Below are 922,746 nucleotides of genomic sequence, written 5' to 3' on the forward strand. Positions count from 1 at the left end.
GGTACAGAAGCGCTTGATATTGATAAGAGTTACTCGGTTACTCCTAAAGTTGTTGCGGGTTATCAACTGATTAAAGGAAGTAGTCCAGAGAATGTAACACTAACTACTAGCGATCCTAGCCAGATTATATGGTTCGGTTACACTCAAGCACCTCATACATTAAAAGTCGAATACAAGGCTGGAAATGTTGATTTGGATACAGTATCATCTGCAAACAAAATTCAAGGCGAGCAAGTAGATGTTCAGAGTAAGATATTTGACGGATATACGTTGAAGGATGTAACTCTGAGTACAGGTAGTGGTTTAACTAATACGAATGGTCATGTTACAGGTGACATGCCAGATCAAGATACTACAATTACCTATAATTATGAGGCAAATGCGCAAACGGTAAGAGTAAAGTATCTGTTAGAAGGAACAACTCAGAACGTGGCACCATCGACTGATGCTTCCGGTGTAACAGGTGGGAAAACGACACTAACTGCATTGGATGTAGCAGGCTACTCCGTAGTTGGGAGCACAACGAACGAATATACATTTACAGCAGATCAGCATCAAGAAGTTATCTTTTACTACACACCAGCGAAACAGCAGGTAACGGTGAAGTACCTAGAGAAAGGTAATAACCGAGAGCTGAGCCTAGCGACCGTTTCTGACGGTTTAACCGGTGGAACAATACAACTGGATGCGAAAGCAATCGCAGGCTACCAAGTGGATCAAGCGAAGATCACCTACAGTTTCACCACGGATGCAAAGCAAGAAGTTGTCTTCTACTACACACCAGCGAAACAGCAGGTGACGGTGAAATACCTCGAGAAAGGTAGTAACCGAGAACTGAGCCCAGCGACTGTTTCTAACGGATCAACGGGTGGAACAGTACAACTGGATGCGAGAGCAATCGCTGGCTATCAAGTAGATCAAGCGAAGATCACCTACAGTTTCACAGCGGATACGAAGCAGGAAGTTATCTTCCACTACACAACCCTGCAACAACAGGTGACGGTAAAATACCTTGAGAAAGGTACAGATAAGGAACTTAGCCTACCTATGCTTGTGAAAGGTGTAACAAGCGAGGTCATCAAGCTAAACGCCAAGAAGGTACCAGGCTATGACGTAGATCAACAGCTCTTTACGTACACATTCAGTACGAATGCAAAGCAAGAAGTGATTTTCTACTACACACCTGTAGAGCAGAAGGTGGTCGTGAAGTATGTAGAAAAAGGTAGTCTAAAAGAGCTGAGCCCAGCGACGGTCGAAGCAGGTGCTACAAGCAAGAGCATCGTTCTAAAGGCGAAAGCAATCGCAGGCTACAAAGCAGTCCAATCAGCAATGGATTACACGTTCAACAGCAACGTGAAGCAAGAAGTTGTCTTCTACTACACACCAGAGGAACAACAGGTGACGGTGAAGTACCTTGAGAAAGGCACCAATAAGGAACTTGCGCCTGCGTCGGTAATGAGAAGTAAAACAAGCGATAAAATTAAGATAGAAGCAAAATCTATCTCAGGCTACGAAGTAGACCAAGCGGTAAAGACACACACATTCACAGCGGATGCAAATCAAGAAGTCATCTTCTACTACACAGCAGATAAGCAAAAGTTGACGGTGAAGTACCTTGAGAAGGGTACGAACAAGAAGCTCGAAGCGGAAACAACTGTAGCAGGAGTTACTAGTGAGATCGCAAAGCTAGTAGCGAAAAAGATCCCGGGTTACCAAGCAGAACAATCGGTGATCGAGCATAAGTTTAATGCAAATGCCAATCAAGAAGAGATCTTCTACTACACAGCGAGTAGAGAAAAGGTACTTGTGAAATACCTCGAAAAGGGAACGAACAAGGAACTTAAACCAGCGACGGTAGCAGCACGCATAACAGCTGAGACGATTAAATTGGACGCAGCAAAAATTGCAGGTTACCAAACAGACCGAGCGACAATTGCCTACACGTTCAGTAGTAATGCAACGCAAGAAGTCATCTTCTACTACACGCCAGCGAAGGAACAAGTCATGGTGAAATACCTTGAGAAGGGTACGAACAGGGAACTTGCCTCAGCGACAGGTAAAAAAGGCAACACAGGAGAGAAGATTATGCTACAAGCAGCATCCATACCAGGCTACTTAGTAGACGAAGCAGTGAAAACACACACATTCACAACGAATGCGAAGCAAGAAGTCATCTTCTACTACACAGCAGATAAGCAAAAGGTGACTGTGAAGTACGTCGATAAAGTAACAGGTAGAGAGCTTGCACCAGAAACATCTGAAAAAGGAACAACAGCTGAGAAGATCAAGCTAGAAGGTAAAATCATCGCAGGCTACTTAGTAGACCAAGCGGTAAAGACGCACACATTTACAGCAGATGCGAAGCAAGAAGTGGTCTTCTACTACACAGCAGATAAGCAAAAGTTGACGGTGAAGTACCTTGAGAAGGGTACGAACAAGAAGCTCGAAGCAGAAACAACTGTAGCAGGAGTTACTAGTGAGATCGCAAAGCTAGTAGCGAAAAAGATCCCGGGTTACCAAGCAGAACAATCGGTGATCGAGCATAAGTTTAATGAAGATGCAACGCAAGAAGAGATCTTCTACTACACAGCAGGTAAAGAAAAGGTACTTGTGAAATACCTCGAGAAGGGAACGGACAAGGAACTTAAATTACCGACGTCAGCAGTAGGCGTAACAGGTGAAACGATTAAACTGGACGCAGCAAAAATCCCGGGGTACCAAACAGACCGAGCGACAATTGCCTACACGTTCAATAGTAATACAACGCAAGAAGTGATCTTCTACTACACACCAGCGAAGGAACAAGTCATAGTGAAATACCTTGAACAAGGTACGAACAAAGAACTTGCCACATCGACAGGTGAAAAAGGCAACACTGGTGAGAAAATTAAGTTAGAAAGCAAATTCATCGCGGGCTACTTAGTAGACCAAGCGGTAAAGACGCACACATTTACAGCAGATGCGAAGCAAGAAGTCATCTTCTACTATACGGCCGATAAGGTAAAGGTAACGGTGAAGTACCTCGAGAAGGGTACGAACAAGGAGCTTGAGCCAGCGACGTTTACGAAAGGGAAAACCGCAGAGACGATCAATTTACAAGCCAAGTCGATTGCAGGTTACATTCCAGAACAAACGTCGATGTTGTACACATTCAATAGCAATCCAGCACAAGAAGTGATCTTCTACTACACACCAGTGAAGGAACAAGTCATAGTGAAATACCTTGAGCAAGGTACGAACAAAGTACTTGAAGCATCAACGGTAGAAGAAGGCATGGCGGGTGAGATGATCAAGCTGAATGCGAAGAAAATTGCAGGCTACCAAGCCGAACAACCATTACTTGCTTACACGTTCAGTGGTGATGCAGATCAGGAAGTCATTTTCTACTACACAGCAGGAGAAGAAAAGACGATCGTGAAGTATCTCGAGCAAGGCACCGATAAGGAGCTTGCACCGGTGTCGGTAATGAGAGGTGCATTTGGCGACATCATTAAGTTACTAGCAGAAACTATTCCTGGCTATAATGTAGACAAAGAAAGAAAAATGCATACGTTCAATAGTGATGCAAATCAGGAAGAAGATTTCTATTATACGCCCAATAAGGAAACTGTCACGGTGATGTATCTCGAGAAGGGCACGAAGAAGGAGCTGAGCCCTTCGACGTTTATTAATGGGATAATCGGCGAGACTATTAAGCTGGATGCTGAAGATATTCCGGGCTACTCTATTGTCGGAAATAGTGTGCAAAATTTCACATTAAATGCTGAAGCGCATCAAGTTGTTGTTTTTCTCTATAGCAAGAATGTACCGCCTGTAGAGAAACGTACGATTACTGTGAATTATGTAGATCGAGTATCTAATCTTGCATTAAAAGAACCGACCCTTTATGGTGGTGAGGCTGGTAAGACGATTCATCTGACCGCTGAACCGATTTCCGTACACAGCGCAGTATACGATGTAGTATATGCACCTGAGAATTATGATTTTAATTACCTTGTGACGGATGTTAAAGTACAGAATTATACATTCTACTATAACTTAGATCATTCGGGAGATATTCAGAAGGTAATCGTTCATCATGTGTACATGGATGGGGACAAGAAAGTCGAATTAGCTGTTGAAGAGAAGCAGGGCAAACAAGGTGATACAATCACCATGAGTCCAGACCTGATTACGAAGGACGGGATTGTATATAGGTCAGTGAAAGATAAATACGCCTATACGTTCACTAGTGACTCTAGTCAATCATACGAGATCTTCTACAGCATAGACGAAGTGCCTATAGAGAAAGAGTACCAAGACACGAATAATGAATCGGCAAATTCAAATCTACCATCAGGAACAACTGCATTACCACCGGTACCAGTGATTGCACTACCACCAGTTCCATTGAAGCTGGAAAAGGAGCAACACATTAATTACATTAAGGGTTATCCGGATGGAATGATTAAACCTGAGAATTTCATTAGTCGTGAAGAAATCGCAGCAATCTTCTATCGTTTGCTAGATGACGAGTCACGCAGTAGTTATATGAAGCTAGTTAGCTCGTTCAAGGACGTAGGGCAGACAAGATGGTCGAGCAGACATATCGCAACATTGGCGAATGCAGGTGTCATTACAGGCTACCAAGATGGAACATTTGATCCAGGTCAAAAGATTACGAGAGCAGAGTTTGCTGCAATTGCATCCCGTTTTGATAAATTGGATGAGAAGAAAAATGATATGTTCTCCGATATCAAAGGACATTGGGCAGAGAAATACATCCTCTCGTCAGCGAACAAAGGTTGGATCAAAGGGTATCAAGACGGTACATTTAAACCAAATCAATACATCACACGTGCAGAAGCAATGGCGTTTATCAACAGTGTTCTGGACCGAAAAGTCAAAGCTGAAGGCATTGATGAAGATGCGAAGCAATGGCCGGATAACTCGGTGAGCAAATGGTATTACGCGGATGTAATGGAAGCTACGACTAATCATCTCTACACTAGAGATACGGACGGCTTCGAGACTTGGCAAGAAATTAAGCCCGCTTATGTATATCCTGAGTAATGAATAACTAACACAAAAAAGCTCCTCTCTGTTTCTCAACAGGGGGGAGCTTTTGTATATTTGAAATAAGCTGTCTCATCAATTAAATAGCTTTTTCATGAAATCGTAAGTAAGCGGAGCATCCTTCTTCAACTGCTCACGCGTTGCATCATTATAGACATATAAGCTTGCGCTCTCAGCGAAATATTCATTAGGATAAGCTGATACATAATTGTCGTTATAGTTTAACGCTGCTTCTTTATTGAAAATATCTTTAAATTGTTGTGAGTCACTCACGGTATTAAATACGAAACGATCTACGGCGTGCATGGTCTCGTGAATCTCGAGGTTGAATGAATTGTGACCTTGTCCTTTTTTGCTGTAGCCAATCCGAACAACAACGTTCTGCTCACTAACACCAGGTGCATCATCCCAAGTGAGCCCAGTATCTTCCCAGCCTCTTGGTGTTACTCCTTTGAGATAGCGTAGTTCCGGTTCATTGGTAATGATGTCGTTCGTTAATTTTATTTTCACACCTTTATCTGCAAGGGTTTTTAAAATAGGTGCTGGAATTCTTTCAATACGCGATATCATCGCAGTGGCTAACTTTTCATTGTAATTGCTTTGTGGCAGCACGATCAATTGATCTGATAAAGCGTTCTTAGCATGTGCTAAGTTGGTTGGGAATAGTGCAATAATCAATAACGCTATGATCATCATACGTACGCATTTGGTTCTGTTCATTATGAACACTCCTTTTGCAAGCAGAACGCCACTACAGTGAGTGTGTTAGCTTAGAATTGGTAACTGGCTGGCATGGTGAGTCTTCCTCACGTTAGCCCCTATAGCTTTGCGTCGCCATCTCTCGATGGGTTTGCCTTTGTCAATGTGGAGTTGACAAAATGAAGTTGTGAATGCTCAAAAAACCCTTCTTACCGAAATAAGAAGGGTTAGGAACGTATTATCACGTCGTACTTCTATGTCGGTAACTGGCTGGCATGGCGAGTCTTCCTCGCGTTAGCCCCTATAGCTTTGCGTCACTATCTTTCGATAGTTTTGCCTTTATCATTATGTAATGTAGTAGGTAATTAATACTAGAGTATCTACTATTAGAGTAGTTGTTTAATACCAATTAGTCAATGTGATTTATCATACACTTCAGCTAGAAGAGGTTGGGTTATTTCTATTTTTTAGGGTTGTGAATTTTATCTTTCATATGATGTCAGGTAATCTACAAGAGATCCAAACTAAGTACATATTCTCCACTCATCCTAACTATTCACTACCGATTTGTATTTGAATAATTGCTATATTAAATCTATTAAAAAAGGCTAACAAGAAAATATTGAAAGGTTGCTGGAAATGGATAGAGTTGAGAGCAAAGACATGAGTTTAGATACAATAAGATCGGACAAAGGTTTTTTTGGACATCCTAAAGGTATAGGAGCTTTAGCTGTAGGGAACTTCTTCAACTCCGCTGCTTGGGGCGCTTTTTATGCGATAATGATTTTCTATCTCTATACTCCATATACTAAAGGGCTTGGGTTCTCCGAGGGTAATGCAGCTCAGATGATTACAGCGATGGCCGCTTGTAACAGTCTGTTTGTTATTCTGGGTAGTTGGCTTGCCGACCGAGTGCTTGGTATGCGAAAAGCTCTAATTATAGGTAATATAGTGAAAGGGAGCGCGTTCCTGCTGCTCGCCATTCCTGTTGCAAGCTTAGGGCAGGGTAGAATTTTTGCTATTGTTGCATTATTTCTATTATCTTTGCCAATCATGGGGGCGAGTAATGCTTCCTTAACAGGGCAACTCTATCGTAAAACCGACAATGGACGCCGTGATGCCGCTTTTACTATACATCAATTTATGAACACGGTTGCAGGTGTAATTACACCGGTTATCGTAGGTCAAATTGGGATGAGTAACTATCATATCGGATTTGGGATTGCCGCATTCTTTGCCTTTATGTATGGTGCAGTCATTTTCTTCACGCAGCACAAATTCTTTGGCACATTGGGTGCGAAACCTGTCAGTCCACTTGAAAAGGGACAATTCAAGAAAATCTTCAGTATCTTTTTAGCTATTCTTGTAGTGATACTTGGCATTATTGCTATACTCATAGTCGCTAAGGTAATTGCCTTAAAAGGTGTTCTGAATATCATTACTTCTGCAACCTTTATAATTCCGATCATATTCTTGACAAGTCTATTCCGTAAGAAGGATCTTACGGATGCAGATCGTAGACATATGAAGCCTTTCATGAAGTTATTCTCAGCTCAAGTCGTGATGGCACTTTGCGGGACGATGCTGACATCGGCCATTGCGATCTTTATTGACCGTAAAGTAGAGCGGAATATGTTCGGATTTGAAATTGCACCGGGGTCCATCCCAACCATCTATACAGTATTAGGATTAATTGCGGGTCCAATCTTTGTTTACTTATATACGAAGACGAAAGCGAAAGACGTCAAGATTGTCAACAAATATGCAATTGGGGTATTGTTATCCGGTCTTGGTTTTGCTGTTCTAGCGATTCCTATTATGCTGCTCCATGGTTCAGGACCATACAGCTTGCTGTGGTTGGTATTCTATTATTTGTTTCTGGCGTTATCCGATCAGTTTATTTGGCCGATTGGTTCTTCGATGGTTTCGAAGCTTTCACCTGAAGCCTATGAAACGCAAATGCAGACAGCATGGGGTCAGACAGCCGCCATTGCGAACGGGATTGCCCTTATTCTGTTTAACTTCTTCCAGACTGCAGATCAACAGGTATATCTGTTCCCGATTCTAGCAGGAGTCTTGGTTGTTACTGCAGCATTATTGTTTGCGAATTCAAAGAAAATTGATGAAGAAATGATGTAAGTGAATGGATATCACCAGGATTAAAGATAGTATGTTTATATTGTCGAGGTGGGAGCATAGCTCTCACCTTGCTTTGGTTAGCGGGAGGTAAGGATGAAGTATAATAGTGTGTTTGATATTATAGGTCCGATTATGGTTGGACCTTCAAGCTCGCATACGGCAGGTGCTGCAATCATAGGGCGACTAGCCCGGAGTCTTTTTGGTAGGCAGCCCGCACGGGCTGATATTCATTTGTTCGGATCTTTTGCTGAGACATATAAAGGACATGCAACCGATGTCGCTATTGTGGGAGGATTGCTTGACTATGATACAGATGATTCGCGCATCCCGCAGTCACTTCATTACGCCCGTGAAGCGGGGATGGAGGTTGCCTTTCATATAGAAGAAGCAGTACCCGAACATCCTAACACAGTGTTGATTCGCTTGTCGGATTCGCAAGGTACGCAGGATATGGTCGGCATCTCTATTGGTGGCGGTAAAGTGGAGATTACTGAATTGAACGGTTTTAAATTAAAGCTGGGTGGTATGTATCCGGCCATTCTGGTGCTTCATACCGATCGATTCGGAGCGATTTCGGTAGTCACGAATGTGCTGGCAGATCATTGTGTGAATATTGGACATATGGAAGTATCAAGGAAAGAAATAGGTAAGATGGCATTAATGGTTATTGAGGTGGATCAGAATGTCCCGGAGAGCATTCTCGATGAAATTAGGTCGCTAGAGCAAGTAACTCAGATTACTAAAATGAATACTTAAACGCTCGTTCAGAGTGAAAGGCAGGTGCATTATGTTTAAGAATGTAGCAGAGCTCGTAGAACGAGCAGAGCAACAAGGCGTTTCTATCGCAGAGGTTATGATTCAGCAAGAAATGAAATTTGCTGAAATGACGTGTGAGGCAGTACGTGAGCGGATGGGGCGTAATCTGGATGTCATGGAGAAATCTGTAGCGAAGGGACTAGAAGGGGTCAAATCGTTGTCTGGACTTACAGGTGGTGATGCAGTTCTCATGCAACAATATATAGCTAAAGGGAGAACATTATCTGGACCGTGGATTCTCGATGCGGTGGCGAAGGCAATTGCAACGAATGAAGTGAATGCAGCGATGGGGATGATCTGTGCAACACCGACAGCAGGCTCGGCCGGCGTTGTACCAGGAACGCTGTTCGCCGTTAAAGAACAACTGAAGCCATCACGTGATCAAATGATTGATTTCCTATTTACTTCAGGGGCTTTCGGTATGGTAGTCGCGAATAATGCGTCAGTTTCTGGCGCTGCAGGCGGCTGTCAAGCAGAGGTAGGCTCGGCTACTGGAATGGCAGCGGCAGCGCTTGTTGAGCTAGCTGGTGGAACGCCAAAGCAAGCCGCACACGGGATGGCTATTGCCTTGAAGAACCTGCTAGGACTTGTATGTGATCCGGTGGCAGGGCTTGTTGAAGTCCCTTGTGTAAAGCGGAATGCGATGGGGGCTGCCGTAGCGATGACTTCTGCTGATATGGCGCTTGCTGGGATTGAGAGCCGAATCCCTACGGACGAGGTGATCGATGCGATGTATCGAATCGGACAGGTGATGCCGAGCTCGCTTCGAGAAACCGCGCGAGGTGGTTTGGCGACAACGCCTACAGGCAAGAAGCTGGAGAGCGAGATTTTCGGGAAGTAAATGTAACGACAAGAAGGAGGCAGTTCAAAAGTCATGAAATGACTGTTGGGCTGCCTTCTATTTATTTGGTTTTCCTATGGATCATAGTTGTGCGAACGAAATCACTCGCTATCGGACCCAGTGGATCTTATATTCTTTTTTTTTCTCACATTTGCGATTCTAACGGACTCCAGTGCAACTAATGGCATGTAAAACACCAAATATGAGTCAATTCTTAGGGAATAGCGACTCTGGGGTCCAAAACCCTGCTCAAATGACGATAATTTTGCTAATAGTGGTATTTGGGTCCTTTACTAGTTGGGCTACACGAATTGCTCAACTGCAGTGATGAATATAGCAAGCGGTGGACAGTAACACAATCGTAAGTATCTGCTGAGAGTGTAGCATGATAGCGATCTTACGGACTTAGTGAACGTTGTACAAAAGCGTCAGCAAATCGAGAAGTGGTCGGTAGCTATGACTTGCCGACAATCTACTGAAGCAAGCCGCAATGGACCCAAAACGCAAATCAGCGTTTCTCCAATAACGGGAGAAGCGCTGATTTGTTCATTTTTGTGTTTTTTTGGAATGAGAAGCTTTCACTGGTCGTAGAAAATCTACTTTTGAGACAGCTCTTTCTTGTGTGATCCTATCATGATGTAAGTAGATAAGGATAGTTGTTCGGGGTATCCTGCCACGGTGCAGGCAAGCCCTTGTTGTCATATATTTTGGCTAAAAGGTTATAGGCTGCTGGATCATATATTTCTAATTCACTGCGACGGTTAATTGGGCCGCGAATGCCATCCCATGATCCGTCTATGGATTCAGCCATGACATTGAACCAGATCGTCGTGAGTGTAGCAAAATACTCTTCATGATTCGAGATGGCATACGTATTCGGCCATAGGTTTGCTTCTCTCGCATGATGATAGGCGGCTTCCAATTCAACTTTAAGCTGTGAATCTTTTAAATGGTTGATCCCAATCAAATGAATCGCATGAGCAAATTCATGGACAAGAATACATTCATTCAAATAGCGGGTTTGATTCGGTCCTTCGGTAATGCGTAGCACATTTTTCTCGGAAATTGTAGTGACGGGATTCTCTGGAATGCCTCCGAATCCCTCTACGGGACGATTCATATCAGCGCCGCCGCGATGTTCAGGGAGATCATAGACGTCCTCAGTTTTACCGTATATGGCTAGCTGTGCATTAAGGGCGGACATGGTATGGGCTATCTCAGGCGCCTTGGCGAGGAGAATATCAATGATTTGGGCCGCTTTGCGATGTGCCTCTCTGCTGACATGGAATGAAGATTTGATCAAAATTCCTGAAGACGTGTTTGTATGACAGCTATAAAAGTCCTGCCAATAGTTGACGACATAGCTCTTGTCTTGATCTGCACAAAGTCCGAGTGAGTTGTTAATATGACCCGAGATAGAGACTTTAAGCTTACCAAGCGCTTGTTTACTAACTGGATGCTGTATATAAAGCGTTGTTCTTTTCTTCACCCTTTCATAAATCGGGCGAACATCCCATTCGGCGCTGTCATCTTGAACGGTTTCTATCAGAGTATCGTCTATCGTCAGGTGGAAGCATTCGGCCTGATTCGCATGAACAACTTCCTGATCCCAATAGATTTCCAGACGATGAGGATCAATCATTTGCAGATGGATGATTTTTGGTGCATCGATATGTCCCATAACAATTTTCCTCCCAAATCATGTTGGCGCTTACAGCTTCTCGAGAAATTCTTATGGATAAACATATCATTATTTTTGAGAGAAATCGGTACAAATTCCCGTGAATAGGTGGACATTTTCACATCACGTTTTGTTGAAATGCCGTTTGTTAAATGTATGACGATACTCCGTAGGGGTCATGTTCTCAAATTTTTTGAAGATCCGCATGAAGTACTTGGAATCCTCATATCCGACATGATAGGCGATCTCCTGAATGCTCATATTAGCCTCAGCTAGCAGGACTTTTGCTTTATCAATACGATATTTAATGATTTGAGTGGTAATGCCGATGCCAATCTCATTTTTATATTTTCTGGATAAATAGTTTTTATTGTAATTAAAATAGCTGGCGATCGACTCTAGTGAGACATCCTCAAAGGCATGAATTCGGATCCAGTCTTGGATGGGTTGAATATCGTTCTTATCCAATTGTTGTGTACGGATTAATCGTATAGATTGGTAAGAAATTTCGTACAGAATACAATTCAAATACGCATCACAATAGCTCGAAGGCACTTTTTCTTCATAGATATCTAGCAGTTGATTAATCATAAGATGAAGCCGATGCATATTTAGCTTGTCTGAATAGGTAGGTAGAATAAGCAGTTGATTGAAATCTTCTGTTTTGAGGACGATCGTGCTAATTTCATCACGCTTCAAAAATTGAATATTCTCTAAGGTAAAGTGGAACCAGAGAAACTTCACATCACAATCAGTTTCACGTGCCCCTCTGTGAGGGACATTGGGTGGAATAAATAGCAGTTCTCCAGGATTTAAATCGTAGGTGATCCCATCGACTTCCATCGGGAGGATGCCCTCAATGGCACAAATAATTTCGCAGCTATCTATAATTCGACTTGAATGGATCCAAGGGTGAGTGGCAATACAGACTCCGGCTGACTTAAAGTAAGCACTTCCAAATGAACGATCCGAGAAAATATGCATCAAACTCGCCTCCAGAACTAAGTGCATGTTATTCATTCACTTCATGTGAATATAATCCACTTATTATCTTTTTTCAACTACCGACAGTAAAGAAGTTTTTGGGTATGATTGCTCATAATAACAGGTAGTCAAAGGAGTGTAGTAAATGTCTGTCCCAATCAATGATGTAGAAGTGGTAGAAAAAGATATTGAAGCACTGTACTTAGGAAACTTAAAAACGGTTGAATTCGACCTGAACTTACCGACCAAAGGGAAATATGGTTCAACGATTTCTTGGGCGCCCAAGGATGAGCGATTTATTACGCCAGAAGGAAAAGTGACACGTCCGTCTTATGGCAAAGGTGATCGAATTATTCCTTTAACAGCTACGTTCACCTATGGTGCGTCGAGCATATCAAAGGTATACAATGTTAACGTTCTGGAAGAGGAAAACAACATTGAAGTGGATTGGATTTATCCAATTAAGCTCGTACGGACTGCCGGAGAAGCCTTCCATCTACCGCAAGTCGTATCTATCAAGACAATAACAGGGGATATTCTCGCGCATACGGTAACTTGGGATGAAGGGAACACGGTACAATTCGATGAACTGGGGTCGTATTGTGTACGAGGTCATATCAAAGATACGGAGTATACCTTTGAGGCTGAAGTGAACATTGTGGAAAAAGTCGACATCAATAATCAGCGAGATAAACAAGCAGATTCTTTCCCGCTAGGAAGCGTTCGATTAACTGGGCAATCCATGCTTAAGACTGCACAAGATCGTCGCTTGAACTTCCTGTTGACCGTGGATGATGGACAGATGCTCTATAACTTCCGTGAAGCCGCAGGGCTTGATACGATGGGGGCCCCAGAAATGATCGGTTGGGATTCACCCGATTCCAAGCTGAAGGGACATACGACCGGACACTATTTGTCTGCATTAGCATTGTGCTATGCCGCTACTGGCGATGAGACAATTCTATCAAAGCTGAATTATATGATTGAAGAGCTGAACAAGGTCCAGCTGGCTTTTGAAGCAGATCAGAATTATGCCTATGGATTTATTAGCGGTTATTCTGAGGAGCAGTTCGATCTATTGGAGACATATACACCGTATCCAGAAATCTGGGCACCCTATTATACCTTGCATAAAATCTTCGCAGGGCTGCTAGATTGCTACCAATGGGCTGGAAATGACACCGCATTGATGATGGCGGACAAGCTTGGAGATTGGACATACAATCGCCTGAGTCGATTGCCACAGGAGCAATTGAAAAACATGTGGGGAATGTACATTGCAGGTGAGTTCGGTGGTATGAATGAATCACTGGCACAGCTGTATATCTTTACGAGAAATCCGGCGCATTTAGCAGCTGCGAAGCTGTTCGATAATGACCGATTGTTCTTCCCAATGGAGCAGAAGGTGGATGCACTAGGTGCATTACATGCGAACCAGCATATCCCTCAAGTGATTGGGGCGATGAAAATCTATGAAGCTAGCGCCCAAGAGAAGTATTATCAAATTAGCGATTTTTTCTGGACATCGGTGACGAATGCGCATATCTATTCGATTGGTGGTACCGGTGATGGAGAGATGTTCCAACAGCCTCATGCGATTGGGACGAAAATCGATGACCATACTGCCGAAACCTGCGCATCCTACAACATGCTAAAGCTGACAAAGGAATTATATCTATATGAGCCATCCGTAGCGAAAATGGACTACTATGAACGTACAATGCTGAACCATATCCTAGCGACGACGGACCATGAAGAGATCGGTGGATCTACGTATTTCATGGCTGCTGCGCCGGGTGCGGAGAAGGGTTTTGATGTCGAGAACTCTTGCTGTCACGGAACGGGGTTAGAGAACCATTTCAAATATACAGAAGCGATTTTCTTTTATAACCAAGAGGACTTGCTGGTTAACTTATTCGTACCTGCGCACTTGAAGGATAAAGCAACAGGACTGGATGTTGAGGTGCAGTTTGATGAGAACCAGCCGGAGCTGGTTAAGGTTCTTGTACAGCAACTTGATCGTACATTGAAAATACGTCATCCATACTGGAGTCAAGGTGAACCGACGATCCAGATCAATGGCATCACTACAGCATTAAAGGAAGATCAAGGATATATCGTGATCTCGGAGTCACTGAAAGCAGGTGATATGGTGTCTGTGAAATTTGCAGCGGAATTGCGATTGGAGGAAACGCCGGATATCTCTGAAATTTGCTCTGTAGCCTATGGGCCTTATATCCTTGCCGCGATTCATGAGGAGCGGGAGTACTTGCAATTAGGCAGTGTCGCCGCAAATTTGAAGAGTAGCTTCATTAAGGAAGAAGGTAAGTTGAACTTCAAGGCGGGAGATTGGACATTCAAGCCGTTAGCCCAGGTCAATCATGAGAAATATCATCTCTACGTGAAAAAATAAATCAATTTCATCTGTTATGGGAAAGGCGTGAACGGTTTGACAACGAATCTAACAAAAGCATTCGAGATCCTGGAAGAAGATATTGCTGCAATGTATCTCGGAAACCTCAAAACGGTAGAGTTCGATCTAACGCTGCCAACGGAAGGGAAGAATGGCTCCAAGATTGCATGGAAATCCGCGGATGATCGTTGGATCAATGGCGAAGGTGTTGTAAACCGTCCTCCATATGGACGGGGTAATCGTGTTGTGAAATTGACAGCGACGTTTAGCTACCGCGACGCACAACAAGATAAGGTGTATGATGTTCGCATTCTGGAAGCGCCAAATGATATTCAAGTAGCGCATATTTTCCCGGTAGTCTTGGAGGAAAAGGTCGGCACGCCGTTTTATTTACCAAGCGATATTGCAGTTAGAACACAGGAGGGCAATAATGTATCCCACCGCGTGGAGTGGTCCGATGAGCAGCCACTTGTCTTCCATGAAACAGGTAGCAAGACGGCAATTGGGGTCATTCAAGGCACAGATTATCAGTTGACGGCAGATATTCATATAAAGGAACAGGTGAAACGCATCAAGGAGCGGCCCGTTCAGATGAGCTATTTCCCGCTATCCGCTATCCGCCTAACAACAGATTCTTCAATGAAACAGGCACAAGATCAACGACTACAATTTCTGTTAAGTGTTAATGATGACCAGATGCTCTATAATTTCAGAAAAGCTTCAGGAATTGATACACAAGATGCTCCTGAAATGATCGGTTGGGATTCTCCCGATTCCTTATTACGCGGGCATACGACAGGTCACTATTTGTCTGCCTTAGCGTTGGCTTATCAGAGCACGGGGAATGCACAAATCCTAAGCAAGCTAACGTATATGATTGATAAATTGGACAAGGTTCAGCTTGCATTCGAAGCTCAGCCTGAATTCCAATATGGATTCATAAGTGGTTATTCAGAAGAGCAATTTGATCTTTTGGAGCAGTACAGGCCGTATCCGGAGATTTGGGCACCTTATTACACCTTGCATAAAATTTTCGCGGGTCTTTTGGACAGCTATAGCTTGGCAGGTCTGGAGAAAGCGCTGAATATTGCTGATAAATTGGGCGATTGGACATACAATCGTCTGAATCGTCTCACACATAAACATCGGACTCAAATGTGGGCGATGTATATCGCTGGGGAATATGGCGGGATGAATGATGCTCTAGCAGAGTTGTACTTGTATACACAGAAATCAGAGCATCTGGCAGCCGCGAAGATGTTCGATAATGATCGCTTATTCTTCCCGATGAAGCAGAAGATCGATGCCATTGGTGGCTTGCACGCAAATCAGCATATTCCGCAAATTGTCGGTACGATGAAAATGTACGAAGCAAGCAAGGAAGATGAATATTATCAGATTTCGAAATTTTTCTGGGATGTCGTTACCGAAAGTCACATCTATGCGATGGGAGGAACAGGCGACGGAGAAATGTTCCAGTACCCAGACCATATTGCGAATCATATTAGCAAAAATACAGCGGAAACCTGTGCATCCTACAATATGTTGAAGCTGACCAAAATGTTGTATAGCTATGATACGAATCCGCGTTACCTAGATTACTATGAACAGACAATGCTCAATCATATTCTTGCGACTCCAGATCATGATTGCGGCGGTGAGAGCACATATTTCATGGCATCTCAGCCGGGAGCACAGCGCTTCTTCGAAGTGGAGAACTCCTGCTGTCATGGCACAGGGATGGAGAATCACTTCAAATATGGTGAATTGCTATATAGCTATGATGATACATCGTTATATATCAACTTCTTCGCCTCAGCCAAGCTGAATGATACTGGAACCGGGATTCAATGCGAGGTACTTGCTGATGAAGCAGAGCCAGAGACAGCAACAATTCGTGTGCAGCAGCTTGCGGGCAGAGTAGTGAAAGTAAGAAAGCCGGCCTGGAGCACTCAGCTTACTTTTGCAGATGCAAAGGGTAGTGTCGAGGTAAAGCTATTGGATGGATTCTATGAATTGCCTGCTATAGAAGGAGAGATTTCCGTTACATTCGAAGCAGCCTTCCGGGTAGTAGCAACTCCAGATGATTCTTCGATCTTCGCGATTTACTATGGTCCATATTTGCTAGCAGCGCTATCGGATCAGAAAGATTACTTGGAGCTGGATGTGAATCAGGAGAATGTGAATCAAAAAATGAAGAAATTGTCCGGAAGCAAATGTTATCAATACGAAGACACACTTAAGTTTATGCCTGTCCACCTTTTAGACGATGAACACTATCATATGTATGTAAAGGAGCTAATCAAATGAAACGATTAAATAATTTGATGAACAAAATGGCTGAGCAAGGTATGGAAGCTTTCTATGTAACAAATGTGAAGAATGTTCGCTATCTAACTAACTTTACGGGCGAGGATTCTGTATTGCTGGTATTGAAAAATAACGTACTCTTCATTACGGACGGTCGCTACACAGAGCAAGCGAAAACTGAGCTTCCAGCAGAAATTGAGATTGTTCGCTGGACCGATGGATTAATGGCAGAAGCTATTAATCGTGTGAATGACAGCGGCGCTGGTACTGTGTATTTCGAAGGTGATCAGATGAATTATTTGGATGCAGCTGCATTCATCGAAGGTGTGAATATCGAGGCGAAGCCGATTAGTGGATTTGTTGAGCAATTCCGTGCTGTGAAGGATGAGCAAGAGATTGCTCATACGATCGAAGCGGTCAAGATTATTGATAAGACGTTCTTTCATATTCTAAATTTCGTTCGTCCAGGTGTGAGTGAGAAGGAAGTAGCGAATGAGATGGAATATTATATGAAGAAGATTGGCTCTGAAGGGACATCCTTCCCAACGATCGTAGCTTCTGGCATACGTTCCTCGTACCCGCATGGTGAAGCAAGCGATAAAATTATTGAGCTAGGTGATATCATTACATTTGATTTCGGTGCTACGTATCGAGGTTATGCTTCTGACATGACGCGCACCATTGCCGTTGGTAGTGTAGATCCGCGCTTAGAAGATATATATTATCTGGTATTGGAAGCGGAGATGAAAGGGCTAGAAGGCATTCGTGCGGGCATGATGAGCAAGGAGTTGGATGAGATTATTCGCCGTCCAATTCGTGATCGCAATATGAATGATTACTTCAATCATGGCGCGGGTCACAGTATTGGTCTGGACATTCACGAAGCGCCGTTCATTAGCGGGAAATCCGAAGTGCGTTTTGAGGAGAATAACATTCAAACGATAGAGCCTGGTATCTATATTCCTGGCTTAGGTGGTGTGCGGATTGAGGATGATATTCTCGTTCAGAACGGTCCGGGGATCGTGCTAACACAATCGCCGAAGCGAGATCTTATTACGTTACCATTTGCTTAATGAATGGACAAAGGCGTACCTATGAAGCTGCTAATTGAGAGTGATTAGAATATAGTAAATCAAATTATAACTAATGGCCTCGCCCGTCGTTACTAGGGGCGAGGATATTAGTTATTTTTGGCGAATTTACAATACTTTCTTAGCGGATCATTAGCAAACATGCTAATATAATGACTGAAAAGGTTGAAAGCCCGTACTTTTTTTCGGATAGGGACGATTGTTTCATGCTCATATGACGAAGAGAGGAAGAGACTGCATGCGGCGGATACTATCGATGTTAAAGTTAAATACGCTGCGAAATCAAATGTTGCTCGGTTTTCTCGCCGTCATGCTCATCATTCTGACGTTCGTTGGAGGGATTACGTTCCATTCGGTTTCGACGCTACTTAAGAACAACGCGGAAAAGCATATTCAGCAAACCGCGATTCAGGCTAACGGTCGTTTGGAAAGCGTTCTCGAACAGATTAATTCTCTGACGACGCTGGTATCGACCAATGATTATATCCAGCAACTGCTTTTACGAGATATAGAGGGTCATTCTGCTACCTTTACGGAACGGCAAGCGCTGCCATCCATTATCAATCTGGTCCAAATCTACACGGATGGCATTAAATCTGTTGAGCTTTACAATAAAGACGGAGTGAGGCTGTATCCTCTCGACGGTAGCACCCTGAGAGATAAGGTACCCGAGGATTGGATTGAAATGGCGACGAGGAAGGAAGGAGGTCTAGTCTGGTTCGGCATCGATCCACTCGATTCAACTTCGCTTGTGGCGATTCGACAGATTAGTCTTATCGATCGGCATTTCACGACAGGAGGGTATTTACTCATCCGTTCAGACCGTGACAAGTTTGCGCTTAAAGACTCCTTATCCGGGGAGGGGGATGGAGAAACAGTATTGCTCCTCGCTCCTGATGGCCAGTTCATCACGTCTAATGATGACACGATTTCACAAAAGACTGCAGCAAAGCTGGTGGAGGAATCCGACAATCAGAACGTTTCGATCGGCAAGCGGTCCTTTATCGTCGTCAAACAGCGATCTTCCGTGACAGGATGGACGCTGCTCATCTTAACCCCGGTTAACGTCATCACCAAGGGGATATCGGTCTTGCGGACGACCATCGTCGTATCGGCTTTGATGGGTACCTTACTGTTCACCTTGCTTTCGTTTTTCCTGTCTATACTTATTACCAGACCTGTGTTCAGGTTGATTAAAGCTATGAGAAGTACCCGTCTAGGCATTCTGAAGCCTATCGAAAACGTATCGTCCACTATGGAAATTCAGGAACTGAATTATTCCTATAACAAAATGGTTGATAATATCAACGAGCTGATCCAGTTGGTTTATGAGAAGGAGTTATCCCGTAGTCATACGGAGTTGAAGGCACTTCAAGCGCAAATTAATCCGCATTTTTTGTTTAATACCCTAGATGTTTTGTACTGGTCGCTGCTGGATAGGGATGAAGATCAACTGGCTGAGTATGTTGTCGCCATGTCTGATTTATTCCGCTATACGATCACCGGATCGAGTAAAGGGGGATGGGTGAAGTTACAGGATGAGCTGGAGCATGTGAAGCGATATTTGCTTATTATGAAGATGCGATTTGAAGATCGCTTGGAGTGGGAAATCGAGGCTCCTTCTGAATTTTCAAATGTGGAGTTACCTCGACTGTTACTCCAGCCACTCGTGGAAAATGCTGTATTGCATGGGGTCGAGAGCAAGATTGAACCGGGAAGGATAAAGCTAACGGTCGCTGGAGACGGAGAATGGATCACCATTACGGTGGAAGACGACGGGATGGGAATGGACGAAGAGATGCTGCGCTCCCTTGTGGAAGGGCTGGAGAGCGGGAAGGTGTCTTCTTCAAAAGATTCCGGCGTCGGATTAGCCAATGTGCATAGAAGGCTTCAACTGTTTTTTTCCGGAAAGAACGAGCAGAGTGCAGTAATGACCATCGATAGCCAGAAGGGTAAAGGCACCCGTATAAACATCAAAATTCCTGTCCAAGGAGACAAAACGCCATGAGAAGCCGAACGATTCTTATTGTCGACGATGAACCGAGATCGAGAGAAGGAATGAAGAAAATGCTAGAGGTGTGGGCAGCCGGTCAATATGAGATCCTTACAGCAAGCAATGCGATCTCCGCTATGGAAATTCTGGAGGAGACACCGGTAGAGCTTATGATATCGGACATCCGCATGCCGGGAATTAGCGGTCTTTCTTTAGTTAGCCAAATAAGGGATAAAAAGATACAGCGGCAGCCCTCCGTCATTCTCATCTCCGGTCATGCCGAGTTTGAGTATGCTCAGCAAGCGATTCAGTTGTCTGTAGTGGAATATTTGCTCAAGCCAGCTAGCCGGGAAAAGCTGATCGCATCTGTGGAGGGTGCACTGAAGGCAGGGGAAGAGCAGGAACATATCGGCTTCATGCGGAAGATGGCTGATCCACAATTAATGGCCGTAAGAGATGAGGAAGCTTCATTGTGCGATCCGGTCCGCCAGGCGATACACTATGTGGAGATGCACATAGCGGAGGCGATCAGTCTGCAGGAAGTCGCAGAGGTGGTACATCTGAACGGGAGTTATTTCAGTTCCCTTTTCAAGGAGCAATGCCAGATGAATTTCAGCGAATACGTCGCCCGCAGAAAAATGCAGAAAGCAAAGGAATTGCTGCTGAAAACGAATCTGCCCATAGCGGAAATTGCAAGCCTTACCGGTTATCAGACTGTTAAATATTTCAATAAGCTGTTCAAGGAGTACGAAGGAATGAGTCCAGGGCAGTATCGTTCTTCCATGAGGAATGGTATAGAAGCAAATATCCAATAATGGCTCGGCTAGGGGGGAATATCTACGAAAAGAATCGGTTTATACAGCACCCTTTTCTTAACATTGTTGTTGATAACAACAGCTTGCAATGGGGACAAAGGGAATAGCACCAAGAGCGATGGCGAGAAAATCACTTTAAAAATGATGCATCTATGGCCGGATAGCAATAACTCCGCGCAAAACAAAATGGTAAAAGAAATCATCAGGGAGTTTGAAGAAGCTAATCCGAATATTACCATCAAGACGGAAGTTCTTGAAAATGAGCAGTATAAAAGCAAACTGAAGGTGCTTGCCGCATCTAACGATCTACCAGACATCGGATTCACCTGGGCAGCAGGCTTTATGGATCCTTATGTTAGGGGAAATAAGTTTGCAGCCGTGGACGATCTTTTACAGGACGAGTTGAAAGGAAAATTCGTAGCCGGTACGACGGAGGGGTACTCCTTTGATGGGAAGACGTATGCTCTTCCTGTCGAACTAAACATAGTCCCGGTCTATTATAATAAAGAAATTTTTTCAGAATTCAATCTGCAGCCTCCCCAAACCTTGGATGATCTCAAAGCGATCATTCGAACACTGAATAACAATGGCATAACACCCGTTACTCTTGGAGGCAAGGATGGTTGGCCGGCTTCCTTCTGGTACATGTATCTAGCTGATCGTATTGGGGGTCCCAACCTGATGGATAAAGCTGTTGCGGATCAGAACTTCACAGACCCTTCCTTGCTAGAGGCTGCAAGACAAGTGCAAGAGCTGGTAAACATGAACACATTCATCAAAGGTTACAACGGATTATCCAATGATGAAGCCAAGGTACAGTTCATGAACGGAAAGTCAGCCATGTTCGTTACAGGAACTTGGGAGCTGCCGGATTTCACGACCACTACGAATATAGCCCAGGAATTTAAAGTCAACATCGGTTATTTTAAGTTCCCGACAGTTGAAGGCGGCAAAGGCAACGTGGATGATTGGGTGGGCGGTCCGGGGACTGGATTGTTCATTTCCAAAAATTCCAAGCATACTGGCGAGGCAAAAAAATTCGTCAGCTTTTTCGTTCAGAAGTGGGGAGAGCATTCTGTTGTTAATGCAGGTGTCATCCCAGCTACCAAAGTAGATACTGCGGCTATCAAGCTACCGCAAATGTTCATTGATCTATTAAACGAGTTAAATAAGGCTAATAAAGTAACTCTTTATCTGGATACACAAATGAAACCGGTCGCTTCTACGATACACATGAATCAGATTCAGGCCTTATTCGGCGAAGCGGTCACGCCAGAAGAGTTCATCAAGAAACAGGATGATGCGCTCAAAGCGAATAAATAAAATCCATAATAATCAACCGATTATGAAGACACCAAGGTGAAAAAATTCCTTGGTGTCTTTTTTTGATATGCAAAAAGCTGAACCTAAAAATAGTGGAAGTTTTCCTAAAGAGGGTGTCCTTATGCTCAAAGAATATACGATCTATAATTATGTATGCGGTTACAAAAAACCGAGGCTTTACAAAAAAGGGGAGGCAAAGTATGAAAAATATGAAACGTGGTTTAGTAGGGATCTCTACATTGCTCGTGATGACATCTGCTCTAGCAGCATGTGGTGGGAACTCAAATTCAAACTCAAACTCATCTAGCCCAAGCGCAACTCCTGCACCAGCAGCTAACGCTGCCGAAGCTCCAACCAAAGGAACTGGCGAGAAAGTCACCATCAATCTTTGGAGCTTTACGGACGAAATTCCTAACATGACCAAGAAGTATTTGGAAGTTCATCCCGAGGTAAATGTGGAATTCAAAACTACAGTTATTGCAACTACAGATGGCGCTTATCAGCCAGCTCTTGATCAGGCTCTATCCGCTGGTGGTAAAGATGCCCCAGATATATATGCCGCTGAATCGGCGTTTGTGCTCAAGTATACCCAAGGAGACGCATCCAGCTATGCTGCTAACTATGCTGACCTTGGTCTTGATGATCAAATGGTTAAGGATGCTGGAATCGCACAATATTCAGTGGATATCGGTAGTTTGGATGGCAAATTGAAAGCGCTTGGTTATCAAGCAACAGGTGGCTCTTTTATCTATCGCCGTTCGATCGCTAAGGATGTTTTTGGAACAGATGATCCAGCTAAGATCAAAACCGAAGTAGGACCAGGTTGGGATAAATTCTATGATGCAGCAGCAAAGCTGAAAGCTAAAGGCTACGGCATCGTATCCGGCGACGGCGATATCTGGCACCCGATCGAGAACAGTTCTGACAAAGGTTGGATTGTTGACGGCAAGCTTCATATTGATCCGAAGCGTGAAGCGTTCCTGGATCTCTCCAAAAAGCTGAAAGACAATGGCTATCACAACGATACAACGGATTGGACAGAAGCATGGTACGCGGATATGTCCGGTGCTGGTGCACAACCGATCTTCGGTTTCTTCGGCCCAGCTTGGCTCATCAACTACGTGATGAACGGTCAAGTGAAGGATACAAATGGTGATTGGGCTGTTACTGAGCCTCCAACTGGATTCTTCTGGGGCGGTACTTGGCTCCTTGCGAACCAACAAGTAACTAAAGATGATGCTAAGAAACAAGCTGTAGCTGACTTTATGAAGTGGGTTACACTCGATACCTCTGAAACTGGACTTCAATATTTCTGGGCTAACGGCACGATGAAGGCAGGCGAACAAGGCACGAAGGACAGCGTTGCCTCCTCCGTAGTAATGTCTAAGTCAAACGGTGAAGTACCGTTACTTGGTGGACAGAACATGTTCGACGTCTTTGTTCCGGCGAATGCTAATGCATCAGGTAAGAACCTGACGCAATATGACGAAACAATCAACAAGCTCTGGCGCGATCAAGTACGTGAATACACCGCAGGTAACAAGGACCGAGCTAAAGCAATGGAAACGTTCAAGCAACAAGTTAAGGATCAGCTCGGTATTGAAAGCGAATAAGTAGAAGTCGAAGGGGCGGGCGAGCAATCCCGCCCTTTTATATCAACGAATGAGGTGAGTGCATGCGCCGCAAACATGTTAGCTATTCTAGATTCGGTTATATTTTTACCTTTCCGTTTGTTATTGCATTTCTGATTTTTTCACTGTATCCGATTTTATACACTGCAGTTATCGGCTTCACTGATATGAAGGGACTAATTCCAAAACCGATTCACATTTTAGATAATCCTTTTCAAAACTTTAAAGATCTTCTTTTTGATAATCCTTCATTTCGAAAGTCCTTGATTAACACTGGATTACTATGGATTACTAACTTTGTTCCCCAGATGCTACTCGCGCTCTTACTGACTGCATGGTTCACGAATAAGCGTCTTAACATAAAGGGGCAGGGTTTGTTCAAGATCTTGCTCTATATGCCTAATATCATCACTGCAAGTACGATTGCCGTACTCTTTGGCTCTTTATTTGCTTATCCAATGGGTCCTATAAACAGTTTGTTTCAAATGCTAGGATGGACCGACGCTCCGATCTTTTTCTTACAGGATAAGACGACAGCGCGGGGGATCGTATCGTTCATTCAGTTCTGGATGTGGTACGGCAACACGATGATTGTCCTGATCGCTGGCGTTATGGGTATCAATCCTGCACTCTTCGAGTCCGCATCCATTGATGGTGCTAACGGATTCCAAACCTTTTTCCGCATTACACTGCCGAGTCTGCGTACAATTATGCTGTTCACACTGATTACCTCGATGGTGGGTGGCTTGACCATGTTCGATATTCCGCAATTATTCCTTGCGGGCGGACCGGATGATTCCACGTTAACCACATCTATGTTTATCTACGGGCAAGCATTTAAGGGCAGTTATATGTATAATCGCGCTGCAGCGGCGAGTATGATTATGTTCTTGATTTCAGCTGTACTGGCTGGGTTAATGTTCTATCTGATGCGTGATCGTGATGCTTTGAAACTTAAAAAAATACAAAAACAAAAGCATAAAGCTGCTAAAGCAGCTGCAAGGGAGGTGTAACCCATGGAGAAAATGCCGAAAAGCGAAAGCGTAAACCGAAAGATTAACAAGACAATTATCTATGTGGTCTGCATCTCTTTGGCGGTGCTCAGCATCCTGCCATTTTGGATCATGTTTGTAAACGCAACACGCTCTACACCGGAAATCCAAAGCGGACTGTCGCTTCTTCCTTCGAGCCATATGATGAGCAACCTGAGAGTACTGCTCGACAAGAGCTTCGATCCGCTGCAAGGGTTTATGAATTCGTTCATTATCGCAAGCTCTGCCACGCTCTGTACGGTTTATTTTTCTTCGTTGGCAGCCTATGGACTTGTGGCTTACGACTGGAAGCTACGTGGCCCCTTCTTTACCTTTATCATGTGCGTAATGCTGATCCCTGCCCAGGCAAGTGCCATCGGCTTCTATCAGTTCATGTATAAGCTGGGTTGGACAAATAATTTTCTTCCGTTAATATTGCCAGCAATTGCAGCTCCAGCCGTGGTATTCTTCATGCGCCAATATCTGCTGGCAACGCTGTCGATTGAGATCGTGGAAGCGTCGCGTGTAGACGGATCTAGCGAATTCTTCACCTTCAACCGAATTGTCTTTCCTTTGATGATTCCAGCCGTGGCGACACAAGCAATCTTTGCCTTCGTAGGCAACTGGAACAATCTGTTCATGCCGCTGATACTCTTAACACAGAAGGAGAAGTATACCATGCCGATCATGGTAAGCTTACTTCGCGGGGATATATACAAGACGGAGTTCGGCTCGATCTATATGGGGCTGGCTTTGACGGCTTTACCGCTGTTTGTGGTTTACTTCCTATTATCTAAATATATTATCGCGGGCGTAGCGCTCGGTGGCGTCAAGGAATAAAGCTTAACAAGATGCGTAATCTCACAGAAGAGGAGAATCCCACAATGGCAACAAAAAATGAGCCTTTAGTTACCCATATCTATACCGCAGATCCTTCTGCTCATGTATTTGAGGGCAAGCTGTACATTTACCCATCCCATGATATCGATCACGATGGACCTACGAATGACAATGGGGACCAATATGCGATGGAAGATTATCATGTGTTTTCTATGGATGATCCTGAATCTCCATGTGTAGATCATGGTGAGGTGCTACATGTTCGCGATGTAGCTTGGGCTTCCGAGCAAATGTGGGCACCGGATGCTGCGTATCGTCAAGGAACGTATTATTTATTTTTCCCGGCTCGGGACAAGGAAGGCATTTTCCGCATCGGGGTGGCTACATCAGCTTTACCAGCAGGTCCTTTTAAAGCGGAAGAAAACTATATCAAAGATAGCTTCAGTATCGATCCAGCCGTATTCGTTGACGAGGATGAAAGAGCCTATATGTATTTCGGCGGCCTATGGGGCGGACAATTAGAAAAGTGGCAAGACGGAGTATTTCAGCAAGAAGCGGTAGAAAAGAGCCCAGAGGAGCCGGCTTATGGTCCTTGGGTGGGTGAGCTGAACGAAGACATGCTGTCATTCAAATCGGCTCCTCAGGAAATCTTTATTACTGATAAAGAAGGGAACCCACTTCTAGCAGGCGATGAAGACAGAAGATATTTCGAAGGCCCATGGATGCACAAGTATCAAGGGAAATATTATCTCTCATACTCGACGGGTACGACCCATAAGATCGTCTACGCGGTGAGTGATAAACCTTGCGGACCTTTCGTCTATCAGGGAACGATTCTGAATCCAGTCCTTGGCTGGACGACTCATCATTCGATTGTGGAATTTAATGAGAAATGGTATTTGTTCTATCATGACGCATCTCTGTCTGGCGGTGTGGACCATAAACGCAGTATGAAATTTACGGAGCTCCAATATGAAGAAGATGGCAGAATCCGGACGGTAGTGCTCTAAGCGAACGACTCGACTACTTTTTATGAGTTCCTTATGAAATCCTACTTAAGGATGTCTTGAAGCTAATGCTTTTGAGACATCCTTATTTGTCTTTTCATCTATCATCATAGGGCTATCACCCTTTAGATGAGAGATGTATAATCATGGAATAAAGCTAAAAGGATTTGGTTGGCTCTTTAGGGGGAGATTTAAATCTATAACTATCTTTTTGATTAGTGCCATTCCGTTACTGTGGGTGATTACGTTCGGAGTTATATTAATTGGTTAATAAATTTGTGGGAGCTAGATAATGGAGGATTAACATTAATAGCCTTATTCAGAAGAGTGATCTTCTGAATAAGGCTATTTTTATGTTTGTTCTTCTTTCTGTTCATTATGATAGATGAAAACTGTTACTGCTAATGCTGAATTCTGTGCCTTATTCCCAATTGTTTGGGTTGCTATACTAACGTTAACAGGAAGCTTGAGGGATGGAGGAAAGAAATCAATGAACAGATTATTAAAAAACAAAATGTATTATCTTATGCTTTTTCCGGTTATAGCATGGTTTATTGTATTTAAATATGTACCGATGTATGGCGTCATTATTGCTTTTAAAGATTTTAATATTATGGATGGAATATTGAAATCTGCTTGGGCGGATCCGTGGTATGGGCACTTCGAGGTGTTTTTCAAATCGCCTTATTTTTCACAATTGTTAGGGAATACACTGATTATCAGTTTATACAAAATAGTGCTTGGAACCATACCATCTATTATACTCGCTATTCTTCTATACGAATCTCGTACGACTTGGCTTAAACGTTGGGTACAGACACTTAGTTATATGCCACACTTCTTGTCATGGGTCATCGTTTTTGGTATTGCACTAGCTTTCTTTTCGGAGACGAATGGTTTAGCTAATCGTTGGATTACCGAGGGTGGAGGAACAGCTATACCGTTTTTAAATTCCACCGAATGGTTCAGGACGATGCTAGTTTCTACGGATATTTGGAAGGACCTCGGCTGGGGAGCCATTGTGTATCTTGCGGCTATGTCTGGAATCGATGCTAGCTTGTATGAGGCAGCGAGGATAGATGGTGCCAGTCGTTTACGCTGCATATGGCATATTACACTTCCAGGCATATCTACAGTTGTTATGCTGCTGCTTATTTTGAAAGTGGGTAGTGTTATGGATGCGGGCTTTGATCAAATCTTTATTTTCTATAACGTACGAGTGTACAGCGTGGGTGATATTATTGATACTTGGGTATACCGTACAGGCTTAGAACAACTGAATTTTAGTCTTGCTGCCGCAGTTGGTCTATTTAAATCGGTGATAGGCATGATTCTGGTCATACTTACGAATCAGTTGTCTAAAAAGTTCGGAGGTGGTGGCATATGGTAACGATGCGTGGTGAACGAACATTTTCGGTCGTAGTTAATCTAATATTAATTATAGTTGGTATCATATCTATATTTCCAATTTTGTATGTGGTGTCGATGTCATTAACACCTTATGGTGAGGTTGTTAAAAATGGAGGATTTTTGATCATTCCTCGTGCGATATCATTTGATGCATATATTCATTTATTGAAAGGAAATGAACTGCCGCGTGCAATGGGGGTTTCTGTTTTTCTGGCGGTCATTGGTACAGCGATAAGTTTGCTGCTGAATTTATTAGGAGCCTTTCCACTAAGTCGAAAAGATTTACAAGGTCGTACAGTTTTTCTCTTCCTTATCGTGTTTACGATGTTGTTTGGCGGCGGAATGATTCCTACTTATCTGCTTGTTAAGTCGTTAGGGATGTTGGATACAGTATGGGCAATGATCATTCCAGGGGCAGTGGCTACGTTTAATTTACTTATTATGAAAACGTTCTTTGAAGGACTTCCAGAAGAATTGTTTGAAGCAGCGCGGATCGACGGTGCCGGGGAGTTAAAAGTATTGGTTACTCTTGTCATTCCCTTATCCCTTCCATCGATGTTAACCATTGGTTTGTTTTACATGGTTGGTTACTGGAACAGCTTTTTTGCAGCATTATATTACGTTACGAATCCCAATTTGTATCCATTGCAAATTGTGCTTAGAAAAATGCTAATGATGAGCACCTCGTTAGAGAGTGTCATGGAACAAACTTTACCAACACCTACGTTACAGATGGCCGCTGTAGTTTTGGCTAGTGCGCCTATGCTCATTATTTATCCGTTTATTCAAAAGCATTTTACAAAAGGAATGTTAATAGGAGCGATTAAAGGTTAGAAGCTTGGCTGTGCTGTCAATGTTGCTCATTACTTGGTCTACCATATAAAAAGACCAAGTAGTGCCACATATATAAATTGGGGAAAGAAGGGGTTTAATTGAAGAAAAAAATTACATTAAGCTTGACTGCAGTAGTATTGGTGCTTAGTTCATTAACCGCATGCTCAAGCGGAGGCGGAGCAGAGCCAACTGTAAGCCCTAATGGTACTTCTAATCAAGAAAAAGGAAGTGCAACTTCCGAGACTAAGCAACCGATAAAAATTGAAATTGTGCAGGATGGTACTGTACAATTCCCAGAAAATGATTTTATCAAGAAAGCTTTACTGGACAAACTCAATATAGATTTGACTATGACCGTTGAACCAACTGAATATATTTCTAAATTAAACACTCGTGTTGCAGGTGGTAATTTCCCTGATTTGATGATTTTGGACAAAAATCAGGCGCAAAAATATTCAGAATCTGGTGCATTACTTGATTTTGGACCATACATGGATAAATTGCCTGATTATGTTTCATTTCTTGGTAAAGAGGAATTGAAAAAGGGTTTATTCCAAGGTGAACAATATACGCTTCCTAAGGTTGCGGGCAAGCCTACGGGCACTTACTGGATTCGTAAAGATTGGTTGGATGCCTTGGGCTTGTCAATGCCTACAACCATTGATGAATTGTTTAAAGTAGCCAAAGCCTTTACGGAGAACGATCCAGATAAAAATAACAAGAAAGATACATTCGGTATAACGGGTACAGAACTCAATACATTCGCTCCTGTATTTGGAGCATATGGTTTGGCTAATACGGGTTCTCATCTTATAAAAGATAATAAATTATCAAATGCTTTGTATGATCCAGCTATGAAAGATGCATTGGCAGAAGTAAAGCGTTTCATTGATGCAGGAGTAGTAGACCCAGAATTTTTAAGCAACAAAACGAATGTAGCTAAGGATAAAGCGTTTCAGGGTAAGTTCGGAATTATTTATGAAGGTTGGAGCGGAATCGTGAAAGCGGATGCAAAAAAAGTGTGGAAAGGTGCGAATCCAAATACAGAATGGGAGCAATTAGGCGCTTTAAAGGGTCCTAGTGAGAAGTCTTATGTAAGCAGTGTAGAATTGGTTGGCTGGTTACAGCTGCTAGCAGTTCCGAAGAATATGGAAAAGGATCCAGAGAAGCTAAATAAAATCCTGGAGCTTATCAACTATGTTTCTTCAGAAGAAGGCAACTTGCTAGTAAGTTATGGGTTGAAGGATGAACATTATACGATAGACAATGGGAAAGTAACGATTACAGACAAAGGTAAGGCTGAAAGTGGATTTACTTTTGTATATCAGTTCACTGGTCGTAAGGATGAGAAGTACTTGATAGCAAAATTTAGTGATGAGGCAAAGTACATTGAATATGAGCTCGGATTGCCACGTGTAGGAATTGTAGATGGTTATGTAGTACCCCCAACGGGCTTTAATAAAGCGGACGCCGATCGATTTGTAAAGGAAGAATTCTCGGAATTTCTATACGGTAAAAAATCATTAGATCAGTATGATCAATTTTTGAAAACATTAGAAGATACATTCCAATACAAAATGTATACGGAATCTGTCGAGACACAAGTTAAGGAATTAGGGCTAATTAAATAGTATGGCATTGTTTTGTTAATAGCAGAGGGTATACCGACAGGTATACCCTCTGCTATCCGCAGTTTGGGATACTATTTTGATAGCGTTTACAAAGAAGGTGGAGAGTGGGACTTTATGATAACAATGAATATCTGGGATGATGGTTGTTTTATAGAGGGTGAATGGTTCCGTTCAAAGATTAGAGGACATCAGGAACAAGATACGATTTATTCGACCGAGGTAGGAGATCGACTTTGGTTTTCACCTACTATTGAACTAGCAGGCTGGTATAAGCTTTCAGTCTATCATTTGGAAGTAAACGGCAAGCAGCAGTATGAAATTTATCATCAAGGGCGACTTAGTGATGCAACAAGCGAACCAGTTAAAGGAGCTGAAGGCTGGATAGGGCTCGGTGAATTTTATTTTGCTGGTGACGGTACGGAATGTATTGTATTTGTAGTTGGGGAGGAATGTGTACGGGGTACATCTATTAGGCTAGAGCCTATTGCGAGCAGTAGTTATGGGCAACTTCATAGTGGTCATAAAGTTGTTAATTTCCCCATTGGAGGAATAGCGGTACAAAGATATTTTGATATTCCAGGTATTATTTTAGATGAAAGTACTTCGACCTATCGAGAAGAAGGAGAGTGGCAACAAGGAGATCTAGCAAGCTATGACAAGAAGCATCTGGCCAGAGTAGCCAAGAAGGTCGATGCGGTTGCTAGTTGGTCTGTGACAGTGCAGGATGATGGTAATTACTCAGTTTATTGCTGGATGCCTTATGGAAATGAAGTAGGGGCGAGGGTGAAGTATACGATTCGCACGATGAATGGAGTTTGGATGGTTGAGCTGGAGCAGGAAAAGCATCAACGCGGTGGCTGGGTTAAATTGTCCACTGTTCAGGCAACAGGAGATACGGCAATTTCGATTAGTATGCAAACCTTGGAAGAAGGAGAAGCTTATGCAGCTGCAATGAAACTTGCAGTTACAGATGTAGATGCGGATGCTCCAATGAATATGCTTGGCGGTGCGGATACGCAAACCGTTGCTATTTTAGTTAATCAAGCGGGCTATGATACAGGAAGGCCGAAACGAGCAACAGTTGTAAATACGCCTGATGGAACGCGATTTGAAATAAAAGAAGAACTTTCAAAAAAAATGGTGTTCAGAGGACAGGTTATTAATCAGATTGCTGACTTTTCTGAGTTGAACCCAGAGCAGATGACTAGATATGTAATTGAAGCCAATGGAGTCATATCCTATTCATTTACAATAGCGAATAATTGGCTACAGTATGTATCGGTTCCTCCTGCTGTTGCATTTATGAACCATGCCCGCAATGACGTCTGGTTACCGGGATTGACCAGTATTGCTTGGCGAGATAGTCATCAATTCTCTTTTGAATTAGGCTCTATGGTATGGATGTATATGTCGAATCCTTCCTTATACGAAGCGATGCCGTGTCAAATCTATCAATTGAAGCAGACGATGTTTGAATCCTTCAGGATTCAAAATGAGCCTGATTTAATATGGCTAATCAAATTTGGGGCAGAGCGTTACTATGATATTAAAGCCAATCAGGGAATGGAGCTGCATCCCTTAATTAAAGAACAGCTTGCATTCTACGTTTATTTATATCCATTCATTAAGCAGTATGTTTCTGAAGCCGATTATATCAGATTGAGGGATTTCACTATAAATGAATGGGGATTAAACAGCTCGCATGAAATGCTAAAGTGGTATGATATTCCCGGTGAAAATTATAATTTATTTGAGGTACAGACTGCTGTTGGCGGTATTAAAGGTTCGTTTCCGCCGGGTCATTCCATCTTGCCAAATTTGCTTATGTACGAGGTTGTTAAACGGGATCAATTGGGCGGAGAAGATGCATATTTCCGAGCAGCTTATCAAAATTGTGAATATATCTTAGAACATATAGATATTTCTAGTCCGTTCTATTCAAAAGGACAGCGAATGAGCGAGCATATTATCATGGAAGGTTTAGCTTATTTTGCAGAGTGTTATCCGAAGGAAGCTCCTGAAAATTTACAGGCTGAAATTAGGCGCTGGGCTGAAGCAATGATAGCTCGCTCTAATAATTTATGGGATATGCGCATGGCATCAGCCGTTACTGCTGGAGACGAGGCGGATAATTGGACAGGGGCTGCATTCGCTCAGTCAATCGATCCTGAGCTCACAGCATTAATGAATGAACCAGGCAGTGAGGCAGGTATTCAAGCAGCAATGTTTGCCGCTGCGCGGGTTATTCGGGAACCAGCTATTGTGCAAAGATTGAAAGAAATTGGCGTAGCAGGGATTGACCATATGTTTGGTCGTAATCCATATGGCAGGATGTACTTTTATGATGCCATTCGTGACATTAAAGGTGCTCATGCTGGATGGTTTGCAAAGCATGAGGTTGCAGGGAATGGAAGACTTGGGGAGGTGCTGGGTAGAATTGATGCTTCCCCGAAGGAAGCAGCCTATCCTTTTAATCCCAAAGCCGATCCTGGTTATGTAGAGGGCTGGGTTGCATTTAATACAGCTTGGAATAGCTCAATCGCGTACAGTGCCGGAGAGATGATCGCTATTACAGTAAACCCACAGCGTGCACGTTGCGGTGATCAAGTGACTGTTCGCTTAAAAGCGCCTATTTATATAGATAATAATAGGGTGGAAAATGCTAGAATCATAGTAACTATTCATACGATTACAGGCAGTATTAAAGAAGAGTTGACGCTTCTTGAGGAAGGAAAAGATCGTTCATATTTTACTAACGATTACACTATTCCACATGGGACAAGTCGAATGGAATTTTCATATGGCTATGGCTTGTTCGAGAAAGCGGTAATAGTACACGTTATAGATCATTGAGCGGCGAGGAGAGGGAGAGAATGAAACGGATTACACAATTATGGCCGTCAAAATTAAAGAATCGCATTTTCATTACGTTTCTGTTCATTATTTTTATTCCCTTCTCGATATTTCAAATATATAACTATAATCAAATTGAGAATGCTATAGGTCGCAAAATAAGTCAACAAAACGTTGCGCAGCTTCAGTTAATGAAAGAGATGTTTAATGTCATTCGTTGGTCTGCGCAAAGCTCAATTTACAAATTAGAGGCGGATGAAGCATTTTTAAAAGCATTGCATACAACGGATGAAATGTCGCAGGTTGATGGGGAAAAAAATATACAAGAGAAGCTTGCGGCTTTAAAAAGTGCCTATCTGCCAGACAGCGTGTTTACTCACTATACAGTAGTGACATCGAGGAATAATATTTATCACTCCTTTACTTCAAAGTTAGATGCCGAAAAGACAAAGGAGTTGATTGGGAATTTTAACGAAGCCATACCAGAAGCTGGAGATGTAATGTTGTGGCAATTGCAAGCGCACTCCGATCTCTATCCCGAGGTCTTTATTGGAAATAGTGTATTGTCTTTGTACTCACAGAAAAAAATGGAGAGTGGAGAAAACATCCGTATACGTGCAAGCATAGATCTTGAACAATGGTTATCGAGCACAGCGAATAGTATGCAAATTATACATAATTATTATTTTTTAGATAGTAAAGGGGAATATATCGCTCAAAACCTATCTGGCCCACGGATAGATGATGAAACGATTCCCAAACTATTGGAGTATGGAAAAAGTTCACCAGAAGTCTATGTAAGCGATAAAACAGGAGCATATATCTTGAATGCCATATATGTGCCAACCATTCAAGGCTATATTGTGGGTCAGTTTCCTTTAGAATATTTTATTGGGGACATTAATGAAATTAAGCATCAGGCCTTCCTGTCGCTGCTTCTGCTCTTTTTCCTTTTTGCTGCAATCTCTTTTTTAATGCTATCTGGATTGACTAGACCACTGCAATTGTTAGAGCTCAAAATGAAAGAGTCGGCAGAAAAACGGCTAAATATTAAATTGCCTGAGAAGCGTTATCGTGGGGAAATTCTTTCATTTATTCGTAGTTTTAACGATATGATAGACAATATTAATCAGTTAATTGGGAAAGTGAAGCAGGAAGAACGACAGAAGGAAGCTAATCGATTTCATATGCTATTGACGCAGATGAATCCTCATTTTCTATTCAATTCTTTAAATACAATTAAGTGGAATGCTAGTAATTTTGGTGATGAGACGACAGCGGAGATGTGCCGTGCTTTAGGTAGAATTCTAGAAAATAGTATGAATACAGAGACGGATCTTGTTTTTTTGAAGGATGAGCTTGAGCTGTTGAAAGCATTTGTCTATATTCAAACGATTCGTTACGATCACCGGTTTGACGTTCTTTATGAAATTGCTTCTGATGTTGAGTACTCTCTTGTACCAAAATTCAGTTTACAGCCTCTAGTTGAGAATGCGATATTGCATGGTTTGGTTCATCGGAAGCAAGATGGACAAATAAAAGTCAGTGTATTCGAGCATAAAAGATATTTAATATTGGAAGTAATGGATAATGGTATTGGTATAGATAAGAAGCAAGCAGACTTGATGACGACAAAACGTAAAGGTATCGCTCTTAATAATTTGAAAGAACGTTTGGCTTTATTATATAGAGTAGAAGGCACATTAGATATCGTTCCGCAAAGTGAAGGAACACTTGTACGAATTAAAATTCCATTACTCATTTCTGTTCCATATGTACAAGATGGTTCTTCTAAAGAAATGGATGATCGGAGGAAAATATAATGTGGAATATTTTACTTGTTGAAGATGAGCCTTTTGTACGTCGCTCTGTTCGTCAGTCCATTCCATGGGAACAATTAGGATTCCAAGTTATTGCTGAGGCAGAAGACGGCTATGAGGCATGGGATTATATGCAAGCTCAGCCGATTGATCTTGTGATTTCAGATATAGTGATGCCATTTATGGATGGGGTAGCGTTACTGAAGCAAGCGAAGGAGCATGGTCATTCTGCACATTTTATTATGCTGACGTGTCTAAATGAGTTTGAGATGGCGAGACAGGCTATTCAACATGGAGCGGTCGGTTATATTTTGAAGTTGTCGATGGAACGCGAAGAATTGGAAAGTAATTTATTTAAAGTTAGAAAGCTGTTGTCCGAAAAAAGAAGACAGCATTTGTTGTATTTATTAACGGTATATTATAAGGATTTATGGTCGCAATTATTGGGCAAGAGGGAAGAAGCGGAACAGCATTTGGATGAAGAGATTGTGGCGCAGATACCTGCCTATGTTCGCATCTATGCTAGACCGGCTGGCTGCGAGCCATTAACCATACAACAGGTTGAAGCGCTATACGATCCGGCTGATTACGATTTTTTATATGTTCAGCAATTTAAAGTCTGGGGTTATCAGTTTGTTTTTGTCTGGCAGGACAAGGAGCTGGAACGACAGCAATCACTTGCTATGAATGATAGCGAACCTGTATTAGTGACAGCTTTGGTTGCTAAAGAGAAGTTATTGGAGCAGTGGGAACAGATATTGCATCAGTTGAATCAATATTGGTACCGGTCGACAAACATTTCACAATCAGAAGCAGGGCCACGTTGGACATTTTCATGGAAAGAAGAAAGACAGGTATTGAAACTTATGGAAGCGATGGAATGGGAGGAAGGGAAGGCTTTGCTGTGCTCCATTTGGACGAGAATGGCTGCTGAACGGAAGCAAGCGGTACTGGTGAAGGAAACAGCAGCTCGGCTTGATAAAGCATTTGCCCGAATGACGGAGAAGGAAGAAACTGAAACTAAACAATGGGAACAAGCCTCTAGTCACGAAGAGATATTGGAGATTATTATCCGAAGAGTTGATTATTATGCCAAATATCAAGTGAAGCATGTTGTGAGTGATCATCCAGAGATTAGTCGGATTATTGATTACGTGTTTAGTCATTTGAATCAAGAGCTCACCTTGAAAGGAATGGCCCAATATGTAAGCATGAATGAACAATATTTGAGCGGTTTATTTAAAAAAGAGACAGGGGAGTCCTTCATAACTTATGTGCAGCGTCTTCGTATTGAGCAAGCTCAGTTTTATTTAAGAGAGACGGAGCAAAGCATTTCAGATATTTGCCAACGTGTTGGATTTGCTCATAAAAATTATTTTCTGAAATTATTTCGCGAACAAACCAGTTATTCGCCATCTGAATATCGGTTGGAGCATAGAAGATGAAATTTGTTACCTATAATGCAGAATTCTCTTCCTTATTAACTAATATATGAAGCCCTATACTATTGAAGTAGATCTATTAGTATAGCAGCTAAAATGTAGAAATGGAGTGAGGAGCTGATGACTGCTACCCGTTCGAAATGGCGTCTTTGGTATAACCAACCTGCTGAGGATTGGAATGAAGCGTTGCCTGTAGGTAATGGTAAAGTGGGTGCAATGGTTTTTGGAGGAATTGGCGAGGAACGTCTTGCACTTAACGAAGATTCCTTATGGTCGGGCAAGCCTCATGATGATGGTAATACAGGAGTGTTGCAATCACTTGAGGAAGTGCGGGGGTTGTTGTTTGCAGGGAAATATGCTGAAGCACATGCATTAGCAGAGCAGAGAATGGTTACTCCGAATAACCCGCATTATGGTAACTATCATCCGCTGGGAGATATGTATATTCAGCTTGAATTGCCAGACAGCGAGGTATCAGATTATTGCCGAGAGCTGGATTTAAATGAAGCAGTCTGTCGCACTTCTTATCGAATTGACGGCGTGCAATATACACGCGAGGTTATTAGTAGCTTTCCAGATCAGGTACTTGTTGTTCGATTAGAAGCGAGTCATCCTGTTTTGAAGGGTAGTGTGCAGCTTAACCGTGAGCGTGGGGTAGTTGTAAATGCTGCCGAGCCACAAGGACTGATCATGCAGGGTATAGCAGATTTAGAAGGTGTTGGTTTTGCCGCTACGATTGAAGTGCAGACAGAGCATGGGAGCTGCTATACAGCTAATGATTTGGTGGTCTTTGAAGAATGTCAGGCTGTGACCATTTATTTAAGTGCCAGCACGACATATCGCCATGCGGAACCACAACAAGTGAATGAACAGGTTTTGCAGCGGGTCTTACAGCAGCAATGGAAGGATTTGAAACAAACTCATATAGCTGACTACCAGAAGCTATTTAATCGTATGGAGCTGGATTTAGGGGCAGATCAGTACCCAAGCTTGCCGACAGATGAGAGGCTTACCCTTGTTAAGGAAGGAAAAGATGACGTTTACTTAACAGCTCTATATGTACAGTATGGACGTTATCTGCTTATTGCCAGCTCACGTCCAGGTACATTGCCTGCCAACCTGCAGGGGATCTGGAACGAGAGCTACACTCCGCCATGGTTCTCTGATTATACGATTAATATTAATACACAGATGAATTATTGGCATGCGGAGACTTGTAATTTATCTGAGCTGCAGGAGCCATTATTTGATTTGCTTGATGCGTTGATCGAGCCAGGGCGTGAGACAGCGAGAAGCCGATACGACTGTGCGGGAATTGCATTGAGCACGAGGACTAACCCTTGGTTTAATACTTCACTACGTGCAACCTCATCATTATTGTGGCAGGATGGAGCAGCTTGGCTAAGCAGACATTACTGGGAGCATTATTTGTTCACAGGTAATAGACAGCTGCTTGAGCAACGAGGTTATCCGTTTATGAAAGAAGCAGCACTATTTTATATCGATTTCATGGTAGAGCATCCGAAGTATGGCTGGCTTGTATCGGGACCAGCAACATCACCAGAAAATCGTTTTCGAGCGCCTGATGGAACAATCACAGCGCTGGATATGAGTCCAACGATGACCGTGCAGATTATAGATGATTTATTTGATAATTGTATTCGGGCAAGTGAAGAGCTTGGTCTGGATGTAGATTTTAGAGAGCTGTTGCGGCAAAAGCGTGCGAAGCTGCCACCGATGCAGATTGGTAAGCATGGGCAGCTACAGGAATGGCTAGAGGATCATGAAGAAATAGAGCTAGGCCATCGCCATGTATCTCATTTGTTTGGATTGTTCCCGGGACATAGTATTTCAGAGGAGAAACCTGAGCTGCTTCATGCTGTGAAGATTGCGCTTGATCGCAGGTTGCAGTATGGCGGTGGTCATACAGGCTGGAGCTGTGCTTGGATCATTAATTTATGGGCGCATCTAGGAGATGGCGATAAAGCAAAGAGCTTTATGGATATGATTTTGACAAAATCAACTTATAATAACCTATTTGACACCCATCCTCCTTTTCAAATTGATGGCAACTTTGGTGCTGCGGCTGGTGTTATAGAGATGCTCGTGCAGAGTGATGAAAAGGGGATTAGGCTGTTACCAGCCTTGCCTACTGCATGGTCAACTGGCAGCATACAAGGTGTGCGTGCTCGTGGCGGCTTTGAACTGTCAATGCAATGGGCAAGTGGGAAATTAAGCAGTCTTGTTATTACTTCCCAGCTCGGCAACCGTTGTAGTATTCAGTACCCATTCCAAACATATGATGCGCGGGTATTTTGTGACGAAGTGCAGGTAGCGGCTGAATTAAATGAGGGTTGCATTTCCTTTGATACAGAGGGAGGCAAAACCTATACGCTTAAACTCTAAAGATAAAAAGCCTAACAGATCATGATTGATCGATTGGGCTTTTTTTTAAGAAACTTTGAATTCATTGATTATGTAACGGCGGTCGTTCGTGGAATTAATTGTAAGCGCTTGATTTATCGAATCGTAAGTGTATCTTATTATGGAGGGATTATGATGAAAGTAGTGCGATTAGTTTTTAAAATAATGCTTGCCACAGCCATTGTGATTTCAGGGGTATTCAGTAGTGTGATTCCAAATGTTATTTTTGCAAGCGCTACCAATAAAGATGAGATCATCATCGACTTTGGAGATAAGGGCTATTCGGAGATAGGGGCATGGTCAACATCTTCCCTCAAAGGGTACAACGGATCATCGACGCGATCTGCCGGTGCTTCCGCGGGCCCATCCGCTGAGTGGAGACCTACGATCACGGCCACTGTAAGCTATGATGTGTATATTTATAAAGTGGTTGAAGTGAATTCAGACCCTAAGATCCAAATAAACATTTCCTATAATGGCGGGGAAGATACTCAATCCCTGAATTATACCGAGGGGACATCGGGTTGGGTGTTTCTGGGCAACTATCCCTTTGCTGCAGGAGACGATGGATTTGTTAAGCTCACAGGAAAGACGTATGGAAAATACGCCCGAGCAGATGCAGTGAAGTTTGTCGAGAGTGATAATGGCACTCGACCGAATACAGCAATGTTGGAAGCAACGATTCTTACAGCACAAACAAAGGTGGATGCAGCTGTAGCTGGCGGTGCACCAGGACAATATCCGCAAGCAGCCATTGATTCATTGAAAGCGGCGATAGCCAAAGCAGCAGAATTTGAAAACATAACAATAGCCCAGTTGGAGCTGGATGCAGCCATAGTGGCATTTGATACAGCTAAAATTCAAGCCATAGAGATCGTCATCGACTATGGAGATGAAGGTTACACTGAATCGGGAGATTGGTTGGCTTCAGGCATCAAAGGCCACAATGATACATCAAGTAGATATATTGGCGCTTCCTACACGCCACCTTATGTTGAGTGGAGGCCTACGATTACACACCAGGGAAATTATGATGTGTATATTTACAAGATTATTGCTGCAGGGAGCGACCCCGAAACTAAAATAGAGATTACTAGCACCACAGGAACGACACCTCAAACGTTAGATTATACCGTAGGAAGCTCAGGTTGGACATTCTTGGGTAGTTATTCCTTTGACGAAGGCAATGAGGGAGCTATTAAGCTGTTGCCACCTACTAGTGGAAAGTACGCAAGAGCGGATGCTGTAATGTTTGTGAAGAAAGAGGCTGGAACAATAGCTAATACGTTGCTTCTCGAAGAAGCGATTAATGCAGCGCAGGCGAAAGTGAATGGTGCAGCGGTGGGTGATAATTTAGGACAATATCCGCAAGCAGCCATTAACACACTGAGAGCGGCGATAGACAAAGCCATTATAGATCGAAACAACACATGGTTAAACCAATTAGAAGTGGATTCAGCTACAACTTCATTAAATGATGCGGTTCTAATATTTGAAGGGGCCATAAATTCACCAGCGGAATTCATCATCGATTATGGAGTTGAAGGCTATACGGAAACAGGCGAATGGAGGGACTCCGATTTAAAAGGATATAGTGGGTCATTATCCAGAACTGCTGGCGCTTCCTCTACTGCTGAGTGGAAACCTAATATCACAAAGCGTGGGAAATACGATGTATATCTCTACAAAGTTGTTGCAGAAGGGAATGATCCTACAGCAAAAATAGAAATTACGAGTATTGAAGGCACGTCAAATCAAACCCTGGATTATACGGCTGGAACTTCAGAGTGGGTATTCCTTGGTAATTACTCATTTGAGTCAAGAAGTAACGGGGCAGTCAAGCTATTAGAACCTAGTATTGGAAGGAACGCAAATGCTGATGCCGTGAAGTTTGTACAGACAGAAGCAGGAGCTGCGCCAAACAAAGTAGGCCTTGAAGCATTGATTAGTAAAGCGCAAGCTAGATTGGAGGGAGTGGTAGCTGGTAATGCTCCCGGACAGTATCCCCAAGCAGCCATTGACGCACTGAAGGCAGCGATCAATAAAGCGATAGCAGATAAAAATGAAGTTAACTTAAACCAAATCGAGTTGGATAAAGCAATAGCAGCACTCACTCATGCGTTAGTCATATTTAAAGAAGCAGCAATTCCAGGCGTTAATGATGAGATCATTATCGACTATGGAGATGATGGTTACAAAGAGTCTTCTATTTCAACAGGTGCCAAATGGTCCTCTACAACTTCATATAAAGGCTACAACAATTCAAGTACGAGAACCGCTGCAGGCTCCACAAGTCCAAAAGCGCAGTGGACACCAGAGATCAAAGGCACAGTCAGATATGATGTATATATTTATAAAGTCGTTTCAATAGATGGCAATCCCAAAGCTAAAGTAAAAGTGATGTTCAAGGGAGGCTCCGATACTCAGACACTGGATTATACTGCAGGCAGCCCAGAGTGGGTACTATTGGGCAACTATTTATTTGAGGAAAACAGTTTAGGATATGTAAAGCTATCGGGTGCTTCCGGCACATACACAAGAGCAGATGCAGTGAAATTTGTGAGGAATGATCGAGAGATTCCACTTCCTGAATTAGAAGCCGCAAGCTTGGAGGCGAAAATGGCGGAGGCAACTGCCTTGCTGTCTGGTACTGTGGAAGGGACTTCAACCGGACAATATGCATCAGGTTCGAAGGTGAGGCTGCAAGAGGAAATTGCTAGTGCCGCTTTCCTATTAAGTAGTGGGTATGCAACAGCAGAACTGATCCATTCCATAATTGCTGATTTGAACGTGGGCATGGCTTTATTTAGATCAGCGTTGAATGCTCAAATTAGAGGATCAGTGTATACCATTCCGAATCCCAATGTGGATTCAATTCCTATAAACCCTGTCCTGATCAGACAGTCAGACTTAAAAAACACGTTAACAAGATATTTATTCAATGCAGCCGATTATGCACTCTATTCCCCGCCACAAGGTGAAGTCTCCTTTGGAACAGAAGCACACTGGAAAGAATTCAAATTCCCTAATCGACTGCCCGAAAACAAACAAACCGTAGCAGCGGATGAATACTATCAGTATAACGGTGAAACGCCAAGAGGCATGACCAAAATAAAGATCTACAAGTATGCAGGAGTATCAGTAGATGATAGTGCAGTTGTTACGATCTATCATAATGGCAAGACCGATACACGTACGCTTGATATGAATACAGATCAAGACGGTTGGTATGAGCTTGGTGATTATTTCTTCAGTGGAACAGGCGATGAGTATGTAAGAATTACTAGAGGATCAACGGATAACAGCAAACCTACAGTCACATTAGCTGTCTCTTATGAGGTCATGCGCGATCGAACGTATAGAGATCAGAACGAAGCAGAACGAACGGCTGTATACTCCATTGGTTACAGTGAAATAGGCAATTGGCAGAATTCTTCATTAGTATCAGATAATGAGTACGCTGTACCGAAAACAACCACAGAGAAAGATGCTTCTGCGGTATACAATCCTGGTGCGTTGACTGCCGGCGAATATGAAGTGTTTACTTATATTCCAGCTCGAACGCAGACAGGCGATAACAGCGTTAAGATTGAAATATTCCATGACGCTAAGATTGAAACGATCGTCTTCAATCAAACGAACATTCAAAGTGGGTGGTATCCACTGGGTGAGTTTGTCTTTACTGGAGAGGGCAACGAGTTTGTGAAGATGACTAAGCTATCAGATGGCGGCGAAACAATCGCTTCGAGCATAAAGTTTACTATGAAACATCTAAATGGTGTTTCCATTAACAGTACGATTATCACAACCAATTCTGGCGACACAATAGTTGACTCACCTAATATTTCCATGACCGATAAAGTCAGATCGGCCCTGGTTACACCCGGATTATTCCCACATGACTACAGAAAAATGATTGATTTTTATAAGGATGCTCCGTATGGAAAGTATTATATCCGCAGAGCTGCATTTACAGATGATTTGACATGGAATCCAGTGATATTGGAACCAGGAGAGTATAAGATCAGCTATTTTATTCCGGCTAATACTGCGTTGATGCCTGACTGCTATATAGATCTCTACCACAATGGAAAGAAGGATACGATATTTATCCCTCAAGACAGTCTGGTGAATGATTCTTGGCATGATATCGGAACCTTTGATTTTGCAGCAGGTACTGCAGATGAATATTTTGGGCTTTCTTATGGGAAGCACAATGATGGGGACAAAAATTTGAAATATTTTTCCGCATTTAAGTTTGAAAAGGTATCTCCTAACAACGCAATCATCAAGGAATCTATTGCTACCAGTGCTAAATATTTCGATGAACAGCGTGTGGATGATGTAAGCGATGATGAAACGTCACAAGTTGTTAATGCCATGGCAAAGGACCACTACTTGGATGGTTTCATATCCGATTACAAGCTCTTACCGGATCAACTGATGACACGCTCCGAGTTTGTGGCTGTATTGACCAGATTGCTTAATCTCTCGGAAGATCCGGCTTCGGCATTGTACGCGGATACGACTGATGATAATGTGCCTTTTAAGGGAAATATCGGAGCAGCCCAAGCGGCTGGACTGTTGTATGGAGTTGATGCACAAGGTGGCTCTCTGGGGGTAAATCAGCCGGTGGACCGTACGTTTGCTGCCATCGTTCTATCCAATGTTATCGACTATACGGGGAAATACTTGAATGTAGATAATTTCTTTGCGAGTAATCCAGCTGCTTACTTGCAGGAGAATATCAGCGATGATAACTTGCTCCATACGTATGCTTTGCAAGATGCCTTTGCTCGATTGCTAAGATTAGGGGTTGTGTCGAAGAATGCGGATAACGCGATCCAGCCAAATCAACAGCTCACAAGAGCGGATGCCATTGTGATGCTGAACGAATTTGACACACAATTATTGTCAGCTGGACCTGATCTGAGATTTGATTGGCATATGGCGTTCTTTGATGAATTTAATGATTCTAGTCTAGATTGGAGCAAATGGACTTCGGATAATGCGATCAGATTCCCCGGTGTATCCGGAAGATGGGCTGAAGGTATCGAAGTCAAAGACGGAGTCCTTAAGCTCAAAAATGAAGTGAATAATCGGGTAGGCGTGCCGTATTCATCAGCATCTGTTACATCCAACTATATGCAAAGGTACGGCTACTACGAGGCACGTTATGGCTACCCGAATGCTTATGGACAGCATACCTCCTACTGGACGAAAAATGGGAATGGCACAGACTATAACTGGAATGAAGGTACTGGGCAGGATGAAGTTTCAATGAACATTTACTTCTTGCCAGGTCAGCCGGCGCCAGAGATTGGTTTAACGAATACAAGAGAGTATTTATTCTCGACAGATGATAATAACATGAAAGAATTGCATGTATTTGGTGGCTATATGGAACAACCAGGCTTTTATATGGCTTATGATAAAGAGATACCTTATCGAATTGATGACGTTACACCTTATGTCTCAACAGGACTGCCTGATGTTCCTTTCCCTAATATTTTGAGCACAGTCGTGACTAGCTTTGACGGGAAATTGGATCTTAACGTAGTTGATGGGACGGAAGCCCGATTCGACTGGGTGAGAAACTATTTGAAGACAGCCAGCAGTGATCCAGACTCGGAATACCCAACGTATCAACCGATCTTGATCCCTGAGGACAGTGTGATGGGCGAAGGTTCCAACCAATCGAAGGAGTTCATTCTGAGATTCAACAAGCAGATGAACAGAGAGAGCTTAATACCGGAGAAGGTTGTCGTCACAAAGGCAGACGGTGGGGATGTTCCAACTTACATGATCACTCAAATTAGTCCTCTAAGATTTAAATTATCTTTTAATGAAGCGCTTGAAGGTAATTCTGATTATGTGGTTAATGCTACAACTGGTGTTAAGGATATCTTGGGCAATAGCTTGGCAGCTGACCAACAGGTTACTTTCCATACCGGGGAACTGCCAGTAGATCAAATGGAACCTACATGGCCAACTGCTGCCAAGTTATCAGCTTCAAATGTTTCAAAGAATAGTCTTACGGTTTCTTGGACCGAAGCAATGGATGATACTTTGGTAACAAGTTACAAGATTTATAAGAATGGCAGTGAACTAGTAACTTTAGATGGTAAATCAACTAAATTTGACGTCAAAGGATTAGCAGTTAATAGTCCTTATACGTTCAAAGTGGAAGCTGGTGATGCGACAGGAAATTGGAGTTCCAATGGTCCGAATGTACATGTGACTACTGAAGCAGACTCTTCCGGTGGCGGTTCGATACCTGTCCCAACATCTGCCTCAATACCTACGGCTACACCAAAACCAGATGATAGCAATAAACCGGTTAAACCAACTGAACCTAAGTCTCCACAAGCTGAACTAACGGATATTGCTGAGCACTGGGCTAAGGCATTGATCGAGAAATCAGTTGAACTGGGTTTTGTTAATGGCTATGAAGATGGAACTTTCAAGCCGAATCGTAAGGTAACACGCGGTGAGTTCGCGACCATGATAGCAAGAGCTTTAAACATGAATCTTGATAATTCTGAGTCTAGCTTTATGGATGCAGACGAAACGCCAGCATGGGCGAAACCATATATTCAAGCAATTAAAAAAGTTGGTTTCATATCAGGCTATGAAGATGGCACATTCCGAGCGAATAAGGAAATGACGCGATCAGAATTAGTCACCATCATTGTTCGAGCACTAGGACTTGAAGTTGACCCTAACGTAAAACTTGATTTTAAGGATGCAGAACAAGTTCCGGTATGGGCAAGACCATATGTAGCAACTGCTGTAAAAGCTGGTTTGATTAAGGGATATGGTGATGGCAAATTTAATCCTAATAGAGCCTCAACTAGGGCAGAAGCAATTACTTTAGTTATTGCTATGTTGAACGCAATGGAATAGTTTAACTCAGGATTAGTCAATAAGCTTTCTTGCAGAGCATATGTAAGCTGTGGCCGTTTTTCGGGATGTTACCGAAGAGCGGCCTGTTTTCTAGTTTGAATATTAAAAAACACACAGGGGATGAAACTTGTTACCTATAATGCAGAATTCTCTTCCTTATTAGCTAAGGTATGAGTCTTTATACTTTTGGAGTATGGGGCTGAAGTGATTAATAATATTAAATTTGGAGTTGATATCATGATGAATAATATACTTTCGAGAGAAAAGATACTGTTTAACGATAGGTGGATGTTTTATAAAGGAGAGCTTCGTATTCCGGTTGCGGTTAAGGCGGGGATGACCGGTGGCATTACCGATAGCGCTTCATTGTCAGAGGGTGAGTGGCTGCATATCGCATTTAATGATAAGGGCATGGGTATCGGAGATTTACAATGGCGAACTCTTAATTTACCGCATGATTGGTGCATCGAACAGCAATATGTCGCAGATGAGTCGATCGGGTCAAGACCGGGGAGTCACGGTTACTTGCCAATGGGAGTGGGGTTTTACCGCAAAGTATTTACAATCCCGCAAGAGAGCTTAGGAAAAAAGTGGAAGGTTCGCTTTGACGGCATAACTGGGACAAGTACAGTATGGGTAAATGGCCATTTGCTAGGCGAGCATGGTGGAGGATATATTGGCTACAGCTATGATTTGACAGATGTACTTCGTTACGGTGAAGAAGGAGAAAATGTTATTTTAGTAAAAGTAGATGCCACAGAATATGAGGGCTGGTGGTACGAAGGCTGCGGCATTTATCGTAACGTTTGGCTGGAACAGACAGATCATTTGCATGTAGCAGAGTATGGAACGTATATTACCACGCCGACGATTTCTGAGGAAACAGCGGAAGTGCAGGTACAAACTCGGATACGTAATGATTACACTGAACTGAAAAACATAGAATTGATGACAGAAATATATGATACCGAGGATCAGTATATATTGACCGTTAGCTCGCATGTTGACGTTGACTGGTACTCAGAAAATGAAATTGTTCAAAATATCAACATTGACCAGCCTAAATTGTGGTCTCCGGACAGTTCAGTGCTATATAAGGCTATTTCGATTGTGAAATATGGAGGCAATGTGGTTGACCGTTACGAAACAACGTTTGGTATCCGAAGCATTCGCTTTGATACGAACGAGGGATTTTTCTTAAATGGACAATATTTACCGATTAAAGGAACTTGCAATCATCAGGATTTCGGTGGAGTAGGTGTGGCACTGCCTACAAGTTTAATAGAATACAAAATCAAATTGTTGAAGGAAATGGGCTGCAACGCTTATAGAAGCGCACACCATCCTCCAACGCCTGAGCTTCTTGATATTTGTGATCGTTTAGGAATGATGGTTATGGATGAGAATCGCAAGCTGGATAGTAGCCCCAGCGGTTTGTCACAGCTAGAACGTTTAATCTATCGAGATCGCAACCATCCCAGTGTAATTATTTGGAGTCTGGAGAATGAGGAAATTCTCGAAGGCACGGTTACTGGAGCAAGAATTTTAAAAACACTTGCTGACACAACGAGGCGGATAGATCCGACTCGACCAAGTTTGGCGGCGATGAATCATGGTTGGAACGATGGTGGTTATGCTGATAGTGTTGATATTGTCGGTTATAACTATGGACAACGGCGGGATCATGACGTTCATGATCATGAAGCTCACCCTGATCGTATAATACTTGGAAGTGAAAGTGCCAGCTTTACAGTAACACGTGGTATCTATGAGGATGATCCTGTGAAGGGATATTGTTCTATGTATGGCACTAACATTCCGTCATGGAGTTGCAGTCCGGAAAAAGCATGGGGAGATGTAGTCAAGCATCCATTCTTAACGGGAGTGTTTATATGGACAGGATTTGATTATAGGGGAGAACCGACACCTCACTTATGGCCTTGTATAAATTCTCACTTTGGACTGATGGATACCTGCGGATTTCCTAAAGACGTATATTACTATATGAAGGCGGTATGGACAGACGAGCCAACGGTTCATTTATTTCCACATTGGAATTGGTCAGGGAAAGAAGGTGAGAAGATAGAAGTACGAGTCTATACAAATACGGAAACGGTAGAACTGCTGCTCAACGGAAAAAGCTTGGGAGAACAAGCTGGGAATCGTACAGATTATATTTCGTGGATGGTTAATTATAAACCAGGTGAATTAATAGCAGTTGGGAAACAGAGTAATGAAATAGTTGTTGAACATAAAGTAGTTACTACTGGCGCTCCACATCGGATCGTATTATATCCTGATCGGAAAGCGATGAGCGCAGACGGAGCGGACACGATTCCAGTTAGAGTAGCTGTAGTGGATAAGGATGATAACGTAATTCAGACAGCAGATAATGAAATTAGTTTTAATGTGACAGGATCAGGGCATTTGCTTGGCGTTGGTAATGGTAATCCTAGCAGCCATGAATCGGATAAAGCATCTTATCGCAGAGCGTTTAATGGTTGGTGTCTGGCACTTGTTCAGTCCTTGCCGGATGCTGGAAAGGTTCGTTTGCAGGCCAGGTCTACTGGATTGTTATCTGCAGAAGTGGAATTGCAAGTCAATTAATTCGCATTAGTATGTTATTAAGTCTTTCAAATAAGCACTATAGCAAATGAGTCTTTCTGTATTCTGAAGGGCTCATTTTTGTTTCTATTGAACAAGCTCTAATAGCAAGTTGGCTGGCTTTCGAATTTTAATTACTTTCAGATGAATGGGTTGCTGCTTCAGAAGAGAAATTTGTTACTGGTAATCATTAATTTTGTTACTTATTATCGAACTGAATTATTGATAAGATCAATGCCGAACACGTAATTAGAAAGCGCTAACATATATAGATAAACCTTGATCCTAAAGGAGGTGAATAAAAAAATGAAATGAAAAAGTGTTGCATAAATAACCATAATCTAGACGTGAAAATCAAGCAGAAATCGATTGAAGGGAGTTTTTACTATTATGTTAAAAAAATTAGTATTACAACTTGCGATGTGCACTGTTTTATTTTTTGCGTTTACTGCGGTTAGTTATGCTGCAGAAATCGTTATTGATTATGGGGATCCGGGGTACTCGGAAACAGGAAAATGGTTGGAAAGCTCTAATAAAGGATATGGGGGCAGTTCTACAAGATATTCAAATGTCGGGGATGGCACAGCCAAATGGACACCCAATATAGTAGATGCTGGAGAATATGAGGTATCTATTTATAAGATTTTTAATGCAAGCGCTGGTAACAGCAATGTCAAAATTGAAGTTGTCCATGATACCGTTACAGATACTGTATATCAAGACTGGACGACAGGCGAATCAGGTTGGGTTAGTTTAGGTAAATTTTCATTTGCTGCTGGAACAGAGGGGCATGTCATCATATATGGTGAACCAAGTGAATTAAATAAGATTTACACCCGTGCCGATGCGGTTAAATTCGTCAATGATATTTCTACTCCTGAACCGCCTAAAACGGTTATTCCTGCAGATACTTATTACGTCGATTCCATTAATGGAAATGATGTAAATGATGGAACGAGTGCAGGTTCCCCCTGGAAAACCCTTGATAAACTTAACTCCCACATTTATCAGCCTGGAACAAAGATATTGCTTAACCGCGGTAGTTATTGGCAAGGACAACTTAAGCCGAAGGGATCCGGCAGCGATGGCAATCCGATTATTATTGATTCGTATGGAACAGGCAATAAACCAATTATTGATGGGAATGGTATCGTAAATGAAGGTGTAGTCCACATCATTAATGAGCAATATTGGGAAATAAGCAATTTAGAAATTGTAAATGATGCACCGATTGCAGATATAAGATATGGGATTTTCATCGAGCTTAATGATTACGGAACAGCAAACCATATTTATATTAAAGATTGCTATATTCATAATATTAAAGGGGATAATACACATCCACATAAAGGAGTTGGTATATTTTACTACGTTTCTAGTAAAGACGACTCCAAATTCAATGATATTCTGATCGAAAAAAATACCGTAAAGAACGTAGACCGATCGGGTATTATTCTTAGAAGCCCCGAAGGTACATTTAGTACAGGGTTAGTAATCCGAAATAATTTTGTCGAAGATATCGGCGGAGATGGGATTGTAGCCAAAACGAGCAAGGAACCTTTGGTAGAATACAATATTGCCAAAGAAACCTCCGCAAGATCTAACAAACCAAACGCTGCAATCTGGACTTGGTATGTGGACGATGCAGTCATTCAATATAATGAATCGTATAACACCGTACGTCTTCCGAATAACGCGGATGCCAACGGTTTTGACAGTGATTTCAATAGCAATCGGAATATTTTTCAATACAATTATAGTCATGATAATGGCGGAGGTTTCATTCTTATAATTAATGTGGGTGGAAGTTATAATGACTCTACGATTGTAAGGTACAATATCAGTCAAAATGATAAAAAAAATGTGGTTGAATTATCAGGTGATCTTACGAATGCGCAATTTTACAATAATACCTTCTATTTAGATAGTTTATCGAGTGCAAAATTACTTCGAGTTAATAATTACTTTGGGATTCCGAAGTCGGCAAGTTTTAAAAATAACATCTTTTACAATTTAGGAAGTGGCGGATACGACATTCCAAAAGTAGAAAATTTAGATTTTGACTCTAATATTTTTTATGGAATGAATGCTCCGGTTCCAACAGAAGCCGCGGACATTACGGTTGTAAATTCAATTTTCTCCGATCCCAAGCTAGTTAATCCGGGTTCCGGCAACAGTCTGATCGATTTTAATGATCCTAATAAACTTAGTGGTTACAAGCTGCAGACAGATTCGCCAGCAATTAACGCTGGTCTTGTTATCGAGAACAACGGAGGCAAGGATTTCTGGGGTAATCCATTGTATCATAAACAGCCGGATATTGGCGCGTTTGAATATAGTGTTAAGCCTGATCCTGGCGCAGGGGGCGTAGGAAATGGAAATTCGGGTTCAGGTGGCAATACCGGATCTGTCATTATAACTACCACGCCATTAAGTGAAGATGCTTCTCTTTATTTTCCGAAAGAAACAGAGCTCCGGAAAGAGTCTTTACAAGATGGGGGTCAAGCCGTATCTGTGGTAATGGATAGTACTCGACTAGCTCAGAAGCTAGCTGTTCTACAAGCCAAGGAGAACCCAATGCTTGCAATCCAGATTCCAGGAGATCATTCGTCAATTGCTGTTAAACTACCATTATCCACTTTGTATAACAGCTTTAAAGTGAACTCGAAAACCATATTGAGCATACGTAGTCACTTGGGTTCGTTTGAATTGCCGCTTGCTTTATTACAGCATAAGGATATTAAGGATGCAGCCGCTTCTAGTGAAGCAACCTTAATTGTCCGCATGAATAAGAGTAAGACATCAGTAACTCAGCAGTTAGAACAAGCTGTTGAGGCTCAGGGATTAGAACAATTAAGCAGTTTGATTGATTTCAAGGTTATGCTTGAAGCTGGAGGTAAAGTAGCAGAGATACGTAGTTTCGGAGATAGCTATGTTACACGCATAATAAAAGTAAATGGAACTATTAAGGATATTTCCCAAGCTACTGCGGTATCTTATGATTCCATTACTGGACAATTGAAATTTGTTCCATCGTTTGTCACCGTGAAGAATGGTCAAACGGAAGTAATGATCATGAGTAATACGAGCGGTATGTACACTATTGTTCAAAGCAAGAAAACATTTGAGGATATGATCGGTCATTGGGCGAAGAGTGATGTAGAACGGTTGGCGGCGAAATTGATTATCAAGGGCACAACAGACCGCTATTACTCACCGGATCAACCAGTTACACGTGCGCAGTTTGCAGCTCTTCTTGTAAGGGGATTGGGTTTGACCTCTGAGACGGTGTCAAATGTATTTACAGATGTTGCGGATTCAGAGTGGTATGCTGCTGAAGTGAATATAGCTGCTCAATACGGTTTGGTTCAAGGCGCAGGTTTAGGTAAATTCAACCCTGATCTGCTGGTTACGAGAGAACAAATGGTCGTCATGATGATGAATGCTGTACATTTTTTTAACGGCAGTTCGATTAAAGGAGTCTATGGCGATGTTCCGTTCGTGGATCAAGATCAGCTGTCGAGTTATGCACGCGATGCTGTAGCTGAGGCCGTACATGAAGGGTTAATAAGCGGGAAGACCGCAACAACCTTTGCTCCGCAAGCTGCTGCAACACGTGTGGAAGCGGCGGTACTTTTAAAACAAGCTCTGCAATATTTGAAGTTGATGAATTAATTATCGCAACTAAAACAAGAGGTTGATTGGATATCATCCTCTTGTTTTTATTTCTCATAATAGAAGGGGGACTTTTGGTGAAAAAGTTAATCGTGGCAGTATTAGGGTTAACGACAGTCATTGGATTAATTCTCATGTCCTCGTTCTTCACAAATGATCGTGAAGATATTGAAACCGTAGCAACGATCAACGGCGAGCCCATTCAATCCTCTGAATTTTTAATGATTTTAAACTATAATTATGCCGCCAAGACCTACAATTACTTTTCCAATACATATGGCGTGAAAGATTATAAAGGTTTTTGGTCTAATGTCTACGGCGATGAAAAACCAATAGAATATGCGGCGAATTTGGTGTTAGAGGAACTGGTCAGAATAAAATCCGAGCAAATTTTAATGAAAGAGTATGGCGTGATCACGGACGCGACTTATGAATTTTTTTCAAATGAGTTACAGAAGGAAAACAATAGGAGGAAAATAGCAGTTGAGAAAAAGGAGGTCATATACGGACCCGAACAATACAGCGATTATCAATATTACTCCCACGTCTTTAGTACCAATGTAAATAAGCTTAAAAGAATACTGGAGAAAGAAAGGTTTACTATTCAAGAAAATGATTTAAGAGAAGCGTATGAACATATGAAAGAGGATTATTTTATGAACCCCTATCATATTCAAGTAGAAAAAATAAGTATGAGCAAAACGGAGCAAGCAGACGAGATTATGAAGAAACTGCGTGGAGGGGACCCAAAGGATAACGTCCTTGAAAAAATAAAAAAAGCCAATAAAGATATCTTGATTGAAACACAGACCTTTAATGAAGATTCAGCCAAAACGGATTATGAATTAAATCCAAAATTGCTTGTTGAAGCAAAAAAAATAAAAGCTGGCGAGATTAGCGGGATTATAGACGAGAATAATAGGTTGACAATCATGAAAGGGATAGCGGTTAAAGAAAGAGGATTTCAGGATTTTGATACTGTGAAAGAGCAAATTATAATCCAGATGATAGATGAGAAATATGAAGAGTTGGTTCAAAATAGAATGAAAAATACGGATGTTAAAATAATGGATAAGGCGTTGGAAAGGATAGTTTCTAAGCTATAAATTAAGTCTTTTAAATAAGCACTATAGCAAATGAGTCTTTCTGTATTCAGAAGGGCTCATTTTTGTTGTTTTCTTAAACATTCTGCTCAAATAATAGCTGTTGTCATAACCACAGTTTTCAGCAATTTTGTCAAGTGTGTAGTGTGTATCGGTAAGCAGCTGTTTAGCTTGCTCGATTCGCAGCGTTGTGACGAAGGAGATCGGTGTCTGTTGATAAGCACTTTGAAAACGACGTGTAAATTGTACGGGTGAGAGTGAAAGCTGTGCAGCAATATTCTTGAGCTGAAAAGAAAGCTGACAGGCTTGCTTGCGAATGAGTGCATACGCTTGATTCATAAGCGGATCCTGTGTCTGATGGCGCGGTTCAGCCTGATGATTGGTTAGACAAACAAATAATAAATCAAATATTAAATGAGCTTTTAAACGATCGCTGTGCGCCTGTGACAGCCGGGTTAGTGTATCCACACAGCGCTGTTTGTCTGTAACGGACTGCTTACCTCCTTCTAAGGGGATGCCTTTTACGTGAAGCAGGTCTGTTTCATCGAAATCACATTGTATAAAGTGAAAGGTTACTGGTTGAATAACTTGTCTATAAAATGGAGTGCCTGGAGGGCAGGAGATGACGGAGCCTTCGTTAGCAATCCCTTCTTCGTTACCTATTCGATAATGAAAAGAGCCTTTTTGAACGGCGAAGAATACCCAAAACGGGTAGATATCCTCGGTTAATAAAAATTGTTCTTTATTTTTCCAAAAAGTGTAATTTTTAATCTTCATATTGGCTCACCTTTTCGTGAAAATAAGTGTATGGATAAAATAAAAATACTGCATTTTAAACGATTATATATCATTGTATCATGAAATTATGTTTAATTCATAGGAGGGTTATCGATGAGATTAGAACGGAAACGGACAGATATAACTGTGATTGGAGGCGGATTAGCAGGAATAAATGCGGCAATTGCTGCTGCCAGACTTGGGAAATCGGTTGCTCTTATTCAAAATCGTCCTGTTCTTGGCGGTAATTCCAGCAGTGAAGTGCGAGTGTGGGTAGTTGGTGCAACGAGTCACGGCGTTCATCGCTATGCCCGAGAAAATGGGATTATGGGTGAGATGTTTTTGGAGAATCAGTATACGAATCCGGAAGGCAACCCGTACTATTGGGATTTGGTATTGCTCGAAATGGTGCGTGCGGAACCTAATATTGAATTATTTTTGAATACGGATGTTCATGAAGTAGAGGCTGACGGGGATGCAGAACGGAGAACGATTCGCACGGTAACAGGATGGATGATGGGGTCAGAGCGTAAAATCACGTTTGAAAGTGATGTTTTCATAGATTGTACGGGGGATGGGTTGATCGGTTTTTTGGCGGGTGCTCAATATCGTATTGGCCGGGAGGCGAGATCAGAGTTTCAGGAGGATTGGGCACCGGAAGTTGCGGATGAAATTACGCTGGGAAGTACGTTGCTGTTCTATACGAAAAGCATGGGACGTTCGGTAAAATTTGTGCCGCCTAGCTTCGCTAAAGATATTACGAAAACGTCGATTCCGTTGCGTAGGGTCATTAAAAGCGGTGATAATGGCTGTTTCTATTGGTGGATTGAATGGGGCGGCGAGAAAGATGCCGTTTATGATAATGAAGAAATTCGCGATGAGCTATGGGCGGTTATATACGGTATATGGGATTATATTAAAAATTCTGGTCAATTCGATAGTGATGATATGATGCTAGAATGGGTTGGCTCAGTGCCTGGAAAACGGGAATATCGACGCTTTGTGGGCAATTATATGCTGAATCAGAATGATATTCTGGAGCAACGTCAATTTGATGATCGTATTGCGTTTGGTGGATGGTCCATTGATCTGCATCCTTCTAAAGGTGTATATGCGGAGGAGGATGGCTCCAAGCATTTGCATTCCGATGGCATCTATCATATCCCCTTTGGTAGTTTATACTCCGTCAACGTAACGAATATGTTGATGGCTGGCCGCAATATTAGTGCTTCTCATGTAGCCTTCGGTACTACACGTGTTATGGCTACCTGTGGTGTCATCGGCGAGGCAGCTGGGACAGCGGCAGCGCTTTGTATCGAGAAGCAGATGGAGCCGAGACAACTGGCTGAACAGGCGATTGGGGAGTTGCAGCAGGTATTGCTGCGTCAGGATGCAGCGGTATTAGGATTACGCAATCAGGATAATCTGGACATTGCACGTACAGCGAAAGTAAGAGCGTCCAGTGAAATGAAGCAATTGCAAACGATCGATGTAGGTACGAACAGAGAACTGACAACAGATGCTGGCTTGTTGATTCCGATAGATCCAGGTATGGACAGCATTGAAATTTTGCTTGATTGTAAGCGAGAGACTATTTTAGAGGCGGAGTTATACCATACAGGGCTTGCAGAAAATTATGTTCCGGCTGGGCTTATCACCACTGCTACGGTTACTGTGAGCAGCGGCGAACGCCAATGGGTAACGATTCCTTTAAGCTGGCATCCGGAAGTGAGCCAAAATGGTTTTATTGTGTTGAAGGCAAATGATGCACTTGCTATTTATCAGGCAGAAACCCCGGTGACAGGCGTATTAGCTTTCGTGAAGCAAAAGGATACACCAATAGTAGATCCAACGCTTGCAGTGCAGCCAGCTCAACCTGTTTCAGAATGGAGCATGAAGGGGATAAACCGTAATCCGTACTGCTTCCGAGTTCATGCAGCGACAGCTTCTTTTGCAGCAGAGAAAGTGATTAATGGGTACAGACGTCCTTATGGCGGACCACAAATATGGGTGTCGGAAGTGCTGGCTGCAAATACTATTGATCCAAATACTACTACTGAGCAGGCTCTAAATGGTAAGGCGTGGCTTGAGCTAAGCTGGGAAAAAGAGGTGGCTGTACAGCAGGTGCATATTATTTTTAATGATGATGTGAATGAAGATTTAATTAATTTGCACCGTCACCGTACACCATTTGATGTTATTCCTGAGCTGGTGAAGGATTATCGGATCGAGGCTATGACTGAGCATGGTTGGGAGGTAATATGCCAAATCACTAATAATCGTATGCGGAAACGTGTACATCAGTTTCCGAAGCAAGTAAATTGCACACAGCTACGCCTAGTCGTGGAGCAAACGAATGGTAGTTCTCGTGCTGAAGTAATAGAAATTAGAGTGTACGAATAACATATTTCTTTGCCCTGCCAATTCCATTATTGGCAGGGCAGAAATACAGGTGCCCGAGCTATTTTGCAGACTCTCGATATGCGGATGGAGTTGAGCTCGTTAGTAGTTTAAATGTTCGGTGGAAAGTAGACCCAGAATCTAAGGTTATTAAAGCGATTGTGGAGCTATAATGTTATGCTGGATGAACCTGTGTGCAACTTCGATTAACGTATTTGACGCTTTCAGATTAAGTTGCAGTGCTCGGTTAAAATAGAATAAATCCTTGCCTTTTAAATTTATTGAAGTTATTATAGATTCACGAAGTCTTTAATTGAAAAATTTAATCAAATATTCCTTATATCTAGGAACAAGAAAATTGCGGATCTGGTAACAACACTAATGACGGAGTAAGATCCGTTCTTTTTTTGGTATGATAAGAGATAACGAGAGTCTTTAATGTCTTTAATGTAAATTGAAAACCGAAAGGGAGAATCAGGATGACTCATGATTGTGTAATTATAGGTGGAGGACCGGCAGGTCTAAATGCTGCTCTTGTACTAGGTAGGGCAAGAAAAAGTGTGGTTGTTATTGATGAAGGACGCGCACGTAATAGGGTTACTCGAGAAACGCATGGCTTTCTTACCAGAGATTCAATAAGTCCAAGTGAATTTAGGAGGATTGCAAAGGAGCAGATTAGTGCCTATCCATCCGTTGCTTTTGCGGATGATACCGCTATATCGATTACGGGAACTGATGGTGATTTTCAAATTACGACGGTTCAGGGTCAGACTTATCAAAGTAAAAAGCTGCTCTTTAGCATAGGAATGAAGGACCTCCCGATGGATATTAAGGGGCTCTCAGATGTATATGGTAAAAGCGCCTTTATCTGCCCCTATTGTGATGGATGGGAGCTAAGAGATCAGCCGCTTGTCGTAATTGTTAAGGGAGCCGATGCAACGCATATGGCCCAAGTGATATCAGGATGGACGAATAACATTACCATATGTACTAATGGATCTGATGACTTAACGGATGCACAGCGCGAGGAACTTCAACAACATAACATTCCTGTCTTTACTTCACCGATTCAGTTGATCGAATCTAATGACGGTATGGTGGAGCAAGTTGTTCTGAAGGATGGTACTAGTATCCTATGTAGGGGGATATTTTTCAGACCGAAGCTTACGATCGGATCAGATATGCCTCAAGCCATCGGTTGTGAAATCACAGAAGCTGGAACAGTCATCGTCGATAATCTCGGTAAAACGAACGTTCCTGGTGTTTATAGTGCCGGTGATGCAACGACACATCTTCATCAAGCGATTATTGCCGCTTCTATGGGCTCATTAGCTGGGGTGGGCATTAACAACGAATTGAATGGAGAGAAATGGAATTACGTATGATGCTATTGTACAAAATAGTCTAATTCATTCATTCCCTTGAGCTGAATCTACATCCAGATTAGTATAGAAACTAGCTATATTTATTCTGAGAGGGGTAGTTCAAAATAAAAATTGGATTTCTAATTATTGATATGCAAAACCTTTTCTTACACGATCATATGGAGAAGTTAAATGTAAGTGGGGCTTGTGAATACATTAATCATGTGTCTGGGTTACTACGTGCCAAAGACCAAATCGTCGTCCATATACAAGACATGGAAGGGGCGAATGAGGACACGGATCCAGAAGCAAGAAGTGTTATTTCGGAAATTACAGTAGAACCCAATGACATCTGTCTGGCAAAAGAATTCTCTAATGCTTTTTGGAAAACGGATTTGGAGCAGCTGCTACGTGAACATGGCGTTGAGTTCGTTATTATTGCGGGCTTCGCCGCAGAACATTGTGTAACCTTTACTATTAACGGTGCACAAGAAAGAGGCTTTCAAGCGGCCATTTTACAAAAGGGTATCCTTAGCACACAGCCAGATGCTATTACCTCGATTTACCGTGATCGGCATATGATCTCTTACCCAGTGATCGAGTTCTTGATGGAGACCATTGCTTGAGATTCTTATAATAGAAGCTAATGATAATAAATGGAGTTACGTATTAGATAACTAATATGTAACTCCATTTTATTATAGGATTGTCCTTCACTAATGTATCTTATATTTTCGAACAAGCTCTTAAATTAAGAAATGCATCCTTTTAGACTTGCGACTGAGATTGTTAAGCTAACGAGCAGGATAAAGGAAATGATTGATTTTCAATCTGGACAATTCTACCGGCAGTTGAATAAAGTGCATGTGACAATTCAACCATCGATTGATAGGATTGCGTTTGCGAAAATGCTATGCTGTTTTCGACAGTGCGCACTGTACATTTTGTTTTATTGGAGGTATACAATGCTCGACTTGCGTAAAATTGGAGCTTATATTTCGAAGCTTCGCAAAGATCAGGATCTGACCCAATTGGAACTTGCCGATCAACTGAATGTAAGTCATCAAGCGGTATCGAAATGGGAACGGGGCGACTCGCTACCGGATATCGGAACGCTTCCGCAGTTTGCGAGGTTATTCGGCAAAACGGTAGACGACATTTTAAATGCAGGAGACAATGCAGAAAATCGGGAGCACCCGCACCTAGGAACGATCGTAGAGGAGATCGCAGAGAACAGGCCGGAACAAGTTGCAAAGATGGTCAATACCGGTGAGGTGGAGGTGGAAGAGCTTGTAGAAGTAGCGCCGTTTGTAAAGGCAAGCGCTCTGCATAAGGTTACAGAAGGATTAGACAGCAGTGTCCTTAAGTTAGACGTGATCATGCGGCTGGCTCCGTTCCTTGGAACAGGTACATTGGATGAACTGGTTCGTCAGGTAGAAGAGGTCGAAATTGTATGGAATGCCATTACTGGACTCGCTCCGTTCGTCAGCAGCGACACATTAAGCCGACTGGTAGATAAATCGATGGACGGTTCCTTAGAAGTGCACAAACTTGTTGAAATTGCCCCGTTTCTTGAAAGCGAACATGTAGATCGGTTGGTACAACAAGCAGAAGAGGGCAGCTTGAGCTGGCATTCCATTCAAGGGCTGGCACCCTTTATTAGCAGAGAAACGTTAAGCTCCTTGGTAGACCGGGTTGCAGATGACACCATCGATGCGAACACGATCATAAGCCTCGCACCTTTTCTGGGCAGGGAAAATCTCGAGAATTTGATTGGTGGAGTCGAAGCTGAACATCTTAGCCCAGATCTGCTGGCAAGCCTTGCTCCTTTCGTCGATCAAGGGACATTGAGTAGAATGGTGACAAGCTTATTAAATAAAGTAAAGTAGACACGTATATCGGAGATTGGAGATCGGAGATTAGTGATGCATAGACCGTCAGCGATCCTCAAAGCTACCAGCTTAAAATTCGGTAGCTTTTTGTTTGGACTTTCGGATCATTGTGAACCAGCATTACACAGAAACCTTTCAAAGTTATATGAGAATAATGTTCTGGACTAGGCAACGGCGTTAAGCTAACGGAACACGATAGTTCAATGCAACAAGAAGGCAGCCGATCAGAGGATCAGCTGCCGTTTTTATTGAAGTAAAGGGCAGGATAACTCAGTAATTTCGCGAATAAGACGTTATAAGAAATCAGCGAGAAACTATAAGGAGCAGAAAACATGAAATGCCCTCACTGTAACAACGAATTAAGTGAGCTTCCTTTATGTTACGGAAGTGAAGCACCATATTATTTTTACACTGTACCAGAAGAGAAAAGAACAGAATTAATTAGAGATTTTTGTGTAATTGATGAACAGCATTTTTTTATTAGAGGACATATTGAAATACCCATAATTGATAGTAATGAGAAATTTATATGGAGTGTTTGGGTTTCTCTTAGCGAAGAAAACTTTTTGAAATCTAATGAATTATTGCACGTAGAAGGAAGGGAAACTGAAAAACCTTATTTTGGTTGGTTATCGACTGAACTTTCAATATATCCAATAACTACATTATCGTTAAAGACAATGGTACATACACAAGAAGTTGGTGCTGTTCCGTTAATAGAATTAGAACAAACGAATCATCCACTTGCAGTTGAACAAAAAGAAGGAATTACAATGGGGAGAGTTAAAGAAATTGCTCATTTAATAAATCATAGTCAGTAAGAGAAGATTTTGAAAGAATAGTCGAAGAAGCTGCCGACATCTTATAAGACTGTCTTCCCACTGCTGAGCTTACGCTCCTTGGTCTGCTAAGGGTTTTCGGTGAAGCGTAATCAGCAGACAACTCTGCAAGGCAAAGTCCATCGGACTCGGTGCGTAATGTCGATTAAGCTAACGTGTCACATTAGTGGAATGGCGGTTGTTTCGGCAGCTATTTTTTATTTGTTCAACTAACGGGAAGATTAACGGATTAGTATGCTTAAGTAAAAGAAGTATTCTCATGAATTCTCTAATGTAAATAAATACAAATTCCACTTCAGTTAATCTATTTTCTATACATATTTTTAATAGTATATTGAGGTGAATAAAGTGATTATTCACTTTGATAAATCCGAAATTGCTTTGTCGGTATTATTTTATGGCTTCGTAAGGATTGCAAAACCATCGAAATATGGGAGTTTAAAACAGATGTTGTGCCGTAGTTAGTTTTATGAAGGGAAGGCATAGGGGTGAGCATTTATTACGCTTCAAGCAAAGAGGATATCACTAAGGATGCACTCCAAGAGTTATTTCTTTCGGTAGAATGGGAGTCTGGCAAGTATCCAAACGAGCTTTTACAAGCAATCGGAGGGTCTCATTCAATTGTTACCGCTTGGGAAGGAGGGAAGCTTGTCGGTTTAATAAATGCTTTGTCAGATGGTGTTTTAACGGTATATTTTCATTATATGCTTATTAATCCGAGTTATCAGAGTATAGGTATAGGTAAGGAAATGATGAATATAATGCTTGATAGATATAAAGGGTGTAAAACAAAAGTATTAATTTCTTATCCTCATGCAGTGGATTTCTATAATAAATTTGGCTTTAATACAGAGGATGGAGCTACACCAATGTTTATCTCAGATTTGATATGATTGAACTGACGGGGAACTATAGTTCAATAATGAGAGGGCTACAGAGAGGTAATCCTTTGTTCAACTAAAGGGCAGCATAGTTAAACAACCTTCCCTAATGTGTTTTTTTTCAAAAATGAGCAATCGAAAAGAAATCACATGAACCGTACCATGGTATAATATTCGTATACAAATAATTACATAAATTTAAATCCTTATAAAAAAGGGGGATGAGCAATATGGCAAATATCGAGCACTTTCAGACAGTGAATGTTCCAGCTTCAACGGTATATGAGGCATTAACCACTGCAAAAGGACTTTCAGAAATATGGACAAATGAACTAATAGTCAATGATCAGATCGGTTGTATAAATGAGTTCCGATTCGGCGGCGAAGGCTTAACAAAGATGCGAGTTGATGAGCTTGTTCCCGATAAAAAGATTTTGTGGCAGTGTGTTGATTCAGATCCAGAATGGATAGGTACGACAATCTCTTTTGATATGAAGGAAAAAAACGGGAAGACTTCAATCATTTTTCGTCAGATGAATTGGGAGGATGTGACCGCATTTTATCGCGTATGTAATTATAACTGGGCTATTTTTTTGTACAGTCTTAAACAGTATTGCGAAGAAGGCGAGGGTCTTCCGTATCATAAACGGAAGTTTTAGAACCATTGAAAACACGGATGGGTGACTAAAGTACATGATCCCGAGAACTGATTTCGGAAGTACTGGGTAAGTACGTAGAAGTTGTCACCTTAGTCTTGACAATCATTCGTTCAACTAACGGGAAATGATAGTTCAATAAAGAGAGGGCTAACGAAAGGTAGTTCTTGGTTAGGTGGCTATCACTATTAATGTCTATGATGAAATCTGCGCTTTAATAATATGCTTATATCGAAGGGGGGCATTGGAATGAAGCAACTTTATATAAAGCAGAAGGTATTCAGTCTAAGTGGTAAATTTACGGTAAAGAATCAGCAGGAGCAGGATGTCTATTATGTAGAGGGCAGTTTTATGCAAATACCAAAGACGTTCTCCATTATGAATACAACAAGAGATGAAATCGCACTTATTACGAAGAAGGTATTTAGTTTTTTACCGAAGTTTTTTGTTGAGGTCAATGGTCGAGAGGTGCTAACGATTAAGAAGGAGTTTTCTTTCTTTAAAGCACGATATACGATTGATGCGGCTGACATTGAGGTACATGGTAACTGGTGGGACATGGATTTTCAGGTCTTGCAGCGTGGTGTAGTCATAGGTAAAGTGAACAAGGAGTGGTTTACTTGGGGCGATAGCTACAAGGTTCAAATATTTAATGAGGAGATGGAGGCAATCATGATTGCGTTCGTTGTTGCAATTGATTGTGTAAAAGCTGACCAAGCAACTGCTTCCTCATCAGCGACGATTTAATTTAGGAACATACAAAATAATATGTTGATGGAATTTATATTTCATAAAATCACACTAGAATAGTTACGAAAGTATATAGCCTAGTTCTATAAAATTCTATAAATAGCGGTAATCTAAGATTTTAATGTGTCTCGAACAACTAATGAATGAAAACGATTGAACATTTGTATTTAAACCATTAAATTTTTATGTTTATAGCCTAAAAGATGCATTGACCCGGAAAAGATTGGCGCCTATAATCATAAACAGGGAAAATTCATTAGATATGGAGTTATCTGTAACCTGAGAATTTCTCAACAGGCCTGTTTGTAAACGCATACAATGAGGTTTTTCTATGATTTCTAAGAAGGAGGAGATTGGATAAGTTAGATTGTTTCTTTTTTTCTCATTTTTGCAAACGTTTGCACAACGTAATTTGCACTTAAAATTAATGAGGAGGTTATTTACTTGGTACGAAAACAATCTAGGCGGTTTGTTTCTTGGTTGATCATTTTTTCGCTTATCTTTAGTTTATTTGGTTTTTCCGGCGGGGCTTCAGCCAGTAACACTGATTATACAGTCTCCTATACAAGCTCCACAGCATCTGCTGTAACACTGCATTGGACCACGAATAACTGGGCGAATACCACGGACACGGTCATGTCAAAAAATGGAACTACATTTACGGCTAACCTCAATGTTCAGGAGGGTGCCACACTCATTTATTGTTATCACATCACGGCTCCGACGGATAGTTGGGACAGCAACGGAGGGAAGAACTGGACGGTTGTTATTCCGGTTGCTGGGAAATACGAAGCTGAGAGCGCAGCCTTGTTAGGTGGCACAAAAGTAAATACGAATCACACCGGATATTCTGGCACCGGTTTTATTGATGGATACACAACGACAGGAGCAACAACTACTTTCAATGTGCAGTCTTCCGCTGTGGGTGCCTATAATGCTACGCTCCACTACGCCAATGCGACCGGCAGTGCCAAGAAAGTTTCCATTTATGTGAATGGAGCAAAGGTGAAACAGACAACTCTGGCGAACTTGGCAAATTGGGATACATGGGGAGACCAAGCAGAAACACTCACCTTACAGGCAGGCAATAACACGATTGCTTATAAATATGACTCGGACGACACCGGAAATATTAATATCGACTATGTGACTCTTTCGGCCGCGCCTACTCCAACGGCTACTGCAACTCCTACGCCAACGCCAACAGTGACCCCTACACCAACGCCAACCGCAACTCCTACACCAACACCAACAGTAACTCCTACACCAACGCCAACAGCAACTCCTACACCAACGCCAACCGTAACTCCTACGCCAACACCAACACCAACAGTAACTCCTACACCAACACCAACAGTAACTCCTACACCAACGCCAACTTCGGCTGGCTTAACGGTTCATTTTAAGAAACCAGCAAACTGGAGCTCATCGATTCGAATCCATTATTGGAACTTAAGTCCGACAACGGTTCCAATAAGCGGAGCTTGGCCAGGAATTCTGATGAAATCGGATGGAAATGACTGGTACAGCTTTACCATTTCTAACGCCACCGGTGCAAGTCTTATCTTTAATGATGGCAACGGCAAACAGACGGCTGACTTGTCCCGCAGTGTAAAAGAGGGCTGGTATTCCGCGGATAACGGGTGGTCTGACGCTAATCCGGAAATTCCGAAGATTCCCGTGATTTCAGTCTCGTTAGTGCCGAAAACATATGATTCTGCACAAACCGTGAAGCTTTCCAGTCTCAATAGCGATGATAAAATTTACTACACGACAGACGGGACGACACCTACGACAGCTTCTACCTTGTACACCACTCCAATTCAAGTAGCAGCTTCTATGACTATCAAGGCTTTTGGTGTTAACTCCATCAGTCAAGTAGGAAGTGTAGGCACTTTCGCTTATGTTATTGATCTAAATCTCGACCTGCAAGCCCCAACAATTCTAGCGAATTTGCCTGTTGGGAATTCAACCTCTGCAGTTACCGTCTCTTTTAATATCAAAGATAACAAAGCGGCAACGACCACCGCATATTACACGGATAATGGTACGGAACCAACTACCAATTCAAATCTTTATATCTCAGGCAATGCTTTAACTGCTCTAGCAGGTCCGTCCATTCTTATTAATAAGACAACTACACTGAAATTTCTGGTGGTCGACGATGCCGGAAATGAAACGAAACAGAGCTTTGTCTACACGATTGGAAATAAAGGCGATTTCCGGGAAGACACCATTTATTTCGTGATTACTTCTCGTTTCTATGATGGTGATCCGAGTAACAATGTGCATTCATGGGAGGATACCAAGGCAGGAAATCCGGATTCAGACCCAGCTTGGAGAGGTGACTTTAAGGGACTGATTCAAAAGCTCGATTACATCAAAGCGCTCGGATTCAGCGCCATTTGGATTACGCCAGTTGTGCAGAATGCCAGCGGATATGATTATCATGGCTACCATGCGATTAATTTTTCCAAAGTAGATCCAAGGTATGAATCAGCAGGAGCTTCTTATCAGGAATTGATCAATGCGGCTCATGCCAAAGGCATAAAGGTCATTCAGGATGTCGTGGTGAATCATACCGGTAATTTTGGAGAAGAGAATCTGTTACCTATGTTCAAAAAAGATCCAACTGCAGCGGACACCGTGAATAATATGATCAAAATTACGGATAAACTGCCAGCTAACTATGATACTATGACCCCTGATCAGCAATATCAGGCAAGACTCGCAATAATGAAAAATGCGGAGACCAACAATAACATTTACCATACCGAAAAAAGTCTTTCCTGGGAATCTTACACCGTACAGACAGGACAGATTGCAGGAGACGCAGTGGACTTGAACACGGAGAATCCTGCGGTTAATCAGTATCTAATCGACAGCTATAATCAATATATCGATATGGGTGTTGATGCTTTCCGGGTCGATACTGTGAAGCATGTGAGCCGGTATATTTTTAACAAATACTATGTTCCTGCTTGGAAAACAAGAGGGGGCTCAAACTTCTTTGTCTTTGGTGAAGTGGCCACTCGGTACAGAGATGTGTGGAACAGTGGGATTCCGGCGATATCGACCCCATTCTATACATGGAAAAGCTCGAAAGCCTATCCAGGGGATGGACAAAATGATTATGCCTCCAACAAGTTATCAGTGGAACAAGAGTGGGCAGATAACTCTACTACGGTAGGACAGCCAACCTCTAACAATGCTTTTTTAATAGGTAATAATTATCACGCGCCGGACTATTCGATGAAATCGGGTATGGACGTTATTGACTTTCCGATGCATTGGGCGTTCAAGACTGCACAGGAAGCATTCAGTATGAAGAGTGGTGATCAATTCTATAACGATGCTACCTGGAATGTAACTTACATTGATTCTCATGACTATGCACCTGACCAAGCACCAGAAAATCAACGATTTGCAGGGACACAAGACACCTGGGCTGAGAATCTTGCTCTGATGTTCACTTTCCGAGGAATACCTGCGATCTACTATGGTTCTGAAGTTGAATTCAAAAAGGGATCAGTCATCGATGTAGGTCCAAATGCTCCTCTTAGCTCAACGGGGCGCGCTTACTTCGGAGATCAAATTGAGGGTAGTGTTACTGTTCAAGATTACGGTAAATATACAAATGCTACCGGCACACTTGCGGACGCATTGAATTATCCTTTGGCCAAACATATCAGACAACTCAACTTAATCAGAAGGGCTGTTCCAGCCTTGCAAAAAGGCCAGTATTCCACAGAGAACGTATCTGGTGATTTGGCATTTAAAAGAAGATACACCGACAGCTCCAAGGGCATTGATAGCTTTGCATTAGTTACGATCTCAGGCAATGCGACATTTACCGGAATTCCGAATGGAACTTACGTGGATGCAGTGACTGGCGATACCAAAACTGTTACTAACGGTACCATCACTCTGGTATGCTCCGGAAAAGGAAATGCGAGAGTTTATGTGTTGAACGGTAGCGGTGGAATTGGAGTGACAGGTACCTACCTGAAGTAAAATAAAAGTCTGTCTTAGTTAAAAAAGAAGAAGCAATCTCAGTTCGGATCTTTCACCGTTCTAAGGTTGCTTCTTCATTTACAACTTAATCATTTAAGCCTTTTCCACTCAGAATTTGTGGCATCCATTTTTCAACCCTAGATACTCGAGTTTTGGATTGTTTGGGCTCATTAAAATGATGAAGGTATGCTCTTTGCCGCCCAGGCGTCAAGGCTTCAAAAGCAGTTTTTAAGTCTGGGAGTTCATCGAGTTTATTTTGAAATTCATCAGGAATGATGAAATCTGTGTTCTTTTTAAATTCCACTTCTAAACCGGCTTTTTCAACTTCAATGGCTTCATAAATATAATCTTTTATGATGGCTTCTTTTTCAATGATCTCTTGAACATTGGTGAACCGAATCTGACGCGCCGCCTGCACATTTTCTGTTTGTTGAATTAGAATCCCATGGGCATCCTTTAACAAGGCACCTTTATGAAACAGCAGCGCAATATATTCTTTAAATCCATGGATTAAAACTATGTTCTTATTCTCAAACGTATAACAAGGATGCATCCACTTAAAATCTTCGGTCAATTCACAGTCAAGAACGATCCTTCTCAACGTCTCGTATTCTTCCTGCCACTGTTTTACTTTCCTTAAAAATCCATCAACCTTAGGATTCGTATTGCTATTTGTCATTAAGGAACACCCTTCTTCCTCATAATAATATTAAGCTTTCAAAAAAGTTCGTTTTCAACTTCCCCTTGCTTAGCTTGTCCCTTTTGAGGGCAATCTAATAGCATAGTTTGCATACAGACAACAGTGAAGCTAACATAATAGTAGATGTCTCTTATAAAAATGGCTAGTAAAACTTATGTTAGAGAGGTAATTATGAATACAATAACCGTCGATTTAGTTGCAAGATTAATCAATGAACAATTTCCAGAGTGGTCCGATTTAGAGATTAGACCTGTGAAATTCAGTGGGAATGATAATCGAACTTTTCATTTAGGTGAACATATGAGTGTGAGGTTACCAAGTGCAGCAGCTTATGCTCCACAAGTAGAGAAAGAGCAACTATGGTTGCCCATATTAAGTAAAGAACTCACGTTACCTATTCAAGTACCCTTAGCCAAAGGGAAGCCTAACGAAGAATATCCATTGCCTTGGTCTATCAATAAGTGGGTAGAAGGAGAGACATTAACGAACCAAAATATTAATGATCTTAATCAGTTTGCAAGAGATTTGGGGGCATTTTTGATAGAGTTACAATCTATTGATGCTAGTGGGGGCCCCTTAGCAGGAGAGCATAATTTCTATAGAGGTGGATCTCTAGCTGTGTACGATGAAGAGTCTAGACATGCCATTGAGAATAATAAAGATATTTTTAATGAAGATGTAATGCAAAAAATCTGGGAACTGGCATTAGAATCTACATGGAACTCCAAGCCAATTTGGGTTCATGGAGATATCGCACCAGGGAATTTACTAGTTAAAGATGGAAAGCTATGTGCAGTCATTGATTTCGGAATATTAGGTGTAGGCGATCCTGCTTGTGATGCGGCAATGGCTTGGACTTTTTTTGATAAGGATAGTAGAAAGATATTCAAGGATGTATTAAATATGGATGAAGAAACTTGGAACAGAGCGATAGGGTGGGCTTTGTGGAAAGCGCTGATCACATACAATGGCAATCGATATTCTAACCCAAAGGTAGCGAGTGAATCTTTAAATATTATCAATATAATAAAAGATGACTTTGAATTGTAGAAATTACGCTACATAAAACGTGTAAACTGACCCATACTAGTTCATAAGTATGATAATTTATGAACATTTAGCGACTGACAACGATTATCATATTAGAATTATTATAAATAACTTGACAGGCCTTAATTTGGTTAATTATAATAATTACAAATAGTATTCAGATATGTGATGTTTGCAGATTTGAATATTGTACTCACAAAAAAATAAAACTTAAAGGAGATTTAAATAATATGTCACTTATCGGAACAGAAGTCCTACCATTCAAAGCAAGCGCATTTCAAGATGGAAAATTCATCGATGTTACAGAAGAAAACTTTAAAGGTAAATGGAGTGTAGTTTGCTTCTACCCAGCTGACTTCACATTCGTATGCCCAACTGAACTTGAAGATCTCCAGAACCAATATGAAACCCTAAAACAATTGGGTGTTGAAGTATATTCCGTTTCCACAGATACTCACTTTACACATAAAGCATGGCATGAAAGCTCTGCAGCTATTGGCAAAGTAAAATACATTATGATCGGCGATCCTTCTCATGTAGTTTCCCGTAACTTTGATGTTCTGATCGAAGCTGACGGTCTTGCTGATCGTGGTACATTCATTATTGATCCAGACGGTATTATCCAAACCGTTGAGATTAATGCTGGTGGTATTGGTCGTGATGCAAGTTCGCTTGTTAACAAAATCAAAGCAGCACAATATGTACGCAATCATCCGGGTGAAGTTTGCCCAGCAAAATGGTCCGAAGGTGCTGAAACACTTAAACCAAGTCTCGATCTTGTAGGTAAGATTTAAGGAGCGAAAGCTAAATGAAACTAGATCAAGAAATTAAAGCTCAACTAGCACAATACCTTGAACTCTTGGAAGGCGATGTAGTACTGAAAGTCAGTGCAGGCTCTGATGAGGCATCCCAAGAGATGGCCCAACTTGTTGATGAAATTGCCAAAATGTCGACTAGGATAACGGTGGAAAAAACCGACCTACCTAGAACCCCTAGCTTTAGCGTAAACCGTGTGGGTGAAGATACAGGCGTAACCTTTGCAGGAACTCCACTAGGACATGAGTTTACTTCATTAGTGTTGGCTCTATTGCAGGTTAGCGGAAGAGCTCCTAAGGTTGAGCAAAGTGTCATTGATCAGATCAAAGGCATTAGTGGCGAATACAAGTTTGAGTCTTATATCAGCCTGAGCTGTCATAATTGCCCAGATGTTGTACAAGCACTGAACCTAATGAGTATCTTCAATCCTGGCATTACTCATACGATGATTGACGGTGGAGTATTCAAAGAAGAGGTAGAAAGCAAAGAAATTATGTCTGTTCCAAGCGTCTACCTTAATGGTGAATTTTTCGAAAGTGGTCGTATGACGGTTGAAGAAATTCTAGCAAAAATGGGTAGTACTGTGGACGCTTCAGAGTTTGACAATAAAGCTCCTTATGATGTACTTGTTGTTGGCGGAGGCCCAGCAGGTGCAAGTGCAGCAATTTACGCGGCACGTAAAGGGATTCGCACAGGTATTGTTGCTGAACGCTTAGGCGGACAGGTTAACGACACGCTTGGCATTGAGAACTTTATCAGTGTAAATTACATTGAAGGTCCTCAGCTCGTAGCTAAACTCGAAGAGCAAGTGAAAGAGTACGGCATTGATGTGATGAAATTACAGCGTGCTGCACGCTTGGATAAGAATGACTTGATTGAAGTTGAACTCGAGAACGGAGCTGTTCTAAAGAGTAAGACGGTCATTCTATCGACAGGTGCTCGTTGGCGCAATATGGGTGTGCCTGGTGAAGCTGAATTCAAGAATAAAGGCGTAGCTTACTGCCCACACTGTGATGGTCCTTTGTTTGCAGGCAAAGATGTTGCCGTTGTCGGCGGCGGTAATTCAGGGATTGAAGCAGCTATTGACCTTGCGGGTATAGTGAAGCATGTAACGGTTCTGGAATTTGCTCCAGAGCTCAAAGCGGATGCTGTACTGCAAGACCGTCTCTACAGCCTACCTAACGTTACTGTGCTAAAGAACGTGCAAACGAAAGAAATTACCGGAACAGATAAGGTAGATGGTATTTCTTATATCGATCGTGCGACTGAAGAAACTCACCATATCGAATTGCAAGGTGTGTTTGTACAGATCGGTCTGGTTCCAAACACAGATTGGTTAGGTGACATGGTTGAACGTACTCGCGTAGGTGAGATCGTTGTAGATAGCCATGGCGCTACTAACGTACCAGGGGTATTTGCTGCTGGTGACTGCACTAATAGTGCTTATAAACAAATCATCATTTCGATGGGATCTGGTGCAACTGCAGCTTTAGGTGCATTTGATTATCTGATCCGCAACTAATCGATATTGTTAATAAAAGCAAGAGACCCGAAAGTCCTCACTTTTCACAAAGTGGGGGCTTTTTTTATGCTTTCCGTAATTTGTGAGAGAAAAAAGGGGGTTTTTAAACCTTTTTGGAGGATTTTATGAGGATTGCTCGAATACATATTTCAAATATGAATTAAGCAAAATTGAGGATTTAGAATGGTTGAAAAATCTTTTTGCTGGAATGGAGCTATATTTCTGTGATTAACAATATTGAATCTTTAAACAAATTCATCTCACTTATACCTATTATGAAATTATCTATACCCGCTGATTTATCCATAGCCATATGTGATTTGGAACGGTTCGTTGCTTATTTTCCTGGTGAGACCATAAATTTAAACATTACCGAAGGACAGCTCTTAAACAAAGAAGAACCGCTCTACTTAGCTATACGAGAGAATCAAGCGTTGAAGTCCAATGTTCCGGCTAACTTCTATGGATTTGAGTTTACGGGTACTGCCACACCACTTCACGATCAAACCGGTCAAGTCATTGGCGGGATTGCAGTTCAGATTCGCAGACAAAGTGAGTTAATAGCTATTGTAGAACAGATTTCAGAATCACTAACCCAAGCCAATGAGCAAATTAATAATATTTCCTATGGATCTAATTCACTTGCGGATTATGCTCAGCAGCTACTTATTCAATCCCAGCAAGCTGGAAAAGATGTGGAGAATACTACAGAGGTCCTATCGATTATTAAAAAGGTTGCTGACCAAACGAATTTACTCGGGCTAAATGCAGCAATAGAAGCAGCACACGCAGGTGAGAAAGGTAGAGGGTTTGAAGTCGTAGCCAAGGAAATTCGGAAATTTTCAAGAGAGACCGTTTCTTCGACTCAAAACATAAATGAATCTATGTTACAGATCAAGGGGATTACGAACCAAATGGCTAATTCGATAGAGAAAATAGCGGCTATCGGACAAGAACAGGCGGCTTCTGTTCAGCATACCTCTGCATTTATTGAGGAAATAAAAATAATGTCCCAAAAGCTTAACGAGTTTGCGAATAAATTGTAGCAAGAGAAATCAGTTCTTTTTTGTTGAAACAAAAGAATATTTTAAACGTATATTTTAATTCATGGATGGTATAGTAAGATAGTAGTTGAGTAACAAACTTAGGAGGAATAAATTATGTCAACACCGCACAATGCAGCACAAAATGGTGAAATCGCCAAAACAGTATTAATGCCAGGAGATCCTTTAAGAGCGAAGTATATCGCAGAAACCTATTTGGAGAACCCAACCCAATTTAATACGGTACGTAATATGTTTGGATATACAGGCACTTACAAAGGTAAAGAAGTGTCAGTAATGGGTTCGGGAATGGGAATGCCAAGTATCGGTATTTATTCTTATGAACTATACAAAAATTATGGTGTGGAAAACATCATTCGCATCGGTAGCGCAGGTGCCTACACAGATAAATTGAATTTATTTGACGTGGTACTGGCGGATAGTGCTTGGAGTGAATCTACATATGCCTATGTTCAGAGCGGTGTAGAAGGAGATGTGCAGCTGCCAAGTAAAGAATTGAACGAAATCATCGAAGCAGCGGCTAAGCGCATCAACAAACCACTCTTGACTGCAAGAATTCATTCCAGCGATGTATTCTATCATGAAGACAACGTGCCTGGCCACAATGAATTTTACAATGAACATGGCTGTGTATGTGTAGAGATGGAGAGTTATGCATTGTTCCATAATGCGAAGGTATTAGGTAAACAAGCGGCATGTATTCTTACCATTTCAGATTCATTAGTCACTCACGCAGTAACCACGGCTGAAGAAAGACAAAATTCTTTCAACAGCATGATGGAAGTTGCATTAGAAGCAGCGATTTCTCTATAAAATTAAGAAGTGAAAGATAAGCTAAAACATCTTTATACAGAAATTGTATAGAGATGTTTTTTTGTGTTTTCAAGATTGACAAGAAGAAAAATCCAGATCATAATAACATATGAGCACTTGTTCATATGTTATTATGATCTGGAGCTTTTGAATACCACCGCGCGCGCATACAAATACTATCTTGCTGAAGGCTAATAGGAGGTTAATCATGAAGAACAAAAAGAATAATCACAATCATCAGGCAGAACACGTACACGACCAACACTTCGATCACGATCACGGTAGTCACGATCATTCCCATGGTGAACACGGACACTCCCATGGACCTCACGGTCATCATCATTTTGATCCTAGTGGAAACAAAAAAGGACTTATGATTGCATTAATAATTACAGTAGGCATTATGTTTTTAGAGTTTTTCGGCGGACTGATTACCAACAGCTTAGCGCTGCTATCGGACAGTGGACATATGCTAAACGATGCAAGCTCCTTAGCATTAAGCCTAGTAGCGGTCTGGTTTGCTACCAAACCTGCGTCTCCCAATAAAACCTATGGATTTCATCGGTTTGAAATTCTAGCGGCACTCTTGAATGGGGTCACTTTATTTGTAGTTGCTGGATTTATCATAGTAGAAGCCTATGGGCGATTCTTCGAGCCTCCAACGGTTGCAAGTGGTTCTATGATGCTGATCGCATGTATTGGTCTTTTAGCCAATGTGGCTAGTGCTTGGTCTCTAATGAGAAAAGGAGATGTAAAGAATAACATTAACCTTCGTAGTGCTTATCTTCATGTGCTTGGTGATGCCTTAGGCTCGGTAGGGGCCATTGTCGCAGGTTTAGTTATGATGATCTTTGGTTGGTATATTGCCGATCCGATTATAAGTGTACTAGTTGCTCTATTAATTCTTAGAGGCGCTTGGGGAATCATCAAACATACGGTTCATGTTCTTATGGAAGGCACACCGATTACAGTGAACCCGTCTGAGGTAAAGGCAGTTCTAGAAAATATCGAAGGCGTTAGAAATGTTCATGATCTTCATATTTGGACGATTACTTCGGGCTTAGACTCACTCAGTTGTCATCTATTAATCGAAGATCAGGCCGATGATCAACGTGTTCTTCAGCAAGCCATTCAGCTGATAGCAGAACGCTTTAAAATTCAGCATACTACTATTCAAATTGAAACTTCCGCTATATCCCATGAAGAAATGAAAGTCTAATCATTATTTTATATTTTGAATAGAATAGGGGGGCTATAGTATAATAAAGCTATGAGGAAAGGAGTGATTGGTGCATGGAAGATCATCTGCACGAGCACGAATCATGTAGCACGGGTGAACGAAAAAGTCATCACTCTGAGAAGACTAAAAAAAACCTGGTTAGCCGACTCAATAGAATTGAGGGTCAGGTAAGAGGGCTAAAGGGATTAATTGAAAAGGACACCTATTGTGATGATGTGCTGCATCAAATCTCTTCGGTCCAGTCTGCTTTGAACGGCGTAGGAAAGCTTTTGTTAGAACATCATATGAAGAGCTGTGTGGTGGAACGTATTCAAGATGGTGAGAATGAAGTATTAGATGAGTTATTAATTACCATCAATAAATTAATTAAATAATTGATAGTAGAAAGGATTCATTAGAATCCTTTTTTTATTTTAGATTCAAATATAGTATAGGGGGGTATTCTACTATTGTTAGAAAATATACTGAATGAGGAGGGCATATATGAATGTAGAGGTATTTACAACACCGACTTGTGAGGATTGCAGAAATTTTAAGAAGTTCTTAAGTGAGCATCATATTCCATTTACTGAGTTTAATATTGCAGAGCATCCTGAGCATGCAGATTCGCTGTTTAATCGAACTGGAAAAAGGTTGGTTCCTACCATTTTTATTAACAAACAGGTATTCTTCGGATTTGTGTTCAATCGTCAAGAAATTGAGAAACAACTTCTTGTCTAATGTTCCATTCAAGACAATTTATCTGAGCATGATAAGCCAGCTCACAATTGGGTATATATAGAGTAGGGGACTATACTAAACTACATCTTGAGAGGAGCTTTTATGATGTCACATCAAGACTACAAAGCGTGTATTGAAGAGTGTTTAAAATGTATGGTAGCTTGTAATCACTGTTACTCATCTTGCTTGGAGGAAGATCATGTTGGAATGATGAAGGAGTGCATTCGCCTGGATCGTGAATGTGCAGATATATGCGGATTCGCAGCTCATGCCATGTCGATGAACAGTAAATATGCTAAAGCCTTATGTTTAGCTTGTGCAGAGGCTTGTGAAGCATGCGGCAACGAATGTAAAAAACATGACCACGATCATTGTCAGCAATGTGCAGAAGCGTGTTTCGCTTGTGCGAAAATTTGCCGTGAAATGGCCGCTTAACCTTGTAGAGGGTTTTACAAATCGGATGAATTAAAGAAGGAGTTTTCTCAGAAACAGTATTTCTGTTACTGAGAAGGCTCCTTTTTAGGTGATTAGGATAGAGTTTGTTGCTTGACAAAATATAGGGTAGGGGGGTATACTAACGTCAAGAAGAGGATGATACAAACAATGGAAATCATCACAAATGTGGAAGAGGTGTTTATATAATGACAACTGCTGGGGCGGGACAATCACAAACTTCACTTCAGATCACAGGGATGACCTGTGCTGCTTGTGCAAACCGCATAGAAAAAGGCTTGAACAAGCTAGAAGGTGTAGCAGAAGCCAACGTAAACTTTGCAATGGAAAGGGCCACAGTGACTTATGATCCCAACATAGTGGACGTAAGTAAGATGGAAGCAAGTATTCAGAAGCTTGGATACAGCACAGCTAAAGAAGCTGTAGATTTACAGCTGGTAGGTATGACATGCGCTGCTTGTGCGCTGAAAATTGAAAAGACTCTGAATAAGCTGCCGGGTGTAAGCATGGCCAATGTGAACTTTGCGATGGAAACAGCTCATGTCGAATATAATCCTGTTGAAGTTTCTATATCTGACATGCAGAATCGGGTGGAGAAGCTTGGATACAAGGCTGTTCCCAAACAAGAGCAGGGTGACCCAGCGCATCAGCGACAACAAGATTTATCCAAGCAGAAGCGTAAGCTTCTGATCTCCGCAATCCTATCGTTTCCGCTGCTGTGGGCGATGGTGAGCCACTTTTCATTCACTTCGTGGATATGGCTGCCTGATCTTTTTATGAATCCATGGTTCCAATTGATTTTGGCAACACCAGTTCAATTTTATATTGGTAAACAATTTTACATCGGTGCTTATAAAGCGCTACGTAACGGCAGTGCGAATATGGATGTTCTGGTTTCGCTTGGGACCTCGGCGGCATTCTTTTACAGCTTGTACTTAACCATAGTTTGGGCTGTCGATGGTGGGAGCGCGCATCATGGACCAGAAATGTATTATGAAACGAGTGCTGTACTGATTACGCTAGTGTTGATGGGGAAATTGTTCGAATCCTTGGCAAAAGGACGGACATCGGAAGCTATTAAATCCTTGATGGGACTGCAAGCCAAGACGGCTTTGGTTGTTCGCGACGGGGAAGAATTAAGCATTCCTGTTGAGGAAGTTATTGCAGGGGATATAGTGCTTGTTCGTCCAGGTAATAAAGTACCTGTGGATGGTGAAGTGCTGGAAGGGATCTCGTCGGTAGATGAATCCATGCTGACCGGTGAAAGCCTCCCTGTTGAAAAGAAAGCTGGAGATTCCGTCATTGGAGCGACGATTAATAAAAACGGTATACTTCGAATCAAGGCAACAAAAGTAGGTAAAGAAACCGCTCTTGCGCAGATCATTAAAGTGGTAGAGGAAGCACAGGGCTCGAAAGCTCCTATTCAACGGGTCGCTGACGTTATCTCCGGTATTTTTGTACCTATTGTTGTTGGGATTGCTATCGTAGCGTTCTTAGTATGGTACTTCTTCGTAACACCGGGTGATTTTGCAGGTGCCTTGGAAAAAGCAATCGCTATTCTGGTTATCGCTTGTCCTTGTGCTTTGGGTCTGGCGACACCAACCTCCATTATGGCTGGTTCCGGACGTGCAGCTGAACTGGGAATCCTGTTCAAAGGCGGAGAGCATTTAGAGCAAACGCATAAAATTGACACAATCATCTTGGATAAAACAGGTACAGTAACAAAGGGTAAACCTGAGCTTACCGATATTTTGGTCGAGGGTAATGAGACAGAATTTCTTAGACTGGTGGGTGCAGCTGAGAAGAATTCGGAACATCCACTTGCAGAAGCTATTGTTGCAGGCATTTTGGAAAGAAATATTGAATTGCCAGGGACAGAATCTTTTGAAGCTATACCAGGTTTTGGGATCAAGGCTGTCGTGGAAGGCAAAGAGCTGTTAATTGGTACTCGGCGTCTCATGGATAAATACGGCGTAGAGGCAAGTCATGCCTATAACATAATGTCCACATTAGAAGAATCGGGAAAAACAGCGATGCTTGTTGCTATAAATAAAGGGTACGCGGGTATGGTAGCAGTAGCGGATACCATTAAAGAAACCTCTCAGGCTGCTGTCAGTCGGTTGAAAGGAATGGGTATCCAGGTCATCATGATTACCGGAGATAACGAACGTACGGCGAAGGCAATTGCAGCCCAAGTCGGCATTGATCATGTACGTGCTGAAGTGCTTCCAGAAGGAAAAGCGGAGGAAGTGAAAAAGCTACAAGCGCAAGGGAAGATCGTAGCCATGGTCGGCGATGGCATCAACGATGCTCCAGCCCTTGCTACAGCAGATATTGGGATGGCAATCGGTACCGGTACTGACGTGGCTATGGAAGCTGCGGATGTTACTTTGATGCGTGGCGATCTATCCAGTATTCCTGATGCCATCTACATGAGTCGTAAAACAATGACTAATATTAAACAAAATCTATTCTGGGCACTTGGTTACAACTCACTTGGCATTCCGATTGCAGCACTGGGTTTCTTGGCTCCATGGGTAGCGGGTGCGGCAATGGCACTCAGTTCGGTTTCCGTGGTACTTAACGCACTTCGTTTGCAACGTGTGAAGATCCGTAACTAAATTGCTATAGGAATGGAGACGGAGATAAGGATATGGGAGAGATAACGAAAATTGCAGTTGCGCCACCAATTCAAGTGGGTGGGAGCCTGTTTACACCTGAGCAGCTTGCTACAATAGGAACTATTCTAGGGATGAATGCCCAAATTGAGATGACATCTTTTAAACAGCTTTATTTGGAGGTGCCTCTTGAACAACGTGAAGAGATTGTGGAGCAACTTGAGCGTATAGGGTTGGAAGTATATCCAGCGGGTTTTGTCACGAAAAGCCTGATTGCATGTAATTTTTGTAAAGGGGCTGAGGAAGCGGGGCTGGCAGTTGCACAGAAATTAAATCAGTCCATAGCAGGGATTGAAACGCCTACGCCACTGAAGATTGGTTATGCGGGCTGTGCACTCGGAACAAGTGAGCCTTTGTTGAAAGACATCAGCGTTGTAAAAATGCGTAATACCTATGAGGTTTTTGTTGGAGGAGAACCTAAAGGTCTTAAGACTTCAATCGCGCAATCCCTTAGATCAGGGCTGACTGAAGATCAACTCATTCCAGTGATTTTGTCATTGATTAACTACTACAAGGTCAACGCCAAAGGGAAAGAGAAATTCAAGAAATTCATTGATAGGATGACGATAGAATTGCTGCAACAAGTTGTTGCAGTGTAGGGTAAGGTTATAAATTTAAGAGGGGCTTCCTTTATAGGAGCTCCTCTTTTTAGTGTTGTTAAAGATGAATATATGAAATGAAAAGTTTGTAAAATTAATAAACTATTTAAGTAAATAAAGTGTTAGAATTTATACAAATAATACCTTTGTTATCAAGATAAATAGATGCCATAGGGGATGGCATGGAAGCTGCGATGAACATTATATAAACAGAATGAGAGGGTAGTTGACCAAATTATGATCAATCTTAGTTCAGAGCGACAACAGCAAGTTAGCTATATTGGGATTACTGAGGCTGATTTGAAGGTATTGAAAAGTAAGGAAAAAGAATTTAACTTAATCGTAAGCTCGCTTGTAGATGATTTGTATAAACAGATGATTGAGGAGCCTGAGCTACTCCACATCATTGAGCAACACAGTACACTAGTGCGATTGAAAGAAACGCAGCAGTGGTATTTTTTATCCATGGCATCGGGTGTGATTGATGAAGCGTTTATTGAGAAACGACTGCTTATAGGTAAAATTCACTCGCGTATTGGTTTGACAACGAATTGGTATTTGGGAACTTACATATTATATTTGGATCTTGCTACAGCTCATTTTGAACGGATATTACCGACCGAGTGGCAACCCGTCATTCATGCATTAACCAAGATGTTCAATCTGGATTCACAGCTGGTTCTTGAAGCCTACGAAGTCGATGAGAAAGCAAAAATAGAGAACCTATTGGAGAAGCAAAATCATATGCTTACAGGTGTTAGTTCTGCTGTTCAAGAATTAGTATCTTTAATGGTTCAACTAAAAGACAGTAGTGAATCCATCGAGGATTTAGCCAGTAAGAATGCTGATTATCAAGAGAAAACGCATCAAAATGTGTTATATCTCGACAAAGAGGTAGAGTCTATTCATCAAGTGGGTACAATGATTAGGGAAGTGGCAGATCATACGCATCTTTTAGGTTTAAACGCGGCCATTGAAGCGGCAAGAGCAGGGGAGCACGGGAGAGGTTTTGAAGTCGTTGCGAATGAAGTCCGGAAGCTAGCTCGTCGCTCTAAAGATTCAATAGGAACGATTGATGAGAAGCTGAATAATATCAATTCCACACTGTCTAAGGTGAAAAAAGACTCGGAATACAACTCCATGTATTCTAGAGATCAGGTGAAAGGCTCACAAGAGCTGGCTTCCTTCGTGAAGTTGATTGAGAAAGTAACCGTCGAATTAGAAAGCTTGAAATAAACTAGAAAGTCCTACATATTGCAGATCGAATATTAAATATTCATTCTTGGTACAAGGAGAGGTGAGCATGCCTGAAGATCATCATGTGCAAGAAGCAGAAACTTCGACAAGAAAGATTGTAGCAGGATTATTCATGTCGTTGGATGGGGTAGTAGACTCGCTTGAAGCTTCGCCTAAGAAGTGGGGCAGCACTGAAATGAATGAGACGATTGCGGCAGGTGTCGCGCAGGCGGATGCTGTACTTCTGGGACCACGTACTTACAGGATGTTAGCCCAGTTCTGGCAGTATCAGAGTGATGACCTACCCATGGCAAGATTCCTGAACCATACTGCCAAGTATCTGGTCTCCAGTACAATTACGGAGGACATGCTCGAATGGCAGCCTGCGACGCTGATCAGGGGCATGCTCTTCGAGGAAATTACGAAGCTAAAGCAACAGCTTGGAAAGAACATACAGATCCCTGGCAGTCCGAGATTAGTGAGATCCCTATTACAAAATGGGCTGTTAGATGAGCTAAGGCTCAATATCTGTCCTGTAGTCGTTGGCTCTGGAATGCGTCTTTTTGACGAGATCATGGATCAAGTCTCTCTTCAGCTTGTAGACTCTAAAGCTTACAGCAACGGTGTGGTAGGCTTGACGTATCGCATATAACATTGAAACACTCCTTCAGAAAATTCTGAGGAGTGTTTTTCGTTTTATAGTGCGGTTTAGACGTCTGTTTTGGAAACGCCGTTTAAGCTAGGGACATAATCGGCAGCTTTATCGATGTTTACCATCTGAGCCGCTTCATTAAAATTATTGTTATTCTGTGCATTATTTTTCTTGCTTGGTTGATGTTTTCCCGGTGATCCTTTGGGACTGGCATCATTTTTAGGCATTACATTCACCTCCATATTCTCATCATAGTATGAGAAGGTTGTTTGAATTTTATGCCAGTAGCTTACTTCGACAATAGCCAGAACAGCACAAAAAGCTCCCAATTCAGTTGGGGGCTTTTTGTGTTGTTTGAGGAAACCTAAGTGAGTTCAGCGTCAGCTAAGGTTATTTTAGTTTCTTCAGCCATCTTGGTGATCGAGTCGAACCCCAATGAGGTTTATGCCACTGAGGGAGCGGAGAATATCACTTCTTGGCGTGGCTGGCGAGCAGCGATGATGAGTGTAGGCGTGTAAATAGATCCTTATTGCGGGTGTCCAATTAAAGGGTGTCCCAACAGCCATGAAGGAAGAGGGCTGTGGGGCATTTTTTTTTTGCGTAAATGTAAGTTTGACTAACCAGTAACTATAACCCGGCGAATAATCCTGCAAAAGTACATCTTTAATTGATAGAAGGAAGGCTAGACGATGAATTCCTGCGAATCTGCAGTAATTCTTGGTCCAGAAGAAGCTTTCGAATCATAAGTGGGGATATTCCTGTACATTTGCAGGAATCTCTAGCCAAGGGAAAGGTATGGATGAATAAGAGGGAATAACATTTTCATTATGGGTTATGGGTTATGGGTTATGGGATGTGAGTCGAGTGCTCATGGAAATTTTTCGTAAGAGAAATTTTGTGGTAAATAATGACTTTAAATACAATTAGAAGTATGATAATGGAGTCTGATCTCACGGAGTAGCTTAAGCGAAATTGAGGGAGAATGGATTTGGAAAAAGCAGCACCATAGCTCTTGAACCATATGGAAAGCATTGCTGTGGAAGGCTTTTGTGAAGATCGCATCAAGCTGTTCTATGGTCAGTTACATTATGAAAAAGGTAGGTGAGAATATTGCTGTCAGACAAGAAACAGTCTTTTCTATTTATTATTATCGTGTGGGCAATGGCGCTCGGGATGTTGCTACTCCCAGAAACGGCACAAGGACTGTACGGACTTACCCCGTTACTCGCAGTATGTCTCATGATGTTCTTGATTGTGCGAGATGGTTATAGTGCTGAGGGCTGGAGAAGGTTAGGCTTCAAATTTAAAGGAAGGAAAGAATACATATTGGCTTTGCTCATTCCCTTATGTTCACTGGGAGCAGGGTATGCTGTCTATTGGACAGGATGGGCATCAAGCTTGATTCCTCCAGATTCATGGATCAAGACGGCTATATATTTGGTCGTTTATATTGTTCTAGGTTCGATATCTGCATTGGGTGAAGAAATTGGCTGGAGGGGCTGGCTGCTCCCGCGTTTTCAATGGATGGGAAGAGTTACTTCAAGTATAACGTTGGGTTTAATCTGGGCGATATGGCATTATCCGGCGATTCTTGGCCCGCGTGCCTATCACTCTTCTGGGAACCGCTGGCTCGTGTTGACTCTTTTCACCTTATCCGTTGTATTTGCAGGAATTATTATGAATGAATTACGGCTGACCTCTGGTAGCATATGGCCGGCTGTGCTTTTGCATGGAACTAATAATGCGGTAGATAGTGTGCTGCGTAATATTACTACGAGTTCATCACCGATGTTGGAATATGTAGCTGGAGAGAGTGGTTGGGTCCCGGTGATTTTATATGGCGCCGTGGCCGTCTGGATTCTGAATCGCAACCTCAGGATGAAACGACAGCGTGTCATTTTAGAGCTATAACTCTGCGCGTTTGTTTATAGATGAATCAATATCATGCATAAAAGTATATGATTTCGAAGATGTGAAGGAGAGATCCCATTATGATCGATATGGACAGAATATATCTTATCTCAGATATCCCCGGTTATCCCCCGCAAATTGGTCGTCTTTTATCCATGATGAACTATGCAAGACACACAACATTAGAGGCGGTTAAGGATCTAAGTGTAGACCAACTAGACTATTTATTGGATTCTGAGAGCAATTCTATTGGAGCGTTATTATTACACTACGCTGCTGTGGAATTTGCGTATCAAGTGGCGACGTTTGAAGGAAGAGACTTATCCGAAGAAGAGCTAACGATATGGGGGCCAGCACTGAATTTAGGGGATGAAGGATGAGCAATTATTAAAGGAAATGATCTTAGCTATTATTTAGACCGATTAAATGAAGTTAGACAAAAAACGTATGATTTATTCGCAACCGTGAATGACGACTGGTTATATATAGAAGAAGAGTTCTGGTATAACAAGCCAGCCAACTACTACTTCATGTGGTTTCACGTATTTGAAGATGAGATCAATCATCGAGGCCAAATAAGACTGATACGAAAAAGAGCGTTAGCTTAGAGCATTTTGATCTAGAAGGAGGTGTAGTTATGGAGTTCATTGAGAGTGTAAGGATCTTAAATAAAAAGTATCCGTTGTTCTCGAAAGTTATAACGGCAGCATAATCTTCGACATCGTCTACTACTCAGGAAAAGCAGTTGGGCAAATTGCCTATTCCTTGGCTCATTAACGTACATAAAGGTAACAAGACAACCTCGGTTATTGAAGGTTGTCTTTTTTTGATAGAAATGAAGTACATACTCGTGCGTAACGGACTCAGATGCAGTTATCTGTGGATTTTGAGCCTTTTGGAACGTTTTGCGGACTCCGGAGACGTTAATCACCAAAAATAGGGGTGTTATCCTGTGTTTTCAGTCCAATAAAGTCACTGGAGTCCGATAGAATCCGAGAACAGTGCAATTATTGTAGATAAGGACTCTGGGGTCCGAATGTAATGCTGATAGGCATTAGTTTTACGCTTTTTTCTCTCGGTGAATGGTATCGCCAAGACGGGAGAATAAACTCAATGAAAATAGTTGTGAAATTATTTATGAAAATAATTTAAATTTTCAGTTCATTATCAGTTCACATAGATTTGTTAGGATAGAGACATCAAAGAAAGAGATAACGGGTATGACCATGAGAGGAAGAGAACGGAATGAAAATATTAGAGGTTAAGAATGTAAAAAAATCGTATACTTTATATGGTAAAGAAAAGGTTCCTGTACTCCATGATGTGAATTTGAGCTTTGAGACTGGCGAATTTGTTTCCATCCTCGGAGAGTCTGGTTGCGGCAAGTCCACATTGATGAATATCATTGGTGGAATGGACTCTGATTATGAGGGCGATGTCCTTGTTCGTGGAAAGAACCTAAGCAAGATGACCGAAAAGGAAATGGATGATTATCGCAAGAACAATATTGGCTTCGTATTTCAAAACTTTAATCTAATTCCACATTTATCCGTCTTGGAAAATGTTACAGTTGCGATGCAGATGACGAATACAAGCGAGAAGGAACGTAACAAACGTGCTATAGATATTTTGACTGAGGTAGGATTAAAGGATCATCTGAAAAAACGTCCAAATCAACTATCCGGTGGACAGAAGCAACGGGTATCGATTGCACGCGCGTTGTCGAATAATCCAGACATTATTTTAGCAGATGAACCTACGGGTGCATTGGATAAAGATACAGGTGATCAAATTTTAGTTTTGTTGGACAGCATTGCGAAAAGAGGAATTTTGGTTATTACCGTAACCCACTCGCAGAAAGTAGCCGACTACGGTAGCCGTATCGTTAAGCTTGAAGAGGGTCTAGTTAAAGATGATATTCATTTAAAAGATCGTTCTATGGCTACCTACGATGGGGGAAATGGATCATCCCGAAATCTCAGCTTACTTGCTTCTTTCAAAATGGCCCTTCAAAACATGAAGCTCAACGCCAAACGTAATGTATTGGTAGCATTGGGTGGATCTATAGGTATTTTAAGTGTACTCTTGATGCTTTCCTTAGGAAATGGGATTACGAGCTATATTAATAATGAAATTAATTCAAGTATGGACCCTTTACTTGTGGATATCACTAAGCCAAATCCGGAAGCCAAGGACATGAAAGGTCCAGAAGCGATGATGTTACCAGGCGTTACGTTTACAAAGACTGATGTTGAAACGATCCGTAACTTTCCAAATGTAGATCGTGTAGAGACCATAACAACCATTACAGGCAAGTCTACTACGGTTTTTGAGGAACAAACGGGTAGTCTAACACAACTAACCACCTTAAACGATACATTTGATAAAGCGACGATTAAAGCAGGGGCTCTACCAAAAGAAAATGAAATTTTGTTACCAATGAAAATAGCAAGTCAATTAAGCGGAGTTGATCAACCGGAATCTATGGTAGGGAAATCTATTCATCTGTATATTACTGAAATGGATGCTCATCATAAACCGATAACGCTGGAGAAAGAAATTATTGTCTCTGGTATTTATGAAGGCGCTGATCCAAGAGCACAAATGGCACCAACAGGATATATTCCTACACTGACACTAGAGCATATGTATACGGATAAAGGGCTTACCATTGGCCCAATTCAGGTTAATGCTTTTGCAACTGATATGAAATATGTGAAGGGTATTAATGCAGCGGCTGTTGATATGGGCTTCTCAGGCTCCCAAACGGCAGCAATCATGGAGCGTATCACGACTTATGTGGATATGGCTACGATCGTTCTATCTGGTATTGCAGGAATTTCGCTCATCGTATCAGGGATTATGATATTGGTTGTCCTTTATATTAGTGTGGTAGAACGGACTAAGGAAATCGGGATTCTTCGTGCCATTGGGGCAAGAAAAAAAGATATCAAGCGAATATTCTTTTCCGAATCTGCATTATTAGGAATATTTAGTGGTGTTTTTGCAATAATTTTTGCAGCAGTCATTAGTTTTGGGTTAAATATACTTCTGGAAAATGCTTTTGGCGTAAAGCTTATTAACTTATCTGGATCATATATCGTATTCGGATTAGTTGTAAGTACAGTAATTAGTATCATTGCTGGTTTGATGCCTTCATCGAAGGCTGCCAAGCTCGATCCAATGGAATCTCTACGATACGAATAAATACAAAGTTGGAAAGGAAATTGATGTATGAGCACAATTCTAGTGGTTGACGATGATTCCCATATTCGCAAATTAATACGATTATATCTAGAAAAAGATCAGTTTTCTGTAGTGGAAGCGGAAGATGGTCAAATTGCATTAGACATTCTAGCTCACACGAAAATCGATTTAGCGATTGTGGATGTGATGATGCCGCATATCGATGGCATTGAACTGACAGAAGATATCCGATCTTATATTGATATGCCGATCCTAATGGTTACAGCCAAAGGAGAGTCTAAGGATAAAGTCAGGGGATTTAATGCAGGGTCAGACGATTATTTAGTAAAGCCGTTTGATCCCATAGAATTGGTTCTGCGTGTGAAATCATTATTGAAGAGATATCATGTGACTCCTTCGAATGTTATTCAATTAGGGGGAGTAACGATTGATCTAGGAAATCTAACAGTCGCTAATGCCGATCAAACGGTTGAATTAAAAAAGAAGGAATGTGAATTGTTATTTGCTTTGGCGGGTTCGCCAAAGCAAATCTTCACACGTACTCAGCTAATAGAAAATATATGGGGAATGGATTATGAAGGCGATGAGCGGACGGTTGATGTGCATATCAAACGCTTAAGAGAGCGTCTTGAGCCTATCCCTCAGTTCATCATTTCTACGGTAAGAGGGCTTGGATATCGTCTGGAGTTAGCATAGATGGTGAGAAAAAGTCTGCGTTTTCGAATCGTTGTGACGTTCATTGGTATTGTTTTAGCTAGTTTGATTATATCCTTTTTTCTTTTTATGCAGTTTGCAGAAAAAAATAGTACCCCAAACTATTTGTTCACTAGTATAGCTGAAGATGTAGCAAAAGTAATAAACCTAATAGATGATCCGGAAAAAGTAAATGCATTTGCAGATCTTCTTAATAAGTTGGGCATAGATATAGCGATGGTTAATGACTCGAGTGCCCCTGTCTTTTCTTTAGACAAGGAAAATATGGCTACCCTATTCAACACCAACACAACCGATGCAGTTTTTCTATCTGGTAAGGGCGGACTTGCTATCGTAGGGATTCCCAAGGTAGATGATGGTAAAAGTGCTTTCATCATTAAAATTGACTTTTCAATGATTGTATTGGGATTGAGATATATTCTCATATTAACGCTACTAGCTGTACTAGTCATCGGAAGTTTGCTTATCTTGTTCATGTCCGGGTACATTGTGAAGCCGATCAAAAAGCTGACTGTTGCTGCTAAGGAAATGGCGTCAGGCAATTTATCTTTCCGATTGACTTATCGTAATAAAGATGAAGTTGGAGAACTGATGGAGAGCTTTAATCGTATGGCTAGTGAACTGCAAAAAATGGACGCTGTTCGTGATGATTTTGTCAGCAATGTGTCCCATGAAATGCAGTCACCGCTTACTTCGATTAGAGGGTTTACAAGAGCACTGCAAGATGGTGTTATTCCATTAGATCAGCAAAAAGAACATCTGGATATTATCTATGAGGAAACATTACGTCTATCTAGGCTTAGTGATAATCTGCTCCGATTAGCCTCACTCGATTCGGAACATCATCCGGTTAATCCGACCACATTCCAATTAGACGAACAATTAAGAAGAACGATCGTATTTGCGGAACCACAGTGGGCGCGGAAAGATATTATGATTGAATTGGATTTATTACCTTGCGAGATCACGGTGGATAAAGATTTATTTGATCAGGTCTGGCAGAACTTAATAAATAATGCCATAAAATATACGGAGCAAGAGGGTACCATTCATGTTGAAATCGAGGTATCTGAGCCATTTGTAAAGGTATATATTAAAGATTCCGGACGAGGCATACCAGAGGAAGCACTTCCGCTCATCTTTGATCGATTCTATATGGTGGAAAAGGCGCGGAGCAGTGCTCTTAAAGGGAATGGACTTGGACTTTCCATTGTGATGAAAATTCTAAAGATACATGATTGTAAAATTGAAGTAGAGAGTAAAGTCGGAGAAGGGACCACTTTTGTTGTAACGATCCCTAGAACATAACCACATACTAAACAAGCCAAAGTTATGATAACTGGCTTGTTTTTTCTTTTTTTCTTCTATATAAGAAGATCCTAAAACATTCTAAAAAGGAAGAGGAGAAGTTTGGAACTGTAGGAGCGATAGCGCCCGCCTGAAAGCTTTCCGTAGGAAAGCTCGCTTCGGAAGCATAGGCTGTGCACCAAGCTCTATTTTGATGTAGAAGGCTCTCGTTATGTACCTGTTGGAGACACGATGCAAAAATGCCCTGTATGCGCCGTCCGGGAAGTGATCACTCCGATTTCAAACCATGGATATCGTCTTTGGCCCAGCAGATGCAAATTATTTATTTAGATCAACGCTGTAATGTCAATCGGACCGGGTAGATCCTGCGACTTGTACACTTGAGCAATTAGCAGATGATGCGAGTATACCGACGTGGGCGAGAGAGGGGTACAGTGGAAGCGCTCAGACAGATGGGCGTGCTGCAAGGACGCAGCGGCGTCAAGTTCGCACCGAGAGAAGAAGCTTCGCGGGCGGAAGTGTTGGCGATGATCTTGCGTTGGTTGGATATGAGACTGATCTGTGCATTTGAATAGTAGAGTCAGCGAGAAATGGAGATGCCTTAGATCGATGCAGACCGTCTACTGGATGATCCTCGTGAAAGAGACTCTTGCTCTTGGCTATATGGTTGGCAACTGCCGGCCCCCTTAAAGTAGTTTCATCGCCTAGCTACACGTCATACGTGGCGCGTAAAAAAAAGACGGCTCCATATTCAAATTAAAGAATAGGAGTCGTCTTTATTGAGTTCAGTGTAGAAATTACGGTGGTTTTTCTGTGCAATTATTCATTCATAAATTTTAAATATTGTAGCGCATTTTTTAAAACTGTGACCGCTTCGGCGCGAGTGCTCATGTCTTTCGGAGCAAAGTTCGATGCCGACTTACCGCGAATCAACCCTTTGGATGCTAAGAATGAAATTTCATCTTTAGCATAGTCGGAAATTTGATTCTGATCTGCAAAGCTTAGCTGAGTTGAGCTAATGCCTTCTGCACCGTTGACAAGCTTGATCGCATTCATCATCATGACGGCCATCTGCTCTCTGGTGATTAGTGCGTCAGGGGCAAACTTACCACTACCTAACCCTTGGACTAGACCATGCTGGACAGCTGCGCTTACCACTGATGCATACCAGCTATCGGATGCTACATCTGTAAATCCTTGCTTTGCTGCTTTGCCTGACAAGCCAAGGCTTCTTACAAGCAAGGCCGTAAACTCGGCACGTGTAATTTGTCCATTCGGGTCAAAGCTCTCGTCTGTTTTACCAGTGACAATCAGCTTGGAAGCCAAAGTTTCCATTGCCTTTTGTGCCCAGTGTGTTTGAATGTCGGCAAAGGTTTTCTTGCCTTCTACAATCACATACAATCCATTTTCTTGATGCTTGATTGTCGCTATTGTCTTACCGTCCTTAACCGTGAATACGGCTGGCACATAGTGAAGCTTTCCTGTTACTGGATCTATCTTCACAACAGTTGCTGTGTTTGGATCTTTCACGACACCATCAGTAATGAGCGTGCACTCTACATAGGCCGCTGTAGTCAACTCCATTGTTGCGCCATTGGCCTTCAGTTCTGCTGTATAGCTGACAATTTGACTTACTGCCTTCTTGCCGATATCAGCAAGTTGCTCCACCAAGTTATTTTGTACCGTTTGATCTACTTGCTCGATGCGTACAACAACTTGTTCAGTATCACCTGATAATACAGACACTGGCAACGTATAGCTGCCAAGTGGGCTTTGAATGGTAATAACCGCATCTGGCCGCTTGCGAGCTAAGTGTTCCAACTCTTCTACTGGGATCACCACTTCATAGCCTGTATAATCCTCATTCAATTCGATTGCAAGCTCTGAGCCAGCCTCTTTAGCTTTTTCAAACGCTTCAACCTTCTTCTTAAAGGAAGCTGCGTCTATCTCTACCTTCACTTTATTGCTAGACTCATCTACCTTTAGCTCATTGTCTTTCGGTTTGTACAACGCTGGATATTCAACTGCTGGATTTGTTGTCGTCGGAGGGAGGACTATACCGCCGTTACCGCCGTTACCGCCATTACCGCCGTTACCGCCATTACCGCCGTTACCGCCATTACCGCCATCAGCAGTTCTTTGACCACTGATTGTAATTGCTTTTTCAGCAGTTACGCCAGAGCCATCCGCTGCTGTAGCGACGACTTTAACTACGCCATCCTTGGCAGCCGTCAGCAAGCCAGCTGCGCTAATCGTTGCCTTATCGGTTGCCGTTGTTCCATCGGCTTCATACACTTTCCAGATGACAGCTTTATTATCTGCATTGGCAGGCAATACCGCTGCATTAAGCTGCAAGGTGCCGCCTTTAGTCGTGATGCTTGAAGCATTGTCGGCTGTAGCAATTTCAATCGATTCAATCTTGATTGGTTCCGTTGTCTCGCTTTGGCCACTGATTGTAATTGCTTTTTCAGCAGTTACGCCAGAGCCATCCGCTGCTACAGCAACAATCTTAACCGCTCCATCCTTGGCAGCAGTCAGCAAGCCTGTTGCGCTAATCGTTGCTTTATCGGTTGCCGTTGTTCCATCGGCTTCATACACTTTCCAGATGACAGCTTTATTATCTGCATTGGCAGGCAATACCGCTGCATTAAGCTGCAAGGTGCCGCCTTTAGTCGTGATGCTTGAAGCATTGTCGGCTGTAGCAATTTCAATCGATTCAATCTTGATTGGTTCCGTTGTCTCGCTTTGGCCACTGATTGTAATTGCTTTTTCAGCAGTTACGCCAGAGCCATCCGCTGCTACAGCAACGATCTTAACCGCTCCATCCTTGGCAGCAGTCAGCAAGCCTGTTGCGCTAATCGTTGCTTTATCGGTTGCCGTTGTTCCATCGGCTTCATACACTTTCCAGATGACAGCTTTATTATCTGCATTGGCAGGCAATACCGCTGCGTTAAGCTGCAAGGTGCCACCTTTGGTCGTTAATTCATCTGAACCATTTTCACTTGTGATTTCAATCGCTTCAACCTTGATTGGTTCCGTTGTCTCGCTTTGGCCACTGATTGTAATTGCTTTTTCAGCAGTTACGCCAGAACCATCCGCTGCTACAGCAACGATCTTAACTGCGCCATCCTTGACAGCCGTCAGCAAGCCAGCTGCGCTAATCGTTGCCTTATCGGTTGCCGTTGTTCCATCGGCTTCAAATACTGCCCAGATAACGTCGGCATTCTCTACATCCTCAGGCAATACGGTTGCATCGAACTGCAAGGTGCCACCTTTGGTCGTTATTTCATCTAAATCATTTTCACTTGTGATTACAATCGATTCAACCTTGATTGGTTCCGTTGTCTCGCTTTGGCCACTGATTGTGATCAATTTTTCATCAGTTACATTCAGAGCCTCTGCAGCCGTGGCCACAACCTTGATCTCACCATTTTTAACAGCAGTCAACAGCCCATCCACACTGATTGTTGCTTTGTCTGTTAAGCTGCCATCAGTTTCGTGCACAGTCCAAATAATATCCTTATTTGTTGTACCTGCTGGTAGTACAGTTGCTTTTAACTGCAATGTTCCACCTTTTGAACTGATTTCGGATTCTTCGGTTGTAATTGAGACCGTCTCTGTTAAACGATCCACTCTTGAGACTATATCAGCATAATCAAGGGTGAAATAAGTGGCTGTAGCTAACTCATTCTTTGTTCCAGTCACTCTGATTTTTAATACATGCTCTTTATTGTTTAACATTGGGCTCTCATAGATCAATTGCTTATCTTGTCTTGTAGAAGCATAATTATCTATTGAAATTTCAGGGCCGCCATCAATGGAAATGCCAACTATGCCTTGATCCTTCGCTTTAGCGCCAAATAATTTAACTTGTGAGCCAGTAAAGCGCAAGAGCACATATGAATCCTTATCTTTTGTGTAATGATTGTCCCAGAACTCCCATCCAATACTATAATCGAACTGATTTTCACCAATTCCTACCTTGTCATGATTGACTCTTCGATCTAAGGATAGGGAAAGTTTTTGATGGTCGTCCAAGCTATTTTCATTCTGCGTGAATGCTGCGGCTTCCGTTTTATTGCCATTACTAATCTCAATCACTTTGCCGCTGCCACGATTTTGTAATTGGAAGTAGCCATCAATAGTTTCAATTATAGACCATTCATCGCTATATTCTTCATCATCTGAATACTCCTGCTGAATAATTGCAGCACCATTATTTTTGGAAGCATCCTTAACCGCAAGCACTTTCGAGCTATGCTTAGAAACAATCTTATAATAGCCCGGATCCATCTTAACGAATGTCCACTTTTGATTGTCGTCAGTATTCTTCGTCCATTGAATTATTCTGGCGCCATTATTATAGGAAGCACCATCAACATCCATATTTTGGTTACTATGTTTAACGGTAAGATTAAAGGCTTTCTGATCGAATCTGTCTCGTGCTTCTTGACCTGTAATTGTAATCATCTTACTTCCAACTACTTTAGTACCGTCTACAGAAGTTGCAACCACTTTTACGTTTCCATTCTTGTTAGCTTTCAGTAGCCCGGTATTTGTAATAGTGGCTCTATCTGTCGTGCTGCCATCTATTTCTGTTACCGTCCATGTTACTTTACGGTTACTTGCATCTTCTGGGAGCACTTGAGCTGCAAATTGAAGCGTTCCTTCGAGAGCTGTGATCGTTGAAGCATCATCTTCTGTTGAAATTTGAATTTCTTCAACCGGTATGATTGAATCATCCGGCAGCTCTACCCAAAATTCTACAGAATAGCCTTTCATCGTCGAGTTAATGGTTGGTCCAGACTGAATGCCAATCGGGATATTTTCTTCAGTCGGTGTATAACGATAACCAGCAAAAGTTTTTTCAGAACCAACATCAACATTAAATGTAAAGTAATTATCGGGGGAGCGATTAGTAATAACAAAGGCTTCTTTGCCTTCTGGAGATTTCCATGCCATAATTCGATTATCTCCACGGACCGTATCTTCCTGTACATGATATCTAACCGAATCCCATGGCAAATACTTCAAAAACCCAGCTAAGGAATGCCAATTTTGCTTATTATAAATCCAATGTCCTTTCTCTACATCAGGATATTTACTAAAGTCGTCATCATCTAATGTCCGCCAATAGCCTAATGAAAAGCCCGAAGCCTCAGAATTATACAATGGCTTAAGAGCATGCAGCCAATACCAAGTTGGCGATTCGACGAAAGTAAACCAGTTCATTACTGACTGAGCTGTATTGACAAATCTCCAGTCATTAGTGTCTGTAAAATACTCGAACTCATTTTGATACACATGTTTTTCTTCGCGATTAGCTTTGTAATAATTTGCATTATCTATTTGATCATTTGAATCATAACCAATACGATGGAATGTCCAAGCATCAATTACGTCAAGTAATTGTTTGTCCTGTCTGATTCTATAGCTTCCATCAGAATATTGCCCATTCCAGCTATCAGCATGAACATGAAGATTAGGAAATCGTTCTTTTAGAACAGGAATGACTTTCTTCATCGCTTTATAATACTCTTCACCTGAATAATGGGCATGTGGATAGGTTCCTACTTGATGTGGTGCTTCATTCTGCAACCCAAAAGCGACAATAGGAATACCGTTACTTTCTAAATATTCCAAATCTTTTTTCACGGATTGCGCAAATTCTTCTAGAAAGGCATCATCAAATCGTTTTAAGGAACCGTTAATATAGCTGTTCGTCGATTTGAAGTATGGCGTTGGTGACCAATATTCAAAGTTGATCCCCTCCATGCCGGAAACCTCGATAAGTTCTCTTAATTCCTCTAACTGAGTCGGCCATCTTTCTTTTAATTGCTTCTTTTCCTCATCCAAACCACGGTAGTACAATCCGCCAGCTAAGCGTAAATATCTAAAACCGTTTAACATTTCAGTATATAGACGCTGTCTTTCTGATTCCACTAATTCATGTGGAACAGCAACTGTTTCATCTGGTATTCCATTATTACCAGAACCGATAGAATCGCTTTGAATTTCAACCCCTAATCCCCAAATAGTTTGACGAGGCTGATCATGCATGATTTTGAACTGACCTAAATCAACTGTTACTTCAGTAGTAGATTTTACAATGAATTCACTGAAAAAAGTTTCTGGTATGCTGGATGCGAGTCCGCTTTTTCCTTTTGGAAAAAGATTATATAGTGTACTTGCAACAAGCCTGTCATTCAAATACAAGCTTAACTCGGGGCCACTCATGACGGCTCTAAGTCGAATAGGAGTTGAATCCAGTTGTATTTGCTCACTAGCTGTTAGTAGTTGCAATTCACCGTCTCTGACAACATTAATTTCAAACTGCTTTTTAGCTGGATTATAGTTAAAATAATAGAAGTTGTGCTCATCCTGAATTCTTCCAAGTATTCCAAAAGTACCATTATTGTCTTCTACAGCTGGAGTCACTGTTGTATCTACAATGTAATGCGTCCAGTTCGAATTTCCTGCTGCTATTGTTGCCAGGCTATCGTTTTGAGTAGTCTTTATTCCTCTCACGCCATTTTGATCAGTGTCTAACCAATTTCCCTTTGCTTTCCAACGTCCGATAATAGGGTTAGTGAAGTTGTCATAATATAAATCTGCGCCTGTATATGCAAATTTGACAGCATCAGCAATTACAACTCCGTCTGCATCATTTGATAATTTAACATGACTGCCAGATTGTTTATTAAACTTATAAGAACCCAAGTTATTCCAAGTGCCAACTGTTGCAATTTGCTGGTTTATATTTATTATATTTTCACCATCTGCATGTTTAATCGAAAAAGGAGCATTCGTAGCTTTAGCACGATTATCTGCTGATTGCATATAATACACATTGTAATAACCATCTTGTTCCAGTTTGGGAGTCCAAATAATCTCTGCCAATTTTTGTGAATCTTGAAATGGAGACGCTACAAAATAGGTGTTAGGATAAACATTATCATTTTTCTCTTTGGTTTCCCAAATTCCAGTAATCGAAGCATCCAAAGGCTGTACTGTGTCATCTATTAAAACAAATTTTAATGCATCAGCAATAACGTTAGCATTTGCATCATTTGTTAATTCTACGTAACCTGTGGATCCGTTATCAAACTTAAAATCCCCCAGTTTATACCATGTATTACCTGCTTTTCGTTGATTAACAAGAACTTTTTCTGTTCCATCTCTATGATGAATCGTGAATGGTGCATTTGTAGCAATATCATAATCATTAGATTGTCCTTCAGGCTGTAAATAGTAAATCGAATAATATCCTGCAGCAGGTAGGAGAGGGCGCCATTTCATCGTACTTACACCAACTGTATTTATATCATTGTCAGCAGTTTGATAGTTTTCGCCATAATAGCCGGAGCGATATTTCGAAGCTGTCCAATTGCCCTCTTTTTCCGCAACGAGGTTATCGACTATCACGGGTTGTTTCTCTAAGGCTGAGGGAGCCACATATATAAAACGCACTGCATCAGCTATTACATTGTTAGCATCAACATCATTATTAAGAGATACATAACCCGATGTTCCTAGCGCAAAATAAAACGTGCCAAGTTCTAACCACTTGCCTCCTTGGTGAATTTGGTTAATTCGAATTGTCTTTTCACCATCTGCATGATGAATTGTATAAGGCGCATTTGTTGGAATTCCATCTGAATTTGTAGTTCCATTCGGAAGCATGTATTCCACTTTATAGTGACCTTCCAACTGAATATCCGGTCTCCAAATCATTTGCTTTTCTCCGCTTCCTTTTGTTGTTGCAGCATAATTATTGCCATAGTAACCTGATCTTGAAGTGCCGGTATTCCATCCACCAATTTTTTCAGCGTCATTATTATCAATGATGATTTCTGTTGTTATGCTGGCGGCGCTCACTTTCATAGTTGGAAATGAATAGGGGATCAACGAAGTGAAACTAAATATAAATAGAATAGAAAATATGAATAATCGTTTGAGCTGAATCTTTACTATCATTTTCTATCACTCTTTCGTTCAGTTTTTTAACACTACTACGGCGTCACTCAGGATGTCCACATTGAGAAACTATGCAAATAGTCGAGTACGATTGTCTGAAACATTGTCACAATTAGAACATGCACTTTTTACCTAGTATGTTTCAGGATTTTCTCCATTTTTCAACCTCCATCGAGAAAACAATTTAATGTAATCGCTTTCATAATAACACCAGTAAAGCTTGGAAGTTAGAACTATCTTTATGTTGTTTGGTAATATTCTTATTTGTTTAAGGGCTAACTACCCAATTCTTCACTTTTATTGGATCTGCGGAAAGAACAACTATGCGGGAAATCTCAAAAATGGCTGTCTTCGATTGCCACTGGAAAGGTGTAATAAATGTAAATGAGTCTCTTAAATCCATGCGGGATAACGGTGTTTCAACAGACAAGCCAGTCGAAGCCCTTACTATTTTCGATAACGCTGTCAAAGCAATGGACTCAACTGATTCCGCAACAAACAACGACAAAAACATCCGTTCAGCCTACGACTCAAGGACATACGCAGTAATCGCACACATTGACGCCGCATTCTTATAACACCTCAACAAAAAAATCTTGCTTCTCAATTCCTAGATCAGTACAATATAAGTATTCGCTTATATAAGTGTCGGAAGGAGGAGAAGAAGGAATGCAGTCACTGACGGATATTGCAGATGATTTGAAGCTCCTAGGAGATAAGACGCGATTGGCCATGCTTTCACTTTTGAAAGAACGGGAATGGTGCGTATGTGAATTCCTTGATATCTTTGATATTTCTCAGCCGGCGATTAGTCAGCATTTACGGAAATTGAAGAGTAGAGGGATCGTAAGGGAAAGTAAACGTGGACAGTGGGTACATTATTCGTTAAACGTTGAGGATAAACCTCATCTTAAGGCTGTTCTTCAACAGATGCCTAGTTCTGAATCGATATTGGCTGCACTGAATAAAGAAGCTAACGGACCATGCTGCGACTAAAATTTAGTTGTAGATTTTTTTAGACTATATATAACTATATAGTTATATGGTGATATAGGATGTATTCGTAGATTATGGGAGTGTTGAAAAAGATGTGGTTGTACAGTTCAGGAGGGATGGCACAGTGGCCATTCTAGCCATTCTTATTTTTTTAGTAACTTTAATCTTTGTAATCTGGCAACCCCGTAATTTATCGATTGGATGGTCGGCCTGCGGCGGTGCGATCATTGCTTTACTAGCTGGGGTAGTCAGCTTTAATGATGTTTTGGATGTAACACAGATGGTGTGGAATGCTACGTTGGCTTTTGTGGCCATTATCTTAATTTCTTTAATTCTAGACAGTATTGGATTTTTTGAATGGGCTGCTTTACATATGGCGCGAGCGGCACGGGGGAACGGAACACGAATGTTTGTGTACGTCATCGTTCTTGGTGCTTTGGTTTCTGCCTTTTTTGCGAATGATGGAGCGGCGCTTATTCTTACACCTATTGTGCTTGCGATGGTAAGGGCATTGAATTTTGATGAGAAAAAGGTATTTCCGTTCATTATCGCTAGTGGGTTTATTGCGGATACTACCTCGCTGCCGCTCGTGGTCAGCAATCTAGTCAATATTGTATCGGCTGACTTTTTCGGAATTACGTTTATGGAGTATGCGGGTAAGATGATTGTACCTACGCTATTTTCTTTGATAGCGAGTATCGTGGTGCTTTATTTCTTTTTTCGCAAAAGTATACCGAAGCAGTTTAATGACTCCCAGCTAAAAGATCCACAAGAGGCTATCAAAGATAAGAAGATGTTCCGTCTATCATGGTTTGTACTGGCGGTTCTTTTAGTCGGGTATTTTGTTAGTGAATTCTTGAATATTCCGGTATCTGTCGTTGCGGGTATAAGTGCGATTTCATTCCTGCTTCTGGCGAGAAGAAGCCCTTACGTGAAGGTGAAGGAAGTAATTACAGGAGCGCCATGGGCGATTGTGTTCTTCTCCATTGGGATGTATGTCGTGGTATATGGACTTCGGAATGCGGGTCTGACGGATTTACTCGCTAAGGCGATAGGAATGATTGCTGATCAGGGTCTATTCGCTGCAACCATGGGTATGGGTTTCATTGCTGCATTGATCTCATCATTGATGAATAATCTGCCAACCGTAATGATTGACGCACTGGCTATTGATGCAACGCATACTACTGGAATCATTAAAGAGGCATTAATATATGCAAATGTTATAGGTTCGGACCTAGGGCCTAAAATCACCCCGATAGGTTCACTTGCGACACTACTATGGCTCCATGTACTTTCGGCAAAAGGTGTGAAGATATCCTGGGGAACGTATTTTAAGACGGGTATTATATTAACTATTCCAACATTGTTCATCACACTTTTAGGGCTTTATCTGTGGTTGTTAATTACTTAATTTGAAAAGGGGAAGATCATAATGAACAAGAAAACGATTTATTTTTTGTGCACAGGGAACTCCTGTAGGAGCCAGATGGCTGAAGGCTGGGCGAAGCAATTTTTAGGGGAAGAATGGAGCGTGTACAGCGCTGGTATTGAAGCACATGGCCTAAATCCAAAAGCTGTACAAGCCATGAGCGAAGTAGGGATAGATATCACTGGTCAGACCTCGGATATAATCGATTCTAATCTGCTGAACAATGCTGATCTAGTCGTTACGTTGTGTGGGGATGCTGCGGATAAATGTCCAATGACACCTCCAAAGGTCAAACGGGAACACTGGGGCTTTGATGATCCGGCAAAAGCGCAAGGGAACGATGAAGAGAAGTGGGCAGTGTTCCAGCGTGTGCGTGACCAGATCGGAGAAAGAATCAAACAATTTGCAGAGACTGGAGAATAGTTAACGGGTGAAGCAACCCAATTTACTTAGGGTATTTTACGACAGGCCATTTCACTTTTCGTAAAGCATTCATAACCTCTGGTCCTACGTTCAGGTTACTTTGAACCAATTCATGGGGAGTTAGAGCCATCCATTGGTTCAGAGATACATCGGCAAATCGGTCACTTTTAAACATTTCAAGGAACCATAAGGAGTCGTCGCCTGTATTCTGAATATAATGTCCAAATGCAAAAGGGACATACCCGACATCGCCTGCTCTGTAATTGAAGGTACGTGCTACACCATTTCCAGCAAACACGGTCATGCGTCCTTTTCCAGCAAGATAATATTGCCATTCATCGTTATTCGGATGCCAGTGAAGCTCTCTCATCCCACCGGGTTCAATTTCTACTAATGCGGCAGCGACGGTTTTGGAGATCTGAAAGTTACTAGAATCGACAATTCTAACGCTCCCGCCGGGAGTCTTTAGCGGAGGTTGAGCCAGTAACGAATGTTTAAAGCTTTGCGGGATCTCTCCGTATGGAGGTTCTACCTTCTGACTTTGCAATGAACCGGGAACCTGATCCTGATAAATATAGACCTGTTCGTTGGGAATGGAGTCAAATGCAGCAGCAGGCACCCCGAAGTTAGCCGAAAGCACTTCTTTCGGAGTATGGGCAAACCAATCGGAAATGGACAAGGTATTCAGATCAGAAAAACTTCCATCGTCGAATACAAGCAGAAACTCACAGCCTTCTTCAAGACCTTGTATAGAGTGGGGGATACCCGGGGGGAAATACCATAGGTCACCAGGTCCTACATCTGCTATGAAGTTTCGACCATTTTGATCCACCGCTGTAATTCGAGCTCGACCTAACAGCATATAGGACCATTCTGCTTGTTGGTGCCAATGGAGTTCACGTACTCCGCCAGGGGTTAGGCTCATGTTTACGCCAGCTAGTGTTGTGGCGATGGGGAGGTCTCTGACCGTCACCTCTCTCGACCAGCCACCATGATTAAGCTGCATATGCGCATCGGAGAAAGAGAATTTTAAATTAGGGACGAGACCGGCATCGGTCACGGGAGGGACAAACATGTCCGGATTCTCCAAATCCCGCATAATATCACGTGGTCCTTTATCTAATCCCCCTGCGCCATCGCTTCGAATGGGCTGGGGGATATTTGTCTTTCTTGGCGAATCCTGTCCAGCATCGGTCATCCATCGTACTCCTTTCTTGATTCTAAATAACTCAATGAAAATATATGCGGAATCCTGTCTTTTATGATGAATAGCAAACGTGAAACAAGTTGACATGCGTAAAGGGATCATTGATTATTACTTATATAGGTGAAGGTTCTAGACGGAGTAGAGAGGGAGAGAGGTTTAGATGAATCATATTAAGGAGTCCTTACAACGATTAGGGAAGATAAGAGCATATGTCATAGGTCTATTAGTGATCCTGTTCGCCGCGGGTTCTGCGGTTACACCTACATCGGTGTCGGCGGCTGTCCAGTTAGGGACTCAGATAATGCCACTGTCATACGGGGGGTATTACGTCCTTTTTCCAGGTAAACTCGCTCCTTATTTTAAATCAGGTAAATTAATGGTGCCGATTCGGGCGTTCTCGAGTGCGATTGGTGCAGAATTGCTCTATGACGCATTAACGAATAGTGTTACTGTTTCGCTACTGGATCGATCGGTTGGGAAGATTAAAGCAGGGCAGCTAGAGGCAGAATTTAATGGGGAGACAGAAGATTCATTAGGGATCGCCCCAGAGATTAAGGATGGAATCCTGTTTGTTCCAGCATCCCCTATTCTAGAGGGGTTAAAGACATTTCGCTGGGAAACTCAGTTCAATAACGTGAATAAATTAACCCTTGGCATTGGCGCTAGGAAAGGGGAGGAATGGGCGAAGCCTGAGGCAGATCGTGCGCTTGCTCCTTATCCAGTGGAAACGACAGCACATCCTTATCCTTTATATCCTTTTGTGCTGACACAGGCTCAAGCTGGGAAAGACTACAGACTAACCTTAGGCGTGCAAAATACCTCCGGATTCGTCATCCCTGAAGGGAATGCGGAGCTGGAGCTGGTGAGTGTGGATCGTAAAGGGAATTCTTATCATCAAACGTTGAAGGGACCCGATTCGCTGACCTCCAAGGCAGCATCGTTATCTTTTTCCGTTTCCATTCCAGAAGAGGCTGAATACGTCATTTTTAGGTCACGTACATTGAGAGCGGATTAAGTATCATAGAGAGTTCTAACAAGATAGACAGAGAGCAGGTTAAGAAATAGATGACAGGTAATGAAGAACAGCGATATCGATTCAGTGAAGCACCCATTTGGGAATTGCAGCGGGCTTATTATGAAGAACAGGGATTAAAGGCTTGGAATAATGATCAGGTCCCGCAATATATTACGAGCAATCCTATGATTGCGACAGCATACGCAGAGATGATCTTCGGATTCCTGCAAGATCGGGCTGGACAAGGACATCTCTCTGAAACAGTTACCATACTGGAGCTGGGGGCAGGAGCGGGTCGATTAGCGTTCCATATCCTTAAGAAGCTATGCGAAATCATAGATTACGCAGGGACTCCGCTTCCTCCTTTTCGTTATGTGATGAGTGATTTACCCGCTAAAAATATAACCAGCTGGCAGCAGCACCCAAGCTTACTTCCATTCGTAAAGAAGGGGATACTGGATTTCGCACGTTTTGATGCTGTAGAGGATACTGAACTGCATTTAGTACACGCTAAGCTCAGCATTAGACCGGGTGATTTACAGCAGCCACTGCTGCTTGTAGCCAATTATTTTTTTGACAGTATCCCGCAGGAATTGATTTATGTGGATGAAGGAAAAATATATGAATGTGAGGTATCGATTCAGTATTCAGAGGAGGCAGATTCGGATAACCCCTCAGATGTACTCGGTACAATCATCCCGCAGTACCATTATCGCCGTGCGGCTAGTTACGAAGATCCGACCTACCCCTATCACGATGTTATAAAGCTCTACCAGCAGACGCTGGAGGATTCGCATATTCTGTTTCCAGTGGTGGGGCTTTCGTGTCTGGAGCGGCTTGCGAGGTTGTCTACAGAGGGGTTCGTACTCCTGACGGCGGATAAGGGAGATCACCGTATAGAGAATTGGCAATTTGCGGAGCCGCCGATGCTTATTCATCATGGAAGCTTCTCCTTAACGGCAAACTATCATGCGATTCAGCATATGTTGGACCAAAAAGGGGCGCACTCCTTATTTACCGCTCACCATTATAAAAACTTGAACATCGGATGTATTCTTATGCTGGATGCACCGATGAGCTATACGAACACTCGGTTAGGTTATAAACGGTTTATAGAGCGCTTTGGCCCGGATGATTTCTTCAGTATGAAGGAATGGATGGATCAGCAATTAGATACGATGGGGCTGCAGCAAATTTTGGCCTTTTGGCGCTTAGGTGGCTATGATGCAGAATGGTTTATCCATAGTGCTGAACAGATCTCGGAGCTGTTGCCGGATGCCAGTGATGAAGAAATGCTGGATCTTCAGCGTGGTATACAGTTGATGTGGACGGGCTACTATCCGATGGAACAGAGCTACGATCTATCGCTGGACGCTGGATTACTGCTGTATGAAATGGATAAGTTCGAGGAGGCGTTAGTCTACCTAGAGCGGTCTATGCATGCCAATACGGAAGATCCATTAGCATCTGTTCTTTATAGTATGGCGATTTGTAACTACGAGCTTGGAGCTGAAGCTGCTGCACTGGAATACGCGCATAAAGCTTTGGCTGTAGAGCCGGATAATGAAGTGGTTTTGGAACTGATAACGGCTCTGCGCGAGGAATAAAGCGTATGTTGAACTGTGACCCGAAAGATGGACACTTTGAAAAAAAGTGACCTCTTGCGAGTCACAGTTTTTTTAAAATCCTGTATCATTTCTTTTCTTTAATTAACAGGTTTGCCAGCTCTTGCGCATTCTTATCTTTTAAGTCCAGCATCTTTTCGCTATTGCTATCTTTAATGAGGAAGCCATTTTTAGTTTTGAAATCCATATAAAGGCTGAATCCGACGACTTCAGAATCAGCGTAAGTAACCGTCATTTGATAAGTTGGTGGACCACCCACATCAATAGCCCCGGGTACTTTTTTTGTAGTTCTTATAGTATCTTCGAAGATTTGAATGCTTTCACTGTCAGTATAAGTGATTTTCGTTGTTTCGGACACAAGGCTAACGCTGACGATCTCTTGCTTTGATCTGACTAATACAAATAATAAAATCAGCAAAATGATCAGCGAAAATGTAAGGATACTAATTCTTTTCATAAACTACCTCCAGAAATTGGAAACGACGTAACTTCACCAAATATATACCTCAATAATGGAATTTTCAATCTTTATTATCAATTAATAAGCACCATTTACACAGGACCATCTATTTGGTATCCTATACAAAATAATTAAACGCGATGACGAGAAGAGTAAATAAAATCATTCCTTCACAGAGAGCCCTGGATGATGAGAACGGGGTAAGGGATGTTTTATCGAAACAAGCCTCTGAGCGGCATATCGGAACCGGGCAAAGGGGATGGTATGACAGGAGCTCCTGTTATAGAGCTAGAGTATAAGCACTGCGTAACATGCATTGCCGTACTTGATGAGATTAATATGGCGACATATTAATGAACCTGGGGTGGTACCGCGAGAATTTCGTCCCCAAGACCATAAGTCTTGGAGATGAGGTTCTTTTTATTTTGCAGATCAATTATGCGGATATCACTTATAAACAGGAGGTAACACCAATGAACAACAATGGACCAGTAGTAATACCAGAAAGTTATATCGATAGATTAATTCAAGAAGAGCTCGAGGCTGGAACTTACAGTAGAGACATTTGCACCAGATTCCCACCGGAACCTAACGGATATCTCCATATTGGCAGTGCGTATGCCATTCACACGAACTATACGACTGCGAAGAAATATGGCGGGACATTTAATTTGCGGTTCGATGACACTAATCCTTTAAAAGAGGATCTGGAGTATGTAAATGCTATTCGCGAAGATATGCTATGGATGGGCTACCCACCGGACCATACTTTCTATGGATCAGACTATTCGGAAAAAATATACAATAGCGCAGTAATGCTAATCCGAAAAGGAAAAGCCTATGTCTGCGATTTATCACCTGAAGAGGTGACAGCTTATAGAGGTACGCTTACCGAGCCGGGAAAGAACAGTCCTTACCGGGAACGTTCTGTGGAAGAGAATTTGACCTTATTCACGGAAATGCGGAATGGAGTTTATCCGACTGGAGCCAGAGTATTACGCGCCAAAATAGATATGAGCTCACCTAATATCAATTTGCGTGACCCGATAATCTACCGGATCATCCATGCGGAGCATTATAGAACGGGCAACGATTGGTGCATCTATCCAATGTATGATTTTGCCCATCCTATTCAAGATGCTATCGAAGGGATTACACACTCCTTATGCTCGATTGAGTTCAAGGATCATCGACCACTGTATGAGTGGGTGCTGAATGAGCTGGATACCCCTGAGCCTCCAAAACAAAGGGAGTTTGGACGAGTAAACATCACTGGCGTCGTCACTAGCAAACGGTATATTAGACAACTGGTTACAGGACAATATGTGGACGGATGGGATGATCCAAGACTTCCAACACTTCGTGGACTGCGGAGAAGAGGTTTTACGCCTGAGAGTATTCGGAATTTTGTGAAGGAAATCGGATTTGTTAGACATAGCACCATTGTGGATATTGCCATGTTAGAGCATGCGCTTAGACAAGATTTGAAGGCGAAGGCTCCTAGCGTGATGGCCGTTCTCAAGCCCCTAAAAGTGGTCATTACTAACTATCCTGAGGATCAAAGCGAATGGCTGAAGATTGAGAATAACAGCGAGGATAAGACACTAGGGGAAAGAGAGGTTCCCTTTTCACGGACGCTCTATATTGAACAAGAGGATTTCATGGAGGAGCCGCCTAAAGGTTATCACAGGCTGACTATTGGTAATGAAGTAAGGCTGAAGGGTGCTTATTTCTTGAAGTGTAATGAAGTAATCAAGAATGAAGCAACCGGAGAAATCCTTGAGCTTCGCTGCACCTACGATCCGAGAACGAAGAGTGGAAGTGGATTTAATGAACGCAAGGTCAAGGCAACTATTCATTGGGTATCGGCAGAACATGCGATCAAAGCAGATGTTCATCTATACGAGCGGCTGCTAAAAGATAACGACGGACCTAAAGAAGACGATGAGGGCTGGGACGCGTATCTTAATCCAGATTCCTTAACAATTCTGAAGGATTGCTTGCTGGAGCCTTCCATGGAAAGTGCACTTCCAGAAGATAAATTTCAATTCATCCGGCATGGATTCTTCTGTGTGGATAAAAAGTATAGCACAGCTGATAAGCTGGTCCTGAATCGAATTGTACCGCTGAAGGACACATGGAAGAAAAATTCGTAATTCACAGCACATTCTTTCTCCACAACTTTTCTTTATGATAAAGAGGTCATATTGAATTCTAGGAGGTAATGCTATGAATTGGGCTTGGTTAGTCACTTTGATTTGTCCCTTAATGATGATATTTATGATGTTTGGACTGGGCGGGAAACACGGACATGGACATGGATCGAGAAAGCAAGCATCAGCTGATTATCAGGAGCTTCAGAAAGAGCTGAATGATCTGAAAATGCAGAACGAACAAATGAGAAAAGATATTCAAAGTTTAACTTCATAAAAGGGTCGTAATCATGGACTTAGGAGCTAAAGCTGGGCGAAGAACGGGTAATTCCGGATCATCGTCTAGCTTTTTTGTTGATCAGAAGTGTATAAGCATATGAAAATCATGAATGAAACATATTTACATTTTTCAGAAATGAGCATATACTTTAAATATAAGTTGCACAGAGGAAACTTTCATGTATATAGACAACTTTTTCTGGCATGAGGAGGAATTGAGATGTTAGAACAAACTTTAGTTGAACAACCACATATAAAACAACATAAGAACTCCATTTCAGCGCAAGCCGTACTTAATGGGGAGACAAAAGGAATAAAAAGATTACTTCCTTTCTTAGGCCCAGCATTTATCGCTGCTGTTGCTTATCTGGATCCAGGTAATTTTGCCACCAACATTACGGCGGGTTCAAAATATGGCTACCTCTTATTATGGGTGATAGTGGCCTCGAATTTAATGGCCGTTCTTATTCAGGCGTTATCCGCCAAGCTGGGTATTGCTACAGGCAAGAACTTACCTGAGATCGCTCATGATCGATTTCCGAAGAGTGTATCGATCTTCTTATGGATTCAAAGTGAATTGGTGATTATTGCAACGGATCTAGCGGAGTTTATCGGGGCGGCTTTAGGACTATATCTATTGTTTGATATACCTATGCTGCCTGCAGCAATGATCACTGCCGTTGGTTCTTTTGCTATCTTAGAGCTTCAGCGCCGGGGCTACCGCTCACTTGAGGCCGGAATTGCTGCAATGATTCTTATTGTCGTTTTAGCATTCGCATTTCAAGTTATTGTAGCTAAACCAGATATGGGTGCTGTTGCTGTAGGCATGTTTACACCCAAGTTTGAAGGGGTGGATAGCATCCTTTTGGCCGCAGGAATTCTAGGTGCAACAGTGATGCCACATGCGATTTATTTACATTCATCACTTACTCAGAATCGTATCGTAGGAGTAAATGAAGCGGAGAAGAAACAAATCTTTAAACTGGAATTCATAGATATTATCATTGCGATGATTATTGCAGGTGCAGTGAATCTGGCGATGGTGATTGTCTCGGCGGCATTGTTTTTCAAAAATGGGCTGGTGGTTGAGGATCTGGATGTCGCGTTTCAGCAATTTAGTCACTTAGCTGGGCCAGTAACAGCGATCTCGTTTGGGTTAGGACTACTTATTGCGGGACTATCGAGTTCGTCTGTAGGAACTATGGCTGGTGATGTCGTGATGCAAGGCTTCATCAACAAAAGAATTAACCTGTATTTACGTCGTGCGATTACGATTATTCCACCTTTGGCTATCATCGGCTTTGGTGTAAATCCAACGAAGGCACTCGTTATCAGTCAGGTGATCTTGTCCTTTGGGATTGCATTTGCCCTGGTACCACTGGTTATGTTTACAAGCAATCGTCAGATTATGGGCGGGTTAGTGAATCGTAAGATGACAGCTGCTCTTGGGTGGATCATCTCCGGTCTGGTTGTATCGTTAAACTTGTTTTTGGTCTATCAAATGTTTGTATAAGCGCAGCTAAAGAGCTCGGCTCACGGATCTCCTCAGGTCATACTTGAGGGATACCCTGGGCCGGGCTTTTTATATATGGATCCTGTTTTATTTAAAATAATCGGCTACGCCATCGGCGATCGCTTTAGCCGCTTTTTTCTGATAGGAGGACTTGCGGACAAGGGCCTCGTCTGTAGGATTGGTAAGAAATCCAAGCTCAACTAAAGTAGCTGGAATTCTATTCTCCCTCAGGATGTGGTAATCACCAAAGGACAACCCGTTGCTCTTTAGACCGATGCCTTGCCCCAGCCGGGTTTCAATCGACCGTGCCAGCCTCAGATCATCTGATTCGGAATAAAAGAAGGTTAGTGTCCCGGACACTTTTTTTGGAGAAGAATTATAATGTATGCTTACAAATGCATCTGCATTCAGCGCCTCACTCATCTGAACACGCCGAGCGAGCGTAGGCTTCTGATCTTCCCGAGTACGCGTCATCTCTACCCGTGCACCTTTAGCTACAAGGGCATCGCGAACATAAAATGCTGTTTGCAGATTCAAATCCTTTTCCATGGTGTTATATGTAGTGCCGAGCATCCCCGGATCACTGCCGCCATGACCAGGATCCACGACGATTAACTTTCCTCGCAGATTACCTGTGCGCGAGGTGGACTTTGTGCTGCTCGTGCTGCTTACTGAAGTGCCACTTCGAATATATTGCTCAGCGACCCATCCGATATTACCGTTAGCAGTTCGAATTCGTGCCCAATCGTTCTGATGAAGGAGAAGGGCAACCGTATCCTGAGCCTTTAAAGAACCGAGCACCTTATATTGTGTTCCCGGACCGCTTCGGATGCGCAAGGAGTCAGCTGTAACTGTAGCCTTTGTGGTTCTACTCGAAGCGCTGGTCGAGGTGGAGGTAGTACTGGTGTTGGAAGTAACAGATGTTCGAGAAGCGCTTGTTTGCTGGGAGTTGCTGTTCACCTTTTTAAGGTAATAGCCCGCTACCCAGCCAGAGGTGTTCCCCGTCTTAACCTTTAACCACCCGTGCTGATCCTCAGTAACAGTTACCTTTGCTCCGTTCTTAATAGATCCCACAACAGTTGCATTCTTTGCTGGCTCATTGCGTACATTTAAAGAACTCGCGTATACCTGAGCAGTATAACCACCCGTGGTTGTCTTAGCTTCAGCAGGTTGTGGCGCTGCCGTACCTAAAAGGCATGCCGCAAGTAGTGTGACACCTATCATTTTGTTCATAGTATCCTCGCTTTTTCAAAGTAGTCGTAATTTTTTACCCACTTTACGAGGTTTAGAATAATTTTTTTAGAAGTTTTTGAGAACTTGGCCTCTATTCCGGTGGTCTAAAGACTTGTATAATTATTACATATTGGAAAGGATGAAGGAGCACTGCCGTGACTAAACCAAAGCTATTCATTGGATCTTCCAGGGAATCCATACGTTATGCAAGAGCGATTCATGAGCAGCTGAAGAGGGATGCTGAAGTACATCCTTGGTATGCCAATGCCTTTCGTGCGAATGAATATACGATGGAGGCACTGGAGAGAAATTTGGATGAAAGTGATTTTGCTGTATTTGTGTTCTCGCCTGATGATGTCGCCAAAATACGCGGTAAATTTTATTATGTGACCCGCGATAATACGGGATTTGAGATGGGTTTGTTTTGGGCTAGATTACGACGCAGTCGTGTGTTTTGCCTAGTTCCAGACCAGGTTACTGCCCGTGACGATTTGATCCCTGGAGAAAACGTGGAAGAGTATCATCTGCTATCTGATTTGTCTGGGATTACGTCTTTAGAGTATGAAGTGCATCATGATAATCCTACGGCTGCTGTGGATGTAAGCTGTGGTAAGATTATCGATAGTATTCAAGAGCGCGGTAGATTTAGTGACCCGGTTAAAGATTTAGAGCAGCTAAAGATGGATTTAAGGCGCAAAGAGAGTATCCTTCATTTTTTTTGGCAATATAATAGTAATGTGACCATCTCTGGAGATGGAGAGAAGTATCACGCACTCAGTGAGGCGATACGCAATTCCTTTTTACCTCCGAAGCATTGTCGTGTGATCGGTGCTGCTATCTGGCAGGCTCAAGAGAACGAACGGCTTGTGCAGGTGGGGGGGAATGTCGGACGTGGTCACTCTTATTCCTTAACAGTAACGAAAGAGAATGAGAAGCAGCCTAGTGTGGTGGATGCATTTTTATCGAGTAAATGGACTTTTTTTCAACGCACGGAAGTTGCGGAGGTATATATCCTATGCTATCCTCTAGGTAAGAAGTATGTTCTTTCCGTACATTTTTCAGGAAGTGATGGATTATCTGCGGATGGTCTTAAGGCGGTAGTTGGGAATAATCAGGATTTATTCCGTACCATCAATCATTTAGTAGGGGAGGATTCAGCATGAAGAGAATAAAGGGTATTAACAACTTATCCGGTGCTGTTCTCCGATCTGCAAGTGGTGGAAGCAGGAGTGCAGGAGATAAGAATACCACAAGTAATTCAGGTTCAAGCCATTCCGCTCAGCAGCCAGCTTCAACTAAGATTTATACTGCACCTTCTCTGGACGGTGGGGACGATGAATATAAGAAGCTTATTAGTGGGAAGGTAGATAATAATAAACCATCCTTTGCGTAACAAGCATAAGGGGCTATCTCAACAGTAGTGAATCTACTTAAGGGATAGCTTCTTTTTTTGAGTAAAGGTAAGGATCGATCAAGGGTATAAGCAGCACGATTTAGCTTAACGATGCGGACGGTTGACTAATCAGTAACATAGCTGGCGAATAAACCTGCAAGAATACAATTTTTAATGATACGAGGATGGCTAAATCAATGATTCCTGCTAGGCTGCAGTTATTCTTGCTTCTGAAGAGGTCTTTAAAACATAAGTGAAGATATACCTGTAGATTCGCAGCTTTTGGACATAATGAAGAGGATATCTATATAAAAAGTTATATTTTTGCAGGCATTCTTAGTTCTGCGAACGGACTGTTATTCTAATCGCTTGCTCATAACATGCTGGAGCAAGTCGCAGTGGAGCAATAACACGAAATAGCGCTACTCCACGGAAGGGAGAAGCGCTACTTTGTTTACTGGGACAACCTCTCAGTTCTAACGGCTGTTCTTCTTGGCAATCTCGCGCCGCACAACAGGGGCAACCTCTGTTGCCAATAGTTCAATGGCCTTGGTTACCTTGGCGTAAGGAAGCCCGCCGATATCGAGCTGAGTCATAAAGCGGCTATGGCCGAACAGCTCATGCTGATAGAGAATTTTCTCAATAATTTGCTGCGGGCTGCCCACAGCCATCGTGTTATCAGCAGATACATATTGCCCAAAGTCGTCACGAGACACTTTGTATTCTTGTCCAGGTTTTGGACTGATGGAATTCCGGTAACTATAGTAATATGGGTAATATTCATCCAGCGCCTGCTGTGAGGTTTCGGCAATGTAGCCGTGGCTAGTAATTGCAATCTTTAGATCCTCAGGTGCATGCCCTGCCAGAATTCCGGCGCGTCGATAAGTTGCGGCAAGCTCTTGGAAAGGCTCTGGACTGCCGCTAAGAATGGCGATGGCCATTCCGGTTCCAAGTGTTCCAGCTTTCTCCGCGCTTTCAGGAGAACCGCCTACGCCAATCCATACAGGAAGTCTTTGCTGAAGAGGGCGTGGAGCAATCTCAGAATCCTTCAGGGGTGAACGGAAGGAGCCCTCCCAGTTCATAATTTCATGCTTGTTAAGCTCCAAAAGCAGATTGATATTCTCGGTGAATAGTCGATGATAGTCTTCAAGTTCATACCCGAAGAGCGGAAAAGATTCCACAAAAGCACCACGTCCCGCAATAATCTCTGCGCGGCCATTCGACAGTAAATCAAGTGTGGCGAAATCCTCGAACACGCGAACGGGATCAATGGTGCTTAATACGGTGGTGGCGCTCGTCAGCTTGATTCTACGAGTAACCTGAGAGATGGCTGCCAGAACGACTGGAACCGAAGAAATTGCAAAATCAAGTCGGTGATGCTCACCTACACCAAATACATCAAGCCCTGCTTCATCTGCTAGCTTGGCCGCAGCTACAACTTCGTCGAGTCGTTGTTTTGGGCTAATCTTATTACCGTTATGACAATCAGCTACAATGTCTCCTAAGGTGTAGATACCGAATTCAAAATCGGATGCTGGTGCTGTGGTTACCTCGTTACTCATGATCACAAACCCCTTGTTATTCATATATTTGATAAAGCTTGTTCGTTTATGGAGGATTGTGATTATTATAACACAACAACTTACAAATTGTAAGTTTATGAGTAAATGTTTTTGTAGGATGAAATTAAAATTATCGATGCGAAAAAAACAAATCTACTTTATGATTAATAGGTTATAAATTTAATAGATCACTTAGAAGGACCGGAGGATATCATGGAACAGCAAGCGATTTGGGCAATAGGTATTTTTCTACTGATTTATGGACTGATTATTTCTGAGAAAATTCATCGTACGATCTTAGCGATGTTAGGTGCTATTGTTATGGTAGCGATGGGTATTGTCGATCAGGAGACGGCACTGCATCACATTGATTTTAATACCCTTGGACTACTTGTAGGGATGATGATGATTGTAGGGATTACTGCAGAGACAGGACTCTTTAAATATGCGGCTGTGAAATCAGCTAAGCTAGCGAAAGGGAAACCGAGACGGATACTGATTGCCTTGTTTGTTATTACTGCAATTGCTTCAGCTTTCTTGGATAATGTTACGACAGTGCTGTTAATGGTACCCGTTACTTTCAGTATTACAAGGCAACTACGAATTCATCCGCTACCTTTTTTGATGTCACAAATTATCGCATCGAATGTCGGTGGAACGGCAACATTGATTGGAGATCCGCCTAATATTATGATTGGCAGTGCTGTGAAAGAGCTGACGTTTATGTCTTTTATCAATAATCTGGCACCTGTGATTATCATCATTATGTTGGCGTATATCCCACTTCTACTACTGATGTTTGGTAAACAAATTAAATCCACTCCGGAATTGCAGAAGAGCATCATGGACATGGATGAGAAGGCAATGATTACGGATCATAAGCTGATGCGAAAATGTTTGATTGTACTCGGAATTACGATTGCAGGGTTCTTTTTACATCAGACGCTACATTTGGAGTCCGCTACAGTTGCCTTAGCAGGCGCTTTTTTACTGCTCTTACTAACCGGGGGAGAGCACATGCTGGAAAAAGCTTTTCGTAGTGTGGAATGGATTACGATATTCTTTTTTGTTGGACTGTTTGTTCTGGTATCCGGGCTCGTTGAGACGGGTGTCATCGCGGAGCTGGCTGCCAAGGCGATTGAATTAACGGGTGGGGACGTTCTCATGAGCTCGATGATGATCTTATGGGTAAGTGCGATTGCCTCTGCGTTTCTTGATAATATTCCTTTTGTAGCAACGATGATTCCTTTAATTCAGGAGATGGGGCAGATGGGGATCACCAATCTGGAGCCCCTCTGGTGGAGTTTGGCCTTGGGTGCTTGCTTGGGTGGCAATGGTACATTGATCGGTGCCAGTGCCAATCTGATCGTTGCTGGTCTTGCTGGTAAAGAGGGCTACCCGATTACGTTCATGAAGTATTTGAAGGTGGGTTTCCCTTTAATGCTGCTGTCTATTGTGATCTCAAGCGTATATTTGTATTTAAGATATCTGATGTGAACAAACAGAGGTATTGCGCATGTATAAGCGCAATACCTCTGTTTTTTTGTAAATATAAATGATTCGCTTAACGCACCCGATGTTGAAGATCAATCAAAGCTTAGGCTACTAGCTGGTTCTCAGTTACTATATGATGACGCGCAGATTCAATTAGATACTGCGCCCGTGAACAACCTCCTTGCTTAGATGCAAGGGGGTGTTCGCGTTGTTCATTAATGTGAGTAGGATGTATAATTTTACATTTTATAATTGATAATACTAGGAAAAAAAGTCCGAGAGGAGCCAGGCTAGTGAATGGGCTGCAACGGGAGAATCATGAAGAACTACTTATTCACTTAGATCAAAATATGCAGGCCATTCAGAACAGGCTGGGATATAGTTCAGACATCGTTACGCGCTACATTGAACATGATCAGGGACAGATAGCGATTGTATATCTTGATGGGCTAACCGATAGCAAGACGATTAACGATTTCATATTGAAATCCATCATGGAGCAACGTGGTTTTGACCCTCATCAGTCATCGATGCCGCCTCAATCCTTGTTCCGAATGATTCAGAACTATGGGATCGCGATCGGCAACCTACAAGTCTACACTCACATTCAAGACGTCGTTGGAGAAATTCTTGGGGGAAACACGGCGATTCTGGTGAATGGGTACTCCCAGGCGTTAGTTAGTAGCACGCAAGGTGGTGACAAAAGAGCGGTAAGCGAGCCGACTTCGCAAGCGACCGTAAGAGGTCCCAAGGACAGCTTTACGGAATCCCTCGTGACGAATCTGACGTTGGTAAGACGGCGTATCAAAAGCGAATCACTGCATTTTGAGTCGTTAAAGCTCGGAGAACATACGAAAACGGAAATTCGTGTTGCATATATGCGCGATATTGCAGAAGAAAGTATGGTGCAGGATATCCGAATGAGATTGCAGCAGATTGAGCTGGATGGAGTGTTGGAATCGGGATATCTCGAAGAGTATTTAATAGATCATCCCTATTCCCCTTTCCCCCTCATCTATAACACGGAAAGACCGGATACCGTAGCAGGCAGCTTGCTGGATGGCAGAGTAGCGATCTTTGTTGATGGAACACCGCATGTATTGATCGCACCAGTCAGCTTTTTTCAATTTATTCAGAGCGCGGAGGATTACTACCAACGCTTTTATTTCTCATCCATTCTTCGGATGCTCCGGTTAGTTTCATTTCTTATGTCTTTCCTTACACCAGCACTTTACGTGGCAGCAATAACATTTCATCATGCGATGATTCCAACACCACTCATTATTAGCTTTGCATCTCAATCGGAGAATGTCCCTTTTCCAGCGATTATCCAAGCCTTCATTCTCATCGCAGCACTAGAAATATTATATGAAGCGGGGATTCGGATGCCGAAAGTGATTGGTTCTGCGATCTCTATCGTTGGTGCGTTAGTGATGGGGGAAGCTGCTGTGCAGGCGGGGTTCGTGGCTTCTTCTATGGTAATTGTGATATCCATGACGGCGATCACGACGTTTGCCTTACCCTCGTACAATTTAGGTATTACAGCCCGTCTGTTCCGAGTGGTTTTTCTTGTGCTCGGTGCTACGTTTGGTTTTTTCGGCGTGTTATTAGGTTTATTCTGCGTAGTCGGCCATATGAGTCATTTGAGTTCCTTCGGGTATCCATACCTCACATCCTATGCACCCAATGTTCCCGAGGATCATAAAGATGCGATCTTTCGAGCTCCCCTGTGGAAATTCCGAACGCGTCCAGTAGGGCTTGCCCAGAATAGACGAAAGAAGAGCTAGTCTATCACGGAACATGCGCGAATAAGAAGGAGTCGGAGCCGTGAAGAAGTCGTGGATCGTTCATATTGTACTTATCGGTCTCTCTATTTTGTGTGGGGGTTGCTGGGATCAGACCGAACTCAAAGAAGTGGCTTTGTGTGTCGCGATGTCGATTGAACAAACACCTGATCAGCAATTTTTGTTATCTTTTCAGGTAATTAACCCGGGATCGATCGTAGAGGGTCAGCAAGGTGGTGGTGGAGGAACGTCCAGTGTCACCACGTATAAGAGCACTGGAGTATCTGTTGCGGAAGCTTCGCGTAAAGTTACGATGCAGTTGTCCCGTAAAATGCTATTTTCACATATGTCGGTCATCGTTATTGATAGCGAAATCGCCAAGCAAGGGATTAAAAAAATATTTGACGTCTTCCTGCGGGATCATGAAATGCGCATGCAGACGAACGTGATCATTTCACGTGATGTGCCGGCCTCGAAATTATTGAAGCTTGTCACGACCATGGAGAGAATTCCAGCGAATCAACTTTCACAGCAGTTAATCTTAGTTGAGAAGTTATGGGGGGAGACACACCATATCCAAATCGATGAAGTTATTCGACAATTGGCACATCATGGAAAAGAACTTACCGTTGGTGGCGTAAGCATTGCAGGCGATCAAGATAAGCTAGACAAACGAGATAACACGGATACGATTCAGCCAGCGTCGACATTAATTACCAAGGGAATTGCGATCTTCGATGGGGATAAACTCTGGAGTTGGCTGGATCAAGAGAAAGCTCGAGGATATTTGTGGACACAAAAGACGATGAAGCGCACAGCATTGAGAACGGATTGTAAAGGGCAAAAAGATGGGTTGACGATCGATATCAATCGCGAGAAATCATCATTGCGTGTCATCAAGCGTAATAACCGCTATGTGTTGCATGTGCATATTCAAACTTCCGGATCCATTAGAGAATTAGGCAAATGCTCGAATGAACGCCTTGAGAATGCATTCCTGCTGAAGCTGGAGAAGCAGGTTGGTAAACAGATCCAAGATGAAATCGAGAATACGCTCATTGCTTTACAACAGCAGAAGTTAGATGCTTTTGGGTTTGGAGCTTCTATCGATCGTATGGATCGGAAGGAGTGGAGAAGAATTGAGGACCAATGGCCTGAGCTATTTCGTACAGCAGAGCGGGATGTTCGGGTTGAAATGTCCATAGGGAACACAGGAATGACCATTAATCCGACGCAAGTCGAATAGATCATTATTTCTAAGTAGTGAAGGTGGAGTTATGAGGAATAACCAGAACGTGATGCATTTCTCACAATTATTTCGGTTGATGGTGTTATTCGAGCTAGGAAGTGCCTTAGTGTTCCCACTCAATGTTGAGGCCAAAGAAGCGGGATGGATATCGACGCTGTTAGGCATGGCGTTAGCTTTGTTATTTTACGTCGTGTTCTGTTATATCGCCCGGGATAATCCTCGTCAGCCGTTAACTGTTGTTATCGAAGGCATTATTGGGAGGGTGCCAGGTAAAATCCTAGCCTTTCTTTATACTTTATTTTTCATTTACCAAGCTTCTCGGCAGTTTAATGATTTTGCCCTGTTAATGAATGTATCGGTATTCGACCAAACGCCGATCATTATGATTCATGCCATGATGGTCGTGACCATTGGCTACGTACTGTCCCTTGGGATAGTGGTGCTAGCCCGAACAGGCGAAGTCTTCTATGTCGTAATGCTAAGTATGATTCTACTCTCGAGTGTCTTGATTGTTGTTTCGGGTATTGTGGATCTTGAACGGTTAATGCCGATCCTCGGGGACGGGGTTGGCAGCATTCTGATGTCGTTTCCACGTTCAGTTAATTTTCCGTTTACAGAAGTGATTGCCTTTATGATGTTGACTCCATTCCTGAAAGAGCGTGGGTCCTTACTGCGCACGGGGATCATCAGCTTGATTTTCAGTGGATTAATATTAGCTTGGATTACGGCATTGAATGTTTCCGTGCTGGGCGTGGATATCTTGAGCCAATCGTTTTTTCCTTTCCTGATGTCAATTAGCGAGGTTAATATCTCCAATTTTATTCAACGGTTAGATGTGATCGCAGTTATGATGCTGATCATTGGCGTTTTTTTTAAAGCAAGCATCTTCTATGCGGCTTCTGTAGTTGCGGTTTATCGGTTGTTTCATATGACGAGCTACCGAACGGCGGTCCTTCTTGTAGGAATGGTTACTTTCCTTTCAGCTATTGTGATTAGTCCGAATTCTTCGCATCATATACAAGAGGGTCTCATCTCCAATCAATGGTTTATTTATTTGCCCTTTGAGATGACGATCCCTGTCTTGCTCGGGGGATGGGTGTGGTTGCGTAACAAATTTAAACGCGAACACAATACTTAAAGCTTGGATGGCTTCTTTTTCATTCCTAGAACGTAGAGAATGATGACAAATGCCAGTCCAAAGAGCCATTGAATGGTTGGATGCAGAATTTGAATCCTTCTGAGAATCATCATAATATCTTGGTAAAGAGTTACACCAAGAGGAAGGTCCAGTACGAGATCGAATAATAAACTTCCCACAAGTAGTACTGTGAATATGAGAATGTTCTTCATGTTTTCTCTCCTAAGTTTTAGAGTATGTATCTAGTTGTTCACGAGATGAGCTGAACTTATTCCGATAAAGCAGATCCAACGTGATTTCGCTGGACGGTGGACCGGACGGGTGACAGGGTTGCTAGGGAGCTGGCGGGCTGAGATCGGCTGGGGACCAGGCGCTAATGGTTCGATGGCAGAAAGAGATACGACACCTTATTTTGAAGTGTTTACTGAGCAATATCGTACGTGAACAATAATTAAAAAGCCGCCCAGAGTTGCAGTCTGGGCGGCTTATTGTTGTATATGAATTCAATCTTGATAGGCTGAACAAAAGAATATAACAAAAAGCGAGAAGGATCGGAGGGGAATATTGGAACTGTAGGAGCGATAGCGACCGCCTTTGTCCCTGGATTTCCACCGCAAAGAGCGGTAATAATCAAGAAATCTGGGGACAACAGCGGCCGGAAGTCCAATGATTCACCGCAGTGACTACTGAGCTTTAAGTTAATATCATTAGTTCGGTCTAAATATCTAGAACATTCTATAGCAGTGCTTCGATCGCTGGCTCAATATCCAGAGGATCCACAGTAGACTCGAATCTAGTCACCACATTGCCTTCACGATCTATCAAGAATTTAGTGAAGTTCCATTTGATTTCGTCATTGTTCAGTGCTTCTGGATCTTTGCTCTCAAGCATGCTTTGAAGCAGCTTTCCTGAAGAATGGTTCATGTCGAAGCCTTCAAATCCGGCCTGTTCCGTAAGGTGAGCGAAGAGTGGATGCTTATGCTCGCCCTTTACTTCAACCTTCTCAAAGAGTGGGAACGTAACGCCATAATTGATTTGGCAAAACACATTAACCTCTTCATTGCTACCAGGTTCCTGCTCCCCAAATTGATTGGAAGGGAAACCGAGAATTTGGAAACCACGTTCTTCGTATCTTTCATAGAGCTTTTGCAGGTCAGAATATTGGTGGGTAAAGCCACATTTACTTGCTGTATTCACAATCAAAAGTACTTTACCTTTGTATTGCTCTAGTTCGATCTCTTTTCCACGAATACTGCGTGCCGTATATGAATAAATGCTCATGCTGCTACATCCCTTCAGTTATGTATTGTAAATGCTAAAGCTGGCAGTGAATATGAACAGGAAATATTTTCAATGATTTAATTGTAAACAATCAAAATATTGCTGTCAACATCATCCATTGAAAGGGATTGGAACCTTTAAAGCAGAGTTAGAATAGTATGGGTGTGGGTTATTTCATATTTCTAATTCTATTCAAGCGAGCTGGTATAGGAACAATTTTAACTTATGGAATTTTAATGCATTAAAGCTGAGTAGCGTTACATTGTCATCTTGCATATGAATCCCTTTTTGATTAAGATAGCAGAAACCAGCGCAAAAGACGTGCTGACATAAATAAGGACTATGACGAAGAGAGTAAGCATTATAGCGGATCTTAACAGGGAAGGCGTGCCGGAGACTGAGAGCACCCTCATGAGACGATTAATGCCGAAGTTCACTTCCGAGTCGGCCCCTGAAGTAGTTTGTCACAGGTTGTGGCAGGTATGAGTAGGGAGGCCCGCGCCCCGCGTTACCGGGTGAAAGACAGAATTAATTCTTAGTCAGGGAACATGATGTTCTATTCCTTTGTGCTAGTTTTCGGGTTAATTCTAAATAAGGGTGGTACCACGGCTCCTCGTCCCTTGCGACGGGGGGCCTTTTTGCGTTCCAAATTATACAATAAGAAGAGGGAGTGGAAGGGTAATGAGTAACGTGGAATTGGATGTTCTTAGAGGTCGTCTGGATGAAATCAATGGGCAATTGCTGGAGCTAATCTCCGAGCGGGCCAAGGTTGTTCAGGAGATTGGAGTAGTAAAAGAAAAACAAGGTGTGCCTAAGTTCGATCCAGAACGGGAAAAGAAAATGCTGGATCAGCTCGTAGCGAGCAACAAAGGACCTTTCACTAACGGAACCATCCGCAGCCTCTTTAAACAAATTTTTTCAGCATCTCTGGACTTACAATCCGATGAACATAAAAAAACATTACTAGTAGCGCGTAAGAGTCACAAAGAAGATACGGTGATTGTTCTGCCGGGGGATGTTACTGTTGGCGGTTCATCTTCGCTGATGGTAGCTGGTCCTTGCTCCGTGGAGAGCGAACTACAGACCCGCACCGTAGCTGCAGCCCTGCAAAAAGCTGGTGTACGTGTTATGCGTGGAGGTGCCTTTAAGCCTCGGACTTCCCCTTATGACTTCCAAGGTCTAGGTATGGATGGTCTAAGAATATTACGTGAAGCAGCAAATGATTATGGCCTGCTGACGATCAGTGAAATTGTTGACCCAAGACATATCGAAGAGTCCTTAGATTATGTAGATATCATCCAGATCGGTGCGCGTAACATGCATAACTTCGAGCTGCTAAAAGCGGTCGGTGAAGTCAATAAGCCAGTGCTGCTGAAGCGCGGATTGGCTGCCACACTCGATGAATTCATACATGCAGCGGAATACATCATGTCTCGTGGTAACACACAAATCATGTTGATTGAACGCGGAATTCGTACTTATGAAAAAGCGACCCGCAACACGCTCGATATTTCAGCTGTGCCTATTCTTAAGCAGGAATGCCATTTGCCAGTATTGGTCGATGTTACGCACTCCACAGGACGCAAAGACATTCTTATTCCTTGTGCGAAAGCCGCACTCGCAGCCGGAGCCGATGGCATCATGGTTGAAGTTCACCCAGATCCTGCAACTGCGTTGTCCGATGCCGCACAGCAGCTGAATATTGATGAATTCAACACCTTCTTCAATGAAGTGAAAGCTTCCGGGCTGTACCGGTAATTTGAAATATAGAATATATAGAATTTGAATGAAAATTAAAGAATAAGCTAGAAAATGATGTTAATAAGCGCTTACATGTCTGAATGATCTTTTTGTGGAGGTGAAGGTGGGTCGAGTACAATAAGCAACATTAGCGTTGCACCGGCCCCGGGTCTTTTTGAAAAAGGCCTAAATACCTTAATAGCCACAGGAGGAAAGAAGATTTTGAAGCAGCTTACCTTAAATAATGGGTGGTTTTCTAACACTCGAACCGATATTTTATCGGGAATGACCGTAGCCGTTGCGCTGATACCTGAAGCGATCGCTTTTTCGATTCTGGCGGGAGTAAGTCCGATGGTAGGTTTATATGCCTCTTTTTGCATCGCTATTGTAACAGCACTTGCTGGAGGTAGACCCGGAATGATTTCGGCGGCTACGGGGGCCATGGCCCTGTTAGTCGGAAGCCTCGTGTTGGAACACGGAATAGAGTATCTGTTTGCGGCAACTGTATTAGCTGGTGTGTTTCAGATATTGATGGGCATGTTGAAGCTGGGCCGATTTATAACATTTTTACCGCAGCCGGTAATGACGGGTTTTGTTAACGCGTTGGCGATTCTTATTTTTATGGCGCAGCTTACCCATTTTAATGGACAAGGCTGGGTAATGTATGGTCTGGTAGCTCTGACACTGCTTATTATTTATACGGTTCCACGGTTTACCAAAGCCGTACCTTCAGCGCTCGTAGCGATTGTTATCGTTTCTGTTCTTAGCATCGCTCTTCATCTGGACGTAAGAACCGTAGGCGATATGGGGAATATTACAGCAACTTTGCCACTATTCCATCTGCCACAGATCCCGCTCACGCTGGATACTCTGCTTATTATTTTGCCATATTCGCTCTCGCTGGCCGTAGTTGGATTATTAGAATCTCTGATGACAGCCACCTTGATCGACGATATTACTGGCACTGGTAGTGATAAGAACAGAGAGGCGAAGGGGCAGGGCTTAGCGAATGTTATCACCGGATTTTTCGGGGGGATGGCAGGCTGTGCAATGATCGGCCAGTCGATGGTAAATATGAAGTCAGGGGGACGTACCCGTTTGTCCACGTTTGTGTCAGGGATCTTTTTATTGTTCCTGATCCTCGTGCTTGGCGATGTGGTTAAGCAGATTCCGATGGGCGCACTTGTCGGTGTGATGATTATGGTCTGTATCAGTACCTTTGAATGGGGCTCGCTCAAATCTCTGACCCGTGTTCCACTAAGCGACGCGCTCGTTATGATTGTAACGGTGGTCACTGTGGTTGCTACGGACAATCTCTCTATCGGTGTTTTATGTGGTGTTCTGCTTAGTGCCTTGACCTTTGCTTGGAAAATAGCCTCGATCCGCCTAACTGTTCAGGAAGCTGCCTCTTCCAAAACATATTCGGTGTCCGGTCAGCTGTTCTTCGGCACAACAAGTCACTTCATTCATGAATTCACCTACGATAGCGATCCCGATCATATTATTATCGATTTCTCTCACTCTCATGTGTGGGATCAATCCGCGGTGCATGCCATAGCCAAGACGATGAGCAAATACGCTGAACTAGGCAAAAAGGTTACGATCACCGGACTTAATGAAGACAGCTCGCGGCTGGTTCAGCGGGTGGGGTTGTCATTATAGTAGGACATACAAAAAAATAACGGATACCCTGAAAAAAAGATTGCGCTATATGCGTGATCTTTTTTTTAAATATAAGCGTTTATATGTTCTACGCTATAAATTATCCTTATATTTCTCGCATAAACGCTTACCGTCCTAATAGGGACGCTGAAGGCGTTTTTGCTTGTAGCAGATATTAACTATAAATGAAGACGAGCAAGGTTTTACTTTCGGTGTAAACTGATATAAAGTATAAAGTGGATATTGTTTATCTGCTTTATACATGGATGAGCTAATCTACAGTTTGAATCAAGCTATTTACGTAAATCGAGGTGCTGTACATGCATATGAAAACAGGGGTAGAACAGTCAGTGTATGCACTGGTTCTGCTCAACATGCTGCCGGACAAGGCGGTGCTGTCTGGAGAAGCGATTAGCCAGCAGCTCGGAGCATCGGCGACGTATTTTCAGAAATTGTTAAGAAAGCTGGTAACTGCAGACATTATCACGTCTGTTCCCGGCATTAAAGGTGGCTTTAAATTAAAGAAGAGACCTGAAGATATTCGTGTATATGACGTTTACCTTGCGGTGGAAGGACAGCAGTCGCTGTATTCATCAAATGGTATTCTGGTAGACATGTTGGATTTGGAAAAAGAAGACAGCTGCTGCCTGTTAACCAATCTGATGGAAGAAGCTGAATCCTCTTGGAAAGCTGTATTAAAGCGGGAGACTATTGCTTCGTTGTCGGAGGAAATGCGCGGTGAACGCTTTAAAGATAAGATTGCAGCTTTAGAGGAATGGGTCAGCAATAAAATGGTCATCTAGCCAAAGAAGGGATGTATTCGCATGAGATTAAGTGTATTGGATCAGGCACCCGTGACAAGTGGTAACACAGCGGAAGGTGCTCTGCATAAAGCAGAAGAACTGGCTATTTTAGCAGATGAGTTGGGATATAGCAGAATGTGGATGGCTGAGCACCATGGCGGAAATACATTTGCTAGTTCAGCTCCGGAAGTAACGGCAGCTCGTTTAGCCGCCAAGACCAATCGTATTCGAATCGGCACCGGCGGTGTTATGATGATGCATTATTCTCCACTTAAGCTGGCGGAAGTATTTAAAACGTTAAGTGCTTTTTCCCCGGGGAGAATTGATTTCGGTGTGGGACGAGCTCCTGGTGGCGATACAAGTGCCATGTACGCTCTGTCTGAAGGCCGCGAGTTAATGCTGCATAACATGTATGATAAGCTTGGCATTACTATGCAGCTGCTTAGTGATCAGATTCCGGAACATGAGCTTTATGCCAGTAACCTCGCCGCTCCAACGCAGGTAGCACTCCCTGAAGTATGGCTGCTAGGCTCTAGTGGCAACAGTGCACGAAAAGCTGCACAGATGGGAGTCGGATACTCCTTTGCGCAATTTTTTAATGGTGCGATGAGTAATGAGATCTTGGACCATTATCGGAATAACTACCAGCCTTCTATCTTCATGGACAAACCTGAGATCAGTGTATCCTATATGGTGACTACAGCAGAAACGAAGGAAGAAGCCGAATATGAGGCATTGCCGCAGGATATTTTCCGTTTGATGATGAGTAAAGGTAGAATTACGCAGGTGCTGACACCAGAAGAAGCTCAGAACATATCGTTATCGGAAATTGATCGGATGGCAATCAAGGAAGGTCGGAAGATTCATTTGGTTGGAGCGGTTAAAGATATCGCTGCACGCTTGCAAGAAGAACAAGCACAATATGGATTCCAGGAAGCAATGGTATGTAGCATTCCGCATTCGCAGGAGAAACGGTTAGAAGTTTACCGACTACTGGCGCGTGAACTTCTAGGTTCTTGAAGCTTTCCTTTTAAACCCACATTTGATATTTCCTGCGACCATTTACCCCAAACCTCCGTATAGACGGGTAAGCTTAAATGATTATCCATAATCTAGGAGGGGTATTTTGATGAATATGCAGATGAATCCGAAATTGAAGCAGTTGCGTCCCGGAAAAATAATTAGTGGTGTTGCAGCAGTGCTAATTGTACTGTTGATCGGCGCGAACTCATTTGTATCTGTAGAATATGGGCACGTAGGGTTGTACAAAACTTTTGGGAAATTAAATGACAATACATTGTCACCAGGTATGCATCTTAAAATTCCATTTATCCAGACGGTTATTCAGGTCAATACGCAGGTAACCAAGGCGGAGACAGATACGTCGGCATCTTCAAAGGACCTTCAGCCCGTATCTACACATGTGGCAGTTAACTATTCGGTGAATAAAGCTTCTGCCTATAATCTAATGAACAACATCGGCGGTAATTTCAACAATATAATTATTAATCCAGCTATACAGGAAATCGTCAAAGAAGTGACAGCTAAATATCCAGCAGAAGATTTGATTACGCGTCGTGATGTAGTCTCGGGTGAAATTAGTGAACATTTAACTACTAGGCTGGCAAAATATGACCTTATCGTCAACGATATTAACATCGTTAACTTTAAATTCTCGGAGGCGTTTAATCAGTCGATTGAAGCGAAGCAGGTTGCTCAGCAACAGGCGCTAAAAGCGGAGAACGATCTCCGGCGGATTGAAATCGAAGCTAAGCAAAAGGTCGCGCAGGCTCAAGCCGAAGCTGAATCTTTAAGACTTAAAAAGCAGGAGGTTACACCTGAGTTGGTGCAGCTGAAGCAAATAGAGGTCCAAGAGAAGGCGTTAGAAAAATGGAACGGTGTGCTGCCGTCAGTAACAGGAGGAGCCACTCCATTTGTGGATATTCAATCCCTGACTAAATAATATATGATTGGATTCAATAACATAGAGAAGAGTCCTCTTTTAATACAAGGAGGGCTCTTTTTTAAAATATAAGAATTTATATGTTCTACTCTATAAATCGTTCTTATATTTCTCGCACAAACGCTTACCGTCCTTATAGGGACGCCGAAGGCGTTTTTGCTTGCATTAAGCAGCTCGGCGGATAGTTATAAAATTTAGGGAATAATAACCTAGCCAAGTCTGTTCATTGCGATTTAACCGAGGCCTGAGGTGGGCTTGATTGCCTTGTCGACTTTGCAAAGCAGAGTTCTATTGGTATGATTACAGAGATGAAAAAAAATTACTATCCAAATCATGGAGGAATGACAAAAATGAGCGAAATTACACTATCAGGGATCATTGATCATACACTGCTAAAAGCAGATGCACGGAAAGAAGATATCGTTAAATTGGCAGAGGAAGCAAAAGCCTATAAGTTTGCTTCGGTCTGCGTAAACCCTGCTTGGGTAGCTACTGCACATGAAGTATTGAAAGATACGCCTGAGGTTAAGGTATGTACAGTTATCGGCTTCCCGCTTGGATCCTCGACAACAGAAACCAAAGCATTCGAGACTACCAATGCTATCGCTAATGGCGCAGGTGAAGTGGACATGGTCATCAACATTGGAGCGCTGAAAGATGGCAATGATGATCTGGTGAAACGTGATATTGCAGCAGTTGTAGACGCAGCTCGTGGTAAAGCACTGACTAAGGTCATTATCGAGGCGTGCTTATTAACGGATGAAGAAAAAGTACGTGCCTGCAAGCTTTCTGTTGAAGCTGGAGCAGACTACGTAAAAACATCCACAGGATTCTCTACAGGTGGAGCAACGAAGGAAGATATCGCGCTAATGCGTGCAACAGTTGGACCTAATGTGGGTGTGAAGGCTTCCGGTGGTGTGCGTAGTGCGGAAGACGCTCATGTAATGGTACAAGCAGGTGCAAGCCGTATTGGTACTAGTGGCGGTGTAGCGATTGCTAAGGGAGAAACAAGTCAAAGTAATTACTAATAGACGATAAGTAAATCAGTAGCGGTGAGATGAGGTGGACAAGCTTTATCCGCCGCTATTTTGATTTTTCATTAATTGTGTAGAAGTTCTACTACTAGATACATAGAATTAGTTTTGCTAAAAAGCTTTTATTGAAAGCGTTATCTGATTTCTTGGGACATGGTTTATTTCGTGAAATTAAAATATAATAATTCACACCGGAATAATAAGATTTTTTTCTTTTCAAATGATGTCGTTTATGAGAGAATGAGTACAATTCTTATTTGTTAAAGATTTCTATTCGTATTTATAAAGGGAGGAAATACCAATGTCAGAAGACCGTAAGCTGTCATTTGAAACTTTGACTGTTCATGCAGGCCAGGAAATTGATCCAACTACTTTCGCACGTGCTGTACCGCTTTATCAGACGACGTCTTATGGTTTCCGTGATGCTGATCATGCAGCGGATCTATTTGCACTCAAGGAATTCGGTAATATTTATACTCGGCTGATGAATCCGACTACAGATGTATTTGAACAGCGTCTGGCGGCACTAGAAGGTGGAGCAGGTGCACTTGCTACAGCTTCCGGGGCAGCGGCTATTTCTTTTTCCATTCTAAATATTGCGGGCGCTGGGGATGAAATTGTATCTGCAGCTAGTCTTTACGGCGGTACTTATAATCTTTTTTCTACAACGCTACCTAAGCTTGGCATTAAGGTTCATTTTGTGGATTCAGATAATCCAGAGAACTTCCGTGCTGCGATTACCGATAAAACCAAAGCCTTGTATGCAGAAACCATTGGTAACCCACAGGGGAATGTACTAGATATTGAAGCCGTTGCAGCGATCGCGCATGAGCACGGAATTCCTCTTATTGTGGATAATACGTTCCCAAGTCCATATTTACTGCGTCCAATTGAGCATGGAGCTGACATCGTTGTCCATTCGGCAACCAAATTCATCGGTGGTCATGGTACATCTATTGGCGGAATTATTGTGGACGGTGGTAAGTTTGATTGGAAGGCAAGCGGTAAGTTCCCAGGACTTACGGAGCCTGACCCAAGTTATCATGGCGTTGTTTACACCGAGGCAGTGGGACCGATCGCTTATATTATTAAAGCACGTGTTCAATTGCTTCGTGATCTAGGTGCAGCTATTTCACCATTTAACTCTTGGATGCTTTTACAAGGGCTCGAAACACTCCATTTGCGTATGGAACGTCATAGCCAGAATGCGCTGAAGGTTGCGCAATATTTGGAGGCACACGCAGATGTGGAATGGGTAAGTTATTCCGGACTTCCTACGCATCCTTCTTATGAACTCGCGCAAAAGTATTTGCCTAAAGGTCAAGGAGCGATTCTTACCTTCGGTATTAAAGGTGGAAGTGCTGCGGGTCGCAAGCTGATTGAAAATGTGAAGCTGTTCTCGCATTTGGCGAATGTCGGTGATTCTAAGTCATTGATCATCCACCCAGCAAGCACAACACATGCGCAGCTGTCGGATGAAGAGCAAACCACAGCCGGAGTAACTCCGGAATTGCTTCGTTTATCGATCGGTACGGAATCTATTGATGATATTATTTATGATCTGGAGCAGGCTATCGCTGCCAGTCAACAATAGGACAATGAAGTGCGAAAAAGGCATCTGCTGCTATGTGGCGATGCCTTTTTTTGTGCTTCAATAAGGCTAAATTACTCATCTAGTTGGCAACGCTTGCATATTTCATGGGAGGTTCCCGTATTTATAAGTGAGGTAATAAAATGTCGGTGGCACTATGTTTATTAACTTGGCGTACCGGCAGCAATCCAAAGATAAAGGGTGGGTGCGAAGATGAAGGGTGAACGTCAGCAGGATGGTTTTCGGAGTAGTGAAGAGCGCCCGTTCAAGTTCATGTATAAGGCCGGTGATCGGGCTGTCGGGATGGAAATGAGCCAAGCCGGATCCGTAGCCTCCGCTGCCGCAGAATTTATCGTCGGAGTCGAGCAGCAGGATGTCGTAGAACCCTTGAACCGTTCTTATTTTAAGCGACCTGGGGAACAATCGGCATTCTTAGTGCTGCGTGAAGGACGAGAAGAACGAGAAGAACGCCCTACTGCACGGGAAGGAACAAGATCCGTTCAAGCCGGTCCTTGTCTGATACGAAGTGAGGAATGGCTGTTCGAACCTGAACTGTTCTGTCTTTATGAGAGCTGGTTATCTAGTGAAGATGAGCTGCAGGCAAATCGCATTCTGCAGCGGATCTATTATCGATTGCAAGCAGCAACCGCAGCGCTACTGGAATCACCGGATGGTGAATGGGCAGCGGTCACTCTGCTGCATCCAGAGGAGCTTGCGGCGCAGCCCGCAAAGCTCGCCGCGCTTCAGGACGCGCAGCTCGAAGCGCTGTTCACTGCGGTGGCGGAGAGCCAGCGGCAAGGCGGCGATTGCCGCCTGGACCTGCTGGCCGCCTACACCGCAAGCAGAGCCGAATTCGCGGCAAAGCGCGAATTCATCGAGGTCGTGGCCGATCAGACACTCGGCCACGCTTATGCGGCGGCGTGCCGCATCGGGGCGCTGATCGCGCCCGATGTGGAGCCCTCCGCCGCCGCGGAAATCGCGCGCATCGCCGATTTCCTAGTGCTTGACGGCGCGGCGAGCGAGCTCGCGCCGGAAGGGGCCGCCGCAGAGGGCTTCGCCCTAGCGGCGGGGGAGATCCTCGCCGCCGTGCGGAGCGTGAAGCCGGCGGCGGTAGTTCTCGCCGCAGGTACTCCGGCGGCGGGAGCTTTGGCCGATCTGTATCGGATCGGCCTGAGCGGGATCTTTTGCAGCGTCGGTCAGCGGACCGAAGCGCTGCTTAGAGCAGCCTGTCTGATCTGGATCGCCAGGCAGCAGGAAACACTGGATACTGCCGCCGGTGGAAGGCAGTAACACCACAACGAAGTGGCTGTCATATAAGCCACTTCGTACTAAGGATGAGCCGACTCTAATTACTTTAAGAGTCGTAAAATGATATCAGAGCAGCGATTCTCTCATTATTTGAGGGTCACTGCTCTTTGTTATTGAATGATCACTGCACTTGATTATTGGGAGATCTTGTTCTTCGTTTTGAGCGTTTTAACTACATGCTTCAAAAGTATAATCATCATCATCAGCCGAGCCTTCGGACTCAGATGACGTTATTTGCATATTTTTTGCTTTTTGAGCATAGTTTCGGACCCCAGAGACGTTATTCAATAGGAAGAGGGCTATATTTGGTGTTTTTTAGACCATTAGCTGCAATGGGGTCCGTTAGGAGTCCAAATGTGTGATAAAACTGCGATTAAGGTCAACTGAGTCCGATAGCGGCTGTGTATGCCAGCCACCTGCTTCAAAGTGTATCAACGGTACTCAAACTCTACTTTCATACGGTGCACTCGATCTCAGACCTCAAACTCAGCACTCAAACTATGTACTCATACCGTGCACTCATTCTCAGACCTCAAATTCAGCATTCATACCGTGCACTCGATCTCAGACCTCAAACTCTGCTTTCATACCGTGCACTCATTCTCAGACCTCAAATTCAGCACTCATACCGTGCACTCGATCTCAGACCTCAAACTCTGCTTTCATACCGTGCACTCATTCTCAGACCTCAAACTCTGCATTCATACCGTGCACTCATTCTCAGACCTCAAACTCAGCACTCATACCGTGCACTCGATCTCAGACCTCAAACTCTGCACTTATAGTATCCGATAGCGCCTTCAGCCACGTAGATATTACCTACTCAACGATTTTAAGTACTTATTAAGTCTTGTCGTCCTGTGACCTGTACTTCATATATGATCGTGGCAATCGTCAGGACTATGTAGTCTGGTGAGCCACCATTCGGTTTTTGCACCCTCATCGATTTTACATAAAAAGGATAATTGAATTGGCGGCTCGAATCTATTAGCATCCTACTGAAAAGAGGCGTTGCACATGTCCGGAAATTTTAGAGTTGCCCTGAAGAAGGTCGTTGACCATTCCTACGATATTGAGATCGGAGAAAATTTATTTAACTCATTAATAGAAGATTTAAAACGAGGAATCGTAGAGAATGTGAGTAAATTCGCGATTATTACGGATTCCAAAGTTGAAGCTCTTTATGGACAAGCCTTGTTGGAACAGCTGATTCAGAATGATTTTCAAGCCGAGCTTTTTTCTTTCCCTGCCGGAGAAAAGTCCAAAACTCGAGAAATGAAAGCACAAATTGAGGATGAATTACTAAGCCGCTCTTATGGACGAGATTGCTGTATTATTGCAATTGGAGGCGGGGCGGTAACAGATTTGGCAGGTTTTCTGGCAGGGACATTTGGCCGGGGAGTGCCGAGTTTGAACTATGCAACTACCTTATTAGCGGCAGCAGATGCATCTATTGGCGGAAAAACAGGCGTAAACACACCGGTTGCTACCAATCTAATCGGTGTATTTCATCAGCCCAAAAAGGTGTACATTGACTTAGCGACTTGGAGAACACTTCCGGTTCGTGAGCTCCGCAGCGGCTTGGCTGAAACAATTAAACACGCTTGCATCGCAGATACGGAATTCTTTGAGTTTCTAGAGCGGAATATGAATAAAGTAGTCACGACGGAAGGTGAGCTTGTATTAGATCGAGAAGTTTGCGAACGGATTGCACTTTACAATTGTGAGATCAAATATGGTGTAGTAGAGAAGGACGAGCTGGAGAGTAACCTGCGTCAAATTCTTAATCTTGGGCATACTGCGGGGCGAGCACTGGAGGCTTTAAGTGGTTATGAATTATTACATGGTGAGGCCATAGCGATTGGACTTACGATTCAGGTGCAGTTAGCAGAGCGCTTGGGATATGTAACTCCTGACCAAACTCAGCGTGTGATTACTTTGCTACAGAAGGCGGGCCTACCAACCGAAATACCAGCAAGCATTACAGACAGGATGCTAATCGACAAAATGTACACAGATAAAAAAGTACGCAAAGGGCGCATACGGTTTGTATTCCAAGATGGGATCGGCTCGATGAAACGTTTTGAGGATGGATCTTATTCAACTCCTGTCGAAGAACAACTCCTAACAGATCTTTTAGCTAAAATCCGCCAATAATCGGGCAGCTACACATATTCTGAAATTTATGACGGATTACCCAGTAGATAGGGTTTACTTTTTCTTTCATGGTGGTATGATTAAAATATAAGTTGCACTAAGGAAATATAGTTGTACTATTGCAACAATGATTATCATTCTCACTACCTATAGTTATCAATCATGCTGTCCCGGCTAAGCCGGGGCAGCATGTGTCATTTTAGGGGTCTTAATAATGGCTCTCATTCTCACTTGGCAGAAGCAAAACTCCACAAAACAAAGCGTATGCTTTCGAAGCGAGTTTTGTTGCGAAGAGAAGTCAATGAAGAAATGCTCCACAAAACAAAGCGAATGCTCCCAAGGCAAGCTTTGTTACGAAGAGAAGTCAATGAAGAAATGCTCCACAAAACAAAGCGTAAGCTTCCGAAGCAAGCTTTGTTACGAGGAGAAGTCAACGAAGTAAACCTACACAAAAACTTTAAAGGACGGCGATTATTATGCAAGCAACATCAAAACATTTACCCCAGCAGTCATCTATCTCCGGCAGCATGAAGAAGCCAGGCGCTCCAAAGCGTCGGTTCGATCCACGTGCTATGCTGAGCAACTCCGAGATGCAGGCTGCACTTGGCAGCGGAGTACTTATGCTTTTTGCCTGGGCCGTTGGTGGTTGGTCCGAAATTCTTTCCATAACACTCTATGTTATTTCTTATGCGATTGGTGGCTGGAACAAGGCCAAGGAAGGCGTAGAAACACTCGTCAAAGAACGAGATCTCGATGTGAACCTACTGATGATTGCAGCCGCACTCGGCGCAGCTTCCATTGGGTACTGGAATGAAGGCGCAATGCTTATTTTCATTTTTGCACTCAGTGGAGCATTAGAGAGTTATACGATGGAGCGTAGTAAAAAGGATATTTCCTCGCTGATGGCGCTCAAACCAGCTACGGCTATGCGGATTGAAAAAGGAAGCATGAATGAGGTCAATATCGACCAGCTGGTGATTGGAGATTTATTGCTTGTACGCCCAGGAGATTTGATTCCTGCAGACGGTAAGGTTTATCGGGGGGAATCGGCAGTAGATCAAGCCTCCATTACGGGAGAATCGGTTCCTGTAGAGAAATGTGCTGGCAGCGAAGTTTTTGCAGGCACCGTGAATGGAGAAGGACCCCTTTACATTGAAGTAACGAAAGCTGCTGAGAACACTCTTTTTGCCAAAATTATCAAAATGGTAGAGGAAGCAGAAACAGAGGTTCCTAACTCGCAGCGTTTTATTAAAAGACTTGAAGCTATCTATGCACGGGTAGTTGTTGCCTCGACAGTAGCACTAGTTATCCTTCCACCGTTTCTGCTGGATTGGAGCTGGAGCGCAACCTTCTATAAAGCGATGGTCTTTCTAGTGGTAGCTTCACCTTGCGCTTTGGTCTCGTCTATTATGCCAGCGATGCTGTCTGCAATCTCCAAAAGCGCGCGAAAAGGAGTTTTATTTAAAGGTGGAGTACATCTAGAAAATATGGCACGCACAACAGTTGTTGCCTTCGATAAAACAGGGACGCTTACAGAGGGAACTCCACAGGTAACTGATTTTATTGCAGGTGAAGGATACAGTCGCCAAGAATTGCTAGCTGTTGTTGCATCCATTGAGCATATGTCTCGTCATCCACTGGCGGAAGCAATTGTACGTAAGGCTGAGGAGGAAGGTCTGGAGCTACGGGGAGTGGAAGACAGTAAAACCATTACAGGCTGGGGGATTGAAGGTCAAATCGATGGACATCTCTGGAGAATCGGAAAGTCTAATTTGCTCGATGAGCTGACTGCGTCTGCTATTAATCCTGAAATGGAATATTGGAAACTTAAACGTCAGCAACTGGCTGAAGAAGGGAAGACCGTTTCCATCATTCTGGACGGTGAGCAAATTGCTGGAATGATTGCTTTGCAGGATACGGTTCGTCCACAAGCAGAAGCCGCCGTGCGGAAGCTGCAGGAGCTTGGGATTAAAGTGGCAATGCTTACCGGTGACCGTGACGCTACAGCTCAGGTTATTGCAGGTACAACCGGAGTAGATATGGTATTTGCCGATCTTTTACCTGAAGATAAAGTGAAGCATATCAAGGCTCTACGTGAAAAGTATGGTCACGTTGTAATGGTGGGTGATGGTGTGAATGATGCACCTGCCTTGGCGACAGCAACCGTAGGTATGGGCATGGGCATGAAGGGGAGCGGCGCAGCACTCGAAATAGCCGATGTTGTGCTTATGAATGACAATATTGAAGAGATCGCTTCAACGATATCATTGGCACGTCGTTCGCAGCGTATTGTGAAGCAAAACATGATTTTTGCTGTGAGCGTAATCGCAGTGCTTATGATCAGCAACTTTGTGCAGGGAATCGCGCTTCCTTTTGGCGTAATTGGTCATGAGGGTAGTACGATATTGGTAATCCTAAATGGGCTAAGATTATTGCGGTAATGTTTTTCAAAATTAAATTGTTCACAAAATAGTTTCGGAACTTGGGAGTCTGGCATATTGACATATTTGCTTTCAGTTATCATAATTAACACTACATTATAATTATTTTAAATAAGAAGCGACGTCATTGCCGTTTAGCTCAAGGAGGACATAGATATGTATAAATCAATAATTGTTGGTACTGGACCTGCAGGATTAACCGCTGCTATCTATTTGGCTCGTGCCAATTTGAACCCACTAGTAATCGAAGGACCCCAACCCGGTGGACAATTAACCACAACTACAGAAGTGGAGAATTTCCCTGGATTTCCTGAAGGAATCATGGGTCCAGACTTGATGGATAATATGCGTAAACAAGCTGAACGCTTTGGTGCGGAATTCCGTACGGGCTGGGTGAATAGCGTTGAACTTGGTGAGCGTCCTTTTAAGCTGAATGTTGAAGGAATGGGCGTTCTTACTACAGATACATTGATCATTTCCACAGGCGCTACAGCAAAATACCTTGGTATCCCAGGGGAGCAAGATAACGTAGGACGCGGTGTGAGCACCTGCGCTACCTGTGACGGATTTTTCTTCCGCAATAAAGAGATCGTGGTTGTTGGCGGTGGAGATTCCGCACTTGAGGAAGCTGGTTTCTTGACTCGTTTTGCTTCCAAAGTAACTTTGGTGCACCGTCGTGGAGAACTGCGTGCTTCGAAGATCATGCAGGATCGCGTTCGCGCTAATGTTAAAGTAGACTGGAACCTGAACCGCACTCCACTGGAAGTGACCTCTAGCGACAGAGGCGTCAATGGACTAAAAGTGCTTAACAATGAGACTGGTGAAGAAGAAATCATCGAAGCAAGCGGCGTGTTTGTTGCGATTGGCCACCACCCTAATACCTCTTTCTTAGGCGGACAGATCACAACCAATGCGGATGGCTATATCATGACGAATCCAGGCACTTCCGAAACCAATATCCCAGGCGTATTCGCATGTGGTGATGTGCAGGATACTCGTTACAGACAAGCGATTACGGCAGCAGGTAGTGGATGTATGGCAGCTATGGATGCTGAGAAATATATCGAAAGCTTGGAGCATAGTGCAGTCATTCTATAAATTGGTTTGAAAAGCCCCCAATGCTACAATAGATATCAGAACTGTATATCTTTTATAGGAGGTCATACCATGGAGAATGTAATTGTATATACCTCAACAAATTGCCCGCATTGCCGTCAGGTAAAAAGCTTTCTGAGCGAAAAAGGCGTATCCTATGAGGAACGCAACGTCGAGCAGAATGATGATTTTGCGCAGCAAGTATGGGACATGGGAGTGAGAGCTATTCCTGTAACTGTAATCGGTGAGCACAAAATTGTTGGCATGAACAAAACGCAGTTCGACAAAGCACTCACGACTGTTTAATTAAATAAGATTTCCGCAAGGAAATTGTAATGGGCCGCTTCCGAGAAGGAGGCGGTCTATTTTGCAATATAAGAAAGTATAAGTTTCACACAATACTATATGTCTTATATTTCTCGCTTAAACGCTTACCGTCCTTATAAGGACGCCGAAGGCGTTTATGCTTGCAATCCCTAAGCATACAAAAAATAGTCTGACGCTTTTGTGCGCAGACTATTTTTATGAAAGTAGATCTAGAAGTAGGTTTAGGTTTGAGTAAAAGATGTAATGATCTGAAATAGTACGTACACAGCAACGCCGCTGCCAATAAGAATAAAGCCTGATTTCTTTTTAGCTTGAAAAAAACGGAGCACACCGAGGCTGATCAAAGGGGCAATAATGAGCAGAAAAAGCAACACAGTGATGAACATCTGTGCCGAGATATCAGACGTATCAACATAGGTCATGGACTCGCTCTCCATTTCAAAAAAGGGGTTGTAGTGATAAATGTCACACTAGCTTGACCTTTATTATATAGGATTTCTGTTCTTTTTACTGCACTTTTGATTCACTCAAATGCGTCAATTTTACGTCAATTATTTCAAAATATAAGAATGTATATGTTCCACGCAATAAATTATTCTTATATTTCTCACACAAACGCTTACCGTCCTTATGAATTTTTGCCTATAAAGATGCTTAGAGAGTGAACATCATTCGTCCATCAAGCTATGGTTTATAGGGTCACTCGAATGTCGCCTAGGAAATGCATAACGGCAGAGAAACCTGCGCCGATCATCGTTCCACGACTGCCGAGCTTGGAGAATGTGATTTCGAGTTGCTGCTTATGGTAAGGAAGTGTACGCTCAGCTACAACCCGGCGCAGCGGATCACCTAGCCATTCTTCAGCCTCAGACAATGCCCCACCGATAACAATAAGCTCTGGATTGAAGCTATTGATTAGATTTGTCACCCCGATGCCGAGATATTCGCCCATCGTTGAGAAGTGATGCAGGGCGTCTACTTGTCCACCGGCAGCATAGCGAACCAGCTCTGGCGTAGTATGGGCAGGGAGGGAAAGATCAGGATTATCATAGGTTTTCTCTGAGGCGTATAACTCCCAGCAGCCACGACTGCCGCAACTGCAAGGCTTGCCTTGTGCTTCAATCGTCATATGTCCGGTTTCACCGGCATATCCTCTTGCACCCTTGTATAGCTCTCCACCAATAATAATTCCTGATCCGATCCCTGACCCCGCACTGATGTAAAGTAGATGCCTTACCTCACGTGCTGCGCCAAAGTTAAGTTCACCTTGTGCACCCGCGTTAGCTTCGTTATCGATGGTGACAGGTACAGAAAAATTAGCCTCTAATATCGCTCGCAGGTCGACCATTTCCCAACCAAGGTTCGGAGCAAATAGCACAACACCATTCTCATCCACCATGCCGGGAACACCTACTCCGATGCCGACGATTCCGTAAGGGGATTCAGGCGCTCTGACAATCAAGTCCGAGATAAGCTTTTTCATTTGTTCCAGAACGTAAGGGAAATCGTGATTTTCTAAAGAGAAATCGCTTTCGTAAAGAATGCCCCCACTGAGGTCACATAAGACCGCTGTTAGCTGCTTTACCCGCAATTCTATACCAATTACACTGCCGGCCATCGTGTTAAAATGCAGCATTAACGGTTTACGGCCACCGCTTGATTCCCCAGGTCCAGCTTCAGTTACCAATTCTTGAGTGCATAGCTCGGCTACTAGATTGGACACAGTAGCTTTATTCAGTCCGGTCATCTCTGAAACCTTGGCGCGTGAGAGCGGAGAGTGTCTTCGAATGGTATGTAGTACGATCGATTTATTTATTTTTTTGACCAGCGCCTGGTCTCCAGTAACCTTCACAAATCACACATCCTTCTTAAATTATAAGAAAGTATAAGCTTCACGGTATACTTTCTCCTTATAATTCTCGCATAAACGCTTACCGTCCTTAAAAGGACGCTAAAGGCGTTTTAGCTTGGCATAGTTCCCATTTGTTGTATGCCATTTAGTCTAGAGTGATGTGCTGGAAATTGCAATACATAGTGGCTAGAGGAAATTTTCCATCATGACTCTCCTATATTTGGGAAGGGGAGAGAGGAAGCTAAACCGAGCTCCAAAAAATGGACACAAAAAACTTATCGAAACTTTGTTTAACCAATATACAAAGTCCAAAAGATGTGTTAAGATGATCCTGTAAACGCTTGCGAGCGAAGCACAATATGAGGAGGATTACACAATGGCTTATTTTGAGACAGTGAACAAAATCTCTTACGAGGGAAGCCGTTCCACCAACCCTTTTGCATTTAAATTCTACAATCCTAAAGAAGTCGTAGCCGGCAAAACTATGGAAGAACATCTGAAATTTGCAATGGCTTATTGGCATACATTAACTGCTGGCGGTTCTGATCCGTTTGGCGCTGAAACTGCAGTTCGTAGCTGGAACAAATTGAACGGTCTGGACAAAGCTAAGGCTCGTGCAGAAGCTTCTTTTGAATTCATGGACAAGATGGACCTGCCTTACTTCTGCTTCCATGATGTAGATATCGCACCTGAAGGCGCGTCCTTGCGTGAATTCTACAGCAACATCGACACTATCGTTGATATCCTTGAACAAGGCATGAAGACTTCCGGCAAGAAATTGCTGTGGAATACAGCCAACATGTTCACTAACCCACGTTATATGCACGGTGCAGGCTCCACTCCAAATGCTGATGTCTTCGCACATGCAGCAGCACAAGTGAAGAAAGGTCTGGAAGTAGGTAAACGTCTAGGCGCTAGCAACTATGTATTCTGGGGTGGTCGTGAAGGCTACGAAGAGTTGTTGAATACAGATATGGGTCTTGAGCAAGATAACATCGCACGTCTGTTCAACATGGCTATAGATTACGCTAAGGAAATCGGCTTTGATGGTCAATTCCTGATCGAGCCTAAGCCAAAAGAGCCTACAAAACATCAATATGATTTCGATGCAGCAACAACAATTGCATTCTTGCAAAAATACAACCTTGACAAGCACTTCAAGCTGAACCTTGAAGCTAACCATGCTACGCTTGCAGGTCATACTTTTGAACATGAACTTCGTGTAGCTCGTATTAACGGTATGCTTGGATCACTTGATGCTAACCAAGGAGATACATTGCTTGGTTGGGATACAGATGAATTCCCAGTGAACATTTACGACGCAACACTTACCCTTTATGAAGTATTGAAGAATGACGGTCTTGGCAAAGGCGGAATTAACTTCGATGCTAAAGTACGTCGTCCTTCCTTCGAGCCTGAGGATCTGTTCCTAGCACACATCGCTGGTATGGATACTTATGCAAAAGGCTTGAAAGTGGCTGCTAAATTGATCGAAGATCGCGTATTCGAAGATTTCATTGATAAACGCTATAGCAGCTTCAATGAAGGCGTTGGTGCGGACATCGTATCCGGTAAAGCAACATTGGCTTCCTTGGCTGAATATGCTTTGAACAATGAGAACCCACGTCCTAACCAATCCGGACGTCAAGAATACTTGAGAGCTACACTTAACCAATACATTTTGGCTGAGTAGTATTTACAGGGAGCTTAAGGCGTACGCTTTGAGTGCAGTATCAAGCATAAACGCCATTGGCGTCCTTTAAGGACGGTAAGCGTTTAAGCGGGAAATATAAGGATAAAGTATAGTGTGAAACTTATACTTTCTTATATTTGAACAAATGCAACGGGGGTTGCTGAAGAGAGCATTCTTCGGCAGCCCCTTTTTTATGCGAGTTATAGGGTAATAATTAGATGCAGTTTAATAGGAGGGCTTTGATAACTATGAAATACGTTATAGGTGTCGATTTGGGCACTAGTGCAGTGAAGACTGTTCTGGTAGACCCACAGGGTAAGGTGGCTTTTGAGCATTCCGAATCCTATCCGCTAAGCAGACCGCAGCCAAACTGGAGCGAACAAAATCCAGAAGATTGGGTGAAAGGCACACTGGTCAGTCTACGCCGCCTGATTGAAGTGTCGGGCATATACCCATCCGACGTAGATGGTCTTAGCTTCTCCGGACAAATGCACGGATTGGTGCTAGTGGATAAGGATGGGCAAGTGCTTCGTCCGGCCATTCTTTGGAATGATACTCGTACTACTGCACAGTGCAGAAGAATAGAGAGTACGCTCGGAGCAAAGCTTATTGAGGTTGCTAGAAACCGTGCGCTGGAAGGCTTCACACTTCCTAAAATTTTATGGGTACAAGAGAATGAACCTGAGGTATTAGCACAAGCGTATCAGTTCCTGTTGCCAAAAGACTATGTGCGTCTCCGGTTGACCGGTGATTATGCGATGGATTATTCCGATGCTGCAGGAACGCTTCTATTAGATGTAGGTTCTAAAACGTGGAGTGCTGAAATTGCTGAAGCTTTTGAACTGCCACTTTCCCTTTGCCCTAGACTGGTAGAGTCCTTTGAACAGACGGGAACGTTATTGCCGGACATTGCTGAAGCGTCAGGTCTTTTATCTTCAACAAAGGTATTTGCTGGTGGTGCGGATAACGCATGTGGTGCACTCGGAGCAGGCGTCCTAGGTGAAGGCCGGACCATGTGCAGTATTGGTACATCTGGCGTAGTTCTTTCCTATGAGAGCAACAAAGATTTAAATCTCGAAGGTAAAGTCCATTTCTTCAATCATGGTGAAAAAGATGCCTACTATATCATGGGCGTTACTCTAGCTGCTGGACATAGCCTTACATGGTTCAAAGAAACCTTTGCAGCAGACAAAAGCTTCGATGAACTACTAAGTGGGGTGTCCTCCATTCCAGCGGGTAGCGGCGGACTTCTCTTTACACCTTATATCGTAGGGGAACGTACACCACATCCAGATGCAAATATCCGCGGAAGCTTTATTGGCATGGATTCAGGGCATACGTTGACTCATTTTACACGCTCCGTGTTAGAAGGCATTACCTTTTCGCTACGTGAATCTATTGAGATTGTACGTGATTCAGGTAAAGAGATTACAGAAATTATTGCAATCGGTGGCGGGGCTAAAAATGAGGCATGGCTCCAGATGCAAGCAGATATTTTCAATGCATCCATTGTGAAGCTTGAAAGTGAGCAAGGTCCAGCCATGGGAGCGGCGATGTTGGCAGCTTACGGTAGCGGATGGTTCACATCCCTTAGTGCATGTGCAGAAGCTTTCATCCGTCCTGCGGATGTGTATAAACCAGATCCGAAGCAAGTGGCAATCTATGACGGCTTATTCAACCTCTATCAGGAAGTCTACGGTCAGACCCGTGAACTGAATAACAAGCTGGCTGCATACCGCCAATAAAAGTATTGATATGTCAGATGAAAAAAGGTCTTTCGCATATGGCGGAGGACCTTTTTAGGACCATTTCGTCTATTATGTGAGGATAGGCTGTGTTCGAAGTTGTTGCCGTTCCTATTTTTCTTCTGTAGAGTATGGGGTATCTCCAGGGCAGGGTTACACTCTGCATGAGATAGTGAAGGTTTTGGGGGGCGGAAGGCCATGTTCCAATGGATTGTTAAGCTGTTGAATGACATCAAAATCCGCAATAAGCTATTGCTTGCTTTTTTACTCACCACGTTACTTCCGGTATTACTGGTAGGTGGTTATCTTACGATTGAGATGAGGACCATGGCGTTCAATAGCGCACTGGAACAAGCTTCAATTAACGTAGATCGGGTAAAGAAAAGAACGGAGGAGGTCATTGGTGTATCTCAAGATATCGCATATCGCTTGAGCAATGACGCACGGTTGAAAAGACTTGCCATACGCCAGTATGTTAGCACTTATGATGTGGTGGAGGCGTACCGTGATTACTCGGATATGCGTGAATACCTAAGGTTATATAAAGACATCTCGAACATTCGCTTGTACACTGACAATTCTACGCTGCTTAACAACTGGGAGCTGATCAATCCTTCGCCTGAGATTAAGGAGAGCGAGTGGTATCAAAGAGCACAGCGGTACGATAGCTTCGTTGGTTGGGAATATATCGAAGATGAGCGTGATCAACGTAAATATTTAAGTCTTGTCCGCAAAATCGAGCTGGAGGGCTCCAGCAAAATCGGTGTACTCGTTATCAATGTGAACAGTCAGCAGCTTACATCCATTCTAAGCCAGGAGTCTTTCGATACCATGATCGTCGATGATCAGGACAATATTATTGCAGCGAACCGAAAAGATCGAACAGGTAAAAAGCTGGCAGATGTCTCCTTTGATACGAAGCTCTTGGGGCAGGGGAGTGGAAGTTACGAGGCAGAAGTAGATGGTGAGGCTTCCAAAATTGTGATTGAGGAGCTCAAACCACAATCCAGCCGCAATGCACTAAGAATTATCTCTGTTTTTTCTATTGAAAGTATAGTTAAAGAACCTAATCGAGTGATTAAGCTGTCGATTACCGTGATTGCGATAAGTGTTCTATTGGCCTTTTTAATTATATACAGTTTCTCCTCATTGTTCTCACGACGATTACTGTATTTGAGCAGGCATATTAATCGTGTTAGTACAGGAGATTTTGACACTACATTGAAGATTGATGGCAAGGATGAAATTGGTCTGTTAGCTCGTCAATTCAATTCCATGGTACGCAGCATTAATGACTTGATGTATGAGGTACAGGAATCCAATGCTCAGAACAGTCTGCTGGAACAGAAACAAAATGATATACGATTTAAAATGCTGGCCAGCCAGATCAACCCTCATTTCTTGTTCAATGCACTAGAAGCTATTCGAATGGAAGCTCACATGAAGGGACAAGCGGAGATTGCTCGTGTGGTGCGTCTTCTAGGCAAAATGATGCGCAGTAATCTGGAGGTTGGTCGCAATAAAATTTTGCTTAGTCAGGAATTAGAAGTGGTACGTTGTTACTTGGATATTCAGCAATTCCGTTATGAGGAGAGGTTGAAATATCAATTTACTGTAGACCCTGCCGTTGAATCTATCTATATGCCGCCACTCCTTATTCAGCCGCTTGTCGAGAACGCAGTAATCCACGGACTGGATAATAAGATGGAAGGCGCATTTGTGACGGTGGAAGTTGTACAAGCTGGGGATCATGCTAAATTTACGATTACAGATAATGGAGTAGGGATATCTTCAAATAAGCTAGAGGAACTACGGAATACGCTTAATCGCCAAGAAGAGCGTGAAGGTGAGCGGATTGGACTTCGGAATGTCCATGACCGGCTAAAACTATCTTACGGGGAAGAATATGGGCTAACTATTGAGAGTAGACCTAATGTAGGAACGGTTATTTTCTTCTGCATACCAATGGAGGACAACAATCTATGATAAAAGTGATGATTGTCGATGATGAGCCGAAGCTACGGGAAGGGCTGCGTAGTTTGATCCCGTGGGAGAAGCTCGGTTATACGGTGGTAGCAACAGCAGCTAACGGCTTACAAGCACTTGAAAAGTATCATACCTTCTACCCAGAGCTTATAGTTGCTGATATTCGTATGCCTGGAATGGACGGCCTTGAGATGATTAGTGAGCTTCGCAAAGAAGGCTCAGAAAGTCATGTGCTAATCTTGAGTGGACATGCGGATTTTGAATATGCTAAGCGGGCGATTGGTTTTCGAATTGACGGCTATTTGCTGAAGCCGGTCGATGAAGATGAGATGATCGTATGTCTGGAACAGCTGCATGAAACGATCGAGCAGGAGCAGCGGTTCAGTGACTGGAATGAGGAGGAGCCCGCTCGCAATAGGGAAACTTTGCTTCGAGCACTGCTGCAGCCAAGTTTAGAGGAAGAACTGGGGGAAGAAGATCTTAGCAGACATGTGGATGCGCTAGGACTGGAGCAGGGGAATTATGAAGTTATTCTCATTGAGTTAAGAAAAACAGCAGACGCAAATGATGAGGATTTCCGGGGAATCAGAACAGTAATGGAACAGCATTTTAGTAGTAACCCTAATGCTTCATTCTTTACGCTGTCGCAGTATTTGGGTATTCTCCTGAAGGACCCGGACCAGAGCGCGAGCAAGCGAGAAGAATTGTACAAGGAATTATCTGCAACGATAGATCAGAAGGGTTCCGACTTCATTGCAGTATCTGGAGGAGTTGTACCCCGGCCCGAATTGGCAGCAGATTCGTTGAATGCAGCACGTGAGCTGCTGAGACGCTCCTTCTTTTTCAAGAAGAACATCATCATCAGTACAGATCCTTCAGGATTTCTGATTGAAATGAAGGAGGAGACTGAAGAGGCGCAAGAGACGGAGAGTCGTCTGCTACTTGCTGTAGAAACCGGAAGTCTTAGCGCGATCCGACCGATCGTGCAGACCATCTGTGCTGAGCTTGTAGCTGCGGGCAGCGATGAATTACGTATTAAAGAGACCTTTGTGAGACTCTTGAGTACTGTTCTGGCCCGTCTGGAGCCTACGTATCCAGAAATTCGCACCTATGCAGCAGAGCACTCCCCTCCAATAGGAGAGTTATATCAAAGTTATTATTTGTCAGATCTGCAGGATCAGGCCGTCTCATTTCTCGAAGAAATTGCGGGTCAGATGACCAGTGGGCGTGGAAATGAAATTAAGAAGATCACGGAGATCATCAACCGCCGCTACAATGAGAATCTAAAGCTAGAGACCTTATCCGAGTTATTCTGTTACAACAGCGCTTATCTCGGCAAGATGTTCAAAAACACCACAGGGGAATACTTCAATACGTACGTGGACAAAGTGCGGATTGAGAAGGCTAAGGAGTTTCTGACGCAAGGGATGAAAGTATACGAGGTGGCTGAGAAGGTAGGGTACATGAACCCCGATTATTTCAACGCTAAATTCCGTAAATATGTAGGAATCTCTCCAACTTCTTATCGTAAAAGCATTTAAGGATGTCTAGATCTTTAATGTAGTACTTTCACTGATTCTTGATGGTTTTACCCGCGGCTGAGTTCAGGTGATTTTCTGAACCTCAGCCCGCGGGTCTTTTTTTTACGTAAAAGTCAGGAACGATCAAGGGTATAAGCAGCACGGTGTAGCTCAAAGATGCTGATGGTTGACTGACCAGTGATGATAACCGACGAATAAACCTGCAAAAGTACATTTTTTAATGATACGCGGAGGGCTAAAGTAAGAATACCTGCAAATCTGCAGGTATTCTTACTTCAGATGAAGTCTCCGAGCTATAAGTGAGGATATACCTGTACATTTGCAGTTTTAGGATTTAATGAAGAGAATATCTGCTCAAAAACTGTACTCATGCAGGTTTTCTTTAGTCCAGCGGAAGGTGTCGGATGAAAAAGAGGGAGTAACATTTTCGTAGTGGGATGTGAGCCGAGGGCTCATGAAAGTCTTTTTGTTTTCCCTACCCCCACCAATTGTACGTGGTGAAGTATTAATGTAGTTAAATAGACACCTGGTTAAGCTTATGCAGGTGGATAGCTATTGCATTTATCTTTTGATTTTCTGGTTCATTGAAAACTGCTGGAAAAGGAGTGGAGAGGAATATTTGGAACTGTAGAAGCGCCGATAGCTTCTAATTTCAAATGGGCGACTGGTAGAAGAACGGAGAGGAATATTTGGAAATGTAGAAGTGCTGATAGCTTCTAATTTCAAATGGACGACTGGTAGAAGAACGGTGAGAAATTTTTGGAACTGTAGAAGCGCTGATAGCTTCTAATTTCAAATGGGCGACTGGTAGAAAAACGGAGAGGAATATTTGGAACTGTAGAAGCGGAGCGTGCGCCTTTATCCTCGGATTTCTACCGCGAGAAGCGGTTTAAATCAGGAAATCTGAGGATAACAGCGATCGGAAGTCCAAATATTCCGCGTAGTGGCTGGTTACCAGAAGCTTAGTTAGGAAATTCGAAGAAGCAGCGATCGGAAGTCCAAACATTCCGCGTAGTGGCTGGTTACCAGAAGCTTAGTTAGAAAATCCAAAGAAGCAGCGATCAGAAGTCCAAACATTCCGTGTAGTGACTAGCATCCAGCAGATGGTTTCATGAACCTCATCAAAAGAATAATGCAGACGCCAGCAGCATTAGCCCCCCCTGTGTTTATGAGCGAAATGAGAATTCACCCCGGATAAAAATCTCTAATTTTCACCTGATTTTAAGTCGAATTTATAGGGTACTGCAATCGCTTACAAAGTTTTAGAATAAGGACATAGAGAGGAGGGGCTTTATGAAAGCGGACACAGTAACTGCTCAAATCCCGCCGGACACCCGAATGCGCAACAAAAAGCCTGCTTCAGGAGGACGGTTTTGGAAAAGCTTTAAGAATCAAAAGTATTTGTGGTTGATGTCGATACCATTTGTCATCTGGGCATTCGTCTTCAGTTATCTCCCATTATGGGGCTGGACGATGGCGTTTCAAAAGTACAAGCCCGCACGCGGCTTTTTTGAACAAGAATGGGTAGGCTTCGAACACTTTAAGACATTGTTTAGCGATTCACAATTCCTTCTGGCGTTACGTAATACGCTAGCGATGAGCGGAATGGGCTTGGTCGCAGGCTTTATCTTTCCGATAACGTTTGCAATATTGCTCAATGAAGTGCGCCTCGGCTTTTTTAAACGATTTGCTCAAACTGTCTCATACTTGCCCCACTTTGTATCATGGGTGGTTGCAGCGGGGATTGTAACTAAAATGTTATCTAGTGAAAATGGTCTTGTAAACGATCTCTTGTTAACAGTTGGATTTATAGACTCACCTATCCAGTTCATGGCTCAGGGCCATCTCTTCTGGGGAATCGTTACTTTATCAGACGTGTGGAAAGAAACCGGATGGAACGCCATCATCTACCTTGCAGCCATCTCAGGTATTGGACCTGAACTGTACGAAGCGGCTCGAGTGGACGGTGCCAGCAGGCTCCGCCAGGTATGGCATATTACACTTCCTGGTATCCGCCCGACAATTACAGTGCTACTCATTATGTCGGTTGGTAATTTGCTCAATATCGGCTTTGAGAAGCAATTCCTACTCGGAAACAACCTCGTTACCGACTATTCTCAGGTGCTCGATCTGTATTCACTGAAATACGGACTAGGCATGGCGAGATATTCCTACGGTACCGCGATCAACATATTCAACTCAGTGATCAGTGTAATCCTGCTGTTTACGATTAATGGAATTTTCAAGCGTACCACCAAAGAGAGCCTTCTGTAACATATAAGGCCCTTCTACCCAATCGTGGCAGCAAATTGCCCTTTTCATGAAAGGAGAGCGTTACCTGTGGGAACTTCATTCATCACCAGAAAGTCGTGGTCAGACCGGATTTTCGATTTCATTGTGTATTTTGTGGTACTGTTCGTGGTTGTGATCACAATCTACCCGTTTCTAAACGTGCTTGCAATCTCGCTGAATGATTCAGTGGATAGTGTGCGCGGCGGTATCACCATCTATCCTCGGGAATTTACCTGGGATAATTACTTAAAAATCTTCAGCTTCTCGGGTCTGATCACCGGGTTCAAAATATCCGCTTTGCGGACAGTTATTGGTACTTTATTCGGACTTGTCAGTGCCTCGATGCTAGCATTTACGATCAGTCGTCCTGACTTTGCAGGCCGCAAGTTCGTCGGCACATTTCTGGCGATGACCATGTATATCTCTGGAGGAATGATTCCAATATACATGCTGATCAAGGATCTGCACATGATGAACAGCTTTGCAGTCTATGTATTACCGGGACTGGTTAGTGCCTTTAACGTTTTCGTTATCCGCTCTTTCATCGACGGCCTGCCGTATGCATTGCAAGAATCGGCGAAGTTGGATGGAGCTAATGACTTTACTATCTACTGGCGTATCATTCTGCCCCTGATGAAACCGGCGCTTGCAACAATCGCGCTGTTCCTGGCAGTAGGTCAATGGAATGCATGGTTTGATACGTATCTGTATAATGGTTCGAGCCCTCATCTGACGACACTGCAATACGAACTGATGAAGGTTCTGCAGAGCACAACTAGTGGTAACGGAGGCGATTACCGCTCCAACATTGCTTCGCTAGCCTCTAATCAGGTTTCGCCAGAGTCGATCAAAATGGCAATTACGATTGTCGTAACCGTGCCGATCTTGTTGGTATACCCGTTCATTCAAAAGTATTTTGTTCAAGGTATGACACTTGGCGCTGTAAAGAGCTAATTACAGCTCAATTATAGGGGAGATTAGTCTCCCCTATAACAAAAGTATGTTTTGTATCCGTTTTCTTTTCTTGATGGATGGCAGGGACGAGTATTAACAGGTTTACCTGTGATACGATAGATAAACAATTTTAAGGAGGGTTTATTTAATGGGGACTAATAGAAAAATAAAAGCAAAAGCAACTGCACTTACACTTACTTCTATTATGATGCTTGGCGTGCTCGCAGGTTGCGGGGGTAACAGCGGTAATAATGCAGCTGGAAATACAACAGATAAGGGGAATTCGACTAATACGGCTAATTCAGCCAATGCGGTTGAGGATATTTCTCCACTCACAATGACTTTCTTCAGTGCTGACCCTAACCCAAACTGGACGGGTATGCAGGATGAAGTAGGTAAAGTGATTACTGAAAAAACAGGCGTAACCCTGAATGCTGAATACGCGGTTGGAGATCCAGCTCAAAAAGTAGCGTTGATCGCTGCGAGCGGTGACTATCCGGATATCATCAGCGCCAAAACGGATGTTAGTAAACTGGTAGATGCAGGCGCAATGCTTGATCTAACAGAACTGATTGATAAATATGCTCCGAATATCAAAAAAGTATTGGGTGAAGAAGGCATGAAACGCTCACGTTACAGTGATGAAGACCATGCAATCTACGCTATCCCAACTTATGCTGGTGTAGATAACAAATATTTTGACGCTGGCGGCGGATTCGAACTACAGCACCGTGCTGTTAAAGAAGCTGGATATCCAGAAATCAAAACGGTTCAAGATTATGAAAATGTTATCAAGGCTTACCTAGAGAAACATCCAACCGATGAAAATGGTAACAAAAACATCGGTCTGACCTTGAATGCTGATGATTGGTACATGTACATTACAGTAACTAACCCTGCGTTCATTACTACAGGTTCCCCTGACGATGGTGAATATGCTATCGATATCGATACACAAGAAGTAACGTATCACTTCCGTCGTCCTGCTGAAAAAGAGTATTTCCGTTGGCTCAACCATATGAACGATATTGGATTGCTTGATCCAGAAAGTTTCGTTCAAAAGTATGACCAATACAAAGCAAAAATTGCTACCGGCCGTGTTATTGGTCTGATTGACCAAGACTGGGGTTATGGCGATGGAGAAAGAGCATTGAAAGCTGAAGGTAAGTTGGATCAAGGTTACGGACACTATCCAGTAACATTGTCTGAAGAGTACAAAGAATCTTCCTTCTGGCCTACAGGCTTCATGGGTGGTAACGGAATTGGTATCAGCGTAGATGCTAAAGATCCGGTACGTGCGATTAAATTCTTGGACTACTTAGCTTCCGATGAAGGTCAAGTATTGATCAACTGGGGAATCGAAGGCAAGCATTACAACGTTGTTGACGGCAAACGCGTCATTCCTGAAGATGTAAACAACCGCAAATATAATGACACTACCAATTTCCAAAAAGAAACAGGACTTGGCAACGTAGGATCAAACTATGCACTTCTTAGCGCTCACTATGGCGACGGTGTATTGGACCCAACTGGTAACTACTATACAACTCGTTTCCCTGAGCAAGTAACAGCAGGCTACAATGCAGTTGAAAAAGAAACACTTGCTGCTTATAAAGCAACAACTTGGAAAGATCTCTTCCCAAGTGAAGATGAATTCAAAGTTAAACCTTGGGGTGCGGCATGGAACATTACAATTCCTGGAGATAGCGAAATCGTCGTTCTCGACAACAAGCTGAAAGATATCACTTGGAAACGTGTCCCTGAAGCAATCTTGTCCAAACCAGCTGATTTCGATAAAGTTTGGGATGCTTACATGGCTGAACTGGATAAAGCTGGTGTAACGAAAGCTGAAGATTTACGTGAAGAGCTGGTTAAACAACGCGTGAAGCTTTGGAATGATTAATTGCTGAATTACGGCTAATAAAATAAAAGCATGAAGATGGCGGGAAGTCCGAACGAAAGTCCGGGCTTCCCGCCGATTTCTTTTCATCTGTTATTACTGGATAGGAGGAATAGACGTGGGAGAGAGCAAGAACACTGGACGGCATGAGCTCTGGTACAAGCAGCCAGCGGCGGTATGGGAAGAGGCGCTGCCCGTGGGTAATGGGCGTTTGGGCGGTATGATCTTTGGTGGAACAGAAGAAGAACTAATTCAACTAAATGAAGATACCTTATGGTCGGGCATTCCGCGAGATACTGCTAATTATGAGGCGCTGCGTCATTTGGCTCCGGCCAAACAGTTAGTGGCAGAAGGGAAATACCAGGAAGCGGAAGCGCTGGTGGATGCCAAGATGTTAGGCAGACGGACCGAATCCTATCAACCGCTTGGGGATTTGCGAATGAAGTTCGATCTTGCTGGTCCTGTAGAGGATTATCAGAGAGCGCTTGATTTGGATCAAGCGCTTGCTACGGTATCCTATACCGCTGGGGATGTAAGGATTGTGCGCGAAGTATTAGCTAGCAGACCGGATGAACTTATAGTCATTCATATCCGTGCGGAGGGGGGAGAGGCCCTCGGCATTCTGCCGGATTTCTCGGCGTCTCTGTCTTCGCCTCATCCTTCTCGCCCAGAGATTACTCCAGACGGTATGCTCATTATGACCGGCCGTGCCCCATCGCATGTTGCTGATAATTATGTAGGGGACCATCCGCGCGCCGTATTATACGAAGAAGGTCTTGGCATAAGTTTTGCAGCTGCATTGGAGATCCGTACGGAAGGTGGTAATTGTGCAGCAGAGAATGGCATATTGTCAGTTTCAGGTGCACGCTCCATTACCATCCGTCTGGCTGCGGCAACCGATTTTGCTGGCTATGACCGGATGCCGGGAAGCGGCGGTAAGCTGCCTTCGGAGTTGTGCCTAGAGCAATTAGCTTTATCCTCTACAGGATATGCAGAGCTGAAGCAGCGCCACTTAGAAGATCATCAATCCTTGTTCCGCCGCGTGGAGTTGACGCTTACGCCTGCTTCCACCCAGGCTGAGCTTCCCATGGATGAGCGGCTAGTACGGTACCGCGAAGGCCAGGCAGACTCTGGGCTGGAATCGCTCCTGTTCCAGTATGGCCGCTATCTGATGATTGCTGGATCCAGACCTGGGACACAGGCTCTTAATTTACAAGGAATTTGGAATCCTTATACTCAGCCACCTTGGAATAGCAATTATACGACGAATATAAACACCGAAATGAACTATTGGCCAGCAGAGAGCTGTGGATTGGGTGAATGTCATGAGCCGCTAGTTGATTTTATTTCAGAGCTCAGCGTTACGGGCAGCCGTACAGCTGCGGTTCATTATAATGCCCGTGGTTGGACGGTGCATCATAATACGGACTTGTGGCGTATGTCGTCGCCATCGGACGGGAAAGCCATGTGGGCTTTTTGGCCGATGGGTGGGGTTTGGCTCTCTCGCCATCTTTGGGAGCGTTACGCTTTTCGTCCAGATGAGGAATATTTGCGGAGTAAGGCTTATCCCCTGTTAAAGGGAGCCGCGTTATTCTGTCTGGATTGGCTTGTAGAGCTACCTGATGGAAGATTTACAACAGGTCTGTCCACCTCACCGGAGAATGTATTCTTGACTGCTGATGGCACACCATGCAGTGTTTCTGCAGGCTCAGCTATGGATTTATCGCTGGTCGCTGAGCTGTTCAAGCATTGTATTCAGGCTGCTGAGATTTTGAATATCGATGCCCAGCTACGTCAGGAGCTCAGAGAGAAACAGGAACGGCTCGCGCATCCGGGGATTGCACCGGACGGACGTATTCGTGAATGGAATGAGGATTTTGCTGAACAAGAGCCTGGGCATCGCCATGTCTCTCATTTATATGATTTATATCCCGGGAATGTAATTAGTCCTTCCTCAACTCCGGAGCTGGCAGAGGCAGCGTCGTTATCGCTTAACAAGCGTTTGGAAGGTGGAGGCGGTCATACGGGCTGGAGTGCAGCTTGGCTGCTCAATCTTTATGCGCGTTTGAAGGATGGCGATAGTGCGTATAGCTGTTTACGCCGTATTTTGCAAGATTCCAGTCTGCCGAACCTGTTCGGGAATCATCCTCCGTTTCAGATTGACGGTAACTTCGGAACTACTGCAGGGATTGCAGAGATGCTCTTGCAGAGTCATCAGGAGGGGCTTGAATTATTACCCGCTCTGCCAGAAGGATGGTCTGACGGTAGTGTGAAAGGTTTGGTAGCACGAGGTGGCTTTATCACGAATATAGAATGGAGTGAGGGTCGCTTAACGAAGGCGGAACTGACCTCGACTCATGGACAACGATGCAGAATTTATAGTCGCCAGCCTTTACTCATTCAAGGGCCTGATGGTTCACGAATAGGGATAGAGATGGAATTTGAAACCGTAATAGGAGAGACCTATATCATTACACCACTAAGCGAATAAATCACATCGGTCTAGCATATAGGCTGTTCTCAGAGTAGAATTATTCTACAGGGAGCAGTCTTTTTTTGCCTAAGTGCTCATTATCTATTAAATGGTAGGGTTCATTATAAGTCTATAGGAGCCGGAGGAACGGAATATATATGCGGAAAAAACGCTTCACATTAGTAAAGATCATTCTGGGAGGAGTGATTATATTCGCTGCTATTCCACCGATGATTTATTGGGGCTGGGATCATGCTTATGCGGCTTCGAGTTCACCCACCCTTCGTTCTGTAAATGAAGTAGCGCAGAAGCTAACAGGTGCGATGAATAACCGCAGGGAGACGATTACTTTTACTTATGAGAGCAAGGCTTCGAATTTGAAAACGAAAATACAAGCGGCCTTGGATCAAGCGATGGCTAGTGACCCTTATTTGTATTACATTATAGACAGCTATGGATATACTTATCGAGGGAGCGCAAGCTCTGTAAAGGTTACGGTAGAAGTGAAATATCTGGAGACTCTCGAGCAGACGGCTTTTGTGAACAAGGAAGTGAAGGCTGCGCTGAAGAAGATCATTACGCCGGGCATGAACAATCATCAGAAGGTGAAGGCTATTCACGACTGGGTTGTGCTTCATCTGAAGTATGATACTTCTTATCGCAAATATACGGCTTATGAAGGCCTGAAGAGTGGTAGCGCCGTTTGCCAAGGGTATTCGCTGCTGACCTATAAGCTACTTAAAGAAGCTGGATTCAATAATAAAATCGTTGAGGGTATAGCAAAAGTGCCAGGTGGACGCAGTCAGTCGCATGCCTGGAATCTGGTGCTCCTAGATGGACAGTGGTATCATCTCGATACGACTTGGGATGACCCGACACCCGATAAGGCTGGCGTGGTTAGCACTGCATACTACTTGAAGACGGATGCACAGATGCGCCAGGACCATAGCTGGACGAAGTCCTATCCGGCAGCCTCGGTAGGCTATCACAAGACCTTGTCTGCGCTTGTGGAGCGTGGAGGACAGAGCGCGGCCGTGTATAAACAGCTTCAGAAGGATCTCAATTATGAGCTGTACACCGCGGAGCTAATTGTACGCTCAGCAGAAGATCTGACACGGCTAGCCAATAAGGCAATCACCTCCGGTGAGGTGTCCATGTTATTCCGTTATCAAGGGACTGGAACACAGCTTAAGAATGACCTGCAGGAGTTATATAAGCTTGGACTAGAGGATTTGTCTTACTCTACCTCTGCTTTTGACAATACGGGCGACCTTAAAGTGTATGTGACTTGGGAATAGATGTGTATACAAAAAAAGGGATATCCCAGAAGCCTGAGTTGAACTGCACCCCGTCAAGTAGACAATACAATAAATAAAAGTAGTTTAAGCGGCCTTAGTCCTAAATTCAATGGGACTGAGGCCGTTTAGTTTTGCCTGTAACCGTTCGTTATTGTAAAAGTGAATGTAGCTATCAATATCTGTTTGAAGTTCTTCAAAGGTCTGGTAGGTATGTAAGTAGAACTTTTCACATTTCAATGTTCCCCAGAAGGATTCCATCGGCCCATTGTCAATGCAACAGCCCACTCGGGACATGCTTTGCTTCAGTTGTGCATCGTCCAGCATCTTCTTAAAATTCAGAGAGGTATACTGGAAACCACGGTCACTATGGAGTAAGGATCGGCTCTCCGGCGCTGCCTGCAAAGCTAATTCCAGCGTGTTAAAAACTAGCGAATTATTATTGGAATGGCCCAGAACGTAAGCAACAATGGACTTGTCATACAGATCTTTTATTGCACTTAAATACGCCTTCTTGCCGTTGCCATATTTGAATTCTGTTACATCCGTTACCCATTTTTGGTTTGGAGCTTCCGCCTCAAAGTTACGGTTCAGCACATTCTCTGCGACCTGCTGAGGCGTAGAGCCTATGTACTTCTTTCTCTTTCTGCGGATGACAGACTGGATGCCCTGGAGTCTCATAAGGCGGTACACTCGCTTAGCATTAATAGATTTGTCCATTTGTCTGCGCAAATGTAGGGTCAATTGACGATACCCAAAGGTCCGTTCCACCTTCTCATACAAGAGGAGCATAGCCTCTGTCAGTTTCTTGTTGTCGGTTTCTCGGGAACTGGGTTCACGATTCAACCATTTGTAGTAGCTTGACCGCGAAATCCCAGCGATATCACACAAAAGCTGAATGGAGCAAGACTCCTCTTGCTGAACAGCCTGAATCGCCAGGTAGATGTCCTCCTGACGAACGTGACTTAACGTCTCCTCCTTTCGAGTTCCTCTAACTTTTTTAGAAAAGCATTCTCCGCACGCAGGCGTGCATTCTCGTATTCCAGCTTTTGCATCGCGAGTTTGTGGCGATCTGCTTCGGTAAGTTCTTCAGGCGCTTTGGTGCGTCCTCTGCCGTCTCGTAACGCCTCTTCACCACCTGCTTCGTACTTCTTTACCCAGCTATATACTTGTTGGTAAGAAACGTGAAAATGGGTTGCTGTCTTCGTATAGTCTTGTCCATTTGAAAGACAGTACAGCACGATATCCATCCGCTCCTGCCAAGTGGTTGCGCGTCCTTTGGTCATAGCTCTAGTTCCTCCTAAATTAGCAGTTAAGCTGTTGCTATGACCATTATACTTCTTAATCCAATTGGCAAGTTGGGTTGTGCTTGCAATCTTATACTTGTAGATGATTTGGCTTTGCGACAATTTCTCCTCGAGATAATCCCTAACTGCTTGGAGTTTGAGCTCTGGCGAATACTTTTGATTGTGGGATCGCACCTCCAGGCCTTCGTAACCGTACAATTGATAACGTCTTCGCCACTTCACTACAGATGTTTTGGATAAGTCGTATTTTCGAGCCGCAGCTTTTAAACTAATTTGGCCGCATTCAATTTCTTGGAGAATCGTTAATTTTTCAAGTGCCGTAAACTTTTTTTGTTCCATAAAAATGCTCCCCATACAGCAACAGGTTTTTATTATTTCGCCTGTCTACTATATGGGGAGCATATCAAGTGGCTACGAGATATCCCTTTTTGTATATTACCCGAGTCTATTTATTCTGGGTGAGTACTTAGATCGCATTTATCCAAAGGAATAAGACTACTCTTTCGGAACCAGCGATAGCCGAACCAGATTAAGACAAACAGCGGTAAGCTGATATAAGAAACGGCAATGCCGTACCAGTCGATATTTCCACCTGAGAAGGCGCCCATATTCTGACCGAGTATCGCTACAATACAAAGTGCTAAGGCAAAGATAGGTCCGAATGGGAACCATCTAGCTCGGTAAGGTAGTTCATCTAGTGAATGGCCTTGCGCTATAAAAGCACGTCTGAAACGGTAGTGGCAGACCGCAATGCCTAGCCAGTTAATAAATCCGCACATACCGGAGGCGTTTAACAGCCAGTTATATACGGCACCGTCACCAAAGAACGAAGCGAGAAAGGCGAGCATTCCGACAGCAGTAGTCACCAGCAAAGCGCCAACAGGGACACCACGGCGATTGAGCTTGGCGAGTGCACGCGGAGCCATTCCATCCTTAGCCATTGCATACAGGACACGGGTGGAGGCATACATTCCGGAGTTCCCGGCTGACAATACGGAGCTGAGAATGACGGCATTCATTACGGATGCGGCAATGGCAAGCCCTGCCTTATTGAACACGATCGTAAACGGACTGACTCCGATATCATCGATGCCACCGCGGAGAAGATCTGGATTCGTATAAGGAATCAGCATTCCGATTACAAATATGGCAAGGATATAGAAGATTAATATACGCCAGAATACTTGGCGGATCGCAATCGGGACGTTGCGACGAGGGTTCTCACTCTCACCAGCGGCAACACCGATTAGCTCGGTACCCTGGAAGGAGAAACCTGCTGCCATAAAGACCCCGACGAAGGCAAAGAAGCCACCGTGGAAGGAGCTGCCACCGATTTGGAAGTTACTAAAGCCTACTGCTTTTCCACCCATAATGCCGAATATCATGAGGACCCCGACAACGAGGAAGGCGATAACAGTAATGATTTTGATAATGGCAAACCAATATTCTGATTCCCCATATCCACGAGATGATAGGAAGTTAAGGCCGAACATCAGCAGTAGGAACACCAGACTCCAGAGAAAGGAGGGGCTGTCTGGGAACCAGTATTTAATGATGACGGTAGCCGCTGATAGCTCTGCTGCAATCGTGACCGCCCAGTTGTACCAGAAGTTCCAACCGATGGCGAAGCCAAAGGCGGGGCTGACGAAACGAGTTCCGTAAGTACTGAAGGACCCGGAGTCCGGTAAATAGGTGGCGAGCTCTCCAAGACTAGTCATGAGAAAGTAAACCATTACGCCCACAGCCGTATAAGCTAGAAGGGCTCCACCAGGTCCTGCGGAAGCGATCGCGCCGCCACTGGCTAGAAACAGACCAGTACCAATAGATCCGCCTAGCGCGATCATGGTCAAATGCCTTGCTTTGAACGATTTTTTAAGCGCGGGCTGATTATTATTGCCTAGCGCTGGGTTTTGCTGATTGCCCTGCATGAATATGACACTCCTTATGATCTAATCTTACTGTTCATGAACGGGGAGTGCTGAGCTGTTGCCTCCCGCAGAGCGGGAGGTATAGTTCGTGATTTCCAGAACGTTATGGATGACTGCACGAAATATGCAAATTCTGTAAATGCAAAGAAACCGCAGACTATGTCTGCGGCTTCCATCTATACAGCTCCGCATCATACTCCCTGTGAAGATAGCGCAACACACTGTATTCTGCTATTTACGCAGGCTGTACAATGTGACAGTTCCGTGCCTTTCGGCAACGGCCCCAGCCTGCACCGCTGTAAGAGCGACAGTGCAAGCTTCGGCAGATATCCCTTTCAGCGTGATTCATAGACGGCTCTAACGTCTCCACACGCTTACTCTTTATATCCGCGACCTCTACCTCATCTTAGTATGACGAGGCTATCTTTACTTCATTCATTTATAAACAACAGGAATTAGTATAAAGGAAATTTACCTATCAAAGCAATGACAAAATCAGGTACTTCCGTATTAATTGCGACGGCGCTCTGACATCTGCTGCCAGACGGTGCCTGCTGCAGCTTCACCTGAAGCGATGCGCTCCAAAGCCATCTTGGCCTGAAGGCCAACCTCGAACTCTGGATCATCGGCAGCGAGCGTGAGCGCAGCTTGAGCTTCGGATGTGCCAACTTCATAGAGGAAGCGAGCAGCGCGCCAGCGGACAAGCTTGCTCTTATCCGTTAGTGCCGCCGTCATCACTGGTGTGGCGGCAGGGTCGCCGATGTCGGACAGGGTATCGCCAGCCGTACGTCTCACGGCTGGGGCGCTGTCTGCCATCGCCTCATAGAGCAGCTCCATCGCCTCGGGCGTGCGAAGGTCGCCCAGATACACGACCGCAAGCCTGCGAATATGCAGCTTGGGATCGTGTAGCGCCGCCTTAAGCTCCGGCAGGAACTCCGCCGTCGGCGTAAGATCCTCTAGCGCGGCGTAGCGCACGCGCCAATCCTCATGCTTCAGGTCTCGCAGCAGCTCGACCTGAGTGCGAGTTCGTTTTTGCTCGACGAACTCACCTTCGGCTCCGTGCGCAATGGCTTGCTGCACGAGGGAGTCGAGGCGTTCCTGTGGATACGCCGCTTCGATCTCTTGCTCGACCTCGCGTGCAATATCCGCGGGCTCGCCATAACGCACGCCGTAATCGGTGAGCTTGCGCTCCTTGATCATCACGGCGCTAGCCACATCCATAACCGCTTTAGTGAAGCGGTTGGCTAAGGATATGCGCTCCTCATTCGCGCCCGTTTTTACGCGGATTTGCATCGGAATTCCGCGGAACATTTGGACGAAGACCTGTGCTTCCCCAAAATGAACACCGGCATTCTCGTCGGCTAGGCTCCAATCTCCAGTTAAACCTTCGCTGCTCCCGAAACGACTTTGAACTTCTCTTAGAATGGCTGCCCAATCGGCATTGCCCTTACGCTCAAGAGCTGCGAAGTCAGCAGCGTGATAAATGCTAGTAACGCCCGGTATCGTCAACATTTCACGTGCCCAAGCAGGTGCGGAACGCTCACTTTCTGGAGTGTAGGTTCTGCGAATTCCGGGTTCTAAACTTTCGTCCAAATGAAGCTTCATCGTATTTGGACTTGGAGTCGGTTCAATAAATGTAATCTTCATACGTAGCTCCCCCTTGAACGGTATATGCACCGCCATACTTTATACACATATTATCTCATTTTTGGCGTGAAACACAAAAGGACTCTTCTATTATTTCGCTAAAGTCTACAATCGTGTGGAATAAAAGGGCGAACTTTTATCATGTGATTTGTATATTTTGCAAAATGCTCTGCTGTTCAATATAGTTGTAGTATATTCGCGAAAGCAAGGATTGCTCGGCAAACTTCTTCAGAAGAGGTGCTTGATGGCTAAAATACGTTATCTAAACATCGACAATGTAAGTACCGATAAAACACTAAAAGAATTTCGCCAGTGGCGTGAGGAGCGTCGTCGGAAGAAGAAGGACTATTCATATGTGGTGCCGAATACGCCGCCCAGATTATCCTATCTGTCGGAGAATAAGCTGGAGACTACCATTACGTGGATTGGGCATTCAACCTTTTTTATTCAATATGAAGGGATGAATATCATTACGGATCCCATCTGGGCGAGAAGGCTAGGCTTTGAGAAAAGATTGGGACAGCCTGGGATTTCGCTTAGCGAAGTGCCACCAATTGACCTGATTCTGATCTCGCACTCTCATTACGACCACTTGCATATTTCCTCCATCCGTAAATTATATCGGGCAGGGACAACGTTAGTAGTTCCTGTAGGTTTAAAGCGAAAAATGCTCCGCAAAGGGTTCCACAGCTGTGTGGAGATGGAGTGGTGGCAGGAGATTACGCTTGGTTCGATTAAGCTTTCTTTTGTGCCTACCCAGCACTGGACACGGAGAACGCCTTGGGATACGAATACTTCTCATTGGGGAGGGTACATCTTAGAGCCCGCTGAGTCGGGGAAGCAGAAGCTTCCTCCGAACCTTTATTTCGCTGGGGATAGCGGTTATTTTGAAGGTTTTAAGGAGATCGGAAGACGCTATAAGATTCATGTCGCGCTTATGCCAATTGGGGCTTATGAACCGGAATGGTTTATGACCTCTCAGCATGTGAATCCTGAGGAGGCTATACAAGCCTTCATAGATGTTGGAGCAGAGACTATGATTCCGATGCATTACGGTACCTTCAGACTTGCCGATGATACGGCCCGGGAAGCGCTGGATCGAATGGAAAATGCCCGAACTAAGCATGGGATTTGTGAGGAACGAATACGTACACTCAGCTATGGTGAAACATTGGTCGTACAACCCGAGAATCTTACAACTGGGCAATAACCTGAAAAAATTCCTCCTTAAATAGGTCGCCGTAAATCAGTTGGAATAAGTTTCGTAAGAGACAGATCAGCTTAAATGCCTATTTCACGGGATTTTTGCACTGATTTTATGCTATAATGAGCCGAAACCCTAAAGTGAAAAGGATGGTAATGCGTAATGATTAGCACAAGCGGCGTAACACTCCGCTACGGAAAACGAGCTCTCTTCGAAGATGTAAACATAAAATTCACCCCTGGTAACTGCTACGGCTTGATTGGTGCCAATGGTGCTGGTAAATCAACCTTTCTGAAAATTCTGTCCGGGGAGATCGAAGCGAACACGGGTGATGTTCATATAACACCAGGTGAACGCCTTGCAGTTCTGAAGCAGAATCATTTCGAATACGATGAATTCCCAGTACTTGAAACAGTAATTATGGGTCACACTCGTCTTTATGAAATTATGAAAGAAAAGGACGCGCTTTATGCGAAGTCTGATTTCACGGAAGCAGATGGTCTACGTGCCGGTGAGCTTGAAGGCGAATTTGCAGAACTTAATGGCTGGGATGCAGAGCCGGATGCGGCGGCTATGCTGATCGGTCTTGGCATTATGCGTGAACTGCATGACAAGAAAATGGCCGAACTGAGCGGCAATGAGAAGGTACGGGTACTCTTGGCGCAAGCCTTGTTTGGCCGTCCAAATAACCTCCTGCTCGATGAGCCTACCAACCACTTGGATCTAGAATCGATTGGCTGGTTAGAGAACTTCCTCATGGATTATGAAGGTACTGTTATCGTCGTATCCCATGACCGTCACTTCCTGAACAAAGTATGTACGCATATTGCGGATATTGATTTTGGCAAAATCCAGATGTATGTTGGTAACTACGACTTCTGGTATGAGTCCAGTCAGCTTGCTCAAGCTTTGCAGCGTGATTCGAACAAGAAAAAGGAAGACAAGATCAAGGAACTGCAAGCCTTTATTCAGCGTTTCTCGGCCAATGCTTCCAAGTCTAAACAGGCTACATCCCGTAAGAAACAACTCGAGAAAATTACGCTGGATGACATTCGTCCATCCAACCGTAAATATCCGTTCCTCAACTTCAAACCTGAACGTGAAGCGGGTAAGCAGCTTCTGACGATCAGTGGATTGACCAAATCGGTTGAAGGTGAGAAGGTTCTTGATGAAATCAGCTTTGTAGTTAACAAAGGGGATAAGATTGCCTTCGTGGGTCCTTACTCCCAGCCTAAATCACTTCTGTTTGATGTGATTATGGGTGAGCAGGAAGCGGATGCGGGAGAATATACATGGGGAGTCACAACAACTCAAGCTTATTTCCCGAAAGACAACTCCAGCTATTTTGATGGTGTGGACTTGAATCTCGTAGAATGGCTACGTCAGTATTCTAAAGATCAGGATGAAACGTTCCTGCGCGGATTCCTTGGACGGATGCTGTTCGCCGGTGAAGAAGCACTGAAGAAAGCAAGTGTGCTATCCGGAGGCGAGAAGGTTCGTTGTATGTTGGCAAAGATGATGCTGAACGGTGCGAACGTGCTTGTATTCGATGAACCTACCAATCACTTGGATCTGGAATCCATTACGGCACTGAATAACGGACTGATCGATTTCGACGGTACCATTCTGTTCACTTCCCATGACCATCAGTTCATCCAAACGATTGCTAACCGTATCATCGAGATCACACCTACAGGTGTAATTGATCGCACGATGACTTACGATGAGTATTTAGAGAATCCTGAAATTAAGGAAATGCGTCAACGCATGTATCCTGTAGAAGTATAATTCATGATCTCCGCTTGCGGAGAGCATTCAAGAAGCAGCTGCTCTAATCCTTGATGGATTAGGGCGGCTGTCTTTTTGAATAATGATATTTGAGAAGATACGGTAGGTGAATGTAGGTGAATCTTGTGGATGGGACTATTATTGTAATGAGACATGGGGAAACCGTGTTTAATACTCAAGGTCGTTACCAAGGGCAGCTGGATTCACCTCTGACTGATCTTGGTGTTGATCAAGTTAGGCAAATGGCGAGGCTGCTTCGTCATTCAGTGGGGCATCCCTCTGATTGGAAAGTGATATCAAGTCCGCTTGGAAGAGCACAACAGAGTACACAAATTCTATGTGAACTGATAGGATACGATTTCGCTAAAGTAGAAACAGATGCTAGGTTAAGTGAAGTTTCTGTTGGTTCTTGGTCGGGGCTAACGCTCAAGGAAATTGAGCAAGGGTGGCCGAATAGTCTTGAAGATACGACTATGTATGATTGGTATTTCCGTTCACCAGATGGAGAGAGCTACGAAGCGGTTCAGGAACGTGTCACAGACTGGCTGGATAGCTTGTCCTCCACTCCGCGGGTCATTGCGGTTACACATGGATTAACAAGTAGAATTCTACGGGGAGTATACGCCGGGCTTTCAAGAGAGGAAGCCTTAGCACTTGAGGTTTCCCAAAGCACATGTTTTCAGTTGGCTAATTGTACAATAAAAAGAATCAGTAATGAATTTGATGAGTTCTAGCCCATCCTTTAAGCGGACGAACGCATAAAAGGCTGCGTTGTCCCTGAGGGATACGCAGCCTTTTATGTTTAATATAAGATAGTACTAGGATCCGCCGGTACGACGGCGCTGGTTGTTAGGCTTTTTGTTATTCTGACTTTTTAGCGGTTTGGCGGAGCCGGCCTGAAAAGTAGATCCAGGCTTGGAGGAAGATTGTTGTTTCTTCTGCTCCAGCTTCTGCCGGATAGCTTCGGCTAAATTGATTTTTCCTTTTTCATTGCTTTCGCTCATTATGATAACCTCCTTCGAAGCAAGTCCTTCACTTTATTCTAATTGTTTTTAAATGTTGCTACAAGGGCAAGAATAATTGAAAGAATTCTTTTCTAACAAAACGAAAGACAAGGAGATAGCCAACAATGGTTGATATTTACGAAGATATACGTAAAGGCGAGCGTGGAGCTTGGGTCAGCATAGCGGCTTACCTCATTTTATCGACATTCAAGCTTGTTAGCGGTTATCTATTCGCATCTAATGCATTGGTCGCGGACGGGGTCAATAACTTAACCGACATCGTAGCATCTGTAGCCGTATTGGTGGGGCTGCGGATTTCGCGGAAGCCACCTGACTCTGACCATGCTTATGGTCATTTTCGGGCAGAGACAGTAGCTGCATTATTAGCTTCTTTTATTATGGCGGTAGTAGGTATTCAGGTGATTGTGGAGGCGATACGGTCCTTTTTCGATCGTGCAAAGGAAACACCGCAGCTATGGTCAGCTGGTGTGGCTCTAGTGTGTGCAGTGGCAATGATAGGAGTATACATATACAACAAAAGACTGGCTAAGCAGATAAATAGCAGTGCACTAATGGCGGCGGCCAAAGATAATTTTTCTGATGCTATGGTTAGTATAGGTGCTGCTGTTGGGATTGTGGGTGCTCAGTTCGGACTGCCATGGATTGATTCTGCGGCCGCAGTCGTTGTCGGACTGATTATCTCTAAGACAGCATGGGATATTTTTCGTGACTCGACCTACCGGCTTACCGATGGCTTTGATCAAGATAAGTTGATGGATCTACGTAGTACGATCGCTCGAACGCCGGGAGTAGAAGGGATTAAAGATGTAAAGGCACGGGTTCATGGTAATCATGTGCATGTGGATGTTGTAGTGGAGGTAGACGCGAATATAACTGTGGTTGAGGGTCATAAAATCAGTGATTCCATTGAAGAGAGAATGAGCAAGTTGCATAATATTATGAACGTGCAGGTGCATGTGGAACCTAAAGATTAAAATTTATATTCTATTTTAAGGAAAAAACAAACAAATTCAAGGAGGATTCAAGACTTTAGTCCTGTATTTTACCATAAAGTGGCATGATTATATGTGCAATTTGGAGCATGTTCCAAATCCCGGGCAAGCCTATAATGAGGGCATAAAGGAATGAAGCACACACCTTTATTGAAATCTCATCATGGTATTGGGGGAACGTATGATTAAATCACATAAGCAATTAACAGCATCCTTGTTGGTTTCAGCTGCTATTGTTGCAGGTTTAGGAGTATCTGCTCCTGGACATGCAGCAGCAGCCTCAAGTCCATCAAATTCAGCCATGGCGGCAGCAGCCGGTCAAACAGCGGTCATCGAGGCAAGTGTTCGCCTTCGCAGCACACCTTCTACAAGTGGAGAAGTAGTGAAGTATTTGCAAAAGGGAGATCAAGTGCAGATTGTGGCGCAGCCGAATAGCTATTGGTATCAGGTGAAAGCAGCAGATGGATCCGTAGGTTATACAAGCACGGATGATAAGTATATCAGCGTAAATTCATCTTCAGTAAATACACCAGCAGCACCTTCAACACCTTCAGCACAAACGGGAACCATTAAGTACGGAGTGAATCTTCGAACTACTCCTTCTACAAGCGGAAAAGTACTAAGACTTCTGAAGAAGGGTGAGCAAGTACAACTTCTGGCACAGCCGAACAGCTACTGGTATCAAATCCAAACAACGGATGGTAGCATAGGATATATAAGTTCAAGTGATCAATATACTTCGTTCGCTGGTAACGGGGGGACTGGGACGGTAACGCCAACACCTACACCACCGCCTCCAGCACCAATACCACCTATTTCAACGCCTGGGGCTTCCGCTCAAATTGAGAGTGTAATCTCAGCAGGTATGGGCTATCTTGGAACACCTTATGAGTTTGGATCCAGCAGATATGATACAAGAACCTTCGATTGTTCTGATTTTATCCGGCAAATATTCATGGATGCTTTAAATTTGAAACTGCCTGCTGATTCCCGTCAACAGGGAGATTGGGTGAAATCGAATAGCACGGTAGTTACGTCTACTTCCGGATTAAAACGCGGCGATTTAATGTTCTTCATGGATTATAAAGGAAACTCCGCTTCTGCTTATGAAGGGATCGACAAATCCAAGGCAAGAATATCGCATGTTGCTATTTATTTGGGAGATGGACAAATTCTACATACATATTCCGTAGCTTCAGGCGGGGTAAAAGTAGATAAGTTAAGCGCTTCTTGGATGAATCGTTTTCTCTACGGGGGATCGGTCATTCAATAATAATATAGGTACACAGGAGCGGCAGCATCGCATGTTTGTGACGGGTGAACAAAGGCGGGCATAAGCGCAGGGGCTATCCCCTCAGTAGAATTTTCTACTGAGGGGGTAGCCTTTTTTTATCGTCTATTTAGAACAGCCGCACTCACCACACAAAAAAGAGGATGCACCATGGGCCAATTTAATGGCTCCTTTGGACACCCCCTTCATATTCAAATTATGGCGTTATTACATTGGCAGCTACAGGAACCATAACCCAAGCTTTTCCTAGCCAAGTGTAAACTTGTCTCCATTCATTGCCCCAAGAATCCGTAATGACTTCACCTGTGGTGTCAAGCGTTTGAGCGCTAAGCCAGCCTGCGGGAATCATACTGCCAATGGAAAAATGGAAAGCTATTTTTTCGGTTAGAACAATTTGTGGTGTCGCTGGAGAAATATCCGACGGCGTAATGATCGTTTCAAAAGTATTAGTGTAAGTGCTTCCAGTTACCGTCGTAGAATCTGTTGTTGTACCTGTTACTTCCGCGGCTGATGCTGTAGCTGCTATCGAAGCCATAAGCCCCAAGGCTACTGTAATGCTGGCGAATTTTTTCATGTTTAGTTCCTCCTCATTATGGACTAGCTTCATAACTTTTTCTTATTTTCTCAAGTGACATCTGTGTGGGAATGACCTATACTTTCTGCATGATGAATAAGTTATATGGATAGATATGGGAGGAGGTTACATCGATCTACCTCTGCGGCCCGTGAAGAGGGAAACAATAAACAGAACCAAGAAGACGAAGAATAGTATTTTTGCAAGACCTGCAGCGGCTGCTACAAGATTGAAGAAACCAAAGATTCCAGCGATCACAGCTACAACTAGTAGAATTACGGACCATTTTAACATTACATATCACCTATCCTTTTTTTGATTTGTAGTCATTGTATAAACGGGGACTTTGATTCTGAAACATAGGGGAGAAGGGAGTCTTGACAACGCTCGACAAATTGTTTCGGCAAATGATAGTAGGGGTAACTAAGCAGTATACAAGGCTGATTGGCCGCTATTTATAAGATTTGGAAGGGGTTTTGAATATGATCATTGAATTAAGTGTAGCTCTCGTCGCTGTTGCATTCGCAATACTTGTTTTCTTTCTAATTAAGACTTTGAAATCAGCGAAGGAATCTCTCGACAAAGTGAGCCAGACCTTGGTTGAAGTGCAGAAGACGATGGATGAGCTGACTTATGAAGTGAAAACTACAGTTAGACATGCAAACGAAATTACTGCTGATGTACAGAACAAGATCCAAAAGATCGATCCTGTCATAGATTCTGTGAAGAATTTGGGGGAAGTTATGAATGAATTAACTTTAACCGTCAAGCAAGTGTCGGTAACTGTGATTGAGAAATATCGTAAATCGCATGAACTGAGGGAGAAGCGTAAGGGTGTATCTATAAAAGAGGCTCCGCTGACTCCAGCCGAGGAACGTACGGTTAACTCCTATGATGCCGTTAATGCCGATAAAGCACCGGGGAAAATGGCTACAGTGTTAAAAAGTATAGATGTAGCTGCAACTCTTTGGAAAAAATTCCGTCATTAAACTTAAGGTAGCAAGTCTTCTGTAAATGGCGGCTGCAGATAAGAAAGGTGGGACAACAACATGAACACAATTATTCTTTTGTTTAGTCTTCTTTTCCCATACTTTGATGCGTCTCCACAGTTAGCGCCTGTCTCATCATTTATTGAACAGCCTAAGTCTGTTCTGGCCTTTGAGCATACTGCTGAATCCAGTCCATATATAAGTCGCTTTGATTCTTTGGCGGGAGTTTCTCTTTATGCCACGGAGGAAGAATTGCTTCTGACTAAGGGCACACCGCTTGAGATTGTTAATGATCCATGGCAAAACACAGTGGAATACCAATATGCTGATGTATCAGTAGGTGTGGGTGAGGGGTTTGTACTATATGTGCATGTCTCACCTGCTCAAGCACAGCAGTTCGGTCTACATGTGAATGGAGTGAAAATTGATCCCTTGAAGGATAATCTGCAATCGACCTTGGGTAAACCGTACTTTATAGCCGAAGATGGTGACGTGTATATGAGAGGGAATAATGCGCTCAAAATATATCGGAATTTGGCTGGTGAATTTGAAGGTATTGATTTATTTGATAGTATTTCTTCTTAATGTGTTTCACTTTTGATTATATAGGTTAATAAGCAGGGGCTGTCTTTACCATAGAGTAACCTCCAGAACCACTAGATCTAGTGGTTCTGGAGGTTACTTTGCTGAAGACGTAAATGAACCTATTACTATATTTACATATTATGAGAATAGAAAAAACAGATTAAAATAGCGTATGATATAGGTAATGAGTCGCAGAATTTTACGGTCGAAATACTATTTGTGTGAGGTGAAGATGATGAGAATCTTAATCGTTGATGACAATCCGACTAATGTTATCATTATCCGAGAAATCCTGAAAAAAGAAGATTACCGAAATTTCGTAACCGCATCCTCTGCCAAAGAGATGCTTACGCGGCTCGGTATCGGTTCTGTAAGTGAGGATGGACGTCCTCGGATGTCAGATATTGATCTGATTTTACTGGATATGATGATGCCAGAAATGGATGGAATCGAGGCATGTCGTGTTGTACAGCATTACGAACACCTTAAGGATATTCCAATAATAATGGTTACAGCTGTTGGTGATTCCAAGAAGCTGGCAGAAGCACTGGATGCAGGTGCAGTGGATTATGTTACAAAACCTATTAATAAAGTGGAGCTGATGGCCCGAATTCGGCTCGCACTGCGGCTGAAGCGAGAGAAAGATTGGCATAAGGAACGAGATCAGCGAATTCAGGAGGAATTGAGACTTGCAGCACTTGTCCAGAATGCAGTGCTAAGCTTGCCGCTTCAGGATGAGAATTTTGAGGTCCATGCCATCTACCAGCCATCCTCTGAGCTCGCCGGTGATTTATATGCGTGGTACCCCCTTGGTGATGGCCGATATGGCGTGATCCTGCTGGACATTATGGGACACGGAATATCGTCGTCTCTTTTTTGTATGTTTCTTGCTTCTGTGTTAAAGGACACGGTAACTACGTATGTAGAGCCGGAAAAGGTGATTCAGGAGCTCAATCGAAGGTTTAACCAGCTCTATATTGAGAAAAAGCTGATCCAATATTACTTTACGACTATTTATCTCGTGATAGATACCCGTCTAAAGCGTATTGACTATGTCAACGCCGGACATCCACCTGCGCTGTTTTTTGAGGGCGAGGCTAAAACTCCGGTCTTGCTGGAAAGTAACTGCCATCCTGTGGGCCTGTTTGAACAAATCGATATTCAGCCACAGAGTCTAACCTTTGAAGATGAAGGACATCTAGTTCTATATACAGATGGTCTTCTGGAACTGGTTGAAGGTGAACAGGAGGAGCAGCTGGAATTTATGATTCAGCATTTAAATATTGAACATGAGTGGAACGAAGAAGCTATTCGGGCGGCCTTTTTCAATGCTGAGGTTCCTAAAGAGCGTGACGATGATAAATGTATAGTGTGGATCTCATTGATGAAGGGAACAGATAGAGAATGAAGATAAAGGCTAAACTATTAATTGGCTTCAGTGCCATGTTAGCGATTATGCTTGCACTTACGATGATAGGATATGACCGCTTAAATTATATGAATAGCCAACTGGAAGGGTATCAGGATCGATATATGAAGGGGCGTTCTTCTTCAGGGATGCGTGGAGAAGTCAATGATATGGCGCGAATATTGACCACGACCATGTTAAGTGCAGATGCATCATCAGTAGAATCGCAAAAGAATGAGATTGATAAAAAGATCACTAAAGCGAATGAGCATTATGAGAAGATAAAAGCGTCGATGACCAGCGCTGAAGAAATGCAAATGGTTAGTCAAATAGATAATGCGTACACCACCTATTTAAATTATCAGGAAAAGATATTGGAGCTGCTATCAGCAGGTTATTTCCAGAACGCAACTACTTACTCTAACACAGAGGGACAATCGATTCAGAATGCGGTGTTAAACGCCCTGAACAGTCTCTCTGATTATAATGCTTTTATAATGAACGAAGAGAGTACAAAGGCTAACGAAGCTTATAAAAGCTCGACTCAGATGGTAGTCCTAATGATGATTCTAGGCTTACTTCTCGGACTTGGTGTGGTCCTATGGATTATTCCAAGCATCACTCGGGGGCTTAATGTCGTTTCGATGATGATTACAAGCTTTGGCAACGGTAGAGTAAGAGCTATACGGCGTATAAAGGTTACAACTAAAGATGAAATTGGTGAGGTTGCCCTTGTCTTTAAGAAAATGGCTTTAGATCTCGAACAGAAGCAGCAGCTGGAACAGGCCTATGCGCAAGCGCAGAATGACCAATCCTGGCTGAATGCGAACGTTGCTCGGGTGACGGAACTATTGCGAGGTGTTAGCTCCTTGGATCAGGTCTCACAGACCTTTATCAACGAGTTTACTCCTGTGCTTGGAGCCCAGTTCGGAGCTGTATATTTGAAAGATGCTGAGCATCCCGATTTTTTACGAAGCAGTGGTTATTATGCAGTAGATAATGATAAGAAACCTAAGGACAGGTTTATGATTGGAGAAGGACTCGTAGGACAAAGTGCGCTCGATATGCACCCGATCAGACTGGAGCAGGCTCCAGAAGACTATTTATCCGTTAAGTCTGGATTCGTGGATGCACAACCTGGATATATTTCTATCCATCCACTTATTTTTGAAGACGAACTGCTCGGTGTGGTAGAATTCGCTTCATTCCAGCCGTTTAGCAGTCTGAAAAATGATTTACTGCAACAGCTTGCGAATAATTTAAGCATTATTTTCAATAATATTAGCCGTCGTCTGATCGTGGAGAAATTGTTGCGTGATTCACAAGCTCTTACGGAAGAGCTGCAGTGTCAGTCAGAGGAATTACAGACACAGCAAGAGGAATTACGTCGTTCCAATGAGAATTTGGAGGAGCAGACGGATGCGCTTAAACGTTCAGAAGAGCTTCTTCAGCGTCAGCAGGAAGAACTGGAGCATTATAATACGGAACTTGTTGCCAAGACCCGTGAATTAGAGGAGCAAGTGCAGGAGGTTGAAGAGAAGAAAGATGAAATTGAGCACGCGAAAATCCAACTAGAGAAACAGGCCAAGCAATTATCCGTTACTAGTAAATATAAATCAGAGTTCCTGGCGAACATGTCCCATGAATTGCGAACTCCACTGAACAGTCTTTTGATCCTATCTCAACTACTTACGGAGAATAAGGATGGCAATTTATCAGAGAAGCAGGTTGAATTTGCACATACAATTTATATGTCAGGTGCTGACTTGCTTAAGATGATCGATGAAATTCTGGACTTGTCCAAGGTTGATGCAGGCAAAATGGAACTGAACCAAGAAGAAATTAAATTGACCGAGCTGAAGAGCTTTGTGAAGCAGAATTTTGCTCCGCAAGCGCTCAAAAAAGGACTGTCCTTACGGATTACCTTTAACGAGCCACTGCCAGATTCCGTCATTGCCGACGGTCATCGATTGAAGCAGGTGCTAAGAAATCTGCTTTCTAATGCCTTTAAATTTACGATGGAAGGATTCATCGAATTTTCGGTTAGCCAAGCAGATACCAATCTTCTTCCTCTAGATCTGCCAGGTGAAGTTGAATATATTGCTATTGCTGTGAAGGATAGTGGAATTGGTATTCCAGCGGACAAAACCGATATTGTGTTCGAAGCCTTCCAACAGGTGGATGGAACAACCAGCCGTAAATTTGGGGGTACAGGCTTAGGCTTGTCCATTAGCCGTGAGCTAGCACGTTTAATGGGTGGAGCTATTGTGCTGGAATCACGTGAGGGCCAAGGTAGTACCTTTACTATGTATTTGCCGATTAAAGGTAGTTATAATAAGCAGCCTGCAGTTATAGAAGCTGCTGCTTCTAAAGAGGATGCAACCTTCGAGGAATATATGGGAGATATGCTTCCAACCCTTGTACCAACTCCGGTTCATGCGCCTATACCACAATTAATGATAGATGATGATCGTGATCATTTGACTGCAGATGATAAGGTTCTGCTTATTATAGAAGACGATGAGAGCTTTGCGAAAATATTGCTGGACATGGCTCATGGTCGGAAATTCAAAGGACTGGTAGCCCTCCAAGGCGATACTGGATTACAGATGGCGAAGACTTATCTGCCTGATGCGATTATTCTAGATATTCAGCTGCCAGTTATGGACGGTTGGACCATTCTTAGAGAGCTAAAAAGTGCATCACAGACCCGTCACATTCCTGTCCATGTCATCTCTGTGAATGATGAAGTGAAGCAGGGACTCATGATGGGGGCTATGGCTTATTTAAGAAAACCATCTTCTAGAGATGCTCTAGAGCGGGCGTTCTCGCAAATTGAGAACTACACTTCCAGTACGTTGAAGTATTTGCTAATTGTAGAGGATGATGAGATTCAGCGTCGTTCCATTATGGAATTGATAGGTCATGATGATGTGGCTATAACCGCAGTTTCAACTGGCGGTGAGGCACTGAATGAGCTGCGGAAGCAGCGATATGATTGTATGGTTCTGGATCTGATGCTTGAGGATATGACAGGTTTCGATTTGCTCGATCAGATTCGTGATGATGAAGAATTAAATGATCTACCTATTATTATTTATACAGGTAAGGATTTGGACAGCAAAGAAGAGACGCAGCTACGCAAATATGCGGAATCAATCATTATCAAAGATGTACGTTCTCCAGAACGGTTATTGGATGAGACAACATTGTTCCTACACCGGGTAGAAGCCAATCTTCCGGAAGATAAACGTAAGATTCTGCAGAAGCTTCATAATAAAGAAGAATTGTTCGAAGGGAAGAAAATACTGCTCGTCGATGATGATATTCGCAATGTCTTTGCGCTTTCCAGTGTGCTCGAAGAGTATCACATGGAAGTGAAGTTTGCAGAGAATGGACGCGAAGCGCTGGAAATGTTGGTAGAGCAAGAAGATTTCGATCTTGTGCTGATGGATATGATGATGCCGGAAATGGACGGATACGAAGCTATGCGCCGGATCCGCGAGATGCCGCAGTATCAGAAACTGCCTATTATTGCGCTTACTGCCAAAGCTATGAAAGAGGATCGCGCCAAATGTATTGAAGCTGGTGCCTCTGACTATATGAAAAAGCCGATCGCAACAGGTCAACTTCTATCTTTAATGCGAGTCTGGCTGTATTCGTAACCACTATATTGGGGTAATACTTTAAAAGAACTAACAAAAAGCCATTCTTCAAAAGTACGGCGTGTTGATAAGGGAGTCGGGAAAACGATGAAAGCAACAGAACACGGATATGAGGAGCAGCCCGTTATGGCGGGAAGTGAAGAATTAGAGCAAATTGAAATTGAGCTGCTTCTTGATGGGGTACACCGTTTATATGGCTATGATTTCCGGAATTATGCGTTGCCTTCATTGAAGCGACGCATCTGGCATCATGTTCATGCGGAGAATGTACTCAGCATATCCGCGCTACAAGAGAAGGTACTGCATGATCGTGCCTGTTTTGAACGATTTGTCTACAGTCTCTCTATTCCTGTTACTGAAATGTTCAGGGATCCGGGATTATTTCTAACCTTTCGCCAGAAGGTAGTTCCTTTGTTAAGAACTTATCCCTATATTCGTATCTGGCATGCCGGATGCTCCACTGGGGAAGAAGTTTATTCTATGGCCATCCTGCTACATGAAGAAGGGCTTTATGATAAGGCTCGAATTTACGCCACAGATATGAATGAGCGTTCTTTACAGCAGGCTAAGGAAGGCGTATATGATCTTAGCAGAATGAAGCAATACACTAAGAATTACTTGGAAGCAGGAGGTACTCGGGCATTCTCCGAATACTATACTGCAAAGTACAACTCGGTAATTTTACAACCTTATTTACGCAAAAATATTATTTTTGCTGAGCATAATCTGGCTACAGATACTTCCTTTAATGAGTTTAATGTTATTTTCTGCCGGAATGTAATGATCTATTTCAATGATGAGCTTCGTGATCATGTACACGGCTTGTTTCATGAAAGTCTAAGTCGCTTTGGAATTCTTGTGCTGGGCTCTAAAGAGTCCATTCACTTTTCAAAATATAGCGATTGCTATGAATCTTTAGATAGAGTGGAGAAAATATACCGTAACATAAAATAACGCATGTAGGAGGGTGGTCCTATGGGGTTTCAAGAACCAATTCATATACTACTAGTTGACGACCGTCCTGAAAATTTGCTGGCGCTGGAGGCAGTGCTTGAGAGCCAGCATTACGAGCTGATTAAAGCTACCTCCGGTGAAGAAGCGTTGCGCTGTTTGTTAAGGTATGATTTTGCTGTCATCGTACTGGACGTTCAGATGCCAGGTATGGATGGAATTGAAACTGCAAAATTGATCAAGGCCAGAGAAAAAACGAAGGAAATTCCTATTATTTTTATCTCTGCCAATAGCAAAGAAGCGGAGCATTTATTTGCGGGCTATTCGGCAGGGGCTATTGATTATATGGTCAAGCCTTTCATTCCTCAAATTTTGAAGTCTAAGATACAAGGCTTTGTCGAAATGTATATCACTAGCCAGAAGCATCAGACTCAAACCATGCTGCTACAGCAAAAGACGAATGAACTGGAAATCATAAACAGCGAGCTTATCAAGGCAAAGGAAGAGGCGGAGATTGCCTCTAAAGCAAAGTCGGAATTTCTAGCCATGATGAGCCATGAGATTCGTACACCTATGAATGGCGTAGTTGGCATGATTGATCTGTTAATGGAGACTAATCTTACTACAGAGCAAAAGGAATATTCGGAGATTATTCGGAAAAGTGCGGATACGTTGATTACGGTTATAAACGACATTCTTGATTTTACTAAAATGGAATCTGGAAAAATGGAAGTCGAGGAGCACTTGTTCGAACTCCGAAATTGTATTCAAGAGGTATTCAGTCTCTTTTCGATGGAAGCGGGAAAGAAGAACCTGGAGCTCGCTTATTTTATTGATCAGAAACTGCCTAGACTTTTATATGGGGATATGGCTCGTTTACGCCAAGTATTAATCAATCTGATCGCTAACGCAGTTAAGTTTACGAATCAAGGTGGGGTCTATTTAGTCGCCTCGATCAAGAACGCTGCTGATCATAAGCTGGAAGTTGAATTCACCATTATGGATACGGGGATTGGGATTTCTCCGGAAAAATGTGATCGATTATTTGAGCCCTTCTCGCAGCTTGATTCTTCCATGACACGGAAATATGGAGGAACAGGTCTGGGACTAGCTATATGTAAATCTCTTGTAGGAATGATGGGCGGAGAAATTCGGGTAGAATCGACGGAGGAAAAAGGAGCCACCTTTATCTTTACGATTCAGGCGTCCATGCCAGGAGAAGATTTGATAGGCGGATATCAAGAAGAGGAATCCATTCATCCTGTTTCCAATCAAGAGGGGAGAAGTAGAATCCTTGTTGTGGATGACCACCCCATCAATCAGCGTCTAATGGTCAGCATGCTGGATAAGCTGGGCTATGCGGCGGATATGGCTGAAGATGGTCAACAGGCGGTGGATATGGCGATTAAACATCCATATGATTTTATCTTTATGGACCTTCAAATGCCAGTGATGGATGGCTTGGAGGCAACTGCCCATATTCGTCGAGATGGCGGTTCTGCTGCCAAGAAGACTGTTATCATTGCAATGACTGCGAACGTCATGGAAGGGATTCAGAATCGCTGTAAGGATGCAGGAATGGATGATTACATCAGCAAACCGCTGAAGATGAGTAGTATAAAACAAATTATTTCTCGATATTCTAGTCACGATAATTTGATAGTTGAACCTGACATATCTATTTTCCAGGCGTAATCTAGTATTTACCAATAAGTTTTTTTACGTTGTTTGATTCAAGGGTATGTCATGAAGGTTATTAATATAGAAAATATTTGTTCAGGAGAGATCGCTTAATGAATACGCATAAAAGTAACAAATTCCATGCTAAGACAGAAACAAAAGGAAATGTATGCACAGTTTTCCTGAGCGGTGAACTTGATTTATCAGTTGCTTCCGATTTCCGTCTGGTAATGGAGCCGCTAGTGGGAGATACGAAACTAGATTTAGTTATTAATCTAAAGGAACTAAAATACATCGATAGCACAGGGATTGGTATTCTACTTTCGATCCTGAAGTCAAGACAAGGAATGGACGTTAAGTTTATGGTTGAGGATGTTCCTCCACAAATTCAGAAGCTGTTTGATATGACAGGTATTTCCAAGTTTTTTGCCTCCCAAGAGAATTCCCACTAGGAAAGGATAGAACAAAGAATGAGTGATGATGTGCAAAAAGTAATTCTTCAGCTGCCTGCTAGCGCAGAGTATGTGGATATTGTTAGGTTGAATTTATACGGCATTGCCTCGAAAATGGGTTTCACCTATGAGGATATAGAAGACATGAAAGTGGCAGTGTCAGAGGCGTGTAACAATTCAGTATTATATGCTTATGGTCAAAAAGACGGAGTAGTAGATGTTATCTTTGAGGTAGGAGCAAGTGCCTTATCCATAACAGTCAAAGACGAGGGGGAGAGCTTTGACGGTTTGGACAAGTCTAGTGAACGTATGACACTGCATGATAAGGAGTTAAGTGACGTTCAGGTTGGCGGGTTAGGGTTCTACTTAATGCAAGCGTTGATGGATGATGTTAGCGTCGTAAGTGAAGCCGGAAAAGGGACGGTGGTAACTTTGAAGAAACACCTTAATTTTAGCGAGGAGAAAGTATGAATGAAAAGGTGACTCCCCCCGAGTCCATGAATGAAGCAGTCACCCAAATTTGGGAGTACCAACAAACCAAGGATAACGATCAGGCAACGTTGCTGATTCAGAAATATGAGCCTATGGTAAAAATGGCTGCTGGAAAAATTTCACGCAACCGCCCCGACTTGTATGAGGATTTATATCAGGTCGGGCAAATGGCGCTCATCCGGTTACTGCAGCAGTATGATATCAGTCTCGGAATCCCTTTTGAGCCCTATGCGATGAAAAGTATGATAGGACATATGAAGAATTATCTGCGTGATAAATCTTGGTACATACAGGTTCCTAGACGGATTAAAGAAAAAGGAGCGCTTGTTCAACACGCGATTGATGAACTAACAGTTAAGCTTGAACGTTCTCCTGCGGTCGATGAGATTGCTCATTATCTTGATCTGTCTGTTGAAGAAACTGTAGAAGTACTGGCAGGTAGAGAATGTTACCATTATGTATCTCTAGATTCTCCGCTTTCTCAAGAAGAGACCGGAGCTACGCTAGGAGAGCTTATCAGCTCTGATGCGAATGATTATGAGACTGTAGAGAAACGAATGGATCTGCAGCAAGCACTAGGGCAATTGAAGGAGCAAGAGCAGCAAGTGTTGCTGCTAGCCTTCCAAGATGGTCAATCTCAGCGGGCAATCGCCCAGAAGCTGGGGGTTTCACAGATGAGCGTTTCACGGATACAGAAGCGGGCCACTGAGAAGTTAAAGCAGATTATGGCCAACTCATCCTATTGAGCTACTTAAAGGGTAGTATACATTACGTAGATTTGAACTCTACTGTTCGACGATAAGGACATGCCACTCTCCGTGCCTGGAGATTAGCATGTCCTTTATTTGTGTTCTACAGTTAGCTATTGGCATCGATGTATTTTTTGATTTCACCGAGATATTCTCCGATCACGGGAATATCAAGAAACAGACTAAGGATGTAGCCTAGTAGACCAAGGACTACGAACGTTCCGAGAGACAGCCCCAGACCTCGGGATATACCGGCCATCAAGTTTGTGATAATTCTTTTTTTCGGATCTGAGTAATTATCGAGAATATCTTTGAATTCTGATTTTTCCAGTGATTCAGCAATCTTGTCGAGGCGACTGTTTAAACGTTTGACTTCATGTCGTAGCTCGAAAGGGTGCTCATCAATTTCATGAGGTTTTGTTTGGCTATTTAAATCGCCCATGCATCATCCCTGCTTTCTGTAGCCCGAACGGGCATATATTAAGTATCAGCTAAATTCGCTGCAACGTTATAAAGGGTATAACTAAACAACAGCCAGCTGCGGACAGCTGGCTGTTGTTTGATTGAAGTCATAGCTGTGTAATGCTGTAGTTTAGTAGGTAGATTTATAGGAGGACTTTACATCCTCTTTTGCATCCTTAGCCTCATCGGCAACTTCTTTGGAGGTTGACTTGGCTTCCTCAGCCACATCTTTAGAGGCCTCTTTCACATCAGAGGCTACATTGTCTGAAGCTTCACTTACAGTTTCACCTATTTGGTGGCCAGCTTCTTGAAGGGTGGCAGCAATTTGTTGCTTGCTATCATTGACAGTAGTATAGATATCAGTGGCTTTAACTGAAACCGTACTAGCCAGATCGCTTGCTTTTTCACCTACCGTTGTGGCAATGGCTTTGGTTTTGTCAGTTACGATGCCAGCAACTTCTTTGGTCTTGTCTGTGGCAAGATTAAGTTTATCGGTTAGATCACTACGCATTTCACGACCAGGCTTTGGTGCGAATAACAGGGCAGCTGCTGCGCCTATTAAGCTACCAATAAAGATACCCTTTAAAAAGTTGCTACCATTATCCATTTCATTTTCTACTGCTTGTTCTAGGTTACTCATCACCAATCACTCCTTATAAGTTATCTTACTTCGTATATAAACTTTGGAGTATGGGCTGAAACAATTGATAAGCAAGGGCATTAGAATGTTATGGATGAATTATGGACGGCTTGGAATACCGCATAGTCGAATTCGGGTAGATTGAGATGGAGTAATGATGTGGTGGTTTCTGTTCGCATCTGCGTCTTTAGGTTTACCCAGGTAGAGTCCGTCCCGGACACAGGAATATTGATGTCAGCTATCACATCTTCATTGTTGAGCACGATTAAGAAACGGCTTTGTTCGTCCCACCGTTCATATACTAGCAGCATTGGGTGTTCTGGGATTTTCAGCGATTTAAAACCGCTACTCCGGAATGCAGTATGCGACTTACGAAGACCGATCGTCCAGCGGTAGTAATCGAACAGTTCTCTATTCTGTTTCTCGGCGTCCCACTCCATACATTTTCGGTTATCTGGGTCATATTTACCTTCCATACCGATTTCATCGCCATAATAAATACATGGTGCTCCCTGAATGGTCATTTGGAACAAAACGGCTAGCTTTAATCTCCGGATATCACCGCCGCAAAGTGTCAGGAACCGAGCTGTATCATGGCTGTCTAATAGATTGAAGGCGGCCTCATTAATTTGCTGCGGATAATTAGCTAGCATAGTAGCAATCGATAGAGAGAATTGTGCAGCATTGATTTGACCGTGGGTAAAGAAATTAATCTGAATATTTGTTAGTGGGTAATTCATCACGGCATCAAATTGATCGCCAAGTAGCCACGGCAAGGGATCATGCATGATTTCTCCTACGAGATAGGCTTCTGGATTGATGCTCTTGATCGTACTGCGGAATTGTCGCCAGAACGTATGAGAGACTTCATTTGCGACATCAAGCCGCCAGCCGTCTATACCAATTTCCTCAATCCAATAGCGACCAACATTCAGCAGATATTCTTTCACTTCAGGATTCTCAGTGTTGAATTTTGGCATGATAGGCTCAAATGCAAACGTGTCATAGGTAGGAATACTGTCGATGACCTGTGGTGGCCACTCACGTACATGAAACCAGTCAGCATAACGGGAAGATCGCCCATTGGCGAGCAGATCAACAAATGGAGGGAAAGTATGACCGCAATGATTAAAGACACCGTCTAGAATGACGCGGATGCCTTTGGAATGACAGGCGTCCACAAGCTCTTTTAGCAATGCGTTGGTCCCCAAATGAGGATCCACCAAGAAATAATCCTTTGTGTCGTATTTATGATTGGTAGTTGCCTCAAATAGAGGATTGAAATATATGGCAGTAATACCTAATTCACAGAGGTAATCCAAATGATCTAGTACACCCTGCAAGTCGCCTCCGAAGAAATTCCGGGGACTTGGCGTGCCTCCCCAATCTAGCACATCTGCTGGATCGTTGGTAGGATCACCATTTGCGAAACGCTCCGGGAAAATTTGATAAAACACTGCATCCTTCACCCATGATGGAGGGGAGTGTACATCTTCACGGTTCAAAAAAGGAAAGTCGAATAGGCCCTCATATATAATAGCTGGAGGTTCTGAGAAGAAGCCTTTTTCCAAATAATAAAGAACTTCATCACTATCATAAAGCGCAAAGTAATAAGCAAGTCTGTGATATATAGGACGGACGGCGGCCTGCCAATAATCGAATAAGCTGTCAGAAGCCAGATGCTGCATTGGAATGACCTCATGGGTTTTATCCCACCCGTATTTATCTCCGCAGAAAAGATCGATCTGTGACACATTGTCCCGTTTGGTTCTTATACGAATGTGTAGAGTAGACTCATCGTAGGCATATGACCAATTCTGTCCCATTCGATGATAAACGGCTTCTGGTTGAATCATATTCAATTTTCATCCCTTCGCGGCATGTAAACGCAAAAAAGGGCCAACCTCATGATTTTCGGAGGTTGAACCCTTGGTGGTTTCATTGCCTTTAAATTTTGTCTGAATCTTAACATACCCCTCAAGATCAAAGCAAGAGATTATTTCAAATGAATTTACAATGTGGAATATTTAGTATGCAATTGAAATAAAGAGAAAATATAAGGAAGAACAAGAAAAGCATTATTAAATCGTCCCGTTTGGGTCCATATTCTTATTGCAATCCAAATTATGGGTATTATAGAATGAGGGCGAACGAACTTGATTTTTCGTAATACGCATACAAATTAAAGGCACTGTTACCTGGAAAGGTACAACCTCGGCACTTTGTGCAAATGAGGTTGTACCTTTTTTGTTTGCTTCTTTTTCTATGCGTGTTAGGTCTGATCACTCATGAACAAAGGGGAGATGAGCAAATGAAGAAGAGTAAACGTTCTAAAATGCAAGCGGTATCATTTACTTTGGCCTTAAGTCTACTGTTGGCCTTGACCGTTACGGCTTGCGGTTCAGGCAATGGGAACTCAACGGCACAGCCGAACTCAAGCCCGAATTCCGCAGTGAACGAGCCGGGGGGGACTACAAATGAGACGAATCCCGCCGAAGAGGAATTGAAGCCGGAAGCAGGAGCTAAATTGATGGTCTGGGAAGCCAAGGAGCAGGTTGAATACATGAAGCAGTTAGCTGCTGATTTTGAAAAAGAATACGGCGTTCCTGTCACCGTTGAGGAATTGTCGGGTGGCGATCAGGGGGCAAGACTGGCAACGGACGGCCCATCCAAAATAGCTGCCGATGTATTGACTCTCCCGCATGATCAGATCGGTCAGGCCGTTACAGCGGGGCTGCTTTTGCCTAATGATGTGTTTGAGGAAGAAACGAGATCTACTATGGTGGAGACAGCCATTCAGGCATCGACTTATGACGGTATCCTGTACGGTTATCCTAAATCGGTGGAAACCTATGCGTTGTTCTACAACAAGGACCTGATTTCCGAAGCTCCAAAAACCTGGGATGATGTGGTTGCTTTTGCCAATACGTACAATAAGCCGAAAGAGAACAAATTTGCGATCATGTGGGAGTTTGTCGGGTACTACAGCTATCCGTTCATCGGCAGCTTTGGCGGGTACATCTACGGTGACAACAATACGAATGCCAAGGATATCGGATTGAATAACGAAGGCACCGTCAAAGGATTCACCTTTCTACAGAGCTTAAAAGGAATTCTGCCATTAAATGCAGGAGATATCACCTATGACGTTAAAACCCAATTGTTTCAGGAAGGCAAGCTGGCGATGAACATCGACGGGCCTTGGTCGATAGCAGCGTTCAAGGATCATGTCAACCTAGGTGTGGTTCCTCTTCCAAAGGGACCTGACGGACAAGACAGCGTTTCTTTTTCCGGCGTCAAATCGTATTATGTCAATTCCTATACGGCATATCCGATCGCGGGACGCTTATTCGCGCATTTTGCAAGCAGCAAGGAGAATCAGCTCAAGAACTTTGAAATGACGGGAGCCATTCCTGCGAGCATTGAAGCTGGGGAAGCTCCGCAAATCAAAGATGATCCAATTATTAGTGGATTCTTCGAGCAGTTCCAGCACTCTGTGCCGATGCCTTCCATTTCGGAAATCAAATCCGTCTGGGAACCGCTTAAGGCAGCATTTGTATCCCTGTGGAACGACCCGGGTCTTGATGTCAAGAAGACACTGGATCAGACAGTAACAACGATTCAAGCCGATCTGGAGTCGAAGTAAAGGACAGGTGATTTGACCGATGCCCAAAAAAATAGGCGCAGCGTTACTCTCGGCTGTTATTCCGGGACTGGGCCAGTTCTACAACCGACAGTGGCTGAAAGGATTGGTATTCCTGCTGGTGGGGTCTGCCGGGATCTATTTTATCGTTTATGATCTGACCGGTTATTTACGCGGCTTGATCACACTTGGTGAATTCCCTAGTCGTATGGTCAAGGTTGGAAAGCTGACTCGGATGGTGGAAGGCGACCATTCCATTTTTATGATGATTGATGGTTTGATCGCTTTGCTGGCGCTGCTCTTTTACACAGCCTTTCATGTACTGAACATCAGAGATGCTTTCCTGGTTGGAGCAGCGCGGGACGGGAGATGGACCATTCATTCCTTCGGTGAATCGCTCAGACATATGGGTCGTAGAAATTTTGCTTATCTTGTACTCGCGATTCCCTTTGTGGCTGTAGTTTTTCTGACGATATTACCGCTTATCTTTTCAGTATTCCTGGCATTTACGAACTATGCCGATCCGATTCTTCCGCCCGCGCATCTTGTGGACTGGGTGGGCTTCGGGAATTTCAAGAAGATGATAAGTCTGGATGTATGGAGTTCTACCTTCGGTGGAGTGTTAACTTGGACACTGATCTGGGCGGTTATTGCCACCGTGACGACTTACATTGGAGGTGTGCTCATTGCCGTGCTTATTCACCAACCCCGTGTTCGGTGTAAAAAGCTTTGGCGTACACTTCTGATCGTTCCCTTCGCCATCCCTAATATGATCTCTCTGCTCGTTATGCGCAATATGTTCAATAATCAGTTCGGACCGATTAATAGTTATTTAAGAGCTGTGGGACTGGATGGGGTGGCGTGGCTGACCGATCCATTCTGGGCCAAGGTTACAGTTATTCTGGCTAATATGTGGATCGGAATTCCGGTTACGATGATTCTGGCCTTTGGGGTACTGACAACGATTCCGAGGGATATGTACGAAGCGGCTGAAGTGGACGGAGCCGGGGCATTCTACAAATTTCGCATGGTTACACTACCCATGGTGCTGTTCGCGACCGCTCCTATCCTGATCATGCAGTTTGCAGGTAACATTAACAGCTTTAACGTCATTTATCTAATGACGAACGGAGAACCGGTCAATCCTAATTACCAGTATGCGGGCCATACCGATCTACTGGTGACTTGGCTCTATAAACTGGCGCTTAACCAGTCGCAGTACAGCTTTGCTTCTGTAATCGGGATTGTCATCTTCCTGATGGTCGCGACCTTCTCCATCTGGAGCTATCGCCGAACGCGATCCTACAAAGAGGAGGATATGATTGCATGAAGCCAAAACTGACGGAAGCAATAAAAACAATTGAAAGCCATTTGCTACTGATTGTGCTCAGTTTTATTAGTCTTTTTCCAGCCTTCTGGATTATTATGTCTTCATTCAAGACAGGAAACAGTCTGTTCAGTGACTCGTTGATTCCTAAACATTTCACATTCATCCATTACAAGGAGCTTTTTGAACAAACTAAATATTTGATCTGGTTCATGAATACGCTAAAGGTTGCGGTGCTGTCTACGCTACTTGGCACCTTTCTGTTGCTGTTAACTTCGTATGCGATTTCTCGTTATCGATTCAAGGGCAGAAAGGCGACACTGACCGTGCTCTTAGTTCTGCAGATGTTTCCGGGATTCATGGCGATGATTGCGGTTTACGTGCTGCTAAACACACTTGGACTACTGAATTCTCATTGGGCACTTGTACTCGTATACAGTAGCGGCGCTATTATCACGAATGTTTTTGTGGCTAAAGGTTTTTTTGATACCATTCCTAAAAGTCTGGAAGATGCTGCGCGGATGGACGGGGCTAGCCATATGAAGGTTTTTCTCTCTATCATGATCCCGCTATCCAAACCGATGCTTACCTATGCCAGTCTTATGATATTTAACGGTTGCTTTGTAGATTTCATATTCGCTGACCTTGTATTGCGTACGGAAGAGACGAGAACGCTCGCTGTAGGTCTTTTTCGGATGGTGAATCAAAGCAATTCTACCGAATTCACATTGTTCGCCGCCGGAGCGGTGCTGGTTGCTCTCCCAGTCACCTTGCTGTTCATTTTCCTTCAGCGTTTCCTAGTGGACGGTTTGACCGCTGGTGCGAGCAAAGGATAGTTCGAATGGTATCCCATCGTACAGAATTGCTGAATTCCATAAAAACCATTTCAATCTCAGAAGAGCAAGAATCTGAGGAGGAAGTGGTTTTTTTTAAAATATCAGAAAGTATAAGCTTGTTTGAAAGCTTCATGATTGAAGAATGATGAAAATAGGAGTAAAATTCCTCATGGAACTAACACTTAAGGGAGTATGTGGTGTACAAAAAATCCCCGGAGCACGGGGTTATTGTCTAGCATTTATTAAATGTAGAATACTAATAAATCCTTGTGAGTTATAGAGCATCTAGAGAAAAGAGGAGAGGTACCATGGAAACAGTATTAGTACGAGAGTATCGGGCGGATTTGCTGGAATGTGTCCATAGTGGACATATTGCTATCGTAGGAGAAAATGGAGCTGTAAAGGGATATGCAGGCGATCCTGAGTTTGTATCCTTTACCCGTTCTGCGGCCAAACCACTTCAGGCTATCCCGGGCATTCGTGGAGGAATCATGGAGCATTATGGTTTTACACCCGCTGAGGTTGCTCTGATGACTGCTTCGCACCGAGGAGAGAGCTATCATGTTGCCGCGCTAGAGAACATTTCCTCCAAGATCGGCATCGATGAGCAACAAATGATATGTGCGACAAGCTACCCGCTGGATTATACGAGTAGGGAGAATGCCATTCGTGGCGCGGGCAAAAGAAAGTTCTATCATAACTGTGCTGGCAAGCACATGGGGATTTTATCGTACAATAAGCTCAAAGGGCTGCCACTTGAAGAATACGCACAGCCAGAGCAAACGGTACAGCGTGAGATTATAGATACCATCGCTTATATGGCTGGCGTGGCACCAGACAGTATTGGCCTAGGTACGGACGGATGTGGTCTTCCGGTATTTGCTATGCCTCTAACAGCCTTGGCGACTGCGTATTTAAAATTAGCTAATCCTGATTTAATTGCTGACGAGGCTACCCGCAAAGCGGTCACTACGATTACTGCGGCGATGAATACTCATCCGGAGATGGTTTCTGGTTATGGACGCCTCGATTCAATTCTTTTGGAAGATGATAATATTATTGCTAAGGGTGGATTTAAGGGCGTGTATTGCTTCGGCTTGCGCCGTGAGCGACTGGGCATTGCCTTCAAGATTCTGGATGGATCAGAAGAAGAGTGGGGACTTATTGTACAGGGAATTCTAAATCAGATAGGATACAGTCAGAAAAGTACCTTGGAAAAGCTTCGCAAAGCATTTTCAGGTGTGATCTACAATGACGGTGGTACACGGGTAGGCCATGCGGATACAGTATTCCAGCTTCATTTCATGAAATAAAAACATAAAAAAGAAGCCCCTCGCGGCGCATCCATTCTCTGGATACGCAGTGAAGGGCTCTTTTTGTACGCGCAGAACAATTATTTCTGACGTAGACGACCGAGCTCGGAGACGAGCGCTTCCACCTGAGAAATACTGAGTCTATCGCTGCCCATAGCTACCTCATAGACATCGAAGATATCTTCATATTTATCTACTGAAAAAGCTGAGGCTTGCATCGCAGCAGCACTAGCCATCTTAAGCTTGTTCTTGATGGCCTCGATCATATATTCAACATTTTCCTGACTAGGTTGTGTTAAGTCCATAGGGTTAATAACATCCTCTCTGTATACTGATCCATGTATTTTACCATGTTTGTGAGCTTGATCACCATTTTTTTGTCGGGCCCACAGAAATCATGTTAAATTAAAGGCATGAAATCAAAAATATCATCGAAGGGAGGAAAGGTATTGGCAATCAGAGAACAGGGAAGCGGAAAACGAAGCAAGATGGACGATGTAGGATTGGTGACCTTTTTTATGGAAATTGCTGCGCTGTATTCAGTTGAGAAGGTCACATTTCTGTGTATCGGAACGGATCGTTCTACAGGTGATGCTCTCGGTCCATTAACTGGCAGCAAACTTCTGGAATACGGCTTTCCGCACGTGATCGGTACGTTGCCATCTCCTTGCGATGCAGATAATTTGGTGGCCAGAGTCGCTGAGATTCCATCTGAGCATATCATTATTGCTGTGGATGCTTGCCTAGGACCTCCAGTAGCTCTTGGATATTACTTCGTTTCGAATGAACCGTTACAGCCAGCACAATCAGTGGGTGTATGCCTTCCCGCAGTGGGGCATTATAGTTTGGCTGCGATTGTAGATATCAATGGCCCGAAGCCCTATCGGACACTGCAGACTACTCCGCTACATAGAGTTATGGTTATGGCTGAACAAATTGCCGCCGCAGCAGCAAAAGGGTTTGGAATTGGACGTTAAGAACAGGGTGTCGGTTTCAAGGAGAGCTGTTTTGCTTAATAATAGATATTAGTTAATATATCTTAGTATTTTGGAAAGAGGGAAGCAGCCATGGAAAGAGTACGTTGTGACGGAAGCAATATTTGCTACAGTGATCAGGGGAAAGGCGAGGTTATTGTATTACTGCATGGCTTTTGTGGAAGTGCTGAATACTGGGAACAAGTCATTCCCATTTTAAGCAGCGACTACCGAGTGATTGCTCCCGATTTACGTGGTCATGGAGCTTCAGAGGCTCCACTAGGACCCTATACGATTGAACAAATGGCAGATGATGTACTAGGCTTGTTAGATACACTTGAAATTTCTGAATGCACCATGCTGGGACATTCACTTGGTGGATATATTACACTTTCGTTCGCGCAGCGTTATGCCTCTCGATTGAAGGGCTTCGGATTAATCCATTCTACGGCATATCCGGATAGTGAAGAAGCTCGGGAGAATCGCTTGAAAAGTGTCAGCAGAATTCAAAATGAAGGTATTACTCCTTTTGTGGACAGCTTTGTCCCAGGAATTTTTGCTGAAGCAACCGCTTCTGCATCACCGCAGCTGCTGGAACGAGCAAAAGAAATTGGCTACAAAACGCCACCGCAGGGGGCAGCAGGAGCAGCGTTAGCTATGCGCGAACGTCCAGATCGACGTGATGTGATCACAGCTACCACGCTGCCAGTACTACTTGTTGCTGGCGAGCAGGATGGACTCATTCCTGCGGAGCGCACCTTTACTTCGGATAAACCAAACATAACGCAAGCTACGATTTCTGGAGCAGGCCACATGAGCCTCTTTGAAGCTCCTGAACGGTTAGCAGAGGTTATCAAGGAATTCGCCCAAACTACGGTGAACAGCCATGTGTGATCGCTGAAATAATAATTTAAAAAGAGGCAGCTCCGCGTCAAAGTAACTGGCGTGGGCTGCCTCTTTTTCTGGGATACGATACTTGGTATTTTGCGACATAAACAGAAGGAACTTAGTCATTCTTTTTCCTATAATTGCTTTGGTGGCAGAGCGTAGTGCAATGGTTTAAGATAAATGAATAGCACACACATAATAATTGGATACGAAAGCTTGATAGTTACAGTATGGAAAAGGGGGAAGTTCATGTTCCGAAGAGACTATATTGTCCGGATGATTGAAGATATGACGGCGATGGTTGCCAAGGTTCTAACTCTGAAGCAGGAGCGGAAGACAACGGAAGCCTTATGGGAAATTGATGAGCTGTTGAACCGATATTTTCCGCTGAACTCACGTCTTTTAAATTCACTATCTGTAGAAGATATCATAGATATGTTCCGTTTTAACGGTGTGTTGGAGTCTGATAAGCTTCAAGGTGTAGCCAAACTCCTTAAGGAAGAAGGCAGCATTTATGCTGCAAGTGGCGATAATGACGCAGCACTATTCAGAAGCATGAGGGCACTGCATTTATATGTGTACGCTGATTTGCACGGTGCTGATCGAGAAATGCTGCAGATGACAGCTGATATCGATGAACTCCTGGAGGAAGTCAAGGCGTATCGTCTTCCAGCCAAGACGGAACGCCTGCTGCTTAAGTATATGGAGTCAGTAGGGCGATATGGTAAAGCGGAAGATAGCTTGTACAGACTCTTGGAGCAAGGTGAAGATGTTACAGGAGAGGGAGAAGCACTGTATAATAGGTTACTGCTTAAATCACCTGCTGAATTGGAGAATGGCTCGCTTCCACTGGAGGAAGTGGAGCAGGGCTTGAAAGAATGGCACAGGATTACAGAGGCTCGGAAGGAGTTCGAAATTTTATGAGCAATCCATTATATATTGTCGATGCCTTTGCAGAGAAAGCTTATTCAGGAAACCCGGCAGCTGTATGCTTGCTGAAGCATCCAGTCGACGAGGCATTTATGCTGAAAACAGCAGCAGAAATGAATTTGTCAGAGACAGCCTTTCTCTGGCCGGAGAATGAGGGATATAGACTGCGTTGGTTCACGCCCAAGGTTGAGGTCAACTTATGCGGTCATGCTACGCTTGCAAGTGCACATGTATTGTGGGAGGCGGGATTACTAGATCCTACAGTAGAAGCTAAGTTTTACACACGCAGTGGGTTGCTCAGAGCTTCTCGTTCAGGTGATCTAATCTCACTGTACTTCCCGCCTTATGAGCTTGCGCCATCTCCTACCATTCCGGGTCTTACAGAAGCACTTGGTATTATCGAAGAGAATGTGGTGGAAACTATGCTATATGCTGACAGTGTGCTAGTACAACTCGATCAGGAATCCCGAGTGCGTGAACTGCGCCCTGATTTTGTGGCTTTATCCAAGCTTCAAGGAAGAGCCTTCGCAGTTACTGCAAAAAGCTCCACGGTAGGCATGGATTGTGTGTCACGGTTCTTTGCACCGAAGATGGGTGTTAATGAGGATCCGGTTACAGGCTCTGCGCATACTGCGCTGGCACCTTATTGGGCTAATCGACTAAACCGTACGCAGTTGACCGCCTATCAAGCTTCCGAACGTGGGGGTTTGCTTCAGTTAGAGGTAACCAAAGAGCAGATTAAGATATCAGGCCGAGCATTCACTATAGTTAGTGGAGAGCTCCATGTTAAGCCCTACTAGGATACCTCTTGTAGAGCCGTGATATAATGGTACGATGATGGTTAGGAGACATAGATTCTCCATTTTTAATCCCGAAAGTGAGATGTGCGTTGTGGAATCTTTAACAGCTCTTATTAAACAACTGATAAATGACCGTACCTTGATTATGGCTACCCTAAGCCAAGTGCGCTATAAAGGGGAGACTTGTACGAAGGTGCAGATTAAACCTATCGAACTAAAGGGTAAGCTGCACTATCAGTTTGCATCTTATATTGGTACAAAGGTTGAACATCGCAACGTACCAGCAGAATTAGCGGCGGAGGACATGGCTCTTTTATTCAGAGAGACATTCCGTCAAGGTCTGTTATGTACAGTAGAAGCGGATTATCAGGTGCTGATTAGCAAGAAATTCAAAGTATCGATCCTTACTAAGTCTCCAACTAAAAAGGAAGAACCGGATCTAGCGCACAACCGCCGCAAGCGTTATGTACTGGAAGATGGGGACCCTGTACCATTCCTTGTGGAGCTCGGCATTATGAACAGAGAAGGTAAAGTTCTGGCCAAGCGATACGATAAGTTTCGGCAGATCAACCGTTTCTTGGAGATGGTCGAGGATGTACTTGCCGATCTCCCAACCGGGCGGCCTTTGACGATTGTTGATTTTGGCTGTGGTAAATCGTATTTGACCTTTGCCCTTTATCACTATTTGACCGTTCGCAAGAAGCGGGAGCTTAATATTATTGGACTAGATTTGAAAGCTGATGTAATTGAGCATTGCAATGAACTTGCTACGAAGATCGGTTACGATCACCTGAAGTTCCTAGTTGGAGACATTGCCGAGTACAATGAGCTGGATCAGGTAGATATGGTTATAACGCTTCATGCCTGTGACACAGCTACAGATGCCGCACTCGAAAAAGCAGTACGCTGGGGCGCTTCCGTCATCTTGTCTGTGCCTTGCTGCCAGCATGAATTATTCGCACAAATTGAGAATGAAGTAATGAATCCAATGTTGTCGCATGGGATACTTAAGGAGCGGTTCTCAGCCTTGGCTACGGATGCTATCCGCGCCAAATTGCTCGACATGATGGGCTATAGCAGCCAGCTGCTAGAATTCATCGATTTGGAGAATACACCGAAGAATATTTTGATCCGCGCCGTTAAGAGCTCGGGTGGTGATAACGCCGTTAAATGGCGTGAATATACCGCATTCCGCGATTTTATTGGGGCGAAGCCTTACCTCGAGCGCGTATGCGCTGATCTGCTCCCGAGCGAAAGTTCGTCGGTGCAAGGGTAGCACGACGTTTCAGGAGAGTAAGTTGGTTTAGTTGTATTTTGTGCAACTAAATACGCTCTGAAGATGCTTTATTGTGAATTAGTTGCACTCTGTACACTTAAAAACGAACAACTCTCCTTATTTGGCGGGATTCTCGAAAAATAGTTGTACATTATGCAATTACACTAGGACGTAGTAGAGAATATCAGAGGTTAGTTGTACTTTTTGCAACTAAATAGCTATTAATGAGCATTAGGACGGTACAGCTCCTTCGTGGAGAGGTATCGTCCTTTTTGCATTCTAGTTTTACAAAGGGTAAATGTGGAGATAATAGAGATACTTAACGAATACAGGGGTATCCAAATGTGGAGCGTTAAAAAAGAGCGGAGTAATTCAATAGTAGTATATATTAGTGCGGCCTTAGTGATAACAGCTGGAGTAGGAGCTTGTTTGTTGCGGGGATTTTTTTTTACGGAGGAGATGTACCTCTTTCTGACCCTATGGTTCGTGCTGTGCTCTGCGGTCTTGCTTTATTTGTTCATTGGAGTGGGCGAGTGGAGAAGTAAGGCAGGGGGAGTAAGTGGAGTACGTGGAGCTGTGAAAATAATATTAATCGCTCCTTTGGTTGTTCTATCGCTCTATGTGATTCATTGGCTGAGGGAACCTGTTTCGGCACAGGGTACTATGAATGAAGTACTACGGTGGGGCTTGTACGCTAGCTTTGCGTTTTTGGTTTGTTTTTGCGCATTGAATCGGTTGGGGCGTCAGCTTATCATTGCCGCGTGGACCATTTTGGGTATGGTTTTAAGCTTGAGTGCTTTGCTGGCTGTATACGGGGTGATTGATTTGCCTTTCGCTATGGCCTACAGCGGCTCATCAGAAGTAAGTGTCACAGGTGCCAGATTAGCAGGGGTGATGGAATATCCCAATACCTTTGGTGCTGTGATGGCTGTTTTTGTGCTTGAGCGACTGTTTGCTGTCGCCGTTTATTATGTAAAGCCGCAGAAGAGCGTGGAGATGTGGGGAGCAGGAGGACGTAGTGTTGGGCGAGAGTGTGGGGGCACAGGAGTAGATTATGCTGGGGTAGAAGGTGGGCGTGAAAACGCAGGGTCAAAGTGCGCAGAGGTGGAACGAGGGCGTGAAAAAATAGGGGGAAGATGCGTAGGTGTGGAGCAAGGTGAGTCGGGAAATACGGCCGCCGCGCTGCTGCGCTTGCTGCCGCTGTTCCCGTACGCCGCCGCGTTGCTCCTCAGCGAGTCGCGCGGCGCGTGGCTGACGGCGGCTTGCGCCTGCGCCGCCGTCTTGCTCTGGAAGCGGCAGCTTATCGCGCCGCTTCTTGCCGCTGGTGCCGCGCCTGTGGCCGCCGCGGCGCTGCTCTACCGCCAACTGGCCCGTGCCGGGTTGGCGGTAGAGCCTTTGCCCGGCCTGCTGATGCTGGCCGGGCTTTGGGCCGGCGCGTTGCTAGCCGGCCTATGGCTGTGCCGCCGCCAGCACAGCGCGGCGGGGAGTGCCCGAGCCGCCATGCTGGCATTGGCGGCGGCAGGTTGGACGGCGGCGGGCACCGCCGTCCTCCTGCACGTGCGCGAGCGGATCACCGGACCGTCGTCGACGGTATCCGCGCGTGGTCTTTTCTACCGCGACGCCTGGCGGCTAGCGGCAGAGGCACCTTGGCTGGGACGCGGGGGCGAGACTTGGCGGAGTTCATACCTCTCCGCCCAATCTCGCCCTTATGTAGGCAGCCAAGTGCACAATGGATACCTCGACATCCTGTTGAACCTAGGATTTGTCGGCCTCGCAGCCATCCTTATTATGCTGCTAGCAGCAGGCTGGCTGCTGGCTAAGAGATCGCAGCGGCTGCTGCCGGCATTTTTGGTTATCGTTTTACATAGCGCAGTCGATTTTGACTGGAGCTACGGTTTAATCTGGCTGCTGCTTTTTTGGCTGCCAGCGCTTGCCTTGGCCGAACATGAGCAGAAACATCAATCTGCGATTGCCCGCTTTACATCCATGAGTTTGCTCACTCGCTCTGCCTCCGCGCCGTTGCTACCACTGCACTCTGCCACCGCGCCGTTGCAGCCACCGCGCTCAGCCACCGCGCCGTTGCAGACACCGCACTCTGCCACCGCGCCGTTGCAGCCACCGCGCTCAGCCACCGCGCCGTTGCAGCCACCGCACTCTGCCACCGCGCCGTTGCAGCCACCGCGCTCAGCCACCGCGCCCTTGCAACTAACGCACTCTGCCTCCGCGCCGTTGCAGCCACCGCGCTCAGCATCCGCGCCGTTGCAGCCACCGCACTCGGCGTCCGCGCCGTTGCAGCCACCGCGCTCTGCGTCCGTGCCCCCGCAGCCACCGCACTCTGGTTCCGCGCGCAAACCCGTACCCCTATTTCCCCGCCGTCTATTCATTACTGTCGCCGGTTGCCTTTGCCTAATGCTATCCGTATTGTCCTATCACGCTGCCCAAGGAGAGAGGTTCTACCGACAAGCTGTTCAAACGGTTGATCCCTATGTGAAGGCAGATCTGCTACAGCAATCACTGGCATGGAATCCTCGTTCACCCCGAACAGCTGTAGTATTATCTAGGCTGCTTACGAGCGAACAAAGCGTGAGTATACTCCAGAAGAGTTTGCTGTACTCCCCGGAGATTGCAAGTTTAAGCTGGGAGCTAGCTGAACGTTGGATAAGAAGTGATCATCCGGGAGCGGCGTTATATTGGATACGCCAGAGCATTAGGCTGGATAAATACAACAATACCAAGTGGGTAAAGGCGATCGAAGGGATGCTTATCATGGGGCAAACCAAGCTTGCAGAAGGAAATCGAAAGGAAGCACTAATCTGTGTTGCATCCGGGAACGAACTTCTTCGTGAATATACAATGTTGGCAGAAGAGGAAGCTAGTAAAGGAGAGCAACATAATGACCGCGAATTCCGAATGACTCAAAAAGCCGACGACTTGAGTCGGCGGCTTCTTATGTTGGCTTTACGATTTTAACTGACGTGCAATAATCCAGGAGTATAGAACAGGAACGATAATAGCAAGTACAAGTGCCGTAATAATAAGGGCTTGAGACCAGACTCCGCTCAAAAAGGCTCCCGCAAAAATAAGTAAACCACCAATCATCCACATTCCTCCCGAGAGGCGATGCGTTTTTCGCCACACCTCCGGGTTAGAGAGCGTCCATGCTGTACGAACACCAAACAAGTAATTATCTTTTACCTGTGGCATGTAGTTGCCGAGCGCTATAAACATCACTCCGAGGGCTCCTATAGCAATTTTGCCCACGTTAATATCTTTACCTAGACCGTAAGCAACCGACAGCACCAGCATGAGATTAAAAAGCACCCCAATAGCGAGTCTGCTCATGGCATAGGCATTTTCAAACTTCTTGTAATTTTCCCGCTTAGGGTCGATACTGCGTGTGAACTGCATGATCAGCGGGAGCACAATCCCCAGGATTCCGAACATGAAAATAGCTATGTTTTTATCCCAAGACCGGTTAACTTTACCGGTAATTCCCCACTGCGCAGGCAATTCCTGCGGCAGCTTACCATAATTGATTAAAGCGTAAGCTAGTGAAGCTAAACCTAATACTACAATGAGTGTATCCTGCCATCTCCATTTGAAATCTTTCATCATCAATCAGCCTCCTTCTCAGAATCGATACTCTGACGACTTTGTTTTCCCGTACCTGTTAGCTCAAGCAGCCAGCCAAGAACCTCTTCAAGAACCGTCGTATTTAATGAATACATAATGAACTGTCCTTTTCGCTCATCCTGTACCAGATCGGCATGCTTCAGTGCATTCAGATGGTGGGAAATGCTTGGCTTAGACATGTTAAAAAAATCGGCAATTTCACCCGCTGTCCGGTCTTTTTCCCTTAGTAACCGAATGATTTGGCGACGGGTAGGGTCAGCAAGTGCTTTGAAAGATTCATTCATATTCCACCCAGCCTTTCGATATTTAGGTAATTATCTAAATATATAATAACCATTCATTCTCTTATCTGTCAATGCCGTATTCCCCTCATTATGATTGAGAACGAAAGTGTCACCGAATCTTTATAATTACCGACGGTTGGGGCTCAGTCCTTGCTAATACTAACTGTGGGCATGTACTCAATGTATGGATCGAATCAAAGAAGCGGAGGAGAGGGCATATGATGCTGACAAATAAAGTTGCAGTTGTTACAGGCGCTGGTTCTGGGATTGGGGAAGCGATTGCTCTTCTTTTTGCCCAGCAGGGGGCTAAGGTTATTGCTGCGGACATCCAACTGGCGAATGTTGAAGCGGTGGCCAAAAAGGCAGAGCAAGGCAAAGAGAAGGGGTCTATCTATCCTGTGCAGGCAGATGTCTCAAAGGAAGAGGATACACAGCGAATGATTGAAGCCGCGAGTACACAATTTGGTGGCCTTCATATTCTCGTTAATAATGCGGGGATTATGGATAAAATGACTCCGGCTCACGAGATCTCAGATGACTTATGGGAAAACGTGTTTGCGGTTAACGTCACCGGACCTATGAGAGCGATCCGTAAGGTGCTGCCGATATTTATGACACAGCAAAGTGGATGTATCATCAACGTAGCTTCTATCGGTGGCTTAGCTGGATCTCGTGCCGGTGTGGCGTATACTGCCTCCAAGCATGCTGTCATCGGTATGACCAAAAATATAGGGTTTCAGTACTCGAAGCTCGGAATTCGCTGCAATGCCATAGCCCCTGGTGGGGTCAAGACTAATATTGACTTGGCTAATCCGAGTGCTTTTGGTAGTCAAAAAGCAGGAGAAGGTATGGCGTCGATGCCACGGACAGGAGAAAGCAGCGAGATCGCATCGATAGCCTTATTCTTGGCTTCAGATGCTGCGAGCTTCGTGAATGGTGCAGTAATAACGGCGGATGCCGGATGGACCGCTTATTAAAAGACCGGTTTGATATTCCTTATTAACTTTTAGATTTTAGCTAAAAAAGGTGTCCATTTTCATCTTCATTGGTGGAAATGCACATCTTTTTCGGTTATGTGGGTTTCTCCAACTCTTTTTAAGAGAGGTTCGAAATAGGGTAACGGCCTGCCGCTGTAAGTAGATGTGATAAGCTTGCATGTGCTAGAATAGGCTAAGAGAAACTGGGAAATAGAGCAGAGCGGCAGTGCTTTTTAAAATATAAGAATTTATAAGTTTAGCATCTATACTTGATGTTCTTATATTTCTCGCTTAAACGCACAGCGTCCTTATAAAGACGTCGATGGTGTTTATGCTTGATACATAGCCATATTCTGCGGAAAAGGGAGGAGGAGTACGGTTGCATGTTATTTCTGATCTGATCTCGACATTGTTTGAATGGATTCAGAGTCTTGGTTATTTTGGGATTATGATCGGACTTATGATTGAAGTTATTCCGAGTGAAATTGTACTGGCTTTCGGTGGCTTTTTAGTATGGAGTGGAGATATTAATTTTTTTGGTGCCGTGTTATTCGGTACGATCGGCGGAGTCATTGCACAGATTTTTGTATATTGGATTGGTCGTTATGGTGGCAGACCTGTTCTGGAGAAATACGGGAAATATATTTTTATTCAAAAGAAGCATATTGACCATTCGGAAGAGTGGTTCAATAAATACGGGACTGGCGTAATCTTTACAGCACGTTTTATTCCCGTTGTTCGTCATGCCATTTCCGTTCCAGCTGGAATATCGAAAATGCCTTTAGGTAAGTTCACTTTGTTGACTACGCTTGCTGTTATTCCATGGAGTGCTTTGTTTGTATATCTGGGTTTTACCCTGGGGAATAAATGGGAAGATATTGACAAAGTGGCAGCTAAGTATACCAACGAAATTATACTTGTAGCGATCGCTTTGATCATCATTTACTTTGTGTTTAAATGGTACAAATCCAAGAAAAAGGGGACTACAAAATGAAGCGAAATGTAGCTCATAAGTTTGGAAAAGGCCTAACGCCGCGCCAATTCGTAGAAAGTATGACGAAGAATCAACAGGATTTTGAATCCTGGTATGAGAAGTTTACTTGGGAAGATGAGAACGATAAGGAATATTTCGAAAGTCTGAACCATCGTGACGATTTGCGGGTACTTATTCTTGCAGCGGATTGGTGTGGGGATGTAGTTCGCAACATTCCTGCTGTATTCCGTATTCTGGAGACGGCGGGGATGAAGACTGAGGTATTCATTTTGGAAGAGAATCTGGAGCTCATGGATGATTTCTTGACCATGGGTGGAAGATCTGTCCCAGTCGTGATTTTTGCGGACACTGGCGGATATGTGCTTGGACATTGGGGTCCTCGTCCTGAGCATGTGCAGAGTATAATGAGAGAGTTTAAACGTGAGAATCCTGATCGTGAGGCCGCTGATTACGACAGCAAAATCGCAGAAGCACGTAAGGCCATGGGGCAAGCCTATGGGGAAGGAACGGAATATCAGACAGTTATCGCAAAAGAACTGCGTAGTCTGATTTCCGGATTCTAAACCGATGCTAAATATACGTTCATTTAATCTAGGTCCGCTTCAGACGAATGCCTACCTACTGACAGGTGCGGATCCTGCGAAGGGTATCATCATAGATCCAGGTATGAATCCTGCTGCATTAGTGCGGAGTATCGAAGGGATGGAAATCGAAGCTATTTTGTTAACACATGCACATTTTGATCATATGGGCGGTGTAGACGAAATTCGTAAAGCTAAGAAATGCCCTGTTTATTTACATCCACTTGAAAGTGAATGGCTAAGCAGCCCCAAGCTGAACGGTTCACTAATGTGGTCGGAGGTGTCACCTCCTCTAGCTACAGATCCTGCGGAATATGATCTGGCAGAAGGGCAAGTTCTGCAGCTCATTGGACACACCTTCCGTGTGTACCATACACCTGGTCACTCTCCAGGCAGTGTAAGTTTCCTTTGTGGAAATGATTTATTCTCTGGAGATGTACTGTTTAAGATGGGGGTTGGGCGCACAGATTTGCCTGGTGGTAGAGAACGAGATCTGTTCGATTCTATTCGTAGCAAGCTGTACAAAATGGATGATGAAGTGAAGGTTTATCCAGGTCATGGCCCACGGACAACGATTGGATATGAAAAGATTCGCAACCCTTATGTTCCTCAATAAATGTGGTTCTAGTAGAACCGACAAAAACCGAGGAAGTTTTGATAGACAAAAGACTACAAAAGGACTACAATGAGGTTAATTAAATGTAACATTTACCTCGCGAAGCACGCAGACTGCGGAATTAATCCCGGTTTGCGTTCTTTTTTTTGTCTTCATATAGGCTTAAAAGCATGGGGGGAAGTAGAATGGAGAAGAATATATATTACCCGCTGGATTACGGTTGGTATGACTCCAAGGAGAAATGGAACAATTTTTGCAGCAGTAATTGCCGATTTTTTTCGGATTGTTCAGGAAAGGGTGGCTTTTGTTCATCCATAGAACGTAGAGACATCCCATTTGAAAATAAGGAACTTCGTAAGGACTTGCTTCAGGAGACCAGTCGGGTTTACAGGGGATTACCAGTGGTTTCAGGAGGCGAACTCAGAAGAGCGCCTCTTTTTTGGCATTTTCCGGCAAGGGAAGGGATGATTCAGCCCTGGCGGCGCAAGCTATGGGAGCTCAAAAAATAATTATTAGCGGAATGAACGATTCGCAATACATATTCGTACTACAAATAGGAACGGAATCATGGATGGAGGGGCAGATGAGCGATCAGTCGCTGGAGAGAATCAGACGGGCACAGCAGGGAGATACTTCAGCACTAACTTCACTGCTGCGAGAACACTATACCTTTTTATTCAAATATTTAATTAAGGTGACCATGGACCCGTTGCTGGCAGAGGATCTTGTACAGGACACCATGGTCAGATGTATGGAGAAGATCAACACTTATAACGGAACTTCTTCGTTCTCCTCTTGGTTAATCACAATTGCTACCAGAATATTCATTGATCGAAAGCGGCGTTGGAAGCGTGAAGCGGAGTGGAAGCAGCGAGAACAACAGGAACAGGGGATCCGTTCGATTCGTTGGCGGTTTGAGAGCAGGGGGGAGGAATGGAGTGAAGTGCTGGATGCCCTTTCCAGATTGCCCTCTGCACAAAGGGTAGCTGTGCTACTGAAGCATTATTATGGCTATAGCTACGACGAAATTGGCGAGATCATGCAAGTTCCTTCAGGCACAGTCAAGTCGCGTGTATCCCTCGGTCTTAACCAACTACGAAAGGAGCTGAATGAGAATGGAGAAGGATAAAGATAAGGAGCCTGAGTTGTATTTACAGAAGCTTTCAGATGAGCTTAATCGATTAGATGCACATTATGATGACATCACACCACCTTCATTACAGGAACTGGAGAGGTTAATGGCTGATGCTGCTGTGCATAGAAAGAGCAGGGAACGTAAAGAGCTGCTGGTATTCTGGGGGATATCGTTGATCCTGATCTGCGCATTTCTATCCATTCTCGGTTCTGCGCCGATGATCTATTGGATTATTCAAGCGATCATTCCTATAGCGGGACTCGGAGGCTTAGGGATAGCGAGGATCAGGAGGAATAGAGAAGGTGCACAAGAATGAATGAGCTGCAGGATGTGCCTCTATGGTTATGGGTGTGCATAGCGGTTGCAGTGATGCTGCAAGGGACGTTGTTGTTCCGGGACGCAAGACGACGCGGAAGAAAAGCTTGGTTCTGGGGGTTATGGGGGATGACTACGGTTCCGTCACCTGCAGTGGTATATTTACTAGTTGTCATTTTACCGGAAAGACGTAGGAGAAAGAAGTTGTAAAGGTCTAGGATATGAGCTCGTTCCTTTCATCACACAAAAGGAGTGGTACTTCATGGAAGATGTAAATTGGGGTTTAATTATGCCATTGATCATTTTGCAAGCTTTGCTTGCTATTATCGGGTTGATTTCTTTAGCCAAAGCCGATAGCGTGCGCGGCCCGAAATGGATGTGGATCCTTATTATTATATTTGGGAATATGCTAGGCAGCATAGCTTATTTTACGATAGGAAGGAAAGATGTCTAATGTCACTCCTTCATGTTACAAATTTACGCAAAAGTTATGGGGCGCATATTTCCGTTAATGATATAAGCTTTGAAATTGAAAAAGGTCGGTGTGTAGCTCTACTGGGGCCTAATGGTGCTGGAAAGACGACCACACTACGTATGCTGGCGGGACTTCTAGAACCAACCTCTGGAATGATTGCTTTTGAGGGGAGCCGTCCTGGAGCAGAATATCGAAAGGGCTTAGGATATGTACCGCAGTCTCCAGCCTTTTACGGGTGGATGACTGGACAGGAATATGTTGTATTCGCTGCAAAGCTTAGTGGAATGGGGGCCAAAGAAGCGACTAGCAGCGCTTTGGAATCACTTAAGCGTGTAGGCCTCAAAGACGATGCTCGCCGCAGGATTGGTGGCTATTCCGGGGGGATGAAGCAACGGCTGGGTCTCGCACAGGCACTTGTGCATCGCCCTCGACTGCTTTTACTTGATGAGCCTGTATCTGCACTTGATCCGATTGGCCGCAGGGAAGTAATGGAATTGCTACGAGAAATACGTGAAGAAACGACGGTAGTTTTCTCCACACATGTGCTGCATGATGCGGAAGAGATCTGTGATGATATTATTCTAATGAATCATGGACTAATTGCAGAGCAGGGGTCTTTATCGCAGCTTCGTTCACAATACAGCCTTCCTGTTATTCGTTTACGTACCGAGAAGCATAATGAAGCCATGCAGTGGCTGGAGTCTCTTGCCGACAAGCCGTTTGTACTGGAGTCCCAGTTGTTTGGTGATCATGCTGTCTTTAATGTGAACGATGTAGAAATGGCACGCCGGATGATTTTGCAAGAAGCAGCACAGCTCGAAATTCCATTGCTGCAATTTGAAGCGGGTTCTTCCACGTTAGAGGATTTATTTATGAAGGTGGTGGGCGTATGAGCAGCACCTGGGTCCTTTATCGAAAAGAAATGCTCGAGATGGCTCGCAGTTATAAGCTAATCTGGATACCTGTCGTGTTCATCATATTAGGCATCATGCAGCCCTTAACCATTTATTATTTACCGGAAATATTAAAAGCTTCAGGAGATGTTCCTCCAGGTCTGCTGGAGGGGTATGCAATACCGAGTGCTGCAGTTGTAATGGCGCAAGCTCTGGGACAGTATGGGACGATTGGAATGCTGGTATTGGCGCTTGGCTCGATGAATACTTTAGCTGGTGAACGTTATAGCGGAACTTTGGAATTAATTCTAGTAAGACCGGTTTCTCCGACAGCAATAGTGTTCGCTAAATGGGCAGCTCAGCTGACCTTGCTTGTTGTTGCGCTTGGACTGGGTGCAGCGGGCGCTGCTTATTACACGGAGCAGCTAATTGGATCACTAGCATGGGGCGATGTTATCGCAGCTTCTGGAGTATATGGTTTGTGGTTATTATGTGTTGTCTCGGCTACGTTGTTGTTTAGTGCCTTTTTAAGACCTCCAGTAGCCGCATTTTTAGCACTGGCGTTAATGGCTGGATTGTCATTAGGCTTAAGCTTATTGCCTACATGGTTTGACTGGGCGCCCGCAGCACTCTCTGGACTGTCAGCAGGAATTCTTACAGATGGAGAGGGCTTTAGAGCAGGTCCATATCTGTCTGCCAGTATATTGATCATAATTTGTCTTGCTGGGGCCTCATTTTTGACAAGGAAGAACAACATTCCCGACTGATTATTAAGCTGATCTGTATCGAATATAGTATATTTTAGTAGAATTTTCAGGATCGCCCGGCCTTCCGCTAGACAGTTCTATCTTTTTTTAGTAGACTGTTGAAACAAGCAAAATCATGATAGATTTTGGGGTCAGGAGGTAGGGCGATGCTGCGTTTAGGAGAAAAGATTGTCATTGTTGCGGACGCTTTTGAGCAGAGTCTTCCTATCGGGGAATACGGCTACCTAATTGCTTACGACCGCAATCCCGATAATGCGTTTGACTATGTTATACGTGTACCGGAAGCTAATAGGAACTTTTATGTTCCAGCTGAAGATATTGAGGCGGAAGAACATTTATTAGTAGCTGAGGCTGAAAGAGCAACGCATGAAGCGTTAATTGATTATGCTTTGTCCACGTACAATGAGAAGCTGTTCCATCATTTGATGAACGGTGAAGATATGGATACAGAAGAGACGGAATCAACGTCAACAGAAAGTATGTCCCAAGCAGATTTCATCAAACAAGTGAATCTTAGAGCTTGGATTTAAGGAAGGCCGGCGAAAGCCGGCTTTTTTGTTTAGATGTATGCATCGACGCAGCTATCGGACTCAGCAGACCGTAAACGTGGCATATTCCTACTTTTGGAATTCTAACGGACTGTATAGTCGCTATTGGCTTAAAACACGCTCGATTTGGAGCAATTTCTATGGAATAACTGCACTGGAGTCCGAAACTGTGCTGAAAAAGCGAAAAATGAGCAATTAACGGCATCTGGGTCCGTAAGCGTTATCTGGGCGGAGAAGATTATTAGAAGTTGGAGTAAAGGGATGAAGAGGTAGCTCATACGCCATTACATAGACGCTGGGTACCCTCTTATTAGTAAGCTGGATTGTATTGCTGTTCTTTTTGGAGAGCCTATCATTGAATTGTCCAAGTTTCTACAATATAATTAAAAACGTTATCCGGGCGCTTTAGCCCTTTAAACAGGAGGGATTTATCTTATGAGCATTACCGTTAAAGATGTGCAGCATGTGGCCAAGCTGGCTCGTCTGCAATTGAGCCCGGAAGAAGAGGCAACCTTTACAGAACAAATGAATGCTATTTTACAATATGCTGAGAAGTTGAATGAGCTAGATACGGAGAATGTGAAGCCGACCACGCATGTACTGCAGGTCAGTAATGTGATGCGTGACGATGTTGTGAAGGAAAGCCTAACGCAAGAGGAAGCACTTCTTAACGCGCCGGATGATGAAGACGGACATTTCAAGGTTCCAGCTGTTTTGGAATAACTACATAATTAGAAAGGGGGAAGAATCTTGAGCCTGTTTCAAAATCGATTGCCTGAAGTACACCGCATGTTAACTGCTAAAGAAGTATCGGTTAGTGAACTGACTGAAGAATCGCTGGCGATTATCGCGGAGCGGGATAAGAAAGTAAATGCGTTTTTGACCTTGAACGAGGAGGGCGCACGTAGCGCTGCACGCGCTTTGGACGACAAACTGGCATCTGGAGCAGCACGTGGGTTGCTGTTTGGTCTTCCTGCTGGAATTAAGGATAATATTGTAACTAAAGGACTGCGTACGACCTGTGCCAGCCAATTTTTGAAGGATTTTCAGCCGATCTATAACGCTACTGTGGCTTCTAAACTACAGCAGGCAGATGCCGTAACGATCGGTAAATTGAATATGGATGAATTCGCGATGGGTGGATCTAACGAGAACTCAAGCTTTGGTCCTGTACGTAATCCTTGGGATCTAGAGCGTGTGCCCGGTGGTTCCAGCGGTGGCTCTGCTGCAGCAGTAGCTGCGGGCGAAGTATTCTTCTCATTAGGTTCGGATACTGGGGGTTCGATCCGCCAGCCTGCTTCCTATTGCGGCGTTGTAGGTCTCAAGCCTACATACGGCCTTGTATCGCGTTACGGACTGGTGGCTTTTGCCTCCTCTCTTGATCAGATTGGCCCGCTTACGCGTAATGTAGAGGATTCTGCATATGTGCTTCAAGCCATTGCTGGTTATGATGCACAGGACTCTACTTCAGCTAAGGTAGAAATTCCTGATTATTTGAGCGCACTGACTGGTGATGTTTCCGGTCTTCGTATCGCTGTACCTAAGGAATACTTGGGAGCTGGTGTCGATGCTTCTGTGCGTGAGACTGTCTTGTCCGCACTTAAGGTGCTGGAAGGAATGGGCGCTGTCTGGGAGGAAGTTTCATTACCGCATACGGAATACGCAGTAGCAGCTTATTATTTGCTGTCTTCTTCGGAAGCTTCATCTAACCTTGCTCGTTTTGACGGTGTACGTTATGGCGCACGTGTAGATGAGGGCGGTGGTCTGCTCGATCTGTACCTTAACTCCCGCAGCCGTGGCTTTGGCCCAGAGGTTAAGCGACGCATTATGCTAGGAACTTATGCGCTTAGCTCTGGGTATTATGACGCGTATTACTTAAAAGCACAGAAGGTGCGTACTTTGATCAAACAAGATTTTGATGACATCTTTAAAAAATATGATGTGGTCATCGGGCCAACAGCACCAACCACAGCATTTAAATTAGGCTCACAGACTGAAGATCCACTAACCATGTATCTGAACGATATTCTCACGATTCCAGTGAGCTTGGCCGGTATTCCTGCGGTTAGCGTTCCTTGTGGCTTTGCGGAAGGCATGCCTGTAGGTCTACAAATTATCGGTAAAGAATTTGACGAGAGCACGATTCTGCGTGTTGCTCACGCTTTTGAACAAAATACTGATCACCATAACCAGCATCCACAGCTGTAGAAAAGGAGGGAATGGAATACTTATGTCTAAATACGAAACGGTCATCGGCTTAGAGGTTCACGTAGAGCTTCACACCAACTCCAAAATCTTTTGCGGATGCTCCACTGAATTTGGAGCCCCACCTAACACGCATACCTGTCCTGTCTGCTTGGGTCATCCCGGCGTATTGCCAGTGCTCAACAAACAAGCTGTAGATTACGCTATGAAAGCAGCGATGGCGCTGAATTGCACCATTGGTGATGTTAGTAAATTCGACCGCAAGAACTATTTTTACCCGGATTCACCGAAAGCTTATCAGATCTCACAATTTGATCAACCTATCGGTTTGAACGGCTGGATTGACATTGAAGTCAATGGAGAAACCAAACGAATCGGTATTACTCGTCTTCATTTGGAAGAGGATGCAGGTAAGCTTACCCACGTTGATGGCGGATTTGCATCACTTGTCGATTTTAACCGGGTGGGAACACCACTTATAGAAATCGTATCCGAGCCAGACTTGCGCTCCCCAGAGGAAGCGCGTGCTTATCTAGAGAAAATCCGTGCCATTATGCAATACTGCGACGTATCCGATGTCAAGATGGAAGAGGGATCGATGCGCTGTGACGCGAACATCAGTCTACGCCCAGAAGGACAAGAGGAATTCGGCATTAGAGCAGAGCTTAAGAACATGAACTCCTTCCGTGGTGTGCTACGTGGACTGGAGTATGAGCAATATCGTCAGGCAGAGATCCTGGATGATGGTGGAGTGGTTGTGCAAGAGACTCGCCGCTGGGATGAAGCACAAGGAAAAACTTTATCTATGCGTGGTAAAGAAGAAGCGCATGACTATCGTTATTTTCCAGATCCGGATCTGATTGTTCTGCATATTGATAATGCTTGGAAAGAATCCATTCGCTCGACGATTCCTGAACTACCGGATGCAAGACAAGCTCGTTATAGTGAAGAACTGGGTCTTACAGCTTATGATGCAGGCGTAATCACGTCCTCTAAACCGTTAGCGGACTTTTTCGAAGGCTGTCTTGCTTATACGCAGGACGCCAAGGCTGTAGCTAACTGGATCATGGGTGATCTGCTTGCTTATTTGAATAGTAATAACCTGGAGTTGACTCAGGTCAAAATTACGCCGCAAGGGCTTGGAGAAATGATTGGCCTTATTGCAGGCGGAACAATCAGCAGCAAGATCGCTAAAACGGTATTTAAAGAAATGCTAGAGAGCGGTAAATTGCCTGCTGCAATTGTTGAGGAGCAAGGGCTGGTACAAATCAGTGATGAAGGTGCCATTAAAGGAATTGTGGAAGCCGTCGTAGCTGCTAACCCGCAATCTGTAGAGGATTATAAAGCAGGAAAACAGAAAGCCATTGGCTTCCTTGTGGGACAAGTTATGAAGGAAAGTAAAGGCAAGGCTAATCCAGGTCTAGCGAATAAACTTCTGATCGAGGTATTGAACAACTAAGCCTTATATTTTACGAGAAACGGTTATCGTCTTTAGTAGACGACAACGTTGTTTCTTCTTAAAATCGCTTGTCATCCATAAAAGGACGCCGAAGGCGTTTATACTTGGGGTAATATACTTATGTAATAAGCTAAGGGCTTGTCGGCAACGGCAGGCCCTTAGCGGCATATAAGGGGACTAGTAGGGATGAATACAATTATTAAGCTAAACCTGCAGGATGATAGTACCGTTAATGAATTATGGAGCCTCCAGCATAAGGCCTACCGACTGGAAGCAGAGTTAATAGGGTTTCTTGAGATTCCACCGCTCATGGAGACGAGAGAGATGCTAAGCCACTCTAAAGAGGACTTTTACGGCTGCTTCGATGAAGATGAAGAACTGATGGGAGCTATTGCTATAGAGGAAGAATCCCCGGGCAAACTTACGATTACGCGGATGATGGTGGGTCCGGATTTTTTCCGTAGAGGAATTGCGAGCAGTCTCTTGGAGTATGTGTTTGAGCATTTCTCAGGGATGGAGCAATACATCGTATCAACGGGGAAACTAAACTTGCCTGCGGTTTCTTTGTATAGTAAGCATGGATTTGTGCCTGCTGGGTCGCAGGAAGTTGCTCCCGGCGTGGAATTGATTGACTTTTATCGGAGTGGTTCACTTTGAAGATTCATATACACAGACAAGTATCACGAAAGGAGGAGCCCAGATTATGACGAATGACTCTGCAACACTCCCAGTACAGGAAGAGCAGCAGGCTGCTGCCGATCTAGAGACTACGGAGAATAAGATTCAGAAAAAAATAATCCCTCCGCGTCCGAAGCGACGCCCCCGCAAACGCAAATTTATCGCTGGACTGCTGGCAGCTCTCATCCCTGGAACAGGGCACTTGTACTTTGGGCTTCTCCGCAAAGGAATTACCTTTATCTTCCTGATTCTATTGGATATTTCGGCTTTATTATATTTTTCATCCATTGGAATGCAGATTAATGTTCCGCTACTTATCTTACTTGCACTAATTATTCCAACGATTTATTTCTACAATGTATATGATGTACTGCAATCGGCAGACAAGATTCTTCGTTACCCCGAAGATCAGGAGCTTGATGATGCTGTGGCAAAAGTAACCTCACCGCCTAAACGTCGTAGTATCGTCAGTGAGCCTGGTATATCCTTTGGACTTTTACTCCTCTTAGGGGGAGCGTTACTCATTCTGTTTAGCCAAAAGCCAGCATGGTTACAGTTTTTTATCGAGCATTATTCCGAAGTGGTCGTGGCTGTAGTGTTATTATGTAGTGGTTTATTTATAGGCTCGCGAGAAATTGTCAGAGGAATGGTTTGGCGTAAAAAAAATGAGTCTCACAACCGGCGTGTAGGAAGGTATACGGCATCATTATTACTCATTGCTATTGCCATCCCGTTGTTTCTGGATTGGAGAGACGGAACAGATTATATGCTTCTACTCTTGAAGTGGTGGCCAGTCATCCCAGTGTTATGGGGGATTGAGTTCTTGTTCATGTATTTCTTCTCTGGTCGTTCAGGCTCTGTTGTAAAGGGAACTAGAATCAGATTGGATTTACGCGGACTTTTATCTGCTATATTGCTTGCTGTGAGTGTATTTATCGTTGCCGAACAGGAACATTATTTATATCTGTGGAAAAATGTCAGTCTCAACTTTACGGCAGCGGCAGTGGACTATGGCGAGGCTAAGGGAAGCAAATTTCAGAAGTCTCCGCTTATTGTTCCGGTGGAATTAAATACAGCTAAAATATCCGTTGATGGTATTAATGGGGATATTTTATTACATCGTGCACCGGTAGATAATATTCAAATTTCTACTACAGTATGGGTAGATCAATTGGAGGGTCCGATGGCTGAAGCCATTTCTGAACAGTCCTTTGTGGAGGTTGTTGAAGGACCAACCATAAAAATCACCTCAAACAGTAAGGCGTACGGAGAATCAGGTAAGCGTCAGCCGCGAATGGATTTGGACATTTCCTTACCGGAAGACCGTCGGTTTAACCTCGATGTTCGCACAATGAATGGCGGGATCACCCTGCAGAACATAGAAGCGATCGAAGATATTTCACTGGAAACGGGGAATGGGGAACTTATTCTTCATCGTATCTTTGGTAATGTTAAGGGGAAAACACTGAATGGAGCTGTACGTGCCAGATCCGTCCAGGGCAGTGTTGAATTATCGACGAGCGCTGGTAACATGAATGCTTGGGACGTTACAGGGGCTTTGAAATTATCAACGGGTGTTGGCAATATCAGTGCAATCGGAAATGGAGAAAAGATCGATATTTCCAGCAAAAACGGTAATTTAGAGATTGATGGAGTCAGATCGAAGCTGCTTGCAGAATCCTTGAATGGCGTCATTGATGTTCGTTCACATGAAGTTGGAGGAGACTGGGACATTTATAGTGCAGTTGGCGATATCCATTTATATTTACCACTGTTAGGGAACTATAAATTGAATGGCTCTAGTGGTTATGGTGATATTATTTCAGATTTACCTGGCTTAACCATTGACAAGAAGAAGATATCTGGTGAAGTGGGCACAGGTGATTTCAAGGTTCAGGTTGAGGGAAACAGCAACTTAAATGTGAGAGGATATTGAAAAAAGTAATTTTTCTTATATAATAATGAATATAATGTATAGACTTCGTTGACAAGTTTGAAAGCCCAGTCTTACAATTATAAGAAATATTTCTTTTATTTTAAATTTAAAGGACGGTGACAGTCATGGGGAGTGGCGTACAACATGCATTGGAACAATTAAAAACAACAGGTGTCCGTATAACGCCCCAGCGTCATGCGATTCTTACGTATTTAATGGAAGCAATGAATCATCCTACAGCTGACGATATATACCGGGCATTGGAGCCTAAATTTCCGAGCATGAGCGTGGCAACCGTATATAATAATCTCAAGATGTTTATGGAAGCTGGCATGGTTCGCGAGTTGACCTATGGGGATAGCTCCAGTCGTTTTGATGCCAACGTGTCTGATCATTATCATGTTATCTGTCAGCAATGCGGTAAGATTGAGGATTTCAGTTATCCTTCGCTTAGGGATGTAGAACTGCATGCTGAGCAATCTACAGGCTTTAAGATCACAGGATTGCGTATGGAACTGCATGGAATTTGCAAATGTTGCAGAGAGAAGCAGCATTAAGACAAGAATAGAACGGTATCAAGGCCGTATGCCAAGTTACCACAATAAACGTGCGAAATCCGAAAGCGGAGGACTCACGTTTTTATTTTTTTTGGAATAACAAATTGTAGTATAAATGACTATCTTCTACTGGTTTTACGAGACCGAGTAAATGTTATAATCATATTGTTAGACTCTACTAAAAATCATTTATTATCTGGAGGATATATTTTGGACAGAAGACAGGGACAAAGACGCGTTAAAAAGCGCGGAGGTTTTTTTAGGCGCTTGTTTGGACTTTTAATCATTGCAGCAGCAGCTTACTGGGTAGTATTTTATGTATTGCCAAATCGACAGCATATAGATGTGGACTGGAAAGCGCAAGAGCATCCCATCTTTGTAAAAGGAGGGCATACAGGTTATTCTGCCACGGGGACTGGGGATAGCATGCTATTACCATTACCGTTATTGCAAGAGTATGTGGACCCTTCCATTCGTTATGAAGAGAAGACAAAATCGGTCATATTATCAACGGATAGCGAACTTCTATACATGCAGGAAGATAAAACCGATGCCAGTCTGAATAATCGCCCTTTGCAGCTGCGGCTAGCACCTGAGGTGAAGGAGAAGGTAACCTACCTTCCTGCGGATGTATTAGAAGATCTGTACGGGTTTGAAATTCAGGAGGATACGAATACTGGTGCAGTACTATTAATGACGGCAGGGGAGACAGTTTCGCTAGGAAAAGTTAAAGGTGAAGCAGGAGACAAGACAGTAGCTCTTCGCAATGAGGCATCCATTCACGCACCTATTGTTGCGGATATGTCTCCTGGAGCAGTCGTAAATATTTGGAATGAGGACAATAAGGACTGGCTGTTTGTACAATTAAGCAACGGGTACGCAGGCTATGCCAAGGCAAGTGACATTATTCGGGATGGTCAAAAGACAGTGGAACCGAAACAATCCACACCAACACGAGCTGAACGGAACTGGAAAGGGAAAGCAGTGAATCTGTATTGGGAGGCTGTTTACCAACGTAAACCAAATCCAGAAACCTTCGGTGAGTTACCAGGTGTTAATGTGGCTAGCCCAACCTGGTTTAGTATTATAGATGGTGATGGCAATGTGCGCAGTCAGGCCGACAGTGCGTACGTGCAGTGGGCGCATAAGCGCGGTATAGAGGTATGGGGATTGCTTAGCAATAGCTTCGATCCAGATATGACCACTGAGGCATTATCCAGCTATGAGAAACGGATGAACGCAATCGTACAGATGCTCGAGTATGCAGATTTATACAATTTGGATGGAATTAATATCGACTTTGAGAATGTGTATACGAAAGACGGAGAGAATGTCACTCAATTTATGCGTGAGCTAAAACCGATGGCTCAGGCTAAGAATCTAATCGTCTCCATAGACGTGACTCCTAAGTCCAATAGCGAGATGTGGTCAGCATTTCTTGATCGTAAGGCTCTTGGGACATTAGTCGATTATCTGATCGTGATGGCTTATGATGAACATTGGGCTGCTAGCCCTATCGCGGGCTCTGTTGCCTCCTTACCTTGGGTAGAGAAATCAATAAGCCGGATCATAGAGGAAGATAATGTACCGCCTGAGAAGGTGATTTTGGGGATCCCATTGTATACTCGCATCTGGACTGAGGCTGAAGTAGATGGAAAGACTAAGGTAAGCTCTAAATCGGTTAGTATGAATGCAATTGAAAAAATTATCAAAGAGAAAAAGCTAACCCCAACATTTGATAAGAGTGCTGGGCAGAATTACGTAGAGTACAAGGAAGATGGTGCTCTTAAGAAAATATGGATAGAAGATAAGGTGAGCTTGAAATCAAGAGTTGAGCTTGCTAAGTCCTTTGGGCTTGGAGGCATCGGATCTTGGAATCGTAGCTTTAGCAATCCATCGGCATGGGAAGCATTACAAGAAATCCATAAATAATTATAGTTATCATTCAGATAGACAAAGGGGCTCCCATATCGGGGGCCCCTTTGTTGTATCAAGCAAATGTTTGATTGCATTTTAAATCGCTAGTAATTGGCTTCTGTAAGATGTGTTTAGTGGTTAAGCTGCTGACTCTCAAGCTGATCTGCAGTAATATTGGCCACAGCCGGATCCATAGTAAGAATAGTATGGCAGAACATACAGCGGTCTGTTTTGCCGAGCATCTTAGTCAGCTTGTGACACTCCGGGCACTCTAGCTGAACTGCGCTTGTTGATAGCATACCAGCCCAGAAATAGATCGCAAGACTTGCCATCATGGAAATTAAACCGATTACAAGACCGATTCCAGCGAATACCTTGCCAGTCGATCCCCAGAATACGATGCCTGCTGTACCCAAAACCATAAGTCCCATTCCGAGCATTGTGAGCAGTAATCCCCATGTGCGAAAAGCGTTAATTTTGGCCGATTTAAACTTCATGAGTGTTTGCTCCTTACTAAAATATAGTTCGGTTGTTCAGAAGGAACTGTCATGCATATGTAGAATTATAGTATAACTGAATTATAACTGACTGGACGCAAAATCGCCAAATTTAATGGAGGGAAGCATGGAATTGTCCAATGTAACTTTGTTGAGTGGAGAAACGTTTGAAGCGAATGTTTTAGGAGCTGTCGCTTTGCGCCAGAAAGGGAACACTCCATTTCAAAGCGCGCTACTTCACGATTTTGATATGGTTGTATTAGTTTTGCATGAGGAACAGGATTTAGAGCATATTGTTCGCCACACCATTGCCGGTGACAAACGGACCCAGTCAGTCCATATTGGCCTTTCCGCTTTGGAGCGGGCTGTCATGGCGGGAGACAATAACGAGCTCCTTACTAGTTTGATGACAGGGGAAGTAATCTGGGATCCCAAAGGTATACTGCAGGATATGCGCCGGGAGATTTTGCAATATGAAGGGCCTCTTAAGGAACGGGTTGAGTTCATGGAGTTTGCACGCTTCTTGCATTTGTATGTGAAATCTAAGCGATATATAGAAGCTGACTGCATTATGGATGCTTATAACTGTGTATTGATGGCTCTATATCATTGGGCAAGAATAGAAGTGAGTGAAGCTGGTTTATTTCCAGAGCCCGCTGTTTGGGAACAAGTTAAAAGCATGAATACTTCGGTCCACAAACTATATGAGGAGCTAACCATCAGCACTGAAACTTTAGCGCAAAGAGTTGAGCTTGTTCTTCTAGCATGCGAATTTGGAATTATGTCCAAAATGACGGATTGTTGTGCGTTGCTCTTTAATATTTTGAATAGCCGTAAGGAAGCATGGAGCATAAAAGAATTACTACAGCATTCTGGTCTGTGTCAATTGGAGGCTGAGTTACCCCTGGTTTTACGAAAGCTTGTTTCTCGTTCCCTAATCCGTGAGATTACTTTATGGACCGACGGTTACGAGGGAGAGGGTCATGCGATCCGATATACCTTATAGAGAAGAATTAGATGCAGTATATGATGATTAACTATAGAGAAGATAAGTAAGGATAGGGAGAGGCTGAGCACTCTCTTTTTTTGTTTACTTACTAATATGAAACACTTATATATATTCATTAAAATTAATGGTTGACTCTTTCCTTGTTCATGTGATAAATTATAACTCGTCCCTCTGACACAGAGATGTGCTTTCGAAAACATTCGAAAGACAACCGAAAAAAAGAAATTTAAAAAAAGGTTGACTAAAACGAGGGCGCTGTGATATATTATAAAGGTCGCTGCTGAACAACAGCAACGACGAAATGAACAGCTTGATCTTTGAAAACTGAACAACGAGTGAGTAGGAAATCACGCAAGTGAAATCCAAAATTAGAGAATTAATTTTCTCGTCAGATGTTTCAAAATGAGCATATCGCTCTTTTCAATACTAATTGGAGAGTTTGATCCTGGCTCAGGACGAACGCTGGCGGCGTGCCTAATACATGCAAGTCGAGCGGAGTTATTTTGAAAGCTTGCTTTCAAAATAACTTAGCGGCGGACGGGTGAGTAACACGTAGGCAACCTGCCCTTCAGACTGGGATAACTACCGGAAACGGTAGCTAATACCGGATAATTTCTTTTTTCTCCTGAAGAAAGAATGAAAGACGGAGCAATCTGTCACTGAGGGATGGGCCTGCGGCGCATTAGCTAGTTGGTGGGGTAACGGCCCACCAAGGCGACGATGCGTAGCCGACCTGAGAGGGTGAACGGCCACACTGGGACTGAGACACGGCCCAGACTCCTACGGGAGGCAGCAGTAGGGAATCTTCCGCAATGGACGAAAGTCTGACGGAGCAACGCCGCGTGAGTGATGAAGGTTTTCGGATCGTAAAGCTCTGTTGCCAGGGAAGAACGTCCGGTAGAGTAACTGCTATCGGAGTGACGGTACCTGAGAAGAAAGCCCCGGCTAACTACGTGCCAGCAGCCGCGGTAATACGTAGGGGGCAAGCGTTGTCCGGAATTATTGGGCGTAAAGCGCGCGCAGGCGGTCATTTAAGTCTGGTGTTTAAACCTTGGGCTCAACCTAAGGTCGCACTGGAAACTGGGTGACTTGAGTACAGAAGAGGAAAGTGGAATTCCACGTGTAGCGGTGAAATGCGTAGATATGTGGAGGAACACCAGTGGCGAAGGCGACTTTCTGGGCTGTAACTGACGCTGAGGCGCGAAAGCGTGGGGAGCAAACAGGATTAGATACCCTGGTAGTCCACGCCGTAAACGATGAGTGCTAGGTGTTAGGGGTTTCGATACCCTTGGTGCCGAAGTTAACACAGTAAGCACTCCGCCTGGGGAGTACGGTCGCAAGACTGAAACTCAAAGGAATTGACGGGGACCCGCACAAGCAGTGGAGTATGTGGTTTAATTCGAAGCAACGCGAAGAACCTTACCAGGTCTTGACATCCCTCTGAATCCACTAGAGATAGTGGCGGCCTTCGGGACAGAGGAGACAGGTGGTGCATGGTTGTCGTCAGCTCGTGTCGTGAGATGTTGGGTTAAGTCCCGCAACGAGCGCAACCCTTAACTTTAGTTGCCAGCAAGTAATGTTGGGCACTCTAGAGTGACTGCCGGTGACAAACCGGAGGAAGGTGGGGATGACGTCAAATCATCATGCCCCTTATGACCTGGGCTACACACGTACTACAATGGCCGGTACAACGGGAAGCGAAACCGCGAGGTGAAGCCAATCCCATCAAAGCCGGTCTCAGTTCGGATTGCAGGCTGCAACTCGCCTGCATGAAGTCGGAATTGCTAGTAATCGCGGATCAGCATGCCGCGGTGAATACGTTCCCGGGTCTTGTACACACCGCCCGTCACACCACGAGAGTTTACAACACCCGAAGTCGGTGGGGTAACCCGCAAGGGAGCCAGCCGCCGAAGGTGGGGTAGATGATTGGGGTGAAGTCGTAACAAGGTAGCCGTATCGGAAGGTGCGGCTGGATCACCTCCTTTCTATGGAGAATCGTCTTCTGCAATGAAGACATTCAAATCGGAAGTTAAACTTCCAAAACTCAGGTTTAGGCCTGTTACTCACTCGTTGCTCAGTTTTGAGAGTTTAAGCTCTCATCTTTAAACTTGATCCTTGAAAACTGGATACCGAAACGAATTTGCGTTTTAGAACATCTTTTAGCTAAAACTTGTGTAAACAAGTACGTTAGTTATTAGCTGGAAGCGAAGATTTTCGATTGTGCGAACAAGCGAAACATTGGAGCGAAGGTTAAGCTAATAAGAGCACACGGAGGATGCCTAGGCGCCAGGAGCCGACGAAGGACGTGGCGAACAACGAAACTGCCTCGGGGAGCTGTAAGCAAGCTTTGATCCGGGGGTGTCCGAATGGGGAAACCCAGCTGTGGTAATTCGCAGTTACTCACACCTGAACACATAGGGTGTGTAGAGGCAGACCAGGGGAACTGAAACATCTAAGTACCCTGAGGAAGAGAAAACAATAGTGATTCCGTCAGTAGCGGCGAGCGAACGCGGAACAGCCTAAACCTAAGAGCTTGCTCTTAGGGGTTGTGGGACGTCTCACATGGAGTTACAAAGGAATATGGTAGGTGAAGAGGTCTGGAAAGGCCCGCGATAGAGGTAAAAGCCCTGTAACCTAAACTGTGTTCTCTCCGAGACGGATCCCGAGTAGTGCGGGGCACGTGAAACCCCGTATGAATCCAGCAGGACCATCTGCTAAGGCTAAATACTACCTGGCGACCGATAGTGAAACAGTACCGTGAGGGAAAGGTGAAAAGCACCCCGGAAGGGGAGTGAAATAGAACCTGAAACCGTGTGCTTACAAAAAGTCAGAGCCCTATTAATGGGTGATGGCGTGCCTTTTGTAGAATGAACCGGCGAGTTACGTTTAACATGCAAGGTTAAGTCGAGAAGACGGAGCCGCAGCGAAAGCGAGTCTGAATAGGGCGATTGAGTATGTGGACGTAGACCCGAAACCGTGTGATCTACCCCTGTCCAGGGTGAAGGTGCGGTAACACGCACTGGAGGCCCGAACCCACGTACGTTGAAAAGTGCGGGGATGAGGTGGGGGTAGCGGAGAAATTCCAATCGAACTCGGAGATAGCTGGTTCTCCCCGAAATAGCTTTAGGGCTAGCCTCGGTATAAGAGTAGTGGAGGTAGAGCACTGATTGGTTGCGGGGTCCGCAAGGATTACCAAGATCAGTCAAACTCCGAATGCCATATACTTATTGCCGGGAGTCAGACAGTGAGTGCTAAGATCCATTGTCAAAAGGGAAACAGCCCAGACCATCAGCTAAGGTCCCCAAGTGTGTGTTAAGTGGGAAAGGATGTGGAGTTGCACAGACAACCAGGATGTTGGCTTAGAAGCAGCCACCATTGAAAGAGTGCGTAATAGCTCACTGGTCGAGTGACTCTGCGCCGAAAATGTAACGGGGCTAAACACACCACCGAAGCTATGGCTAGATACGTATGTATCTGGGGTAGGGGAGCGTTGTATGTGGGTTGAAGGTGTACCGTAAGGAGCGCTGGACAGCATACAAGTGAGAATGCCGGTATGAGTAACGAAAAGATCAGTGAGAATCTGATCCGCCGAAAGCCCAAGGTTTCCTGAGGAAGGCTCGTCCGCTCAGGGTAAGTCGGGACCTAAGGCGAGGCCGAAAGGCGTAGTCGAAGGACAACAGTTTGAAATTACTGTACCACCGTAATCCGCTATGAGCGATGGGGTGACGCAGGAGGGTAGTGACGCGGACTGATGGATATGTCCGTCTAAGCAGTGAGGCTGATGTGTAGGCAAATCCGCACATCGTTAAGGCTGGGCTGTGATGGGGAGCGAAAATTGTAGTAGCGAAGGTCATGATCTCACACTGCCAAGAAAAGCCTCTAGCCAGGAGAAGGTGCCCGTACCGCAAACCGACACAGGTAGGCGAGAAGAGAATTCTAAGGCGCGCGGAAGAACTCTCGTTAAGGAACTCGGCAAAATGACCCCGTAACTTCGGGAGAAGGGGTGCCCCGGTAGTGTGAATAGCACGAGGGGGCCGCAGTGAAAAGGCCCAAGCGACTGTTTAGCAAAAACACAGGTCTGTGCGAAGCCGCAAGGCGAAGTATACGGGCTGACGCCTGCCCGGTGCTGGAAGGTTAAGGGGAGTGGTTAGGGGTAACCCGAAGCTATGAACCGAAGCCCCAGTAAACGGCGGCCGTAACTATAACGGTCCTAAGGTAGCGAAATTCCTTGTCAGGTAAATTCTGACCCGCACGAATGGCGTAACGACTTGGGCGCTGTCTCAACGAGAGATCCGGTGAAATTTTAATACCTGTGAAGATGCAGGTTACCCGCGACAAGACGGAAAGACCCCATGGAGCTTTACTGCAGCTTGATATTGAATTTGGGTACGATCTGTACAGGATAGGTGGGAGCCGTAGAAATCGGAGCGCAAGCTTCGGTGGAGGCGCCGTTGGGATACCACCCTGATCGTATCTAGGTTCTAACCTAGTACCGTAATCCGGTACGGGGACCGTGTCAGGCGGGCAGTTTGACTGGGGCGGTCGCCTCCTAAAGAGTAACGGAGGCGTTCCAAGGTTCCCTCAGAATGGTTGGAAATCATTCGAAGAGTGCAAAGGCATAAGGGAGCTTGACTGCGAGACCTACAAGTCGAGCAGGGACGAAAGTCGGACTTAGTGATCCGGTGGTACCGCATGGAAGGGCCATCGCTCAACGGATAAAAGCTACCCTGGGGATAACAGGCTTATCTCCCCCAAGAGTCCACATCGACGGGGAGGTTTGGCACCTCGATGTCGGCTCATCGCATCCTGGGGCTGAAGTAGGTCCCAAGGGTTGGGCTGTTCGCCCATTAAAGCGGTACGCGAGCTGGGTTCAGAACGTCGTGAGACAGTTCGGTCCCTATCTGTCGTGGGCGCAGGAAATTTGAGAGGAGCTGTCCTTAGTACGAGAGGACCGGGATGGACGTACCGCTGGTGCACCAGTTGTTTCGCCAGAAGCATGGCTGGGTAGCTACGTACGGACGGGATAAGCGCTGAAAGCATCTAAGCGTGAAGCCCCCCTCAAGATGAGATTTCCCAATTAGTAAGACCCCTTGAAGACGACGAGGTAGATAGGTTGGAGGTGGAAGTGCAGTAATGCATGGAGCTGACCAATACTAATCGGTCGAGGGCTTATCCAATATTTAAAACGCAGATTTGTTTCGGATTCAGTTTTCAGGCATCAAGCCTGGTATGAATATTCCCTGATAGCTCAGTTGGTAGAGCACTCGACTGTTAATCGAGTTGTCACAGGTTCGAGTCCTGTTCGGGGAGCCATATGGAGAGGTGTCCGAGTTTGGCCGAAGGAGCACGATTGGAAATCGTGTAGGCGCCACAAGCGTCTCGAGGGTTCGAATCCCTCTCTCTCCGCCACAAATTTTTAATTAGTATGGCCCGTTGGTCAAGGGGTTAAGACACCTCCCTTTCACGGAGGTAACATGGGTTCGAATCCCATACGGGTCACCAAATTTTCACTTGATTTTACATAGTGGACTTTGGTACAATAACAATTGTTCTTTACGGAGGCTTAGCTCAGCTGGGAGAGCATCTGCCTTACAAGCAGAGGGTCGGGGGTTCGATCCCCTCAGCCTCCACCATATTTATTTAATAACGACGCGGGGTGGAGCAGCCCGGTAGCTCGTCGGGCTCATAACCCGAAGGCCGCAGGTTCAAATCCTGCCCCCGCAACCAATTTTCATCAAGCAATTATATCTTTTGGAACCGTGGTGTAGTTGGCCTAACATGCCTGCCTGTCACGCAGGAGATCGCGAGTTCGAATCTCGTCGGTTCCGCCATTTTTACCTTGGCTCGATAGCTCAGTCGGTAGAGCAGAGGACTGAAAATCCTCGTGTCGGCGGTTCGAATCCGTCTCGAGCCACCATGATTTTTATAAAAGAATGAGTGCCTGCCGGTGTAGCTCAATTGGTAGAGCAACTGACTTGTAATCAGTAGGTTGGGGGTTCAAGTCCTCTCGCCGGCACCATCCTTGGGGGATTAGCGAAGTGGCCAAACGCATCAGACTGTAAATCTGCTCACGTACGTGTTCGGTGGTTCGAATCCATCATCCCCCACCAGTTTTAGGGGCATAGTTTAAAGGTAGAACAACGGTCTCCAAAACCGTTGGTGTGGGTTCAATTCCTGCTGCCCCTGCCAAATTCTTTCTAAAGTTTAATATGGCGATCGTGGCGAAGGGGTTAACGCACCGGATTGTGGTTCCGGCATTCGTGGGTTCGAGACCCATCGGTCGCCCCATTTACTTTAACAAAGAAGAGTGACAACTAAATTCAGTATCATATGGCGACTGTGGCGAAGGGGTTAACGCACCGGATTGTGGTTCCGGCATTCGTGGGTTCGAGACCCATCAGTCGCCCCATTTTACTTAAAAATGTTATTGGGGATTAGCCAAGCGGTAAGGCAACGGACTTTGACTCCGTCATGCATAGGTTCAAATCCTATATCCCCAGCCATTTTATGCGGACGTGGCTCAGCGGTAGAGCATCGCCTTGCCAAGGCGAGGGTCGCGGGTTCGATTCCCGTCGTCCGCTCCAAATTTTTATATGGCGCCATAGCCAAGTGGTAAGGCAAAGCTCTGCAAAAGCTTTATCCCCAGTTCAAATCTGGGTGGCGCCTCCATTTAGTTTATATGTGCCGGCGTGGCGGAATGGCAGACGCGCTCGACTCAAAATCGAGAGGGAAACCGTGGAGGTTCGAGTCCTCTCGCCGGTATATCAAAAGGTTTGTAAAGTTGCTTATACAAGCGACGTTACAAACCTTTTTTCTTTATGCCTTTGGACTTTCATTCATAAGCCGTTGAATTAGAGGAGATCTCTATTCAACGGCTTTTTTATATGGAATGGAGGTTTATTGATTGTATGGAATGGAGGTTTATTGATTGTTTAGGCGGAAGCCCCGTGGGGTGAGACCTATCTCTCGTTTAAACATATTGCAGAATTGGGCGTCGTTCACAAACCCTGCAGCTGCGGATACTTCAGAGATATGCATTTGGGTATGCTGCAAGAGAGACTTCGCATAATCCAGACGCTTCAATAGTAGATAGCGCAGAGGTGAAGAGCCGAAACGTTCTTTAAATAAATGGCGGAAACGATCATAGCTATATCCGGACATTTCAGAGAGTGTTGCGACCGATAGTTTATGGCGGTAATGCTCATTCATATAGTTTAGAACATATTGTACTCTGTCTTCCGTTGGAGATTGAAAACCAGAGGCGCTAAGTAGCCGAATCAGATGAACAGTAATTTCACTCATTTGCAGGTTTAATAGTTCAGAGAATCCATCTTGTTTGCGCGTAAACTCTGCTTTCATTCGAAGCAAGATTTGCAGAACAGTCTGGTCTCTATCATCTTCATATACGCCTTGCAAATTCTCCATATTTGGGTGATTTGAATGGAAGCCTACAAATAGAACAGTAGCATCCTCCCGATGGTTCTCGTCATGTTTATGATTGGGTGGTACAAGCGCGAATGATGATGAACGAAAATGATAACTTCGCGAACCTACATTGGTAGTTCCTAATCCGTTTAAATAATAGACTAGTTCATAGCATTCATGCTGGTGTGGTGGAATATAGGTATTAACCTCATGTGCTGCATTTACAATATATAGAACACGATCCATGATGAGCCTCCAATATTTATGTTTTAGCCGAATCGCACAAAATTATGACCGAAATCATATAATTTTTTTCATTAATATTTGATATGATCGTATCAAGAAATCCGAAGATTAGCAACCTGACTGGACATCTCGTTCGGAAATTAGTCGGATTATTTGTAAAAATGATAATTTTGTCTCTATTTTCGAGTGTATTCGTTAAAATCATTAAATTTTTAACAATGTAACTGCAATATGAGAGTTTCCATCTAAATCGTGAAATATACAACGGACTAAGAAGGAGAACCTCTCAAATTACTAACCAACTACAAATAGGGGTGGAATAGAATTATGAAAAAGAAAGTTCTTTCTTTGTTGTTACTAGTAGTAATGGTAATGGTCACAGCTTGTGGAAATAATACGTCGAGTAATGGAGCTTCCTCGAATGCAGGATCAAATGCGGCTGATGGTGGAGAAACAGGTTCAGGGGATAAACTCAAGGTCGTACTACTGATTCCAGGAACACTTGGAGACAAATCATTTTTTGACTCTGCGAATAGCGGTTTGCAAAAGGTTAAGGACGAACTGGGTGCAGAAACAAAGGTTGTAGAAATGGGTGTCGATAAAACGAAATGGGAGCCTACATTCAACGATATCGCCGCTGAGGATTGGGATGTCATTATTTCTGGCGGATCGGAAATTACGGAAATGTTTAATGCAACAGCTGAACTATATCCAGACAAAAAATTCATTAACTATGATACCGATATAGATGAAGCGCCAGAGAATATGTACAACATGTCTTATGCGACAAATGAAGTATCTTTTTTGGCAGGTGCTGTAGCAGCGCTGGCTACACAATCGGATATGGCAAGTGCTAATCCTGAGAATGTGATCGGTTTTGTAGGCGGCATGGACATTCCAGGAATTAACGCTTTCTTGGTAGGTTATATTCAGGGCGCTCAATATGTTGATCCTGATGTGAAGGTAGCAGTATCGTATGCTGGTGATTTCGTTAACCCGGCTAAAGGTAAGGAGCTTTCGCTGATTCAATATAACTCCGGTGTGGATGTTATTTTTAACGTGGCTGGCGGTACAGGTCTTGGGATCTTTGACGCAGCTAAGGAGAAGAAGAAATATGCTATCGGTGTAGATTCCGATCAGGCGATGTTGCTTAACGAAACAGATAGCGAAAAAGCAAACTTGATCGTTACTTCTTCTATTAAAAAGATTGATAGTGCTATTCTGGGTGCCGTGAAGAGATTACAAGATGGTACACTTGAGATGGGTAAACGTGATGTGTTGAGCTTTGTAGATGATGGTGTGGGCATTGCGGAGAATGATATCTATAAGAATGTATTCCCAGCAGATCTTCAGGCCAAAGTCGAAGAAGTGAAGCAAAAGCTGATTAACAAAGAAATTACAGTAGATAACGCGATGGGAATGGAAACCTCAGAAGTAGAAGCCATTCGTAACGCTGTTAAGCCTTAAGTATAGGTATATAGTGATAAACCTACAGTTGGAGATTCTTCTATTAGAAGAATTCCAGCTGTATATTTTTGCAGACCTCCAAGTTGAAAGGCGTTGAGACCTATGAACAAAGCTCTGCTGGAAATGCGGGGAATTACCAAGGTGTATCCCAATGGCGTCGTTGCAAATAAAGACGTGCATTTTTCTTTAAGTGAGGGAGAAATCCATGCGATTGCGGGCGAGAACGGCGCTGGTAAATCTACTTTAATGAAGATCATGTTCGGCATGGAAGAGCCTAGTGAGGGCGAAATCTATATCAAGGGTGAAAAAGTAAAGCTGCAATCGGCTCAGGATGCCATTGATAGAGGGATCGGTATGGTTCACCAGCATTTTATGCTGGTACCTTCTTTTACGGTGGCAGAGAACATGGTGCTGGGTATGGAGCCTCGTAAAGGTGTTGGCATCAATTATGCAGAAGCTGTCCGCATGACCGAAGAGACTGCGAAGAAATACAATCTAGCAGTGGATCCAAAAGCAAAAGTGGAGGATCTCACGGTTGGTATGAAGCAAAAGGTTGAGATTCTGAAGGCGCTGCTGCGTGGAGCAAAAATCCTCGTTCTGGATGAGCCGACCGCAGTGTTGACCCCCCAGGAAACAGAGGAATTGTTCCGAGAGCTTAAACAATTAAGAGAGCAGGGTCATACGATAGTTTTTATTTCACACAAGTTGAAAGAAGTTAAAGCAATCTGCGACAGAATTACGATTATGCGTAGTGGACGTAGTGAAGGTGTCTTCCAAACGAAGGATGTCACGGAGCAAGAAATCTCACGACTCATGGTGGGCCGAGACGTCGTGTTGAAATATGACAAGGAGATTCTGTCTATTGGCGAGCCGGTACTCACTGTACAGGGCCTAGGCGTAAATGATGCACACGGCAAAGCGTTGCTATCAGATATCAACTTTGCGGTACGTGGGGGACAGATCGTTGGGATTGCTGGTGTAGAAGGTAACGGGCAGACACAGCTCATTGAGGCGCTTACAGGGAGCTTAAGAGGTGTTTCAAGCCAGGGCTCAGTGCTAGTGAAGGGAAAGGATATTCGTGAATCGGATATTTTGGATATTCGTAAGCTAGGCGTTTCCTATATCCCAGAGGATCGGATGCATCAAGGGATAGCCAGTGATGCGAGCATAGCGGATAATCTGCTGTCCACTCAGTATCGTACAAAAGCTATGAATAAAGGTCCTTTTTTAAATGGATCACGAATTGCCAAGCTAGCAGTATCACTTGTAGAGGAATTCAAAGTCCGCTGTTCGGGGCCTTCTCAGCCGATCGGCATGTTGTCAGGTGGTAACATGCAGAAGGTAGTTGTAGCTAGGGAGTGTTCTACTGAACCGAAGCTGCTTATTGCAGAGCAGCCGACGCGGGGCGTGGATATAGGCGCAGCGCAGTTTATACATCAGAAGCTGTTGGAGCTGCGCTCAGCCGATTGCGCGATTTTGCTAGTATCGGCAGATTTAAATGAGATTTTAGAGATCAGTGATAGTCTGCTAGTGATGTACGAAGGTAAGATCGTAGCTTTTTTCGAGGAGCCTTCTAAGGTTAGTGAAGAAGAATTAGGTCTTTATATGCTGGGGATTCATCGACAAGACGAGGAGCACATCGGGAGGGCCGTAAATCATGTTTAAAGTTAAATATTTTGAGTACATTCGAACATCGGCGGTAATCGTTATTGCACTCGCTATTGCCTTTCTGATCATCTCATTGGTTAGTGATCAACCAGTTAAGACCATCGGTATTTTTCTATTAGAACCGTTAAATAGTAAGGGCCATATTGGTAATGTGATAGAGATGGCGATTCCGCTCATGTTCACTGGGCTAGCAGTGTCCTTGTTGTTCCGGGCAAATATGTTCAACTTGGGAGCTGAAGGGATTTTCTATTTCTCCGGTGTTGTAACTTCCGTATTGGCGATTCATTTGACGCTGGACGGCTGGCTGCATCCGATCGTAGCGATTGCTGCGGGTTCTATTGTAGGTGCGTTGCTCTCCGCAATACCCGGGATCCTCAAAGCCAAATGGAATGCCAATGAACTCGTGACGTCGCTAATGTTTAATAATATTTTGTTCGGAGTAGGTTTATATCTACTGAACTATCACTTACGTGATGCAAAGGCGTTCGCCAATGTATCCTACAAATTCGAGAAAACGGCACTGCTGAGCAAGATGGTACCTGGCACCCGTATTCATACCGGACTTATCATCGTTATCGTGCTTATTATTGCAGCGCATCTATTCCTATACAAAACTAAATGGGGATATGAGCTGCGGATGACAGGCATCAACCGGAACTTTGCACGTTATTCAGGCATGAAGACAGCGAAGGTTATTATCCTGGTTCACTTGATTGCTGGCTTTATCGCGGGGATGGGTGGTTCCGTAGAAGTGCTAGGGATGTACAACCGATTCCAATGGACTTCGTTACCAGGTTATGGCTTAGATGGTGCCCTTGTAGCGATGTTAGCCAAGAATAATCCGCTATCTGTAATCGGTGCTGCATTATTCCTAGCGTATATCCGGATTGGGGCCGACATGATGGCGCGTTTATCTGATGTACCTTCAGAGATGATTTCAATCATACAGGCGATTATCATTCTTTTGATTTCGGCTGAGCAATTCCTGAAGTTCTGGAAAAATCGGATGCTCTTGAAGGAGGCGAAGGAAGCGTGAACAGCTTGTTTGATGTGATTTTTACGACTGACTTTGCATTCTCTGTCCTTCGAGTGACGACACCGATTCTATTTGCCGCACTGGGAGCACTGATCTCTAATAGGGCTGGTATCATCAACATCGGTATGGAAGGCATCATGCTTGTCGCGGCTTTAGCCGGTGTCATTGTAAGCAGCTACACGCATAGCGCGTGGGTAGGTTTACTTGGGGCCGTGATGTCTGGAACATTGATTTCTGGAATATTAGCTTTTTTCACACTGAAATTCAAAACACATATCATTCTCGGCGGCGTAGCTATTAATATGTTCGCTTCGGGAGGAACCGTGTTTATTCTTTATTTACTTAGTGGAGACAAGGGGTCTTCTACATCTCTGGCGAGTAAAGTGCTACCTAGTGTAGAGATTCCTTTGCTGAAGGATATTCCGGTGCTTGGGCCTATTTTATCAGGGCATCACATTTTGACGTATGTATCCATTATTGCTGTGTTTGTTGTCTATTATCTCTTAAACCGTACACCGCTTGGTCTGCGCATTCGTTCAGTGGGTGAAAATCCACATGCGGCTCAATCTGTGGGTGTAAGTGTTGTGAAAATACAGTATATGGCTTTGCTGCTTAGTGGATTTTTCGCGGGTTTGGGTGGTGCTTACATGTCGATGGGATACCTGTCACTGTTCACTCGCGATATGATCGCTGGCCGGGGCTGGATTGCCATTGCCGCAGAGTCTATGGGTAGAAGTACGACAGTGGGTACGGCGCTGACCTCTCTATTATTTGGTACGGCAGACGCGTTATCGAATGCGCTACAGGTACTGAAGATTCCTGCAGAGCTGATCGCGACGCTTCCTTATGTAGCAACTGTAATTGGACTTGTGATCTATGCCGTATCTGAGACACGGAAAAAGAACAAAAAGCTTAAAAGTCCGCTAGTGAAATAGCGATAGGATTATCAAGGATCTATACAACTAAGGAGTGAATTACGATGCGAACACCTATTATTATTGACTGCGATCCAGGGCATGATGACGCAATCGCTATCCTGCTTGCAATAGCAAATTCAGAAAAGCTGGACCTTCGCGGAATTACAACGGTTGGCGGAAACCAGATTCTAGATAAAATCACGGATAATGCGCTTAAGGTAATCAGCTTTGTGAATGCTGACATTCCTGTAGCTAAAGGGGCTGCTGGCCCGTTGTTTGGCAAGCTAGTTACAGGGGAAGAAGCACATGGAGAATCCGGTATGGACGGCCCGCTGCTTCCAGCAAGTAAATTCCGGCCTGTAGAAGAAGGCGCTGTAGAATTTATGCTGAATATCATTCGTTCTTCGGAGGAGAAGATTACGCTCGTGCCGATGGCTCCTTTAACAAATATCGCTCTGCTAATCACTGCTTATCCAGAGATTAAGGAAAGAATTGAAAAGATTTCGCTGATGGGCGGAGGCATTTCTTATGGAAATGTAACCTCTACTGCGGAGTTTAATATCTATGTAGATCCTGAAGCCGCTCGTATCGTGTTTGAATCGGGCATTCCGATCACGATGAGTGGTTTGGACGTGACAGACAAGGCAGCCATTTTCGAAGATGAGATCCTAGCATTGAAAGAGCGAGGCCCTGTGTCGACTATGGTTGGAGAACTGCTAGATTTCTATTCGATCTACGGGAAGAAAATGGGCTATGTCGGCAGTGCACTGCATGATCCATGCGCTGTTGCTTGGCTCTTGCACCCAGAACTGTTCGAATCCGAGCATCTATATGTAACGGTGGAGACGGAGGGCAAGCTGACGCGGGGAATGACGGTTGCGGACAAACGAAAGAAGACGGATCGTCCAGCGAATGTAGAAGTCCTGGTGGGAGTAGACCGAGAAGCATTTATGAAGCTGATCTTTGATTCCCTGGAAAAGCTTGATCAAGAGCTGCAGCTTGCGGCTGAAGGGAAGTAGCCTATGGCAGGATGGGAGAGACTTCAAGAGACGGTTCAGTTTGAATTGGTTCAACGTGGCGAAGAAGGCTGCCAGATCGATGGCTTCGCAGATAAACTAGCTGCTGCAGGTGACGATGAGATCAAGCTGATGCAGGTATATAATGAGCTGATGGAGCTCACGATTGCCGAGGATTTTCCTTATGAAGAGCCCTCCTCACTGGAGGAGATTCGTCGTCTACGTCCAGAGGGTCCACGCAAGCTGCATGCGGAATGGAGCGAAGCAGAGTGGAGAGATAAGTTCTATGGGGCTTGGCTAGGTAGAAGCGTCGGCTGCGCACTCGGAAAACCGCTGGAGTATTGGGACTATCTTTACGGTAAAGATGGACGTCCGGGCTGGGAGAATATTGAGCTGTGGTTCCGTGGTGCCGATGCATGGCCAATTACTGGCTATACCCCTGGGCATTCGCGGGCAGAGACGGAATATGGCCTTGGCTTAAGCGATTGGACTTATGCTAGTACCCAAGAGACTATTAAGTTTATGGAGAGCGATGATGATATTCGTTACACGGTTCTGGGTCTTATGCTGCTGGAGCAGAAGGGGCTGGATTGGGATTCTTGGGATATCGGGAAGCTATGGCATAAACATCTGACATATGCTCAGGTATGTACGGCGGAGACACAGTCGTATATGAATTTTGCGCAGGAGACGTCTCATCTGCATGGGGAGAAGCCTGCGGATTGGCTGGCGCGGCAGGAAAGAGTGCGGATGCACTTAAATCCGTACCGGGAATGGATCGGTGCGGCTATACGCGCAGATGGACTGGCTTATGGTGCGGCAGGTTATCCTGAGCTTGCGGCGGAGTTAGGCTGGCGCGATGCTTCTTTTTCACATGTGAAGAACGGCATTTATGGTGAGATGTTTAATGCTGCAATGATTTCGGCGGCTTTTGCTGAAAAAGATAACGAGCGTATCCTTGAGATTGGTCTTAGCGAGATTCCACGTACTAGTCGTCTGGCAAGTGACGTTCTACGAGGTATAGATATTGCGCAGAAGGCCAAAAGTGAGCGTGAGTTAGTAAGTAAGATTTGGGATACATTCAGTCACTATGATGCGGTGCATACCAATAATAATGCTGCTCTTGTTGCTGCTTCGCTTATTTATGGCGGGGATGATTTCGAAAAAGCAGTCGTTACTTCCGTATATGGAGGAATGGATACAGACTGTAATGGAGCTACAGTGGGTTCTATTATGGGAGCTAAGCTTGGAGCAAGTGTGTTGCCAGCTTCGTGGATTGAACCGCTCCATGATACGCTATATGCGGATCTGCCGGGATTTCATCCGATAGCGATTTCGGAATGTGCGGAGCGGAGTTATCAGGTGTTTTTGAAGATTCGTGGGGAGCTTGGTGGAAGGTCTTAAAACAGAGAATACGAAACGAATTAAAAGGGATGTCTTAAGCTACCGAGCTTAGACATTCTTTTTTTTGTGTGGCGACCTAGTTCTTTAAATAAGTGTAACAGGGGTTTAGGAGTTAGGTAACAGGAGAATCCTGATTTGAAGAGGCATTAAGTACAGTAATTTATTGGGGAGATTAACACGTGAAAATAGCCCGGTATATAGGATTTTTATGCTATAACCATTTTTACCTGATATATCATTTCAAGAAAAATGATGACACAGAACAAAAAATGCCTTATTATTTAAAGAGATTTTTAGTGAAACAGTTTTTAAATAATTATAGTACAAACCTTGGCTTAGAAGGTTTCAGTATAAATGCAAAGAGAGGGGGAGCTTCTAATCCTGTCGCTAAGTCGGGTGAGTAAAGGATTCAAGCTGAAGGACGGTATTTATCAGGCGGTTGATGATGTATCGCTTGAAGTGAAGAAAGGGTCGATTCACGGCATTATTGGTGAAAGCGGTGCAGGGAAATCCACGTTGCTGCGACTGATTAACCTGCTGGAACAGCCGGATCAAGGGACAGTTATCGTAGATGGGCAACATTTAACCGAAATGCCGAGTAAACAGCTACGGAAAGCTAGGGAAAAGATCGGGATGATTTTTCAGCAGTTTAATCTGGTCAATAACGTCACGGTTAACCGCAATATATCGATCCCTCTGGAATTGGCAGGGGTGCCGAAGCGTGAACGGATGAAGCGGGTGAAGGAATGTCTCGATTTTGTCGGATTGGCAGATAAGGCAGAGCAATATCCCGCACAGCTAAGTGGAGGACAGCGGCAACGTGTGGCGATCGCCCGTGCGCTTTCGAACAGTCCAGGACTATTGCTATGTGACGAGCCAACCTCCTCTCTCGATCCAGGAACAACTGCTGATATTTTGGACGTCCTGAAGCATATTAATGGGAGCCTTGGGGTTACGGTAGTGATTGTTACGCATGAGATGGATGTTGTCAAAAGCATATGCACTCATGTATCCGTGATGGAGAACGGTCGAATTGTAGATTCATTCTCTCGCGAAGACGGTGATTTTCGACCTGCTGCAGTTCGTACTGGCTCGTACCGGGATCAAATTCTGGGTAAAGCGGGGGATACTCATGTTTGATAGTGTACTTCAATATCAGGCACAGATGTGGGAATCGATAGGGGAAACCTTTGTGATGGTCGGCATATCTGTCGGAGCTGCACTGCTGCTGGGGCTCCCGCTCGGGACGTTGTTGTTTTTTTGCCGAAAAGGGCAGCTCTATGAAAATAGAACGCTGTCACTGGTGCTCAACAGTATCGTAAATATTATCCGTTCATTTCCATTCCTGCTGCTTGTCGTTGCACTCATTCCGGTCACTCGCTTCCTTGTAGGAACAGCGATTGGAACGATGGCAGCCACGATCCCTTTATCTATTGTTGCCATTGCTTATTACTCTCGTCTGGTGGAGCAGTCTTTGCTGGAGGTTCCTAAAGGAGTCATAGAAGCGGCGTTGTCTATGGGAGCCTCAAAACTGGGGTTGATCTTTAAATTCCTATATGTAGAGGCTCGTTCGGGTCTAGTGCTCGGACTTACTACCTCCACCATTAGTTTTATCTCTTACTCGACCGTGATGGGGGTTGTTGGAGGAGGCGGGGTTGGCGATTTTGCCATCCGTTATGGCTATCAGCGTTTTGAGACTGAAGTGATGGTGTATGCGATTATTGTGATGATTGTATTCGTTCAGTTGGTTCAATTTACAGGAGGGACGATCTCACGGCTGTTAGACAAGCGTTGATCCTGTACATCAAATATTTGAAATGCAAAATGGTTGAATATATAAACTGGGGGTTAGTTGAAGTAATGAAAAAATCAATGATAGTTGTGCTTATGATAATGGTATTGGTCGTAGCGGGTTGTGGCTCTAATAAAGCAGCCGAGAACAATTCTGCAAAAGGTAGCGATGAGCTAACGAAATTAAAGATTGCTACTTTGATTCCACCAATGACGGAAATTCTAGACATTGTGAAGCCACTTCTAAAGGAAGATGGAATTGATCTTGAAATCGTTGTGCTGTCTGACAATGTGCAGCCTAATGAGGCTTTGGCGAATAAAGAGGTTGACGCTAACTTTTTCCAACACATTCCTTATATGAAGCAATTTAATGAAAGTAAAGGCTCCAATTTGGTGGAGGTACAGCCTGTCTATGACGCTATTTACGGTGGATACTCCAAGCGCTACAAGAATATAGCTGATCTTCCTGAAGGTGCAACGCTAGTTATGGCTAATGATCCTTCTAATATCGGTCGTTCATTACAAATGTTCGCTGCAGCCGATTTGATTAAGCTGAAAGATGGCGTAGGCATTCAAGCTACACAAGCAGACATTACTGAGAATCCAAAAAAGTTTAAGTTTGAGGAAGTAGATTTGCTGATGCTGGCTCGTATGCTGGATGATGGCGATCTAGTGGCAATGACTCCGGCTTATGCTAGCCCGCTTGGATTGACACCTAAGAAGGATGCGCTGATTACAGAAGGCGAGGATTCTGAATTCACGATCACTTTGGTTGCACGCGAAGATAACAAGGATTCTGATGCGATTCAGAAGCTAGCTAAACGGATTAGCGGTCCAGAAGTGAAGAAATTCCTTGAAGATAATTATGCGGATATCGCGTTGCCGGCTTTTAAATAAGCTAAATATGGATCTATAAAAAAGGGCAGCCCGGCGATATTCGCAGGCCTGCCCTTTTTGTATATTGAGTATTTATGTGTCTTACATTATTCGGCTTCTCTTAACCGTTCCACAATTGTTGCTTGGGAGATTGTTTTATATGCTCTTAGCGTCACTGCGAAAGCAATGATTAACATAACAGGAACGGTGAAGATAAACGGCAACCAGCTCATTCGGAATACCGTAAAGGCTATAACTTCTGTAATGCCTTTGGAAATCTTATAGGTCAGCAGCACACCTAATGTTGACGTTATGAGCACAGTACAAAGCACATTGTAGAGTCCTTCATAAATTAGCATACGTTTTAATTGCTTTTTGGTCATGCCGATACTCTCCAGCATGGCAAATTCATTTCTGCGAGAGATGACTCCAGTGAGAACGGTATTAACATAATTCAACACACCGATAAGAGCAATGACTAAACTAAGACTATAACCTATGGTTTGAAAAATGCGAATAAATCCACCAAGCTCTTCCTTGTAATCCTCTCTGGATTTTAAGTTTAATTCATTTGTCGAATCTGTTAGAGCTTTGGCCGCTTGTTCTACCTGATCCATCTTAGTCGGATCGACATGTAGTGTGGCTGTAACGATATTGGCTGGATCTGTACCCTTAGGCAATTCCTTCTGTAGTTCCAAAGCAGGGAGGAAAGCATTATAGCCTAACATGGAGAATGATTTAGTAGTTGCAGCATATACCGCATCATATTTTAATACCGCCATCACTTCATAAGATTTCCCCGAATTCCCGAAAGTGATTGTATCTCCAGGATGATAATAGGTGCGGTAGCTATCTTCTCCTATTAAACTGGCCTCGGTAATGAGCGCAAACTTTCCTGAAGAAAACATCTGCCCATTAAACTCACCTTCGATAATATCTTTGTTCACAAGATCATACCAGCCTGGATCTAATCCATATAGATTAATGTTAATCATCCCCCCCTTATCTAAAGTGGAGAGAAGATAAGGATGTGGATCAGTAGCTGCCATTGGCTCCAAAATAGCCCGGACAGCATCATCGACAGGAGTTGGAACATATCTGTGGTAAACCTTATCAACACTTTCTACACCGTCAATTTTACTTAGATTGTTCGCGAATTCCTCTGAAAGCTTATAAGGATCACCGTCTCGAGGCCCTGTAATACTGACTAACACTTCATTCTGAACCACAAAATCACCGGAGATAAAAGCACGCAGATATTTATTGACATCCAGTGAGGAGATTACTGTGAAAATGGTACTGAACAAGATGATACCTAAGGAGAGTGAAGAGAGCATCAAGATCAGCTTTTTTTTGCTTCTGAACAGGTTGGAGAACGCCATGTTGTGAAGTTTTGCGCCATGTTTTGATTTTTTGGCTTTCCGTTTTCCACCGCTGCTGACTCCTGCAAATTTTACAGCCTCTACCGGCGAGGTTCGCGAGGCCATCCGGCCTGGCTTACTTGCGGCAATCCATACTGTCATATACGAGAATGCTGCTGCACCAATAAATATCCACGGGCTAGCAGAATAGACATTATCAGTAGAACCGTTTAAAAATGAGGAGGTCATAGGGAGAATGAGCAGACCTAGCAAATATCCCAACCCTAATCCAAAGGGGAGCGCGACGAGATAAAGTGAGCGGGCCTGAATGGAGATGATCTTTTTCAGTTGTCGGGGTGTGGTACCGATGGTCTTTAGCAGCCCATAAAATTTCACATCCCGCACGACGGAAATAAAAAAGATATTGTAGATTAGTAAATAGCCGCTCAGCATGGTGATAAGAATGACAACTGCATAAGGAATGATATTCACTAGATTTTCAGAGAGCGAGACACTCGTATAAGCGGGATTTACACCATAGGGCACATCCAGGCCGGTGTCTGCCAAAATCTTTTGTAACTTCTGTTCAATATTATAAGAATTATTAAACATCACCCCCAAACCTGAGGTGTTCACATAAGAACCTGTTGCTTCAGAGAGGTCCGGATCAATTTGGGAAATATTCTTCTGTGTGAAAGCTTCTGATACAAAAGCCAATCCTGACATTGCTAAATTTTGATCGGCTTCATAATATCCGGAGATCTTAAAGTCTTGGCTTATGACTTTTTCACCTGTGTCTATATCCAGCTCCACAATCTGGCCTAACTCATGCTTTGCTCCAAGCATGTCAAGCTCCCAAGTATTTAGGACGATTTCATTCTCTTGGGAGGGCAGTCCGCCAGCTATAAAGTTGATAAATCCGTGTTTGGCAAAGTTCTCGTCAATTCGAAGTACCTCTACCCGGTTATTCTTGAACAGACTGGTGCTTATATCGCCAACCGTAAGAAAAACACCATATTCTTTAATTGATGGGTGATTCTTCAGCTTCTCCAACTCAGCAGGATTCAGATATTTGAAGCTTCCATGATAATCACTGCCAGTAGTCTGCATTTGTGCGTGTTGCATTGATTTGTTAATACTGAGCGCCATGGTAAACACGGCGGTGATCAAAACGGTAGTCAGTACGATGGCACAGATGATAGTGAAATTGCGAGCCCGGTTGGCTTTGAGGCTTTTTTTGGCTAAAGTAGCAATAGTCTTGTGGTTATTAGTACTGATCATGGCTGGCTCACTCCGGAGTTACGGGGTTGACCAGTGAAAATGATGCCATCTTCAATACGGATAATGCGGTCAGCAGTTTGAGCAATTTGTTCATTGTGTGTGATCATCACGATGGTCTGGAAGAATTTCTCACTCATCTGCTTCAGCAGAATCAGTACTTCCTGGCTTGTTTTACTATCCAGATTACCTGTGGGCTCATCCGCCAAGATAATTGATGGCTTGGTCGCCAATGCTCTGGCTATTGCCACCCGTTGTTGCTGTCCACCAGACAGATTAGAAGGTAGAGTATTCACTTTTTCCTGCAAGCCCAAGGTGCGGATGATCAGATCAAGATAAGTCTCATCTATTTTGCCACCGTCTAGCTCAATAGGCAGTACAATATTCTCACGCACATTTAGTATAGGTACCAAATTGTAGTTCTGAAAAACAAACCCCACCGATCTGCGCCGAAAAATGGTCAGCTTCTCGTCACTCATCGCAAAAATATCGTTCCCATCCACGTAAACCTTGCCCTCAGTTGCTCGATCCAATCCGCCTAGCATATGAAGAAGAGTGCTTTTACCGCTGCCGCTAGTACCGACGATGGCGACAAACTCCCCTTTTTCCACTGCTAGTGATATGCCATCCAAAGCCTTAACGCTTGAGCCAACCTTTCCATAGTGTTTTTTTAAATTTTCAGTCTGTAGAATCGGCATAACTCTTTCCCTCCAATGAGATCTGTTTGTCCATAATTTAAGGGTAGCAAATCAATCTGACAGGAGAGTGTCTGAATTCTGACCATAATGACACATTCTATTTTAGCGCTGGGGCAGGAAAACAGAGAAAGTTGTACCTTTTCCAGCTTCAGAACTGACGTTGATATGGCCGCCTTGTGCCATGATAATCTCTCTGGTCAAAAACAACCCAATGCCGACCCCCTCGAATTCACGCGCTTGCTTTCCTCGGTAGAACCGCTTAAAGATGTGGGGAATTTCTTCACTGAGGATTCCAAGACCAGTATCGGTAAGCTGAATACAGGTAAACATCTCATTGGTTTCAGCTAGGATGGAAATTTGTCCACTATGAGGCGTATATTTCACAGCATTCTCCAACAGGTTGAATAGAGCTTCACTTGTCCATTTGACATCGTGGCAGGCTAAGATGTGTGTCCCGCAGTCTATATTGATGGTAATTTGTTTGTTTTCCGCTTGCGCATACACCTGGGATAACGCCTTCGTCAAAGTCTGAATGAGCGGTTTCGCTTCAATCTGCTGTAGGGAGATCATTCCTGTTTCCAAACGTGATAATTTGATTAGAGACTGGATCAGCCAATCCAACTTATCTGACTGCGCTTGAATATGTTTTACGTAGTGCCGGACATTCTCATTTAGTTCGGGCATCTCCTCCAGCAACTGACTGAATACCATGATATTAGAGAGAGGGGTCTTGGTTTGATGGGAGATATCCGAGATCAGCTCTTTTATCTTGTTTTTCTCGGTCTGAATAATTCGTTCATTTGCCTTAGCCATCCCTATGTACCGCTTTAGTTTATGTTCCATCGAAGACAGAGCGGTTTCTTCATAGTTAGTGAGTGGCGGCTGGTCATGTATAGCCCGCTCAATCGCTGTATCCAAGGTCTGTATATAGTTTGCGATCTGGCGGTTCCATAACCATACCCATACGGCTCCTGTTGCTAATAGACAGATGATGAATAGAGTAGTGAGTTGGAGCAGAGTGGGGTCGAACCCATACAGAAACATTATACTGCCGATAAAAAAGGCCACTAGTATAAGGATGATCAGTAAAAAGAGCCTATGAATTTGCTTGAAATTAGGAGGGGGGCAATTGGTTTTCATGGTTTTTGCCCTTCAGTCCACATGTATCCAAGTCCATAGATGGTCTTGATATATTTGGGCGCTGCCGGGTCATCCTCAAGTTTAGCACGCAGCCGTTTGATGGCTACTGTCAATGCGTTTTCATCCACAAATTCGGCATCCTTGCTCCAGATCTTGTCTATCAGCTGTTCTCGGGTCAAAATATTGCCCGTATTCGTCACCAGCAGCCGCAGCAGTTTTTGCTCAGTTTTGCTCAGCTGGAGCGATTGTTTATTTTTGCTGTACTCCAGTTTCTCAAAATCGAGTTCTAACGGACCCAATGTTATTTTTCCAGTCCCTTGCGATTCCGTTCTTCTGAGCACTGCCATTACTCTGGCGCGAAGTACCATTAGGCTGAACGGTTTGGTGATATAGTCATCGCCCCCCAATGCAAAACCGGTAATAATGTCGGACTCCATATCATTGGCGGTGAGAAAAATAATGGGTACGCGTGAGGTCTTGCGAAGTTGCTCGCAATAATCCAGCCCATTGCCATCTGGCAGATTGATGTCCAGAATGATGAGATCGATAGGGTGAACTTCAACAATATGCTCAGCCGCAGCAAGATCGTAAGCTTGGTGGATCACCACATCGTTTTGAGAAAGAGTGAGGGCAATTCCTTTATTTAAGCTGCGGTCGTCTTCAACGATTAGTATGTTCACGGTAATTCTCCTTTGTTTCTTATTTGATTATTAAAACTTCGAAGTTGTAACTATAATCAAACATCAATGTAGAATCAGTGACTCCTGTGGCTGCTCAGCCATGGGATTAAAAATGTTAGGACAACTTCATTACAGTTTAAAAGATTTGTTCTATATAAGACAATAATATATCTTGCTTGTAATGGCAGTCCTGTCGGACTATAAATAAAAACGGACATTACTCATAAAGGGTGAAGTTTGTTCAATTTTCGATGAATTCGTATCCCATTTATAGGTGTGTAGGTTGGATATCTCCTACAGCTAGCCCTGTAGTGGTCTGTAGTCGCACAGGTACCTCGACTAAGGTCCAGTACCAAAAACCGTCGTTGGTCTGTTTTGAAAGTCTGCGAATTGCTCTAGAATAAGGCTATAAGGTTAAGGACAACGAAAGGCGGTGAGAAAATAATGCAAAGAAGACAAGGAAACGGATTAGCAGTTGTGCTGATTGCGATTGGTGCAGTAATGTTGCTCGGTTTAGCGCTTCCTCTGATTCACGGTATTTTCAGACTACTGTTCCCAGTATTGCTGGTTGTTCTCGGGTACTACGGAATTAAGAGTGGACGCAAGATTATCGGTTGGGTACTAATGTTCATTGGTGTCATGACCTTGATCGCGAAGCTTTCCTGGATCATCGGACCCCTTCTGGGAGTGGCGTTGATCGTATGGGGCGTGTCAGCCTTGAAGGGTAGAAGAAATGGTACTTATTAAGAAGAAATGTACTTAAACAAGAAGCAGGGAGGGAGCAGGAGATTATGAGTGTTTTTCGTCGCATGAGGGATATTACAGTAGCAAATCTAAATGAACGTCTGGAGCAAAGCCAAGATCCTGTGAAGCTAATTGATCAATTTCTACACTCAACCCGTGAGGAAATCAGTGAAGCTGAAAGGCTGTATCAGCAATACGCTTCCCACACGAAGCAATTGCAGCAGCAAGTGAACCAAGCGACTGCTATGAGAAACAAACGTGAGGAACAGGCACTACTCGCACTAAAAGCGGGCGAAGATCATCTCGCGAAGCTGGCTTTACAAGAAAAAATTATTCACGAAGAAAAATTGGAGCAGTACAGCGGGCTACTTGAACAAAGTAAGCAATCCTTGTTTGAACTTGAAGCTCAGCTGAATGAGCTGAAATTAGAGTATCAGAACGTGTACAGCAAACGTCAGTATTATGCAGCTCGAATGGAGTCGTTAAGACTACAGCAACGCATGAATCAAAGAGCCAATACTTATGGTAATGGCGGCGATGTTCCTAAAATGTTCGGACGTCTGGAAGATCGGATGAACGATTGGGAATTAGAAGCGAAGAGCCTCCGTGATATACGGCGCATGGGACAGGAATATGCAGTGCAAGCGGGTGAAACCGTAGCAACCGTTCTCGAAAGAGAAATGGCTCGCCTAAAGGAGAAACTGAACAATGGTGGAAAGGAGTAGCGCTATGAGTCGATTGTATCGTTCAACTAGAGATAAAGTGATGACGGGTCTTGCAGGTGGATTATCTGAGACACTCGGTATTGATTCCACGCTATTCCGGATTCTGTTGCTGGTCAGCATTCCTTTTACAGGAGGTGCCGTGATTCCTGTGTACTTCATTGCTGCACTGGTCATTCCGAAGGAGCCTACGCATTATAATCCTTTCGGACCAGGCCCTGGGGCACCGGGTGGCCCATTTGATGGTCCTTACTCAGGTAGACCGGAACATGGACACGGACCGCATGCGACTGGTGGACATGGACATGGACCATATGGTCGCCAGCCAAATTACAATCCGAATTTTGAGAAGAACAATGCATATTCCGCTCCGGATTCCGGTCTGGATGCGATGATGAAGGATATTGAGAAGAAGGCTTTGCAAAAAGAAGTAGAAGAACTCAAACAAAAACTGTCTAAATATGAGAAAGGGGAATTGTAAATCATGGGAGTATTTCAAAGAATTAAAGATATGACAAAGGCGTCGGTAAATGACTTGTTGGATAAGGTAGAGGACCCAATCGTAATGCTTAACCAGTATCTGCGCGATATGGAGGCTGAAATTCACGAAGCAGAAGTTACAGTTGCCAAGCAAATGGCAAACGAACGTCGCATGAAACAACGTGTAGAAGAAGCAGCGAAAATGTCCGCACAACGTGGAGCGCAAGCTGAATTGGCATTGAAAAACGGTCAAGAAGAAGTGACTCGCAAGCTGTTGGAAGAAAAGATCTATTTCGACCAAAAACAAGCGGAATACACTGATCTTCACGCTCAAGCCGAAGTGCATGCGAAGGAATTGGTTGGACAGCTGCATGATATGAAGGATGAATTCTACAAGCTGCGCAACAAGCGTAACGAGCTCGTATCCCGCGCTCAAATGGCTAAAGCGAAGAAGCAAATGACGCAAATCAGCAGCGTACATTCCATCGAAAGTGGCAGTGCGTCGCTCGGATTCCACCGGATGGAAGAGAAAATTATGCAGCTTGAAGCTGAAGCAGACGTAATGCGTGCACCTTACAGCCCATCCGCTGCTTACGCTAAACCAGTCGATGCTGAGAAACAACTGAAAGTGGATGAGCAACTGGCTGCGCTGAGAAGCAAGCTGAATGATACACCTGCTGCTCCTTCTTTAAACAAAAAAGAAGAATAAATCCTGTTCCTAAAACTTAAGCAGATATGATATGCTGGACAAGAAGAAGCCATACGGTATGGATCTCCATACCGATATGGCTTTTATAGCGGCTGGTAATAATGTATTTATGAGCAAAGTTTTTCGAAGCAAAACTTAAACTTTTAGCGGTGAGTGACGATTAATTCACGGATATTATAAAAGAAGTTTTGCTACGCAAAACTTTAGTCTATGCTTACGAAGATAGTTTTGCTACGCAAAACTTGTAGGAGGTGCGAAATGGATAAACGAAACCGTTTGATTGCCATCGGACTGATTGGTGTTGGCTGCATGATGATTTTTGGTAGATGGCTCGGCTTTTTCTCCATTGTCGCGCTTCTATTCCTGCTCTTAGGGGTCTACCGTACGACGAGCGGCAAGGTGAAGCAGGGCTATAAGCTGCTCGGAATTGGCGCTGTGTTGCTTTTGCTGGATCATTTGGTGCTTGTGCTGGGGATTTGCTTGATCTCACTGGGAATGTTTTTTACTAAATCTAAAAGAGTTCAGCGCAAGGAAGGGTTTATGCAGAAGCAGAACTTTTCGTCTAGATTTGACTGGGATCGCTCACCTTGGGTGATGCACAGTCTTAGCTCTTGGCATATCCTTGGTGAGGCTGATCTTGATCTTTCACTGGCTATGGCGGAGCAAAAGGAAACGGTTATGCTGTTCCAAGGGATCTTTGGTGATATGGACATTCAATTGTCAGATGATTATGGTGTGGAAATCGAAGCCTTCGTGCTGTTTGGATCGATTGAATTTGGGAACCAACGCGATACAGGTATGCTAAATCGTCTGAATTGGAAATCCCCTAACTATGATAGCAGTGAACATAAGGTGAAATTTAGTGTCTCTTATTTGATGGGAGATTTGGATGTGCGATTATCCTGATTAGTTTGATACAGAAGGGAGGGTCCCCGTGTGGATAAAAAGAACAAAAACATGATGTCACGCAGTATGGGTGAGGGGGCTCTGTTCTCTTTTGTCATGCTGCTTGTGATATTGTACACCATGTATACATATGGCTATTTAAAGCCTTTTGAAAGCTGGGAGATGGGCTTACGCACGGCATTTACTCTAATTCTGCTACCTATGGGGTTCGGGGTTGGCTTTGGTTTCTATCAGAGCTTTCGTGTTAAGCGAAAGTTGGAACGTCTGAGAGAAACCCTCGTATTGTGGGAGAAGGGAAACTTAACGCTATCTATGCCTGACTTGGGTGATGATGAGCTGGGAAGGCTCGGAGAACAATTGGGCCGAATTAGCGGAAAATGGGAAAACCAAGTGACAACGCTGCAGCGATTGTCTACAAATAACGCGAAGCTCGCGGAGCAAGCACGAGTATCTGCTATTATGGAAGAGCGTCAGCGGCTTGCGCGTGAATTACATGATGCTGTCTCACAGCAGTTGTTCGCGATCTCTATGACCGCCACGGCTGTAGGCAGGACGCTGGAGAAGGATTTTGACAAGGCTCAACGGCAAATTGCACTTATTGAAGAAATGTCTGCGGTAGCTCAATCAGAGATGAGAGCACTATTGCTACATTTGAGACCAGTTTATTTGGAAGGTAAGGGATTAGCGCAGGGGCTGCAGGAGTTGATCAAGGAACTTAAGGTTAAGGTTCCGATCGAAATTGTATTCGAAATGGACCCAGATGTGCAATTGCTAAAAGGGGTAGAGAATCACTTATTCCGTATTGTGCAGGAGGCAATCTCCAATACACTTCGTCATGCGAAAGCAGAAAAGATGGAAATCAGGCTGCATCGGCGGGGAGATACGGTTCGCTTGACGCTGCGTGATGATGGGATCGGTTTTGAATTGGATGATAGTAAACAAACTTCCTACGGTTTGTCGAACATGCAGGAGCGGATGAATGAAATTGGGGGTTCCATTCAGTTTATTACTGCTCCGGGTAAAGGAATGCGGATTGAAATTACCGTTCCGTTAGTCAATGAATAATAGGAGGAAAGAGTGACCATGGAGATGGAGGAAGCCATTAAGGTATTACTTGTAGATGATCATGAAATGGTACGGATCGGACTAGCTGCTGTTCTGGGTACTGAGGACGGAATTGAAGTCGTGGGTGAAGCTGGAAGTGGAGAAGAAGGTATCCGCTTAGCACAAGAGTACAATCCGGATGTAGTCCTGATGGATCTCGTAATGGATGGGATGGATGGGATTGAAACGACCAAGCAGCTAATGAAGCAGTATCCCGAAATCAAAGTCATTGTGTTGACAAGCTATCTGGACGATGAAAAAATGTATCCGGTTATTGAAGCGGGTGCGTTCAGTTATCTACTAAAGACCTCACGAGCTAGTGAAGTGGCGGATGCCATACGCGCTGCGGCAAGAGGGCAGTCTGTACTCGAGTCACAGGTCGCCTCTAAAATGATGAACCGTTTTCGAAACAATGCAAAGGGTGAATCCCCTGCTTATAAAGAGCTTACGGAACGCGAGATGGAAGTATTACGTCTGCTGGCGCAAGGTAAATCAAATCAGGACATCGCCGATCAACTAATTATTGGAATCAAAACTGTGAAATTTCATGTGACGAATATTCTCGCGAAGCTGGGCGTGGAAGACCGAACCCAAGCAGCAATTTATGCATATAAAAATGGACTAGCTGAATAACAAAAAGGACTGAAGCCTCGTGCTTCAGTCTTTTTTTTATAGTATAAGAAAGCCCCGTAAATTATCTGAGTACGCATCGAAGCATAAAACCTTACTTTGTGAGGATATATCAGGTATAGAATCTCCTATTTCGTACATACTGTCTAGTAGATTGCTAGAGAGGTTCGAAAGGGAGAATGAATTATGCTGAAGACTATGCTGAACAACGGAACAAAAAAAAGAACTCTTTTTATACTATTATTCCTGTGCTGTACTGTAGCTTTACTGATAAACTTTCAAAGCGCTAAAGCGAAATCAATCGTCCTTGACGAGGTTGCTTCTCAAGCTTCAGTAACAGCAGAACTGAATGGTTCTCTGATGAGTTTAATAGATCTTGGAACAAAGACAACGGTATCCGGTTCTCCACTGCGTATCGTCTTAAAATGGCAAGGAGCAATCAGCGGTTACAATGATCCTTCAGTTGAAGTGGCTAAGCTCAGCATCCATCTTGGATTGACTGTACCGTCAGGAATAGAGGAAGAAGGGCATATGACCTATCGTTCAACAGCGGTAAAACCATATGGATCGAATCTCTCCTTATTTTGGAGTGATCTTGGAGAAGGAAATAGTTATGTTATTGTGACATTAGATACGTCGGACTTACAGAATGAAGCTAGCTTTCAGGGGTTTGCTGATGAAGTAAGTACAATCCTAGAACAAAATAACATCAAGGCAGAATGGAATGTATCTCTTCAAGGAATCGCTGAACAACAGGGAGGGCCTGAGGAAGTACTGTCGCAAACAGAAGGATTACTTATAGAGCAGTTTAAAGCTGTGAGTGAGAAAGAGAGTTATAAGGATGTCACAACAATCAGTCGCACTTATTCGATTCCTGATTTGAAACGCTCGGTAGTTAGCGGCAACCATTCGATTTCAGCGCAAATCGCAGTGCATCATGAAGATCAAAAAGGGACGAATCGCCTAACCATAGGCTTTCCATTAATAACCATAGAGTACTGACATATTTCTCTTTTATAAGCGAAGATATAGTTAATGATAAGAAATATTAATTGAAATTTGTGAAATCCCGAGAGTATTTGTCAGGAATGTGATAGCATCCTTTTTAGGAATATGCTAAAATGACATAACGTCGTTAATCATGTACTACTCGACGCTGAGAATGTCAATAAACTATATTACATACAGAAAGATGAGGAGCCATGGCTGAAAATCAAACCCTTGATGCACTGCACACACCCGGTGCTGTCTTTTTTATCTTTGGGGCAACCGGAGATTTAGCCCGGCGTAAGCTTTTCCCGGCGATTTACAGCTTGTACCGTGAAGGTAAGCTGGCACATGATTTTGCGGTAATTGGCGTGGCGCGGCGCCCGCGTACTCAGGAAGAATTTAGAAGTGATGTGAAGGATTCCATCCTTGAATTCTGCCGTTATAAAGCAGGAGACGAGAGTGAATGGAACGAGTTTGTACAGCATTTTGAATACAAATCTCTGGACATCAACGATATTGACGGCTTCCGCGAATTGAGAGCTCAAACAGAAGCTCTTGAAGAGAAGTTCAGAATTCCGGGAAATCGGATGTTCTATCTTGCCCTGGCACCTGAATTGTTCGGCAGTGTCTCGTTCAACCTTAAGGCTGGCGGCATGTTGGATAGTACAGGATGGAATCGTCTCGTAATTGAGAAGCCTTTCGGATACAATCTGGAGTCAGCTGAGCAGCTGAACGAGCAGATCCGTGAGGTATTCAAGGAAGAGGAGATCTACCGGATCGACCATTATCTTGGTAAAGAAATGGTACAGAATATCGAAGTCATTCGTTTCGCTAATGCCTTTTTTGAACCACTTTGGAATAATAAGCATATTGCTAATATTCAAATTACACTTGGCGAAACCGTAGGTGTAGAAGAGCGTGGTGGTTACTATGACCATGCTGGAGCCTTACGGGATATGGGCCAGAATCATATATTGCAACTGCTGACTATGATCGCAATGGAACCACCAAGCCGTCTGCTTGCTGAAGATATTCGTGACGAGAAGGTGAAGGTACTTCGTTCACTTCGTCCTTATGGCTCATCTGACGAGGTTCGTGAGAATGTCGTGAGAGCACAGTATATTCAAGGCTTGCACAATGGCAAGACCCTTCCTGCTTATCGTCAGGAAGATAAGGTTGATCCTGAATCAAGTACCGAGACGTATTTTGCTGCCCGTGTATTTGTAGATAACTTCCGCTGGGCTGGAGTTCCTTTCTACATTCGTACAGGCAAACGTCTGCCGGTGAAGACGACGGAAGTGGTAGTTGAGTTCAAGGGAATGCCAACCAATGTCTATTTGGGACAAAAGCATACGCTGGAGCCTAACCTGCTAGTTATCCGTGTGAACCCAATGGAAGGCATTTATGTAAAGATTAATGCCAAGAAGCCGGGTTCCGAGTCTGAAATTCAACCGCTCGCTATGGACTTCTGTCAGAGCTGCTTGGTTGGAATCAACTCTCCGGAAGCTTACGAGCGCTTGCTCCATGATGCGGCACGCGGAGATTCAACTTATTTCACTCGTTGGGATGAGGTATCGTCGGCATGGTCGTTCGTGGATCGTATTGCGAAGGCTTGGAAGGAAGAGTCGAGTGATCTATCTTCTTATCCTGCTGGCACATGGGGTCCGGTTGAAGCGGATCAATTGCTTGGCCAGGATGGTTTCCATTGGTGGCCGGTAAATGGCCAGGATGAAGATAATGTTGTGTGGCTGAAAAACAACTAAACTTTGAGTTAATGCTATCTCCCTGCAGAGGATGCAGGGAGATTTTTTGTAATGCTGAGATTCAGACGCCGCTCAGCCTCCCCAGGTCGCTTGGGCCAACAAGGCCACTCAGCCTCCCAAGACCACTCTGACTCCCAAGACCACTCTGACTCCCAAGACTACTCTGGCTCCCAAGACCGCTCTGAATCCAAATGCCGCACGGGCGAACTTGAGCATTTTTCAAATAACTGCACTTTGTACAATTAAAATCACATATTGGGTGGAAATTAGTCTTTTAAGTGTATTCTCTGCAACTATATTCTCCGTATAAGGCCGAAAAGCGAGCAAATTGTATTTTTAATTGCATCAAATACAACTAAAGGCGATTGGAAATGCTAATACTTCAAATAAGTGTAGGAAATACAACTATTTCACTATAAGAGACTGCGGAGAAATGTAAAACGAATTCAAGAGAGGGGCCTATATTCAACGGGTGGCCATGGGGAGCCCCTGTTTTCAATTCACACACACCTCTTTGGAACGGACCGAGCGGACCTTATCCTCCGAAATGCATGTTTTAGTCGAGCTTACGGACGAATGTATGCGAAAAACCGAATACAATGTGCCTCCGGTAACGTAAACGAGCCAAATGTATGCGAAAAACCGAATACAATGTGCCTCCGGTAACGTAAACGAGCTAAATGTATGCGAAAAACCGAATACAATGTGCCGCCGGTAACGTAAACGAGCCGAATGTATGCGAAAAACCGAATACAATGTGCCGCCGGTAACGTAAACGAGCCGAATGTATGCGAAAAAACGAATACAATGTGACGGGGGTAACGTAAAAGAGCCAGCGCTGTTATCCGCCCTGAATCACCCGATAATGGGCTTGTTATTAGGGAATAAGTGCAACACGATCCGGTCCGTCCCTAATATATGCGCTCATTTCATCGAAATAAAGGCCATACGATCCGTAAGCGGAACCTCACTACGAAGGTGTATATTATACGAGTATGGAACGGATGTACTCAGCTTGTAACTCTACCTCCAAGGACGTCGTCTGGCGTTTTACTTGTTGAGCTATGAGAACTGGTGAACTTTATATAAACCTGAATTGGGAGATATTTTGCTGCACAAGCTTTTTTGTAGATAATGTCTACCTTGTTTTGTTATACTTTAGAGGATGCTTTCACTTGAAGCGGACTGGAGCTAGACCTAAGATAGCTATTCATTCAGAAATGAAGGGGTATGAACAATGAGCAGAGCACCGATTTGATGATAACCCCAGTGTAATTGAAGCAGAAGCATGAATTTTATATATGAAGGGATATGTGTAATGAACAAAGCAATAGATCAGAAGCTGGAAAAGGAAGTGGACAGACGCAGAACCTTTGCGATCATTTCCCACCCGGATGCGGGTAAAACAACTTTAACGGAAAAACTACTGTTATTCGGTGGTGCTATCCGTCTGGCGGGAACGGTTAAGGCCCGTAAGGCGAACAAGCATGCAACGAGTGACTGGATGGAAATTGAGAAGCAGCGGGGGATTTCTGTTACTTCCTCTGTGATGCAGTTTGATTATTTGAATCACCGCGTGAATATTTTGGATACACCGGGTCACCAAGACTTTAGTGAGGACACCTACCGTACACTAACAGCTGCGGATAGTGCGGTCATGCTTATAGACGTGGCAAAAGGTGTGGAAACCCAAACGACCAAGCTGTTTCAGGTATGTGCCAAACGTGGGATTCCGATCTTTACCTTTATTAATAAACTGGACCGTGAAGGACGCAGTCCGTTTGATCTGATGGAAGAGCTGGAGCAGGTACTTGGTATTCGCTCTGTGCCTATGAACTGGCCGATCGGTAGTGGCCGTGAATTGTGCGGTGTGTATGACCGGATGAAAAATCAGGTAGAGCTGTTCCAAGGTGACGATCATTCCGTAATCAAGGTACAAAAGGTTGATGGATACCGTGATCCAATCATTCGTGAAATGGCTGGAGAGTATCTGCATGATCAACTGTGTCAGGATCTGGAGCTGCTGGATGTAGCAGGTGATGCTTTTGACTATGAAAAAGTACTAAATGGTGAACTTACACCTGTGTTTTTCGGTAGTGCGATCAACAATTTCGGCGTACAGACTTTCCTCGATAATTTCTTGGATCTGGCACCGAAGCCTGAACCACGCCGCAGCACTTCAGGTTTGATAGAGCCATTGAATGAGAAGTTCACTGGCTATGTGTTCAAAATCCAAGCCAATATGAACCCGGCTCACCGTGACCGGATTGCTTTCCTGCGTATTGTATCCGGGAAGTTCGAACGGGGTATGAGCGTAAAGCATGTGCGTGCGGGTAAGGACATTAAGCTGGCCCAGCCACAACAATTCTTGGCACAAGACCGTGATATCGTAGAGGAAGCTTATCCGGGAGATATTATCGGGCTGTTTGATCCAGGTATTTTTAGAATTGGAGATACACTGAGCCAGGCCGGAGATTTGGAATTCGATGAGCTGCCAACATTCTCACCTGAGATTTTTGCTAAAGTAAGTATTAAAAATGCTTTGAAATCGAAGCAGTTCCAAAAGGGTGTCGATCAGCTGACTGAAGAGGGTATGATTCAAGTATTCCGCACGGTTAACTTCGACGATATTCTGCTCGGCGTAGTTGGACAGCTGCAGTTTGAGGTATTTGAGTACCGCATGAAGGGTGAATACGGTGTAGATGTTCAGTTGCAGCGTATGCCATACCAGTTTGCGCGTTGGATCGTAGATGATACTAAACCGGATGCGAGTAAGTTCCGTATTAACTCTACGCTCGTTACAGATAAGAAGGGCAATTTTGTCGTGTTGTTCGAGAATGAATATGCTATGCGGACAGCGATGGATAAGAACCCAACAGCTAAGTTCCTAGAGATGGCTCCAAAAGCATTACTATAATTGAGGATAACATCCTAAATATTAATTAAAAACCTCCGCCTCCTGACGTGCAATTGCACAATGGAGAAGCGGAGGTTTTTGACTAGTTGAGGCTAGTTTAAGATGTGATATCCCCGGGAGTAATCGTCTCCAGGTGATCATGCAGCATAGAAACCAAATTATCTTGTTTAGCGGTATCTAAGTCCTTCCATATCATTTCGAACACGGCGCCAAGTCCCGGGAGTGCTGCTTCCGGTCCGTCTACCGAGCCTTCAATCATATGCCGCAAATCTTCTTCAGATTGACCATGCACTTTATGAATAATCGCCTGGCGTAAGTCAATAGTAACCGGCATCATGTACCTCCTTTTTTGAAATGTAGTTATATTTACTTCGTTATAATGTACCCTTTATAGGTGCTGGAAATTCAAGTTTTTGCTCGCGTATGCTATACTGTTTGAGATATAGAAATGCTACGGGAGGTACATATAGACATGGCCAAAAAACAATATGCCATCATTGGTATGGGACGTTTCGGATCCAGTGTTGCAAGAGCGCTCAGCGGTATGGGGTTTGATGTACTTGCGATTGATGCAGACGAGCAGCGGACACAGGAGATTTCAAATATAGTAACATACGCCGTATCTGCAGATTCAACGGATGAGGAGGCGCTACGCGCACTAGGAATTCGCAATTTTGATGTGGTGGTTGTGGCAATTGGAGAGGACATCCAAGCAAGCATTCTGACAACTTTAATCCTGAAGGATCTTGGAGTGCCAGCAATTATCGCAAAAGCCAAAAGTGAGCTGCACGGAAAAGTATTAGGCAAAATTGGTGCGGACAAAGTGATTTACCCTGAACGGGATATGGGAACGAGGGTTGCTCATCATTTGGCTTCGCCTAATATATTGGATTATATTGAGCTGTCACCGGATTACAGTATTTTGGATATGAAGGTATCCGGTTCGATGCTCGGGAAAAATCTACAAGAGCTCGACATTCGGGCAAGATTTGGTTGTAACGTAATGGCCATTCGCCAAGGTGAAGAGATGAACATCTCCCCCCGTGCAGAGGACCGCTTGGTCGATGGGGATGTTCTTGTAATCGTTGGACATAAGGATAACTTGACGAAGCTGGAGATTGCGTATCAGTAGGTGGGGCGATTCTGATGATAAGCGTTATTACGAGAAAATAGGACTTCCGGTCGCTGTTGTCTCCAGATTTTTTGATTTGAGTCGCCTGCTGCGGATTAAATCCGGAGACAGCTTATGCTTTCGAAGCGAGCTTTACTACGTAAAGCTTTCGGGCGAACGCTACGCTCCTACAGTTCCAAATTTCCTCTCCACAACGTTTTCATCAGGTTTATAGGGTAGTAGAGAAGAACAAGAATAAGAAAAAGAGCAAAGAGCAAAGAGCAAAGAGCAAAGATATAAGAATAAATGGCAAGGCATAAGAAAGGAAGACTTTATGGAAATCATGTCTCCGCAAAATACGCGGGTTAAAGAATGGGCCGGGCTGCAAGAGAAAAAGCATCGTGACAAGGCTCGTAAATATATCGTAGAGGGCGTCCATCTAGTACAGGAAGCGCTGCTGGCTGAAGCAGATGTGGAATGCCTTGCCTATGACCTCGACAAAGGAATGCCCGCTGAACTCAAGGGGCTGCTTCAGGCCGTTCAGGGCATGGAAGTGATTGGCGTCTCGGCGGCCATCATCTCGAAATGCAGCAGCACCAATACACCGCAGCCGGTGTTCGCAATCGTACGGAAGGAACAGCAGGCGGTAGAGGCTATCCTATCGAAGAAGGATAGTCTAGTGGTTGTCCTGGACGGGGTCCAGGACCCCGGCAATGTCGGCACTATCATCCGCAGCGCGGATGCAGCGGGAGCAGACGGAGTGATCCTCGGCCAAGGCTGTGCCGACCTCTATAACCCGAAGACCATCCGTTCCACGATGGGCTCGATGTTCCATCTCCCGGTGGTAGAGGGAGATTTAAGTGAGATTTTGCCGCAGGCCCGGGACAATGGAGCGCTGCTGGTGAGCACTTCACTGCAAGGGGAAGAATCGTGCTATCAGCATGATTTTCATGGCAGCCAGTGGCTGCTGATTGGCAGCGAGGGCAAGGGCATCTCGCAGGAAACGGCGCGACTCGTGGACAAGAGTATCATCATCCCGATGGCGGGCAGAGCAGAATCGCTAAATGCGGCTATGGCTGCGACGATTTTGCTGTTTGAGGGGATGCGGCAGCGGGGGAGTTTAACAAACAATAATTCCAGTTGTGTGTGAGTTGTAATTCATATTGTCACTTATTGGAACGCAGTTTGTCACTTATCTGTATCGTCAATTTGTCACAAGTAAAAAAGTCCTGATGATCAAGAAACCCTTGATACATCAGGACTTTTTCCTTTTTTGTTTTATTTTTCACTAAATTGATCTTACTAGAAAGACGAAAATAGCTTGATTTTGATTCATCTTCAAATTGTACTATCAAATCCTTCTGATTTTCATATAGAGAGTATAGGCAAAGGTATTAAGATACGAGTAGGTGATAATCAGACAAAAATCCAGTAAAAGGTCTAGAGGAGGCACAACAATGAATATAGAGAAGTTAAAAGGACTATTTACTCATCCTCCGATGGAGTATAGGTCAGTTCCGTTCTGGTCCTGGAATGACGATCTTACGCAGGAGGAGTTAAACCATCAGGTAGAGGGATTTAAGGAACAGGGTATGGGCGGCTTTATGATGCATGTACGGGAAGGATTGGAAACGCCTTATCTAGGAGAAGAATTTTTTGATCGTATTCGGGAGACCGTGCAGACTGCGAAGAAGGAAGGAATGTACGCCTGGCTTTACGATGAAGACAGGTATTCCTCAGGTATGGGCGGCGGAGCTGTGCCAAGGCTTGGTGGTGATGAGGTTCGCGCCAAAGCGCTTACTTTAGAAAAGACAATGGAATTTATTCCAGACGACAAGATAGTCGCCGTATATGAAGTTATGCTACTGGACAATCAACTCTCAGAGTTTGTTTTAATAGATCATGCTGCTCTATTAGAAGGGGCAGTACCTCAGCAGGGCTACAGTTTTCTTATATTCAGAAGGGAGATCGCTGCTGCAAGTGAATGGTGCCACGGGGACACTTATACAGACAACCTGAATCCAGAGTCGATTCGTCTCTTTTTGCAAAGTACTCATGAACTTTATAAAAAAGAGATTGGAGAAGAATTTGGCAAGACAGTTCCAGGAATATTTACAGATGAACCGACATTTGGCGGATATGGAGAGAACAGTGCATCTACACTTGTATGGTTAAGTTGGTCAGATGTTTTTCCGGTATATTTTCAAAAGAAAAATGGCTACTCGATCTGGGAGGCACTCCCGCTGTTGATGTACACAGGTGAAGGGATGTACAAGGCTCGCTTTGATTATTGGTTAACGGTTACTGAATTGTTCTGTGAATCCTATACACAGCAAATCAGTAATTGGTGCCGGGAGAATGGCCTTCAATTTACGGGGCATTTTCATTCCGAAGCTAGCCTTACTGGTGCGACAAAAACAACGGGAGCCGTCATGCCGCATTATCGATACCTGGATGTTCCAGGTATTGACACGCTTGGAGAGCAAACCGATGAAAATCTGACGATTAAACAAGTATCCAGCGTTGCCCGGCAGTTTGGCAGAAAACGTGTTATTACAGAAACTTACGGGGTAACCGGTTGGGACTTTACTTTTGAAGGTCGAAGATGGCTTGGGGACTGGCAGTTTGTGCAGGGCGTCAATTTTCTGACGCATCATCTTGCGTTATATTCACTTAAGGGTTGCCGGAAGAGAGATTATCCGCCGTCCTTTAATTACAATAACAACTGGTGGGAGTATAACCATATTCTCGAAGATTATTACGCCCGTCTCTCAGCAGTACTGAGCCAAGGGGAGGTTGTACGCGACATTCTAGTATTGAATCCGGTATCCTCTATTTGGTCGATGCTAGGTCCAGGATCTGGAAGTGACGATCATGGAAGCAGACGCAAGCTCAGTGATTATGAAGGGGAATATGCGAGATTTATCAACCTTCTTCTAGCTTCACATTATGATTACGATCTGGGCGATGAATTGATTATTCGCGACAGCGGCGCAATAAGAGACGGGAAGTTTGTTGTTAACCTTGCTGCCTATACCGTCGTAGTGCTGCCTCCGATGAATAACATTTTTGGTACGACAGCTGAATTGTTGCGGGAATTTCTGGATTCCGGAGGGAAGGTCATCGCTGCCGGGGAGTTACCATTTCTCGTAGATGGGTTGCCATCTAATCTTATGGAGAAGTTGAGCGACCATGAAGGCTTCGTGCAAGCGGGAACTCTGGATGCAGTGCCGGATTGGCTAGAGAACATACTCCCTCGTGAAGTAAGTATCCGAAACGAAAACTACCGTGAGGCGGAATCATTCCTCTATATGTTGAGGGATCTAGAAGACAGCCGAATCCTCTTTGTAGTAAATAACGATCGACAAAAGGGAGCGCGTGTGGAAATATCATTGCGAGGAAGTGGACGTCTCGAGGTTTGGGATATGTTAACCGGAACTTCAGAAGAAGTGGAGACTGTCGAAAAGGATGGGATGACTTATTTTGTTGATTCCTTTGGACCAGCTGATTCCAAGCTGTATGTGTTGAACTCGCTTCCGCAAGAAGAGGCACCTTCTGAGCTCAAGCAGTTCCATGAAATGCCACAGCAAATTATTACGGCACTTGGTCCGGTCAGTAAATTCAGCAGAACAGCACCCAATGTGTTAACGCTGGATCGGTGTAGCTACTCCATTGGGAGCAGTCTCTTATCTGAAACTATGGATGTGTGGCAAGCGCAGCAGCAGGTACGTGAAGTGCTTGGTATGCGTCAGGTATTTAGCAATGGCGGAATACAGCGTCATATGTGGGTCCATAGTCCACATGCCAACGATGGGGCTTATGTATCCTTTGAATTTAACGTTGAAGTTGTCGACGTACCAGAGGGAAATGTATATCTCGCTATCGAGCAGGCCAATAGATTTACGGTCACACTGAACGGAAGCGTAGTGAACAATTCTGCCGAAGGCTGGTTTCTGGACCGTAGCATAGACAAGCTTCTTCTGCCGCGGCTTAAGCTGGGTCATAATACATTGACGATTAGCTGTTCTTACATGAATGATATGGAGGTCGAGGACTGTTATTTGATTGGGGATTTCGGAGTCTCTGTTGATCGACGAATTGTGAAGGAGAATGAAACGCTGCGCTTTGGCGATTGGTGCCTGCAGGGATATCTGCACTACTGTGGAAGCATTGTCTACCATTTGGAGTATAACCATGTGATTCATCAAGAAGAGAATGAAGCCGTCCTTCTAGAGCTTGGAGAATATAATGCGGTCACTGTCGATGTCCGTATCAACGGGCAACACGCGGGACATATCCCATGGTCGGCAGTCAAACGTCTCGATGTTAGCAAGCTGCTTGTCCCTGGATTAAATAAGATAGACATTGAGGTCGTTGGAAGTCCAAGGAATATGCTTGGGCCGTTGCATCAGGCAGGGACCCAATACAACTGGAAGGAATGGTGGGATTATCGTCGTACAGGTCAGGAATATACGCCTGAATACGTAGTTACCCCATATGGTTTGAATGGACAAGTGCATATATATCGTCAGAAGAAAGGCTAACATCATTTCCATAACCAGAGCTGATAAATAAAAGAGGGTGAAAATATGAGTATGCTACAACCTTATGCATTGACCATTAAAAACTACTACTCCACAGTGGGTATTGACACAGGATATCCGATCTTTGCATGGCAGTTGAGCAGTCAATTTCAGGAACAGAAGCAAACCCATTATAGAATTGTTGTAGCGCAGGATGAAAATTCTTTGGCAAAAGAAAATAACTTGCTATGGGATAGTGAACAGGTCGCCTCCGAAGAACAACTGGGAGTAATGTATAATGGACTACCGCTGCAAAGTACTGCGAAATATGTATGGAAGGTCGCGGTGTGGAATCCGGAAGGAAGCTTCTGCTGGAGCGAGCCGCATACCTTTGTTACCGGATATCTGGATAATAAAGAATGGAATGCTGAATGGATAGGAAGTGGAAAAGCAACGCCTTTCTATGCTCGTTATAGCTTTGAACTGAATAAGAAAGTGAAGTATGCGTTTGCTCTAGTATCGGGTCTTGGACATTTTAATCACTATATGAATGGCAGTAAGGTCGGTGATCACGAGATAGATCCAGGATGGACAAATTATCAAAAATCCGTTCAGTATGTCGGGTTTGATATAACTACACATTTGCAGTCGGGTAGCAATGTTATCGGCTTACATCTCGGGAATGGTTTTTTCGCTGGCGATAGCGGGGGGCGCCACTTTTACACGATGGATAAAGGATATGAGCCTTATGGAAGCCAGCTTATGGTAATTGGCGAGTGGCATATAGAATTCGAAGATGGAAGTCGGTCTATTCTCCGAACGGATGCTGAAGGTTGGAAGGTACGTGAGAGTGCAACAAGGCTGGCCAATGTGTATGGCTCTGAAAACTTCGATGCGCGGATATATCCACATGGATATTATACTCCGGGATTTGATGACAGCGAGTGGCAGAAGTCAAAGGTCCTGAAGCCACCAGTGGGCAAACTGGTCAATCAGAGCCAACCGCCCGTGAAGGTTAAGCGAGTTTATGAAACATTGTCTATCACTGAACCGCTGCCTGGTGTTTACGTGTTCGATCTGGGCCAGAATATGGCGGGGATGTTTGAAATATACGCCAGCGGTCCAGCGGGTAGCAAGGTGACCATCAAACCGGGTGAACTGATGAGAGAAGATGGAACCATCGCTACGCCATGGGATATTGTGACTTATTCTGAATTTACACTTGCCGGAACAGGGGAAGTGGAGGTCTGGAAGCCAGATTTCTCCTACTTCGGTGCGCGATGGTTGCAAATTGAGGGTTGCACTCGCGACGAAGCCGACAAGAGTAAGCCATTTATTCATGATATCAAAGGACACTTTGTCACCTCGGCTTCCAAGGATGCAGGTACACTAACAACAGATGATTCACGAATAGAAAAGCTTGCATTCATTATCACTAAGGCCATTGAGAGCAATCTGCAAAGTGTGCATTCAGATTGTCCAACGATTGAGAAGCTTGGTTGGCTGGAGGCCTCAGGACTAATGGGTCCTTCAATCATGTATGTTAAACAGGCAGAAGAGCTCTTTCTGAAAATTGTGAGAGATATGATGGAAGCGCAGACTAGTGATGGTTTGATTCCGGATATTGCGCCTGAATATTCACTCTTTGCTGATGGATTTCGGGATTCAATCGCATGGGGAATTTCACTCCTAGCGGTGCCTAATTTATTGCTCGAAAGATACGATAACGTTACCGCTATTGAAGAGGCTTACCCGGCAATGAAGCGTTACATGGATTATCTAAAAACAAAAGAAATCCATAATGGCCTGATCGGCCACGGGTTAGGGGACTGGGGAATTCAGCCTCAGACAGGCGGTGATTATATAGAAAATGTGGAAACCGCATTTTATTATGAAGGCTATCGTTTAATGGCTAAATTTGCTAATATGCTAAACCTTGTGGATGATTATAAACATTATAAGGCAGAAGCAGAGAGAATTAAAAATAATTATAATAGATTACTCTTAACTTCTTCACCAGACGATAGTTTGAAATATGCGTATCATAAGCTTGGCGGTTCGTTTGATCCAATGAACCAGGTGATTCAGGCTATTCCTCTAGCTTTCGAGCTTGTGCCTGAAGAGAACCTAAAGGATGTTGAGCTTGCTCTATTCCATACCGTTTCATCACGGCAGTTGCATTCCGGTGAAATTGGTTTGAGATACTTGTTTTTAGCACTTTCCCGTATGAAACGTAACGACATTATTATGGATATGATGATGCAGCCGGAGCATCCAAGCTATATTCGCTTTGTTGAACGTGGAGAAACGTCGTTACCAGAGTTCTGGAATGACGATGCTCGATCCCGAAATCACGATATGATGGGGCATATTCTGGAATGGATGTATAGGGAACTCTTGGGTATTAAGTCCGCTTGTAAAGCTTTTAAGGAGATTAATATTGCTCCATTTAAAAGTGAACGTGTGAAGCATATTAAGGGTGTCCATCATTCTGTACGTGGAGAGATTGGAGTTGAATTTGCTCATTCTGATGAGGAAATCATGCTTAATGTGGAGATACCGGCCAATACGACAGCTACATTACACATTCCTCTTCTAAAAAGTGAGTCTCAGTTGCTAGAGAATGGTGAACTAGTCCCCTATGATGAAGTTTCAGAGGATACACAGGTTTATGCGCGGCTAAAAATTGGTTCTGGCAGTTACCGATTCGTAAACAGGCTCTAGAACCCACATGGTATCAGATTTATAAAGATAATATAGTTCATTTATAACCTAAAAGGGTATCCATAGCCATTCATAGCAATCTGGATACCCTTATTAGTACTTACTTGTCCACTAGGTTTAAGGTTTTTTTGCGAATTTCGCCTGGAGTTTGTCCATAGGTTTTGCGGAATAATCTAATTAAATAACTTGGCTCCATACCTAAATTCTGAGCAACTTCTTGTATCGGCAAGGATGGGCTTTCTTTAATTAACTGCATTGCACGTTCGAGACGCAGATTCTGCAAATACTTATTGGGGGTAACCCCATATTCCTGCTGGAATAAGAGCTGGAAATGCTGTACTGAGTATCCTACAGCTCTTGCAAGATTTGAGATCAATAGCGGCTCAGTAAAGTGCTGATTCATTAGCCTAAGCGCTTTTTGCAGCACCTCATTGTGGCTAACCTCAACCGATGGTATTTGAAAAGCCTCTTTAGACTGTTCAGCTACACGGAGATTTAAGAGAAAGCGGAAAAGCGATACTGAAATGCTTTGCATATACGCCTCCTCCTGGGAAGTGGAACAAGGATTATCTACAGCCCGCCATATGTTCCCAACCTCCTCCCAACATTCCTCAAATCTTTTAGGATAAAATGGGGTGGCGATTTTAAGACCAATTCCCTCTAGAAAGCTATCGGCTATACTGCCGAAGAAACCGATAAAGCTTACATGCCATGGTTCATGAGAAAGGGGGAAGTACTCATGTCCCCTGTCCGCCGGGAATAAGAATGCATGTCCCGGTTCAAGCTTCCATTCTTCACCGGAAGTCAGATCCCGAAACAGTCCTGTTCCGCTGCGAACCAAGAAAAATTGATACACAGGAAAGCCGAGTGGCTTGGAATGACGGTATTGATGATGACTCCCGACGGAATAAAGATATAACGGAAAAAAATGAGATTCTGGGGGAGGTTCAATTAAACGAAAGGGTAGCGTCATTTTTTCGTCATTCATGATCTTTTTGGAGTAGCTTTATAATCACTTCGACACCACCAAGAGAGCTTTTCCTCACCACTAATCCAGACCTCTCTCCAAAGTAAATTTTTAAACGCTTATGAATATTTAGAATACCAGTTACTTCCCCAGAATCATTGTTCTCCAGTCTAGCATTAAGTTCCTCAGGCGTCAGAGCATCAGTATCCTGACCATTATCCTCAATATGAATTTCAAGAAAAGGCTCATTTACCACAAAAGTTATGTTTAATAATCCATCCTCCTCCATATTTTCTAAGGCATGTTCAAAAGCATTTTCGATGATCGGCTGCAAAATCAGACGAGGGACAAGTAAATCATTATATTGTTCAGGGAGTTTCTCAAATTGAATCTGAATCCGGTCATAGAATCGTGTTTGCTGAATACTGGTATAGCTTCGGGCATGTTCTACCTCTTTGGACAGTGGTACGTCATCGGAATTATTTTTGTTTAAAAAGCGGAAATAAACTCCGAGATGGCGAGCGAACTCTTCTGCAATTTCGAGATCTCCTCTTTTTATTTTCCTGCTAAGAGAGAAGAAGCTGTTGTATAAAAAGTGTGGATTGATTTGGGATTGTAGCTGTTTAAGCTCAGCTTTTTGTGTCAGATTCTTCTGAATATATACTTCCTCAATTAAATTTCTGATTTCTTGGGTCATGTGATTAAATGCGTCGTAGAGATAGCTGAATTCATTTCCTTTATTGGAAGTCAATTTAAGCTCACTGTTGAAGTCACCTTGTTCGACCCTAGAGAAAGCTCTAAGCAGCTTGCTTAAGGGCTTGTGAATATTTTTTTCAGTATATGCAGACATAGAAATAGATAGAAAGATCATTAAGACGATGTATATAGAAACAAGCCATTTATAGATTTGTAGATCTCTCAACACTTCTTTTTCGGGGTTATACTGCACAAACATCCCAAAGTAATCTGATTTTCTAATAACGGTTAGGAATTTTTGATTATGCACATCAACTGATAATGTTTGAGCTTCAGAGTGACCTGAATTCTCATTGATATATTGCATAACATCTTTACCAAAGTTTTCACCTTTGGTACTCTCGATATATATGTCCTTATTTTGCTGGTAGAGAAATGAACCACTATTTTCGATGGTATTAAATTTAGCCAGCGTGTCGATGATCTTATCCCGATTCAATTCAACATAAAAGAATGCTTCAGTCATTTTGAAATCCTTCTCATAAGGAGATCCAGTCGATACCATAAAAAGCTTATTGTCCTCATAATTCATAATCTGGTTTACCAAAGAATAGTGCTTCTCGATAAATAACAAATCATCAATCGTCATGCTTTCAACAATGTCATTGGAGATTTTTAGATTCGCCTTTGGTAAGTAGAGAGTGGCCGATTTTACCAGGAGACTACTGTTCTTCAGAGAGATTAGACGTTCCTGCTCCGATAGAATAGCATCTCTTCGTTCATAATCAGTAAGTGTACTGTTGGGATTCACAAGAAACGCAAGCTTGCGAGATGAGAACAGATCGTACATCATGTTCTCTATATTCAACACCTGCTGATCAATGGAATCGATATAAAAGTCTGCTTGGGAATTCATTTTGTCATTAATAGACTGTTTAGCAACTTTTATCGCATTGTAGTATAGAAAAACTGAAAATAGTGCACTTACAAATAGAAAAAGAATTAGTATAGTCAGTTGTCTAGTACGCAATGAATTTTTCCAGTTAATCCTGAGCGGACCTTCCCTTGACATCAATTTTCTCTTCATCTAAATTCACCGTATTTATCCCTATATTCGATTGGCGTCATGCCGGTAATATGCTTAAAGACTCTTGTAAAAGAATGTGCGGATATATAGCCTACTTTTCTTGATATCTCATTAATTCGTTCGTTGCTGGTACGCAGAAGTCGTTTTGCCAGTTCTACACGTCCTTTTCCGATATAATCAGATAGATTACAGCCGTAAGTCTGTTTAAAAATTCGGGACAGATAAGAAGCGTTAAAGCAGCCTATTTCAGCAAGTCTATTCAAGGTCAAATCTTCATTTAAATTGTTTTCAATATAAGCTTGTACTTTCTGCAGAGCCTCATTCGTCCGGTTCCTTGCTTCGCTGCCTAGGATTTCAAAAATGTTGTTGGAGATATCATATAAATAGGTTAATGAATTCTCCGGTGATGCATGCCTGTCTGCAGTTGTTAATTTATCAAGACTGATCTTCTCAGCGATAGCTGCAGTTAGATTGTTCTCATTGATAAAATTAAGTAGAGTAATTGCAATATTATAATAAAGTGCTAAGGTAGCATCATAATACTTGTTATGGACCTTTTCGGGAGAACACAAAAGAATATCTAATGTATCAAAAAAGGGAAGTGGCTTTCTCATTTCCAAATAGGTCTCCAGCAGTTGGATTTGAGGACGTAAATTAACTGGACCATGTGGATTCTCAGACGCTTCTTGTTCTCTGACCTCCTCTTTTACAATCATTTGTTCACTCACGCCAAGTCTTGAGATTGCAAGTTTCTTTAGTCTTTCATAATGTAGATGTAGATCCTGTAAAGAACATGGAATTGAGCTGGCTACAAATGAGATACTCTTGTTTACAGTCTTACTGAAATTCTCCTGTATATATTCTAATGCCCCGAAGGAAAGATTAAACATGCGCTCCCACTGTAAATCCGTCAATGAATCAGTTGTGATTTGAGGTTGCAACATTAAAATACCGTATCCGTTTGTTACGAGATGAACATGAACTTGAATCTGATCAGACATGAAATGGTGTACGATATGAATGACATTTTGATATAAATAAAATTCTTCAACTATGAAATCTTCGATACCAAAATTATCCAGGTGAAAGAGGAACACCAGCATGGAGGTATCGCTCTTAAGTGGGATTTTTAAGTCATCGAACTGTTTCTGCTGGACTTCACGAATGCTTTTATTGTATATGAGTTGATTTAGGAATTCTTTTCTAAGCCACATCTGAGCCTTATCCATCTCAAGGTTGACCGCTAATGCGGAATATTCCTGCTCGATCATTTTTTGTATATCATCAAAAGCATCTAGAACTGTTTTAATGATGACACTGTCGTCCTCGCTTTTTAATAGGTAGCGGACATCTTTATAGTCGTTTATTTCGTATAAGTAATCGAATTCTTTGTAACCTGTCAAAAAAATGACTTTGCATTGCGGCCAATTCTCTTTTATGACCTTGAAAAGTTCAACGCCATTCATTCCAGGCATTCTAATGTCAGTTAAAACAACATCAAATCTCATTTTATCCAGCAATTGTATTGCCTTTTTTGCAGAATTGGCAGTGTATACATCAATATCGACAGATACTTCGTAAAGAAACATTTCCTGAAGGGACTCCAGAATGTCTAACTCATCATCTATAATCAGCAGGCTTCCCATGATTGAACCTCCAACTTTATATTTGCAAAATGAATGTAAGGTGCTTTTTTTCTATTGTAACAAATGATAGGGACTATTTTGAATGCGCTATCAGAAAGTAGTAAAAATATAACGGCGAAGTAAAATCATGCACGTAGATCAGAGAAAACGGTTTCTTTTATAATTTTCATGTAAGCATCGAACAGCTAACTAAGGGAGGATAACAATGAAGAAACAGAAACTAAGACGGGTAGCTTGTATTACATTAACAGCAGCAATGCTATTATCTGTTACTGCATGTGGTGGCAATGGAAATGCAAACAAGGCTGCTAATAACGGGGCTAATCAGACTAGCAATACTACGGTGGTAGACGATAATCCTTACGGCTATAACACTCCACTGAAACTTAATGTGGGATTTGCTTATGCCTCGGACTTTAAACCGGAAGGACAAGAAACTGAACTTAAAAATACCTGGATGGAATTGTACGCCGAAAATGGTTATGAGGTCACCCCCATGTACAGCGTGGATGCTGGTCAGGGAAACACAAAGTTAGCGACTGCAATTGCTTCTGGTAGTTATCCTGATGTATTTACTGTAACGGCTTCTGATCTGGTTAAGTATGCTCAGACAGATGTTATAGCTGATATCACCGAAGAATATGAGAAATATGCAACACCGGAGCTGAAAGAGTATTTGAATGTTGATGAGGGAGCTTCACTTTCTTCTGCAAAGGTAGACGGAAAGTTGTATGCGATTCCAAGAATGGGCAGTGGTTATGATGGTGTCATGATGATGTTCGTCCGTCAAGACTGGCTAGATAATCTTGGGTTAAAAATGCCAACAACCATGGATGACCTGGTGAATGTTGCTAGGGCCTTTACTAAAAATGACCCGGATGGTAACGGCAAAGCAGATACGTATGGTCTTGCATTGAATGGGAAAGAAGGGTTTGCGATGCTTTCAGGCATGCAGGCCTTCTTTGAAGGTTATGGTGCGGCTCCAGGGCATTGGAATGGTAAATTCTCGTTAATAGAAAAAGATGGGAAGGTCATCTGGGGTGGTGATCTACCGAATGAAATGAAAAAGGGCTTAACTGCACTGCAGGGTATGTATGCAGAAGGAACATTAGCAAAGAATTTTGGGACCATGGATTTAACAGCTATTAATAAAGATCTGGGAGGCGGGAAAGCCGGGATTTTCTTCGCTCCAATGTGGGGAGCAATGACGGCATCTATGGATGCAATTCAAAATGATCCAAAAGCCCATTTCACAAGTAGCCGTATTCCTGACGGTAACGGTGATGGCTCTTCGAAAGCCTATATGCCTACTTTACCCGAAGCCTATTGGGTGGTAAGCAGTAAGGCGAAAAATCCTGAAGCATTAATCAAACTGGTAAATTTGAGCGTTCAGAAGCTGATCCACCCAAGCAGTGATGAAGAATTTAATAAATATTATGGACTGGCAGGCAAATATAGCGGCTGGAAGTTCAGTTTAATACAATCACTTAATCCGCTGAAAAATCTAGAAAATTATTATAAAGAGTCTAAAGCTCTACAGTCAGGCGATGTCTCCGAGTTGAACGTTGAACAAAAAGGCGATTATACCAATATGAAATATTATCTGGATGCAATGAATTCAGGGACAGCTGAAGGAATGATCGCAGCAAAAGACGCTACATTCTTGAGTGGTTTAAGCCTGTATACAGTATTTGGAGATCCGCAGGGCGGAGAAGCTACTGTTGACAAGATCAAATCTAATTCTGCCACTAATCCTTCAGCTTATAATTACATTCCTACAGATACTATGTCCTCCAAGTATTCAACACTGGACAAAATGGCTCTCGAAACTATCGTGAAGATTATTTATGGTGACAATGTTGATTCTTATGATAAATTCCTTGAGTCTTGGAAGGCATTGGGTGGAGAAGCTGTGACCAAGGAAGCACAAGAGTGGTATGACAGTAATAAATAACAGAAAAAGAGATATAAATACTCAAATTGGACAAATGTAAATAAAGTTGGAGGATGCGATTTCAATTATGCATCCTCTAATGTTAGAAAGGGATAGGTGTGGATGTTAAATATTGATAAAAAGAGACAACGAATGTTTCACCTAATGCTTTTGCTTCCAGTCCTAGTCTTATTCGTCTTCAGCTATCTTCCAATATTCGGGATTATCATAGCCTTTCAAGACTACCAGCCTGGTTTGGGAATGCTGAAATCTCAATGGGTAGGACTTGAGAATTTTAAAACGATAGCATTACTGCCTGACTTTATGCCTGCCCTTAGAAATACGCTCATAATCGCGGTTTTTAAGATTATAGGCAATATGATATTTCCGGTTGTTTTTGCCCTGATGTTAAATGAACTGAGAATCAAATGGTTTAAAAAAACAGTGCAGACCGTCACCTACTTACCATATTTTCTTTCATGGGTAGTGTTGGGGGGGATATTAATGGACTTCTTATCTCAAGGCAATACGGCAGGTGATGCCGGATTTATGAATACCTTTCTAATGAACATCGGGTTAGTTGATTCACCAATAAATTTCCTCGGCAATAAGCATATGTTCCCTGGTACGGTAATTATCAGTGATGTTTGGAAGAACTTTGGTTACAATACCATTGTTTATTTAGCTGCGTTGACTAGCATCAATCCCAGTTTATATGAAGCTTCTTCTATTGATGGGGCAGGTAGATGGAAACAGACATGGAATGTCACCATACCAGGTATTGCCCCAATCATAATTCTGATGACAGTGCTATCTATAGGTAACATTTTGAACGCAGGATTTGAACAGATCTTTGTTATGTATAGTCCTTCTGTATATGCCACGGGAGACATCATAGATACCCTTGTTTATAGACTTGGTTTGGTAAACCAGCAATTTTCATTATCAGCTGCAGTAGGATTATTCAAGTCAGTTATTTCTGGCATACTTATCGTAGTTTCATTTAAAATGGCAGATCGATATGCTGGCTACCGTGTGTTTTAAGAAGGAGGGACAACTAGATGTTAGCAAAGAATTTATCGACGAGCAGAAAGTTATTTATCATATGTAATGCCATTATCATTATAGCCATCACGCTGGCCTGCTTAATACCACTTCTGAATTTATTTGCCCGCTCTCTTAGCGGTTCACAGGCTATCCTGGAGAATAGAGTGAAATTATGGCCGGTAGATTTTAACATGGAAGCCTACCGCTTTGTAATGAAAAACAGTGAGTTTTGGACCGCAGTATCAGTAACCTTGAAAAGGGTAGCGCTTGGAGTTCCTATAAATATGTTATTAACGGTATTGGCAGCTTATCCTTTGTCAAAAAGTGATCATGTGTTTAGGAAAAGAAAATACTACTCAGCTTATTTTATTTTTCTTATGGTATTTAACGGTGGTTTAATTCCGACTTATATACTTATATCACAACTAGGTTTAATAGATTCTATTTGGTCTCTGGTGCTTCCAGGAGCGGTACCTATCTTCAACGTTATTCTAGTCATGAATTTCTTCCGGGGATTGCCCGAAGAATTGGAAGAGTCGGCTATGCTGGATGGAGCAAGTCAATGGACAATTCTATGGAGAATCTATTTACCATTGTCAAAGCCCTCCATAGCAACAGTTACCCTTTTCAGTCTGATAGGTCATTGGAATGCATGGTTTGATGGGTTGATTTATTCTAACTTCACATCGCATTATCCTCTTCAATCCTATTTACAAACACTCGTGGTTGATATTCAGAGTGCTATCCTAAGCGGAGATTTGCAGGCTATAGTCAGTACGATGAATGTAAATGATATTAATTTGAAGGCAGCACAAATTTTCATTTCTATTATTCCCTTGTTTGTTATTTATCCGTTCATGCAGAAGTACTTTACGGAAGGGTTAACGATTGGCAGTGTAAAAGGGTGAAACTTCGAGCGCAATTTTAGATGACCTTTTGGGGGAGTCGTGTTTTGATAGCCACTTTCTCTCTGATGGAAATAGAATTTGTATTCACACAAAGGTTCCAGCTTGTGCTGGGCATGAAAGAGTGTGCTAACTCGGGCTTTTCGAGTGAGCGCACTCTATTTTTATACATGAATATGGATAAATAATCGAAAAAATGTTGCTCAATCCGCGACTTGGGATTATAATATTTTCCAAGACCTTTATTAGACCGTAAATAGAACTTAAGGGGGGAAACCGATGGGAAGCGCAACATTAAGCAGTAAAAAAAAGTATTTCCTATTTTCGCTGGTGTTTCTAGGCTGGATTGTAGATACATTGATGTTATCAGGTATGAATGTGGTCATCATTCCAATCAGTAATGAATTTGGATTGAAGGAATCACAGCAGGGATTGATTGTGAGTAGCTTTTTCGTCAGTAGTGCAATCATGACACTCATTGGAGGCTGGCTTTCCGATAAATTTGGTTCTAGAAAAATATTAATTACTTGTATGCTGCTGATCTCTGCATTTACATTGGTCAACGGCATGGTGGGATCCTTGGCCGCATTGATCGCGATTCGCTTTCTTTTGGGATTCGCCGATGGTTTCCTACCAACAGCGAGTGCCGTATCGATTACAGAGTTATTCAATAAATCAGAACGAGCACGTGCGAAATCCTATCTATTAGGAGCGCAGATGATTGGCGTAATTCTAGCTTCCTCCATGGCTGCTACGTTATCCGTATCTTTAGGCTGGAGAAGTGTATTTTATATCGTTGGCGGTATTGGTGTGCTCGTAACCGTCCTTCTTATTACATATTATCGTCCACCAGGTAAAGGTGCGATACCTATGAAACAGTTACAGAAGAGTAAAGTTCCCTTGAAGCGTTTGGTAAAACATCCATTGCTCTGGACGCTTGTATTGATATATTTTGGTATAAGTATTGTAAACTGGGGATCGATGACATGGATGCCAACGTATCTCTCGAAGGTAAGACATGTGGATCTGCTCTCGTTGGGATTTTTATCCATGATTCCGAGCTTTGGGGGCTTAATTGCTTCAATCTTCATCGGGTGGTTGTTAGATAAAAAATGGGGTGGACAGGAGAAGATCGTCATCATTACCTGTTCTATCATCAGTGGTGTCTGTCTGTATCTACTATCTCATGCATCTAGTGTGGGTATGGTCATTTTCTATCAAACCATTGTGTCGGTCGCCATTATGTCTGCCATGATGTCCATTCTTACGCTTCCATTAAAAGTAGTTGCCCCTGAAATGGTAGGTTCATTCATGGGTGTCATGTATTTCCTTGGTGCGGTTGCAGGCGCGATTTCGCCAATGATTATTGGTTTTCTAGTTACGAGATTTAATGGCTCATATGATGCGGCCTTCTGGTTCTTGATTCTAATATTAATCATTCCTATTCTTGGTGCGCTTATGCTTCGGAATAAGAATCATGTCGTTGCTGAGCAGCAAGTAGCGGTATAATTAAGGAGAGGTGAATGAACATGAATATGAATCTATTAGACAGATTAACGGATATTATTGAGGAAAAAAGAGATACATGGATCGGGATCAGCGATGCGATCTGGGCGTATGCCGAAACAGGGTTTGAAGAGGACCAGTCAGCTGAGTTACTCTGCACATCGCTTGAAGCAGAAGGATTTCAGGTGGATCGTGGAGTTGGCGGAATTAGTACGGCATTTATCGGTAGCTATGGAAGCGGCACGCCTGTCATTGCGATTCTAGGGGAATTCGATGCCCTATCGGGATTGAGTCAAAAAGCAGGTGTCGCAAGCGCAGAAGAATTGGTGGTTAACGGCAATGGTCATGGCTGTGGGCATAACCTATTAGGTACGGGTGCGCTTGCTGCTGCAGTTGCACTTCGTCACTATATGGAGGAGCATCAGATTCAAGGAACGATTCGCTACTACGGCTGTCCAGGCGAAGAAATTGGCGCAGGTAAGACGTTTATGGTACGGGCAGGGCTGTTTGATGATGTGGATGTGGCTCTGACCTGGCATCCGGGGACAACGAATAATATTATGTCGATGAGTTCCCTTGCATGCTACGAAGTTGTATTTGCTTATAAAGGGAAGAGCTCGCACGCTGCTGCAACGCCGCACTTAGGACGGAGCGCATTGGATGCGGTCGAGCTAATGAATATTGGAGTTAACTATCTCCGAGAGCATATCATTCCAGAGGCTCGGGTGCATTATGCGGTGACGAATACAGGAGGTATCTCTCCGAATGTAGTTCAGGCGGAAGCTGAAGTATTGTACTTGATCCGTGCACCACTGGTATCACAGACCGAAGAAGTGTATCAACGTATTTGCGACATTGCAAGAGGTGCAGCGTTGATGTCAGGCACAGAGGTAGAGATTAAATTTATATCCGCTCTATCTAACTTGGTTCCGAATACAACCTTGGAAACGGTTATGCATCGCAATTTCACGGCTTTAGGCGTTCCTGTACATAATGAATCGGAAATCGCGTTTGCAGAAGAGATCCGGTCCACGTTATCCGAAGCCGATAAGGCATTTGATGTACGCTCGGATCGGCAGCTTGTGGGCAAAGAGCTATCGGATAAGCTGGCACCCTATCATGAGTCTTCAGTGATTCTTCCAGGCTCTACGGACGTGGGTGATGTCAGCTGGGTCGTTCCAACTGCACAGTGTCAAACGGTATGCGATGCTTTGGGCACACCCTTCCATTCTTGGCAGATGGTGACGCAAGGAGCAACCTCGATCGGACATAAAGGGATGCTTCATGCAGGAAAAGTCATTGCAGCCACAGCATTGGAGATTATGCAAAATCCAGAGCTGATTGCAGAGGCAAAGGTAGAGCTACAAGAGCGACTGAACGGCGAAACGTACCGCTCCCCGATTCCACCGGAAGTCATTGAATATGAAATTCAGCGGCAGCGATGAGTATTCGCGTTGGATTGCTAGGTCCTGCCGATGCCATGGAGGTTCTGAACCAGACATTAACGAAGTATCCTGAATTCCATTGTGTGCCGATCTTATGCCTCACAGAAGAGGACTTGGTCGAAAAGGTATTTCCGGTCCTTGCTGATATGGACATGTGGTTGTGTACGGGGCCGATTACTTATCAAATTGTGATGGCGTGGGGTGGGATTTCGACCCCCGTGTTTCATGTTCCTTATCATGGAGGAAGCTTCTTTAAGACGCTCTTGCAAGTAGTGTACAAAGAGAAGGTCAGTGTAAGTGAAATTAGCTTTGACGGATTTGAGGGGCCTGGAGTAGATTTAAAAGGCGAAATGGAGAGGGCCTTGCAAGAGGCAGATATTTTCGACAAGGTGCAGTATATGAACACGGATACGTTCGATTTGGATGAACTGACGACGTATCATTACAATCTCTGGGCACAGGGGCGGACGAAGGCAGCGATCACTGGACATCCGATCCATGAGGAACTGCAGAAACGGGGCGTGCCCGCCTACCGTGTTCTCCCCCCGACGATGTCGATTCATTCGATTGCCAATCAGATGCTACGAACCTCCGAAATGCTATTTTTCAAAAAATCACAAATCACAGTCCAAATGGTTGAAATCCATGTGTATGAGGGGATGAACCAGGACCGGTACTCCTCGGATGAAATGTATAGCATTGAGATTGAATTCACGGAGAAACTGTTAGCCTATGCGAAAGAAATTCATGGCTCTCTCAAAACGGTAGGCCCAGGGCGGTATGTTATATTCACAACGCGCGGATTGCTAGAAGAGACCACGAACGGATTCAGGGCGGCACCGGATATACATGGTATGGAGAAGCTGGGGCAACAGGGAATTACCTGTGGTATTGGAATGGGTCAGACGGCTTATGAGGCAGAAATTAACGCGGGCACGGCGCTGTTACACGCGAAGAAATGCGGTAGGGGCAGCTGGATGGTATGTTTCGATGACAAGAGAATAGCGGGGCCATTAGGGAAGCCAGATCAGCTCATGTATTCCTATGCATCGGAACAATATCATGAGGTCAGTCAGTCTACGACACTGAGCATTGGTACGTTGCAGAAGATCAAATCTGTGCTCCGCAAGCGTTCCAGCGAGGAGATCGGCGCAAATGAGCTCGCGCGTTATATGTATATCACTGAGCGAAGTGCGAGACGTATACTGATGGAGCTGGAAGCGAAGGGATTCGCTCAAGTTGTGGCTGAAGAAAAGCCCCAGACTCGTGGGCGCCCGCGGAAGATTTATCGGATATTATACTAGAAAAGACGACAATTCCTAAAGGTAGCTGATATCAAAATATCAGGTAACAATGAACAGAGCAGCAGTTCTTCATTATTGGAGGATTGCTGCTCTGCATTTTTAGTTTGGGCCAGCTTACGCCTATCGTCTGCTGAATCGAACAATGATTTTGCTTGGTAATTATGATGAACAATTGGAATGGTTGATGTTATTATAGATTGAATGCAATTCAATCCAATTCAATTCAATGAATATAGAAAGGTGCACCTCATGACTTTACAAAAATGGTTTACCCATCCGGTCGGATTGGTTGTAAGCGCACTAACGGCTACAATTCTATGGGGGAGTGCGATTCCCTTTGTTAAATTAAGCTATGGTCAGTTACATATTGCTAAAGAGGATATGTTCGAACAGATTTTGTTCGCGGGATATCGGTTCGCACTAGCTGGATTTCTACTGTTAGTTATTGTCCGCATATCTAGCTATGGAGCAGAGCGTAAGAAACGACAGGCTGCTGAAATAGCTGGCGTTAGCAGTGGGAGGGTGTCGTTCTGGCGTATATCCCGCCTGGCGCTGGTGCAGACGTTTCTGCAGTACCTGCTCTTTTATATTGGAATTATGCACAGTTCAGGTATTCAGGGTGCAATATTATCGGGTTCGGCTTCATTCTTCCAAATGCTATTTGCACAAGCGATGTATCGAAATGAGCCATTCACAAGACGAAAAATAATCGGTCTACTGCTTGGTTTTTTGGGTGTATTTGCCGTAGGGTTCGGACAAGGTGGAGGGCTTCACTTTGAATTCGGATTTGGTGAAGTATGTCTACTTCTATCCGCTGCATTTGGTGCACTCGGTAATGTTCTAGCCAGGCATGAGGCGAGATACGCATCTGTACTTCCCTTGACAGGCAAGCAAATGTTGCTGGGGGGATTGGCGCTTGCTGCTATTGGAATAGGGAAGCGGGGATTTCTGCCGTTTCAATTCCAGACCGTATCTTTAATAATCTTTATCTACTTGGCACTCGTCTCCGCGCTTGCTTTTGGAATCTGGAATATGGTGATGAAATATAATCAAGTTGGTAAAGTATCAATGTACTTATTTTTAATTCCGGTATTTGGGGTCATTTTATCCTCTATTATCTTGGGTGAAACCATTCATCTATTCGTGCTTGCAGCATTGGCTAGTGTTGTAGCTGGTATTATTATAGTGAATCGAGCGGTTTGATACGGGGTGATAATGAGCTGGTATGTATTAACGATAAAAACTGCAAGCTCATGTTGAGTTGCAGTTTTTATCGTTTTTTTTACTTTAATAGAATTTATAAAATTTCGAGACTGCGGAGAAATGTGAAACGAATTCAAGGGATAGGCCTATATTCAACTGGTGGCCATGGGGAGCCCTGTTTTTTAATTAAACACACGCCTTTTTGGGATGTATAACGGATCGAGCGGACCTTATATCCTCCGAAATGCATGTTTTAGTCGAGCTTACGGACAAATGTATGCGAAAAATCGCATACAATGTGCCAACGGTGACGTAAACGAGCCAAATGTATGCGAAAAACCGAATACAATGTGCCGACGGTAACGTAAACGAGCCGAATGTATGCGAAAAACCGAACACAATGTGCCGCCGGTAACGTAAACGAGCCAAATGTATGCGAAAAACCGAATACAATGTGCCGACGGTAACGTAAACGAGCCAGCGCCGTTATCCGCCCTGAATCACCCGGGAATGGGTTTGTTATTAGGGAATAAGTGCAATACGGTCCGTCCCTAATATATGTGATCATTTAATCGAAATAAAGGCCATACGGTCCGTAAGCGGAACCTTACCACGAGGGTGTATATGGATACGAGTATGGAATTACGGATGTACTCAGCTTGTAACTCTACCTCCAAGGACGCCGTCAGGCGTTTTTCTTGTGTGGTACAAAGGATTTGCAAGCTTCGATTAAGAAGCTTGCTCAAACTGGCTATTGTACAGTTCTGCATAGAATCCGTTCTGAGCCAGCAATTCCGCGTGGCTGCCGCTTTCCAGGATATCGCCGTCCTTCAGGACCAGAATCACATCGGCATTCTTGATCGTGGAGAGTCGGTGTGCGATAACGAAAGACGTTCTGCCTTCCATAAGCTTATCCATTGCCTGCTGAATCAGCAATTCTGTACGGGTATCCACCGAGCTTGTAGCTTCATCAAGAATGAGCATTGGCGCATCCTTCAGCATCGCGCGAGCGATGGTCAGCTGCTGCTTTTGTCCGGCGGACAGATTAACCTTATCGTTCAGGACGGTGTTGTATCCGTCACTTAAGGATTTAATGAAGCGGTGCAGGCCAACGGACTTGCAAGCCTCTATAAGCTTCTCGTCTGTAATATTCTGCTGATTGTAAATCAGATTCTCTTTAATCGTACCCTCAAACAGCCAGGTATCCTGCAGGACCATACAGAACAGATCATGAATGTTCTCTCTCGTCAGGCTACTGATCGGCGTGTCATCAATGTAGATTTCTCCGCCCGTCAATTCGTTGAACCGGATAAGCAGATTGACCAGCGTAGTTTTGCCTGCGCCGGTAGGACCAACGATGGCCACTTTTTGCCCAGGTTTTACATCTGTTGAGAAGTTATTGATAATCAGTTTTTCTGATGTCTCATACGCAAATTGTACTTGGTCAAATTTCACTTTGCCTTTAGCAGTTGGCAATGTGTTCTCTTTGCGGCTCTCGTCTTCCATTTCCTCTTCCTCTAGGAATTCGAACACGCGTCCACCTGCGGCAGATGCCGATTGCAGACTCTGTGCGGCCTGGGCAATCTGGGCCAACGGCTGGGTGAAGAAACGTACATACATAATGAAGGCAACGATAACTCCGAATGAAATCGTGCCATTCATGGCGAGTACACCACCAACGATACAGACGGCGACGAAGCCTAGATTACCTATAAAGCCCATCAGCGGTGGCATCAGCCCAGAGAGGAATTGCGCTTTGAAGGCGCTGTTCTTCAGTCCCTGATTCAATTCCTGGAAGGTGGTGCGCATTTGGGCTTCCCCGTTATATGCTTTTACAACGTTATGTCCTGTGTAGACTTCTTCAACATGACCGTTAATTTTACCTAAAAATTCCTGCTGGCTGGCAAAATACTTCTGCGATTTCTTCATAATGACAGCCATAAGACCAAAGCCGATAATTGTAGCGACGATAGCGGTAAGGGTCATAATTACATTGGTCTTCAGCATCATGATAATCGAACCAATGAACATGGCTACGGCAGTCACGACATTACCAACACTCTGATTCATCGCCTGCCCGATGGTATCTACATCATTCGTTACCCGTGATAAAATATCACCTGTGGCCGATTTATTATAGTAGGAGATCGGTAGTTTGTTCATTTTATGAGCCAAATCAGTTCTTAATTTCTTCGAGACCTTCTGGGTAATAATCGACATAATCAAGCCTTGCGAGAGTGACAGCAGCGCACCGATGCCGTAGATTACGACGAGTGTAATGCCAATCGTAGTAATGCCGTCCATATCGATGCTGCCAGCGAGACCAGCTGTAATTTTGTCGGTGATCTCGGAGAGTTTATCCGGACCGAATAATGTGAGCACTGTTCCAGCCGCCGCGCAGATTAGCGCAATGACGATTACTGGAACATATTTGCGGCAGTAGCGGAGCAGCTTGCTCCATGTGTTTGGACCTTTTTTCTTCTTGGTTGTCATTAGGCGAGCTCCTCCTTCGTCAGCTGAGAATAAGCAATTTCCTGATAAACGTCGCAGGATTGCATTAATTCGTCATGTGTTCCGATACCGACGATGCTTCCGGCTTCCAGAACAATGATTTTGTCAGCGTCTTTGATCGTACCAATACGCTGTGCAACGATCAGCATCGTTGAATCATGAGCGTCTTTTTTCAGCTCACTGCGCAGTTTGCGGTCAGTCTTATAATCAAGTGCTGAGAAAGAATCGTCAAAGATTAATATTTCTGGACGCCGGGCAATCGCTCTGGCAATCGACAGCCGCTGTTTTTGTCCGCCAGACAGATTTGCTCCGCCTTGGGCAATGTGGGCCTCATAATTCCCCTCTAGCTTTTCTACAAATTCAGAGGATTGGGAAGTGTACACCGCATCAACAATATCTGAACTGAGAACCTGACCAGAGCCGTTCTCACCAAAGGCAATATTGGAGGTCACTGTTCCGCCAAACAAAACAGCCTTCTGAGAGACATAACCCATTTTATTCCGCAGCGCTTGCTGGTCGTATTCTTTGACATTGATGCCATTTACTAGCACTTCGCCTTCTGTAGCATCATAGAAACGGGGAATGAGGTTAACAAGTGTACTTTTCCCGCAGCCTGTTGATCCGATAAAAGCAACCGTCTCCCCCTGTTTCGCCGTGAAGCTGATGTTCTCCAGCACATAATCCTCTGCATCTGGATATTTGAAGCTAACCCCCTTGAATTCAAGCTCATCTTTTCTCTTCACAGGGAATTGAGTGACTGATCCGTTCTTCAAGCTAGGTACTGTTTCTAGCACTTCATTGATTCGTTTAGCCGATACTTGAGCGCGGGGTAGTAAGATAAAGATCATAATCAGCATCATAAAGGCCATAACCACTTGCATGGCATAAGAAGAGAATACGATCATATCTGAGAACAAACCCATCTTGGCAGTACCCTCGGCTGCTTGAATGAGCACTGCACCCACCCAATAGATGGCGAGACTGAGTCCACTCATAATCAAAGTAATACTTGGCATCAATATGGTCATTACATTGTTAGCGAATAGGTTGGTACTGGTAAGCTCGTTGTTAGCTCCAGCGAACTTTTGTTCCTGATAGTCCTCGGCATTGTAAGCCCGGATGACACGAAGACCGTTAAGATTCTCTCTGGATACACGATTCAGATTGTCAGTTAACAGCTGCAGCTTTTTAAATTTAGGCAGGACGAGCACGATGCAGACTGCAACAATAAGCACTAGCAGGGCGACCGCGGCGCCTGTCGTAAGCGTCCACTCCCAGCTTTTTCCTGAGATCTTGAGGATTGCCCACACAGCAAGTATGGGAGCTTTCACTAGTAGCTGTAAACCAATCACAATCAGCATTTGTACTTGTGTGATGTCATTCGTGGAACGGGTAATCAGACTTGCTGTTGAGAAGTTGCTGATCTCCTCCATCGAAAAGGATTGTACCTTATCGAACAATTTGGAACGCAATCTTGCAGACAAGTCGGCTGCTATTTTCGAAGCAATGCCCGCTACAACAATTGAGGTTGCCAGACTGCCAAGTGCACAGAGCAGCATCCAGCCTCCTGCAACAAGGATTTCATTCATTTCGCTTCCTGGTGTTTGGATCAGCCGGGTAACATCACTCATGTAGTCAGGCAATTCCAAGTCCAGCCAGACCTGAGCGATAATAAACATGAGGCTGATGCCGAATAAGAACCATTCTTTGGGTTCCAGATTCTTGAGTATTTTCAACATAAGAATGACTCCTTTATATTATTGTTGTAATGATCATAAAGGAGAATAATAAACTGAAAGTTAACTTTTGCTGATGAAATGAAAAGAGACTATCCCGTAAGCAGCCATGAAATGACTCCTGGGGATAGCCTCTTGTTTGTAGGCAGGATATAAGTGATCACATTAACTGTTGATGAAATATACATAATCTATATGTTCATTAACAAAATCTGCGTTATTCTGATTTTTTCTTTTTTTATACATTGTGAATCCAACACTTTCATACATCCGTTGAGCAGGGTTTAGATCGTCATTCGTGGTGACAATGATTTTTTTTACATCATGCTGGATGATTCTATTGACCGCTTCTTGAAGCTGGATTTTACCATAGCCTTTGCCTTTATATCGTGAAGCAATGCAATTATGCCCGATTTCTGCATACTTAGGCATATTTCTCGGGTCCCACACTACAAATCCGATGGGTTCATCGTTTAGGGTTGTGATAAATGCACATTTATCGGCGATTTGTATATTCTCAAAGAAAAAGTTATCACAAGCTTGCCAATCTGAAATACTGCCTCGTTCATATCTGGGATCATATGAATACGCATCTGACAATAATTCTAAGAGTATTCCCCGGTTAAAGCTGCTCACTTTTTTGAATGTAACACTCATTTACTGGTAGCCCCCATTTCTTTTTCTACCTTTTTCGAGGCAGGGAGTAGCGTTGTAAAGATTGTTCCTTGCGACGGAACACTGTCACAGGTGATGGTTCCATCGTGCAACCCAATGATTTTTCGGACAATCGTAAGCCCCAGGCCATTGCCAGCAGTAGAGTGTGATGTATCTTGCTGATAGAACTTGGCGAAGACCTTGGGCAGTGCACTCGGACTGATGCCCTCTCCATTATCACGGATCGTAATCTCTATCCTGTCTTTTACCCGCTTCATGGTAACTTCGATTTCTCCATGCTCGGGCGTGAATTTGATCGCATTATCCAATAAATTCAGCCAGACCTGGCTCAGCATCTCTTTATTTCCGGATACCTCATAGTCCTGTACGTTGGCTTTGAAGGAAATATGCTTTTTCGTAAGTTTAGTATGCAGTAGCAGGATGCATTGGCGAATTTGTTCACCAACATTGAAGGGCTGTCGGTCGCTTAATATTGCCTGTGCCTCTATTTTGGAGATGTTCAGGACATTTGAGGCCAGAGCGGCCAAGCGGGTCGATTCCTCAATAACAATATCCAGATATTCATTCCGTTCTTCCTTACTCAGCGCATCATCCTTTAGGATTTCAGCGAACCCTTTAATCGACACAATAGGCGTGCGAAATTCATGGGAAAAATTGTTTACAAAGTCTGTACGCAGAATCTCAATGCCACCTAGCTCCTCAGCCATCCGGTTAATATTCTCGGAGAGAATCTTAAATTCCGGAGGTTTTGTTAACTGCATCCGCATAGAGAAGTTCCCTTTAGCTAGCTGGTCGATGGCATCAATAAACGTTTGAATAGATTTCAGCCATCTACGACTGCTAGTTATCGATATGACAGAGCCGATAATGGTGCAGGCAATCAATATGATTAAGGTGAGTATTTTTTTGTCTTGGAGAATCTGTTCATCAAGCAGGCCGAAGAACATTAACAGATAGATCAGAACTCCGGTAATCAGCATGGTAATGAGGAAAATGATAAATAAAGCAAGAGAGAAGTAGATCGGCAAGCTGATTCTGCTGCGTAGCCGTTTAATCATGTTCTCACCGCCTTGTATCCTAGACCGCGGACGGACACAAGTTCGAACTCCGGATAGTTCTCAATCCGCTTCCGCAAGCGATTGATATGTACATTAACCGTAGTGTCCGTAGTTTCGCTGTCCATCCCCCAGATTTCATCCATCAGCTGAATACGAGTGAAAATACGCTCCGGATAGGATAAAAGCTTATAGAGGAGCAGGAACTCCTTCTGGGGAAGTGTCTGTTTTTCATTGTCTCTAGTTATTGTTAACGCATCTAAATCAAGAATGACTTTACCAATAACAAGCTTACGTGCGCTTACAATCTGTGAACGGCGCAGAAGGGCTTGAATCCGTAGCAGCATTTCTTCTGTATCCACGGGTTTGGTCATATAATCGTCAGTTCCGAGGTGGAATCCTTTTTTCTTATCTTCTGGAAGATGTTTGGCCGTGGCCATGAGGATTGGGATCATGTTGTTCGCATTCCTTAGCTCATCGGCAAATTCGTAACCATCCATACCCGGCATCATAATATCGAGGATAATCAGATCAATGTGCTGGACTTCAAGAACTTCCAGTGCCTGGATTCCATTCTCGGCGGTTAACACCTCATAACCTTCCCGTTTCAGCACAGCGTTCATCAGCTTTCTGACATGCTTATCATCTTCCACAACGAGAATCTTAATCATGGTTTCACTCCAATAGGTTCCGGATTTGACCTCTTTATCCCATAATTCTAATAGATAGAAGTGCTAATGACAAAGTCTTTAGCGTTTTCTTAAATTATAAGAAAGTAAAAGTTTCACTATATACTTTATCCTGGTGGCCATGGGGAGGCCTTTTTTTTATTACACGCCTCTTTGAGACGGATCGAGCGGGACTTATATCCTCCAAAATGTATGTTTTAGTGGAGCTTACGGACAAATGTATGCGAAAAATCGAATACAATGTGCTGTCGGTAACGTAACGAACCAAATGTATGCGAAAAACCGAATACAATATGTCGCCGGTAACGTAAAAGAGCCAAATGTATGCGAAAAATCGAATACAATGTGCCGACGGTAACGTAAATGAGTCAAATGTATGTGAAAAATCGAATACAATGTGCCGTCGGTAACGTAAACGTGCCAAATGTATAGGGTGCCACGATCTTAAAGTGGTGCCTTATCGGTGTAAGGGTAGATTCTGCACAATGCGTTCGTGTAACGAAACGGAGGAGTGGAGTCGACAGATGTCCAAGAGTGTATTTCAGGTGAATCACAGGCATGTGATCCTGACGATCGATGAGGGACTAAGAGAGAGATTCTTGAAGCATAGTGAATTGCTTAATTTCGATGCCATGGATGAAGGAGATCCAGAAGTACCACCGCAATTCAGCTGTGCGAACTGTGGAGGAGAGATGTCCTGAGTATTACGAGGGAATCCATGGATACATGTACCGGATTGAAGATCGGTTAGTACAGGGCCTGAGGTAGAAGAAAGCACACAAGTAGAATAGAAGGGGACGGATATGGAATGGAAAAGCGAAGCGGTGAAGTGCCTAAATTTACTCCAGATCTTTAAAGGACCGAGCCGGTGGTGAGGTTTTTCTTACGGGGTATTTTTTGCGTACTCCTCTTTTTCATGAGCTTTATAAGGAAAGGATCCATTGCGTATTAATTCTTGGTTCATTCATTGCTTTCTTAAAAATGAGGAATACAATTCTAATTTTTCATCAATAGTCACAGAATGAAAACGCTTTATAATCAAATTAAGAGTACAAAAGCAGAGTTATCAATTGTAAACGATTGCAATCGCGATTGAAGTGATAAGGAGTGATTAATCATGTGGAGAGCTATAAAAAGACAAAAATATGCTCATATGTTTGTGCTCATTGGAATGTTAATTATTTTCACTTTTCATTATTTACCAATGTTTGGTATATTGATGGCCTTTAAGCAATACTCCATTACCTCTGGTATCAAAGGGATCTTTACGAGTCAATGGGTGGGTTTTAAATACTTTATTGAGTTTTTTAACTATTATAATTTTAATCAAATGGTCGTTAATACACTGTCAATCAGTTTACTGAAATTAGTATTTACCTTTCCAGTTCCGATTCTTCTTGCGATTATGTTGAATGAGGTACGAAGTCATGTTTTTAAAAGAGTGGTTCAAACGGTTAGCTATTTCCCGCATTTTATTTCGTGGATTGTTGTGTCAGGGTTACTTGTAATCTTTTTCTCTACAAACAACGGAATTGTGAATGGCTTGCTAATGTCTCTCGGTCTCAAAGAACCACTTCCAATATTAAGTAGTGCCAATTATTTTTGGGGATTGGCCGTAGGCAGTGCAATGTGGAAGGAAGCGGGTTGGTGGGCCATTATATTCCTGGCGGCAATTAGCGGATTGGATCCAGCACAGTATGAAGCGGCAGAGATAGATGGAGCAGGGCGACTGAAAAGGATTTGGCATGTGACATTACCCGGTATTCGGGGAACTGTCGTAGTAGTACTCATTTTAGCGGTTGGTAGCTTACTTGGTGGCGGCTTAGTGGGTTCTAACTTCGAACAGTCGTATTTGCTAGGGAATGTTATGAATAACGATAAGTCAGAGATTCTTCAAACCTATGCCTTCAAAATGGGCTTGGCGCAAGGAAGGTATGCGTATGCAACAGCCATAGATTTACTGCAATCCATTATCTCGATCACTCTTGTGTTCAGCAGCAATTACATTTCCAAAAAAGTAACAAAGAGTGGTTTATTCTAAGGAGAGAAGGAGTTGCAAAAATATGCGAAAAACATGGGAAGATCGTATTTTAGATACTATAAATATCACTGTGTTAGCATTAATTGCTATTGTTACTGCTTATCCATTTTACTATATGATTATCATTTCTTTTAATAATGGATTGGACTCAACGCTAGGCGGTATCTATTTTTGGCCAAGAAATTTCACACTTAACAATTATTCGGAATTTTTAAGCGATCCCAAGTGGATGGAATCCTTCCTAGTTTCAGTAGCACGAACATTAGTTGGTGCATTCATTACAATTTGGTTCACGTGTCTGACGGCTTATGGGCTATCCTACAAAAAACTTAAATTTCAGAAGTTTTATTATAGTTTTTTTATCATTGGGATGTATATATCAGGCGGGCTTATTCCTTACTATGTTACCCTCCGCAGCTTGTCACTTCTCAACACATTTTGGGTTTATGTTGTTCCAGGAGCAGTAAATATATTTTTTCTTATCGTTGCAGTTTCTTTTTTCAAGGAGATTCCATCCGAAATGGAAGAGTCAGCGCGAATTGATGGTGCGTCTGATTTGAAAATATATTATAAGTTGATTCTTCCGGTTTCTAAGCCATTACTTGCTGCTATGGGATTATTCGTTGGTGTTGGGCAATGGAATTCTTGGGTGGACTCTGCTTATTTCGTCAATAAAGATAGTTTGCGAACGCTAACCTTTAGGATGATGGAGATTATTAACCAAGGGATGTCTCCCATTGATGCTGAAAGTGCGGAGCGTGCGGCGGCAGTCACAGGTGTCACTACTTTTTCAATGCAAATTACGGCAATGGTTATTGCGGTGTTACCCATTTTATGTGTATATCCATTTTTGCAAAAATATTTTGTGAAAGGTATTATGCTGGGGTCTGTTAAGGGGTGATCGAAAATTCGTTGTTGAGTCGGAGAATCCTGGCTCTTGTGAATCGCTTGGATTTTCCGTTATCACATAAAAAATGATAAGAACGAGGAGGCCACAGTATGGCAGGTATGAAAAAAAGACTAGTTTTGCTCCTATCGCTGGTAGCTGTAATGCTGATTTCTGCATGCGGCGCGGGAGAGAGTCAGAAACAGGCTTCACCTTCCCCTAGTACTAGCGATTCGAGTAGTGCACCTCAAGAAGTGGTTGAGCTTACGATGCTTGTGAATCATCCTTGGTGGCCATTTAAAGAGTGGAAAGGTAAAATTCCTGAAGAAATTACAAAGAAGACTGGTGTTAAACTCAACATTCAGGTTGCTGTTGACGATAAGCAGCTTCCGCTTCTTATTGCATCAGGGGAGTTACCCGACTTGGTATACACCTCTTCGGAGTTGACACGTTTAGCTAACTCAGAAATATCATATCCTTGGAATGAGCTTATCTCCAAATATGCTCCTGACTTTAAAATTGACGAAAGTAGAACTGGTGTTAATACGATGCCAGATGGCAATTTCTATACAATCAAGAATAGCTTTTCGACAGAACAGGAATGGAATGATACCCCGAAAGCTTTACCTGGTGGCTCAGGATTAGCCTTCAGACAAGACATTATGGAAGAGTTAGGCAATCCTAAAATGGATTCACTTGAGGATCTGCATCAGATTTTGCTGTCTGTCAAACAAAAGTACCCAGAAATGACGCCGATTCTTTTTGATAAAGATCAAATAGGACAATTCTTCCGCATTAACTTTGGTCTCAAGAGAAATAGCGGTTTTATCGATCAAGGTGGGAACGCAGTTCATTATCTAAAAGATCCTAATTATAGGGAATATTATCTGTACATGAATCAGCTCTATCGTGAAAAATTAATGAGTTCTGAGAATTTCACATTCAAAGATGCTCAGCAGGATGACCAGTATGGTCTTAACGGGCAAGTATTTGCATTGGGTGGAATGATTGCGGATACGATTAATGCTCAATTAAAGACACTAAATAAGGATTTTAGCTTCAATATGGTCTCTAAGGTATTAAGTGAAAAAGCAGGAACACCTATGGGAGGTTCCGGATGGTCTGGAGTGTACATCACTAAAAATAATAAAAATGTTGAAGCCTCTATTAAATTCATGCAGTTCATGCTTAGTGAAGAAGGCCAACGTTTAGGTGTGTGGGGAATTGAAGGAGAAGACTGGACATGGAATGATGCAGAGAATTATCCAGTGATGAACTATGATATGAATGATGCAGAGGCCCAGAAGCAGTTTGGTTATGTTTATTGGGGATTGCTTGGTAGTAGTGGTGTTACGGAAGCACTCCAACGCTTTGATCCAAAAACATTGCAAACGCAGTGGGGTCTTGCTCTTAGGGATACGTTGAAATTTAACCCTGCACTTGGTCTTGTAGTTACAAACCCCGATACGGAAGAGCAAGTTATTGAGACCCAAATTAAAAACATGATTGCGACAGAGGAATTGAAAATTTACATGGCCAAATCCGCAGAAGAGGCAAGTAAGGAATATGACAATGTAATTGCAAAAATGGAAAGTATGGGACTTAGCAAACTAGAAGCTTGGGCAACTGCCCAGTATAAGGAATATCAGAAAAATTTCTAGCATGAGATTCATTGTAATTGAAATTAGATAGAGTAGCACAGTAATACGGACTCTCTCAAGGGGTCCGTATTACTGTGCTACTTAGTAAACTTTATGGCCTGCAAAGTATTGATGAATGAGGGGGATATTTCGGATGAACATGAACGAATTGAGAGAGCAATTTCGTATAGCGAACCCCGACTATGGACCTTTACCATTCTGGTGGTGGAGTGCAGAGGAGATTACGGCTGAACGAATCGTTTGGCAATTACAGAAATTTCATGCAGGCGGACTTCGTAATATCGGTATCATTAATATTGCTCCAACGGGACCACAATATGGAAGCGTCAGCGATAATCCCATTCATTTCTCGGAACGCTGGTGGAGCATGTTTGAAGTAGCTTTGCGTGAAGCGCAACGTTTAGGAATGCGTCTTTTTTTCTATGATCAAATCGGTTTCTCAGGGACGAATATTCCATCAGAACTCGTAACCGCGAACCCGGAATTTTCGGGCTATGGCTTACGGCGTACAAGTGTAGGAGAACCATTACCCCATGGTGCACAAATCCTTACTGAATCAGGTGAGTATATATATTTTACAATTCGGTACGGTTTTAACTGGCTTGACCCAACTGCAACTGAAGTTTTGTTAAATAGGATTCACGGTGAATATGAGCGAAGATTTCCTAATGATCTAGGGCAAACGATTGGTGGTAGCTTTCAAGATGAACTCCCTCCTCTACCCTTGTGGACGTTAGAATTACCTGAAGATTACAAAAAACGATATGGGGAAGATTTAATTACAGATCTGCCGTTGTTATTTGATGAATCTTCACGTTCTGCTACTGTTCGTAGGCGGGTATATCATTTAGCGGCTGAATATGCTGAACGAGCTCTATTCATTCCACTTTCAAACTGGCATGAAAAATACAATATGCTCATCTGTTGCGATCAAGCTGGACCCGCTAGGAGAGCAGACGTACATGGTGCCCAAAGGCTGTACTTGGATTATTTTCGTACCCATCGTTGGTATAATTCCGCCGGAAGTGATATGGATGGTGAAATTAAGCCTCACTCTTCAATGGTACATCTACATGGTGGGAAGCGCGTGTTTCTGGAGGCCTTTCACACCAGTGGATGGGGCGGAACACTTGAGGAGACACTTCATTGGTTAATTCCATGGTTTCAAGCCGGTGTAACATTATATAGTCCACACGCCGTATACTACAGCACACGGGGGGGCTGGTGGGAGTGGGCACCACCAGATACTGGTTGGAGGCAACCATATTACGAACACTACAAGATCTTTGCCGACACCATTAGCAGAATCTGCTGTTTGTTAAGCGAGGGTTCACATGTCGCCGACATTGCGATTCATTACCCATCGTATGCGGCAAGTGGTTATATGTCTCTTTCAGATGGGGGGCCGTTGGAGCATCCAATGGTTGTAGCCAATAAAATGCCACATGATGCACTGAATCATATTCATAATACTTATGTTCGGTTGACAGGTAGATGGAGTCGGAGAGAACAACGTAACTTGGGGGCACTAAGGGAAGCCTTTTATGATTATGATATTATCGATGATTCAGCGATTGAGAAATCACAAGTATTGAGTGGGAAACTGCACATAGCCAATGAGGCATTCTCTGTCATGTTACTTTGTGGAACAACAGAAATGGAAGCAAAAGCTAAACACCGTGTAGAAGAGTGGATTAGAAGCGGTGGATTAGTCATTGTAGTTGATTGTTTAGAGGGGCAAGAGACAATTGAAGGAGCGGTATATGTAAAAACCGCCGAAGAGTCAATCGCATTCATTGAAGCAAATGTTAATAGACGAATAGAAGGAGACGGAATGAGTCTTCATCGGCGTACGGAAGATACGGATATTTTTCTTCTTCTGCCAAAGGATGGTGAACTACTTCGAATGCATCAGCCTGCAACTCCGAATACGACGGAGATTCCACCAGCAAGTTACCGCTTGCGGACTTCTGGAACCCCCCAGGAATGGGATCCCGTAAGTGGTGACATCGTAGACATTCCATTTAAACGATACGGGGAATGGATTGAGATCGAGGTTAACTTTGGAAATTGGCCCGCTTCGTTAATCGTATGCTCCGAATCTAAAGGTACAAATGATCATACGACGAATTGTGGTATAGAGCCGAATATAAAGCCGGCACAAGTAACAAAACACGAAATTCCAGCTACCTCATGGCAAGTAAGAGCTATTTCAACACTTGATAATCTTTATGGTGATTTTGACCTCCACGGTGAAGTGAGTAAAGAATTATCGATCGAAACTCGTCGCATAAGGGTTCATACGGAAAGTGGAGAGGAGTCAGGTGAGCAAACCGGCTGGTATGAAGTCGGGTATGACGATTCAGCATGGAAATTACAGTTATGGAGCGAAGCCGATTATTGGATGGCGTCAAAAGGAGATCAGTATGATCCCGCATATGCTTGGCCCATTACATATTCAACAATACTTGGTGATATGAGCTTCCGAACTTGGGCAGGTCGGATGGGCAGGGTGCCTCGCAGATTTTTAAACCTAGGTTTACTGAATGTTCATGAGAGTGTGTGCGCAGTGACGAATATTATGGCTCCATTATATGGAGAATATTGGATGAGAGTGGAGAGTAATGCTAACATCCAAGCTGAAGTAAATGGGAAATCTATAGGATGGAAAGGCGGTCCTGAGGAGCAAACAGCATGGATAAGATTAGAGGAAGGTGCGAATAGTCTTAAGCTATGTGCGAGGGCGGTAACCACAGGAATTGTTCGTGCAGCAGTCGAAGTGAATGTGCAGGATCGCCCCGCTTTACCTAAGTGGATTCATCCTAAAAAAATGGATGCCGACGCTTTTCTCATGAAGACGATTCATGTAAAAGATCGTTCGCTCAAACAAGTTCGAATGGTGTTCGCTGCAAGAGGAAGGGTCGTCTTAGTCGTTAACGATAACAAAATCATTGAGCATGGTGACTTTAATCCCTATATTCGTCAAGGGCAAGAATTACTCGATCTGACACCTTACTTACAGCAAGGAATGAATACAGTTAAATTTGTGTTTCCTGAAGGAGTAGGCGAGGTGTTTGCAGATGGAATTATGGAATGGGAAGATGGTGAGGAGGAAGTATTCTGTACAGGAGAACAGTGGAAGGATGAAGAGGGTAATTTGGCTGAGATCCTTCATGAAGCAGTATTACAATTTGCTGAGACGGAATCCCTTTGGCTGAAGGATCGAGACCATCCGCTTCCTGGTATTGGTTGGCTTATGCCTCATGCTGTGCCAAGTCCTACACCACTCCCATTTCTTCGAGATCCGAGAGTTGCTGGTAAGCCCATTTGGTTAAGATTCACCTTACCTGCTGGAGCATTTCGGATGAAATTATTATGTAAAGGAAATTACAGGGTCTGGATCGAGGGAGAGGAAATAGCGATCAGTGAAGATATCATTCACTTTCCAGTTAAGTCAGCACATTCACAAGCAGCTGTTCGTATTGAGCCCAATGATTTAAGTACAGAGGCAGATGTACTACTTGCGCCCATTCGCTTCGAAACGGCAGAAGTGAATGGAAGGCTAGGGGATTGGCGGAGTGCACTAAACTTACCTCATCATAGTGGTGTTGTAGAATATGCATCAACTGTCTCTCTCCAAGGAAACAGGCATGTTATATTAGATTTAGGTCACGTTCGGGGAACCGCAGAATGTTGGCTCAATGGAAAATCACTAGGGGTTCGAGCTTGGAGACCCTACAATTTTGATCTTGGAAATAACCTGCCAGCTGGGGATTATCATTTGCGTATACGTGTAACGAACACACTCGGTACGCATTATGAAGATGGCAAGCCGACAAGTAATGTCGGCGGCAATCCAGACCCTAAGGTCACTTATTGGGATGTTAATGTAAGTTCAAAGTTACAATCTGAATTTGCATCCGGGGGGCTATATGGTCCTGTTTATGTAATTGAAGGTTAATTTAACCATGGGAATATTGTATAATTGAATTGTAATTATTGGAATAAAAAATGTAAGCGCTTAGAACTTATGCATTTACAACCAAATTTAATCAAAAAGCAGTGATTGTTATGATGAAATTTACCGTGTTAACCTTGTTAAAGACGAAGTTAAGCGGGATGCAATTAGTGAAAAAAATGGTGTGGGGCTATATTCTGCTCGTTTTTTTACCAATTATTATTTTTGGTTGTTATTTTTCTATTCAATTATACGAGAATATGCTTGCAGATTATTCTAGAAACAAACAACAGCTAATCAAGCAGGCGGATGACAGTTTCAATGTTAGTCTGGAGCAAGTGAAGTCCATTCATTCCTTGTTCCAATATAATTCTGAGGTTAATGATTATCTTAGTGGGTTTCATTTAACTGAAGCTGATCAGGTATACCAATACTTGAAGAACATCCGCCCTATTTTTTCGTTCTCTTATTCAAGCAATGAGGCGATCAAGTCAATTCGATTATATAGAACAGTTGAATCCGTTATCCCCGTGTATGATGAGGTCATGAGCATTGAGGAATTTCCTCATCCAGAAATTATTACGCGTATGGAGCAGTTGAAGATTAATCAAGGCATGTGGCTCGCAATGGATAAAGTCGGTGAAACGGGATTCCCTTATCTCGCTTACTATCAAAGGGTTTATAATGCTGGTTATACGAAGCAGCTTGCAATTTTGGAATTGGTTGTCGATGATCGCATTCTTGCCAGTTTTCTGAAAGTAGCTAATTCTAATAGTCATGTCACTCCACGAATTGCTCGAAACGGGGAGATCCTCTTCAGTGAAAGCACACATAATGACGATGAACGGTTAAGGGAAATATCATTATCGAATGGAAAAACAAAGAACTATTGGAAGGAGGGCGATTTGCTAGTAAATGTCTTGAATCGCTCTGATCCTCAACTTACTTTTTATTTTTTTACGCCGTTACAAGAAATGTTTTCAAACTTTCGTAATAAGGCGATTATAGGTGGAATCCTGCTCTTTGTTTTGTTAATCCTGCTCTCATTGCTTTATTACGTAGTCGCAACAATTTTGACGCGGCGGATTTTAAAACTTGCTAAACATATGCGTAGTGTAGGTGAGAATAATTTAAGCCTGTATCAGAGTGAGAAAGCCAAAGATGAAATTGGCTTTCTTGCATATTCTTTTAATACGATGATATATCGCATCGAAGAGCTAGTCAGCAAAGTACAGAAGGCAGAATCTATGAAAAGAGAAGCGGATTATATGGTATTGCAGGCACAAATTAAGCCTCATTTCTTATATAACACGCTAGAATCTATTCGTATGCTAGCTGAGCTAAACGATGATCAGGAAGTTGTTGATGCAACCTATACGCTTGGAAAACTGTTAAGATATACATTGTCGTCGGGGCAGAATGAAACGCTGCTTCAGGATGAAATTAACAACATACATCATTATTTGGATATTTATAAGCTTCGAATGTTAGAACAACTAGTATTTGAGATCCGAATAGAAGCAGATTTGCGAGATGTTTATTGCCCCAAATTTATTCTCCAGCCCTTAGTAGAAAATTGCATTCATCATGGCATTTCTAAACATGGTGAACAGGGTGTTATCAAGTTAACTGTCACGGATATAGGAAGGTTTTTTCAAATTACAATAACAGATAATGGAGTCGGTATCTCTGAAGAGAGACTTGCTGTTGTCCAAGGTGTTATTGACAATCGAATAGATCGTGGTGAATTACAGACAGAGGATTCAGGATTCGGTATTTATAATGTTAGCGAGCGAATCAAGATGTATTATGGAGAAAGCTCTGGTCTTTGTGTTCAAAGTATACTCGGTGAGGGCACTGTTTACGTAGTAAGGTTACTTAAAAAGGGGGGGGCGCATGATTAACTTGATGATTGTTGATGATGAACCTTTTATGCTTAAGGGACTGCAGCATATCATTGAAAAGGGGAATACTCCCTGCTCTCAAGTGGTGAAGGCTTCAGATGGCACGGAAGCACTCGAAAAGCTTGGAAGTTTCAGGCCCGACTTACTAATTACAGATATTCATATGCCTAAAATGAATGGTTTGGAATTAATCCGCGCAGCGAAAGAAAAAAATCTTTGTAATCGATTTATTATCCTGTCTGGCTATGATGATACGAAATATATGAGGCAGGCCATTCAATGTCAGGTTATAGATTATTTAATGAAGCCAATTGATAAAGCGGAACTCTATGACATACTGAATAAGATATCCTTTGATGTACTTAAATCCAGGTCTACCCCTACAGTTCCTAAACAGGCTGTTCCTATTGTAAGTGAACCTAAGTTGGACACACTCTATACGAATCAAATGTCTAGTAATGTGAAGAGAATAATCCAATACATTGAACTCCATTATACACATGACATTTCACTTGATCAGATTGCTGATCATGTCCTGTTGAACCCCAATTATATTAGCTCGCTTTTTCGCAAGGAAACAGGCCTAACCTTTATTCATTTTTTACACTTATATCGAATTAAGAAAGCGAAAGAGATGATGCTCATGGATACGGGGCTGTCATTTCATAAAATTTCGGAGCAGGTTGGCTATGAGAGTGTTAGGCACTTCTTTAATGTATTCAAAAAATACAGCGGCGTAACTCCAGGAGAATACAGGGGGCTTTTTACCCCAAATGCGTAATTTTAAAAAACGATGCTTGCATGTCATTGGGGACATATTTCTTGTTCGGATACTGTAAAATGAACATTCGAACCTGAAATATGTTCTATTTTACTATGCCAAAAATTCAATGATAATGTTGTTTGAAAGCGTTTTATCAGGAAGAACTGGAGGGGAATAATCATGAGCAATCCTATGCATTTGTGGTATCGTAAGCCAGCTGAAGAGTGGGTAGAAGCACTGCCAATAGGGAACGGTAGATTCGGTGGAATGGTCTACGGTGGTGTGAAGCGTGAGATTATTTCGTTGAACGAGGATACATTATGGACTGGTGGACCAAGAGAAGCTGATCATGCTGAAGCATTTGAGTATCTGGATCTATCGCGAAAATTGATATATGAAGAAAAATACCGAGAAGCACAGACGGTTATAGAAAATCATATGTTGGGACCTTGGTCTGAGGCTTATCAAGCGTTGGGTGATGTGGAACTGGAGATGGGGCATGGTGCATCCTATGTATCCTATCGTCGTGAGTTGGACATACGAACTGGTATTAGTCGAACGGAATATAAAATTGGAGAAATTAATTACGTTAGAGAAGTATTCATATCGGCAGTTGACCAGGTTATGGTTATTCATATCAGAGCAGATCAACCGAACCAGATTAATTTACACACCAATTTAAAGAGTCCATTAAATTACAATACAGGGAAACTTGACATAGATCGGATTTATATGGCGGGTGCTGCTCCTTGTAAAATAGATCCTATCGGGGAATCCAATAGAGAAACGGTTTTCTACGAGCCAGATAAGGGAATCCGATTTGAAGTACAACTATTAGCACTTCCGCAGCAGGGGGCGGTTGAGACGCATGGTGCACGTTTGCAGATCAAATCTGCCAATGCGGTCACTTTATTGCTTAGCGCTGTAACTAGTTTTAATGGTTACGATAAGGATCCAGTACGTAACGGGAAAGATCCAAAGGTTCTGTCAGATAAACAATTATCTGCCGCCTCTCAATTTACTTATGATCAACTTCGTGAGCGACACATTCGTGATTTTTGTGTTTTTTTTGACAGGGTTTTATTAGAACTTGATGGTGTTAGCAATCAGGAATTGCCTACTGATGAGAGAATTGTTGCTGTGCGAGATGGTGGAGAGGATGCGCAGTTAGCTGCGTTGTTCTTTCAATTTGGACGATATTTAATGATTAGCAGTTCGCGACCGGGTACCCAAGCGACCAATCTTCAGGGAATTTGGAATAACATGACGAAGCCACCATGGTCATGTAATTATACGACAAATATTAATACGGAGATGAACTATTGGCTAGCCGAAAGTTGCAATCTTGCAGAGTTTCATTCTCCTTTATTTGATCTTATGAGAGATTTACAGCATACCGGGGGTAAGATGGTAGAAGTTTATTACCATATGCGAGGGTGGACCGCACATCATGGAGTTGATTTGTGGCGAACGGCTAGTCCTCAAGGGGGGCCTTCGAATGGGCCTGCCACATGGGCATTCTGGCCCATGGCAGGGCCCTGGTTATGCCAGCATGTATGGGAGCATTACGCTTTTGGCGGTGATGTAGAGTTTCTACGTAATGTAGCATACCCAATAATGAAAGAGGCAGCTACTTTTTGTCTTGATTATTTAGTTGAGGACAAAATGGGGAACTTGGTTTCTTCACCATCAACCTCACCAGAGAATACGTTCATTGCACCTGACGGTAATCATGTGGCTGTAAGTCAAAGTTCTACCATGGATGTTGCTCTTATGCGTGAATTGTTCGCTAATTGCATGGAAAGCTATCGAATATTAGAAGAGGATGACGGGTTTTATGAGCATCTAGAACAGGCATTCAATCAATTATTACCGTTTCGTATAGGTAAACATGGACAGCTGCAAGAGTGGTTTGAGGATTTCGATGAAGTGGAGCCTGGTCATCGCCATACAGCGCATCTATACGCACTGCATCCTGGAAATCAAATTACCTTACGTGGTACTCCAGATTTAGCTCAAGCAGTACGAGTAAGCTTAGAACGCCGACGTGAGTATGAGGGAACAGATACAATTGGTTGGTGCTTCGCTTGGAACATTAACATTTATGCCAGACTTGAAGATGCAGAGAATGCATATTTTTATTTAAGAAAACTTCTCGGAAATCCTTTTCCAAATTTATTTAATGCACATCGTCATCCGAAGATTACATTTTATCCTTTTTCAATTGAGGCTAACTTCGCTGCTACAGCTGGTATTGCAGAACTTCTTGTGCAGAGCCATACGGGAGAACTTCATCTTTTGCCGGCGCTGCCTAATTCATGGAGGAATGGAAAAGTGAAGGGACTTAGAGCGCGTGGAGGGTATGAAATTGCGATGGAGTGGAAGGATGGAAGCCTCGTCAATGCGAATATCAACTCATCCTTAAATGGGGTTTGCCGACTACGAACATCAACCCCTGTTAAGGTTGATGTAGAAGAATGGGAAGTGACAGAAGATGGGGTACTTCTATTTGAAACACAAGCAGGGAAATCTTATAGAATTACTCCAATAGGTTATGAACCAGCTACTACAAAATACGGGTACAAATTGCGAGGTATATAATATGACAACATTACAGGAAATATTTAGTCTTACTGGAGAACGTGTTCTGATTACGGGAGGCGCTACAGGGCTTGGATTAGCAATGAGTCAGTGCTTTCATGCAGCTGGCGCGGAAGTCATTATGGTCGGTTCTGGTGAGGGTGAGGAACGCACGAGATTAGCCGAATCGATCGGTCCGGGAGTGTATTATCGCACCTTTAATGTTGCAGACACCAAGCAGACAGAGCATTTTATTCAAGAAGTTGAGAAGACAATCGGACCTGTCTCGATATTAATTAACAATGCAGGCAACCACTTTAAGAAGCCGATTGAAGAAACATCAATTGAGGAATTTCAGTCTGTGCTGGATGTGCATCTGCTTGGAGCGTTCTCATTATGCCGTGTTCTAATCCCTCGTATGAAGCAACGAAAGAAAGGAAATATCATCTTCCAAGCTTCCATGGCATCCTTTATAGGACAACCCAATATTATTGCTTACTCCAGTGCGAAATCAGCTTATCTAGGTATGGTGCATACACTGGCTTCTGAGACATCGGCTTACGGGATACGGGTGAACGGCATCGCCCCTGGCTGGATTGAGACACCGATGCTGCATAAGGCATTAGCTGGTGATGATGTCAGAAAGCAAAAAATATTGGGACGTACTCCAATGAATAAATTCGGAGATCCTAGCGATATCGGTTGGGCTGCAGTCTATCTGGCATCTCCAGCTGCATCCTTTGTCAATGGAATCATATTGCCTGTTGATGGAGGAGCATTGATCGGGTTCTAACAAAAGAGAATACTTGCGAAATATTAATAAGGGAGATGAAGTATGATAGGATAAGATTATATTACATTTTAATCCCCTCGGGACTAGGAAAAGGGAGCATCATGAGAATCATTATTTCACCTGCCAAGAAGATGAAGACAGACACAGATTTTATGGATTACAGCCAGGTGCCGCAATTCATAAACGAGTCGAAAACTCTTTTGGCCTTATTACAGAAGTTGAATTATGAAGAAGCTAAATCTCTATGGAAATGCAATGATACCATTGCCACGCTGAATGTGGAGCGGATCTCGCATATGGATGTAAATCAGAATCTTACGCCGGCCATATTTTCATATGAGGGTATACAGTATCAGTACATGGCACCTGGGATATTTCAAACGGAGGAGCTTGAATATCTTCAGCAGCATTTGCGAATATTGTCCGGATTCTATGGGATCGTCCGGCCGTTTGACGGGGTAGTCCCGTACAGGCTGGAGATGCAGGCAAAGCTAAGCGGACCTGGCTTCGGTACTCTCTATGAGTTCTGGAATAGAAAATTGGCGGATCAGCTATTTTCTGAGAGTGACACTATTCTGAATCTGGCCTCCAAGGAATATAGCAAGTGCATCGCTCCTTATATTGCCGGGAATGTTCGAATGGTTAGTTGTGTATTCGGGCAGGAGATCGGCGGTAAGGTGGTTGAGAGGGCGACCCTGGTCAAGATGGCCAGAGGTGAAATGGTGCGCTTTATGGCCGAACGGCAAATTACCTGTGTGGAGGATATCAAAGATTTCGACGGGTTTGATTTCAGCTTTGCTGATGAATTGTCGGATGAGAGTACTTATGTGTTTATACAAAAAAAGCGGGATAAAAATTCCGTAATTGAAGCGGAATGAACCTAAGACTGGAAGGTAAGCAACTTACCTCCAGTCTTTTTTTAATGTGACCATGAACCCCATTACTTTAATCTCATCTGCTTTCGAGTTCTCTTATCGGCTGGAATACTATAACAATGGGCAAACTATGTTGTCTCCCGTTCGATCAGCTTAAAAGACAGCGGCTGCAGCTCCATGTTCTGGCCAAGCAGCGCTGGAGCTAGGAGAAGAAACGCGTTCTCTGCCTGTCCCGCAATCGGATTTAGAATGGTCGTGATTCCAAGGGTTCTCGACAGCTCTGAATTATCAAAACCAACGATGGCGAGATCCCGAGGCACGTCCAGTTGCTGCCTGCGCGCTTCGCTGAGAATGCCCGCTGCCACCAAATCATTGGAGCACAAAATCACATCCGGCTGATTCGTTTCAGCCATAAAAGAGCGCAACAACTGCTCTCCATCTCGGATTCCATAAATCGTGTAGTAATACCATTCCTCTATAATGGGAAGATTATATTTAGCCATAATTTGCTCATAGGCGAGGCGTCTGCTTTGGGTATTAATGCTGCTGGGCCGGCCGAAAGCATTAGCGATACGCTTATAACCCCGTTTAATTAAATGCTCCAGAGCGAGTGCATATCCGTCATATTGGTTCATGGCAACGGACGGTATTTCAGGATGGTCCATGCGCTGCCAGGACACAATTGGCCCGTATTTGCAGTAGGAAGAGATAACATTCTTTTCGTTAACGGAGGTCAGTATGAGCAGAGCGTCGACTCGTTTCATTTTGAGATCCTCGAAGGCCTGAAGCTCCTTTTGCTTATCCCCGCCGGTAGTATAAATAATCGTCTGATACCCGTAACGGCCGGACATTTCGACGAAGCTGTTCATAAAGCACAGAATTAGCTCACTTAGGTCCATGGTGATCATGCCGATTTGCTGAGTTTGGCCTTTGGATAAAGAAATCGCATTCCGATTGGGAACATAGTCCGTCTCCTTCATGATGGCGAGGATTTTTTCCCGAGTCTCCTTGCTGACATGTGGGGACTGGTTGAGGACGCGGGATACCGTAGCTTTGGAAAAGCCCGACAGCTTAGCAATTTCGTCAAGAGTGGACATCGGCTTGTTCTCCTTCGCATGATTAGTACTTGACATGTAACGCGTTCCAAGGTTTAGGATTCGAATTAGAGCAGTAATTCTATACTATCACAATAGTAAGGGCGGGAAAAAATATGGAATTGCAATTTCCAAAAGGATTCTTATGGGGCGGCGCTGTAGCAGCGAACCAACTTGAAGGGGCATATCAGGAAGATGGTAAAGGATGGTCCACCCAAGATGTTATGCCGAAAGGAATTAAGTCTGCTCCTACAGAGGTTCCTACCGACGATAATATGAAGTTGATTGGTATCGACTTCTATCACCGATATAAAGAAGATATTAAACTGTTCGCGGAAATGGGCTTCAAAGTGTTCCGGACGTCCATTGCTTGGTCCCGGATTTTTCCGAAAGGGGACGAGCTGGAGCCGAATGAAAAAGGTCTGCAGTTCTACGACGACCTGTTTGATGAGTGTCATAAATACGGCATCGAGCCGCTAGTGACTATCTCACATTATGAAACTCCACTGCATCTGGCACGAGAATATGATGGTTGGGTCAACCGTAAGATGGTAGATTTCTATGAGCGCTATGTTAGAACAATATATAATCGTTACAAGAACAAGGTTAAATATTGGCTGACCTTTAATGAGATCAATTCCATTCTTGAGTTTCCATTTATGAGTGGCGGAATCAATACTCCATTGGAGAAGTTGAGTAAGCAGGATCTGTATCAGGCCATTCACCATGAGTTTGTAGCTAGTGCTCTAGCTGTGAAGATCGGTCATGAAATCAATCCTGATTTCCAAATAGGGTGTATGGTGCTGAGCATGCCAATTTATCCACTCACTCCGCATCCGGATGATGTGATCAAGGTTATGCAAAGTGATCATAAAAATATGTTCTTTGCGGATGTTCATGCTAGAGGTTATTATCCGAGCTATATGAAGCGTTTCTTTAAAGATAACGGAATTCACATTCATTTTGAGCCAGGCGATGAAGAAATTCTGAAGCATACTGTGGATTTCATATCGTTCAGTTACTATATGAGTACGTGTGAAACGGCTGACCCGGAGAAACAGATCAGAGGAGAAGGTAACCTGCTAGGCGGGGTTGCGAATCCGTATCTGGAAGCGAGCGATTGGGGTTGGCAGATCGATCCGCAGGGCTTGCGTTATGTTATGAATTTGTTCTATGACCGATACCAAAAACCGCTGTTTATTGTGGAAAATGGTCTTGGTGCCGTCGATCAGCTCGTTTTAAATGGGAACGGCGAAAAGGTCGTAAACGACGATTACCGGATCAATTACTTGCGAGATCATCTGGTTCAGGTCGCGGAAGCTATTGCTGACGGGGTAGAAGTTATGGGCTATACAAGCTGGGGCTGCATTGACTTGGTTAGCGCAACAAGCGCCGAACTAAAGAAACGTTATGGCTTCATTTATGTGGACCGACATGATGATGGTTCAGGAACACTCGAAAGATACCGGAAGAAGTCATTCCACTGGTACAAAGAAGTGATTGAATCTAACGGGCAGAGCCTGTTCTAGTAATACAGTCCTAATGATCAAGCAACCTTGATACATTAGGGCTTTTTTGTGCCTAAGTTTAAGAAAGATTTCAATTTAACTTTGACATTATTATAAATCGCATATAAGATAGCTATTATGATTCTATGATAATCATTATCAATAGGATGATAATAATTATCATAGAATTGTAACTTAGATGTATATACAGGGGGATAAGCAAAAATGCATAAAAGATTACTCAATTTAGTTATGGTTATGGCTGTCATATTGGTTGTAGCAGGTTGTGGATCTAACCAAAACAATACTTCGAAAACGAACGGGGAAGCAGCTAACAATTCAACTGCTGCAAATTCGGGCAGTGAATCCACAAGCGGTCCTATTATATTAAAAGATGATAAAGGCGAGGTTAAGCTGGATAAGCCTGCGCAAAGGGTTGTTGTACTGGAATGGACATTTACGGAGGACATCATCGCGCTCGGAGTTCAGCCGGTGGGGAATGCCGATAACGAAAACTACAAGTTATATGTAACTTCTGAAGCGCCACTCGATGCAAGCGTGACAGATGTTGGCTCACGTGACGAGCCGGATTTGGAGACCATTGCTTCTTTAAAGCCGGATTTGATTATTGCTAATACGGGTGGACATGAAGGAATTTATGATCAATTAAAAGGCATCGCTCCAACGCTGATTTTCGGTCTGTATCCGGAAGAAGGACAAGGTGATCAGTACACGATTATGGAAGATACCTTCAAAACGATTGCAGCGGCTGTAGGTAAAACCGCGGAAGGTGACAAGGTTCTCGCTGACTTGGATGCCCATTATGCAGCAGCGAAGACAAAGCTGGCTGAAGCAGGTAAGGAAGGCTTGAATTACGTGCTGACACAAGCTTACAGCTATCAGAATGCAGCAACATTACGTCTTTTTACAGATAACTCACTTGCAGTACAAACTTTGGAACGAATTGGTCTGAAGAACGATTGGAAACCCGAAAAATTCGAAGCTTACGGATTCACTACATCAACGGTTGAAGCATTGCCGGCTGTTCAGGATACTAACCTGATGTATATCGTCCAGAAGGATGATAATATTTTCACGAAAGAACTGAAGGATAATTCCGTTTGGAACGGCCTTAACTTTGTGAAAGAAAATCGCACCTTCGGATTGAGCAGTACTACTTGGGTATTCGGCGGTCCGATTTCCTCCAAGGTTATCGTGGATGAAGTTGTAAATACACTAACGAAATGAGTGCTTTTATGAACGGGAAGAGCAGCAAAGAAGCCTCAAGTGGAATGATCTGGAGAATTATTGGAATATTTGGGGGCGGCCTTGCCGCCCTCTTTGTTCTATCCATTCTAAGCCTAGGTTTCGGTGAAGCCAAAATCCCAGCAGCTACGGTGTTGGAAGGTTTACTGAATCGGCAGGATGTGATGGAACATAATCTGCTCTGGGATATCCGGATGCCGCGTACGGTGATTGGCCTTCTGGCTGGTGCCGCTCTGGCTGCGGCTGGAGCATTACTGCAAACGATAACGAAGAATCCGCTCGCTTCCTCAGATACACTGGGAATTAATGCTGGAGCTTATTTTATGGTTGTCCTTGGTATGGTTACTTTTCCAGCTTTGCAGCATCAGTTCCCATTTTTGCTTGCAGTAGCAGGGGGGCTGCTTGCTGCACTGGCTGCCTATTTGTTGAGCGGTGGCAAGGGGGCAACACCTGTCCGACTGGCTCTATCAGGTATGATCGTGTCTATGGTGCTCGGAGCGTTTACATCGGCCCTACATATTTTTAATAAGAACGAAACGCAAAATCTATTCTTATGGGGTTCAGGATCACTGATTCAGTTAGATTGGGATGGTGTTAAGTATGCCTGGCCTTTTGTCATTACATTGCTTATAGCCGCTGTCCTAGCAGGTAGGCAATTTGATGCGCTGGAACTCGATGAGTCCACTGCCCGCTCACTCGGTCAACGGGTTGGATTGGCACGGGGGCTAGGTTTAGGCTTATCTGTATTGCTTGCTGCGGTCGTGGTCAGCGTGGTCGGTCCAATCGGATTTGTGGGTCTGGTGGCTCCTCATCTGGTTCGGCTTAGCGGTATTCGAAAGCATCACCTGCTCATTCCTGCAAGTGCACTGTGGGGAGCACTGCTCATTACGGCAGCAGATACGCTTGCTCGTGTGGTTCGTAGCAGTGTAGGTGAGATGCCAGTAGGGGCGGTTATGGCGATTATTGGAGCGCCTTGGCTCATTTGGCTGGTGCTCACCAAGATGAAAAATATATCGGGTTCAGGCTCTGGTCAGTCATCTATGAATATAGGCGGAACAGCGCTTCGGATGCGTTTTGTTCCGACTGTGATTTTCATGACCGGACTGCTCATTGTTGTTATCCTTGTGAGTTTGTCACTTGGGGGAACGAGAATACCGATTAGCGATCTGCTGAGTAGTCTTGTCCAAAGCGGGGATGGATCTTATTCCGTCCTGCTAAATTTACGACTTCCGCGTACACTCGTTGCGGCTGGAGGCGGTATAGCGCTTGCCATTAGCGGTGTCTTGATTCAAAGCGCTGTTCGAAATCCGCTGGCTGATGCCTCCATTATTGGTGTGACCTCAGGTGCTGGATTGGGGGCGTTAACTATACTGGTCGCTTTTCCGGCATTGACGGTATTAGCAGTCCCTATCGCAGCGATTGCGGGTGGTGCTTTGGCTGCAGCCTTTGTGTTTTTTATGGCTTGGCGTAGAGAATTGAATCCATCTGTCCTTATTCTGCTTGGAATCGCAGTATCAGCAATTGCCTCTGCGGGAATACAGGTTATGATCGTCAAGGGAAGTTTATGGAGTAGCAGCTCTTTAATTTGGTTAACGGGTTCGACTTACGGGCGAAGCTGGAATCAATTTAATAGCTTGTTTATATTTCTGATTGTACTCGTCCCAGTGGCTTATTATTTGGGACGGAGATTCGATTTGCTGGCTTTTGGCGACGAGAGTTCAACAGGTTTGGGTTTGCCGGTTCGTGGAACTAGGCTTTGGGCCATGATTATTGGAGTTATGCTTGCGGCGGGAGCCGTTGCAAGTGTTGGGACGATTGGTTTTCTCGGGCTTATGGCGCCGCACGCAGTACGAATGATGATCGGTCATCATACGAGACGATCCATTGTTCTGTCGGGACTGCTTGGTGGATTGATGCTAGTGATTGCCGATACGCTCGGAAGAACCATAATGGCACCGAAAGAGATTCCGTCAGGCCTTATTATTATGTTGATCGGGGCTCCGTATTTCCTATTTTTAATGTATCAGTCGCAAGTTAGAAAAGGGTAAGGTTTGCGAAGCTGTATAATATTATGATTTCGATAATTGGAAGGAGAGAGAGCGGTATTACCGCTTTCTCTCCTTTTTTTTTCAAGTGTTTAACTCTTTTTGGTCTTGGTTTGATTGGAGTCTAGATTATTTTTTTGTAACCCATAAATCATGAAACTTTTGTATAGTTAGAAGCGTCAAATGAGTAGGCAAATAATGTATTCGTCATTCCAGGAGGGTGGATCTGTGAAGAAGTTATGGATTTCAATTTTAGTAGGCTTATTAGTCTTTCCGATGATGTTACAATCCTCTGTAAAGGCTGCCACTCCCATCAGTATTATTATTGACGGAGTTCGATTGTCTACAGATCAAGCACCGGTGATGGTGAATGGGCGGACGATGGTGCCGTTACGGGCCATTTTTGAAGCCTTTAATGCCACCATTAAGTGGAATCAGAAAGCACAAACTGTAACTGCAACTAAAGATGGTACAACGATTATGTTAAAGATTGGCTCAAAGACAGCCACCATTAACAATAAGGCTGTAACTCTAGACGTGCCTGGTCTGAATTTAAAGGGAAGAACGATGGTCCCAACACGTTTTGTCAGTGAAGCACTGGGCCATGCAGTGGGATGGAACCCTAAGACTCAAGTAGTAAGCATAACGACTTCAGCTTCCAACGTTGGAAATGCAGGCCCGGTATCCAATGTAGTAGCGCAGGATGTGAGTGATTTCGGCGATGGTCGTGATCTTCAGGTTAGCTTCACTCGAGCGGTAAATGAGTCACTAGTGGATCATTACCGTGTTCTGATTGTGAAAGCAGGGAATATTCTTAACTTGTCGTCCGCACAAACGATAGCCTCTTACAATTATTCTACTGTATTACCAACAGGTACCAATCCTTCGATTAAATTGACGTCTACTTCGAGGACTGTTGATGGTGATTCAATTAAGAGTAATCAAGCGTATGTAGCTTATGTCTTGACGGTTGGCAAAGGAAGTAATGCCAGTACACTTTCTATCGGGTCCTCCAGTATGACACTAGTGAATAAGACTGTAGCAGTAATCAATAATGTACAAGTAAATGATATAAGTGATTATGGGGATGGAAGAGATTTATCAGTTAGCTTCAATAAGCTGTCAGATGAGTCGAAGATAAGTTCTTATCGGATATTCGTTGTCAAAGCTACTAATTATTCGAATTTTAATTTAGCTACAGCAAATAATGTATCCAGTGCTAATTACACGCTAGTTAGCAAGACGGGGAATAATATTACCCAAATTTTATCTTCAGGAGCCAGAGATGTGGATGGAGCGCTTGTTAAAACAGGCGTGAGTTACAGAGTGTTTGTCATGGCGATTGACAGCAGCAATGCTGCTAATAATGTGTTGTCTTCTGTCTCATCTGCAATAACACTGTCCAACATAGGGGTCTCTAACTTAAGTGTTAGCGACGTTAACAACTATAACGATGGCCGAGATTTGAGAGTGTCATTTACTCATGCGACGGACGAAACCTATATTAGCCAGTACCGAATCATGGTAGTTCCGACGTCATATTACAGTAGCTTTAGTTTAGCCGAAGCCAATAATGTATCAAGTAGCTACTATACAGCGGTGAGTACAAATGGTACTACAACCAATCAAGTATTGAGCTCGTCAACCAGAGATGTACGTGGAGCTTTGATAAAGAATGGAGTCAACTATAAAGTATATATCTTATCTATTGGAAGCGGCAGTAATACAGGAGGAAATGTGCTTTCTTCACCTTCATCGGTCATTACGTTGTTGAATGATTCCAGTGTGAGTATCGTCTCAAACTTGAGTGTCAGCGACGTTAACGACTATGGTGATGGCCGAGATTTGAGAGTGTCATTCACTCATCCAACGGACGAAACCTATATTAGCCAGTATCGAATTATGGTAGTACCAACATCCTATTACAGTAGCTTTAGTTTAGCTGAAGCGAATAATGTATCAAGTAGCAACTATACATCGGTGAGTACATCCGGGTCTTCTACCAGTCAAGTATTGAATTCGTCAACCAAAGACGTTCTCGGAGCTTCGATAAAGAATGGAACTAGCTATAGAGTGTATGTGTTATCCATCGGAAGCGGGATTTATTGGGATTCGAATGTGCTCTCTTCCGCTTCATCGGTCATTACATTGTTGAATGATTCTAGCGTAAAAGCCGTTACAAACTTGAATGTTAGCGATGATAACGACTATGGCGATGGCCGAGATTTAAAGGTGTCGTTTAGCCATGCCACGGATGAAACGTATATTAACCAATACCGAATCATGGTGGTACCTACGTCATATTACAGCAACTTTAGCCTATCTGAGGCGAATAATGTATCCAGTTCCAACTATACTTCGGTAAGCACATCAGGCAACAGTACCAGTCAAGTATTAGGCGCCTCAGCCAGAGACGTACGTGGCAATTTAATAAAGGATGGAAACAGCTATAAAGTGTATGTGCTATCTATCAGTAGTGGGAATTATGCGGGTTCAAATGCTTTGTCCTGGGAGTCATCTGCCATTACGTTGTCTACGACTAAGAGCCCAGTGATCTCTGTAACAAATGTAACGTATAAAGAGGACGATGGCAGAATCCGGATCAGTTTCGACAAATCAGCCAATGAGACCAATATTTCAGAATACCGAGTATTAGTTGTTCCGGCTAAACAAGGTTTTGGTTCGGCGGATGCTATCGAGGTTAGATCCTCGTATTATACGTCGGTGACCCCTAACGGAACGAATCTTTCAGCATTCACTGCAACAAGGGATGTTAACGGCGATTCAATTGTTAAAGATGTCAAATATAAGGCGTATGTTCTTGCTGTAGCCAATAATAGTGGTGTACAGAATGGTGGACTTTCAAATTCGACGGAAGAGTTTGAATTAAATTCACGGCGTGACGGAAGAGATTAAACGTACAATTTGGAATGAGTCTGTAAGCCTGGCCACTAATGGTCAGGCTTTTCCTTTGTGTACATAATTTCCTTAAGTTTCATGGTATAGTACTATTAAACGAGAAGATTGTGCTATTTTTCACAATATATTGAATGACTGTCCTGAAATCTTCTACCACTATAAATGATTAAAAAGGAGCAAAGGAAGATGAAGATTGGTGAATTCTCGAAAAAGAATAACGTGACACAAGATACTATTCGCCATTATATAGATATGGGCCTTCTAGTTGCTGAAAAACAGGGCTGGCAGTATAAATTTAGTGAAGAAGATAGCTGTGATATCGAAAAAATCACGATGCTGAAGCAGTTGGATTTTTCACTGACTGAAATTCAGGAGATTCTTTGTTTCAATCGTATTGGCGGTGAAAAGACGGATGAGTTCAGAAATTTCTATCTATCCTTGCTGGAACGAAAAAAAGAGCAGAATCTGAAAGAACAGCAAAGATGTAAAGAGATTGACTTCCTCCTGAAAGATCGAATCAATGAGTTGAAAAGATATGGGATCAGTGAAAAGAAAAGCTTAGGATTTCCGCTGTCCTCTACAGGATTATTACATTGTCCTTGTTGTAAGCAACCTTTGGAGATCAGTGACGGGATTGTAGAAAAAAGTATGCTTATCGAAGCTACTGTTCATTGTGAATGCGGTTACATTGCGGTGATAGAAGATGGGATCTACATCGATAAGAAGGCTGTAAGGAAAAAAATTGAGATCCCTTCGAAGAAAAAATTCCTTGAGGTGACTTCGCCGAAGTTTGTGAATTTAATGTATAACGGAACCCATACGATCATCGACTACATTTTAAACCATGGAAATAGCCCTAAATATATCATGGAGCTAGATAATTGTGTAGGGAGATTTCTAATGCAGTATATCGATTATTTACCTAAAGGCTGCACCTATGTGCTTATTTGTCATGACAAGGACAGAATTACGAGTATGAAGGATAATTTAATGCAACAGCATGAGCATAGTAACTTTATCTTTTTCTGCTGTGCCATGGATCAATTACCGATTGCAGACTCCTCTATGGATATCATTATCGATCATTGGATGAGCAGAATATACGCTAAATCAACGAATAAATCCTTATTAGATATTGTATCGCCTTTTTTAAAAGAAGAGGGTCTTCTCACAGGTGCCTATCCTCATATCGGAACGAAAAGTAAGGACTTCATAAACATTCCGCTCGAATTAAGAGATTACTTTAATAAAGATAAAATACTGGAGAGATTGGATGCATTGAATTTTTCACAGCTGGAGGTTGCAGAGATTGGTCCGGTTCTTGAGAACAACCCCTATATTGATATGAATGATAAGGAACAATATCTGATGCTTTATGCGGGCAGGCACAAGAGTCAGATCGATTTGCTTTCACCTACGAACGAATTTGAGCGAAAAAGAAGACGAAATTTGATTTCCTAAAACCCTTGGGTTAACCCCATACTTTTCCTTTTTTTATGGTTTTTAATGTACTTTTTTTCACAAAGTTCTCTTGACGTGGTGATGACCCCAGAATTTACACTCAGGGTAGTAATCATCATGTGTTTATATATCAAGGGGGAACGAGAATGAAAACGAATTTGAAAAGGGTAAGGTTGTTATTATTGGGTCTTGTATTGCTGCTAAGTTTAGCTGCGTGTTCGCAATCTGCTTCAGAGACTAACACTAGCGCCAAGTCAGATACAGCCTCAGCTTCTGCTATGTATAAAGCGGGGACTTATACTGGAACGGCCGTTGGTAACAATGGCGATGTGACGGTTGAAGTAGTGTTCGACGAGACAGCGATCGTTTCAGTAGTAGTGAAGGAACAAAGTGAAACCAAAGGTCTTAGTGATACGCCATTCGAACGCATACCTCAGCAAATTGTTGAGGGTCAGACATTAGCTGTAGATGCTGTATCTGGTGCAACGAACTCCTCGAAGGCGATTCTTACTGCAGTAGAGGATTGCGTTAAACAAGCAGGTGGCGACGTAGAGGCGCTTAAGGTGGTAGCTGTAACGGATACAAAGGAGCAAAAGGCTACGGAGCTAACTACTGATGTTGTCATTATTGGTGGTGGAGGCACAGGCCTTGCTGCGGCTGGATCCGCTTTTGAAAATGGTGCCAAAGTTATCGTACTTGAAAAATTAGCAACGCTAGGTGGCTCAACAGGTTTATCTGGTGGAGCGATCGGTGCAACGGGTACTCGTTTTCAAAAAGAACAAGGCATTGAAGATTCACCAGAATCATGGCTAGAGCTGTGGAAAGAACGTCAAAACACAAGTAACCCAGATAGTAAGTATCCAGATTACGATCGAGTGCGTACTTTTATGGATGGTGCTGTAGATACGACAGAATGGTTAGTGGATACTATGAATCATAAATATGCAAGTGTACAAGGTTATGGCGTTGATCCTGTGGCTCGTCTTCATTTTCCTGAAGCAGGTGGAGCAAGCTTAATCGCAAATATGGAAAAGACACTTAAGGATAAAGGAATCGACATTCTGACGGAAACCAAAGCTACGGAGTTAATCACGGATGATAAAGGCGATGTGATCGGAGTTACGGCTGAGAATGTAGAAGGTAAGCTAATCGTTCATGCTAAAAAGGTGATCATTGCATCGGGTGGTTTTGCTAAGAGCGAAGAATTAATGAAGAAGTTCTTACCAGAATTTGTTGAGGACATGGATATCAGTGCAGCAGGTGCAGGGAGTACTGGGGATGGAATTCTTATGGCAGAGAAATTAGGTGCCGCTCTTTATGAAGACCCATGGATCATCGGTTTAGGGATGACTGCTCGTATTCCTGGCTTGAGCGCTTTAGAGTGGGATACAACAAAGGTATATGTGAATGAAAAGGGCGAGCGTTATATGAATGAGAATAGCCATTATGCTCTTGTAACCAATAAGGCAGCTAAGAATGAACAAGTGTGGGTTGTCCTTGATTCTAGTGATGCTAATGCTGAAGTGATCAAAACACTGGAAGCTAAGCTTCCAAGTGATGAGATTGCTACTGGAAATACTATTGCAGAATTATCTTCTGCTATGCAGCTACCAGGAGATGCACTAGTAACAACAATGGATACCTTCAATGCGGGTGTCACTTCAGGTAAAGATGCTTTTGGAAAAGAAGCGGCAACGCTTGTTGCTGTGAACAAAGGACCCTTCTATGCGATTAAGAATTATCCTAGAACGATGGGGACATTTGGTGGCTTGAAAATTGACGAGAGCTATCGAGTTGTAAAAGAAGATGGATCCGTCATTAACAATCTTTACGCAGGTGGAGAAGCAGCCAATCGTTATCTGTACAACCAAGTTTATATGACAGGTAGTGCTGTGCAGTATGCCCTAACTAGCGGCCGCCTGAGCGGAGAGCTTGCTGCCAAAGCAGTTGCTGAGGGGAAATAAATCAAATGTAAACATTTCAAGTTGACAGCCTGTGTGATTTGTCATATTATAATTCGTGTTGTTATAAGTAAATAAACCAAACTCTATCCAGTGGATGGAGTGGCGGAATTTTGTCAAAGAAATATTCTTTGGTTTCATTCGCCCCTTGTCATTTCGATGACAAGGGGCTTTATTATGTTATTTTGGACTGTTCAATAGGACTGTTCAAGGATTGCTCAATAGAAAGGAAAGAGGTTTACAATGAATATGAAGTTACTCAAATATGCCTTACTAGTATTTGTAGGTGCATGTAGTTATGGATCGCTCTCCACGATCATTAAGCTTGGAATGAATGATGGCTTTAGAATGCAGCAATTGGTCGGGTCGCAATACTTTTTTGGATGGTGTATGCTGCTGCTGTTAGTTGTATTTTTTTCTCGAAAAAAATTGGGGTTAAAGGTAGGTCTTTCGTTATTAGGCGCGGGGATCACTATCAGTATGACGGGAATTTTCTATGGGTTTGCCGTTGAACAATTACCTGCTTCGATTGCGATCGTCCTCTTATTCCAATTTACTTGGATTGGTGTGATTCTGGAGGCGGTTGTAGATAGAAAATTGCCTTCTAGAGAGAAAATAATTTCGATGATTATCCTCCTGATAGGAACAGTGTTAGCTGGGGGGATTCTAGAGCCTAGTGTAGGTGAAATGACTACGAGTGGAATTGTTTTCGGTTTAATGTCTGCGGTGTCGTTTGCCTTTTATATTTTTGTCAGTGGCAGAGTGGCCACGCAGGTACCTGCTGTGAATAAAAGCTTGTATATGACAACAAGTGCAATGATAATTATTTTGGTTGTTTTTTCGCCTTCCTTTATTTATGACGGAGCGATTACAGATGGACTTTGGAAGTACGGTCTTCCTTTAGGGTTGCTTGGTATAGTTATACCTGTGCTTTTCTTTTCAATTGGTGTTCCGAAACTGGGTTCTGGTCTGGGAGCAATTCTAGGTGCGGCGGAGTTACCGGCAGCTGTAGTAGCCTCCGTGTTAGTGCTGCAAGAAGAAGTTTCCTTGCTTCGCTGGGTTGGAATACTCGTTGTGTTGATCGGAATTGCTGCACCACAAATCATTCCGATGCGGACAGGGGGCAAATCACCCAAACCATCCTCCGAACAATCACTCCGTAAGGTAGATCTGTAAACTGTAAACTGACATCGATGGCATGATGGATCCTGACAGGATTACATCATTCATCGGTGTTTTTTTTGTGTTATAGATGTAAAGGTTCCAAGTAAACCTGCAAAAGTACATGTTTCAATGATATGAAGATTGCTAATCAACTATTTCCTGCAAAGCTGCAGTTATTCTTGCACCAGAAGGAGTCTTCGAGCCATAAGTGGGGATATACCTGCACATTTGCAGTTTTTGGACTTGTTGAAGAGGATATTCGATCAAAAGGATGCACTTCTGCAGGAATCTCTACTCCAGCGACAGGTATGGTGGATTTGGTTATGAAGCTGGACACATGAAATGTTTTTGTACAAAAAAAGATTGGTGTTAATTTTTCTGGTATGGCAGAAGTGCGCCTATTATATAGTGGTTCTATTCTAGTTAAATGGAGATGACCACTGATGAACAGAAATGACTATGACAACTTTAAATTCTTGCACCATCAACAGAATCCACTGATCCTATACAACTGCTGGGACGTTGCTTCAGCTAAAGCTATTGAGGAAGCGGGATCAAAGGCTATAGCTACAAGCAGCTACTCAATGGCGGAAGCGTGGGGCTTCTCGGATGGTGAACAGCTTTCATTTGAACAGGTGTTGTGGTCTATTTCGAGAATAGCAAAACATGTATCCGTACCATTGACGGTAGATATCGAGGGTGGGTATGCTGTAGATGAAGAGTCCTTAGCTAATAACATGGAGCAATTATTTCAATTAAATATCTGTGGGATCAATTTCGAAGATCAAAAGGTGAATCATCCTAATCAGGAATTATGGGAAACCAGCGAACAAAGCGATAGAATTAGAACTATACAGCAAGTTGCAGCTAAGCTTCAGAAGAACGTTTTTATTAACGCCAGAACCGATCTCTTTTTCAAAAATATGAAGCATTCGGCGGATCTAGTGAATGAAGCTATAGAGCGTACCTATGCTTATGCTGAGGCTGGAGCGAATGGTATTTTTATACCGGGCCTCACGGATCGAAGCTTGATTGAACATTTTGTACAACAATCGCCACTGCCCGTAAATGTTATGGTGATGGACGGTATGATTTCGAATGCTGAATTGCAGGAGATTGGTGTAAAAAGAATTAGCTATGGTCCGCATAGTTACTTTCAAGCACAGAGTAATCTTCAAGAACAGGCTCGAACGATTCTGCAGCCACCCGCACATTATTTAGAAATGAGCTAACGACACTATGATCACTAATAAACAGCATGTGGATAAATATTACGAGATGTTAGTCGAGAAAAACTCGAATTATGAAGGCGTATTTTTTGTCGGCGTAAAAACAACAGGCATCATGTGCAGGCCAACTTGCCCAGCTAAAAAGCCATATAAAGAAAATTGCGAGTTTTTCGCAACAGCGAAAGAAGCCTTGTTAGCCTCATATAGGCCTTGTAAAAGGTGTCAGCCTCTGTCCAATCCCACGAAAATGTCTCCAGAAGTAAAGCTTCTAGTAGAAGCAATTGAGCGGAATCCGGAAAGGAAATGGACCGATAAAGATTTTGATGAGCTGTCGATAAGTGCAAATACAGCACGCCGACAATTTAAGAAGCAATTCGGAATGACATTTATTGAATATGCACGTTCTAGACGTTTAGGACTGGCATTCAAACATATCAGGAATGGGGATTCTATCATTAACGCACAACTGGACAGTGGGTACGATTCGAGTAATGGATTTCGGGATGCTTTTTCACGAACGATGGGGACGGTTCCCAATCATTCCAAGCAGATTAAAGTGCTGTACTGTACCTGGATAGAGACGATACTTGGGTCAATGCTGGCGATCGCAGATGAAGAGTTTCTTTTGCTGCTGGAATTTGTGGATCGAAAGGGACTTGAGAACGAGATTAAGAAATTACGTACCCGCTTAAATGCAACCATTTTACCTGAAAAAGTATCCGTGCTAGAGCAGATTGAAGAGGAATTAATTCTCTATTTCGAAGGGGAACTTACGGAATTTAACACGCCGATTCGTTATTTGGGCTCTGATTTTCAGCAAAGTGTATGGAATGAACTTCGAAGAATTCCTGTAGGGCAGACGGTCTCTTACAAGGAGCTTGCAGAGAATATTAACAATCCTGCTGCTTGTCGCGCTGTAGCAAGAGCTAATGGAGCGAATCAATTATCGATCTTGGTTCCATGTCATCGTGTGATTAATAGTAGCGGTGAATTAGGTGGATACGGTGGCGGGATCGCAAGAAAAGAATGGTTAATCAATCATGAGAAAACCTTCAGTTCGTAGGTAGCATATTAACTAGAAGTATACTAAATTCGATGTGTCTGAAAGTCTAGATACGTCGTTTTTTTTGTTGTTTTTTTATGTAAGAAAAGCGCTAGTTTAAGCAATAGTAGGAAAATTTAAAAATTCACAACATTATCCAAGTATGATAGCATAATATATATTTTCATAAGAAGGCACGGCTTTATCTTAAGAAGATTGGAGCGAATATCATGCTGAAGGTTCTGATCGTGGATGATGAGCCCTGGGTGCTTGAAGGGCTGAGAACGATGATTGACTGGGAAAAATACGGCTTTGAAGTGTGCGCTGAAGCCCGCAATGGCTCAGAAGCGATGAGACTTATACAGGAGTATAACCCAGAATTGGTCCTAACGGATATTAATATGCCAGTTATTAACGGTCTCGAGCTTATCGCAAAGCTGAATGAAATCATGGCAAAGCCTCCGAAATTTGTAGTGTTGACCGGGTATGACGATTTTAAATTTGCGCATACGGCATTGCAACAACGAGTGAATGACTATTTATTAAAGCCTATTGATGACGAAGAAATAGAGTCCTTATTAAGCAGGATTACGCCTATGATCCGAAATGAAATCGCTTCCAATGAAGAGTTTGATAAGAAGCAATTTTTTATCGTCAACAACATCATCAACCGTCTAATTCAAGGCGAGTATAACGAAAATTTAGAGCTACTAACCCAGAGCACGTTGAAGCTTCAAGCGAATGCAGAGTTAATGTGTATTCTTATCGAGCCGGCCACGTCTATGAACCCGTTTCATCGACGGATTGTCGACTATTTTCCTAGTGAGTGTTCCAGTTTCTTTCAAGATCGTTCGGGAAGAACAGGGATCATCCTTCAGTCTGCTTCTATTGACAATGAGAGTCTGGAAGTTATCGTCAACCAGATTCGTTCGGATATCGCTGAGCAATTTCATGAACCGGTACTTCTAGCGCTTAGCAGTAGAATGATAGGCGTGTGTTCGATTCGAGAAATCTATATGCAGGCAGTTGATGTATGGAAACGAAAGACGCATCAGCAGAAGGACGGGGTCTTTTATTATAGTGAGCTTAGAACCATTAAGAAGAAGGACCATCATAAGGATCACTTCAAACAGCTGCTGGACAAGGTCCTAGCGAATGATATAGAACAGATACAGCCTTGTGTAAAAGAAGCTTTTGCCTCTTTCGTTGAGAATCAGTTGACGATTGAAGTAGTGCAAACTAGAGTGGCCCATCTGGAACTTACCATCTGTACACGCATAGCCCAAATGAATGGTATCCCGGATACGATGATGACAAAGCTTCAGCTAGAGTACGGAAATCTAGGTGAACTTAATGATTATTTTATATTAAGCCGCTATGTTCAAAGTCTGTGTATGCTGGCGACGGTCTATTTATCTGAATTAGAGCAGCAGAATGAACAAAATACGATTTACAAGGTGATTCAGTATGTGGATCGTGAGTTTCGGAATAAATTGAAGCTTCAGGATTTAGCGCGGCAATTTCATATCAATTCTACCTATTTGGGACAGCTATTCAGAAAACAAACGGGTCATGGCTTTAGTGAATATTTAAATGCCAGAAGGATTGAGGAAGCTAAAAGTTTGCTTAAGCGAACGCAGCTAAAAATATCAGATATAGCGGTACAGGTGGGATTTTCAAACACAGACTATTTTATAGATAAGTTCAAGCTGATTGTAGGGGTAGTACCATCCGTCTATAAAAATGAAAATAAGCACAAATAGCTCTAGGGGAAAGCAAGGTGTTTCGTATGGAGAGAAAAAAATTCAGATTTAGAAAAGTAGTGAATGACATTCCACTGAACTATAAATTTTCCCTCATTTACATTATAGGTGTTCTCCTCCCTATCATTATTATCAACCTTGTTTTTTTGGATCGAATTTCCGATTTGATCAAATCTAGAGAACAGCAGAACTTAGAAATATCTTTAGAGAGGGCCCGAAAGGATATTCATGATTTTATTGAAGGTGGGGTAGCTGTCAGCTATACGCTTTCTGCCGATAAAAACCTGTATGAATTGCTTGAGCGGAGGTATGGGAACTCTATCGAATTTTATGACACCTTCGATGAACAGCTGAGAGGCCGGATGAACAGCTATATACCGGTGAACAATCAGATTGAACGGATTACTGTATTTACGAACAATGACTCCATTGTTTCCGGTAGTAACTATCAGGTCATCACAGACAAGGTAAAGGAGAGCGAATGGTATAAGCAGTTCATAGCTGTGAATAAACATGTGTTTCTTGCTGCATATCATATGAGCGAGGCACCTAATGTGGCTTCCACGGCCCCCTATTTGAGTGTAATCGAGCGAATGGACGTTTACAGCTCACTGAATACATTTGAGAAGCTGCTTAGAATTGATTTGGATCTCAGTAAAATATATGACGTCATTGTCAGAGAAAAGGATTATTTGAGTCTTTATCTGGTGAACGAGCAGGATGAGATCATTATGTCCGCACAGAGCGGGTATCAGAGAGGTACGAAGGAGCCTTATCCTGTGTTTAAGCTGCTTGATGATGAACGCAAGGAAGACGTACATATTGTACCCGTTGGCGGGGCTAGTTATATAAAAGGCTGGCGATTAATAGGGGTTACGCAAGGAGAGCGGATTGCTCAGGCGATCTTAGAGATTCGAATTTATGCGGGTATTCTGGCCTCCATCGTAACCTTGCTCACAACCGCCTTTTTATATGTGATGTTAAGATCCTACAATTATCGGGTAAAACGATTGTCCAGACATATGCAAAAGGTAACGAATGAGAAATTTGATTTGATTCGAATCGATGAAGGTCAGGATGAGATTGGCGGATTGATACGCAATTTCAACATGATGACAACTAGAATTAATTCTCTCATCAATGATGTATACAAGCTGGAGATTCAGAAGAATAGTTTGGAAATGGAAAGGGTAAGGGCTGAATTGAATTTTCTGCAAAGTCAGATGAACCCTCATTTTCTATTCAATACGTTAAACGCGATCCTAGTGGTCTGTACCAAAAATAATTACTCGGATGTTACGGATATCATTAAGAGCTTATCGAAATTGCTTAGAAGATTGCTTAGCTGGAAGGAAGATCTCGTCACTTTGGAAGAAGAAATGACTTTCATTGAGATGTATTTGAAAATTGAGAAATTCCGGTTCAGGGATAAATTTGACTATCAATTTGAGATCGATGAGCAGTCGCTGCAATATAAAATTCCGAAGCTAAGCATGCAGCCGTTAGTAGAAAATTCTTGTAAACATGGCCTGCAGACTATAGAAGGACTCGGTATCATTAAAGTAAAGACGGAAATCGAGGATGGCCGTTTGCAAGTTACGGTTTCAGATAATGGGAAAGGGATAGAGGCGAGCCAGCTTAAAGAAATATTATTTAATGTTCAAAATGAAGAAACCTCCTCAGGAACGAATATCGGAATTCGCAACGTGTATCGCAGACTGGAGTTATATTATGAAGATCAGGTGCGCTTTGAAATCAGCAGTGTCCCAAATGAAGGGACTGTTGTCACGTTTGGCATTCCGCTAAAGCTCCTGGAACGAAAAAATAGCTAGAAGGTGAGGGAGCCTATGGATTTTAAAGTATTGTTGATCGATGATGAGCCTAGTGCTCTTGAGGGGATGCAATTATGGATAGATTGGCAGGCGCTTGGCTTTGAGGTGTGTGGAACCGCCAGCAATGGCAAAGAGGGTTTACAGTTAATAAAGCAGCTTGAGCCGGATCTTGTAATTACAGATGTAAACATGCCGCTAATGAATGGTCTGGAGATGGTTGCAGCCTGGCAGCAAGAGGAGACTAAGCAGATTAAATTTGCCATTCTAAGCGGTTATAGTGAGTTTGAATATGCTAAGACAGCTATACGCTACGGCATTAATCATTATCTGATGAAGCCGCTTTTTGAAGAAGAGGCGGCAGAAGAATTGAAGGAGATATATCGGGAATTAGAACAGGAAACTCAAAAGCGAAGATTAAATCAAATGGCAACCTCAGAGGAAGTTGTCTCTCTTCTTAAGAGCATTCTGAATGAAAAAGCAGAAGATAAGTCGGACTTTACAGTACTTACCCGTCTATCGGAGGGCAAAAGCTTTTGGAATATTTGTTTACTACAGACTGACCCGACGATGTATACGGAAATAAGAGAGAAAGCAGTAACTCTCCTAACGAATACGGAATCGATGTTTCTGATTGATCTAGAGGCCTATTGCTTTGGAATCGTATACGGATATCCTTCGGCGTCTGATGATGATGCTGCAATATATCGTGTAGTATCTCCCTTGCTGAATGAAAACCCTAAGCAAGCCCTGTATATTGCAACAGGTGCTAGTGTGGGTTCCTTGCTTCAGATCGCGAATAGCTACCGAACGGCGAATGAAGCATTAATGTTTTATTTTTATAATTCTGAGCATTCTGGGTTTCTGACCTACCAGGGGACCAAGAATAGTCAGTTCAGCTATCACTATGATCAAATTCAACTGATGAATGACTTAATGCGACCTATTAACACACTGGACACAAAAGCCTTTAAACAAGCTGTAGGCTTAGCCTCTCGCAGTTTTCGCGAGATGCGCATCGCTCCAGAGGTTGTGAAGAAGATCGTTATTCATATTATGTATAAGATTGTTGAGTTTACTTCGGAAGCTAGTGAAGTTCAGGTATCATCTTTGTTAAATCAAATAACAATCCCTGAAATGCGGGACTCGATGATGAAGTTGAACGATTTAATGCGGAATTTATTAGCATGTGGTGAGGCGAGTATTGATATCCTTCTGCAAGAACAAGTCCAAAGATCGCAGGGAATTGTGCAGGAAATTAACAATTATATTGAAGAGCATTATTGCGAAAATCTTACGATTAAGAAGCTGTCAGAGGTGTTTTTCCTGCACCCAGTATATCTGGGTCAATTATTGATCAAAAAGAACGGAATTAATTTCAATGAACAGCTGCATAATCTCAGAATAAAAGAGGCAACTCATTTACTTCAACACAATAAGCTGAAAAATAGTGAAATCGCTGAGAAAGTAGGATATGGCAATTATAGTCAGTTCCTCAAACAATTTGAAAAAAAGATGCGTATGAGTCCTAATGAATTCAAACATAAGAATACCTAAACTTTTTGGGGGTACATCTTTAGTTCTGGCGTATTTTCAGTACATTATCACCTCTATAATTTAACTTGTAAGGGCTTACAATATTGCTACACCAACAAAATATGGAGGTGCTTTATGGGGGGCAAGTCAATATCAAAGTTCAAGCTTAGTCTGATTGCTGTGTTATCCCTAAGTTTTGCCTTGGCAGGTTGCGGTGGAAATAATAGCAGTAATACTGCTAAGGGGGAAAACAAACCAGCAGAAACAACAGCTGCAACTGCTGCTGGAACTGAAGATAACAAGATTGAACCTTTTGAAGTGAGTATCTTTCTTGGAGAAGCAGGTCAGCAACCAACACCAGATAACAAGATTTACAAAATGATTAAAGAAAAAACAGGAGCATCCTTCAATTTCGAATTCTTAGCTGGGGATCTTAATCAGAAGTTAGGCGTAATGATTGCCGGTTCGGATTATCCGGATCTGATGACTTCCAATACCAAACTTACGGGTGCAGGTGCCTTTATTCCTCTTGAAGACTTGATTGAAGAGCACGCTCCAAATTTGAAAGCGCATTACGCGGATTACTGGAACATGATGAAAGACCCCAATGATGGACATATCTACACGCTTCCAAACTATGGTGCGTATAACGGTAAAATGAGTACAACCTATTATTCTGGTCCAGCTTTTTGGATTCAGAAGGCGATTCTTAAGGATGCAGGTTATCCAACAGTTAAAACATTGGATGAATATTTCGATCTAATCGTCAAATATAAAGAGAAGAATCCAACCATTGATGGAACGCCAACCATCGGATTTGAGATTCTTAATAACGACTGGAGAAACTGGGGATTGTTTAACGCGCCTCAGCATCTGATCGGGCATCCTAATGATGGCGGAGTAGTAGTTAATGATAACGTTGCAGAAATCTTCGCGGATAAAGACTATGCTAAGCAATATTATAAAAAGCTTAATGAAATGAACCAATTGGGCATTATCGACCAAGAAACATTTGTACAGAACTATGACCAATATTTAGCGAAGTTATCCAGCGGGGCTGTTCTAGGAATGTTCGATCAGCACTGGAACTTTGGTAAAGCTGAAGATTCACTCACGACACAAAAGAAAGATGAGAGAACTTATGTAGGACTTCCTCTTGTGTTTGATACGAACACCAAAGACTACTATCTGGATCGCCCTGCACTTAACTTGAATAATGGTTTCGGGATCACTGTTAATGCTAAAGATCCAGTCAAAATTATTAAACTCATGGATACATTGATTCAAGAAGATTGGCAAAAAATCCTCACTTGGGGCATTGAAGGCGAAGATTACCAAGTGGAAAATGGTCGCTTTATAAGAAATCAAGAGCAACGGGACAATGCAGTTGATGCTACATGGAAGCTCGGCAACAAAGCAGAGGCTTGGTATGCTACCGCTCCGAAATTGCAAGGATACTTCAAGGATGGTAACTCAACGGATGCCGCAGCTCAACCAGAAGAGTACAAGGCAGGGTTGAAAGCGTATGATAAAGAAATTCTTGATGCTTATGGCTTCAATAGTTATGTGGATTTCTTCAGCGAGCCTGAGCCAAACCCAGTAGCTTATCCAGCTTGGTCCATAGATCTTGTTGAGGGCTCTGATGCCAAAATTTCCGAAACAAAGCTGAACGAACTGCGAACCAAGTACCTGCCAAAAGCAATCTTGGCTAGTCCATCAGATTTCGATAAAGTTTGGAATGACTTTGTTGGAGAAATTGGTAAAGTGAATGTCAAAGCCTACGAAGACAGAATCAATGAACAGCTGAAATGGAGATTTGATACTTGGAGTGTTAAATAGTTAGAGCTTGCTTAAAAATCAGAAAGTGGTGGCTATTAGCCAACCACTTTCTGAAATAATTGGATGATGTGGGGAGAAAATATATATGGATGAGATCTTAACGGGGAAAAAAGTTAACCGGCATCCTAAAAGAAAAAAGAAGCAACCAATTACTATGACCTTGATTAAGAATCAGAAACAGCTGATTTGGATGTCAGTTCCATTGCTGCTGTATATTATACTATTCGCTTATGTTCCCGTTTGGGGATGGACGATGGCTTTCCAAGATTATAAACCAGCTAAGGCATTTGGCGAACAGACATGGGTTGGTCTAAAGCACTTCGAATTTTTATTTACGGACGATAACTTTCTAAGAGTTCTACGCAATACACTCGCTATGGGCCTAATCAATCTTATTCTAGGATTTGTGACTGCGATCGTACTCGCTTTGCTGCTTAATGAGATCAAAAATGTGATGTGGAAAAGAACTGTGCAGACCATATCCTACTTGCCGCATTTTCTTTCTTGGATTATTGTGACAGGGATTGTAGCTACCTCCCTCTCGGTTAATGACGGGATTATCAACATCGTACTGATGAAATTAAATCTTATTGATTCACCGATCCTTTGGTTGAGTGAAGGTAAGTATTTCTGGGGTATTGTGGGTGCTTCTAACGTCTGGAAAGAGGTTGGATGGAGTACAATTATCTACTTGGCTGCTATTGCTTCTATTGATCCAGCTTTATATGAGGCTGCTGAGATTGATGGAGCGAACCGGTACAGAAAAATGTTCAATGTAACATTGCCGGGAATTAAAGCAACCATTGTTATCCTGTTGATAATGTCCATAGGACATGTACTGGATGTCGGATTCGAGGTTCCGTACTTGTTAGGGAACGGGCTTGTTATGGACTGGTCAGAAACGATTGATATATTTGTATTGAAATACGGAATTGCGCAAGGAAACTATTCCTTAGCCACAGCGGGTGGCATATTTAAAACAGTCGTAAGTGTAACGTTGCTGCTATTAGCTAACTGGACTTCGAAGCGGCTAGGGGAAGAGAGGCTGTTATAATTATGGGAAAAACTCAATTGATTCCTCAAAGATCTCCAAAGAACATTGTTGGAAAACGTATGAGAAATATTGGGCTCGAACCTGTATTGTTTTCCACCTTTAATACTGTATTTATGGTATGTCTAGTTATAGTTACCTTATATCCGTTCCTGAATACTATAGCAGTCTCCTTGAATGCTGGGAATGATACCATCCGTGGCGGTATTTATCTATGGCCTAGAGAGTGGACCATACAAAACTACAAAGCCGTGTTTGCCTCTGGCACAATTATTCCTGCTTTTTGGATTTCGGTAGCACGAACAGTGTTATCTACGATCCTGAATCTATTTCTTACCACCATGCTTGCGTATACGTTAAGCCGGAAGGAATATGTTTTCCGCAAGCAGATTACCTTTGTATTCGTCCTTACCATGTATTTTAATGCGGGTCTGATTCCAAACTATTTCCTCATTAAGGATCTTCATTTACTCAATTCGTTTTGGGTATATGTAATACCGACTATGGTAAGTGCATTTAATATGATCGTCATTCGCACTTATATTGGTTCCTTACATGAAAGTCTTATGGAATCTGCAAGAATTGACGGTGCCGGAGAATTCAAGATTTTTATGAAAGTAGTTCTTCCTTTGTGTAAACCTGTTCTTGCTACAATTGCCCTTTTTGTCGCAGTAGGTGCATGGAACGCATGGTTTGATGCTTTTATCTATACCTCGTCCCGCCAGAATTTGAGCACATTGCAGTATGAATTGATGAAGTTGATATCCTCTAGTATGAATGCCAATGGTAACCCTAGTGTAGCTAACGGGGCAGGAATGACGGCGGATTCGGTAAGAGACCAGGTTACCCCAATTTCCATACGAGCAGCTGTTACTATTGTTGCTTCAGTTCCAATTTTGCTAGTCTACCCATTCATGCAAAAGTATTTTGTAGTTGGTATGAACGTAGGAAGCGTAAAGGAGTAAACAGGATGGAGTCTTCAATCACATACGCGAATCCGATACTTCCAGGCTTCTATCCCGATCCAAGTATCACTCGGGCAGGGGATGACTACTATTTAGTGTGTAGCTCTTTTGAATATTTTCCTGGGGTACCAATATTTCATAGTCAGGATTTAATTCACTGGACACAGATAGGTCATGTCCTAGATCGTATAAGTCAACTAGATACACGTAAAAGCAAGAGCTCTGGAGGGATATTTGCCCCAACTATCCGGTATCATGAAGGAACGTTTTACATGATAACGACCGAAGTACACGGGAAAGGGAACTTCTATGTTACGGCTACGGACCCTGCGGGTCCGTGGTCAGATCCGATTAGCATCCCTTATGGAGGCATTGACCCTTCTCTAATGTTTGATGAGGATGGAAAGGTATATGTCACCACGCAGCAGGGTGCAGATTATGATTCTCATGTCATTCAATATGAAATTGATATTGCGACGGGGAGGGCATTAACGAAGCCTGCTGTCATCTGGACCGGAGATGGTGGGCCTTGGACGGAAGGGCCGCATTTGTACCGAATAAATGGACTGTATTATATCATGAGTGCTTCAGGAGGAACGGCTAAAGAACATCGCGAGATCATTGGCCGTAGTTCCTCACCATACGGACCCTTTGAACCATTGCCGCATCCGATACTGACCCATAGCCGTACAGAGAATGCGATTCAATATTTAGGGCATGCCGATTTGATTGAAGATCAGAACGGGGATTGGTGGGCCGTATTTCTCGGAGTACGACTGGTGGAATCCAAGTATACCGTGCTTGGGCGGGAGACTTTTCTAGCTCCTGTTAGCTGGAACGAAGACGGATGGCCCATGATCGATAATAACGAAGACACCGTAGGACTGGAAATGAAGGTTCCGCGTGTACCTGGCTCATCGCCTAAACCTGCTTCTAATGGACGATATGATTTTGATGATGAAGTATTGCCGTTCGCAATGACCTTTCTGCGTAATCCGGCTGAGGGAAGCTGGTCTCTAAATGAACGTCCGGGCTGGTTATCTCTTCGGGGTCAACCTGAAGGTCTCAGTGATATCGGGCAGATGGCCTTTATAGGAAGAAGGCAGCAGTATACTTCAGCAGAATGGAGTGCACTACTGGATTTCAACCCTTCCGTAGACGGTGAGGAGGCTGGACTTTGCGCTAGATTGGATGAGCATGCACATTATGAAATTTCTCTATCGCAAAGAAAAGGAAAAAGGGTTATCGCAGCTCGTTTAACCATTGATGGAACCGCACATGTAGCGGCAGAGGTTCCAACTACTGCTGGGCATCTGTATCTGAAAATTCGGGCGGAGCTAACGGAATATGGCTTACTTTATTCTACGGATGGGCAGGAATGGATCGAGCTATCTTCAGCACCAGCATATCCACTATCCCCTCAAGCTGTGCGTGGGAACGGATTTACGGGTGTCCTTATTGGCCTTTATGCGACAGGTCATGGCAAAGTGGCTGAGGTACCCGCCTACTTTGATTGGTTCGACTATCGTTCATCATGAGTCGAATGCTAAATATATGTGCGTTTGTAGGGAGGGAACTTGATGAGACAAGCTAGCGATTTTACAGAGCCTGCACTAAAGACAGTGTTCTTAGAGGATTTCAAGATTGGTGCAGCCGTCAACCCATTAACGATACAATCACAGGAGCACTTACTTGCCTATCATTTCAACAGCATTACCGCTGAGAATGAGATGAAGTTTGAAAGTCTACATCCGTTGGAGGATATTTATAACTTTGGGGCGGCAGACCAGCTGGTTGCCTTCGCCCGGAAACATCAGATGGCGATGCGCGGACATACCTTGATCTGGCACAATCAGACTACGGATTGGCTGTTCGAGGATAAGAATGGGGGACCTGTAAGCAAAGAGGCTTTGCTTGCACGAGTTAAGTCACATATTCAAACTGTGGTAGGGCGTTACAAGGAAGATATTTATGCTTGGGATGTTGTAAATGAGGTAATCGCTGATGAAGGAGAAGAGCTTCTTCGTCAGTCGAAGTGGTTGGATATTGTCGGGCCGGATTTTATCGCCAAGGCGTTTGAATTCGCCCATGAAGTTGATCCGAAGGCTTTGTTATTCTACAACGACTATAACGAATCTCATCCACAAAAGCGTGACAAAATTTATCAATTGGTAAAGTCGCTGCTGGATCAGGGTGTGCCAATTCACGGCGTCGGATTGCAAGCACACTGGAATTTATACGATCCGAGCCTAGATGATATTCGTGCAGCGATTGAGAAATATGCATCCTTAGGACTTCAGCTCCAACTGACAGAGCTAGATGTATCCATGTTCCGTTTCGATGATAAACGTATGGATTTAAAGGCAGCGCCGGCTGATTTGCTTGAACTGCAGGCAGACCGATATGAAGCGATGTTCGCATTGCTGAGAGAATACCGCGACGTGATTAGCTCCGTTACGTTCTGGGGAGCAGCGGATGACTATACTTGGCTGGATGATTTCCCTGTTCGTGGACGGAAGAACTGGCCATTTCTATTCGATGAGGGCCATCATCCAAAACTAGCCTTCCACCGACTGATCACCTCTGCTACAAAATCATAGAGCGGCCAAGCTGCTCAAATAGTGAACCATGAACCCGTCCTTATATTTATTTAAGGGCGGGTTATTATAATATTGATAGGTTAGGAGATTGGATCTCAAAGGGAGGATTACAGTGAACCTCACAATTAGAACGATACTGGAAGAGTTAATGGGAACTGTGGAACAGATAGATGGAACTGTGGATACGCTTAAGCCTGGGAATCCAGAAACTGAGATAACAGGGATTGTTACGGCGTTCTGCGCTACGCAATATGTTGTGGAACGCGCGATGGCTATGGGAGCCAACTTGCTGATTACGCATGAGGGTGTGTTTTATAACCATCATGAGCCATGCGAGTGGTTAGATGGTGATCCTGTGTACCGCGGAAAACTAAGTTTGATCGAGCGTTCCGAAGTAGCTATTTTTCGTTATCATGATTATTGGCATCGGCATAAACCGGATGGGATCATGGTGGGCTTGCTGCGAGAGCTTGAGTGGTCAGCCTATGTGGATGAGCAGCAACCTGCTGCTACGATCCTAACGATTCCTGCCATGACAATAAGTGAAGCGGCTCAGTATATAAAAAGAAAGCTAGGCATTCCCTATGTACGTGTTGCCGGCGACTTATCTCAGACATGCAGACATGTGGGGATTTTAGTAGGTTACAGAGGGGGCGGAACGATGGCTATTCCTCTTTTTAATCAACATAATCTTGATTTAATTATTGCTGGTGAAGGACCCGAGTGGGAAACTCCGGAATATGTGAGGGATGCAGTCCACCAAGGCAGATTAAAAGCGCTGATTATGTTAGGCCATGCGGAGAGTGAAGCTCCAGGGATGAAATATTTAGCTGAAATCCTCGCAGAGAAATACCCAATGATTCCTACCTTTTTCATTGCTGAACAACCGATCTATCAGCTGGTTTAACTCGTCGAAATCAAAACCGAAGAATAAATTTGCATATTATGGAGAAAATGATTGGAAACCAGGTCACTGAGAAAGGAGTGTTTCAATGGAAATTCCTTTGGAGGCTGATGAAGTGTTAAGTCGGATCAAAAAGCTGCAAACCGACGGAAGCTCGATCAGCAAAAAACAAGTAAAGCAAAGCGATCCTGATCTTATGAGAAGTGCGCTGTTCTTTTATCCAAGCTGGGAGCATGCATTGAAAAACGCCGATCTTTTGTAGCCGCATGATTCTATGAAGGAGCCGAGTGGTTCAGAGATGGTTCTCTGATAACCGCTTGGCTTTTTCGCTTGGTTCAGCACGTTTTTCTTAAAAAAAACGAGTAAACAAGAGAAAAAGAGAGAGAAAATGACGAGTATATGCAATATGAAATGAAAAGTACTACATTCTACTTTATTTTGGCTAGATCGCTCCTTTACAAGCAACCTTACACGGAGTATGATTCATGACATAACCGATAATTACATATGAAATCCGCTTAATTTCCGTTCAGGAAAGCGGGGGAACCAACAACTGGGAATCGATGTTACAGTCGGTACTAGTTATGGGGTGAATCCTGTTCCTGGTGCATAGTAATGCATCCATGCAGGTAGGGCAACTCTCACTGCCCGAATCCGACAGCTAACCTCGTAAGCGTATGGAGAGAGGATGAATGGCGTATTTCACGATGAATAGCCACAGAGAATCCCTCTGTGGTTTTTTGCTGCGTTCAAAAGCAGATATAGTTATTGGATCTATTTATGAAAGAGGTGTTACCTTTGCCTATTGCTAAACTGAATGGAACTTCACTCTATTATGAAATCAATGGTACAGGGACTCCGGTTGTTTTTATCCACGGTCATGGATTGACACATAGTATGTTCAAGCCTCAGCTGGAGTATTTTTCTGATAAATATAAAGTGATTCTGTGCGATTTACGGGGGAATGGAAAGTCAGGTGAGCTGCTGCAGGCCCCAAACGAGATTATTGAAACTCAATGTCTAGATCTAATTATGCTATTGAATGATTTGGGCATCCGCGAAGCGGTTTTTGTGGGAATTGCTTACGGTGGTCTGGTCGTTCAACATATTGCGAAACAATATCCTGAGCGGGTAAAAGCGATTGTCGTTGTGGATAGCTTCTGTAGAAGTCAGGCGTCAACGATTATAGGTAAAATCCAGCTTATGGCTGCTTATTGTAGTTGGCTAATGTATTACGCCCCAAGTGAGCTGATCCTGCCTTCGATTCGTATGATGTATCGGGAGCGCTGGAACCTGGCCTATAACGAGATTAGAAGAGGACTTCTCGACAAACGTCCACGGGAATTGTACCGGCAAAGGCTGGCTACGAGCCATGTGGATTACACTAGATGCTTAAAGACTTTTAAGCGTCCCGCGTTATGTATTGTGGGTGACTTCAGTGAATTCGGAGTCAATTGTATGAAGGATGTGGTGTCTCAGCTGCCTCAAGCTCAGTTAGCGATTATTCCTAACGCATTAGATCCTAGTAATCTGTGTCAGCCGGAGAAATTTAATGCTATTCTTCAGCGGTTTTTGGAGAAGCAGCAGGGAACTCAGCAGATTAGTTGATCTATTAGAGTAAATTGGAGTAAACATTGAAGAATGCATAAACGCGTCGGCGTCTTTAGATGGACGGCTAGCGTTTAAGCGAGAAATAAGGGCGTCCCATAGCCGGGGGGAATGAACTGGCTGCGGGGCGTTCTTTTGTATGGAATTATAGGGAGGATTTCCCTAAAGCATTGGATATCAAACTAAAAGCTGGCTCAAAGGTAGTCAATACTACGGATGAGCCAGCCTTTATTCTACTTCTACTCGCATGAATGTTGAGAATTTACAAGAACAGTACACCTACAATGCCACTTAAAATCCCTAACCCTACGACTGAGCCAAATACGAACCAGATCACCCGACGTGGGAAGGAACGATACACCATAAGCATAGAAGGCAAGCTTATGGAGGGAAGCGTGACAAGCAGCGCACCTGCAGCTCCTGTACCGAGACCAAAGGAAAGAAAGGTTCCGATAATAGGGATTTCAGCCGCGGTTGGAATGACAAACAGTGTGCCGGCAATGGCGAAAATAATAATAGCAAGAATGCCATTCGTAATGCCCTCCCCAAGAACAGGGAACATCCAAGCCCGTGCTGCACCTAGCAGAAGAACAGTAATGATATAGGCGGGTACCACCGTTATCAGCATGGAACCAGCACTTTTTAACCAGCGAATAATTAGTGATCCATCAGGATCGACTGTCTTGCTCACGGTTTCATCTATCGTTTGCGGAACGGAGGAGTCTTCAGCAAACTTATTCGCGAAATGACTAACCGCAAAGGTTAGGATTAAGCCAAACACTACACGCATCAATGTGAACTTCCAAGAGAGAACGAAGGTCATGAAGATCAACGTAGCCGGATTGAGCACAGGATTGCCTAACCAGAAGGCCAAGCTAGCACCAATTGAGACGTTCTTTTTACGTAAGCCTACGGCAATCGGAGCAGCACAGCAGGTGCACATCATTCCCGGTAAAGAAGCGATTCCGCCTAGAGCGGTGCTTTTGAAATTTGCCTTACCCAGCATGTTGAGCAGCCATTTGGACGGAAGTAGTACTTGGATCAAGGAGCCTAACAATATCCCAAGAACAGCTGCTTTCCATACGGATTTGAAATACGTCAGGGCATAATCCCAAGCACTCTGAAAGGATGGATCAGGCGCATTTGCTTGGTCTCCGGTCAAAATCGAAGAGCCGATGGAATGCTCCGTCGCAGCTATGGTTGCTTTCTGAGAATAAGGCCACCATTTGACATAGGACAGACCCGCTACAGCTATGAACACGAAGATAAGCACCAACAGCACTGCCTTAAAATGCGCAGGACGCTTGGTGCTGAGAGAAGAATCATTAGAAACAGCTGACATAACTCTGAATAACCTCCAAGTAAAAAATATCAAGGTTCCCATTATAGCATAATGAAATCAAAGCGCTAGCTTTGTATTTTGTACATTGCTGTCTACTGATGTAAGATTAAAGATATTCGACATTAACTATTTAAAGGAGCTGAGTCATGATGTCTCAAGCCGAAACCATAAAATTGACTTCATTATCTTCAAAAGGGGGCTGCGGCTGCAAAATCGGTCCCGCCGATCTCATGCAGGTTATTCGCAGTTTGCCACCAACGGTACCTAACCCCGATCTACTTGTAGGTCTGGATACCAGTGATGATGCTGGTGTGTACCGTTTAAGCGATGAACTAGCGTTAGTACAAACGGTTGATTTTTTCACGCCGATCGTGGACGACCCTTATTCCTTTGGTCAAATTGCAGCAGCCAATGCGTTAAGTGATATTTATGCTATGGGTGGAAAGCCGCTTACGGTGCTTAATATTGTGGCCTTCCCTATTTCTGTTCTGGACAAAAGCATTCTCGGTGATATTTTGCGCGGTGCAGCTGATAAAGTGCAGGAAGCAGGAGCGACACTTGTAGGCGGACATTCGATTGATGATAAAGAGCCCAAGTTTGGATTGGCCGTTACAGGCCTTGTGCATCCGGATAAAGTAAGAACGAATGCAGGTGCACAGGTGGGGGATAAACTGATTTTGACAAAACCTATCGGTGTGGGCATCTTAACTACTTCTATTAAAAAGGATCAGTTATCTCCAGAAGAAACCACACGCCTTACCACAGTAATGTCTACATTAAATAAAAAAGCGGCTGAAATCATGGAGCCTTATGATGTACATGCTTGTACAGATGTTACCGGATTTGGGCTGCTGGGACATGCCTCGGAAATGGCCAAAGGGAGCAATCACGGACTGATTATTCGTCAAAGTGATGTACCGATGCTGCCAAGAGTAAGAGAGCTTGCGGAACAGGGATTTGTTCCAGGAGGTACTAAGAATAACTTTGCCCATTTGGAGGGCAGCATTCTTTATCCGGAAGAAATGGACCAATTGAGCCGTTATATACTGTGTGATGCTGTGACTTCAGGCGGACTACTGATTTCTGTTGCTCCTGAACAAAGTGAAGCTTTGTTAAAAGAGTTAGTAGATGCAGGCGTTGAAGCGGCGTTGATCGGAGAGGTAACAGAAGACCATCCGGGTCAGATTGCAGTTATAGCTGCGCAATAACAAAACCTAAGAAGTTAGTCACCAGAGGAGAGAGTGCATTGTTTCAGGATATTACACTGGAAGAACTAAGAGTGCTAAAGAATAAGAAGCAGATCACCGTTATCGACGTTCGATCTCCTTCTGAATATAAAGATTCGACATTGCCGGATAGTCTGAACATTCCTTTTTTTGATGATGAGGAACGCGCTGAAGTAGGAACTTTGTATAAACAGACTAGTGTGCAGGCTGCGAAAGAACGAGGCTTGGAAATTGCTGCGGCAAAGCTACCTTCCTTTGTCAAAGAATTCGCTGCGATTCAAGGGGACAAGGCTGTGTTCTGCTGGAGGGGTGGTATGCGGAGCCGTACAACTGCGACCGTTCTTTCTTTAATGGATATTCACGCTTATCGACTGATTGGCGGTTACAAAGCTTATCGCAAATGGGTGCTCGATGAACTGGAGTCCTATGAATTCAAGGCGAAGTCCTATGTGATTCACGGAAATACGGGTACAGGCAAAACAAACCTACTACACCGCCTGAAGGCACAAAGCTATCCAGTTCTGGATTTGGAAGGGATGGCGGGTCATCGTGGTTCTATCTTTGGTGAAATCGGACTTCATGCAAACAATCAAAAGACGTTCGATAGTCTTCTTTTAGAGGCGTTAATTAAGCTTGGGGATTCACCATATGTACTGTTTGAAGCGGAGAGCAAAAAGATTGGTAAGGTAGTGATGCCCCCATTCATGGCCGAGCAAAAAGAGCACGGAACGCAGATTTGGATTGAACTACCTTTGCAAGCTAGAGTGCAACAAATCCTTGAGGATTACCGACCAGAAGAATATAAGGAGCAGTGCATTTCAGCCTTTCGCAGTATTAAATCCCGAATTCATATTCCTATTGCGGCAGAAATCGAGCGGTGCTTACAAGCTGATTTGTTCGGGGAGGCTGTGGCGTTGCTGTTAGAATACTACTATGATCCTAAATACGATTACACGTCTACTCAGTATGAAGGCATTGAGAGAGTTACCTTTAAGGTGAATAATCTGGATGAAGCTGAGGCTGCGGTGCGCTCTTTTTTGGCCAGTAGTAATACAGAGGTTTAAAGGGGGATTAGCGTATAAATGATCTATTTAGACTATAACGCTACAACGCCTGTAGATAAGGAAGTAGCAGAGGCGATGATTCCATATCTTTATGGTCATTACGGGAATCCCTCAAGCAGTCATTCTTTGGGGCAAGAAGCTAAATTCGGAATCGAGCGAGCAAGAACACAGGTGGCAGATTTCCTCCATTGTGCGCCGGGTGAGGTGCTTTTTACAAGCGGGGGTAGCGAATCGAATAACACTGTCATAAAGGGAGTTGCCCAAACTTATAGACATAAAGGTAATCACATTATACTGTCTGCTATAGAGCATCCGGCGGTGATTAAACCATGTCAGTATCTGGAGCAGTTGGGCTACACGATTACTTATGTTCCTGTTGACTCGTATGGAATGGTGCATGTAGACGATGTGAAAAAGCAGCTCACAGACCAAACCATTCTGGTCTCCATTATGCACTCTAATAACGAAACAGGTACGATCCAGCCGATCAAGGAAATAGCCGAGGTCTGCCACGAACGGGGTGTTTTTGTTCATACCGATGCTTCACAATCCGCTGGAAAAGTAGTGCTCGATGTGGCTGATTTAGGAGTGGATTTTCTAACGCTGGCAGGCCATAAATTATATGCGCCAAAAGGTATTGGAGCACTTTATATCCGCGATGGCATTCACATTGAACCTTTGATTCACGGAGCAGGGCATGAGCAGGGGAGAAGAGCGGGGACCGAAAATACACCCTACATAATTGGATTAGGAAAAGCTTGTGAGCTTGCTGCGGACTCCGCTTCTATGGAGCGTGTAAAGCAGGTTGCAGATTATTTCTATGATAAACTGCAGGAGGCTTTTGGCGACAGGATTCACCTGAACGGTCATAAGCACAAGCGATTACCCAATACCCTTAATATTAGTTTTCTTGGAGCAGTGGGTCACGAAGTGATTGCTTCGCTAGAAGATGTGGCTGCCTCAACAGGCTCAGCTTGTCATTCTGGAGAAACATTAATTTCGCCTGTTTTAAAGGCTATGAATGTCTCAGCAAGTATTGGGCAGGGAGCGGTTCGATTTAGTGTTGGACGGTATACGACTATAGCGGAGATCGATGAGGTAATCGTTAAGTTAAAAGAGTATTTGTTGTGAGTAGATTCCCGGGGATGGAGTAGTTAATGACGACTCGTGTGATTCCAGGGATGGAGTAGCTAATGGCGAACACTTGCGATTCCCGGGGATGGAGTAGCTAATGACGACTAGTGTGATTCCCAGGGAATAGACTTGCTATCGGAATCAGGCGTTCTTATTTGCAGTATTCTCCTCTTTTTGGAATGCTATCGGACCCCAGAGGCGTTATTTGCACAAAAAAGACGTAGTTGGCACCCATTTTTGCTCAATAACGTCTTTCCGGTCCGAAAATCCTTCTTTGAGGCGATAAATGAACGAATAGCGGTATCTGAGTCCGAAAGATCAAGAAATTTTAAATCGCATATTACTATAAAAGCATCTGCCACTCCTTAGATGGAATGGCAGGTGCTTTTGTTTGTATTAGTGACTATACAATAGTAAAGCCTGCACTTGCATAACCAGCAATTGTATTTACAAGGCTAAAGCCTGAAGCAGTGGCTGAAAACACCATGAGAAGACGTGTCTGCGCTGTTACAGGAAAATCAATACCGAATGTAGCTCCGCTGACAAAAGTCCCTAGATTAATTGTACCTTCGATAGCTGGAAGTGGTACTATGGCCCCTGGAATAGGAGTGAATGTGTTATTGGGTAGAGTAGATTGGAACAATTGTGCTGTCACAATTACCGAAGTACCAATAAGTGATAAAGCTAAGGTATTACTGAAGTAAGCGGAAATGGAAGTAATCACTCCCGAACGAGGAACTGACATTGCAAAGTTGATAAGAGGTCCAAGAGCAGTGCCTGTCAAATCTATATTACCGCCAACAAGAGAAATTCCTGTGGCTGAACTTCCGAAGCCTACAAGGCTTGTTGTTCCAACCAAACCACCTAAAATCGTGGTCATAATGATAGGGCCTCCAGATGCCAGCGGAATGATTGCGCCATTACCTGTAGCCCCAGTAACGCCAGTAACACCAGTAACACCCGTCGCTCCAGCGAGCCCCGCCGTACCAGTTGCGCCTGTCGCTCCAGCGAGCCCCGCCGTACCCGTTGCGCCTGTCGCTCCAGCGAGCCCCGCCGTACCCGTTGCGCCTGTCGCTCCAGCGAGCCCCGCCGTACCCGTCGCGCCTGTCGCTCCAGCGAGCCCCGCCGTACCCGTTGCGCCTGTCGCTCCAGCGAGCCCGGCCGTACCCGTCGCGCCCGTCGCTCCAGCCAGCCCAGCCGTACCCGTCGCGCCTGTCGCTCCAGCGAGCCCGGCCGTACCAGTTGCGCCTGTCGCTCCAGCCAGCCCGGCTGTACCCGTTGCGCCTGTCGCTCCAGCGAGCCCGGCTGTACCCGTCGCACCCGTCGCTCCAGCGAGCCCCGCCGTACCCGTCGCGCCTGTCGCTCCAGCGAGCCCCGCCGTACCAGTTGCGCCTGTCGCTCCAGCGAGCCCGGCCGTACCAGTTGCGCCTGTCGCTCCAGCGAGCCCGGCTGTACCCGTCGCACCCGTCGCTCCAGCGAGCCCCGCCGTACCCGTTGCACCAGTCGCCCCAGCAGTACCCGCTGTACCAGTCGCACCAGTCGCTCCAGCGATACCCGCAGAGCCAGTCGCGCCAGTCGGTCCAGCGAGCCCCGCAGTGCCAGTCGCACCAGTTGCACCTCCGCCTGGGCCAGCCGGTCCTTGTATACCTTGTGACCCAGTCGCACCAGTCGCGCCTGTCCCACCAACACCATATTCCCCTTGAGGTCCCTGAGGTCCTTGTGCTCCGGTAGCGCCAGTAGCTCCACCAGCAATTAGTAAGTAATCTGGCGAATTGCCTGGTATTCCTATGGGGCTAGCAACCGTAGCTATATAGGTGCTTCCATTGAGGGTTACTACTTGACCCGCTGGATAAAAAGGACTTTGTGCGGGATTAAAGACTACAATACCTTGCAGCCCTGCACCTGTGGATCCCTGAGGTCCTTGAGGTCCTTGAGGCCCTTGGGGTCCCTGAAGCCCTTGAAGCCCTTGAAGCCCTTGAGGACCCTGAGGCCCAGTCGAACCCTTAATAGGTAAGCCAAGCGCTTGTGAAATAGAAGCTTGAATATGCCGGATCTGAACAACTAACTGATCTTTGCAACTAGCTTCAATCTTCGTGGCGAGAATAAAAGATAATAACTCGGCCAATAGTTGTTGAAGATTGGTGCCAACGCTTATGACTGAGAAGGGGCTGACTTCAGTAGCTACAATGGTTATTTCTACTACAGATAGAAGCTCCGTTCTAAAAGGGCTGCATATCTTAGCCTCATGCAAGAATTCCATGAGTTCTCTTAACACTCTTTGAAGATTGGTAATATGAAGTGTTGTAGGATTCGTAAGTGCGGGAGGTACTACTGTAGAGAGCTCAGTGACTATTTTTAATAGAGCGTTACACTCCCTTTTTCTAACAGGACTGCTTATCCTCCCTTGCTTGTTTAGGATAATGTCACCTTTAAATGGTCTATGATTATGATCCGGCATGTTTCTGTATCTCCTCCTTGAGCTTCTCCTCTTCATTCCTTTAAAAATTGGGAACCTGCCCAATTAGCATATTCTGAGAAGCGGAAGTCGTTACAATAATCGAGCCGAAGTCGTTCTAAATGAAGCGAATACAAACAAGGTTCAGCCTTCTGTTTGATCAAGGGTATTGGAGCGCCGGTATTCTATCGGTGTGATGCTGAAGTTGCGTTTGAACATCCGATGGAGATAAGAACTGCTGGTGAACCCGGTTATTTCAGCTATGTCCGAAACGGATAGATCGCTCTCTGTCAGAAGGCGACATACTTCCTGCATCCGTAAATCCATGATGACATCCACAATAGCTGTCATGGTCTGCTGCTTATAAAGACGGCTGACATATATGGGTGTCAGGCTAAGTTCATCGGCAATCTGGTTTAGGCTTAGGCTAGGATCCATGTAAGATTGAGTGATTTTATGGTTAATTTGGCGGATCAGATCGCTTTGCTTGAAGCTACGCTTATCCGCCTGGAATTCCTGAATATCGTCGAAAAGTTGGTAAAAAGCTTCCACAAGCTCATCCATCGTCTCGTAACTCTCAAGTGAAGGTATCTTGAGCATACCTTCTACAGATGTATTGCTGAGCTTTTCGATATTGTCGACGATTCTTTTAATCGTTAGGGTTACTCTGGATAGCGTCAGTTCCAGTACATGATAGGGATATTGCTCCATTACGCGCACGATATCGAAGAAATGGCTGCGGGCCTCGTCTGGTCTAGCATTCGTAAGAGCATCGACCAGCTTCTTCTCGCTGTCAGCCGGATAAGAGTAGAGGTTATACTGTAATTCACTAATCTTCTCGGCGTTAATCAGGCATCCATGTCCATAAAAAAGTCTATGTTTAGAAGCTTCTTTGGCCTGACTGTAGATTTGGTTCAGTAGTTCCGGATTATCACTAACGGGACTGTACACGAGCGACAGTCCGATCTTTAGATAATCGCAGCAAGCCACATGGATTTGTCGCAGCAGCACCTCGATCAATTCCGTATCGAGAGGTTCAGCGGACGTTATACTGCTAAGTAACATAACTACACTGTCGTCGTTCATATCTACGCTTTCCACTTGGTAAGTCTGACCGCATATTTCCGTGGCAATATTCATGATGGCGAACTTGTATGGCAATAGATAAGAACCTCGCTCTTTTCGCAAGGTATTGTATTCATCAATACGCAGCAATACAAGCCGATAGCCCTCGTTTAAGCTGAAAGTAACACTTAGTTGTTCATAATCACTTGATCGGCTGCTGCGGGGAGATTTTATACCGAGAACAAGATTACGTAATGAATTCTGTCTAATCGTAAACATACTGTTGCGCTTATCAGCTTCAAGGCTATTCATTCGGCTTACGATGGAATCAATGGGAAGATAGAGTCGTTTGGATAGCAATCTAGAAATGACAAGTCCGAACAATAGAATGATCAAAGAAATCAGTAACGTTGTATTACGGATTTGGTTGGTTTGTTCTGTGATTACATCATAAGGTGTAATTCGAACATACTGCCAGCCAAGCGAATCTGGTGAAGTATAGGACACTAGTGATTTTTGACCTTTAAAAGGAGCTATGAAATAACCTGCGGAGCGGGCTTTAACTTGATTCTCTATCCAGCTGCTTTCATCCCCTGAGAGTTTTTCCAATGTCAGCTTGTTCCCCGATAGAAACCGACCTTGGTCATCTAGGAGATAAGTGCTACCACTACCGGTGGTATTGCTGTTAGCTAGTTCCTTGTTTATCCAAGCCGCCGATATATTAACTATAACAGCAGAATTGATGGAGCGGTCCCAATTGATCGCATCATAGCAGAGATAAGTATAGACGGAGATCGCCTCTGACTTGGGTTCACCGATGGAGTAGGTACGCGGGATGGGAGTAAATGTTTTGTAATCCTGATAATGATTCAACACCTGTATGATTTCAGTGTCCTCTAATTCCCGTGTGGTGTACACACCGTTCTGCCCTTGCGCTGCCGAGATATATACCGTGTCATTATTCGGATTATAAACATAGATGGATTCAATGTACGGCATAGAATTCAGATAGTTGTGGAGATCTGACATCGCAGCCGTAACCTCATAAATGGAGGGCTTGTTATAGAACAACAGATGGGAAATAGTTCTAGTTCGATATAGTTGAAATGAAAGCGTTTGCGCCACTTCGGCCATATTGACTACCTTCTTGCCAGTCTGAGTCAGATCTCTTAGATCCGAGCGGAAGGTCTGTGTCTTCTCTACCCCGATATAGTACGTATAGTAGACAAAAGTAGAGACAAGAAGGGTTAACGATATGCAAAGGGTTATGGTGGTGAGCAGCTTGTCGTACAGTAGTCTTTTTCTTCGTAGAGCATTATTCTTCATACCGTCCCCCTGATCATCATATGACTTCCTTGAGAAAAGCTCTGGGTGAATTCACCTTATGAATTTCTTTTATTATAAGTCGCCAAGAGTGAACAGAACAGTGGAGTAACCTTAGAATGTTGCATTTTTCTATCTGCAGGGAGTGAACAAACTAAATATTTGTGTACATAACAGCATTTTATACAAGAATTAGTAAGCCTTAATCGGAAATAGACAAGCTTTGAAGTCTATCGAAGGCCCTTGATTACTTTTACATAAATACCCCAATTGTCCAATCCTTGTTTCGCAAGTTTGTGCAATAAGGCATGTAAGCTTCACTTCTATGTTCAGGAGAATCTCCCTATAGTGGAATTATGCAGTTTTAATATTAAGGGAGTGAGAGATCTTGAGCCAAACCTCATCCAAAGGAATCTCAACCGTCGAACTTGGTATCCAGGCTGATGGTAGAGCACGCTTACGAACGAGAAGAAAGAAGAAAGGATTTCTATATGAACTGTTGCACAATCGGGTGATGTTCCTGATGCTGCTGCCCACCTTGATCTTTTTCTTGGTGAATTCCTATTTTCCAATGGTAGGTATTTATTATGCGTTCACTCAATTTGACTTCAACAGCAGTATGTTTAATTCCAAGTTCGTCGGCTTGCAGAATTTCGAGTTTCTCTGGAGATCTGGCACATTGGTGAAGCTGACGATGAACACGATAGGTTATAACATCGCTTTTATTGTCCTTGGGAATGTGCTGGCGATTGCTTGTGCGATCCTCTTAAGTGAACTGAATGGAAAATGGTTTAAAAAGATTAGCCAATCGGTGATGTTTCTGCCATACTTCGTATCCTTCGTCATTCTAAGTGTTATTGTCTACAACCTATTCAACTATGACAGCGGTTTCTTGAATACAATGCTAACGCAATTTGGAATCGATCCGGTAGATGTCTACAGCAAACCCTGGGCTTGGATCTTTCTAATTATTATCTTCTATCTCTGGAAGAATCTCGGCTACAGCATGGTCATCTATCTGGCGGCGATTACGGGCATCAGTGATGAATATTATGAAGCGGCTAAGATCGATGGTGCTAATATTTTTCAACGGATTTGGTATATTACGGTGCCGATGCTGAAGTCTACCTTTGTGGTGCTGTTGCTCTTTGCGCTCGGCAGTATTATGAAGGGTCAATTTGATCTGTTTTATCAATTAATAGGTAATAACGGGCTACTCTACAATACGACGGATATTCTCGATACGTATGTCTATCGTTCTCTTAAAGTAACGTTTGATGTGGGGATGGCTACTGCTGCCGGAGTCTATCAATCCTTGTTCGGTTTTATCCTCATCATGACGGTCAACTATATTATTCGCAAAATAAACGATGACTACGCCCTGTTCTAGGAGGACAAGACATGCAAATTCAAAAGGATAAATATACCCGGATGCTTCATGCAATCGCCTATGTGGTCATCATTGGACTGTCGGTTGCTTGCCTGCTACCATTTCTGCTGATTATTTCCGCATCATTAACCAGCAATGAATCCATTATCCGCGATGGCTATCATCTGATTCCGAAGCAGTTCTCTCTTGAGGGCTACAAGACGGTATTCATCTTCCCGGATGAAGTGCTGCGTGCTTACACGGTCACCATTATCTCCACAGTGGTTGGGACCACATTAGGGCTCTTCTTTATGACAATGGCCGGTTACGTTCTGGCCCGCAAGGATTTCAAATACCGTAATACCTTCTCCTTCTATATATACTTTACGACTTTGTTTGGTGGGGGACTTGTTCCGTGGTACATCATGATTACCAAGTATCTCGGCCTGCTGGATTCCTATGCTGTACTAGTGCTGCCAGGACTGATGACACCCTTCTTGATTATTCTAATGAAGAACTTCATTAAATCAGCAGTCCCCGAGGAGTTGTTCGATTCCGGAAAAATTGACGGGGCCGGTGATTTCAGAATCTACTGGCAGATTGTGCTCAAGCTCTCCATGCCGGGGATCGCTACAGTTGGATTGTTCCTTGCACTGTATTACTGGAATGACTGGTTCACATCTTCACTGTTCATCAATGATACCCATAAATATCAGCTGCAGTTCTATCTGTACAATGTTATCAATTCAGCGCAGTTCATTGCACAGATGGGTGCTGGAACTGGGGTGTCGCTGGCTACGGAGGTCCCTGCTGAGTCTACAAAAATGGCGATGGCGATTGTTGTGACTGGACCGATTCTATTTCTGTACCCGTTCGTTCAGCGTTACTTTGTCAAAGGGTTGACTATCGGAGCTGTAAAAGGTTAGAACCGCAACCTTGCCCCTAACCAGGCTTAGGTAAAGTCGGCTAACATAGAAGCATAGTGAAAAGGGAGGATTCAGATGAACAAACTACGAGGCAAAAGCATGTCTATTCTGCTTACGTCAGTACTGAGCTTGACTCTGCTGGCGGGCTGTGGGGGAAATTCCAATTCTGCGAACAAGGAGAATGCAGCAGTAAAAGAGAGCAACAACGGGGGGAATACAGCCAAGAGTACCAACGTTGGGACAGAGGAGAAAACGGGCCTGGATACATCTAAGAAGGTTGAACTGCAATTCTATATGCTGGGCGATGCCCCTAAGGATCTTTCGAGCATTGAAGCGGAAATTAACAAGATGGCTGAAGAGGATCTGAATGCTACCGTTAAATTCAACTATACAACTTGGACAGATTGGGATCAGAAGTACAAATTGCTGCTGTCCTCTGGTCAATCGATTGATTTGATCTTTACTGCGGACTGGACACAGTATCAAGCTTACGCTAAAAAAGGAGCTTTTTTGGCTATCGATGATCTGCTGCCGACGGCTGCCCCAACGCTCCAGCAATTTGTACCGCAGGATATGTGGGAGGCAGTTAAGATTAATGGTAAGATTTACACCGTACCCGCGACTTATAAGGAATATGTAACGAATGGTTTTGTATGGCGTGAGGATCTGCGCAAGAAATACAATCTGCCTCAGCCGACAGATTTGGCCAGTTATGAAGCTTATATGGAAGGGATAAAGAAGAATGAACCGAAGATGTTGCCGTTATCTCTTAACAGTAATGTGAGAGAGAATCTGCATGATGCCTACACTTCACTTAACGCGATGGTCGGAGGCCCGTTGCCTTATGGTATCGGAATCAAATACAGTGATCCTTCGAAAGCTTATCAATATTGGGGCTCGGATGAACATAAAGAAGAACTGCTGACCATGAGACGCTGGCAGGAAAAAGGCTTAATCTCTAAAAATGTATTGAACGTGAAGGACACTATTCAGGATCCGCTTATTGTGGGTAAAGCGGCAACTATCTTCGCAGATAACCCGACTCGCTTTAACGATACTCTGATGAAATTGAAAGCTGCACATCCGGATTGGGAGCTGGGTTACTATCCTTATGGTAAAATGATTGGTTACGCCACTCCGGTTCATCCCATTCATAATGGGTTTTCCATTCCTAAGAACAGCAAAAACCCGGAACGTGCATTAGCATTCTATGAGAAGATGGTTATGGATAAACGTTATAATCAGTTGACGCAATACGGTGTTGAAGGAAAAAATTATAAGGTTGATGCAGACGGTTATTATGAGCTTATTGGAGACGCTTCTAAGAACGGTTTCACTCGTGAAGGGATGAATGGCTGGGCATGGCGGAACCCGGAATTTATGATATTCGACAAATCCTATGATGGCGTCAAAGAGATTTTCGCTGAGCTTGATAAGATTCAGAAGCCGGATATCTTCACAGGATTTGCAGAAGATTACACCTCTTATCAGGCTGAAAAAGCGGCGCTGGAGCAGGTAGAGAAACAATACCTGTATCCACTGCAAGCTGGATTGGTAGAGGATGTTGATGCGGGTATAGTCACCTTTATGGAGAAGGCTAAGCAGGCTGGCCTTGAGAAAATCCAAACGGAATATATCAAGCAATGGAATGCTTACGTACAGGAGAAAGGTCTGTAATAAAGAAGAGCAAGGGATGTTCCTTAAGCCGTAAAGGCGGGGGAACATCCTTTTTTATTTCTACTACGAGAAGCGTTGGCGGAATTCCCGCGGAGTGGTTCCCTCTATGCGTACGAAGCTGGAGCTGAAGTAAGGTGCCTGATTGAAGCCGACCTCCTCGGCAATCCGAGCAATCGTGTAACTGGTCTGCATTAGCAACAGTTTACTCTGCTGAATCCGGTAGTGCAGCAGGTAATCCATTGGTGCACAGCCGTACTCCTTTTTCATGCAGCGAGCGATATATACAGGGTGAAAGTTCAGACTCTCCCCAAGCTGCTTTGCTGTGATGTGCTCACGGAAATGATTGCGCAGATAGGATGCAGCTTGCTCTGCACATATTTTGGAAGGAGAGGGGCGTGCATGGTTCAGGGAAGCGGATAGCTGCTGAAGAACCTCTTGGAATAGCAACTGCTGCTGAAATGGAGTATCACTCAAATGGGAATTAGGCACTAATTGATTCAGCTGCGAGAGCAGTTCTTCCATCTTGGACGGTTGTAGCAGAGTGGTATATTGGGGCAGCTGTAAGGTGAAAGTTCGTATATTAAATTCGTCAGAATGAAGAGGGTGCTCTGCTCTTCCGTTTTCTGCCTCTGGTGAAGTAGCCGTAGCCTCAGAGATATTCCAATCACCTACGGTCTGAAAATGCAGCCAATAATAAGAGGTGAGTTCCTTACAGCTGTCCGTACTAAAATGATGGCTATCTGGACGAAGAAGCAGTGCCTGACCTGCCCGTACCTGAAAGCTGAGACCTCCTTCACTCATATATAGGCAGCCCTGCTTGACTACAAGTAAATCGAACACCCTGATATTGTGGCGACTCATATGGTAATGACCTGGTGAGAAGGTGTGCAATCCACTAACGATATAGTAGAGCATTGGCGGGACTGTGAATTTTAAAATATTCATGAGGTACTCCTTTTTATTGAGGTTGGAATAATGAAATTATTGGTTTGAAATCTGTACCATCATCAAAAGTATATCATCTATAATTTAGTCTGACCTAAAGAAATTGGAGGCTGTTTCTCAGGTCCAGTATGTATGTTTGCTTTAAGAGGAGGGTTTGTTTAGTGAAAAAAGAAAGACAGGGCTTTGGACTATGGGTATTGGCTTGGCCTATATTTATAGAGGTGTTTCTTCAGACCCTGCTAGGTACGGTGGATACGCTCATGGTTAGCCGTATTTCTGACGATGCAGTCGCCGTAGTCGGCATTTCCAATCAATTGTTTGGTGCATTGACCACACTCTTTACCACTTTTGCGGGCGGAGCGGGTATCTTGATCGCGCAAAGAATGGGTTCAAAACGTTTCGGCGAGGCGCGTACGATCGCTATTATGGGCGTATCGGTCAGTCTCATCCTTGGTATTGTCGTAAGTATCATCCTATTCTTCTATGCGGGTCCAATAGCGGGGATGCTTAATATATCGCCTGAGCTACTATCACTGTCCAATGTCTATATTTCGTATGTCGGCGGCGGTCTGTTTTTGGTAGGGATGATTGCTTCCCTAGGCACAGCGATCCGTAATACAGGGAACACCAGAGGACCGATGTACACAGGGATCATTATTAATGTCATCCATATTATTCTGAACTATATTTTTATATTCGGGGTGTTCGGTCTGCCACAGCTAGGGCTTGCGGGAATTGCGATCTCAAGTATTATCAGTAGACTGGTCGGAGTGATCATGCTGTATACCATGTTTAGACAGTCTTTCGAGATTAAGATTAGACTTAGAGATTTCCGTATATTCAACGGCAAGCTGTTCAAGGAAATTATAAAGATTGCTTGGCCTCTAGGAATTAATTCTTCCTGCTGGGTGTTCTCTCAGTTAATTGTCTATTCCTTTCTAGCCGCACTGGGGGCTGAAGCGTTAGCCGCACGGACTTATCTCAATACCTTAGAGTCCTTTTGCTTCACGTTAGGTTATGCAATCGCTCTGGCTGGACAGATACAGATCGCGCATTTGTTCGGGGCAGGCAAATTGAAAGAGGCTTATCGTAGTGCATATCGCACGCTGTATATCGGTTTGGCCATTGTATCAGCAAACATGCTACTGCTATTTCTTTTCGGCAGGAACCTGTTAGGCTATTTCACTTCCGACCCACGGATTATTGCTATTGGGATTTCCCTGTTGGCTCTAAATCTCCTACTACAACCTTGCAAAATGCTGAACATGGCCATGGGTAATGCGCTGAACGCCATCGGCGATACCCGCTATACGATGTATACTTCTATCGTGTCTATGTCCATTATTGGAGTGGGTTGCTCCTATTGGTTTGGAATCAGCTTAGGCTGGGGGCTTATTGGTATCTACTGCTGTATGATTGCTGATGAATTTGTGAGAGACATACTTGTTCTTATGCGTTGGAGAGGGAGAAAAGTTCTCCGTCAGGCGGATATCGGTTTGAGTAAAGAGAATGCCTCGCTACATGGAGCCGGGAAAAGAAGCGCTTCGTTAACTACATAAGCGAGACGCTATAAGCCCACCCTGGTGGGCAATGGAGTTCTTTTAGAGTGGACGTTGTTTGTTGAGTAGCATTTTGTTGCGGCAGCGTAGTGTGTTTGCTGAAAGGCGACGTGCTTTCGGACTCAGATGCAGCTATTTGCCGATTAAGAGCCTTTTTTGAATAGTTTCGGACAGGAGAGGCGTTATTCCTCGAAAAATTGCCCAAAATGATGTCATTTTGCGCCGATAGTGTCTCTGGGGTCCGATAGTTGTCTAAAAGAGGCGTTTTTTCGAAAATAGCGACTCTGGAGTCCGATAGCAACTTTGAGAGCTGCAAGTAACATCGATCGGCTAAGTAACATTGAGCGAATTTAACCGTTTGGTTTAGTACATTATACTTTTGTTACTTCGGAACAGTATGCTTTGGGACTCAGATGCAGCTATTTGCCGATTTAGAGGCTTTTTTGAATAGTTTCGGACAGGAGAGGCGTTATTCCTCGAAAAATTGCCCATAATGATGTCATTTTGCGCCGATAGTGTCTCTGAAGTCCGATAGTTGTCCAAAAGAGGCGTTATTTCGTAAATAGCGACTCTGGAGTCCGATAGCAACTTTGAGAGCTGCAAGTAACATCAAGCACCCCAAGCACCCCAAGCACCCCAAGCACCCCAAGCACCCCAAGCACCCCAAGCACCCCAAGCACCCTAAGCATCACAGAGCACTCCAAGCACCAAGCACCAATCCCCACCTGATGCGCAATCTCCCACCGAGCTGTGGGTGTTGGGTGATTTTTTTGAGAGAGGCTACCTCATTAGTAAATTATTACTTAGGGGTTAGCCTCTTTTTTGTGCGAGTATAAAGTTTGATTTTGCTGGTTCTGAAATTTGGTTATTCATTCATATAGAGTTTGATTCTATAATAAAAATGAGTTAGCCTTTAGAGCATGGGTAGCTATTTCAATAATACATACTACTGAAGGGTTTGAGGAAAATGCCGTTAAAATGGAGAGGCTTGTCGATCCTAGCACTGCTCTTAATGATGATACTAATATCGGGATGCTCTAATGGTACGGTTCACGTCACGGTGAATAAGAATCAAAGCGTAGATCTGGCAATGAATGTGAAATTGGATTCCCGAACAGAAGCATTGATCAGCGATAAAATGGAGAAAAGCCTAACAGATAAACTGAAGGCTGAAGGGATTCAACTAGAAAAAAGACAAGAAGGAAAATCTACAGTCTATCAAATCCAGAAAAGTTACGCTTCATTTGGGGATATACGTTCAACCTCTATGGGGCTGGATATTGTGGATCTACAGCTGAATACCAAAGAGAATTGGTTATATACCACATATGATGTTGAGGCGCAGCCTCAATTTAATAGTTATATGGACACCATCATGGATAATATGGGGACGCTGAGTATATCGAAGCCGATTATTCGGGCGGTGCTGAAGAACTTAGCATTTGATTTTAAACTAACGTTGCCCATAGATTTAATTGGTGATAATAATGCAGTTGTTGATGAAGGCAGAACAGTTACCTGGAATGTTACACTAGGGGATACAGAGCCGATCAAAATGCAGGTCTATGTGCCGAATGTATGGAATGTAGTGATCGTGTTAATCATCCTAGTGGTGGTTATAATTACTATGATTTTATTGTTCGTCAGAAAAAGAAAACACCGCAAAGTAAAACGTGCTTAAGTGTGTTCGGAAAATGGAATGGAAGTGCCGGGAAGCGAGGATGCTGTACCGGCTTTCTTTACTTTATAGCGGGAGTAGAGTTATAATTAGTACCAAGTACTAATATTAGATACTGAATGAAGAGGTGATTGGAATGACAGGTGCAAAAATTACAGCTATCGGAACTTATGTCCCGGCAAAAAGACTGACGAATGCTGATCTAGAGCAGATGGTGGATACTAATAATGAGTGGATTGTTCAGCGGACCGGAATTCATGAACGCAGAATTAGTCGACAGGATGAATACACAAGTGATTTATGTGTAGCCGCAGTGCAAGATTTAATGAAACGTTATGGAAAAAGCGTTCAGGATGTGGATATGGTTCTAGTAGCTACTAGTACACCTGATTTCTCATTTCCCTCTGTAGCTTCTTTGATTCAAGATCGCTTAAATATTCCGCAGACAGCTGGAGCTATGGATTTGAGTGCGGCGTGTGCGGGTTTTGTATATGCACTACATACGGCTCATAGCTATGTTGCTTCAGGAATGCATCGTAAGGTTCTAGTAATTGGTGCAGATACAATTTCCAAGATTACAGATTACACTGATCGTAGTACCTGTATCCTTTTTGGTGATGGAGCCGGAGCAGTGCTTGTGGAGATTGATGAGCAATCGACGGGGTTTTTGGGCTTTCATCTAGCTAGCGATGGCGGTGGGGCACATCATGTGTATCGCACAGGTCTAGCTCATACTGTAAACAATATTGAATTAGTAGATACTCAGATGCTGGTGCAGAATGGGCGCGAGGTGTTTCGCTGGGCAGTCAGAACCGTTCCTCATGGTGTGCAGCAGCTGCTTGAACAAGCGAAAGTGAGTTTAGATCAAGTGGACTGGTTTATTCCGCACAGCGCGAATATGCGGATGATTGAGCCGATTTGCGAGCGGTTGAACTATCCGATGGAGCGAGTGCTGCATAGTCTTGTGAATTTTGGCAACACTTCTGCTGCCACGATTCCCTTAGCACTTGATTTGGGGATTCGGGAGGGCAAAGTACAGAATGGGCAAAAGATTCTGATGTATGGCTTTGGTGCGGGATTGACACAGGCGGGTCAACTAGTAGAGCTGAACTTGGATGAACGGGTAGGAGAGCCAACTTTATTGTGAGTTGTTCAAGTAAACATAAATAATAAAAGATAGTTAAGCTGCGACCGTTTCTCGGTATTTTTCCGAGGAATGGTCGTTTTTTTTCATTACTAGAAGTATTTTTAGGCAGATATTATGCATATGTTAGGATGCTGTTATGCATGTATTAGGATGCTGTTATGCATGTATTAGGATGCTGTTATGCATGTATTAGGATGGTATTGTGCAGATGTTTCGCATCTGTTAGGCATCTTTTGGGATTGAGTTAGGCGTTTTGACCCAGACCACTATCTTTGGATGCATCTTTTAAATTTTACAGATATTTAATGCTAGGCAAATAATCCATACCTACAATAAACACAACAGACGCCGTTCTACCACAAAACAGGATGGGGGTACTTTGATTTGTATGAAGAAGGGAGGGACTATCGAATATACCCGATGTAAGAGGATCTATCTTTTCTGTCGCCACAGAGTTCTAATGTTATTCAAAACTATAAAATAATGTTTGGGAGAGATGATTTTGTTCAGAAAAGGTAGGAAATTTGTTGCATTATTACTGGCACTCACAGTAGTTTGTTCCACGATGCCAAATATCACCCCTGTGTTTGCAGCTGATGAATCCGTGGTTCTATCTGTAGATAAACCAACGACTTCTGTACCAACCGGTCGATATGAAGAAGCACAGACGATCCAACTCACTACTGCAACGCAGAATGCTGACATTTACTATACACTCGACGGTACGCTTCCGGATGTTAATAGTTTGAAGTATAGCGGACCGATCTCCATTTCCAAAACAACGAATTTATCTGCAATTGCAATCAAAGATGGTGTGGCTAGTAAAGGTGTAACCTTCTCTTATATTATCAAGACCAAAGAAAAGCCATTGCTCCAGTTCGTAGCGATGTCTGACGTACATGTAGGCTCACATGCTTCAGCAGATGCACGCTATACCCAGTTCTTTGATACCATAGGGTCGATTTTCCCGAACCCGGATGCGATTCTCGTCGTTGGCGATATGATTAATGATAATGGTAACGATAAGCCCAATGATCACGTGATGGTTCGAGAAATTTTCCAAGAGAATATAGCTAGAAAGCAGTGGAACAACACACAGATCCGGATGGCTATAGGCAACCATGATTCCACAGTTGCGAAAGTAAACGAACATTATCCTGTGGATTGGTTCACGAGCCAACCGAATGGCTATTATGAATCTGAAATCGGTGGTTATCATTTCTTATTCTTAAATGGAAATAACTACAATTCAGATACAGGCCAGCGTAATTGGTTAAAAGGTAGACTTGCAGAGCTCACGGCTGATCCGAAGAATCGGAATACACCTATCTTCGTGAATGTACACCAGCCTATATCGAATACGGTAATGGATGGGCAACAGGCATCGAATCCTAATCTCTATACAGATCTCAAAGACTATCCACAAGTGATCACACTTTCAGGACATTCCCACCTGAATATTAACGATGATCGCTCCATCTACCAGAAGGATTTTACTTCAGTCAACCTCGGCTCCATGTCTTATATTGAATCTGATCGCGGTTATTCCCAAGTGACGAAGAAGGGACTTGAGGGACGTTTTGAATTTCCTGTCAGTCAGGCCGACTTCATTGAGGTGTACGCTGATCGGGTTGAAGTGGATCGAATTGCATTTAATGCGGATCCCGGAGATATCTACACAGAAGGACAATGGACGGCTAGTCCCCAACCTCCATTCAACAGCGCGGGAACAGTCGCTGGAGACAAGTGGGTCATTCAGCTACAAGGCTCGACGAATGAGGTGATTAAGAGCAATTTCAGATACACGACGGCCAACCGTAATAAGGTTGCTCCTGTATTCAATAGCGAACTCAATATAACGAATCAAGGTACGGTACCTTTACTTTCCTTTAAGCAAGCGAAAGATGATCAATCCATGCATCATTATGAAATCAATGTCATCGATAAAAGGTCTGGAGTCAGCAGCAAATCCGTTAATGTATTCTCTGACTACTACTTTTCCCCGATTCCGAACGCAATGAATATTCCACTCGAAGGACTTGCGCCTCAAACTTCGTACATTGTTCAAGTGACGGCTGTTGATGCCTACGGGAATCGCTCTGCAACCCTAGAACAATCGTTCACTGCCGGCAATACAGCACCTGAGCTGACACCAATCGATCCATCGACCATGTGGAAAGACTTAGTTGTTGATATGAAATTGGACGGAAACCTATCTGATGACGCTAAAGACGTAACTGGAATTGCAAGTTTAGCAGGCAATGTAACGTATGTTGATGGCAAATCCAAGAAAGCTGCGCTAATTGCAGCGGGCAATAGCAATTATATTGATTTGGGCAAGCGAGATGATCTGAAATTCGGTGCAGGAAGCTTCACTGTGTCTTTCTGGCATAAAGGCAATCTTTCAGGGGATCAGACCATCATTTCCAATAAAAACTGGAATAGTGGGGGTAACGTGGGTTGGTATATTGGCCCTGCATCCACAAATGGTATGACCTTAAATATCAGTGATGGATCGAAAAGAACTGATATTGCAGCATCAAGTGTAGGAACAGAGTGGCATCTTTTTACCATTACAGCAGACAGAACTAATAACCTAGCAAAGGTCTATGTAGATGGGATAGAGAAAGCATCGAAAAGCATCGCAACGCTTGGTACCCAAAGCGTAGATACAACCTTTAACACGCTGATTGGTGTGGATGGTAATAAAGGTAATGGAGGAGCAACTATAACCTTAGATGATCTGAAAATCTGGAAGAGATCCCTCACAGCCACGGAAACGAAGGCATTGTCGGACTCATATAAGGACATTCAGCTCTATACCATTGAACAGCTCAGCACATTGATTAATGACGCAACATCTTACCAAGAGAATAGTAATAAAGTCATTGGTGTATCTTACCCGAAAGACCAGTTGGACGAGCTTACCAAGCAACTTCAGATAGCCAGACAATTGACGGCGAGCAATAGCCCAACCGAAATTGATCTTGCTTATGTCGAGCTGCAATGGGTCTACCTAAAAATTCAGAAGGCAGCGATATATTCCTATATCCCTAAGAACGCGTTTACGATCGACTCCTTCAGTTCTTATGCGGACAATGAAAATGCCTATGCAGCGAGCATCCTAGATAATGACACGGCTACGATTTGGCATTCCAAATGGCAAGATCCTGTCGCTTCGTTCCCACATTGGGTGATTATCGACATGAAAGGTAGCAAGCTCTTAACGGGTATTGGGCGCACTAGCCGCTTAAGTCAGACGGCTCTGGAATTTCCGAAGGATTTTGAGCTCTATGCCTCAGATCAGTTATCGGATTTGACCGACCCGGCGTACCTGAGTAATCCGGCGAACAAAGCGATCGGCACATTCCAGAAAACCTGGAAAGGCACGAGCTATCAAGATTTCAACGTGCTGGATAAAGCGATACAAGGTAGATATGTGAAATTTGTTGTCACGAGTACCTATAACCCAACCGCTTTATTCACCAGTATGAGCGAGATCGATTTTACCGGCAGCTCAGTTCTTCCAGCGGATACACTTTTACAGATGTCCTTCGAAAATAATTTGGATGATCAATCTGTAAATACTATACCGGCCACACCGGTTAGAGACCCACAGTTCGTGAAAGGTCGTGTCGGACAAGCCTTGAGTATTGATTCCAAGAGTACAGCTCTGCAATATGTTGATCTTGGCAAGCCAACAAGTCTAAAATTCGGCAAGGACAAGAACTTCTCGTTCGCTTTCTGGGTTAAATCGCCGTCTATCTCCGGAGACCCTGCGATTCTATCCAACAAGAACTGGGATTCTGGGGCAAATGTAGGTTATGCTTTAGCGCTGAAGGGAAGTTCGCTCCAATGGAACTTCAATACATCCGGCGAATCGCGTGCAGATGCCCAAATTCCAAATGTTGTAGATGGCACCTGGCATCATATCGCGATATCGCATGACCGTGCTTCAGGACGAGTTGATTTTTATAAAGATGGTCTTCCTGTAAATGTGACCAAAGTTAATGGCACGAACTATCAAGGGATCGCAAGCACCATGACCATTGCAGGTCGAACAGGTACGCTGGATACCGGACTGTCAACCATGATCGGCAATGATGGTACAGGCAATTACAGCAATGCGCTACAAGTGCAGCTTGATGAGCTTCATATGTTTGGAAGAACATTAACAGCGCAAGAAGTTTCTAATATGTATAACAGTGCTCCGCCGCTTGCTTCTATTGAGGATTTTTCAGGTTCATTAAGTCTGATCGGAGCTAAGCATACGGTTCAAGGTACGCAATTCCGATATAACCTAGATCTGCGTACACCTGACATGACGACTAAAGTGGATAAAGCTGTCGTTGAGATTGCCTATGATCCAGAACAATTCGAATTTGTCAGCGCATCGCGTGCAACGAAGACAGACACTTCGACACCTGGTATCGTTCGACTAGAACTGCCGGGAGGGAATGTCTATAATATCGGGAACCCGCTGGAGTACGCCAAATCCAGAATCTCGGAGCTCAAATTTAATACGTTAGCTGCTTCCGGCAAAGGCATCATTGAAGTTAAGAATGTAGATTTCTATACTGGATCAACAAAACTTTCGATTAAGGCATTTGAATCGGCGCCTGCCGTTATTCAGATCCATGCCAAAGCTTCAGAAGATCTTAATGAGGACGGTTATGTTACGGTAGGTGATCTTGCACTTGCGCAAGGCATCTCGGATAAAGAGTTAGCAGATATTGCAGCTGAGGCCCAATACCAACCCTATAAACGTGTAGTTGTCATAGGAATTGATGGCGGAGGCGTAGCTGTCTCTAAGGACGCCCCTTATTGGGAGAGCCCAAGCTCCAAAAAAGAAAAGGTAGGCGATCGACTGCAAATTCCAGCCATTCGCAATATTATTGAGCATGGAGCTATTAGCTATACGGCCAAAACTACGTTACCTTCCAGCTCGTCTCCAAACTGGGGCTCGATGATTAATGGTGTTGGTTATGAGAAACATGGTCTATATAATGACGATACCGCAGCCTATACTTACAGCGAGACATGGGATTATCCAACGATATTCAAAAAAATTAGGGAGGCACTGCCTGCTACCAAACAAACCGTATTCTCCACATGGAGTAACATTGTTCAGGGGCATATTGAACCTTCTGTTGGTGTCGAAGGCTATTCTATGAGTGATGAAGCGGACACAGCGGCATTCACTCAATACGCAGCTAGTGGCAAAGCGAAAGATACCTCGTTAATTTTCTTCCAATTGGATGATATGGATGGGGCTGGCCACGGTCAAGGATTCTATACGAAGTCGTACTATGAGCAATTGAAGAAGACGGATAAGAATGTTCAGACCATTTATGATGCTTTAAAAAACAATGATTTGCTGGAAGACACGCTCATTCTCATGCTGCCTGACCATGGCGGAGGCAAGGAGAATGCAGACGGAACCTTGGGCATGGCAACAAGTCACGGGCAAGATGAGCCCCTTGCTACTACGATCTTCTTCGCGGCGAATGGTAGAACGGTAGCCACCGAAGTAGGGAAGGAAAAATTATTGCAAGGTGGGAATACAAGAGACTTGGCTGCAATTGTTCTAACTGCACTTGGTTTGGATTCATCCATTGGAGATTCTCATGTTATTGACGGTATGTTCATACCTCAGACCGAACAGAAACAATCGGGTGCTGCAGATTTACAATTCACTAAAGTAGTGGATGCTGCTACACAAAAGGTCAAAGGTTATGAAGTATCGATCAACAATGCGACTTCAGATGTGACGGCCATCGATTTGAACGTAGACTCCAATAATCTCAACTTCTCATCGATTGAACCGGCTCAGCCTGGTGTTAAGATTGTGCGCAAAGAGGCGGTTAATGGAGTGACAAGAATCATTCTAACCTCAACGAATGGTATTCAAGCAGATGCTCCGATTCTTAAGCTAGGAGTATCACCGCAAGAAAAGGCCACTGCTGTACAAATTACGCAAGCGATGATTGCAGATGCACAAGGGCATGAAACGATGCCGAATTTGACCGCTTCAACTAAAGAGGAGCAGGTCTCACAGGCGACACTAGCAGATCTTCAGGTGAATGGCCAATCGTTGATCGGCTTCGTACCAGATCAAATGAACTATGTGGTTCATGTACCGAATAACGTCTCGGTCGCTGAGGTCACGTATAAGGTTGCTGATCCTTTACTGAGTGTTAATATCTTGGGTGGTAAGTCTCTGCAAGTAGGAGAGAATCTTGTGGAAGTGCATGTTCAAGCTCCAGACGGTAGCTCGAATATGTATACCATCACCGTCATCCGTGAGTCAGAATTATTGCCTAACCAAATTCTGCTGTCCGATCTACGCATGAACGGGGAAACTCTGCCAGAGTTTGCACCCAATACGTTGAACTATAACGTGACCGTTCCCTATAGTATGTCGGTAACGGATATTACTTATTCGGCATACGACCTGACTTCCGCAGTTAAGATTACAGGTGGTGGTGCCCTTGAGGTTGGTAGAAACGTCGTGACGGTTACCGTGACTGCTCAAGACGGATTACAGAATATCTACACGCTCATAATTACACGTCAACCTGAAGCCGAAACTTCAAACAATGCAGATCTGGTAGATCTTCGCATTAACGGAATGACGGTTCGTGGATTTACCTCAGGGCAATACAACTACGAACTGACGGTACCTTACACGACCACTGTTACGCGAGTAACCTATACAGTCGCGGATCCTATGGCCAACGTAGCGATAACAGGCAGTGGAGCATTACAAGTCGGTACTAATTTGATAACCGTAACCGTGACAGCTCAAGATGGAACCAAGCAGATCTACACGATTGCTGTTATACGCGAAAAAGATACGTCGACAACACCATCAACCGGAGGAGGTAAGCCGGGATCAAGTGTTACCACACCAGTGGTTGTAAAGCCAGAGCTACCAGTGGGAGCGATTGCTATTCCTGATGAGCTCTTAACGAAGAGCGCTGAAGGAAACATCATCTTGCAGCTTCAGGCGGATAAGAATCAAGTTATAATTCCGATCGATCAACTCGATCAGATAGGTAACCGAGATCTAGAGGTTCAAGCTAATGGTGTCCGTGCCATCGTGTCGTCCAAAGTATTGAACGAGCTTCGTAAGCTTCTACCATCAACCGCGAAGACAGCAACGATTCTTCTGAAGATGGAAGCCATTCAATCTAATCAAACGACGATAGCACCACCGTATTCACGAGCAGGTGACATCATGGACCTTTCATTAATTATGTCAGATGCGGCTGGTAAGACCTATTCACTTAAGCAATTCCCTGTACCCGTGAAGATCACACTGCCGATTCTGGATGGAACCAATCCAGCGCTAGCCGGAATTTATCGCATCGAGGAAAATGGTAGCTTTACTTATCTTGGGGGTACGATGAATCAGTCTAAAACCAGTCTTTCCGTAGATTTGAATCATTTTAGCCAATACGTTGTTCTCTCGTTCCAAAGCATCTATCATGATGTACCTGAAGGTCACTGGGCATACAATACTATTCAGGAACTAACTGCTAAACAGATCGTGAAGGGACAATCCGATAATAAGTTTAACCCGTCGGGTGCCATCACAAGAGCAGAATACGCAGCTCTCCTAAGCAGAGCCCTATCCTTAACTGCGAGTCGTCCTACTTCTTTCCAAGATGTAGTCGTAGGATCGTGGTATGAAGAAGCGGTCAATGCGGCCTTTGAAGCAGGCATTATTCAAGGTGTATCTGAGGATCGCTTTGACCCGAATCAACAAATCACCCGCGAGGAAATGGCGGCTATGCTGGTACGAGCCTATGCATTCCGTACGGGCGTAAAGCTGGAATCAAGCACATTCCATGCCACTAATGATATTTCTAAGGTTAGTCCTTGGGCTACAACCTATGTACAGGGTGCGCTAGAAGCTAAGCTTTTGTCGGGTCATCAAGATGGTAGCTTCCTTCCACATTCGATGACAACACGTGCCGAGGCAGCTCAGAGTATTTCAAATTTACTAGCGAAATAACCGCTTTTCACATGAAAAATCCCCTCAAGTTAGACAATGCCTTAGACTTCTTATCGAGGTCTAAGGGGTTGTTAACTTTGAGGGGATTTATTAGTGTTATGCACTAAGCCTTCAATTGGCTTCCGCAGGATTCGCGTACAACCAATAGGGGTTCTACCACGAAGGAACCGCCGCCTGACTGATTGTTAATCAAGTCATAGAGCATATGGGCAGCGAGAATGCCAAGACGTTCTTTATTTTGACGGATGGTAGTCAGTTTTGGAGTAGTATATTTACAGGCTTCGATGTCATCACAGCCGATTATGGCGATATCCTCAGGGACACGAAGACCATGTTCTTTCAAGGCTCGAATGGCGCCTAAAGCCAGTAAATCAGAGGCAGCAAAAATGGCCTTTGGTAAACTGCCACTCTGAATTAGTTGCTGCATAGCCGTATAGCCGCTGGACTCAAAGAAATCGTCGCCATGGACAAACCAACTTCGATTCAAAGGGAGGCCAAAGCTTTCGATAGCTTTGGTATATCCTGCTTCCCGTAGATTGGAAATTTCTGAATCCGCGGCACTTCCTATAAAACCAAGTTCCCTATAGCCGAGAAGGTAAAAATGCTCCACAACCTTGGATGAGATTTGGAAGTTATCTGACATGACAAAGCCTGACTTCTTCCCTTTTAACTCGAGATCTACTCCGATACAAGGGATATTGCTCATATCTAAATCGCGGATCGTTGGCTCCATCTTCTGTCCAGATATTATGACACAACCATCCACATTAAAATGAACAGAACGCGCGAAGTAATCTCCACCACTAATAAATTTTTCGTTGGAGAAGAAAATGAGATCATATCCTAGCACACCCATCTGTTTCTTGAAGGAATTTAATACCTCAACGAAAAAAGGATGTGTAAATTCTACATTAAGCTCACCAGCAAAAATAACACCGATCAGACTCGATTTCTTGGTTGCAAGTGTCTTAGCGGAGTTGGATGGTGAATATCCTGTTTGCTCGATGATCTCTAGGACTCTTCGTTTAGTCTTTTCCGAAACATCGCTGTAATTATTCATAATTTTCGAAACGGTCGAGACAGAAACGCCTGCCATTTCGGCAATCATTTTGATATTCATATGTAATATAAGCCACCCTCCGCTTAATAGTTGGAATATGGGGAAAAGACTGTAGTAGAGCGGTTATTTATGGTTTTTTCTGAATAAAGTGAAGAGAAAAATCAGTTGTTTTAAGTCTATTCTTATTACCGAAACAAGTCAAACAGAAAGGTTTTTATTACGTAGAGATATTTCCGAAATATTTTATGGGAATTTTCGTAGATTGAGGTTTAGAGCGAAAAAAGAGTCTCACAGCAGCACAAAAAAAACGGCAGTGTTTTCCTTTTTACAGGAGCACTGTCGTTTTTTTGCTTGGAACTAAGATTCTTCTTTAGGAATAAATTCGAAGATCTTACCATTTTCAAATGATTCTATTAATTTCAGCAACCAGCGGTAGTAATTAATGGATTCGGTTATCTTTTCTTCATCATTATTTAAGAGCTGCATAAGTTTACTATCGTCATTGTACTCTTTTTTCATATCGTTAATTTCTGCTAGTGATTTCGCTAGTGAGATCATATTTCCTTCGACGGCTTTTCTCCATTTAATAGAGAAGTAATCGCTGAAGTTCTGATGCCAGTCAGGTACAGTGGTGAACAGGTCTTTGCGAGTCCCTCTCCCCCAAACTTTATCGATCATTTTCAGATCTAGGAGGGTACGGACTCCCGTACTCATGGACGTCTTACTCATTCCCATTGTTTTGCTAAGCTCATCCAGTGTCACTGGACCTTGATTGAAATACATATAACCGTATAAATGCCCAATAGATAAGGTGATACCGTATAGATCCATATTTTTACCGATGGAGTCTATCACACGTTCACGGGATTTACTAATCTTCTCTATTTGTTCGGGCGTTAACCCTTCTAAATCGTTCATGATGTCCCTCCTGAGGAATAGGTCGATAGACTGCTGCAACCTTATACAATGTATTGTAATCAAATCCCCCTCCAGAAGTAAAGAAATCATGATGAAAGGAATTTGGTGTAAAACAGAGTATTCCATACGTAAAGTACGTAAAGTTAAAACTGTACACTAAATTTTATCCGTATACGGTGTTTGCATGAATTTTCAATAGTCCGGTACACTACTATAAGTGAACTAAACCCGGATGAAACTTCGGAGAAGGAGGACGGCATGGCTATTATAGAGGTGAAAAAGCTAACCAAAGTATTCGGTCATGATGCGGGACGGGCGATTCCATTGTTAGAGCAAGGGTGGTCAAAGGAAAAGATTGCTCAGGAATTAAAGTTGACAGTCGGAGTCAACAAAGCCGAATTCAGCATTGAAGAAGGAGAAATATTCGTCATTATGGGATTGTCCGGCAGCGGTAAGTCAACGTTGGTTCGTTTGTTGAACCGTTTGATTGAGCCTACAGGGGGACAAGTCCTTTTTAAAGGAAAAGACGTCGTCAAAATGAACCCGGAGGAGCTGCGGCAATTTCGGCGCAAGAACATCGGTATGGTGTTTCAGAAGTTCGCATTATTTCCACACCGAACGGTACTGAAGAATGCGGAATACGGACTTGAGGTTCAGGGCGTAGATAAAAATAAGAGAACTGAACGGGCTATGGAGGCATTGCATCTAGTTGGTCTAAAGGGCTGGGAGAACCATCGCCCGGATCAACTCAGCGGAGGGATGCAGCAGCGTGTGGGGTTAGCAAGAGGACTTGCTAATGACCCTGATATCCTGCTCATGGACGAAGCATTTAGTGCACTGGATCCGCTTATTCGTAAAGATATGCAGCAGGAGCTGCTGGAATTGCAGTCCAGAGTGAAGAAGACCATTGTGTTCATCACTCATGATCTAGACGAAGCTTTGCGGATTGGTGATCGGATTGCACTGATGAAGGACGGTGTTATCGTGCAGATTGGTACACCGGAAGAGATTCTCATTCAACCTGCCAATAAATATGTAGAGCGGTTCGTTGAGGATGTGGATCTGTCTAAAGTGTTGACAGCAGCTCATGTGATGCGTCAAGCGGAAACCGTTAGACCTGAGCGCGGACCACGTGTAGCACTGCAATTAATGCGGGACAGCGGTATTTTCAGCCTGTATGTGGTAGACAAAGAAAATAAGCTCCTGGGTGTTATTACAGCTGAGGATGCAGCACAGGCACTAAAAGATAATAAATCTATCTTAGAGGTTACGCGGCGGGAGATTCCTCGTGTATATCCAGAAACGCTGCTCAATGATTTCTTTGAATTAATATCTGAGACACATTTGCCAGTAGCCGTCGTAGATGAAGCGGATAAATTAAAAGGCATTGTGATTAAGGGAGCCGTTCTTTCCGCACTCGCGGGTAACGCGGTACCGGAAGGAGAAGGATCTTAATGGACATTCCAAAACTGCCTTTAGGAAAGGCACTCGAGTGGTTGGAAAACTGGCTAACGACGTATTGTGGCCCTTTGTTCGACTTTATCGCTACGATTATCGGTGGGATGGTTTCTGGGATTGAAGGTGCGCTCACATTCCTGCCTGCATTAGTGCTTATCGTTCTTATTGCAGCGCTGTCTTATTGGATTGGGAAATGGCGCATGGCATTATTTGCGGTAATCGGACTGCTCTTAATCGATAATCTCGGATTATGGGGACCTTCAATGCAATCATTGGCCCTTGTTCTAACCGCCTCGATATTGGCTGTATTGATCGGCGTACCGATTGGTATTCTATGTGCGCAGCGAAATGCGGTTAGAAATACAGTTACGCCTATTTTGGACTTTATGCAGACGATGCCGGCGTTTGTATATTTATTGCCAGCAGTATCATTTTTCTCACTTGGCGTAGTTCCAGGTGTAATTGCATCGATTATTTTTGCGATTCCACCAACGATTCGTTTGACCAATCTCGGTATTCGTCAAGTTTCAGAGGAGCTGGTAGAAGCAGCCGATGCTTTTGGTTCAACACCTACTCAGAAACTGGTTAAATTGCAGTTGCCGATTGCTCTGCCAACGATTATGGCAGGCGTCAATCAGACGATTATGTTGTCACTCTCGATGGTTGTTATCTCATCTATGATTGGTGCACAAGGTGTAGGTGCCTATGTATACCGTGCGGTATCACAGGCGAAGACGGGGGATGGGTTCGAGGCGGGAATTGCTATCGTTATTATCGCTATTCTACTCGACCGTTTGACACAGAACGCACTAAAACCAAAACAGAGATAGGGGTTATAAATATATGAAGAAAAAAAATATAGGTTTGTTTCTTTTAGTGATCATGATATTTACTGTTATAGCCGGATGTTCATCTGCAAGTAATGGAAAAGTAAAACTGGCTTATGTGGCATGGGATTCGGAAATTGCAAGTACTTATGTAGTTAAAGAAGTACTTGAAACTAAGCTTGGAGCTACAGTTGAAATGCTGCAGGTGGATGCAGGCCCAATGTGGGCAGGCATTGCTGACGGTAGTGCGGATGCTATGGTTGCTGCTTGGTTACCAAGCACGCATGCCGCTTATTTAGAGAAGTATGGTTCGAAAATCGAAGATTTAGGGCCTAATTTGAACGGGACTAAAGTTGGTTTGGCTGTTCCAGCTTACATGGATATCAATTCTATTGAAGACTTGAAGAACAGTGACCTGGCAGGAACATTGAGCAATCGAATTATCGGGATTGAGCCGGGTGCTGGTATTATGACGACAACGGAAAAGGCTATAACAGAATATGGTCTTAATGATTATACACTTCTTGAAAGTTCATCGGCAGCGATGGCTCAGGAGCTGCAAAAGGCTTATGACAACAAAGAACCTATCGTTGTAACGGGTTGGACACCACACTGGATGTTCGCCAATATGGACCTGAAATATCTGGAAGATCCAAAAGGCGTATACGGTGCGGACGAGCAAATCCATACTATGGTTCGCCAAGGTCTGAAAGATGACATGCCAAATGTCTATAAATTCTTGGATCAATTTGAGTGGACAGCTGAAGATATGGCAAAAGTAATGGTTGAGGTTCAAGGTGGGAAGTCACCGGAAGAAGCTGCTAAGACTTGGGTTGAGAACAACCCAGATAAAGTGAATGCATGGACACAAGGTGTAGAATTGTAAGTAGATAGAATTCTGTGGTATGATGTGAAGAATCAATGGATTACAAAAGTGTAACTTGTACGCTAACCACTGTTCTTTACAAATGCACTTCATAAGCAACTCATTCAATAAAACACCCCGGAAGGGGTGTTTTTCTTGGGAATATAAGCAAAGTAATATATGTGCTTTTCTTATATTTTAATGCTTACACTTATGCTTTAGCGAAGTAAATCAGGAGGCAGCTGCTGCAAGGAGTCAAGAGAGGAGACTGCTTCATGACAGAGACCATAAACACCTGGATAGATTGGCTGCTGCAAACGCTTGGCCTTAGTGGACCCTCTATTTTATTTGTGACGATTCCATTGGCGCTTTTGCAGAGTATATTAGGATTCTTTCCGTTTGTCATTCTGATTGTCCTCCATGTGTCTGTCTTTAACGTTATTGGAGGTATGCTGATCAGTTGGCTGGCTTGTAATCTGGGTGGAATACTGATGTATTTCCTCATTCGGAGATACCTATACAATTGGTTTGATCGAAAATGGAGGTCCAAGCTGAAAAGGTATGACAAATGGCAGCGCTACTTAGACCGATATGGAATATGGACTTTGGTGCTACTTCGTACGATTCCTATTATTCCGAACAATATAATCAATTTTATGTCCGCGGTTTCGCCAATTAAAGCATCATCGTTTATTTGGGGAACTGTGCTTGGGAATATGTCTTACATTTGGTTATTCGGTACGATCGGATCAAGCTTAATCGTCCCTAGGGAAGAGTGGAATGGTTATATTACTTGGTATGCTGTGTTTATCGCTATTCTAATCGGTATCTTCATACGGCGTCACTGGGACCATTTGCAGGAAGATAAACGGAGTAGAATGCACTAATTATATATTTTTAATTTATTTTCTAATGAAAGAAGAACGTTTCTTTGGCATCATCCGCCGGAGGGAACGTTCTTCTTTTTTGTCTACTTTCCGAATACCTTAAACTAAGTGGAGGTGGCTTGACCTCTACGTATGGTGGGAGGGACTATCGCAATGGGTAGATTAAAAAGATGGGGGAACCGAGGGCTGAGACTACCTGATCTAGGTCAACTTCGGCTGCCAAAAATAAATGGTGGCGGGATGCCGAGGTTCTCTGGGAGAAGCTCCGCGTTCAAGTCAAAACCTAGCAGAGCAGCGGCAAAACCACAAAATGCACGGTTTGAAGCCAAGCGGAGCAGAAGCCGTATGAGGTTATCGAGCAGGGCAGAAGGCAAGATAACTGTTTCCAATGGGAACACGCGCAAGCCAAGAAGCCGGCGTAAATTTTGGCTGATTACATCCTTAGTATTAATAGTGCTTGTGCTACAGGCATTTCGATATGTGGAGCTGCACATGAAGCCGCCTATCTTGCATTTAGCTCAAATTCGTGTGAAGCAAATCGCTACAGAGTCGATAAACAAGGCGATTACTTCACAAGTTGCAAATGGAGGAAATGCGGAGGAACTGATTGATTGGAAGACCGATAAGAACGGGAAAATATCAGGCTTTATGCTTAACTATGCAGAGCATATGCGTATTACTTCACAAGCAGCAGAGGTGATCCAGACTACTCTGCAGGATTTGCATAATCAGACAGAATATATTCCGCTCGGTCAGGCACTTGGTAGTCCTCTCATCGCCTCTTATGGGCCAGATATTCCGATCAAGATTGAACCGCAAGGTGCTGTTAAGGTTGAACTCAGCACTCGCCAGCAAAATGCCGGAATCAATATGATTCTAGTGGAGGTCTATATCCATATTGTGACGGAGGTCGCGGTGGTCATCCCCTTTGACATGGAACCCCAAGTAGTGGATACGGAAATTCCTGTGTCTTATCTGATGGTCGTCGGAGACGTGCCTATGTATTATTACGATAATCAGGGTCAGCCTGTCGGAGATAATGGAAGTAGTGCCCCAGGGATTGCTATTCCAGCCCCTTCAGTAAGCGGGGATAAGAACGGAGTATCGGATCAGAGCAAGGATACAACTGGGAATAGCCAGGAGGATAGCAACCAGTCACCAGCTGCAACCAATTCTTCGAATACAGGTGTAGCACCAGAAGAAGGTGACAAAGGTGTAAATGGAGGAAATTAAGGGATATCGTACTCCACCCCTCATAGACTATAGGTAGCATAGCTTTGAATAAATGGAGTGTGAGTCCTAATGTCACATGAATCGCTGAATGTGGAACGCTTGGCAGGGAGATATGGTTTCCTAGAACGTACCGGACTTCTTCCCTTGCCTAGTAAAGATGGGATTACTATTGTAGTTGAGCTTAGTCGCCTGGAATGTGCCACGGTTTGTTTACCCTTACTGCTGCTCCACTCGGGAACGGCTGTGCGCATTATTGCTGTTTCAATGACTCCCGATTTCCCCACGGAGGTATTAGCTAGGCAGCTCTCACCGGAGGAGCCAGTGATCCTCCTACCCTATGTGAAGGATGAGTATATGCCCAACCAGGCTTTGGTCCATATCGAGACCACTTTTGCTGTTCTGCTTGAAGATTCGATTATGGTATCACCTGGCTGGTTAAGCGAGTTAATGTGGGCTTCCTTCGATGATCCTTCCGTTAGAGTTGTTGCCCCGCGTTCTTCTACTGAGAGAGGGGCAGGAAAGAAACGCCTTCACTTCGGTACACATCTTGAATTAGCTGCTCATGTAAGCTACAGCCTTGGACGGCACCAAGGCGAATGGCGCGAGGTGGAAGTGCTAACTGGTTCTTGTCTTCTATTCACTAAGGAATTGATTCATCGTATCGGTGGTTTTGACGCTTCGCTTCAAGCGCGGTATCTCATGATTGCTGATTGGTGTCTCAGAGCGCGGCAGAGTGGTGCGAAACTGGCACTGAGTGACGCTGTGTATGTTCATGCTATTCACTCATTGGATAAATATCTGAGAACAAAGGACGAATCCAAACAGTCGGATGGCTGGCAGATATACAGCAAGAAATGGGCACTTGAGGACATTCAGCAAAACAGTCAGGATAACGAAGCACATTTAGTGCCACCTAGCGAATCCTTTAACTCTCCACAGTCGTTTATACCACTAGGTAAGGCGCTCTTGGCTAGTCCTTTGGTAACGGCGATTGTGTATTTGGATGAAGCTAGGGATTGTGATGAGCTGAAGCAGCAATGGGTAGTTGCGCAGGAGCAGCAGAGCTACAAGAATATTCGCTGGATTTGGATCAGAGACACTTTAGTAGATGCTGCTTCTGAGTTGCCGATTAACGAATCTGATGTAGTGATTACGGTGCGTGGTGAGGACGCATGGCTACAGGCGTTAAAGAATGCATCTGTATTATATGAGAGTGAGATCATTCTGTATTTGTCTACGTCCATCCTGTATGAGAAACGTTATATTGAGCGGGTGGTGAAGGCCATAACCCAAGGCTCTGCAGATCTGATCGTCAGTTTATCCACTGAAATGGAGGAAGCAGGGGTTCATTTGCTTGCAGGGGGAGATTCAGCGGTCACTCTTCCTCTAGAACGAGTTGCTTACAGGGGAGGGATTGTGCCTGGAGTTATTAGCCGCAGGAAGTCTACTTCAGGTCAATTGCAGCTTTACCCTAAAGCCTCTCTAATAATAGGTTATATCGGGGATTTGTCCGATTCCAAGGGGGCACGCCCATGAAATATTTAATTCTAAGCGGAGGTTCTTGGGAGGACTACGAATATAAAAGATTGTTAGAGCTTCTTCCCGATCGGGAAGAGGTCTGCTTTGCTGGACGAATGACTCGCGAACAGCAGGCTAATAGTCAGATCATGGCAGTTGAGGCTACAGATATTTATTCTCTAAAGGCGAAGCAATACACGCTTCTTGTCTCTTCCCCCTATTGGCTCTCGGACGTTCTTTCCTTGCAGGCAGCATATGTAGTGGTACTGTTAGAACGCTGTCCGGAAGAAGAAAATAAGCTGTTATGGGATAAATACAGCGGCTTGCTTGGCGCAAAGGCCGACCTTGTAGCATCCCGATCCGAACGGATATATCTAGAGCAGAGCTTACGCAGGGGTGGTGTGATCTATCTCGGCGGGGATCAGCAGGAGTCCTATGGAATCACCCGTCAAGGAGATAGGCTGTATTTTCTTACGGATTATGAGGTGCTGTGGAGTAAGGCGTTGGAAAGCTTGTGGCAGGATCCGACTATTCTAGCTACTGATTGGGTTACTGTCCAGCTTGAGCTGCGGGCAGATTACTACATTTCCATGTGCTCTAAGCTGCCCAGTCAACCTGTTGTACATTACTTGGCAGCTTCCTATTTATATTTGTTGGGGGATTCTGCAGCAAATCGGTATTTGGTGCAATCCTTTGAGCTCATGGTGCTGTATGAATATCTGGATTGTCTCCATTCACATTTTCGCTTCTTTTCGGCTATAGAGGTCAAGACAGGGAATTTGGAAACGGCCGTTCAGCAGTATACGATTACGGCATTTACGGCTGAAGAGCAGCGGGAGGCGGAAAGGCTGCAGGGCTGGTTTCACTCCGAGCAGTACCAGCTTGTGCGAGCAGAGCTGTTCCGCTTGAATGAGGATGAGGCCTCGGCAGTACGGATTCTAAGCTCACTCACCACCTCGGAGGCGAAGCTACTGCTGATTCAGAATTATATTCGAACCTTCCAATGGGAGAAGGCACTTGAGCTTCAACGTGAACTGGAAGGAAGTGTTGATGGGGTTATAGAAGGCACAATACACTTACTGCATGGCAGACGACATGAGGCTATCCGCAGCTTCTTGAATGCGGCGGGGCAAGACAATCAGGCGTGGCCGCTTTTATCAGAGATGGCGGATCTAGAAGAGGCTATAAGACGATTGAAAAGGAGAGTGGAGGGATGAGTAGTCATAGATGGCCTCTCCGCAAAACAGCAGGTAACCGCTTGACCGCTATGATGCAGGTTCGGAATGAGGCAGGAAGGTATTTGGAGCAGGTGCTTGAAGAACTGAGTGAGTTCGTAGATGATATTGTGATTGTAGATGATGGAAGTACAGATCATACGGCACAGTTATGTCGTTCTTTTGCTAAGGTGACGAAGCTTGTGACACTGGAGACCTCTTTGTTTAATCGTGAGTGGGAGCTAAGGCAGACGTTATGGAATTTGGCAGTATCTACGAATCCGGATTGGCTTCTGTCTGTGGACGCAGATGAGTTCTATGAAGAAGCGGCTAAACGGGAGATGAGACGGCTTATTGATCAGGATGTGTATGACTGGGTATCCTTCCGGTTATTTGATTTCTGGGGTGGCACGACCCATTATCGTGAAGATGAGCACTGGAATATCCATACGAAGCATACCCGTACACTAGTCCGATATTTACCGAATTTTCATTATTTTTTTCCGGAAATGGATCATCATGTGCCTAGGCTCCCGATTTCCTACTCTGTATTGCCGGGCTTTCTTGCCGAATTGCGAGTGAAGCATTATGGATGGGCGGTTTCGCCTGAAGAGCTTCGACTTAAATACTCGCGTTATATGAACCTTGATCCAGAGGGACGCTGGGGGAGTCTGGAGCAGTACGAGTCCATTCTAGATGAGCAGCCCCATTTGGTGGAGTGGAAGGAAGAACCTTGAAATTTGAATCTGCCAGCCGGTTAAGTCTGAATGGCTGATTTGACGAGCAGCCCCCATGGGATATGACCTGAGGTTACCCCATGGGGATAAGCTTTTGCAGCGAGCAGAAGCTTATAGTAGGAGAGACCTATTGCTGCGGTAGTTCCCCCGATCTTACGCAAAGTCATTTCATCTGATAGAGCGAGCTTTGGAGTTTCCCCACAGGAGAAAGCTATTGCTGCATATAATAGCCATTCGGCACAGTCCATTGAGGAATTATAATGAAGGTTTTGGTTGGCATAGATAGAGCACCACTGTTTCTTTACAGAAATGGGTGCCTCAAGCAATCCGTAAAATAAGGGCGGCGGTAGCTTGCACCATTGGAATGAAGAACCCGCTGATTGTCGATAGAGTGTTAATCCGCTGTCCCAAGCACCGACCTGAAGCAGCAATTGCGTAGCGTAGCTCAGATCAGGAAGAGCAGGCCTAATGCCAGAACGACCTGTTAAAATATGATGAATCGATAACATTCCCGGTCTGTAAGGCGTTATGCAGACAAGCCACTTCATGGCTGACTCTGTATCTCCAGCACGGCAGGACAAAGCCCATAGATAGCCAAGTATAGATGAACGTTTGGAATGAACGGATGGATCATGAAGTAACTGCTCCAGCGGTTCGAGTGAGTGATGGCCCTCTTGTTGCTGTGTACATGTAAGGAAAGCCTGCACAATGGTCTGAACGGCTGGTGGTAGCTGTGGAGCAGTAGAGAGTGTAGTCAGCCATTCAAGGTCGCGGGCATTGAACGCTGCGGGCACAAGGTAGGCTAAGGTTACCGGTGAGAAAGAGTGGAGATGACAGCGGGTCAATGATATTAGACTTAACCTCTCTCCAGATAGCAGGCTTAGAGGGGCAAGCTGTTTCCATGCATCCATATAATCTGGTTTAAATTGTATAGCTACCTCGTAGTGTTCCCGCGCATTCGAATACAGAAATAATTTCTCGCACACTTTGCCTGCCAGTAGTTCTGTTCGATACGTTCCGCTTCCCGAGGAGGAAGGATATTTATGTGCTGTATCCCTGTTCTTTAGGGCTTGCTTCAGGAAGTGTCTAGCTTTGCCAAGCTGTCCTTGTTCGAGTAACAAAGTGGCATAGCCCTCTAATAAATCTATGAAATCGGGAAACAATAAGCTTCCCGCATGAAAGACCTCCTCAGCTTCCTGGTTATGGCCACATAGTTGTAAGGCGTAAGCAGTCTTAAGGTAAATATCGAAGGCATACCCAGATTGGGCTGGAACTTCGGCGAGTAATGGGTGAAGTATATCTGCTGCTGCTTTATATTGCTCCTGTTGATAATACTCGACCCCTAGTGCATAACGCAGGATTAGATGGCTCGGTTGAAGCTGCAGGCCACTGTTGATGAGGGCTAAATTGCGCTGGTATTTATTTTTGCGCTGCAATTCCTCCTCTAAATAACCGTAGTGATAAATAGGCCATTCAGCAAAAGCGATCTCTCCTGCAAGAAGCTCCCAAATGCTGCTGGCGGTCTCCTCATGAATGATTCCACGAAAGATGATTCTGTTATCGTTTCTGAACAGGCGACAGACATGATCTGTTACAAAATCCGTTTCAGAGGCCTCACTGATGTAGTGGATAATGGGCAGCCAATATCCATGAATATGCGCTGCGTCCAGCAGATGCTGGATCTGCTCCTCCCTCCAATGGTCTATAGCCTCATCAGCATCCAGCACCAGAATCCAGGGGGAAGTTGCATACTCTAGACTCAGGTTTCGTGCTTTCGCGAAATCATTCTCCCAAGGAATATCGATAACCTTTGCACCGAACTTAAGCGCTATGTCTTTGCTATTATCCTCAGATCCAGTATCGGCAATGATGATTTCTGATACTAGTCCTTGCACAGAGGAGAGGCATTTCTCCAGGTGTTTTGCTTCATTCTTAACGATCATACAAAGTGTGATATCGGGAGCAGTCATGGGAAACGTCCCTCCTATTCTGAAACGTTGGGAAGCGGAAGCGCGAGACGTGCTCTTTTGACCGCTGGGGAATAAGTAGCTGAAGAGGACAGTGTAGCAAGCAGACGATCTGCTAACAATATCTGTGAGCGACCCTGTTGAGAAGCTTGATTAAGTGCCACTTCTTTAGAGATGGGCTGCTCCATGGCATTTATCAGCTGTGCTATTGCCTCATTACACCCTTCGTTATGCAATAATTCTTGTAAGATTCTGTTCTTAGTCACTGTGTAGTCTGGTAGATGCGAGTGGAACCAACCATAAATCTCTCTCTCGCGGCCTGCACATTTCAGGACTCGCAGCAGCCGGGCAATGACGGGAGTTGGCTCGGGATGAAGCTGTGCGGTTTTGGTGTAACAAGCAATGGCTTCGGTTTCATCACCCGTCTCTTCACATAATTGACCCAGTACATAATACGTTAAGTATGAACCGAATCCAGCCTCAGTATGGTAGCCGGGAGGAGCAGCTCCGATGACAAGAGCTTGTAGCAATGCTACCTTGGCATTCGCAAAGGCACCTAATTGAAATAGCAGAACACCTTTGTTATGAGCTAAGTCTGGATAATCCGGATGAGAGCTAATCCCACGGTCACAGGCTGCCAACGCTCCAGGGAAATCTTTTAATTCTGCAAGAGAGCGAATTTCATATTTGTGCAGCAGGTGGATGTAACTTGTATCAGGTGGAGCCTCTTCTAATGATTGTTGGATATGCTTTAGAGCAGGCTGATACTCCCCCAGACGCATATACTCAACAGCCATATTAAAATGGTGAAAAGGATCTTTGGGATTTAACCTTAGCTGTTCTTTCAGCAGTTCGACATTTCGTTTGATTTTATCTTTCTTGATCACTACCCCCTCTGCGTAACCATAATGATGGATGACTATGGTGGTCAAATGCATCCGTGCCTGAGGTGTGGCTGTTATGATAGCCTCAGCAATCTGTTCGTGAATGATACCGCTAAACCGGTACTTAGGGCGATTACGGAACATCCGAATAATCGGATTGACAGTGATCGTCTGTGAAGCGGGGGTTATCCCTTTATGATTATGAATGCGTAGGAAAAATGCCTCGAACTCCATATGCTCAGCACACAGCAGTAATTCTCCCTTGCTTTCCTCACTTAATTCCTCATCTCCATCTATAACGAGAATCCATAGTCCGTGGGCCTGCTGGAGACCTGCATTACGGGCAGCAGCAAAGTCGCCGCTCCAAAGGTGGTGAATGACTTTAGCACCGAAGCCTAAGGCGATTTGAACGGTAGCGTCGGTGGAGCCAGTATCCACTACGATGATCTCATCGACGACTCCGCGTACGCTTTTTAAACATTGGCTCAAGCTATCTCCTTCGTTCTTGACGATCATGCACAAGGAAATTAGTGGCTTTCTTCTTGGGATGTTCATATGGATGACCTCCCTTCGCTTTGGCGGAAGCTCCATCGTGTGTGCCAAGGTGTACGATTCAGCAAGGAAATGGATTTAACTATAGCTCTGATATCCTCCTGCAACGGGCCATGAACGTGGGCTTCATTCAAGCTTTCTAGAGCATCTTCCATACTCAGCTTCGCCTGCTGAAGGTAACAGAGGGATAAACCGATCCTTGCGGCTTCATGCTCAGGCTCTTGTTCCAGCGCCTGCTGAAACCACTCACTGGCTTCAGAATAATGCCCCTTGTCAAAGATCATCTCACCAATATAAAAAAGCACGCTTGCATCAGCGATCTTATCGCGAACGAGTATAATAAATTCCTCTCCTGCTGCCTGCCAGTTCCCCTCTTTATATAATGCTGTGGCTAACTCAGATCGATAGGCAGGGAACAAGTCCACTAATGTATGACTAAGCTTGGGCTGATGTAGCTTTACGGATTGCCCGATGAGGTCTGAAAGGAATGAGGAATGTAAATGATCTACTTCATTTTCTATCGGACATGTTTCTTGTTGTCGTTGGCATCTCATAATGTATTCCAGTTCGGAACGATGATTAGTTGATGTATGGGTGAGTAGGTCGTTTTTGAATTCTCCATATAGCGTCCAGTGGCAAATGGCCCAAAGGGTATACCACTGCTTTTGATGCTCAAAATCACGGTTATCTTGGGAAGCTAGTGAGGTCATCTGTTTTATAGCTGTACATGCTTCTTCCAGCTTACCGGTGATGATGAGTGAAGAGATGACCCAATTTGCTGTATCCAATTCCATTGGGAAAATGTCTCGGGATAAGCTGGTAATGGTCTCGTAAGCATTTATCTCATATAAGCTGTCAATGATCGCGGATCTACTGGCTGAATTAGCTGGCGGGACGAGTTGGATCAGTAAAGTGGCGATTTCCTCATCAGGTACAGCTAGGCGTTGAAAAGCAGCAGCTATCCCCCGTAAGGCTGGCGTATATAAAGAATGATGTTGAAGTGCACGATGAAAAAACCGTGCAGCATCCTCCTGGAGTTCAAGCCGCTGTGAGATGAAACCCATACGGTATAAGGGGCGAAAGGTGCTCATTCCTTGCTCACACACATATTTTCCACGAAGGATCTCATGTTCAGGAATGGATTCTGCACGTTGATAAGCTAATAAAGCACGTTCCAAAAGTCCTTGGCTTTCTAAAGATTGGCCTAACAAAAAATGCAGATCTGGGTAATCACTATAACGCTCCAGTTCAATCATCAGCAAGGGGTCAAGTGAATTCATTTTTCCTTGAGCATAATAAATTTTACAAAGATCTCTAATCATCGAAGGACGATAGGAGGCTTCTAGTGTTACATGGTGGAGGGCCTGACGAAGCAACGTCTCAGCTTCCTGAAGACGACCGTCCTGACAGCAGTTTACTGCCAAGTTATACAATTGGAAACAATCTTCCGGATGATCGGATAAAGCGAGCCGCAATAGGTGCCTATTTCGCTTGATTTTATCTTTTCGTGTCATGATTTCAGGTAAATATCCAAAGTGAACGATCTCAAGCTGGCTGTGCTCAATCGACGACAGGTTATGTTTGCTAAGGATTGAGGTATCAATTCCCTCATGAATCCTTCCACTATATTGATAACCCTGTCCATTTCGGAATAAGCGAACTGCACTGTGCTTTACCTTATCTTCAGGTCGTATTCCAACCCAATTATCAATATTTACTGTAAAAGCCTGAGCTTGTGTGTTCAGCAGGAGGCTGCGGAGTTCTGGAAGTGGGGTTTGCAAGCATTCATCGGCATCGAGGACAAGAATCCAATTCGTTGTGGCATGAGCAAGCCCTTCATTACGAGCTTCAGCGAAATCGTCTGTCCATTCCCGTTGGAAGACTCTAGCCCCGTGCGCTTTGGCAATAGCTATGGATTCATCGGTAGAACCCGTATCTATCATCACAATTTCGTCAGCACCAGCTACGCTTGCGAGACAGTGGGGTAGGAGCTCAGCTTCATCTTTTACGATGAGGTGAACGCCAAGCGTGATATTGTTCAAGCTATTTCCTCCTCGGAAGGCATGATTTGTTTGCTGCACATATGTAGATTTTTAACTTTTGCTGGAACAAGAAAGAGTACATGGATATCCATGTACTCTTTCTTGTTCCAACATATGATGGTCGTTGGGATTACGTGCCTTGAGCATTGAAACTTACATTGATCGTGGATGGAGAACCTGAATTCGCGGATTGATAGGATAGACGGGTATATTTCAGGAATCTAGCTGGGACGATGACATCGACAGAACCCGCTGCTAGTGGATTATCTCCTGTAGTATCGACGAAATAGTTCGCTCCGTCAGCACTGATTTCTACCCGTGTGTTGACTGGATTCGCTCCAGTATTATTGATGAAAAAGGAATAGGTCCCCAGTACACTCGTAGTAACTGCTGGTAACGAAGTATAGGTATTAGCGGTTGCGATGCCTGTAGTCGATTGTTCAATGAAGCTGCGTTGTGAAATAGAGGTCACACTACTTAATGTACCAGCAGTAATGGTAGCTCCGAGCACACTAGTAATGGTGCCGTTGAGAATGTTGGTAACCGTACCTGCGGAAGAAAGAGTACCTGCCGTGATTGTGGCTCCAAGCACGCTAGTAATGGTCCCATTTAGGATGTTAGTAATGGTTCCTGCGGAGGACAAAGTACCCGCAGTGATCGTAGCGCCAAGCACGCTAGTAATGGTCCCGTTTAGGATGTTAGTGATGGTTCCTGCGGAGGACAAAGTACCCGCAGTGATCGTAGCGCCGAGCACGCTAGTAATGGTGCCCTCAAGGATGTTGGTAACTGTTCCTGCGGAGGACAAAGTACCTGCCGTAATCGTAGCTCCGAGCACACTAGTAATGGTCCCGTTAAGGATATTGGTAACTGTTCCTGCAGAGGACAAAGTACCTGCAGTGATTGTAGCGCCGAGCACGCTAGTAATGGTCCCGTTAAGGATATTGGTAATGGTTCCTGCAGAGGACAAAGTACCTGCGGTGATTGTAGCGCCAAGCACGCTAGTAATGGTGCCCTCAAGGATGTTGGTAATGGTTCCTGCGGAGGACAAAGTACCTGCAGTGATTGTAGCGCCAAGCACGCTAGTAATGGTCCCGTTAAGGATATTGGTAACTGTTCCTGCAGAGGACAAAGTACCCGCAGTGATCGTAGCGCCAAGCACGCTAGTAATGGTCCCGTTAAGGATATTGGTAACTGTTCCTGCAGAGGACAAAGTACCTGCAGTGATTGTAGCGCCAAGCACGCTGGAAATGGTTCCATCTAGGATAATCGTCGTTAGATTTCCGCTTGGATCTGTAGTGAGCGGATGATCAATCAGCGAAGAATCCCGGCCGAATATAAGCGTACGTAGATTATCAGGATTAGCTTGAAAAGAGCTATAGTTAGGCAAAGTTCCTCGTCCCTTCCTTATAAAATGATCAAGTTATACCTATAGACTGGGCTTGGACGTATACATCAATCTTGCCTAAACCCGTTGAATCTAGCGTGGAGGCGGAGAGCCGAGTCCATTTTAAGAATCGATTCGGCACTAGCACTCTCATTTCTTTTGAAGCAACAATCTCTTCTGAATCTATAAAAGAATCTAGACTGTTCGGACTGATCTCCAGACGGACATTAACAGGGCGATCTCCATGATTCTTAACTGCATATGAGATCATCGTTTTAGTTCCGCTTTTTTGCCATGGCAGAGGTGTACTGGAGCTGGACACGGGTATCCCAATAAATTGTTGTTCCGAAAATAAGGGGCTGATACAGACTTTACGTCTATGTCTCTGACCATTTGGCGGCGAAAGAGGTAATGGACTTCGAGAATAATTTCCCCGCTTTTTTTTTTTTTTTATTTTGCTGCGCTTTTTAAGCTCCAGGCCGTTATGGATTTCATTCACCTCCTACGGGTTTTCTGGAACTCTATCCATAAAAAGACCCAAACCGTCGTTTGAGTCCTGATCCTAAATAAAACCGCAGTCTAATAAGCCGCGAACTGATAGGGACAATCCTTAGCCATTCGAATGGTGTGATATTAATATATGGTGGGAATTAGAGGATGATTGGGCTGGAAAAGCAAAAATACGCACATTCCCACAACCTGTTATTGAGAGCGGCATAAAATAAGAATAAGTTTTAGTACGGGGAGGATATCTCATGCCGAACGATTCAGTGTTCAATCAGAGTAGTCAGCCGCTTTTTACAGAACAAGTCAACACGTACATTGCACCTGGTATAGATTCAGCTCCAGAGGGGGGGGCAGCTAAGGCGGGTCTATTGTTTGGAATCCCTTTTACTTCTACGGTAACGACCGCTGCACCGTTAGTTATTCAGATAATTAATCCGCTAGGTAGTGGACGTACTCTGTATGTATCCCGTGTTACTGCCAGCTCAGCGGCTGCTGCTGTTACTTTATCCCTACTTCGGAACGCTACGGTCACCGGGACTACCGTTACACCGATTAATTATAATTTTGGAAGTGCGTTAACCAGTGTGATGACTGCTAGAACCTCGACTACTGCCCCTACAGGAAGTCCAGCCACGCTAGTATCTTTATTGCTGACAGTCGGTCCGGTCATTGTTGATTTTACTGGACAGATTGTTGTTCCTCCCGGAAATTCCATAACTACATCTATAACGATTGCATCAGGGTCTTCAGCGGCGACAACATCTATCAGCTGGTGGGAATATTAGAAACCGGAGGGGATAAATATGCCTAATCAATTTGTGTTTAACGACAACGAGCAACCTCTTTATGTGGATATGGTGAATACCTTCCAATCTCCGGATATCAGTGCGCCACCTGAAATAAGCGCTTCGAAGGCTGCGGTCTTATACTCTACCAACGCATCCGCATCAAGTTTGGTTGTACTTAGTCTAATCTCCGCAATTATTTCAATCCGAATTAGTAATGCTGTGGGCAGCGGCAAAACAGTGTATATCTCACGTATAAACGGCAGTATCGGTGGTTCGTCTTTGCTATCAGCAATGTCGGGCAGCTTTACGATTGTAAAAGGAGGGACGGTAACTTCCCCGACAACCTTAACGCCAACGAATAATAATTTGGGGAGTGCGGCTACGAGTGCGATGACCGTTCAATCCTCCGCAGCAGCAATTAGCGGGGGAACGACGCTTTCTAATTATCAATTAGCACCGGGAGCATTCACACAGAACTTTACGGGCAGCATCATTGTCCCGCCTGGGACTGCTATTTGTGCTAACGTAACATCATCCAGCTCCGCCATAGGTCTAACGATTACCTCAGCGCTGAGTTTTCTTTGGTGGGAACAATAGAATACATTCTTCGAACCTATAGCCGTGCTGAACCTTGACATCATTTGGGTTAAGGTTTTACATAAAAGGATGGAATGTATAGAAAATAAAGGGGATTGGCATTATACAATAAAGTTACAAGTCAGATTGGAATGTGAAAAGAGGGACAATTATGGAAAGTTGTTTATTTATTCATGGCTTTACCGGAGGTGAGCATGAAATCTCTCCCTTGTCCCAGTTTATGGAGCAGCATAATTACCGTTCCAGAACGTTTACCCTGAAAGGGCATGGGGGGAGCAGGAATGATTTACTGCATTCGGATAGACATGATTGGCAGCAGAGTGCTGAAGATGAATTGACAGAGCTGTTAAAGACGGATGAAGGCGTTCATCTGATCGGCTTTTCAACCGGTGCTCTTATTGCTTCTCATCTTTCTGTACGGTATAAACCCTGGATCAAATCTCTTACTTTATTGTCTACTCCCGTATTTCCACTGAATCCTGTGGAGATTCTCAAGACGCTTGCGAGCATTTCTATGTTAAAAGCTTATATTAGTAAATTCACTTCAACGCCTCCAAAAGCGACGAGAGAGTTTCAACGACTGGTCCGGGAGAGCTTTTCAATCTATCCGCATATTGAGACTCCGACCCTGATCGTGCAGGGTAAGCGAGATCATCTGGTAAAGACTAGAAGTGCTGACTACCTCCAGCATACGATCCCTACGACCCAAAAACAGGTGCTAATGGTAGATAACAGTGGTCATATGGTCTGTCATTGTGAGGATAAGGACCGGATCATGAATGAAGTATTGCATTTTATTCAGAGTGTAGGAAGCTGAGCATAAAAGGTGAATAATCAACCCCAAAGAGCCCCAATTATGGAGGCTCTTTTTGTTATAAAGTTAAATTTTTTAATGCTTGACAACGCATTCATAATCATGGTAATTTTTAGTTGGGAAACCGGTTTCCCTAAAATTTATTTGATTTTGTGGTAAATACATCACTGGGCGAGCTTGGAGGAAGTTAGTTTTAGAGTGTATGAATACGCTTTAATAAGAGAGGGAGATGCACGCAATGAAACGCAGGTTATGGTACGTACCCGTTCTAATTACATCTATTCTTCTTTCTACCGTGATTAATTTGTTTGTCTTAACACCACAAAAGGCTGAAGCGGCCAGCATCGGCACGATTACTGAGAACGACACTATTTATCAGATTATGGTTGACCGATTTAATGATGGAGACACTTCCAACAATGCTACTGGTGCGGCAATTCGCTATGGAGAAAACTCTGAAGAAGATTTCCGTTATATGAAAGGCGGAGACTGGCAGGGGATTATCGACAAGCTATCATATATTAAAAATATGGGCTATACCGCGATTTGGATTTCCCCAGTGGCTGAGCCACAAATGACTAACCGGGAAAACAACGGTACCGGTAAAAATACAGCCTATCACGGATACAACGTTAAGAATCCTAACGCTGCTAATCCATACTTCGGAACTAAGGAGAAGCTGAAGGAGCTTGTGGATTCCGCACATGCGCTTGGCATCAAAGTAGTGATCGACGTTGTACCAAACCACGTCGGCGATTATATGCTTGGCACTCAAGCATACTACGATATTCCTTCATTGCAGCCAGTGGCCCCGTTCAATAATCCAGCATGGTATCACCATAATGGAGATATTAACTGGTCTCTAGCGGATGGAAGATATGACCAGTGGGCACAGGATTACTTAGAGAATCACGATTTGGGCGGGCTAGATGACATTGACTTCGATGTTCCTGCGGCTAAGCAGGCGATATTCGATTCCATCAAAGGCTGGTTTGATTATACAGGCGCTGACGGTGCGCGTGTGGATGCTGCCAAGCTGATGAAGCCAACAGATATTGGTGAGCTACAAAATTATCTGGGCGTTAATACATTCGGTGAGAATTTCGACGGAAATGCTGAATTTGTCTCGCGTTGGGTTGGAAACAACAAAGAGTGGGGCATGCTCGATTTCCCATTGTTCTTCTCCGTACTAAACAGCTTTGCTTATGGGCAGTCTTTTGAGTCCAATGTCAAAAGCACCTTGGCACAGGATTCCTACTACAACGGAAATGCCAATCACATGGTTACCTTTATCGACAATCATGACCGCAATCGTTTTCTCACAGAAGCTGGGGGAAGCGTAGAAAAGCTGCAGAACGCTTTGACCTTTATTTTTACAGTTCGTGGAACACCGGTTGTCTTCCAAGGAACAGAGCAAAACAAAGGCAATGGCAACAGTCAGATTATGACGGGCGGTATTGCTGATACTTGGAATCGTTGGTCTATGGTGAAAAGAGATGCAAGCGGAAATATGATCGACAACTACTTTAATGAAAATGCTAGTACGTTCAAGCACGTAGCCAAACTTAATGAGATCCGCAAAAATAATCCTGCACTACGTACAGGTACTCAGCGTGAAATGTGGGCTGCACAAAACCTATATGCCTTCTCACGTCGTATCGACACCGGAACTAATCAAGGTCAAGAGGCTATCTCCGTATTCAGTAATCAATCTGGTGGTTCGCAAACAGTTACCATCCCATTGCGTGCTGAGAGTAGTTTGACTGCAGGGACAGTTTTATACAATCAGCTAAATACTGCGGATACAGTGACCGTGCAATCAGGTGGAATAACTGGTAAGCAAATTACTGTAACCGTAGGTGCAAATTCAGCTAAAATTTATGCGAAACAACAGCAGCCATCAGAAACAGTTCCTCCAACTACGCCGACCAACGTAACCGCAACTGTTCAGAACGCATCTAGCGCTTTGATCAGCTGGACAGCTTCTACCGACAACGTAGGCGTAACAGGATATGAAGTTTATCGTAATGGTGTAAAGGTAGGCACAACGGCGACCACTTCCTATACGGACAATGGATTATCTGCCAGCACTGCTTATGACTACACGGTAAAAGCATTTGATGCCGCAGGCAATCTATCTCTTCTTAGTGCAATTGCGTCTGTGACAACACCTGCAGGGAACAGTGTCACGATTTACTATAAGCAAGGTTACACCTCGCCATATATTCATTATCGTCCTGTAGGCGGAACATGGACGACAGCACCGGGTGTGGCTATCCCTGTATCTGATGTTGCAGGATACAACAAAATAACGATTAATATCGGTTCAGCCAGCCAGCTTGAAGCATGCTTTAACAATGGCAGTGGCACATGGGACAGTAACGGGGGTAGCAACTATTTATTCGGTACTGGAACCTGGACTTATACGCCAACAGGAAGTATTACGTCGGGTGGACCAGTGACAGTAACACCAACACCAACACCAACACCGACACCGACACCGACACCAACACCAACACCGACACCAACAGTAACGCCAACACCGACACCAACGGTAACACCGACACCGACACCAACGGTAACGCCAACACCAACGCCGACAGTAACCCCAACACCAACACCGATTGGCAACACGGCAACGATCTATTATAAGAATACGGCTTATAGCAGCTCGTACATTCATTACAAGCTGGACGGGGCGACAGTTTGGACGACCGTTCCAGGTGAACAGCTTCAAGCTTCTTCTTTCCCAGGGTACAAGTCGATCACAATCCAGCTGGGCACTGCAGCCGGCCTGACCGCAGCCTTTAATAATGGCAGTGGCACATGGGATAACAATGGCGGCAGTAATTATCATTTTGATGCTGGAACTTGGAGTCAAGTGAACGGTAGTATCAGCGCTGGAGAACCTCAAGCAGACAGTGTGACGTTCCGTGTAAACGTTCCAGCGTCGACTCCAGCGAGCGGACCTGTGTATCTCACGGGAACCTTCAACAGCTGGAATGCAGCTGATCCAGCGTATCAACTGACTAAAGGTAGTGATGGTGTCTATTCCATCACACTGACCTTACCAGCAGGAACAGCGGTGCAATACAAGATTACGCGGGGCGCTTGGACTAATGTGGAGGTAAACTCGAACGGATCGGACATTTCCAATCGAACGCTTACTCCAGCAGGCGGCGCACAAACAGTGAATCTGACCGTACAGCGTTGGAAAGATCTATAATTGATTACTGGGGGCTGTTGAGTGAATCGACGCCCCCTTTCTTTTTTTTGATGAATAGAAAGGGGATGGTTATAGCGTGAAGCCCAATAAGTATTGGAGCAAGGTAGCAGCCTCCGTACTAAGTCTCATGTTGCTGGCGCAAGTCAATGTAACGAACGTTTCGGCAGAGATTGCAGCCTCTCATGTGTATCATAACCATATGCCGAATTTCTGGGCGTATTATGATTTGAATGCATACAATTCGACGCCAACCGGAAGCCCCATCCGATATACGTATGACGGTGATGTAATTCAGCTAAAGCAGAACCCTCCTGCTGGATATTCATATTTTTTACCTAATGGTTCACCTATGCCTCATGACGATCTAGTCTCTTACTATTCACATCATGCCAAGACTGGGGCCTATTTATCTTGGCCATGGAGTGTCGCGAACACCTTGCGCAGCAATTATTCTAAAGCCCAAATGTACGTTACGATGTCTGGCGCTGTAGTGAATAATGTGAATAGTATTGTTCAGCGGGGGAATGTCAGCGGATATAATAATCCGGCCTGGGGAACCCCTTGGAAGAATGCTTTTAATCAACTCAAAACCACAAACGGTAAAAATACACTGGATCTTATTCATTTCTCTGGTCATCACTCCATGGGGCCTTTGGTAGGGAACGATTATTTGCTGAAGGATATGATTTACCATGGAACGACGCTCGCACAGCCATATTTTCTAGGAAGTAGCTATAAGAGCTCTAAGGGATTTTTTCCGACAGAGTTAGGCTTTTCAGAACGGATTATCCCAGTACTGCAGAAGCTAGGTATTCAGTGGTCAGTCATCGGTAATAATCACTTTTCACGAACACTTCAAGATTATCCACTGCTGAATAGTCCCGGGACGGATACCATGGTTTCTCCTCCCAATCGGAGTGATCTGCAGAATGTCAGCACTGCCCGATCTTGGGTTAGTGAGAATATGTTCAACGAGCAGCAGGTTGTCTATAACAAGTATCCATTTGCTTCGACGGCGCACTGGGTTCGTTACGTAGACCCGGCTACTGGGGCGGAATCGAAAGTGGTTGGGGTACCTGTTGCACAGGCAGAGTCCTGGAAGGAAGGGTATTTAGGAGAGGTTAAAGCAGATGCGCTTAAGCCATACGAAAATTTGGTGGCGCAGAAGCAGATTTTTGTTGTCGCACATGATGGTGACAATTCTCAGGGCCGGGCAGGCTCTGAAGAAACCTGGCGAAATGCAGGAAATGTAACCTACGCTGACAGCGGGGTAACCGGTATGGGAATTGATGAATATCTGATCAATAACACACCGGCGGCCAGCGATGTGGTCCATGTTCAAGATGGCTCATGGATTGATACTCGGGATTCTTCTTCCGATCCAACGTGGTATCACTGGCATCTGCCTTTCGGAATTTGGAAGAGCCAGTTTGCAAGCTTTAATCAAGTAAATGGCACTTCTTATGCTCCAAAGAAGAATCTGTCCGGCGTAGATGATGGTATGACCGTTTCCTTCGAGAAGGGCTATCATTATTTGGAACGAAATTTTGCGCTGCTGCAGGCTTCATTAAATTATGCTAAGACGGCTGAGCAAATTTGGCTAGATGAGCATCCGAACTACTGGAAGCCTACAACTGCTCTCGATCGTGAAGTAACTTACGAAGGGAATCAGTTAAATCCTTGGATGCTTTCTTATCCAGTAAAAGGGGATACAGCGAATGATTATGCAGGAGGAGCAAATCCAGCGGAATTAGCCTGGTATTTCCTGCTTCCGGCGATGGACTCCGGTTTCGGCTACTATGACGAGAATGTGGACGATAGCGTGAAGCCAGCATTGTCCTTTAATCAATCCTTATTCTTTTCTAAACCTTATGTTTCTTCAAAGCTAGCTAAAGACAAGACCGGACCTTCTGTATGGTGGCCACAGCGTTATCCATATAATCCGGGCAGTGCCAATGTTAGCAAAGCGGAAGGCTGGACGTTACAGCATTTTAACAATGTGTTCTCGATTTACAGCTATGCTTACGATACTAGTGGATTAAGCGACATTAAGGTGAAGATCCGCACGCACCGTGATAAAACAGCAGATGCTACGGACAATACTTTTAAAGTTTATGACCCTGCAGCTTTGTTAGCTTCTGGAGTCTCAGGCATTGATCCAAGCAAGGTAGGCCAATGGGTCGAATACCCAATGAATGTGCGTGATTTAAGTGCAGACATCAATGGCGTGGATTGGCAGCCTAGTAGCAAAACAATTATGCAAAAGGTCCCTGCAACGGAAATCGGAAATCTATATTATAGCTATATCTCCGATTATCGCGATCAGCTGCTCGATTACTACATCGAAGCCACAGATACGAAGGGAAATGTAACGCGCAGTGATATTCAACAGGTGTATGTGGGAGCAGGGAAATACAATCTAGCTAATGGAAAATACACAGAAAGCATGCAGGGAACGATTGAAGGCACGCATCCTTTTATTACAGATCAGCCTGTAGTTCCTGATACGGAAGCGCCTAGCACGCCGAATAATCTTCAAGCACAGGTGGTTAATGCCTCGACAATCGGGCTTACATGGGATGCTTCCACGGATAATGTGCGGGTATCAGGTTATGAAATCTATCGAAATGGCACCAAAATAGGAACCTCCACCTCTGCTTCCTATACTGATAGCGGGTTATCAGCTAGTACTTCTTATGAATACAAGGTAAAAGCAGTAGATGCTGCAGGAAACTTGTCCGGCTTAAGTGCAGCCGCTTTGGCCCTAACGCCAGCTGGAAATAATGTGACCATTTATTACAAACAAGGCTATACCGCTCCATATATTCATTATCGTCCAGTTGGAGGCACTTGGACATCCGCTCCGGGCGTAGCGATGCCAGCCTCAGAGATCGCTGGGTATAACAAAATTACAATCAATATCGGTTCCGCCACCCAGCTGGAAGCCTGTTTTAATAACGGCTCAGGGACTTGGGACAGTAACAACGGTGGGAATTACCTGTTCGGCACTGGAACATGGACGTATACACCAACAGGGAATATTCAGTCTGGCGGACCCGTGACGGTGACGCCGACACCGACAGTAACACCGACGCCGACGCCGACGCCGACGCCAACGCCGACACCGACAGTAACACCGACGCCAACGCCGACACCAACAGTAACGCCGACGCCGACGCCGACACCGACAGTAACGCCGACACCGACACCAACACCGACAGTAACGCCAACACCGACGCCTACAGGAACTACGATGAAAATTTATTATAAGAATTCGAACTACAGTAATTCGTTTATTCATTACAAATTGGACGGCAGTTCCGCTTGGACCACGACTCCGGGAATACAGATGTCTGTCTCTTCCTTTGCAGGCTATAAGACCGTGGACATCCCACTTGGAACTTCGGTTGGACTAACCGCAGCCTTCAACAATGGCAATGGAATTTGGGATAACAACGGCAGTAATAATTATCATTTTGCTGCTGGAACCTGGAGTTTGGTGAACGGTAGTATTAGCGCAGGGGAACCTCAAACTGACAGTGTTACGTTCCGCGTAACCGTTCCGTCGTCTACTCCGGTGAGTGGGCCGATCTATCTATCAGGCTCCTTCAATAGCTGGAATGCGGCGGACCCGGCTTATCAGCTGACGAAGGGTAGCGACGGTGTTTATTCTATTACACTGAGTCTTCCGGCAGGAACGGCAGTGCAATATAAACTAACGCGGGGCGCTTGGACTAATGTGGAGGTAAATTCGAATGGATCGGATATTTCCAATCGAACGCTTACACCAGCAGGCGGTGCACAAGCCGTGAACCTAACTGTACAGCGCTGGAAAGATCAATAAATTGTATTGAGTGGATCATAATACTTGCAGCTTTCACAAGCCAAGGAGCGGCCCCTCATGGGAGCCGCTCCTTGGTAAGCAATATGAAGCTTATTCAATGCACAAAGTGCAATAGAGTTGAATTTGATCCATTTTACAAGGAATTCTATTGCATCAAATGCAATCAAACTCGATCAAGTTTCATCAAACTAATTCAGTCTTTCTTTGCAGACCTAATTATCTAAGTAGTCCATTTACGAAGTTCCTGCGAAGGACTTTGTTCTCATCGTAGATTCACGGGGAATTAGTTCTGGCTCTAGGAGCAAATGCTTGAGTTGCATATCATTGCCACGAATGCGCTCCATCAGCAGCTGCCCTGAAGATACACCCAGCTTGAACGTATCAATATTAAGTGAAGTTAAAGGAGGTGTTGTATATCGGGATAGCGGATATTCATCGAAAGCGGCGATGCCGAGTTCGGATGGAACATTAATTCCCAGTGCTTTTGCGGCTTGAAGTACCCCAAAGGCAACATAACTGTTCATGCACACGACAGAGTCTGGCCGTTCATCGCGCTGCAGAAGCTCAAGTGCAGCATGATAGCTGTCATGTTCATCAGCCTTGCAGTTAATGATCCATTGCTGATGAACGGTAAGGTCTGCTTGCTGTAATGCTCTTATATATCCACCTAGACGATGGGTATAAATCTTCTCCTGCTGCTGCCCGCCTATGAAGGCTATCTTTGAATAACCTTGTTCGACGAGATGTTCGGTCAGCATGCTGCCGCCTGCTTCGTTATCGAAATCGACCCAACTCCCGGGGGCCATAATTTCTCCAATGGAGATGTAAGGAAACTCCAGTCGATTCAGTTCTTCAGATAACGCTTCTGTCAGCACGGAGTTGTTGGCAATAATACCGTCGACACGTTTGCTAAACACAAGTCTATTTAGAAAATGTCCTTCTGGACTACTATGTTGCACATTGGAAATGGTCAGCTCGTATTTTAAAGGTGCGATTACGCTCTCAATTCCACCAATAATGTTGTAGAAGAATTGGTTTAGAAATTCACTTTCTTTAGACATATCGACCAATAGGCCAATATTGTAGCTGCTTTGTCTAGCTAACCCAGTAGCGATACTGCTCGGCGTGTAGTTCATTTGCTTCATAATCTCTCGAACTTTGTGTTTCGTTTCCTGTGATATTTTTGGGGAATCATTTAGTACTTTAGATACAGTAGATTTGGCCACATTGGCTGCTTTAGCAATATCTGAAATCGTTACTTTCATCGTCGTCCCTCATAACTTAAAAACGGTATTTGTAACCATAATAACACAAATTTAGCAGTCACTCTAATGATGAATGAACAGATAGATAGAACGATAAAAGTATAAAAGGAGTCCATAAGTTATGCCTCAATCATGGTTTATATATCATACAAGTGAAGATCCATTTGCCTATCCTGTAGGTACAGGGACCTTGAAGCTCAGACTATTCACACAAGCTGGACAGCAATTATCCTGCACCGTTATCCACGCAGACCGTTATGATTCTCCGGGGCAAGAGGTTCCTTTGCAGATGGAGCGGATTGGATCGGCTGGTATTTATGAGATTCATGAAGCAATTATTCACACCAGCACAAGAAGATGCAGATATCTATTTCATATAGCGAACGCTGCGGGACAGTATGTCTGGTATGGAGAAAGGGGCGCGTCGGAGAATCGGGAACGTGCAGGTTCTTTTCAATATGCATACCTTCACAATTCTGAGGCACTGAAGCTTCCTTCCTGGAGCGTGGATGCTGTTGCCTATCAGATATATCCTAGTAGTTATAATGAGGGGACATTACAAGGCATTTCGGACAAAATACCCTATCTACAGCAGCTAGGTGTAAACGTCATTTACATGACTCCTGTATTTGAGTCTCCTTCTGAGCATAAATATAACACCTCCGATTATTATAAGATCGATCCTGCTTTTGGGGATGTGGATGGACTGAAGGCGCTGGTCAGTGAGGCCCATCGTCATGGAATTAAAGTCATTCTAGATGCCGTGTTTAATCATTCGGGAGATCAATTTTTTGCTTTTAAGGATGTGATGGAAAAAGGCGAAGAATCCCCGTATAAAGATTGGTTCTTTATTCGCTCCTATCCTGTTACACAAACGCCTGCACCGAATTATGAGACATTTGCCAAAGCTGAAGCGCATATGCCAAAGCTGAATATGGATAATCCCGAGACGGCTAATTACATGATTGAAGTTGCCAAGTATTGGGTGCGTGAAACAGAGATTGATGGCTGGCGTCTTGATGTAGCGAATGAAGTCAATCCGCTTTTTTGGTCTCGGTTTCGACAAGAACTCAAGTCTGAGTATCCTGAAATTCTGCTAATCGGAGAGATTATGCATGCTTCTGGCCCGTGGCTTAGAGGGGATCAATTCGATGGTGGCATGAATTATGTGCTTCGTGAAGCCATGCTGGAATTTTTTGCGGAACAATCGACGGGACCAGATCGCTTTATGGAGCAATTACTCCATCAGGAGGCGTTGTATAATGACCAGGCGAATTCAGCTATGTTTCAATTGATCGGTAGTCATGATACGCTGCGTTTTCTTACAGCATGTAAGGAAGGGGGACGTGGCTGGGACCGCGAGAGTACAGCAGTACAGCGCATGAGGTTGGCAGTTTTTTTTCAGATGACCTATATCGGGATTCCGATGATTTATTATGGGGATGAGGTTGGGATGGAAGGGGCCACAGACCCCCACTGTAGAAAAGCTATGGTATGGCAAGAGCAAGCTCAGAATGTAATGCTGCAGAAGTGGTATCAGGAGCTGATTTTTTTAAGAAAAAGCTGCGATATTTTACGAAAGGGTACATTCCGACCTTGGTTCACAGATGAAGTCCGTAATGTGCTTGGTTATACGCGGGGTGTGGGTCAAGAGAAGATAGGATTAATTATCAATAATTCTCCTAATGCGTACGAGCTTGAGCTAAGTGCATATCGTTCTGATAAGAATGTGTTAACGGATTTACTGTCAGGAGCAACTTTTAAAAATAATAACAAGCTCTTAGTGAGCATTGAACCGTTCGGCTGTTTAATGTTGTATTAAGAGGGGATAAGGCCTCTCTCTAAAGAAGGGGCCTTATTCTCATCAAGAAACGGTTGTCATCTTAAATGGATGGCGAAGCCGTTTCTTCTTAGTTTGTAGCGCTTTTTTTATTTTTGTTCTTTAGGTTTCTATACTCCTGATTCTCCCATTGCTTTAGCAATGGAAATGGATCAAAAGCCCACTCGGTAATTCCCCGGTCACGATAGATACCAAAATGTAGATGTGGAGGGAATTTCCCCTGTGTTCCTGGATTACCGTAACCTGAGCTGCCGACCCAGCCAATAATTTCACCTGGTGAGACGATATCTCCACGTGAAATGGTTTTGTTATACCCGGATAGATGAGCGTAATAATGGTAGCGGTTCTCGATATCACGAATCCCAATTCTCCAGCCACCAAAGCGGTTCCAGCCTTTAGTTTCTACTAAGCCAAAGCAGGTGCTGCGTACAGGCATCCCTTGTGGTGCAAAGAGATCAGTCCCTTCGTGGATACGTGCTCCACCCCAGTTTCTGCCGGTTCCCCAAGTGCTACGATAAGAATAAGAATTACTTAAGGGAAGCGGAAAAGCATTTCCTGATAGGTCCAGCCGTCCAAAATGTTCATAGAGCTTGGCGAACTGAGCTATGCGCTGAGAGGCACGGCCATTGTGATAATACTCCCAAATACCGATACTGAAATCATTAGCTGAATCACCATATTTCTGCAGGTGTCTAGCCATACTATATAGAACATCAGTATCATTCTCTGGATCAGCGATTCCGTCTCCTGAGCCATCACGGCCAAAGCCGCTAAAGAAGCTGATGGATTCTGGGGAAGTATCCTCTTGATCCGGGTTGAGTGGACCGGACCATACGGGTGCTGGAATCTTGATTCCTGTAAGACGGTTGGCTTCGTGCTTGACTGAGGCTCCTTTTTTGGCGATGGTGCGTTCATATTGATCAATGGCTGCGAATCTAAACCAAGGAATACCAGTGGCTGCACTCATTTGATCATAAATTCCTCTACGGGCAGACCATATGGATTCTTTGCTAGCATTAACGGGCTCGCCGCTGCTTTCCACCGGTTGGACTGTAGCCCGTACTGCAACTGCTGGAACGGGAAGGCCTAAACTACCCCAAAGGATAGCGGCCGCGGACAGACACAACATAGTTCTCCGGTTATTAATATTCTTAAATAGGGCCAGCAAGATAACAGCCTCCTTTTGTCCGGGCGTAGAATTAAATGTAGGCACTTCGGTTAAAGCTTTTGTTATAGATTGAAGCAAAAAGGTACTTTTTATCCGTTCTTGTCTAAAGGTACCAAAAAATTCTCGGTAGGAATCGCAGTTGGTAAGTGCAGCATATTTCACAAAAACAGGCAATTGCAAACTGCTCATGGTATAATATGAGGCAGCATCTTTCAACTGCAGCATCACATTCAGGAGGAAGCGGGGTTTATTATTTTGACGAATAAAGCAGCAAAGCAGCCTAAGCCGGATTGGATTAGAATCAAGCTAACTACCGGTGATAATTATCAGGAAATCAAGAGCATGATGCGTTCCAAAACTTTACATACCGTATGTGAAGAAGCCAGGTGTCCGAATATTTACGAGTGCTGGGCAAACCGTACGGCGACCTTCATGATTCTAGGTGATATTTGTACTCGCGCTTGCCGTTTTTGCGCTGTGAATACAGGGCTACCGACAGAGCTGGACCTGCTGGAACCTGAACGTGTAGCAGAAGCTGCAGAGAGCATGAACCTTCGTCACTGCGTCGTGACCAGTGTGGCTCGCGATGATCTTGCGGATGGTGGCGCTCAGATTTTTGCTGAGACGGTAGCGGCAATTCGTAAACGCCTTCCGTTATGTAGTGTAGAAGTATTAATTCCAGACTTCTTGGGAGAGCGGAATAGTCTAGAGATTGTCATGAACAGTAATCCGGACATTCTTAATCATAATATCGAGACGGTGGAACGAATGTCAGATCGTGTACGGGCTAAAGCGAAGTATCGCCGTTCGTTGGAGCTGCTACGCAGAGCCAAGGAGATGAAGCCTGACATTCCTACCAAATCAAGCATTATGCTTGGAGTCGGTGAAGAGTGGGATGAGATTTTACAAGCAATGGATGATTTGCGAGCCGTAAATTGTGATATATTGACTTTAGGACAATACTTACAGCCTTCTCCAAAGCATTTGAATGTGGAGAAATATTATCCACCGGAGGAATTTGCACTGCTCAAGGAAGAGGGAATGAAGCGTGGCTTCAGCCATGTGGAATCAGCTCCGCTTGTTCGTAGCTCTTATCGTGCGCATGAGCAGGTGAAATCTGCCGCTCAAGCTCGTGAGGATCGTGCGGTTTCTTCTAGTTAATGTTCGAAAATAGTGACATAGTCACAGACAGGTTTTGTTAAGGAGAGGGTTGGAGGAGCGATAGCGATCTGAAACACTCAACCCTTAGGCTACACATAAAAAACGTTGATTTGAGTCATTGGAGAGAAATATTGGAGCTGTAGGAGCGTTAGCGTTCGCCTTTGTCCTCGGATTTCCACCGCGAAGAGCGGTTATAATCCAGAAATCTGGGGACAACAGCGACCGAAAGCCCAATTTTTCTCGGAAATGACGGCATAATCAACGTTAAACCCTCCCCAAAGAAAGGCAGGCGACAAAAGGTTTGATCGTAATAGGCGGAAAAGGCTACGAACTTATGTTAGATCATAAGGATGGTTGGAATCCGGAGGCGTTTCGCGGAAGATATAGCGAGGTGCTGGAAAGATACGACTACATTATTGGTGACTGGGGTTACAGTCAGTTGCGCTTGAAAGGCTTTTACCGGGACAACCACCCTAAGGTGAATCGGGATACAGCGATTTCTGGCATGGTCGATTATATTAATGAATATTGCAATTTTGGCTGCGCATATTTTGTGCTGCATAAATTAAAAGAAGTACCACAAGAAGGCTTGTTCAAGGATATTCTAATTAAAGAAATACCAGAGCCGAGTGAGGAAGAAGATTCGGAGCAAGAAACTGATGCTAATGAAGCAGATAGAGATAAAGAGTTCTCCTCTAAAGAAACGTCATCTAAGCAAGGTTCGAATTCATCTGCTGCATTTAAGGAGATGAATTCTGCTAAGGAAAGACCATTGAGAGAACACCAAAGCCGAAATCACCGGGGGAAAGATTCACAGGGGAAGAAATCCAAAAAGGATTTTCAAAGCAGACCGCCACAAGGTCAGTCCCAGAAACCCCAAAATACACAAAAACCTCAAAATAATCAAAGCAATCAAAACACACCAAATACAGAAAATCCACAATCTTAATGATGAAAGCTGACCATAAGTAGAGTCCTTCTACGAATGAGACAGCTTTTTTCTTTTGATCGTACAAAAAATAAAGGCAGCAAACCTCCATCTCTGGAGAATTGCTGCCTTTCATATTGATATGGATTATTTTACGGATAATTTCAACTGCTTCTGAGAAGCATTGTAGCTCCATGTAAGTGCGGGGAACTTCTTCTTAAAGGCATTTAATTCAATATAGGTCTCACCATTCTGAGATAGCGCCTCTTTGGAGGAGAGCGTAAAGCCGGTGGCTGTGCCTGATCCGTTCTTTACGATGACTTTCTTGTTCTTGGCATCCCACGTGATCTCGCCTTCGACAAGCGTAGCCAGCACAATCGAGGAAGCATAAGTCTTATCACCCTGCTTCACTAGACCGACATTACCAGCAAAGGGAACTCCATTGATATTCAGGATATGATGATCTCCGGTGAGTTCTAAATTCTTCATTCCAGCAATCTGCAGGGCGGTAATAGTTTGTGCAGTTTTGCCTTTAACCTCAATATCCGGTGCAAGACCGATGTGATTAAAGTCTTCTTTTTTAGGTGTTAGATATTTCTGTGTGGTCAACTTCAGCATGTCGCCATTAGACACCTTTAGTAGGCTTTGAATACGCGCTTTGCCGAACGAACGAGTTCCTACGACAGTAGCTAGCTTGTTGTCACGTAGGGCGCCAGTTAGAGCTTCAGATGCACTTGCAGTGTATTCGTTCGTTAGAATAACGACAGGTACACCTATTTTGCTGCCATTAGTAATGGTTACAGGAGTTAACGCTCCACTTTGATCTGAGGTATACATCATAAGGCCTTTATCCATAAAGTTAGAGACAATGTTGTATGCTGAATCCATATAGCCGCCCAAGTTATCACGTAAATCAAGCACCATGGATTTCATACCTGCTGCACGCATCTTCTTCAGCATAGCAGCGAATTCTTCATCAGAATTCTGTGTGAAACCACTCAGCGAAATATAGGCAATCTTTGGACCAATGAGAGTTCCAAAAACGGAAGTCGAGTTCAATTCATTTCGGGTGACAACATAAGATTTTGTGACTCCATTTCTGAGAATCAGCAGGGTAACCTTGGTGCCTGCGGCTCCACTCAGTTCGGTATCATCCGTTTCGTCAACGGGTATACCGTTGATTTTGAGAATCGTATCGCCGCGTTTCAGACCTGCCTTTTCTGCAGGAGAACCTGGAGAGATTTCTTCGATGTAGAGTTCTATTGGCGTATACTGCAGTTTAACACCAATGCCAACGTATTCGAGATCAACAGCATGTTCAAATTGCGCAGCTTCCTCGGAGTTGAAGTATTGGCTGTATGGATCATCCAGTGTGTTCACCATGCCGTCAATTGCACCGCGAATCAAGGCATCCTTATCTACATCTGAAAGATTATAGTTCTCCAATAGCTTCATCACTTCATTGATAAGATCATTGTTGTTTGTGGAAGCTTGAGCCGCATCAGCAGCGGAAGCCATTGGAGCAAACGTAATGGATAAAGCAAGACAGCTGGATAAAAGTGCAGTTATTACTTTTTTGGATTTCATGGAATCAAACACCCTTTTTATTAGGATTTCACAAGTTTGTTGTAGACGTTATATGTGTTATCGATTGTCCATACACCGATATCCGACTTGGATAGAATATAGATAAGGCCCTGCTCATAAGTCTCCTCTTCACTTGCTTCCTTGTCTTTGCTTTCTACATATATAGCTGCTTCTTTGGCACTGTAATAATAGATATTTGAAATGCCTGGAGTATAGGTAATATCATACGAAGCAAAGAAATCATCCAAATCTGCCTTGAGAGAGGAATCATATTCTTCCCCATATGAAGTCATCGTGGAAAGAACTGCGGTCGGATTCTGTTCGTTCATTGCTTGATAATACTTGGTAATACTGCCTTTGATGGCATCCGCATCGTTTTGAGGGATGTTGGCTGCTGGTTTTAGACCTTGTTCACGAGTTAGGAGAATCGCCGAGCTTTGGGATTCCACGGATGATATCTTCCAGCTTCCGTTCTTGCGGACCAGGGTATATACGTATTCATCCTCTGTGTCTGGGGTATAAGCCCCACCTATTCTGCGAGAACTTTCAAGCGTATACACAGTGGCTTCGTCAGCTTTAATGTCGAGGATTTCCAAGCTATCAATCGTATTCTTTATGTCGAAAGCTTCAAAGGAATCATTGAGATCAGACACAGATTGCGTGTAAGAGGAGTCAGAATCCATAAGGGAATAGAAGCTAGACGCTTTTTCTTCATTGAAATACTGATTAGACAAACGGATTAATGTTGTAATGGCTGCTTCGTCCTTATCTTTGGATACAGGAGTAGTAATCTGCACACTTCTACTGGTGGAATTCCAGACGGCTGTGCCTCCGGTTGCCTCGGCGATAAAACGCAAAGGAATGTATGTAGTGCCAGCTGAGGAGACTGGTGCGGTGATCAATTTTTTTACAGTTCCGTTAACAGTAGCGCGGTTGCTGCCAATTTTGAGGGTAATCGCAAGATTTGAGCTTTTACCTGTCACTGTTCCAGTCTTTGCATCCCAGAGAACTTGAAGTCCAAGCTTCTCAAAGACGACTCGGAAAGGTACAAGTACAGAATTATTCGCTAAGTAGGGGGATCCAGCAGTGAAGGAAACCTTACTTCCGTTGATATAAACATCAATCGGTTTCGAAGCTGCAAAAGCCGGGACCGCAAGTATAAGGGCCAGTAGACTTATGCTAAAGAGGGATAATAATCTTTTCAACAGTACTCTCTCCTTTTATGTAACTCTATGTAAAATAGCCTCATTATACCATTTTCTTTCTCTCTCTGTCTATCAATTGATGTTAGTTTTGTCACATAAAAGAGCCGGAGATATGGATATCTCCGGCCACAGAAAATCGTTGGTCGAGGGTTAATTTTAAACCAAAAAAGCTTCACGGACACGGTTCCAGAACGGAAACGGTCGGTACCTAGCGAAACTGACTTTTTTGTCCGATACTTGACAGCGTACTGAAATCAGGTCATCTACTGGAATATTGTTATGATCAATCGTGAGCAGCAAGCGCTGATCCTTACATGATAAAATGTCGCAATGATGATGCTTCGGCAGCAGTAATGGTGATCCCATGGTTCGGAATACACGGTTGTTAATAGATGCGATTTCGGCAATCTGCAACGCTTCTATTGTAGGGTGTACCATGGCGCCCCCAAGGCTTTTGTTATAGGCTGTGCTGCCAGAGGGAGTAGAGATACAAAGCCCGTCTCCACGGAACATTTCGAAAGTGACATCATTAATGTCAACCTGGATCATTATAGTTCCATCGACCCCTTTAAGGGTAAATTCATTTAGGGCAATGTGGGACGAAGAACCAGATTTCTTGTGGATTTCCAGCTCAAGTAACGGATATTTCACGATACGAGGTTTCTGTGGCTCAGAATTTTCGGTACCGCACATATAGTCGATTAAGGTGGGTAGCTCTTCCGCTTGCCAGTCCGCATAGAAGCCTAAGTGTCCTGTGTGTACACCTACGAAGGCTAAATTGGGTATTTGATCGATAAAGGTATGAAAAGCGTGCAGCATTGTGCCGTCTCCGCCAATAGAGATGACGATTTCCGGAGACTCGGCATCCAGTTGCAGGTCCCGCTCCGCCGCTAGCTTGTGAAACTGCTCGGCAAGTTTGATTGATAGTTCATCACCGCGGTCCAGAACATAATATCTCAAGATGTACAGGCTCCTTTTGTATTATTCAGTCATACACCGATCATAATCAATCTTGACCCGGAACACAATACGTTAATCAACTTCACCTTACCCATCGAATCATTGCCTTCAAAGCAGGGATAAGCAGTGAGACTAGAATGGCGGCTGTTAATAAAAGGATCAGCAGAGCGAGACTTGCAGTGATCCCTGTGGCAGAAGGTGTAAAGGCAACAGAGGCAGGCAATGATACCCATGCAGTAGACAGTCCTGTGTTCATTACTGGGTTCCAGAGCAGCAATACCAAGCCTGATGCGAGTAAAGCGTGAATTAGACGCGCAGTTAAAAATGGCAGGTACCGCAGTCCCGTACCGTTCAGTATACTAGCCACCTGGGCATGTACAGATAAGCCGCCCCAAGAGAGGATGAAGGCCGCTGCCGCTACCTTGAACTGCAGCGGGATGGAAGAAGCGGCTTCACCCGCTGAACGGGCGCCGATAGTGACCTCGAAGAATCCACTTATCAGGGCCTGAGCCAGTTCGGGAGGACCACCCACAAGGGATACTAGATGTCCAGTCATGCTAAATAGTGAGGATAGGATTCCGGCGCGGGCAAGCAGTTCCATTAGTACATTGAAGAATACAACTAAACCACCTACCACAATAATAAGCTTTAGCGAGGACTGGATGGCGCCCTTTAATAGCTCCCCAAAGCTCCGTCCATCTTTGAGCCTAGCCTCCTCCATGGCAAGTAGTGCTGCATGGATTCTTCCAAAGCCTTTTTTTGCTGGAGTGGAGGGGGCGTTAGAACTAGTTATTGCTGGGTCTTGGGATGGGGGGCTCTGTTCTTTGCGTCCATGAAATGACATTAGCAATCCAACAATCAAACCGCTTCCGTAGTGGGCGAGGGCTAGTATGAGCCCTAATGATGCGTCTCGAAAGAATCCGACGGATACTGCACCTAATAGAAAGATTGGATCGGAGGAGGTTGTGAAGGCGACTAATCGTTCGCCCTCTACTCTGCTAATCAGATTCTGTTCTCGCAGCTTAGCGGTTAATTTAGCGCCAACAGGATATCCTGATACATATCCCATCGCAGCGACAAACCCACCGCTACCTGGTATACCGAAAAGAGGACGCATCAATGGATCAAGCAGAGCACCGAAGAGATGAACAATCCCTAAGCCTAGCATGATTTCGGAAATGACGAAAAATGGAAATAGGGAGGGGAATAACACATCCCACCAGATGGCCAAGCCTCGTAAGGCTGCGCCAAGGGATGCCTCCGGATGAAACAGCATCAGCAGCATACAGCCTGCTAATGTTAATCCCAGCAGTGGGCCGCCAATCTTTTTTAAAGTCATAATTAACGCCTCCTGATCTATGGTTAGATGTATGCGAAAAGAAGGACAAACAGCACAAAAAAAATAAAGGAAGCGGTTACATAAATCTGTGCTTTTTCGCTTGAATTATGATATTATGTAAATAAGAAATGCACCCTCTGTACAAGAATAAATGGGATGGAGTGATGGCGATGAGCGTTGTAGCCGGAGTTCTCGTTTGTGCTTTTGTATATGTGATCCGGGTCTCTCTCGTCCCTGCAGGTGATGAGGAATTTCGGACCTACTGACAATAACCTCCAGGCGCTAAACGATGGTTTAGCGTCTTTTTTCTGCCGTTTAAGGGCACTTTCGACGGATATCCGAGCAGTGCTTTTTTTTGGTATAATCATTTAAGAAACGTTTCACTAATATGGAAGAAAGCTGGTAATCTCAATGAATCCAAATGAGAGTATATATGAGAACTTAGGGGGGGCTGAGGCACTACATCGATTGGTGGAAGTATTCTACGCCAAAGTGCAGCTTCACCCGCAGCTGGGACCGTTATTTCCAGAAGACATTACTCCTGTTCTGGAGAAGCAGTATCAATTTCTGACACAGTTTTTTGGCGGTGGCCCAATGTATTCAGAGTTACATGGACATCCCATGATGAGAGCAAGGCATATGCATATTCCTATTACTCCAGAACGTGCTGAAGAATGGCTGCAGTGTATGAAAGAGGCGCTCGTGGAGACTGGCGTAGAAGAGCCGCTGCGTTCCTTCGTGCTTAATCGCCTTGCCGGTCCCGCACATCATTTTGTTAACATGCCCCAGGAATAATAAGGGACAGATTAATCCTGAAAGGAATGAGAGTACTTGCCAGACTTAATACCCCTATATTCTATTAAGGTCAAATGTTGCAATTGTGAACATGAATTTTCAACCTCTCGCGTGCGTCCTAGCCTGAAAAAGGCTGTTCGCCGCGATGCTGATTTCTGCGCATATTACAAAAACGAGAATCCGGATTATTATGTTGTACGTGTCTGCCCAAGTTGCGGGTTTGCCTCTACAGAAAATTCAGCGGACAAGCTGTCGGAGCTGCAGCGGAAGGCATTTAATGAACAGGTAGGAAAACGCTGGAAGAGCCGTGATTTTGGGGATAAGCGAAGCTGGGAAGCTGCACTGGAGACCTATAAACTTGCGCTTCTATGCGCTCAGTGTATTAACGATAAGGATCGAATTATTGCTAGTCTGCTGCATCACATTGCTTGGTTGTATCGATATCAAGGGAATACAGAGCAGGAACAACGCTTTTTGCGTTATTCATTGGATGAATATGTGAAGGTGTACGAAAAAGACGGAATAGGTGGTAATGATGCCCGGCTCATGTATCTTATCGGTGAGCTTAACCGGCGCATTGGAGAATTCTCTGTGGCTGTAATGTGGTTCTCCCGTCTGATTAATGATCAGAAGATTATGGATGCTGCGATGATTCGAGCCGCCAGAGAGCAGTGGGCTGTGCTAAGAGAGCAAATGCGCGGCATAGATGTTGATGTCGATGGATTGCCTTCAGGTACTTAAAGCTTATGAACAACAAAAAGCGCAGAGGAGAGTAATACTCTCCTCTGCGCTTTATAAAAATGTTAATATTGGGAATTAGATGACCTTCTATTTATCGGACCACCCGATCGAATAGGAGATAATCCCCGTCGTTATCTACAACTGTGGGACTGGCGCTGCAGCATGGGAAGACAAGCAACTTTTTCTTGCCGTCACGGACGATTTGCAATTCTTTTGGCTTCATAGGGAGAAGGACATTCTCCGAGCTGCAGAAGGGGCAGTATTGCACATACATATCGCCTAAAATAATGTCATAAGGCCAGGTATGACTAAAGGGAATCATTGTGAACCCTCTCCAGAAGGAGACGCTTCATTCCCACCCTCAGCTTGCGGGGAATTCTGCTTTTTGGATAGCTCCGCTATTTTTTGTAGCAAAATATGTTGAGGCATATGCATCAAGTGTTCCAGTGGAACGCCTAGTTGCTTCGATAACGTTATGGCTGTTTCCGGTGAAATTTGTAGTGGCTTCATATGGATGCCCTCCTAAAGTTTATCGGGTATGAATGTTCTGGTATCGTTAATCACTTTACCATGGTGTTAAGTCAATTACAAAGAAAACCAAATGAGAGCAAAGGAATGGTGAGTACACATGAAACAACCATTATCACTGACTTGGGAACTCGATTCCATATTTCCCGGAGGATCCTCCTCTTCTGAGTTAGAAAGCTTTTTGAAGAATCTAGAGCAAGATATTGCAGCCTTACAGGGGCTGGTGAAGAATGCTGTGTCTCCAACGGATGTTGAGTCTACAAAGGCGCTGGACGAGGTTATAGAACTGCTCCAGAGCTGTTCAGGAAGACTTGTGGAGGTATCTTCATTTGCAGGTTGTCTCGGAGCTCAGAATCAGTTAGACAAAGGTGCTGTTCGACTGTCGGCGAAAGTGACGAGTATGCGCGCTGGGTTCGAGGGGGTTAGCTCTCAATTTGATAATGTGCTTCGGCAGACTTCCGACAAGGTATGGTCGGAATGGATGGCACGGCCAGAGATTGCCCCTCTAACCTTTGTGCTAAGTGAAAGCCGTGATTTGGCCCGTGAAAAGATGAGCCCTGAGCTAGAGAGCTTAGCTTTGGAGTTAGCTGTTGATGGATATCACGGATGGAGCGAGCACTATGATACGATTGTAAGCTCGATTAAGATCCCGTTTGAGGATGAAGAAGGAACAAAGCTGCTATCTGCGGGTCAAGCTTCTAACAAGCTGGATGATCCAGATCCGAAAGTACGCGAAGCGATGTTCCACAAATGGGAAGAAGCGTGGACCGAAGCAGCCGATAACTGCGCGGATACCTTGAATCACTTAGCAGGGTTTCGTCTGAAGCTCTATAAAGGCAGAGGCTGGGATGATATACTGAAAGATCCGCTGAACATCAATCGTATGACACAAGATACTTTGAATGCGATGTGGGATGTGATTACGAATAGCAAGCCTGCACTCGTGGCCTACCTTCAACGCAAAGCAAAGCTGCTTGGATTGGATGCTCTCTCATGGGTGGATGTCGATGCTCCTGTGGGCAAATCTTCCGGTAAAATCCCTTATGATCAGGCCGCTAAAGATATCGTTACCCAGTTCCGAAAATTTAGTCCGAAGATGGCGGAGTTTGCAGAGCACGCTTTTGATAATAACTGGATTGAGGTTGAAGATCGTAACGGAAAACGTCCAGGTGGGTTCTGTACATCCTTCCCAGAGAGCAAGGAATCACGGATATTCATGACTTATAGCGGCACACCTTCCAATGTTTCAACATTGGCGCATGAGCTGGGGCATGCTTATCATTCTTATCTGCTGGATGACCAACCTGTATTTAATCAGAATTATGCCATGAACGTTGCAGAGACTGCTTCAACCTTCGCAGAGGTTATTGTGTCTGACGCTCAGGTTAAAGCGGCTGGCGATGCTGAAGAGAAGCTGGCGCTGCTTGAGACGAAGATTCAGAATAGCGTGGCCTTCTTTATGAACATTCACGCCCGGTTCTTGTTCGAGACTCGCTTTTATGAGAAACGTAAGGAAGGTCTTGTGAATGCTGAGGAGCTGTCTGAACTGATGGTGGAAGCGCAGAAGGAAGCTTTCTGTGGGGTGCTTTCGGAATACCATCCTCATTTCTGGGCTTCTAAGCTGCATTTTTATATCACTGATGTGCCGTTCTATAATTTCCCGTACACCGTTGGTTACATGTTCAGCACAGGCTTATATCGACTGGCTCTGCAAGAAGGAGCTTCCTTTGCAGACAAATACGATAGCTTGCTGGAAGATACTGGTGTTATGACTTTAGAGGATTTGGTACTTAAGCATCTGGGTGTAGATCTGACGAAGCCGGACTTCTGGCAAGGCGCTACAGATCTGATTGTGGCTGACATTAACGAGTTCTTAGAGATGACAGAGCATTTAGTATAAAATGTCTAAAGGAAGACAAATTTCACGGTAGGAAAATTATCGATTTTTCAGCATAAATACGCAAAAGCTCCTATATTAGGGGCTTTTTTTGATGGTAAAATGTCGAATAAGCCCGATTTTTAAACGATAATGTACGATTGATCTATGGATTTCGCGCATATATAGGGATAATAACCCAATTTTACCCAATTATGTTGTTCGCTTTTAGTTAGTAACCTATAATGAGCCTTAAGCCTTATATATGGTGTGCTAGAAAAACCACTTAGCTAAACTTACAAAACTAAGTAAACGCTTACAAGAGGGAGGGCTAAGCCCACAAAACTGAAGTTAAGCTAACAAAACTAAGCAACGCTTACGAGGTCAGTTTTGCGAAGTAAACTCGAACGAGGCTAAGCTAACAAAACTAAGCATTGCTTACGAAGTTAGTTTTGCAAAGTAAACTCGAACGAAGCTGAGCTAACAAAACTTTAAGGAGGAAAAAAATGCTTAAGACAGAACAATTATCATTGGCGAGACAGATGGACATGGTGTTTAAGGAGCTACAAGAAGAATTATCGGGATTAACTTCTGGTACGGTATTTGTGCAAATACGAAATAACATGATCGGCAAATTCGGCATACGACATAATCCTCTTTCTGGGCGGTGTGGGGGATTCACTGATGTGAAAGAAGGGATGACAGATGGACAGCAGTCATCGTTTCGCCTAATGGCGCTGGAAAGTCTGAAATACAAGCGTCGCTGGACGCATGGTGAGATTGCTTACGAATTCGCCATCAGACAGGGAATGGTGATTGTAGATGCTACGTTGGAGTCCAATTACAATATGGCGAATCTGATGATTCGCTCTCCTCGCAATGCCTATGCTGACAGCTCTGAACAATTTTTCGGTTAATTGTCATTTACATAAACTTGCAGTTCGAATTAAAAGAGAAGGATCATTTATATGCTTGCGCAATAAATGATCCTTCTCTTTCTTGTAGAAATCAAAAACCCTCCCACAGCTTCAGAAAGAAGTGTGAGAGGGCTCAAAAGCTACTCGGCTTTAAGCTTTTTTATAAGCCATAGCCGGATAAAACACTTAAGATTACGTTGTTACTGACGACCAGACAATTGTTGTTCTGCCAGTTGTACTAGACGTTTAGTAATGTAACCGCCTAGAGAACCAGTTTCGCGGGAAGTGTGATTCCCGTAATAACCGTCTGCGGGGATCGATACTCCAAGCTCCTGTGCTGCTTCATATTTCAACTGTTGCAAAGCTGCAGTTGCTTGAGGAACGACCAGGTTATTGGAACGGCTGCTACGACCTTGACCTGCTTGACCCATGTGTGTCACCTCCTTCGCCCGTTGTGAAGATAGTATGAGCGCTAAGAGGTTAATTCATGCATCCTTTCGAAAGGTTTTAAGGATGGTAATTATTAGTGGATTAAAAGTGAGGATAGAAAATGCTTTATTGCTAGGAATCACACATAAAAAAACGGTCTCCCCTTACGTAATCGCAAGGGAAGACCGATATACTGTATATCTGCATTAAATCTCAGGGTAGATCATTTCTAACATGGTGGACAGATTCTGACTCTGACCGGGTTCTATCGTTAAGAGGCCTGTGAAGGAAACATCCTCGGATACATTCGGTGCATTCGCGAGCCATGTATAGGGCTCAATGCACAGAAATTGATCTGCTGGTCCTTTAGTATATAGCACCCAGTGACGGAATAGATTCTCGTCAGCAGTATAGCGGAGGCCGTAACCATCATCACGTAATAATAAGGCTTCTACCGGTTGTTTTTCTCCAATACGTAGAGCAGTATCAAAATTAGTTCCCTGCATGTTCATTCCAGTGTTCAAGGCTTCCAGATCACCGAGTGGAATTAGATTGCCGCTAGGGAGCAACTCATCGTTCAGTTCATAAATACTATTTACTGGAAGTTTAAGATTCCAGCGCTCAGGTTCTCCATCAATCATAAACCAGGTGTGATAACCGATCCCAAAAGGAATCCGATGATCTCCGAGATTTGTAACCTTTAAAATTTGGGTAAGCCGGGCTTCCTGAAGCCTAAATGTCATTTCGAATTTGAGTGGGAAAGGGAATTGCTCCATCCAGTGTGGATCATCTTCCGTTCGGAATTCAGTAGTGACCGCGCAACCATCCTCATCTTCTTCAATATCGCTGACACACCAGGCCTGAGTTCGGTGTAGACCATGAATATGGTTGTCATTAGCGGTATTCTGGTCAAATTGATAACTTGTACCCTCGAATTGAAATTGGCCCTTACGAATTCTTCCGGGTGGGATTAAGAGCGGCATGCCAAAATGGTAAGGTTTTTGCAAAAAGAATGCTTGATCACTCTCATCAGGCTGTCGTAGAATTTCCCGTTGCTCCTTTACATCAAACAATGAAATCACGTTATTTCCTAGTCGCGGCAAAAGCGTGACTTCCAGTTGACGGCTGTGCAAAATATAAGTATCATAACCGCCCCACTGCCCTTTGGTCACCTGTTTCATGAGATATGCTCCTTTATCGTAACTGTAATCGAATAGAACATGGATAACCTTATCATAACAGATTTATACGGTAGTGGTTAAGTGATTTGACAACTTCTCTTTATGGTTCTATGATGAAGGCATTAATTCATGATGAAAATGTGATGACGGGGATAAGTAGGCAGGCATTGTACCTTCAGAAAGCCGGTGGTTGATGCGAACCGGTAGGACACTCCTGATGAATGGACCCCTGAGCGCCGAGCTTGAACGGGAGCAAGATGCCCTAGTAGACCGGCCGGATCTTCTCCGTTAACAGAAGACTAAGGTTGTTTTCTTCTTGTCTAAACAAGATTAAGCAGCGAATAAGGGTGGCACCACGGTCTCACGTCCCTTGCGGATGAGGCTTTTTTTGCGTTCTCGGAAACTTAGAAATTACATCAAACGGAGGTATAAATTATGATGAAAAAAGTAATGTCAGGCATTCAGCCGAGTGGTTCACTTACTCTGGGAAATTATATTGGAGCGTTGAAAAATTTTGTGAAGCTGCAAGATGATCATCAATGTTTCTTTATGGTTGTCGATATGCATGCGATCACTGTAGCTCAAGATCCTGCGGCGCTGCGTGAGCAGTCAGAGTCTGTAGCGGCCCTCTTTATTGCAGCGGGAATTGATCCTACACGTTCTAATGTTTATATGCAGTCGCATGTGCCACAACACGCTGAACTGGGCTGGATCATGACGACACTTACAGCAATGGGCGAACTGGAGCGTATGACTCAGTTTAAAGATAAATCATCAGGTAAGGATTCAGTTGGTGCTGGTCTATTCGTGTATCCTTCCTTGATGGCCGCAGATATTCTTGTTTATAATGCAGATCTTGTGCCAGTAGGAGAAGATCAGAAGCAACATTTGGAGCTGACTCGTGATTTAGCTGGCCGCTTCAATAATCGTTTTGGCGAATTCTTTACCATTCCTGAGCCGTATATTCCAGAAGTGGGTGCGCGTATTATGTCTCTGGACGATGGCACTAAAAAAATGAGCAAGAGTAATCCGAACGCAGGAAGCTATATTGCTCTGTTAGATTCACCGGACGTGATCCGTAAAAAAATCAGCCGTGCAACGACTGATTCGGGACGTGAAGTAATCTTTGATCCAGCTAATAAGCCAGAGATCAGTAATTTAATGAGTATTTATTCCGAATGTTCTGGAATGACACTCCAGCAAATTGCCGATCGTTATGAAGGACAAATGTATGGCGGTTTTAAGAAGGAGCTTGCTGAAGTGGTTGTATCCACGCTTGAGCCTTTACAACAAAGATATAATGAAATTCGCAGCTCGGGTGCGATCACAGATATTCTTGCTGAAGGCGCTGATCGCGCACGCATTGTTGCAGCGGATACGCTGAATGGAGTAAAAGAGCGGATGGGATTTCTGCCAGCTCGTTAATCTAATCAGCGCTTAGGCTTTCCTGTTTGCGTCTGAGCTTGGCTTTGAGGATAAATCCCCATCCAATATTCATTACGCAGAGAAACCCAAGAAGAAGTGCCAGCCAGAAGCTATAACTGATCGCGATTGAAGCGGCAGTGAGAATAAGAATAGAAGAACAAGCGAACCAAAGTGAAAGTCCTTTACCCATTAGGAGAGCCTTCCTTTCTGCATCTGCTAAAATGAATCCCGGAGTATAATAATACTCCGGGATTTTTTGTGATTATAGAATAGATCTCTGCGTAAGTCTACAGTTTCATCGTAAAGAACTAGGATCAATGGAAAATCGTTTGTCGAGCTTCTCGCTGCTAAGCCAGCCTACATAAGTATTTAAAGGTTGATATTGGTTGTCCATAACTAATACGGCCACAAAAGGGTATTGTTTGCGGTGCAAATAACGCACATCCCCCCAGCGTACGATATATCCTGAAGGAAGCTCCTCCACTTCGGCTACTGCATAAGAGGTGAAGTATAGAAAGGACTGAATATCAGGGTGTGACTTAGATATCTCCACAGCGGGATGATTCGAGCATACAGCATGCTTGAACCATTCCAGTCGGTTATTCACTAGCTGCCCAACATCATAGCTGCCATCTTTTTTTACTTTAACAACGTTCCAGCGTTTAAGTGAGATTGTAGGGATTACAATATAACGTTCGCCGACATTATGGTGTAAATCTTTAAGCTTGATATTACGCGTAAGGCGTGCGTGAACGACGGTTCTCCATACATAATAAAGAATAGTACAGGCATAGAGCGTAATAAATAAAGGTTTAGGCGGAACGATTCCGGTGATCCAGAGAAGGATAGCTGCGATATGGCTACCAAATATAAACGGATCAAAAATGTGGATGATGTTCCATGCAATCCATTTCTCCGTGAATGGACGAGCAGCCTGAGTTCCGTAGGTATTAAATAGATCAGAGAATACATGAACACCTACACCGATGAAGCTCCAGAGCGCAATATGGCTTAGGGCTTGTAAATCAGTAAAACTAAATAATGGCCCTAGCACGAAGGAAATCAGGGCGGGCCACAGAATTAGAAAGGGTAGGGAATGTGTGATTCCACGGTGATTACGGATATACAATGCATTGTCCTTCAGTCGTAGTGCAGTATCGGCATCAGGAGCCTGAGAGGCGAGAACCGTTGCCAGCATAACAGCTCCGGCCAGTTTCGGATCAGCGGCAACGATGGGATCAACGAAGGAAAGCCCAGCTAAGCCTAGGCCCATAACTAAATGTGTAGCGGTATCCATTGGTCAGTTCTCCTTTGATGTTCGGAAGTTCTCTATTTAATAATTACCCAAATACAGCTCGGGTTATTAAGCGAATTGAAATAAATATGAAATAAATATTGTCACGTAATTGTCGAATTCATGAACTTACTGTCCCATGACTGTCAAAGTCTTCACGGGTTTGATATGATAAAGTTAACAGCGAAGTCTTAAATATACTTCGGTAAGAACGTTAATGTTCGTTTAGAAGGAGGATCATTAGGTGTGGACAATCCATTAACATTTCAAGCTTCTTCCGACTCTGCAGCCATGTCTGCAAAATCTCCACCGGAAGGCGCTAGCTGGCGTGATTTCATTGCCGTAACAAAACCCGGTATTATCCGATCTAACCTCATTGCTGCCTTTGCGGGATATTGGCTGGCCTCGGGTTGGGATGTTCATTACGGCAGATTGGTTCTAACTCTGCTTGGTACAATGCTGGTTATGGCTTCGGCCTGCGTTTTTAATAATTATTTCGACCGTGATCTAGACATGAAGATGGAAAGAACCCGTGAACGGGGACTTCCTACAGGACGACTAAAACCAAACACTGTATTATTATACGCCATTGGGCTTGGTATTGCAGGTTTGATCGTGCTGTTTGCTTTTTCTGGTATGCTTGCCGGTCTGTTTGGAATTGTTGGTATGTTCGTTTACGTTGTAGTATACACCCTTTGGTTGAAGCGGACATCTACATGGAGCACATCAGTAGGTGCAATTTCTGGAGCAATGCCCCCGGTAATTGGTTATGTTGCGGTTTCAGGAACCGTTGATCTAGGTGCTTGGCTGATTTTTGCTATGTTGTTTTTATGGCAGCCTCCTCACTTCTGGGCTTTGGGTATAAGACGTAAAGAAGAATATAGAGCAGCAGGATTTCCATTGCTACCTGTAGTTAAAGGAACACGGCGTACAAAATTTCAGATGATTCCTTATGTAGCGCTTTTGCTTCCTATTCCAGTGTTAATGTATGCCTACGATTATGCGGGCATATTTTATCTAATCATTTCAACAGCGTTGTCCTTGGCTTGGTTAGTGTTGACCTTGATGGGCTTTAAGGCTAAGGATGATGAAGTCTGGGCGAAGAAGAACTTCCTCTTCTCCATCAACTATCTGACAGTTAGTTTGATCGTACTTGTATTGAATACAATTCACGGTTAGAAGAGGGAGGGTATACGTGTCCGTGCAGACCTTTAAACGTTATAAATGGACTTGGCTTCTACTATTACTTGCTTTGATTATGGCTGGTTATCTGGCAGTTAACTCTTTGAATTTAGGGAAAGAAAAACTGCCAGTCATCGGAGAAGTACAAGACTTTTCTCTTGAAAATGTGAATGGAGACCAGATTACTCTGGCTGATACACAAGGTAAGGCACGGCTGGTATACTTCTTTTTTACTCAGTGTCCGGATGTATGTCCTATAACTACGTTTATGTTATCTCAAACACAGAAGATTCTGGTTGATGATGGAATTTTTGGTAAAGACGTGGAATTTGTCTCTATCTCTTTTGATCCTAAGAATGACACCCGGGAAGCCATCAAGACGTTTGCAGACCGTTTCCAGGCGAATTATGATGGATGGTATTTTTTGCGGGGGGATCAGGAAGAGGTTCGTAAGCTGGCGACTGATTCTTTTAAAGTATTAATTGCTGGGAATGCCAAAGAAAACTTCGTACATGCCAACCGTATAGCGTTAGTTGATCGAGACAATCGTCTCCGTGCGCTGTATGACGCAGGAGATACGGATAACGTAACCCCTGAATTTCTTGCCGATAGGCTGAAGGAATTGGCTCGGGAATAGAACCTATCAACACAACAAAAACGCCTTTTTCGAATCCCTCTTTTGAAGGGGAAACGAAGAAGGCGTTTATACTTGTTTCAGATTAAAAAAGGAAGTGGTTCGGGGTAGATGATGAATTCTTCCAATCCAGCTTTTTCAAGCTGAGTGATATTGTATTCATCGGGCGTGCCTTCCACCCCAGCATATCCGCGACGAGTATAGATGTGACCGGCATCGGGGAAGGCATCGCGCAGAACACTGCGTATTTTTTTGCCAGAACTGTCGTTATCCAGATAAAGGTATACTTCTCCATCTCCTACTTGGTGCCGGAGTGTCTCTAATTTAAGTGTATTTAATGTACCAAAGGTACATAGGATTTCTACCTCTGGTACCAGCACGCGTCGTAATCTACTGCGATCGTTCTTACCTTCGACAATAATCGTAATGGACATTAGCTGCAATCACCTCCGGAAATGGACACTTGCTTCAGGTTCATTATAGTTTACCGAAGGATCGTCATTTTTAACAACTGATTCTACAGGAAAGTCTTCATTCCCCGGGAAATGTCGTAAAAGCATAGAATCATGCGGCCCGCCCGTTCCATTTGGAAGTGAGGCTCGATAGTTTTCCTGTGTTTTTAGGTGGAAGAAGAAGCAATGCTATCATTAGTACTAGAAAGGCTATGAAGTAAGGAGAAACGAAGGCTCTTAGCTGACCGGCGGCTACGGGTCCAGCGAATGCGCCAAGTGACATGGCTATCGACTGCAAGGAGAAGGTCCGACCCATTCGACCAGGGCCACCTAGACTAATAAAGAGTGAGGCCATTGCAGGAAACAAAATTCCTTTGGCTGCACCGAGCATAAAGAGAATAGCAGCAGCTGGAATACTGTCGAATGAGGCGAGTGCAAAGAAGGAGATGGCCATTCCCAGCAATGCCGCTGCTATTCTTCCTCCTGGAGCAAGACGGTTCAGAAAGAGCATGCTGAGCGTTACCAAAGCACCTAAACTGAGGAGTGACAGTAGTATTCCAGTGGAAAGAATGCTATTGCTCCCTGTTTGAGATAGTGGGAGCTCGAAGAAGAGAACGCCTTGTGAACAGGAAACGAAAAAAGGCAGAAGGTAATAACGTTTAGATACCGGGTCCTCATCCTTCGCTGGAATAGAAGCTTTATCTGGAGTTTTTAATGGTAATTCCGCTGGACTTAGAGGCCTTAATATACGTCTTGAAGGTGCAGGCACGCTGAAAAAAGCCATGATTCCTGTTGCGATAAGTAGCCATCCAAGTGTGGTGAAGGTGCCAGAGTAGCCGGCTTTAGCTACGATAAATGCTCCCGCAGCAGGGGACACAACTGAAGCTAAAGTATGAACAATACCATGTCCGGACATATATTTCCCCTGCTCTGTGGCATCAGATGATAATGAAGCCAGCAGTGTCATACAAGCCGGAGAGAGGAAGGCTAGGACGAATCCACTTGCTGCTCTTAGCATAAGTAGATGCCATGGGAGCTGTGCATGGGCCTGCAGCAGTAGAATGGCTCCTGCAGCGACAAGGCTGAAGACGATGTAGCGGCGGGAGCCATTACGATCGACGAGTACACCTGCGAGCAGATTACCGGGAAGGTGGGTCAATGAGTACATGCCCATCATCCAGCCGATAAAGGTGGGTCCTGCACCAAGAGAGATGGCAAAGGGCGTAAGGACGGGATACTGAGCATGTAAATCGAAGAACGCCAGAAAGAGAAACAAGTAGAGCCACAGCGCAGTTTTCACAGGGAAACACCTCCGAGAGCCACCTACAGCACAAGTAATGCTGGACGGCGTAATTAAGAAGAACAACTTATAGCAGCTACTTGTACTTTACGTGGGACAGAGAGGGCTTATACCGCTTTTTTAAATCCGCTAATAGGGTATACCTTTCATGGAGGGTGGAACCATGAATTATGAGGGGCATTCATGTATAATAATTAATATTGGCGTTATGTCTATGGGAAGAGAGAATCCTTAGGACGAAACTAGGCGATAGGGGTGTTGTGAGATTGATGGATCCAGAGGTATGGTCACAGTTTATAAGGGAAAATTGGCTAGTTATTGTAATTGCGTTAGTCCTGCTGTTTGCGGTTGTTAATTTGGTCAAAACCGTTCTGAAATGGGCGATTGTCATTGTTATTGTTGTAGGTCTATTCATTTATAGTGGTGTTACAATGGACCAAATTGGTAACGCTGTGAATAAGGTAGCGGATGGAACGGTAAGTACGCTGAAGAAGGAAGCGCAAGAGGTCATGCTAAAAGAAGCGCAGGATGCGAAGTACACTTCAAATGGTGATGGGACATTTACGATCACGACACCGAATATTGAAGTGAAGGGCACAGCGGGTGAAGATAAAGTAGAGGTTACTTTCCGAGGAGTAAGTCTTGGAAAGTGGAGTGTTACAGATACGACAAAAACATTTATCGAGGAAGCCCGAAAACATCAATAACAGATTTGAACTGGAAAAAATATAACTTGCGAGCAAGCGGGCGACTGAAAGGGGAGAGAAGATATGATAAACGGGTGGTTGACTAGTTTGAGTGATGCTAATATCATCTCCATCGCCCTCCTGCTGGTTGTAATCTTCTCTTTATTGCAAGGCTGGAGCAGAGGTTTCTCAAGCGCTACTGGAAGATTATTTGGGCTACTGGGAACAGGGTTATTTACTATAGTATCATTGGTATTAGCTATTCCAGCTGTAGCCTACCTCAATCCCTATGTAGAGACTTGGGCATCGGGGATTAGTCTGCCTGATACGAAGCTGACACAATGGCAGCAAATTTATTATACGGCGGTGTCTGTGCTATCAGAATCGCCGCTAGTTCGGTTTCTACTGCTGCTCCTGATTTCTTATATGTTGATTCGCATGCTCCTAGGGTTGTTATCCATGCTGCTTCCTTTTCAACAATTACGGCGTACTAAGAAATTTAAAGACAGAAAGATTACGCAAGTAAGCCGCCTAGGAGGAGCAATTGTTGGATTAATCATAGGCTTAACTCGTGGTCTGGTCATTGTTCTTGCTCTTTTTATCTGCGTTGGATTAAATCCAGAGAGTGGGTTTAGTCGTTATGTGGAGTCCTCTCCAATCTATAGTCAGAGTGCTGCAGCTGTATTTGAACCTATTGTTGGTGAGACTGTACAGAAGAAACTTCCTATTCTAACGAAGACCGTTGCAGCAGAGATGAATGATATCCTACGCAGAAAATATGAGGTTATCGATCACGAAATTCCTCAGGATATTATAGGGGCAGCAGAAGACATTGTTGGACAAGCGCAAGAGGAAGAGAAAAAAGCAAGACTTCTCTATGATTGGGTAGGTACACGTGTGACTTACGATTATGCCAAAGCTGATAATTATTTGCAAAACAGGGTGTGGCATGAACAGACACCACAGGATACGTTCGACACTCGTCAAGGGGTGTGTATAGACTATGCTCGACTTTACGCTGTGATGGCTCGTTCACAGGGCTTACAGGTGCGGGTTGTAACAGGCCAAGGTTACGATGGGCGTGGCGGTTATGGTGCGCATGCTTGGAATGAAGTATATATAAGTGATCGGCAAGCTTGGATCCCACTGGACCCGACCTGGGCGAGCAGTGGAGATTGGTTCAATCCGAAGGATTTTGATGAAACTCATATAAGAGAGAACGCCCTCTGAGTGAGGGCGCTGGGCTTATTGGGTGTGGTACAATAAACTCAAGTAACGTCAGCTCGACCATAAATGCGAGTGCATGCTCACAATAAGCAGCTTAGAAATCACCTTCATCATAAGAGCAATGTCGCAGGTAACAGTATGCCAGACATTTTTTTGTAGAAGGGAAGAAAGCTGGTGAGCTTGTTCGGTAAGCTGCCCCCGCCTAAGGACGGGATATCTTCAAGAAATGCTGTGGGTCTGAAACTGAATATTTTTTTCTTTGGTACTTTTTTTGTTTTTTGTATTATTATCGTACGTCTTGCAGGTTTGCAGTTTACTGAAGGGGCTCTGTTGTCTGAAGAAGAAACGAATCGGGAAACAAAGATTGTTCCGCTCGCAGCGATGCGTGGGATTATTTTTGCTGCCGAAGGAGAACAGATTGCCTATTCAACACCTACGGAGTCGCTTTACCTTACATTAACTAAAGATTACACAGCTAGAACAACAGATAAAGCAACGGGTGAGACCTCACTCACGGAGAAGGCGAAGAACAACTCTAATGCGCTTGCGGCAAGGCTTGCGGCTGATTTTGCTAAATATGGAGATCCGAATGAGCCAAAGCTGACGCAACAAAATATCTTGGAGTTATTAGATTTAGATTTCAAAAAATATTTAGGTTATGTGCCGCGACGGATCAAGACTGGATTAATTCCAGAGGAAATAGCCTATTTCATGGAGCACAAAGACAATTATCCGGGGCTAACGATCGTGGAGGAGAGTGTTCGTCACTACGATAAAGATACGGTAGCGGTGCAAACGGTCGGCTTTGGGAAGCCTTTCAAATCGACTGAAAAAATAGCGCTATATAAGAATATTCGTAGTGCTATGAAAAATGACTCTTCCCCTGGACTTATATATAAAGCAGAAGAATACGTGGGGTTTGATGGCCTGGAGATGCAGTATCAACGAGAGCTACGGGGAGAAAATGGTTATCAAGTCATTTCGGTAACCCCTCAGAATATGGCTGAGAAGGTTGAACAGAACGTTGCTCCTGTAAAGGGTAATAATATTTGGATGACCATTAATAAGAAAATTCAGATGAAGACAGAACAGGCTATATTGGATCAGATTAAATGGCTACATACCAATGCTGTTCAAGGTGAGACGCATCCAGATGCTTTAACCGGTTACGCCGTAGCCATGGAAGTGGAGACTGGGAATATCGTTGCTATGGCTAGCATGCCGGATTACGATTCGAATGTATGGACCAAAGACTCCTTATCAACACCTGTATGGAATCAAATTATGAATAATCATCTAAACGGTACAATTACCTCGAATTCTTCAGGAAGATCAGGCCATGATTTTAGTTCACTTGTTTTTATGGGATCTACGATCAAGCCATTAAGTGTATTAATTGGTTTGGAAGAAGGTTTTTTTAACACATCACCCACTTACCAAGATGTTGGGATTACCTATTTCGGTAAGGATAATAAATCATCTGTTAGAAATTCATCGGGTCATGTATATGGTAAACTAGATCCGGCCAAGGCGATTACGGAATCTTCTAACGTATTTATGGTTGATATGGTGGGGAAACAGCTTTATAAGAAATACCCGGGGGATAAAGGCATAGAGGTTTGGGACAAATATATGAAAGACTTCGGACTGGGTGTATCTACGAAAAGTGGTCTCCCAGGTGAATCAGCGGGTCTGATTAACTATACTGATCTTAAGGCCGCAGGCAGTTCACAAGCCGCACTTATCTATGCTTCTTTTGGCCAACAAGGCAGTTATACTACATTGCAGCTTGCCCAGTATGCTTCTACTCTTGCTAATGAAGGTGTGCGTATTAAGCCTCAGCTCGTTAGTAAGATCACGGACGCGCAAGGTAAGGTGGTTAAGGAATTTCAAAGAGAAGTGCTTAATAAGGTAACGTTTGACAAATCCTACTGGAAAGAGATTAAACAGGGGATGAGCAGTAAAGTTAGTGCCTTTGATGATTTTCCTTATGATTTTGCACGTAAGACTGGTACCTCTGAAAAAACAGACAGAAAAAATATAAACCGTGATAATGGGGTATTTATTGCCTTTGCTCCGCGAGAAAATCCGAAGCTGGCCGTAGCGGTTGTTATACCAGAAGGGGGCTTTGGCTCCAACAGCGCTGCTCCGGTTGCTCGTAAAATTTTTGACGCCTATGATTGGGAGTACGGGCTCGATGGTGTGCCGAAAAAGAAGGTTACTCCTGTGATAGACCCCATTCAAAAATAATAGGCTTATTTCAAGTAAAAGCGCCTTCGGCTATTTTAGAGAAAAAGGAGAGAAATAAACTGTGAGTTTTTTCCGTAAGCAGGCCTCACCGCCAGATGAGACCAACAGTAAAAGTTCCATAGGCCTGCGACTCAACGTGTTTTTCTTTAGCACGTTCGTTATATTTTGCGTGATTATTATACGCCTGGCTGTGTTGCAGTTCGTGGAAGGACCAACTTTAACTGAAGTGGAGACAAGTAGAGATACCAAAAATGTACCCCTTGCATCCATGCGAGGTGTAATTTATGCTGCTGAAGGTGAGAAGTTAGCGTATTCTACGCCGGTACAATCGCTGTATATTACGCTCAATAAGGATTTTACAGCTAAGGAAACAGATAAAGTTACCGGTAAAACCACCCTGACCCCAGAAGCTAAAGCCAAGTCAGATGCATTGGCGGCTAAGCTGGTAGCTGATTTCAATAAATACGGCGATCCAAATGCAGAGAAAATGACAGAAGAAGATGTAATTGAAGCACTGGATTTATATTTCCGGAAATCTCTTGGCTTTATGGCACGACGAATTAAGGCTGACCTGACTACTCAGGAAGTAGCCTACTTCATGGAACATAAGGGAGAGTACCCAGGCCTTGAAATTGTCGAGGAAAGTATTCGTCACTACGATAAAGACACGGTTGCCGTACAGACGGTAGGTTATATCAAGCCTTTTAAATCGGCAAACAGCCTTAATATCTATAAGAATATCTTAAATGCTATGAAGAATAATCCGGAGCCAGGACTGACTTATAAGGATGACGAATTTGTCGGATTTGATGGTCTGGAGCTGCAGTATCAAAGAGAGCTTCGGGGACAAAATGGCTATCAGGAAATCTCCGTCAATCCGCAGAACATGGCAGAGAAAATCGAACGAGTAGTCCCTCCTGTGAAAGGCAATGACGTCTGGACAACCATTAATAAGAATATTCAGATGAAGACAGAACAGGCGATTATGGATCAGATTAAGTGGCTGCATTCCAATCCTGTACAAGGTAAAACGCATCCTAATGCTTTAACTGGTTACGCTGTAGCGATGGAAGTCGATACAGGTAATATCGTCAGTATGGCGAGTATGCCGGACTACGATACTAATATATGGACATCAGGCTCCTTGTCCACAGATGTCTGGAACAGTATAATGGACAACTATCAGAACGGTACCATTAATCCGATTTCTTCAGGAACGTCAGGGAATGGACTGAGGTCTGTACTGCTTCTAGGTTCAACGATTAAACCTTTGAGCGTACTCGTGGGTCTGAATGAAGGTCTCTTTACAACCTCAACCTACTATCCGGATAGAGGTTTCGCGACTTTTGGTAAAGCAGGTCATGAAACCAAGGTAAGAAACTCTGGTGGACACGTATACGGTTCTATGGATCCTGCAAGAGCGATTGAGAAATCCTCGAATGCGTTCATGGTGGATATGATCGGTAAAAGATTGTATGACAAGTACAAAAGTAAGGGCGTAGATGTCTGGGATAAGTATATGAAAGAGTTTGGTCTTGGTGTATCTACGGGAAGTGGTCTGCCAAATGAATTCTTAGGACAGATCAACTATACCAATATAGAGGCTGCGGGTAGTGCTCAAGCGGCACTTGTCTATGCTTCTTTCGGCCAACAAGGTAGCTATACAGTGTTGCAGCTTGCGCAATATGTAGCCACACTTGCTAATGAAGGACAGCGGATTAAACCTCAGCTGGTTAGCAAGATTACAGATGCTGACGGAAAAGTGGTCAAGGAGTTCGGTCGTGAGGTGCTGAATGAAGTAACATCCTTCGATAAATCCTACTGGAATGAAATACAGCAGGGTATGCGAAGCACAGTTAGTGCTTTTTCTGATTTCCCTTATGATTTTGCTCGTAAGACAGGTACATCTCAGCAAGTAGCTAAGGGGCAGATTCGCGATAACGGTGTATTTATTGCCTATGCTCCACGTAATAATCCTAAACTGGCAGTAGCCGTAGTCATTCCAGAGGGGGGCTTTGGTTCCCAAAGTGCTGCACCGGTAGCTCGCAAAATTTTCGATGCTTATGATTGGGAGTACGGACTTGATGGCGTTCCGAAGAAGAGTCTTCAGTCTGGTAACAATGCTAATGATCCTGCGAAGGAGGGAACGACTACAGGTACTCAGTAACTCTGACCCTAAGGTGAATATTGAATAAAAAATAAACAGCTCTTCTATAGAGAGCACATAAGAATGGAGGGGTGGCAATGACTGCCAAATACCGCCTGCTTGCATTGGATATGGATGGAACCCTACTGAATGATGAACAGATTATTACACCTACAACGGTGAAATGGCTTCAAAAGGCGGTCGACGCAGGCGTTCATGTCTGTCTGTCGACAGGCCGAGCTTTTACAAGTGCATTTCCATATGCGGAGCAGCTTGGACTAGAAACACCGATGATTACTGTAAACGGTAGTGAGGTATGGCGAGCACCGCATGAAATTTATCGCCGATCTCTGATGGACCCTATGCTGGTACAACAAATGCATGGGCTTGCGAAGGAAGATGACATCTGGTTCTGGGCCTATTCTACGGAAAAGGTCCACAAACAGGATAACTGGGATGGGGATGTCACAGGCAGAGAATGGCTTAAATTCGGTTATCACACCGAAGATGATGAGCTTCGGCATAAGCTGCTGCTTCGCCTTCAAGATATGGGTGGTCTGGAGATTACCAACTCTTCTCCGCATAATTTGGAGATCAATCCTCTAGGTGTGAATAAAGCAACCGGAATCATGGAAGTCTGCAAGCTGCTTGGGCTAGAGATGTCCCAAGTTATAGCGGTTGGTGATAGTCTCAACGACCTTGCAGCGATTCAGCAGGCAGGGCTTGGGGTCGCCATGGGCAACGCTCAGGAGACGGTTAAAGAAGAGGCTGATGCTGTGGTGGCATCGAATAATAATGACGGAATCGCCGAAGTCATTCAAAAATATATTTTTAATGAAGCTGTTTCGAAGTGAATCCATAGAGCATATTTGCTATTAGGAGGTTAAGGTATTGACGATCCTGGGTTGGATTCTAATTATTGCTTTATTCGCCGTAGGACTGGCCGGTGCTGTGTATCCTATCCTGCCGGGTGCGCTTGCGATTTATCTTGCCTTTTTTGTATACGGCTGGTTCTTTTCTTTCGAACCCTTTGGTGTTTGGTTTTGGATTATTCAAACGCTGATCGTTGTGGTTCTATTCGTAGCTGATTACGTTGTAGGAGCGTGGGGTGTTAAGAAGTTCGGCGGCTCACGGTCATCGATTATCGGGAGTACGATTGGGCTAATCCTTGGTCCATTTGTAATCCCGGCCTTTGGCCTTATTATTGGTCCGTTTCTGGGTGCCTTTATTGGAGAATTGATCGTGGGTTCTTCACCAGCTAAAGCTGCCAAGGTAAGTGTAGGATCAATACTTGGGTTGTTTAGTAGTACTGTTGTCAAAATTGTGCTACAAATTATAATGGTCGTCCTCTTCTTTATATGGGTCGTCCGGTTTTAATTTTAACAGTGAAGAAGGGGAAATGGTTTGTCCAAGAAAGAGTCTTTCGTAAAAGGCACGCTTATCCTTGCTGCTGCAGCTTTGGTGGCAAGGGTACTCGGGCTTGTTCAGCGGGTGCCGCTGGATCATATTTTTGATGATGTGGGGAGAGCATCGTTTGGGGTTTCGAACAATATCTATTTGATGCTGCTAACCGTGGCTACAGCAGGTATTCCAAGTACACTCAGTAAAATGGTCTCCGAGCGGTACGCCCTGAATCGCCCAGAAGAGGCGAGACAAGTGTATCATGCAGCATTGCTATTTTCAGTAGTAGCAGGAGTAATCATGACTGCCTTGCTGTACATAGGCGCTCCGTTCTATGCGACACATATTGCTGATGTACCTGAATCAGCGATGGCAGTTAGAGCGATTGCACCTGCACTTTTACTGTTTCCGGCGATTGCCATGATGCGTGGATATTTTCAAGGGCGCAACAACATGATGGCTGGTGGTATCTCTCAGATCGTAGAGCAGTTTGCTCGCGTACTAGTCGCTATTTTACTAGCTTATATTCTATTACAGCAGGGTTATAACAATACAACGATTGCTGCTGGAGCATCCTTCGGTAGCGTAATTGGTAGTATTGCAGCCTTTGGTATCATGATTTATTTTGCAATCAAGCTGCGCCGAGAGGACAAACAGCAGGGTTTAAATTATGAGACCACTCAAAAATTACCGATTTGGGGAATTTACAAGGATATTTTTACACTTTCGATTCCGATCGTGCTTTCTTCGCTTACGATTCCAGTAGTGAATGTAATTGACACTTCTTTAGCTGTTCCGCTGCTTATCGATCAGATGGGTAGAGAGAGTGCAACAGCAGCTTTGGGTATACTAACCACGCGTGCACAAAGTGTGGCCGGAATTCCACCGGTACTAGCCATTGCGCTAGGAACCTCGCTGATTCCAATCATTTCAGCTGCTTATGCTCGTCGTGATGAGGGACACCTGAAGAAGCAAATTACACTTGCTTTGCGGATTTCTATCCTGACAGGGATGCCAATTGTATTGGCGCTTGTGGCTGCGTCCTATTCTGTGAATGGATTATTGTTCAGTAGCTTGGACGGAAGTGGAATTGTGGCAATGCTTACGATTGGAACGATCTTTCAGATCACTATGATGACAACGAACTCCATTTTGCTCGGTATGGGCAAATCACGTATTTCAATGTATTATGTGCTAGTGGGTATTATTGTTAAATTAGTTGCAAGCTTCTTCCTGAGTAAGGTATTTGGGATCTACGGGATTATCGGTGCAACAGCACTTTGTTTCGTAGTCATTACTATTCTTAACTTACGGATGCTGAAAACCATTGTACCTTTCGAAATTATGGGCAAACGTTGGGGCGGTTTCGCGATCGCAGTCCTTGTATCCGGTGGAATTGGTTTTGGTTTGAACGAAGCTGGAATTCTGTTAACAGATCTAATGCCTGCACGTCTGGCGTTTCTGATTACTTGTCTTGTTGTAGGAGTCGCAGTAGTTGTTATTTATCTGGTAATGCTAGTTGTACTGGGTGTGCTTACTAAACAGGAAGTCTCCAGTTATCCGCGTGCTCTGCAAAAATTGCTCCATCCGCTGATGAAATTACAGCCTGCACGTGTTCGTATGAGAGAATAGGTTTGACTTCTGCATGACATTTTGCTTCACTTAGAGAATAGAAGTTTGACAGATATGTGAATGAAAGGACTGAGAAAGCTATGGACAAAATTAGTTCTCCTGCTGAATTTCAGGTAGCCATTCAATCTCCACGATTAACAATAGCCATCTTCAAGGCGGACTGGTGCTCGGATTGTAAATATATCGATCCTTTCATCCCTGAGGTAGAACAAGCCTTTGCAGATCGTCTAACGCTGGTTGAGGTTGACGTTGATGCTGTGGGTGATGTTAGCCAGGAACAAAATATTATGGGGATTCCAAGCTTCGTCGCGTATTCCGATGGTCGCGAATTGGTTAGATTCGTTAATAAATTACGTAAATCCCGCGAGGAAATTGAGAATTTCCTGGATAAAGCGGTTCAAGTGTATCAAAGCCTTCAACAGTAATTTCGGGAAACCACCGCTTTCGCCTGTTCGAGCAAAAGCGGTGTTTTTTTTAAAATGCTTCTTCATTACTAAAAACTGCGGGTGATATTTTTTGACGACAAATCAGTTGAAATGGCTTAGTTATCTTACTTGCCTTATCATGTTCCTCGCTGTACTTGGGGGAGCTGTAGTAACGAAGACTGGATCGGGATTGGAATGTGGAAATGAATGGCCGCTCTGTCATGGGAAGCTGATTCCGGCCTATACGGTAGGCTCGCTGATTGAATACACCCATCGCTTGTTCAGCGGATTGGCAGGGTTATTGTCACTTGCCTCAATGTTTGCTTTTTGGCGTTATGCTCGTAATCGGCGGGACTTGTTGGCATATGCATTCATGACTTTGCTGTTTGTAATTGTTCAAGGTGGTATGGGAGCGCTTGCAGTAATTAAATCCCAATCTGCCGCTGTAATGGCACTTCATATGGGCTTCTCCTTGATCGCTTTTTCGAGCTCTCTGATGCTGGCACTTGGAACGAAAAGGCGGCATGAAGCAGGCGAATACGATCATAAGTTGGAAACTCAGAAGAAGCCAGTAAGCAAGGCTTTCCGTAATTTAACCTGCTTTACGGCTTTATATTCCTATGTTGTCGTTTATATTGGAGCCTTTGTGAGTCATACGGATTCACGCGGTGGATGTTCTGGCTGGCCGCTCTGTAACGGTGAGTGGGTTCCCGAGCTTTCCGGGGGAGTGGGTATTGTTTTTACGCACCGAATTGCAGCGTTGATTTTATTCATTCTTACCGCGGTGCTTGGACATTTAGCTTTTTGGAAACATAAGGATTACCCAGAGCTAAGAGCTCTTGGCGTAGCTGCTGTTCTGCTGTGCTTGATGCAGGTGTTTAGTGGGGCTGCTGTTGTTTATACGCTAGATAATGAAAGATTGTACATATTTGCTGCCTTAACTCATATTTTGTTGATTGCTTGTTTGTTTGGTGTTCTATGCTATATGAGTGTAAGAGTCTGGCAGCTGAGTAGAACGAGAAATGACGTTTTTCGAAAATAATCCAACCCATCGTGAGATACTGTTGTAACGCCCTAGGTAGAAAGTTCCCTCCGTGGATAGAGTCGCTTTACCTGCGGAATAATAAAGTGAAAATCGGTATATCGTGGTGCTGGACAAAACTTTAGGAGGACTGGGATATGCTGCGGGTATTACTTGGAGAGCCGCCTCGAAAGAACAGCGGTGTATTGGCTGATGCGATGGAGAACATGGCCACTTTTGCCGCCTTACTGCGTAAGGAAATGAGCGCCCATGAGGATAATGACCATGAATACCGCAAACTGGAGATTTGGACACGTGGATTAATCTCCTCATTGGATGAATTGGAGCAAAGCTGGTTCGCTGCTGCTTTTTACCGGAAATTAGTAATCGCAGGTTATATGGATGATATGTCACCAGTGGAACAGGGCGATTACGCACGTTATGTTTATTTTTATAAAAATGGATTTATCCGTGTGTTTTCTCTGCTGGACAAGCTTGGAACGGTGCTGAATCATTTTTATGACCTCAAAACATCCAAATTAAAAACGCACTTCTCTTATTTTACAGTGCTTCGTCAACTTCAATTATTGAATGTGCATCCTGCGCTAGCCGATCAACTGGAACAAATTAAGAACTCCTATCGAGACCCGTTGGAGAATCTACGTAAGCGCAGGAATGCTGAAATTCATTATATGAATTCTGAAATGCAGGATGATTTGTGGCAGCGTCATCAAGGCCTGCATGATAAAATTCAGCTTGAAGATCTGGATAGTCATCTTGAGGACTTAAAGCAATCCCTCGAAATGAACTGTAAAACATTAATCGCGGCATTCAGCTACAGTAATGAGCAGTTGCAGAAGGAAATAAGCAAGGGAAAGCGGGAAAGATCATAAGCGTTCAATATATTTCCTTTTGACAAAAAACAAGAAACTTACTATACTTATGCTTGCATAAAAGTCTGTACGAATTCCAACATAAAATTTCATACTCTATATCTTATCGAGAGTGGCGGAGGGATAGGCCCGATGAAGCCCGGCAACCGATTTGTATATGCGCGATAAGCGTTACGTACAAATGTCATGGTGCTAATTCCTACAATGACACAAGATTTGTGGTCGTTGGCAGATGAGAAGGCATTGTCATAATAAACACACAGGGCCTCTTGCGATCTGCATCGATCGTCGGAGGTTTTTTTGTATGGAATATGTGAAATATAAAGGGGGCGACAAGCGTTGATTAATCTAAAAGGAATAACAAAGGTATATGGAAAAGGCAGCGATGCGGCTACAGCACTTTCCGGATTGAATCTGTCTATCGAGAAAGGTGAAATATTCGGAGTCATCGGCCATTCTGGGGCGGGGAAAAGTACACTGATTCGCTGCATTAATCTGTTGGAGCGTCCGACAGAAGGAGAGGTTTGGGTAGATGGTGTTGAACTCACCAAGCTTACCCAAGGTCAGCTGCAGGAACAGCGGCGCAAGATTGGGATGATTTTTCAACATTTCAATCTGCTGTCTTCTGCAACTGTGTACGATAATATTGCTTTTCCGCTACGACTTACAGGCACCTCGAGAGCTGATATTGATACAAAAGTAAAAGACTTGCTTGCCCTAGTTGGGCTTGAAGAACACCGGGATAAGTATCCCTCTCAGTTATCAGGAGGACAAAAGCAACGGGTCGGCATCGCACGTGCACTCGCCAGCGACCCTGATGTGCTGCTGTGTGACGAGGCAACCTCTGCGCTTGATCCACAGACGACAGACTCGATACTTAAGCTGTTGCTCGATATTAATAAAAGGTTCCATCTGACCATTGTGCTGATCACTCATGAAATGCATGTGATTCAGAGCATTTGCGACCGTGTCGCTGTCATTCATGGTGGCGGTATTGTTGAGCAAGGTAAAGTTGCGGAGGTATTCCTGAAGCCGCAGCATGAGGTGACTCGCGATTTCATCCGCAGTGAATCGCAGAATGAGGGGCCTCTTCGAGCGGCGCTTGATGCAGCTGCTGGAGACAACTCTCAGGCTGTCAAAATTACTTTTTTCGGAGAGAAGACCTATGGTTCAGCACTTTCCGATGTAGTACGTGAAACGGGTGTTAGCTTTGCCATTCTGCATGGCACCATCTCAACGATTAAAGATGTACCTTATGGCCAAATGATTGTTCGTTTCGAAGGTCCAACTGAAGCGATCGCTGTTACGATAGCCGAACTAACTGCCCAAGGTCTTGAAGTGGAGGTGATTTCGTAATGAATTTCGCAGATTTAAATTGGCAAGAAATGATGGATGCTACAGTTGCTACTCTGAAAATGATAGTTTTTTCCGGATTGTTCACAATTATTCTTGGTTTACCACTCGGAATTCTATTGTATTTATGCGAGAGATCGAATAGTATAGTAATCAGAGTAATTTACTCGGTCTTATCATTACTTGTAAATATCCTACGTTCCGTACCGTTTATTATTTTGATGGTGGCATTAATTCCTTTTACCAAAGAAATTGTCGGAACTTCCATTGGAGTACTCGGTACGATCCCACCGCTGGTGATTGGAGCAGCTCCATTCTTTGCTCGCTTGGTGGAGACGGCGCTAAGAGAAGTGGATCGTGGGGTAATCGAAGCGGCGCAAGGAATGGGAGCATCCACGAATCAGATCGTTATGCGTGTTCTTTTGCCAGAAGCTCGTCCAGGTTTGATCGCTGGGGTTACGATCACACTGGTTACACTGGTCTCCTATACGGCAATGGCTGGCCAGGTTGGGGGCGGCGGACTTGGTGATCTAGCGATTCGTTATGGCTATCTCCGCTATGAGACGGAAATTATGCTTATTTCTATAACGTTTATTGTAATACTGGTGCAGCTACTACAAATGGCCGGTGATCGACTAGTACGACATTTCACACGGAAATAAGGTAAATCCATATATAGCCTTATTCATACAAATAACAGATAAGAGGGGGATTTAAAATGAAAAAATTACTACTTACTTTTTTTAGTTTGACATTGGTTGCGGTGCTTGCGGCTTGCGGCAATAACAATAATGCTTCTAACTCGGCTGCTACTAATGCACCTGACAATGGTGCTGCAACTGGGTCAACTACAGAACCAGTGAAATTGGTTGTCGGTGCTTCACCTGTTCCTCACGCTGAGATCCTAAAAGCTATTGCTCCATTGCTAGAAGCTCAAGGAATTACACTGGAAATCAAAGAATTCACTGACTATGTTCAACCGAACGTACAGCTAGATGAGAAGCAGCTAGATGCTAACTTCTTCCAACACCAACCTTATCTTGATGACCAAAATAAAAATAATAAAACCGACCTGATCTCCGTTGCATCCGTTCACGTTGAGCCTTTTGGAGCTTATTCCAAAAAAATAAAATCGATCGATGAGTTGGCTGACGGTGCGAAAGTTGCCATTCCGAACGATGCTACTAATGGTGGTCGGGCGCTAATCCTACTTGCGAAAAATGGTTTGATTACATTGAAAGACGATACAAACATTGCTGCAACAAAAGCAGATATCATTGAAAACAAGAAAAATCTTAAAATCATTGAGTTGGAAGCAGCTATGCTCCCGCGACAACTGGATGAGGTTGACCTTGCTTTGATCAACACGAATTTTGCACTAGACGCTGGTCTTGTGCCAACAAAAGATGCTTTGTTCATCGAGGGTACGGATTCCCCTTATGCTAACATTCTGGTAACTCGTCAGGACAATAAAGACTCCGACGCGATCAAAAAGCTGGCCGCTGCACTGAATTCTCCAGAAGCTAAAGCTTTCATTGAAGAGAAGTACGAAGGTGCGATCATTCCAGCATTTTAAGTAATGAAGCTTATCTAATCTCTAAATACACATAGAACCCGCAGCCTAATGGCTAGCGGGTTCTATGTGTATGTTGTAGGGGAAGGGCAAATCCTCTATAATAAGAAAATCCCGATCTCCTGAAGTGGGGATCGGGATGGATATTGAATGGATTAGAATACTTGCATAACTTCTTGTACGCCTTCTACTTCTTCAAGAAGGGCGCGTTCAATCCCGGCTTTCAAGGTGATCGTGGAGCTTGGGCAGCTGCCGCAGGCACCCATAAGTTTCAACTTAACGATGCCGTCTTCTACATCGACCAGTTCAACGTCACCGCCATCGCGCTGCAGGAACGGACGAAGCTTATCCAGCACTTCCAATACTTCATCATACATTTCGGTGCTTTGTGCATTCTCACTCATTTCTCAATCACTCCTTTCGTAAGTTCATTATAGTACAAAAAGTTAAAAAATAAAATGGTTAGGCGGAATAGGGAGATCATCATGAGACCAATTATTGAATTTTGTGCCAGTAACATGGGTCACGGTACAGACAAGCTAATGCATAAGCTGGAGGAAAATCCAGATTACGATGTAATTGAATACGGATGCCTGAACAATTGTGGGGAATGTTATTTAACCCCATTCGCCATGGTTGAAGGTGACATCGTTGCAGCAGATACTGTTACTGAGCTAGAAGAGAAAATTGATGCTAAAATCAAAGAGCTAGAAGCTTGGTTCAATATAGACCTTGACTAAATGTTTCTTGAGAGAAAAAGGGAGTGATCCATAATTTATATTATGGATCACTCCCTTTTTTTGGAACGATACTTGAACTAATCCCCAAAATTTGATTGATTAGGTAACATGTTGCGGAGTGAAGCTTCTATCGGACTCAGACGACCTTATATGGAGTAATTTCCCTACATGTGGATTGCTATCGGACCCCATAGTCGCTATTCGCCTGAAAAACAGCGTAAATGAACCTCTTTATAAGCAATAACGTCACTGGAGTCCGAAACTCTCCTGTAAAGGCGAAAATTTTACGAATAGCGTCATCTGGGTCCGCATGGCATAAGCACTAATAACGTAAAGAAGCTATTCTCCCGTTATTGGAGAATAGCTTCTTTGAACAATACAAGCCCTTAGATTTATCCTAAAGTGCGTTTCGACATCCAGAGCACCCCGCTCTTGAGGATACGGGGAACCCGTCCTTTGACGGAGCGTTGGCCCATCAGGCCAAATCCGGATTTCTTACCTAGTGAGCCTAAGGTGCCCTTCAGACGAATAGCATGAAGCTTAGGAGTCTCGCCGCGCCATAAAGCTTGAATAACCTGAGCAACCTGCTCACCTTGTGCTCCTGCTGCTTGCGCACTTGGTGCGAACGGCAGGCTGGCGCAGTCGCCAATCACATACACTTCTGGATAATCAGGTACACGATAATATTCATCTAGAATGATCCGTCCTCCACGGTCCTTCGGTACTGTTAACTGCTGAACCACCTTCACCGGTTGAATCCCTGCGGTCCATACCGTAACATCTGAAACAATTTCCTCTGTCCCATTAAAAAGAGCATTGTTCTCTACATGGGATACAGAGACACGTCCAAGCGTCTGTACTTGATGGTGGTGGAACCATTCTTCCACGTATTGTGACAGCTTCGCCGGAAAGGCAGACAAGACACGTTCACCGCGATCCAGAATAGCAATATTAAGATCTGGTCGGCTCTCCCGAAGCTCTGCCGCCAATTCCACTCCACTTAGTCCGCCGCCTACGATGTTTATCGTCCCATAAGGCTTCACATCGTTTAAACGTTGATAAGTTTCCCGAGTTCCTGCAAAGGTCTGGATACTGCAAGTATATTGATCAGCTCCAGGGATGTTATGGTAATTGTCGGTACAGCCTAGCGCAATGGCTAGAATGTCATATGACACCGTCTCGTCAGGCTCGAGTGTAACGATTCTACTCTCCAAATCAATGGAACTCACTTCACCGTAACGGATGGTGAGACGGGGATGAACCGGAAACTGGATCCGCAAGTGATAATCAGTTACTGTACCTGCGGCAAGCGCATAATATTCCGTTTTGATTCCTTGATAAGGCATTCGGTCAATTAAGATAATTTCAATATCCTGAGGAAGGTGATTATTGAGCAATTCTTGAATTAGGGCCAAGCCGCCATAGCCGCCGCCCAGAACGAGTAGTGTTCTCATGCTGACCGAACTTCCTTTCCAATATAGGGTAACGGATCTAAGATAGTCTTTTATTCGTATACCTTTATCGCATTGTAGAAAGTATCGCGTTCCACTGGAATTCGTCCAGCACCTTTTACTAGCCAGATCAATTCATCGCGAGTGAGGCCTTCAGGTGTTAAGGCGCCAGCCGCATGGCTAATGCGTTCTTTAAGGATGGTACCATGAACGTCAGAAGCACCGAAGTTCAGCGCAACCTGAGTAAGCTGAGGACCGATATTAATGAAGTAGGCTTTGATGTGATCGAAATTATCCAGCATCAATCTGCTGATCGCAATCGTCTTCAGATCCTCATAAGCGGAGTTGCGGCGCATAATGCCTGCATTCTTATTCTTAGGCTGCATAGATAATGGAATGAATACCATAAAACCATTGGTTTCGTCCTGCAGATCGCGGATCTGCATCATGTGCCGGATACGGTCTTCATGAGATTCAATGGAGCCATAGAGCATAGTGGTATGCGTCTTCATGCCAAGCTGATGTGCCGTCCGGTGAACTTCCAGATATTCTTCGACATTAGCTTTATCTACGCGCATTTTTTTACGGTATTGATCGGATAATATTTCTGCGCCTCCACCAGTAAGCGTCTTAAGTCCTGCGGCACGCAGTTGTTCTAGTACCTCACGAATGCTCAACCCGCTAATTCGGGTGAAAAAATCGATCTCGGCTGCAGTGTATGCTTTTAAGGTTACCTCAGGAAAACGGTCATTCAAGGCTTTTAAAGAATCCACGTAATACTGGAAGGGAACCTTGTCATTATGACCACCGACGATATGGAATTCGCGCACGCCTGGCTGAATATGCTGTTCGACATATTGCACCATTTCCTGACCGGAAAGGGTATAAGCACCCTCTTCTCCATCATCTTTGCGGAAATTGCAGAATGCACAGTGTGATTCGCAAACATTGGTGAAATAAAGACTCATATTTTCGATAAAATATACCCTGTTGTTGTTCTTAGCAATATTGACTTCATTCGCTAGCTGGCCAATCGTAAGTAGGTCGTTGCTTTGATATAAATAAACGCCATCTTCTAAATTCAATCTTTCGCCGCCGCGAACTTTTTCAATAATGTTCATCATTCGGGCGTCTGTTTGGGGGGTGAAAAGAGTAGACATATTATAAATTCCTCCTGAAAGTTTTACGGGTCCTATTGCCCGCAGATAATTCCCAGACTTACCCAGACGGTAGCTGTTCATCATGAAAATAAAGAGGTGGTTTAGCCTCCGTGACAAATTTCCGAATTTTTACTTATGTTTGCCTTCCTTATTATAAACCTCTCTTATAAGGGGATCAACAGCTTGATATTGATGGTTTATTTTGGTGAGATGGGTCAAGCATAAGACAGTTGTGACTTGAGGGTAATGGAATAGTCGGTTATACTGAATTTATTAAAGAAAGTAACTTTTGACCGGAAGGTCACTTAAACATAAGTTTTTTCTGAAGTGAGTCTAATTTATAGGAGGATATAATCATGATTAATATTAGCGAAAAGGCAGCAGAACAATTAAAGGCGATGCTTGCTGAACAAGAAGCGCCGAACATGTTCCTCCGTATTGGAGTAACGCCCGGCGGATGCAGTGGATTCTCTTACGCTATGGGCTTTGATGATATTGAAAGCGATCAGGACGTATACATGGACATCGAAGAGATGAAGGTTGTCGTAGAGAAAGAGAATCTTCGTTACCTTGATGGCCTCGAAATTGATTTCGAAGAATCCGGCATGACTGGCGGCTTCACCATTAATAACCCGAACGCTACTGCAACCTGCGGCTGCGGCTCAAGCTTCCGGACAGCTAAGGATGCTGGGAAACCGAACGAAGAGCCTTGCTAATAGCGAAATTACGCCTCCAAGCCCCGTGTTGAGTTCTACAACACTGGCTTGGAGGTTTTTTAATATCTAATAATTCATATGACAAAAGTCATCACAAGGAGCTCTTTGCATGCAAATCAGGAAACTAAACGCAGATGAACAACCCCCCTTTAAATTATTGTTATTAGCCGATCCTTCTCAAAGTGTAGTTGAAGAATATTTAAAAAGAGGTCAATGTTTTGTAGCTGAAGTGGAAAATTGTGTGATAGGTGTCTATGTTTTGCTACAAACAAGGCCTGAGACAGTGGAGCTAGTGAATATTGCTGTTGATGAGAGTCATCAAGGTAAAGGCATCGGGAAGCAGCTGGTCTATCATGCGATTCAGAATGCGAGTTTACTTGGTGCGAAGACGGTTGAAGTCGGTACGGGAAATTCAAGTGTAGGACAGCTTGCTCTTTATCAGAAATGTGGATTTAGAATCACAGGAATCGACCGAGACTTCTTTATCAGACATTACAGTGAAGAGATTGTTGAAAATGGGATCAAAGTAGTGGATATGATCCGCCTTTCATTAGATATATGAGTAATAGGCAAACAAAAGCCCTCTGACGGTATTCCGTGAGAGGGCTTTTGTTTGTTTCTGGGTACAATTAGGCTGGAATAATAAACTTGTAATTAATCATAAACACGATGAGTGCTGCTGCGCCAAGGGAAAAGGCAATACAGCCAGCACCCAGTGCTCTGCGTCTGTCTTTAATAAATTTAAAGCCAATAGCGCAGATCAGTATAGTAGTTCCAGCCAATACGATGGACATCCCAAGCATGGCCACCCAATATAAAACCTCAAAAAACTGAGCCATTCCGAGCCCTCCCCGCGCTGTTTTTTAGTGATTGGAATCGAAAATGTAACCGCTATTAATAATACAACGATTTTGAAGATTATTCTAGTTATAGTGAACTCATCCATTGAGATTTAAATGTCGAATGTATAGAGATAAGAACATACAAAATCTGCAATCTAACCATACAAGGCTGAGATTGATGTCGATACAAGCACTAAGCCCTTTTTGCTAAGAGCCTCTTCCTACACGGACAATCATACAAGAGGGCGGGACCTTTTCTGAGTAATGTATAGGGTAGGCTGGAATGTGAAAGGAGGGAAAGGACGATGTCGGGAAGACAACTGGCTAGCAAATGGATAAAGACAGAAGCATTGCTCAGTGACGCAAGGGTTTCTCATTATATACCAATGACGAGGGTGTATACTGCTGCCTCGCTGTTAGCCATGCTCCGGAGATACGGGAATGTGGTTATTAAACCTATTGTTGGTGGTGGAGGTTACGGTGTAATCAAAGTATTTCGGGATAGCAGAGGTTATGGATTTACTTATATGGACAGAACTCGAATTTACAAAGATTTTGGATCCATGAGACGTGCGCTCCATTTCGTCAAGGTTAGACGTAGATACTTGATTCAACAAGGGATTTCTCTTGCCAGAATTGGTGGACGCCCTATTGATTATCGGGTCAAGGTAGTGAAGAATGGTGGTGTTTGGGAGTTTCGCTCCATGGTAGGAAGATTGGCTCGGCCTGGCCTGTTCGTGACTAATTTATGTAAAGGGGGCACGATGCTTTCTTGTCGAGAAGGACTTCGTAGATCGTTGCCTCGGATCAAAGCCTCGACGAAGAAAGCAGAGATGCGCAGGCTAACGCATGTATGTATCGAACTGATGGAACGGCACTTTCCGGGAATAGGTGAGCTAGGCTTTGATTATGCCGTAGATTACTCAGGAAAAATATGGATATTAGAGGTTAATACAAGACCTCAGTAAATTAACAAATATTTTTAGAATTGACGATAATAGAGTAGTAAGTTAAAATTGCGTTTAGTTGCGTTCTTTTGGGGTAAATAATATTGTAATTTTTTACAATAAAAATATATTTTTAGCTCTATACAAGTGGTTCAATCCTGTGTATAACTATTATCCCCATATTCCACTGTGCAGTTATCACCTTTGCAGCGCTTACGCACATATTATACACAGGATTTCCACATGTACTTGTGGATAACGCGAACGCTTGTTCGAAAAATGATAGTTTGATATGATAGATTTAGATCCAAATACAGGAAAGGTAGATGAACGTTATGGTTGAATTGTCGGATGAGATGCTTCTAGACTCTTACCATAGAGCAATAGAACTGCAACTAGAGTATGATTTCATTGCTCTTCTACTCGTTGAAATTCGCAAACGCAACTTACACTCTCCAGTTCATGCGGTTCTTCATTAAAAGCGCAAAGTAATCCTTTGTAGCTGGCTACATATAAATAAACCGCGAGTCACAAACATAAAAGGGTATCCTGATAGGCTGCTATTGATAGGCCTGTCAGAATACCCTTTTTTATTGTAGTAGATAGAATTAGAGTTTCATATTACTACTGTGTCCTGGTGAAAGCTTGGCTTCCGGATCGATGTAGACCTTTGCATTATTCACAGCCGTTGGGGCTTCGCCGAATCCTACAGCAATTAGTTTCAGCTTACCTGGATACGTAGTGATATCGCCGGCAGCAAATATTCCCGGAATACTCGTTTCCATACGTGAGTCAACGACAATGGAGTTTCCTTCGATATCGATACCCCATTCTGCAATGGGTCCCAGAGAGGAAATGAATCCGAAATTGACGATTACACTGTCGACTTCGATTTCTTGCGTTTCTTTGGTTTTGATATGAGATAAGGTAACCTTAGTAATGAACTCGTCACCATGCAATTCTGTAATTTCAGTAGGTGTAATTACGTTAACTTTCGAAGCCATCAGATTCTCAACACTATGCTCATGCGCACGGAATTTATCCCGGCGGTGAATCAGGGTTACCTGTTCAGCGATCGGTTCCAGCATAAGTGCCCAGTCAACTGCAGAGTCACCGCCACCGCTGATCAGAACTTTTTTATCTTTAAAGGCATTCAAATCATTTACAAAATAATGGAGGTTGGCTTTTTCAAAACGTCCAGCGTTGGGTAATTCCAAACGACGAGGCTCAAATGCACCTACACCAGCTGTAATGATAATTGCTTTGCTGTGATATTCGGCTACATCGGTTGTAACTACGAAATGGCGTTCGTCCCGTTTCTGAACAGAAATTACTTTCTCCTCCAGCCGGATATTCGATTGGAACATATCCATTTGCCGAGATAAGTTGTCGACCAATTCTTGTGCTGTTACTTTTGGGAAACCTGCTACATCATAAATGTATTTTTCTGGATAAAGGGCAGCAAGTTGACCTCCCAATTGGGGCATACTTTCAATAAGTGTTACTGATGCCTGACGCATCCCACCGTAAAATGCGGCAAACATGCCAGCTGGGCCGCCACCTATGATTAAAAGGTCGCTCATAGGAACGCCGGATTGCTCTTGTGTCACGGGATATTACACCTCCGAGTTGATATATTCATTTTGCCATACTTGTATTCTTACTTATTATAAACATAGTGACACATACCTGCAAAGAAAGACTTTAGAAGACAATAAGAATGTGACGTTTTTTAGTATTTTTTATGTTTGATTAATAATACACTAAGGTTTACAATGGATATGGTCAATTTAGAAATCCTTTAAGTTTGATTGGAATTTCTTCTAAATATAAGTGTATAAATTCACAAAAAGGACCGTACATTGTTTCAATAAAAAATACAAAGACAGATTTACCTCTTGGAAGGAGCCGGAACATGAGTAGTATTCCCAAAATCGTAATCTTAGGCGCGGGCTATGGGGGTATTTTGACCGCACAGCGCTTACAGAAGGCTTTGAACTATAATGAAGCGGATGTCACGCTCGTAAACCGTCACGAGTACCACTATTTTACTACCCATCTACATATGCCTGCGGCGGGTACGGACAGTATTGAACACACACGGGTGTCTATTTCTAAACTAATCGATGAATTCAAGATCGATCTCGTAAAATCATCTGTTCAGGAAATTCGTACCCAGCAAAAAAAGATTATTTTGGAGGATGGTACTCTTTCGTATGACTACCTCGTCATTGCTTTGGGCGGAGAGCCTGAAACATTCGGTATTCCAGGGCTTGATAAATACGCACTAACAATTCGGAGCATCAACTCCGTTCGTTTGATTCGTGAACATATTGAGTATCAATTCGCGAAGTACAAGAACGAGAATAATGCTCAGGAGCATATCAATTTCGTTGTCGGTGGTGCCGGCTTTAGCGGAATTGAGTTTGTGGCCGAATTAGCTGACCGTATCCCTGGGTTGTGCAAAGAATTTGACGTTGATCCGAGCATGGTAAATATATATAACATAGAGGCTGCGCCAACAGCACTGCCTGGATTTGCTCCTGAACTTGTTGAGTATGCGATGAACTTACTTACCAAGAAGGGTGTTACTTTCAAGATGGGCGTTGCTATCAAGGAGTGTCTACCAAACGGTGTAATTCTGGCATCAGGCGAAGAGATTAAAGCTTCTACGATTGTCTGGACTGGCGGAATTCGTGGGAATCGTCTGATTGAGGCAGCAGGATTTGAAGCTATGCGTGGACGTGTAAAAGTAGATGAATACTTACGTGCGCCAAATCAAGAGAATATCTTCATTATTGGAGATGGCTCCTTGATGATTAACCCAGAAGGACGTCCATACCCGCCGACCGCACAAATTGCTATGCAACAGGGAGAGTGCTGTGCGCATAATTTGGTGGCTGCGATCCGCAATCAACAACCTAAGAAATTTGCATTCAGCAATAAAGGAACTGTAGCTTCACTAGGCAAGGGCCAAGGGATTGCTGTAGTTGGCAGCAAAACTTACAAGGGCTGGACCGCAGCTCAATTGAAAAAAGTTGTGGATATGCGCTACTTGTTCATTATCGGTGGGATTCCGCTGGTGCTGAAAAAAGGAAGATTCTTATAAGATGCGTCACTGCAGCGTGCAGGTGCGTGGACTGTTGACTCGTGAAGAATTGGACCGATATAACGGATTGATTGAGGTTGGATCTTATTTAGAGGATCAGAATCAGTACGATCTAGCTTATGTTGTTCAAAAGGAAATTGATCTGCTCATTCTTCCTGGCATTGAACGTTTGAAGGAAAAAGGACGGGCTCGTGACCGGGCTACGGCTGAATATTTGGAAAGTCTGCGTGATGATGAAGATGACAGCGAAGAAAATGGGGAAGCATGAGCTTCGGTGTCGTTAATTTAATGAATATAGCATTTAAAAAGGGTGAGTCTCCATAAGATCTGGAGACTCACCCTTTTTGTTACAGTTTGAGCATTTCCTCAAAGGATTCGAGCGTCAGCAAATTTCCGACATAAAAAGGTCCGAATTCGCCGTAGCGGGCACTAACTTCGTCAAAGCGCATTTCGTAGACCAACTTCTTGAATTGCAGCGGATCTTCAGCGAACAGGGTTACGCCCCATTCCCAATCATCAAAACCTACGGAACCAGTAATAACCTGCTTCACCTTACCTGCATAGCCTCGTCCGATTAATCCGTGAGAAGCCATTAGCTCCCGACGTTTGTTCATATCAAGCATGTACCAGTTATCGGCTAGCTCGCGTTTTTTGTTCATTGGATAGAAACAAATATGCTTCGCTTGCGGTAAAATAGGTTTTAGACGTGCGATAACATGTGGATTCTGCATAGGGTCGCTACCATCGCTACCCCCCGCAAGGTAGTTGCTTAATTCCACAATACTTACATAGGAATAAGCTTTAGTTGTATATTGAGCAAAAGCTATTTTGTTAAAGGCTGTCTCAAGCTGGTTCAGATCTTCCAAGCTTTCACGCAAGAACATCATTACGAAATCTGCCTTCTGGCCAATGATGGAATATACCGCGGTGCTGCCTTCCTTAGCTTCTTCGACAGCGTCCCATTCCTGCATAAAAGCATGTAATTCTTCTAGAGCAACGGCACGTTCTTCATCATCTGCTGCCGTCCAAGCGGTCCAGTTCAGTGAGCGGAAGTCATGCAAGGCATACCAGCCTTCCAGTGTCATAGCGGCTTCGTTCATGATCTCACTCCTTTAAAGTTTTACGAAGCATAAGCTCCGCTGAATAACATCGTGTAAAACTTACATCGGAAGCATACGCTTGTTTTACGAAGCATAAGCTTCGCTGAATAACATCGTGTAAAACTCGCTACGAAGCTCCTGCATCATAGACTATGTATGATTCATTAATCTATATGCATTGTATCGCAATCAAGTTGCTTAGAGCAAATGATGACATTCCGGCGTAAGAGAAATAGATCTAATTTTGAATAAAGTTCATTGCTTCGTGACATTTTTTCTAGTAAACTTACTAATAGTTCGTATAAGATGTGCGCTTCTTTATAGAAAGGGGTAGTGACGGTAAGATGGGGTTTATTCCGGTGTTTATCCTAACCGTTTTATTCTTTGTGATGATGTTTGGTATTGGATTTATTCTTAACATGTTAATGAAGACAACCTGGTTTCCTGCTTATCTGTTCGTACTAATTATTCTACCCGTTGTAATTTATTCCATTTGGGATAGAAGTGCATTGACACTCTGGGAGCATCTTTCTAGCTTCCATTTCGTTGATTACCTAACAGGTGTCGCTGGTCTAGCAGGTGCCATTCTGAGTGGGTGGACGATTCAGAAGCTTCGTTTTGGTGGTTATAAAATGTTTTGAATATATTTACGAGAAACGGATACCTTCCTCCTTAGAGGACAGCGAAGCCGTTTCTTCTTGTTTAATAGAGGTAGATATTCGTAAGGAAAAGCTGATTATAGCGAAAAGAGTCGGAATTGGTAGTTTATTTACATTTCCGGCGGCGTTTTTTATGGTAGAATAGAATCCTGTATGAATTCGTGAAAACAAGGGGGGATCCGTAGATGCGCATGAGTAACTTACATCATTTCACCGAACATCATCGGTACTGCGTTTCCCGCGAATTTGGTCTTAGTGTTATAGATGGACGTATGCTTAGCTCTGTGTATCAACCTATGGTAGGGGCTTTTGCAATCAGTTTCTATCGCTTGCTGGTTGAACATGTGCCAGCGGATAGCATTGGCTATTCTGGAGTGGAGCAACAGCGCAGGCTATTTATGACGCTAGGCGTTGAACCGAATGAGAAAGGCCGCAAATATTTAATAGATCAGGCTTCCCGGTTAGAAGCAGTAGGTCTGCTGCAGACCTGCCGAATTTATGTGCCGGAAACCGATGATTACTTATATGAATATGAGCTAATGCCGCCGCTATCACCAGCTGACTTTTTTGCTACTCAGCATTTGACATTGCTGTTACGTGATAAGATTGGCAAATTTGCTGTGCTGTCCTTACGGGAACAATTCTGGAATCGAGAGCCAGAAGAGTGGAGTCGCAGATCTATAGGCAAAGAGAATATATCCGTGCCATTTTACGATATTTTTCAACTCAATACACATGTCATTGATTATGAGCTGGAGCAGGCACTTGCAGAAGTAGCCTCTGTGCGGCAGCCTGGTATGCGTGAATCTGGAGATCAAGCGATCGGATATAGTGATATTATTTTGCGTTTTCCACGGGAGTCTGTGAACCGGGCTCATGTAGAAAAACTTCGTTTTGACCATACTCAAATGGGTGTTATTAACTATGTAGCTCATAAGTATGAACTTAGTCCTCAGGACTTATGTCGTTTGCTGGATGAGGATGGTGTATTCTCACCGGAAGGCGAGGTAATACTGGATGCACTGCAATATAAGGCGAGCCAGCATTTCAGGCAAGATATGAAACGACAAGAAAAGCGTGAAATTGCAGCTGCCAAGGTTGTGTCCATCCGTTCCAGTGCCGCTGAAGAGAATGATGATTCAATAGCACCACCGGAGCAATCTGTAGAGATGGAGTATTATGTAGAAGTACCACCACAATTTTTGTCCAAATGCGACATTCACCAATATAATATGATGCTGCGGAACGAACCTTATACGCGGCTGCTTCAAACCTTTTTCCCAGGTACAGTACCTAGTCATTTAATGGATATGTTCGAGAAGATAGATTTGAACTATAAGCTAAGTGGTGAAGTAATTAACGTCCTCATTCATTATTTAATGACCATGGTAGCCTCAGGTGGAGAACAGCGAATGAACCGCAATTTTGTAGAGGCCATCGCCTCCAATATGCTGGTTAAACAAGTGAATACCTACGAGAAGGCTGTAAAATATATTAGGGATCAGTCCAAAGTGAAAGGCAAGGGAGCCACAGCTAACACTACGTCAGGATCTCGATCACGTTCATATGCCAAAAATACAGGCAGATCTGCTAAACCGGAAATCCCAATTGTGCTGGATGATGGAAGTGCGGGAACGGTATCGGAAGAGGAATTCGCGGCGATGATGAAGAAAGCGGCAGAAATTAAGGCCAACAAGAAAAAAGGCGTTTCCCAAGCGCCGTAAAGAAAAAGAGGTGGAACTATGGAGTCTATGGGCGATGTACTTCGTTCGATCAACAATCCAACTCTACGACAGCGTCAACGCGATCTTGAACAGGGATTATTCAATCATCCACTTGTGAAAGCATTGCAGTCCGAACATCCTGAGCTGGACGATTCGCGACTGCGGCTTCATCTGCCCCGCCTGTATCAATATGTAGAGGAAAGCCGCAACTGTGCGAACTGTCCAGGTCTAGAGAAATGCCCGAATGATTTCCCCGGTCACTTTAGCAAGCTTACGGTAGAGAGCGTGAATGGTTCGGCGGACTTATATGAACGCAAGACGGCATGCCGTCTTAAAGTAGCACAGGACAATCAGGATAACATCCGCAAACGTATCCGTAGCTTTTATGTGGACGAGCGTGTGCTTAATGGCGGTTATGATGAAATAGATATTATGGGTAAGGATCCACGCCGAGTTTCGGCGGTTAATAAAATATTTGATTATATTACGAGCGTGAAAGAGGAAGGTCTGACCTCGCGCGGGATTTATTTACATGGAACCTTCGGAACAGGCAAAACGTTTCTGATGTGTTACTTGCTTCATGAGCTTGCTGTTACTGGGTATACTGGAGTTATCGTATATATGCCAGACTTTATCGAGGATCTGAAATCGATCATGATGGACGGCCAGAAGATGAAGGAAACCGTGGATACGATGAAAAACTGCGATTTACTCATTTTTGACGATATCGGTGCTGAGAATTTGAATCCTTGGGCGCGTGATCATGTGCTTGGTGCGATTCTAAATTATCGAATGAACCGTAAACCAACCTTCTATACCTCAAATTATCCGCTCGATGGCTTGGAGAAACATCTTAGCTTTACAAGTAAGGATGGCGAGGAAATTTATAAAGGCCAACGTTTGATGGATCGTATTGCTCCTTTTGTGGATGTTATTCCACTACATGGGGAGAACCAACGGGGTACTAATAGATAACTAGTCGGTTCCATCGTCTGACGTAATGCCTATGAAAGATAATTACGGAAAATCTCCCTGATATTCAACTGATTCGGTAGCTAATACAGAAATTACTCCGATTTTTAGGGAGGAATTCCCTGATTCTATTCGATTAAAGCGATTATCGGTTATAATCAGGGAGATTTTCCCTAATTTCTCACAAAAAACTTCCATGTGCCTACGGCTCACATCCCAGAATATGAAATCTTATCCCCTTTCATTCGTCCTTTCCGGTGCGTAACTCTCGCTGGAATTGAGAAGCCTGCAAATGTACAGCTTTTTAAGCGGATATCTGCTTCATGAAGTCCAAAGCCTGCAAATGTGCAGGAATCTCTTTGTTTATGACTCGAAAGCTTCTTCAGGAGAAGAAATAACTGCTGATTCTCCTAGGCCCCCTAATTAAACTGGAGTCTTTACACCCAATAATCTAAACTTAAGTTAAAGGAGTGATCCAGTATGGGAAAAAGGTTGAATAAAGAAACGCAGCTTAACATCGTTAAAGAAGCGTTGGCTGGTATTAAGGTGGGGGTATTGGCTCGCATGTATGACATCCATCCTGAAACCATTCGTAGTTGGATAAGAGATCATCGTGACTTCATCCCTGCTGAAGAGATTCCGTTTGCTGACGAGCACCTCCAGGAGCTACAACGGCTGCAAGAGGTCGAACAGCGGTACGAAAAGGCGGTTAAGGTGCTCGGGGAGAGGGAACTCGAGCTTGAAATCTTACGAGAACTGCTAAAAAAGCAAGCCCCCGCTTATCTGAAAAACTCGAAGTAGCAGAACCATTTATTAAGCGGGGAGAACCAGTAGCAGTGGTTCTGCGCATCTTAGGCATTTCGGAATCCACCTATTATGACCGCAAAAAAAGAGCGAATGTTGCACCATCTGAACGCCCTACAAGAGGCCGACGTGGCCGTCCAGTGCCCGGATACTCTTATACGTATGAGGGCGAACGCATATGCGACGAACAGATAAATCAATGGCTTCTTGAACTGATTGAAGGTGAAGAGTATGTTTACGGCTACAAACTTCTCGCAAAATGTATTCAGGATAAATACAACGTGAAACTAAATAAAAAGAAGTCTTACCGGTTATGTGACGAGCTAGGCATTCTTCAAAAACCACGCCAGCGAGTCCAGTCACATCCGCGTAGACTGCCGAGAAACCGTATCGTTACAAGCTCTAATCAACTCTGGCAAATGGATATTAAGTACGGCTACGTCAGTGGTTTGGAGCGTTTCTTTTTTGTGCTCAGTATCATTGATGTGTTTGATCGCGTTGTTGTCAAACAGTACAGAGGGCCCGCTTGTGAAGCTAAGCACGCCGTTCAGACGCTTTGTTACGCCCTTCAGAGTCGGATAACAGCAGGTGAAGAGATACCTACGATTCGTACAGATAACGGCCCTCAATTCACCAGTAAACTATTTGGAGATATGTGCGAGAGCCTAGATATTATCCATGAGCGCATACCCCCAAGGACACCAAATATGAATGCCTACATTGAGTCTTTCCATAGTTTGATGGAACGCGATCTGTTCCGTATAAGGGACTTTAGGACATTTGAAGAGGCCTATGAATCGCTTGACCAGTACATGGATTTCTACAATAACCGAAAAATGCACGGTAGTTTAAAATCGAAACCTCCAGCCGTGTTTTCAGCGTGGGTTAAAACACTAGAGGATTCTTCAGCATTTCATAGAGCGATGTAATTGCTCGAAAGAAAGAGTAATTCTACGTCTGCAGTATTTTTGGTGGACAGGACTCCGGATTAAGGGGGTCTAGCCGGATTTGCAGGAATTTATACTCCACTCCTCCGCGTATCCTTAAAAGATGTACTTTTGCAGGTTTATTCACCGTGCATCAACTGTATCAACGGGGATCGTTACTGCTTAGGCAACCATCAAACGAGTAGCTTCTTTAAGACACATCGTGCCGCTTACACCTTTGATCAAGCCTTGCATTTACGTAAAAGAAGAGGCTGTCCCATAAGTAGCATTCACTACTTTTGAGACAGCCTCTTTTATTACGCGATGATTCCCTTACTCCGAAATGAACTTAATGATAACCATGCCGAAAAAGACAACAGTCATAAATGCGGTCATTCCGAAAAATCCATTCATTAAATCGCCTAGATCATTGCGGGGTTCTTCGTTGATATGTTCTCGTGGGTCCCGTGCTTGCGCGTTGACATCCATAGTTTCTGCCTCCTTACAGGGACAATGCCTGTATAGTTAAGATGCAAATTAAGTTGACTATTATGAAATAAGTCATTGACATTTAATGCGCTTTCTTTAAGTATACCGAAAGGCAAGGGAGAATGTAAAGGAAAGAGTAATATAAAAAAATTAGCTTGAAAGCAATATAATTGCACGTGATATTTCACATATCCCTCAAAGATATGTTATACTGGAAATGTGTCGGTAAGTGGTAATTTGGTTATCATATTACATGAAACAATTTATTAACTTATATTTTCGGAGCAGCTTCCATAAACTAAGCTTTGGCTTGGAATTGAGTATTGCTTCGTAAAACTTTAGAGGAGGAACAATATCATGGCTATCGTGAACGTGTCTGACCAAACCTTTAGTAACGAAGTGGAAGGTCAAGGTACTGTAGTAGTAGACTTCTGGGCTCCTTGGTGTGGTCCTTGTAAGATGATTGCTCCAATCTTGGACGAATTGTCCACAGAACTGGGAGACAGCGTAAAAATTGCAAAATTGAATGTGGATGAGAATCCGGAAACGGCTTCCCGTTTTGGAGTTATGAGTATCCCAACCCTGATCTTCTTCAAAGATGGTCAACCGGTAGATAAAGTTGTGGGATTGAACTCCAAAGAATCCCTGAAAAATATCGTAGCTAAACATCAATAATTGTTAAATGCTACTGTTCGGGCCTCGGCCCTGCCACTCAGCGCCTTCGGTTCATTCCGGAGGCGTTTTGTGTGCTGAATGCCAACTAATCATGGGTCCAATTTAGCTGGAGGGGATCATTTTGGACAACATCCGTAACAAACTAGCTTTATTACCTGACTTGCCCGGGTGCTATCTGATGAAGAATCAAGAAGGCACCATTATTTATGTGGGTAAGGCGAAGGTACTTAAGAATCGGGTTCGCTCTTATTTTACAGGAAGTCATAATGGTAAGACTCAGCGGCTTGTCGCTAACATTGCTGATTTCGAATATATTGTTACGTCCAGCAACATGGAAGCGCTCATTCTCGAGTGCAATCTGATTAAGAAGCATATGCCGCGTTATAACGTTCTTCTGAAGGACGACAAGACATTTCCTTATATAAAAATAACGAATGAAGCTCACCCGCGCCTTGAAGTTACACGTCGGGTGATTAAAGATAAAGCAAAATATTTTGGACCTTATCCTAATGGTTATGCAGCACAGCAAACGAAAAAGCTTCTCGACCGTATGTATCCACTCCGTAAATGTGGTGTGATGCCGAAGGAGGTCTGTCTTTACTATCACATGGGCCAGTGCTTAGCACCGTGTGAAAAGGAAGTGCAGAAATCCGAGTATGAGCGAATTACACAAGAAATCGCTGCTTTTCTTGGTGGAGGCCATGAGGCGGTTAAGAAGGATTTGCAGCAGAAGATGCAGGAAGCTGCTGAGGAATTGTATTTTGAACGGGCGAAGGAATTGCGGGATCAAATTATCCATATTGATGCGTTGATGGAAAAGCAGAAGATTAACACCACGGATACGAAGGATCGTGACGTATTTGGTTATGCGGTAGATAAGGGATGGATGTGTGTACAGATTCTGTACATGAGACAAGGGAAGATGATCCAGCGACATTCCTCCGTCTTTCCGTTCTATGGGGAAGCTTATAGTGACTTTATGTCTTATGTGACCCAGTATTACAGTGATAATCCGGCTCTGCCGCAGGAGATTCTGCTGCCGGATGTGCTTGATGAGGAAGCTGTAGCTGATAAAGAAGCTAAGCAGCAGATTGTCATTGCTGCTCCAGCCGAAGATGATTTACAAAAAGGGGATGATACCCCTGAATCGGCTGAAGAAGCTGAGGCACGTGAAATCGCAGCTGCGGAAGCATCAGAAGCAGGCGTCGTTGATGCAACTGGTGGTGCGTCTATTTTACAGGAATGGCTCGGCATCAAGGTGCTGGTGCCACAGCGTGGTCTCAAGAAGCAGATGGTTGGTATGGCTTGTCAAAATGCACGAGTCGCTATCGACGAGAAGTTCCGACTGATTGAACGGGATGAAGAGCGTACCTCTGGAGCTGCAATCAGCTTAGGCGAGAGCTTGGGGCTTGAACGTTTGAGCCGCATCGAGGCGTTCGATAACTCGAACATTCAGGGGACCAATCCGGTTTCTGCAATGGTTGTCTTCATTGATGGCAAGCCCGCGCGAAAAGAGTATCGTAAATATAAGGTTCGTACAGTAGTGGGTGCGGATGATTATGGAACGATGCGCGAGGTCATTCGGCGGCGGTATGAGCGGGTACTGAAAGAGAATCTTCCGATGCCGGATCTTATTGTGGTCGATGGCGGTAAAGGACAGATATCTTCTGCCATTGATATTCTGGAGAATGAGCTGGGATTGTTCATTCCAGTCTGTGGTCTCGTCAAGGATGATAAACATAAGACGGCTCAACTTTTGGTTGGTGATCCGCCAGAACCTGTCACGCTGGCTCGGGACAGTCAGGAATTTTACCTGTTACAACGGATTCAGGATGAGGTGCATAGGTTCGCTATTACCTTCCACCGTGAACAGCGTGGGAAGTCCATGGTTACCTCTAAGCTGGACTCCATACCTGGTATAGGTGAGAAGCGACGCAAGGCGCTGCTTAAGCATTTTGGATCGCTCAAGAAAATTAAAGAAGCCTCTATAGAGGATTTCCGATCACTTTCTATAGGAGAAAAGCTGGCTAGTCAAATTCTTGAGGCGCTCAAGGATGAAGAGCCATCGACTTAGAGCATTAGGAATGAAAGAAAGCTGTATAAGCAAATTAAAAAGGTGTCATAGCAGGGTTCTGCTGTGACACCTTTTTTGTATCATCATCGGGTATCCACCCGTTACTTCTTTAACTTACAGATGTCGGTTCAACCGGCTTAAGTTCTGGTTTCTGCGGTGGGTTAAATCGATAGACGATATAGCCAACTATGAACGGCATGATAATCGCAAAGATACCTGCCCCTACATTCACGCTCTCTTTCATAAAGATCAGCGTAGCACCCATCAGAATGCTGTCAAACACGACATGACTGAACATGACGGCAATAAAGCCGTAACGAAGGAAAATATAGCTGAAGAGCAGCCCGATCACGGTCAGCTCAATGGGACGGGTGCTGATGGGATAGATCGGATATAACGTATGGCCAAATGCCCAGACCAGCGTAGTGATCAGGCATGCGATGAACGTGCTCCGGAATACCTTTTTCAACACGGGGATTCCGAAAAAGCGATAAATGGCTTCCTCGGATAAACCAGCGAGCCATGCGACGATGGGCAGCAGCCAAGCATATCTCATGTTGTAAGGAGATTGGGTAGCGTCAGTAGTAGACCAGTTGTTCAAGGTAAATGATAATATGATGAACATAAGGGTCTGCACCCCTAGCAGTACGAATGCCCAGATGTATCCGGCACGGATACTATCCAGCACATACTTTCCGTAGCCTGGCTCTTTGGCGCGTGGCCAAGGGTTCATTCCTTCTTCCTTTTTCCATAGGCCGTCGCCTCCAACTAGGGAGAAATAGAGCAGGGAGGACATTAGCAGGCTATACAAGGCATAAATGATGAACATAATGAAGGAGGTTATCTGAGCCTCAAGCCCTTCACCTGTGGATTCAGGTAGCATATTATAGGTGCTGATCATCATGATTACAAAATAAGCCGAGCTTAGGAATACTCCACGCTTAAAGGAGGTATGCTCCCTTCTAAGTATGCTGTAGATGAGTGCCAGAACTCCTACAGCTAGTGTAGGCAGGCCATAGCCGAACATAGTAAGCTTTTCCGCAAGAGAGGTCTGATCCTTCACGTAGGAGGTATGCCAGGCTGGAGCTGAGAATCCGGCTTTAAAGCTGGATACCTGCTCACCATTGAAATCGAAATAATAGTGTAGCAAGGATTCGCCGATCTGAACGGAACGATCTGTATACACGAGCCCGTGGTTTCCCGTATTATTGGATTCAATTTGCAGCTTGGCGGGATTCACATTCCATTCCTGAAGCCAGGGACGGGCAAGATTTTCTTTTTGTGCTAGAGACAAAGCAGTACCCTTGTCCTCTTCTTTTGCGCTAGTGGATACATTGCTTGGTAAGCCTGCAGCCGATCCTTCTGCACCTTGTGTGAAGGCGACTACTGCGCCAGTATACATATTGAGGTCAACGGAGATCAGTGGCTCTTGTTCCGCTGAAGGACTAAGTGTTACACGAAAGATGTCAAAAGGATATCGTTGATCCAATTTCTTTTTTGTATAGTCCTCCAAAAGCTTCTCGCGGGACATATAACCATAAAAGGAAGAGTCCGTATCGTACAGTACATTCCACTGATCGGTTGGTGCTTTGGTGTAGTTCAGCTTTTGTTCTGCGAATGATATGGCTTTGTCGCGGGCTTCCGCCTTACTGATGACAGTAGTATCTTCCCCGGCAGGGCTATTTAGCACCGAGGGAGCAATTTGAAACATAATAAATAGAATAAGACCGATAATGCCCGAGATGATGAGCCTCTTGGAGAGGGCACGTTGCTGTAAGGGCTGGCCAACGGGATTCATGTAACGCCTCCTTGTAAACTGACAATGTTATGTACCATTATAGTATTAGTGCCATGATAGTTACAAAAATCATCGTATATTCTTTTTATGGGTAATAGAGATATTATAGAATAGGTAGCTGAATATATACCATGAATTTAAGGTGATTATTTCTTCGTTTTTCATGAAAATCGATGCAATTGCAGGGAAAACACGGAAAAGTGATGAGAAAAGGCACTCTTAGTGGTACATCCTCTCCAAACCGCATTTTTCATATGAATCACCATTAATAGTGTCTTTGTGATTTATCGAAATAACATATATAATTTGTATGCAATTGTATATAGCCGAATTTCAGGTGAAAACGGGGGAACCATAAGAAGTAATGAAAAGATGAGTATACGCCATAGGCGTTGTCTTTATTCATCAGGGGTGAATTTCGTTCTAGGAACGAATAGGGCAGCCTGCACAGTCCGAATCCGTCAGCTAACCTCGTAGGCTAATTTACTGCAGGAACCAAGGGTAGCATTGGTTTTCCAGTGCTTTTTTTGTTGGAATTCTTTAAATTTTGATAAGAGGGTGAGCGTAGTGGCTTCACAGTTTCGCAGGGTTTCTGAATCAAAGTTCCTGAAGCTCTCTCCGCCTCAGATTATGGTGCTTGGTTTTGCATCGATCATTCTGATTGGAGCCTTGCTGCTAATGCTTCCCATTTCGAGTACCAGCGGGAATGCTGTTAGTTTTATTGATGCGTTGTTTACTGCAACATCGGCCACCTGTGTGACAGGACTTGTGGTGCTGGACACCGGGACGACATTCACCATTTTTGGGAAAACCGTAATTATGGTGCTTATCCAGGTGGGCGGCTTAGGTTTTATGACAATGGCCACCTTATTTGCCATGATGATGAAACGCAAAATCTCCTTGCGGGACAGACTGATCCTACAGGAAGCAATGAACCAAGGTTCTATGGAGGGAATTGTTCGATTGATCCGGAGAGTACTCATTTATTCTTTGGTCATTGAAGGCTGTGCAGCGGTACTTCTGTCGATACGCTGGGCATTTGATATGCCCCTAGGAAAAGCCATTTATTTTGGGATATTTCATGCGGTATCCATGTTTAATAACGCTGGATTTGATATTTTTGGAGATTTCCGGAGTTTAACCGATTATGTATATGACCCGCTTGTGAATATCGTGGTGATGTTTCTGATTGTCTCCGGCGGTATCGGTTTTATTGTCATGTCTGATCTGGTGGAGTTTCGTGTAAAACGTAAATTATCTTTGCATAGCAAAGTTGTACTCTCTTCCACTGCAGGGCTTATTCTTATCGGCGCTTTGGTTATTTTTATATTTGAATTTACGAATCAGCGCACACTGGGTAATCTAAATTTCGGCGGCAAAATATTATCGGCATTCTTTCAGTCTGTATCGCCCCGAACCGCTGGTGCCAACACAGTGGATATTGCCGGACTGCGGCAAGCCTCACAGTTTTTTATGGTTATTCTTATGTTTATTGGTGCATCTCCGGGATCAACGGGTGGCGGGATCAAGACTACAACCTTTACGATAATGATTGGTGCAGTAATAGCGATGCTGCGCGGGCGTGAAGATGTTGTGCTGTTCCGTTATCGATTGGCGCAGGAGCGTATCTATAAAGCGTTGACGTTAACTTTACTGGCGTTACTATTGGTCCTCTCTGTGTCGATGTTACTGTCCACAACAGAGGATAGTAATTTCTTAGCAATACTATTCGAGACGACCTCAGCCTTTGCTACGGTGGGACTAAGTATGGGGCTGACACCTGAACTGTCTATCATCGGTAAGATTCTGATCTGTCTGACGATGTTCGCGGGTCGGCTAGGTCCATTAACATTAGTGTATGCGCTTGGACCTAAACAGGGTAAACCATTGTATAAGCATCCAGAAGGTAAAATAATTATTGGATAGGAGTTAATCCGAAATGAAAGCACAGCAATTTGTAGTAATCGGCTTAGGCCGCTTTGGTTCAAGCCTTGCACTTGAGCTGATGGAAATGGGCTACGAGGTGCTCGGTATTGATCATCATGAAGAGCGCGTGGAGGAAATGAGCGATCACCTGACTCATGCGGTAGTGGCAGATGCTACAGATGAGGAGATTATGCGCTCGCTTGGCGTACGGAACTTTGACTGTGGGATTGTAGCGATTGGCGACAATATGGAGCGCAGTATTCTGGCGGCAATTTTGTTAAAAGAGGTTGGAGTTAAGTATGTAGTAGCCAAGGCGATCTCGATCCTTCATGGTCGTGCGTTGTCCAGGCTGGGCGTAGACCGGGTTATTTTTCCCGAGCGGGATATGGGAATTCGTGTGGCGCATCAGCTCGTGACACCCAATTTGCTGGATTATATTGAACTGTCCAAGGATTATAAGATCGTCGAGCTAACGGTTCCGTCCTGCATGAACGGGAAAAGCTTGTCAGATTTAAATACAAGAGCGAAATATGGCTGCAGTATTGTTGCCCTAAACAGAGATAGTGGAATTATTGTTGCTCCAACCGCTCATGATCATTTGAGTGAGGGCGATGTTATGGTACTCATTGGTTCTAATGAAAGTATTGATCGATTTGAGAATGAGGTTGTAAACAAAGATTAATAGTAAAGCCCTCGGTCCTATCATGGGACGGAGGGCTTTTTTTGAATTTAGGTTGCACGCAGATGCAGATATTACTTCTCTTGTTCTGTCAGAAACATCTCTTCTGTAACTTGCACCAGACTACGAGCTGCTGTGCTCAGGCTGCCGTCGTCACGGTAAATCAAGCAGGTCGTTCGTTGGGTTTGCTCCAGCTCCTTAATATGCAGAGATACCAGCCCGCCGCCGTTCAGTAGCTGCGGACGCAAATAAGACTTAGGCAGTAACGCGGCCACATTGACCGTCGGAAGCAGCCGTACGATGGCTTCGAAGGAGTCGATCTCCATACGTACGTCCGGATCAATTCCGCAGCGCTGGAACAGATCGTCCGTTAGGCGGCGGTACCAGGTGCCTTTGGAGAAGAGGATCATAGGCAGTCGGGACAGATCATCCATGGTTAGCTTGGAAGATTGATTCAGAGGATGATGCTCAGAAACGACCAATCGAAGTTGATCCTCAAACAGAGAAATGCAGCGCAGTCCAGGCTCCTGAATAGAGGAAGCGATCAGACCGATATCTGATTTTCCTTCACTAACAGAGGAGACAATCTCATGCGTTCGGCCCGTGATCAGCTTCAGCTCCGCTGTAGGGTATTTCTCCATATATGCGTTGACAAGAGGTGGCAGAGTAGTCTGCAGTGAGGTAAGAGACGCCCCTAAGGTGACCAGCTTTGGCTCGCCTTCTTTGTATTTAGACAGAGCCTCTAGAAATTTAGAGCGCTGCTGCCGTTGTTCAAGTGCGTAGGAATAAGTGAGACGCCCAACCTCGGTTAACTCCAGGCGCTTGCCATAACGATTAAATAGCGCGACACCCAGACGTTCTTCCAGCTTGGAGATTTTGCGAGATAGGGCAGGCTGGGACAGATTGAGCTGGCGTGAGGCCCGATTTAAGCTGGAATGCTCCACGACCGCCGCAAAAACATCTAAATCGTCAAACATATTTATGTTCCTCTCGTAGTGCAATCTATAAACAGTAGTGATGAAATTCATAGCGATGAAGACGACACAGCTTGCTCCAGAAGGGAATAAAAAGTTTTGTCGGAAAATGTTGTCAATCTAAATGAGAATTATTATCATATAAAATCTATTCTTATGCGTTTATTGTATAACGATTAATAATTAGATTGCAATTCCCTTATAAGGGAAAAAGGAGTAACATGAAAAGTGACACAAGATATTCACATTTTGTGAAAAAGAAAACAAAGTCCGGGAAACCAAGGGATAGCGGTTAATAAAGGCATTTTGTCATTACATAGTCTACGTTATCCTGTGTCGATTGTAGTTCCGGCGGTGAATACACATTAATGAAAACGCTGTTTTAATCGGAAAGGGGTTACATTGTATGAAAGGATTTTATTCCAGAAAGATTCATTCCTTGCTAGGCGTTATCCCGCTTGGAGCTTTCTTCATTGAGCACATGATGACGAATTTTGCGGCTGTAGAGGGTGGCGCTTCCGGTTTTACTGACAGTGTGATATGGCTGAACAGCCTGCCGCTTGTCTTCTTCCTGGAATTGTTCGGTATATGGCTTCCGCTGCTGTACCATGGCGTATACGGACTGTATATTGCCTATCAATCCAAGCCGAACTTGAACCGTTTCAACATTGAAAGAAACTGGCGTTATACACTGCAACGCATTTCAGGCATTATAACTTTTGTTTTCATAGTGTGGCATTTGTTCCAGACTCGGGTTCAGGTAGCTGTTGGTAGTGTAGAGCATGAAGAATTAGGTGGCGTGATGCACGATATCGTGACTCAGCCGCTGATGCTGACGCTGTATATTATCGCTATAATTGCTGCATGCTTTCACTTCTCAAACGGTCTATGGTCTTTCTTGATCAGCTGGGGAATCACTGTAGGACCTCGTTCACAGCGGGTATCCTCTTACCTTTGTCTTGGTATCTTTGTTCTTGTAACGTTCATGTTCCTCATTTCGCTAGTCACTTTCCGTGATGCTGAATTTCAAACCGCAGCTTCCATAGCTCAGTCCATAAAGACTTTCATCTAAGTAATTAACCTCTCAGGACTAGATTCTAGAATCCTTTCTGATATTTTCGATAAAGGGAGTGAACTATCATGGCAACAGCAAATATCATTATCGTGGGCGGCGGTCTGGCCGGTCTGATGGCTACCATCAAGGCAGCGGAGTCCGGTGCACATGTCAATTTATTCTCATTAGTTCCTGTAAAAAGATCACACTCCGTATGTGCGCAAGGCGGCATCAACGGTGCTGTAAATACAAAAGGTGAGGGCGACTCCCCTTGGGAGCATTTCGACGACACCGTCTACGGTGGTGACTTCTTGGCGAATCAGCCACCGGTCAAGGCGATGTGTGAAGCGGCGCCGGGCATCATTCACCTTATGGACCGGATGGGTGTAATGTTCAACCGCACACCAGAGGGACTGCTCGACTTCCGTCGTTTCGGCGGAACGAAGCGTCACCGCACTGCCTTTGCTGGCGCGACGACAGGACAGCAGCTTCTATACGCACTGGATGAGCAAGTGCGCCGCTGGGAATCCGAAGGTCTCGTAACTAAACGTGAGAACTGGGAGTTCCTATCCGCTATCATCGACGACGAAGGCGTATGCCGCGGCATCAGCGCCCAGAATCTCAAGACAATGGAGATTGAGACTTTTCCTGCGGATGCTGTTATTTTGGCTAGCGGTGGGCCTGGTATTATTTTTGGTAAAACGACGAACTCCGTAATTAATACGGGTACAGCCGCTAGTGCGGTGTACCAGCAAGGCGTGCATTATGCCAACGGAGAATTTATACAGATTCACCCAACGGCTATTCCGGGGGATGACAAGCTTCGATTGATGTCGGAATCGGCACGTGGTGAAGGTGGTCGCATCTGGACTTATAAAGACGGTAAACCGTGGTATTTCCTCGAAGAGAAATATCCGTCTTACGGTAACTTGGTACCGCGCGATATTGCTACACGTGAGATTTTTAATGTATGTGTGGATCAAGGGCTGGGTATTAACGGCGAGAACATGGTGTATTTGGATCTCTCTCACAAGGACCCGAAAGAGCTGGACGTGAAGCTTGGCGGGATTATTGAAATTTACGAAAAATTCATGGGGGATGATCCCCGTAAAATACCGATGAAAATCTTCCCAGCTGTGCACTATTCCATGGGCGGTATATGGGTTGATTACAACCAAATGACAAACATTCCTGGTCTTTTTGCGGCAGGCGAATGTGAATATCAATATCATGGAGCGAATCGTCTAGGCGCTAACTCTTTGGTATCTGCCATTTACGGCGGTATGGTTGCTGGACCAAAGGCTGTTGAATACATTAAGGGTCTGAAGAAATCATCACAGGATATCTCTTCATCCGTATACGATAGCTTCCACAAAAAGCAGACAGACAAATATGAGTCTCTGCTAGCGATGTCAGGTACAGAGAATGCTTACGTGATTCACAAGGAACTGGGCGAATGGATGACTGCCAATATGACAGTTGTGCGGCACAATCCGAAGCTGGAAGCGACCATTGGCAAAATCAAAGAGCTTAAAGAGCGTTATCGCAATATTAATATGAGTGATACCTCGCGCTGGAATAACCAAGGAGTGGCCTTCACCCGTCAGCTATGGAACATGCTGGAGCTGTCCGAAGCGATGACACTGGGCGCGCTTATGCGCAATGAGAGCCGCGGTGCACATTACAAGCCGGAATTCCCGGATCGTAATGATGAGGAGTTCTTGAAGACTACGAAAGCAGCCTGGACTGCAGATGGTCCGCAAATCTCCTATGATGAAGTTGATGTCTCACTGATTCCTCCACGGGTACGTGATTATTCGAAGGATTAATAATTACTAGCTTCTGAACAGCTTGCGAGGCAAGCTTCAAGAAATAAAATTAGGCAATTTGAGGAGGGAACCATTATGGCGGAAACTGCTACAGCTCCCAAAAACGTAAAATTTATCATTACCCGCCAGGACGAACCGCAAAGCTCATCTTATATTGAGGAATTTGAGCTTCCTTATCGTCCAGGTATGAATGTAATCAGTGCATTGATGGAAATTCAGCGTAACCCTGTGAATGCCAAAGGTGACAGCACAGTTCCGGTCTGCTGGGATTCCAACTGTCTAGAAGAAGTATGCGGAGCTTGCTCGATGGTGATTAACGGTAAACCACGCCAAGCCTGCGCAGCACTAATAGACAATCTGGAGCAGCCCGTACGTATCGAGCCTATGAAGACATTTCCGGTAGTGCGTGACTTAGTCATTGACCGTACACGGATGTTCAATGCGCTTAAACGAGTGAAGGCTTGGATTCCAATCGACGGTACGTACGATCTTGGACCGGGACCACGGATGCCGGAGAAGAAACGGCAGTGGGCTTATGAATTATCGAAATGTATGACTTGCGGCGTGTGCTTGGAGGCTTGTCCAAATGTCAACGAAAAGACGGATTTCATCGGACCTGCAGCTATCTCTCAAGTACGCCTGTTCAACGCCCATCCTACGGGTGAAATGAATGCAGATGAAAGATTGGACGCTCTAATGGATGATGGCGGTATTGATGGTTGTGGTAACTCACAGAACTGTGTACGCGCTTGTCCGAAGGGGATTCCTCTTACCACATCTATTGCAGAAATTAACAAGCAGACGACGAAACATATGTTCAAACGCTGGTTAGGTGTGTAATAAGTAGTACCGCCAGATCTTTAATTTTGAGCTATCCTCAAAGGTGGATTTTTATTCGCCGGGGATAGCCTTTTTGTTTATAATTGGTAGGTAACAGGAAATTCGTCAAGCTCAGGATACTGAATTGTATATGCTATAATATCCATTGTTAACGTACGTTAGGCGTGGAACAACAGGGAGGAATAATCGTGATTTGTCGGGAGCATGATGGTGCAATTGTAATGGTTAAACAGCATGATCACGGGAAGTTAGCTGGAGAGCTCGCCATTTGGTTCAAGGAAGAGCATGTGCCAGAAGAAGGACGCCGGGACGAGGTGCTCTGGGCTGTGGCAGAACATGACCGGGGCTGGATTGATCTGGATGAGACGCCCTTTTGGAACGATGCGGAGCACGCGCCTTACAGCTTTATTGATTTTCCTGTAGTGCCGAAGCTGACCTTTTATAAGCGAGGGCTTGATGAGATCGAGGCGCGGACACCGTATGGAGCGCTCCTGTGCAGCTTGCATTTTGAACGACTCATTAAGATTTCGGGACTGGATTATCCAGAACTGACTTTATATCAAGAGCATGAAGAGGAACGTAGATCCCGTATTCACCGAGAACTGGAAGTATCCAAGCCTATCGGTGAGGATGAGCTGTATTATGATGCCCGCCTATTAGAATTTTGCGATGATCTATCCTTATATTTGGCTTTAAATGAGCCTGGGTGTCCAAAATCAGAGGAGCATCCTTGGTGGCGTGAAGGGTTCTCTGGCAGTGAAGATTTTAGTTTTACGTCAGGTCGTAGGATAACCGTGGAGTGGAAAGATAAGTCAACGTTAGTGCTGGATCCTTTTCCATTTAAGAAGACGGTTGAAGTAGCCTTTATGCTGAGACGAGTCCTGAAATCAGAAGTTGCTAAGAGAGGCATCGCACCCGCATACGGCGATACGCTGGAAGAAGAATGTAGAATTGTACTGACGGCTCGAAAAGAAAGCTGAAGGAAAGGAGAATCTCCGTATGAAGATACAATCGTCTGGGGCTTCTCCCAATAAGGAAAACAATAATCCGAGTAGAGACACCCACTCTAGTGCCTCTGGACGGCGATCTCAGGGCAAGACAACAATGTCCCGCCGGCAATTCCTGGCTCGGGGTGTGGCCACTGTAATCGGCGCTGGCTTGCTTACAAGTGGTTATGCTTGGCAAGGGGAGCCAAACTGGATTGAGGTAACTAAACTGAATCTGTCTCTCAAAGATCTTCCTACCGCTTTTTCAGGCATGAAGGTTGTCCATTTCAGTGATACTCATTTGGGGTTTAATAAGGATGCCCGAGATCTGGCTCGGCTTGCAGAACGTATAGCTAAGGCAGAGCCAGATCTTATATGCTTTACAGGTGACATCGTGGATAGCGACCCTGAGGATCTTGTAGCCTCCGTACCTGTATTGGCAGAGCTGAGTGCTCCTCTAGGAAAATATGCGGTTCTAGGCAACCATGATTTCAAGAATACGAAGCGGATTGTCGAGTTACTGGAGTCTGCTGGCTTCCGGGTGCTAAGGAATGAATCCTATCTTCTAAAAAGAGGCGGAGCCGTTATGGCTGTGACGGGACTGGATGATCTGCTGCATGGCGAGCCTGACCCTGTGAAGGCACTTAGTGGCGTGCCTGCAGGAACCTTTACCGTTCTGATGATGCATGAACCGGATTATGCAGATACAGCACAGGCTCATTCATTTCATTTACAGCTATCCGGGCACAGTCATGGTGGACAAATTCGCATGCCGTTTGTAGGTGCGCCATTTACCCCTTATGGATCCCAAAAATACATAAATGGATTGTATTATACAGATGCCAAGCGCATGCCCGTGTATGTGAATAGAGGCTTTGGCGAAACAGTCATGCCTTTTCGTTTTCTCTGTAGACCGGAATTAACGGTGCTGACGTTGCAACATTCATCGGATGAATAGGTTAAACTATTAGCTGTATGGAGGGGGAGAGAGTATGAGCACCTATGAGGCAGTATTGTTCCAGACGCAACATGGTGTGGCGGTTGACCTGAGGCTGATCCTGCCTGAGGATGCTTTTGCTTTGCAGCAGCTGCTCTCCCATCCAGAAGTACAGGCTCAGATTCAAATACGCACCGGCGCTGGATCAGACTCTGCTCAGGTAGAGAAGCTGGTGAACCGGATGTTATTCGCATTCGATCCTTGTGCGCTGCATGCGGGTATCTATTTGAAAGAGCAACAGAAGTTGATCGGTATTGTTGCTTTACAGCATTGGAATCGACGTGAGGGCAAGGCCACTTTAGGATATATGCTAGACCCGGCGTATTGGGGAGGCGGACTGGCGACAGAGGCGGTTGGCTTATTCTTAAATTATAGTGTTTATACACTTGGGATAACGCGGATTGAAGGACGCTGCCGAGGAGATAATATTAGATCCGAACGTGTGATGCTTAAGAACGGTATGATGTTGGAGCGAGTGATGCCCAGAGTGGGCTCCTTGGACGATGTAATGAAAGTATTCACATTGTTACACAAATGAAATAATGCCGTTATGAAACTCTAACAGTGTCCGGTTAAACTAAGTACATGACCCCCTTTTAAAAATATAAATGCTTTGGGACCCGATGATTCGGGTCCATTTTTTTTGGAACGGACTCAGATGCACCTATTTGTGCATTTTTAACCTTTTGGTGCGAGTTACGGACTCCAGGGACGTTATTCGTCTAAAATAGGGAGAAATTTGAGTGGTTTTGAGCAAATAACGTCCGTGGAGTCCGGTTAGCATGCGAAAACAGCGGATTTGGTGCAAATAAGGGCACTGGAGTCCGCATGGGGATAGTGGTTACGTTCTAGCGAGCTTTTGATGAGCTGTCGGATCAGTTGAAGGTGCGCCAAGGGAACTCGACTTCTTAGAAGGCTTGAACACTTACCGTCCTTATAAGGACGCCGAAGGCGTTTATGTTTGGCAGTATATCAACCAATCGTTTATGATTAATACACCGAAGAATGGAATTAACAAGGAGGCGTAACATCTTGAATGAAGTGGTACAGACTTTAAAGAATCATCGTTCTTTCCGGCAATATTCGGACCAGCCTGTGGAACCAGAGAAGCTCAAGGCAATGATTGAAGCGGCCCAGGCCGCACCCTCATGGGTTCATGGTCAGCAGGTTTCTATTATAGCTATCAAAGATCCTGCGCGTAAGCAGCAGCTTTCAGTTTTGTGCGGAAATCAGAAGCATGTAGCAGCAGCACCCGTATTTCTGGTATTCTGTATGGACTTTTACAGGGCAAAAGTAGCAAGTAGAGTGGAAGGCAAGGCTTTTGAAGCGGTAAAAGATGTAGATGCGCTGCTCGTTGGAGCTACAGATGTCGGTATCTCATTGTCTAACGCGATTGCAGCGGCAGAATCCATGGGCCTTGGGATTATCCCTATTGGGGGTGTCCGCCGCAATACAGCAGGCGTAATTGATCTGTTAAAGCTGCCGGAGTACGTATTCCCTATCGTCGGGCTCTGTGTCGGATATCCAGCCGAAGAGGCCACTCAGAAGCCACGGCTGCCGATGGAAGCCGTATATCATGAGGAACAATACAATCCGGATGTGGAAGGCCTCCTAAAGGCGTATAATCAAACTCACCGTGAATTTTTGCAGCAGCAGGGATTAACGGAGAGAGATTGGACGAGCACGATTGCTCATTTTTATGATATCAATCCGGAATATGGAGATGCGAAGCGCACCCTGAAGAAGCAAGGCTTCACCTGCGATAACCTATAAATAAACGAAAATGCACCAAGCGGAGATTGGTTTAAAGGAGGGTGAACCCCACCCCTAAACCAATAACGCTTGGTGCATTTGTTTATGCTTGATCACAGAGAAACTTTAATTTTCTCGCGCTGCTTGTAATAAACCCAATGTGTAAAACCTATCTCTTTGAGCTGTGCGGCTACCGCATCCCGATCTTCTGCGATCCGGGAGGGCTTATGTGCATCCGAACCAAAAGTAACCTCAACGCCAAAATGCAATGCGCGCTCCAGTATATCTGCTGATGGATACCAGCCTCCAACCAGCTTGGTTCCGCCTGAAGTATTAATTTCGATCGTTACGTCACATTCACTGATCACTTTTAGACAATCATCAATCGGCTTAGGAGCGGGGATATCAGAAAAGGCCGGGTAGTTTCCTTTCATCGCATCAATGTGCCCGAGAATTTGGAACATACCACTGCGGGCGGAATCTGCAATCAATCGGTAATAATCAGATTTTACGCGAATCTGTTCATTCTTGCTAAGCCCTTTCCAGCGACCCTTGTTAAAGATGCTAACGCCACCGACACTATGTACCGATCCAATCACATAATCAAAAGGGTAGGCGGATAATATCTTACGGTATAGCTCGGCATGCTCAGGGAAGTAGTCTGATTCGATGCCTAGCAGAACGTCGATTACACCTTCGTATTCTTTTTTGAGGGAAAGGACTTCCTCAACATAATTTGAAAATTCAGACTTAGCCATAGCGATTTGAGGAAAAGCTTGCTCGGAAGGGCTCCCGAAATATGGGGTATGGTCAGAAATGCCTATCGCCCCTAGACCTGCCGAAATCCCAGCCTCGATATAATCTCTAATCGTTCCGTCGGCATGGCCACAGCGGAAATGATGTGTATGCAGGTCAAATTTCATCAAGAACAGCTCCTTTAAACAAGGTTATGCAATAAGCTCAGAAGTATAGATTCTACTTTGCGGGTGTATTTTACTCAGACCCAATAAATTGTGTCTCTGGCATACCTTTGAGGTCACTAAGAAACTGTCTCATGGCAGAGTTCACGTATTTCCCAGACTTTGTTATGACTCCTACAGGATGCGTGACTTCTAATTCAATAATAGGCACAATTTTGAGGGAACCCGCTCGAACCTCAGCGGTCACTGACTGCTTGGAAATAATGGCTGCGCCCAAATCGAGCTCTACCATCCGTTTCACTTCCTCGCTGCTGGTCAGTTCCATAATTACATGTGGTTGAATGCCATGCTTGGCGAATACCTCATCAGCAAATTTACGGCCCACTGTATCCGGTGAGAGCAGAATTAGCGGGATTTTGCCTAGGGCTTCTATACCTGCGGTTTTCACTTGAGCTAAGGGGTGTCTAGGTGAGACCACCAACTCGAACGTATCATAATACAGAATGGAAGTTGTCATGCTCGGACTACGTCCGATTAAATAGCCAATGCCTACATCGACGATTCCGTTCTCGACATGTTGATAAATTTGAGACGAGGACATTGAAGAAATGGATGTTTTGATATGAGGGAACTGGTCTTTAAAATAGGACAAAATACGCGGTAAAATCTGAATGGCGATAGAGGTCGTTGTACCGAGAATGATATGGCCTTGGGGATTATCTTCAAGATCCATAAGTCTTTCCTTAAGTTCCTCAACAATCGTCACAATTTGTTCCGCATGCTCCAGAAATACTTTTCCTTTATCAGTTAACGTAACAGGCTGATTTCGGTCAACCAACTGTGTCTTGAACTCTTCTTCAAGGCTCTTGATTTGTGCTGAAACCGCTGGCTGGGTCAAATTAAGCAGTTCTCCGGCTTTGCGAAAGCTCATCGTTTTGGAGATCGTTATAAGTGTATCCAGCTGGCTGATGTTCATAGAATACCTCCTTTGGACAATCGGATAAGAATGTGGTTTTGATAATTTCTTACGTTCCATGTTGGCATTTGATTTAAATTATAGGAGATAATACCCGACAGAGCAATGTTGAGGCATAAACAAACTTGGGTTTGATTTCGACATGTACATTAATTTTTGCTGAATTATGCCGATATATAAAGTATAATAATCCATATTACATGGGACTTTTGGTATATGACTAAAGCACGATAAAGGGGGAGACTGGATTTTCATGAAAGCAGAAGTAATTAATCCGTTTTTAGAGTCTGCACGGACAGTTATAGAACAAGTGATTCAGGTCTCGCCTTCCACTGGGAATTTAGGTATTAAAGAAATTGAACTGATCGATAATCATATATGGATTCAAGTGGGAATGACTGGTCAGCTGAGCGGAGATATTATATTTGGTATCGCGGAGCAGGTAGCCTTGCGAATGGTATCAATTATGATGGGCGGCTATGTGATTACGGAGATGGATGAGATGGGTCAGAGTGCAATTTCAGAGCTGGGGAATATGATCAGTGGGAATGCCAGTACGATTCTATATAATCAGGGAGTTACGGTAGATATAAGCCCACCTCAAATTATGAAGCTAGAGAGCATGTCTTTTTTACCTCGCAGAGCGCTTAGTATTCCGTTATTGATGGATGGGGTCGGAGAGATGGATATTCAGGTGATGATCTCTTAGACAAGAGTTAGGAGCTGAAATACTTTTTATGGTACTCAAAGATAAGGTGGTTGTGATTACAGGAGCGTCAAGTGGCATTGGTGCATTAACCGCACAAATGCTTAGTAAGAAGGGTGCTATTCCCGTTCTAGTGGCACGTTCCGAAGCGAAGCTGAAAGAAACAGCGGCCGGTATCCCGGGCGTTTTTGGACTGTATACATGCGATGTAACAGATGCGGATGGAGTTCAGGAGACCTTTGCTCAAATTTTAGCGACTTACGGCAGAATTGATATTTTACTAAATAACGCCGGGTACGGTAAATTCGCCGCTTTTACAGAGATGGAGCCTCATGAGTTTGATGATATGATGGATGTTAACTACATGGGGATTGTTCGCTGTACGAAGGCTGTAGTTCCACATATGCTAGAGCGGGGAAGCGGCCAGATCGTAAATGTGGCTTCCATGGCAGGGAAGATCGGCACAGCCAAATCTGTCGCCTATACAGCGACTAAGCATGCAGTTCTTGGATTCACGAATGCGCTCCGACAGGAGCTTCGGAAGAGTGGGATTGTTGTCTCGGCTGTGAACCCTGGCCCCATTGCCACGGACTTTTTCAAAACGGCTGACCCTTCCGGAAACTATGAAAAGAGCGTAGCTCGAATGATGATGACGCCAGAGCATGTCTCTTCCAAGATTGTGAAGGTCATGGAGACTGGCAAAGAAGAGATGGATCTTCCGGGTCTAGCAGGGTTTGGTATTCGGCTTTACGGTCTATTTCCTCGCTTGGCGGACAAGCTTACTTATAATGCGATGAACAGAAAATAGAGCCTGCTGTAGCATTATTGGCCTTCCATTTGGTGGAGAGGCCTTTTTGGCATATAATGAAGATACTATCTCAAGCGAAAAGGATGAATTACACTTATGAATAAAGCTTCTTTTGCGGCTATCGGCATTCAGGAAGACCTCGTTGCCCGATTGTCGGAATTCGGTATTAACGCCCCATCCCCGGTACAAGAGCAGACGATTCCACTTCTGCTGGAGGGAAGAGATGTTATTGCTGCTTCCCAGACTGGAACGGGTAAAACCTTGGCCTATCTGTTGCCTCTGCTTCAAACGATTAACCCGGAGCAGAAGGTGGTCCAAAAGCTGGTGCTTGCCCCTACACAGGAGCTGGCAATGCAAATCTTACGTGAGGCGGAACGTTATGGCGAGCATCGTGGGATTCGAGTAATGGGTCTCATTGGCGGGGCAGCTATCAAACGCCAGATCGACAAATTGCGTGAGCATCCACAGCTCATCGTAGGAACCCCCGGCCGGATCCGGGAGCTGATTGGACTTCGCAAGCTGAAGATGCATGAGGTCAGCACGATTGTTCTAGATGAAGCGGACCAAATGTTTCAGCTGAGCGGTGCCGGCGAGGTAACGAAAATCGTTAGCAGTGCGCTGCGTTCGCGCCAGCTCGTTATGCTGTCAGCAACCATTGGACCGGAGACGAAGGCATTAGCTAATCGTGAAATGAAGAACCCGGCAGAGGTCGGAATTGCTCCCGGTGTAATGACTGCTGAGAGTTTAGAGCATCATTATGTTGTAACGGAAGAACGCAACAAAATAGACATGCTGCGCCGGGTCATCCGTCACTACAATCCAGATAAAGCGATTGTGTTCGTGAATGCTACAGATGATATTGCAGAGGTAGAAGCTAAGCTGAACCATCTTGGACTAACCGCAGCGGCACTTTACGGCGATGCTGATAAGGTAACGCGCAGTAATGTATTGTCTCGTTTCCGCGAAGGAAAGTTCCGTGTGCTTGTTGCCAGTGATGTGGCTGCCCGAGGACTGGATATTGAGAATTTGTCACTGGTAGTTAGCTTCGATCCTGCCTTTGATTCCGAGCATTATGTACACCGTGCTGGTCGTACGGGTCGGATGGGAAAACGCGGGTTATCCGTAACGATTGTGACAGAGCAGCAGACCTTTATTATGCGTAAATTCGCTCGTGAACTGGATATTGCCCTTGAAGAGCGGGAGATGGTCGGTGGCAAGGTGCTCGCAGCAGATGAAGCGCGCAGCGCTTTGAATAGTGGACGGGGACGGAATGAGAGCAGTGGACAACGTCGCGATGGAGCTTCTCCGCGTAGCAGCAAACCACAGGCGCGAACATCTGGCAATGCAGTCGTTCAGCCGTCTACAGCTAGCTCAGGGCAGCAACCTACCAAAAGACTGGCTACGATTCATACAACTGAGGCAACAAGCGGAGAACAACAGCGCGATTCGGAGCGCAGCGTGAATCCTTCCGCAGGCGCGCGCGGAGGTGCCACTCCTGCACGGAGTAAGCGCAACAGCAATGCAGAACGTGAGAAGAACCGTAAGAATAAGGGAGCGCCAAAGTGGTTGAAAGACAAAACTCCGAGAGGTGACGGTCAATGAATAATTCTCCCGTATTGCAAATTACGGGCCTCAGTGGTGGATACAGCCTGAATAAGCCGGTGCTGCATGATATTGCGCTTCAGGTGCAGCCTGGCGAAATGGTTGGATTGATTGGTTTGAATGGAGCAGGAAAAAGTACGACGATGAAGCATATTCTAGGACTGATGTCGCCCCACAAGGGCGATATCACAGTAAAGGGCAAGACTCGTGCTGAAGATCCCATCGGATATCACAATGCTTTGACTTTTGTGCCAGAATCGCCTCTTCTGTATGATGAAATGACGGTACGTGAGCATGTTGAATTTACTGCAAGAGCGTATGGGGTAGAACAAAGTGATTATGAAACCCGCACCTTACATCTAGCCAAGCTGTTTCATATGGAAGATAAGATGGACACGTTGTCGACCCATCTATCCAAAGGGATGAAGCAGAAGGTCATGATTATGTGCGCTTTCGTAGCGCGGCCAGCGTTATATGTAATCGATGAGCCTTTTTTAGGGCTAGATCCGTTAGGTATTCGCTCGCTGCTTGATTTCATGATGGATCTGAAAAAATCAGGGTCCTCTATTCTGCTTAGCTCTCATATACTTTCTACCATTGAGAATTATTGCGACCGTTTTATTGTGCTGCATAAAGGTAAGGTGATTGCTCAGGGAACGCTGGAAGAAATAGCGGCAACCACTGGACTACAGGGGCTGACTTTGGAGCAGCTGTTCTACGAGCTGGTTCAAGGAGGGAAATAATATGGATTTGAAAGAGCTGCGGCGCACGCGGCGAGGTCGATTCATGGGAAGTATGCTTCCTTATGTGGGATATATCATTCAAAGCGGCGTAGCTATGGTCTTCCTTTTCGTGCTGATTGTCTTCTCGGCTTGGTATACATCGCTGTTACAGAATGTGCCTGAAGGTATTCCCATTCGCTGGATTATGCTTGCAATACTGCTGCCTGCGGCAGTACACAGCAGCTTCCGAACCTATTTGCAGACCCCGGATACGATCTTTCTGTTGCCACAGGGTCACCGGATGAAGGAATATTTCGCACCTTCGTGGGTGAGTGGAAATGTATGGAAGATTATTCGATTGTTATTTGTACTCATTACTCTTTGGCCGTTGTACATACGTACAGATGAGTCTCCTAAGCGATTGTTATTTACAATATTGATTCTGATAGCTGTGAAGCTGATCGCGAGCTATGGCTTATGGAAAGAGGTAGCTATGCTGTCGCGTCCGATGGCAGGTGTGTATACTTTCTTACGCTGGGCGGTTGGAGGATTAATCATTGCCGCTTGGTTGTGGCAGCCAGTCGGCTCAAGTCTGATATTTATGGTGCTATTAGCAGCGGCCTATCTTGTTGCACTGTCCGTACCAGCACGTCACGCCGTGCCTTGGGAAAGACTAATTGCAATGGAAAAAAATCAGGGCGGACGTGCTCTGATGGTTCTGGGCTGGTTCGTGGATGTGCCGGGTCGTGAGCAACGGGTGTATCCTCGTCGCTATCTATCCAAATGGGGCGCTCGGCTGCCTTGGCGAAAGGATACGGCTTACCGCTATTTGCTGACCAAAAGCTTCGCCCGGGGAGATATTTTCGGAATCATTATGCGGATTTCGGTGTTGGCCCTGCTTCTGAATTGGTTGAACCGTGACAGTTACTTCGGTACCGCCATCTATTTGTTCTTCCTGTTCATTATTGGAGTACAATTGTCGGCACTACGCAAATTGCATAGTGAGTCTTTTTGGCTGACAGTGTATCCCTTTCCAGAAGGCAGTAAGGCGGATAACACGACACAATTCGTATTCCGCGCACACCTGGTAGTGGCATTGATTCTTGGTTTGCCTTTCTTAGCCTCTATAGGTGACCGACTACTCCCAGTGATTGGTACATTTGTAGCAGGGGTTTTGGTATCCTTTCTGTTTAAGGGATACTTGTCCCGCAAAGCCGCACGGATGAATGATGAGGATTTGTAGGGAATTCATTCAAAATAAAAAGGCTTTCTCAAAAGTAGAAAATTCTACGGATGAGAGAGCCTTTTTTCACGTATCCAAAAGTATATATTTGGGGCCCCCGCAAAGTACCTGAGTTCGCAGCGAAGCAAAGCCCCACTGGAGATATCTTCGCCCGGGAATGAGATGTGCCACGGGAAATGGGAAAGAGCTCAAGGCTCTCTCCCGAGACTGTCATCTCTAATTAAACCCAGAAAGAACGAGTGATGATAACCAACAGGATAAAGAGAACCAGAATGGCACCAGTGCTTGTGAAAGGGCCGCCTCCACAACAACCGTTAAATCCGCCTCTTACTTCTTCGCTCATGTTCATTCCCCTTTCGGTGTGTGTTGTACTTGAGTACATCGTATTGTATGTGCGGAGAGAGAAGCATGTATAGGCCAATGCCGGAGGAGTCCAGAAAAAAATCAGCCCCGCAGAAGCGGAGCTGATCGTAGGTAATATGAAAAGTATGGCTAAGCTTTTTCCAGATCACGAACGCCTGCGTATACAAGATCAAATAGATCTTCCAGCTGTTCTTCTTCGATACAAGAGAAAGCAATACGCAGATCTGTTTCTCCGAGAGCGATAGTGCCCAATCCATAATTATGGATCAGGTGAAGCCTGAGGGCTTCAGCCGAAACAGTATGAAGCTTCAGACACATGAAGTAGCCGGAGTTAAAAGGATAATACGTCCATACATCATCGCCGTATTTGCCGCTATCAAGCAGCGCTTTTACTTTATTCGCACGGCCTTTCATGATTTGGAACTTCTCTTCCTTCTGCTCTTCGAATTGTGGAGATTTCAATGCGTCCAGTACGAAGGTCTGCGATGGATGTGAACCGCTGGAAATGGTAGCGCGAATGATGCCCAGTGTTTTTTGCTCCAAAGCAGCTAGCAGCTCCTTGTCTTCCGAGGCATAAGTGATAAAGCCAACACGGAAGCCCCAGACGAATTCTTCTTTGGTCGCACCGTCAATCTTGATTGGAAGCACACGTGGGTGCAGATGAGCAAGCTTACCGAACAACGATTCTTTTAATGAATCCTCAAAGAAAAGTCCGAAATATGCATCATCACTGACGACAACCACATTAATGCCTTCCTCAGCCGCACGAAGGATAGCTGCGACGATTTCATCGCCTTCCTTAATCCCTGGAGTATATCCTGTAGGATTGTTAGGGAAGTTCAGCAGCACGATCGCTTTTCCGCGTTCTTTTTGAGCCAGTAGCGCTGCTTCAAGACCCGCACTGTTAAATGTCATTTCTTCTGTGAAAAGTGGATAGTTAACGGTCTCCCCATGACGGCGGATTCCGAAGGTTAGTTCATAGTTTTCCCAGTTCTTATCTGGGTAGATAATCGCGTCGCCTGGCTCTGCGAAGAGGTCAGCGACAATGCTAAGCCCATGAGTCAGGGCGTTGGTCACAACAGGATTACTGAAGGATTTCCCTTCGAGTGAAGGGTTTTCGCGCAGCATTTTTTCCCGCCATACGGTACGTAACTCTGGTTTCCCTGCTGGTGGAGCGTAGCTATACAGATCCTTTGGATTGTAGGCAGAGAGTTTATCCTGAATGACGCCGAGGTGCATAGGCACGCCACCTTCGGTAGCAATACCGATGGTTGCATTGTATTTCTTAGCGTGAGCGCCTGCTTCAGCGGATTGGCTCAGAATGCCCTCCTTAGGAAAATAAATTTCTTTGCCAAGCGTAGAGAGCATATCAAAAACATGTTCATTTCCCGCTTTAATGCTTTCGTTCAATTGTCCAGCCAGTGGATTCATCAGTTTCATCCTTCCAGGGTTCTTTAGGGATACATACTGTTAACATTGCCTAACATTATATCACCGCCACTAGCAACCGTCACTTGGAAAGATACGTTTTTTTAAAATTTAAGGAACTTTAAGTTTTACACTATACGTAGTGTTTATTTTGTACGAGAAACTGGTCTATCTTTATCTATTATTCGGAGTGGTAGGGGCAATACTTTTTCATCATCGCTATGGTTTCTTCATCACGTGGCTGATTTCTTTCAGACAGGCCGGAAATGACTCCAGAGCGCTCTTCTTCTTTCAAATTCTGGCCAAACTTAAACTTCGCAGTGATCTCATCAGGGGTAATGCGCACAACCGCGACTCCCTTTAGACGGGGACGGTACCTAGGATCTTCTGCATCAATGGGATCATAGCCGCCCTCGGGCTGGAGTTTTTTCATAAATAAGGAGAGTACGATTGCTTTTTCGCTAATGTCTTCGACGGGCTCGGCTGTACCGTAGGCGGTAACACTTTTAAAATACGCGGTTGCTGGGCAGGCCATCTCTTGGTCGCTAAAATAAGACGGAATCAGTGCATACTCATCCGCTACAGTAAAGCAGACCTTCTGCTGATTGCGAATCGCCTTCATTTTGCCGCCAGCATGACTGCCGTGGAAATAGAAACACCCATCTGTATATACAAAATTCAGCGGTGTCACCCGCGGTTGCCCCTGTTCATCACTTGTCCCGAGAAAACCGAAGCTCATTCCGTTTAGAAAAGAGACCAATTCTTCCTCCTGATCTACTTGAAATTCTTTTCTGCGCATAGGGATCACGTCCTCGTTCTTAATAGTGTAGAGCGTTTGCTCTAATGTTTATGTTCTTTAAAGGATAGTAGAGTAGTTGACAATTAAAAAGGACCAATTAAGATAGTTTTTAATGGACCACTTGCTGGCCAAGGAGGGGAACCGATGAACATCTCACTGGCATACGATCAATATCTGGCGATACATCGTTACAAATATTTAGCGTTGTATCACGCGCTCCGCGCTGCAATTTTGGAGGGGAATCTACCAGGTGGCACTCAGCTGCCATCAACACGAAGTCTTGCTATGCACTATGACTTGTCGCGCGGATCGGTCTCGCAGGTGTATGAAATGTTGCTCGCTGATGGTTATGTAAGGACGGTAACTGGGCGGGGGACCTTCGTGTCTGAGGATAGTTTTTCTTCAGCTTCTGGTGGCAGTGATGGTGACAATCTGGTTTTGGGTGAAGCAGCAGATGCTGCTAGGGGAGATTGTGTATCTGAGACAACGATTCCACTCTCGGCATGGGGCAAGCGACTGCTCGCACGTCCAACACCCTTGTATGAGGAGAGTAAAAAGAATGTTGTGAGCTTTCTGAGCAGTGGTATGCGGATGGAGCATTTTCCTTACTATGAATGGCGCAGTGCGCTGTCTTATGCCGGAGGGAAGGAAGGCGGCTTGCTGCAAAGTACTTGTCCACCCGAAGGAGATGAAGGACTGCGCAAAGCGATCGCTACGCATCTGCGGATTACTCGCGGGATTCGTGCGGATGCAGAGCAAATCGTATTGTTCAGCGGCTCGATGCAAGGCATCGTTATTCTGACACAGCTACTGCTTGATGCGGCGGGTTCAGCGGTCGTTGAGGATCCAGGCTTTCATGGGATTCGCCGAGCGGTTGAGATCACTGGAGGCCAATTGCTGAGAGGGAAGCTGGATGGCAGCGGTCTTGTCCCGGAGGATTGGGATGCGCGTCTGTTGTTTGTTACACCGAGTCGTCAATTTCCTACAGGCGTGGTGCTGCCTTTGGAACGGAGGCGAATCTTGCTGGAATGGGCGCAGCGGCATGATGCGGTAATTATAGAAGATGATTATGACAGTGAGTTCCGGTGGTCAGGACGTCCAATCGAGCCCTTAAAAGCGCTAGATCGCGGAGAACGGGTTGTGTATATTGGCTCCTTCTCGAACACGATGTTCTCTGGCCTTCGGCTTGGCTTTGCAGTGCTTCCACCTTCTCTAGTACAGCCGACTATTGCCGCCAAGGCGCTGTATGAGCCCTTGCCAGTAGGGCTGCTTGAACAGCGTGCGTTGGCGCGGTTTATGAATACCGGCGGCTACGGGCGTCATCTGCGTCGGATGAACCGCATTTATGGCGAACGTGGACGCATCCTCCGCACTTTGCTGTCGGAGCAGCTTGCGGAGCTGTTCGATCTGCAGCCTGGCGATGCGGGGTTGCAAGTATATGCGAGGTGGCTGCGCAGTCGCGAAGAGTTCGTGGCATTTCGGGCGGCGGCGCGCAGGCGCGGCACGGATTTCAGAGATGCTGCGTTATATCAAGTTTCGTCGGGGGGGCCAGCAGCTTGTTTTTCATTTGCTCATCTGAATGCTCTGGAGCTGGAGGAAGGAATTAAGCGCCTGCTTTTGGCGTGGGAAGATGTACAAAGTGCAACATGACAAGGTATGATGGTGAGGATGGATAGCAAAACTAAGCAGATGCTTAATGAGGCAAGTTTTGCGAAGTAACTCAGAGTGGATTGCGCTTACAAAACTAAGCGGATGCTTACGAAGTGAGTTTTGCGAAGTGACTCAAACTAGATTGCGCTTACAAAACTAAGCGGATGCTTACAAAGTAAGTTTTGTACGAAGAGTTTTCGATGTAGCCGATGCTTACAAAACTTTTAGGAGGGAACGTTATGCTGCACGCATCGCCATCCTCTTTTGTTATATTACCTGCCTTGGCGAAGATTGTGTGCGAACCAAGCTGGAAATGGCAAAAAAGAGAGAAGTCGCTGCAAAATTATGATTTATTCTATGTATGGAGCGGGGAAGGCACGGTTGTACGTAACGGGGAACCTTTCCAAGTGGGTAAGGGAAGCTGCTTCTTGTTTCGTCCGGGTGACCATACAAGCGCTACACATAATCCGCAAAAGCCGCTTGTCCTTACATATATTCATTTTGATGTCACCGGAGAGGTGACGGATATCCCGCTGCCCTATCGTGAACTTATAGAAACGGTTGAATTTGAACATCTGCTTGCTCGTTACGTTCGGCTATTCCTAGTGGATACCTACGCAGCTGAGGAAGAAGGGCAGCTCGTTCTAAAACAACTAATGATTCATCTGCTTAGGGAGGACCGTGTGAAGCCTGTAGAACGTTATGTTAGCAACCATTTGACGGAAATCATTCATGAAATAGCGAACTATGTGAGCCAACATCCCGGGGTTTCGCATCGCGTAGAAGACCTTGCTGCACGTGCGGGGTTATCGCCGCGGTATTTCTCAATCAAGTTTAAGGAGCTTACAGGCTCCTCTGTTCAATCCTATGTAATCCGTGCCCGGATTGAGCGTGCTCAGCATTTGCTGTTGTACGCCGGAATGAATGTTACTGAGGTAGCAGATGCGCTTGGATACCGTGACATTTTCTTTTTTAGCCGCCAGTTTAAGCAGTATACCGGAAAAAGTCCATCTGAGATTCGCTGATTTCCTTTCTTTGTTTCAGTTACTTCAACCAACAAAGGGTGGATACTTTATGGAATGCTGGTCAGACGGAGAATCTGTAACACGGATTGTACAGGTGGAGGCGCAGGGGTTTTTAGAAACCGCTTAAAACGATTAAAACAGTCGAGTGCTTTTGTCATGGAAAGCTGGTTCTAACTGAACAAACGAGTATATAATCGCTGGATATGACCCAAGCTTTAAATAACCGGAGCCAACAGGCTTCCGGTTTTTTTGAAATATAAGAAAGTATAAGTTTCACACAATACTTTATGACTTATATTTCTCGCATAAACGCTTACCGTCCTTATAAGGACGCCGCTAGGCGTTTATGCTTGGCAAACCGAAGGGTTTATCGGCCTCGCGTTGTATTTTATACAATAGAATGAACTCATATGAAGGTAATTTCGAATTCTGTTGCATATCTTACATTCATTTGGTGAACAAACGCCCATACTAAAGATTATCACGGTGATCTATTGCATGAAGTACAATGAAATATTTTAGCGAGTAAAAATAAAGATTTTCTGTTGCACATCCTGCAATCAAACAAACGCCTATGCACCAGATGATATTTATATGTCCTACGGTGAGTTTGTTGTCAATATTTATTTTAACTCGAATGAGTTACTATTAAGGAAAAGTTTTCCGTTATACGCATCGCATAACTTTGACTGTAGTCCATTGGTGGGAGGAGAGAGATAATGTACGAAATCGTGCTTATACGACATGGTGAAAGCCAGTACAATGTGCAGAATTTATTTACGGGCTGGAGCGACCCAGATTTAACTGACAAAGGTATTCAAGAGGCAAAGGCCGCAGGAAAGCTGTTGAAGGATTCGGGGTATACGTTTGATCTAGCTTTTGCTTCAGTGCTAAAGCGGTCGATCAAGACACTCAACTATGCACTTGAAGAGATGGATCTGCTGTGGATTCCCGTACAAAAGTCTTGGAAGCTGAACGAAAGGCATTATGGCGCACTCCAGGGATTAAGTAAAAGTGAGACGGCGATCAAATACGGTGATGCTCAGCTGCATCTATGGAGACGGAGTTTATCGGTTCGGCCTCCGATGCTGGAGTTGGATGATCCCCGGTATCCCGGAAACGATATCCGTTACAGTAATGTTCGTCCGGAAGATATCCCGTGCGGAGAGAGTCTGGAGGACACCGTTCATCGTGTGGGCGATTTCTGGAGAAACCGAATTGTACCCCTTGTGCGTAAAAAAGAACGGGTGCTTATTTCAGCCCATGGCAATACGCTGCGAGCGTTGATCAAATTTATGGAGGATATTGATGAGTCGGAGCTGCTGGAGCTCAATATTCCAACCGGAGTACCACTGGTGTATAAACTCGATGAGGACATTAATCCAATCAGCCGTTTTTATTTAGGAGATCCGGAACAAGTGGCGGCCAAGGCGCTTGATGTCGCTAAGCAGGGACATGTGTAATAGGCGTATTAGGTATAATAAGCGTAACCGATGATTGCATGAAAAGACAAAGGACAGCAAGGACAGCCTCTGGGCTGTCCTTTTTTGTTGTTAGTACTATCCGCTAATCCTCCGCTAATCCTCGGCTGACGCTTACGGACCCAGATGACGTTATTAGCTAATATATAGCCAATTGAGCAGAGTTTCGGACCCCAGTGCCGCTATTGCCTCAGATTTAGCCCAAACTGGGTGTTTTTTATGCCAATAGCGGCGGTGGAGTCCGATAGAATCGTAAATGTGTGAAAAAGCTGCGTTTAAGGTCAACTGGGTCCGATAGCACTGAGCGCTAACCTTCCGTTGACGCTTACGGACCCAGATGACGCTATTAGCAAATATATAGCCAATTGAGCGGAGTTTCGGACCCCAGTGCCGCTATTGCCTCGGTTTTAGCCCATACGGGGTGTTTTTTATGCCAATAGCGGCGGTGGAGTCCGATAGAATCGTAAATGTGTGAAAAAGCCGCGTTTAAGGTCAGGTGAGTCCGATAGCGGCTTCGTACGCGCAACTGTCTAGCTGATGGGGCAGATCCAGGGGAAGCTCTAAAAAAAGAAAAGGACACCCAAGCAGCCATTTCATGGCTTAAAGGGTACCCTTCAATTCTTTTACAAAGGCTGCTGCAACGTCCCCAGCAGCTCCCCCATCTTCACCTTAGCGTTCAACGCCAAATCGGGTCTCGGGGTAAAAGTACCGCTTTCCATAAGCAGTACTACAGTGGAGCCGAACTCAAAATAGGCCAGATCATCGCCGATTTGCCACTCAGTAGCGTTATCATCCGTATAACGGATGCTGCTGACGTTCATCGCGCCTACCTTTACTACTGCGGTTTCACCGTAGCTTCCGGCGATATAAGTGATGAGACGTTCGTTGCGGTTCAGTACACCCTTCATATGTCGCATTCCGAAATCATTGACCGGATAAGCTCGTCCACGAATATAATCACTCTCCACCTTTTGTCCAGTAAGGGGAGAGTGAATTCGATGATAATCCGTAGGACTAAGATAAAGGACGAAGAAAAAACCCTTCTTGTACAGCTCCAGATGCGGGGAGTGATTAAGTAGATCCTCGAGCTTATAATCCTGCCCTTTTACATTCATAATCGTGCCAGAGGTAATGTCGCCCATAGCAGTAATCATTGCATCTACGGGACTAACTAAAGCGTCAGCATCGGTTGCAATAGGCCGCATGCCAGGCTTCAGCCGGCGGCTGAAAAACTCATTAAGAGTGTGATATTCTCCAGGATTCTTCTCCGCCTGCGCGGAGGGGATTTTATAAGTCTTAATAAATACCGGGATTAGAAAACGGCTGAGTCTACTATGAGAAAAAGATCCCATTAACCGTGAAAGCCATCGGTGTGAGGATAGCTCGGTCATCAGCCGCAGCAATTGTTTTACCATGCCCATCTCCCTTCCATAATGCAGCAGTGCGGTTGTATATGGGCCGCCCTCTGCTCTGCATTATATTGACATAGAATAAGAGACAAATCAATAACTGTTGTATATCAGACTGTTCTTTTCTAGTAAATAACGTGCGTATCCCATCGGTCTTCGGTAACTTTCCTTCCAAATCTCTGTAAAGCCGGCTTTGTGAAATCCGTAGCGTTGGTCGCGGCCATTACATTCTATGAAGAAGAGGCGGCCATCCTTAGTGATTCCTATGTCCAGTCCGATATCAGCCAGACCCGGAAGGTCTTGCTCGAGATAACGCGCTATAACAAGACTAAGTGTTTCGACGGACATACGGATATTAGCCGCTGCTGATCTAGAGAAGGCTTTTTCGAGCGCAAAGGAAGAGCTTAAGGCTTCCCCTCCGCGAGCAATGTTGGAGACAAAGCCCCCTGGGGCAGCCAGTTTAGCGAAGAGGCCAGTGACCTGCCAATCTCCTCCCCAGCCGCGTTGAACGGTGACGCGTAGATCAAAGGGGCGTCCTCCAATTTCAGCTAGTGGAATACGCTCCTGTACAAGATAAGGTACAGAGGACAGACGTGCTCGGAGCGCTCTTGGCAGCGCCGCCTGATTTACGGGTATGCTTCTCCAGCGCCGCATCGAGGGGGAGAGGTAGCTCAAACTCCAGCTCTGTGACCCTTTGCGTACGAGTCGCATCACACCATTTCCTATACTACCGCGGCACGGTTTGAGAATGAGATCGGGGTAATGATTCATCATTTGTCTGAGGCCAGATACCCCTGTTGTTGCCGGCAAATACTCACGAAGCTCCTCACGCTGCTCAAGCAGTTCATGAATCTCATCTTTGCCGTATCGATTACATGTATTGTACACCAACGGATGGTGCCGCAGTAGACGCTGCATCCCTGGGCTATTCTGGCTGTATATCGCCCGATTATGGATGACTGTGGGCGTAGGAACTACTACGCTTTTATATCCATGAGATCCCTTTATATAGGCGGCGCTGAAGCCTGAGTCTGTATCGATGTCCGCGAGCTTCAGGAAGCAAGGGACTAAGCCGTAGGCAGCGGCCGCCTCTTCATAGTTGGATAGAGACTCCTGTCCTGTTTTTAGCCGGGGAACGCCCCGGTGCATATCGGCATTTAGTAGTATTCCAACGAGCTTATGCCCCATGTTTGTTCCTCCTGTTTCTTCGGTCACGTGATTCCCGCCTTTACTGCTCTAGTCATTGTATGTTTGTACCCGCGTGTCAGGGTGGACGAATGCGCGGAGGCAGATGCCTTTTTTGAAAAATAAGAAAGTTTAAGCTCCATCAGAATCTTAAAAAGGGCTAATCGCAAAAGGGTGTCATAAGCCCATACCGCTGCATATGATGCCTAGGAGAAACAATAGATGGAAGGAGGAGACTGCTTGTGAGGAGTTCCAAAAAAAAGCAGCCGCGCAGTCCACAAAAACGACTCTACTATGTAGATAATCCCAATATAAAGGAACTAAGCATGCTGGATAGCAAAAGCAGTTCCAAGGATACAGGGAGTATCAGTGACGGAGTCAATCAAGAAGAGATCGCGGAAGTTCTGGTAAGTGGGGGAGGAGTAGCTGAACTCGTTCTAGAGGAAGCAATTGCCGCTCCAGATTTGCAACCAGAGCCGGAGCCTACGGTGGAGGTGCAGCTTCAGAAACAGGTGGATAATCTTCCTGAAACCATATGGTTCGCTCCTGAGAAAGAGCGGTTTCAGCCTGTTTATACAGATGATCTATCAGATGCAGCAGTTACTGGAGCCAAAATCGCTCCACGCACGATTGACGGTTCTAAACTGAAGTTCGGCATTATTGGTACACCATGGCTGCAAGATTACGCTGTACAGAGTATCAATATCGCGGACAAGGCAGTTACCTCTTCGAAAATCGCGCCTGAATCGATTGTGGGAGAGCATTTAGCCGAAGGAAGCGTTAGTGGTGGAAAGCTGCTGGATCATTCCATCAGTGGAGAAAAGCTGAAGAACGGCAGTATTAGTCCAGAAAAGCTGGCTGATCGGATTATCGGCGGTGGTCAAATTGCAGATAAGTCTATTGAGAGCCGTCATTTGAGCGATCTGATAGTTACGGCTGATTTACTGGAAGATGGAGCAGTTACTGGTGAAAAAATAGGAAGCAGCAGCATCACTAGCCGCCACGTGGCGAACGGGAGTATTGATCGTTCCAAGTTGGCTGATGCAGCGGTATCTGGCGATAAAATAGCCGATGGTGAAATCAGCGCTTCCAAGCTGGCTGATGCTGTTATTGAGGGTCGCCATCTAAGCGATGCACTGATCACTGCCAGACATTTGGCGCCGGGAGCGATCGGACCCGATCAGCTTGCTAGCAAGCTGATCGGCAAGGAGCAGCTTCAGTCGGGTGTAATCGAAGGTACGCATGTAGCAGATGGTGCTATTGGTTCCAAGCAGCTAGGTACAGAAGTAGTGAGAAGCATCCACTTAAGTGCAGAAAGCGTACATGGTTCCCATATCAGCGACGGGGAAATAACGAGCCGCCATCTGGCTGACCGAAGCATCTCTTTTTTAAAGCTGACGGAGGGTGCGGTAGGTACTGCACAACTGATTGAGCAAGCGGTCACTTCATCGAAAATCGCTGATCAAAGCATACTCGCACATAAGCTAGCAGATGAAGCTGTAACCACAAGACATATTGCCAAATCCGCTATCCGCGGACCGCAAATTGCTATGCAAGCCGTTTCCTCTAACCATCTAGAACGAGAATCTGTGAACCACGCTCATATAGCCTCGGAGGCGGTTGGATCAGAGCAGCTTATAGATGATGCTATTCATACTCATCATCTGTCCTCTGGAGCTGTTACTGGCGATAAGCTGGCCTCAGAGTCTGTAGGAGCGGAGCATCTTCGTTCACAGAGCGTTACTTCCGCTAAGCTAGTGGATGGAGTGGTAAGCTCGGCTAAACTGGCAGCGGGATCGGTCATCGGAAGCACGATTGCTCGTGAAGTGGTGAGTGGTGAGCATATTGCTTTTTGTGCAGTGGAGGAGAAGCATCTGGCCGATGCCAGCGTGAGTGGGCGTATTCTGCAGGATGCTGTAGTGGATAAAGAACATCTAGCTACGGGAGCCGTGGAACGGAGACATCTCGGAGAAAATAGTGTGACTACCGCTGCGATCCAGTCCGGCTCGGTTTCAGGAGATAAGCTGGCTTCTGCTGCGGTGAGAGAGATTCATTTGGCAGCTGGTGCAGTGCAGCCGCATCATCTGGCAGACCATGTGGTGACATCGTTAAAGCTGTCCCCGGAAAGTGTATCGACGGATAAGATCAGCGATTTATCGGTCACTTCGGCTAAGCTTGCCGACGGAAGTGTAGATTCCAGTAAATTAGTAGTGTCGGCAGTTCAGGCAGAGCATTTATCTGCGAATGCAGTTCATGCAAAATCCATTAGTGATAGTGCGGTTCAGAGCAGGCATTTGAATCCGGGAAGCGTCGGTGGGGCGCATATCCGGCCGTTGTCCATCGGAAATGGTCATATTATTCCTAATTCTATCTCTTCGATTCAAATACAGGAGGGTAGCATTAGCAGCTCTAAGCTGGCAAAAGGGGCTGTGGATTCGCAGCATCTTTCACCGGGCAGTGTAGACGGTGGCCATCTATGTATCGATACGATTGAAGGAAGGCATATCGTGCATGGTGAGATCAAGCTGGCTCATCTAGCCGAAGATGCACGCAGCTCTGACTTGCTGCCAGAGGGCAGTATTACCGGTGAGAAGCTAGCAGAAGAATCCGTAGATTCTAGTCATCTTGTACCTGGAAGTGTAGATGGAAGTCATCTTAGTCTGGGTGCAGTAGAAGGCCGTCACATCCGGCATGGTGAGATCACACTGGCTCATCTGGCAGAAGAAACCTTTAGCTCTGAGCTACTGCCTGACGCTAGTATTACCGGTGAGAAGCTTGCAGAGGAATCCGTAGGATCTATTCATCTAATACCTGGAAGTGTAAATGGCAGTCATCTTAGCCCTGATACAATAGAAGGCCGCCACATCGGGTACGGTGAAATCGCCTTAGCTCATCTAGCTAAAGATGCACGTAGCGCAGAATTGCTGCCAGACGGCAGTATTACCAGAGAAAAGCTGGCAGAAGAATCTGTGAATTCAAATCATCTAATACCTGGAAGTGTAAATGGCAGTCATCTTAGCCCTGATACAATAGAAGGCCGTCATATCGGGTACGGTGAGATCACACTAGCTCATCTAGCCAAAGATGCACGTAGCGCAGACTTGCTGCCAGACGGCAGTATTACCAGAGAAAAGCTAGCAGCAGAATCTGTGAATTCAAGTCATCTAATACCTGGGAGTGTAAATGGCAGTCATCTCGGTCCGGATACAATAGAAGGTCGTCATATCGGGCACGGTGAGATCACACTAGCTCATCTAGCCAAAGATGCACGTAGCGCAGACTTGCTGCCAGACGGCAGTATTACCAGAGAAAAGCTGGCAGCAGAATCTGTGAATTCAAGTCATCTAATACCTGGGAGTGTAAATGGCAGTCATCTTAGCCCTGATACAATAGAAGGCCGTCATATTGGGTACGGTGAGATTACACTGACTCATCTAGCCGAAGATGCACGTAGTGCAGACTTACTGCCAGACGGCAGTATTACCAGAGAAAAGCTGGCAGCAGAATCTGTGAATTCAAATCATTTAATACCTGGAAGTGTAAATGGCAGTCATCTCGGTCCGGATACAATAGAAGGCCGTCATATCGGGTATGGTGAGATTACACTGGTTCATCTAGCCAAAGAAATTCGTAGCTCCGAATTGTTGCCGGATGGCAGTATTACTGGCGAGAAGCTGGCAGAAGAATCGATAAGTTCGATTCATCTTGCACCGGAAAGTGTAGGGAGTAATCAACTATGTCCAGGTGCAGTAGAAGGTCTTCACATCGGGTATGGTGAAATCACTCTGGCACATCTGTCAGCAGAAGCGCGCAGCTCAGACTTGTTACCGGAAGGTAGTATTACTGGCGAGAAGCTAGCACGAGAATCGGTAAATTCGATTCATCTTGCACCAGAAAGTGTAGGGAGTAATCAACTATGTCCAGGTGCAGTAGAAGGTCTTCACATCGGGTATGGTGAAATCACTCTGGCACATCTGTCAGCAGAAGCGCGCAGCTCAGACTTGTTACCGGAAGGCAGTATTACTGGCGGGAAGCTAGCAGAAGAATCGGTAAGCTCGATTCATCTTGTACCTGGAAGTGTAGGGAGTAGTCAACTGAGTCCGGGTTCTGTAGAAGGTCGTCATATCGGAAACGGTGAGATTACCCTGGCTCATCTGTCGGAAGAGGTTCGTGTTTTTGATCTGCTACCAGACGGTAGCCTTACTGGTGAGAAGCTGGCAAATCAATCCGTTAAATCTATTCACCTCGTGCCTGGAAGTGTGGGAAGTAGTCATCTGAGCCCGGGTACAGTAGAAGGTCGTCATATCCGAACTGGTGAGATTACCCTGGCTCATCTAGCATTAGAGACACGTAGCTCCGATCTGCTTCCAGATGGCAGCATTACCGGCAAGAAGCTGGAGGGCGGAAGCATTAGTGCCTTTCATTTGGCTCCGGGCAGCGTGTATGGGGGGCATTTAGCGGGTGATACGATAGATAGCCGCCATATTCGGTCTGGAAGCATTACCCTGAAACATTTGGCAGAGGAAGTGCATAGCGCTGATCTGTTGCCAGATGGCAGTATCACAGGAGAAAAATTGGAAGCTGGATCCATCCATTCGTTCCATCTGGCTCCTGGTAGCGTCGTTGGTGGTCATTTGGCAGAGAATGCGGTGGATAGTCGCCACATTCGATCTGACAGCATCACACTAAAACATCTGGCAGAAGAGGTACGTAGCGCCGATCTGTTGCCGGAAGGCAGTGTTACCGAAGATAAACTGGCCGAAGGTTCAGTGAATTGTTCACATTTACAGCCATGGAGTGTGTACGGAGAGCATCTTGCTGACAACATCGTGGCGGATCGGCATTTGCAGCCTGGTATCATCAAATTGGAACATCTTGCAGATGAAACACGCAGCTCTGCGCTTCTTCCCGATGCGAGCATCAACGGAGCTAAGCTGCAGGCAGGCAGCATCGAGTCCACTCATCTGGCCGAGGGTTCGGTAGGGACGACAGAGCTTCAGGATGAAGCGATTGTGGCTTCCAAAATTTCCTCTTTTGCCATTCAAGCCCGTCATCTGGAGGAAGAAAGCGTTCAGGATTATCATATTGCTCCTGGTGCAGTAAATGGGGCGCACTTGGCAGTCAATTCTGTAAATGCTGAACATTTATCCTTCAGTCCGATTCAGACTGCTGGGAAGCGAGAGGCGCTTCAGCAGTTTGGAATGACCGCATTTATGTTCAACGGGGATGCGGAGAGTGTGGAAGTGACCGTATCGTTCGATGAGAACTTTGGTCATACGGGTTATGTGCTCGTCGCCATGACGAATCAACCTTACTTCAATGCTTCCTTAAAGAGCAGAGCTAATGGAGATGCAGTCATTCAAGTGGTGCGATTGCGCGAAACTCCGCATTTCTATGGGGTTATCTCTTGGATTGCTATCGGTTCTCCTTTGGCTAAACCGGCGATGGATGATCGTGTGTTTGATTAACTCCAAGTAGTCTCTCCTAGGATTTTAAAATCATAAAACAGCAGAGCAGCGACTCTCCTTATTGGAGATCGCTGCTCTGTTTTTTTGCGTTAGTTTTCCTCACCACAGGGTACTAGTCACACGCTACGGCTTTAACTATGTCTATGTCCGATAGTGCGGTAATCCAATCACTCGTCGAGGTTTCCGGACCCAGATGACGTTATTTGCAAATTTATCACCTTTTGAAGCTGGTTTCGGACACCAGTGCAGTTATTCCTTAGAAATAGGTCATTATTTGGTGTGATTCATGTCAATGGCTGCAATAGGGTCTTTTAGCAATCCTAAAATGGGATAAAACGGCGTTTAGGGTCAGCTGCGTCCGATAGCGGCTTCGTATGAGCAAATATGCCTCAGCCGAAGTTTGACGGTGAGTACAATGTACATTTGTCCTGTTTTCCAAGCGACAGGAGACAATGGCCGTTACCCTGTTCAGTGTACTACATAAACTGTGATGTAACCCTCAGCCTGATAAATAGGCTCTGTAAGGAAGGTGGATGAGCATGAAGCCCAAACGTACTTCTGCCCGCCGCACGGGACGGCGGGTCTCTCGGATCAAGCGGCGGACTTCACGCCCAGTGCGGCAAGTCGCCGTAGCTCCTATAGTTAACCATCCTAATCCCTATGTTTCTGTTATTATTCCCGCCATGAATGAAGCTAAGACCATTGCTGGAGTGATATCCGGAGCTAGAGGGGTCCATCCACGCTGCGAGGTTATTGTTGTTGTCAACGGATCAGCCGATCGAACGGCAGAAATTGCCCTTTCGCTTGGTGCGCATGTTATTTCCTATGAGTTGCCACTTGGACACGACGCTGGTCGCAGTGTCGGAGCTGAGGTAGCCAAGGGAGAGATCCTATTGTTTACAGATGGAGATTTAGTGATTCCTGCCTCGGGGCTACGTCCTTTCGTCACCGCTGTTAGTGGGGGCGCAGACATAGCACTTAATGATTATTCCGGACCTGTACGAAAACTATCGCCCCATCCGGTGGTATTGTCCAAACATGCACTCAATATTTTGCTTGGCCGTCCGGATCTAAAAGGATGTTCGATGACGGCAGTTCCGCACGCAATCAGCCGAAGAGCACTTGAAATCTTAGGGAGTGAATTATTATCGCGTCCTCCTCTGGCACATGCTCAGGCAGTTCTGAGTGGTTTACGTGTGTCAGCTGTTCACAAAGTGCCTGTAGGGAAACTGAATGCGGTGAGGCGCAAAAAAAACGGCAAAGATCCATTACAACAGTTGGTTACAGCAGATCATCTGGAGGCTCTAGCCCTCTTGCTCGATCAAAGGGGGAACAGAGCGGGGTTTGGCGACGGAACCCGGCGTAGAGAGATGGTGAGATGATGGTAGCTCAGTTACAAGTGTCTGGTAGCTCCGCCGTTCGACGAGGAACAGCAACTCGTACGATAAAGAAACGTTCAGCATCTAGTCAAGCTAATACAACACTGGCACCCCGCCATAGGGCAGCGAGTCGTTCTGTAAGAGGAGGCGCTGCTGTCGTTCGATCGCCGATTCTTTCTCGGCAATCAAAGGTAGGTCGTGAGTCACTGAAAATACCGAGTTTACGTGGGACCTTGTCAGTCATTATCTCCGCGCGTAATGAGGAACAGACCTTAGGACGTCTGTTACATCAGGTTTCGCGGCTGGGCCCTGCGGAAATTATCGTCGTGCTTAACGGTTGCAGCGATAGCAGCTTTCCAATTTCCAGACAACATCGTCAAGCTGTAGTTGTGCATTGTCCGGAGTCTGTCGGACATGATGTGGGGCGAGCTATTGGTGCGAAGCTGAGTCGAGGAGATATTTTGCTCTTCCTAGATGGAGATATGGTTATTCCTGCAACGCAGCTCGGAATATTCGCCGCTGCGGTAGATGGCGGTATTGATGTGGCTCTAAATGATTTGGATCCACTGATGCCTTCTTTTGGATTATGTGATGATGTCACTCGCAGTAAACTTTTTCTGAATTATGCTCTTGGACGTTACGATCTCGGAGTTAGCTCTATGACGGCTGTCCCTCACGCGCTCTCCCGGCGTGCGCTTGAGACCATAGGCTACCGTGAATTAATAGTTCCTCCTAAAGCCCAAGCCCGTTCTGTATTGGAGAAGCTAAAGGTGGAGAAAGTTGGAACGGTGAATGTTATTAAGCATAATCGGCTGCGTCAGGCGAACATAGGAGCTGGGAATGCTGTGGAGAAACTGATCATAGGGGATCACGCCGAGGCTCTACTTGAAGTTCTTTCCCGGCGAGATCATGGGGGCCTGCTAAATAGCGAAACCCAGCGCGAATACCGCAGACAAGTAGCGGCTTGGAGGAACCGGATATGACGCTGACCAGTATTATTATTCCGACTTACAATGCGCTGCCTCTACTGCGGTCCTGTGTGGAATCTATTCGTGCTTATACTCCGCCTCCTTATGAAATTATCGTTGTAGACAATGCTTCGTCAGACGGAACGGATGCCTATTGTCGCGCGAATCGAATAACGTTTATTTCATTGCCTGAGAATCGAGGTTTTCCATCCGCATGTAATATGGGCCTACTGCTAGCATCGGGTGATGAATTATTGCTGCTGAATAATGATGTGGTGGTTTCTTACGGATGGTTAACTAATCTGAAGCGATCGCTATATAGTGCTCCTGAAGTAGGTATTGTTGGACCAGTGACAAACTATGCGAGTGGACGTCAACAGGTGAAGACTGATTATGAGAACCTGTTGGGTTTTCATAAGGCTGCAGAGAAAACTAACCGTTCGAATCCTCAAAAATGGATGGAGACTAAACGGTTGGTAGGATTATGTTTTTTATTTAAAAGAGAGCTACTTACTTCCGTAGGTCTGCTGGATGAGGGATACTCACCTGGACATTACGAGGACGATGACTATTGTTATCGTGCCAGGCTAAAGGGATACCGGTTGCTTATCGCAGGTGATTGTCTGGTACACCATGAAGGAAGTGCAAGCTTTAAGCGGGTATATCACACCGGACTGCAGGAACTGGTAGAACGAAATCGGAAGCTCTTTATGAATAAATGGAATGTGGATCCAACGAGTTTCATATGAAATGCAGATCCGAAGGCAAAGGACTTAGATAAAGAGGAGGAAAGTAAGTGAAGGGAGTCATACTGGCGGGCGGAACAGGATCCAGACTTCAACCGCTGACCCGGCTTATGAACAAACATTTGCTTCCGGTCGGCAAATATCCTATGGTCTGTTACGGCATAGATCGGCTTCGCCGGGGAGGGATTACCGACATTCTTCTGGTCATCAGCAAGCAGTCTGCTGGTCTGTACACGGATTTTTTGGGCAGCGGTGCAGCATTTGGTGTATCTCTGACCTATAAAATTCAGGAAGCTGCTGGAGGCATTGCAGAGGCGCTAGATTTGGCAGAAGGATTCATTTTCCCTGGGGAACGGTTTGTCGTATTGCTTGGTGATAATCTGTTTATGGATGATCTGACGCCTTACGTGGAGAGCTATCTCCGGCAGCCTGAAGGTACAGCCAAGGTATTGCTGAAACCGGTGGACGACGCGCGTAGATACGGTGTTCCCGTGTTCGATAGTCAAGATTCTGCATGGATTGCTTATATCGAAGAGAAGCCCGAGCATCCCAAGACCAAATTTTGCGTAACAGGTATTTATATGTACGATGAAGCTGTGTTTGACATTATCCGCCAAGTATCCCCTTCCAAGAGAGGGGAGCTTGAGATTACGGATGTAAATAATATATATGCTGCTAACCGCAGGCTTAGCTATGATATCCTTAAGGGTTGGTGGAGTGATGCGGGTACGTTCCAGTCTCTGCGGGAAGCGGGGGAGAAGCTGAAGGATGCACTGCCATAAGTGGCAGTGCTTTTTTTTGCAAATAATAGAAAGTGTAAGTGACACCGAAGGCGTTTATGCTTGGGTATATGCAAGGACCGATCAAGGATAAAAACCTGCAAAAGTACATTTTTTTAATGATGCTAAGATGGCTAAAGTATTAATTCCTGCGAAAGGTCTGGATGAATAAAAGACTTAATATTTTCATTGTGCGCGGATGTGAGCAGAGAGCTTATGAAAGTTCTTTTGTGATTCTCCACCAGATCAAATCCTCGGTCTCTAAGTACCTCTTAGAACCTAAGCGCTCTAATACTTTATGCGAGGCTATGTTATCTTTTTCAGTATCTGCGATTACATAGATGGCATGGGGATGGCTGAAAATCCACGTATTGATCGTCATTAATGCCTCAGTAGCGTATCCTTTTCTTCTATATTTCTCATCAATCACGTAGCCTATAATAACCTCGCCTTTTTCATTCGGATAACCTTTGAGAATAATGAACCCAATAATGCATTGATCTTTCTGATGAATGATGGCCCAATTGGTCAACCATAGGTATTGCTCCGGATCCTGCTGCACCTTTTTTAACCTTATTTTCATCGCATATTGCATGTCATCGTCAAGTTCGGCACTTAGGGCATTTAAACCCAATTGCTGCTGAAGCTCTGCGTAGTTTTCTGTGGCTAACAAGAGCTCTGCAGCATTTAATGGTACTAAATCGATCCGCTGGCTTCCAAGCTTCATAATTCCCCCTCCAATCTTTGTAGATTAAGGAATGCGTATTTCACATATTAATCCATTTATAGGAGAGCCGCAACTTGCCTTTATTCCCCGGCACCGTCCCGGCTTCTGCCGCATATGCTGTAGCAGGGCGTTTGAGCAAAGGAGACATGAAGGTGCAGAATAAAATAACCAAAGTCCTGCAGCACATGGCCCATACGCACGAACAGATGGCGCGGATTCTAGACGCCGAGCGTCACGTGGCTGTACGTATGTCGCAAATTGTCCACGATCTGCCAGATGCGAATCCCGATTTTGAAGGTATCAGCGGGATGATCGAAAGCTCAACTCAGGTAAACAAGAATATAATTTCTTACTTGAATGCACTTGCGGATCTGGAAGAAGCGATGGCTGAAGGGGTAGGCAGAGTAATTAAGGAATTGAACGGTCACGAAGAAGAATAACGCTATAGGAGCAGGAGGCGGATGATGAGCAGAGAACAGGCTTATTTGCAAATGCTGGAGTCGACCGCCACTATCCAGTGGAACATTGCGATGATTCTGGAAGCTAAGGCGGTTGAAGCTGAAAAGGTAAAACAATGGGCACAGCATCATATCCACGCTAGAGCTTTCGAATCCCACGGAGAGCAGCTAAAGGAATCCCTCTCTATTCACGAAGTCATTGTGGAGATGGTCGAAGGGCTGACTAAACTGGAGAATGGACTTTACAGCAATTTAAAAGCTGTGCTGGGCAGTGGTGAAGATGAAGGTGGCGGGGAAGGTTTCGGAGACATGTCAGGTGATGGGTTCAGTTTTGGAGAAGACAGCAAATGAGCGGGGACCGTCTCTCTGAACATGCCGTCAAGCTGGAGATGATCCGCTCCATTTCGCGTAGTCAGGCTGCTTTGGCGGCCATCTTGGAGAGCATCGCCGAATTGACGGGGCAATCTGAGCTGACGGCCCGCAAATTGAGCGACAATATTAGAATCCTAAGTGGGTATCAGAGTGCGATGTGCCGGATGATGTCCGGGATTTCACTGCATCGACCGAAACGGGGAATTCCTGCTGCGCCATGGCTGAGTAAGGCATACGCCGTAGGAATCTCTAGAGATCATGGAGCACAGGAGGAATAGAAGGATGAAGAAAAAGAGCCTTAGAACATTACGTTCAGGCAGAACACGCAGACGCACATTGCTGCTCTCGCGGAAAACGAGAGTTCGTAAAGGTCTAGCCCGCAAATCCCGCAGAGGGCTTACTAGAAAAATCGTTCGTTATGGGAAGTCGAAGAGAGGCATTTTGATACGTAAGAAAAGAAGGCTCCGCCGCAAGCTTGTTCGAAAGGTAAGGGTTGTTCACGCGCCAGTACATGTAGTGCCGGTTGTCGAAGCTCCACCTGCCCCGCAGGTAATTCCGCTCCCCCCGGACCTAGGCGTTTCGCCGGAAACGCCACCGGCAGACGCCTTTCAGCAGGGCTACACCGAAGCGTACAACGTGGGGTTCGACGCCGGTTTCGCCAAGGGTTTCGAGGACGGGCATAAGCTGGAGTTTAACTGAGCAGATGCCAGTAAATTAAGAGGAAGGGACCCGGAGATCTGATCTGTCACGCGTTATCCTGATCATTCCGTGTCCCTCGACTTAGAGGGACTGCATCCTTTCTGGAATCATCCTACTATCGGAATTTGTCTCTGTATATGATAGACTTCTAAAAAAAGAATCTATTTAGACGGTATTCAGATGTCGATAAGAAAGAGGGGATAGCAGGATGCAAGTAGGAAATGGGATCAGAAAAGCTAAGCAGAATGAGATCGAAGAGATCATGGATTTGATCTCGAAATGTGTACAAGTTATGCAGGCCGCTGGAAGCGACCAGTGGGATGAGCGCTATCCGAATAGAGAGATTATCGAACTGGACATCGCACAAGGTACCTTATATGTATGTGAAGAGGACCAAGCCATCGCAGGTATTCTTGTGCTGGATGAGAATGCCTCTGAGGAATATAAGAAGATCGAGTGGAAGCAAAATCAAGGGCCACATCTGATTATGCATCGTTTAGCAGTTCATCCACATATTCAGGGAAAAGGGATTGCGACTAGGTTAATTACTTTCGCAGAGGAATACGCAGCGCATAATGGTTACACAAGTATCCGGCTAGATACTTATGCGAAGAATACTAGAGCACTGGAAATTTATCCTCGACTTGGTTATGACCGTAGAGGTGAAGTAGATTTCCCGGACCGCACGGCAAACTTTCCAGTATTCGAGAAGGTGCTGAAACCGGAACGTGATCATTAATCTTTAACATAAAAAAAGGTTCAGAGGGTTATCCTCTGGACCTTTTTTTCTTTATTCCTCTAACGACATGTTTGGTATCGAGGGTCGGTATTTTTTTGATCTCGGTTAAGGATGAGCAACCTATTTCCTGATACGCCGATCAGGTAACGAACATTAACGATATCTTCATCGCTCGTATCATCAATCGACAGTACCGCTGTAAGGCGTATTCTCGTTGAAGTGCGACCCGTGATGGTGAGTCTTCTTGGAATAAAAGAAATGGTTCCTGTATCACCCGATATTACATAGAGCCTGTTGTTTCTAGAAACGGTTTGTAAATTACAGAACATAGTATTGCTCATTGTAATGCCCCAATACTTTCTGAAAAACGAAATGACCTTTGACCTGGTACTGAATCTAACCGGAAGACGATAATAATCGGCGCCGTCAACGTGGATCGCTCTACGAGTATCGGCAGAATCGTAGACCTCGAACCATACTTTTTCGGCAGCGGCAATGAAAGCTTGTAGCTCAATTGGTGTTTGAGAAATGGTTGGCATTTGATCTCCTCCTCGCTATTACTTTATTAAAAGCGAGGCTGTCGGTTCGGGTAATTGGACGAGTATAAAAAGCGGAATTTAAGAGCTGTTATGATTAATAGTGTGGGAAATCATTATTAATGTTATTTTTTATTACACTTAAAGAGGAATTATCATTAGTTTTAATCGTTTGGTAATCTTTATGAGGGTTTTATGTTATTTTAAATAACTTATATTGACATTAAACCTGTCTTTAAATTATGATTGGTTTATTCAAATTTGGAATAGAATAGTTTTACTTTTCGTATATCCTTAATAATTGGTTTAAGGGTCTCTACCGGAAACCGTAAATTTCTGGCTACGAAAATATGCTAAGGCATATTTTTGTGGCCTTTTTGTGTTACAGCATGAAGCGGTGAGTAAATGGATATTGAGGGGGAGAAGGGCCATGGGAACCATTTTGATTAAAAATGCCGAAATCATCACAATGAATAAGCGGGAGGAAATGATTGTCGGGGATGTTCGAATTAAGGACAGCATCATCGTTGAAATCGGCACTGGCCTGATCCCGCAGAATGGCGAGAAGATCATTGATGCTACGAACCGTACATTAATACCGGGCTTTATTCAGACGCATATTCATTTATGCCAGACGTTGTTCCGTGGTAAGGGAGATGATCTGGAGCTGATGGATTGGCTGCGTAAACGAATATGGCCGTTAGAGGCCGCGCATGATGAGGAGTCCCTTTATTATTCGGCAATGCTCGGTATCGGGGAACTGATCTCCAGTGGAACCACTACAATCGTTGATATGGAGACAGTCCATCATACGGACTTTGCTTTTCAGGCGATTGCTAAAAGTGGAATCCGGGCTTTATCCGGCAAGGTGATGATGGATCAAAAAGGGGGAGATGTGCCTGAAGCACTTCAGGAGGATACCGCTTCTTCTTTGCAGGAAAGTGTGGATTTACTTGAGAAGTGGAATGGCTATGGCAATGGACGGATTCAATATGCGTTCTCTCCACGTTTTGTAATATCCTGCACTGAGCCCTTGTTAACCGAGGTGCGAGATCTCTCCTCAAGGTATGATGTGAAGGTGCATACCCATGCTTCTGAGAATTTAGGGGAAATTGAGATTGTGCAAGCGATGACTGGCATGCGTAACATCGTTTACCTGGATCATCTAGGATTAGCTAATGAGCGCTTAATACTGGCGCATTGTGTATGGCTGGACGCTGAGGAGCGGCGGATACTGCGTGATCGCGGAGTTCATGTAAGTCATTGCCCGGGTTCCAATCTGAAATTGGCCTCCGGAATTGCGGATACACCTGGGATGCTGCATGAGCATGTGTCTCTAAGTCTGGGGGCGGATGGCGCTCCATGTAATAACAATCTGGATATGTTTAATGAGATGCGGCTCGCGGCGATTATTCAGAAGCCTCAACATGGGCCGACGACGATGGATGCCCGCAGTGTATTTCGTATGGCGACCATAGGTGGGGCAAAGGCGGTAGGGATGGAGGATTCGATCGGCAGTATCGAAGTAGGCAAAAAAGCAGACCTAGTGCTCCTGAATCTCTACAATTTCCATACCTTTCCCTCCTACGACGTAGATCCCATTTCTAGAATTGTATATTCCGCTACCCGAGCGGATGTGGAAACCACGATTATCGACGGGGAGATCGTCATGGAAAGAGGTTTGCTGAAGACTGTAGATAAAGAAATTGTTCTAAATGAAGCTAACCGTTCTATTAAAAGATTGCTTAAGTATACTTCGATCGTCTGAAAATACGCTATTCAAGGTTTAACAGGGGATGTTCCAAAGCTGTGAGGGCAGCGGTGTATCCTCTGTTTGTAGTGTAGGTGTACGGTGCTCATTTTTGATAAAAAAAGTAAGTATTGCTATACTAGAACAGCCTGATATTTTACAAGAAACAAGAATAGATTTTATATTTCGAACAAATGAATATGTAAGAGGGGATATTAAAGTGAAAAAGCACGGGCCCGATCGAGCCCATTTCTTTATCGTTGTTATGTTGTTATGGTTAAAGCTGCTGCTACTGAGAGTGTTGTTCTTTGATAGAATTGCTTGGGAGTGGATTGTAGCGGATGTTGCACCAGTCCTATTTATCATGGGGATTCTAACAGTGATTACGCCAGCTCGGCTGAGAACAACCGTGTATTGGATATTTAACGGTCTATTATCGCTGGTGCTATTTGCAGCCAGTGTTTATTTTAATCACTTTGGTTCTGTGCCAACCTATCTGGCCTTATCTGAAATCAATCAGGTATTTCAAGTGAAGGCAAGCGTAGAGTCTACCATAAAGAGTATTGATTATTTATTCTTCGCGGATTTTGTAATCTTCGCAATCTATGGTTTGATTCGCAGATGGTTGCAGGGTAAGACCTACCCGCGTGAGCGCTTTAGCTCCCGGAAGACAGGATTAGTGCATACGCTGGTGATTCTGGTATCCATTATCGGGGGTCTTTCTTTATCGGCGTATTCTGTCCACTCCACTCGGGGGATTACGAATGAGCTTGTACAGGCAGAAAACGCTGGATTTCTAAATTATGAAGTTGTTGCAGCGATTAAGATTAATGAAGATAACAATCTCATTGGAACTGGTGATATTAAGGATACGATTGCGAAGGTTGACGCGCTGCAATCTTCCTATCCATATAGTGACAAGCCGGCGGGTACGACTCCTGATTATTTTGGCTCACAAAAGGGCAAAAATGTAATTGTGCTACAATTGGAAGCTTTTCAAAATTTCCCGCTGCATCAATCCCTGGATGGTCAAGAACTGACGCCAGTCATGAATAAGTTAGCGGATGAGGGCTTTTATTTCCCTCATGTCTACCAGCAGATAGGTCCGGGAAATACGTCTGACGCTGAGTTTATGAGCAATACGTCTATTTATCCGATTGGTACTTTAGCAATGTCCACCGGATTCGGGGACAGAGAACTGCCAAGCTTACCGCGACTGCTAAGAGATAAAGGATATGAGGCGTACACCTTTCATGTGAATAAAGTAGGCTTTTGGAATCGGAGCGAGCTATATCCGGCGCTTGGATTTAACGGGTATTATGACAAAGATTATTTTACGAATGATCATTTTAATGCGTTTGGTGCTTCCGATGAACAGCTGTATATTACGGGTGTCGAGAAATTGGCAGAGTTGCAGAAGAAAGGAACGCCTTTCTACGCACAGATGGTGACGGCATCCAGTCATCATCCGTTCAAAATTCCAGATTCCTTTAAGAAAATTACGGTGCCTGATAATTTGAAGGATACGATGCTTGGTGATTATTTGACCGCTATTAACTATACCGACTATGCCATAGGTACATTAATAGAAGGACTGAAGAAAAATGGAATGTGGGATAACACTGTGCTAGTCATGTATGGCGATCACTTTGGCCTGCAGCCTCAGGATGTTCCGCCGGAGCAAGTGGAAAGCGCGCTTGGTATTCCATACGATTCCCGGATCAGCCGCTTTAATATTCCATTAATTGTTCGTGTGCCGGGAATGGAGCAAGGGCAAAGAGTAGAGCGTACCGGAGGACAACTAGATATCTTTCCTACGATCGCTAATTTACTTGGGGTTTCACTAAAACAAGAGGGATTTACAGCCTTTGGTCATGACCTGCTCAACATTGATCGTAATGTTTTTGGGATGCGTTACTATCTGCCTTCCGGCTCCTTCTTTAATGATGAGATTCTCTATGTACCTGGAAAAGAATTCGCAGATGGTGAAGCTGTGTCGCTGGATACGCTGGAGCCGGTAACAGACTTCTCGAAATATCAGAGCGATTATGAGTATGTACTGAAGCTTATGAACTTGTCCGACGAATATGTGAAGCTGTTACCACAGAGATAGGGGGGTATTATGAAAAGGTTGTTTAAACCGGAGGTTCTCGTAGGTCTTGCGGGCTGCGGTCTCATTATTTATTTGCTATTCGTAGGACCTTTTATTGGAGTTGCCGATAATGGAGATTTCCTGCGTATGATGAATACCATCGGTCTGAACTACTATGATACTGCTGCATCTTATGCTGACCAGTTTTTTAATTACAGCCACTCTCGTTTTGCGTATGATAATTTGTTCAGTGGCTTTTATCCTTCCTCACAGATTTTGCTCGTACTTGTACCAAGGCTGATCGGCGGGCTCGTCCATGGAAGCTTTTTTGATATTAGATTGCTTGCTGTAGTCTATGGTCTTCTTCTATTGGTGGCGACCTGGCTGCTGGTGAAGTATAATGCTCGCGGCTCTTATGTTACGGGATTACTGTTAGGTGCAGCTATTCTGTTTGTATTCTACGATATCGGGTATTTGGCCTACTTTAACTCCTTGTTTGGAGAACCGGTATCGATGGTGTTCATGCTGCTGACCTTTGCGCTGGGGTTAAGACTAACAAGTCAAGAGAAGCCAACGACTAAAGGATTGACCTTGTTCTTTATCGCGATTCTCTTTCTGGTCACCTCAAAAATTCAGAATGCACCGATTGGGATTGCCTTTGCGCTGATCTTCCTTCGGTTTATGACACTTGACGGTGAGCGGAAATGGAGGAAGCTGGCTTTACGCTTTTCGATTGCTATATTTCTTGTATCCATCGTTATGTACGTGACAGCGCCAAAAGAGCTGAAGCATATTAACCTGTATCAGACCGTCTTTTTTGGTATTTTGAACGAATCGCCGGATGTTAAAGGAGACTTGCAGGAGCTTGGTTTGCCGGAGCGGCTGGAGGTACTTGCCGGTACGAATTATTTTCAGACAGATACAGTCATTAAACAGGATGATCCATCGCTGGTACCGGATTTCTACGACCGAGTATCCCATAAAGATGTGTTGTTCTTCTATCTAAAGCATCCGGGACGGTTAATAGATAATATGGAATATGCTGCGAGTAACAGTATGGCGATTCGCCCTTATTATCTAGGGAACTACGAGAAGAGTGAGAATAAGCCAGCAGGCGCATTATCATACACTTACAGCGGGTGGAGCGAATTCAAGAACAAGCATATTCCGCATACGCTTGGATTTCTTACCCTATTCTATCTGGTGTATTTTGCCGGGGCATTATTCCAATATTTCCGTAGCCGGGATGTTCGGGGAAGAGTTGCCGGTGAGCTGCTGATGTTATTAGGACTGATAGGGATTTTCTCCTTCTTGGTTCCGATTCTTGGGGACGGAAGGGCTGACATCGGTAAGCATTTATTCTTGTTTAATGTGTGTTTTGATATGATGGTTGTTGTCATGTTCGGTTGGGTTGTGCACAAGCTAGTGGGAATTGTAAGACGTTAATTTATAGAACAAATCAAACAGCAAGTTTCCGATTATGGAGACTTGCTGTTTTTATTATGCTTATTAATCATCCTCTAATAGCTCACGCAGCATACCCTGACGGTCATTCATAAACGCTTTGGTCACGGTATAATGTTCCGTTTCCTCCAAGGCGACTGATCGAATACCCTCTCCCTCTAGGAGAAAGATTTCAGCTCCGGGATAGGACATCAGAATGGGAGAATGAGTGGCGATAATAAACTGTGAATCCTGCTGCACTAGCTCATGCATACGCACTAAGAGAGACATTTGCCGCAGAGGAGATAGAGCTGCTTCAGGTTCATCGAGGATATAAAGACCACGACCTCCGAAGCGGTGAACGAATGCTGCAAAAAAAGACTCTCCGTGGGACTGCTCATGCAGTGATTTACCGCCATAGGAGTTCTTAATCGGTGGGCTGAAACCAGGCTGTTCATCTAATTCATCAATGTAGGAAGCCACATTATAATAGCTCTCCGCGCGTAGAAAAAAGCCATCCTTCGGACGTCTAACCCCTCTAGCAATTCTGAAATATTCATAAAGACTCGAATGCGAGGAACGAGTGTTAAAAGAGAAGTTGAGTGTTCCACCCTCTGGGTTAAACCCCCAAGCGGCAGCGATGCCTTCTAGTAAGGTGGATTTCCCTGTGCCGTTCTCCCCAACAATAAAGGTTACTGGCTTTTGAAAAATAAGACGATCCAGTGTTCGTACGGCTGGCAGATGAAATGGATAGGTTTGGAACGATGGAACCAGATCACGAAGCAGCTCTGCATGGCGTAAGTACAGCGTGGTGTTATTCATAGTGTCCCCCTTGTGAATTCTATAAATAATCATTTCCGGACAGATAGGATGAGCTAGAGCCTCAAGCTAGACCTTTATAGTATACCAGCATCCTGCGAGTGGATGAAATCTTCTAAGGTTCGGGCAAGCCGGGCAAAAGACAGGGGACATCTGCCAATTTAATTCTAGTAATGACAGATGTCCATGAGGCGAGTGCTGACTCCGCATATAGTTATACTGTCTTGAGAATACGACGGGGTAGGGTGAAGGCCGTGAAAGCGAGAAAGAGAAAAAAACACAAGCATCCGCGTGAATATCGCGACGGTTATCACGAAGGATATCGTCTTGGCATGTGTGAGGCTGTACAGCGTCTGAATACTCCAGGGGTCGAAGCCGGCCGACCATTTAAGTTAATGTATGTTCCTCAAGGATTTCAGGCGATCGACACTGGCGTGACGGAGGCGTTGCAGCAGCTTGTAAGTGAGCTTGTAATAAGCAGTCCTGAAACGATGCTGGAAACTGCGGCACGGGAAATGCCTGGGGCAGTGCTAGTAATGAATGGGCTTCATGTATTCCCGGAAAATCATTTAGAGCAGATTTCAGAGATAAGAAAGCTAGGCATCCCAACCGCCATCTGGTTTGTGGATGATCCTTATTTTACAGCGGACACTTCGGTCATTTGTCGGCATTATGATCACGTATTTACACATGAGCTGGGCTGTGTGGAGTTTTATCAATCACTTGGGGTGTCATCTGTTCATTATCTGCCACTATGTGTCAATCCAAAGATGTTCTACCCACGCCGTACCAGCCCGAAGTATCAGTATGACATTGTGTTTATTGGCAATGCATTTCATAACCGGACAGTGCTGTTCGATGAACTGGCACCTTATCTTAAGGATAAGAAGGTGCTTATCGCTGGAGGGTTCTGGGAGCGTCTTTCAAACTATGACCAACTAGTACCTTTTATTAGCAATGGCTTTATCCCACCTGAAGAAACAGCCAACTACTACAGTGGTGCAAAAGTAGTCATTAATATTCACCGTCCGTGGGAAGTGGGCCAGGATAACCGGAATAGCTACAGCCTTCCTTCACGTTCCATTAATCCGCGTACCTATGAGATCAGCGCCTGCGGAACTATGCAGCTTACGGATGTTCGTGAGGATTTGGGGAACTTTTATCGACCTGGTTATGATCTGGATACTTTTGGCTCCGCTAAGGAATTGCAGCAGAAGATTGATTACTATTTGAAGCATGAAAAAGAGCGTCGAATCTACGCTTTACGGGGATTACGGACTACAATCCGCAACCATACATTCACTGCGCGTTTACCTCATTTGCTGAATGTGATTGCTTCACGTGTATAAAATCTATAACGGGATAAAGGAGCGAGGATTATGAATAATCATGAATTTATTATGCCTACACCACCATTGCCGCTAACACCTCCAGAGGAAGAAAAGCTACGCGGTCGTCTGAGTGGTTTCAAGGGTGGTTATGATGAGGGCTATTTACGGGGGCGCCTTGCGATTTTGAATGGTCGCCCAGAAGAAGTATTTCCTGTACGAAATATTCATGTCATGTACGTCGCTTCTGGCAAAGGATACCCGTACTCCCCTTTAGATGATGCGGTTCTTTGCGCTCTGCAAAAATTAACAGCTCAAGTCACGATTACGGATGTGCGTCAAAATCTAATAGAGCTGGTTGCAGCGCAAAGACCGGATCTGGTACTGGTGCTGGACGGGATGGACTTACCGCTTGAGCAGATAGATGCTATTCGCTCTAGTGGCGTCCGGACAGCTATTTGGCTTACAGATGATCCTTATTACACTGATTTTACGATCAAGATTGTGGCGCATTACGATTTTGTATTCACTCTTGAACGGAATTGTATAGATTTCTACCGGGGACTCGGTTGCCCTGAAGTTCATTATCTCCCCTTTGCCGCCCACCTGGAACATTATCGTCCTACTACAACGCGTTCGTCAGTGAATCGGGAAGTTAGCTTTATTGGCTCTGCTTATTGGAACCGGGTCAACTTCTTCCGTGAGATTCTTCCTGACCTGATGAACTATAACACGGTAATAAATGGCATCTGGTGGGATCGTCTGCCTGAGGCTTCGCTTTACGGAGATCGAATTGAAATTGGTAAATGGATGTCACCGCAAGAAACAGCAGTAGCTTACAGTGGCTCCAAAATAGTGATTAACCTCCACCGCTCGCACATTGATGAAGTAGTTAACAATAACACTCTCTCGATTCCAGCTGTTTCTCCTAATCCGCGTACCTTTGAAATTGCAGCAACGGGCACGCTGCAATTAGTAGATGCCAGAGATGATATGGGATCTTTCTACAAACCGGATGAAGAAATTGTGACCTTTGCGAGCCCTCAGGAGATGATGGATAAGATCCGTTATTACCTAACCCATGAGGAGGAACGCCGGGCGATCGCACTGCGCGCGTTTGAACGGACGCTCAAGGATCATACCTACGCAAAACGTATTCATCAGCTGTTAAAGATAATTTACGGCTAGGTTTGTGTCTGAATAGGATATGGAAATGTGCACTTACCAGGGGACAGGTGTCGTGCCGGCATCTGTTTTTCCTCGATATACTGTAGAACCGGACCTCAGCGTATGCCTGTAACCCGATGAAAAGAAGCCGCGTCTGGAGTAGCTTGTATAGCTTAGTAGAAGCAAAAGTCGGGTTATGGGAGCGGTAAGGGCGGGGCTCGGGAGTGAAGTGGAAGTGATAGGGCGGAGCTCGAAGTGAAGTGGAAGTGATGGGGCGAGGCTCGGGAGTGAAGTGGAAGTGATGGGGCGAGGCTCGGGAGTGAAGTGGAAGCGATGGGGCGAGGCTCGGGAGTGATAGGTCGGAGTTCAGAGTGAAGTGGAAACTACGGGACGAGATTTGGTCGGGAGCGACTTTTTCTAAAGTGAATTTTAGTGTGAGGTATAGAGTTTTAACGACAAGCTTCGTAAAACTAATCGAATGCTTCCGAAGTGAGTTTTACTGCGAAGTAAGAAAATAAGCAACACTTCGTAAAACTTTTAGGGAGGTGAATGGCTGCTCCAGGCCCTCGTAGGGAGCGCCGAAACACCATGGCTGATAAAGCTACAATCGTCCTCTTTTCACATGTATCCAATACACGCAGTATTACAGGAGCGGAGAAGCTGTTGTTGTTTTTCGCTCAGGAGCTTTCTCCGTACTTTAATTGTATTCTCGTTGCACCTCAGGACGGCAAGCTGACTACTCAGGCTCGAAGCTGCGGAATAAGTGTACAGTTGCTCTCGATTCCTCTTTTATATGGAATGTACACTCCTTATGCAGGGCTCGAGGCGGATGCTCGTAAATTCCAGGAAAGCAGGGAGTATCACGAATTAACAGACTGGCTGACCTCTCTGCGTCCGGCATTTATTATTACAAGTACCTGTGTGCATGCTTTGCCAGCAATGGCTGCCAAGTCACTGGGTATTCCGGTGGTATGGAAAATATCAGAGACGATAACAAACAATGAATACACACACATTAGTGTAGAGCTGATTCATCGGAATAGTGATGAGATTCTATCAATTTCACAGACGGCAGCAGCTTGCTTTCCAGAGGAAGTGAGAGCGGAGAAAGTGATCCAGCTTCCCCCTTCTTGGAATGATAAAGAGATGATGATTGAAGCTTGGAGCAAGCTTCGGGGCGAACGACGGCGAGAGCTGCGGATTAAACCGCAGGAGCAGCTGGTCGGTTATATTTCTTCCTTTATTAATAAGGAAAAAGGATTGGAACATTTCGTGAAGATGGCTGTCCTTGTGTTTGCGGCTCATCCAAACTCGAAATTTGTTGTTATAGGTTCAGCAGGTGATAAAAACTACTATGATCGCTGTGTGCGTAAGGTAAAGCTTGAGGGACTGCATACCCGGTTTAAATTTGTTGGTTATGCTGAATGCCTTCCATCTGCTTATTGCGCTATGGATGTACTGGTTGTTCCCAGTCTGATCCGCGAAGGCTTCGGAATGACAGCTTTGGAAGGAATGGCTTTTGGGAAACCCGTGGTCGCTTACGACTCCGGGGGGTTGCGGGAAATTCTGCACGCAGCGGGCTGCGGCGACAATCTCGTGCCTGCGTCGGACATTACTGCGCTGGCAGAAAGAGTCAACGTCATGCTGGCGCAGCCGGGACTGGCGATAACCATAGGCGCCCAAGCGCGGGAGCGCGTCGACGCCGTTTATGGTCCGGCGGCTTATCGGAGCCGCCTGCAGGGTCTTGCGGAGATGTGGAGCCTCCGCTATTGCAGCGCACCACCGGTGCGCGAGGCTGACAGCGTGGTGGACGCACCCGCTGTCCTGCCTGAATTGCCCGCAGCGTCGCCGGCTTTGCCGCGAAGCAAGGGCCTGCCGAGCCGCGTCGCCCGCAAGCGGCGCGGCAAAGCCCGGGCGCGCCGGCGAAGCGGGCGGCCGTTGGTTTTGCGCCGCGTTGCTCGCAAGCGGCGTAAAGGTTCTGTCCGGCGGCGGAGCACCGCCGGGGGCAAGCGCCGCCGGGCCCGCCGGGGTGGGCGGCGGCGTGCGGCATAAATGCCTCTGATTGCCGCGAATGTGGGCGAATGAGCGGAAAGAGGTGCATTTATACACTAGAAAGCCGCGAATTCGGTCGAATGAGAGGAAAGAGGTGCATTTATGCCCTAGAAAGCCGCGTATTCGGCCAAATGAGAGGAAAGAGGTGCATTTATCCCCTTGAAAGCCGCGAATGTTGGCGAATGAGAGGAAAGAGGTGTATTTATCCCCTAGAAAGCCGCGAATTCGGCCGAATGAGAGGAAAGAGGGGTATTTATGCACTAGATTGCCGGGGATCCAGCCGGAACCGCGACATGAGCGGTAAAAATCCCGCAGATTACCGGGAACCCAGTCGTAACCGCCGAATGAGCTGTATAAATCCCGCAGAAAGCCGGGAATCCAGCCGTAACCGCGAAATAAGCGGTATAAATCCCGCAGATTACCGGGAAACCAGTCGGCGCCGCCAAATAAGCGGTAAAAATCCCGCAGATTACCGGGAATCCAGCCGTAACCGCGAAATAAGCGGTATAAATCCCGCAGAAAGCCGGGAATCCAGCCGTAACCGCGAAATAAGCGGTATAAATCCCGCAGAAAGCCGGGAATCCAGCCGTAACCGCAAAATAAGCGGTATAAATCCCGCAGATTACCGGGAAACCAGCCGGCACCGCAAAATCAGCGGTATAAATCCCGCAAATGGCTAAATCCCGTAAATTGGCTCAGTCCCGCAAATTGGCCCCAATCCCGCTAACAGCCCATCCAGGCTATTAGCGGCCTCAGTCCAACGGACTGAGCCAAGTCAGACTATTATCAAACAGGCAGGGGAGTGAACTCATGAAGATCATGACGATTTTGGGCACGAGGCCTGAAATCATCCGCCTCAGTGTAATCATTCCGCTTCTCGACGAACATGCAGAGCGGCACATTCTGGTGCATACCGGCCAGAACTTTACCGCCAGTCTCAGCGGCATTTTCTTTGCCGAGCTGGGCCTGCGAGCACCGGATTATGTGCTGCAGGATAAGCAAGCAGGACTCGGCGGGCAGCTTGCCGCCATGTTCGGAGGGCTAGAGAGCATTTTACAGAAAGAGCAGCCAGACCGTGTTTTGCTTCTGGGGGATACGAATAGCGCGTTATGCGCGATTTTGGCGGAACGAATGGGTATTCCGGTGGTGCATATGGAAGCGGGGAACCGTTGCTATGACCTAAAAGTGCCCGAAGAGAAAAACCGCCGTGTCATAGATGCCGTTTCAACCATTAATATGCCATATACACAGCAGAGCAAAAGACATCTAATCAGCGAAGGCTTCCCAAGCAGACGAATTGTGTTAACAGGAAATCCGATTCATGAGGTCATGACTCATTTTGAACAAAAAATCCAGGCTAGCAACATTCTGGAGCAGCTGAATCTTACCTCAGGTCAATATTTCCTTGTTACAGCACATCGTGCTGAGAATGTAGATGATCCGGAGTCCCTTGTACAAATTATGTCAGGTCTTAACGCAGTGGCTGAGCATTTTGGAATTCGTTTAATATGCAGCATTCATCCTCGCACTCGCTCCAAACTAACCGAGCAATTTTCTCTTCCAATGAACCCACTAGTTGAATTTCATGAGCCCTTCGGATTTTTTGATTTTGTTTATTTGGAGCAGCACGCTTTGTGTGCCATCACCGACAGTGGGACCGTACAGGAGGAGTGCTGTTTGATGAGAGTGCCAACAGTTACGATCCGCAGAACAACGGAGCGTCCAGAAACGGTGGATTGCGGAAGTAATGTAGTGTCAGGTGTAGATCAGAAAAGTATTCTGCGCAGCGTTAAGCTGATGACGGCGCTCCATCGGGATTGGGAGGCTCCGGAAGGATATTTGACTCCGGATGTTTCGGTAAAGGTAGTTAAATTTTTGCTTGGAGGGAACCTGCATGTTTAATAATAAACGGATTGTGGTCACAGGCGGCACCGGTTCCTGGGGGCATGAACTAATTAGGCAACTTCTGCCACAAAATCCTAAAGAAATCATCGTATTTTCCCGCAGTGAATCCGCACAGGTGGCGATGAGCCGAGAGTTCGAGGATCACCGTCTCAGCTTTATCATTGGCGATATCCGTGACAAGGATGCACTGGTTGCTGCATGCCGCGGCGTTGATTATTTGTTCCATTTGGCGGCACTAAAGCATGTTCCGGTCTGTGAAGATCAGCCTTATGAAGCACTGAAAACCAATGTAGTCGGTACCCAAAATGTGATCGAAGCTGCCATTGTGAATGGGGTCGAGAAAGCCATTTACATCTCTACTGATAAGGCCGCGAATCCGTCCAACTTCTATGGGATGACCAAAGCGATTGGGGAAAAATTGTTTGTCTATGCTAATCTAATTGGCTCAAACACCAGGTTCGTTACTGTACGTGGAGGCAATGTGCTCGGTACGAACGGCAGTGTAGTGCATTTGTTCATGAAGCAGATCAAGGATAAGGGACAGGTACGCATTACCGATATGAAAATGACCCGCTTCTTCTTCACATTACGCGATGCGATTACATTGTTATTTAAAGCTTCCGAGGTTAGCTTAGGCGGAGAAATCTTTGTCATGACGATGCCGACCTGCCGGATTATAGATCTGGCTGAGGTGTTAATAGAGGCATCTGGAGAGTCGAACGTAAGTGTTATTGAGACCGGAATTCGTCCGGGGGAGAAAATACACGAGATTTTAATGAGCGATTTTGAGAGCCTAACTACCGTAGTCTACGATGAACAGTATCTAGTTATTCTCCCAACACTGAACATGCCGGAATTAAAGGCACATTATAGCAGCTATCCTCCTGTCTCCTTTAATAGCTTTAGTTCAGAGACGAATCTAATGGATCAGGAAGAGATCAAAAGTATCTTGATCCGGGGAGGGTTTCTGCAATGAAGCTGCTTATCCTTGGTGGAAACGGTATGGCGGGGCATATGCTGGCGGATTATTTTCGTAGCCGTGGCAAGCATCACGTCTTCCATACAACCCGGGATAAGAGTGATCTTGGCGGGCTGTATGTAGATGCGAACGATATAGCTGGAGTAGAGAAGCTGGTCGATATCGTCTCCCCCCACTGCATCATTAATGCGATGGGGGTGCTCAATCAATTCGCAGAACGTGACAAAATTGGGGCTTACCACGTAAATGGCTTTCTTCCTCACCACTTGTGGCGAATGGCGGAAGCTGTTCATGCAAGACTCATTCATATCAGTACCGACTGCGTGTTCGAAGGAACACGCGGCGGGTACACAGAAGAAGATGTTCCTGATGGAACCTCTGTATATGCAATCTCGAAAAGTCTTGGCGAGGTGCGGCAACCAGGACACCTTACGATCCGCACTTCGATAATTGGTCCGGAAATCCGCCCAGACGGTATTGGTCTGATGGATTGGTTTCTGGCACAGAGTGGTCAAGTTTCAGGATACCGCCGGGTGATGTGGAACGGAGTCACTACGCTCCAGTTAGCTAAAGCGGTGGATATGCTGCTGGATTCCACGGTATCGGGGCTGATCCATTTAGCACATCCGAAGCCGGTAAGTAAGTATGAGCTGCTTCAGCATATTCAGACTGCTTTTCATAAAGCGAATGTGGAGATCATCCCTGAGGATGAACATGTTCAAGATCGGACGTTAGTGAATACAAGGACGGATGTTAATTTTTCGTTGCCTTCATACCCCGTAATGCTACAAGAATTGGCTGACTGGATGAAACAGTCAGAGATGTCCTCATGAAAGGTCAAAGACTGCTTATTACCGGGGCGGCCGGATTCACCGGTCGCCATGCCGTTCATTTGTTCTTGGCAGGAGGGGCTGAGGTTACCGCTGTAGTGCGCCCTCAATCTGGTGTCCAGGCTTCCACTTTGTTTCCAGAAGGCGTGAAGATTTATCACTGTGATTTAAGCAATCGGCAGGACGTAGCTGAGATGATAAAGGAAACTGTACCGGAGGCTGTCCTTCATTTAGCAGGAAACAACTCGGTGCCTGAGTCTTGGCGTAACCCTTTGCTCTTTATGGAGACGAATGTGATGGCTACTTTGTATTTGCTAGAGGCGATGCGAAGCCTACCAACCAGTCGGATTCTTGTAGCAGGCTCCCGTCTTAAATTCAAACCGGGTGTGGTGGCAGGACCACCACACCCATATAGCCTCAGCAAAACAATAGAAGAACTAGTGTCCCTGGCTTGGGGGACGCTGTTTAAACAGCCAGTTCTGCTGGCTGAACCATGCAACCTGATAGGACCCGGTCCTTCTACTGGCTTCTGCTCTTTACTGGCACAGCATGTTGTTCGTAGTGAAGTGTATGCAGGTGAAGAAATCCCTCCCTTTAAACTTTCTTCTCGTTATGCATTACGTGATTTTTTGGATGTACGCGATGCTGTAAGAGCTTATGACTTTATATTGCGCGAAGGAACTAATGGAATCATCTATCGAATTGATTCAGGAACACAGCGGCAACTAGGGGTTATCGCGGAGCAGCTGATAAGTCGCTCCGTTGCTTCGGTTCCGATGGAGTGGGGACCAGAACAAGCTAACCTCTCTATTCTGGAAAACGGAGTGGCATCGGATAAGCTGGTAGTTTCGGATGCCTCTGCAACACCGGAAGTAGATGTGACTTCACTGGGCTGGAAGCCGAAAATCGAGTTTAGCCAGTCCTTAACAGATATTTTGGACTATTGCCGTGTGAATTGGGAAGGACGGATGATATGAGGCCAAAAGTATCGGTAGTGATTCCTTTTTATAACTGCCCTTATATTGAGCATGCCCTGCAAAGTGTGTTTTCACAGTCTTGGGAGCCTTACGAGATCATCGTCGTCGATGACGGCTCGACTGTTCATACCAATCTGATCACCCCCTATCTTTCGCGAATTCATTATTTGGGGAAAAGCAACGGAGGAACCGCCTCCGCACTGAATCACGGCATCTTACATTCAACTGGAGACTATGTGGTTTGGCTCAGCTCAGATGATTTATTTTATCGAGACAAAATCAATAATCAGGTGTTATTTATGGAGTATTATCACCTGCTCATCTCTTATACCAACTTCAATTATATTAACGGTCAATCCCAGTTACTTCAGATGAACGCCGCACTTCTGTTTCCAAATCAGTTAGAGTACTTGCGTTGTTTTCTACACGGTAACCCAATTAATGGCTGCACGGTGATGTTCAAGCGAGAGGTATTTGGAGCTATTGGACTTTTTGATGAATCACTACCCTATACACATGACTTTGATTTATGGTACCGCGCGATTCTGAACGGATATGCGCCAGCAATGCTGAATCAGTCACTCACTGCCTATCGTAATCATGAAGGGATGGGGACGCTTAAGCACTACGATGTAATTATGGCGGAGGCGGCTGCAACAAACGCTCGCTACAAGGGCTCGCTGCAGCATTTGATCTCTTCTATGGGGGGGTAAGAAGGTTATGTACCGGGAAATCGAAGTGAATGACTTTCTGCCAATCTTATTGGATCAGTTGAAATTCTGTGAAAGTATACTGGATATTGGCAGCGGCACCGGTACCCTGCTTGAACGGTATGAAGCCGCAGTAGTCATTGGGCTAGAAATTCACAGGCCTTACCTAATGCATCGTGAATATAAATCACCTCATATTATTCCGGTGCATGGGGACGCTTGTCATATGGATAAATTATTCCTTCCTAAGACGTTCTCAGCGGTCACTTTTATCGATTCAATAGAACATTTTGAAAGGAAGGAAGGACAGAGATTACTTGGAATGGCAGAGAGAATCGCCTTTAATCGTGTAGTCGTATTTACACCTCGGGGTTTTTTTCCGCAGGAGGGAACGGATCATTATCACTTGCAAGGTGAACATTTTCAAAAGCACCGGAGCGGATGGGAGCCGGAGGATTTTATGGAGCTAGGATATGCAGTAACTGTAATTAAAGGCTTTCATCATGCTCAAAATCCATCGTTTCGTGAAGCATTCGGTGACGTTCATGCTCCAGTAGATGCCTTATTGGCATGCAAAACAGTATAGAAGCCGAGCTCCGGGTGAAGGAGGTGAGCGCATGAGTGAAGAACCTAAAGTATCGGTGATCATTCCTTTTTATAACTGTCCATATGTGGATCGTGCAATACAAAGTGTCTTGGGACAAAGTTATTCGAACATAGAGATCATTGTAATCGATGACGGATCTACCCTTTGGATGGAGAAGCTGGAACCCTTCAAGGATCAAATAATTTATATACGAAAAAGTAATGGAGGAACCGCCTCCGCTCTAAACAAAGGGATAGAAGCGGCTACCGGAATCTATTTTGCCTGGCTAAGTGCTGACGATTTATTTCATCCGGATAAAATCAAACACCAGATGCAAATGCTCAAAAGCACAGGTACATCGTTTAACTATACAGCCTACTATTATATTAACGAGCAGGGTGAGCGAATTTCCGAGACCATAAGTATGATATTCAACAGTAGGGCCCACCTTATTGAGACCATGATATTAGGTTGTCCGGTGAATGGAAGCACTGTTCTTCTCCATATGGATATATTTCGCGCATTAGGGAAGTTTAATGAGAAATTTTTATATACACATGATTATGATCTATGGCTGCGTATTTTGCCGTATTATGCATGGTCTTATATTGAGGAACCGCTGCTTGATTATCGAGTTCATAATGAAATGGGCTCAGTGATTCACAGTGAGGAGCAAAAGAAGGAGATTGAGCGGGTACAAGCAAGACATCACCGGGTTCTATCGCGGTTGTTGCTAAAGGAGAGAAGGAAATGAAGTTAATATTTCCTGTTTTGACTCTAACGAGGGGCGGAGCACAGCGTATGTTAGCAGAGCTGACTAACCGTCTGACTGAGATTGGTCATGATGTACAGATCCTCTTACCTAGCGATGGTGTTGTAGAATACGAAATGAAATGTGAATTGATCTATGCCAAAGAAGGTGAACTGTCGGCAAGCGATTTTCCTAAAGGAGATGTGATTATCTCCAACTTCTATACTACAGTCGAGGTATCGCAGCAAGCAAGTGAAGAGGGTAAAGGCATTCATGTTCGATTGGCGCTTTGTTATGAGCCTACTTTTTTGCCTGACAATAGCCGTTCTTTTTCATCGTATAATATTGTATCTAACCTACTCGTTTTATCACGCTGGCAACAAGAAATCATCCAGAAGAATCATGGAATTAAAGGGAGAATCGTACCGATTGGGGTAAGCCCTATTTTTAAAAATCTGAATATTCGTGATCCTAAAAAAAGGCTGGTTGTTTCCGCGATTATGCGAAAACCAGAGGGTGGATTCTCAGCTCACCGTGAGCAGGAATATTTACTTCAGCAATTAAACCAGGTTAAAGCCATTCATCCAGATGTTGAACTTTATTTGATTTCTCCGCCCGGGGAACATGCGGAATCCGCGACCTTGCAAAACCTGTTGACCGATAGGCGTTACCATATAAGGACTCCTGCTGATGATACGGAGCTCTGTTTCCATTATAGTGAGAGCGACATATTTGTGAGCTCGAGTACGTATGATGCAGGCTCGTTGCCAGGGATCGAAGCTATGCGTTGTGGAGCTGCGCTCGTTACGGTTTACTCCGGTGGGAATAAGGAATATTGCTCGCACGGTCACAACTGCTTAATGTCCTACCGATTTGAGAATCGACTTGCAGATGACATTATCACCTTAATCAGAGACCCGGATTTACGCCAAAGATTGGCTCGTAAGGGTGAACAGTCCTCACAGCATTTCACTTGGGAAAAAAGTATGCAAACATTTCAAAATGCGCTGTTTGAAATTGTAGCGAGGAATCCATCATAGTATGCCCGGAATTATAAAAGAACCTTCAATCCCACCAATAAAGTGGCTTGAAGGTTCTTTTGTAGTTAAAAGATGCCAAAGGAATTCATCATTTCACGAAATGACTGAGCATATTTTTCCTTGCCGTAATGTGTAACCATAAAATTTCTTCCTTGCTGACGGATTGTATTTCTCAGCGGCATATTGTTCATTAGCTCTAGCCCTTCTTTGACGGCAGTTTTGATGTTGCCAAGTGGATAAAACTTACCTGAGATATTATGCATAATAAAGGATCTGACTCCGTCGGAATCCGTGCTAAGTACTGGACATGTGCAGCAAATGGCTTCCGCGACGGCATATCCAAATCCCTCTGTAATAGAAGTTGATAACAGAAAGCCTCCTGAATTAGCTATAGAGGAATAATAAATTGGCATCACATGGTTAGGGATATTGGTAAAGGTACTCAAACGGTCGTTTAGACCTAAAGTCTGTAATTCTTCTTGGAAGGACAGCTTTTGATCCTCTGTGGCTAATTCAGGGTCATGAAACATCCATAAATGAAGATTTGGTTTGGCAAGGCGAATTTGATGGGCAATTTTTAAATATTCCCGCCAATTTTTGTTGCTTTCCAGACGCCCCACCCAAGCGATGACCGGATCAGCGGGAGGCTCAGCAGGGATATGCTGAAAGGAATGGACATCAACAATATTCGGAATGACATACCGATGCAGCCATGGACAGATTTCAATAAACAGCTCCATTAAATGATTCGTTGGAGGGATTAGAACAGCATTACAGTAGGAGCGGAAATAAGGAACAGCGTCTTTGATTAGTTCTTCCGCATGACTACGTTTTCCAAGTCCTTGAGATTCGTATATCAAAATACCGCCGTAACCGAGCTCACGCAGACGCTTCAGCAATAAATAATCGGATGTAACAATAATGGCATCATAATTATGGGTCTCAAGGACTTCTTTAATCTCCTCATCTATTGAGGAAATAAACACTGGAAAGTTAGCCTTGTTCTGGCTTCCTAAAACAGGCATGAGATATAAGACATGACATTCGATCCCACTACGCTGGAGACTCTCACACCGCAGCTTATTTAAAGTCTCCACCCCGCCACTCGGTATATAAAACGTGAATAAAACTTTCATGCACGCGCCTCCTGACCTTTTGCGGAGCAATACCGACTCGTTGAAATATGACTTACTGTTTATAAGATACGCTGATGTGCATTGGCAGGTGACGGTCAAAAGACACAGTTCCAAATCCTTTCAGGATAGCTTGTTCTCCGGAAGGTCATTCTAATGACTGTTATGCTACACACTTACAACAATAGAGATGGAGGATGAATTCATGATGCGATCCAAGATCAGCATGTCAGTCTCAGCCGCATTACTTCTAGGCTTGGTGAGTATTACAGGGTGCGGGACGAATACGGCAGAGAAGACTAATGTGCAACCTAATAGTGTCCGTGGGGTAAATGACGGACGTATCGGTGTAAACTCCGTACGCGGAGGAACGATGGGTACGCATAATATAACTAAGATGGAAGTCAGTCAAGAGCTCGCAGATCGAATCGCAGCTATGCCTGAAGTTAACACGGCGAATGTAATGCTTGCAGGAAATAACGCGTATGTCGCTGTGTCATTAAATGATGCAACGACTGATCTTCGGGCAAAAGGTACCACATCCTATCGAGCTAAATCGTCTACAACTCCTCACAATTATGGACCGACTGGGGTAATGTCGGGTACAGGAAAAGTAGAAATTGGACGCGATGGAATGAATGGAACAGGGGCTGTAACGAATGGAATGAACGGAATGAACGGAGCCCTAGGAGGCACTGTTAATACAATCCCTGGTACAACAAGTACTGGACCTGCAACCAGAAATGGAACACTTGGCATGGGAAGTCTGGGAACAGGTACGGGTACAGGGAATGGGACAAGAGCCCATACTAATAATAATGGACCTCTGCTGAACAGTAACGGATCGAAACATGATGTCAATATGGGTATGGATATTGGTAACGGAATGGGCATTAAGAGTACCACTCCAAACAATACGAATAATACCAATGGGATGACGCACAGAAACCATACGAATTACACGAACAATACGAATCATATGAACAATTCCAACCACATGAACAACAGTACAACACACATGAACAGCACAAACAACAACTTAAACATGAAGGGAACAGATACAGTTACTAAAGAAATTAAAGCGAAAATCGCTGATGAAGTTAAAAAACATGATGCAAGTATTAAGGATGTATACGTATCGGCAAATCCAGACTTTGTGGAACGCGCCAGCTTTTATGCTGATGAGGTACGAGCAGGTCACCCGATAAAGGGTTTTGCTAATGAATTCCAAACGATGGTTGAGCGAATTTTCCCGACGCGTAATTATTAATAAATCGTTTGATTTATAATAAAAAAAAGCAACAGTCCTCACCTTTACGGTGAGAATTGTTGCTTTTTTGTTATATAACCATCTTATTGAATAGGAATCTGGCGACCGCCAATCCATACGCCTTGCAAATTCAATTCAGTGTCAAGCCGTAGGATATCGCCGCGTTTTCCGGTTTCCAAGGTACCGATAGAACGCTCCATTCCAATGGACATTGCCGGAGTAAGGCTTGCAGCGCGGGAGGCCTCTTCTAGGCTAAGGCCTACCTCCTGGATAAGATAACGGAAGCCGCGAATCATCGTAAGTGTGCTTCCAGCTAACGTAGCAGGGCTTTCTTTGAGGGTCGCGATGCCTTTTTGGACCAGCACAGGTAAATCACCAATCGTATATTCACCATCACTAAGTCCAGTTGCAGACATAGCATCCGTAATTAACATTAAATTGTTATCTTTTTTAAGATTAGCCACGATAGAAATAGCTGCAGGATGAACATGTATGCCATCAGCGATGATCTCCGCACGTATACGCTTATCGAATAGAACAGCACCAGCGGTTCCAGGCTTACGATGAAGTAGTGGTGTCATCGCATTAAACATATGCACGGCTTGATTTAATCCGGCATCTGCCGCGGCAATGACCTCTTCAAAGGTGGCATCGGTGTGACCGAGAGCAGCGGTAATACCATGCTTACGTAGCCAGAGGATAGCCTCGAGTGCACCTTCGCGTTCCGGAGCCAGTGTGACTTGCCGGATCATACCTGGATAATCGTTCTCCCATTGCTCCAGCCACTCAATATTGGCAGGAACAATATGTTCAGGGTTCTGAGCGCCGGACCATTTCGGGCTGATGAAAGGTCCTTCCAGATGCATGCCTGCGATTTGTGTGTAAGGCATCTCAGTGGCACGATATGCGCTCACTTCAGCGAATACTTGGTCAATAGCAGATTTGGCAGCAGTCATAGTCGTAGCCAGCATTGTAGTTGTTCCTTGAGTGCTGTGGAACTTAGTAATGGTATTTAGTGATTCAGCATCACTATACATAAAGTCATGGCCAGCGCCGCCATGTACATGTACATCCACAAATCCAGGGATGAGAAGGTCTTCCGACGCTTGACCACTAGCAGGCCAGTGAGCGTAAGCATCTGGAAGCCATGTTGCCTCGCCTGCATAATGAATTTGTTCATCAGATACGGCAATTACGCCGTGTTCAATTAGGCCTTTAGGAGTCAGCACTTTACCGAACAGCAGTTGTCCGAGTTCTTTGTTTATTTTAGCCATTTTCCTGCTCCTTCATCTACGAGGACAATTACATTCGGATGGCTTTGCAGCAGAGATGCAGGGCATTGGGTAGTAATCGGACCTTCAACGGCATTCCGGATAGCTTCAGCTTTGTTAGCTCCGCGTACCAACAATAGAATCTGGCGAGCCTTTAGAATACCGCCGATACCCATTGTTACCGCTTGGCGTGGTACATCGTCCAATGTATCGAAGAATCTAGCATTAGCTTCCCGTGTATCTTCAAGCAAATCAACGACATGGGTTTTGCTGCTAAGGTTGTCATCTGGTTCATTGAACCCAATGTGACCGTTGCTTCCAATACCGAGGATCTGTAAGTCAACGGGTCCTTTTTCTTCCAGCATTTTGTCATAGGCCAGGCATTCTGCTTCCATATCCGCTGCATTGCCGTTAGGAATATGTGTCTGTTTAGGATCTATATCGATATGATTAAATAATTGCTCGTTCATGAAGCTGCGATAGCTCTGTGGATGATCAACTGGCAATCCGATGTACTCATCCAGATTGAAAGAAGTTACTTTGGAGAAGCTTACAAGTCCTTTTTGGTGCATTTCAACCAATTTAGCATAAACACCAACTGGGGAACTTCCGGTCGCAAGACCGAGCACGGCTTTAGGATTGCTGTGAAGCAGGCTGGCGATAAGATTCGCCCCCGTCTGTACGAAATCCTCATCACTTTGGAACTTTAAAATATTCATTAAGATTGACCTCCTCGTTTGTTTCGGTAATGTTGGACGTTCAGATAAGATTGCTCCAGTCTAGGAATAAAATCCCCAAAACGGGTGCTGACCATTCCAGTAAACAAAATATCAATGATGTGTAGCTGGGCAATACGTGAGGCCATATCTCCTCGTCGCATTCCTTTTTCCAAGGAGGAGGAGAACAGTGGAATATCAGCCAGAGTAGCCAAGGTGCTGCTGCCATAAGAGGTTAGAGCAATAGTACTTGCTCCGCTGGCTTTGGCACAGGTTAAGGCATCGATGGTCTCTGGAGTTTCTCCGGAATACGATACTGCGAATACGACATCGCCTTTTGAGAGTGAAGAAGCAGAGGTAATCTGCATATGGGAATCAGCGAAAGCGGTGCAATTCACGCCAATGCGGATTAGCTTCTGATAGAAATCCTGAGCTACAATGGAGGACGTTGCCATCCCGTACAGATCTACACGCCGTGCTTGGCACAATAAATTAACTGCTGCCTGTAGTCGTTCCAAATCTAGAAGTGAAGTTGTATCTCGGATGGATGTCAGGTGATTCGTTTGCATCGCTTCCACAATAACGGAGAGCTGATTACCTGCAACAATATCTTGATAAGAAGAACCGCCATCCTGAGGTGTTACATCACTATGAGCAATTTCAGCAGCCAGCTTTACTTTGAAATCTGGAAATCCCTTGAAATGCAGAGCCTTGCAAAAACGTGTGATGGTAGCAGGACTAATACCGCATTGTTCCGCCAGTTCTGTGATGCCCATATGAATAATTTCACCTGGGGATAACAGGATCCGTTCCGCTAGCTTGCGCTCCATTTGGGAGAGCTTGGACTTTTCATGCTCAAGTGCATACAAAATTGGGGACATCAATCCACCTCGTCTTCTAATGTAGCTTTTAAAATTATTTTTAAAATTAAGCGTAAAAATAAGAAAATTATTTTCATACTTAGGATAAAACAAAATCTATCCAGATGCAAGGGGTAAAAATGAATACAAAAAGGATAATATGCAAACATATAACGTGGAACATATAAATAAAAACGGCCTACTCGCAGATGATTGCGAAGTGGACCGTTTTTGAACAGCACCTGAATAGTGCTAAACTGTAGATCGTTCAATAATGCGATACTCAAGCTTACAGTTTACCGGATGTCTATCATTATTCTGGATCTGGTCATGGATGATCCGAAAAGCTGTAGCGCCCATTTCGGGCAACTGGTTATCTATAGTGGTGAGACCTAAAGATCGACCGATCGGCTGGTCGTCAAATCCGATGACCGCCAGATCTTCAGGAATGCGGATACCGTTCTTCCACGCTTCGATGATTAAACCGGCCGCGACATGATCGCCAGTTATAATAAGAGCATCGGGGTGTTGCTCCATCTTCAGCAGTTGGTGCAGTACACGCCCACCATCCACTTCATTCATACAGTTATAAATCATCCATTCTTCATGAAAAGGCTGTCCTGTAGCGGTTAGAAAGTCACTAAAGGCAATTTGCCGGATAGAGCTGCTACTGCCATGTTGTCTACCTTCACAGTAACCGATCCGGCGATACCCTTTATCATGCAAATATTGAAGACCACTCCGAAAAGCGGAATAATGCTCAATATACACTGAAGAGAAGCGGCGTTCGCCTCTATCTTGGCAGATTACTATCGGACCATATGCTGTATATTCTTCAATGACTTCTGAGCTCATTCTCGTAGATACAATTACCACGCCGTCAATTTCTTTGTTGCGCAGCATCTCCAGTACCTTGAGTTCTTCTTCATGACGATAATCGGTCTGGCACAGAATTAACCGGTATTGCGCTAGCAGCGCTTCTTGGGCTAAGCCTTCAATAATTACAGAGAAATAAAAAAGGTTGATATTAGGGATAATAACCGCAATGGCTTGGGTACGACCGGTAATTAGATGCACGGCGTTCATATTACGCGTGTAGTTTAATTTTTCAATCGTATTTAAGACAGCGGTTCTTTTGGCTTCACTTACATAAGGATGATTATTGAGTACTCGCGAGACCGTTGTCACGGAAACACCAGCCATACGGGCGATTTCTTTTATATTAGCCATTCGAGAACAACAGCCTCCCTTTGGTGCTTGTGTGAAATGTATAGTCTTTTTATTCTATCATATCGTCCGAAAATTACCTTCGAAATAAAAAGCTTGCTATGGAATCCATTTCATAAATTAGACTGTAATTGCAAGGGATTACCGGACTAAACCGGCGTAACCTAACGGGCGTGACGGACCGGTACATCTAATTTCATTTCTAATGTAAAGGTCATATGATCAACTTCATTTAAATTCTATGAAAAACGGTTGTCATCGTTAATGGATGACAACCGTTTTTTTCTTGGTAGCTATGCAGTTCGTGAAGCCCTTGGTGCTCTATTACGCAACATCTCCCACACAATAAACGCAAGGACAAGCAGCTGAGGAAGCAAAGTTTCCCAAGTCGGATACATCCCGAGCCAGCTTATAGAAGGCAAACCATCCTGTACATGTGCGGGGATTTTTCCAGCGACCTGAAGGGAGTGAATGCTCTCCCCAAGAAAGCGGAACACTAAATAGTAAATAAGAAGTGTAGCTGTACGGAAGAAGGCGGCAATCGGCAATTTTGCACTTAAGGCAATAATTGCGTAACCTACAATCCCTAGAATAACTAAAGCACTTCCGATCCCTAGTAGCAATTGAGACAGCTTGATGGAAGGGGCCATACCTACATAAAAAATAGTGGTTTCTGCACCTTCACGTAAAATCGCAAGCGCTGCTACGGAGGACAATGACCAAAGATTACCCTTGGCTAATGCTCCATCCACTTGTCGCCCAACATAGTTGTTCCAATTTGCGGTATTTGATTTGCTATGCAGCCAGCGTCCAATGGTAAGCATCATAATGACGGCAACAAGACCCGTGATGCCCTCAATCATTTCACGTGCTCCACCAGATGCCGCGCGGGAAATAGTATAGGTGAGTAGAACGGCTAATCCGATACTCGCTACTAGTCCTACTGCTGCACCAGACCAGATCCATTTCTGTGCTTTGGCGTTGCCATCGCGCTTTAAGTATGCAAGAAGGGCAGACAATACGAGGATAGCCTCCAGTCCTTCACGCAGTAGAATCAGCGCCGCATCCCAAGCATTATAGGTTGTTTCACCAGCCAAAGGAGTTAGCTCCATGACCATATTATCCATGATCTTTAAAGCTTGATCTAGCTTCGGCGGATTAGAAAGCAGATAGCCAGTGACCGCTGCACTTTCGTTCTCGATATTGGTATAGACCGCTGGTGAAGCGATTTGTACCTGACCTTCAGCAGATGGCCAAGCTACGATAAATTGCTCCATAATATTAGCTGCTTCTGCGCTGTTGCCTGCTTTGGCGGTGGAAGAAGCTTTGTTGAGATAGCTGATCAGTCCTTCAATAGATGCTGGTTTACCGGAAGTATCCCCAGCATTTATTGCTTTGCCTTCACTGTAATCGGCAAGCAGCTGATACAGTGCTTCGGCTTCTGATTTCGCCGACTCCTCGCGGAGCGGTTCTGCCTGCAGCGCGATGCGCAGCAGGCTTATCTTCGTCTCCAGCAAGCTGTAGACGGCGGAATTGTCGGCCCGGATGTTGCGCTCTGCCGGCTTCCATCCGCTGACGATGTCGCGGTACGCTTCCGCTGCCGCGCTCCAGTCGGCGCTGCGCGCCGCATCCCGCGTGCGTTCCGCCGCGGGCAACAGCTTCGCCGCCGTCTCGCGGCCGGCGGCTCCAGTGTCACCGCCGTCCGTGCCGGAGGCGGCGGTGACATACGCGTCCACGCTTCTTGCGAGCGTGGACAGTGCGGTTTTGGCGGGCGTACCATCGCCCGCCGCAAGGGCCGCCGCCGCGTCTGCAAGCGCGGCGTCAACGGCGGCAGCCGGACCGGCGAGTGCCGGGTCCGGCGTGTTCGCGTTCGCGGTGCGCCACAGCGCAGCGAACGCTTCTACATCGGCGGCGGCCGCGTCCCAGCGGCTCTGGCCGGCTTCGACGAGTGCGCTGCCGACAGGCGGCAGCAGCTCGTCGACCGAGCCATTGCCCTCCGCCCCCGCCGCCGGGTTAGATAGCATCAGAATACATATGATGCTAAACAGAATCAGTACGGCTGCCTTCGATAGCTGCCGTTTATTATGCTTCAGAGAGTACATAGGGATAATCCCCTTTCAATAATGGACAGGCACATTCGCTTGCGAATTTAAGAGGCTAACCTAAGAGTGCTTCCCCAATATAGCCGCCATTGCGGATACCTGGGAAGCAGGCGAATACCGCGCTGCCTGTATGAGTCATATATTCGTTTAGCCGATCACTTTTGGAAAGGCGCTGCTGGATCGCAACAAATTGCTTCATTAAATCCCGTTGAAAGCTGATGAATAACAAACCCGCATCCAGTTGACCCGTTGCGGGATTTAAACCACTGGAGAAGGAATAGGAGCGGCGCAGCATTTTGACTGTGCCGTCACCATGCGCTAAGGCGGAATGCGAATCCGGTGGGATGACGGGCTTTCCGGAAGCATCAGCCGCTTTGAGATTCAGATCATCGAATTCAACCTTTGCACCGATAGGCGCTCCGTTATGACGATAACGGCCGAAGGTGGCTTCTTGATCGCTAAGGGAGGAACGGTCCCAAACCTCAATTCGGAAACGTACACGGCGAACTGCCATATATGTGCCACCGCTCATCCAAGAAGGACCGTCACTGCTGCTGTTCCAGACCACTTCGTTCATTTCTGATTCATTCGTAGCATCTGGATTTCCAGTACCATCTTTGAAGCCTAGAAGGTTTCGCGGCGTTGCTCCCTTAGGATCTGCTGCACCTGTGCGCTGGAAGCCTTCCTGTGTCCAGCGGAGCACGGCAGTGCCACGGGCAATACGTGCCAGATTTCGGATGGCATGGAAGGCCACCTGCAGATCATCAGCACATGCTTGGACACAAATATCTCCACCACACCACTTCGGATCCAGGTTATCTCCCGTAAATGCTGGAAGATCGGCTAATAGGGTTGGACGTTTGGAAGATAAACCGAATCTGTTATCAAAAAAAGAAGGTCCGACACCAAAGGTAAGCGTACAACGCGAAGGATTTAAACCATCCACTTCACCTGTATCGGAGGGTGGGAGATTAGGATTGTCATTGACGTCGCCAATGAGGCTGCCAGTAGTAAGAGAAGCGGCAGCAGTTGTCCATGCCTGCATTAGCTTTTGTACATCGGCCAGCTTCGTTGTGGTGAGATCGAAGGCTGCGAAGTAAATAAAATTCTGCGCAGGTGTTAGAATTCCGGCCTGATGACTCCCGTAGAAAGGAATGGAATCATTATTGGAGGTTACTGCTGGCTCAGCTACGGCATTACGTGCAGCCATAATCCCCCCAACGCCTCCACCACCTAATAGTAGGCCAAGGCTAGTGGCGCCAGTAAGCCGCAGCATATCGCGGCGGCTTAGTTTTTTATCTAATATAGGATTGCTCTTGGATTCTTCATTGAGAGGGGTACCCTCTGAATTTGCTGGTAAACCGGTGAATCTGTTTTGCTTATTCATGATGGTCACACTCCTAGAATAGTTCCCATGTTGGACAATGGCTCAGCTAAGGCATCCAAATTCTGACTCAATTTACGCACGTCATCTTCTTTTAGCTCTTCATAGGAAACATAGCCATCTCCAGATTTGAAAGGAGCAAGCTCAGCTTGCAAGGCTGCGAACCGTTCACCAATCGTTTTTTCCAGCTCAGCATCTTTTTTCGCCAGTTCTGGCTTTAACAGCTCGTATATCTTTTGGGCGCCTTCAACATTAGCGACGAAATCATACAGATCTGTGTGGGAGTAGCGTTCTTCCTCACCTGTTACTTTGGAAGAAGAAACCTCATTAAGGAGTTCTACAGCACCAGTAACGAGCAGGTTGGCATCGATCTCTACGGTCTCCACTTTTGCACGCAGAAGCTGTGCATCCTTCAATAATTGCTCTGCAACTTCGGTCATATCCTTGGTTGTATTATCCTGCCAGAGCGCCTTCTCAAGCTTGTGGAAGCCGCGCCATTCAGCAGCATCTACGTCATTCTCGCGGGCATCAATATTCGGGTCCAGATCACCAAGTGCTTCTGCAATCGGCTCAATTCGCTCGTAATACATGCGGGCTGGCGCGTAAAGTGCCTTCGCATCTTCAATCTTTGCCTCTTTAACTGCGTTTGTGAAATTCTCTGTTTGCTTTACAAATTCATCACATTGCTCAATGACATATGTACGATATTGCTCAACAGCAGAAGTGAAGTCGGCAGTCGTTGCAGTCGTTGCTGTGGTGCTGTTTGCAGCAGCATTTGTAGAATTATTGTTGCTAGTGTTACTGTTGTTGTCGTTGTTACTCTTACTGGCACATCCGGTAAATAGTATGGAGGCTGCAAGTAGACCTGCAGGCACGGCATATGTGAATTTCATTGAATAAAACACCCCTTTTTTTATATGTGAATGATAATCGTTATCATTTATGCTGGATTTATCATAAGTCCGTATACATTTACTGTCAATATAAAAATGTGATTTATCTCATAGTTTGAATTGCACGACAAAAAACTCCCAAGGGTTGGGAGTAGGGTTTGACAAATGTATCCAATTGCATTCGGGAAAAGGCAGGTTAATGTTTATTCTGTACGGTTAAAGAAATGGAGCTGTCTCCCTTAAAAACTTCGTTTGATTTGATGACATATCTGCTCGTACGAAGCCGCTATCGGACACAGCTGACCTTAAACGAAGCTTTTTTGGAGATTTGGAGCGTTATCGGACCTCATAGTCGCTATTGGCCTGAAAAACACCCAATATTGCTCTCTTTTTTAGGAATAGCTGCAATGGTGTCCGAAACTCTGCGTAAAAGGCGATAAATTTACTAATAACGTCATCTGGGTCCGTAACCCTCAAAAGGAGAGGACGAATATACTACTGAGATAGACATTGAACGACAAGCAACACAAAACAGCGATTCTCCAATTATGCTGAATCGCTGCTCTGTGGTTTTACGATTTTTATAATGAAGTGGGCCATCTCATTTATTAGAAAAAGCTACTTATGCGACAGTCCCATTCTGTATCGTCTTTATTTTATTGTTCATTATGGGATTCACGTTCCGCATTGGGATGATTCTCGAATACTTCTGCCGCTTCCTCAGCAGAAAATTCCGGTTCGAATTTACCCACTAGTGGCAATTTGTTTAATTTCGTAGTTTGTACCTCTGCTTTAGTAGGTTGATTATTTTTCGAGTTGCTCATACTTACACCTCCTTTAATAAGAAACAACAAGTTGTAGTTTGCCCTGTAAGGAGATGATTTTATCCAAGAAAATTTCAGGTTTTTGCAGGTGAATGTCCTCACTAAAGCGGTGTAATAAGCTTCGGATGGTTAAGCCCATTTTGTAGTTATGACAGCACCATTAACTTCATCAATACATAATATGTTTTGACTGTATCCCTTTACCTTGTTATACCAAACAAACCCAGGGCAAGGAGGGGTGACACCATTGAAGGGGAACGAACACCACAGCAAATTTCTGTTGACTCATCGTGAGCGCGAAGTTTTTGAGCTTCTCGTGCAGGACAAAACGACTCGTGATATCGCTGGTTTATTATTTATCAGCGAAAAAACAGTTCGGAACCACATCTCCAATGTAATGCAAAAATTAAACGTTAAAGGCCGTTCACAAGCGGTTGTCGAGCTGATTAAGCTTGGGGAGCTGAAAATATAGCTGGCCATGTCTTCGGAAGTGACGCGTTTAAGCCTTCTCCACCTTTAGGGGTGTGGGGAGGTTTTTTGTTTACTCACCAAAACAACTGAATAGTGTGTTAGGTCACAATCTAATTTTCATGAAATGATATATTTAAGCTATTAAGGTAATTCAGGAGGATCTGTTATGACCAGATACGAAGAACAAAGGCGCTTTCTAAAATCTAATTTTAATGAATTTAAACATATAAAAACAGATAAGATCAAAGGACTTGCACAACCACCAATTGTTAAGCTCGTTGATTCGAAATCATCTCTAATTATTGATTTGCCAAAAGTCAGTAAAGACGTTGTGTGTAAAGAAAATATTTTTGATTGCATAGATCAAAGAAGAAGTACAAGGTTTTATTCTGAGGAGAATTTAAGTCTGAATGAGTTATCCTATTTATTATGGGCTACCCAAGGGATTACTGGTATGAATAAGAACGGACTCACGCTGCGAACTGTACCATGCAGTGGGGCGACACACACTTTTGAAACCTATTTAATTATTATGCGGGTAGAAGGGATCCAACAAGGAATCTACAGATACCTTCCTGTCGAACATAAGCTATCATTTATGTTTGAATTAGCTGAACTTGAACAGAAGATTGATGCTATTACATTAGATCAGCCATTTGTCCCTAACTTTGCAAAAAAGGCTTCTGTACTGTTTGCATGGAGTACAACACCATATCGCTCCGAATGGAAGTATGATATTTCAGCTCACAAAAAAATTCTCATCGATGTTGGACATGTATGCCAGAACCTTTATTTATCCAGTGAATCTATCGGTGCAGGTGCTTGTGCCATTGGAATCTATGATCAAAAGCTGATTGATGAGATTTTAGAATTAGACGGTGAGGAAGAATTTATTATCTATCTTGGCGCAGTTGGGAAGAAACGAAAATAGCTACTCGCGAATAGACCACCATCAACACGCATCGAAATATAGCTGGCCATGTCTTCGAAAGTGACGCGTTTAGGCCTTCTCCACCTCTAGGGGTGAGGGAAGGTTTTTTGTTGTGTCCGAAATTTTAATTTTGGCTGCAGTTTATGGATTGACGGATATTGGGAATGGTTGTAAAATCATGTTAAAGTTAAAACCTTTAAACTTTTGGAATAGTTTTGATGCTTTTCACAAAGGTGAAACTGACATTCAATGTTCGATTTCCAGTCAGAACGTAGTTTTAGCGAGATGAGTTAATCTTTTTTTATTTCCTTAAAAGTTATATCGTTTAAACTATTGAACTTGGAGGCATAGAAACTTAGATGAACATTCATGATGTAGCCAAAAAGTCGGGGCTCTCTGTAGTGACCGTATCCAGAGTTATTAACAATTCACCTTCTGTACGTGAAGGCAATAGGCGGAAAGTGCTTAATGCTATGGAGGAATTAAATTATCAGCCCAATTCAGCGGCGCGGAGTCTCGTGCGTGGCAAGACTGGAGTCATCGGTATGTCGATTACCAACTTTAACGACTCTTTCTATGACCGCGTGATTCGCGTGGTGAACCGGAAGCTGGCAGAACAAGGTTACTTCTTGGCTCTGTCCATAGCGGAGAATGAGGATGAAGGCGTTAACTTCCTATTTCAGAAGGACCGCGTGGACGGGATTATCCTGTTGTCTCCGCTTGAGGAAAAAGAATATGTGGAGGAGCTGAAAAGAAAAAATATTCCGTTTGTCTTGCTGGATAACCAGCTCCAGCATGAGGATGTTCCCAGTGTCGTCGTCGATAACTATCAAGGGGGATATGAAGCTACCAAGCACTTGATTGGTCTTGGACACACCCAGATCGCCTATATCGGTGGCCCTTCGGTGTTCCTGAGTGTAGCGGAGCGCAAGCGGGGTTATGTACAGGCGCTGGATGAAGCGGGACTAATGCCCTTCGGCACGGAATATTGCGGATTTACGGTAAGTAGCGGTTATGAGGTGGCCAAGAAATGGATTCGTGAAGATAAGCTGCCGACAGCCATTTTTTCCGGAGACGACTTTATTGCTCTCGGTGTTGTTCAAGCCCTGCGTGAGGAGGGAATTCTGGTACCTCAGGATATCTCAGTTGTTGGCTTTGATGATCAGCAGTTCGTAGGTGAATTTTTTCCCCGATTGACGACAGTCAGACAGCCTGAGGCGCAAATGGGCAGTATTGGTGTTGATTTGCTGATGAAATTAATCAATGGGGAGGTGATGCCAGCTGTTGTAACGAAGCTCGCTCCTCAGCTTCTCGTGCGTGAATCTACCGCATCTGTAAGGTTAACCTAAATATTAGGAGTGAAACGAACTGTGAAGTACTTTTTGGGAGTCGATGCAGGGGGCAGCAAAACCTACGCAATGCTTGCAAATGAACAGGGAGCGGTCATCGGTGTGGGCAGGGGAGGGAACGGGAATCATCAAAATAATCGTGAGCAGGCGGAGAACAGTTTGCAACAGGCCGTATCGGGAGCGATTATGGCGTCAGGGCTGACAAAGGATCAGTTGGAGTATTCCTGGTTTGGTCTGGCTGGAGCAGACAGAGAAGCTGATTTTCGAATTTTACGACCAATCATCAGCAGCCTCGGCCTTCCCCGAACCGAGATTTCCTGCGATACCTGGATTGCCTTGCGATCAGGTACAGAGAGTAATTATGGGATCGTGTTGATCTGCGGCTCGGGAGTGAACTGCGCGGGTAAAAATCCGCGAGGCACTACATACCAATGTGGTGGATTTGGCTACCGATTCGGTGATTACGGCGGCGGCTATGATCTAAGTATTGAGGTATTCCGTAGCGTTCTTCGGGCGGATGAAGGAAGAGAGAAAGAGACTGTCTTAAGCAAACGCTTAATTCGTTTGCTGGGCTATTCCAGTGTTTTGGAGTTAAGAGAGGATTACCTGGATCATTCCAGAGACTTGCCTCCCCATATTGCTGAGCTGCTGTTTCAAGCGGCAGATGAAGGGGACCAGGTTGCCATCGGACTGCTGACCAAGCAAGGGGATGAGCTGGGTTTGGCGGCGGCATCGACAATCCGCCATTTGGCTATGGAGGAGGACTGCTTTGATATCGTACTTGCAGGCAGCCTATTGACCAAGGGAGATCGCTCAGGCATCATCCGGCGGGCCATTGAGCAGAGAGTGAAGCATTTAGCTCCACACGGCAGGTTAAGGATTTTAACCCGGGAGCCGGTTGTAGGCTCGGTCGTTCTGGCGATGGAAAGCAGCGGTATGCGTGTAAATCAGGAGGTTCTTGATCGTCTATCACTGGGTAAGGAGGGGCTATTATTATGAAGGAGACTTTGAAGCTCGTTGTCATCGGAGCGGGTTCATCATATACGCCTGAGCTTATTGAAGGCATCATCATGCATCACAAAGAGCTTCCCGTCCGCGAAATATGGCTGGTAGATATTGAGGCGGGAAGGGAAAAGCTACATACGATTGCGGAACTGAGCAAGCGCATGATTGCTGAGTCCGGACTGCCGATTACCGTGGCCCAGACGCTTGAGCGCAGGGAGGCCATCGCCGGAGCAGACTTTATCTGCACCCAAATCCGGGTGGGCATGCTGGAAGCGCGAAAATGGGACGAATTCATTCCACTTCAATACAATGTCATCGGTCAGGAGACGACGGGTCCCGGAGGGATGATGAAAGGCCTACGGACCATCCCGGTCATTCTGGATATTTGCAAGGACATCGAGGAGCTAGCTCCGGATGCCTGGTTGCTGAATTTTACGAATCCGGCTGGTATGGTGACTGAAGCTGTTCACAAATATTCATCGGTAAAAAGCGTAGGCCTGTGCAACTCTCCGATCGGTTTTCAAAAGTGGCTCTCCGAATTCTTCGGACTTCCTATGGAGAAGATCTACGCGGAGTTTGTCGGCATCAACCATCTGCACTGGGTATCCGATGTCGTGATTGACGGTAAGAGCAAGCTACAGGAGCTCATAGATTTCCCCCAGAGCTACAAGGCGAGCAATGTGCCGTTTGATTCCTGGGACTACCGTTTTCTGAATGCTTTGCAAGCCATCCCCTCTTATTACCTGAGCTATTACTATCTGACGGACGCGATGCTTGCGGAACAGAAGGAAGCAGCAGCATCGACCGGATCGCGCGCTGAGGTAGTGAAGAAGGTGGAGGAAGAGCTGTTTGAGCTGTACCGGAACGCAGAACTGAAGGAGAAGCCAAAGCAGCTGGAGCAGCGCGGCGGAGCCTATTACTCGGAGGCGGCAGTGCTGCTAATGCGCTCCATTTATAATGACTCCCGCGATATCCAGACATTGAATGTAAGGAATAACGGAATGATGGACTTCTTGCCGGACGATGCCTCCATTGAGGTGAACTGTTTGGTAACTAAACAAGGTCCGTTGCCGATTCCGCTGCGCAAAATTCCTCAGTCCGTCAAAGGCCTGCTGGCCGCGGTCAAGCAATACGAGAGCCTCACGATCGAGGCGGCTGTGCACGGAGACCGGGATATGGCCTTGCTGGCTATGGTTCATCATCCGCTCGTGCCTTCGGTCACCGTAGCTGAACAGCTGCTGGATGAAATGCTGGAGAAGAACAAATCGTTTTTGCCGTTGTTTCACTAGAATCGTCCTGAGGAGGAAAAGCGGATGAACACGGCCGAGAAACCGCGTAGATGGAAGAAATTTACCAGTCAATTGGATTTGCAGTCCATGGTTTGGCCGGGAATTATCTTTGTATTCATTTTTAGCTACATTCCGATGTATGGCGTGGTCATGGCATTCCAGCAATATGATATTTTTGGCGGCATTATGAAGAGTCCCTGGGTTGGATTTATGCATTTCAGAATGTTCTTCGAGGCGCCGGAGTTCTGGAATGTGATGCGAAATACCATTGTGATTAGCTTGCTTAAATTGATTATCTCTTTTCCAGCCCCGATTCTTCTGGCACTGATGCTGAATGAAATCGGGAATATGGGCTTTAAACGCGTGATCCAGACCGTCAGCTATTTACCTTATTTCCTGTCTTGGGTTATTGTATCCGGTTTTGTATTTTCACTGTTATCCGTTGACAACGGAACGGTGAACTATGTGCTGGAGCGATTCAACCTGGCCCAGGAGCCAGTTAACTTCCTGGCGTTACCCAAATACTTCTGGTCCATTCTAGTAAGTGTAAATGTGTGGAAGGAGGTCGGATTTGGGAGCATTGTTTATTTGGCTGCAATTGCAGGCATTGATCCGACCCTATATGAGGCTGCTTCTATAGACGGAGCAAGCCGGTTTAAGCAAATTCACTTGATTACACTCCCCAGCATTACCCCCATTATCATCATCTTTATGATTCTTGCCATCGGCAGTCTGCTCAGTGCGGGCTTCGAGGACATTTTGCTGCTGGCAACCAATCCTATTCTGCGACCCTACTCCGATGTTATCGACACCTATGTGTACCGTGTTGGGATTTTGAATGCCCGATTCTCTTATGCGACAGCGGTAGGGCTATTCAAAGCGGTGATCAGTGTCATTCTGCTAGTGATGGCCAACAAAATCGCCCGCCGGGCGGATGTTAGTCTCTGGTAGGAACTACTACTCATAGCGAATGCTTCCGATGCAAGTTTTATTGCGATGTATGGACTGTAAGTAATGCTCCATAAAACTTTTAGGAGGGGTGAACGATGAGACTAAGCCTAGGCGACAAAATCATGCAGCGGACTATTTATATCCTTTTGACGCTGCTGGCGCTACTCATGCTGTACCCGTTTTGGAACGCGCTCGTCATTTCCTTTAATCTAGGGAGCGATACGGCGCTCGGCGGTGTAACCTTGTTGCCAAGAGCATTTACCCTGGAAAATTATTATATTGTGTTTCAGGATCATCGCCTGCTGAATTCTTTTCTGATCACCATTCTTAGAACGTTGAGCGGCACAGTAGTGTCTGTCTTCTTCACGGCTCTGTTAGCTTACGGAATGTCTAAGAAGACATTGCTTTTTCGAAAACAATATATGGTGTTCTTCATGATTACGATGTTCTTTAGTGGAGGGCTTATCCCTAGTTATTTACTAGTTCGTTCTTTGGGTATGCTGGACACCTTTTGGGTTCTAATTATCCCCGGCATCATCAGCGTCTGGAACATGATTGTCATCCGCACCTTCTTCAACGCTTTGCCGGAGGGACTAGAGGAGTCGGCCAAAATCGACGGCTGCAGCAACTACGGCATTTTCTTCCGAATCGTCATTCCCGTCTCCGGCCCGGTGCTGGCTACAATTGCTCTATTTACTGCGGTTGGTTACTGGAACGACTGGTTTACGGGAGCGATCTATATTACTAGTGACGATCTGCTTCCTATACAGACCCTGCTGCGGCAGGTTATGAACTCCAACATTATGACCCAAATTGGCTCATCGAATGCTATTGCGCTGGATCATATGAACCGAAATCGGACGATTACCACGAAGTCACTGACTATGGCTACGATGATGATCGCTACTATTCCGATTATCCTGACGTACCCTTTTCTCCAAAAGTACTTTGTTAAGGGCGTAATGATCGGTTCATTGAAAGAATAGCAGTCTCCATATTATGTAGAAAGAAGGGAAAAGAATGGGCAATCGTATGAAATGGGTATCACTTTTGCTGACTTCGCTGGTGCTTCTTCTCGCTGCCTGTAGCGGAGGGGGAAATTCTAACACTTCACCAAACACAAGCGATAAAAATCTGAATACCGAGGTCGCCACAGATGACGGCAGCGGGATCAAGCCCGTCACCTTCAGCTTCTATGGAAACTACGACTGGCTTACGACATCACCATGGGGGGATAATGAGGCGACAAAATGGATTCAGGAGAACCGTAAGGTTACAGTTAAACCGATTCAATCCGGAGGAGCGGCCGGAGAAAAGCTCAACACGATGATCGTCGGCGGCGATTTACCGGATGTCATCTTTACTGACCGGGGATCCTCAGTGGAACGGCTAGTGCAGGCAGGGCAACTCGTTGCGCTGGATGATTACTATGACAAGTATCCGAACTTCAAGAAATATGTGAAGGAATCCACCCTGAATTTGCTCCGTTCAGAAGACGGGAAAATCTATCAAATCCCGAACTGGTATACATCCGGACAATTTGGCAACGGCGGATGGATGGTGAATAAAGATATTTATAATGAGCTCGGTAGACCGGCGCTAGAGACCTTTGATGATTTGTATCAATATTTACTCTTGGTACATGAAAAGTATCCGGATGTTGTACCTCTGGAGGTTGGTGAGAAGGGGGCAGGTCTGGAAATCATGTATGGCGGTTTTAAGGAGAACTCCACCAGTAAGTTCATTTCACTCATGGGATATCCGGAAGGCGACAAGCTGTCATCTATCTTGGACGATCCCGCTTACGAGGAGATGGTGCTGTATATCAATAAGCTGTATCGTGAGCGGCTGATTACGCAGGATGCACTGCAGCAAACCCAGGATGCGGTCAAAGAAAAGGTCAATACCAGCCGGGTAGCGGTCATGGTCGAATCCAATATCACTACGTATGGAGCCGAGGGACACCGGGCACTGACAGCGAGCAATCCAGACAGCGGTTATGAAATTATTATGCCGATTCATAAAGCTGGAATAGACAAAACAAAAGTGTTTGTAAGCGGTTTCGAGACACTGGGTTGGAACGTCAATGTCATTACGAAAAAGGCCAAGGATCCGGAGGCCATCTTCGCTTACTTTGACTGGATTACGGGTCCGGAGGGACAGAAGGTGCTTTTCTTCGGTCCTAATGGCTTGTACTGGGATGAAGAGGACGCGGACGGAGCACCAATCCCGAACGAGAAATACAAGACGACACCTGCTAACGAGCGTACGGAAACGATGAGAAAATTCGAGGACTTTAACTGGGCGGGAAATACGACCTTTATTGATACGGCGAAAATGAGCCTCGAGGCGCTGCTTTCCGCGAACCAGAAATCATGGGAGACAGTGGCGCAGTCCACGGTGACCTGGAAAACCGCGCTGGACATTACGGAATTTGTAAATACCGATCCGCTTCCGGATACGGAGATCGGCATCATCGCACAGAATGTCGGGGATATTTATACTCTTGCTTACGCACAGATGGTGCAGGCGAAGTCGGATGAAGAGGTATTATCGGCACTGGAGACAGCCAAAAAGAACACCCAAAAAGCGGGGCTAGATAAGCTGCTTGAGTTCAGAACCGAAAAATGGCAGGAAAATGTTAAGAAAATCAACCTGGCGAAATAACTCTTGTTTGAAGGTTAAATAAGACTATGATGTGGAGGCGAGATTAATGGCATTTGCGCTGAGATCGGGGTTCATAGCAGTGTTAAGCTTCGTGTTGGTTTCTTCGATAGCGGGTGGTTCCGTGCCGGCCCAGGCCGAGGAGGAGAGTAATCCCCCTTTCGAAACGGAAGTTATTGTACGGACCGTAAACCAGTTTAAGAACACGGCGGATGTCCAGAATTTCATCCAGCTATCCACAAGCTACGGTGTCGATGTCATCAGCATGAACGTGAAGCAGGATGAAGATGATGAGGTCCCGTCCGGAAGTGTATTTTATCAGAGTGACATTGCTCCGATCGCGCAAGGCTACGAGAATTTCGATGCCCTGCAGGCTGTCATTACGGCAGCCCATGCCGCAGGAATCAAGGTTCATGCCTGGATTCCCCAGTTCCATGATCAGCAGGCCTTTTTGGAGCACGATGAATGGCAGATGCAGGCGCTGGTTGATGGGGTTCAGACTCCGTTTACAGGTTCTAATGGCAACGAATACTTTGTCAATCCGATTCACCACGAAGTGCAGCAGTATGAGCGTTCCATCATTCAGGAAGTGATCGAGAATTATGCTGTTGACGGTGTTGTGCTAGACTGGATTCGCTTCGACAATTACAACATGGACGTCAGTGATTACACGATTGCGAAGTATCAGGCTCAGTTCGGGTATTCACCGCTCAGCATTGATTTCGATACGGATTCGCCTCAGCGTGAGCAGTGGAATGAATGGAGGACCGATCAAATTGGACAGTATGTAGGCGATATTCGTGAGGGTATCACCCAATCTTCGAAGCCGGATGTGCAGCTCGGCGTGTATATTTTGCCGCCAGAATTCATTGAGGTTGGACAGAATGTAGCCAAATTCAAGGATGATATCGACTTTGTTGCTCCAATGGCGTACTTTGATGACTGGGAGTTCAATAGTGATTGGGTATACAGCACTTCCTACGGAATCCTGAAGGATACGAGCGACCGGATCAGTGGCAGTGACGTGGAGATTGTAGCGACACTGGATAATGACTGGACTGATGATCAATATCAGGAGATTTACAAGGGAATTCGCGAGAATTATCCGGATGTGAAGCGCCTTTCGTTCTTTGCCTACGGGGCCTGGCCAGAAGATGAATTGGCCAATATCAAGGAACGTGAAACCTGGCCGACGCCAGGCTGGACGGCTCCGGTAGAACAAGACTACCCGGCCCAGCTACCAGCCGGATGGAAGGCTCGAAATATCGGTTCCATGCCGGGGAACGCCACCTATAATTCTTCCAATAAGCAATTTACACTCAGCAGCAGCTCTACGGATATTTGGGGAAATGGAGATCAACTGAATTATATATACCAATCCGTGAGAGGCAATGCGGAGATTATTGTTAAAGTGCAGTCCACTAGCCGATTGGACGGCTGGGCCAAGGCCGGCATTATGATTCGGGAGTCGCTGGATCATAATTCGAAGCACGCGGATATGATGCTTACCCCCGAGAATGGAGCAACCTTCCAGTATCGTGTAGAGACCGCGGGCAATATGGCCGACCATACTGCGGCTGCCTCGGCTCCAAGATGGCTAAAGCTGACCAGAAGTGGAAATACCTTCAAAGGGTCTATTTCGACAAACGGGAATAACTGGCAAACGGTCGGAACTGTTCAGATTCCGATGAGTAACAAGGTGTATATTGGCATAGCGCTCAGCAATCCGGGGGATGATTCGAGGAATAAGGCTGTGTTTGGAAATGTGAAGATTACAGATTAAGTCGATTGCAATCGCATCTCTACAGCATCATTCGATTGACAGCGTTAATATTCCATTGCTTGCCTAGAGAGCAGCCGAAGATTGGGAAAGAAGACATCCACCTCCGAAATACGGGTGAATGTCTTCTTTCTTTGCTGTTTACACAGACTTCGGAATCAGAGGTAGCATTTCCTCATAGTGTTCTGAAAATGTCATTTATCGTGTAATACAAAGCATTAAGTTCTTCCATATAAACTGTTTTTATTTTGGTCATATCAGGATTGTCACTTATCATTTCCATAAATACATCCGGATCATTAATGATACCATTAAGACTTGCGCGCTTTAACAATTCTGCATCGGAAATATCATCCTTAAACGATAATCTTAAGATTTCCATAGTGTCGTTTACAATACCTTTGAAATTTTCCTCTTCGCCATAGAAAGTTGCAATCTTATTTAAAAAATCTGCATATTTATCTGGTATTCTTGGATTTTCAGAAAAAGTTATCATTTATATCTTCTCCCTACATAAATCAAATTTTTAAATAGTTTTAAGCAATTGGCCAGCCGATGAAATCATCTAAATGTAGTCAGGAACATTATAATTGGATTTGGAACAATTGGCGGTTAAAAATGATACAGTAATAAGCTAGAGAGGTACTTTCAAGAATTGATTATCCATATACAGGTGAGGAGTTTGCACAGAGATTCAAATACGCGTTTAAGCCTTCTTCGCCCTTATAGTGGGAAGGTTTTTTGTTGTTTATGCATATTTGCTAAAAGAACATTCAATTGATAATCATTCTCAATACATATATAATTAATCCAAAGTAATGGGAAGCAGGGATGAGCATGGAGCGTAGCAATGGTCTGAATGAAGAGGAAACGATTGATGCCCATAAGACGCTTACATGCGAGGGGTTTAATTTTACTTACCAGCTGGATGGGAGCCACTTTGAGATAAAACCACCGGTCGAACTAGGGGAAGGTAGCTGCCGGAGCCTGCTTACGCATGGTTATCTTCAGATGACGGATTTTGATCTCCGATTTAACCGGGATATTGAAGCGAAGGGCGAGTTTAGAACACCGCGTACGGAGCTTGTATTCTGCATGGGCCATGGAATTGAATGGGGAACCTCGCTTAAGCAGGACTATTTTGCCATAGGTACAGGAGAAAGTGCGCTGCTTCACGGCGGAGTAAGAAGTGAGAATTGCACGTACCTCAGCGGAGCGGGCTACCGATTCCTAAGCATAGATATGAGTCCGGCACAATTTGAGCGGATGACCAGCGGCTTGACCGAGGATACACGGCTCCGAGCCGGAGGAGGAGCTGGTTTGTTTTTTGGCAAAAACGGTATCACACCATCTATCCGACTCATTCTGTCACAAATTGCAGATTGTTCTTATAGTCAGGGTATGCGGGAACTCTATCTGGAAGGAAAAATGCTGGAACTAATGGCTGTCTATCTCAACGAATCTTTATATGAAGCTGATCGGATTTCCCACTCAGTCAAGCTATCTAGAGATGATATGGAGAGCCTGCGACTAGCCAAGGAAATTCTGCAACGTGATTATTTACATCCACCGACGCTAGCTGGGCTCTCTCGCATTATTTGCCTCAATGAGTTCAAATTGAAGAAGGGCTTTAAGGAAATGTTCGGTTATACTGTCCATGCCTATGTGATCGAACAACGGATGCAGAGGGCGCAGCAGCTGCTGGAACAAGGAAATGTGACTGTAAGTGAAGCAGCTTCCAGGGTCGGATACGGGAATGTCAGCCATTTCTCTGCAGCTTTTCGCAAAAAGTTCGGTGTGCGTCCAGGAGAATATTTGATCAGCAGTAGACAGCGTTCTGTAGGGACTTGGATGTAATCACGTATCGGAAATAGATGCTCCTGATTTGATTAATTATAATCCCGGAAGCGGTAGCAACCGTGAACAGCGTTCTTATACACTAGTGCACAGAGAATCATTCTCAGTGCACTTTTTTTGTGCGTAATTATCAAGAGTGGGGGAACAGCTGTGAGTAAAACCAAAACTGGCATGTCGAGACTGCTAGAGATTGCCGGAGAGAAGCGGGGCCTGCTGATCCTGTCTGGCGTATTGTCATCTGTCAGCGCAGTGCTAATGCTGGTACCATTTTTATCTGTTTATTTCATATTGGCTGAGCTACTGCGGCATGCCGCGTCTCCTGGACAGGTCGATGGTGATGCGATGATTCGCTGGGGATGGATTGCACTCGGTGGATTGATCGGAGGTCTGGTGACCTCGTATTGCGGTATTATGTGCTCGCATATTGCGGCTTTTCGTATTCAGTATAATCTGCGTGTGCGAATGACCGAGCATTTGGGCAGACTGCCGCTCGGCTTTCTGAATGGAACTTCGACCGGTGCAGTGAAGAAGACGCTGGAACAGAATGTAGACAAGGTGGAAAATTTCGTAGCACATCAGCTTCCTGATCTGGTTAGCGCACTGGCGTCTACGGTGCTGATGATTGTGGCGATGTTCTGGTTGAGTCCGCCGTTGGCTATAGCCTGCCTTCTACCGATCCTTATAGGAATGGTTGTGCAGTCAGCACTTATGATGAGCGGTAAGGGAAAAACCAGTGTGAAGCAGTATCATGATTCTTTGGAGCAGATCAATGCTTCGGCGGTGCAGTATGTGCGGGGGATGCCAGCGGTGAAGGTGTTCGGGCAGACGGTGCATTCCTTCCGAAAGTTCTACAGTGATATGACCAGATACCGTGATTATTGTCTGGAGTTTACGGATCGTTATCAGTCAGGTTATGTTCTGTTCAAAACATTGCTGGCCTCCTCGTTTACCTTTATTTTACCGGTGGGTGTTTTTATGCTAAGCGGTCAGCCGGATTCCATGTCCTTTGCGCTTGTGCTGCTGTTCTTTCTAATTATGGCACCAGGCGTATCATCTCCGCTCTATAAGCTACTTATGCTGGCTTCGAGCACCCGGGATATCGGCGAAGGCGTAGAGCGGATGGATCGTCTTTTGGCACAGCAGCCTGTACCAGAGATAACAATCCCGCTGTCACCGCATGCTTTCGACGTTGAATTTACGGACGTAACTTTCTCCTACAGTGAAGAAGAGGGGGCTACGGCTGCGCTCAGCGAGGTTTCTTTCCGGGCAGAACAAGGGAAGGTTACAGCGCTGGTTGGACCGTCAGGTTCAGGAAAATCGACGGTGGCCAGCTTGGTGCCGCGGTTCTGGGACCCGCAAGAGGGTGCTATCCGTATCGGTGGAGTAGATATCCGCCATATGGCGATTCATGAACTGATGAATACAGTTGCTTTTGTATTTCAGGAGACCTTCCTGTTCTATGACACTTTGTATGAAAATATTGCCTTCGGCAAACCGGGAGCCACGCTGGATGAAGTACAGGCTGCAGCAAGAGCTGCACAATGCGACGAGTTCATCTCTCGGCTTCCGCAGGGATACGATACGTTAATCGGTGAAGGTGGCGTCTATCTCTCCGGCGGTGAGGAGCAACGAATTGCGGTAGCTCGAGCCATCCTCAAAAATGCTCCGGTACTTGTACTCGACGAAGCGACTGCTTTTGCCGACCCGGAAAATGAGCATCACATGCAGTTGGCACTAACGGAGCTTATGCGTGGCAAGACGGTTATTGTCATTGCCCACCGTCTGTCCTCTATTCGTGAAGCTGCACAAATATTGGTACTGCGTGACGGGCAAATCGTGGAGCGCGGAGATCACGATAGTTTGATTGATCTCGACGGACTTTATACTCAAATGTGGTATGCCTACAGTGGCACCGGAGATTGGCATATGGAAAAGGGAGGGGAACAGCTATGAAGGTATTGCACAATATTACTGCTGGCAAACCGCAGCAGCTGCTGAAGCCCGTGTTGTTTTCCTTCCTGGCTAACATAGTCAGTGTGCTTCCGTTTGCGCTTGTCATTGAGGCGGTGCGGTTAATTTTTGCTCCTTATATTACGGTGGGTGCAGAGCTTCAGATAGAACGGCTTTGGTGGATTTGCGCGGGTCTAGTTGCTGTCATGGTACTGATGTTCCTGAGCGAGATTCCCGCTTACCGCACTGCATACCGCGGGGCTTACAATGTTGCGGCGCAGGGACGGGCGGAATTAGCAGAGCATCTGCGTAAGCTTCCGTTAGGCTACCTGACTCGCCGTGACCCCGGCGATCTGGCCAATATGATGATGGGCGATTTCACGCTGGTTGAGACAGGGATATCACATCTGCTGCCACAGCTTGCAGGGGCTTTTGTGCTGCCGATATTCGCACTTGCGGGTTTACTGTTCCTCGACTGGCGGATGGCAATTTCCATGTTTGTGGCGCTGCCGGTTGCCCTCCTAATTATGTATCTGTCAGGCAGACTGCGGCGGAGACTCGGAGCGGATCATATGAAGGCCAAATTGAACGCTGCGAACAGGCTACAGGAATATTTGAATGGTATTCGGGTGATGAAGGCCTACAACCTGACGGGAGAACGATTTGTCCGTCTGGATAGCTCTTTTAGAACTTTGATGAAGGAAAGTGTGAAGCTTGAAGGGATATTCGGACCGGTCATTCTAACGGCTATGGCTCTTCTTCGTGCGGGTCTGACTTTAATGGTATACGTTGGTGTTCATCTATTGTTAGGCGGGGAGCTCGGTATTCTGCAGCTGGCGGTATTCCTTATTGTCGGCACACGCATCTATGATCCACTGACGACGGCGCTCGCCAACTATGCCGAATTCCGGTACAACGAACAAGCGGGTGAACGCATCGTAGACCTGCTTCGCCAGCCGGTAATGACGGGTACTACAGCTCCACTTCCCGAGAGCAGTACCATTCGCTTTGACAATGTTACCTTCGGTTATGGAGGTGACCCTGTTCTCAAACAATTAAGCATAGAGCTGCCGCAAGGCTCACTGACCGCGATCGTGGGTCCCTCCGGCAGTGGGAAGAGTACAGTGCTGCGCTTGATCTCGCGTTTCTATGATCCTGACGAAGGAAGTGTACTGCTAGGCGGACGCAATATTAAAGATATTGATCCAGAACATTTGCTAGGGTCTGTGTCAGTTGTGTTTCAGGATGTGTACCTGTTCCAAGATACCATTGGAAACAACATTGCCTTTGGGCGGCCGGGCGCGTCGCAACAGGATATTCAAAAAGCAGCAGAAATGGCCCGCTGCCATGATTTTATTATGAAATTGCCTCTTGGTTATAACACGCCGGTAGGGGAGGGTGGCAGTACGCTTTCTGGAGGGGAGAAGCAGCGGATCTCCATTGCTCGCGCGATTCTTAAGAACGCTCCAATTGTATTACTAGATGAAGCTACTGCATCGCTGGACCCGCAGAATGAGGCTGGAATCCAGAAGGGAATAGATGCGCTGATTACGGGCAGAACCGTTATTGTTATCGCCCATAGGCTGAAAACCATACGCGGTGCAGACAACATTATTGTACTGGAAGACGGCCGATTGGTTGAGCAGGGACGACATGAAGCCTTACTACTACGCTGCGGATTGTACGACCGTCTCTGGAAGCTGCAACAGCAATCCGTTGGATTCCGCATCACATCATAAGAAACGCCAATCTCACTTTTAGGAGGACAAACGCATGGCTATCACAAAGGATGAATCCAACTGGCCGATTATTAGCCTAAGTCTGGGAGAGAATTTTGATCAGGAGACGGTAGAGGAATATATCTCTTATTGGGAAGAACTGCTCTCCCGCCGATCCCCCTTTGGTCTGATCATGCTGCATTCCTCAGAGAAGAACGCACGTCCAGAGCGTGCAGTCACACAGTCGTATATGAACTGGTGCAAGCGGAACAAACATGAAATTGCTCAATATTGCTCAGGCATCGCGGTTGTTATGCAGAACGCCAAATTGCTCGCTCTCTACAAGCCGGTAACGGCAGTATCTACTAAAAGAACCTACGGTTGTCCCGGAGGCGCCTTCGCGAAAGAGGCTGAGGCTGTAAAGTGGCTGGAGGAACTACTGGCTCAAGCAACATCGGGTGCGAAAATTTAATATAGCCGGCTATGTCATCTTCGAAGCGGCAAGTTTAAGCTCTCTTCACCCTTTAGGGTGGAGAGGGCTTTTTCAACGAGTTACGTTAGGCAAGTAGTCACCTATCATTTGACAATGATAATGGTTATCGTTTACGATTTTTGTTTGTATAGGGATTTGCAGCTGCAAAGGATTAGCATGCTATTGGAATTGGGAGGATTAACAGTGAATTGGGAAGAATACATCCAGATATGGGACACTTCATGGATTCAACTGGTGGATATTCGCCAACATGTGATACGTAGAGAGAGTAAGCAGCAACATGTACTCCCAGCTAGTAGTTTTATATTTGTCGTGCGAGGGCAAGGTACGATCTGGTTGGATGGTGATCGGCATCCATTAGAACGATTCTTTGTCTTACATGCGGGAAAAGGAAGTAACATCAAGTTCGAGGTTGGACATGAGGATGTCACCTACTATTACATTTTATATAGAGGTAGTATTTCTACTAAAGCTAGTAAAACAATATTGAAATCCTATCATATAAATAACCCTTTTCATCTGCAATATGCATGTAAACCTATTTCTCCGGTTGTGTTATATCGTCATATGGAATCGATGTATGAGGAATGGAATCGCAGACCGGCTATGGAACGGTTCCAAGCGAAAATCCATTTTTATCAGTTCGTATATACGCTTGTACAGCAGTTACAGCTTCAGGGAGTTGCACTTAAAGAAACAGATTTAGTGGAACAGATCATTCAATACATTCACAAACATTATAATGAGCCTATTTCACTTGAATCTATGGCAGAAGTTTGGAATTATAGCATTCAATACTTATCGAGGCAGTTCAAACGCCGGACAGGGAGAAGTCCCATTGAATATGTAATTCAGACGAGGATGGCTAAAGCGAAGGAGTTACTGATTCAAACCGATGCCACCGTTCAGGAGATTGCTGTAAACGTAGGTTATAGTGATGTCTTTTATTTTACCCGTCTGTTTAAGAAGCAGGTTGGAACGACGCCAGTTCAATACAAAAATAAGGTGAAGACAGGTTTGATCGTTTCAGATAGTCCATGGCAAGAGTTCTTATCCTCCATGGGCAAATATTCTTCTGCTTGTTATATTGATGATGATAATCATTATCAATTGAAACTTGAAGGGGATAAACAGATGTTAAAGGGGATCGAAACGAAAAAAGGATTAATGTTAATGCTTGTGCTTACACTGTTACTTGCAGCTTGCGGAAATGGGAACACTAGCCGTAATAGTAATGCGGGAGCAGAACCAACCCAAAGTAAACCTTCCAATCAGGCCATTGAAAATACGGGTTTACGGAAAATAGCAACGGTCATGGGGGATGTTAATGTTCCAGCCAATCCCCAACGTGTTGTAGTTGATTGGGATTTGGGGCCAGTCTTGGCCGTTGGGGTAACACCGGTTGGAGCATCAAATACCCAACTGGAGTATTCTCAGTTTCTCAAACCTTTCTTAGATGAGACGGTACAAGATATAGGGGCAGAAGGAAGTATTTCTTTTGAGAAAGTATTAGAGCTAGCGCCAGACGTTATCATAACGTGGAATAAAGATGCTTATAGCAACTATTCTAAGATCGCACCGACCGTATTATTTGATACAAGTAAATACGCAACGATTCAAGAAGAGATTACAGCTATGGGAGAAATTCTTGATCGAGAAGAAGAGGCTAAACAATTTGTGGCAGATTTCGAAAAACGTAAAATAGCTGCCCGCGAAAAAATTAAAAATGTAATTGCACCAGATGCAACTATTTCTATCGTAGATTATATCACGGTAGAGAAATTTTTAATGGTCATTGGTAATCAAGGTGAGAGAGGCGGCAGAGCTACTTACGATATTTTGGGTCTGAATCCCACTCCAAAAGTTCAAAGTGAAATCATTGATAAGGAAATGAGCCGTGTTGAAGTTTCTTGGGAAACGGTAAATGATTATGTAGGTGACTATGTTATTGTCCTTACAGTAAAGGACAAAGAACCGCCTCAGTTGCCAGCAACATGGAAGATGTTGGATGCAATCAAAAACAATCGAGTGATTGAGATTGATATGGAAAAATATTTTGCAGCAGATTCGTACTCCTCCTTGTTACAAGCTGAAGATATTGCCGACAAATTATCGAAGCTGGCTTCATCGAAATAACCTTATTGGATTGAATCTACCTGAAGTCATTTAAATAAAAAGACGAAGCCCATTATGGCTTCGTCTTTTGTAGTTTTGCATACCCTTTTCATCCTCATTGTTTTTAGCTTTATAGATGGTAGACCCAGGACAAATGATTGCTACAATGGAAATAACATGAAATTTAACGGCTGGAAGATATATACACAAAAGCGCAAATAAATACCGATCTAGCGTCAAGATTACACTTGCACCTTACGTAACGTAATGTTTTACAATTGAGCTACCGGTACAAAGCTAGCGCCAAAGAGGGAGAGGGTTCATGAAGAAATATTGGAAGGTCGGGGAACTTGCAAAGCTGACAGGACTTACTATTCGAACTTTACGATTTTATGATCAAATCGGGTTGTTTTCTCCGTCAGGACAAACGGAATCCGGCCACAGACTGTACAATGAATTGGATTTATCACGATTGCAGCAGATATTATCGCTTAAGGGGCTGGGATTATCTCTGGAGGAGATAAAGACGACCTTAACTGGCGGACAAATCAGTCCGTTTGAGATCGTTGACCTGCAGATAAACCAAATCAAAGAACAGATTAAACTGCAGCAAAAACTATTGGAGCAGCTCAGATATGCATCCAAACTTATGCAGGGCAAGGCGGAATTAACGGTTGAGGATTTTACAAACCTTCTGCAAGCAATGAAGATGGAATTTGAGAAACCAGTCATTGAACGGCAAACGAGTTGGGAGCGACATTTGGACCTACTGGGAGACTTTCTTACCGAGGAAAACGGAATTCCGAATCATAAGGAGGAAAATCAATGAAAGAACGATTCGTCAAGCATGGAACCTTCGTCGTCGAGCGGACCTATGCCGCTTCACCGAAGCAGGTTTATCACGCATGGGCTGACCCGATTGCCAAAGCCAAATGGTTTTCCAAGCCGGAAATCTTCGATTTTCAGGTTGGTGGACGTGAGTATAGCAGCGGCGGGCCACCGGAAGGACCGATTTTCACCTTCGATGCAAGCTACCAGGAGCTTGTTCCAGAGCAGCGCATTGTCTATACGTACACCCTTGATTCAGGCGAAACACGTATCTCCGTATCCATCACAACAGTCGAGCTCATCAAAGTGGATGGCGGTACAAAGCTGATCTTCACGGAGCAAGGCACTTTCTTTGACGGGCATGATACACCTGAAATAAGAGAACACGGTACAAACATCATGTTGGACACACTGGGTAAGGTAGTAGAAGTTGAGGTAGAATCATGACTATAGGTGAAAATGAACTGATTGCTACGCGCGAGTACGCGGTCTCGCGGGAACTCGTGTTTCGAGCCTGGACAACTCCCAATTTATTAGCCCGATGGTGGGGACCGCAAGGCTTTACGAATACATTTCACGAATGCGATATGAGACCGGAAGGTACGTGGCGTTACACCATGCACGGACCAGATGGTGCGGATTATCCAAACCATAACGTCTTTGTTGAAATCGTGCCACCGGAGCGGATCGTGCTTGACCATCTATCCGGCCACGAATTTCGGATAACGGCTACCTTCGAGAGCATTGAGGGCCGCACTAGGGTAACCTTCCGTCAGCTTTTCAAGAATCAAGAGGAGTTTGAAGAAGCTAAGCCGTACTGCATAGAAGGTAATGAACAAAACCTTGAGCGACTTGGCAAGGTACTGGAGGAACTTTCCTAATAGTATTTCGAAGGGATATCAGCTTTGAACAGCCATTAATATGATGACTTAAAAATATTCGCCGTTCACGTTCCCTGTCGGGAATTGGACGGCGTATTTTTATAAGCAGACTTTATCAATGGTTTAAATCACCCATTGTTCTGGATAAGATTTTAGATTTATCGACAATTCTGCTCTGAGGGTTGGTGGTGAAGAAATGTAAAAAATTTACTTGTGATCTCCATTTTCTTTCCCAAGGTTGCAGAGCCATATCTTGTTATGACATACTCGTCAGCAAATGGTTCACTAAGTTAAACGATTGAACGAGATGAAAGCGGTGAGAATCATTAATAAACAGCAACAAGTCGAAGTCATCAAAGACGATTTCAAGATGTGCCAGAAGGTCTTTTTGGCTATTGGTAATGAGACAAGACAATCCATTATTACAGTACTTATGGAGACTACCTGTACGGACGGATTACGCGTAGGTGAGATTACTGAAAAAACGCATCTTTCACGACCAGCGGTCTCCCATCATCTAAGAATCTTAAGAGAAGCCGGAATTATAATGGTGAGGGAAGAAGGCTCTAAAAATTATTATTTTATGGACGTTAGAACAAAATTAGGAGTGTTAAAAAATCTTATAAACCATCTCGATGAATTCATCATTTTCGACGTGGATACCCGTGACTTAAGTCATGGGAGGAAACGTCGTTGGCGAAAGCCAAAGTGTTCCTTCCGATTCACTTTCACTTCTGGATTTTTTTACTAAAGAATATGGTATTGTTAGATTAGTGAAAGGTGGTGAGTCTCAATGTCTACTATTACTGCAAAAATACAAATTTACGTTCCAGACGAACAAGTTGATTCTCTGGTAATTACAACAGACGCATATCGTAAAGCTTGTAACTGGTTATCTGCTAAGGTATTTGAAACAAAAGAATTGAATCAAGCTAAACTTAATTCAAGTTTCTATACAATATTGAGAGAAGCTTTTTACTTGAAAAGTCAAATGGCGCAATCGGTTATGAAAACCGTCATTGCTCGTTATAAATCTGCTAAATCTAATGGTCATCAGTGGTCGTTAATCACCTTTAAGATACTTGAGTATGATTTAGTCTGGAATCGTGATTATTCTCTTAACAAAAACCATTTTTCCGTCAATACGTTAGATGGACGTTTGAAATTTCGTTTTGAAAAACAAGGGATGAAGAAATACTTCGACGGTACTTGGAAATTCGGCACCGCAAAGTTAGTCCATAAATTTGACAAGTGGTTTTTGCATATTCCTGTGACTAAAACGTTTGAAGAAATTAGCGACACAAGCATCAATAACGTTGTTGGTATTGATTTAGGCTTAAATTTCTTAGCTACAACGTATGACAGTCAAGGAAAAACCAAGTTTTTCAAAGGTAGAACCATCAAACATAAACGAGGACAGTTCAAAGCTCTACGCAAGCAGCTACAACAATGCCAAACCTCTTCCGCACGTAAACGTCTAAAAAAAATAGGTTCAAGAGAAAACCGTTATGTTCGTGATGTTAATCATCAAGTAACAAAGGCACTCGTTGAGCAATATCCAAAAGGGACGTTGTTTGTATTAGAAGATTTAAGTGGTGTTCGTAACGCTACCGAAAAAGTTCTAGTACGCAATCGATATATAAGTGTCTCTTGGGCGTTCTATCAATTCCGTGAAATGCTTGAATATAAAGCCAAATTACACAGTCATAAAGTGATGGTAGCAGACCCTAAGTATACTTCTCAAACGTGTCCTACATGTGGACACGTTGATAAGCGTAACCGTAACAAGAAACAACATGCTTTTGAATGTTGTAATTGCCACTACAAATCAAACGATGACCGTATTGGTGCAATGAACCTGTACAGAAAAGGCGTAGAAGCCATGAATACAGTTACTAGTTAAGTATGACTTTTCTAGTAGGGGCGAAGTCAACCGTCCTTATGTTCCAACACGCTAAGGTAGGAGTACCATCAGGTACGTTCGCACTACTGGTTAGGAATAAGTCTAAAAGGCTTGTATGAAGTACAAGCACCGTCTACGTTGTAGGCGGAGACAAGCTCGTGACTTTAGTCATGAGTTGTTGACGGAACAATATTACTAGAAATGAAATGGAGGTTTATTAATGAAAGCGATGATCATTGAAAAATACGGGAAAGGTCCTCTTTTATTGGCAGACATTCCAACACCTTCAGTGGGTGATTATGATGTATTGGCAGAAATCCATGCAGCGAGTATTAATCCTATCGATTTTAGGGTGCGGGATGGCAAAGTTCGTATGCTGTTGAAATACGATATGCCGCTTATTTTAGGAAATGATTTTTCAGGTACTGTTACCAAAGTAGGAAACAAAGTAACAAAATTCAAAATAGGCGATGCAATATACGGACGGCCAAGAAAGAATAGAATTGGAACCTTCGCAGAATATATATCCATACATGAGGACGATATAGCCTTAAAGCCTCAAAACCTTTCTTTTGAGGAAGCAGCGTCAATCCCATTAGTCGGGCTTACATCCTATCAAGCACTACATGATATATTACAGCTATCGGCAGGGCAGAAGGTATTGATTCAAGCTGGCTCGGGCGGCGTTGGAACCTTTGCTATCCAGCTTACCAAAGCGATGGGGGTTTACGTTGCTACAACTACTAGCGATGCTGGAGCTAAATTGGTCAAATCCCTTGGAGCGGATCAAATAATCAATTATAAAACAGAACAATTTGATAAAGTCTTACAAAATTATGATGGAGGATTCGATACAATTGGCGGAGAAACATTAGAAAGAGCTTTTAAAATAGTCAAACCAGGCGGACAAATTGTATCGGTTTCTGGGCTGCCCAATGCACGTTTCGGAGTTGAATATGGATCTGGTTTTATAAAAACGAGTCTTTTTCGATTGGTTACCCGTAAGCTAACAAAATTGGAGAAGCAATATAATGTCAAATACAGCTTCTTGTTCATGAAACAAAGCGGCAGACAACTGGAGATCATTTCAGAGTTTATAGAAGCAGGGAAAATAAAGCCTGTAATTGATCAAATTTTTTCTTTTGAGAAAGCTCAACAGGCGATGGAGTATTCCGAATCGGGCAGGGCAAAAGGAAAGATCATATTAAAGATAAAGTGAAAGGAAGACCATTAGTAAGTTAAAAGAAGAGTAACTGAACATGTATAGTGTAAAGGAGAGCTTAATGAAGGCTATGAACTATTCCATTTGGATTGAAGCTGAAAATTGGGCTGAAGGAGAATGGAACATACATAATGATAACACTGATGCAATCGTTTCATTTGAAGACGGCTCAAGGTGGATAGCTTCATTTTTTACTTACAAGAACATAACTACTCTCGCAGAAAAGAATCAACGAACTGGCGAGTGTTTACATGGAAAGTATTTTTGGGGAAGTGATATGGTACTTGTGGACGAATGCAGTCGTATTCGTATTGAAGAGGTGATTGGACATCTAATATTAAAAGGAGAATTTGAATTGATATTTTGTAAATGTGATGAGTCTAACTTACAAGGATGAGGCAACTTAAATTAATAAGCCTGACTGTAAGAGAAAACGGATGTTTAAGGAATAGCAACGCTCTTAAAAGTGCCAAAGAAGTTATGCAATCATTGTACAGGATCCATTAAAGACTCTTCTCTTAGGAATGTTAAATGGTACAATATCCCATATGTAAAACAATAACCTTAGGATGTGATAATACTGGAAAAGATAAGACTACGTGCTGGTGCATTAATAATTGAGAAGGATTCCATTTTACTAGTTGAGTTTGAGAACGACAATCTTGATGGCGTGCATTACAACCTTCCAGCAGGTGGCCTTGAGCCAGGAGAAACACTGATTGAAGCTGTGAAACGGGAAGCAAAAGAAGAGGCTTGTGTTGAGATAGAGGTCGGTTCCGTTGCATTTGTTTACGAATATCAACCTACGAAAAGCAATTACATATACGGGGATACTCATTCGGTAGGAGTTACATTTAGCTGCAAATTGAAAGCAGGATCAAATCCAAGACTTCCCGAATCACCAGATTCTAAGCAAATTGGTGTAACGTGGGTTCCTATTTCGGAGCTGCACTCTATTCAACTGTATCCGGAGATTAATCAGGACATTATTGATTACTACAATGGTACTAAGTATAGAAATTATGTTGAGGAAAATGAAATTCAACAGAGCAAGTCGTTACACTAACAGGACTCCCAACTCGTAGAATATAACTACTTGTGCAGAGAAAGGAGAATTCTATGTGTTTTCACTGTTATAGAAAGATTAGAATCCGCCATCTCCCCGAAACCAACATGTTAGAGTAAGATACTACACAAATCATATGGGGTGTATCGGATGAAGATAAATAATAATTATTTGAAAGAACAATTAAAACATGTTTATTGGCTTAACGGTGGGCCTTGTGCTGGGAAGACTACCATGACCAAGAAATTCGTAGAGGAATTAGGATTTCAAACATTAGGTGATGATGTCTTAAAATATAGACCATTCACTAGTCCTGTTGAATACCCTGCCCTTCAATTTCCTAATCCTGATTTGGATTGGAATAAGTGGTTCAATAAACCCGTAGATGAGCACTGCCAATGGCTATTTCAAATCGTCGAAGAGATGATGGATTTCTTTATCATTGATTTGTTAACAATGCCTAATGACAAACCAATTATAATAGATTTAGGAATAATGCCTGAACGTATACTACCGTTTATTCCAGAAGAGAGAATGATTTGTTGTTATACGTCTGACGAAGAGATAGAGAGATTATATTACTTTAGAGAAGATCATAAGATGATTTTGGACTGTATCAACGCCTATACGATAAATCCAGAAGAAACGATAAAACACGGTAACAAATCTATGGTTAAGTTCTCCAATGAAATAAAGAATGCTTGTACTAAAATGGGGATCAAAACCGTTGAAAGAATACCAAGTATGAGTGTGGAAGAACAATTTAGGTTAGTTAGAGAACATTTTGGAGTGTAGAGATGATCAAAAGGTAAATCTATTCCAAGAACCCCTTCCTTGTTAGGAAGGGGTTGTCTTTACTTTTTATCACGAGTGGTGGTTTTATATTTATTTCCTTTGCCGTCATAGGTGATCCATTCGCCAACAGGCTCGCCCATGTCAAAATACCCTGAACGCTTTAATGTTCCATCAGTACGATACCATTCCCAGTAACCGCTGGGAGTATCATCAATTAATTTTCCCTTTGACCAAATTGTATTTCCTTTTGCGTGGTATTTGATCGTCCAGCCATCAATGACTTCCATTTTCTTTTCCTTGACACCATTTGGATGGATCAAATCACATTTTTTATCCTCCATTACTTGTACCTCCTAATAAACAGCTTTTGATAAATTGTATCATGTTCTAAAGATAATGTTTAATTCTGTGCAAGCCATTTTCTTTGGCATAGATGAGCAAGCAAGAAACATATTTATTGAAAAGTAACCAAGAGGGGGTTAACCTATGAAAAAAGCTATCTCTAAAAAGTGGGTTATTTTGGGTGCCTGCCTTATCCTGTATAGTTCAACCGCTTCAGCTTTATTAGCAACAGAATATAATAAAAATCAAAATTCAGACCTTACATACGTTATTTAGAAGCTGAAGACATGGAGTTAGAGGCTGCTACTAAATACGATGCGGGGAAATTTCTACATGCTTTAAAAAGTGATAATAATGAATATGTATATATTGCTATTAATAGACTGGTAGAATGCTTTAATAATAAAAAGTTGAGAGTAAAAGCGTTAAAAGAGCTCCAGCCATTTTTAAAAAATGAGAATCAAAAAATCGCCGATGCGGCTGCTTTTGCCGTAGATATTCTGTCGGAAAATTATAAGAGTCCTTATATTGTTAAGTTAGCAGACGGAAGTATGATATTTACGTTGTTTAATAATTATTCGGATTATGGAAGTCAGAATGTGATTTGGAGAATAAAAGACAATGTGCTTAAAGAGTATTTAAGTTTTTCTACACCATCTATGTATGTTAAAAAAATGATTCCTTCACCAAATCAGAAGTTAGTTGCGATCCTAACTGGCTCTAATAAAAGTAATTTCGTTCAAATTAGTAATATTGAAGAGGGAAGAGTAAGTCCAGAGTTAATAGAATCTGCAAGAGTCAAATATGGTGCACAACAAGAATTAGATACATGGATTCGCACAGATCATGAGAATTATAGCTATGCAGATAAGATCGTATGGAAAGACAATGATACTTTAGCATTCGAGGGTTCTCTTGCTTACCAGAATACTGAGATTATTGAAAATGTTACTGTAACGTATCAGTTTAGTAAAAAGATAATAGAAGTAAAAGAGCTTAATTAGTCTAGATGAGAACATGCCAGTCAAAGTTGCCCCTGGCACAAAAACTGTTGGTATCTTATTCTTCACTGCTTTCAAATCAATTCGTGATTGGGCATCCGCCCAAGCGATCTCTCCGCGAATGCATATGATGATTATGCCTAATCATTGAAGGGAGCGATCACATATGGGATTTTTTCCAACACCGGGAAGCGGCGGTGGATTTCCGGGGTTTCCAGGAGGACCGGGAGGGCCGGGAGGACCTGGGTTTCCAGGTGGAGGACCGGGAGGATTTCCGGGGACTCCGGGACCTCCAGGAGGTGCACCGGGAGGCGTTCAAGCGCCGACGGCCCCTCCACCACAATTCGTACCGCAAATGTCGGCTGCCCCTTTTGCCGTCGACCCCGGGGGGATCAGACGATGCCTGTTCCGCAACACATACATTTGGCTGAATAACGGCGAGCAATTCTGGTTCTTCCCGGTATTCGTCGGACGTAATTCTATTGCAGGGTTCAGATGGACCGGTTTCTTCTGGGCGTACTTCGGCATTGATTTGAATCGGATTAGCTCGTACACCTGCTTCTAAGGCAGACAGCGAAAGAGAACAGCATAAGGGCTGTTCTCTTTGTTGTGCGTAGGGAGCGCTATTTGAGAAGGATTATCCGGTCTTCAAAGTGCTGGATTACATGCCAAGCAGCCAGCTTGTGCATTTGCTGGGTCTAAGCAATACAGGTTATGAGACGGGCGATGTATTGAAACCCCTTCTTATTATTTTGGCATGGACGGTTGTATTAACAGTAGTGTCTGTCATTTTGTATCAGCGGCGGTTGAAGGACGAGTAAGGGAGCTCTGAAGGGACTTTAGCCAGCCTTCGGTGGGTCTTTGGTAGGGTCGAAACAAGCGGCCGACTGAGACTATACGACGATTATTGTCCAATTACGGCTCTGATGTTGTCATGACGGGGCCGGCCGGGTAATAAGGATGATTAGAACTTTCGAATTTGGCTGAATTTGGAATGGGAGCCAAGGAAACGGAGGGAAAGATCATGGCGGCACAGACAGTATCAGGCATCAGCTCCGTACAGCCCATTGCGGCCTACGGCGGTACACAGAGTGATGTCAGTTCTCTGGAGAAACAGCGAAACCGGCTAATGATGGAACTGGATAAAGTGAATGCGGCACAAGGAAGTGAGATGCAGACTCCTTATCGCCGGGAGCAGCTGCAGCGGCAAATCCGGCTGCTGGAGTCCCAGCTCGTACAGAAAAGCGGGAGCAGCACCCCCGCCAATTTCGTACCGGCTTCTCCGCTTCAAGATCACCTCCCCCTCTGGCGAAATGAAGGAAAGGGTGGCCTCAAGGGCATCGGTCCGACCGATCCCCGGACGGCGACGGTGAACGCGGAGGGCCATTTCGACGCATTAATTTAGGCTAGAGAGTGCAGGTGCGACAAGCGTCCGGTGATGAACCGGCCTTTTCGCATTTTTTTTATCAGCCATATCATAAGTAAGTGAGGTTAAAAATAGAACCATTTAAAACGTTAGATCTAATAGATCAAGCGTCTTTTTTTTGTGCAGATTATGTGATTCTACGGACTGTTCTTGAGAGAATAGATGATTACGTTAATTAAATGAATTTCATACTTGTGAAATTATTTCATAACATATTGTATGTTTCTCTTATATATATTATATTATTCACGATAATGAAAATCAGGGGTGGTTTGATGAATATAGGAATGGAAATAAAGAAATTGAGGACTGAAAAAGGAATTACTTTGAAAGAGTTAAGTGAAAAAAGCGAGCTATCTGTTGGATTTCTGTCTCAATTAGAAAGGGGACTTACTACCATAGCAGTTGATTCACTTGAAAAACTAGCTGATATTTTGGAAGTGCATTTAACACATTTTTTTGATTATCCCCTAAAAAGAAAAGATATGGTTTTAAGAAGTTATGAACAAGAATTAATGGATTTGGTAGAAGGTGGTTTTATTAAGTATAGTTTAAGTACAGATTTAGAAAATAAACAACTATTTCCAAGGCTTATAGAAATTCTTCCGCAAAAGAAAGATGAAGAAATATTATCCTATAAGCATAAGGGAGAAGAGTTCATTTATGTTTTAGAGGGTATATTAACAATTTACATAAATGGTACGAGGCATGAATTATATCCTGGTGACAGTGTTCATATGGACTCAAATATTGACCACAATTGGGCTAATTATACGAACAAAAAGGTCAAGATTATAGCTGTTAATACGCCTAATTATATCTACAATAGTGGGCTTCATACTACAGATGATTATATAAAGTAAATAGAAAGTGATTATAACAATGGATAAATTTGTATTATATTTAATCGGTTCTTTTTTTGTAATCGGAGCTATTGATTATATTACCGGAAATCATTTGAAGCTGGGTGGGAAATTTGAGGAAGGCATAAAGACCATGGGAGCTTTAGGGCTTGGCATGATAGGAATACTTTCTTTAGCCCCTATATTCACGAATTTTTTATCCGCTGAGATTGTTCCAATCTTTAGAGTTCTTCATCTAGATCCTTCTATCGTTCCTGCAGCATTTTTAGCTGTAGACATGGGGGGCTATCAAATGGCCAATGAGCTAGCCTTGACAAAGGAAATGGGGGCATTCTCAGGAATTATCATCGCATCTACATTAGGAGCCACAATTAGCTTTTCAATACCTGTCGCGTTAGGAATGCTTTCTAAAAAGGATGAAAAGTACTTTTCTAAGGGTGTGTTGGTTGGAATTATCTCTATACCCATAGGATGTCTTGCAGCAGGCTTATGGCAAAAAATAAATATCAATATATTAGTATGGAATCTGGTGCCTATATTTGTTTTTGCCATTATTTTAGGAGTAGGATTATTAAAAGCTCCTCATGTTTTTATGAAAGTTTTTAATGTATTTGGAAAGCTTATAATGACTTTGAGTACTGTTGGATTACTTTTACAAGGTATAGATGTGATATTTGGTGTAAGGCTTGTCTCAGGATTAGCACCACTATCTGAATCTACTGTAATCGTAGCCAAGATCGCATTTGTTTTAGGCGGAGCATATCCTATGCTAGCACTTATCAATCGAATTTTTGAAAAGAGTTTTAAAGAAATAGGAAATAAATTTGGCATAAATTCAGTGTCAGTAGCGGGCATTCTAGGTGGTTTGGCTAGTAATCTGTTGATATTCGGAACATTTAAGGAAATGAATCCTAAAGGAAAAGTGATATGTACTGCCTTTGGAGTAAGTGGAGCATTTGTGTTTGGAGGTCAATTTGGATTTGTGTCAGGAGTAGCCCCAGAAATGTTAGGCGCGTTCATCATCTCAAAGCTTACAGCCGGAATCATTAGTATAGTACTAGCTGCATGGCTATTTGATCGTGAAAATAAAGAATCTAGTCTTAAGGACGATGGAGGCATTAGTAATGAATATCAGGGATAGGGTCGCACAGTTAAGACAGCTAATGAAAGACAATCAAATGGATGCTTATATCATTCCGAGCTTTGATGCACATCAGAGTGAATATGTAGCAGAGCATTGGAAAAGTAGACAATGGATATCAGGCTTTACAGGATCTGCGGGTACTGTAGTTATTACATTAGAGGATGCTGGGTTATGGACAGATGGAAGATACTATATTCAAGCAGAAAATCAGCTCGAGGGCTCAGGAATTAGATTATTTAGAATGGTCGATCCAGGGGTACCCTTTTATTCAGAATGGCTAGCAGACGTTCTTAATGAAGGAAGCGTTGTGGGCTTTGATGGAAGTGTTTTTTCAATGAATATGGTTAAAAGGATGGAAAAAGATCTAAAAACAAAGGGAATTACATTAAAGATGAATCAAGATTTAATTGATGATCTGTGGGAAGATCGACCGGAGATTCCTAAAGGACCCATTTTTACGCATGACGTAAAATATGCAGGCAAATCACAACTAGATAAATTAAATGAAGTAAGAAAAGAAATGAAAAATATAGGAGCAAATTATTATATTTTATCTTCCCTTGATGATATTGCCTGGCTGTTGAATATAAGAGGAGCCGATGTGCCTAACAATCCACTTGCCATAGCTAATGTAATCGTAGCAGAACATAATTGTTATTTATTTATTGATTCTTGCAAGGTTTCTCCTTCGGTTAAAGTAGAACTGGAGGCTGAAGGGATTGAGTTAAAGGAGAATCATGAAATACAAGCTTTCTTAGGAAATCTCTCAAGCGGAGATACTATTATGTTAGATGCGAATAAAACAAATAGCAGATTATATAATGCCATTAACAGTAATACAAAGAAAATTGAAAGTGCTGACATCACGACTAATCTAAAAGCTATCAAAAATGAAGTTGAGATACAAAATTTAAGATGGTGTGAAATAAAAGATGGTTTAGCGATGGTGAAATTTATAAAATGGCTAAAAAGCGCTGTAGACAATGAAGATATTACAGAGATTACTGCAGAAGAAAAATTAGAGGATTTCAGAAAGGCGCAGGAAGGATATGTTGGACCTAGCTTTGATACGATAGCAGGTTATAAAGAGCATGCTGCGATGATGCATTATAAAGCCAATAAAGAAACACAATTTACACTGAAGAATGAAAGTCTCTTTTTAATTGATTCAGGCGGTCAGTATTATGATGGAACAACAGATATTACACGGACGATTGTTTTAGGAAAACTTACCGATGAACAAAAGAGAGATTATACATTGGTGTTAAAAGGATTTATTGCATTAAGCGCAGTGAAATATTTATACGGAACAACAGGCTCTAACTTAGATATTTTAGCAAGACAACCTATATGGCAGTATGGTCTAGACTATAAATGCGGGACAGGACATGGGGTAGGTTTTTTCTTGAATGTTCATGAAGGACCACAGAGCATAAGGAATAATAATAATGTTATCTTAGAACAAGGCATGATTATTACGAATGAACCGGGAATATATCTTGAAGGTAAATATGGAATTAGAATTGAAAATATGATGTTAGTAGTTGAAGACGAGAAAACAGAGTTTGGTCAATTTATGAAGTTTGAAGCCATTACGTATTGCCCAATTGATTTAGCCGGTATCAATATTGATATGTTAACAGAGAGTGAAAAGCAATGGTTAAACAATTATCATCAAGAGGTATATACGAAGCTAGCCCCTTATTTAAATGAAGAAGAGTGCGGATGGCTGAGGGAAGAAACTAGGGAAATATAAATAGGTATTGCCGAATACAAGTAATAAAAAAACACTAAGATGATTCTTAGTGTTTTTTCGTTATACAAAGGAAAACCTCAATTACTATCAAGATAAGGTAATAATGAATTCGCTTCAAATGATACGGCAATGAGAGCAGAGGCGGTAACGATTCTAATGAAGATGATTGCTCAAAAGAGTAAGTAAAGCTACAGAAGTATAAAGGGCATCCAAGGGATGCCCTATTATCTATATTGTCACATGACAAAGTGATGACAACACTCACTATTAGGCAATTTATTTTTTCTCTATTATTGAAGGAATTGAGGCTTAAAGTGGCAGAGCCCTTTGAGTTTACTTAATAAATGATTCTTTCAAGGGAGAGAGCATGTGTGGAACAAACGGTAACGAATCGAGTTACGGGCGAACAAATTACGTTTATAGAAACAGCAAAGGATACAAAGGGAGAATATTTATTAATTGAAGTCGCACTACCCCCGTACGGCAAAGGTCCCCCACTACATATCCATGACCGCTTTGAAGAAGAATTTGAAGTGATTTCTGGCAAGCTCACCGTAAGATTGGGCAAAACAAACCACATCCTAGAAGCGGGAGAACGTCGTATTGCCCCTTTTAAAACACCACATACTTTTAAGAATAATCACAACAAGCCTGTCGTATTCCGTGTTCGATTAACACCACCAAGCCAGTTCGAGCAGTCAGTTCGTATTCACTACGGGCTAATGGAGGATGGATTAACAGATGCAAAGGGCAATCCAAAATTACTCGCACATACCGCTTTAGTGTTATCGCTACAAAATACACTAATCGCTGGCATTCCACTCTGGATACAGCGAAGTATCTTTGGTCTAATCGTTAGACGCGCTCATAAAAGGGGAATATACGAAAAACTAGAAAAGTATACAGGGGAGACCATATAAGCTCTATGAGCGAGGGTGCCCATTTTCAATACCTACATCCCATCTGGTAGAATAGGGAAAACCATATTTCTCTATATTCTAGTAACTTGATTATACGTTTGGGGAGGTAGACCATGAACAAAGAACTAATTGCACAGCTGTCGCAGTGGCATGAGGATGATGAACACCAGAAGATTGTAGACACTCTGATGAAGATTTCTCCAGAGGACAGAGATTACGAGGTGGTCAGCAGTCTGGCAAGAGCGTATAACAATCTGGGACGTTATGAAGAAGCCCTTGAGCACTTCGCGATGATTGCGGAACAGGGGCAGAATGACTATCTGTGGCATTTTCGAGTGGGATATTCCTACTATTATTTGAATCGATATGAGGAAGCGGTGAGTGTGCTGGGTATTGCCCATGACCTTGATCCGGATGATGAGAAAACAGTCATGTTTCTGAACTTCAGCCAGCGCAAGCTACGCAAAGAACAACACGCCGCAGCCAGACGGGCAATCAGAGAGCAGCATAATGATTCGGGGATGGCTACAACTCCTTTTGAAGGGATGGATTTCTCCGACTTTTGGGATGATAGCGATTATGCGCTAAGAGAATATGTTTCTGCCTCGCCTACGGATGAGCTGATTGCTTCTATAGAAGAAGCACTCGGTTACAAGCTTCCTGCCTCTTATATCAGTCTGATGAAGCAGCACAATGGGGGAGTTCCTTATAATACTTGTTTTCCGACGGAGGACGCGACTTCATGGGCGGAGGATCATATTGCGATTACGGGCATTATGGGCATCGGACGTGAGAAAAGCTATTCACTCTGCGGCGATCTCGGCAGCCCGTTTATGATTGAGGAGTGGGGATATCCTGACATCGGCGTGGTGATTTGTGACTGCCCTTCGGCAGGTCATGATGTCGTGATGCTGGATTATCGGAACTGCGGGAGGGACGGGGAACCCGAGGTGATTCATGTGGATCAGGAAGACAATTATGAGATTACGTTCCTGGCCCCAGACTTCGAGACGTTTATACGCGGCCTGGTGAGTGAGGAGGAATATGACACCTCTCAAGAAGATAAAGAGGAAGATCTGCGCAAGGTAGCCGTAGGCCAATTCTCGCCTTTGCTTGCGAAGCTGTGCAGTCATGTGTCTGAGGTGGATCAGCTTGAGCAAAAGATCCGTAAAGTATGTACCCGAATCGTTGAAGAGAAGGGGCATTTTTCCTTTCATGCGGATGAGCTTTCTACTCTGATGTATGATGTGCAGTTCTGGCTGTACACAAGCTCTTATCCGAATACGAACCGTCAGCAATATCTGGATGTATATGAGAAAATGATCGCCTTTGGCGGCGAGTTCGGTCAAGGCGGGTATGCTCCCGGCTGGATCAGCGACTGGATAGATGGGCGAATACGGGAAGGGCTGATCGTTCAGGAAAACGGGGCGCTTTGCTTCACGGATCAAGCCCGCTCAGAAGTCATTGCACGGCTGGAAGCGGAAGCCGCAGAGTAGGATGTCGCCGCAACGCTAGCCTGTTGAACTATCACGTACGTTGGCTTGAATATTTCAAAGAAAGGGCCATCCCACAAAGGATGGCCTTTTAACTTGCCGTTACAGACAGGTGCTGAATCGTACCATAAGTAACGATAATTTTTTTGGAAATAAAGAGATAAAAGGATAGATCGAAATGTCCTAACATCTTAAACCGCTAATTGATCTGGTTCATTTACAGGATGACGTCCGCTTACCGCTAGCATGATTAAGGAAATAAGGATAAGTATAAAACAGAGCACAAATGAATACCGGTAACCTACAATACTAGCTAATCCACCGCCAACAAGACTACCAATCAGCCGACCGATCGTGGATGAATTTGAGTAGAGCGTGGATGCATACCCTGGCATGCTTGGAAGTAGATCCTGGATGTAGCTAATGCCAATCGCTGAAATAACGGCAACAAAAACGGCAAGCAGAATTTGGGCTGCAAGCATTTGCCACATCGTACTTGAGGTAATGACAACGAGATAATAAGCTGCTCCTAGAACGGCCCCACACATCATCAAGATTCGGTTACTGTACTTTGCACTGAGTAGACCGAGCATAATCATAAAAGGAATTTCTAGCGCAGCACAAATACTGCTGACTAGACCGACATCGCTTGTTGTTCCCCCGAGATTGTTGGTAATAAAGAGGGCAGTATTGATGCTGCTCGTCCAGTGAGCTATATACATGAGGATCAGAATCAGAAAAGGCAGCAGGATATTACGATTCTGACCCAGTCGGAAGGTTTTTACTTTTACTTCAGCATTATTGCTTTTTAGTTCAACATTTGATTTGAGAAATAGGAAAACCAGTAAGGCAACAAGCAGGAAAACTCCGATCGTACCCGAGAAAATCCCCTTAAATCCAACTGCGGCGATTAGCAGGGTACCGATTAAAGGACCTGAAATAAAGCCGAGAGAGAACGCAGAACGTAAGGTGGAATTAGCAAATGCAGTATCTGTAAAATCACTCTTATTCACTGCTTCTCTAGCAATGGCGAACAATTGAGGCATCCCTGGTGCACCGAGGGCGGTGAACACAATCATGTAGATGAACAAGATCGTAAAATCCTGAATGAGCAAGTACCCGCTATAAGCCAGAGCATTACAGAGTGTGGCAACAAGGTAAATGTTTTTTCGATTCAAGCCGAGGTCAGAACGTCTTCCGATTAGCGTACTAATCCATATCCCAGCAATTAACGTGACAGCTAGAAAAACACCAAATAAACCCACAGATACGCCAAGCTGTTCCGTAAAATAAATGGACAAGAAGGGTGCGCTGAGTGAAATCCCCATTCCCTGCAGTAGCATACATAAAAAGAGTAAGGCATAAGAGGGAATTGAAAATAGTGCAGTAAGTCGTTTAATCATGTTGTGATGTTACTCCTCTATATATCTGTTTAGATAGTCAATCTTGTTATATTATACTTGAAAAAGAGGGCAATAATCGAGATTGTAAACAAAATAGGAGCAGATAGCCTAAATGCATCTGCTCCATATCTTAACGACTATTGTTAAATTATTGGTTAGTTATCTAGTTATCTAGTTATCTAGTTTTCTAGTACCGATCCATTTTACCATTTCAGGGTCCTGATGGGAAAAGAACAAGCTTTGTTTCGTATCTAACGCAGTAATCGATGCCATATCCTCTTGGCTTAATTCAAAATCAAAAATATTGAAGTTTTCGATAATTCGTTCTTTACGAACAGACTTCGGAATCACAACGATATCTCTTTGAGTCAACCACCGTAAAACGACCTGGGCAACGGATTTATTATACTTTTCAGCAATAGGTACCAATAACTCATTCTCGAACAAGTTATTTTTTCCTTCAGCAAAAGGCGCCCATGACTCAATCTGAACACCGTTCTCTTTCATGAATTTTGCATTTTCGATTTGCTGGTTGAAAGGGTGGGTTTCAACTTGGTTTACGGCAGGAACTATTTCATTATGAATAATCAAATCAATCAGGCGATCCGCTTGAAAGTTACTTACGCCAATTGCGCGAACCTTGCCTTCACGATATAACTCCTCCATAGCTCGCCAAGAGCCATAGACATCGCCAAAGGGTTGATGAATTAAATACAAATCCAAATATTCAAGTTGCAATTTGTTCAGTGATTTCTCGAATGCTTTCTTTGTGCGCTCATAACCAGTATCCTGAACCCAAAGCTTTGTAGTAATAAATAATTCCTCTCTTGCCACACCACTCCGTTTAATTGCCCGGCCAACTGCTTCTTCGTTTAGATAAGAGGCGGCAGTATCAATCAGGCGATAACCCGCCATAATAGCGTCATAGACGCTTTGCTCACATTCATTTGCGTCTTGAATCTGATAAACACCAAAACCGAGTATAGGCATCTCAACATTATTGTTCAAAACTACTTTTTGCATGATATTACCCTCCAGTATTTTAATGATTATGTGTAAATCCTTTACGCTTTTTACATCTTAATTATGCACCAGATGATAAAGCGACCGTTATCCCATTCATGTCAAATGTTTGCCTAATCCTCTCACTACCACTTATACATCAATTGAATATGGACTATAATCAGACTATAAAGAATGACAGAAGGAGAGGATCAAATGTCTGAAATAATCACGAAACAGCAGAATGAGCTCGTAAAAATCATTGAGAGTTACTCAGAAAAGGACGGTGTTCACCAAACGGCTATTCCATCCTTATTTTTCATGCGTGACTCGAATGCATCCGTACGCAGACATGGGGTTTACAAACCTTCCTTATGTATCGTGGTTCAAGGGGCAAAAGAGGTATGGCTGGCGCAGGAGCATTTTAGATACAGTCCTTCTGATTACCTAGTTGCGTCCGTTCACTTGCCAGTTACCGCCCAAGTCACCGAAGCCACTCCCGATGTTCCATATTTAGGTTTCAAACTTGAATTTACAACGAGTCAAATTTTAGAGGTATTACAAGATTCTGAAGTTCGAGTTTACGCTAAAGAAAATCCTAAGCGAGCCATGTTTGTTAGCCAGCTGGAGTCTTCTTTAATGGATGCGGTCCTCAGATTAGTCCGTTTGTTAGATAAGCCTAAAGATATTCCAGTGCTTGCCCCACTATTTACAAAAGAGATTCTCTACCGAGTGCTACAAGGTCAGAATGGAATTACATTGGAGCATATTGTAATGGAAGGAAGCTCGACGCATCAAATTAGAGATGTTATTGAGCATATCATGAATAACTATGCTAGTTCTTTTCGGATTGAGGAGCTTGCCGAAATAGCGAATATGAGTGTTTCATCGTTTCATCGTTATTTTAAAGAAGTAACTGCGATGAGCCCTATTCAGTTCCAAAAACAACTGAGACTTCAGGAAGCACGTCGGCTATTACTCACCGAGTCAGCAGATGCTACTGATGTGGCATTTCGAGTAGGCTATGAGAGCCCTTCGCAATTTAGCCGTGAGTATTCCCGAATGTTTGGTTTTCCGCCTAGACAAGATATAAAGCGCTTGAGAGCATAAAAGGTTTAGATAAAATCAAACCACTACTAGCAATTGCCCCGGATCGAAATACTCTGAACTTCCCACTCCAGATTAAAAAAAACTTACTGCTTTTCCTGACGAAGTAGTTATAGGCATAATAAAAGACCGCTCTACTGGAATGATTTCCGGATCTGGCGGTCTCAGTTCAAGATTCTATTATAGGGTCAATCTGTATCTAAATGTGGTGAAATTAATGGAATTTAACTGTCTTGATGCGAGCCTCTTCTTCATAGGTAAGTGGTTTTGGGGTTCGCGGAGTGTGCAAATGACGCTGCACGGAATATTCCATTTTTTGATAATCCTCATTGCCTGAATTCATCGTTGGATTCCAACTTGTTACCCAATTTTTAAGTTCCTTGAGTCCTGCTAGCATTTCCTCCAGCCTCCTTTGGCGAAGAAACAATATATTTTATATTGTTTTGGTTACGCTTTCATTATAACATAGAAATTAGTTTTTTAAAGCTGTGTCCACGGTAAAAACACAGTTTTATTAGTGAACATTGTGTGTTAATTAGGTTTTGTATGCCAACAGAAGAAAAGTGTCTCCTACAAGAGGACACTTATGGAGAATTCAGTTAGACTGAAACAATGACCCTGAGGATTAGATTAAAGAAACTATTTTTCTATTGATGAATGCTATTGGTGGAAATAAATTTTATTTTTAAAAAAATAGAGAAAATAATTTACAGAATCGAATTTAAGTGATATCTTGATTATGTAGAAAAGAAGCCGTTCACATCTTAAGGGGGATTATCAATGACACTCAACAAGTTCCACGGAATTATAGCAGCCTTCTATGCTTGCTACGATGATCAAGGAAATATTTCGGAATCCCGGACGCATGCCTTATGTGATTACTTATTTGAAAAAGGTGTTCAAGGTGTTTATGTGGGAGGCAGCTCTGGAGAATGTATCTACCAGAGTCTGGACGAACGCAAAGCGGTGCTTAGCTACGTAGCTAACAACCTGAAAGGTAAAATGACGCTGATCGCCCATGTGGGTGCACCTTCTACAAGAGACAGCATCGAATTAGCAAAACATGCGGCGAGCTTAGGATATGATGCACTATCCGCAATTCCACCTATATATTTCAAATTACCTGATAGTGCAGTCTCTAAATATTGGAGCGAAATTATGGAGGCAACTCCACTACCTTTCATTATCTATAACATTCCTCAGACTACAGGATATACACTTTCGCCAGCTTTGTTCGAAAAACTTCTTACTAATAAAAAGGTTATTGGTGTTAAAAATTCTTCTATGCCGACTATGGATATTGAACGATTCAAAAGAGTTGGTGGAAAAGATGTAGTGGTATTTAATGGACCGGATGAACAATATGTAGCGGGAAGAATCATGGGAGCCGATGCAGGCATTGGCGGCACTTATGCTGTTATGCCGGAGCTGTTCTTGCAAGCTAATAAATTTGTACTTGGCGGCAAGTTTGAGGAAGCAGGACAAATTCAAAGTGATATCAATGATATCATCATCGCACTTTGTTCGCTCAAGGGTGCCATGTACGCGGGAATCAAAGAGATTCTGAGCTTAAGAGGCGTAAACATTGGTAGTGTAAGAGCACCGCTTGAAGGTATAGCGGCTGAAGATGCTGCTCCAATCGCAGATATTATGAAACTGATTGATCAAGCCATCGAAAAATATTGTGGCTAATACAAAGAAGAGAACGATTGTATGCTTTGGCGATTCTAATACTTGGGGCTATGACGCAGAGACAGACCATCGATTTAATGATGAAATACGATGGACTGGCCTGCTCCATACAGAGCTAGGCGACGCTTACCGTGTCATAGAAGAAGGGCTTCCTGGTAGAACCAGTGTCAGTGAAGATCCATTATTTGAAGGGTTAGCCGGAATATCATACCTCTATCCATGCCTCATGTCACATGCACCACTAGACTTGGTTGTGATCATGCTTGGGACGAATGATACGAAAGAAAGATTTGCACTGACTTCTTATAACATCGCACAAGGTATCGTCAGACTCGCTCTTAAAGCTAGAGCGAGTGGGGCGGGACTAGATGGAAAGGCTCCAGAAGTGCTAGTAATCGCACCGCCCCCTATTGGGGCAGCGTATATCCATACTCCTATCGGTAAGTCAATGGGAAGTAATTGTAGCGAGAAATCTATAGAGCTTTCTGAGCATCTTGCAGCTTTGCTTACGGGGACAGATATTCACTTTATGGACTCCAGAGAAGATGTATCGATGAATGAAATTGACTATATGCATCTGGATCAGCAAGGACACCGGAATATGGCAGATTTAGTTCAGTATCATGTCAAACGGATTTTAAATTAGGGGAGGATTATCAATGAAAAAGAAGCGTTTACTCTCGACAATGGCTGCATTAATGGTAATTGTTTCACTAGTTTCAGGATGCTCTGGTAATAACGCAGCAAGCTCTAACAAATCCGATACTACTTCTAAATCAGGCAAGGAAAAAGTGGCCATTAAAGTATGGCTGACCCCTCAATGGAAGGGTGTTGTGGATGCAACAGAAAGCGGTGCTGACTATGATAGCTTCCTTAAGGCCGCTGCTGAGAAATTCAAGGCACAATATGATAAATATGATGCTGACATTCAGGTCGAAGTTATTGCCGGAGATCAGCGCGACCAACTCCTCAATGTTAACCTGAGCGGAGGAACTCCGCCGAATGTCTTCTTTGAAAGCGTATTCCCAATGGGCGATTATGTTCACCGTGGAGCGTTGGAGCCTTTGACAGATATCATCGATGAGGACGCAAAAAGTGATATCGCACAAAATTACTGGGATGCTGTAACGTTTGGAAAAGATGTCTATTTCTATCCATTCCAACACAATCCAGGCACCTTGGTTTATAACGCAGACATGTTTAAAGCAGCAGGTTTAGAAAAGTTCGTTGGTGGAGAATCAGAAATCAAGACTTGGAACTTGGATGAATATCAACAAATCTTGGATGGTCTGAAAAATGATCTTCCGAAGGACAAATATTCAAATGCCTACCCAATGGCATTGTACGCAGTGAATAACCAAGGAGATACATGGAATCTTGCATACTTAAGAATGTTCGGCAATCAGTTCTTTGATGATAAAGGAAACATTATTCTGAATGATGCGAATGGAGTTAAAGCTGCTACATGGCTGAAAAAACTATATGACGGTGGATATACAAATCCAGGTGCAGAATCTGTATCCTCTAATGATGCCAATGCCATGTTCCAGAATCAGCAGCTAGCGATCAGTTTCACCAATCCGATCTTGTTCAATGGAACAAAAGCAAATATGGAATCCGGCACGTCTCCAAAGTTTGATATACGTCTTGCTAATATTCCGTCTGAAAGCGGAGATCCACTATCCTTTACTTATGTAGTGGGTGCAAGTGTATTCAAGTCTAAAGATGCGAAGAAGACTGAAGTCGCTAAAGATTTCGTGAAGTTCTTCTCAAGTGATCCTGAACTAGTTAAATCTTCTAAGAATGGTATTCCTGTGAGAAGCTCCGTGGCCGAAGAACTTAAATCGGAGAATCCTCTCTTTGCTGCTTATGATGCCAATTCAAAATATTTGTTTAACTTCACGGGCAACGTTCCAGGATATAGCCAATTAAGAGAAGTTTTGTACCCTGCTCTTCAGGCACTTTACATGGGTTCTAAAACACCAGAACAATTTGTAGAAGAGTATCAAACGAGTGGTAATAAAGTGATTGACACGAATAAAGCTAGCTCTGTAATTTTCCAATAATCTAGGACAGATAAACAATACACGATTAACAGCCTTTAGAGTCTGAAGAGGCTCCAGGGGCTGTTAATTAGAAAGGTAAACGATATGAAACTACGTAGTAATTACCTAAAAGAGAATATTACAGGTTATCTGTTTATTTTACCTCAGATGATAGTATTCTTAGCCTTTCTTGTCTATCCGATCTTAGAAGGGATGCGCCTGAGTTTATACCAAATTAATTATGATAGTGAGAAGTTTGTGGGTCTGGCGAATTACACCACACTGTTTAATGATCCGGTATTCTTCAAGGCTATCTTCAATACGATTATATTCGTTGTCTTTATCGTCCTACTTACAGTGGGCTTTGCATTATTTGTAGCCTCGGCTGTATTTGATAAGAACGCTAAGTATGTCTCCTTTATAAGAGGGAGCTATTATATCCCGGTCATGGTATCCATGGTGGTTATGAGTATGGTATGGAGCTTCCTGCTGAACCCTGCTAACGGACTTATTTCTTTTATCTATAAAGATATGGGTCTAGGGACAATCAATCTTCTAGGAAATCCAAAGACGGTTTTGCCAGTAGTTATCTTTGTGACCTTCGCGACTAACGTGGGCCAAGCCATTATTCTGTATATAGCTTCGATGATTGGTGTATCTAAAGAGCTTTTTGAAGCAGCAGAAATCGACGGTGCAAGCAGATGGCAAGTGATTACGAAGATCCTCATTCCTTCTGTAGGACCAACAACGACCTATATTACGATTATCAATATTATTGCTGTTCTAAAAATATTTGTAGTCATCCAGCTGTTAACCGGCGGCGGACCGAACAACTCATCGGTAACCTTGATGTACTACCTTTACAATAATGCATTTAAGTACAATCAACTCGGTGTAGCTTCTGCGGTAGGCGTTATCATGTTCGTGATTACATTATTATTATCTGTGCCTCAGTTAAGAAGCATGATTAAGGTGAAGTGAGGGGGAATACAACATGACGAAGATAAGAAATAAGAAGAAGAGAGAGAAGTTTGATGTGATATCGAATGTGGTCATTGTCCTCTTCGCACTCCTTAATCTTTTTCCATTATATTGGTTATTCACAAGTTCTCTCAAGAACAGTTCAGATGTTGTAAAGATGCCTCCAGACTGGTGGCCTAAATCGATTACTTTCTCCAACTATGTGGATGTATTTCAGAACCAACCTGCTTTAAGATGGACGTTTAATAGTATTTATGTCTCAGGCGTATCAACGATTATCGTTATTATTGTAGGCTCTATGGCCGCTTACGCGTTCTCAAAAATCAATTTTAAAGGTAAAGATATCATCTTCATTATCTTCATATCGAGCTTGATGATTCCTAAAGAAATTATGATCGTACCTTTATTCCGGATTACACAGCAATTTGGAATGGTGAATTCCTATAACGGTATGATATGGCCGAACGTCGCGGGTGCATTTGGAGTGTTCCTATTAAAAGGATTCTTCGATTTAACCCCTAACGCTTTAAGAGAAGCCGGGAGAATAGATGGTGCAAATGAATGGAGAATCTTCACTCGCATCATGGTGCCTATTATTAAACCTGGTATTGGAGCTTTATTTATTCTAAATTTCGTGCAAGTCTGGAATGATTATTTGTGGCAACTGGTGATTGGCCAAGAGAACAAAATGAAAACATTAATGGTGGGTACTGCGACCTTAATGCAGGATTTAAATCCTAATTTCGCTTATAAAATGGCCGGAGCCACAATTGCTGCAATTCCGATGTTGCTAGTGTTCATGTTATTCCAACGGTTCTTCACCAATGGGATCACAGCTGGAGCAGTGAAAGAATAAATAAAGATGCGGAGTGGGTTACTGATGAATACTGAAAATAATGTACTTAAAAAGATAAAACATAAACTAGTCGTCTCCAGTCAAGCCTTACCCGAAGAACCGCTGCACAGTCCGTTTATTATGGGAAGGATGGCTTATGCAGCATACTTAGGCGGTGCCTCAGGCATTCGGGCCAATAGCGTAGCGGATATTCAAGAAATCAAGAAAACAGTGGATCTACCCATCATTGGGATCATCAAAAGGGTATACGAAGGTTCTGAAGTATTCATTACACCAACCCTGAAGGAAGTAGATGATCTTTACCGCGAAGGGGTAGATATCATTGCTATGGATGCAACGGACCGGATTAGACCAGATGGATCTACCATCTCATTGCTCTTTCCAATTTTAAAAGAGACCTATAAAGATCAACTGTTTATGGCAGACTGCTCCACATTTGAGGAAGCGGCTAAAGCCGTTGAACTGGGATTTGATCTTGTGGGAACTACCTTAAGTGGATATACAGAGTATACTAAAGACCGGACCCTCCCAGATTTCGAGCTAGTCAAACAAATCGTAAGCAGCTTCTCTGTGCCTGTGATAGCCGAAGGTGGCGTTTCCACTCCCGAAGAACTGAAGACAATGTTCGATCTTGGTGTTTATTCAGCAGTAGTTGGTTCAGCGATTACAAGACCGATGGAGATTACCAAAAGGTTTGTAGACGCTATTCAGTAGATTGCCGGAGAGGGTAGATAAGGATGAGAATTCTCGCTGTAGATATTGGCGGTACCAATACCAAGATGTGTATTTGCGATAAACAGGGAAATGTGGATGACTTCAAGGAGCATGCAACAGAAAGCCACTTGGGAGGGCCGCATGTAATCTCAAGATTGCTTGATAAGATTGCAGAATATGATAATTTTGATGCTATTGCTATAAGTACGGCCGGTCAAGTCAATGCTGAAGAAGGATTTATAGTCTATGCTAACGAAAATATACCTAGATATACTGGGATGAAGATTAAGGATATTGTCACAAATCATTTTCATAAACCTGTTATGGTAGAGAACGATGTGAATTCAGCAGCATTAGGCGAGGCTAACTATGGTGCTGCCCAGAGCTTTAACAATTTCTTATGTCTGACCTTTGGAACGGGCATTGGCGGTGCGATCGTAATGAATCGCCAAATCTATAAAGGTGCTAATGGGGTAGCGGCTGAATTTGGTCATATCTTTACACATCCATTATCGGATGAGGTGGAGGGACTGCCGTTTTATGAAAAGTATGCTTCAACTACGGCCCTAGTGAAGATGGCTCAGCAGGCAGATCCTGAATGTATCGATGGAAAAGTCCTATTTGATAAAATACACAAAGGGAACGAGCCTCTGAAACAGATTTTGGATTCATGGGTCACTGAGGTGTCTGTGGGTTTAGCTTCTATTATTCATATTTTCAATCCATCCGCTATAATTATTGGAGGCGGCGTTATGGAACAAGAAGATTTGGTTCATAGGGTAGAAGAACGGACGAAGTCTTTAATTATGGAAAGTTTTGCAGGTGTGAGAATTGTTAAGGCCTCACTTGGGAATAAGGCAGGCTTGCTAGGCGCTTCCTCTTTATTCGCACATTAAACCATTGTAAAGGAGGGGCTTATTTGCGAACAATCAGTATTTTTACTTCTATTCATTCCAAGTACAATAATTTGACGAATACGGAGAAGAAGGTAGCGGACTACGTCCTGGAGAACACGAGAAGTGTTGTCTATATGTCGATTACTGATCTTGCAGATGCGTGCGATGTAGGGGAATCAAGTATATTTCGATTTTGCAAATCTTTAAGTTATAAAGGGTATCAAGAGTTCAAAATTGCACTTGCGCATAGTATTACTGTGGAGAATGAGATCCCGCAGCTTACGGATCAAATTCTAATGGATGATTCTACCGAAGCAGTGGCTTCCAAAGTGCTGACCTCAAATGTAAGTGCACTGAACGAGACCTATAATTTAATTGATATACAGAAGATTAATGAAACTATTGATTATATGATTAACGCGGAACGCGTATTATTTTTCGGCGTTGGCTCTTCTTTAATCACGGCTATGGAAGCCAAAATTAAATTTATGCGCATTACAAACAAAACGGAATGTTTGATGGATTCACATCTTCAGATGATGTCGGCAGCGCTGATGTCTGAGCGTGATGTCGCTGTAATCATTTCTTATTCCGGCTCAACTAAGGATAGTATTGAGGTCGCAAGAAAGGCGAAGGAACGAGGCGCTAAGGTGGTGTCTATTACGAGATTTGAAAAATCACCTTTAACCTCGTATTCGGATCTTACCTTACTATGTGGTGCTAATGAAGGTCCTCTGCAGGGTGGTTCATTATCTGCTAAGATCTCACAGCTCTATCTGCTGGATATTTTATATGTAGAATATTTCAAAAAGACTAGTGAGCAGTCTATTATCAATAAAGAAACAACAGCTGCGGCAGTTAGTGAGAAGCTCCTATAAGTGCGAGTTCAAAAAGTATGGTTTTCAGCACCGAGAAGATTGGATGAAGGTAGAAACTGAGGAGCGGAGCGTAGTGGAAGCTTTTGTGAGCACCGGAAGTTTCGCCTGAATTCAATATTCGATGTCGAGTAAGCTTCTTGGGCTACTTCGTGATCAAAAGCGGACTTTTTGAACAACCTCTGTAAGCGAATTGAGATGTGAGGAGAATGAGACAATATGATCTTAGGTTCATTGTCATCTTGGGAAGAGCATAGCAAATATGAGAATTCTGTCATTGTAGAGGCTATTGAGGAATTGAAAGTCATCTTACAACATGATCCAGATCTCGGTCGAATCGATATCCGCGGTAACGAGATATACGTTTCGATTATGGCTTTTGAGGCGAAGTTGCTGGAGGAACAGGTTGCTGAAAAACATGAGACCTATATCGACGTTCATTATCTGATCGAGGGTGAAGAAACGATCGGTTGGTCCCCCCTGCAAGAAGGGCTCGAGGCTACTAAGCCTTACGATGCGGAAGCAGATTATGCGCTTTATCCTCCGTCAGCCGAAGAGATTTTGTTAACTTTGGAGCCGGGTATGTTCGCTGTCTTTTTCCCGCATGATGTACACAGACCGGGTATGGGTCAACCGGGCACGAACATTAAGAAGGCTGTTATAAAGATCCACGTAGGGTTATTAAATTCATAGATTTTTCGAGCAGCGATTCTCTTTTTATTGGAGGATCGCTGCTTTGTGTTTTCGGTTATCAATAGCTTGCTTAGCGCCAATTAAGAAGGGAAACAGGCGTAGATAGATAATTCGGGAAAAACTCCCTGAAATTCAGCCAGTTTTGCTTATTTGACGGATAATTAGTTATGATGAACGAAAGGCAGCCCCTGTTCGCACACCGTAGGTTAAAATGGAAGTTGAAGGACAACCATTTCAGAGCTACATGCGAAAGGAGCTGTTAATATGAAGAATACCATAAAATACGTAGGTTTGGATGTATCAAAAGAAAAAATTGCGGTGGCGATTGCAGATGAGGGTCGAGAACCCGCACGATATTATGGAGCCATATCTCATACCCCAGATGCTGTGGCTCGAATGATTCGGAAAATCAAAGGTACAGGGATTACACTGGAGGTCTGCTATGAAGCCGGGCCTACGGGGTACGACTTATATCGCTGGCTGACGAAAATGGGGATTTCCTGCGTGGTAATCGCACCTTCGCGTATGCCACAGCGTCCCGGCGATGCTATAAAAACCGATCGACGGGATGCTGAAAAACTGGCTCAACTGCACCGCGCAGGAGAATTGACTGCGATCCATGTGCCGACTCCTGAACTCGAAGCCTTAAGAGATCTCATTCGTGCACGAGAAGATGCTAGGCAGGACTTACATCGGGTTCGGCAACGGCTCATTCATTTTCTGTTGCGTCACCAAATTCACAAGCCAGAAGGCATGAAAAAACGTTGGACCAAAAGGTACCGGGAATGGCTGTCTATGTTGAAGTTTAATAATGTAGCTCAAGAAAAAGTTTTCGCGGAATCCCTGCAACAGCTCCGGGAAGTGGAGGAGCGAATCAAGCGACTTGAAGCCGCAATGCGAGAAGAAGCACAGATCTGTCCATACGCACCTGTCATTCAAGCGTTGCAAGGTCTGCGGGGAATTGCCCTGCTGACGGCTATGACTTTAGTTGTCGAGATTGGAAATTTTGAGCGTTTTCGTTCACCGGCTCAGCTCATGAGTTACCTGGGACTAGTGCCACGGGAGTATTCATCGGGAGCAAGTACCAAAAGAGGAAGTCTTACAAAAACCGGAAATTCCGGTGTGCGACGTGCACTGGTGGAGTCCGCATGGAGTTACCGTCACCGTCCTGCAGTTAAAGGAGATTTAGCAGTGCGCTTAGAGGGTCAGAGTGCTCATGTCCATGAAACGTCGTGGAAAGCCCAAGAACGGTTACACAGCAAGTATTTAAAGTTAGTCAGACGTGGGAAACACCGAAATTTAACTATGGCTGCGGTAGGTCGTGAGTTAGTTGGATTCATCTGGTCAATAGCGGTAGATGCAGAACGGAAAATGGCGTAGGTGAAATGAAAAAAACACAAAAAGTATACCCAAAAGATTTGAATTCTTGGGGCATGGAGACAAAGAGAAAGGTACGAGGAGAATCCGTGAATTCCCTATGCACAGGATCCCAGATCTGACGTGCGAAATTAGTTTGCGGAAGCTCCTTCGACGTAGGCATAATATGTGGTAACCAACCCACGGATAGCAGATTGCCAGCCGACGACTCGCATTTTGTCTCTGTGCCCAAGGAATTGAAAACCCTTTGGTTTAAAGGGGAAAACAGGGGTATTGACTAATTCGTTCATAGCAGGGAATTCATCCCTATAATTCAACTGATTCGTCGGTGAATATAGATATTACCCTGATTTTTAGGGAGGAATTCCCCAATCTAATCATTTAAAGCAAGTATCGGCTATAATCAGGGAGATTTTCCATAATTACTCTCGAAAAAGAATCCGTCACATAAGTAGGCTTCTCTAATTTTGTGACAGCCCCGTCTATTTTCATTTACAAACATTATAACGTTATATTTACTTCATGTGCTTTTCGTGGTATTTTAAACATTATAATGTTATATGGGAAAAGGTGAGAACACTGGATGAAAGATACGTGCTCCGTCAGGTGAAACGAGTAAGCGGAGAAGAGATCGACATTGTAATCGAGAGTGGAAGGATAGCTGAGATCACCCCGGCAGGCGAGGGCCGTGGGGGACAGGAGTGGGAGGGTTCAGGCGCATACGTATCCAGTGGTTGGATTGATATGCATGTGCATGCTTTTCGTGAATTTGATCCGTATGGTGACGAGATCGATGAGATCGGTGTCCGGCAGGGAGTAACAACGCTCGTCGATGCCGGAAGCTGCGGGGCTGATCGGATAGGTGATCTGGCCTGGGATGCATCGCAGGCTAAGACGAATGTGCTGGCGTTCTTGAATATCTCGCGGATCGGACTGCTAAGAATTGACGAATTATCCAACTTGGAATGGATCGATACGGAGAAAGTCCTGCAATCCGTTCGAACTTACGGGGAGATGATCGTGGGACTAAAAGCTCGGATCAGCAAAAGCGTTGTCGGCGCCAGCGGAATTGAGCCGCTGCATATTGCACGAAGCCTTTCAATGGAGACGGGACTGCCGTTAATGGTACATATCGGTTCAGCACCGCCAGATATCAGAGAGGTTATGCCTCTGTTGCAGCAAAAGGATATCGTGACCCATTATCTCAACGGAAAAGAGAATAATTTGTTTGCTGCGGACGGGCAGCCGCTTCAGGTACTGACGGAGGCGATTGACCGGGGGGTTCATCTGGATGTAGGGCATGGAACAGCAAGCTTCTCATTTAAGGTAGCTGAAGCTGCTAAACGTAACGGCATTGGACCGAATACGATTAGCACGGATATTTATCGTGTGAACCGAATGAAGGGACCTGTCTTTAGCATGTCTAATGTACTTTCAAAGTTTCTAAGTTTGGGCTATGCTCTGGATGAGATTGTGGCAGCGGTTACTTCCAATGCGGCAGAATGGTTGGGCAGGCCGGAGCTAGGCCGAATTCAGGTAGGTGATCCTGCAAACCTGACCCTGTTCACCTTGCAGCAAGAATCTGCAGTGCTTGTTGATTCTGAAGGGGAAGAAAGAGTGACGGATAAAGTAATCCATGCAAAAGGAGTGGTTATGGGTGGCGAATTCATTAAATGCGAAATACGGGCTTAAACGAGTAATTAATGCAAGCGGCAGAATGAGTATTCTGGGGGTATCAGCTCCGTCTGACACTGTGATGGAGGCGATGAAGCAAGGCGGACAGAGTTATGTGGAAATAGCGGATCTGGTGGATAAAGCTGGGGATTATACGGCACGTATTCTCGGTGCTGAAGCAGCGATTATCGTTAACTCAGCTTCCAGCGGTATTGCGTTGTCCGTTGCGGCGCTAGTGACCCAAGGCAACCGCCGCCGGAGTGAACGTTTGCACCAAGAAGCCATTCCACGTAATGAAATCATCATTCTGAAGGGACATAATGTCCAGTACGGAGCTCCGGTGGAAACGATGGTCTATCTAGGTGGAGGAAAACTAATTGAGGTCGGTTATGCGAATGAAGGCCGAGCCGAACATATAGAGGACGCCATTTGTGAGCAGACGGCTGCCATTCTGTATGTGAAGTCCCACCATGCGGTGCAGAAAAATATGTTATCCGTTGAAGAGGCATGGGAGATCGCTAAGCGTAAAGATATTCCGTTAATCGTAGATGCAGCAGCGGAAGAAGACCTCTGTAAATATGTGAAATACTCTGACCTGGCGATTTATAGTGGTTCCAAAGCCATAGAAGGGCCTACATCCGGTATCGTCGCCGGCAAACGTAAATATGTGGAATGGGTTAAGGTCCAATTGTATGGAATAGGGCGCAGTATGAAGGTCGGTAAGGAAACTTCCTTTGGTCTGCTACAAGCTCTGGAAGAATACATGGTCAAGGAAGATAAAAGTGACATCGAGCAAGCGTCTTTGCAAGGATTAATGGTGTTGAATGATCTTCCGGGAATTCGTGTAACGATTGTGCAGGATGAGGCGGGTCGTGCCATCTATCGCGGCCGAGTTCAGGTTGATCCACAGCAGGCCGGAATTACGGCGAAGGAATTGGTGGAGGGGTTGCAGCAGGGCGAGATTGCGATTTACACCCGCGATTATGGAGTGAAGCAGGGGTATTTCGATATTGACCCACGGCCACTTCTTGGGGATGATCTGCTCGTGATCGTAGACAGCATTCATAAATTGATAGGGGGACAATAAGATGACAATGATTTCACAGCGTTTTTATAAGGGCCGCACCGCATTAAATGTACTAGCTAAAGATATCGAGAATGCTAAAGAGATTTATGCCGCGGCGGAAGGTCATGTGCTGGTCGGTGTACTCTCTAAGGATTATAAGACGGTAGAAGAAGCCGTAACCGCCATGAAGCAATATGGTCAAGAAATAGAAGATGCTGTATCGATTGGCTTAGGTGCAGGGGATAATCGCCAAGCGGCAATTGTGGCCGAGATTGCTAAGCATTATCCGGGTAGTCATATTAACCAGGTGTTCCCTGTGGTCGGAGCTACACGCGCTAATCTTGGTGGGAAAGACAGCTGGATCAACAGCATGGTCTCCCCTTCTGGTCGCGTTGGTTACGTGAATATTTCAACAGGACTCTTCAGTGCTGCGGAGAGTGAAGCGGCGATTGTACCTGTAGCATCAGCAATTGCGCTTGTTCGGGATATGGGTGGTAATGCACTGAAGTATTTCCCAATGCAGGGATTAAGCCGTGAAGAGGAATACCGCTCTGTCGCGAAGGCCTGTGCTGAGGCAGGGTTTGCACTCGAACCAACCGGTGGAATTGATATGGACAATTTCGAGGCTATTCTGGAAATTGCTCTTGAAGCAGGGGTGCCACAAGTGATTCCGCATGTCTACTCATCCATTATCGACCAAGAATCGGGACAGACCCAGATCCAGGATGTGCGTGATTTGCTTGGAATTATGAAGAGGCTGACCGATAAATATGCCTAAAGTAATCGGGGCATTCGGAGAAGTAATGATGCGTCTGCAGGTGCCGGGAGTTCAGCTGCTATCACAAGGAAACACCTTGAATTATTCATTCTCTGGCACTGGGGTTAATGTCAGCTCTGCACTAGCACGCTTCGGGCATGAAGGTGCTTTGGTTTCCCGTTTGCCGAATACTTCTTTGGGAGATGCCGCCGCGGCGTATTTGCGGAAGCTGGGAATCTCATCTACCTTCGTTATACGAGGGGGAGAATACCTAGGCTTGTATTTCTTGGAGAACGGATTTGGCGCTCGTCCAAGTAAGGTGACTTATAGCAATCGTCTGGAGAGTAGCTTCAACACGGCTCCTGAGGAAACTTATGATTATGAAGAGATTGCGCGAAGTCTGGATGTGATCCATTTCTGCGGCATTACGCTGGCTATGAACGATAGTGTGCGTCATCACATGAAATCCTTAGCTAGAGCAGTAAAGCAGCAGGGGGGGACTGTGATCTTCGATTGCAACTATCGTCCATCCTTATGGGGAGCGGAAGGGTATTCACAAGCGAAGCCGCATTACGAGGAAATGCTGAGGCTGGCCGATATCGTAATGATGAATGAGAAGGACGCGATCTATATCTTGGGGATGAGCACTGAACAAGCTCATCGTGAAGAGCAATTGATTGAGCTTATTCCCGCGGTTGCGAAGCAGTACGATATTTCGGTGATCGCAGGCACACATCGCAGTATTCATGGCGATAACTCACATTCACTGCGAGGGTTTCTTTATAAGAATCAGAGCTTCTTCTTTTCGGATACACTGAGATTTCTCGTCTATGATAGAATAGGGGCTGGAGATGCCTATACGAGCGGAATTGTGCATGGAGAGCTAACAGGATTTACACCTGAGCAGACAGTACGGTTTGCCGCTGCCGCTAGTATGCTAGCCCATACTGTCGAGGGCGACACTCCCATGGCTTCAGAAGCGGATGTACTTCGAGCCATGACCCTATCTGTAGGCGATGTAGAAAGGTAGTGAACCTCTTGAGTTTGTCCCGAAAAGATAAGCCCTTATATATGCAAATCGCAAATATTATAAAGGATCGGATTCTACACGGAGTCTATCCTATCGGGTTGAATATTCCTTCCGAACCACAGTTGGAGCAGGAATTTAATGTCAGCAAGATCACTGTGCGCGGTGCCATTCAGGAACTCGTCCAAGAGGGATTTCTGGAGAAAGGGAGCGGTAAGGGGACGAAGGTGATCCGCAATACCTCATCCTCCAAGCTGTCCAAATGGAAGAAGTTCACGGAAATTCTGGTGGATGAAGGGCATCAAATTCGGAAGCAATGGCTAAAGGCGGAGCGGGTATATAATGAAGCCGGAAGTGAACCTTATCGTTTATTCGGTGAATATTGTATACGCTTGGAACGCATATACAGTCTCAATGATATTCCATACGTTCATTACACGCATTATTTAGTAAATGGTATGGATGATTTGGATCTACTAGACTTAAATGCCCAGTCCTTGTATGAACTGCTTGAAGAACGGAGCGTTTCCTTAGAGAAACTGCGTGATGAATTTTTCGTTGCTGTTCCTCCGCCTGATGTAGAGGAGATATTGCTTCTGGATAAGAAGATTCCATTGCTGAAGCGAACACGTTATTCTTACGATGAGCTTGGCAAGGTAACTGAGTATAGTATCGGCTTTTACAACACGGAGCTGCAGAATTATGTAGTGAACTATGAGGTGTAGTTAGAGAAAATCCGGAGCAGTTTGTAGGGTGAATTCCCTGCAGGATGGTTCGGATTTTTTGTATCTTTGCAAGCGGTAAATATAATTATTTAAATTTATGAATATACAAGATGTGATGACTGATGTAAAATTACAATACCTGAAGCGTCCTGGAACAGCTTAAGGGCTTTTTGCATGCTCTTTTGCAGATTGCAAAGACTAGGGGCATGTCGACTATAGAAAGATTAATGGAGGTTGGAGATTTTTATGAAGAAAAGAGCTTTGAAAAGAATGATGATGATGTCGATGATGGTAGCTGTCATCGCTGTACTTGCAGTCGGTTGTGGTTCAAAGAATAACACGAATACAGCATCGACAGAAGGAACTACAGGTGAGGCTTCAAAAGAAGTTGTTACTTTGTCACTTGGCCTATTGCCTTCGATTGATGCTATTCCTTTTGTAATTGCACATGAACAAGGTTTCGATAAGAAACATGGAGTGAACCTAGATATCCAAACGTTCAAGAGTGCAAAAGACCGTGATGTCGCTTTTCAAGCAGGTAAGCTAGAGGGGATCAGCGCTGATTTGGTTGCGATTTCTATTTACAATGAAGCCGGGCTGGATGTGAAGATCACTAGCACCACTTTTGGTGAATTCGATTTATTGACTGGGAATGACGCGATTCAAGAAGTGAAGGACTTGAAGGGCAAAACCGTGATTTTATCCAAAAATACCTCCACACAATATACTGTGGCGATGATGCTGAAACAAGCGGGTTTGACGGAAGATGATATTACGGTAACTGAGGTTCCGCAAATCCCTACCCGTTTAGAATTGCTTAAGAATAATAAGGCGGATGCAGCGATTTTGCCTGAACCATTTGTAACTATGGGTAAAGCTTCAGGCTTGCGCGTGCTTAGCTCAACGCATACAGCGGGCGTGAATCCATTTGTATTGGCTTTCCCACAGACTGCAATTGATGCTAAGGCAGATGCGATTCGCAGTATGTATGCTGCTTATGATGAAGCTGTAGCCTATATGAAATCTCATGATCAATCCGAATATATCGATCTTGTGATCAAAGAAGTTGGTTATCCAGAAACATTGAAAGATGAAATTAAAGTGCCTGATTATATCCCTGCCAATCAAGTGGATGTGAAAGAAGTGGAAGCCGCATTTGCATGGGCACGGGAAAAAGGTTTGCTTAGCAAAAATATCTCGCCTGAAGATGTGATTTCTGATGTCCAGTTCAAAAAATAAGGGACTTGTTATAAAAGACCTTAAAGTAGAGTACAAGACGGGGCAATTAGCCTTAGGACAGATGGATTTATCTTTTCCAGAGCATGGGATTTACACGATCATCGGACCCTCTGGCAGCGGGAAATCCACTTTATTACGGGCGATCGCGGGCTTGCTTCCAAGCTATATGGGGCAGATTCTTTTTAATGAGAAATCCGTGCATGATAAAGAAACTCTGATCGGTCTCGTACCGCAAAACTATGGCCTTCTCCCATGGAAGACTGTACATGATAATATTCAAATTGCGATGAAAATCTCGCATACGGCTAACCAATCCAAGCAAGAACGTGAGAACCAGATTGAACAGTGGCTTTCATCGATGAGAATCTCTGATTTAGCTGATCGTTATCCTCTATCTCTCAGTGGGGGACAGCAACAAAGAGTAGCAATTGCTAGAGCATTCGCCATTATGCCCACCATTTTATTGCTGGACGAGCCGTTCTCCGCACTGGATGCGATTACGCGGGAAACGCTGCAGATTCTCTTTTTGGATAACTGGTTGGCCCATCCGGCTACTACCTTATTTGTTACCCATGATGTGGAAGAAGCTATTCTGCTGGGGCAGAAAATTATTGTTATGCCATCTAATAAAGAAGAAGCTCCAGAAATGATTGATAATCAATTGGTATTTGAAATGAAGCATGAGGATAAGCGGGACAGTGTAGATTTCTTTGAGCAGACTAAGCAAATCAGAAAGGTAATGCAGGAGATATGGTGAGAACAAGTCGGCTTCATCACATAATAAGACTGTTGTTTGTGTTCTTTTGTATGAATGTGGTTTGGTATATTGCCTATTTGCTTATGAATCATTCGATTTTGCCGAGTCCATTCGCTGTATATAACGCTATGTTTCATTTAGGGGTACAGGATGTTGCTTTAAATGTGGGGTATAGCTTGTTCAGAATTTTTGCGGGTGTGGTGCTGGCGTTAATCATTGGACTGCTCATTGGTCTGCTGATGGGACGTTCGCTGACTTGGAATAAGCTGCTGGACCCTGTCGTTTATTTAACATATCCTGTTCCAAAAATCGCCCTGCTTCCCGTTGTGATGCTGTTCTTCGGGCTTGGCGAAACGTCTAAAATCTTGATGATTATGCTGATTCTATTGTTTCAAATTATCATCTCTGTTAGAGATGGTGTGAAGGCCATTCCTGAGAATACCTATGATGTCTTAACGAGTATAGGTGCTAGCTCTGTGCAGAAATTCTGGCATGTGACACTGCCGGGTGCACTGTCGGTCATTCTGAGTACGATTCGTATTTCGCTTGGAACGGCGATATCAGTCCTCTTTTTCACGGAGATTTATGGAACTGAGCATGGCATGGGTTTTTTCATTATGGATGCTTGGTTAAGACTGGATTATCCGGAGATGTATGCGGGAATTATGCTGTTTAGTTTGGTGGGGTTTGTCCTCTTCTTGCTTGTTGATTTTCTGGATTACAAGTTTATGAAGTGGCGGAATTAAATATGATTGTATCGGCTAAAAAGATTAGACCAGCAGGCTCCAGCATGGAGCTTTGCTGGTTTTTTTGTTGTATAGGAAATTAACGGTATGCCCTTTTAATTGCAGTTTGTACAATAGAAACCCACGTTTCCGCTCGAAAAAGTTCATCTACTGCACTTTGTGCAACGGATCTCCAGGAAATGTGCTAGTAAAGGGTATTTTTCATATGATTGATTGCACAAAATACAATAGAACTGCAATTCAGTGCTATTTAAATAAATTCTGTTGTATGAAATACAACAGAATTGAAAATTCCCCGAAAAAAATCGGAGAATCATAACAGACGCTATGTTCGATAGTCGCTTTTGCCCGAGTATATAGTGATCCTTACCGACCAAGAAGCGCCGGCACGATAAATCGACCGAACACATTAGCTGGTGAGCCTTTTTTGTACTTATCCGCAGTGATGACTGCGACCAGCTCGTAGGATGGAACCACAAGGATATGCTGACCTCCGAATCCGAGTGCAAAATAATAAGGAATCTCGTTTCGCTGCTGCTCAGTACCAGCATTGAATGAGGATACCCACCAGTGCCAGCCGTAAAAGCCCTTTTGTGGTAGCGTAGCTGCAACATAGGGACGAGTGGACTTCTGAACAGTATCCGAAAGAATGAGCTGCTGGTCCTTCCAGCACCCCTGCTGCAAATAAAGTAGGCCGAATTTCAGCATATCCTCCGGCTTCAGATAAAGGCCAAAGCCACCGGTATGTACGCCTTGGGGATCGGTATCCCAGCGGTAGCTTTCGATGCCAAGCGGCTGAAATAGCTGAGCTTTGGCAAATGCTGCAACGTCTTGTCCAGAACACTCACGCAGGATAGTGGATAAGAGCTGAGAGCATCCGGAGTTATAAGTCATCACGGTTCCCGGCGTATGAGCTAGCGGCTGGGCGAGCACAAACTTTACCCAGTCTGTGGTTTTGGTCATGGTCGGAAAGGAATTCTGCCCCCCGAACTCCGTCCAGTTAAAGCCCGCTGTCATCGTTAATAAGTGACCGATAGTGATCTCTCTTTTTCGTGGATCTTGATCCTCTTTTAATAAAGGGAAAAATAGAGAAATAGGTGTGTCAGGTGGCGGAATGATTTGTTTATCTATGGCTATGCTGACCAGGGCGGCGAGCACGCTTTTGGTGCAGGAGTTAATTTTGCCAAGCTCTTCTGAGATTTTTGGCTCGCGATAATGCTCCAGTATGGGTTTTCCATGTTGAACGATTAGACAACTGCGAATATCTAGGCCAGTAATGCCGTCTATAAGCGGCTGAAGGTTCCAGTCAGTGATGTGGGTGGCCCCCTTTCAGAGATGAGTTAAAGCTGTAGCTGCCTACCATTATAGCTCATATAGCATGCATTACATAAACAATGTAATTTCCTGTCGTTAAATAAATATGGAAAATATAAGGAGATATCTGTATAATGTTATGAATCACGTGTTAGAGGAGGATGAATTCTTTTGAAAAGCAATAATACTCACTTTGTTCATCAGACAGCTAAAACGGTATTGATCACTACAGTGGCACTTGCGTTATTGTTACCCCCAGCTTTGGCCGCAGCCGATTCTACATCTGTTAGTAGTAACACTTCGGTAACACAGGTTAGCGCACAAGCCCCGACTACTACAACGATCTCCGAGGCTGATCCGACAAAAGTAAAATTCACACAGGAGCAGGCGGTTGCGAAGCTAAGAGAACTATTCCCATCCCTAAAAGATGCAACAGTAAACAATGTTCAACTGGGATCTAACCAAAGCTACCCAGCTCCAACAAATCAAATGATCTGGAACATTCAGTGGCAGATTCAAGAGGGGAATATGGGGCATGGCTTTAGCAGTGAGATAGATGCCATTAATGGAGATATCATCAATACGTACATTTCATACCCTCGTGAGAATAACGAATCCTATTATCCACCGAAAGTATCGCAGACTCAGGCACTGGAGATCGCCAAGGCTTTTGTGGCTAAAGCAGCCTCATCGGTTAAGAGCAGTGATCTGCAATTAAATGAGAATGCTGGTTATAATTACTTTTCGAACTCTTTATTCGGTCCTGTTCAATATGGCTATTACTTCAGTGTCATGAAGAATGGTATTCCTTCTGGATCGGATAGCATTAACATAGTTGTGGATGGCAACGGAAAAGTGACGCAATTCTCTAAGTTTTCTCAAGGGCTTGAATACCCATCTGCACAGCCCAAGATTACCCTGGAGCAAGCACAGAAGCAATTTGCGGAACAGTTTGATTTAGGTCTTTTTTACACTCCTATTTATAAGAACGGAAAACCTAACAGCTGGATTGTAGGCTGGCGTCCAATTGATCAGTCTCTATATCCTATCGATGCATTGACCGGTAAGAGAATAGATTTAGAAGGAAAAGAATCCGTATCCACTGCAGTCGTGTATTCAGATTTAACCAAGACCAAGGATGTCTATCAAGCAAGAAGCTCAACTACAGAGCTCTCTGCAAAAGAAGCAGAGCAGCTTGTAAAGAAGGTTGCTTATATTCCAGCAGATCGTAAATTGATCTCTCAAAGCTTGAGAAATGACTATCAGGATACGGATCGGAAGATCTGGCAGTTATACTGGGGTGGTAATGGAAATGAACGTTTCATTGGTGCTGGCTTCCCAGAACAATCCTCTGCCGAGATCGATGCAAAGACTGGTGAAATATTGCAGTACCAAGCTCAAACTTATGGTATTAATCAGGATAAGAAGGAAGAGCCGGCTCCTGCTGGAGGGAAGAAGCTTAGTGAGGTTGAAGCTAAGACTAAAGCGCTTAGTATAATTAATGGTCTATATCCTCAGGCGAGTCAGAAGCTAAAGCTTGTAGAATATGGAGCTAACTCAAGCGTGACTTCAGACGGATCAGGATACAGATATCAGTTTATTAGAGTTCATCAAGGGATTCCTGTGAGTGACAGTACCATTTCGGTAAGCTTGGATCTTTACGGTAGACTGACTTCTTACATGGGGAATCGGATAAAGGGTATCGATGAAATCACATTATCGCCTGATGCAAAAATTTCCAAGAAGGAAGCGCTCGAAACCTATAAACCTAAATATCAAACTAAGCTAAGATACACTCAGGTTGGTGGATACAATGCTTATAATAGCTATGCAGCACCAAAGGTGAAACTGATATATGATACAACCATTGCTGAATTTAATGGATTGAATCAGGTTTTAGATGCAGCCACTGGAAAATGGGTTGCGGTCTATGATTACTTGGGTCAGCAAGATGCTCAACTATCTGCGACGGATATCAAAGGCCACGCAGCGGAACAAGCCTTATCAGAATTAGTAAAATACCATGTGATTACTCCGGATGCCGATGGCAAAGTGAACCCAGATCAAGAAATATCTGTTGGCGATTGGCTAACCTATCTTGCCAAGGCTTCTAATCCGAACTTCAGCAATTATTATAGTAATAATGAACGAAAAACTGTGGCAGGCGTGAAGCCTGAGAATTCCTATTATGATGCTGTTACTTATGCAGCAGATCGTAAGTGGATCAACAAGGATGAGAGCCTGCAAATAGATAGTAAGTTAACCCGGGAACAGCTTGCTGTTCAGCTAGCTAATTTTTTGAAATATAACAAACTCACAACCTATCTTGATAAAGATGTGACTGTAAGTCAGTTCAGTGATAATGCATCTATAAACAATAAGGGAGCAGTGGCTCTTGTTGTGAAATTGGGAATCCTAAAGGATGACAACGGCAAGTTTAATCCACAGCAGACTGTTACGAAAGCGCTGGCGGCTTCGGTAATTATGAAGCTAGTGGAGCTGCAAGGAAAGACCGATCAGATTATTGGTCAATAAGAATATATAAGCATAAAAGAAAATAACCCGAAAGACGGACACCTTTACTGAAAGGGTGCATCTTTCGGGTTATCTTTTTATATGGGATTCAACGGTAATTAATGGAGTTGTTTATCTACTTCTTTAATTGGATTCTCGTTAACATTCTCTTCAACCTTGCTGCTCATAAACCAGCCAATTGCAGCGATGAGTACGAGCACAACATAGAAGGTGAGCTTCCACCAAGTGCTATGTGCGAAGTCTTCGGAAAGAACACCAAGTGAAGGGTGTGCCAAGGTGATGACTGCGAGCTTAACTCCGACCCAACCTACGATGAAGAAGGCTGCAATTTCAAGACCTGGACGGGTATGGAGCAATTTAACAAAGAAGGTAGCTGCGAAACGCATAATGACCAGACCGATAAATCCACCAGCAAAGATGACGAGGAACTGTCCGCCGTCAAGTCCACCGATTTGTGGAAGACCACTTGCAGGAAGAGCAACGGCAAGTGCAACTGCTGCTAGGATGGAATCGACCGCGAAGGCGATGTCAGCAACTTCTACTTTGAAGACAGTAAACCAAAAGCTGGATTTCTTTTTATTGACTGCAGTACCAGTACCGCTTTCAGCTGCTTCATCCGTAACTGGCTTCTTGAACAATAGTTTTCGGAAGATATGATTCCCCGCGATAAACAATAAATAAATCGCGCCGATGGCTTGTACTTGCCAGATATCAACCAGGTAAGAGATGACAAATAGTGATCCGAAGCGGAATACGAAGGCTCCGGCTAATCCGTAAAATAGCGCTTTTTTTCTTTCCTCATCAGGAAGATGTTTAACCATAATTGCCAATACCAATGCGTTATCTGCGGCTAGTAGTCCTTCAAGTGCTACAAGAACGAGCAATACCCAGCCGTACTCTAATATTAATCCCCAATCCATTACTGTTGTCCTCCCTTTTCTAATGCAAATATCTACTATGAGATATTCACCATAACAGCTTAACCAATTTTATATAAAAAAGACCTTTACCAAACAGATTAGCCTTTGGAATAAAGGTCTAACCTGATTGGTAAAGGTCTCGCTAACAATGTTGAATTGCCAATAAAGCCGGAGAATATCCTCATATTCTCGTATTGACGACTTTATTTAACAGCTACTCCCCTTTACGGGATATATTAAATTTTAAAAATTATTTTTTTGTGTTTTTGCCTAAAGAGATCATATACGAGATGAAAGTTAATGTCAATAAAATATTGGAGAAATAAAGCTAGAGTTCTCTACTCCATTTTATGCTAACCCTTAACCGCCCCAGCCGTGATTCCCTTGGTCATCTGTTCTGTAAAGAGCAAGTAGATCAGAATAGTTGGTATGGCAATGATCGTCATAACAGCGAACTGAGCACCGTAGTTAGAGGAATATTCTCCGGCAAATTTCATAATGGAGAACGGAATGGTCTTGAGATCCTCCGAGGTGAGGAAGGTGTTCGCCATAATGAATTCATTCCAGGTGCTGATGAAATTGAGTACACAGATGGTAGCTAGTGCGGGTTTCGTAATTGGCAGGATGATGCGGAAGATCACACCGTAAATGCCGCAGCCATCGATAACCGCCGACTCTTCAATCGCGCGAGGGATGGTCTCTAGAAAACCAGTCATGATGAGCACGCTCATTGGGATGACAATAGCCGAATAAGGCAGAATCAGCGTATACATATTGTTCAGCATTCCGAGCTTGTTAAACAGGATAAAGTTCGGCAGCAGTGTGGCGTGAATGGGAATGATCATGCCCATCATGATGAGCGATAGGACAATACCACTTAGCTTCCATTTCATGCGGGTGAACGCATACCCCATCATCAGTGACACTAGTGCGGACAGCGCAACGGTAATTACTGTAATGATAAGACTGTTGGCAAAATAGCGTGGTACACGCCCGTAGGTAAAAGCATTTCTATAATTCTCCCATTGAGGAGGGGATGGCCATTTCAGAAAAGAGCTTCCAAAGAAATCACCACTCTTTAGTAGGGAGTAATCGATCAGCCAGATGAGCGGAAATAACTGAATCAAAGCGATGAGACCAAGAAACACCATCATTAGGATTTTGCCAGTTGTAGGTTTACTGCGCTTCTGTTTATGAAGCTTCAGATTGGGGGGCGAAGCGGCAGTTGCTAATGAATTATTCATATGATTTCCTCCGGTTACAGGGATTCTAAAACTCTCCGATATCTTTCTTCAGAACCTTATTGAGTATTACGGTTAGTACAAGGCAGAACACAATGAATAGGATAGATATTGCATTACCGTAGCCATATAGCGACGATGAGAAGGCGGTTTTGTATAGGTAGTTCCCTAAGAATTGCGTGCTGTTTGCCGGGCCACCGTTAGTCATTAAGAACACGGTTTCCATTTGCTTTAGACAGGTCGTAACCGCGATGATAATGGCAACTCGCATCATAGGCGAAAGAAGCGGTATGATGATGCGCGTGTAAAGGGTGAAATTGTTTGCGCCATCGATCTTTGCGGCTTCGCTTAGATCACTTGGAATGCCTTGCAGACCTGAATAATAAAGCAGCAGTGCGTACCCAAAACCTTGCCACATCACCACGATGATGATACACCAGATCGCTGTCTTCGGATCTCCAAGCCAATCATGTGTGAGTGAATCCAGCCCGACGCCACTTAGCAGCTTGTTGAGCAGTCCGTAATTGGGATGAAAAATCCCGCTCCACAGCTTGGCTGTAACCACAACGGAAATTACAGCGGGGATAAAAAAGATTGTCCGGAATATTTTTTCGTATTTACCGGAATTGGTCAGGAATATCCCTATTAGGATGGCAAAGGGATGCTGTAAGAATACAGTGGCAGCGGTCAGCAACAGGGCATTGCCTAGCGAAGTCCAGAATACTTTGTCATGAAATAGGATTTCGCGATAGTTATCAAAGCCAATAAAATTGTACTTGCCGATTCCGCCCCAGTCCGTTGAACCGTAATAAGCGCTCATAAAGATAGGGATGCAAATCATAAAAGCAAACAGGAATAGTCCGGGTGCGATGAGCAGAAATATCGCTTTTTTGTCGCTTAACACTCTGTGCATGGAAATCTCCGTCCTTTGAAAGAGTAATCTATCTAATACCATCGTAACGGGAAGCTAGACCCTGGAACATGCCGTATATTTCAGATGATTGTACACATTTTTTAAATTATGGAATGATAATTTTCTCTGATACCAAAGGCATTTATGCTTGAACAACAAACCCCCGGCCTCTGGGGGAGCCGGGGGTTTGTACGCAACCATTTATGGAGTTAATTTTGGAACGTCGAGGTTCATATTCCTCGCAGTTTTAGAGACTATTTACCAGCCAATTTATCGGACGCAGCGTCAAGTGCTTTGGCGAATTCTGCTGTAGTTGTAGCGCCGGAGAGCAGGCTTTGGTGAGCCTCCATTACCTTTTGCTTGAACTCGTCGTTACCAATATCCTGCAGTGGAGTTCCGCTGGAAGAGGTCATCGAGCTGAAGACATCCACTAGTTCTTTTTGGAGTTGAGTTTCATTTCCAGTCAAGAATTCATTGAATTTTTGCGCAGGTGTACCCGCGCCAGCTTGCCATAACATCTTGGACCAGTGTTCAGGCGCGAAGAAATATTTCAAGAAATCAACAGCGGCTTCAGCGTGTTTGGAGTTCTTGCTTACTGCATATCCACCACCGTACCAAGCAGCGTCATCCGTTGATTTGCCTTTATCTGAGCCAGGGAAAGCGAATGCGCCTACATTATTGCGGAATTCTTCAGAAAAGTTCACATCCGTAGCTAAGCCAGACTCCCAAGCGCCCATAAAGAACATAGCGGCTTGTCCTTGTCCGAACAAGTTACGCGCTGCGCCGTAATCGGCGGTCAACCAGCCGTCGGCAAAGCCTTTGGCATTTGCGAAATCTTGCATTTCAGTTGCAGCTGCAACGAGGCTAGGATCATTAAAGGATATTTTACGAGCAACAGCTTCATCCATCTTATTAAAATCACCATTTTGACGTTGAGCAACGAACTCATACCAGATTGGCAGCGTCCATGCATCCATACCATTCATAGCGATAGGGTTGATTTTGTTGGCACGTAATGTTTTGACAGCTGCAAGCAGATCAGCAGTAGTCTTTGGCACCTCGATACCGTTGTCAGCAAAGATTTTTTTGTTATAGAACATGACCATATAGTCTGCACTACGCGGCAATCCATATAGTTTGCCATCTTTGCTGAAGCCGTCCATTGAACCAGAAACAAATTGATCGCCTTCGAAGTCAGCGCTGTTCAGTTCAAGCAGCAAGTCATTATCGAGCAGTGGACTCAGGAATGAAGGCTGACCCCAAGCTTGAATGATATCAGGCATCTGATTGCTGGAGGCATATACTTTGATTTTCGACTTATAAGGTTCATCTTGAAGCGCTTCCACTTCTATTTTGACGTTAGGATGTTCTTTCATATAAGCGTCGATGATGTCTTGCTCCACTTTGCCTGAACCGTTTGCCCGATCCGCAAGTGCGGTGAAGAACTTCAGTGTGATTTTTTCGGCTGGTGCGTTCTCCGCTGCGTTCGCTGTTGCCTCGGCAGTAGCTTCGGCCTTGTCATTCGCAGGAGCGTTTGTAGCTTTCGCATTGTTATTTCCGCCACCGCAGCCTGCAAGCAGAGCTGGAAGCATTAGACTCATAAGCATTAGCTTGATTCCTTTACTTTTCATCAAAAACCCACCTTTTTTAGAATGATGTATTTTGAAGGAACGAGTGTTATCCATCATGGAAGATGACAACGTCGTTTCTTCTTGCATCCTCATCTTAAGAGTTTCTGGCTGATAGAAACATGGTCCATATTTAAGAATGATGTAGGCATTTTTTAGCGAATGTAAAAAGCGGGTTCAGGGTTAATTGATTTCAGTTATACTTGGTTTACACATCTTTTTCTAAATATATGAAGGTGGTTCTCATGAATCGAAACATTCGCTTAGTAAGCCGTTATCGCCATCTTCCGCTCCAATTTAAGCTGTTATTATGGTTCGTACCTTTGCTTCTGGTGACCATATTCGCTATGGGCTGGAACTCTTATCAGATCTCTTCGCAGCAGGTTGTGGAGAAAATGAAACAGTCACAGGACCATCTGACCAAAAAAACAGCAGAGCAGATCGATGAGATGGTAAAAGGTATGATATCTTTTTCGAATACGCTCTTTCTGGATGAAAGTGTGCAGCGGCTCCTAGCATCGTCTGAAGCGCAGAAGGAACGTAATTCTGTATTTAAGACGGTTACTAATCTGATGGTTGCAGGCAATTCCATTCAGTCACTGATTCTATACTCTTTAGAAGATCAGAACAATGGGGCGGAGCCTTTTGCTGCGAATCAGGCAGGATTGACGACAGGTATGAAGTACTCGGATTTTATCAAAACCTCGTATTATCGGGAAGCTATTAAAGCAGCTGGTAGCCCTACCTTTGGACTCTCCAGACCCACTGACGGCATTTTTGTAGGCGATCATTACCATAAGATTCTGCTCTCCAGAATTATCAAGAATATTTACACATTAAAGCCGGCAGGACTTGCTGTGATCGGTGTGGATGCAGGGAAGATTGGGAGCCAATATCTCGACAATGCTGAAGATGATGTAGATATGTTCGTGCTTGATCGAGACGGGCTGATTATTACGGCTTCGAATCCTAGCTGGATTGGTAAAAGAGATCTGGAACTTCCGTATTTTGCGGATAGCGACCCTCAGTTGACTGTTAAAAAAAGGCTGGAGTCTACAGCGGATCATAAACAGTGGATTGTATCACATCTGCAGTCGGAGACGACAGGTTGGTATGTGGTAGTGGCTCATTCCAAACGGCAGCTTGTTAAAGAGCTCGGTCAGATTTTACAGGTCACGATGACAATCGCTGTTCTGTGCTTAGTGGTAAGCCTAATGGTTACTTGGCTGGCAGCCGCCGCTATTACGAAACCACTGAAGAAGCTTTCCCGTTCGATGCGCAGACTGCAGACAGGTGATTTCACGCAGCGGGTATTTTTTGAAGGGAATGACGAGATCGGCTTACTCGGACATGGTTATAATCTAATGGTGCAGCGGATCAAATCGCTCATCAACGATGTATACGCCTCTAAAATGAAGCAACAGGAGGCAGAATTGAAAACGCTTCAAGCTCAAATCAGGCCTCACTTTTTATATAACACGCTAAATACAATCTGTTGGGAAGCAGAGAAAAAGGGAGATAAAGAAATTGCCGATATGGTGTATTCTCTCTCTCAGGTGTTCCGACTCAGCTTAAATGATGGGCGTGATACGTTTACTTTGGAGCAGGAAGTAGAACTGGTGACCAATTACTTATTCCTGCAAAAGAATCGCTTTAAAGAGCGTTTTGAGTTTGAGATTTCTTTGGATGAGAGTATCAAGGATTTCACAGTACCTAAGCTGCTGCTGCAGCCACTGGCCGAGAACGCAGTAATTCACGGTATTGAACCGCTGTCTGGAAGTGGACTGATATCGGTTCGCGCTTACCGTATAGAGCAGACTATTGTGCTTGAGGTACAGGATAATGGTGTAGGAATCACGGCTGATAGACTTCGAGAGCTACATCAACGTTTAGCGAGGGGAAATTCTTTAGCTGAGGAAGAGAATGTTGGACGTACAGGCTTTGCGCTCATGAATGTGCAGGAACGACTTGCCTTATTTTTTGCGGGAGCTTCTCTGCAACTAGAGAGTGTGGAAGGGGCAGGCACACGTATTATTATTCATATCACTGTGGAGGGTCCATAAATGATGAAGCTGCTGATTGCTGAAGACGAAGACACCATCCGTGAGGGCATAGTAAACATGATTGACTGGAAGTCTCATCAGATTGAGGTAATGGGTGAGGCGGGGAACGGAAGCGAAGCGCTGGCTTTGATGGAGAAGGAACAGCCCGATCTTCTGTTAACGGATATCCGTATGCCACAAATGGATGGTCTGGAGCTGATTGAAATCGCACGGCGCAGAGGTTATGGCTTCCGGTCGATTATTTTATCCGGATATAACGAGTTCTCTTATGCGAAGCAAGCGATTTCCCTAGGTGTTGTTGATTATGTGCTGAAGCCATGCCGACCTGAGGAAATTCTGAAGACGGTATTGAAGGCGAAGGAGCTCATTGAAAGACAACGAAATCAGGAGGATGAACAGCTTAAAAAAGAGCGTTCCTGGCATAAAAATGCGCCGCTTGTAAAAAGCCAGGTTCTGTCTCAATGGATTTATCATCCACCGGTTCCGCTAGAACGGCGTCAGGAGCTAATCGGAGAGTTATCTATGGCGATTGGCTTTGAAGGGCCGCAGATTGGTCTTGTCAGCTTCGATTTTGACCCACCCTCCGCTGCAGGCACAGGACAGGATTTTGTACTTCTGCGTTACGCAGCGTTAAATATTATTAGTGAGACATTGTCGCCCATCTATAGAGGAAAGATTGAGACTTTTCATGATGGGAATAACCTGCTCTGGATTGGCAGCGGCTTAGGCGGAACGGATTCTCGCAAGCCTTACCGAGCACCCCTCCAGTTGAAAGAGCAGATTGAGAAGCTGCAGAGCAATCTGGAGAAATACCTCAAGCTGTCGATCAGTATTGCCGTTGGCTCCTGTCGCTCGGATATTTCTGAAGCTCATTTGTCGTATAAAGAGGCCCTTCAGGCGATGGAATCGCGATTTCTGAACGGAAAAGGCGGTGTCTATTTTTATACAGAAGGCACGGGAGTTATTGGCGGAGGTCCGCAGGAAATCGGGATTTTAGATGATCCTGAATTAAATGTGTTGGAGGATGAGATGCTAGTGGCGGTTGGTGCAGGGAGCAATGAGCTCGCACTCGATCTGCTGGAGAAATGGCTGGATCGTTTTCGCGGCAACCCGGGATGTCTCAAGCAAGAGGTGAATATTCGTGCAACTGCCTTTGTAGTTCAATTAAAGAGACTCGCGCAGGAAAAACAAGTCGCTGGCTTCGAATGGAAGCAGTATTTGGTCAATTGGATGGAGCAGGCACCACAGATAGAGACGTTGGAAGAATTGTCTACGATTTTGAATAAGGTTATGCAGAATGTGGTGGAGGCTTTTTCCAAGCATCGTCCGCTGCATCGCACAGTAGTTACTGCCATGGAGATCATCCGCAACAAATACAATACCAATCTGACATTAGAGTATGTCGCGAAGGAAGCTTATGTCTCTAATACTTATTTGAGCTCACTATTCCGTCAGGAGCTTGGTGTGAACTTTCTCGATTATTTGCATCAATACCGGGTAGAAGAAGCGAAAAAGCTGCTCCGCCAAAATCTTAAGATGTACGCGGTCGCCAAATTAGTTGGTTACGGGGAAGAGCGCCACTTCAGTGCTACTTTTAAAAAATGGACGGGACTCACACCCTCACAATATCAAAAGGGACTTGGGAAGTAGGGGGGAATTGTTATCTACTAGGCTCTGTGTGGTTAAACTCTACATATAGCTAAATAGGAGGTAACCGAGAAATGAACCCCAAATGGTGGAAAGAAAGCGTCGTGTACCAGATTTATCCGATCAGCTTCATGGACAGTAACGGAGATGGAATCGGAGACTTACGAGGGATTATCTCTAGGCTGGATTATTTGCAGGACCTAGGTGTAGATGTAATCTGGGTCTGTCCTATTTATAAATCTCCTAACCATGATAACGGTTATGATATCAGTGATTATTGTGACATTATGAAGGAATTCGGCACGATGGATGATTTTGACCAATTGCTAAGTGAGTTGCACTCACGTGGAATGAAGCTGATGATGGATTTGGTGCTGAATCACACGTCACACGAGCATCCTTGGTTTGTTGAATCTAGATCGTCGAAGGACAACCCGAAACGGGACTATTATATTTGGCGAAAAGGTAAAAATGGCGGTTCCCCGAACAACTGGGAGTCTTATTTCAGCGGTTCAGTCTGGGAGCTTGATCCGCATACGGATGAATATTATCTTCATCTCTACTCCAAATATCAGCCCGATCTGAACTGGGAGAATCCGGTGGTCATTGATAAGCTGCATGAGATGGTAGAGTGGTGGCTGAAGAAGGGCGTGGATGGATTTCGTTTTGATGCGATTGCACATATCGTGAAGACGAAAGGATATCCGGATGCGGATAACCCGGACGGAACACCTACTGTAAGGGCCTATGGGATGTTCTCGAATCTGGAGGATGTGCATACCTTGCTACAGAATCTATACGATAAGGTACTTTATTTCTACGATATTATGACGGTAGGAGAGACCTCGGGACTAGGGCCAGAGCAGGCGCTGGATTATGTTGGTGATGGGCGTCGGGAGCTAAACATGACTTTTCAGTTTGAGCATATGTTTCTAGATGCCGCTTCGCCGGGTAGTGGAAAATGGGATGTAGTCCCATGGAGTCTCCTAGAGCTGAAAAAGATCATGAGCAGCTGGCAGACGGTTCTGCATAACAGAGGCTGGAATGCGAACTATTTATGTAATCATGACCAGCCGCGCGCAGTGTCTCGGTTCGGGAACGATCTTTTTTACCGGATTCCTTCGGCCAAAATGCTGGCAACCTTCATTCATATGCTAGAAGGCACACCTTATATTTATCAAGGCGAAGAAATTGGAATGACGAATGTTTGTTTCGATTCCATTGATGATTACCGGGATGTGGAGACACTTAATTATTATGAAGAAAAGCGAAGAAATGGTGTTCCTGAAGCGGACATTATGTCTGCAATTCATCACAAAAGCCGGGACAATGCCCGCACTCCGATGCAGTGGGATGATAGTCACGCGGGTGGTTTTACAACAGGTGAGCCTTGGATTAAAGTGAATTCCAACTATATGGAGATTAACGCTGGCAATGCGGTTAAAGATCCCGATTCCATCTACAACTACTACAAACAACTGATTGCATTAAGAAAGAAACATAAGGTGATCGTGTACGGATCATATGATTTACTGCTCGCTGAGCATACAGAGATTTACGCGTACACCAGAACTTTAGAGGATCAACGACTGTTGGTTATTTTGAATTTTTTTGATGGAGAGCCTGTATTCGAATGGCCAGCGGGGTTTGATGCAGATCCAGATCAGCTGGAGCTATTAATAAGTAATTATACAGTGTCCAAAAATGAGGATATCAGTTCTCTCAAGCTTCGTCCTTATGAGGCACGAGTCTATTTGCAGCAGCTTGTGTAAAGGAAGTTACAAGAAGAGTTGTCATTAAGCGCCGAGAGGTCCTTGTGATGACTCTTCTTTGAGTTTGTCTGCAAAAGACTGTACAATGGCGTTACATTAACATACATAGAGTGGAGTTACAGGTAGACGCCTGTGGGAGGAGAGACAACATGACTGAATGGTATGAAAAGAGCTTCGGAGAGGACTATCTGATCGTATATAAACATCGAGACTTTGGTGGAGCTCGAAAAGAAGTGGAACAGATGATTTCGTGGCTGGGGCTACCGTCAGGCTCCACAGTGCTGGATTTATGTTGTGGCATGGGACGTCATTCTCTGGCGCTTTCGGAAGCAGGGTATAAGGTTACGGGAGTAGATTTATCAGAGGTATTGCTGCATGAAGCAAGATCTCAAAAAGGGGCGGAGCAGATAACCTGGCTTCGTTCCGACATGCGTGATTTACCACTAGATGGAGGATTCGATGCAGTGGTAAATCTGTTCACTTCTTTTGGTTATTTTGAGAAGGATGAAGAGCAAATAAAGGTTCTGCGTGAAATTTGCCGTTTGCTGAAGCCGGGTGGCAAGTTCGTTATTGATTTTTTGAACCCTTCGTATGTGATTCGCAATCTGGTGCCGCATTCTACGCGTGAGGATGGAAATAATTTGATTGATGAGTCACGCCGGATTGAGGATGGTTACGTGAAGAAGGACATCATTCTAACCGCCAAGAATGACCCTACACCTCGTCAATATCATGAGCGTGTGAAGCTATATTCACTGGAGGATTTCAGAGCGATGATCGAGAAAGCGGGCTTGCAGCTCGAAGCTGTACATGGCAGCTATGAAGATGAGGTTTATGATGCGGAAAGGTCCACTCGGATGATCTTTAGTGGAATACGTCCCTAAATGGTTTCCGGAAAAAGATTCAAAGGTGGTGAACGCTCCATGTCCAAAGCAGAGATTACTTCATGGGACAAGAACATTCTCCAGGTCTCGGTGCCCATGGATTCGCCCCTTCGTCAGGTGAACAGCTACATTCTTCCTGATGAAGATGGCAGAATTACTATTATCGATCCCGGTCCGCGCAGCCCGGACACAGAGAAGTGCTGGCTTGGTATTATGCAGGAGCTGAACTTGTCGTGGAAGGATGTGCGGGATATCCTCGTTACGCATCATCATCCCGATCATTACGGATTAGCTGGCTGGCTGCAGTCGCAGAGTGGCTGTAAGGTGTGGATGACGGAGCGCGCTCATGCGGAGGCTAGGTTGATGTGGGGCGAAGGTTCTGGTGATGATACGGATGAATATAGAGGTAAAGATGTAGGTAATCATACGGGAAAAGATAGAGGGAAAGATGTAGGAAACGATACTGAGAATGGTGTAGACAATGATGTTGGAATAAATGAGATCTTACCGGTTAATTTCATCCGGCATGGAATGACGGAGCAGTGGTCGAACGGGATTAAAGCACATTTGGAAAGCTTTAATTCTCAAGTGGAGCCGCAGCCTGTCGTGTCTTATCTGAATGTGGCGGAGCCCTTCAGGATGGGTTGCCGTGAATGGCAGCTTATCGTAACGGGCGGACATGCCCCGGGGCATGTGAGTCTGTATCATGCTGGCAGCGGGCAAATGATCTGCGGGGATGCTGTGTTGCCGCAGATCTCGCCCAATGTCAGCCTGCTGCCAGGCAGCGATCCGCAGCCGCTGCAGACGTTCCTTCAGGGGCTGCGGGAGCTGGGCAGCTATTCGGTAAGCATGGCGTTCCCAGGACATCGCGAGCCATTCGCTGGCTTCGCGCAACGGGTAAACAGCCTGCTTGCTCATCATGAGGAGCGGCTGGATACCGCGGCGGCCCTGCTAGTTAGCGGCCCGCTAAGCGGATTCGCAGTGTGCGAAATCCTGTTTCGCAGCCGAGTAACCACCGTTCACCAGATGCGCTTTGCGATGAGTGAGACATTGGCGCATTTGGCGGAGTTGGTGCGCCGGGAGCGAGCGGTCATGCTGGAAGTGGACGGTGGATTTTTGTTCGCTGCGCCTGAAAGTGTTGGAGAGCATTTCAGTTAGAGTATCTTGCGAGATCGAAGTGTAATGGAAAGTTAAGGAGCAGTCCTGCTTGTGGGGAATGCTCTTTTTTTATTTGAGTAACTAATGTATAGAGAAGATTAAGTGTTAAAAACCGGATTTAAGTGGTGGTGGGAGTGATTTGGTGTGTGTAATAGTTGGCGTTACTCGTGAGATAGGGAACTGTTGTTACAGGCAGATATTTGTGCGAGAAAGGCTTTTAAATAAAGAAAGGGCTCATGAGATAAGAGGTGCTGGATAAGGCATGGCTGATTGGAGGCAAGAAGTGCTGAGTAAGGCGTGGCTGGATTGGAGGCGAAAAGTGCTGAGTAGGTAAGGATAGATGATGTAGGGAGCAGCTTAGTTAGAGGATTTTTGGGAAACGAAAGTTAATGTCAGGTTATGGTTGTTGGGTGGAAGTATCTGAGTTAATGAGTGCCGTGCTGATGGTTAGATGGAAGTTACTTGAGTTACTGAGTGAGATGAAGATGGTTGGTGGAAGTTACCTGAGTTACTGAGTGCGATGCTGATGTTTGGTAGAAGTTACCGGGGTTACTGAGCGCGATGCTGAAGGTTAGATGGAAGTTACTTGGGTTACTGTGTGCGGTTGATGATGGTTGGTGGAAGTATATGAGTTATTGAGTGCGATGCTGAAGGTTAGCTGGAAGTTACTAGAGTTACTAAGTGAGATACTAAAGGTTGGATGGAAGTAACTTGGGTTACTGAGTGCGGTGAAGATGGTTGGTGGAAGTTATCAGAGTTACTGAGTGCGATGCTGAAGGTTAGATGGTAGTTACTTGAGTTACTGTGTGCAGTGAAGGAGGTTGGTGGAAGTTACTTGGGTTATTATGTGCGGTGATGATGGTAAGTTACTTGAGCTATAGATTCAGCATATGCGAAATTTAGTTAGAGTGAGGTAATAGTGAAGTTAGCGGGTTCGCACTCTTTAGTCATCGTTCCAGTGTCCCACCGTCCCTCTGTACCATTATCTTCCTTTCTATCCTTCGATTGCTTCCCTAATCATTCGTTAGCATAAGGATTCGGACTCAGATGATGCTATTCGTGGATTTTGGAGCTTTTGAGGTTAGTATCGGACCGGAGAGGCGTTATTACTAGTGCAGAGTAGTGTGTTCGGTCATTTTTGAGCGAATAGCGTCTCTGGAGTCCGAAAGTCTTCAAATTTAGGGTGATTATTGAGTATAGCGTCTCCTGAGTCCGAATGCGTGGGAGAAACACTTGTTGCGGAGTAACTGAGTATGGATAGTGAGTGATTATAGGGAATTCCTCCCTATAATTTTGGGTTTAATGATTCTAGAGCTGATTATAGGGAATCTCTCCCTATATTTCTACTGATTTGGCTATAAATTGGGGTTTTCATAGAGATTATATGGAAGAATTCCGTATAATCCTTGGATTTGAGCCGAAATCGTTATTTTATAGGGAGGAATTCCCTGCTATGAACGAATTAGTCAATACCCCTGTTTTCCCCTTTAAACCAAAGGGTTTTCAATTCCTTGGGCACAGAGACAAAATGCGAGTCGTCGGCTGGCAATCTGCTATCCGTGGGTTGGTTACCACATATTATGCCTACGTCGAAGGAGCTTCCGCAAACTAATTTCGCACGTCAGATCTGGGATCCTGTGCATAGGGAATTCACGGATTCTCCTCGTACCTTTCTCTTTGTCTCCATGCCCCAAGAATTCAAATCTTTTGGGTATACTTTTTGTGTTTTTTTCATTTCACCTACGCCATTTTCCGTTCTGCATCTACCGCTATTGACCAGATGAATCCAACTAACTCACGACCTACCGCAGCCATAGTTAAATTTCGGTGTTTCCCACGTCTGACTAACTTTAAATACTTGCTGTGTAACCGTTCTTGGGCTTTCCACGACGTTTCATGGACATGAGCACTCTGACCCTCTAAGCGCACTGCTAAATCTCCTTTAACTGCAGGACGGTGACGGTAACTCCATGCGGACTCCACCAGTGCACGTCGCACACCGGAATTTCCGGTTTTTGTAAGACTTCCTCTTTTGGTACTTGCTCCCGATGAATACTCCCGTGGCACTAGTCCCAGGTAACTCATGAGCTGAGCCGGTGAACGAAAACGCTCAAAATTTCCAATCTCGACAACTAAAGTCATAGCCGTCAGCAGGGCAATTCCCCGCAGACCTTGCAACGCTTGAATGACAGGTGCGTATGGACAGATCTGTGCTTCTTCTCGCATTGCGGCTTCAAGTCGCTTGATTCGCTCCTCCACTTCCCGGAGCTGTTGCAGGGATTCCGCGAAAACTTTTTCTTGAGCTACATTATTAAACTTCAACATAGACAGCCATTCCCGGTACCTTTTGGTCCAACGTTTTTTCATGCCTTCTGGCTTGTGAATTTGGTGACGCAACAGAAAATGAATGAGCCGTTGCCGAACCCGATGTAAGTCCTGCCTAGCATCTTCTCGTGCACGAATGAGATCTCTTAAGGCTTCGAGTTCAGGAGTCGGCACATGGATCGCAGTCAATTCTCCTGCGCGGTGCAGTTGAGCCAGTTTTTCAGCATCCCGTCGATCGGTTTTTATAGCATCGCCGGGACGCTGTGGCATACGCGAAGGTGCGATTACCACGCAGGAAATCCCCATTTTCGTCAGCCAGCGATATAAGTCGTACCCCGTAGGCCCGGCTTCATAGCAGACCTCCAGTGTAATCCCTGTACCTTTGATTTTCCGAATCATTCGAGCCACAGCATCTGGGGTATGAGATATGGCTCCATAATATCGTGCGGGTTCTCGACCCTCATCTGCAATCGCCACCGCAATTTTTTCTTTTGATACATCCAAACCTACGTATTTTATGGTATTCTTCATATTAACAGCTCCTTTCGCATGTAGCTCTGAAATGGTTGTCCTTCAACTTCCATTTTAACCTACGGTGTGCGAACAGGGGCTGCCTTTCGTTCATCATAACTATAGCCAACGAGCCCAACGAGCCCAACGAGCCCAACGAACCCCAAAAAAGCGATTGTCTCAGCAGCCCGCAGGGCTTGTGAAACAGTCGCTTTTTTCTCAGAGTTTCATTTGGTGTGTCTAAAACTCTCTACTCTGGAGTTTCATCTGGTGTATCTGAAACTCCTCATTCCGGAGTTTCATCATACTCCGCGAGTTTCTTAGCGGCTTCTTCACGATCCTCCGGTGTATGAGGCAGATCAAGCTCAATTTCGCGCTCCGCTTGTTTGCGGTGGGCGATTCGGCTGCTTGCTGCGGCCGCCACGGCGCCGACGATGTCGTCGAGGTAGGTGTGGATCTGTCCGGTGTCTTTGTCATTTAATCTTTTAAGAACGCCCGGCTTCAGCTTATCCACATAGCCATAGTTGGTAAAGCCAATACTGCCGTATACGTTCACGATAGAGAAGGCAAGAATCTCATCTACGCCGTACAATCCCTCATCATTTTCGATCATATCCTGAAGTGGGGAGAACAGCTTGCCCTCTTCTGCCAGTACATCTAATTGAATACCTGTTAGTACTGCATTTTGTACTTCCCGCTTGCTGAGTACCATCTCTACATTATGGATACATTCATCCATCGTTAAATTTGGATAGTATTTCTGTTGCAGAAACAAAACGAGCTCCGCGATTTCCTCCAGGGTTACTCCACGCTTGTTCAGCCAGTATTTGGTCGCATCTGCGACCGCCTTGCTGTTCAGACTGTAAGGTATTTTTTCGATTTTTTCATCAGCCATGATTCAGTCACCTCGTTGTTTAGTAAGTCATTTCATTACAGCAAACGTTAGTAGGATGTTAAGGACTGTTGTTATCTCAGATTGTACGTTTACCGGAAGTAATTGTCCAGCGAGGGGAGTTTCAGTGAACTGAAATTCAGGCCCCGCGTGACATGAAGAAGAAGCTCACAGGCTTTTCCAACAATTTAGGATAAGCTGTTGTTATTTTTTGGACAAAGGTCTCGTATACATAGCAGTACAAATGATATCTAACCTTGAAAGGGGTAATAAATGATGAAACCTATGCAACAAATCCGCGGGATCTCCGCAGTCTGCTTACTCGCAGTTCCATTGGCACTGTCTGGCTGTGGGCTGTTTGGTTCAGAATCGGCATCGATTGATGCTCCGCCACCAGAGGTAGAAGCGCAAATGTTACAGACTAGTGGAAACACTACTTTGGATTCAGGTGTATTTGGTCCGGTGGCACAGGAGGATACACAGACAACTGTTAAGGGCAGCACCAAAACTCCTCAGAGCAGTGCTTCCGGAGACCGGACAACTGTATTTTTGGAAGATGGTAATGGATTACTCGCTCCGGTATCCCTAAGCCTGCCAAAGAGTAAAGATTCCGCCGCACTCAAAAACTCGTTAATGGCACTAGTGAGCAAGGGAGAATATGCTTCAGCACTGCCTGAAGGATTCAAAGGCGTTCTGCCAGCTGGAACGGAAGTACAAAGTATTACGGTAGACAAGTCGAATTTGGCGGTTGTTGAATTTAATTCAGAATTCAATAACTATGATCCTTTAGAGGAACGCAAAATCCTCGAAGCAATCACTTGGACGCTGACCGGTCAAGATAACATTAAAAGCGTACAGCTCTGGGTAGATGGTAAAAAGCTCACAGAGATGCCTCTTCAAAGCACGCCGCTGGATCGTCCATTATCCCGCACAATGGGCATAAACTTGCCGAAGCAAGGACCACTTCTGATGAACTCAAGTGCGGTTACTGTTTATTTTTCTACAACATCTCCTGATGGTATCCAATATTATGTACCTGTAACCCGCTTTGTACCCGCCGGACAAGAACAGCTGACTGCAGCTTTAAACGAATTGATTGCAGGACCTGAATCCGGAAATGGGCTGGAAATGGTCATGACGCAGGGAACGATACTTGAATCTGTAGATGCTGGGCAGAACGGTGTAGTTACCGTATCCTTGACGGATGATATGTTCGCAGACGGTAAGGGCGTACCGGCCGAAATGCTGGAATCGGTTGTGCTGACTGTTGCGCAAAATTCAGACGATGCCCTTGTGCAAATTCGCTTAAACGGCAAGGAGTCGATTACAGATACGGATAATGTAGATTACAGCAAACCCGTTTCCGCACCAGAATATTTGAACGAGCTCCCGTTATAGAATGACCCCGTAAGGTTAAAAAGATGCTTTTGTGCCTCCTCTTTGGTAGAATAAAAGTTGCTCAAAAAGACGTAACGTCCCAAGCCGTGTGCTACGGGGAAACGGGACTCGCGCTAAACTATTTAGCTATACGATGTAGGAGGCAGAAAAGATGAGATCAAACGGGCGAAACGACGACCAATTACGGCCGCTAACAATAACGACCCAAACGAATAAATATGCTGAGGGCTCCGTGATCATTGAGATGGGAGATACCAAAGTCATTTGTACGGCTACTGTGGAAGAAAAAGTACCTCCTTTTCTTAAAGGACAAGGAAAAGGCTGGGTAACCGCTGAATATTCGATGCTTCCTCGGGCAACTCAATCCCGTAATCAGCGCGAAGCTGCACGCGGAAAGCTTACTGGACGCACCATGGAAATCCAACGGCTGATCGGACGAGCGCTTCGTTCCGTAGTGAATTTACAAGCGTTAGGCGAGCGTAGTATTACGCTGGACTGTGATGTGATTCAGGCAGATGGTGGTACGCGGACCGCTTCGATTACGGGTGCTTTTGTTGCTATGGCATTTGCTATTAACAAAATTGCACTTCAGCACAAGCTGGCTGTATTTCCTATAACAGATTTTTTGGGGGCAATCAGTGTCGGTGTTGTAGGGGATAAAACGCTGCTGGATTTGAATTATGAAGAGGATTCCAAAGCAAAAGTGGATATGAATGTAGTCATGACAGGCGGCGGTGCCTTTGTTGAACTACAGGGGACAGGCGAAGAAAGACCTTTCACTCGTCAAGAGCTGGATCTTTTGCTAGGTCTAGGTGAAAAGGGAATCTATGAGCTAATTGCTGCGCAGAAAGAAGCGCTGGGAGCGATTGCTCTCAAAATCCCTTCCGGCCAGCCAGGCCAAGAGGTGTAGCATGAAGTCTGACGGCGGCATTCTCATTGTTGCGACGAAGAATAAGGGGAAAGTACGCGAATTCGAGCATGCTTTTGCCCCGCTGGGGCTGACAGTAAAAAGTATGTACGATTATCCGGATCTGCCCGATGTGGTAGAGGACGGAGCCACTTTTGCCGAGAACGCCTTTAAAAAATCCAAAGCGGTAGGCGACGCTCTAGGAATCCCGGTACTAGCAGATGATTCGGGTCTTTGTGTAGATGCTTTGGATGGCAAACCGGGTGTATACTCTGCACGTTATGCAGGGGAAGATGCGGGAGATGAAGAGAACAATCTAAAGCTGCTTAGCGAGCTTGAGAAGCTGAAACAGGGCGAGGATACCGGACAGCCTTTGCTAAGTACAGCCCGATTTGTTTGTACATTATCCTTATACGATCCAAGTTCGGGACGTGATCTAACCGCTGAAGGTACGGTGGAAGGCTGGATCACATCCGAACCTGCTGGTGGTGGAGGGTTTGGCTACGATCCGTTGTTTTACTTGGCAGAATATGAAAAGACAATGGCCGAGCTAACGCTGGAAGAGAAGCAGCGAATCAGCCACCGGGGAACTGCACTGCGCTTGCTGACGGAGAAGCTGGCAGCTGCAGATGACTTGAATTCCTAATCCAAGCGCTCCATGCGGACGCATGAGAGATGTAATAAAGAAGCTTGCAGGCCCAAGGTGTAAACCTTGGCTTGCAAGCTTCTTTTGGTTATAAGGCTAAACTTATAATTTTAATGGATTAGTTCAGCTTCCAGAGTGCGGGGGTTGCTGTCGGTTCCCAGCCCAGAAGTGAAGTATGGGGCTGTAGACATGTATACGTTATACCATTGTAGCTAACCTTATCACCTACTTTGTATGCAACTCCCGCTGCCCAGACCGATATACCCGGACTCGGCGTTACGGTTGGCGTTGAAGTGGGTGTCGCGGTTGCAGTCGGCGTTGGTGCAACGGTTGGTGTTGGAGTAGGTGTCGCAGTTGCAGTCGGCGTTGGTGCAACGGTTGGTGTTGGAGTAGGTGTCGCAGTTGCAGTTGGCGTTGGTGCAACAGTTGGTGTTGGAGTAGGTGCTATGGTTGCTGTCGGCGTAACGGACGGTGTGGTTGTCGGTGTTGCCGTTGGTGACGCAGATGGCGTTGCTGTAGGAGTAGGCGTTGGCGTGATGCCTCCATACAGCTTGTCGTATTCCTGCTGGGAGGAGCTTCCGTTCAGCGTAATTCGCTGCGGGCCGCCCGAGAAATTCAGCTTCATCATGCCCGGAATTTCTAGTGTGGCTCCGTTTGCAATGGCTTGGGATGCCGTCCCGGTAATACGATAGCGGTTAAAGTCCCATGCCGTAGAGATTTGCTCTACTGTACCAGCTCCCCATGCAGAGGTCAGGGTTGTTGTAGTCGGTAGATCGAATTCTAGCTTCCAGCCACCGGGAATATCCGCGCCTGTGTTATTGGTTATTTTCAGGGAGTAAGTGTAATTCGGATGATCGTAAGCACCACTGAAGCTAAGACTGAAGTTCGTAGGCGCAGGTAGTTGTGGCTTTGGAAGTCCACCTGGCAGAGAGGCTGACTTAAGCTGGTCGTAGGCAAAATCGGTCAACGAGTTGCCATACGTATAGGTGCCATCACTTTTTTCAGAGTAGTCGCCTGTCAATTCCCAGAACATCATCCCTCCTAAGCCTTTTTGCTTGATATAGTCCAGTTTGTAGCCGAGAGATTCCTTGTCTTCATACGTAAGAAAAACCCTCTTATCTGCGTTGTACAAGTATGGGGTTTTGGTAACAGGATCGAAGAAACGCTTATTAGCTGGATCTTTGAGCAGATTCAGCACATGCCAGATTGGATTTGCGCCAGCCGGCTGCTCTGGTGCAGGATCATTCCAGATTCCGTATACGCCGTCGGCTCCACCTCCGGTTGTAGGAGCTGTACCGTAAAGACCTGTGTTGTTGATTCCTCCATTCACATTCTTCCAGCCTCGTGAGTAATAAGGAACTCCGATGACGATTTTTTCCGGAGGGAGCGTTCCTAAATAGTATCGAACGGCCCAGTCAGTATTCAGAACCGGAGTGCCTAGCGCTACTGTTTCGGTATCGCGAGAATCCGGGTACAGGGCGGAATGCGGCCCTACATATCCGTTCCACGCGCCGTGGAAATCATAGGTCATGAGGTTCGCCCAGTCTAAATACTGGTTAGCTTCCCCTAGCTTCATCCCACCTAGAATCCAGGAGGAGGCAGTTGCGGCTATGGTTAGGTCATATTTCTGATTGTCCTGTGCGCCAGCCTGATCTAGCTTTTCGCGGAGCTTTTTCATGAGAAGAACATAGTTATTGTAGTTCACTGTGCGCAGCGGCTCAGCCACACCGAAGTCATTCGGGTTACCTGACTGGCCAGTACCGGATGGGTACTCCCAATCAATGTCCACACCGTTGAACTGGTAGGTACGTAGAAAATCCACGACGCTATTCGCAAACGCCTCGCGGCCAGCCTCCGAATTGGCCATGTTATAAAAGCCACCAGACCCCGACCAGCCACCAACCGAAATCAGGGTGCGGACATCGGGATATAGCTGCTTATATTTTACGAGCTGGTTAAAATGTCCTTTATACGGTAAATTGGTCAGCTGGTCAGGGTAATCTTTTTCGATGGCTGCTGTACGGTCCATCAATTCAATCTTATTCGTTTGAGTGTTTACCTTGGCGAATGCATAGTTAATGTGAGTGATCTTACCCCACGGTATTTTGTCGACGGTATAAAATCCTTTATTCTCCTGATCTCCCCACTCAGGGAAGTAAGCAACAATCTTACGAGGATGATCTGCAGCCGGAGCGGGAGCAGCTGGCGTTGTTCCTGCTGCTAAGGCCACTTGTGACGATCCACCTGCACTTGTGTAAAACGGAAGCAGAATGATGGCGCTCAGTAAGGCCGCAATGTAGCGTGCGGACTTACTACGCCTAGTGCGTGTACTTATCTTCATTTAACATTCCTCCAAAAGGGATAATATTACTGCGGGAGTAGATAGGAACGGTGATCCTTTCGCGCAAATTGGGGGTCTTAACTCAACTTCCAAAGAGCGGGCGTTGTCGCCGGTTCCCAGCCTTGTAGTGAAGTATGGGGCTGGAGGCAAGTATACGTTTTGGCGTTGTAGCTAACGATATCACCCGTTTTGTACGTGATTCCTGCTGCCCAGCTAGAAACCTCAGGAGTTGGTGCTACAGTTGCAGTTGGCGTCGGAGTTGCCGTCGGGGCAACTGTTGCAGTTGGAGTCGGTGCTACAGTTGCAGTTGGCGTCGGAGTTGCCGTCGGAGTCGGTGCTACTGTTGCGGTTGGTGTAGGAGTTGCAGTTGGTGCTACAGTTGGAGTTGGTGCCACGGTTGCCGTTGGCGTCGGAGTTGCTGTTGCTGTTCCGCACACGCTGATGAACTTCCAGACTCCGGTAGCACCGCTAAGGTCAGGACGGTCGCCTTGTGTCCACCATTTGGCTTCATAGACTGAGCCGTTGTAAGAAACTTGCTGGCCGCCAGTATATATGGCTGTCTGGCTCCATACCGCTGCACATTGTCCCGGAGTAGCCGTCGGCGTTGGAGTTACCACTGGTGTAGGTGTTGCCGATGGAGTTACTGTCGGCGACGGTGTTGCAGTCGGAGTCGGAGTTGGCGTTGGCGTTACCGTCGGAGTCGGTGTTGGCTGCACCACTCCGCCGCCAAGATCGGCGTTTAGTTTGTTGGTCAGTGTTTTGTTCCGGTCACCACTGGTCTCCCAGAACATAGCGCCAGCAAGGCCCTTTGATTTGAGATAACTGATCTTATGGCCAAAGGATTCTACGTCGTCATAGCTGATATAAGTTTGGTTCGTTGGATTATAGAGATAAGGCACTTTTGATGTGTCATTCCAATAACGGGTATAACCGTTTTTGTTAATGTAATTAGCTTCGAGGTCGTAGAAATCGTAGCTCCCCTTCTCCCATGTACCCGTGGATGAAATACCAGAGGACAATTGGTATTGGCCATTTCCTGCTGCAGGAGCGCCTCCCCAACCACGGCCATAAAATCCCATACCAAGAACTAACTTGTTCGCAGGTACGCCATTGGCTAAATAGCTAGTTACCGCGTTGTCGATGTTGAAGTTTTGCGGTTCGGTCAGGCCTGATGCAGAGGCGGCAGGATCATAGTACAAAGGAGCATTGTGACCTGTGGTCTTATTCCAGCTTCCATTGAAGTCATAGGTCATAATATTGATCCAATCAACAATGGAAGCAATATCTGCAAGATTATTGTTGCTGACGTACGTCGGGCCTGCACCGGAAGCGATGGTCAGCAGGTAGGTTTTGCCGTCGGTCTGGCCAGCAGCATTTAGCTTCTCACGGATTTTTTGCAACAGAAGGATATAGTTCTCCTTGTCTTCGGGACGATAGTTGTTGCCTGCAAGCCCACCGCTGACAGGGTACTCCCAGTCGAGATCGACTCCGTCCATTTTATATTTACGAATGAAGTCTACCGCAGAGTTGGCAAAAACCTCACGGGTTACGGCCGTGGCCGCCACATCCGAGAAACGATTCGACCAGGTCCAGCCCCCAACGGAGATTAACGTTTTCAGGTTCGGGTTCTTTTCTTTCAGCTTCCACAGCTGCTTCAGGTTACCTTTGATGGGGTCATCCCATTTGTCATCCCCGAAGCTCTTTCCGGTGTCAATCCACGGGTCACCCAGCACAATCGTGCCGTTCGGAACGTTAATGGTCTGTGCCTGCTCATTTTGACAGCTCCAGGTTACCGGATTCGGGCCAGTAGGGTCGGGATTGCCGTGAATGCCATTCCAACAAATATCTGCGAAGGCGTAGTTAATGACATTCATTTTGGTAGGATCGATATCTGTTACATTGTAAGCCCGCCCGTAAGCAGCCCAAGAAGCGTAATAACCAACGAGTTTATAATCCTGTGCGGCGTTGGCCGTTTTGGCACTACTACCCAGGGCTGAAAAAAGTGTAAGAACAAGCGCAGCGATCATCGCGATCGCAAAGGTTTTGCGTGAACTTTTTTTCATGAATATCATTGATTTTCTACCTCCGAGGTTCAATGTGTAGTTCGAAATTCTTTTCGGCAAGAGATCCCGACGTTCACCTCCCATATTTTGAAATTCACCTGTACCTGCACCCTTGCGTATCTCTCATTCTACTGACATCCAATTCATAGATTTAACAGCGAAAAAATAGTTGTTCATTTGAACCCTTACACGTTAGGTAAGCGCTTTCTAAACTACTGTTCTAAAGCTTCGCTTTTGATTAACTAGTAGATGTAACGCTGTCGGTAGAGGTTAGGATGAGTAGAAGAGTTGGTTTGGGGTTGAATAATTAGGTTTGATTACATATTTATGGGTGAAGGCATTTCTTATTTTCAAGCATAGAGAGCGATTATACTAGGGATAAAATTCGGTAATATAGGGGGACATTTTTCTAATTAATGGATACTTGTGTAGAGAAAGTCTGATAGAGAGTGTGCATGTCCTCTTTTTCAGGAAGCTAATGAAGAACACATAACCTTCGCTGTAATGAATATAAATGATATACATGTCTGAATTTTTGGCGGAATTTCGTAAAGCATCGCTGTGTCTTTTTGTTTTATGAGGATCATACGGAAGGTGGTGGGTGCACCGATGGTTGTGTGGGTGTTTTGGTTGATCGCAGCCGGTGTCCTGTTTGTGGTAGAGATGATGACGCTTACTTTTTATCTGCTATGGCTTAGTATTGGCGCATTGGCTGGAGGACTGGTGTCGTTATTCGTTCCCGAATCTATTTTGTTACAGGTGGTCGTCGGATCACTGGTCGCTCTGGGTCTAACTGTATTCTCGAAGCCACTGGTTTCTAAATTTCGCAGCTCACGTGGGTTCAAGGATACCGGTACAGAAATCGTCGGCAGGCAAGGAGTCGTCATTGAGCCGATTGAGCAGGGGCGCTACGGGCAAGTGAAGGTAGGCGGAGATACGTGGAGCGCGAGCTCTGATCAGTCTCTGAGCAAGGATGAAGTGGTAAGAGTAGTGAAAAGAGGCACAACCATTATTGAAGTAGAACGATGGGGGGACATGAACTAATGGAATGGGCAATTATTGCAATTATTGTGGTGGTAGTCGTAGTGTTTGTGGCATTAACGGTCAAGATCGTACCGCAGCAGCGGGTAGGTGTTGTGGAGCGGCTAGGTAAATTTAATCGTTTGCTAACACCGGGTCTGAACATTCTAATTCCTGTGATCGATCAAGTGCGTACGTTTCACGACTTACGGATTCAACAAGCGAATGTGCCTCCGCAAACGGTAATTACAAAGGATAACGTGCAGGTGCAGATCGACACGATTATTTTCTATCAGGTAGTGGGACCAGAGGAAGCCACGTATGGTATTTCTGATTATGTATATGGGGTAAGGAATATTTCAACGGCAACGATGCGGCAAATTATCGGTAAGCTGGAATTAGATGAAACGCTGTCTGGGCGTGAAAAAATCTCAACGGACATTCGCCTGGCACTGGATGAAGCTACAGAGAAATGGGGCGTGCGGATCGAGCGTGTGGAAGTCATCGATATTAAGCCACCGCTAGATATTCAGGAAGCAATGGATAAGCAGATGAAAGCGGAGCGGAGTAAACGGGCGATTGTCTTGGAAGCGGAAGCTGCCAAGCAGGATATGATCCTGCGTGCAGAAGGGGATAAGCAGAGTAAGATTCTGAAAGCGGAAGGTGACAAGGAAGCGCGTATCCGCCAAGCAGAGGGTTCACGGCAGGCACAGGAGCTGGAAGCCAACGGTGAAGCTAAAGCGATTATAGCGGTGGCCGAAGCGGAAAAATCACGCATTGAGCTGATTCGCTCAGCAGGCCTGGATGAGCAAGTACTCGCTTATCGCTCCTTCGAAGCATTGGCCGAAATCGCCAAAGGTCCTGCGAATAAAGTGTTCTTGCCTACAAGTGCTGTTGAAACGCTGGGAAGTCTTGGAGCGATTGCTGAGGTATTCAAAGCGAGCAAGGATAGTAAATAGATTTTACAATTCGCGTTTCTTCCGTTAAAGTAAAAAGCAAAAACAACCTTATGCATAAGAAGCTATTGTTGTTCATGCATACTTTGAAGGAGAGAAGCTACCGTGACACAAAAAGAAATCTCACCACTAGTTGAACTGCTCGGACTACAGCCCCACGTTGAGGGTGGTTGGTACAAAAGACTTTGGAACTCCGAATTTGAAATTCCGCAGGAAGTGCTTGGTGATAGCTATTCCGGATCGCGCCATTCGGCATCTTCGATTTATTTTTTGCTTCATGAGGGCGAACAATCTGATTGGCATACGGTTTTGTCCGATGAAGTTTGGTTCTGGCATTCCGGTAGTCCAATAGTGCTTAGTCTCGGAGGTAATGGAGATAAGCCTGAGAATGTGCAGGAAGTTATTCTGGGTCTCGACATTGCTGCAGGTCAACAGCCGCAGGTCGTAGTTCCAGCAGGCGTATGGCAGGCGGCTCGTCCGTTAGGCTCAGAACCGGTACTAGTATCCTGTATTGTTTCTCCTGAATTCCATTTTGATGATTTCAAACTGATTGAGAAATAAAGCGGTGCTCCTTTCAAAACGGTAAACAAAAAAAGTAGCGAGTCTCCTATCTTGGGAGGCTCGCTACTTTTTTTGTTTCACCCCAAATATTAAGTCCTCTTGTACCATAAATGCACAATGTAAAAATCCTCGGAGTCTTGTAAATATCCTCTATTCCGGTAGAACCGGGCAATTTATATGATGGAGTTACTAAAAACAAACGAACAAGGGGTTCGTAAGTGGAAGGAGTAACACCATGAAGCCAAATTTAGAAACTAATCTCTCTCTACACAAGTCAAAGCGCGGATTCGGGTCAAGATTGTCCGAATTGGGAAGTTCATCAAATTTCGTAGGCTACTTGTTTGTCGCCCCCATCCTGATTTTGATGGGAATCTGGTTTTATTACCCGCTGATACAATCTTTAATCTACAGCTTTCAGGACATCAGCTTCCTAAATCCGGATGCGGCGAAATTTATCGGACTCGGAAACTATGTGGAGATTGTTCAGGATAAGGATTTCTGGACGGCCTTGAGCCATTCCTTATTACTGACAGTAGTAGCGGTACCGTTGCAAGCGATCATCGCCTTGGTGATAGCAGTGAACCTAAACAAGGTGATGCACCTTAAAGGTGTGTTTCGTACACTGTATTACATGCCTTATATCACCTCAACCATCGCGGTAACGACCGTATTTATGTATTTGTTCATGCAGAATGAAGGGATTGCAACACAATTGCTGACTTGGTTTGGTTTCCCCGACGTTTCATGGTACGCCAACGTCAAGTATGCACTTCCATTCTTGATGATTCTTACCGTTTGGACGTATGTGGGATTCTACATGGTAGTGTACTTGGGTGGATTGCAAACCATTCCAAACGATATTTATGAAGCGGGTCGTGTGGACGGAGCGAACGGATGGCAGCAGTTCTGGAAGCTTACGGTTCCTATGCTGAAACCGGTGACATTTCTTGTCATAATGTCCGGAATTATTAACGTCATGCAACTGTTTGATCAGCCGTATGCTTTAGCGAGAAATGGCTCGCTTGGAAGTCCGGCTGGCGCAACGAGCACAATCGTAACTTATTTCTATAGCCAGGCTTTCAGCTTCAACCGTTCTGGTTATGGTAGTGCTGCAGCATTTATTATTTTCGCCCTTATTATTGCGCTGTCTATGCTTCAAAAACGCTTTCTTAAGGAGGAGATTTAGATGATGCTTAACCGGAAAACTCAAATTTTACGCTATGTACTACTGTTCGCATTCTCCATATTTTTCGTCGTGCCATTTGGTTACGCCATCTATACTTCGCTTTTGTCCAAAGCAGACATCGGCCATCTTGTGCTGCCAAGCCAGTGGACATTTGAGAACTACAGGGACATTTTCGAAACCTCCGATATATTGATTTGGTATAAGAACTCGATCATCGTAACGTTCGGAATTTTGATTGGTAACTTGTTTGTCAATACGACGGCTGCTTATTCCTTAGCTCGTATTAATTTTCGGGGCAGAGGTGTAGTGTTTTTCCTAGTGATCGGGATGATGATGGTGCCTTACCAAGTGATGATTATTCCGATTTTTTCCATGATCGTTGATTTGAAATGGCTTAACAGCTATCAAGGTCTTATTATTCCATTTCTATTTCAGGGCTTCCTCGTCTTTCTAATGCGTCAATTCTTTTTGACTGTGCCGAAGGAGCTTGAAGAAGCGGCAGAGGTTGACGGATTGAGTAAGATCGGTATTTTCTACCGGATCATGCTTCCGCTATCCAAAGGTGCAATTGGCACACAAATAATATTCAGTTTTACCGGCACATGGAACTCTTTCGTATGGCCGGTGACCTTGGTGAATGACAGCCGTTGGTATGTAATGACTGTTGGTCTGAACACACTTAAGAATCGGTATTTTGAATGGCCAAACCTTACGATGACTGGTGTTGTACTCTTGACCCTGCCAATCATTATCGTCTTCTTAATGTTCCAGCGCCATATGGTGCAAGGAATTGCCACTACAGGACTGAAAGGCTAATTCAGAATAGTTCAGACAGGGGGATGCAAAGTGATTGATTATAAAGGGCTAAGTGCGCTAGATGACGGTTGGGTGATTGCGGAAACAGAGTTTGATGCTAGATTTTTAGGGAAGTTTGAAACTATTTTTTGTCAGGGGAATGGATATCTTGGGCTAAGAGCCGCTACGGAAGAGACTTATCCGGGTGAACGCCGTAATTTGTTTGTTGCTGGAGCGTTTAACCGCTTTGCCAATCAGGAGGTTACAGAGCTTCCGAATGCCGCAGATATGGTGCAGCTTGATATCCGTTTGAACGGTAAACCATTTCATTTGGAAAAAGGAAAGATTCACAGCTACCGCCGGGAGCTGGATTTACGGCAAGGAGAGCTCCGGCGTGACATCCTCTGGGAGGATGAACACGGCGATCAGTTCAAACTCTCCTTCCGGCGGTTCGTATCACTACAGGATCGGCATCTGATGGGCATGCGGGTTGAAATAACCCCGCTGTCGAAAGCCGCGGAAATTTCTATTTCTTCCGGTATTAACGGGCAGATGACAAATTCCGGCGCACAGCATTTTATAGAAGGGGAGCGGCGGGTGTTTGATAAAGAGCTGCTCCAGCTTACCGCAACGACTACGGAATCAAATATTGAATTTGTACATACCTGTGTCCACCAGATTTATGAGGAGGGCGTACGTCTTACAACAGCGCCAACTCCGAGCATGGATCGCAGAAAGGTGACACTGACCTATAAGCTGAAAGCGGAGGTTGGCAGATGCATCACACTGGATAAGGTGGCTTCGGTGCATACGAGCCTTGATAAGGAGTGGCGTGATCAGGATACCGCCCGGGAATATCTAAGCAAGACGGCAGAAAAAGGCTTTGATGGTCTTTTCAATGAAAACGAGCAGGCTTGGAAAAGTGTATGGGCTAGAACCAACATTGAGATCAAGAGCAGCGACGACTTTGATCAGCTAGCTATCCGTTTTGCACAGTATCATTTGCTTCTGATGACACCTGCTCACGACAGCCGCTTCTCTGTCGGGGCCAAGGGACTGACAGGAGAAGGATACAAGGGACATGTATTCTGGGACACAGAAATCTTTATTTTGCCTTACTTTTTGTACATGGAGCCGCAGACAGCACGCAAGCTGGTGAAGTATCGCTATCATACCTTGAAAGGCGCCAGAAAAAATGCGCGCGACAAGGGTTATCGCGGCGCGATGTACCCTTGGGAATCCGCAGCAACTGGCGAGGAAGAGACTCCTGAATGGGGCCCTGTAGATGTTGTTACCGGAACGCCAACCTATATTTGGACAGGCAAAATCGAGCAGCATATTACAGCTGACGTGGCATATGGCGTGTGGCATTATTATCAAGTCACTGGTGATCAGGAATATATGGATCGGTACGGATATGAGATTATATTCGAAACAGCTACCTTCTGGGCAAGCCGGCTAGAGTGGAGCGATAAGGAACAGAAATATCATATCTGTGATGTGATTGGTCCGGACGAATATAAAGAACATGTCTCCAACAATGCATTCACCAACTATATGGCTTATTGGAATATGACAAAAGCAATCGAATGCACACACAAGCTTATGCAAGTGCAAAGCGATGTTTACTTGACCTTGGAAAGTCAGTTGGCTCTATCCGAGCGGTTGAAGGAATGGGAGGATAAATCCAAGCTGATCTATCTGCCGCAGCCGGATATGCATTCGCTCATCATTCCGCAGGACGATACTTATTTGAACAAGCAAGTTATTGATCTAGAGAAGTACCGTAATCAGGAACAGGTGGCTTCCATTCTTGCCGACTACAGCATGACTCAGCTCAGTGAAATACAGGTATCGAAGCAGGCAGATATTCTCGTCTTGTTTTACTTGCTGGAGGACTGGTTCTCTAAAGAGACTAAAGCGGCGAATTGGCATTATTATGAGCCGAAAACGTTGCATGACTCTTCGCTCAGCTTATCCACGCACAGTATGCTGGCAAGCGATGTTAATGAAGTGGAATTGGCTTACGATATGTTTGCCAAGGCTGCCCGCATTGATTTGGGAACAAACATGCATAGCTGCGATGAAGGTATTCATACAGCTTCAATTGGCGGCATTTGGAAGGCAACGATCATGGGCTTTGGTGGGGTTCGTTCCTGGGAAGGTAAACTTCGCCTTAACCCGAAACTTCCACAGGCTTGGGAGCGCTTGTCATTCCCGCTTGCCTGGCAGGGTGAGCGTCTGCAGGTGACGGTTACCCGTGGCAAGCTGGAGGTGGAGCGCCTAACCTCAGGATTGGGTGAGCTTACCCTGCTCATTCATGGCCGGGAATACATGTTGAAGGATCGTATCGTTGCAGACTTAGAGGAGGCTGAGCGAAGTGAATAAAGAACATCGAGAGATTCAAGCCGTAATTTTTGATCTGGACGGAGTAATTACCGATACGGCGAAATATCATTATGAAGCGTGGAAGCAGCTGGCGGAGGAATTAGGTATTCGCTTTGACTTGGAATTTAATGAGCAGCTTAAGGGGATCGACCGTATGGCTTCCCTGGAGAAAATACTGAGTCAATTACCGGATCGCGGCGCAGCCTTCACTTTGGAACAAAAACAGGAATGGGCTGAACAGAAGAACAACAACTATCAACGTTTGATTCAGACTGTGGATGAATCTGAAATATTGCCAGGCATCCTGGATTTGTTCCATGATCTCGAGTATGCCGGAATACCGATCGGGCTGGCTTCGGCCAGCCGTAATGCCGGCACACTGCTACGGCAGTTGAAGGTAGAGTCATATATTCATGTGATTGCCGATCCGGAAAGCGTAGCCCATGGGAAACCGGCTCCGGATATTTTTCTGAAGGCAGCGGAGGAACTAGGGGTTGATCCACGTTATTGTGTTGGAGTAGAGGATGCAGAGGCTGGAGTTCAGGCGATAAAAAGTGCGGGGATGTTTGCCGTAGGGGTTGGTGATGCTGAGATTCTATCGAAAGCCGACTATATTGTCTCGGAAACATCGAAGCTATCTTTGTCCGAGATCCAGCAGCATATGGCCGATCGCTAATTTTAAGTTAAATCTCAAAATACTATGTAAGCTGAACGAATTCGTATGAATAGTTCTGCTTACATAGTTTGCTATTGAAGCAAACAAAGATATGGCATAAGATTGATTCGTCATAATATAACAATTTTCTACAGGAGGAAGGGAACTCTTCATGCGGAAGTGGAGTCGATTTCGGGATCGCAACATACGGCAAAAGCTGTTTTTGACCTACACGCTGTTGATGATTGTTCCTCTCGTAGTCATTAGTATTTACTTCTACATATACGCCATGTCTGTTTTTGAATCCCGGATTGTGAAATCGTTTCAGGAGACGAATCAGCAGATGGTATCCACTGCGGATTCGTTTGTTAGCAGTATGTTCAAATCCTCAGAACAGCCTTTTTATGATGAAAGACTGATGCAGATTTTGGCGAAGGATTATTCCACTGTAACCCATGAGACGTTTGAAAAAAGTATGGATTACCGCTACATAAGTGATAACGTTTTTAAAGAGCTGATGACATTTAATCCAGATATCGATTCGATTCTGATCTACCCTGTGAATAGTTCATTAATCTACCGCAGGGGTTATGATACGACATTCAATTATAGATATAGTCCAGTGTATGAACCATGGTACCGGACCATTGTGGATAATGCGGAGAGGCCAATACTGGTCGGTATGCACGAGGAGAAACAGATGTATGCTAAGCCTCGCCCTGTACTATCTGTAGGCCGTGTACTGGTGGATGTGGGTACTTATCAGAAGCTTGGTGTGCTGCTCGTTAATTTCCGGATGGATAAGCTTGAGAAGCTATTCAGCGGACTGGATGACAAAAAGGACGTAAACCAGTTCATAGTGGATGATGAAGGGATGGTAGTGTTCAGTTCAGATCCGGCCATGATTGGGATGAAATATAGTCAGGTTATGGAAAAAATGAAGCCGGACGATGAGAACTACTATGTTGTTCATGATGAATCCAATGTGTCTGGATGGCACTTCTACAGCATCGTTCTTCGTGACAAGCTGCTCGCCGAAAGTAACCAGATACGCAATTTTTCTACACTCTTGCTTCTTTTGTTGATTGTGCTGGGATTCGTAACTGCTTATCTAGTATCCGGCAGTATCTCCAATCCGATTCGAAGACTCAATCGACTGATGCGAAAGGTAGAGAAGGGGGATTTTGATGTTACCGCTCAGCAGGATAGTCTGGATGAAGTAGGACATTTGTCGCGCACCTTTAACCGAATGACTGTCGAAATCAAAGATTTGATTCAGCAAACTAAGATTGAAGAGAAGAAGAAGCGGAGTGCAGAACTTAATGCGCTGCAAAATCAAATTAATCCGCATTTCATATATAATACGCTCTCTGTGATTAAGTGGATGGCACAGGCTCAAAGGGCGGACAACATTACGGAAACGGTAGATGACATGATCAAGGTGTTGTCCTTCTCCACACGTAATACTCAGGAGTATGTTTCCATTGAGGAAGAAGTGGCCTTTATCCACAGCTATCTGGAATTGCTTCAGCTCAGGTATTTTAATGTGTTTGATTTTGAAATCGATGTTGCGCCGAATGTTCTGGAATGCAGAACGTTAAAATTTATGGTGCAGCCTTTTGTGGAGAATGCGGTGTTTCACGGCTTTGCAGAAGATTCCCGGCAATATAACTTGAGTATACATGTGCAGAGAAAAGGCAGTGATATTCAGTTTACGATCTCGGACAACGGGATGGGGATCTCGGAAGAACAGCTAAGCAGGCTCTTGCAACAGGAAATGTCGGACGGGCAAACGATGAATTCCATTGGTGTGGGCAATGTCTCCAGAAGATTGAAGCTTCATTTTGGAGAAAAGTACGGGGTGACTATAAATAGTGTGAAAGGGGAAGGAACTACCGTTCTTATCCTCATTCCTGCTATGGAGCATCTTCAGAACCACGCTGGAACGAGAAAAGAGGGATCCGCATGAAAATCATGATTGTGGACGATGAGTCCTTTATCCGAATGAATTTTAAGACCTTTGTGGACTGGAAACAACATGGCTATTACCTAGTAGGCGAAGCTGCAAACGGCAAAGAGGCTTTGGAGAAAATGGATGAGCTTCATCCGGATGTGGTCTTTTTGGATATCCGAATGCCACTGATGGATGGGCTTGAGGTTCTAAGGCAGCTCCGGCATACCAAACATTCCTGCAAAGTCATTATTCTCAGCAGCCATAATGAGTTTGAGTATGCCCAAGAGGCGCTTAGGCTAGGTGCATGCGATTATATTCATAAACCGAATCTGACCCAGTCCGCTGTATTTGAAGCGTTGGAGCGTGTCCGGACACAGTTGAATCATCAGCCTGTGGGAGATCATTTTGTTTCTCTACAGCAAAATATGGAGAAGAACCGGAATGAGTTGAAAACGCTTTTTTTACGAGATTTAGCGGTCGGTGTTGTTCGCCATGAGTGGGAAATTGAGCAAAAGACAAAGCTGTACGATTTGAAGCTGAAACAGCCGAATGTGCTTTGCATCGTCATGTTGATTGATCAGTTTGATAAGGTGAAGGAACGTTACAAAAAGGGAATGGAGCATTTACTCGGGTTCTCGATCTTGAATATTCTGCAAGAGGTGCTGCACCGGTACAGCGAGCTAGAGCTGTTTCTGATGAGTCCGAATGAGCTGGTTATTATAAAAACGTACTCCGGCATCAGAAGTATGAATGAGATACTGGAGGAACGCTGGGGACTCATCCGTAAAATTGAAAAGACATTGAAACAGTTTTTGAACATACAAGTCAGTTTTCTTATCAGCGGGCTGCATGCCCGTCTGCTTGATATTCCCAAAGCCTATCATGAAGCCCAGGAATCTGCGGAAATGCTATTTTATGAGGATCGCAGCAACGTTGTTGTCTACGAACCAGGCAGCATCAAGGAAATGAATGATAAGGCACTGGTTACCCTGTTTGAACAGCGTATCCGCAAGGAAATGGATGATAAGAACGTATCTTCTGCTATTTCCATTGTTCATGAAATGTTTGCCGCGATCAAGGAGAATAGATCAATGGGTCGGCATGCCACCTTGGAAATGTGTGTGAATCTCCACTGCCAGATTCAGTCCCATATGAAAGACGACAGTGGGGAGGAAGACTATACCGGAATGCAGGAAATCATGTCCGCCGAGCGTTTGGAGCAGCTTCATATCCTGCTGATCCAGGAGCTGGAGAGTCTACAGGAGAGTTATACGGATGCGGCCACATCTACGAATTACAAGATTAAGAGAGTCATAGAGTATATTCATCAGAACTATGATCACGATTTGACACTAAATGAGCTAGCTGGTTATGTCGGTCTGAACAACAGCTATCTGAGTCGTATTTTTAAAGAGCAAACGGGTTCCATGCTTATTCCGTATATCAACGGCTATCGTGTCAAAAAGTCTCTTGAGCTACTTAAAGATGGAAAGCTGAAGACATATGAGATCGCTGAGAAGGTGGGTTTTAATAGTATTGATAACTACTATGTCAGCTTTAAGAAGATCTATGGGCTTCCACCAAATGAATACCGAAAGACTGGCATGGGAAAGTAAAAAATCACAAAGATATGTAAAGATCCTCTGTTTGCTCTCGATTGCAGTGTAGCTAAGATAAAGATAACACCAATTGAGGTGAATCTTCTTAGATAAAGGGGTAGTGACAAATGAGAAAAAAGGCAGCCTTGCTATTATGCTCTATGATGTTGATGCTGACTACGGCAGCGTGTGGCACCAAATCCAACACCGGTAACACTGGAAATGGAGCTTCAGATAACGCTGGAGCGGCAAAACAGGAGAAGCAAGAGACCGTCGAAGTCACGATGGCATACTGGGCAAATGCGTCCGAACAAAAGAACTTCGAATTTATGGTGGATGGCATTGATAAAGAATATCCGAACATTAAAGTTAAGATGCAAATGTACCCAACGAGCGATGAGTTTTGGAAAGCGGTTCCAACGGCGATTGCTGCCGGGGTAGGGCCTGATATCATTGCTATGTCGGATGAAGGAAACTATGAGTATATTAAAAAAGGCGTACTCTCTCCACTAGATGAGATGATCGACAAAGTAGGGTTCGATAAAGACCGCATTACTGGATCACTGTACAAAGGCTGGACAGATGATAATAAACTTTATGGAATTCCTTACGATTCTTCTACTTCTATGATGGCGATCAACAAAGAGATGTTTGAAAAATCAGGAATCACTAAATATCCGGAAACGATGGATGAGGTCGTTGAACTGGCCAAAGCCATGACTAAGGATGGCGTGAAAGGTATTATCGGCAGTATCGATCCATTTCACATCACTCAATATGTTCACGCTTTCGGCGGAGACTGGGCCTTCGGAAAAACGATTAATTCCAAAGAAAACGTAGCTGGCGTGCAGTTTTTCGTGGATCTTTTCCTCAAAAATAAGGTAGCAATTGCTCCAATCGAAGTAGGGGCTCCATGGGATGGCGAAGTATTCAGTCAAGAAAAAGGGGCTATGTCCACGGCTGGTCCATGGTATGTAGGTCATTTGAAAGAAGCTAACCCTGACTTGGGATTGATTGCTCTGCCGATGCCTAAAGGTACAGTAGAAGCACAAAGCGCTTACTCTCACGGGTTGTCGATTCTGGATGGCAGCAAGCATAAGGAAGAAGCTATGCAAGTGATCAAGTATGCGCTGCGTGATGAAGCACAATTGAATGCGATTGAGGCGGTTGGATATTCACCGGCAGTATCTTCTCTGCTTCCTAAATATTTGGAGAAGAATCCTGAATTGAAAGCAGTATTCGACAATATGGAAAAAGTGGGCATGCCGTTTGCTTACCCTGAACAAACCAAAGCGTTTAATGCTGATCTGCTTAAAGGCGTAGAGGAAATCATCTTTAAGCAAGACGGATTGACGGTTGAACAATTGCTGAATGATCTCCAAAGCAAATACGGAGAAAACTAGTTATTGAACGGTTGGACTTTGCTATAACCAAAGTCCAGCCATTTTTTTCACAATCATTTAAGGAGGTCAAAGGGAAAAATGAAAAGGTCGCTTAACAGTGTCATTTCAAAGATTGTACTCATGTGCTTGTTCATAACATCCATCGGTCCCGTGTACTCTATGCAGGCAGCACCCGCAGCACCTGCTCCTAAGATTAATGAAGGCGTGGTCAATGGCGAGTTTCCACTGAATTTAACACAAACGGGGGATATCGACTGGCTGCATTTTAAAGCGGATAACTTGAATCAGCTTCAACGAATTCAGAAGGCAGGTCCGAACTCGGTCACCTTCAGTGTATATGGGGATACGGCAACTGAGGGCAAATTAAACAGAGGCACCGATGCCGATTACATGTCCTATACCTGGAGTAATGGTATGCCAGGATTTGAATATGGTTTAAACGACACGGGAACAGGTCTGTTTTATCCAAAGTCCAGTCGAGACAAAGGGAGCTATAACAATGTTGGCTGGGATATTGAAGTAGCAGCGCAGCCGCAGGATTCCACCCTTGTATTTGGTCTTGGGTTGTGGCAAGCAGATATAGATCTTAACATCTATACTGATGATGTACTTTCGGTAACCCGAAACGTCTACGGCGATTCTGTTTCTAAGAACTATAAGTATCAAGTCAACGTGCCTGCTAATGTGAAGCTGAAAATTGAAGGGCGTTTGACAAAGGTTGTAGCGAAGAACGGAAATACTTCATTTTCCGGATTGGCTTTAAGCAGTATGGCCCTTGCGGATAAATTGCCGCTGCAAAATGAATACAACAGAGTTAGCAATATGACGCAAGGTCTTTATACAAATGAGACGTGGCAGGTTCTGGTGAATACGCTGGCTGCTGCCAAGCTTGTACTTGATCGAACAGAGGCAACCCAGCCGGAAGTTGACAGCGCTATCAATGCTTTGGTAGCAGCGCAGCTTGGTCTGGTGAAGAGAGAATCGAACATTGTAATTGATTTTACGGATAATGCGTTCAAGGAGTATACTTTCGGTGCTAAAACCGATCAACAGGACAGATATCAAACCTTCACAGTGAAGGAAGCTGTTGATATGAAGTATGTTCAAGTAAATGTCAAAAGATATAAAGAACCTGTGAGCGACTTGATTATCAAATTGTATGCAGCAAACAGTGAAGGGCTGCCGACTGGAGATCCGCTAGTCCAAACGACAGTGGACAAAAACCGGATTGTGGACGGAGGACTCACTACTGCAGAGTTGAGCTACAGTCTCCTTAAGGATACGCAATATGCGCTCGTTCTGACTCAACAAGAGCGGGGCTCCGGGGAATATCGCTGGGTCATCATGTCCAAAAACTTTGAATCTCAAAAGGAGTCCTTTGGCAAATCGACATCAGGTGTCTTTAAATCCGAAGCGAGCCTAGGCACAGGCATCATGAGAATTGTGAAAGAAGGCAACGTAGATCGGGCCCCACTGCAAGGCCTGATTGAAGAGCTTAAACAATATAACAGACAGCTTTACACGCTCCATAGCTGGTCTTCCTTAGAGATAGCATTGAGCGGCGCTTATGATCGCTTGAACGATGTGGATGTTAAACAGGAAGAGCTTGATAAGGCATTAAATCAGGTACAGACAGCCTTTAACGGCTTGGTACTGAGTACGAATCTGGATGTAATCGCGAAGCAGATGGAGACGATTAGCCAAGCGACCCTGATTGGCTACACCAGCCAGTCGGCAGACGTTGTACATCAAGCGATCCAGGAAGCACAAGCTTTGAATACCAGCGCATCCGAGCAAGAACGGATCAAGGTCTATTCAAAGGTGCTGAATGCCTTGGATGGATTGCAATTGGAATTGAAATATCAGTATGAATTGAACCCTAAAATGACAGCTGGTTTTGGTTTTGAAGGTGACAAGAACGCCACGCTGGCTTTCCTCGACGGATCCTATCAGATCGGCGGAACCCGTCCTATGCAGAATGGGTTTGTGGCAACGAAACAAATCGTTACGTTCGGTGCGACAAATACGTCGGGCATCAAATGGTATAACGCGGAAGGTTATCTGCCGGTATTTATAAATGAGTTTGCTAAAGACAATATGGACTATAAAATTGAATCGTTTGGTAACAAACTTACGGTAGAGAGCAAAGACTATGTTATTAACTATTCCAGAATGACGGTTACTAATCATTCGGATGAGACTCGCCTGCTGCCGGTTGTATCTGCCAATCTGGTTCCGATGAATCAGGCTGCAAACGAAGTTTATACGATCAAACCTGGGGAAACTGTTATCAGAGAGTTTGCCATTGAAGGGGATAAGTATGAATATTTTGATGCGGGAAAAACGAGCTTTACATCTCTAACGAGGGAGCAAGTATCGAAACTGGGTACGTTTGACGGCAACTACAGTGAGATGAAATCATACTGGAATAACCGGCTGTCCACAGTAGTTGATATCGATCTGCCGAATAAAGAGTTGGTCAATGCTTTTAAAGCGGGCTACATTTACAACATGATCATTAAAGACGGCAATTATTTGCATGTGGGTGAGAATGGTTATGCGAGACTTTATTCTCACGATACCATCGGAATTGTTGTTCAATTGATTCAGAGCGGTGACTTTGCACACGCAAGAGAGTATCTGGAAAGCATACCTCTTACCGGCGGAATTAACATCGAGACCGGTCAAGTGGACCCGAACCTGTTCTGGGATGCCAACTGGAAGCTTCCGTGGACGTATGCTGTATATTTGAGCAAAACCGGCGATACATCCTTATTTGATGAAATAATGAAAGCGGATGACGGATCAGTGGGTACCGTTTTCGATAAGCGGGTAAAATTCGGAGCAAGAAGCATTGAAAGCGACCGTGCTGGAGATGGCCGAATTATGAAGGAAACGAAAGCTATTGATTCATTGGGCTATTGGACGATTGACAATTATTCGGCACTGACAGGGTTAGCGTCTTATGAATATATTGCGCGTGAGCTGTATAAGGTGAAAGGAGAGGCAAGCTATCTAGCAGAGGCGGAGTGGGCTAACGCTCAATACGAGGATTTGCTCGCTGCTTTCACGGATAAATTGCAAAAAACAATCACTGACAAAGCACTAAACTATATTCCTGCATCTGTTGTGCAAAGTAATGACGAGAACCGGATGAAGGACTCCCGGGATGCTAACTGGGCTTCCATGTTCCTGTTCGGAAGATGGCTGTGGGATGGATATTTGTATGGTGCGAACCAGCCAGAGGACAATATCAACCTGACGATGCTAGATGACACTTATACCTATGGTATCGAAAGACGTGTCAACGAAGGGACAACCGATTCTCCATATAACTTTGGCGGTTATCCTCATGGCTTCTACTCCAGTGCATATAATGCTGGCTACGGAAGTTCGGCGCTTCGCGGTGAGAAATACAGAGACATGGGGATTAAAGCCTACGAGTTTATGATTGAAAATTCCATGAGTGGACCTTTCAGTTGGTGGGAAGGAGTTGCTTACCCAGCTGTAGAATCCAGTCCTTGGACGGCAGTCAATGATGAGCTTGGTATTCGTAATACACCGGGTGGGGGAGGATCTGCTCAGCATATGTGGGGGCAGGCCGTCAACTCGAAGGTATTAGTGGATTCGTTGATTACTGAGCGAATCTATGATCAGAACACGAAATACGAAATTATTGTGGGACGCGGTATTCCTAAAGAGTGGGTTGCGGATGCTGATAAGAACAACAATGTGATCGCGAATGTGCAGAACTATCCTGCATTCCAAGGCGGAAGAGTAGGATACAATGTAGTTAGAAAAGCAAACCAGCTTGTGTTTACATTTACGACCCGTCTGGAGCAAGCTAAGGCAGATACGAGCAACGCACAAATCAGCGTTCAATTACCTAGTATGGTTAACAACATTCTGGAGTCTTCTGGGGGTGTTGTTGATAACGCCAAAGGTATCGTTACCGTTCCGCTCAGTACAAAAACGTTGGCCATTACTTTGAGTGATCTACCTAAGCCAACAGATGTTGAGCTTGATAGGGAGGATCTAGCCATTGGATTTGCTGCCGGCGACTCCAGTGAATCGGTAACTCAGAATGTGGTGTTGCCAACGGAAGGAAAGCGCGGTAGCTTAATCACTTGGTCTTCAAGCGACACGAATATGATTTCAAATACCGGTAAGGTGAAACGTCCGACCGTTTCTACTCCAGTGACGTTGACAGCATCTTTGGAAAAAGACGGCGTTCAGGTACAGAAGACGTTTGTCTTAACGGTTATCAAGGAAAATGAAGATTCGGGTAATAACGGAAACAACGGTAACAACGGAAATAATAGTAATAATGGCAACACGGGAAACAACGGAAACAATAATAATAATGGCAATAACGGTAACACAGGTAACACGGGAGACAACGGAAGTTCGGTTACCCCGCCGAAGTTTACAGACATCTCCAATCACTGGGCACTCGATGCTATTGTTACCGCAGTAGAACGTGGAATTATCAAGGGATATGAAGATGGAACATTCCGTCCGAATGTAGTGGTGAATCGCAGTGAGTTGATGGTTATGCTTGTCCGTGCGTTAAATCTCCCGCAGGCGGATACAGCTATCCCATTTGAAGATGCATCCAACATTCCAGGATGGGCGAAATCTTACATCTCCAGTGCAGTTAAATCCGGACTTATTAAAGGATATGAGGATAATTCTTTCCGTCCTGAAGGTAAAGTAACCCGGATTGAATTTGTAGCGATGGTTGCACGGGCACTTGGTTTGAAGAGCGATACGAAGGCATCTCTACCTTTTGCCGATGCCGATAAAATTCCTGCTTGGGGAAAAGAATACGCTGCAGCAGCATATGAGGCAGGTCTGATCCAAGGCAAAGGCAATGATCGGTTTGCTCCGAATGATCCGGTGACGAGAGCCGAAGCGGTGACTCTGCTTTTGAGAATGGCTAAATAAGGACAGATAGTATTTTTGGATTCGCTTATTAAGACAGAGGTTTTGCGCATAATACGCAAGACCTCTTTTTTTTTTGTGCCATTATACAGAGGAGGGAGGTGCCGGATTATACGAAGTACCCATTCCATTTTGGTATGTCAGGACAATCTGCTATACTTTCTGTGTCAGCGCTTGCTTCTGAATAGTGGAATTAGGTTAAGTAAGATTAACGAAATAACAATTAGCTTGGAGGGTTAAGCAATGAGTGAATTGAACGCACCGTTCTCAGGTGGACCAACTTTAAATGACGGAGTGACCATACCTTGGCTAGGCCTCGGTGTGTGGCAGTCTAAGGACGGCGAAGAGGTTATTCATGCGGTCAAAACCGCAGTGGAAGTTGGATATCGCAGTATTGATACGGCTGCCGCTTACAATAACGAAGAAGGCGTTGGGCAAGCTATTCGTGAGTGTGGAGTGGCACGTGATGAGCTGTTTATTACAACTAAAGTATGGAATGCTGATCAAGGCTACGAGTCGACACTGAAAGCGTTCGAGGTTAGCCGGCGCAAGCTGGGACTAGATTATATAGATTTGTATCTCATTCACTGGCCGGTGGTAGGTAAGTACAAGGAGACATGGAAAGCTTTGATTCATCTGCAAAAAGAGGGTCTCGTCAAATCCATCGGTGTAAGTAATTTTCAGATTCATCATCTGAAGGACATCATCGAGGACACCGGAGTAGTGCCAGTGGTGAATCAGGTGGAATTCCATCCGTTGTTGACTCAGCGTGAGCTACTGAAGTATGCCAATGAGCAAGGCATCCAGCTTGAGGCTTGGAGTCCGCTAATGCAAGGGAATCTTGATCTACCCCTCCTCAAAGAGCTGTCAGAGAAGTATGGTAAGACTCCTGCTCAAATTGTACTTCGCTGGGATTTGCAGCAAGGCGTCATTACGATTCCAAAATCGGTACATGCGGATCGAATCAAAGAGAATGCGGGTTTCTTTGATTTTACACTTAGCGATGAAGACGTTAAGGCCATCGAAGATTTGAACAAAGACCATCGATTTGGTCCAGACCCAGACAACTTCAACTTTTAAATCATTGTGAATACAAGCCAAACAGCAAGTCGCCGGATGAACGGTGACTTGCTGTTTGCATTTAGAGTATCTTAATAGTTCGTTACATTTAACTAATGGAGACATTATATTGTCGCAGCCAGAGATCCACTTGGGCCAGATAAGCAAAAAGCTGAGGGCCAGACATAAGTTGACCGAACCAAGGCAGATTAGTAGAGGATTCTGGGGAAGCGGCGATCTCACGGATTTTGGCAGCATTAATTAAAGGAAGGATAGGCGAGGTAGAGTCATCTAGAATGTTCAATACTTGCGTTCGGACCGCGTTTAAATAGGCTGGATTGTGGGTTTTGGGGTAGGGGCTTTTTTTGCGATATAGCACATCGTCTGGAAGGATACCCTCAAGCGATTTTCGTAAAATCCCTTTTTCACGACCGCCCAAGTTTTTGATTTCCCAAGGAATATTAAATACATATTGAACAAGCCGATGATCACAATAAGGAACACGTACCTCAAGTCCAGCACCCATACTCATTCGGTCTTTACGGTCGAGCAGAGTTGGCATGAAGCGGGTAATATTCAGATAGGACATTACGCGCATTTGTGCTTGTTTACCTGTTTCCCCATCCAATTTAGGGACTTCTGCTACCGCATCGCTGTATCTATCGCCCAAATATTCCAGTGGCCGAATCCATTCATTAACTTCAGGGGATAATAGACTTGCACGCATTTTAGGAGCAACGGACCAAGGGAAAGTGCCTGAGGAGAGCATCTCCTCTCGATGGAACCAAGGATATCCGCCAAAGATCTCATCGGCAGCTTCGCCGGAAATGGCTACAGTAGCATTCTTTTTAATCTCGCGGCAAAATAAATACAAGGAAGAGTCCACATCGGTCATCCCAGGTAGATCTCGTGTGTACAGCGCATTATCAAGTGCTTCTACAAGCTCCGGTGTATCAAATGAGATATAGTGATGGTTCGTATTCAGTTCATCGACCATTCGCTTAATCCACGGTCCATCTGCCCCAGGCTGAAAAGTATGACTCTTGAAATGCTTGTCGTTATCGACATAATCGACGGAATACGTATCCACACGTCCCTGACCGTTTCGGTTGTAGAAATCCACTGCAAGTGCAGTTAGCGCGCTGGAGTCCAGCCCACCTGATAAAAGAGAGCAAACAGGAACATCTGAGACTAGTTGGCGTTCGAGCGTATCCTGCAGCAGTTCGCGTACCTTAGTGGCTGTCTCTGCTTCATTGTCAGTATGTTTTTCACTTTCGAGCTTCCAATAAGCGTAACTACGCAGACCTTCGCGACTATAGATCATGGCGTGCCCTGGACGAAGCTCCTGCATATCCTTATAAACACCGTGTCCTGGTGTACGGGCTGGACCGATAATAAAGATTTCCGCTAGTCCTTCGGGCCCTACTACTGGCTGTACCTTGGGGTGCTGCAGCAGCGCCTTAGGTTCTGAGCCGAAGACTAAGACATCATCCACCTTACTATAGAACAGAGGCTTCACACCTAGGCGGTCGCGTGCAAAAAAGACCTGATCCCGAAGACCGTCCCATACTGCAAAAGCAAAGATCCCATTGAGCTTCTCTGCACAATCCGGTCCCCATTCGATATAGGCATGCAGCAGAACCTCGGTGTCACATTGGGTGCGGAATTGATGACCCCGCTGCTTAAGTTCTTGTTTGAGCTCGGGTGCGTTATATAATTCGCCGTTGTACACAATCGCATATACCTGTTCCTCGTGGCGGGTGATCATAGGCTGTGCGCCGTTCTCTGGATCGATAACGCTAAGTCTGCGGTGACCGAAAGCGCAGGGGCCTGAAATCCAAGTTCCAGCTGCATCGGGTCCGCGGTTTGCTAAAGTTTCAGTCATTTTGACCAGCAACTGTGAGTGCTGAGTTAGATCTCCGCGCCACTGGATAAATCCGGTTATTCCGCACATGATGGTTCATCCTCTCTTTTTGTGCGATTGTTGTCCTTACTTTTTTGCCAAGTAATACAGATATATGCCGAAGGAAGGCATAAAATGTATGTCCTTATCCGAACACTAGGGGAGAGAGGAATTTGCCAGGAGGGAAGGATGACAGTTGTATTATATTAAAGATGCCAAAATTCGTAGAATGATGGAGTTTGACGGTGCACCTTGTGCAGAAGTAGGTGTGTTGCCAGGTGCTGTTAGTGATCCTGCGCTTTTGGTGTACATCGTGGAGGATCAGCGCGAGGAAGGATATGAGATTGTCCGTATCCTTACTAATGACGCTGATACTTCTACCGATTGGTTTGATAACAATATGCATGAGGCGTTTAAAGATGTGACTTCGAGTGCGTTTACAGGCAGTATGATTATGACGCCTGAGGATGAACGTTCCAAGTTTCAGAGAGAGTTAATGACCTTTGGAGATTTAAAAAGGCAGCTGGAGCAGCATTTTCGGAATTTGGAGTCGTAACTTGTACTGTGGTTAATGCTGCTTTCATTCTGCAGCTAAAAGCAGCAACGAGGGCATTCTTACGCCACTTCATTGGCCTAAGGATGTCCTCGTTGTTATTTGAAATGAATTTTCAGAATGTTTGCTCTTGAAAAATCTGCTGAATACGGTATAATAGAATTCGTTGCCTTATTACATATCTTTAATTCTAACATGTCCCGGTAGCTCAGCTGGATAGAGCATACGCCTTCTAAGCGTACGGTCAGGGGTTCGAATCCCTTCCGGGACGTCAAGTAACAGCCTTCCTTCGGGAAGGCTGTTTTTGCGTACAGGGGACGAGAAGCCCGAGGTTCGTCGGAGCAAAAGCATCGATAGGAACAGCTTCGCAGTCAGCCCGGTAGGGCTGCATCCCGCCCGGGACAAGTAACAGCCTTCCTTCGGGAAGGCTGTTTTTGCGTACAGGGATGAGAAGCCCGAGGTTCGTCGGAGCAAAAGCATCGATAGGAACAGCTTCGCAGTCAGCCCGGTAGGGCTGCATCCTTTTTGGCAATACCTTTTATTCAGTTCCTCATAAACAAAGCTAAAGCCACCAACTCGTCAATACGCCGCAGCAAGTTATCTTTAGGAATGAGTAAATTGTAAAGCTCGATATACGGGCTCAAGATAAAACTCTGCTGCTCAGGAAGCATGAAGTGAAGTGCACCCCTTAGAATAGACATTGGATAAAACCGCTGGTTTGTCCAATGAAATTCTAGGGGGGGTATTTTTATGGCGATTAAAGGACAGAGAAAGATGGATTTATCGGAAAATTACAGAGTATTTTGAGATTCAAGACCAAGGGCGGGTAAAGAAATGGATGAAGAGATACCGAGTTTCAAGCAATGATTATGATGTTAATCCCAATAAATAAGTGAGTATATCAGCGAAAACTAATGTTTTTAGACTACAATCTTTAGTTTTATGACTAGAACATAATAAAGCGCTTTCATTAAAATTATGATGTACATGTTCGGTGCTATTCAACAAACGGAAGGGGTGAAGGCATGGACAATAATGTCCGATGATCCTCGTTAAGAGTTGGTGCAAGCAGGATTCGGTTCCCTCTACACCAAGACCATCAGCAAGGATCGGAGGTATATTGTATGTAAAATAGAAAACAATTGTTGACTGCTACCCTGCAACTGTTATTTTTTTGCTCATTAAGATGGGTAAGTCGATCTCGAAGGTGAAGAAATCATTTACGGAAGACCTTACGGTAATGGTCAATATTAAACTTTTTGAGTACGGAAGCCTATTTTTTGGCTGATAATATTGGTGATATTACCAAGTGCAAGATGAAGGATAGATAACCAAAGAGAACTATCAAAAAAGACAACAGAAGGAGAGGCGACAATGAAGAAAAAAATGATTAGTAAAACAATGTGTTGTGTGCTTGGCGCAAGTATGCTTTCCAGTGTACTGTTTGTAGGACAACCAGTACATGCAGCCTTGGGGTATTTTCCTGAGCCGTTACCGATATCGAATGAGTACTATTATCAAAACGAAACACTGCAACCATACGGGGCAAGTTTACATATTGATGAGTTAAAGAACTGGAATCCCGACAATGACCCAGATGCACGTTATAATAGGAGTTCGGTTCCACTAGCAAAAAGATGGATGGGTCCATCGGTAAATCCAGACGCATCACGTGATGCAAGAATGATACCTCTTAGTGGTACAAGCGCACGTTCAAGTCAGGCACCGTCACAAGGTGGAGATGGTTCCTATGCTTATACACCCACATTTTTTCAATACATGGATATTAACAACTATTGGGGTGGTTCATCAGCTGAAGGACCAATTGCTATACCAACCCCTGAGCATATCGATGCTTCTCATAGAAATGGTGTAAAGGCAACTGGAACTATTTTTATTCCTTGGGGAGATTATGAATTTGGCAGTAAGTTTATTGATCAACTAGTTGAGCAGGACTCGGAAGGTAATTTTATTGCCGCAGATAAATTAATTGAAATCGCCCAATACTATGGATTTGATGGTTATACTATTAACCAAGAGTCAAGTTCAAGTCCTGAAAGCATGGCAAAATTAAAGCGTATGCTTGCTTATATTGAGAAGAAAAAGCCACAGAATTTCGTAATGACTTGGTATAATGGTAAGGGTCGATTAGGTGATTCTGATGTGAAAAATTGGTTACAAGACGGAGAAGAAAGACTGAATGACGACTGGTGGCTTGACATGAGTTGGGGTAATATCGATCAAACCATCAAGACAACTTTAAATGCAGGTAGAAGTCCTTTTGATATACATGCTTCATGGGAAAACTTCCCTTATACTGACAAGGGCGGTAATGTTTCCTATTTGCTTGGAGCGGATAATAAATTAAAAGTTTCTCTTGGTATCTTAGGTTCTAATTCAACACTTATAAGTTCTAAGACAATAGACGATTTTATGAATAAGGAAGATCCACGCCTATGGACAGGACCAACAAGTGATCCGAGAAGTCCACGCACTAAAGGAACTGAAGATACTTTTCCAGGGTTCTCAAGTCTTATTGCAGACCAGACACCGATTATAGGGGATGAATTTGTAACTAACTTCGCAGTTGGTAACGGTAAGAAATTCTACGAAGACGGTGTTGTTACTGGTAAAGAAAACGGTTGGTATAACCGTTCACTATCGGATATAACTCCAACATGGCGTTGGATTGTGGATAGTGAAGGTTCTAAACTAACTCCAAAATTTGATTATGCGGATGCTTGGTGGGGTGGTTCTTCACTAAATCTATCGGGTGATCTGGATGCAAATAAGCCAAATCACATAAAATTATACAGCTCACAGCTAGAAATTAAAGATAACAGTAAGGTAAGCATAACGTATAAAACACCTAAAGCCGGTGTCGATATGTCTATCGGTTTAGCCTTTGGTGATAACTATGACGATAGTAATTTTGAATTTTTCGCTGTCCCTGTTGGGGTGGAGAAGAATGGTTGGACAACTGCTACTATCGATTTACCAAAACATGATAAAAAAGCAATTGCGATATCCTTGAAACTAAATGCAACTACGGATGTTACGGGTTATTCTATTAATATCGGTAAACTTGCATTTACAACAAATGAAGTTGTTCCTTCAGCACCATCTGCAATCACACTAGATGATTCAGTATACGTAAATGATTCAACAGCAGAAGCAAGAATTTATTGGGAGAAATCTGCTAATGCGTCTTTATATACCATTCATCGTGTGCATGCTGACGGTAAAAAAGAGTTTATAGGTGCAACACCAAGTGATGCTTTCTATTTAGGAAGATTTATAAAAGATGGTGAGGAAAAGCAGTCTAGTTTTGCAGTTACAGCCTACAATTCAAATGGAACAGTGGGTGGAGTAAAAACATTCAATTTTAACTGGCCTGATGTTACTAATGGTTTCGAAGACTCAGGGGTTGAAGGTGCAAATATTGCATTGAACGTTCCAGTGGTTGATGATGGATCTTTTGATCCAGGTGGTAAGATTGACAAGCTTAACGATGGAATTATCCCAAGCAGTAAATGGGCTTCCCTTAAAACAAATGCATCAGCTTACTTAGACTTAGGCAAGGATATGGATATAAGCCGTTGGGTTGTTAAGCATGCTAACGTTGCAGGAGCGGGAGAAGGAGTAGATTTCAACACGGATACCTTCGACTTACAGTATGCAACAGATGACGGTAATGAAATTTTAAACCCTGCAGACCCTACTAGTAAGAGTAGAATTATAAATTTAAAGTATACAAAAATTGACGAGGTAATTGGAAACCGCCAAGACGTTACAGATCGTGTTCTTGATACACCAATTAAAGCACGATATATTAGACTTCATGTTACGAAAAGTGATAATTGTCCTTGGCATGCAATTCGTATTTATGAATTTGAGTTGTATGAGAATGCTTATACCCCTCATACTGAACCATTGCTAGACCGTAATGTTACAGTAAAAAATAATATCGGTGCAAAAGATACTGTAGTAATTGATAATGTTTCGCTACCAGTAGGTACCACTGGTAAACCTGCTGAGGATACAGGTTTGATTAAACTATATGATAGCCTAACAGCGGAAACTCCATTTGCAGAAGTAAAAGCAGTACAGCCAGATGAAAGATACAAACAACTTAGACGGGGTGTAGCTTCTTTTGACGGCTTAGAGTTAAAAACTGAAGGTGGCAGATTATATTACACAACACAAGAAAACGGAATGGTAAGTTTACGTTATAGCGTTGAGTACGCTCCGGAGACAGGGGTGGAAATTAAAGCACCCACATCAATTAAATTGGAACATTCTTTAAAGGGTAATCAAACACGTAGCAAATACGGTGTTCTTACTTTGAAAGGATTAGATGTTGGAACTCAAATGAAGATTTTTGAATCCGCGGATTCAAAATCACCGATTTTACATTCCGGTCTAGTCCAAGAAGGTGAAGATTCTATTAGGCAGGAAAGAGTTCCATTATCCGAAGACGGTGGCACAATCTATTACGAACTGAAACAATCAGGAAAACCTGATTCAGGAAGATTAGAGTTTGTCTACGGGAAAACTGATGATCTTAATGTTGACCAGTCTTCATTAAAAGACTTAGTAAATCGTTATAGCAATTTTAAAGAATCAGATTATATTTCCGCTACATGGGTACAATTTTCAAAAGCTTTAAATGATGTAAAAGCATTGATTTCAACAGAAGTTAAAGCGAGTGATGCGGAAGTTAAGAGAGTCGCTTTAGAAGATTCAGTTTTAGCACTTCGTAGTGTTGGAAATATTCAAAGACTTAAAGAAGTAACTAAAGAGTATGAAACAAAGTATACTGAAGACCTATATTCAGTTAATAGCTTTAGACGCTTTAGTGATGTTTTAGAACATACTAAAAAATTTGTCAGTGATGTAGAATCAGCAACAAAGTTTGTTACAGCTATCGAAATTGAGAAAGCAAGATTTAACCTTGATAATGCTGTAGGTTACTTGGTGAATAAGGGAGATCAACAAGTAGATTCTGTATCCATCACACCTAACGATGTTGATGGTAAAATCGGAACTTCAGTAACATTTAAAGCTGAAGTAACAGGTAATGCAGATGATACAGTTACTTGGGATGTTTATGGTAATACAAGTGCTGATACTACTATCAGTAATGGGGTACTAACTATTTCTGCTGACGAAACAATTAACGGTGTATTAACAGTTAAGGCAACCTCTACTATTGATCCGACAAAATCAGGAACAGCACACGTGTTAGTGGTAGATGAGCTACACCCGACAGTAGTTAGCGTTACAATACCAGACCAAGTTGACTCGGTTAAACGTGGAACAATCAAACAGTTTTCCTCTAATGTAGAAGTAAAAAATGATGCGTCAACAACAGTTGTATGGAGTGTTTATGGTGCTGAAAATGCGGACACTAAAATTAATAACGGGTTATTAATGGTTAACGAAAACGAAACAGCAGAACAAGTTGAAATTAAAGCAACATCTGTAGTCGACCCAACTAAGTTCGCTACTAAAACGATCAAAATAATAAAAGATGTTACAGAACTTGTGAGCGTAACTGCACCTACTGCAGTAATTGGGGTACCAAACGGAGCAATAAAAACCGCAGATGATCTTAAATTACCTGCTACAGTTGAGGTAGTAACGGTTAGCGGTACTATGAATGCGAATGTGGAATGGGATTTAGACTCAGTAAGTTACGATCCTAATGTAAAGACAGAACAGACATTTACAGTAAATGGAACAGTATCACTTCCTGAATGGATATTAAATACAACTAATATTTCATTGAATATAAGTGTTCAGGTGACAGTAGATGCTACAACCATAGTTGCAATCGCTGATAAAACAGCACTTGTAGCGAAGATAGCGTCAGCAAATACATTGATTTCGACAAGCTATACTCAAGCATCATGGGGTATCATGCTGAATGCATTGTTAGAAGCTAAAAAAGTTAATAATGATGCAAATGCAACACAGGCAGAGGTTGATTCATCTTTAAATGTATTAACAAGAGCTATTGATAGTCTTGTAACAGTACAATCACCGAAACCCGACCCAGATCCAACACCAACACCAATACCAACACAAACGTCCAATCCAGACCCAACACCAAAGCAAACGCCCAAACCAGACCCAGTTTATGAAATAACAGTTTCAGGATCTCAGGTAACAGCTATTGTTCCTGTTAAAGCTGAAGTTGGAGCAAATGGATCAGCTATTGCAACAATTACTGAAAATCAGTTAGTTGAAGCTATAACAAAGGCAATGAACGAAGTTGCTAAACATGGTGCAAATGCATCCGTAGCAATCAAACTAGATGTAAATGCTCCTGCAAATGCTAACGTAGTTGGACTTACTTTATCAAATGAAGCCTTAACAAAGTTCATATCTAGTAAAGCTAATCTTCTGAACATATCTACGACAAATGGGACAATGACCATTGATGCAAAAACAGCATCGAGCATTTCCAAACAGGCAACAGGAACTATTACAATAACTTTGTCGAAGAAAGAAGTATCAACATTATCCGCAGAAGTTCAGCGCAAGATTGGAGACAGACCTGTTGTTAATTTTGAAATTAACAGTGGTGGTGAGACTATCTCACAATTTGACGGAAATGTAATAGTAACAATACCTTATATACTTAAGGTAGGAGAAAATCCAAATGCAATCGTGGTATACGATATTAATACTACAGATAAGCATGAAACGCTTAGAAATTACAAGTATGATGCAACAAGCAACGCTGTAGCATTCAAGACACCTAATTCCTCAACGTATGCTGTAGGGTACAACAAGGTGGGCTTTAACGATGTAGCCGAAAATTCATGGTACAACAACGCAGTAACCTTTGTATCTGCAAGGGGTATAACAAACGGATTAGGTGATGGAAACTTTGGTTCCGAAAACAAAATAACCAGAGCACAAAGTTTGGTTATGCTAATGAGAGCTTTTGGTATCAATCCTGATGAAAACTCTGAAAACAATTTCGGTGACGCAGGAAACACATATTATTCTGGCTACCTATCAGCGGCAAAGAGATTGGGAATCACAAACGGATTGGGTAACAATGTATTTGCACCTGACAAACAGGTTACAAGACAGGAATTGTTTGTATTGACGTACAATACTCTTAAGAACATTAATGAATTGCCGACTGTAACTGGTAAAAAAGAATTGAAAGACTTTAAGGATGCAGAAATTGTTTCTACTTATGCAACTGATGCAATGACATTGTTTGTAAAGACTGGTGTTGTATCGGGGTCAAACGGTAAACTCTTACCTAATGATAAAGCAACCAGAGCAGAATTTGTTCAGATTATTTATAATATTATGACTAAGTAAAGTGTAAAGATGTTATAGAATAATCGCATAAAAGTTAACCAAAATTGTACGCCCGAGTCTTCAGGGCGTACAATTTTTATATTCACGTATCACTCAGGAAGGGTCCTCACCAATATGAAGCGAAGCTCTGTTGAACAATTGGGGAATTACTCCCTGAAATTTAGCTGATTCCTAGGCAAATATGGATATTGCGCTGATTTTTAAGGAGGAATTCCTTAATTTCATTCGTATGGAGCGATTATTGGAAAAAATCAGGGAGATTTTCACTAATAAACGTACCCTAATGAGCAGAAGCCTACAGAAGCGGCCAGATCTCCTCCCAGACAGTGTCTAGAATAGCTTGCATATTATCTTCCATACTGTTAATAGCAATCACCACCTGAGCATCCGGGGCAACAACGCAGAATTGACCGTTAGCGCCATCAGCACGATAAGCATTGTGAGTACACAGCCAGAATTGACAGCCGTATCCTTGGCCCCAATCGCCATCCCCATCATTTTCGATCTGCTTACGCGTGACAAAATCGATCCAAGCTGCGGGAATAAGCTGCTGCCCCTGCCACATTCCTTTTTGCAAAAGAAGCTGTCCAAATCGACTTAGTTCCTCCGTGTTGATCTGAAGTCCGGCACAACCGAGGGTGATTCCATGCGGAGTCGTCTCCCAATCGACATTTTCTATGCCTAGTGGCGCAAAGAGACGGGGAACGAGATAATCTCTTACGGTTTGTCCGACACTGGCTTGTACCATTGCAGAAATCATAATGGTATCCCCGCTGCTGTAGGTGAACTGTTCCCCAGGAGGTCTGTCTAAAGGTAGAGATAGATAATGCTGTATCCAGTCTATATCCTTTAAGGCCAATCTCTCTTCAGCCCAAAATGGAGGGGAATCATGACCTGTGCTCATTCGCAGTAAATCGAACAAGGTCAGTTCCCCAGGTTGCATCGAGGGAAGAGTTTGCTTATGAGTAACTACGTAATCTGGAAACACATCCCTAAGTGTTGTATCCAGTGTTAGCTTTCCTTCTTCGATAGCCAGGCCCACTGCCATGCATGTAAAAGATTTGCTGATAGAATGCTGCAAGCGCCGGATATCCTCTGCGAGATCCACTTTCCCCACTAGAGTTCCATTTTGAAGCACACGTACATTGAATACATTCAATCCACATTCACGGATTTTAGCTTCGAATCGAGCCATGTTTATCATAGAATTCAACTCTCTTTCTTTAAAAGTCCAAGTTGGGATACGAAAATTCGTTGATTGAATTGAATGAAAATAGTGTGGAAACGTTTCCTCTCATGATGTATAAAATAGTTAAATTGATGGTATTCTATTCTTGTTTTAAAGTCAATAAATGTAGGGGACTATTGATTGGTATCAATCTCCTTATAATTTAAAGTGATTTTTAAGAGGAAAATCATTTTCACTTAGAATTTATAGATTGACTTCTTGAAAATACCTGTCCATAATGAACGTATTAAGCGAATTAAGTACGAAAACAGTCAAAATGATGTCGTGGGAAACGTTTCCCATCATTTCATGCGTTTCCACTAAGCTGATTTCATCAGGTGAAGGGGAGCTCATTATAGGGGTGAATCAGGGGGAATTATGAATATCAAGGATATTGCAAGGCTATCGGGAGTTGGTATCGCCACGGTCTCCAGGGTAATTAATAACTCCGGTGTCGTAAGTGATGCAACCAGAGCTAAAGTAATGGCTGTAGTAAGAGAACATAATTATATTCCAAATGGAAATGCGAGCAATCTGAAGAAAACGCGTTCTAATACGATAGCGCTTATGGTTAAGGGGATTGCCAATCCGTTTTTTGCAGACATGATCAAAGAAGTAGAGCGTCAAGTGAATTTACGTGGCTGCCCACTTTTGATCCAGCATGTAGAAGATGGAGTGGATGAGATTAATGCTGCTCTGCAGCTCGTGAAGGAAAAGAATTTATACGGCGTAATCTTTATGGGTGGAACATATGACCATTCCGAAGAGAAGTTCAAACAATTACCGATTCCATTCGTTCTAACTACCATCACGACTACAAAGGATGTTGATCCTGCCGTATTTTCCAGTGTGATCATTGATGATATGCAAGAGTCTTATAAAGCTGTGAGCTATCTGATCTCACTCGGGCATCGGAACATTTGCTTTTTGGCCAGATTTCCTTTGGTTCAGCACACTACCGGAAACCGTCGTCTGATGGGTTATATTAAGGCGCTTGAGGATCATGGGATTGAGTATGATGCTTCCTTGGTAGAGGATTGTGAATACAGTCCAAGTTCTGGCTTTACGGCTACGAAACGACTGCTCAATAAGAAAAAAGATATCACTGCTGTATTCGCCGCATCAGATACGATTGCTATCGGAGCTGCCAAAGCTCTATTGTCTTTGGGCCTATCGATTCCAAATGATATTTCGATTATTGGATTTGACGGTATTGAAATGGCAGAATACTATCATCCATCGCTGGATACGATTAGCCAACCTGGGGTGGATATGGCGAAAGCCAGTGTTGAAATTCTGTTTGACCTGATTTCGGGACAATCGGAGAACAAGCATGTGGTATTCGAGTCTGTTTTGGTTAAGCGAGGATCTTGTAAGAAGATTAATAAACAAGCATAAACGCCTTCGGCGTCCTTATAAGGACGGTAAGCGTTTGAGCGAGAAATAGAAGGATAATTTATAGCGTAAGCATATACTTTTTTATATTTTAAAAAAAGGTTTCGCAAGGAGATGACATATGGCACTTCTAACCGTTGAGACTGGTTCTCCTACCTTAAGAATGACAACGTCGATCAGTATAATCTCCCCCGTCGATTCGGGCAACACCACCGGAGGAACGCTCTATCTATTACATGGTGCTGGAGATAATGCTAGCACATGGTACAGATTAACAACCATTGAGCAGTATGCTAACAAGTATGGCTGCACAGTCATAATGCCTCAGGTAGGCAGAAGCTATTATACAGATATGGAGTACGGACTGGATTACTTCCACTATGTTACTCAAGAGCTTCCTGAGCTTTGTGGCCGAATGATGAGATTGGATGATGATCCGCAGAAGACGTATGTTGCCGGTCTATCGATGGGCGGATATGGGGCACTGAAATGTGCGCTTACCTATCCAGAGCGTTACAGCAAGGTAGTTTCCTTATCAGGCGTTACAGATATTCAGAAAAGATTGAAAGACCCGCAAATGTCTTCGGATATGGCGAGGGAGATGGCAGGCACTTTCGGAAAACGCTTACAAGTTAAGCCCGATCAAGATCTGCATGCTTTAGCAGCTAAATTGGTCGACGAAGAACGTAAGTTACCTTCAATTCTGACCTGCTGTGGTTCGGAAGATCCATTTGTGGAGATGAACCGGGAATTTGCTTCTCATATGCAAGCGAGTCCCTATACCTTTCAATATGTTGAGACCCCAGGAGCGCATGAGTGGAGATTCTGGGAGGAACATCTGAAGACAGCTTTTGATTTCTTGTACAACTAAGAGCAATGAGCAATTGCAGAAAGAGATATTATGGAGGATTTGAGATGAAAGACCAGCAACTGACATCCCTGTTGAATCAGATGACGCTTGAAGAGAAAATAGCACAATTGCAACAGCTCGCCGCTAATTTCTATGAAGGAGCGGAAGAGGGAGGGCAAATTACAGGCCCTATGGCATCCATGGGGATTACGGATCACATGATCGAGAACAGTGGTTCAGTACTTGGACTTTCGGGCGCAGAGCAAGTTATTGCCGTCCAGGAAGCTCACTTACGTAAAAATAGATTGGGTATTCCACTGCTGATGATGGCGGATATCGTGCATGGTTTTAAGACGATTTTTCCGGTGCCATTGGCGATAGGCTGCTCTTGGGATATGGAACGAGCGGAGCTAAGCGCCGAGATTGCAGCTAAAGAAGCGGCAGTCTCCGGTGTACACGTCACTTTCGCACCCATGGCGGATCTTGTTCGGGACCCGCGCTGGGGTAGAGTGATGGAGTCTACCGGTGAGGATCCTTATTTGAATGGTAGGTTTGCACGTGCGTTTGTACGCGGATTTCAGGGAAATGACTTGACGGATGATGTGAATCGTATGGCGGCTTGCGTTAAGCACTTTGCTGCTTATGGTCTATCCGAAGGTGGACGGGATTATAATACGGTCGATTTATCAGAACGTCAGCTACGGGAATATTATCTGCCAGCCTATCGCGCAGCGCTGGATGAGGGCGCAGAGATGGTTATGACCTCGTTCAATACGATTGATGGGATTCCGATAAGCGGAAATGTTAAGCTGCTTCGTCAGCTGCTGCGTGAGGAATGGGGCTTTGACGGTGTGTTGATCTCGGATTGGGGCGCAGTGAAGGAACTGATCCCGCATGGTGTCGCCGAGGATGAAGCCGAGGCAGCGCTTAAAGCTATCAAAGCTAGCGTGGACATCGAGATGATGACGGAATGTTATGTGCATCAATTGCCAGCTCTTGTAGCTGATGGGCAAGTGGACGAAAGCATTATTGACGAAGCTGTACTTCGTATTTTGCAATTGAAGAAAAAATTGGGCTTGTTTGATAATCCGTTACGTGGGGCAGATGTGGAGAAAGAGCGTGAAGTAATCTTCTGTGAAGCTCACCGGAAAGCAGCGAGAGAATTAGCGATTAAATCCTGCGTACTCCTCAAGAATGATCAGGTTCTGCCGCTTGCAGCAGAGCAGCGGATTGCGCTAATAGGACCGTTTGCTAATAACGGAGATATTCTTGGACCATGGTCCTGGTTGGGTTCAACAGAAGAAGCCAGCTGTCTTGCTCCAGCTATTGAAGCTCGTGCAGCTGCAGGTAAGGTTACCGTTGCAGAAGGCTCTGGAATAGATAGCTTTACAGAAGAGCAATGGCTTGAGGCGAAAGCGGCAGCGCTGGAAGCCGATGTGATTGTGCTGGCGCTTGGAGAGCATTCGGAGATGAGCGGAGAAGCGGGAAGTCGTTCAGATATCCGCTTGCCGGAAGCGCAGCGTGAGCTTTTGCAACGCATGAAGACGCTGGGTAAGCCTATTGTAGTAGTGTTGTTTAATGGTCGACCACTGGATCTAAGTGGTGTGATCGAGAATGCAGATGCCATTCTGGAAGCCTGGTTCCCAGGAAGCGAAGGCGGTGCAGCGATTACCAGTCTACTGTATGGAGACGAGAATCCGTCTGGAAGATTGACGATGTCTTTCCCTGTATCTGTTGGACAAATTCCTGTCTATTATAATCATTTCAACACTGGCCGTCCTCTTCATGCACCTGGTGCGGACAAACGTTATGTCTCACAATATCTGGATATTCCTAATGAGCCGTTCCTGCCATTTGGCTTTGGTCTTAGTTATACGACATTTAGCTACAGTGAACCGATTCTTTCCGGCGAAATAATGACGAAGGATCAGCCTATTGAGGTAACTGTTACGGTGACTAATACGGGCAATGTACAAGGAGAAGAGGTAGTGCAGCTCTATATCCGAGACATTTCAGGAGAAGTTGTCAGACCGATGAAGGAACTGAAAGACTTTGCTAAGATCAGCCTCTCCCCGGGAGAAAGCCAAGAAGTGAGCTTTACGCTTACGGAAGAACAGCTTCGTTACTATCATAGCGATTTAAGCTTTAGCAGTGATCCGGGACAATTTAAATTGTTTGTAGGCCCAAATAGCCAAGAGGTTAAAGAACGAGATTTTCGCTTAACATTAGCTTAAGTAGAATATATACGACACAGGGTGTCGTAATAGAGGAGTGCAAAAATATGACTACTAATATGAATTCTAACATCCATTTAAACGCTGGGGACTTATCATTCACTTTTACAAACAGTGGGGACTTGTTCCAAGTTCTCCATGAACGGACAATGATCAATCAATTGCTGCCAAATATTGTGGATGGATCCTTATCCAATCTATATTTACGTATTCATAGTAATGGAAACATTCAAGCTGTTCCTTTGCTGGGCATTCATTCTTCTAGCACTGTACGTAAGTCTGGAAACCGCTTGGTCTGGGAAGGTACTGCGGAAAATATCGAGTATCAGGTTATTTTTACACCTACGGCTCAAGGTCCATGGTTCTGGGATGTGAAGCTTTCGGGGCAGGAAGCCGATGTAGATCTCGTATACGGACAGGATGTGGGTATTGCAGATATCGGCGCGGTTCGTAGTAATGAAGCTTACCTTTCACAGTATATTGATCATGCCGTATTCGAGGATCAGTCAAAAGGATATGTCGTTTGCTCCAGACAGAATCAGCCGCAAGGTGGTAAATTCCCATATCTGCAACAAGGTGCAATCACTAAGGCAGCAAGCTTCTCAACGGATGGTTTTCAATTCTTTGGATTGTCCTATAAAGAGACTAATCAACCGGAAAGTCTGAGTCGTGAGCAATTAAGTAATGAAATTTATCAATATGAATTCGCTTATACTGCGTTGCAATCGGAGCGGGTGAAGCTGAGCGGGGAAGCAAGATTTGTGTTTTACGGATTGTTCAAGCAAGATCATCCTGAAGCGATCACCACGCTAGAATTCACGAAGGATATTGCTGCGGCTTGGGATACTGTAAAAGATTTGCCTTTAGAAGCTGAAGCAGCACTTGAGCGTTCTTTCCTCTCGAAGGAACTGGGAGCGCCGCTGGTGGCAGATTCTCTGTCAGAGAAAGAGATCGATGCTTTGTATCCAGTTCGCTATCAAGAGGAAAAAGAGGGAGACCTATTACTGTCTTTCTTCACGGAAAATTATGAGCATGTTGTACTGAAAGAGAAGGAATTACGAGTAGAACGGCCGCACGGTCATATTCTAATGAGTGGGGATAACGCTCGACTTAATGATAAAGTCATCACGACAACTTCTTATATGTACGGGATCTTTAACTCCCAAGTAGTTATTGGGAATACCAATTTCAATAAGCTAATGTCCAATCCTAGAAATGCCCTTAACATTCCAAAAGCTTCAGGACAAAGAATCTATGTACAGTGGAATGGCGAATATCGTTTGCTGACCATGCCGTCTCTATTCGAAGTTGGTTTCAACTATGCTCGTTGGTATTACAGAACAGATGGTGAATGCTTCATTATTACGAACTACACCACTGCAGATTCTCCGGAGATATTCCTGAATGTACGTTCGGAAAGTGGTAAAGCTTATCGTTATTTGGTCACTAATCAGATTACTATGAACGTTAACGAATACGAGCTTCCATATCAATTCAAGCAAGAAGAGGGAACAGTAACCTTCTCGGCTGACAGAAGTGCACTAAGTGCAGGAGAATATCCTGATCTGCAGTATAAATTCCAAGTACAGGGAGCGGATTTTACGCTTCAAAATGAAGATAGACTTGTCTCTCATGCTGAGCCTACTAATGCACCGCTAGCTATTCTGGAACTGTCGGAGAGCAGTGAGTGGACATTGAACATTCAAGGTCTTCTGGATGGTAAGGAGATTCAATCGAGCAGCCGTACAGCTGAAGAGGAAATTTCTGCATACCGCGAGTTCTATAGAGGGGTTATGAATGGCTTCCGCTTGTCGCTAGGTGATGGGTCAGAAGGTGAGTTGTTTAAGGTAAATGCTCTCGCTTGGTGGTATACACATAATATGCTCGTCCATTATTCTGTACCTCACGGACTGGAACAATATGGCGGCGCTGCTTGGGGAACTCGTGACGTGTGTCAGGGACCTGTAGAATATTTTATGGCTACGCAAAAATACGAGCAGGTTCGCGAAATATTGCGGACGTTGTACGCTCATCAATATGAAGATGACGGTAACTGGCCACAGTGGTTCATGTTTGATAAATATACGAAGATTCAGCAAGAGGAGAGCCACGGTGATATTATTGTATGGCCACTCAAAGTGCTTGGAGACTATTTAGCGGTAACGCAAGACTACAGTATATTGCAAGAAAAGGTGCCGTATACTCGTAAGCATAGCTTTGACTTTACAGAGGAAGAAGCTACGCTGCTGGATCATGCACGGAAGGAAATTGCTTATATTAAGAATCACTTCCTGCATGACACACATTTGTCTTCTTACGGTGATGGAGACTGGGATGATACGCTCCAGCCGGCGAATCCACAGCTAAAACAGTACATGGTTAGTAGCTGGACAGTGGCGCTTACCTATCAGACTCTTAATCAGTTCTCGGAAGTAATTCGTTCAGTTGATCCAGCAGGTTCGGAGGAGCTGAAGGCGATGGTGGAGGGAATCCGTGAGGATTTCAACACACATATGCTCCAATCTGAGGTGATTCCTGGATTCTTGTATATGGAGGATCCAGAGCAGGTGAAGCTTTTGGTGCATCCAAGCGATACGGAAACAGGGATTCAGTACCGTCTGCTGCCAATGACGCGCAGTATGATCAGTGAGCTACTAACTCCTGAACAGGCCGCAGCCCACTATGAAGTGATCCAAGATAAACTCTTCTGTCCAGATGGCGTTCGTCTGATGAACCGTCCAGCTCAATATGTTGGTGGCGTCAGCACTCATTTCAAACGTGCGGAGCAAGCTTCTAACTTTGGTCGGGAAATTGGACTTCAGTATGTACATGCACACATCCGTTATGTAGAAGCTATGGCTAAGCTAGGAAAAACCGATCAGGTCTGGAATGGCTTAGCTGCGATTAATCCGATCGGAATCCGCGATGTGGTGCCAAATGCCGAACTACGTCAGGCTAACTCCTATTTCAGTAGCTCGGATGGTAAATTCAACACCCGTTATGAGGCGCAGGAGAATTTCGATAAACTGCGTAATGGTGACGTAGCTGTCAAAGGTGGCTGGAGAATCTATTCAAGCGGCCCTGGGATCTATATGAACCAGCTAATCTCGAATGCACTGGGAATCCGTACGGAAGGCGGAGACTTAATCATCGACCCAATTCTGCCGGAGTCGCTGGACGGAATGCACTTTAACTTTGAATATGTAGGTACTAAGGTAGACTTTATTTATCACCTTACAGGCTCTGACAACACTCGGATTACTGTTAACGGTACAGATGTGCAAGCGGAAGGTACGCTTAATCGCTACCGTAGTGGCGGTATCCGGATCAAACGTGAGGACTTTGATCGTCTCTGCGTAGAAGCTGGAAATGTGATAGAAATTTATAAGTAATATAATTACTGAAGGGCAATCTCCGCGATAAGCGTGGAGATTGCCCTTTTTTCTGTACCTTCTACATACGGCTCGGTGTCGGTAACCCAAGCACTTCTAGCACATCACCTAAAGTGTCCTTAAATCTCGAAGTAAGCCAGAGGCGAAACGCGATGGTAGCCTCCTCACCTTTTAAAATCGGACATATAGAATAAAAGTTATTGAAGAGTGTGGCTAAGGTATGCGCGTAAGTGCAGAGTATATTCGGTGTCAACTCTATACTTGCAGAATATAAAGTCTCCTGCCAGAGACTAAGCTGTCTCAGCAGAGCAAGCTCTGCTTTTTCCATTTCGAGTGGGAATTGAAGCTGTGAGGCATCTGTGATTAATGGGATTGTAGATTTTCCCAAAACACTGCTAGCACGCGCATAAGTGTACATCAGATAAACCCCGGTATTGCCGGAGATTTCGGTAGCCTGTTTGAAATCAAACACGATTTCGGTTCCCAGATTAAACCGCAGTAGATAATAACGAATGGCAGCAGTTGCAATGATGTGGCTGGAAAGGCCATCTTTTTCGGAGCGCGATTGTTCTATGTTCTGTTCCATAAGCTTCACTAAATCGATCACTTTAACACCAATTCCTTGGCGGCCTGACATGGCATAAGAAGATTTTCCCTCTGAAATATCTATCCCCAGCTCAGCAGCGGAGGCTGGACTAAGAGAAACTACGCCATAACTTACATGATGGAGCTTCTCTGCCTGATCGTTATAACCTAGTGCGCTTAAAGCCTGCTTAACCATTTGTTGCGGATATTCCTGTCTATAATCGATCACGTTAATAACACGGTCCGCGTGTCCATAAGGCTCTTGAGTTCCAGTTAATCCTGTGGTCCATAAACCGGACGAGAATTCACTGTAGGTAAAATCTTTGGCCAGTAAACCAAATTTCCAGAGATGATAGGCAATGTCTTTGGCCGTGTACGTCAAAATCCCATTCGAACGCACAAGCACCTTATCCATCTGATGCTCCTCTGAATCCGCTCCATTGCTAACCTCTGTCCCTTGCTTTAGCACCCAGCAGCCCGCTAGCTTACCTTCAGTCTCCTGTACAAAAACTGCCGTTTGCTTCAATAGCTCAGCTGCGGCTGCCCAAAATCCCTCTTTTAAAATATTGCTCTCCCATACCAGTAGGTCATAGTGAATACCGAAACGCTTCATTTCCTCTACATGTTCTCTCACAATACGTTCAGCGACAAGGTTGCCCAGCCACGCCTCATTGCCTCCACCCTGTTCAAGGGCATGCAGCATATCCGTGCGCTTCTGTGTCATCTCTGGATTTCGTGCATATTCTTTGTTCACTTTGGCATAAAGATCCCAGCAATAATCTCCGAACCGTTGATGGTCACCCTCTAAAGGTACATTTAATAAACCAACGACTGTATCTGCCAGCTGGTTTCCCAGATCATCCACGTAGTTATGGACCTCTACGTTATGTCCGGTTCTTTTCATGATTCTGACGAGCGCATCGCCGATGCAAGCATTTCTTAGATGACCTACATGAGCGGCTTTGTTTGGATTGATTGAGGTGTGCTCGATGATGACCTTTTCCCCTATGCTGTCTGGCAGATCAAAAGATTGTTTAGCCCATACCTGCCAATCCATATACAAATTAATAAATCCAGGAGCAGCTACTTCGACTTTTTGTAAGAGCCCTGCATAATTCTCTTGTAATTGAATTTCCGCTTTTACTAACTCTGCAATGACGAGAGGGGATTTGCGCAAGGTTTTGGCTAGCTGCATAGCAATATTGCAGGAGTAATCACCATGCTCTAAATTAGCGGGCTGCTCGATCAGAATAGCAACATCGTTCGGGTAGGTAATTTCTAAGGTGTTGAATACCCTTTTCACACTTTGCTCAATGCCGTCTTTAATGATTTGATTTAACATTTCATACCCTCCTTTGAAAATACAAAAAAGCCCTCGTCTCAAAAGAGACGAGGGCTTAAGCGCTCGCGGTACCACTCTCGTTGCTAAACAGACGTTTAGCCACCTTACAGGATAACGGTCTTCAGCCGGGACTTCTTACTTGGGTTCAGAAGTCCATCTCACGGGTGCGCTTCATTAGGTGATCTGTACCGGCTTACACTTTCCCGGCTCGCTGAGGACTAGAACACGTTAACTACTCTCCCGCTCATCGATGCTTGAATAATTTTTATTAGTATAACTAATATTTCAAAAAAAGCAATAGGGGGGGCTCAGTGAAATCTGGGAAATGCTTGAGTTTTTAGCATGTCAGATTAGTAGATTGCAAACGCAATGAATGTATTCTTAAGCAACAATTCCTTTGCATAAATGTCCACACGTAACTTTAAATACAGAATATTACTATATAAGACCACTGATATGAAATATGTAACTAGTATAGTAGTTTTTATTTTTCAATTTTACAGTGGATGGGAGGAGTGAATAAAGATGGCTTTATTTTCAACTGGACCTATAGATAATAGTCCAATTCTGGGGGTCAGACAGACGCAAATCGTTACGGTAAAAGTAGTTAATCGTGATTCTCTTAATCCTTATCATCTAGTTATTCAAGGGTTCTTACTAGATACATCAAGAACGATGTACGTGAATGAAATGTTCAATCTCGCACCAAATCAGGCTTTAACTAGAAACTATTTTGCGGATTTGGATGCATTTGAATTTGTGTTTGAAACATTAGACGAAGTTGAAGCGGAAATAGGGATCTCAGTCTGGGGAAAACAGGTTTCGGGGGAATTAGTAGATCCTCATCGCATAGTAGCGTGGGAGAAACATGCAGGAATACTATAAAGGAGTGTTGGAAAATTGAGCCATTTATCTACCGGACCGATAGATAATACCATGGTGGGAGGTATACGACCTACTCAACATGTTACGATCAAAATTGATAACCGAAGCGACGTCACTTCTTCTACGGTTCTCGTCCAAGGATACTATATGGATGGGACAAGAACTTTATATGTTAGTGAGCTTTTTAACATTATGCCTAATGAAGCCATAACAACGGATTATTATGCTAATCTTGATACATTTGAATTTATATTTACAACTTTTGACTTGTTAGATGATCCTATTCAAATTTCAGTATGGGGAAAAAATAGTGTAGGTCAAATCGTGACGGCTCACCGACTTGTCCATTCTGAATTACTTGGAGCAACGTTAGGGGCAACTGGTGCAACGGGAGCGACGGGTGCGGATGGAGTGACTGGAGCAACTGGTGCAACAGGAGCAACAGGCGCTGATGGAGTGACTGGTGCAACGGGAGCAACAGGTGCTGATGGAGTGACTGGTGCAACAGGAGCAACAGGCGCTGATGGAGTGACTGGTGCAACGGGAGCAACAGGCGCTGATGGAGTGACTGGTGCAACGGGAGCAACAGGCGCTGATGGAGTGACTGGTGCAACGGGAGCAACAGGTGCTGATGGAGTGACTGGTGCAACAGGAGCAACAGGCGCTGATGGAGTGACTGGTGCAACGGGAGCAACAGGTGCTGATGGAGTGACTGGTGCAACAGGAGCGGCCGGAGGAGCGACAGGTGCAACGGGAGCAACGGGCGCAACAGGAGCCGACGGAGCAACAGGAGCGGACGGAGTGCCTGGAGTATCGGGAGCGGACGGAGCAACGGGAGCAACTGGTGCGACTGGAGCAACAGGAGCAGTTGGAGTGACCGGAGCGACAGGAGTTGCTGGAGTGACTGGAGCAACAGGAGCCGATGGAGTGACCGGAGCAACAGGAGTTGCTGGAGTGACTGGAGCAACAGGAGCCGATGGAGTGACCGGAGCAACAGGAGTTGCTGGAGTGACCGGAGCAACCGGAGCAGATGGAGTGACTGGAGCGACAGGAGTTGCTGGAGTGACCGGAGCAACAGGAGCAACAGGAGCGGCTGGTGCGACTGGAGCAACAGGAGCGGCTGGAGTGACCGGAGCAACAGGAGTTGCTGGAGTGACTGGAGCAACAGGAGCCGATGGAGCGACCGGAGCAACAGGAGTTGCTGGAGTGACCGGTGCAACGGGAGTCGACGGAGTGACTGGAGCAACAGGAGTTACTGGAGTGACTGGAGCAACAGGAGCCGATGGAGTGACCGGAGCAACGGGAGCGGCTGGAGTGACCGGAGCGACAGGAGTTGCTGGAGTGACCGGAGCAACGGGAGCCGCTGGAGTGACCGGAGCGACAGGAGTTGCTGGAGTGACCGGTGCAACAGGAGCCGATGGAGTGACTGGAGCAACGGGAGTTGCTGGAGTGACCGGAGCGACAGGAGTTGCTGGAGTGACTGGAGCAACAGGATCGACTGGAGCAACAGGAGTTGCTGGAGTGACTGGTGCAACTGGAGCCGCTGGAGTGACTGGAGCAACAGGAGCCGCTGGAGTGACTGGAGCAACAGGAGCCACTGGAGTGACCGGAGCAACGGGAGCCGCTGGAGTGACCGGAGCAACGGGAGCCGCTGGAGTGACCGGAGCGACAGGAGTTGCTGGAGTGACTGGAGCAACGGGAGCAGATGGAGTGACAGGAGCAACAGGATCGACTGGAGCAACAGGAGTTGCTGGAGTGACTGGTGCAACTGGAGCAGTTGGAGTGACTGGAGCAACAGGAGCCGATGGAGTGACTGGAGCAACTGGAGTTGCTGGAGTGACCGGAGCAACGGGAGCCGATGGAGTGACCGGAGCGACAGGAGTTGCTGGAGTGACAGGAGCAACAGGAGCCGATGGAGTGACTGGAGCAACGGGAGTTGCTGGAGTGACCGGAGCGACAGGAGTTGCTGGAGTGACTGGAGCAACGGGAGCCGCTGGAGTGACTGGAGCGACAGGAGCAACGGGTGTAACAGGAGTGACTGGAGTAACAGGAGCAACAGGAGCAACAGGAGCAACAGGTGTAACTGGAGTGACCGGAGCAACAGGAGTAACTGGTATTACTGGTGCCACGGGAGTTACAGGGCCGAACATTCAACAAGAGGGTTTCTCTGCATTTAAACCTTCATTGTCGGTTTCCACATCTTCTCAAATAACAGGCTGGACTGTAACAACGCCTTTTTATGATAGCCCGAGTTTCGATGAAGTTGGGGGCAATTATACTATTCCGACTACTGGCAGATATTCGATTGAAGCGACTATCAATTATTCCACGACTGCCGCAATCTCGCTTAGTCTTGGTAGTGCGATCAATCCTGCTTTCGTAGTTCAAAGAACGTCCCCTACTGCAACAAATCTGGTAAGTGGCTTGTTTCCTGTGCTAGATGTGAATGTTGCGCTCATATTAACTTTGAGAGCTATCTTGGGAAGTGGAACTGTAACGCTTACTGGAGAATTTGCACTAACAGCAGGTGATGTTATTGGCTTGTTCTATGTAGCAAATGGCTTGACGATTCCTTTGGATTTAGGTGGCGCCAACACTGCGGGTATAGTTTGGTCTGTCCATGAATTGACTTAAATTTATCTCTGAGTTTATGGTAAAAAAGGGGATACTCGGTAGCCGTAAGTAAGGCTACTTGAGCTATCCTCTATTTTATTAATGGGACATGTTGTGGGCAGAACGGAACAATGCTTCTAAGATTTACAGCTTTTTGAATGATGCTAGATTTAGTTTTTTATTAAACGTATTCAGTATGTATAGTAGTAGCTTTTGAGGGATGTCCACACCTTAAATCAAGATAAGAATATTACTATTAAGAGCCGAAAAATACAGACTGAAAAATCTAATAGGCTCATTGTCAGAAAATTATGAGCAGATCGGAGGAATGAATATAGTTAACTTTTTTTCTGATTTTTAGACATTAAGAGCCTTTATTATCTATTAAAAAAGAGGAGTTGGGAAATTGAGTCATTTATCTACTGGACCTATAGAAAACAATCTGGTAAGCGGTGAAAGACCTACTCAGCTTGTTACTATTAAACTTGTCAATCAGAGTGATGTCACTGCGTCGATGATTCAAATCGAAGGATATTATATGAATGGTACAAGAACACTATATGTTAGTGAACTTCATGCTGTGGGACCAAATCAAGTGCTAACGAAAGATTATTATGCAAATTTTGATTCATTCGAATTTTTTTTCATAACACCAACTCTTATAGATGATCCAATTCAAGTCTCAGTTTGGGGAAAAGGCAGCACAGGCCAATTAGTGACTGCACATCGGCTTGTCTACTCTGAATTGTATGGTGAAAATATAGGATTTACAGGAGCCGCCGGAGCGGCGGGGAGTACAGGTGCGACCGGAGTAGCAGGAAGTACTGGCGAAACTGGGGCTACCGGAACAGCAGGAGCCACGGGAGCAACTGGAATCGCGGGAGCCACGGGAGCAACTGGAATCGCGGGAGCCACGGGAGCAACTGGAATCGCGGGAGCCGCGGGAGTAACCGGAGCAACAGGAAGTGCGGGTGCAACAGGAGCAACAGGAAGCGCAGGCGTAACTGGAGCAACGGGAAGTGCAGGCGTAACTGGAGCAACGGGAAGCGCGGGTGTAACCGGAGCAACAGGAAGCGCAGGCGTAACTGGAGCAACAGGAAGTGCAGGCGTAACCGGAGCGACAGGAAGTGCAGGCGTAACCGGAGCCACGGGAATCGCAGGTGTAACCGGAGCCACAGGAGCAACTGGTTCAGGTGCAATTATTCCTTATGCTTCTGGACTGCCAGTAGTTATGACAACTGTATTGGGAGGTTTATTGAATACCTCAAGTATCGTAGGGTTCGGAAGTAATGCGACAAATATAAGTGTTGCCGGTGGTACGATAGATCTTACAGGTGCGGCTGGAACCTTGTTAAACTTCGCATTTTCAGTTCCGCGCACCGGAACGATCACCTCTATGGCGGCCTATTTCAGCACTACAGCCGCACTTAGTTTATTAGGTTCTACAGTATCAATCGCGGTTCGGTTATTTAGTTCTTCTACACCTAATAATATCTTTTCAGCAGTACCTGGGGCGATTGTAACATTAAATCCTTTCCTTCAAGGAAATTTAGCTCTTGGTACGATTACTTCGGGTACTACCACGGGCTTGAGTATCCCTGTAACCCTTGGAGAACGCTTATTATTAGTCGTTACTGCTACAGTAATTGACGGAGTTGACGTAGCGACAACCGTAGCCGGATACGCTAGTGCTGGACTTACCATCGTATAATATGATGAAACTGATAATAAGTAAGTAATACTAAAATAGGGATATCCCAAAAGCCGCATGGCTACAGGATATCCCTTTATTTAGATCATCAGAATTTCTCGGATGTCTTGTTCTGTAAGCGTAGAAAATCCTTCCTGACCTGGCTGGATCACCTCATCGATCAAGTTTCTTTTCTTCTGCTGCAGCTCATACATCTTGTCCTCCACAGTGCCTTGGGTGACGAGTCGGATAACTTGCACTACTTTTTTCTGCCCGATTCGGTGAGCGCGATCCGCGGCTTGCTGCTCGACGGCAGGATTCCACCATAGATCGTATAGGATTACAGTATCTGCCCCTGTTAAGTTGAGTCCAGTCCCACCAGCTTTTAAGGAGATCAGGAAAATATCTCGCTCTCCTTCATTAAATTGATTACATAAATCAACCCGCTGAGACACAGGTGTTTGACCATCTAGATAAAAATAGGGAATCCCTTGATATCCGAGTTCACGTCCAATCAGACCGAGCATCTCTGTGAATTGGGAGAATACTAGCATTCGTTTGCCCGAGCTGCGGCATTCCTCAATGATTTCCAGCAGCTGCTCGAACTTGGCAGAGCTTCCTTCATACCCCTCTACAAATAGAGACGGGTGGCAGCAGATTTGGCGCAGACGAGTGAGACCAGCAAGGATTTTAATCCGATTATTATTGCCAAAACTATCCTGGGTGAGATGTTTTAGCGCCTCTTTTTTCAAACGGGCGAGATAAGCAACATATAACTTCTTCTGCTCAGGTAGCAGCTCACAAGCTTGGAGCGATTCGATTTTCTCAGGAAGTTCCTTTAATACATCACTCTTTAAGCGCCGTAGCAAAAAGGGACGTGCCCGCTTAGCAATTACTTCTCTCGGTAAATCGTGGAAAGCCTTCTTGCCCGGAAACAGCCCGGGGAACACGGTACCGAAGATGGACCACAGATCCTCCAGCGCGTTCTCTACAGGAGTTCCAGTAAGTGCAAAACGATGCCGGGCTTGAATAACCATCACAGCTTGGGCCGTCTGCGTAGTATGGTTCTTTATGGTTTGTGCTTCATCGAGAATCAGGGTATGAAAAGACTTCTTAGCATACAACTGAACATCTCTGCGGAGCAGCGGGTAAGAGGTGATGATTACATCTGCCTTCGCTGTGTTTTTTAAAATCCGAGTGCGTTCCGTTAAACTACCATCTGCAATAACAGCCTTGATCTCTGGCGTGAACTTTTTAAGCTCATTATGCCAGTTGTAGGTGAGTGATGCAGGAGCGACAATAAGAGCGGGCAAACCATTCTTGCGGATATCTGGAAGCTCAGAGAGCAGAAAAGCGATGCTCTGTAGCGTTTTGCCAAGTCCCATATCATCTGCTAAAATACCGCCAAAACGGTAATGGGCCAGCGTCTTCAGCCACTGAAATCCATACTGCTGATAATCTCGGAGCACAGGAACTAAACTGTCTGGTATAGGAAAATCAAGATTCTCGGGACTCCGCATGTTCGCCAGAAGCCGCCTGAAGGATCTGCCAAGCTTGACGGAGTCGCTTTTCTCATCTGCGGAGGTCAAATGCAATCCACGAACAAGCGGCAGAGAAAATGCTGCACCTTTGATCTCACCTTCTCGAATGCCCAGCTCGTTCATAAAAGTGATGATTTCTTGGAGCTCCTCGCTCTCCAGTGGTAGCAGCGCCCCATTAGGCAAGCGGTAGTATTTACGTTTATCCTGAAGTGATTTTAGGACCATAACAATCTCAGATTCAGGGATACCGCCCATGTCGAATTTAAAATCAAGCCAGTCGGTCTTTTCGTTCCAGCTAATACTCACTTTTGGTGGCGTAGTCCCCGTGAACAATCTTTCTTTGACAGCGGTGGTCGCATATACCGTAAGTAAGGGTTCAAGCAACGGAATTGTATGATACAAAAAATCGTACTCGCCATCCTCATCCGTCATAATATAGCCGCCTTCGGTTTTAGCGAAGGATTCATGCCCCATCAACTCTAGAATTCGGGCCTCACCTTCACCGTCGCGGATAAGAATCAAGTTCGTACCACGAACATGGGCTTTTTCGTCTAAAGGATTGATGATAATGTCACCGTACTGGAACTCCAGCCCGGCGAGTAGTCGATCTCTCACACGGTCTAGATAGAGTCTCGCTGTAAGCTTATGTTGAACAATTCGATCAGCAATGGAGTCGGCGATATGTACGTTCCCCAGTTTTTTTAGACCAGGAATAACCTTGTCCATAAAAGGCTCCATTTGCTCAGGTGCAATATCGATGCCATCTCCCCGGGAGGAATCCAGCATGTTCTTCATTTCAGCAAGGCGCATACATTCCTGAGCAGATAGCTTTAACAGCGTACCTTCAGACAGCACGAGCCCGTAGTCTTCCAGAACAGTGATCTGCTCAAGCCCTTGAATATCCAGATGGTAACCTTCGCCTTCGGCTTGCTCGAACGCAAAACTAAGGGGCGGCGCTTCATTGGACATATGAATGCCTTCGTGTACAATCTCTCCTGATTGCAGATATACCGACGAAACCTCTGAAAGAGCAGGCTGAAGCGTCTCCCAGAAAAAAGGAGGGACAGCCAGCAGGCGATCTCCTCCTAGGTTAGCACCATATGGAGAGTAGGTAGTGACGTTATCGCGATACATTTTTTCATTTAAGATAATTTCAATAAGCTTCTGAACAACGGCATTATCTTCCTTCCGAAAGCTGTGAATGGCAGGATCATAGATGAAATGCTTCGAGAATTCGAAGGTTTCTCCACGGTGTACGCGTTCTAGAAAACCTCTTATTTTATGAACGATATATATGCGTTTCAAGCCGACCTTCATTTCTATACCCAGCATGGTGCTGCTGTAGCTGTAGGTGAATGGCTTGCAGATGAACTCTACATTTAGCGGAATTCTATTATCCACAAAAGCTCCAGTACCGCTCGGACGCGGCCTATGGTTGCTGAACATGCCTAGTAGGCTGCTCACAAGATGCTGATCTCTAGACCTTCCTCCCATGTCTCGCGTAGAATCCGTAACCATACGTGGGGTTAAGGCTCCGGTATCTTCAATAGTAGAAAGGCTAGAAGTTCTGGTATGATCTGGTCGATCTCCAGCAGTCTCAAGGGCATCAATGCTGATCAGCACAGCCGCTATGTGTTTGCAGAAAGGACCCCCATGGGAGTAAGCGGGACAAGTACACTCTGCCGTAACATCACCATCAATATCGATGACAACCATAACTTCATAGCCAATGCCCCCTTGAACGACGGCTTCATAACGAGACCGGGGCAGATCTGGAATGGATTCATTCCGCTCTTCTATATCAATGATATCGACACTACCAGACTGGAAATAAGCCAATCCCTTTTCAAAAATAGACTTGCCGCACAGCAGCTTAATTACCCGTTCTGTTACACTAAAGCCCATAACATTATTCCTTCCTCGTAACTTGTTCTTCGAAAAGTCCGAATTATATATAGTACTTATGATAACAGAACGGGCGTGCGCATCAAATAGGGCTGCAACAACAAGCGTGGGGTAGCCATGTTCAGGAATCAGATCGGCATCATCTTATCTATATCTATATGAAAAACCCCCTTCAGTAGGCAACATGTTAGTTCATCCTGAGGATGTCTTTTGTACGTTGTCTGCTATAAGGGGATTCGACGTATTACTTATTGTTCTTTTTACCTGGATACAAAACGAAGATCGCGATGGTGATTAGATAGATCACTGTCGTCCCGAGCCCGCCCTCAAATCCAAAGTCTCCACCATTAATAATATTTAGGTGACTTACCGGGTGAGACATCAATATAGATTGGGTCATATTACCACTCACTTGAGTTCCATAAATGACGCCTTGGAAGAAATTCCACATGGTATGAATAGCTCCGACAACCCAGAGATTTCCTGTTCGATAGAAAACAATAGATACCAAAACTGAAAATATAAATAAATTGAGAAGTGAGAGGAACGTAATACCTGGATTCATTCCATGCAGAACTGTGAAGATAACAGAACTAAGGATGATCCCAGGAACCTTACCTATTTGCGCTGATAATTCAGGCAAGAGGTACCCACGGAACAAAACCTCTTCACTCATCCCTTGAAACAAAAACATAATAAGCATAAGGAAAATCTGTAAAGACATTGTGGATGAAAAAACATATGTAACTGAAATTGCACCAGTAACGAAGTTGACTGCGAATACCAATGTGATCATAAGAATCCCAACGATGGTTCCGATTCCGTAGTTCTGCAGCCAATTTGCTTTGGTAAATCCGAGACGTACAACATTTCGTTTAGATAACAATCTCGCACCAAGAATCGTAAACAATATTATTAGTATACCTGTTAAAAGATTCCCTACAACCCACATCGGATCATTGATGTCATCTGGGAACAAAGAGCCTGCACCATCAATAATTAATTCAGCAAAAAGTATAAAAAGAAACGCCGCAACCATACTCAAGATAACGTTTCTAAAAAAACCTTTCCGTTCTGCAAAATGAAAATTCTCATAGTATTTTATCATTTCAATTCCACCTTCATCCTAAGTTGTGGTAACTGGGTTAAGCCTTACAGAAGAAAGTGAATATCAACAATATGAACTGATTGTTAACTCCTACATGTAATGATTAAAACCGTAATTGAAGCGGGAGTGATACTCTTTTCTGTCATTATATATTTTATTCCGCAAAGTAACGGTATTTTTGCACAAGATCCGAGTACCTGCTCAAGATCGAACTTGATATGATTTTTATTAAGTTATTCCGCAGTTTTACTGAGGCTTAATGATGCATTTGCCATTGCTTCCGAAATTGATTAGGGGTTGTGCCGAAATGTGTTTTGAACAATTTGCAGAAATGGGAGCAATTCGTGATCCCGACCTCCTCGGCAATGTGCGCGACCGTGTATTTACTTGAAGTCAGAAGATGAACCGCTTCCTGCATTCTTTTGACCGTTAAATAATCAGAAATACTGCTGCCTGTGCATTCTTTGAATAAATGGGATAAATGATGGGGTGAAAGATGCAGGTCCTTACTCATCTGATCAAGTCGCAAAGGTTCCTGGTAATGCAGTTGTAGCCATTCCATGATACGTTCCGCCTGATGTGGTTTGCGAAGCAATTGTTCTGTAGAGGTCGGCTTATGCTGTGTATCCCATAGCGGCTTCAAGGCACGTAAAAACGTGATGAGAAACAATGAGACCTCCTCCAGATAATCATTTTTGTGCAAAGATGGAAGCGTTTCATCTAGATCCTTCAGAAGAGCTAACAGTGATTTCAGGTCATGCTGTTCGTACCATCGAGGTGAGGCGAAATTGCCGGTATGAATTTGATTAAAAAAGCTTTGCAGGATGGGCCACTTATCGAAATAACCTTTGAAAATAGCGGGCTCATAATGCACGATCGAACGTACGAAGGGAACCGCGTCGTTGATTTCAATTTGAATATGATGTAGTTGGTACGGCTGGAAAATACAAATCATCCCTGGCTTTATTTCATAGCTGTTCTGATCAATAATCAGCGTCCCTTTACCTTCGTGAACCATAAGAATTTCAACACCCTGATGGGCATGGAATGTACCTTGATAGTCGTCTGTATTTGTACTAGTTCTTTTATATACAAAATAGAGATGGAACGGTTGTAAGTCCTGCTGCTCATGGTATGCCACACTCGTGTTCCTCCTATTAGTAGGGATGCGAATAACAGATCACTTACAAAAGTATAAGAGAACCATTGCACAGCTAGCAACATTTAGGTAAAAAAAAGCTTACACTTAGGGAGGACAACGAATCATGGCAAAACAAAAGACAGAATTACATACTGCAGGGTATAAAGCTTGGCTCGAATATCCTTATATTCAATCGAGTACCACAAGAGATCTTTATGCTTCTTGGTGCTATAACATCTCGATCTCCGAACAGGGGCATCCAGTGATTGAAAGTGCTGTCCAAGAACTAACACGTGGCATACAAGGAATGCTTGATATAGATGCTACTATTACTGAATCTCAGGAAAAAGATATGCAAGCTTGTATTGCCATCGGTACGTTTAATAGTAATCATCCGCTGATTACGCATACCTTTAGCGAGGCTGTGAGGTCATCGGTTGGACCGGAAGGATATGCCATTAGAACAAACACGGAGAAGAACTGTATTGCAATTGGTGCTTCCACGCCTGTGGGATTACTGTACGGCGTATTTGCATTTCTTCGCGTACTTGGAACAGGTCAATCCATCGAAGCGTTGGATGTGGTGGATAATCCAGTAAACACTCTCCGCATGATGAATCAATGGGATAACATCGACGGAAGTATCGAGCGTGGTTATGCGGGTAAATCCATATTCTACTCGGACAACGAAATCACAGAAAATTTTGATCGTGTGCAAGATTATGCGAGAATGCTCGCTTCGATAGGAATCAATGCGATTGCTATAAACAATGTTAATGTACATCGGTTTGAAACCATGTTTATTACGGAACGTTATCTTCCTGCCATCGCGAAGATTGCTGATATCTTCCGTAGCTATGGCGTGAAGCTGTTCCTAAGTATTAACTATGCTAGTCCAATCGAAATCGGCGGGTTGAATACAGCGGATCCACTAGATCCTGATGTACGCCAATGGTGGAAGGCAAAAGCGGCCAACATCTATAAACTGATTCCAGATTTCGGTGGCTTTCTCGTAAAAGCGGATTCAGAGAATCGTCCAGGTCCATTCACTTATGATCGTGATCATGCTGAGGGTTCGAATATGCTGGCTGAAGCTTTATTACCTTATGGCGGAATCGTCATCTGGCGTTGCTTTGTTTACAATTGCAAGCAGGATTGGCGGGATCGCTCCACCGATCGTGCACGTGCGGCATATGATCATTTTAAACCGCTGGATGGACGCTTCATGGATAATGTTATTTTACAGGTGAAGAATGGTCCGATGGATTTCCAAGTACGGGAAGGTGTATCTCCGTTGTTCGGTGCCATGGAGCACACCAATATGATGATTGAATTCCAGATTACGCAGGAATATACAGGCCAACAACGTCATGTCTGCTACCTCGTTCCGCAGTGGAAGGAAGTGCTTGATTTTGATACGCACGCAGCAGGTACGGGGTCATCGGTGAAGCGGGTTGTTGATGGATCTATGTACGGCTATAAATATAGCGGCTTCGCTGCTGTTTCAAATATTGGCAATGATCATAATTGGACAGGACATTTATTAGCGCAGGCCAATCTGTATGGTTACGGTCGACTCGCTTGGAATCCAGAGTTAAGTGCAGAGCAAATTGCGAAGGAATGGATTATGCTCACGTTCAGTTCAGAGGATGAGAAGGTAATGGATACAATCCATGAGATCTTGCTAACTTCTTGGAATATCTATGAAGCTTATACTTCGCCGCTAGGTGTAGGCTGGATGGTCAATCCGGATCATCATTATGGTCCTAATGTGGATGGCTATGAATATTCGAAGTGGGGAACGTATCATTTCGCAGACCTACAAGGCATTGGCGTAGACCGGACAATGAAGACAGGCACAGGATATGTTGGTCAGTATCAAGGACCGAATGTAGATTTGTATGAATCAGTAGCTACTTGCCCGGATGAGCTATTACTGTTCTTCCATCATGTACCGTATACGCATATTCTTCACTCTGGCCAAACGGTCATCCAACATATTTATGATACGCACTTTGAAGGCGTGGAGCAGGCAGATCAATTGAAAGTGAAGTGGCAATCCCTTGAAGGGAAAATGGACAACAGCAGACACGAGCAGGTGGCAGACCGTCTGCATGAACAGGCACTACATGCTCGCGAGTGGAGAGATATCATCAATACGTATTTCTATCGAAAAAGCGGTATTCCAGATCAGCGTCAACGCACCATATACTAAACATTAGTACTAGGAGGAGTGTGTCCAATGGGCCACTTCTTCTATTTATAGCCCGTGGTATAATGTAAGGGCTTTTATAAACTTTGAAATAGGAAGGATAAACCTGAATTTCAAAGGTGTTAATTGTTTTTTGTATAGGGGGAACAGCGTGTTTTTATTCAATAATTATTGGAAAAATTGGACCATCAAAAAAAGATTAATTATGACGTTTTTACCCTTAGCACTTCTTCCAATGATATTTTCAAATGTGATAGCAGGTTGGATCTATAGCAATCAGATCTCCAAAGGAATCGAGAGCAATGTAGCTAACACCGTAAATTTAGTGAATAATCACTTGAACACCTATCTTGATGAAATTACGAGGATGACAGTTCTCCCTTATTATAATAATCGAATATTATCCATCATGCAGGAGTCAGGTAAGATTAGCGACACGGATTATAATCAAGTTCAAGCGTTACTCTCGCAGTCGATACGTAATCCAAGGGCGGATTTACAAAGCGTTTCCATTTATCGAAGTGATGGACAGATTTTCTCGAGCTCCATTTATAGCGCAGATATCAACTATCAGTTTGATTTTAAAAATTCGATTTGGTATAAGCGAGCGGTTGAAGCTAAAGGGAAAGTTGTGTTTATAGCAAAATCGAGTGATTCAAGAATTGTTAATCGACCTGAGGCTGTATTTTCTGTTGCAAGAGCAATCAAGATTTATAATGGTCCGATTCTGGGTGTCATTATTATCGATGTAAACTTCACGGGGCTTGAGAGCATATTTAAACCAGTAGACTTGGGAAAAGATTCAAATATCATTGTATTGGACGAGGATCAGAACGTCGTTTATAGCAAAAACAGTAATTATGCGCAAGCCATTCCAAGCATTGAACCTTCACATGAGGGTGTGCAGCATATAACAGTGGATCAAGATAAATTGATTGTTAATCATATCAACTCTGAAGATACAGGGTGGAACATCGCAGGAATTGTATCCGAATCTGAACTGGATCAAGGCAAACAAATCGTCTCGAGAACCATTATGGTGATATCAGCTATCATATTTTTAATTGTTCTAATTGTTTCCGTCTTATTATCTGACACGATTACGAAGCCATTAAAGACGCTCCGTATGCTCATGGGCAGAGTGGAAAAGGGCGATTTTAATATGTCATATGAAGCTTTTAACGGAAATTTAGAAATTAGCTCGGTCGGCAGAGCGTTCAATCAGATGAAACAAAATATGGATAAGCTAATCAATCAAGTACTTGAAACACGGTATAAGCAGAAGGAAGCAGAACTGAATAACCTTAAGCTTCAAATACAACCTCATTTCCTATTCAATAACTTGGAGGCGATTCGTGCTCTCGCAGAAATTGGTGATCGGAAGGGAGTCGTAGATATTACGACAGCACTAGGGGGAATGCTCCGTTATAGCCTTACCAAGCAAAATTCGAAGGTGGATTTGCGTGAAGAAATTGTTCAAGTCCAAAATTATCTCAAAATTGAGCAAATCCGCTCAGGTGAGGGCTTAAGAATAGAATATCATTTGGATGAAGCCCTTATGAACTGTAAGACCATACCTATTCTACTGCAACCTGTCGTTGAGAATTGTATCCACCATGGGTTCGATCGAATACGTGACTTGAGAAGGATTAATATATCTGTTCAGTCATGTGAGGAAGGAATTCTCATCAGTGTAGAGGATAACGGTACAGGGATGACAGTAGAGCAATATACCTTGCTTCAAGCGTATCTAGCTAATGAGATCAATGAACTGACGTTTGCAAATCATGGGATTGGACTGAAAAATTTACACGCCAGGATTCAGCTTGAATACGGCATGCAATTTGGTTTGTCATTCATGAACAGAGAGGGAGAGGGAATGACGGTGTACATCAGAATCCCTCGACTTGAACAGTAGACATTTACTTTCAGAAGGGAGTAGAGTGGGATGTTACGTTTATTGGTTGTCGATGATGAATGGTTGATTCGTAAAGGGATTGTTCGGATGATCGAGCGATTATGTGACGGGGATATGGTCGTGGAAGAAGCAGCAAATGGAAAAGAAGCCATCGAACGTATACAGCAATCTCAGTTTGACTTGATTTTTTGCGATATCAAAATGCCGGAACTAGATGGAATCCAAACATTAGAAGAATTAACTCGACTAGGCTTTCGTGTTCCGGTTGTTTTTTTGACTGGATTTAATGAATTTTCCCTTGTTCAGCATGCGTTACGCTTACGAGCCTATGATTATTTGCTAAAGCCTGTGCAAGATGAGGATTTTCTGTCAACGTTAGCAAAGTTTAAGCAGGACTTCCTGAAGATAAGCACGCGATCGGAGGCATCCCAAAATGATTTGCAGCGGTTTGAATTTAAGCTGTTGAATGCACTGGAATCGCTTGATGTTGAACGAGCTTCACAAGTTATCGAAGATGGTCAGGTTATGTTAAGTGATCGAATTACGTTCACAGGATATGTTGACGAGATTGTCCGCATTACGAGCTTCTTCTTTAGTAAGCATCGGATTGTTGGCTTTGATAAGGAATTACGATTCTCATCGAATGATTTATGTAATTTATCTAACCTTCAACATGCGGTCAAGATTCGAATGGCTCATATCCGGGAACAAGGCGAGGATATCAATTCAGATAGCGTAATTATCAAGAAGGTGAAGGAGCATATTAACGAACATCTGCAGGATCAATTAACACTGACCGGAGTAGCAGAATTCGTGCACTTCAATCCCACCTATTTCAGTGAATATTTCAAGGAGAAAAGTGGGGAAACGTTTATTCAATATGTGACGCGTGTGAAAATTGAAAAGGCAAAGTCCATGTTAGCAGACCCATTAATCAAAATTAATGATATTTCGGATTGTTTGGGATATCAAGATCCCAGATCTTTTAGTAAAATGTTCAAGCTTTTTATGGGCATCACGCCGACGGAGTATCGAAATCTTCAACTTAGTCTACTACATACGGTATAAATTGACTTCTATCACGCTTCCCGTCCTTCCTAGGATATCGGAGGCGTTTGTTTTTTTAGGACTGATTTGAGATTTGGAGTACCCGAAGAATGGTTCCCTCTTCCGAAGATTAAACCGTTTTCATAACATAGGAATCAAACTACAATACAAGTAGATGGTCGCGACATCGAATATAACATCGGGGGTACAACACATGAACCGAATGAAATCTTTATTAATTAGTACTTTTGTAATCGTTCTCAGTGCCGGGCTACTAGGAGCATGTTCATCAAATAATTCAGAATCCAGTAAAGATTCCTCCGATAAAGCAGTGACTATTAACTATTATGACTGGACTGACGAACAGCCTTATATGACGAAGATTGTTAGTGCGTTTCAAGAGAAGTATCCGAATATTAAAGTGAATGCGAACTTTATTCCATCCAGTGATTATGTACAGAAAATGCTTGTGAACTTATCTACAGGTGGAGGGGATATGGATGTATTCGCATCACAGAATACATCGAATCTCTCAGAATATATTTCGAAGCAGGTGCTAGAGCCGTTAGATGATGTTGCAGCTTCAAGTGCTCTCTCCGGCATTTCAGAATCAATTAATCAATTGAAAAATAACGATCATATTTATGGTCTTCCATATCGTACAAGCAAATGGGCACTTTTTTATAATAAAGATCTATTCGATAAAGCGGGTGTTACTTATCCGGATAGCACTTGGACATGGGATGATTATGAACAAGCTGCTAAGAAGCTAACGAGTGGAAGCGGTCAGAGTAAGGTATACGGTTCAATGAGTTATCAAGCGGACAACACATGGTGGCGGGTGCTAGCTAACATCCAAGGAGCAAATAACCCCCTAAATGCGGACGAGCTCAAGACCTTTATGAAGGCGGTTGAGTACAACTATAATCTAACCTACACTTCGGGAGCACAGCAGCCTTTTGGTGAGTTAGTAGGGAATGCAGGGGCGGATTTTACAGGTCGTTTCTTGCAAGGCAATGTCGCTATGATGTGGAATGGTGACTGGGCTGTTCAAATGCTAAATGATGCAATTGCTCAAAAAGGAACAAAAGTAAACTACGACATTGCTCCGTTGCCTCATTGGGAGGATTCAGAGCCAGCGACAACAGGCTCCTTCGCGGTAGTGATGGTGAATAAAGCTTCAAAGAAAATTGATGCTGCGAAGAAATTTGCAGAGTTCCTCGCTTCTGAAGATGCAGCTAAAATTATTGCGGATAACGGGCTATTAACGCCATGGACAACAGACGCAGTAAATCAAGCTTATTTAACGAAGTTATCAACACCAGCGAACGCCAAAGTATTGGTAGATCCGATCAAGGTTCTGAGCCAGGTCCCAATGGATCCATTATTTAATCAGGGCTTGAGCATTGTGAAGGAAGAAGCTTCACTCTACTTGTTGCAAAAGCAATCCATCGAAGAAACCACTAAGAAAATCGAAAGTCGTATCCAAAAAGAAGTGAAATAGCACAATGACGCGTTAAAAGTTCTGGCATTCAATCAGAAGGGTTAACGCGTCGGATCTTCAGACAACGAGGTGAGACCATGGATTTGAGAAACTGGAGAAAGTACGGCATTGCCTACTTATTCCTAGCGCCCAGTTTGATTGGATTAATCGTATTTAAGCTATACCCTATTGTAAAAACACTAATTCTTAGCTTCACGCAATGGGATGGATTTCAGCCATACAAGTTTATCGGGCTAGCTAATTATAAAGATCTCCTAACGGATGAAACGTTCAAAATATCGTTGGTCAACAACTTACTGTACACACTTGTTACAGTACCGATTACCATTGTTTTATCCATTTTATTGGCAATGCTGATGAATTTTAAAGTTCGTGGGATTAAAGGCTTTCGATTGTTGTACTTCTTTCCTAATATTACTGCGGCGATCGCAATCGGGATTATTTGGGCCGCGATGTTCGAACAGTATGGGCCTATTAATACGATTTTGAGAGCTTTTGGAGTGGGTAATCCGCCGGGATGGCTTGCATCGACATCATTAGCACTGCCAGCGATTATGCTGGTTAGTATTTGGAAAAGCGTTGGATACAACGCAGTGATCCTGTTTGCTGGATTGCAGGGAGTACCACGCCATTTATATGAGGCAGCAGAGCTCGATGGAGCAGGGCGGTTTAAGAGATTTATCCATGTTACACTCCCAGGCTTGTCACCTGTAATTTACTTTACGGTAATGACAGGGATTATCTACTCGTTCCAAGTATTTGATACGGTGATGTCCATGACACAGGGTGGGCCAGGAAGATCGACGAATGTTCTTGTTTACTATATTTACAATACAGCCTTCCAGAACTATCACTTTGGTGCTGCGTCGGCCATGTCTTATGTGTTGTTTGTGATCATCTTGATCCTGACCCTTATCCAAACGAAAGCACAAAAGCGTTGGGTATCCTACTAGCTAGAGAAAGGGGTGTGTACTCGTGGAGTTGACCATTAGTCATGTACCAAAAAAGCCTAAAATGACTAAGACTATTATAAAGAATGTGTGTGTATATATATTGCTGTTACTTGTCGCTTTTGTTACAGTGCTTCCATTCATATGGATGGTATCGGCCTCGTTAAAGACGCAAGCAACGATCTTCCAGAATTCGATGCAGCTGATCCCGAAGGATCCAGTGTGGTCAAATTATGGCGATGTATGGCGCAAGGTGCCGTTTGCTACCTTTTATCTGAATACGATCAAGATTACGATTTTATCTACGGTGGGAACATTGATATCTGCATCACTTGCTGCCTATGCCTTTGCAAAATTGAAATTTCCGGGAAATGACAAGCTGTTCTTATTGTTTCTCGCAACGATGATGATTCCAGGGCAAGCTATTATGATTCCTCAATTTGAGATTATGAAGAACCTAGGTCTAGTAAATACGCATTGGGCATTAATCTTGCTAACCTTATTTAATCCTTATGGCGTATTTCTACTTCGTCAGTTCTTGCTACAGCTGCCGGATGATTTGAATGAATCAGCGCGAATTGATGGTTGCTCTGAATTTGGTATCTTTATGCGGATTATTATGCCTCTTGCGAAGCCGGCATTGGTCACATTGGGTATATTTACACTGCTTGGCTCGTGGAATGATTTTCTCAATCCGCTAATCTACCTGAGTCAGGAAAAGCTATATACAATTCAATTAGGTATTCGCTATTTCCAACAAGTTAACGGTGCGGACTATCCATTAATCATGGCAGCAACAACGATGTCATTAATTCCGATGATCATCATCTATCTATTCGCTCAGCGTTACTTTATTGAAGGGATTGCAGTTACAGGAACAAAAGGATAATATGGGCTTTTAAATAGGATATCTACTTTTAATGAAAGTTAAAAGACGAGATGTCCTCCTTTTGTTTCATAATCATATGAGAAGAAAGGAAGATACATATTGAATCAAAAAAGATTGTTTAATGATGGCTGGGAATTTGCGAAGAGTACCTTAGAAGTGACGGATGGTAAGTCCTTGAATTTTCAGCCTGTCGACCTCCCTCATGATTGGCTGATATATAATACGCTAGACTTGTATGAGAACGGCATTGGCTGGTATCGAAAGCGCTTTACAAGTGAGAAGAAGGGTAATCAGCTATTGTTATGCTTTGATGGTGTTTATATGGACTCTACCCTTTATGTGAATGAGCAATATATTGGGGAATGGAAATACGGTTATTCTTCCTTTGAGTACGAGATTACAGACGCCATTCTAGAGGGAGAGAACGAAATTCTGGTCAAGGTCGTGCACGAGAGTCCCAATAGTAGATGGTATTCAGGAGCGGGTATCTATCGGAATGTATGGCTCAAGACAAGAGATTGTAATCACATCGTGACAGATGGAATTTATGTTCATACGGTACAAAAGGATGACGATTGGCGAGTGGAGGTCAACACCGATGTGAACATTACAGAGGATATGTGGCTTTCCCAAACCATTCTGTATAAGGATCGAGTGATCAAGAGCTGTGTAGAGAAGCTTTCTGCTGGAGATCAAGCTACCTCACGTGTATGTCAGGTGCTATCTGTCGAGAAGCCTTTACTATGGAGCACGGATGAGCCGCATTTATATCAGCTAAAAACAGAATTGCAACATATAGCATCTGATCAGAGTTCAACCATTGAGGAAGTAACACAGAGTGTAGGCTTTCGAACGATTGTACTGGATCCGCAAGAGGGCATGCTTCTTAATGGGGTAAAGATTAAGCTTAACGGGGTTTGTGAGCATCATGATCTTGGAGCATTGGGATCAGCGTTTTATACTGCTGCATTGCGAAGAAGATTTGAGATCTTAAAGGACATGGGCGTGAATGCGATACGTACTGCTCATAATATGCCTGCTGCAGAGCTTATGGATTTAGCGGACGAAATGGGTCTGCTTGTTGTTTCGGAAGCCTTTGATATGTGGGAGCGATCAAAGACCACGTATGATTATGCAAGATTCTTTAAGGATTGGGCGTTAAGAGATGTGCAGAGCTGGGTTATGCGAGATCGTAATCATCCAAGCTTGTTTATGTGGAGTATTGGCAATGAAATATATGATACGCATGCTGACAAGCGAGGGCAAGAAATTACGAGCATGCTGATGGAAGCCGTGCTTCAATATGATCCAAAAGGCAATGGGAAAGTGACCATTGGATCGAATTATATGCCATGGGAAAATGCCCAGAAATGTGCGGATATCGTAAAGGTGGCAGGCTATAATTACGCGGAGAAATATTACCATCAGCATCACGCGGAGCATCCCGACTGGATCATCTATGGAAGTGAGACCGCCTCTATTGTGCAGAGCAGAGGAATATATCACTTCCCATTCGAGCAATCCATCCTGGCTGACGACGATGAGCAATGCTCTGCGCTAGGCAATAGCGCAACAAGCTGGGGAGCGAAGTCAGCAGAAGCATGTATTATCGCAGAGCGAGATGCGGCATTCTCATTGGGTCAATTTATCTGGACCGGCTTTGACTATATTGGTGAACCTACGCCGTATCATACGAAGAACTCGTACTTCGGGCAGATTGATACAGCGACCTTTAAGAAGGATTCTTATTATATCTATCAATCAGCTTGGACGAATTACAAGAAGAATCCCATGGTTCATATTTTTCCCTATTGGGATTTCAATCCAGGTCAAATGATCGATGTTCGAGTCTGCTCGAATGCACCGAAGATAGAATTGCAATTCAATGGTGAGACTGTAGGGACCTATGATATCGATCATGAGCATGGAACACAGTTAGCGGGTTGGTGGAAGATGCCTTATGAACCAGGCGAGCTCAAAGCAATCGCTTACGATGAGTCTGGACAAATCATTGCTGTAGACATTAGGAAATCGTTCGGAGACGCGAGTCGAATCTGCTTGAAGGCTGATAAGGCTACGCTCCTTGCCGACGGCACAGATTTAATCTTCGTCGAAATTACGATGGAGGATGAGAACGGTCATGCAGTTGAGAATGCAAACAATCGCGTTCAGGTTCAGGTGAGCGGGGCGGGCCGATTGATCGGTTTAGATAATGGAGATAGCACTGACTATGATCAGTACAAAGGTACGAGTAGACGGTTGTTCAGCGGTAAGCTAATGGCGATTGTTGCTGCGGACTTAGAGGTAGGTACGATTACGTTTGAGGTTACATCGAAAGGTGTAGAAGGTAGTAAGCTGCAGCTTCAATCGATCCCTATGATAGATCATAGAATAGGCATTTCAGCAAACACAAGAAATTTAGATTTGCCATGTGTGATAGGAAATGCAGAAGAAATTCCTTTGCGAAAAATAGAAATTATAAGTCATTCTGGACAACAGTTTAATGAAAATAGAAGAGAAATGCTCGTAAGCGCAAACCTTTATCCTGTAGATACTTCCTATTCTGAAGTGGAGTGGAGCATTGTAAATGATGCAGGGATCGAATCTAATCTAGCGCGGATCGAATCGTTTGGACAAGAAGCCAAGATCACGGCATTAGGAGATGGGAATTTCCGCGTCCGCTGTATGAGTAAGAACGGTACAGAGAAGACCAAGCTCATTTCTCAGTTGGAATTTACGGCGAGTGGTTTGGGAACGGCTTTCAAGGATCCGTATGGATTTATTTCTGGTGGCCTATATGACGAGGTGAAAGGCGAAGTCGGAAACGGAAATGAACGAGGCGTAGCGACGAGTCGAGATGGTGAGACACAGGTTGTTTATCGGGACATTGATTTTGGACCTTATGGCTCGGATTTGATATCGATTCCCCTATTCGCATTGACTAGCGAACCCTATGCGCTCCAGATTTGGGAAGGCATGCCGGACGAAGAGAACAGTGAGCTTTTGGCAGACGTTATTTATCAGAAGGAATCGAAATGGAATGTTTATCAGGAGGCAACCTATCAATTATCCAAGAGACTCACTGGTATTACCTCTATTTGTTTCGTATTGCAGAAAAAGGTGCACATTAAAGGCTTTTCATTTGTGAAAAAGAACCGAGCGTTCGAGCAGAACAGGGCTGCAGATTGCGATCGTATTTATGGTGACTCATTCACCATCGCGGAACAGGGTGTTGAAGGGATCGGGAATAATGTATCCCTTGTGTTCGAGCAGATGGATTTTACCACGAAAGGTACTTCAAAGCTTGTCATTTGTGGGAGATCACCGATCGATAAGAATACCATTCATATTCGCTTCGAAGAGGGTGAAGAGTCTAGCAATCAACTGATCGAGTTTACTCAATCAGATGGGTATGTAGAGCGTGTATTTGAGTTGGAGAAAATGACAGGGATGCAGATGGTAACTTTTATCTTCCTACCTGGAAGTCAGTTCGATTTCGGCTGGTTCCGGTTCGAATGCTAGTTCATCAGTTCAACTATAACGATAAATGAGGTGCGAGCATATGTTAACAGGCAAGATGAATGCTGCAATTATGGATAAGCAATTATCGATTTCTGTGAAACAAATAGATATTCCCGTTCCTAAGGATAACGAAGCGCTGATCAAGGTGTATTGTATCGGAATATGTGGTTCGGATGTTCATTACTATGAGCATGGGAGAATCGGTCGTTATGTAGTGAAGGAACCGATCATATTAGGCCATGAGCTGGCTGGTGAAGTTGTTGAGGTTGGAAAGAAGGTGTCCAATATTACTGTAGGTGACCGAGTAGCGGTTGAGCCAGGAGTTACCTGTGGACATTGCGACTATTGTAAATCAGGACGATATAATTTGTGCCCAGATGTTGCATTTCTTGCAACACCCCCAGTAAATGGGGCTTGGGCGGAATACATCGTTATGCCAAGTGATTATCTATTTAAGCTTCCGGATTCCATGAGCTATGAGGAAGGTGCGATGCTTGAGCCGTTGTCGGTTGGTTTTCATGCGATGATGCGTGGTAAGGTTCAGCCGTTCGATCGAGTGCTTATAACAGGTTTGGGTCCGATCGGACTGCTTGCAGGACAAGCAGCAAAGCTATTTGGTGTTTCTGAAATCTATGGAACGGACGTTGTGCCTTTCCGGCGTGAACTTGCTATGGATATGGGCTTTACCGCAGCACTAGATCCAGTAAATGAGAGTGTTGAACAGCGACTAAACGAGTTAACGGGCGGATCTGGAGTTACACTCGTCGTGGAGTCATCAGGTAACGCACAAGCGATGGCGGATACAATCAAGTTGGTTCGCCGTGGAGGGAGAATTGTGTTTGTCGGTTTACCAGCCGATGGTGTTATTCCGATGGATATGGGACAATTTATCGATGCCGAAATCGATGCTTATGGTGTTTTTCGTTACGCGAATACCTATCCTGCCGCGATCCAAGCGTTGCAGCATTCATCTTTAGAGATAGAGAAGATCGTTACACATCGCTTTGCGCTTACAGATACTCAAGAAGCCCTTGAAGTAGCACGTAAAGAGAAGGATACCAGCATTAAAGTGATGATTTATCCGAATATGCCTTAATGTGCGTTATGAAAAAAAGACGCTCCATTCGATCAGATCGGATGGGGCGTCTTCGCGTTATTACGTTTTAATATAATCCGCAAAATTCTCTAGTAAGTATAAGGAGTTAATATCTTCACGCAAATGATGCTGGACTAACTCGTCAATCTTATCTACTTCATGGTTTGTCATGCAATCCAGGATCATGTGATGCTCGCTCAAAATTTTCTCCAGCTTTTCTTGCTTTAGCATATGCAAGCGACGATACCTTTCATAATGCACATTGGATAACTTAATAAGCTTCCACAAAAATTCATGTCCTGCTAATGTGAATAGCGTCTTATGAAAGGTGTCATCCAAGGTAAGAAAGTGGTCAAGTGCATGCTCCTCTTGTATCGCGCTACTTTGTTCTTCTAAGTTCTTCTTAAGCTCCAGAATTCCTTTAAGAGGAAGGCTGCCGGATAGACCTTTGATAATATCTTTTTCCAGTACACTTCTTAAATAGATGATTTGCTCGACGGATTCCAAATCAATGTATGAAACAATATTTCCTTTTTTCGGATACACATTAATATAGGACTCGAGTGATAGCTGCTTTAGTACATCGCGCAAAGGCGTTCTGGATATCTGAAACCGTTCGGACAATACCGTCTCACTCAGAATGGTTCCAGGCTTTAGCGTTAGGTTAAGAATTTCGTGTTTTAATAGGTCCAAAATATCTTTTTTGGTGGACATGAGGTTACGTCTCCATTGCCATTGAATTTGTAATTAGTATACATGATGCGGGATGTTGACAGAAGAAAGTTATTTCAATTATATATTTGTGACATCTTGTATACAAGTTGTAAATAAATTTATTAATATTATTGACAACGTATGTAGTTTCATTCTAATATTTGAATATATTATCTTGTATACAAGATCACTGCACATTAAATTATAGGAGGTTTTATCCAGATGAACATGACATGGAGATGGTATGGGGAAGGCAATGACAACATTACGCTTGATCATATTCGGCAAATTCCGGGGGTAATGGGAATTGTCTGGTCACTGCATCATAAGGTAGCAGGCGAAGTGTGGGAAATGGATGAAATTGAAAAGGTTGCGAATCAAATTACGAGCAAAGGGTTTAGCACTGCCGTAGTGGAAAGCGTAAACGTTCATGATGATATCAAAATTGGACTTCCGACGCGTGATCAATATATCGACATTTACATAGACACTATCCGGAAGCTAGCCAAGGTAGGTGTTAAAGTGATCTGTTACAATTTCATGCCGATCTTTGATTGGACGCGGACGGAGCTGTACAAGGAATTACCAGATGGCTCAAATGCTCTTTTTTATGAAAATGCGGCCATTAATGAGAACCCACGTGACATGGTCAATCGCATTCTGGAAGGGGCTGGCGAATTTACGATGCCTGGCTGGGAGCCGGAGCGACTTGCGAAGCTCGATGAGCTATTCGCCGCTTATGCAGATGTAACGGAAGATAAGCTATTCGAGAATTTGACCTATTTTCTGAAGCGGATTATACCTGTCTGTGAGGAAGTAGACGTTAAAATGGCTATTCATCCCGATGACCCCGCGTGGCCGATCTTTGGTTTGCCCCGCATTGTTCGCAGCCGCGATACGATCCGCCGATTACTCGACGCAGTAGATAGTCCATATAATGGATTAACCTTCTGTACAGGGTCGCTGGGTACGAATCCACAGAACGATCTGCCAGCGATGATTCGGGAATTCTGTAATCGGATTCATTTTGCCCATATTCGGAATGTTAAGGTTTTTGAGAACGGTGATTTTATTGAGGTATCTCATCGCGGACGAGATGGCAGTGTGGATGTGGCAGAGGTCGTCAAAGCGTATCATGAGAACGGATTTACGGGGTATGTGCGTCCAGATCATGGTCGTCACTTGTGGGGAGAAGAGAAGAATTGCCGCCCAGGTTACGGGCTGTATGATAGAGCTATGGGGATCATGTATTTGCTTGGCGTATGGGACAGCTTGGAGAATACGACGGGGGTGAAGTGAATGCTGCTCTTAACAAGAGAGAGTATTCAATCAAATGCTGAGGCGTGGAAGGATGCAGACGTGGAGCTTCCTCAGTTTGATTATGAGCAGGTGGCGAAGAACACGTTCGTGAAGCCGGAATGGATTCATTTTGGAGCAGGTAATATTTTTCGTGGATTTGTAGCAAATGCTCAACAGAAGTTATTGGAGCTTGGGAAAGCAGATACAGGGATTATCGCTGCTACCTCCTTTGACTACGAGCTGATCGATAAGATTTATAAGCCGCATGATAATTTAACACTTCTTGTGCTAATGAATGCACGTGGCGAGTTTACGAAGAAGGTCATTAGCAGCATTACTGAGGCGATTATTGCAAACAAGAATCGAGCGCAAGATCACAGCCGTCTAATTGAAATATTTGAAAATCCGAGCTTGCAGATGGCTAGCTTCACCATCACGGAGAAAGGCTATGCTTTGACGGATCCTAATGGAATTTATCTTGATATCGTGAAGAATGATATAGAACAAGGACCTGAGCAGCCTGTACACAGCATGAGTGTTGTCGCTTCACTTGCTTATAGACGATATCTTAAAGGTCAGTATCCGATGACATTTGTTAGTATGGATAACTGCTCGCATAACGGGGATTTGCTGAGAAATAGCGTGATTACTATCGCCAAAGCATGGGCTGTGAAAGGGCATGTGGATGAAGGCTTCGTAACGTATCTCGAAGACGAGAGCCGCATTACATTCCCATTGTCGATGATCGATAAAATCACACCCCGCCCGTCAGAAGTTGTTAGAAATGGCTTACAGGAGCAAGGAATTGGCGGAATGGATATCCTTATAACCTCGAGAAACACCCATACCGCACCTTTCGTTAACGCAGAGGTCAGTGAATATCTGGTCATAGAGGATAAGTTTACGAATGGGCGACCATTATTAGAAGAAGCGGGTATCATATTCACAGATCGTGAGACCGTGAACAGGGTGGAAACGATGAAGGTTACGACCTGTCTCAACCCATTGCATACTGCATTAGCGGTCACTGGATGCCTGCTAGGCTATACTCAGATATCGGATGAGATGCAGGATCAGACATTGCGTACATTGGTTGAGAGGATTGGCTACAAGGAAGGATTGCCTGTAGTTGTAGATCCGATCATTCTAAGTCCACAGCAATTCTTGGATGAAGTGCTACAAGAGCGATTTGCGAATCCGTTTATTCCAGACACCCCGCAGCGAATTGCGACAGATACGTCGCAGAAGGTAGGCATTCGCTATGGGGAAACGATCAAATCCTATGTACAACGAGAGGATCTTAATCCAGCGGATTTGACGGCGATTCCCTTAGCGATTGCTGCGTGGTGCCGCTATTTGATCGGAGTGGATGACGAAGGGAATTCATTTGAGCTCAGTCCTGATCCATTAATGGAGTCACTTCAAGAACATCTGCAAGGCGTGACTTTGGGAGACTCAGCTTCGAATGTTCATGAGATTCTAAACAATGAGAAGATCTTTGGTGTACCGTTGTATGAAATCGGCCTTGGTAGCAAGATTGAAGGATATTTTTATGAAATGCTAAAGGGTCCAGGATCTGTACGGAGAACGTTGGAAAAGTATTTGAATGAAGTGATATTGTAGGTCTCATTCTTAATAAGCCTCATGGAGTAAAGCCACTGCACCCCGCAGAGCTATACCCCATGAGGCTTTTTCGCGTCTAGTCCATTTGGTTTACCTAGCTAGAGTACTTTAGTACGCTAAAATACCTACTTTTTCAAAAAAATAATAATAGTTAATATTTCCATAACATTCCTCTGCAACAGAGTTGACAATTGTAAACGAAAATGACATTAGCAGTTACCTATATGAAAAGGGTGAATCTAATTGAAAAACAGTAAATGGATTAGCGCAACGTTGGCTTCAGCACTTCTTGCAACAGTAAGCGTTGGGAGTGTATCTGCAGCTAGCATCGGCAGTAATGTAAAAGCTGTAGCTACCAATCAGTCCGCTGCTAAAACAGCAGTTAAAGAAGGTACAGCTACTTGGAATGTAAACGGTACGCCGGTTGTGTTTAACACCATTAATAGCAGTGGTTACAAGCTTTACTCGCTGAATCAGGTAGCTGGTGAAATTGGAGCTAAGCTAGTGCTGGGAGCAGGCGGGTTTGAACTTAATGACAGCAAAGGATTACATAATGTTCTACTCAAAACAGGCTCAAAGAGCTATCAAGTAGATGGTACTTCCGAATCGTTCACAGTTGCTCCAGTATTTTATAACGGTAAAACCTACGTAGAGCTTACTAAGTTAGTTAACGCACTAGGTGGAGAGCTGGATGCTGATGCTAGCACGATTCTAAGCTTTGCTCGTCCTGAAGGATCGTTTGATACTTTGCACTGGACAGCAGCTGGAAGTCTGATTGCGAACAAAAGCGATGCAGAATCCGCTCAGCTTATCAAATTCACTACTGACCCAGGTAACTACGAAGTATTCTCGTCGGATGACAGTGCGGTAGATTTTGCGGTATCGCCCGATCAACAGTGGGGAGCGTTCAACGATGAGACTGGTTTGCTGAATCTGATTAACTTGTCTAGTGGTGCTATTAAGAAGCTAGGTACTGACAACAGTGTGAAGACGGATCTAGTTTGGTCCAAGGATGGTAAGAAGATCTATTTCATCCAAGGAGACAAGCAAGAGAAGATTGCACAAATCGCCGTAGACACTGGTGTGGTTAAATCCGTTTTGGCAGATAAGGTTGAGAATAAATCCGAATTGCGCATTTCCACTGATGAAAAGAGCGCCGTTTATATCGTTAACTTGACGGGTGTTGCTAAAAATGATGCGGACAGCACAGAAGATTCTCTTACTGTAGACTTCAGCTCTGCTGGAGAGCAGCTTTACAAGCTTGATCTTGCTACAAAAGATGCTAAACCAGCTGCCTTGACAACTACACCGGATAACAAGCTGTACCCTGAAATTTCAGCTGATGGTAGCGTCGTATATCTTAGCGCAGATGCTGATGGAAATGCAGCTAACACATTGAAGGTTGTAAAAGCAGACGGAACAAGCACTAACATTGCCCTTGATGTTGAAGTGACTTGGTCTACTGGCGTTAATAATGGTTTGGTTGTAGCCGGTTCAGCGGCAGACGGAAGCACTGTAGTTTATGCCATTGATAATAATGGTGCAAAGACTGAGCTGTTCCGCTCCACTGAAGACGTATCAGAAGTAGCTGTTTCGAATGACGGAAGCAAGCTTGCCATCGTAAGTGACGGCGGTGTATGGGTGGTTCAAGGCGGTAAAGCATTGCAACTGACGAAATAATAATAAATTTTAACGGCGTAAAGCCGAGAGGAGAAATAATACAATGAAGATTTTTAAAAAGCTAACAGTAACGGCTCTAACTGCCGTAATTGCGGTAACCGCATCTTTCGCAGGGGTTGCAGCAGCAGCCGATTCACTCAAAGGAAAGATCACAGTTAACGGTTCGACCGCACTTCTTCCACTGACGCTTCAAGCGGCAAAAGAATTCCAAAAGCTTCACCCTAAAGTGAAAATCGCAGCATCGGGTAAAGGTTCTGTAACTGGACCTCAAGCAGTAAAAAAAGGCATCGCTGATATCGGTGCTTGCGACTGGGATGCTAGCATGGACGTACCAGGCTTCAAAGCTTTTGACGGCCAAGTAGCAAACAAAGTAGCTGTCATTCCTTTTGCTACAATCGTGAACAAAAATGTGGGTGTAGATAACCTTACAACAGAACAGCTTAAAGGGATTTACGCAGGTAAAATCACGAACTGGAAAGAAGTAGGCGGTGCAGATGCTGATATCGTGGTTATCACTCGTTCTTTCGGTTCCGGTACACGCGTTAACTATCAAGCTAAAGCTTTGGATGGCGGAGATATCGTTAAGAAAGCTAAGAACTACAAAGAAACAGGTTCATCCGGTGACATGAAAACTGCCGTAGGAACAACTCCTAACGCTATCGGTTATATCGACCTTGTATATGTAAGTGGCGACGTGAAAGCTGTTAAACATAACGGTGTAGCTGCTACTACGGACAACGTAATTAATGGATCTTATAAGATCTGGGCTTATGGTTACTACATGACTAAAGGCCAACCTACTGGCGCAACAAAAGAATTTATCGAGTACGTACAAAGCAAGAAGTTCCAACAAGGTTCCCTGAAAAAGCTTAAATTCATTCCGATCGCAGCAATGAAAGGCTAATAACATCTAAAGATCATATTGAACGGTAACAGCGGCCAGCTCCGATCTTGATACGGGGGTGGCCGCTTACAGGAGGGAAAGTATGGGGGCACCAGTCCAAGGCTTGGCAACTAGGGGAAAAGAGGGCGTAACGCAGGTTAGCGCTAACTCCAAACGTCATGGTAGACATTTGTTTAACAACAAATTGTTCAAGTTTTATTTTTTATTCAGCATTCTCGCGCTTTGTTTCGTGCTTGGACTAGTAATTCTATTTATCGGCAAAACGGCGATGCTTCTGTTCGGCGATCTCTCACCCGCGGACTTTTTCTTTTCCTTTAACTGGACGCCGGAAGAGGATTCTTTTGGAGCGGCTGCCTTCATTGTAAATACACTTTCACTAACGGCATTGACGCTGCTGATTGCAGTTCCTATCTCGGTAGGGATGGCGGTACTCTGTGCGGAGATTGCTCCCAAATGGATGAAAACTTTTATTCGTCCTGTGCTAGATTTATTGGTTGGTATTCCTTCCATTGTTTACGGTTATATAGGCTTAACGGTATTACTTCCTTTCCTGCGCAGAGTTAGTGGTGAGAGCTTGGGCGATGGATTGCTAGCTGCTGCACTTGTGCTCGCATTAATGGTACTGCCAACAATTTGCCGAATCAGTGATGATGCTATTGTCTCTGTTCCGCGCAAATATCGGGATGCTGCATATGCTCTTGGATCTACCCGTCTACAAGTAATCATGCGTGTAATATTGCCTGCGGCTAGTCGGGGAATTATCTCTGCAGTAATTCTGGGTATGACTCGTGCTGTAGGTGAGACGATGGCTGTAGTTATGGTTATCGGTAATACACCACAATTGGCCAAGACGTTATTTACGCCAGCATCGGTGCTGACAAGTAACATCGTTATGCAAATCTCCAATGTAGAGTTTGACTCGACTTGGAACTATGCGCTACATATGATGGCATTTCTCCTGCTAGTAATATCATTTGTATTAATTTTGATCATCCGCGTGCTGGGTAGAAAAAGGGGGGATGCAGCGTGAACGGATTCGCAAGTACAAAGCATACAGCGCGTGCTCAAAGAAATAATAAAATTGCGACCATAGGGTTTTATACGCTTGGGGCTTTAGTCATGCTGCTGATCTTCTGGCTGCTCTTCACGATTCTTAGTAAAGGTCTACCGGCACTTCGGCCCGATTTCTTGATTAAACAGCCTGAAGAGATTGACGCAGGTGGTGGGATCGGTCCGGTGCTATTCAACTCATTTTATATTTTGTTCATCTCCTTGTTTATTTCTGTTCCCATTGGTGTGGGGGCGGGAATCTATATGGCTGAATATGCTCCGGATAATAAATTTACAGGTGCACTACGTATTTGCGTAGAAGCTCTGTCATCGGTTCCTTCAATTGTGTTCGGTATGCTCGGACTCGCGATTTTTGCGGAATATTTTGATATCGGACTAACGATTCTTGGCGGAGGCGTCAGCTTGGCGCTACTGAATCTACCTATGCTTACGCGAGTGACAGAAGAGGCGGTACGTGCCGTTCCTGGGGAAATCCGCGAGGCCGGATATGCGCTTGGGATGACTAAATTCCACGTGATCCGCACGGTAGTACTACCCGTTGCAATGTCTGCAATTGTTACTGGGATTTGTCTCGTTGCTGGGCGCGCCTTCGGGGAGTCTGCGGTGATTATCCTTACCGCTGGTCTCAGTACCTCAGGCGAAATGTGGGACTTTAACTTATTCTCGCCGGGTGAAACCCTGGCAGTGCATCTGTGGTATGTACAATCCGAAGCGATTGTAGAAGATGCACGGCAAATTGCTGACAAGTCAGCAGCGGTACTTGTATTTGTAGTTTTGTTTATTAATTTTATATTCCGATTTCCGCTCTGGCTCGGGAATCGTCGCAAGTAATACTTGGGGCCTACGAGTGGAACTCGTAGGCCCCATCTCATCGGAAAACCATCGTCGGTTATTCGTAATTGCGGAAATCCTCCCTAAAATAGGTGTCTTATGCTCTGTGGATGCGTAATTGCGGAAATCCTCCCTAAAATATGCCTGATTTGCTCCCGAATAGAGGTTTTTAGGTAATAATTAGGGAGGGATTCCCTAAAAAGTATGTATTTTAGCGATTATAGAGAAACAATTAGGGAGTATTTCCCTAATTGTTTCTAGTCGCTCAACTAACCAAATGCACCGAACGAAACGCAGCCGCCTCAGCACCTCTAGATACTGCGAGGAAGATCAAACGTGACCGCTTTAGCCTTAAGTTACTTCAACTAACCAAATGCACCGAACGAAACGCAGCCGCCTCAGCACCTCTAGATACTGCGAGGAAGATCAAACGTGACCGCTTTAGCCTTAAGTTACTTCAACTAACCAAGTGCACCGAACGTAACGCAGCCGCCTCAGCAGCTCTAGACACTGCGAGGAAGATCAAACGTGACCGCTTTAGCCTTAAGTTACTTCAACTAACCAAGTGCACCGAACGTAACGCAGCCCCCTCAGCACCTCTAGATACTGCGAGGAAGATCAAACGTGACCGCTTTAGCCTTAAGTTACTTCAACTAACCAAATGCGCCGAACGTAACGAAGCTGCCTCGGCGCCTCTAGATACTGTGTTAAAGATCAAACGTGTCCGCTCTAGCTTAAGTTACTTCAACTAACCAAGTGCACCGAACGTAACGCAGCCGCCTCAGCGCCTCTAGATACTGCGTTAAAGATCAACAGTGTCGCGCTCTGGTCGAGCGTTATTAGCTCAGAATAGAGAAACAGCCTTCCCAAAAAGGAAGGCTGTTAATGTGACGCGAGCGGGCTGACTGTGAAGCGGATGTTTTTGATGTTCCTACTTGGACGCCCCAGCGCTTCTCATCCCCTGAACGCAGAACAGCCTCCCCGAAGGAAGGCTGTTAACGCGTCCAGAGCGGGATGCAGCCCTAAAGGGCTGACTGCGAAGGGTATGCTTTCGATGCATATACTCCGACGAACCACTGTGGTTCTCATCCCCTGAACGCAGAAACAGCCTCCCCGAAGGAAGGCTGTTAACGCGTCCAGAGCGGGATGCAGCCCTAAAGGACTGACTGCGAAGAATATGCTTTCGATGCATATGCACCGACGAACCACTGTGGTTCTCATCCCCTGAACGCAGAAACAGCCTCCCCGAAGGAAGGCTGTTTACTCTGACGTCCCGGAAGGGATTCGAACCCCTGACCGTGCGCTTAGAAGGCGCATGCTCTATCCAGCTGAGCTACCGGGACATGACTGATGGCTGAAAAGCAAGCAGGATTTATCTTATCATATGCGATGAAGTTTTTCAAGCTGTTTTTTAAAAAGAGTACGGGGTATGCTATAATCTACAATTATTAAGTTTCGGATGAAGCTTAAGGTATTAATAACTTTTATGACGATGAGGATTCAATTTCACATACTTAGCTATAAGGAGGTGCCCTTATTAAAGATTCAGATTCCCCCGCGACCAAAGAGAATATCGTCCTGTTCCCCAAGACACTGGACTATTATCAAATCCAGCTTACGGTGATGCTGGAGAGTGAACGCTACGGGGAAGCGATGGAACTGCTTCGTTTTTTGTTGCAGTGTCAAGGACAGGAAGAGCGAAATTACGAAGAATGGCGGTCCCTGCTGGAATGGCTGGAAACGGCTTTCCCCTATGCCTCCCAGAATGGAGATACGGAAGGAGCCGTTCACCCCGAAGACGAAGATTTAAGGGAAGAAGATATGGCCCGCCTCCTGGCCAAATCAAAAATGACCGAGGATGCGGGGTATCCTCAAAAGCTGCTGCAGCGGGTAATGAATGAGCCACTGTCAGAGGCGACAATCCTAGCACTAGAGCAGCTTTCTTATCTGGAAGGCGGCGGAGTTGATGAGGCGCTGACGGCTTGGCTACAGGGGGATAATGTTCACCCACTGCTGCAATTTCGAACCCTGCAGACTCTTCGGCGGCGTGGGATGCAGGGAACGGTCAACCTGATTCGTGGTCATGAAACAGCAATAGTAGAGATTGAAAGTGTGCCGCTACAGACGGAGGATTTTCCACCTCAGGTGAGCCAGGTGCTCGAGCGGGTAGCCGAGCAGGCGGAGGTTCACGAGCCTACGCTGTATTATTTTGCACAGGAGCTCTGGGGCCAGTTCGTCATGTCGATTTATGGATCGGAAGAGTATCGGAAATTGCTGGATGGGGAAGATGCGCTACTGGATATATGGGCAGGGGCGCTGCACCAGTTTGTGTCTGAGAGCTTAAACGGTACTCGGCAGGAGGAGGAGACTCGCGGAATGTACAGCATCACAGACGGCATGCGCTTTCAATTTGAAGGGGCTTATCGTGCGATCAAGGGTTTTGTAAAGACTTCTCTACTTGATAAATAAAGTAATGTTGTATATAATATAATGGTTATTCTGTGCGTGGATTGTATCATTTTTTGAAGTAAACTTGTGAACCTATATTTTGGAGGGAAAAGTATAATATGAAAGCAACATGGGAAAAAATAGAGAAGAACCTTGGAGTTCTTGAAGTAGAAGTTGACGCAGAACGCGTCGCAGCAGCACTTGATAAAGCTTTTAATAAAGTCGTTAAGAAAGCTAACGTACCAGGCTTCCGTAAAGGTAAAGTGCCACGCCCGATCTTTGAATCCCGTTTTGGTGTAGAAAGCTTGTACCAAGATGCAATCGACATTCTTCTTCCTGAAGCTTACGGTGAAGCAGTTGAACAAACTGACATCTTCCCTGTAGACCGTCCTGAAGTTGATATTGAGCAATTTGCTAAAGGTCAATCCTTTATCTTCAAAGCGAAGATCACGGTTAAACCTGAAGTTAAGCTTGGCGATTACAAAGGTCTGGAAGTTCCAGTACAAAAAGCTGAAGTGACTGAAGAAGAGCTGAGCGCTGAGCTTGCTCGTCTGCAAGAGCGTCATGCTGAACTCGTAGTAGTTGAAGAAGAAGCAGCAGCTAACGGCGACATCGCTGTGATCGATTTTGACGGATATGTTGATGATGTACCGTTCGAAGGCGGAAAAGCTGAGCGTCATTCCCTTGAGCTTGGTAGCAACTCCTTCATTCCTGGATTTGAAGAGCAAGTAGTTGGAATGGCTACTGGAGATTTCAAAGATGTAGAAGTTACTTTCCCTGATGAATACCATGCAGAGAACCTTGCGGGTAAGAAGGCAGTATTCAAAGTGAAGCTGCACGAAATCAAACGCAAACAACTTCCTGCACTCGATGATGAGTTCGCTAAAGATGTAAGTGAATTCGAAACTTTGGAAGAGTACAAAGCAGATCTGAAAGCTCAGCTCGAATCCCGTAAACAGGATGAACTGAAAGGCCTTCGCGAAAACGCAGTTGTTGATAAAGCAGCAGAAAACGCTGAAGTTGAGATCCCTGAAGCTATGATCAACAGCGAAGTTGAGAACATGGTTCGTGACTTTGACACTCGTCTTCGTCAACAAGGTATGAACATGGATATGTTCCTTAGCTTCTCCGGTCAAACTCGTGAAGACTTGCAGAACCAAATGAAAGGCGATGCTGAAAAACGCGTTCGCAACAACCTGGTACTGGAAGTTATCGCTAAACAAGAGAACATTGAAGTTTCCGAAGAAGAAGTTAACGAAGAGTTGGCTACTATGGCTGAAGCTTACAAACGTACTCCTGAAGAAATCCGAAGCATCTTGGCAGCTAACGGTTCACTGGGCAGCTTGAGCGAAGAACTTTCTTTGCGCAAAACCATTGATTTCCTTGTTAGCAATAGTGTAGAAGTAGAAGCACCAGCTGCTGAAGACGCTAAAGCTGAGTAAGATTTTTTAACAACTACCTAGAACGGCCAAGCAAGTCGGCCTCCATACAGATATGATAAGGCACGTAAGTTTCGTTACGTGCCTTATTTTTATCCTCGGCCACAGATATATGTCATTACATAGGTATCCGAATGAACGTATGGCATAAGGAAAGTGGCGTGACAATCATAATTGACAAGCAGTGGACAAGTCTGCTGTAGTGAAAAAATGACATCGCGCCGTGAACGTGTTAAAATATTTTTGAAACGATAAGACTAATCTGTAAAGAGAAAAGAGGTTGGTGGCATGAGTCTGGTACCAATGGTTGTGGAATCAACAAGTCGTGGAGAACGTTCATACGATATCTATTCCAGATTGCTCAAGGATCGCATTATTTTCTTAAGCAGTGCGATTGACGATGATGTCGCCAATCTAGTTATTGCTCAACTGCTGTTCCTTGCAGCAGATGATCCCGAGAAGGACATTCACTTGTACCTCAACTCACCCGGTGGTTCAGTAACAGCCGGTATGGGTATATACGATACGATGCAATATATCAAACCGGATGTTTCAACCATTTGTGTAGGAATGGCTGCAAGCATGGGATCGCTCCTTCTAACAGCTGGGGCTCCGGGCAAAAGATATGCGCTGACTAACAGCGAAGTTATGATTCATCAACCGCTCGGTGGTGTTCAGGGTCAAGCGTCCGACATTTGGATTCATACCGACTGGATCCTCAAGACGAGACAGAAGTTGAATCAAATTTATGTAGATCGCACAGGTCAGCCCCTTGAAAAAATCGAACGGGACACAGACCGCGATAACTTCATGAGCGCGGAAGAAGCCAAGGAATATGGGCTTATTGACCAGGTTCTTTCTTCACCGATGAAATCTTAAAGGGGTGGTTAGATGTTTAAATTTAATGATGAAAAAGGGCAATTGAAATGTTCTTTTTGCGGCAAATCACAAGAGCAGGTTCGGAAGCTTGTAGCAGGACCGGGCGTTTATATATGTGACGAATGTATCGAGCTTTGCACGGAAATCGTGGAAGAAGAGCTCGGTCATGAGGAAGAGCTTGATCTGAAGGATATTCCAAAACCAAAGGAAATCCGCGATATTTTGGATCAATATGTAATCGGTCAAGAGCAAGCGAAGAAATCGCTGTCTGTTGCGGTTTACAATCACTATAAACGTGTGAACAGCCAAAGTAAGATCGAAGATGTTGAACTGACGAAGAGTAATATTCTTTTGCTCGGTCCAACAGGTTCGGGTAAAACTTTGCTCGCACAGACTATGGCGAAGATTATCAATGTTCCTTTTGCTATTGCAGATGCTACTTCCCTAACGGAAGCTGGTTATGTTGGCGAGGATGTTGAGAACATTCTGCTTAAGCTGATTCAAGCGGCAGATTATGATGTGGAGAAAGCCGAACGCGGCATTATCTATATTGATGAGATTGATAAAGTGGCACGTAAATCCGAGAACCCGTCCATTACTCGTGACGTATCCGGTGAAGGTGTCCAGCAGGCGCTTCTGAAGATTTTGGAAGGAACAGTTGCTTCTGTACCTCCACAAGGTGGACGTAAGCATCCGCATCAAGAGTTTATTCAAATCGACACGACGAACATCTTGTTCATCGTGGGCGGTGCCTTTGACGGTCTGGAGCAAATGATTAAACGCCGTATTGGTAAAAAAGTCATTGGCTTCAACGCAGCTGTTGAAGGACAAAAGGATCTCAAGCCTGGCGAATATTTGTCGATGGTATTGCCTGAAGACTTGCTCAAATTCGGACTAATCCCTGAATTTGTAGGCCGTCTACCGGTCATCTCGACTTTGGAGCCGCTTGATGAGAATACGCTTGTGCGTATCCTTTCTGAGCCTAAGAATGCTCTTACCAAACAATATATCAAGCTGCTGGAAATGGATAACGTAGCGCTGAAGTTCGAACCGTTGGCACTTGAAGCAATTGCCAAGGAAGCGATCAAACGCAATACGGGAGCCCGTGGACTGCGCGCGATTATTGAGAGCATCATGCTTGATGTGATGTATGAAGTTCCTTCACGCGATGATATTAAAGATTGTGTGATCACGGAGCAGGTCGTTCAAGAGAAGGCTTTGCCTGAATTGAACCTCAAGAAAGACAAGAAGAAAGAGGAAAGCGCGTAAGTCGCTTACCTTAACAATACATGTCACTGTCTCCACCTTTCTTCCGCTTATCCCGCTTCACTAGCGGGAGCGAAGGGGTGGAGCTTTGGCGTTATGGGGGAGAAAAATCATGTTCTTGAGACACCAAACCCGTCCTGTCAACGTTGGCGGGCTCATTATTGGGGGAAACAACGAGGTTGCGATTCAAAGCATGTGTACAACCAAAACCGCTGATGTGGAAGCTACTGTTGCTGAAATATTACGGCTTGAGGAAGCAGGCTGCCAACTGGTACGCGTAACTGTCAACAATGAAGAAGCAGCCGCCGCGATCAAGGAGATCAAGAAGCAGATTCATATCCCACTCGTAGCGGATATTCATTTTAACTATAAGCTAGCGCTGATGGCAATTGAGAATGGCATCGATAAAGTACGGATTAATCCGGGGAATATCGGTCGTCGGGAGAAGGTAGAAGCGGTAGTAAAAGCGTGTAAAGAAAAAGGAATCCCAATTCGAATTGGTGTAAACGCCGGTTCATTGGAGAATCATCTCTTGGAGAAATACGGATACCCGACTCCAGAAGCTATGGTAGAAAGTGCGCTATACCATATTGGTATTCTGGAAGAGCTGGATTTCCACGATATTATCGTATCGCTAAAAGCATCCGATGTGCCTATGGCCATCGAAGCTTACCGTCAGGCCGCGGAAGTCATTCCTTATCCGCTGCACTTGGGAATTACAGAATCCGGCACATTGTTTGCCGGTACAGTAAAGAGCTCCGCAGGTATCGGTGCACTGCTCTCTATGGGCATCGGTAGCACTCTGCGTATTTCGCTTAGCGCTGATCCAGTGGAAGAAGTTAAGGTGGCTCGTGAGCTGCTTAAGACCTTTGGGCTGATCTCTAATGCGGCTACGCTAATCTCCTGTCCGACCTGTGGGCGACTCGATATCGATCTTTTCTCCATTGCTAACGAGGTGGAAGAATACATTTCGAAGCTTAAGGTGCCTATTAAAGTATCCGTGCTCGGCTGCGCCGTTAACGGTCCTGGTGAGGCACGTGAAGCGGATATTGGTATCGCTGGTGCCCGTGGGGAAGGTTTGTTGTTCCGTTACGGCCAAATGATCCGTAAAGTGCCTGAAGCGGAGCTGGTGAACGAGCTGAAGAAGGAAATCGATGCGATTGTAGTGGCGTTCGAGGAGACTGGTGAAATTCCAGGCCGCGCACACGCTAACCTTGCGCCTCCGGTGCAATCGAAGTAACTGGTATTTTAGAATTTATGATTCGTTAATAATATGTGGCGAAGAACGCCCTGTTACGCCCCGGTATATCCGGCGGTGGAAACGGGGCGTTTTTTTTGTGTGAAATTAATGATTAAGGGGGAACATCGAATGAACTATGAACAAGCCCATGAAGCATTTATTGAGCAGCATTTAGCAAGCAGGACAGGTGAGAGGCGGGGGAGGCTGGAGAGAGGTCATCGCCATGCCGAAGAATTGTTTTTGCAGAATGTATGGTGGCCGCTTCGTGGGGATTTCAATGATCTACATCCGGAGTATGAGGTGCTGGATTGGCGCGGACGGTCTTATTTCGCGGATTATGCTTTTTTGCCGGGGCCTATCAAGCTTTTGTTCGAGATTAAAGGATATGCTGCACATGTAAGAGACATGGATAGGCTGAAGTATTGTAATGAGCTAAACCGTGAGACGTTTCTGTATGGAATGGGCTACCAAGTCATTTCATTTGCCTATGATGATGTGGAACAGCGACCCGAATTATGTATCACGTTGCTACGATTGGCTTTAAGTCGCTACCAGATTGTAAGTGCACCGCATGGTAGACTACAACTTGCCGAGAAGGAAATCATGCGTTTAGTGGTTCGCCAAGCGGGAACAGTCCGTCCTAAAGATGTAGCAGATTATTTTAATTTGGACCCCAAAACGGTACGTGTGATGCTGACGAAATTGTGTGAGAAGGGCTGGCTGACTGCTGTGCGAAGGGGGATTGGGATCAAAAATGTTGAGTATAAGCTGGCACGTGATGTTCTTTATTACTGGGATTGAGCTGATAAGTGGTGAGGTAAGGGAATCGGTAAGAAATCGGTATGGAGCGCGGTAAGGAATGTGCTGAAAAGGTGGTAAGGAGTGAGATAGGAGCTTGGTAAGGTGCTTGGTTTGGAACGTGATATAGGGATGTGATAAGGAGTGTGGTGAAGTGCGTGATAAGTAACGTGGTATGGAGAGTAAGCAAGAAGGTGCGCTGTGTTAGCGTGGGCTAGAGCAATTAAAGTAATTAGGGAAAACCTCCCTGAAATAACCCTAAAATTGCTCCAAATCGAGCTTATTAGGGAAAACCTCCCTAATTAATAGGCAATTTCCCCTGTTTATAGCGTATTCAGCAAATAATCAGGGAGGTTTTCCGCAATTGTTAGTTTGGAGTTCGTAAACAACGCATAATCAGGGAGAATTTCCCTAATTATCAGCAGCGTGGGGAGCAATATGAAGTGAGGTATGGAGTGCGGGTGAAGTGTGTTATAAAGCGCGGAAGGAGCAGGTTAGGAGATGGTATGGAACAAATTATGGAATGAGGTACGGAGTGCGGGTGAAGTGTGTTATAAAGCGCGGAAGGAGCAGGTTAGGAGATGGTATGGAACAAATTATGAAGTGAGGTACGGAGTGCGGGTAAAGTGTGTTGAGAGCGCGGAAGGAGCAGGTTAGGAGATGGTATGGAACAAATTATGAAGTGAGGTATGGAGTGCGGGAGAAGTGTGTTATAAAGCGCGGAAGGAGCAGGTTAGGAGATGGTATGGAACACATTATGGTATGAGGTATGGAGTGCGGAGAAAGTGTGTTGAGAGCGCCGATGTAGCACGGTATGCTGCAGCAATAAGTAATTAGGGAAAATCTCCCTGAAATAACCCTAAAATTGCTCCAAATCGAGCTTTTTAAGGAAAACCTCCCTAATTAATGGGCGATTTCCCCTGTTTATAGCGCAATCAGCATATAATCAGGGAGGTTTTCCGCAATTGTTAGTTTGGAGTTCGTAAACAGCATATAATCAGGGGGGATTTCCCTAATTATCAGCTACTTGGCGTGCTTTGGGGCGTTGGCGAGCTTGGACAGCTTGATCAGCTCGGCGAGCACGGGAACCAGCTTAAGCTTGTTTGATCGATGACTCAATTCAACAAATCCTCAATTGTGCGTTTACTAATTACCGAAACGGCTATACTACCTAATAGTAGCCAAAGGTGGAAAGGTAGACTGAACGAAACAGGAGGATGACCTATGGAATTAAGTATAGTTGTGATGATCGTGCAGCTCTTTTTCGCGCTGGTTATCGGCGTATACTTTTGGAATCTGCTGCGGGGTCAGAAGACAAACAAGACGGCGGTAGAACGAGAGTCGCGCAAGGAACTGGATAAACTACGGAAAATGCGAATGATTTCACTGACCAAACCATTGTCGGAGAAAACTAGGCCGGCTTCTATCGGAGATATTGTCGGACAAAAAGACGGGCTGCGCGCCCTGAAGGCCGCACTATGCAGCGCTAATCCGCAGCATGTGATTATTTATGGTCCGCCAGGAGTAGGCAAAACTGCCGCAGCGCGTGTAGTCATGGAAGAGGCGAAGCGAAATGTGCTATCCCCTTTTAAAAGCGACGCAAAATTCACAGAGATCGATGCCACCACCGCTCGTTTCGATGAGCGCGGCATTGCCGACCCGTTAATCGGTTCGGTGCATGATCCTATCTATCAGGGCGCTGGAGCCATGGGCGTGGCAGGTGTGCCGCAGCCGAAGCCTGGAGCTGTGACGAAGGCGCATGGCGGGATTCTTTTTCTGGATGAGATAGGAGAGCTTCACCCCATTCAAATGAATAAGCTGCTTAAGGTGCTGGAGGATCGAAAGGTACTGTTAGAGAGCGCATATTATAATTCGGAGGACAATAATACTCCGGCTTATATTCATGATATTTTTCAAAATGGTTTGCCTGCTGATTTCCGGTTAGTTGGCGCTACTACACGCTCCCCGGATGAGATCTCTCCTGCGCTGCGTTCGCGCTGTATGGAGATTTATTTCCGTCCGCTTCTGCCAGATGAGATCGCCGTCATCGCGCGTGACGCGATACAGAAGATCGGACTGAAGCCAAGCCCGGATGCAGTCACTGTTGTGCAGCAATATGCAACAAATGGCCGGGAGGCAGTTAATATGATTCAGCTTGCTGCTGGATTAGCGCTAACCGAGCAGAGAGATGCGCTAATTGCTGCTGATGTGGAGTGGGTAGCAGGAAGTAGCCAGCTTCCGCTCCGTACAGAGCGCAAGATTCCTTCGGCACCGCAGATTGGATTAGTTAACGGACTTGCAGTGTATGGACCGGGAATGGGTACCTTGCTGGAGATCGAAGTATCCGCAGCGCCTGCGCAGAACGGTCAGGGTAGATTGAACGTAACCGGAGTGGTAGATGAGGAAGAAATCGGTGGAGGCTCCCGGACAATTCGGAGAAAGAGCATGGCCAAGGGCTCGGTTGAGAACGTATTGACCGTACTTCGCACCATGAATCTGGAGCCGGACCGTTATGATCTGCATGTGAATTTTCCGGGTGGCACACCTATTGATGGACCTTCGGCAGGGGTAGCGATGGCAGTTGCTATCGTGTCCGCCATTCGAGGACTTCCCGTGGATAATACAGTAGCGATCACAGGTGAGATAGGCATACATGGGCGTGTGAAGCCTGTTGGTGGTGTAATTGCGAAGGTGGAGGCTGCTTTTCAAGCTGGAGCTACTACAGTGCTTATTCCAAAAGAAAACTGGCAGTCACTATTCGCTGACCTCGCCCCACTACGCGTCATTCCTATGGAAACGGTGGAAGAAGTATTCCGTCATCTGTTTGGTGCCGATACAGCAGATGTAAGGCTTCCTGCAGTAGCTGGAGAGCTATTCTCAGCAGCTCCTTCACTCCTGAAGGCCGACGCTGCTAGCGAGTCTGCAAAGGGCTGAGCTTAGATATGAATGAGGCTGAACACAAATTTTAAAGTGTAAACCGGGATTTACCGTTGTGAAAAAAAGGGAGCTGCAGGCGTATCTGCTGCTTCCTTTTTTAAAATATTGATTCACTCTTTACATAATCCTTAAATTTCTACGAGAGGCGTTGTCGCCTTTTAAGGATAATAAGGTTGTTTCTTCTTAAATTGCAAGTACTTTGTTGGTGTTTTGGGGCTGCTTTTGTTAGAATGAATTCATATGAGATTAATTGAGAGCCATGGGAGGTGCGAAAGCGATGATGACAAATAAAACAAAAGGTCGTCGTTTTCCTTTATTACCGCTAAGAGGTCTTCTTGTGTACCCAAGCATGGTTCTTCACTTGGATGTGGGCCGTGAGAAGTCAGTTCGGGCACTAGAAAAAGCTATGGTTGAAGATAATTTAATTCTTCTTTGTTCCCAGTCGGAAGTGAATATTGAAGAACCTGGTCAGGACGATATTTTTCGGGTCGGCACCGTCGCAAATGTACGGCAAATGCTGAAGCTGCCAAACGGTACGATTCGTGTACTGGTTGAGGGTGTAGAAAGAGCCGAAATTATTAATTATATCGATAATGATGAGTATTATGAGGTCATGGCGCGCGAGCTACCAGAAGAGGAAGATGGCGATCAAGAGTGTGACGCGCTGATGCGTACAGTACTTAATCAGTTCGAACACTATATAACGTTATCCAAAAAAGTGACACCAGAGACACTGGCTGCTGTATCCGATATTGAGGAGCCTGGTCGTCTTGCAGATGTGATTACGAGTCATTTATCGCTAAAAATTAAGGATAAGCAAGAAATTCTAGAGACGATTGATGTTAGTAAACGGCTAGAGAAGCTTCTTGATATTCTTAATAATGAGCGTGAAGTGCTGGAGCTTGAACGTAAGATCAATCAACGTGTGAAGAAGCAGATGGAGAAGACGCAGAAGGAATATTATTTGCGCGAGCAAATGAAAGCGATCCAGAAAGAACTCGGCGAGAAGGAAGGTCGAGTGGGAGAAGCAGAAGAGCTGCGGACTTTAATGGAAGAGAAGAATCTGCCGGAACGCGTGAAAGAGAAGATGGAGAAGGAAATCGATCGTCTGGAAAAAATGCCAGTGAGCTCAGCGGAAGGTGGCGTAATTCGCAATTATGTGGATTGGCTGCTGGGTCTTCCTTGGAATGAACAGACAGAAGATGATCTCGACATCAAGAAGGCGGAGCAAGTTCTGGATGAGGACCACTATGGTTTGGAAAAACCAAAAGAGCGGGTTTTGGAATATTTAGCCGTTCAGCAGCTGGTTAAGAAGCTAAAAGGTCCGATTCTATGTCTTGTAGGGCCTCCAGGTGTGGGGAAAACCTCCCTGGCGCGTTCCATCGCCCGTTCACTCAATCGTAAGTTCGTTCGCATTTCGCTTGGCGGTGTGCGTGATGAAGCAGAGATCCGTGGTCATCGCCGGACTTATGTGGGAGCGATGCCAGGTCGAATCATCCAAGGGATGAAGACGGCTGGTACGATTAATCCGGTTATCCTGTTAGATGAAATTGATAAAATGGCTGCAGATTTCCGGGGAGATCCATCCTCAGCATTGCTTGAGGTGCTTGATCCAGAACAGAACAATACATTCAGTGACCATTTCGTGGAGCTTCCGTTCGACTTGTCGAATGTAATGTTCGTAACGACGGCGAATGTAGTGCATAACATTCCGCGGCCGCTTCTCGACCGGATGGAAATGCTGTTCATTCCGGGATACACGGAACTGGAGAAGCTGCAGATTGGTAGTCGTTATCTTTTGCCGAAGCAGAAGAAGAACCATGGTCTTACAGAAGAGCAACTGATCATCGAAGATGACAGTTTATTGCGTATCGTGCGCGAATATACTCGTGAATCCGGTGTGCGTAATTTGGAACAGCAGATTGCAGCGTTATGCCGCAAGGCCGCGAAACAGATTGTGTCCAAGGAAAAAGAAAGTGTAGTTATACTGCCGGATGACATCAAGGATTACCTAGGTGCATCGAAATACCGTTACGGTATGGCGGAGCTTGAAGACCAGATCGGTACGGTCACTGGACTGGCTTGGACTGAGGTTGGTGGCGATACGCTGCTAATCGAAGTTACTGTTGTGCAAGGAACAGGTAAGCTAACCCTTACTGGACAACTGGGCGATGTAATGAAGGAGTCAGCGCAGGCTGCTTTTAGTTATACTCGTTCGAAGGCGGAGGAGCTGGGGCTCCAGCCTGATTTTTATGAGAAGATTGATATTCATATCCACATTCCTGAAGGCGCGATTCCGAAGGATGGTCCGTCTGCAGGGATTACAATTGCTACCGCTTTGATCTCCGCGCTCACGAAGCGTTATGTTTCGAAGGATGTGGCCATGACCGGTGAGATCACCCTGCGTGGACGTGTATTGCCGATCGGTGGACTGAAAGAGAAATCTCTAGCCGCACACCGGGCCGGATATAAGAAGATCCTTCTTCCCAAAGACAATGAACGTGATCTGAAAGAAATTCCAGAGAGTGTGCGTAATGATGTGGAGTTCATACCGGTATCTAATATGGATCAGGTATTGCATCATGCGTTAGTTGAATATCATAATGAAATTAGCAGTGAGCCACCGAGTAGTGTGCATTAGAAAGGAAGTCCTATGAAAGTTAATATTGCCGAATTTATAATCAGTGCCGTTGGCCCTGATCAATACCCTGATGATGCTTTGCCAGAGGTTGCTCTGGCAGGGCGCTCCAATGTAGGGAAGTCATCCCTCATTAACCGAATGATTAACCGCAAGAATCTGGCTCGGACAAGCTCCACCCCAGGTAAGACACAGCATATGAACTATTACCGTATCAATGAAGACAGCATGTATTTTGTTGACTTTCCAGGTTACGGATATGCAAAAGTGTCGAAGACGCAACGTGCAACATGGGGCAAAATGGTGGAGAAATATCTCTCTGAGCGTGATACGTTGAAGCTTGTTCTGCTCATCGTGGACCTACGTCATCCGCCTACCAGTAACGATAAGATGATGTTCGACTGGTTGAAGCATTATGATCTTCCTATGTGTGTAGTAGCGACTAAGGCAGATAAGATTCCAAAGACTCGTTGGCAAAAGCATATCAAGATCATGAAGCAGGAGCTTGGTGTGCTGCCAGGAGATAATTTCATCCCATTTTCTTCGGAGATTGGTTTAGGCAAAGATGAGCTTTGGGGATTAATCGATGGGTATGTTTTCTCTTCGAATAATGAAACTCCAGATGCTGAGGATGCTGAAATAGCCGCAAATGAACCTCAGTCAGAGGAATCTACTGAAGCTTAGGACAAGAACTCATTTACAATCAAGCAACCATTCCATTTGGGAATGGTTGTATTTTTTTGTCGATAAAACTAAATTTTCTATGGGAAGGGACCGATAGATACATTATGAAAGATATCCATTGCCACATCTTACCCTTTATGGATGACGGAGCCTCTGATTGGGAATCTGCCCTCACCATGGCGCAAGACGCCTATAGGGACGGGATCACTTCCGTCATTGCCACACCACATCACGCCAACGGCCAATATATGAATAACGCCACTAGTATAAGAGAAGCTGTGGAGCTGATGAATGAGAAGCTTCGTCAGCAAGGCAATCCACTGCTTGTCCTTCCAGGTCAGGAAATCAGAGTTTACGGTGATTTACTGGATGATCTGGAGCGGGGGCAACTGCTAAGTCTTGCAGATTCGCGGTATATTTTACTAGAAATGCCTTCATCACGAATCCCACGCAACATGGAAGAAATCTGTCACGAGTTGATCATTCAAGGCTTCGTTCCGGTCATCGCCCATCCGGAGCGTAATGCTGAAGTGGCTGCTGATCCATCTAAATTAGAAAGATTGATAGAGCTGGGATCACTGGGTCAGGTAACCGCACAAAGTCTTGCAGGCGTCTTCGGGAATAAGCTTCAGAAGCTATCACTGGAGTTATGTCGTAGAAATGCAGTACATGTGTTGGCCTCTGATGCGCATGACAGTGTTCATCGCCCTTTTGGACTAAACGCTGCTTATGTGGTTTTAGAGAAAGAACTAGGTCCTGAGATGCGCGACTATATTCGCGGTAATTCTCAGCAAATTGTGGCAAATGGTGAGGTTATTCATGGTAATCACGTACAAAAAAGGAGGAATCGACACAAACTGTTTGGTTTTTTTTCCCGCTAGGGCTGACTAATCTACCTAATAGTGGTAGAATGGGTTTTATTGGGTGAATCGATGCTATACATAATGGTGTAGGCATAAGGCGAAAAGTAGGACTATAGTAGCACAGGAATTTAATACATAAGAAGAGGTGGATATTTAGTGACTTTGAAAAAGAAACTAGTAGTATCGACATTAGCAGTTAGCATGGCAGCGGTTGCTGTAGCAGGACTTCCGCTTAGCAGTAAAGGATTTGCCAATCAGTTGGGGATCGTTGGAACAGCATCCGCTGCGACTAGCGTGGATTTTGCAAGCTTGAAGGAGCGTGTAGTGAAGCTTTATAGCACGCTTACTGATGCTGATAAGCAGACACTTCGTGAATTCCGTTCTGAGCTTCAAGGTCTTACACGTGAACAACTGGAAGAGGATTTCGCACCTGTTCTGGCTCAGCTTAAACTCAGCGATGCAGATACAGCTACTTTGTCTGAATTATATAAAGAAGTAGTATCGTCTATTTATGCTCCGGATTTATCTGCAGTTACGAATATTTTGAATTCCGATAATTATCAGGCTTACCAAGAATTATTGAAGAAGATCGGTGTGAAAGCCGGTATTACTGATCTTTCGGTTGAAGAAGTTTACAGCTTCGTCTTTGGTTCAAACGGTGTTGAACAGAAGCTGATCAACTTACTAAAAGGAAAATCAGAATCGGAACTGAGTGACCTTATACTTCATCCTAACAGTGAATTAGCGAATCAAGTGAAGACTATTGTTCTGGATAGCACAATTGGTACAGCTAACTATTCTTTGAGAGCGTCGCTTGCAAAGCTTGGAATTACTAAAGATATGATCGTAGTAACCAAGAATAAGCTTGAAGATAGACTTCCTAAAGGAAAAGCAGCTGCGTTAGTTTTAGCGAAATCTTACTATTACGCTTATCTGAAACCATCTACACCTACTAAACCAACTGATCCTAGCACTTCTGGAAATTCCAACTCCGGTTCAGATTTCACAACAAAACCACTAACTGTGGATCAGAAGCTGGAAGCTGCTGCTACTTATGATGTATCTAAGTTGGTACAAGTAGTAGATGGCAAAGCAACTGTGAAATTGGTAGACACCGATACAATCAATGCCTTGGCTAATCTTGCTGCTGCAGCTAAAGCTGCCGGTAAGGAAGGTACTTCCCTTACGCTGACATTGAACCTCGGTACGATCACAGCGCCTAATGTTGAAGTTCCGTTGTCCAAAGCTATTGTTGAAGCAGCTAAGACCAATGGCATTGCGAATATCGCAGTTACATTTAATGGTGTAACCGTAACGATTCCTGTGAGTCAGTTCAGCACAGCTATTGCGTTGACCGTAACCACTGCTAAACCAGAAGTTGTAACCTCCGTTACAAAATTAAAATTGGCTTCGGATGTTTATGAGTTCGGACTCAGTGTAGATGGTGTTGCGACTAGCACATTCAAACAACCAATTATCATTAAACTACCAATTAAGAATACTGATGGTTTAGATAAAGAATTGCTGTCCGTAGCGAAGCTTGTATACGGCAGTCTGCAATTCCAAGGTGGAGTGCTTAACGGAGAGTTCATCGTAGAACCACGTGATACTTTCTCTTCGTATGCAGTGCTAGAAAATAAAGTAACCTTTACGGATATTGCTAGTGTTCAAGCTTGGGCTGGCAAACAAATTCAAGTCGTGGCTGCAAAAGGCGCGATTGAAGGTGTAGGCGAAGGCAAATTCGCACCGAAGAGCAATGTAACTCGTGCTGAGTTCGCTAAGATGCTGATTCGTGCGCTTAACCTGGAGAACAATTCTGCTGTACAAAGCTTTAGCGATGTAAGCTCGACTGCTTGGTATGCACCTTATGTAGCAGTTGCAGCAGAAAAAGGAATCATTACTGGCCGCAGTGCCGCTGAGTTTGATCCTAACGCAACCATCACTCGTGCAGAGATGGCGACGATGATCTCCCGCGCAGTGAAATCTATCAATCCAGCAGCAATAACAAATGCAACAGCAATTAGCCAATTCTCCGATGCTGCTAAGATCAGTGCATCTTTGAGAGACGGCGTAGCATTCGCAGCAGACCATAACCTGGTTATCGGAAATGCTGGTAAGTTCAATCCGAACGATACAGCTACTCGGGCTGAAGCTGCAGTAATCATCTACCGTACCATTAACTTCAAGTAAATAAACCTATAGTATACAGCCTCCTCTCATGTAGGTGAGAGGAGGCGCTTTTTTGCAAAAAGGGAAGTGCAGGAATATAGTATCGAAATATTTCAGAAATAGCTTGGAGGTAATTTCACTTGTCATCACAGGAATTGGATCTTCGCGATTATTTTCAGATCGTCAGGAAGAGACTATGGCTGATTGTTAGCATAGTTGTTTTGGTGTGCGGTGCTGCTGGTGTGTACAGTCTGTATATTAAGAATCCGGTGTATGAAGCATCGACGAAGATTATCGTCAACCAGACACCGACTCAGTCTGCAGCAGCGCAGCTTGATTTAAATCAGATTAATACTAATATTCAATTGATTAATACGTATAAGGAAATTATTAAGACGCCAGCCATCCTTGATATCGTTACAAAGGATTATCCGCAGTTCAATATTACTGCTGAAGAGCTGTTGAAGAAGGTTAATGTGAGCTCCGTCAATAACACGCAGGTGATGACACTTGTCGTTCGAGATAACTCGTATCAACGAGCCGCTGAAATCGTGAATGCCATTTCACTTGTATTCAAGGATGAGATTCCTAGTCTATTTAACGTGGAGAACGTATCGATTCTGAATGAGGCCAAAGTGAATCCAACTGTCGAGCCAGGACCCGTAGAACCGAATGTCTTAATGAACATGGCTATAGCTTTCATCGTTTCCTTGATGATTGGCTTAGGGATTGCTTTCCTGCTGGAATACATGGACGATACGCTGAAGACAGAAGCCGATATTGAGAAATATCTTGGTCTGCCAACGATAGCTATGATTACAAGATTGGGTTCGGAAGAAAACAAACAAGGCGCAACACAGGCACAGACGCAAACATCCAGAAAGGCGGGCGAACTCGAACATGTCACAGTTGCCAAATAAACAACGTCATCTGATTACCGTTACGAACCCCCGCTCCCCTGTCTCTGAAGCTTTTCGCGCGCTACGCACAAATATTGATTTTTCCTCTGTGGATGAGACTATTCAAGTAATCATGGTAACTTCGTCCGGACCGGAGGAAGGTAAATCTACAGTATCTGCTAACTTAGCGGCGGCTTACGCACAAGCTGATAAGAAAGTATTGTTGATTGACGCGGATTTGCGGAAGCCCACAGCTCACAAGACCTTTTCGCTTAGTAACCGCTTCGGGTTATCTTCGCTGCTGTCTCAGCAGGCTGTTCTTGAGGACACTGTCCAAGACTCTGGCGTTCCCAATCTTTCAATTATGACCTCTGGACCGATCCCGCCAAACCCTGCGGAAATGATGGCTTCTAATCGGATGAGTACTCTCCTGCAGGACTTGCGTCAGCGTTACGATGTTATTCTTGTCGATACTCCACCGTTATTAGCGGTTACAGATGCGCAGATTATGGCTTCCAAGAGTGATGGTGTCATTATGGTCGTCAGTTATGGCAAAGTAAAACGCGATATTGCAGTGAAAGCTAAAGCGAACCTCGATCGTGTAGGTGCTAAGATGCTTGGCGTAGTTCTCAATAATGTGAAACGTAAAGCCAGCGAAGGTTACTACTACTACTACTATGGAAATTGACTTGTTCTTTAACAATAATGTTATTTTTGGAGGCACTGAAAATGACAGCGAAATCTAGAGTGGTCCTTTTATTCTTCATTGACCTTGCGATCATCTGGTTCAGTATTGTGACATCCTATTTGTTTCGGTTCTCTAGCCAACCACTTGAGAATTATCTTGTTCAAATGCTGCAATTTGGTCTGATCGCAACGTTTACCTTTGGAGGAAGCCTAATTTATTTCGGCCTATACCGAAGAATGTGGCAGTATGCCAGCATCGGAGAGATCATTTCCGTTTCAAAAGCGATTGTAGTAGGGGCATTACTTTCATTTGTAGCGGCGTATTTTATTTTGCCAGAACGGGTCCCCTTTGCAATAGAAGTTCGGACCATGGAGACTGTTCTATTGTTAGTCGGTGGGGTTCGATTCCTGTGGAGAGTGCTCCATAATGACCGAATCAATTCTAAAGAAACTAAGACCCAAACACTAATTGTTGGTGCAGGCGATTGCGGAATTTTGATTGCTAGGGAACTGATGGGACCGTCTTTTGCTCATACCAAGCTAGTGGGTTTCATTGATGATAGTGTCAATAAATATCATATGTCTATACTGGGTGTGCCAGTGTTAGGTAATCGTTACGCTATTCCTGCTATTGTGAAAGATCGGGGAATTCATGAGATTATTATCGCTATGCCTTCTGTTTCACGCACAGAGATTTCTGAAATTATTAATCTTGCGAAGAAGACAGGGGCCAAGCTTAAGATTATACCGGCACTTAATGATCTGATTGCTGGGAAAATATCGGTGAAGAAGCTTCGGGATGTCAGTGTAGAAGATTTATTAGGACGCGAACCGAACGTAGCTGACCTGAACAGTATTTTAGGTTATGTACATCATAAGACTGTGTTAGTTACGGGAGCTGGAGGCTCTATTGGTTCAGAGCTATGCCGGCAGATTGCTCCATTTGGTCCGGACAAGCTAATGCTGCTTGGACACGGCGAGAATAGCATTTATACGATTGAGATGGAGCTTCGCAAGAAATTTCCTGATCTAAATATTGTTACCGTAATCGCGGATGTACAGGATCGCAGTCGGATGATGGACGTATTCAGTAGCCATAATCCACATGTAGTCTTTCATGCGGCAGCACATAAACACGTTCCATTGATGGAACGAAACCCTTCGGAAGCCATTAAGAATAATGTCTTCGGTACAAGGAATGTTGCGGATTGTGCAGATAAATATGGTGCGGAGAGATTTGTAATGATCTCTTCGGATAAAGCGGTTAACCCAACGAGTGTAATGGGTGCAACTAAGCGGATTGCTGAAATGTATGTGCAGAGTCTGCATACCACAAGTAGAACAAAATTCTCAGCCGTGCGTTTTGGGAATGTGCTTGGCAGTCGTGGAAGTGTAATCCCGGCCTTTAAAGAACAGATTGCTGCTGGTGGACCAGTCACTGTTACTCATCCAGAAATGGTCCGTTATTTTATGACGATTCCAGAAGCAGTTCAGCTTGTAATCCAGTCAGGTTCTTTTGCCAAAGGTGGAGAAGTGTTCATTCTGGATATGGGAGAACCGGTTAAAATTCTAACCTTGGCTGAAGATTTGATTACCCTCTCTGGTTATGAGCCTTATAAGGATATAGATATCAAGTTCTCCGGTATTCGTGAGGGCGAGAAGTTATATGAAGAGCTGTTGACGGATGAAGAAAATTTGGGTTCTACAGATCATGGAAGAATCTTTATCGGTAGACCTAATGTGATAAGTCTGAATCAGCTAGAACTGGAATTTAAACGCTTGGAACGTGTATTGGCTGAAGAACCTGAGGTTATACGCGAAGTAATCGATCAGATTGTACCGATGCAGCCCGTTGCCCAAGTTGCTATTAGCTAATTCATACATAAAGGGGGATACAAAAATGTTCAACAAACGATGGAAAAAGATCCTTTTATGGACGCTGTCAATCATTGTAGTTCTCGGTGTTGGTGGTTTATTCGCTGCTAATTATGCTGTCGATAAGCTGATGAATTCAATGGCAGATGGCTTCGATCTGGAGTCTGATAGTAATGTTAGCGGAGGTCAAGATCAAGGAACTGTGCCGAATGATAAATCCGATGATGGTAATGTCGATCCTGTAGAATCTGCAGCACCTACTACTCCACCAACAGATGATGAGGGAACTGGAAAAGATGCAACAGCTTCTACTACTAGTGAACCTACGAAAGCTCCATCAACAGATTCGAAAGATGCATCTTCAGATGGCTATACGGCACAGGTTTCAACAGATAAAGCTAAAGAAATTCAAGAGAATGTGACTATCAAAGACAAGACAAATGTAGCTTCTATTGTGCTCGGCCAACTAAGTGTATCTGATATTAATCGCTTAAAAGATTTGGCTAAAGGTGGCTTAACCATTGATGAGAAGCGTGAAGCGCGAAGCATCATCCTTGGTAAAGTTTCAGAAGAACAATACAATGAGCTGTCACAGGTTGCTAAGAAGTATGGCGTGAGTCAAGGGAAAACACATGATCAAATTCTTAAAGAAGAAGAACAATTACAAGCGAAAGAAAAGGGAAGTGAATAAGTATGTCTAAAGCAACAATACCAGCAGTAGCAATGCTACTAGTAGCATCCATCGGTTTGGCACCATTAACGGCATCTGCACCTATATCTGCTTCTGCAGCAACCGTAAATAGCACAACCAATAAGGCGGCAACAGCTACAGTCAAAGTACAAAGCATGAATGTGAAGATGATTTTTGACGGTGTGAGTATACAGCCTCCTGCTGGCCAGTACGTGTTCATGTACAACAATACAACGTATGTTCCATTGCGGTTCATGTCATATGCCTTGCAGAAGAGTGTGAGTTGGGATGCTAAGAACGTTAAAGTTACCGTAGCAGAGCCGAGCCGCTCAGAGCTTGTTGTGATTAAAGAGTACTTGATGAATGCAACAAATGGAAACAGTTCTACAGCTGTAGCAAAGAACATCGCCCTGAATCAAGTTAAGGCTAGCTATGTATTTAACGGTTCTACCAAGGCACTACCTGCGGGCCAATCCAGCTTTATCCTGAATGGATCTTTATATGTGCCTCTACGATTTTTATCGGAATCTGTAGGTCATAACATTAGCTGGGATCAGAAGACGAAGACCATTACTGCTGCTTCAAAGGCTTATCAAGAACAACAAGCCGCCACTAAGGACCCAGCAGCAGTAGCGACACCAGCACCAACGGATACAACTGGTGCTGCGGGGAATGGAAAAGTATCTTATGAAACCATTACTAGTGAAACAGAAGCCAAGCTTGTTGCGCTTAAAAATCAAAGCGAATCGACTTTAATGAGCATTGCGTTAGAGTATCTCGGAGCAAAAGATGAGGCAAGTAAGAAAAGCATTAAGGCTAAAGGGATACAACAGCTATCCTCGTTTAGTGCCAGCTTCAATAGTATAGTAGCTGATACTGAACAAAAACTGAACAGTAACGGATATAGTACGGCAATCATTAGTCAATATAGAAGTGAATTTGAATCACAGCTTAAGTTGGGTAAAGAGATAGCAGAGGGAATGGCGAATTAATATTCGCTGTTTCTTCATTAATACATATGTAGAGGTTGAGGAATGGATGAAGCCTTACTTTGTTGTGAAAAAAGTAATTGATTGGGTCATTGCATTTTTATTAATTTTTTTAGCTTCTCCTATCATGTTAGTAGCAACAATAGCTATTAAAATAGGTTCTAAAGGACCGATTCTATTTCGTCAAAAGCGACCTGGTAAGAATGGAAAGATATTTACCGTATACAAGTTCAGAACAATGTCATTAGAGATTGATCAAGATGGAAATCTCTTACCTGATTTATTGAGAATGACTCGACTTGGTTCCTTTTTAAGGAAATGTAGTATAGATGAATTACCTCAATTATTCAACATTTTAAAAGGGGATATGAGTTTTATTGGTCCTCGTCCTTTGTTAGTACAGTATCTTGAACATTACACTCCAGAACAAAATCGCAGGCATGAAGCTGTTCCCGGTATTTCAGGCTGGGCACAGGTGAATGGCAGGAATACCATTAGTTGGGAAGAGAAATTCCGTTATGACGTTTGGTATGTCGATCATATCAGCTTCAGCTTGGATGCTAAGATTGTATTTAAAACTATAAAGAACGTACTTGTAAGAGAAGGAATAAATAACTCTCAGAATGATACAATGCCGATGTTCTCTGGAAGTACTCTAGATGTCTAGGTAGAAAGAGTGAAAGCAGGTGAATGTGGTTTGTCGAAGTTATTGATTTTGGGAGCAGGTGGGCATGGTAAAGTTGTTGCTGATGCGGCGTTGAGTACTGGCAATTGGGAAGAAGTAGCCTTCTTAGATAATAATAGTGAGCTTACTAACGTATTAGGAAAGCCTGTTTTGGGTGGATTTGAAAGTTATATGGATCATAGAGAAGTTTACTCAGAAGCGTTTGTAGCCATAGGAAATAATGTAACAAGAATGATTTGGCTGGATAGACTTGAACGTGCAGGCTATGAAATTCCGAATATCATTCATCCTTCTAGTACTATCAGCAGATTCAGTCAGATAGAAAGAGGCAGTGTTATTATGGCTGGAGTAGTGGTAAATGCAAGTGCTAGAGTTGGCAAAGGTTGTATTCTAAATACTTCATCTACTATCGACCATGATTGTACTTTAGAAAATGGGGTGCACATCTCACCCGGTGTTAATTTGTGTGGAACTGTTCATGTAAAAAGCTGTAGTTGGCTGGGTGTAGGTTCTAAAGTCTTAAATAATGTAACTATCGGATTTAACGTAATCGTAGCTGCTGGAACGATAGTAATTAAGAATATTCCGGATAATGTAATGGTGGCAGGAGTACCTGCGAAAATAAAGAAAAACTTGGAGATGAAAAGCGATGTCGGAAAGGATTTTTTTATCACCGCCTCACATGAGTGGAAACGAAATGAAGTACATACAAGAAGCGTTTGATAGTAACTGGATAGCTCCCCTGGGGACAAATGTAGATAAATTTGAAGAAGAATTATGCGAATATGTGGGTGTAGAACATGGACTAGCTTTATCCTCTGGTACGGCAGGGATTCATTTGGCACTGAAGTATTTTGGGGTTGGTCCAGGAGATTACGTGTTTTGTTCTGACCTAACATTTGCAGGAAGCTGCAATCCTATTTTATATCAATATGCTAATCCAGTATTTATTGACTCTGAACCGGAAACTTGGAATATGTCTCCGATAGCTTTAGAGAAAGCATTTGAGTGGGCTAAAAAAGAAAATAAAATGCCTAAGGCAGTTATTATAGTAGATTTATATGGACAAAGCGCCGATTATGATTCTCTCCTCCCGATTTGTGAACATTATGGGGTTCCGGTTATAGAAGATGCAGCTGAAGCGCTAGGTGCAACTTATAAAGGAAAGAAATGTGGATCTTTTGGGCATATTGGCATTTTCTCTTTTAATGGTAACAAGATTATTACCACATCAGGTGGTGGAATGGTCGTTTCCAATGATGAAGAAGCTATTAAGAAAATGAGGTTTTGGGCTACTCAATCGAAAGAAACTTCAAGACATTATGAACATAAAGAGGTTGGCTATAATTACAGAATGTCCAATATCTGTGCTGGAATCGGGCGAGGACAGTTAGAGGCATTAGACTCCTTTATTCAAAAACGTAGAACAATTAATAATTTATATAGAGAATCTTTGAGCGATCTTCCGTTGTCATTTATGCCAATATCCAATAATGGAAATCCTAACCACTGGCTATCAGTTTTAAATCTTTCATCCAGCGAAGTTGTTACTCCAGAAGATATCATAGTGCTCCTTGAGAAGGCTAATATTGAATCTCGTCCTGTATGGAAACCTATGCATTTACAGCCTCTCTATAAAGAATTTAGTGTCTTTTCACATGATGATAATATTTCTGTTGGCTTGTTTCAATCAGGAATTTGCCTTCCTTCAGGAAGCTCAATGAGTATAAATCAGATTGGTAGTATCATCAAGCTAATAAAAAATGTATTAGTTTCTTGAATTATGAAGTGCTACGTCGTTTCTCGTGAATTAAAATAAAAAATTAAGAATGAATTAAGTTAAAACTTGCAGATGCGGATTATCAGATAACACTGATAATAATTTGACGAATGGATGAGTACAATACAATGAAAAAAATACTAATATTGGCCAATAATGATGTAGGACTATATAAATTCAGGAAAGAAGTTATACAAGAATTAATTGAGGAATATAAGGTATATATTTCCTTGCCGTATGGTGATTATATACCAAAGCTACAGGATTTAGGTTGTGAATATATAGAAACATCAATAAGCAGACGTGGTACTAATCCAGTAACTGATATCAAGTTATTTAAAAAATATATAGATCTTATTAAGAAAATTAAACCTGAATTAGTATTATCGTACACGATAAAGCCAAATGTATATGGAGGACTCGCATGCAGAATGTCTAACGTTCCATACATAGTTAACGTTACAGGATTAGGCTCGGCAGTTGAAAATGGGGGCTTCATGCAAAAAATTAGTTTATTTCTTTACAGGTCCTCTTTGAAAAAGGCGACTTGTGTTTTTTTTCAGAACAAGGGGAATTACGAGTATTTTCAAGAAAAAAAGGTGTTTTCAAAAAAAAACAGATTAATTCCAGGGTCGGGTGTTAATTTAAAAGATTATAAATTGTTAGATTACCCACTAACAGAGAATATTCATTTTTTATTCATTGCACGAGTTATGAAAGAAAAGGGAATAGATCAGTATCTAGAGGCAGCCGAATATATAAAGAATAAGTATAAAAATACTGTGTTTCATATATTGGGTTCATGTGAAGAAGATTATGAGAATAAGCTGAATGAAATGCAAGATAGAGGGATTGTCCAGTACCATGGAATGCAAAGCGATGTGCGGGAATTCCAAAAAATTTCGCATTGTACCATCCATCCGACTTACTATCCAGAAGGTATGTCTAATGTGTTGCTTGAAAGTGCTGCTTGTGGTAGACCGATAATTACGACTAATAGAAGTGGATGTCGTGAAATTGTAGATAATGGAGTTAACGGTTATATTGTTGAACAGAAGAGTAGTCACGATTTGATAGAGAAGATTGAACAATTTTTAATGCTAACGTATGAAGAAAAAAAAGCTATGGGATTGGCTGGTAGAGTAAAGGTTGAATGCGAGTTCGATAGGGGAATTGTAATAAATTCTTATTTGAAAGAAATTCAGAACATTTAGAGGTGATTCATATTGGATTATAAAAAAATTTTAAAAAACAAAGAACTTCGAATTAATATCCTACATTGCTTAAGATTTGTACCGGATGCATTGATGATAAAAATTCAATATAGAATCAAAATGGATAGAAAACTCAATCTAAGAAATCCAAAGCGTTATTCTGAGAAAATTCAGTGGTACAAGTTAAATTATCGAACACCTCTCATGACACAGTGTGCAGATAAATACAGTGTTAGAGATTATATTAGGTCAAAGGGATTAAATAGCATTCTTACAGAAATGTATGCAGTTTATGATAGGGTACATGAGATAAATATTGAATCTTTACCGGAAAAGTTTGTGATGAAAACTACAAATGGAAGTGGGACTAATATTTTTTGCAAAGATAAAACAAAGTTATCTCTTGAAGACACAAACAAGTTACTCACTGAATGGATAAAAAGAGATAATTTCTCTTCCGGCCGAGAATGGTCTTATAAACATATAGTTCCACGAATCATAGTCGAAGAATATTTAGAAGATAGAACTAATCAGTTTGATGGAATTAATGATTATAAATTTTTATGTTTTAATGGAAAAGCAGAGTACATTGTACTCGACGTTGATCGACAAGTTGATCATAAAAGAAATATTTACGATAAGAATTGGATGTATATAGATGTTAGCACAGATCATGATAATTTTGGGGATTGCGTTCCGAAACCAGATGGTTTAGATGAGATGCTAAGAGTGGCTAATATACTTGCAGTAGATTTCCCTTGTGTCCGTGTGGATTTATATTGGGTGAATGATAAAGTATATTTTGGAGAGATGACCTTTTATCCGTGGACAGGATATGTAAACTTTTCTCCTGATGAATTTGATTTCACGTTAGGCTCTCACTTTCAACTAATTCGTCATTAAATGTTATAAAGGAGTAATGTCATGAGTGTATTATTTTGTCATGATGGGCCATTAAGAAAGGATCTTAACAATCAATACTATGGTATAGCTCATACAGATGAAATGTTTTCTCGCTACAAAGTTGTTAGCGATTATATTAAAGTACTAATTAGAGCAAAAAAGATAACGTCAAGTGAAGAAAAGAAGTTATCAAAAATAACTTTGGATAACTTGTCTATTGTGGAGACCCCCAGCATCGCCTCAACAAAAGGGCTTTTGTTGAATAGAAAGGTGTTAAAAGATATTATCCATAACCAGGTTAAGGATTCGAGTTTCGTAATAGCACGCTTACCTAGTCATAATGGAAACTTTGCTGTTGACAGTGCCATCAAACTGAACAAACCATACTTGATCGAGTTAGTTGCTTGCCCATGGGATTCCCTATGGAATCACAGTTTAAAAGGCAAGCTAATTGCTCCAATTATGTCATACCAGACTAAATCAAAAGTTAAGAGAGCTTCCCATGTTGTATACGTAACAGAATCTTTTTTGCAACATCGATACCCTACTTTGGGGAAATCTATTAATTGTTCCAATGTTACTTTGACTGAGTTTGACGATAGAACTCTTCAAAATAGACTTAATAAAATTAAAAGGATTAATAATAATGAGAAAGTAGTAATAGGAACGGCTGCGGCTGTAGATGTAAAGTACAAGGGACAACAATATATAATAGAAGCACTAGGTAAGCTAAAAAAGGAAGGCATACAACATTTTTATTATGAAATTGTTGGAGACGGTGATCAACAATATTTAAAAAGTATAGCCCAAAAAAATGATGTTACAGAAAATGTGTCATTTTTAGGTGCGATTCCCCACGCTATGATTAATAACTGGCTTGATAATCTTGATATTTACGTTCAACCTAGCAGGCAAGAAGGTCTGCCAAGATCTTTAATTGAAGCGATGAGTAGAGGATTGCCTAGTTTTGGAGCTAGGACTGGAGGAATCCCAGAATTGCTAGATGAGAATTTTATTTTTAGCAATTCTTCAAATAATATCGATGAAATATGTACTATTCTAAATTCTTTTGATAATAATTCTATGAAAAAACAAGCAGAGTTTAATTATGATAGATCTAAGAATTATGATAAAAAAACTATTGATGAAAAAAGGAAAAGGTTTTTTATACAGTCTCTAAACGACCTATTATAATTACACTCTTTCTTTGAGGAGATTGAAATGGAAGAAGTCAAGAAAGTAGCTATATTTGTTGGATCATTAGCACGTGGTGGTGCTGAGAGAGTCTCTGTTTTATTAGCAGAATATTTCAAAAAAAAAGGAATTGAAGTATGTATAATAACATTGGATATTCATTCTAATGAATACACTATTAGTACAGGGATACGACGAGTTATATTAAATGAAGAAAAAGGGAAGAAGAAATGGTATTATGTAGTGAAAAAAGTCAAGACAATTCTGTCTGAGTTGAAACCCAATGCCGTCTTAGTAATGGGCGTACCACTATGTATATACATAGTACCTGCTTTAATAGGAACAAAGATCCAATTAATAGTTTCCGAAAGAAATGATCCATCAAACTTTAAAGGAAAAAAAATTATTGGTTTATTATCGAAAAAATTAATGAGTTTTGCTTCGGGCTTTATTTTTCAGACAGAAGGGGCCAAGAAACAATATCCTCAAAGGATTCAGCAAAGATCCGTAGTAATATCAAACCCAATTGATATTACTGTGTTTCCAAGAAAAACAAATGAAATTAAAAAGAAAAAAATAGTATCAGTAGGTAGATTAGTTCCTCAAAAAAACCATGAAATGTTAGTTAATGTTTTTTCTAAAATCTCAGAAGATTATCCGGAATATTCGTTGATAATTTACGGTGAAGGTAGAGAACGTAATTCATTGCAAAAATTAATTGACGTCCATGATTTGTCTAGTAAGGTAATACTTGCAGGGGTTAAGGAGGATGTCCTCAGACAAATAAATGATGCAGAACTTTTTGTCATGTCCTCAAATTTTGAAGGCTTACCTAATGCTTTGATTGAGGCTATGGCTCTTGGTATTCCAGTAATATCAACTAACTGTCCTTCAGGAGGGCCGGCTTCATTAATTAAAGATGGCTATAATGGTCTATTAGTTCCTGTAGGAGACGAATATGAAATGGAAAGGGCTATTCGTTTGTTGTTAAATGACAAAGGCTATTCTTCAAATATGGGGAAGAATGCTTATTATATACGTAGATTATTAGATATTGATGTAATTGGTTCACAATGGATTGATTATATTGAAAAAATTCATGCTAATTAAGTAAGGTGGTCTTTAAAGCTTATGAATTTTATTGAAACTTTAAATCAAAACTGGGGGACTGCACTACTATTCTGGATGTTCTTTGTATTTTCAATTATGTTAGCGCATCTTTATCAATACATATTTTATAAATCAGATACAGGTAGTCGAAACCAATCATTAATTATTAAATGGATTTTTTTACTGGTTGTTATTGCGGGGCCTGCAATACTTATCGGAGTTAGGAGGTTTGATGTAGGAGCAGATACTTCAAATAACTGGATCGCATATATGAATTTGGGTGTTGTAGACTCTATAAAAATAAGTTTCTTCACAACTGGTATAGATAAACCGCTGTTTTTCTTGATCCATTATACTGTATTTCTTGTATTTAATGGTACACCAACAATATTCTTTACTATCATCTCCTTTCTAACATTATTTATATTAGTTTTAGCCTTAGATAAGTGGAAGGACAAACTTTCGATATCATTTGCATTGTTTGTTTATTATAGTTTTTTTGGAATGCAATTATTGAATCAATCAAGACAAATGCTTGCTCTTTCTATATTATTTTATGCATTATATTCATTGTCTGAAAAAAAAATACTGAAATATATTTTAATTATTAGTATTGCTGGTATGATTCATTTTACTGCCTTTGTTGGAATTTTATTTTTATTATTTAATTTTAAAAGAACTAAACATTATTTAGGTAAAAATTATTTGTTCTATTTTATTTTACTTGGAGCTACTTTTTTTATGGAACCTATTCTAAAAATCACTTCAAAAATTATACCTGGTAAATATAGTGCTTATATTAATTTCCATTCTAGTAGTGACATCGGTCTAGGTCTGGCTTTAAATGTTTTACCCGTAATTATTCCTATACTTTTGTTTAGAGGCTATATTGTTGCCAACAACTATCAGTATCTGAAGCGAATTGCTTTTCTAACTCTTCCTTTTAGATTGGCAGGGTACATATCATACTTTGTTATGAGAATGTACTATTATGGAGCTATTCCAATTGTAATTCTTTTTCCTATGATAATTAAAAGTATCGAGTCAAGAAGAGGCAGCGTATTAGCTTTTATATTTTTTGTTGTTTTGTGTTGTGTATATTATATAGTAAATTATATGTTCGTAAATTCCGCATATTTATTTCCATATCATAGTGTGTTTGATTAAGAAGTTAAGGATAATTATTAATGGGGAGATTGAAATGAATAATGTGAGAAATATGTTTAAAAAAATATTAATGAAGAGTGATTTAACTGCTACTATTTATAAAAAAACTAGAGAAATGTATTTAGAACATTATTTGAGCGATATTAAATTAATTCAAAAAAAATACAAACGAAAGCTTGGAAGAACATTAAATATATCGGAACCTTTACTTTTTAATGATAAACTTCAATGGCTCAAACTATATTGGTATAATCCTTTAGCGAAAGTTTGTGCTGATAAATTTGAAGTGAGAAAATATATAAAGGATACAATTGGAGAGAAGTATTTAAATGAAATATATGGAGTATATGAATCTGTTGAAGATATCAATTTAGATAAACTACCGGATTCCTTTGTATTAAAAGCCACTCATGGATCTGGCTTTAATTTAATTTGCAGAGACAAAAATAAAATGAATTGGGATCAGGAATTCAAAAAAATGCGTGGATGGTTACAAGAGAATTACTATTTATACAATAGAGAATGGGTTTATAAAGATTTGAAGCCTAGAATAGTTTGTGAAAAATTACTAGAACAGGGCGAAAGAGGGGAACTTCAAGACTTCCGTTTTTTTTGTTTCTCAGGGGAGCCTAAATTCATAAGTGTGGATTTCAATATTACAGATAAGAAAAAAACACGAAGAAACTTATACGATCTAGATTGGAATTTAATGAGCCAAGAAATATCATATCCCAAAGAATTAAATATACAGGTTGAAAAACCAATACATTTAGATGAAATGATTAATTTGAGTAAGATTTTATCCCATGATTTTCCACATGCGAGAGTTGATTTTTATTATACAAAGGGAAGAGTTTTATTCGGTGAGATTACCTTTTTTCACCAAAGTGGTATGGGAATTATTAAACCAGAACAATTCGAGCTGAAGATGGGGGAATGGTTGGCTTTGCCTCAAAGGAATGTATGAGCTATGAATAACTAAATTTGAGGAGTAGATAGATTGAATGGAAATTCTTTAAATGGAAAAATAATTTCTGCTACTAAATGGTCCTCGATTACAGAGGTTGTTTCAAAACTGGTAACACCTATTACTCAAATGATTCTTGCAAGAATGATAGCTCCTGAAGAGTTTGGGATAATAGCAACTGTGACCATGGTTGTAAGTTTTGTCGATATGTTCACAGATGCAGGATTTCAGAAGTATTTAATCCAACATCAATTTAAAGATGAGGAAGAAAAACATAGGTTTGCTAACGTTGCTTTTCTAACAAATCTTGCTATTTCCTTATTGTTATGGACGTTAATAATTATTTTTAGCAATGAAGTTGCCATTCTTGTTGGAAATGCGGGTTTAGGAAATGTGATTGCTATTGCTTGTATTCAACTTCCCATTACAGCTTTCTCAAGTATTCAAATGGCTCTATATAAGCGCGACTTTAATTTTCGTATATTATTTAAAGTTCGAATGGTCACTATTCTAATACCATTATTAGTGAGCATACCATTAGCATTGTTAGGTTTCAGTTTCTGGTCTTTAATAATTGGAACAATTACAATGCAATTTCTTAATTCTATAATATTGACAATAAGTTCTAACTGGAAACCTACGTTATATTTTGAAAAGAATGTTCTAAAAGAAATGTTATCCTTCAGTTTATGGTCTTTAATGGAATCTGTGTCTATTTGGTTAACGACTTGGATTGATGTTTTTATTATTGGAAGTTTAGTAAGTCAATACTATCTAGGCATTTATAAAAATTCTCTTTCTATAGTAAACGCCTTAATGGCTTTAGTTACATCTTCAATTATACCAGTTTTATTTTCTGTTTTATCAAGACTACAGAATGATGATAAGCAATTTCTTGAGGTTTTTCTTAAGGTACAAAAAATAGTGGCGATTTTAATAATACCATTAGGTACAGTTGTATATCTTTATAGTGATTTTATTACTTTAGTTCTTTTAGGGGAAAATTGGATTGAAGCTAAAGATATCATTGGAAACTGGGCTTTGACAAGTGCCATTATGGTTGTATTGAGTAACCTTTGCAGCGAAGTTTACCGTGCTAAAGGTAGACCTAAATTATCTCTATTTGCACAACTTTCTCATCTGATAGTATTAATCCCTGTGTGTCTAATTAGTTCGCATTATGGTTTTTGGACACTTGTATATACTCGCTCTTGGGTAAGACTAGAGTTAGTTATCGTTAATATGTTCTTGATGAGATTAGTGATTGGAATCCCAGTGTTGAAGATTTTGAAAAATGTGGGTCCACCTATAGTTTCCGCTTTATTTATGGGTATTTTTAAATTTTTTATTGAGGGACTATTCTTTGGCTTTGCAGGAATAATCATAAGTATTTTATTTTGTTTTTTAGTATACTTTGTGATCCTAATCCTTTTTCCTTCGGTAAGATCTGACTTTAAGATATATTTAAAATTACTAAAAGTTAGATTACATCATTGAACGGAGAGTTGTAGTGAATATAAAAGAGAGAAAAGAATTTATTCATTCTAAGACTGATTTGAAAGAATTTCTAAGTATTGAGAAACAGAATTATGGAATCAAAAGCAACTGGACTCATTTAATATGTATTAGTGAAAAATCCTATCTTTGGAAGCACAACGTTCTTTTAAGGAAGACTGAGTATTACGTTAACAATAACAAAAAAATTAGAAGTCTAATATATAAAGTCTTACTCTATAGGTACCAAAACAAGCATCATATTCATATTCCAATAAATGTTTTTGATCGAGGTCTTAGATTAATGCATTTAGGGCCAATTTTAGTAAATAGGAAGGTTGTAGGAGGCAAGAATATTGCGCTTCATATTAATACAAGTTTGGTAGCAGGGGGCACTGATGACGAAGCGCCGACCTTGGAAGATGGAGTTGTTATTGGGGTTGGGGCTGTGGTATTAGGTTCAGTTAGATTAGCGCGTAATATTGCAGTTGGAGCTAATGCAGTAGTAAATAAATCGTTTGCAGAAGAAAATATAACTATTGCTGGTGTACCAGCAAAAATGGTTAGTACTAGTGGCCGTTTAGGCTGGAACAAAAAACGGGGAAAGTAGGATGAAGGTACGTTGGATGAAACAAGGAAAACCTTGTCCGATCTACCTCGGCAAATGCCAAGAGCCTATTAACTAATTGGGAGGATAAGTATGAAAATCGCTGTAGCCGGCACAGGTTACGTAGGCCTCGTAGCAGGTGTATGTTTTGCAGAGGTAGGCCATCACGTAACATGTGTTGATATCGATGAGAATAAAGTTAGTTTGATGAAATCGGGTGTTTCTCCGATCTATGAAGCCGATTTAGAAGAGCTTATGCAGAAGAATTATGCAGCAGGTAGACTTGATTATACTACTGATTATAAATCAACATATCGAGAAGCAGATGCAATATTTATAGGCGTGGGGACACCAGAACAACCTGATGGTTCTGCTAATCTTTCATACATAGCTACAGTAGCAAGACAAATAGCTGAAACTATAGAGAAAGATTGTCTTGTTGTTGTAAAATCAACAGTTCCTGTCGGTACGAATGATAAGGTACAACAGTTTATACATGATTTTCTACCTCGCGAAGGAGAGGTCATTACTGGTAACGGTAATGGAGTGGGTAAGACAATAAGAGTAGAAGTAGCATCTAATCCTGAGTTTCTAGCGCAAGGGACAGCTGTTAGAGATACGCTGCAAGCTGCAAGAATTATAATTGGCACAGAAAGCAAATGGGCTGAAGATATATTGATACAAATCTATGAGCCATTCAATATTCCAATTGTCGCTGTTAAAAGAAGATCCGCAGAAATGATAAAATATGCATCAAATGATTTCCTTGCTCTCAAGATATCTTATATGAATGATATTGCCAATCTTTGCGAATTGGTAGGAGCAGATATAGAAGATGTATCTAGAGGGATGTCCTTTGACGAACGAATCGGTAGTAAGTTCTTAAACGCTGGTATTGGTTATGGAGGAAGTTGCTTTCCTAAAGATACAAAGGCACTAGAATATTTAGCAAGACAAAATGGTTATGAACTTAGGACAGTCAAAGCTGCTATTGATGTAAATACTAGTCAAAAGACGATTCTTTTTAAGAAAGCATCAAAAAGACTTATCACCTTTAACGGTCTAAAAGTTGCAGTGCTAGGCCTGACATTTAAGCCTGGAACTGATGATCTTAGAGAAGCAGCTTCCCTTGAAAATATACCAATGTTACTAGATCAGGGCGCAGAAATTCATGCCTTTGATCCTGTAGGAAAAATCAATTTTTCTAAGGAGTATCCAGAAGGTCGAAATAGTAAGGGAAGCATCAAATATGTCGACAGTATAGAAGAAGCTCTTGAAAGTGCAAATGTTTGCTTTGTATTCACAGAGTGGGGAGAGATTAAGGCTATAAAACCTGAAACATATAAAGAGTTAATGAGAACACCGTTAGTTTACGATGGCAGAAATTTATATGGGGTTAAAAATATGCAAGCGGCTGGCGTGGAGTATTATTCTATCGGAAGATAACATTAAGGGGCGAGCTTATTGAACGATATACCAGTAGATGATGACACTAAAACATATTTAATTACCGGAGCAGCAGGCTTTATTGGATTTTATTTATCCAAAAGATTATTGGAGCAAGGCAATAGGGTGATCGGTGTTGATAATATTAATGATTACTATGATATTAATCTTAAGCACTTTCGCTTAGAGCAACTTCATTTATTTAACCGATTTGAATTTATTAAAGCTGATATTTCAGATAAAGATATGATTACAAAGGTCTTTGAAGAATACAAACCGAACATAGTTGTGAATCTAGCAGCACAAGCAGGGGTACGTTACTCCATAGAGAATCCCGATGTGTATATTCAAAGCAATATTGTAGGTTTCTTTAACATTCTTGAAGCTTGTAGAAATTATCCAGTTGACCATCTTGTATATGCATCATCTAGCTCAGTTTATGGGTCTAATAAAAAGGTTCCTTTTGAAGAATCAGATGTTGTAGATCATCCGGAATCGCTTTATGCTGCTACGAAAAAGTCGAATGAACTAATGGCGCATACTTATAGTCATCTTTATAAGATACCGGCTACTGGTCTACGCTTTTTTACAGTTTACGGTCCAATGGGGCGTCCAGATATGGCTTATTTCGGATTTACCCAGAAATATTTTGCTGGTGAATCAATTAAAATATTTAATAATGGTGATTTTAAAAACGATCTTTATCGAGATTTTACTTATGTAGATGACATTGTAGAGGGTATCGAGAGGCTTCTAAATAAAGCACCGACAGAAACAGTTCCTCATAAGGTTTTTAATATAGGAAATAACAGCCCTGAAAAGTTAATGGTATTTATTGAAACTTTAGAAAAATGTTTAAGCAAAGCTACTGGTAGAGAAGTGATATTTAATAAAAAATTTGAACCCATTAAACTAGGGGATGTACCAGCAACTTATGCATCTACAGATTTATTAGAACAAGCTGTAGGGTTCAAACCAAGAACTTCCATAGAGGAAGGCTTACAGAAATTCGCAGATTGGTACGTGGAATACTATGATGTAAGATGATGTATTGTATTAAGCAAAATTCAGCTACGAATTAATGAGTATTTAAAAATTAGACATTGAGATAGGAATATTGTATGAAGAGCAATACAAATAAATTGAAGAAGAAAAGAAAAAGACTTAATTTGATGTGTGTAATTTTTCTATTGATTTTCTTTTTCTTCTTCTCAGCTGGTCGTTTTCTAACCCTAACCCAACTACCTAAGCAAGCAGATGCCATCATCGTACTTAGCGGAGGCCAAGGTCGAGTAGAAAAGGGAGTCGAGTTATATAAAGCTGGCTACGCTCCATATATAATTCTCTCCAATGCCAAAGAGTCAACGAGTTCATCAGGTGATATGCTCCAAACCGCCCTTAATCTCGGTATACCGCAGGACGCTATCTATACCGAAAACGCGGCTGAAAGCACTTATCAGAATGCCGAGTTCACACTCCCTATAATGAAGGAACACAATTTTAAATCTGCGATTGTCGTTTCCTCGGATTTTCACATGCGGCGGGTAAAGCTTCTTTTTGATCGTGAGTACAAAAAATCAGATATTGAGCTTACGTTTGTAGGGTCTTCCTCAGGATATAACGCTAAGAGCTGGTGGAGCAACCGAAAGAGTCGTGAAACTACCTTCAATGAGTATATTAAAATGATCGGCAACACCTTTGGTTACAATGGACCTGAGGCAAAAAGTACGCTTGATCAAATAAAGAACTGGTTTCGCTAGTTTGGAATTTCATATACTTTATCCGAGGTGATCGTTATGAACCAAGCGGACTTGGTTTGTAAATCATGTGGTAGTACTACTTTCACTAAAGGCGAAATGAACAACGGATATGCTAACGTTATGCCCATCGGTAAAACTTTCTCTTTTGGTTCACCACTTATCTTTACATTTTGTAAAAGGTGTGGAGAAGTAGCTTCAATAAAAGTTGCAAAACCAGAGAAGTTTTGAGTTAGTTAATAATTAATCACAAAATAACCCATCCTAACCGTAGCGAAACTACGGTTTTTTATTTATAATAATTATTATCTGGATTTCATAAAGCGTTCAAAAAATCTGCAAAAAGTCGTATTTTCGTGTGATATACTTAACACAGTGTTTTGAGATGTTGTGAAAGTGAATATTATGTAAAATATTCTTTAATATAACTGTACTACAGTAATGAATAGAGACTAGGATGGTGAACTATCGATGCACATCGTCGTCGTTGGCCTGAATTATCGTACGGCTCCCGTGGAGGTTAGGGAACAGTTTGCTTTTGCGGAGAGTGATCTTCCGGCAGCACTCCATCAACTGATGAAGACGAAGGGTGTGTTGGAAGGGGTCGTAGTAGCCACCTGCAACCGTACGGAAATTTATGTGGTCATGGACCGCCTTCACATGGGTGGTTATTTCATCCGCAGCTTCATGGAGCAGTGGTTTGGAGTGAAAAACGAGCAATTTGCACAGCATATGTATATCTATGAAGACGAGCAGGCGATTGCGCATTTGTTCCGCGTGACCTGCGGCCTGGATTCCATGGTGATTGGCGAGACGCAGATCCTTGGACAGGTGCGGAGTTCTTTTCTCACGGCTCAGTCTGAAGGTGTAACTGGAACTTGGTTCAATCGGTTATTTAAACAAGCGGTGACGCTGGGCAAAAGAGCGCATAGTGAAACATCAATCGGCGAAAGCGCAGTATCTGTCAGTTATGCGGCAGTGGAGCTGGGCAAGCGGATTTTTGGCATGTTCACTGGTAAAAGAGTGCTGATTCTCGGCGCCGGCAAAATGAGCGAGCTCACCGTAAAACATCTATATAGTAGTGGTGCGGCTGAAGTAATTGTCGCTAACCGTACACTGTCGCGTGCGATTGAGCTGGCCGGTAAGTTCTCGGGTAAGCCGAGTACGATTGAGGATGCGCTAAAAAATCTGAATGAGGTAGATATCGTGATCAGCTCGACGGGAGCTGACGGGTATGTGCTTACGGCAGATCAGGTAGCGAGTGCTATGAAGCGCCGTCCTTCGCGGCCGCTTTTTATGATTGATATTGCTGTACCCCGTGATATTGATCCTGCTGCGGCTGATGTGCCAGATGTTTTTTTATATGATATTGACGATCTGGAGGGCATTGTGGAGAATAATCTGGAAATGCGCCGGAGTGAAGCTGCGAAGATTGAAGTGATGATCGGCGAGGAAATGGATGAGTTCCAGCTGTGGCTTAAGACGCTTGGCGTGAGACCAGTGATTCGGGCGCTTCAGGATAAATCGAATGCGATTCATGAGGAAACGATGGAGAGTCTATTTAATAAGCTACCTGAGCTGGACGAGCATCAGCGTAAGGTGATCCGTCGTTTGACCAAAAGTATTGTGAACCAAATGATGCATGATCCAATCAATGTAATTAAAGAGATGTCCGGCGGCAAGCAGGGGAATGAAGCTCTCGATTATTTCTCCAAAATCTTTGCCTTGCAGGAACAGCTCGATTCCAATTCAGAAGGCGGAGATTCCGCCTCGGTTAAACAATCTAGTTCCGCTGAACGTACTGCCGATAGTGGCGATTTTTCTGTGCCTAAGACGGTGCTTGCTCCGGCAAGCCTGTTGGGTAGGTGAATGATATGCAACTGCTGAACGGAATATATGATGCCGCTCTGCTGCTATATGCCCTGAGCCTGCTGTTTGTTTTCTCGGATTGCCTTCATCGCAACCCGAGTGGGAAGCGGCTAGGCACGGGGCTTCTTGTTGTTGTGGGTCTTTTGCAAGCTGCGGGACTCGGGATTCGTTTCTCTCAGGAGCAGGGACTCCCCATTTTTACACCTTATGATTTCTTGTTCTGGTTTGCATTTAGTATTGTACTGACCTCGCTTGCGGTGGCGTTCACGCGTGGAGGCGAGTTTACGATTCTGCTGCTTAGTATGGCTGGATTCAGTGTTTTTCTGCTTAATCGGGTGTGGCTGACGGCGGGGGGACATACGCTTGAAACTTGGAGCGCGGTATATGGCTGGCTGACGATGCATGTGATTTTGGCCAACTTGAGTTTTGCTGCACTGACACTAGGGACGGTATTTGCAATATTGTACTTATTCCTGCACACCAGACTCAAAAGCAAGCAATGGAGTGACCGAATTCGCCGTTTGCCGAGCTTAGAGACTACAGATAAATATTCTTACACAGCTATTCTCGTGGGGACTCCTTTGTTGGCAATCTCTCTGGTGGTGGCTAGCTTATCCATTGTATCTGAGGGACGGACGCTATTATTGAAGGATTTAAAAGTATTAACAACACTTATTGGCCTCGGAATTTACATATTTTATATTATCTTTAAGAAATCCGGGCGGAGAAGTGGAGTAAGTATGGCTCGCTGGGCGATTTTAGGATATGCTTTTACTATCTTGAATTTTTTGTTGAATTCTTGGTCTGGTTTTCACGGTTGGAGTGGGGAGTGAAGGGCATGACGCGTTATTTACCCATAATGCTGGATTGCGAAGGGCAACCGATTGTGGTTATTGGCGGTGGTGTCGTGGCTGAACGGAAGGTGAGTGGGCTGCTGGAAGCTGGAGCGGTGGTTAGGGTGATTAGTCCCACTTTGACAGATACGCTTGTCTCTCTAGCAAAAAAAGGTCTCATGACCTGGCATGACCGCTCTTATGCTCCCGGAGATCTCCGCGGGGCCTTTCTCGTATATGCGGCGACTGACGATCGAGCAGTTAATGAAGAAGTGGTGATGGAGGCTCGTCGTCTTGGCATTCCGGTGAACGTGGCTAGTCATGCGGAAGCGGGTAATTTTATCTCTCCTGGAGTTGTACGGAGGGGACGTTTGACGGTAGCGGTATCTACTTCGGGTGCGGGCCCGCTTGCGGCTGCCAAGATTAAAAGCGTGCTGGAAGAGGCGCTGGATGCGGCTTATGAGCCATATTTGGATTTTGTACATACTATGCGAACCCGGATTAAGGAAAAAGAACCTTCTACTGAAGTTCGTGGAAGGCTTTTGCGGAAGCTTGGAACGCTGGATGTGTTGAATGAGATGAGAGATGGCAGCTTTATCGCGTGGAGCCCGGAGGATATGGACGCTTGGATTGCAGATCATCGGGCGGAGTAGAGTGCGCGTGGACACTGTGAATTTTAGAAAATTAGGTTAGATTAATGATATGAGTACAAATCGGGTTACTGGCTGGGATAGTTAGTATAGCGGTATGAGTACGGATGGCTGGGTGAAGTGGCTGGAATGGTCGAATGTGCGGTATATATCCCGTTGAATTGGCCTGAAGTAGCTGAAATGGTCGAATGTGCGGTATATATCCCGTAGAAATGGGCTGAAGTGGCTGGAATGGTCGAATGTACGGTATAAGTACCGCTGAAATGGGCTGAATTAGCTGGAATGGTCGAATGTGCGGTATATATCCCGTTGAATTGGCCTGAATTAGCTGGAATGGTCGATTGAACGGTATATATCCCGTTGATTTGGGCTGAAGTAGCTGGAATGGTCGAATGAGCGGTAAAAGTACCGTTGAAATGATCAGCAACGACTAAAGTGAGAAAAAGAGGAGCAAAAATACCCCTAAATTGAGTAATAGTCGTCAAAAGAGATAAATGAAGAGTATAAATGCCCTTGAATTGCTCCAAAACGGCTATATCAACGAAAAGAGGGGCAGAAATGCCCCTGAAATTGAGCTAGAACCGCCGAAGAGGCCAAATAAAAGGCATACATGCCTTTTAACAGCATGGAGTAGTTTTTGGTTAGTTTGAGTTACTATATATGATCTACGATGAATAGTAAGAGGCAGACGTTATCAGGAGGAATGGACAATGCGGAAGATAATTGTGGGAAGTAGACAGAGCGCACTTGCATTGACGCAGACAGGACATGTAATTGCTGATCTTGAGCGACTGAGCGAGGAGCATGGGTTTGGATTCACTTTTGAGGTGAAAAAGATTATCACCAAAGGGGACCGCATCCTTGATGTCACCTTGTCCAAGGTAGGCGGAAAAGGATTGTTCGTGAAGGAAATCGAGCAAGCGATGCTGGACAAAGAAATCGACATGGCGGTGCACAGCATGAAGGATATGCCCTCCGAGCTACCGGAGGGACTGATCAATGGGGCTGTGCCGAAGCGTGTCGATCCGCGCGATGCACTGATCTCTAGCGGAGGCGTCTCACTGGACGAGCTGCCTCCAGGCGCACGCGTAGGCACAAGCAGCCTACGCCGCTCCAGCCAGCTAGCTGCGCTGCGGCCTGATCTGGTCATTGAGCCCGTGCGCGGCAACATTGACTCGCGGCTGGGCAAGCTGGAGAGCGGCGAGTACGACGCGATCCTGCTAGCAGCAGCGGGGCTGTCGCGCATGGGCTGGCAGGATCGCGTGAGCGCCTACCTGCCGCCTGAGGTTTGCCTGCCCGCTGTAGGGCAGGGCGCACTCGGCATCGAGTGCCGCGCAGATGACGCCGATCTGCGGAAGCTGCTGGCGTTATACAACGACGCCGATACAGCGCTGACTGTGGCGGCGGAGCGCACATTCCTTGGCGCACTTAACGGCGGCTGCCAAGTGCCAATTGGCGCTTATGCGGTGCTTGACGCAGCTGATGCTGCTACCGCTGAGCACAAAATGATCTCCTTAACCGGAATGGTGGGAACACCTGACGGTTCAACGATTTTGAAAGAAACTTGCACTGGGGCAGACCCTGTACAGCTTGGCGAAGAAGTCGCTAAGAAACTGATCGCAAGAGGCGCGGAGAAGATACTGTCAGACGTTAGGGGATGAGGGGATTGACGGGGAAGGTTTATTTGGTAGGTGCAGGTCCCGGGGACGCAAAGCTGATTACTGTAAAAGGCCTCGAGTGTATCCAAAAAAGCGACGTGCTAGTGTACGATCGGCTGGCAAGTCCTAGATTGCTGAAATTCATGAAGCCCGGCGGAGAGAAGATTTATGTAGGCAAGCTGCCGGATCGCCACACGATGAAGCAGGAAGAGATTAATCAATTGTTAGTTGATCTGGCTTTACAGGGGAAAACCGTAGTGCGGCTGAAGGGTGGGGACCCTACGATTTTTGGCCGAGTGGGTGAAGAAGCGGAGCTGCTCCGCAAAAATGGGATCTATTACGAAATCGTACCGGGCATCACGTCGGCGATCAGCGTACCAGCATATGCGGGTATACCTGTCACGCACCGTGATCATGCCTCTTCCCTGTCGATTATTACTGGACACGAAAGTCCGGATAAACTGGATCATTCCATTCATTGGGATAAAGTAACGAACGCCACGGGGACGTTAGTGTTTCTAATGGGCGTTGCAAAAATAGGATATATCAGCGGGCAGCTGATCAAGCACGGGCGGCCACCCGAAACACCAGTGGCGCTTGTGCGCTGGGGCACCCGCGCCGATCAGGAGACGCTGACGGGAACCCTCGCCGATATTGAGGCGAAGGTGAAGGCGGCGGATTTTCAGCCGCCGGCAGTCATCGTCGTTGGCGACGTTGTGCTGCAACGTGAGCAGCTCAAGTGGGTTGAGGCGATGCCGTTATTCGGCAAACGCATCGTGGTGACACGGGCTCGCAGCCAAGCAAGCGAGCTAGTGGATATGATTGAGGAACTCGGCGGGGAACCCTACGAGTTTCCGGTGATCGAGACGATTATGCCGGAAGGCGCAGAGAAGAAGGCGAAGATAACAGCGGCGCTTGGCGCGCTGGAATCGTACGACTGGGTATTCTTCACTAGCGCGAACGGCGTGGAGTTTTTTTGGCGCCACTTGGCGGAGCTGGGGGCGGACATTCGTGGGCTTTACCGCGCAAGGATTGCAGCGGTGGGGCCGGGCACGGCAGCCGCGCTGGCGCAGCGCGGGGTAATTGCCGAGGAACTTCCGGCGAAATTTCAGGCGGAAGGTCTGATTGAGACGTTCGGTCCTCGGCTGCTGCCGGGGCAGAACGTGCTGTTGCCGCGCGGCGATCTGGGGCGCGATTGGCTGCCGGACAAGCTGAGAGAGCTTGGGCTGCAAGTGACTGACGTCGATACTTATGAGACGATTGTGACTGGCGAAGATGATGTTGAGCTATTGAAGCTGTTAGAGGAAGGTCGCGTTCACGCAGTAACCTTTACTAGCTCTTCGACTGTGCGTAACTTCATGCACATTCTGAAGAGGATGGGGCTCGAAGATCCACTTTCGCTTCTAGCAAACGTAAAAATAGCCTGCATCGGGCCATTAACCGAGCAGACTGCTGTGGAGGCAGGACTGACTCCGGGTCTACTTCCTGAAGAAGCAACTATTAATAGTTTGGTGCAAGAGCTTTGCCGCTGGAATGCAGAGACTCAGCTGCAGTAGCGCTTGGATCGAGGATAGACCGAAGCAAAAGTTACTGGTGAGCTTACATTCAGGTGGGAAGCTAGAAACTGTTTAGTCTGTGGGGAGAGTAGTAGCTGTTCTACGGAGGAAGACAGTTCCTACTTAGAAATGGGAAATATTGCATTCAGCTCATAGTTAGTTAGATTATAGGTTTGAGTTTGTTCGTAGTTACTAAATGGTTCGTAGTCACTCTTCGAGTTTGAAGTCACTCTTCGAGTTTGAAGTCACTTTTCGAGTTCGGAGTATAATATTTGGTTGTAAACTAATTGGTATGTAGAGAATATGTCAGTAGGTTAATGTGAGCAATGAAAATGTGTGTTTAAGTGCGGATATGTGCTGTGCGGATCAGTAGCCACGTGCCACGTGGTGCAAGTATAGTTTCCGTTCTCGTATGAGATCTGCTTGAGGTTTAGTTGCACTTTATACACTTAAATTCCCTGAATATCAGCTGAAATGATTTTAGTTGTAATATGTGCAATTAAATATGCGCTTAAACAGGGGTTTTCGCTCTTTTGTAATAAATAACTGTAGAGAGTGCAACTAAAGCTTACAGTTACGATAAAACATCAAAATAACTGCACAAACTACAACTAAGCCGCAGTTAGTTAACAATCGAGGGTTTGGTTAGATATTTTATTTTCAGGAGGATGAACAAATGAGCTTTCCTATAACACGTCACCGCCGTCTACGCGGTTCTGCTGGAATTCGCGGCATGGTGCGGGAGACGGTACTGAATGTGCTGGATTTTGTACAGCCTATATTTGTGACTTATGGAACAGGTGTGAAGAATGAGATTAGCTCGATGCCGGGTGTGTACCATTTTTCACTGGATACGCTAAAAGAAGAAGTGGACGAGATTGCCGCACTAGGCATCCCGGCTGTGCTTCTGTTCGGTATTCCTGAAACGAAGGACGCCATTGGCTCTTCCGGTTTCGCAGAGGATGGAATTGTGCAAGAGGCTACGCGCTTGATTAAGATGTGGTACCCCGAGCTATTGGTCGTTGCAGATACCTGCCTTTGTGAATTTACGGATCACGGACATTGCGGGATGGTGCATACACATACGGTGAACGGTGTCGTGCATGGTGATGTCATTAACGATGCTTCGCTGGAGCTGCTGACTCGTACTGCTGTATCTCAAGCTAAAGCTGGTGCAGATATTATCGCCCCTTCGAACATGATGGATGGATTCGTACACGCGATCCGTGCTGGACTTGATGAGAATGGTTTTGAGCATGTGCCGATTATGTCGTATTCGGTCAAATATGCTTCGGCATTTTATGGTCCTTTCCGCGAAGCGGCAGATTCGGCGCCACAGTTCGGAAATCGCAAAACGTATCAAATGGACCCTGCCAATCTGCGAGAAGCGCTACGCGAAGCAGAGTCCGATGTGCTGGAAGGTGCGGACATGCTGATGGTGAAGCCAGCTCTGGCTTACTTGGACGTGATTCGTACGATCCGCGACCAGTTCGATTTGCCTCTTGTGGCTTATAATGTGAGTGGCGAATATTCCATGGTAAAAGCAGCAGCACAGCAAGGCTGGATCGACGAGCAAGCGGTTGTGCTGGAAATGCTGACTGGCATGAAACGCGCTGGAGCGGACATTATTATTACTTATTTTGCAAAAGATGCTGCCCGCTGGCTACGCGGTTAATCTCAATCACGCCGACATCGCTGTCGCTGTATAGGCAGATCCCTTAATACTTATGTAACCAAGAACAGAACAGGAGTGAAGATAGATGAGTAATGTGCCAATGGCGCGTAAAGAGGAAGCGTCCCGGAAGGCTTTTGATGAAGCAAAACAATATATTCCCGGCGGGGTGAACAGCCCTGTTCGAGCATTCAAATCCGTAGGATTGACTCCGATTTATGTGGATCATGGAGAAGGCTCGCGTATTTATGATATCGACGGCAACAGCTTTATCGACTATGTATGCTCATGGGGACCGCTGATTATGGGTCATGCGCATCCTGAGGTTGTAAAAGCATTGCAGGAGACGGCGGTAAAAGGGACAAGCTTTGGTGCTCCGACGTTACTCGAAACAGAAATGGCAAAAACAGTTGTTGAACGTGTAGCATCTGTAGATATCGTGCGTATGGTTAACTCTGGAACGGAAGCTACGATGAGTGCGATTCGTTTGGCACGTGGTTACACTGGACGCAGCAAAATCTTGAAGTTTGAAGGCTCTTACCATGGTCATGCGGATAGTCTGCTTATTAAGGCGGGTTCCGGTGTGGCTACATTAGGTTTGCCGGATAGTCCTGGCGTTCCTGAAGGTGTAGCAATGAATACAATTACGGTTCCTTACAACGATTTGGAGTCGACCCAATTAGCTTTTGAACGTTTTGGTCATGAGATTGCTGCAGTGATTGTAGAGCCGATTGCGGGGAACATGGGCGTTGTACCACCACTTCCAGGATTCCTAGAAGGACTCCGTAAGTTAACTTCAGACAATGGAGCTTTGCTTATTTTTGATGAAGTAATGACAGGCTTCCGTGTCAATCGTGGCTGTGCTCAAGGTCTGTTCAACATTACTCCGGATATCACCTGTTTCGGCAAAGTAATCGGTGGAGGACTTCCAGTAGGTGCTTATGGCGGCAAAAGAGAGATCATGGAGCAAATCGCTCCTACGGGACCGATCTATCAGGCTGGCACACTTAGTGGTAATCCATTAGCGATGGCAGCAGGCTTCACTACGCTGAAGCTGTTGACACCGGAAGTATATGATCGTCTGGAGCAATTAGGTGCGCGTCTGGAAGCAGGCTTGAAAAAGAATTCAATCGAGACTGGTATTCCGCTGACGATTAACCGAGTAGGATCGATGGTCTGCCCTTTCTTCACTGAAGGACCTGTAACTAATTTTGAGACGGCCAAGACTAGCGACACGGATCTATTCCGTCGTTACTTTGGTCATATGCTGAGCCAAGGTATTAGCGTTCCACCTTCACAGTTTGAAGGTATGTTCGTATCGGCTGCGCATAGTGAGCAGGATATTGATGATACCATTGAGGGCCACTATAATGCCCTGAAGGCCCTTTGATTACCGGAGCCGGAGAACGAACCGGTGGTGGAGCTTGGACTAGACGTGGAGAATGGCTGGAAGTAACACCCGGTAGAATCATTACAGGTGCCGAGGACCCTGAAGCTGCGATTGACAAGTGGCTGCTGGAAACCGTAGGCATGCCTGAGAAGCTTCATCTGCGTTTGCGCCGTGAGGGGGGCATTCAGTGGAAGGGAGATCGACTTCGGCTGGCTCTTTTTCCTTACCGTGAAGCGGGCATTGAAACGGTATGGGAAGAGCTTGAGGTGCTGTATGAGGATGATTTCTGCCTCGTTGCCCATAAGCCTGCAGGCATGGCGGTTCATCCGGATGGCAGTGGCTTAGGTGTAACGCTGGATCACCTTGTAGCTGCGCATTATGTCGCTTCCGGTGATGGTGTAGCGGTAAGACATATTCACCGACTGGATAAGGATACAACAGGCCCGGTGATGTACGCGAAGAATGAGTTCGCACAGCTTGTCCTAGACGAGAATATGCGTGAAAAAAGCATCTCGCGGCTCTACGCCGCGATCGTAGAAGGCATAGTGCCGCCTCCGCTTAAGGTGATCGACGCGCCGATTGGGCGCGATCGTCATCATGCGGCGCGGAGAAGAGTCTCGCCCGGCGGACAATCCGCCGTGACCCGAATCACCCAGCGCGAGGCACTGCATGGCGGAAGCCTGGTGCATGTGCAGCTGGAGACTGGCCGGACGCATCAGATTCGCGTCCATCTCAGCCATGTGGGTCATCCCTTGTATGGGGATGCGCTATATGGTGGTCCGGTATGGCCAACCAGCGCTGCCGGCCGCCATGCGCTCCACGGCGAGTCATTGTCCTTCCGTCATCCGTGGAGCGGAGAAATGCTCGAAGTGAGCGATCCGTGGCCAGAGGATATGCTGCAGCTGCGGGAGCTGCTGACTGAAGCGCCTTGATGGCTATGTCATAACCTAAAGAACCGTAGAATCAGCACAGGCTGGTTTTACGGTTCTTTTTATAAACTGCCAATCCACCGGAAATCCTGCATAAAGTACAACAATAGGAGCTCTTACTCACCAATCCACCGGAAATGCTGCATAAAGTACAACAATAGGAGCTCTTACTCACCAATCGACCGGAAATGTTGCATAAAGTACAACAATAGGAGCTCTTACTCACCAATCGACCGGAGATGCTGCAAAAAGTACAACAATAGGAGCTCTTACTCACCAATCGACCGGAAATGTTGCATAAAGTACAACAATGAGGAGTTCTTATTCACCAATCCACCGGAAATGCTGCATAAAGTACAACAATAGGAGCTCTTACTCACCATTCCACCGGAAATCCTGCATAAAGTACAACAAATACAGGGTGGGAGGGAATTTGGATGGTTAGCTACACTAAAGGACATGGAAGTTAATACCCTAAAGGACTCAGATGCAACTATTTGTCCATTTTCAAGCTTTTGGAGCGAGTTGCGGACCCAAGAGACGTTATTCGTCTAAAACAGTGAAGAATTTGAGTGGTTTTGGGTAAATAACGCCCATGAGGTCCGATAGCGTGCCAAAACAGCGGAATTATCGCAATTAAGGACTCTGGAGTCCGCATTCGCCTTTTGTAGTGCGTGAAGCGTTCGCACCACTCGCACCACTCGCACCAGTCGCACCAGTCGTACCAGTCGTACCAGTCGTACCAGTCGTACCAGTCGCACCACTCGCACCACTCGCACCATGTAAACCATTTGTAGCATTTGTAGCCCAAACATCACACTGTACCTATAAAAATAATGCAGATCTTTGGTCATCGAAAGCCGTTTTTTCAGAAAAAAACAATTGTCTATGTCCTATTTGCCAAAGCGGCATATACTACTTTGTTCATGTGTTATTCCCCAAGAAAAATGAACTTAATAAGCATCCTGTCCGGTTAGTGCTACCAAAGTTGTCATGCCATTCTATTTGAAGCATATACATGTGGGGAGTAACATTTTGGGCTTATGCTCTGAGCCTGTCTCAGGGTTAGATTATGCCAAGAAGGAGGACATATCCCGTGTTTGATCAGTCCCATGGCTTGCGGTTTGATATTTATGAACGCATTCACCTATCGGAAGAGCTTCCGGGAATAGCTGAGCTGGAGGAGGTTGAACTACTTCCGGAAATCCAGGTGATTCAGCGGGAGGATCGTGCCGAGTTATATGGTCAGCTGTTGCTTACTGGACTCTACCGGAGTGAAGATGACCGAACGCAGCGTCTGGAGCACGCCATTCCCGTTGAAATCACTGTTCCGCTTACACGCGTCAGCTCGATTGAAGATATTGGGGTGGAGATCGAGAATTTTGATATTGATCTGCTCACGATGCGCACTGTGAATATAACAGGCGTATTATCGCTGCGGGGAATCGGTGGTGCGGAGCCTCAACCACAACCGGCCTGGCAGCAGGAAGAGTATACAGTTGCCTATTCCCCTCTCGGTGATGACAGGGTGATTGAAGCATCGGCAGAGAACCAAGAACATGACAATGATGCGCTTTATGAAAATTCGCAGTGGACCTTTGGTGAGGATGCATCGGAGGTTGCTGTAGAAGAACATGAGCATGCCGGAGCGAATGCAGCTGCATCCGAGGCTGAGCTAGTCTCGAGCGGAGCTGGTCATTCGTCCCCTGTAGTTAATTTCTCATCCGCTCATGAGAAGGACAAGGGCGCGAAAGCTCGGACGCATAGTCTGGATTCGCAATCAGAGGCTTCCAAAGCAGGAATAGCAGATTACTGGTTTAAAGCTGAGTCACAGAATGAGGAAGCTGAGGCATCGCAGCTGAATCAGGTTAGCCAACTGAGCGAAGTGAATCAGGAACAAGAAGCTGAATATGCTTTTGCCTCTAGAGAGACCGTTGTTCCAGCAGCTATTGCTGATGCAGAGCAAGATATCGCTGTATTTGCTTCAGAAACCGAGGCGAAATCTGTGCTTCACGCACAAGAAGAGAATGCTCAGCCGATCAGTGAGAATGCGAACGAAGCCTTTGTTTCACAGGAGACTGTGCCACAGGCAGAGGAGAAGCAAGATCTTAAGATTGCGCTAGGCAGCAAGAAAGAGGCAGAGGTTCCGGCAAAAGAACATCTCACCTTCTCATCGTTGCTCAGCTCTAGTCGATCCCGTAAAGAACAGGAGGCCCTTCTGTCTGAAGGAAATGCATCTGCTGAAGCAATCATTCCAGAGGCTGGAAACAATACAGAGTGGAAGAGCAGATTCATTACCGGAGCAGATGGTGCTAACTTGTTCCGTAAGGTTCGCCTTTGCATCGTGCAGCGTGAAGAAACGCTGGATACGATCGCGGAGAAGTATCAGTTAAGTGCACGGGAGCTTGGGATGTATAATCGTTTGTCTGGGCAGAGTGTAGAAGAAGGGCAAGTGTTGTACATTCCGTAATTGAATTGCGAAGCGTAGCGTACTCACATAAATAGGAGAATCCCGATCGGATAGTAGATCGGGATTTTTGTCATGTGACGCTGTAAAGGCCTACCCAGGTTGACTAGGGATGAACCAAAATGTATTATGGAGTAAGCAATATCTAAACAAAGACTGGGAACGGGAAGAGTAGGCGGTCAGCCCTTCAGAGAGCGGAATGCAAGTGCTGTGACATTCCGTAGGAAACAGCCACCGAAGTCGCCCCGGAGTCGCCCTTCTGAGCTTGTCTTCATAGGTATGAAAGATAAGTTAGGATGGGCCGGTAGCAGCCGTTATCTGTACGAGTGTCGCGCTAAGCTTCTGAACCGTAAGGTGAGAGAAGTGAGGGTTTATTTTTCATTGGCGCGAAACAAAGGTGGTACCGCGAAAGAATGACCTTTCGTCCTTTGAGACGAGGGGTCTTTTTGTTTTCTTCAGAATATAAGAATGTATAAGTTTCACTCCTACAACATTCTTATATTTTTACGAGAAACGGTTGTCATGGGTAAGGACGACAACGTCGTTTCTTCTTAAAAAAACTACAAGTAACCAAGTGGAGGTATTAGAGAATGGCTGACCAAAACAATCTTACAGCGGCAGAATTGCCGAACCTGCAAGATACTGCGGCAGATGCTGCCGCTGCGAATGACTCCAAGAACGATATGCCAACAACGTATGATCCGAAATCGGCAGAAACCAAGTGGTACTCTTACTGGACAGAGGGTGGGTATTTCCGTGCAGGCGGGCGTCCAGATGCGAAAGCATATAGCATTGTAATCCCGCCACCAAACGTAACGGGAATGCTTCATATTGGACATGCGCTCGATTTCACGCTACAGGATATCCTGATTCGTACGAAACGGATGCAGGGCTTCGACACGCTGTGGCTACCGGGTACGGACCATGCCGGTATCGCAACACAGACAAAGGTAGAGCAAAAGCTACGCGAGCAGGGAATTTCAAGACATGATCTCGGACGCGAGAAGTTCCTTGAGCAGGTGTGGGACTGGAAAGATAAATACGCGAACACCATTCATGAGCAGTGGGCTAAGATGGGGCTTTCCCTTGACTATTCCCGCGAACGCTTTACCTTAGATGAAGGGTTGTCCAAGGCTGTACGTGAGGTATTCGTTAAGCTTTACAATAAAGGTTTGATCTATCGTGGTAAACGTATCATCAACTGGGACCCGGCTGCCCGCACGGCGTTGTCGGATATCGAGGTTGAATATAAAGAAGTTAATGGTCACTTGTATCACCTGCGTTACCCACTCAAAGACGGTAGCGGATTTATTACAGTAGCGACTACACGTCCGGAGACAATGCTGGGCGATACGGCAGTTGCTGTTCATCCGGAAGACGATCGTTACAAGGATCTGATTGGCAAAACGCTGATTCTGCCGATTATCGGTCGCGAGATTCCAATTATCGCTGATGATTATGTAGACAAAGAGTTTGGTAGTGGTGCAGTTAAGATTACGCCAGCACATGACCCGAATGACTTCGAGATGGGTCAACGTCACAACTTACCGCAGATTAACGTGATGGACGAGAGCGGTACGATGAATGAAGAAGCAGGACCTTACCAAGGTCAAGACCGGAGTGTGTGTCGTAAGGCCATCACGGCTGATCTTAAGGAGCAAGGTGTGCTGATCAATATTGAAGATCATGTGCATCAAGTAGGACACAGCGAACGCTCTGGTGCCGTTGTTGAGCCATACTTGTCCACACAATGGTTCGTGAAGATGCAGCCACTCGCCGAAGCTGCGATCAATGCACAGAAGGATGGTAACGGGGTTAATTTTGTACCGGACCGTTTCGAGAGAACCTATCTGAATTGGATCGAGAACGTACGCGACTGGTGTATTTCCCGTCAGCTGTGGTGGGGACATCGTATTCCAGCTTGGTATTCCGAATCTACTGGTGAAGTGGTAGTGGCGAATGATGAGGAAGAAGCGCGCCGGATCAGCGGCCTAACCGACCTGATACAGGACGAGGATGTATTGGATACCTGGTTCAGCTCTAATCTGTGGCCTTTCGCAACACTAGGGTGGCCGGATGAGAACAGTGCAGATTTCAAACGCTACTATCCAAACGATGTGCTCGTAACAGGCTACGATATTATTTATTTCTGGGTAGCACGGATGATTTTCTCAGCTCTCGAATTTACTGGAGAAAAGCCGTTCTCTGATGTATTGATGCATGGTTTGGTGCGTGATTCCGAAGGCCAAAAAATGTCCAAATCACTCGGAAATGGCGTAGATCCGCTTGAAGTAATCGAGAAGTACGGCGCAGATGCAATGCGCTACATGATTTCTACCGGTAGTACAGCTGGACAGGATCTGCGCTTCCGCTGGGAAAAGGTTGAGCAGGCGCGTAATTTCGCCAATAAGATCTGGAATGCATCTCGCTTCGCACTTATGAATTTGGAGGGCGTAAGCTTTGAGAATATCGACATTTCTGGTGAGCTAAGTACTGCTGATCGCTGGATTCTGCACCGACTGAACGAAACTTCTCGTGAGATTACGCGTCTAATTGACTCGTACGAGTTCGGTGAGACCGGCCGCCAGCTGTACAATTTCATTTGGGACGATCTTTGTGACTGGTATATTGAGTTCGCGAAGCTGTCGCTTTACGGATCAGACGCCGCGGCCAAAGCTAAGACACAGTCTGTGCTTGCCTACGTACTAGACCGCACAATGCGTCTAATTCATCCGTTTATGCCGTTTATTTCGGAAGAAATCTGGCAACACCTGCCGCATGAAGGGGAGACGATTACCCTGGCTGCATGGCCGGAGTATGATGCTGCTCTAGAGAACCCGCAAGCGGTAGCGGAAATGAACCTGCTGATGGATGTAATCCGGGCCGTTCGTAATATCCGTGCTGAAGTGAATGTACCGATGAGCAAAAAGGTTGAATTGATCATCAAAGCGGGTAATGATGATACACTGAGTATTATCACCCGTAACGACAACTACATTGGACGCTTCTGCAATACGTCTTCTTTCGAAGCTGGCCTGAATCCGGAAACGCCGGATAAGGTAATGTCCGCTGTAGTAACGGGAGCAGAATTGCTTCTGCCATTGTCGGGACTCATTGATATTGAACAAGAAATCGCTCGTCTGGAAAAAGAAGTACAGACGCTGAACAGCGAAGTAGAACGCGTGGAGAAAAAGCTAAGTAATCAAGGCTTCGTGGCTAAGGCTCCTGCTAAAGTTATCGAAGAGGAACGGGCGAAGCAGGCAGATTATTCTGCAAAACGTGAGAAAGTACTTGCCCGCATCGCAGAGCTGAGAGGATAAGAGACATGGATGACCTAAATCGGGGCGGCAGTACCGCCCCTCTTGCGACATACACCGAAGCGGTTGATTGGATCAAGAGCTTAATCCCTTTTGGGATCAAGCCAGGTTTAGATAGAATCGAGATGTTGATGGACAAGCTGGGAAGTCCACATCGTCGGCTGAAATTTATTCATGTGGCGGGTACGAACGGCAAAGGTTCGACTTGTGCTTTTTTGACTAGTGCACTTATACAAAGCGGCTATTCTGTTGGCACCTTTACGTCTCCGTATATTACAAAGTTCACGAATAGGTTCCAATATAATAATACGGACATCCCTGAAGAAACTCTTATCGATTTGGTTAACCAACTGCGTCCATTGGTCCATGAAATTTCGGGAACGGAGTTTGGCTCACCCACGATGTTTGAGGTAACTACAGCTGTGGCCATTCTATTTTTTGCGAACGTCTCTTGTCCTGATGTTGTCGTATGGGAGACAGGGCTTGGGGGAAGGCTGGATGTAACGAACATCGTTACTCCAATTGTTTCTGTGATTACTAATGTCGGTCATGATCACATGGATATTTTGGGAGATACGCTCGAAAAGATAGCAATGGAGAAAGCCGGAATTATCAAGCCGGGTGTTCCTGTTGTTAGCTGCGTATCTCAGCCAGAGGTCGTGGCGGTTCTGAAAGAGAAAGCAGCGGCTTGCCGCTCTACTCTTTATCTTGCTGGAGAAGATTTTAGCTATGAAGCTAATGGAATCCGTGAGGATGTGCAGAATTTTCATTTTAAGGGTCCCTTCCGTTCGCTGGAAGCTCAGATCGTAATGAAAGGTGAGCACCAGATCAGCAATGCGGCAGGAGCCATGATGGTACTTGAGGTTCTGCGCCAGTATATGGCTTTTATGCTTGAGGATGAAGATGTTCTTGAAGGTTTACGCCATGCATTCTGGGCTGGAAGGCTGGAAGAGGTAAGCACGTCTCCAAGGATTGTACTGGACGGTGCACATAATCCGGAGGGCGCGGAGAGTCTTGCTAAAAGTCTGCCTCAGCTCTATCAATACGGTAAATTAAATTTACTTATGGGAATGCTGTCAAATAAGCATCATGAATCCTACTTTAAGCATATACTGCCTATAGTGGATACGCTCATCCTGACCGAACCGGATTTCCAGAACAAAATGGACGCGGAGAATTTGCGGGTTATCGCAGAAAGTCTGCGGGAGAAATATGCCAAGGAAAACTTGGCAATCATAGTAGAACATAATTGGGGAAAAGCGCTGCAGCTACTGAAGTCGATTACAGCGGAGGATGACCTTGGCGTCGTATCTGGTACGCTGTATTTAATCTCTGACGTACGCGGTACACTTTTGCAGCAACCCGATACTGAAAAAGGCTGGTGACGACTGTTGGATACTACTGAACGTGTGCATTTTATAGGGATCGGCGGCTACGGAATGAGCGCGATTGCCCGGGTAATGCTTGAAATGGGATATACAGTTACGGGCTCCGATGTGGCTGCCCAAGAATTAACGGATAAATTGATCGCCAAGGGTGCCAAGATTTATATTGGGCATACGGCGGAACAAGTAAAAGGTGCGGATCTAGTCGTATACTCTACGGCTTTATCTAGTGATAATGTGGAATGGGTGGAAGCTGAGCGTCTTAAGATTCCAATTCTGCATCGCTCACAAATGCTAGCCCGTTTATTGAACGAACGTAAAGGAGTAGCCGTTGCTGGAGCGCATGGTAAAACAACCACCTCCTCCATGATTGCACTAGTAATGGAAGAGTGTGAAGTGGACCCTACGTATATTATCGGCGGAGAGATTATGAACGTCGGTACGAATGCTAAGGCAGGACAAGGCGAGTTTGTAGTTGCGGAAGCGGATGAGAGCGATGGCTCTTTCTTGCACTACCATCCTTGGCTTGGAATTGTTACGAATGTGGAAGCGGATCACCTGGAGAATTACGGCGGAGATTTTAACCGTCTCAAGGCTGCTTACGTACAGTTTATGAACCAGACCCGTGAAGATGGCACTGCAATTGTATGTGCAGATGACGACAACGTGATTGCTTTATTACCTGAAGTGTCAGGTAAGGTGATTACTTACGGCATCAAGTCGAAGACCGCTGATTATATTGCTACAGATATTGTACTTGGCGACCGTCAGGTTTCTTACACAATGAATCATAATGGCGAAGTGCTTGGTCGCATTGAACTTTCAGTTCCTGGACAGTACAATCTTTATAATTCAATGGCTGCGGTAATCGCCTGTTTGAAATCAGGGATTTCCTTTGAGAAAATCGCTGAAGCGATTGTTAAATTCCACGGTGCGAAGCGCCGTTTTCAAGTGCTCGGAGAAGTCGATGACATTCTGGTCATTGATGATTATGCGCATCACCCTACCGAAATTCAGGCAACGATCAGTGCTGCCAAGGCAACAGGAAAACGGATAATTGCGGTATTCCAGCCTCAGCGCTATACACGTACTTTCTTCCTGCTAGATGCTTTCAGCCGTGCCTTTAGCGAAGCCGATGAAGTCATCATCACCGATATTTACTCTCCGGCTGGAGAGAAGCAGATCGAGGGTGTTACTTCTGCGAAGCTGGTTGAGCTTATCGTTAAGAATAGTAATGCGGGCGCAAGACATCTACCAACCAAAGAAGATGTGCTTGCTGATCTGAAGCCTCGTATTGCTCCAGGTGACCTCGTGATTACAATGGGCGCAGGAGATATCTGGAAGGTCGGATACGCACTGGCAGACGGTTTGAAGAAGCGTTAATATTACAATCGAGGCGAATCCGAGAATATTCGTGATTTCTCCTCAATAGCACTTCCCCCAAATTCCCTTCAGATAATCCATGTGTTTATCTGAAGGGAGCTTAGGAGGAAGTGTTTTTTTTGTATGGCGAGCATTTGCCGATATCGTCATAGAGTGCTATAGTGCTGTCTGTAGAGGATTAATTTTTTCCTGTAGGCGGTGACCGATGGGCTTTCAGCTTGATATCAAAACGCTAGTGTATGTATTTATCTTTGGGAATTTGTTTATTTTGCTGCTGATAACTAATTATCGGAGTAACGTCAAAAGAGATACTGCTTCCACATTGTTCATACGGGCGAAGATCGCACAGCTGCTCTTCTGGTGTTCTTTATTATTATGGAATCATATCCCTAGTGCTATAGTCATTGTCCTGAGCAATGCCCTAGTTCTTGTAGGCTGCTGTTTGGAAATTACAGCTTTGCTTCTGATGATGGGTGTGCCAGGGTCCAGAATAAAGTTGTATTATATAACGATTTCCATATCTAGCTCGATTACTTTTTGTATCGTTGCTTTATTTTTTAACAATTCTGGTCTGCGGATCGCTTTCACCTCACTTTGGTCTATATTGTTTGTTATCTATCCCTCTTATCATCTAACGGCGAATAAAAAAGGCACACCACTCCAAAAAATATTGGGCCTTTTATTTTTTGCTTTTGCATTGATCATGCTGGTGCGTGCGATTGTTGCACTGGTCTGGGTACCTGAGATGACGGTGTTCACAACAAATCTTTCACAGTATTTATATTATCTTGGGATGTATTTATTATTGATTGTTGGGGCCGCGGGTTTCATTCTACTCTCTAACGAGCATTCCTATATAAAATTAAAAAGAATAGCTAGCTATGATGATTTGACAGGGATTCTTAACCGCGGGCCGTTCTTTCAGGATGCGGAGTTAATGTTTGAAAAGGCTGTTTTTGGGCAGGAGTACATTTCATTTTTGCAGATGGATTTGGATCATTTTAAAGAGGTAAACGACACTTACGGTCATGACACGGGTGACATGGTGCTAGAACATTTCGCTTCTACGATAAAAGCTAACCTAGAAAATGGCGATTTATTGGGTAGACTTGGAGGCGAGGAATTTGCAGTTATATTATTGGGGCCAGATGAAGAAAGCTGCGACCGGAAAGCTGAAGCGCTGCGCGAGGCTGTAATGCGCGCGTCTACTCAAAAGATCTCTTTGGGCTATACAGTTAGTATAGGTGTAATTACGATCATCCCAGATCTGGAGGACTCTATAGATAAGCTGTACAAGCTAAGCGACAAGGCTTTGTATCAGGCTAAACTAGATGGAAGAAACAGAGTCATTCGATACCGATAGGCTTACTAAGGGTCAGAATTACCGTGCGGAGGTGAAAAACTCGACTATGCATTTAGATCACCAGACACTGCTAGTATGTCTTTTCATATGGCAATTGTTCATGCTGCTGCTTTTTGTGGTGAATCGTTTACGGTATGCGCAGGAACAGACCTCTTCCTTGTTTCTTACAGCTAAATATTTACAGCTAGCGGTCCTGATCCTCTTATTGCTTAAGAATTATATAAATTCGCCAATTAGTCTACCGATCATAACGCTTCTTGCCTTGGCTGGAGGAACGCTTGAAAGCTTGGCTCTTCTGATGCTTCTCAGAGTATTCAGTAGCAAGGTTGAGAGATATTATTCAATTTTATTCGGAGTATCTATTATTGTTGTGGTGCTTATGCATTTATTGATGCCAAAGGATCAACTCATTATTGCAGTTGCTTGTCTGGCTGGAATTCTGATTATAGCTTATCCGGCTTATATTCTATGTTTGAAGGCCATGGAGACTTCACTACAAATAATAATGGGACTGCTGTACTGTGCCGTAATCTTAACACTGGCGGGTAAAGGGTTTGAATCAATGTATCCGACAGTGTTCAGTACAGTTGCTTCCCAGATCTTTAATTCGAGTTTTTATCTCGGGATGTTATTGTATATAGCGTTAGGAACGGCTGGAATTATGCTGCTTTACAGAGAGGATTCTTTTGCAGAAATGGAGCGGGTGGCAACTTATGATGAGCTGACGGGTATTTTGAACCGTAGGACGTTTGTTCAGCGTGCTCGGCCTTTAATTGCCGCTTCTGTGATGAGAAAGACACCCTATTCTTTTTTACTGCTGGATGTGGATCACTTTAAGAGCATAAATGATACTTACGGCCATAACACGGGAGACCATGTGCTGAGTGATCTGGCATATAAAATAGAGCAACAGCTTGATAATGGTGATCTGATTGGAAGATTTGGTGGAGAAGAGTTCGCAGTGCTCCTGCACAGAGCCGATGAAAAAAATAGTGATGTTATTGCTGAACGAATGCGCACAGCCGTTATAGGGTCAATTATTCATGGCGTACCGCTGCATTACACGATAAGCATTGGAGTTATCACGATAGAATCGGGCGAACGCTTTTCTTTGAACAATCTCTATAAACCTTGTGATGATGCATTGTATCAGGCTAAGAAAAAGGGTCGGAACTGCGTCGTTAGAAGCTACGAAAATATTAAAGTGTCTTCCTTTCGTCATTAGGCGAGGAAGGCACTTTTTTTGTTTGCATGTGGAATAGTACATATTACCTAATGATCATATATTTTATGTATAGAAGGTTCATGATCATGTAAATCAGAAAAAATGAGTTTTGATTTGATAATCGTGAAAAATTGGTGATTTATACGGGTTTGTAGCAATGAATATCGAATAAAGTATGAAAGTATATAAAGAATTTTAATCCCTCCCTATAAATCGACAAAAACTTTAAAGGAAATGAGTTACTATTGAACTGCATCTAAAGTTGCAGTGATAAATAGAGAGAATTTATTACCAAAATACAAGGAGCCAGAGTCATGCGAGAAAGAATGCTGTTCCTATCAGCCCAGAATCAAAGTGCAGAGGATCTAGAAGGAGAAATGAGAACAGGGAGTATTCTCGAGATTTTGCTTGGGAAATTTGATATCGATTTGCTGACGTATGCCAGTTCCCATAAGGATATGTCTACAAATGATGGGACTGCGCTAACGGTTCATTACATTAACGGGAGCAATACCTCATGGAGATCCATGCTGCGTCCCTTACATAAAATTCGGAATTTCACTAATCGAACTCATGCTGATAAAGACATGAAGAGCACCATTACGGAACTTTGTAGATCGAATAATTACAGACATGTATTTATATCACATAGCTTGCTGGGAAATAGTATTGATATGGTTCGTAATCTGCTTCCTGAAGCAAGTGTTATTACAGATACATATCGTTTTGAGAGTGGGTTTGCCGCTGGAAAAGAAATTGGAAAGCCGAGCAACGGTAATCCTTATCATAAACTAAATGAAGCTTTGGTTCGGCGGAATAAGCGGAGATTAATGAATAAAACAGGTGTACTCTTGGCGACCTCGGAATGGGATGCCCTTTCATTCAAATCTCTATCCTTTGCGGACGCTCGTAAGGTGCATGTCGTTCCTCATTTCATAAAAATGAATGAATACGACGCTTTTACTGAGCCTGTAGCGAAAGAAAATTCAATAGTTATGCACTGGAATATGAACACCAGACAGGGAATCAAAGCAGCTCAAAGCTTCTTTAAGAAGAGCTACCCTTTGATCAAGGAGCAAGTGCCTGATATCAAGTGTTACATCACCAGTCATGAGGTTCATACGGAAGTGTTGACGCTTGTAAAAGAGGATGTATCGGTCATTATCACTGGACCTTTGAAACCGTCTGCGGATTATATACGTCGTGCTAAAGCGGTTCTAGTGCCTATCCTTGAAGGTTGCGAAGTCTCCAGAAACATTCTGGAATCATGGGCTCTCAAAACACCGGTAGTTACTAGTTCTACAATATGCGAGCGATTGAACTGTGAGCATAACCGTAATATTTTGCTTGCTAATAGCTCTGTTGACGTAGTTGCTAGTGTAATAACGCTGTTAAAGAATCCTGAAATGGCCACGATTATTGCTGATCGGGCACATCGCACATTGCTGAAGGATTACGAAGTGAATTATGTAAAGAGTAAGATTCTTAGTCTTGTATAATAGGTGCGTCTGAGAAGGCTCAGCCTGCTGTATATAAAAAACCCGCGAGGACTTTTCACGGTCCTACGCGGGTTATTTTTCTTGTATGATTTTACAGCAGGTTGCGGCGCAATTCTTCCGGAGATTTCGGAGACAGCATTCCAAGTGGAATATCGAATACTGTACGAGCTCCGCTCTGTCCTTCTTGACTCATGCGCTGAGCGGCTCTGGCATAGGCCACGAGAACACTAGCTGTAAACTCTGGATTGCTCTCCAGCTTCAGGCCGAATTCTACAATCTGCTTCGTGCCTTCCCCTGTTACACCACTGCGAATAACAAACCCACCGTGCGGAATACCGCTATGCTGAGCTGCCAATTCTTCTTCAGTGATGAAAGTAACCGTAGTATCATAATCTGCAAAATAATTCGGCATATTTACGATTTCTTCACGAATACGTTCTTGATCTGCACCTGTCTCAGCCACTATAAAGCACTCTCTAAGGTGCTTCTGGCGAGTGGTAAGCTCTGGTGTTTCACCAGCACGAATGGCATCAATAACCTCTTGTACTGGAACGGTATATTGTACACCAGCTTTAACTCCATCTACTCTGCGGATCGCATCGGAGTGGCCTTGGCTAACGCCTTTGCCCCAGAAAGTGTATTCTTTACCTTGTGGAAGAATCGCTTCTGCGAGCAGACGATTCATTGAGAATAGACCTGGATCCCAGCCAGTAGAAATTACGCTGAGTGTTCCACCTTGTTTAGCTGCGGCGTCAACGGTCTCGTAGAACTCAGGGATTTTGGCATGAGTATCAAAGCTGTCCACAGTATTAAACATCCGGGCAATGGCTGGCGTTTGTTCTGGCAGATCGGTAGCCGATCCTCCGCATAGAATCATAACATCCACTTTTCCCTTATATTGTTCGACGGCAGAGATGTGCTCGAACTTCACACCGGCTTCTCCGGCTTCCAGTTGTCCAGGTTCTCTGCGCGTAAAGATCGCAACTAACTCGATATCTTCACTTTGGTTGATAGCCTTACGTACACCTTTTCCTAAATTTCCGTAGCCTACAATAGCTGCTTGAATTTTTTGTTTCAGAAGAAGCCCTCCTAATCTGTAATGAACTAAAGCTCCATTTCTAGTTTACCTAGTATAGTGTGCACTTTTAGCTCTTTTTATATAGTATATAAAAGTTACATGTAATGTAAACTGAATCTGCATAATCTTTCATAATTCCATAGCTTAAAAATAGCATATCTCTCTATTGTCTATCATATATTTACTTATAGATTAGATGAGGTGAGGTGTAACTGTTGAATAACGGAAGAATGACATTCCGATTTGACGTGAACAAGGACGAGCCTGAACCAAAGCCTAAGGCGGTGGAGCGCTGGTCAAATGGCGGCGGCCTGGGCACAGCTGAAGAGTATGCTGAAGGACTGCGTAAAGAGGTAGGTCCAGCACAGCAAACATGGATTTATGAGCCCGATTTTCGTTCTACGCGTGAGGCACCACCGGAAGATTCCTACGACTATTACTCGGGAACTGTGGATCCACGTCAGGAAGAATGGGACGAACGGGATAAAGATTTTAGATATACACAACAATCGTATCTTCTTTCAGATATGGCTTCGGATAGCAGAGATAAACTAGATAATGTATCGAATGTATCCGCTGGCAGTTACGGAGGCTCCTATCATACCCGGCGTCCTTCTTATTGGTGGAAGTTAGCTCTTTCTGTTACGGGAGCCATTGGTACAGGGCTGCTGCTTGGATATGCTGCACTTTCCTTTTTTTATGGAGGGAATATGGACAATAGCTCTGGAAATGGAATAGCAGATAGGGCAGTTACTTCAGATCAGTCTAGTGGAGCTAAAGATCCGGCTGGTGTAGGCACATCGGGATTGCCGGTTACGGGGACTGAAAATGCCGGGAAGAACAGTATCCCTGTTCAAGTAGCTGCGCAAAGTTATTATCTGCTGCAGTATGGAGTATTCAGTACGCCCGAAGGTGCTGAACAGGCTCGCCAGGAGCTGTTAACCGCGGGTTTGGCCGCGGGTTTGGACCCTGCTGACGGCAATCGTGTTTATGCCGGAATATCTTCAGATCGTGAACAGGCCAAGCTGCTAAGCAGCGGTCTTAAGAATCAGGGGATTGAGCTGTATGTGAGAGAGGTGGCACTTTCAGGGGCGGAACAGCTTGTCTACTCTGGAAATGCAGAGGAAGTGAAGAACTATTACTCTGTGAGTGGGCAACTTCTCAGTGAACTAAGCAGTCAATCCGCTTCTCTACTAGGCGCTGGTCTGACGGATACGGCAGCAAATACCTCCGCTGTGAGTGATCTTCATCTGCAATGGAGTGAAGCTATTAAAGTGCTGGAGCAAAGCGTATCTCCTGAAGCTAAGAGCATTTGTGTAGCGCTAGAGAAATCTATGAGCCAAGGCATTTCAGCATGGAGTGAATATAGTAAGAACAAGGCGCAGGGGCTTCTCTGGGAAGTGCAAGAATCGATGCTAAGCTTCTTGACTAGCCAGAAACAGCTGCTATCTGCAATGAATTGAATGATGGATTGGTGACTCTAAAGACAGCAAGCCTCCGAATTCTGGGGGCTTGCTGTTTGGTATGGAGGATAGTATCGCTCCGCAACTTTTAGAGCAAATGGTGGTAAACATTACCGTAAGGGATTTTACGTTTGTATTGATCACAATTTCACCGTATAATAATTAGGGTGTCAAAAAATGGCGAGGGAAGACTGAGATGAAGAAGAAAAATGTAGGAACACTGCTGTTATTTCTAATTCTAGGCTGGCTGGCTGGAGCCTGGATCGCCAAGCTACTGCAGCCGGTAAAGGCTCTTTCTTTTCTAACAACATCGACTGTGCTTAAGTGGTCTCCGCGAGCCGATTTGGACATCATAACCTATGACATCACTATTCATTTGAAATTGTGCATGCTAAGTCTCATCGGTATTATTACAGCTGTATGGCTTTACCGAAGACTGTAACTCTCGTTACTGATCAAGAAGGGACGTTTACAACGTGGACAACTCACAACTTATTATTTTAGCCTCAGGTTCACCGCGTCGACGAGAGCTTTTGTCTTTACTGGGCTTGCCTTTTGAGGTCATTACCAGCGAAGCTGATGAAAGCACACCACCGGACTTTACGCCAGAGCAAATCGTGCGCAGTCTGGCTTTGCGTAAAGCAGAGGCCGTAGTAGCTGCTGTAGGAGAGCGTAACGCAGTAATCGTTGGAAGTGATACGATTGTTGTGTTAGATAACACTGTGCTAGGTAAACCGATGGACGAGCTGGACAGCAAAACGATGCTTACAAGACTTCAGGGCCGGAATCATAAGGTATACACGGGTGTAGCCTGTATTGGACTTCCACATGGAAAGACTATAGTGGAGCACCGTGTTACTTCCGTAACGATGAGAGCAATGACTGATGAAGAAATTGCTGCTTATATAGCTACGGGAGAGCCCGCTGATAAGGCTGGTTCTTATGCGATACAAGGGCTTGGCTCCACCTTGGTGGAACGAATTGAAGGCTGTTATTTCAATGTTGTCGGATTGCCGCTGTCGCTTCTTGGCGAAATGCTGTCCGAGTTCGGTATAACTGTATTGAACCGGTAGGAAGCTTGGGAAAGAGGGATAGGGATGGAGTCGCAATCACTTATGCTGCGGGACCTCCCCCATGAAGAACGACCAAGAGAGCGCATGATGCATTATGGGGCGGAATCATTAAGTCAAGCGGAGTTGTTAGCCATTCTGCTGCGTACGGGAACACGCCGTGAATCGGCTATTCATATTGCACAGCAGATGCTGGGGAAGATCGGTGGCCTACGTGGGCTGGTTGACCTTAGCATCGAAGAACTGACCGAAATCAAAGGTATCGGCCCTGCCAAGGCCGTGCAACTAAAAGCAGGCATCGAACTTGGAAGGCGCCTCGCGAACTCCAGGTTTTCTATGCCGGTCATTATCCGTTGTCCAGAGGACGCTGCGGAGATTCTGACCGAGCAGTTGCGTTATTTGCAGAAGGAGCATTTTGTCTGCCTGTTTCTGAATACGAAGAATCACGTGATTGGACAAGAAACTTTGTCTATGGGCAGTCTTAACGCTTCGATTGTTCATCCTCGTGAGGTATTCCGAGCAGCTATAAAATGTAGTAGTGCCTCTATCATATGCGCACATAATCATCCTAGTGGTGATCCAACGCCTAGTCCGGAGGATATCTCCTTGACCTCAAGACTGCTTCAGGCAGGTGAGATTGTCGGAATAGACGTGTTAGATCATCTAATTATCGGTGATAGCAGTTTTGTAAGCTTGAAAGAAAAAGGACACATGTAATATAAATGTGAAGATTTACTTAGGAAAAGGAGAATTAGCATGTTGGGTAGTTTTACGAAAGATTTAGGAATTGACTTGGGGACAGCAAATACGCTTGTCTATGTACGCGGTAAGGGGATCGTTGTAAGAGAGCCTTCCGTTGTAGCCATTAACACTGACACTAAGACGATTGAAGCCGTGGGTGAATCCGCTAAAAAAATGATCGGCCGCACACCAGGAAACATTCGTGCGATCCGTCCAATGAAGGATGGAGTTATCGCTGACTTTGATACAACGGCTACCATGATTAAATATTTTATTCGTCAAGCACAGAAACAGCGTTCTATGTTCCAACGTCATCCTAATGTAATGGTCTGCGTACCATCCGGCATTACTGCTGTAGAGCAACGTGCTGTAGAAGATGCTACTAGACAAGCTGGTGCTCGCGAAGCTTACATTATCGAGGAGCCTTTTGCTGCAGCGATCGGTGCAGATCTGCCGGTTTGGGAACCAACAGGAAGTATGGTTGTTGATATCGGCGGAGGTACAACTGAAGTCGCTGTAATTTCACTCGGCGGTATTGTTACTAGTCGTTCTGTACGTGTTGCGGGTGATGAAGCGGATGAGTCTATCATTCAGTACATCAAACGTCAGTACAATCTGATGATTGGTGAACGTACTTCGGAACAGCTTAAAATGGATGTGGGTTCTGCCCTGCCACTTGAGAAGGCTGAGACCATGGAAATTCGCGGACGCGATCTCGTAACGGGTCTGCCTAAGACACTTACAATCACTTCTGACGAGATCTGTGAGGCGTTGTCCGACACAGTGAATTCTATTATTGAAGCTGTTAAAGTAACTTTGGAAAAATGTCCACCGGAGCTTGCAGCAGATATTATGGATCGCGGGATTGTCTTAACAGGTGGAGGCGCCTTGCTTCGTAACTTGGACAAACTGCTTGCACGTGAGACTGGAATGCCAGTTATTGTTGCTGAGAACCCTCTTGATTGTGTAGCTATTGGAACAGGAAAGGCGCTTGAAAATATTCATTTGTTCAAGAGTCGCAGCAGTTCCAGTCTTCGCTCTAAGAGATAAGCCTATGTATTGCCACTTGTGTACGTCAACCCTGTTATGGGAGAAATACTGTTGTTAGAGGGTGTTGAAACTGTTTAAACTCTTAAGCAATAAACGTTTGTTTATTCTGTTGATTACACTGGTGCTGTTCATTGTGGTGATGGGCTTCAGCTTGGCATCAAGGAGCAAATTGTCCTGGCCGGAGAATTTTCTTAGAGATACGACTGGTTTCGTGCAAAAAATGTTCTACAAGCCCGCTGGATATGTAGCGGGCTTGTTTGAAGATATCGGAAATCTGAAAGATCTTGCTGAGGAAAATGAGCAACTGAAGATTCTAGCTGCCCAATATGCGCGTGATAAAGCCCAGTATAACTTCATTCAGGCACGGAATGATTCGTTGGAGGAAAAATGGAAGTTTACTGAAGAACAGAAGAAATTGTATAAATATGATTATCATATAGCGCAGGTAATAAGCCAGACTACAGAACCAAGCAATAGTACAATTGTAATCGATTTAGGTTCAAAGGATGGCGTTAGACCAAATATGTCCGTAATTTCTGTTGAAGGTTTGGTGGGCGTTATAAGCCAGGTCAGCAATTTCACTTCTACTGTGAAGCTTATGACCATGATGGATACCAATGATCCTAATTCCCAGCCGCCTATTGCGGCAACTGCCTTAAATAAAGAGGGGAAGTCTTTTGGTATGATTGAGAGCTATAATCCAAAGACAAATAGAATGCTGATGACTAAAATTCCACCGGGCGATCCGATTGCAAAGGATGATGTAATTGTTTCCTCCGGAATTGGGGGATTGTATCCGCGAGGATTGACCATCGGTACGGTTGATAGCGTTGAGGTTGGTGAATTTGGATTAACCTCTACAGCAGTGATTAAGCCTTCAGCAGAATTTCAGGACTGGAAAGAGCTGATTGTTGTTTATACGGAGGAGCGTGCTGAATAGTGAATATGCGCAGATCTGTTCTTATTCTGTTACTGTTCCTCTTATTTATTCTGGAGGGAACCATTCTGCCTTGGCTGATTCCAGATGTTTGGCAGATGCGAATTATTCCGAATCTAGTGTTTGTTGTATTATTGTTCGTGGCTGTATATCATCATCGTCATTCAGCACTTTTGCTGGGTCTAACTTTCGGAATGTTACATGATGTCGTTTTTTATGGCAGAATTCTAGGAGCACATTCTTTTGCGATGGGTCTGTCGGCGTATTTAATCGGCCTTCTGTTTCAGACTCCACGTGCTCCACTGCCTCTTATGATGACTGTGATTCTGCTCGGAAGCTTACTAGAGGATAGTGTGTTATTTGGTATTTATAGTGTATTCAATCTCAATCAGGAACCCTATAGCTGGGCGATTTTGGATCATATGCTGCCAACGATGCTCTTTCATTTTGCTATCGCTCTGATCCTCTACATACCGCTAAGGCGCCAGCTTGAGCTGATCAAGAAAGAGAAGAGTAAAGAGGAAGCGGCATAAAGAGGCTTTCATTTTCTTTCTTTATAAAGCAGGAATTTAAGGGGCCCGGCACGAATGAATGAGGATAGGGGGCCAGGCATATGACAGTAAAATCCAAGCATGTAAGGATTAAGGGCATCAAGGATGGCCTGATATTCCTGCTAGACGACAAGTGTCCCTTCGAAGATCTTCTGAGCGAGCTTCGCTATAAGCTGGAGCACAGCCATCAAAATATTTTGACTGGACCGATTGTGCATGTGGACATTAAGCTGGGCAATCGTCCCGTAACTGAGGAAGACAAGGAAGCTGTGCTGGAGATTCTGAAAGGACAGGGAAACCTACTGATTCGTTCCATAGAGGCGCTTCCAGTGCCCGGCAGTGAGGATAATGACGCGTTGTTTCTTATGAGTGGAATTCTTCGTTCCGGTCAGGTGCTGCACCATGAGGGCAATCTTTTATATCTGGGGGATGTGAACCCGGGAGGTACCATAACCTGCTCAGGCGATATCTATATTCTAGGATCACTTAGAGGTATGGCGCATGCTGGAGTAGATGGTAATGAGGAAGCGATTATCGCTGCTTCTTTAATGTCTCCAACACAATTGCGAATTGCTGATATTATCAGTCGTCCTCCCGATGAGTGGGAAACCCGAGAAAGCAGTATGGAGTTTGCATATTTAACGAACGGAGCTATGCAAATCGATAAAATTCATAATCTAGTCAAAGTACGTCAGGATTTAAATGTGTTTAAAGGGGTGTAGCCTCCATGGGAGAAGCGATAGTCGTAACCTCGGGCAAAGGCGGAGTTGGCAAGACAACCACAACAGCCAATATTGGAACCGCACTTGCACTGCAGGGCAAAAAAGTATGTCTCGTCGATACCGACATTGGACTGCGTAATCTGGATGTAGTTATGGGGCTTGAGAATCGTATTATTTATGATCTAGTGGATGTAGCAGAGGGACGTTGTCGACTGAATCAAGCGCTCGTTAAAGATAAACGCTTTGATGAGTTGTATATGTTGCCGGCGGCACAAACGAAGGATAAAACAGCTGTCTCTCCTGAACAAGTAAAAGATATCATTCTTGAACTGAAGAAGGAATATGAATATATTCTGATTGATTGTCCAGCAGGGATTGAACATGGCTTCCGCAATGCGATAGCTGGTGCGGATAAAGCGATCGTGGTTACCACACCAGAGCATGCCGCTGTGCGGGATGCGGATCGTATTATCGGACTGCTCGAGCAGTCGCATGTGGAATCGCCAAAATTGGTGGTAAATCGTATTCGCCCAGGTCTTGTAAAGTCTGGGGATATGCTTGATATTGAGGATATTTTACAGGTGCTGAATATTGATCTTATCGGAATTGTTCCGGATGATGAACTGGTTATTAAAGCCGCTAATAGTGGAGAGCCTACAGTTATGAATCCCGATTCGTCAGCAGCTATTGCCTACCGCAATATTGCACGTCGAATTTTAGGTGATGCTGTACCGCTAATGCAGCTTGATCGGAAACCGGGAGCCTTTAAGAAACTCAAGAAATTTTTCGGTATGGCTTAATTTTGCACCAAGCAATCTTACTATAGAAGCATAAACGGTCCCACCACTAGAGAAATCTATGGGTGGGATTTTTTTTTTTTGAAATATTAGAAAGTAATTGGTTTTCACCTACACGTTTCTAGCATTAAAGTGCTCCGCTTTGGTCGGGCTTGTTCTAAAGAGACTTCCGTGCTTCATAAAATGGAAGTAAAACAAGCCCGTCCGGAGGGATAAATATGGATCTGAAATCAGATATCAAGAATCGCCGCAAGGATCGTATTCGTAGTTTGCTGGAGGAAATCCCGGATATAGAAACGGCGGAGGTGCCTCCGTTATTCGTTATGCCCGAAAAGAGTACGAGCTTCAAGGAGTGGGGAACGGGATTTAAGAAGAATGAGGGGCAATCATCTATAGAGCCTGACCCAGAAGTGATGTGGAAAGAGAGACGCGGGGGCTGGGAGGAACCTGGCGGAGGAGGTTCTAATTTTTCTTCCGGTTTTATTCGACGGGTTGTAGCCAGTGTGCTTGTGTTTGGAGCGGTATGGGGGATATTTTCGGTTCACCAGCCATGGTCTTATAAAGTTCAAGCTTTTATTAGTGATGCCTTGAGCAATGACATGGATTTCATAGCAGTACGTGTCTGGTACGAGGAGAATTTTAATGGTGCACCGGCGTTCATTCCGATATTTGGTGACAAAGATGAGCCTTCTCAAAAGGCAGCAGCTCATCATGACCTTAGCGCTCCGGTAGCCGGAAGCATTGTTCAGCCATTTGCTTCTACGCTAAAAGGTGTGGAAATTATGCCTCAAATCGATTCAACCTTAAATGTGACGGTGAAGAGTATAGACATGGGACGTGTTCTTTCCATCTCCAAAGAATTGGACGGTGGCATTCGAATTGCGGTTCAACATTCTGGAGGAATCACAGCAGAATACGGGCATTTAAGCGGCACCAAACTGGAGATTGATGACTGGATTCAAAGTGGAGATGCACTCGGATGGATGCTGGAGAAAGAGGGATCCTCAGCTCCTACGCTGTTTTTTGCAGTGATGAAAGACAAGACTTATATTGATCCTACAGAAGTGGTATCGTTTGATTAGGATCTTAGGAATTGACCTGTCACTTCATCCATTGTTCGTAATCATTATGTTGCTCTCTGTACTCACGGGACAATTTCTGGAGCTGCTTACTTTATTTACGATTGTCCTCATTCATGAGTTAGGACATGTCGTAGCGGCCCTTCTTGTTGGGGCTACAGTCAAGTCGGTTCAGCTTCTTCCGTTTGGTGGAGTTGCGGTGATTGAAGATCATGGGCGGCTTACAGCTAGTCGTGAGATTGGCATTGCACTTGCCGGTCCACTGCAAAATGGCATCATGATTGTTATGGCTCTTGGTCTCCAGCAAGCAGGCTACGGCAATCAGGAATTTTTAACCTATTTTATACATGCCAATGCCATTATTGCATTGTTTAATCTTTTACCTGTGCTGCCACTTGACGGAGGAAAAGTACTTCAGGCTACAGTTAGTCTATTCCTTCCTTACTACTATACTTTGCTGTGGAGCGGACGCGTGAGCATTGCTGCAAGCATTCTTGTGATTGTTTATGCGCTGTTGCCCCTTGGGGCGGGTGGAGGTCTGAGGCTGAATATGATCATGATCGGTGCTTTTCTACTGTATTCAAATCTCACGGATCATCGGAATTTACCATACAGATTCGTTGCATTTTTGATGAATAGGGAGGCTGTTTATGAGTATCATTTGCGGACAGGAAGTGTGGCTCGTCCAATTGTTGCCTTATCTGCGAAACCTTTAGACGCTATATTGCGTCTATTTAAACGTAATCAATATCATTTTATTTATGTGTTAAACGGCAAAGGCAATGTTGTTGCTGTTGTGCCGGAACAGCGCTTAATATCTACTTACTTCGGAATGTAGTGTATTTACGCAGAGAATGAGAAGAAATGAATGAACGAAACCAGAGGTGAAGCCATGAAACAGATGATCGTTCACTGCACGCAGCACATTACCCGAATGGCTCTTCTGGAGAACGGAAGGCTTGTGGAGTACGCGGCTGAGCGCGATCAGCAGCAAGGGCTGGTCGGTAGTTATTATAAAGGCCGTGTGATTAACGTACTTCCAGGTATGCAGGCTGCTTTTGTTGACATTGGACAGAAGAAGAATGCTTTTTTATATGTTGATGATGTCTTGCACCCTCATTTGGATAAACAGCCGGATGTGAAGCCCTCTATCGAGACGCTTTTGCAGCCTGGTCAGGATATTGTTGTACAAGTAAGAAAAGAGCCGAGTGGCGGCAAGGGTGCGCGTGTAACGACCCATTATACATTGCCTGGCCGCTGGATGGTGTATATGCCTTTTGCTGATTACGTTGGTGTCTCCAAAAAAATAAGTCGCGATGCAGAACGTAGCCGGCTCAAAGGAATTGGTGATCGGCTGCGAATGAAAGAAGAGGGGCTTATTATGCGGACTGTCTCTCAGGATGAGCCACATGAAGCCGTGGAAGGTGATCTTTCATTTCTACGTGCGCAATGGGATAACATTACACGTCGGGCACAAACGGCAGAAGCTCCGGCTTTATTGCATCGTGATCTTAGTATTGTTCAACGGTTTATAAGAGATGCATTTAATCCACAGCGCGATCAGTTAATTATTGATTCTCCAGCTGCAGTTAAAGAAGCTACGATATTTCTAGATGACATGGCACCTGATGGGTACAAGCCTGTAAGTTTGTACAATGGAGCGGAGCCTATTTTTGCAGCTTATGGAGTTCAGGAACAGCTACACAAGAGCTTCAGCCGCAAGATCACGCTGGCGGGCGGAGCAACCATGATCTGGGATGAGACGGAGGCGCTCACCGTTATTGACGTTAACACCGCGCAATACATTGGAGGAGCATCGCTTGAAGAGACGGTGACAAATACTAATCTGCTTGCAGCAGAGGAGATCGGTCGTCTAATCCGTTTACGAGATACAGGTGGAATCATTATTGTCGACTTTATTGATATGGAGCAAGAGGCACATCGTAAAATGGTTACCGAGCGGCTTGAGAAAGTGATCTGCAAGGATCGAACCAAAACACATATTCTCGGTTGGACAAGACTTGGACTTCTGGAGATGACCCGGAAGAAGGCAAGACATGATTCAGCCAGCTTCGCACCTATCCTTTGTCAGTGTTGTGGGGGAAGCGGAAAAGTTGGAGAATGGATGGAATGAGTTGACGATAGGCGATAAGTATGATAATATCTTCAAGTGTGTGTTTGATTCATTCGATCCTGCACATGCTGTAACCGCTCCGATCGGGTACATAAGTGCAGTTCCCACGGGAATCTGCCACCTAGACTAGGCGAGTCTGAGACATGAGGAGGTGCAAGTAAAATGTATGCAATTATCGAAACTGGTGGTAAACAATACAAAGTCCAAGAGGGCGATGTTTTGTTCATTGAGAAGTTGGAAGCTGAAGACGGCGCAAGTGTAACTTTTGACCGTGTATTGGCTGTTTCTAACGAAGGTGGTCTGACTGCAGGAGCTCCGCTCGTAAGTGGCGCGTCTGTAACAGCTAAAGTCGAGAAACATGGTAAAGGCGCTAAGGTTGTAGTTTACAAATACAAACCTAAGAAGAACTACCACAAGAAACAAGGCCATCGTCAACCGTACACGAAAGTAACTATCGAGAAGATTCAAGCGTAAGAAGGTGCGTGAATGATTAACGTACGGATTACACGATCTTCGGATCTAGGGACTATCGTTGGCTTTGAGGTAAAAGGGCACGCGGGTTATGCAAAGCGTGGCGAAGATATCGTATGTGCCGGAGTTTCGGCCGTAACGGTTGGAACCGTCAATTCGATTGAGACTTTGACCGGAATCTCCATGGATACGTCCATGAAGAACGGATTCCTAAGTGGGACATTAAGTTCCATTGATGATTTCGATACTTCCGCGAAGGTGCAATTGCTGCTTGAATCCATGGTCGTGATGCTAAATGATATCGCAGAATCATACGGGAAGTATCTTCAAATAGAGCAAGTAAATATTTAAAGAAGGAGGTTGACAACATGTTGAAATTGAATCTTCAATTGTTCGCATCGAAAAAAGGTGTAGGTTCCACAAAGAACGGACGGGATTCCCATTCCAAACGTCTTGGCGTGAAACGTGCTGACGGTCAAGCAGTAACCGGCGGTAACATCTTGGTTCGTCAACGCGGAACAAAAATTCACCCAGGCACTAACGTAGGCATCGGTAAAGATGATACGTTGTTCGCATTGGTGGATGGCGTAGTGAAGTTCGAACGTTGGGGCCGCGATCGCAAAAAAGTGAGCGTATACCCAGTTGATGTCGCTCCGGTAGCAGCGGCACTGGAAGCGTAAGCTTACGGAACCATATTTGCATGTAGAAGCCTCCGGCATGAGTGCCGGAGGCTTTTTTGTAGAATATTCAGAATCGTTAGTGGATACCTCTTTGAGCACTTTAGAAACATGTACCTTCAGAGTTTTAAGAAAGCATAAACATCCTTAGACATATGTGAAATTCTCATGGTTATCTCTGGTGAACTACAGGTAACTGCTGTGTTATACTAGGAAATGGTAATTGTTGAGGATGGTAATCTAAACGAAGTCATGAATTTTGCGAACTGAGGGACGGGGAGAAAGAATGAAATCCTGGAAAAGTGCAATCTGGGCAGTCATGTTATCCGTAATGCTTCCTTTAGGACTCGTGTATTGGCATACCTCCCTTTTGACGTGTCTGTTGCTTGGAATTTGGGTAGCAGTAACGGTTGCTTTCAGTTTGATTTGGAATCAGCGTCATTGGGAACGGGAACTGCGCATACAAGAGAACACTCTGCAACAGGCGGCGATTCGGACACTGAATCATCATCGTCATGATTGGATGAACGATTTGCAGATTCTTTACGGATATATTCAGCTTGGAAAGCCTGATAAATCCGTGGAGTGTGTGGAAAGAATAAAGGAACGTATAGCACTTGATAGTCGTATCGCTAAGCTGGGCATTCCTTCATTGGTCTTCTATATCCAATCTTTCCGAACTTACCGGACTAGTCTGGAACTGGAAGTTCAAGTGGAGGAAGGATTGCAACTGGAGGACAAGCTAAACCGGGAAGCAGGAGATGAGCTGACTTCAGTGATTATGCAGACCATACGGGCTTATCAATATAACGGACTGGCTCCCCAGGGTGAAACGCGCAAGCTTCGTCTTGGCTTTCTTCAGGATGGAGGAGACATTCTTATCTCCTTCGAAGGTGAGGGAGAGCATGGCAATCCCGAGCAGCTCAAAGGGCAAATTTATAATATAGTACAAGGAAAAATCATGAAAGCGGGGCAGTTTAAGCCCAGTAAGGCTTATGTAGAGCTGCGTTTGCCGCTTGAAATGTGAGGAAGGTGAACATTAATGTTCGTAGATAAAGCTAAGATTTATGTTAAAGGCGGAGACGGCGGGGATGGGATCGTTGCATTTCGTCGGGAGAAGTATGTACCGGATGGTGGTCCTGCAGGTGGTGACGGTGGCCGTGGTGGCGACGTTATCTTCCGCGTAGATGAGGGACTCCGTACATTGATGGATTTCCGTTATCAGCGCCATTTTAAAGCTGACAAAGGGATTAAAGGACGCAACAGAAGTCAGCATGGAGCGAACGCTGATCATATGATTGTGCGGATTCCGCCTGGAACCGTGTTAATTGACGATGATACACAAGAGATCATCGCTGATTTGACTCGCCATGGTCAGCAAGTTGTTGTTGCCCGTGGTGGTCGTGGGGGTCGTGGGAATACTCGTTTTGCAACACAATCTAATAAGGCTCCAGAGCTTGCAGAGAACGGCGAAGAGGGTCAAGAGCGGTATATTGTTATGGAACTTAAGGTTATGGCTGATGTGGGACTTGTAGGCTTCCCGAGTGTGGGCAAATCTACACTACTGTCGGTCGTATCCGCAGCAGAGCCAAAGATTGGTGCATACCACTTCACTACGATTACACCGAACTTAGGTGTAGTAGATGTTGGGGATGGACGAAGCTTTGTAATGGCGGATCTGCCAGGATTAATCGAGGGAGCTAGTGAAGGCATAGGTCTTGGTCATGAATTCCTACGTCACGTTGAACGTACACGGATCATTATTCACGTAGTGGATATGTCTGGTTCAGAGGGGCGTGATCCTTTCGAGGATTGGGTTCTCATTAATGACGAGCTGAAGCAATATAATGCGGCTCTAATTGATCGTCCTCAGATCGTGGCCGCGAATAAAATGGATATGCCGGAGTCAGAGGAGAATCTCATCGCTTTCCGAGAACGCGTAGCTGAGCTACGTCCGGATCTTGAGATTATGCCAATCTCCTCACTTACCCGTCAGGGTGTGCAGGAACTGTTATATCGTGCAACGGATATTCTTGATAGTATTCCGGTGGAACCTGTAGTTGAAGAAGTATCAGGAACAACGGAACGTAAGGTTTATAAGCTGGAAGCGGAAGATGATAACTCATTCACCATTACACGTGATAATGAAGCATATGTGGTCAACAGCCCTCGTATCGAGAAAATGCTGAAACGTATGCAGCTCAGTACTCATGATGCGATCCTGAAGCTGGCACGGACACTACGTCATATGGGTGTGGATGCAGAGCTTCGTAAACGTGGTGCTGTTGAGGGAACGATTGTCCGTATTGGTGAGTTCGAATTCGAATTCGTTGAGAACAGCAGTTACTATTAATATATAGCTGATTACAAAGCGCGATTTGTGTTCTCCTGTAAAGGTAGACACAAGTCGCGCTTTTTTTTATTTCCGTATTGAGCATTATTTTTTCAGGAAAAGAACCCAAAACACGATATATATCGTATACAATAAATATCGAAATACACTAATTCCCATTCGGGAACACATACGTTATTCATATATCATAGATGATGAAAGAAGGAATAGCAGATGGCAATTATTGAAGTGGTGAAGTACGACGGTCCTCCAGGGATTTTCGCATGGAAATATCCAAACCAAGAGCTAGGGACATGGACACAGCTAATTGTTAATGAATCTCAGGAAGCGATCCTATTCAAGGGCGGACAAGCGCTTGATTCCTTTACGGCAGGGAGACACACCCTGAGCACCGCCAATATTCCTATTTTATCTAATATCGTTAATCTTCCTTTTGGCGGGAAGTCACCATTCACAGCAGAAGTATGGTATGTGAACAAGACCAATTCGATGAATGTTAAATGGGGAACGAGCTCACCTTTACAACTCCAGGATCCTAAATACAAAATTATGATTGCTGTTCGTTCTTTCGGACAGTTTGGTGTAAAGGTTGATAATCCACGTAAATTTTTGTTGCAGCTCGTCGGAACGCTTCCTCAGTTTGATCAGGATACGCTCGTAAATTATTTCCGCGGCTTGCTTATGTCGAACATAAATGAGCTGATCTCTTCTTACCTTGTACATAAGCAAATCAGCATCTTGGAGATTAATGCCTATGTAGCAGAGATCTCAAAGCATATCCAGGGGCGATTAGCATCGACTTTTCTGGATAATGGTCTTGAGCTGAATAATTTCTATATTGATTCGATTAATATTCCAGATGATGATCCGGCAACGATTCGATTGAAGGAAGCTTTGGCTAAAAAAGCAGAAATGGATATTATCGGCTTCAACTACCAGCAGGAGCGGGGCTTTAACACGATGGAAAAAGCAGCAGGTAATCCTGGAAACCTCGGAGTAGGTATGATGAACACTGGGATGGGGCTTGGACTTGGCATGGGATTCGCTGGGCCAGCTATGGATATGGTGAATCGTATGACCAGAGGGATGAGTTTTGATACAGGGACTACAGTTGTACGTCAAGAGCGCTCCTGTTCTAAGTGTGGGGTTATGAATCCTGTGGAGGGGAGGTTCTGTGGCGGCTGTGGGCATGCTCTTGAGAGCTTTCAGCAAAGTACAACGTCCAGCAACAAAATCAATTGTTCGGAATGTGGACATGAACTGAAACCTGGAGCCAAGTTCTGTCCTGGCTGTGGCAATCCTTATCGTGCTTGCCCAACCTGTGGAGCGGATAATCCTGAGGGTGCTTCTTCCTGTGTCTCTTGTGGAAAAGAAATGCCTAAAGCCTGTGGTAAATGTGGAGAAATGGTAGCACCAGGGGTGAAATTCTGTCCTCACTGTGGAGACAGCTTGGTTATTAAATGCGGTGGCTGTGGGCATGAACTGAAACCTGGACAGAAGTTCTGTGCAGAGTGTGGAACGAAAGCAGGCTGAAGGAGGACGTAATGAACAAGGGTAAAAGATATATTCGTATCATCACCGTTATTTATGTGGCTGCTATAATACTAACAGTGTTCTCCTTTATTGGGTTTGGATTCTCTGAATCGCTGTTTCGATTCGTGACTTCGCTAGCTGCTGTTCTGTTGGCGGAGAGTGTGGTATATGGCTATTGTATTTTTTGGCTGCGAACTGCAGGTAGTGTACAGCGGACCTCACCGGTACTTCTCAGTGGTGCATTCATTACGGGAATCTATGCGGTTGTTGTATTCGTATCAGCTATCGTTTTCGATTGGATGCTGGAGATGTCCCCCTTGTGGTATGCTGCCGTACAGCTGCTGATTCTTTTGATAGGTGGAATTACTCTGGCGGCGATTGGGATTTATGGATGGAATGCCGGAACAGAAGAACAGCAAGTGAAGAGGTCCTTGCAAGCATTTCGACTGCATCAGAGCGAATTAAACGAGATCAGTGAGCTGGCAAGTAGCTGGAAGCACACCGAATCTGAACAGCTTGAGAAGATGCTGAATAAGTTGCGAGATCAATTCAAGTTCAGTGATCCTGTATCAGATTCATCTTTATATGCTACTGAGGATATCATGCATCAGCAGATCTCCCTGTTGCATGATCATGTGAAACTTCTGCTCATGGCACAAGAGCCACAGGATAACTGGCAAGTCGAAATCAACGAAATGGTCGAAAGTATCCAAACTACACTTGAGCGACGAAATCGTGAATTAGCGGCACTTAAATAGGAGGAAATAACTACATGAACAGATTGAACATACAAGAGCCGTCACCGACCCCAGCGGGGAGTGCAGCGGTTCCTCTGATTAAATTAGATCGGACTGGGTTTGATTATGTCATTATTGCGGCGGCATATCTATTCATGCCCATTGGGCTCGTCCTTGCATTGTTACGTTTGATACTAACTCATTATAAAAATCATCGGAAACCTACTAACCTGAATCTAATGATGCATGTATTTTTCGGAGGATTTGTCGAGCTTTCTATTGCTATGTTTGTGGATACCATGAGTGGAAACACTGGAACTTCTGAATTATTAACGATCCAGATTTTCCTTGCGGTCATATTTTTGATCCCGGCTTTTATTTTTGCAAGTGCGACAGCGAAGGCCAAATATACATTTTCTAAGCTTAACACTTCTTATATAGAGCTGATTTTGACTAAAAATATCCGATATGTCGGCAGTTTAGCTGAACGTGTAGGTCAAAGCGAAAGCGATGTACGGAGAGATGTCCAGTATCTAAAGAATAAAGGATTACTGGATATTGATATTGTACTTTCTGAGGGACGTCAGATGCCAGATCCATCCATGGCAGCACCTAATCTTGTTCATTCTGGAAGGACTTCAGGCTTCGGAGCTCAAGCTTCGGGTCAGCAGATTCATACTCAGCCTCAGTCCTCGCCGCAGCTGCCTAAGTCTATCCGTTGTCCGGGCTGCGGAGCACAGAACACGGTTCAGCCTGGTCAGTCAAAGAGCTGTGAGTACTGTGGGACAACTATTGCTTACAGCTGATTTGAGCCTAGGTAGAGTTGTGATTTCTATCACTACATTAAAAAAATATTGCTTTTTACGACTTTAATCCGATATAATGTCCACTAAGAAAACACAAAAGTCTTTGAGGTGAGGACGTTCGTGAAAGAACGCTATTATTTGGTCCGTGAGGACATATTACCTGATGCCGTACTTAAGACTATGCAGGTCAAACAATTGCTTGAGGCCGGGGATGCTAAGACCGTACATGAAGGTGTAGAACAGGTAGGATTAAGCCGAAGTGCTTTTTATAAATACAAGGATGGCATTCACCTGATCCATCAGCTCGAACGTGAGCGAATTGTTACAATCTCCATGGATTTGGAACACGAATCTGGGATGCTCTCCAAGGTTCTAGGATCTGTGGCGGGGCATGGGGCTAACGTGCTGACGATTCACCAGAGTATACCGCTACAAGGACGGGCAAATGTAGTAATCTCCGTGGAAATCTCACATTTGAATGAGGAACTCGGGGAAATGCTTGATAGTCTGAAGGGTATTCCAGGAGTGAAGCGCGCCCTAATCGTTGGACAGGGATAGAGAAACTATATACGTAAAACTTTTAGGAGGATACAGATGAAGCCGGTTAAAGTGGGATTGCTGGGTCTGGGAACAGTTGGTACAGGTGTAGTTCGTATCGTGGAAGGAAATCAGGAGGATTTGAGCAGTCAAGTAGGCTCTCCAATACTCATTGAGCGCATAGCGGTGAATAATTCCAATAAGCCACGTGATATTGAGGTCGATCCTGCCAAAATAACGACAGATCCATGGGATGTTATTCGTGATCCTGAGATTGATGTAATCGTAGAGGTAATGGGTGGTATCGATGGAACAAAGGAATATATTCTTGAAGCTTTGGATCGCGGTAAGCATGTCGTAACTGCGAACAAGGACTTGATGGCGCTGCATGGCTCGGAGATTCTGGCTAAGGCGCAAGAGAAGCAATGCGATGTTTTTTATGAGGCTAGTGTTGCAGGTGGGATTCCGATTATTCGGACGCTTATCGAAGGATTTTCTTCGGATAAGATCATGAAGATTATTGGTATTGTGAATGGAACGACTAATTACATACTAACCAAAATGAGTCAAGAAGGCGCATCCTATAATGATGTGTTAAAAGAAGCGCAGGATCTAGGTTATGCAGAGGCCGATCCAACCTCCGATGTGGAAGGTCTGGATGCTGCCCGCAAAATGGCGATTCTCGGAACCTTAGGCTTCCGCACTAATGTGGAGCTGCATGACGTCAGCGTGAGTGGCATTTCAGAAGTAAGTAAAGCTGATATTGCTTTTGCAAAGCGTCTCGGTTACGAAATTAAGCTGCTAGGTATAGCTGAACGCCAGGATGAGGAATTCAGTATCAGTGTTCAACCGACCTTGATTCGAGCAAGTCATCCACTTGCTTCCGTAAATGGTGTCTTCAATGCAGTATATGTGTACGGTGAGGCAGTAGGAGAGACGATGTTTTATGGTGCGGGAGCGGGGGCAATGCCAACAGCAACCTCGGTAGTAGCTGATTTGGTAGCGATTATTAAAAATCTCAAGCTGGGTGTCAATGGATTGAAGCAAAAAGTACCTTATAAGCAGAAGAAGCTTAAGGGCGATGAGGATATCTTTTATAAGAACTTTCTTCTTTTGCACGTGGATGATAAAGCAGGCGTATTGGCTAAAATTACTCAGGTTTTTGCCGAGTATGACGTGAGTCTTGATTCGGTCGTTCAGCAAGCCAATCCAAACAATCCAGACGCGGAGATTATTATTGTTACCCATAATGCTAGCAAAGCCAGTATGAACAAAGTGCTGCGTCACTTTAAGGATCTGAAAGTCATCCACCGGATTAAGAGCCATTATCGAGTGGAAGGTTAGAATTGTAGCTGGACTATACTTTCTATATTCAAACAATGAGTAAGGAGATTGCACCTGTTATGAGTATTTATGGAGTAGCAAGGGTTAAAGTACCTGCTAGTACTGCCAATCTTGGTCCGGGCTTCGATACCCTTGGTATGGCTTTGCCGTTATATGCCTGGATTGAGATGGAAGAGGCAGAGGAGACTGTTTTTCATCTATACGGTGACGAGATGAAGGGAGTGGCCCGGGATAAGAGTAATTTACTCTATAAGGTCGCTCAGATGGTATTTACTGAGGCGGGTGTTACGGTGCCTGAGTTATCTATTTCGATGTACTCTGAGATTCCGCTTACGCGCGGACTTGGTAGCAGTGCTTCGGCCATCATTGGTGGCATGGTCGCAGCTAATACTATGATCGGCTCTCCACTGGATAATGCCAAGCTATTTGATATGGCAACCCAGCTTGAGAAGCATCCCGATAATGTAGGTGCCTCCTTGTTTGGTGGTATTATAACCGCAGTGTGGGACGGTGATCATGCTGATTATGTTCGCCTTGAACCGCCACAAGACCTTGAGGTTCTCGTAGTCATTCCTGAATTCGAGCTGGAAACTACAAAAGCACGGGGAGTACTTCCGACAGAAATCTCTGTTAGTGATGCTGTATACAACATCAGCAGAACCTCTTTAATGACGGCCTCATTTGCGTCAGGTCGACTTGATCTGATCAGTAGAGCGATGCAGGATCGTCTGCATCAGCCCTATCGTGCAGCTCTTATTCCAGGCATGGAGAAGCTGCTCGCGGAAGCGACTAAACACGGTGCATTAGGGATCGCACTTAGCGGGGCCGGTCCTACCCTTCTGTGTTTAGTTGATCGCCATGAGACCCGTAAGAGTGAGCTTGAGGCTTTCCTGATGAATACGATGCAAGAACATGGCATTCCTGCTCAGACTTGCTGGCTGATGCCTTGTACTTCAGGTGTTACGTCAGAACTGCTTGAAAGAAACGAGATGCAAAACGTATCATTTTTGGATATGATAAAAGGAGAAGTACGGTCATGAAATCAATAGCGGTATTGCCGCAGGGCTCGGTATCCCACGAAGCACTGCTGCATTTGTTTAACGGTGAGCCTGTAAAAGTTGTGCATCACAAGTTAATTTCCGATGTGTTTCTCTCTACGGCTAGTGGCACCACTGATTACAGCGTTATCCCGATTGAGAATACTATTGAAGGTTCAGTTAGTCTCCATATTGATTGGCTCATCAATGAAGTCGATCTACCAATGCAGGCTGAATGGATCTTTCCATCGATACAGAATCTCATCGGTAACCCACTGGAATTCACAGATACTAACGGTAACAAGGATTTCACTAAAATGATAAAAATCCTTTCGCATCCTGTTGCAATGGCACAATGTATGCAATTTGTTCGTAAGCATGCACCTTGGGCTGAACTGGAGTCGGTCGGTAGTACCTCCGAAGCTGTAGAAATCGTTAAGAACAATCCTGGCAAGGGCTGGGCTGCGATTGGTACCGCTCTTGGCGCCGCAACTCATGGGCTGGAGATTGTAGATCGGAAAGTTACAGATCATGACAACAACTACACACGATTTGTCCTTGTCGGCCCGCAGAAGGTAGAGCTTCCACGGATTAGCAATGGCGTAAAGACGAGTGTCCTAGTAACGCTGCCGGAGGATTTCCCAGGTGCCTTGCACCAGGTCCTCGCTGCCTTTTCTTGGCGGAAGCTGAATTTATCGCGTATTGAATCACGACCAACTAAGAAGAAGTTGGGTACTTATTATTTTTATATTGATGTGCTGGAACCGATAGAATCTGTCTTGTTGCCAGGAGCTATTGAAGAGATTAGCGCTTTGGGCTGTCAGGTACGGATTCTGGGCTCGTATCCCACATACACCTATGAGGAAGAGAAAGCGGAGGTGCAGTAAATTCATGGCTGAGCAATGGATCTATCTGGATGGACAACACGTAACTAAGGAAAATGCAAAGGTATCCGTTTTTGATCACGGTTTTTTGTATGGAGACGGTATCTTTGAAGGTATTCGCATCTATAACGGCAATATTTTTAAATGTAAAGAGCATTTAGACAGACTATATGATTCCGCGAAGTCGATCATGCTGGACATTCCGCTCACTTATGACGAGATGTTGGAGGCTATGGTCGAAACCATTCGCCTTAACGATATGCGTAACGGTTATATTCGATTGATCGTATCCCGTGGTCCTGGTAACCTAGGTCTTGATCCACGTCGTTGTCCTAAAGCCAGCGTAGTTATTATCGTTGAACAACTGGCTATCTATAGTGAACAAGCTTATATTAATGGACTTCGTGCAGTTTCTGTATCCCAACGTCGTAATATTCCGGATGCACTAAATCCAAAGATTAAATCACTTAACTATCTCAATAACATCTTAGTGAGAATTCAATCCAATCTAGTAGAAGCCGATGAAGCGGTCATGATGAATGCTCAAGGATATGTTACTGAGGGATCAAGCGATAATATTTTTATCATCAAAAATGGTGTAGTCATCACTCCTCCTTGCTATCTAGGAGCGCTTGAGGGAATTACACGTCTTGCAATCATCGAGATTTGTGAGAAATTGGGTATTAAGCTGAAAGAAGAACCGTTCACTATGCATGATGTTTACATAGCGGACGAGGTATTCTTTACTGGAACGGCAGCTGAAGTAATTGCAGCGCGTGAAATTGACGGACGCATTATCGGCGAAGGACAGGCAGGTCCAATTACGTTGAAGTTGCTTGAAGAATTCCGTAATGTTGTTGACAAAGATGGCCATAAGGTCTGGGAATAACAGTTGATCATACATTATGCTCTTTTACATGCTAGTCGTGTAAAGAGTGTTGAATAGGCATCAGATATCCTTTCGTGTACATGAAGAAGAGGACCGGAGCTCTCCGGTAGATCTTTTCATGTCTCATGAAAGGATTTTTTTTATTTCAGGGATGTCATTCGCCCATGGGCTGCATAAGATGTAGTAACGAAGGAGGCGGCTGTACCGCATATAACTTTGTAAGTGAGCAATGTTCCATCAAAAGGGTGTTTGCTTTCAAAGTCAGTTGTGCTGTGTAGCTGTAAGAAAGCAATACTCCACAAAACTTTTAGGAGGTTAATGCTACGTGAAAATACACATTGTCAAACAAGGCGATAGTCTGTATGCATTATCGCAAAAGTACGGAGTGCCGTTACAAAAAATTATTGAAGCTAATCCACAGATCAGTAATCCGAATGTGCTGGCGCTTGGTGAAAAAGTAAAAATACCAACGGCTCCTGTATCCGTACCAGATAACAGTGAAGTTTACTACAAGCACACAGTCAAACAGGGAGATACCTTATGGAAATTATCTAAGGCATGGGGAATTCCTTTGAAGGATATGGTTGAAGCGAACCCTCAGTTAAAAAATCCAAATGTACTAGTTTTAGGGGAAGTAGTCAATATTCCTAAAAAAGCATCGAATTCTTCACCCGTACAGCCAGGTTATATGCCTTCTAACGCTTCCGGGAAAACACAAGTGGGCGGGAAGGAATATACGGGTCCAAAAGAACAGCCAGCAGCTGAGGTGCTTCCTGCACCTAAAGTAGAAACTAAGCCAGAAGCAAAAGCAGAAACTAAACCTGCACCTAAACCATCGCCAAAAATCGCACCTGAATCCAATTCAGTAGCACATCCATCGGTAAATATAGCGCCGATTAATGCACCCAATCCTGCGCCTAATATGCAGATGGAAGTTGCTCCAGTGCAAGAAATGCAAAGCTTGTTTGTTCAGATTACAGTTCCAAATCAAGAGCCCGTAGTACATCATGAGGCACCAAAAGCTGAAATGAAGCCAGTGACTTGCAAAGAGGAAAAGGCAGATTGTTGTGACAATGTCGGATATCCGGGCTTAGGAGGGAATCCTTATCTCTATGATTCTTATCAAAATAGCCCTAATACGAACATGGATTGGGCACCAAGTTATGTTCAGCCAGCTGCTTATGGGCCAGAATGCATGAATCCATACTACTATTATGGAAATATGTGTTCACCTAATATGAGTCCGGAGCAATGGAATCCAAATGCTGCACCTAATGCGAGTCCTGAACAATGGAATCCGAACGCTTGGCCTAATATGAGTCCAGAGCAATGGAATCCGAATGCTGCTCCTAATGTAAGTCCAGAGCAATGGAATCCAAACGCTTGGCCTAATATGAGTCCAGAGCAATGGAATCCAAATGCTTGGCCTAATATGAGTCCAGAACAATGGAATCCAAACGCTGCGCATAACAATATGGAGGCAAATGTTTCAGAGATGAACCCGGGTGCGGAATACTCCCCATATGGGATGCAATCGAATCTACCATGGCCAACTTGTGGGTGCGGTGGAATGCATATTCAACCCTATTCATATGAAATGCCTGTATATAATACCTATCCTGCATATGGAAACCCAAATGCATTTTCCGCTTATGGAGCTGGAACACCTAATCAAGGAATAGTTCCAACTTCTCCACTTGGAGCTTTTGGTGGGTCGGGAATGTCGAATATTCCTTCTAATCCGCAGTATCCAGGCCATCATAATAGGGTGCCTGAAATTCAAGATCCCGAAACGTTCGTACAGGACTCTGCCGAGGTTGTTGGAACAGTGAGTGAGGAATCTATCGCTGGTGGTTCTCTCAAGAGTAAGGGAAGTACAACGAAGGAAACGGCATCAAAGGCAAAGACCTCGAGTCAAAACAGTAGTAAGAGAAGCAAGACAGCTGTGAAAACTCAACGTTCAGAAACAGGTGGTCGTACAGAGAGCTTGAAGAAACGTAGAAATCCCTGGATTTCTAATTAATACAGCTCTAAATTAAAATCCATTCTTTCTTTAACGTGTAGATTCTGATTATTAGAATCTACACGTTTTTCATGTGATGATGTAGGAGATCGAGCGAGATGTTGAAATGAGATGAAGCTGCTTAATTTGAATTTTTATAAATTAGGGGTTGTTTTTAGATGTGTATGTATGTTACATTATAAATCCAGTCGCAAAGAGGAGATATAAACTTTCGATTGGTGAATGTGATTCGAGTGAGATTACAAAAGACTTTGAAAAAAAAGTGTTGCAATCCACTGGAGAACATGATATATTATAAGAGTTGCTGGTGAGACATTAATCGCCGACAACGAGAACTTGATCTTTGAAAACTGAACAACGAGTGAGTAGGAAATCACGCAAGTGAAATCCAAAATAGAGAATTAATTTTCTCGTCAGATGTTTCAAAATGAGCATATCGCTCTTTTCAATACTAATTGGAGAGTTTGATCCTGGCTCAGGACGAACGCTGGCGGCGTGCCTAATACATGCAAGTCGAGCGGAGTTATTTTGAAAGCTTGCTTTCAAAATAACTTAGCGGCGGACGGGTGAGTAACACGTAGGCAACCTGCCCTTCAGACTGGGATAACTACCGGAAACGGTAGCTAATACCGGATAATTTCTTTTTTCTCCTGAAGAAAGAATGAAAGACGGAGCAATCTGTCACTGAGGGATGGGCCTGCGGCGCATTAGCTAGTTGGTGGGGTAACGGCCCACCAAGGCGACGATGCGTAGCCGACCTGAGAGGGTGAACGGCCACACTGGGACTGAGACACGGCCCAGACTCCTACGGGAGGCAGCAGTAGGGAATCTTCCGCAATGGACGAAAGTCTGACGGAGCAACGCCGCGTGAGTGATGAAGGTTTTCGGATCGTAAAGCTCTGTTGCCAGGGAAGAACGTCCGGTAGAGTAACTGCTATCGGAGTGACGGTACCTGAGAAGAAAGCCCCGGCTAACTACGTGCCAGCAGCCGCGGTAATACGTAGGGGGCAAGCGTTGTCCGGAATTATTGGGCGTAAAGCGCGCGCAGGCGGTCATTTAAGTCTGGTGTTTAAACCTTGGGCTCAACCTAAGGTCGCACTGGAAACTGGGTGACTTGAGTACAGAAGAGGAAAGTGGAATTCCACGTGTAGCGGTGAAATGCGTAGATATGTGGAGGAACACCAGTGGCGAAGGCGACTTTCTGGGCTGTAACTGACGCTGAGGCGCGAAAGCGTGGGGAGCAAACAGGATTAGATACCCTGGTAGTCCACGCCGTAAACGATGAGTGCTAGGTGTTAGGGGTTTCGATACCCTTGGTGCCGAAGTTAACACAGTAAGCACTCCGCCTGGGGAGTACGGTCGCAAGACTGAAACTCAAAGGAATTGACGGGGACCCGCACAAGCAGTGGAGTATGTGGTTTAATTCGAAGCAACGCGAAGAACCTTACCAGGTCTTGACATCCCTCTGAATCCACTAGAGATAGTGGCGGCCTTCGGGACAGAGGAGACAGGTGGTGCATGGTTGTCGTCAGCTCGTGTCGTGAGATGTTGGGTTAAGTCCCGCAACGAGCGCAACCCTTAACTTTAGTTGCCAGCAGGTAATGCTGGGCACTCTAGAGTGACTGCCGGTGACAAACCGGAGGAAGGTGGGGATGACGTCAAATCATCATGCCCCTTATGACCTGGGCTACACACGTACTACAATGGCCGGTACAACGGGAAGCGAAACCGCGAGGTGAAGCCAATCCCATCAAAGCCGGTCTCAGTTCGGATTGCAGGCTGCAACTCGCCTGCATGAAGTCGGAATTGCTAGTAATCGCGGATCAGCATGCCGCGGTGAATACGTTCCCGGGTCTTGTACACACCGCCCGTCACACCACGAGAGTTTACAACACCCGAAGTCGGTGGGGTAACCCGCAAGGGAGCCAGCCGCCGAAGGTGGGGTAGATGATTGGGGTGAAGTCGTAACAAGGTAGCCGTATCGGAAGGTGCGGCTGGATCACCTCCTTTCTATGGAGAATCGTCTTCTGCAATGAAGACATTCAAATCGGAAGTTAAACTTCCAAAACTCAGGTTTAGGCCTGTTACTCACTCGTTGCTCAGTTTTGAGAGTTTAAGCTCTCATCTTTAAACTTGATCCTTGAAAACTGGATACCGAAACGAATTTGCGTTTTAGAACATCTTTTAGCTAAAACTTGTGTAAACAAGTACGTTAGTTATTAGCTGGAAGCGAAGATTTTCGATTGTGCGAACAAGCGAAACATTGGAGCGAAGGTTAAGCTAATAAGAGCACACGGAGGATGCCTAGGCGCCAGGAGCCGACGAAGGACGTGGCGAACAACGAAACTGCCTCGGGGAGCTGTAAGCAAGCTTTGATCCGGGGGTGTCCGAATGGGGAAACCCAGCTGTGGTAATTCGCAGTTACTCATCTCTGAACACATAGGAGATGTAGAGGCAGACCAGGGGAACTGAAACATCTAAGTACCCTGAGGAAGAGAAAACAATAGTGATTCCGTCAGTAGCGGCGAGCGAACGCGGAACAGCCTAAACCTAAGAGCTTGCTCTTAGGGGTTGTGGGACGTCTCACATGGAGTTACAAAGGAATATGGTAGGCGAAGAGGTCTGGAAAGGCCCGCGATAGAGGTAAAAGCCCTGTAACCTAAACTGTGTTCTCTCCGAGACGGATCCCGAGTAGTGCGGGGCACGTGAAACCCCGTATGAATCCAGCAGGACCATCTGCTAAGGCTAAATACTACCTGGCGACCGATAGTGAAACAGTACCGTGAGGGAAAGGTGAAAAGCACCCCGGAAGGGGAGTGAAATAGAACCTGAAACCGTGTGCTTACAAAAAGTCAGAGCCCTATTAATGGGTGATGGCGTGCCTTTTGTAGAATGAACCGGCGAGTTACGTTTAACATGCAAGGTTAAGTCGAGAAGACGGAGCCGCAGCGAAAGCGAGTCTGAATAGGGCGATTTAGTATGTGGACGTAGACCCGAAACCGTGTGATCTACCCCTGTCCAGGGTGAAGGTGCGGTAACACGCACTGGAGGCCCGAACCCACGTACGTTGAAAAGTGCGGGGATGAGGTGGGGGTAGCGGAGAAATTCCAATCGAACTCGGAGATAGCTGGTTCTCCCCGAAATAGCTTTAGGGCTAGCCTCGGTATAAGAGTAGTGGAGGTAGAGCACTGATTGGTTGCGGGGTCCGCAAGGATTACCAAGATCAGTCAAACTCCGAATGCCATATACTTATTGCCGGGAGTCAGACAGTGAGTGCTAAGATCCATTGTCAAAAGGGAAACAGCCCAGACCATCAGCTAAGGTCCCCAAGTGTGTGTTAAGTGGGAAAGGATGTGGAGTTGCACAGACAACCAGGATGTTGGCTTAGAAGCAGCCACCATTGAAAGAGTGCGTAATAGCTCACTGGTCGAGTGACTCTGCGCCGAAAATGTAACGGGGCTAAACACACCACCGAAGCTATGGCTAGATACGTATGTATCTGGGGTAGGGGAGCGTTGTATGTAGGTTGAAGGTGTACCGTAAGGAGCGCTGGACAGCATACAAGTGAGAATGCCGGTATGAGTAACGAAAAGATCAGTGAGAATCTGATCCGCCGAAAGCCCAAGGTTTCCTGAGGAAGGCTCGTCCGCTCAGGGTAAGTCGGGACCTAAGGCGAGGCCGAAAGGCGTAGTCGAAGGACAACAGTTTGAAATTACTGTACCACCGTAATCCGCTATGAGCGATGGGGTGACGCAGGAGGGTAGTGACGCGGACTGATGGATATGTCCGTCTAAGCAGTGAGGCTGATGTGTAGGCAAATCCGCACATCGTTAAGGCTGGGCTGTGATGGGGAGCGAAAATTGTAGTAGCGAAGGTCATGATCTCACACTGCCAAGAAAAGCCTCTAGCCAGGAGAAGGTGCCCGTACCGCAAACCGACACAGGTAGGCGAGAAGAGAATTCTAAGGCGCGCGGAAGAACTCTCGTTAAGGAACTCGGCAAAATGACCCCGTAACTTCGGGAGAAGGGGTGCCCCGGTAGTGTGAATAGCACGAGGGGGCCGCAGTGAAAAGGCCCAAGCGACTGTTTAGCAAAAACACAGGTCTGTGCGAAGCCGCAAGGCGAAGTATACGGGCTGACGCCTGCCCGGTGCTGGAAGGTTAAGGGGAGTGGTTAGGGGTAACCCGAAGCTATGAACCGAAGCCCCAGTAAACGGCGGCCGTAACTATAACGGTCCTAAGGTAGCGAAATTCCTTGTCAGGTAAATTCTGACCCGCACGAATGGCGTAACGACTTGGGCGCTGTCTCAACGAGAGATCCGGTGAAATTTTAATACCTGTGAAGATGCAGGTTACCCGCGACAAGACGGAAAGACCCCATGGAGCTTTACTGCAGCTTGATATTGAATTTGGGTACGATCTGTACAGGATAGGTGGGAGCCGTAGAAATCGGAGCGCAAGCTTCGGTGGAGGCGCCGTTGGGATACCACCCTGATCGTATCTAGGTTCTAACCTAGTACCGTAATCCGGTACGGGGACCGTGTCAGGCGGGCAGTTTGACTGGGGCGGTCGCCTCCTAAAGAGTAACGGAGGCGTTCCAAGGTTCCCTCAGAATGGTTGGAAATCATTCGAAGAGTGCAAAGGCATAAGGGAGCTTGACTGCGAGACCTACAAGTCGAGCAGGGACGAAAGTCGGACTTAGTGATCCGGTGGTACCGCATGGAAGGGCCATCGCTCAACGGATAAAAGCTACCCTGGGGATAACAGGCTTATCTCCCCCAAGAGTCCACATCGACGGGGAGGTTTGGCACCTCGATGTCGGCTCATCGCATCCTGGGGCTGAAGTAGGTCCCAAGGGTTGGGCTGTTCGCCCATTAAAGCGGTACGCGAGCTGGGTTCAGAACGTCGTGAGACAGTTCGGTCCCTATCTGTCGTGGGCGCAGGAAATTTGAGAGGAGCTGTCCTTAGTACGAGAGGACCGGGATGGACGTACCGCTGGTGCACCAGTTGTTTCGCCAGAAGCATGGCTGGGTAGCTACGTACGGACGGGATAAGCGCTGAAAGCATCTAAGCGTGAAGCCCCCCTCAAGATGAGATTTCCCAATTAGTAAGACCCCTTGAAGACGACGAGGTAGATAGGTTGGAGGTGGAAGTGCAGTAATGCATGGAGCTGACCAATACTAATCGGTCGAGGGCTTATCCTATACTTAAAACGCAGATTTGTTTCGGATTCAGTTTTCAGGAATCAAGTTCTAACCCATATGGTCCTAGTGGCTGTATGATGATGAATTTGTTTTCAGCATTTGGCGATGCTGAGACCTGAATAATGCATTTGTACCGCAAATGCCCGTTTGGTGGCGATAGCGGAGGGGTTCCACGCGTACCCATCCCGAACACGACCGTTAAGCCCTCCAGCGCCGATGGTACTTGGACCGAAGGGTCCTGGGAGAGTAGGACGTTGCCAAGCACGCAAGCCCACTGTTGAGTCATCGACAGTGGGCTTTTTGTTGTACAGAGAATTTGTTTGTGAAGAGTCACTTTTTTCTAAAACGATTTATAGCTACTCAAAATAATAGATTATTCCATTCCATGTTAAAATACATAGCAAGCGAAAATACTGGGGCGATTACGTATCTATGACCATAGTCAACCCAGTCTATCGTGAGCCTAGTCTATGAGGCTAAGAATATTCTGATTTCATTGCACTTTGTACACTAGAATCTGGAATAATTCACTCTATTTCGCTTTCTATTAGACTTTGTACATTAGAATTTCGGCTTAATCTCCTCCAGAGGTTATTATGCCGATTTCTGTTGTACAAAGTACACTGGATTATTGTATGAAGGCTCGAATCTCTTAATTCTGCTGTACAAAGTACAATCAGACCGTGTAATTGTAATACCTGAAAGTTGTTAGACTTGTAGACAGAGCTACAAAACCTGTGCTTACCTCGTTCCCTTATATAAAACTATTCCTATGCAGCGTTACCCATCTAGAAGAGCGAAATGCCATTTTACTTTGTGTGCCTCACGAGAGACGCTGCTCAAGCGATTGTGTGGTAGAGGTGAAGGGAGAGACTCGTGGGCCGTTCATCAGATCGACAGATGCATCACAGGGCTGAATAAGGAAGTATTCAAAGACCATTTAGACACGAATAACCTGACTATCTTTGAAGTCGTGGAGGCGATAGCACGTAAGCTTGATCTCACTTTAATGTCCTGCTTAAGATAGGAATGAAAATATATTAATTTAGGTATTGCTATACATCAAAATACATGATATAATATTTTTTGTTGTCAAAACAATTTGTTTTAATTAGGCCCGTTGGTCAAGGGGTTAAGACACCTCCCTTTCACGGAGGTAACATGGGTTCGAATCCCATACGGGTCACCATTTCTTTATCGGCTGAATTGAGCTACATAAGAAATAGTTGCATTACACTCATGATTATGTTATGATAATTGAGTTGCTTCTTTAAATGGAGGCTTAGCTCAGCTGGGAGAGCATCTGCCTTACAAGCAGAGGGTCGGGGGTTCGATCCCCTCAGCCTCCACCATGAAGCTTTCTAATGTAACTGATAACTGAATATTTTTTAATGACGCGGGGTGGAGCAGCCCGGTAGCTCGTCGGGCTCATAACCCGAAGGCCGCAGGTTCAAATCCTGCCCCCGCAACCAATTTTCATCAAGCAATTATTCTTTTGGAACCGTGGTGTAGTTGGCCTAACATGCCTGCCTGTCACGCAGGAGATCGCGAGTTCGAATCTCGTCGGTTCCGCCATTTTTTTGCTTCATGAGCCATTAGCTCAGTTGGTAGAGCACCTGACTTTTAATCAGGGTGTCGAAGGTTCGAGTCCTTCATGGCTCACTTCTTAAGTGAGTCGAACATTAATACATACCGTGTGCGGACGTGGCTCAGCGGTAGAGCATCGCCTTGCCAAGGCGAGGGTCGCGGGTTCGATTCCCGTCGTCCGCTCCATATAAATTTTGCGCCCTTAGCTCAGCTGGATAGAGCGTTTGACTACGAATCAAAAGGCCGGGAGTTCGAATCTCTCAGGGCGCGCCATCTTTTAAATTTATACTTTGCCGGCGTGGCGGAATGGCAGACGCGCTCGACTCAAAATCGAGAGGGAAACCGTGGAGGTTCGAGTCCTCTCGCCGGTATCAATTAGCAAGCGAAGCTCTTATGCGTTAAGCTAAGAGCTTTTGCTTTTCAAGTTTTATAAGGAAAGTCATTATATTGTGGACTCTTAGCTCAGTTGGTAGAGCAGTAGACTCTTAATCTATTTGTCCAGGGTTCGAGCCCCTGAGAGTCCATCCTAAAAGAAACGGCAGACATGCCGTACTCAAAATACGGTGCCGAGAGGCTTACCGGTTCGAGTAAGACCATCGGTATACGAAAAGGTTTATAAAATTGCTTACTAAGCGATTTTATAAACCTTTTTTTTGCAGAAATATACTATATCTTTATCGTCTCATTTTTATTTTCTGCTACAGTGAAATTATGAACATATATTCAACTTGTAGCAACGAGGAGCCCTATTTTTAATGAACCGCACACCTCTTCGGGATGTATAACGGACAGAGAAGACCTTATATCCTCCTAAATGCATGTTTTAGTCGAACTAACGGACAGGAGCGCCGCTATTCGTGGAAAATCACCCGGAAATGGGCTTGTTTTTAGGGAATAAGTGCAATGTGGTCCGTTAACCCGACAAAATGTGCTCATTTACCGGAAATAAGGGCCATACGGTCCGTACATGGAAGCACTCTACGAAGGGAGTGCATGAATAGTTTATGGATATGTGTATGGATACGAGTGCAGAATTACGGATGTACACCTTCCCCACGCTCCAATGTAACTCGACCTCCAAGGATTCCGTCAGGCATTGTTCTTAAAATATAAGAAAGTATAAGTTTTACACTGTACTGTATGCTTATGTTCGAATCGGGTGTACATTGCGATAAGAGAAGGAATGTCACAGAATGGAGGTCACAGAAGCCATGTAAGTTGCTGTACCTCCCTGATTCTGTTTGAGTGAGCGAATTTACTCTACCGGCAATTTTGCCTGCGCCAGCTCTATTACTACTATCTGGTGATTCTCCAAGCAAGGAATCATATAAGTGATTTCACCCTGGCCTACCGTAAACGGAAGCTCTGTCATCGCCGGGGCCAGATAGACCCGCTGGACGGGAGCAGGAGACTGGAGACGCAGGCTGACGGAAATGTCTCGCAGCGGCACGATGTCTTCGATAACTTCAATGCAGCCTTTTAGCACGGGTGAGGCATAGAGCAGATGGTTCACATAGCGTTGCTCCGCCTGCTGATACTGCAGAGTCGTTATTCCCCGGGCTGGCAGATTGGTGCGCAGGGTAGGCTGGGGGAGCAGCTGTGATAGCGCATGAAGCACCATCTCTTTCAGGATAAGATGGCCAGCTTCTGCATAATCGCTGAACACATCCCAGGCGATATAGATTCCATTGCTACTTTCGACCATGCCTGGTCCATTGTCTTCCTTGGTACCAGGCGTGTGCCGATGCGAACAAAAGGTGAACACATCGCGGTTGAAATATGGATTCTCCAGATGGCCCAGTGATTGTCCGTCGTGCAATTCCACAAGCTGACCTTCGCCGTACATTACATAGGAGGCTGGCAGCAGGGGCCCCGGGGTGAAATGCGGATAGAAATAAGATGGCCGGTAAGGATTGGTTCCCAGCCAGTTGATGCCCAGGTTCAGGGCAAACGCATCGCCCGCTGTGTTCAGACCTGAACGCCCGGTGGCGAGCACCTTACCTCCACCAGCTGTGAAGGCTGCAATTGCGGTGGCCAACTCCGGCCATACCGGCACCTCATCCGGCAGAATCAGCACTTTATAAGCTGCAAAATTACTGAAGGTATCTACGATGTCGAACAGGTAATGGCCTTCGGTCAGCATGCGCACCGCACCGGCGTCGGCCAAATTGCGCTCTTCTCTCAATGCCTGCCCGTCAGGACAGGCCTCACGTGCTGCCTCCAGGGACAAGACGGCTATGTCTGCAACAGACTCAACTCCGCTGCACCACTGCTCCTTCGCCTCCACCTCAGCGTAGGCAGCGCCGATCAGGGCATAGGTCGCTTCATCCATTAAGCCTGAAGGATGAAGCTGATCACCAATGGAGCATTTAGCACCGTGGGCTAGGCTGAGCGCTGCTTCAAACCTTAGCGCATTCGGATGTTTGTACCCGCCGAATTCGCCCCAGGAGGCATGGAATTTGCCGGTCATGCCGAGAAATTCCATGCCCAGTGTCTGGGCGTACCGTGCTGACAGCGGGAAGTGATCATAGCCCCAGCCTCCGGTAGGGAGCGACTCGAGCTCGAGATGGCTGTTGACATGAACGAGATCCCGGCGGCCCCGCTGCTGATGACCGTTGTTGTGATAGACCGGAAGACCGGGCTTTACGGCATCGATTGTCTCCCGGACGCGGCGTGCATAATTTAGATAAGTCTGCTCGCCCAGGGCAATGACAGAAGCATCGTCGCGGGGGTCCTGACCGGAGGCACGCAGTGCGGCAACGCAATACAGGCAGCGGCATTTACGGACGCCGACGATATCGAGAAAGATGCCATCGGCGTCATACCGGGAGACCACTTCATGGATTTGCGCCAGTAAAATGTCCAGATAAGGCGTGTTAAGGCAAAACTCATGGTAACCCGGTGTCATAAAGTCCTTTACCCAGCGTGTGCGGTCCTCGGCATCGCGGATCAGCCACTCGGGATGCCGACGGGCAAGCTTCTCGTCAAGACCAGCCGACAAATATACCGGCGTAAGGACTCCGATATCATGAGCTGCGGCGATCATTTCCCCCAGCAGATCAAAGGAGAGCTGCGGATGGATTTCATTGGCTTCACTGGGATGATAGGCCCACCCGTGATGGCATTTGGAAAACACAGTGACAGAGTCTACATGTCCGGCGCGCAGCATGGACTGAAACTGGGATTTGGAGAATTCATTGCCTATGCCGGGAATGGCTTCAGAAGTATGAAAATCAAGGTGAACCTGACGAAAACGCATAGATATACAGCTCCTTATATAATTGGATGAAAAGCGGATTCCCAGTCAATATAACTCTTTTCTGCCGGAGCAGCCAGTGATAATATAGACTTGAATTAGCATAAAATCGACTTTGACAGGAGAGATATATGGTGCTGTGCCTGGAATTCGCGATTCCGCCGCTGCCGCAATTTGTCACGGTGGGACATGCCGTCTGGTCGTCGGGAGACCGGCATTTCGCCCGTACCTTCGGCGTGTATGATCTGTTGCTGGTCAAGCGGGGAACGCTCTATATGGCAGAAGAGGGCAAGGAGTATGCAGTGGGTCCGGGAAAGCTACTGGTGCTGGAGGCAGGGCTGCTGCATGAAGGGTATCGGGCCTGCCGAGAGGATACGGAGATTTACTGGGTGCATTTCATCCATGAATATAAACCGGCTCATATCCGGCAGGAGGATATCCCATGGTCGTCGCTGCTGGCCAAAGGAAAGTTAGAGGATGAGGAGCCCTCTGCACAACAGCGTCTGTACATGCCTAAGTACGCCGCTGTTGACGTAGAGGCACTGGAGCCGATCTTGCATGAGATGAACGAGATTCACAGCCGGCTGAAAGCCGAGAACGCACTTCGGCTTCATCTGCTGCTGGCCAAGCTGCTAGCGGCACTGCAAGAGGAATGCGCGCAGACTACCCTGCCAGAGCCGGCGGTCCGGCTAGCCCGAGCGGCTGCAGCCTATCTGGATATTCACTGGAGACAGCCGTTTAACCTTGCCGGACTTGAGGAGGAGCTGCATTTCCAGGCGGATTATATTACGAGGTGCATGAAACAGCATGTCGGAACCACGCCGCTGCAGTACGTGCTGCAGCGGCGCCTGGAAGAAGCCAAGAAACTGCTTAGCGGTACGGTGCTGGGCATCTCCGAAATTGCCGAACGGGTAGGCATTAACGATCCGAATTACATGACACGTTTGTTCAGCGCTAGGTTCGGCGTGACGCCCGGAGCCTACCGGCGACGGCTGCGCCAAAAGGAAGAGGCAACTACCGTGCCCGATCCGCAGGAGCTCTAGGAATTACCTGGGATCCGGTCAGGAATCCTGAATTCTCTCGCGGTATTCGCTGGGTGTACAATTAAATACTTTGCGGAACTGGCGGGAGTAATAGTTCTGGTCATGAAAGCCGCTGTCCATGGCCACCTGGGAAATCGTGAGGCCGGGGCTCCGCAGCAGCGTGCAGGAATAGTCCAGCCGCTTACGGATTACATAGTCCATAGGGGTGGTCTGATAGTTGCGGGTGAAGACTCTCAGAAATTGGCGGGTTGACATGTAAGCCATATCCGCCATGGTTTGCAGGGTGATCGGCTGCAGAAAATGCTCTTCGATAAAGGTGACTGTCTCACCGATCCGCAGCGCCTTGTTATCCTTGTGTCCGCTGCTGGTCTGGTAATAGCGTGATAGCATGCCTACCAGAGCAGTAAAATAGGTGCGGATCATTAGCCTGTATCCTTCAGGCTGCCGGTCATACTCCTCGAGGATATCATCCAGCAGCCGTGTAGCCTCCCGGAGCTGTTCTGCTTCAAGGGAGAGCATGCCTTTGAAGTACATTTCCTTCCGGTAAAAAGGCTCAATGTAGAATAATGCCTGAAAGCCCGGCATCAGCCTGAGCTCGGACTGCTGCAGCAGCTGCTCAGGCTGGAACATCACATTGACGTATTCGATGCCGTCGACATTCTTGTAACCATGGGAAACGTTGCTGTGGATCAGAAAAACCTGGCCGGCAGTGACTGGATATTCTCTCCCCTCAATGATATGAACGGCATTTCCTGACAGAATAACGACCAGCTCGGAGAAGTCATGGCTGTGGACATAGTAATCATGGATCAGCGGGCACTTCTGGATTCTAAAAGTGAAACCGGGTTCAAGCCCGATGTCCCGCGCAAGTATTTTGGTTGTCATGGCCATATTATGCTAAAAAAGGTCGAAATCGTCAAGGCAGAAAGGGGCAGTTGGCGCTACCATTAGAATGCAGGTCATCGGCTGGTTTTGGCTAAGTCGGAGATCTGCGCGATGGTCAGGAGGGGAAAGCATGCTGTATTTAAGTACTGATTCGATTATTGATACAGTAACAAAAGATTCCGCGAATCTCGTAATTTTGTTCCTCGGGGACAGCATTACGGCTGACGGTATATATATCCGCTTAGCCCGGGAGTGGCTACAGGTGTGCCGTCCGGATTTGACGGTAGAACTGATCCCTGGCGGTGTTCCCAGCGAGACGGCTTCGGGACTTAGCGAAGCCGCACATCCTTTTCCACGGCCCTGTGTACATGATCGGCTGTCAAGAGAGCTTAAGGCAGCCTCTCCTGGTGTGGTCGTAGCCTGCTACGGGATGAATGACGGGATTTATTATCCCTTTTCGGAAGAACGTTTTGCAGCCTATCAGGCGGGGATGCTGCGGCTGAGCACACAAATTCGTGAAGCAGGGGCCAAAGCCGTGCTGATGACACCGCCGCCGTTCGACGCCCCGTCAATGAATGGTCTGCTGCAGCCGGCAGAAGCGGATGATTTCAGCTATTTGGCGCCCTACAGAGATTACGACCATGTGCTGGATCGTTATGCGGATTGGCTGCTAAGCGGGGGCTGTCCCGCTGATGGCGTTATCGATCTGCGCACACCGCTGCTGGAGCATATCCGGCATGAGAGGTCGCTTAATGCCTCGTATAGATATGGTGACGGTATCCATCCGGATGCATCAGGACATAGGGTTATAGCACGGATACTTCTGCGGGATTTGTTCCACGCAGAGCCGGATACACTGCCAGGTGCAGAGGAATCGCGGTAGTCGTCTCACGGAAACGCGGATTGACAAGCAAAATAAGGCGGGATTATTTTATGCTTATTGTTGCTATTCTGGCGATCGCTTCTCTAGTTGTGAACTCGAGCGCCCGCGGCAAGGTCCTTAGCCTGCAGAAGCTGCAGCTGATTCTACTGGACCTTGACGGAGAGGATGGGGATTCCCTTGGTTCTATCAATGATAATGTGCTGATTTTGACGGTGAAGCCGGGATGGATGTCAGATATCTTGAAAGCGCTTAATCATATGTCGGAGCGGGAAAATGATGTTCTCTTCATCACGGACAGGGATTGCGGCTTTATGCTCTCACAGACGGCTTCGTCAAGACATAACATCAGCGGCTTCTCCTATAAGATGTTCGATGACATCCTCTTCTTGGTTATGTCTTAAATGTTGTTGGGCGCTCTTCCTGCGAGGGAGAGCGCTTTTTAGATAACCTGTGAGGAGAAGTCTGAGAAATATCCCATTAATGTTCTTGCAGACAATGTCGCCATTATGCTAAACAAGGTCAGCATCGTCAAGGCGGTAAAGGTTTGCATGCAGTAACATGGGAGTGAATAACACAATAGGGAGGTGCGGAATGAAGCGCTGTTTGTATAGAGCTGAAGAACTGGAAGGTGAGAAGGCCGCTGCTCTCTTCCGGAGCCTAGAGGTCTCTGATTCGCTTATCGACGTCATGGAGCATCTCCGAGTGGTCCATTTAAGCCTATTTGCCTGCGGCAGCCAGCTATTTCTGTATTATGAATGTCTCGGAACGCCGGTTTTACCGGAAGTTTTACTGCCCGAGGTCTCGGAGCAGCTTGCCGTGTGGCCTGGAGGGGAAAAGGGGCGCCACTGGGTGCCGATGATAGATATTTTTCATTACCAAGAGCCTGTCTCCGCGCAGCATTGGGAGCGCCGGAGCAAGGAAGGCAAGCCTTACGGACGGCTTGCGCGGCTGAAGCCAGAAGAGGCTGCCAGTTATATTTATTACCACTTTCAATACCAAGAGGAACGGCCGGGGGACGGCGATAAATACGGCATGATCGGTCTGCATGAGAATATGCTGTTTTTTTATGCGGAGCAGCCGGCTACCCGTGAGCCTGTTCCTTATGAAGGAAAACTGAAGACCCGGCTACGGCCGGACAACTGGGCTGAAGTGATGGAGCCACATTTTATCAAATGGGAGGGAGCTTCTGCGGGCCAAGAGCTGTGGCGGGAGCTGGAGATCGTGCTCGAAGCACGCGTCTACGCCGGAAAGTGGGGAACAAGAGATGCGTAATCTACTATGTCTAAACGGGGAATGGAATTTCATGCCCCTGTATGATCAGCCGCAATGCCGAAGGCTGCCTGAAACAATCAGCTATGAGGAACGCAAACTGCAGGTACCCTCCAGCTGGAGGCGGACCTACCCGCTTGCGGACGGCAAATCATTCGGCAGCATCCCGGAATATGAGTATGCCCCGTTTGACCTGTACGGCTATCCTGAGGTGTGGGATGCCGCTGAAGCGGGTGTGCTGCACCGGAGCTTCCGCGTTCCGGAGCGTATGGCAGGGCAGCGGATCGTGCTGCGGCTGGACGGTATTATGCAGAAGGCCGTTATCTATGTCGACCAGCAGGAGGTTGGCGTTTGGGAAGACGGATATCTGCCGCTGAGACTCGACATTACTTCATGGGTAGAGCAGGGCCGGGAGCATCAGCTACATATTGTCTGCAGCAGCTTCGACACCGTCGTACTTCCAAACGGTATGTCCAAAATAACCGGTCTTATGGGCTCCTGGTATGGAAGAATCAGCCGGGGAATCTGGCAAGATGTGTATCTGGAAGGTATTCCTGCGCTGTCGCTTGAGGATGTAACGATCCGAACTTCCGTCAGGGAAGGACGGATCGAGGTGAACGCTGTGGCTGCCGGAACAGGAACAGCTGGGGCCAGAGGTCCGCTTACGGTAAGGCTGGGCATCTGGGAGAAAGGCGTGCTGCGGCAGTTTGCGGGAGGGCCGGATGCGGGAGCGGCAGAAGAGCCAGAAGAGCCAGAAGAGCCAGAAGAGCCAGAAGAGATGGAAGAGATGAGAGCCCCGGCTGTGACCAGTGCCGGCATAAAAGGGGCGGAAGTGGAGTCGGTGACAGCCTCTTTGGCTTCAGGCGGTGAGGAAAGCTACGGGGGGGCAGCCGAATCCGGGCCGGTTCTGTCTGCGGAGTGCATAGCCGGACCTGTTGATGCCGTCGTTGCGGAGAAACTTAGGCTGTGTGAGAACGAACGTGGCGGCGAAGTATACAGCGCCTCCTTCCATCTGGATTGGAGCGGCACCAGGCTGTGGAGCCCGGATGAACCGTTTTTGTATAATGCTGTGCTGGAACTGCTCGAAGACGGGGAAGTCATCGACCGGTATGACCAAGTATTCGGTTTCCGAGAATTCTGGTGCGAAGGTCCGCAGTTTATGCTGAATGGTATTCCGGTCAATCTGAGAGGCGACTCCTGGCATTTTCAAGGGGGACTTCAGATGACGGAAGCTTACATCCGCAACTGGTACCGCATCTGTCGCACCGCCGGTATTAACAGCATCCGGCTGCATGCCGAGCCTTATCCGTCCGATTATGTCCGTATCGCCGATGAAGAAGGCATGCTGATTGTCGATGAGACGGCGATTTACGGCTCGGGTAAATCGATGCTGGCGGACCATCCCGCTTATGTGGAGAACTGTCGGCGGCATGTGCGGCGACTGGTGCAGCGCGATAAAAACCATCCATCGGTCATTCTCTGGAGCCTACAGAATGAAATGCGCTGGGTCGACGGACGCGATGGCTTCAAACAGCATATGCCCGGCCTGATGGCGGAGATCCGCGAACTTGATCCTACCCGACTGGTGATCGCCGAGGGGGACAACCGGCTGCAGCCAAAGGACCACACCGAAGTAGAAAGCCGGCATTACAACATCGACGGTACAATCAGCCAGTGGGACCGGACGGTTCCGCTGACTTTCGGGGAACACGGCGGGTGGTGGTATATTTGTCCGCAGAACAGCAGCATGTACAACGGTCTTCAGGCTTACCGGGGGACGGATGAGAGCACAGCAGGGTTGGCGCAGAAGGAGCGGTTGTTTGTAGAATACGCCAGGCGGCAGGGAGTATCGGGTATCTCCACCTTCAACTTCGCCCACTACTTCATGCGGGCAATGCCCGAGCAGGACATTATTCTGCCGTCTTCTGAACTGGCATCGCCCGGAGTGAAGCCAAAGGTTATTCCGGCCTATTCGCTGTCGATTCATAACGGCCTGCTGCCGGAGGAATATCCGCTGTATATCCCTAATCCAGCTTTTGCCATTATGGCTGAGGCGTTTAAGCCGGCTACAATCATTGCCGCTGAGTACAACAGCTGCTTCTATGACGACAAGCCGGTCACTCGTAGCTTCGACATCTACAACGACACGCTATCCGGGCAGGAAGTCAGAGTAGAATTCGTAATCTCGCAGGGGAACAAGCTTGTCCATGAGCAAAGCTTCAGCTTTCGTCAAACTCCAGCGGAGCATAAGATTCTTAAGCTGAATTGGATGCCTGCCTCTGCCGCTGATGGAGAACAGGCGGTGCTGACAGCACTGCTGTTCCACGGCGGGCGGCAGGTACACAAGCTGCGCCTGGAGTACAGGCTCATGTCCGCAAGCATGTTGAACCAGCCTGTGAATGTCCGGCGGAAAACGGCCTATTGGGGATCGGATCGCGATTTTGAGCATATCCGCAGGCTTGTTCCAGGCTGTGAACGGGTGGATCGTTCACAGCTGGCTGAGCTGGCAGCTGATTATTTGTTCATTGTCGGCAGCCATGTGGAGGATGGTGATGGCACACTAGAGGCGCTGCTGAAGGCATTTGCCGCGCATGGCGGCCGGCTGCTGCTGCTTGAGCAGAACCAGCTATCGCCGGGCAAGCTGTCGCTCTCGCGACGGCCTTTCCTCCGTGCCCATGCGGGCAGCTACCAACATCCGGTGCTGGAGGGGCTGAGTGACACGGATCTGATGTTCTGGCATGAGGAGCTGCGCGAAGAGGGGCCGGAGCCAATCATTCATGCTGCCTTCGAGAAGCCGGTGACGGGCGACTTCACCCTGCTGCTGGAATGCAGCACAGGCGATTTCGGAGACGGCGGCGATCTGTGGTCTCCGCTGCTGGAATACCGCAGCGGAAAGGGCCTGTTCCTGGCCAATCAGCTGGAGCTGATGGCCAATCTGGAGCAGGTTCCGCAGGCATGCCTGCTGCTGCGGAACCTGCTGGCCTACGCCGGCGGCGGGGACACCGCCGGGGCTAAGGCCCTGCCCGCGGCAGCGCTGGTGCGCCGCGGCGGGCAGGCCGCAGCGTTCCTTGAACAGCTGCGGCTGCGGTACACGGCGCTGGATACGCCAGCGCCGGCCGTTGATGGCGCACCGGACGGAGCGGCGCGCGGAGACCTGCAGGACTTCGGCCTGATCGTGGCCGAAGCCTGCATGCTGGAAGCGCCGGGAGCCGCAGGCGCGCTCCGGCGTTATGCCGAAGCCGGCGGCCAGGTGCTGCTCCTGCCGGCGGAGGCAAGTCAGCAGGCTGCGCTTGCGCGTCTGCTGGACCGCCCCGTGCGCGTGGCGCCGCACGAGGCCTATCACTTGGCGGCGGACTATGTCCACGCCGCCGTGCAGGGGTTCAGCCCGGTCGACCTGTTCGGCTTCGACAAGGTGTTTCTGTCGCCGCGGGATGTACTCAACCGGGTGCTGGCTGCGGACAGCCTGGAGATACCGGATGCCACGGTTCTCTGCACGAGCGTTGAAGGTACGGCCTGGAAGGATTATTTCGTCCATGGCTACACGGCGGAATACAGCCGCCTCGCACTGGTGGAGCTGAACCGCAGAAACGCGCGTCCATCCGGAAACTTTCTGGCTGAAGTCAAGCTGGGAACAGGCTCCGTGCTCTGCTCCCAGCTGCTGACGAACTCCGGAAGTGAGAAGGCGCTCCGCCTGTATACCCGTTTGCTCGCTAATTTAGGTGCGTCATATGCTGACGGCTTGCTGGACAGTGTGAAGGGGGATGAGGAGTGGGCCGTGGAAACCATGATGGCACTGCCTTGTCCGCCCCATGTTAATTATGGGGAGATGAAGGCGTACTACACCGATCCGGCGTTTTCTTTGAATAATCTGGGCGAAGGCCTTTACGGCTGGATGCAGAAGAAAGAGCGGCGTTCTGGCAACGGTACATTGCTTATAGCGAATGCGGGAAAAAATCCGTGGTTTCTGAGCTGCTTTGTGCATACGCCGGAGGAGTGGGGGGGAGACGGACAGCTACACCGAGGGAAGCTGCGTATCAACACAACCGCGTCTTATGAGATTTATTTAAACGGTGCTCTGGTGACAGAGCCGGAGCGGGAGCTTACGCTGCAGAACGGACTCAACCGGCTGATTGCGATAGTTCGGGGAAGCAGCGGCGACTTAAATATCGGTCTGACCTTTCTGAATCCTGACGGCACTTATATGAAGGGCCTAGAATACAGGCTGACACTAGACGAGGTCGAGCCGAAATAAACCTGATAACCTTGTGAAGGAGCTGGAACCAAGTGAAAGCTGATCCCCATAAACATACCAATCCCAAGGATTATTATATGTTCAAGGACGACGAGAAGGAGGTAGAATTCAAACGGCCGGATATGCCTACGCCGTGGATGAACTACCTGTCGAACGGTACCTTCCACACGATGCTGTCGCATGCGGGCGGCGGTGTAGCCTTTTACAAGTCGCCCCAGATCTGGCGCATTACGCGCTACCGTTTCTTCCATTTGCCGATGGACCGTTCAGGCCCTTATATCTATATACAAAATGCGGAAACAGGCCGCTACTGGTGCCCGACTAGCGAACCCGCCTCAGATAAACCAGAGGCGTGGAAGAGTTCCCACGGCATGGGGTATACCCGGTTTGAGGCAAGTCAGGGCAACATAGCGGCCCAAACGGTGTATTTTGTCGGGCCTTATGAAAATTCACTGATCTGGAATCTGACCTTAACCAATCATGGCAGTGCTCCGCAAGAGCTCAAGGTCTATGCCTACGCCGAATTTGGCATGATGGAATTTATGCGTGAGCTGCAGTGGCAGTGCTACAACAAACATCAGGTCTCGGTGCAGTACCATGAAGCCGAGGCGCTGGTGTACCGGTACGGAGTCGAGAACCAACCCAAACCGGAGGAGACACCACTCGTCTATCTGGCTGCGGATATGCCGCTTGCCGGCTATGACGGTGACCGCGAGGAATTCATTGGCTCTTACCGCAGCGAATCCAATCCGGCGGCAATTGAAAACGGAGGCTGCACCAGATCGACCCTGATGGGCGGCGACCCATGCGGTGCGCTGCAGTTCAACCTGACGCTGCAGCCGGGGGAAAGTCGCACGATAAATGTCTTTCTCGGTACTGCAGCGGATGAGCAGGAGATAGTGCGGGCGATCACCCACTCCCGGGAAGCGGGATTCGTAGAAGCCTCCTTTCAGGCGCTGAAAGAAAACTGGGTGAATTACCTGGGTGCGTGGGAGAGCAGTCTGCCGGATAAGGATGCTGAGCGGATGATTAACATCTGGAATCCGTACCAGGCGCATCGTAACTTTTTGTTTTCGCGCAACATTTCCTTTTATGCCACGGGCACGTTCAGAGGTGTCGGTTACCGGGATACCGCGCAGGATATTTTGGCGGTCATCCCCTTTGACTCGGAGCTTGCCTTTGATAAGCTGAAGCTGTTGCTAGGCCAGCAGTACAGGGACGGGCATGTGAATCACTACTTCTTTCCGAACGAAGGCTGGGACCCGGTAACGAGCATCCATTCCGATGATCATTTGTGGACTGCGCTGGCAGCATGGGATCTTCTGGCGGAAACCGGAGATGCCACTTTTCTGAAGACAAGGGTGCCTTACTATGACGGTGGTGAGGGAACGGTGTATGCGCATTTGAAGGCGGCGATTGATTTTACCGCGTCGAAGCTGGGACAAAACGGCTTCCCGTTGATGCTTCGCTCGGACTGGAACGATCAGCTGTTCCGCGTATGCCGTGAGGGGCGAGGAGAGAGCATTTGGACGTCGATGCAGCTGGGAACAGTGCTGCTGCGGATGACCGATCTTGCGGTATTCGCCGGCCATCCGGAGGATGCCGCACAGTATGAAGCCATGTACGAGACGCAGCGTAAGCTGGTCAACAGCATCGGCTGGGACGGGAGTTGGTTCCGGAGGGCCATTATGGATGATGGTCGGTTCCTCGGCAGCGATGAACACGATGAGGCCAAAATCTGGCTCAACGCCCAGACCTGGGCCACAATGTCCGGCATGGCGGACCAAGATAAGGGTTTGAAAGCAATGGACAGCGTCCGCGAAATGCTGGACACGGAGCTCGGCATCAAAAAAATTCATCCTTCCATTACCACCTTTCCCGATCCTGCTGATCCTTTGACCAATTACAACAAGGGAACGGGAGAGAACGGTGCGGTATTCTGTCATGCCAACACCTGGGCAATTATAGCTGAATGCATGCTTGGTCGGGGAGATTTAGCCTATAAATACTATCGTCAGCTGCTGCCGAATGTAGCTATGGACAAGGCGGGCTTATGGCGTTACAAAGCAGAGCCTTACGTCTATGCCTCCAACCTGTTCGGGCCAGAGTCTGACAGGTTCGGCCTCGCCAATGTTTCCTGGCTAACAGGCACGGCTGCATGGATGTATGTCGCCGCCACCCAATATATTATAGGTGTGAAGCCCGTGCTGGAAGGCTTGTCCGTCGATCCCTGTATTCCCGCAAATTGGGAAGGGTTTACGGTAAAACGGCGCTTCAGAGGCTGTGTCTATGACATCACTGTTACGAATGTCAGCAAGGTCTGCAAAGGCGTCAAAGTAATCACCGTTGATGGAGAACAGGTGGCAGGTAACGTCCTTCCCCCTTATCCTGGACGTTCATCGGTCAAGGTTGAAGTTATTCTGTAGAGAAGTACGCCGCTCGAATTTTACTAGCAGGTGACGCATTCGACCATTGGCTGCTGATCCTGCCGTTTCAATCTGTGCGTTGTTTCACGCTACCCTCAAAACTAATCCAGTGGACTCCATTCGTCATTTGAATATACTTAAATCACCCTTTCGTAAAATGGCTGCCAGTACTCCATTTTATGAAAGGGTGATTTTTGAACTGATTTCAGCGGATACTCCTTCTGTATTTCTCCGGTGAAATTCCTTTATTATTTTTGAACATCTGACTGAAATACGATGGGGAAAGATTGCCCACTTCTGCCGCAATCTCTTTAACGGACTTAGCGGTATTGGCGAGCAGTATACAAGCTTCTCTTACACGCCGCTGCATCAAGTATTCGGACAGCGTGATGCCTGCAAATTGCTTGAACAAATGCGAAATATGATAAGGTGACAGATGCATCGCGGCAGCAAGCGCTTCGAGGCTGAAGGGCTCTTTGTAATGCTCATCAAGCCATTCGATGATTCGCTCTGCATGTGATCCTCCGCGTGAATGTAGCGGGCTAACTTCGGTCAAGACACCGGATATGTATTTTTGAAGTTGCCGGATCAGCTGAAGCATCAGAAATCCGATATTTTCTTCTGTGCCAGCTGCAGCGTTATTTATGGAATGATCTAATTCCTCTAGCAAATCAGGAATCAGGGTGTCCTGCAAATCATAGAAAACCGGCTTCTGCAGGCTGCCTTTCCACATCCTGCGGAAAAACTTCTCCAGGAAAGGAAAAACGGAGAGATAATGCTCCAGAAGACTGGGGTCAAAAGTCAGATTTGTCCGGATATATGAACGGTTGGGTGTAGGAGGAACCATCACACGGTGCAGCTGATAGGGCTGAAACCAGACCAGCGTATGATCCCGGATAGGGTAGGTCTGATTTTCTACCATAATTTCTCCACTGCCGGTGTAAATATACAGCATTTCAATTCCCCGGTGCGCGTGGAACCAATGGGATTCCTCATTTTCATATTTATAATTAAACATAAATAAACTAGGTTCAAATTTTTGGGGTGAATGATCGTTCCTGTCCATGGAACACTCCCTTAATAACCGTTATTATTTATAGTATAGGTCATTCATTTCATATCAGCCACCGGCGCGCTCATACCAATATCCCGGAACGCCTTGCTGCAGACGCAGCAGTGCTTCCAGAAAGAAATAGTCACCCCAGATCATGAAATCATCGGGAGACGAATTTCCTCTGACAGAATAGGAGCCATGACGCAGAAAGCCCTCTTCAGATGGACTGCCTGCGGTAAAGTAGCGGTTCAACAGGGAATCCATAGATTTGTCCACGGCTTCACCAAACAAGGCCCGCTGCGGGTCATCCACCGGCAAATGTTCCAGCAGCTCTAGGAGGCCGCACACAAAGATGGCGGAAGCCGAACTGTCGCGGGGCGTGGAATCCTCCTGTGGCAAATCGAAATCCCAATACGCAACATGGTCAGCGGGAAGATGCTTCAGAAAATATCGGGCCATTCTTTTGGAGGTATCCAGATATTGTGGCTCTTTAAAATAGCGGTAGGCTAAGGCAAAGCCATAGACGCCCCAAGCCTGTCCCCGTGTCCAGGTTGAGCCGTCTTGATAGCCCTGTGCGGTTCCTCCGCGGATGGCATTGCCCGTCTGCTGGTCGAAATAAAAAGTATGATAGGAGGAATTATCTCCCCTCACCAGGAACCGGCGGCTCTTCTCGGCATGGATTTTCGCGTATTCCGCATAGCTGCGGTCTCCGGTCTGCTCCGCTGCCCAATAGAGCAGCGGAAGATTCATCAGGCAGTCAATAATAATCCGGGCTCCGTTATCATGATCGCCTTCCGGTCCCCAGGCTTGAAACAGCTGCGGGACAGAGCGCCAGCGTTTCATTAGAATGTCGGTTGCCTGCAACGCCAGCAGACGCGATTCTTCATCCTTATCGATGATCCAGCGGGCCTTGGCGGACAGCGAATACAGAAATCCGATATCATGGTGATCGAGCTCCTGTTCCACTTCCATGCGCTTCTTGAAAGAATCAACCGTTTGGATGGCTGCGGCGTGAATCTCCGGGTCTTTGCTGTATTCGTAGCTCAGCCACAAAATACCTGACCAGAATCCTTCCGTCCAGCCGGTATGGTCAGTCAAATGATATTTGCCGTCACCCAGGCTTACAATTGGAAAAGAGTCACCAAAGCGCTTAATGTTAAGGCGGGTGGTGGAGAGCGTATGTTCAATCGCCGATTTCCAGTTCATAATAACCTCCAAAGTATCGCTAAATTGTTATTATGTTCATTATATGCCTAGTGCTGTATTGATTTGTTGTGCAAATTGTTAGCTGAATTGCTGTTCACTAGAGCAGTTGACCCTTAATCAATTTATCCAGGGTTCGAATCCCTGAGAGTCCATCCAAAAAGAAAAACCACGAGGTACGTGGTTAGCGTACTTCGTGGCTTTTGACGTTTATGGAAGGACATTACCGGCAGCACGGTAGATTTCATACCATTCTGGTCTAGTGAGTGTAATTTCGGAAGCTTTGGCAATATCACGCAAGCGCTGTGTATTAGTAGTACCAACGACAGGCTGCATATTTGCCGGATGTCTTAGAATCCAAGCGATGGCAATGGCTGTATTGGTTACGTCTTTTTCAGCTGCTAAGCGGTTAATGACCTCGTTCAATTCAGGGAACTTATCGTTGTCCAAGAATACGCCTTCAAAGAACCCATATTGGAAAGGCGACCAAGGCTGAATGGTCATGTCATGCAGGCGACTGTACTCCAGGATCCCACCATCATGGACAACTGAACCCGCGTTAGTCATATTCACATTGAACCCTGCATCAATCATGCCAGTGACCATAATGCTTAATTGCAGCTGGTTAAACAGCAGCGGTTGTTTTACATATTTTTTGAGCAGCTCGATTTGCAGCGGGTTCTGGTTGCTGACACCAAAGTGTTTCACCATTCCCTTGCTCTCTAGAATGTCAAAAGCTTCAGCGACCTCTTCTGGTTCGAACAGCGTGTCCGGACGGTGAAGCAGGAGCACATCGAGATAATCGGTCTTCAAGCGTTTGAGGCTGCCTTCCACAGATTGTAGGATATGCTCTTTGGAGAAATCAAAATAGCCATTACGGATTCCGCATTTAGTTTGAATCATCATTTTATCGCGCATACCGGGATTATTTTCTAGTACCCCAGCAAATACCTCTTCAGCCTTGCCGGCTGCATAGATATCAGCATGATCAAAGAAGTCTATTCCGAGCTCTAGCGCACTATGTACATGTGTATCAGCCTCTTTTGCAGATAAATCCGCAATCCGCATACAGCCAAGCGAAATTTGGGACACATCGAGTACACCATTCGCCACACTAATTTTCTTAACCATGAGTGACTCACTCCTTCAAATGTTAGTAGAACCTGCAGTATTCTATCAAACCATAACATAAAGAGGGGGAAAGTTAAAACGTCTGAGTTATACCTGTACAAAAAGAAACACAACTAGGCATGTATAGATGGAAGAGTCATACAATATGGTCATGCCGTAACTATAAATAGAAGATTCAGATTATATATCACAATATGAGGAGAGTATAAATGTACATTGAACATATCACTAAAGAACTATATCAATACTATCCACCATTGACGAAAAAGAATGATTTCGATGAATTTTGGGCAGAAACGTTACAGCAGGCGAATCAAGTTCCATTGCAAGCCGAGCGTACACGGATTGACTATCCTAGTAAGCATGTTAATGTCTATGACATTGCCTATTCCGGTATGGATAAGACTCGTATTCGTGGATGGCTTGTGGTCCCAACATTTGTACAGAAAGATACCTTTCCATGTCTAATTCATTATCATGGTTTTAATGGAAGTCGAGGCGAGCCGTCAGGGTTAATGCACTGGGCTATGATGGGCATGGCAGTTCTATCCGTCGATTGTCGGGATCAAGGCGGTTCAACTGGCAATAATACGATGTATACTCATGGTTTTGTTTCGAATGTAACAAGTAAAGGTGTACATAACAAAATGGAATATTACTATCGTTATGTTTATATGGATTGTCTTAAAGCGATTGATTTTGCCTGCGCTCAAGCTGATATAGACTCGGATAAGATTGTTATTGAAGGCGCAAGCCAAGGTGGTGGACTAGGCATGGCGATTGCAGCGCTAGACAACCGTCCAAGGCTTGCCATGGTTGATGTACCAAGCAATAGTAACCTGGTCGCTCGGATCGAAGGAAATCATGGAGCTTTTGGCGCAATTGCTGAATATTTGAAGCAGCATCCAGAGCAAACGGATCTGATAATGGATAATTTAAGCTACTTTGATACTATGAATCTGGCAACGCGCATTACGTGTCCTATTTTAGCTTCAGTAGCGCTGAAGGATGAGACTTGTCCCGCCCTTATGTACTTTGCTACATACAATCGAATTCAGAGCGAGAAAGAAATTGTCATCTATCCATTTAATGGACATGAAGGTGGAGGCATGAAGCAGACGGAGGTTAAGCTTCGTTATCTGCAGCAATTATTCCCTAAGTGGTTTGAAGTGTAAAAACAAAAAAATCCACCCCACAATAAGATGGGGTGGATTTTTTGTTCTGGTCTTGTGCGTTAAAGACTAGTACATATTAGGAATGTCGACATTCGGATCAATATCAGCTTCGTAGTCTACACCATCTGTTCTAAAGCCAAATAGATTGAAGAAGTCTTGGCGGTAGCCTTCAAGATCAGCTAGGTCGGCAGCATTCTCAGTTGTCAGTTCATCCCAACGTTTCATAACCTCAGTCTGAACATCTTCGCGCATTTCCCAGTCGTCAATACGAATCAGGCAGCTTCCGTCGGCAGTAGCATCACCATCAGTGTAAAGATGCTCAGAGAACAAACGGTACATTTGTTCAATACAGTTCTCATGCAGCTCCTTTTCCTTCATCACTTCATAAAGTGCTGAGATATAAAGGGGCACTACAGGAATAGCGGAGCTGGATTGGGTTACAAGCGCTTTGTTCACGGATACAAAGGCACGTCCGCCTTTTGATGCGAGCAGGTCATTCATTTGGATCGCTGTCTGTTCCAAATCATGCTTGGCTTGGCCAATCGTTCCATCGCGATAGATTGGATGGGTGATCTCTGGTCCAATGTAGGAGTATGCAACTGTAGTAGCTCCATCTGCAAGCACGCCAGCCTCTTGAAGCTGATCGATCCACATTCTCCAGTCCTCGCCGCCCATAACAGCGATTGTCTGACGTACTTCCTCTTCTGTAGCAGGCTCAATAGTAGTCATGGATACTTCACCTGTATGGAAGTTCAAGGTTTTATTCGAATAAGCTGTTCCAACCGGCTTAATTACGGAGGAGAAGGTTTCTCCTGTTACCGGATGGGTGCGACGAGGTGAAGCCACGCTATAGATAATTAAATCCACTGTGCCATATTCAGCTTTGATGAGTTCAATGGTCTTAGCTTTGATAGCATCAGAGAACGCATCTCCCACAATACTGTGTGATTTGAGTCCGAGTGCAGCTGCTTGCTTCTCAAATGCAGCGGAGTTATACCAACCAGCAGAAGCTGTACGTTGCCCTTCAGCTGCTTTGTCGAAGAAAACTCCGATGGTGTTCGCACCAGCGCCAAAAGCGGCTGAAATTCTAGAAGCTAGTCCGTATCCGGTGGAAGCACCGATGACAAGTACATTAGCGGGTCCCTCAATTTTCTTTTGTGCTTTTACATATTCAATTTGTTGTTCTATTTGTTTGGCGCATCCCTCTGGATGTGCTGTTGTACATATAAATCCGCGTGTTTTAGGTTGAATAATCATCAAGGAATTCCCCTTTTTAAAAAATTAAAGTCCAATGTTATTTCAGAGAAAGTATAGCAAACAATATTTACTAATACAAAGAATTTAGGATATTCGGTAAGAATCGCTACTCAGTATTTTTGGTCTTTGCTAGTATATTACCGAGTTTTACACGTCTATTGAGGTTTTCGGACCCAGATGACGTTATTTGCGAATTTTTGGTCTTTTGAGCAGTGTTTCGGACTCCAGCGACCCTATTCCGTAGAAAGAGGGCCATATTAGGTGTATTTCATGCCAATAGCGGCTATGGGGTCCGATAGGATGCAAAATGTGCAATAATGCTGCGTTTAAGGTCGGCTGAGTCCGATAGCGGCTGCGAAGTGGGAAGTTAGTTAAAGGTTAGTTAAAGAATCGAATCAATTGAAAGAAAGTCTTCAAACAAATCAAACGAATCCAACGGATGGTAAAGCGAACAATTTGAGGGATCGAAAGAGCCAAATAATCGAATATTGAAGCGCAACGCAAGAACGCAGCAAACCAATCAAACCAATCAAATTAATCAAACCAATCAAACAACGCAAAAAGGAGCTGCCCCAGCAGCCATTTCATGACTTCTAGGACAACCCCCTTTACATTACTTACATATAAGGTTCTATCACGCTCTCTTACGCTCTATTACGCCTTAAAGATTGAATCAATGGCTTTGATCTCTTCTGGTGTAAGCTGAACCTTCAACGTTTCCAGATTCGATACGATCTGCTCCGGACGTTTAGCTCCAGGAATAAGTGCGTCGATGGAAGGTACAGTTAGGTACCATGCAAGCACCACATGAGCGACTTCAAGACCTTTGGCATTGGCAATTTGGCGTACCTTATCCACTTTCTCTAGGTTCTTGGCAAACGTCTCCCCTTGGAACAGTGGGTCGTTCTTTCTAATGTCGCTGAACGTATCGCCTTGCTTATATTTGCCGCCAAGCAGGCCGGACGCGAGTGGGAAGTAAGGAACGAAAGAAATGCCATGCTCCTGCGTGTAAGGGAGCAGATCCTTCTCCGCATCACGGTGCAGCAGATTGTAATGGGATTGGAGGACATCCACATGCCCGTCCTTGTTAGCTTCTCTCAGCTGTTCAATGGAGAAATTGGATACACCGATAGCTCTGATCTTTCCTTCCTCTTTCAGTTTCTTAAGCTCACCAACAGCTTCATCCTTAGGTGTGCTTTCATCAGGGAAATGAATATAGTAAAGATCGATATAATCGGTCTGCAGGCGTTTCAAGCTGTCTTCCACAGACTGTCTTAGAAAAGCAGGAGAGTTGTCGATTGTAGTCTTATCACCAATAATCTTGTGCGCGCCTTTAGTAGCAATGACCACATTGTCACGGCCGCCTCTTTCTCTCAGCACTTCTCCAATCAGTTCCTCGGATCTTCCTGGACCATAGATAAAGGCTGTATCAATGAAATTGATCCCATGATCAAGAGCGCTGCGAACGATATTTCTACCGGTCTCATCATTTAAGCCGGGAAATAAATTATGCCCACCAACAGCATTAGCACCAAGTCCGAGAGGGGATACTTGTAAATTTGTTCTACCTAAAGTTATTTGATCAGCCATAATTAATCGTCAGCTCCTTAAAATAGAATATAAACTATATTAAGTATAGAGATTAAATCGTAAAAGGACAAATAGCTGACTTCCAGCTTTATACATGAATATTTAAACCGTATAAGTTATGATATAAAGAATAATTTTGCATTCCCGTATTTGTTCTCACAATGAAGTAAAGGAGGATTGTCTTATGCTAGTCATTAATCAAAATGAAGTAGCTGAGCTTTTAGCTATGGAGTCTTGCATCACAGTTATGGAATCCGTATTGAAGGACTTGTCCGCAGGACAAGCCATACAGAGCTTAAGACAAGTACTCCCGCTGCACAAGGGCAATCTGATTGGCTTAATGCCGGGATATTTGCAGGGTGAAGAAGTGGCAGGCGCCAAAATCATCAGTGTGTTTCCTAGTAATCACGGGAGTAATCTCCCTTCCCATCAAGGTCTTGTTACCTTATTCGATTCTTCTACCGGCGTTCTGAAAGCTGTTGTAGATGGACAAAAGATAACAGCAATTCGCACAGCCGCAGTTAGCGCAGTAGCCACTCGTTATCTGGCCAGAGAAGATGCAGAGGTGCTTGCCATTCTTGGCACTGGAGAACAAGCCAAAAGCCATCTGGAAGCGATGCTGCTGGTTCGATCAATTCGTGAGGTTAGGGTATGGAGCAGAACACTTGCGAAGGCAAGAGCTTTTCAAGAAGAGCTGGGCCGTAAATATGATGTAGAAATCGTTGTTGTAGAGTCTGTTCAAGAGGCAGTTCATGCGGCAGATATCATTTGTACCGTAACAGCATCCACAGAGCCAGTACTCAAAGGAGAATGGCTGAAGGCCGGAGCACATATCAATGCGGTTGGAGCCTGCAGACCAGCAGATCGTGAGCTGGATTCGGAGACTGTTCGGTTAGCTAAGTTATATGTAGATCGTTTGGAATCCACGCATAATGAATCCGGGGATTACTTAATTCCACTAAAAGAAGGCATGATCACTTCAGGTCATATTATCGGTGAAATCGGTGAACTGATCAGTGGCAGTATTGAGGGCAGAACTACAGCTGATGAGATCACTCTTTTTAAAGGACTTGGGCTTGCGATAGAGGATTTAGCAGCAGCAAACTTCATTTATAATGAAGCTGTTAGATTACATAAAGGTATCGAAATTGCATTCTAAGGAGCGACCACATGATGAGCACTTATGAAGGTTTATATGATTTCAAGTTGACGGAGCAAGAGGAAGCGCGGGCCGTGCGTTTGCATGAGCAGAATATTAATATTGATTTGCTGTTCCAAGGTCCTTTATCTCCAAGTGCTATTCCAGAGTCTGTGTCCGAAAAAATCAAAGCGCTGTGTGAGCCCTATAAAGATGAGCCGATGATATACAGCAGCATGCCAGCTAAAATGATCTTAAAGCTAGCGGCCAGCGGGGAGATCCCTGAGTATAAAAGTGAATGGTATAAGTCAGGAATTACGGCGGGGAATCGGGAGCTTCATTTAGAATCCTTGGATAGCATGATTACGAGCATGGCTGAGGTTCAGCTTCAGTTCGACTCCGCAGATTGGTTAATTAAAGCTTTAACCGTAGAGGACATCCGTGCAGCCAAGCGTAATGCTCATAAGGCGGGTATTATCACGGCGCAGGAAACGGATGGTCTAGGTACCAATTTGGACCTATTAGATGTGTTACATAATTTCGGCTTAAGAATTCTACAATTAACCTATAACAATCAGAACCAGATCGGTGCAGGCTGTGCAGAACAGTCGAACGCTGGGATTACGAATTATGGAAAAAGATTTATTGAGCGCTTAAACAAGCTGGGGATCATTGTAGATACGGGACATTGCGGAAAACAGACCACGCTCGATGCTTGTCAGTATTCCAAAACTCCGGTCATTGCTTCACACACGGGTGTAGAGGCCATCTATCCACATATGCGCTGCAAAAGTGATGAGGAAATCATCGCGATCGCTAAGACGGGTGGAGTCATCGGTATTTTTGCTATGCCGTGGTTTGTGCATGAAGATCCTAATCATACGACCATTGATCATGTGCTGGATCATATCGAATATGTAATCCGGCTTGTAGGCGTGGATCATGTTGGAATCGGAACCGATTGGCCGATGAGCGATGTGCTCTGGTCATTGATTTATTTTAAAGAACATATTGCACCTAAGCTAGGATTCGCCAAAGGAGACGGACCTTCTACTGAAACCGTTGCTGGGCTTAAAAAATATAGTTATTTTATCAACTTCACTAGAGGTTTAGTGGCGCGCGGTTATGCGGATGAGGATATTGCAAAGATCATGGGTGGCAACTGGCTGCGCGTATTTGAAGAAATTTGGGGATAGGGGATAAATAGATGACAACATATTTGAACAATACTACATTTAACTTCTACTGTTCGGGCATTTATTCAGGAAAAATACATTTTACGAAACAACAAATCATGCATGCTAAGGTCGATCCGCGCAGACGAACACAAATGCAGGATAACGTGCTGGATAGCCAGTTCAAGACCGTTCTCCCATTTCAAAAAATCCACGAACACATCGACACTTACGCTAAAGCTGAATGGGTCAATGATGAGGTAGTTCTGGGTAATGGCGATCTTTATCAAAAGCATATTCAATATCAGGCTGTAATTGATGGCCATGAGCTGACTTCACAAGTGTGGGCGCTGCGAAAAGAGACGGCACTGGATATTGTGACCTTGGATGGGGAGATCATCGCTTTTCTAACGCCGAATCGGTATGGCATAGAGCTGATTGTTAAAGCAGGATATGAGAAGCTGACGCCTCTTGTTGTCTATGATGATCCCCTTTTGTCCAAGCCAGAGTATGGTGTGAATGATTTGGGTACGGATCTGATCCCGATGCGCGATGGTGTGAGACTGGCTACGGATGTGTTTCTTCCTGAGGGTATTCAGCCGGGAACGAAGCTGCCGACGATTCTTGTAAGAACCTGTTATGACCGTAACGGGAAAAAAGAGATTTTTATGAGATGGGCCAACAAAGGTTATGCAGTGGTGTCACAGGACGTTAGAGGTCGGGCGGATTCGGAAGGGGAATTGATCCCTTTTTATAATGAACGGGATGATGGCTATGATACGATCGATTGGATTATCGCTCAGGAATGGTCAGATGGCAATGTTGGCATGTGGGGCGCGTCCTATCTGGGCTTTGTTGTTGTCTCGGCAGCGACCAGTGGGCACCCTAATCTGAAGGCTGTAGTGGATGAAGTGAACGTTGGCTCACCATTTGTAGATACGGCGCGTAAGGGTGGAACGCTTTGTTCTTGGCCACTTTTGTCTTGGACACTTGCGCAATCTGTGGGTACCCGGACGGATTTTGATATTTTTGGTGGGATTACGGTGAACCCAGAAGCAGCAGTGGATGCGAGACCGATTAAGGAAATTCCTCAGCAAATGATCGGCAAAGCATCAGGACCATGGGATCTTTGGAGCCAGCATCCGGAGTATGATGATTTCTGGAGAAACTGTACCTTTACAGAGCGTGGGGATCAGGTGCAGGTCCCTATGTATGTAATCTCAGGCTGGTATGACGGCGACAGCCCTGGTGTATCGGAGACTTGGAGAATGCTGACTGAGCATAATGTGCCGAACCGCAAAATCCGTCTGGGTGCATGGGAGCATGGGCCGAATCGAGCCAGAGACTATGAGGGTGTAAGCTTTGGCAATGATGCAGTGGTCTATGATTACGATGTTTCTGTACTGCGTTGGTTCGACCGCTACCTCAAAGGTATTCCGAATGGGATAGATCAGGAGCCTAGAGCCTCTTATTATGTCGTAGGTGAGAATCAATGGAGAACATCGGAGGATTGGACACCGGTTGAAGCTACAACTACGCCGTTCTACTTATCCAGTGGAGGCAGGGCAAATTCCGGACATGGAGATGGGAAGCTACTCTCAGCGCCAGAAGAGCATTCTCCAGAAGATACTTACGTCTATAACCCAAATGATCCAATGAATGATAGCGGTGAGCGAGAGCCTGAAAATTTGCGGAAGTACGAGCTGCGGAATGATATTCTTGTGTACACTAGTGAGGTGTTGACGGAAGAATTGACTATAGCTGGCGAATTGTCTGCTGTCATCTACGCGGCTAGCACAGGTAAGGATACGGATTGGGTAGTTACGCTTAGTGATGTGAATGAACAAGGAGACTCTATCCGGTTATCTAACTATATTGTCAGAGCTAAATATCGTCATGGGTTTGATGCACCAGAACTGCTCACGCCAGGCCAAGTGGAGGAATACGATATTTTCATGCCGAATATTGCCCATAGATTTGCGGTGGGACACCGAATTCGTTTCTCGATTACTTCGTCCAGTAAATTCGTTGCTTTCCCGAATACGAATACTGGTGGCAACCCGTATGAAGATACAGAGGCGATTACGGTTCTGCAGACTATTTACCATAATAGTAAGTATCCAAGCCATGTGAAGCTGCCGATAGTTCCTAACGCTTAGGCGGGCGAACTTTAATACCTAGAAGGGGCTGAACAAAGGTAAAAGGAATTACCACTTGAAGCTGAAGCTGCAATTGATGACCAATGATGCTTCAAGTGACGTACCGAGTGAGCACCGAGTGAGGCCTAGGTAAAACAATAAGTGAAGAACGTACTTAAGCTCCAAATGAAGCGAAAAGTAAAACAATTATAGAGGGATTAGGGAATTTCCCCCTGAAATTCTTAGGATTCTGGTTGTCAGGCATATAATTGGGGGAAAACTCCCTAATTATATGCCTGATTCCCGGGAATTAAGGAAAACAGCCTATTTATTAGGGAGTAATTCCCTGATTTCGTTCATTTAGAGCGAATATCCCTACTTTCAGGGAGTTTTTCCCTAAATAGTTTTAGACCCACTTCGTACATTGCACAAACGTAGAACGCATCACCCCATCGCCCATCGTCCGTTAACCACCCGCTACACAGTAACCACACCGAGTAAATCATTCTCCTCTGGCATCCTAGTACATCATCACACCCACTGTGCACCGCATAACATCCTACCCATAGTAAACCTTCTTTAGCCTACGAAAAATGCATATTGTATATCATTGCCACTATCCCAAACGCCCACTGTCCAACCAATGGCATAAACACACACTAAGAACTAAATAGTCTATTGGGGGAGCAGAATCCAAGCTTCACCTGACCCATAAAAAAAACTGCACCATAAGTAGAAATGGAGGAACAGCTGTGGAAGGAATGAAACGTGGTGAACTGGCGAGACGTACCGGAGTCAGCATGGCTTGTTCATTACGGAATCCAGGTCAGGAGCAAACTCTTCATAGAAGACTTTTTCCTTTTTAATCGTCGTGGGATCAAGACTTTTGGCCGTATTGCCAGTCAGCAAGTACATAAAGGGCTGCTTCAGGCCGGTATGTGAAACTTCTCCCCAGAATCCTCCTTCAGACTTCACCATAAACCCTGAACTATACTGCAAGGTCAACCTTGTATTTTTGATAAAATAACGATTATTCACAGAAAAGCGCATAAATGATTCCTTCTCAGGTCACAATAGGGAAAAACCAGAATGAAGGGATTAACGTGTCGCGCATAAAAAAACAACTTTGGCAGCGATGGAGACGTTGGAGAAAGGCGCTTTGGGTAGGAGCCGCTTGTTTAGCTCTTACTATATTGGCTTGGCGCAGTATGCAGGTGCCTGAGGAAATCAGTGGACTACTGACGGATTCTAGTTGGACGGATGGTGCCGAAAGCGAGTTGGCCGCAGCTGTATTTAAAGTAGGCGTGGACAGCGGTGAGGAGAAAGAGAAGGGCACCAAAAATAACGAACAACTGTTGCAGACGATCACTCAAAGCGGACTCAGCAGAACCGTTCATTTAAAAATAACTTATGTATCTGGGGAAGAAGTTCAGACGTTGCCGGGCGTAAAGAACCCACTTCAGCTTAAGAAAATAATCAATGAACACCCTGCATGGAGCGGTTGGATCAGCAGCGAGGGAGATTTGTGGCTGGAACAAAAAGTGAATGATCTATCGACCCTAACGAAAAAAGAAGCCTATATCGGTGTCGATGCATTTGGGAATTTGAGTTTATTTAAAGGGCCGCCGGCACAGGAAAAGGTTCTGAAGACCTTTTTTCAAATGGATATGGGTTCCTTGAAATCCTCTCTGCCCGAAAGTATTTGGAAAGAGCTTCATGATGGAATACGTGTTCAGGATATTGAAGAGTACAACAGTGTGTTGTCCACCTTCAGTGACTATGCGCGTGAGGCATCTGAGCATGTCATGCAGAACAAGCAATAGCATCTAAAGCATATGAGCTGTCCTAAAGTCATTAATGGCTGAAGGCAGCTTTTTTTGTGTGAATTTAAAGAAAGTATAAGGTCTCGTTGTAGGCCTAAAGTTGTCATTTCGCATCAGAGAGTAAACTTTTTTTCTCCCGGAAGGGGTATTTTTGCTATAATGGTTAGAAGGAATACATATGTTCGCTTCATAGCGGAGTAATGGATGAAAACGGTGGAATAAACTGCCTGTTATAGAGGAGAGATCGTGTTTGCGCATTTTGGGAATCGATCCAGGGCTGGCGATTGTCGGTTTTGGCTTTGTGGATAAGGAAGGTCATAAGTTGACCCCAGTCCAATATGGTTGTATTCAGACTGAGGCTCATACGCCTGAAGAAGAACGTCTGCTGCATGTCTATGAAGGCATGGGTCAGCTCATTGATAAATATAAGCCTGATGCTGTAGCGATAGAGAAGTTATTCTTCGCACGCAATGTAACGACAGCATTGCCGGTAGCGCAGGCACGCGGAGTGACGATATTAGCTGCAGTGCAGCGCGGTCTACCCGTCTCGGAATATACACCTATGATGGTGAAGCAGGCTGTTGTTGGTTATGGTAAGGCAGAGAAGCGGCAGGTACAGGAAATGGTGAAGCTGTTATTGAAATTATCGGCGATCCCTAAACCGGATGATGTAGCGGATGCACTGGCGGTAGCGGTTTGTCATGCCCATTCGAGCAGTCTTAATTCTAAATTAAATGAGGTATTGCGAAAATGATAGATTTCTTAAGAGGACCCGTCGTTCATTTGGAGTCGGAATATGTGGTGCTTGATGTGCAGGGGGTAGGATACCGGGTGTTCTGCCCAAATCCTTATGCATTTGCTAAAGTAGAAGGGCCTGTCATGATCTATATTCATTATCAAACACGTGAGGATGCTACACTGCTGTTTGGGTTCCCGACTCGGGAGGAGCAAAGATTGTTCCGCAAGCTGATAGAGGTATCTGGCATCGGTCCAAAGGTTGCGCTCGGAATTCTGACAGGTGGAACACCAGATCAGTTGATCTCAGCAATCTATCAAGAGAATATTACCTTCCTAACAAAGCTGCCGGGCATTGGCAAGAAGACGGCGCAGCGGATGATCCTCGATTTGAAGGACAAGCTGGACGGACTCAGCATGGCTTCGATGCAAACCGGATTATTTGCAGTTCCAATGGAAGAAGCAGCGGATGGATTAGCTTGGCAAGAGGCTAGGGACGCCCTTAAAGGGCTGGGTTATACAGAGAGTGAATTGGACCGCGTATGGCTCGCTATGAAGAAAGAGGGAGCAGAGACAGGGACTGTAGATGTGCTGATGAAGAAAGCACTTGGGCTATTATATATTGCTAAGTAAAGCCGAACACATCCTGAAGAAAGGGAGCGATAGGAATGGATGACCGGATTATATCCGCTAATTTGATGATGGACGAGCAGGCGGTAGAATTAAGCTTACGCCCTCGTTATCTGGGAGAATATATCGGACAGAATCAGGTGAAAGAAAACCTGAAGATATATATCGAAGCGGCCAAAATGAGAAGTGAAGCGCTGGATCATGTGCTGCTCTACGGACCTCCGGGTCTTGGTAAAACAACACTCGCGAATATTATCGCAAATGAGCTTGGTGTGAATTTAAGAACAACCTCCGGTCCTGCTATTGAGCGCCCGGGAGATTTAGCCGCTCTGCTGACGAACCTGCAGGAAGGCGATGTGCTTTTCATCGATGAAATTCACCGCTTGCACCGGACGGTGGAGGAGGTTATGTATCCGGCGATGGAGGACTTCGCGCTGGATATTATGATCGGCAAGGGGCCGAGTGCCCGTTCGGTAAGATTGGATCTGCCGCCGTTCACACTTATAGGCGCTACCACCCGTGCTGGCCTACTGTCTGCTCCATTACGTGATCGTTTCGGAGTAGTCAGCCGCTTGGAATTCTATACCATAGATGAGCTCAGCTACATTGTAGCTCGAAATGCAGATCTTTTGGGAATTGAGATTGTCGGTGATGCGGCGGAAGAGATAGCGCTTCGTTCACGAGGAACGCCGCGGATTGCGAACCGACTATTGAAGCGGGTCCGTGATTTCGCCCAAGTGCGCGGAGATGGGATTATAACCCCTGAAATTTCTGGAGAAGCACTGAAGATGCTGCAGGTGGACCCGCGTGGGCTGGACAGCATCGATCATAAGATGTTAAGAGCGATGATTTCAAGCTTTCGTGGCGGTCCTGTTGGTCTGGATACGATTGCTGCTACAATTGGTGAGGAAAGTCAGACGATTGAGGACGTTTATGAACCCTACCTGCTGCAGATAGGATTCTTGCAGCGGAGTCCACGTGGAAGAATTGTAACACCGGCCGCTTATCATCACTTAGGCCTTCCGCTCCCTCCGGAGCAGCACTGAGTCAGTAACTACATTCAAAAAGGAGGATGCTGGATGAAGCATAAGAAGCATACGAAGATGAAATGGAGAGGAATGGCTCCACTAAGCAAAGGATTGCTAGCAGCTGCGCTTGCTTTAGGAAGTTTCTTGATCCCTGCGGGTGCCAGTCATGCCGATTCTAATAGCACGGTACGAGTTGCCCTTTTTGCTGATATAGGTAGTAAATATAAATCCACCGTGCCTGTAGTAACACTGCAATCAACACAAAGCTTCACTTTGTTGTCAGACCAACCAGGAAGCGCTCCTTTGTTCTCAGTGCCTGCCCAGAGCAGAATTCGTGTTAGTGTGGACGGTTACAGAGTAAAGGTAATGGAGACTTCAAGCTGGAAGACCGCTGCTGATGCGGCTAAGAAGCTTCAGTCTACCTCTGATAAGCCGCAGATTTTTATGATTTCTAGAAATGGAACCAGTGTGTATCAGTTATATACAGGTGTGTATGCTAGTGAAGCGGCTGCAAAGGATGGGCTTGCGCGTGTATTAAAGGCAGGACTCTCCATTCCTGCCGATCAGACCCCTGAGGTGAAGGGGAATAAGCATTTATCGGCTGGCCGCTATTCTTCAGAGCAAGCAGCTGATACTGCGCTAAATAGTATTACAGCTGCTGGATTTGATGCCTGGAAGGTGTTTCTGTCAGGAAGTGACGGCAGTGCTCAGTTTGAGGTATGGGTAGGCGAAGCTGCAAACGATAAAGATTTGGCTGCTGTTCAGTCAGCAGTGTCTGCAGCATTGCCGCTGGCTCTAACCGCGGCAACTTCACCCGGGTTAATGATGCGTATAGATGCCGGGCTGGACCTTAGCAGTGAAACACAGGCTAATCATTATATGGTTTCCGGAAGTGATACTAAATTTTTGGCAGTTGGCAGCGAGGCGGGGATTCAGCTAGAAGAAAAATCCAAGCGTACCTACCGTGGAAATATGGAGCTAAGTAATTTGAGAGGTTCCCTGGCTGTCATTAATGAATTGCCACTGGAACAATATTTGTATGCAGTGGTTGGAGGAGAGGTTTCCTCAAGCTGGCCTGATGAAGCCCTAAAGGCTCAGGCTGTGGCCGCTCGAAGCTATGCGATGGCGCAAGGCAACCGTTTTGAAGTAGCAAATGTAGTAGATTCTACATTGAGTCAGGTATATAACGGAATTGGATCAGAAGCTCCAGTCATTATTAAGGCAGTGGATGCAACAGCCGGTGAAGTATTGATGAGTGGTGGTAAAGTTATTGAGGCGGTGTTCTCCTCGAACAGTGGCGGTGTAACATCTGATCCATCGGAGGTATGGGGTAACGGTGGAGATGCATTTGCCAGTGTTCCCAGCAAAGAGGATGTCGCAGCTACCAAGACCGCTAAGAAGTGGTATTATGTACTGCTCGCTAATGGCATCTCTGGGTATGCGCGTGAGGATAATATTAAATTGACAGGTAATAAAACCGCAGCGGGGTTGGATATAGCAACCGCTACAACTAAAGATGTCAATATACGTCCCCTTCCTGCTGTTGAGAGTAGTGTAAGTGCAGTAGGTAAGCTGAATCCTGGAGATAATGCAGTTGTTCTGGATAAAGTATATGAGTCCGGCAGCTATAGCTGGATTAAAGGGCCTTATTCCTCCGCTGAACTTCTGAAGAGTATGCAGGGTAAAATAAGTAACACTTTGCCTTCTTCTATCCTTAATCTCCAAGTTACACAGCGCGGTCCTTCAGGTAGAGCCATTCAGGTTAAAGCTAATGGCGAGATAATGAGTGTGAAATATCCAGATATGTTCCGTTCTGCGTTCAATGGATTGCCTAGTACATTGTTTGATATTGTACCATCCGGAAGTTATACTGTATTAGGCGCTGACGGTGCTACTAGCACGATTGGAAGTTCACAGAGCGCAGGTGTACTCTCCGCATCAGGCAAGGTTGATGTGAAAGGTAGTGGAACTGTAGTGCTGGGCGGGGATTCTTCGGCCAGAGCGATTACTAACAGTTCGGGCTTTCTGTTCATTGGCCAAGGCTACGGTCATGGTCTAGGCATGTCGCAATGGGGCGTGAAAGGCATGGCAGACAGCGGGTATGATTACAAGCAGATATTGCAACACTATTATCAGAACGTTACTCTAGTTAAGGAATGAAGACAGACCATGAATGTAGACGCATATGATTTTCATTTGCCGGAAGAATTAATTGCCCAGACACCACTCTCTGACCGTAGCTCTTCTAGACTGCTCTTAGTAAATAAGGAGAATGGGGAGCTGGCTCACCGGCATTTTACCGATATTATTAATTATTTTCAACCGGGAGATACGCTTGTTCTGAATGATACGAGAGTTATTCCCGCCAGATTATTTGGGGTTAAAGAAGATACGGGAGCTAAAGCTGAAGTGCTTCTTCTGAAGAATTTGGGAGACGATCGATGGGAAGCTCTTGTAAAGCCAGGTAAGAAGCTTAAGACTGGAGCGGTTATCATCTTTAGTGATGAGCTTCGTGCGGTTATTGAGGACGAGGCTGATATGGGTGGCCGAACGCTTCGCTTCATTTATCAGGGTATTTTTCAGGAGATTCTGGATAGGCTGGGAACGATGCCACTGCCTCCTTATATTAAGGAAACACTGGATGATCGGGAACGATATCAGACTGTATATGCTAAGCATGAGGGATCGGCTGCTGCACCTACAGCAGGACTTCATTTTACTAAAGAACTGCTGGAACAGATCGAGGCCAAGGGTGTAAATATCGCTTATATCACACTTCATGTAGGTCTCGGTACTTTTCGTCCGATGTCTGCCCAGAAGGTTGAAGAGCATGTTATGCATTCAGAGTATTTTGTAATGTCCCAAGAAACAGCAGATGCCATCAATGCTACCAAGGAACAAGGTGGCCGCGTTATTGCAGTAGGGACGACTTCTTGTCGGACGCTTGAAACAGTCGGAAGACAATGTGAAGGCGGCCCGCTGGTGGAATGCAGTGGTTGGACGGATATTTTCATCTATCCGGGGTATAAGTTTAGTGTAGTAAATGCGTTAATTACTAATTTCCATTTGCCAAAGTCTACTTTGGTGATGTTGGTTAGCGCTTTGGCAGGTCGGGAGCATATTCTAGCTGCTTATGATGAAGCGATAGAGCAGAAGTACCGGTTTTTTAGCTTTGGAGATGCAATGTTTATTTACTAAGGTAAGAGGATGGGTTAACTTATGGCAGCAATTACTTATGAGCACATCAAAACGTGCAAACAATCCGGAGCAAGACTTGGAAGAGTCCACACTCCACATGGTGTGATTGAGACACCTGCATTTATGCCAGTCGGCACACAAGCCACAGTCAAGACAATGAGTCCCGAAGAACTGAAAGAGATGGATGCTCATATTATTTTGAGCAATACGTACCATCTATTTCTGAGACCAGGCCATGATATTGTTCGTGATGCAGGCGGACTGCACAAGTTCATGAACTGGGATCGTCCAATTCTGACGGATAGCGGCGGGTTTCAAGTATTCTCGCTCAGTGACATGCGCAAGATTACCGAAGAAGGCGTTCATTTCCGTTCCCATCTTAATGGAGATAAGAAGTTCCTGTCTCCTGAAGTAGCTATGGAAGTTCAGAACGCACTTGGTTCTGATATCATGATGGCATTTGATGAATGCCCTCCATTCCCAGCTGAATATGATTACGTGAAAAAATCACTAGAGCGTACAACACGCTGGGCAGAACGCTGCCTGAAAAGTCATGCTCGTCCGAATGACCAAGGTCTATTCGCTATCGTGCAAGGTGGTATGTATGAGGATCTTCGCCGTCAGAGCGCGGCAGATTTGACTTCCATGGATTTCCCGGGGTATGCTATTGGAGGGCTCAGCGTCGGAGAGTCCAAGCAGCTAATGTATGAAGTGCTGGATTATACAGTTCCCCTGCTGCCACAAGGAAAACCACGCTATTTGATGGGCGTTGGTTCACCGGATGCATTGCTGGAAGGATCAATTCGGGGAGTGGACATGTTCGACTGTGTTCTACCTACTCGTATTGCTCGTAATGGAACAACGATGACCAGTCAGGGAAGACTCGTTGTACGCAACGCAAAGTATGCCCGCGATTTTGGGCCGCTTGATCCGGAGTGCAATTGCTATACATGCCGGAATTATTCCCGCGCTTATTTGCGCCATCTAATCAAAGCCGATGAAACATTCGGACTTAGATTGACGACATACCACAACTTGCACTTCTTGTTGGATTTGATGCGTAAAGTGCGCGAAGCCATCAAGGAAGATCGGCTGCTTGATTTTCGCGATGAGTTTTTTGCAAAATACGGATTATATGATAATCTTAAAGGCTTCTAGGTTGAATTTAATGCCTTAATGTACTTTGAAAGGGGGGAGAAATATGTTTCAATCGTTTCAATATGCAGCTGGCGCAGGTGGTGGGGGTAGCATACTAGGTCTGGTAGGACCCTTTGTCCTTATGTTTGTAGTATTCTACTTCTTGCTGATTCGTCCGCAACAGAAGAAGACCAAAACTCGTAACGCGATGTTGAAGTCTCTGAAAAAAGGCGACAAGATCGTCACAATTGGTGGTCTTCACGGTACGATCATGGAAATCTCCGATGATATCGTGGTTCTACGGGTTAATGATGTAACTAAACTAACCTTTGATCGCGGTTCCATTAGTCACTCCGTTGCGACGGACGTGGAGGAGAAAGTATAGAATTGATTTAAGTACATAAAAAGCGGTGTCTTCTCGTTAAGAGAGGACACCGCTTTTTTGAATTACTTATTGTCTTTAAGGGCGCCAAAGCGTTTTTCTGGTAGAAGGTGTGTATGCTTGTAGTTAGTTGTACTTTCTACAGCTATTTCAGTTTATGCTTTCTCGATTGAGAGTTTAATTGTATTATGTGCAGTTATTTCTGTGGAAAATGGCTGTCGGCAGTGTTTAGCTTGAATATAATTGTACAGAGTGCATTTAAACTGAGAATAAGCACATTTGATTCGAAATAGTTGTATAGAGTGCAGCTATGTTAGGTTGAGCTCAGCTATTATGTAAGAGAGTGCAGTGAAGGCGGGGAGCATACAGCTATTTATGAGTAATGCTGCGATAAAAAAGCTGCCGTTTGAGTAGATCTACTCAGGCGGCAGCTTTTGTTAAAATATAAGACTATATAAGTGGAACTTGAAAACATATTGGTTATCGCATATCCGTCATTCGGTTGCGAACTGTGAGTGATTCTTCGCGTCCCCGTAAGGTTAGTTTGGCGAGCTGAACACCAACTGAAGAAGCTAAGACTGCTAATAGAGTGCCACCTATCATATCTGTAAGCCAATGAATGCCCAGATAGAAAATACCAAAGACGATTAAGACTGCGGAAATACTCGTAATAACCATCCAGCGGCGGTTTCCTGAACGGAATGCCAGTAGTGCCATCGTAACGGATATGGACGTATGTAGACTCGGGAAGCAGTTGTTGAGACCGGATAAAGGGCGGTACTCCTGCTCAAAATTCGGAAATACATCCAGCATAGTAAACTTAACGCCTGCAGGTAGATAGGACCATACCTCATTCACAGGGAAGTAAAGATAGAATGGAATCGCTACGGCATAGTTAATGATAATAGCATAGCAGGTTGCATATAGCATCACTCGGTTCTTGTCTAACAGATAGACACCTAGAGAAGCTGCTAATACAGATTGAAGCATGAAAATGTAAAAGAAGACTATGATAGGTGTCAGCCATGGACTATAGAATATATCCTGAACAGCTTGGACAAAATGCCCCTCTAGTCCAAATACAAATGACGTATAATCTGAGGTAAGATGCATTTTTTCTTCAATTTGCAGTTCATATTTATTCAAGACTAGTACACCAAACATTCCTGCCATCAGTAGTAAAAACTTATATGATCTCAGCATTTCTTTCCCGATTTCAACCAATGCCATGATTGGATTACGACGAGCGCCAACCCATACTAATATCACTACTAATACAACTGTGTACAAAACAATATGGTTCATTGATTGGTAAAACAAAGCAATCGAAGCCTCCTTGATTCTCTTTATGAAGTCAGATGATCACAGTTTAACATATTTTCAAGGAATGTTTCGAATTTAATGAAATAATAAATTTAGCTTTTCTGTAAATTAACACCAAACATTCCACCTAAAGCGCCAATGGCTGCAGCGGCCAGAACCCAAAGGAGATCAACACCAGAAGGTGAGCTATCCAGTGCTAGAAATCCAATTAACAGAACGATAATCCCGTAAAAGATTCCTGTAAGACTTCCTTGATACCAGCCTTTGTTAGTGGCTCTACGACCGGCGGTTAGTCCTCCGAATGCTGCGGCTATGCCGTGTACAATATAAGTGTACATTGAGAGATCCTGCTCCTTCAGGCCGCTGCCCCATAATAAAAGAGAGAGGACAAACGCGCCGAGCAGCATCCAAAGGAATGATCGACATAGGCCGGATAACACAGGGTTGGCTATTCTCCATGAGAACAGGCGCCGGATTAAATACATGGTACAACCTCCTAAAGTTTTATTAAAAAAATTAATCTACATAAGTTATTATTCATTGTATGGGGAGGCTTGCCCCAATAGTACAAGAATGGGCATTGCAGCCCTTTTACCATTAATTAATATGTGAGCTTCCGAATGTTCCCTGTGCTGAGCGGTCAGAATAGGGTTACATTAATCCGCCCGAGAAACAAGTCTGCGGGTGAGAGTGGAGGGGAGCGAAGCTATATGTCCCAGCATATCACTACCCATATTTTCTTGACCGTGCTGATGTATTTCTTCATATTCCTGTGCATGCGTATCATGGGGAAGAGGGAAATCGGTAAGCTGTCTGTATTTGATCTAACCATCTCAATTATGATTGCTGAGATTGCTGTTTTTGTGATTGAGGATATTAATCGTCCGATTTATGAAGGACTGGTTCCAATGGCAACATTGGTTATCATTCAAGTTGTGGTTGCTCAGCTCAGTCTTAAGAGTAGAAAGATTCGGCTATTAATGGACGGTAAACCGAGCATACTCATTTCTGGCGGTAAGCTGCACCGGGGAGAGATGCGTAAGCAGAGGTACAATATTGATGATCTGCTGCAGCAATTGCGTGGTCAGAACATCGCTAGCCCTGCTGATGTGGAATTTGCGATCCTGGAGCCTAGCGGTCAGCTCACCGTTTTCGAGAAAGACAAAGGAATTTCATCTTCCAATCCAACAGGCAATAGCAGTTTAGCTGCTGAGAATAATAAGAGCGATGAGAATGGAGATGAAAGCAGCCAGTCGGTTAAGCTGCCAAAGAACAAAATCAGATATGAAGGACTTCCTATTCCACTGATTATGGATGGGAAGGTCCAAGATCAAAATTTAGAGATGATAGGAAAAACCAGATTCTGGCTAAGAACTCAAATCCGCCAACAGGGAGTATCGGATTTTCGGGATGTTTTTCTATGCTCCATAGATCATAAAGGCAGAATTTATGTAGACCGATTGGACACCAGATAACCTTTTTAGAGCCAGCGCTTAATGAACGGTACTCGGTCCAAATCACGAAGTGAGATAAGGCCAGCTAATAGACTGATACCCAAATACAGGGCCATTCCTATTGCAGAGGCAAATAAAAATTGAATCCATTGTGCATCTGCAATGGGAATGGAGGTGTATACATAATGCACGCCTGCTCCCATAATGATCATTGCACATAAGGTCTTAATGGTTTCGGTTATTCGTAAGGATAATGAAATTAAACTGACCACACTGTAACCGTGCAGTAGAGTAACAAGAACGCTGTTCACCATAATTGCAATGATGGCACCGTAGATTCCGTATTCAGGCTGGGAAGCTAATATAACAATTAGAATGATCTTAACTACTGCCCCAATAAGGGTGTTGATAAGCGCTCTGCCCGGTCTGTCCATGGCTTGAAGTGCAGCTTGTAAGGGAGCCTGAACATAGAGGAACAATGCGAAAGGAGCCATTAGCTTTAGCATAGGAGCAATGTCCGCATTGCCGTATAACAAGCTGCATAGTGGGACTGCTAAGACATACATAAGAACAGCAAACGGAGCGCCTGTTACCAGAGCGAGTCGAAGGGCTTGATGCATCCGTTTGTGAATGGTAGGCAAGTCCTTTCTTGCGGCAGCCTCAGATAATGAGGGGACCAGAGACACCGCGAGAGAGGAGGTTAAGGCTCCGGGAAGCAACAGTAGGGGAATAACCATTCCCTGTAATGCCCCATACTGCGAAGTCGCGGCGGCTGTAGCGATTCCGGCCAAAGCAAGACTGCGTACGGTAATAATGGATTCCAGTAAATAGGAAAAAGAGCCCACAAGTCGACTTGCCGTAACTGGAATAGATACACCTAGTAAACGCCGTAATATGGGGGAGTTTGACTTTACACCTTTTGGATCAGAAAGGATAACCTCCTGTTCAATCGCTAGTTGTGCTGGAATGGGATTTGTTTTCTTATCCCTTTTCGAGATGACATAATATTGCCACAGAATTGCTAACATTCCGCCAATCTCTCCCACAGTTACACCTAGCATTGCCCCTGCAGCAGCTAAAGCAATACCCTTGGGAAGCAGCAGCCAAGAGAACCACAGCATAAAAAATATTCGAATGATGGACTCGAAAACCGAAGAAAGCGCGGAAGGAATCATGTTCTGCCTACCCTGAAAATAACCACGGTAGATTGCAGATACAGCAACAATTCCAATCATTGGGATCATGGCGATAAAAGTATAATAAACTCGGCGGTCTGTTAAGATAACATTGGAGACCCATGAAGCGCTGAGCAGAGCAACAATCGTAAAGAAGACTCCTAATCCGACACTAAGGGCAAGTCCAGTCCGTAAAATTTGCCGCGATTTCTCAGGGCGGTTCTCTCCCTCTGCTTCCGCTACCATCTTAGCAATAGCTAGTGGAAGCCCACCAGTAATGACAGTAGCCAGCACGATAAAAAAAGGATAAGCAAGCTGATATAGACCCACGCCCTCTGCTCCAATGATGCGTGGCAAAGCAATTCGGGGTATAAATCCAAGCATTCGATTAATGATGCCGGCGGCAAGCAAGATTAAAGTTCCTTGTATAAAGCTCTGTTTCCTCAAAGGTCACGCCTTCTTCCCGAAATGAAATGAAACGCTGGCGAACTTGTCTATTCTAATGGATATGCTGTACCCCTATCCCGGCATGCCTTGTTTTAGTAGTTGTAACTTTTTGTGACCGAAGGAGGAAAGCAGAGAACTTGGGTCGAATACCTATGAAAAGCATACGAACACGAGCGATCTTTGGAGGTGTCATCACGTGGAATCGGAACAGTGGAATCATGATCAACATAGTGAAGAAATCGAAGCCATGTGCCGCAGCAAAGCTGAAGAATTCCAGCTCCTAGGCTATGAGTATGTAACCAGCAAGGATATTTGGGATTGTATCAGTCGTAATTATGATAAGGATGGAATGCCCCCCTTGCATAAGCTGGTAAATGATATTTATTCCTTAAAAGCCAATAGTTACATGACTTATTTGACTTTAGCGGCCTATCGGGGGTTAAATTGAACAACTAACACTCCATTTCTTTTTTTTGCGAATAGGCACATAAAGCTGTAAAGTAAGAGAATAATAACCTCACATTTCCTTTTATAAACGGATGTCGTGCTGATATAAGCAGGGGCGGCCGTTTCTTTGTGTGAGCATAGCTATGTAAATACTGTGAATTGACGGTCATTTCACGTGTAGCTATAATAGGAATATTGAGTTAATGAAAGGGGAACTAGCTAGAGCATGAAGAGACTAATGGGCTTTATTATTACCGTGCTCGTTTTGACAGGCGTCATGGTATTTACTACTCCTGGATTGCTGGACAAGGTTAGACTTGGTCTTGACCTGAAAGGCGGATTTGAGATTTTGTACCATGCAGAGCCTATGGAAGCGGGAGCAGCTTTGTCCCGAACTTCTCTGTTGAAAACAGCAGAAAGTTTGGAAAAACGGGCCAATGCGCTCGGAACCAGTGAACCAGAGGTTACAACTGAAGGTACTGATCGTATTCGTTTGAAAATTGCGGGCGTTACTGATGAAGCCGAGGTTCGCAAGAAGATGAAGGAACCTGCAGTTCTGACATTTCGTAGTGCTGCTGAGGGTGATCCACAAGGAACCTACAGCAAGATAGAACTTGTAGGTAGTGATTTTGTTGAGGGAGCTGCAGAGGTTCAACGTAACAATTTGAATCAGCCTGAGATTAGCATCAAAATCAAAGATAAGAAAAAGTTTGCGGAAATTACCGAGCGGTTACTTGGTAAGGAAATGGCTATTTATCTGGATGAGGATTTATTATCCTCTCCTCCCACAGTAAGAGCAATTCTTACCGATGGTAGTGCATCGATCTCTGGAAATTATACCATTACAGAAGCACGTGAAATTGCAGACACTATCAATCTAGGTGCGTTGCCACTGAAACTTACGGAGAAATACTCTCAAAGTGTGGGTGCAACACTTGGTAAACAGTCTCTTGAACAAACGATCAAAGCAGGTCTTCTAGGTTCTTTGATTATCCTGATCTTCATGATCGGTATGTACCGCTTGCCAGGTCTCTTGGCTAGTTTCGCACTGATCTTGCATACATGGCTGTTAATTGTAGTCTTTGTTTTTGCAGACTTTACATTGACGTTGCCTGGTATAGCCGCATTTATTCTGGGTATCGGGATGGCGGTCGATGCCAATATCATAACTAATGAACGGATAAGGGAAGAAATGCGCAGCGGTAAAAGTGTACTTTCCTCCGTTAAAGCTGGTAATAAATCCTCTTTCCGGACAGTAATGGACTCCAATGTCACCACTGTTATTGTGGCAAGTGTTATGTTCGCCTTCGGTACAGGTGCAGTTAAAGGCTTTGCATTAGTGCTGATCGTGGAAATCGTATTGAGTATCGCCACGAATCTTTATTTCTCCCACTGGTTGCTTAGCCAGCTTGTTAAAGCCGGTAAGCTGAACAAACCGAAGAGCTTTGGTGTTAAGGAGAGTGATATCCGTGCGCTTTAAGAAAGAGCTTGATTTCGTACATTTGAGTAAGTTTTTCTATATTTTTTCCGTCGCACTGACAGTTGCAGGATTGATTTTCCTAGCAACCCTTGGATTGAATTACAGCGTTGATTTCAAAGCGGGATCTAATGTTGATATCTCATTGTCTAAAGATTTGAGTCTGGATGAGGTACATTCCGCTATTGAAAAATCTGGGATTCCAAGTGATCCAAGTGTTACATTAGGTAGTGAACGGGTCAACATTCGTTATGATCAAGTGCTCGATGAGCAACAAGATGAAGCTCTGAAAGCTCAGATCTTGAAGTTTGATGATAAGGCATCGTTTGAAATTAACACCGTGGATACTGAAATGTCTAAAGAACTTGCACGCAATGCGATCTATGCAGTTCTCATTTCTTGTCTAGGGATTATCATTTATGTAAGTATTCGTTTTGAATGGCGGTTCGCATTGGCAGCTATTGTTTCACTGATTCATGATGCCTTTATGGTCGTTGCCATCTTCTCCATCTTCCGTTTGGAAGTGGATTTGACGTTTATTATAGCGGTGCTTACGATTATCGGTTATTCCATCAATGATACGATCGTTATCTTTGACCGTATCCGTGAGAATTTACGTTTTGGTAAACAGAAAACCTACGAGGATTTGAAAGAGCTTGTGAACAAGAGTGTGGCTCAGACTCTGATGCGCTCTCTCTACACAGCATTTACCGTATTTATTGCGGCGTTCTTCCTGTTAATTCTTGGAGGCGAGTCCATTAAGATGTTCTCGCTTGCGATGGTTATCGGATTGCTATTCGGAGCGTACTCCTCTATCTTTATTGCAAGTCCGATCTGGCTTCTGCTTAAGAAGCGTGAGAAGATAAAGGTAAAGAGCAGCCCAGCTAAAGGTTAATATCTCAAGAGAATCAACATGGCTGCACTTGAATGAAAAAACATCAACTTTATAATTTTCTTATATGTTAAGAAAGCCGCGTCAAATGCGACGCGGCTTTCGAAATCTTTGGGGTTGTATGTCATGTGTTTTGTATCATCATGAGATTACTTGCTAGTGGTAAGGAGGGCCTCGTATGAATAAAGAACGATCACCGCAAAGCAAGACGGTTGCTTGGACAGGGATCATCAGCGATGTTACTTTGGCAGTAGCTAAGGGGAGTTTTGGCTATATTTCAGGTAGCAAGGCATTAATGGGCGATGCATTATATTCTGGAGCAGATGCTGCAGCTAAACTGGCGGATATACTTCCGTGGCGCTCTGAACAGAGTAGAAAGAGCAAGCAACGGATAGAAGACCGGCGGGGCAATAAGGAGCCGCTTCTAGCTATACTTTTTTCGGTTTTGATTCTTATGGGGGGACTGCAGATCGCTTTCTCTGCAATCCGTGACTTAACGGAGGGCCAGTCATCCACTCACGGAGAACTCGCACTTGTAACTGTCTTACTATCTATTGTATTTAAAGAAGCTGTATTTCAATATCAATATCGGTACTTTAAAAAAATAGGTGATGGCAGTCATGCTGCTTATGCCAATAGTCATCGTTTCAGTTTGTATACTTCTATTACAGTATTAGTTGGGATATCGTTATCAATGGGTGGTACTTATTGGCATCCTCTACTCTATATGGACCCTATTGCTGCACTTTTAACAGGATGCTTAATTCTTCGTAAAGGCTATATGCTCATTTCTAATACTATCAGTGCTAAGAATGCTCAGGAGCTACCTTCTGAGGAGGCAGCTAATTTTATTGAAACCGTACAACGTGTTCATGGAGTTATTCGTGTAGAACAATTGAAGGCGCTTGAGCAAGGGAATTATGTGAATCTGGAAGTGAAGATCAGTGTAAATCCGCGGATTACAGTGATGGAAGCACAGGATATTTCGGAATGCGCAAGAAAGCTGCTACAGCACCGGTTTGTTCATGTTGGCGAGGTGCATATGGACGTAGTTCCTTATGATCCCGGTTATCCATACAAAAGTAATTATGAATTGGTGGATAATGATATTCCAACGTTGCTTCAGTAGTTTGCATGGTGAAAGAAAGGTGAGCTCTATTGCTTTATTCAAAAACAAGATGGCAATCTCCGGCAGCCGATCCCGACATCGTAAGGGATATGGCCCGGAGCCTTTCTATTTCTCCGCTCTTATCCTCACTATTAGTGACAAGAGGAATGAATACGCCACATGAGGCTCTATCGTTCATGGATGGCGGTGTGGAAGCTCCGCATGATCCGTTCCTTCTAAAAGGAATGGCTGAAGCGGTTCCCAGAATTAGAAAGGCTTTAAAAGAAGAAGAACATATTCTTATTTACGGCGATTACGACGCCGATGGTGTATCCAGTACAGCGTTAATGATTCATTTGCTGCGTTACTTGGGCGCTTCCTTTGATATTTATATCCCGCACCGTTCTAACGAGGGCTACGGGCTGCATAATCATGCTTTGGATTGGGCTCTACAGCAGGGTGTATCCTTGATCATTACTGTGGATACTGGCATTAGCGCCTATCATCAGATTGCTTATGCTAATGAACTAGGGATCGATGTGATCGTTACAGATCACCATGAGCCACCGGAGCTTCTGCCAGAGGCTTACGCGCTGATTAATCCTAAGTTACCCGACTGCCCCTACCCATTCAAAGGATTGGCGGGCGTAGGTGTAGCTTATAAGCTTGCCCAGGCCATGTTAGGGGAGGAAACTCCGGAAGAATGGGCAGAAATAGCTGCTATCGGTACTGTAGCGGATTTAATGCCGCTGCTGGGAGAGAATCGCGAGATTGTCCGAAACGGTTTGACCAGTATGCGGAATTCTCGATTCTCTGGTATTCGTGCTTTACTTGGGGTCAGTGGTGTGACCATGAGTACTGTGAGTGCGGTAAATATCGCTTTTGGAATGGCGCCTCGTATCAATGCCAGTGGTCGTCTGGATCATGCTGGCCGGGCTGTGGCCTTGCTTACAACCGAGCATGCTGATGAGGCAGAACAACTGGCTGGGGAACTTGATCTGCTTAATAAAGAACGCCAATTGGTCGTAGAAAGAATTGTATTGGAGGCCACTGCAAAACTGGAGCAGATGACGCGTGGCGGTGAGATACCGGACATTATAGTCCTTGCTGAACAAGGCTGGAATGTGGGTGTGGTAGGTATTGTGGCATCAAAGCTGCTGGAGCGTTACTATCGACCTGTGATCATTCTGGATATTCATCCAGAAACCGGTATGTGCAAAGGCTCTGCCCGCTCCATTCCTGGACTTGATATATATGCGGCGCTATCCTCTTGTTCTAACTTAATGGATCATTTCGGTGGTCATCCGGCTGCTGCGGGAATGAGTCTGCATCGGGACGGCCTAGAAGCCTTCGCTGCGGCATTAAATGAATACGCAGCTGCTGTGTTGACACCGGAGCATTTCGTTCCTGTTACTACTGCAGATGCAGAGGCATCGATTGCCGATTTGTCCCTTCAGACAGCGCTTGAATTGGAAAGGCTTGCACCTTTCGGGATGGCAAATCCATTGCCAAAGTTTATCATTCGTGGGGCTACAGTAAAAGAGACACGAACAATGGGGCAAGAAGGAAAACACTTGAAGATCGTATTGCAGCAAGGGAAAAACACGATAGAAGCCTTAGCTTTTGGTAAAGGGGACTTGGCTAAGCTGCTCCCTGTGGGCACCACGATCAATGTGCTAGCTGAACTGTCGATCAATGAGTGGAATGGCTCACGGAAGCCACAGCTGATGCTACAGGATTTATCTGTACCAGATGCTCAGTTGTTTGATCTTCGTGGCGCTGCTGACGCTGTACGGCAAGCTGCGCATATTAGAGAGCTGCTGCTTCCTTATAGCGGTGCTGGACCGTATCGTGCAGCTGCAGTGTTTCAGAGCGGACGTATGTCTCCACAGACTGAATTGATAGGAATGTCCTTCTGGGCATATGATAAAGAAGCTGGCATTAGCGCCGTTAATAAGGATGATTCGATTCAGGAATCAGGGCATGTCTCACTATTATGTTTACTGGATATGCCGGAGACTCCTGAACAGCTTGACGCGTTACTAAAGGCTTTTCCTAATGCTGATAATATTGCGCTATTGCACTCTATAAAGGATGGCCGAGAACGACTTATTATTCCGACACGGGATCATTTTAAACTACTTTATAAACTGCTGGCTTCGATCACTTCTGTTGCAACGCCTGAGAATGAAGTGCTGCTGCGGCTAAGCCGACAATCCTCGTTAAGTATTCGCATGCTTAGTAAAATGCTAGATGTGTTTGAGGAGCTTGATTTTATCGAAAGAAGTCAGGGAAGTGTGACCTTTATTACGCAGCCCGTAGCTAAGAGCCTTACAGCATCGCATCATTTTGTCAGACTGGGGCAGATGGCGGAAATGGAGCAGTATTTCATGGAGGGTAGCCTGTCTGCGTTACAGGACTGGATGCTATCGCGCCGTCTAGGCGTATCGTAATTATTTAGGTATGTGGTGGCTTACGAAGCAAGTTTTGCCGATGACTTATCAGTGAAGTGTACGCTTACAAAACTTTTAGGAGATGAAAAATTTGGATTTTAAAGATAGTATTCGCGTGATTCCTGATTTCCCGAAAGAAGGTATCAGTTTTAAAGATATCACTACTTTGCTTAAAGACGGTGATGCTTATCGCCAAGCGATTGATGCGCTCAAAGCTCTCGTATCGCACTTAGAAATTGACGTAATCGCAGGACCAGAAGCACGTGGGTTTGTAGTTGGAGCACCTCTTGCTTATGCGATGGGCGTAGGATTTGTGCCTATTCGTAAGAGCGGGAAATTGCCATATGAGACTATCGAGGTTGGATATGATCTTGAATATGGTAAAGACACACTTGCTGTTCACACAGATGCTATTAAGCCTGGACAAAAGGTATTGATCGCTGATGATCTATTAGCTACTGGTGGAACGATTGCCACTTCGGTTAGTCTTGTGGAGCAGCTTGGCGGTGAAGTGGTAGGCGCAGCTTTTTTAATTGAATTGGTTGAGCTTGCTGGACGTAATAAGCTTTCAGGAATTGAAGTTGTTACGCTGGTTAACTACGAAGATTAATACGATAAGCCTGTCTTTTCCCGGGAAATAAATGGGGATTTATGTATCGAATGATGTTGAAAAGTGCAAACAACAGCAATTCTCTGTCACGACTAGCGGAGAGTTGCTGTTTTGCATTTCTGATCTTAAAGTTGCTTAGCGGATGCAACGTATAATAAAAAAAGCTGCCCAAGTCCATAAATCATAAATGGACATTGGAGCAGCTTTTTGAACTATTTTTATAACAAATTAATGAGCAGCTTTATCGCTTTCTCCACCTTCATTAGACAGCCCAAGCACTTCAATAAGTTTGAAGAAAAGGGCAAGAACGATACCAACAATTGTAGCTAGCGCCATACCACTTAGCTTAATTGGGCCCATAGTAAGGGTTGCACCACTAATTCCGACAACGAGCACCAAGGTAGCCATAATCATGTTAGTAGCCTTGGAAAAATCAACTTTTTGCTCAACAAAGATACGTAGACCGGATGCAGCAATTACACCGAACAACAGCAGGGATACACCACCCATTACAGGTGTTGGGATATTAGCGATAACAGAGGAGAAAGTACCTGAGAACGAGAGTACAATGGCGATCACCGCTGCACCACCAATCACATATACCGAATAAACTTTAGTTAAAGCCATAACCCCGATGTTCTCACCGTAGGTTGTATTTGGAGTAGAACCGATAAAACCGGACAGAATGGTAGATATCCCGTTACCCATCAGTGAGCGATCAAGTCCAGGATCTTTAGCCAGATCTTTGCCGACAATATTGCTAGTTACAAGTAAGTGTCCAATATGTTCAACGATAACAACGAGTGATACTGGAATGATGGTCAGAATGACACTCCAATCGAATGATGGAGTAACAATAGTAGGGTGTGCTAAAAAATTTGCATTAGATATTGCGGCGGTATCCACCATTTTCATAATATAAGCTAAGCCATAGCCAGTTACGATACCGATGAGGATGTGAATGATTTTTGGAAAACCGCGGAAGAGTACAGCTCCAATTACGGTTACACCTAATGTCACCATAGAAAGCGTGATCGCTTTGCCGTCTGGAATCCAGTCTGCAACTGCGACGCCTTCAGGGGCAATGAGTCCTGCCATTCGCGCGGCAACAGGCACAAGTTCAAGTCCGATCGTTGCTACGATTGCACCCATTACTGCTGGAGGGAAGACAACATCAATCCATTTTGTTCCTGCATAACGGATAATCAAAGCAACGAGTACAAAGATAATACCAGTGATAATAAAAGCGCCCAAAGCAAGGGAGTACCCTTTCATATGATCATCTTTATGATCTGCAAGCACTGACAATACTGGTGCGATAAATGCAAAGCTGGAGCCAAGGTAGGCAGGGATCTTACCACGGCAAATCCAGATGTATAACAGTGTGCCGATACCATTCATCAGCAAAATCATGCCAGGGTCAACCCCGAACAAGTTAGGCACTAGCACCGTACTGCCAAACATGGCGAACAAATGCTGTAGGCTTAATAGAAAACCGGGGCCCCATGGAAGTTTTTGATTAACTTGAATTTCGCGTTGCAATGGAGTTCACTCCTCTTTCTTATTGGATATGATGTTGTCCAGCGAAAATCCGCCTTTACTAGATTAAATAGAACTGGACATTTTTACAACAACATTTTCATAAGTGTTATTAATTTGTCCGAATTTCATAACTTTTACTTCTGGAATACCATGAGATGGCAAGTGTTGACGTAATCCTTCGTAAGCGTCATAATTATAGACAACTTTGAACAAGAGCGTAAGTTGCTTGCGAAATGATTGGAACCTGCAGATTCTAGAACTATTGCGGGTTCATTTTATTATAGAAAGGAAACGGATACGACGAGAATGGGCATAGAGCGATTAATGGATAAGGCTGGCGCCTATATAAAAGATAAAGATCTTCTCCGCATCCGGGAAGCTTATGAATTTGCCGATCAGGCTCATCACGGGCAGATCCGCAAGTCGGGGGAGCCATACATTCTGCATCCGCTGGCGGTGGCAGATATTGTCGTCAATATGCAAATGGATGTTATATCTATTATTGCGGCGCTTTTGCATGATGTTGTGGAAGATACGACGGTCTCATTGGAACAAATCCGCGCGAAATTTGGCGATACCTGCGCGATGCTTGTCGACGGCTTAACGAAGCTGGAGCGCATCCGTTTTCGCTCAAAGGAAGAGCAGCAGAACGAGAATTATCGTAAGATGTTTATTGCGATGGCTCAGGATATCCGGGTCATTGTGATTAAGCTAGCGGACCGTCTGCATAATATGCGTACGTTAAAGTACCAATCTGAAGAGAGCCAGCGTCGTATTTCTTACGAAACGTTGGAGATTTTCTGTCCTGTGGCTGATCGGCTGGGGATTTCTGCGATTAAGTGGGAGATGGAGGATATTGCGCTTCGTTACTTGAATCCGCAGCAGTATTACCGCATTGCTAATCTGGTGCATAAGAAGCGAGCAGAACGAGAGCAATTTATCGATAGCGTAATTGGCCGTATTCGAGCCAAGCTGGATGAAATGGGCATTGAAGGTGACCTTTCAGGTCGTCCGAAGCATATCTACAGTGTCTATAACAAAATGAGTACGAAAAACAAACAGTTTAATGAGATCTATGACCTGCTGGCCATCCGTATCATTGTGGATAATATCAAGGATTGTTATGCAACTCTCGGAATTATTCATACCCTATGGAAGCCAATGCCGGGTCGTTTCAAAGATTATATAGCTATGCCCAAAGCCAATATGTATCAATCTTTGCATACTACAGTGGTAGGTCCTGGTGGAGAGCCAACCGAAGTGCAAATTCGCACTTGGGAAATGCATCGTACGGCTGAATTCGGGATAGCAGCACATTGGGCATACAAAGAAGGAACCAGCAATAATGTTAATCCGGAGAATCGGATGCCTTTTTTCCGCGAAATATTGGAGCTGCAGCATGAGGCCAAGGATGCTGAAGAATTCGTAAAATCACTCAAAATGGATTTTTTCTCGGATCTCGTATTCGTGTTTACGCCTAAAGGCGAGGTTATTGAGCTTCCTGCGGGCTCTGTACCGCTCGATTTTGCCTTCCGTATTCATACAGAAGTGGGTAATCGCACGATTGGTTCTAAGGTGAACGGGCGAATTGTGCCGCTGGATCATAAGCTGAAGACGGGCGATATTGTAGAAATTCTGACGTCGAAGCATTCTTACGGACCAAGCCGAGACTGGCTCAAGATTGCCCAATCCTCCCATGCGCGAAGCAAAATTAAGCAATGGTTCAAAAAAGAAAAACGCGAGGAAAATGTCGAAAAAGGTCGCGAAGCGATTGAACGTGAGCTGAAGCGTCTGAATGTCGAGGTTTCCGAGTGGATTTCCGATGAAAAATTATTAGAAGCCGCGAAGAAATTCGCTTTTAACGATGTTGAGGATATGTTATCTGCTGTTGGGTTTGGTGGGATTACCGCTTCGCAGATTGCTTCCCGTTTGACGGAGAAGCTGCGCAAGGAGCAGGAGGACGCCGCTAATCATTTAGAGCTCACTTCAGAGATGAAGGAGATCAAGTCTTCCGGAGAGAAACGTAATCAACCGACCAATGGCGTATGTGTTAAAGGAATTGATAATTTGCTTGTCCGTTTTGCACGATGTTGTAATCCGGTGCCGGGTGACGACATTGTAGGGTATGTTACACGGGGCCGGGGTGTATCTGTGCATCGCCAGGATTGTCCTAATATTCCGGGTGAAGGCAACGGTGAAGAAGCAGCAAGAGTGATTGAAGTGGAATGGGAAGGTACGATGGAAGCGAACTACAGTGTGGATATTGAGATTACGGGTCATGATCGTAATGGACTACTCAATGAAGTGCTGCAGGCGGTATCCGAGAGTAAAACGAACATTTCTGCGGTCACTGGGCGCTCTGACAAGAATAAGATGGCAATGATTCATATGACCATTCTTATTCGTAACACGGAGCATCTGCAATCCGTTGTAGATAAAGTGAAACGAGTCAAGGATGTATATACAGTGAATCGGATCATGCAATAAAGCAAGGAGCGGAGTAGTGCGATGAGAGTTGTAGTACAGCGTTGTAAGGACGCCAAAGTAACCGTAGATGAGAAAGTGACCGGTGAGATTGGCAAAGGCTTGATGCTGCTTGTTGGCGTTACGCATGAAGATACAGAGAAGGATGCCAAGCATTTGGCGGATAAAATAGCTGGCTTGCGTATTTTTGAAGATGATGCTGGTAAAATGAACTACAGTGTAACAGAAACTGAGGGAGCTATTCTTTCGGTGTCCCAGTTTACTTTATACGGGGATTGCCGTAAAGGAAGACGGCCAAATTTCATGGGAGCAGCAGCTCCTGCGGAGGCCGAGCGACTTTATGATTATTTTAACCAAGAGCTTAGAGCTGGAGGACTTCAGGTGGAGACGGGCGTATTTGGAGCGATGATGGATGTGTCGCTGACCAATTGGGGTCCGGTTACTCTCATTTTGGATAGCCGCAGTTAACGAAAAGAAGATGTCGAATATTGCTCCTTATCAGAGCGAACATTCGACATCTTTTTTTATTGTGATTGAGCTGTGAGTAAGAATCTTGTGAGGATAGAGCCTCTTGGTGCTGGATAAACTAAATGAAGATGGATATCATGCACGATGCAAGGAGCTTAGGCAATGAGACAATCACAGAAGGCTTGGGTATGGAGAAGTATCCCGGCACTAGCAACTGGGAGCCCTATAGAGGCCTGTGCGTTAGCCAAAAAGTCGGAAGACGAGATTGAACCCCAAATGATCAAAGGAAGAAGCCGTAATCTCTTGCCGCGTACCTGAAATGGTTGGTAGAGACGGCTTTTTCGATGTTGTTCACAGCGTATATTTTCTGATTAGAGTTTAGAAATCATCGTGATAAGGGTAATAGACGACAAGAAAGATCAACAAGATACCTATTCCTACGCTCAAACAGAGAGGAGAACTTATCACATGAGTAACGTTGCATTTTTACTAGCTAATGATTTTGAAGATTCTGAAATGAAGGTTCCTTACGATGAAGTTATAAAGGCAGGACATCAAGCTGACATTATCGGTTTAAAGAAGGGGGAGACCTTACTGGGGAAAAAGAAAAAGGTTTCCTACGCAGCCGATAAAGCTATAGCTGACGTTCAAGCCGGTGATTATGACGCGATTGTAATTCCGGGGGGTTCTTCCCCAGAAAATTTACGGCAAAATGCTGATATTCTGAAGTTTGTGAAAGAAGCAAACGAAGCTGGTAAGACTATCGCCTCTATTTGCCACGGACCCCAAATTCTGATCAGTGCAGACTTGCTTAAGGGACGTACCATTACCTCTTATCCTCCGCTCAAGGATGATGTAGTGAATGCCGGTGCGGAGTTCAAAGATGAAGAAGTAGTAGTTGATCGTAATTACATTACTTCGCGTACACCGAAAGATGAGCCTGCCTTCGTTCGTGAAATATTGAAGGTCCTGAAATAAACAATTCATAATATGGAGATTTATAATCCAAGGAGGTAATGGCAATGACCAGAAAAATCCAGGCATATTTCAGAACGGAAAATGAAGCAGAAGGCGCAAAAACAGCGTTGATTAGTTACAAGGTGGATGGCTTGGAGGTTTGGCCACTCACGGACCCTATCGGAGAAGATCGTAGAATTCTGTTTCCAATCGCGCCATTTACTAATACAACTATGGCAGCAGGTACAGTAGGGACACTTGGAACAGGTAGCACTCCGGCAGCAGGAGCCATGCTGGTTCCTGGTGTTGCCGCATCCGACGCTGAACCTGAAACCCATTATAGTGTGGATGAAGATCAGGTTAGTGCGGATGTAGCGGATGGGGAGCTCGAAGATGGGGATTTAAGTGAACTTCGTTATGTGATGGAGCTTAGTGTCGCAGAAGAGAATTATAATGAGGTTGTGGAAACCCTTCGGGGCAAAGGCGCATTTGTTGAACAATTCGATTAACATCAATCTATTAAAATAAACCGCTTTCATGAATGTAATATAATCGTAATATTACATACATGTTTCCTTAATATAGCGTGTTTATAATAAAGGCATGACCCCCTTTTTAATAATATATGATGATGGACCTGCAGCATTCGGCCGCAGGTCATTTTTTTTGTAATGGTTGAAGTGAAAGCTAAAAAGTTGAAAAATGTCGATTTTTTTATTCAGCTTTGCATTTCCTGCCTTGACTTTAGCGCAGTAGTTCAGTAGAATTTAAAAATATACGATTTTAACATATGGTTTTGATGACGGGAACAAGTAATTCGAGGACCCACAACTTCAGAGAGGAATCCCCTGTAGATTCAGATGATATCCAGTACAATGGATGATTTATCGTTTCCGCTTGGCTGCAAGGATTCTGTTGATGAGCGAATGAATGACCTCCCCGAGAACGTACGGCGAAAGTGGGCAATGCATATTGCCGCGATCAGTAGCCGTTTACGCGTAGGCGGGCGTTAACCGCTTTGAGCGGATTCAGAATGGTTCTGATCCGGAATGTGGGTGGTACCACGGGTGTATTATTGGTTATGATAATCCCTCGTCCCTGTTTTTTTATAAACAGGGCGGGGGATTTTTTGTTTTGTTTAGCGATATGAAGTGATGGAGAGAACAGATTTAGAGGGGTTATTTTTTAGGAGGGATAGACTGTGGCTAAAGAAAGATTCGAGAAACCTACAGGAACACAGGATGTGCTTCCGGGAGCTGTGGAGAAATGGCAATATATTGAGGGGAAGGCTAGAGATTTATGCCGTCGTTTCAATTACCGAGAAATCCGTACACCGATGTTCGAGCACACGGGGTTATTCGAGCGTGGAGTAGGCGAAACAACGGATATTGTCGAAGGCGAGATGTATACGTTCAAGGATAAAGGCGACCGCGATTTGGCGCTGCGTCCAGAGGGAACAGCGGGTGTTGTTCGCGCTTATGTTCAGAACAAGCTGTATGGTGAGCCTGATGTAAGTAAGCTGTATTATATCGGACCTATGTTCCGTTATGAGCGTCCACAGGCAGGAAGATATCGTCAATTCCATCAGTTTGGGATTGAGGCCTTCGGAGCGGTAGATCCGGCTATTGATGCAGAGGTGGTCTCCTTAGGCTATCAATTCTATAAGGACCTGGGCCTTAAGGATGTAAGAGTAGAGATCAATTCTGTTGGTAACGCACCTAGCCGTGCAGCTTACCGGGAGAAGCTACTGGGATTCCTGAGACCGATGAAGGATAATCTTTGCAGTGACTGTCAGCGTCGTATCGAGCGTAATCCGCTGCGCGTGCTGGATTGCAAGGTAGATCAGGATAAATTTACGGATGCACCTTCCATTCTGGATAGTCTGGATGAAGAGTGCACAACTCATTTTGAGAAGGTGAAGATGCACCTTAACATCATGGGAGTAGAATTCACCATTAACCCTCGCCTTGTAAGAGGATTGGATTATTACACGCATACAGCGTTTGAATATAAAGCAGCAGGTATTGGTTCGATTGATACCGTGGGCGGCGGAGGCCGATACAACGGTTTGGTTGAAGAAATCGGTGGTCCGGATCAACCGGGTATTGGTTTTGGAATCGGACTGGAACGAATTCTTCTCATTTTGGAGGATCAGAAGGTAGAGCTGGAGACGGCGAAACCGCTCGATGTGTATTTCGTAGCCCTCGGCGAAGAAGCTGATATTGAAATCTCTAAGCAGCTTTACATCCTGCGCAGCCAAGGGTTCTCAGCAGAACGTGACTACCTAGGCCGGAAGATGAAGGCACAGATGAAATCGGCAGACCGTATGTCGGCACGTTATACTGCGATTCTTGGCGAAGATGAGCTGAAGAATGGTGTAATTACTCTCAAGTCGATGAATACAGGGGAGCAGCGCACCGTGAAGCTGGAAGAGCTGGGTCAGGCGCTAGTTTAAACCATCTGACTACACGTCTTATGGTGACTGTATAGAGAAAGATTAAAAATGTATTTTTAACCATAAAGGGGAATGATAAATTATGCAAAGAAGTCATCAGTGTGGACAGTTAACACCAGAACATATTGGACAGACAGTAACCTTAAACGGATGGGTACAGACTCGCCGCGACCTCGGGGGCGTACTATTTATTGATCTGCGTGACAGAAGTGGTATTGTGCAAGTTGTATTTAACCCAGACTACTCTGGCGAAGCTTTACAAATTGCTGATAAGGTTCGTAGTGAATACGTCCTGGCTGTTAAAGGTAAAGTTGTTAAACGTGATGAGGAAACCATTAACCGTAACCTGCCAACAGGAGAAATTGAAGTGCAAATTACGGACATTGAAGTGCTGAACGCAGCTAAGACCCCTCCGTTCTTCATCGAAGATGGTGTGGAAGTAGACGAGTCTCTGCGTCTGAAATATCGTTATTTGGATCTTCGCCGTCCGGAAATGCAAAGAACCTTGCTGCTTCGTTCGAAAGCTTCTAAGATTTTCCGCGATTTCCTTGATAGCGAAGGATTTATCGACGTAGAAACACCAATTCTAACGAAGAGTTCTCCAGAAGGTGCGCGTGATTATCTGGTGCCAAGCCGTGTGCATGAAGGCGAATTTTTCGCATTGCCGCAATCTCCACAAATCTACAAGCAATTGTTGATGGTGGGCGGCGTTGAGCGCTATTACCAAATCGCTCGTTGTTTTCGTGATGAAGATTTACGTGCTGACCGTCAGCCTGAATTCACACAAGTCGACATTGAGACTTCATTCCTATCCCAAGATGAACTGCTTGGTATGATGGAGAAGCTGATGCAGCGTCTGTTCAAGGAAACTGTAGGAGCGGATATCGAGCTTCCGTTCCAACGTTTGACTTATGCTGATGCGATGGGCAAATACGGTTCTGATAAACCTGATCTACGTTTTGGATTAGAGCTTGTAGAAATGAACGATATTGTTGCTACTAGCGGCGTGAAGGTATTCGCTTCTGTGATCGAAAAAGGCGGAGAAGTGAAGTGTCTAAATGCTAAAGGCTGTGGCACTTGGACTCGTAAAGAAATCGATGACCTTGGACCTTATGCCGCTCGTTATGGCGCAAAAGGATTGGCATGGATTCAAGTGAAAGACGGCGAATTCAAGGGGCCGATTGTGAAATTCTTCTCCGAAGAAGAAATTGCGGCTGTGAAGGAACGTACAGGCGCTGAAGAAGGCGACCTTCTCCTCTTCTCCGCGGATAATAAAAAGGTAGTAGCAGACGTTCTAGGCGCCTTACGTGTCAAAATTGGACGTCAACTCGGTCTGATCGACGATAACGTGTTCAAGTTCGCTTGGGTTACAGACTTCCCACTTCTTGGCTATGACGAAGATCAGAAACGTTATGTGGCAGAACACCATCCGTTCACTCGTCCACGTGAAGAGGATCTGCACCTGTTTGACACAGATCCAGGTGCGATCCGTGCACAAGCTTATGACATCGTTCTGAACGGCTACGAAGTAGGCGGAGGCTCCATGCGGATTTACAAACGCGAGGTACAGGAGAAAATGTTCGAAGCCCTTGGATTTACGAAAGAGGTTGCTTACGAGAAGTTTGGCTACCTGATGGATGCGTTTGAATATGGTACACCTCCACACGGCGGTATCGCTTTCGGTTTAGATCGTTTAGTAATGCTACTGACCGGTCGTACAAATCTGCGTGAAACCATCGCATTCCCGAAAACAGCAAGTGCAACCGACCTACTCATGGATGCACCTTCGCCAGTAGACGGCTCACAATTGGAACAGCTGCACATTAAGCTGGCTCTAAAACCGAAGAAAGAAAAAGAATAACTAACTAATCGAAGCGGGCGAGGCAGATTTCTGCTTCGCCAAAGCTTTTGAAGGAGGGTGTACCTCATGCTGCATCAGTTCTCACGTACGGAACTGGCGATCGGACCGGAAGGACTGGAGATTATGAAGAACAGCACGGTAGCGGTGCTTGGCATCGGCGGTGTTGGCGGTATAGCTGTTGAGGCTTTGGCGCGTACCGGTATCGGCAGACTTATTCTCATAGATAAGGATACCGTAGACATCACCAATGTAAACCGCCAGATTCATGCTCTTACAACTACGGTTGGGCAGAAAAAAGCTGATCTGATGGTAGAACGTGTGAAGCTGATCAATCCGGAATGCGAAGCGATCGCACTCAACATGTTCTATACGGAAGAAACCTATGAGGAATTGTTCAAATTAAAACCTGATTATGTCCTGGATGCTTCGGATACGATTATTTATAAGGTCCACTTAATCAAAGAATGTCTGTCCCGTGGAATCCCTATGATCTCAAGCATGGGCGCTGCCAACAAAATGGATCCTACACGATTCCAGGTAGCGGATATTTCAAAGACAACTTATGACCCGATTGCTCGTGTCATTCGTCAGAAGCTGCGTAAGGAAGGCATTAAGAAGGGCGTGAAGGTGGTTTTCTCTACGGAGCCGCCAATGAAGCCGCGTCAGGATGTTACAGATAAGATCGTTCCGGAGAATGCGCCGGATCGACGTAAAGCGAAACAACCGCCAGCCAGCAATTCATTTGTTCCACCGGTAGCCGGCCTGATCATGGTCAGCGTTGCCGTACGTGATTTGCTTGAGGCTGGAGGCGTCAGCGTGTAAGTGAATCGCTGAGCTGAAGCTGTTTCAATTATAGTGATAATTAGTTATGAAATGGACAAAAGGGCGAGCAGCTGAAATCCAGTTGCGTACGCCCTTTTGTTGTGGTTATCAGGCGGGTTTGCGTGAAGCAGACCACATATAGGCATAATAGCTGAACCGGGATGAACGGCTGATTATAAGATTTATTATCCGGGTAATATCCGCCTGCGGAACTTAATATCAGTGGAGGTTTTTGTACATGAAATCGAATTTTTGGCGAAATAGTGTAGGGCTTGCGCCTGAGAATGAATGGAAACGGGAATGGGCTGCTGGGATCCTCTCGTATTTTGCTTCGGTATATATTGTAATGGTGAATGCGGCCATTCTCCATGACGCGGGGATGCCGCTTAGACCGGCTATGGTGGCTACACTATTGACTGCCGTTACAGGCTGTCTACTGATGGCCTTCGGTGGGAAGACGCCGATTATCGTGGTGCCAGGTATGGGGATCAACGCCTTTTTCACCTACACACTTGTTCATTCTATGAATTTGGGTTGGAGAGAGGCGCTTACTGTTGTCGTTATAACGGGTGTGTTGTTCGCTATAGTGTCCTTCACTTCGCTTTATCGTATTCTTAGTGAAGCGATTCCTCAGAACCTGCAGCATGCCATAACAGTCGGGATAGGATTGTTTCTGACCTTTATAGGGCTGCAAAAGAGCGGGATCGTGATTGCACACCAGACCACTTTTGTTGCTATAGGACATTTTAGTGATCCTGCAGTTATCACTTCCTGTGTAACCTTGTTGCTCGCTTTAGTGCTGTTTATCCGGGGAACCAACGGAGGCTTGCTCATCAGTATGCTGGTTGGTACCGGACTAGCCTACTTGCTGGGAGCGGCTCACGTTCCAGAAAAGCAGGCATCAGGCCATGTATTTACGGGTTATGGGAGCCTATTTCTCGGAATGGACTGGAGCGGCATAGTGAGCCTTGTGTTCTGGATCGCTGTATTCCTGTTATTGTTAATCGTTGTATTTGAAAATATCGGTCTTGTCGCCTCACAGACGACGCTGGCAGGGCGTCCTGAGCGCTTCAAGAGTAGCTTACGAGCGCTCTCTATTGCCAATATCGCTGCAGGTCTCTTCGGAAGCAGTCCTGTAGTAGCTGCTGCGGAATCCAATGCAGGAATCGCTGCAGGTGGGCGTTCGGGTCTGACCTCGCTCGTGGCAGGGCTTCTGTTCGGCGCGACATTCTTATTCTTACCGCTGCTATCTTACATTCCGGACAGTGCTATCGCACCGATCTTGATTGTAATTGGCGGGCTTATGGTACAGAATGTGCGTGAGATGGATTTGAGCGATTTGACTGAGCTTTTCCCTTCTTTCTTGATCATGGTTATGATTCCATTCACCTATAGCATCGTAGACGGTATGGCTTTTGGCTTCATCGCTTATCCGATCGTGAAGCTTGCGGTGGGCAAGGGTAAAGAAGTACCTCCTGCGCTGTATGGGATTGCGGGCTTGTTTGTAGCTAACTTTATTTTGCAAGCTGTGCTATAGTGTTAATTCGCTTGAAAGATTTGGTATTTATGTGCTGATTGTGCTACAATGGTTATCCTTTTTGTGTGAGAAAAGGGAATGAGGAGAATGAAAATTTGAGCTCGATAAACTTTTAGGAGGTAACTGAAATTGGAAGACAACTTTCAAAGTGCCTATCAAGAGGAAGAAGACAGGCTGAATCAAGCGCTTGCTGAGATCGACACCTTACTGGAGAAGCTTAACCAGACCCCGGTGTACACGGGACACGATTATACGGAACAAGTGTTAGAAGCGAACCGTGAACAGAAGCGCAAAGATCTTGCCAAGCTTCGGCAGGAGCCTTATTTCGGACGGCTTGATTTTCAGGGCAATGATGAGAAGCAGCGGAAGGCACTCTATATAGGCAAAATCGGCGTAGACCGCGAGCAGGTAAGCGACCGTCCGCTTGTCATCGACTGGCGCGCACCGGTAGCAAGCCTGTTCTATTCGTTTACCGGTGGTACGGAGCCAGCCTCCTATGAAGCTCCTGAGGGACTGATAGAAGGACTGGTATACCTCAAGCGTAACGTGGTGATCCGGAAGCAAATTCTGGAGCGGGTTGCGGATACGTATAATCGGGAGAGTGATGCACCCGTAGTATCAGACGAGTTTCTCGTCTATCGACTCGGAGAGAACAAAGATAATCGTCTCCGTGATATCGTATCGACCATTCAAGAGGAGCAGGACAAGATTATCCGTGCGGCTAAAAATACAGCATTGATCATTCAGGGCGTAGCGGGAAGCGGTAAAACAACCGTTGCGTTGCATCGACTTGCTTTTCTGCTGTATCAATACAAGGATCAGGTCTCTGCAGAAAAAATGATTATTTTTGCACCGAACCGGATGTTTCTGGATTACATCTCGGATGTATTGCCTGAACTCGGGGTAGGTAATATTGCTCAGAGTACCTTCCCAGATTGGGCGGCAAATGTACTAGGACTAGAGCTTCCAGAACAGGATGCAACAGAGACGCTTAACCGCTGGTTCGAAACCCCTGGTGGAATGCCAGTGATTACAGAAGAGACACCGGGACGTTTCAAGGGCTCAACGGTTCTGATGAGTATTATTGAATCTAGCATTAAGCTGCTGGAGACAAGTTCTGTCCCTGAGGGGGATTTTATCCCGTGGGAAGGCGCTGTGCTGCGCCGCTCGATGATCTTGCGTTGGCATAATGAGGAGTACGCTCCTTATCCGCCAGCGAAGCGGAAGGAACGTGTAATGGCACGAATTCATCGCTGGATTGAGATGGAACTGAAGAAGAGTCCTTCTGCTGCTGCTATGAAGGAGCGCAAGAAAAAAGGTGCGCAGCGAGAGAAGGCATACAGCGCAAAATGGCCTAAGTATGATCCGCTGACGATCTACAAGCAAATCTTCCGTGCGGCTAAAGTCCCAGAGGATTGGCCGGTGAATCCACCAGAGAATATTCCGGTAGCAGTGCTAAAGGAAACGGTAAAAGAGCTGAAAAAAGGGATCATACGCGAAGAAGATTTACCACCTCTGCTGTATATCCATTATCTGTTGAATGGGAACGAAGGCGGCAATCGTTTTGACCATGTGGTAATTGATGAAGCTCAGGATTTCTCCCCCTTCCAAATTGCTGTGCTGGATTTATACGTGCGAGGACATTCCTTTACCATTCTAGGCGATCTGTCGCAGGGGATACATGCTTATAAAGGCGTACACGCATGGGAAGAGATGCAAACCTTGTTTGCCCCTGAGAACACGGCTTATCATGCACTGACACGTAGTTATCGTTCTACCATGGAAATTATAGATTTCGCTAATGGAATTCTATCGTCGGGTGTAGAAAGCTCGTTGTTAGCTGTTCCCGTCTTTCGTAGTGGGGACCCTGTTCGGATGATCGCCTACGGGGAAGGCGTCGGAGAGCGCGAAGGCGAAGGGGATGCTCGTTTGAGCACCCTGCAATCGGCGCTGAAGTCCTTGTCTGGAGGGGAATATCGTACGGTAGCTGTACTAACACGTAGTCTACGTGAAGCCACAGAGCTGTACGCTGAACTCGCCCAGCATTTTGAGGATATTCATCTGATTGACGGTAGCATGACACAATATCAGGGTGGACTATCGGTGCTACCTGTGTATTTATCTAAAGGTTTGGAGTTTGATGCGGTAATCTTAGCGGATGCCGATAAAGACCATTACGGAGCTACTGCTTGGGATGCGAAGCTGATGTATGTCGGCTGTACACGTGCGCTTCACGAGCTATGGTTGCTTCATAATGGGGAAATGCCTTCCTATGTGCAATCGACGGCTGGAAGCGATTCTGAGGGGGATTAAGACTGGTGGAGAACGATTATAACTGTTCTTGAACTTGTAACTACCCTACAGGTATGGCTTAATAATAAGTGTCCGGCCGGGCAAGAACACTTCTGGAAGGAGGCTGATTGAGATGATTTCAGTATACGAGGTGGTTTCCGTCTAAGACGGAAACCCGCTTAAAGCGAGGAGGCCGTAAGGCCTCCTTATTTCAAAAACATAAGAGCTATAAGTACCGATCATTCATTAGGATGATGAAATATAAAATGGAATGTAGACGCTATCAAGTGGTTTTTATATAATGAAATTACGGATTTTCCAAATATGAGGAGAAGAAAGGAGGCAGGTGACGTGGAAATTACTATGTCAGTAGTTGACGGACGCAAAGGGACACACCTGTTGAAGGAGGAAATGCAAGTTGAGTTATGTAAATGGGAAGGATGTGCTCCCCCCTGGCTTGCTAGAAGAGCTTCAGGGATACATCCAAGGTGAACTGCTCTACATCCCAAAGAGGACGGAAGAGCGAGTTCGATGGGGCGAGAATAGTGGTACGAGGAAAGAAATAGCGAATCGTAATAAGGAAATTTTCAGTTGTCATCGAAGCGGTGATTCCGTAGCAGAGCTTCAGAAGAAGTATCATCTGTCGGAAGAAAGCATTCGTAAAATCATATCAAAAATGCGGCTGGCAGTAAATTGCTAGCTTATAATTTGAAAAAAGAGCATGGCTCCCGCCTTTCTAAGACGAGATCATGCTCTTTTTATTTCGTGTTTCCGGACTGGATGTGCTTAAGTCAATAGAGCGGACACGGTAAAAAGGTCATTTCGGACCCAGATGCAGCTATTTGTGATTTTCGGGTCATTATGCGCTAGTATCGGACAGTATAGCACTTATTGCACCGGATTTGCGCGATATTGGGTTATATTTATGGGAATAGCTGCAATTGAGTCCGATAGCACGAAAAAACACCCTAAATCTTCGAAATAAGGGCGCCTGAGTCCGATTATCGGAGATTGCAAATTGGATCCATATCCGTCGTCCCCTTACCTCTGATGAAGCGGCTGAATTTATTAAGGACCGAGCCGTAGGTGAGGTTTTTCTAAAGAGGATGCCGAAGGCGTTTTAGCTTGTTGGTACTTAAAAATGGTATGATAGAGAGAGCTTTACAATGTGCTTTTACAAGAATATAGCAAGGAAGTGGAGTTATGGATTTGTTTTCTATGGGAGAGGACACCGGGGGCGGACGGCTGCTTGCCGACCGAATGAGACCGGAGAATCTGGATGAATATATTGGTCAAGAACATATTATAGGTCGGGGAAAGCTGCTAAGAAGAGCGATTGAGGCAGACCAGGTCTCTTCGATTTTGCTCTATGGACCTCCTGGATGTGGCAAAACAACACTGGCTCATATTATTTCTCATCACACGCAAGGAGAATTCGTGCGCCTGAATGCGGTGGAAGCATCCGTGAAGGATGTTCGGGAAGTCATTGAACGAGCTCAAAATAATAAAACACTATATGGCTCCAAGACCATTCTGTTTCTGGACGAGGTACATCGTTTTAACAGCTCGCGTCAGGATGCACTATTGCCTGCTGTAGAAAAAGGAACCATTACATTTATTGGCGCAACTACGGAGAATCCATTCCATTACGTTAACGGAGCGCTTATGAGCCGTTCTACCTTGTTTCAGCTGGAGGCGCTAACGAGTGAACACAGTTTGGTGGCGATGCGCAGGGCTTTAGCGGACAAGGATAGAGGGCTTGGATTCATGGAGCTTCAGGTCGATGAAGATGCTTTGCAGCATATTGCTACCATGGCCAATGGAGATATTCGGCGGGCGCTAAATGCCCTGGAGCTTGCTGCGTTAACTACTGCTCCACAGATAGATGGAAGTGTGCATATCACGCTAGAGGTGGCGGAAGAGTCGATTCGGCGCCCCATTGTGAAGGCTGATGAATCGACGCAATATGATGTACTGTCTGCTTTTCATAAAAGCATTCGTGGATCTAGTGACGCCGCGTTGTTCTGGTTTCTATATGCGGTTGAGAAGCTTGGGATGGACCCGATGACTTTTATTCGTCGTCTGATTGCGGCCAGCAGCGAGGATATTGGATTGGCGAACCCCCAGGCTATGGTTCAAGCGGTGAGTGCACTTGAAGCCTATCGGAATAATGGCTGGCCAGAGGCGAAGCTTAATATTGCCCAAGCGATCCTGTTTGCGGTAGAGAGTCCGAAGTCTAATGCGGTTTATACTGCGATTTCAAATGCAATGGCGAGTATGGATGAGATTAAATCCGCCGAGGTGCCGCTGCATTTACGTGATACGCATTATAAAGGCGCAGCTGCGCTAGGGCATGAGGGGTATCAATATCCGCACAATTTTCCGGGGCATTATGTGAAACAGGAGTATCTGCCTAAGGAGATTTCTCAGCGTGTCTTTTATCAAGCGACCGAGCAAGGAAATGAAATTAAGATTCGTCACAATCAACGGCTTAGGGCGGAACAATAGCCCGCTAGTGACTGTAATACCTTCCATTTTCATACTGAAAAGCAAATGAATTTAATACATTCACAAAATTATTTATTCCAAAAAAAGGCGGCCTAGAGCCGTTTTTTTGTTGTCTGCGTTACTTTTAATCACATCGATTGAAATTTTTTTTATAGGAAAAGATTGATAATTTACCATAAGTTAATTAAAATGAACTACAAAGTTACGGGAAAACAATTTTTAAATCCGATGGAACTACTTATAGTATCCTTAATGGTGTTAATTATCTTAACAGTTCATGTTTTGATATGTTTCATGAAAATGAAAATTATTTATATCAAAATTTACATAATATTTCACTATGCAAATTTTGAAATTATTGCTGTTAGGGGGATTAATTTGAGCGAAGAACTACTAGAAATCAAGAATTTATCGACATCGTTCAGGATCGCAGATGATTATTATGCTGCAGTAGATGATGTAACCCTGTCCGTTCGTAAAAATGAGATTCTTGCTATTGTTGGAGAGTCTGGTTCTGGAAAAAGTGCGCTCGCCTTTTCGATCATGGGATTGCACACCAGAGCAAAAATAGACGGGCATATTAATTACAAGGGACAGGACATCGTTAACATGTCCCCGGCCGCTTTAAACAAACTGCGAGGTCAAGAGATGTCGATGATCTTTCAGGATCCTTTATCCGCTTTAAATCCGCTTATGATTATCGGTTCACAGATTGAAGAAGTACTCATTTTGCATGATTCCAAGCTTTCAAAGAAACAGAGGAAAGAGAAGGTCATTGATCTTCTGACCAAGGTTGGAATCTCCCGTCCCGAACATACATATCAGCAGTACCCCCACGAACTATCTGGTGGAATGAGGCAGAGGGTTGTAATCGCGATTGCGATTGCTAATGGCCCCAAGCTCTTGATCGCCGATGAGCCGACTACGGCACTAGATGTAACTATTCAATTACAAATCCTTGAACTAATTAAAAGATTAAAAAACGATATGCAAGCAGGCATTATCCTAATCACTCATGATCTAGGGGTTGTGAGCGAAATGGCTGACCGGGTTGCGGTCATGTACGCTGGGCAAATTGTAGAAATTGCAGATATTTATACGTTAACCTCTAATCCGAAGCATCCGTATACAAGATCCTTATTGAATTCCATTCCAACTGTTAAAGAAGAGAAATCCAGACTTCATGTGATTCAGGGAATCGTCCCACCACTACAGAATCTTCCGCGTAAAGGATGTCGTTTCTCAGCTCGAACGCCTTGGATTCCTGAATGGGAGCATGAGGAAAATCCACAGCTGCATGAAGTTGCACCCGGACATTTCGTTCGCTGCACCTGTCATAACAATTTTCATTTCCCTGATACTAACGAGGAGGCAAGCCACAATGGGACTTCTTGAGGTTAAAGATTTAAAGGTTCATTTTCCGATTCACGGAGGCATCTTCCGAAAAGAAGTGGGTGAGGTCAAAGCTGTAGACAATGTTAGTTTTTCCATTGAAGCAGGGCAAACCTATGGTTTGGTTGGTGAATCCGGTTCCGGTAAGACGACTACAGGCCGTGCGATCATCGGACTCAATTCTATTACTAGCGGCAGTGTTATTTTTGAAGGACAGGATTTAGCTTTAAAAGGTGTACGTAAGCAAAGAAATGTGCGCAAAGACATTCAGATGATCTTTCAGGATCCATACTCGTCCTTAAACCCTAAGAAACGTGTGCTGGATATTATTGCTGAACCCTTGCGTAATTTCGAAAAAATGTCTCCGGGGGAAGAAAAACGCCGCGTGCAGGAACTACTTTTGCAGGTAGGTTTAAGCCCTGAGAACATCCTTAAATATCCGCATGAATTTTCGGGAGGCCAGCGGCAGCGGATCGGAATTGCAAGAGCGATTGCACTCAAACCGAAGTTGATTATTGCGGATGAGCCTGTCTCTGCGCTGGATGTCTCCGTACAGGCACAGGTGCTGAATTTTATGCAGGATATTCAAAAAGAACTGAATCTTACTTTTTTGTTTATCAGTCATGATCTCGGGATCATCAGACATATGTGTGATCACATTGGGATTATGTATAAAGGACGTCATGTGGAGCAAGGCACTGCTAAAGATATTTTTGACAATCCTCGGCATATTTATACTAAACGTCTTATTGCTGCCATTCCTGATATTGATCCGAAGCAAAGAGAGAAGCAGACGGAGTTTAGGAAATCAGTAAGTATGGAATATGAACAAGCGCACCGGAATTATTTTGATGAAGAAGGCATGCCTTATCCATTGAAATCCATTTCCGAGACTCATCTGGTAGCCTTGCCTGAGAAAGGTTGAGAATATGTGGAAGATTATCGTTCGTAGAATTCTTATTATGATTCCTCAAATATTTCTGTTAAGTATTCTTGTTTTTCTTATGGCGAAGGCGATGCCGGGAGATGCGTTATCAGGGATGCTTGATCCGAATGTTGATCCTGCGGCAATCGAAGCGATGAGAGAAAAGCTTGGCTTAAATGATCCATGGTACATCCAGTATTGGGACTGGATCACGAAAGCGATACAAGGTGATTTTGGTCAGTCTTTCCGTTTCAAAATGCCTGTTTCTGAGCTTATTGGTCAACGTCTCATGAATACCCTTTGGCTGGCGATTGTCACGCTGATCCTTACATATCTTATTGCTATTCCACTTGGTATTATTAGCGGTCGTTACAATGATTCATGGCTGGACCGGCTAATTACTGGATACACCTATATTGGTTTTGCTGCACCATTGTTTATTTTCGCCCTCTTAATGGTTTGGGTCTTCGGTTTTCACTTTCATTGGTTTCCTACTAGCGGTAGTGTCAGTCCTGGAGAAGTTCCGGGTACGCTAAGTCACTTCTGGAGTAAAATTTACCATCTGCTTCTGCCTGCGTTATCTATGGCGCTCATTGCAACGGTGGGGACAGTACAATATTTGCGGAATGAGATCATTGATACAAAGCAAAAGGACTTTATTCTCACAGCAAGAGCCAAAGGAGCTTCAGAGTCACGCGTCTACAACCGCCATATTTTGCGAAATTCCTTATTGCCGATCGCTGCATTTTTCGGGTATGAGATTACTGGACTGATTGGCGGAACGGTGTTCGTTGAAAGTATCTTTAGCTATCCGGGTATGGGTATGCTGTTTCTCAGCTCGATAACGATAAGGGATTTCAGCGTAGTAACGGCTCTCGTTCTTCTGTATGGGATTGCTGCCATCGTCGGTGCGTTGTTATCAGACATCATATTAAGTATCGTAGATCCGCGTATCCGGATTAAATAAGAAGATGAACACTTTGAGGTGAATGAAATGGCAAAGACAAGCGCAGAGATAGCTCTGCTGCAGGAAACAGATAAAAGTCCATCAGGCTTCAAAATTGTTTGGCGTGAGATCGTGCGGGATAAACTGGCTTTGGTCTCACTGATTTTCCTATTTGCGATTATTGCCGCTGTGTATGGAATTTCCTTATTTTTAGATCAAAAAGAAATTGTTACGGTTGACTTGTTCGCCCTGTATGAGAAGCCTTCGGCTGTACACTGGCTGGGGACTGATTATGGAGGACGAGATGTATTCGGTCAATTAATTATAGGCACACGAAATTCCATGTCGATTGCTTTTATGGTTACTTTTTTTACGGGAATCATCGGTATACTAGTTGGCCTGTTCTCTGGATACTTTGGGGGAACGGTAGATAATATTTCGATGCGTGTTGTAGATTTCTTCATGATTTTGCCTTTTATAATGATTGTTATAGCTTTCGTAAGTGCAGTTCCTAAATACAATACGTTAACCTTCTCCTTTATTATGACTGCCTTTCTATGGATGGGGATTGCCAGGTTAATTCGTTCCAAGACGTTACAAGAGAAGGAACTGGATTACGTTCAGGCATCTAAGACCCTAGGCTCCTCCAATCTTAAAATTATGTTCACACAAGTGCTGCCGAACTTAAGCTCAATCATTATCGTCACGATGACTTTAAATTTGGCAGCTAATATTGGATTGGAATCAGGCCTATCCTTTCTAGGTTTTGGTTTTCCAGAAAGTACACCCAGTCTGGGTACTCTAGTAAGCTACGCGAGAAATCCGCAAACGCTTGAGTTCAGATGGTGGATCTGGTTACCCGCATCACTGCTGATCCTAGTATTGATGTTGAGTATAAATAATGTGGGTCAAGCGCTCAAACGTGCGACCGACGCAAGACAAAGAAAAGGATAATAAGGGAGGAAATGATTAAATGAGAAAACCCATCCGTTCAAAGGCACTACTAGTTTCACTAATGTTTGTAATGTTGTTCGCCCTTGCAGCCTGTGGCTCCAAGAACAACAACGGAGCGGCTGAGTCAACAGCTGCACCAAGTGCCAGTGCCCCTGCGGAAACCGCAGAAGCGACGGCAGCGCCTGAAGCAGAAGACGGACTTTATAACATTAAAGATTTCAGTAACATTAAGACTAATCAAGGTGAAGCTATTGATGGCGGAACGATTACTTTTGGACTCGTTTCCGACAGTCCATTTGAAGGTACCTTGAACTTGAACTTCTATTCTGGAGCTCCAGATGCTGAAGTGCTGAATTGGTTCGATGAGGGCTTGTTAACTTGGGACAAAGACTATGTATACACGAATGATGGTGCAGCAACTTATGAAGTAGCAGAAGATGGACGGACCTTTACCTTTACGATTCGCGACAATGTAAACTGGCAGGACGGTAAGCCAGTGACAGCAGAAGATTGGCTGTTCGCGCATGAGGTTATTGGTAATCCGAAATATGATGGTCCACGTTACGGCTCTGACTTTACGAATATTGAAGGTATGGAAGAATACCACTCCGGAAAAGCAAAGACCATTTCTGGTATTAAAGTACTGGGTGAGAAGAAGCTGCAAATTACTTATCTTAAATCTTCACCTTCCCTGTTAACGGGTGGCATATGGATTTATCCATTAGCTAAGCATATCTTTGGTGGCATGGATGTTGCCAAAATCTCCTCATCCCCTGAAGTTCGTCAAAAGCCAATTGGTTTCGGAGCTTTTAAAGTGGAAAGCATCGTTCCTGGTGAGTCTGTAGTATTCGTTAAGAATGAAGATTACTGGCGCGGCGCACCTAAACTGGATAAAGTAATTTTGAAGGTAATCAACCCAACGACTGTTGTGCAAGAACTGAAGTCTGGTGGAGTTGACTTGGTGGATGCCTTCCCTATTGATCAATTCCCAGATAATGCAAAAATGTCAAATGTCGAGTATCTCGGTGCTGTTGACCGTGCATATACGTATATTGGATTTAAGCTAGGTAAATGGGATGCAGAGAAAAAAGTTGTTGCTACCGATCCTAAAGCTAAAATGGCGGATGTGAACCTGCGTAAAGCAATGTGGGCTGCTGTAGACAATGATACAGTGGGTAAGAAATTCTATAGTGGTCTTCGCTGGAATGCGACAACTTTAATTCCACCTTCCCATCCGGAATTCCATGATGCTTCTAATCCAGGTGTACCTTTTGATCCAGAAGCTGCTAAGAAGATCTTGGATGACGCTGGTTACAAGCTTAACGGTGAATTTAGAACGAATCCGGATGGCAGTGAGCTGAAGATTAATTTCATCTCGATGACCGGATCGGACATTGCTGAACCATTGGCTCAATATTATGTACAATCCTGGAAAGCAATTGGTCTGAATGTAACTTTGGAGATGGTAGAATTTAATACGTTCTATGATCGTGTTGGACAAAATGGTGAGGATGATCCTTCTGTGGATGTTTACCAAGGTGCTTGGACTGTAGGGATTGATGTTGACCCAACAGGTCTTTATGGTAAAGACGCAATCTTTAACTTCTCACGTTACTCCAGTGCAGAGAACGATCGTTTGATGGCCGAAGGGGTCTCCGAGGCTGCATTCGATGTAAATAAACGTAAAGAGATCTATAAAGAATGGCAACAGTTTATGGTTAACGAGATTCCTGTATTCCCTACACTTTATCGTGCGGCCCTAGTTCCGGTAAACAACCGTATACTGAATTATGGAATTGGTGATGGAACTGGACTTTACTATAACGACATTGCGGTTTCTGCAGAAAAATCTGTCGTAGCTCAGTAAGTTAGGAATAGAGCGAGTTAAATTAATACACTAGTTGAAAAAAGAACAGCAGTTCACGGAGAGATCCCTGAACTGCTGTTTTTGTTTGTTCTTGAATTGTTCTATTGATTATTTCTAGCTCTAAATTGAGGTTTTAATTGTATTTTATACAACTAAAACCTCGGGTTAGAGCTTAAAACGAAATATAACTGTATTTCATACATCTATTTATCTGAGAGTACAGACAATTAAAGATATTAGGTGATTTCAACTGTACGGAATACAACTAAATCGAAAAGGGATTCTGAAAACAAGAAATAGCTGTATTAAATACAGCTATTCCATAGATTTTCGTATGTTAGTTAGGGTTGATGTTGTGAGTTGCTGGCTACACTTAAGCTTGTGCTGAAGGAACAACCTTTTCAGCGTATTCGATCGTGCCGCCGCCGAGACATTGCTCACCGAGATAGAAGACAACGGCTTGGCCTGGCGTTATCGCTTTTTGCGGAACATCAAAGTCTACGTTTATCGTTCCATCTTCCCGTGCGGTAAGGGTTACGCCCTGATCAGGCTGGCGATACCGGAATTTCGCAGTGCATTTTAGCGGCTCCTTACCAAGCTCTTGCCCGTTAATCCAGTTAACACCGGAAGCAATCAGACTAGTGGAGTACAGGCTGTGGTGCTTGTCTCCTTGAACTACATAAAGAATGTTGCGGCTAAGGTCTTTCTCAGCTACAAACCAAGGTTCGCCGTTACCGGAGCCACCAATGCCAAGGCCTTGACGCTGACCCAATGTATAGTACATAAGTCCATCGTGGCGGCCTTTGATTTCTCCAGTTGCTATATCTACCATATCACCCGATTGTGCTGGCAGATACTGGCTAAGAAATTCACGGAAGTTACGTTCACCGATGAAGCAAACGCCTGTGCTGTCTTTTTTCTTGGCAGTATAGAGACCAGCTTCTTCGGCAATTCTCCGAACTTCCGGTTTTGGTAGATGACCAATTGGGAACATCGCTTTAGATAGTTGATACTGTCCCAGCGCGTTCAAGAAATAGGTCTGGTCCTTATTGTTGTCTACACCGCGGAGCAGCTTGTACACACCATCTTCTTCTATAACACGTGCATAATGTCCAGTAGCCACATAATCGGCACCAAGCTGAAGGGCTTTGTTCAGGAACTCTCCAAACTTGATCTCTCGGTTGCACATGACGTCTGGATTTGGCGTCCGGCCGGCCTTATATTCATCAAGAAAATAAGAAAATACTTTGTCAAAGTATTCCTTCTCGAAATTAACGGTATAGTAAGGAATATCAATCTGCTCGCATACGCGGCGAACATCCTCTGCGTCGCTTTCGGCCGTACATACTCCGAATTCGTCGGTATCGTCCCAATTTTTCATGAAGATGCCGATGACGTCATAGCCCTGCTGCTTGAGCAGAAGCGCCGTGACGGAGGAATCGACCCCTCCGGACATGCCGACGACGACACGGGTGTCTTGTTTTGCTTTTGTCATCGTAATCACCATTTCTGTACCCAAAATACCGGTCATTCATGGAACACCCGGCTCAAAATGTATTATACCATACCTGTCTACTGTAAACCCTAAAATAAGCGGCTGAAAATAGAGAAATGTCCACCAGGGGTGAACATTCTTGCAAAATGTTTCGTTTGCCATTTCATTTGTGACTTCGAATATGATAACATAAACTAAGAGTAATTATCGGAATACCTTGATATGACAATCGAATGACTTACCGAATCAATAGTATACAATAATCAGAAACTAAACCGAAAGAGGTGCCCCTTTGAAAATTTCAACCAAAGGACGTTACGGACTAACAATTATGATGGAGCTTGCACTGAAATTTGGTGAAGGACCAACCTCACTTAAGAGTATCGCTGAGAAAAACGGACTTTCCGAGCATTATCTAGAGCAACTAATTGCTCCTCTGCGTAACGCAGGACTTGTAAAAAGTATTCGTGGCGCATACGGCGGATACATTCTATCACGTGAGGCCAGTGCTATCACAGCGGGTGACATCATTCGTGTACTAGAGGGTCCAATTTCTCCTGTGGATTTCACTGAAGAAGACGATGCGGCAAAACGGGATTTATGGCTCCGCATTCGCGACAGCATTGCCGACGTATTGGATTCCACAACGCTGCATGACTTGATAAATTATAAAGAAGATAGTTTGGCTGATAACTATATGTTTTATATCTAAAGCTATTTGTACAAATAGCTTTAACGCGTCCTTCTCGAGAAATTTGGGGAGGACTTTTTTTCTTTTTTTTTAAGCTTAGGTGTAGATATTTAATTGATTTTCTAGTAGAAGGTCTGACATTTATTTGGGGAAAATGTTATAATTATTAGATCAGTGTGTAGAGATATTGGTCTTTTTTATGGGGCCAAAAATATATGTCTCATGATACGTCTGCCATCTGAAATTTTATTCACGGAGATGACAAACATGCATGGAGACACAAGACTGCCCCGAAATGGAAAAGAAGGTATAATATTTTTACTCATTATTTCAATCATTTCAGTAAACACTATTGCGCCTATTATTGTGGGGTTGGAACGCGGCTTCAGTAAGGAAGTGTATCTAGATACACTAAAGATTATTCCGTTTATGTGGATGATCGTAATTTTATCCGTAAGATTAGTTGTAGGACCGATTGTAGGGAAAGTGATGCCAAAATTCATAGGACAAACCGATGGATTTAATGCTAGGGTTCTATTGAACACATTATTAAATGTCTCGGTGTTGTCGATTTTACTATCGATTATTGGTACATGGGTGGGGACAAAACATATAAGTCTTGATCCACTAAAAAACTTCCTTCACATCTGGCCTAGAAACTTTGGTATAGCATTTTGGATTGAACTATTGGTCGCGCAGCCGATAGCTAGATTTGCAATGAAAACATTACATGCACGGCAGGATCGTAAAACAGAAAGTGTAAATGCATAGCTGGCATATAAAGATATTTAGGGAACGTCCATGAGGGGCGTTCTTTTTTTAAGCACTCGTGAACAGAGAGGGGAAACCAAATTGAATGAGCAAGGTAGAAAAAATAAAAAGGCATGGGAATATCGAGCGTATGAGTTTTGGAATAAACGAGATGGTTCTCCTGAGGAAAAAGCAAATCAGATATTAGAAAATCCAAGAGCATCTCTTAAAAAGCATAAAGACCATTTTGAACATGTCAGAGGGAAAAGGATTGCCAATCTTTGTGGATCAAATGGTAGAAAAGCTGTTCCGTTAGCATTATTAGGAGCAGAGGTAACTGTATTCGACATCTCTGAGAAAAATAGAAAGTATGCTTTAGAACTGGCTGAATGCGCAAATACCACAATAGATTATATTGTCACTGATATTTATGATATAGATCTGAAGAAGTTCGGAGGATATTTTGACATCCTATATTTAGAAGGAGGGATATTGCATTATTTCGGCGATCTCGAAATGTTTATGACTATTCTTTATGGTTTATTGAAGGATGGCGGGAAAATGATTCTAAGTGATTTTCATCCCCTAAGTAAATGTATCTTAACCCATGGAGAAGTAAACTATTTTGATACGGAATTAAGAAATGGAGATGTGGCGTATAAAGGTTCCTTTGACAAAAAGGAACAGCTCGATTTTCCTGATGTCTCCATTCGATTGTACACTCTGAGCGACATTATCAATTCGGTTGTTGCATCAGGGTTCGAACTACGCAAGTTTGATGAACATCGTGGATGGAATAATGAAAATATCCCCTGGGAATTTACGATACTGGCGGATAAATAGCTATAAAGTTATACATGAAAAAACGCAGAGCCATTTCAGATGGCCATGCGTTTTTTATTGAATGATAAGTCTAGCTTTATAGATATAATAAGATCTCCATTTATGTGATAACTATATCGGAATACCCTGCAAATATAGTCTGCGTCCCTGGACTCGTATCCGTCCATACCCCGATGTACCCGCCAGGAGGAACGGAAGTGATATCAATATAATCCCCGATTAAGGTTACAGGTCCTACACCGCCGGCATTCGGATCAAAGGATACATTTGTTATTCTGGTATTCGTAAATGTCTGACCACCGTTAATGGAACGTGCTACGTATACATCTAGTAAGAATCCATTAACTTGGTTGCTGTAATAGATCACATTTACTACGCCAGTCAAAGGATCGACATCAATCGCTGGGAAGAAGTTCTGAGATCCTGCTGGAGCACCGGTAATGCTGACCGGAGCACTCCAAGTCATGCCCCTGTCATTTGAAATGGACATGAAGATATCAGAATACCCTTGGCGGAAATCCTGCCAGATGGTATACACCCGGTTAGTAAAGGGGCCAACCGATCGATCAGTTGAAACATTGGCAAATGTTAAGACTCGGAAAGCATAGCCCGGAACTGGTAAAACTATGGGTACAGGCACGATCGTGGATACGAGGACAGGGGCAGCAAACGTCGTTCCGCCATCCAAAGAGGTTCGGATCACAAATCGGAATTCAGGGTTTGTTGTAACCCAAGCGCCATACACCGTACCTATCAAATCCACCGCAACATCGGGACGTTCTACTTGAGTTGCTTCGCTGGATAGTAGAACTGGGGTATCCCATGTGGCTCCATCATCTCGGGACCGACTAAGGAATGCTGTTGAATTACCTCCATTAGCTACATTGAACTGATGATTGTAGGAAACATAGATGTTTCCTAAATATGGGCTAGATTGTCCAACGTCGATTGTGATATTCGTTTCGTCATTATTAATGTAGGTGCCATAACCACTGCTTACAATTACAGGACTGCTGAAAGTAGTACCGTTGTCGGTGGAAATATAGAATATAGTCGTTCCATCTGAAGCGCCGGGAAATGCATGTGCAGAAATGGCAAATGTATTGGGAAAGGAATACGCAACAGCAGGCGCTTCGGCTCCAGTAAATCCTGGCGGCAAAGGCAGTAAAGATTGCGACCAGTTTGCACCGCCATCTAGCGAGCGATACATTCCTATTAATGGAACTCCGGTCGTAGTATCGACAGCTACTGCGATCATAATTCCGGGAATGAGCAGATTCACAGCGATATAAGGTTCGAACTTTGGTGGTAAACCCGTCGTAACCTGGAAATTGAAATTTGTCATTGTCACCCCTCCTTTTTATTCTTCGATTTATGATATGTAACTAGCGGAAAAGAAACTGTGTACATGTCTAGTTAGCTATTAATCCACGCATTTCCCCTTCCTCTTGCCTCACAACTTCCGGCATTCTTTCGAATAAGTTGATAGAAAACAAGGGAGGAGTGAGAAAATGCCTTATACCACTGGTCTTATTACAAATACAAGAGCAACAGGAACTGCAGCAAGTTATGTGGCTGTTAGTGTTCGTAATACTAGCAACGCAAACGCAATGGTGGTCGTTGAAGTCTTTGGCGTACCGTATTCAACGCTTGCACTTACCCCGCTTTATGTCACAGGTTATTATGTTCCAGCAATGAGTTCCGATATTAGAGAGTTCTTCATTGCGGGGAATGTGTCTTACGAGGTTCAGATAAGTACCCCTTATCCATTAGCAAATGTAGTATGCTCTATGTACGGATTGGATGAGTTTGGAAATCTTGTTACCGATCAGAGAGTACTTCAATCTGAATTAACTGAGATTACCGCACTTTCTTTACCTGTATAACATTAATTAATGGAAAAAATTAAGCAGCGATCCCCGGAAGGACTAGGGTGATCGCTGCTTTTTTAGGCGCAATAAATCCTCTTAGGGCATTCACACAGGCACAAAGATGGAATTTAAATATACTAATCTTATACTCCAATGTAGAGAGAGGTAAAAATCATGGCGGATGTAGGGGTAGTTATGCCTTTGTATACCCAAAAGCCGGAATTTCTCCGGCAAGCTCTGGAGTCTGTTCTGCGCCAAACCTTCACCGAATTTCGACTGGTCATTGTGATTGATGGTGCGCCAGAAATGGAACCGCTTGTGAGATCAATAATTTCCGATGATCCGAGGGTGACTATTATCTCGTATGTACAAAACAGGGGTATAGCACATGCACTGAATACGGGATTTGATCTTTTGTTTTGCGATCCCAGTATTCAGTATTTGAGCTGGGTCTCCAGCGATAATGTTTATGAACCCCGTTTCCTTGAAATCCTTCGAAGTACGCTAGTGAAGGGACCGCAGGAGCTAGGGATCGTATACAGCTCTTTTCAAAGTATTGATAATGAGGGAAACCTACTTCATAACGAACATCAACTGGCTACTCAGCGTAATTATCAGTCACAGCCAAAAGTGAAATTGCTGGATTACTCGCTTATCGGTGTTTCTTTTATGTACAAATCACAGGTTGCAAAGCTTGTTGGAGGGTACGGAATGGAACCGGTGGAGGATTATGATTATTGGCTGAGAATGGCTGAACATTGTGAGATTCGCTATATCCCCGTGGAGCTGGTTAATTATCGAGTGGACTCTACTTTCAGCGTATCTGCACAGTTACATTCCACTGAAAATCATCGCAGATGGAGATACACCTATCACTTGACCCGCCATCAGGCGCGATTCCGTAGAGGGATTCCTGCTATGCTTACCGTTTTATTTCCTGTAGTGAATGCTGGTGCGGAGGAAATAGCGAGAATAGAGAATCTGTATGAGCAGACGTATAGCAATTATGAGTGCCGGGTGCTGGATTTATCATCTACGCGTCAACCATCTGCTCTCCTGGGCACGATACCTCATCCTGCCACTGAATTCGCTTGGATGCCTGGAGTTAAAGAGTCACACGCGATTTGTGGAGCGTTAGAGCACTTATCCACTCCCTATACGTTAGTTTTAGGTCCGAAAATTTTTATTGGAGCCCTCGATATTGAATACATGCTGGAAGCTTTGATTACTACCGGTGGGGACACGATCTCCAATTATTATACGGATGATCATAGCTTAATTGGATTTCGGCACAGACATGTCCCATCGACTAAAACTCACTACTACAATGAGCTGTTTCGAAGTACAGATTTGTATGATCTGTTGAAGATCTATTTTTCCTAAAATAATATGCGAATGAGTGATCGTAATGAAGATTTTGTTCACCTTCTACAACCCGAGTGGAGGCATGCAAACCCTGAACCGAGTGCGCTGCCAAGCGTTACATGAACACGGTGTAGAGTGCCATTTGTTGTATACACACCCTGGAAAGGGACAACAAAATATCCCTAACATTCAAACACATATTACCAATAGTGATGACGAGATCAGGGGATTGCTCATTCGGGAAGCCTTTGATTTGATTGTAGTGTGCACGGATATTTTTTTAGCAGAGAGGTTCAGAGAGTTTGGTTACAAAGGGCCGCTTGTTTTTGAGGTGCAGGGCTTAGGGACATTAGATGAAGCGGAGCAAGTCATTAGTAATTTTAATGAGCGGATTCACAAGCTAACCGATGCATTGCTCTATCCAGAAACAAGCCATTTGCAGACACTTTTTAAAAGTGGATTTCCATCCATTCTTCAATTTTGCTTTGACAATCCGATCGACTGCAATCAGTTTGGATATACCAATTATCCTACGAAAAGCTTTCCAATCCTCGGCTGGGTGGGACGAATTCAAACGAATAAGAATTGGAGAGAATTTCTGCAAATCGGACAAAGATTGCTGGCGATCCATCCCGAGCTTTATTTATGGATTTTTCAGGACGATACTTTGTTTGAGCCGGAGCAAAAAGAGAGCTTTGAACGCTTTGTAGCCGAGACTGGGATTGGTTCACGTTTGATTTCCCATTCAAATATTCCTCATGAGCAAATGGCAGATTATTTGAGCATGATTGGTGATTCGGGAGGTCTGCTCTGTTCCACCTCTATTCTCGAGGGATTTGGGTACGCGGTAGCTGAGGCGATGCTGTGTCGTTGTCCTGTACTTACTACGGATTCAGATGGTATTCGGAGACTTGTCATTAATAATCACACTGGAAAAATATACAACAGAGGGCAGCTGGATGAAGCTGTGAATGCTGCTTTATCCTTAATGCATGATCCAGCACTACGGACCAGGATTAGGATGAATGGTGAGTGGCATATCCGAAATAACTTATCCTCAGAGCTGTATGCTGATAGATTTCTACGTATGTCTCATCAATTGATGAGACGTAGGTCTAAGATCGAGCGGCGCTAGTCTTAACTCTGCGGGTAACCCGCAGGGTTAAGATGATTTTTCTTGTACCTCTTCAATTAAATCCTTCGTATCATTCCGAACATTTCCAACAGCTGTGGAAACCGGATAGGCTCTCATTTGATTTTGATCATAAGGCTTTAGAAGCTTCATTAGTGAATTGGCATCCTGATTGCCCCGGCTCAGCCACTCTGTCTCATCCTCAGGCTTCAAAATAACCGGCATGCGATTATGGATTTCAGCCATAAGATCGTTCGGGGTAGTCGTAATAATCGTACAGGTACTTAGTTTATTCCCTTCCGGGTCCATCCAAATATCATACAATCCGGCCATGGAGAAAATACCCCCATCTCGCATCACGATCCGCATGGGGTGTTTGCTGCTGCCCTGCACCTTCCATTCGTAGAAGCCATCAGAAGGGATGATACAGCGGCGTGAGCTTACTAATCGCTTAAAAGAAGGCTTTTCTAGTAGTGATTCTGCCCGGGCATTGATCATCTTGCTCCCTATTTTGTCATCCTTAGCCCATGAAGGAACCAGACCCCAGCGCAGTTCTCCAAGCTTATTGCTGGAGCCTGTGTTAATGACTGCCGGAACCTGCTGCATAGGTGCTGCATTATATTTAGGAGCATAGTGGACAATGGTTGAATCATTCGCAAAATATCTGACCATCAGCTCTTCCATAGTGACGGTTATTGTATAGCGTCCGCACATTATTTACACTCCCCAGTCAGTAGATTAGAAGCTCGCTCAGTTTACAGCTTAAATTTAGCATGTTATGCTCGAAATATTTCTTAGCTTGTACGACCAATGATCGCCTGAGTCTTATTATAAACGAAGCAGAATGAATGACGAAAGTGGTGCTCATAGATGATTCTCGTAAGCTCTTGTCTAGCTGGTATGAAAGTGAGATATAATGGAACGGATTGTTTGGATGAGACGATCCAGAAGCTTTTGAATGAGAATAAAGCCATTGCAGTGTGTCCGGAGCTACTAGGGGGATTCTCTACGCCAAGAGAGCCGGCAGAAATCATTGGTGGGGATGGCGAAGATGTACTGGCAGGGACGGCTAAAGTAGTGGATCGATCAGGTACAGATGTTACAGATATGTATTTAAAGGGTGCTTATATTACGCTTGAAAAAGCCCAAGAAGTCTCAGCTACGATGGTAGTGCTTAAGGAAAACAGCCCTTCCTGCGGCAGCACCATGATTTATAATGGGGAATTCAGAGGGAAGAAAATAGCTGGAAATGGCGTTACTACAGCTTTACTTAGAAAAAATGGCATAGAGGTAACCTCCGAAGAGAATTGGCTGGCATTATCTTAGCTTTAAAAGGGAAAAGATTACAATATTGTGTTCTTTAGCTTGTGGAAAACTCACTTCTCGCGCGGTATAATTTAATAGTAAAGAACTAGTTTCCTAAACCCTAGAAGCGGAGAAATGAATATGAAAACCATCTATTTGGACCACGCCGCATCAACCCCGGTTCATCCCGAGGTGGCTAAGGTCATGTTGAATATAATGACAGAACAATACGGAAATGCGTCTAGTGTACATCAGTTCGGGCGTGCAGCTAAAAGAATATTGAACGGGGCGCGCGATAATATCGCCGCCTTTTTGGGCTGTGCGCCAGAAGAGTGGGTGTTCACTGGAGGCGGCACAGAGAGTGACAATTTAGCGCTCTATGGAGCTGCGACTGCAGTTTCCCATAAAGGAAAACATATTATCACCACCCAGATAGAGCATCATGCAGTGCTACATACCTGCGAAGAGCTAGAGAAGGAAGGGTTCAAAGTTACATATCTTCCGGTGGATACTACAGGCCGAGTATCCGTTGCAGACGTAGAGGCAGCATTGCAGGAAGACACGATCTTAATCAGTGTAATGTATGCCAATAATGAAGTAGGAACCGTTCAGCCGATTCAGGAGATTGGTCAGCTCGCTAGAGAGCGAGGAATTCTGTTCCATGTTGATGCTGTACAAGCTCTAGGTGCACTGCCTATTACACTAAGGGAGCTTCCCGTAGATTACATGAGCTTTACCGCTCACAAGATCAATGGGCCCGGTGGGATCGGAGGTCTCTACGTTCGAAGCGGAGCCCCGCTGCATCCAAGACTTCATGGAGGCCTTCAGGAGCGCGGCAGACGTGCTGGAACAGAGAATCTAGCGGGTTCTGCCGGATTTGCCAAAGCTGTTGAGATAGCGGTTACGGGCCTTTCAGAGCGTCAGCAGAATGTGAAGCTCCTGCGTAATAGACTGCTAGAAGAGCTGGATGCCCTGATTGGGCGGGGGAGTTATTCGCTTAACGGTAATCCCGAGCATTTTTTACCTAGTATTCTGAATTTGAGCTTTCCTGGGGCTGGAACAGATGTTATGCTGATGAACCTGGATATGGCGGGAATTGCGGCAGCGAGTGGTTCAGCCTGCACGTCAGGATCGCTGGAAATATCTCATGTTCTGCAGGCAATGGGACTTCCCCAAAATTTTTTAGAGTCTGCGATTCGATTTAGTATCGGTTTGGGTAATACTACTGAAGAAATCGAGTACGTTGCTCAAAAAGTTGAAACCATTTTGAATCGTCTACGTAAATGAGACTAGTTACTCTAGGTTTCGATCTGTATCGGGACGATTCGGGCTTTTGGCTTTCTGCGAACTCGTAAGTACACTCAAAGTGAGGGGATCGAGACAGCCATGAGACTTCAAGATCTGATCGGCTTGGCTGTATATGAAGTTGAAGAGGGGAATGACATCGGCAAGATTGTCGATATCCTACTCGATTCAAACTGGAATATTACGGGTATTGAACTGGAAAGCAAATCTTTTTTTGGTGGCCATGTGAAATTTGTGGCATGGAAAGATATTGTTGCCTACGGCGAGGATGCTGTCATGATTCGTAGTAAAGAGTCGATTGATAAGACAGATGCCGATCATATACCTTGTACTTTTCTGTTAGGAAAGAACAAACTTAAGGATTTGAAAGTACTAACTACAACTGGAACTATACTTGGACGAATATCGGATGTTTATTTTGACCAAAAGTTGGGAAACACAATAGGAGCGCTGGAAATCAGTGACGGGCTTGTGACTGATTTGATCGAAGGCCGCAAATGGCTGCCTTGTTCTGACGAGATGTCCATTGGTGAGAATGCTTTAATGGTTCCTGCGATGAGCGAAGAACGGCTACAAAAAGCCATTAATATTGTTAACGGATAGGTGGAATGTATTATATGAAGTGTCCAAACTGCAACTCTAAAGATATCGGAAAGATCGGTTCCCACCAGTTCTATTGCTGGGGCTGTTTCATCGAATTGACGGTAAACGGTGAGAAAATGTCGGTTTATCAGGTTGAAGAAGACGGCACACTCAGTTCGCTAGACGATCTGTTCTCCGGGGATGATATGACTCAGGATTTCCCGCAAATTCATGCATCGTCATAACTATGAATCTTGCTTTGTAAGAGAGACTGTTCTATGTACTTAAGCGTCAATTTCCTTTCAGCTGAAATCAGCTGTAGGGTTATTGGCGCTTTTTTGAGGCAAAGGCCTCACTTTGTGGGGCTATTTTGGGGGCTCCCCGCAAAGTATCTGGATCAGCATCGAAGGAAAGGCCTCACTTTTTGGGGTTATTTTGTGTGCTTGATGGTTATTTTGCTGCGGCCATACATATACTTATTTACGAAGCTAGTCCAGGCTATAACCGCAGGAGGGTACACTCATGGAGCAATGGTCCCAAAGTAAATGGTTCCGCTGGATGATCGGAGTGCTGCTCTCCCTGATCATTTTGTATTTTGTTTGGTTGCTTCGTCCGATGCTGCAGGGGATATTTGTATTCTTAAAGGCAATCCTCGCTCCATTTCTGGCAGCTATGATTATTTCCTACGTGCTGAATCCCGTCGTTAGTATGCTGGCAGGACGGAAGATGCCACGTAGTGTAGCTGTTCTGCTTATATATGCAGTATTTCTAACGGCGATTGCAGTGATCGCTATTAACCTTATCCCGATGTTTATCGAGCAGCTTGAAGAGTTAAATGAACATTTGCCAGAAATGACGCTGCAAGCCCAAGGGCTGATGCGACATATGAATTCAAGACTCATACCACCCGGGGTCGAGATGGGGATGAATAATTGGTTTTTTCAACTGGAGAGTCGTCTCGCAGAAGGGATATCTAATTTTCTCGATAATATAGGGACAACGATTAATGTGCTATTTAATGCTTTTATCGTGCCATTTCTAGTGTTCTATATTTTGAAGGATTTTGACGTGTTTGAGCGGACGGTAGTCTCTTGTCTGCCCCGCGCACGCCGTAAGTCCATTGTTACCTTGTTAAAAGATATCGATGATGCACTTGGCAACTACATTCGTGGACAGTTTCTGGTCTGCATTATCATAGGTGTGCTTGCCTATATCGGTTATGCCATCATCGGAATGCCCTACGCCTTATTGTTCGCTAGTGTAGTGGCAGTGTTCAATATTGTTCCGTATATGGGCCCCTTCCTGGGGGCTGCGCCAGCTATTGTGATGGCCTCGACAGTCTCGTTTCGTTTAGTGCTACTGGTTGCAGTGGTGAACACTGTATGCCAAATTGTGGAGAGTAATATTATATCTCCACAGGTGGTGGGGAGGAAGCTGCACCTGCATCCGCTGCTCATTATCTTTGCACTTTTGGTTGGCGGGGAATTGGCGGGCATGATAGGACTTATCCTTGCTGTACCGTTCTTCGCGGCTGCAAAAGTCGTTATTCAACACTTTATGACGTATTTAATTAAAAGAAAGCCTGTCTAAAAAGGTAAAACATTGACTATAGTCAATAGTTTTGTATATAATGTTGGGGAATATTACTGATGAACCATCAGTATATATAGTTGATCGATGATGAGGAATATTAATTCTATACCGTTATTGCAGAGAGCCGGCACTAAGGTGCGAGCCGGTTAACGGAACGGAGTGAACTCACCTCTGAGTAACGGCGCAAGTTTCAGGATATCCATTAGACTTAACGGATCTCCTAAGGTGAACCGCCGTCGCCTCACCCCCGCTAAAGGGTGCAAAGTGAGTGGCAGAATAAAGTATATTCAGCCGCTAACTAGGGTGGTACCACGGGAATTATAACCTCTCGTCCCTAGCGATAATACGCTAGGGATGGGAGGTTTTTTTGTAAATATAAGAGGGTATAGGTTTCACGAAATACTTCATGTCTTATATTTCTCGCATAAACGACGCTTAGTGTCCTTATAAGGACACCGGACGCATTTATGCTAGCTTAAGAAAACTAAGTAGTTACACTCCAAGGAGGAGCAGACAATGAGCGACAATCAAACAAACAGCATACCTGCCGGCGGTTACCGGGCGCAGGCTATTGAGCCTAAGTGGCAAAAGTTCTGGGATGAGAACAAAAGTTTCAAGACAGGTGAAGATCCAACCAAACCGAATTTCTATGCACTCGATATGTTCCCGTACCCTTCAGGTGCAGGACTGCACGTAGGTCATCCAGAAGGCTACACAGCAACGGATATCGTATCCCGCTACAAACGGATGCGCGGCTTTAACGTGCTGCACCCAATGGGCTGGGATGCTTTTGGACTTCCTGCAGAGCAGTATGCGATGGATACGGGTCAGCATCCACGTGATTTTACAGATAAGAACATCGATAATTTCCGTCGTCAGATCAAATCGCTGGGTTTCTCCTACGACTGGGATCGCGAGATCAGCACTACAGATCCAGATTATTACAAATGGACGCAGTGGATTTTCATCCAGTTGTACAACAAAGGCTTGGCATATGTAGCAGAAGTACCTGTTAACTGGTGCGAGGCACTGGGTACAGTACTTGCCAACGAAGAAGTTATTGATGGTAAAAGTGAGCGTGGAGGACATCCGGTCGTTCGCAAACCGATGCGTCAGTGGATTCTGAGAATTACTGAATACGCTGAGCGTCTGCTGGAAGATCTGGAAGAGCTGGATTGGTCTGAGAGCATCAAGGATATGCAGCGCAACTGGATCGGCAAATCCACAGGTGCAGAGGTGAACTTTGAAATTGAAGGTCACGACGCTAGCCTGACCGTGTTTACAACGCGTCCAGATACGTTGTTCGGAGCGAGCTACTGCGTATTAGCACCAGAGCATGAACTGGTTGATGCCATTACAACAGAAGAACAACGTGCAGCGATTGCAGAATATCGTGTGAAAGCTTCCCATAAGAGCGATCTTGAACGTACAGATTTGGCTAAAGAGAAGAGCGGTGTATTCACGGGTGCGTATGCAATCAATCCTGTGAATGGCGCTAAGGCACCAATCTGGATTGCGGATTATGTACTTGCTGGATATGGAACGGGTGCGATCATGGCGGTTCCAGGTCACGATACACGCGACTGGGAATTTGCTAAACAATTCGGCCTGAATATCGTGGAAGTCGTACAAGGTGGCAACGTTGAAGAAGAGGCGTATTCCGGAGACGGACCGCATGTCAATTCTGATTTCTTGAATGGACTTAAGAATGAAGAGGCAATTGCAAAGATGATTGCTTGGCTGGAAGAGAAGGGCGTAGGTAAAGGTAAAGTAACTTATCGTCTGCGTGATTGGTTGTTCAGTCGTCAACGCTACTGGGGAGAGCCGATTCCAATTCTGCATCTGGAAGACGGTACAATGAAGACCGTTCCGGTTGACCAGCTGCCGTTGGTATTGCCTGATGTAGATGCGATCAAACCTTCGGGTACAGGGGAATCTCCACTTGCGAATGTAACCGAGTGGGTAGAAACAATCGATCCAGAGACAGGTATGAAGGCTCGCCGCGAGACGAACACCATGCCGCAATGGGCGGGTAGCTGCTGGTATTACCTGCGTTATATTGATCCGAAGAACGATCAAGAGCTGTGCTCCCCAGAGAAGCAAAAAGCATGGCTTCCAGTGGATCTGTACATTGGTGGAGCGGAGCATGCCGTACTTCACTTGCTCTATGCGCGTTTCTGGCACAAAGTGCTTTATGATATCGGCGTAGTGGAAACGAAAGAGCCTTTCCATAAGCTGGTTAACCAAGGTATGATTCTTGGAAATAATAATGAAAAAATGAGTAAATCACGCGGAAATGTCATCAACCCTGATGAGATTGTTGAAGCTTTCGGTGCAGATACACTTCGCGTGTATGAAATGTTTATGGGCCCTCTGGAAGCAACTAAGCCTTGGAATGAAAAAGGTGTTGAAGGGGTTCACCGTTTCTTGTCCCGTGTATGGCGCCTGTTCGTGAATGAGGAAGGTAAGCTCAATTCCAAAATCACAGCAGATGGTGGTACGGACGAATTCAAACGTACTTGGCACAAAACGATTAAGAAAGTCACTGAGGATTTCGAGCATCTGCGTTTCAATACTGCGATTAGCCAGTTGATGATCTTTATTAACGATGCCTACAAGCAAGAGACGTTGTCTCATGAAGCTGCAGAACACTTTGTACAAATGTTGTCGCCGCTGGCGCCGCATATTGCCGAAGAGCTGTGGCAACTGCTTGGTCACGAAGGAAGTATCAGCTACGTGGCTTGGCCAACTTATGATGAAGCATGGACAGTAGATGCTGAGGTTGAAATCGTTATTCAGGTGAATGGTAAAATCGTGCAACGCGCATTGATTCCGCTGGATATGGGTCAGGAAGAAATGCAAGCTCACGCGCTGTCACTTCCGAATGTGAGTGCGGCCGTAGAAGGTAAAACCGTACGCAAGATTATTGCGGTTCCTGGCAAGCTTGTAAATATTGTAGTGGGTTAAGCGAAGAACGCAATTCTGCCCGCAGCAACGGAGTAATCCGTGCTGCGGGCTTTGTTGTTCTAACGCTCTTTAATACCTTGATTAATAGTGTCATGTCTGAATAGCTCATCAAGCTTGGTGACATCCTCATCATATTTATCATGCGTAGTCGTGATAAGGCGTTCAAATACACCTTCTAGACTGATGCGAAGGTGATTTAGCGCTTCTGCGGTAATGCCACCGCGAACTGCGACTCTTTCTTGAAGCTCTTGCGGGGTGAAATCTCCTTCTGTCAGCAGTTTACCTGTTCCAAGCAGCATTTCACCAGCAAGTCGGCTGATTAATGTCTCTTCAATACCAGTGGCATCCACTGCAGCTTCAATCCAGCGCTCAATGAAATAGCTTAAGAATGCAGGCCCACAGCTGGAGAAATCAGAAGCGATTCGGGTATGTGCTTCTTGGATTTCCAAGGGAACACCTATGAAAGACAATAGCTGCAGCAGTTCAAGCCTGTCTTTTTTATTAAGCCTACTGCCAAATATGCACAGTGAAGTCCCACTCTTAACGCAGTGCGTAATGCTTGGGATGATCTTGGCAATTTTGGACGGTAAAACGGATTCCAGATGATGCAATTGAACGGGACTTGTAATGGATACGACGATTTGCTCACTGCGGAGGCATGAGCCGATTTCATCTGTTAATGTTTTAAATTCAAGAGGCTTTACGCATAAAAAAACGATATCACTTCCAGACGCTGTATCTCTATTGCTTCCGCAAATGGAGATGCCAGGGTGACGCTTCTCAAGCTCCAGCAGCTTGTTCAGACTGCGGTTGCTGGCAAGTACATCACACGGATCTAGCGCTCCGGAAGAAAGAAAGGCGTCGATCAGCAGGCTGCCCATGCTGCCTGTTCCGATAAATCCTACTTTCACCTGTGGTTCCTCCTTTCTAGCATTGCTTTTTTACTAACTGACATGAATTCTCTTCGTTATATGTATGCAGGATAGCCTTGGACAAATGACAGGTTTTGTATGAATTATTATAGGAAATTCCAATTTAAGGAATGTATGAAGATTCACAAAAAAGTATACTGCGAATTATCGTGAGGAGGAGCGCATCTTGAATAAAGGGAGTATAGTGCTCGGAGTGGCTGTAGCTCTACTGGGTAGCGGACTGCTGTGGGCTGCAGGGAGTAAGGGAGATTCCGGCATTGCCGGATGGGAGACCTTGAATGTAAGTATGGAACAGGCGATTGGAGTCGCTGAGCCTGATGAAGCTTTGGCCGCAGAGGGTAGTGATGGAAATAAGAAGGATCATAAGCAAAGTGCGGGGAAAGCTGCAGTGCAGGCTGAAGGTGCTGAGAAGAATGGAGATGCTGGGAAGACTGATGCTACTGGGAAAGCTGAAGAAGGTGAGAAGGTTAAGGGTGTTATACAAGAACAGCAAGCTGTTCAAACTTCGGTAGCTGAAAAAGGGACGGTAGTCGCAGGACAGAATGCTACGGGGCGTGGAATAGAGTCTGGAGGCCAAACGCAAACCGTGGTAGGGAGCCAAACGCCGATAGGTGTAGAAAGCCAAACAGCAGCAGGGGATAAAGCAGCTGTGGCTGCGGGGGCGCTGGAAGTTTCCGCATCAGTTGCTTCACAGGAAGGTAAAATAAATGTGAACACTGCGGGTGCTAAGGAGCTGATGGATCTCCCAGACATCGGAGAGAAGAAGGCTCAGGCTATAATCGATTACCGCAACCGTGAAGGGGCTTTTCGTAGCCTGTCAGATTTGGGGAAGGTTAAGGGGATCGGGCCCAAAATGCTGGAAAAGTTAAAGCCTTTAGTAATATTTTGAAGATAAAATGGTATTGTATGTACTGTTGAATGTGTTACAACCGTTGTCCTAGTGAATACTTGCAGGGATGTGCTACAATAGTTAACAACTATTTAGAAGGATATGGAGATTGATTATGACTGCTACCTATCGCAAAGACTGGGATACTTATTTTATGGATATTGCCTGCATGGTCTCAACTCGTTCACGCTGCAATCGTCGACATGTGGGTGCTGTACTGGTACAAGGCAAGAAGTTGCTAGGAACAGCGTACAACGGAGCGCCAATGGGCGTGCCTGATTGCTCTGAGGCAGGTTGTATGCTTTCTGAGCAATATGAGATGGAGATCGTTGATGGTGTAGAGACTATGGTGAAGAAACAGCGCTGTATTCGCACGATTCATGCGGAACAGAATCTTTTGCTATTTACAGATAGAAGCGACCGGGAAGGCAGTACCGTATATGTGACGGATGAGCCCTGCTGGACCTGCGCTAATATGCTGGCGAACAGTGGTATTGTGGAAATCGTGTATTTCCGCCCCTATCGCAAGGATATGGAGAAAGTAGAAGCAATGATGGCTGCCAAGGGCATCATATTTCGCCAATTGGAGAATTATGAGCCGCCGAGTGAAACGATGATCAAAGTGTCGGAGTAACGGTACAGAACAACACCAATTTAATAAGATGACTTGAGGAAGAACCTCTCTTGCGCTTTTATGGCGTATGCAGAGGTTCTTTTTTTGCGTAAATGTAAGGATCGATCAAGGGATGAGTGGCACGATGTAGCTCAAAGATGCTAATGGTTTGCTGGTTGACTAAGCAGTGACAATAAACGGTGTATAGCGATTATCGGCGAATAAACCTGCAAAAGTACATCATTTAATGATACGGGGAGGGCTGGAGCATAGAATCCTGCAAATCTGCAGTTTTTCATGTCCCTGAAGAAGCCATTGAGCCATAAGTGTGGATATTCCTGTATATTAGCAGTTTTTCCGCTTAATGAAGGGAATATCTGAACAAAATGATGTACTTTAGCAGGATTTCTCCAATCCAGTGAAGGTAAGTAGCGAAAAATATGCAGTGAAGAGTATGGAGGATAGAAAGAGAATAACATTTGCATTGTGGGATGTGCGTCGAGGCTCAAGAAAGCTTTTAGTACGCAGTATTTGCGGAAGGAAGGGAGGATGGGGGAATGAAGATAAGACCTTTATTAAGCTTTACGGTATGCTGGGTAGCTGGAAGCGCGGCGGCTTGCTTATGCTCAGGGAGCGGACTGCTGCTCGCGTGGGCTGGATTAATATTTTTACTGATGAGTCTGATGGTGTGGGGAACAATGAGCTGGAAATACATAGCCGCATTATGCTTGTCCATTTCTTTAGCAGCTGGATATTGGGAGTGGAACGAGGTTCACAACGTAAGTGTACTTCCTGACGCCCTAGGTAGATCCGTCGTGGAGTTGAATGGGAGCCCTGTGGAAGCTAGAGGTACGATCGTTTCCGTCGTGGAACGGGATGGGGATCGGGTTGATTTTATAATGAAGCTCTCACATATGAATCTCCTTGCAGAGGATGATGAGAAAGCATCTGATCCTATGGATGAACAGGATAAAAGGGTGCAGGGCGAGTTAATCGCAGTGCAGATCAAACTACTGGCTGAACAAGAAATTGCTCTCGCTGCGGAGTGGCGAAGAGGGGACGAGCTGCTGCTTAGCGGTGTGCTGGAAGAGCCGGCAGTAGCACGTAATTTTGGAGGCTTCGATTATCGTACCTACTTACATACGAAGAAGATTCATTGGCTTTTGAAGGGACAGGGAGCGGAAAATGTGAGGGCAACCGTGCCAGATTCATGGAGTTCATTAACGATCTTGCGTTTAAATGACAGTGTGCGGAAGGTCCTTGGGGCAGAGTTAGATCGTCTTTTTCAGCAGCGTCACTCAGGGTATATGAAGGGCTTAATCATTGGGATGCAGGATGATCTTGATCCGGATACATTTAAAGAGTTCTCGCAGCTCGGTTTAACGCATATTCTCGCCATTTCAGGTATGCATGTAGCAGTGTATGTAGGTGTTCTTTTATTTCTGTTCAGGCGTTTACGCATGACAAAAGAGACCGCGTTAACGGTCACCTTAGTGCTCGTTCCTGTATACGTCCTCTTATCTGGCGCGGGTCCGTCTATTGTACGTGCGGGGTTGATGAGTATGATTGCTTTGCTCGCTGCGCGAGTTGGAATGCTGAAGGATGGGCTGAATATTTTGGCGGCATCGGCTCTGGTTATGTTGATCTGGAACCCTTACATGCTGCTTAGTGTCAGCTTCCAGCTGTCTTTTCTGGTGACATTAGGCCTGATGGTTTACGTTCCACTTATGAATCCTCTGCTGAGCGCACTGCCTCGTTGGCTTAAAAGTGCCGTCTCTGTGACTCTAGTAGCCCAGTTGGTTTCATTTCCGCTAACGATTTATTATTTTAATCAATTTTCGCTGTTGTCTTTAGTTGCTAATTTGGTCTTTGTGCCCGTTATAACCTTTGTAGTATTGCCGCTAGGGACGCTTGCGCTGCTGCTTGGACGACTGTGGGGTGGTGGTGCTAACGTTCTGGCGCATATTACGGAGCTACTGAATAACTTTACTTTCTACGCTGTAGAGTGGATCAACGGGTTTACTGGTGGAGTTCTGATTTGGCGCTCGCCTTCACTACTGTGGATCGGGGTGTACTATGTTTTGTTGTACGGTCTGTTGTATGTTGCCAAGGTGAGAAAGGAAGCTCATTCTGCACCGCAGTATATGGAGGACGAGACGAGGCCATTAGCGGAGGTCGGCTTACCTGTGAACAGGCATGGTGGGTTTGGGAGAGTGGCGAATGCACAGTTTGCTTTTGGTACTTCTATGGTTGGACGCTGGAGTGGAACGATTGTTCTACTATCGGTGGTTGGACTGGGGATGTTGTTGTATAGGGGTTATCAATCGGATGGTCAGACAGGTAGAGGTACGATTAGTTATCTGGATATCGGACAAGGCGACAGCATCTTCATTACTACGCCGAGTGGAGCCCATATTTTAGTGGACGGTGGAGGAACCTCAAGCTTTGGTCAAAAAGAAGAGTGGCGCGTTCGTCGAAGTCCGTTCGAGGTAGGAGCTAAAGTGCTGGTGCCTCTGCTGAAAAAACGTGGTATCCACCGTTTAGATGCGATTATTTTGACACATGGGGATCAGGATCATGCTGGAGGACTCCAGGCTGTTTTGGAGGAGATTCCTGTCTCAGCGCTGCTTTTTAATGGGACGCTTGTTGATCGTGAGCCTTATATGGAGATGATGAGGACTGCACTGGAGAGGGATGTTCAGCTGTATGCTGTGCATCAGGGAATGACTCTATCCCCGGATGACGAGACGGAGCTGTCTTTTTTGTGGCCGGAGGGAAGGGATGAAGGAGCGGCGGGTACTCCACCGTTGGTTGATATCCCTCTACTGGAAGAGCAGAACCACGATTCGGTAGCTTTTCGCTTAAAGATGAACGGTAGGGACTTTCTATTCACCGGAGATATGGATCTGGAAGCTGAGGAGGAGATTGTGCAGCTAGCCCGGCAAAAGGGTATCAGCGCTGGGCCTGCCATTGATGTACTGAAGGTAGCTCACCATGGGAGCAAAACTTCAACAGGCGAAGCTTGGCTCGAATTCTGGCAGCCTGCAGCAGCGGTGATTTCAGCGGGTGTTAATAATTTGTATGGTCACCCGAATGCTGAGGTGTTGGAGCGTTTGCAGGATAGCCGTGCAGTTATTTTCCGAACGGATCAGCAGGGGGAGATACAGATGCGAGTGCGGGCGGAGGGAATTGCTGTGCGATATAAGTTGTGGGAGGCAGGGGAAGGAGGAGATAGGAGGAGATAGGGATAGGGAGAGGTAGGTAGAGTAGAAAATAGGATAGAAAGAGAGAAGAAAGGATAGAAAGAAGGATAGAAAGAAGGTTAGAAAGAAGGATAGAAGTAACTTAGGGGAGGGGGAGTGTTAGAGTGTTGAAGGAGTGGGGGAGTGATGTGCATAGCACCAGGTGCAACAGAAAACAATAATTGCTCCTCACATAGTACAAAGTTTCAATAAAACACCCTAAACGCCTCTCATTGCACTTTATACAATAGAATGCACTCTAAAGTAGCTGGATCTTCATTCTGTTGTACTTTGTACACTCAATTACAGCAGAGTCTATTTATGTAGTGGAAAGATCAATTTCTATTGCACGAAATGTAATAGAAAGCTTTTTACGAGTATACCCGAGTCCGAGCAGAGGGTTGTACATTATGCCAGTACTTTAAACCACATGTAAGTATATTTATCTAGAAACTACGCACCGCACCCGTTTCCGGGAAATGAACTTACAACGATGGCTAACACTAGTATTTAGATCCCTCTAATTGGATACGGGAGCACCACCGATGGCGTTTACGCGTTCATCGGTGGTGTTTTTTAATAGACAGATCTACAGATTATGCTGTTAAGTAAAGAACAACCTAATAATTTATTTTATAGGGAACTTTTTCAAGTTTAGAAAGTCTTATTAGGTAAGGGGTGAGACGAAACATGCTAAGCGAAGAGATACCATATGCAGAAGCCTACGCGTCCGAAATGACCTTGCGGGAAATGATGGAGGAGTATGGATCGGATGTGTGGAATTACGCTTTTTTCTTAACTAGAAGCCGTGAGCAAGCGAATGATATTAGCCAAGAAGTGTTTTTAAAGGCGTACAAGAATGTGGGGAAGTACCGTGGACAATCGTCGATGAAAACTTGGCTGCTCACCATTACTAGAAATACAGCCTTCAGTTGGAGCAAAAATAGCTTTTGGCGCAGATTCACACCATTTGGGGATCAACCTGTCACTGTAACTACCTTGTCTGCAGAAAGTGAAGCGTTAGGCAATCAGTATGCGAACCGAATCTGGGAAATTATTATGACCCTACCAGACAAGAACAGAGAGGTATTAGTGCTGGATATTCAGCATGGACTTTCGATTGCCGAAATGTCTGATTTGTTGAATGTGGCTCAGGGGACTGTGAAATCTCGTCTCGCGCGGGCGAGAGAGAAGGTTAAGCAAGCCATCCAGAAGGAGGAAAGGGAATGAAAGGCAGAGCTGAAGACAGTAATCCAGTGATGATCGGACAGACGGATTGGTATGCGCAAGCAGGTAAAAGACCTTTTATTGAAGATGGCTTTTCTCCTGAGCTGATGATGCGGATCGAACAGGCTGCTACGAATAAAACTCCTGGTTACAAACGGTATCGAATAAATAAAAGTGTATTACTGACTAGTCTGGCTATGATTTTGTTGATAGTTGTGCTTAATTTGCCTATGGGCGTATGGAAGAGCCAAGGTCCAGTTCAGTCTTCATCGGTGCAGTCACAAGCAGGAGGTATACTACCTACTTCTAGTCCTGATACTAATGACAAAGCGTTAGATCCGCCAGTAGGCTCAGCGCTATTTGAGATCAGCGGTAAGAAATATTACATGCCGTTGCCGCTGGATAGGAATAAGGAAAAAGCTTATGCTGTTGAAACAACATCCGGAATCCTTTGGTCGCCGCCACCTCCGATGGTAGACTACAAGAAGCCCAAGTATACACATCCTACAGAACCTTTTACACTTTACTTAAGTTCAAAAGATCAAGCGGAGCTGTCTGCTTCTTCGGCTACTAGGATATATACCTTTCCTCTTTATGCTGGAAGTGCAAGTACTTATCAATATTTGAATGGATTTTATGGAGCGGGAGATTATATCCTGCTGACTTCCTCCACGCGAACTTTAGGTTCAGACAAATTGGAGAATGGTAGAATTTCAATGCTAAATGTTAAAAAAGCAGTGGCTGGAGAAACTGTGGTACCGAAGGAGCTTACGAACTTTGATGAAACACTGTTAAGCTACAAGTATTTATTCGCTGTGGATAAGGAGTATGAATATCTCGTAATAAGTTACCTAGAATACCCGGTTGATAAGAAATACCAAGACAAAACAGTGCTTTATGATCTAGAGACCTTAAGCATTCGAACAACTGCAACAACCAAAGGGTTTAAAGAGATCGAGGGAGAAACATTAACCATGGATTATGAAGTGGACGGGAAACTACGTAAAGCGGATATTATTGTGAAAGGTGGGCTAGGGTGGATAAATGAAGATTGGGCATTTTTATCAGAAGAGCAACGAAATGCACTGTATCAGGAATTTATGAGTCAGACTCCCTAGTAGATAATTCACCCGATAAAAGCTATACTTTTTGATAGAATAGTTTCGCAAACCCATGACTTTAGTCGTGAGTTAGAAAACTTCGGACAAGGCGTGTTATAGACACGTTATTTGTACGACACATGTTAAAATATTCAAGAGATAAAGTTACCAATATGACGTGATTTTATCATATAATTACAACTACAAATGTTATTGTATATCTAGAGGTGGAAACGTGTCAGAAGTAAAGCGTGGTCGAGGATATGTTTACTCTATCTAGTATCATATTGTATGGTGTGTAAAGTATCGTCACAAGGTGCTTCAGGGCAAATTGGATGTAAGACTAAAAGAAATATGGAGTCAAATTGCATTAGATAATAACTTCTCCATCAGCGAGATGAAAGGCGATGAAGACCACGTACATCTGCTGATTGAGTGCTCTCCACAACATTCTATACCGAGCATGATCAAAGCACTTAAAGGTGTATCTGCCAGACTGCTATTCAAAGAATTTCCTGATCTTAAAGAGAAGCTATGGGAGGGAAATCTGTGGAACCGCTCATACTTCATTGCTACCGTTAGCGAAAATACGGAATCGCAAATACGAGAGTACATCCAAAATCAGAAAGTGAAGTGAAGCCATGCTGACGCATAAAGCGTACAAGTTCCGCATATATCCAAACGCAGAACAACAGCTGCTGATCCATAAAACGATTGGCTGTAGTCGGTTTGTGTTCAATCACTTTCTGAACAGATGGAATGAAGCCTATAAAGATACAGGAAAAGGGTTGTCGTATGGGAAATGCTCTGCTGAACTTACATTACTCAAACGAACGAAGGAATGGCTACAAGAGCCTGATAAATTTGCACTTCAAAACGCACTGCGGCATCTTGTGGATGCTTACAGCCGATTTTACCAGAAGCAAAACGATGCCCCTAAATTCAAGAGCAAAAAGAATCCTCTTCAGTCGTATCAAACCCACTTCACGAACAACAACATCGCTATTGTCGGTCACAAGATCAAGCTTCCTAAGCTTGGATGTGTTCCATTCGCAAAGTCTAGAGAAATAAAAGGACGGATTCTGAGTGCTACCCTTAGGCGGAATCCAGCGGGCAAGTATTTCGTGTCTATACTTGCGGAGGTAGATGTGGAGCCTTTGCCAAAGACGGATTCATCCGTCGGGATCGATATGGGTCTGAAAAACTTTGCGATCCTCTCAAACGGCGAAGTATTCCGAAATCCTAGGTTTTTTCGGACGTTGGAAGAGAAGCTTGCCAAGGCGCAGCGTATTCTCACAAGAAGAACGAAAGGAAGTTCCAATTGGAACAAAGAGCGCATCAAAGTTGCCAAAATACACGAGCATATGGCCAATGCGAGTGCTGACTATTTACATAAGGTCTCAACGCATATTGTCAAAAACCACGACATCATTGCAATTGAGGACTTGCAAGTGAAGAGGATGCTCCAATATGGCAAATTAGCGAAAGCGATCAGTGAAGTATCCTGGTCGCAATTCAGAACGATGCTGGAGTACAAAGCAGAGTGGTACGAGAAGCAAGTCGTCGCAGTAGTTAAGACGTTTGCATCAAGCCAACGATGTTCGTGCTGCGGGTACAAGAACAAAGACGTTAAGAATCTCAACTTGCGCGAATGGATATGTCCAGAATGCCATGCTACACACGATAGAGATGACAATGCCAGCAAAAATATTCTGAACGAAGGACTAAGACTTCTGTACTTAGGAATCTCGTCACTTTAGTGATGAGAGGTTCAAAAAGTAATTTTCTTTTGAGAAGAGTGGAGCCGAAGAGATGAAGAAGTTAACGATTGATGATGTGGCTCAAAAAGCGGGAGTGTCGAAGAGTACGGTCTCCCAATTTTTGAACAAACGTTTTAAATATATGAGTGAAGCGACGAAGAACCGAATTGAGGCGGTGATTGAGGAGCTTAATTATCAGCCTAACGGTTTAGCGCGTAGCTTGAAACAGAATCGGACGCATATGGTCGGGATCATCGTTGCCAATATCGATTATTCACTGTCTATTCAGTGCATCCGGGCGATTGAGAACGAGCTGCAGCAACACGGGATCCAAGTGATCATATGCAATGCCGATGAGAATGCGGAAAAAGAAAGCAAGTACGTCGAAACCTTAGTCGCCCGCCAGGTGGACGGTTTGATTATTTTTCCGACGGGGAACAATCCATCTGCCTACAGCCGACTGATAGAGGCCGATTTTCCACTAGTGTTTATGGATCGTCTGGTAGATGGAATCACCACGCAGAGTTTGTTGCTCGACAATGAAATGGCGGCCAAGATAGGTGTGGGTCAGCTGATACAGCAAGGACATGAGCGAATTGCTCTGGTGTCCCTCCCGTTAGGTGAACATGCCATTACCCCTCGTAAAGAGCGGATTAGTGGTTACAAAAAGGCGATGGAAGAAGCAGGTATAGCTCTACGTGAGGAGTATATTTGCAGCGTGCCAAAAGAAGAATTAGCTACAGGACTGAAACGCCTTTTAGCGTTGCCTGAGCCTCCGACAGCACTGCTGGCTACGAACGACATCACGCTGGCGGAGATCCTAAAATATGCGAATCGAAATGCCATCGCTATTCCGGAACAATTGTCTGTCATCGGTATAGATGATGCGGAGTTCGCACAAATTTATAATCCGGTTATCACGACGATTCGTCAGCCTGCTTACGAAATGGGCATGCAAGCCGCTAAGATTATACTCTCTTGTATCGAGGATAAAGGCACCTCGGTCCCTATTACATATCGGTTCCCGCCGACCTTGCAACAAGGACAGTCCGTGAAGTCTCATCCATCCCTTAAGCTGGACTAGAGAAAGCTGCAAATATACAGCTTTTTGTACAGATATCCACTTCTTGAAGTCAAAAAGCTGCAAATATACAGGAATATCCTCACTTATGACTCGGACACCTCTTCTGGACCAAGAATTACTGCAGATTTGCAGGAATTAACACTTTAGATATCCTCGGAGCATTTAAAGCTGTACTTTTGCAGGTTTATTCGTCGGGTTGGGTTGCCGGGTTATAGTTACTGCTTAGTCAACTTATATTTACGTAAAAAATGCCGTCTCACAATTTAATTGTGAGACGGCATTTTTTAATGGTGATACGCAAATTGTATGCACTACACTTCCTGCTGCATAAACTTCGCTAGCTCTTCACGGGTCGGAAGCCCATCCATATCGCCCGGCGACATGACGGCTAACGCACCGATCGCATTTCCGCGTTTGACGGCCTCAGCAATCGGAAGCTTTTCCAGCATCGCACTGATTACACCAACGGCAAATCCATCTCCTGCACCCACGGTGTCAACGACCTGCTCCACCTTGAATCCCCCTACATAACCTTCTCCTTCAGAAGATTTATAGTAAGCGCCTTCAGGTCCTAGCTTGATGACGACAAGAGAGACACCGCGTTCCAGATAAAAGTCTGCAATCTCTTCAGGCGTACTTAGACCTGTAAGGATTTTGCCTTCACCGAGTCCCGGAAGGAACCAATCGCAGCATGTAGCCAAATCGTTTATTGTGCTCACCATCGTTTCCGTATCCGGCCATAAGCTGGGGCGCAGGTTAGGATCAAGCGAGATTGTTTTTCCTTGTCTCTTCATAAATTCCATCGCGTGAATAGAATACTCATGACAGCTCTTGGATAAAGCGGCAGAGATGCTTGTTACGTGCAAATGTCCTGCGGAATTAAAGTATGCCTCGTCAAAATCAACCAGACTAAGCTTGGAGGCCGCGGAATTTTTGCGAAAGTATTCGACTTTAGGGTCGCCGGTAACAACCTTTGATTTGATTAACATACCCGTTGGATAGTCTTTAGTAAAAGTAATGTTCTCGGTATCGATGTTCTCGTGCTTCATAGCTTGAGAAATGAATTGACCAAAGCTATCTTCGCCAAGTTTCGTAACGTAGCCAGTAGGATGATTCAAGCGCGACAAGCCTGTAGCCACATTACTTTCTGCACCTGCCAACGCTTTGGAAAATGAAGATACCTCATGCAGAGGGCCGGTTTCATTGGCATAAAACATCGCCATCGGTTCCCCGAAAGTGACGGCATCCAGCTGTTTACTCATTCTTAGTTCCTCCTAGGGTAATGAATTTATCCCAGTATAATGATTGCTAATTTGAAATTATCACATAAATCGGTTTTGTACAATATCGGAATGATTATTAACCTGACATTATTTTTTGTAAAAAGAAACATAAAACTCAATAAAACCTTTATATATAAGGGTTTTTAATAGGTTTTTAAGTATCTTTTTCTCAAGCTCAATAAAAATGTATTGACTGTGAAGCGTAATCTTATTACTATTTCTGTATAGGGTTATTCATAAAAATTAGTAAATTTAATAAAAAAATTTATCTAAATTAGTATTTCATATTCATCTATGATCGTACCAAGAGAAAGGGAGTCTACTGATGAAGAAAATGAAAGTATTGCAGAATGTGGCGTCCGTTGGGGTTGTGGCGGTTATTCGTGCTGATAGTGCTGAGGAAGCTTTTAAAATGTCCGTTGCTTGTATCGAAGGCGGCTTGAATAATATTGAGGTAACCTTCACTACTCCGGATGCGGATGTGGCGATTAAACGATTGGTAGTAGAGTACGGAGATCGCGCAGTGATAGGAGCAGGGACTGTACTTGATCCATTAACGGCCAGAATAGCTATTCTTGCAGGCTCAGAATTTGTAGTAAGTCCATCTTTTGAAGTAGAAACAGCTAAGATGTGTAATCTTTATGGTATTCCTTACATGCCTGGCTGCATGACGTTGAGCGAAATGAAAGAAGCGCTGAAGTTTGGTGTGGATGTACTTAAGCTGTTCCCAGGCAGTGCTTTTGGACCGGATTATGTGAAAGCGGTTAAGGGACCTATGCCACATGTGAATATTATGCCGACAGGCGGCGTGGATCTGAATAATATGGAGAAGTGGATTGCGAACGGCTGTATAGCTGTAGGCATCGGGGGCAATTTGACTGCACCGGCGAAGGATGGTCGATACGATCAGATTACTGATCTTGCGGCACAGTATGTGGCGAAGTTTAAAGAGGTAAAAGGAATTTAATTCTGTTCGTTTCGTATTTCGAATAGATTGATTATTGAAGGTTGTGTAGCTGACAGATGTCAGTCATACAGCCTTTTTTTAATGTTTTTTTATGCTAATCACATTTTCTTACATTATATGTTATTCATAAAGTATAGAATGTGGACAAAGACAATAAACTATAAAGTAGGAGAGTCGTGATGCTTGACTAAACGTCAACGAATTGGAATCGTTTATTATCTGACCGGGAGTGAGTATATGCCTGCTTATAATGATAAAATGCTGTATCAAGCAGCTGATGAAGATGATGCCGAATACGTAGAAATTGAGTCGGCATTCCATGGTTGCAAGGTGACGGAAGGTCAGATCTATAGATTAGAACGAAATTACAATAATCCGCATATTTTTGAAAATGGAGAAGCATATGTTGTGGATGATGAAACAAGGGATAACTACGCCGTGTTCATGCTCTGCAAAATTGTGTTATATAAATAGAGTTATGTACTTATCCTTATATTTCTCTCTTAAATGCTTACCGTCCTTATAAGGCCGCGAAGGCGTTTATACTTGTGTCACTTTTGTTACAAAGTTATCCAAAAGAGTATTTGAATGATTGATGTTTCCCCTGTATGCTTAGTAGGAATTATAGACTGTGCTATGCGGAATAACGCTCTGTAACAGATGCGTTAACATGACGTGTTAAGAAAAGTTTGGTATTCTAAAAATATTAATTACAGGGTTGCAACAAATTCGCAGTCTTGCGCGTCAGTAAGATTGCATAGAGAGGGGGAACCTTCGTGGTGGAGCAGGGACTCATCAGAGCCGCTCAAGCGGGCGATCGCGACGCTCTAATCACCCTATTGCGAGAAATTGAAGGGCATGTATATAAGACAGCCTTCTACATTTTGCATAATGAACAAGATGCGCTGGATGCATCTCAGGAGGCCTTGATCCGGGTTTATACAAAAATCGGTTCATATGAAGAAAAGGCTCAGTTCAAAACGTGGGTTCAGCGAATCGTTACCAATATTTGCATTGATAAATTCAGAAGAACTAAACCTACAGTTTCAATTGATGAACATGAAATGGTGTTTCAGGATAAACACAATGTGGAACGCGAGGTTCTATCCTCTTATTTAGCTGAGGATATACGTGAAGCGATTGATCAATTGCCCGAGCATCATCGGACAGTCATCGTCCTGCGCTATTTACAAGATTTTTCTTACAACGAGATTGCAGACTGCCTAGATTTGCCTTTGAATACAGTGAAATCCTACCTGTTTCGGGCAAGACAGCAGCTGCAGAATAGACTTCAGGAGTACCAGAAAGGTGGTGTATCGGGATGAAATGCGCGGAGGTGATGGAATGGATGCACCGCTATTTAGACCAAGATTTGAGCCAAGATGAGATTGTTGAGATGTTCCGTCATATCGATAATTGTCCTTCCTGCGCGGAAGTCTTTGAGCGGCTGACACTTCTCTCCAAAGAGTTGGAGCAGTTGCCAGACGTGAAACCCCCGTTTAGTCTGGTTGACTCTATTTTACCTCAGCTTGCAGAATTGGATCGAAGCAGTCGTGAACAAAGCGCTGTTAGAACCGAGGAGCCAGTTGTAGTTCCATTCTCACGTGAAAGCTCCCGCGGTAAATCTTCCAAGGGAACCTCTATGGCAACACGGACAGGCATTGGAGCTATTGCAGCTGCTGTTATATTAGGGATCGCTATTTTTAATATGCCGGATAAAATGCCTGGGGCAGAGGTAGAACAAATGCTGCAGGATAGTAGTAAAGCGACCAGCGATAGTGCTAATAATATGGCTATTGAATCGCAAGCTCAAGCTTCTACTTCTGCTAATTCAGATGAGGCTGCGCCTGCTGATAGTGGAACGGATACCGGGACTTTTGCGGCTCCACCGGGTGATGATAACGCTGCATTAGATAGAGCGATGGGGCCGGTAGACCCTGCGTCGATGCCTACTCCAGCAGAAACTAATGCTCCATCTGGAGGACGATCGATACCAGAAGCATCTAATGGTGTGAAGCCTAATCCTACTGAAAAGGTTATGACGCCGAAGCCAGATACTGTAACGAAAGTTCAAACTCCGGATACAAGTGGCGGCAGTAATGATCGGTCCAAAGCTGATAAGAAGGAACAACCCGTAGAGATCGATAAAGGCATCGCAGCGGATTCAGCTGATCCAGCGTCTCCACCTGTGGAGGATTCATTAAAGATTTCGAATGATTTCGGACGAGGAGTTATGGGCTTTAACATTTCAAATGATTCTAATGTGCAGACTTGGACCTCCCCTGATGGGCAGTATGCTGTTGAGTTTGCTGGGCTGCAGCTTGTTATTTATAAGAACTCACAAGACTCAGTGGAAAATAGGTCGGCAATAACTTCTTATCCATTAGAAGGAAATTGGGTGTCTGGTGAGTGGTCGGCGGACAGCTCGCAGTTCACTTATGTGACTGAGAAAGATGGTGTTAGTATTACCAAGGTGTACACTGTACAGGAAGTAGGGAATACCTCTTCTGCTCCAGCTGCTTCGCCTTCGGCAACACCAGAGATTACACCGACTACATCATCAACAAATTAAAATGAGGCTGGAACATTTTTCGAAGCTTCAGAATATACTATTGCAACAGGACAGGAACTAGAGATTATAGGATTTACAGAACATCGGTATGACCGTCGGATGGGAAGTTTCTAGGGCTTCTCACTTCGTCGTTTATATAGATGCGCCGCTTAAACGGAGGAGCTTTGGCCATGGCTGCCAGAGTTTCTCCGTTTTTGCATGTGCATTTTTGTTGTTTTTTTTGCTACAATAGGACTCTGGGCAAATTGGGCTAGATGAATGGAAAAGGAAGTGGCGGAATGGATGCCAAAACGGCGATAAAAGAAATCAAACAAGGGAAAATCTCACCGCTGTATCTTTTGTACGGCAGTGAAAAATTTCGAATGAATGAATTTGCGGCATTGCTGGAGGACCAGCTGATTGCCAAAGAGGATCGTGATTTCGCGGTTATTCCCTTTGATCTCTCTGAGACGCCGGTGCAGGCTGTGGTAGAAGAAGCCGAGACTGTACCCTTTATGGTAGAACGTAAATTATTGCTGGTGCGTGACGCATCGTTATTTACAGCGGGAAAAGAAAATGCCAAACTTGAGCATCGTATAGATATTTTAAGTGATTATTTGCAGCATCCTGTAGATTTCAGTGTGATCGTGTTTATGGTGAATAATGACAAGCTAGACGAGCGTAAGAAAATTGTGAAGACTGTTAAATCAGTGGGCACGGTATTAGCCTTCAACCCGCTCGGAGCAGAAGAGTTGCTGCGGTGGGTGGAGAAAGGAATTCGTGAGCGAGGTTGTGCGATGGCACCTGGCACGGCAGAGATTCTTATAACCAATGCAGGGACAGGTTTGCAGGGTTTATCTGCGGAAATGGACAAGCTTTGTTTATTCGCTGGTAAGGGCGGAACCGTAAATGCAGAAGCAGTAGAGAGTCTGGTGCACCGCGGAACGGAACAAAATGTGTTCACGCTCGTGGAAGATATCGCAAATCTGCGTCTGGATAAGGCGCTTGATACGCTATATGAGCTGTTGAAACAGCGGGAAGAACCCATCAAGATTGCTGCGCTGATTGCGCGGCAATTCCGAATTATTTTGCAGGTTAAGGATTTATCAGCTCATAGTTATTCGCAAGGTCAAATTGCCTCGCAAATCGGACTGCATCCTTATGCAGTTAAGCTTGCAGGGGAACAGGCCCATAAGTTCTCAAGTGAACGTCTGCGGCAAATTTTAAGTGCGCTGGCTGATCTGGATTATAAGATGAAGACAGGGGCTATAGATAAAGTCCTGGGTCTGGAGCTGTTTATGCTGCGGCTTGCCGCCTAAAAGAATAGAATAGAAGTAAAAAGAGTGAATCCAGCAAATCGCGCTGGGTTTGCTCTTTTTTTGTTGTCACTAAATTCTTACCATTTAATAACATTCCGCTTACATTGCGATGACCCTTGCGACTTGGCATCAAGTTAGAATGAGTCCGAGAAAGAAATGGAAGGAGGATTATGCTATCAAATTCTTGTCATAGAACTGTCGTCAACTGCTGGCAATACGTTTTGTCAAGGATCGAGACAAGCATTACGCAGTTTCCGGAGCTGCTACTGCGCATAGTACTTCGATGATGTCGATGAGCTTATTATACAGTTTGAGCTTTAATTTATTGTGCGGGGTGTCCTGTCACAATGATCTCTATGATACCTATTAAGGGTTATTCAAACCCATCCAAAAGGAGTTTATTATGCAAACAAAACGTGTGATGAGACAAAGTGTAGCAACGATGTTTATTTTTCTAATCATGTTGTCTTCACTAAGTACGGTATGGGCTGCTGGCTCTGTTGAAGAGCGTGCAAGCTTAACATTTTCACCAAACGACTATGCTTTGATGGACAAATCAGTAGAGAAAATTCCGACAACAGCAGAAGTAATGGTCAAGTTGAGTCCAAATATAAATACAAGACAAGTCATTATTGGTAACTATAAAGATGGTTCTCAGAACAGCTGGTCGTTAGAGCTTACTGCTGACAATCGGCTTCGGTATTGGGAACAATACAAGGATGCGTCAGGTGTGCAAAGAAGTATTTCTGATTTATATGTAACGGGTGTGGATGTGGCGACTGATGAGTGGATGCAGCTCTCTGTTGTACGAAACATTGCCAATAAGAAAATTGAAGTTTATAAGAATGGGGCAAAAGCTTTTGAACGTGCAGTTACTTATATTGCTCCAGATAACACGGCTTCAACGTTACCTATGTATGTGGGCACGGATTACAGGAAGAGCATGTGGTTAAATGGAGAAATTTCTGAGATTCGTCTTTGGAACACTGCTCGCACGCCGGAAGAAATTAGCCAATATACATCAACTAAGTTGACTGGCGCAGAACAAGGGCTGGCTCACGCTTGGAGACTGCACAGTGACAACATTTCTCCTTCGACAATTTTCAGTGATCTGGTAAATACCAATCCAATTAAGATTACAGCAGAGGGATTTGAAGCGAAAATTGTTGGAGGTGAGGTTGATTACTCGCACACATTTAGTGCGTCTGGTGTAAGCTTTGCAAGCAGCGATGTACAACTAGCTATGAAGAATAAATTGCCAGCTGTCCCAAGGACGATTGAAACCATGGTCAAGCTGCCGAAGGATTTAAAGGTTGCTGGCGGCGTTGTTGTGGGGAATTATATGAACGCAGGGTATTATGACTATGATTTGCCTTATTTCAATTTTGAGGTTACTGCAAAAGGTGAACCAAGATTATATTGGAAGAAGAAAGGCGTTATTCAAGATACAGTAATTTCTGGTGTGGACTTGCGCCAGGATAAATGGGTACATGTCGCGATGACGTTCGATGATTTAAAGGACGAAGTTAAGCTTGTTATTAATGGTAATCTTATAGCGACTGTCCCTAATAATACGTTCCAACCAGACACCCCTGCCCAACCGCTTAAAATCGGTGGCGATTATCGGTTCGGTAACAATCAATATTTTAAAGGGGAGATTGCAAATGTTCGTCTATGGTCAACAGTCCGTACTGTAGAAGAAATTGCGGCAAATATGGAAGTTGAACCGACGAATTCAACGGCTTTATTAGGTAGTTGGAAACTGGATGCGGTAGCGAACGGTGTTTATGCAGACATCTCCTCAAATGGAAACGATGTATCAACATTCGCCGATTGGATTGAACCAAATTTTGCAAAGGGCGATTACAGCATGGTCGTTCTGCCTGATACGCAATTTTTGACGGAGTCTTATGCTAATAAATACTACGAGATGATGGACTGGATTAAAGAAAATAAGTCTATGTATAATATTCAGGCTGTAATGAGTTTGGGGGATATTGTCAATACACCTAGCAGTGCGACGCAATGGCAGGTCGCCCAGAATGGTTTTAACGTGTTAGATAATCTTGTTCCCTATACCCTTCTGCCTGGTAATCATGATATGTCGATGAATTTGGATCGTACGGCAGTGAACTACAATAAGTACTTTCCGTACTCCAAGTTCTCGCAATTGTCCCACTTCGGTGGTGCGTATAAAGAAGGATACATGGATAATGTGTACTACTACGTTACAGTTGGTGATCGGGAGTATATGATATTCAGTGTGGCCTTTGCGCCGACGGCTGATATTCTAGAATGGGCTGATAAGCAGATCGCGGCGCATCCAGAGAAGAATGTAATTATAACAACGCACTCGTATATGTACTGGAACGGTGAACAATTGTCCAATAAGTATACTGACTACCCGTCTAAATATATTAGTGATGCTAAAGATGCTGATGTATTCTGGAATGAGGTTGTGAGCAAACATAAGAATGTCAATCTTGTTTTGTCTGGTCATATTGGCTATCCTGACTTGGTAAACCGCACGGACACTGGTATTAATGGGAATACTGTTAATCAAATGCTGGCAGATGCGCAAGGGCTGGATGCCTCAGATGGTGGATATGCCATGCTCATGATGTTAACTTTCCATAATGACAGTAATCAAGTCGATGTGAATTGGTATTCTAGCGATAAAGACAAATTATATCGAGACAGAAATCAGTTCTCCATTGAAATGGAGCATGTGAAGACACTAAAGTCGGTTGAGAGCTTGTCAGTTATTCAGGCTACTTATGGAACGGCTAAAGAAGATATCAACTTGCCAAAGACGATATCTGTGCAGCTAAGTAATGGCGAGCAGATAGACGTACCGGTGACTTGGAACAGCGAAACGTATGACGCCACTACTGAGGGGACATATTTGTTTACTGGGACGCTTGCGATTCTAAATGACGTTTTTAATCCGAAAAATATAACAGCATCCATTTTTGTTACTGTAGAAAATGAGGATACTGGAGGAACAACGCCAGGTGAAAATCCGGGAACTGGAGGAGGAACAACGCCAGGTGAAAATCCGGGAACTGGAGGAGGAACAACGCCAGGTGAAAATCCGGGAACCGGAGGAGGAACAACGCCAGGTGAAAATCCGGGAACTGGAGGAGGAACGACGCCAGGCGAGAATCCGGGAACTGGAGGAGGAACAACGCCGGGTGAAAATCCGGGAACTGGAGGAGGAACGATGCCAGGCGAGAATCCGGGAACTGGAGGAGGAACGACGCCGGGTGGCAATCCATCCACAGGTGGAGGCGTAACTACCGTTGGAAGTTCGACCATAGGTAGTGTCGTAACTTCTAATCAAGCCGAAGGTGAAAAAGAGACGAGTAGCACCGAAAAAAGCACGTTGGGAAATGGTGCTAAAGTTGATAAGGTGACAGATAACAAAACTGGCGACGTCCAGATGACGATTACCGGTAAAGACGGCACGGTGACTCTAGTAAATATACCTAAATCATCAGCTGATGTTACTGCTAAGATCACACTTCCTTCTGGAGTGAACCATGCAGTTGTATCCATTCCGGTGACGAATCCATTAGCTGGAACAGTCGCGGTTATAGTAAAAGCTGACGGAAGTGAGGAAGTAATCAAAACATCTGTAATTAATAATGGCATTCTATATGTACCAGTCGATGGAAGTGTAACTATTAAAATAGTGAATCGCAATCAATCGTTTGCGGATATTCAGAATGATCTCTGGTATTCAGAAGCAGTAGCGTTTGCTACAAGTCATGATTTGTTTACGGGAACAAGTGATACCACCTTTAATCCCGACAATCTGATGACACGGGGGATGTTAGTAACTGTGCTCCAGAGATTATCTAACGGTAAAGCAGAGGAGTCGGCTCAATTCACGGATGTAATGTCTGGACACTACTTCGTTGACGCAGTAGCTTGGGCTTCTGAGAATGGAATTGTTTCTGGAACTGGTAATGGAAAGTTTGCGCCGAATGACAATATCACTCGTGAGCAGCTAGCTGCTATTCTCTATCGCTATGCAGGTGCATCCGCAACCAGCGCTAGTGATGTGCAACTAACATATTCTGATAGTGATAGAGTGTCTGAATGGGCTCAGGATGCAATGAATTGGGCTGTGAAGTCAGGGCTAATCTCTGGAAAAGGAAATGGGCTGCTAGATCCTACTGGAGGGGCAACACGCGCGGAAGTTGCACAGATCATATTGCGTTATTGTAAATATGTGATGAATACAGAGGCTTAATGCAGGGCAATAATAAGTCAAATGAATAGATAAATATATGCGACAAAGAGTAAGTCCAGGGTTATCACACTGGATTTTCTCTTTTTTTTACGTAAAAGTAAGGCTTGACCAAAGATGTGAGCGGCACGATGTGGCTTAAAGAGGCTAATGGTTTGATGGTTGACTATGTAATATCGATAACTGTTGATACCTGATGATTAAACCTGCAAAAGTACATCTTTTAATGATATGAGGAGGACTGGAGCATGAATTCCTGCGAATCAGCAGTTATTTCTTCTCCGGAAGAAGCTTTCGAGTCATAAATAAGGAGATTCCTGCATATAAGCAGGATTTGGACTTCATGAAGCAGATACCTGCTTAAAAAAACTGTATATTTGCAGGTTTCTCAAGTCTAGCGAGAGTTACGCAGCAGAAAGTATGGGCGAATGAAGGGGATGGGATTTTACATGGTGGGATGTGAGCCGTGGGCATATGGAAGTTTTTTGTACCTCGAAGACACAAAAAAACCCAACCGTATGAAACATAGCGGTCAGGTTCTTCAATTGCTCATTATGAATGTCGTCCTAGGCTTGAGCCTTAAGAGCGTTCAATTTCTTCGCCAAGCGGGATTTTTTGCGGGCAGCCGCATTTTTATGAACCAGACCTTTAGTTACGGCCTTGTCCAGCTTTTTGGAAGCAGCTTGGAAAGCAGCTTGAGCAGTTTCAACTTCCGTACCTGTCAGTGCTACATCAGCAGTTTTCACAGCTGTACGAAGCGCGGATTTTTGGGAAGCGTTCAGTGCACGGCGTTTTTCGTTCGTGTTTACGCGTTTAACCGCGGATTTAATATTTGGCATTGCATTCACCTCCTGTAAGACATTCGAAATCATTATCAAATGATTCACAACTTAAAATAGTTTAGCATGACCGGTAGCAAAAAGCAATACTTAAAGCTTTCAAATTAAACCATCTTAGCCTGCATAAACAGTGGCTTTCTCTCGCACACTATCGACAAAAGAGCATAGGCAGAAGCCTGCAATTTGAGTTTTGTTCGAAGTAACTCAATTGTCCGAAGTAACTCAAAGAAGTATATGCTTACAAAACTTTTAGGAGGCTGGAACAATGGAACCGGATCTGCGGCTATATTCAGTGAGAACGGACTTGGCGCTAGAGGCAAAGGAAATGGCCCAAGGACCACAAAGGACGCCAATCCCTGGTGTGAACGAAGAAGTGGAAGAGTCAGATGGGATAAAAGTTACCCGTCTTGGTGTAGCTAATGCTGCCGGATCACAGGCGATAGGCCGCGCGATTGGGAATTATGTCACGCTTGAGGTACCAGCATTGCGCAATGGAGATACCGGCTTGCAGCAAAAAGTAGCTGAAGTCTTTGCTCGCGAATTTGAAGACTTCCTAACCAGAATTGGGATTGGTAAAGATGCATCTGTGCTGATCGTTGGACTTGGTAACTGGAATGTGACTCCAGATTCACTGGGTCCGCTAGTCGTGGAGAATGCGCTCATTACTCGCCAATTTTATGAGCTCGTGCCGGATCAGGTCTCTCCAGGCTATCGCAAGGTCAGTGCTATTGCTCCTGGGGTATTAGGATTGACAGGTATCGAGTCAAGTGAGGTTGTGCAGGGGATCGTAGATCGTACAAAGCCGGATCTCATCATCGCCATTGATGCGCTGGCATCCCGTTCGCTGGAACGGATCAATACGACGATTCAAATTGCCGATATCGGTATCCATCCTGGATCTGGGATTGGCAATAAGCGGCGCGGATTGACGCAGGAAATTCTGGGTGTCCCTTGTGTGGCCATCGGTGTTCCTACAGTTTGCTATGCTTCGACCATTGTAAATAATGTACTGGAGATGATGAAGAATCATTTCGGGCAAGGGGCTGGTCACACTAAGGAAATCATGGGGATGCTGGACGATATTTCCGAGCAGGAGCGATTGTCTCTAGTGAAGGAAGTGCTTGAGCCACTTGGACATGATTTGATCGTTACACCTAAGGAAATCGATGAATTTATTGAAGGCATCGCCAATATTGTAGCCAGTGGTCTAAATGCGGCTCTACATGATGCGGTCGATCCTGAGAATGTTGGCGCTTATACCCACTAATTGAATCATAGCTAGCACAGTCCGGCGGGATGCTGATCTACAGTATCCTGTGCGGACTCTATGTCTATTCTCTCATTTTCAGTTCTACTATTACTCTTTCGCTCATAGATTTGGAGTATAAGAGATTACAGAGGGCTGGAGGAGGACATAAATATAATGAATAAAAAATGGTTTCAGCTTTGGAACATCGGCCGTATACGTGGAAGAGTGCTGGATGCTTTATCGCTGGGAAGAACGATGCTGCTGTTGGCCGGAGGTTCGCTAGTATTTTTTATGCTGCTTGGCGCTGGTGGATTGGCCGGACAGAAGTTGAACTCTTCACCCATTCCATCTATGAAGGGGCTTGCAGCCTCACTGTCGAGTGGATTTTTCATGGAGCTGTTGGGGATGGAGGTCCCCCATTTACCGCAAGGGAAAGAGCCTTCCGCTTTTTCAGGTGAAAAAGTAACATCCTTCGTATTTCAATTGCTGACCAGTGTGAATCCAAGTGATCCGAAGAGTCTAGTCTCTCGTGAAGTACCAGGCTTGGCAGCGGACGATCCATTTCTTTTGCGAAAAGGCTCAGGCGGCTCTACCGGAGCACCTGTTGATTATCATCCGGGAACGGATGAACTGGCTGAGGGTGGAGGGGAAGCGGTTGATCCATCTGTTCCAAATGAAGTGGACAAGCCTGAAGATACTCCAACACAGCAGCCTGAAGCGACTATAGCTCCGTCTCCTGAGCCATCAGGAGCTGCGGGAGGTACGGATAAGAGTGATCCGCAAAACGAGACAGATAGTACCAAGGACACTTCGGTTAAACGGATCCTTATCTATCATTCACATCCTCGGGAGGCCTATAACCCTCTGCTAGGAGTAGCGAACGAAAATCCAAGCTCGGCGGTTTCTTCTAAAAATGTAATGCTGGTAGGATCATATATTACGAAAAGATTGGAACAACGAGGGATTGGTACAGTTCATGCTAAAGAAGATTTTTTAACTAAAATTGCCGACTATAACTGGAATTTTTCCTATAAATACTCTCGCATGTTAGTTAAATCAGCGATGAGTGCAAATCAAGAAATGAGTGAACTTATCGACATTCACCGCGACTCGCAGCGTCATGGCAAAACAACTGCAGTAATTGATGGAAAAAGTTACGCTCAGGTGTATTTTATCATTGGACATGCGAATAAAGGTTGGAAGAAGAACGAAGAATTTGCGAACAAGATTCATCAAACGATTGAAAAGAGTTACCCAGGAATATCTCGCGGGATATGGGGAAAAGCTGCGGGTAAAGGAAACAACGGGGAGTACAACCAAACCCTCTCACCCAATAGCGTCTTGATTGAAGTGGGCGGAATTGATAATACTGCAGAGGAATTAAAGCGTACGGCTGATATTTTGGCAGATGCTATTGCAGATGTGTACTGGAGCAGTCATGACTCGGAGAAGGTAAATGCTACAGCACCCCAAAAGTCGAACGGAGCTTCCTAGCCTGTAGACATTCAATTAGAGTAACAGACTTATTACCAAGTATTTAAAAAAGGAGTGGCTTACATGTCTCGTTTCGGTAAAAAACTGGTTATGGTCGGTATTTGGGCAGGGGTCGGCATACTGTTAGGTATGCAGTTCAGTGGCAGCAGAGGGGCAACCGTCTCTAAGCTGCTGCCAGGCTGGACCGATTTATCGACTACCCCAACCAGTCAAGTGACGGGCATGCAATCACAGCCGATAAAGAATGGGGTTACACAAGGTGGGCAGTCTTATGTGTATGTCCCGATGGTGATCGATCCTATCACAGGGGCATATACGCCTGTTTCACCGTTACCTCAGAATAGCAATCCTGCGCCAACTACAGATCTTCCTCAGCAGGTGGTAGATGACTATAGTACAAAATCTCCGGAGCAGATTCTGATTCCTGAGGAGCAAAAGCCAACAGTCGATGTGATTGCGGATAAGACGGCGGGCCTGCTGCAGCAGGCTTCACAGAAGGGCATTCGCTGGGTCGTTTCGTTGTTTGATTCAGCCGAAGAATAGCAGTGATTGTAGAAGAAACAGTTATCTCACGGGCTCGTGTATAGCTGTTTCTTCTGTTTTACGTCAGGGCGGGATTGATGGAGCAAGCTTGTACTGTTATAATAAGTGGATTAATATGAGGCTGTCTGTGGGGGTAAGGAATGACTGACGTTCAGAAAAGACAACAACAAATTCGCAATTTCTCGATTATTGCACATATAGACCATGGCAAATCGACACTAGCTGACCGCATTTTAGAATACACGGGGGCACTAACCACGCGTGAAATGCAGGAGCAGGTACTCGATCAGATGGATCTGGAGCGCGAACGCGGTATCACAATTAAGCTGCAAGCCGTGCGTCTAACCTATCGTGCAGACGATGGAGTAGACTACTATCTCAACCTGATTGATACACCGGGACACGTCGATTTCACTTATGAGGTCTCCCGCAGTCTTGCAGCATGCGAAGGTGCGCTGCTCGTAGTAGATGCGGCACAAGGGATTGAAGCACAGACGCTTGCCAATGTGTATCTTGCGCTGGATAACAACCTGGAGATTCTACCTGTGCTCAACAAAATTGATCTACCAAACGCTGACCCAGATCGGGTAAAGCAGGAGATTGAGGATGTTATCGGGCTGGATACCAGTGAAGCGGTAATGGCTTCTGCTAAAGCCGGCATTGGGATCAAGGAAATTCTGGAGCAAGTGGTGAAGCAGGTTCCTGCGCCATCCGGTAATTCAGAAGAGCCGCTTAAAGCGTTGATCTTTGACTCTCATTACGATCCTTACAAAGGCGTTATCGTCTATGTGCGCGTAATGGACGGGAAGATCCGTGCGGGATCGAAGATTAAGATGATGGCAACTGAGAAGACCTTCGAGGTTATTGAAGTTGGCGCATTTATGCCGCGTATGACCATTGTCGATGAGCTGAATATCGGTGATGTTGGCTTTATCGTAGCTGGGATCAAGCATGTTGGAGATACCCGTGTCGGTGATACTGTCACTGACGCAAAGAATCCTACTGCTGAGCCGCTTCCAGGTTATCGTAAGATTAACCCAATGGTGTACTGTGGTTTGTATCCGATTGAAACCTCCGATTATAACGATCTTCGTGAGGCCCTTGAGAAGCTTCAGCTTAACGATGCTTCGCTAAGCTTTGAGCCGGAAAGCTCAAGCGCGCTAGGATTTGGTTTCCGTTGCGGATTCCTTGGACTCTTGCATATGGAGATCATTCAAGAGCGGATTGAGCGCGAGTTCAATTTGCCGCTGATCACAACAGCACCGAGTGTTATTTATCGAATTATGCTGACGAATGGCGAAATGATTCAAATCGACAACCCGTCACATTATCCGGAAATCGGAACGATTGACTACATTGAAGAGCCATATGTTAAAGCAGCCATCATTGTGCCTAACGACTTTGTAGGTACCGTAATGGAGCTGTGCCAGAACAAACGTGGTGAGTTCGTAAATATGGAGTATCTTGATACGAATCGTGTAACGATTACTTACGAGATTCCACTGTCTGAAATCGTTTATGATTTCTTTGATCAGTTGAAATCAGGTACAAAAGGTTACGCATCCTACGACTATGAAATTTGCGGGTACCGTCGTTCGAATCTGGTCAAGATGGATATCTTGCTTAACAATGAGCAGGTTGATGCCTTGTCCTTTATCGTTCACCGTGATCGTGCGTACAACCGCGGACGTATCATTTGTGAGAAACTGCGTGGCATTATCCCTCGCCAAATGTTCGAAGTGCCGATTCAAGCCTCTGTGGGTACGAAGGTAGTTGCGCGTGAGACCGTTAAGGCGATGCGCAAGAACGTACTTGCCAAATGTTACGGCGGCGATATTTCACGTAAGCGGAAGCTGCTCGAGAAACAAAAAGAAGGTAAGAAACGCATGAAGCAAGTCGGTAGCGTAGAGGTACCACAAGAAGCGTTCATGGCTGTTCTTAAGATTGACGAGTAAAAATAGGTAGAGCCGGGAGATAATCCCGGCTCTATTTTTTTGAGCAGGAGAAGATTACAATAGGGGAAGGAAGAATGTAAGCCACATACAACATAAGGGGAGTCCTCGTTTGAAGCGATTATATTTGAAGCTTACGCCAAGTACCTTTAAGAATCGGATTTTGTTAGCTTTCTTGCTGTTGGTATTAACACCAATTGCTGTACTCGTTCTGTATAACTTCAAAGAGACAGAACAAGTGCTGCAGGAGAATGCGGAAACGAAGAACATGGAGCAGCTCATTGGCATTAAGAATGGCTTTGTCGATCTCATGGGCCTCGTTATGAAGACCGGGTTATTACTCGAACAAGACACGACAATTTTAGCGGTATTAAAAAATCCTGAACAATATGACGAAATCACGAGAAAAAAGCTCGTTGAAAGCAAGTTTGGAGCAATTGAAAATACATTCTTCATGAGTGGAGCGACGGTGTATTATACATTAATAGACCTTCATGAAAACGCATACACTTCTTTCATGCCAAAGGATACCTTGAGCTACAACGAAATACAATCGGAAGCTTGGGTTCAAGCATTGAAGCGTGAAGGAGCAAATCGATATATGTGGAATCCGAATGACAGGAATAATGTGGTTCGGGAAAGTACAACAAGTAAGAAAATGCTTAGTCTCTATGAGGTTATGCGTGATAATAGTTTGAAAATCTATGCCTATGCAAGACTGAGTATCGATTACGAGGAATGGTTTACTCGATCAACGATAGGAAGTAAACAAGAAGGGGCGTTTTTTCTGCTCGATGCCTCAGGGAAAGTGATGCTTAATCCAGATAAGGACGAGACCTTTTCTCCTGAAATTGCACGAAGTATTGTCATGAGCACTAACCAGCAGCAGACAGAGCGGGCTGCATCCTTAATTGATCCGAAGGAGAAAAGCTTATACACGTACAGCTACATTGAAGAATTGAATGGCTATGTCGTAAAAAAGGTACAGCTAGCACAGTTATTTCTTGAGGTGGATAAGCAGAAACAACGATTTTTTAGCGTGTTTGGAATTATTCTACTGCTGTTCGTTTTGTTAACTTATTTCATATCATCGACGATTACAGTGCCGCTTAAGAAGCTGCAGAAGAAGATGGAGATGACCGCAAAAACAAATCTCAAAATGAAATTACCGGAGCAAGGGCGAGGAGAGATTCTTGCGCTAACCCAGAGCTTTAATGTGATGATCCATGATTTAAATGAGTTGTTACAACGTCTACAGCTTGAAGAAAAACAGAAGCAATTCGTTCGATTTCAAGTGTTACTCTCGCAGATGAACCCGCATTTCTTGCTTAATACATTGAATACGATAAAGAGCATAGCTTTAGATAAAGACGATGATGAAATTTATGAAATTTGTGTTTCGTTGGGGAAAATATTAGAGACGACATTAAATACTGAAGTGGATTTGATCCTGTTGAAGGATGAAATCGTACTAATTGAATCTTATATGGAGATTCAGCGGCGACGTTTTGGACATGGGATCGAGATCCAATATGATATTAACGAGGAGTTGCAATACGCATTAATCCCTAAGTTTTGTCTACAACCCCTAATCGAAAACAGCTTGATCCACGGATTCGGTCAGTCTGTAAAACAGGGGAGAATCGATATTTCAGCTAAGGTGGTAGGAAAGCAGCTGTACCTGCACGTTAAAGATAACGGCATGGGGATGGAAAGAGCACAGTTGAATAAGGCTACACGGAAACGTAAAGGGATTGGTGTTCAGAATATTAGAGAGAGCTTGGAACTGTTGTTCAAGAATCAATGGACAGGCATGGACATCGTATCATCAGACACAGGGACTGAAGTGATCATCCATTTACCATTCCTAATCTCAAAACCTTACGATGGAGGTAATCTCACATGTGGAGAACATTAATTGTGGATGATGAACAACCTGCGATTAAAAGTATACGGAAGCTATTCTTAAAGGCTGGAATTCCGTTTGAAATTATAGGTGAGGCGGAGAATGGAGAAGTAGCCTTGCAAATGATTCGTGAGCTTCGCCCTGATGTGGTTGTGACAGATATCAACATGCCGGTGATGGATGGGGTAAAGCTTCTTCAAGTGGCGCGGGAGGAAGGCTTCGACTGTCGATTTGTAATGTTGACAGCATTGAGTGAATTTGAATACGCTCGGCAAGCGCTCGTATTTGGGGCTTCGGACTACATTTTAAAGCTATCCTTAGATCTCCAAGGTCTTAAGCAGACTATGGGAAAGGTGCATGCCGAGCTGGAGCGAATGGTGAAGATGAAGAAGGCTGATAAGTGGTTTCCTGAGAAACATGAAACGGGACCGACAGACCATGTGGAGATGAACAAAATTATTGCTTATATTGAAGAGCATTATTCTGAGGACATCTCGCTCAAATCCATGTCAGAGTTAATCCGAATGGATGCTAGCTATATAAGTGACTTATTCAAGAAAAAGACAGGGAAAACACTGACGAATTTTATTCAAGAGCGGCGTATTCAGGCTGGGAAAATGCTGCTTGCAGAGACAAAGCTAACGATTAGCGAAATTGGCCAGCAGGTGGGCTTTGAGAACGATAATTATTTTATTAAAATTTTCAAAAAGTGGTGTGGTGTCACGCCAAATGAATTCCGTAAAGAACCAAAAAACGTTCTATAAGTTCCCAAATGTAGTTCATCCCCCCTTTCCCGCTCTGATGATAAAGTTATAGATGTAGAGCACGACACATAATCCTTCCAAGGGGGAAGATAACGATGAAGAAAAAGTGGTATCCTGCAGTGCTTTCAGTCTTATTAGCAGCTACGATGCTCGCTGGTTGTAGTAGTAGTGGAAGTAATGATGCGCAGGGCAGTGCAAATGGACAATCAGCAAAGGAGAAAATAAAGCTTACCATGTGGGGAGCAGTTCCTGCAGAAGCTGGACCTCAAGCTGTAGTTGATAACTGGAATAAAGAAAATCCAAATGTTCAAGTCGAGTATGTACGTTATGTAAATGATGATGCTGGAAATTTAAAGCTGGACACAGCGTTGATGACCAATCAAAACGCAGATCTTTACATGAACTACGATCTTCCCCATTTACAGAAGCGTGTGGATGCAGGTGTTGCTTTGGAACTAAGTGCAAAAACAGATTATGATATCGACAGCCAAATGGGCCAGGATGCAGCGTTGTGGAAAATCAATGATAAGTACTATGGCATGCCGACTAAGAAAAATATGGCGTTTGTATGGTTAAACAAAGATATGCTGGATGCAGCTGGCTTACCAATTCCTGAAGTGGACTGGACTTGGTCGGATCTCCAGGAGTATGCGAAGAAGCTAACGAAGTCTGGTGTGTACGGACTGTTGCAGGCTGATTCCTCGTTTACAACAACGATGGACGGGACGCTTGCTGGAATGGGTGTGAAACAGGCGGATGGTACCTCAAACTTTGGTAATGATCTCTGGAAACAGCAGCTGGAAATATTGCACAACATGATGTTCGTAGACAAATCTACACCGGAATATGGAGAGCAACTAACCAGTAAAATGCCAGTCGACACAATGTTCCTGCAAGGACAAACTGCAATGCTGGCAGCGGGTGAGTATATTTTCCGAAATGCGAACAATCTGAAGGACTATCCGCATGATTTCAAAACTGCGTTCGCTGCTATTCCAAGAGTGAATAAAGATCAAACGGATTATAAATACCCAGGCGGTGTGGGTGACGTTCTTGCTGTTAATGCGAAGTCGGAAAACCAGGATGCAGCTTGGGAGTTCGCTAAATGGTATGCGGATGGTGGTATGCTGCCTATGGCGAGCGGTGGTCGTATTCCAGCCTCGAAGAGTGTAGATACCAAGGAAGCGATGAGTCTTTTATTAAAAGGCGTAGAAGATAAATATGATACAGATTCAATGAATAAAATTGTATTTGGTAAGTTCCCATCCTTCCAATTAAATGTGCCTCAACAAGCTGTTGATGCACGAAAAGAAGAGTATGAGAAGTATTTCTTGAATAAGCAAGATATTGACACCACGATGAAAAATATGCAGACACGTTCGCAAGAGTTATTGAAATAACACAATAGTTAGCACAAGAGAGAAGGAGGAAGATTTCTTCGTTCTTCTCTTTCGTGTACCCATTTTTCAGCATACGAAAGGCGGCGATACCGTGAAGCGGAGAAGCTGGATGGAAAGACAAGGCTGGATCGGCATGACCTTTATTCTCCCAAATATGATTGGTATTCTCTTATTCTTTGTTATTCCTGCAATCTACTCCTTTGTCCTGATGTTTACAAATTATCAATTTTCAAATCCGAATTGGCAATTTACTGGGCTGGATAATCTCAAACAGTTGTTCCATGACGATAATTTCTATGCCTCGATCAAATATACGATGATATTCCTAATATCGGTTCCAGTATCGATGGTGCTCGCTTTTATTGTGGCGCTATTCCTGAACCGCAGTGTATATCTTAAAGGTTTAATACGCGGAATGTTCTTCCTACCGTATATCTCTAGTGGAGTAGCCGTTGCATTCGTCTGGATGCTGCTATTCCAGCCTTCACAGGGACCTATCAATGAAATGCTTCGCTGGATTGGCATTGCATCGCCGCCAGGATGGTTTGCGGATACAGATACCGCAATGTATGCCATTGATATCGTACAAATCTGGCTGATGCTTGGCTACAATATGATCATTTATTTAGCTGCACTACAGGAAATTTCGACAGAACAGCTAGAAGCTGCTCGGATCGATGGTGCAAGCACATTCAAAATAACATGGAAAATTGTATGGCCTCTTGTTAGTCCTACAACCTTCCTATTAATGATTACCGGATTAATTATGACGATGAAATCGTTCTCGATTATTCAAGCGATTACGGCTGGTGGACCTAGCGGAAGTACGACGGTCTTATCGCTATTCGTTTACAAAACAGCATTCGGTTATTACGAGATGGGATACGCTTCAGCCATTTCATGGTTCTTGTTCGCCGTCATTCTCGTCATTACAGTCATTCAGTGGGTCGGCCAAAAGCGCTGGGTTCATTACTAAACAACCGAAACCATAAATTAAAGGAGCAGGCGGTATGAATGAAAAAGCAGGAAACATGAAGGTGAAGCTGCCAGTAACGATCATCATGTTTGTTCTAGGGCTATTTATGATTGTGCCTTTCCTATGGATGGTTAGCACATCCTTTCAGACACCTACCGAGGTGTTTAAGAATTGGCTGCCTTCATCACTCAATTGGAGCAATCATATTCGGGTGTGGACAGGAAGCTATGATTTTGTTCCATATTATTTAAATTCACTTAAAATTTCGATCATTGGAACAGTGGGAGCTGTGTTTCTATCAGCCCTTGCGGCTTATGGATTTTCACGTACTTCGTTCAAAGGGCGAGATGGTCTATTTGTCGTCTACCTATCGATGATGATGATTCCGCCTCAGGTGCTTTTTGTTCCAAAGTTTATCATGTTTAACTGGGTAGGAATTTACAATACGCATTGGGCGCTTATCTTACCAGCAATGTTCTCGATCTTCGGTGTATTTATGCTTCGGCAGTTCTTCATGAGCATTCCTAAGGAAATTACTGAATCTGCTTTTCTGGATGGGGCAGGGCATTACAAGATATTTTTCCGCTTAGTTCTGCCATTAGCCAAGCCAGCAATAGCTACGTTTGCTATTCTCGATTTCTCCTGGCAATGGAATGATTATGAGAATGCGCTTGTATTTTTGCAAAGCCCTAAGCTATACACCATTCCGCTCGGATTGCAGAATTTTATACTTGAGAACAATGTGGACTACAACGGGATGATGGCCGCTTCATCGGCAGCAATCATTCCAATGATCATTATTTTCTTCGTGGGTCAAAAATATATTATCCAAGGGATTTCGAGTTCAGCTGTGAAAGGCTGATTATGGGAGGGTAACAGACATGAGAAGAGAAACGGTTAAATCCGATGTGACAGTGGTTGGTGGTGGACTTGCAGGGATGAATGCGGCGATCGCTGCAGCTCGCCTTGGGCTACAGGTAGCGCTGGTACAGAATCGTCCCGTGCTTGGTGGCAACTCGAGTTCAGAGGTTCGGGTATGGGTATGTGGTGCGACAGGACATGGTGTAAATCGCTATGCTCGTGAGACAGGTATTATGGGCGAGCTGTTTATCGAGAATCAATATCGGAACCCGGAAGGGAATCCGTACTTATGGGATCTAACCTTGCTCGAAGCTGTGAAGGCAGAGTCGAATATCAGCTTGTTCCTGAATACCGACGTACACGAGGTAGAAGCTGATGGTGAAGCAGAGGATCGTAGAATTCGCAGTGTGACCGGCTGGATGATGGGATCTGAGCGATTGATCACGTTCGAGAGCGATGCATTCCTCGATTGTACAGGTGATGGATTGGTAGGGTTCCTAGCAGGGGCGGATTTCCGATTAGGGCGTGAAGCACGCCATGAATTTAATGAGGATTGGGCACCAGAGGTTTCTGATAACATTACATTAGGCAGCACATTATTATTTTATACGAAGGATGCAGGGAGACCCGTTCGCTATGTTGCTCCATCCTTTGCAAAGGATATAACGACAACATCGATACCGATCCGTCGGGTCATTCGGAGTGGGGATTCTGGCTGTCATTACTGGTGGATTGAGTGGGGCGGTGAGCTCGATACAGTGCATGAGAATGAACGTATTCGCGATGAGCTCTCCTCAGTTATTTATGGGATTTGGGATTATATCAAAAATTCAGGCCATTTTGATGCCGAGAATATGACGCTAGAGTGGATTGGTTCAATTCCTGGCAAACGTGAATACAGACGTTTTGTCGGCGACACGATTCTAACGCAAAATGATATTATCGCACAACGTGAGTTTGATGACCGTATTGCATTTGGCGGTTGGTCGATTGACCTGCATCCACCGCAAGGGATGTATGCGCAGGAGAGCGGCTCGAAGCATCTGCATGCGGACGGTATCTATCATATTCCATTTGGTTCGCTATATTCGAAAAATGTGCGGAATCTACTCTTCGCAGGTCGAAACATCAGCGCATCTCATGTGGCTTTTGGAACAACACGTGTCATGGCTACCTGTGCGATTATGGGGGAAGCGGCCGGAACAGGCGCAGCATTATCTGTCATCAAAGGTGTGACCCCTCGTGAAATTCGCGAACAGCATATGCATGAATTGCAACAGATTATGTTAAAGCAAGATGCTTCGATGATTGGATTGCGTAACGAAGATTCGCTAGACCTCGCTAGAAATAGCAAGATCCATGCGTCTAGTACGATGAATGGTATACTGCTGGATCGTCCAAGTGAATCCTATGAGCTTTCACATGATGTAGGTATATTGTTCCCAGTTGAAGGAAAGATCCGTGGGTTGAAGCTACTGGTGTCAGCAAATATTCAGACGCAGTTGACCATGGAGCTATGGACGACTGGGCGTGCGGAGAATTACGTGCCAGCGGAGTGCAGGCAGGTTGATGTGGTGACAGTACAAGCTGGAGAGCAGTTATGGATTGACGTTCCGGTACAAGAGGCGCATTTCAATCAAATCGGCGCATGTAATATCTTTGCTATTGTTCGAGCTAATGAGCATATTCAATTGCATATTTCGGAAACTCCAATCACAGGTGTCATTACATTTGAACACGGTGCTAAACCGGTTGTTGATTCGGCGCTGGAAGACCATCAGCCAGATCAGCCGGTGATGGAATGGAGCATGCATAAACTTGTACGCAAGCATTTCTGCTTTGCAGTAGAAACATCTGCATATGCTGCATCCAAAGTCACCGACGGGTATGTTCGCCCCTTTGCAGGACCGCATAGCTGGGTTTCTGAGCCAATGACTGCTGGTAGATCGGAGTGGGTTGAGGCACGTCTTCCGGATGCTGCCCGAGTGTCTGAAATTCATTTCACCTTTAACGATGATGTGAATGAGGATCTCATCAACTTACATCACCATGAAACGCCATTTCTAGTGATTCCTGAACTGGTAAAGGCTTACGATGTAGAGTTGCTCATTGATGGCGCGTGGCAAGTCATGTTCCGTGTAAAAGACAACCATCGCCGGAAGAACGTACATCGCTTAGAGAAGCCAGTTCTTACGGAAGCTGTTCGGATCTTAATTCATGAAACCAACGGTGGAGAACGAGCAGAACTTGTGGAAATGCGGATTTATTAAGAAGAAACGGCATTGCTGTCCTTATAGGGACGGGATCCTTTTCTGCGAGAAATACAAAATATATAGGATAAGGTAAAACTTATACTTTCTTGTATTTTAATCTAGGGTCATTTCTAAATGAACGCCCTTGAAGGGAAGCCGTCGGCTTCCCTTTTCTTGTTTTTTAGATTACACTAATCAAACGATATTTTTATATAAAGGAGACAGCTAATGACCACGAATACTAATGGCCGTCCCCCTGAGGCCGTATACATTCATATTCCTTTTTGTACCAATAAGTGCTTTTATTGTGATTTTAATTCCTACGTTCTCAAGGATCAGCCGGTTATGGATTATCTACATGCCTTGGATCGAGAAATGGAACAGACCGTCAAGAACACCCCACCAGGTGTTATCAAAACGATCTTTGTCGGCGGTGGTACCCCAACTGTACTGAAACCGGATGAGATGGCTTATTTTCTAAAATCTATTCGAACACATTTCCCAAACTGGGATAAAGATATCGAGTTCTCTATGGAAGCGAATCCCGGAACAACGGATATAGATAAGTTGACGGTCATGAAAGAAGGCGGTGTGAATCGGGTGAGCTTTGGTGTACAAGCATTTCAGAACGAGCTGCTCACCGGCATTGGCCGGATTCATAATGTAGACGATGTATACCGCAGCTTGGAGAATGCCCGTACCGTAGGACTTAACAACCTGTCGGTTGACCTTATGTTTGGTTTGCCGAACCAAACCGTTGAGATGCTGGGCGAAAGTATCCGCAAGGCGCTGGAGCTTGATTTGCCCCACTATTCCATTTACAGCTTGAAGGTGGAGGAGAACACTCTTTTTCACACCCTATTTAATAAGAACAAACTTCCCCTTCCTAATGAAGAAGATGAACTGGAAATGTACCTCTTGTTGATGTCATCCATGAAGGAAGCGGGCTACAACCAATACGAAATCAGTAACTTTGCAAAACCAGGAATGGAGAGCCGTCACAATATCAACTACTGGCGCAATGAAGATTATTATGGTCTCGGAGCAGGAGCACATGGATATGTGGGTCGTCAGCGGCATATTAATGTTAAGGGCGTAAATCCTTATATTGAAGCTACACGTAAAGGCCTGCCTCGATTGGACGCATACCCAATCACTGAAGCTGAAGCTATGGAAGACTTTATGATGGTTGGCCTACGTATGCATGAAGGAGTCTCTAATGAGGCTTTTGAGGCACAATTTGGGCGTTCAATAGAGGATGTATTCGCGAAATCCTTGCATAAGATGCTGCATGCGGGTCTGCTTGAGCACGAAGAGGGAACCTATCGTCTCAGCAAGCAAGGAATCCTTTTTGGGAATGATGTTTTCGCGGAATTTGTAGGTGCACTGACAGAAGTTTAATTTTAAAATACCCCTTGAATTGTAATTCACTCTGTTGTATATTTATTCATATTATCAACAGAGGGGTGAATTAAAGTGCTTGCCAAGACGGAAATGATCCGCCATTCGTCTCCAACAGGAGATGCACAGGTGATTTGCAGAAATGCTGTGGTAGAAGATGTTGAACCGTTGTACCTGATGATAGAAGAGTACGCGCAGCGCGGTATCATGTTGCCCCGTTCTAGGCAGGCGCTGACTCGCCAGATCGATCAATTTGTTATTGCGGAAATCGAGGGTAGATTCGTAGGCTGTGGCTCGCTCTTTAGGCTCGGGAGTGATCTCGTTGAGATTCGCTCGATCGGCCTGAATGACGAAGGTAAGGGAAAAGGTGTAGGCTCTATGATTTTGGCGAAGCTCGTTGAGGAAGCCAGAAACCAGAAAATCCCCAAGGTCATGGCACTTACCTACGCGGTAGATTTCTTTCTTAGAAACGGATTCGAAGTCGTCGAGAAAGAGATTTTTCCTGAAAAAGTATGGACAGATTGCGTGAATTGTAAAAAGCAGCATGCCTGCGATGAAATAGCAGTACTTAAGATGCTGAACTGACTTGACAATGTCAATGTCAGTTTGGTATTTTTTCGGAAGAACCGTACAACCACGGGGGTTTTCGGTGTTTTGAAAAGGTAATTAATATTGTGGCTTATTAAAAGTCGCTAATTGATGAATCGACCACTATCTCACAAAGACATTAAACAGTCTGACGGGAGAGTGGTTTTTTTGTTGCTGAAATTTGCAATTAAGGATTATCTGGAGGAAAAGGAGTATAACAATTTATCTGAGCAAACCATTAAAACGTATGCATTTACACTTAATGAATTTCAAGAGTATTGTGGAAAAAATGAAATCTTGAATGTGGAGGATGTCACAGCAAGTATCGTTAAAGCTTACCTGTTTCATTGCCTAAAGGAGAAAAACAACAACGCTACAACTCGTAATGGGAAATTTAGACGAATCAAGATTTTCTTTAATCACCTAGAGAATGAGGAAATGATAGAGTCTAAGCTTAGTCCTGTTCGTAAATTATCCTATGTCAAAGAAGACGTTAAGATCGAAGCCTTCACAGACCATAACATTAATCAGTTGCTTAACTATCTAAGAAGAGTTAAAAATCGCAGTGTAGAATTTCGTTCCTACCGTGATTACATTCTTGTTGTGTTTCTACTAGGTACAGGCGTGAGACTTGGCGAGTTAGTAAACTTGAAATGGGATGATATTAGCTTTGTAAATCTCACCGTAACTGTGTGTGGCAAGAAAAGAGAACAATCATCCATTCCTGTGACGGAGAAGCTAGTTAAGGAATTGGCTGAGTACAGAATGTTCTGTGAGCAATATTTCGGGAAACTAAGCGATTACGTATTTGTTAGTTCGAACAAAAACAAGCAAATGACTGTGGATGGCGTGAAGTCCCTCTTCAGACGGCTTAAAGAAGCAATGAATTTCAAAAACGTCAGATTGTCTGCTCATACCTTTCGGCACACCTTCGCCCATCGTATGCTTATGAATGGTTGCGATATATTTAGCTTGCAGAAGATGCTCAGACACGCCAACTTGAGCATGACTCAGAAGTACCTGAGCATATGGGGAACAGCCTTGAAAGAACAAAATGACAAGTATAATCCGTTGAATAATATTGAGGTGTAAATAATAAATGTACGTGTGACGAGCAAGATTGAGCGATGCAACTTACTCACGGCGTCGCTAGACATAGCTAGAAGGCGATCTAAGCTTTATGCCCGATTTGGTAAGGTTTGGTTATGGGTAGTGCTAGAATGGCTAAAATAGGCGTTTGAGCGAGGATGAAGTATGAATGCTAAAATCGTAAGGAGTAGACGTAATGATAAATGATACGGGTCAATCATATGTACATGACGATTCAGAATGGCAACGAAAAACTTGTCAGCATCTTATAAGATTGATTAAGGACGAGCAGCTATTGTTAAATGAGGCGTTACATCCGAAAATTGTTGAAGCTACGCTTGAAGTCATTCATATGCTCTTAAAATCAGTTCAAAAAGAGTAGGGACAGAATACAACAAATAGTTAGGATTATGAGCACTAATCTCTATTAAAAATCACATTTCTCGATGAAAGTCAATGGTTTATCTTGACAAATATCCGAAAAAATGTTATGATACTATCATAATCATTGATCGGTAGCTTTTAGTAACATGTTGAGTAGTCTTATAGTACACTTGGAAACACAGAAAATGTGACTGAACTATGAAGGATCGAGAAAGATAATTAATGTAAAAATTCAATAGAATGATAATCCTAATAAGTAGTTGATAAATACAATATTTAACAACCGAGTGGTTATATGGTATGATGTAGTTATAAGTCGAAGAGGAGCACTCTGTCTGAGTGCTTCTTTATTTAATTGGAGGAGATTGTAACTAATCTCCTTATTTCTGTTGCTAAAAATTGAAAGGAGAATGAAAGTGTCTGAAAAGGAAGAGTTTAGACTTCTGCGGCTGAAGAAGCGAATTACTCTAACGGAATTAGCCGAATACATCAAATGCTCAAGATGCCACATTGGTAATTACGAAAATCGTAGAGCAAATATGGACTACAAGAAAGTAAGAAAGTACAAAAAATATATCCTAGAGAAAAGAGTTGATGAGAAATGAGTTTATGTATTGCGGTTAATAACCCAGGAAATTTCGTGATTATTAGTGGGGATGGGCGCATCACCAGTGGTAGTAGAATTGTAAGCGATTCACATCGGAAACTTACCAATCTTACTAAGCACGTATCAATGTTTTGTTCGGGAGTCCAAGATTATTGTGAGATTTTACGTTCATTGGTAGCGAAGCAAGTAAATGAGTCAACGTCTATTGAACAGATTGCGAGAATTGTAGAGAGAGAGTCCTTGAGAGTTCATCAACAATTCCTTATGGATTTCCCCACCTACTACGATGTAGTGCCAAACGGAGCATGTTTAGCCACAGTTTTAGCTTTTTATGATTTAGATAAGGGGGAATGTGGCATGATCGAATATTGCCATAGAAGTGGTTTTGATCCTCGCATTGTAGTCGGATCTGCGATGTCTGCACGTGGCGTTGGACAAGATAAAGCATTGAACTATCTACCAAAACATTTCGATCCTCTGAATCCAATAGAGAGCGTTCTGGATACGTATAGGATCATAGGTGAGCAAGAACAAAGTGTGGGTGGAGATATTAGCATACACGTAATATCTGAGGTAGGGACTAATAAATTTATGCTGGAGGGTGCAAGATGAATGTTCCAATGGATTTAAAAGATATAACTAGTAATTCTAGCGGTACGACCTATGTGGAGTATAACGGTGGGCGTAATACCAGAACATTGAGGGGAATTGATAATCTTCAGCTTGGCAGAAATGTGAAAATGGGGCCTGAGGCAACCATAAGTTGGACGCAAGTAACCAATCAACCGAATATTCCAACTTTGCCAAGCTATATATCTGCAACCAAGATTACACAAACAACAATTGAATCTCCTAGCATATTCGGAGGAACCATTGCTATAGGTAGTGGTAATAAAGTTTTGAAAGCGGATTCTAATGGAGTTTACTTAGGTAATGCATCGTTTGCTAATGCGCCCTTCAAAGTAACAATGGATGGAAAACTAACTGCATTAGACGGTACGTTTAAGGGCATGATTGATGGTTCTATAATAACTGGCGGTATAATTAGAACAGCGGATTCAGGGACAAGTAGGCTAGAGTTATCTGGGAATGGGTTAATATCAAGAAATGAGCTGAGTGAAAAGAACGGAGTAGTAATTGATAGTGGAAACTTCTCATCAGTTGATTTTTATTATAAAGATCAACGGAGAGGTAGTTTAGAGCAAACAGCAGGAAATCTAGCTCTCACGACTACACAAGGTTCAATCATTGTGGAAGCTGCTTTGTATAGTAGTACCTTGTTTAGAGGTAAAGTAGATTTCTCAGGAGCTACCGTAATTGGCGTTGTTGCAACGTTTGGATGATTTATCAAATATATAAAGGAGAATATTAATGGAAGCGAATACAAAAAAATGTGGTAGATGCTATCTACTTCTTCCGCATAGTGATTATTATTACCAATCTAATACAAAAGATGAGAAAGCAAACTACTGTAAGAAATGTAAAAGTGAATATCAAAAAGAACGAAGAAAAATGTTAAAAGCTAAGGAACCAGCAACGTATTTACTAAAAGAATCATGTCGTGCAGCTTATGAAAGAGGTGGAGCTACATATAAACGAAAAGGCTATGAACACGTTAGATGTAGTTTCGATAATGTGAGAGATTTTCAAGAAGCATTATGGAATGATGAATTCTTCAGAAGTGAATGGATAGCTCAAACGGATGTGTATGTAAAATACAATAAGTACAAGTATCGCCCAACATTGGACAGGATTAATCCTAAACTTGGTTATGAAAAGGATAACATTAGGATGCTAGCACAACACATAAACGTCTCTAGAGATAAAGCTGTTTGATAATTAGATCGATAGTGTAAGTTGGTTTAATATGAAATATTAGTAACTCTAACATGTTTCCGTGAAGTGAACGGAAGCTTATTTTATTTGGATATTTATGAAAGGAGGTAAGATATGTTTTCAGAAAATGAGTTTTTTTATTGCTATAGCATGAAGTTATTCAAGTTTCTACGCATGGATAGAGGATTTAACTTTATTTGTTCTGGGCTTCATGAAAAGTCGATGCAGAAATTTTGGCAGTTCAAACGAACTGAAGAATTGAATAAAGCATTGGTGGAGTTCAGTCAGCGCCATTATGGAGCTAATGAACAGTAATAGCTAGTGGTCTTAGTGTTAGATTAAATGGTGTTAAATTATAAGGAGATGTGGTTAATATGAACAAAGGGCCAGAGATAAAGCAAGAACAATATGTAGGGTTTCCAATGAAGATGAACGCCTACGCACATGAAGGTTTATTTGTCGTGCAGAAAGATGAGAATGCTTTCATGCTATATTTCATTTTAGGAAAGATGTCGCAAAACTATTGGACTTGGGGAAGATTTGAAACAACAGTTGTGACGCTCAGTAAGCAATTTCAAATCAAGACCAAGGAGAGCGATAACAGGAAAGAGATTAGACGTCTATTGATGATTTTGAATGATAAAGGTTGGATTAAGATTACCTTCGATGAAGAATCGTTTGAATACGATACACTACTTACTATTTATATGGTTGACTTGAATAGTCCACTTGTTATGGATAGTGTGGATAGCGACAATTTTAAACACCTAGGGTATCAGAAAGTAACTCAGGAAATGTTTGATGCTTGCAAGGGCAACTCAAGGCATTTTAGGGCGATGATCTATGCTGAATGGCGTATGTTTCGTGATCAAGAGAATGAAGGTAAGTACCGTATTTCTCTTGGTGAATGGGAAAAGACAATGAACATATCTCATGCCACAGCAGTAAAATTGATCAAGGAACTTGATGAACTAAACCTAGTGGATATAAAACGTGGTGCAATGTATCAAGATGTCTACGGAAATCCAAAACGTGAAACTAATCAGTTTTCCGTAGTGAGCGAAAAAGAGCGACAAAAGCGTGAGGAAAATACTAGTGAGAGGGAAGAAACTCTGGCTAAAGAAGTGAATCGTCACTTGTCTTCTGTTGAAGCAATGGGAAATGTTACAGATGAACGCGTTCATGAAACTAACCTATTCAACCCTGATAGGAGTGTTTTCTTAAATGATCACGACATGTACGTTTTCGTGACTACAGAATGCAAAGTTACTTTAGACCATGTAAATAAGCGATTAGACAAAATGGATGAGTCAAAGCCAGGAATACGTAAAAAACTTATCGACTTAGGTAATAAGGAGAAATCGAGACGTGACAAGGAAAAATCAGCTATTAAGATAGCTGAAGAAATGAGTGAATGCTATGTTAGTCCTGAAGACTTCATTTCTGATGATGATTATGCTGCAAAGTTTAACCGTTCTAAAGCAAATCGAGAAGCCGAGGAAGCAGAAGAAAAGAAACAGAAACAGTATGAGTTAGCATCTTCATTAAGGAAAGATGAAATAGCAAGTTAACCTAATGGAACTTGCTGATAGTAGAACTAGAGCAGTTTTGGCTACTTTATATTGTTAATTCACATGCGATGTGTGCTGTGTGCGTAATGGTTTTGTTGATTACCTAAGTATAATTTTGAGTCAAATCTGACAAGGATTTATTTTTCAAAGTATAATTTCATGTCAGATTTAACTTCGTTTTATACTCAGGTGAGTATAATTTTTGGTCAATATTGACACCCATCTATACAGTATAAACAAAAGAACTAAGAGAAAGAAAAAAACTTACTAGAAACCCCTTCGGGGAGGGGTTGGTTTATTTTCGCTTACGCTCTCTGTAGTTCAAAACCTTAAACCCTGTCGCTCCGCTCTGTACAGTTACACATGGTATTTTTGAATAGTTACTATTAACTGTGTTAATTATATGTTTAAAAAATCAACCTTTCCCAGTTACTTTCGTTTCCTTTTTCAAGATGCCCTTTGCTTGTTGATATTGAAATGTTCCGAAAATAAAAGAAGCTATCGTTTTAGATGCATTTACCACTAGAATAGCATGATGTGCATCTGGTTCGTATTTTCTTGAATGGGAGTCACTGACTACATTCCGTATAGTTCCTAGTCCTTGCACGGTACTTGCTAGTCCTGTTATTACCTGCTTTAACGGTTCAACTATTTCTTGTTTTGATGGGTCAAGATTTAGTGCTTTTCTAGCGTCGTTTGATAGTTTAACCAGATCATTTTTTGAGTTAGGATGCTCACCAGTTATTGTGAATATGATTTCTTTAAATACACCCTCTAATAAACTTCTTGCGTTAGTGATAGCACCTGCATAGTCATGTTCGTGAATTTTCTTATCGCATTTCTTGATTTCATCTCTAATGTGATCATACGTCAAAAAGCTAGGAGGATTAAATTCAACTGGAATAAATTGAACGGTAATTGATCTTTGTCTCACGATATCTATAAAGGGGTTAAACGTTTCTTGAATAACTATGAACGTTTCGTTTTGATCAGGAACCCTATTATATACATATGTCAAAAACTCTTCCATTTCTAAGCATATTTGTATAACCAAAGGGACATCCATATTTTCTTCGTTACAAATCCTAAAAATTATCATTCTTGCTTTTTCATATTCTGTATCGTCGATGTTCTTTAGATATTCCCATTTCTCGGCACACTTTTTCAGATCATTCTTAACTCGCTTTAAAATATCGACTGGATTTTCGATCAATAATCTCAAACCTCCATTTTTATATACAAGCTATGTTTTTTGAACTTTATCTTAAAATGCCACAATCAAGCTAAACTCTTGAACTTTTGGAGATTTCATTTCGTTGATGATCGTAGCAGTATATTCGGCCATTAAAGCGTTTTGGATTCGATAAGCAGTAGTCTTTAACTTTATTCGTGACTGGTTTACCGCATCTGGCACAAATGTAGAGGTCATCTTCAATAGTAATAGGAGTGGCAACATTAGAAATGGTATCTCCACTTATAGACTCTTGATCATTAACCTTTAGCGTTTGAGCTGCGTTAACCTTCGACATTTTCTCAATCAAAACGTCTCTATCCCACAACTTTATCCCTAAGCGTTTGGCACCATCTTTGGCTTGTTCCGTAAATCCGCTATTGGTTATCACCCAAGCTTCTGTACATCCATATACATCCTTGCTGGTATACGCTTGTTGTATCGCTTCGTAGCCTACATTCTTCTTCCATCGTTTAGCTTGGATAACAACCTTTTTGTTTGCTGATGACAAGATGAGGTCAGCTCCATAATCACCTTTACTACCAGTACGTTTTACTTGCCATCCTTGTCGTTTGAAAAATTGTTCCAAATAACGTTCAAACATTGTGCCGCTCATCTTGTCGATTTCATTGATGTTAGCCTTCTTTAATTTTTCTTGGACATAAGCGATACGTAAGGCAATCGTAATTGTCAACACGATGATTACAATGATTAATACTGGGTTTAGCCATGAACCACCTAGTGATGTTCCATATTTACTGAAGGTGACATTAAAGGCTAGTATAAAGGCACAAATCACAATCAACTGTGTTGCGAGTTCTACTAAAGAGGGTTCTTTTTTGCGTCTTCTAGCCAATTTTTGATGCTCCTAACTGGATGGATTGTGGTAACATATGTATAGGTCATTATAACTATAATTGTAGATTTATGGAATGCTTTGAATTTATATATTTTTAGAATTCGAGGGGAATCGAATATGAATAAGTATGGTGTTGTCGCAATTAAGGCTATTGAGTTGATGAAGAATGGCGAATTGTCGGAACCACCCAATGCATGGAATAAGGCTGCTTCGGACATGTTTGGTGAAGGAACATCATCTCAACGCAAAGGGTGTCCAAAGAATACATTCCTTGGTTTATGTGAAGAGGGCTTAATCAGAGGCGTTCCAAAAGGGAATTATACGTATAGATCGGATAGTTTGAACAAGACCTATGCTATACAAGCTGTAGAGCTACTGAAAGCAAATCCAGAATTAGCTAAGGATAAGAATGAATTGTGGAGAAAAGTGATCAAAGGTGTTAAAAAGCAACATAACTCTCAAATGGATGTTGTGTTGGCATTATGGAATAACAATCTAATCGTATCGAGGTAACTATATGAACTTTCTAGATAAATGGCTACATATCATCAGAAATTGTAGCTACGACAATACATATAAGATGTCATGGAGTAAGGCGCTGACGGAGATAGCTTTGGAATTTGAAGAGGAGACTTTACTAGACTCGGATAATAATAAAGTTGAAATACAATTGAGAGATATCGCAAAAAAGGTCTTACGATACTATTTTGAACAAACAATCTTCTTTAATCTTCAGCAAAGCTCTAACCCCTTGAAGCCTCCAGTGCTTGTTACTATAGCTAAGAAGTTGATAGGCGATTATCAGGGTTATTCAGGGAACGTAAAACCTGTGAAATGGTTTAGGTCTAATATAGAATCTGTCTGCGAAAAAGAATATCAAAAGGCTGTTAACGCTATAGTCACCGCATTGAAGACTGATGTTAGTTACCGTTTCTTACGAGTCGAAGGTATAGAAGTTGAAGGTGTCTATCAATATGCTAAAAAAGCAGACAGTTTATTTATGGATATAGCTAATTTACGAGTCCTTAAAGAGAATAGTCTGCTTGTCTTTGATGCAATAAATTATCGTTGGACACAAATGTTGGAGAATTTCAATACTTCTCCAAGGCTATCTAAAAAAGTACGCATTATTGATGAGGATCAGATTAGACGTAAGCCACTTGGAAAGTTTTCATCCTATATTAAGACTGAGAATCCAAGTTGTGAATGTTTTTTATGTGGAAGGTCGATTGATAGCGAAACTCCAGCAATAGATCATGTGATCCCATGGTCATATTTATATTCGGATGATTTATGGAATTTGGTTTTTGCTCATCAATCATGCAATAGTAGTAAGTCAAACGTAATACCAAGTGAGGAAATGATACAACGATTAGAGGCTAGGAATAAGAGACTGTGTGTTTTGATGGAACAACAAGGGAAGTTAGACAAACATGTATCAGAGCTTCAGATGGCTATAGATCACAATCTTGTACGTAAGTTTTGGGTGTCTTGTCAAGGCTAATATATTGAAACAAGGAGTTGGGGATTTTGAAGACATACAATAAGCTTGTACGAGATAAGATTCCTCAGATTATTGAAGAGAGTGGTAAGGTATGCGTTGTGAAGCAGCTTAATGATGCTGATTATGTAGATGCCTTGAAAACAAAAATGCAGGAAGAATTAGAAGAGTTCTTGGAAGCATCTGAAGAACATCAACTAGAGGAACTGGCTGATCTTGTGGAGGTAATTTATAGTTTCGTGAGAAGCAAGGGAGCTACAATTGATGAATTGGAGAAGATTCGTCAAGAGAAACATGATGAGCGTGGAGGATTCGATAAGAAAATTATGCTTATTAGCGTAGAATGAACTAAGAAAAGGCATGCAGTTGCTCCGACTAGATATCGAATATTTGCAAATGAGATTGTGTGTATTACGTAAAAACTCTTCTATATAAAAACAGGAGGCTTTTATGAAGCGATTTCCAACTAAAGGGCAGATGTACCGTTATGCGATGAGGTCAGCTAGGCGTGATTGGGTAAAAGAAATAAATAAATCACAGGGCAAGAATCGCTATACATATGGCAATCCAAAAACTGAAGTAGTAACCAAAGACAACTCCGAAGATGGATTTGCTATCTTTATGTTAATTATGATCCTTGGTGCACTGATTTTAGGGATCGTATTCAAGATTACTTGGTTGTGGGTATCAGTTATTCTATTGATCTTATTGACAATCTTGATTAGTTTTCCAATTCTGTTACCTATTTTGTTGGTGTTAGGTGCGATTGTGGCTTTGGCGATAATTACTAAGTGAACATTGACGAGTAAAGAGTAGCGGCAGGAGAGATGGAGATAGTTAATATCTCAGTGCTAATAGGATTGGAAAAGGACGATTAGCTTGGGGTACATTTAGATCGTGTAGTGTTCAACCGCGCGACAATGTTATATGTCCACGTTAACCTCTCTTATTTTGAAAAATGAAAATGTTGAAAATTCAAAAAAAATTTGCACTCTCTCGTTAACGATTCAGCGGTAGAGTGCAATTTTGTGTTCTCCAAGGATTTTTAGATTCAGCTAAGAATATGGGAACTGGATGACTCACCTGAATAGATAAAATTCAAGTTTTATCTATGCATTAGATTTTTGAAATTTTATTCTCCAAATATGTCCCTATGAACCAGACGAATGATGATGGGATCGCCCAAACTATCATAGAAATTACAACCTGCTGAATATTATCCATATAATAAAGAATTACGGCTAAAATAAATTCCATCAGAACAATAGTGAAGGCATTCCCATGCTCACGTAAGTGTTTATATGATTCCTTGTATTCAGTTATTTTAGCTGCTTCAATAGTAGTTGGAGATCCATTTGAAGTGTTAAGGACAGCGTTCGCTCTAGTTCCTATCAAGCTTCTATAAAATACAAACAAATTGCTTTCATTTGAACTTGTTGTTGTATTCGAAGTTTCCTTTCGTAAAGATAGTGTTATTATTGTTATCTGTAGAGAGAAGATTAATGCAAGAACGATCCAATTCAACTTCTCTCTCAAAGTAAAGTAGAATATTAAAGCCGCTATTATTGCTAACCCTGAAAGTAAGGCGGGGAAGAAGTATGATTTCTTGCTAAACAAACTCGATCTTGTTGCATGTAATACAAGTATCGGTGCACTTGCAAGATAGCAATATGCAAGTCCAATTAGTCCAAAAAAGATAATGTGGGCGTTAGAAAAGTCCTTTAATGACACATTCAAATCGTAAAAACCGCTAAACTTTTTACTATACAGGAATAAAGAGATTAATGTACCGAAAACGGTTCCAACAAAATACCGAACCAGATAAAACTCCCACCAACGATTGTTCAATGTAGCTCCTTCTCTCATATTATAGAAATGAAATGCTAATAAAATCTGAATTTTCCGTGGTACACTTTTCAGGATCTATCCCAAATTGCTCAAAAAAGTAATCTGCAATTTGATCTTTGTGATTATTAGCTCCTTTAACATTTAGTTTGCGTCCTAAACACCCAGTAAATAAATCTGCTATCTGAACAAATGGACTAGTGTAACTAGGTACGCCCTCTAAAATTTCAAGGCTAGCCTGACCATCATACTCGGATTTTATTATTTGTCTAATATGTTCTCGTTGAACGCCAAGGTAAAGTTTATCTTTTGCAGCTTCTGCATCTTTAAATACATTTAGTAGTCTTGGAAGTTCTGTCCTGCCACTTTGAAGTTCATGTTTCAAACCACTTAGTAGCATCATTGTATAGAGATCAGTAATAATTTCGTCTATTTTTCTCGAAGATGTTTCAGTATTTGTAACTACAGCTTTAAAACTAATTGAATCAGATTGACTAACTAAAAGATCAATAAATTCTTTGTACAAGTCGACCTCTTGCCTTTTGGAATGTGAAAAATGAAATTCAAACGATGGTGCCAATCCTTTTTCGGTTTTCCATGCCATAATTAAATCTCTTAATTGAGTGAAACGAGATGAATCTAAACTCCAAACACTTCCCACTAAAGCTAACTTCTCTTTAGATTCATCACAACTTACAGTTATCACAGGTTTGGGCGGGACAAGGGCTATCTGCTCTTCCCTAAACTCATCTTCTTTTTTTCTTCGATACCTTTTTGTTTTTTCGCTCGGAGCGAATAACTTAAATTCATTTTGAATTTTCGCTCTTGCTCTTGTAATAGAAGTTTGAGGCTCCAAATGGTAGTATTGCTCTGGTGTAATAGCCAAACCTTTATAAATATCATTCTGAAATGTTTCCCAATAGAGCAATGCAAGTTTTTTATCGCTATCCCTAGTTTCTTCGTAGTGGTTCAGTATATATGCGACCCGTGAAATAAAGGAATTTAACTGAGTGGAATTTATTTTTGCAATTAGATTAGCTCGCGCTCTCCTGATTTTTTCCTCTTTGGTGATTGGCTTGTTCTTTTGTTTGTTAGTAAAAATGACAGTGGGATTTGTTTGTAATATACCTCGCTTTAAGCCCCTTTTTACCATATGGTGAGACCGCCTCTCTAGTCTTTGTATTTCATATTAAGTCATATTTTGTATATAGTCTATTACGTTATACCTACAATTAGTAAGAATAAAAGTGAAACAAGATTATTTAATGACAAATGTACCATGTCAAAAACCATACTTTTTGAACCGACATATTATCCATCATCAGATGTGTTTCAAAACATATAATTAATACATTTGAAATGTTTCATATCCATGATATACTTATTGACGTAATATATGTGTCAAGGAGGATGGTTAAATGAAACTTGCTTATGTACGTATTTCCACAAAAGATCAGAATGCCGAGCGTCAAATTAAAAAGATGAGGGAACTAGGTATCGAAGAGCGATATACATTCATAGACAAGGCGAGTGGCAAAGATTTTAACCGACCACAATATCAAGCATTACGACTTGTGATCCGTGAAGGTGACTTAATATACATAGATGCATTGGATAGGCTTGGTAGAGATTATGAAGGAATCATACGTGAATGGAAATATATAACAAGAGAAGTTAATGCGGATATTGTGGTGCTTGAGAATGAGACGCTATTTGATAGTCGGAAATTTAAGAACATGGGTGACTTGGGACGATTAATGGAAGATCAATTTTTGAGCCTACTCAGCTATGTTGCGGAGCAGGAACGAAAAAAGACGAAACAAAGACAAGCCGAAGGAATAGAAGTTGCCTTGAGCCAAGGAGTCAAGTTTGGAAGACCAAAGAAAGAGATCAACGAAGAATTTATAGTTGTATATAACGAGTGGAAGAGTGGAACGATCACCGCTGTTGAAGCAATGAAAAGAGTAGAAATGAAACCAAATACGTTCTATAGAAGAGTAAGCGACTACGAAAATGCAAAATAAAGTTTTAGACTAGTTATAAAGCTAACTAAAAGGATCACAATATTATGGTACAATTTGTAATACAAAAGTGAGGTGAAAGACTTTGAGGAATATTGTTGAAGATTCTCGTTTTCTTACTGAAAGAGCTAAAATGATGTACTATTTTCAAGATGAATTTTACAACCCCGATGAAACTGAAATTATTCATTCAACGTCAGGGAAGTTTAAACTTGAAATCCATCACTATAACCATGAAGAAGATATTTACAGATATGATTACACAAAAGGAATTGTTACGGATAGTGAGCATAAAACTATCGACATAATATATAGAAACTACGGCGCATTTCCGTATAGTTGGTTGGAGATAAATGGCATAGAATATCTGTTATGTGGGTTAGATTATCAGGGATACTCAATTGTTAATTTATCAAATAAAGAAACCAAACATTATGTTCCCGAAGAGGCATATGAAGGTCATGGATTTTGCTGGGGAGAAATAATAAATTTTCAACAAAAAAAACTAATAGTGATTGATGGATGCTATTGGGCATGCCCTTATGAACTTGTTTTTTATGATTTTTCTAGTCCAATGAATGTTCCGTACAATGAATTATTCCGTGTGGAAGTTGACAGCGTCATAAATTGGGAAAGTTGGAGAGAATCCTGTAGGGTGAAATATCTTGATGAGGAGAACAACGAGAAAGAATTTGTATTTTAGAAACTATATAAATTGGACACGTTGGTTGAATGATAATTACATAAAGAACAAATTGTTTAGAGTCCAGTGTTAGAGCCTTCATAAAGAAGGCTCTTTATTTTGGAGTAGGGGGGATAGTTAAAACTTTTTAACAGCATTTGTTCATGGGATACAGGTAGGGCACAGCATCCGAGCGCAGATGCAAAAAAAATGGGTGAATTGCCCCTTATAATAGGGAAACTCCACACCACTTTGATATTATCGTTTAGATTGATTTTGTTTCTCGAATTCTATCTCCACAAGTCTCACTATGTCAGAAGGATTCATACCTAGTCCCCTGGCAATATCAAACAAGCTAGTCAAGGTAGGTTGGTATTTCCCATTTTCAAGTTCTGAAATATAGCTGCGTTCTAATGTGCTATCTACAGCAAGTTGAGCTTGGGTAATGTTCCTAGTAATACGAATACTTTTAATAACTTTTCCGAAAACAGCTTCAAGTGGCAAAGGAAAGACTCCTTTTACACCTATTATCCGAAATATTGAATAGGTAAAGTGTCTGGTGAACTCGACAAAAAGGAATATTGTAACATATAATCAGTTTAGCTTATGTTCTTCAATAGATATCAATAATTATGGAGGGGTCGAAGTGAAAAAAATTATATTTGGTTTGATTGTTTGCGTGGTATTTATATCGGGTTGCTCATCAAGAATGAAGGAAAAGCCAGCTGATATTAGTCTAGACATATGGGATGACAGTATCCAATATGCGATCATGGCGGATCAGTACAAGGGAACAGATAGTGATATTGATTTAGTGGAGTTAATGTCAACTGCAGGGAAATTGAAGTATTTAAAAGATCAAAATAAGAATGAGCAAGACCTAACTAATAATGTACGTAATATGGTAGTTGGGAAGTTTGAAGAATACTATGGGTATGAAAATGGAGTGGAGAATTTTAAAGAGGCGAGAAAAGCTGTTGTAAGTATTATTGGTGAAGGGATGTTAAATAAGAAGAATCTGAAGGACGATTATGCCAATGGAATAAGCAAAAAGTTGGAGGCAGCGGAAGATAAACCTGAGGGGTACTCATACAAAAAAGCCTACCAAGAGGATCATCAACTAAAAGCTAAGGATGTCCAGTATGATATGGTAAATAATTTGGACAAAGAGTTTGTCCTAGAAGGTACTGCCTCTCTAGATGATTATTATAACTATGGTTTCGATTCAAGTATTGAGTCAAGCTACTTCTGCGCAAGGGTTATTCCAGATGATGGATCGGATAGTTGGTATGTATATGTACATAGGAAAAGTTTTGGAAAATTATTCGAAGCTTTGAAATCTGGTGATGTTCATGTAACGACAACATCTAAAATACCAAGCAACAGATTTGAAAAGGGTCAAGGCAATATGGCACAAGTCCAGCAAGTCAGATGGTAAATAAGTAATTACGAACTATCTTTGTATATTTGAATTTCCGTTTATCGGTTAAATTAATCAATTCTACAATGTATTTTAAAGCTATGGATCATTCCATGGCTTTTTTTATGTTTAAGTGGGGTGAATTGTTCATTTATCAGGGAACAGAAGCACAACTTTTGAAAAAAATAATGAACGTAACAGAGTATGTTTGTCTCAGCGTCTCTGGCTTCCACTGAAGTCTCGTTTGCATAAGAATGATCAATCATGTTGTAGGTCTTTTGCTCTTGCAGGGTCGATCATGGGGCTCTTATAGCAGATTATTAACGTGGATTATGTGGGTTTTATGTATTTGAAAATTAACTTCATTATATAGGCGAATCGGGTAAACTCTAGAGAGATATCTAAACCACTGAACTCTAAATTTCTTCCGACCACTGTACACAAGGTAAAAGCCGCTATATAATTAAGGCAAATGTAGTGAGTAGTTAGTGGTCGAACCTTGATAATACCCATGAAAATGCCCGTTTCGAAGTCGTTGAGAAAGAGATTTTTCCAGAAAAAGTATGGACGGATTGCGTGAATTGTAAAAAGCAGCATGCCTGCGATGAAATAGCAGTACTTAAGATGCTGAACTGACTTGACAATGTCAATGTCAGTTTGGTATTTTTGTATTAGTGGTTAGCACTCATCTAAGTCGAGTGCTAACGAATCGGAGCCAAACAGCCGCAAGGAGGGGATAACATGTTAACTGATCGCCAGAGAATGATACTAAATGCAATTGTAGATGATTATATTTCATCGGCAGAACCAGTAGGATCTCGCAGCATTTCTAAACGGGGTGATGTAGGCTATAGCCCTGCAACTATTCGAAATGAAATGGCTGACCTAGAGGATTTGGGTTATCTCGAGCAGCCTCATACATCGGCAGGGAGAATACCTTCCCATAAAGGATACCGATATTATGTGGATCATCTAGTACCGTGGAATTCCGCCGAAACGGCAGAGATGGGCACGATCCGCGCTTTTTTTGCCGAGAAGCTGAATGCGATGGAGCAGGTAATCCAACATGCGGCGATGATTCTTTCCAATATGACGAATTACACTTCCATCCTCCTGGGACCGGAGGTTTTTCATACATCACTGCGTCATTTTCAGTTGTTACCACTAGATGATACAACCGCTGTAGCGATTATCGTTACAAGTACGGGTCAAGTTGAGAACCGTACGGTGAACATTCCACCGGAGATTTCCGTTTCCGAGATGGAGAAAGTGGTTAACCTACTGAATAGCAAGCTGGTCAATGTACCACTCTATAAGCTGAAGACTCGACTCTATTCCGAGCTTGGCGAGGAAATGCAGCGTCACATCTCACATTATGAAGAATTAATGCAAGTGCTGGACATTGCGCTGGAAAGTGATCAAGAGCAGCGTATCTATCTCAGTGGAGCCACGAATATGCTTACACAGCCTGAATTCAAGGATGTTGATAAGGTGAAAAGCATTCTTGATCTGCTGGAAGAGACACCTACATTGCTCAAAATGCTGGCCCCTACAACAGGTGGTACAGGTATTCAGGTGCGAATAGGAACGGAGAACAATCATGAAGCGTTCGCCAACTGCAGTCTGATTACCGCTACTTATTCTCTTGATGGGCAGGCACTGGGCAGCATAGGAATCCTTGGTCCGACACGAATGGAATACGCAAGAGTGATGGGGATCTTGGGCATTTTATCCCGAGATTTGACAGCGATGCTGGCACACTGGTATAAGTGAACAGAGTCAACAATGATTACGTGAATGATTTTAAGGAGGTGAAGACAACTTGAAAAAGAAACAAGTTCAAGATGCTAATGAATTCAAAGACGATTTGATAAATGAGGAACCTGAGGCTGATGTAGCTTCGGAAGGCCAATCATTTACAGAAGAAGAAGTTAGTGAAGGTGCTTCAGACACAGGTGCGGAGGTAAAACGTCTGCAGGATCTCGCTGATGAATATCAAGGACGTGCACTGCGTGCGCAGGCTGATTTCGATAACTTCCGTCGTCGTACTCAAAAGGAGAAAGAAGAGCTGGCTCAATATGCCACTTCTAAGCTCGTGACTGAATTGCTTACAGTACTGGACAATTTCGAGCGTGCGTTAGTCACTACTCCAACTAATCCTGAATCCGAAGCTTTCGTGAAGGGTGTTAATATGATTTTCCGTCAGCTAGATGGGGTATTGAAGACTGAAGGACTAACCGCTATGGAAACAGTAGGACAGCCTTTTAATCCTGAATACCATCAGGCTATTATGCAGGTGGAGAGCGAGGAGTACGAAGAGGGTATCGTAACGGAAGAGGTCCAAAAGGGATACCTTCTGAAAGATAAGGTCCTTCGTCCTGCTATGGTCAAAGTCAGCATGTAGTCTGTCTATATAGGACGGGCAGTTTCTGTCCACCATGAAGTTTACTACATTGATCTTTTTATCTAACTGCATAATGATGCTCAAATACTCGATTAACAATCGAATTTTTTGATATTTTTTATAAACCAAATGAGCTTAAGCTCCATATAACTTTAGAGGAGGCAAATTTTTATGAGTAAAGTTATCGGTATTGACTTAGGAACCACGAACTCTTGCGTTGCTGTAATGGAAGGCGGCGAAGCCGTTGTAATTCCAAACCCAGAAGGCGCACGTACAACCCCTTCGGTTGTAGGCTTTAAGAAAGACGGCGAGCGTATCGTCGGTGAAACAGCTAAACGCCAAGCGATTACCAACCCTGATCGTACGATCAGCTCTGTTAAACGTCACATGGGTACGAACTACAAAGAAAGCATTGATGGTAAAGACTATTCTCCACAAGAAATTTCGGCAATGATTCTTCAAAAGCTGAAATCCGATGCAGAAGCATATCTTGGTCAAACCGTTACTCAAGCAGTTATCACAGTTCCTGCTTATTTCAATGACAGCCAGCGTCAAGCTACTAAAGATGCAGGTAAAATTGCAGGCCTGGAAGTTCTGCGTATTGTGAACGAGCCAACAGCTGCAGCTTTGGCATACGGTCTGGAGAAATCCGAAGATCAAACCATCCTTGTATATGACCTTGGTGGTGGTACGTTCGACGTATCCATCCTGGAATTGGGCGATGGCTTCTTTGAAGTTAAAGCTACAAGCGGTGACAACAAACTTGGTGGCGATGACTTTGACCAAGTCGTTATGGACTACCTGGTTTCTGAATTCAAAAAAGAGCAAGGCATTGATTTGAGCAAAGATAAATCTGCTGTTCAACGCTTAAAAGACGCTGCTGAAAAAGCGAAAAAAGAATTGTCAGGCGTTCTGACAACTACAATTTCGCTTCCGTTCATCACTGTGGTTGACGGAGTACCTCAGCACTTGGAGATCAACTTGACTCGTGCGAAATTTGATGAGCTCACTGCTGGTCTGGTAGAACGTACTTTGGGACCAACTCGTCAAGCTTTGTCTGATGCTGGTATGACGCCTGCAGACCTTACTAGAATCGTTCTAGTTGGTGGTTCTACACGTATCCCTGCCGTACAAGATGCAATCAAGAAGCTTACAGGTAAAGATCCACACAAAGGTGTGAATCCGGATGAAGTGGTAGCTCTTGGTGCTGCTGTTCAAGCGGGTGTATTGACTGGTGATGTTAAGGACGTTGTATTGCTCGACGTAACTCCGCTTTCCCTCGGTATCGAAACTGCAGGTGGCGTATTTACGAAGATGATCGAACGTAATACTACGATCCCTACAAGTAAATCCCAAGTATTCTCGACCTTTGCTGACAACCAACCTAGCGTAGAAATTCACGTGCTGCAAGGTGAGCGTCAAATGGCAAATGGTAACAAGACCCTGGGACGCTTTATGTTGAACGAGATTCCACCAGCACCACGCGGTGTACCACAAATCGAAGTTTCTTTCGATATCGATGCCAACGGTATTGTGAATGTATCTGCTACAGATAAGGGTACAAACAAGAGCCAGAAGATTACAATTACTTCTTCCAGCGGTCTGAGCGATGCTGAAGTAGAACAAATGATGAAGGATGCCGAGCTTCACGCTGAGGAAGACCGTAAGCGTAAAGAATTGGTAGAAGCTAAGAACAACGCTGACCAACTTGTGTATTCTACTGAGAAAGTAATCAAAGATCTTGGTGATAAAGCCGATGCTTCCGATGTTGAAAAAGCAAACGAAGCTAAAGATAAAGTAAAAGCAGCACTAGAAACTGACAACCTGGAAGAAATCAATGCGGCTACAGAAGCATTGACTGAAATCGTACAACAGTTGTCCATGAAGCTGTATGAACAAGCTGCTCAAGCAGAGCAAGGTGCTGAAGGTGGCGCTGGAGCTGCTGAAGGCGCTCCTAAGAAAGACAATGTAGTTGACGCTGACTATGAGGTTGTTGACGAAGATAAGAATCAAGGGTAACCTTAAACGATAAGTGTAAAGGGCGTAGCTGATAAATTCTTATATAGTTAAGAAGGGAAGGTCAAAACCGGGTCATCCCGTGTTTTGACTTTCCTTTTGTAATATCAGTTTGCACACTCTTCGCGAATGCGCCTTCTGATATTGTAAGAATAAACATCTACTAGACCTAGATGGTCAGATCCTAGGGTTTTATCGTATAATGTTTCTTTGACAGATAATTAGGAATTTGAGTATGTAACGTACGGAGGTGAAAGCAGTGGCAGATAAACGCGATTATTATGAAGTGCTTGGCCTCAGTAGAGATGCTTCAGACGACGAGGTGAAGAAAGCGTACCGGAAATTGGCGCGCCAATATCACCCAGACGTGAATAAAGCAGATGATGCTGAAGCTAAGTTTAAAGAAGTAAAAGAAGCTTACGATGTTCTTAGCGACGGACAACAGCGAGCTAGATATGACCAATATGGCCATATTGATCCTAACCAAGGTATGGGTGGCTTCGGAGGCGGCGGTGGCGGCGACTTCGGAGGACTAGGCGATATCTTTGATATGTTCTTCGGTGGCGGTGGACGTCGTGATCCTAACGCACCACAGCGTGGTGGCGATTTGCAGTATACGATGACCATTGAATTCAAGGAAGCGGTATTCGGTAAAGAAACCGATATTACGATTCCACGTACGGAAACTTGCGATACCTGCTACGGCTCCGGGGCTAAACCGGGTACTAAACCAGAGACTTGTTCCACTTGTCATGGTAGTGGTCAGCAGGAATTCGTACAGAATACACCTCTTGGACAGATGCGTAATCGTCGTCCATGTTCGCATTGCAGTGGTACAGGTAAGATTATTAAGGAAAAATGTACGACTTGTAGCGGACAGGGTAAAGTTAAGAAGCAGCGTAAGATTCATGTGCGCATCCCTGCCGGTGTCGATGACGGTGCACAGCTGCGCATGACTGGCGAAGGCGAAGGCGGCTTACGCGGCGGTCCTGCTGGAGACTTGTACATTGTGATCCGTGTCAAATCGCATGATTTCTTCGTGCGTGAGAACGATGATATTATGTGCGAGGTTCCGCTTACGTTTGCACAAGCAGCACTAGGTGATGAGATTGAAATTCCAACCTTAACGGAAAAAGTGAAGCTGAAGATTCCTGCGGGAACACAGACAGGCACATTCTTCCGCCTCAAAGGTAAAGGTGTTCCGCGCCTACGTGGATCTGGTCAAGGCGATCAGCATGTACGAGTGATTGTTGTGACACCTAGCAAGCTCAATGAAGAGCAAAAAGATTTGTTACGACAGTTCGCCGCTCTGAATGGTGAAAACACACATGAGCATGAGCAATCCTTCTTTGATCGTGTGAAGCGTGCGTTCCGCGGGGACTGATAATCTAAACTAATTTAATTAATACATTAAATGTATAGATGGGCTGTTTCATAAGGAATTTTTGATGAATGAGGCAGTCCTGGGTTTAAAAAAGCAGAGGAGCGATCTTCCCGTTAATGGGGGATCGCTCCTCTGCTTTTTTGGGTTTAGGTAGCTTGCTTATGTCGACTGAGAGTAGGGACAGTTAACCAATCTCATACAGTACTGTTGAAGAGCTATGGAGAACCTGCTGGAACCCGCAATACTGCCGAAACTCAGAACCCGTAACCCGTAACCCGTAACCCGTAACCCTGAAATTCGTGGCTGGTCTCTAGCTTTTCAAACTCACATTCTGATTTGATTCATCTGCTTAGGCTTACGGACTCAGTTGACGCTATATGCAAATTTACCGCCTTTGAAGCGAAGTTTCGGACTCCAGTGCAGCTATACCCCAGAAAAACGCTCATAATTGGTGTTTTTCATGCCAATAGCGGCTATGGGGTCCGTTAGCATACCAAATATCGCATAATCCAGCATTTAGGGGCAACTGAGTCCGATAGCTGCTGAGTAAAATGATTCTCCGATGCATTTGGACTCAGCAGACGCTATTTGTAATTTTACCGCCTTTGAAGCGAAGTTTCGGACTCCAGTGCAGCTATACCCCAGAAAAACGCTCATAATTGGTGTTTTTCCTGCCAATAGCGACTATGGGGTCCGATAGCATACCAAATATCGCATAATTCAGCATTTAGGGGCATCTGTGTACGATAGCTGCTGAGTAAAATGATTCTCTGATGCATTCGGACTCAGCAGACGCTATTTGTAATTTTACCGCCTTTGAAGCGAAGTTTCGGACTCCAGTGCAGCTATTCCCCGAAAAAGCGCTCATAATTGGTGTTTTTCACGCCAATAGCGACTAAGGAGTCCGTTAGAATTCGAAATGCCGCATAATCCAGCATTTAGGGGCATCTGTGTACGATAGCTGCTGAGTAAAATGATTCTCCGATGCATTTGGACTCAGCAGACGCTATTTGTAATTTTACCGCCTTTGAAGCGAAGTTTCGGACTCCAGTGCAGCTATACCCCAGAAAAACGCTCATAATTGGTGTTTTTCATGCCAATAGCGACTATGGGGTCCGTTAGCATACCAAATATCGCATAATCCAGCATTTAGGGGCAACTGTGTCCGATGGCTACCTCGGAAACGCAAATATGACCTAAAGACGAAAAGCCCCAGCAGATGACCGCTGAGGCTTTCTTTTAAAATTTCAACTAGATGTTGTTCTTAGAACGAAGATCCTCGAGCACACGGCTCAGAATTGTTGCTGCTTGTGCACGAGTCAGAGTGCCTTGTGGATTGAAGCTATCCGCACTAACACCCTTGAGATATCCATTGCTTACAGCATAGGCTACAGCGTTGCGTGCTTCCGCAGCGATGCTGTCGGCATCCTTAAAGCTTAAAGATATCTTGGCTACTGTAAGATCAGCACCAAGGGCCTTAGCGATGATAAGAGCGGCTTCCTCGCGAGTCAGCACATCACGAGATCCACTTTCTTTGACGCGAGTGCTCCAAGTGTCACCTTTTCTAAGTAGACGGTCGAAGAGCGTTAGAAGCTCTGCCTGATTTAAGGTGTCAGCAGGCTTAAAGCTGCCATCGGTTCCTTTGCCGGCAATAATACCATGGGCAGCAAGGACCTCGATATCGTTGTTGGCCCAGTGTAGGCCAATATCCTTGAAGCTTACATTTCGGGATGCTGCGCTGTAAGAGCCGTCACCAGTAACATTAAACTGTAGAATACCTTCTTTAGAGATAGAACCTGGCTGCAAATAGGACCATTTATGATCTTTTGATTCTACATAAGCGGCAGTCTTTCGAGCATCAAGTAGACTGCTGGCTTTTAGATTAAGCTGAAGGATGATCGGCTTTCCGGTTGTCCAACCATTTTTGATGGTGAGAATGGAAGAACCGATATTTATTGCGGCTGAGCTTCCTGTTAAGGCTGCTGTGTCGCCTGTGTCTGTCAGACTAATCGTAAGGGCCAAACCATTGCTGTTGATGAAATCTGGTAGGGTAGCTGCTGGAATGAGTACATTGAACCCATTACCTTTTAAGCTGAGTACATGCTCCGATTTCTTTAACTGCTCGGCTTGGGCCGGGGTAAGAGTAATAATAACTTGGCTATATTTATTGAAGTTTACATCGCTAAGATCAAGCACAGAAGTTTTATCTTTTGCATTCTGGATCGAAGCTGTTAATGCAGTGTCTAAGATGTTAAACACCGCTGAAGGCTTGCCACCTGCTGGATCTGCTGTCTCTACTAGCTTCCCAGATTTCAATGCGATTCCAGGAGCGGGAGCACTGGTTGCTGTAGGTACATACGAATCAGTTGATGGTGTAGGTGTTGGCGTCGGTGTATCAGGTGTCTTAACAGTTACACGTACTGTTCTCAAACCAGACGGGATTGTTGATTTTGTGGCATCATTCCAGATCTGCACATCGTACAGCTCCAAGTCGTATTTTCCTGCTGTAGATGGTTTGAAGGTTAGCTGGCCTAGTGAGCCAGAGCCGTGGTAAGCACCGCCTGATAATTTGACACTATACATAGTCAGGTTATGACCGTCTCCAAGATCATACGTTTGCGAGTTCGTTGTAAGTGATGTTCCTGGAAAATTTTCTTCTTGATACGTAGCCAGTTGTACACTTGGTGTGATCTTCGGTTCTGGAAGTGAATTATCGTAAACGACACCGAATGAGGCGCCATACACGCCATAAACAGCGTCTGTAACCGAGTAATCGAGATCAATGGTAACCTCTTTATTGGTATCAATAGTTGATGCAGAAAGCTTAGGTGTCACAGTGAAGGGGCCATCCCCAGTACTGTAAATTAACCGCTGAACGTAATCTTCGCTGTCTGCGCCATTACCTACATAATCAAAAACATAAATCTTGTACTCATTTAGACCTTCGTTAACGGGGACATCAATGGTGAAGGAGCCATCATTCTGAATCACACCGCCAAATTGATACGTATTTCCATCATAATGTTTACCTTCGGCGTACACGGTAAACCAGTTTCCAATAGGGTTTGTGGTGGAAATATAATAGGCCAATAGGTCATCATCAATGAAACCACTAATTTGTGCCGCGCCAGGATCGGTTGGTGCTTCACGTTCATATTCCGCGAATGAAATGCCAGAGACCAGTGGTTTCTCAGTATCGATGGTGAATATAATAGCTTGGTTCTTGTCCAGTTGACCGTCAGGAAGGACAGGAGTGATGTAGTAATGACCATCTGGTAATGTAGACTTATTGGAGGTCTCTAAGTCTGTTAATGTTCCATTCCAATTCGGAATCTCGTACAAGCCGCTATAGAATGTTTCATCGCTTGAATAAACTTCTCCTAATACTGTCGATGGAGCAGCTAATGGGGAAGCTACGAATCGGACGCCATGTTGATCTTCATTAACAGAGAAGGTAAACGTTGTGTCGTCTGACCATCCATCGTTATTAGGTGAAATCTGTGGACTGTCCAATTGGAGTAGACCGATAGGTGCTAGATTGAACTTATCGCCTACAACAACGCTATAAGGTAACCGAAGTGTTTCTGTTCCAGAACTAAGCTTTAGGATGCCTTGGTAGCTACCATCAACGGTATGTTCTGAGATATTTAGCGTGATTTGTGCGGATTGATTCTCGCCTGAGGTCACGCTAGCTGGTGGGTTAACATCAATACTAATGCCATTTGGCACGTCCGTTCCCGCTAACCATTCGGTAGATAGTGTGTAGGTTTGTCCTGCAAGTTGTTTAAAGGGTTCTACATAGACTGATTTCGTTACAGTAACACCCTTTGGCTGTAAGCCGAAGGACAAGGAGCCTGTGTAATAAGGGATTACGGCTGTACCTAGTTGTCCATTTTGGAAGGTTTCTCCCACTTTTGCGATGGATCCAGCCTTTGCTGATTTCTCTAGATTGATTAACCCTGCACCTTGCTGATACAAGGAGTAAGGTTTGCCGTCTCGAGCATAAATAGGATCTGCATTATTCATCAGCAGTGATTTCATTTCATTTGGTTTTAGATCAGGGTTTTCGCTAAGCAATAAAGCCACTGCACCTGCGACATGAGGGGCTGCCATACTGGTACCGCTCTCTACGCCAAAAGCCTCATCATACTCTTCATTCCAGCTAGGGATTGTAGAAGTAATATTCACCCCAGGTGCTACAACATCAGGTTTGATCAGATAATCTGGTAGACCTGGTCCAATTGAACTGAAGTCGGCTAACTGATTCACTTCAAGTTCAGAATAGTAACTGATCGTATCTATAGCTGCATCCAGCTGATCCTTTATCTTCTTGCCATCTGCCTGTGTGATTCCATAAGTAGGGATATAGTTCCCCGGTGTGCCAAGGGTAGGAGTAATTACCTCAGGCTCATTATTGGCGATCAGCAAAAGCTTGGCGCCAGCGGCTTTGGCATGTAGTGATTTGTCACCAAAACTAAGGGCTCCTCGATCGACGAGGACGACTTTATCTTTGACATCCAGATTTATGTAATTCGTAGGACTACCAACACCAGCGTATACGATCTTCGTACCGGCAGTGTTACTGACTAAATCTGGGGAATAAGTTGCGAGAGTGCCTTCGATTTTCTTAACATCTCCGATATCAAAAAAGGGTGTATTCACCGGTGTGGTAGATGCTCCTACGGAAAGTGCGAGTTGGGCTCCAGCGGGTTCCCCCAGCGTTTCTTTATCCGGTCCAGCATTACCGGCTGCCACAACAACGTTCACTCCGGATTTCACGGCGTTGTCTATGGCAATCGAAGTTGCGGAATAGCTCTGGTTGAAGTCAGAACCGAGTGAGAGATTGATAATATCCGCTTCGTCGGAGACCGCTTGCTCGATCGCTGCGATAATATTCGCAGTGGTGCCGTAACCGTAAGGACCGAGCACACGATACGCATATAGATCGACTTCTGGAGCTACGTCCAGGATGGTGCCGGACACGTGAGTGCCGTGTGAGGTCTCGTAAGGGCGGCCATCTTTTGGGGGAAAGTTAACGTTAGGTGCTGTTTCGGACGGATCATTATCCTGATCTACAAAGTCATAACCACCCTTATAATGGTCTTTAAATACAGGATGATTCTTGTCGATGCCGGTATCGAGGACAGCCACCTTTACACCATCACCGGTGTAACCTTGATTATGTAGCTTGTCAGCGCCAATAAGATTGTCGCTGTCTGAGTAAGAGCTAGTAACAGATGCTGTAGCTGATCCAGAACTGAGGGTGTGTACTTCATCGTTAGGATAAATAGCCGCTACACCTGGAAGCGCTAACAGTTTTTCTACCTGATTTCCGGGGAGAGTAACGGAGTAGCCATTAAAGATATCACTGTATTCAAATCCAATGTCGGCTCCTACTTTCCTTGCAGAGGCTATAAAGCTTTTATGCTCTGAAATGATTTTGCTACGCTGTAAGGAGACCGAGGAAGGCAATGAACGAGTTTTCGCCTCACTTTCATATACATGGACTGGCTTATTGGCTAGCTCCACAATTACGGATACTGGTGCTGAGCCTTTGAGCGCGCCTACATAGTTATGAGGGATCACATGTTGAGAGTGTTCATTAGCTGCGTTAATTGATGATTCAATGGATGAGTTCGCAAATACGGCTGAAGGAAATAGGACAGAAAAGGCTAGTCCGAGGCTGGCTGCCCCAATACCAAATCTTTGGAAAGAATGTTTTAAGGTGCGGTTCAAATAAGTCATCCTCCTAAACGTTTTTTATGGTTATAGCTGTATTTGTAAGCCTCCTCCCTAAGCATGAATTGTAAAAAATTATGAAAATTAAATTAATTCTACAGCTATAAATTCAATACGAATATGCAACTTTAGCACTATATTGGGGAGAATCGTTAAAGAAATTGTCGAATTCCTAGTGAATAAGTGGAATATGAGAAAAAAAGGGCATAAAACAAGCGAAATGTAGACAATATAAAGGAATGCAATAGATATCCGAACTTCAAGCGAGAGCGGGGATAAAATGTCGGAAAGATCTATTTTGGCTTATTTTAAAACTCCTGAGGAAGCAGAGGGTGTTGCTCGTAAGCTCCGTGTACTTAGGGCAATTGAAATTTCCATTGATCGCTTCAGTAGATATGGAGGAACGAGCTTTAGCTCAGGAGTAAACCCAGTAACCGGCAATGTTGCCAGAATGGACTCCATGACTGCAGAGCGTGCACACACGGGCATACTTGCTGCTGCAGATACCAGTGCCAGCGGGATGAGTCATGGCGGAGATGGAGGACCGACGGGTAGAGATATTTTGCTTACGGTGATTTTGAATTCGGAGTCCTATGATCAGGCATTACGCTTAATTGAAGAAGCAGGTGGGATGATTTAAATAATTACTTCATTAATAAGAAGAAGGGAGACGAATGATACTATGGATAGAGAGAACTCACAAATTTTCTCGAAAACCGAGAAGATGAAAATGCTGTACGAGGCGAAAGCAGAGGATGTTGAGTTTTCGGCAGCGGAGGCCGATCTGGAGGATGTCGAAGCACAGGCTCGGGCTCTAGAAGCAGACAAACGTCAGCTGCATGAAATTATGAAAAAAGAATAGAAGCTGAAGGCTTGGACAGATACCTCACATTGTGGGGTATTTTTGCGTTCTCGTGTGTATAATTAGGAGAATAGCCCAAGCAAGGGGGAGAATATGGACAACATTATTTTATGGATAGGTTTAGCGCTACTTATCGCATTCTTAACTTTTATGAATCAGAAACAACTGTACTCTTCAAAAGTAAAACAGGCCTACCGTGAGCTACGGGAGCTGACTGAAAAAGTGCGGATGGAACGGTCTGAGGCAAGCGATTTATACCGTTGGGAAGTAGAATTAGCGGAAATGGAAAAACACCCGAACGAACTCAATAAACTGGATGCTGAAATCGGGCTTCATCAAGCATTTGTGATGTACCTGGAACGGCATAATCCCCAAGATGCAAGACTTCCAAGTATAAAGGAGGCTGCTGCCCATCAGAAGGATTCCGTGTGGGGCATCAAGATGGGGGATTACGGGTCCAAGAAGTAGAGGCTATGATACGCGGGTTAGTGGAACGTGAAACGTTTCAGTCGGCATTATAGGAACTGGTTCGGACCCTGGCTGGGATTTGCAGCTGGGGTCTTTTGTTGGAATCGGGCTATCTTTTTTCATTGTTGAAGGTTGTTTGAGATAATTAGGGAAAAACCCCCTTTTTCTTCACCAAACGCTTGAAAATGAGAGCTTTTAGGGAAAAGCTCCCTGAAAATTCTCAAATATCAAGAAAAAAGCTTTAATTCGCGAAATTATAGGGAGGAATTCCCTGCTATGAACGAATTAGTCAATACCCCTGTTTTCCCCTTTAAACCAAAGGGTTTTCAATTCCTTGGGCACAGAGACAAAATGCGAGTCGTCGGCTGGCAATCTGCTATCCGTGGGTTGGTTACCACATATTATGCCTACGTCGAAGGAGCTTCCGCAAACTAATTTCGCACGTCAGATCTGGGATCCTGTGCATAGGGAATTCACGGATTCTCCTCGTACCTTTCTCTTTGTCTCCATGCCCCAAGAATTCAAATCTTTTGGGTATACTTTTTGTGTTTTTTTCATTTCACCTACGCCATTTTCCGTTCTGCATCTACCGCTATTGACCAGATGAATCCAACTAACTCACGACCTACCGCAGCCATAGTTAAATTTCGGTGTTTCCCACGTCTGACTAACTTTAAATACTTGCTGTGTAACCGTTCTTGGGCTTTCCACGACGTTTCATGGACATGAGCACTCTGACCCTCTAAGCGCACTGCTAAATCTCCTTTAACTGCAGGACGGTGACGGTAACTCCATGCGGACTCCACCAGTGCACGTCGCACACCGGAATTTCCGGTTTTTGTAAGACTTCCTCTTTTGGTACTTGCTCCCGATGAATACTCCCGTGGCACTAGTCCCAGGTAACTCATGAGCTGAGCCGGTGAACGAAAACGCTCAAAATTTCCAATCTCGACAACTAAAGTCATAGCCGTCAGCAGGGCAATTCCCCGCAGACCTTGCAACGCTTGAATGACAGGTGCGTATGGACAGATCTGTGCTTCTTCTCGCATTGCGGCTTCAAGTCGCTTGATTCGCTCCTCCACTTCCCGGAGCTGTTGCAGGGATTCCGCGAAAACTTTTTCTTGAGCTACATTATTAAACTTCAACATAGACAGCCATTCCCGGTACCTTTTGGTCCAACGTTTTTTCATGCCTTCTGGCTTGTGAATTTGGTGACGCAACAGAAAATGAATGAGCCGTTGCCGAACCCGATGTAAGTCCTGCCTAGCATCTTCTCGTGCACGAATGAGATCTCTTAAGGCTTCGAGTTCAGGAGTCGGCACATGGATCGCAGTCAATTCTCCTGCGCGGTGCAGTTGAGCCAGTTTTTCAGCATCCCGTCGATCGGTTTTTATAGCATCGCCGGGACGCTGTGGCATACGCGAAGGTGCGATTACCACGCAGGAAATCCCCATTTTCGTCAGCCAGCGATATAAGTCGTACCCCGTAGGCCCGGCTTCATAGCAGACCTCCAGTGTAATCCCTGTACCTTTGATTTTCCGAATCATTCGAGCCACAGCATCTGGGGTATGAGATATGGCTCCATAATATCGTGCGGGTTCTCGACCCTCATCTGCAATCGCCACCGCAATTTTTTCTTTTGATACATCCAAACCTACGTATTTTATGGTATTCTTCATATTAACAGCTCCTTTCGCATGTAGCTCTGAAATGGTTGTCCTTCAACTTCCATTTTAACCTACGGTGTGCGAACAGGGGCTGCCTTTCGTTCATCATAACTAAAATGAGATGAATCCACGATTTTCGCAAAATTAATAGGGAGGTTTTCCGTAATTATCATCACTTAGAGTACTTCTGGGATTAATCTATTAGAAAGAGTAATACTCGCTCTCCATTGCTCGCACCCTCGTCAGATTCCCCGTATAATCATTCGAATGAAAGCAGGGCTCAGCCGAATGTTGCTGGGGTCTTTTTTAATTACGAATAAATTCATTTTAATAAAAAATCACGTGTTTCTCTCTGCGTAATAAGAGCGTATAATTGTTCGAATATACTTCAAGATGACGCGAACAACTTATAGATATTCAGGAGGAATTATAATATGGGAATGGTACACTCTCAAGGAGTTACCGATGAGCTTGTTGTCCGATCTTTAGAAAGAAATTTAGCCATTATAAGATTTGATCTTAATCGACGAGTGGCTTATGTGAATGAAGTTTTTGCTAGTTCGATGGGGTATAACAAAGAAGATATGTATGGCATGCACCATAAGGAGTTTTGCTTTTCTCACTTTGTAAATAGCCCGGGGTATGAGCGGTTTTGGCAGGATCTTTTCTCAGGAAAAAGCTTTCAGGATAAAATCGAACGAATGGATGCAAAAGGAAATGTGGTCTGGCTGGAAGCTACCTACATGCCTGTCTTCGATGAAAATAATGAAAAAGTCATTGGGGTATCCAAAATAGCGACCAATATTACAGATCGGCAAAATAACATGAGTGTCCTTGTGCAGCAGATGCAAGAGATGTCGGACAGCCTAAATCAAAGAGCTGAAAAAGGCATTGAACGCAGCCAAGAACTATTACTGAGCGTCGACAAAATTGCCGAAGTATCGATTGAAAATACATATACTCTAGCTAATCTGGAGAACCAAGCGGTATCGATTCAGGGTATTGTAGAAACCATTCGCAATATTGCTTCGCAAACGCATCTATTAGCGCTGAATGCAGCGATTGAAGCGGCACATGCTGGGGAGTTTGGGCGAGGTTTTGACGTGGTTGCAAAAGAAGTTAGGAAGCTCTCTTCCATGGTACAGGATTCGATCGTTCAAGTGAAAGATAGTGTGGATGCCATTACGCTGGAAATCGATAAGATCTCCAAAGGGACAAATCAAGTGCAAGAAAATATAGTAGATAGCCAACAGCAGATTCAAATAGCACTAGATGATTTCAAAAATATTTCTTCCTCAGCCCAGGACTTAGATACACAAGCGCGAGAGGTTATGAATATTATTTAATTTTTGTAGGCAGTTAGCGGTGAATATAAAGGAAAGCCAGTTCTCAGAATTATGGGGAGTGGCTTTTTGTGTTACGAGTGTAATTGGTATCTTCCATCTATTATTACTAGCATCTATAGTTTATGCTCAGAAAAACGAACCTTTTCCAAAGACTGGTTGTCATATAGATATCACAGAAAAGAAAGGAGGGTGCAAGATTTGGTGACTAACCGGGAGTTATTTGAAGCCTACAACAAGGATGTATACCGGACCTGCTACTATATGGTGCATGACGCGGCGGATGCGGAAGACTTGACTCAGGATGTGTTCATTACTGTATTTCGCACGAATCGTGAGAACGTAGAGCATATGAAGGCTTGGATTATGAAAATAACGGTCAACCATTGCCTGAATTATTTGAAACGAAAGCGTACTTTACAGCAAAAAGTCTCAGACAATCTTTATTTGTTTAAGAAATCTCCTGAAGTCCCTGTAGATCGATTGATTGAGCAGCGAGAGACGACCATGGAATGGGCGAAATATTTGAGTCAGCTCCCTATCAAGCTTCGGATGGTGATTACACTCAGATATATGCATGATTTCAGTTTGGCTGAGGTTTCGGACCTGCTGTCTATTCCGCTCGGGACGACCAAATCAAGGCTGCATAAAGGGCTAAAGGTATTGCGGAAAATCCTGCTGGAGGCTGGGGTTCAAATTGAACAGAAGGAGGGCGAAGCTTATGAGAAAGTTAGAGAATATGCTGGAGCATCGGTTGAATAAGGATCAAAGTGTGCCATATCCTGATTTTGATAGCATGTGGGAGAGAATTGAACATGATACAACAGCGTCCGTTCACGCTCGGATGAGCAGTGGCAGCCAGAACCGGGGGAGAAACTGGAGCAAAATAGCTGCTGTCGCTTCGGTATCAGTGCTTTTAGCGGCGGCGCCGGTTTATGCGGCAGTTCATTATAATTGGGATTCAATGCTCCGTGAAAAAGGTGGCGTTCAAGCCGCACTGGCGCAAAACCTCGGACAAAAACTAGATCAATCGGTGACGAAGGACGGAGTAACGTTAAAGCTACATACAGCCATCGTGGATGAGAATCGAACGATCATCTTATTCACATTGGATGTTGGACAACGACAGGACTCTGAAACTTGGCGTGTGAATGAGATGACCCTGAAAGGTACTGAGGGGAAGAGCAGTTCTGGATCGTACAACTATCTGAACTGGGACGAGAAAAATCAAATTTATAACGGTTATTTCGAAAGTGAATGGACACCGAAGCAGGGCACAGTGAATGTTCAGCTTGTTACGGATACTATCCAGGCTTATAGTGTACAATCATTGGATTTGCCACTGGATATCCACTCGACGGAGACACAGAGCTTCCCTATAGGGCAGGAAGGGATGCGCAGCATAGAGGTGAAGCCGTTTACCCAAGGTCAAGAGAAAATGTTAATCTCTTCAGCGATCATTTTTGATCAGCCAGAAGCAAAAGAATGGGCCTATCCAAATATAGTAGGTTACAAAAACGGAACGCTCATAAATTCGCTAAATGGCTCTACATTTGGTCAACCGGGAGCGAAGGGGGAATATACCACACAGCAATATTTTAAGGCGGAGGATGTTTCCAGTGGAAAGCTGACCTATAAGCTGCAATATATGAAAAAAGAACAAGATGTAGAGGGACCACTGGCATTCGATCTTCAATTAAGCAAATAGCAGATGGAGAGCGGGACGATAAAAACCAGTCTAAATCAGCCGCTCGAGGTAGGCGAAACTGATCACACGCTGGAGAATATGGTTGTGTCGCCTACGCAAATTCGAGTCACAGTTAGAAGTAAAGATATAGACAACACTTTCCCTTATAAAAAGTATGCTCTTGAAGTAGCAGGCAAGACGCTTGAGGGGAATTTATGGAGATCCCCAGAAGGTGAGCCGGAGCTGACAGTGCTTCGATTCGAACGGCCAGTTGACCTTGAAATTACGAAAGAGACTCCGATTACCTTTGTAGCTAAATATAAGGTGACTCAGCATGGCAGCTATAAAATCACCAATAATAAAGATGACAAAATACCGCTTCATCCAATCTAAGTGTATTGCGTTCACAAAGGATATGACGGAGAAAGAGAAAACATTATTCCTACGTCTAACGAAAAAATACAATATCAGCCCAGAGAATTTCCCCGCGTTGTTACATGTAGAAGTTCGATATTCTGATTTTATTCAGACCCCAAAGCAATTGTGGCAGTTATGGGTATTTGATGACATTATTAGTCAGTGGGATTACTTCATCCAGAAAAACAAAGATCCGAAGGTTTGGTTAGATAATACTAAAAATAGATTTATGAAACTTAAGGAAAACGGGTTTCTTCGTATAAAATCTAATTCTAATGAGCGCGCGAACTACATTTTTACACTTTATAATTTTATTGAGCGATTGAATGAGTGCGGTGTCTTAGAGAATTTAGGGAGTACGACTGTGAAATATCAACGTATTCGCGCCAATCATCTGCCCTTACTAAATTCTCATAGAGAAAATATACTTCTTAAGATGTATCTAGAGGGGTATCAACATGAGAGTATAGCTATGATCGGACAACAGTTTATGGAAACCATGTGGACTGTCCAGGATAAATGTACTAAAGTTCTATCACATGATATTGCTAGGTCGCCAAACGTCCTAACAGTAGCTAGGAGCGAGGTCAGCGCAACCATTAAACACGGTGAAAAAGATGATGGAACTAGGCTCATAACTGATAAGGTTGTAATTCTGAAGATCATTGATGAAGTTCGTGTCATGTCAAAGGTGAGGGAACTGCCACTAAACATCATCTTCATGTTTGAGAACAAGTGCCGTAGTATTATACGTTCATATCTCCTGTATGAGCGCATGACAGAATCTGATTTCATTTACCTAAGTGAGGTACTAAGTGAAGCGAAAAAACATTTAAATCTTAGCTAAATAATTTAGATTCGATGCGTTAGAAATCAAAAAGTATTTTTTAATGAAATCATACAATGGGTAGCATAAAATAACCGTTTAAAATCACTTCATTCGCTTTCGACTGTTAGAAGAAAATATTGATTTAGATTGAAAATAAATTTATAGACTTAGAAAATAAATCACTAGACTGACGAGGGTATTAAACTGAACGGGCAGGATAAGGCAATAACTTCGGTTAGGAAAAGACAGGAACTTAGACATTCTACTACGAAATAATAATTCGATTCATATCACTTTCAGAGGAGCAATCATCTTGGGTTATATCATGGAATTAAGACGGCTTATAGGCACACCCCCATAATCATGGCTGGTGCATGTGTGTTATTAACCGATGATAAAAATTGTTTATTATTACAAAGTAGAACCAACAATGGTTTGTGGGGGTTACCTGGCGGCTCATTAGAACCAGGAGAGAGCCTCCCAGATGTAGCTAAGAGAGAACTATTTGAGGAGACAGGTTGTGACCGCTTATCTATGCAATGATTATATCGGCACTTTAGAAAAGGATGGAGAAGAAGTGATGGAATTACGCTTTTTTGATTCTAGGGAAATTCCATCTGAAATCAGTCCACCCGATTTGCCAATCATCAAGCAATACCTGTTAAACTCTAACGGGGCACTATAACATGCCAATAATAGAAAGAAATGAAGGCAGTGTAATTGTCTGAAGAAAATAAAGTATTAGACTGTCGTGGCATCATCAATCTCTAGAGGGCAGGATAATCCCATTATGTTACAATTATTGGGTGAGAGACCTATGATAAAAAATCTGTGAAATGCGATTAACTCTGAAAGTCTTCCTAGTTTCCGATCGGTAATGCTATTGCCTGCTCCCACTTCCTGTCGTAATCTTATAGCGGGAGGTGGAATCGTGTTACTACATATCCGCAGCGGCGAGACATACCCTATTTCGTTCCTAGCGCTGCAACCATATGATATAAAGGATCAAATGCATGATTGGGAAGAAAACTTTGACTGGTCAGTTTATTTTGGCCAGCGTGGCATCGAAGTATATAAGATGGTTATACGTGGCAATGATGTAATACAAGGGGCCATAGCTCTTGAGCGTAAAGAGGATCATATTTGGGTACATCTTATTGAGAGTGTCCCAAGCGAGCGCAAGGAGCTCGATTTGATCGGTGAGCATCTGATCGCCTTTGCATGCAAGCGAAGCATGGAGCTTGGATTTGAAGGTGTTGTTGCTTTCCACTCAAAGGAGAAACAGCGCCTTATGCAATATTACGTGCATGTCATTGGAGCATCGTACATTGGCGGTGGCCTTATGGTTATCGATGAACCTGTCGCAGAACGCTTGGTTATGCTATAATTATCCTAAGAGGTGATTGATCATGAAGAAGAAAATGAGTCTTGATGATGCTGCTCGTCTATATGCACACGGTCATTACGTTGAGCAATCGATGCCCGGCGCCAATCCCGAACGTGACAAGATGGTCAGCGATGCTATAGCTAAATTGAAGCAGGATCGACCTGCTACCAAGGTTCGCCAATAAGGCGAGCCTTTTTTATTATGGCTTTAGCCAGTTGAGCGCGTGAAACGCGGGAAACAAAAAAACCACCCGCTATGCGGGTGGGGGGACCGAGGGTTTGACCACTAAGACCATTCCGATAGAATTGAGATGTTCAGGCTCAAAGGAAAGGAATGGTCAAAGATGGCAAATAAGAGCTATAGCCTAGCTCACACGAAGTGGATGTGCAAATACCATATCGTATTCACCCCGAAGTATAGACGCAAAGAAATCTATAATCAAGTGAGGAAAGATCTAATCGAAATTTTCAGACGTCTATGTAAGTACAAGGGAGTTGAAATTCTAGAAGGTCACATGATGCCGGATCATGTTCACATGTTGGTAGCGATCCCACCGAAAATAGCGGTGTCAACGTTCATGGGATATCTAAAGGGGAAAAGTTCGCCAATGATATTTGAGAAGCACGCAGGGCTCAAATATAAATACGGGAATCGAAAATTTTGGGCAGAAGGGTACTATATAAGTACTGTAGGTCTGAATGAGGCGACCGTAGCAAAATATATTCATGAACAAGAAGCACATGACCAGGCAATAGATAAATTGAGTGTAAAAGAATACGAAGATCCATTTAGTGATAAAAGGAACAAAAAGAAATAAGCCCGTTTAACGGGTAAGTGAAAATGACAAATAACACTGAGCCTGAACAGAATTACTGTCAGGCTAGCGTCTTTAGGCGCAGTTTGGCAACAAGGGGTTATACCCCAAGAGCAAACCACCCGTTGGACGGGTGGTCCTGATTGAAGGTGAATCATGGAGTAACCTGATACTTATATAAGCAATTTATGCAATTTATATATCGTGGCGGTAGTCTAGGACTTTATTTTCTCGTCCAAGGCTGCCGCTTTCTTTATTATTGGGGCTAGTTAATACTTATTTTGTAAATCTGATTGGTACAAAATCTGACTAATCCTTTACTTTCTTCTGACGTTCGTTACGTTATTGAGTAGATTATTCTAAAATGATGTTTTATTGACACGTATTATTTTTCAAGAGTAGATAAATATCGTGTATGATTGAACATACGACACTTACGTTCATTTACATGAACTTTTGAAAGGTGATATTACTTAAATGTTCAGAAAGAAAAAACCTATTTACACAAAAAAATGGTTCTGGATCACAATTTTATTTTTAGTTATACTCGGGAAAATCGTAAATATCGATTCTGATCCTCAAAAAGAAGTTGCATCCAAAATCGCAAAGGATTCGAGTGAGAACGTAACAGAAACTACGGGAATTATTGATGATTCCAGAATACAAGAATCCGACAATACAAGTAACCAAACAGAGTCTGTTAGAAGTCCTGCTTCAAAACAAGACGTAAAACAAAAATCATTGGGAGATTTGTTAAAGTCAAATAACAATAAGCTCGGTGATTCATTATCAAATTTCACTTCGTACTATGGACAGAATTATAAATCAAATAATGGTTTCCCAATGTATGGTGATTTTGATTTAGTTCTTAGTGAAAGCATGAATGTAGTACAAGGAGTTTAATGATTTGATAGTAAGTTGTGCAAGTAAGGGCAGTAAGCGCTTTAATAAAGATTCTCTTTTGAGGCTTTGTCGTACAGAACGATTGTATACAGGCCAACCGCTATTATATAAAGATGATGTCCCTGTAGGAATTCGCAGTTTTCTTTCGTATACGGAAACTCTGGAGGAAGAAACAAACCATCTGTTATGTCTTAGTGAACATTTCGATGGACGATTGCTTAAATCAGATAAAAGTTGGAATGGGGATATTTACGGTAGATTAGTAGAGTTCTCAAAACAAATCTTTTCTGCGGGTAATGCATATCTCATTCAATTCAATACACATCTTTCTATAACATTTGCTGCAGGTTTAATTCTTAATCCAAAATCAGGTGTCAAGGCGTTTCCTATTCAGCGTGGAGATGGATTGATTGCTTGGATTCCGGACATACATCGTGAAATAACACCAACTTATCCAATGTTCAATGAGCAGTACACAGATAACTCTCTGATTGAAGGTGATACAGTTGTTGCTATCAGCATAACTCGGAATGTTAAATCTCATGTTGAGTGGTACATTGATGAGAATAAATTAACGCTAAAATCGTCTTATCATTTTTACTTACCGTCAGAAGGGACTAAGGCAATTCAAGATGGTACACATGCTTGGTTATTAGCAGAACAGGTAATCCGGACTTTAGATAGACGTAATCCGAAACAGAGAAAAGGTAAGGTTCATTTTTTCATTGCTGCTCCAGGTGGTTTTGTTTTCTTTCTTGCTCAACAGGCTGCAAATATCCCTGAGATCATTTTATACGAACATAACTTCACTGGGGATGGATCATATTCCCCTTCACTTATGCTACCAGTCTCGGAGGTGTTATTATGAATATTCCTACTTATTTTTCCAGATTTCTTAAAGAAATTCGATTAACTGAAAATCAAGTCAATGATTTAATCAAAGGACATACTACGTTAAGAAAAAGATTAAATGAAGACGAAGATATGTCTAAAATTATTGTAAGTACGTTCCTGCAAGGAAGTTATCGGAGATCTACAGCTGTTCGTCCAAAGGGAGATAGTCGTTCGGATGTAGCTGTAATTGTGGTGACTAAATTAAGTATGGAAGAATATAGTAATCCAGAAGATGCTATCAATGTATTAAAACCATTTATGGAAAAACATTACGCAGGAAAATATCAAATTCAAGGTCGTTCTATTGGAATATCTTTAAGTTATGTAGACTTAGATGTAGTCATAACAGCTGCACCCTCCGAGAGTGAGGAAGGTATTTTGGAGTCAAATAGTGTTACCGATATGCTTGCACTAGAAGATATTGAAACATGGTCATTAAAGGGATCATGGGAAGTTCTGAGTGAAACAGTAGAAGCAAGCTCAATTTTTAAAACTTATTCGAATGCTAATGAACCAGAGTGGAAAACAGTTCCTCTTTGGATTCCGGATAGGGACGCTGAGGAATGGAAACAAACAGATCCTCTAGCACAAATTAAATGGACACAAGAAAAAAATAAATCATGTAACCGGCATTACGTCAACGTAGTTAAGGCTCTAAAGTGGTGGAGAAGAATAAACAATGTGCCAAAACATCCAAAAGGATATCCACTAGTGATATGCTCCCCATATAGTAGACAGGCGAAATAATAAAAACCTGTTGCTGTATGGGGAGCATTTTTATGGAACAAAAAAGTTTACGGCACTTGAAAAATTAACGATTCTCCAAGAAATTGAATGCGGCCAAATTAGTTTAAAAGCTGCGGCTCGAAAATACGACTTATCCAAAACATCTGTAGTGAAGTGGCGAAGACGTTATCAATTGTACGGTTACGAAGGCCTGGAGGTGCGATCCCACAATCAAAAGTATTCGCCAGAGCTCAAACTCCAAGCAGTTAGGGATTATCTCGAGGAGAAATTGTCGCAAAGCCAAATCATCTACAAGTATAAGATTGCAAGCACAACCCAACTTGCCAATTGGATTAAGAAGTATAATGGTCATAGCAACAGCTTAACTGCTAATTTAGGAGGAACTAGAGCTATGACCAAAGGACGCGCAACCACTTGGCAGGAGCGGATGGATATCGTGCTGTACTGTCTTTCAAATGGACAAGACTATACGAAGACAGCAACCCATTTTCACGTTTCTTACCAACAAGTATATAGCTGGGTAAAGAAGTACGAAGCAGGTGGTGAAGAGGCGTTACGAGACGGCAGAGGACGCACCAAAGCGCCTGAAGAACTTACCGAAGCAGATCGCCACAAACTCGCGATGCAAAAGCTGGAATACGAGAATGCACGCCTGCGTGCGGAGAATGCTTTTCTAAAAAAGTTAGAGGAACTCGAAAGGAGGAGACGTTAAGTCACGTTCGTCAGGAGGACATCTACCTGGCGATTCAGGCTGTTCAGCAAGAGGAGTCTTGCTCCATTCAGCTTTTGTGTGATATCGCTGGGATTTCGCGGTCAAGCTACTACAAATGGTTGAATCGTGAACCCAGTTCCCGAGAAACCGACAACAAGAAACTGACAGAGGCTATGCTCCTCTTGTATGAGAAGGTGGAACGGACCTTTGGGTATCGTCAATTGACCCTACATTTGCGCAGACAAATGGACAAATCTATTAATGCTAAGCGAGTGTACCGCCTTATGAGACTCCAGGGCATCCAGTCTGTCATCCGCAGAAAGAGAAAGAAGTACATAGGCTCTACGCCTCAGCAGGTCGCAGAGAATGTGCTGAACCGTAACTTTGAGGCGGAAGCTCCAAACCAAAAATGGGTAACGGATGTAACAGAATTCAAATACGGCAACGGCAAGAAGGCGTATTTAAGTGCAATAAAAGATCTGTATGACAAGTCCATTGTTGCTTACGTTCTGGGCCATTCCAATAATAATTCGCTAGTTTTTAACACGCTGGAATTAGCTTTGCAGGCAGCGCCGGAGAGCCGATCCTTACTCCATAGTGACCGTGGTTTCCAGTATACCTCTCTGAATTTCAAGAAGATGCTGGACGATGCACAACTGAAGCAAAGCATGTCCCGAGTGGGCTGTTGCATTGACAATGGGCCGATGGAATCCTTCTGGGGAACATTGAAATGTGAGAAGTTCTACTTACATACCTACCAGACCTTTGAAGAACTCCAAACAGATATTGATAGCTACATTCACTTTTACAATAACGAACGGTTACAGGCAAAACTAAACGGCCTCAGTCCCATTGAATTTAGGACTAAGACCGCTTAAACTACTTTTATTTATTGTATTGTCTACTTGACGGGGTGCAGTTCATAGAGCATCTCATTGGTTTATGTTGCCCAGATGGAATACAAAGCGTTGGTCAAGGTGTAACTGAGGTTTTGGAGGCCATAGTGAATAACTATTCAACGAAGCCGGTTATGTCAGATCACGGCGTACCGGAACATGATGTAATGGGCAGAGTTACTGAGGAAGAATACGAAGAGTTTTATGAGCTGGTTAAAAAAGCTGCAGAAATTGCTAGAAAAGCTTCAGATGCCACCACTGTTAAAGAAAGTGCAGAAGAATGGAATAAACTCTTTGGTTCAAAATTTCCGACATCTGAGGCTACAACAACTAATAACCAGAGTAGTTCTCTAGTCTTTTCAAAAAGAGAAAACCCAAATAGCTCTGATATTGTGGGTGGACGGTTTGGATAATCCTTCAATACCTGAAAGTATATTAATCGGGTGTACCCAATTAGAAACTGTTGAAGGATATCAGCAACTCCAAGACCTTTATTGGCATGGAAATTTTAAGAATTGGATTCTCCAGTTTAGTATAAATGTATCAGGGGTAGATGGACAATCTATCCCCCACACTACGAATTGGTATATGTTAATAGATCCTCTTTATCCGAGAGGATCTATTGGTGTATATCCCGACAAAGTAAATAGTATTACTCAAACCTATCAGCACATGAATGAGAATAAAGAAGTAAATGAAATTCCTTGGCGATTAGGTAAGATTTGTACTGATTGGGATAACGGTTTACTTGAATTATTATCAGATACTGAAGAACAGATGGATGCAGATCAACGTATTTCGTGGCATGTAGAGCGATTAAAAAATTGGCTACTCAATGCCTCAAATCATTCGTTAGCAAGACCAGGAGATTTTTTCGAATTACCACACGTACACTTTAGTACTGAGTTGCTAATCGTTTTTGCTGAAGAGCAAAAGAATATTAGTTATTGGAATGGAATGAGAAACAGATCTGGATGGGTATCCCTTAAAGAAGTATCAGAATATCAAAATACTTTATTCGTGTCTGCGTTTTTCGATAATAAGTCGAATGTAATACATGAATATGAGTGGGGAAAACTTGTCCGAGCTGGTGTAGAATCTAAACATCATAATGGGCTATGGGTGCTATTTCCATTTCAGCCTATATTGGAACCTTGGTATTATCCTAAAACAATAAAGGAATTAGAAGCTATTTGTAAGAAACATCATTTTGACTTATGGCGAGAAATATACAGGCACATGCATATCTTCAGAGAACAGGAACAACACAATTACCTATTGCTTGGATTTCAAATTCCTCTATTAGTCGGAGAGGAGAATGTAATTGTTCATTGGATAAGTATAGAAATTGGGAAGTTAGCCAAAAAGGTAAACAAGATTACCGGATTCAGAAGAGCAATGACTTCTATTTTCAACGAGATCGCATAAATCTGTTACATCCAGATAAGAGCTTAAGGTATGTTCGTACAGAGAACTGGAGTAAAGAATCTGTGCTTAGCCGAGGAAGTATAAATGAAAAAATACATCATGATAGTGTATTTTTAATCGGTGCGGGTGCTCTTGGCTCAGCCATCGGGGAACTACTTTCTCGTATAGGTATTACTAAAATAATTGTTTGTGACAAAGATATTTTAAAAGTTGGTAATTTATCGCGACATACGCTTGGTATTAATCACTTATCCATGAAAAAGGCTGAAGCATTATCATATAGAATCAATTACAATAATGTGCACACTTGGTCTGCAGCCATCAATAGTGCTTTTCCCAATTTGAGCGACGATGAAGTAGAGGTATTGGAGAATCAAGATATCATTATAGATACTACAGGTAGCGATGCAGTTATAGACCATTTATATGCCTTTGACTGGACGCTTCCGAAAAGATTTGTTTCAGTGTCACTAGGATTCGGAGCAAAAAGAATGTTTATCTTTTTGTCCAATAAGCATCCCTTTCCTCGCCAGTCTTTCTACAACTTTCTCAAGCCGTGGATTGAATTGGAGCGAGAAGAGAATAAAGACATCATCTTACCCAGGGATGGTATAGGATGTTATCATCCTTTATTCCCTGCTCGCGCAGATGACATTTGGATGATGGCAGGTCTAGCAATAAAAGAAATCGAGGTATGGTGGCTTAAACCATTTGGTCCCAACATCTTTGCTGTTTATGAACAACAACATATAGATGGATTATCCGCAGGTGTTTTACTAAAGCAACGAGAGGTGTTTTAATGCTTGTTCATAGATACAGAGATATTGAAGGCAATCTTGAGGTTGATTTTAGTGACGATGTATTAACATTTATGTTAGCTCAATGTACCTTAAGCGGAGAATTAGAAACAGGTGGTATTCTGGCTGGCTACTATGATGATGCGTTGAATAGGGCTGTTATAATAAAGAGCAGCCCTGCCCCTATCGATTCCAAACAAACAAGAACTAGATTTTATAGAGGAGTGCAAGGTCTCAAAGATTGGCTTAATGCCTTATGGAAGTTAGACAAGGCCTATTATGTGGGGGAGTGGCATTTTCATCCTTTTGCATCAAGTAAAATGAGCATAATTGATTCCAAGCAAATGAACTCAATTTCTAATAATAAGTCAATGAACTGTCCAGAACCCATATTACTTATCATTGGAGGAAACCCTCGAAAAAGGTATTCTGTTTCTATTAGTATTTTTATGAAAAATAAGAAACCGATAGAGCTTAATGAGTACTTACCGGAAATAATCTAGAATAGAAGTTTAGGCTATGTATTTAAGAAGTGACTCGAATAAAGGGCACCCGATGGGTGTCCTTTATTCGGGTTCATTCAAGTATTTATTTAGGTAGTTTTCTCTTAGAGCGTTTTAATTAATGAGAGGTGGGGATAATAGAGATGAGAAACCCGTTGAGGTGCTTAGCGATGAATTAAAGAAGACGTTTATAAGCTGCATCAATTTACTGAGTTTATTTGTAATAACGCGGAAACTACAAAATCAAATAGATTAATACAAAAGGCAATTGTTCACGTTTGCTGAAGATAATATTCAACGAATTTTTGTATTAAATCAACTGCTAAAAATTCATGAGAAGACTCGTGAAGATCTCGTCAATTGTTGTGCAGATCATTATTTTTCATGGGATATATCTACTAATTCTTAATCACGTATGTATGAAGAAAAACTCTATGAAAATATGATAAATATTGAAATTTTTTTTTAACATGGAGCTTCATTATTACTTGTTTAAGAATAGGATACTGAGGTTAATGGGGTACATATACTGCAGCCTGAGACGCATAACAAATTAGTTATGCGTCAAATAGATGTCAGTGAATCAGATGAAAGATATTTTGATCAGGTTATTCATAACAAAGTGAGGATAGGCAATTTTGAGACTAAAGATCAGGATATGCTGTGTATTCGTATTCTTCTTCAATTTCCGAAATCCGCATTTTCTTTTGCTGACTTTTGTGCTGGCAGTGGAAATGTATTGAATGTCATGACAGAAGGCTCTGAAGCGGTAACCTTTGGGATTGAGCCAAATGAAGAGAAGTATCTCGAACTTCGAGAATGTGCGAACTACGCTTTATATGGGTGATATGAAGAGTGTCGGTGCGCGTTGTTCAAGGACAATCTGCGCAGAAATGCGCAATAAAACTTAGGGTCTTTCATTGCAAAGGCTAACTCTATATCTGAATAGGCAGTGGAAGTACCTGTTGAGGATTAAAGGTCGGTAATCCTCCCCTAAACTCCGACGTGCATCGAGAAATGACTATCTCGTTGTACGAAGATCGGTGAGGAGCTGAAAATCAGACCTGTGAAGCGATTAGAGAAGTAAGCTCGGGGTGATACTGGACCTACTGGCTTTAAGCTCGAAGACAAGCGCGCAATGCTCACCAGGCATCCTAATGCTTACCCCTAAAGCGGTTATGATGAACTTGGCGCTGGTACATCACACGTGGATCAGCGAATGCGTTCCGAGTGTGATATCCTTATTGCGGATCGATTCCATGTTAACGGTTATGTCATTGAAAGTGATCAGTAGGTTCGCAAGTCGGTTCAGCATATCCTGTCCACCAGCGCTAGGGTTATCTTAAAAAGTCATCACCGACTGCTGAATCTACCTGTTGACAACCTGCCTGAAAAGATTAAGGCTCAGCTGAAAATCCTACTTATCTACTCTCCGCTACAGCGTAGATTGGGCAGTATGAGATCTTGAACTACCTTTCTCGTTGTCGTTGAACGAACGCAACCTTAGAATGACAGCATAATCGTATCAAGGCTTTCAAGCATCGAAACTATTTCATACGTAATCATGCGTGCTCAAAGTTCGCATTTTAATCGAATGTAATCGACTCCGTTTGCCGCCTTGAAAAGTTCAACCGTTAATTTTTAGATTGAGTTACTTAAACCATAAGTTATTTTTTCTTACGGGAAGAATTGATTGCAAGCGTGATACATACGGTCAAAACGATTAACACAGCTAAGAGCGTACGAAAGTCCATAATTCACCTCCGTTTAGTTAAAATTATTGGTGACGATAGACGCGGTGTTCAGTAATGAGTGATATCAGTATTTATTTACTATAACAACGCTAATGGTAGTTCGCTTTCATCATCATCTAGTATATAGGGTTGGGCATTCAACATATAACCAGGTCTCATGTTAATAAGAATTTCCGGAGTCGAACAAGGCTCAATCTTTTTCCGCAAACGATTTATATAAACATAAATGTTCTGCTCTGTGAAGTAGGAATTAGAGTAGTTTTGCATATAGGCTATTATGTTGCAGGTAAGAATACGTCGGTTAGGATTCGTACAGAAAAAATACAACAACCGAGTTTCGTTGAGCGATAGGAAGGTCTTGTTATTTAACAACTTAACATAGCTACCCAATATGTTAAAGTTTAGCTGGTTTGTAATATGAACAATAATCGATGGGTGATCTAGCGTAATCGTATGTACCATGAAATTATTATAACCCTCCATTCAATGATAGGCTTGTATCCAGCGTGCCATGAAAGCCTGATGCGAAGTTAGTCTCGGTGAATAATCGTTGCTTAGCAAGAGGGAAAGAACTTTAGCGGAAAGTAATTGTATAAACGATATATACTTGTTCTCCCATTGGCCACATTGATAATTGAAAGTAAACCTCTCAACAATAAGAAAAAAATCTCATTTTATGTATAATAAAACACCTCGCTTGTTGGTTCTATGAAAATATTAAGCAAATCACAAGAAAAGTGCGTAACTCTATTTACAACAACATTCCCTGTTCGTCCAATCTCGATTTTCGAAAATTTTTGCCGCTCTCCACATGGGGAAAGCCCTACGAAACGGGGCATTTCTAAATCCTTTAGTCATTCGTATCTAGTGATTTCTTCATAGGGAAGAATTGGTTTCGTCTTCTGGAAAGACCGTCGAGTGGATCTTCCCCGACAAAGATGTTATCTATCGCTTTCTGAATCAAGATTTTTTGCTTAGCGAAGCTTTTTGCAGTAGATTGTGCAGGGTTTCGAACGCTAAGTTCATCTACGCGTATACGAGTGTTCATCATCGACGATTCCTTTTTGAGCCGTAACCGGAGCTAAAGAGTAGAGTTACTGACACGGTTTTTGATCATTCCAACCCGCTACAAAATCGTACAACCACCGCTTACTGCTCCACCAAGCGATCCTACTCCCGGAGCAACTGATCCTAAAACTGCTCCGAGTGAAGCTCAGTTAACTGCACTACCGAATAAGTCCTCGCATTTTCTGGCGCTTCATCAAGTGTTACAAATATAATTTTGGTCTTTATAACAATATTAGTAAATATCCACCGCTGAATATTTACTAATATGAATAAATATGTTATATAGTGGTCTATTTGAGACTATTAAAAGTAAGGAGACATTCATCTGAAGATAAATGTCTCCTTACTAATTTAGAATGAAGAACCTACTAAATATCTAGCAACAACTGTAGCAACTATGCTGATAACTGCGGCAGTGGCTGTTACTAGTGCGGGTGCAACAGCAGACATGATAGTAGCCATCCCAAACATTCTCGACTCTACCTTGACCCAATCCGCAACGCCGTAAGGATGTAATGGCTCCTGCAATCAACCAGAAGATGTGTCATAAAGCCATACCAGAACACATTTTTGCTTTCTGAGTTCTTCTTTACACCCCAGTTGCGAGTTAATGGAAGTTCTTTCATTAACTCGTCATACGGGTAAGGCAATAGTGCTTCTACCTTCTTTTCGAATTATGGGCGATTCTCTGCTAGTTCTAGTTGTTCCTTTAACCATTGTTCTCGTTATCCTTTGAATTTATGGCCACGTTTTTTCTTTGAAAGTTCATTTGCCAGTTACTCCGTATCGTCTTTTTCTTTTTCGGTTGACGATCTCAAGCATCAACATGAGTGGCATCCTTCGCGATCACGGAGACATCGATAAATCCTACTTGAATCGATTGTTGCACTAAATCTTCCTGCGATTGTGGAAAGACTTGTGATTTCTGAAGCTTTTGGATTAGCCGCGTATACGAAACCTCACTTGGAATGCGATCGAAACCCGTAAACCCACAGTCGCATTTTAATTACTAAAAAAATATGAGAAAGGGAGACCACAGTGTTAAGTGGCCTCCCTTATTTATTATTAACTCAACTTTTGGTGCGACCAAGCTTAGGTTGTGAAGTTTAGCAGTGGAAATCCTGCTTGGTAAGGTTAAAACCAAGCCACAATATCGAGTCTGGGGCGGCTGAAAGTAATTTCAATTGTTAAGCGAAGACAGCTAGATAGTAGACCTGAAAGTGACTGAGTCTCGAAATGAGTAAGATGGAGAGGTCGATGTGCGATTTCAGCAGCATCCAGTGTGACATCTGTACTCAAAATCGTAAGCCATTCCCATTTTTTATTCAAGTTTCGGACAAATATAGCTTCACGGGCAAACCGCAGGTGGTGTGTACGATTCGCGGAGCCTAGCGAGATTGGTCAGACAGGGAGTGTTGTTGTAAATAAAGGTACGCACTTTTCTTGTTGGCATGGTTGCTCGACACTTCCATAATACCAAACAAGTGAAGTATACGTCCTTAAGGGGTTAAGCTGATATCCCAGCTGTGAAAGTTGAATTACAAATTAGTAAGGTTGATGATATTACCATTGATAGCAAATAATGGTCTAATGTTTTTGGAGTGTAAGCGTACTCTTAAATATACCTATTAGGAGGATTCAAGAATGAAATATTCCACATTATTGAGAAACCCGGTACTTCAAAACAAAATTGCTTCAAACATGTATAATCCAGCAGGTAGCGTTCTGGAAGAAATCGGCGAGCAGGAAATGAGCCTGCAAGCGGGGGGAACGATCTCGGTCGCTTCTATTGGCTGCGATATTGTTTACTTTGTCGCAAGCAAATATCTCGGCAATCATGGCTATGTCTGCACATTAACCAAAGAGTGTATGCCCTCTTGTAACTAAGAAAATCGGATGGTGGCTGTCTTCAAAGCAGTCACTATTCCCATTAATCTCTTAAATAATAAATATAGAATAACGCTAATGTTTAGCCGGAGGCATAGAACATGAACATGACAGATACATCCGAAATTATACAATTTGATGATGTCATCGCGTATTGGTTGACGCTTTTCCCGGAGGTAGATGGTAGAGAAGGACTGCAGGACATATTGCAGCGAGTACGCGGGACTGGATTTGGAGACCTTGAGAAGGCTCTGGCAAAATCACAAGAAGATAAGCAAGCAGGCCGGTTTGATGAGTTTTTCCGGGTTGTCCCTAGCCCATCTATATCAAATATTTATGGAAGGCTGGAAGAGGAGTACCCGTTTCTTTATTTCTTAGAGCCGGTGATTAATTTGTATGCCTCTTCATTCTATGATGGCATACAAGAAATTGGGCTGGTACAGGACCCGCATGTTCTACTGGAGTCCTCACTGCGAACGATTATTGGCTCATTGTTAGGCATCGCACAACGAACGTTAATTCTCGAACTCAACATTGCGAGAATGAACAAAGTACTTGAGGGGGATACTCCCGAAGCTCGACTTTTGCATTTTTTTAAGTGGCTGTTGAAAGATTCAAACTATCTGCGTTCCTTATACAGAGAATACCCCGGATTGATCGAACTACTGTCCGTTCGCATAGACAATTATTTCACATTCCTTCTGAACATTATCAAAGAAACAGAACAAGAGAAAGATAAGTTATCGGCACTGTTTTGTCAGGGTTGCGATATTGGTAAACTAAGCAGGCTAACAGCCGATGCAGGTGATTCGCATAGAGGAGGCAAAAGCGTCGCCATTATGGAGTTCCAATCCGGGACAAACCTTGTGTATAAGCCACGTTGCCTGGAAGTCGAGGATGCATTCCAGCATTTACTAAAGTGGATGGAGAAACAAAAGTTACCGAAATGTCTGGATTTTAAGATAATGAAGATGCATTTGGGGGTAGAGCACGGTTGGGTTGAGTTTATTGAATACCAGGAATGCGCCAACCAAGAGGAAATTGCCGAGTTCTACAGAAGGATGGGACAGTACCTGGGAGTGTTTCATGCATTGAATGCGAACGATTTCCATCACGAAAACTTGATTGCGAGTGGCCCGTACCCAGTTCCTATTGACCTGGAGTCGATATTCCATCCCCGTATGGATGTCAAACATGACTATCACTCGAATTCAATGCAGATTGCTCAAAAAATCATCCATAGCTCTGTTTATGCCATCGGACTTTTACCCCAACAGATTATTAATCGCGTTGATAATGCGGATATTAGTATGGATATCAGCGGGATGGGAGCAGAGGTCGACCAAGTTGCACCGTTTAAATACTTTGTCATAAAAAATCAAAATTCCGATGAGATGAAAATTGAAAAGGAGCTTGGGCTACTTAAGCCACAGATTAATAATCCCCGGCTTGGCGGTCAGATTCATAAGGCAGATGATTATATCGATGAGATTAAACGAGGCTTTGAAACAGTATATCGCTGGATAATGGCTAATAAGAATGTAATTTCTAATAAGTGCAGAGACTTGTTTGCAGACAAAAAAATCCGCTGCATCCTTCGTCCGACGAGCATGTACGGCCAACTACTTAGAACGAGCTTTCATCCCGATTTTCTTCGTGATCAGATTCACCGCGACGTGTTACTGCATCGGATTGGTATTCAGGATTCTAGTGAGCATGGACAAGTTGTCGCTTCTGAAATTGAAGATATGCGGATGGGCGATATACCATACTTTAACGCGGCAATCGAAGGGAACGTTCTGTACGATTCCTACGGACGCGAGATGGCCGGTCTATTTGCCAACTCTCCCCTTTCTGACGTAACCAATAAGATTTATGACTTTAGCGAGACCGACTTGCACAGGCAGCTGCATTTTATTGATATTTCTTTTTTGGCGAAATCAAATGATACACAGAAGGAAATTACAAATATTAAATTCAGTCCGGTTAATGTGACTCGTCTGCTTCAGCCGGAAAAATGGCTAAAGCTGGCAGAGGACATCGGTAATTATGTGATAGAGCATAGCATTATCGGCCGTCTGAATGGGAAAGTGGACCGAACATGGATTAGCACGGTGCTGGAGGGACGGGATGAAATTTACTGGTCGTTTGCTCCTGTTGGAGATGACCTGTATAGCGGAAATAGCGGAATTTCCCTATTTCTGGCACAGTTAGGTGCAATCACCGGTAAATCCGAATACGCAAAAGCAGCGCTTGAAGCTATGCGTTCCCCTATGCATGAAATTGAACATTTGAAGCCCGGACATCCCTATTTGGTGGGAGCCTATAACGGCATTAGCGGTACATTCTACACCCTGATACATCTAGACCGGTTGTATCCTCAGCTGCAATTAGGAGCATTCGTATGCAAACATATGCATAAACTTGGTGAACTGATTCCGAATGATACGGTTTATGACGTCATTGGAGGAGCGGCCGGCAGTTTAGGCGTAATACTTTCCCTGTACGAGCAAGCGAAAGGGAATGAGCCCTATCGAAATGAGCTCTTATCGTTGGCCGTTGCCCATTATGAGCATCTGCGGGGTCATAGTGTATCCAGAGGGGAGGAAGGAATCGTTTGGGAATCCAAGGTGACCGTGCCCTCCACAGGATATTCCCATGGCAACGCGGGTATTGCAGCTTATCTTAGCAGACTGCTGGCGATAACCGGAGACAAGAGAATCGAACAGACGATACACCAGACGCTTGCATATGAACGTTCTCTATACACCGCCGAGCATGGCAACTGGTACTCAACCGAATCCAAAGAACGGTTATCCTATGGCTGGTGCCATGGTGCACCAGGTATTCTGCTCGGAAGGCTGCTTATGAAGAAAGCCGGCTACCAGGATAAAAGGATCGACGAAGAAATTAATATCGGCATAAATACGACCATAGCAAGAGGATTTGGATATAATCCCTCTTTATGTCATGGTGATCTGGGAAACCTCCAGATCCTACAATATGCCGCGCAAACAATGCAAAACGTTGAATTGGGGAACCGTTGCTTGTATACGTTTCAAGAGTTGTTCGAGCAAGTATTAGCCACTAGGTGGAATAAAGGAATATTCCGCGGAACGGAATCGATGAGCCCTCTTATCGGTATCGCTGGTTTTGGATATTCGCTTCTTAAACAATATGCGCCGGATAATGTGCCAAATTTACTTTGGTTTGACTAATAGTCTGACTAATCGAGGAAGAGGGTATTCATGCTAATTAAGGAAGTTTGCAGAATTGAGAATATCAGCAAGCGTTATGGCGGCACGCAAGTGATTCAAAATTTATCATTTTCCATAGCAGCGGGAGAAATAGTCGGACTTGTTGGGCCCAATGGGGCCGGCAAGACGACGCTAATGCGAATCATTGTCGGCTTAACGCGGCAGTTTGAGGGCGATGTCCTTATTCAGGGAAAAAATATTCAAACCACATCAAGTGCAACACGTCATATCGGCTGCGTGATTGAGGAGCCCGGATTCTATCCTTATATGACCGGGTATCGCAATCTGAGATTTTTTGCTGATATAACAGGCACCGTATCAGAAGTGGTACTTCACGAAGTCGTATCATTGATGGGACTGGACAAAGCAATCAATAAGAAAGTTAAGCATTATTCGATGGGTATGAAGCAGCGGTTAGGTATTGCTCTGGCATTATTGCAAAAACCGGAGTTTCTGGTGTTAGACGAGCCGACCAACGGACTTGATCCGGAAGGGATTTATGAAATTCGTGAATACCTTCACAAGTTAGCCAAGGAATGGGACATCTCAATTCTCATCTCCAGCCATTTACTTGACGAGATAGAAAAATTATGTGACAGGGCAGAAATTATTCAGAAGGGGCAACTGCTTCAGACCATTCACCTGCAAGAGGAGAAGATGGCGGGAAGGGAGATCCTGTACACGATGGAGACTGGCGAACCAGACCGGCTTGCTGTATTCCTTAAGGATCGCAAATTCGTTGTCCTAGAGGTCAGAATAGACCGGGTTGTACTCAAATTGGATAAAGAGAGGATTACCGGAATTATTCAAGAGATCGGCAAGCATGATATCCAGCTTACTGCATTTTATGAAGTAAGCCAAACCTTGGAGCAACAATTTCTTAGTTTGGTAGAGGAGAATCACATTGAGTAAAGCTATGAAGCTATCTTGGCTGGAGTATATGAAGATTATGATGCGGCCGGGTGTATACATCGGTATTATGCTAGCTACGATTTTCTCTGTGGGCGGTGCCTATCAGGCTATTCATTTCCCAGAATCTTTTCAGATGAGGCACGTATATTCTTTTTTTTCCAATATATCAGAACTGGTAATTTTTATTTATACTGCCAAGTCACTGGGAGATGATTTTAAGTTTAAAACGACAATCCCGTTGTTCACCAGAGGCCTGTCTAGGACGAAGGTGATGGTATCCAAATTACTCAGCCTTCTCTATCTAAGCCTTACGCTGGCGATTGTCAGTTGTTTAATTGGTTTGATCACGAGTTACATTATGCCGCAAGAAATTGACTGGTTTTCGACGTGGTCAGAGCTTGGTAGGATTTGTTTGGCTTACTTGCTATATACGTTCTGCGTTGGGAGTTTCGGCCTTCTGGTGACAGTGTTTAGTTTTAGTATGGCCAATACTCTCATTGTCTGTCTGGTTGCCTTCTGGTTAATGTCATCTTTGCTCAAAATGGTTGCGCAGAAATTAGAGGGATTCCGCGGGGTATTGCCTTATATTTCGTTCAACACGGCAAGTGAAGTCATTCAGTTCCATACACTTAACATCTCAGAATTTATTAGTATGAGCGGAGGCGGAGTTCTCTTTCTTGTGTTGGGTCTATTGTTCCTCAACAAGCGCGACTTGCGTTAACACCCATAAACATAGCTGCCTGAAAGGGGGTGAAGAAATGAAAAAAGACGCTATCATGTTTAAACTCAATCAAGATCCAACCGGATTCATTGAAGAAATGGAATTAAGTGCGCTTTCCGATGTACAAGATCCTGCGGGAGGTACGTCATGGGGATGTGCAATATTTGGAGGAATAGTTGCAGTTACGGTTGCATTATGCCCAACAACCAAATGCACTTCCCAATGCGGTAAGTAATAGATTGAAATCGCACTATTAGATGGATTTTAAAGACTACAAATCCCCTTGATTTAAAGTTCAAGGGGATTTACAGCATCTTTAATTACAAACGCAAGTCTCTCACCGGAAATTTTGCTGTGAAATTTGCGATTGTCATTAAGCAAAGAGAAGGAGCGTTTAAAATATGACCATTCAAACAAAAGTTATATTCGCAGAATCATTATTAGACGCTAAATTATTCAGAGAGCCAGGAAAGTATACTGTTGCTCAAACTACTAATAAGAGTGGAATATTTGATTTCTTCTATACTCCATATCTAAGCAGCTTTGAAAACCGAGTGGAAACATTTCTGGAGCAGTTCGCAATAACGGCTCCTTTTGAACTGCGTACGGCAACAATTATATCCAGCGTGCTGATCGCGCTAAAAAATGATTTGATGTTTATCTCCATTAAAGTACTCATTTCGGAATTTCATGAGCAGAAGATCAGCGGGGATTTGCAAGGAGAAGATGCGGAGTCTAGGTACCAATGGTATGATAACCAATTTTTAAATTATGAATTTCATAGAGATCTGTTACAGCGTTATCCGGTAATGGCGTATTTAATTCAATCACTGCTCAATTCTAAACTGGAACTGCTTCAAGAAGCGTTTCAACGACTGGAGCAGGACTAC

Annotated in this window: 740 protein-coding genes, 28 tRNA genes, 5 rRNA genes, 3 pseudogenes, 7 riboswitches and 5 other annotated features (2 of these 788 only partly in view); of the genes and pseudogenes, 627 read left to right on the plus strand and 149 right to left on the minus strand. The window is 44.2% G+C overall.

What is annotated here, in order from left to right:
* A protein-coding gene (locus NSS67_RS06060) for a MucBP domain-containing protein (RefSeq protein WP_339318730.1) crosses the window boundary here: on the plus strand, positions 1 to 5,052 show its 3' portion. 1,392 nt of this gene lie to the left of the window's left edge; only the last 5,052 of its 6,444 coding nucleotides appear in the window; its start codon lies off the left edge, out of view; its stop codon occupies positions 5,050 to 5,052.
* 78 nt (positions 5,053 to 5,130) lie between these two features.
* Here NSS67_RS06060 and NSS67_RS06065 read toward each other — a convergent pair whose 3' ends face one another.
* Entirely contained in the window at positions 5,131 to 5,775 is a 645-nt protein-coding gene (locus NSS67_RS06065; protein WP_339318731.1) for a hypothetical protein, read from the minus strand.
* Between the two features lie 55 nt (positions 5,776 to 5,830).
* A riboswitch (cyclic di-GMP riboswitch) is annotated at positions 5,831 to 5,920 on the minus strand.
* 92 nt (positions 5,921 to 6,012) lie between these two features.
* Positions 6,013 to 6,102, minus strand: a riboswitch (cyclic di-GMP riboswitch).
* Positions 6,103 to 6,393: 291 nt separating this feature from the next.
* Here NSS67_RS06065 and NSS67_RS06070 point away from each other — a divergent pair.
* From NSS67_RS06070 to sdaAA, 3 genes are all read left to right on the plus strand, one after another.
* Positions 6,394 to 7,893 carry an oligopeptide:H+ symporter gene (locus NSS67_RS06070; RefSeq protein WP_339318732.1) on the plus strand — a complete coding sequence of 500 codons (1,500 nt, stop codon included), beginning with the start codon at positions 6,394 to 6,396 and terminating at the stop codon, positions 7,891 to 7,893.
* A gap of 93 nt (positions 7,894 to 7,986) precedes the next feature.
* Positions 7,987 to 8,649 (plus strand): L-serine ammonia-lyase, iron-sulfur-dependent subunit beta, encoded by a 663-nt coding sequence (gene sdaAB, locus NSS67_RS06075; RefSeq protein WP_339318733.1) that lies wholly within the window; start codon positions 7,987 to 7,989, stop codon positions 8,647 to 8,649.
* Positions 8,650 to 8,680: 31 nt separating this feature from the next.
* The gene (sdaAA, locus tag NSS67_RS06080) at positions 8,681 to 9,550 is read left to right on the plus strand and encodes an L-serine ammonia-lyase, iron-sulfur-dependent, subunit alpha (RefSeq protein ID WP_339318734.1); all 870 of its coding nucleotides are present in this window, start codon (positions 8,681 to 8,683) and stop codon (positions 9,548 to 9,550) included.
* Between the two features lie 631 nt (positions 9,551 to 10,181).
* Here sdaAA and NSS67_RS06085 read toward each other — a convergent pair.
* Positions 10,182 to 11,231, minus strand: a complete 1,050-nt coding sequence (locus NSS67_RS06085; RefSeq protein WP_339318735.1) for a hypothetical protein — start codon at positions 11,229 to 11,231, stop codon at positions 10,182 to 10,184.
* A gap of 123 nt (positions 11,232 to 11,354) precedes the next feature.
* Positions 11,355 to 12,215, minus strand: a complete 861-nt coding sequence (locus NSS67_RS06090; RefSeq protein WP_339318736.1) for an AraC family transcriptional regulator — start codon at positions 12,213 to 12,215, stop codon at positions 11,355 to 11,357.
* A gap of 145 nt (positions 12,216 to 12,360) precedes the next feature.
* Here NSS67_RS06090 and NSS67_RS06095 point away from each other — a divergent pair, with 145 nt between their 5' ends.
* The 21 genes from NSS67_RS06095 (at position 12,361) to NSS67_RS06195 (ending at position 53,374) form a co-directional block, all read left to right on the plus strand.
* A complete protein-coding gene (locus NSS67_RS06095) occupies positions 12,361 to 14,628 on the plus strand; it encodes a beta-L-arabinofuranosidase domain-containing protein (RefSeq protein ID WP_339318737.1) in 2,268 nt (755 codons plus the stop codon).
* A gap of 27 nt (positions 14,629 to 14,655) precedes the next feature.
* On the plus strand, positions 14,656 to 16,938 hold the full coding sequence (locus NSS67_RS06100) for a beta-L-arabinofuranosidase domain-containing protein (protein WP_339318738.1): 2,283 nt from the start codon (positions 14,656 to 14,658) through the stop codon (positions 16,936 to 16,938).
* Positions 16,935 to 18,011 (plus strand): aminopeptidase P family protein, encoded by a 1,077-nt coding sequence (locus NSS67_RS06105; RefSeq protein ID WP_339318739.1) that lies wholly within the window; start codon positions 16,935 to 16,937, stop codon positions 18,009 to 18,011. Before NSS67_RS06100 ends, NSS67_RS06105 begins: the two co-directional genes overlap by 4 nt.
* A 256-nt stretch (positions 18,012 to 18,267) precedes the next feature.
* Positions 18,268 to 20,037 (plus strand): sensor histidine kinase, encoded by a 1,770-nt coding sequence (locus NSS67_RS06110; RefSeq protein ID WP_339318740.1) that lies wholly within the window; start codon positions 18,268 to 18,270, stop codon positions 20,035 to 20,037.
* Positions 20,034 to 20,837 carry a response regulator gene (locus NSS67_RS06115; RefSeq protein WP_339318741.1) on the plus strand — a complete coding sequence of 268 codons (804 nt, stop codon included), beginning with the start codon at positions 20,034 to 20,036 and terminating at the stop codon, positions 20,835 to 20,837. The genes NSS67_RS06110 and NSS67_RS06115 overlap by 4 nt, the downstream gene beginning before the upstream one ends.
* A gap of 66 nt (positions 20,838 to 20,903) precedes the next feature.
* Positions 20,904 to 22,160: an extracellular solute-binding protein gene (locus NSS67_RS06120; RefSeq protein ID WP_339318742.1), complete on the plus strand. Its 1,257-nt coding sequence runs from the start codon at positions 20,904 to 20,906 to the stop codon at positions 22,158 to 22,160.
* 200 nt (positions 22,161 to 22,360) lie between these two features.
* A complete protein-coding gene (locus NSS67_RS06125) occupies positions 22,361 to 23,773 on the plus strand; it encodes a carbohydrate ABC transporter substrate-binding protein (protein ID WP_339318743.1) in 1,413 nt (470 codons plus the stop codon).
* A 62-nt stretch (positions 23,774 to 23,835) separates the two neighbouring features.
* Positions 23,836 to 24,804, plus strand: a complete 969-nt coding sequence (locus NSS67_RS06130) for a sugar ABC transporter permease (protein ID WP_339318744.1) — start codon at positions 23,836 to 23,838, stop codon at positions 24,802 to 24,804.
* 3 nt (positions 24,805 to 24,807) lie between these two features.
* Positions 24,808 to 25,662 (plus strand): carbohydrate ABC transporter permease, encoded by an 855-nt coding sequence (locus tag NSS67_RS06135; RefSeq protein ID WP_339318745.1) that lies wholly within the window; start codon positions 24,808 to 24,810, stop codon positions 25,660 to 25,662.
* A gap of 44 nt (positions 25,663 to 25,706) precedes the next feature.
* Positions 25,707 to 26,672 (plus strand): glycoside hydrolase family 43 protein, encoded by a 966-nt coding sequence (locus NSS67_RS06140; protein ID WP_339318746.1) that lies wholly within the window; start codon positions 25,707 to 25,709, stop codon positions 26,670 to 26,672.
* A 487-nt stretch (positions 26,673 to 27,159) separates the two neighbouring features.
* Positions 27,160 to 28,059, plus strand: a complete 900-nt coding sequence (locus NSS67_RS06145) for an ABC transporter permease subunit (protein ID WP_339318747.1) — start codon at positions 27,160 to 27,162, stop codon at positions 28,057 to 28,059.
* On the plus strand, positions 28,053 to 28,913 hold the full coding sequence (locus NSS67_RS06150) for a carbohydrate ABC transporter permease (protein WP_339318748.1): 861 nt from the start codon (positions 28,053 to 28,055) through the stop codon (positions 28,911 to 28,913). The genes NSS67_RS06145 and NSS67_RS06150 overlap by 7 nt, the downstream gene beginning before the upstream one ends.
* A 98-nt stretch (positions 28,914 to 29,011) precedes the next feature.
* Entirely contained in the window at positions 29,012 to 30,544 is a 1,533-nt protein-coding gene (locus NSS67_RS06155; protein WP_339318749.1) for an extracellular solute-binding protein, read from the plus strand.
* A 114-nt stretch (positions 30,545 to 30,658) separates the two neighbouring features.
* On the plus strand, positions 30,659 to 33,397 hold the full coding sequence (locus NSS67_RS06160) for a cellulase N-terminal Ig-like domain-containing protein (RefSeq protein WP_339318750.1): 2,739 nt from the start codon (positions 30,659 to 30,661) through the stop codon (positions 33,395 to 33,397).
* Between the two features lie 191 nt (positions 33,398 to 33,588).
* Positions 33,589 to 35,220: a histidine kinase gene (locus NSS67_RS06165; RefSeq protein ID WP_339318751.1), complete on the plus strand. Its 1,632-nt coding sequence runs from the start codon at positions 33,589 to 33,591 to the stop codon at positions 35,218 to 35,220.
* Positions 35,220 to 36,662 (plus strand): response regulator, encoded by a 1,443-nt coding sequence (locus NSS67_RS06170; RefSeq protein WP_339318752.1) that lies wholly within the window; start codon positions 35,220 to 35,222, stop codon positions 36,660 to 36,662. The genes NSS67_RS06165 and NSS67_RS06170 overlap by 1 nt, the downstream gene beginning before the upstream one ends.
* Before the next feature lie 117 nt (positions 36,663 to 36,779).
* The gene (locus NSS67_RS06175; protein WP_339318753.1) at positions 36,780 to 39,065 is read left to right on the plus strand and encodes a glycoside hydrolase family 95 protein; all 2,286 of its coding nucleotides are present in this window, start codon (positions 36,780 to 36,782) and stop codon (positions 39,063 to 39,065) included.
* Positions 39,066 to 39,086: 21 nt separating this feature from the next.
* Entirely contained in the window at positions 39,087 to 45,989 is a 6,903-nt protein-coding gene (locus tag NSS67_RS06180) for an S-layer homology domain-containing protein (protein WP_339318754.1), read from the plus strand.
* 237 nt (positions 45,990 to 46,226) lie between these two features.
* Positions 46,227 to 48,596 (plus strand): beta-galactosidase GalA, encoded by a 2,370-nt coding sequence (gene galA / locus NSS67_RS06185; RefSeq protein WP_339318755.1) that lies wholly within the window; start codon positions 46,227 to 46,229, stop codon positions 48,594 to 48,596.
* A 387-nt stretch (positions 48,597 to 48,983) separates the two neighbouring features.
* Positions 48,984 to 52,268 carry an S-layer homology domain-containing protein gene (locus tag NSS67_RS06190; RefSeq protein ID WP_339318756.1) on the plus strand — a complete coding sequence of 1,095 codons (3,285 nt, stop codon included), beginning with the start codon at positions 48,984 to 48,986 and terminating at the stop codon, positions 52,266 to 52,268.
* Between the two features lie 77 nt (positions 52,269 to 52,345).
* Positions 52,346 to 53,374 carry a peptidylprolyl isomerase gene (locus NSS67_RS06195; protein ID WP_339318757.1) on the plus strand — a complete coding sequence of 343 codons (1,029 nt, stop codon included), beginning with the start codon at positions 52,346 to 52,348 and terminating at the stop codon, positions 53,372 to 53,374.
* Between the two features lie 21 nt (positions 53,375 to 53,395).
* Here the strand turns inward: NSS67_RS06195 and NSS67_RS06200 are convergent, their stop codons facing one another.
* The gene (locus tag NSS67_RS06200) at positions 53,396 to 54,148 is read right to left on the minus strand and encodes a helix-turn-helix transcriptional regulator (protein ID WP_339318758.1); all 753 of its coding nucleotides are present in this window, start codon (positions 54,146 to 54,148) and stop codon (positions 53,396 to 53,398) included.
* 114 nt (positions 54,149 to 54,262) lie between these two features.
* Here NSS67_RS06200 and NSS67_RS06205 point away from each other — a divergent pair, with 114 nt between their 5' ends.
* The 9 genes from NSS67_RS06205 (at position 54,263) to NSS67_RS06245 (ending at position 66,944) form a co-directional block, all read left to right on the plus strand.
* Positions 54,263 to 56,551: an FAD-dependent oxidoreductase gene (locus NSS67_RS06205; protein ID WP_339318759.1), complete on the plus strand. Its 2,289-nt coding sequence runs from the start codon at positions 54,263 to 54,265 to the stop codon at positions 56,549 to 56,551.
* Positions 56,552 to 57,027: 476 nt separating this feature from the next.
* Positions 57,028 to 57,933 carry an NAD(P)/FAD-dependent oxidoreductase gene (locus NSS67_RS06210; RefSeq protein WP_339318760.1) on the plus strand — a complete coding sequence of 302 codons (906 nt, stop codon included), beginning with the start codon at positions 57,028 to 57,030 and terminating at the stop codon, positions 57,931 to 57,933.
* Between the two features lie 125 nt (positions 57,934 to 58,058).
* The gene (locus tag NSS67_RS06215) at positions 58,059 to 58,538 is read left to right on the plus strand and encodes an isochorismatase family protein (protein ID WP_339320512.1); all 480 of its coding nucleotides are present in this window, start codon (positions 58,059 to 58,061) and stop codon (positions 58,536 to 58,538) included.
* 339 nt (positions 58,539 to 58,877) lie between these two features.
* Entirely contained in the window at positions 58,878 to 59,801 is a 924-nt protein-coding gene (locus tag NSS67_RS06220; protein ID WP_339318761.1) for a helix-turn-helix transcriptional regulator, read from the plus strand.
* A gap of 335 nt (positions 59,802 to 60,136) precedes the next feature.
* Positions 60,137 to 60,625 carry a DUF2199 domain-containing protein gene (locus tag NSS67_RS06225; protein WP_339318762.1) on the plus strand — a complete coding sequence of 163 codons (489 nt, stop codon included), beginning with the start codon at positions 60,137 to 60,139 and terminating at the stop codon, positions 60,623 to 60,625.
* A 506-nt stretch (positions 60,626 to 61,131) separates the two neighbouring features.
* The gene (locus NSS67_RS06230; protein WP_339318763.1) at positions 61,132 to 61,536 is read left to right on the plus strand and encodes a GNAT family N-acetyltransferase; all 405 of its coding nucleotides are present in this window, start codon (positions 61,132 to 61,134) and stop codon (positions 61,534 to 61,536) included.
* A 218-nt stretch (positions 61,537 to 61,754) separates the two neighbouring features.
* Positions 61,755 to 62,183 (plus strand): SRPBCC domain-containing protein, encoded by a 429-nt coding sequence (locus tag NSS67_RS06235; protein WP_339318764.1) that lies wholly within the window; start codon positions 61,755 to 61,757, stop codon positions 62,181 to 62,183.
* 246 nt (positions 62,184 to 62,429) lie between these two features.
* A complete protein-coding gene (locus NSS67_RS06240; RefSeq protein ID WP_339318765.1) occupies positions 62,430 to 62,927 on the plus strand; it encodes an LURP-one-related family protein in 498 nt (165 codons plus the stop codon).
* 447 nt (positions 62,928 to 63,374) lie between these two features.
* Positions 63,375 to 66,944 carry an alpha-amylase family glycosyl hydrolase gene (locus NSS67_RS06245; protein ID WP_339318766.1) on the plus strand — a complete coding sequence of 1,190 codons (3,570 nt, stop codon included), beginning with the start codon at positions 63,375 to 63,377 and terminating at the stop codon, positions 66,942 to 66,944.
* An 85-nt stretch (positions 66,945 to 67,029) separates the two neighbouring features.
* Here the strand turns inward: NSS67_RS06245 and NSS67_RS06250 are convergent, their stop codons facing one another.
* Positions 67,030 to 67,623, minus strand: coding sequence for a YdeI family protein (locus NSS67_RS06250; RefSeq protein WP_339318767.1), 594 nt, complete (start codon positions 67,621 to 67,623; stop codon positions 67,030 to 67,032).
* 192 nt (positions 67,624 to 67,815) lie between these two features.
* Between NSS67_RS06250 and NSS67_RS06255 the strand changes: the two genes are divergently transcribed.
* From NSS67_RS06255 to NSS67_RS06315, 13 genes are all read left to right on the plus strand, one after another.
* Positions 67,816 to 68,694 carry an aminoglycoside phosphotransferase family protein gene (locus NSS67_RS06255; protein ID WP_339320513.1) on the plus strand — a complete coding sequence of 293 codons (879 nt, stop codon included), beginning with the start codon at positions 67,816 to 67,818 and terminating at the stop codon, positions 68,692 to 68,694.
* A 230-nt stretch (positions 68,695 to 68,924) separates the two neighbouring features.
* The gene (gene ahpC / locus NSS67_RS06260; protein ID WP_339318768.1) at positions 68,925 to 69,488 is read left to right on the plus strand and encodes an alkyl hydroperoxide reductase subunit C; all 564 of its coding nucleotides are present in this window, start codon (positions 68,925 to 68,927) and stop codon (positions 69,486 to 69,488) included.
* Between the two features lie 14 nt (positions 69,489 to 69,502).
* Positions 69,503 to 71,032 carry an alkyl hydroperoxide reductase subunit F gene (gene ahpF / locus NSS67_RS06265; protein WP_339318769.1) on the plus strand — a complete coding sequence of 510 codons (1,530 nt, stop codon included), beginning with the start codon at positions 69,503 to 69,505 and terminating at the stop codon, positions 71,030 to 71,032.
* A gap of 275 nt (positions 71,033 to 71,307) precedes the next feature.
* A complete protein-coding gene (locus NSS67_RS06270; protein ID WP_339318770.1) occupies positions 71,308 to 72,078 on the plus strand; it encodes a methyl-accepting chemotaxis protein in 771 nt (256 codons plus the stop codon).
* A 114-nt stretch (positions 72,079 to 72,192) separates the two neighbouring features.
* Complete coding sequence (deoD, locus tag NSS67_RS06275) at positions 72,193 to 72,909, plus strand: purine-nucleoside phosphorylase (RefSeq protein ID WP_042131124.1); 717 nt, start codon at positions 72,193 to 72,195, stop codon at positions 72,907 to 72,909.
* A 208-nt stretch (positions 72,910 to 73,117) separates the two neighbouring features.
* Positions 73,118 to 74,128: a cation diffusion facilitator family transporter gene (locus NSS67_RS06280; RefSeq protein WP_339318771.1), complete on the plus strand. Its 1,011-nt coding sequence runs from the start codon at positions 73,118 to 73,120 to the stop codon at positions 74,126 to 74,128.
* A 74-nt stretch (positions 74,129 to 74,202) separates the two neighbouring features.
* Positions 74,203 to 74,523, plus strand: a complete 321-nt coding sequence (locus NSS67_RS06285; RefSeq protein WP_339318772.1) for a metal-sensitive transcriptional regulator — start codon at positions 74,203 to 74,205, stop codon at positions 74,521 to 74,523.
* 109 nt (positions 74,524 to 74,632) lie between these two features.
* Positions 74,633 to 74,869, plus strand: a complete 237-nt coding sequence (locus NSS67_RS06290; protein WP_339318773.1) for a glutaredoxin family protein — start codon at positions 74,633 to 74,635, stop codon at positions 74,867 to 74,869.
* Positions 74,870 to 74,974: 105 nt separating this feature from the next.
* Positions 74,975 to 75,304, plus strand: a complete 330-nt coding sequence (locus NSS67_RS06295; RefSeq protein ID WP_339320514.1) for a four-helix bundle copper-binding protein — start codon at positions 74,975 to 74,977, stop codon at positions 75,302 to 75,304.
* 206 nt (positions 75,305 to 75,510) lie between these two features.
* On the plus strand, positions 75,511 to 77,943 hold the full coding sequence (locus tag NSS67_RS06300) for a heavy metal translocating P-type ATPase (RefSeq protein WP_339318774.1): 2,433 nt from the start codon (positions 75,511 to 75,513) through the stop codon (positions 77,941 to 77,943).
* Between the two features lie 32 nt (positions 77,944 to 77,975).
* Positions 77,976 to 78,599 carry a nitrite reductase gene (locus NSS67_RS06305; RefSeq protein WP_339318775.1) on the plus strand — a complete coding sequence of 208 codons (624 nt, stop codon included), beginning with the start codon at positions 77,976 to 77,978 and terminating at the stop codon, positions 78,597 to 78,599.
* Between the two features lie 237 nt (positions 78,600 to 78,836).
* Positions 78,837 to 79,835, plus strand: coding sequence for a globin-coupled sensor protein (locus tag NSS67_RS06310; RefSeq protein WP_339318776.1), 999 nt, complete (start codon positions 78,837 to 78,839; stop codon positions 79,833 to 79,835).
* Between the two features lie 67 nt (positions 79,836 to 79,902).
* A complete protein-coding gene (locus NSS67_RS06315; RefSeq protein ID WP_339318777.1) occupies positions 79,903 to 80,487 on the plus strand; it encodes a dihydrofolate reductase family protein in 585 nt (194 codons plus the stop codon).
* A 56-nt stretch (positions 80,488 to 80,543) separates the two neighbouring features.
* Here NSS67_RS06315 and NSS67_RS06320 read toward each other — a convergent pair whose 3' ends face one another.
* Positions 80,544 to 80,714 (minus strand): hypothetical protein, encoded by a 171-nt coding sequence (locus NSS67_RS06320; protein WP_339318778.1) that lies wholly within the window; start codon positions 80,712 to 80,714, stop codon positions 80,544 to 80,546.
* Between the two features lie 141 nt (positions 80,715 to 80,855).
* On the opposite strand from NSS67_RS06320, the gene NSS67_RS06325 reads away from it, so the two are divergent.
* The 7 genes and pseudogenes from NSS67_RS06325 (at position 80,856) to NSS67_RS06355 (ending at position 88,202) form a co-directional block, all read left to right on the plus strand.
* The gene (locus NSS67_RS06325) at positions 80,856 to 81,005 is read left to right on the plus strand and encodes a hypothetical protein (RefSeq protein WP_339318779.1); all 150 of its coding nucleotides are present in this window, start codon (positions 80,856 to 80,858) and stop codon (positions 81,003 to 81,005) included.
* 592 nt (positions 81,006 to 81,597) lie between these two features.
* Positions 81,598 to 82,398: a CPBP family intramembrane glutamic endopeptidase gene (locus NSS67_RS06330; protein WP_339318780.1), complete on the plus strand. Its 801-nt coding sequence runs from the start codon at positions 81,598 to 81,600 to the stop codon at positions 82,396 to 82,398.
* 89 nt (positions 82,399 to 82,487) lie between these two features.
* Positions 82,488 to 83,006 (plus strand): annotated as a pseudogene (locus NSS67_RS06335) (DinB family protein).
* 637 nt (positions 83,007 to 83,643) lie between these two features.
* A complete protein-coding gene (locus NSS67_RS06340) occupies positions 83,644 to 85,605 on the plus strand; it encodes an ATP-binding cassette domain-containing protein (RefSeq protein ID WP_339318781.1) in 1,962 nt (653 codons plus the stop codon).
* Positions 85,606 to 85,632: 27 nt separating this feature from the next.
* The gene (locus tag NSS67_RS06345) at positions 85,633 to 86,301 is read left to right on the plus strand and encodes a response regulator transcription factor (protein ID WP_339318782.1); all 669 of its coding nucleotides are present in this window, start codon (positions 85,633 to 85,635) and stop codon (positions 86,299 to 86,301) included.
* On the plus strand, positions 86,302 to 87,627 hold the full coding sequence (locus tag NSS67_RS06350) for a HAMP domain-containing sensor histidine kinase (protein WP_339318783.1): 1,326 nt from the start codon (positions 86,302 to 86,304) through the stop codon (positions 87,625 to 87,627).
* A gap of 395 nt (positions 87,628 to 88,022) precedes the next feature.
* A complete protein-coding gene (locus tag NSS67_RS06355) occupies positions 88,023 to 88,202 on the plus strand; it encodes an S-layer homology domain-containing protein (protein WP_339318784.1) in 180 nt (59 codons plus the stop codon).
* Between the two features lie 244 nt (positions 88,203 to 88,446).
* Here the strand turns inward: NSS67_RS06355 and NSS67_RS06360 are convergent, their stop codons facing one another.
* Positions 88,447 to 95,511: an Ig-like domain-containing protein gene (locus NSS67_RS06360; protein WP_339318785.1), complete on the minus strand. Its 7,065-nt coding sequence runs from the start codon at positions 95,509 to 95,511 to the stop codon at positions 88,447 to 88,449.
* A 762-nt stretch (positions 95,512 to 96,273) separates the two neighbouring features.
* On the opposite strand from NSS67_RS06360, the gene NSS67_RS06365 reads away from it, so the two are divergent.
* The 3 genes from NSS67_RS06365 (at position 96,274) to arsC (ending at position 98,455) form a co-directional block, all read left to right on the plus strand.
* The gene (locus NSS67_RS06365; RefSeq protein ID WP_339318786.1) at positions 96,274 to 96,600 is read left to right on the plus strand and encodes a metalloregulator ArsR/SmtB family transcription factor; all 327 of its coding nucleotides are present in this window, start codon (positions 96,274 to 96,276) and stop codon (positions 96,598 to 96,600) included.
* Between the two features lie 124 nt (positions 96,601 to 96,724).
* The gene (locus NSS67_RS06370) at positions 96,725 to 98,014 is read left to right on the plus strand and encodes an arsenic transporter (RefSeq protein ID WP_339318787.1); all 1,290 of its coding nucleotides are present in this window, start codon (positions 96,725 to 96,727) and stop codon (positions 98,012 to 98,014) included.
* Between the two features lie 21 nt (positions 98,015 to 98,035).
* Positions 98,036 to 98,455 carry an arsenate reductase (thioredoxin) gene (arsC, locus tag NSS67_RS06375; RefSeq protein ID WP_339318788.1) on the plus strand — a complete coding sequence of 140 codons (420 nt, stop codon included), beginning with the start codon at positions 98,036 to 98,038 and terminating at the stop codon, positions 98,453 to 98,455.
* A 22-nt stretch (positions 98,456 to 98,477) separates the two neighbouring features.
* Here the strand turns inward: arsC and NSS67_RS06380 are convergent, their stop codons facing one another.
* Positions 98,478 to 99,653: an oxalate decarboxylase family bicupin gene (locus NSS67_RS06380; RefSeq protein WP_339318789.1), complete on the minus strand. Its 1,176-nt coding sequence runs from the start codon at positions 99,651 to 99,653 to the stop codon at positions 98,478 to 98,480.
* Between the two features lie 169 nt (positions 99,654 to 99,822).
* On the opposite strand from NSS67_RS06380, the gene NSS67_RS06385 reads away from it, so the two are divergent.
* Together NSS67_RS06385 and NSS67_RS06390 are read left to right on the plus strand one after the other, a co-directional pair.
* Positions 99,823 to 100,677, plus strand: coding sequence for a copper amine oxidase N-terminal domain-containing protein (locus NSS67_RS06385; RefSeq protein WP_339318790.1), 855 nt, complete (start codon positions 99,823 to 99,825; stop codon positions 100,675 to 100,677).
* A gap of 50 nt (positions 100,678 to 100,727) precedes the next feature.
* Entirely contained in the window at positions 100,728 to 102,284 is a 1,557-nt protein-coding gene (locus tag NSS67_RS06390) for a tetratricopeptide repeat protein (protein ID WP_339318791.1), read from the plus strand.
* Positions 102,285 to 102,369: 85 nt separating this feature from the next.
* Here NSS67_RS06390 and NSS67_RS06395 read toward each other — a convergent pair whose 3' ends face one another.
* A complete protein-coding gene (locus NSS67_RS06395) occupies positions 102,370 to 102,759 on the minus strand; it encodes a hypothetical protein (protein WP_339318792.1) in 390 nt (129 codons plus the stop codon).
* A gap of 134 nt (positions 102,760 to 102,893) precedes the next feature.
* Positions 102,894 to 103,154 (plus strand) — a binding site (T-box leader).
* A gap of 81 nt (positions 103,155 to 103,235) precedes the next feature.
* On the opposite strand from NSS67_RS06395, the gene NSS67_RS06400 reads away from it, so the two are divergent.
* From NSS67_RS06400 to NSS67_RS06410, 3 genes are all read left to right on the plus strand, one after another.
* Entirely contained in the window at positions 103,236 to 104,918 is a 1,683-nt protein-coding gene (locus tag NSS67_RS06400) for a glutamine--tRNA ligase/YqeY domain fusion protein (protein ID WP_339318793.1), read from the plus strand.
* Between the two features lie 73 nt (positions 104,919 to 104,991).
* Complete coding sequence (locus tag NSS67_RS06405; RefSeq protein WP_339318794.1) at positions 104,992 to 105,192, plus strand: DUF2933 domain-containing protein; 201 nt, start codon at positions 104,992 to 104,994, stop codon at positions 105,190 to 105,192.
* Positions 105,193 to 105,414: 222 nt separating this feature from the next.
* A complete protein-coding gene (locus tag NSS67_RS06410; RefSeq protein WP_339318795.1) occupies positions 105,415 to 106,707 on the plus strand; it encodes an Nramp family divalent metal transporter in 1,293 nt (430 codons plus the stop codon).
* A gap of 87 nt (positions 106,708 to 106,794) precedes the next feature.
* On the opposite strand, the gene NSS67_RS06415 is transcribed toward NSS67_RS06410, so the two are convergent.
* The gene (locus NSS67_RS06415) at positions 106,795 to 107,940 is read right to left on the minus strand and encodes an N-acetylmuramoyl-L-alanine amidase (protein ID WP_339318796.1); all 1,146 of its coding nucleotides are present in this window, start codon (positions 107,938 to 107,940) and stop codon (positions 106,795 to 106,797) included.
* 155 nt (positions 107,941 to 108,095) lie between these two features.
* Between NSS67_RS06415 and NSS67_RS06420 the strand changes: the two genes are divergently transcribed.
* Both NSS67_RS06420 and NSS67_RS06425 read left to right on the plus strand, forming a co-directional pair.
* Positions 108,096 to 109,103: a TIR domain-containing protein gene (locus NSS67_RS06420; protein ID WP_339318797.1), complete on the plus strand. Its 1,008-nt coding sequence runs from the start codon at positions 108,096 to 108,098 to the stop codon at positions 109,101 to 109,103.
* A complete protein-coding gene (locus NSS67_RS06425) occupies positions 109,100 to 109,333 on the plus strand; it encodes a hypothetical protein (protein WP_339318798.1) in 234 nt (77 codons plus the stop codon). Before NSS67_RS06420 ends, NSS67_RS06425 begins: the two co-directional genes overlap by 4 nt.
* Positions 109,334 to 109,809: 476 nt before the next feature.
* Here the strand turns inward: NSS67_RS06425 and NSS67_RS06430 are convergent, their stop codons facing one another.
* Positions 109,810 to 110,895 carry an LLM class flavin-dependent oxidoreductase gene (locus tag NSS67_RS06430; RefSeq protein WP_339318799.1) on the minus strand — a complete coding sequence of 362 codons (1,086 nt, stop codon included), beginning with the start codon at positions 110,893 to 110,895 and terminating at the stop codon, positions 109,810 to 109,812.
* A gap of 213 nt (positions 110,896 to 111,108) precedes the next feature.
* Here NSS67_RS06430 and NSS67_RS06435 point away from each other — a divergent pair, with 213 nt between their 5' ends.
* From NSS67_RS06435 to NSS67_RS06450, 4 genes are all read left to right on the plus strand, one after another.
* Positions 111,109 to 112,392 carry an ArsB/NhaD family transporter gene (locus tag NSS67_RS06435; RefSeq protein ID WP_339318800.1) on the plus strand — a complete coding sequence of 428 codons (1,284 nt, stop codon included), beginning with the start codon at positions 111,109 to 111,111 and terminating at the stop codon, positions 112,390 to 112,392.
* 290 nt (positions 112,393 to 112,682) lie between these two features.
* Complete coding sequence (locus NSS67_RS06440; protein WP_339318801.1) at positions 112,683 to 114,176, plus strand: spore germination protein; 1,494 nt, start codon at positions 112,683 to 112,685, stop codon at positions 114,174 to 114,176.
* A 40-nt stretch (positions 114,177 to 114,216) separates the two neighbouring features.
* A complete protein-coding gene (locus tag NSS67_RS06445; protein ID WP_339318802.1) occupies positions 114,217 to 115,419 on the plus strand; it encodes a Ger(x)C family spore germination protein in 1,203 nt (400 codons plus the stop codon).
* Positions 115,420 to 115,450: 31 nt separating this feature from the next.
* Positions 115,451 to 116,560, plus strand: a complete 1,110-nt coding sequence (locus NSS67_RS06450; protein ID WP_339318803.1) for a GerAB/ArcD/ProY family transporter — start codon at positions 115,451 to 115,453, stop codon at positions 116,558 to 116,560.
* On the opposite strand, the gene NSS67_RS06455 is transcribed toward NSS67_RS06450, so the two are convergent.
* Positions 116,557 to 116,772 carry a hypothetical protein gene (locus tag NSS67_RS06455; RefSeq protein ID WP_339318804.1) on the minus strand — a complete coding sequence of 72 codons (216 nt, stop codon included), beginning with the start codon at positions 116,770 to 116,772 and terminating at the stop codon, positions 116,557 to 116,559. The two genes, NSS67_RS06450 and NSS67_RS06455, sit on opposite strands and share 4 nt — an antisense overlap.
* 109 nt (positions 116,773 to 116,881) lie before the next feature.
* On the opposite strand from NSS67_RS06455, the gene NSS67_RS06460 reads away from it, so the two are divergent.
* Positions 116,882 to 117,004, plus strand: a complete 123-nt coding sequence (locus tag NSS67_RS06460) for a hypothetical protein (protein ID WP_339318805.1) — start codon at positions 116,882 to 116,884, stop codon at positions 117,002 to 117,004.
* A gap of 291 nt (positions 117,005 to 117,295) precedes the next feature.
* Here NSS67_RS06460 and NSS67_RS06465 read toward each other — a convergent pair whose 3' ends face one another.
* Positions 117,296 to 117,841, minus strand: coding sequence for a glutathione peroxidase (locus NSS67_RS06465; RefSeq protein WP_339318806.1), 546 nt, complete (start codon positions 117,839 to 117,841; stop codon positions 117,296 to 117,298).
* Between the two features lie 681 nt (positions 117,842 to 118,522).
* Here NSS67_RS06465 and NSS67_RS06470 point away from each other — a divergent pair.
* From NSS67_RS06470 to NSS67_RS06525, 12 genes are all read left to right on the plus strand, one after another.
* Positions 118,523 to 119,599, plus strand: coding sequence for a bifunctional 3-deoxy-7-phosphoheptulonate synthase/chorismate mutase (locus tag NSS67_RS06470; RefSeq protein ID WP_339318807.1), 1,077 nt, complete (start codon positions 118,523 to 118,525; stop codon positions 119,597 to 119,599).
* Between the two features lie 267 nt (positions 119,600 to 119,866).
* Positions 119,867 to 121,243, plus strand: a complete 1,377-nt coding sequence (locus NSS67_RS06475; protein ID WP_339320515.1) for a SulP family inorganic anion transporter — start codon at positions 119,867 to 119,869, stop codon at positions 121,241 to 121,243.
* 320 nt (positions 121,244 to 121,563) lie between these two features.
* Positions 121,564 to 122,046: an Rrf2 family transcriptional regulator gene (locus tag NSS67_RS06480; protein ID WP_060625752.1), complete on the plus strand. Its 483-nt coding sequence runs from the start codon at positions 121,564 to 121,566 to the stop codon at positions 122,044 to 122,046.
* A gap of 21 nt (positions 122,047 to 122,067) precedes the next feature.
* The gene (locus tag NSS67_RS06485; protein WP_339318808.1) at positions 122,068 to 123,066 is read left to right on the plus strand and encodes an LLM class flavin-dependent oxidoreductase; all 999 of its coding nucleotides are present in this window, start codon (positions 122,068 to 122,070) and stop codon (positions 123,064 to 123,066) included.
* Between the two features lie 109 nt (positions 123,067 to 123,175).
* Positions 123,176 to 124,009 (plus strand): prohibitin family protein, encoded by an 834-nt coding sequence (locus NSS67_RS06490; protein WP_339318809.1) that lies wholly within the window; start codon positions 123,176 to 123,178, stop codon positions 124,007 to 124,009.
* Between the two features lie 350 nt (positions 124,010 to 124,359).
* On the plus strand, positions 124,360 to 125,037 hold the full coding sequence (gene deoC, locus NSS67_RS06495; RefSeq protein ID WP_339318810.1) for a deoxyribose-phosphate aldolase: 678 nt from the start codon (positions 124,360 to 124,362) through the stop codon (positions 125,035 to 125,037).
* Between the two features lie 307 nt (positions 125,038 to 125,344).
* Entirely contained in the window at positions 125,345 to 126,637 is a 1,293-nt protein-coding gene (locus NSS67_RS06500) for a homocysteine synthase (RefSeq protein ID WP_339318811.1), read from the plus strand.
* Positions 126,638 to 126,847: 210 nt separating this feature from the next.
* On the plus strand, positions 126,848 to 127,924 hold the full coding sequence (locus tag NSS67_RS06505) for a hypothetical protein (RefSeq protein WP_339318812.1): 1,077 nt from the start codon (positions 126,848 to 126,850) through the stop codon (positions 127,922 to 127,924).
* Positions 127,925 to 128,959: 1,035 nt separating this feature from the next.
* Positions 128,960 to 130,099 carry a 3-dehydroquinate synthase gene (gene aroB, locus NSS67_RS06510; protein ID WP_339318813.1) on the plus strand — a complete coding sequence of 380 codons (1,140 nt, stop codon included), beginning with the start codon at positions 128,960 to 128,962 and terminating at the stop codon, positions 130,097 to 130,099.
* 476 nt (positions 130,100 to 130,575) lie between these two features.
* Complete coding sequence (locus NSS67_RS06515) at positions 130,576 to 132,540, plus strand: heavy metal translocating P-type ATPase (protein WP_339318814.1); 1,965 nt, start codon at positions 130,576 to 130,578, stop codon at positions 132,538 to 132,540.
* Positions 132,541 to 132,696: 156 nt separating this feature from the next.
* Complete coding sequence (gene trxB, locus NSS67_RS06520; protein ID WP_042131072.1) at positions 132,697 to 133,638, plus strand: thioredoxin-disulfide reductase; 942 nt, start codon at positions 132,697 to 132,699, stop codon at positions 133,636 to 133,638.
* Between the two features lie 69 nt (positions 133,639 to 133,707).
* Positions 133,708 to 133,941, plus strand: a complete 234-nt coding sequence (locus NSS67_RS06525; protein ID WP_234538840.1) for a glutaredoxin family protein — start codon at positions 133,708 to 133,710, stop codon at positions 133,939 to 133,941.
* A 242-nt stretch (positions 133,942 to 134,183) separates the two neighbouring features.
* On the opposite strand, the gene NSS67_RS06530 is transcribed toward NSS67_RS06525, so the two are convergent.
* Positions 134,184 to 134,384, minus strand: a complete 201-nt coding sequence (locus NSS67_RS06530; protein WP_339318815.1) for a hypothetical protein — start codon at positions 134,382 to 134,384, stop codon at positions 134,184 to 134,186.
* Positions 134,385 to 134,653: 269 nt separating this feature from the next.
* On the minus strand, positions 134,654 to 135,814 hold the full coding sequence (locus NSS67_RS06535) for an ROK family transcriptional regulator (protein ID WP_339318816.1): 1,161 nt from the start codon (positions 135,812 to 135,814) through the stop codon (positions 134,654 to 134,656).
* Positions 135,815 to 136,190: 376 nt separating this feature from the next.
* Between NSS67_RS06535 and xylA the strand changes: the two genes are divergently transcribed.
* The 9 genes from xylA to NSS67_RS06580 all read left to right on the plus strand — a co-directional run bounded on the left by xylA (position 136,191) and on the right by NSS67_RS06580 (position 151,696).
* Positions 136,191 to 137,507 carry a xylose isomerase gene (gene xylA, locus NSS67_RS06540; RefSeq protein ID WP_339318817.1) on the plus strand — a complete coding sequence of 439 codons (1,317 nt, stop codon included), beginning with the start codon at positions 136,191 to 136,193 and terminating at the stop codon, positions 137,505 to 137,507.
* A gap of 248 nt (positions 137,508 to 137,755) precedes the next feature.
* Complete coding sequence (gene xylB / locus NSS67_RS06545) at positions 137,756 to 139,252, plus strand: xylulokinase (RefSeq protein ID WP_339318818.1); 1,497 nt, start codon at positions 137,756 to 137,758, stop codon at positions 139,250 to 139,252.
* Positions 139,253 to 139,450: 198 nt separating this feature from the next.
* Entirely contained in the window at positions 139,451 to 141,238 is a 1,788-nt protein-coding gene (locus tag NSS67_RS06550) for a sensor histidine kinase (RefSeq protein WP_339318819.1), read from the plus strand.
* Complete coding sequence (locus NSS67_RS06555; RefSeq protein ID WP_339318820.1) at positions 141,235 to 142,779, plus strand: response regulator transcription factor; 1,545 nt, start codon at positions 141,235 to 141,237, stop codon at positions 142,777 to 142,779. Before NSS67_RS06550 ends, NSS67_RS06555 begins: the two co-directional genes overlap by 4 nt.
* A 1,338-nt stretch (positions 142,780 to 144,117) precedes the next feature.
* Positions 144,118 to 145,053, plus strand: coding sequence for an ABC transporter permease subunit (locus tag NSS67_RS06560; protein WP_339320516.1), 936 nt, complete (start codon positions 144,118 to 144,120; stop codon positions 145,051 to 145,053).
* 66 nt (positions 145,054 to 145,119) lie between these two features.
* On the plus strand, positions 145,120 to 146,025 hold the full coding sequence (locus NSS67_RS06565) for a carbohydrate ABC transporter permease (RefSeq protein ID WP_339318821.1): 906 nt from the start codon (positions 145,120 to 145,122) through the stop codon (positions 146,023 to 146,025).
* Between the two features lie 148 nt (positions 146,026 to 146,173).
* Positions 146,174 to 147,928, plus strand: coding sequence for an ABC transporter substrate-binding protein (locus tag NSS67_RS06570; RefSeq protein WP_339318822.1), 1,755 nt, complete (start codon positions 146,174 to 146,176; stop codon positions 147,926 to 147,928).
* A gap of 115 nt (positions 147,929 to 148,043) precedes the next feature.
* The gene (locus tag NSS67_RS06575; protein WP_339318823.1) at positions 148,044 to 150,416 is read left to right on the plus strand and encodes a glycoside hydrolase family 95 protein; all 2,373 of its coding nucleotides are present in this window, start codon (positions 148,044 to 148,046) and stop codon (positions 150,414 to 150,416) included.
* Positions 150,417 to 150,556: 140 nt separating this feature from the next.
* The gene (locus NSS67_RS06580; RefSeq protein WP_339318824.1) at positions 150,557 to 151,696 is read left to right on the plus strand and encodes a transglutaminase domain-containing protein; all 1,140 of its coding nucleotides are present in this window, start codon (positions 150,557 to 150,559) and stop codon (positions 151,694 to 151,696) included.
* An 84-nt stretch (positions 151,697 to 151,780) separates the two neighbouring features.
* Here the strand turns inward: NSS67_RS06580 and NSS67_RS06585 are convergent.
* The 3 genes from NSS67_RS06585 to NSS67_RS06595 form a co-directional block, all read right to left on the minus strand.
* Positions 151,781 to 153,339, minus strand: a protein-coding gene (locus NSS67_RS06585) for an IS3 family transposase (RefSeq protein WP_339316635.1) whose coding sequence is annotated in 2 segments (ribosomal slippage) — positions 151,781 to 152,706 and positions 152,706 to 153,339 — 1,560 coding nt in all. Because the reading frame shifts where the segments join, the coding sequence is not laid out codon by codon here.
* Between the two features lie 110 nt (positions 153,340 to 153,449).
* Positions 153,450 to 154,928, minus strand: a complete 1,479-nt coding sequence (locus tag NSS67_RS06590) for an amino acid permease (protein ID WP_339318825.1) — start codon at positions 154,926 to 154,928, stop codon at positions 153,450 to 153,452.
* A gap of 201 nt (positions 154,929 to 155,129) precedes the next feature.
* Positions 155,130 to 155,335: riboswitch (Lysine riboswitch) on the minus strand.
* 103 nt (positions 155,336 to 155,438) lie between these two features.
* Entirely contained in the window at positions 155,439 to 156,575 is a 1,137-nt protein-coding gene (locus NSS67_RS06595) for a virulence factor (RefSeq protein ID WP_339318826.1), read from the minus strand.
* Positions 156,576 to 156,819: 244 nt separating this feature from the next.
* Between NSS67_RS06595 and NSS67_RS06600 the strand changes: the two genes are divergently transcribed.
* The 3 genes from NSS67_RS06600 to NSS67_RS06610 all read left to right on the plus strand — a co-directional run bounded on the left by NSS67_RS06600 (position 156,820) and on the right by NSS67_RS06610 (position 160,301).
* Complete coding sequence (locus NSS67_RS06600; RefSeq protein ID WP_339318827.1) at positions 156,820 to 157,785, plus strand: MBL fold metallo-hydrolase; 966 nt, start codon at positions 156,820 to 156,822, stop codon at positions 157,783 to 157,785.
* 156 nt (positions 157,786 to 157,941) lie between these two features.
* Positions 157,942 to 159,567, plus strand: coding sequence for an ATP-binding cassette domain-containing protein (locus NSS67_RS06605; protein ID WP_339318828.1), 1,626 nt, complete (start codon positions 157,942 to 157,944; stop codon positions 159,565 to 159,567).
* Between the two features lie 146 nt (positions 159,568 to 159,713).
* A complete protein-coding gene (locus NSS67_RS06610) occupies positions 159,714 to 160,301 on the plus strand; it encodes a histidine phosphatase family protein (RefSeq protein ID WP_339318829.1) in 588 nt (195 codons plus the stop codon).
* 84 nt (positions 160,302 to 160,385) lie between these two features.
* On the opposite strand, the gene NSS67_RS06615 is transcribed toward NSS67_RS06610, so the two are convergent.
* On the minus strand, positions 160,386 to 160,571 hold the full coding sequence (locus NSS67_RS06615; RefSeq protein WP_042131054.1) for a hypothetical protein: 186 nt from the start codon (positions 160,569 to 160,571) through the stop codon (positions 160,386 to 160,388).
* 125 nt (positions 160,572 to 160,696) lie between these two features.
* Here NSS67_RS06615 and NSS67_RS06620 point away from each other — a divergent pair, with 125 nt between their 5' ends.
* Both NSS67_RS06620 and NSS67_RS06625 read left to right on the plus strand, forming a co-directional pair.
* On the plus strand, positions 160,697 to 161,566 hold the full coding sequence (locus tag NSS67_RS06620; protein ID WP_339318830.1) for a cation diffusion facilitator family transporter: 870 nt from the start codon (positions 160,697 to 160,699) through the stop codon (positions 161,564 to 161,566).
* A gap of 199 nt (positions 161,567 to 161,765) precedes the next feature.
* Positions 161,766 to 162,857: an SH3 domain-containing C40 family peptidase gene (locus tag NSS67_RS06625; protein WP_339318831.1), complete on the plus strand. Its 1,092-nt coding sequence runs from the start codon at positions 161,766 to 161,768 to the stop codon at positions 162,855 to 162,857.
* Positions 162,858 to 163,071: 214 nt separating this feature from the next.
* Here NSS67_RS06625 and NSS67_RS06630 read toward each other — a convergent pair whose 3' ends face one another.
* Positions 163,072 to 163,449, minus strand: coding sequence for a hypothetical protein (locus NSS67_RS06630; protein ID WP_339318832.1), 378 nt, complete (start codon positions 163,447 to 163,449; stop codon positions 163,072 to 163,074).
* A 126-nt stretch (positions 163,450 to 163,575) separates the two neighbouring features.
* Positions 163,576 to 163,743 carry a DUF1328 domain-containing protein gene (locus NSS67_RS06635; RefSeq protein WP_339318833.1) on the minus strand — a complete coding sequence of 56 codons (168 nt, stop codon included), beginning with the start codon at positions 163,741 to 163,743 and terminating at the stop codon, positions 163,576 to 163,578.
* A gap of 188 nt (positions 163,744 to 163,931) precedes the next feature.
* Between NSS67_RS06635 and NSS67_RS06640 the strand changes: the two genes are divergently transcribed.
* The 9 genes from NSS67_RS06640 to NSS67_RS06680 all read left to right on the plus strand — a co-directional run bounded on the left by NSS67_RS06640 (position 163,932) and on the right by NSS67_RS06680 (position 174,417).
* A complete protein-coding gene (locus tag NSS67_RS06640; RefSeq protein ID WP_339318834.1) occupies positions 163,932 to 164,438 on the plus strand; it encodes a DUF948 domain-containing protein in 507 nt (168 codons plus the stop codon).
* 60 nt (positions 164,439 to 164,498) lie between these two features.
* A complete protein-coding gene (locus NSS67_RS06645) occupies positions 164,499 to 165,023 on the plus strand; it encodes a hypothetical protein (protein WP_339318835.1) in 525 nt (174 codons plus the stop codon).
* A 235-nt stretch (positions 165,024 to 165,258) separates the two neighbouring features.
* Positions 165,259 to 166,431 (plus strand): fused response regulator/phosphatase, encoded by a 1,173-nt coding sequence (locus NSS67_RS06650; protein WP_339320517.1) that lies wholly within the window; start codon positions 165,259 to 165,261, stop codon positions 166,429 to 166,431.
* Complete coding sequence (locus NSS67_RS06655) at positions 166,428 to 170,096, plus strand: response regulator (protein WP_339318836.1); 3,669 nt, start codon at positions 166,428 to 166,430, stop codon at positions 170,094 to 170,096. The genes NSS67_RS06650 and NSS67_RS06655 overlap by 4 nt, the downstream gene beginning before the upstream one ends.
* Positions 170,097 to 170,222: 126 nt before the next feature.
* Positions 170,223 to 171,050: a protein-glutamate O-methyltransferase CheR gene (locus tag NSS67_RS06660; protein WP_339320518.1), complete on the plus strand. Its 828-nt coding sequence runs from the start codon at positions 170,223 to 170,225 to the stop codon at positions 171,048 to 171,050.
* 21 nt (positions 171,051 to 171,071) lie between these two features.
* Positions 171,072 to 172,742 carry a response regulator gene (locus tag NSS67_RS06665; RefSeq protein ID WP_339318837.1) on the plus strand — a complete coding sequence of 557 codons (1,671 nt, stop codon included), beginning with the start codon at positions 171,072 to 171,074 and terminating at the stop codon, positions 172,740 to 172,742.
* A gap of 98 nt (positions 172,743 to 172,840) precedes the next feature.
* On the plus strand, positions 172,841 to 173,179 hold the full coding sequence (locus tag NSS67_RS06670) for an STAS domain-containing protein (RefSeq protein ID WP_042131044.1): 339 nt from the start codon (positions 172,841 to 172,843) through the stop codon (positions 173,177 to 173,179).
* A gap of 18 nt (positions 173,180 to 173,197) precedes the next feature.
* A complete protein-coding gene (gene rsbW / locus NSS67_RS06675; protein WP_339318838.1) occupies positions 173,198 to 173,650 on the plus strand; it encodes an anti-sigma B factor RsbW in 453 nt (150 codons plus the stop codon).
* Positions 173,647 to 174,417: a sigma-70 family RNA polymerase sigma factor gene (locus NSS67_RS06680; RefSeq protein WP_339318839.1), complete on the plus strand. Its 771-nt coding sequence runs from the start codon at positions 173,647 to 173,649 to the stop codon at positions 174,415 to 174,417. Before rsbW ends, NSS67_RS06680 begins: the two co-directional genes overlap by 4 nt.
* Before the next feature lie 112 nt (positions 174,418 to 174,529).
* Here the strand turns inward: NSS67_RS06680 and NSS67_RS06685 are convergent, their stop codons facing one another.
* The 3 genes from NSS67_RS06685 to NSS67_RS06695 form a co-directional block, all read right to left on the minus strand.
* A complete protein-coding gene (locus NSS67_RS06685) occupies positions 174,530 to 174,862 on the minus strand; it encodes a DUF5665 domain-containing protein (RefSeq protein WP_339318840.1) in 333 nt (110 codons plus the stop codon).
* 150 nt (positions 174,863 to 175,012) lie between these two features.
* Positions 175,013 to 175,522, minus strand: coding sequence for a YtxH domain-containing protein (locus tag NSS67_RS06690; protein WP_339318841.1), 510 nt, complete (start codon positions 175,520 to 175,522; stop codon positions 175,013 to 175,015).
* An 80-nt stretch (positions 175,523 to 175,602) separates the two neighbouring features.
* Entirely contained in the window at positions 175,603 to 177,378 is a 1,776-nt protein-coding gene (locus tag NSS67_RS06695) for a glycoside hydrolase family 13 protein (RefSeq protein WP_339318842.1), read from the minus strand.
* Between the two features lie 455 nt (positions 177,379 to 177,833).
* Here NSS67_RS06695 and NSS67_RS06700 point away from each other — a divergent pair, with 455 nt between their 5' ends.
* The 4 genes from NSS67_RS06700 (at position 177,834) to NSS67_RS06715 (ending at position 182,641) form a co-directional block, all read left to right on the plus strand.
* Positions 177,834 to 179,168 carry a maltose ABC transporter substrate-binding protein gene (locus NSS67_RS06700; protein WP_339318843.1) on the plus strand — a complete coding sequence of 445 codons (1,335 nt, stop codon included), beginning with the start codon at positions 177,834 to 177,836 and terminating at the stop codon, positions 179,166 to 179,168.
* 19 nt (positions 179,169 to 179,187) lie between these two features.
* Positions 179,188 to 180,495, plus strand: a complete 1,308-nt coding sequence (locus NSS67_RS06705) for an ABC transporter permease subunit (protein WP_339318844.1) — start codon at positions 179,188 to 179,190, stop codon at positions 180,493 to 180,495.
* Positions 180,492 to 181,328, plus strand: a complete 837-nt coding sequence (locus tag NSS67_RS06710) for a sugar ABC transporter permease (RefSeq protein WP_339318845.1) — start codon at positions 180,492 to 180,494, stop codon at positions 181,326 to 181,328. Before NSS67_RS06705 ends, NSS67_RS06710 begins: the two co-directional genes overlap by 4 nt.
* A gap of 308 nt (positions 181,329 to 181,636) precedes the next feature.
* Positions 181,637 to 182,641 carry an asparaginase gene (locus tag NSS67_RS06715; RefSeq protein WP_339318846.1) on the plus strand — a complete coding sequence of 335 codons (1,005 nt, stop codon included), beginning with the start codon at positions 181,637 to 181,639 and terminating at the stop codon, positions 182,639 to 182,641.
* Between the two features lie 80 nt (positions 182,642 to 182,721).
* On the opposite strand, the gene NSS67_RS06720 is transcribed toward NSS67_RS06715, so the two are convergent.
* On the minus strand, positions 182,722 to 182,946 hold the full coding sequence (locus tag NSS67_RS06720) for a DUF1128 domain-containing protein (protein WP_042191840.1): 225 nt from the start codon (positions 182,944 to 182,946) through the stop codon (positions 182,722 to 182,724).
* Positions 182,947 to 183,090: 144 nt separating this feature from the next.
* On the opposite strand from NSS67_RS06720, the gene yyaC reads away from it, so the two are divergent.
* From yyaC to NSS67_RS06750, 6 genes are all read left to right on the plus strand, one after another.
* A complete protein-coding gene (gene yyaC / locus NSS67_RS06725) occupies positions 183,091 to 183,618 on the plus strand; it encodes a spore protease YyaC (RefSeq protein WP_339318847.1) in 528 nt (175 codons plus the stop codon).
* 90 nt (positions 183,619 to 183,708) lie between these two features.
* On the plus strand, positions 183,709 to 184,509 hold the full coding sequence (locus NSS67_RS06730; RefSeq protein WP_339318848.1) for an alpha/beta hydrolase: 801 nt from the start codon (positions 183,709 to 183,711) through the stop codon (positions 184,507 to 184,509).
* Positions 184,510 to 184,752: 243 nt separating this feature from the next.
* Complete coding sequence (locus NSS67_RS06735; RefSeq protein ID WP_339318849.1) at positions 184,753 to 185,427, plus strand: DUF6483 family protein; 675 nt, start codon at positions 184,753 to 184,755, stop codon at positions 185,425 to 185,427.
* On the plus strand, positions 185,424 to 186,233 hold the full coding sequence (locus NSS67_RS06740; RefSeq protein WP_339318850.1) for a PhzF family phenazine biosynthesis protein: 810 nt from the start codon (positions 185,424 to 185,426) through the stop codon (positions 186,231 to 186,233). The genes NSS67_RS06735 and NSS67_RS06740 overlap by 4 nt, the downstream gene beginning before the upstream one ends.
* Positions 186,234 to 186,315: 82 nt before the next feature.
* Positions 186,316 to 187,509 carry an SAM-dependent methyltransferase gene (locus NSS67_RS06745; protein WP_339318851.1) on the plus strand — a complete coding sequence of 398 codons (1,194 nt, stop codon included), beginning with the start codon at positions 186,316 to 186,318 and terminating at the stop codon, positions 187,507 to 187,509.
* Between the two features lie 429 nt (positions 187,510 to 187,938).
* On the plus strand, positions 187,939 to 190,479 hold the full coding sequence (locus tag NSS67_RS06750; RefSeq protein ID WP_339318852.1) for an O-antigen ligase family protein: 2,541 nt from the start codon (positions 187,939 to 187,941) through the stop codon (positions 190,477 to 190,479).
* Here NSS67_RS06750 and NSS67_RS06755 read toward each other — a convergent pair.
* On the minus strand, positions 190,468 to 191,124 hold the full coding sequence (locus tag NSS67_RS06755; RefSeq protein WP_339318853.1) for an SdpI family protein: 657 nt from the start codon (positions 191,122 to 191,124) through the stop codon (positions 190,468 to 190,470). The genes NSS67_RS06750 and NSS67_RS06755 overlap by 12 nt on opposite strands.
* Entirely contained in the window at positions 191,124 to 191,426 is a 303-nt protein-coding gene (locus NSS67_RS06760) for an autorepressor SdpR family transcription factor (RefSeq protein WP_339318854.1), read from the minus strand. The genes NSS67_RS06755 and NSS67_RS06760 overlap by 1 nt, the downstream gene beginning before the upstream one ends.
* Positions 191,427 to 191,644: 218 nt before the next feature.
* Here NSS67_RS06760 and NSS67_RS06765 point away from each other — a divergent pair, with 218 nt between their 5' ends.
* From NSS67_RS06765 to NSS67_RS06855, 19 genes are all read left to right on the plus strand, one after another.
* Positions 191,645 to 192,403, plus strand: coding sequence for a glucose 1-dehydrogenase (locus NSS67_RS06765; RefSeq protein ID WP_339318855.1), 759 nt, complete (start codon positions 191,645 to 191,647; stop codon positions 192,401 to 192,403).
* A 379-nt stretch (positions 192,404 to 192,782) separates the two neighbouring features.
* Positions 192,783 to 193,397 (plus strand): DedA family protein, encoded by a 615-nt coding sequence (locus NSS67_RS06770; protein WP_339318856.1) that lies wholly within the window; start codon positions 192,783 to 192,785, stop codon positions 193,395 to 193,397.
* Positions 193,394 to 193,960, plus strand: coding sequence for a thioredoxin family protein (locus NSS67_RS06775; protein ID WP_339318857.1), 567 nt, complete (start codon positions 193,394 to 193,396; stop codon positions 193,958 to 193,960). The genes NSS67_RS06770 and NSS67_RS06775 overlap by 4 nt, the downstream gene beginning before the upstream one ends.
* 4 nt (positions 193,961 to 193,964) lie before the next feature.
* Positions 193,965 to 194,594, plus strand: coding sequence for an MBL fold metallo-hydrolase (locus tag NSS67_RS06780; RefSeq protein ID WP_339318858.1), 630 nt, complete (start codon positions 193,965 to 193,967; stop codon positions 194,592 to 194,594).
* 185 nt (positions 194,595 to 194,779) lie between these two features.
* Positions 194,780 to 195,103: a hypothetical protein gene (locus tag NSS67_RS06785; protein ID WP_339318859.1), complete on the plus strand. Its 324-nt coding sequence runs from the start codon at positions 194,780 to 194,782 to the stop codon at positions 195,101 to 195,103.
* A 74-nt stretch (positions 195,104 to 195,177) separates the two neighbouring features.
* On the plus strand, positions 195,178 to 195,723 hold the full coding sequence (sigY, locus tag NSS67_RS06790; RefSeq protein WP_339320519.1) for an RNA polymerase sigma factor SigY: 546 nt from the start codon (positions 195,178 to 195,180) through the stop codon (positions 195,721 to 195,723).
* On the plus strand, positions 195,710 to 196,045 hold the full coding sequence (locus NSS67_RS06795; protein ID WP_339318860.1) for a YxlC family protein: 336 nt from the start codon (positions 195,710 to 195,712) through the stop codon (positions 196,043 to 196,045). Before sigY ends, NSS67_RS06795 begins: the two co-directional genes overlap by 14 nt.
* Positions 196,042 to 196,254 (plus strand): hypothetical protein, encoded by a 213-nt coding sequence (locus tag NSS67_RS06800; RefSeq protein ID WP_339318861.1) that lies wholly within the window; start codon positions 196,042 to 196,044, stop codon positions 196,252 to 196,254. Before NSS67_RS06795 ends, NSS67_RS06800 begins: the two co-directional genes overlap by 4 nt.
* A 52-nt stretch (positions 196,255 to 196,306) precedes the next feature.
* Complete coding sequence (locus NSS67_RS06805) at positions 196,307 to 196,498, plus strand: PLD nuclease N-terminal domain-containing protein (RefSeq protein WP_339318862.1); 192 nt, start codon at positions 196,307 to 196,309, stop codon at positions 196,496 to 196,498.
* The gene (locus NSS67_RS06810; protein ID WP_339318863.1) at positions 196,498 to 197,412 is read left to right on the plus strand and encodes an ABC transporter ATP-binding protein; all 915 of its coding nucleotides are present in this window, start codon (positions 196,498 to 196,500) and stop codon (positions 197,410 to 197,412) included. Before NSS67_RS06805 ends, NSS67_RS06810 begins: the two co-directional genes overlap by 1 nt.
* Complete coding sequence (locus tag NSS67_RS06815) at positions 197,409 to 198,179, plus strand: ABC transporter permease subunit (RefSeq protein WP_339318864.1); 771 nt, start codon at positions 197,409 to 197,411, stop codon at positions 198,177 to 198,179. The genes NSS67_RS06810 and NSS67_RS06815 overlap by 4 nt, the downstream gene beginning before the upstream one ends.
* A 146-nt stretch (positions 198,180 to 198,325) precedes the next feature.
* A complete protein-coding gene (locus NSS67_RS06820; protein WP_339318865.1) occupies positions 198,326 to 198,709 on the plus strand; it encodes an ATPase in 384 nt (127 codons plus the stop codon).
* Between the two features lie 453 nt (positions 198,710 to 199,162).
* On the plus strand, positions 199,163 to 199,450 hold the full coding sequence (gatC, locus tag NSS67_RS06825; RefSeq protein ID WP_042131015.1) for an Asp-tRNA(Asn)/Glu-tRNA(Gln) amidotransferase subunit GatC: 288 nt from the start codon (positions 199,163 to 199,165) through the stop codon (positions 199,448 to 199,450).
* Between the two features lie 27 nt (positions 199,451 to 199,477).
* Positions 199,478 to 200,935: an Asp-tRNA(Asn)/Glu-tRNA(Gln) amidotransferase subunit GatA gene (gatA, locus tag NSS67_RS06830; RefSeq protein WP_339318866.1), complete on the plus strand. Its 1,458-nt coding sequence runs from the start codon at positions 199,478 to 199,480 to the stop codon at positions 200,933 to 200,935.
* A gap of 22 nt (positions 200,936 to 200,957) precedes the next feature.
* The gene (gene gatB / locus NSS67_RS06835) at positions 200,958 to 202,391 is read left to right on the plus strand and encodes an Asp-tRNA(Asn)/Glu-tRNA(Gln) amidotransferase subunit GatB (protein ID WP_339318867.1); all 1,434 of its coding nucleotides are present in this window, start codon (positions 200,958 to 200,960) and stop codon (positions 202,389 to 202,391) included.
* A 186-nt stretch (positions 202,392 to 202,577) separates the two neighbouring features.
* Entirely contained in the window at positions 202,578 to 203,048 is a 471-nt protein-coding gene (locus NSS67_RS06840; protein WP_339318868.1) for a GNAT family N-acetyltransferase, read from the plus strand.
* A 46-nt stretch (positions 203,049 to 203,094) separates the two neighbouring features.
* Complete coding sequence (locus tag NSS67_RS06845; protein ID WP_339318869.1) at positions 203,095 to 205,005, plus strand: DUF4097 family beta strand repeat-containing protein; 1,911 nt, start codon at positions 203,095 to 203,097, stop codon at positions 205,003 to 205,005.
* Between the two features lie 125 nt (positions 205,006 to 205,130).
* A complete protein-coding gene (locus NSS67_RS06850; protein WP_339318870.1) occupies positions 205,131 to 205,562 on the plus strand; it encodes a Fur family transcriptional regulator in 432 nt (143 codons plus the stop codon).
* Positions 205,563 to 205,772: 210 nt separating this feature from the next.
* Positions 205,773 to 207,494, plus strand: coding sequence for a glycosyl hydrolase family 18 protein (locus NSS67_RS06855; protein WP_339318871.1), 1,722 nt, complete (start codon positions 205,773 to 205,775; stop codon positions 207,492 to 207,494).
* A gap of 116 nt (positions 207,495 to 207,610) precedes the next feature.
* Here the strand turns inward: NSS67_RS06855 and NSS67_RS06860 are convergent, their stop codons facing one another.
* On the minus strand, positions 207,611 to 207,976 hold the full coding sequence (locus NSS67_RS06860) for a DUF2614 family zinc ribbon-containing protein (RefSeq protein ID WP_339318872.1): 366 nt from the start codon (positions 207,974 to 207,976) through the stop codon (positions 207,611 to 207,613).
* A gap of 127 nt (positions 207,977 to 208,103) precedes the next feature.
* Between NSS67_RS06860 and NSS67_RS06865 the strand changes: the two genes are divergently transcribed.
* From NSS67_RS06865 to NSS67_RS06955, 19 genes are all read left to right on the plus strand, one after another.
* On the plus strand, positions 208,104 to 208,982 hold the full coding sequence (locus NSS67_RS06865) for a nucleotidyltransferase-like protein (protein WP_339318873.1): 879 nt from the start codon (positions 208,104 to 208,106) through the stop codon (positions 208,980 to 208,982).
* 430 nt (positions 208,983 to 209,412) lie between these two features.
* A 16S ribosomal RNA gene (locus NSS67_RS06870) occupies positions 209,413 to 210,970 on the plus strand.
* 263 nt (positions 210,971 to 211,233) lie between these two features.
* Positions 211,234 to 214,162: ribosomal RNA gene (locus NSS67_RS06875) — 23S ribosomal RNA — on the plus strand.
* The 16S and 23S rRNA genes sit together here with 16 tRNA genes alongside, the layout of an rRNA operon.
* A gap of 60 nt (positions 214,163 to 214,222) precedes the next feature.
* Positions 214,223 to 214,298 (plus strand) — tRNA-Asn (locus NSS67_RS06880).
* 3 nt (positions 214,299 to 214,301) lie between these two features.
* A tRNA-Ser gene (locus NSS67_RS06885) sits at positions 214,302 to 214,394 on the plus strand.
* 18 nt (positions 214,395 to 214,412) lie between these two features.
* Positions 214,413 to 214,487: transfer RNA gene (locus tag NSS67_RS06890), tRNA-Glu, on the plus strand.
* 55 nt (positions 214,488 to 214,542) lie between these two features.
* Positions 214,543 to 214,618 (plus strand) — tRNA-Val (locus NSS67_RS06895).
* A gap of 17 nt (positions 214,619 to 214,635) precedes the next feature.
* Positions 214,636 to 214,712, plus strand: a tRNA-Met gene (locus NSS67_RS06900).
* Positions 214,713 to 214,738: 26 nt separating this feature from the next.
* Positions 214,739 to 214,816 (plus strand) — tRNA-Asp (locus NSS67_RS06905).
* A gap of 10 nt (positions 214,817 to 214,826) precedes the next feature.
* Positions 214,827 to 214,902: transfer RNA gene (locus NSS67_RS06910), tRNA-Phe, on the plus strand.
* 26 nt (positions 214,903 to 214,928) lie between these two features.
* A tRNA-Thr gene (locus tag NSS67_RS06915) sits at positions 214,929 to 215,004 on the plus strand.
* A gap of 5 nt (positions 215,005 to 215,009) precedes the next feature.
* Positions 215,010 to 215,095: transfer RNA gene (locus NSS67_RS06920), tRNA-Tyr, on the plus strand.
* Positions 215,096 to 215,100: 5 nt separating this feature from the next.
* Positions 215,101 to 215,174, plus strand: a tRNA-Trp gene (locus NSS67_RS06925).
* 23 nt (positions 215,175 to 215,197) lie between these two features.
* Positions 215,198 to 215,273, plus strand: a tRNA-His gene (locus NSS67_RS06930).
* A gap of 45 nt (positions 215,274 to 215,318) precedes the next feature.
* Positions 215,319 to 215,394, plus strand: a tRNA-His gene (locus tag NSS67_RS06935).
* Positions 215,395 to 215,413: 19 nt separating this feature from the next.
* Positions 215,414 to 215,488, plus strand: a tRNA-Gln gene (locus NSS67_RS06940).
* Between the two features lie 6 nt (positions 215,489 to 215,494).
* Positions 215,495 to 215,569: transfer RNA gene (locus tag NSS67_RS06945), tRNA-Gly, on the plus strand.
* An 11-nt stretch (positions 215,570 to 215,580) separates the two neighbouring features.
* Positions 215,581 to 215,654, plus strand: a tRNA-Cys gene (locus tag NSS67_RS06950).
* 14 nt (positions 215,655 to 215,668) lie between these two features.
* Positions 215,669 to 215,747: transfer RNA gene (locus NSS67_RS06955), tRNA-Leu, on the plus strand.
* 159 nt (positions 215,748 to 215,906) lie between these two features.
* Here the strand turns inward: NSS67_RS06955 and NSS67_RS06960 are convergent.
* Complete coding sequence (locus NSS67_RS06960; RefSeq protein ID WP_339318874.1) at positions 215,907 to 216,656, minus strand: helix-turn-helix domain-containing protein; 750 nt, start codon at positions 216,654 to 216,656, stop codon at positions 215,907 to 215,909.
* 327 nt (positions 216,657 to 216,983) lie between these two features.
* Here NSS67_RS06960 and NSS67_RS06965 point away from each other — a divergent pair, with 327 nt between their 5' ends.
* The 10 genes from NSS67_RS06965 to NSS67_RS07010 all read left to right on the plus strand — a co-directional run bounded on the left by NSS67_RS06965 (position 216,984) and on the right by NSS67_RS07010 (position 226,852).
* Positions 216,984 to 218,123 (plus strand): BMP family ABC transporter substrate-binding protein, encoded by a 1,140-nt coding sequence (locus tag NSS67_RS06965; protein WP_339318875.1) that lies wholly within the window; start codon positions 216,984 to 216,986, stop codon positions 218,121 to 218,123.
* 102 nt (positions 218,124 to 218,225) lie between these two features.
* Positions 218,226 to 219,788, plus strand: a complete 1,563-nt coding sequence (locus tag NSS67_RS06970; protein ID WP_339318876.1) for an ABC transporter ATP-binding protein — start codon at positions 218,226 to 218,228, stop codon at positions 219,786 to 219,788.
* Positions 219,781 to 220,827, plus strand: coding sequence for an ABC transporter permease (locus tag NSS67_RS06975; RefSeq protein WP_339318877.1), 1,047 nt, complete (start codon positions 219,781 to 219,783; stop codon positions 220,825 to 220,827). Before NSS67_RS06970 ends, NSS67_RS06975 begins: the two co-directional genes overlap by 8 nt.
* Complete coding sequence (locus NSS67_RS06980) at positions 220,824 to 221,762, plus strand: ABC transporter permease (RefSeq protein ID WP_339318878.1); 939 nt, start codon at positions 220,824 to 220,826, stop codon at positions 221,760 to 221,762. The genes NSS67_RS06975 and NSS67_RS06980 overlap by 4 nt, the downstream gene beginning before the upstream one ends.
* A 44-nt stretch (positions 221,763 to 221,806) precedes the next feature.
* Positions 221,807 to 222,763: a nucleoside hydrolase gene (locus NSS67_RS06985; RefSeq protein WP_339318879.1), complete on the plus strand. Its 957-nt coding sequence runs from the start codon at positions 221,807 to 221,809 to the stop codon at positions 222,761 to 222,763.
* Positions 222,764 to 222,766: 3 nt separating this feature from the next.
* Positions 222,767 to 224,164: an ADP-ribosylglycohydrolase family protein gene (locus NSS67_RS06990; protein WP_339318880.1), complete on the plus strand. Its 1,398-nt coding sequence runs from the start codon at positions 222,767 to 222,769 to the stop codon at positions 224,162 to 224,164.
* A 179-nt stretch (positions 224,165 to 224,343) separates the two neighbouring features.
* A complete protein-coding gene (locus NSS67_RS06995) occupies positions 224,344 to 224,568 on the plus strand; it encodes a hypothetical protein (RefSeq protein WP_339318881.1) in 225 nt (74 codons plus the stop codon).
* Positions 224,543 to 225,304: an ATP-binding cassette domain-containing protein gene (locus tag NSS67_RS07000; protein WP_339320520.1), complete on the plus strand. Its 762-nt coding sequence runs from the start codon at positions 224,543 to 224,545 to the stop codon at positions 225,302 to 225,304. Before NSS67_RS06995 ends, NSS67_RS07000 begins: the two co-directional genes overlap by 26 nt.
* The gene (locus NSS67_RS07005; protein ID WP_339318882.1) at positions 225,297 to 225,959 is read left to right on the plus strand and encodes a methionine ABC transporter permease; all 663 of its coding nucleotides are present in this window, start codon (positions 225,297 to 225,299) and stop codon (positions 225,957 to 225,959) included. Before NSS67_RS07000 ends, NSS67_RS07005 begins: the two co-directional genes overlap by 8 nt.
* A gap of 65 nt (positions 225,960 to 226,024) precedes the next feature.
* Positions 226,025 to 226,852, plus strand: a complete 828-nt coding sequence (locus NSS67_RS07010) for a MetQ/NlpA family ABC transporter substrate-binding protein (protein WP_339318883.1) — start codon at positions 226,025 to 226,027, stop codon at positions 226,850 to 226,852.
* A gap of 86 nt (positions 226,853 to 226,938) precedes the next feature.
* Here the strand turns inward: NSS67_RS07010 and NSS67_RS07015 are convergent, their stop codons facing one another.
* The 4 genes from NSS67_RS07015 to NSS67_RS07030 form a co-directional block, all read right to left on the minus strand.
* Positions 226,939 to 229,473: an FtsX-like permease family protein gene (locus NSS67_RS07015; RefSeq protein ID WP_339318884.1), complete on the minus strand. Its 2,535-nt coding sequence runs from the start codon at positions 229,471 to 229,473 to the stop codon at positions 226,939 to 226,941.
* A complete protein-coding gene (locus NSS67_RS07020; protein ID WP_339318885.1) occupies positions 229,470 to 230,168 on the minus strand; it encodes an ABC transporter ATP-binding protein in 699 nt (232 codons plus the stop codon). Before NSS67_RS07020 ends, NSS67_RS07015 begins: the two co-directional genes overlap by 4 nt.
* Positions 230,169 to 230,270: 102 nt before the next feature.
* Positions 230,271 to 231,212: a HAMP domain-containing sensor histidine kinase gene (locus tag NSS67_RS07025; RefSeq protein ID WP_339318886.1), complete on the minus strand. Its 942-nt coding sequence runs from the start codon at positions 231,210 to 231,212 to the stop codon at positions 230,271 to 230,273.
* A 92-nt stretch (positions 231,213 to 231,304) separates the two neighbouring features.
* The gene (locus tag NSS67_RS07030; RefSeq protein WP_339318887.1) at positions 231,305 to 231,988 is read right to left on the minus strand and encodes a response regulator transcription factor; all 684 of its coding nucleotides are present in this window, start codon (positions 231,986 to 231,988) and stop codon (positions 231,305 to 231,307) included.
* 444 nt (positions 231,989 to 232,432) lie between these two features.
* Between NSS67_RS07030 and NSS67_RS07035 the strand changes: the two genes are divergently transcribed.
* The 10 genes from NSS67_RS07035 to NSS67_RS07080 all read left to right on the plus strand — a co-directional run bounded on the left by NSS67_RS07035 (position 232,433) and on the right by NSS67_RS07080 (position 242,953).
* The gene (locus NSS67_RS07035) at positions 232,433 to 232,735 is read left to right on the plus strand and encodes a hypothetical protein (protein ID WP_339318888.1); all 303 of its coding nucleotides are present in this window, start codon (positions 232,433 to 232,435) and stop codon (positions 232,733 to 232,735) included.
* A 44-nt stretch (positions 232,736 to 232,779) separates the two neighbouring features.
* Entirely contained in the window at positions 232,780 to 233,457 is a 678-nt protein-coding gene (locus tag NSS67_RS07040; protein ID WP_339318889.1) for a PspA/IM30 family protein, read from the plus strand.
* Positions 233,458 to 233,461: 4 nt separating this feature from the next.
* Complete coding sequence (locus NSS67_RS07045) at positions 233,462 to 233,935, plus strand: PspC domain-containing protein (protein WP_339318890.1); 474 nt, start codon at positions 233,462 to 233,464, stop codon at positions 233,933 to 233,935.
* 3 nt (positions 233,936 to 233,938) lie between these two features.
* The gene (locus NSS67_RS07050; RefSeq protein WP_339318891.1) at positions 233,939 to 234,643 is read left to right on the plus strand and encodes a PspA/IM30 family protein; all 705 of its coding nucleotides are present in this window, start codon (positions 233,939 to 233,941) and stop codon (positions 234,641 to 234,643) included.
* Between the two features lie 258 nt (positions 234,644 to 234,901).
* Positions 234,902 to 235,549 carry a cell wall-active antibiotics response protein LiaF gene (liaF, locus tag NSS67_RS07055; protein WP_339318892.1) on the plus strand — a complete coding sequence of 216 codons (648 nt, stop codon included), beginning with the start codon at positions 234,902 to 234,904 and terminating at the stop codon, positions 235,547 to 235,549.
* A gap of 51 nt (positions 235,550 to 235,600) precedes the next feature.
* The gene (locus NSS67_RS07060) at positions 235,601 to 236,614 is read left to right on the plus strand and encodes a sensor histidine kinase (protein ID WP_339320521.1); all 1,014 of its coding nucleotides are present in this window, start codon (positions 235,601 to 235,603) and stop codon (positions 236,612 to 236,614) included.
* A gap of 18 nt (positions 236,615 to 236,632) precedes the next feature.
* Complete coding sequence (locus NSS67_RS07065) at positions 236,633 to 237,286, plus strand: response regulator transcription factor (RefSeq protein WP_036685532.1); 654 nt, start codon at positions 236,633 to 236,635, stop codon at positions 237,284 to 237,286.
* A 183-nt stretch (positions 237,287 to 237,469) separates the two neighbouring features.
* Positions 237,470 to 238,285 (plus strand): YwmB family TATA-box binding protein, encoded by an 816-nt coding sequence (locus tag NSS67_RS07070; protein ID WP_339318893.1) that lies wholly within the window; start codon positions 237,470 to 237,472, stop codon positions 238,283 to 238,285.
* 200 nt (positions 238,286 to 238,485) lie between these two features.
* Positions 238,486 to 240,036 carry a glucose-6-phosphate dehydrogenase gene (gene zwf, locus NSS67_RS07075; protein ID WP_339318894.1) on the plus strand — a complete coding sequence of 517 codons (1,551 nt, stop codon included), beginning with the start codon at positions 238,486 to 238,488 and terminating at the stop codon, positions 240,034 to 240,036.
* Between the two features lie 1,318 nt (positions 240,037 to 241,354).
* A complete protein-coding gene (locus NSS67_RS07080) occupies positions 241,355 to 242,953 on the plus strand; it encodes a peptide chain release factor 3 (protein ID WP_339318895.1) in 1,599 nt (532 codons plus the stop codon).
* Between the two features lie 97 nt (positions 242,954 to 243,050).
* Here the strand turns inward: NSS67_RS07080 and NSS67_RS07085 are convergent, their stop codons facing one another.
* A complete protein-coding gene (locus tag NSS67_RS07085; RefSeq protein ID WP_339320522.1) occupies positions 243,051 to 243,287 on the minus strand; it encodes a small acid-soluble spore protein SspI in 237 nt (78 codons plus the stop codon).
* Between the two features lie 138 nt (positions 243,288 to 243,425).
* On the opposite strand from NSS67_RS07085, the gene NSS67_RS07090 reads away from it, so the two are divergent.
* The 4 genes from NSS67_RS07090 (at position 243,426) to NSS67_RS07105 (ending at position 251,311) form a co-directional block, all read left to right on the plus strand.
* On the plus strand, positions 243,426 to 244,085 hold the full coding sequence (locus NSS67_RS07090; RefSeq protein WP_339318896.1) for a TrkA family potassium uptake protein: 660 nt from the start codon (positions 243,426 to 243,428) through the stop codon (positions 244,083 to 244,085).
* Between the two features lie 313 nt (positions 244,086 to 244,398).
* Positions 244,399 to 245,214: an RNA methyltransferase gene (locus tag NSS67_RS07095; protein WP_339318897.1), complete on the plus strand. Its 816-nt coding sequence runs from the start codon at positions 244,399 to 244,401 to the stop codon at positions 245,212 to 245,214.
* A gap of 307 nt (positions 245,215 to 245,521) precedes the next feature.
* Positions 245,522 to 248,608 (plus strand): glycosyl hydrolase, encoded by a 3,087-nt coding sequence (locus NSS67_RS07100; RefSeq protein ID WP_339318898.1) that lies wholly within the window; start codon positions 245,522 to 245,524, stop codon positions 248,606 to 248,608.
* 45 nt (positions 248,609 to 248,653) lie between these two features.
* Complete coding sequence (locus NSS67_RS07105; RefSeq protein WP_339318899.1) at positions 248,654 to 251,311, plus strand: family 78 glycoside hydrolase catalytic domain; 2,658 nt, start codon at positions 248,654 to 248,656, stop codon at positions 251,309 to 251,311.
* A 100-nt stretch (positions 251,312 to 251,411) separates the two neighbouring features.
* Here NSS67_RS07105 and NSS67_RS07110 read toward each other — a convergent pair whose 3' ends face one another.
* From NSS67_RS07110 to NSS67_RS07120, 3 genes are read right to left on the minus strand one after another with little or no spacing between them, the layout of a single operon-like run.
* The gene (locus NSS67_RS07110) at positions 251,412 to 252,299 is read right to left on the minus strand and encodes an AraC family transcriptional regulator (protein WP_339318900.1); all 888 of its coding nucleotides are present in this window, start codon (positions 252,297 to 252,299) and stop codon (positions 251,412 to 251,414) included.
* A complete protein-coding gene (locus NSS67_RS07115) occupies positions 252,292 to 254,061 on the minus strand; it encodes a histidine kinase (RefSeq protein WP_339318901.1) in 1,770 nt (589 codons plus the stop codon). The genes NSS67_RS07110 and NSS67_RS07115 overlap by 8 nt, the downstream gene beginning before the upstream one ends.
* Positions 254,058 to 255,707 carry a response regulator gene (locus tag NSS67_RS07120; RefSeq protein ID WP_339318902.1) on the minus strand — a complete coding sequence of 550 codons (1,650 nt, stop codon included), beginning with the start codon at positions 255,705 to 255,707 and terminating at the stop codon, positions 254,058 to 254,060. The genes NSS67_RS07115 and NSS67_RS07120 overlap by 4 nt, the downstream gene beginning before the upstream one ends.
* Positions 255,708 to 255,912: 205 nt before the next feature.
* Between NSS67_RS07120 and NSS67_RS07125 the strand changes: the two genes are divergently transcribed.
* The 7 genes from NSS67_RS07125 (at position 255,913) to NSS67_RS07155 (ending at position 265,050) form a co-directional block, all read left to right on the plus strand.
* A complete protein-coding gene (locus tag NSS67_RS07125) occupies positions 255,913 to 257,661 on the plus strand; it encodes a hypothetical protein (protein ID WP_339318903.1) in 1,749 nt (582 codons plus the stop codon).
* Positions 257,662 to 257,763: 102 nt separating this feature from the next.
* Positions 257,764 to 258,684 carry an ABC transporter permease subunit gene (locus NSS67_RS07130; protein WP_339318904.1) on the plus strand — a complete coding sequence of 307 codons (921 nt, stop codon included), beginning with the start codon at positions 257,764 to 257,766 and terminating at the stop codon, positions 258,682 to 258,684.
* Between the two features lie 17 nt (positions 258,685 to 258,701).
* The gene (locus tag NSS67_RS07135; RefSeq protein WP_339318905.1) at positions 258,702 to 259,595 is read left to right on the plus strand and encodes a carbohydrate ABC transporter permease; all 894 of its coding nucleotides are present in this window, start codon (positions 258,702 to 258,704) and stop codon (positions 259,593 to 259,595) included.
* A gap of 276 nt (positions 259,596 to 259,871) precedes the next feature.
* Positions 259,872 to 261,101, plus strand: coding sequence for an MFS transporter (locus tag NSS67_RS07140; RefSeq protein WP_339318906.1), 1,230 nt, complete (start codon positions 259,872 to 259,874; stop codon positions 261,099 to 261,101).
* A 20-nt stretch (positions 261,102 to 261,121) separates the two neighbouring features.
* Positions 261,122 to 262,543, plus strand: a complete 1,422-nt coding sequence (locus tag NSS67_RS07145; protein WP_339320523.1) for a M20 family metallopeptidase — start codon at positions 261,122 to 261,124, stop codon at positions 262,541 to 262,543.
* Entirely contained in the window at positions 262,540 to 263,847 is a 1,308-nt protein-coding gene (locus tag NSS67_RS07150) for an ArsR family transcriptional regulator (protein WP_339318907.1), read from the plus strand. The genes NSS67_RS07145 and NSS67_RS07150 overlap by 4 nt, the downstream gene beginning before the upstream one ends.
* Positions 263,848 to 264,096: 249 nt before the next feature.
* On the plus strand, positions 264,097 to 265,050 hold the full coding sequence (locus tag NSS67_RS07155) for a DMT family transporter (protein WP_339318908.1): 954 nt from the start codon (positions 264,097 to 264,099) through the stop codon (positions 265,048 to 265,050).
* Between the two features lie 729 nt (positions 265,051 to 265,779).
* On the opposite strand, the gene NSS67_RS07160 is transcribed toward NSS67_RS07155, so the two are convergent.
* From NSS67_RS07160 to NSS67_RS07180, 5 genes are all read right to left on the minus strand, one after another.
* A complete protein-coding gene (locus NSS67_RS07160; RefSeq protein ID WP_339318909.1) occupies positions 265,780 to 267,543 on the minus strand; it encodes an ABC transporter ATP-binding protein in 1,764 nt (587 codons plus the stop codon).
* On the minus strand, positions 267,543 to 269,300 hold the full coding sequence (locus NSS67_RS07165) for an ABC transporter ATP-binding protein (protein WP_339318910.1): 1,758 nt from the start codon (positions 269,298 to 269,300) through the stop codon (positions 267,543 to 267,545). Before NSS67_RS07165 ends, NSS67_RS07160 begins: the two co-directional genes overlap by 1 nt.
* Positions 269,301 to 269,462: 162 nt before the next feature.
* Positions 269,463 to 269,954: a GNAT family N-acetyltransferase gene (locus NSS67_RS07170; protein WP_339318911.1), complete on the minus strand. Its 492-nt coding sequence runs from the start codon at positions 269,952 to 269,954 to the stop codon at positions 269,463 to 269,465.
* Positions 269,951 to 271,030: a HAMP domain-containing sensor histidine kinase gene (locus NSS67_RS07175; RefSeq protein WP_339318912.1), complete on the minus strand. Its 1,080-nt coding sequence runs from the start codon at positions 271,028 to 271,030 to the stop codon at positions 269,951 to 269,953. Before NSS67_RS07175 ends, NSS67_RS07170 begins: the two co-directional genes overlap by 4 nt.
* Positions 271,027 to 271,698, minus strand: coding sequence for a response regulator transcription factor (locus tag NSS67_RS07180; protein WP_339318913.1), 672 nt, complete (start codon positions 271,696 to 271,698; stop codon positions 271,027 to 271,029). The genes NSS67_RS07175 and NSS67_RS07180 overlap by 4 nt, the downstream gene beginning before the upstream one ends.
* A gap of 446 nt (positions 271,699 to 272,144) precedes the next feature.
* Between NSS67_RS07180 and NSS67_RS07185 the strand changes: the two genes are divergently transcribed.
* The 10 genes from NSS67_RS07185 to yaaA all read left to right on the plus strand — a co-directional run bounded on the left by NSS67_RS07185 (position 272,145) and on the right by yaaA (position 287,180).
* Entirely contained in the window at positions 272,145 to 272,417 is a 273-nt protein-coding gene (locus tag NSS67_RS07185; protein WP_339320524.1) for a transposase zinc-binding domain-containing protein, read from the plus strand.
* Between the two features lie 416 nt (positions 272,418 to 272,833).
* On the plus strand, positions 272,834 to 273,757 hold the full coding sequence (locus NSS67_RS07190) for an ABC transporter permease subunit (protein WP_339318914.1): 924 nt from the start codon (positions 272,834 to 272,836) through the stop codon (positions 273,755 to 273,757).
* Positions 273,758 to 273,779: 22 nt separating this feature from the next.
* Positions 273,780 to 274,658, plus strand: a complete 879-nt coding sequence (locus NSS67_RS07195) for a carbohydrate ABC transporter permease (protein WP_339318915.1) — start codon at positions 273,780 to 273,782, stop codon at positions 274,656 to 274,658.
* A 98-nt stretch (positions 274,659 to 274,756) separates the two neighbouring features.
* Entirely contained in the window at positions 274,757 to 276,304 is a 1,548-nt protein-coding gene (locus NSS67_RS07200; RefSeq protein WP_339318916.1) for an extracellular solute-binding protein, read from the plus strand.
* 133 nt (positions 276,305 to 276,437) lie between these two features.
* Positions 276,438 to 280,265 carry a hypothetical protein gene (locus NSS67_RS07205; protein WP_339318917.1) on the plus strand — a complete coding sequence of 1,276 codons (3,828 nt, stop codon included), beginning with the start codon at positions 276,438 to 276,440 and terminating at the stop codon, positions 280,263 to 280,265.
* A 110-nt stretch (positions 280,266 to 280,375) separates the two neighbouring features.
* On the plus strand, positions 280,376 to 282,166 hold the full coding sequence (locus tag NSS67_RS07210) for a sensor histidine kinase (RefSeq protein ID WP_339318918.1): 1,791 nt from the start codon (positions 280,376 to 280,378) through the stop codon (positions 282,164 to 282,166).
* Positions 282,159 to 282,947 (plus strand): response regulator, encoded by a 789-nt coding sequence (locus tag NSS67_RS07215; RefSeq protein ID WP_339318919.1) that lies wholly within the window; start codon positions 282,159 to 282,161, stop codon positions 282,945 to 282,947. Before NSS67_RS07210 ends, NSS67_RS07215 begins: the two co-directional genes overlap by 8 nt.
* Positions 282,948 to 283,109: 162 nt before the next feature.
* Positions 283,110 to 285,530 carry a glycoside hydrolase family 95 protein gene (locus tag NSS67_RS07220; protein ID WP_339318920.1) on the plus strand — a complete coding sequence of 807 codons (2,421 nt, stop codon included), beginning with the start codon at positions 283,110 to 283,112 and terminating at the stop codon, positions 285,528 to 285,530.
* Position 285,531: 1 nt separating this feature from the next.
* Positions 285,532 to 286,302, plus strand: a complete 771-nt coding sequence (locus NSS67_RS07225; protein ID WP_339318921.1) for an SDR family oxidoreductase — start codon at positions 285,532 to 285,534, stop codon at positions 286,300 to 286,302.
* A gap of 101 nt (positions 286,303 to 286,403) precedes the next feature.
* Positions 286,404 to 287,180, plus strand: coding sequence for a peroxide stress protein YaaA (yaaA, locus tag NSS67_RS07230; protein WP_339318922.1), 777 nt, complete (start codon positions 286,404 to 286,406; stop codon positions 287,178 to 287,180).
* 125 nt (positions 287,181 to 287,305) lie between these two features.
* Here the strand turns inward: yaaA and NSS67_RS07235 are convergent, their stop codons facing one another.
* A complete protein-coding gene (locus NSS67_RS07235) occupies positions 287,306 to 288,274 on the minus strand; it encodes a LacI family DNA-binding transcriptional regulator (protein ID WP_339320525.1) in 969 nt (322 codons plus the stop codon).
* Positions 288,275 to 288,387: 113 nt separating this feature from the next.
* On the opposite strand from NSS67_RS07235, the gene ascB reads away from it, so the two are divergent.
* From ascB to NSS67_RS07340, 21 genes are all read left to right on the plus strand, one after another.
* Complete coding sequence (gene ascB, locus NSS67_RS07240; protein ID WP_339318923.1) at positions 288,388 to 289,800, plus strand: 6-phospho-beta-glucosidase; 1,413 nt, start codon at positions 288,388 to 288,390, stop codon at positions 289,798 to 289,800.
* A gap of 204 nt (positions 289,801 to 290,004) precedes the next feature.
* Positions 290,005 to 291,027 carry an iron-siderophore ABC transporter substrate-binding protein gene (locus tag NSS67_RS07245; protein ID WP_339318924.1) on the plus strand — a complete coding sequence of 341 codons (1,023 nt, stop codon included), beginning with the start codon at positions 290,005 to 290,007 and terminating at the stop codon, positions 291,025 to 291,027.
* Entirely contained in the window at positions 291,024 to 293,093 is a 2,070-nt protein-coding gene (locus tag NSS67_RS07250) for an iron ABC transporter permease (protein WP_339318925.1), read from the plus strand. Before NSS67_RS07245 ends, NSS67_RS07250 begins: the two co-directional genes overlap by 4 nt.
* A 225-nt stretch (positions 293,094 to 293,318) precedes the next feature.
* The gene (locus tag NSS67_RS07255; protein WP_339318926.1) at positions 293,319 to 296,006 is read left to right on the plus strand and encodes a copper amine oxidase N-terminal domain-containing protein; all 2,688 of its coding nucleotides are present in this window, start codon (positions 293,319 to 293,321) and stop codon (positions 296,004 to 296,006) included.
* 189 nt (positions 296,007 to 296,195) lie between these two features.
* Positions 296,196 to 297,470 (plus strand): MerR family transcriptional regulator, encoded by a 1,275-nt coding sequence (locus NSS67_RS07260; protein ID WP_339318927.1) that lies wholly within the window; start codon positions 296,196 to 296,198, stop codon positions 297,468 to 297,470.
* Positions 297,471 to 297,616: 146 nt separating this feature from the next.
* Positions 297,617 to 299,434: an FAD-dependent oxidoreductase gene (locus tag NSS67_RS07265; RefSeq protein ID WP_339318928.1), complete on the plus strand. Its 1,818-nt coding sequence runs from the start codon at positions 297,617 to 297,619 to the stop codon at positions 299,432 to 299,434.
* 246 nt (positions 299,435 to 299,680) lie between these two features.
* Positions 299,681 to 300,607: a DMT family transporter gene (locus tag NSS67_RS07270; protein ID WP_339320526.1), complete on the plus strand. Its 927-nt coding sequence runs from the start codon at positions 299,681 to 299,683 to the stop codon at positions 300,605 to 300,607.
* Positions 300,608 to 300,729: 122 nt separating this feature from the next.
* A complete protein-coding gene (locus NSS67_RS07275) occupies positions 300,730 to 300,936 on the plus strand; it encodes a hypothetical protein (protein ID WP_339318929.1) in 207 nt (68 codons plus the stop codon).
* Between the two features lie 102 nt (positions 300,937 to 301,038).
* Complete coding sequence (locus NSS67_RS07280) at positions 301,039 to 301,827, plus strand: isocitrate lyase/phosphoenolpyruvate mutase family protein (protein ID WP_339318930.1); 789 nt, start codon at positions 301,039 to 301,041, stop codon at positions 301,825 to 301,827.
* Between the two features lie 7 nt (positions 301,828 to 301,834).
* The gene (locus NSS67_RS07285) at positions 301,835 to 302,887 is read left to right on the plus strand and encodes a trifunctional transcriptional activator/DNA repair protein Ada/methylated-DNA--[protein]-cysteine S-methyltransferase (RefSeq protein ID WP_339318931.1); all 1,053 of its coding nucleotides are present in this window, start codon (positions 301,835 to 301,837) and stop codon (positions 302,885 to 302,887) included.
* Positions 302,888 to 303,096: 209 nt separating this feature from the next.
* Complete coding sequence (locus NSS67_RS07290; protein WP_339318932.1) at positions 303,097 to 304,629, plus strand: response regulator; 1,533 nt, start codon at positions 303,097 to 303,099, stop codon at positions 304,627 to 304,629.
* Positions 304,630 to 304,655: 26 nt separating this feature from the next.
* Positions 304,656 to 306,461 carry a histidine kinase gene (locus NSS67_RS07295; protein ID WP_339318933.1) on the plus strand — a complete coding sequence of 602 codons (1,806 nt, stop codon included), beginning with the start codon at positions 304,656 to 304,658 and terminating at the stop codon, positions 306,459 to 306,461.
* Between the two features lie 15 nt (positions 306,462 to 306,476).
* Complete coding sequence (locus tag NSS67_RS07300) at positions 306,477 to 308,015, plus strand: response regulator (protein ID WP_339318934.1); 1,539 nt, start codon at positions 306,477 to 306,479, stop codon at positions 308,013 to 308,015.
* Between the two features lie 114 nt (positions 308,016 to 308,129).
* A complete protein-coding gene (locus NSS67_RS07305) occupies positions 308,130 to 309,833 on the plus strand; it encodes a sugar ABC transporter substrate-binding protein (RefSeq protein WP_339318935.1) in 1,704 nt (567 codons plus the stop codon).
* Between the two features lie 85 nt (positions 309,834 to 309,918).
* On the plus strand, positions 309,919 to 310,887 hold the full coding sequence (locus NSS67_RS07310) for an ABC transporter permease subunit (RefSeq protein ID WP_339318936.1): 969 nt from the start codon (positions 309,919 to 309,921) through the stop codon (positions 310,885 to 310,887).
* Between the two features lie 59 nt (positions 310,888 to 310,946).
* A complete protein-coding gene (locus NSS67_RS07315; protein ID WP_339318937.1) occupies positions 310,947 to 311,849 on the plus strand; it encodes a carbohydrate ABC transporter permease in 903 nt (300 codons plus the stop codon).
* 5 nt (positions 311,850 to 311,854) lie between these two features.
* Positions 311,855 to 313,387, plus strand: a complete 1,533-nt coding sequence (locus tag NSS67_RS07320) for a glycoside hydrolase family 43 protein (protein WP_339318938.1) — start codon at positions 311,855 to 311,857, stop codon at positions 313,385 to 313,387.
* Positions 313,388 to 313,429: 42 nt separating this feature from the next.
* On the plus strand, positions 313,430 to 314,449 hold the full coding sequence (locus NSS67_RS07325) for an endo-1,4-beta-xylanase (RefSeq protein WP_339318939.1): 1,020 nt from the start codon (positions 313,430 to 313,432) through the stop codon (positions 314,447 to 314,449).
* Positions 314,450 to 314,597: 148 nt separating this feature from the next.
* On the plus strand, positions 314,598 to 315,356 hold the full coding sequence (locus tag NSS67_RS07330) for a Nif3-like dinuclear metal center hexameric protein (RefSeq protein WP_339320527.1): 759 nt from the start codon (positions 314,598 to 314,600) through the stop codon (positions 315,354 to 315,356).
* Positions 315,357 to 315,441: 85 nt separating this feature from the next.
* Positions 315,442 to 315,615 (plus strand): hypothetical protein, encoded by a 174-nt coding sequence (locus NSS67_RS07335; protein WP_339318940.1) that lies wholly within the window; start codon positions 315,442 to 315,444, stop codon positions 315,613 to 315,615.
* Positions 315,616 to 315,858: 243 nt separating this feature from the next.
* Positions 315,859 to 316,045: riboswitch (cyclic di-AMP (ydaO/yuaA leader) on the plus strand.
* A 106-nt stretch (positions 316,046 to 316,151) separates the two neighbouring features.
* On the plus strand, positions 316,152 to 316,961 hold the full coding sequence (locus NSS67_RS07340; protein ID WP_339318941.1) for an alpha/beta hydrolase: 810 nt from the start codon (positions 316,152 to 316,154) through the stop codon (positions 316,959 to 316,961).
* A 262-nt stretch (positions 316,962 to 317,223) separates the two neighbouring features.
* Here the strand turns inward: NSS67_RS07340 and NSS67_RS07345 are convergent, their stop codons facing one another.
* Positions 317,224 to 318,303: a permease gene (locus tag NSS67_RS07345; RefSeq protein ID WP_339318942.1), complete on the minus strand. Its 1,080-nt coding sequence runs from the start codon at positions 318,301 to 318,303 to the stop codon at positions 317,224 to 317,226.
* Between the two features lie 149 nt (positions 318,304 to 318,452).
* On the opposite strand from NSS67_RS07345, the gene selD reads away from it, so the two are divergent.
* From selD to NSS67_RS07360, 3 genes are read left to right on the plus strand one after another with little or no spacing between them, the layout of a single operon-like run.
* The gene (gene selD / locus NSS67_RS07350) at positions 318,453 to 319,511 is read left to right on the plus strand and encodes a selenide, water dikinase SelD (protein WP_339320528.1); all 1,059 of its coding nucleotides are present in this window, start codon (positions 318,453 to 318,455) and stop codon (positions 319,509 to 319,511) included.
* A gap of 38 nt (positions 319,512 to 319,549) precedes the next feature.
* Positions 319,550 to 320,593, plus strand: a complete 1,044-nt coding sequence (mnmH, locus tag NSS67_RS07355) for a tRNA 2-selenouridine(34) synthase MnmH (protein WP_339318943.1) — start codon at positions 319,550 to 319,552, stop codon at positions 320,591 to 320,593.
* 18 nt (positions 320,594 to 320,611) lie between these two features.
* Positions 320,612 to 321,724 (plus strand): cysteine desulfurase family protein, encoded by a 1,113-nt coding sequence (locus NSS67_RS07360; RefSeq protein ID WP_339318944.1) that lies wholly within the window; start codon positions 320,612 to 320,614, stop codon positions 321,722 to 321,724.
* 406 nt (positions 321,725 to 322,130) lie between these two features.
* Here NSS67_RS07360 and NSS67_RS07365 read toward each other — a convergent pair whose 3' ends face one another.
* Positions 322,131 to 324,185 carry an exosporium glycoprotein BclB-related protein gene (locus NSS67_RS07365; RefSeq protein ID WP_339318945.1) on the minus strand — a complete coding sequence of 685 codons (2,055 nt, stop codon included), beginning with the start codon at positions 324,183 to 324,185 and terminating at the stop codon, positions 322,131 to 322,133.
* A 141-nt stretch (positions 324,186 to 324,326) separates the two neighbouring features.
* Positions 324,327 to 326,573: an AraC family transcriptional regulator gene (locus tag NSS67_RS07370; RefSeq protein WP_339318946.1), complete on the minus strand. Its 2,247-nt coding sequence runs from the start codon at positions 326,571 to 326,573 to the stop codon at positions 324,327 to 324,329.
* A gap of 511 nt (positions 326,574 to 327,084) precedes the next feature.
* On the opposite strand from NSS67_RS07370, the gene NSS67_RS07375 reads away from it, so the two are divergent.
* The 3 genes from NSS67_RS07375 to NSS67_RS07385 all read left to right on the plus strand — a co-directional run bounded on the left by NSS67_RS07375 (position 327,085) and on the right by NSS67_RS07385 (position 330,542).
* Positions 327,085 to 327,960 carry an ABC transporter permease subunit gene (locus NSS67_RS07375; protein WP_339320529.1) on the plus strand — a complete coding sequence of 292 codons (876 nt, stop codon included), beginning with the start codon at positions 327,085 to 327,087 and terminating at the stop codon, positions 327,958 to 327,960.
* Between the two features lie 11 nt (positions 327,961 to 327,971).
* Positions 327,972 to 328,865, plus strand: coding sequence for a carbohydrate ABC transporter permease (locus NSS67_RS07380; protein ID WP_339318947.1), 894 nt, complete (start codon positions 327,972 to 327,974; stop codon positions 328,863 to 328,865).
* A 69-nt stretch (positions 328,866 to 328,934) separates the two neighbouring features.
* Complete coding sequence (locus tag NSS67_RS07385) at positions 328,935 to 330,542, plus strand: extracellular solute-binding protein (protein ID WP_339320530.1); 1,608 nt, start codon at positions 328,935 to 328,937, stop codon at positions 330,540 to 330,542.
* Positions 330,543 to 330,605: 63 nt separating this feature from the next.
* On the opposite strand, the gene NSS67_RS07390 is transcribed toward NSS67_RS07385, so the two are convergent.
* A complete protein-coding gene (locus NSS67_RS07390) occupies positions 330,606 to 331,487 on the minus strand; it encodes an AraC family transcriptional regulator (protein ID WP_339318948.1) in 882 nt (293 codons plus the stop codon).
* 128 nt (positions 331,488 to 331,615) lie between these two features.
* Here NSS67_RS07390 and NSS67_RS07395 point away from each other — a divergent pair, with 128 nt between their 5' ends.
* The gene (locus NSS67_RS07395; protein ID WP_339318949.1) at positions 331,616 to 333,046 is read left to right on the plus strand and encodes an MATE family efflux transporter; all 1,431 of its coding nucleotides are present in this window, start codon (positions 331,616 to 331,618) and stop codon (positions 333,044 to 333,046) included.
* A 551-nt stretch (positions 333,047 to 333,597) separates the two neighbouring features.
* Here the strand turns inward: NSS67_RS07395 and NSS67_RS07400 are convergent.
* Positions 333,598 to 333,735, minus strand: a complete 138-nt coding sequence (locus tag NSS67_RS07400) for a hypothetical protein (protein WP_339318950.1) — start codon at positions 333,733 to 333,735, stop codon at positions 333,598 to 333,600.
* 299 nt (positions 333,736 to 334,034) lie between these two features.
* Between NSS67_RS07400 and NSS67_RS07405 the strand changes: the two genes are divergently transcribed.
* From NSS67_RS07405 to NSS67_RS07415, 3 genes are all read left to right on the plus strand, one after another.
* Positions 334,035 to 334,727, plus strand: coding sequence for a hypothetical protein (locus tag NSS67_RS07405; RefSeq protein ID WP_339318951.1), 693 nt, complete (start codon positions 334,035 to 334,037; stop codon positions 334,725 to 334,727).
* Positions 334,728 to 334,860: 133 nt separating this feature from the next.
* Positions 334,861 to 335,871, plus strand: a complete 1,011-nt coding sequence (locus NSS67_RS07410; protein WP_339318952.1) for a ketoacyl-ACP synthase III — start codon at positions 334,861 to 334,863, stop codon at positions 335,869 to 335,871.
* Positions 335,872 to 336,373: 502 nt separating this feature from the next.
* The gene (locus tag NSS67_RS07415) at positions 336,374 to 343,891 is read left to right on the plus strand and encodes an S-layer homology domain-containing protein (protein WP_339318953.1); all 7,518 of its coding nucleotides are present in this window, start codon (positions 336,374 to 336,376) and stop codon (positions 343,889 to 343,891) included.
* A 103-nt stretch (positions 343,892 to 343,994) separates the two neighbouring features.
* On the opposite strand, the gene NSS67_RS07420 is transcribed toward NSS67_RS07415, so the two are convergent.
* Positions 343,995 to 345,011 (minus strand): LacI family DNA-binding transcriptional regulator, encoded by a 1,017-nt coding sequence (locus NSS67_RS07420; protein WP_339318954.1) that lies wholly within the window; start codon positions 345,009 to 345,011, stop codon positions 343,995 to 343,997.
* Positions 345,012 to 345,308: 297 nt separating this feature from the next.
* Complete coding sequence (locus NSS67_RS07425; protein WP_339318955.1) at positions 345,309 to 345,869, minus strand: GbsR/MarR family transcriptional regulator; 561 nt, start codon at positions 345,867 to 345,869, stop codon at positions 345,309 to 345,311.
* Positions 345,870 to 346,127: 258 nt separating this feature from the next.
* On the opposite strand from NSS67_RS07425, the gene NSS67_RS07430 reads away from it, so the two are divergent.
* From NSS67_RS07430 to NSS67_RS07465, 8 genes are all read left to right on the plus strand, one after another.
* Positions 346,128 to 347,324, plus strand: a complete 1,197-nt coding sequence (locus NSS67_RS07430; protein WP_339318956.1) for a glycine betaine/L-proline ABC transporter ATP-binding protein — start codon at positions 346,128 to 346,130, stop codon at positions 347,322 to 347,324.
* Positions 347,324 to 348,157 carry a proline/glycine betaine ABC transporter permease gene (locus NSS67_RS07435; protein ID WP_339318957.1) on the plus strand — a complete coding sequence of 278 codons (834 nt, stop codon included), beginning with the start codon at positions 347,324 to 347,326 and terminating at the stop codon, positions 348,155 to 348,157. The genes NSS67_RS07430 and NSS67_RS07435 overlap by 1 nt, the downstream gene beginning before the upstream one ends.
* 13 nt (positions 348,158 to 348,170) lie before the next feature.
* Positions 348,171 to 349,040 carry a glycine betaine ABC transporter substrate-binding protein gene (locus NSS67_RS07440; RefSeq protein ID WP_339318958.1) on the plus strand — a complete coding sequence of 290 codons (870 nt, stop codon included), beginning with the start codon at positions 348,171 to 348,173 and terminating at the stop codon, positions 349,038 to 349,040.
* Positions 349,041 to 349,294: 254 nt separating this feature from the next.
* A complete protein-coding gene (locus NSS67_RS07445; RefSeq protein WP_339318959.1) occupies positions 349,295 to 349,906 on the plus strand; it encodes a VTT domain-containing protein in 612 nt (203 codons plus the stop codon).
* 345 nt (positions 349,907 to 350,251) lie between these two features.
* Positions 350,252 to 351,139, plus strand: coding sequence for a sporulation protein YunB (yunB, locus tag NSS67_RS07450; RefSeq protein ID WP_339320531.1), 888 nt, complete (start codon positions 350,252 to 350,254; stop codon positions 351,137 to 351,139).
* 69 nt (positions 351,140 to 351,208) lie between these two features.
* Positions 351,209 to 352,675 carry a hypothetical protein gene (locus tag NSS67_RS07455; RefSeq protein WP_339318960.1) on the plus strand — a complete coding sequence of 489 codons (1,467 nt, stop codon included), beginning with the start codon at positions 351,209 to 351,211 and terminating at the stop codon, positions 352,673 to 352,675.
* Entirely contained in the window at positions 352,672 to 353,874 is a 1,203-nt protein-coding gene (locus NSS67_RS07460; RefSeq protein ID WP_339318961.1) for a hypothetical protein, read from the plus strand. Before NSS67_RS07455 ends, NSS67_RS07460 begins: the two co-directional genes overlap by 4 nt.
* Entirely contained in the window at positions 353,871 to 354,608 is a 738-nt protein-coding gene (locus NSS67_RS07465) for a glycosyltransferase (protein ID WP_339318962.1), read from the plus strand. The genes NSS67_RS07460 and NSS67_RS07465 overlap by 4 nt, the downstream gene beginning before the upstream one ends.
* A 20-nt stretch (positions 354,609 to 354,628) precedes the next feature.
* On the opposite strand, the gene NSS67_RS07470 is transcribed toward NSS67_RS07465, so the two are convergent.
* The 5 genes from NSS67_RS07470 to NSS67_RS07490 form a co-directional block, all read right to left on the minus strand.
* Positions 354,629 to 356,578 (minus strand): glycosyltransferase, encoded by a 1,950-nt coding sequence (locus NSS67_RS07470; protein WP_339318963.1) that lies wholly within the window; start codon positions 356,576 to 356,578, stop codon positions 354,629 to 354,631.
* Positions 356,579 to 356,592: 14 nt separating this feature from the next.
* The gene (locus NSS67_RS07475; protein WP_339318964.1) at positions 356,593 to 358,014 is read right to left on the minus strand and encodes a glycosyltransferase; all 1,422 of its coding nucleotides are present in this window, start codon (positions 358,012 to 358,014) and stop codon (positions 356,593 to 356,595) included.
* A complete protein-coding gene (locus tag NSS67_RS07480; protein ID WP_339318965.1) occupies positions 358,011 to 360,053 on the minus strand; it encodes a glycosyltransferase in 2,043 nt (680 codons plus the stop codon). Before NSS67_RS07480 ends, NSS67_RS07475 begins: the two co-directional genes overlap by 4 nt.
* 130 nt (positions 360,054 to 360,183) lie before the next feature.
* Positions 360,184 to 361,440: a DUF6385 domain-containing protein gene (locus tag NSS67_RS07485; protein ID WP_339318966.1), complete on the minus strand. Its 1,257-nt coding sequence runs from the start codon at positions 361,438 to 361,440 to the stop codon at positions 360,184 to 360,186.
* Between the two features lie 28 nt (positions 361,441 to 361,468).
* The gene (locus tag NSS67_RS07490) at positions 361,469 to 361,759 is read right to left on the minus strand and encodes a DUF6385 domain-containing protein (RefSeq protein ID WP_339318967.1); all 291 of its coding nucleotides are present in this window, start codon (positions 361,757 to 361,759) and stop codon (positions 361,469 to 361,471) included.
* A 433-nt stretch (positions 361,760 to 362,192) separates the two neighbouring features.
* Here NSS67_RS07490 and NSS67_RS07495 point away from each other — a divergent pair, with 433 nt between their 5' ends.
* The 5 genes from NSS67_RS07495 to NSS67_RS07515 all read left to right on the plus strand — a co-directional run bounded on the left by NSS67_RS07495 (position 362,193) and on the right by NSS67_RS07515 (position 371,213).
* Positions 362,193 to 362,729, plus strand: a complete 537-nt coding sequence (locus NSS67_RS07495; RefSeq protein ID WP_339318968.1) for a hypothetical protein — start codon at positions 362,193 to 362,195, stop codon at positions 362,727 to 362,729.
* 18 nt (positions 362,730 to 362,747) lie between these two features.
* The gene (locus NSS67_RS07500; RefSeq protein ID WP_339318969.1) at positions 362,748 to 363,329 is read left to right on the plus strand and encodes a hypothetical protein; all 582 of its coding nucleotides are present in this window, start codon (positions 362,748 to 362,750) and stop codon (positions 363,327 to 363,329) included.
* Between the two features lie 151 nt (positions 363,330 to 363,480).
* On the plus strand, positions 363,481 to 364,146 hold the full coding sequence (locus NSS67_RS07505; protein ID WP_339318970.1) for an alpha/beta fold hydrolase: 666 nt from the start codon (positions 363,481 to 363,483) through the stop codon (positions 364,144 to 364,146).
* Between the two features lie 235 nt (positions 364,147 to 364,381).
* The gene (locus NSS67_RS07510; protein ID WP_339318971.1) at positions 364,382 to 367,369 is read left to right on the plus strand and encodes an alpha-amylase family glycosyl hydrolase; all 2,988 of its coding nucleotides are present in this window, start codon (positions 364,382 to 364,384) and stop codon (positions 367,367 to 367,369) included.
* Between the two features lie 127 nt (positions 367,370 to 367,496).
* The gene (locus tag NSS67_RS07515) at positions 367,497 to 371,213 is read left to right on the plus strand and encodes a carbohydrate binding domain-containing protein (RefSeq protein ID WP_339320532.1); all 3,717 of its coding nucleotides are present in this window, start codon (positions 367,497 to 367,499) and stop codon (positions 371,211 to 371,213) included.
* Positions 371,214 to 371,446: 233 nt separating this feature from the next.
* On the opposite strand, the gene NSS67_RS07520 is transcribed toward NSS67_RS07515, so the two are convergent.
* Entirely contained in the window at positions 371,447 to 372,478 is a 1,032-nt protein-coding gene (locus NSS67_RS07520) for a LacI family DNA-binding transcriptional regulator (RefSeq protein WP_339318972.1), read from the minus strand.
* A 121-nt stretch (positions 372,479 to 372,599) separates the two neighbouring features.
* On the opposite strand from NSS67_RS07520, the gene NSS67_RS07525 reads away from it, so the two are divergent.
* A complete protein-coding gene (locus NSS67_RS07525; protein WP_339318973.1) occupies positions 372,600 to 374,300 on the plus strand; it encodes an alpha-glycosidase in 1,701 nt (566 codons plus the stop codon).
* Between the two features lie 88 nt (positions 374,301 to 374,388).
* Here the strand turns inward: NSS67_RS07525 and NSS67_RS07530 are convergent, their stop codons facing one another.
* Complete coding sequence (locus NSS67_RS07530; protein ID WP_339318974.1) at positions 374,389 to 375,675, minus strand: M23 family metallopeptidase; 1,287 nt, start codon at positions 375,673 to 375,675, stop codon at positions 374,389 to 374,391.
* Between the two features lie 66 nt (positions 375,676 to 375,741).
* Between NSS67_RS07530 and lipA the strand changes: the two genes are divergently transcribed.
* On the plus strand, positions 375,742 to 376,647 hold the full coding sequence (lipA, locus tag NSS67_RS07535) for a lipoyl synthase (RefSeq protein WP_339318975.1): 906 nt from the start codon (positions 375,742 to 375,744) through the stop codon (positions 376,645 to 376,647).
* Positions 376,648 to 376,948: 301 nt separating this feature from the next.
* Positions 376,949 to 377,596, plus strand: a complete 648-nt coding sequence (locus NSS67_RS07540; protein WP_339318976.1) for a YutD family protein — start codon at positions 376,949 to 376,951, stop codon at positions 377,594 to 377,596.
* 126 nt (positions 377,597 to 377,722) lie between these two features.
* Here the strand turns inward: NSS67_RS07540 and NSS67_RS07545 are convergent, their stop codons facing one another.
* The 4 genes from NSS67_RS07545 to ylbJ form a co-directional block, all read right to left on the minus strand.
* Complete coding sequence (locus NSS67_RS07545; RefSeq protein ID WP_339318977.1) at positions 377,723 to 379,162, minus strand: S41 family peptidase; 1,440 nt, start codon at positions 379,160 to 379,162, stop codon at positions 377,723 to 377,725.
* Positions 379,163 to 379,182: 20 nt separating this feature from the next.
* Positions 379,183 to 380,367: a copper amine oxidase N-terminal domain-containing protein gene (locus NSS67_RS07550; protein WP_339318978.1), complete on the minus strand. Its 1,185-nt coding sequence runs from the start codon at positions 380,365 to 380,367 to the stop codon at positions 379,183 to 379,185.
* Positions 380,368 to 380,523: 156 nt separating this feature from the next.
* Positions 380,524 to 381,327, minus strand: coding sequence for an NAD kinase (locus NSS67_RS07555; protein WP_339318979.1), 804 nt, complete (start codon positions 381,325 to 381,327; stop codon positions 380,524 to 380,526).
* 82 nt (positions 381,328 to 381,409) lie between these two features.
* A complete protein-coding gene (gene ylbJ, locus NSS67_RS07560) occupies positions 381,410 to 382,666 on the minus strand; it encodes a sporulation integral membrane protein YlbJ (RefSeq protein ID WP_339318980.1) in 1,257 nt (418 codons plus the stop codon).
* Between the two features lie 411 nt (positions 382,667 to 383,077).
* Between ylbJ and NSS67_RS07565 the strand changes: the two genes are divergently transcribed.
* Positions 383,078 to 383,461, plus strand: coding sequence for a globin (locus NSS67_RS07565; protein ID WP_339318981.1), 384 nt, complete (start codon positions 383,078 to 383,080; stop codon positions 383,459 to 383,461).
* 36 nt (positions 383,462 to 383,497) lie between these two features.
* The gene (locus NSS67_RS07570) at positions 383,498 to 384,202 is read left to right on the plus strand and encodes a DUF2225 domain-containing protein (protein ID WP_339318982.1); all 705 of its coding nucleotides are present in this window, start codon (positions 383,498 to 383,500) and stop codon (positions 384,200 to 384,202) included.
* Positions 384,203 to 384,293: 91 nt separating this feature from the next.
* Here the strand turns inward: NSS67_RS07570 and NSS67_RS07575 are convergent, their stop codons facing one another.
* Positions 384,294 to 384,524 carry a hypothetical protein gene (locus tag NSS67_RS07575; protein ID WP_339318983.1) on the minus strand — a complete coding sequence of 77 codons (231 nt, stop codon included), beginning with the start codon at positions 384,522 to 384,524 and terminating at the stop codon, positions 384,294 to 384,296.
* A complete protein-coding gene (locus tag NSS67_RS07580) occupies positions 384,521 to 384,712 on the minus strand; it encodes a YycC family protein (RefSeq protein WP_339318984.1) in 192 nt (63 codons plus the stop codon). The genes NSS67_RS07575 and NSS67_RS07580 overlap by 4 nt, the downstream gene beginning before the upstream one ends.
* Before the next feature lie 118 nt (positions 384,713 to 384,830).
* Here NSS67_RS07580 and NSS67_RS07585 point away from each other — a divergent pair, with 118 nt between their 5' ends.
* Together NSS67_RS07585 and NSS67_RS07590 are read left to right on the plus strand one after the other, a co-directional pair.
* Entirely contained in the window at positions 384,831 to 386,630 is a 1,800-nt protein-coding gene (locus NSS67_RS07585; RefSeq protein WP_339318985.1) for a M3 family oligoendopeptidase, read from the plus strand.
* 482 nt (positions 386,631 to 387,112) lie between these two features.
* Complete coding sequence (locus NSS67_RS07590; protein ID WP_339318986.1) at positions 387,113 to 387,523, plus strand: O-methyltransferase; 411 nt, start codon at positions 387,113 to 387,115, stop codon at positions 387,521 to 387,523.
* Between the two features lie 200 nt (positions 387,524 to 387,723).
* Here the strand turns inward: NSS67_RS07590 and NSS67_RS07595 are convergent, their stop codons facing one another.
* On the minus strand, positions 387,724 to 387,954 hold the full coding sequence (locus tag NSS67_RS07595; protein WP_339318987.1) for an alpha/beta-type small acid-soluble spore protein: 231 nt from the start codon (positions 387,952 to 387,954) through the stop codon (positions 387,724 to 387,726).
* Positions 387,955 to 388,158: 204 nt separating this feature from the next.
* Entirely contained in the window at positions 388,159 to 389,133 is a 975-nt protein-coding gene (locus tag NSS67_RS07600; RefSeq protein ID WP_339318988.1) for an aldose 1-epimerase, read from the minus strand.
* Between the two features lie 134 nt (positions 389,134 to 389,267).
* Positions 389,268 to 389,507 (plus strand) — a binding site (T-box leader).
* 64 nt (positions 389,508 to 389,571) lie between these two features.
* On the opposite strand from NSS67_RS07600, the gene trpS reads away from it, so the two are divergent.
* Entirely contained in the window at positions 389,572 to 390,558 is a 987-nt protein-coding gene (gene trpS / locus NSS67_RS07605) for a tryptophan--tRNA ligase (protein WP_339320533.1), read from the plus strand.
* A gap of 1 nt (position 390,559) precedes the next feature.
* Here the strand turns inward: trpS and NSS67_RS07610 are convergent, their stop codons facing one another.
* Complete coding sequence (locus tag NSS67_RS07610) at positions 390,560 to 390,748, minus strand: hypothetical protein (protein WP_339318989.1); 189 nt, start codon at positions 390,746 to 390,748, stop codon at positions 390,560 to 390,562.
* A 105-nt stretch (positions 390,749 to 390,853) separates the two neighbouring features.
* The gene (locus NSS67_RS07615; protein WP_339318990.1) at positions 390,854 to 391,855 is read right to left on the minus strand and encodes a metal-dependent hydrolase; all 1,002 of its coding nucleotides are present in this window, start codon (positions 391,853 to 391,855) and stop codon (positions 390,854 to 390,856) included.
* 243 nt (positions 391,856 to 392,098) lie between these two features.
* Here NSS67_RS07615 and cyoE point away from each other — a divergent pair, with 243 nt between their 5' ends.
* Positions 392,099 to 393,031 carry a heme o synthase gene (cyoE, locus tag NSS67_RS07620; RefSeq protein ID WP_339318991.1) on the plus strand — a complete coding sequence of 311 codons (933 nt, stop codon included), beginning with the start codon at positions 392,099 to 392,101 and terminating at the stop codon, positions 393,029 to 393,031.
* A gap of 16 nt (positions 393,032 to 393,047) precedes the next feature.
* Complete coding sequence (locus NSS67_RS07625; protein WP_339318992.1) at positions 393,048 to 393,671, plus strand: SCO family protein; 624 nt, start codon at positions 393,048 to 393,050, stop codon at positions 393,669 to 393,671.
* Between the two features lie 77 nt (positions 393,672 to 393,748).
* On the opposite strand, the gene NSS67_RS07630 is transcribed toward NSS67_RS07625, so the two are convergent.
* The gene (locus NSS67_RS07630) at positions 393,749 to 394,102 is read right to left on the minus strand and encodes a DNA primase (protein ID WP_339318993.1); all 354 of its coding nucleotides are present in this window, start codon (positions 394,100 to 394,102) and stop codon (positions 393,749 to 393,751) included.
* A gap of 130 nt (positions 394,103 to 394,232) precedes the next feature.
* On the minus strand, positions 394,233 to 395,420 hold the full coding sequence (locus tag NSS67_RS07635) for an MFS transporter (RefSeq protein ID WP_339318994.1): 1,188 nt from the start codon (positions 395,418 to 395,420) through the stop codon (positions 394,233 to 394,235).
* Between the two features lie 269 nt (positions 395,421 to 395,689).
* Here NSS67_RS07635 and NSS67_RS07640 point away from each other — a divergent pair, with 269 nt between their 5' ends.
* The 13 genes from NSS67_RS07640 (at position 395,690) to NSS67_RS07700 (ending at position 410,030) form a co-directional block, all read left to right on the plus strand.
* Positions 395,690 to 396,127, plus strand: coding sequence for a hypothetical protein (locus tag NSS67_RS07640; RefSeq protein ID WP_339320534.1), 438 nt, complete (start codon positions 395,690 to 395,692; stop codon positions 396,125 to 396,127).
* 63 nt (positions 396,128 to 396,190) lie between these two features.
* Entirely contained in the window at positions 396,191 to 397,336 is a 1,146-nt protein-coding gene (locus NSS67_RS07645) for a transglutaminase domain-containing protein (RefSeq protein ID WP_339318995.1), read from the plus strand.
* A gap of 171 nt (positions 397,337 to 397,507) precedes the next feature.
* Positions 397,508 to 399,583, plus strand: a complete 2,076-nt coding sequence (locus NSS67_RS07650) for a penicillin-binding transpeptidase domain-containing protein (protein ID WP_339318996.1) — start codon at positions 397,508 to 397,510, stop codon at positions 399,581 to 399,583.
* 61 nt (positions 399,584 to 399,644) lie between these two features.
* On the plus strand, positions 399,645 to 401,750 hold the full coding sequence (locus NSS67_RS07655; protein ID WP_339318997.1) for a penicillin-binding transpeptidase domain-containing protein: 2,106 nt from the start codon (positions 399,645 to 399,647) through the stop codon (positions 401,748 to 401,750).
* Between the two features lie 77 nt (positions 401,751 to 401,827).
* The gene (locus NSS67_RS07660) at positions 401,828 to 402,583 is read left to right on the plus strand and encodes a Cof-type HAD-IIB family hydrolase (protein ID WP_339318998.1); all 756 of its coding nucleotides are present in this window, start codon (positions 401,828 to 401,830) and stop codon (positions 402,581 to 402,583) included.
* A 37-nt stretch (positions 402,584 to 402,620) separates the two neighbouring features.
* Positions 402,621 to 403,106 carry a DUF456 family protein gene (locus tag NSS67_RS07665; protein ID WP_339318999.1) on the plus strand — a complete coding sequence of 162 codons (486 nt, stop codon included), beginning with the start codon at positions 402,621 to 402,623 and terminating at the stop codon, positions 403,104 to 403,106.
* Positions 403,107 to 403,133: 27 nt separating this feature from the next.
* Positions 403,134 to 404,762, plus strand: a complete 1,629-nt coding sequence (locus NSS67_RS07670) for a polysaccharide biosynthesis protein (protein ID WP_339319000.1) — start codon at positions 403,134 to 403,136, stop codon at positions 404,760 to 404,762.
* An 80-nt stretch (positions 404,763 to 404,842) separates the two neighbouring features.
* Positions 404,843 to 405,187 carry a thioredoxin family protein gene (locus NSS67_RS07675; protein ID WP_339319001.1) on the plus strand — a complete coding sequence of 115 codons (345 nt, stop codon included), beginning with the start codon at positions 404,843 to 404,845 and terminating at the stop codon, positions 405,185 to 405,187.
* Positions 405,188 to 405,278: 91 nt separating this feature from the next.
* On the plus strand, positions 405,279 to 406,229 hold the full coding sequence (locus NSS67_RS07680) for a heme A synthase (RefSeq protein ID WP_339319002.1): 951 nt from the start codon (positions 405,279 to 405,281) through the stop codon (positions 406,227 to 406,229).
* Between the two features lie 137 nt (positions 406,230 to 406,366).
* Positions 406,367 to 407,101, plus strand: a complete 735-nt coding sequence (locus tag NSS67_RS07685) for a Cthe_2314 family HEPN domain-containing protein (protein WP_339319003.1) — start codon at positions 406,367 to 406,369, stop codon at positions 407,099 to 407,101.
* Positions 407,102 to 407,201: 100 nt separating this feature from the next.
* Positions 407,202 to 407,340, plus strand: a riboswitch (SAM riboswitch).
* A 100-nt stretch (positions 407,341 to 407,440) separates the two neighbouring features.
* Positions 407,441 to 408,457 (plus strand): methionine ABC transporter ATP-binding protein, encoded by a 1,017-nt coding sequence (locus NSS67_RS07690; protein WP_339319004.1) that lies wholly within the window; start codon positions 407,441 to 407,443, stop codon positions 408,455 to 408,457.
* Complete coding sequence (locus NSS67_RS07695) at positions 408,457 to 409,116, plus strand: methionine ABC transporter permease (RefSeq protein WP_339319005.1); 660 nt, start codon at positions 408,457 to 408,459, stop codon at positions 409,114 to 409,116. The genes NSS67_RS07690 and NSS67_RS07695 overlap by 1 nt, the downstream gene beginning before the upstream one ends.
* Before the next feature lie 56 nt (positions 409,117 to 409,172).
* Entirely contained in the window at positions 409,173 to 410,030 is an 858-nt protein-coding gene (locus NSS67_RS07700) for a MetQ/NlpA family ABC transporter substrate-binding protein (RefSeq protein WP_339319006.1), read from the plus strand.
* Positions 410,031 to 410,182: 152 nt separating this feature from the next.
* Here NSS67_RS07700 and NSS67_RS07705 read toward each other — a convergent pair whose 3' ends face one another.
* Positions 410,183 to 410,431: a NifU family protein gene (locus tag NSS67_RS07705; protein WP_042130899.1), complete on the minus strand. Its 249-nt coding sequence runs from the start codon at positions 410,429 to 410,431 to the stop codon at positions 410,183 to 410,185.
* 81 nt (positions 410,432 to 410,512) lie between these two features.
* Here NSS67_RS07705 and NSS67_RS07710 point away from each other — a divergent pair, with 81 nt between their 5' ends.
* Positions 410,513 to 410,767 (plus strand): YuzB family protein, encoded by a 255-nt coding sequence (locus NSS67_RS07710; RefSeq protein ID WP_339319007.1) that lies wholly within the window; start codon positions 410,513 to 410,515, stop codon positions 410,765 to 410,767.
* Between the two features lie 392 nt (positions 410,768 to 411,159).
* Here the strand turns inward: NSS67_RS07710 and NSS67_RS07715 are convergent, their stop codons facing one another.
* The gene (locus NSS67_RS07715; RefSeq protein WP_339319008.1) at positions 411,160 to 412,221 is read right to left on the minus strand and encodes an NAD(P)/FAD-dependent oxidoreductase; all 1,062 of its coding nucleotides are present in this window, start codon (positions 412,219 to 412,221) and stop codon (positions 411,160 to 411,162) included.
* A gap of 50 nt (positions 412,222 to 412,271) precedes the next feature.
* On the minus strand, positions 412,272 to 413,378 hold the full coding sequence (gene mqnE, locus NSS67_RS07720) for an aminofutalosine synthase MqnE (protein ID WP_339319009.1): 1,107 nt from the start codon (positions 413,376 to 413,378) through the stop codon (positions 412,272 to 412,274).
* 356 nt (positions 413,379 to 413,734) lie between these two features.
* Here mqnE and NSS67_RS07725 point away from each other — a divergent pair, with 356 nt between their 5' ends.
* On the plus strand, positions 413,735 to 414,094 hold the full coding sequence (locus NSS67_RS07725; protein ID WP_339319010.1) for an iron-sulfur cluster assembly accessory protein: 360 nt from the start codon (positions 413,735 to 413,737) through the stop codon (positions 414,092 to 414,094).
* Between the two features lie 109 nt (positions 414,095 to 414,203).
* Positions 414,204 to 414,656 (plus strand): GNAT family N-acetyltransferase, encoded by a 453-nt coding sequence (locus tag NSS67_RS07730; protein WP_339319011.1) that lies wholly within the window; start codon positions 414,204 to 414,206, stop codon positions 414,654 to 414,656.
* Positions 414,657 to 414,723: 67 nt separating this feature from the next.
* On the opposite strand, the gene NSS67_RS07735 is transcribed toward NSS67_RS07730, so the two are convergent.
* Entirely contained in the window at positions 414,724 to 414,933 is a 210-nt protein-coding gene (locus NSS67_RS07735; RefSeq protein WP_042130893.1) for a hypothetical protein, read from the minus strand.
* 308 nt (positions 414,934 to 415,241) lie between these two features.
* Here NSS67_RS07735 and NSS67_RS07740 point away from each other — a divergent pair, with 308 nt between their 5' ends.
* Entirely contained in the window at positions 415,242 to 415,904 is a 663-nt protein-coding gene (locus NSS67_RS07740; RefSeq protein ID WP_339319012.1) for a YheC/YheD family protein, read from the plus strand.
* A gap of 314 nt (positions 415,905 to 416,218) precedes the next feature.
* The gene (gene sda / locus NSS67_RS07745; protein ID WP_339320535.1) at positions 416,219 to 416,362 is read left to right on the plus strand and encodes a sporulation histidine kinase inhibitor Sda; all 144 of its coding nucleotides are present in this window, start codon (positions 416,219 to 416,221) and stop codon (positions 416,360 to 416,362) included.
* A 129-nt stretch (positions 416,363 to 416,491) separates the two neighbouring features.
* Here sda and NSS67_RS07750 read toward each other — a convergent pair whose 3' ends face one another.
* On the minus strand, positions 416,492 to 417,466 hold the full coding sequence (locus tag NSS67_RS07750; protein ID WP_339319013.1) for an NAD(P)/FAD-dependent oxidoreductase: 975 nt from the start codon (positions 417,464 to 417,466) through the stop codon (positions 416,492 to 416,494).
* A gap of 332 nt (positions 417,467 to 417,798) precedes the next feature.
* On the opposite strand from NSS67_RS07750, the gene NSS67_RS07755 reads away from it, so the two are divergent.
* Positions 417,799 to 418,992 (plus strand): NAD(P)/FAD-dependent oxidoreductase, encoded by a 1,194-nt coding sequence (locus NSS67_RS07755; protein WP_339319014.1) that lies wholly within the window; start codon positions 417,799 to 417,801, stop codon positions 418,990 to 418,992.
* Between the two features lies 1 nt (position 418,993).
* Positions 418,994 to 419,260 (plus strand): hypothetical protein, encoded by a 267-nt coding sequence (locus NSS67_RS07760; RefSeq protein ID WP_339319015.1) that lies wholly within the window; start codon positions 418,994 to 418,996, stop codon positions 419,258 to 419,260.
* A 79-nt stretch (positions 419,261 to 419,339) separates the two neighbouring features.
* Here NSS67_RS07760 and hemQ read toward each other — a convergent pair whose 3' ends face one another.
* On the minus strand, positions 419,340 to 420,092 hold the full coding sequence (hemQ, locus tag NSS67_RS07765; RefSeq protein ID WP_339319016.1) for a hydrogen peroxide-dependent heme synthase: 753 nt from the start codon (positions 420,090 to 420,092) through the stop codon (positions 419,340 to 419,342).
* A 344-nt stretch (positions 420,093 to 420,436) separates the two neighbouring features.
* Here hemQ and NSS67_RS07770 point away from each other — a divergent pair, with 344 nt between their 5' ends.
* From NSS67_RS07770 to NSS67_RS07790, 5 genes are all read left to right on the plus strand, one after another.
* The gene (locus tag NSS67_RS07770) at positions 420,437 to 420,733 is read left to right on the plus strand and encodes a YuiB family protein (protein ID WP_339319017.1); all 297 of its coding nucleotides are present in this window, start codon (positions 420,437 to 420,439) and stop codon (positions 420,731 to 420,733) included.
* Positions 420,734 to 420,936: 203 nt separating this feature from the next.
* On the plus strand, positions 420,937 to 422,475 hold the full coding sequence (locus NSS67_RS07775) for a DnaD domain protein (protein WP_339319018.1): 1,539 nt from the start codon (positions 420,937 to 420,939) through the stop codon (positions 422,473 to 422,475).
* Between the two features lie 18 nt (positions 422,476 to 422,493).
* Positions 422,494 to 423,450 (plus strand): primosomal protein DnaI, encoded by a 957-nt coding sequence (dnaI, locus tag NSS67_RS07780; protein WP_339319019.1) that lies wholly within the window; start codon positions 422,494 to 422,496, stop codon positions 423,448 to 423,450.
* Positions 423,451 to 423,927: 477 nt separating this feature from the next.
* Positions 423,928 to 424,248: a helix-turn-helix domain-containing protein gene (locus tag NSS67_RS07785; RefSeq protein WP_339319020.1), complete on the plus strand. Its 321-nt coding sequence runs from the start codon at positions 423,928 to 423,930 to the stop codon at positions 424,246 to 424,248.
* An 11-nt stretch (positions 424,249 to 424,259) separates the two neighbouring features.
* Positions 424,260 to 425,180 (plus strand): IS3 family transposase, encoded by a 921-nt coding sequence (locus NSS67_RS07790; RefSeq protein ID WP_339320536.1) that lies wholly within the window; start codon positions 424,260 to 424,262, stop codon positions 425,178 to 425,180.
* A 330-nt stretch (positions 425,181 to 425,510) separates the two neighbouring features.
* Here NSS67_RS07790 and NSS67_RS07795 read toward each other — a convergent pair whose 3' ends face one another.
* Positions 425,511 to 425,666, minus strand: a complete 156-nt coding sequence (locus tag NSS67_RS07795; RefSeq protein ID WP_143759540.1) for a YqzM family protein — start codon at positions 425,664 to 425,666, stop codon at positions 425,511 to 425,513.
* 357 nt (positions 425,667 to 426,023) lie between these two features.
* Between NSS67_RS07795 and trxA the strand changes: the two genes are divergently transcribed.
* Together trxA and uvrC are read left to right on the plus strand one after the other, a co-directional pair.
* A complete protein-coding gene (gene trxA, locus NSS67_RS07800; protein ID WP_339319021.1) occupies positions 426,024 to 426,341 on the plus strand; it encodes a thioredoxin in 318 nt (105 codons plus the stop codon).
* 121 nt (positions 426,342 to 426,462) lie between these two features.
* Positions 426,463 to 428,415: an excinuclease ABC subunit UvrC gene (gene uvrC, locus NSS67_RS07805; RefSeq protein WP_339319022.1), complete on the plus strand. Its 1,953-nt coding sequence runs from the start codon at positions 426,463 to 426,465 to the stop codon at positions 428,413 to 428,415.
* A gap of 109 nt (positions 428,416 to 428,524) precedes the next feature.
* Here uvrC and NSS67_RS07810 read toward each other — a convergent pair whose 3' ends face one another.
* Entirely contained in the window at positions 428,525 to 430,213 is a 1,689-nt protein-coding gene (locus NSS67_RS07810) for a CPBP family intramembrane glutamic endopeptidase (protein ID WP_339319023.1), read from the minus strand.
* Between the two features lie 314 nt (positions 430,214 to 430,527).
* A riboswitch (cyclic di-AMP (ydaO/yuaA leader) is annotated at positions 430,528 to 430,707 on the plus strand.
* A 136-nt stretch (positions 430,708 to 430,843) separates the two neighbouring features.
* Here NSS67_RS07810 and NSS67_RS07815 point away from each other — a divergent pair.
* On the plus strand, positions 430,844 to 432,139 hold the full coding sequence (locus tag NSS67_RS07815; RefSeq protein WP_339320537.1) for a TrkH family potassium uptake protein: 1,296 nt from the start codon (positions 430,844 to 430,846) through the stop codon (positions 432,137 to 432,139).
* A 13-nt stretch (positions 432,140 to 432,152) separates the two neighbouring features.
* Positions 432,153 to 432,821, plus strand: a complete 669-nt coding sequence (locus tag NSS67_RS07820; protein WP_339319024.1) for a TrkA family potassium uptake protein — start codon at positions 432,153 to 432,155, stop codon at positions 432,819 to 432,821.
* Positions 432,822 to 432,892: 71 nt separating this feature from the next.
* Here NSS67_RS07820 and NSS67_RS07825 read toward each other — a convergent pair whose 3' ends face one another.
* Positions 432,893 to 433,795, minus strand: a complete 903-nt coding sequence (locus tag NSS67_RS07825) for a LysR family transcriptional regulator (RefSeq protein WP_339319025.1) — start codon at positions 433,793 to 433,795, stop codon at positions 432,893 to 432,895.
* A gap of 403 nt (positions 433,796 to 434,198) precedes the next feature.
* Here NSS67_RS07825 and NSS67_RS07830 point away from each other — a divergent pair, with 403 nt between their 5' ends.
* The 7 genes from NSS67_RS07830 (at position 434,199) to NSS67_RS07860 (ending at position 441,271) form a co-directional block, all read left to right on the plus strand.
* Positions 434,199 to 434,864 (plus strand): succinate dehydrogenase cytochrome b558 subunit, encoded by a 666-nt coding sequence (locus NSS67_RS07830; protein ID WP_339319026.1) that lies wholly within the window; start codon positions 434,199 to 434,201, stop codon positions 434,862 to 434,864.
* 68 nt (positions 434,865 to 434,932) lie between these two features.
* Complete coding sequence (sdhA, locus tag NSS67_RS07835) at positions 434,933 to 436,675, plus strand: succinate dehydrogenase flavoprotein subunit (protein WP_339319027.1); 1,743 nt, start codon at positions 434,933 to 434,935, stop codon at positions 436,673 to 436,675.
* Positions 436,676 to 436,750: 75 nt separating this feature from the next.
* Complete coding sequence (gene sdhB / locus NSS67_RS07840) at positions 436,751 to 437,515, plus strand: succinate dehydrogenase iron-sulfur subunit (RefSeq protein WP_339319028.1); 765 nt, start codon at positions 436,751 to 436,753, stop codon at positions 437,513 to 437,515.
* Between the two features lie 188 nt (positions 437,516 to 437,703).
* The gene (locus NSS67_RS07845) at positions 437,704 to 438,495 is read left to right on the plus strand and encodes a DUF3891 family protein (protein ID WP_339319029.1); all 792 of its coding nucleotides are present in this window, start codon (positions 437,704 to 437,706) and stop codon (positions 438,493 to 438,495) included.
* A gap of 19 nt (positions 438,496 to 438,514) precedes the next feature.
* The gene (locus tag NSS67_RS07850; RefSeq protein ID WP_339319030.1) at positions 438,515 to 439,459 is read left to right on the plus strand and encodes a metallophosphoesterase; all 945 of its coding nucleotides are present in this window, start codon (positions 438,515 to 438,517) and stop codon (positions 439,457 to 439,459) included.
* Between the two features lie 34 nt (positions 439,460 to 439,493).
* Entirely contained in the window at positions 439,494 to 440,036 is a 543-nt protein-coding gene (locus NSS67_RS07855; protein ID WP_339319031.1) for a GNAT family N-acetyltransferase, read from the plus strand.
* A gap of 503 nt (positions 440,037 to 440,539) precedes the next feature.
* Positions 440,540 to 441,271, plus strand: a complete 732-nt coding sequence (locus NSS67_RS07860; protein WP_339320538.1) for an NADPH-dependent oxidoreductase — start codon at positions 440,540 to 440,542, stop codon at positions 441,269 to 441,271.
* A gap of 92 nt (positions 441,272 to 441,363) precedes the next feature.
* Here NSS67_RS07860 and NSS67_RS07865 read toward each other — a convergent pair whose 3' ends face one another.
* Entirely contained in the window at positions 441,364 to 442,173 is an 810-nt protein-coding gene (locus tag NSS67_RS07865; protein WP_339319032.1) for a histidinol-phosphatase, read from the minus strand.
* 70 nt (positions 442,174 to 442,243) lie between these two features.
* Entirely contained in the window at positions 442,244 to 443,146 is a 903-nt protein-coding gene (locus NSS67_RS07870) for a LysR family transcriptional regulator (protein ID WP_339319033.1), read from the minus strand.
* A 253-nt stretch (positions 443,147 to 443,399) separates the two neighbouring features.
* On the opposite strand from NSS67_RS07870, the gene NSS67_RS07875 reads away from it, so the two are divergent.
* From NSS67_RS07875 to NSS67_RS07895, 5 genes are all read left to right on the plus strand, one after another.
* Positions 443,400 to 443,855, plus strand: coding sequence for a chemotaxis protein CheX (locus tag NSS67_RS07875; protein ID WP_313638208.1), 456 nt, complete (start codon positions 443,400 to 443,402; stop codon positions 443,853 to 443,855).
* Between the two features lie 28 nt (positions 443,856 to 443,883).
* A complete protein-coding gene (locus NSS67_RS07880) occupies positions 443,884 to 444,660 on the plus strand; it encodes an SDR family oxidoreductase (RefSeq protein WP_339319034.1) in 777 nt (258 codons plus the stop codon).
* Positions 444,661 to 444,756: 96 nt separating this feature from the next.
* Positions 444,757 to 446,262: a DEAD/DEAH box helicase gene (locus NSS67_RS07885; RefSeq protein WP_339319035.1), complete on the plus strand. Its 1,506-nt coding sequence runs from the start codon at positions 444,757 to 444,759 to the stop codon at positions 446,260 to 446,262.
* Entirely contained in the window at positions 446,259 to 447,005 is a 747-nt protein-coding gene (locus NSS67_RS07890) for an ABC transporter ATP-binding protein (protein WP_339319036.1), read from the plus strand. Before NSS67_RS07885 ends, NSS67_RS07890 begins: the two co-directional genes overlap by 4 nt.
* A 1-nt stretch (position 447,006) precedes the next feature.
* Positions 447,007 to 448,227 carry an ABC transporter permease gene (locus NSS67_RS07895; protein WP_339319037.1) on the plus strand — a complete coding sequence of 407 codons (1,221 nt, stop codon included), beginning with the start codon at positions 447,007 to 447,009 and terminating at the stop codon, positions 448,225 to 448,227.
* A 220-nt stretch (positions 448,228 to 448,447) separates the two neighbouring features.
* Here NSS67_RS07895 and NSS67_RS07900 read toward each other — a convergent pair whose 3' ends face one another.
* From NSS67_RS07900 to NSS67_RS07910, 3 genes are all read right to left on the minus strand, one after another.
* Positions 448,448 to 448,570, minus strand: coding sequence for a YjcZ family sporulation protein (locus NSS67_RS07900; RefSeq protein WP_339319038.1), 123 nt, complete (start codon positions 448,568 to 448,570; stop codon positions 448,448 to 448,450).
* A 149-nt stretch (positions 448,571 to 448,719) separates the two neighbouring features.
* Positions 448,720 to 450,021: an aminotransferase class I/II-fold pyridoxal phosphate-dependent enzyme gene (locus NSS67_RS07905; RefSeq protein ID WP_339319039.1), complete on the minus strand. Its 1,302-nt coding sequence runs from the start codon at positions 450,019 to 450,021 to the stop codon at positions 448,720 to 448,722.
* A gap of 178 nt (positions 450,022 to 450,199) precedes the next feature.
* Entirely contained in the window at positions 450,200 to 450,817 is a 618-nt protein-coding gene (locus tag NSS67_RS07910) for a pyridoxamine 5'-phosphate oxidase family protein (protein WP_339319040.1), read from the minus strand.
* Positions 450,818 to 450,961: 144 nt separating this feature from the next.
* Between NSS67_RS07910 and NSS67_RS07915 the strand changes: the two genes are divergently transcribed.
* The 3 genes from NSS67_RS07915 (at position 450,962) to gpmA (ending at position 454,955) form a co-directional block, all read left to right on the plus strand.
* The gene (locus NSS67_RS07915) at positions 450,962 to 452,467 is read left to right on the plus strand and encodes a PLP-dependent aminotransferase family protein (protein WP_339319041.1); all 1,506 of its coding nucleotides are present in this window, start codon (positions 450,962 to 450,964) and stop codon (positions 452,465 to 452,467) included.
* A gap of 239 nt (positions 452,468 to 452,706) precedes the next feature.
* Positions 452,707 to 453,492 (plus strand): AraC family transcriptional regulator, encoded by a 786-nt coding sequence (locus NSS67_RS07920; RefSeq protein ID WP_339319042.1) that lies wholly within the window; start codon positions 452,707 to 452,709, stop codon positions 453,490 to 453,492.
* A gap of 719 nt (positions 453,493 to 454,211) precedes the next feature.
* Positions 454,212 to 454,955, plus strand: coding sequence for a 2,3-diphosphoglycerate-dependent phosphoglycerate mutase (gene gpmA, locus NSS67_RS07925; RefSeq protein WP_339319043.1), 744 nt, complete (start codon positions 454,212 to 454,214; stop codon positions 454,953 to 454,955).
* 641 nt (positions 454,956 to 455,596) lie between these two features.
* Here the strand turns inward: gpmA and asd are convergent.
* Together asd and NSS67_RS07935 are read right to left on the minus strand one after the other, a co-directional pair.
* Entirely contained in the window at positions 455,597 to 456,388 is a 792-nt protein-coding gene (gene asd, locus NSS67_RS07930) for an archaetidylserine decarboxylase (protein ID WP_339319044.1), read from the minus strand.
* Between the two features lie 87 nt (positions 456,389 to 456,475).
* Complete coding sequence (locus NSS67_RS07935) at positions 456,476 to 457,570, minus strand: YheC/YheD family protein (RefSeq protein ID WP_339319045.1); 1,095 nt, start codon at positions 457,568 to 457,570, stop codon at positions 456,476 to 456,478.
* A 239-nt stretch (positions 457,571 to 457,809) separates the two neighbouring features.
* Between NSS67_RS07935 and NSS67_RS07940 the strand changes: the two genes are divergently transcribed.
* The 5 genes from NSS67_RS07940 (at position 457,810) to NSS67_RS07960 (ending at position 466,910) form a co-directional block, all read left to right on the plus strand.
* A complete protein-coding gene (locus NSS67_RS07940; RefSeq protein ID WP_339319046.1) occupies positions 457,810 to 463,035 on the plus strand; it encodes a WIAG-tail domain in 5,226 nt (1,741 codons plus the stop codon).
* Positions 463,036 to 463,574: 539 nt separating this feature from the next.
* Positions 463,575 to 464,417 carry a glycosyltransferase gene (locus tag NSS67_RS07945; RefSeq protein ID WP_339319047.1) on the plus strand — a complete coding sequence of 281 codons (843 nt, stop codon included), beginning with the start codon at positions 463,575 to 463,577 and terminating at the stop codon, positions 464,415 to 464,417.
* The gene (locus NSS67_RS07950; protein WP_339319048.1) at positions 464,414 to 465,397 is read left to right on the plus strand and encodes a glycosyltransferase; all 984 of its coding nucleotides are present in this window, start codon (positions 464,414 to 464,416) and stop codon (positions 465,395 to 465,397) included. Before NSS67_RS07945 ends, NSS67_RS07950 begins: the two co-directional genes overlap by 4 nt.
* Positions 465,394 to 466,131 (plus strand): glycosyltransferase family 2 protein, encoded by a 738-nt coding sequence (locus NSS67_RS07955; RefSeq protein ID WP_339319049.1) that lies wholly within the window; start codon positions 465,394 to 465,396, stop codon positions 466,129 to 466,131. Before NSS67_RS07950 ends, NSS67_RS07955 begins: the two co-directional genes overlap by 4 nt.
* Positions 466,132 to 466,178: 47 nt before the next feature.
* Complete coding sequence (locus NSS67_RS07960; protein ID WP_339319050.1) at positions 466,179 to 466,910, plus strand: sugar phosphate nucleotidyltransferase; 732 nt, start codon at positions 466,179 to 466,181, stop codon at positions 466,908 to 466,910.
* Between the two features lie 211 nt (positions 466,911 to 467,121).
* On the opposite strand, the gene NSS67_RS07965 is transcribed toward NSS67_RS07960, so the two are convergent.
* A complete protein-coding gene (locus NSS67_RS07965; protein ID WP_339319051.1) occupies positions 467,122 to 467,634 on the minus strand; it encodes a GNAT family N-acetyltransferase in 513 nt (170 codons plus the stop codon).
* A 74-nt stretch (positions 467,635 to 467,708) separates the two neighbouring features.
* Here NSS67_RS07965 and NSS67_RS07970 point away from each other — a divergent pair, with 74 nt between their 5' ends.
* The 5 genes from NSS67_RS07970 to NSS67_RS07990 all read left to right on the plus strand — a co-directional run bounded on the left by NSS67_RS07970 (position 467,709) and on the right by NSS67_RS07990 (position 469,902).
* A complete protein-coding gene (locus NSS67_RS07970) occupies positions 467,709 to 468,074 on the plus strand; it encodes a nucleoside-diphosphate sugar epimerase (RefSeq protein ID WP_339319052.1) in 366 nt (121 codons plus the stop codon).
* A 21-nt stretch (positions 468,075 to 468,095) separates the two neighbouring features.
* Positions 468,096 to 468,443: a restriction endonuclease subunit S gene (locus NSS67_RS07975; protein ID WP_339319053.1), complete on the plus strand. Its 348-nt coding sequence runs from the start codon at positions 468,096 to 468,098 to the stop codon at positions 468,441 to 468,443.
* Complete coding sequence (locus NSS67_RS07980) at positions 468,440 to 468,742, plus strand: hypothetical protein (protein WP_339319054.1); 303 nt, start codon at positions 468,440 to 468,442, stop codon at positions 468,740 to 468,742. Before NSS67_RS07975 ends, NSS67_RS07980 begins: the two co-directional genes overlap by 4 nt.
* A gap of 4 nt (positions 468,743 to 468,746) precedes the next feature.
* The gene (locus tag NSS67_RS07985) at positions 468,747 to 469,163 is read left to right on the plus strand and encodes a hypothetical protein (RefSeq protein WP_339319055.1); all 417 of its coding nucleotides are present in this window, start codon (positions 468,747 to 468,749) and stop codon (positions 469,161 to 469,163) included.
* A gap of 208 nt (positions 469,164 to 469,371) precedes the next feature.
* Positions 469,372 to 469,902, plus strand: coding sequence for a GNAT family N-acetyltransferase (locus NSS67_RS07990; protein ID WP_339319056.1), 531 nt, complete (start codon positions 469,372 to 469,374; stop codon positions 469,900 to 469,902).
* Positions 469,903 to 469,961: 59 nt separating this feature from the next.
* On the opposite strand, the gene NSS67_RS07995 is transcribed toward NSS67_RS07990, so the two are convergent.
* Positions 469,962 to 470,441, minus strand: a complete 480-nt coding sequence (locus NSS67_RS07995) for a DL-endopeptidase inhibitor IseA family protein (protein WP_339319057.1) — start codon at positions 470,439 to 470,441, stop codon at positions 469,962 to 469,964.
* 261 nt (positions 470,442 to 470,702) lie between these two features.
* Positions 470,703 to 470,801, plus strand: a riboswitch (purine riboswitch).
* 67 nt (positions 470,802 to 470,868) lie between these two features.
* Here NSS67_RS07995 and NSS67_RS08000 point away from each other — a divergent pair.
* The 3 genes from NSS67_RS08000 to NSS67_RS08010 all read left to right on the plus strand — a co-directional run bounded on the left by NSS67_RS08000 (position 470,869) and on the right by NSS67_RS08010 (position 475,726).
* Positions 470,869 to 472,206 carry a 5'-deoxyadenosine deaminase gene (locus tag NSS67_RS08000; protein ID WP_339319058.1) on the plus strand — a complete coding sequence of 446 codons (1,338 nt, stop codon included), beginning with the start codon at positions 470,869 to 470,871 and terminating at the stop codon, positions 472,204 to 472,206.
* Positions 472,207 to 472,453: 247 nt separating this feature from the next.
* A complete protein-coding gene (locus NSS67_RS08005; RefSeq protein WP_339320539.1) occupies positions 472,454 to 474,301 on the plus strand; it encodes an LTA synthase family protein in 1,848 nt (615 codons plus the stop codon).
* 9 nt (positions 474,302 to 474,310) lie between these two features.
* Positions 474,311 to 475,726, plus strand: coding sequence for a hypothetical protein (locus NSS67_RS08010; RefSeq protein WP_339319059.1), 1,416 nt, complete (start codon positions 474,311 to 474,313; stop codon positions 475,724 to 475,726).
* Positions 475,727 to 475,789: 63 nt separating this feature from the next.
* Here the strand turns inward: NSS67_RS08010 and NSS67_RS08015 are convergent, their stop codons facing one another.
* A complete protein-coding gene (locus NSS67_RS08015; RefSeq protein WP_339319060.1) occupies positions 475,790 to 476,545 on the minus strand; it encodes an AAA family ATPase in 756 nt (251 codons plus the stop codon).
* 251 nt (positions 476,546 to 476,796) lie between these two features.
* Here NSS67_RS08015 and NSS67_RS08020 point away from each other — a divergent pair, with 251 nt between their 5' ends.
* From NSS67_RS08020 to NSS67_RS08030, 3 genes are all read left to right on the plus strand, one after another.
* Complete coding sequence (locus NSS67_RS08020; RefSeq protein ID WP_339319061.1) at positions 476,797 to 477,891, plus strand: DUF3880 domain-containing protein; 1,095 nt, start codon at positions 476,797 to 476,799, stop codon at positions 477,889 to 477,891.
* 51 nt (positions 477,892 to 477,942) lie between these two features.
* Positions 477,943 to 479,058, plus strand: a complete 1,116-nt coding sequence (locus NSS67_RS08025; RefSeq protein ID WP_339320540.1) for a glycosyltransferase — start codon at positions 477,943 to 477,945, stop codon at positions 479,056 to 479,058.
* A 567-nt stretch (positions 479,059 to 479,625) separates the two neighbouring features.
* Complete coding sequence (locus NSS67_RS08030; RefSeq protein ID WP_339319062.1) at positions 479,626 to 481,089, plus strand: glycosyltransferase; 1,464 nt, start codon at positions 479,626 to 479,628, stop codon at positions 481,087 to 481,089.
* Positions 481,090 to 481,349: 260 nt separating this feature from the next.
* On the opposite strand, the gene NSS67_RS08035 is transcribed toward NSS67_RS08030, so the two are convergent.
* Positions 481,350 to 481,733, minus strand: coding sequence for a hypothetical protein (locus NSS67_RS08035; protein WP_339319063.1), 384 nt, complete (start codon positions 481,731 to 481,733; stop codon positions 481,350 to 481,352).
* Between the two features lie 166 nt (positions 481,734 to 481,899).
* Here NSS67_RS08035 and wecB point away from each other — a divergent pair, with 166 nt between their 5' ends.
* Genes wecB through NSS67_RS08075 form a run of 8 tightly spaced genes read left to right on the plus strand, consistent with a single transcriptional unit; the run spans position 481,900 to position 488,867 of the window.
* Positions 481,900 to 482,991, plus strand: coding sequence for a UDP-N-acetylglucosamine 2-epimerase (non-hydrolyzing) (gene wecB, locus NSS67_RS08040; protein ID WP_339319064.1), 1,092 nt, complete (start codon positions 481,900 to 481,902; stop codon positions 482,989 to 482,991).
* Complete coding sequence (locus NSS67_RS08045; protein ID WP_339319065.1) at positions 482,984 to 483,970, plus strand: polysaccharide biosynthesis protein; 987 nt, start codon at positions 482,984 to 482,986, stop codon at positions 483,968 to 483,970. Before wecB ends, NSS67_RS08045 begins: the two co-directional genes overlap by 8 nt.
* Positions 483,967 to 484,806, plus strand: a complete 840-nt coding sequence (locus NSS67_RS08050; protein WP_339319066.1) for an SDR family oxidoreductase — start codon at positions 483,967 to 483,969, stop codon at positions 484,804 to 484,806. The genes NSS67_RS08045 and NSS67_RS08050 overlap by 4 nt, the downstream gene beginning before the upstream one ends.
* Positions 484,803 to 485,780, plus strand: coding sequence for an NAD-dependent epimerase/dehydratase family protein (locus NSS67_RS08055; protein WP_339319067.1), 978 nt, complete (start codon positions 484,803 to 484,805; stop codon positions 485,778 to 485,780). The genes NSS67_RS08050 and NSS67_RS08055 overlap by 4 nt, the downstream gene beginning before the upstream one ends.
* Entirely contained in the window at positions 485,777 to 486,493 is a 717-nt protein-coding gene (locus NSS67_RS08060; protein WP_339319068.1) for a glycosyltransferase, read from the plus strand. Before NSS67_RS08055 ends, NSS67_RS08060 begins: the two co-directional genes overlap by 4 nt.
* A gap of 7 nt (positions 486,494 to 486,500) precedes the next feature.
* Positions 486,501 to 487,076 carry a class I SAM-dependent methyltransferase gene (locus NSS67_RS08065; protein ID WP_339319069.1) on the plus strand — a complete coding sequence of 192 codons (576 nt, stop codon included), beginning with the start codon at positions 486,501 to 486,503 and terminating at the stop codon, positions 487,074 to 487,076.
* 31 nt (positions 487,077 to 487,107) lie between these two features.
* A complete protein-coding gene (locus tag NSS67_RS08070; protein WP_339319070.1) occupies positions 487,108 to 487,830 on the plus strand; it encodes a glycosyltransferase in 723 nt (240 codons plus the stop codon).
* The gene (locus NSS67_RS08075; RefSeq protein ID WP_339319071.1) at positions 487,827 to 488,867 is read left to right on the plus strand and encodes a glycosyltransferase family 4 protein; all 1,041 of its coding nucleotides are present in this window, start codon (positions 487,827 to 487,829) and stop codon (positions 488,865 to 488,867) included. The genes NSS67_RS08070 and NSS67_RS08075 overlap by 4 nt, the downstream gene beginning before the upstream one ends.
* 65 nt (positions 488,868 to 488,932) lie before the next feature.
* Here NSS67_RS08075 and NSS67_RS08080 read toward each other — a convergent pair whose 3' ends face one another.
* Positions 488,933 to 490,003 (minus strand): glycosyltransferase, encoded by a 1,071-nt coding sequence (locus NSS67_RS08080; RefSeq protein WP_339319072.1) that lies wholly within the window; start codon positions 490,001 to 490,003, stop codon positions 488,933 to 488,935.
* 202 nt (positions 490,004 to 490,205) lie between these two features.
* Here NSS67_RS08080 and NSS67_RS08085 point away from each other — a divergent pair, with 202 nt between their 5' ends.
* Positions 490,206 to 491,270 (plus strand): YhcN/YlaJ family sporulation lipoprotein, encoded by a 1,065-nt coding sequence (locus tag NSS67_RS08085; RefSeq protein ID WP_339319073.1) that lies wholly within the window; start codon positions 490,206 to 490,208, stop codon positions 491,268 to 491,270.
* Positions 491,271 to 491,353: 83 nt separating this feature from the next.
* On the opposite strand, the gene nagA is transcribed toward NSS67_RS08085, so the two are convergent.
* The 8 genes from nagA to NSS67_RS08125 form a co-directional block, all read right to left on the minus strand.
* Positions 491,354 to 492,544 carry an N-acetylglucosamine-6-phosphate deacetylase gene (gene nagA / locus NSS67_RS08090; RefSeq protein ID WP_339319074.1) on the minus strand — a complete coding sequence of 397 codons (1,191 nt, stop codon included), beginning with the start codon at positions 492,542 to 492,544 and terminating at the stop codon, positions 491,354 to 491,356.
* A complete protein-coding gene (gene nagB / locus NSS67_RS08095; RefSeq protein ID WP_339319075.1) occupies positions 492,532 to 493,260 on the minus strand; it encodes a glucosamine-6-phosphate deaminase in 729 nt (242 codons plus the stop codon). Before nagB ends, nagA begins: the two co-directional genes overlap by 13 nt.
* Positions 493,260 to 494,138 carry a MurR/RpiR family transcriptional regulator gene (locus tag NSS67_RS08100; protein ID WP_339319076.1) on the minus strand — a complete coding sequence of 293 codons (879 nt, stop codon included), beginning with the start codon at positions 494,136 to 494,138 and terminating at the stop codon, positions 493,260 to 493,262. The genes nagB and NSS67_RS08100 overlap by 1 nt, the downstream gene beginning before the upstream one ends.
* Positions 494,139 to 494,369: 231 nt before the next feature.
* Positions 494,370 to 495,347 carry a LacI family DNA-binding transcriptional regulator gene (locus NSS67_RS08105; protein WP_339319077.1) on the minus strand — a complete coding sequence of 326 codons (978 nt, stop codon included), beginning with the start codon at positions 495,345 to 495,347 and terminating at the stop codon, positions 494,370 to 494,372.
* A 290-nt stretch (positions 495,348 to 495,637) separates the two neighbouring features.
* The gene (locus NSS67_RS08110) at positions 495,638 to 497,446 is read right to left on the minus strand and encodes an FTR1 family protein (protein ID WP_339319078.1); all 1,809 of its coding nucleotides are present in this window, start codon (positions 497,444 to 497,446) and stop codon (positions 495,638 to 495,640) included.
* A 55-nt stretch (positions 497,447 to 497,501) separates the two neighbouring features.
* Entirely contained in the window at positions 497,502 to 498,833 is a 1,332-nt protein-coding gene (gene efeB, locus NSS67_RS08115; RefSeq protein ID WP_339319079.1) for an iron uptake transporter deferrochelatase/peroxidase subunit, read from the minus strand.
* 5 nt (positions 498,834 to 498,838) lie between these two features.
* Complete coding sequence (gene efeO, locus NSS67_RS08120) at positions 498,839 to 499,723, minus strand: iron uptake system protein EfeO (RefSeq protein WP_339319080.1); 885 nt, start codon at positions 499,721 to 499,723, stop codon at positions 498,839 to 498,841.
* 656 nt (positions 499,724 to 500,379) lie between these two features.
* The gene (locus tag NSS67_RS08125) at positions 500,380 to 500,547 is read right to left on the minus strand and encodes a hypothetical protein (protein WP_339319081.1); all 168 of its coding nucleotides are present in this window, start codon (positions 500,545 to 500,547) and stop codon (positions 500,380 to 500,382) included.
* A gap of 247 nt (positions 500,548 to 500,794) precedes the next feature.
* On the opposite strand from NSS67_RS08125, the gene NSS67_RS08130 reads away from it, so the two are divergent.
* The 9 genes from NSS67_RS08130 (at position 500,795) to NSS67_RS08170 (ending at position 510,990) form a co-directional block, all read left to right on the plus strand.
* Positions 500,795 to 501,019: a LuxR C-terminal-related transcriptional regulator gene (locus NSS67_RS08130; RefSeq protein ID WP_019908812.1), complete on the plus strand. Its 225-nt coding sequence runs from the start codon at positions 500,795 to 500,797 to the stop codon at positions 501,017 to 501,019.
* A 165-nt stretch (positions 501,020 to 501,184) separates the two neighbouring features.
* On the plus strand, positions 501,185 to 501,949 hold the full coding sequence (locus tag NSS67_RS08135; RefSeq protein ID WP_339319082.1) for a SagB/ThcOx family dehydrogenase: 765 nt from the start codon (positions 501,185 to 501,187) through the stop codon (positions 501,947 to 501,949).
* Positions 501,950 to 502,308: 359 nt separating this feature from the next.
* Positions 502,309 to 503,298: a LacI family DNA-binding transcriptional regulator gene (locus tag NSS67_RS08140; protein ID WP_339319083.1), complete on the plus strand. Its 990-nt coding sequence runs from the start codon at positions 502,309 to 502,311 to the stop codon at positions 503,296 to 503,298.
* A 21-nt stretch (positions 503,299 to 503,319) separates the two neighbouring features.
* Entirely contained in the window at positions 503,320 to 504,297 is a 978-nt protein-coding gene (locus tag NSS67_RS08145) for a BadF/BadG/BcrA/BcrD ATPase family protein (protein WP_339319084.1), read from the plus strand.
* A complete protein-coding gene (locus NSS67_RS08150; RefSeq protein ID WP_339319085.1) occupies positions 504,294 to 505,592 on the plus strand; it encodes a 6-phospho-beta-glucosidase in 1,299 nt (432 codons plus the stop codon). Before NSS67_RS08145 ends, NSS67_RS08150 begins: the two co-directional genes overlap by 4 nt.
* 24 nt (positions 505,593 to 505,616) lie before the next feature.
* Positions 505,617 to 506,543: an ABC transporter permease subunit gene (locus NSS67_RS08155; protein ID WP_339319086.1), complete on the plus strand. Its 927-nt coding sequence runs from the start codon at positions 505,617 to 505,619 to the stop codon at positions 506,541 to 506,543.
* A 95-nt stretch (positions 506,544 to 506,638) separates the two neighbouring features.
* Complete coding sequence (locus NSS67_RS08160) at positions 506,639 to 507,529, plus strand: carbohydrate ABC transporter permease (RefSeq protein ID WP_339319087.1); 891 nt, start codon at positions 506,639 to 506,641, stop codon at positions 507,527 to 507,529.
* Positions 507,530 to 507,563: 34 nt separating this feature from the next.
* On the plus strand, positions 507,564 to 509,210 hold the full coding sequence (locus tag NSS67_RS08165) for an extracellular solute-binding protein (RefSeq protein ID WP_339319088.1): 1,647 nt from the start codon (positions 507,564 to 507,566) through the stop codon (positions 509,208 to 509,210).
* 46 nt (positions 509,211 to 509,256) lie between these two features.
* Complete coding sequence (locus NSS67_RS08170; protein ID WP_339319089.1) at positions 509,257 to 510,990, plus strand: family 10 glycosylhydrolase; 1,734 nt, start codon at positions 509,257 to 509,259, stop codon at positions 510,988 to 510,990.
* A gap of 172 nt (positions 510,991 to 511,162) precedes the next feature.
* Here NSS67_RS08170 and NSS67_RS08175 read toward each other — a convergent pair whose 3' ends face one another.
* Positions 511,163 to 511,483: a hypothetical protein gene (locus tag NSS67_RS08175; protein WP_339319090.1), complete on the minus strand. Its 321-nt coding sequence runs from the start codon at positions 511,481 to 511,483 to the stop codon at positions 511,163 to 511,165.
* 341 nt (positions 511,484 to 511,824) lie between these two features.
* On the opposite strand from NSS67_RS08175, the gene NSS67_RS08180 reads away from it, so the two are divergent.
* The 14 genes and pseudogenes from NSS67_RS08180 to NSS67_RS08245 all read left to right on the plus strand — a co-directional run bounded on the left by NSS67_RS08180 (position 511,825) and on the right by NSS67_RS08245 (position 525,815).
* Entirely contained in the window at positions 511,825 to 512,844 is a 1,020-nt protein-coding gene (locus NSS67_RS08180; RefSeq protein ID WP_339319091.1) for an AraC family transcriptional regulator, read from the plus strand.
* Between the two features lie 171 nt (positions 512,845 to 513,015).
* Positions 513,016 to 514,797: an ABC transporter ATP-binding protein gene (locus tag NSS67_RS08185; RefSeq protein WP_339320541.1), complete on the plus strand. Its 1,782-nt coding sequence runs from the start codon at positions 513,016 to 513,018 to the stop codon at positions 514,795 to 514,797.
* A complete protein-coding gene (locus NSS67_RS08190; protein WP_339319092.1) occupies positions 514,794 to 516,533 on the plus strand; it encodes an ABC transporter ATP-binding protein in 1,740 nt (579 codons plus the stop codon). The genes NSS67_RS08185 and NSS67_RS08190 overlap by 4 nt, the downstream gene beginning before the upstream one ends.
* Positions 516,534 to 516,567: 34 nt before the next feature.
* Entirely contained in the window at positions 516,568 to 516,984 is a 417-nt protein-coding gene (locus NSS67_RS08195; protein ID WP_339319093.1) for a hypothetical protein, read from the plus strand.
* Positions 516,985 to 517,188: 204 nt separating this feature from the next.
* Positions 517,189 to 519,141, plus strand: a complete 1,953-nt coding sequence (locus NSS67_RS08200; RefSeq protein ID WP_339319094.1) for an AraC family transcriptional regulator — start codon at positions 517,189 to 517,191, stop codon at positions 519,139 to 519,141.
* A 301-nt stretch (positions 519,142 to 519,442) separates the two neighbouring features.
* Entirely contained in the window at positions 519,443 to 519,949 is a 507-nt protein-coding gene (locus NSS67_RS08205) for a MerR family transcriptional regulator (protein WP_339319095.1), read from the plus strand.
* Complete coding sequence (locus NSS67_RS08210) at positions 519,946 to 520,395, plus strand: SRPBCC family protein (protein WP_339319096.1); 450 nt, start codon at positions 519,946 to 519,948, stop codon at positions 520,393 to 520,395. Before NSS67_RS08205 ends, NSS67_RS08210 begins: the two co-directional genes overlap by 4 nt.
* The gene (locus NSS67_RS08215) at positions 520,392 to 520,829 is read left to right on the plus strand and encodes an SRPBCC family protein (RefSeq protein WP_339319097.1); all 438 of its coding nucleotides are present in this window, start codon (positions 520,392 to 520,394) and stop codon (positions 520,827 to 520,829) included. Before NSS67_RS08210 ends, NSS67_RS08215 begins: the two co-directional genes overlap by 4 nt.
* Before the next feature lie 316 nt (positions 520,830 to 521,145).
* A pseudogene (locus NSS67_RS08220) lies at positions 521,146 to 521,454 on the plus strand (metalloregulator ArsR/SmtB family transcription factor); the annotation flags it as partial.
* Positions 521,455 to 521,622: 168 nt separating this feature from the next.
* Positions 521,623 to 522,732 carry a transposase gene (locus tag NSS67_RS08225; protein WP_339319098.1) on the plus strand — a complete coding sequence of 370 codons (1,110 nt, stop codon included), beginning with the start codon at positions 521,623 to 521,625 and terminating at the stop codon, positions 522,730 to 522,732.
* A gap of 220 nt (positions 522,733 to 522,952) precedes the next feature.
* Entirely contained in the window at positions 522,953 to 523,951 is a 999-nt protein-coding gene (locus tag NSS67_RS08230; protein WP_339319099.1) for an NADP-dependent oxidoreductase, read from the plus strand.
* Between the two features lie 64 nt (positions 523,952 to 524,015).
* Entirely contained in the window at positions 524,016 to 524,351 is a 336-nt protein-coding gene (locus NSS67_RS08235) for a hypothetical protein (protein WP_339319100.1), read from the plus strand.
* 174 nt (positions 524,352 to 524,525) lie between these two features.
* Positions 524,526 to 525,020: an NUDIX domain-containing protein gene (locus NSS67_RS08240; protein ID WP_339319101.1), complete on the plus strand. Its 495-nt coding sequence runs from the start codon at positions 524,526 to 524,528 to the stop codon at positions 525,018 to 525,020.
* A gap of 150 nt (positions 525,021 to 525,170) precedes the next feature.
* Complete coding sequence (locus NSS67_RS08245; protein WP_339319102.1) at positions 525,171 to 525,815, plus strand: hypothetical protein; 645 nt, start codon at positions 525,171 to 525,173, stop codon at positions 525,813 to 525,815.
* Positions 525,816 to 525,874: 59 nt separating this feature from the next.
* On the opposite strand, the gene NSS67_RS08250 is transcribed toward NSS67_RS08245, so the two are convergent.
* Positions 525,875 to 526,156 carry a hypothetical protein gene (locus tag NSS67_RS08250; protein WP_339319103.1) on the minus strand — a complete coding sequence of 94 codons (282 nt, stop codon included), beginning with the start codon at positions 526,154 to 526,156 and terminating at the stop codon, positions 525,875 to 525,877.
* A 145-nt stretch (positions 526,157 to 526,301) separates the two neighbouring features.
* Here NSS67_RS08250 and NSS67_RS08255 point away from each other — a divergent pair, with 145 nt between their 5' ends.
* The 10 genes from NSS67_RS08255 to NSS67_RS08300 all read left to right on the plus strand — a co-directional run bounded on the left by NSS67_RS08255 (position 526,302) and on the right by NSS67_RS08300 (position 534,763).
* Entirely contained in the window at positions 526,302 to 526,433 is a 132-nt protein-coding gene (locus NSS67_RS08255) for a hypothetical protein (protein WP_339319104.1), read from the plus strand.
* 11 nt (positions 526,434 to 526,444) lie between these two features.
* On the plus strand, positions 526,445 to 527,161 hold the full coding sequence (locus NSS67_RS08260) for a hypothetical protein (RefSeq protein WP_339319105.1): 717 nt from the start codon (positions 526,445 to 526,447) through the stop codon (positions 527,159 to 527,161).
* A 163-nt stretch (positions 527,162 to 527,324) separates the two neighbouring features.
* Positions 527,325 to 527,723: a collagen-like protein gene (locus NSS67_RS08265; protein ID WP_339319106.1), complete on the plus strand. Its 399-nt coding sequence runs from the start codon at positions 527,325 to 527,327 to the stop codon at positions 527,721 to 527,723.
* Positions 527,724 to 527,823: 100 nt separating this feature from the next.
* The gene (locus NSS67_RS08270) at positions 527,824 to 527,979 is read left to right on the plus strand and encodes a hypothetical protein (RefSeq protein WP_339319107.1); all 156 of its coding nucleotides are present in this window, start codon (positions 527,824 to 527,826) and stop codon (positions 527,977 to 527,979) included.
* A 158-nt stretch (positions 527,980 to 528,137) separates the two neighbouring features.
* Positions 528,138 to 528,563, plus strand: coding sequence for a hypothetical protein (locus NSS67_RS08275; RefSeq protein WP_339319108.1), 426 nt, complete (start codon positions 528,138 to 528,140; stop codon positions 528,561 to 528,563).
* 296 nt (positions 528,564 to 528,859) lie between these two features.
* Positions 528,860 to 529,447 (plus strand): XRE family transcriptional regulator, encoded by a 588-nt coding sequence (locus NSS67_RS08280; RefSeq protein ID WP_339319109.1) that lies wholly within the window; start codon positions 528,860 to 528,862, stop codon positions 529,445 to 529,447.
* 19 nt (positions 529,448 to 529,466) lie between these two features.
* Entirely contained in the window at positions 529,467 to 530,588 is a 1,122-nt protein-coding gene (gene eutH / locus NSS67_RS08285; RefSeq protein ID WP_339319110.1) for an ethanolamine utilization protein EutH, read from the plus strand.
* Positions 530,572 to 532,347 (plus strand): aminopeptidase P family protein, encoded by a 1,776-nt coding sequence (locus NSS67_RS08290; protein WP_339319111.1) that lies wholly within the window; start codon positions 530,572 to 530,574, stop codon positions 532,345 to 532,347. Before eutH ends, NSS67_RS08290 begins: the two co-directional genes overlap by 17 nt.
* Before the next feature lie 371 nt (positions 532,348 to 532,718).
* Positions 532,719 to 533,267 (plus strand): cupin domain-containing protein, encoded by a 549-nt coding sequence (locus NSS67_RS08295; RefSeq protein WP_339319112.1) that lies wholly within the window; start codon positions 532,719 to 532,721, stop codon positions 533,265 to 533,267.
* A gap of 113 nt (positions 533,268 to 533,380) precedes the next feature.
* On the plus strand, positions 533,381 to 534,763 hold the full coding sequence (locus tag NSS67_RS08300; protein WP_339319113.1) for an SMI1/KNR4 family protein: 1,383 nt from the start codon (positions 533,381 to 533,383) through the stop codon (positions 534,761 to 534,763).
* A 188-nt stretch (positions 534,764 to 534,951) separates the two neighbouring features.
* On the opposite strand, the gene NSS67_RS08305 is transcribed toward NSS67_RS08300, so the two are convergent.
* The gene (locus NSS67_RS08305; protein WP_339319114.1) at positions 534,952 to 536,163 is read right to left on the minus strand and encodes a sugar efflux transporter; all 1,212 of its coding nucleotides are present in this window, start codon (positions 536,161 to 536,163) and stop codon (positions 534,952 to 534,954) included.
* Positions 536,164 to 536,334: 171 nt separating this feature from the next.
* The gene (locus NSS67_RS08310) at positions 536,335 to 537,186 is read right to left on the minus strand and encodes an aldo/keto reductase (protein WP_339319115.1); all 852 of its coding nucleotides are present in this window, start codon (positions 537,184 to 537,186) and stop codon (positions 536,335 to 536,337) included.
* A 195-nt stretch (positions 537,187 to 537,381) separates the two neighbouring features.
* Here NSS67_RS08310 and NSS67_RS08315 point away from each other — a divergent pair, with 195 nt between their 5' ends.
* On the plus strand, positions 537,382 to 538,275 hold the full coding sequence (locus NSS67_RS08315) for an AraC family transcriptional regulator (RefSeq protein WP_339319116.1): 894 nt from the start codon (positions 537,382 to 537,384) through the stop codon (positions 538,273 to 538,275).
* A gap of 211 nt (positions 538,276 to 538,486) precedes the next feature.
* Here NSS67_RS08315 and NSS67_RS08320 read toward each other — a convergent pair whose 3' ends face one another.
* A complete protein-coding gene (locus tag NSS67_RS08320; RefSeq protein ID WP_339319117.1) occupies positions 538,487 to 538,669 on the minus strand; it encodes a hypothetical protein in 183 nt (60 codons plus the stop codon).
* Between the two features lie 383 nt (positions 538,670 to 539,052).
* On the opposite strand from NSS67_RS08320, the gene NSS67_RS08325 reads away from it, so the two are divergent.
* The 18 genes from NSS67_RS08325 (at position 539,053) to NSS67_RS08410 (ending at position 556,392) form a co-directional block, all read left to right on the plus strand.
* The gene (locus tag NSS67_RS08325) at positions 539,053 to 539,964 is read left to right on the plus strand and encodes a dihydrodipicolinate synthase family protein (protein ID WP_339319118.1); all 912 of its coding nucleotides are present in this window, start codon (positions 539,053 to 539,055) and stop codon (positions 539,962 to 539,964) included.
* A complete protein-coding gene (locus NSS67_RS08330; RefSeq protein ID WP_339319119.1) occupies positions 539,957 to 540,610 on the plus strand; it encodes an SGNH/GDSL hydrolase family protein in 654 nt (217 codons plus the stop codon). Before NSS67_RS08325 ends, NSS67_RS08330 begins: the two co-directional genes overlap by 8 nt.
* A gap of 13 nt (positions 540,611 to 540,623) precedes the next feature.
* Entirely contained in the window at positions 540,624 to 542,030 is a 1,407-nt protein-coding gene (locus NSS67_RS08335) for a sugar ABC transporter substrate-binding protein (protein ID WP_339319120.1), read from the plus strand.
* An 84-nt stretch (positions 542,031 to 542,114) separates the two neighbouring features.
* Positions 542,115 to 542,990, plus strand: coding sequence for a sugar ABC transporter permease (locus NSS67_RS08340; protein ID WP_094872745.1), 876 nt, complete (start codon positions 542,115 to 542,117; stop codon positions 542,988 to 542,990).
* Positions 542,991 to 543,003: 13 nt separating this feature from the next.
* The gene (locus tag NSS67_RS08345) at positions 543,004 to 543,846 is read left to right on the plus strand and encodes a carbohydrate ABC transporter permease (protein WP_339319121.1); all 843 of its coding nucleotides are present in this window, start codon (positions 543,004 to 543,006) and stop codon (positions 543,844 to 543,846) included.
* A 24-nt stretch (positions 543,847 to 543,870) separates the two neighbouring features.
* On the plus strand, positions 543,871 to 544,560 hold the full coding sequence (locus NSS67_RS08350) for an N-acetylmannosamine-6-phosphate 2-epimerase (protein WP_339319122.1): 690 nt from the start codon (positions 543,871 to 543,873) through the stop codon (positions 544,558 to 544,560).
* A 23-nt stretch (positions 544,561 to 544,583) separates the two neighbouring features.
* Positions 544,584 to 545,456: an ROK family protein gene (locus tag NSS67_RS08355; protein WP_339319123.1), complete on the plus strand. Its 873-nt coding sequence runs from the start codon at positions 544,584 to 544,586 to the stop codon at positions 545,454 to 545,456.
* 23 nt (positions 545,457 to 545,479) lie between these two features.
* Entirely contained in the window at positions 545,480 to 546,334 is an 855-nt protein-coding gene (locus NSS67_RS08360) for a MurR/RpiR family transcriptional regulator (protein WP_339319124.1), read from the plus strand.
* Positions 546,335 to 546,550: 216 nt separating this feature from the next.
* Positions 546,551 to 547,024 carry a YhcH/YjgK/YiaL family protein gene (locus NSS67_RS08365; RefSeq protein ID WP_339319125.1) on the plus strand — a complete coding sequence of 158 codons (474 nt, stop codon included), beginning with the start codon at positions 546,551 to 546,553 and terminating at the stop codon, positions 547,022 to 547,024.
* Between the two features lie 264 nt (positions 547,025 to 547,288).
* A complete protein-coding gene (locus tag NSS67_RS08370) occupies positions 547,289 to 548,404 on the plus strand; it encodes an IS110 family transposase (RefSeq protein ID WP_339315492.1) in 1,116 nt (371 codons plus the stop codon).
* Positions 548,405 to 548,980: 576 nt separating this feature from the next.
* Positions 548,981 to 550,093, plus strand: a complete 1,113-nt coding sequence (locus NSS67_RS08375; protein WP_339320542.1) for an amidohydrolase/deacetylase family metallohydrolase — start codon at positions 548,981 to 548,983, stop codon at positions 550,091 to 550,093.
* Positions 550,059 to 551,162 (plus strand): DgaE family pyridoxal phosphate-dependent ammonia lyase, encoded by a 1,104-nt coding sequence (locus NSS67_RS08380; RefSeq protein WP_339319126.1) that lies wholly within the window; start codon positions 550,059 to 550,061, stop codon positions 551,160 to 551,162. Before NSS67_RS08375 ends, NSS67_RS08380 begins: the two co-directional genes overlap by 35 nt.
* 1 nt (position 551,163) lies before the next feature.
* Positions 551,164 to 551,919, plus strand: a complete 756-nt coding sequence (locus tag NSS67_RS08385; protein WP_339319127.1) for a KDGP aldolase family protein — start codon at positions 551,164 to 551,166, stop codon at positions 551,917 to 551,919.
* Positions 551,912 to 552,928 carry a sugar kinase gene (locus tag NSS67_RS08390; RefSeq protein ID WP_339319128.1) on the plus strand — a complete coding sequence of 339 codons (1,017 nt, stop codon included), beginning with the start codon at positions 551,912 to 551,914 and terminating at the stop codon, positions 552,926 to 552,928. Before NSS67_RS08385 ends, NSS67_RS08390 begins: the two co-directional genes overlap by 8 nt.
* Before the next feature lie 41 nt (positions 552,929 to 552,969).
* The gene (locus NSS67_RS08395; RefSeq protein ID WP_339319129.1) at positions 552,970 to 553,650 is read left to right on the plus strand and encodes a GntR family transcriptional regulator; all 681 of its coding nucleotides are present in this window, start codon (positions 552,970 to 552,972) and stop codon (positions 553,648 to 553,650) included.
* Between the two features lie 246 nt (positions 553,651 to 553,896).
* Entirely contained in the window at positions 553,897 to 554,889 is a 993-nt protein-coding gene (locus NSS67_RS08400) for a MetQ/NlpA family ABC transporter substrate-binding protein (protein WP_339319130.1), read from the plus strand.
* The gene (locus NSS67_RS08405) at positions 554,870 to 555,646 is read left to right on the plus strand and encodes an ABC transporter ATP-binding protein (RefSeq protein WP_339319131.1); all 777 of its coding nucleotides are present in this window, start codon (positions 554,870 to 554,872) and stop codon (positions 555,644 to 555,646) included. Before NSS67_RS08400 ends, NSS67_RS08405 begins: the two co-directional genes overlap by 20 nt.
* A gap of 83 nt (positions 555,647 to 555,729) precedes the next feature.
* Positions 555,730 to 556,392 carry an ABC transporter permease gene (locus NSS67_RS08410; RefSeq protein ID WP_339319132.1) on the plus strand — a complete coding sequence of 221 codons (663 nt, stop codon included), beginning with the start codon at positions 555,730 to 555,732 and terminating at the stop codon, positions 556,390 to 556,392.
* Between the two features lie 366 nt (positions 556,393 to 556,758).
* Here NSS67_RS08410 and NSS67_RS08415 read toward each other — a convergent pair whose 3' ends face one another.
* Complete coding sequence (locus NSS67_RS08415; RefSeq protein WP_339320543.1) at positions 556,759 to 557,706, minus strand: serine hydrolase; 948 nt, start codon at positions 557,704 to 557,706, stop codon at positions 556,759 to 556,761.
* 171 nt (positions 557,707 to 557,877) lie between these two features.
* Between NSS67_RS08415 and NSS67_RS08420 the strand changes: the two genes are divergently transcribed.
* Positions 557,878 to 560,241, plus strand: coding sequence for a YcdB/YcdC domain-containing protein (locus NSS67_RS08420; RefSeq protein WP_339319133.1), 2,364 nt, complete (start codon positions 557,878 to 557,880; stop codon positions 560,239 to 560,241).
* A 98-nt stretch (positions 560,242 to 560,339) separates the two neighbouring features.
* On the opposite strand, the gene NSS67_RS08425 is transcribed toward NSS67_RS08420, so the two are convergent.
* From NSS67_RS08425 to NSS67_RS08440, 4 genes are all read right to left on the minus strand, one after another.
* Positions 560,340 to 561,161, minus strand: coding sequence for a TerC family protein (locus NSS67_RS08425; protein WP_339319134.1), 822 nt, complete (start codon positions 561,159 to 561,161; stop codon positions 560,340 to 560,342).
* Between the two features lie 353 nt (positions 561,162 to 561,514).
* Positions 561,515 to 562,405, minus strand: coding sequence for a carbohydrate ABC transporter permease (locus NSS67_RS08430; protein ID WP_339319135.1), 891 nt, complete (start codon positions 562,403 to 562,405; stop codon positions 561,515 to 561,517).
* A 25-nt stretch (positions 562,406 to 562,430) separates the two neighbouring features.
* Positions 562,431 to 563,315, minus strand: a complete 885-nt coding sequence (locus tag NSS67_RS08435; RefSeq protein WP_339319136.1) for a sugar ABC transporter permease — start codon at positions 563,313 to 563,315, stop codon at positions 562,431 to 562,433.
* A gap of 254 nt (positions 563,316 to 563,569) precedes the next feature.
* The gene (locus tag NSS67_RS08440; RefSeq protein WP_339319137.1) at positions 563,570 to 564,946 is read right to left on the minus strand and encodes an extracellular solute-binding protein; all 1,377 of its coding nucleotides are present in this window, start codon (positions 564,944 to 564,946) and stop codon (positions 563,570 to 563,572) included.
* Positions 564,947 to 565,188: 242 nt separating this feature from the next.
* On the opposite strand from NSS67_RS08440, the gene NSS67_RS08445 reads away from it, so the two are divergent.
* From NSS67_RS08445 to NSS67_RS08465, 5 genes are all read left to right on the plus strand, one after another.
* A complete protein-coding gene (locus NSS67_RS08445; protein ID WP_339319138.1) occupies positions 565,189 to 567,006 on the plus strand; it encodes a sensor histidine kinase in 1,818 nt (605 codons plus the stop codon).
* On the plus strand, positions 567,007 to 568,656 hold the full coding sequence (locus NSS67_RS08450) for a response regulator (RefSeq protein ID WP_339319139.1): 1,650 nt from the start codon (positions 567,007 to 567,009) through the stop codon (positions 568,654 to 568,656).
* A gap of 71 nt (positions 568,657 to 568,727) precedes the next feature.
* Positions 568,728 to 570,425, plus strand: a complete 1,698-nt coding sequence (locus NSS67_RS08455) for an alpha-glucosidase (protein WP_339319140.1) — start codon at positions 568,728 to 568,730, stop codon at positions 570,423 to 570,425.
* 149 nt (positions 570,426 to 570,574) lie between these two features.
* Positions 570,575 to 571,309: a class I SAM-dependent methyltransferase gene (locus tag NSS67_RS08460; protein WP_339319141.1), complete on the plus strand. Its 735-nt coding sequence runs from the start codon at positions 570,575 to 570,577 to the stop codon at positions 571,307 to 571,309.
* A gap of 39 nt (positions 571,310 to 571,348) precedes the next feature.
* The gene (locus NSS67_RS08465; protein WP_339319142.1) at positions 571,349 to 572,467 is read left to right on the plus strand and encodes an MBL fold metallo-hydrolase; all 1,119 of its coding nucleotides are present in this window, start codon (positions 571,349 to 571,351) and stop codon (positions 572,465 to 572,467) included.
* A 1,740-nt stretch (positions 572,468 to 574,207) separates the two neighbouring features.
* Here NSS67_RS08465 and NSS67_RS08470 read toward each other — a convergent pair.
* Both NSS67_RS08470 and NSS67_RS08475 read right to left on the minus strand, forming a co-directional pair.
* Positions 574,208 to 575,323, minus strand: a complete 1,116-nt coding sequence (locus tag NSS67_RS08470; RefSeq protein WP_339315492.1) for an IS110 family transposase — start codon at positions 575,321 to 575,323, stop codon at positions 574,208 to 574,210.
* Between the two features lie 265 nt (positions 575,324 to 575,588).
* Positions 575,589 to 576,197 carry a phosphatidylglycerophosphatase A gene (locus NSS67_RS08475; RefSeq protein ID WP_339319143.1) on the minus strand — a complete coding sequence of 203 codons (609 nt, stop codon included), beginning with the start codon at positions 576,195 to 576,197 and terminating at the stop codon, positions 575,589 to 575,591.
* 273 nt (positions 576,198 to 576,470) lie between these two features.
* On the opposite strand from NSS67_RS08475, the gene NSS67_RS08480 reads away from it, so the two are divergent.
* The 3 genes from NSS67_RS08480 to NSS67_RS08490 all read left to right on the plus strand — a co-directional run bounded on the left by NSS67_RS08480 (position 576,471) and on the right by NSS67_RS08490 (position 579,145).
* On the plus strand, positions 576,471 to 577,592 hold the full coding sequence (locus NSS67_RS08480) for a GerMN domain-containing protein (protein WP_339320544.1): 1,122 nt from the start codon (positions 576,471 to 576,473) through the stop codon (positions 577,590 to 577,592).
* 151 nt (positions 577,593 to 577,743) lie between these two features.
* Positions 577,744 to 578,502 (plus strand): ribonuclease PH, encoded by a 759-nt coding sequence (rph, locus tag NSS67_RS08485; RefSeq protein ID WP_339319144.1) that lies wholly within the window; start codon positions 577,744 to 577,746, stop codon positions 578,500 to 578,502.
* A 1-nt stretch (position 578,503) separates the two neighbouring features.
* Entirely contained in the window at positions 578,504 to 579,145 is a 642-nt protein-coding gene (locus tag NSS67_RS08490) for an XTP/dITP diphosphatase (RefSeq protein WP_339319145.1), read from the plus strand.
* Positions 579,146 to 579,263: 118 nt separating this feature from the next.
* Here NSS67_RS08490 and NSS67_RS08495 read toward each other — a convergent pair whose 3' ends face one another.
* Together NSS67_RS08495 and NSS67_RS08500 are read right to left on the minus strand one after the other, a co-directional pair.
* Positions 579,264 to 581,486 (minus strand): glycosyl hydrolase family 18 protein, encoded by a 2,223-nt coding sequence (locus NSS67_RS08495; RefSeq protein WP_339319146.1) that lies wholly within the window; start codon positions 581,484 to 581,486, stop codon positions 579,264 to 579,266.
* A gap of 77 nt (positions 581,487 to 581,563) precedes the next feature.
* Positions 581,564 to 583,558 (minus strand): glycosyl hydrolase family 18 protein, encoded by a 1,995-nt coding sequence (locus NSS67_RS08500; protein ID WP_339319147.1) that lies wholly within the window; start codon positions 583,556 to 583,558, stop codon positions 581,564 to 581,566.
* A 567-nt stretch (positions 583,559 to 584,125) separates the two neighbouring features.
* Between NSS67_RS08500 and NSS67_RS08505 the strand changes: the two genes are divergently transcribed.
* The 12 genes from NSS67_RS08505 (at position 584,126) to NSS67_RS08560 (ending at position 602,089) form a co-directional block, all read left to right on the plus strand.
* On the plus strand, positions 584,126 to 584,593 hold the full coding sequence (locus NSS67_RS08505) for an NfeD family protein (RefSeq protein ID WP_339319148.1): 468 nt from the start codon (positions 584,126 to 584,128) through the stop codon (positions 584,591 to 584,593).
* Complete coding sequence (locus NSS67_RS08510; protein ID WP_339319149.1) at positions 584,593 to 585,528, plus strand: SPFH domain-containing protein; 936 nt, start codon at positions 584,593 to 584,595, stop codon at positions 585,526 to 585,528. Before NSS67_RS08505 ends, NSS67_RS08510 begins: the two co-directional genes overlap by 1 nt.
* 102 nt (positions 585,529 to 585,630) lie before the next feature.
* Complete coding sequence (locus NSS67_RS08515) at positions 585,631 to 586,086, plus strand: cupin domain-containing protein (protein WP_076286056.1); 456 nt, start codon at positions 585,631 to 585,633, stop codon at positions 586,084 to 586,086.
* A 235-nt stretch (positions 586,087 to 586,321) separates the two neighbouring features.
* The gene (locus NSS67_RS08520; RefSeq protein ID WP_339319150.1) at positions 586,322 to 587,272 is read left to right on the plus strand and encodes a sugar ABC transporter permease; all 951 of its coding nucleotides are present in this window, start codon (positions 586,322 to 586,324) and stop codon (positions 587,270 to 587,272) included.
* Positions 587,273 to 588,088 (plus strand): carbohydrate ABC transporter permease, encoded by an 816-nt coding sequence (locus tag NSS67_RS08525; protein WP_313636632.1) that lies wholly within the window; start codon positions 587,273 to 587,275, stop codon positions 588,086 to 588,088.
* 30 nt (positions 588,089 to 588,118) lie between these two features.
* Complete coding sequence (locus tag NSS67_RS08530) at positions 588,119 to 590,455, plus strand: glycosyl hydrolase family 65 protein (RefSeq protein ID WP_339319151.1); 2,337 nt, start codon at positions 588,119 to 588,121, stop codon at positions 590,453 to 590,455.
* The gene (pgmB, locus tag NSS67_RS08535; protein ID WP_339319152.1) at positions 590,448 to 591,131 is read left to right on the plus strand and encodes a beta-phosphoglucomutase; all 684 of its coding nucleotides are present in this window, start codon (positions 590,448 to 590,450) and stop codon (positions 591,129 to 591,131) included. The genes NSS67_RS08530 and pgmB overlap by 8 nt, the downstream gene beginning before the upstream one ends.
* 151 nt (positions 591,132 to 591,282) lie before the next feature.
* Complete coding sequence (locus NSS67_RS08540; RefSeq protein WP_339319153.1) at positions 591,283 to 593,079, plus strand: sensor histidine kinase; 1,797 nt, start codon at positions 591,283 to 591,285, stop codon at positions 593,077 to 593,079.
* Entirely contained in the window at positions 593,076 to 594,680 is a 1,605-nt protein-coding gene (locus NSS67_RS08545; protein ID WP_339319154.1) for a response regulator, read from the plus strand. Before NSS67_RS08540 ends, NSS67_RS08545 begins: the two co-directional genes overlap by 4 nt.
* A 110-nt stretch (positions 594,681 to 594,790) precedes the next feature.
* A complete protein-coding gene (locus NSS67_RS08550; protein WP_339319155.1) occupies positions 594,791 to 596,065 on the plus strand; it encodes an extracellular solute-binding protein in 1,275 nt (424 codons plus the stop codon).
* Between the two features lie 78 nt (positions 596,066 to 596,143).
* Entirely contained in the window at positions 596,144 to 601,012 is a 4,869-nt protein-coding gene (locus NSS67_RS08555; protein ID WP_339319156.1) for an S-layer homology domain-containing protein, read from the plus strand.
* 240 nt (positions 601,013 to 601,252) lie between these two features.
* The gene (locus tag NSS67_RS08560; protein ID WP_339319157.1) at positions 601,253 to 602,089 is read left to right on the plus strand and encodes an aldo/keto reductase; all 837 of its coding nucleotides are present in this window, start codon (positions 601,253 to 601,255) and stop codon (positions 602,087 to 602,089) included.
* An 88-nt stretch (positions 602,090 to 602,177) separates the two neighbouring features.
* On the opposite strand, the gene asnB is transcribed toward NSS67_RS08560, so the two are convergent.
* On the minus strand, positions 602,178 to 604,022 hold the full coding sequence (gene asnB / locus NSS67_RS08565; protein ID WP_339319158.1) for an asparagine synthase (glutamine-hydrolyzing): 1,845 nt from the start codon (positions 604,020 to 604,022) through the stop codon (positions 602,178 to 602,180).
* 145 nt (positions 604,023 to 604,167) lie between these two features.
* On the opposite strand from asnB, the gene NSS67_RS08570 reads away from it, so the two are divergent.
* The 4 genes from NSS67_RS08570 to NSS67_RS08585 all read left to right on the plus strand — a co-directional run bounded on the left by NSS67_RS08570 (position 604,168) and on the right by NSS67_RS08585 (position 611,871).
* A complete protein-coding gene (locus NSS67_RS08570) occupies positions 604,168 to 604,527 on the plus strand; it encodes a hypothetical protein (protein ID WP_339319159.1) in 360 nt (119 codons plus the stop codon).
* A gap of 194 nt (positions 604,528 to 604,721) precedes the next feature.
* Positions 604,722 to 604,795 (plus strand) — tRNA-Arg (locus tag NSS67_RS08575).
* Between the two features lie 429 nt (positions 604,796 to 605,224).
* Positions 605,225 to 605,416, plus strand: coding sequence for a hypothetical protein (locus NSS67_RS08580; protein WP_339319160.1), 192 nt, complete (start codon positions 605,225 to 605,227; stop codon positions 605,414 to 605,416).
* 482 nt (positions 605,417 to 605,898) lie between these two features.
* Positions 605,899 to 611,871: an S-layer homology domain-containing protein gene (locus tag NSS67_RS08585; protein ID WP_339319161.1), complete on the plus strand. Its 5,973-nt coding sequence runs from the start codon at positions 605,899 to 605,901 to the stop codon at positions 611,869 to 611,871.
* A gap of 295 nt (positions 611,872 to 612,166) precedes the next feature.
* On the opposite strand, the gene NSS67_RS08590 is transcribed toward NSS67_RS08585, so the two are convergent.
* On the minus strand, positions 612,167 to 613,075 hold the full coding sequence (locus NSS67_RS08590) for a serine hydrolase (RefSeq protein ID WP_339319162.1): 909 nt from the start codon (positions 613,073 to 613,075) through the stop codon (positions 612,167 to 612,169).
* 402 nt (positions 613,076 to 613,477) lie between these two features.
* Here NSS67_RS08590 and NSS67_RS08595 point away from each other — a divergent pair, with 402 nt between their 5' ends.
* The 4 genes from NSS67_RS08595 (at position 613,478) to NSS67_RS08610 (ending at position 620,970) form a co-directional block, all read left to right on the plus strand.
* Positions 613,478 to 614,497, plus strand: a complete 1,020-nt coding sequence (locus NSS67_RS08595; RefSeq protein WP_042191311.1) for a LacI family DNA-binding transcriptional regulator — start codon at positions 613,478 to 613,480, stop codon at positions 614,495 to 614,497.
* A gap of 118 nt (positions 614,498 to 614,615) precedes the next feature.
* Entirely contained in the window at positions 614,616 to 615,365 is a 750-nt protein-coding gene (locus NSS67_RS08600) for an alpha/beta hydrolase family protein (RefSeq protein ID WP_339319163.1), read from the plus strand.
* 44 nt (positions 615,366 to 615,409) lie between these two features.
* The gene (gene bglX, locus NSS67_RS08605) at positions 615,410 to 617,578 is read left to right on the plus strand and encodes a beta-glucosidase BglX (protein ID WP_339319164.1); all 2,169 of its coding nucleotides are present in this window, start codon (positions 615,410 to 615,412) and stop codon (positions 617,576 to 617,578) included.
* A gap of 47 nt (positions 617,579 to 617,625) precedes the next feature.
* Entirely contained in the window at positions 617,626 to 620,970 is a 3,345-nt protein-coding gene (locus tag NSS67_RS08610) for a cellobiose phosphorylase (protein ID WP_339319165.1), read from the plus strand.
* Positions 620,971 to 621,031: 61 nt separating this feature from the next.
* Here the strand turns inward: NSS67_RS08610 and argS are convergent, their stop codons facing one another.
* Positions 621,032 to 622,897 (minus strand): arginine--tRNA ligase, encoded by a 1,866-nt coding sequence (gene argS / locus NSS67_RS08615; RefSeq protein WP_339319166.1) that lies wholly within the window; start codon positions 622,895 to 622,897, stop codon positions 621,032 to 621,034.
* A gap of 40 nt (positions 622,898 to 622,937) precedes the next feature.
* Positions 622,938 to 623,154: a binding site (T-box leader), on the minus strand.
* Positions 623,155 to 623,422: 268 nt separating this feature from the next.
* Between argS and NSS67_RS08620 the strand changes: the two genes are divergently transcribed.
* The 3 genes from NSS67_RS08620 (at position 623,423) to NSS67_RS08630 (ending at position 628,106) form a co-directional block, all read left to right on the plus strand.
* Entirely contained in the window at positions 623,423 to 623,782 is a 360-nt protein-coding gene (locus NSS67_RS08620; RefSeq protein ID WP_339319167.1) for a hypothetical protein, read from the plus strand.
* Positions 623,783 to 623,797: 15 nt separating this feature from the next.
* On the plus strand, positions 623,798 to 626,416 hold the full coding sequence (locus tag NSS67_RS08625) for a collagen-like protein (protein ID WP_339319168.1): 2,619 nt from the start codon (positions 623,798 to 623,800) through the stop codon (positions 626,414 to 626,416).
* Between the two features lie 385 nt (positions 626,417 to 626,801).
* Entirely contained in the window at positions 626,802 to 628,106 is a 1,305-nt protein-coding gene (locus tag NSS67_RS08630; protein ID WP_339319169.1) for an exosporium glycoprotein BclB-related protein, read from the plus strand.
* An 80-nt stretch (positions 628,107 to 628,186) separates the two neighbouring features.
* Here NSS67_RS08630 and NSS67_RS08635 read toward each other — a convergent pair whose 3' ends face one another.
* The 3 genes from NSS67_RS08635 to NSS67_RS08645 all read right to left on the minus strand — a co-directional run bounded on the left by NSS67_RS08635 (position 628,187) and on the right by NSS67_RS08645 (position 633,780).
* Positions 628,187 to 631,531 (minus strand): DEAD/DEAH box helicase, encoded by a 3,345-nt coding sequence (locus NSS67_RS08635; RefSeq protein ID WP_339319170.1) that lies wholly within the window; start codon positions 631,529 to 631,531, stop codon positions 628,187 to 628,189.
* A gap of 244 nt (positions 631,532 to 631,775) precedes the next feature.
* Complete coding sequence (locus NSS67_RS08640; RefSeq protein ID WP_339319171.1) at positions 631,776 to 632,639, minus strand: type II CAAX endopeptidase family protein; 864 nt, start codon at positions 632,637 to 632,639, stop codon at positions 631,776 to 631,778.
* 256 nt (positions 632,640 to 632,895) lie between these two features.
* Entirely contained in the window at positions 632,896 to 633,780 is an 885-nt protein-coding gene (locus NSS67_RS08645; protein ID WP_339319172.1) for an AraC family transcriptional regulator, read from the minus strand.
* A 124-nt stretch (positions 633,781 to 633,904) separates the two neighbouring features.
* Between NSS67_RS08645 and NSS67_RS08650 the strand changes: the two genes are divergently transcribed.
* From NSS67_RS08650 to NSS67_RS08685, 8 genes are all read left to right on the plus strand, one after another.
* The gene (locus tag NSS67_RS08650; RefSeq protein WP_339319173.1) at positions 633,905 to 635,995 is read left to right on the plus strand and encodes an alpha-glucuronidase family glycosyl hydrolase; all 2,091 of its coding nucleotides are present in this window, start codon (positions 633,905 to 633,907) and stop codon (positions 635,993 to 635,995) included.
* Between the two features lie 148 nt (positions 635,996 to 636,143).
* The gene (locus NSS67_RS08655; protein ID WP_339319174.1) at positions 636,144 to 637,910 is read left to right on the plus strand and encodes a histidine kinase; all 1,767 of its coding nucleotides are present in this window, start codon (positions 636,144 to 636,146) and stop codon (positions 637,908 to 637,910) included.
* Between the two features lie 30 nt (positions 637,911 to 637,940).
* On the plus strand, positions 637,941 to 638,978 hold the full coding sequence (locus NSS67_RS08660; RefSeq protein WP_339319175.1) for a response regulator: 1,038 nt from the start codon (positions 637,941 to 637,943) through the stop codon (positions 638,976 to 638,978).
* 193 nt (positions 638,979 to 639,171) lie between these two features.
* Positions 639,172 to 640,461 carry a sugar ABC transporter substrate-binding protein gene (locus NSS67_RS08665; protein ID WP_339319176.1) on the plus strand — a complete coding sequence of 430 codons (1,290 nt, stop codon included), beginning with the start codon at positions 639,172 to 639,174 and terminating at the stop codon, positions 640,459 to 640,461.
* Positions 640,462 to 640,538: 77 nt separating this feature from the next.
* Positions 640,539 to 641,414: a sugar ABC transporter permease gene (locus tag NSS67_RS08670; protein ID WP_339319177.1), complete on the plus strand. Its 876-nt coding sequence runs from the start codon at positions 640,539 to 640,541 to the stop codon at positions 641,412 to 641,414.
* A gap of 61 nt (positions 641,415 to 641,475) precedes the next feature.
* On the plus strand, positions 641,476 to 642,300 hold the full coding sequence (locus NSS67_RS08675; protein WP_339319178.1) for a carbohydrate ABC transporter permease: 825 nt from the start codon (positions 641,476 to 641,478) through the stop codon (positions 642,298 to 642,300).
* Positions 642,301 to 642,399: 99 nt separating this feature from the next.
* The gene (locus NSS67_RS08680; protein ID WP_339319179.1) at positions 642,400 to 645,822 is read left to right on the plus strand and encodes a glycoside hydrolase family 2 TIM barrel-domain containing protein; all 3,423 of its coding nucleotides are present in this window, start codon (positions 642,400 to 642,402) and stop codon (positions 645,820 to 645,822) included.
* Between the two features lie 40 nt (positions 645,823 to 645,862).
* Positions 645,863 to 646,918 carry an NAD(P)-dependent alcohol dehydrogenase gene (locus NSS67_RS08685; RefSeq protein ID WP_339319180.1) on the plus strand — a complete coding sequence of 352 codons (1,056 nt, stop codon included), beginning with the start codon at positions 645,863 to 645,865 and terminating at the stop codon, positions 646,916 to 646,918.
* Positions 646,919 to 646,978: 60 nt separating this feature from the next.
* On the opposite strand, the gene NSS67_RS08690 is transcribed toward NSS67_RS08685, so the two are convergent.
* Positions 646,979 to 647,632: a GntR family transcriptional regulator gene (locus NSS67_RS08690; RefSeq protein ID WP_339319181.1), complete on the minus strand. Its 654-nt coding sequence runs from the start codon at positions 647,630 to 647,632 to the stop codon at positions 646,979 to 646,981.
* Between the two features lie 222 nt (positions 647,633 to 647,854).
* On the opposite strand from NSS67_RS08690, the gene uxuA reads away from it, so the two are divergent.
* The 6 genes from uxuA to pstA all read left to right on the plus strand — a co-directional run bounded on the left by uxuA (position 647,855) and on the right by pstA (position 655,040).
* Positions 647,855 to 648,931 (plus strand): mannonate dehydratase, encoded by a 1,077-nt coding sequence (gene uxuA / locus NSS67_RS08695; protein ID WP_339319182.1) that lies wholly within the window; start codon positions 647,855 to 647,857, stop codon positions 648,929 to 648,931.
* Positions 648,932 to 650,554 (plus strand): mannitol dehydrogenase family protein, encoded by a 1,623-nt coding sequence (locus NSS67_RS08700; RefSeq protein WP_339319183.1) that lies wholly within the window; start codon positions 648,932 to 648,934, stop codon positions 650,552 to 650,554.
* 243 nt (positions 650,555 to 650,797) lie between these two features.
* Complete coding sequence (locus tag NSS67_RS08705) at positions 650,798 to 652,234, plus strand: stalk domain-containing protein (RefSeq protein WP_339319184.1); 1,437 nt, start codon at positions 650,798 to 650,800, stop codon at positions 652,232 to 652,234.
* 43 nt (positions 652,235 to 652,277) lie between these two features.
* The gene (locus NSS67_RS08710; RefSeq protein WP_339319185.1) at positions 652,278 to 653,138 is read left to right on the plus strand and encodes a phosphate ABC transporter substrate-binding protein; all 861 of its coding nucleotides are present in this window, start codon (positions 652,278 to 652,280) and stop codon (positions 653,136 to 653,138) included.
* A gap of 82 nt (positions 653,139 to 653,220) precedes the next feature.
* Positions 653,221 to 654,168: a phosphate ABC transporter permease subunit PstC gene (gene pstC, locus NSS67_RS08715; protein WP_339319186.1), complete on the plus strand. Its 948-nt coding sequence runs from the start codon at positions 653,221 to 653,223 to the stop codon at positions 654,166 to 654,168.
* Positions 654,165 to 655,040, plus strand: a complete 876-nt coding sequence (gene pstA / locus NSS67_RS08720) for a phosphate ABC transporter permease PstA (protein WP_339319187.1) — start codon at positions 654,165 to 654,167, stop codon at positions 655,038 to 655,040. The genes pstC and pstA overlap by 4 nt, the downstream gene beginning before the upstream one ends.
* Positions 655,041 to 656,309: 1,269 nt before the next feature.
* Here pstA and NSS67_RS08725 read toward each other — a convergent pair.
* Positions 656,310 to 656,383 (minus strand) — tRNA-Arg (locus NSS67_RS08725).
* Positions 656,384 to 656,663: 280 nt separating this feature from the next.
* On the opposite strand from NSS67_RS08725, the gene NSS67_RS08730 reads away from it, so the two are divergent.
* The 33 genes from NSS67_RS08730 (at position 656,664) to NSS67_RS08890 (ending at position 695,221) form a co-directional block, all read left to right on the plus strand.
* A complete protein-coding gene (locus NSS67_RS08730) occupies positions 656,664 to 657,509 on the plus strand; it encodes a hypothetical protein (RefSeq protein WP_339320545.1) in 846 nt (281 codons plus the stop codon).
* A 98-nt stretch (positions 657,510 to 657,607) separates the two neighbouring features.
* Positions 657,608 to 658,930 (plus strand): trigger factor, encoded by a 1,323-nt coding sequence (gene tig / locus NSS67_RS08735; RefSeq protein WP_339319188.1) that lies wholly within the window; start codon positions 657,608 to 657,610, stop codon positions 658,928 to 658,930.
* 285 nt (positions 658,931 to 659,215) lie between these two features.
* Positions 659,216 to 659,806: an ATP-dependent Clp endopeptidase proteolytic subunit ClpP gene (gene clpP / locus NSS67_RS08740; protein WP_076129430.1), complete on the plus strand. Its 591-nt coding sequence runs from the start codon at positions 659,216 to 659,218 to the stop codon at positions 659,804 to 659,806.
* 12 nt (positions 659,807 to 659,818) lie between these two features.
* A complete protein-coding gene (gene clpX / locus NSS67_RS08745; protein ID WP_042130648.1) occupies positions 659,819 to 661,075 on the plus strand; it encodes an ATP-dependent protease ATP-binding subunit ClpX in 1,257 nt (418 codons plus the stop codon).
* A gap of 109 nt (positions 661,076 to 661,184) precedes the next feature.
* On the plus strand, positions 661,185 to 662,312 hold the full coding sequence (gene ispG / locus NSS67_RS08750; RefSeq protein WP_339319189.1) for a flavodoxin-dependent (E)-4-hydroxy-3-methylbut-2-enyl-diphosphate synthase: 1,128 nt from the start codon (positions 661,185 to 661,187) through the stop codon (positions 662,310 to 662,312).
* Between the two features lie 129 nt (positions 662,313 to 662,441).
* A complete protein-coding gene (locus tag NSS67_RS08755; RefSeq protein ID WP_339319190.1) occupies positions 662,442 to 663,113 on the plus strand; it encodes a BlaI/MecI/CopY family transcriptional regulator in 672 nt (223 codons plus the stop codon).
* A 1,221-nt stretch (positions 663,114 to 664,334) separates the two neighbouring features.
* On the plus strand, positions 664,335 to 666,044 hold the full coding sequence (gene lonB, locus NSS67_RS08760) for an ATP-dependent protease LonB (protein WP_339319191.1): 1,710 nt from the start codon (positions 664,335 to 664,337) through the stop codon (positions 666,042 to 666,044).
* Positions 666,045 to 666,324: 280 nt separating this feature from the next.
* Positions 666,325 to 668,688: an endopeptidase La gene (lon, locus tag NSS67_RS08765; RefSeq protein WP_339319192.1), complete on the plus strand. Its 2,364-nt coding sequence runs from the start codon at positions 666,325 to 666,327 to the stop codon at positions 668,686 to 668,688.
* A gap of 12 nt (positions 668,689 to 668,700) precedes the next feature.
* Positions 668,701 to 669,369, plus strand: a complete 669-nt coding sequence (gene yihA / locus NSS67_RS08770) for a ribosome biogenesis GTP-binding protein YihA/YsxC (protein WP_339319193.1) — start codon at positions 668,701 to 668,703, stop codon at positions 669,367 to 669,369.
* Between the two features lie 104 nt (positions 669,370 to 669,473).
* A complete protein-coding gene (locus NSS67_RS08775; protein WP_339319194.1) occupies positions 669,474 to 670,250 on the plus strand; it encodes a CpsB/CapC family capsule biosynthesis tyrosine phosphatase in 777 nt (258 codons plus the stop codon).
* Between the two features lie 138 nt (positions 670,251 to 670,388).
* Complete coding sequence (locus NSS67_RS08780) at positions 670,389 to 672,422, plus strand: S-layer homology domain-containing protein (RefSeq protein ID WP_339319195.1); 2,034 nt, start codon at positions 670,389 to 670,391, stop codon at positions 672,420 to 672,422.
* 119 nt (positions 672,423 to 672,541) lie between these two features.
* The gene (locus NSS67_RS08785) at positions 672,542 to 673,321 is read left to right on the plus strand and encodes a Wzz/FepE/Etk N-terminal domain-containing protein (RefSeq protein ID WP_339319196.1); all 780 of its coding nucleotides are present in this window, start codon (positions 672,542 to 672,544) and stop codon (positions 673,319 to 673,321) included.
* Positions 673,302 to 673,988, plus strand: coding sequence for a CpsD/CapB family tyrosine-protein kinase (locus tag NSS67_RS08790; RefSeq protein WP_339319197.1), 687 nt, complete (start codon positions 673,302 to 673,304; stop codon positions 673,986 to 673,988). Before NSS67_RS08785 ends, NSS67_RS08790 begins: the two co-directional genes overlap by 20 nt.
* A 41-nt stretch (positions 673,989 to 674,029) precedes the next feature.
* On the plus strand, positions 674,030 to 675,862 hold the full coding sequence (locus NSS67_RS08795; protein ID WP_339319198.1) for a nucleoside-diphosphate sugar epimerase/dehydratase: 1,833 nt from the start codon (positions 674,030 to 674,032) through the stop codon (positions 675,860 to 675,862).
* A 25-nt stretch (positions 675,863 to 675,887) separates the two neighbouring features.
* Complete coding sequence (locus tag NSS67_RS08800) at positions 675,888 to 676,553, plus strand: hypothetical protein (RefSeq protein ID WP_339319199.1); 666 nt, start codon at positions 675,888 to 675,890, stop codon at positions 676,551 to 676,553.
* 2 nt (positions 676,554 to 676,555) lie between these two features.
* Positions 676,556 to 677,545, plus strand: a complete 990-nt coding sequence (locus NSS67_RS08805) for a stalk domain-containing protein (protein WP_339319200.1) — start codon at positions 676,556 to 676,558, stop codon at positions 677,543 to 677,545.
* 64 nt (positions 677,546 to 677,609) lie between these two features.
* On the plus strand, positions 677,610 to 678,209 hold the full coding sequence (locus NSS67_RS08810; protein WP_339319201.1) for a sugar transferase: 600 nt from the start codon (positions 677,610 to 677,612) through the stop codon (positions 678,207 to 678,209).
* A 9-nt stretch (positions 678,210 to 678,218) separates the two neighbouring features.
* Positions 678,219 to 678,950, plus strand: coding sequence for an acetyltransferase (locus tag NSS67_RS08815; RefSeq protein WP_339319202.1), 732 nt, complete (start codon positions 678,219 to 678,221; stop codon positions 678,948 to 678,950).
* Positions 678,877 to 680,007 (plus strand): DegT/DnrJ/EryC1/StrS family aminotransferase, encoded by a 1,131-nt coding sequence (locus NSS67_RS08820; protein WP_339319203.1) that lies wholly within the window; start codon positions 678,877 to 678,879, stop codon positions 680,005 to 680,007. The genes NSS67_RS08815 and NSS67_RS08820 overlap by 74 nt, the downstream gene beginning before the upstream one ends.
* A 128-nt stretch (positions 680,008 to 680,135) precedes the next feature.
* Positions 680,136 to 681,221, plus strand: a complete 1,086-nt coding sequence (locus NSS67_RS08825) for a glycosyltransferase family 4 protein (RefSeq protein WP_339319204.1) — start codon at positions 680,136 to 680,138, stop codon at positions 681,219 to 681,221.
* A gap of 12 nt (positions 681,222 to 681,233) precedes the next feature.
* Positions 681,234 to 682,124, plus strand: a complete 891-nt coding sequence (locus NSS67_RS08830) for an ATP-grasp fold amidoligase family protein (RefSeq protein WP_339319205.1) — start codon at positions 681,234 to 681,236, stop codon at positions 682,122 to 682,124.
* Positions 682,125 to 682,145: 21 nt separating this feature from the next.
* Entirely contained in the window at positions 682,146 to 683,318 is a 1,173-nt protein-coding gene (locus NSS67_RS08835; RefSeq protein WP_339319206.1) for a glycosyltransferase, read from the plus strand.
* A gap of 27 nt (positions 683,319 to 683,345) precedes the next feature.
* Positions 683,346 to 684,428 carry a glycosyltransferase gene (locus NSS67_RS08840; protein ID WP_339319207.1) on the plus strand — a complete coding sequence of 361 codons (1,083 nt, stop codon included), beginning with the start codon at positions 683,346 to 683,348 and terminating at the stop codon, positions 684,426 to 684,428.
* A 21-nt stretch (positions 684,429 to 684,449) separates the two neighbouring features.
* Positions 684,450 to 685,595, plus strand: a complete 1,146-nt coding sequence (locus NSS67_RS08845) for an EpsG family protein (protein WP_339319208.1) — start codon at positions 684,450 to 684,452, stop codon at positions 685,593 to 685,595.
* A gap of 34 nt (positions 685,596 to 685,629) precedes the next feature.
* On the plus strand, positions 685,630 to 686,562 hold the full coding sequence (locus NSS67_RS08850; protein ID WP_339319209.1) for an ATP-grasp fold amidoligase family protein: 933 nt from the start codon (positions 685,630 to 685,632) through the stop codon (positions 686,560 to 686,562).
* A gap of 33 nt (positions 686,563 to 686,595) precedes the next feature.
* The gene (locus tag NSS67_RS08855) at positions 686,596 to 688,059 is read left to right on the plus strand and encodes a lipopolysaccharide biosynthesis protein (protein ID WP_339319210.1); all 1,464 of its coding nucleotides are present in this window, start codon (positions 686,596 to 686,598) and stop codon (positions 688,057 to 688,059) included.
* A gap of 13 nt (positions 688,060 to 688,072) precedes the next feature.
* Entirely contained in the window at positions 688,073 to 688,666 is a 594-nt protein-coding gene (locus tag NSS67_RS08860) for a serine acetyltransferase (RefSeq protein ID WP_339319211.1), read from the plus strand.
* A 90-nt stretch (positions 688,667 to 688,756) separates the two neighbouring features.
* The gene (locus tag NSS67_RS08865; RefSeq protein WP_339319212.1) at positions 688,757 to 690,109 is read left to right on the plus strand and encodes a UDP-glucose/GDP-mannose dehydrogenase family protein; all 1,353 of its coding nucleotides are present in this window, start codon (positions 688,757 to 688,759) and stop codon (positions 690,107 to 690,109) included.
* 18 nt (positions 690,110 to 690,127) lie between these two features.
* Entirely contained in the window at positions 690,128 to 691,156 is a 1,029-nt protein-coding gene (locus tag NSS67_RS08870; RefSeq protein WP_339319213.1) for an SDR family NAD(P)-dependent oxidoreductase, read from the plus strand.
* 74 nt (positions 691,157 to 691,230) lie between these two features.
* Positions 691,231 to 691,869, plus strand: a complete 639-nt coding sequence (locus tag NSS67_RS08875) for a YdcF family protein (RefSeq protein ID WP_339319214.1) — start codon at positions 691,231 to 691,233, stop codon at positions 691,867 to 691,869.
* 468 nt (positions 691,870 to 692,337) lie between these two features.
* Positions 692,338 to 693,735: a glutamyl-tRNA reductase gene (hemA, locus tag NSS67_RS08880; RefSeq protein ID WP_339319215.1), complete on the plus strand. Its 1,398-nt coding sequence runs from the start codon at positions 692,338 to 692,340 to the stop codon at positions 693,733 to 693,735.
* Between the two features lie 5 nt (positions 693,736 to 693,740).
* Positions 693,741 to 694,568, plus strand: coding sequence for a cytochrome c biogenesis protein CcsA (ccsA, locus tag NSS67_RS08885; RefSeq protein ID WP_339320546.1), 828 nt, complete (start codon positions 693,741 to 693,743; stop codon positions 694,566 to 694,568).
* A 5-nt stretch (positions 694,569 to 694,573) separates the two neighbouring features.
* Complete coding sequence (locus NSS67_RS08890) at positions 694,574 to 695,221, plus strand: NAD(P)-dependent oxidoreductase (RefSeq protein WP_339319216.1); 648 nt, start codon at positions 694,574 to 694,576, stop codon at positions 695,219 to 695,221.
* A 65-nt stretch (positions 695,222 to 695,286) separates the two neighbouring features.
* Here NSS67_RS08890 and NSS67_RS08895 read toward each other — a convergent pair whose 3' ends face one another.
* Entirely contained in the window at positions 695,287 to 695,703 is a 417-nt protein-coding gene (locus NSS67_RS08895; protein WP_339319217.1) for a hypothetical protein, read from the minus strand.
* A gap of 225 nt (positions 695,704 to 695,928) precedes the next feature.
* On the opposite strand from NSS67_RS08895, the gene hemC reads away from it, so the two are divergent.
* The 12 genes from hemC (at position 695,929) to NSS67_RS08955 (ending at position 715,062) form a co-directional block, all read left to right on the plus strand.
* Positions 695,929 to 696,879, plus strand: coding sequence for a hydroxymethylbilane synthase (gene hemC, locus NSS67_RS08900; RefSeq protein ID WP_339319218.1), 951 nt, complete (start codon positions 695,929 to 695,931; stop codon positions 696,877 to 696,879).
* Positions 696,880 to 696,884: 5 nt separating this feature from the next.
* Complete coding sequence (cobA, locus tag NSS67_RS08905) at positions 696,885 to 698,432, plus strand: uroporphyrinogen-III C-methyltransferase (RefSeq protein WP_339319219.1); 1,548 nt, start codon at positions 696,885 to 696,887, stop codon at positions 698,430 to 698,432.
* Positions 698,433 to 699,108: 676 nt separating this feature from the next.
* Entirely contained in the window at positions 699,109 to 700,107 is a 999-nt protein-coding gene (gene hemB, locus NSS67_RS08910; RefSeq protein ID WP_339319220.1) for a porphobilinogen synthase, read from the plus strand.
* Between the two features lie 100 nt (positions 700,108 to 700,207).
* Positions 700,208 to 701,494 (plus strand): glutamate-1-semialdehyde 2,1-aminomutase, encoded by a 1,287-nt coding sequence (gene hemL, locus NSS67_RS08915; protein ID WP_339320547.1) that lies wholly within the window; start codon positions 700,208 to 700,210, stop codon positions 701,492 to 701,494.
* Positions 701,491 to 702,426, plus strand: coding sequence for an RluA family pseudouridine synthase (locus tag NSS67_RS08920; protein ID WP_339319221.1), 936 nt, complete (start codon positions 701,491 to 701,493; stop codon positions 702,424 to 702,426). Before hemL ends, NSS67_RS08920 begins: the two co-directional genes overlap by 4 nt.
* 1,093 nt (positions 702,427 to 703,519) lie before the next feature.
* Positions 703,520 to 704,893 carry a LysM peptidoglycan-binding domain-containing protein gene (locus NSS67_RS08925; protein WP_339319222.1) on the plus strand — a complete coding sequence of 458 codons (1,374 nt, stop codon included), beginning with the start codon at positions 703,520 to 703,522 and terminating at the stop codon, positions 704,891 to 704,893.
* A 146-nt stretch (positions 704,894 to 705,039) separates the two neighbouring features.
* Positions 705,040 to 705,322 (plus strand) — a binding site (T-box leader).
* Between the two features lie 251 nt (positions 705,323 to 705,573).
* A complete protein-coding gene (locus NSS67_RS08930; RefSeq protein WP_339320548.1) occupies positions 705,574 to 708,210 on the plus strand; it encodes a valine--tRNA ligase in 2,637 nt (878 codons plus the stop codon).
* Between the two features lie 5 nt (positions 708,211 to 708,215).
* Complete coding sequence (locus tag NSS67_RS08935) at positions 708,216 to 709,592, plus strand: folylpolyglutamate synthase/dihydrofolate synthase family protein (protein ID WP_339319223.1); 1,377 nt, start codon at positions 708,216 to 708,218, stop codon at positions 709,590 to 709,592.
* A gap of 6 nt (positions 709,593 to 709,598) precedes the next feature.
* Positions 709,599 to 710,975: a UDP-N-acetylmuramate--L-alanine ligase gene (gene murC, locus NSS67_RS08940; RefSeq protein WP_339319224.1), complete on the plus strand. Its 1,377-nt coding sequence runs from the start codon at positions 709,599 to 709,601 to the stop codon at positions 710,973 to 710,975.
* 205 nt (positions 710,976 to 711,180) lie between these two features.
* Positions 711,181 to 712,338, plus strand: a complete 1,158-nt coding sequence (locus tag NSS67_RS08945; protein WP_339319225.1) for a diguanylate cyclase — start codon at positions 711,181 to 711,183, stop codon at positions 712,336 to 712,338.
* Positions 712,307 to 713,563 carry a GGDEF domain-containing protein gene (locus NSS67_RS08950; RefSeq protein ID WP_339319226.1) on the plus strand — a complete coding sequence of 419 codons (1,257 nt, stop codon included), beginning with the start codon at positions 712,307 to 712,309 and terminating at the stop codon, positions 713,561 to 713,563. The genes NSS67_RS08945 and NSS67_RS08950 overlap by 32 nt, the downstream gene beginning before the upstream one ends.
* 314 nt (positions 713,564 to 713,877) lie before the next feature.
* The gene (locus NSS67_RS08955) at positions 713,878 to 715,062 is read left to right on the plus strand and encodes a glycosyltransferase (RefSeq protein ID WP_339319227.1); all 1,185 of its coding nucleotides are present in this window, start codon (positions 713,878 to 713,880) and stop codon (positions 715,060 to 715,062) included.
* 91 nt (positions 715,063 to 715,153) lie between these two features.
* Here the strand turns inward: NSS67_RS08955 and NSS67_RS08960 are convergent, their stop codons facing one another.
* Positions 715,154 to 716,140, minus strand: a complete 987-nt coding sequence (locus NSS67_RS08960) for a diaminopimelate dehydrogenase (RefSeq protein ID WP_339320549.1) — start codon at positions 716,138 to 716,140, stop codon at positions 715,154 to 715,156.
* 215 nt (positions 716,141 to 716,355) lie between these two features.
* Between NSS67_RS08960 and NSS67_RS08965 the strand changes: the two genes are divergently transcribed.
* The 38 genes from NSS67_RS08965 to NSS67_RS09150 all read left to right on the plus strand — a co-directional run bounded on the left by NSS67_RS08965 (position 716,356) and on the right by NSS67_RS09150 (position 747,288).
* The gene (locus NSS67_RS08965) at positions 716,356 to 717,603 is read left to right on the plus strand and encodes an SPOR domain-containing protein (protein ID WP_339319228.1); all 1,248 of its coding nucleotides are present in this window, start codon (positions 716,356 to 716,358) and stop codon (positions 717,601 to 717,603) included.
* 196 nt (positions 717,604 to 717,799) lie between these two features.
* Positions 717,800 to 718,045, plus strand: coding sequence for a DUF4321 domain-containing protein (locus NSS67_RS08970; RefSeq protein ID WP_060621866.1), 246 nt, complete (start codon positions 717,800 to 717,802; stop codon positions 718,043 to 718,045).
* Positions 718,046 to 718,079: 34 nt separating this feature from the next.
* On the plus strand, positions 718,080 to 718,676 hold the full coding sequence (locus NSS67_RS08975; protein ID WP_339319229.1) for a Maf family protein: 597 nt from the start codon (positions 718,080 to 718,082) through the stop codon (positions 718,674 to 718,676).
* Between the two features lie 24 nt (positions 718,677 to 718,700).
* Positions 718,701 to 719,390 carry a DNA repair protein RadC gene (radC, locus tag NSS67_RS08980; protein ID WP_339319230.1) on the plus strand — a complete coding sequence of 230 codons (690 nt, stop codon included), beginning with the start codon at positions 718,701 to 718,703 and terminating at the stop codon, positions 719,388 to 719,390.
* A gap of 39 nt (positions 719,391 to 719,429) precedes the next feature.
* A complete protein-coding gene (locus NSS67_RS08985; RefSeq protein ID WP_042130579.1) occupies positions 719,430 to 720,464 on the plus strand; it encodes a rod shape-determining protein in 1,035 nt (344 codons plus the stop codon).
* Positions 720,465 to 720,525: 61 nt separating this feature from the next.
* Positions 720,526 to 721,404 carry a rod shape-determining protein MreC gene (gene mreC, locus NSS67_RS08990; protein ID WP_339319231.1) on the plus strand — a complete coding sequence of 293 codons (879 nt, stop codon included), beginning with the start codon at positions 720,526 to 720,528 and terminating at the stop codon, positions 721,402 to 721,404.
* Positions 721,404 to 721,934: a rod shape-determining protein MreD gene (gene mreD / locus NSS67_RS08995; RefSeq protein WP_339319232.1), complete on the plus strand. Its 531-nt coding sequence runs from the start codon at positions 721,404 to 721,406 to the stop codon at positions 721,932 to 721,934. Before mreC ends, mreD begins: the two co-directional genes overlap by 1 nt.
* Positions 721,935 to 722,014: 80 nt before the next feature.
* A complete protein-coding gene (gene minC, locus NSS67_RS09000; protein ID WP_339319233.1) occupies positions 722,015 to 722,674 on the plus strand; it encodes a septum site-determining protein MinC in 660 nt (219 codons plus the stop codon).
* Between the two features lie 5 nt (positions 722,675 to 722,679).
* The gene (gene minD / locus NSS67_RS09005; protein WP_339319234.1) at positions 722,680 to 723,474 is read left to right on the plus strand and encodes a septum site-determining protein MinD; all 795 of its coding nucleotides are present in this window, start codon (positions 722,680 to 722,682) and stop codon (positions 723,472 to 723,474) included.
* Positions 723,475 to 723,689: 215 nt separating this feature from the next.
* Positions 723,690 to 724,553 carry a M23 family metallopeptidase gene (locus NSS67_RS09010; protein WP_339319235.1) on the plus strand — a complete coding sequence of 288 codons (864 nt, stop codon included), beginning with the start codon at positions 723,690 to 723,692 and terminating at the stop codon, positions 724,551 to 724,553.
* Positions 724,546 to 725,388 (plus strand): M50 family metallopeptidase, encoded by an 843-nt coding sequence (locus NSS67_RS09015; protein WP_339319236.1) that lies wholly within the window; start codon positions 724,546 to 724,548, stop codon positions 725,386 to 725,388. The genes NSS67_RS09010 and NSS67_RS09015 overlap by 8 nt, the downstream gene beginning before the upstream one ends.
* Positions 725,389 to 725,442: 54 nt before the next feature.
* Positions 725,443 to 726,684 carry an Rne/Rng family ribonuclease gene (locus tag NSS67_RS09020; protein ID WP_339320550.1) on the plus strand — a complete coding sequence of 414 codons (1,242 nt, stop codon included), beginning with the start codon at positions 725,443 to 725,445 and terminating at the stop codon, positions 726,682 to 726,684.
* Positions 726,685 to 726,746: 62 nt separating this feature from the next.
* Positions 726,747 to 726,832 (plus strand) — a sequence feature (ribosomal protein L21 leader region).
* A 14-nt stretch (positions 726,833 to 726,846) separates the two neighbouring features.
* Entirely contained in the window at positions 726,847 to 727,158 is a 312-nt protein-coding gene (gene rplU / locus NSS67_RS09025) for a 50S ribosomal protein L21 (RefSeq protein ID WP_060621873.1), read from the plus strand.
* A gap of 12 nt (positions 727,159 to 727,170) precedes the next feature.
* Positions 727,171 to 727,506 (plus strand): ribosomal-processing cysteine protease Prp, encoded by a 336-nt coding sequence (locus NSS67_RS09030; RefSeq protein ID WP_042130565.1) that lies wholly within the window; start codon positions 727,171 to 727,173, stop codon positions 727,504 to 727,506.
* A 17-nt stretch (positions 727,507 to 727,523) separates the two neighbouring features.
* Complete coding sequence (gene rpmA / locus NSS67_RS09035) at positions 727,524 to 727,835, plus strand: 50S ribosomal protein L27 (RefSeq protein WP_042130564.1); 312 nt, start codon at positions 727,524 to 727,526, stop codon at positions 727,833 to 727,835.
* Between the two features lie 283 nt (positions 727,836 to 728,118).
* Entirely contained in the window at positions 728,119 to 728,859 is a 741-nt protein-coding gene (locus tag NSS67_RS09040; protein ID WP_339319237.1) for a Spo0B domain-containing protein, read from the plus strand.
* Positions 728,860 to 728,874: 15 nt separating this feature from the next.
* Positions 728,875 to 730,185, plus strand: a complete 1,311-nt coding sequence (obgE, locus tag NSS67_RS09045) for a GTPase ObgE (protein WP_339319238.1) — start codon at positions 728,875 to 728,877, stop codon at positions 730,183 to 730,185.
* 213 nt (positions 730,186 to 730,398) lie between these two features.
* Positions 730,399 to 731,718, plus strand: coding sequence for an SPFH domain-containing protein (locus NSS67_RS09050; RefSeq protein ID WP_339319239.1), 1,320 nt, complete (start codon positions 730,399 to 730,401; stop codon positions 731,716 to 731,718).
* A gap of 11 nt (positions 731,719 to 731,729) precedes the next feature.
* Positions 731,730 to 732,476 (plus strand): hypothetical protein, encoded by a 747-nt coding sequence (locus tag NSS67_RS09055; RefSeq protein ID WP_339319240.1) that lies wholly within the window; start codon positions 731,730 to 731,732, stop codon positions 732,474 to 732,476.
* A 14-nt stretch (positions 732,477 to 732,490) separates the two neighbouring features.
* Positions 732,491 to 733,261, plus strand: coding sequence for a hypothetical protein (locus tag NSS67_RS09060; RefSeq protein WP_339319241.1), 771 nt, complete (start codon positions 732,491 to 732,493; stop codon positions 733,259 to 733,261).
* 120 nt (positions 733,262 to 733,381) lie between these two features.
* The gene (locus NSS67_RS09065) at positions 733,382 to 733,819 is read left to right on the plus strand and encodes an ACT domain-containing protein (protein ID WP_339319242.1); all 438 of its coding nucleotides are present in this window, start codon (positions 733,382 to 733,384) and stop codon (positions 733,817 to 733,819) included.
* Positions 733,820 to 733,855: 36 nt separating this feature from the next.
* Entirely contained in the window at positions 733,856 to 735,142 is a 1,287-nt protein-coding gene (locus tag NSS67_RS09070) for a homoserine dehydrogenase (RefSeq protein WP_339319243.1), read from the plus strand.
* Positions 735,143 to 735,201: 59 nt separating this feature from the next.
* Positions 735,202 to 736,182: a homoserine kinase gene (gene thrB, locus NSS67_RS09075; RefSeq protein ID WP_339320551.1), complete on the plus strand. Its 981-nt coding sequence runs from the start codon at positions 735,202 to 735,204 to the stop codon at positions 736,180 to 736,182.
* Positions 736,179 to 737,066, plus strand: a complete 888-nt coding sequence (gene pheA / locus NSS67_RS09080) for a prephenate dehydratase (RefSeq protein ID WP_339319244.1) — start codon at positions 736,179 to 736,181, stop codon at positions 737,064 to 737,066. Before thrB ends, pheA begins: the two co-directional genes overlap by 4 nt.
* A 4-nt stretch (positions 737,067 to 737,070) precedes the next feature.
* The gene (gene ilvE, locus NSS67_RS09085) at positions 737,071 to 737,952 is read left to right on the plus strand and encodes a branched-chain-amino-acid transaminase (RefSeq protein ID WP_339319245.1); all 882 of its coding nucleotides are present in this window, start codon (positions 737,071 to 737,073) and stop codon (positions 737,950 to 737,952) included.
* 325 nt (positions 737,953 to 738,277) lie between these two features.
* A complete protein-coding gene (locus NSS67_RS09090; protein WP_339319246.1) occupies positions 738,278 to 739,975 on the plus strand; it encodes a LysM peptidoglycan-binding domain-containing protein in 1,698 nt (565 codons plus the stop codon).
* 452 nt (positions 739,976 to 740,427) lie between these two features.
* Positions 740,428 to 741,985, plus strand: a 16S ribosomal RNA gene (locus NSS67_RS09095).
* Positions 741,986 to 742,248: 263 nt separating this feature from the next.
* Positions 742,249 to 745,177: ribosomal RNA gene (locus tag NSS67_RS09100) — 23S ribosomal RNA — on the plus strand.
* Positions 745,178 to 745,323: 146 nt separating this feature from the next.
* Positions 745,324 to 745,440: ribosomal RNA gene (gene rrf, locus NSS67_RS09105) — 5S ribosomal RNA — on the plus strand.
* An 851-nt stretch (positions 745,441 to 746,291) separates the two neighbouring features.
* Positions 746,292 to 746,366 (plus strand) — tRNA-Glu (locus NSS67_RS09110).
* Between the two features lie 87 nt (positions 746,367 to 746,453).
* Positions 746,454 to 746,529, plus strand: a tRNA-Val gene (locus NSS67_RS09115).
* A gap of 43 nt (positions 746,530 to 746,572) precedes the next feature.
* Positions 746,573 to 746,649, plus strand: a tRNA-Met gene (locus tag NSS67_RS09120).
* Positions 746,650 to 746,674: 25 nt separating this feature from the next.
* Positions 746,675 to 746,752, plus strand: a tRNA-Asp gene (locus tag NSS67_RS09125).
* A gap of 14 nt (positions 746,753 to 746,766) precedes the next feature.
* Positions 746,767 to 746,839 (plus strand) — tRNA-Lys (locus NSS67_RS09130).
* A 36-nt stretch (positions 746,840 to 746,875) separates the two neighbouring features.
* Positions 746,876 to 746,950: transfer RNA gene (locus NSS67_RS09135), tRNA-Gly, on the plus strand.
* A gap of 10 nt (positions 746,951 to 746,960) precedes the next feature.
* Positions 746,961 to 747,037 (plus strand) — tRNA-Arg (locus NSS67_RS09140).
* Positions 747,038 to 747,056: 19 nt separating this feature from the next.
* Positions 747,057 to 747,135, plus strand: a tRNA-Leu gene (locus NSS67_RS09145).
* Between the two features lie 80 nt (positions 747,136 to 747,215).
* A tRNA-Lys gene (locus NSS67_RS09150) sits at positions 747,216 to 747,288 on the plus strand.
* A 731-nt stretch (positions 747,289 to 748,019) separates the two neighbouring features.
* On the opposite strand, the gene NSS67_RS09155 is transcribed toward NSS67_RS09150, so the two are convergent.
* Positions 748,020 to 750,023, minus strand: a complete 2,004-nt coding sequence (locus NSS67_RS09155) for an alpha-amylase family protein (RefSeq protein WP_339319247.1) — start codon at positions 750,021 to 750,023, stop codon at positions 748,020 to 748,022.
* Between the two features lie 128 nt (positions 750,024 to 750,151).
* Here NSS67_RS09155 and NSS67_RS09160 point away from each other — a divergent pair, with 128 nt between their 5' ends.
* Complete coding sequence (locus NSS67_RS09160; protein ID WP_339319249.1) at positions 750,152 to 751,063, plus strand: AraC family transcriptional regulator; 912 nt, start codon at positions 750,152 to 750,154, stop codon at positions 751,061 to 751,063.
* A gap of 18 nt (positions 751,064 to 751,081) precedes the next feature.
* Here NSS67_RS09160 and NSS67_RS09165 read toward each other — a convergent pair whose 3' ends face one another.
* Positions 751,082 to 751,954 carry an AraC family transcriptional regulator gene (locus tag NSS67_RS09165; RefSeq protein WP_339319250.1) on the minus strand — a complete coding sequence of 291 codons (873 nt, stop codon included), beginning with the start codon at positions 751,952 to 751,954 and terminating at the stop codon, positions 751,082 to 751,084.
* Positions 751,955 to 752,078: 124 nt separating this feature from the next.
* Between NSS67_RS09165 and NSS67_RS09170 the strand changes: the two genes are divergently transcribed.
* The 5 genes from NSS67_RS09170 to NSS67_RS09190 all read left to right on the plus strand — a co-directional run bounded on the left by NSS67_RS09170 (position 752,079) and on the right by NSS67_RS09190 (position 760,778).
* On the plus strand, positions 752,079 to 752,831 hold the full coding sequence (locus NSS67_RS09170) for an SGNH/GDSL hydrolase family protein (protein WP_339319251.1): 753 nt from the start codon (positions 752,079 to 752,081) through the stop codon (positions 752,829 to 752,831).
* Between the two features lie 50 nt (positions 752,832 to 752,881).
* The gene (locus NSS67_RS09175) at positions 752,882 to 753,232 is read left to right on the plus strand and encodes a hypothetical protein (RefSeq protein ID WP_339319252.1); all 351 of its coding nucleotides are present in this window, start codon (positions 752,882 to 752,884) and stop codon (positions 753,230 to 753,232) included.
* A gap of 190 nt (positions 753,233 to 753,422) precedes the next feature.
* On the plus strand, positions 753,423 to 754,103 hold the full coding sequence (locus NSS67_RS09180; protein ID WP_339319253.1) for a hypothetical protein: 681 nt from the start codon (positions 753,423 to 753,425) through the stop codon (positions 754,101 to 754,103).
* The gene (locus NSS67_RS09185; RefSeq protein ID WP_339319254.1) at positions 754,096 to 758,352 is read left to right on the plus strand and encodes a glycoside hydrolase family 2 TIM barrel-domain containing protein; all 4,257 of its coding nucleotides are present in this window, start codon (positions 754,096 to 754,098) and stop codon (positions 758,350 to 758,352) included. Before NSS67_RS09180 ends, NSS67_RS09185 begins: the two co-directional genes overlap by 8 nt.
* 32 nt (positions 758,353 to 758,384) lie before the next feature.
* Positions 758,385 to 760,778: a glycosyl hydrolase family 65 protein gene (locus NSS67_RS09190; protein ID WP_339319255.1), complete on the plus strand. Its 2,394-nt coding sequence runs from the start codon at positions 758,385 to 758,387 to the stop codon at positions 760,776 to 760,778.
* A gap of 205 nt (positions 760,779 to 760,983) precedes the next feature.
* On the opposite strand, the gene NSS67_RS09195 is transcribed toward NSS67_RS09190, so the two are convergent.
* Positions 760,984 to 761,796 (minus strand): AraC family transcriptional regulator, encoded by an 813-nt coding sequence (locus tag NSS67_RS09195; RefSeq protein WP_339319256.1) that lies wholly within the window; start codon positions 761,794 to 761,796, stop codon positions 760,984 to 760,986.
* A gap of 102 nt (positions 761,797 to 761,898) precedes the next feature.
* Positions 761,899 to 763,038, minus strand: a complete 1,140-nt coding sequence (locus NSS67_RS09200) for a glycoside hydrolase family 88 protein (protein ID WP_339319257.1) — start codon at positions 763,036 to 763,038, stop codon at positions 761,899 to 761,901.
* A gap of 78 nt (positions 763,039 to 763,116) precedes the next feature.
* Here NSS67_RS09200 and NSS67_RS09205 point away from each other — a divergent pair.
* Positions 763,117 to 763,190 (plus strand) — tRNA-Lys (locus NSS67_RS09205).
* Between the two features lie 55 nt (positions 763,191 to 763,245).
* Here the strand turns inward: NSS67_RS09205 and NSS67_RS09210 are convergent.
* Positions 763,246 to 764,166, minus strand: coding sequence for an aldo/keto reductase (locus tag NSS67_RS09210; RefSeq protein WP_339319258.1), 921 nt, complete (start codon positions 764,164 to 764,166; stop codon positions 763,246 to 763,248).
* Between the two features lie 209 nt (positions 764,167 to 764,375).
* Between NSS67_RS09210 and NSS67_RS09215 the strand changes: the two genes are divergently transcribed.
* On the plus strand, positions 764,376 to 765,341 hold the full coding sequence (locus NSS67_RS09215; protein WP_339319259.1) for an acetylxylan esterase: 966 nt from the start codon (positions 764,376 to 764,378) through the stop codon (positions 765,339 to 765,341).
* A gap of 66 nt (positions 765,342 to 765,407) precedes the next feature.
* Here NSS67_RS09215 and fabV read toward each other — a convergent pair whose 3' ends face one another.
* Positions 765,408 to 766,598, minus strand: coding sequence for an enoyl-ACP reductase FabV (fabV, locus tag NSS67_RS09220; protein WP_339319260.1), 1,191 nt, complete (start codon positions 766,596 to 766,598; stop codon positions 765,408 to 765,410).
* 654 nt (positions 766,599 to 767,252) lie between these two features.
* Complete coding sequence (locus NSS67_RS09225) at positions 767,253 to 768,188, minus strand: aldo/keto reductase (RefSeq protein ID WP_339319261.1); 936 nt, start codon at positions 768,186 to 768,188, stop codon at positions 767,253 to 767,255.
* A 184-nt stretch (positions 768,189 to 768,372) separates the two neighbouring features.
* Between NSS67_RS09225 and NSS67_RS09230 the strand changes: the two genes are divergently transcribed.
* From NSS67_RS09230 to NSS67_RS09240, 3 genes are read left to right on the plus strand one after another with little or no spacing between them, the layout of a single operon-like run.
* The gene (locus NSS67_RS09230; protein WP_339319262.1) at positions 768,373 to 769,347 is read left to right on the plus strand and encodes an ornithine cyclodeaminase family protein; all 975 of its coding nucleotides are present in this window, start codon (positions 768,373 to 768,375) and stop codon (positions 769,345 to 769,347) included.
* An 11-nt stretch (positions 769,348 to 769,358) separates the two neighbouring features.
* On the plus strand, positions 769,359 to 770,522 hold the full coding sequence (locus tag NSS67_RS09235; protein WP_339319263.1) for a membrane dipeptidase: 1,164 nt from the start codon (positions 769,359 to 769,361) through the stop codon (positions 770,520 to 770,522).
* Between the two features lie 11 nt (positions 770,523 to 770,533).
* Positions 770,534 to 772,660: a CocE/NonD family hydrolase gene (locus tag NSS67_RS09240; protein ID WP_339319264.1), complete on the plus strand. Its 2,127-nt coding sequence runs from the start codon at positions 770,534 to 770,536 to the stop codon at positions 772,658 to 772,660.
* A gap of 774 nt (positions 772,661 to 773,434) precedes the next feature.
* Here NSS67_RS09240 and NSS67_RS09245 read toward each other — a convergent pair.
* Entirely contained in the window at positions 773,435 to 773,689 is a 255-nt protein-coding gene (locus NSS67_RS09245; protein ID WP_339319265.1) for a hypothetical protein, read from the minus strand.
* A gap of 53 nt (positions 773,690 to 773,742) precedes the next feature.
* Between NSS67_RS09245 and NSS67_RS09250 the strand changes: the two genes are divergently transcribed.
* The 8 genes from NSS67_RS09250 to yajC all read left to right on the plus strand — a co-directional run bounded on the left by NSS67_RS09250 (position 773,743) and on the right by yajC (position 781,575).
* Complete coding sequence (locus NSS67_RS09250) at positions 773,743 to 774,462, plus strand: BofC C-terminal domain-containing protein (protein WP_339319266.1); 720 nt, start codon at positions 773,743 to 773,745, stop codon at positions 774,460 to 774,462.
* A gap of 250 nt (positions 774,463 to 774,712) precedes the next feature.
* On the plus strand, positions 774,713 to 775,216 hold the full coding sequence (ruvC, locus tag NSS67_RS09255; RefSeq protein ID WP_036677679.1) for a crossover junction endodeoxyribonuclease RuvC: 504 nt from the start codon (positions 774,713 to 774,715) through the stop codon (positions 775,214 to 775,216).
* A complete protein-coding gene (gene ruvA, locus NSS67_RS09260; protein ID WP_339319267.1) occupies positions 775,213 to 775,830 on the plus strand; it encodes a Holliday junction branch migration protein RuvA in 618 nt (205 codons plus the stop codon). The genes ruvC and ruvA overlap by 4 nt, the downstream gene beginning before the upstream one ends.
* A 35-nt stretch (positions 775,831 to 775,865) precedes the next feature.
* Positions 775,866 to 776,873 (plus strand): Holliday junction branch migration DNA helicase RuvB, encoded by a 1,008-nt coding sequence (ruvB, locus tag NSS67_RS09265; protein WP_339319268.1) that lies wholly within the window; start codon positions 775,866 to 775,868, stop codon positions 776,871 to 776,873.
* A 33-nt stretch (positions 776,874 to 776,906) separates the two neighbouring features.
* Positions 776,907 to 779,015, plus strand: coding sequence for a SpoIID/LytB domain-containing protein (locus NSS67_RS09270; protein ID WP_339319269.1), 2,109 nt, complete (start codon positions 776,907 to 776,909; stop codon positions 779,013 to 779,015).
* A 9-nt stretch (positions 779,016 to 779,024) separates the two neighbouring features.
* Positions 779,025 to 780,053 (plus strand): tRNA preQ1(34) S-adenosylmethionine ribosyltransferase-isomerase QueA, encoded by a 1,029-nt coding sequence (gene queA, locus NSS67_RS09275; RefSeq protein ID WP_339319270.1) that lies wholly within the window; start codon positions 779,025 to 779,027, stop codon positions 780,051 to 780,053.
* 21 nt (positions 780,054 to 780,074) lie between these two features.
* The gene (gene tgt, locus NSS67_RS09280; RefSeq protein ID WP_339319271.1) at positions 780,075 to 781,211 is read left to right on the plus strand and encodes a tRNA guanosine(34) transglycosylase Tgt; all 1,137 of its coding nucleotides are present in this window, start codon (positions 780,075 to 780,077) and stop codon (positions 781,209 to 781,211) included.
* A gap of 43 nt (positions 781,212 to 781,254) precedes the next feature.
* Positions 781,255 to 781,575, plus strand: a complete 321-nt coding sequence (yajC, locus tag NSS67_RS09285) for a preprotein translocase subunit YajC (RefSeq protein ID WP_339319272.1) — start codon at positions 781,255 to 781,257, stop codon at positions 781,573 to 781,575.
* A gap of 477 nt (positions 781,576 to 782,052) precedes the next feature.
* On the opposite strand, the gene NSS67_RS09290 is transcribed toward yajC, so the two are convergent.
* Both NSS67_RS09290 and NSS67_RS09295 read right to left on the minus strand, forming a co-directional pair.
* Positions 782,053 to 782,892, minus strand: coding sequence for a phosphatase PAP2 family protein (locus NSS67_RS09290; RefSeq protein WP_339319273.1), 840 nt, complete (start codon positions 782,890 to 782,892; stop codon positions 782,053 to 782,055).
* 95 nt (positions 782,893 to 782,987) lie between these two features.
* Positions 782,988 to 783,380: a TIGR04086 family membrane protein gene (locus NSS67_RS09295; protein ID WP_042191121.1), complete on the minus strand. Its 393-nt coding sequence runs from the start codon at positions 783,378 to 783,380 to the stop codon at positions 782,988 to 782,990.
* Positions 783,381 to 783,605: 225 nt separating this feature from the next.
* Between NSS67_RS09295 and NSS67_RS09300 the strand changes: the two genes are divergently transcribed.
* The gene (locus tag NSS67_RS09300) at positions 783,606 to 784,370 is read left to right on the plus strand and encodes a DUF421 domain-containing protein (protein ID WP_339319274.1); all 765 of its coding nucleotides are present in this window, start codon (positions 783,606 to 783,608) and stop codon (positions 784,368 to 784,370) included.
* 5 nt (positions 784,371 to 784,375) lie between these two features.
* Here NSS67_RS09300 and spoVB read toward each other — a convergent pair whose 3' ends face one another.
* Positions 784,376 to 785,971 carry a stage V sporulation protein B gene (gene spoVB / locus NSS67_RS09305; RefSeq protein ID WP_339319275.1) on the minus strand — a complete coding sequence of 532 codons (1,596 nt, stop codon included), beginning with the start codon at positions 785,969 to 785,971 and terminating at the stop codon, positions 784,376 to 784,378.
* 196 nt (positions 785,972 to 786,167) lie between these two features.
* Here spoVB and NSS67_RS09310 point away from each other — a divergent pair, with 196 nt between their 5' ends.
* The 6 genes from NSS67_RS09310 to NSS67_RS09335 all read left to right on the plus strand — a co-directional run bounded on the left by NSS67_RS09310 (position 786,168) and on the right by NSS67_RS09335 (position 792,958).
* On the plus strand, positions 786,168 to 786,419 hold the full coding sequence (locus tag NSS67_RS09310; RefSeq protein WP_339319276.1) for a post-transcriptional regulator: 252 nt from the start codon (positions 786,168 to 786,170) through the stop codon (positions 786,417 to 786,419).
* A gap of 225 nt (positions 786,420 to 786,644) precedes the next feature.
* On the plus strand, positions 786,645 to 787,898 hold the full coding sequence (gene secD / locus NSS67_RS09315; protein ID WP_339319277.1) for a protein translocase subunit SecD: 1,254 nt from the start codon (positions 786,645 to 786,647) through the stop codon (positions 787,896 to 787,898).
* Positions 787,888 to 788,790: a protein translocase subunit SecF gene (secF, locus tag NSS67_RS09320; RefSeq protein ID WP_339319278.1), complete on the plus strand. Its 903-nt coding sequence runs from the start codon at positions 787,888 to 787,890 to the stop codon at positions 788,788 to 788,790. Before secD ends, secF begins: the two co-directional genes overlap by 11 nt.
* A 175-nt stretch (positions 788,791 to 788,965) precedes the next feature.
* Complete coding sequence (locus NSS67_RS09325) at positions 788,966 to 789,916, plus strand: cation diffusion facilitator family transporter (RefSeq protein WP_339319279.1); 951 nt, start codon at positions 788,966 to 788,968, stop codon at positions 789,914 to 789,916.
* Between the two features lie 29 nt (positions 789,917 to 789,945).
* On the plus strand, positions 789,946 to 792,348 hold the full coding sequence (gene recJ / locus NSS67_RS09330; protein WP_339319280.1) for a single-stranded-DNA-specific exonuclease RecJ: 2,403 nt from the start codon (positions 789,946 to 789,948) through the stop codon (positions 792,346 to 792,348).
* Between the two features lie 91 nt (positions 792,349 to 792,439).
* On the plus strand, positions 792,440 to 792,958 hold the full coding sequence (locus NSS67_RS09335) for an adenine phosphoribosyltransferase (RefSeq protein ID WP_339319281.1): 519 nt from the start codon (positions 792,440 to 792,442) through the stop codon (positions 792,956 to 792,958).
* A 228-nt stretch (positions 792,959 to 793,186) separates the two neighbouring features.
* Here NSS67_RS09335 and uraA read toward each other — a convergent pair whose 3' ends face one another.
* The gene (uraA, locus tag NSS67_RS09340) at positions 793,187 to 794,500 is read right to left on the minus strand and encodes a uracil permease (protein ID WP_339319282.1); all 1,314 of its coding nucleotides are present in this window, start codon (positions 794,498 to 794,500) and stop codon (positions 793,187 to 793,189) included.
* 306 nt (positions 794,501 to 794,806) lie between these two features.
* Between uraA and NSS67_RS09345 the strand changes: the two genes are divergently transcribed.
* The 18 genes from NSS67_RS09345 (at position 794,807) to NSS67_RS09430 (ending at position 815,968) form a co-directional block, all read left to right on the plus strand.
* Positions 794,807 to 796,987 carry a bifunctional (p)ppGpp synthetase/guanosine-3',5'-bis(diphosphate) 3'-pyrophosphohydrolase gene (locus NSS67_RS09345; RefSeq protein ID WP_339320552.1) on the plus strand — a complete coding sequence of 727 codons (2,181 nt, stop codon included), beginning with the start codon at positions 794,807 to 794,809 and terminating at the stop codon, positions 796,985 to 796,987.
* Between the two features lie 21 nt (positions 796,988 to 797,008).
* Positions 797,009 to 797,452 (plus strand): D-aminoacyl-tRNA deacylase, encoded by a 444-nt coding sequence (dtd, locus tag NSS67_RS09350; protein ID WP_339319283.1) that lies wholly within the window; start codon positions 797,009 to 797,011, stop codon positions 797,450 to 797,452.
* Between the two features lie 162 nt (positions 797,453 to 797,614).
* Positions 797,615 to 797,770, plus strand: coding sequence for a hypothetical protein (locus tag NSS67_RS09355; protein ID WP_339319284.1), 156 nt, complete (start codon positions 797,615 to 797,617; stop codon positions 797,768 to 797,770).
* A 150-nt stretch (positions 797,771 to 797,920) separates the two neighbouring features.
* Positions 797,921 to 798,430, plus strand: a complete 510-nt coding sequence (locus tag NSS67_RS09360; protein WP_339319285.1) for a type 1 glutamine amidotransferase domain-containing protein — start codon at positions 797,921 to 797,923, stop codon at positions 798,428 to 798,430.
* A 44-nt stretch (positions 798,431 to 798,474) separates the two neighbouring features.
* The gene (locus tag NSS67_RS09365; protein ID WP_339319286.1) at positions 798,475 to 798,918 is read left to right on the plus strand and encodes a hypothetical protein; all 444 of its coding nucleotides are present in this window, start codon (positions 798,475 to 798,477) and stop codon (positions 798,916 to 798,918) included.
* A 351-nt stretch (positions 798,919 to 799,269) separates the two neighbouring features.
* The gene (locus NSS67_RS09370) at positions 799,270 to 799,422 is read left to right on the plus strand and encodes a hypothetical protein (RefSeq protein ID WP_339319287.1); all 153 of its coding nucleotides are present in this window, start codon (positions 799,270 to 799,272) and stop codon (positions 799,420 to 799,422) included.
* Positions 799,423 to 799,610: 188 nt separating this feature from the next.
* Positions 799,611 to 800,864 carry a histidine--tRNA ligase gene (gene hisS, locus NSS67_RS09375; protein ID WP_339319288.1) on the plus strand — a complete coding sequence of 418 codons (1,254 nt, stop codon included), beginning with the start codon at positions 799,611 to 799,613 and terminating at the stop codon, positions 800,862 to 800,864.
* A gap of 82 nt (positions 800,865 to 800,946) precedes the next feature.
* Entirely contained in the window at positions 800,947 to 802,725 is a 1,779-nt protein-coding gene (gene aspS, locus NSS67_RS09380; protein ID WP_339319289.1) for an aspartate--tRNA ligase, read from the plus strand.
* Between the two features lie 66 nt (positions 802,726 to 802,791).
* Positions 802,792 to 803,547, plus strand: coding sequence for a tRNA threonylcarbamoyladenosine dehydratase (locus NSS67_RS09385; protein WP_339319290.1), 756 nt, complete (start codon positions 802,792 to 802,794; stop codon positions 803,545 to 803,547).
* 238 nt (positions 803,548 to 803,785) lie between these two features.
* Positions 803,786 to 805,084: an NCS2 family permease gene (locus tag NSS67_RS09390; RefSeq protein ID WP_339319291.1), complete on the plus strand. Its 1,299-nt coding sequence runs from the start codon at positions 803,786 to 803,788 to the stop codon at positions 805,082 to 805,084.
* A 129-nt stretch (positions 805,085 to 805,213) separates the two neighbouring features.
* On the plus strand, positions 805,214 to 807,397 hold the full coding sequence (locus NSS67_RS09395; protein WP_339319292.1) for a UvrD-helicase domain-containing protein: 2,184 nt from the start codon (positions 805,214 to 805,216) through the stop codon (positions 807,395 to 807,397).
* 397 nt (positions 807,398 to 807,794) lie between these two features.
* The gene (locus tag NSS67_RS09400; RefSeq protein ID WP_339319293.1) at positions 807,795 to 808,076 is read left to right on the plus strand and encodes a CD3324 family protein; all 282 of its coding nucleotides are present in this window, start codon (positions 807,795 to 807,797) and stop codon (positions 808,074 to 808,076) included.
* Between the two features lie 503 nt (positions 808,077 to 808,579).
* The gene (locus tag NSS67_RS09405; RefSeq protein ID WP_339319294.1) at positions 808,580 to 809,884 is read left to right on the plus strand and encodes a replication-associated recombination protein A; all 1,305 of its coding nucleotides are present in this window, start codon (positions 808,580 to 808,582) and stop codon (positions 809,882 to 809,884) included.
* 378 nt (positions 809,885 to 810,262) lie between these two features.
* Positions 810,263 to 811,279: an ABC transporter ATP-binding protein gene (locus NSS67_RS09410; RefSeq protein WP_339319295.1), complete on the plus strand. Its 1,017-nt coding sequence runs from the start codon at positions 810,263 to 810,265 to the stop codon at positions 811,277 to 811,279.
* On the plus strand, positions 811,266 to 812,201 hold the full coding sequence (locus NSS67_RS09415; protein WP_339319296.1) for an ATP-binding cassette domain-containing protein: 936 nt from the start codon (positions 811,266 to 811,268) through the stop codon (positions 812,199 to 812,201). The genes NSS67_RS09410 and NSS67_RS09415 overlap by 14 nt, the downstream gene beginning before the upstream one ends.
* Positions 812,202 to 812,205: 4 nt before the next feature.
* Positions 812,206 to 813,168 carry an oligopeptide ABC transporter permease gene (gene opp4B / locus NSS67_RS09420; RefSeq protein ID WP_339319297.1) on the plus strand — a complete coding sequence of 321 codons (963 nt, stop codon included), beginning with the start codon at positions 812,206 to 812,208 and terminating at the stop codon, positions 813,166 to 813,168.
* A gap of 27 nt (positions 813,169 to 813,195) precedes the next feature.
* Complete coding sequence (locus tag NSS67_RS09425; protein WP_339319298.1) at positions 813,196 to 814,101, plus strand: ABC transporter permease; 906 nt, start codon at positions 813,196 to 813,198, stop codon at positions 814,099 to 814,101.
* Between the two features lie 19 nt (positions 814,102 to 814,120).
* On the plus strand, positions 814,121 to 815,968 hold the full coding sequence (locus NSS67_RS09430; RefSeq protein WP_339319299.1) for an oligopeptide ABC transporter substrate-binding protein: 1,848 nt from the start codon (positions 814,121 to 814,123) through the stop codon (positions 815,966 to 815,968).
* 373 nt (positions 815,969 to 816,341) lie between these two features.
* Here the strand turns inward: NSS67_RS09430 and mnmA are convergent, their stop codons facing one another.
* On the minus strand, positions 816,342 to 817,463 hold the full coding sequence (gene mnmA, locus NSS67_RS09435; protein WP_339320553.1) for a tRNA 2-thiouridine(34) synthase MnmA: 1,122 nt from the start codon (positions 817,461 to 817,463) through the stop codon (positions 816,342 to 816,344).
* A gap of 292 nt (positions 817,464 to 817,755) precedes the next feature.
* On the opposite strand from mnmA, the gene NSS67_RS09440 reads away from it, so the two are divergent.
* The 3 genes from NSS67_RS09440 (at position 817,756) to NSS67_RS09450 (ending at position 819,747) form a co-directional block, all read left to right on the plus strand.
* Entirely contained in the window at positions 817,756 to 818,175 is a 420-nt protein-coding gene (locus tag NSS67_RS09440; RefSeq protein ID WP_339319300.1) for an Rrf2 family transcriptional regulator, read from the plus strand.
* A 246-nt stretch (positions 818,176 to 818,421) separates the two neighbouring features.
* Positions 818,422 to 818,925, plus strand: a complete 504-nt coding sequence (locus tag NSS67_RS09445) for a hypothetical protein (protein WP_339319301.1) — start codon at positions 818,422 to 818,424, stop codon at positions 818,923 to 818,925.
* A gap of 81 nt (positions 818,926 to 819,006) precedes the next feature.
* Positions 819,007 to 819,747: a class I SAM-dependent methyltransferase gene (locus NSS67_RS09450; RefSeq protein ID WP_339319302.1), complete on the plus strand. Its 741-nt coding sequence runs from the start codon at positions 819,007 to 819,009 to the stop codon at positions 819,745 to 819,747.
* A gap of 100 nt (positions 819,748 to 819,847) precedes the next feature.
* Here NSS67_RS09450 and NSS67_RS09455 read toward each other — a convergent pair whose 3' ends face one another.
* Positions 819,848 to 821,092 (minus strand): sialidase family protein, encoded by a 1,245-nt coding sequence (locus tag NSS67_RS09455; protein ID WP_339319303.1) that lies wholly within the window; start codon positions 821,090 to 821,092, stop codon positions 819,848 to 819,850.
* Between the two features lie 166 nt (positions 821,093 to 821,258).
* On the opposite strand from NSS67_RS09455, the gene NSS67_RS09460 reads away from it, so the two are divergent.
* The 3 genes from NSS67_RS09460 to NSS67_RS09470 all read left to right on the plus strand — a co-directional run bounded on the left by NSS67_RS09460 (position 821,259) and on the right by NSS67_RS09470 (position 824,118).
* On the plus strand, positions 821,259 to 821,633 hold the full coding sequence (locus NSS67_RS09460) for a hypothetical protein (protein ID WP_339319304.1): 375 nt from the start codon (positions 821,259 to 821,261) through the stop codon (positions 821,631 to 821,633).
* 159 nt (positions 821,634 to 821,792) lie between these two features.
* On the plus strand, positions 821,793 to 823,001 hold the full coding sequence (locus NSS67_RS09465) for a glycosyltransferase (protein WP_339319305.1): 1,209 nt from the start codon (positions 821,793 to 821,795) through the stop codon (positions 822,999 to 823,001).
* Between the two features lie 25 nt (positions 823,002 to 823,026).
* Positions 823,027 to 824,118: a glycosyltransferase family 4 protein gene (locus NSS67_RS09470; protein WP_339319306.1), complete on the plus strand. Its 1,092-nt coding sequence runs from the start codon at positions 823,027 to 823,029 to the stop codon at positions 824,116 to 824,118.
* A gap of 27 nt (positions 824,119 to 824,145) precedes the next feature.
* Here NSS67_RS09470 and NSS67_RS09475 read toward each other — a convergent pair whose 3' ends face one another.
* A complete protein-coding gene (locus NSS67_RS09475) occupies positions 824,146 to 824,829 on the minus strand; it encodes an SOS response-associated peptidase (RefSeq protein ID WP_339319307.1) in 684 nt (227 codons plus the stop codon).
* Positions 824,830 to 824,985: 156 nt separating this feature from the next.
* Between NSS67_RS09475 and NSS67_RS09480 the strand changes: the two genes are divergently transcribed.
* The 6 genes from NSS67_RS09480 (at position 824,986) to leuS (ending at position 831,867) form a co-directional block, all read left to right on the plus strand.
* Positions 824,986 to 825,441 (plus strand): DUF523 domain-containing protein, encoded by a 456-nt coding sequence (locus tag NSS67_RS09480; RefSeq protein ID WP_339319308.1) that lies wholly within the window; start codon positions 824,986 to 824,988, stop codon positions 825,439 to 825,441.
* A gap of 120 nt (positions 825,442 to 825,561) precedes the next feature.
* A complete protein-coding gene (locus NSS67_RS09485; protein WP_339319309.1) occupies positions 825,562 to 826,707 on the plus strand; it encodes a cysteine desulfurase family protein in 1,146 nt (381 codons plus the stop codon).
* 99 nt (positions 826,708 to 826,806) lie between these two features.
* The gene (locus NSS67_RS09490; protein ID WP_339319310.1) at positions 826,807 to 827,328 is read left to right on the plus strand and encodes a PRC-barrel domain-containing protein; all 522 of its coding nucleotides are present in this window, start codon (positions 826,807 to 826,809) and stop codon (positions 827,326 to 827,328) included.
* Between the two features lie 14 nt (positions 827,329 to 827,342).
* Positions 827,343 to 827,552, plus strand: coding sequence for a hypothetical protein (locus tag NSS67_RS09495; protein WP_036677557.1), 210 nt, complete (start codon positions 827,343 to 827,345; stop codon positions 827,550 to 827,552).
* A 277-nt stretch (positions 827,553 to 827,829) separates the two neighbouring features.
* Positions 827,830 to 828,897: an AI-2E family transporter gene (locus NSS67_RS09500; RefSeq protein WP_339319311.1), complete on the plus strand. Its 1,068-nt coding sequence runs from the start codon at positions 827,830 to 827,832 to the stop codon at positions 828,895 to 828,897.
* Positions 828,898 to 829,416: 519 nt separating this feature from the next.
* A complete protein-coding gene (gene leuS / locus NSS67_RS09505) occupies positions 829,417 to 831,867 on the plus strand; it encodes a leucine--tRNA ligase (protein ID WP_339319312.1) in 2,451 nt (816 codons plus the stop codon).
* A 59-nt stretch (positions 831,868 to 831,926) separates the two neighbouring features.
* Here the strand turns inward: leuS and comER are convergent, their stop codons facing one another.
* Positions 831,927 to 832,778 (minus strand): late competence protein ComER, encoded by an 852-nt coding sequence (comER, locus tag NSS67_RS09510; RefSeq protein ID WP_339319313.1) that lies wholly within the window; start codon positions 832,776 to 832,778, stop codon positions 831,927 to 831,929.
* Positions 832,779 to 832,965: 187 nt separating this feature from the next.
* Between comER and NSS67_RS09515 the strand changes: the two genes are divergently transcribed.
* The 8 genes from NSS67_RS09515 (at position 832,966) to NSS67_RS09550 (ending at position 842,714) form a co-directional block, all read left to right on the plus strand.
* Complete coding sequence (locus NSS67_RS09515; RefSeq protein ID WP_339319314.1) at positions 832,966 to 833,688, plus strand: ComEA family DNA-binding protein; 723 nt, start codon at positions 832,966 to 832,968, stop codon at positions 833,686 to 833,688.
* A gap of 115 nt (positions 833,689 to 833,803) precedes the next feature.
* Positions 833,804 to 834,322 carry a dCMP deaminase family protein gene (locus tag NSS67_RS09520; RefSeq protein ID WP_339319315.1) on the plus strand — a complete coding sequence of 173 codons (519 nt, stop codon included), beginning with the start codon at positions 833,804 to 833,806 and terminating at the stop codon, positions 834,320 to 834,322.
* 536 nt (positions 834,323 to 834,858) lie between these two features.
* Complete coding sequence (locus tag NSS67_RS09525; RefSeq protein ID WP_339319316.1) at positions 834,859 to 837,546, plus strand: ComEC/Rec2 family competence protein; 2,688 nt, start codon at positions 834,859 to 834,861, stop codon at positions 837,544 to 837,546.
* Positions 837,547 to 838,233: 687 nt separating this feature from the next.
* Complete coding sequence (locus NSS67_RS09530; protein WP_339319317.1) at positions 838,234 to 838,773, plus strand: RNA polymerase sigma factor; 540 nt, start codon at positions 838,234 to 838,236, stop codon at positions 838,771 to 838,773.
* On the plus strand, positions 838,770 to 839,888 hold the full coding sequence (locus tag NSS67_RS09535; protein ID WP_339319318.1) for a hypothetical protein: 1,119 nt from the start codon (positions 838,770 to 838,772) through the stop codon (positions 839,886 to 839,888). The genes NSS67_RS09530 and NSS67_RS09535 overlap by 4 nt, the downstream gene beginning before the upstream one ends.
* A gap of 268 nt (positions 839,889 to 840,156) precedes the next feature.
* A complete protein-coding gene (gene tnpA, locus NSS67_RS09540) occupies positions 840,157 to 840,507 on the plus strand; it encodes an IS200/IS605 family transposase (protein WP_339320554.1) in 351 nt (116 codons plus the stop codon).
* A 7-nt stretch (positions 840,508 to 840,514) separates the two neighbouring features.
* The gene (gene tnpB, locus NSS67_RS09545) at positions 840,515 to 841,630 is read left to right on the plus strand and encodes an IS200/IS605 family element RNA-guided endonuclease TnpB (protein ID WP_339320555.1); all 1,116 of its coding nucleotides are present in this window, start codon (positions 840,515 to 840,517) and stop codon (positions 841,628 to 841,630) included.
* 52 nt (positions 841,631 to 841,682) lie between these two features.
* Positions 841,683 to 842,714, plus strand: a complete 1,032-nt coding sequence (locus tag NSS67_RS09550) for a LacI family DNA-binding transcriptional regulator (protein ID WP_339319319.1) — start codon at positions 841,683 to 841,685, stop codon at positions 842,712 to 842,714.
* A 311-nt stretch (positions 842,715 to 843,025) separates the two neighbouring features.
* Here NSS67_RS09550 and NSS67_RS09555 read toward each other — a convergent pair whose 3' ends face one another.
* Positions 843,026 to 843,976, minus strand: coding sequence for a sugar kinase (locus NSS67_RS09555; protein ID WP_339319320.1), 951 nt, complete (start codon positions 843,974 to 843,976; stop codon positions 843,026 to 843,028).
* A 346-nt stretch (positions 843,977 to 844,322) separates the two neighbouring features.
* Between NSS67_RS09555 and NSS67_RS09560 the strand changes: the two genes are divergently transcribed.
* The 6 genes from NSS67_RS09560 to NSS67_RS09585 all read left to right on the plus strand — a co-directional run bounded on the left by NSS67_RS09560 (position 844,323) and on the right by NSS67_RS09585 (position 853,092).
* A complete protein-coding gene (locus NSS67_RS09560) occupies positions 844,323 to 844,964 on the plus strand; it encodes a bifunctional 2-keto-4-hydroxyglutarate aldolase/2-keto-3-deoxy-6-phosphogluconate aldolase (protein WP_339319321.1) in 642 nt (213 codons plus the stop codon).
* A gap of 183 nt (positions 844,965 to 845,147) precedes the next feature.
* Positions 845,148 to 845,438, plus strand: a complete 291-nt coding sequence (locus NSS67_RS09565; protein WP_339319322.1) for a hypothetical protein — start codon at positions 845,148 to 845,150, stop codon at positions 845,436 to 845,438.
* Positions 845,439 to 845,740: 302 nt separating this feature from the next.
* Positions 845,741 to 846,289 carry a sigma-70 family RNA polymerase sigma factor gene (locus tag NSS67_RS09570; RefSeq protein WP_036677530.1) on the plus strand — a complete coding sequence of 183 codons (549 nt, stop codon included), beginning with the start codon at positions 845,741 to 845,743 and terminating at the stop codon, positions 846,287 to 846,289.
* Positions 846,286 to 847,536 carry a zf-HC2 domain-containing protein gene (locus tag NSS67_RS09575; protein WP_339319323.1) on the plus strand — a complete coding sequence of 417 codons (1,251 nt, stop codon included), beginning with the start codon at positions 846,286 to 846,288 and terminating at the stop codon, positions 847,534 to 847,536. Before NSS67_RS09570 ends, NSS67_RS09575 begins: the two co-directional genes overlap by 4 nt.
* 278 nt (positions 847,537 to 847,814) lie before the next feature.
* The gene (gene holA, locus NSS67_RS09580; RefSeq protein WP_339319324.1) at positions 847,815 to 848,834 is read left to right on the plus strand and encodes a DNA polymerase III subunit delta; all 1,020 of its coding nucleotides are present in this window, start codon (positions 847,815 to 847,817) and stop codon (positions 848,832 to 848,834) included.
* Between the two features lie 403 nt (positions 848,835 to 849,237).
* The gene (locus NSS67_RS09585) at positions 849,238 to 853,092 is read left to right on the plus strand and encodes a LamG-like jellyroll fold domain-containing protein (RefSeq protein ID WP_339319325.1); all 3,855 of its coding nucleotides are present in this window, start codon (positions 849,238 to 849,240) and stop codon (positions 853,090 to 853,092) included.
* A gap of 563 nt (positions 853,093 to 853,655) precedes the next feature.
* Here the strand turns inward: NSS67_RS09585 and rpsT are convergent.
* Entirely contained in the window at positions 853,656 to 853,928 is a 273-nt protein-coding gene (rpsT, locus tag NSS67_RS09590) for a 30S ribosomal protein S20 (RefSeq protein WP_042130412.1), read from the minus strand.
* 265 nt (positions 853,929 to 854,193) lie between these two features.
* On the opposite strand from rpsT, the gene gpr reads away from it, so the two are divergent.
* From gpr to NSS67_RS09685, 19 genes are all read left to right on the plus strand, one after another.
* Positions 854,194 to 855,195: a GPR endopeptidase gene (gene gpr, locus NSS67_RS09595; RefSeq protein WP_339319326.1), complete on the plus strand. Its 1,002-nt coding sequence runs from the start codon at positions 854,194 to 854,196 to the stop codon at positions 855,193 to 855,195.
* A gap of 156 nt (positions 855,196 to 855,351) precedes the next feature.
* Positions 855,352 to 856,671, plus strand: coding sequence for a stage II sporulation protein P (locus NSS67_RS09600; protein WP_339319327.1), 1,320 nt, complete (start codon positions 855,352 to 855,354; stop codon positions 856,669 to 856,671).
* Between the two features lie 63 nt (positions 856,672 to 856,734).
* Positions 856,735 to 857,214 carry a hypothetical protein gene (locus tag NSS67_RS09605; protein ID WP_339319328.1) on the plus strand — a complete coding sequence of 160 codons (480 nt, stop codon included), beginning with the start codon at positions 856,735 to 856,737 and terminating at the stop codon, positions 857,212 to 857,214.
* Positions 857,215 to 857,354: 140 nt separating this feature from the next.
* Positions 857,355 to 859,169 carry a translation elongation factor 4 gene (lepA, locus tag NSS67_RS09610; protein ID WP_060621949.1) on the plus strand — a complete coding sequence of 605 codons (1,815 nt, stop codon included), beginning with the start codon at positions 857,355 to 857,357 and terminating at the stop codon, positions 859,167 to 859,169.
* Between the two features lie 109 nt (positions 859,170 to 859,278).
* Positions 859,279 to 861,084 carry a histidine kinase gene (locus NSS67_RS09615; RefSeq protein ID WP_339319329.1) on the plus strand — a complete coding sequence of 602 codons (1,806 nt, stop codon included), beginning with the start codon at positions 859,279 to 859,281 and terminating at the stop codon, positions 861,082 to 861,084.
* The gene (locus tag NSS67_RS09620) at positions 861,069 to 861,836 is read left to right on the plus strand and encodes a response regulator (protein WP_339319330.1); all 768 of its coding nucleotides are present in this window, start codon (positions 861,069 to 861,071) and stop codon (positions 861,834 to 861,836) included. Before NSS67_RS09615 ends, NSS67_RS09620 begins: the two co-directional genes overlap by 16 nt.
* A 95-nt stretch (positions 861,837 to 861,931) precedes the next feature.
* The gene (locus NSS67_RS09625; protein ID WP_339319331.1) at positions 861,932 to 863,236 is read left to right on the plus strand and encodes an extracellular solute-binding protein; all 1,305 of its coding nucleotides are present in this window, start codon (positions 861,932 to 861,934) and stop codon (positions 863,234 to 863,236) included.
* A 91-nt stretch (positions 863,237 to 863,327) separates the two neighbouring features.
* Positions 863,328 to 864,212 (plus strand): sugar ABC transporter permease, encoded by an 885-nt coding sequence (locus tag NSS67_RS09630; RefSeq protein ID WP_339319332.1) that lies wholly within the window; start codon positions 863,328 to 863,330, stop codon positions 864,210 to 864,212.
* Between the two features lie 34 nt (positions 864,213 to 864,246).
* Entirely contained in the window at positions 864,247 to 865,074 is an 828-nt protein-coding gene (locus NSS67_RS09635; RefSeq protein ID WP_339319333.1) for a carbohydrate ABC transporter permease, read from the plus strand.
* A 19-nt stretch (positions 865,075 to 865,093) separates the two neighbouring features.
* Complete coding sequence (locus NSS67_RS09640; protein WP_339319334.1) at positions 865,094 to 867,343, plus strand: FAD-dependent oxidoreductase; 2,250 nt, start codon at positions 865,094 to 865,096, stop codon at positions 867,341 to 867,343.
* 210 nt (positions 867,344 to 867,553) lie between these two features.
* On the plus strand, positions 867,554 to 868,726 hold the full coding sequence (gene hemW / locus NSS67_RS09645) for a radical SAM family heme chaperone HemW (RefSeq protein WP_339319335.1): 1,173 nt from the start codon (positions 867,554 to 867,556) through the stop codon (positions 868,724 to 868,726).
* 93 nt (positions 868,727 to 868,819) lie between these two features.
* Complete coding sequence (locus NSS67_RS09650) at positions 868,820 to 869,311, plus strand: N-acetyltransferase (protein WP_339320556.1); 492 nt, start codon at positions 868,820 to 868,822, stop codon at positions 869,309 to 869,311.
* Positions 869,312 to 869,482: 171 nt separating this feature from the next.
* A complete protein-coding gene (locus NSS67_RS09655) occupies positions 869,483 to 870,406 on the plus strand; it encodes a tyrosine-type recombinase/integrase (RefSeq protein ID WP_339319336.1) in 924 nt (307 codons plus the stop codon).
* Between the two features lie 193 nt (positions 870,407 to 870,599).
* Positions 870,600 to 870,785, plus strand: a complete 186-nt coding sequence (locus tag NSS67_RS09660; protein ID WP_339319337.1) for a hypothetical protein — start codon at positions 870,600 to 870,602, stop codon at positions 870,783 to 870,785.
* Between the two features lie 966 nt (positions 870,786 to 871,751).
* A complete protein-coding gene (locus tag NSS67_RS09665; RefSeq protein ID WP_339319338.1) occupies positions 871,752 to 872,006 on the plus strand; it encodes a hypothetical protein in 255 nt (84 codons plus the stop codon).
* Entirely contained in the window at positions 872,003 to 872,737 is a 735-nt protein-coding gene (locus tag NSS67_RS09670) for a hypothetical protein (protein ID WP_339319339.1), read from the plus strand. Before NSS67_RS09665 ends, NSS67_RS09670 begins: the two co-directional genes overlap by 4 nt.
* Positions 872,738 to 872,765: 28 nt before the next feature.
* Positions 872,766 to 873,230, plus strand: coding sequence for a hypothetical protein (locus NSS67_RS09675; RefSeq protein ID WP_339319340.1), 465 nt, complete (start codon positions 872,766 to 872,768; stop codon positions 873,228 to 873,230).
* Positions 873,231 to 873,380: 150 nt separating this feature from the next.
* Entirely contained in the window at positions 873,381 to 873,545 is a 165-nt protein-coding gene (locus tag NSS67_RS09680) for a hypothetical protein (RefSeq protein ID WP_339319341.1), read from the plus strand.
* Positions 873,546 to 873,604: 59 nt separating this feature from the next.
* Entirely contained in the window at positions 873,605 to 874,801 is a 1,197-nt protein-coding gene (locus NSS67_RS09685) for a hypothetical protein (RefSeq protein ID WP_339319342.1), read from the plus strand.
* Positions 874,802 to 875,216: 415 nt separating this feature from the next.
* Here the strand turns inward: NSS67_RS09685 and NSS67_RS09690 are convergent, their stop codons facing one another.
* Both NSS67_RS09690 and NSS67_RS09695 read right to left on the minus strand, forming a co-directional pair.
* A complete protein-coding gene (locus NSS67_RS09690; RefSeq protein ID WP_339319343.1) occupies positions 875,217 to 876,014 on the minus strand; it encodes an abortive infection family protein in 798 nt (265 codons plus the stop codon).
* A gap of 70 nt (positions 876,015 to 876,084) precedes the next feature.
* Positions 876,085 to 876,888: a restriction endonuclease gene (locus tag NSS67_RS09695; protein ID WP_339319344.1), complete on the minus strand. Its 804-nt coding sequence runs from the start codon at positions 876,886 to 876,888 to the stop codon at positions 876,085 to 876,087.
* A gap of 120 nt (positions 876,889 to 877,008) precedes the next feature.
* Between NSS67_RS09695 and NSS67_RS09700 the strand changes: the two genes are divergently transcribed.
* From NSS67_RS09700 to NSS67_RS09715, 4 genes are all read left to right on the plus strand, one after another.
* Positions 877,009 to 877,404 carry a hypothetical protein gene (locus NSS67_RS09700; protein WP_339319345.1) on the plus strand — a complete coding sequence of 132 codons (396 nt, stop codon included), beginning with the start codon at positions 877,009 to 877,011 and terminating at the stop codon, positions 877,402 to 877,404.
* Positions 877,405 to 877,504: 100 nt separating this feature from the next.
* Positions 877,505 to 878,395, plus strand: coding sequence for an HNH endonuclease signature motif containing protein (locus NSS67_RS09705; protein WP_339319346.1), 891 nt, complete (start codon positions 877,505 to 877,507; stop codon positions 878,393 to 878,395).
* 26 nt (positions 878,396 to 878,421) lie between these two features.
* A complete protein-coding gene (locus NSS67_RS09710) occupies positions 878,422 to 878,739 on the plus strand; it encodes a nucleoside triphosphate pyrophosphohydrolase (RefSeq protein ID WP_339319347.1) in 318 nt (105 codons plus the stop codon).
* 103 nt (positions 878,740 to 878,842) lie between these two features.
* A complete protein-coding gene (locus tag NSS67_RS09715; protein ID WP_339319348.1) occupies positions 878,843 to 879,187 on the plus strand; it encodes a hypothetical protein in 345 nt (114 codons plus the stop codon).
* 321 nt (positions 879,188 to 879,508) lie between these two features.
* Here the strand turns inward: NSS67_RS09715 and NSS67_RS09720 are convergent, their stop codons facing one another.
* A complete protein-coding gene (locus tag NSS67_RS09720; protein ID WP_339319349.1) occupies positions 879,509 to 880,240 on the minus strand; it encodes a hypothetical protein in 732 nt (243 codons plus the stop codon).
* A 19-nt stretch (positions 880,241 to 880,259) separates the two neighbouring features.
* Positions 880,260 to 881,390 (minus strand): hypothetical protein, encoded by a 1,131-nt coding sequence (locus NSS67_RS09725; protein ID WP_339319350.1) that lies wholly within the window; start codon positions 881,388 to 881,390, stop codon positions 880,260 to 880,262.
* Between the two features lie 265 nt (positions 881,391 to 881,655).
* Between NSS67_RS09725 and NSS67_RS09730 the strand changes: the two genes are divergently transcribed.
* Positions 881,656 to 882,261 (plus strand): recombinase family protein, encoded by a 606-nt coding sequence (locus NSS67_RS09730; RefSeq protein ID WP_339319351.1) that lies wholly within the window; start codon positions 881,656 to 881,658, stop codon positions 882,259 to 882,261.
* A gap of 82 nt (positions 882,262 to 882,343) precedes the next feature.
* The gene (locus NSS67_RS09735; protein WP_339319352.1) at positions 882,344 to 882,961 is read left to right on the plus strand and encodes a hypothetical protein; all 618 of its coding nucleotides are present in this window, start codon (positions 882,344 to 882,346) and stop codon (positions 882,959 to 882,961) included.
* A 237-nt stretch (positions 882,962 to 883,198) separates the two neighbouring features.
* On the opposite strand, the gene NSS67_RS09740 is transcribed toward NSS67_RS09735, so the two are convergent.
* Complete coding sequence (locus NSS67_RS09740) at positions 883,199 to 883,444, minus strand: helix-turn-helix transcriptional regulator (protein ID WP_339319353.1); 246 nt, start codon at positions 883,442 to 883,444, stop codon at positions 883,199 to 883,201.
* Positions 883,445 to 883,586: 142 nt separating this feature from the next.
* On the opposite strand from NSS67_RS09740, the gene NSS67_RS09745 reads away from it, so the two are divergent.
* The 6 genes and pseudogenes from NSS67_RS09745 to dnaJ all read left to right on the plus strand — a co-directional run bounded on the left by NSS67_RS09745 (position 883,587) and on the right by dnaJ (position 890,164).
* Positions 883,587 to 884,378, plus strand: a complete 792-nt coding sequence (locus tag NSS67_RS09745) for a hypothetical protein (RefSeq protein ID WP_339319354.1) — start codon at positions 883,587 to 883,589, stop codon at positions 884,376 to 884,378.
* 507 nt (positions 884,379 to 884,885) lie between these two features.
* Positions 884,886 to 884,996 (plus strand): annotated as a pseudogene (locus NSS67_RS09750) (GNAT family N-acetyltransferase); the annotation flags it as partial.
* Positions 884,997 to 885,101: 105 nt separating this feature from the next.
* Entirely contained in the window at positions 885,102 to 886,133 is a 1,032-nt protein-coding gene (gene hrcA, locus NSS67_RS09755) for a heat-inducible transcriptional repressor HrcA (RefSeq protein ID WP_042130390.1), read from the plus strand.
* A gap of 49 nt (positions 886,134 to 886,182) precedes the next feature.
* Positions 886,183 to 886,764 (plus strand): nucleotide exchange factor GrpE, encoded by a 582-nt coding sequence (gene grpE / locus NSS67_RS09760; protein ID WP_339319355.1) that lies wholly within the window; start codon positions 886,183 to 886,185, stop codon positions 886,762 to 886,764.
* Between the two features lie 171 nt (positions 886,765 to 886,935).
* On the plus strand, positions 886,936 to 888,783 hold the full coding sequence (gene dnaK / locus NSS67_RS09765) for a molecular chaperone DnaK (protein WP_339319356.1): 1,848 nt from the start codon (positions 886,936 to 886,938) through the stop codon (positions 888,781 to 888,783).
* A gap of 256 nt (positions 888,784 to 889,039) precedes the next feature.
* On the plus strand, positions 889,040 to 890,164 hold the full coding sequence (gene dnaJ, locus NSS67_RS09770; RefSeq protein WP_339319357.1) for a molecular chaperone DnaJ: 1,125 nt from the start codon (positions 889,040 to 889,042) through the stop codon (positions 890,162 to 890,164).
* 1,251 nt (positions 890,165 to 891,415) lie between these two features.
* Here the strand turns inward: dnaJ and NSS67_RS09775 are convergent.
* Positions 891,416 to 895,900 carry a S8 family serine peptidase gene (locus tag NSS67_RS09775; RefSeq protein ID WP_339319358.1) on the minus strand — a complete coding sequence of 1,495 codons (4,485 nt, stop codon included), beginning with the start codon at positions 895,898 to 895,900 and terminating at the stop codon, positions 891,416 to 891,418.
* Between the two features lie 283 nt (positions 895,901 to 896,183).
* Here NSS67_RS09775 and NSS67_RS09780 point away from each other — a divergent pair, with 283 nt between their 5' ends.
* The 3 genes from NSS67_RS09780 to NSS67_RS09790 all read left to right on the plus strand — a co-directional run bounded on the left by NSS67_RS09780 (position 896,184) and on the right by NSS67_RS09790 (position 897,233).
* Positions 896,184 to 896,543, plus strand: a complete 360-nt coding sequence (locus NSS67_RS09780; protein WP_339319359.1) for a hypothetical protein — start codon at positions 896,184 to 896,186, stop codon at positions 896,541 to 896,543.
* Between the two features lie 42 nt (positions 896,544 to 896,585).
* Complete coding sequence (locus NSS67_RS09785) at positions 896,586 to 896,765, plus strand: YfhD family protein (protein ID WP_060621961.1); 180 nt, start codon at positions 896,586 to 896,588, stop codon at positions 896,763 to 896,765.
* A gap of 93 nt (positions 896,766 to 896,858) precedes the next feature.
* Complete coding sequence (locus tag NSS67_RS09790) at positions 896,859 to 897,233, plus strand: hypothetical protein (protein WP_339319360.1); 375 nt, start codon at positions 896,859 to 896,861, stop codon at positions 897,231 to 897,233.
* A 563-nt stretch (positions 897,234 to 897,796) separates the two neighbouring features.
* Here the strand turns inward: NSS67_RS09790 and NSS67_RS09795 are convergent.
* Positions 897,797 to 898,912 carry an IS110 family transposase gene (locus NSS67_RS09795; RefSeq protein ID WP_339315492.1) on the minus strand — a complete coding sequence of 372 codons (1,116 nt, stop codon included), beginning with the start codon at positions 898,910 to 898,912 and terminating at the stop codon, positions 897,797 to 897,799.
* Positions 898,913 to 899,334: 422 nt separating this feature from the next.
* Here NSS67_RS09795 and NSS67_RS09800 point away from each other — a divergent pair, with 422 nt between their 5' ends.
* The 20 genes from NSS67_RS09800 to NSS67_RS09895 all read left to right on the plus strand — a co-directional run bounded on the left by NSS67_RS09800 (position 899,335) and on the right by NSS67_RS09895 (position 913,104).
* A complete protein-coding gene (locus tag NSS67_RS09800) occupies positions 899,335 to 900,246 on the plus strand; it encodes a methyl-accepting chemotaxis protein (protein ID WP_339319361.1) in 912 nt (303 codons plus the stop codon).
* A gap of 198 nt (positions 900,247 to 900,444) precedes the next feature.
* Complete coding sequence (locus NSS67_RS09805) at positions 900,445 to 901,005, plus strand: RNA polymerase sigma factor (protein WP_339319362.1); 561 nt, start codon at positions 900,445 to 900,447, stop codon at positions 901,003 to 901,005.
* Positions 900,965 to 901,951: a DUF4179 domain-containing protein gene (locus NSS67_RS09810; RefSeq protein WP_339319363.1), complete on the plus strand. Its 987-nt coding sequence runs from the start codon at positions 900,965 to 900,967 to the stop codon at positions 901,949 to 901,951. Before NSS67_RS09805 ends, NSS67_RS09810 begins: the two co-directional genes overlap by 41 nt.
* A 3-nt stretch (positions 901,952 to 901,954) precedes the next feature.
* Entirely contained in the window at positions 901,955 to 902,323 is a 369-nt protein-coding gene (locus NSS67_RS09815; protein WP_339319364.1) for a hypothetical protein, read from the plus strand.
* Entirely contained in the window at positions 902,265 to 903,194 is a 930-nt protein-coding gene (locus tag NSS67_RS09820) for a hypothetical protein (RefSeq protein WP_339319365.1), read from the plus strand. Before NSS67_RS09815 ends, NSS67_RS09820 begins: the two co-directional genes overlap by 59 nt.
* Before the next feature lie 345 nt (positions 903,195 to 903,539).
* On the plus strand, positions 903,540 to 903,719 hold the full coding sequence (locus NSS67_RS09825) for an NUDIX domain-containing protein (RefSeq protein WP_339319366.1): 180 nt from the start codon (positions 903,540 to 903,542) through the stop codon (positions 903,717 to 903,719).
* Positions 903,697 to 903,861 (plus strand): hypothetical protein, encoded by a 165-nt coding sequence (locus tag NSS67_RS09830; protein WP_339319367.1) that lies wholly within the window; start codon positions 903,697 to 903,699, stop codon positions 903,859 to 903,861. Before NSS67_RS09825 ends, NSS67_RS09830 begins: the two co-directional genes overlap by 23 nt.
* A gap of 246 nt (positions 903,862 to 904,107) precedes the next feature.
* Positions 904,108 to 904,563 carry a hypothetical protein gene (locus tag NSS67_RS09835; RefSeq protein ID WP_339319368.1) on the plus strand — a complete coding sequence of 152 codons (456 nt, stop codon included), beginning with the start codon at positions 904,108 to 904,110 and terminating at the stop codon, positions 904,561 to 904,563.
* Between the two features lie 22 nt (positions 904,564 to 904,585).
* Positions 904,586 to 904,747: a hypothetical protein gene (locus NSS67_RS09840; RefSeq protein WP_339319369.1), complete on the plus strand. Its 162-nt coding sequence runs from the start codon at positions 904,586 to 904,588 to the stop codon at positions 904,745 to 904,747.
* Positions 904,748 to 904,906: 159 nt separating this feature from the next.
* Positions 904,907 to 905,380 carry an IS200/IS605 family transposase gene (tnpA, locus tag NSS67_RS09845; protein WP_339319370.1) on the plus strand — a complete coding sequence of 158 codons (474 nt, stop codon included), beginning with the start codon at positions 904,907 to 904,909 and terminating at the stop codon, positions 905,378 to 905,380.
* 474 nt (positions 905,381 to 905,854) lie between these two features.
* Positions 905,855 to 906,280 carry a hypothetical protein gene (locus NSS67_RS09850; RefSeq protein WP_339319371.1) on the plus strand — a complete coding sequence of 142 codons (426 nt, stop codon included), beginning with the start codon at positions 905,855 to 905,857 and terminating at the stop codon, positions 906,278 to 906,280.
* A 4-nt stretch (positions 906,281 to 906,284) separates the two neighbouring features.
* Positions 906,285 to 907,148: an SAVED domain-containing protein gene (locus tag NSS67_RS09855; RefSeq protein WP_339319372.1), complete on the plus strand. Its 864-nt coding sequence runs from the start codon at positions 906,285 to 906,287 to the stop codon at positions 907,146 to 907,148.
* The gene (locus tag NSS67_RS09860) at positions 907,145 to 907,921 is read left to right on the plus strand and encodes a hypothetical protein (protein ID WP_339319373.1); all 777 of its coding nucleotides are present in this window, start codon (positions 907,145 to 907,147) and stop codon (positions 907,919 to 907,921) included. Before NSS67_RS09855 ends, NSS67_RS09860 begins: the two co-directional genes overlap by 4 nt.
* Positions 907,922 to 907,931: 10 nt before the next feature.
* Positions 907,932 to 908,633, plus strand: coding sequence for a helix-turn-helix domain-containing protein (locus NSS67_RS09865; RefSeq protein WP_339319374.1), 702 nt, complete (start codon positions 907,932 to 907,934; stop codon positions 908,631 to 908,633).
* A gap of 65 nt (positions 908,634 to 908,698) precedes the next feature.
* Positions 908,699 to 909,511: an IS3 family transposase gene (locus NSS67_RS09870; protein ID WP_339320557.1), complete on the plus strand. Its 813-nt coding sequence runs from the start codon at positions 908,699 to 908,701 to the stop codon at positions 909,509 to 909,511.
* Positions 909,512 to 909,636: 125 nt separating this feature from the next.
* Positions 909,637 to 909,942, plus strand: a complete 306-nt coding sequence (locus NSS67_RS09875; protein WP_339319375.1) for a hypothetical protein — start codon at positions 909,637 to 909,639, stop codon at positions 909,940 to 909,942.
* The gene (locus tag NSS67_RS09880; protein WP_339319376.1) at positions 909,935 to 910,957 is read left to right on the plus strand and encodes a hypothetical protein; all 1,023 of its coding nucleotides are present in this window, start codon (positions 909,935 to 909,937) and stop codon (positions 910,955 to 910,957) included. The genes NSS67_RS09875 and NSS67_RS09880 overlap by 8 nt, the downstream gene beginning before the upstream one ends.
* Positions 910,958 to 911,019: 62 nt before the next feature.
* Entirely contained in the window at positions 911,020 to 911,757 is a 738-nt protein-coding gene (locus NSS67_RS09885; RefSeq protein ID WP_339319377.1) for a ThiF family adenylyltransferase, read from the plus strand.
* Positions 911,757 to 912,257 carry a hypothetical protein gene (locus NSS67_RS09890; protein WP_339319378.1) on the plus strand — a complete coding sequence of 167 codons (501 nt, stop codon included), beginning with the start codon at positions 911,757 to 911,759 and terminating at the stop codon, positions 912,255 to 912,257. Before NSS67_RS09885 ends, NSS67_RS09890 begins: the two co-directional genes overlap by 1 nt.
* Before the next feature lie 559 nt (positions 912,258 to 912,816).
* Positions 912,817 to 913,104 (plus strand): hypothetical protein, encoded by a 288-nt coding sequence (locus tag NSS67_RS09895; protein WP_339319379.1) that lies wholly within the window; start codon positions 912,817 to 912,819, stop codon positions 913,102 to 913,104.
* 1,757 nt (positions 913,105 to 914,861) lie between these two features.
* Here NSS67_RS09895 and NSS67_RS09900 read toward each other — a convergent pair.
* Positions 914,862 to 915,062: a hypothetical protein gene (locus NSS67_RS09900; RefSeq protein ID WP_339319380.1), complete on the minus strand. Its 201-nt coding sequence runs from the start codon at positions 915,060 to 915,062 to the stop codon at positions 914,862 to 914,864.
* 1,151 nt (positions 915,063 to 916,213) lie between these two features.
* Positions 916,214 to 916,408, minus strand: a complete 195-nt coding sequence (locus NSS67_RS09905) for a hypothetical protein (RefSeq protein ID WP_339319381.1) — start codon at positions 916,406 to 916,408, stop codon at positions 916,214 to 916,216.
* A gap of 315 nt (positions 916,409 to 916,723) precedes the next feature.
* Between NSS67_RS09905 and NSS67_RS09910 the strand changes: the two genes are divergently transcribed.
* The 6 genes from NSS67_RS09910 to NSS67_RS09935 form a co-directional block, all read left to right on the plus strand.
* Positions 916,724 to 916,966, plus strand: coding sequence for a plantaricin C family lantibiotic (locus NSS67_RS09910; RefSeq protein ID WP_339319382.1), 243 nt, complete (start codon positions 916,724 to 916,726; stop codon positions 916,964 to 916,966).
* Positions 916,967 to 917,067: 101 nt separating this feature from the next.
* Positions 917,068 to 920,184, plus strand: a complete 3,117-nt coding sequence (locus NSS67_RS09915) for a type 2 lanthipeptide synthetase LanM family protein (protein WP_339319383.1) — start codon at positions 917,068 to 917,070, stop codon at positions 920,182 to 920,184.
* Positions 920,185 to 920,214: 30 nt separating this feature from the next.
* Positions 920,215 to 921,135: an ABC transporter ATP-binding protein gene (locus NSS67_RS09920; protein ID WP_339319384.1), complete on the plus strand. Its 921-nt coding sequence runs from the start codon at positions 920,215 to 920,217 to the stop codon at positions 921,133 to 921,135.
* Positions 921,128 to 921,856, plus strand: a complete 729-nt coding sequence (locus tag NSS67_RS09925; protein ID WP_339319385.1) for a hypothetical protein — start codon at positions 921,128 to 921,130, stop codon at positions 921,854 to 921,856. Before NSS67_RS09920 ends, NSS67_RS09925 begins: the two co-directional genes overlap by 8 nt.
* Before the next feature lie 37 nt (positions 921,857 to 921,893).
* Complete coding sequence (locus NSS67_RS09930) at positions 921,894 to 922,091, plus strand: class II lanthipeptide, LchA2/BrtA2 family (RefSeq protein ID WP_339319386.1); 198 nt, start codon at positions 921,894 to 921,896, stop codon at positions 922,089 to 922,091.
* A gap of 166 nt (positions 922,092 to 922,257) precedes the next feature.
* Positions 922,258 to 922,746 carry the start of a type 2 lanthipeptide synthetase LanM family protein gene (locus NSS67_RS09935; RefSeq protein ID WP_339319387.1) on the plus strand. The gene runs 2,460 nt beyond the window's last position, so the window shows 489 of its 2,949 coding nt (coding positions 1–489); its start codon is at positions 922,258 to 922,260; the stop codon falls past the right edge of the window.

The sequence above is a fragment of the Paenibacillus sp. FSL R10-2734 genome (genome assembly GCF_037963865.1).
GTDB lineage: Bacteria > Bacillota > Bacilli > Paenibacillales > Paenibacillaceae > Paenibacillus_AQ.

Bases quoted from the DNA above. Each gene is read 5' to 3' on its own strand.
- NSS67_RS06065 (WP_339318731.1), bottom strand. From the start codon at position 5,775: ATGAACAGAACCAAATGCGTACGTATGATGATCATAGCGTTATTGATT.
- NSS67_RS06070 (WP_339318732.1), top strand. From the start codon at position 6,394: ATGGATAGAGTTGAGAGCAAAGACATGAGTTTAGATACAATAAGATCG.
- sdaAB (WP_339318733.1), top strand. From the start codon at position 7,987: ATGAAGTATAATAGTGTGTTTGATATTATAGGTCCGATTATGGTTGGA.
- sdaAA (WP_339318734.1), top strand. From the start codon at position 8,681: ATGTTTAAGAATGTAGCAGAGCTCGTAGAACGAGCAGAGCAACAAGGC.
- NSS67_RS06085 (WP_339318735.1), bottom strand. From the start codon at position 11,231: ATGGGACATATCGATGCACCAAAAATCATCCATCTGCAAATGATTGAT.
- NSS67_RS06090 (WP_339318736.1), bottom strand. From the start codon at position 12,215: ATGCATATTTTCTCGGATCGTTCATTTGGAAGTGCTTACTTTAAGTCA.
- NSS67_RS06095 (WP_339318737.1), top strand. From the start codon at position 12,361: ATGTCTGTCCCAATCAATGATGTAGAAGTGGTAGAAAAAGATATTGAA.
- NSS67_RS06105 (WP_339318739.1), top strand. From the start codon at position 16,935: ATGAAACGATTAAATAATTTGATGAACAAAATGGCTGAGCAAGGTATG.
- NSS67_RS06110 (WP_339318740.1), top strand. From the start codon at position 18,268: ATGCGGCGGATACTATCGATGTTAAAGTTAAATACGCTGCGAAATCAA.
- NSS67_RS06115 (WP_339318741.1), top strand. From the start codon at position 20,034: ATGAGAAGCCGAACGATTCTTATTGTCGACGATGAACCGAGATCGAGA.
- NSS67_RS06125 (WP_339318743.1), top strand. From the start codon at position 22,361: ATGAAAAATATGAAACGTGGTTTAGTAGGGATCTCTACATTGCTCGTG.
- NSS67_RS06130 (WP_339318744.1), top strand. From the start codon at position 23,836: ATGCGCCGCAAACATGTTAGCTATTCTAGATTCGGTTATATTTTTACC.
- NSS67_RS06135 (WP_339318745.1), top strand. From the start codon at position 24,808: ATGGAGAAAATGCCGAAAAGCGAAAGCGTAAACCGAAAGATTAACAAG.
- NSS67_RS06140 (WP_339318746.1), top strand. From the start codon at position 25,707: ATGGCAACAAAAAATGAGCCTTTAGTTACCCATATCTATACCGCAGAT.
- NSS67_RS06145 (WP_339318747.1), top strand. From the start codon at position 27,160: ATGAACAGATTATTAAAAAACAAAATGTATTATCTTATGCTTTTTCCG.
- NSS67_RS06150 (WP_339318748.1), top strand. From the start codon at position 28,053: ATGGTAACGATGCGTGGTGAACGAACATTTTCGGTCGTAGTTAATCTA.
- NSS67_RS06160 (WP_339318750.1), top strand. From the start codon at position 30,659: ATGATAACAATGAATATCTGGGATGATGGTTGTTTTATAGAGGGTGAA.
- NSS67_RS06165 (WP_339318751.1), top strand. From the start codon at position 33,589: ATGAAAGAGATGTTTAATGTCATTCGTTGGTCTGCGCAAAGCTCAATT.
- NSS67_RS06170 (WP_339318752.1), top strand. From the start codon at position 35,220: ATGTGGAATATTTTACTTGTTGAAGATGAGCCTTTTGTACGTCGCTCT.
- NSS67_RS06175 (WP_339318753.1), top strand. From the start codon at position 36,780: ATGACTGCTACCCGTTCGAAATGGCGTCTTTGGTATAACCAACCTGCT.
- NSS67_RS06180 (WP_339318754.1), top strand. From the start codon at position 39,087: ATGATTGATCGATTGGGCTTTTTTTTAAGAAACTTTGAATTCATTGAT.
- galA (WP_339318755.1), top strand. From the start codon at position 46,227: ATGATGAATAATATACTTTCGAGAGAAAAGATACTGTTTAACGATAGG.
- NSS67_RS06190 (WP_339318756.1), top strand. From the start codon at position 48,984: ATGTTAAAAAAATTAGTATTACAACTTGCGATGTGCACTGTTTTATTT.
- NSS67_RS06200 (WP_339318758.1), bottom strand. From the start codon at position 54,148: ATGAAGATTAAAAATTACACTTTTTGGAAAAATAAAGAACAATTTTTA.
- NSS67_RS06205 (WP_339318759.1), top strand. From the start codon at position 54,263: ATGAGATTAGAACGGAAACGGACAGATATAACTGTGATTGGAGGCGGA.
- NSS67_RS06210 (WP_339318760.1), top strand. From the start codon at position 57,028: ATGACTCATGATTGTGTAATTATAGGTGGAGGACCGGCAGGTCTAAAT.
- NSS67_RS06220 (WP_339318761.1), top strand. From the start codon at position 58,878: ATGCTCGACTTGCGTAAAATTGGAGCTTATATTTCGAAGCTTCGCAAA.
- NSS67_RS06225 (WP_339318762.1), top strand. From the start codon at position 60,137: ATGAAATGCCCTCACTGTAACAACGAATTAAGTGAGCTTCCTTTATGT.
- NSS67_RS06235 (WP_339318764.1), top strand. From the start codon at position 61,755: ATGGCAAATATCGAGCACTTTCAGACAGTGAATGTTCCAGCTTCAACG.
- NSS67_RS06240 (WP_339318765.1), top strand. From the start codon at position 62,430: ATGAAGCAACTTTATATAAAGCAGAAGGTATTCAGTCTAAGTGGTAAA.
- NSS67_RS06250 (WP_339318767.1), bottom strand. From the start codon at position 67,623: ATGACAAATAGCAATACGAATCCTAAGGTTGATGGATTTTTAAGGAAA.
- NSS67_RS06255 (WP_339320513.1), top strand. From the start codon at position 67,816: ATGAATACAATAACCGTCGATTTAGTTGCAAGATTAATCAATGAACAA.
- ahpC (WP_339318768.1), top strand. From the start codon at position 68,925: ATGTCACTTATCGGAACAGAAGTCCTACCATTCAAAGCAAGCGCATTT.
- ahpF (WP_339318769.1), top strand. From the start codon at position 69,503: ATGAAACTAGATCAAGAAATTAAAGCTCAACTAGCACAATACCTTGAA.
- NSS67_RS06270 (WP_339318770.1), top strand. From the start codon at position 71,308: ATGAAATTATCTATACCCGCTGATTTATCCATAGCCATATGTGATTTG.
- deoD (WP_042131124.1), top strand. From the start codon at position 72,193: ATGTCAACACCGCACAATGCAGCACAAAATGGTGAAATCGCCAAAACA.
- NSS67_RS06280 (WP_339318771.1), top strand. From the start codon at position 73,118: ATGAAGAACAAAAAGAATAATCACAATCATCAGGCAGAACACGTACAC.
- NSS67_RS06285 (WP_339318772.1), top strand. From the start codon at position 74,203: ATGGAAGATCATCTGCACGAGCACGAATCATGTAGCACGGGTGAACGA.
- NSS67_RS06290 (WP_339318773.1), top strand. From the start codon at position 74,633: ATGAATGTAGAGGTATTTACAACACCGACTTGTGAGGATTGCAGAAAT.
- NSS67_RS06295 (WP_339320514.1), top strand. From the start codon at position 74,975: ATGTCACATCAAGACTACAAAGCGTGTATTGAAGAGTGTTTAAAATGT.
- NSS67_RS06300 (WP_339318774.1), top strand. From the start codon at position 75,511: ATGACAACTGCTGGGGCGGGACAATCACAAACTTCACTTCAGATCACA.
- NSS67_RS06305 (WP_339318775.1), top strand. From the start codon at position 77,976: ATGGGAGAGATAACGAAAATTGCAGTTGCGCCACCAATTCAAGTGGGT.
- NSS67_RS06310 (WP_339318776.1), top strand. From the start codon at position 78,837: ATGATCAATCTTAGTTCAGAGCGACAACAGCAAGTTAGCTATATTGGG.
- NSS67_RS06315 (WP_339318777.1), top strand. From the start codon at position 79,903: ATGCCTGAAGATCATCATGTGCAAGAAGCAGAAACTTCGACAAGAAAG.
- NSS67_RS06320 (WP_339318778.1), bottom strand. From the start codon at position 80,714: ATGCCTAAAAATGATGCCAGTCCCAAAGGATCACCGGGAAAACATCAA.
- NSS67_RS06340 (WP_339318781.1), top strand. From the start codon at position 83,644: ATGAAAATATTAGAGGTTAAGAATGTAAAAAAATCGTATACTTTATAT.
- NSS67_RS06345 (WP_339318782.1), top strand. From the start codon at position 85,633: ATGAGCACAATTCTAGTGGTTGACGATGATTCCCATATTCGCAAATTA.
- NSS67_RS06350 (WP_339318783.1), top strand. From the start codon at position 86,302: ATGGTGAGAAAAAGTCTGCGTTTTCGAATCGTTGTGACGTTCATTGGT.
- NSS67_RS06355 (WP_339318784.1), top strand. From the start codon at position 88,023: ATGATGCGAGTATACCGACGTGGGCGAGAGAGGGGTACAGTGGAAGCG.
- NSS67_RS06360 (WP_339318785.1), bottom strand. From the start codon at position 95,511: ATGAAAGTGAGCGCCGCCAGCATAACAACAGAAATCATCATTGATAAT.
- NSS67_RS06365 (WP_339318786.1), top strand. From the start codon at position 96,274: ATGCAGTCACTGACGGATATTGCAGATGATTTGAAGCTCCTAGGAGAT.
- arsC (WP_339318788.1), top strand. From the start codon at position 98,036: ATGAACAAGAAAACGATTTATTTTTTGTGCACAGGGAACTCCTGTAGG.
- NSS67_RS06380 (WP_339318789.1), bottom strand. From the start codon at position 99,653: ATGACCGATGCTGGACAGGATTCGCCAAGAAAGACAAATATCCCCCAG.
- NSS67_RS06385 (WP_339318790.1), top strand. From the start codon at position 99,823: ATGAATCATATTAAGGAGTCCTTACAACGATTAGGGAAGATAAGAGCA.
- NSS67_RS06390 (WP_339318791.1), top strand. From the start codon at position 100,728: ATGACAGGTAATGAAGAACAGCGATATCGATTCAGTGAAGCACCCATT.
- NSS67_RS06395 (WP_339318792.1), bottom strand. From the start codon at position 102,759: ATGAAAAGAATTAGTATCCTTACATTTTCGCTGATCATTTTGCTGATT.
- NSS67_RS06400 (WP_339318793.1), top strand. From the start codon at position 103,236: ATGAACAACAATGGACCAGTAGTAATACCAGAAAGTTATATCGATAGA.
- NSS67_RS06405 (WP_339318794.1), top strand. From the start codon at position 104,992: ATGAATTGGGCTTGGTTAGTCACTTTGATTTGTCCCTTAATGATGATA.
- NSS67_RS06410 (WP_339318795.1), top strand. From the start codon at position 105,415: ATGTTAGAACAAACTTTAGTTGAACAACCACATATAAAACAACATAAG.
- NSS67_RS06415 (WP_339318796.1), bottom strand. From the start codon at position 107,940: ATGAACAAAATGATAGGTGTCACACTACTTGCGGCATGCCTTTTAGGT.
- NSS67_RS06425 (WP_339318798.1), top strand. From the start codon at position 109,100: ATGAAGAGAATAAAGGGTATTAACAACTTATCCGGTGCTGTTCTCCGA.
- NSS67_RS06430 (WP_339318799.1), bottom strand. From the start codon at position 110,895: ATGAGTAACGAGGTAACCACAGCACCAGCATCCGATTTTGAATTCGGT.
- NSS67_RS06435 (WP_339318800.1), top strand. From the start codon at position 111,109: ATGGAACAGCAAGCGATTTGGGCAATAGGTATTTTTCTACTGATTTAT.
- NSS67_RS06450 (WP_339318803.1), top strand. From the start codon at position 115,451: ATGAGGAATAACCAGAACGTGATGCATTTCTCACAATTATTTCGGTTG.
- NSS67_RS06455 (WP_339318804.1), bottom strand. From the start codon at position 116,772: ATGAAGAACATTCTCATATTCACAGTACTACTTGTGGGAAGTTTATTA.
- NSS67_RS06465 (WP_339318806.1), bottom strand. From the start codon at position 117,841: ATGAGCATTTATTCATATACGGCACGCAGTATTCGTGGAAAAGAGATC.
- NSS67_RS06470 (WP_339318807.1), top strand. From the start codon at position 118,523: ATGAGTAACGTGGAATTGGATGTTCTTAGAGGTCGTCTGGATGAAATC.
- NSS67_RS06475 (WP_339320515.1), top strand. From the start codon at position 119,867: ATGACCGTAGCCGTTGCGCTGATACCTGAAGCGATCGCTTTTTCGATT.
- NSS67_RS06480 (WP_060625752.1), top strand. From the start codon at position 121,564: ATGCATATGAAAACAGGGGTAGAACAGTCAGTGTATGCACTGGTTCTG.
- NSS67_RS06485 (WP_339318808.1), top strand. From the start codon at position 122,068: ATGAGATTAAGTGTATTGGATCAGGCACCCGTGACAAGTGGTAACACA.
- NSS67_RS06490 (WP_339318809.1), top strand. From the start codon at position 123,176: ATGAATATGCAGATGAATCCGAAATTGAAGCAGTTGCGTCCCGGAAAA.
- deoC (WP_339318810.1), top strand. From the start codon at position 124,360: ATGAGCGAAATTACACTATCAGGGATCATTGATCATACACTGCTAAAA.
- NSS67_RS06500 (WP_339318811.1), top strand. From the start codon at position 125,345: ATGTCAGAAGACCGTAAGCTGTCATTTGAAACTTTGACTGTTCATGCA.
- NSS67_RS06505 (WP_339318812.1), top strand. From the start codon at position 126,848: ATGAAGGGTGAACGTCAGCAGGATGGTTTTCGGAGTAGTGAAGAGCGC.
- aroB (WP_339318813.1), top strand. From the start codon at position 128,960: ATGTCCGGAAATTTTAGAGTTGCCCTGAAGAAGGTCGTTGACCATTCC.
- NSS67_RS06515 (WP_339318814.1), top strand. From the start codon at position 130,576: ATGCAAGCAACATCAAAACATTTACCCCAGCAGTCATCTATCTCCGGC.
- trxB (WP_042131072.1), top strand. From the start codon at position 132,697: ATGTATAAATCAATAATTGTTGGTACTGGACCTGCAGGATTAACCGCT.
- NSS67_RS06525 (WP_234538840.1), top strand. From the start codon at position 133,708: ATGGAGAATGTAATTGTATATACCTCAACAAATTGCCCGCATTGCCGT.
- NSS67_RS06530 (WP_339318815.1), bottom strand. From the start codon at position 134,384: ATGACCTATGTTGATACGTCTGATATCTCGGCACAGATGTTCATCACT.
- xylA (WP_339318817.1), top strand. From the start codon at position 136,191: ATGGCTTATTTTGAGACAGTGAACAAAATCTCTTACGAGGGAAGCCGT.
- xylB (WP_339318818.1), top strand. From the start codon at position 137,756: ATGAAATACGTTATAGGTGTCGATTTGGGCACTAGTGCAGTGAAGACT.
- NSS67_RS06550 (WP_339318819.1), top strand. From the start codon at position 139,451: ATGTTCCAATGGATTGTTAAGCTGTTGAATGACATCAAAATCCGCAAT.
- NSS67_RS06555 (WP_339318820.1), top strand. From the start codon at position 141,235: ATGATAAAAGTGATGATTGTCGATGATGAGCCGAAGCTACGGGAAGGG.
- NSS67_RS06560 (WP_339320516.1), top strand. From the start codon at position 144,118: ATGCGCAACAAAAAGCCTGCTTCAGGAGGACGGTTTTGGAAAAGCTTT.
- NSS67_RS06570 (WP_339318822.1), top strand. From the start codon at position 146,174: ATGGGGACTAATAGAAAAATAAAAGCAAAAGCAACTGCACTTACACTT.
- NSS67_RS06580 (WP_339318824.1), top strand. From the start codon at position 150,557: ATGCGGAAAAAACGCTTCACATTAGTAAAGATCATTCTGGGAGGAGTG.
- NSS67_RS06590 (WP_339318825.1), bottom strand. From the start codon at position 154,928: ATGCAGGGCAATCAGCAAAACCCAGCGCTAGGCAATAATAATCAGCCC.
- NSS67_RS06595 (WP_339318826.1), bottom strand. From the start codon at position 156,575: ATGAAGATTACATTTATTGAACCGACTCCAAGTCCAAATACGATGAAG.
- NSS67_RS06600 (WP_339318827.1), top strand. From the start codon at position 156,820: ATGGCTAAAATACGTTATCTAAACATCGACAATGTAAGTACCGATAAA.
- NSS67_RS06605 (WP_339318828.1), top strand. From the start codon at position 157,942: ATGATTAGCACAAGCGGCGTAACACTCCGCTACGGAAAACGAGCTCTC.
- NSS67_RS06610 (WP_339318829.1), top strand. From the start codon at position 159,714: ATGAGACATGGGGAAACCGTGTTTAATACTCAAGGTCGTTACCAAGGG.
- NSS67_RS06615 (WP_042131054.1), bottom strand. From the start codon at position 160,571: ATGAGCGAAAGCAATGAAAAAGGAAAAATCAATTTAGCCGAAGCTATC.
- NSS67_RS06620 (WP_339318830.1), top strand. From the start codon at position 160,697: ATGGTTGATATTTACGAAGATATACGTAAAGGCGAGCGTGGAGCTTGG.
- NSS67_RS06625 (WP_339318831.1), top strand. From the start codon at position 161,766: ATGATTAAATCACATAAGCAATTAACAGCATCCTTGTTGGTTTCAGCT.
- NSS67_RS06630 (WP_339318832.1), bottom strand. From the start codon at position 163,449: ATGAAAAAATTCGCCAGCATTACAGTAGCCTTGGGGCTTATGGCTTCG.
- NSS67_RS06635 (WP_339318833.1), bottom strand. From the start codon at position 163,743: ATGTTAAAATGGTCCGTAATTCTACTAGTTGTAGCTGTGATCGCTGGA.
- NSS67_RS06640 (WP_339318834.1), top strand. From the start codon at position 163,932: ATGATCATTGAATTAAGTGTAGCTCTCGTCGCTGTTGCATTCGCAATA.
- NSS67_RS06645 (WP_339318835.1), top strand. From the start codon at position 164,499: ATGAACACAATTATTCTTTTGTTTAGTCTTCTTTTCCCATACTTTGAT.
- NSS67_RS06650 (WP_339320517.1), top strand. From the start codon at position 165,259: ATGAGAATCTTAATCGTTGATGACAATCCGACTAATGTTATCATTATC.
- NSS67_RS06655 (WP_339318836.1), top strand. From the start codon at position 166,428: ATGAAGATAAAGGCTAAACTATTAATTGGCTTCAGTGCCATGTTAGCG.
- NSS67_RS06660 (WP_339320518.1), top strand. From the start codon at position 170,223: ATGGCGGGAAGTGAAGAATTAGAGCAAATTGAAATTGAGCTGCTTCTT.
- NSS67_RS06665 (WP_339318837.1), top strand. From the start codon at position 171,072: ATGGGGTTTCAAGAACCAATTCATATACTACTAGTTGACGACCGTCCT.
- NSS67_RS06670 (WP_042131044.1), top strand. From the start codon at position 172,841: ATGAATACGCATAAAAGTAACAAATTCCATGCTAAGACAGAAACAAAA.
- rsbW (WP_339318838.1), top strand. From the start codon at position 173,198: ATGAGTGATGATGTGCAAAAAGTAATTCTTCAGCTGCCTGCTAGCGCA.
- NSS67_RS06680 (WP_339318839.1), top strand. From the start codon at position 173,647: ATGAATGAAAAGGTGACTCCCCCCGAGTCCATGAATGAAGCAGTCACC.
- NSS67_RS06685 (WP_339318840.1), bottom strand. From the start codon at position 174,862: ATGGGCGATTTAAATAGCCAAACAAAACCTCATGAAATTGATGAGCAC.
- NSS67_RS06690 (WP_339318841.1), bottom strand. From the start codon at position 175,522: ATGAGTAACCTAGAACAAGCAGTAGAAAATGAAATGGATAATGGTAGC.
- NSS67_RS06695 (WP_339318842.1), bottom strand. From the start codon at position 177,378: ATGATTCAACCAGAAGCCGTTTATCATCGAATGGGACAGAATTGGTCA.
- NSS67_RS06700 (WP_339318843.1), top strand. From the start codon at position 177,834: ATGAAGAAGAGTAAACGTTCTAAAATGCAAGCGGTATCATTTACTTTG.
- NSS67_RS06705 (WP_339318844.1), top strand. From the start codon at position 179,188: ATGCCCAAAAAAATAGGCGCAGCGTTACTCTCGGCTGTTATTCCGGGA.
- NSS67_RS06710 (WP_339318845.1), top strand. From the start codon at position 180,492: ATGAAGCCAAAACTGACGGAAGCAATAAAAACAATTGAAAGCCATTTG.
- NSS67_RS06715 (WP_339318846.1), top strand. From the start codon at position 181,637: ATGGAAACAGTATTAGTACGAGAGTATCGGGCGGATTTGCTGGAATGT.
- NSS67_RS06720 (WP_042191840.1), bottom strand. From the start codon at position 182,946: ATGGACTTAACACAACCTAGTCAGGAAAATGTTGAATATATGATCGAG.
- NSS67_RS06730 (WP_339318848.1), top strand. From the start codon at position 183,709: ATGGAAAGAGTACGTTGTGACGGAAGCAATATTTGCTACAGTGATCAG.
- NSS67_RS06735 (WP_339318849.1), top strand. From the start codon at position 184,753: ATGTTCCGAAGAGACTATATTGTCCGGATGATTGAAGATATGACGGCG.
- NSS67_RS06740 (WP_339318850.1), top strand. From the start codon at position 185,424: ATGAGCAATCCATTATATATTGTCGATGCCTTTGCAGAGAAAGCTTAT.
- NSS67_RS06745 (WP_339318851.1), top strand. From the start codon at position 186,316: ATGTGCGTTGTGGAATCTTTAACAGCTCTTATTAAACAACTGATAAAT.
- NSS67_RS06755 (WP_339318853.1), bottom strand. From the start codon at position 191,124: ATGATGAAAGATTTCAAATGGAGATGGCAGGATACACTCATTGTAGTA.
- NSS67_RS06760 (WP_339318854.1), bottom strand. From the start codon at position 191,426: ATGAATGAATCTTTCAAAGCACTTGCTGACCCTACCCGTCGCCAAATC.
- NSS67_RS06765 (WP_339318855.1), top strand. From the start codon at position 191,645: ATGATGCTGACAAATAAAGTTGCAGTTGTTACAGGCGCTGGTTCTGGG.
- NSS67_RS06775 (WP_339318857.1), top strand. From the start codon at position 193,394: ATGAAGCGAAATGTAGCTCATAAGTTTGGAAAAGGCCTAACGCCGCGC.
- NSS67_RS06780 (WP_339318858.1), top strand. From the start codon at position 193,965: ATGCTAAATATACGTTCATTTAATCTAGGTCCGCTTCAGACGAATGCC.
- NSS67_RS06785 (WP_339318859.1), top strand. From the start codon at position 194,780: ATGGAGAAGAATATATATTACCCGCTGGATTACGGTTGGTATGACTCC.
- sigY (WP_339320519.1), top strand. From the start codon at position 195,178: ATGAGCGATCAGTCGCTGGAGAGAATCAGACGGGCACAGCAGGGAGAT.
- NSS67_RS06795 (WP_339318860.1), top strand. From the start codon at position 195,710: ATGGAGAAGGATAAAGATAAGGAGCCTGAGTTGTATTTACAGAAGCTT.
- NSS67_RS06800 (WP_339318861.1), top strand. From the start codon at position 196,042: ATGAATGAGCTGCAGGATGTGCCTCTATGGTTATGGGTGTGCATAGCG.
- NSS67_RS06805 (WP_339318862.1), top strand. From the start codon at position 196,307: ATGGAAGATGTAAATTGGGGTTTAATTATGCCATTGATCATTTTGCAA.
- NSS67_RS06810 (WP_339318863.1), top strand. From the start codon at position 196,498: ATGTCACTCCTTCATGTTACAAATTTACGCAAAAGTTATGGGGCGCAT.
- NSS67_RS06815 (WP_339318864.1), top strand. From the start codon at position 197,409: ATGAGCAGCACCTGGGTCCTTTATCGAAAAGAAATGCTCGAGATGGCT.
- NSS67_RS06820 (WP_339318865.1), top strand. From the start codon at position 198,326: ATGCTGCGTTTAGGAGAAAAGATTGTCATTGTTGCGGACGCTTTTGAG.
- gatC (WP_042131015.1), top strand. From the start codon at position 199,163: ATGAGCATTACCGTTAAAGATGTGCAGCATGTGGCCAAGCTGGCTCGT.
- gatB (WP_339318867.1), top strand. From the start codon at position 200,958: ATGTCTAAATACGAAACGGTCATCGGCTTAGAGGTTCACGTAGAGCTT.
- NSS67_RS06840 (WP_339318868.1), top strand. From the start codon at position 202,578: ATGAATACAATTATTAAGCTAAACCTGCAGGATGATAGTACCGTTAAT.
- NSS67_RS06845 (WP_339318869.1), top strand. From the start codon at position 203,095: ATGACGAATGACTCTGCAACACTCCCAGTACAGGAAGAGCAGCAGGCT.
- NSS67_RS06850 (WP_339318870.1), top strand. From the start codon at position 205,131: ATGGGGAGTGGCGTACAACATGCATTGGAACAATTAAAAACAACAGGT.
- NSS67_RS06860 (WP_339318872.1), bottom strand. From the start codon at position 207,976: ATGAAGTTTAAATCGGCCAAAATTAACGCTTTTCGCACATGGGGATTA.
- NSS67_RS06865 (WP_339318873.1), top strand. From the start codon at position 208,104: ATGGAATTGTCCAATGTAACTTTGTTGAGTGGAGAAACGTTTGAAGCG.
- NSS67_RS06960 (WP_339318874.1), bottom strand. From the start codon at position 216,656: ATGGATCGTGTTCTATATATTGTAAATGCAGCACATGAGGTTAATACC.
- NSS67_RS06965 (WP_339318875.1), top strand. From the start codon at position 216,984: ATGAAAAAGAAAGTTCTTTCTTTGTTGTTACTAGTAGTAATGGTAATG.
- NSS67_RS06970 (WP_339318876.1), top strand. From the start codon at position 218,226: ATGAACAAAGCTCTGCTGGAAATGCGGGGAATTACCAAGGTGTATCCC.
- NSS67_RS06975 (WP_339318877.1), top strand. From the start codon at position 219,781: ATGTTTAAAGTTAAATATTTTGAGTACATTCGAACATCGGCGGTAATC.
- NSS67_RS06985 (WP_339318879.1), top strand. From the start codon at position 221,807: ATGCGAACACCTATTATTATTGACTGCGATCCAGGGCATGATGACGCA.
- NSS67_RS06990 (WP_339318880.1), top strand. From the start codon at position 222,767: ATGGCAGGATGGGAGAGACTTCAAGAGACGGTTCAGTTTGAATTGGTT.
- NSS67_RS07005 (WP_339318882.1), top strand. From the start codon at position 225,297: ATGTTTGATAGTGTACTTCAATATCAGGCACAGATGTGGGAATCGATA.
- NSS67_RS07010 (WP_339318883.1), top strand. From the start codon at position 226,025: ATGAAAAAATCAATGATAGTTGTGCTTATGATAATGGTATTGGTCGTA.
- NSS67_RS07015 (WP_339318884.1), bottom strand. From the start codon at position 229,473: ATGATCAGTACTAATAACCACAAGACTATTGCTACTTTAGCCAAAAAA.
- NSS67_RS07020 (WP_339318885.1), bottom strand. From the start codon at position 230,168: ATGCCGATTCTACAGACTGAAAATTTAAAAAAACACTATGGAAAGGTT.
- NSS67_RS07025 (WP_339318886.1), bottom strand. From the start codon at position 231,212: ATGTTTCTGTATGGGTTCGACCCCACTCTGCTCCAACTCACTACTCTA.
- NSS67_RS07035 (WP_339318888.1), top strand. From the start codon at position 232,433: ATGCAAAGAAGACAAGGAAACGGATTAGCAGTTGTGCTGATTGCGATT.
- NSS67_RS07040 (WP_339318889.1), top strand. From the start codon at position 232,780: ATGAGTGTTTTTCGTCGCATGAGGGATATTACAGTAGCAAATCTAAAT.
- NSS67_RS07045 (WP_339318890.1), top strand. From the start codon at position 233,462: ATGAGTCGATTGTATCGTTCAACTAGAGATAAAGTGATGACGGGTCTT.
- NSS67_RS07050 (WP_339318891.1), top strand. From the start codon at position 233,939: ATGGGAGTATTTCAAAGAATTAAAGATATGACAAAGGCGTCGGTAAAT.
- liaF (WP_339318892.1), top strand. From the start codon at position 234,902: ATGGATAAACGAAACCGTTTGATTGCCATCGGACTGATTGGTGTTGGC.
- NSS67_RS07060 (WP_339320521.1), top strand. From the start codon at position 235,601: ATGATGTCACGCAGTATGGGTGAGGGGGCTCTGTTCTCTTTTGTCATG.
- NSS67_RS07065 (WP_036685532.1), top strand. From the start codon at position 236,633: ATGGAGATGGAGGAAGCCATTAAGGTATTACTTGTAGATGATCATGAA.
- NSS67_RS07070 (WP_339318893.1), top strand. From the start codon at position 237,470: ATGCTGAAGACTATGCTGAACAACGGAACAAAAAAAAGAACTCTTTTT.
- zwf (WP_339318894.1), top strand. From the start codon at position 238,486: ATGGCTGAAAATCAAACCCTTGATGCACTGCACACACCCGGTGCTGTC.
- NSS67_RS07080 (WP_339318895.1), top strand. From the start codon at position 241,355: ATGAACAAAGCAATAGATCAGAAGCTGGAAAAGGAAGTGGACAGACGC.
- NSS67_RS07085 (WP_339320522.1), bottom strand. From the start codon at position 243,287: ATGCCGGTTACTATTGACTTACGCCAGGCGATTATTCATAAAGTGCAT.
- NSS67_RS07090 (WP_339318896.1), top strand. From the start codon at position 243,426: ATGGCCAAAAAACAATATGCCATCATTGGTATGGGACGTTTCGGATCC.
- NSS67_RS07095 (WP_339318897.1), top strand. From the start codon at position 244,399: ATGGAAATCATGTCTCCGCAAAATACGCGGGTTAAAGAATGGGCCGGG.
- NSS67_RS07100 (WP_339318898.1), top strand. From the start codon at position 245,522: ATGAATATAGAGAAGTTAAAAGGACTATTTACTCATCCTCCGATGGAG.
- NSS67_RS07105 (WP_339318899.1), top strand. From the start codon at position 248,654: ATGAGTATGCTACAACCTTATGCATTGACCATTAAAAACTACTACTCC.
- NSS67_RS07110 (WP_339318900.1), bottom strand. From the start codon at position 252,299: ATGAATGACGAAAAAATGACGCTACCCTTTCGTTTAATTGAACCTCCC.
- NSS67_RS07115 (WP_339318901.1), bottom strand. From the start codon at position 254,061: ATGAAGAGAAAATTGATGTCAAGGGAAGGTCCGCTCAGGATTAACTGG.
- NSS67_RS07120 (WP_339318902.1), bottom strand. From the start codon at position 255,707: ATGGGAAGCCTGCTGATTATAGATGATGAGTTAGACATTCTGGAGTCC.
- NSS67_RS07125 (WP_339318903.1), top strand. From the start codon at position 255,913: ATGAAGAAACAGAAACTAAGACGGGTAGCTTGTATTACATTAACAGCA.
- NSS67_RS07130 (WP_339318904.1), top strand. From the start codon at position 257,764: ATGTTAAATATTGATAAAAAGAGACAACGAATGTTTCACCTAATGCTT.
- NSS67_RS07135 (WP_339318905.1), top strand. From the start codon at position 258,702: ATGTTAGCAAAGAATTTATCGACGAGCAGAAAGTTATTTATCATATGT.
- NSS67_RS07140 (WP_339318906.1), top strand. From the start codon at position 259,872: ATGGGAAGCGCAACATTAAGCAGTAAAAAAAAGTATTTCCTATTTTCG.
- NSS67_RS07145 (WP_339320523.1), top strand. From the start codon at position 261,122: ATGAATATGAATCTATTAGACAGATTAACGGATATTATTGAGGAAAAA.
- NSS67_RS07150 (WP_339318907.1), top strand. From the start codon at position 262,540: ATGAGTATTCGCGTTGGATTGCTAGGTCCTGCCGATGCCATGGAGGTT.
- NSS67_RS07155 (WP_339318908.1), top strand. From the start codon at position 264,097: ATGACTTTACAAAAATGGTTTACCCATCCGGTCGGATTGGTTGTAAGC.
- NSS67_RS07160 (WP_339318909.1), bottom strand. From the start codon at position 267,543: ATGACAACCAAGAAGAAAAAAGGTCCAAACACATGGAGCAAGCTGCTC.
- NSS67_RS07165 (WP_339318910.1), bottom strand. From the start codon at position 269,300: ATGTTGAAAATACTCAAGAATCTGGAACCCAAAGAATGGTTCTTATTC.
- NSS67_RS07170 (WP_339318911.1), bottom strand. From the start codon at position 269,954: ATGAGTGTTACATTCAAAAAAGTGAGCAGCTTTAACCGGGGAATACTC.
- NSS67_RS07175 (WP_339318912.1), bottom strand. From the start codon at position 271,030: ATGATTAAACGGCTACGCAGCAGAATCAGCTTGCCGATCTACTTCTCT.
- NSS67_RS07180 (WP_339318913.1), bottom strand. From the start codon at position 271,698: ATGATTAAGATTCTCGTTGTGGAAGATGATAAGCATGTCAGAAAGCTG.
- NSS67_RS07190 (WP_339318914.1), top strand. From the start codon at position 272,834: ATGTGGAGAGCTATAAAAAGACAAAAATATGCTCATATGTTTGTGCTC.
- NSS67_RS07195 (WP_339318915.1), top strand. From the start codon at position 273,780: ATGCGAAAAACATGGGAAGATCGTATTTTAGATACTATAAATATCACT.
- NSS67_RS07200 (WP_339318916.1), top strand. From the start codon at position 274,757: ATGGCAGGTATGAAAAAAAGACTAGTTTTGCTCCTATCGCTGGTAGCT.
- NSS67_RS07205 (WP_339318917.1), top strand. From the start codon at position 276,438: ATGAACATGAACGAATTGAGAGAGCAATTTCGTATAGCGAACCCCGAC.
- NSS67_RS07210 (WP_339318918.1), top strand. From the start codon at position 280,376: ATGATGAAATTTACCGTGTTAACCTTGTTAAAGACGAAGTTAAGCGGG.
- NSS67_RS07215 (WP_339318919.1), top strand. From the start codon at position 282,159: ATGATTAACTTGATGATTGTTGATGATGAACCTTTTATGCTTAAGGGA.
- NSS67_RS07220 (WP_339318920.1), top strand. From the start codon at position 283,110: ATGAGCAATCCTATGCATTTGTGGTATCGTAAGCCAGCTGAAGAGTGG.
- NSS67_RS07225 (WP_339318921.1), top strand. From the start codon at position 285,532: ATGACAACATTACAGGAAATATTTAGTCTTACTGGAGAACGTGTTCTG.
- yaaA (WP_339318922.1), top strand. From the start codon at position 286,404: ATGAGAATCATTATTTCACCTGCCAAGAAGATGAAGACAGACACAGAT.
- NSS67_RS07235 (WP_339320525.1), bottom strand. From the start codon at position 288,274: ATGTCCACTCTTGACGAAATTGCTAAGCTGTCGGGCTTTTCCAAAGCT.
- ascB (WP_339318923.1), top strand. From the start codon at position 288,388: ATGGAATTGCAATTTCCAAAAGGATTCTTATGGGGCGGCGCTGTAGCA.
- NSS67_RS07245 (WP_339318924.1), top strand. From the start codon at position 290,005: ATGCATAAAAGATTACTCAATTTAGTTATGGTTATGGCTGTCATATTG.
- NSS67_RS07250 (WP_339318925.1), top strand. From the start codon at position 291,024: ATGAGTGCTTTTATGAACGGGAAGAGCAGCAAAGAAGCCTCAAGTGGA.
- NSS67_RS07260 (WP_339318927.1), top strand. From the start codon at position 296,196: ATGAAGATTGGTGAATTCTCGAAAAAGAATAACGTGACACAAGATACT.
- NSS67_RS07265 (WP_339318928.1), top strand. From the start codon at position 297,617: ATGAAAACGAATTTGAAAAGGGTAAGGTTGTTATTATTGGGTCTTGTA.
- NSS67_RS07270 (WP_339320526.1), top strand. From the start codon at position 299,681: ATGAAGTTACTCAAATATGCCTTACTAGTATTTGTAGGTGCATGTAGT.
- NSS67_RS07275 (WP_339318929.1), top strand. From the start codon at position 300,730: ATGAAGATTGCTAATCAACTATTTCCTGCAAAGCTGCAGTTATTCTTG.
- NSS67_RS07280 (WP_339318930.1), top strand. From the start codon at position 301,039: ATGAACAGAAATGACTATGACAACTTTAAATTCTTGCACCATCAACAG.
- NSS67_RS07285 (WP_339318931.1), top strand. From the start codon at position 301,835: ATGATCACTAATAAACAGCATGTGGATAAATATTACGAGATGTTAGTC.
- NSS67_RS07290 (WP_339318932.1), top strand. From the start codon at position 303,097: ATGCTGAAGGTTCTGATCGTGGATGATGAGCCCTGGGTGCTTGAAGGG.
- NSS67_RS07295 (WP_339318933.1), top strand. From the start codon at position 304,656: ATGGAGAGAAAAAAATTCAGATTTAGAAAAGTAGTGAATGACATTCCA.
- NSS67_RS07300 (WP_339318934.1), top strand. From the start codon at position 306,477: ATGGATTTTAAAGTATTGTTGATCGATGATGAGCCTAGTGCTCTTGAG.
- NSS67_RS07305 (WP_339318935.1), top strand. From the start codon at position 308,130: ATGGGGGGCAAGTCAATATCAAAGTTCAAGCTTAGTCTGATTGCTGTG.
- NSS67_RS07310 (WP_339318936.1), top strand. From the start codon at position 309,919: ATGGATGAGATCTTAACGGGGAAAAAAGTTAACCGGCATCCTAAAAGA.
- NSS67_RS07315 (WP_339318937.1), top strand. From the start codon at position 310,947: ATGAGAAATATTGGGCTCGAACCTGTATTGTTTTCCACCTTTAATACT.
- NSS67_RS07320 (WP_339318938.1), top strand. From the start codon at position 311,855: ATGGAGTCTTCAATCACATACGCGAATCCGATACTTCCAGGCTTCTAT.
- NSS67_RS07325 (WP_339318939.1), top strand. From the start codon at position 313,430: ATGAGACAAGCTAGCGATTTTACAGAGCCTGCACTAAAGACAGTGTTC.
- NSS67_RS07330 (WP_339320527.1), top strand. From the start codon at position 314,598: ATGGGAACTGTGGAACAGATAGATGGAACTGTGGATACGCTTAAGCCT.
- NSS67_RS07335 (WP_339318940.1), top strand. From the start codon at position 315,442: ATGGAAATTCCTTTGGAGGCTGATGAAGTGTTAAGTCGGATCAAAAAG.
- NSS67_RS07345 (WP_339318942.1), bottom strand. From the start codon at position 318,303: ATGTCAGCTGTTTCTAATGATTCTTCTCTCAGCACCAAGCGTCCTGCG.
- selD (WP_339320528.1), top strand. From the start codon at position 318,453: ATGTCTCAAGCCGAAACCATAAAATTGACTTCATTATCTTCAAAAGGG.
- NSS67_RS07360 (WP_339318944.1), top strand. From the start codon at position 320,612: ATGATCTATTTAGACTATAACGCTACAACGCCTGTAGATAAGGAAGTA.
- NSS67_RS07365 (WP_339318945.1), bottom strand. From the start codon at position 324,185: ATGCCGGATCATAATCATAGACCATTTAAAGGTGACATTATCCTAAAC.
- NSS67_RS07370 (WP_339318946.1), bottom strand. From the start codon at position 326,573: ATGAAGAATAATGCTCTACGAAGAAAAAGACTACTGTACGACAAGCTG.
- NSS67_RS07375 (WP_339320529.1), top strand. From the start codon at position 327,085: ATGTTCCTGATGCTGCTGCCCACCTTGATCTTTTTCTTGGTGAATTCC.
- NSS67_RS07380 (WP_339318947.1), top strand. From the start codon at position 327,972: ATGCAAATTCAAAAGGATAAATATACCCGGATGCTTCATGCAATCGCC.
- NSS67_RS07390 (WP_339318948.1), bottom strand. From the start codon at position 331,487: ATGAATATTTTAAAATTCACAGTCCCGCCAATGCTCTACTATATCGTT.
- NSS67_RS07395 (WP_339318949.1), top strand. From the start codon at position 331,616: ATGTATGTTTGCTTTAAGAGGAGGGTTTGTTTAGTGAAAAAAGAAAGA.
- NSS67_RS07400 (WP_339318950.1), bottom strand. From the start codon at position 333,735: ATGCTTAGGGTGCTTGGGGTGCTTGGGGTGCTTGGGGTGCTTGGGGTG.
- NSS67_RS07410 (WP_339318952.1), top strand. From the start codon at position 334,861: ATGACAGGTGCAAAAATTACAGCTATCGGAACTTATGTCCCGGCAAAA.
- NSS67_RS07420 (WP_339318954.1), bottom strand. From the start codon at position 345,011: ATGAATATCAAAATGATTGCCGAAATGGCAGGCGTTTCTGTCTCGACC.
- NSS67_RS07425 (WP_339318955.1), bottom strand. From the start codon at position 345,869: ATGAACGATTTAGAAGGGTTAACGCCCGAACAAATAGAGAAGATTAGT.
- NSS67_RS07430 (WP_339318956.1), top strand. From the start codon at position 346,128: ATGGCTATTATAGAGGTGAAAAAGCTAACCAAAGTATTCGGTCATGAT.
- NSS67_RS07435 (WP_339318957.1), top strand. From the start codon at position 347,324: ATGGACATTCCAAAACTGCCTTTAGGAAAGGCACTCGAGTGGTTGGAA.
- NSS67_RS07440 (WP_339318958.1), top strand. From the start codon at position 348,171: ATGAAGAAAAAAAATATAGGTTTGTTTCTTTTAGTGATCATGATATTT.
- NSS67_RS07445 (WP_339318959.1), top strand. From the start codon at position 349,295: ATGACAGAGACCATAAACACCTGGATAGATTGGCTGCTGCAAACGCTT.
- yunB (WP_339320531.1), top strand. From the start codon at position 350,252: ATGAGGTTATCGAGCAGGGCAGAAGGCAAGATAACTGTTTCCAATGGG.
- NSS67_RS07455 (WP_339318960.1), top strand. From the start codon at position 351,209: ATGTCACATGAATCGCTGAATGTGGAACGCTTGGCAGGGAGATATGGT.
- NSS67_RS07460 (WP_339318961.1), top strand. From the start codon at position 352,672: ATGAAATATTTAATTCTAAGCGGAGGTTCTTGGGAGGACTACGAATAT.
- NSS67_RS07465 (WP_339318962.1), top strand. From the start codon at position 353,871: ATGAGTAGTCATAGATGGCCTCTCCGCAAAACAGCAGGTAACCGCTTG.
- NSS67_RS07470 (WP_339318963.1), bottom strand. From the start codon at position 356,578: ATGACTGCTCCCGATATCACACTTTGTATGATCGTTAAGAATGAAGCA.
- NSS67_RS07475 (WP_339318964.1), bottom strand. From the start codon at position 358,014: ATGAACATCCCAAGAAGAAAGCCACTAATTTCCTTGTGCATGATCGTC.
- NSS67_RS07495 (WP_339318968.1), top strand. From the start codon at position 362,193: ATGCCGAACGATTCAGTGTTCAATCAGAGTAGTCAGCCGCTTTTTACA.
- NSS67_RS07500 (WP_339318969.1), top strand. From the start codon at position 362,748: ATGCCTAATCAATTTGTGTTTAACGACAACGAGCAACCTCTTTATGTG.
- NSS67_RS07505 (WP_339318970.1), top strand. From the start codon at position 363,481: ATGGAAAGTTGTTTATTTATTCATGGCTTTACCGGAGGTGAGCATGAA.
- NSS67_RS07510 (WP_339318971.1), top strand. From the start codon at position 364,382: ATGAAACGCAGGTTATGGTACGTACCCGTTCTAATTACATCTATTCTT.
- NSS67_RS07515 (WP_339320532.1), top strand. From the start codon at position 367,497: ATGTTGCTGGCGCAAGTCAATGTAACGAACGTTTCGGCAGAGATTGCA.
- NSS67_RS07520 (WP_339318972.1), bottom strand. From the start codon at position 372,478: ATGAAAGTAACGATTTCAGATATTGCTAAAGCAGCCAATGTGGCCAAA.
- NSS67_RS07525 (WP_339318973.1), top strand. From the start codon at position 372,600: ATGCCTCAATCATGGTTTATATATCATACAAGTGAAGATCCATTTGCC.
- NSS67_RS07530 (WP_339318974.1), bottom strand. From the start codon at position 375,675: ATGAGCAGTTTGCAATTGCCTGTTTTTGTGAAATATGCTGCACTTACC.
- NSS67_RS07545 (WP_339318977.1), bottom strand. From the start codon at position 379,162: ATGAAATCCAAAAAAGTAATAACTGCACTTTTATCCAGCTGTCTTGCT.
- ylbJ (WP_339318980.1), bottom strand. From the start codon at position 382,666: ATGACTTTAAAAAAGATTGGCGGCCCACTGCTGGGATTAACATTAGCA.
- NSS67_RS07565 (WP_339318981.1), top strand. From the start codon at position 383,078: ATGAATCCAAATGAGAGTATATATGAGAACTTAGGGGGGGCTGAGGCA.
- NSS67_RS07575 (WP_339318983.1), bottom strand. From the start codon at position 384,524: ATGATTCCCTTTAGTCATACCTGGCCTTATGACATTATTTTAGGCGAT.
- NSS67_RS07580 (WP_339318984.1), bottom strand. From the start codon at position 384,712: ATGAAGCCACTACAAATTTCACCGGAAACAGCCATAACGTTATCGAAG.
- NSS67_RS07585 (WP_339318985.1), top strand. From the start codon at position 384,831: ATGAAACAACCATTATCACTGACTTGGGAACTCGATTCCATATTTCCC.
- NSS67_RS07590 (WP_339318986.1), top strand. From the start codon at position 387,113: ATGCTTAAGACAGAACAATTATCATTGGCGAGACAGATGGACATGGTG.
- NSS67_RS07595 (WP_339318987.1), bottom strand. From the start codon at position 387,954: ATGGGTCAAGCAGGTCAAGGTCGTAGCAGCCGTTCCAATAACCTGGTC.
- NSS67_RS07600 (WP_339318988.1), bottom strand. From the start codon at position 389,133: ATGAAACAGGTGACCAAAGGGCAGTGGGGCGGTTATGATACTTATATT.
- trpS (WP_339320533.1), top strand. From the start codon at position 389,572: ATGAAAAAAGTAATGTCAGGCATTCAGCCGAGTGGTTCACTTACTCTG.
- NSS67_RS07610 (WP_339318989.1), bottom strand. From the start codon at position 390,748: ATGGGTAAAGGACTTTCACTTTGGTTCGCTTGTTCTTCTATTCTTATT.
- NSS67_RS07615 (WP_339318990.1), bottom strand. From the start codon at position 391,855: ATGGATACCGCTACACATTTAGTTATGGGCCTAGGCTTAGCTGGGCTT.
- NSS67_RS07630 (WP_339318993.1), bottom strand. From the start codon at position 394,102: ATGTCCATTACGATTATTGTCGAAGGTAAGAACGATCGCAGTAGATTA.
- NSS67_RS07640 (WP_339320534.1), top strand. From the start codon at position 395,690: ATGGATCCAGAGGTATGGTCACAGTTTATAAGGGAAAATTGGCTAGTT.
- NSS67_RS07645 (WP_339318995.1), top strand. From the start codon at position 396,191: ATGATAAACGGGTGGTTGACTAGTTTGAGTGATGCTAATATCATCTCC.
- NSS67_RS07660 (WP_339318998.1), top strand. From the start codon at position 401,828: ATGACTGCCAAATACCGCCTGCTTGCATTGGATATGGATGGAACCCTA.
- NSS67_RS07675 (WP_339319001.1), top strand. From the start codon at position 404,843: ATGGACAAAATTAGTTCTCCTGCTGAATTTCAGGTAGCCATTCAATCT.
- NSS67_RS07685 (WP_339319003.1), top strand. From the start codon at position 406,367: ATGCTGCGGGTATTACTTGGAGAGCCGCCTCGAAAGAACAGCGGTGTA.
- NSS67_RS07695 (WP_339319005.1), top strand. From the start codon at position 408,457: ATGAATTTCGCAGATTTAAATTGGCAAGAAATGATGGATGCTACAGTT.
- NSS67_RS07700 (WP_339319006.1), top strand. From the start codon at position 409,173: ATGAAAAAATTACTACTTACTTTTTTTAGTTTGACATTGGTTGCGGTG.
- NSS67_RS07705 (WP_042130899.1), bottom strand. From the start codon at position 410,431: ATGAGTGAGAATGCACAAAGCACCGAAATGTATGATGAAGTATTGGAA.
- NSS67_RS07710 (WP_339319007.1), top strand. From the start codon at position 410,513: ATGAGACCAATTATTGAATTTTGTGCCAGTAACATGGGTCACGGTACA.
- NSS67_RS07715 (WP_339319008.1), bottom strand. From the start codon at position 412,221: ATGAGAACACTACTCGTTCTGGGCGGCGGCTATGGCGGCTTGGCCCTA.
- mqnE (WP_339319009.1), bottom strand. From the start codon at position 413,378: ATGTCTACTCTTTTCACCCCCCAAACAGACGCCCGAATGATGAACATT.
- NSS67_RS07725 (WP_339319010.1), top strand. From the start codon at position 413,735: ATGATTAATATTAGCGAAAAGGCAGCAGAACAATTAAAGGCGATGCTT.
- NSS67_RS07730 (WP_339319011.1), top strand. From the start codon at position 414,204: ATGCAAATCAGGAAACTAAACGCAGATGAACAACCCCCCTTTAAATTA.
- NSS67_RS07735 (WP_042130893.1), bottom strand. From the start codon at position 414,933: ATGGCTCAGTTTTTTGAGGTTTTATATTGGGTGGCCATGCTTGGGATG.
- NSS67_RS07740 (WP_339319012.1), top strand. From the start codon at position 415,242: ATGTCGGGAAGACAACTGGCTAGCAAATGGATAAAGACAGAAGCATTG.
- sda (WP_339320535.1), top strand. From the start codon at position 416,219: ATGGTTGAATTGTCGGATGAGATGCTTCTAGACTCTTACCATAGAGCA.
- NSS67_RS07750 (WP_339319013.1), bottom strand. From the start codon at position 417,466: ATGAGCGACCTTTTAATCATAGGTGGCGGCCCAGCTGGCATGTTTGCC.
- NSS67_RS07755 (WP_339319014.1), top strand. From the start codon at position 417,799: ATGAGTAGTATTCCCAAAATCGTAATCTTAGGCGCGGGCTATGGGGGT.
- NSS67_RS07760 (WP_339319015.1), top strand. From the start codon at position 418,994: ATGCGTCACTGCAGCGTGCAGGTGCGTGGACTGTTGACTCGTGAAGAA.
- hemQ (WP_339319016.1), bottom strand. From the start codon at position 420,092: ATGAACGAAGCCGCTATGACACTGGAAGGCTGGTATGCCTTGCATGAC.
- NSS67_RS07770 (WP_339319017.1), top strand. From the start codon at position 420,437: ATGGGGTTTATTCCGGTGTTTATCCTAACCGTTTTATTCTTTGTGATG.
- NSS67_RS07775 (WP_339319018.1), top strand. From the start codon at position 420,937: ATGCGCATGAGTAACTTACATCATTTCACCGAACATCATCGGTACTGC.
- dnaI (WP_339319019.1), top strand. From the start codon at position 422,494: ATGGAGTCTATGGGCGATGTACTTCGTTCGATCAACAATCCAACTCTA.
- NSS67_RS07785 (WP_339319020.1), top strand. From the start codon at position 423,928: ATGGGAAAAAGGTTGAATAAAGAAACGCAGCTTAACATCGTTAAAGAA.
- NSS67_RS07795 (WP_143759540.1), bottom strand. From the start codon at position 425,666: ATGGATGTCAACGCGCAAGCACGGGACCCACGAGAACATATCAACGAA.
- trxA (WP_339319021.1), top strand. From the start codon at position 426,024: ATGGCTATCGTGAACGTGTCTGACCAAACCTTTAGTAACGAAGTGGAA.
- NSS67_RS07810 (WP_339319023.1), bottom strand. From the start codon at position 430,213: ATGAATCCCGTTGGCCAGCCCTTACAGCAACGTGCCCTCTCCAAGAGG.
- NSS67_RS07815 (WP_339320537.1), top strand. From the start codon at position 430,844: ATGGTGCTTGGTTTTGCATCGATCATTCTGATTGGAGCCTTGCTGCTA.
- NSS67_RS07820 (WP_339319024.1), top strand. From the start codon at position 432,153: ATGAAAGCACAGCAATTTGTAGTAATCGGCTTAGGCCGCTTTGGTTCA.
- NSS67_RS07825 (WP_339319025.1), bottom strand. From the start codon at position 433,795: ATGTTTGACGATTTAGATGTTTTTGCGGCGGTCGTGGAGCATTCCAGC.
- NSS67_RS07830 (WP_339319026.1), top strand. From the start codon at position 434,199: ATGAAAGGATTTTATTCCAGAAAGATTCATTCCTTGCTAGGCGTTATC.
- sdhA (WP_339319027.1), top strand. From the start codon at position 434,933: ATGGCAACAGCAAATATCATTATCGTGGGCGGCGGTCTGGCCGGTCTG.
- sdhB (WP_339319028.1), top strand. From the start codon at position 436,751: ATGGCGGAAACTGCTACAGCTCCCAAAAACGTAAAATTTATCATTACC.
- NSS67_RS07850 (WP_339319030.1), top strand. From the start codon at position 438,515: ATGAAGATACAATCGTCTGGGGCTTCTCCCAATAAGGAAAACAATAAT.
- NSS67_RS07855 (WP_339319031.1), top strand. From the start codon at position 439,494: ATGAGCACCTATGAGGCAGTATTGTTCCAGACGCAACATGGTGTGGCG.
- NSS67_RS07865 (WP_339319032.1), bottom strand. From the start codon at position 442,173: ATGAAATTTGACCTGCATACACATCATTTCCGCTGTGGCCATGCCGAC.
- NSS67_RS07870 (WP_339319033.1), bottom strand. From the start codon at position 443,146: ATGAACATCAGCCAGCTGGATACACTTATAACGATCTCCAAAACGATG.
- NSS67_RS07875 (WP_313638208.1), top strand. From the start codon at position 443,400: ATGAAAGCAGAAGTAATTAATCCGTTTTTAGAGTCTGCACGGACAGTT.
- NSS67_RS07880 (WP_339319034.1), top strand. From the start codon at position 443,884: ATGGTACTCAAAGATAAGGTGGTTGTGATTACAGGAGCGTCAAGTGGC.
- NSS67_RS07885 (WP_339319035.1), top strand. From the start codon at position 444,757: ATGAATAAAGCTTCTTTTGCGGCTATCGGCATTCAGGAAGACCTCGTT.
- NSS67_RS07890 (WP_339319036.1), top strand. From the start codon at position 446,259: ATGAATAATTCTCCCGTATTGCAAATTACGGGCCTCAGTGGTGGATAC.
- NSS67_RS07895 (WP_339319037.1), top strand. From the start codon at position 447,007: ATGGATTTGAAAGAGCTGCGGCGCACGCGGCGAGGTCGATTCATGGGA.
- NSS67_RS07900 (WP_339319038.1), bottom strand. From the start codon at position 448,570: ATGAGCGAAGAAGTAAGAGGCGGATTTAACGGTTGTTGTGGAGGCGGC.
- NSS67_RS07905 (WP_339319039.1), bottom strand. From the start codon at position 450,021: ATGAATCCACTGGCTGGACAATTGAACGAAAGCATTAAAGCGGGAAAT.
- NSS67_RS07910 (WP_339319040.1), bottom strand. From the start codon at position 450,817: ATGCGCAGAAAAGAATTTCAAGTAGATCAGGAGGAAGAATTGGTCTCT.
- NSS67_RS07915 (WP_339319041.1), top strand. From the start codon at position 450,962: ATGAACATCTCACTGGCATACGATCAATATCTGGCGATACATCGTTAC.
- NSS67_RS07920 (WP_339319042.1), top strand. From the start codon at position 452,707: ATGCTGCACGCATCGCCATCCTCTTTTGTTATATTACCTGCCTTGGCG.
- gpmA (WP_339319043.1), top strand. From the start codon at position 454,212: ATGTACGAAATCGTGCTTATACGACATGGTGAAAGCCAGTACAATGTG.
- asd (WP_339319044.1), bottom strand. From the start codon at position 456,388: ATGGTAAAACAATTGCTGCGGCTGATGACCGAGCTATCCTCACACCGA.
- NSS67_RS07935 (WP_339319045.1), bottom strand. From the start codon at position 457,570: ATGGGGCATAAGCTCGTTGGAATACTACTAAATGCCGATATGCACCGG.
- NSS67_RS07945 (WP_339319047.1), top strand. From the start codon at position 463,575: ATGAAGCCCAAACGTACTTCTGCCCGCCGCACGGGACGGCGGGTCTCT.
- NSS67_RS07950 (WP_339319048.1), top strand. From the start codon at position 464,414: ATGATGGTAGCTCAGTTACAAGTGTCTGGTAGCTCCGCCGTTCGACGA.
- NSS67_RS07955 (WP_339319049.1), top strand. From the start codon at position 465,394: ATGACGCTGACCAGTATTATTATTCCGACTTACAATGCGCTGCCTCTA.
- NSS67_RS07965 (WP_339319051.1), bottom strand. From the start codon at position 467,634: ATGAAGCTTGGAAGCCAGCGGATCGATTTAGTACCATTAAATGCTGCA.
- NSS67_RS07975 (WP_339319053.1), top strand. From the start codon at position 468,096: ATGATGAGCAGAGAACAGGCTTATTTGCAAATGCTGGAGTCGACCGCC.
- NSS67_RS07980 (WP_339319054.1), top strand. From the start codon at position 468,440: ATGAGCGGGGACCGTCTCTCTGAACATGCCGTCAAGCTGGAGATGATC.
- NSS67_RS07985 (WP_339319055.1), top strand. From the start codon at position 468,747: ATGAAGAAAAAGAGCCTTAGAACATTACGTTCAGGCAGAACACGCAGA.
- NSS67_RS07990 (WP_339319056.1), top strand. From the start codon at position 469,372: ATGCAAGTAGGAAATGGGATCAGAAAAGCTAAGCAGAATGAGATCGAA.
- NSS67_RS07995 (WP_339319057.1), bottom strand. From the start codon at position 470,441: ATGCCAACCATTTCTCAAACACCAATTGAGCTACAAGCTTTCATTGCC.
- NSS67_RS08000 (WP_339319058.1), top strand. From the start codon at position 470,869: ATGGGAACCATTTTGATTAAAAATGCCGAAATCATCACAATGAATAAG.
- NSS67_RS08005 (WP_339320539.1), top strand. From the start codon at position 472,454: ATGTTGTTATGGTTAAAGCTGCTGCTACTGAGAGTGTTGTTCTTTGAT.
- NSS67_RS08010 (WP_339319059.1), top strand. From the start codon at position 474,311: ATGAAAAGGTTGTTTAAACCGGAGGTTCTCGTAGGTCTTGCGGGCTGC.
- NSS67_RS08015 (WP_339319060.1), bottom strand. From the start codon at position 476,545: ATGAATAACACCACGCTGTACTTACGCCATGCAGAGCTGCTTCGTGAT.
- NSS67_RS08025 (WP_339320540.1), top strand. From the start codon at position 477,943: ATGCCTACACCACCATTGCCGCTAACACCTCCAGAGGAAGAAAAGCTA.
- NSS67_RS08030 (WP_339319062.1), top strand. From the start codon at position 479,626: ATGGCTGATAAAGCTACAATCGTCCTCTTTTCACATGTATCCAATACA.
- wecB (WP_339319064.1), top strand. From the start codon at position 481,900: ATGAAGATCATGACGATTTTGGGCACGAGGCCTGAAATCATCCGCCTC.
- NSS67_RS08045 (WP_339319065.1), top strand. From the start codon at position 482,984: ATGTTTAATAATAAACGGATTGTGGTCACAGGCGGCACCGGTTCCTGG.
- NSS67_RS08050 (WP_339319066.1), top strand. From the start codon at position 483,967: ATGAAGCTGCTTATCCTTGGTGGAAACGGTATGGCGGGGCATATGCTG.
- NSS67_RS08055 (WP_339319067.1), top strand. From the start codon at position 484,803: ATGAAAGGTCAAAGACTGCTTATTACCGGGGCGGCCGGATTCACCGGT.
- NSS67_RS08060 (WP_339319068.1), top strand. From the start codon at position 485,777: ATGAGGCCAAAAGTATCGGTAGTGATTCCTTTTTATAACTGCCCTTAT.
- NSS67_RS08065 (WP_339319069.1), top strand. From the start codon at position 486,501: ATGTACCGGGAAATCGAAGTGAATGACTTTCTGCCAATCTTATTGGAT.
- NSS67_RS08070 (WP_339319070.1), top strand. From the start codon at position 487,108: ATGAGTGAAGAACCTAAAGTATCGGTGATCATTCCTTTTTATAACTGT.
- NSS67_RS08075 (WP_339319071.1), top strand. From the start codon at position 487,827: ATGAAGTTAATATTTCCTGTTTTGACTCTAACGAGGGGCGGAGCACAG.
- NSS67_RS08080 (WP_339319072.1), bottom strand. From the start codon at position 490,003: ATGAAAGTTTTATTCACGTTTTATATACCGAGTGGCGGGGTGGAGACT.
- NSS67_RS08085 (WP_339319073.1), top strand. From the start codon at position 490,206: ATGATGCGATCCAAGATCAGCATGTCAGTCTCAGCCGCATTACTTCTA.
- nagA (WP_339319074.1), bottom strand. From the start codon at position 492,544: ATGGCTAAAATAAACAAAGAACTCGGACAACTGCTGTTCGGTAAAGTG.
- nagB (WP_339319075.1), bottom strand. From the start codon at position 493,260: ATGAATATTTTAAAGTTCCAAAGTGATGAGGATTTCGTACAGACGGGG.
- NSS67_RS08100 (WP_339319076.1), bottom strand. From the start codon at position 494,138: ATGTCCCCAATTTTGTATGCACTTGAGCATGAAAAGTCCAAGCTCTCC.
- NSS67_RS08105 (WP_339319077.1), bottom strand. From the start codon at position 495,347: ATGGCTAATATAAAAGAAATCGCCCGTATGGCTGGTGTTTCCGTGACA.
- NSS67_RS08110 (WP_339319078.1), bottom strand. From the start codon at position 497,446: ATGTACTCTCTGAAGCATAATAAACGGCAGCTATCGAAGGCAGCCGTA.
- efeB (WP_339319079.1), bottom strand. From the start codon at position 498,833: ATGAATAAGCAAAACAGATTCACCGGTTTACCAGCAAATTCAGAGGGT.
- efeO (WP_339319080.1), bottom strand. From the start codon at position 499,723: ATGAAATTCACATATGCCGTGCCTGCAGGTCTACTTGCAGCCTCCATA.
- NSS67_RS08125 (WP_339319081.1), bottom strand. From the start codon at position 500,547: ATGAGCAACTCGAAAAATAATCAACCTACTAAAGCAGAGGTACAAACT.
- NSS67_RS08135 (WP_339319082.1), top strand. From the start codon at position 501,185: ATGACCAGATACGAAGAACAAAGGCGCTTTCTAAAATCTAATTTTAAT.
- NSS67_RS08140 (WP_339319083.1), top strand. From the start codon at position 502,309: ATGAACATTCATGATGTAGCCAAAAAGTCGGGGCTCTCTGTAGTGACC.
- NSS67_RS08150 (WP_339319085.1), top strand. From the start codon at position 504,294: ATGAAGGAGACTTTGAAGCTCGTTGTCATCGGAGCGGGTTCATCATAT.
- NSS67_RS08155 (WP_339319086.1), top strand. From the start codon at position 505,617: ATGAACACGGCCGAGAAACCGCGTAGATGGAAGAAATTTACCAGTCAA.
- NSS67_RS08160 (WP_339319087.1), top strand. From the start codon at position 506,639: ATGAGACTAAGCCTAGGCGACAAAATCATGCAGCGGACTATTTATATC.
- NSS67_RS08165 (WP_339319088.1), top strand. From the start codon at position 507,564: ATGGGCAATCGTATGAAATGGGTATCACTTTTGCTGACTTCGCTGGTG.
- NSS67_RS08170 (WP_339319089.1), top strand. From the start codon at position 509,257: ATGGCATTTGCGCTGAGATCGGGGTTCATAGCAGTGTTAAGCTTCGTG.
- NSS67_RS08175 (WP_339319090.1), bottom strand. From the start codon at position 511,483: ATGATAACTTTTTCTGAAAATCCAAGAATACCAGATAAATATGCAGAT.
- NSS67_RS08180 (WP_339319091.1), top strand. From the start codon at position 511,825: ATGGAGCGTAGCAATGGTCTGAATGAAGAGGAAACGATTGATGCCCAT.
- NSS67_RS08185 (WP_339320541.1), top strand. From the start codon at position 513,016: ATGTCGAGACTGCTAGAGATTGCCGGAGAGAAGCGGGGCCTGCTGATC.
- NSS67_RS08190 (WP_339319092.1), top strand. From the start codon at position 514,794: ATGAAGGTATTGCACAATATTACTGCTGGCAAACCGCAGCAGCTGCTG.
- NSS67_RS08195 (WP_339319093.1), top strand. From the start codon at position 516,568: ATGGCTATCACAAAGGATGAATCCAACTGGCCGATTATTAGCCTAAGT.
- NSS67_RS08205 (WP_339319095.1), top strand. From the start codon at position 519,443: ATGAAGAAATATTGGAAGGTCGGGGAACTTGCAAAGCTGACAGGACTT.
- NSS67_RS08210 (WP_339319096.1), top strand. From the start codon at position 519,946: ATGAAAGAACGATTCGTCAAGCATGGAACCTTCGTCGTCGAGCGGACC.
- NSS67_RS08215 (WP_339319097.1), top strand. From the start codon at position 520,392: ATGACTATAGGTGAAAATGAACTGATTGCTACGCGCGAGTACGCGGTC.
- NSS67_RS08225 (WP_339319098.1), top strand. From the start codon at position 521,623: ATGTCTACTATTACTGCAAAAATACAAATTTACGTTCCAGACGAACAA.
- NSS67_RS08230 (WP_339319099.1), top strand. From the start codon at position 522,953: ATGAAAGCGATGATCATTGAAAAATACGGGAAAGGTCCTCTTTTATTG.
- NSS67_RS08235 (WP_339319100.1), top strand. From the start codon at position 524,016: ATGAAGGCTATGAACTATTCCATTTGGATTGAAGCTGAAAATTGGGCT.
- NSS67_RS08245 (WP_339319102.1), top strand. From the start codon at position 525,171: ATGAAGATAAATAATAATTATTTGAAAGAACAATTAAAACATGTTTAT.
- NSS67_RS08250 (WP_339319103.1), bottom strand. From the start codon at position 526,156: ATGGAGGATAAAAAATGTGATTTGATCCATCCAAATGGTGTCAAGGAA.
- NSS67_RS08255 (WP_339319104.1), top strand. From the start codon at position 526,302: ATGAAAAAAGCTATCTCTAAAAAGTGGGTTATTTTGGGTGCCTGCCTT.
- NSS67_RS08260 (WP_339319105.1), top strand. From the start codon at position 526,445: ATGGAGTTAGAGGCTGCTACTAAATACGATGCGGGGAAATTTCTACAT.
- NSS67_RS08265 (WP_339319106.1), top strand. From the start codon at position 527,325: ATGGGATTTTTTCCAACACCGGGAAGCGGCGGTGGATTTCCGGGGTTT.
- NSS67_RS08270 (WP_339319107.1), top strand. From the start codon at position 527,824: ATGCCAAGCAGCCAGCTTGTGCATTTGCTGGGTCTAAGCAATACAGGT.
- NSS67_RS08280 (WP_339319109.1), top strand. From the start codon at position 528,860: ATGAATATAGGAATGGAAATAAAGAAATTGAGGACTGAAAAAGGAATT.
- eutH (WP_339319110.1), top strand. From the start codon at position 529,467: ATGGATAAATTTGTATTATATTTAATCGGTTCTTTTTTTGTAATCGGA.
- NSS67_RS08290 (WP_339319111.1), top strand. From the start codon at position 530,572: ATGAATATCAGGGATAGGGTCGCACAGTTAAGACAGCTAATGAAAGAC.
- NSS67_RS08300 (WP_339319113.1), top strand. From the start codon at position 533,381: ATGAACAAAGAACTAATTGCACAGCTGTCGCAGTGGCATGAGGATGAT.
- NSS67_RS08305 (WP_339319114.1), bottom strand. From the start codon at position 536,163: ATGATTAAACGACTTACTGCACTATTTTCAATTCCCTCTTATGCCTTA.
- NSS67_RS08310 (WP_339319115.1), bottom strand. From the start codon at position 537,186: ATGCAAAAAGTAGTTTTGAACAATAATGTTGAGATGCCTATACTCGGT.
- NSS67_RS08315 (WP_339319116.1), top strand. From the start codon at position 537,382: ATGTCTGAAATAATCACGAAACAGCAGAATGAGCTCGTAAAAATCATT.
- NSS67_RS08320 (WP_339319117.1), bottom strand. From the start codon at position 538,669: ATGCTAGCAGGACTCAAGGAACTTAAAAATTGGGTAACAAGTTGGAAT.
- NSS67_RS08325 (WP_339319118.1), top strand. From the start codon at position 539,053: ATGACACTCAACAAGTTCCACGGAATTATAGCAGCCTTCTATGCTTGC.
- NSS67_RS08335 (WP_339319120.1), top strand. From the start codon at position 540,624: ATGAAAAAGAAGCGTTTACTCTCGACAATGGCTGCATTAATGGTAATT.
- NSS67_RS08340 (WP_094872745.1), top strand. From the start codon at position 542,115: ATGAAACTACGTAGTAATTACCTAAAAGAGAATATTACAGGTTATCTG.
- NSS67_RS08345 (WP_339319121.1), top strand. From the start codon at position 543,004: ATGACGAAGATAAGAAATAAGAAGAAGAGAGAGAAGTTTGATGTGATA.
- NSS67_RS08350 (WP_339319122.1), top strand. From the start codon at position 543,871: ATGAATACTGAAAATAATGTACTTAAAAAGATAAAACATAAACTAGTC.
- NSS67_RS08355 (WP_339319123.1), top strand. From the start codon at position 544,584: ATGAGAATTCTCGCTGTAGATATTGGCGGTACCAATACCAAGATGTGT.
- NSS67_RS08365 (WP_339319125.1), top strand. From the start codon at position 546,551: ATGATCTTAGGTTCATTGTCATCTTGGGAAGAGCATAGCAAATATGAG.
- NSS67_RS08370 (WP_339315492.1), top strand. From the start codon at position 547,289: ATGAAGAATACCATAAAATACGTAGGTTTGGATGTATCAAAAGAAAAA.
- NSS67_RS08385 (WP_339319127.1), top strand. From the start codon at position 551,164: ATGACAATGATTTCACAGCGTTTTTATAAGGGCCGCACCGCATTAAAT.
- NSS67_RS08390 (WP_339319128.1), top strand. From the start codon at position 551,912: ATGCCTAAAGTAATCGGGGCATTCGGAGAAGTAATGATGCGTCTGCAG.
- NSS67_RS08395 (WP_339319129.1), top strand. From the start codon at position 552,970: ATGCAAATCGCAAATATTATAAAGGATCGGATTCTACACGGAGTCTAT.
- NSS67_RS08400 (WP_339319130.1), top strand. From the start codon at position 553,897: ATGAAGAAAAGAGCTTTGAAAAGAATGATGATGATGTCGATGATGGTA.
- NSS67_RS08405 (WP_339319131.1), top strand. From the start codon at position 554,870: ATGTCCAGTTCAAAAAATAAGGGACTTGTTATAAAAGACCTTAAAGTA.
- NSS67_RS08410 (WP_339319132.1), top strand. From the start codon at position 555,730: ATGAATCATTCGATTTTGCCGAGTCCATTCGCTGTATATAACGCTATG.
- NSS67_RS08425 (WP_339319134.1), bottom strand. From the start codon at position 561,161: ATGGATTGGGGATTAATATTAGAGTACGGCTGGGTATTGCTCGTTCTT.
- NSS67_RS08430 (WP_339319135.1), bottom strand. From the start codon at position 562,405: ATGAATAATTCATTAGCAACTGCCGCTTCGCCCCCCAATCTGAAGCTT.
- NSS67_RS08435 (WP_339319136.1), bottom strand. From the start codon at position 563,315: ATGCACAGAGTGTTAAGCGACAAAAAAGCGATATTTCTGCTCATCGCA.
- NSS67_RS08440 (WP_339319137.1), bottom strand. From the start codon at position 564,946: ATGAAAAGTAAAGGAATCAAGCTAATGCTTATGAGTCTAATGCTTCCA.
- NSS67_RS08445 (WP_339319138.1), top strand. From the start codon at position 565,189: ATGAATCGAAACATTCGCTTAGTAAGCCGTTATCGCCATCTTCCGCTC.
- NSS67_RS08450 (WP_339319139.1), top strand. From the start codon at position 567,007: ATGATGAAGCTGCTGATTGCTGAAGACGAAGACACCATCCGTGAGGGC.
- NSS67_RS08455 (WP_339319140.1), top strand. From the start codon at position 568,728: ATGAACCCCAAATGGTGGAAAGAAAGCGTCGTGTACCAGATTTATCCG.
- NSS67_RS08460 (WP_339319141.1), top strand. From the start codon at position 570,575: ATGACTGAATGGTATGAAAAGAGCTTCGGAGAGGACTATCTGATCGTA.
- NSS67_RS08465 (WP_339319142.1), top strand. From the start codon at position 571,349: ATGTCCAAAGCAGAGATTACTTCATGGGACAAGAACATTCTCCAGGTC.
- NSS67_RS08470 (WP_339315492.1), bottom strand. From the start codon at position 575,323: ATGAAGAATACCATAAAATACGTAGGTTTGGATGTATCAAAAGAAAAA.
- NSS67_RS08475 (WP_339319143.1), bottom strand. From the start codon at position 576,197: ATGGCTGATGAAAAAATCGAAAAAATACCTTACAGTCTGAACAGCAAG.
- NSS67_RS08480 (WP_339320544.1), top strand. From the start codon at position 576,471: ATGAAACCTATGCAACAAATCCGCGGGATCTCCGCAGTCTGCTTACTC.
- rph (WP_339319144.1), top strand. From the start codon at position 577,744: ATGAGATCAAACGGGCGAAACGACGACCAATTACGGCCGCTAACAATA.
- NSS67_RS08490 (WP_339319145.1), top strand. From the start codon at position 578,504: ATGAAGTCTGACGGCGGCATTCTCATTGTTGCGACGAAGAATAAGGGG.
- NSS67_RS08495 (WP_339319146.1), bottom strand. From the start codon at position 581,486: ATGAAGATAAGTACACGCACTAGGCGTAGTAAGTCCGCACGCTACATT.
- NSS67_RS08500 (WP_339319147.1), bottom strand. From the start codon at position 583,558: ATGATATTCATGAAAAAAAGTTCACGCAAAACCTTTGCGATCGCGATG.
- NSS67_RS08505 (WP_339319148.1), top strand. From the start codon at position 584,126: ATGAGGATCATACGGAAGGTGGTGGGTGCACCGATGGTTGTGTGGGTG.
- NSS67_RS08510 (WP_339319149.1), top strand. From the start codon at position 584,593: ATGGAATGGGCAATTATTGCAATTATTGTGGTGGTAGTCGTAGTGTTT.
- NSS67_RS08520 (WP_339319150.1), top strand. From the start codon at position 586,322: ATGAAGCCAAATTTAGAAACTAATCTCTCTCTACACAAGTCAAAGCGC.
- NSS67_RS08525 (WP_313636632.1), top strand. From the start codon at position 587,273: ATGATGCTTAACCGGAAAACTCAAATTTTACGCTATGTACTACTGTTC.
- NSS67_RS08540 (WP_339319153.1), top strand. From the start codon at position 591,283: ATGCGGAAGTGGAGTCGATTTCGGGATCGCAACATACGGCAAAAGCTG.
- NSS67_RS08545 (WP_339319154.1), top strand. From the start codon at position 593,076: ATGAAAATCATGATTGTGGACGATGAGTCCTTTATCCGAATGAATTTT.
- NSS67_RS08550 (WP_339319155.1), top strand. From the start codon at position 594,791: ATGAGAAAAAAGGCAGCCTTGCTATTATGCTCTATGATGTTGATGCTG.
- NSS67_RS08555 (WP_339319156.1), top strand. From the start codon at position 596,144: ATGAAAAGGTCGCTTAACAGTGTCATTTCAAAGATTGTACTCATGTGC.
- NSS67_RS08560 (WP_339319157.1), top strand. From the start codon at position 601,253: ATGAGTGAATTGAACGCACCGTTCTCAGGTGGACCAACTTTAAATGAC.
- asnB (WP_339319158.1), bottom strand. From the start codon at position 604,022: ATGTGCGGAATAACCGGATTTATCCAGTGGCGCGGAGATCTAACTCAG.
- NSS67_RS08585 (WP_339319161.1), top strand. From the start codon at position 605,899: ATGAAGAAAAAAATGATTAGTAAAACAATGTGTTGTGTGCTTGGCGCA.
- NSS67_RS08590 (WP_339319162.1), bottom strand. From the start codon at position 613,075: ATGATAAACATGGCTCGATTCGAAGCTAAAATCCGTGAATGTGGATTG.
- NSS67_RS08595 (WP_042191311.1), top strand. From the start codon at position 613,478: ATGAATATCAAGGATATTGCAAGGCTATCGGGAGTTGGTATCGCCACG.
- NSS67_RS08600 (WP_339319163.1), top strand. From the start codon at position 614,616: ATGGCACTTCTAACCGTTGAGACTGGTTCTCCTACCTTAAGAATGACA.
- bglX (WP_339319164.1), top strand. From the start codon at position 615,410: ATGAAAGACCAGCAACTGACATCCCTGTTGAATCAGATGACGCTTGAA.
- NSS67_RS08610 (WP_339319165.1), top strand. From the start codon at position 617,626: ATGACTACTAATATGAATTCTAACATCCATTTAAACGCTGGGGACTTA.
- argS (WP_339319166.1), bottom strand. From the start codon at position 622,897: ATGTTAAATCAAATCATTAAAGACGGCATTGAGCAAAGTGTGAAAAGG.
- NSS67_RS08620 (WP_339319167.1), top strand. From the start codon at position 623,423: ATGGCTTTATTTTCAACTGGACCTATAGATAATAGTCCAATTCTGGGG.
- NSS67_RS08635 (WP_339319170.1), bottom strand. From the start codon at position 631,531: ATGGGCTTTAGTGTAACAGAACGGGTAATTAAGCTGCTGTGCGGCAAG.
- NSS67_RS08640 (WP_339319171.1), bottom strand. From the start codon at position 632,639: ATGATAAAATACTATGAGAATTTTCATTTTGCAGAACGGAAAGGTTTT.
- NSS67_RS08650 (WP_339319173.1), top strand. From the start codon at position 633,905: ATGGCAAAACAAAAGACAGAATTACATACTGCAGGGTATAAAGCTTGG.
- NSS67_RS08660 (WP_339319175.1), top strand. From the start codon at position 637,941: ATGTTACGTTTATTGGTTGTCGATGATGAATGGTTGATTCGTAAAGGG.
- NSS67_RS08665 (WP_339319176.1), top strand. From the start codon at position 639,172: ATGAACCGAATGAAATCTTTATTAATTAGTACTTTTGTAATCGTTCTC.
- NSS67_RS08670 (WP_339319177.1), top strand. From the start codon at position 640,539: ATGGATTTGAGAAACTGGAGAAAGTACGGCATTGCCTACTTATTCCTA.
- NSS67_RS08675 (WP_339319178.1), top strand. From the start codon at position 641,476: ATGACTAAGACTATTATAAAGAATGTGTGTGTATATATATTGCTGTTA.
- NSS67_RS08685 (WP_339319180.1), top strand. From the start codon at position 645,863: ATGTTAACAGGCAAGATGAATGCTGCAATTATGGATAAGCAATTATCG.
- NSS67_RS08690 (WP_339319181.1), bottom strand. From the start codon at position 647,632: ATGTCCACCAAAAAAGATATTTTGGACCTATTAAAACACGAAATTCTT.
- uxuA (WP_339319182.1), top strand. From the start codon at position 647,855: ATGAACATGACATGGAGATGGTATGGGGAAGGCAATGACAACATTACG.
- NSS67_RS08700 (WP_339319183.1), top strand. From the start codon at position 648,932: ATGCTGCTCTTAACAAGAGAGAGTATTCAATCAAATGCTGAGGCGTGG.
- NSS67_RS08710 (WP_339319185.1), top strand. From the start codon at position 652,278: ATGAAGATTTTTAAAAAGCTAACAGTAACGGCTCTAACTGCCGTAATT.
- pstC (WP_339319186.1), top strand. From the start codon at position 653,221: ATGGGGGCACCAGTCCAAGGCTTGGCAACTAGGGGAAAAGAGGGCGTA.
- NSS67_RS08730 (WP_339320545.1), top strand. From the start codon at position 656,664: ATGCTGGAGAGTGAACGCTACGGGGAAGCGATGGAACTGCTTCGTTTT.
- tig (WP_339319188.1), top strand. From the start codon at position 657,608: ATGAAAGCAACATGGGAAAAAATAGAGAAGAACCTTGGAGTTCTTGAA.
- clpP (WP_076129430.1), top strand. From the start codon at position 659,216: ATGAGTCTGGTACCAATGGTTGTGGAATCAACAAGTCGTGGAGAACGT.
- clpX (WP_042130648.1), top strand. From the start codon at position 659,819: ATGTTTAAATTTAATGATGAAAAAGGGCAATTGAAATGTTCTTTTTGC.
- ispG (WP_339319189.1), top strand. From the start codon at position 661,185: ATGTTCTTGAGACACCAAACCCGTCCTGTCAACGTTGGCGGGCTCATT.
- NSS67_RS08755 (WP_339319190.1), top strand. From the start codon at position 662,442: ATGAACTATGAACAAGCCCATGAAGCATTTATTGAGCAGCATTTAGCA.
- lonB (WP_339319191.1), top strand. From the start codon at position 664,335: ATGGAATTAAGTATAGTTGTGATGATCGTGCAGCTCTTTTTCGCGCTG.
- lon (WP_339319192.1), top strand. From the start codon at position 666,325: ATGATGACAAATAAAACAAAAGGTCGTCGTTTTCCTTTATTACCGCTA.
- yihA (WP_339319193.1), top strand. From the start codon at position 668,701: ATGAAAGTTAATATTGCCGAATTTATAATCAGTGCCGTTGGCCCTGAT.
- NSS67_RS08775 (WP_339319194.1), top strand. From the start codon at position 669,474: ATGAAAGATATCCATTGCCACATCTTACCCTTTATGGATGACGGAGCC.
- NSS67_RS08790 (WP_339319197.1), top strand. From the start codon at position 673,302: ATGTCACAGTTGCCAAATAAACAACGTCATCTGATTACCGTTACGAAC.
- NSS67_RS08795 (WP_339319198.1), top strand. From the start codon at position 674,030: ATGACAGCGAAATCTAGAGTGGTCCTTTTATTCTTCATTGACCTTGCG.
- NSS67_RS08800 (WP_339319199.1), top strand. From the start codon at position 675,888: ATGTTCAACAAACGATGGAAAAAGATCCTTTTATGGACGCTGTCAATC.
- NSS67_RS08805 (WP_339319200.1), top strand. From the start codon at position 676,556: ATGTCTAAAGCAACAATACCAGCAGTAGCAATGCTACTAGTAGCATCC.
- NSS67_RS08820 (WP_339319203.1), top strand. From the start codon at position 678,877: ATGTCGGAAAGGATTTTTTTATCACCGCCTCACATGAGTGGAAACGAA.
- NSS67_RS08825 (WP_339319204.1), top strand. From the start codon at position 680,136: ATGAAAAAAATACTAATATTGGCCAATAATGATGTAGGACTATATAAA.
- NSS67_RS08835 (WP_339319206.1), top strand. From the start codon at position 682,146: ATGAGTGTATTATTTTGTCATGATGGGCCATTAAGAAAGGATCTTAAC.
- NSS67_RS08840 (WP_339319207.1), top strand. From the start codon at position 683,346: ATGGAAGAAGTCAAGAAAGTAGCTATATTTGTTGGATCATTAGCACGT.
- NSS67_RS08845 (WP_339319208.1), top strand. From the start codon at position 684,450: ATGAATTTTATTGAAACTTTAAATCAAAACTGGGGGACTGCACTACTA.
- NSS67_RS08850 (WP_339319209.1), top strand. From the start codon at position 685,630: ATGAATAATGTGAGAAATATGTTTAAAAAAATATTAATGAAGAGTGAT.
- NSS67_RS08865 (WP_339319212.1), top strand. From the start codon at position 688,757: ATGAAAATCGCTGTAGCCGGCACAGGTTACGTAGGCCTCGTAGCAGGT.
- NSS67_RS08875 (WP_339319214.1), top strand. From the start codon at position 691,231: ATGAAGAGCAATACAAATAAATTGAAGAAGAAAAGAAAAAGACTTAAT.
- hemA (WP_339319215.1), top strand. From the start codon at position 692,338: ATGCACATCGTCGTCGTTGGCCTGAATTATCGTACGGCTCCCGTGGAG.
- ccsA (WP_339320546.1), top strand. From the start codon at position 693,741: ATGCAACTGCTGAACGGAATATATGATGCCGCTCTGCTGCTATATGCC.
- NSS67_RS08890 (WP_339319216.1), top strand. From the start codon at position 694,574: ATGACGCGTTATTTACCCATAATGCTGGATTGCGAAGGGCAACCGATT.
- hemC (WP_339319218.1), top strand. From the start codon at position 695,929: ATGCGGAAGATAATTGTGGGAAGTAGACAGAGCGCACTTGCATTGACG.
- hemB (WP_339319220.1), top strand. From the start codon at position 699,109: ATGAGCTTTCCTATAACACGTCACCGCCGTCTACGCGGTTCTGCTGGA.
- hemL (WP_339320547.1), top strand. From the start codon at position 700,208: ATGGCGCGTAAAGAGGAAGCGTCCCGGAAGGCTTTTGATGAAGCAAAA.
- NSS67_RS08930 (WP_339320548.1), top strand. From the start codon at position 705,574: ATGCCAACAACGTATGATCCGAAATCGGCAGAAACCAAGTGGTACTCT.
- NSS67_RS08935 (WP_339319223.1), top strand. From the start codon at position 708,216: ATGGATGACCTAAATCGGGGCGGCAGTACCGCCCCTCTTGCGACATAC.
- NSS67_RS08945 (WP_339319225.1), top strand. From the start codon at position 711,181: ATGGGCTTTCAGCTTGATATCAAAACGCTAGTGTATGTATTTATCTTT.
- NSS67_RS08950 (WP_339319226.1), top strand. From the start codon at position 712,307: ATGGAAGAAACAGAGTCATTCGATACCGATAGGCTTACTAAGGGTCAG.
- NSS67_RS08955 (WP_339319227.1), top strand. From the start codon at position 713,878: ATGCGAGAAAGAATGCTGTTCCTATCAGCCCAGAATCAAAGTGCAGAG.
- NSS67_RS08970 (WP_060621866.1), top strand. From the start codon at position 717,800: ATGAAGAAGAAAAATGTAGGAACACTGCTGTTATTTCTAATTCTAGGC.
- radC (WP_339319230.1), top strand. From the start codon at position 718,701: ATGGAGTCGCAATCACTTATGCTGCGGGACCTCCCCCATGAAGAACGA.
- NSS67_RS08985 (WP_042130579.1), top strand. From the start codon at position 719,430: ATGTTGGGTAGTTTTACGAAAGATTTAGGAATTGACTTGGGGACAGCA.
- minC (WP_339319233.1), top strand. From the start codon at position 722,015: ATGACAGTAAAATCCAAGCATGTAAGGATTAAGGGCATCAAGGATGGC.
- minD (WP_339319234.1), top strand. From the start codon at position 722,680: ATGGGAGAAGCGATAGTCGTAACCTCGGGCAAAGGCGGAGTTGGCAAG.
- NSS67_RS09010 (WP_339319235.1), top strand. From the start codon at position 723,690: ATGGATCTGAAATCAGATATCAAGAATCGCCGCAAGGATCGTATTCGT.
- NSS67_RS09020 (WP_339320550.1), top strand. From the start codon at position 725,443: ATGAAACAGATGATCGTTCACTGCACGCAGCACATTACCCGAATGGCT.
- rplU (WP_060621873.1), top strand. From the start codon at position 726,847: ATGTATGCAATTATCGAAACTGGTGGTAAACAATACAAAGTCCAAGAG.
- NSS67_RS09030 (WP_042130565.1), top strand. From the start codon at position 727,171: ATGATTAACGTACGGATTACACGATCTTCGGATCTAGGGACTATCGTT.
- rpmA (WP_042130564.1), top strand. From the start codon at position 727,524: ATGTTGAAATTGAATCTTCAATTGTTCGCATCGAAAAAAGGTGTAGGT.
- NSS67_RS09040 (WP_339319237.1), top strand. From the start codon at position 728,119: ATGAAATCCTGGAAAAGTGCAATCTGGGCAGTCATGTTATCCGTAATG.
- obgE (WP_339319238.1), top strand. From the start codon at position 728,875: ATGTTCGTAGATAAAGCTAAGATTTATGTTAAAGGCGGAGACGGCGGG.
- NSS67_RS09050 (WP_339319239.1), top strand. From the start codon at position 730,399: ATGGCAATTATTGAAGTGGTGAAGTACGACGGTCCTCCAGGGATTTTC.
- NSS67_RS09055 (WP_339319240.1), top strand. From the start codon at position 731,730: ATGAACAAGGGTAAAAGATATATTCGTATCATCACCGTTATTTATGTG.
- NSS67_RS09060 (WP_339319241.1), top strand. From the start codon at position 732,491: ATGAACAGATTGAACATACAAGAGCCGTCACCGACCCCAGCGGGGAGT.
- NSS67_RS09070 (WP_339319243.1), top strand. From the start codon at position 733,856: ATGAAGCCGGTTAAAGTGGGATTGCTGGGTCTGGGAACAGTTGGTACA.
- thrB (WP_339320551.1), top strand. From the start codon at position 735,202: ATGAGTATTTATGGAGTAGCAAGGGTTAAAGTACCTGCTAGTACTGCC.
- pheA (WP_339319244.1), top strand. From the start codon at position 736,179: ATGAAATCAATAGCGGTATTGCCGCAGGGCTCGGTATCCCACGAAGCA.
- ilvE (WP_339319245.1), top strand. From the start codon at position 737,071: ATGGCTGAGCAATGGATCTATCTGGATGGACAACACGTAACTAAGGAA.
- NSS67_RS09155 (WP_339319247.1), bottom strand. From the start codon at position 750,023: ATGCGTTTTCGTCAGGTTCACCTTGATTTTCATACTTCTGAAGCCATT.
- NSS67_RS09160 (WP_339319249.1), top strand. From the start codon at position 750,152: ATGGTGCTGTGCCTGGAATTCGCGATTCCGCCGCTGCCGCAATTTGTC.
- NSS67_RS09165 (WP_339319250.1), bottom strand. From the start codon at position 751,954: ATGGCCATGACAACCAAAATACTTGCGCGGGACATCGGGCTTGAACCC.
- NSS67_RS09170 (WP_339319251.1), top strand. From the start codon at position 752,079: ATGCTGTATTTAAGTACTGATTCGATTATTGATACAGTAACAAAAGAT.
- NSS67_RS09175 (WP_339319252.1), top strand. From the start codon at position 752,882: ATGCTTATTGTTGCTATTCTGGCGATCGCTTCTCTAGTTGTGAACTCG.
- NSS67_RS09180 (WP_339319253.1), top strand. From the start codon at position 753,423: ATGAAGCGCTGTTTGTATAGAGCTGAAGAACTGGAAGGTGAGAAGGCC.
- NSS67_RS09185 (WP_339319254.1), top strand. From the start codon at position 754,096: ATGCGTAATCTACTATGTCTAAACGGGGAATGGAATTTCATGCCCCTG.
- NSS67_RS09195 (WP_339319256.1), bottom strand. From the start codon at position 761,796: ATGTTTAATTATAAATATGAAAATGAGGAATCCCATTGGTTCCACGCG.
- NSS67_RS09200 (WP_339319257.1), bottom strand. From the start codon at position 763,038: ATGAACTGGAAATCGGCGATTGAACATACGCTCTCCACCACCCGCCTT.
- NSS67_RS09210 (WP_339319258.1), bottom strand. From the start codon at position 764,166: ATGGTTAAGAAAATTAGTGTGGCGAATGGTGTACTCGATGTGTCCCAA.
- NSS67_RS09215 (WP_339319259.1), top strand. From the start codon at position 764,376: ATGTACATTGAACATATCACTAAAGAACTATATCAATACTATCCACCA.
- fabV (WP_339319260.1), bottom strand. From the start codon at position 766,598: ATGATTATTCAACCTAAAACACGCGGATTTATATGTACAACAGCACAT.
- NSS67_RS09225 (WP_339319261.1), bottom strand. From the start codon at position 768,188: ATGGCTGATCAAATAACTTTAGGTAGAACAAATTTACAAGTATCCCCT.
- NSS67_RS09230 (WP_339319262.1), top strand. From the start codon at position 768,373: ATGCTAGTCATTAATCAAAATGAAGTAGCTGAGCTTTTAGCTATGGAG.
- NSS67_RS09235 (WP_339319263.1), top strand. From the start codon at position 769,359: ATGATGAGCACTTATGAAGGTTTATATGATTTCAAGTTGACGGAGCAA.
- NSS67_RS09240 (WP_339319264.1), top strand. From the start codon at position 770,534: ATGACAACATATTTGAACAATACTACATTTAACTTCTACTGTTCGGGC.
- NSS67_RS09245 (WP_339319265.1), bottom strand. From the start codon at position 773,689: ATGCGCTTTTCTGTGAATAATCGTTATTTTATCAAAAATACAAGGTTG.
- ruvA (WP_339319267.1), top strand. From the start codon at position 775,213: ATGATAGATTTCTTAAGAGGACCCGTCGTTCATTTGGAGTCGGAATAT.
- ruvB (WP_339319268.1), top strand. From the start codon at position 775,866: ATGGATGACCGGATTATATCCGCTAATTTGATGATGGACGAGCAGGCG.
- NSS67_RS09270 (WP_339319269.1), top strand. From the start codon at position 776,907: ATGAAGCATAAGAAGCATACGAAGATGAAATGGAGAGGAATGGCTCCA.
- queA (WP_339319270.1), top strand. From the start codon at position 779,025: ATGAATGTAGACGCATATGATTTTCATTTGCCGGAAGAATTAATTGCC.
- tgt (WP_339319271.1), top strand. From the start codon at position 780,075: ATGGCAGCAATTACTTATGAGCACATCAAAACGTGCAAACAATCCGGA.
- yajC (WP_339319272.1), top strand. From the start codon at position 781,255: ATGTTTCAATCGTTTCAATATGCAGCTGGCGCAGGTGGTGGGGGTAGC.
- NSS67_RS09295 (WP_042191121.1), bottom strand. From the start codon at position 783,380: ATGTATTTAATCCGGCGCCTGTTCTCATGGAGAATAGCCAACCCTGTG.
- NSS67_RS09300 (WP_339319274.1), top strand. From the start codon at position 783,606: ATGTCCCAGCATATCACTACCCATATTTTCTTGACCGTGCTGATGTAT.
- secD (WP_339319277.1), top strand. From the start codon at position 786,645: ATGAAGAGACTAATGGGCTTTATTATTACCGTGCTCGTTTTGACAGGC.
- NSS67_RS09325 (WP_339319279.1), top strand. From the start codon at position 788,966: ATGAATAAAGAACGATCACCGCAAAGCAAGACGGTTGCTTGGACAGGG.
- NSS67_RS09345 (WP_339320552.1), top strand. From the start codon at position 794,807: ATGGGCATAGAGCGATTAATGGATAAGGCTGGCGCCTATATAAAAGAT.
- dtd (WP_339319283.1), top strand. From the start codon at position 797,009: ATGAGAGTTGTAGTACAGCGTTGTAAGGACGCCAAAGTAACCGTAGAT.
- NSS67_RS09355 (WP_339319284.1), top strand. From the start codon at position 797,615: ATGAGACAATCACAGAAGGCTTGGGTATGGAGAAGTATCCCGGCACTA.
- NSS67_RS09360 (WP_339319285.1), top strand. From the start codon at position 797,921: ATGAGTAACGTTGCATTTTTACTAGCTAATGATTTTGAAGATTCTGAA.
- NSS67_RS09365 (WP_339319286.1), top strand. From the start codon at position 798,475: ATGACCAGAAAAATCCAGGCATATTTCAGAACGGAAAATGAAGCAGAA.
- NSS67_RS09370 (WP_339319287.1), top strand. From the start codon at position 799,270: ATGATATCCAGTACAATGGATGATTTATCGTTTCCGCTTGGCTGCAAG.
- aspS (WP_339319289.1), top strand. From the start codon at position 800,947: ATGCAAAGAAGTCATCAGTGTGGACAGTTAACACCAGAACATATTGGA.
- NSS67_RS09385 (WP_339319290.1), top strand. From the start codon at position 802,792: ATGCTGCATCAGTTCTCACGTACGGAACTGGCGATCGGACCGGAAGGA.
- NSS67_RS09390 (WP_339319291.1), top strand. From the start codon at position 803,786: ATGAAATCGAATTTTTGGCGAAATAGTGTAGGGCTTGCGCCTGAGAAT.
- NSS67_RS09405 (WP_339319294.1), top strand. From the start codon at position 808,580: ATGGATTTGTTTTCTATGGGAGAGGACACCGGGGGCGGACGGCTGCTT.
- NSS67_RS09415 (WP_339319296.1), top strand. From the start codon at position 811,266: ATGGGACTTCTTGAGGTTAAAGATTTAAAGGTTCATTTTCCGATTCAC.
- opp4B (WP_339319297.1), top strand. From the start codon at position 812,206: ATGTGGAAGATTATCGTTCGTAGAATTCTTATTATGATTCCTCAAATA.
- NSS67_RS09425 (WP_339319298.1), top strand. From the start codon at position 813,196: ATGGCAAAGACAAGCGCAGAGATAGCTCTGCTGCAGGAAACAGATAAA.
- NSS67_RS09430 (WP_339319299.1), top strand. From the start codon at position 814,121: ATGAGAAAACCCATCCGTTCAAAGGCACTACTAGTTTCACTAATGTTT.
- mnmA (WP_339320553.1), bottom strand. From the start codon at position 817,463: ATGACAAAAGCAAAACAAGACACCCGTGTCGTCGTCGGCATGTCCGGA.
- NSS67_RS09445 (WP_339319301.1), top strand. From the start codon at position 818,422: ATGCATGGAGACACAAGACTGCCCCGAAATGGAAAAGAAGGTATAATA.
- NSS67_RS09455 (WP_339319303.1), bottom strand. From the start codon at position 821,092: ATGACAAATTTCAATTTCCAGGTTACGACGGGTTTACCACCAAAGTTC.
- NSS67_RS09460 (WP_339319304.1), top strand. From the start codon at position 821,259: ATGCCTTATACCACTGGTCTTATTACAAATACAAGAGCAACAGGAACT.
- NSS67_RS09465 (WP_339319305.1), top strand. From the start codon at position 821,793: ATGGCGGATGTAGGGGTAGTTATGCCTTTGTATACCCAAAAGCCGGAA.
- NSS67_RS09470 (WP_339319306.1), top strand. From the start codon at position 823,027: ATGAAGATTTTGTTCACCTTCTACAACCCGAGTGGAGGCATGCAAACC.
- NSS67_RS09475 (WP_339319307.1), bottom strand. From the start codon at position 824,829: ATGTGCGGACGCTATACAATAACCGTCACTATGGAAGAGCTGATGGTC.
- NSS67_RS09480 (WP_339319308.1), top strand. From the start codon at position 824,986: ATGATTCTCGTAAGCTCTTGTCTAGCTGGTATGAAAGTGAGATATAAT.
- NSS67_RS09485 (WP_339319309.1), top strand. From the start codon at position 825,562: ATGAAAACCATCTATTTGGACCACGCCGCATCAACCCCGGTTCATCCC.
- NSS67_RS09490 (WP_339319310.1), top strand. From the start codon at position 826,807: ATGAGACTTCAAGATCTGATCGGCTTGGCTGTATATGAAGTTGAAGAG.
- NSS67_RS09495 (WP_036677557.1), top strand. From the start codon at position 827,343: ATGAAGTGTCCAAACTGCAACTCTAAAGATATCGGAAAGATCGGTTCC.
- NSS67_RS09500 (WP_339319311.1), top strand. From the start codon at position 827,830: ATGGAGCAATGGTCCCAAAGTAAATGGTTCCGCTGGATGATCGGAGTG.
- leuS (WP_339319312.1), top strand. From the start codon at position 829,417: ATGAGCGACAATCAAACAAACAGCATACCTGCCGGCGGTTACCGGGCG.
- NSS67_RS09520 (WP_339319315.1), top strand. From the start codon at position 833,804: ATGACTGCTACCTATCGCAAAGACTGGGATACTTATTTTATGGATATT.
- NSS67_RS09525 (WP_339319316.1), top strand. From the start codon at position 834,859: ATGAAGATAAGACCTTTATTAAGCTTTACGGTATGCTGGGTAGCTGGA.
- NSS67_RS09530 (WP_339319317.1), top strand. From the start codon at position 838,234: ATGCTAAGCGAAGAGATACCATATGCAGAAGCCTACGCGTCCGAAATG.
- NSS67_RS09535 (WP_339319318.1), top strand. From the start codon at position 838,770: ATGAAAGGCAGAGCTGAAGACAGTAATCCAGTGATGATCGGACAGACG.
- NSS67_RS09550 (WP_339319319.1), top strand. From the start codon at position 841,683: ATGAAGAAGTTAACGATTGATGATGTGGCTCAAAAAGCGGGAGTGTCG.
- NSS67_RS09555 (WP_339319320.1), bottom strand. From the start codon at position 843,976: ATGAGTAAACAGCTGGATGCCGTCACTTTCGGGGAACCGATGGCGATG.
- NSS67_RS09560 (WP_339319321.1), top strand. From the start codon at position 844,323: ATGAAGAAAATGAAAGTATTGCAGAATGTGGCGTCCGTTGGGGTTGTG.
- NSS67_RS09575 (WP_339319323.1), top strand. From the start codon at position 846,286: ATGAAATGCGCGGAGGTGATGGAATGGATGCACCGCTATTTAGACCAA.
- holA (WP_339319324.1), top strand. From the start codon at position 847,815: ATGGATGCCAAAACGGCGATAAAAGAAATCAAACAAGGGAAAATCTCA.
- NSS67_RS09585 (WP_339319325.1), top strand. From the start codon at position 849,238: ATGCAAACAAAACGTGTGATGAGACAAAGTGTAGCAACGATGTTTATT.
- rpsT (WP_042130412.1), bottom strand. From the start codon at position 853,928: ATGCCAAATATTAAATCCGCGGTTAAACGCGTAAACACGAACGAAAAA.
- gpr (WP_339319326.1), top strand. From the start codon at position 854,194: ATGGAACCGGATCTGCGGCTATATTCAGTGAGAACGGACTTGGCGCTA.
- NSS67_RS09600 (WP_339319327.1), top strand. From the start codon at position 855,352: ATGAATAAAAAATGGTTTCAGCTTTGGAACATCGGCCGTATACGTGGA.
- NSS67_RS09605 (WP_339319328.1), top strand. From the start codon at position 856,735: ATGTCTCGTTTCGGTAAAAAACTGGTTATGGTCGGTATTTGGGCAGGG.
- lepA (WP_060621949.1), top strand. From the start codon at position 857,355: ATGACTGACGTTCAGAAAAGACAACAACAAATTCGCAATTTCTCGATT.
- NSS67_RS09620 (WP_339319330.1), top strand. From the start codon at position 861,069: ATGTGGAGAACATTAATTGTGGATGATGAACAACCTGCGATTAAAAGT.
- NSS67_RS09625 (WP_339319331.1), top strand. From the start codon at position 861,932: ATGAAGAAAAAGTGGTATCCTGCAGTGCTTTCAGTCTTATTAGCAGCT.
- NSS67_RS09635 (WP_339319333.1), top strand. From the start codon at position 864,247: ATGAATGAAAAAGCAGGAAACATGAAGGTGAAGCTGCCAGTAACGATC.
- NSS67_RS09640 (WP_339319334.1), top strand. From the start codon at position 865,094: ATGAGAAGAGAAACGGTTAAATCCGATGTGACAGTGGTTGGTGGTGGA.
- hemW (WP_339319335.1), top strand. From the start codon at position 867,554: ATGACCACGAATACTAATGGCCGTCCCCCTGAGGCCGTATACATTCAT.
- NSS67_RS09650 (WP_339320556.1), top strand. From the start codon at position 868,820: ATGATCCGCCATTCGTCTCCAACAGGAGATGCACAGGTGATTTGCAGA.
- NSS67_RS09660 (WP_339319337.1), top strand. From the start codon at position 870,600: ATGATAAATGATACGGGTCAATCATATGTACATGACGATTCAGAATGG.
- NSS67_RS09665 (WP_339319338.1), top strand. From the start codon at position 871,752: ATGATCGAATATTGCCATAGAAGTGGTTTTGATCCTCGCATTGTAGTC.
- NSS67_RS09670 (WP_339319339.1), top strand. From the start codon at position 872,003: ATGAATGTTCCAATGGATTTAAAAGATATAACTAGTAATTCTAGCGGT.
- NSS67_RS09675 (WP_339319340.1), top strand. From the start codon at position 872,766: ATGGAAGCGAATACAAAAAAATGTGGTAGATGCTATCTACTTCTTCCG.
- NSS67_RS09680 (WP_339319341.1), top strand. From the start codon at position 873,381: ATGAAGTTATTCAAGTTTCTACGCATGGATAGAGGATTTAACTTTATT.
- NSS67_RS09685 (WP_339319342.1), top strand. From the start codon at position 873,605: ATGAACAAAGGGCCAGAGATAAAGCAAGAACAATATGTAGGGTTTCCA.
- NSS67_RS09700 (WP_339319345.1), top strand. From the start codon at position 877,009: ATGAATAAGTATGGTGTTGTCGCAATTAAGGCTATTGAGTTGATGAAG.
- NSS67_RS09715 (WP_339319348.1), top strand. From the start codon at position 878,843: ATGAAGCGATTTCCAACTAAAGGGCAGATGTACCGTTATGCGATGAGG.
- NSS67_RS09725 (WP_339319350.1), bottom strand. From the start codon at position 881,390: ATGGTAAAAAGGGGCTTAAAGCGAGGTATATTACAAACAAATCCCACT.
- NSS67_RS09730 (WP_339319351.1), top strand. From the start codon at position 881,656: ATGAAACTTGCTTATGTACGTATTTCCACAAAAGATCAGAATGCCGAG.
- hrcA (WP_042130390.1), top strand. From the start codon at position 885,102: ATGTTAACTGATCGCCAGAGAATGATACTAAATGCAATTGTAGATGAT.
- dnaK (WP_339319356.1), top strand. From the start codon at position 886,936: ATGAGTAAAGTTATCGGTATTGACTTAGGAACCACGAACTCTTGCGTT.
- NSS67_RS09780 (WP_339319359.1), top strand. From the start codon at position 896,184: ATGTCGGAAAGATCTATTTTGGCTTATTTTAAAACTCCTGAGGAAGCA.
- NSS67_RS09785 (WP_060621961.1), top strand. From the start codon at position 896,586: ATGGATAGAGAGAACTCACAAATTTTCTCGAAAACCGAGAAGATGAAA.
- NSS67_RS09790 (WP_339319360.1), top strand. From the start codon at position 896,859: ATGGACAACATTATTTTATGGATAGGTTTAGCGCTACTTATCGCATTC.
- NSS67_RS09795 (WP_339315492.1), bottom strand. From the start codon at position 898,912: ATGAAGAATACCATAAAATACGTAGGTTTGGATGTATCAAAAGAAAAA.
- NSS67_RS09800 (WP_339319361.1), top strand. From the start codon at position 899,335: ATGGGAATGGTACACTCTCAAGGAGTTACCGATGAGCTTGTTGTCCGA.
- NSS67_RS09810 (WP_339319363.1), top strand. From the start codon at position 900,965: ATGAGAAAGTTAGAGAATATGCTGGAGCATCGGTTGAATAAGGATCAA.
- NSS67_RS09815 (WP_339319364.1), top strand. From the start codon at position 901,955: ATGGAGAGCGGGACGATAAAAACCAGTCTAAATCAGCCGCTCGAGGTA.
- NSS67_RS09820 (WP_339319365.1), top strand. From the start codon at position 902,265: ATGGCAGCTATAAAATCACCAATAATAAAGATGACAAAATACCGCTTC.
- NSS67_RS09825 (WP_339319366.1), top strand. From the start codon at position 903,540: ATGGCTGGTGCATGTGTGTTATTAACCGATGATAAAAATTGTTTATTA.
- NSS67_RS09840 (WP_339319369.1), top strand. From the start codon at position 904,586: ATGAAGAAGAAAATGAGTCTTGATGATGCTGCTCGTCTATATGCACAC.
- tnpA (WP_339319370.1), top strand. From the start codon at position 904,907: ATGGCAAATAAGAGCTATAGCCTAGCTCACACGAAGTGGATGTGCAAA.
- NSS67_RS09850 (WP_339319371.1), top strand. From the start codon at position 905,855: ATGTTCAGAAAGAAAAAACCTATTTACACAAAAAAATGGTTCTGGATC.
- NSS67_RS09860 (WP_339319373.1), top strand. From the start codon at position 907,145: ATGAATATTCCTACTTATTTTTCCAGATTTCTTAAAGAAATTCGATTA.
- NSS67_RS09890 (WP_339319378.1), top strand. From the start codon at position 911,757: ATGCTTGTTCATAGATACAGAGATATTGAAGGCAATCTTGAGGTTGAT.
- NSS67_RS09895 (WP_339319379.1), top strand. From the start codon at position 912,817: ATGCGTCAAATAGATGTCAGTGAATCAGATGAAAGATATTTTGATCAG.
- NSS67_RS09900 (WP_339319380.1), bottom strand. From the start codon at position 915,062: ATGATGAACACTCGTATACGCGTAGATGAACTTAGCGTTCGAAACCCT.
- NSS67_RS09910 (WP_339319382.1), top strand. From the start codon at position 916,724: ATGAAATATTCCACATTATTGAGAAACCCGGTACTTCAAAACAAAATT.
- NSS67_RS09915 (WP_339319383.1), top strand. From the start codon at position 917,068: ATGAACATGACAGATACATCCGAAATTATACAATTTGATGATGTCATC.
- NSS67_RS09920 (WP_339319384.1), top strand. From the start codon at position 920,215: ATGCTAATTAAGGAAGTTTGCAGAATTGAGAATATCAGCAAGCGTTAT.
- NSS67_RS09930 (WP_339319386.1), top strand. From the start codon at position 921,894: ATGAAAAAAGACGCTATCATGTTTAAACTCAATCAAGATCCAACCGGA.